Raw genomic sequence first — 922,746 nt, 5'->3', positions numbered from 1 at the left:
TAAATCCAAAGCTGATCCGCATATCTATAAACTTTATGTGGCGTGTCACCTATATTATCACCGTTTTTATCAAACCCTTCATAGTTATCCCAATAATTTTCGCTAATATCGTTATTGTAAGTTTTACTTGATCCGCCATCATTTACAACATCTTCTATATTTCCCATAATAATATTGTTTTTAATAATATTATCTTCGCTAAGGGAGTGAAAATGGAGTGCTTCTGAGTTATACAGTATTTTATTGTCTTCAATCCAGTTATTAGTATCTGGTTCAAAAGGAGATCTATCAATATACATTCCTTGAGCACAGTAAAGAACGGTATTGTCTTTTATGGTAAAGTTCGTACACTCTTTAAGACCTATGCCCATACCCGTTGCTCCCAGAGAACTTTTTACAATATTTCCTGTTGCAATCGTATCATTTGAGTACATAAAAAATATTCCTACAGAATTATATCTATAACTATTGTTTCTTACATAGTTTTTACCTGCATACATAAAATGAAGAGAGTATCTGCAATATTCGCCAAAATTCTCTTCAATTATATTTCCATGACTATACCAAACAACCATGTCTCTTGAGTGAATAAGAGAATTTTTTTTGATAATATTATCATTACTATACCAAAGTCTTAAGCCATCTCCCTTTAATCCAAGATCAAAGTCTTTAGATGTTATAGTGTTATTTGATACTATAGAGTTGCTTACCATCTGCATATCTATACCAAAGAGACAGTCATCTATAACGCAGTCACTTATTTCACACTGTTTTCCATCAGATATTTTGATGGCTGCATCTATATTTTCATGTCTGGCACCACTACCGACTATTTTTAAATTTTTAAGTGTTACAAAAGAACTTTTAACAGTTATAACAGTTCCTTCGCCCTCAGCATCGATGATAACACCATCTTCTTTTCCAATAATTGTTAAAGGTTTGGTTATAACAATATTTCCTTTATACACTCCTGCAGGTAATTTTAAAATAGAACCTTCAGGAGCATTGTCAATTGCTTCTTGCAATATATTTGCATTTAACAGTGGCAAAAATAGAGTAAATAAAGCAAAATAAATTTTAAACATTTTTATGCATTCGTTTCTTTAAGAGCTTTTTGTTTTGCAAAAAAAGCAAGCAGACTCAATAAACTAATCGCTAGTATTATATAAAATCCAATTGTTGGATAAGAGTGTGTTGTAAATTGAGCAATTTTCCCGTCTCCAAAAACAGTAGGCATAAAAGGCTTAATTTTAAACATTCCCCAATCATGTAAATTGTGTCCGAACCAATAGAGCCAAAATGAATAATCAGCTATAAACAGTAGAGGAAGGGACGCTGGAACTAACATAATATAGTTTAATATTTTTGAATTGTATGCCATAAAATAGACTATTGCTAAAGATAAAAGTAAAAGAGCATAGATACCTATTTCTCTCTCAATAGTACCTCCAACCCACATTGGGTCCATTCCAACATAGTGGTTAATAGTGTTCATTTCATGAACTTCTCCACTATAACCGTCAAAATGGAAAAATACAGGGATGCCTTCTGGAAAAGCATCTTTAGGATAGTTTGGCGCTTCAAGTGAAACTGCCCAGATTGGCAATGATGCAGGACCGATTTCTGCTGTAGCTTCAATCATCTTGTCTAAATCATTATGAGCATCTTTAGGTGTAGTTACACTTTTGTATCTTCCTTGATTGTAAAAATTCCAAACACTTTTGCTAAAAGATGATATCTCATCACTTTTTCCCTCGTCAATTTTGTTTAAAGTTCCATGAAATCCAATCATTGGAAATGTAAAAGAGAGAGTTAGAATAATTAAAGCCAAAGCGGCAAAAACTCTTGCCTTGGTTAAACTTTTGTTCATTGTGAAAATTCCTTTTCTAAGTAAAATAAAAATTGAAGATTATAAAAATAATCCTCAAATTTTACATCAACTATTATTATATAGTAAAATTTTTTTTATAAGCTTAAATAATGAAATTTTAGTATAAATTAAAAAAAAGGAGGAGATTTTATTCTCCTCCTTTTTGTTTTTAACTAAAACCCGTTTTTAGAACAGGTTTGCATTCTCATCTACCCATTTTAGGTATTCGATAATATTTTTAGTCTCTTGTTCATTCATATGCTGATTAGGCATTTTTAGATTAAAGTAATCAATCATACCTTTAACATATGGATCATCATACATTTTTTCAGGTTCCATAATAAAGTCTTTAACCCATTTTTCGCCATCTTCACCATGTCTTTCAAGTACACCAGTTAAGTCTGGTCCAGAAGAAACTTTACCGATAACATGACAACCGCCACATCCGCCTTCACCGAATGCTTTTTCACCAGCTGCAGCTGCTGCAGATTGTTTTGTAGCAATAAGTCTAACAAGTGCATCTTTTGCTCTAATACCAACATCGGCAGTTTTAACCATATATTGCCAGATCATATTTTCAAAAAGAACAGCTTTTTCTAAATCGCCAGCTTTAACAGCTTCGTCTGAAAGTTTTTTCTGTTCAGCAATTTTACCATATTGATCCATTGCATCAACAACTAAGTTTTTAACAACTTCATGCTTTTCATAGTTGTTCTCTTTTAAGAACTTTACAACTGATTGGATAACAGCGTCAGTCGCAGCATTTGTTGCAACAGTTTTGTCATACTCAGCTTTTAATTGCTCAGGAGACATTGTTTGCATTTTTAGTTTTTGAGCACTTACATATTTTTTGTTAGGGTCTTTAACCATTAAGTAACCCATCATCTCTAAGTGTAGTGCAGAACAGAACTCTGTACAGTAGTAAGGGAAAACACCCTCAATATCAGCTGTAAATTTAATACTCGCAGTTTTACCTGGCTCAAGTGACGCGTGAACATCATAGTGGTCAATTGTAAATCCGTGAGTCTCATCTTGAGCACGCTCTAGGTTTGTTAAGTACATAGTTACTTCATCACCTTTATTTACAGTGATTCTCTCAGGGTTGATGTGAGATCTAACAAGTGTAGCATAAACTTTTACTTTGTTTCCGTCTCTCTCAATTCTCTCTTGACCCGCTAAAGTTTTACCTTCATGAATTTCATTAGTTCTTGTGTTTGTACCCATTGGATATCTTACATGACCATGAAGTTTCTCAGCTCTGATAGCAACCGCTTGGTGAGGTTCACCTAATGGAATAGGCATATCAACAAGAAGATCCATTTTTTTACCGCTAATATCAATTAGCTGGTGGTTTTGAGGATGCAAAGGTCCAACATTTTGGAATCTATCAATCGCAAGTTTGTTTAGAGAAATGATATATTTTCCTTGTGGATCAGCAGATTTACCCTCCATACCACATAAGTGACCAACATTGTAGTGAACATTTACTTTATCTAATACTTTTAAAGTTTTATAGTTCCATTTTACAATTTGGCTATCAACATATAGTGAAGTATAGATTTCACCATCAACATTTGAGTATTGGTTATGTAATGGCCCAAGACCAAGTTCCGCTTGTCCGTGAAGTGATTTTTTCATATCCAAGATAGGAATACCGTAAGGATCTTTACCTGCAAAATCTTTAGAGTCGATTAGTTTTTTGATTTTGCTCCACTTATAAACAGAAGCATGCGTATCTAACTTACCACAAACAGTAATGTATTCACCATCTGGAGACACATCAACACCGTGTGGAGATTTTGGCTCAGGAATTAAAAAGAGTGCATTGTTCTTAACTGCCACATCCATCATAATAACTTTGTGACCATTTATGATTTCTACATTTTTTTTATCTTTAGCAAGTTCTGCTAACTTTTTCCAGTTATATACATGCAAGAAGTCAGTGTCATTTCTACTACAACCAGCTTCAAATGGAGGCATACCAACTTCTATACCACCTGTATACATTTCAGAGTTAAATGAGTTAGTAAAGCCCCATCCGTCAGATACACCTTTACCTGCATCACTTAAATCTTGCATATATGGAGGCAGTTCTAGAGTAAATGAGTTTTTCTCGTCAATTCTACCAATTTTAGGGTTGAATTTCCATAAAGTTACACCACCACGGTATGTCTCTTTGTACTCTTCAATTGGGTGATAGTTGTTATCAAAAGGAGCAGCATATTGAGATGCTTCTATAATGTAATCACTGTTTTGAGTAAAGAAAGCTCCACCGTGCTCAGATTTTAAAACAGGGTTTACTACAATTTGTTTTGTTTCAAAATCTTCAAGGTCGATAACAGCAACTCTTGGATTTGCTTTATCATTGATTACTAACCATTTACCGTCATATTTTCCATCTTTTTCAGAAAGCGCAGGGTGGTGAGTGTCTCCCCAGTTGATCTCTCTGCCTCTGATGTTACCTTGTCTTAAAACCTTTTTTGACTCTTCGTCAAATCCGTATCCTTGCCAAGGCTCAGGAGTAAATACACCTATGTATTTTAAAAGTCTCATTGAAGGAACACCGTAAACAAGCATTTGTCCAGCTTGACCACCTGAACTAAATACAACAAACTCATCCTTCACCCCTGAAGGATTGTAAGTTTTTGCAGCACGAACTACATCTACTTCGCTTAGGCCCCTTTTCTTCATTACCTCTGCTAATTCACCACTGCTAGCCGTTAAAGCTGTTGCAGCAAGTGAAGTACTTAGGATAATGGAAGAAAACTTGTTGAAATGTTTTTTCATAATATTCTCCTTAAATTCCTTTGAGTTTAAAATACTACTCAAACGATAAATATTATAGTAATAAAAATAGTAGGTTAAAAATTTGACCTTAGTCAAATTTTTTAATTAATTATTATTTTTAAGTTTATAGTGCGAAATAAGACTATCTAAGTCTTTTTTGAGGTTTTTGAGTTTTATCTCTGCCGAACTTAACTCTTCCAATGATTGTATGATTGCATCCTCTTTTTTTCTTAACTCTTTGTCTCTAGTGTCTTCATTCATTGTATAAATAAGTTCTACCAAATCTTCTATATGATGTTCTACATCTTTTAAAGATTCACATGAGTGATTTATGGAGTTGCTGGAATATTCAATGGAGTTATTAATTTTTTCAACAAGAAGATTGAAATTATTTCTTGCTTCACTTATTTCCAAATTTTTATTTTCTATTTCAATCGGTTTAAGTTCTCTAATGGAAGAGTTTGAAATAATTACTTTTGATGTAGAGAGAAATTTTTGCATAAATATTATCATTGTTTTTAGTTGTGTAAATATATAAAACAATAGTGATATTAATATGGTAGAAAGTATATATAAAAGTAATTTATATTTTTTTTGTTTTTTATTGAAAGCGGTTTCTTGCGCTTGTATAAATTTATTGCTTTCTATAATCAATTCTAAATTAATGTTATAAATATCTTTTACATCTTTTTCAAGAAGCATATTTGAATAAGAAGATCTGTTTTTAGTTTTATCTCTAAAATGCTGTACTTTAAGGTAAAATTTATTCCATAACTTTAAAATTTTTTTACTTTTTTGCAAACCTTCTTTTTTGTTGCTCATAATATTTAAGAACTGTCTTATACTTTCATCTATACTTTTTGTAGTGCTATCTAAATTTTTATAAATATAAAAAACATTTTTTGAAACTTCCTGCGTGAAATTTTTTTGTTCAATCATTGTATTTATAAGGTTGTTATGTGATTGATTCTCTTTGGCTACATGATAAAAAAGAGATACTAATATAATAGAGAGTATAAATATTAATGCGCCGACTAGTTTAATTTTTTTCATGTTTTATTCCTCGCAAATAGATAGTAGAGACTCTTTGTCTAAAACTACTATTTTTCCACTTTTTGAATCGATTATTTTATCTCTTTTCAGCCTATTTAAAACTCTTGAGAGAGTTTCTGGCTGTATATGAAGTATAAGTGATATTTCAGAACGCTTTAAATTATTAAATATATTTAAATCATCATGAAGCATCATTGCAACTTTGACAACAGAGTTGAAAATAAACTCTCTGTTAATCAGTGAACGAAGTTGCTGTGATTTTAAAACAATCTCATTTGCAAATGCAGAACATAAAAAACCTTTTTCCAAAAAGTTTTCTCTAAATTTCTTATAATCAATATTGAGTATTTGAGAATCTTCAAGCAGTTCTATATTTGAAAAAGAGACTATTGTATCTTCTTTGATATTTGATATTTCAGATATTAATGAGTTTGGATAAATGTAGTGAAGAAATATTTCATTATTATGTTTGTCTATTTTGTATGCTTTTGCCAATCCCTCAAGAAGAAACAAAAGAGAGTCACTCTTTTGTTTTTCATAATAAACAATATAATTCTTTGAGTAGCTATTAACAGAGCAGATAGATGCTAAAAAATCTATCTGCTCTATGTTGAGAGATGAAAAAAAATCTAAAGAACTTAATACGCTCTTTATGGAAGTATTTTTACTCATTAATTATAATAAGTCAGGGCAATTTTCTTTACTTATATCAAATGTAAAAAGTTCTGCTTTTGTAAGTGCACTTTTATATATGTATCTAATAGATATATCTGATTCTAAAAATCTCTCTGAACTTCTGCATACACCCTCAGTTACAGCTTTTTGCATTCTGCTGTGATCTTCTTTTTTTACAGTTTCATCACTTTTAGGAGCCGTATCTATTTCAAATATATAAACAAGTGTTGTATCATCTGTTTTGATGTCTATAAGTTTTGTCTGCTTGTCAATTGTTGTAGGAAGTGATTTTGACATCTCTTCAGCTGCCATTTTAACAACATTTCTATTTTGTGCTTTTATAGCTTCAAGTGATATTCCTTTGTTTTTATCTTCTGCAGCTAATCCAAAAATAGGCAATAGAGCGATTAAAAGTATATATAAAAATTTCATTGAGTTCCTTTTTTAATTGTATTATACATATAAATAGTAAAATTTCAATCTTGCTGTTGTCTCATATATGATGGAATATCTAAGTGAGTACTGTCAAGATCCCCGCCAACCACTAATCTTGGACGAATTTTTGCAGCCGGTGAAGGAGTTTCACTTACAAAATTTTCATTATTTGAACTAGGGTTTAAATCTTTTTCAAAGCCTGTTGCAATAATAGTTATTTTTACATAATTTTCAGGTAGTGAATCATCAGTTGAAGTACCAAATATTACATCAGCTTCTTCATGAGCACTCTCTTGAACTACTATCATAGCTTCAGATGTTTCTATCATCGGAAAATTCGGATGCATATGAAAATGTACTAAAACACCCATTGCGCCATTTATTGAGATATTGTCAAGAAGAGGGGACTCTATAGCAGCTTTGATAGCTTCATAAGCTGCGTTTTCACCCTCATGCTCTCCTACACCCATAAGCGCCATGCCTTTATGACTCATTACTGTTTTTAAATCGGCAAAGTCAAGATTTATATCATTGTCACCGCTTGAGAGAATAACTCCGGCTGTTCCGCTGACAGCTTGTGCCAAAACACTGTCAACTATTTTAAAACTATCTTTGATTCCAAGTCTTCTATCAATAATGGAGAGTAGTTTGTCATTAGGAATAACTACAATAGAGTCACTCTCTTTTTTTAGCTCTTCTAATCCGGCTATAGCAAGCTTTAGTCTCTTTGGCGCTTCAAACATAAAAGGTTTTGTGACAATTGAAATTGTTAAAGCATCTACCTCTTTAGCAATTTTTGCAATAACAGGAGCAGCACCTGTTCCTGTTCCGCCGCCAAGACCGGCAGAGATAAATACAATATCAGCACCCTCTAAAGCTTTTTTAATTTCATCATAATTTTCTAGTGCAGATTCTTTCCCAATTTCTGGTTTCATTCCTGCACCGAGACCTTTTGTCAGCTTTGCCCCGATTTGGATTTTACTTGCACCATTTGTATCATTTAAAGCTTGTGCATCGGTATTTATCATAATCATCTCTATGCCAGTTACACCCTCTTTGATCATATGACCAATCATGTTGCCGCCGCCGCCGCCGACACCAACAGCTACGATTCTTGCTCCATTTAAACTACTAGCTTCTTCAATCAAAAATGGTTCCATAATCTCTCCTTAAAATAACTGGGTTGCCCAGTTCCAAAATTTACTAAATACACCGGCTTCATCTTCTTTTTTGCTTTTTTTCAGTGAAAGCGTCACTATTCCTTCTTCTTTTTCATCATTTTGTGAATGAGGAATCGGAATATCAGGCTCATCAGCAAGATTGATTCTGCTTTCATGCGTCAGCATCTCATTTGAGTGTCTAACTCTTTTGTTTACATCTATTTCATACTGTGTATATGGAGATGCTGCATACATAATAAGACCTATGGCACTTGAATATTCCGGAGAACGGAGATTGTCAAAAAGACCATCCATCTCTTTAGGTTTTGCAAGACGAACAGGAACAGATCCAAAAGTTGCTACTGCTAATTCTCTTATTCCATCCATTTGAGAAAATCCGCCTGTCAAAACTATACCCGCACCAATTTTATCTTTGAGCCCGCTGTTTTCTATAAACTGAGCTAAAATCATTAAGGTCTCTTCAACTCTAGCATAAATTACATTATGTACTACTTCAAGAGAGACTTCATGTGTTGTATTTTCATCACCGATTATAGGAAGTTCTATTAAATCATTGCTGGGAGTTAAAAGCGAACCATATTTTAATTTTACACTTTCAGCAATATTAAGTGGTGTATGAAGTGCCATAGAGAGATCACTTGTTACATGATTGGAACCAACTCCTAAAAAATCATTATATCGCACAGAGTTGCCAGAGTGAATAATAATATTGCTGGTATTTCCTCCCATATCAATAACAGCAACACCCAACTCTTTTTCATCATCATTAAGTGTAGCGATTGAAGAAGCATAACCGTTTAAAACAATATTTTCAACTTCGACACCGGCTCCACGAACTGCTTTTTTTAGATTGTTTAGATTTGATTTTTGTGTTGTTATAATATGTGTGTTAACTTCAAGTCTTGAAGCATTCATTCCAAGAGGATCTTCAATGTAGTCCTGATCATCAGCTTTAAAGTTATAAGGAAGAGCGTGGAGTACTTCATACTCATTTGGAATATTTGCGTTATAAAGAGAGGTTTGCATAACTCTTTCTATCTCTTTAAAACTAACCTCTTTGTTTTGAATATTTACGATACCGCTGGAGTTTAAACTTTTTGTGTAAGCGCCTGAGATAGAGACTATAGCAGTTTTTACTTCGCTGCCTGAAACCCTTTTGGCATCATTTAATGCAGTTTTTATAGATCTTGAAGCAAGTTCTATATTTGTAATACTTCCCTTTTTAAGACCCTGTGCTTTGCAGGTTCCGGCTCCTGTTATAGCTATGGAGTTGTCATTAGCAATTTCAGCGATAATTGCACATATCTTCGTTGAACCTATATCTATGGCTAAAACAGTTCTGCTCAATTTATAATCCTTCGATAAAAATCTCGGTTTTGTATTTGTTTTGTAAGTTTTTAATCAAACCTTCATTAAACATTGTAGCTTTTAATTTGGCAATCGGATTGTTTTTTTCACTTAAAGTATTGTTGAGAAGTTTTTGTTCAAGTATGTTATACATAACAATTTTTCCGCTTTTTATAGGAACAAATCCTCTTTTTTCTTTTGCGCCAAAAAGTGTGTTTAAAAATTCAACTGCCTCTTCTGTGCTTAACTCTGTAAATTTACTATAATCATTTCCTGTTATAAAATCTGTTGTTTTGCCTTTAAATGTAGAGAATGATTTTTTCGCCATCTCTAGCAATTTTTCTCTTTTTTGTTGATCAACATAGAGAGACATAACCTCGCTTTTTGCATCTTCATAACTTTTTGTTTTTGATGGGTTTACATTTATAAGTTCAAAAGTTATATAGTCTTCTCCAACCATAACAGGCTTTGAAAATGGAGATGACGATGTTAAATTTGACACTATATCAAAAGCATCTTTGTTAAATGGATTGTTTGAAGCTGAGATGGTAGAACTCTCTATAGTAACATCTTTTAGTTCACCTTTTTTATAAGCTATATATGTTCTTAAAGCCTCTTTCTTAGTCTCTTTTGCATTTAACTCTTCTTTGATTTTATCTTTAGCAGCATCTAAAGAGAGTATTTTTCCATCTTTATCTTTAAAGTGAAGTTTGTTTTCATTGTAGTACTGGCTAAGTGTTGCATCATCATACTCTTTTGAAATTTTAGGTTGTTTTATAAACTTGATATCATAACTTATCTCAGTCATAAAATCGTTTTGCATTTTTTCCCAAAAAGGTTTTATCAAGCTGTCTGAAGTATCAATTTTTATTTGATCTGCATTTAAAATTTTGTACTCTATTTTATCAGAGATACCCGTCGCGGTATTTAATATATTTAGCTCACTCTCTTTAACTTCAACAGGAAAAAGGCTAAGTGTTTTTTTGATTAAGAGCTCTTTTCTTATATCATTTTCATACTCTTTAACACTCAAATTGTTTCTTAAAAGAATCTCTTTATATGTTTCTGAATCAAAAACGCCCTCTTTAAAGAAAAATTCTTTTGTTTTTATCTCATTTAGAAGCTCAGTGTCGTTTATTTGCAAATCATAAGATTTTGCTAAATTTAATATAAGAGCCTGTTGTATTAAATATTGAAGAGCTTGAGATTGAAGACCAAAGCTTTTTGCTTTTTCTTCATCAAACTCACCTTGAAACATTTGAGAATATTGATTGTAAAGGTTAGAATAACTTTTTTGAAGTTCTCCCATTGTTATCTCAACACTGCCAACTTTTGCTACAGCTCCTGCTTTATCACCATAACTATACTGACCCCATCCGACAAATCCAGCTCCAACAAAAGCAATAGTGGAAATCCAAATAGTTATTATGAGATATTTTTTATGTCTTTGCATCCATGTAATCATTGGTTTGACAGCCTTGTATTATGATATTTTTGTAATTTTATGTAAATTCGTATTAAACCTTCATAAAGAGGTGTTAAATTTTAATTTAATGCTATGATTTGTAAAACCTAAGATATATATAAATGAAAAATCGGTAGAATCGGTTAAAATGGAGCTGAGAAAGGATTTTCTATGAATGATATTTCAAAATATTCAAATATTGAAAAAGAGTTGCCAAAGTTACCGGAGTTATTGTTAAACACAATTCAATCTGATGTTTTGGAAGTAAAAAGTATTGATAAATCTTGTGATAAATATCTTGATGCGTGCTCTAAAATACCCGAGTTTAAAGATGCATATTATGTTGTTTTTTCAAAATATATAGATAAAAAAAATCATAAGTTTGAAAGATTTATATTTTTAGGAAAAGAGGGAGAAGAGCTTTTTGATATAAGCGGAGCAGAAATGGAGCTTTATGGACTTTTGTCATGCACTAATCTTAGTTATACTCCCGAGTATAAATCATCCGTGTTAAATAAGTAAAATATATGAATAATTTAGAATTAAAAAAAAGAGATTTAAGTGTTTTGTGGCATCCATGTACCCAAATGAAAGATCATGAAACACTTCCGATTATTCCTGTGAAAAAAGCATATGGTGTCTATTTGGAAGATTTTGAGGGCAATACTTATATAGATGCAGTTAGCAGTTGGTGGGTCAATCTTTTTGGTCATACCAACAGCTATATAAATGAAAAGATAAAAGAGCAGTTAGATACTCTTGAACATGTAATATTGGCAGGTTTTACACACGAACAGGTTATAAAATTATCTGAAAGATTGGTAAAAATAACACCTGAAGGTTTAGAAAAATGTTTTTATGCAGACAATGGTTCCAGCGCTGTTGAAGTAGCGCTTAAGATGAGTTTTCATGCGCATAAAAATGATGGTAAAAATAAAAAACTTTTTGTTTCATTGACTAACTCTTATCATGGGGAGACAATAGGCGCATTAAGCGTTGGCGATGTAAAGCTTTACAAAGATACTTATGAACCTCTTTTGATACAAAGCATTCAGACTCCCGTGCCAAAAGATATGAGCATAGAGTCGGCTAGAGAAGCGGCAAGAGAGTTTGAAGAGTTGTGTAAAAGCAGAGCATATGAGATAAGTGCAATAATTTTAGAGCCGCTTGTTCAGGGTGCCGGATATATGCATATGTATCATAAAGAGTTTTTGGTCTTGGTGCGCCAAATTTGTAATAAATATGATATTCATATGATTGCTGATGAGGTTATGGTAGGTTTTGGAAGAACGGGAGAGCTGTTTGCATGTCAGAGTGCAAATATAACACCTGACTTCCTTGTTTTGTCCAAAGGTTTGACTGCAGGTTATCTTCCGCTTTCTGTCGTTTTGACAAGTGATGATATATATGCAAAATTTTATTGTGATTATAGTGAGTACAAAGCTTTTTTGCACTCTCACAGCTATACCGGAAATGCACTTGCCTGCGCAGCTGCAAATGCGACTCTTGATATTTTTGAAAAAGATAATGTTATAGAGAAAAACAGAGAAATTTCAAAATATATGAGTGATAAACTTTTGAAGTTTGAAGAACTTGAAAATGTAGCATCAACAAGACAAACAGGCATGATCTGCGCAATAGAGTTAAAAGGGTATAAACCAGAGGAGAGAATAGGGCTTAAAGTATATCAGTATGGGCTTGATAACGGTGTTTTGCTACGCCCGCTTGGTCATGTAGTCTACTTTATGCCGCCATATATTATAACACAAGAGCAGTGTGATAAGATGATGGATACAGCTTATGAGGCGATAAAATCGCTTCTTTAGTTTTGTATCTAGTAAAAAGCTGAATTACTGTTTTTCTCATTAAGTAGAAGAATTTTACAGCTTTTTTCTAGTATAGAGAGTTTTTTTGCCATTTCATAAACATCTCTGTTAAAAGTGTAAACACCATAACCTCGAATAACCATAATATCTGTTTTTTGACTCTGGAAATAGTAAGCAATTTCACTATTTGCTCTTTCATACCAATCATCAAAATTTCTTGGGTCAAATATCTCTATAGAACCTATCTCTTTATGACCAAAATAGTCTTTGGGAGTGATAATATTGTGCTCAAGTGAGTATGCGGTTGTAAAGGGGGGCATACTAAAAGAGATAAATTTTGCATCAGATATTTGTGAATAGACGCTGTAATGAATATTTGCATCAATACTAGCTTGATTCCATCTGTAATCTTTTTTAAAATAGAGTTCTATAAGAGAGGTATTGTCAAGTGTGTCAAAAACAGCCTCTTTTGTGTTTATAATAAATCTATTTATTTCTGTTTTAGCAGAAAGAGAACCATGATAAATACCGAAAAAATCTTTTCTAAACATTGACAACGCTAAGCTAGACAGTTTCTTTTTAAGATGCTCTTTGTTCATGTTAAAGTACTCATATATTTTTGTATAAGTGTATCATAATTTTGTTATTAAAGAATTTTGGTTTAAATAGGAAATTCTTCCCTATTTAAACCAGCTTTTCATTTTTTCGATGGCAGAGTCCAAAACGCTTTCATGCGGTTTTGATTCTATACCGAAAGATTCTTGAAGTTTGCTAATAAGTTCACGCTGTTCATCAGTTAATTTTTTAGGGTAGGTAATATTTACCTGGGCAATAAGATCTCCTTTGCCATGACCGTGAACATCTTCTATGCCTTCGCCTCTGAAGACAAACTGCTGTTTATCTTTCGTACCGATATCAAGTTTTAATTCCAATTCTCCTGTGAGTGAAGGAATGGTAAGAGTCTCTCCTGCAACTGCTTGTGTAAAAAATACAGGAATTGCTATGTATACATCATTTTCGTCTCTTTGAAAATGTTTGTCGGGTTTTACGCTAAATGTTACATATAAGTCGCCTCTTGCGCCTCGTTTTCCAATATTTCCTTTTCCAGAAATTCTAAGGCGGTTTCCGTTATCAACACCTTTGGGTATCTTAATGGTTACATTTCCTCTCTCTTCATGGTAGCCGCGTCCATCACAGCTGGCACAGGGAGCAGATGGTGCGGAACCTGTTCCATGGCATGCCGGACAGGTTTGAGAGAATGTCATAAACCCCTGTTTCATAAAAATCTGACCTTGCCCTCTACATTGATGACATGTAGAGAGTTTGCCATCTTTTGCACCGGTGCCTTTACAACTGTTACAAGGTGTTTTATATATAAATTCTATATCTTTTTCACATCCAAAGATCGCTTCGTTAAAACTAATGGTCATATCGACGCTCATATCAAGAGGATATTTTTCCATATCCGCAGGGTTTTGGCGGCGACGGGAACTTCCGCCTCCAAAGCCGCTGAACATCTCTTCAAAGATTGAACCTAAATCATCAAATCCTGCAGATGAGTGGCTTCGGCCGCCCATTCCCTGCAATCCCTCTTTTCCGTAACGGTCATAAATACTTCTTTGCTGGTCGTCGCTCAAGCACTGATATGCTTCATTGCATAACTTAAATTTTTGTTCGGCTTCAAGATCTCCTGGATTTTTGTCCGGATGATAAATTTTAGCCATTTTTCTGTAAGCTTTTTTAATTGTTGATTTATCCGCATCCCGTGATACTTCTAATATTTCGTAATAGCTTAAATTTTGCATATTATTTTACTATCCTAACACTCTAAAATTTTTGCAATTATATCGTTTTAAATTTAATCTATGTATAATCCTTTTTATGAAACATTTTATATTATTTTTTAGCACTATTTTGTTTTTTTTAGGTTGTTCAAAAGAGTCATATACAACTTTTTCTAATATGCCGGATACGAAACTTGTCAAGAGTGATTTTCAAAAGCTTCCAAATTGGGATGATGAAGAGTATAGCAATGCTTTAAACTCTTTTATTGAAAGCTGTAAAACAAGTAAAACAAAAGAGATTTACGGTGATTTATGCGTTAAAGCCGCTGCTGCTGCAGATGCAAAAGAGTTTTTAACTACTTATTTTATTCCCTATAAAATAAGTTCAGCAGACGCTTCTCAAGACGGACTCTTAACCGGCTATTATGAGCCTGAATTAAAAGGATCTTTAACAAAAAAAGAGCCATATATATACCCTATATATAAAACTCCAAAAGATTTGGTCGTGGTTGATTTGACACAGCAGTATCCTGAGCTTAAAGGCTACAGGCTAAGAGGCAAATTGCAGGGTAATAAACTAGTGCCATACCATGATAGAGAAAATGCAAATGCAAATACGCTTGATGCTGAAGTTTTATGTTATACAGATTCAAAAATAGATCTCTTTTTTTTGGAAGTTCAAGGCTCCGGAAGAGTAACTTTTGAAAACGGGGAGACGATTTTTATCGGTTATGATAACCAAAATGGATATCCCTATAGTTCAATAGGCAGATATTTGGCAGATATCGGTGCAATACCTTTGCAGGAGGTATCGCTTCAATCCATAAAGAGATGGCTTGAGGAAAATCCCTCAAAAATAGATGAGGTTTTAAATTATAATAAGTCAATGGTTTTTTTTAGACAAAAAGAGCAGTCGGCAACTGGCTCGCTCGGTGTCACACTCACTCCAAAACGCTCAATTGCAGTAGATAGAAAATATATTCCTCTTGGCACTATGCTTTATCTTAGTGCCAAAACAGATGAGGTGGACTTTAATCATATAGTAATGGCACAGGACACAGGCGGAGCGATAAAGGGAAGCGTTAGGGCAGATATTTTTTTAGGTTATGGAGAAGAAGCAAAAGAGAGAGCAGGCAAGTTGAAGGCACCTTTAAAATTATGGATATTATTACCAAAAGAGGAGTCATTATGATCGTTTTTGGCAGAGGTGAATTTTGAGAGGCTCGCTAGATAAATTTAATATGCTCGTAGAAGCGTTGCAAGAGCTTCCGACTATTGGAAAAAAGTCTGCAACACGATTAGCCTATCATATGCTTATGAAAGACAGTTTTGCAGGTATGAAAATATCACATGCCATAGAAGAGGCTTTGGGAAGTATAAAAAAGTGCAGTTTATGCGGTGGAATGAGTGAAGATGAACTATGTTTTATATGTTGTGACGAGAGTAGGGATGAGACACTGCTGTGCATAGTTGAAAATGCAAAAGATATACTTCTTTTAGAAGAGAATGCGCTTTTCAACGGCAGGTATTTTGTTTTAGAATCTTTGGCAGAGTTAAATTTTTCAAATTTGGAAAAAATAGCAGCTTCGGGAATAAAAGAGATAGTTTTTGCACTAACACCTTCTGTTTCAAATGATGCAGTAATATTATTTATTGAAGATAAATTAAGCGATTATGATATAAACTACTCTAAAATCGCTCAAGGCGTTCCAACTGGTGTCAGTTTAGAAAATATAGATCTGCTCTCTTTGACAAGAGCATTGGCAGATAGAGTAAAGGTTTAAAGTTGAGGTTGATTTATATCGTTTTATTTTTATCCATAACCTTAAATTTGACTGGGTGCAGCTCAAAAACTTTTGAAAAACCAAATGAAGCAGCTATTTATAAACAAAATAGCAGTGATGCGGCAGATAATGAATTTGATGAATTTTTGGATGAGTTTGAAGTAGAAGAGGTTTATGACCCCTTTAGCGGTTATAATAGAGTTATGACAAATTTTAATGATGGTGCGTATGAGTATGTTATAAAACCGGTGGCAAAAGGTTATAGATATGTGTTGCATGCGGAGATAAGAGAGAGCATAAGAAATTTTTTCAATAATCTTTATTTTCCTATGCGTTTTGCCAATAATCTTTTACAAGGAAAATTTTATAATGCTTCTGAGGAGACGGGAAGATTTTTAATCAACAGCACAATCGGTATTTTAGGTCTTTTTGATCCAGCAAAAGCGCACTTTAATCTTGATGCGCATAAAGAGGATTTTGGCCAAACTCTCGGATTTTATGGGGTTGCAAGCGGTCCGCATATTGTTTTACCGCTTCTTGGACCTTCAAATTTACGAGATGCAATCAGTATCTATCCGGATTCACTTTTAAGCCTGATAGACTATACTGAAAGAAGCTACTGGACGCTAACAGACACATGGGCGGAGTATTTGGGCGTAAAAGCACTTGAAAATGTGAATTATGCGTCTTTAAATATAGAAGAGTATGAAAAAATGAAAAAAGATGCAGTTGATTTATATCCTTTTTTAAGAGATATTTATGAGCAGCATAGAAATAAACTGATTGAGGAGTAAGAGTGAAAAATATTTATAAAATAATTTTGGTGTTATTACTGTTTTTTACACAAAATTTGATTGCCGATGAACAAGTAGAGCTAAAAAAGCATTTTTTAACTAAAATTGATGAAGTTATTTTGATAGTTGAAGATAAGAGTTTATCTAAAAAAGATAGAAACAGCAATATTATCAAATCTTTAACACCAATGTTTGATTTTGAACTTATGGCGAAACTAAGTCTTGGCAGTACATGGAAAAAACTTGCAGAAGAGGAGAGAGAAAAATTTGTTGATCTTTATGTGGAACGGATGAAACAATCTTATTCTTCGAAGATTGACGCCTATGAAAATGAGAAAGTTGAGATTAGAAAAATAGAACAGCCTCAAGCAAACAGAATAGCTCTTATAACTGATCTTGTAAGTAGTGAAGAGAAATTGGAAATTGTATATAAATTTTATAAGCCCAATGAGAAGATTCAAGATAAAGATAATTGGTTGATTTATGATGTAGAGATTTTAGGAGTAAGTATTTTAAAAACTGACAGAGCTCAATTTAAAGAGTTTTTACAAACCAAAAGCATAGCCGAGCTTATGGACGCTTTAGCGAAGCAGTCGTAGATAGTAATGTTAAAAAATCTCTATCAAAGCTATATTTTAAAATATCCAAAAATTGTTTTAGCTCTTATGAGCGTTTTTATAGTCGCAATGGCTTTTTTTGCTTTTCGGCTAGAAATTGATGCAAGTGCAGAGACGCTTCTGCTTGAGGATGATAAAGACTTGGAGTACACTAGAGATGTACTAAAGAGATTTGAAGCGCCAAACTTTTTAGTTGTTACCTATACCACGCAAGATGACCTTCTCAGTGATGAAAATATTGCAAATATTAAAAAGCTTAGTTCACAGATAAAAACTCTTGAGATAGTTGAGAGTATAAACTCCATAGTGAATGTTCCTCTTTTGCAGTCTCCTCCTGTTCCGATAAAAGAACTTTTAAAAGATATACCCACATTAGAGTCTCCAAAGATTAATAAAGAACTTGTAAAACAGGAGTTTTTAAACAGCGCTGTTTATAAGCAAAATCTTGTAAGCGATGATTTTACTACTACCGCACTAATGGTAAATCTTAAAAGAGATGAGAAGTACTTCTCTCTTATAGATAACAGAGACAGATTTGTAAAGCTAAAAAAGCAAAAAGAGCTTAGTAAAGAGGAGAAAGAGGAGTATAAAAAGGCAGAGAGAGAGCTCAAAGAGTATAGAGATGTCTTAAGAGAAGAGACGCATCAGATCATAGTCAAACTCAGAGAAATCCTTAAAAATTTTGAGCAACAGCACAGCAGCGTAAAGCTCCATTTAGGTGGGGTTGAGATGATTGCCGATGATATGGTAGAGTTTGTAAAGTATGATTTAAAAACTTTTGGTTTTTTAATAGTAGGACTTCTTATAGCCATCTTGTATATACTTCTTAAAAAAGTGCAGTGGGTTATAATAGCGCTTTTTATATGTACCACTTCGCTTATTGTAACAAGCGGGTTTTTAGGGCTTTTTGGATGGGAGATAACTGTTGTTTCCTCAAACTATATCTCATTGCAGCTAATCATGAACATGTCGTTGGTTGTGCATCTTATAGTAAGGTACAAAGAGCTTTATGCCCATGACAAACATGATACGCAGATGGATATAACGCTAGATACTGTTCTCTCCATGGCAAAGCCCTCGTTTTTTGTCGTCCTTACTACCATGGCTGGATTTAGTTCCTTAGTGTTTAGCTCCATACTGCCTGTTATAAACTTTGGCTGGATGATGAGTGTTGGGATAGTAGTATCGCTTATTCTTACATATATTCTCTTTCCAATCATTTTGCTTCTATTTGAGAAAAAAGAGTCTCTTGAATTTGGCAAAGGAGGTGCTCCATTTACTGCTAAAGTGGCGCATGTTGCATACCATTATAAAAAAACCATCATTGTCTCGGCTTTGGTTGTTGTGCTTTTTTCCATCTCGGGTGCGACAAAACTTAGAGTTGAAAACAGTTTTATAGACTACTTTAAACAAGATACCGAGATATATAAAGGGATGGCTCTTATTGATCAAAAACTTGGCGGAACTACGCCTCTTGATATCATATTGACATTTAAAGAGAGCAGTGATGAGGTAGTCTCTGTTGAGGTAGCAGGAGCAGATGAAGAACTTGACTCATTTGCAGATGAGTTTGAAGAGAGCCAAGAGGACAGAGAGAAGTACTGGTTTACTCAAAATAAGATGCGCAAGATTAAAGAGGTTCATCACTATCTTGAGTCTCTTGAAGCTGTGGGAAAAGTACTCTCTCTTGCAACTACCGGTGAGATTTTAAAAGTTTTAAATGATGGCAAAGAGGCTGACGGTCTTACACTGGCACTTATGTACAAAGAGCTGCCCGAGGAGTATAGAAAAATAATTTTAACGCCGTATGTGGATATAAAAAATAATCAGGTACGCATAAGCACTAGAATCATCGACTCAATGCCAAATCTGCAAAGAGATGCTCTTATTAAAAAGATAAACAGCGATATAAAAAGCATGCTTGATCCTGAGTATGTAGAGTATAAAACGGCAAATCTTTTGATAATGTATAACAATATGCTTCAGTCACTTTTTGATTCTCAGATCAAAACCATAGGAGTCGTCGTTGCTATTCTCTTTTTAATGTTTTTAGTTCTTTTTAGAAGTTTCAAAGTAGCAGTAATCGCAATAATTGCAAACATTATTCCCGTAGGTGTTATTTTTGGATTTATGGGGTGGATGGGTATTCCTCTTGATATGATGACCATAACAATTGCCGCCATCAGTATAGGAATAGCTGTAGATGATACCATACACTATATCTACAGATACTCTCTGCTTTACAATCGCTCAAAAGATGCAAAAGGCTCTATGTTTAGAGCGCATAAAAGCATTGGAACGGCGATGTTTTACACATCAACCATTATTATGATAGGTTTTTGTATCTTGGTGCTCTCCAACTTTTTACCGACTATCTATTTTGGACTTCTTACTATGATTGCTATGTTTATGGCAATTGTTGCAGATCTTCTGCTTTTGCCGGTGCTGCTTCTGCTTTTTGGTATCTAGATATTTTTTTTAAAAAAAAGTGTATAATTATAAGAAAAAATTCTAATACTGAGACAGAATGAGCTATTTAAAGATAAAATCTAACTTACTATTTATAACAATTATACCTCTGCTTTTTGTTATTACACTCTCATCTATCATTTTATATGAGATGCATGATAATAAAAAAAGTCTTGAATTTATAAAAAACCGCATACTTGAAGCTGAAGCTCTCTCCAAAGTTATTCATAATTTGCAAATCGAGAGAGGTTTGACAGCGGGGCTTGTAGCAAGCAGCAATTTAGATGAAAATGAGAAAAATTTTATTGCCGCAAAAAATGATTCAAACAGAGCTATCGAAAATGCAAAACATATATATTTAAATGTTACCAAAAACAGAGACAGCGTTATTTTTGAACTTTTAGACAGCCTATACTCAAGAGATACTTCATATCTTATAAATATGCAAATTTCCAGTGCTAGAAACTACTATACCAAAAATATATCCAAACTTATTAAGCATATAAAAACTATACCCGCTTTGATGGATGATAAAGAAAATAGAAATTTTATCCAGTCATACAGTAATTTGGCTTCGGCAAAAGAGGCGCTGGGGCAAATCAGAGCAACTCTGATGGAAGTTTTGTCGACAAATATATTAATAGATGAAGTTTTTGTATCTGCAAAAGAGCAGCTAAAAGAGTACAACTTAAATATTGAAAATTTTAAAATAAGCACACCTGAAAAATTGTTAAACTACTATAATAAAAGTTTTACCAACGCAAGGGCAGAAAGCACTTTTGAAATTATAGAGGCTGTTTTAAGAAATAGAAATAGTGATAATTTCAATCTAGAACCAACCTACTGGTTTAAAACAGCAACAAACACTATAGATGCGCTTAAAAAAGTAGAAGATGAACTTTTTGCATGTGTGGAGAGATCAATATCTCAAAAATTAGACTCTGTTCATTATAAAATAGCCGTACTTTTAGTGATTTTGGGCATTTCTGCGATTATAGTCACTATTTTAATGCTGCTGGCAATTACAAGAATTTTATCTTCAGCCGACAAACTGGAAAAAGAGCATGAAGCGTCTCTCTTACTGCTTGAGCAGTACAAATCAACAGTTGACAGAAGCTTTATCGTTTCAAAAACCGATCCCGAAGGAGTTATTACTTATGCTAATGATGAGTTTTGCAAAATCAGCGGTTATTCAAGAGAAGAGCTTATAGGAAAAAGACATAGCATTGTAAGAGATCCTGATACGAAAAAAGAGTTTTATAAAGAGCTGTGGCATACCATAAAAGATCTTAAACAGCCATGGATAGGCGAGATGAAAAATCGCGATAAAAATGGTATGCCATACTGGCAGCAAGCTATTATAAACCCAATCTTAGACACAAGAGGCAATGTTGTAGAGTATATTGCTATAAGAGTGGATATTACACAGCAAAAAGAGATAGCGAACTATTTTGAAGATCAACAAAAGATATCTTCTAAAAATTTCAAATTTTCTATGCATCTCTCTAGGGAGTATGAAAAAGCTATAGATGCAAGTACCATACTTTTAAGAGTAGATAGAGACGAAAATATAACATACGCAAATAATAAGTTTTTAAATATTACCGAATACACACTAAATGAAATTCTAGGAAAAAGCTATAGAATATTAAGTTTAGAAGATATAGACGAAGCATTTTACACAGAGATTAAATCTACTATAGCAAGCGGTGCCATATGGCATGGAACCATAAAAAGCAAAACAAAATCAGGAAAAGATTTTTGGACAAAAACAACCATTATCCCGATAAAAGATTTAAACAGCGAGATTATAGAATATCTGGCAATTAGCAATGATATAACAGAACTCATAAAGCAAAAAAAGGAGTCTGAGAGAATTGCCAGAACGGATATATTAACCGGATGCGGAAACCGCTTTAGATTAAACAGTGATATGCGTGAACTGGATAATTTAGCAGTAGCAATATTTAATATAGACAATTTTAGACAGATAAATGATTTTTACGGACATCAGTTTGGAGATCTGATCATAAAATTCATAGCAGATAAAATATATACTCAAGTTGTAAAAGAGAAAAATCTAAGATTTTACAGACTTCAAGGCGATGAGTTTATAGCTTTGGCTGAGAACTACTCAAAAGAGCTGCTTATAGAGAAAGCAAAAAATATTCTTGATATTGTCAAAGATAAGTTTATAATACAAAATAAAGATATATTGATATCTTGCAGCTGCGGCATCTCTTTTGAAGACAAAGAGCATCTTCTCTCAACCGCAAACATGGCACTCAAAATTGCAAAAAGAGGGAGTACGGATCTTGTGGTATATGATGAGAGTATCTCTTTAAATAGTGAGTATGAAAACAATATCTTCTGGACGAAAAAGCTCTCAGATGCTATTAAAGAGGACAGAATAACAGCTTATTATCAGCCTATCGTAAATAATAAGACTTTAGTTTATGAGAAATATGAGTGTTTGGTAAGAATGATAGATGAAGAGAAAGTTATCTCTCCATTTCTATTTTTAGAAGTTGCAAAACAGACAAGACAATATTTTTATATTACAAGAACAGTGATTTATGAAGCTTTTGAGATGTTTAAATATAAAGAAGTTGAGTTTTCTATCAATCTCTCCCTTATGGATATACTAGAAAAAGAGATATGTGAATATATCTTTATGATGTTAGAAAAGTACGGTATCGGCTCTAGAGTTGTTTTTGAAATAGTTGAATCTGAATATATAGAAAACTTTGAAGGTGTTATAAGTTTTATAAATGAAGTAAGAAAGTATGATGCTAAAATAGCAATAGATGATTTTGGTACAGGATACAGCAACTTTGGATATCTTATAAAACTAAAAGCTGATTATCTAAAAATAGACGGCTCACTTATAAAAAATATAGATACCGATAAAAATGCTTTTTTAATCGTATCGACTATTGTGGAGTTTTCAAAAAAACTTGGCATGAAAACAATAGCCGAATTTGTTGAAAATGAAAAAATATTTAAAATAGTAAAAGATCTTGGAATTGACTACTCTCAGGGTTATTACTTCTCAGCTGCTAAAAAAGATATAGTATAGCTATCTTTTTTTAATATCGAGATGATTTAAAATTCTCTCCATTCTCTCATTGTGAATATCCAAACTTTTATCGGCAAAAGGGTGCTCGTACTCTTTGCCGATAAATGTTTTTGCGCCTCTTTTTTTCGCGAACTCTCTCAAAGGCGCTGTTAAACTCTCTGGAAGAATAGAATCTTTTTGCGCCGTAATGATAAGAAATTTGCTTGCATCTTTTGGCAGATTTGCTACGGGATCAACCCGTTTTGGACATCCAAATGGAGAGAGAAAACTGGGAGCTGAGTCTATAACCGCAGCATCATACTCGATGCCTGAGCCGATAACATTGAGCATAACGGCACCGCCGAGTGATATACCGTAAAGCAGTTTTCTTTCATATACTTTATTGAGTGAAGCAGCTATTTCTTTGTAATCTTCGATTATCGCTTTTATGCGTCTGTTCCCTTCAGAGTTGCCATAGCCTCTGTAGTCGTAAACATAAACATCATAATTCCTTTGTGAAAAATTTTTGAGCATAATAATCATCTGATCAGAGACCATTGCATTTCCCATGGCAACCAAAATATACCCTTTAGCAGAGATTTTTGCATATCCATCATTTGAGATATACTTATATCCTTTGAGCGTTTTGCCGTCGGAAGTTTTAAATTTACTAGGTACAATAAAGGGTATGCCCGCGACTCTGTGACTATCAGGATTGGGTGTCATGGAACTCCATACCCAAAAAAGAAACGGCTCTAAAAAGGTGCCGCATATAGCTTCTTCTCTCTCGCTCGCTGATAGATTTACGGCTATAAAAAAAGTTAAAAACAGTATCTTGATTCTCTTCATAACAGCGCCTTTAAAATCTTAAAAGTGATGCATGTTATCATCTTTTAAATAAAATAAATATACATAGTAAAAGCGTATTAAAAAAAACTTGTTACAGCTCTTGAAATTTTGATGTACAATTAGCTTTTTAATTTTAGGAAGTATATTGAAATATATTATTGTTTCCCTTCTCGTTGCTTCGTTTCTTCAAATTTTTTTATGGCTTGGCAGCGAACAAAAATTTATCACTCCGCCCGATGCTGAGAATATCATAGAATCTCTCTCGTATGCACCATATAAAAAGTTAAACAAAAAGGAGATGCTTAGTGATGAAGAGGTGCTTAAAGATTTAATTCTGTTAAATAAATTTACAAACAGTGTGCGCCTCTACTCTGTCGAAGATTCACAAAAAGTTATGCCGATAGTAAAAAAACTTGGTATGCAAGCGCATTTGGGTATTTGGCTTAGCGGAAATAAGCAAGATAATGAAAAAGAGATTGCACTGGCTAAAAGTCTTATTACTGAGTATTATGAGAGCTTGCTCTCTGTAATAGTCGGAAATGAGGTGCTGCTTCGCGAAGATTTGTCATCACATGAGCTAATTGGGCATATTAGGGATATGAAAAGATTTGTTTATATCTTATTTAATGCTAGAAAAGAAGCCAAAGAAAACGCTATAAAAGATGAAATTGCTACAATAAAAAACAAAATAGAAAGAGTAGAAAAAGAGAAAATTCTTAGAGATGAGCTTTTAAGGCAAAAAGAGTATATAGTTCCGATTACAACGGCAGAGGTTTGGAATATATGGCTTCTTAATCCAGTTTTGGCTGGGGAAGTTGATATCATAAATATCCATATTCTTCCATATTGGGAAAAAGTAAAAGCCGAGAATTTTGAACTGTTTTTCAAAGAGACATATCAAAAATTAAAAGATGTGTATAAAAACAAACCTTTGGTTATAGGCGAATTTGGATGGCCGAGTCAAGGATATAATAATAAAGCCGCCATAGCGAGCCCCCAAAATCAGGCAACCGTTATTAGAAGATTTTTACTTTTAGCAAAGCAAGAGGGTTTTAGCTACAACCTTATTGAAGCGTTTGATCAGCCATGGAAAGGCTTAGACGAGGGGAGTGTCGGGCAGTATTGGGGCATTTTTGATGCAAACCGCCAGCAAAAATTTGAGATGCATGGAGAAGTTCTTGTTGAGCCCTATTGGTTTGCGCAGATGGTTGCGGCTGTCATAATAGGGGCAATTTTAACTTTTTTTGGTCTTAGAAATCAAAACATCAATTTTCTGCATGCGCTTACCTATGGTCTTGCTGCGCAGGGAATCTCCTTTGGTATCGTTATGTCGGCAGTTTATCCTTTTGTTCACTACATGAACTTCGGTACATGGATTATGTGGGGCATGGGCTCGATTCTTATGATACCTCTTACGCTTATCACACTGGCTAAAGCAAATGAGCTCTTTAAGTGTACAATCGGAAAGCGTCCGCAAAGGCTTATTCCTCTTGATTTAAAGTCTGAGAGAGTCCCTTTTGTGAGTATCCATGTGCCTGCATACAAAGAGCAGCCTGCCGTTTTAGAGGAGACACTTATAGCACTCTCAAAACTAAATTATACTAACTATGAAGTTCTTGTAATTATAAACAATACGCCTGAAGAGTTCTATAAAGCACCTATAAAAGCTCTATGTAAAGAGCTTGGGAAAAGATTTGTTTATCTTGATATAGAGTGCAGCGGTTTTAAGGCGGGAGCGCTCAATAAAGCACTTGAGTTTACAAATCCCGAGTGTGAAATATTAGCCGTAATTGATGCCGATTATGTTATCAGTCCAAATTGGCTCATAGACTTAGTGCCGATTTTTGATGATCCTAAAGTTGCTTTGGTTCAAGCGCCTCAAGACCACAGAGACGGAAATGAATCGCTTGTCAAAACAGCTATGAATGCCGAATATGCAGGCTTTTTTGATATCGGCATGGTTGAGCGCAATGAAGAGAATGCTATTGTAGCACACGGAACAATGCTTATGGTGCGCAAAAGCGCTTTTGATGAAGTCGGAGCGTGGAATACCGATACGATAGTAGAAGATAGTGAGCTGGGGCTTAGACTTTTTGAAGCGGGTTATATCGGACACTATACAAACCGCAGATACGGGCATGGACTGCTTCCCGATACTATTGAAGCTTTTAAAAATCAGCGCCATCGCTGGGCGTACGGTGCGGTGCAGATTCTTAAAAAACATTGGCACCACTTTAAACCATCATCCAAAACTCTTACGCGTGCACAAAAACACCACTTTATTACTGGATGGTTTTTTTGGCTCTCTGACGCTTTGGGAACTCTCACTTCGATACTCAACATCATCTGGGTTCCAGTTATTATTTTTGTAGGAGTAACCATTCCGACTATTGCGCTGACTGTACCGATTTTAACGGCTTTTTTAGTAAATGTCATTCACTCGTTTGTGCTTTATAGAACAAGGGTAGGGGCAAATCTATATCACTCCCTTTTGGGCGCCATTGCCGCCATGAGCCTGCAGCTTATCATTTTTAAAGCGGTATATGACGGATTTGTAAAAGACAGCCTGCCGTTTAAGAGAACGGAAAAAGGGGGCAACAGTAAAAAAAGCGTAAGCAGTCCTGTGAAAAATGAGATGATTTTAGCATCACTGCTTTTAGGTTCGTTTGTGGCACTTATAGTGACAAATAAGCAGGGAATTATAGAAGTTTATGTTTTTTGTGCAACTATCTTTATCCAAAGTATTCCATATGTTTCAGCGATTGTTCTTAGGATGATTGAGAAGCATTCCTACAAAAAGGCTCTTTAGGAAAAATCTTACTCTGCTTGTATTTGATATTATTATCTTTTAAATAAAATAAATATACAATGAAGCCGTATTAAAGAAAAGAGGAATCCAAATGAGACTCTTAATTATCGGCGGCGGTATAGCCGCGGCTTATTTTGCAAACAACATTAAAAAAGCGGATAGTTCTGTAGATGTCACAATTCTCAGTGAGGAGAAGTATGCGCCTTATGACAGGATACATCTCTGCAAACTTGTTGATGAAACTTCTGATATAGAAGAAATATCTCTGCATCTCGATCCCACAGTTCATCTGGAGTTAAATCAAAAAATCATCAAAATTGATAGAGAGAAAAAACGCGTCTACTCTAAAGAGGCAATGTTTGGTTATGACAAGCTTATCATCGCAACAGGCTCTTTGCCAAACGCTCCCTTTGATGTAAAAAGTGTTGAAAATGCAGCTGTTTTTAGAAGTGCCGATGATTGCGAAATTATCAAAAAAAGTGTAAAAGGGAGAGAAGTCGTCGTTGTCGGCGGAGGACCTATCGCTCTTGAGCTTCTTGAGACGCTGGATAAAATGCCGCAAGTAGAGAAAATCTCACTGCTTATCCGTTCAGACTCTTTATATGACAAAAATCTCTCAAGCGAATCTGTAAAAATTATAGAGCAGAGTTACACAAAAAAAATTACTGTATATTTTGAAGATGAGATAGTGGACACTGTTATAGAAGATGCAAAAATAAAGCTTTTAAAAACGAAAAAAAGAGAGATAAAAAATCCTTTTCTTATCTTTGGCATAGGAATCAGACCCAATGTTGAGGAATTTAGAGATACTCTCAAGTGCAACAAAGGGATCTTGACAAACACTTTTATGCAGAGTGAAGATGAGAACATATATGCCATCGGTGAGTGTGCGGAGGTAACAAAATTTGCTTTTATAGCAGGACATGTAGAGGCGTGTACGCAGCAGGCAAAAAGTGCTATTTCTCATATTTTACAAAGAGAACTTCAAGAGTTTGAACCAAAAACAACCATAGACATGTTAAAAGTCGGCGAGTTTACATTGGTGGATGTTATGTCGCCTGATTTTGATAAAGAGTATAACAAAGTCATAATTAGCAAAGAGAACTCTATGGATGAGTATTTTTTAAAAAATGACAGAGTTTTAAGATACATCGGAATCAACTCAACCGTTGATGTCTGCTATGTTCAAAATCTTATAGAGAGTGCAAAAGAGATAGAGATAGATGAACTCTATAAAGCTGCTAAAACTGAGGGCAGGGGGAAGCTGGTTTGCAGCTGCACGGGAACTTACTATAATGATTTGGTTGACATAGTCACACAAAACGCCGTAAACTCTTTTGCCGATTTGAAGGAGTTTTCAGAAGCTGGCAGGGTTTGCGGCAGATGCCGAGGCGAGGTTGTAAAGATCATAGAGAAGTCTCAGTGTCTTATCGACCCAAATATTGTAAAAAAGAGTCCCGAAGAGAAAGAGTTAGAAAAAAAACTGAAAGTTGCAAAAAAGAGAGTTGAAAAGTTTAACAAAGAGCATCCGCGCAATGCTCTTGATGAAGAGAACCTTGAAGCCGCCATGCAGAGTATGGATATCACAAAAGATGAGGTTAACAGATGGATCAGCATGGTTACCGCAGATATGCAGCTGCATCCAAAGTTTGAAGAGGTGGTCGCAAAAGGGGTAAAGAGCCTAAATAAAATCCCGATTGTTTGGCTTGAGCTCTCAGATTGCAGCGGCAACTCAGAAGCCTTTATTAAGTCGGCAAATCCCGCTATAGAAGATCTTATATTTGAGTATATCTCACTTGACTATCATGAGCTCTTGATGAGTGCGAGCGGAGATGAGAGCGAGAGTCTTTTGGATGATATCATTAAAAATCAAAAGGGCGAGTATATACTTATAGTCGAAGGTGCGGTTCCGCTCGGACTTGATGGAAAGTACCTAAGAATCGGCTCAAAGGGCGAGACGGGCATAGAGCTTTTGAAGCGGTGTGCAAAGGATGCCGCACTTGTTATCGCCGTGGGAAGCTGCGCGTTTGACGGAGGCGTTGTAGCTGCCGCTCCAAACCCGACAGATGCGGTAGGAGTTGCAGAGGCGCTAAATAGAGAAGATGTTGTTAATATCTCCGGGTGTCCGACAAACCCCGTTAATATTGTCGGTACGCTTCTTTACTACATTATGTTTGAAGAGATGCCGCCTTTAGATAAGTTCAACCGACCTCTTTGGGCGTATGAGGGAAGAGTTCATGACAACTGCGAGCGGCGAGGACACTATGAGCTTGGAGAATTTGTTGAGGAGTGGGGAGATGAGGGTGCAAAAAAAGGGTGGTGTCTTTTTAAGATGGGCTGTAAAGGTCCTTATGCTTTTGTAAACTGTCCGACCATGAAGTTCAACCAAGGCGCGAGCTGGCCAGTTCAAGCGGGGCATGGATGCATGGGATGCACAGAGAGAGGCTTTTTTGACAAGTTTGCAAACGAAAGAGTATATAAGGAAGAAGAGAATGAAAAAGATAGTCATTGATCCCGTTACAAGGATAGAGGGGCATTTGCGCGTTGAGGTTGAGGTTGATGAAGAGGGCGTGGTTCAAGAGGCGTATGCAAGCGGGCAACTCTTTCGCGGTATAGAGACTATACTCAAAGGCAGAGACCCAAGAGATGCAGGACTTTTAGCGGGGAGAATCTGCGGAGTCTGTACAAACTCTCACTTTCGCGCGGCCGTGAGTGCCGTCGAAGATGCTTACTCTATTGTGCCGCCCGATAATGCACGGGTTGTTAGAGATTTGATGACGATGGCGCTCTTTATACAAGACCATGTCGTGCACTTTTACCATCTGCACTCTTTGGATTTTATCGATGTAACCGCTGCGCTTGAAGCCGATGCCTCTCTTGCTTCAGAGGAGGCGAAAAAGTACTCTCAAAATCCCTATAGAAACTCGGTCGCGCACTACACGGAGGTGCTACAGAAACTGCGAAATTTTGTAAAAGCGGGAAGACTCGGTCCTTTTGCAAACGGCTACTGGGGGCATAGCGCTTATAAACTAACACCGGAGCAAAACCTTATCATTCTCTCGCACTACTTAGAAGCGCTTAGATTTCAGACAGAGATAAGTAAAGCCGTAGCAATATTTGGCGGTAAAACGCCACATCCTCAAAGCATTGTCGTAGGCGGGGTTACAAGTGTAGCCGATATGCTCAATCCGCAAAGAGTTAACGACTACATCTTTGTTATCAAAGAGGCAAAAGAGTTTGTGGATCGCGCTTACATGAGCGATATGAAGCTGCTTGCGACGGCTTACAGAGATGAGATAAAAGAGGGTTTGGGCAGAGCAAAAGGTAATTTTTTATCCGTGGGCGGCTATGTGTTTGATGAAAAACAAAAGCTCTTTAGCGGCGGCGTGATTTATGGATATGACTTCTCAAAAGTAGAGGAGTTTGACGAGAGCAGAATCAGCGAAGAGGTTGATAGAGCATGGTACGATGAAAAGGGCGAAGTCTGTTATACCGACTTAAACGATGACGGTACGCTTAAAACCGCAAAAAGTGATGACAAATACACATGGATCAAGGCTCCCAGATACGGTGGAGAGGTAATGGAGAGCGGACCGCTTGCAAGAGTGCTTGTAAGCTATCTAAGCGGCAACGAGCTTATAAAACCTTTTGTAGATGAGTTTTTAGATGGTACGAATCTTGAGCTTATAGACCTTACGACAACCATCGGAAGAAATGCCGCGAGGGCGATAGAGAGTGTTTATATCTGCGAATATATCTTTAAGCTTGTCTCACGCCTTGTGCAAAACATCAAATACTACAACACCGATACATGGGCGAAATATGATTTTGAAAAGCTTCCAAAAGAGGCAAAAGGGAGAGCCTTTCTTGAAGTCCCGCGCGGTGTTTTGTCCCATTTTGTAAGCATAAAAGAGCAAAAGATACAAAACTACTCCGTCATAGCTCCGACCACATGGAACGCCTCGCCAAAAGATAGAGAGGGCAAAAGAGGAGCGTATGAAGAGGCGCTTATCGGCATCAAGATAGAAGATGCTACAAAACCGCTTGAAGTCCTCAGAGTCATCCACTCCTTTGACCCCTGCCTTGCATGTGCGGTGCATGTCATAGACACAAAAGGCAAAGAGCTGAGTCGCTACAAGATAAGAACTTTATGAAAAAAATTGCAGTTATAGGTGTCGGAAACATTCTTTTTTGCGATGATGAAGCGGGTATAATTTACGAGATTCTCTTCAAAGTGCTAATTGAACTTAGCGAAGTAGTGCAGAACAGATTGTTAAAAAAAAGACCCTTGATTTTGATGTTATAGTAAATAAGCTAATAAACTTTAACCGGTAAGAGTATAATTTTATTCAAGATCCTGTCATAAACAAAAAAAGTTATTGTTCATTTTTAATAAGTGAAAATTAAGTAGAAGATAATATCTTTTGATGTACAATCAACCAATGGCGCTGAAACACAGAGTCATTTTACAAAATAAATTGTAAGGAATGTGTTATGAATATTTATTTTGTTACAGCGAGATCTTTTGCTGTTGTTGCTCTTGCTATTTTGTTATATGGTTTTATTGTTCCATCTGTTGGTTTTCATGGAACATTAGAGCGCATACAAGATGACAAAGTTGAAAATATACCCTCATATGTTTATCCTCTTTGGAACTATTATCAAAAAGGTAGATATTTTGGTGTAAATAGTCCAGAAGAATCAAAATATAATCTAAAAAAAATGATTGAATTTTCTGAGGAGATTGGTGTTCCTTCTATGCCTGTATGGAATTTTTCATTAGAAGCACCAAACTATCCAAAAGAGGCTTTTCCGCAGGGACTTCCAGTATTTATCCATTTTGACGGACTTAGCGGTGAAGTTCATGAGATGAATACAATCAATCATTATGTAGGTATGCCTCCTATGGAGAGCGGCGGACCGTATGAGAGGGCTCTTACTCCTTATGCGCTTATTATACTTGCTCTGTTATTTGTTTTTTTTATTCTTTACAACAATAAATGGATAGATAGGTTGATGTTTATTCCTATGGTTCTGCCTTTTATTTTTGTCGGTTTTTATGCTTACTGGCTTTACTGGTTTGGACATAATCTTCATAGAGGAGCTATTACGATAGACCCTTTTATGCCTGTTTTACTAGGAGATGGCAAAGTAGCACAATTTACTACGCACGCATATCCAACTGTCGGTTTTTGGGCACTTGTGGCTATTAGTATATTTTCTTTCTTTGCATGGTGGCTGAAAAAAAGAGGACTCAAAGAACATCCGATAAACAGAGTAACGCCTCTGCATCATTTCTTAATGTTAGTTTCTTTATTGATAGGTGTGGCAGGAATTGCTTATTTGATTAAAACAGATATAGAAGTAAATAAATTGGAAAAACTTGACAAACTTGTCTATTCACCTAGAGTAGAAACCCCGATAAAAACAGAGATGTCTGAGCCTTCTGAAATAGAGAAAGAAGAGATGCAAGAAGAGAGAGATGAGCAAAGAAAAGAGCAGGAGTTACAGATAAAAGCTCTAGAAGAGAGAGCCGGATCTCTTGGAAGATTCAAAGTCACTAAAATGTATAAAAGCAATTGTGCTCCATGTCACGGGGCAAGCGGAGAAGGTAACTTCGGATCAAAACTTATCGGATTAAGCGAAGAGTATATACTGAAAAAATTACTTGAGTATAAAACAAATGAAGAAGCTATACATGTTGAAACAATAAAAAACCTATCAGAAGAGGATATCAAACAGTTAACTGAAGAGATTTCTCAATTTAAAGATCAATAAAAAAAACAGGGAGATAATGATGATAAAAAAATATTTACACATTATGTGTTATGTGACGCTCGGGTTTTTATTTGTAACACAAACTGTTTTGGCTGAGTCTCAATTTCAAGAAATAATGAAAAAACGCGGACTAACTGAAGAGGATGCTATTGCTGCACTAAAAGTTTATAATCCTAGCGGAAAACATGATGAATATTATGTTTTTGTGGGCGGTGGTCAGTCAGGGCAAGTTTTGGTTTATGGAGTTCCATCTATGAGACCATTAAAATATATTGGAGTATTTACTCCTGAGCCTTGGCAGGGATACGGCTTTGATACAGATTCAAAAGAAGTTTTGAGACAGGGAAATGTTAGAGGAAGAGAGATTAACTGGGGAGATACACATCATCCTGCGCTCTCAGAAACAGATGGAAAGTATGATGGTGAGTATCTTTTTATCAATGATAAAGCAAATACCAGAATTGCAGTAATTGACTTAAAATATTTTGAAACTTCTCAAATTGTAGTTAATCCTATCTTTAAATCAACTCACGGAGGAGCGTTTGTTACTCCAAATACGGAGTATGTTCTTGATACATGTCAATATGCAGCACCTTTGACAAATGATTATTATCCTATAGAAGCATATCAGGATGTTTATAGAGGAGGGGTGACATTTTGGAAGTTTGACAGACAAAAAGGAAAGATTCAACAAAAAGAGTCATTTAGTTTAGAGTTTCCGCCATATATGCAGGATTTAACTGATCTGGGTAAAGGTGTCTCTGAAGGTTGGGCATTTACAAATTCTATTAACTCAGAACTATACACTGGAGGCATTGAAAAGGGTCTTCCTCCTTTTGAAGCTGGTTGCAGTCGTAATGATACGGATTTTTTACATATTTATAATTGGAAAAAATTAGCACAACTTGCAAAGGATGATAAAAATATTAAAATAATTAATGGACATAGAGTTATCCCTATTGATGTGGCTGTAAAAAATAGTGTTCTTTTTTTAGTTCCTGAAAATAAATCTCCTCATGGTGTAGATGTAAGTCCGGATGGTCGGCATATTATTGTTTCTGGCAAACTTGACACGCATGCATCTGTTTATGATTTTAACAAGATTATGAAACTGATTCAAAATAGAGATTTTGAAGGAAAAGATTCTTATGGAATACCGATATTAGATATGAAAAAATCACTCTATGGACAAGTTGAAGTTGGTTTAGGTCATTTGCATAACACTTTTGGCAAGGAAGATGGCACAATTTATAGTTCTATGTATGTTGATTCACAGGTTGTAAAATGGAACTATAAAGAACTTAAAGTTATAGATAAGATTGGTATTCATTATAATGTTGGACACCTTGAGGCAATGGAGGGTAAATCCGCAGATCCACAGGGAGAGTATCTTATTGCTATTAATAAGCTTGCAATCGATAGATTTTTGCCGGTTGGGCCTTTGCATCCGCAGAATAATCAGCTTATAGATATTGGCGGAAAAAAGATGAAACTTCTTTTGGATATGCCTATACCGCTTGGAGAACCGCATCAAGGTGCATCAATTAGAGCAAGTAAAATTCGTCCGGAAGTTCGATTTATAATGGGAACCAATTCTAGAACAGGCAAGCCTCATGTTGGAAAAACTCTTGCCGGTCAAGAAAAAATTGAGAGAAAGGGAAATCATGTTTCCATTTATGCAACAGTAGTACGATCTCATATTAATCCGGAGCGAGTTACAGTAAACAAAGGTGACCATGTTACGATGTATATAACCAATGTTGAGCGTGCTCAGGATGAAACTCATGGCTTTACAATAGATCACTATAATGTGCATACTTCACTTGAGCCGGGAGAGACGACTCAAATCGATTTTATTGCAGATATTGAGGGTGTTTTTCCTTACTATTGTACAGAATTTTGTTCCGCATTACATATAGAAATGATGGGTTATCTTTTAGTTAAAGATCCAAATAAAAATTATGAGTGGATTCAAAAAACGAAAATGCAAAGCTTGTCTCCTGAAGAACTACAGATGGAATATAAGAAAATTAGAGCTAGTAATAAAGCGACTGATGAAGTTATCCAATCTCTATTTTTCTTTTTAGAGGAAAAAAATTATACTAAATATACAACGGTAAAAAATTTAGTCGATGATGCGAAAGATCAATATGCCAAGATTGATTTAGAGAGAGAAAAGTCAGCAAAAGCATATCAGAAAAATGATATAAATAATGCTATATTATTTGAAAATATGATATGGCAGTATATGATTAAAACTGCTGATTCTGCAATAAGAGCTAAAGATCTTCTTATAAATAACATAGCTACACCAAAATCTGAAAGTGCTAAAAAAGGTGAAATAGCATTTCGTGAAGGAGGCTGTTCTGGATGTCATGTTATCGGTAAAATCAGTTCCGGTCCAGATCTGATAGGTGTTCTTAAGCGACATAGAAATGCTGAACAATGGGTTGCAGAGTATGTTAAAAACCCTCAAAGTAAGTTTAACGAACCTTTTATGAAGAAAATGATTGAATTTTTTAATCTTAAAATGCCAAATCAAAATATGAGTGATGAAGAGATTAAAAATATCGTAGAATATTTTAAATGGATAGATGAGAATGCAGATCTATTTTGATGTATAGAAAAATTTAAAACAATAGAAAGGGTTTTTAAACAGAACATTATGAAAAAACTCTACATTATAAGACATGCAAAATCAAGCTCGAAAGATGCAGCACTTGATGATTTTAATAGACCTTTAAATAAAAGGGGCAAGCAAAATGCTCCATTTATGGGAAGCAGACTTAGAGCAAAAGGGGTGAAGCCTGATATTATCCTCTCAAGTCCTGCTAAAAGAGCAAAAAGTACAGCAAAAATGATTGCTAAAGAGATAAGTTATAATAAAAAAATATTATTTGATTCAAATATTTATGAAGCAAGTGCTGATGATCTTCGTAAAATTATAACAAAAGTGGACAATAGATATAAAACTCTCTTTTTGGTAGGACATAATCCTTCTCTTAACGAACTGGCAAAATATTTTTTAGATTTTGATGCAAATATTCCTACATGCGGAATCGTTGAGATTGCGTTTGCATGTAAAAGATGGACAGATATAGATCCAAATAATGCAAAATTTTTATCATTTGATTATCCAAAAAAAGTGATGTCTGATTTCATATAATATTTTAAAATAAAAGTTAGCACTAAAAACTCTAAAATGATGGTGAAATAATGAAGAATGAGCAAATAACCAAAAAACTTAAAGAGTTTAAAAAACTTATAAAGCATTTTATAAAAAATTCACTTGATAGTACTGATGATATTCATGCTCTTCGGATAAAGTGTAGAGAACTCTTCTCTTTGTTAAACGATAATGATAATCTGGCTAAAGATATAAAAAAAATAATTTCTTTTAGTAACGATATTAGAGATATTGATGTTTTTTTTAACGAATATCTTAAAAATCTGCCAACAAAATATAAAAAAGAAGTAGAGCGGGAGATTTTTTTAAAAAATAATGAAAGAGAAAGAAAAAAGAAGATAAAAAAACTTTATAAATATCTAAAAATTTTAAAAGTGCCAAAGAGTGTGGCAAATAAAGAAGAAGAGCATTTTGCGCAAAATTTAGTTTTTATGGAATTTCCTGAGCTAAAAAGAAAAAAACTTCACAAGTATAGAATTTATATCAAAAAAAGACTTTATATTGAAAAAAATAGTTTTGATAGAGATGATAAAAAAATAAAGACTTTAACTAATATAAAAGATGCTTTAGGCACTATAAATGATAACTATAATGCTTTAAAGAGACTTCGTTCTTATGATATAAAATCAAAAGTATACAAAAAAATAGAGAAGTATACACAGAATCAAAATCAAAAAATATATAAAAAATTAAAAAAAAGTTTATAATTTTTTAAAGTTTGATAGAGTTGTTTTTAGATTTATAGACACTATATTTTACATCCGCGCCCGGCAATATCTTCTAAACTTGATTCTTTAAACATTTTTTGGAGTAAAATTTTAGGTTCTATCCATTCATCATGCAGAGCGCATTTACATAAACCGTTACAAAATCCTATGCCTAAAACACATTGATCATCTTTTATAGAATCGTTAAAAATATCTAAAATATCATTAACCATTATCTCTGATGTCTTTTTTTTCAGTTTATATCCACCTTCTCTTCCTCTTATGGATATTACCAGGTCAACTTTAACAAGTTCTGTCATAATTTTGGTTAAAAATTTATAAGGGATGGAAAGTGTTTCAGCTAAATCAGTTGCAGTTATGAGTTGAGAATCTTTTTTATCTGCCATATAAGCTAGAATTCTTATGGCGTATTGTGATGTTTTGCTTAGTTGCATTTGAGATTCCCTTTCTAGAATTATACTTTAGAAAGAATTATAATAATAATATCTAAAGTATTAATTAAAAAAATACAAAAATAATTAATATACTAGATAAAAAACTTATAATGCATCTTTAAAATAAAAATAAGGAAAAATTAATAATATTTTGCTAAGATTTCAATTACTACTAGCAGGTAGAATTAGAAAAAGGACTTTTAATGACTGAGCGCATAACGAAAAGTATGGCGAAGAATATTTATTACGGTGGCGGTACATTTGCACTGTTAATATTTATCGCTCTTACTTTTGACACTGTACATCAAATACCAGAGCGATCAAATCAGCAAAATATGACAGAAAATGTTGTAGCTGGAAAAAAACTTTGGGAAGACAATAATTGTGTTGGCTGTCATACACTTATAGGTGAGGGAGCATATTATGCACCAGAACTTATGAATGTATTTCAAAGAAGAGGGGCATCTGATGAAGGAGCCTTTAAGGCATATATGCAGGGTTGGATGGCATCACAGCCTTTAGATACTCCACATAGAAGAAAGATGCCGCAATTTAATTTAACAAATGAGCAGGTAGATAGCCTTTCTGATTTCTTAATTTGGACATCAAAAGTAAATGCCAACGAATGGCCACCGACAATTGAAGGATAGTAGATAACATGAAATATACATCACAAATGGTCGCAAAACCATACTTTATTTTTGCATTAATTCTTTTAGCTGGGGAAATTCTTTTTGGTTTGCTTATGGCAATACAGTATTTATATGGTGATTTTCTATTTCCATTGATACCTTTTAATGTATTGCGTATGGTTCACACAAACTTACTTATTGTACTTCTCCTATTTGGTTTTATGGGTGCTACTTACTACTTGATTCCTGAAGAGACAGAAACAGAACTTTGGAGCCCAAAGTTGGCTATTTTTACTTTTTGGGTATTTTTAGTAGCTGGTGTTGCCACAATTCTAGGTTACCTGTTTGTACCTTATGCAGAGTTGACTGAGTTAACATTTAATAATCTTTTACCTACAATGGGTAGAGAATTTTTGGAACAGCCATTACCAACTAAACTTGGTATTGTTTTAGTTGTTGTACTTTATCTTGTAAATGTTATTATGACAGTAATAAAAGGTAGAAAAACTGTTATTACTACAGTTTTACTTACAGGTTTAGTAGGTTTGGCAGTTTTCTTTTTGTTTGCATTTTATGTACCGGATAATCTTGTAATGGATAAATTTTTCTGGTGGTTTACGGTGCATTTATGGGTTGAAGCTACTTGGGAGCTTATTCTTGGTGCAATTTTAGCGTTTGTACTTATTAAAGTTACCGGTGTTGATAGAGAACATATCGACAAATGGCTTTATTTAATTATTGCTATGACTATGGTATCAGGTATTTTAGGAACTGGACATCACTTCTTTTATATGGGTGCTCCTGAGTATTGGTTATGGGTTGGATCTATAGCATCTGCTGTTGAACCTTTACCTTTTTTCTTAATGATTCTTTTTGCATTTACTATGGCAAGAGATAGAAAAATTCAGCATGACAATGAAATTGCTCTTACATGGGCAAAAGGTACTGCTGTAATGGGCTTCCTTGGAGCTGGAGTTTGGGGATTTTTCCATACATTGGCACCTGTAAATATGTTTACACACGGTACTCAGCTTACTGCTGCTCATGGGCACCTATCATTTTACGGAGCATATATTATGATTATATTTACTGTGATATCTTATGCTATGCCTATTTTAAGAGGTCGTCCTCACGGTAATTCTAAAGAAGCACAAAAAGTAGAATTAACTTCTTTTTGGATGATGAATATCGGTATGATGGGTCTTACATTGGCTCTAAGTGCTGCTGGAATTATTCAAATAATGGATCAAAGAGTTGGAACTGATCTTATTGGATTTATGGAATCACAAGAGTCTATAGCTGGTATCTATATGATTCGTGCCGGATTTGGCGCTCTTGTTTTTGCAGGTTTGATTACTTATTTTTATAGTTTTTTTGTCAAAAAAGAAGCGTAATAGTGTTAAAGATAGAGAAAAATGCTTCACTATTATCTTGAATTTGAAGAGAGTATTGGTAAAGTTTGGGATAAATATCTCAATAAAAAAGTATACAAATTTCATGAAAATGAAAGAGTCTATTTTGCTGATATCTCAAAATCATTAAAAATTTTTCATCACCTTATGGGTGGTGAAAAAGGTAAAGATTTACAAATTACGGATAAAAGATATCTTAATACATCAAGAACTTTTTTACAAAAAATAGCATTCTTGGGTAAGGAGTTTCATCTTGCATGGCAGGATGAAGACTCTATCTATCTACCGGCGTCATCTGCTTATTTTCCTACAAAAGAACTTAATGAAATGCTTTATTATTGGCTTATTGCTATGGCAACTAGAGTTAATAATATTACAGATGAAAATATAATCGATAAAAATCATGCTACAGAGCTTTACCTTATCAATAAATATGATGGTTTTAAACAATTCTACAATATTGCCAGTGAATATTTGATTGATAAATATGAACAATTGTCATTTATTAAATCTTTAGATAATCAAACAGATAAAGATTTAGTAAATGATTATCCAAACCCTATGTGGATATACCCATCGCCTCTAACTATCAATAAAACTAAAAAAACAGATGATGAAGAGCAAGATCCTACAAGAGAAGAGAGTCAAGATAAAACAGATACTCTTAACATGAAAAAGCAGGCTAATCAAACAGACGACAAGCATGAAACAGATGGCTTTTTGGCTTTTTTACCAGAATCTTTAATGAGTATTTTTGAACAGGTCAATGTAGATAGATGTGAAGATGATACTTTTGATGAAGATGCACTCTATCATGCCGAGGACTTAGATGAGATAACTATAGGACAAAAGCAGGCAAATTTATCATCACGAATAAAAATGGACTTGGAATTAAAGCCTGATACTACCGTTAAATATCCACTGGGGAAAGGTCACTTTATTGATGAGTGGGATTATCTAAAAGGTGAATATTTGATAAATTTTGTTCGTATTTTACCTCAAGTACCAATGAATGTAATACCTATAGAGTTGCCAGAACGACTAAAAAAAACCGTACGAAAAATTCAGCAAGAGTTAGATCTGCTCGAACTTGATCGTGTTAAAAATGACAATCTTCCTTATGGTGATGAGATAAATATTGATACTTGGATTGAATATTGCGGGCATCAAAATAAATCTATGCATCATCAAAAATTTTACACAACTTTTGAGAAAAAAACAAGAGATATGGCTACGCTTATATTAGCAGATGTTTCACTCTCTACAGAGGGCGGCATTACACAAGAAGTACGAATAATTGATGTAATTAAAGACTCTCTTACGGTATTTAGTGAAGCTTTGGAAAAACTTCAAGATAAATTTGCCATATACACTTTCTCATCACTGCAAAATAAAAAAGTCTATTTTAGCATTATAAAAAATTTTAAAGACAAATACAATGATTTGATTCGTGGAAGAATTGATACTATAAAACCAGAGTATTATACAAGGATGGGTGCAGCTATAAGAGAATCGGCAAAGATTTTAGATAAGCAGCAAAGTGTCAATAAACTGCTGTTAATCATAAGTGACGGTAAACCGAATGATGAAGATAGATATGATGGAAGATATGGCATAGAAGATACAAAAAAAGCTCTTGAAGAGGTTAAGAAAAAAGGTATTACGCCTTTTTGTATTACAGTAGATCTTGATGCAAAAGAGTATTTGGGGTATCTGTTTGGAAGAAACGGTTATGCGGTTGTAAGAGATGGACAGAAATTGCCAAAAGTGTTAACTGAAGTTTATATAAATCTAACGAAATAAAAAAAGGAAAAAAATGTCAAAAAACTACTATTTACCTCAATCAAATGAAGTAGAGCTTTTTAAAACTGCTGCGCAGATGAATCTGCCTGTTTTAATCAAAGGACCGACAGGGTGTGGAAAAACAAGGTTTATAGAATCTATGGGCGAAGAGCTTGGACGAGATGTTTATACGGTTGTTTGCCATGATGATTTGAGTGCTGCAGACCTGATTGGCCGCCATCTTATAGATGAAAACGGTACATATTGGCAAGACGGTCCTTTGACTAAAGCGGTAAGAAATGGCGGTATATGCTATCTTGATGAGATAATCGAAGCTAGAAAAGATACTACAGTGGTACTTCACTCTCTAGCGGATTATCGTAGAGTTTTGTCGATAGACAGAACAGGTGAAACCATAGAAGCTCATCCTGATTTTATGCTTGTAGTATCTTATAATCCAGGTTATCAAAATGTTTTAAAAGGGATGAAGCCAAGTACAAAACAGAGATTTATTTCTCTTAGTTTTGATTATCCAAAATCAGAAATTGAAAAAGAGATTATCAAAAAAGAGAGTGGAGTTGATGAAGATATAGCACAAAAACTTGTAGATATCGCTAAAGAAGTGAGACAACTCACTGATGTTGATATTCAAGAAGCAGTTTCAACAAGACTGCTTATTTATGCAGGGAAGTTGATTACAAAAGATTTTGATCCATATCAGGCATGTATGCACTCTATAGTTGAATCACTCAGTGATGAAGATGAAGTTTTAAAAGTTCTTGAAAAACTTGTATCTTTATATTTCCCAAGGAGTTCAAATGTTAAAAAATAGTGCTTTGAAAGAGCCTCATCCTCCTGGGGATTTTGCAATTTGGATCATTATTTATGTTGAATTAATTACATTTGGACTATTGTTTATAGGTTATGCTGTTTCAAGAAGAGCAGATATAGAGCTTTTTAGTCAGTCTCAGCTTGTAGTTAGCCAAACATCAGGTTTTATCAATACTTTTCTTTTAATTACAAGCAGTTACTTTGTTGTAAAGGCTGTTTATGCTATTAAAAATATGACAAGAGATAGCTTGCAAAAGTCAAGTAGTGCAGCATCAAAATGGCTTTTGTCTGCAATGATGCTCGGAGTTGCTTTTTTATTTATAAAAATATTAGAATTTTCTCATATATTTGGAGAAGGAATTACGCTTAGTACCAATAAATTTTTTATGTTTTACATATTTTTAACTGTTTTTCATTTTATGCATGTTCTTTTGGGTTTAATAATCCTGTTTAATCTTCATAAAAAAACAAAAGCACAAGGGTACACTCCGGATGATTGCAGCGGGATGGAAACGGGTGCATCTTACTGGCATATGGTAGATTTGTTGTGGATTGTGCTTTTCCCATTAGTTTATATATTATGATACAAGGTAAAAAATGAAAAAAATTCTAGAATTTGTATGGATAGTTTTGGTTATTCTCACAATCTTTGCTTTTGTGCTTGGACATTTAAAATTTATACCGACTTATCTTGTCGCGATTTTACTTATAAGTACATTTATAAAAGGACAACTGGTTATTGACCACTTTATGGGTTTGAAAAATGTTCAACTAAAATATAGACTTATACCAACTATATGGCTGGCTGTTGTTATATCGCTGATTGCACTCTTAATCTAATAGGAGATATTGGCAGAGGTCAAGCAATAGCTGTTGCTTTAAAGTTCAAAACTCTTTGACATAAATTTTTTTATATCTTCTGTTTTTAGTTCATAATTAACAAAGAGTTCATTTGCCAAAAGACCTTGACCTAAAAGCATATCTGCACCGTCTTTGTAAGTTATATTTTTGTTTTTTGCCAGTTTTAAAAAAGGTGTCATCTTTCCATAGATTGCGTCTGCTGCGTAAAATGTACTGTTTAGTATTTTTTCGATCATCTCTTTTGGAGCAGGTAGTTCTTCATCTTTAAGCCCGGCACTTGTAGTGTTTACAACTAAATCATATTTACTTATTTTAAAGTCACTCCATGAATAACAGCTGCAATTTAACTCTTTAAAGTATTGTAGTCTTGAATTGCTTCTGTTTAAAACAGTTACTTTTATATTCTCTTGTATAAATCTGGAAGTTAATGCTTTTGCCGTTCCGCCTGCTCCAAGAACTAAAATATTTTTAATATTTTTAAACTCTTTTATAGCAAATAAAAAACCGTCTGCATCGGTATTGTATCCGATTAATCTGCCATTTTCATTGATAAGGGTATTTACAACACCTATTTTTTCGGCAAAGCCTCTTACTTCATCGCAAGCCTCATACGCCGCCTCTTTATGTGGAACGGTAATATTTGCTCCGCTAAGACCTAGAGAGAAAAAAGTCTCTTTTAGTTTTGAGCCATCATTTAGATGGACTCTAGTGTAACATGCATTGTAGTTTAGATGTTTAAATACGCTATTGTGCATAAGCGGAGAGCGGGAGTGCGCAACAGGGTCGCCAAAGACGGCAAAGAGTTTCATTAGTCCAAATCTTCCAGTGAAGCGACAAGAGCACCAAGTTTATTTTTAACTTCGAGATACTCCAGCTCATTTATGCTATCAGCAACAACACCGGCTCCGGCCTGAAGAATCACTTTGTCTTTTTTAACCATAGCAGTTCTGATAGTTATGGCGTTATCCATATTGCCGTCAAATCCAAAATAACCAACACTTCCACTGTAAAAGCCTCTTTTTAATCCTTCAAATTCAGCAATAAGCTCCATTGCTCTTATCTTTGGTGCACCTGTCATAGTTCCTGCCGTAAAAGTTGCCATAAACAGATCAAACATATCTTTGTTTTCATCAAGCTCACCAGTGACATCAGAAACTATATGCATAACATGTGAAAAACGCTCTATATGCATCATATCTTCAACTTTAACACTTCCGGTTTTTGCAACTCTGCTCACATCATTTCTGCCTAAATCTATAAGCATAAGATGTTCAGAGAGCTCTTTTGGATCAGCTAAAAGTTCTTCTTCAAGCTCCTTATCTCTCTCTTTTGTATTGCCTCTTTTACGAGTTCCTGCAATTGGGCGAAGCAGAATTTTTCCATTTTGAAGTCTTACCATGACTTCAGGAGAACTCCCAACAATATTAAAATCTTCATACTCCATTAAAAACATATAGGGAGATGGATTTTTGGTTCTTAATATTCTGTAAAAACTAAAAGGATCAACTTTTATCTTTCTAGTAAAACGGTTTGTTATTAGAATTTGGAAAACATCTCCACTTTTTATCATCTTTTTTGAGTTATCAACCATTTTAAAAAACTGCTCTTTTGAGAATGCAAAAGTGCCTTTGTCATTCCCGCTGTTTTTTTTCATATGAATATATGTATATGTGCCTTTTAGCTCGTTTTCAATCATTTCAAACTTATCACTCATCTCTTTTAATGTGCTAATAAGAGTTAATTGGTGATCTTTGTGAGAGTAAACCAAGATTATTTTTGGAAGTATCAAATCTAAATCGGGGGCATTGATTTCATCTTTTAAGTTATCCATAACAGAATGAAGTTTTGGTTCAAATACTTTCACCATGTCATAGCCGATATAACCTATAAAACCATCTACATACCCAACTTTTAGTTTAGTTGTTGCTTCTTTGTATATTGATGTGTCTATATTTTTGTAATAATTTTTTAAAAATATAAAAGGAGATTCATCTTTTATATGCTTAATGCCGTTTGCATCTGTATATATTGTCTGATTATCTATATATTGAATTCTCTCTCTTGCGCCGATGCAGACAAAGCTATAATTTCCACTGCTTTGTCCTGCGCTCTCTAAAAGATATGAGATTTCATTTTTAAAGATTGATTTTAGCTTTGCATATACTGCAATAGGAGCTAGTTGATCCTGTATAAATTGTTTAGAATAAATCAAATAAGTACCTTGGTATAGTTATATTTTAATTAAAAAAGCACCTGCTTCAATAGATTTTTTAATAGGAGCCAGAGCTTCTCTTGCTTCTGCTTCACTGTTAAATGGACCTACTAAAACTTTGTTAAATGTTCTAGAATCAATAGTTACTTTGTGAAATTTATATTTGTATCCCAATTTTAAAATTGAATCTAAAAATTTTTTATTAGGTTCGTATTTTGCAAAAGAGCCAACTTGAATATAGTAAGCATTTGATAAATTTGTACTCTCTGCCTGAGGCTGTATAGCTACACTTTCAACTACTTCTTCTTTTGTTTGTACTTTTTTTGTTTCATCTGTGTTTGCTTTAACACTCTCTTGTGTCGCTGCTTGAGTCTCTTCTATTATATTTTCTTCTTTGAGTTTTTGTGCAATTGCATCTAAAGAAACACTCTCTTCATCTTCTTTATCCTCTTTTACAACATCAACTTTTTCAAAAAAGGAGTCATCAACTTGTGTTGAAGTTTGCTCCTGCGTCTCAGGAGGAAGAGCTGCTTGAGGTAGATTGTCAGTGCCGCTTGATGTAAGAGTATTCATCAGCATTACAACAACAATTAAAATAATACCTAACGCAGCAACAGCTAATAAAATTTTTTTATTTCCTGTAGATGAGTTACCTTTGTTTAAGATAATATCATTTAACTCATTTTTTTCATCCATAACTTCCCCCTCCTTTATTATCTAATTTATAATGATACCCAAAACTTGTTTATATTGGATATATTTAAATAAAGCCATACACGATTGACAAAAAAGTATCAATTTTATCTTTTATTAAGCAACGATCCTAGTAAGTCGGTTGATTATAAACTACAAAATTTTGAGCTAATGTTTTTAACTCTTTTTTAATATTTTCTTGAAGCTCAGTATTGTTAATATCATCAAGAACATCTGCGATTTTATTTGCAATAAATTCAAACTCTTTCTCTTTCATTCCTCTTGAAGTTAGAGCAGGTGAACCTATGCGGATACCTGAAGTTACAAAAGGGCTTCTTGTCTCACCCGGAACAGTATTTTTGTTTACTGTAATACCCGCATTTCCAAGAGCGATATCAGCATCTTTACCAGAGAAATCACGATTTATAAAAGAGAGCAGTACAAGATGATTATCAGTTCCACCGCTTACAAGCTCATATCCTCTTTTTATAAGAACTTCACCTAAAATTTTTGCGTTTGCTTTGACCTGCGCAGCATACTCTTTCCACTCTGGAGAGAGGTTATATTTAAATCCAACCGCTTTAGCAGCGATTACATGTACAAGCGGTCCGCCTTGAATACCCGGAAAGATTGCAGAGTTAACTTTTTTAGCTATTTCTTCATCATTTGTCATAATCATACCGCCTCTTGGTCCGGCAAGAGTTTTATGTGTAGTAGTTGTTACAACATGTGCATGAGGGAACGGGCTAGGGTGTTCACCCGCTGCAACAAGACCTGCAACATGGGCAATATCTGCAAATAAAATAGCTCCAACAGCATCAGCAATTTCACGAAATTTTGCAAAATCTATCTCTCTTGCATAAGCAGATGCGCCGCAAACAATGATTTTTGGCTGTACTGTTTTTGCTATTTCCATAATTTTATCATAATTCATACGGCCGTCAAGCTCTACGCCATATGTAAAAGAGTGGTAGTTTTTACCCGAAAAACTTGGTTTGCTTCCGTGTGTTAAATGTCCGCCATGGCTTAAATCCATACCTAGAAGTTTATCACCCGCATTTAAAAGTGCTGCATAAACGGCTGCATTTGCCTGGCTTCCGGAGTGCGGTTGAACATTTGCATAGCTACATCCAAAGAGTTTGCATGCTCTGTCAATTGCTAACTGCTCAACGCCATCTGCATATTCACAACCGCCATAGTAACGCTTACCCGGATAACCCTCTGCATATTTATTTGTAAATACGCTTCCCATAGTTTCCATAACGGCAGGAAGTGTAAAGTTTTCAGATGCAATCATCTCTAAATGATTTGTTTGTCTCTCTAGCTCTTTTTCACATAGATCAAATATCTCTTTATCATACTCTTTTAAAAAACTCATTTTTGTTTATTCCTCTTCATTTTGATTTTTTTCTTCTAAATTTATTGGTTTCATTGCAGGAAACAACAGAACATCTCTAATGGAGTGTTCATTTGTAAGAAGCATAACAAGTCTGTCAATACCTATTCCTTGTCCGGCAGTAGGTGCCATTCCGTAACTTAGTGCCTCAACAAAGTCGATATCCATCTCATGTGCTTCATCATCTCCGCTCTCTTTTGCTGCACCTTGTGCTTCAAATCTATGAAGCTGGTCTACTGGGTCGTTTAATTCACTAAAAGCATTTGCAATCTCCCGTCCTGCAATAAAGAGCTCAAACCGTTCTGTTATTTCATGGTTTTCATCGCTTCTTCTTGCAAGTGGAGAGATGGCAACAGGATACTCTGTGATAAATGTCGGGTTGATAAGTTTTGCTTCTACAAACTCGTCAAAAAGTTCTCCTTGAAGCTGACCTAAACTCATGTTTTCTTTTACATCAATATTTTTACTCTTTAAAAATGCAACTATTTTTTCTTTATCATTTACTATATCTTTAGGAACTCCTCCTATCGTGTAAAGTGATTCAATAAGAGGAACTTCACTAAATTTGCTAAAATCAATTTCTAAATCTCCATAAGGAAGCTGTGTTGGAAGATTTAGATGATCAAAAAGATATGTGAAATACTCTTTTGTGATTTCTATAAGATCTTTATATGTTTTGTACGCCCAATAAAACTCTATGGATGTGAATTCAGGATTGTGTGTTGCATCCATTCCCTCATTTCTAAAGTTTCTATTAATTTCAAATACAGCTTCAAATCCGCCGACAATAAGCCTTTTTAAATAGAGTTCAGGAGCAATTCTTAGATATCTGTCTACTCCAAGAGCATTGTGATGTGTAACAAAAGGTTTTGCATTTGCTCCGCCTGCAATAGGATGCATCATCGGAGTTTCAACTTCTAAAAAACCTTTTTCTTCAAAAAAGCGTCTAGTTAGAGAGATGACTTTTGAACGAATCTTAAATGTTTTTCTAACATCTGAATTCATAATAAGGTCAAGATATCTTTTTCTGTATCGCACCTCTTTATCTGTGATACCGTGAAATTTTTCAGGAAGAGGAGAGATGGCTTTTGTTAAAAGTTTTAGATTGTCTGCATGAAGCGAAAGCTCTCCTTGACCTGTTACGAAAGGATATCCTGTAACCTCTACAATATCACCGACTTCTATAAGTTTTTTAAAAATATCATTATAAAAGCCTTCGGGAAGATTGTCTCTGGCTACATAAATTTGAAGAGAACTGCTTTCATCTTCAATTTTGATAAAACTTGCTTTCCCCATAATTCTAAATAATTTTATGCGTCCACTAACTGTATACTCTCTATTTTCATCTCTTTTATTTTCTTTGTGAACAATATCAGAATTTACATTTAAAAATTTTTCAATAGATGTGTTTTTTCTAGACTCATTAGAATATGGGTTAATCCCCTGTTTTCTAAGAAATTCTGCTTTTTCAATTCTTTGTTGTATAAATTTGTTATTAAAAACCAATCATTTTTCCTTTATTTTTTTTTGGCACTCTTTGCAGATTCCATAAATTTGCATAGAATGGTCCTGCATATCGAAACCAAGTTCATCAGCTATTTTGCGCTGTCTCTCTTCTATTTTTTCATCTACAAACTCAATAATGCTCCCACACATTTTGCAGATAAAGTGATCATGATGATGTTTAGCGCCAAGTTCATATTTTTTTCCTTGTGCGCCAAAAGAGAGAGATGTAACCATGTCTGACTCTTCTAGAAGTGATAATGTTCTATATACAGTAGCAATTCCTGTTTTTAAATTTGGAAATTTTTCCTGTATTAGATTATGAAGTGATTCTGGTGTAAGATGTTCATCAGAGTTGTATAGAGTTTCAAGAATTACTTCTCTTTGAATTGTAAATTTTAGATTATTTTTTTTAAGCAACGCTTTAAAATCACTAAGTAACTGTTTGTACGCAACTGTTTTATCGTTAAAATCGGTTGTTATTTCAGACATGTTATTTATTCTCTTCTTCAGATAAATTTTGTTCTTCATTTTTATCTAATTTTTTCTTTGTATCTTCTAAAATTTCCAATGTAGAATTTTGTAGAGTTTCATCAATACTGTTTTGCATTATATCTGTACCCTTATCTATGGTTTTATTTATATCTTTAGAAATTTTCACAGGATCTATTTTCATAATAACGCTGCCCGTTTTGATTAATATCGGAAAAATCACACTCTTTTGCATAATAGAGTCAAGATTTGTTTTTATAGCTTTAATGTTATAAGCAGCATAAGCTATGACTGCGGCAATAAGAAAAAATTTACTTACACTAAATAAAAAACCTAAAATTTTATCAAAAATTCCAAGTCCGCTCAGTGAACTTAATTTTTTAAATATTAATCCTACTCCAATCATAAAGAGCCAGAATAGAAAAAGCGTAACTAAAAAACCTGTAAAATTAATAGCTGCGCTGTTTTCAAATTTAAAAATAGAATCACTTATAAGCTGGCCTGCTTTATCTCCAACACGAGAAGCTACAAATATACCTCCTATAATGCCTAAAAGACCGAATAACTCTTTAAAAAATCCGTTTATGATTCCTTTAAGTCCTAAGAAAAGAACAACAATTGAAACGATAATATCAAAATAACTAAATTCCATTATTTTATCACCTTAAAGATAGTGTTTTGATTACTGTTTTTGAAAGTGAACAAAGTTTTGTTGATTGTTGAAATAAATAAGTTTTCGAATTTGGTATTTTTAAGAAAATTAGCAGTTAAAGTTTTCAAGTTTATATCTTTTTGTTATATTTTTGTAATGTTTGTCTATTAAACTGTTTCAGTTTTGCTGTTTATATATTTAAATTTTTTTGGATGCTGTTAAATCCATAAAAAAATGTAGTGCATTATACATTTTTAACCATAAAAAAAAGCTTTTATGGTAATCAAAAAATTCTAATCAGTGCTATTTTAGGTATTATAAGGTAAAATAACAAAAAAATTATTGAGTTGTATTTTAAAAAAAAGGTTTTATTATGAGTATTTGGACCCCTTCTAGCTGGAGACAAAAGTCTATTATGCAACAGCCGACTTATCCAAACATGGATGAATTAAGCGATGTTTTAGCTGAATTAAAAAATTATCCGCCGCTTGTTTTTGCAGGTGAAGCACGCTCGCTTAAAAGTCAATTGGCTAATGTTGTTGAGGGGAATGCTTTTTTACTTCAAGGCGGTGATTGTGCTGAGAGTTTTAGCGAATTTCATGCAGACGGTATTCGTGATACATTTAAAGCAGTTTTGCAAATGGCAGTGGTTATGACTTATGCAGGGGGTCTTCCTGTAGTTAAGGTTGGACGCTTAGGTGGTCAGTTCGCAAAACCACGCTCTAGCGATACTGAAACTATCAATGGTGTAACGCTGGACTCTTATCGCGGTGATATTATAAATGGCGTTGATTTTACACCAGAAGCACGAACTCCAGATCCTCAAAGAATGATTAAAGCTTATAATCAATCAGCGGCAACGCTCAATTTAGTTCGCGCATTTGCTTCAGGCGGTATGGCTGATTTGCATAAAGTGCATCAATGGAATTTGGATTTTGCTCATCAAAGTGAAATAAATAAAAAATATGAAGATTTAGCTGAAGAGATTAGTAAATCTTTAAAGTTTATGGAAGCATGCGGAATTACATCTAAAACGCAGAGAACTTTGCGTGAAACTGATTTTTACACCTCTCATGAAGCACTTTTATTACCGTATGAAGAGGCATTTACAAGAAAAGATTCTATTACGGGAGATTGGTATGATACTTCCGCTCATATGTTGTGGATAGGCGATAGAACCCGTCAACTTGATGGTGCACATATAGAGTATATGAGAGGAATTCATAATCCTATAGGTGTGAAAGCGGGACCGACAATGAACCCTGAAGATTTGGTAAGACTTTGCGATATTTTAAACCCAAATAATGAGGCAGGACGCTTAAATGTTATTGTAAGAATGGGAGCGGATAAAGTTGCTGAGGGCATGCCAAAACTTATCCGTGCTGTTGAGAGAGAAGGTAAAAAAGTTCTCTGGAGTTGTGATCCGATGCATGGAAATACAATCAAATCATCAAATAACTTTAAAACGCGTCCTGTTGATGCTATTCTTAGAGAGATGAAACAGTTCTTTCAAGTTCATAAAGCTGAGGGTACATTTGCCGGTGGTGTTCATTTGGAAATGACGGGCAAAAATGTAACTGAGTGTATAGGCGGCTCATTTATTGTAACTGAAGAGGATTTATCTTCTCGTTATCACACGCACTGCGACCCTCGTTTAAATGCAAATCAAGCTTTAGAGTTGGCTTTTTTAATTGCCGATACTCTTAAAGAAGCTCAAAAATAGCTAATGCATAATGCGTTAGCTATTTATCTTTTCCTCTTTTTCTTGAATATTTAAAAGCTCTTCAACTTTTTTTTCATAGATGTTTTTAAGCTCTTCTAGCTCTTTTGCAAGTTGTGTTATGCCTATATCCTGATAACATAAAGGATCTGCCAAGCAGCTGTTTTTTTCTTCTATTTGTGCCTCAATAGACTCTATCTCTTCGGGCAGTTTTTCTAATGCAATCTTTTCTTTAAAAGTAAGTTTTAGCTCTTTTGGCTTACTCTCTTTTGTTTTAGGTTCTATTTTTTTACTCTCTTTTTCCATTTCGTCGAGTTCTTTTAGCTCTTTTTCTAGCTCTAAATACTCTGAATAGTTTTGGTAACTCTCCTCTATATGCTTGTCGTTTTTAAAAATAAAGAGTTTTTTTGCAATTTTGTCTACAAAATATCTATCGTGACTAACGATAATAACAGCTCCGCTAAAGTGAGTAAGCTGCTCTTCTAAAATATTGATAGTCGGAATATCCAGATCATTTGTCGGCTCATCCAGGATAAGAATATCGACATCTTTTGTAAAGAGCAGGGCGAGCGCTATACGATTTTTTTCTCCTCCGCTTAACACGCCTATCTTTTTATCTAAAAACTCCCGTGGAAAGAGAAAGTTTTTTAGATATCCAAATACATGCATATCACGACCGCGGACATTTACACGATCACCGCCATGCGGACAAAAAGTTTCTATAAGGTTTTTATCATCGTCGAGCATTTCGCGGTGTTGATCAAAATAGCCTATCTTGAATTCGCCTCTTTTTATAATTCCGCTTGTCGGCTTGATTCTTCCTAAAAGAACTTTTAAAAGCGTTGATTTTCCGCTTCCGTTTGGTCCGACGATAGCTATAACATCTTTTTGAAGAATTCTAGTACTGAAATTTTTTAAAAGCTTTTTATCTCCAAGTTTGATTCCAAGATTTTCCACTTCAAAGAGCATCTTTTGTCTGTTTACGCTTTTGTCGCGATTGAAATGTTTTGCTTCACGCTCTAGTTCAAGAGACATTTTTCGAATCTTAGAAGGATTCGTTTTTGCTTCTTCTCTTAGAGCCATAAGTCTCTCTTTACGACCTTCATTTCTTTTAAGTCTAGCTCTTACGCCTCTTGCAAACCACTCATTTTCTCTTTTGAGTATATCCAAAAGATTTTCATGCTGTTTTTGCAGAGTTCGCATATACTCTTCTTTTTGTGTTAAGTAGTTGCTGTATCCTCCGCTATATTCTCTTAAGGAGCAATCTTCAACTTCAACACTTTTTGTGGCTATTTTGTCTATAAAATATCTGTCATGCGAGATAAAAACAAGGGTAAATCTCTCTTTTAAAAGCAAATCTTCTAAAAATTCAACCATATATACATCAAGATGATTTGTAGGCTCATCTAGGAGTAAAATATCTGGTTTTTGAAGAAGCAGCGAAGCAAGAGCAACTCTTCTTTGTTCCCCGCCGCTTAGCATAGTAACAAGTTTATGTTCATACTGTTTAAGATCAAAATGTTGGATTATTCTCTCTATTTTATCATCTAAATTCCAAGCATTATGATGTTCAATGTAGCGGGAGAGTTTTTCATGTTCATCAATAAGAAGTCTATTCTCAAAATCATCAGCTAAAAGCAGAGAGAGTTCATTATATTTCTCTTTTGCCCTGTTTAATTCATCCAAACCCGCTTCAACAGCCTCTCTTACAGTGTCTGTCTCTTTAAAATGAGGTTTTTGCGCGAGCATTTTAACCTCTAAATTTTGTCTGATAATTCTCTCACCGGCGTCTTGTTCAAGAGTTCCGTTAATAATCTTCATAAGAGTGGATTTTCCGCTTCCGTTTTTACCGATTATTACAACTCTCTCCCCTTCATCTATATGAAAATTTATATCAGTTAAAATTTTTTGTGCTTCATAATGTTTTGATATGTTTAGTAGATCAATAAGTGCCATTTATATTTTTTATTTTTCCTGTTAGTTAGTTTTATAATAAAATGAATTATAGTATAAGTTTCATTATAGTTGGTTTTTTGCCAATAAAAAACAATATTAACCACAAAATTTACAAATTTAAAATATAATCAAATAATTGCAGTTATAAAAGGATTAATTATGGCAAAAGTAACATCATATGGGGCGGCGCAAACGGTGACGGGTTCTTGTCATTTGTTAAAAATAGGCTCTATAAATATTTTAATTGATTGTGGTATGTTTCAAGGAGATGGAGGCAGTAAGAGAAATTATGAGCCTTTTGGGTTTGAACCTTCAAAAATAAATTATCTTATTTTAACACATGCGCATCTTGATCATATCGGAAGAGTGCCAAAACTTTTCAAAGATGGATTTAGAGGAAGGATAATAGCAACAAAAGCTACTCGTGATATTGCAAAAATAATGCTTCTTGATAGTGCGGGTATATTATATGAAGAGTTTAAAACAATAAGCAAAAAAGCACGCAGACGCGGAGAAGAGGAGAGTGTAATGGAACCTCTTTACACTAAAGATGATGTAAAAGAAGTTTTTGCTAAGAAATGGTGTACGCTGAATTATTTTGAAGAGCACAAATTAAAACAACATATAAGAGTATCCTTGGGCAATGCCGGACATATTATGGGCAGCGCCTTCGTTATGATTGATTATCAAGAAGAAAATCAGCATAAGCGTGTGGTGTTTTCAGGAGATATCGGTTCTGCAGAGAGACTTATAATTGATGAACACAATAAAATTGATGAAGCAGATTCTCTTTTTATAGAGTCTACATACGGAGATCGTAAGCATAAACCTTTAGAACAGAGCGTAACTGAGTTTAAAGAGGCAGTTATTACAACGCTTAAACAAAAAGGCAATATTCTTATCCCATCTTTTGCTTTAGAAAGAACACAGGAAATATTGTGGCTGCTTCATGAAATGCATGACAACGGTGAACTGCCAAAATGCCGCGTTTTTTTAGACAGCCCGCTTGCTATAAAAGCAACAAAACTTTACAATAAGTATCCTGGCCATTTAAGTGATGAGCTTGAGTATTCCTCCGGAAATGGCAATGATCCATTTTCATTTGCTTGGCTTGAATCTACTACTACAAGAGATCAATCTATGGCAATAAATAAAGTAAAAGAGCGCTCTATAATAATTGCGGGAAGTGGTATGTGTACAGGTGGGCGTATTATGCATCATCTTAAACATAGACTTTGGAATTCAAAAAATGCAGTTATTTTTGTTGGATTTCAAGTTGAAGGAACATTGGGAAGAAGCATTGTAGATGGTCAAAAAATGGTTAAAATTTATGGAGAAGATATTGTTTCAAAAGCAAAAATCTATACAATTAACGGTTTCTCGGCTCATGCAGATCAAAGTGATCTTATTGACTGGATCAGACCTGTTAAAAATTTAAAAAATATCTACTTGATTCACGGTGAGAGTGATAAAATGGAGATTTTTGCAGATGCTATAAAAAATGAGTTGGGATATGATAGTCATATAATGAAAACAGGAGTTCCGGTAACTCTTTAACGGGCTTCATAGCATAGCTCTTTGGCGCTGTACCAATCAGCTATCTCTTTATCGCTGTAATGGTACTCTCGCTGAGAGAAAGGGATAGCACTGTTTCTCAATTTTGAACGGATGATGCCTATAATAATAAAAGTTAAAACTAATGTCAGCAAAGCTAAAAAAAAGTCATAAAGATACCATGCTGTTAAAGCTGATAAAAATATTGTATATTGTAAAAAAAGTCTCAACATAAAAGAGATCAATTTGCATTTTTTTGAGTAAAGTTTTGGTGTTGATTCTATTAATTCTATAAATTCTTCTTGCATTTTTTTTATTTTACAATAAAAACATCAACATCTGAGTGTTCTAAAATATCAAAAGCAAAAAAGCTTACATTATTTTGTACTGCATGGATTGCTATCAAGTCAAAATTAATATCAGCCATCTCTTCTTTAAAAGATTTAGGGCTTAAAGAACTTTTTTTAGCAGATGCTGAAATGTTTATATTTTTTGGTAACGCTAAAGAGTCTAAAAATGCATCTATTTTTTTTTGAGATTTTTTTTCTAGATCAGATTGATATTGAAGAAGATCTTCTTCATTAAACCCATATATGTCTATTTTATTGTCAAGAGGAGGAGAAAAAAGATTCAAAAGTTTTATATGTGAATTTGAAAAAATTTTGATAATTTCTCTTATGGCTTTTGCAGAATCATTTGATAAGTCTGTCAATACTAAAATATTTTGATATTCAAGATTATGATCACTTTTTACAACTAAAACAGGAATTTGTGCGTAATTGACTATCTCTTTTGTACTTGAACCCATAAAAAGTTCATTAAGAAAATGAGTTTCACCGCTTTTGCCCATGATAATCATATCAGCATCCAATATTTTTGCCGTGTTGTTTATCTCAACTTTTATTTTACCGCTTATACAATGATAATTCTCTTTTTTTAAGAGAGGAAAATCTTTGCTTAACTCTCTAAAAGTACTCTCTTTGATAGAATCTAAATCTATCTGTTTTAAAAATAACGGATTTTCAACTACATGAACTATATGAATATCTGCATCTTTTTTTTTAGCAAAATTAAGTGTTTTTTTTAAAACTACATAACTACTTTTTGAAAAATCAATGGGTACCAATATTATGAATTTTTTCATATTAACTCTTCATTTTAAATAATTTTTATAGCTGTTTTCATGATAATTATAACTAATTTCTATCAAAATTTTAGTTATATTAATAAATAAAATTAAATTTGTTTTTGTTTGGGTAAATAAAAAATCAGACTAAAATAACTTTAGTCTACCGGACTAAATAATATTGATTTGATTTGTAACTATTAACTTTTTTTTGTTAAAATCATGAAAATTATTTAACTTAAAGGATAAAAAAGATGGCAAAACATCAATTTCAAACAGAAGCAAATCAAATATTAAATCTTATGATACATTCACTCTACTCAAACAAAGAGATATTTATTCGTGAATTGATCTCAAATGCGTCAGATGCACTTGATAAGTTAAATATGCTTGTTTTAACAGATGATGCATACAAAGGGATTGCTTTTTCACCTCGTATCGATATTGTTGTAGATAAAGAAACAAAAACACTAACAATAAAAGACAGCGGTATCGGTATGAATGAAGAAGACCTAATGAACAACTTAGGTACAATCGCAAAATCAGGAACAAAAGCCTTTTTAGAAAATCTTACAGGGGATCAAAAAAAAGATTCTAATCTTATAGGTCAGTTTGGTGTCGGTTTTTATGCTTGTTTTATGGTTGCGCATAAAGTAGAGGTTACGACAAAAAAAGCGGGTGAAGATAAGGCATATTTGTGGACAAGCAAAGGTGATGGCGAATTTGATATAGAAGATGCTTCTATGGAGGGTCACGGTACTCAAATCGTTATGTATCTAAATGAAGATGATGAAGAGTTTTTAGATAGCTATAGAATCGAAAATATCATTAAAAAGTATTCAAATCACATTCCATTTCCTATCTTTATGGATAAAGAGAAGTATATTCCTGCAAAAAAAGATGATGAGGGCAATGAGATAGAACCATCAAAAAATGAGATAGAAAATGTTCAAATCAATCGTGCAAATGCTCTTTGGACAATCTCAAAAAGTGAGATAAAAGATGAGGAGTATAAAGATTTTTATAGCACAATTGCACACTCTTCAGAAGAGCCTCTTGCCTGGATGCATAATAAAGCAGAGGGTGCTATAGAGTATACAACACTTTTTTACATTCCATCTAAAGCGCCTATGGATCTCTACAGAGTGGATTATCAAACAGGTATCAAACTTTATATAAATCGCGTTTTTATTACAGATGATGAAAAAGAGCTTATGCCGACATATATGAGATTTCTGCGCGGTGTGATTGACTCGAAAGATCTGCCTCTTAATGTTTCAAGAGAGATTTTACAATCAAATGCTGTAATGGCAAAGATTAGAAATGCTTCAGTGAAAAAAGTGCTCTCAGAACTTGCAAAGATTGCTAAAAACGATAAAGAAAAATACAGTACATTTTTTAAAGAGTTTGGAAATGTTTTAAAAGAGGGGCTCTACAGCGATTACGGCAATCGTGAAAAAATCCTCGAACTGATGAAATTTAATACGCTTGAATCTAATGAGATGGTAATGTTTGAGGATTTTTTGAAAAATGTGGATGAAGAGAAAAAAGAGATCTACTATATTACAGGCAAAACTTCACTCTCAATGCTTAAAAATTCTCCGGCGCTTGAGAGATTTAAGTCTCGCAACATCGATGTATTAATTTTAAATGAAGAGGTTGATACCATTATTTTCCCGATGATAACGGAGTATAAAGAGTATAAATTTGTACATGTTAGTGACGCAAAATTTGAAGAGAGTGAAGAGGAGAAAAAAGCTGAAGAGGAGACATCTAAAACTTTTGAGGGATTGACTAAAGAGCTTAAAGACATTTTAGGTGATAATGTAAAATCTGTCGAAACAACTTTTGATTTAGTTGATTCCCCAGTAAAATTAAAAGAAGATAAAGAAGATCCAGCCTATATGATGGCTAAAATGATGAAACAGATGGGACAAGATACAGGAGCCCCGGCTCCGGCTCCGATCTTACAGATAAATCCAAAGCATGAGTTAATTATAAAATTAAAAGATTCTGCAGATCAAAATCTTATTCATGATGCTGCTCATGTATTGCTTGATCAAGCAAAACTTTTTGACGGAGTGGAACTTGAGGATACTGCAGATTTTATTTTAAGATTAAATAGAATTATTTCAAAAGCAATATAATCATTATGAGTGCATTTGTAGCACTCATGATTTGTTTAAATATTTTTTTATTAATGGTTAAAATAATAAAACAAAATTATGATATTTTATTGTTATGAATAATAGTTTAAAAAACATACAAGATACTCAGCTTTGCAATAATATTGATAAATTGTTAAGTGAAGGTGACTCTTTTCTTGAAAAAAATCTTTCAGATTTGAAAATATCTAGCTATTGTTACCAGATTAACGAAGCGGTTAATGAGCTCTCTTTAGAAGAGGAGATTATTAATGAACTTATTGAAGATTATGTTATACAAATTTTAAAATCAACAATATTTTTTTATAAACATATTCAAGAACTTAAAAAAAATAAACTAGAAAACAGACCTTTAAATTATATAAATATTCGAAATTTAGCCCATAAAAATTTAGGTGTTGCTAGAAACCTTCATATCAAAGATGCGGAAAAATTATTGAAATTAATAATGAATGAAAATGACTTAGAATCTTTAGAGATATATATTAAAGCTTTAGAAATAACTGCAATTAAATTAAATCCGCTATGTGCTTATGAAACACTAAATTTGATTAAAGCTAAAAATTTTTTATAATTTGTTTAATCGATCTGTAGTCATATAAATCCAAAAATCTTTATGTGTATAGCCTTTGTTTAAAAAGAATATTTGTAATACTGCAACTCTGTAAAGAGTAATTAGCATTTTTGCATATGGAATAAAAAGACTAAGACTAACAAGTAATGGTTGCTCTTTATTACCCTTGTTTCTAATCATCTCCTGCATGCCTATATTTTTACTAAGATAAACACCAAATATTATAGAAAAAACAAAATTCATCATAAGACCAAATATAATATATGCGATAAAATCTTGTTCATTTATTCCGGCAATCATAAAAATTCCTCTCTTATTTAATCCAATTATTTTAACGCAAAAAAACTTTTTTATTCATAAGTTTTTATTGTAGCTTTTGTAAAAAAAGTTCCAAACGGTACAAGAGAGGCTATAAAAAACAGTATATTTTTTTTAAATGGCCATTTTGCTTCATACCATGCTCTTACTAAAAGGATACAAAAAAGTATAAAAAGTATTCCGTGAATCATGCCTACTACTTTTACTGCCAGAGGTATATCCATAAAGTATTTCATCGGCATTGCTATAAAAACGAGTGCTAAATAGGAGTATCCTTCTATTGTATTTATCCGCCCAAATTTTACTACATTTTCATTTTTCACAGCTTGTCCTATAGAAATTTTTTATGAATTATATAATCAAAAAGTAACAATTTAGCTCTTTGTCATAATTTAAAAAAGAGCAACAAGCCTTTTTAAACATTAATATAATACAATATGCGCGAAATATGAAAGAAAAGGTATATGAATATGGATACTAACCTTGTATTAGAGGGTTTAAAATTTATGGGTGTAGGGATGGGAGCAGTATTTTTGTTTCTTGCAATCCTAATATTTTTGATAGCTATGATGTCAAAAATTATACATAGATATTTTCCCGAAGTTCAACCAAGCAATAGTAATTCAGAATCAAGTCTTCAAGATAAGCAAAAAAAAATCGTTGCAGCTATAACAGCAGCAATTAAATTTCATAGAGAAAGTTAAGGATTAGTATGGCTAAAAAATTTATAGATATAATGGACACAACTTTTAGAGATGGTTTCCAGTCAGTGTTCGGTGGTCGTGTATTGATGAATGATTTTTTTCCGGCTGTAGAAGCTGCGAAAACTGCCGGAATCAACCATTTCGAATTTGGGGGTGGTGCGAGATTTCAGTCTTTGTATTTCTATTTAAGAGAAGATGCATTTGAAATGATGGACAGATTTCGTGAGATTGTAGGACCTGATGCAAATCTTCAAACTTTAGCTCGTGGTGTTAATACTGTAATGTTGGATACTGGTTCTAAAGAATTAATAGACTTACATGCAAAAATGTTTAAAAAGCATGGTACAACAACTATTAGAAATTTTGATGCTTTAAATGATGTAGAAAATTTGAAATATTCAGCTCAAAGAATTACGCATCATGGTTTAAAGCATGAAGTAGTAGTAACTATGATGGATTTGCCTCCGGGATGTTATGGTGCGCATACTGTAGAATTTTATGAAAAAACACTTAGAGAAATATTAGATAGCGGAATACCTTATGACAGCATCTGTTTTAAAGATGCATCAGGTACTTCAAATCCACAAAAAGTTTTTGAAACTATACAAATGGCAAGACAATTAATACCTGAGGGAACACACTTAAGACTTCATACACATGAAACGGCTGGAGTGTCAGTTGCAGCGTATATGGCTGCTTTAGAGGCAGGTGTTGATGGAATAGATATGGCTGCAGCACCTGTAAGCGGCGGAACAAGTCAACCAGATATTTTAACAATGCTTCATGCTACTAAAGGTATGGATTATGATCTTGGCGGATTAGAAATCAGTAAAATTCTTACCTATGAAAAAGAGCTTCAAAACTGTTTGTCTGATTATTTTATGCCTCCTGAAGCAACAATGGTTTCTCCTATTATTCCATTCTCTCCAATGCCGGGCGGTGCGCTTACAGCGAATACTCAAATGATGCGCGATAACGGTATGTTGGATAAATTTCCGGAAGTTATTGCTGCAATGACTGAAGTTGTAGAAAAAGGGGGATATGGGACATCTGTAACTCCTGTGTCACAATTTTATTTTCAACAAGCACTTAATAATGTTATGCAAGGTCCATGGAATGCAATAGCTCCTGGATATGGAAAAATGGTGCTTGGATATTTTGGCAAAACTCCAGTTGCGCCTGATCCTGAAATTGTTAAGATAGCTTCTGAGAAGTTAGGCTTGCCGCCTACAACTGAAAAAGCTATAGATTTGGCAAATGCTGATGAAAGTAAGTCATTAAATACATGGATAAACAAATTAAAAGAAGAAAATATTGAGATAACCGAAGAAAATATTTTTATTGCAGCAGCTTGTCAAGACAAGGGTATCACCTTCTTAAAAGGAGAAGGTGAACTAAATGTTCGTAAAAAATCAAATATGAAAAAAGAAGAAGAAGGAAGTTCAAAAATGGGTAGTGGAAGTTATACAGTAGTAGTAGATGGTCAAAAATTTAGTGTTCAAGTTGCAGAGGGTGATGCAGATATTCAAGTTACAGCGGTAGATGGAGAGAGCATAGAGCCTCCAAAGCCAAAAGCTGCTCCATCATCAGGCAATAGTTTAGATATTAAAGCATTACTACCAGGAAATGTTTGGAAAATTGTTGCAAATCCGGGACAAAGTGTAAATGAAGGAGATGTTATTATGATTTTAGAATCTATGAAAATGGAGATTGATGTTGTAGCACCTAAAGGTGGTGTCGTTAAAACAATCAATGTTGCTACAAATGATAAAGTAGTAGAAGGTCAAGTCGTAGCAGTGCTAGGCTAGGATAATATAAATGAAAAAAAATGTAATAAAAATTGTCACGCTGTTTTTGCTTTTTAGTTTTAACACTGTTTTTGCTTCTACGATTTCAGCTGATACATTAGTTGATGCAACGGCTACTAAAAACGAAACTTATCATGCCAAGCCTTTTCTAGAAATGATTGATGGATTTTTAGAATCTACAGGAGTGAGTGCTCTTGTAAATCCAAATCCAAATGAATTAAGCTCTCATGGGGAGACAATGAGCGATTTTCATAAATCATGGGGTAGAATTATTATGATTTTAATAACATTTTTACTCTTTTATCTTGCAATAGCAAAAGGTTTTGAGCCTCTTCTTCTTCTTCCAATAGGTTTTGGCGGACTTTTGGCAAACATTCCTATTGCAGGAATTGCAGGACATGACGGTTTCTTGGGTATTATGTATGAGATGGGTTTGGCAAATCAGTTTTTTCCTATTTTGATATTTATGGGAGTAGGTGCCATGACCGACTTCGGTCCACTTCTCTCAAACCCTAAGACTGCACTTCTTGGTGGTGCTGCACAGTTTGGTATCTTTGGAACACTTGTCGGAGCTGTTGCTCTTGCTCAGTATACGCCTCTTTTTGACTTTACGCTTCAACAGGCTTCTGCAATTTCGATTATCGGAGGAGCTGACGGTCCGACCTCTATATTTATAGCGACAAAACTCGCTCCCGAACTTTTAGGAGCTATTGCGGTTGCTTCCTACTCATATATGGCAATGGTTCCGATTATTCAACCTCCTATTATGAAGGCACTTACAACAGATGCTGAGAGAAGAATCAAGATGAGTACCATGCGTCATGTATCTCGTTTAGAGAAATTGGTTTTTCCTATTATGGTTTTAGTGCTTGCTATCTTAGTTCTTCCTGATGCAACGCCTCTTATTGGTGCGTTTATGTTTGGTAACTTCCTTAAAGAGAGCGGTGTTGTTGACAGACTCTCAGATACAATGCAAAATGCGCTTATCAATATAGTTACTATCTTTTTAGGACTAGCCGTTGGTTCAAAACTAGCCGCAGATCAGTTTTTAGTTGCAGATACTTTAGCTATATTAGCGCTTGGTATAGTGGCATTTTCTGCAGGAACAGCTGCGGGTGTTATTATGGCTAAGATTATGAATCTCTTTCCTGGAAACAAGATAAATCCGCTTATTGGTTCTGCAGGTGTTTCTGCTGTTCCTATGGCGGCTCGCGTATCTAACAAAGTTGGTATGGAATATGATCGCTCAAATATGCTTCTAATGCATGCGATGGGCCCAAATGTTGCCGGTGTTATCGGTTCAGCTGTTGCAGCTGGTGTTCTTATTTCACTGTTTCAGTAATTAAACTTTCGATAACATGTAATATTAAAAAAAATATTACATGTTTACGGGTAACCTTATAAAAATATAAAAGGTGTTTATAATGAAAATATTTGCTCTACTTTTTTTACTGTTTAGTTTCTCATATGCTAAAGTTTATTATGCCAAGGTTGAACCATTTGAAATGAGAAGTATATCTTCAAATGTATCTGGATTAATTGTTTATGCTGATGAAAATTTAATAGGCAAAAAACTTTCTGCTGAGCCATATATTAAAATAGATTCTGAAATTGATGAAAAAGAACTTAAATTAACAAAAGAAAAATTAATGTATACAAAAAACAGTTTAGAGATAAACGAAGCTGTTTTAGTAAACCTTGAAGATTCTCTTGTGAAAAAAAGAGAAAATTATAGAAAAATAGAGCCTTTGAAATTTAAATCATCTGTTGAAAAAGATAAAGAATTTTATGATTTGATAACAAGTGAAAACCTATACTTAAATACAAAAAAAGAGATTCAAAATTTAAAAGTTCAAATTTCAGATTTAAAATTAAGAATAGCGCAGCTTGAGAGAAGTATTAAAGATAAAAATTTAGTTGCAGAGAATTTTGTGCTCTATGAAATGCTTGTAAAACCGGGTCAAGTTGTCAGTGTAGCAGCTCCTTTGGCAAAAGTAGCTGATGTTTCAAAAGCACTGCTTACAATATATCTAGATGAACCTGATGTAATCAATTCAAAAGAAAAAGTTATCTATATAGATGATAAAAAAACATCATATAACATTTCAAGACTTTTAAATATTGCAGATAGTAAAAATATATCCAAATATATGGCTCAGATTATTATAAAATCACCAAAGTTATTTTCAAAACTTGTTAAAGTAGAACTAAGAGATGAGTAGTATTACCGCATGTCCATTAGATTGTTATGATGCATGTGAAATTGTTTACGAAAATGGTAAATTAAAAGGTTTAAAAAATGGTTATACGCAAGGTTTTTTGTGCCCGCATTTAAATCATTTTCATAAAAATAAATTTATAGAAAAACCGCGATATAATGGCAAAGAGATCTCTATGTCTGAAGCATTGCAAACTCTTAAAGAGATGATAGAAGAGAGTGAAAAAGATGAGATTTTGCACTATAGAGGAAATGCAAATTTTGCTTTGATGCAAGAGGTGACAGATCACTTTTTTGCTTCTTATGGTGCGGTACTGACTGAAGGAACCCTTTGTGACGGAGCAGGGGAGGCCGGAATAGTAGAGGGAAGAGGCAGCAATAAAAATATGCCAATTACTGAGATTGTAAAATCTGATGTAGTTATATTTTGGGGAAGAAATCCGCATACGACATCCAGTCATATTTTGCCACTTATAAAAAATAAAACTGTTATTGTTATCGACCCTGTAAAGACAAAAATCGCTAAGATTGCTGATATCCACATTCAGTTAAAACCTCATACTGATATTTTTTTAGCAATGTTGCTTAGTCGTTTTCTCTATATTGAAGATGAGTGTAATGAAGAGTTTTTGGATAAATATGCAAGTGAATATGAAGATTATTATGAATTAACACAAAACATAAGAATCAAAGCTGTTTTAGAAGAGATAGATGTCTCGCTTGGTGATCTTGGGGATATTCTTAGAGTTATAAAAGATAAAAAAGTTGCAATTGTTTGCGGCGTCGGTATACAAAAATATAGTGACGGTGCTGATATTATGAGAGCTATCGATGCTTTTGCTGCAATACTGGGGCTTTTTGGAAAAGAGGGCTGCGGTGTAAGTTATCTTGGTGCATCAAGAGATGGAATAACTTCTCCTTTTTTTACAAAATCAAAAAAAGTTTCTAAAGTAGATACAGAGTTTGGCAATTTTAAAACTCTATTTATTCAAGGAGCAAATCCGCTTTCTCAAATGCCAGACACTACAAGAGTAAAAGAGTCTATAAGCAAAGTAAAAAATATTGTTTATTTTGGACTTTATGAGAATGAGACAAGTGAAGTTGCACATTTGATTATTCCGGCGAAGAGTTTTTTATATAAAAACGACATAAGGACATCATACTCGCACAACAAAATCTCTTTTATGCCTAAAGTTATCTCTAGTGATGTTGGAATCAGTGAATATGATTTGAGCGCTTATTTATGCAAAGAGTATGGAATTTCGTTAGAGAGTGAAGAGTTTTATCTTAAGTATTTTAAAAAATTTGCGGTTCAGAAGATAGATGGTTTTTGGTATGTTGAAGATAGAGAAACAGTTCCTTACAGAGATGGTTTTGATACGGATGATGCTCAATTTGTTTTTTTGGATGAATTAGATTCAAAAATAGATGAAGAAGAGAGCGGGATGTATCTTATAACATGCAAGAGTCCTGTAAGTTTAAATTCTCAATTTCATCGTGATGATAGTGTATATCTGCATAGTTCTTTGGGATTTTCAGAGGATGAGATAGTTACAGTCTCTTCGGTTTCAGGCAGTGTCGAGTTAAAGGTGAAGCACAATGATGATTTGCGAAAGGATTGTGTTTTAATCTATAGCGGCACAAAAGGTGTTAATAATTTGACAACATCAAAGCATGCTCTTTATACAAAAAGTGCAATATTTCAAGAAAATAAGGTAGAAATCAACAAATGAATAATATTATAGATTTAGATAAAAAATATGTTTTACCTACATATGCAAGAGCAGATGTAGAGTTTGTAAGTGGTGATAATGCAAGATTGGTTGATGCAAATGGTAAAAAATATATTGATTTTGCTTCGGGCATTGCAGTTGTAAGTGTTGGACATGCAAATAAAAGAGTAAATGATGCTATTTGTAAACAACTTTCAAATATTACACATACTTCAAATCTTTACTATATCGCGCCACAAGCTAGAGCAGCGCAAAAAATAGTAGAGGCTAGCGGTTATGATATGAAGTGTTTTTTCGGAAACAGCGGAGCGGAAGCAAATGAAGGAGCCATAAAGATAGCAAGAAAATTTGGCGAAAAAGATGGAGAGATAAAAAGATATAAAGTGATAACGCTGCAACACTCTTTTCACGGCAGAACTATTACTACAGTAAAGGCTACAGGTCAAGCTTATATGCATAATTATTTTGGTCCATACCCTGATGGATTTGTTTATGCAGAAAACATAGAACATGTTGAGAGTTTGGTTGATGCGCATACTTGTGCAGTTATGATAGAACTTGTTCAAGGTGAGGGTGGTGTGCAGCCGCTAGATAAAGAAGCGGTTCAAAAGCTGGCAAAATTTTTAAAATCAAAAGATGTATTGCTTATTGTCGATGAAGTGCAAACCGGAGTTTACAGAACAGGAAAATTTTTAGCATCAAACTATTATGATATAGAGCCTGATGTTGTAACTCTTGCAAAGGGCCTTGGCGGCGGTGTTCCAATCGGTGTCGTTATGACTACCTTAAAAGATATTTTTAGCGCAGGAGACCACGGCTCAACATTTGGCGGAAACTTTTTAAGTACGGCAGCAGCATGTGAAGTTGTAGATATATTAAACGAGATGAATGAGAGCGGTGAACTTCAAAAAAATATAGAGTATTTTGATAGTGAGCTGGAAAAATTTTATAATGCCCATAAAGATATATTTACTTCCAAAGTCGGAATCGGAATGATGTGCGGACTTCGTGTAAAAGATGGTGAAACACTTGCAAAAATAATCTCTAACGCAAGAGAAGAGGGCGTGATAGTTTTAAGAGCCGGAAAAGATACGCTTAGGCTATTACCGGCTTTAACAATTACGAAAAAGGAAGTAGATGAAGGTTTTAAATCTCTCAATAGCGCTGTCACTTCTTTGTAGTTCACTGCTCTTTAGCGATGAAGAGTTAGACAGCTATATTTCGCAAAACAAAAAAGAGCAGTTTATTTATGATTATGAAAAAAATGAAGCTGAGAGTTCAAAGCTTCGAGATTCATGGATTGCTCCTCTTAATTTAAACTATACGCACTCAAAAAGTGATCCTTACGGTGAGCAGCAAACTTCTGAGAGCGCTTCTATAAAAATGGATCAGCCGATTTTTCAAAGCGGCGGTATCTACTATGGAATTAAGTTCGCCGAGGCTTCTAGAATTTACTCTGATTATTCTATAGATGTTGCAAAAAGAAAGTTGGTAAAAGATGCTGTCTCTTTGTTGATGCAGATTAAGCAGATTGATCTAAAAGTCAGCAAGCAAAAACTTCAAATTGAAAATTCTGAGATAAATCTTGCACAAAAAAAAGAGGATTATTTAAACGGTCAGCTTGATTCTGGCTTTTTAGACAGTGCTATTATTGATAGAAATATTTTGATTCAAGCACTTTATGATTTAGAAACAAACAAAGAGAGATTGATCTCAAAGTTTAATGCTATAAGCGATATGAATTATAAAAATGCGTTTGTACCAAATTTAAATATTTTAACACAAGAGCAATTTTTAAAGCATAATATAGTTTTAGGTATGTCTGAGAGCGAGATCGTTAAAAACAGATATGCCAAAGATGTAACGGTGGCACAATACCTTCCAAAGGTGAATATAACTGCAGGATACAACTGGGATAAGAGTGACAGCATATATCAGTTTGGTTCAGCAAAAGAGAAAGATTATTATAACTTTGGGTTTAAAGTAAATCTGCCTTTGGATATCAACACCTTCAGAGATATAGAGTCTTCAAAAATTGATTATCTTAAATCACAACTGCTTGTTGAAGACAAGATGAGAGAGTTAAAAGCAATCTTTGAGCAGGTAATGCAGAATATAGAAAACTTTGAGAGAAAAAAACAGCTTAGCGTTGAAAATATGGAACTTTATGAAAAGTTATTATCAGATACAAAAGAGCTTTATCAGGCGGGTTATAAAACACAATATGATGTAGAGTTGCTGCAAAATTCTGTTGCAATTCAAAAAAGCGATGTAAAGATATACGAACTTGACAAGCAGCTAGAGCTATTAACGCTTTATGAGATGTATAAAAATGATTAGGCGTAAATGTAAATGCACTAAGGCGGTAAATGGCGAGTCGTAAATTTAGCGATTATATGAGTGATTGGCTCTATGGAAAAGATGGATACTATGCTACTTACAAAGAGATAGGCAAAAGCGGAGATTTTTACACGGCAGTCAGTACGAGTAAATTTTTTGGCGGTACCATTGCAAAACATATTATCTCTTTGGTTGATGAAGGGTTTTTAAAAGAGGATGGCGTTGTTTGTGAAATCGGTGCGCATCACGGTTATTTTTTAGCAGATATTATAGAGTTTATATATACTCTGAGACCAAAGCTTTTAGAGAGTCTGAAGTTTGTTATTATAGAGAGATTTGATGCACTTCAGGAGTTTCAGAAGAATTATTTTAAAGAGAGTTTTGGTAATGTTGTCTCTCTTACACACTATAAATCCCTGAGTGAATTAAAGTGTGAAAATGCTTTTTTTATAGCAAACGAGATATTTGATGCATTTCCGTGTGAGTTATATTATAAAGGAAAAAGTGCAAGAGTAGATGGACATGAAGTCATCTTTGATTTAGATGACAAATGGGTAAAAAACAAGGCACAGAAATATCACAAAGATAGAGGCGAGATAGCTATCGGATATGAAGAGTTTGCTTTAAGCATGGTATCTGCATGTAAGAAGTTTGAGTTTATGAGTTTTGATTATGGAGAGATGCAGGCGCGTCCTGATTTCTCGCTGAGAGTTTATGCAAAACATGAAGTGATTCCGTTTTTCGATGAAAATATAAAAAGAGATGAGCTCTTTGCAAAATCTGATATAACATATGATGTCACATTTGCTCATGTAAAAGATGCTTATGAAGAGGCGGGCGTAGAGTTTATAGAGCTGAAGGCTCAGATGAGTGCCCTTGTTGAGATGGGTATTTTAGAACTGCTTGAGATACTAAAAGCAAATGTAGAAGAGAAGCTCTATAAACAAGAGTTGGAAAAAGTAAAAATATTGATAATGCCAAATTTTTTAGGCGAACGCTTTAAAATGATAAGGTTTAGAAAAAAGTAGATCCTTGACATGTTTTAGATGTCAAAGATTTTTACATATTATTAATTATTTTTATAAACTCTTCAGGTCTGTTTGAAGCTGTGATTGCAGTCTCTTTTGTAATGACTTTCTTACGCAGAAGATTTAAGAGCTGGTCAGTTTGTGTAGTCATATTTGTTTCAGTTTGATTTAGCTGCATTTGAGAATAGATTTGGTGAACTTTATCCTCTCTTATAAGATTTTGAATAGCCGGATTTGATATAAGCACTTCTTGTGTGGCAACTATACCGCCGCTTATTCTTGGCATAAGAGATTGTGATATAACAGAGATAAGAGAAGATGCAAGTTGCGCTCTTACTTGTGCTTGTTCTCCGGATGGAAAAACATCGATAATACGGTTAATTGTTGAAGAGGCCGAGTTTGTATGAAGCGTAGCAAAAACAATATGACCTGTTTCAGCAGCAGTTAGCGCAGCTGCGATTGTCTCTTTATCCCTCATTTCCCCAATAAGAATAACATCGGGATCTTGTCTTAATGCAAATTTAAGTGCTGTTGCAAATGAGTTTGTATTTTGACCGACTTCTCGTTGAGAAAAGAGTGATTTTATATTTGTATGCATAAATTCAACAGGATCTTCAATTGTTATGATATGTTTGTTTTGTGTTAAATTGATTTCATGAAGCATTGAGGCCAAGGTAGTTGATTTACCGCTGCCGGTAGGTCCTGTTACAAGAATTAAACCTTTTTCTCTTTTAACAAGTTCTTTGAAAATCGGATTGTTATTAAATTTTTCAAGTGGCGGTATATCTAAAGGAATCATACGAAACGCACAAGCTATACCACCAATTGTTTGATAATAATTTGCACGAAAACGGCCAACATTTTCTAATTCAAAAGAGAAGTCAAGTTCATTTTTTTCTTCAAAAATTTTCTTTTGTTTATCTTCTATAAGAGCATAAGCCATTTTTTCTATTTCAGTAGCACTTAATACAGGAAGATTTAAAGGTTTAAGCGATTTATCAATTCTGATTTGCGGTTCACTTCCAGGAACAAGATGTAAATCTGAAGAATCAAAATGTAAAACACTCTTAAGCAGTTTCTTTATCTCTATTTGTTGATTTGTTTCATTGTCCATAACAATATTTCCTTTTTTCTATTAAATTAAAATTACACACTATCAATACAACAAACTGTTATTCAATTATCTTAGGAACAATAAAAAAGTGATCAGCACTTAAAGGTGCATTTTTAAGAATAGCATCATTTACTTGTTTATCGCATAAAGGTATATCTTCTCTTAGAAAAGTTGATTCATCATTCATAGCAAATTTATCATCAACATTATCTGTATTTAACTCACTTAAATTATCAACAAAACTCACAATTTCAGAGAGCTGCTCTACAATCTCAGCTCTTTTATCATCTGAAATTTTTAAAAAAGATAATTTTTCCAATCTTGTTAATAGTGCATCATCTACTTGCATATAACAACCTTTGCATATTAATTTGCAAATATTGTAGCAAAAAAAATCTATCTATTTGATGAAACTTTAACAAAGTATACGATATTATTTTGAACTTTTTAATAATTATGTAAAAGAAGGATTTTTTTTGAGCTTACAAGAGAATATAAAGATGGTAAAAGAGGAATTAAACTCTGAAGAAAAGTTTTTTGAAAAAGCGGTAATGACTGAGAGATTTATTAAAAAATATAAAAAATTGATGATAGCTTCAGTAATTACAGTAGTAGTAATTGTTGGTGCAAATATAGCATATACTGCTAATAAAGAGAGTAAAATTGAAGCTGCTAATATTGCATTTTTTAATCTTCAAGCAGATCCAAACAATAGTGCTGCACTTAATGAACTCAAAGAATTGAGTCCAAATTTACATGATGTATGGATTTATTCTCAAGCAATTGCAAATAAAGATTTTCAAACAATTAAAAGTTTGAAAAATTCAAAAACATTGATTGTAAGTGATTTGGTAAAATATGAATTAGCGCAAGATCCTGCTTCTCTTGAAAATTATGCTTCAAAACAAGATGTTATATATAAAGATTTGGCACTGGTTCAGGCTGCCGTGATGCTTATCAAGGAAAATAAAATCAATGAAGCTAAAAACAAACTCTTAAAAGTTTCAAAAGAGTCTTCTTTAAAAAACATAGTGGCAGCTCTTATGCACTATGGAATAGAGTGATACTTTGAAAATTTTATTTTATATTTTATTACTTTTTACGGTTATTGTTTTTAGTGCATGCAGCTCTAAAGAGGTATATAAGCCGGTTTTTGTTCAAGATGATTGGAAACACTTTGGGGATAGTAATGTAACAATCAATGATATTTCAGCTAATGCTGCATTGGTAGAAAATCACAAAGTATTGGTAGATAAAAAAGTTATAGATATAAAGATTCCAAAAACCCATAAACTTTTAGGCTACAGTGACGGCTGGATTCTTAGTTCTAGCATTGATGGAAATTTAACACTTGTATATGCTGCTGATAGAAATATGACAGAAGAGTTTGATCTAAAGAGAACTATAGCAACGGCAAGCGTAAAGAATGATCTTTTGGCTGTACTATTTTCAAACAATGAGATGGCTCTTTACTCTATAGCAAGTAAGTCTTTGTTGTTAAAAGAGCAGGGTGAAGCACCAATAGTTGTTAATTCAAAAATTGTAAAACCTTATTTTAAAGATGATTTGGTTATTTTTTCAACTCTTGATGGAAAAATAGTTATTATTAACTCAAAAGAAAAGAAAAAACTAAGAAGTGTAATAGTCAGTAGTGAGAAGCACTTTAATAATGTTATATATTTTAATCTTATAGATAATAAAATTATTGCGGCAACAGGACATAAAATACTTTCATTGTCACAAAAAGAGATCAGATCGGCTTATGATATAAGAAATATTGTAGCTGATGATAAAAGCATATATTTGGCTACGAAACAGGGGGAGATAATCTCATTAACTTCAGATCTTCAGCAAAACGCAAAATTAAAGTTTCCGTTTGCTCATTTTTTAGGGATGATAATAAGCGGTGACAAGCTCTATGTTTTGGAAAAAGAGGGATATATTATTGAAATTACAAAAGATTTATTAAAATACACAGTATACGAAGTTGATATAGATGACGGTTATGTCTATATAGATGATAAAATATTTTTTGTGGATAATAAATATATTTCGGTAGAGTAATAATGTCAAATGAGCTGGAAGCTTTTATAGAGTATGTAAGTATCATAAAGGCTCTTAGCAAAAAAAGTGTTGGGGCATATAAAAGTGATTTAATGGCTCTTGAAGAAACTCTTCGTAAGCCGCTTATAACATTAGATTCAAATTCTCTTTTAAATGCTCTTAGTATTTATAAAAACAAAAGAACTTTAAATAGAAAGTTATCTTCTGTAAATGCTTTTTTTGATTTTTGTTATAAAAATCAATTTTCAACAGAGAAAACAAAATTTAAGTTTTCAAAAATTCCAAAACTTCTTCCAAAATTTCTTTCATACGAAGAGATACAAAATTCATTAAACCAAATAGACAGAAGCACTTTTTTAGGTCTTCGTGATTACGCGCTGATACTTTTTTTATATGCATCGGGAACCAGAATAAGTGAGTGTTTGGCTTTAAGAAGAGAAGATATTGATGGTGAATGGCTTCATATAAGACATGCTAAAGGCGAAAAAGAGCGTATGGTTCCAATAGCAAAAGTCGCTATAATGGCTATAGAAAATTATTTAAACGAGAAGAAAAAAGATACTTTGTTTATTTGGTCTAATTATAAAGGTGAGAAACTTAGCCGTATATCAGCATATAAAATAACTCAAAAATATTTAGGAGTATCTCCGCATGTGCTGCGTCACTCTTATGCAACATCGCTTATAACCGGAGGAGCTGATTTGAGAGTAGTTCAAGAGCTGTTGGGGCATGCATCTCTTTTGACTACACAGATTTACACACATATACAAAAACAGAATTTAAAAGAGACGGTTCAGGTTTGTCATCCTATGTCAAAAGAGCAAAAATGAACAAAGTAAATAATAGTTTTTTTTCCAGAGCATTTTTGGAATCACTCTTCTTTGTTCAAAATAAATGGCATCAACATGGAGTTTTGATTCATACGCTTCGAGTTACATACTATATATTAAAAACTAGAAATTTTAAATTTTTTGCTGCCGGACTTTTGCATGATATTGGAAAACCTTTTGTTGCTTATAAAAAAGATGAAGAGGATATAAAATTTGGTGAATATAGTTTTACTGATCATGAAGAGAAAAGTTACAATATAATAAAAAATTGGTTTTTTATCAGTGATTACACTAAACTTATAGTTCGTTATCACTATCTTATAAGGGATTTGCAAAAGAGCAAAAAAGAGGATTTGCCCAGATATAGAAAGAAAAAAAAGATATGGGACTCTTTAAATCCAAAAATTAAAAAAGATTTAGCTAAATTTATCAAATTTGATGATTTAGGCAAAGGAAAGAAAAGAAGATAATTTAAGCATAAATATGGCAAAATTAACATTAAGTTTAATTTATTTTAAGGTTAAGACAATGATAAAAAAATTTATTCCTTTTTTAATAGTAATAGTTGCAGTTATACTGATTGTATCGCTCTTTTTATTTTTAGCATCATCAAAAAGAATGATTGTTGTGTATGAGGGAAATATAAAGCAGCTGCCAGTCAAGATGCAAGAAGGGTTTTATCAAGATAGTGAATGTGGTATGGTTATAGAAGATTTGCGCGATGCTTCACAGGTGGTTATTAAAAACGGCAAATGTTGGTTTTTTCATGATCACGGTGGATTTGTAAAATGGCTAGAGGATAAAGAGTTTAAAGATAGTGCAAAAATTTGGGTTATGAGCAGAGACACTAAAGAGTGGGTAGATGCAAGAAAAGCTTATTTTTCTCTAACAGATGATACACCAATGGGATATGGCTTTGGTGCTTATGAAAAAGCTGTTGATGGATATATAAATTTTGATACAATGCGTTTACGAGTTCTAAGAGGTGAAACTTTGCGTAATCCTCATATAAAAAAACAGCTTTTGGGAGATTGACAACTTAATATGGAAACAGTAAATATTATGAGCATTATAAGTATTGCATTTTTAGGCTCTTTTGGTCATTGTATTGGAATGTGCGGTGGTATTGTTTTAGCATATACAACAATTAAAATTGATCCAAAAAGTTCTAAAGTTTCACAAAGTACAGCTCATCTTCTTTACTCATTAGGCAGAGTTTTTACATATTCAGTTCTTGGCGCAATATTTGGAGCATTGGGCGGTGTTGTCACATTTAACAACACTGCAAATGGAATGATGCTTATAATCGCTGGAGTTGCAATGATCCTTGCCGGGTTATCTTTAATGGGAAAAATAAAATTTTTAACACTTGTAGAACACTCATTTTCATCATCATCCATTTATAAAAACGCATTTAAAAAGGTGTTAAGCTCCCAGTCAAATTTTAGTTTTTTTGTTCTTGGTATGTTAAATGGTCTTTTGCCATGCGGATTTGTATACTTTTTTGCTATAACTGCAGCAAGTACTGCAGATCCATTTTATGGTGCTTTAGTTATGGCTATATTTGGATTAAGTACTATTCCTGCTATGTTTTCTCTTGGTTTTTTGGCATCTCTCTCAAGTGCAACAAACTTTAGAAATATAATGATGAGTCTCTCCTCTTTTGCGGTTATTCTTTATGGTTTATATACGGTTTATGACGGATATGATTATATAGTCAGGGCAGATAAAACATTGACAGAGTGTCACACTCAATAAACTTTTTGTATATCTTGCTATAATAAGCGTTAAAAAAGGTATCAGGTTTGAAAAGTTCAATAGTTGATAATAAAAAAATAAGTAAAACAGTTACGGTAATTGATACTTTTGGTTTTTTCTTTCGTAGTTTTTATGCACTTCCGCAATATCTAAAAAACAGAGATGGATTCCCAACAGGACTTTTAACAGGTTTTATAAACTTTATCTCTACGCTTCAAAAACAGCATGACAGTGATTATCTGATTTTTGCCATTGATTCTGTAGGACCGACATTTAGAAATGAAATAGATTCAAATTATAAAGCACATCGTAAAGCTCCTCCTGAGGAGTTGACTATGCAGCTTCCAATCGCAATAGAGTGGATAGATAAGATGGGGTATAAAACTCTTGGTAAAGTTGGATATGAAGCTGATGATATGATAGCAACTATTGTACACTTTGCTAAAGAGAAAAACTACAATGTTAGAGTAGTTTCTCATGATAAAGATCTTTTTCAGCTTATAGATGACGGCAAGGTTGTTTTAGTAGATCCTATTAAGAAAAAGGTTATGGATGAGGAGGGCTGCTTAGATAAATACGGCATCACTCCCAAACAATTTATAGATTATCAAGCAATTCTTGGTGATTCGGCTGATAATATACCTGGTGTCAAGGGTATAGGAAAAATTGGAGCACAGAAGCTTTTAGCGGAGTATGGAAGCTTAGATAATATTTACGCAAACATAGAGAATATTAAACCGCCAGGTCTTCAAAAAAAACTTATTGAATCTAAGTATGCTGCATATATGTCAAAAAAACTTGTAACTCTTAAACACGATGTTCTTGAGAATTTTGATTTTGAAGAGTATAAAATGGATGTAGAACACCCTTTTTTAAACATATATGATGAGCTTGTAAAATATGAGCAAAACGGTATTTTAAGAACTCTGCATGCTAAAAATATGGTTAGTCATGAAACACATCAAGAAGCAGTTAAAAAAATAGAAAAAGAGATACAAAACTCCAAAAAACTAGATTTTAAAACTATACTATTAACAAATGCAAAAGAGTTAGATAGGATTTTGAGTTTTATTGACAAAGATACAATTATTGCTTTTGATACGGAAACAACGGGTCTTGATTATGAAAATGACTCTTTGGTCGGTTTTAGCTTCAGTTTTAACAATACAGAATCCTATTATGTTCCAGTCGCTCACTTTTATCTTGGCGTACCTGAACAGATAAGCAGAGATGATGCTGCAAAAGCTATAAGAAAAATATTTGATTCAAAAGTGGTTGGACATAACATAAAATTTGATCTGCATTTTGTAAGCAGATTTTTAAATGATGATAGTTTATCTATCTTTGCCGATTCTATGATACTTGCTTGGTTAGTAAATCCTGAAAACGCTCTCTCTCTTGATAAATTAGCGGATAAACTTTTGAATCATAAAATGATTTCTTATAAAGATACTGTTAAAAAAGGTGAAACTTTTGCTGCGGTTGAGCTTGAAGATGCATGTAGGTATGCTGCTGAGGATGCTATTGTTACGCTAAAACTCTATCGTCTGCTTTTAAAAGAGTTAGAGCTTCAAAATGCTGCGCATCTTATTCAAGAGGCTCTAGAGGTTGAATTTCCTTTTATAAAAACACTGCTAAAGATGGAGAAAGAGGGCATAGAGGTAAACAGCTCCTTTTTAGAGCAGTTTCTTGTTGAGGTAAAAGATACTTTAAACCGTTTAACAAAAGATATTTATAAATTGGCAGGAAGAGAGTTTAACATCAATTCAACACAGCAGCTAGGTGTTATACTTTTTGAAGAACTTGAGCTTCCGACTGGAAAAAAAACAAAAACAGGCTACTCAACAAATGAGCAGGTTTTAAACTCTTTAAAAGATGAACATAAAATTATCTCTTATCTTTTAGAGTATCGTGAAGTTTATAAGCTCTCTTCAACATATATAGAGCCTTTGCTAAAACTAAGCCATGAAGATAAAAAGAGTCGTATTCATACATCTTTTGTTCAAACAGGAACAGCGACAGGACGATTAAGTTCAAAAAATCCAAATCTTCAAAATATACCTACAAGAACAGAGCTCGGAACAAAGATAAGAGAAGCTTTTGTTGCAGGCAAAAGTAAAAAACTTATAGGGATAGACTACTCCCAGATAGAACTTAGACTATTGGCTCATTTTTCGCAGGACAAAGTTTTGATTGATGCATTTAACCATGACAGAGATATTCATATGCAGACAGCGATAGCTCTATTTGGCGAAGAAGAGGCATCTGAGAAAAGAAATATTGCAAAAACTGTAAATTTTGGTCTGCTTTATGGCATGGGGCAAAAAAAACTATCAGATACACTTGGTATAACTACAAAAGAAGCAAAAGAGATAATAGAAAAATATTTCAACAGTTTTCCTACTGTTAGAGCATATTTTCGCTCAATTGTAGATTTTTCAAAAGAGTTTGGATATATTGAAACAATATTAAAACGCCGTAGATATTTTGATTATGAAAATGCTTCCCAGATGTTAAAAGCTGCTTATGAGAGAGAGTCTGTAAACAGTGTATTTCAAGGAAGTGTCTCTGATATTATAAAATTAAGTATGAATAAAATCCATAAAACAATTGTAGATGAGGATTTAAAGGCTAAGATGCTTTTGCAAATTCATGATGAACTTATTTTTGAAGTAGATGAAGCTGAAGCTGAAGTTTTAGGAGAGAGATTTAAAGAGATAATGGAGAGTATCACTGAGTTAAAAATTCCATTAAAAGCCAGTTTAAACATCGGTGACAACTGGAGTGAGTTAAAGTAGTGTTCTATGCTAAAACAGTATAAAGAAGCTATAGAAAAAAGCAATATTATTTCTAAGACAGATATAAATGGAGTTATAACCTTTGTCAATGATGAATTTTGCAATATAAGCGGTTATACAAAAAATGAACTGATAGGACAAAATCATAATATTATCAGACATCCAGATGTTGAGGATAAAATATATAAACTTTTATGGGAAACAATAAAGTATAAAAAAGTATATAAAGATACTCTGAAAAATTTAGCTAAAGATGGCTCTACATTTTATGTAAACACTACAATCATTCCTATTTTAGATAAAAATGAGAATATTATCGAATATGTAGCAATACGCTATGATACAACCAAAGAAATAGTTTTAAGAGAAGAACTTCAAAAAAAAGAGATAGAGTATGAAGAGTTAAATAAGAGTCTTGAAAAGATAGTAGAAGAGAAGACAAGAGAGTTAAAAGAGTTAAATCAGACACTTGAAGAGCGTGTACAAGATGAAATAGCAAAAAATGAGGAGAGACAGCGTGTTATGTTTTGGCAATCACGACATGCAAGTCTTGGTCAAATGCTTGCAAATATAGCTCATCAATGGAGACAACCGCTTACTGAGCTTAGTCTGGCAATGTTTAACATAAAAAAAGCTTTTCAAAATAATAGTGAAGACGGTGTGTCAAAATTTTATACTGAGAGTAAACATATTATTAGAAATATGTCAGAAACAATAGATGATTTTACAAACTTTTTTAATCCTCATAAAGAAAAACACTATTTTAATATTAGTGACAGCATAAGAGAGTCTCTTGTACTTTTAGAAAGCATTATAGATGATGAGATGATAACTGTTAAAACATATTTTGAAGATATAGAAGTTCTTGGTATTACAAATGAGCTTACTCAAGTCATAATAAATTTAGTCAATAATTCAAAAGATGCATTTATATACAATAGTATTCTTTTAAGAGAAATAAGTATAATTACTAAAAAAGAGAATAATTTTGCAGTAATAGAGGTGCAGGATAATGCCGGCGGAATAGCAAAAGAGAATTTAGAAAAGATTTTTGAACCCTATTTTACTACAAAACATAAAAGCCGCGGTACCGGGTTAGGGTTGTTTATGTCAAGGATGATCTGTGAGCAGGGATTAAACGGCACACTTGATGTAAAAACTAAAAAGTATACAACAACATTTAGCATAAAAATTCCACTGGATTAAAATGAAAAACAGATCACTAAAAGATATTAAAGTTTTATTTGTAGAAGATGAGGAAAATCTTGCAAGGCTTTTAAAAGAGGCTATTGGTGATAATTTTCATAGTTTTATACTCGCTACAGACGGCATTAACGGTATAGAGCTTTTTAAAAAAACAAAGCCTGATATTGTTATAACAGATATTATGATGCCTCGCCTTTCGGGGTTAGACATGGCAAAAGAGTTAAAACGGATTAATCCAAAGATACCCATTATAATACTTAGTGCTTTTAGTGAAAAAGAGAAGTTATTTAGTGCTATTGATATAGGAATTACAAAATATTTTTTAAAGCCATTTGATATAGATGAACTACTAGATTATATCAGCAGCATTGCTCCAAGACTTAGCACTAAACTGGTAAATTTAAATGAAGGTTTTGTATTTAATAAAACTACAAACTCTCTCTATAAAAATGAGAGATTCGTTCCTCTTTCAAAAAATGAAACAAAGTTTTTATGGCTATTGTTAGATAATCAAAACAGAGTAGTAGACGACAGTATAATCAAAGAAGAGTTATGGGGTGAAAATGTCAGTGATGAGAGAGTAAGAACTTTTATAAGACGCTTTAGAGCAAAGACCTCAAAAAAATTGATAAAAAATGTAAAAGGAGTTGGTTATCAACTCTCTTTTAGCGAAAATTAGTTCTTTGAATTTTCGGTTTGTAGTGAGGGTCTTCTCCCTCTACTGTCCAAAGTTTTTTAGATAAATAACTAACAGCGTCAAAAAAACTATTATCTACATATTGCCAAAAATCCAAATCTTCAAACTCTTCTTTAAGCAGCTTTTTTTCATATTCAAAATTTTGCATATTTTCTAGTTTTGGCAGTAATATATAGCTATTTGTTTCAAGATTTGCAAGAATCCATAAAGATAAAAAATCTTCAGAGTAGTGAATTAAAATATCATTTGCATACTCTTCAAAATTTGTATATCCACTTTTTTCAAAAAGGTCTATAATAAGTGAGAGTACTTTATGTAGATGAACAAAAGGAACCATTGAAAAGAGCTGCCTGCTGACTGATTTTCCATCTGAATGCAGAGCTCCAAGAAAAACTCTAGCTCCTCCTTCTGTGTCTCCGAAATTATTTGTTTTTAATCCGATAAGACCTATATCAGTATGTCTATGTCTTCCGCAACCTTTAGCACAACCAGAGAAGCCGACTTGTATGCGATATTTATTTATCTTTTCTAAGGGAAGATAGCTTGTTTCATCCTTGATACTCCAAACAGCGTAGGGGCAAAGATTACCCGCACATGCAATTATGGTTTCACTAAGGGCAGGAGAGTTAAGAGTGGTTGAGGGCTCTTTTAAACCGATAATATAGATGTTTTGATCTATACCAAATCTAATTTCTGCACTATTTTTTGTTGCATATAGAGCAATCTCTTTTATCTCGTCAGCTGTAAGTCTTGAAAAATCAGTTTGATAGCAAAAGCCAAATCTTTTATCTTTGAGTTTATGAAATTTAGAGAACTCTTTTTTTTCTAGTATAAGTTCTCCTTCACCCTGAAAATCTTTTTTGTACTCTTTTTGGATAAAAGCTTTCAAACCATCCATTCCAATATCTTCAATCATATGAAAAATACGGGTTTTAGCTCTAGAAAAGCGGGAGCCGTGAAGATAGAATGCTTCAATAAAAGCTTTAAAAAAATCAAATACTTCATTTTTTTGCAAAAAGATATCGGCACTTTGTGCTACTTCTGTATTTTTACCGCCCATATAGACATTAAAACCTAACTGATTCTCTTTTTTTGCGAGTGCAAAATAGATGTCATTTGCAAAAAAAGAGGTAACATTTGCACGATTGCCTGATATTCCTACTGATATACGGCGAGGAAGCATACCTACATAGCGAGGATTTTTTACAATATAATCCTGCATTTGCAATACAATAGGATAAACTTCTATCTCAGAATATATCCCGCAGCCATCATACGGGTCTGTCACTATATTTCTAACATTGTCACCAAAACTCTGCCATGTAGAAACGCCAAGAGCATTTATGCGTTTATGAATTTCTAAAACATTATCAGCTTCTATGTCATGAAGCTGTATTCCGCCTCTTGCAGTTAAAATAATCGTTAAATCATACTCTTCTACTATATCTGCTATTTTTTGAAATTGTTCAGTGCTGATTCTGCCGCCTGGAACACGAATGCGCAGAGTAAATTCATCTTCTAAAAAATCGGTATTAAATATTCCGAAATCTTGAAGATAAAATCTATCTCCCTCTCCAAGATTTTCAAAATCTATATTTTCAAAATCTTTATAATAATCTATTGGTTTTAATTGAGCTTTATAGCGCTCTCTCTTGTTTAGTTTATTTTCCATATCTGTATTTTAGCTAATAATGAAAATAAATTCTATGTATATTTATTATCTATAAACGATATTGATATCATTTTGTAAAAGTGATCTGTCAAATTTAGATTTTGGAGTTTGAAGATTTCCAATATTAGAACCTGTATCTAAAAATTCTTGAATAAAGTAGCTGTTTTTATAACCGCGTTTTTTTAAATCATCTATAATTTTATTAATATCATCAGTATTTAATAAATCATTATGAATAGTAGTTCTGGCTTCAAATGGCAATTTGCTTTTTATCAAAAAATCAAGAGTTTTAGAAAATTCATCATATCTGTTAGAGTGTGTTATTTGTGTAAATTTTGTTTCTGGAGCTTTGTAGTCAAGTGCCACATAATCCAAAAGATTTAGTGCAACAAGCTCTTTTACAATTAAAAAATTTGTTCCGTTAGTATCTAATTTTATTTTAAATCCAAGTTGTTTTATCTTGCGGCAAAATGGGATTAAATCATGTGTTGTGGCTTCACCGCCAGATAAAACAACTGCTTCAAGCAGACCAACTCTTGTTTTTAAAAAATCGAGGATATTTTCATAACTGTACTTGCCGTTTTTGGCAAAAACTATATCTTTGTTGTAGCAGTAATCACATCGCATATTACACCCACTAAACCACACTATACAAGATAGGTGGTCTGGATAATCCAAGTGGGTGAATGATGTTAAATCATATATAACCTTAGCACTCAGCGAATTGTTTTCTCTGTTTGTGCTCACCAGTTTTCCCTACATTAAAACTCTCAACAGGTCTGTGATAACCCATAACTCTTGTGTAAACGATACACTTTTGTCTTTTGTCTTTTAACATAGCTAAAGCTTCATTTTTACTCATTTTTTTTCACCTCCTTTATTAAGATGCGACTGTGATTTCGCTTAAAAGCTCTTCATCACATTTCGGACAATACTCATGTTCTCCTGGAATATATCCATGTTTAGGACAAACAGAGAATAACGGAGTTACTGTAATGTAAGGCAGTCTATAGTTAGAAATTACATTTTTAACCAGTTTTCTACAAGCTTCTGTTGAACTTATAGCCTCTTTCATATAGAGGTGAAGTACCGTTCCTCCCGTATATTTACACTGTAAATCATCTTGTAAATCCAAAGCTTTAAACGGGTCATCTGTTAAATCAACAGGAATTTGAGATGAGTTTGTATAGTAGATGTTTTCTCCCATGCCTGCTTGAATAATAGAATCCCCGTATCGTTTTTTATCCTCTTTAGCAAATCTATAAGTTGTTCCTTCAGCAGGAGTTGCTTCTAGATTGTAAAGATTTCCTGTTTCTTCTTGAAATTCAACCATTCTGTCACGGATATGTTCAAGAAGTTCAATAGCAAACTCTTCTCCACGCTTGTCTGCTATATCATAGCTGTCGCTTGTGAAATTTCTAATCATCTCATTCATACCATTAACACCAATGGTTGAGAAGTGATTTCTAAATCCTGGCAAGTAGCGTTTAGTATATGGGAAAAGACCTCTATCATACATATCTTGGATAAATACTCGCTTCTTCTCAAGTGTAGATTTTGCCATTTCCATAAGTTCGTCTAAGCGTTTATAAAGAGCTTCTTTATCACCTTTGTAGAGAAAACCTAAACGGGCCATATTGATAGTAACAACACCGATTGAACCAGTCATCTCAGCTGAGCCGAATAAGCCGCCGCCACGCTTGAGAAGCTCACGCAAATCTAACTGCAAGCGGCAGCACATTGAACGAACATGCCCTGGTTTGTATGCTTCAGGATTCTCTACTAAGTTTCCATTCTCATCTCTTTTGAATTGTGAACCGATAAAATTTTGAAAGTATGACGAACCTACTTTTGCAGTGTTTTCAAACAAAATATCTGTATTTTCGCCATACCAGTCAAAGTCCTCAGTAATGTTTACTGTCGGAATCGGAAATGTAAAGGGCTGACCTGTCAAGTCACCCTCAGTCATAATTTCGTAGTAGGCTTTGTTAATGAGATTCATCTCTGTTTGAAAATGTTTGTATGTCATCTCTTCAAGAGATTTTGCACCTCTGTGTTTTGCCTCTTCTTCAAGTTCGCTGTCAAGAAGATCTTTAAAAAGATGCTGCTGATTTGATGTCGGTGTTTGGTCTTTTAAGTCAGCAGGAACTGTCCAGTCTATCGTAATATTTGTAAATGGCGATTGACCCCAGCGTGCAGGTACATTTAAGTTGTACACAAAACTTCTAACAGCTTTTTTAATGTCATAAAAAGAGAGTTTATCTTTAAATGCATAAGGTGCCAGATATGTATCAAAAGAACTAAATGCCTGTGCACCCGCCCATTCACTTTGCAAGATACCTAAGAAGTTTGCCATTTGACCCAGTGCTTCACGAAAATGTTTAGGCGCACCGCTTTCAACTCTTCCTCTGACTCCGTTAAAACCTTCATCAAGCAATACTCTTAAACTCCAGCCTGCACAATATCCAGTAAGACAGTCGAGGTCGTGGATATGGTAGTCACCATTGCGATGAGCATACCCTTCCTCTTTTGAATATATTTTATCAAGCCAGTAGTTTGCGATTACTTTACCTGCGGTGTTATTGACAAGACCTGCATTAGAGTAACCGGTGTTTGAATTGGCCTTTATGCGCCAATCTGTTCCGCCAATATACTCTTCTATAGTTTGAGTAGAGCTGATGTATGTCGTATCTTCATCGAGCATATGCTCTCTTTGCATTTTATGAGTATGGCGATAAACCATAAAAGATTTCATAACATCATAATATCTAGCTTTATAAAGCTCTTTTTCGATTAAATCTTGTACATCTTCAACAGCAACGACTCTTCTTGTCTTCAAGTCGTCAAGAACATTGAAAAATACAGAACTATCATAAGTAATATTTTGAGACTTGAAAGCTTTTTTGACAGCATCTTCAATTTTAAAAGGTAAAAATTCTTTATATGTGCCATCTCTTTTTAAAATATTTTCAACCATGATAGCTCCTCTTTAAAATAATTTACGCAGTTTATAAGATAAGAAGTTAAAAACTTATAATAAAATATGTCACTTTTGCGTCACTAAAAGCTCTATTAATTGTCACAGGGTATAATTTTAATATAGTAAAAAAAGTAAAAAAATTTTAAAAATTTGATATAACTGTTTCAGTGATAAAAATTATAAAATATATGAGAGAAACAATGAAAAAATATCTTATAACTTCCAAAGAATTTTATACAAATAATTCAGAAAGTTTTTGTTCAATTTTACAAAAACAGTTTAAAAAACACAAGCCGCATTATGCTCTTTACAGAGATAAACTAAATAAAAATTATGACAAACAGGCTGCGGATTTCGTAAAAACTTGTTCAGAATTTGAAAATATTAAAAGTTTTATACATCAAAATACAAAACTGGCAAAGGAGTTAAATGCAACAGGCATTCATCTTACTTCTACCCAGTTTGAAGAGATTGAAAGTGCTAAAGAATTGGGACTGGAAGTTATTGTTAGCACGCATACTTATATGGAAGTTTTACAGGCTCAAAAACTTGGTGCTGATGCAGTTACATACAGCCCTATATTTTCTTCTCCGGGAAAAGGTGAACCAAAAGGGATAGATGATTTAAAAAAGCTTTTAAATATATGTGATATAAAAGTTTTTGCCCTTGGAGGTATTGTAGAAAAGGCGCAAATAGATCTTATTGCCAAAACAAAAGCGTATGGTTTTGCTTCAATTAGATATTTTCAATAAAGGTATTTTTACTAAAACTTGCACCTGCAAGATAGCCGCTTGCAAAGCTCCATTGGAGATTATAGCCTCCACATGGACCGTCAAGATTTAAGATTTCTCCGCAAAAGTATAATCCATCTACTATTTTGCTTTGCATTGTTTTTGGGTTTATCTCTCTTAAATCAACTCCGCCGCGGGTTATCATAGCCATCTTAAAGCCTTCATGCCCTATAACTGTCAGCGGTGTCCAGGCAAGAAGATTTATAAGTTTTGCTCTTTGTTCTCCTGCTATTTTTTTGTATGATAAATGAGCTTCTACTCCTGCCAGTTTGCAGATTTCATTTGAAAGCTCAAGAGGGAGAAGAGTGTTTACAAGTTCAAGTATAGTTAAGTGTGGAGCTTTTGAAAACAGTTCTTTTAAATACTTTGTTATTTGCTCTTCATTCATCCCTTTTGTGAAGTTTAGCAAAATTGGCACTTCGCCGTATTTTTCTAAAAGCGGGGTTAAATCTCTTGCCGCGTCAAGCACGACCGGACCGCGTATACCGTTTTTTGTAAAAATAAGATCTCCGTATACCTTTATTTTGCTCTGTTTTTTCATATCAACTTTAAGTTCAACTTTGGCTATTGTGTCAGCTCTGCAATTTTTAACCCACTTCTCTTTTGTATAAAGCGGCATCATAGCCGGGTACAGCTGGGTAACTTTGTGCCCAAGCTCTTGTGCCATTTTATATCCATCTCCATCAGCTCCGAGAGTAGGGTATCCAAGCCCGCCAGTTGCTACAATGACTCTTTTTGTGTTAAAAATATTATTTGTAGTTTGAATACCGCTTATTTGATTATTTATAACTAAAAGCTTTTCGACTCTTTGCGATACCAAAACCTCTACACCGACTCTTTGCATCTCATCTATAAGAGCAGATATGATTGTTGATGAGTTGTGCGAGGTTGGAAAAACCCTAAAACCATCAGGCGCATGAGTATCCACTCCTATCTCTTTAAAAAAGTTTATAAGTGTTTTATAATCAAACTCTTTTAAAGCATCTTGCATAAAGCGGCCGTTACGCCCAAATTTTGACATGAACTCTTCATTGTTCAGAGTGTTTGTCAGGTTACAGCGTCCGCCTCCTGTAGCTTTTAGTTTTGAGGCTATTTGGGGCAGTTTTTCTAAAAGTAAAACTTTATCATTCAATCTTGCTGCAGTTATTGCTGCAATTATTCCCGCCGCACCGGCACCGACAACTATAAGGTCATATCTCTGTTTTAATTTCATAGCGCAATTTTAGTATAATTCGCTTTATGAAAACATATTATGGTGATAGAGAGAAGTGTTATAGTTGTTACAGACCCAAAAGTTCATGCATGTGCGGATATGTTAATCCTATAGAGACAAAGACAAAGTTTGTAATACTTATGCATCCAAAAGAGTTTAAAAAAGTAAAAAACGGTACGGGGCATTTAACTCACCTGTCTCTTAAAAACTCAGAACTTTTTGTTGGCATTGATTTTACAAACAATGGTGCTATAAATGAGATAATCTCAACATATCAAAGTTATATACTTTATCCATCAAAAGATGCCATTAATATAAGTGTGAAAAGCATAGATTTTGAAAAAAATATTGATAATACAAAAGATATGGCAATATTTATTATAGATTCGACTTGGGCATGTTCGCTTAAGATGATAAGAGAGTCTAAAAATTTGCAAAATATAAAACATATAAGTTTTGAAACATCAAGAGTTTCACAGTTTAAGATAAAAGAGCAGCCTGCTGAGTACTGTTTATCAACAATAGAGTCAACTTTAATAGTTTTGGAACTTTTGAAAAAATGGGAGATTGAGAGTCTCCATAAAGATGATTTAGATAAATTTTTAAATCCATTTTATAAAATGATTGATTATCAAATAGAGTGTATAGAAAATTCATTTAGAAATGCAGTAAGATATAGAGAAAAAAATATTAATTAATTATATTGTTTTAAATTTTAATGATATAATTTATAAATAAAAATTTCTTATAATAAAGGTTCATAAATGAAACTATGTAAAGTTCTAGGAAGCAGTATAGCGGCTCTACTTTTAAGTACAGCTCTTTTAGCATCAGAGGGAGCAGCTCACTGGGGATATACTGGACACGAAGGTCCTGAGAACTGGGGCACTCTCTCTGCTGATTACAGTATGTGTAAAGATGGTAAAAGCCAATCTCCTATCAATATTACTTCAGAAGTAACAGTTGAAGCAGAGAATATGCAGAAGATCGGGTTTGACTATAAGACAGGTATATCATCTGTGATAAACAACGGTCATACTATTCAGGTTAATTTTGATGCGGGAAGCAGTATTACTGTAGATAGTATCAAGTTTCCGCTTATTCAGTTCCATTTTCACACACCAAGTGAGAATCAGATAGACGGCAAAGAGTTCCCTCTTGAAGGTCACTTTGTTCATGCAACAAAAGATGGCTCTTTAGCGGTTGTAGGGTTGATGTTCGAAGACGGAGCAGAAAATCCGTTTCTAAAAAAAGTGTGGGCTAAAATGCCTAAGAAAGCTGGTGGCAAAGAGTCTTTGAGTATCTCTGCGGATGAAGTAAATGCGCTTTTGCCAGAAGATAAAGATTACTACAGATTTAACGGTTCATTAACTACTCCGCCGTGCAGCGAGGGTGTAAGATGGCTTGTTCTTAAAAACTACTCGACTATCTCTAAAGAGCAGACAAAAGAGTTTTTAGATACTTTCCATCATGCTAACAATAGACCTATCCAGCCTATCAACGCTAGAAAAGTAATAGAGTAGAAGTTGATAACTCTCCTCTTAAGGGGGAGAGTTACTTATTAAACATTATTGAGCCGAGACGAACCATATTTGACCCGCACTCGATAGCCAGCTCAAAATCCCCGCTCATCCCCATAGAACAGATCGTAGCACCATCTAACTGCTTATAGATATCATAAGTAGTCTCAAAACTCTTCTTAACTACCGCTCTGTTATCACTATGCGCGCCGATGCTCATAACGCCTCTTAAGTGGATATTTGGACACTCTTTTTTTATCTGGTTGTAAATTGCAACCGCATCTTCTGGTATTACGCCGTGTTTGGACTCCTCTTTTGCAGAGTTTATCTGAAGAAGCGCCTCCAGTGTCATCTCTCTTGCTTCAAGTTTCTTTTGCAGCTCATGTGCAAGCTCTAGCGAATCAAGTCCATGAAAAAGAGCAGGGTTGATGTCCAGAAGGTTGTTTATCTTGTTTTTTTGCAGATTTCCTACAAAGTGCCACTCCAGCGGCAGGTCTTCAAGCTCACTGCTTTTTGCTCTTAGATCTTGAACTTTGTTCTCCCCAAAAGCTCTTTGACCAATTCTATATAATTTTTCTATCTCTTTGGTTGTAGAGTATTTGCTAATTGCAACAATTTTAATAATCTGATATTCGCTAAATTTAACTCTTGCAGACTCAACCCGTCTGATAATATCATCTATATAAATTTTGTATTCTTCGTCATTCATTTTTTATCCTATTAGTCTATTTATATCGTTGTAAATTCCAAGCCCCATAAGTGAAAAGAGAATTACCCATCCTGCAATAGTCAGCTTTATCATAATCTCTTCGCTTACCTCTCTTCTAAGTATAAGCTCATAAAGATTAAACATTATATGCCCGCCGTCAAGTGCCGGAATGGGAAGCAGATTTAAAACGCCAAGATTTACAGATATAAGAGCAGCAAAAAAAAGAACACTCATCCAGCCCGCATCTGTCGCGTCGGAAGTAAGTTTTACTATAGATATAACACCTCCAAGCTCTTTTGCCGGCACTTCTCCGACAATGAGTTTTTTAAGTCCTGTAAAAATAAGAGTCGATGCTTGAATGGTTTGATCAGTTGCATAGGAGAGTGTTTCGCCTGGGTTCAATTCAAGTTTATGAGAAACTCCTGCACTGCCGATTCCAATCATCTTCTTCTCAATCACTTCGTTAAACATATTTGTTGTCTGCGTGATTTTTGGCATAAGTGTTATAAAGTGAATATATCCTGCTCTCTCAAGTTCTATATTTAAAGAACCTTCTGATTTTTCAATAATTTCTGCCATCTCTTTCCATGTAGTGATTTCTACGCCGTTAATGGAACGAATGGTGTCATTTGTTTCTAATCCTGCAACAAAAGCGGGAGAATCTTTTACAACTTCGCCAATTACAGGTGAAAGAATATTTGGTCCGCCTAAAGCTATTATAAAGTAGAGAAAAAATGCTAAAACAAAGTTTGCAAGAGGACCTGCTAGAAGAATAAATATCTTTTGAGATGGTGTTTTTACATTGTAACTGTCTATATCATAACTTTTTTTAGAGGGATCACTATCATCTTGTCCTTTCATTTTGACATAACCGCCAAGAGGAAAAAGTGCTAATTTCCATTCAGTGCCCCATTTATGAAAAGAAGCTATTTTTCGTCCAAAACCAATACTGAAAGTTTCAATATAAACACCCATCGCGCGGGCTGCAAAATAGTGTCCTAATTCATGAAAAAATATAAGTGCAGATAGAACTAAAAGAGATACTATAAAACTCATTACTTTTTAACTCCCAAGAGTGCTCTTCTAAACTCCCAAAGATATTCAAAGCCTGAGTAGAGCGTGAGCACGACTGCCAACCAGAGAAGTTCACTTCCAAGGGGCCAGTGCATAAGCAAAAATCCGATGGCAATCATCTGTACAACGGTTTTTACCTTTCCTGCCCATGATGCTTTTACGCTTAACCCCTCACTTACGGCTACGGTGCGGATTCCGGTTATAAAAAGCTCGCGGATGATGATAATGTAGATAGCCCATGCATTTGCTTCTCCTATCATCATAAGCCCTAAAAATGCGGCAATTATAAGCATCTTATCAGCAAGAGGATCAATAATGGCACCAAGCATTGTCATCTGGTTCCACTCTCTTGCGATGTAACCGTCAAAAAAGTCCGTAACACTTGCCAGCACAAAAAGAAGCGAAGCAAAGTAGTAGTTCCATGTTATATGGTAACCATTGTCAGTAAAATAGTCGGGATTCAAAATAACCCAAAACATAAACGGTGCTAAAAAAATGCGTGAAAACGCTAGTATATTAGGAAGATTTAACAAAAATTACCTTATTTATTTATTGGTGTATTTTAACTTTTTGGCTCTTAATTTAGGCTTGATATTATAATTATGCTTGACAATAGATTTGCATCTTGGATACTATAGATTTAAAAATTTAGAATTAAGAGAAAAGATGGATTTACATAAAATAGAGGAGAAGATATTATCTTATACTTCGTTTATTGATGAGATTGGAGTAATTATATTTAATGGTTATCCTTTTGCATTTGTTTATCCTGATTTTAATGCTTTAAAAGAAGCAAAAATTATAAATATAGAAGATGAGATAAAATGGTATGCAATTGAGCTTTACAATATGAAAGCTCTTGAGCAAGAGAAGGTAAAGGGCTATAAAATTTTAACAAAACCGCTTGTAAAGACAAAATCAGGCGAGATTGACAAGACGGTGCTTAAAGAATTTCTTGTATCAGATAAAAACGATAATATTTCAACTCAAGATGAACCCAGTGATGAGGTATATAAAATTTTAAAATCATATATAGCAACTTTGACTAAAAAAGAGATCTTGCCATCTTCTCATCTCGAACTTGACCTTGAACTTGATTCGCTTAATTATGTAGAGCTTTTTGTTTTTATTGAAGAGAGTTTTGGAGTAAAAATAGATGAAGCTGCTTTCTCAAAAATTATGAAACTTGAGTCACTCTATAGTTACATAAAAGTCAATGCAAAAAAGATAGGAGTTGTCAAACCAGAATGGGATGAACTGCTAAGAGAGCAAAGCAGTGAAAAACTAGTATACTCTCCTTTTATTATGTCTCTATATAAGACTCTTCTTTATCCGTTTTTTAGGTTATATTTTCGTTTTGAAGTCAGAGGGATTGAAAATATTTCATCAAAGGCATGCATAATAGCGCCTTCACATCAGAGTATGCTTGACGGATTTTTTATAGAGTCCGCATTGCCGTACAAAACTTTAAAAAAAACCTTTTTTCTGGCATATAAACAGGTCTTTGGTACAAAACTCTTAAAGCCTATTGCAAAACATGGACAGACCATCTTGATAGATGCAAACGAAAACCTTAAAGAGACGATGATCTACTGCGCACTTCCTATAAGAAGCGGAAATAATCTAGTTATTTTTCCTGAGGGGGCTAGAACAAGAGATAGAGAACTTTTGGAGTTTAGACCATACTTTGCTATGCTCTCTAAAACATTTAAGACACCCATCATCCCAGTTGTAATTGACGGCAGTTTTGAAGCACTTAGAGCAGGAATGCTTTTCCCAAGACCAAGAAAAATAAGGGTGACATTTTTAGAGCCTATAGAGCCGCACTCTATGGAGTATGGCGAGATAGTAAAGAGAGTTAGAGATGCTATAGAGCGCGAGCTTAAACGCTCTAGAGAAGAGCATCTTTGAGCTCTTTTTCTCCTTTTTTCTCATCTACGAAGTAGAGCAGAATTGCGCCTATAATAAACAAAATAGAGATAGAGGCGATAGATACTCTTGAGTTTTGGGATACAAGTGCTACAATGGCTATAAGAAGAGGTCCGAAAATCGCCGCAAATTTGCCTATAAAGTTGTAAAAACCGAAAAACTCGGCGGAGTATCCCTCTGGAATCATCCTTGAGTAGTATGAGCGGCTAAGTGCCTGAATACCGCCTTGAACAAGAGCGATCATCACTGCAAGCATATAAAATTCCCAAACCTCCATCATCTGAGCCGCCCATATAATTATAAATAGATAGATAGCGATGGCAAGATAAATCGCACCCTTTGTGCCCATGATCTCAGATATTTTAGTAAAGAGAAGCGTTGCGGGAAATCCGACAAACTGAACAAGTAAAAGAGCTAAAATAAGGTTTGAAGAGTCAAATCCAAGCGCCATTCCGTAATCTACCGCCATCCTGATAATTGTATCTACGCCGTCTATGTAGAGCCAGTAGGCTACTAAAAAGAGGGATAGATGTCTAAGCTGCCTGATCTTAGAGAAAGTTTTTTTTAGTCGTAAATATCCATCTTTTAGTTTTGTCGTTGCAGCTGCGTTGGTGCTTTTGTCCTCCTTTACGAACAGAAGGAGGGGGATGGAGAAGAACGCCCACCAGAGCGCGACACTTACGAATGATGCTTTTATGGCAGCGGCTTGGTTTTCAAACCCAAAAAATTCAAAATCCTGAAACATCCAGACATTTATGCTAAAGAGTACTCCCCCGCCGAGATAGCCGAGCGAAAAGCCAAGCCCCGAGACAAAATCGACACTTTTTTTGGTTGAGACGGATTTTAAAAGCCCGTCATAAAATATGTTTGAGCCCATAAAACCTATATTGCCTAGAATATATATAAAAAGTGCCGCCTGCCACTCTCCTACTCCAACAAGAGAGAGCATTGCGCTCATCAATATGCCGAGATAAGCAAATAGGAAAAGATATCTTTTTTTAAGAGAGTGAACATCCGCAATAGAGCCCAGGAGCGGAGCGATAAACACGATTACAAGGCTCGATATTGAGCTGGCAATCCCAAGATGGGCGGTACTAGTGGTAACCGCTACATCTGCACTGTAGTATGATTTGAAAAAGAGTGGGAAAAAGCCTGCCATAACGGTTGTTGCGTATGCAGAGTTCGCCCAGTCGTAAAGTGCCCACGAGTAGATGGTTTTTTTACTCTCTTGCATAGATGCCGCCTCTTTTAATTTCGCACCAATTTTACCACAAAAGATGAGATTGGATAAAATAAATGATAGAATAGTGCATGAAATTTTTAGAACTAATGAAGAAAAAGGGTCTTGTCGCCGCTCACAGAGGTGCACGCTCTATCGCACCCGAAAACACTCTTTCGGCGTTAAAAAAGAGCATAGGAAAGTGTGATTTTATAGAGATAGATGTTCAGCTAAGCAAAGATAGGACAGTTATAGTTATGCATGATAATACGCTTCAAAGAACTACCAATATAGCCGAAATCGACTCTTTTAGAGATAAAAAACCCTACAGAGTTTGCGATTTTATGTTTGAAGAACTTTGCATGTTGGATTATGGAAGCTGGTTTTACAAATATAAAAATCATAAAGAGCCACTTTTGACTCTTAAGAGGGCATTAGAATTTATAAAAGAGAATAGTCTGTTTATAAATATTGAAATTAAAGATATGTCTAACTGTTTTGAGGATAGAATAGTTATAGAAACAATTGCAAAAGAGATAGAAGAGGCAGGAGTGCAGGAGCGTGTTTTGATCTCATCGTTTAGGCATGAATATTTAATAATAGTTAAAGAAAAGCTGCCAAATGTGCCCAGCGCAGCTTTGGTTGAGGGAAGAGATCCTGATAATCTTCTTGAGTATCTAAAGAGTTTGAAGGTAGATGCTTATCATATTGATAATGCCTTAGTAGATAAAACAAAAGTTAAAATGTTAAGAGAAACCGGTTTTTTTGTAGGTGTTTATACAGTAAATAATCCTCAGCTGGCAAAAGAGCTTTTTGAGATCGGTGTTAATTACATATTTAGTGATTGTTTAAATAAAAAATTAAAAGTGATATAGTTTATGAATTATGAAAAGTTTGAAAAAGCTCTTGAAGCTTTAGATATAGTGACGCGTATAACACAGGCTGAATTAAAAGAGAAGTATCTTAAATTATCAAAAATATATCATCCTGATATGCCACAGGGTGATGCAAAAAAGTTTAAAGAGATAAATGAAGCCTATAAGCTTATAAATAAGTATATGCAAAATTTTAGATTTGTTTTAGATGAAGAAGAGTTTTATAAGCAGTACCCTTTTTCAAGAAAATCAAAAGATTGGTTTTATGATTTTTAGACAATAAATTTATTACAATTAAGGAGTTAAGATATGATTATCGGAGTTCCAAAAGAGGTGAAAACCGATGAGTTTCGCGTTGGAATAACCCCTTCAAATATTGGCTTGTTGGTTGATGAGGGGCATAAAGTAGTTGTTCAAAGCAGTGCAGGAATCGGAAGCGGTTTTACTGATGAGGATTATATAAAAGCGGGTGCAAAAATAGCAATAAGCGCCAAAGAGCTTTATAAAGAAGCAACATTAATAGTAAAAGTAAAAGAGCCGCAATCCTCAGAGTACGGTTTTTTAAATGAGAAGCATACTCTCTTTTGTTATCTGCATCTTGCTCCTTTAAAAGAACTTACTCTTGTTTTAATGCAAAAGAGAGTTTGCGCGATTGCTTATGAGACGGTTACAATAGACAATGAACTTCCTCTTTTAAAACCAATGAGTAAAATAGCAGGCTTTATGGCGCCGATTGTCGGAGCCTATCATCTTAGCCGTTATAAAGGCGGTGAGGGTGTTTTAATAAGCGGTTCAGACGGGGTAGAGGCGGCAAAAGTTTTGGTAGTAGGCGCAGGTAATGCCGGATTTAACGCGGCTAAGATAGCTTTAGGAATGGGAGCGGATGTAACGGTTATCAATAGAACCTCACCAAAATTGGAGGAGTTAAAAAAGCAGCTTCCTTATGTAAAAACTCTTTTGTACTCTAAAAATGCTTTTTTAGAGGCTATAAAGAGTTCAGATATGGTTGTCGGTGCGGTACTCGTTCATGGCGGAGCGGCGACGCCGAAGCTTATTTCACTCGAGATATTAAAAGAGATGAAAGAGGGAGCCGTGCTTGTGGATATAGCGATAGACCAGGGAGGTATTTCCGAAGCTTCTCGCCCTACAACTCACACAAACCCCACCTTTATAGAAGAGGGAGTATTACACTACTGTGTGGCAAATATGCCAGGAGCCTATCCGAAAACATCTACCGTAGCGCTCTCAAATGCAACGATTTCTTATGTGAGAAAATTGGCAAAGGATGGAGTGATTAAGACTATTGAAAATGATGCATCATTGGCTTTGGGAGTCAATGTTTTTAATGGAGCTTTAACAAATCGCGCTGTTGCCGAGGCTCACAATCTAGAGTTTAAAGCTCTTGAATCACTTTTGTAAGGAGGGATAGTTATGTACTCAAACAATGAGATGGTTGATTATCTTATAAATGTTGGCGCGCTTCACTCAAGCAGAATTATAGAAGCTTTCAGACATGTCGACAGAGCGGATTTTGTAGCCGATAGAAGTGCTATGGACATTTATGAAGATTATCCTCTGGGCATCGGTAATGGACAAACAATCTCTCAGCCAAGAACTGTTGCTATGATGCTTGAGATGCTTTCGCCAAAAGAGGGAGATAAGATTTTAGATATAGGAAGCGGCTCAGGGTGGACAACTGCTCTACTAGCTTATGTTGTGGGAGAGGGCGGCTCTGTAACTGGAGTTGAGAGAGTGGGTGAGCTTGTAAAATTTGGAAGTTTTAACTTAAAGAAATATAAGTTTAAAAATGCTAAGATAGTTCAATCAGGAGATGAGCTTGGCATAGCGGGCGAGAAGTTTGATCGCATTTTAGTCTCTGCCGCTGCCGATGAACTTCCATATGAGCTTATCAAACAGCTAAAAGTCGGAGGAAAGCTTGTCATCCCGATTCAAAGTTCAGTTTTTGAAATTGTTAAAAAAGAGGGCGGGGAGTTTGATGCTAATGAGCACTACGGTTTTGCATTTGTTCCGCTGATTTATAAATAACCTATTAAGTTCTCGAAAGTGTCAAACTTTTCTAAAGAAACTAAAGTTTTGTGATCATAGCGGGTTTTTAGTGTAAGTGGCGGAATTGAGGTACCACTTGAGGGTCTATTTCCGACATCGTTATAAATAAGTGAAGGATGTCCTTCATTTTATGAAGTAAAATTAAGGATAGCAAGATGTCACAAACAGCATGGCTAAGTAAAAAGCTAGATAGCGGAAAGATATTGTGTCAGGCATGTGCGCATGCATGTAAGCTAGATGAAGGTGAGTATGGTATATGCGGTGTAAGAAAAGTTGAAGGTGGTGAGCTTAAACTTCTTGTTTATGGACTTGCCGCCGCGGTAAACATTGACCCCGTAGAGAAAAAGCCGATGTTTCATTTTCTGCCAAAGAGCAGAGCCTTCTCCGTGGGAACGGTGGGATGCAACTTCTCTTGTAAATTTTGTCAAAACTACGATATATCCCAATATCCAAAAGAACATGAACATAAGATTGTCGGGCGTGAACTTCCGCCTCAAAAGATAGTCGAATTAGCAGTTGAAAATAGATGCGAATCAATAGCATATACATATAATGAACCGATAGTTTTTTTTGAGTATACCTATGACACTGCAAAGCTTGCGCACGAAAAGGGTTTGAAAAACATCTATGTAACAAGTGGTTATGAGACGCGAAAAGCTATAGATTTGCTCGAGCCTTATATAGACGGGATGAATATTGATATCAAGAGTTTTTCCGACGAGTTCTATAAAGAGATCTGCGGCGCAAGACTAAAGCCTGTTCTTGAAGCTGTAAAGTATGCTCATGAAAAGGGAATCTGGATAGAGATAACAACTCTTCTTATTCCGGGCAAAAACGATTCAAATGAAGAGATAAGAAATATCGCAAAATTCATTGCAGAGCTTGATACTTCTATACCGTGGCATCTCTCGGCATTTCATCCTACTTACAAGATGCTTGATGTTCCTTGCACTCCTGAATCGACTCTTCTTCGTGCCTATAAAATAGGTCAAGAGGAGGGGCTAAAATATCTCTATGTCGGCAATGTCGATAATGAAGATTATGAATCAACATATTGCCCTAGTTGTAAGAAAAAAGTGATTGACAGAAGCGGCAATATTGGACAGTTTGTAACAAACGACCTTGATGAGGAGGGTAAATGCCCATATTGCGGTTATTTGCTTGAGGGAGTGTGGCACTAAAATCGAGCGTTATTTTAAACTATAAAGGCGGTTAAATGTTGATGCGTTTACTTTTTCTGTTGCTTTTAACACTTTTGCCACTTTTAGCAGATAGTTTTACTGTTGTGAAGCTAGAGATAAAAGGGGCTGTGGGACCTGCAAGCAGTGAATATTTCAAAGATGGTATGCTCTTTGCAAGGGATCGAGATGCTCAGATGATAATTCTTGAGTTAGATACTCCCGGCGGGCTCTCAACATCCATGAGAGAGATAATTCAGGGTATTACAAACAGTTCTATACCGGTTGTTACATATGTCTCTCCAAAAGGTGCAAGAGCAGCTAGTGCCGGTACATATCTTCTTTATGCTTCTCATATTGCAGCCATGTCTCCGGGAACAAATCTTGGTGCTGCTACTCCGATAAATTTAATGCCGGCACCAAAAATAGATGATTTAAACAGCAGTGCTATGTCTACTCTTGAAAAAAAAGCATTGAACGATGCTGTAGCATATATTAAAAGTTTAGCCCAATTGAGTGACCGCAATGTAACTTGGGCGTTATCTGCCGTGGAAGAGTCGAAAAGTATTTCTGCTACTGATGCTCTTAGATATGGTGTGATTGATTTGATAGCTCAAGACAGTGAAGAGTTGCTTGCTAAACTTGATGGCAGGAGTGTAGTTGTTTCGGGCAAAAGTATTACGCTTAAAACAAAAGATGCAGTGATATATAGTTTTGAGGCAAACTGGAAAATTAAATTTTTATCTATTGTTACTGATCCAAATATTGCTTATATACTTATACTGATAGCTATATATGGTATCTTTTTTGAATTGATGAATCCAGGTTCTATTTTTCCTGGAGTAGTTGGGCTTATCTGTGGTGTGATTGCACTTTATGCATTGAATATGATACCGTTTAATTATGCGGGGTTATTGCTTATACTTTTAGGCATCGCCTTTATGGTTGCAGAGGTTTTTATTGCAGGATTTGGTATTTTGGGTATTGGCGGTGTTATTGCTTTTGCTTTTGGCTCACTTCTCTTATTTGATGCTGATACTCTTGGGCAGAGTATTTCTATTCCGCTAATTATTGCTTTTACTTTTTCCAGTCTTCTCTTTTTTATTTTAGTTATGAAACTTTTTTTAAGCTCAAGATCGGCTAAAGTAGTTTCAGGCGCAGAGGAGATGATCGGTGCAGTTGCTAATGTTATTGATTCTAATGAGAAAGGATATTTGGTGCATTGTCATAGTGAGACATGGAGTGCTGTAAGTGAGAGTAAATTATCTGTGGGCCAAAATGTTCAAGTTATTGAACGATCAGGTCTTGTTTTAAAAGTTAAACCAATTAAGGAGTAGACAATGTTTTTTGATTTAAATATAACAGCGATATATATGGCATTTTTTGCAATTGCTTTTTTAGCTGCTGCTATTCGTATTTTACGAGAGTATCAGCGCGCAGTTGTTTTTACGCTTGGGCGTTTTACGGGGGTTAAGGGACCGGGACTTATTATATTAATTCCCTTTATTCAACAGATGGTAAGGGTTGACCTTCGTACAATTGTTCTTGATGTTCCTACTCAAGATGTTATCTCTCATGATAATGTATCTGTGCATGTAAATGCGGTTGTCTATTTTCGAGTGATAGATCCTGAAAAAGCCATTATTCAAGTAGAGAATTTTTATGATGCAACTAGTCAGCTTGCACAAACTACTCTTCGTTCTGTGCTAGGCGGACATGAACTTGATGAGATGCTTGCCGAGAGAGAGCGGTTGAATCGTGATATACAGGAGATTTTAGATAAACAGACTGATGCATGGGGTATTAAGATATCCAATGTTGAGATAAAGCATATTGACCTTGATGAGAGTATGGTTAGAGCTATTGCAAAACAGGCTGAAGCAGAACGCGAGCGCCGCGCAAAAGTTATCAATGCAAAAGGGGAGGTCGAAGCAAGTGAAAATCTTCTAGAGGCAGCACAAAAACTTAGCAAAAATGATTTGGGAATACAGCTGCGTTATCTTCAGACCATGAGCGATATCTCAAGCGACAAAACAAATACGATAGTTTTCCCGTTTCCGACTGATTTTAGTAAACTTTTTAATAGTAATATAAAAGAGTAATTAAGGAAACTAAATAAAAAGTAGTTATCTAAAATTTTTCAGAAGCTTTACTCTGCTGCACGATGGTGTTGATGCTGAAAATATCAATGCTAGCTGTGAAAATGGTGTATTGGAAGTTGTTGTTCCTAAGTTGAGAGAAAAAAGTGAAAAAAAAGAAAAAGATAGAAGTTAAATAATATAAAGAGTGTCCAAAAGTATGTGTCAATTTTGAACACTCTTACCCTCTCAAAGAGTGAGAGTCAGGATTGAATCTTTTTGCCGATATCTTCATTGGTATAAATACTGTGAGTACCATCACAAAAAGGGAAGTTTGCACTTGTCTTACACATGCAGATGTGGTACTGCTTCGTTTTTTCAACAGTTACTTTTTTGGGCATGCATTTTGTTCCTTTGTGACTTCCGTCACAAAAAATACCATCTTTACTTCTTCCACATGTGCAGATCATATATGTGACTCCAGCTTCAAGAGTTACACCTTCAGGTTTGTTGCGAAATACAATTGCATCTTTACACATAACATATCCTTTAATAAGTCTATACTATTATAGTAACGATTTTAAGAAAATGTCAAGTTTCTTACTAAAAAATTATACCGAAGAAGAGATGCTAAGCTGCAGTTTCTCTTTTTGATTTAGATCTTTATCGTCTATGTCGTATAAAGAGCAGAGCTCTTTTTTAGCATCTTCGTCGAGGGTATTTAAATCAATGACATAATCGACATAATCGTCTTCTTCAGCAATTTTCATATTGAAGTTTGTTATCTGCTCTTTTGTCGGATGTGCTTTAAGTATTTTGTACACGGTTGACCTCTTGTTTAAGTGATAATATTTAGAATGGAATTGTATTATTTTTTTTGAATTTTGCATCAAGAAAATAATAGATATTTAATGAGATATTTTAAATATTGGTTTTCTATCTTCTACTAACAAAACAGGCTGAACAAAAGGAGCAATTTTTAGTAAAAAGTCTAACATGGATAATGCTGCAGAGCCGTAAAAAAATCCTAACTTATGGTTTTTAAATGAAAGAGCGTCAAGATAAAGATGCTTTTTATATGGAGTGTCACCTATATTGTCTTTGTTTATGTCAAATCCTTCATAATCATCCCAGTAGTTTGATTCTATCTCATTTTGATTTGTTAAACCGATGCGGCTGTCGCTCATGATATTGTCCATATTTCCAAATAGCTCATTTCTTTTTATGACATTTTTTACACTATAGTTTTTAAAATTCAAACCTCTTGTGCTGAATATAATCTTGTTATCCAAAATCCAATTTTTTGTATCTCTAATTTTTGGGGAATTGTCAATATAGAGTGCTTGATTGCACTCAGCAACGATGTTTTTTTCTACATGTATATTTGACGCAGCTTTTAAAATTATGCCAAGGCTAGTTTGTGCTCCGTGATCTCCTTTTATGGAGTTGCTACTTATATTTATATCATTACTCGCTTCTAAAAAGATGCCTACAGCATTATTTTTGAGTATATTGTCTATAAGCGTAATATTTTTTGAGTACTGTGTAAATATAGCATATCTGCACTCTTGCATATAGTTTTTAGAAATATTATTATCATTTGAACGCATTAAAACAATATCTCTTGATTTTATAAACTTGTTGTTTTTTATAGTGTTGTTATGGCTAAACCAGAGTCTAAGAGCATCACCTCTAAAGCCTATTTTCTCACCGTTTGAGGAGACGGTATTGTTTTGTATGACGGAATTATTTACATTGTCCAAAAAGATACCATAAAGTGAGTTTTTTATTTTACAGTTATCAATATCTACATATTTTGCGTTGTTTATAAAAACGGCAGAGTCCATAATGTCCAATCTGCTTCCGCTGTTTGTTATATTTAGATTTTTGAGCTTTACATGTGAGCTTTTGATAGTTATGATATTTCCTCTGCCTTCTCCTTCTATAATAACGCCATCTTCTTTACCGACAATGTTTATAGGCTTTTTTATGGTTATATTGCCTTTATAAATTCCGGCAGAGAGTTTCAAAGTAGAGCCTGGAGGCGAGGAGTCGATAGCATCTTGAAGTATGTTTGCATATGTATTTATGACAAATATAAAAAAAATAAAAAAAGTTCTTCTGAGCATAAAAATCCTAAAAACAAAAGTAAATTTTAATTTTATATTATGCCATATATAAAAGGGTTTTGTTGGGAATTATAATATTTAAATAAAGTTGTATTATATTTTTTAGTAGAAAAATAGAGTGGAAATATATATAAAGTATGTGAGCGGATAAATCCACTCACGCGAAAAGATTACAGACCTGTAACGTTTTCTGCTTGAGGACCTTTTTCGCCTTCGCCTATTTCGAAAGTAACTTTTTGACCTTCGTTTAATGAAACACGACCATAGCCTGTGCTGTTGATTTGACGAAAGTGTACGAATACATCTTTACCGCCATTTTCTTGTTCGATAAATCCGAAACCTTTTTCACCATTGAACCATTTAACTGTACCGTTTACTAATGCTGCCATTGTAATACCTTTGTGTTTGAATACACCTCATTGCTGAAGTGGTCTAAAATCTAATATGAAGCTTTTCTTTTAGTAGCGGATTATACTGTTAACTAGGTCATCAATGTAAAGCAGACTAAAGATGTAACTCGAATCATCTTTTATTGAGGGAAGTATAACTGAATAAAAGGTAAATGTATATAGAAGAGGCAAATTCTTTTTAAAGTTGTCTTTTTTTGTGTTAACACTTTGTCTCTTTTGTGTTTTTTGCTATGAACTCTTTCGCAAGCTTGAACATATTTTTGTAGTTGTTAAATATTTCTCTTAACTGCTCCTCAAACCCCGCATGAGCAAGATATAAAGTGTTGTGATGTTTTATTCTCGTATAGTATCTTGTCGCTTGTAAGAAGATGTCTCTGCTTTCAACACATAAACCCGACTTCGGCGTTTATACTTCATTTCAGTTCAAAATGTGCAAAAGCACCCTCTACACTTAAGACATTTTTATAGCTGGTCTTTGTAATAGTCACTTTTTTTGTAGTTAAGTCACACACCGCGATACGAAAGTTTGAACCCATATACGGTTCAACAATGCAGATGATCTTATCATCGATCTGTCTTGTTGCATGGATAACACCTTTAAGAGTATGAAAAAAATATTTCGGATAGCTCAAAGGTGTGATCTCTACAACCTCCGCAACTATTTTTTTGCCAAGATTTTGTCTCATAAGATTGGCATCTTCATAGTTGTCAAACTGAACACACCAATCGTCAAACTCTTTATTGAAGCGTTTTAAACCTTCGTCCAAAAAACCGCCTGCCTCTGACTGTAGGGCAAATATGCTCATTTGTAGAATCCTGTAAGAATATTCATAATTATACTTGTTAGCCTCTTTGATATCCTTTATTTTACAACTCTTTGACGGCATCTGCAAAGATGTCGTAACTCTCTTTTGAAGAAAACACAAAGTTAACTTCCATGCTCTGATTAGTTTCCAAAAAAGATTTGACGCTCTTGTAGGCAACTTTAGCTGCCTCACCCTTTGGATAACCGTAGATGCCTGTAGAGATGGCAGGAAACGAGATACTGTGGCACTTTAGTTCAGAAGCTGCTTTTAGTGAGTTTATATAGCAGTTTGCCAGAAGCTCTTCGCAGCGGTTTTTACAAGATGAATAAACAGGACCTACAGTGTGAATCACATATTTTGCCCTCATATTTCCTGCAGTTGTCGCAACGGCTTCTCCGGTAGGCAGTCCATCAGGATGCAGAGAGGCTCTGAGCTTTTTACACTCGCTAAGTATCTGCTCTCCGCCCGCGCGGTGAATTGCACCGTCCACTCCGCCGCCGCCAAGAAGTGAACTGTTTGCCGCATTTACCACTGCACATACATCTTCTTGTGTTATATCCGCTATCTTCAGGTTTATGTTTTTCATTTTCATATCTTTTATGTATAGTGATTTAGTTAAGTTGATTTTTATTTTATATTATATTTTTGTTCTCTTTTTTTGAATGCAATTTCCCCACCCTCTAAAATATCACATACATGCTCTCTAATCCCTTGAGATTTTAACACTGAAATGCTTTCAGCGCGATTTTTGAAGGTGTTTTCTAATGCACCATTAACATAGTCAAATTTAATTGCACTTTCTCCCTGCCCATTTTGATTAGCAACAATAATATTTTCAGAATCTGTGGAAACAACTAGATTAGAATTATGTGAAACCATAATTATTTGTCTGTCAATTTTTTTATTTTTAATAAACTCAGTTAATGTGTCATAAACAGTTCTATTGTCAAGATTATCTTCTGGTTGGTCTATTAAGATAGGTATCTTTGAAGAACTTATTTCTAAGAATAATTGGAATAAAATGATGCCTTTTTTACCAGGTGACATGTGCTCCAATCTATCATTACCTTGTTTTAAATCATATGTAATTTTGAAATAATCATCAAATAAATAAGTAATCATTTCTTTTCTAATTTTATTTTTGTTAAAAGAAATACTTCCTTCAAACAACTTAATTAGAATAGTTTTGATCTTCCTAATATGGTCTGACGATTTATATATGAATTCATTTTTTACAGTATAAATTGTAGGGTCAAAAATTTTATCTAAGGACTGATTTTTAGCAATATAATATGAAAAATTTAAATAAAACTTTTCTGTGTCAAATTTTATTTCAGTAATTAACTCTAAATCTTTACCTATGAGTTTATAAGGCTCATTTAGTTCTATTATTTTTTTATAAGTATCAAAAAGTTCACTATATTTCGTTAAAAATAAATCTAAAACTAATGTTGATTTTTGAGATTCTATTTCTTTTTCTTTTTGTAAAATTTTATTTAATTTTTCTTGTTCATCAGCAAGTTTTTTTTGTGTATCTAAAAATTTCTTTTTATCATCAAATTTTTCATTAAATGGTTCCAAAGAGATAGTTAGTTGATTGATTTTTTCGTCTATTTCTGAGATAGTAGCAATTAAAGTTTCCGTAATAAGAGGGTTGTCTAATTTGAAACTTTCAATTGAAGAAATTAAATTTTTAGACAAATTAGTTTTAATTTCTTCAAGTATGCTTTTATTTTCTTCAATTGCCATAACATTTGAAAACTCTTCATCTATAAAAGTAATAACTTTTGAATCTAACATATGAAAAACTTTTTTAATACTTTCTAATAGTATTACTTCATTGTTTTTTATAGTTTTTTCTTTATTGTTTTCTGCAATAGAATCTTGTATTTTTTTAATATTTTCTTCATCTTCTGGGGTTAAAGTAGATTTTGATTTTAATGCAACTAACTCTTGATTATATTTTATAATACTAGCTTCTATAGCTTTTTTATCTCCTAGAAGTGTTAATTCACCTTGTAGTCTATATAACTCTTTTTCATTATCAAAATATTTATCTATTTCATTATTTAAAGATTGCTTATGTTCTAATATTTTTGATGTTAAATTATGTAATGAGCTTGTGTAGTCCGCTTGTCTATGTAGTAGTTCATCAATTGTTTGTTTAAAAGTAATATTTTTTTCTTTATCTTCTGCTATGTTATTTAAGTGCATTTGAGGAATGTAATCAATATATCTTTTATTATCACTACTTAGAAGTTTAGATATTTGCCCATCTTCCCATTCTACTTCACAATCAATACCGTCAAGATTATCATATTCTACAAAGTTTTTATACCCTTTAATTTCTTTATATTTTTCGATTGGTAAGACTGTTTTTGCCAATAAATATAGCAATAAAGATTTTCCAGAAGATTTACCACCTATTATTGAATTTAAATTATTGCTAAATCCTATTTTTTCATTTGTAAATGTGTCTGTGGTATCAATTATTTTTATACTTTTTATTACCTCATAATCTGTTTTGATTTCAGGTTTTTCTTCTTGGATTCTTACTCTTTCAGGTTCATAAATAATTTGTTTGAGTCCTTCAAATGTTGGTTCGGCTTTTATCCATACAAATTTTTGACCAAGATAAAACCTTCCATCAGCGGCATTCTCAATTTTAATTCTACGACAATCAGAAGCAATGATATATGTCATATCTCTTTTATATAATGGGACATTGCCCTTTGATAAATGGTCTAAAAATGTACCATTATTAAAACTGTCAATAGCTTTTGATAATTGACAAATACTTACATTTTTATTATTCCATTCATCAACTCTTCTTGTTCCATCAATTGTTTTTTTATCTAAAACACCACTTTTACTATCTGCATGTGCAAATATAAAAATTGAATCTAGTTTTGAAGAGTTCACCTTGTTTTTTATTTCTGAAATACTTAAATCAGAAATAGGAACTCCAGAACTTGGACAAAGATCTGTTCCAGGATTGAAACAAGCTTTTACAATCTCATGTATCTTAGATAAATCCGTTTTTTCTTTAAATAATACTAATAAATGGATACCACTCCCATCTTTTGCAGTTATTTCAAACCCTGGTAAAATAGTAATTCCATTATCAGATGCTTCTTTTTGAATGTAAGGAATTAGTAAATTATCTATTGAAGAACAAAAATTATGGTCAGTTATGGCAATAACAGATAAAGCTTGTGCTTTAGCAAAATCAATATACTCTTTAGCAAATATTTTTTTATTTTCTACAGTATCTAAATTTGGTTTGTTAATCCATTCATGGTCTAAAGGAGTATGACAATGTAAATCCCATTTTCTCCATTCTGAACCTCTATTAAAAGCACTCATTTTTTTCTCCAAATTTTAATTTTATTTACAACTCCACAACCCGCTCAAACATCTCTTTTATCTCCATCTCGTGGCTTATAAGAAATATCTGTCTGTACTGCTCTTTGATGGTGTGGAAAGCTTCTAGTATCTCCATGCGTCTTGTTTCGTCCTGACTTCCGAACACTTCGTCAAATGCCAAGAAACCTATTGAGCTTGCTCCGCTGAGTTCGGTTAAGGTTTTTGAGATTGCTATGCGAAGCACTAGATTTGCGAGGTCTATCTCTCCGCCGCTAAAACGCTCTATTGGGTACTTTTTGCCCTCGTCGTAGATGAAAAAATCGAAGTCGTTGCTGACTTCTATGTGCTGGTATTTTCCTTTTGTGATACGAGCGTACATCTCTGAGGCGATCTCCGAGATGCGGGGTGCTATCTTTGCATTTAGGCGTGTCTTAAACTCCGTAAGACTCATCTTTATTTTCTCATAGTCAAGCAGATCATCTTTTTTGCTCTGAACTTTTTTCTTTTGCGCCTCATTGTTCTCAAGCGAGGCTTCTATGTTTTTTATCTCGCCCTCGATCTTTGCAACTTTTACTTTTATCTCCATCAGAAGTGCTGCTTTTGCATCTATGGCTTTGAACAGTTCGTTATGCTCCGCAAGCTTTGCTTTGTGTTTCTCTTCGTCGTAGATGACAAGGTTAAACTCCGCCTCTTTTTTCTTGTACTGTTCTCTTAGATCTTCGATTCTTTTGCTTACAAGTGCGAGGTCAGCTTTTACTACGGGAAGTCTCTTTAATTCTGTCTCATTGCTAATGTATAGTTTGTATTTTGGTTCAAGAGATGCGAAGTCGCTTCTTATCTTCTCGTGCGCTTTCTCATCGTAACTGTAGGCTTCAAGCTCTTTGAGTTCCTGCTTGTTTTTAAGCCCTTTTTGCTCTACAAGGGCAAAGTGTTCTTGTGCGGCTTTTAGGTCTTTTAATTTGCTATCTATGATCTTAATACTGCTTACAATCTCCGAAAACTCTTTCTCTTTTTGCTTCTTCTCGGCTTCAAATGCGCTCTTTTGAGTCTCTACCTCAGTAAGCTGCTTCTTATACTCATCAATCTTCTTTTGGTGTGTCTCGTTGACCGCGTGGACAAGCGAGTTTACAACATTGTCATACTCCTCTAAAAGCGGTCTTGTGCATGTCGGACAAGCTCCTTCGTTTCCTAGCTCTTTTAGCTTGGCTATCTTGGCGTTCGTGATATCTATCTGCTTTTGTTCAGAGGCTATTTCAGCTTTTAGCTCGTTTTCGATCGTCTGCTTTGTCTTTACGCTCTCTTGCAAAACTGCGATGTTTATCTCCAGATTTTTTGCGTTTAAGACAAACTCGTCATAACCCTCGCAGGCCTTCTCAAGTGCGCCAATGTCTGATCTGCTCTTTGTGTACTGCTCTCTTAGTTGAACCTGCTCCTTTTGCAGCCCCTCTTTTTTGAGGAAGAACTCTCTGAGCTTCTCCTGCTCCTTTAACTGCTGCTGCAGGCTAAGATACTCTTTTGCCGCAGGTTTTAAGGATTCGAGCTTCTCTTGCTTATCTTCAAGTTCATGAAACTCAGCGTTAAGTTTTACCTGGTTTAATATCTCGCTGTTTTTGGAGTTTTTCGTCAGTTCCAGTTGTGAGGCAAGCTTCTGTTTCTTCTCTTTTGTCTCTGCAAATATAGTGAGCTCTTTTTTTATCTCTTTCTCTTTAGTTTTTAGTGCGTCAAGCTCTTTTGTCTTGCTCTTCTCATCTTTTGCAAGAGCCTCTTTTGAAGCGATATTTTCCTTTATCTGCCCCTCTTTTTGCTTTATCTCCGCTTCGCCCAAAAGCACCTCTTTAAATGCTTCTATCTCGCGTTTTAGCTCTCTGCTTTTCTCAACCAGCTCTCTTTCGACAAAGTCTATCTTCTCCAGCCCAAGAAGTTTTCTTATCATCTTTTTTCTGTCTTCGTTTTTAAGCGCACTCAGGCTTGTAAGCTCTTTTTGGGAGGCAAAAAGAGTGTTCACAAAAGCATCTTTGCTCATCTTTGTAAGTGAGGTTATGGAGCTTGTCACCTCTTTGGCACCGCTTGTTATAAGCTCCTCGTTCTTGTAGAGTTTTGCGTTTGCGCTCATCGCTTTTCCGCGAAATTCGCGAACTACTCTGTAGATTGCCGCATCAAACTCAAACTCAAGTTCGACAACCACCGCATCCTTTGCGTCTGCATTTGAGTTTTTGATAATATCTTTATACCCTTTGTTCCTCAGCTCGCCGTAAAGTGCAAAAAATATCGCCTCGAAAATGGTAGATTTCCCACTTCCGTTTTTGCCGATGATGCCGATAAGCCCCTCGCCAAACTCTATTGTCTTGGCGCTGTATTTTTTAAAGTTTTTAAGTCGGAGTCTAGATAGTATCATCACAAACCTCCTCATAGTGTGCAAAGAGCTCTTGGACTTTGAGTTTGAGTCTCTCAAACTCCTCTCCTTTTGCTTCCTCTTTTATGTGTTGTAAAAAAAACTCCTCAAGGGATACGGCTTCGGCTTCCATCATCTCTGTTTGTCTCTGTGTCTGCTTGAACTCTCGCTTTACCGAGACGCTCATAGCGTCCGCAAAAAGCTTTTTTATCTCTGAGTTTTGTATGTCGATGGATTGTAAAGTAGTGATATTTTTTAATATGACTTCCACTATAGCCTCTTTAATGTCGCTTTTATCGAGTTTTGAGACTGAACTCTCAAAATCCTCGCAATCTATCTCTTTTGTGAGAATAGGGCGGATATTTATCTCTTTGTACTCGACCTGCAGTTCGTCGTATAGATTTATCTCTGCAAAGCCTTTTGAGTTTCGTTTGTCATTTAGGCTCGTTCTCTCTGTCGAGCCGCTGTAGTAGACATTTTCATGCTTGCCGACCTTTCCAAAACCGTGCCAATGCCCGAGTGCAACATAGTCCATCATCTTAAAGATATACTCTTTATCACTCGGATAGACCCACTCGCCAAACTCGTTCATAAGATAAAAAGCACCCACGGAACAGTGCATCATCATAATATTTTTCTTGCTTTTGTCTATGCTTTCTTCGCAGAGTTCTATCTGTGAGAGCGCTTTTGTTTCGTCGTTCATGTGGGGCAGGGCGTGAAATATTATGTGCTCAAACTCTATCTTTTTATACTCTTGATTATATGCCGCATATATATTTTTAAAGTTGTCAAATATCTTTAGTATAGGCGAACTTAGGTTTGTTCTGGGTGTTGAGTGGTTTCCCGCTATGAGGATAAAAGGGATATCAAGAGAGTCTATGATTTTGAACTGTTCAAGTGCAAAAGTGATAGCGCGGTTTGAGGGGCTTGAGCGGTGAAACAGATCGCCTGTGTGGATAATATAATCTGGTTTTATCTCTTTTATCTGTTCTACGACCTGAGCAAAAGCGTCGTAAAAATCGGCTTCCCTCTGGTTGATGTTCTCGTCGTTTAAAACTTCAAGGTCGTTAAAGCCCAAGTGAGTGTCGCTAAAGTGAACTATTTTCAAAGAATCTCCCCTTTATAATTGCAATTGGTATAAATATTTTATCTAAAAATATTTTCATTGCCTAATAATATTTATAGTGTGAATTTTATTGTAAAATAAACACAAAAGTTAAAAAAAAAGGTTTATGATGAGATATTCAGATTTAAAATCTAAAAAAATTATGTTTGTTGCTATGTTAAATATAATCATAGTTGTTTTGGAATTTATATTTGGTTTTATCTCAAATTCACTTGCATTGATTACGGATGCAGTTCATAATCTTGGTGATGTTTTGGCTCTTTTTGTAGCGCTCATAGCATCTTATTATGCACTTAAATCTGCTACTTCAAAGATGACATTCGGATATATTCGCTTCGAAATGATGGCAGCATTTGTAAATTCACTTTTTTTATGTATTACTATGATTTATGTTTTATATGAGGCTGCTATAAGATTTATGAATCCGGTGCTTATAGATGCAAAGAGTGTGATAGTTGTCGCGTCTGTAGCTTTGGTTGTAAATAGTATCAGTGCTTATCTTCTTAGAGACAATCCTGATTTGCACTCTCACGAACACCATCATGAAGATTTAAATGTAAAAGCTGCATATCTGCATATGTTTGGAGATGCAGTAATCTCTCTTGGAGTAGTTTTAGGAGCCGTTATGACGCTTTATTTTCAAGTTCTTTATATTGATCCTCTTTTGACTTTTGTTTTTGGCACATATATATTAATAAGCAGTTTTAAAGTTTTAAAAAAAAGTTTTTTGAGTTTAATAGATGCAAATATAAATGGAACAAAAGAGTATGAAGAACTTCTTTTGTCTTTTGAAGAAATATGTGCCGTGCATGATATCCATTTAACTCTGCCATCATCAAAAGATAAATATTTTTCTGCTCATATAGTACTCAAATCGAGTAAATCTCTTGAAGAGATTGAGCATCTAATTGAAAACATCCGCTTCAGTCTTAAAGAGAATTTCGGGGTTACACATGTGATTATTCAGCCTGAAACAACGAAATATATGCAGACAAACGATTGTTATTGCATAAGTCATTAAGAGTGTTTTTTTAAGACTCCTTAAGTATCTTTACAATCTCATCAACACTTAAAACTTTTCCGCTGCTTTTTACAACATTGTCAACAACAAGAGCAGGTGTGCTTATAACATTATAATTCATTATTTTTACAATATCTTCAACTTTCTCTACACTGTGAAACCCGCCGATTTTTGCTACAGCCTGCTTTGCAGCTTCCTCAAGTGTTTTACATTTTGCACACCCTGTGCCCAGTATCTCAATTTTCATTTTTTCTCCTTTATTGTAAAATTGCATTAAATAAATAACCTACTAAAAGTATCTCAAATCCAACAATGGCAAAAAATATCGCTATTAGTTTTGTTGATAAAACTCTTTTTAGTATCATGGCTTCCGGAAGGCTTAGAGCAACAACTGCCATCATAAAACTAAGAGCTGTCCCAAGCAGCATCCCTTTTGATGTCAAGACCTCTACTAAAGGCAATATTCCCGCGGCATTTGAGTACATCGGTATTCCCATTACAACACTTACTATAGGTGCATACCAGATGTCTCCGCCGGCATATAATGCTATAAAATCAGCAGGAATATAACCATGGATAAATGCTCCGATTCCAACACCGATGATCACATAGAGATAGATTTTTTTAAAAATATCTCTCGAGTATTCCCAAGATTCTCTAAGTCTGTGCCTAAATTTTGTCTCATCCTCTTTATAGTTCATTTCATCAATAGGTTTTACTTCTATAAGCACCTCTTTCTCCAAACCCATTGAACCGATAATTATTCCCGCAATAATAGCTACAAACAAACCAATGCCAATGTAGAGCAGTGCGATTTTCCATCCAAAGAGAGATAGAAGCATAGCAATAACGACTGCATCGCTAAGAGGTGCTGAAATAAGATAACTAAATGTTACGCCAAGAGGAATTCTAGCTTGTAAAAATCCTAAAAACAGAGGTATTGCACTGCATGAACAAAAAGGGGTGATTACGCCAAATATTGCTGCTAAAACATGCCCTGTTATCTTATTTTTACCGCTTATATAAGCTCTTGCTTTTTCTATGGGAAAATAACTTCTAAGAAGTGTTACGATGTAAATAATTGAGATTAAAAGTATAAAAATTTTAAGAGTGTCATAGATAAAAAAGCTTAAAGCTTCACTGATGGGACTATGTTTTTCTAAGTTTAAAATATTAAAGACTATAATGTAACTAAAATTTTCGAGCCACTCAAACATCTTTTCTCGCTTAAAGTATTAAATTTTTTATAAAAGAGAATAATAGCTAAATACTATTAATATATCAAGATATATTGATATATTAATAAAAATCTTTTTATATTGCAGCTCTAAGAAGAACTGCTATTTTTTGAAAAATTTATAGTAAAAATTTTTTATTTTTCTTAATTTTACATTGTTTACGGCAAGCTCTCCGCTTTGAATTGTTCCGCTTCTAACGGTTGTGCCTGCTGCAACCATAACATTGTCTTGCAGTGTAATGGGTGCGATAAGCTGGCTGTCGCTTCCGACAAACACATTTTTGCCAATAGTTGTTTTATACTTGTTGATTCCGTCGTAGTTACATGTGATAACTCCAGCACCGATGTTTGTGCCTTCATCAATGGTTGCATCTCCGAGGTAGCTTAAATGCCCGGCTTTAACACCCTTGAGCGTGCTTTTCTTAACTTCTACAAAGTTTCCGATGTGGGTATCTTCTATGTTTGAAGCAGGGCGCAGATGTGCCAGCGGTCCGACATCCGAATCTTTTACAATGCTCTCTTCTATAATGCTGTGTGCTTTTATGTGAGAGTTGATTATTTTAGACGACCCTGTAATACGGCATCCGTTTTCGACAATGCACTCGCCCTCAAATATTACTCCCTCTTCGACATAAATAGTTGATGGAAGCTGCATAGTTATGCCTGAGTTCATCCATTTTGTTTTAATTCTCTCTTGCATAATTACTTCAGCTTCTGATAAATCTTTTTTGGAATTTACACCCTTAAAGTGCTCCTCATCAACCAACAGAGGAGTTATTTTGTGGGCATCTGCTCTTGCCATGGAGATAACATCTGTGAGATAGTATTCGCCTTGCGCATTATCATTTGTAAGAAGGGGGATATATTTATCTAACATCTCTTTGGAAAATGCATAAACTCCGGCATTTACCGTTGTTACATGAAGTTCTGTTTCTGAAGCGTCCTTTTGTTCTACTATCTTTTTGACCTGTCCGTTTTCTATAATAACGCGGCCATATCCGTCGGGATTTTGCATATTGAAAATGGACATAATGATATCAGAACTGCTCTTTAAAAACCCCTCTAAAGACTCTTTTGTGATAAGCGGCATATCTCCGTTTAAAACAAGCACTTTCTCATTTTTAATATGCACATTCTTCATGGCTCCGCCGGTTCCGGGAAAATTATCGCTGTCTTGAATAACAAAATTGATATCATGAAAACAGGAGCTCATTTTATCTATGACAGTCTCTTTTTGGTGTGATACCACAACTGTGATGTCATCACTGATTTCACGCGATGCTTTTATGATATGATAAAGCATCTCTTTTCCGCAGATTGTATGTAAAACTTTGGCTTTGTTAGATTTCATACGACTGCCTTTTCCGGCAGCTAAAATTACTATACTTACTCTATTTATATTCATTTTTACTCTTTTGCTTAATTCATAAAATTATACCTTTTAGCTCTTATAATTGAAATTAAATTTGCAAACTATATTCTTAGTATAGAGGTAAATATTTTTTGTGGTATTATAATAGATTTAATAATTTGATAATTTTATAGCTTCAATAAAATAAATAATAAAGTGGATAATGTGAATTGTAAATATTTTGGAGAGTGTGGTGCATGTAGAGTCTATGAGGGTGGATATGAACATCAGTTGGCTTTAAAAGTAGAAGTAAATAAAGAGAGATTCAAACTTTTTTACAGCGGCAGTATATCTATTTTTAAATCACCGCAGAAAAACTATCGTTCAAGAAGTGAGTTTAAAATTTGGCATATTGAAGATCAAATTCATTATGCAATGAATCATATAGATAAAAAAAGCATAGTTTTGATAGATGAGTGTCCGCAAGTCACTCAGCCTATATTTGATCTTATGCCAAAGCTTCTAAAAGCCATAAAAGAGAACAATATAGATTTTAAGTTATTTGGTGCTGATTTTTTAAGTTCAAACAACGGTGAGACTGTTGTCTCACTGCTTTATCACCGAAAATTAGATCTTGCATGGAAAGAGACTGCCTCTAAAATCGCCTCTGAACTCGGTATCTATATTATAGGGCGAAGCAGAAAGCAAAAGGTTACAATAGGAGAGGATTATGTTACAGAAATTCTAAATATTAACGGAGAAGAATTTCGATTTAAATATATAGAAAATAGTTTTACGCAGCCAAACTCCAAAGTAAATGAAGAGATGATTGCATGGGCTTTAAAAAATTTGTCTCATAAAGATACAGACTTGCTTGAGCTATACTGCGGTGCGGGAAATTTTACTATACCTTTTGCTAAAAATTTTAGAAAAGTTTTGGCTACAGAGATATCAAAATCTTCTATTAATGCGGCAAAAGCAAATATGGATTTAAACAGTGTAAAAAATATTGAGTTTGTGAGAATGGGCGTTGAAGAGTTTACTCAGGCTCTTGATGGAGTGCGAGAGTTTAATAGAATGAAAGATATAGATATAAATTCATATAACATCAATACGATATTTGTTGATCCGCCAAGAAGCGGAATGGATAATGCCACATGTGAGTTTGTCTCTCGATATGAGACTATACTTTATATATCTTGTAATCCGGAAACTTTAGTAAGAGATTTGGAAATTTTATGCAAAACACACAGAGTTGATGATTTAGCTCTTTTTGATCAATTTCCATATACGCATCATGCTGAAATGGGTGTTAAATTAACTAGAAAAAAAGAGTATCAAGAAAAAAATATAAAAGATGAGATATGAAAAAGATATTGATTATAAGCGACGGTGAAACTGCTAAACATTTTGTAAACAGGGTTATGGATACATACACGAGTGAAAATATATATTATGTTATCGAGACGAAGGCCAAAGAGTATAAAAATGTAAATGCATCTCGCTTTAAATTTTATGAGTTTGATCCGACTAGTCTTTATAAACTTGCAAATATACTTAAAATGGAGTTTGCCCAAGCTATTGTAGTTATGGATAATCAAGCCGATGTAGAACATACGATAAAAAATATAAGAACTATAAAAAAACATCTTCGTATTATAGTTTTAAACAAATGGGATTTAAAAAACAAAGATTCAAATGTTGTTTTAATCAACTCGAATGAAATTTTGTCTTCAAGATTAATTGATTATTTGCCAAATGTTCCTGTAATAGCACAAAATGTAGGACTAGGCGAAGGTGAGATAATGGAAGTTTTAGTTCCTTTTGGAAGCTCTTTTATCTATAAACATATAGGTGTAATTGAACAAAAAGATTGGCGTATAGTTGCAATATATAGAAACAGAAAACTTATTATGCCAAATCGACGCAGAATGATTCAACCAAATGATCTTCTGCTTTTAGTAGGAGAACCTGCCGTATTAAAATCTGTTCATAAGGCAATTAAAAGAGAACTTGGTCAGTTCCCTGAACCTTTTGGCTCAAATCTTTATATCTATCTTGATATGAATTTATTACATCTTGATAAAGTGAAAAACTTTATTGAGAGGGCAGTGTTTGCACATAAAAAGTTTGGGCATACTTTAGTGATAAGAGTAGTTAATCCTAATGACATTGATGTTCTTTGGAAAATTAAAGAGTATAGAAGTGAAAATGTTATTATCGATATAAATTACGATAGTCAAGATTTAAAAAAACTTTTTTTTGATGATATAAAAACTTATCATGCAGGTTTGGTTATTGTTCCAAATGAGATGTTTGATGATTATGAGATGCGAACAATCTTATATGAAGCGCATGTTCCTGTCCTTAAAATAGCAGACAAAGAGTTCTTTTCCATAAAAGATGCTTCTATTATTTTGGGTGATAATCGTGATTTGGAGAAAATTTCATCAACGATATTTGATATTTCTGAACAGATGAGTATTAATATAGAACTTTATAACTATATAAATGAGCATCAAGAGACAAAAGAGCAGGTAATTGAGCACTATTATAATCTTTCTACAATTTTTTCAAAAAATATTAAAGTGATTAAAGAGAATGCAAATCCGATAAAAAAACTAAAACAAAAAGATGACTTTGTTCAAATTATACCATTTACGAAAAAATTAACACTTAGAAAAATTTACTCAATTTTATCTACCGACAGTGAAAGACTTTATCACAAATTGGATGATCATCATCAAATATTTATACCGGTGCAAATTTAAAATCAGTGATTTTTTATCATTTTTTAAGTATTATATATTTACTTAATTAAATTTTGGACCGATAATGCAAGTACACATTCCTTTAAAAAAAGTTGTTGATAACTCTTATGATATTACAATTGACACACTCCCAAAGATGAACTTTGACACAAAAGTAGCAGTAGTTACCAATCAAACAGTTTCTAAACTGCATTTAGATTATCTTTTGTCAAAAATCAGTGCAAAAGAGTTACATGTTATAACATTACAAGATGGTGAAGAGTATAAAAATCAGGTAAGCATAGATGCAATACTGGAATCTCTTTTTGAAAATCGTTTTAATCGTAAATCAATGTTGATAGCATTTGGCGGAGGTGTTATCGGCGATATGACAGGATATGCTGCAAGTATATTTCAAAGGGGGATTGATTTTATTCAAATACCTACTACGCTTCTTTCTCAAGTTGATGCAAGTGTAGGCGGAAAAACAGGGATGAATAACAAGTATGGAAAAAATCTTGTCGGCGCATTTCATCAGCCTAAAGCTGTTTATATTGATCCCTATTTTTTAACTACTCTTCCACAAAGAGAGTTTAGTGCCGGAGTTGCAGAGATAGTAAAAATGGCAGTAACTTTTAACAAAGAGTTTTTTACATTTTTAGAGAGTGCTGATTTAAATAATCCCAAAGTTTTACAAGAGGTTATTAAGCAGGCGGTGCAAACTAAGGCTTCTGTTGTGGCAGAGGATGAAAAGGAAAAAGGTATTAGAGCTGCTCTTAACTATGGTCATACATTTGGACATGTGATAGAGAATGAAACACAATATAAAAAATTTTTACACGGTGAAGCAGTTGCAATCGGTATGGTAATGGCAAATGAGATGGCTGTAAAAATGAATCTTATGAGTGAAAAAGAGGCATTGCGAGTTAAATCTCTTTTAGAAAAATACAATCTGCCTGTATCTTATGTAATTGAAGATGTTAGAAAATTTTATGAAACTTTCTTTTTGGATAAAAAAAGTTCAGATTCTGCTATAACTTTTGTTCTTCCTCTTGGTATTGGTGATTTTGTTATAACAGACAAAATAGATAACGGAACAATTATGTGTGTTTTAAATAAATTTGGAAAAAATTGATGAAAAAAATATTTTTTTATTTTTTACTTGCATCATCCATATTATTTTCTGATAGCATTAAAAATGATATCAATGTCACTAAGTTTGAGATGGATAAAATAAAACTTGCTGAAGAAGATTTAAGAAAAGAAAAAATTGCAAATTATATTTTAGAACTAAAAGAGATAGAGAAAAAAATATCAAAAAAAGATAGTGTTTGGATAAAAAGTTATGCTTCTTATCTTACATCTTTGGATGTCAGAGAGAGTTTAGAGAAGATAAAAGAGAGAATTGAAGCTCTTCAAAAGAAAAGAAAAAAGAGTTTAAGCGAGATAGATGAATTAAGCGCATTGATTTCAAGAGAAAAAATTTTAACATCACAAATAGAGAAGTTGAAAAAAAAAGACAGTTATCCTTTTTCAGATCTTTTAACTCCGCCAAATATAGAAGAGATTCCATCTATAAATAATCCTTTTGATATATTTGCAGGAATCTCTCGTATTAAAACTCTTGATAAAGATTTTAATGATTATGTTTTAAGAAAAAAGGAGTTAAAAGAGCTGATCTCATTGTTAAGATCAGAGTATAGAATATACACTCAGATAGTGGCCATAGACGAAGAGAACAACTACAAAGAATCAGCAGAATTTAAAAGTAAGCAGCTAGAGAGATTTGAATCGGCTCTTGATACAATGAATGTAACGGCAGATGTTTACCAAAAGAGACTCGATATAGTTGAAGCAAGTATAAACAAAGATGTTGAATCACAAGTATTTAAACTTGCTAAAATCGGTGTAATTATTTTGGTAGTACTGATTTTTTTCTTTTTACTTAAGCTTTTTGTTAAAAAATATATAACAGACAATGAAAGATTTTATATGGCAAACAAGATTATCACTTTTGGTAATTTTACGCTTATTATATTAATTCTTTTTTTTAATTATATAGAAAATGTCAGTTATTTAGTCACAATTTTAGGATTTGCATCTGCTGGTATTGCGATTGCAATGAAAGATTGGTTTATGAGTATACTCGGCTGGCTTGTAATAGTTTTTGGCGGAAGTATACATGTAGGGGATAGAATCCGTGTAGATATGGATGGAATGAAATATGTTGGCGATGTTATGGATATATCTCTTCTTCGTATGACTATTTTAGAAGATGTTACTCTAACAACAGTTATTGACAACAGAAGAGCAGGGAGAATAATTTTTATACCAAATAATTATGTTTTTACAAGAATGATAGCAAACTATACGCATAGTACATTAAAAACTGTATGGGATGGTGTTAAAATTACAATAACATTTGACTCAAACCATAAAAAAGCTATACATTTGGCAAAAGAGATAACTAAAAAGTTTTCCAAAGGGTATACTGATATTACAAGAAAACAGTTAAATAAACTTAGAAACCAGTATAGTTTGAAAAACACCAATGTTGAGCCGAGAATATTTTCATTTATTGAACCAAATGGCATAACAATTGATGCTTGGTATTTGACAAATGCATATGCAACGCTTACTCTAAGAAGTGTCATCTCGAGCGAAATAGTAGATGCTTTTAATGCCGAAGATGATATTACTATTGCATATCCGACTCAAATGTTGCATTTGGAGAAACCGGCTAAAAAAACTCCGCCATTTAAAATTGATGAGAAAACAGTATGATAAAACTATCGGTTTTTCTCTCAGATGTTAATTTTACAAAGAAGAAATTATGAAAAAAGTCTATTTTAAAACCTTCGGATGTCGAACAAATCTTTACGATTCTCAAGTTATGATGAGTTCTATGCAAAACTATGAAATAACTGAAAATGAGAGTGAAGCGGATATTGTTGTAGTAAATTCATGTACAGTTACAAATGGAGCTGATACGCATGTTCGCTCATATATTTCGCATATAGAAAAAAATGGTGGAGCTAAAATTTTTCTAACCGGATGCGGTGCGCATACAAAAGGTGAAAAGCTTTTAGAACAGGGAAGAGTTGCAGGTGTTTTTGGACAGAGTGAAAAAGAAAAAATAGATGCAATGTTAAGTAAAGAGGAGCCTTTTTACGAGCCTGGCGATCTTAACCATATTGACGAGAGTGTAGTTGATAATTTTGTCGGAAAAAGCAGAGCGTTTATAAAAATCCAGGAGGGGTGCAATTTCCGCTGCTCTTACTGCATCATACCATATGTCCGCGGGGACGCTAGAAGCATGAATGAGGAGAAGGTTTTAGAGCAGATATCAAGGCTTGCTCGTAACGGTTTTGGAGAGTTTATTTTAACCGGTACAAATGTTGGAAGTTATGGGCAAAGAACAGGTACTTCTATAGCCGCACTAATGAAAAAAATATCCCAAATCAGAGGAGTTAGACGAATACGGCTTGGAAGTGTTGAGCCGATTCAGATAACCGATGAATTTAAAGAGATTTTGGGTGAGCCTTGGTTAGAGAAACATCTTCATATCGCACTTCAGCATACATCTCCTCAAATGCTGAAATTTATGAACAGAAGAAATGTTTATAAACAAGATAGAGAACTTTTTGAATTTTTAGCAGACAAAGGTTATGCAATAGGGACTGACTTTATCACGGGTCATCCCGGAGAGAGTAAAGAGCTTTGGGATGAGGCGATGAGAAATGTAAAAGAGCTGCCTCTGACACATTTACATGCATTTACATATTCTAAGCGCGATAATACGCCCTCTGCAATTATGAAGCCTGAAGTAAGTTCAAAAATCGCAAAAGAGAGACTCCATGAACTCGAAAGTATTGTAAAAGCGAAAAATTTTGAGTTTAGAAAAGCTTTTGGCGGTGAACTGAATATTCTTGTTGAGAATGAAAAAAATGGATTTTTTATAGGGTATGATCAGCATTTTAATAAAATAATGATTGAATCCAGTGAAGATTTAGTAGGGAACTGGATCAATTTGCAAGATTATGAGGTAAAAGAGGAGTTTAATTATGGTAGAGTCTAAGTCAAACAGAATAGCACTGTATGTATCAGCTTTTTTGGTAATTATTCTCGTTTTATTTGCAATTTTAAGAGACAATGCAGAGTCGATTACTCTTAAAGAAGCAACAAAAATTTTAAAAGACCACAGTGTGAAAAGTGTTGTTGCTTCACAAGATTTTGTATATCTTAAAACAGACAAAGAGGTATATAAAATCGCATCTTCGCAAGTTAGTCCGGAAATGTTTATAGACTATAAAGTAAAAGTTAAAAGCTCTTCAAATATATACTTTTATCTTCTTGTTTTAGTTCTTTTTTTAGGATTAGGTACACTTCTTTTTAAATGGCTGCAAAAAAACAAACTCATTAATACACAGAACATAAAAAATGGCAGATTTAGCTCTCTTCCAGAGCACTCACAGCCTGTAGAGTCTATAAAAAGTGATGTTACATTTAGTGATATCGGCGGAATAAGTGATGTCAAAATAGAACTTGAAGAGATTATAGATTTTATGAAAAAACCAAAACGATATAAGAGTTTTGGAGCAAGAATGCCTAGAGGTGTGCTTTTAGTAGGTCCTCCGGGTGTTGGAAAAACTATGATAGCAAAAGCTGTTGCAAATGCTGCGGGAGTGCCGTTTTACTATCAAAGTGGTGCTTCTTTTGTTCAAATCTATGTAGGAATGGGCGCAAAAAGAGTTCATGAACTTTTCACTGCTGCTAAAAACAACTCTCCTGCTATTATATTTATTGATGAGATAGATGCTGTAGGTAAAAAAAGAGATGGGCAGAGAAATGATGAGAGAGAGGCGACACTCAATCAGCTTTTAACAGAGATGGACGGCTTTGAGAACTCAAGCGGTGTTATTGTAATAGCTGCTACAAACAAGATAGATGTGCTTGATTCGGCACTGCTTCGTGCGGGGAGATTTGATAGAAGAGTCTTTGTTGAGCTTCCGACAAATAGAGAGAGAGCATCTATACTATCAAAATATTTAGAGAAGGTTCCGCATGAATTGGATGTAAATTCAGTAGCAAATATGACAGTTGGATTTAATGGTGCATCTTTGGCGGCTCTTGTCAATGAAGCATCTCTTCTTGCAATTAGACAACATGATTTTCAAGTAACTATCGAGCACTTTCATCAAGTAAAAGATAAAGTTATGTTTGGCAAGAAAAAGCTGCAGATTTTAAGCAATGAGCAAAAACAATATCGTGTTACATATCAGGCAGCAAAAGTAATTTGTGCAACATATTTTGATCTTCCTTTTGAAAAGTTGCTCTTATCCAATGAAAAATTGACTCCGGCGACGGATGAACCTCTTATAAAACATGAACTTGAATCAAGAGTTAAGATGCTTTTAGCCGGAATAGTTGCATGCAATATTAAATATAATGAACATACCAGCAGCGCAAAGGGTGATCTGGATGAAGCAAAAGAGATTGTTGAAAAAATGATTCAAGATTATGGAATGGGTTCATCTCTGATTGTACAAGAGAGTGAAAAAGAGATCTTAATGAAAAAACTTTATGATGAGACAAGAAGTTTGTTAGAATCCCTGCAAAGTGTTATGAAGTATGTAGAGGGAGTTTTAAATGAGCGTGAAAGCATAACTAAAGTGGATGTGAAAAAGAAAATAGATGAAGTTTTATAGCGGATTTTCTTTAAAAAATGAGCATCACTATTTTAAAGATTTTATTAATCCATCTGAGTACTCTGTCTGTGGTTTTAGCTATGGAGCTATAAAAGCTTTTCATTTTATAACCCAACAGTTAAATGCTGGAAAAAGAGTAGATACATTGCAGCTCTTCTCTCCAGCTTTTTTTCAGACAAAAGCTGAGAAGTTTAAAAAAATACAACTGATGGGATATAGAAAAAATAGTGAAAAATACTTAAATGAGTTTATCTCTTTATGTTTTTCGCCTTATGAAAAAAAGATTATTGAGCATGATAAAAGCAGTATAGAAGAGCTCGAAGAGCTGCTTTACTATGAGTGGAATATAGATAAATTAAAAAATCTTGCACAAAAAGGTATAAAGATAGAGGTCTATCTCGGCGGAGAAGATAAGATTATAGATGCAGCGGGTGCAAGAGAGTTTTTCTTAGAGGCTGCAACTGTGACATATATAAAAGAGGCAAATCATTTTTTGTTAACTAATTAAGGAGTATTTATGAGTAAAATAAAAATAGGCGTAATAACGGCAAGTGACAGAGCGAGCAAAGGGATATACGAGGATATATCGGGAGTGGCTATCCAAGACACTATGAAAGACTACCTCAAAAGCGAGTTTGAGATAGTATACAGATGTATACCTGACGAGCAGGATATGATAGAACGCACTATGATAGAGCTTTGTGACGATGAGGAGTGTTGTTTGGTCGTGACAACGGGCGGAACAGGTCCGGCACTTCGTGATGTTACTCCAGAGGCTACAGAAAATGTATGCCAAAAGATGATGCCTGGATTTGGCGAGCTTATGCGTCAGGTAAGTCTGCAGTATGTACCGACGGCAATTCTCTCCCGTCAAACGGCTGGAATCAGAGGCAAAAGCCTTATCATAAATCTGCCTGGCAAACCAAAATCCATAAGAGAGTGCCTTGATGCAGTATTTCCCGCCGTACCGTATTGCATAGACCTTATAGAGGGTCCATACATCGAGACAAACGAGGATGTCATAAAGGCTTTTAGACCTAAGGTTAAATAGAGCCTTTTTGTTAACCGATAAATCTGTATTTTTCAGATGAGCGTGTTTAATGATCGCCTTCTTCGGCAACCTGATGCCTTATACTGAGTTTAAGTATAGGTATCACCTTATCACCGGGCCTTAATATATCGACCTTTTAAAAGTCTCCCTTAGCTGCTAAATCCATCATTTTATACATAGTGTCTCTAACATGTTCAGCTTTTTTCATCATTTCAGGCGGTAAAGTGTGTCCACCAAAAAGCATAAGTTCCATAGCCATAGTCATTAGCCATCTATCACCATTGTCATCTTCAACTATAAGGATTCTACAAGGCATAAACGCACCATAAGCTTCCGAATAATCAATAAATGTTTTTGCAATATTTGGAGCACAATAATGTAAAATCCTAATATATCTTTGTCTTTCACCATTGTGATCATACATTTCTGCCATTCTAGAGTCACCAACTTGAAGCATATTTGCATCGCCGGCTATACTGTTCATAGATTCTATAACATCATCTGTGCTAACATCTGGATCGATCTTAACTCTTCTAACCATTGCATCAGCAGACCTTCCGGTTGTAAGCACTGCATTAAACATATTCATATATGCACTCATTGCTTTTGGATCTAGCTTTGAGGCTTTATCCATCTTGTCTTTTAAATTATACTTAACAAATACCACTAAAGCTCCAATTATAACAATGGCGCCAATAATACTTAAAATATTTTTTAAGAAGTTCATTTTTAGATCCTTGAAATATAATGATTACAAATAATAAAATCAATGTAATAGAAACATTATATATAAGAAAACTTTATCTAAATATAAAAAGAAAAATAAATATTTTTTATATTATCCCTTATCAACGATTTTAATAGATTCAAGTAGGAAGCTGTGCTTACTTAAGAGTAACCATCTTGGTCTGCGTATACTATTTTTGAACATCTTCTTTTTCGATTTTTAAAGCGATGATATACAGAGGTTCTTTACTGCGGATACGCAAAAATGCGTTGATGGGCTTATCTATTGTAAATCTGAGAACTTGCTCTTTATGGTTTGGATAGAATATCCGGTCGAAAAAATGATTCAAATTAGCTGAGAGCACTTCCATGCTGAAAAGAGCATCTCCTTTTATCTCAATAATAAGACGATAATTGCCGTTTTCCAAGATACCAAGAGGAATAAAATAGCCTTTGTACGAAGATATAGCGAAGTATGAGAGATTCTCCGGTTTGAATTTTTCACTGTCTGGCATCAACAGCGCACACTCTTTTTTCATATAGTTTAAAAGAGTAAATAATTCCTCTATCTCAGATTCAGAGATATTTGAGTCGCCTGCAAAGTGCTTTATATGAGGGCTCACTGCTTTAATGCCAGTATTATAACTCAGTCTTCCGCTGCATTCTCCTTCATGACACACTCCGCAGAGTGTATTGAAAATCACCGCTGTTTTTGTATTGATGTTTTCTGTTTTCTCAGCCGAAAAAAGAGAAAAAGCAGAAAGAAAGCTCATTAACAATAAAAAATTTGCCCTTTTAATCATTAATATCATTTTTTTTCTTTCTTTAAATTATATCAATTTACTCAAAAAGAGTAATTAAGTGAATATAAAAAATTATTTATTTACCTGACCCTTTGACTATTTGTCTCTTTTACTATTGACTGTATTTTAGTTTTGTTACCTGTTATTACAATTTTTATAATTTTGTGGCTTGTTACTTACTCTATCATATCGAATATCTGAAGTGTCTGAAACTGCCATTGGAAATATCATAAGTACAAGACCGGCAGCATAACCCAAGCTTCTAGATTTAGCATGTTTACTACTGTCAAGACCTAATGTAATATCCTCATAACTTGGTCCTAAAAGGACATCGTCGCCACCCCGAGATAAAAGATGTGCTTCCTTACGAATAATAATTTTGCCATCTTTGATTTTAAAGTCTTGACCAAGAATGTATATTTTTTCAAAAATAGAACAGCCTTTGCTAATAGCTTTTACAGTAAGTGAATTATTTTTTGGAATTACTTCGATAAGCTCGATGTCTTCATGCCTAATGTTAGAACTAGTGGTTTCTTTGCTAGCCGGTGTAATTTCTCCTATATCAGGCCAAATAATCCAAGATAGATAACTTGATGGATTTCCTTTATTTTTATAAACCCCTGCCAATTCGGACAATTGCGATATTTGATGAAATTCTAGATTGTCTTTTGGTTCCGAATGAAATGCACAACCGGTAATTAAAAAGATAAATAAAAATATAACAATTTTGGATTTCATAAATTATCCTTTTTAAAGCTCACTATTTATTAAATAAACATTTTATCTTGATTTACTCAAAAAAAACAATTAAATAAACATAAAAATAGTTTATTTAAAATCAGGGATCTTTGATTTCTTTGATTATTATTTTTTACATGAAGTCATCTAAAAAAGCACCGATGTGTTATAATAGCCATAGTTTGTAAGAGTGTAGATAATTTATATTTTAGAGAGGAAAAAGTATGGAACTAGATTTCACAACGGCAAAATCCATATTACTTAGCATAGCGCTAGGCTTCTCAATTGGTCTGCAAAGAGAGATAAGTTTTGCTCTTAGAGATAAGAGTATCACTTTTACCGGAACAAGAAGTTTTGCTATTATATCTTTACTTGGTGTTTTAGCGGGACATTTCAAAGCGGATTATATTTGGATTACAATAGCAATCACTTTTATATTTGGGACACTGCTTATAAGTTCTTTCGTTATCCGAGCAGTTCGTCATGAAAAAATTGGTACCACCACAGAGTTCGCAGCTATTGCTGCATTTTTGGTTGGTATGCTCGTTTATGAAGGTTTATATATGTTTGCTACATTTACAACTGTTGCAATAATTTTTATTTTAAATATACGCAGCAATGTATTACAACTCGCAGACAGTACCAAAAAGAAAGATCTGGAGTCAATGGTGCTTTTTTTATTGATTACTTTCATTGTTCTTCCAATATTACCCAACAAAACCATTGATCCTTATGGAATAATCAATCCATATTTTATTTGGATGATGGTTGTTCTTATTTCCGGTCTCTCTTTCGCAGGTTATATAGCTGCTCGTCTCATAGGAGTATCCAAAGGCATAATGGTGGCTGGTTTTTTTGGAGGTTTTTTATCCTCTACGGCAACTACCATCACTTTTTCAAAAAAAGTTGATGATAAAAATAAAACAACTCACCAATTAGCTTCGGTCATTGCACTTGCTTGTACAACAATGTATGTTAGGATTATTATCGTATCAGCATTTATAAATACCGATATCGCTATGAAAATTTTGCCTGCTTATCTTTTAGCCACGATAGCGGGATATATTTATATTTATTATCTATATAAACGCTCTGAGAAAAGCCGGATTGATGTGGACTTTATGTATAAAAATCCATTGGAATTAAAAGAGGCACTGAAGTTTGGTTTACTCTTTGGTATCGTATTTGGTACTACATCACTGCTTCAGGATTGGGTTGGAAGCACAGGGGTCTATCTCTCTTCATTGCTATCAGGAGTAAGTGATGTTGATGCTATAACCCTCTCGCTAAGCACGCTCTATACAGATGAAAAACTTATACTGCATACTGCATTTACCGGAATCGTTATCGCAACATTCTCCAACTCTATAACAAAACTTGCTATTGCTTATACAGTGGGCAACAAAGAGTTGGGAAACCAGCTCTTTGTTGCCTTTAGTATCCCTTTGGCAGTAATTATTATAGTACTTGTAATTACACCCCTAATTACACCCCTGTGAATGAATCTCCACTTTTTACAACTTTGCTTATCAATGATTTTGATACATTCAAATAAGTTGCTATGCTTGCTTGAGAGTAACCGTCTTGGTATGCGTTAAGTATTGCTAAGTTTCTATCTATTTTTGTACAAACATCATAAAAATGCTCTTGGAATTGTTTCTCTTGCCTTACATGTAAGATACCGTCTTCTTTGAGTATTTTTTGTTTCTATCAGCAAGTGATAGTGATTGTCCATCAAACAGTAATCATGTAATATTATTTTATGAAGAGTAGCACTTTTATTGATGATTTGTAAAAACATCTCTTTGTCATCATTGCAGTTAAAGACATCACAAAGGTTTACTCCACGATTTATAATATGATGATACCCTGCTAAATCAACTCTCAGTCTTGTCGGCATTTGTCAATCCTATTTTTTAATTATGAATCATGTGAATTTTAACTATTTATATTCATTACAATTAAACATATTGCAAATTGAAAGATTTTAGTTAAAACTTAGAGTATATAATTTTTTAAAAAGTGGAGATTCATTCACAGGGGTGTATTTCCATTCACAGGGGTGTATTTCAGGGGTGTATTTCTTATATACAAAACAGCTTGATATTAGCTAATTAAACAAACACGAAAATTGTTTATTTAAATGATTGAGGTATTGCTAGAAGAAAGGGTGGAAATTTTTAACATGTAGAAAAAAACAGAGGGATTTTATCTCTCTGTTTTTGTGATTTTAGATGAAGTTCACATCCGTAACATGGTGCTTTAAACCAAGTTCTACAGGGCTGCATCCTAGTGCCAGACCTACCATTTGCTGCATGTGAAGAACTGGAAGTGAGACTTCTCTGCCTATAGCTTCTGATGCATGTTTAGTTTGAGTGTCTAGTTTTAGATGACAAAGCGGGCATGGTGTTACCATCATGTCGGCGTTGTTATCCGTTGCTCCCGCTATTGCATTTCCTGTAAGAACTGCCGCAGTATGAGGAGCTTGAAGCTCTACATGGAAACCGCAGCATTTGTTTTTTTCTTCATACTCAACATTCATGCCACCGCATGCGATGATAAGGTCGTCAAGTGAAGTAGGGTTGTACGGGTTCTCTTTTTGTTTGTGAGACTCGTCATGAAGCTCTGAAGGGCGGATGTTATGACAACCGTAAAACGGAGCTATGTTGAACTGGCTTAATGGTTTTACAACCATCTCTTTGATTTTATCTAAACCGAAATCATCGATAATCGCATACAAAAAATGGATGATGTTTGAGGTGCCTTTGTACTCTAAACCGACTTCTGCAAGCTTTTCGTTGACCTTTGCTTTTAGTTCTGCATTATTATCGAGTCTGTGTTTTGTCATAGCAGTGTTTAGCTGACATGTATTACAGATAGTGACCATTGTAAGACCATGTTTTTCAGCGTATGCTATATTTCTTGCATTTAGTACCAGCGAGAGAAAATCATCATAGTCTTGCAGGTGAGAAGCGCCGCAGCAAGAAGCTTCTGTCAGTTCTACAAGTTCAATATCTAGTTTTTTTGCAACTGCCAAAGTTGACATCATCTGTTCCGGAGTACTCTGTTTTGCCGTACATCCTGTAAAAAGTGCATATTTTAATTTTTTCATCTCTTTTACTCCTAGAACTTTACTGTTGATGATGATTTTACAAGTTTTTGTATCTCATCAAGATTGTCTGATTTTGGCATATTCCAAGGCATGATTATTTTGCCTTTTCTATACATTTGAAGAGCGACTGGAATATGTTTTACAATTGAGGGCCCTTCAGAGTAGAGAACTAAACCGCCCTCATCAAGAACACCATGTTTTTTGATAGAGTGTAAGAAACCGACTGCATGACGAGTTGCGACATTGTTTTTTGCCACACCTTTTTTAAACGCCATTTGATGAAGTTTCGTGATTTTAGCAATCGGATTTATATCTTTTGGACAAACTTCCGCGCACTCAAAACATTTGACACAATCCCAAACACCCTGTTTCTCTTCATTGACATTGCTAAGTCTTTCGCCGTCGTTATCACGAATGTCTGCTTCAAAGCGGTAAGCTGCCGCAAATGCTGCAGGACCAAAGAAATCACTGTTTATCTCAACAACCGGACAAGCATAGTGACATGCCCCGCACTGGATACAGAGGTCAGCCTCGTCTAGCTCCTCTGCATCATGTGGAGATACAAGGTTTTCACATGAAGGACACTCATCAACATCTGCAACCAGATAAGGAGTCACAGCCGCATGTTTTTCCCAGAAGTCGGCTTTGTCAATAATCATATCTTTTACGGCTCTTTTTGTATTAAGAGGCTCGATTGTGAGATCATTTCCAAAGTACTCTACCATAGTAGACATGCTCTCTTTACATGCGAGAGTGCTTCTACCGTTTACTTTGATGGCACATGCCCCGCAGATACCGTGGCGACAACTTCTTCTGTATGAAAAACTTCCGTCATGATCCCATTTTATTCTGTTTAGTATGTCTAAAACAACCTCTTCAGAAGTAACATCCATTGTGTAGTTTTCATAGTATGGAAGATAATCTTCATCAGCATTAAAGCGAAATACTTTGAAGTTTACTTTTTGTTTAGTAATTGAATCTTTGCTCATAAATTCTCCTTAGTAATTTCTTGCTTTTAGCTCATGCTTGCCAAGAACAACAGGCATATAATCAAGTACTATATCACCTTTTTTATCCATGTAAGCCATAGTGTGTTTCAAGAAGTTTTCATCATCACGAGTGTCAAAATCTTCTCTAAAGTGCGCGCCGCGGCTCTCATTTCTAGCAATAGCGCTCTCTACGATAAATGCAGAGTAGTCAATCATATGACCAAACTCTATAGCTTCTTGAAGTTCCGTGTTAAAGATTTTTGATTTATCTTTTATGCGGATGTTTTTAAATCTAGCACGAAGTTCTTTAACTTTTGCAACCGCAATCTCTAATGTCTCTTTTGTTCTAAATGCACCTGCATTTGCAGTCATACACTGTTGAAGCTCTTCTCTAAGCTGTGTGATTGTTTCAGTTCCGTTGTTGTTGAGTACAAAATCAATCTCATCAAGAGCTCTCTTTGCATCTTTTTCTGTTGCTTCACGAAGAGGAATCGTATCTATCTCATTTACCATTGTTTTGCCCACAAAGCGACCAAAGAGAAGCGCTTCAAGAACAGAGTTTGCACCAAGGCGGTTTGCACCGTGAACTGAAACACATGAGCACTCACCCGCCGCATAAAATCCCTCTACAAATTCGTTGTTGTTTTTACGAACATTTCCGGCAATATTTACAGGGATACCGCCCATAGAGTAGTGCGCTGTTGCAGAGATAAGGATAGGTTCTTTTATCATGTCAAGGCCTAAGAAAGTCATGGCAAGTTCGCGAAGCTCAGGGAGTCTCTCCATGATTAAATCTTTTCCTAAGTGAGTTACATCGATGTAAACTGCATCTTTTCTCGGTCCAACGCCGCGCCCTTCTCTTATCTCATTTAAGATAGCTCGAGACACAACATCACGAGATGCAAGCTCCATAGCATTTGGAGCGTACTTTTCCATAAATCTCTCACCAAGAGAGTTATAGAGACGACCGCCTTCACCGCGAGCCGCTTCAGAGATTAAAACTCCGTTTCCTGAAAGTCCTGAGGGGTGAAACTGAACAAACTCCATATCTTCTAGCGGCAGCCCGTGGCGCGCTACGATAGAGAGTCCGTCACCCGTATTTGCATGTGCATTTGAGTTGATTTTATAGCTTCTTGCATATCCGCCTGTTGCAAACATAACAGATTTAGCATTAAAAATGGCTACTTGCAAATCCCGTATATTAAACGCAACTACACCTGAAACTTTACCGTCTTTATAGATAAGGTCGGCAGCATACCACTCATCCCAAAACTCAACACCGACGCGGAAAGCCTGCTCGTAAATAGTTTGCAAAAGCGTTAAACCTGTTCTATCTTTTGCATAACATGCTCTTGGGGATGACTGTCCGCCAAAAGGTCTTTGCGCGATTTTTCCATCGGCAGTTCTGCTAAATGCCGCACCCATTCTCTCTGCCCAGCGAATAGTCTCCGGTGCATTTTTACACATAAACTCAACAGCATCTTGATCAGCTAAGTAGTCACTTCCTTTTACCGTGTCAAATTCGTGCAATTCCACACTGTCATTATCGCTAAAAGCAGCATTAACGCCGCCTTGTGCAGCTCCTGAATGACTTCTAAGCGGATGTAGTTTGGTTATAACTGCAACTTTTTTACCTGCATTTTGTAACTCTCTTGCAGCGGCACATCCTGCTAGACCTGCACCGACAATGATTGCATCGTAAGTATATATAGGAATACCCATTAGCTTTCCTTTGTTAATAAGAATAAAATAAGGCTGATTGTACAATTTTTACCCTTTGTGAATGATAAAAAGTTATTATAAATGTGTAAAATGTTCCATAATCACCCATATTTATAAGTGTGATAAGTGTAGAATTTACACACTTTGTTTTTGTTTTTTTTGTGATATACTTTGTCTTTATTTTTTACTATTATATAATGTAAGGAAAGTGATGACAACAGAAGTACATGTAGAACTTTTTAGATTTGATGCTAAAGCTGACTATCTGCCGTATTATAAAAAATATACTCTAAAGTATAAAGCCGAAGATACTATCTTAGATCTTTTAAACGATATAAACAGTATTGAAAAATTTGCTTATGATCCAGTTGGTGATTTTAATCTAAAAATAAACAATTTGTATCTAAATGCAAATGAATTAATCTCGGATATTGTTGAAAAAACATCCAACGAATTTAAAATAGAGCCTGTTAGTATTTACAGGGCTTTAAATGATCTTATTGTTGATAAAAGAGATTATATAGAGAAAATTAGTTTTTTTAAGGATTATATTACTCAAAGTCAAATGGATGAGTATGCTAAAAGGTATGAATTGGACTATTTTGCTTCCAATACATACGATATTCATAGAAGTTATATTGGAGATCATTCACTGTTAATAGCAAGTGATATAATTGAGCAAAATCCTGATTTAAAACAGGAGATTTTAGAGAAGATTTCATGTAAAGAAACTGGAATTTGGTATCACACTTCATTAAAACGCAGAGTTTTTAATTATGATGCAAATAAAGAGAACAAAATAAGATCTCTTTTTGAAATGCTACCAAAAGTTACAGATTTTAAAATGAGTAAAAATGCAATTTCAGATTCGAAAATAGAAAATGTAAAAATATTTCAATCTTTTGAAGGTTTTAATATAGCAGAATTTGAAGGTATAGATGAAAAATCTTGTGCTTCTATAATCAAAAATTCTAAAGCAAATTATGTAGCATTGTCTCACTCAAAAGAAGATTTAGCCCCATATTCTGCTCTTGCAGATAAAGATTTTTCACTTAAAATTGCCGGAGAAATTCTTCTTGAAGCAAAAGATGAAAATGCTGATTTTATAGTTGTTAGAGATGAAAATGATCTTATGCTTTTTGACAAAGAGCAAAAAAGAATAGAAAAGATAATGAACAGAGAGATAGAACTCCCCGTAATTTCACAGCAACAATTTAAAATGTTGTTAGAGGGTGAAAAAAACATAACAACTCTTGGTTTTGATAAACATAGAGTTAAAGTCTCTTTTTTATAACTCGTTACGAGCTAAATCTCTCACTTGAGAGATTTTATTTTTACCGTGATCTTGTGAAAATTTTAAAATCTTTTTAGCCTCTTTGATTGCTTCTTCAAGTGGCAGATTGTATGGTTTCATAACAAATCCGCCGCTTACCGTTATCTCTATCTCTCCTAATTCTGGAGATTCTACTCTTAATTCAGAAATATTTTCACGAATATTTTCTACATCTTTAAAGAGCTCTTTTTTCTCATCTCTAGAAAATATCAGAGTAAACTGATTATAGTCTGTTCTTGCAATTACATCAGCAGTTTGTTGATGTAGAGATAATAAATACGCAATTTTTTTAAGTATAGTTTGTGTAAGTTCTTGAGAATAAACTCTATTTGTTTTTGAGAAGTTGTCAACTTCTATTACAGTTACTGCTGTATAACCTCTCTCTTTGATATCTTTTTTTTCATCATAAGAGCTGATCATTCCTTTTAAATTATTCACTCCTGTTACAGGATCAATCATTGTCAGATTCTCAGATGTTACAGGTTTTCTTTTTATTTTAAATAAGATATCATTAATCTCTTTGGAAAATATTTTATAATTTTTATTCTCTTCATTGTTGTATAAAAATTCTAAATCTCTATATATCGCATTTAGTCTGTTTCTATACCAAACAGAAGCCAAAAAAAGTATGGCAAAAATTACAAATATTATATTTTTGTAAATATCAAATTTTGTTTGATTATATGTTGTAGTTTTAAATATTATAGAGTTGATTTGTTCCAAAAGAGAATCGGAGCTTTTTCTTAATTCATTTTGCTCTGTTTTTTCATTATAATAGTTGCCAGCTTTTTTATTGAATGCTGCTGCAAGAGAGCTTAGTCTGTCTAAATCAGCAAGATATTCTTTCTCATTTGAAAGTATATATCTCTCCATAAAATCATATTCATACATATTGTAAAGTTTTTCGATTTCATAATTTAGTTGGCTGCTTTTGCTGTTAAACTCTATAAGAGTTAGTGCCAAATCATTTTTAGGCAAATTTACAAGTGTTGAAATAATATATTTTTGATTATTTAAATTTTCTATTTTTTTATAAGAATTAATATGATTTATTATTACTAAAATACCAACTCCAGCCAATATTGTTGCCGTAAAAAGAAATAGAATTAGATTACGAAATATATTTTTTATGGAATGTTTCATAATGAGAATTTCCTATAAGATGGTATAATAACCTACTATTTTATATATATTGGCTTTAATAGTAACTTAAAGCATTTTAAGAAGTTTTATTGAATTTAGAAAATTACTTTATATCTCAGTTTAAAAATGCTCACATCGGCGATGATGGGGCTTTGATAGATGATACTGTTTACTCAAAAGATGCATTTTTTGAAGATGTACATTTTAAAAAAGAGTGGATGAATCACTATCAAATAGCTAGTAAAGCGATGATGGTCAATATTTCTGATGCAATTGCTATGAATGCAAAACCAAAATATGCTCTTTTAAGTGTTGCTATGCCAAAAGATATAACAAAAGCTCAAATGAGAGAGTTGGCGGCAGGATTTCAAAATGTTGCTGCAAAATATGGCATAGAGATTATAGGCGGAGATACGATTAGCAATGTAAAACTAGATATTACGATTACTATAGTTTCAAAAACCAAAAAACCATTGATGAGAAGAGGATTAAAAAAAGGACATTTGATTGCCTATACGGGCAATTTGGGAAGAAGTGGCAAAGATCTAAAGAGACTTATAAATTTAGGCAAAATTCATAAAAAATCAAAATTTGTAAATATTGAATTAAGAGATAAGTTTATTTACAATAGTGCTCGTTTTTTAAGTTGCGGCATGGATATATCAGACGGGCTTTTTAGCGATTTGGATAAACTTTCATCAGCCAACAAATCAGGCTTTAACTTTTACAGACCCGTCAAAAAAAACATTGGCTGCAGCGGTGAAGAGTATGAGATGCTTTTTGGATTTGACAAAAGAGACAAAAAAGCAGTTTTAAGAAGAGCAAAATTAAGCAGAACGCCCATAAGTATCATAGCGCAAAGCGTGAGAAAAAGTTACAAAAACAGATGTAAAGCACATCATTTTTAAATTATAGGATTATAAAAATATGGATAGATTTTATTCGCTAGACCACTCAAGTATAGATTTTCATTTTAAACAGACACCAAGAGACTTTGTGGTTGAAGAGATTCCTCTTTATGAATTTTCAGGGGAGGGTGAGCACTTAATTTTATTTGTTAGAAAAAAAGAACTCTCGACTCTTGAACTTGTTTCGATAATTTCCAAATATTTGGGGATACAGCAAAAAGAGATAGGGTATGCTGGTTTAAAAGACAAGCATGCAATGACGAAACAGTATATCTCTTTGCACAAAAAACATGAAGAGAAGATGAATGCATTTGAGCATGAAGGTATAAAAATATTATCAAAAACCTACCACAACAACAAGATAAGAATAGGGCATTTAAACGGTAACAGATTTTTTATAAAACTTAAAAAGGTAAACCCGACTTCTGCAAAAAAGATAGATGAAGCTCTAAAAAACATAGCAAAGTTTGGAATGCCGAATTTTTTTGGTTATCAGCGTTTTGGAACTGACGGCAATAACCATATTGATGGTGAAAAAATTGCAAAAGGTGAAAAAAAAGAGCGCAATCCCAAGGTAAAAAAATTTCTTATCAGTGCTTATCAAAGCCATCTTTTTAATTTATGGCTAAGTAGAAGATTGGAAATCAATACTTTAGTTCAAAAGTTTGAAGTAAATGAGTTAGAACCACTGCTTAATATATCAAAAGATGAATTGACAAAAATGAAAGCGCAAAAGCACCCTTTTAAACTAATAAGCGGGGATATTATGGAACACTATCCATATGGCAGGCTTTTCGATTTTGAGGGTACTGAGCATGATCTCAATAGATTTAATGAAAAAGATATCTCTGTTACTGGCTTACTCTGTGGTAAAAAAGCCAAACTCTCTTCTGATGTGGCAAGAGTTATTGAAAAAGAGTTTGACGATGAGATAAATGCGGATGGTACAAGAAGATATGCATGGGTATATCCTGAGGGAGTTGAAGGAAGATACAAAAATGAAGAGGCACAGTATGAGCTTAACTTTTCGCTTCCAAAAGGCTCTTATGCCACGGTTTTAATAGAAGAGATAGCGAAGAGAGAGATAAGGGAGTAGAGAATGAAAAAACATATAACATCGGCAATTTCACAAACTTTTGGAAAATTCGCAAACAAAAAATTTCCAAAACCAATTCAAAATTTTATAAACAACTCTTATGTAAAAGTCATGGGACTTGATATGAGTGAATTTCATAATCCTGAAACATATCATAGTTTAAATGCGCTCTTTACAAGAAAACTAAGAGAAGATAGAAAATACTCGCTAGATAGTGAGGATTTTATATCGCCAAGCGACTCTTATATTACTGAGTGCGGAGAGATTGATGAAAAGTATGCACTCCAGATCAAAGGGATGCAATATAACAGCGATGAGCTTTTGGGTGCGCATTTTAGCAAAGAGGAGAAGGAGCTTGTTAAAAACGGAACATTTATAAATTTTTACCTTTCTCCAAAAGATTATCATCGTTATCATATCCCTACAAATCTAAAAGTGCTAAAAGCTGTTCATATTCCAGGAAAGTTTTATCCGGTTAATATGCCTTCTCTTAAAAAAAGACTAAATCTTTTTGTAGAAAATGAGCGTGTTGTTTTGCAGTGTGAAACTCCGTCTAAAAAAAGATTTTATATGGTTCTTGTAAGTGCCTTAAATGTGGGTGTTATGCAGGTCTCTTTTGAGCCAAAGATAAAAACAAACGCAGATGCTCTTAGCAGCAGTGTATATCACTTTAATGATGTATATTTAAATAAAGGTGATGATTTTGGATGTTTTGAGATGGGTTCAACCATTGTGGTATTGGCGCAAAAAGATATGCTAGAGCCTTGTGTTAAAGCAGGAGAGCATGTTAAGTACGGCGATACAGTTGCAAAAATAAAGTAATAACTGTATTTTTGCACTATAATAAGTATACTTTTCTGGCAACATATGTTTAAGTTCTCATATGATATTATATTTTATGCTTAAAAAAAGGGAAGCAAATGTTTAAAAAAATTTTAAAATCTATTCTTTTTCTCTTATTTATAGGTGTAATTACTATAAGTTACAAATATATAAATGAGCGTATAAACAACTCTAACACATTTGAAAATTTTGCTTTTGGAAACGGCAGAATTGAATCAACGCAAATCAACATCGCTACAAAGATTCCAGGAAGATTGGTTGATGTGTATGTTGAAGAGGGTGAAATTGTACAAAAAGGTCAAATGCTTGCTAAACTCGATACGGATGAGTTAGAAGCAAAACTTCGTCTGGCACAAGCACAGATAGAAGAGGCGAAAGAGGGTAAAAACCATGCTTTAGCAATTTTAGAGCAAAGAAAAAGTGAACTTTCCCTGGCAAAAGAGAACTTCTTAAGAGCACAAACACTCTATAAAAAAAGTGCCATCTCTTTGCTTACATATCAACAGGAAGAGACTTCATACAAATCAGCTAAAGCTGCCATGAAAGCTGCAGAGACTGATATAGCACGCATGCAGGCTACTATAACCTCTGCAGTTGCTCAAGCTGATTCTATCAAAGTAAATATAAAAGAGAGTACTCTTTATGCTCCTACAGAGGGAAGAATACTCTATAAACTATCTCAAAAGGGTGAAGTAATAGGAAGCGGCCAAAATGTACTTGTTTTACTTGATCTTTTAGATACCTATATGACTATATTTTTGCCAACATCTGCAGTAGGCGTTATAGATTATGGCTCAGAATCCAGAGTTGTTTTAGATGCGCTGCCGGATATCGCTATTCCTGCAAAAGTAACTTTTATATCTCCAAAAGCACAGTTTACTCCTAAGCAGATAGAGACGCAGGATGAGAGAGCTAAGCTGATGTTTAGAGTAAAAGTAACGATAGATTATAATCTTTTAAAAAAGTATATACAAAAAGTTAAAACAGGATTGCCGGGTGTAGCCTATATACGCCTTGATGAAACTGCTCCTTGGCCAAAAAGCCTAAGCAATTTGCCAAAAAGCTATCTAAAATCGTCCAATTGATATGAGCTCTTCTGTAGTAAAAATAAAAAATCTCTCACATAATTATAAAAATACGCAAGCGTTAAAAAATATCACATTAGATATTCCAAGCGGTCTTATGGTAGGTTTTATTGGACCTGACGGCGTTGGAAAATCAACTTTGCTCTCTATTATGGCCGGAGTTCGTAAGATTCAAACCGGCAGTGTTGAAGTATTTGAGGGTGATATACGAAATGAAAAGTTTCGCAAAAAACTATATCAAAAGATAGCATATATGCCACAAGGCCTTGGAAAAAATCTCTATATGAGTCTTAGTGTTTATGAAAATATTGAATTTTTCGGCAGACTTTTTGGTCTTGAAAAAAAAGAGAGAAAAACAAGAATAGATGAGCTTTTAAAAATTATTGGACTTTATGATTTTAAAGATAGAGCTGCCGGAAAACTCTCTGGCGGAATGAAGCAAAAGTTGGGATTATGCTGTTCTTTGATACATGACCCTGATTTGCTTATCCTTGATGAACCTACAACCGGAGTTGATCCGCTCTCGCGAAGACAATTTTGGGAGCTTATAGATTCTATTAGAGCAGTTATGAAAGATATGAGCGTATTGGTGGCGACTGCTTATATGGAGGAGGCAGCAAGATTTGATCATATTATAGCAATAAATGAGGGTGAAATTTTAAGCAGCTCCACTCCAGAAGAACTTTTAAAACAAACAGATACAGATACAATTGATGCTGCGTTTATAGCACTTCTTCCAAAAGAGCAAAGAGCTTTTCATTCGGATTTGATAACATCTAAAAAAGATGAAAACAAAAAAGAGGCATTAGCTATTGAAGCGAATAATCTTACTATGTGTTTTGGGGATTTTAAAGCTGTTGACAATGTAAGTTTTGAGATACAACAGGGTGAAATTTTTGGTTTTTTAGGCTCAAACGGATGCGGTAAAACTACTACTATGAAGATGCTGACCGGACTTCTTGCACCAACTATGGGGAGTATAAAACTTTTTGGCGAATCTATAAAAGAAAATAGTCTTGATATGAGAAAAAATGTCGGTTATATGACTCAGGCATTTTCACTTTATAATGAGCTTACTGTAAAACAAAATATGATTTTGCATGCGCAGCTTTATCAAATAAAAAATTCTCTTATAAAAGAGAGAGTCGAAGAGATGCTTGAGTATTTTTTGTTAAAAAAATATGAAAACACTCTTGCAAGTGATATTCCTTTAGGAATTAAACAACGCCTATCTTTGGCTGTTGCCGTAATACACAAACCTAAAATGTTACTGCTTGATGAGCCTACTTCAGGGGTTGATCCCATCTCAAGAGATATATTTTGGGAATTTTTGATAAAACTCTCAAGAAGCGAAGGCGTTACTATCTTTGTATCCACGCATTTTATGAATGAAGGAGAGAGGTGCGATAGAATCTCTTTGATGCATCAGGGAAAAGTACTTGCAAGCGACACGCCGAAAAATCTTATAAAATCAAAAAATAAAGAGAATCTTGAAGATGCTTTTATAGAGTATTTATATAAAGCAATAGGAGAGACAAAAGAGCAGAAGAGAAGCATAACCATAAATAAAAAGAGTCATAAAAAAGAGAGTGAAATTTTTTCCTTTCTTAGATTTTTTGGTTATGCATATCGTGAATCATTAGAACTTATAAGAGACCCCGTACGAGTAGTATTTGCACTGCTTGGCACCGTGATTTTAATGTTTGTTATGGGTTTTGGAATAACCATGGATGTAGAGGATTTGAAATTTGCAGTTTTAGATAATGATCAAAGTCCGCAAAGCAGAGACTATATCCAAAATGTTTCAGGGTCGAGATACTTTTTAGAGCAATCTGCACTTAAATCTTATGCTCATATGGATGAAGAGATGAGAAGAGGAAGCATAAGTATTGCTCTTGAAATACCTCCTGATTTTGGGCGCAATTTATCAAAAGAAAATTATGTAGAAATAGGAGTATGGATAGATGGTACACAATCTTTTAGAGCAGAGACTATAAGAGGGTACATTGAGGGGCTTCATAGAGAGTATCTGACAAAATTTTTAAGTGAAAAAAATATGCCTTTAGATATAGAGATGCGATACAGATATAATCAGGATTTCAAAAGCATCTACTCTATGGTTCCGGCTATTATCCCGATGCTTTTGATTTTTATTCCATCTATCTTGATGGCACTTAGCATTGTAAGAGAAAAAGAGCTTGGATCCATAATAAATTTTTATGCAACACCGGTTACAAAATTTGAATTTCTTCTCGGTAAACAGCTCCCTTATATAGCCGTTAGCATGTTAAGTTTTTTGGGACTAATGGTTCTTGCTTTATATATATTTCAAGTCCCTTTAAAAGGAAGTTTTTTGCTGCTTTTTTTTGCGTCGCTTCTTTATGTAACAGTAACTACAGGCATCGGCATGCTCTTTTCTGCTTTTACAAAAACTCAAATTGCCGCTTTGATGGGAACAGCTATTTTTACTCTTTTGCCGACTGTTACATTTTCGGGGCTTACAGACCCTATAACTTCACTTGAAGGAGCGGGTGCATTTATAGCACATATATTTCCGGCAACATATTACATTAACATAAGTCGGGGTATTTTTAGCAAAGATGTAGGTATTGAGGGTTTGCATTTTGATTTTTTTGTACTTGCTGTTACAATAGTCGTTCTTAGTGTATTAAGCGCAGTTTTACTTAAAAAACAGGAAAAATAATGGTAAAACATATTTTAAATATATATCGTCTTGTTGTAAAAGAGATTCAAACACTTTCAAAAGACAAAGTTATGCTTTTTTTGATATTTTATTCATTTAGTTTTGCTATTTATATAAGTGCAAAAGCAACTTCAACTGAGCTGGTAAATGCTCCGATTACTTTTGTGGATGAAGACAGATCTATGTTTTCACAAAGAGTTATCGACTCTTTTTATAAACCAATGTTCAATACTCCTGAACTTATATCTTATGATGAGATGGATAGAGGAATGGACAGAGGACTCTATACTTTTGTTGTTGTAATACCAAGCGGTTTTGAAAGAGATCTTATAGAAGGCAGAAAAACTGAACTACAGTTAAATATTGATGCTACAAGGATGTCTCAGGCGGGCATCGGTGCAGGATATATTTCACAAATAATATCCCAAGAGGTAGCTTCGTTTTTAAAACTTCCATCAACTACTCCAAAGATAGGGATTGTGCCAACCTATAAATATAATCCCAATCTAACAGGCACTTGGTTTGGAAGCATTAATGAAGTTATAGATAATATTATGACATTCTCAATTTTGCTTGCCGCTGCGGCTCTTATGCGTGAGAGAGAACACGGCACGATTGAGCATCTTCTTGTTATGCCTATAAATACGGCAGAAATTATACTCTCAAAAATCTTCGCGACAATGGTTGTGATTTTGGTAAGTGTGATTTTTTCTCTATATGTGATTGTAGATATGCTATTACAGGTACCTCTTGCAGGATCTATGACTCTGTTTTTATTTAGCTCTCTTTTAGTTCTTTTTTCTACAACATCCATAGGGATTTTTATAGGTACTATTACAAAGTCTATGCCTCAACTCGGTATGATGTTTATGTTAGTCGTGTTACCTCTTATGATGCTCTCAGGCGGAATCACACCTTATGAAAGTATGCCCGAGATTTTGCAGTATATTATGAGGCTCTCTCCCACAAGTCACTTTATAGATGTTGCGCAAGCGATACTTTTTAGAGGAGCCGGATTTGAAGTGGTGTGGAAACATCTGCTTGCAATCTTTGCCATAGGAGTGTTTTTTTTCACCTTTGCGCTATTAACTTTTAAAAAAAGTATAGAGTCGTAAAGCTTAAGTTTGATTCTATTTGCACTTTAGACATTAAATCTAAAGTGCATGATATCGCCGTCTTGTACGATGTACTCTTTGCCTTCTAGTCTCATTTTTCCTGCTTCTTTTGCTTTTGCTTCGCCGCCGCAGGCTATAAAATCTTCATAGGAGATAACTTCTGCGCGGATAAAACCTTTTTCAAAATCATTATGAATAACTGCTGCTGCTTTTGGAGCCGTAGTGTTTTTGCGGATTGTCCAAGCGCGAACCTCTTTTACACCTGCTGTAAAGTAACTCATAAGTCCAAGTTTGTCAAAACCTTTTTGGATGATTTGTCCAAGTCCAGACTCTTCAACGCCAAGAGAGCTTAAAAACTCTTCTGCTTCATCATCCTCAAGACCGACGAGCTCCTCTTCGATTTTTGCACAAAGTTTTATAAGTTCGCAGTTGTTTTTTGCCGCATGCTCTTTTAGGTCCAGTACATATTGGCTGTCTTCAACCAGACCTTCCTCATCGACATTTGCACCGTACATAATCTCTTTGCCTGTTAAGAGTCTTACTTCGTGATTTAGCTGCTTATACTCGTCACTGTCTGCTTTTGGAAAGTTTTTAGCCAGATTCCCATCAGCTAAAAACTCTAAAAGTTCTTCTGCTAAAGCTAAAACAGCAGCTGCACTTTTGTCAGTTTTTGCCTGTTTTTTAAGTCTGTCTGCTCTGTTTTGTAAAACCTCGATATCAGCTAAAATAAGCTCTCCCTCGATTATCTCCACATCTCTTAGCGGGTGGATGCTTCCCTCTGTATGAACGATGTTATCATCTTCAAAACATCTGACAATATGTAAAATCACTTCAGTCTCGCGGATGTTAGATAAAAACTTGTTTCCTAGTCCTTCACCTTTGCTAGCACCTTTAACCAATCCTGCGATATCTACAAAATCAAGAGTAGAGTGCTGAATGCGTTCAGGATTTACTATCTTTGCAAGTTCTTGCAATCTTACATCAGGAACAGGAACGACTGCCTTGTTTGGCTCGATGGTACAAAACGGGTAGTTAGCCGCCTCCGCGTTTTGTGCTTTTGTAAGTGCGTTAAAAGTTGTTGATTTGCCTACATTTGGAAGTCCTACAAGACCGATACTTAAACCCATAATTGACCTTTTTGTGCTTATTAAATATTTTTTGCAATAATAACTAAAATATACAAAGAGAACGCTTTAACGGCTTTTGCTATTTTTGAGTGTTTATTTTTAAGAAGAGGTGAGAAGAAAAGCAGTCTCTCTAATGCATGTTTTTTATGGTTTCAACAAGGGAATGAATTTGCATGGTGTGTTAAAAACTCAGTCCCACTTCCAAATAATACTGATGCCGCCTATTTTTTCATTACTAGAAGAAAATATACTCTTTGTTTGAATATCAACAGATTTAAGATAAAGAGAGACTTTTAGAGCATTGTAATAGAGATCTAAAGCAAGTTTTTGACTAATTATATAGTCTAATTCATCAAGATAATATCCCTCTTCAATTGCTTCATCAATTAAATAGTAGGTATTAAATTTATTGTAATATATGCTAAGGGATAATGCCCAATTAAAACTTTTGGTTGGTTCATAATTAAGCACTGAGGTCTCATTCGCACCTATGAAATTTCCTGCAGTAGTAAAACTACGCATCGCAATGCTGCTCAGCCTCAAAGAAGTGCCCACTAATGTTCCAGTATAAAAATTGCCAAGGTCAGCTTTGATATTTGTCGTGAGGTCTAAGCTCAAATCTTGAATTGCAAAGGGATCTGTTTTGTAACCGACATTATAAGAAATCCCGTAGATAAATTCATCATCTAACTGGTTATCCCACCCGTTTGGTTCATTAAATCCAAATAGAGAGTGAAAGTCTTTTTGCAGCGTATCCGCTTGTGCAAAAGGACCAACCATACCTATATTTATACCCGCTTCATGAAAAAAATTTGCAGATGATTTATAAGCTAAAAAGTTTAAGTCAACATAACCCGCATAAGGTAAATCATTTAAATCTCTTGTATTAATCTCTTTATTTTCAGGCGTAAATATAGCGTGTGAGATTGAAAAAGCGATATTTTTTTGTTCTAAATCAATAAAACTTAAAAGATCAGGAAATGTAGTGTTGTTTTCACTCATACAAGTAAGGTATATACCATTTGTGTAATGATGATCTTGCCCAACGATTGCATCATTTTCCAAAACAAGTGATACTGTGTCAGCATATATCAAAGAAGTTGTTAAAAATAAGAAACTTTTTTTTAATAACTTAATTTTCAAGGAGTTGCTCTGCTACACAATACTTTGTATTCCCATCGGAAAGCGATGGGAAGGAGAGGGAGTTGGTTTAATATTGAACCACTTCAATTACTGTGTCTTTGTTTTTAAATAGAGTGTGAACCATCTGTTGAAAGCGGTGGGGAAAACTTTCTTTATCCTCCGGTGTAGCGTTGGGACCGATGGCACTCGTAAGAATCTGCATAGGATTTACTACCTTGCCCGGTCGGTAGTTTATGCCCACTTGCTTGTTTGTATCTAGGCGTGTAAATCGAACATCAGTATCGATAGGTGCGCCGTAAAAAAGCAAATCCTGACGATTAAACTTGCCGCCTGGGATACCGCCGAAGCCATAATCCGTAGTGGCTCCTGTAATATTTGAGAGTACAAAACCAACCACGCCGGTATGCTCTTCGTGAATTGGTTTTTGCAACTCCACCTTGATTTTACCTCTTTTGGGAATTTCATCTCCGTACAACGCTTTCAACCCTTTAAGAGCAATGAGATAGGCTCCTGCGACAGTTGCGCAACTGTGACCGGCTACCTTTACTATATCCAGATAGGAAATTTCAAGTATCCCATCATCGTTTACCCCGAGAAAATGCGCCAGCTCATCTTGTAATGTGATGAGTTCTATCTCGTCAAAAAACTTTTGGTATTTCATGTTTCTACTTCCTTTTGTTTGGTATAAATGCAAATCAAAACATTTTATCTCTTTAGTGCTAAGTGCACGGATGTGGCTATTATAACACATCATCGAGTTTTCTAAATAAATCCTGTGAACAAAATTATTACTTCGTATTTATTATGCTCGCATGATCCTTTATGAAAGTGTTTATTTCATGTTGTTGTACGGTATGTGTTTTCACGGAGAACATGGGAACGAGAAAAAACTAGAAAATCTCTTAGGTGGAGATTCATTCATTGGGGTGTAACTTGAAAAGCATTTAATATATTATTAATTTTTTTAATACTATAATTTATGTATTCTCTAAATACAAGGAAGAAAAATGAATATATTACATCCTCCGTTTGTACATTTTGTGGTAGCATTACCAGTTATTGCTTTGTTTTCCCAATTTACTTTCTTCATTACAAAAGACAAAGCTTATTCCAAAGCAGCATTTAGAATTGTCGGTTTTGCGATGCTGGCATCTTTTCTCGCTATAATCAGCGGAATAGAAGATGCACAAAAAATTATGGCAAATCAAAATATCATTCAAGAAGGTGTAAGCTCTTTAAATAGCCATAAAATATTCGGCTTTATTGTTGTAGCTATTTTAATAGCGACTTCTATAGTAAAATGGCTTGCCATTTCTAAAGACTCTCTTTTATATGAGAATGTCTCTCTTGTTTTAATAGTAGTTCTGTTGATAGTTTCACTTTATCAAGGAAGAAGCGGGGGAATACTTGTTTATAAATACTCTGCAGGTATCGATAAGAGTGTTGCTATACAAAGAGTTGATGAGCAAAAAATTAGTAAATATTAGGGGCGTAGTTTAATTTTATATGGTATTACTCGCTCCCATGTTCCTACATAGGAGTGCGTATTTCAGGTTGTTTGATGGTACGCATTCCCATCGCAGGAGGCTGTGAATAAGAAAAAAAGTGGAGATTCATTCACTGGGGTGTAGTTTTATATGTCAGGTTATTGTTACAGTATGCATTCCCATCGAGGACGATAGGAACGAGAAGAGGGCGTATTTTAAGAAGCTTTTAGCTCATGATTTATTTTATATGCAATAATACCGCTCAGTGAAATATCCTCATCTATCTCTTCAAAATGAACTCCTATACCGCCGCCAATAATACGATAGTTTAAAAGCTGCTCTTTTTTTGTATTTTGAATTTTTTTGGTATAACTGTAAGGTATAGTCAAAATATCACTGCTTTTTAAGTAGATATAAATTTTATCACCGAAATCAACTCTTGTAATTGAAGTATTCATCCTACGCTCCTATAAGTTTTTGCTGATGCTCTTGTATAATGGTTATTATCTTTTTCTCATCTGTTTTAGAGAGTTTATACCGCTTGGTAACTTTAAAGGTATCAAGTTCAACCCTCATGTAGCCATCGCCTTTTTCAACATGAATGTGCAACGGCAAATGTTCATCACTAAAAAAGAAAAATCTAAAACCGTCTACTCTTAGTACCGTTGGCAAATCAAGTCTCCATGAATTTTGCTTTATTGTATCGTTAATTTTCTTAACATGTAAAAAAGTATTTTTATCTCTCATGCTTCTGCGTGGGAGTGTCTGTTTCAGGTTATTTTACAGTATGCATTCCCATCGAGGACGATGGGAACGAGAGAGAAAAAATGGAGATTCATTCACAGGGGTGTAGTTCTAAATAATCACTAAATACTTGCTCAGATAAATTGGTTTCAAGATACTGTTTCAATTCATATCTTTTATGAAAATAATGGTGTCCCGTCATATCGTGGCATATACCATCTGACTGGATCAAAAAAACTGGAACAGAGAGCTCGTATATCTGCTCGTTATGTGCATAAAAAGCTTTTGTTAGAATGGTTTTTCGTTCAGGAAATTTATTGATCAGTTTTTTTTCAACTTCCTCTATCTTTTCTTCATAATAGTGTACTAAAAGTTCTTCTATCTCTTCGGCAGTCTTATTTTCAAGATGCAATAATGAGTTTAAGGCAAAATCTGCATCAATAAACCATCCTTCATTAGCCAACAGCATGACAGCCTGCTGTGTTCTTTGCGGAAGCTCTTCAAAGATTTTAGCTATTTGGATAATTTCTGGAGCATAAGAAGAGAGAATATTACCAATTTTATGTTGTGTTACAACAATAGGTTTCAATATATTTCCAATTTTTGTCACTAATTGATTGTAGTAATGCATCAGCTATTTTCCACAATCTTAATCTCATCTTCGCTCAATCCATAGAGTTTATAGACCATTTTGTCTATCTCTTTGTCGGTTTTGATTATCTCGTCTTTTAGCTTGCTTGTAAGGGCTTTATCGTTCTCAAAAATGGCTTGCCACTCTTGTTTGAAGTTTCGCTCTGCTAGTTTGTCGGCAAATTTTAGTTTCTTTGCTTTTGCGTATTCGGTCACAAACTCCTCAAACTCCAGCTCCTCAAAGTTTTGGAGTTTTTTAGTCAGTTTTTCTAACCCCAGCTCATTTGTAAAGTTTTGTTTTGTCTCTTGGAGCTGTTTTTTGAGTGAGAGCATTTTGTCGGCTTTTTCTACAAATGGCTTTTGTTCGTTTAAACTTTTTAGTTTTGGAAGTGGAAAAGGTTCAATATATTTTGTTTGATAAGCAAAATAGCCGCCTCTAAACTCCGTGCTTGTATTTTTTATGAAAAACCACATCAGAGAAGAGTTTAACAAGGCAAGAAAAAATTTATCATCTTCTTGGATATCTGCTTTTTTGACCATGCTGTATTGACCTGCATGACACATGCCGACATCGTCAAATGTTAAATTAGAGCCAAGACTTAATTCTTGAATAATAATTTTGCTGAAATGAAAGTAATTAACTCCTTGATTTCTACTAAATAAAAACCACTCTTTTGGATTATTAAATCTTCCTTTTTCACGCCCTCGTAAATATTCTTCATTTGCTTTTAAGTACTCGTGCCCATTTGGAAAATTTTCTTGGATATATGATTCACTCATCGGTTTTGCTTTACCGTCTTCAATAAGATATGGAAATATTACAAAATATCTATTTTGCAAATTTGCATAACGGCTTATATCTTCACCTTTAAGCATTGGTTTTAAAAGCCCACTTTCAACTTCGACTATTTTATCAAGTGCTTTTGAGTAAAGTCCATTTTGAGTTTTGAATAGTAAAAATATATCATCACTGCCTGTTTTGGCTCCTTGAAAAATCTTTGCAAAAACATCTTTTACTATTAAAGGTTGTTGTTTTATTTTCTCAAATACCTTTGTGGTGTCTTGATTTGAAAGATTCCATTTTTCGCTGCTTAGTTTTTGATAGCTTACAGTATCATAGTTGAAAGGTTCAAAGATATCTTTTGGGCTTATTGCTTTAAAATTTAAGTTTTCGTTGTTGTGTGAAAGTGTGATGATGCATGTGTAGGTTGAAGCATCTTCAAAAACCATTTCACTGCCAAAATGAAGCAGACTCTCAACTGCTCTGTTTTGCGCCAAAAATCCCCTTAAGCCGCTTCCAAAATCAGAGATGAGAAATTTATGAGGCAAGATATAGCTTAGTTTTCCAGTAGGCTTTAACATGCCAAAGCTCATCTCTAAAAAGAGTGCATACAAATCATAATTGCCTGTTGCGGATTTGTATTTTGTTTCATAAAGCTTCGCTTCATCTTCATAGTTGCTTTTTAGCCCTTGAACTCTTACATACGGCGGATTGCCGATAACCACATCAAAACTTCCCTCATCAAACGGCATTTCAAGGAGTGAGTTTGCACATACTATTTTCTCCGCCAAACTCGTAAGCTCTCTTCCCTTATGAGCAGTTCTAAGCCACAAAGAGAGTTTTGCTATCTCTACTGCGTCTTCGTTGATGTCTACGCCGTAGAGGTTGTGTTCTAGTATCTCTTTTTCTATCTCGTAGCCGAGTGTTAAGTCCTCAAAAGGCAGAAGCATATCTCGCACGAGAGTGTGTTCGTTTATGAGAAACTCTAACGCTTGGTTTAGAAATGCGCCGCTTCCGCATGCTGGGTCTAGTATCTTTAGGTTTGTGAGCCATTCGCGGTAGGCAAGGATATTTTGTTTATGGGTTTGTTCTGCTTTTTTGAGTTTTTTCGGGTTTGAGGGTATTAAAGTCTCGCCGCCGATTTGCAGCTCCTCTTTTTTATCATGGCAGAGCTTGCCCAGAGTGTTATCGACTATGTAGCGGGTGATGTACTCAGGGGTGTAGAAGACGCCGTCTTTTTTGCGTTTGGATTTTTTCTTGTCAAAGTCGGTATGCTCTATGTTTGCCTGAAGCTCCTCCAAGTCTGTAAGTGACTGCTCAAATATATGTCCGAGTATATTTACGCCTACATCGCTCATAAAGTCGTAGTCGCTTAGTTTTTGCGCTTTCATGTCAAGGTATTCGTCATCTATGATGAGAGTGTCTAGAAGCTCATCTTTTGCAAAAAGTCCGCCGTTGTATTTTGGGATGCCAAGCTTTTTATTTCCCTCGTTTATGGCGTTAAAGTAGAACTTATAGATGTCGTAAAGTGTGTAAGAGGTAAATTTTTGAGCTCTAAACTCCTCTCGTATCTCTTTGATGGTGTTGTGTCTCAGCAGTCCTCTGTCTTCTGCAAAGAGCATAAATATAATGCGGTCGCAGAGTTTTTGGGTAAGGCGGAGGAGAGTGGATTTGTCAAGAGAGTTGTTTTTGACTATATTTTCAAAAAGATGTGTTCTAAAGAGCGAGAAGTCTTTGTACAGTTCTTTAGAAATTTGGAGTTCAAAGTTTGCCGATTTCTCTTTTAGTTTGAGCGGCAAGCCCTCTTTTATGCTCTCGTAACTTAGCAGAAGATGCAGTTTTTTAAACTCATCGTAAGTGAGGTAAAAGAGGTCAAACTTCTCGTAAGCGGTTTTTTTGTCTATGTAAAATCTCAGCTCGTTAAAGTTTGAGATGATGATGTATTTTGAGTTTGAGTGTGAGTTGTGGTAGTTAAATGCTTGAGCTTCAATGGCATCTAGATTTTTGCTTTTTTGGTCTTTTAGCTCCACTATGCCGATAACTTCGTCATCTACATAGATGACGCCGTCTGCTTTTTTAGAGTCCGTTTCATTCTTCTTTTCCCGCTCAAGATTGAACTCTTGCGGGTTTGTGTTGTCAAGCGTGTAGCCTAAGCACTCTTCAAAGATGTCATGCAAGAAGCCGTCTTGGTACTTCTCCTCTTTGACGCTCTTTACAAACTCTACTTTTGCCAAAAAGTTTTGGTAGGATGCCCATCTCTGAGCTATGAGGGCTTCATTTTGTTTGTAAGTTTTTAGGACTGAGTTTAAAAATATCGGCATAAGATGTTTTTCCTTGCTGCGTATTGCATAAAAAGGAGTTTAGCAAAAACTAAATTAAACTCTTGTTTTGCTCTGTTTTTACTTTCTAAGCGCCTCTCTTGCTGCTCTGTCTACCAGAGTGAAGTAGTTGTCTATTTCATCTTTGTCTTCGTTCTTTTTATGCCCTTTTACTTTGATGAAATCACACTCATAAAGGTCTGTGAGCTCATAAAACTTTCTGTAAAGTGCGTGGTTTTTTATAAGCGTGCCTCTTCTTGTCATGTAGTGGTTTTTTTTGATCTTCTCTTCTCTGTTTCTTAGATTGATAATATTTTGACAGTCTGTATAGACTATTATCTTGGAGTTTTTTGTCGGCAGTTTCTCCAAAGCCCATAAAAAAGTCTCAAGCTCTAACTTTGAAGAGTTTGTCTCTTTAAATCTTTTAACTTTGATTTTTAATTTTTCAAGAGGTGCTTCAAGCTCAAATTCGCCTAAAAGCAGGTATGCACCATAACCAACTTTTGTTTGAGGATCAACACTGGCATCGGTAAAGAGGAAGAGGGTAGGCTTATTTATATCGACATACATAACTATACCAGTTTAAACCCAATGAGACTTATTGCCATAACCAGCATACCAAGAGTTATCCCTCCAATCGTTGTATGTGCATTTCCATAGACTCTTGCAGCAGGCAGAAGTTCATCAAAAGATATGTAAATCATTATTCCGGCAACCATTGCAAAAGTTATGCCAAGTGTAGCTTCTCCCATAAAAGGAAAAAGCAGAAAAAAGCCTACAAGCGCACCTATTGGTTCTGCTAAGCCTGAGAGAGTCGCATACCAAAATGCACTTTTTTTATTGCCTGTTGCATGATATATAGGCAGAGATACCGCCATGCCCTCAGGTATATTGTGAATCGCAATCGCAAATGCTATGGTAATACCTATGCTTGGGCTCTCAAGCGCTGATACAAAAGTAGCAAAACCCTCCGGAAAGTTGTGTATACCTATGGCGAGTGCTGTAAAAATCCCAGTTCTTTTAAGTTTAGAATTTCGTAAAACAAAATTTTCAGCTTCCGGTTTTAGCTCTAGAAGTTCACTATTGCTTCTTGTCTCATGTGGATTTACATCTTCGGGAATCATTTTATCTATAAATGCGCTAAGAGCAATACCGGCAAAAAAACACAAAAGAGTCAAAGATTCTCCTGTTATTTCACTTGAGTAGAGTTCTGTAAATGAGTCTTTGGATTTATTTAAAATTTCCATAAAAGAGACATAGATCATCACACCTGCGGAAAATCCCATCCCTATGGATAAAATAGTATAGTTTTTGCTTTTTGAAAAGAATGCCAAAACGGCACCGATTGATGTAGAAAGCCCTGCAAATAGAGTCAGAGCAAAAGCAAATAAAAAAGTTTCAAGTGATAAATCCTGCATGGCGAGATTATATGATTTTAAAAATAAATTGCTACTTTAATATTTAAGTTTAAGTTACTTCATTGTAATTTTATTGATGTACACTTATGCGAATACACTAAAAACAGACAAGGAAAAGATATGAAGCTTATTGACACAGATATATTGGTTTTAGGAGGTGGACCCGCTGCTCTAGTTACAGTCTCTACCGCTTTGCAAAATTATCCTGATAAAAAAATCACTCTTATTAAAGAGGATGAGATATCTCTTGTTCCTTGCGGGATTCCCTATATTTTTGGCAAAACACTCGCACAGAGCAGTAAAAATATTATGCCTTTTTCGCCAGCGGTGGCAGAAAAGACTACTATTATCACCGATACGGCAACTTCTGTCGATATTGAATCTAAAACACTCTATGCAAACAGTCATAAAATTACATTTGATAAACTTGTTTTTGCTACCGGTTCTACTCCTTTTGTTCACAAAAGTTTTGAGGATGCCTTGCATCTAAAAAATGTTTTTACAATCCAAAAATGCAAAGAAAAAATTGATCAATTAAAAGATTATCTTGAAGATAAGCAAAAGGTTATTATTATAGGTACCGGATTTATCGGTGTAGAGATGGCGACAGAACTGCGCTCTATAGGAAAAGATGTAACTATTGTGGGAGGAAGACATATTTTAGCCGGTTCTTTTGATGTTGATATGGCAATTGAGGCGGAAAAGATTATGCAAGAGATGGGGATTGAACTTGTTTTGGGACAATATGCATCTCGCATCGTACAATCCGGGAGTTTGGCAGAGGGTATAGAGCTTTGTGATGGAGGTCGCATAGATGGCGATGTTATTATTTTAGCTACGGGATACCAGCCAAATACGCAGCTTGCAAAAAATGCCGGATTAAAACTTGCTCATTATGGCGGAATATGGGTGGATGAGTATATGCGCACCAAAAATAAGGATATATTCGCCGTTGGCGACTGCTGCGGCCGTCGAGATTTTATCACCCGCGATCCTTCAAAGGTGATGCTTGCTTCTACATCTGCATCTGAAGCTAGAGTAGCAGGAAGTTCACTTTATGGACTTCAATATCTCAAAGGGTTTAACGGCACCATTGCTATTTTCTCAACAATGATTGGTAATCGGGCATTTGCAAGCGCGGGAGTTACTGAAGATCGTGCTAAAAAAGAGAATATTGATTATACAGTAGGGTATTTCCAAGGGCTCAATCGTCATCCCGGAACCATTCCCGACGCTTCTAAGCAGTCGGTCAAGCTTATAGCTATTAGAAGCAGCGGTCAGATTATTGGAGGACAAGTCATAGGAGATAAAGAGGCGGGAGAGGTGATTAATATCATAGGCTTGGCAATTGAAACAGAGCTAAGCGCCCACCATCTTGTCTCTTTGCAGGTCGCAACGCAGCCACTGCTTACAGCCGCTCCGACTACATATCCGATTATCAAAGCTGCAGAGCAGATTATTCAAGCAAGATTCCAATGAACACAGCGCAGACAAAATATAAAAATGGTTTAAATCAGGCTTTTTTATCAGAGTTGCTTGAGAATTTGCTTGAGCTTAAAGAGAAACTTAACTATGGTATAGATCCGCAGATAAAAAATGTTTCTCTATTAAATATGAAGCAGTATCTCAACCTTAGAAAATATGACTACTCACTGCTTCAAGACAACTTGACAAGAGTGGGTCTCTCCTCTTTTGGTCGTTCACAAGCACATATAGAAGCAAGCGTTATTGTCGCACTAAGAATGCTCTCTCTTGCACTCGATCGTGAACTTGAACTTGGCGATGCATATATGAGCTATGAAGATTCGCATGCAATTATGGATAAAAATGCTACACTTTTTTCTAATTCAGATGACAAAACAAAAATTATGATTACTGTTGATTCAAACTATGAGGAAGATAAGGATTACTTTAGCAACCTCTCACGCGAGGGAGTGCATCTTTTTCGTATTAATACCGCGCATGATAATCCTAAAGCATGGAAAGATATGGCAAAATCAATCAAAAATGCTCAATCAGAAGATAAAGAGCTTAAAGTATATGTAGATCTTGCAGGACCCAAAATAAGAACCTCTTTAAGAGAGGCGGATAGAGATAAAAAAATAAAAGTATTTTATAATGAATATGTCTTGATTCAGTCGTCTCTCTCACAAGCGTTTCATGACAAAAAAAATCGCTACAGCGCCATAATTGGCTGCACGCTTGAAAAGCTCGGCAGTATCACCTCTGTTGGGGATCATGTTTTTATCGATGATGGAAAAATCCAGATGGTCATAGAAGAGATAGAGGGTGAAGATATTGTGTGCCGCGTTCTTACAAACAGTAAAAAAGGCAGTAAAATAAAAGATGAGAAGGGGATCAATCTCCCAAACAGCGATATTTCTCTTGCTGCAATAAGCGAACATGACAAAGAGATACTCCCTTTTATTTGTGAATATGCAGATATCATAGGAATATCTTTTGTGCAAGGTGCAGATGATGTTCGAATGCTTATAGAAGAGCTTGAACGGTTGGGCAAAAAAGACAAAATTGGAATTGTTGCTAAAATAGAGACAAAAAAAGGGGTGCAAAATCTCCCCTCAATTCTTGAAGCCCTTATAGAGTATGAGCGTGCAGCCATTATGATAGCACGAGGTGATCTTGCTATAGAGATCGGGTTTGAGAATTTGGCATATATACAAGAGGAGATTCTTGATCTTTGCACTGCTGCGCATATTCCTGTAATACTTGCAACTCAAGTACTCGAGAGCAAGATGAAAACAAATCTTCCGAGTCGTGCTGAGATCTCTGATGTTTCATTTGCCCATAAAGCTGAATGTGTTATGCTCAATAAAGGGGAATATGCTCTTGAGACGATTAAGATTCTTAGGACAATTCTTCTGCAGATGGATATGGTTTTTCGTAAAAACAAACTACTTTACAACCATAGTTTTGAATGGAAATAGAGTGTTCTATGTTTCACTTTTGTTTCACATAATATTGATAGTATTATAAAAATCAAGGTAGAAAAAATGATAACTTTTTTAAATAATTTTGAGGCATCTGCTCCCAATAATGTAGTGCAGAGAGCTTTTTTATCGCTGCAAGAGGAGATGCAGAGTGAGAAGGTGGGGTATTATAAACTTCCCAGAAGATCACTTGAAGTTTTAGAGGATGCCAAAGATATAGATACCAGCAGGTTTAGTCAGATAGTTGTTATCGGTATCGGTGGTTCATCACTTGGCATTAAAGCCATAGACTCCATACTTCGTCCTGTAAATAAAGCTGCAAAAGAGATTCTGTTTTTTGAAAACTCAGATCCCTTGACAATTCTCTCTCAAATACAAAAAATACGCCCTGCTGAAGCAGCTTTTTTTATTATCTCTAAATCAGGTTCAACTATTGAGACAACTTCTATTTTTAAAACACTTCTTCATCACTTTGCGCTTGATTTGGATGTAAAAGACAATCATCGTGTTTTTGCCATTACAGATAACAATTCTGATTTGAGTAAATTTGCATTGCACCATAAGCTTAAGACATTTTATATTCCGCATAATGTGGGAGGGCGTTTTTCTGTACTGAGTGCCGTTGGTGTTGTAGTGCTTCATTTTGCAGGTTATGATGTAGAAGCTATTTTGCGAGGAGCTGCAAATTTTATAGAACGATTTTTTGACAAAAAAGAGAAACATCTTTTAGAAAAAGCATACTTTTTTTATAAAAATTCGAAAAGTTTAAGCATTAATGTTTTATTCTCATATGCAGACTCTTTAGAGAATTTTAACAAATGGTATGTTCAGCTGTGGGGCGAATCTCTGGGCAAGATTGATGTTAATGGCGAACATGTTGGGCTAACTCCTATTGGAATTATCGGTGCAACGGATCAGCACTCGTTTTTACAGCTTATAATCGAAGGTCAAAGAGATAAAACTTTAACTTTTATAGCCGTTGAAAATTTTCAAGATGATATTGCCATCGCAGATATTACCTTGGAGTATATAGAAAAAACAAATTTTGTAAATGGCAAAAATTTCTCAGAGCTGATAAATGCACAATGCAAAGCTGTGATGCAGAGTGTTGAAGAGTTTGGCATAAATACCGATTTTATAAAACTTGATATTATAAATGAAGAGAATATAGGTATACTTATTATATATTTTGAACTGCTTACCTCGCTTGTAGGTTCTATGCTTAAAATAGATACATATAATCAAAATGGCGTTGAGTGTGGTAAAAAGATACTTTATAGTAATTTATCAAAAAAAGTATAAGGAAAAAAATGAATCTGTTTTCATATGATATAAATGAAAAATTTAAAAAAAGTGTTGCTTATTTTTCTATGGAGTTTGCAGTTGATCAGTCGCTAAAAATCTACTCGGGAGGGCTTGGTTTTTTAGCAGGTTCGCATATGAGAAGTGTTTACGACTTAAAGCAAAATGTTGTTGGAGTAGGGCTTTTGTGGAGTTTTGGCTACTATGACCAACTTCGTAATGAAGATAGAACCCTCAAGCCTCACTACACAAGAAAATTTTACTATTTTTTAGAAGAACTCGATGTAAAAGTGAGCGTAAAGGTCGACAATAAAGATGTTATGATAAAGGGTTTTTTGCTTCGCTGCGATGTTTTTGGTACCGCTCCTATAATTTTGCTCTCTACCGATATTTATGAAAATGATTACCTCTCTAGAACTATTACACACAAGCTTTATGATGCAAACGAGAAAACAAGAGTGGCGCAAGAGATTGTTTTGGGTATTGGAGGCGCAAAAATGCTTGAGGCGATTAATCATAAAGTAGATATTTATCATATGAATGAGGGACATGCCCTCCCGCTTATTTATGAGCTTTATAATAGATTTGGTGATATAGAAACGGTAAAAAAACATGTTGTATTTACAACCCATACGCCCGAAACCGCGGGTAATGAGGTTCACAATATAAACTTTTTATATGAGATGGGATTTTTCAACGGTTTGGATCTCAATACAGCCAGAAATATAAGCGGTTGCAAAAAGAGCGATAATTTTAGTCTTACTATAGGCGCTCTTAAGGGTGCTAAGATAGCAAACGGTGTTTCAAAAATACATGGTATTGTTGCAAATGAGATGTGGAATGATGTTGAGGATCGATGTGAAATCATCTCTATAACCAATGCGCAAAATAAAAAGTACTGGACAGATAAAACGCTTATTCGCGCACTAGATGAACACGAAGATTATGAGCTGCTTGCCAGAAAAAAACACTTAAAAAAAGTGCTTTTTGATATGGTAGCGGATCAAACGGGAAAAATGTTTGATCCTGAAGTTTTGACAATTGTCTGGGCAAGAAGATTTGCAGAATATAAAAGACCGGGATTGCTTAAATATGACTATGAGAGATTTGTAAAACTTATGACAAATACACAAAGACCTATTCAGGTTATTTGGGCAGGAAAACCTTATCCCACTGATACCGGAGCTATTGATATATTTAATGAACTGGTCCATATAAGCCATAAATTTAAAAATATGGCAGTTTTAGTCGGTTATGAACTTACTCTCTCAAAACTTTTAAAACAGGGAAGTGATGTTTGGCTCAATACACCAAGAATTACTCGTGAAGCAAGCGGAACAAGCGGAATGACTGCAAGTATGAACGGCTCCATTCATTTTTCCATTCATGACGGCTGGCATCCAGAGTTTGCAAAAGATGGTAAAAATGCTTTTACAATTACTCCGGTTGATTATGAATTGCCATTTTTTGAACAAGACAGACTTGATAATAAAAATATGATGGATATTTTAGAAAACAGCATTATTCCTACTTATTATGACAACCCTCATGAGTGGGTAAATATTATGAAGAGTGCTATGAGCGATATAGAAATCGAGTTTGATTCTGCTCGCATGGCGACAGAATATTATGAAAAAATGTTTAATTTGTAGTAGAGAAATTTTATAAAATCAATAGAGAGGTAGTTATGAAAGCAGTAGTAATGGCAGGTGGATTTGGAACAAGAATCCAACCTTTAACACATTCAAGACCAAAACCGATGTTGCCTATAGTCAATAGACCTATGATGGAACACACTATGATAATGCTAAGAGATCTTGGGATTTCAGAGTTTATTGTTCTGCTCTATTTTAAACCTGAGATCATTCAAAACTATTTTGGCGACGGAAGTGAGTTTGGAATCAAAATAACCTATGTCGTTCCTGATGATGACTATGGAACAGCGGGGGCTGTAAAACTGGCCGAGGAGTATATCGGAGATGAGAATTTTATCGTTATAAGCGGTGATTTGGTTACTGATTTTAATTTTGAAAAAATATTTGAGTTTCATAAGCAAAGAAAAGCAAAACTCTCCATAGGGCTCACTTCTGTTGAAAACCCGCTTCAATTTGGTGTAGTTATAGCAAATGAAGATAATGTCATAGAGAAATTTTTAGAAAAACCAAGCTGGGGCGAAGTTTTTAGCGATACGATAAATACAGGCATCTATGTTATTGAACCTGAGATATTGGAGTATATCCCGCAAGGAGAAAATTTTGACTTTGCAAAAGATCTTTTCCCTTTGCTTATGAAAAAGGGAGTGGATTTGATGGGATATAATCTTGAGGGGTATTGGAGAGATGTAGGAAACCCTGAGAGTTACCGTGAAGTATATGATGATATCTTAAACGAAAGAGTCGCTTTTAAATTTAACGGCATTGTTAAAAAATATACAGAGGGCATTTTATACAGTGATGAAGAGTACAATCTAAACTCCTCTGTTAAAATTTTAGGGACTGTTGTCCTTGGTAAACATGTAAAGATAAAAGATGATGTAAAACTTAGTAATTCAGTTATCGGTGACAATGTATCAATCGGAAACGGATGCAGTATCTCAAATAGCGTTATTTGGGAAGATGTCAAGATGAAAAAAAATATAAAACTTGATAATGCTGTTATCTGTAATAATAATTCAATTGATAAAAATGTAACCGCAAAAGCCGGACTTATTCTCTCAGAAGGGTGTGAAGTCGGAGAACTTGCCTCCTTTGAACATGATGTAATTATTTGGCCCAATAAAAAGATTGAAGCTGCTTCAATAATAAGTCATAATCTTGTTTTTGGAAGCAGATACAAAAACTCTATCTTTGAAAATGGAACAGTAACAGGCAAAAGCAATGTTGAACTCTCCTGCGAGATGGCTACGAAATTGGCAGAAGCATTTGCAGCGCAGCTTCCTGTAGGAGCAAAAGTAGCAGTTGGAAGAGACCATGATAAAAGTTCAAGAATGTTAAAAAGAGCATTTTTGGGAGGACTTTTATCTGCCGGAATTAATGTACTGGATCTAAGAAGCATAGCACCGTCTATTTTAAGATATACTATTGCAAAAAATCCTGATTTAGTTGGCGGAGCACACTTTAAACAGGATGTTTTTCACTCTGCAAATTCTCAAATTACACTCTTTAACGAAGAAGCTATCCGCATAGATCAAAACAGTGCAAAAAGCATCGAAAAAACATTTTTTACAGAAAAATTTCGAAGGGTGGATTTTTTACGCATTGGAGAGATTGAAGAGACAATGTACTTTAAAGAGTGCTATAGTTATAAAGCTGCCATTAAGAGCAAAATAGATCAGACCATAATAAAATCCAATAGATTTAAGGTTGTTCTTGATTTGATGCATGGGTCAACGGGTGATGTTTTTTCAATAATCTTAAATGAAATTGGTGTAGAAAACATAGTGCTAAATGCTAATTATGATGAGCAAAAGTTGTCTAATTTCAATGCACTTAAAAAACGCTCTGAGGAGAATATCTCAAAAATAGTATCAAGTCTTGGTTGTGATATTGGTATTATGATCTATCCAAATGCACAGCGCATCTATCTCGTGACTGACGAAGGTGAGATTTTAGATATGGTAAAAGGACTTTTAGTAGTTCTCTATTTGTTAAATATGCATGCATCACAGACGAGAAAAAAAGTCATTTTACCGACATGGGCTCCCGACATATTTAAATTTGAAAATCTTGATATTCAAAGAGGAAAATATTCTGATTTTAAAGCCCAAAAACTTAGAGAGTACTCATTAATAGCAACAGTTGACGGCAATTTCGCTTTTACCGAGTTTGGCGTATTCAGAGATGCCATATATGCAAGTTTAAAGATTATGGAGATGCTTAGTTTTAGTCAATATAAACTCTCTGAAATATCTAGAAAAATTGATGATTTTTGCTATATGCAAGAAAAGATTGAGTGTTCGCAAGCCCTAAAAGGTAAAATGATGCGAAAGTTTTTAGAAGATGCCAAAGGTAAAAGATCATCATCTGAAGATGGTGTAAAAATTTGGGAAAATGAGACCGATTGGATACTAATGATTCCTGATCAGTACAGCGATCATCTCAATTTCTATATACAAGCAAGCACTAAAGAGGGAGCAGAGGCGCTGCTAAAGAGCTATACGCAAAAAATTGAAATATGGTCAAAAGAGAAGTAGTATGAATTTAGCTTTTATATGGCATATGCATCAGCCTGATTATAGAGATGAATCTGGTGTGATGCAGATGCCTTGGGTATTTTTGCATGCCATAAAAGATTATTACGATATGCCATGGATGATCTCAAGACATAGCGGTTTAAAAGCCACTTTCAATATAACTCCCTCTCTTATTTTGCAGTTGAAGCTCTACTATGAAAATCCGCAAAAGAGTGATAAGTTTTTGAATCTCTGGCTGCAAGATCAGAGCTCTTTAGATATGCAAAATTACAAATGGATGATAAAGATTTGTAAAAGCGTTCCCTATGAAACTATGGCCGCTTCTATAGAATCATATAGCAGACTTTATAAAAAAGAGAGTTATGAAGATGGTGAATTTTTTGATTTGCAGGTTCTTTTTATACTCTCATGGTGCGGTGTTTATCTAAGAACAAACAGCAGAGTGGTAAAAGATCTTCTTGCAAAACAGAGAGGTTATACCTATGAAGACAAACTCTCTTTGCTTGAAGAGTTGAGAGAGTTTATAGCGGGGATTTTTGATTATTATATTGAATTAAAAAAGAGAGGCACCCTCTCTCTTTGCACAACTCCGCTAAATCATCCTATCTTGCCTCTTTTGCTTGATGTGCAAAGCGCTACAGCTGCAAATCCTTCAACAAATACTCCAGAGTACAGTATCTCTTTAAAAGAGGATGCCGTTTTGCATATTCAAAAAGCCAAAGATCTTTTTGTAAAGACTTTTGGATTTTTACCCGATGGCTTTTGGCCCGCCGAGGGTGCAGTGGATGAGAAGAGCGCAGCGCTGCTCTATGATTACGGGGCAGAGTGGATTGCAACGGATGAAGATATTCTTTTTCGTTCTATCAGTTCAAAAAAGAGAGCAGCTCTTTACACTCCTTATGATTACAATGGTATGTGCATCTGTTTCAGGGACCATCAGCTTAGTGATTTAATAGGTTTTACCTATAGGTTTTGGGAGGCAAAAATAGCTGTAAAAGATTTTATCTCTTCTCTGCTTTTGATAGATAAAACAGACAAGAGCGCTACTGCTTTTGTTATTTTAGATGGTGAAAATGCATGGGAATTTTATGAAAACAACGCTTTTTATTTTTTTGATGAGTTGTATAAAAGTATAAACAGTACTGCATGGTTAAATACTCTGCATATAGAAGATATAAAGAAACTTCCAAGAAAAAAATTGAATAAACTGGCAGCCGGAAGCTGGATAGGCGGTAAACTTGACACATGGATTGGCCAGAGAGAAAAAAATCGTGCATGGGAGCTTATCTTTATAACAAAAAGAGATTATGAGCACCATAAAGAGTCTCTTGATGATGCGCTAAATGCCAAAATAACTGAGCATTTTTTAGCCGCAGAATCTTCTGACTGGTTTTGGTGGTACGGAGATGACCACTATACGGAATTTGGTCTTGAATATGATGCGCTTTTTAGATCCCATCTTATCTGCATATACAACCTTATGCAAATAGAGCCTCCTTTTGATTTTTTTGAGCCCATCATTCAAAAAAGAAGTTCCAAAGATTTTTGGATCTATCCGCAATCGCATATATCTCCTCACATCAACGGAAAAAACGACTCCTTTTTTGACTGGATAGGGTGCGGCGTCGTTTATGAAAGCAAATTTTATGCAACTATGGACAGAAAAAGAGGACCCATTAAAAAGATGCTTTATGGACAGGATTTTGAAAATATCTATTTTGCTTTTGAAGCAGATATGGATGAAATTAAAAATTTTGATTTTACGCTTCGTACAATCATCGATCCAATCGGTTTTGATGAAGAGGTATCATTTGATTTTGAGGGTAAAAAAGAGTATAAAAGCAAAAAGAGCACCATAGCGTATGAAGTTGCATATGAAGATTGGGTAGAGATCAAGATAGCTAAAAATGCTATCAAAAAGCAAAAACTCTATTTTCGTTTTGAATTATCAAAAGATGATATGGTTATACAGGTTTTACCCGGTTTTGGAATGCTTGAAATTGATACACAGAGTGATTTTAGCGATAGATGGTTTGTTTAGGAGAGTGGCTTGAAAAAAATAAATTTGCTTTTTGGCGTACATATGCATCAACCTGTCGATAATTTCAGTGATGCTGTTGATAGATCTGTAGAGCTCTGTTACGCTCCTTTTTTTGAGACTATGAGAAAGTATCCGGAGTTTAAGTTTGCGCTTCACTCAAGCGGATGGCTCTTAAGTGAGATAAAAACAAAATATCCAAAACTCTTCTCAAACATAGAGTATTTAACAAACAAAGGCTCTATCGAGTGGGTCGGAGGCGGATATTATGAGCCTGTTTTAAGCTCCATCTCTTCCAAAGATGCAAAAGCACAGATAGAGAAACTCAACCTCTATCTGCAAAAAAATCTCAAAGCAACCCCCAAGGGATCTTGGCTTACAGAGAGGGTGTGGGAGGCCTCCGTCATAGAGGATTTAAAAGCGTGTGGCCTAGAGTATGTCGTCGTGGATGATTACCATTTTTTAAGCAACGGTTTTGATGCAAATGCAATGGACGGATATTATGAGAGCGAAAAGGGGGGAGAGAAGATAGCACTCTTTCCCATCTCATCCTCTCTTCGCTACGCACTTCCATTTTTTAACATAGAGCGCGCAATAGAGGAGATTCTAAAGTGTGCGCAAAATAAAAACAGTGCAGCTGTTATTTTTGATGATATGGAAAAGTTTGGACTCTGGCCAAAAACACATGAGTGGGTTTATGAGAAGAAGTGGCTTGAGAGATTTGTTAAGGCTGTTGTAAAAGATGAGAGAATTGCCACCATGCACTACAAAGAGTATCTTCAAACACATCACTCAAAGGGATTAGCATATTTAAGCAATACATCGTACTTTGAGATGGGTGAGTGGAGTTTGGGCGCCGTGCAAGCGCAAGCTCTTGAGAGACTTAAACAAAGGATTGGGGAAAAATATTTTCAAAGTACTGGAGTGGCGTTTATCAAAGGCGGTATTTGGAAAAACTTTTTTCTCAAATACCATGAGTCCAACCATATTCATAAAAGAATGCTGCGGCACTCATTGCATCAAGAGAGACTGAAGAAAAATATTTTGGACTCTCTTTATAAGCTTCAAACAAATGATGTTTTTTGGCATGGTCTCTTTGGCGGAATCTACCTTCCCAATTTACGCGATAATGCCTATAAATATCTCTTAGAGATTGAAGCTTCGCTTGCTACAAAAAAAATCAAAATGGTTTTTGAAGATATCGATATGGACGGATACAAAGAGTTAAAGGTTTTAACGAAAGATTTAAGTCTTGTTTTTTCATCAAAGTACGGCGGCTCTCTTGTAGAATTTGGTTCGCTAGAGAAGCTTTTTAATTGGCAAAACACTCTTATGCGCCGTTATGAAGCATATCATGAAAAGATTTTAAATCCTCCTCAAAACACTCATATTGAAAAGAAAAATAGTGATACAATAGCAACAATACATAATGCGGATGTGGTTGTCGATGCCGCTCTGAAAGAGAAGTTGATCTACGACTGGCATCCTAAATACTCGTTTGTGGATCATCTCTCAAGAGATGAGTTTCTGCTTGAGAGTTTTAAGAGAGCAAACTTTAAAGAGGTCGGTGACTTTGCAAATCAATCTTTTGAATTTGATGAAGCAGAAAGAGCATTTAAAAGAGAAGGTGGTATATATTTAGATCAAAAATATGAAACATCTCTTGTTAAAAAATATAGTTTTGCTTCTAAGAAAATTGCTCTTAAGCTCAGTATTGCGACCCAATTTACGCATAAGCTTTATTATGGCATGGAGTTTAATTTTCACTTTGCACACCCGCATAAAGTTTCTATTAACGCCCATAGTGTAGAGGAGGGGATTATTTTAACGGAGGTAGAGAACATAGTGCTAAAAGATGACTACACGCAAAAAAATCTCAAAATCACAACAGATAAAAAATGTACTCTTTATGCGTACATAGCAGATACGATCTCGCAGAGCGAGGAGGGTTTTGAACTTATAGCACAGCAGGTATCCCTGCTTATTTATACACCGTTTTCAAATTCGTTGGATCTAAATATATCACTGGAGGTTTGTGATGTCTGAAATAAGAAGAGATCGTTTTTATAACAGGTATGTATTGATAGCTCCGGAGAGACTTCACAGACCTGATCTGCATGTAAATAGCAGCACACATAAAATTCCAAAGAGCAGATGCCCTTTTTGTGAGGGGAATGAGTCTTTGACTCCTAAAGAGATTTTTGCCCTAAGAGACAATAGTGCGGACTCTGTCGGCTGGAAAACAAGAGTGATCCCAAATTTTTATAAAGCTGTTCAAATTGAACTTGAAGATATTTCGCAAAGAGACGGAATGTTTGAGCATATCCCCGGAGTAGGTGCGCATGAGATACTTATCGACTCTGTGTGCCATGAGTGTACAATGCAAAAGCTTGAAGTTGCTAGCATTGAGAATTGGCTGCGAACTATTATCATTAGAATAGAGGATCTCAAAAAAGATAAAAGACTCATCTATCTTAGCATTTTTAAAAATCACGGATCTAGTGCGGGAGCCACACAGGAGCATCCGCATACACAGATACTTGCACTTCCCATAACTCCGCAAAACGAACAGAGCTTTTTAAAGCACAATATGAGATACTACAGAAGACATGGCAGGGGAAAAGTTGAAGATATGCTCTATAATGAACTTTTGGCGCAAGAGAGGGTCCTTTACAACAAGGGGAGTTTTGGAGCATTTTGCCCTTATGCGAGCGCGTACCCTTTTGAGGTGATGATAGCGCCTAAGAAAAATATTGCAAGCCTTGAGTATTGTTCAAGGGATGATCTCTTATCGCTTGCTGATTGCATAAAAGTTGTCTTTAGCAAACTGCATGCACAACTTGGCGATTTTGATTATAATCTCTACTTCAATATTCCGCCCATAAATCCAAATTTTGAAAATGAGAGTTATATGTCCTATCTTCATAAAAACTATCGCTTTAGTATAAGAATAACCCCTAGAATCTACACTTTAGGTGGATTTGAAATATCTACCGATATGGCGATAAATCCAGTCTCTCCCGAAGAGTGTGCCGCACTTTTGAATTCAAAGGATGCAAAATGAGAGTGCTTTTTTGCGCAAGTGAAATATTTGGACATGCAAAAAGCGGCGGTTTGGCTGATGTGGCATACTCTCTTGTGCAAGTTTTGAGCAAATATACACAAATAGTTAGCGTTATGCCTTTTTACACTTTTATGGATAAAAAAGCTTATCAAAAATCAGCAATAAACTTTAGTGTGGAACTTGGCGGCGCAGAGTATGAAATAGAACTTTATGAATCTCTGGATAGAGGAGTAAAGAGCTATTTTGTGCATTGTGCTCTTTTAAGCTCTACAAAAGAGATGTATGGTGATGAGAGCGGCGAATATGCAAACAATGATATTCGTTTTGCCATCTTTAGTGCCGCAGTTGTAAAGCTCGCAACTATTTTAAAGATAGAGCTTATTCATGCAAATGACTGGCATAGCGCACTTGTGCCTCTTTTTGTCAAAAGAGCAGATCTTGGTATAAAGACAATCTTTACCATTCATAATCTCGCTTATCAAGGAGTTTTTGAAAAAAATTCGCTCTCTCGCATAGGCATAGAGGAGAAATACTTTACTATGGAGGCTTTGGAGTTTTATGGAAAAGTAAATTTTTTAAAAGCCGGAATTATTTTTAGCGATATGATAACTACGGTAAGCCCCACATATGCCAAAGAGATACTGACAAAAGAGTTTGGCTGCGGTCTTGAGGGACTTTTAATGGCAAACAGGCATAAACTTACGGGCATCATGAACGGTATCGATACCGATGTTTTTGATCCGCAAAATGATAAAGCTCTTTGGTCTCCTTTTGGTGCTGATAGTTTGAAAAATAAGTATAAGAACAAAAAAGAGTTTCAAAAAGAGATTGCTCTAAGGGATGTCAAAAAGCCTCTTTTTATCATGATTAGCCGTATGGTACATCAAAAAGGATTTGACCTTCTCTTAGAATCACTCCATGATTTTTTAAAAGAGGATATCAACTTTGTACTTTTGGCAAATGGAGAGGAGAGTTATAAAAAAAGAGTTCAATCTTATGAGGCTGAGTATAAAAACTTTAAATTTTTATCAGGCTACAAAGAGGAGCTCTCTCATCAAATCTATGCGGCAGGAGATTTTTTGCTTATGCCCTCTCTCTATGAGCCTTGCGGACTAAATCAGATGATAGCCGCACGATACGGAACCATTCCTATTGTTCATAAAGTAGGCGGTTTGGCAGACAGTGTGCATGAAAAAAAGATGCAATGCGCGAGGGGATTTCTCTTTTCAAAACCAACTAAAAAAGCGCTGCTGATGGCCATAAAAAGAGCACTAAGGCTTAAAAAAGAGAGTAAAAAGTTTAATGATATGATATCATTTAATATGAATTGTGATTTCTCATTTGAAAAGAGTGCTTTGCTCTATTATAAGCTCTATAAAAAGGTGCTTTAATGAATCTCGCAATTGACGCCGGCGGAACAAAGTTAAGAGCAGAGATTTGGAGTAAAGATAAGTTTGTTGACGATGCAGAAGCAAAAAGCGGTGAGATAGGTCTTTGCGCCTGGATAGAGATGCTGCTAGCAAAATATAGAGATGTGAAAACTATTGGTATCTCCTATGCGGGACAGGTAGAAAATGGTAAAATAGTATCTTCACCAAATATTTTAGTTGATGAGCATGAGCTTAAAAAGAGAATTGAATCAAAATACTCTGTTTTGCTTCAAATAGAAAATGATCTTAGTTGCGCAGCTCTGGCGGAGGCAATAGAGTTTGAGTCTCAAAATATTTGCGCTCTCTATATTGGAACAGGTCTTGGCGTTGGGATTGTTGAGAGAGGGCGCCTTGTTCGTGGTTTTAAAAATGTAGCTGCAGAGCTAGGTCATATCCCACATCAAAGAGCCCCTTTTAGATGCGGTTGCGGCAGAGACAACTGTCTGGAGCTTTATGCTTCGGGTTCTGGTTTGGCAAAGTGGATGGAGTATAAAAAACTTTCATGCAGCGTTTCACTCAAAGAGTTAGCAGAAGCACAGGAGTATGAAATAGTAGAGATGTTTTATGATGCGCTTTTAAAGGCAGCTGGAACAACACTAACACTATTTAATCCGCAGGTTTTAGTTTTAGGCGGCGGTATAATAGAGGCAAATCCTCATTTAGAGGAGTTTATATTGAAAAACATCAAAAATTATGCGCTTTCAAATTCTCTTGAGGGAGTTAAAATTTGTAAAAGCAGACTTAAAAATGCTCCGCTTCTAGGCGCACTTTTATTAAAGGATTTAAATGATTAAAAAAAATCTCAATATTTTATTTGTAGCTTCAGAAGTTGCACCTTTTGCCAAAACCGGCGGTTTGGCTGATGTTGCGGGAGCACTTCCAAGGGCTTTAAGCGAGATGGGACACAATGTCGTAGTAGTGATGCCGAGGTATTATGCTATAGATAAAACAAAATTAACTCATATTGAAGGTCCTTTGGGTGTCTCCATGGGTTTTATGGGTGAATTGTGGGCGGGTGTATACAGCACAAAACTTCCAAATAGCAATGCCATGATCTACTTTATAGATTATGAGGAGTATTTTGGAAGAGGAGGTTTATATGATCACTATGGCGAAGCCTATATGGATAATGATAACCGCTTTATCTTTTTTTCAAAGTCTGTTTTTGGGCTTTGTAAAATGATAGATTTTAAGCCTGATGTTATCCATGCAAATGATTGGCACACGGCAGCCATACCGCTTTTGGCTCAAACAAGATTTGCAGATGATTTTGGTGATGCTGCAACCGTTTTAACGCTTCATAACCTTGAACATCAAGGAAATGTTTATAAGGGTGCCATGGATATTTTAGAATCCGGATGGGAACATTTTCATCCTGAGGCTTATGAGAGTATGGATCGCATAAACCTCTTAAAAGGCGGTATTGCATATGCCGATGCCATAACGACGGTATCGAGAAAGTATGCCCATGAGATACAAACAAGCGAGTTCGGGTTTGGTTTGGAGAGTCATATAAGAGCGCATGCAGATAAACTTTTTGGAATTTTAAACGGAGTGGATTATGATGAGTGGAGTCCACAAAAAGATGATAAAATAGCTTCAAAATATAGTGTTAAAAATATGAAAGGAAAACTTCTTTGTAAAAGAGATATACAAAAGCATTTTCATCTTGAGCAAAGAGACGATGTTGCGCTTATAGGTTTTGTCGGCAGATTTGCAAAACAAAAAGGCATAGAGCTTATTGCCGAAATAATCGAAGGAGTCTTAAAGCAGGATTTGCAGATAGTGATGCTTGGAACCGGAGAGAAGTGGGCAGAGGGATTTTTTAGCCATATTGCTTCAAAATATAGCGGCAGGTTTGGGCTTCATGTAGGCTACAGTGATGTTTTGGCACATAAAATAGAAGCGGGATGCGACCTCTTTTTGATGCCTTCACTTTTTGAGCCGTGTGGACTTAATCAAATCTATTCGCTTGCATACGGAACTCTTCCCATTGTTCGAAAAACAGGCGGACTTGATGATACGATAGAAAATTTTGATGAAGCAGCAGGAAGCGGAGTCGGATTTAAGTTTGAATATGCCAGCGCACACGCACTTTATCATACCATTATGTGGGGGGTTGGAGTTTATTACAATAACCCAAAAGCATTTCAAGAGATGCAAAAAAGAGCAATGTGCATGCATTTTGGATGGGATGACGCTGCAAAATCCTACGATGATGTTTACAGATATGCAATACACAAAAAGAGAGTTTCAAAACTCCAATAAGGCTATAAAATGAGTGTTTTTTACGATGTAAGCAGGTTTAGTGAGTATGATGTTTATCTTTTTAGAGAGGGAAAGCATACAAAACTTTATAACCACTTTGGAGCACATTTAATGCATAGAGAGGGCAATCACGGCACCTATTTTGCGCTTTGGGCTCCAAATGCAGAGGCTGTCTCCGTAAGAGGCGATTTTAACAACTATGATCCAAATTCACATCATCTCAAAAAAAGAGATGACGATTCTGGAATTTGGGAGGGGTTTATCGAGGGCGTGGAAGCAGGTATAACCTACAAATATCACATCTATACAAAAGAGCATAATCCAAATCCGCTCAAGGCTGACCCTTTTGCGTTTTATGCCGAAAAAGCTCCCGCCTCGGCATCAAAGATCTGGTCACTCAACTTCTATAAATGGAGAGATAAATCATGGATGCACTCGCGTAAAAAACACAACTCCCACCATGCGCCAATATCCGTTTATGAAGTTCACTTAGGCTCATGGAAAAAGGCAGAAGATGGTTCATTTTTAACATATACCCAAGCTGCACATAAACTCTCAAAATACCTGCTTGAGATGCAATTTACACATGTAGAACTGCTTCCCATAACCGAATATCCGTTTGAGGGCTCTTGGGGATATCAGGTCAATGGATATTTTGCTCCGACTGCAAGATATGGCAATCCCGATGAGCTTATGGAGTTTGTCGATATTATGCATCAAGCTGGCATCGGTGTGATTTTGGACTGGGTGCCTTCTCATTTTGTGATGGACGGGCATGGACTTATGAATTTTGACGGAACTTGTTTGTATGAGCACAAAGATCCGCGCAAAGGATATCATCCGCAGTGGGGAAGTGCGATATTTAATTATGACAAAGATGAAGTAAGATCCTTTCTTATAAGCTCGGCGATGTTCTGGTTAGAGAAGTATCACATAGACGGCATTCGTGTTGATGCGGTCTCTTCGATGTTGTATCTTGATTATGCAAGAGAAGAGGGTGATTGGATACCAAATGAGTTTGGCGGAAATGAAAATCTCGGCGCCATTAAATTTTTAAAAGATCTTAATAGTTTTGTTTACGGTGCTTTTGATGATATTATGATGTTCGCCGAGGAGTCAACTGCATATCCTATGGTAAGTGCTCCGGTGGATCTTGGCGGTCTTGGTTTTGGATTTAAATGGAATATGGGCTGGATGCATGACACTCTTAAATATATGAAAAATGATCCTGTTGTGCGTAAGCACCATCATCATGAACTTACATTCAGCTTTGTTTATATGTACAATGAGAACTACATACTGCCGCTTAGCCACGATGAAGTTGTGCATATGAAAGGCTCGCTTATCAATAAAATGGCGGGAGACTACAACCAAAAATTTGCAAATTTAAGAGCGCTTTATGCTTTTATGACTGCGCATCCGGGCAAAAAGCTACTTTTCATGGGATGTGAAATAGCACAATTTTCGGAATGGAATTACAAACAGAGTCTTGATTGGAATGTTTTGGAGTATCCAAATCACAAAGGGGTGCAAAATCTCGTCAAAGAGCTAAACAGACTCTACAAAGAGGAGCCCTCTCTTTATAAGTTTGATACAGACAGCCATGGCTTTGAGTGGATAGATGAAAGGGATTATAAATCAAATGTTATCTCTTTTATCCGAAAAGGTGATAAAAAGGATGAACCAATTATTGTTGTTTGTAATTTTTCCGACTGTTTAAGGGAAAACTATCCCATAGGTGTCCCAAAAAGAGGAGTCTATACAGAGATTTTCAACTCTCAGTCAAAAGAGTTTGAAGGTTGGGGGGCAACAAATACGAAGCCGCTAAAAACCGAAGCAAAAGAGCAGCATGGACGAACAAACAGACTTCTTATCACACTTCCGGCTTTGGGCGTTGTTTTTTTTAAAAAAAACAGATAAATAGTCTATAAAAAAAGCTGCCGGTTGTGGTTTTTTAAAAATCAGTTTGCATTATTTCATATAATTTTTGCGGACTGACACTATTTGCTTTTGCGATATCCGTAAGCTTTTCATTACTGTTTTCAAACTTGATATTATTTGTTTTAAGTGCATTTAGAGAATTTTTTTCATTTAACTGATTTTTTCTTATAAATGTTTTTAATGAAGAGAGTTCAGCTCTACCGTATGGCGGCTCTCCATAAATATTTTTCCAGTATTCTTTTGCTACTTCTTTTAGTTCTAAAAAATTATCAAATGGAGTTGTAGAGGTAAGCGTTCCTACTAAAAAAACAATAGTCAAAAGAGTTGCAACTACCATCTCTTTTGTAAAAACAATCAACTCCCTTGCGCTATTTTTTAAATAACTTACTATAGGTTTTAAGTTGTAATAAATATGTAAAATTGTCGCTAGAACAAAAAGTATCATAAAAGTTGAGTGAACTTCCCCAGCTTCTGTTTTCGTAAGTCCTAAAAAACTCCAGTCAATCCAGCGAGCAACTCTACCTTCTGGCGCTATAAATAGAATGATACCAGTATAACTCATAATCAACATTGTTAAAAGCATAGTCAAAGATGTGATTTTTTTTAAATTCATAAATACCCCTTATGCTTTTAATAAATAAAGCTGTTAAAATTATAACATCTGTTAGCACTAAAGAGAGATAAAATAAAAAAAAATAAAAATTTAAACTTTTAGAGATATTTTTTGGTACAATTAATCAAGTATCGATTAAAAAAGTGTGAAATTGTTAATAGTATTAGAGAGTTATTTTTCGGAGGCTATAAAATGAAAGAACATAAAATTGAAAAAAATAAAACAGATTTTTTAATTTCACCTAATTTAACAGATTATGAAAAAGAGTATAAATTTTTTGAGTGGGATAGAGTTGCTTTAGAATTTGAAGGATTGCCTTCAGGTGGATTAAATATTGCTCATGAAGCAATTGACCGTCATGCAAATGGTTTGCTGGCTCAAAAAAGTGCATTGATATGGTTGGGAGAAGATGGGCAAAGGCGTAAATTCACTTTTGCACAGATGAAAGAACAAAGCGCAAAGTTTGCCAATGTTTTAAAAAGCTTGGGCATCGCAAAAGGCGATCGTGTTTTTACACTCTCAACTCGTCTTCCAGAGTTATATATCGCTTCTATAGGGATACTTAAAAACCAAAGCGTTATGTGTCCTCTCTTTTCCCAGTTTGGACCAGAACCCATACTTCAAAGACTTCAAAGAGGCGATGCAAAAGCACTGCTTACAACAAAAACACTTTTTAAAAAGAAAGTACTTCCTCTCTTAAAAGAACTTCCTGATCTTAAAACAGTCATATTAATAGATGCAGATATAGATGAGAACGAACAGGTGCGTTCGTGGAATCGTTTGATGGATGAAGCTGATGATATGTTCGAAATCGCACACACTAATCCGGAAGATATGTCGCTTCTGCACTTCACAAGCGGTACTACGGGAATGCCAAAAGGGGTAGTGCATGTACATAAAGCCATATACAATCACTACATAAGCGGTAAATATGTACTTGACCTGCATAAAGACGATATCTATTGGTGTACAGCGGACCCCGGATGGGTTACAGGAACCTCATACGGAATTATTACTCCATGGCTTCATGGTGTGACAAATGTTGTTGATGAAGGGGAATTTGATGCAAAACGATGGTACTCAATTTTGCAAAATGAGAAAGTAAGCGTCTGGTATACTGCTCCAACAGCCATAAGACGCCTAATGCGTCTTGATATGGAGCCATTAAAAGAGTATGACATCTCTGCTTTAAGATTGATTCAAAGTGTCGGCGAGCCTTTAAATCCAGAAGCTGTTATTTGGGGCAAAGAGAAACTTAAACTTCCCATCCATGACAATTGGTGGCAGACAGAGACGGGCGCAATAATGATTGCAAACTATATCTCTGAGCCTATCTATGCAGGCTCTATGGGGCGTCCGCTTCCGGGAATCAAAGCAGCCATAGTGCATGTAGATGATAAAGGGGAAGCTAGTGAAGTTACTGAGCCAAACAAAGAGGGAGAGTTGGCACTAAAACCGGGCTGGCCCTCTATGTTTCGCTCTTATCTGCATAATGAGGAGCGTTATGCGAAATCTTTTGTCGGAGGATGGTACCTCTCTGGGGACTTGGCATATAGGGATGAAAAGGGCTATTTTTGGTTTGTGGGGCGCTCTGATGACATCATAAAAACCTCTGGACACATGGTTGGACCTTTTGAGGTTGAAAGCGCTTTAATGGAGCATCCAAGCGTTGCCGAAGCGGGAGTTATCGGAAAACCTGACCCAATGATAGGGCAGATAGTCAAGGCTTTTGTGTCGCTTAAAGCGGGGTATGAGCCTAGCGAAGAGTTAAAACGAGAACTAATAGGTTTTGGGCGCAAAAAACTTGGAGCGGCAGTAGCGCCAAAAGAGATTGAGTTTCAGCAAAATCTTCCAAAAACAAGAAGCGGAAAAATAATGCGCCGGTTACTAAAAGCTCGTGAAATGGGCTTGCCTGAGGGTGATACATCTACTTTAGAGGATTAGAGTTATGGAAAATAAAATGCAAATTTATAAAAAATACTATACGCAGATGCTTTTAATACGAAGATTTGAAGAGAAGTGTGTAGAGTTGTACAGTAGTGAAAAAATTCGTGGATTTTTACATCTTTATATCGGCGAAGAAGCTGTAGCAGTCGGTGTTATGGATGCGCTTACTCCTGATGATAATATATTTGCTACTTATCGTGAACATGGGCATGCTTTGGTGCGCGGTGTATCACCAAATGCAATTATGGCTGAAATGCTTGGAAAAGTTGAAGGTTGTTCTCGCGGACGCGGCGGTTCTATGCATCTTTTTGACGCTGCAACGCGTTTTTACGGCGGAAGCGCAATTGTAGGCGGCGGACTTCCTCTTGCAGTAGGTATGGCTCTTGCAGATAAGATGAAAAAAGAGGATCGTGTGAGTGTTTGCTTTTTTGGCGATGGTGCCGTAGCTGAGGGGGAATTCCATGAATCTCTTAATTTGGCGGCTTTGTGGAATCTGCCGATACTTTTTGTTTGTGAAAACAATCTCTACGGAATGGGTACAGAGCTTAAAATGAGTGAATCTGAGACGAATCTTGCAAAAAAAGCCTCTTGCTATAAGATTGAGTCGTTGCAAGTCGACGGCATGAATGTACTTGATGTCGCAAAAGCGGCTAAAGATGCAGTTAAAAAAATAAAAAAAGAGGGTGTTCCTGTTTTTCTGGAGTGTCTCACATACCGTTTTCGCGGACACTCTATGTTTGATGCCGAACTCTACCGCGATAAAAAAGAGGTAAATGAGTGGAAGAAAAAAGATCCTATACTCAATTTTCAAAATGAGCTTAAAAAGATGAAAGCTTTGGAGCAGATAGATATAAAAGATATTGAAAAAGAGGTCTCTTCAATCATAAATGAAGCGGTTGAATTTGCCCAAAACGGCACATTAGAGCCTATTGAAGATTTAGAAAAATTTGTTTACTCAATGGAGGCAGAACAATGAGTGAAATGACTACATATCGCGAAGCTTTAAGAGCTGCAATGCATAAAGCAATGAAAAAAGATAAGAGAGTTTTTTTAATGGGAGAAGATGTCGGCAGGTATGGAGGCAGCTTTGCTGTTAGCAAAGGTCTTTTAGAAGAGTTTGGAGCCGAGCGAATTATAGACACGCCTCTTTGTGAATCTGCTTTTACGGGAGCCGGAATCGGTGCTGCACTCGGAGGCATGCGACCTATTGTAGAGATTATGACGGTAAATTTTAGTCTTTTGGCTCTTGATCAGATTATGAATAATGCTGCAACCCTGCTTCATATGTCGGGCGGACAGTTCAATGTTCCTCTTGTTATTCGTATGTCGACAGGTGGTGGAAAACAGCTCGCGGCTCAGCACTCTCATTCACTGGAAGGATGGTACGCGCATATTCCGGGACTTAAAGTTTTAACTCCTGCAACAGTGCAGGACGCGTACGATATGATAGGTTTGGCGCTTGATGATCCTGATCCGGTGTTAATTTTTGAAAATTCTCTTTTGTATAATATGAAGGGGGAATTTGATGCAGAGGTAAAAGCATTAGAGATAGGAAAAGCTTTTACACATCGACAAGGCAAAGATATAAGCATTATTACATACGGTATAAGCCTATTTAAAGCGCTTGAAGCGGCAGAAGTGCTATCAAAAGAAGATATAGATGCAGAGGTTATAGATTTGCGCTCTTTGCGTCCACTTGATGATGAGACGATTATAAATTCAGTTAAAAAAACACATAGAGTTCTCATAGTGGATGAGGGGTGGAAATCGGGCAGTATCTCTGCTGAAATCATGGCGCGAATAAATGAGCAGGCTTTTTATGAGCTGGATGCTCCGATGGCTCGCGTATGTTCAGAGGAGGTTCCATTTCCATATGCAAATCATCTTGAACAAGCTGCAATGCCGCAGAGCGAGAAGATTGTCGCAGCGGCGCGAAAAGTGATGGAGGAGTTATGAGTACATTTGTTATGCCGAGTTTAGGTGCCGACATGGAGTCGGCAGTACTAATGGAGTGGAAGGTTAAAGAGGGCGAGAGTGTCTCCAAAGGAGATATTATTGCAGAAGTAGAAACAAGCAAAGGAGTCATAGAGATTGAAGTTTTTGAAGATGGCGTTATCGAAAAACTTCTTGTCAAAGAGGAGACGGATTGTGCCGTCGGAACGCCTTTAGCTGTTATTCGAAGTAAAGAGCAAGAGGTTGAAGAAAAAGAGTCTCAGGAGTTCAAAATCGACGAATCTCCTCAGAAAGTTTTAGAACCAGAAGAGAAAAAAACAGATGAAAAAGTATTCAAGCAGAGGATAAAAATCTCTCCCGCTGCGCGTAAAAAAGCCAAAGAGCTTGGAGTTGAACTCTCTGAAGTGCAGGGTGATAAAAAAGAGATTCATTTAAGAGATATAGAGTCCGAAACAGTGCCTAAAAAAAGTGAACATCCTGCTAGCGGGATGAGGCAAGCTATTGCAAAAGCCATGAGCCTCTCAAATGCTCAGATACCACACTACTATCTTAGCAGCTCTATCAATATGTCGCCTGCTTTAAAGTGGCTTGAAGAAGTTAACAGAAACAGAGCAATTCAAGAGCGCATTCTTCCTGCGGCTCTTTTAATTCAAGCCGTTGTTTATGCGTTAAAAGAGGTGCCTCAGCTTAACGGTTTTTGGAGGAATGACGCTTTGGAGATTAGCAAAGAGATAAATCCCGGCATTGCAATAGCGCTTCGCAAAGAGGGATTGATAACCCCTGCAATTTTAAATGCGCACGAGCTCAATCTTGATGGCACGATGAAATCATTAAGCAATCTAATTGAGCGTACACGCTCTGGCAAACTAAGAAACAGTGAAATTACGGAGCAGACTATTACAATAACAAATCTCGGTGATTTGGGAGCAGAGAGTGTTTTTGGAGTTATTTATCCTCCGCAGGTTGCACTTGTGGGATTTGGACGCATTATGAATGCTCCATGGGCAGAGGGTGATACGCTTAGTGTCCGCAAGGTATTGCAAGCAACGATTGCGGGAGACCATCGCGCTACCGATGGGCGTATCGGAGGAAAATTTCTTGATAAACTAAATCAGATTTTACAAATACCACAGGAGTTACTATGAACATGGATGAGATAAAAAAAATTATAATCGAGCAGATTTTAGAGATTGCTCCCGAAATTTCAGAAGATGATATCGATGAGAATAAAAATATTCAGCGCTCATTAGAGATTGATTCATTTGATTTTTTAAAGATACTTACTGCTCTTAATGAGAAGCTGGGAATTGAAGTACCTGAAGCTGACTATTCAAAAGTGGATACATTAAATAATATGGCAGAGCATTTTCTCAAACAGCTCTAAAGATTAACAAGTAATGCTAAAAAATAGACGCTGGAGATTTATTGATACCGGAGTAGGGAGTGCAGAGTGGAATATGGCAGTGGATGAAGTATTGCTGAAAAATCACAAAGAGAGTGATTTCCCGACTCTTCGTTTTTATGGATGGAATAAAGCTTTAAGTGCAGGACGGTTTTCTAAAATTGAGCAAAGTGTTGATTTAGAGAAACTAGAAAAAAATAAAATTGCCTGTGTTCGCCGTTTAAGCGGCGGCGGTATTTTGGTTCATGATAACGATCTCTCCTATTCGCTTATATTTGCGCATAATTTTTTAAAGGATAAAAGTGTGAAAGAGAATTATTTTTATCTTTGTTCTTTTTTGATTAATTTATATAAAAAATTTGGGTTAAATGCAGAGTTTGCATGCAAAATTGGGTTGCAAAGTGGGCACTCAAATATTTGTTTGGCTGGTCGTGAACCTTATGATATTATAATAGATGGTAAAAAAATGGGAGGTAATGCTCAGCGCTATACTCGCAGCACTATGTTTCAGCATGGAAGTATACCGATAAGTCTGAATGAAACACTATTTGAATCCCTGTTTTTGCAAGAATCTGGACTAAAAGATGCGGCAACACTCCAAAAGCTTGGAGTTTTTGCAGCATATAAAATGCTCTCAAAGACAGCAGTTGAAACATTTTGTGAAACATATGAGGCAGAGATTGAGATAGATACTCTTAGTGCGAGTGAAAAGCAGAGTGTTAAAGAACTTATGCAAAATAAATACACACAAAAAAGGTGGAATATTTATGCCAAGAGCTCCTAAGCCCGAGTGGCTTCGTAAAAAGATTACTCCAAGCGCCCATAAAGAGATGATAACTTTGCTTGGTGAAGGAGATATTCATACAATTTGCCAAGAAGCAATGTGTCCTAATATCAGTGAGTGTTTTGGGCAGAGAGTAGCAACATTTATGATACTTGGAGTACACTGCACTCGTGCATGCAGCTTTTGTGCCGTCAGTAGAGCAAAACCAATGCCTCCCAATCCTCTTGAACCTGAAAATATAGCTCAGGCTGTATCAAAACTTGGACTAAAACATGTAGTTATCACTGCTCCAACGAGAGATGATCTTAGTGACGGAGGTGCTGAACATTTTTGTCAAACAGTATGCTCTATTAAAGCTTTGGATAGTTCGATTGTTGTTGAACTTTTAATCTCAGATCTGCAAGAAAATGACTCTGCATTGAAGCAAATAGCAATGAGCGGAGCTGAAATTATTGGGCATAATTTAGAGACCGTTCCCCGCCTATACCATGTAAGAAAAGGAGCCGATTATAATCGCTCATTAAGAGTGCTGCAAAAGCTTCTTGCATCAAATCCTACATGTGCTACAAAAAGTGCAATTATGCTAGGTCTGGGAGAGAAGAAAGAAGAAGTACTTCAAGCTATGAAGGATTTGCTCGGTGTAGGATGCCGTTATCTAAGTATTGGGCAGTATCTCTCGCCCTCACTTAAACATACAAGTGTAGTGGAGTATGTAGAGCCCAAAAGGTTTGAATTTTTTGCTAAAAAAGGGTTTGAGATGGGGTTTAAGCATATAAAAAGTTCGCCATATACACGCAGCAGCTATATGGCGCATGAATATCTGGAGAGAAGATGAAAGAGATAGATACCGTAATTATTGGAGCAGGTCCTGCGGGGTATGAAGCCGCACTTTATTTGGCAAAGAGCGGGGTTAATACGCTTTTAATAGAGCAGAGCAAAGAAAAAATAGGCGGAGTATGTCTAAATGAGGGGTGTATCCCGACAAAAAACTATCTGCAGAGTTCCTCATTTACATCCAAAATCCCATATTTTAAAAGTTGTGGTTTGGCTTTAGAAGAGAAAGGTTTGGATTTAAAACAGCTTGTCCAAAAAACTATAGCTCTTAAAGATGAACTTCGCAGCGGTGTGTTGTGGATGCTTGACCAAGCCAAAGTCGAGATACTCTACGGTACAGCACTCTTTAAAGATAGCAATCATATTGAACTCTCAGGAGAAACAGTAGCGTTTAAAAAGTGCATAATAGCTACAGGCTCGCAAGTTCTGCAGGTTCCAAAACTTCCGTTTGATGGCAAGTGTATTATCTCAAGCAGCGATGTTTTTAATCTCCAGACTATGCCTTCATCGATAATAATTGTCGGAGGAGGGGCAATAGGGTGCGAATTTGCAACATTTTTTAGTGCTTTTGGCGTAGATGTGACGATGGTAGTTCGCGGATCACGGCTTTTAGCGCGTGAGGACGAGGAGATCTCAAAAGCTCTTTTGCGCGCTTTTAAAAAACGCTCCATTAAGGTTTTGACCTCTGCTGAAATTTCAAATGTTGAAGTAGATGAAAGCGGAGCAAAGCTTCTTGTCGCAACACCTGAGGGTGAAAAGACGCTTAATTCTGAACTTGTGCTCTGTGCCATCGGACGGATACCCTGCAGCAAAGAACTGCAGCTTGAGAAGGCTGGGGTCAAGTGTGATAAGAGAGGTTTTGTGGAGGTAAATGAAGCTTTGCAAACAACACAAAAACATATCTATGCAGCAGGTGACTGTATCAACACACCGGGTTTTGCTCACACTGCTTATACTGAGGGGAGAATCGCCGCGCAAAACAGTGTAAAGGGCGACTCTTTGACTAATAGTCATGTTACTCCGTTTACCATCTTTTGTGATCCGCAAATCGCCTCATGCGGTTTAAATGAGCAAGAAGCAAAAGAGCAAGGAATTGAAGTAGAGGTTAAAAAAGCCTACTTTAAAGCCAATGCAAAAGCAAAAATATCAGGAGACGACTCCGGATTTGTAAAAATTATTAGCTCTTCACAAAACGGTGAGATACTCGGGGCTTCCATCATCGGTGCAGAAGCGACAGAGATTATTCATGAGTTTATTATAGCGATAGAAAAAAAGATTCCACACAATGAGTTTGTTAAAATGATTTTTGCCCATCCGACTCTATCAGAGATAGTGCGTTATCTTTGATAGAAGAGATAGTTGGTTGTGGTTTGGCTATAAAAAACCCTTGAATACGATCTATATTAAGCTCTTTGGCTTTTTCAAAAACTTCTCTGCTGTGGACATATTCTGCTATGGTAACAATGTTTAATCTTTTTGCAAACTCTACGATTATTCCAACAATCATTTGGGCATTGATATCTTTATCAAGATTTTTTATCAGCGTGCCGTCAATCTTGATATAATCGATATTTAGTTTGAGGAGATATTCAAAATTTGAGTATCCGCTTCCAAAATCATCTATAGCTATTTTGCAGCCAAGTTTTTTCATATCATTTATAAAGATAGATATCTCTTCATAATTTTCTATGCCTTCTGACTCTAAAATTTCAAAAATAATTTTATCTGCAACTTTGTATTGTTTTATCTTTTGTTTTATATAAGTAACGATCTCTTTGTTGAGTATATCTTCTACAGATAAATTAATTGAAAAATTCGAATCGATATGTTCAAAATATTGACAGCTTTTTTCAATCATAATTTTAGTTAGTGTTTTATAAAGTCTGCTTTTTTTAGCAATTGTTAAAAATATATCTGGGGTAATAGGTGTATTGTCACTATTAATTAAACGAATTAAACACTCATAGCTGGAGATTTTGTTTGTAGTATTGTCAAAAATAGGTTGAAAGTATGGAACTATTTTATCTTGTTCAAGTGCTTTATTAAGTTTTTTCACCCATTCCATATTATTTTTATACTGTTTTTCTATATTTAATTTTTTGTCATATAGTAAAAAAGATTTTTGTTGTTTTCTTGCGGATTTTAGAGCTATATCAGCTTTTTCGAGTGCTCTGTCTATCTCATAGGTTGCACCTATGGTTACTCTAATATTAATCTCATTTTCTTGATATAAAAAAATCATTTTTTCTATAGCAAAAATTAATTTTTCAATAGTTTGTATAAAATTTTTTAATTGAGGCTTTTGTGTAAACAGAAGAGCAAATTCATCACTGGATAGATATTTTAATTGAACAGTTTCATTTTCTTTAAATATATTTTTAAGTCTATTTGAGAGTTTTTTTAATATGCCATCACCTGCCGCATGCCCATAAAAATCATTTATCTCTTTAAAATCATCTATATTTAAAACAATCAGTGCACCATCTTTTATACTAGCTAGACAATTAACAAGACTAAATCTATTTGGTAATCCTGTCAAAGTATCTGTATAGAGCTGTTTACGAAGCTCTTTTGTTTTTTCTTCTACTTGTTCTTCAAGATAATTGTTAATGTTTTCTTGCTTTTTTGAATATTCGCAAATTTTTTCTTGCATCTCATTGAGAGCGTTTGAGATTAATCCAATTTCATTTTTTTGCGATGCATAAGGGAATTTAATATTTTTATTTGGAGAATAATTTTTTAATGATCTAGAAATTTTTCGAAGCGGAGAGAGAAGACGCTTTATATATATACCAAATAAGATAAAGAGCAAAGTTAAAACTAAAAGCAGTTTAAGTAAAATATCTGTAAATTCACCTACTAACTCTTTATACTCTTTATTGGAATAGGTAAGTGTAAGACGACCTACTTCTTTATAAGAGTTAGGCTGCAAAATACTCTTTGTAACTATAAATGAGTCATCTAAATTATTTTGATATGCATTAGACTTCATTTCACTGATTATTTCATTGTTTGCTAGAATTTTTATGGCTAATATATTTGGATTTTCTAAAAGTTGGCGTGTGATTTGTTCGACATTCTCTTTCATATCAAGATAGATATTCATCCCAATAAGCGGCTCTATAGTTTTTGCAATTATTTCCGCTTTTTCTCCCTCGATTTGATAAAAAGCTTCTTTATTTATCTTTTCAAAAACTGTAAAAAAACCTAAAAGGATAAACAATGATGCAAGGGCGATTGAAAAAACTATTTTGCTTGAGAGAGATTTTAAATTCTCTTTTTCCACTTTACCACCTTGCCATTAAATTATATAACTCTCTTTGATTAAAAAAATTGTAACATTATTATTATAAAAGTTTTATTTTATTTTTATTGTTTATCAATAAATTTGACGATTTGGTAAAGTGGATCGACAAAGTTTATATCTTTAGTGTAGAGGTTCTCTTTGTTAAGATAAATTACAGTTGATTTTTCTAACATTAAAGAGAAGAGCAAACCCTCTTTTAAATTATCAATATCGTAACTAAATGTTATAACTCCTTTTGTTTTTGCAATGTCAACAATTTTTCTAATATTTTTATCTGAATTTAAAACATAAATTGCAGATGCCTCGGTCTGAGTTGATATATCTGAAAATTGTACTAAATTTATGCTGTAGGGGTATTTACCGAAATAACCGTTGTAGTTTTTATCTATAAAGTTGCTTATTTCTAAAGCTGTAAGATAATCAATTTTTTCATAAACAATAGTATAAACTATCTCTTTATTGATAAGTTTGTTATTTAACTTTTTATCAAGAAGTAAAATTTTAGGAAAAATAGAAGCTTGCGCTTTTAGCAAAATATCGTTATAACTAAAACCATAAGCTATATTTATAAAAATAAGAGAGAGTAAAACTATTTTTTTCATTTAAAACTTTTTCGTAAATGCTATAAGAAAATTTCTACGCTCTTGTTCATAATCATCTATATATGTGTTAGGCGCAGATGGAAAAACAACCTTTGTATCACATAGATTTTTAACACTGGCTGTTAACATATAATCATATTTTTGATTTCTATAACTTAGTGATGCGTCTATTGTTGAATAAGCTTCAAGTTTTTCACGCGTATCTATAAATATTCTCTCTTTTGAACCGACATATTTAAGAGTAGTACTAAGTGATAATGCGCTATTTAGATTATAGATATAGTACCCTTTAGCCAAATGCTGGGAGACATTTGGCAGAGATTCACTTCTGTCTTTGTTATTTATATATGATTTTCCATCTACATAAGAGTAGTTTAGGTATAGTTGATCAACAGGAAGTATGCTTCCTTTGTACTCAAGCTCAAAACCGTAAATATCTGTATCCATTGCATTTTCATACTCAGGATTTGTGGAAGAGTTATATATTTGATCTTTGTTAAGCAGATAAAAAAGATTGGCTTGAAAATGGGAGTCGCTTGAGAATTTTTTTATATATGCAACTTCAAAAGCATCCACTATTTCAGGCTCCAAATCTGTGTTTCCAACTCTTGCTAAATTATTCATTGTAAACATCTCCTGCCATGAAGCATTTCTATGCGAACGGCTATACATGGCTTTGAAAATATTTTCTCTGTCTTTTTGATAAACCATTGAGATTCTGGGTTCAAATCCTGCATCTTTATATGATGTCTCTTCATAATTAAAACCGTAAATAAAGCTAAAAGCATTGTTAAACAGGAATTCATCTTGAAGCGAGAAGGTAAAAATATTTCGCTTGGCATCTGCATCAAAAAATGCAAATGTTTCACTATAATCAACCAATTCTACATCACCGCTCTCTCTGTTTGAAAGTTTTGATCTCATATCTATGGTTTCTTCTTTTTTAAAACGGTAACCTGCAGTAATAGTATGTTTTTTAATTCCGCTATATTTAAGATAAGAGGATTGATAGAGTGTTCTTTGTGCAGCAAAGTGCTCTCCATATACACCTTCATTAAAGACAATACCGTCTGTTTCAAAACCATCAGGCAGTAATTTAGAATATGAATCGAATGCGTCATATTTTATTCCTGCTTTTATATCGGCTTTATAATCTCCCATCTCTTTTTTATAACCTAGTTCAAGATAGTGATTTGGCGCTTTTATTCTATCGCTTTCCTGCGGCAATGCAAGATTTATACCATATGCACTTCCTTGTTTGTGCTGAAGTGCTCTTGCTTTGATTGAAAAATCTTTGTATTGAAGATTGATGCCAAGCGAGTAAGACTCTAGCCATAAAGGTGCATCTCCTGATTGAGAGAGAGCTATATTTTCTGTCCCCAATACACCTTGTGAGAGACCGTCAGGACCTGCAGGCAGCTTTTTGTTATCTTCTTGGTAGAAAAAATTTATAAAAACTTTTAAATCATCTTTTTTATAGGTTTTCATAAATCCGCCCATATAGTAATCATACGAGCCATGCTTAAATACTAGCTTATCATTAGACTCAAATCCTTTAAAATCTTCTGCATAGGTTATAACATTGATAGATCCTGCATAAGCATTAACACCATCTGTTTTACTTCCCGGACCTCTCACTACTTCGATTCTTTTAATCATCTCTATAGGAAAAAAGAGGTATTCGGAATAACCGTCTGAAAAAACATTATTGACAGATACACCGTCTATAAAAAGTTTTGACTGCCCATAGGCACTGGAGTTTGAACCTCTGAAAATAGGAGTTTGATTGTTTAAATTATCAGTGGTCATATCAACCCCAGGGACTAATTCCAGTGCCTCTTTAAGATTTGAGACACCAAGTTTTTCAAGCTCTTCTCCATGAAATACAGAGATAATATAGGGCTGATAGTGCTCATTTTGTTTTGTAATCGTTGCAACTTCATCAAAATGTTTCATATCATTAGATATCGAGTCTACTATATCAGTTGTTTTTGCTTTTAAATTAGCAAAACCTAATAATAGTAATACAACAGAACTAAATTTGAGTGAGTTTAACAAACTATTTTTTTTCATATTCTTCTTTCCAGAATTGAGCAATATCCGGATTATCTTCACCAAACTCTTTTGTATATATAATGGACGGATATCGAAAACCAACATCTTTATACATTTGTTCTTCACCTATAGTATGATAGTTCATTTTGTACATCTTCAGCAGTCTTAAAAAGCTTGCTTCCTGTGAGCCGTATGTATACTCTAAGCCCAACTCTTTCATTTTATTGTATATGATTTGTTTAAGCCCCTGCATAATACTTTTTGTAGTTTTTATATTTCTGTATTTAGCATCTACAAAGATTCTTGACATCTCCCCGAGTTTATCTCTTTCAAACATGCTGCTGTCAAATGTCATATTATTTTCTGTGGGATAACCAATAGGAGAGTTGTGTATAATTCTTACCGTTGCACCAACTTCATCATTTTCATCTAGTACCGCAAAATGTACTGAATATTTATCATACTCATCATACTCTTTGGTATCTGAAAAGTTGCACTTTTTTAAATATTGCGGATATATTTCTAAAAGTATTTTATAGCGAAATGCAAATACCTTTTCTAATATATCACTCTCTTTAACCTCTAAAAATGTAAATTTCAAGCAACTCCTTTAAAGTTCTATTTATAATAGTATTATGACATCACTTTTCTCTAAATGCAGTGCATTAAATATAAAAAAAAATATTTAATGCAATTTTGTTACTTTATATCTTTTAAATATTCACACATTAAACGAACTCCGGCACCTGTTGCTCCATAAACATTACAGTCCCATGGAGCTTCAGTATAAGCCGAACCTGCTATATCAAAGTGCATCCATCTGTTTTTGTTTTCATCACGGATAAATTTATCTAAAAAGAGTCCTGCTGTTATTGCGCCGCCGTATGGTTTTGAAGCTGTATTGCTGATGTCGGCAATTTCACTTTTTAGAAGTTTTTTAAGATGATTATTAAATGGCAGAGAACTAATCAACTCTCCTGAATCAGCTCCAGCTCTTGAAATATCATGTTTTAGTTTATGTGAATGTCCCATTAATCCGGTTGTGTACTGCCCAAGAGCAATCATACATGCACCTGTAAGTGTTGCAAAATCAAAAATATAGTCTGCATTTACTGTATCTTGCGCATAGTCTAAAACATCCGCTAAAACCAAACGCCCCTCGGCATCGGTATTTCTTACCTCGATGGTAGTTTTGCTTCTTGATACTAAAACATCATCGGGTTTATAAGCATTCCCGCCTACCATGTTTTCAACCGCACCGATAAATGCATGAACCTCAATATCAAGCCCTAGTTCGCTTACAGCTTTTATAATGCCAAGTACTGCACATGCACCAGCTTTGTCCATCTTCATGGTAACCATTGAAGTGGCAGGTTTTAGGCTTAATCCGCCACTGTCATAAGTTAAACCTTTGCCTACAAGAGAGATGATTTTTTTTGGATTTTTTGGCTTATATGCCAGATGAATAAGAGCACTTTCATGAACAGAAGCACGGCCTACTGCAAGCATTGCACCCATACTCTCTTTTGCTAAATCATCTTCTTTAAGTATATTGCACTCCAAAGAGTTCTCTTTTGCAAGTTTTTTAGCTAATTTACTTAGGGTTTGCGGATTTATCTCTTGTGGAGCTCTATTTACTATATCGCGGGTAAAACATGTAGCATTTGCAACAGTGAGTGCTTCATTAAAGATAGTTTCTAAATTACCAAAATCAATATCTGTAGATGCTAAAAAAAGATCCTCTAAAACTACTTTTTTTGGTTCAGATTTATACTCATTAAACTCATATCCGCCTAAAACTATACCTTCAACTAAAGCCTTTATAGCGGATTTGTTTACAACACTTATTTTTGCAGATTTATAGTTTGAAGATTTAAGCACTTTGATCATAGCGGCACATGCGCTTCTTAAATCATCACTTTTTTTGTTATCAACTCCACAAAATAGAATAGCTTTTTCATATAAAAAACATGTAGAATCTTGCTCAGCCTTAAAGCCGGCACTATTTAGTATCTTTGCATCTTTATGATCTTTAAGTTCACTGTTTGTTAGAAATTCTATTAAAACTTCTGAATCAATATCAGATATCTCTTTATTTACTAATTGAATATTCATAATTTTTCCTCTATTTTAATTGTCAAAATTTAACAACTCTTTTGCTTGAATCATATCTTTGTCACCGCGACCTGATAAATTTACAATAATTAATTTATCTTTTATATTTGGCATTTTTTTCAAATAAGCTATAGCATGTGCACTTTCAAATGCCGGTATAATTCCCTCTTTGCGAGATAACCATACGAATGCATCGAGTGCTTCTTTATCTGTAGCATAATCATATGTAACTGTTTTATTGTCATGATGAAAAGAGTGTTCGGGTCCTATCCCAGGATAGTCAAGCCCAGCCGATATTGAGTGAGCTTCTAAAATTTGTCCATCATGATTTTGAAGCAGATAACTCATTTGACCATGCAGTATACCTGGGCGTCCTTTGTTAAGAGAACAGCCGTGTTGACCGGTTTCTATACCGTGTCCGCCGGCTTCTATACCAATACACTCAACTTCTTTATCTTCTAAAAAGTGTTGAAATGTACCAATAGCGTTGCTTCCGCCTCCGATACATGCAATCACATGATCCGGCAAGCGATTCTCTTTTTCTAAAATTTGCGCTCTTGCTTCATAACCGATAATAGCCTGAAAATCTCTTACCATCATAGGGTAGGGATGCGGTCCGGCAACGGTTCCTATAATGTAAAAAGTATCTCTTGTATTTGTTACCCAGTGACGGATTGCATCATTCATGGCATCTTTTAGTGTTCTGCTTCCACTCTCAACACTGTTTACTTTTGCACCAAGAAGTTTCATGCGAAAAACATTAAGTTCTTGACGGGCTACATCTTTTGCACCCATAAATATTTCACACTCTAAATCTAAAAGCGCACAAATAGTTGCTGTTGCAACTCCATGCTGGCCGGCACCCGTTTCTGCTATTATTTTTTTATAGCCAAGTCTCTTAGCCATAAGCCCCTGAGCTATAACATTGTTTACTTTATGTGCGCCGGTATGATTTAAATCTTCTCTTTTTAGATAGATTTTTGCACCAAGTTCATCTGAAATGTTTTTTGCATAGTAAAGAGGAGAAGGGCGGCCGACATAATCTGAAAGATAGTAATTTACCTCTTTCCAGAAATCTTCATCAAAGCGGATATTATTATACTCCTCTTCGAGTTTTAAAAGCGCAGGCATCAATGTCTCAGGAACATATCTGCCGCCAAACATACCAAAGTGTCCATTTTTTGGATCAAATTTTGAAGGAGAAGGAATATACATTATTTTACCTCTATTAAAGAATATACATTAGTTATTTCTTTTAAATTTTTTTGTCCGTCTAAAAAATCAAGAGCTATAAGAAAACAAGCTTCTACACAGGATGCACCTGCTTGATTTATCAATTTTGCTGCAGCATTTGCTGTACCGCCGGTAGCGATTAAATCATCAATAAGAAGTACTTTTGCATTTGAAATTTCACTAAATGCATCAATATGAATCTCTACTTCATCTACACCGTACTCCAGTGAATATTTTTCACTGATTGTGGTATATGGCAGTTTGCCTTTTTTACGGATAGGCACAAAACCGACTCCAAGCATTTGAGCAAGTGATGCAGCAAAAATAAATCCTCTCGCATCTATGCCTGCTATATAATCTAAATTATATTCCTTATACCTTTGATAGAGATGATTCATAAGCACGCCGTAAGCTTTTGCATTGTTTAAAAGAGTTGTAATATCTTTAAATACAATTCCGGGCTTTGGAAAATCTTTTACATCTCTTATGGAGTTTTCTATGATTTCTCTCTCTGTAGCGCTAAGTGTCATATTTTTTTCCTTATATTAATACGCTTTTTTATAAAAGTATTAAGATTTAATTGCTTCGATTTTTGCTACTCTTTGTATATGACGACCACCTTCAAAACTACCTGCAATCCAAGCGTCAAGTATAGACTCGCATACACCTTTTCCTATGATTCTCTCTCCAAAGCATAATACATTTGCATCATTATGTCCTCGGGCAACAGTTGCAGTATATGCATCATGGCAAAGTGCAGCACGAATTCCGCTATGTCTATTTGCTGTCATACTCATTCCTATTCCGGAGCCGCAAATAAGAATGCCTTGTGCCTCTTTGTCTGCTAAAACTGCTTCTGAAACTTTTACGGCATAATCAGGATAATCAACTCTATCTTTTGAAAATGGTCCTAAATCTATAACTTCGTGACCTTTTGTTTTTAATAGTTCAACGGTATAATCTTTAAGATCCAAGCCTGCATGATCTGTAGCAATATAAAATTTCATTTTTTTCCTTATTTTATGATAATAACAGACTTAAAATAGTCTGTACAGGGAGTAATAATAGATAATTCTTTAATGGTGTCATAAGAATTATCAAAACTATAATTATTCCATATCTTTCATTTTTATAAAAGAACTCAGCTATGGAATTTATTTTATACTTTAATGAGAGGTGCATTAAAAAGTGCGCACCGTCAAATTGAGGAATCGGGAGTAGGTTGAAAACGCCCAAAACAACATTTATAATAAGCAGTTGAAATACAAAAAGATAAGCCAAAACATAAAATAAACTGTCAGAAGTATTTGGCTGACTCATCATAACAATAACAATAGAAGCCAATACCGCTAAGGTAAAGTTATAAACTATTCCCGCTAAATCAACCTGCATTGCGCCATTATAACCGGCTCTTCTGATTACAGTTGCCATATTGATTGGCACAGGTTTAGCCCATCCAAATAAAAATCCGCTCTCTCCACCTAAAAGTATCGGCAAAAAATACATTGTTGCAGGAACTATAATTGTTCCAACAAGATCTATATGCGAAATAGGGTTTATTGAGAGTCTTCCTGCATTTTTGGCAGTAGTGTCACCATACATGTACGCTACCCATCCGTGCATTATTTCATGCCCGACAATAGCTACAATCAAGGAGAGTACAGCAGCTAAAATTTTAAGTAAATCAATAGATTCCATAATCATCTTTGTCTTTTTTTATTCTCTCTGCTATAGCTTTGTTTAAGTGAGCAGGAGTCTCTAGATCCGTAGGCGTTTTTCCGATTCTGTCCCATCTGATTTCCCAGTTTTCATCTATACTAAAGTATACAAACCAAGGCGTTCCTTCTATATTTTCATAAGGAACGGCTCCCCAAAAACGGCTGTCATTTGAGTGGTCACGGTTGTCACCCATCATAAAGTAGTGGTCTTCATCAATTTTGATTGGAGCAAAATTAAATATAGGCATTGGATATTGACCGTTATTTGTAATTTTTTTATCATGATGAATTCCGGGGTGCTCTTTCATGTATGGATTTTTAACCCAAAGTTTTCCCGCAAAAATAATAATATCCTCTTCTTTAAAATTATTTTCAATCCACTTGTCACCTTCATGATGATGAATATATAAATCTTTGTCTAAAATAAAAAGTTCATCATTAGGGAGCGCAACACACCTTTTTACAAAGTGCTGTTTTGTATTGTGCGGCGGTCTGAAAATTACAATATCTCCCCTTTTTGGAGTATCTCCATCCATTAAACGCAGACGATCACTCCATGGCATAATAGAGGTTTCCAAAAATGGAATATGAGGCATAGGAATACCGTATGCAAATTTTTTAGCAAAAAGATGATCTCCGATAAGCAGAGAATCTTTCATGGAACCGCTTGGAATTTTAAAAGCTTGAGCAATAAAAAATATAACAAAAAGAACTATTATTATAGTTCCAGTCCATGAATTAGAAAATTTGTAGGTTTTGTGTAAAAAATTTTTCATTTACTCTCTTTCATTTGCATGCATTTTTGCAGCTTTTAGAGTATTGCTTAGAAGCATAGCAATTGTCATTGGACCGACTCCGCCTGGAACCGGAGTTATATAGGAGCATTTTTTTGCAACATTTTCAAAGTCAACATCACCTACTAATTTTCCGTTATCGGCACGGTTGATTCCTATATCAATAATAATAGCGTCATCTTTTACCATATCTTCTTTTATAAGATTTATTACACCAACCCCAACTAAAAGAATATCAGCATTAAGAGTATGCTTTTTTAAATCATCCGTAAAGATATGGCAAATCTCAACCGTTGCATTTGCATTTAAGAGTAGAGATGCCATCGGTTTTCCAACTATATTTGATGCTCCTACTACTACGCAGTTTTTTCCTTGAATGTCTATACTGTATTCTGATAAAAGTTCCATTACGCCAAGAGGAGTACAAGGGACAAAACCATCAAGTCCTATCATTAATCTGCCGACATTGTATGGATGAAAACCATCCACATCTTTGCTCGGATTTACCAATTCAAGTATTTTTGTCGTATCTATTTGTGCAGGGAGAGGCAGCTGAATTAAAATTCCGTCAATATTTGGATTGTCATTCATCATAATGATTGTTTTTTCAATTGCCTCTTGAGAGATGTCTTCTGGCATCTCATGTGTAACAGAGTAAAAACCAACTCTGTCACATGCTTTTTTCTTCATGTTTACATACGCTGCGCTTGCCGGATCCTGTCCTACCAAAATAACTGCTAAACCTGGAACTGAAGCTGTTTTGCTTTTAAACTCTTTTACTTCATTAACTATTTTTGTTTCTATCTTTGCTGAGAGTGCTTTACCATCAAGAAGTTGCATTTAAACCTCATAATATTATTTTTTTGTTATTATACCTTTATATGTTAAAAGGTCGCTTTATGAGAAATGCTTTGTTTTTATTATTGCCATTTTCTTTATTGGCTGAGAGTAGTTTTATTACACCTTTGGAGTATGCTTCTTCTCTTTATAAAAACCCAAGAGGCATAGGGTGCCATAAATGTCATGGAGAATTTGGTGAGGGCAGGATTGTAGCTACATATGAACATAAAAATGAAAAAAAAAGTTTTGTCGGTCCGGTAATAAACAGTATGGATTTTAATGATTTTTTTAAATCACTAAATGTGAGAAAAAATGGTATGCCAAGATATTTTTTAACTCAAAAAGAGATTAAGGCACTCTATTTTTATCTGCAAGAAAAAAAGAAAGAGAATATATCAAATGTTAAATAATTTAAAAGAGATACAAGCTGCTTATGATAGTAGAGATTTAGTGGCACTTGATGCGTTGGCAACCCCAACATATAGAATGATAAACAGAAGAAAAGATTTTCGTTCGGCTTTAATGCTTTCATGCAATAATATAGATCACCTGACAAAAATAGAATCGGTTGAGGCTGATTGTATAATTTTAAATCTTGAAGATGGTGTAAGCAAAGAGGATAAACCTTTTGGTCTTGTTTTGTGCGCTATATTTTTATCTTATTATAAAAAATGTGATAAAAAATTGGTGGTTCGTGTAAATGCTCTTAACGAGGGAGGATTTGAAGAGATAGCATACTTAAATCAATTTATGCCTGATGCAATTAGAGTTCCAAAAATAAAAGATCCAAAAGAGGTAGAATCAGTTTATGCACTCTTGGATGAAAAAACAGAACTGCATCTCTCAATAGAAACAAAAGAGGCTTGGAATAATTTAGCACTTTTAAAAGTGGATAAAAGAGTTACAACATTTTATCTTGGCATACTGGATCTTTTTGCAGATATGAATCTTCCACAAAGTTTGATAAATATAGATAATCCAACTATGACATATATTTTGTCACATTTTTTGATTACATGTAAAACAATTGATGTAAAAGCAGTTTCTTTTGTATATCAGGAATTTAAAAAATTAGATGAATTTGAACAATGGATATCTTTAGAAAAAATCATGGGTTATGATTCAAAAGGGTGTATTTCTCCTGAGCAGGCCAAGCTTGTTAATAAAAAATTTGCAGATGAAGAGCGAGAAATTATGAGAGCCAAAACTATAATTAAACTCTTTGAACTTAAAAGAGAAGAGGGGATGACTGGTTTTGAAGATGATGAGTACGGATATATAGATGAACCTATATATAAGGGAGCATTGGCACTGCTAAACAAAAATAAGCAGGAATAAATTGAGTTAGTATCCGGCCAAATTATAAAAAACATTGTATCGAACTAATATTTTTTCATTTGGCCGTGGATATCTGCTGTAAGCGTATTCAATCGTCTCTTTTGTAGTATCGTCTAAAACATAATACCCGCTTTTTTTGAGAAATTTAAAATCTGTCATATCTCCATTTGGATGAAGATAAAACTCTACGATGTTTGTACTGTTTACATTTATATCTCTTGAAAGGTTTACTCTGGCTACCCTATTTAAAACCTCTTGCGTTATTCTTCTCATTATCTCTTGATTGTCAATAAGATATTTTTGCTGTCCCGGGGTCAGCTTGCCAAACTCATCTCCGTAAAGCTCTTTTAAATTTGAATTTCCAATACTGCTTCCGTTCTCTTTTTTACTCTCTTTTGTCTTTTTTTCCTCTTTTGATCTATCCTCATATAACCAGTCGTAAGACTCTTTTTTACTCTCTTTTTCCTTTTTCGGAGGTGTTGGCAGAGATGTTAAAGGTATATATGGCTTAGTCGGCGGAAGAGGTTCTATTTTTGGCTGTTTGATTTCAACCTTGCTCTCTTTTTTTATCTTTTGTTCAACTTTTTTTTGTTCAACAATAGATTTTGCTTTTTCCATAGGTAATTTTTTGCTCTTTGTTGGTTGAACTTTTTTTGGCTTAAACTCTATAGGCGGTTTTTGTTGCAGAGAATTTTCTATTTTTTTAAGTTGACTCCCTTTTGGCATAGGGGGAGCTATCTCTTTTGGTTTTTTAGTATCCTCTTTTTTAATATCTCCGCTATCCTTATGCTTTTTTGGCATCTCTTTTAATGAAATTTTTATTTTATTCTCTTTTTTATTCTCTTTTTTTTCAATTTCCGGTGTTATAGTGCCAAGAAACCAAAATATAAGCAGCAGCAAAATATGAATTAAAAGAGCTACAAAGAGGGCAAAATATGAACGATTCAAGTAATTCCTTAAAAAAATTTCAATTATTATAACCAACATAGATTAATAGTTATTAGCTATAATTACAAAAATCAAACACAACAACAAGGTGAAAAATTGAGTATAGATAATTCATTAAAAGCTTTCAAACAGGCACAAAATTTAATTCCAGGTGGAGTAAATTCTCCGGTTAGAGCATTTAGCAGTGTTGGAGGAACTCCTCTGTTTATTGCAGAAGGAGATGGAGCATATTTAATTGATATAGATGGAAATAGATATATAGATTTTGTACAAAGTTGGGGACCTTTGCTATTTGGACATAGAGATGAAGCGATAGAGAGTGCTGTTATAGAAGCAGTAAAACATGGACTTAGTTTTGGTGCGCCGACACAAGCCGAGAGTGATTTGGCTGAGCTTGTTGTATCAATGTTTGATTCTATTGACAAGATTAGATTTGTTAGCAGCGGAACAGAAGCTGTTATGAGTGCAATACGCCTTGCTCGTGGATACACCGGACGAGATGATATTGTAAAATTTACTGGATGTTATCATGGACACAGCGACTCTCTTTTAGTTCAGGCAGGAAGTGGCGCTGCTACATTTGGAAATCCTAGTTCACCAGGTGTTCCGGCTGATTTTACAAAACATACTCTTTTAGCTGAATATAACAATATAGAAAGTGTAAAAAAATGTTTTAAAGACTCAAGTGAGATTGCATGTGTAATTATAGAGCCAATCGCGGGAAATATGGGATTAGTTCCTGCAGATAAAGAGTTCTTACATGAGCTAAGAGAGCTTTGTGATGCCAATGGAACTTTGCTTATATTTGATGAAGTTATGAGCGGTTTCCGCGCTAGTGTAAATGGAGCAGAGTCTATTACGGGAGTAAAGCCGGATATTGTTACGCTTGGGAAAGTTATCGGCGGCGGTATGCCAGTGGGTGCTTTTGGTGCAAGAGCCGAGATAATGGCAAAACTCTCACCTGAGGGTCCGGTTTATCAAGCAGGAACATTAAGCGGAAATCCTGTTGCAATGGCTGCAGGACTTGCTGCCATCTCTAAACTAAAGGCAAATGCGCAAGTGATCTCAGTTCTTAATCAAAGGGCAAAAAGATTGGTTGAGGGAATGAAAAAAGAGGCAGAATCTTTTGGTATACCTATGCAGATAGATACAAGAGGGAGCATGTTTGGTTTCTTTTTTAATGAAAAACCTGTTAAAAACTTTGCCGATGCATCTAACTCTGACGCAGAACTTTTTGCTAAGTTTCACTCTAAAATGCTTCAAGAAGGATTTTATTTTGCATGTTCACTCTATGAAACCGGTTTTATTTCAACTGCAGTTACAGATGAGATGATAGAAGATACGATAAAAGCGAGTGCTAAAGTTTTTAAAGAGATAACAAATGGTTGAAAATGAAAAAAAGGAAGAAAAAACTCCTAAAATAAAACCGATTATAGAGGCAGCTGACAATCTGTCATTGGGCATTTCCATAGCAGTTGCAGTTGTTATGGGTGTTGGTATAGGCATCTTGCTTAAAAACTTAACAGGTGCCGGTTGGACTTTATGGATAGGAGTTTTTATAGGTATTGCAGCGGCTATATTAAATGTTTATAAAGCATATTCAAAGCAGTATAAAGAGTATGAAGAGTTAGCAAAAGAGCCTCGTTATGCTATAAAAAAACAGCTTCAAGATGATGAAGATGAGGATGAGAGTGAAAAAAACTATTAAACTTATAGTTTTTGTCGAATCAATAATTTTGTTGACAAATATTATCTCTTTTGAATTCTTTATAAATTTGCAAATAGCATTTTTAAGCAGTTTTTTTATCATTTTAGGTTCAATATATGCCTATAAGAGAACAGTAAAAAGTGAAGTTGATTCTCAAAATATTAATGAAAAAAGAGATCTTTTAGATACCATAGAAGACCCTTATGAACTTTACAATGATATGGATATAAACGAGGCGCCAATAGATGAGCTTGATTTGAAGGCTATCGTTAAAGAAGAGAAAAAAAAGATAAAAATATTAAATGTCAAAGATATTAAAAAAAGCGGCAGAGCAAGTATTTCACTCTTTAGGCTTATTCCATATCTGTTTTTGATTTTAGGTTTTATAGCACTTAAAAACAATCAGGTACTTGATATATCTACTTATCTCCCATCTCTGCTTGTAGGAATCATAGTAGGTTATATTGTTTCAAAAGATCTATTTTAAGAGGTAATCATAGGGATGTTTATGGTTATCTTTTTTTGAATATCAATATAAAAATTTGTATTTGCAGTAAAAACTTTTAACTCATTTATTTTTTCTTTGTTACTGTTTTGTGAACTTATTTCAATGGAAAAAATACTATATTTTTTTTCATCAAATTTAATATGTTCACCGACTCTGTAAAATATTTTTGTTGAAATTTTTGCATTCTCCGCATAACAAGAGTATATTTTATTTAGCAGTTTTATAAAATTATTTGAATCTATAATGATTTCGGGAATTGTAGGATCAAAATCTTTTTCAAAAATAATTTTTGAATTAATAGAATATGTCGCTATGCATAGATCAACTAATGTATAGATATTTGTCGGTTCACCTATAAGTTTTTGATTGTTTAGTTTAAAAGAGGGTGACTGATATAATTTTATACCTATTGCATCATCATTTTCATACCCCACAGTTAAAGCAAAAAACCTATATCTTCCAAACTCTAGCTCAATAAAAGTTGTTTTAAAACCAAATGACACATTTGCATATGTTGTCGCAAGATTAAAAAGCTCTTCAGTGGTTGCTGCACCAAGTAAAAATTGTGCCTGTGAGTTTAATGATATAACTTTTCCGTTTGAACTAAAGAGCACAAAAGGGTTGTAGTCATATTCAATCCATTGTTGCTCAAATGTCATATTTTTGTTCGTTACTCTTCCATATAGTTTTTAAGTTTTCTTCCTACTTTAGGATGTTTTAGTTTTTTAATTGCGCTTGATTCGATTTGGCGGACTCTTTCACGCGTTACACTTAGCTCTTTTCCTATCTCTTCAAGTGTTCTGTCAGACTCATCATCCATAATTCCAAAACGAAGTTTAATAACAGCTTTTTCTCTTTCATTTAATTGTTCTAAAACACTCTCTATCTGGACTCTTAAATCATCTTTAAGAATTGAATCAGATGGTGACAATGATGTTTTATCTTCAATAAAGTCACCAAAACGCCCATCATCTTCACTGCCTATAGGCGCTTCAAGACTTATCGGCTCTTTTGTAATCTTAATTACATTTTTAACTTTTTCAACAGAAAGTCCGACTTCTTGTGCGATTATTTCAACATCAGGCTCTTTTCCATGTTCTTGAAGGTGTTTACGCATAATTTTATTGATACGGTTGATTGTCTCTATCATATGTATCGGGATACGAATAGTTCTTGCTTGATCAGCTATAGCACGCGAAATTGCTTGACGGATCCACCATGTTGCATATGTTGAAAATTTATAACCTTTTTGATATTCAAATTTATCAACTGCTTTCATAAGACCAATATTTCCCTCTTGAATTAGATCAAGAAATGGAAGACCGCGGTTTGTATATCTTTTTGCAATGGATACTACAAGTCTTAGGTTTGATTTTGCCATCTTAGTTTTTGAGATTTCAGAGATATTTTTACCGCGTTTGATCTGCTCTAAAATATCTGCTAGCTTTTCAGGTTCCATGTCAAAGCTGTTTTTTGAAGCCTCTTTGGTTTGTACAAGCTTTTTAATCTCCATATATGTACTGACCATAGTAGCTTCAGGAACCATTGTAGCAATGTCCTCTTTATTTAAATCACAAATTTTTTCAAGTAAAATTTTATGATTTGCTTTGAGCGTAGCATTGAATAGTGGAAGTTTATACTCTAATCTTTTTAACTCTTTATCATACCCTTCATCACTTTTAAGTGCAGTTTCCATAGCTTTTACAAGTTCGTTTATAAGTTTAGAAGTAGGACCTAAGTCTAATAGTGTTTCTTTTAAAATAGCTTTTTTGTATGTAATAGCCAGATAATAGTAGATAATTTCAGGCGTAAGTTCTCCGTCTAAATTTTCAGGTGCTTTCTCTGCTGTTTTTATCCACTCTTTTTTAGCTTTTTCTAGTGCTTTGAAACTTATAGTAACTTTTTCAACTCTGGTTTTGTCTTTTACTGTTAATGTTTTTTCATTCTCACTCTCTTCATTATCATCATTGTCATCATCATTATCCGAATCATCGTTGTCATCTTCAAAACTTTTAAATAACTCTTTTACTCTTCTTTCACGATTAATCAGTGGTTCTTTGTAATCCAGGATAAAATCTATCAGGTATGGAACAGAGCATATAGCATCGATAATTATGCTCTCTCCGGCTTCTATTTTTTTTGAGATTTCTATCTCTTCTTCTTTTGTTAAAAGCGGAATTTGTCCCATTTCTCGAAGATACATACGAACAGGAGAATCTGAACGAGACCATTCTAAAAGCTCATGCTCTTTTAATATATCAAAATTGTCAGTTTCATTGTTTTCAATCATCTTTCTTTGAGCGCTTCTTCTTGCTTCTGCCTCTTTGTCGTTAAGAAGTTTTGCATGTTCGGATGATGTGTATATACAAGCTTTATATTTTTGTATAAGTTTATAGATATTATTTGCTTGTGCGGTGGTTGGCTGCTTATCAAAAAGGTCTATAAGTGATTCATAAGTTAAACACTCTTTTGGTTTTTGATTTGTAAAAAATGTTTCAATAGCTTTATTGAGTTCTTTTGCTGTCATGTATAATGCACCTTGTTGGCTTGTTAAGTTTTTTCAAAGGTGGATTATACCCAAATAGTCTTAATTTTCTCTTCTTATATAGATAGTAAAATATTATATAAGATATATAAAATTACTTTTAGTATAATTTCAAATTAAAATATTGTTTTAATTTGAAATATATGAAAAAAAATACAAATAGGAATTTTTATGAATTTAAAAAATATAGAAAAAATTGAGTTAAATTATTTAGAAATGGATGATTATGAAGCAGTGGTAGATCTAATGAAAGATGAATATAGACATCTAAAAGATTCCACATGGAGCAGAGAAGAACTTGCTATTTTGATCAACAAATTTCCAAAAGGGCAGGTAAGCATAAAAATAGACGGTGAATTTGCAGGTTTTGCGCTAAGTTTGATTGTTGATTATGATAAATTTGAAGATAATCACACATACAAGCAGATAACAGGAAACTATACATTTGACACCTTCAATCCTCTTGGTAATATTCTTTACGGCGTTGATGTTTTTGTAAGTAAAAAATATCGAGGCTTAAGGCTTGGAAGAAGGCTTTATGACTATAGAAAAGAGCTATGCGAAGAGCTGAATTTAAAAGGAATAATCTTTGGAGGCAGGTTGCCGAATTACTCCAAATATGCAAATAAAATCACTCCAAGAGAGTATATTCAAAAGGTAAAAGAGAAAGAGATTGATGATCCGGTATTAAATTTTCAACTCTCAAATGATTTTAGTGTAAGGCGCGTAATTAAAAACTATCTTGAGGGAGATAAAGAGAGTTGTGAATATGCAGCACTTTTGGGCTGGAATAATATTTACTATACACAACCTAAGAAAAATCCGCTTACGCAAAAAACTGTAATAAGGCTCGGTCTAATTCAGTGGCAAGTAAGACCGTACAATAACATCGAAGAGGTGCTTGAACAAGCAGAATATTTTATAAACGCTGTATCAAATTATAGAAGTGATTTTGCGCTCTTTCCGGAATTTTTTAATGCACCGTTAATGTCAAAACATAACCATCTAAACGAAGCAGAGGCGATAAGAGAGCTCGCAGGCTACACGAAGAGATTTCGTGATGAGTTTTCAAAGCTGGCTATCTCATACAATATAAATATTATCACAGGAAGCATGCCTGAACTCGTTGATGGGCATCTTTACAATGTAGGTTTTTTATGCAGACGCGACGGTACTACCGAGAAATACTCAAAGATACATGTAACACCGGATGAAGAGCGCATCTGGGGTTTAAAAGGTTCTGATGAGATTAAAACATTCAATACGGACTGCGGTAAGATAGGTGTGTTGATTTGCTATGATACCGAATTTCCTGAGCTTGGAAGATTGCTGGCAAAAGAGGGGATGGAGATATTATTTGTTCCGTTTTTAACGGATACGCAAAATGGCTACTCAAGGGTAAGAGTCTGCTCTCAGGCGCGTGCGATAGAGAATGAGTGTTATGTTGCCATTGCCGGATGTGTAGGAAACCTGCCAAATGTCAGTAATATGGATATACAGTATGCACAATCAGCAGTATTTACGCCTTGTGACTTTGCATTTCCTTCAAACGGTATAAAAGCGGAATCTACACCAAACACGGAGATGATACTTGTTGCGGATGTTGATTTGGATCTCTTAAAAGAGCTGCATACATTTGGAGGTGTTACAAACTTAAAAGACAGAAGAGAAGATCTTTACGAAGTGAAATTAAAAAAGTAATATTTAAATCATAAAGGCTCTTTATAAAACTAAAATTTCATTTTGGGTATAATCGCAAAATTAATTTAGAATAGATGATTAGGAATTTATATGCAAAAAGCAAATATTGACGGCAAAGTTTGGAGATTTGGAAAAGATATTGATACGGATTTAATTATAGCGGCTCGCTATTTGAATACATCAGTGCCTGAAGAGCTGGCAAAACATGTTATGGAAGATGCTGACCCTGAGTTTGTAAACAAAATGAGCAGAGGTGATGTAATAGTTGCGGAGGATAATTTTGGTTGTGGAAGTTCGCGTGAACATGCACCTATAGCTCTTAAAGCAGCGGGTGTTGCAGCAGTTATTGCTCCTACTTTTGCAAGAATTTTCTATAGAAACGCATTTAACATGGGGCTTCCTATATTTGAGCTTAAAGAGAGCCATGAGATTGCAGAGGGCGATGAAATAAGCATAGACATGAATAATGGAACTATTACAAACAAAACATCAGGCAAAACATATAGCTTTACTCCTATCCCTGCTTTTATGCAAGAGCTTATAGATGCAGGCGGACTTATGAATTTTGCACAAAATGAGATTAAAGGTAAATAATGAAAACATATAAAATTGCACTTATAAAGGGTGATGGTATCGGTCCGGAGATTATAGATGAAGCGGTAAAAGTTTTAGATGCGGTAGCTTCATGCTGTGATATAGAGTTCTCTTATGAAGAGGCTTTAATGGGCGGTTGCGCTTACGATATCACCGGCGATCCTCTTCCTCAAGAGACGATTAACATCTCTCTAAACAGCGATGCAGTGCTTTTTGGTGCAATCGGCGGTACAAAATGGGATAATCTTCCCCGTGAGAAAAGACCTGAGAGCGGACTTTTGAGATTCCGTAAAGAGCTTGGTGTTTATGCAAATCTGCGTCCTGCGGTTGTATATGATGAACTTATTAATGCTTCCTCTTTAAAGGCTGAAGTCGTTAAGGGCGTTGACTTGATGGTTGTTCGCGAGCTTATCGGCGGAATCTATTTCGGCGAGCCAAAAGGGCGTGATGAGAATAGGGGCTACAACACTATGGTCTACACTCGTGATGAGATTGTGAGAATTGCCCATCAAGCTTTTAAGATCGCTATGACAAGAAGCAAGAGAGTCTGTTCAATCGACAAAGCAAATGTTTTAGATGTATCTCAGCTTTGGAGAGATGTAGTTACCGAAGTCTCAAAAGAGTATCCTGAAGTTGAACTCTCTCATATGTATGTGGATAATGCTGCAATGCAGCTTATTCGCGACCCTAGACAGTTTGATGTAATGCTTACCGGAAATATTTTCGGCGATATATTAAGCGATGAAGCAAGTATGCTCTCAGGCTCTATAGGGCTTCTCCCATCGGCTTCCGTCGGCGCAAAAATCGGTGTTTATGAGCCTATTCATGGTTCAGCACCTGATATTGCAGGACAGGGAATTGCAAACCCTATTGCAACTATCTCATCGGCTTCAATGATGCTTAGATACGCTCTTGGCGAAAATGATGCGGCAGATAAGATAGATGCCGCTGTAAAAAGAGCATTAAAAGAGGGATATAGAACAAAAGATTTAGCTCAATATGATGCTAAAGAGATATGCTCTACAAGTGAAATGGGCTCAATTATTGCTAATTATGCAGCAAAATAAAAATATTAGCTTTAGTAAATATTTATCAGTTACTTTATAAAGTTAAGAAAAAGGAAGTTGCAAATGAGTCAATACAGAGTTCTTATTGATGCTAATGATGAAAAAGGTCTGGTTCACAAAATATCGACCGTTTTTTATAAAAATGATTTAAATATTCTTACAAATAGTGAGTTTGTAGACAAAGACAGTAATAAATTTTTTATGCGAAGTGTTGTTGACGGTGATATAGAATTGGACAGATTACATAAATCAATTAGTGATGCTATTCCAAATAGTGCAAACATTGAGGTAATAGCACCAAAAAATAAAAATATTGTTATTATGGCTACAAAAGAGATGCATGCTCTTGGCGATATACTTATTCGACATGAAGCCGGAGAGCTCGAAGCAAATATATTGGCAGTAATATCAAACTATAATGATTTAGAATCTTTGGTGGATAGGTTTAATATACCATTTGTTTATATCTCTCATGAAGGTTTAAACAGAGCAGAACATGAGCAAAAAATTATTGACTATTTGTCTACTTTTAAAGATATAGATTATATAGTTTTGGCAAAATATATGAGAATATTAACACCTGGATTTGTAGAGAGATACGAAAATAAAATTATAAATATACACCACTCATTTTTACCGGCTTTCATAGGAGCAAACCCATATAAACAAGCTTATGACAGAGGTGTTAAAATTATTGGAGCTACATCGCACTTTGTAAATAACAATCTGGATGAAGGTCCGATTATTGCACAGGAAGTTATTCATGTAAATCATGCTTATGGGTGGAGAGATATGCAGCGCTCAGGCAAAGATGTAGAGAAAGTTGTTCTCTCCAGAGCACTAAAGTTGGCACTTGAAGACAGAATATTTGTTTTTGCTAATAAAACTGTAATCTTTTAGGATAATCATTGTTTAATCTTGTTTTAGTAAATCCACAAATTCCTAACAATACCGGTGCAATAGGGCGATTATGTGTTAATGCCGGTGCAACCCTGCATATCATAAAGCCTATCGCTTTTGATATTGATGAAAAAGCAGTAAGACGAGCAGGGCTTGATTATTGGCACAAACTAGATCTGCTCGTATGGGAAAGTATAGATGATTTTTTCACAAACAACACTATCAAAGATAATGCCTACTTTGCTACTACAAAAACAGACAAGCCCTATTTTAAAGCACAATTTAAAGAGGGTGATTATATATTTTTTGGAAGTGAAACAGCGGGAATTCCGGAAAATATTTTGCATAAATATAAAGAGCAAAATATAACCATACCTATGACTAAAGAGGGCAGAAGTTTAAATCTGGCTATAAGTACTGGAATAGTACTTTATGAAGCAATAAGACAAAATTATGACTCTTTTTACAAATAATTAAAAGGAAAAAAAATGGATACATTTATCGATATAGCAATGACAACACTTTTTATTCTCTTCATGGTTTTTGTTTTTGGTGGCTATCATAAAAATAAATCAACTGCAAGAGAAGCCCAAAGAGAAGCTGATGAAAAGAGATCAAAAAACAAAGAAAATAAAATTTAAAAAAATTTTTGAGCCCATTTTTCTATATTCTCCTCAAATCTTTTTAATAAAGTTTGTACATTTTTTACCATAATTGTCATATTAAATCCTTTTTTTAAATATTACAAAAAAAGTAAAATAAAAATATAAAATATTGCATTTTGTCATATATTTTTTGACTATATTGCAAAAAAATACTATAATTTTATATATTTGAGCAATATAGGGGGTTATATGAAAAATTTTCTTGAAATTGTTGATGAGATTAAAAATATTCTTTCTACAGAGTTTGCAGGCAAAAAGGTACTTGATAAAGATGTTGCAGATACCTTAGGCATAAGTCAAATGAATTTTGCAACTATGAAAAAGAGAAACAAGATACCTTTTGGTGAACTTTTAGATTTTTGCGCAACTAAATCCATATCTATAAATTGGCTGCTCTATGGTCAATCGCCGGAGAGTCTAGTTGAGGCGACAAATAAATTTTTTATGATAAAATATTTTAGTAATGTAAGTGCATCAGCCGGCGGCGGAGCCGAATTGGAAGAGGAGGAGGTTCAGGGTGTTGAAATTCCACATGAATTTGTCACTATGCTTGGAGGAGAGAGAGAATTAAAATATATAGAAGCTATTAATGTCTCCGGTGATTCGATGGAGCCTACTTTTAGTTACAATGATATTGTTTTTATAAACAGAAACAAAACTGACCTGCGAAGAGGTGGAATCTTTACCATAAGAACACATGGTGGTCTTTTTATAAAAAGAGTTCAAAAAAGAATAGATGGTAAAATTGATATAATATCTGACAATCAAATCTATTCAACACAAACATTAGATCCAAATGAGATAGAGGTTATTGGCAGAGTTGTCAGCAGATTTGGAAGTGTTGACTAAAAGGTGAAAAAATGAAGTATATTTTGATATTTTTATTTATGGTTTTATTTATAGGCTGTTCTTCAAATAATTTTAAATATGCTGATAATAATCAAATAAAAATATATGATCTATTAAATATACCTCAAGATGTAAGCTGTTTTGCGAAAAATATAGATAGTAATTCCTCTCTTTATGATATTCAAAAAGAGTATAAAAAATACTATTTTAGTATATGGAATATTGATAAACCACAAGAGGACGCGAAAAGCGTAATGTGGCCATTTGAATCATATAAAATGGGGGAAAGTTATGGAGAAAATTTACAACTATTAAAAGAAGATTTTTTTGACAGCATAAGAGAAAATTCAAATTTTGAGTCATATGGAACAGTCAATGAAAAGGCATTAACGCTCAAAGAGAGTGATATTAGATCTTTCCCAACTCACAGACCTTTATTTAAGAATCCATCTCTTGCGGGAGAGGGGTACCCATTTGATTATCTTCAAAACAGTACTATACATGCAAATGAGCCTATATTTATTTCACACTACTCAAAAGACAGAGAGTGGGCTTTTATATTTAGCAGTTATGCATCTGGGTGGCTAAAAACTGATGCATTTGTTATTTTAAAAAAGAGAGATATTGATTTTTGGCAAAAAGCTCAACAAGTTGCTATTACAAAAGAGAATGAACCTATATATGATAGTGAAGGCAGATTTTTGTTTAAAACAAAAATCGGAATGATGTTTGTTCTTGTGTCAGAAGATGAAAATACATATACAATTTTAACAGCAACATCATTTAAAAAATCACAACCGCTTTTTATAAATTCTAAAATTTCTAAAGATATAGCCAGTAAAGAGATAATGAAATTAAATCAAGAAAATTTAACTAAAATTGTTAATGAAGTATCAAAAACAAATTATGGATGGGGCGGAATGTACAAACAAAGAGATTGTTCATCAATGCTTCGAGATATGTTTGCACCTTTTGGTATTTGGCTGCCTAGAAATTCATACCAACAGAGTAAAATTGGAAATGTTATAAATTTGAAAAATTTAACCAATAAAGAGAAGATAGAAGTTATAAAAGAAAAAGCAATCCCGTTTCAAACGCTTTTATATAAAAAAGGACATGTTGTTTTATATGTTGGAACTTACAATAATGAAATTATTGTATTTCACAATATTTGGGGAATAAAGACCAGCAGAGATGGAATAGAAGGCAGAATTATAATAGGGAAACCGATTTTCAGCTCGTTAAAACTTGGAAAATTTCAAGAAAACTATGATAAAGAGTCAGAAATACTTAATAATTTAGTAAGTATGAATATCATTACTCAAAAATAAATCTTTTATTTATAATTTAAAAAAATATTAATTATAAATATTTATTGTATAATAAATGATGAAAAAATTATTTTTGGAGTAAAAATGAAGACTATTTTAATTTTGTTTTTTATTATAAATGTAGTGTTGCAGGCAAAATATCTTGATAGTGAAACATGTAAAGAGTGTCATGAAAAAATTTATCATGAGCACTCTACTTCAATGCATCATAAATCATCCCTCTTTAGTGATGAAGTGCATAGAAAAGTCAAAGAGTTCTCAAGCAAAGATAAATATTCATGTGCACTCTGTCATATGCCAGCTACTAAAAATTTAGGTGCTATGATTCGTGGACAAGAACAGCCAAATGCTCATGAAAAAAGACAAACAGATGGAGTTTCATGCTCTTATTGTCATCAAATTACCAAAATACACTACTCCAAGCCTTACAATATAAATTTTTTAAATAGCTCCAGCAATGACAAGCCCACTATGTTTGGAAATTTAAAGAATTCTGAATCAAGTGACAAACATAATGTACAAAGTAATGAAATATATAAAAACAGTGAAGTTTGCATGGGATGTCACTCTCATAAAGAGAACAGCCATGGATTTGAAGTTTGCAATACAAAAGATCAATATAATTCAAAAAGTGATTGCATAGGGTGTCATATGCCAAAATCTACGGGCGGTAATGAAAAATTCAATAAAAAGAATAGAAGTGAGTATGCTACACATTCATTTCTAGGAATTCACTCTGACAAGATGATAAAAAAAGCCGTTAAATTATCACTCGAGTATAAAGACAATACGATCGAGTTGACTATTGAAAACAAAATGGGTCACTCTATTATCACACATCCAATGCGTTTAAAATTTGTAAAAACAGTTGTGCTTAGAGACGGCAATATTATCTGGAGCAATTTTGCTGAGAATCCAATAGAAGATAAAGAAGCGACATTTATTGTTGTGTTTGAAGATGCTAAAAGTAACCAATCTATGCCTCATACTGCTACAGGCTATAAAATAAATCAAAATCTAAAAGCAATGAATACAAAAATTGTCAAATACAGTGTACCTAAACTTCAAAAAGGTGATGAAATAAAATCAACCTGGATAAGTTATATAATAAATCCAAATATAGCTAAAAAGTTAGATATTTCAACTAAAGATATCATTAAGCCATATATAGGAACAGAAAAATCAATTGTTGTGGAATAATAGGAGTGAAATTTTTTAAACTCACTCCTATATATTTTTATTAGTGTAAATCAGCGTTTAGCTTAATCTCTCTTGTACTTCTTTGTGCTATATATTGTCCAGTTTGAGAATTTTGTCTAAAGTGAAGTCCGTTAAGCCCTGCTAATTGGGATGCTTTCATAATATTTGAAAAAGTCGCATTTGTGTTAACTTCTTTTAATTTAGTTATCTCATCATCGTTAATATATACTTTTGTTCCAGCGAAAATCGCCAATCCTCCATCAATAATGCATCCATCGCCAAGAGGAATACCACATGTAGAATTTGCTCCCAAAAGTGTATTTTTACCGATTGTTATAGGATTTCCATCTGTCCCGCTTAATACACCCAAGATAGAAGCACCGCCGCCAACATCACTTCCTGCCCCAACTACTGCAGAACTTGAAATACGACCTTCAACCATTACAGGACCAGTTGTTCCTGCATTAAAATTGATATAAGAAGCACCTGGCATAACTGTTGTACCAGCTGCCAATTGAGCCCCAAATCTTACTTTTGAAGTATCTAGAATTCTTGTATTGTCAGCTGGAATAATATGCTGTAAGAATCTTGGAAATTTATCTACAAAATCGATACTCGGGTACTCATTTGCAAGCTTTAGTTCAATCTCAAATTCACGAAGATAATCAAGCTCAATAGGCTGCCCGTTTGACCAAGCAACATTTGGCAGCGCGCCAAATGCACCGTTTAAGTTTATGCCTCTTAGTTCAACTTTTGCTTGAGAGAGGGCATATAGCTTCAAATAAGTTGCTTCAACGCTCTTGAGCGGCTCATCTGCAAAAAGAAATGTTATTTTAAACTCACCCTCTAAAGAGCCGCTGTTCATAATTTGGTTATATAGAGCAGATACAACCTGAATATTTTTATGTGCATCGCCGTATGCTTCATCTGCATAAGGAGTAAAAGCATTTAAACAATTTTTTAAAAAGGTAGTGTTGATATTGCAAACTACTTCACTCTCATTAAAATCTACATCAATTCCCTGTTCAGCTAAAGCTTTTATGAAAATAGCTGCACTGCCAAAGTTTTCATTCCAGTTTATTATAGGATATGTAGCTTGAAGAGTTTTATCAAGATTTAACTGTCCTAAGTCAACTCTACATATACCAAATGCCAAAGGATCTTTGTATCCTTTTATTGATGATTTAATATTTTCTATAAGTGCTTTAAAAGCATCTGTTGTTTGAATGATTTCCATGAATTCTCGCTTAAATAATTTATGAAAAGTATTATACTTAAACATTACTAATAACAATTTAGTATATACTTTCACTATGAATAAATGGATTGAATTTTTAAAAAATAATGATTTTACAGGTATTAAAAAATATATCAGAGAGGGCGCTGATGTAAATGAAGCAAATGAAAATGGCGAGTCTGTTTTGGCATCTTCTTTAAGATATAGATGTGATTTTGATTTAATTATGCTTTTGATTGAAAATGGTGCTGATATTTGGGATTTTGACGAAGAGGGCGTTACAATTTTTGATATGGCAGTCACATATGGCAATATGGAGATGGTTAAATACATGATTTCAAAGGGAGTAGATGTCAACAGCACAAAAAGAAGAAGCAGATTTACTCCGCTTATGGCTGCTGCTTGCTATGGAAGAGTTGAAATAGCAAAACTTCTTATTGAGTGCGGTGCAGATAAAAATGCAGTTGATGTAAAAGGTATAAGTGTTGTAGATTTTGCAAGAAAAACAAATAAAAAAAGCATTTTACTTCTACTTGACTATGATGAAAATGCGCCAAAAAACAGAAATTATGCAAGGTAATCACTCTTTTTAAAACCTAAAAATTATAAATATTAAACTAAGCTGTAGGCTATTTTTTCTTTTTTTAAAAAATCTGTAAATAGTTTAAAATAGTTTTCTGCGTGCAGCTTATCTTCTGCACAAAGCGATATTTCAACAGAAGCAGTTTGGTTGTTAAGTATTGGCAAAGATGAGAGTTCGATATCTTCAGGAACCTGTTTCATCAAATCAATAAGTGTATTTTCACTTGTTTGTGCTAAAAGAGAGACTCTATATTTTTTTTTAGATTTATTAAATAATTTTTTTATAACAGTGCTTATCATAGGGTGTGACATTTGCGGGAATCCAGGAACAAAAAAATATCTGTTTTCAAGTGAAAAACCGGACATATTGTTAACAGGATTAAATAAAAGTTCAGAATTTTGCGGTAAATCAGACATATTAATTCTATGAGGAAAAGCATCTTCGCCAAATCTATCTATAATATCCTTTTCAAATTTTTTGTTTCGTTTGAGCGCCTTAGAGGTAAATACCTCTGCTGCAATGGCTCTTGTTAAATCATCCGGTGTTGCACCGATACCGCCAAATGAGAACATAACGCTTTTTTTATCATCTTTTACAAGTTGATATATTTTTTTAATCAACTCTTTATCATCTTTTATTATAAAAGATGCAAAAAGTTCATGTCCATATTTTTGAAGCTCATTTTTTAAAAAATCAAAATGTTTGTCTACTCTGCGACCATTTAATATTTCACTACCTATAATACAAGCATAAAAATTCATTTTTTATCTACCGTTTCATTTTTTTTAAGTATTATACTAAAAACAGTTAAGGAAATTATATGTCATATGCACAAAAACTAGAAGAGTTAATAACAAAAAGTGTTATTCCAGATATCAATGATAGATTGGATGAAATTTTTGAAGAGATCGCTGACAGCAAGGAAGCAGGTGAGGATGCTAAGGAGGAGATAGAAGAACTTCGTGAGTTTAAAGCAGATTTGCAAGATGTTTTAAATGATATAAAAAGCGGAGATATTGAAGAGGATGAGTGCAAAGAACTTATCGATGATATTTTAGAGGCTCAAAATGAGAGCGATGAAGACGATTTTGGATTTAAAGAGGAGTAAAAGCAATTAATATATAAGGTGATTTTCTTATAGTTATTTTTAACTTCATTTATATATAATATCACTAATAAAATAGATAGGATATAAGTATGAGAATAATATTATTAGGAGCTCCCGGTGCCGGAAAAGGAACCCAAGCAGGATTTTTAACAAAAAGATATAACATTCCTCAAATTTCGACAGGAGATATGCTTCGCGGGGCTATAAAAGCAGGTACAGAATTGGGTAAAATGGCAAAAGCAGCTATGGATGCAGGTCAATTAGTATCTGATGAGATTATTATCGGTCTTGTAAAAGATAGAATTAAAGAGGATGACTGTAAAAACGGTTTTTTATTGGACGGTTTTCCCCGTACCATTGCTCAAGCAGATGCTCTTAAAATTGCAGGTGTAGATATTGATGCCGTTATAGAGATTGATGTTCCGGATGCTGAGATAGTAAAGCGTATGTCGGGCCGCCGCGCACACTTGGCGAGCGGGCGAACTTACCATATTGTTTACAACCCGCCAAAAGTTGAAGGAAAAGATGATATAACCGGAGAAGATCTTGTTCAAAGAGATGATGATAAAGAAGAGGTAGTGCTTGACAGATTAAAAGTTTATCATGAACAGACAAAACCTCTTATCGGCTATTATAAGGAGCAAGCAGATAAGATAGCGTCTTTAACATATATAACTGTTGACGGAACTGCTGACATATCTAAAGTGGAAGCGGCTATAGTTTCCAAACTAGGTTAATTGAGCCCAATTTAGGGTTCAATTAAATTTTGGATTTTATAAAAGAGTGCATCTCTGAGACTATCTCTTCGATGCTTCTCTCTGCGCTAATTGTGTGAAGAAGATTTTTTTCTATATAAAACTTTTTTATATCACTCAGTGGTTCTGTATAAACTTTCATACGGTTGTTAAAAACTTCAACTTTGTCATCTTCGCCGCGAGAACGACCTAAAACTCTCTCTTTTGCCGTCTCTTGGCTTACTTCAACCTCGATAACACTGCAAAGCTCTAAAGATGAGTCACTCTTTAGATATTTGTCTAAAGCTGTTAATTGTTCCATGCTTCTTGGATAGCCGTCAATAACAATTATATCTGTAGGTGCATTTTTAATCGCGCTTACAATAGTCTCCATTGCTATTTTGATAGGAACGATAAGACCTTTAGAGATGTAGTTCTTTATTTCCGAGCCAAGTTCAGAGCCGCTTGCGGCTTCTGCGCGAAGCATATCGCCTGTAGAGTAGTGTGTTATTTCACTGTTTTGCTCTGCAATCAACTCTGCATCCGTGGTCTTACCGGAGCCTGGCGCTCCGATGATTAAAAAAAGCTTTTTCATAAGATAACTATTTTACCTGTTCACGAAGTCTAATATGAAGATCGCGAAGCTGTGTGTTATCAACACTGCTTGGAGCATCCGTAAGAATACATGAAGCTTTTTGCGTTTTAGGGAATGCGATAACATCACGGATACTTGATTTTTTCGTGATTAGCATCATAAGTCTGTCAAATCCGATTGCAAAACCACCATGTGGAGGAGCGCCGAATTTAAGAGCATCAAGCAAGAAACCAAATTTTTCTTTTGCCTCTTCCTCATCAATACCCAACAGTTTGAAAACCTCTTCTTGAACTTCAGGCTTGTGGATACGAATACTTCCCCCGCCAAGTTCGGTACCGTTTAAAACAATGTCATAAGCGATAGATTCTATCTCTTCAACATCATCTTTATCGGTATCTTTTGGTTGTGTAAATGGATGGTGAAGCGCCTTTACTCTTCCATCTTCAACCTCAAACATAGGAAAATCAACAACCCATACAAATTCAAAAGCATCTTTATCCACAAGGTTCATTTTCTCATGTTCAGCGATAAAGATTCTAAGGCGCCCCATGTAGTCCCATACTGTTTTTTTATCGCCTGCACCAAAGAAAACAACATCACCAACTTCCATACCTAGTCTCTCAACTAAAAGTGCAATATCATCTTCGCTAAAAAACTTAATAAGAGGACCTTTAAGACCATCCTCTTTCATCTGAAAGTAGCCAAGACCTTGCGCTCCAAATTTACGAACATAATCCTCAAAACCTTTCATCTCTCTTTTTGAGAAAACTAAATCTGCACCGGGTACTTTCAGAGCTTTAATGCGGTTTGTGTGTGGTTTTTTTGCAATATTGGTAAAGATTTCATTGTCACATCTCTCAAAAATGTCAATAACATCAACCATCTTAAGGTCATATCTCAAATCAGGCTTGTCAGAACCGTACCACTCCATAGCATCGAAGTGTGAAATGCGTTTAAATGGAGGTTTAACATCGATACCGCAAGCGCCAAACATAGCTTCAAGAAGATCCTCTGCTACTTTTATAACATCCTCTTGATCGCAGAAGCTCATCTCGACATCTATTTGAGTAAACTCAGGCTGACGATCAGCTCTTAGATCTTCATCGCGAAAACATTTTGCTATCTGAAAGTATCTGTCAAATCCGCCTACCATCAAAAGCTGTTTGAAAAGCTGCGGGGATTGTGGAAGTGCGTAGAACTCACCATTGTGTACGCGAGAGGGAACAAGGTAATCTCTGGCACCCTCAGGAGTTGATTTTGTTAAAATCGGAGTCTCAACCTCTAAAAAACCGTTTGCATCAAGTATGTTTCTTGCAGCAATTGCGGCTTTTGAGCGAAGACGAAATGCTTCATACATGGCAGGGTCTCTCAGCTCTAAGTAACGGTATTTAAGCCTTGTTTCTTCGCCGACATTTTTATCGCCGATAACAAAAGGGATTGGAGCCGACTTATTCTCTATAATAAGCTCTTTTACTATAACCTCGATAGCTCCTGTTTTAAGACGAGGATTTACAAGACCCTCTCCACGATGACGGACTGTTCCTTTAGCTATAAGAACATACTCATCACGAACGCCGTCTGCCGTTTTATGCGCCTCTGCATTGTCTTCAGGATCACATGTAAGCTGAATAAGTCCGCTTTTGTCTCTTAAATCAATAAAAATAATCCCACCGTGATCACGGTAACTGTTTGCCCAACCTGTTAGAACAACATCTTCTCCAACATTTGCTTCACTTAAATCTGTACAATAATGACTTCTCATAAATATAGAGTCCTAGTAAATAATTTTCGCGATTGTATCTAAATTTGGCTTATCGCATAATTAGGAGTAATATTTTTTATTTTAACACCAAAGAGTGTATAATCTATAAAACAATTTATAAAGAGATATTTTGGAAAGTAAAAAGATTAAAAAAATCGGCGTAGTTCTAAGACCGTTAACTCCAGAGTTAAGGGATGGATATATAAAGATAGAAAATATTTTTAAAAATCACAATATAGATGTTTTACTTGAGAGCAGAAGTGCCAAAATGATCGGAATGAGTGGTGAAAGCTTCAAAAATATATGTATGGCGTGTGATTTTATCATAAGTTTCGGTGGTGACGGCACGCTTATATCTACTGTTAGAAAGTCGTTTGATTTTGATATCCCCATACTCGGTGTTCATGCCGGCAATCTCGGTTTTTTAGCGGATCTCTCACTTGATGAACTTGATGCATTTGTGGAAAAAATTATTCAAAACAGATATAGAACCGATGAAAGAGCCGTACTTGAAGCTACTGTTATAAAAAATACAAAAGAGGTTAAGTATTACGCTTTTAATGATATTGTGCTTACTCGTACAAGAGTTTCAAATATGATACATATAGAAACACTTGTTGATTCAAAATCTTTTAACACATATTATGGTGATGGAGTAATTCTCTCAACTCCAACAGGATCAACTGCATATAATCTCTCAGCAGGTGGACCGGTTCTTTTTCCTATGAGCAATGTATTTGCACTTACTCCTATTTGTCCTCACTCTTTAACTCAAAGACCAGTTGTACTTCCGGGGAGATATGCTATAGAGATGAAAACATCAGAAGAGAGAGCTCTAATAATTATAGATGGACAGGATGTACACGAATTAGAACTTGGTGAAAGCGTACATATAAAACTTGCTGCTAAAACAGTTAAATTGATACACAAAGAAGAGTATAATTATTTTGAGGTATTAAAAGAGAAACTAAGATGGGGTGAATAATTTTCAAAGGAGACCAAATGTTTAAATATATAATTCCTTTTTTACTGCTGTTTATAGTTGGTTGTGCAACGAAAAAACCTGATATCGATTATGATCCGGCATTTCAAATAAATACGCTTTCTACATTTAGTGTTGTTTATAATGCTGAGCAGAGTTATGATACGCTTAATGATGAGCGTATTCGCGAAGCTATTGTAAATGAGATGGAATTAAAAGGGTATCTGGGCACAGCAAAAGAGAGAGCTGATTTTCACATTGATTTTAAAAGTTCAATCAAAGAGGATGTCCCATCAAATGTAGGTGTGGGCTTTGGTGTAGGTACTTTTACAAGAAGTATGGGATTTTCCATGAGTACGGCAAATCAGATAATATTTACAGATGAGGAGACTATTCTCATAAATATGATAGATCCAAATACAAAAAAAACATTTTGGAGCACTTCAATTACTCAGGATAAAAAAGATTTTAAATCACCGCAAGAGCGAACCGACTACTATAATGAAATTGTAACCATAATGTTAAAAGAGTTTCCTCCTCGGTTAGTTGATTGATAAAATGAAATAAGCAAAAAGATTTTTAACAATAAAGTATAATTTGAAAATATTTTACAAGGTACTTATGAATGATAGAGAGATTTTATTTAAAAGATTATCTTAGTTTTAAAGAAATTGAGCTAAATTTAAAGGGTGGGTTAGTTGTATTTACTGGTCCCAGCGGAAGCGGAAAATCGCTTTTAATGAGTTCAATTTTATCTTCATTTGGCACAACTACATGTGATGCCTCATTGTGCGAATCTGTTGTTTCCTGGGAATTAGATGCCGATGAGTATGGTATAGAGTCTGATGATGTTTATATATTTAAACATCTTAAAAAAGAGAAATCAAGATACTTTATAAATAATCAAAGTATTTCAAAAAAAGTAATAAAGAGTTTATCTTTAAATTACTTAAAGCATCTTTCATTAAGAGATTTCAGCGATTTTGAAAATGAAAATCTGCTCTCTATTTTGGATAAGAGGATAGAGAAGAAAAATCACAAGATAAACAAACTAAAAGATGAGTACAAAGAGGCTTTTTTAGAGCACAAAAAAGTAAAAAAAGAACTTTTGGCTATAGAAGATGAGCAAAAAAAGATTGTAGAACTTAAAGAGTTTGCAGCATTTGAGATTAAAAAAATAGAGGATATAAATCCAAAAATCTCAGAGGATGAAGAGCTTTTGGAGATTAAAAAAGAGCTCTCAAAAAAAGAGAAAGCTCTAGAAGCCATATCCAAAGCAAATGTTGTTTTTGAGTATGAGCATAATGTTTTTAATGCCCTGGAGCTATTAAATGTGGAGAATTCATTTTTTAGTGATACTATGAATGAATTAAGAGCAATTATGGAGAGTGCCCAGGAGAAGTTTAATGCTCTTGATGAAATTGATATTGAAGAGATTTTAAACCGGATAGAAGAGTTAAGTGATCTCAAAAGAAGATATGGAAGCATAGAAGAAGCTCTTTCGTACAAACAACAAAAAATTTTAGAACTGCAAAAGTATGAAAATATAGAGATTACAAAAGGTGATTTACAGAGCAGGGAAACAACGCTTTATAAAAAAGTAAAAGATTTGGCATGCAATATAAGTAATCTTCGTCATAATGAACTAAAATCTTTAAAAGACAATTTAAACGAATATCTAAAAGAGCTCTATCTTCGAGATGCACAGTTGGAAATAAGTGATATTGAGTATGGAATTTCCGGAAAAGATAAAGTAGACATCAAGCTAAATGCTACCGATTTACAAAAGGTGAGTACAGGTGAGTTTAACAGACTTCGTCTTGCCATTTTGGCTCTAAAATCTGAGTTTATGAGTAAAAATGGCGGCGTTTTGATGCTTGATGAGATAGATGCCAATCTTAGCGGTGAAGAATCTATGAGTGTTGCAAAGGTGTTAAAAGAACTCTCAAAGCATTTTCAAATCTTTGTAATTTCGCATCAACCGCAACTTACATCTATGGGCGATCAGCACTTTTTGGTGCATAAAAAAAGTGATGAATCTTATGTAACAGAACTTGGATTTGATGAGAGAGTAGATGAAATAGCAAGAATAATAAGCGGCGAGAGCATTACACAAGAAGCTAGAGAGTTTGCTAAAGAACTGCTAAATTTACACACAAAATAAGTAATACCTGCAAAAGGAAAAGTTAGAAATGATAATTGACACACATGTACATTTAGACGACAAGAGATATATAGATGATTTAGATGAAGTGCTCAAAAGAGCCAGAGAAGGGGGAGTAGAGCGTTTTATAATTCCGGGGGCAGATCCTGTAAATCTCACAAGAGCCATAGAGATAGCTGAGAGCAATAGTGATATCTATTTTGCAATCGGCGTTCATCCTTATGATATATATGCTTTTGATACGCTGGAGTTTGAGAAGTATATTAATCATCCAAAGTGCGTTGCAGTAGGCGAATGCGGACTTGATTATTTTAGACTTGAGGGAAGTGATGAAGAAAAAGAGAGAGAAAAGAAGAAGCAAAAAGAGATTTTTATAGCACAGATTGAAATTGCAAAAAAGTATAAAAAACCGCTTATTGTACATATAAGAGATGCTTCAAAAGATTCAAAAAAGATTCTTGAAGCATATAATGCAAAAGAGGTTGGAGGAGTTTTGCACTGCTATAATGCGGATGAAGAGCTTTTAAGTCTTGCAAAAGAGGGATTTTATTTTGGGATAGGAGGGGTTTTGACATTTAAAAATGCAAAAAAACTTCTCCATGCACTTCCAAAAATACCTCAAAACAAGCTTCTTATTGAGACAGATGGTCCATACTTGACACCGACTCCGCATAGAGGTGAAAGAAATGAACCTCTTTATACAACCTTTATTGCAAAAAAAATTTCTGAACTTTTAGAAATACCACTGGAAGATGTAAAAAAAATAACAACTCAAAATGCCCTTGTACTCTTTAATATTTCTTAATATTAAAGAGTCTTAACTCTATTTAATATTCATTTGGATAAAATGTATTTTTTAAATTTAAAATAAGAGCTGTCATTTTGAAATATATTTTATTGTTAATACTACCATTTTTGTTGAGTGCAAATCTTACATACACTTCAAATTACACCAAAGAGATAACCATCTTAGAATCTTTTGATATTGAAGCATCTTTTTTATATGACCCGATAATGAATCAGATGAAAAACAGCAATATGACGGTTTATAAAAATAAACACTTTTTTCAAGCGATGAATGATGCTTATCTTTTTATTCCGGCAATAAAGAATATTTTAGCAAAGCATGGAGTTCCTGCAGAATTTCTTTTCCTCGCAATGGCAGAATCACATTTTTCTATACAGGCATATTCTGCTAAGAGAGCCTCTGGCTTATGGCAGTTTATGCCTGAGACAGGTAAAATATACGGTCTTAAAATTGATGATTATGTTGATGAGAGAAGAGATCTTGTAAAATCAACAGAAGCAGCCGCAAAATATCTCTCCTACCTTTATGAAAAATTTGGCAAATGGTATTTAGCAGCTATTGCATATAACTGCGGTGAAGGAAGATTGAGTAGAGCTATAAAGAGTGCGCAAAGTGATGATCTCTCTATTTTGTTAAATCCTAAAAAGAGGTATATACCAAAAGAGAGCAGACTCTATATTAGAAAAATTGTGGCATTGGCTATAATGGGAAATGATGAGCAGTTTTTATTGAAAAGTGAATATGAACATCTTTTAAACAGAGCAAATGCATACTCTATATCTACAGTTAGAGTACCAAGAGGAGAGTCATTAAAAAGAGTTTCTAAACTAGTGGGAATTCCAATGGAAGAGCTTAAAAAATTAAATAGACACTTAAAGTATGATTTTATACCTCCATATCTTAATGGTTATGATATATATATTCCATATATAAAACTCTCAGAATTTAAACAAAAATATTTTGAAGAAAAAATTAAAAATATTTACAAAATACATGTTGTTAAAAAGGGTGAAAGTCTCTACAATATAGGCAAAAAATATAATGTTCCATATAAAATGATTATGGATTTCAATAATTTAAAAAAGAGTATGCTTAGTTTAAATCAAAAACTGATTATCCCGATAGACAATCGGGCAAATGTTGAAAAAATAGATAGTGAATTTTACTATTTGGTAAAAAAAGGGGATACTTTAGAATCTATTTCAAAAGCATATAAAGTCAGTATTAAAAATATACAGCTTCAGAACAAACTTGATGGAAGTCTGATTAGAGAGGGTGAGAGGTTAAAGCTATATGAATAAAGTATCTGTTTTTCTAATTGTCTTGCTTTTAATTTTTATTACTGGATGCAGCACAAGAGGAAAAAGAGCATACACTGATTTTGATAAAACAACATCTTATTCGCTAGATGAAAATTCACACAGCCCTATACTTAGTAAAAAGGATTATAGGCATCCTACGATGAATCCTTATGTAATAAGAGGTATAAAATACTATCCGACCGTAGTAAATGTAGGTGATGAGTTTAGTGGTAATGCAAGTTGGTATGGTCCTGATTTTCATGGAAAACTGACTTCTAATGGCGAAACATACAATATGTATGATATGACAGCTGCTCACAAAACTCTGCCGATGAATACAATTGTAAAAGTTACAAATAAAAAAAATGGTTTAAGCACTGTTGTAAGGATTAACGATAGGGGGCCTTTTATTGCGACAAGAATTATTGATCTCTCCAATACGGCTGCGAGAAAAATAGATATGATTGATGACGGAACAGCTCCTGTTACAATAAAAATACTTGGTTTTCATTCAAAAGAGCAAAAACAAGTACCATTGCAAGAAGAGTTAAAAGATGTTCCTCAAGATCAACAAATAGCTAATTTTGCACTTCAAATCGCATCTTTTAGCAGATTTGAAGGAGCTCTTTTGACACAACAAAAGTACGATAATATTGATGGGTACAAGACAATTATAAAAGATATGCAAACACAAAACGGAAGAATGTTTAAAGTTTGGCTTAAAGGTTTTAGAAGTGAACAAGAGGCTAGAGATTATAAATCACTTGGAAATTTTAAAGATTCATTTATTGTAAGAGAGGATTAAACAAATGATTAGCAAAAGCAGAAAAACAAAAGAGACAGATATCGTTGTTTCCTTGTCTCTTAATGGAAAAGGCAAAAGCAATATAAATACGGGTGTGGGTTTTTTAGATCATATGTTAGAGAGTTTTTCTAAACACTCTTTGATAGATTTAGATATTGCATGCAAGGGTGACACATATATAGATGATCATCACAGTGTAGAGGATGTCGGAATTGTTCTAGGTTCTCTTTTGTCTGAAACAATTTATCCTGTTGAAAACATGGAACGATTCGGCAGTGCAAATATTGTGATGGATGAAGCTTGTGTTAGCTGCGATTTGGATTTAAGCAATCGTCCATACCTGGTTTATGAAGTTGATGTGACTGGAAAAGTAGGACAGTTTGATACGGAACTAGTTGAAGAATTTTTTAAAGCTTTTGTCTCAAATGCAAGAATTAGCGCACATATTGTAGCACTTAGAGGAAAAAACAAGCATCATATTATAGAAGCCGCTTTTAAATCAGTTGCTGTAGCTATGCGTCGTGCAATGCAAAAAAATGAAAAAATCGGTATTCCGAGTACAAAAGATATGCTGTGATTAAGCTTATCGTATTAGATGTCGACGGTTGCCTTACAGATGGAGATATAATCTACTCATCTGATGGTACAGAAACAAAAAAATTCAATGTAAAAGACGGTCTGGCTATTAGTTCTTGGATTAAGATGGGTTATTATGTTGCAATAATAACCGGAAGAAATTCTGAAATAGTTCAAAGAAGAGCCAAAGAGCTTGGTATTGTGCATCTGTTTCAACATATTAAAGACAAAGAAAAAACATTAAGCGAACTTATAGATTTGCTTGAGCTTAAAAATTATGAAGTAGCTGCTATTGGCGATGATTTGAATGATTATAAGATGTTGAAAAAAGCTGGCAGAAGTTTTACTCCAAAAAATGGAGTAAAAGAGATTAAAGAGCTTGTTGATACGGTTCTTACATGTAACGGCGGTGATGGCGCTGTGAGGGAAATGATAGATATATTAATTGATGAGAATGATTTAAGAGATCAGTTTTTATCTGTTTGGATATAGTATGAATATAAATTATTATTTTTTATTTATTTCTGTATGTTTAATTATGATACTTTTTTTATTTAAGCCCTTGGAGATAAAACAACAATCTTTTACCGAAGTACCTCTTTTTAGTATCTCATTTTTTACTATGTATGAACTTGATTCTAAAGGATTGATTACATTAATGAACGGTGAAAAAGCAATTAGATATGCAGATAGATATACGATTGACAAAATGGATTATACAGATAATTCAAAAAAGTATATAGCAAATATGAAATCAAACAGCGGAATATACAAAGATGACATCGTTTATTTAAATGGAGATGTTGTCTATTTTAGACAAGATGGATTGACCTTTGAGACGCAAAAGGCAGTTTATAATAAAAAAACAAATATTGCTACTGCAGATGGAGATTATGTGCTTTATAAGGGCACTAATAGAGTTACCGGAAGAGAATTAAAATATAATAACTCTTTACAAAGAGTAGAGTCAAAAGATGTAAAAGCAATATATCAATTAAAAGAGAGTACTAAATGAAAAAAATAATTTTTTTAACAATTTTTTTAACAACGGCACTATTTTCCTTAGAGTTAAAAGTTAAAGCAAACAGCTTTAATGCAGATCAAAAAACAGGTGTATCTGTTTTTGAAGGTGATGTTAATGTGATTCGGGGCAATGATGAATTAAATGCATCGAAGGTCACCATTTATACAAACACAAACCAAGAACCGACAAAGTTTATTGCAGAAGGAAATGCTTCTTTTAGTATACAAACACTTGAAGGTGCACTATATAAAGGCAAAGCCCAAAAAGTTGTCTATCTTCCGCAAGAAAAAGAGTACTATTTTTTTAAAGAAGTGCATCTAAAGCAGATTGATGAAAAAAAAGAGATATCAGGTGAAGAGGTTATTTTAAAGACAATAGAGGGCAAAGCGTATGCTAAGGGTGCTGAGAAAGAGCCGGTTATAATGATTTTTGATATGCCTGAAAATAAAAAAAAGAGCGAAGAATGATTGAAATAATTGACTCAAAATTTGTTACATCAGCAGCAACTATAGAAGATGCACCGGACTCAAAAGAACAAAATGAAGTTGTTTTTATGGCTCGTTCAAATGTGGGGAAAAGTTCTTTACTAAATGCTCTGACAAATCATAAAGGTTTAGCAAAAGTATCTTCAACACCGGGTAAAACAAGACTTATTAACTATTTTGATGTTACATTTATAGATAGAGAAAATGCGCAAAAAAGTTTTGCAAAATTTGTTGATTTGCCAGGTTTTGGATATGCGAAAGTTTCCAAATCTATTAAATATGATTGGGAAAAAAATTTAACAGATTATATATCAAATAGAAAACAGATAAAACTTTTTATTCATTTGATTGATTGCAGACATCCTTTTTTAGAAATTGACAAATCTGTAACTGATTTTTTAATTGATCATGCTAATGAAACACAATATATTTTACAGATTTTTACAAAAATAGATAAATTAAATCAAAAAGAACAAAATGCACTTAAAAAAGAGTTTCCTAAGGCTTTAATGGTCTCAAGTTCAAAAAAGAGAGGTTTACAAAAAATTGTAACGATTATATATGATATATTGCAAGGAGCTGCTGGTGAAAATTAAATTAACAAAAGCAACGCTTTATGATATTGAAAATATGCAAAAACTTGTTGCTCCTGAAGTTGAGACTGGGATAATACTTGCAAGAAGTTCAGATGAAATCGCAACAAATATAAGATCATATATATTAGCAAAAGAGGAAGGTGCGATAGTTGGTTTTTGTGCGCTTCATATTCATACTCCCTTTTTAGCAGAGATCAGATCACTTGTTGTAAAAGAAGATAGAAGAGGCATGGGGGTAGGGCAAAGTTTGATTGCCAAAGCTATAGAAGATGCACAAAATCTTGGAATTAAAAAAGTTCTTACTTTGACTTATCAACAGCAGTTTTTTGAAAAACTTGGATTTATCGAAATTCCAAAAGAGTCAATTCCTGAACACAAAATATGGGCTGATTGTATTAAGTGTAAACATTTTCCGATATGCAACGAAGTATCTCTAATCAAAACTCTTTAACACCATTTTTATATGTTGTTATATTTATACCCTATATTGTATTAAGCAGTATACACCTATTTTTACCGCCTTTATTGGCAATATTATATGTACTTTTTTCAAGAGCGCTTAAGAAAAATGATTTAACCTCTTTACTTTTAATTTGCTTTTCTTTAGTGCTTTTTGAAGCTGAAAAGGGATATGTTCTCTTTAGCACTCTTATATATTTTGCTTTTATATATAGATATATCATACCAAAAATAGCGAAAATTATTAATTGTAATATATGTGTAAAAATGGCAACTGTTATATTGGTTTATATTGGTTTTTTTGTTTTTAATATATTTTTATCAAATATATTCTTAATGCCATCTCCAAGTATAAATTATTATGTAATTTATTACATAATAATTGAATTTTTTATTTTGAGTATTTTATGAAAATAAAATTTATAATTTTTGTATTTGCTGTTGTATGGCTGGCACTTTTAGCAAGAGTATTTTTGTTGTCAATAGAGTCAAATACTTATTATGAAAAGCTCTCATATAACAATACCATTAAAACTGAATTGATTGCGCCGGTAAGAGGTGAGATTGTTGATGTGAAAAATAGACCAATTGCTATTAATGAACTTGGGTTTAAAATACAAATGGCTCCTCATCTTAGATCTAAAAAAAATCAAACTACATTTGAAGAAGAAGTTGATACGATTATAAAATTACTGCCAAATTTGGATAGAGAAAAAATTATAAAAAATTATATAAAAAAAGATTCGTACTATAATCACGACTATATAGATATTGTTAGTTTTGTATCTTATGAAGAGATTATGCCTGTATACTCTATTCTCAATTTAAGAGACAATATTCATATTGTCTCCTCTCCAAAAAGATATTATCCGTATAAAGAAGTTGCAACACACTCTATTGGGTATGTTTCTCGTGCAAATAAGAGTGATATAGAAGAGGATAAACTTCAAGAACTTATTGGTTATGCTGGAAAAACAGGCATAGAAAAATATTATAACTCATTTTTGCAAGGAGAAGCCGGCAAACGAGAAATAAAAGTAAATGCAAATAATCAAGAGATAGAAGAGTTGTCCAGTAAGCAAGCTATTGAAGATAGAAAATTGATATTAAATATTGATATAGAACTTCAAAAATATATTTCATCTCTTTTTAAAGACAAATCAGGTGCTGTAATTGTTATGAGAGTTGATGGTGCTATTTTATCTGCTAGCAGTTTTCCTGAATATGATCCAAATACATTTGTATCCGGAATCTCATATGAAGAGTGGGATAAACTCTCAAATAGTCTTGATAAGCCATTTACAAATAAATTAATTCATGGTCTTTATCCTCCAGGTTCAACTATAAAAACTGGATTGGGATTATTATATATTACGGCACCGGAAATTGGGCCAAACTGGAATGTTTATTGTACTGCATCAATGCCTCTTGGCAAAAGAGTATTTAGATGTTGGAAGCAAACCGGACATGGAAAAACAGGCATTAAAAAAGCTATACGAGAGAGTTGCGATGATTTTTTTTATAAAGGCAGCCTTAAGCTAGGAATTGAAAAAATGAGTGATGGGCTTATTAGATATGGACTTGGTAAAAAAACCGGTGTTGATTTGCCAAATGAGTTTATCGGTACGGTACCATCAAGAGAGTGGAAAAGAAAAAAATATAATATGCCATGGTATATGGGAGAGACTGTAAACACCTCAATCGGGCAGGGTGATTTTTTAGTTACGCCAATGCAGATGGCACAGTTTACTGCTCTTATGGCAACATCTAAGCTTCCTCGGCCATACTTTGCAAAAATGATAGGGGAAGAGGTGGTTAAGCCGGAATTTGAAGAGGTTCTTACTAAAAATGAATTAAAAAAATTGCCAATTATTCAAAAAGCCATGTATGAAGTTTGCAATCATCCAACCGGAACAGCTGCTAGAAATATAAATTCACATGTAAAAATTGCCGGTAAAACAGGAACTGCTCAAGTAATCGGTATTTTGCAAGATATAGAAAATAGAGAATTAGAGCATGAAATGGAGTATTATACCCGTTCACATGCATGGCTTACAAGTTATGGACCATATGATAATCCTCAATATGTAGTTATGGTTATAGTTGAACATGGAGGACACGGCGGTTCTGCTGCAGGAAGTATTGTATCAAATATTTATGATAAACTCTTAGAATTAGAATATATTAAGCAGTAAATTAAATAGAATTAAGTATAAAAAGAGTTAATATTGTTAGTAAAAATATTGCTCCTGCTTTATTATAAAGTCTATTTGCCAAAATAAACAGAAGTGTTAGGGAAGCTGCAATCATTATATAAATATCAAACTTTGTAGCAATTAAGTCAATAGAGAGAGGGTTTAAAAGTGCTGCTGAACCTAAAACCATAGAGAAATTAGCAACATTTGAGCCTATTATATTTCCAATACTCATTTCGGCATTGCCTTTTTTTATTGCAACCAAAGATACTACAAGTTCAGGCAGTGATGTTCCAAAAGCAATAAGAAAAAGCCCAATTATCCACTCACTAACTCCAAATATTTTTGCTATATTTGTTCCGCTCTCTACAACAAAATGTGCTCCGCCTATTGTTAAAATAAAACCAATAAGTAAAAATTGAGTTGTTTTGAGCCATTTAAATTTTTCTTTCATTAACTCTTCATCTATCTCTTCTACAAGATCTTCTTTGGAATCGGTAAATAAAAATATAAGATAAGAGAACATAACCAAAATATACAAAGCTCCTTCAATTCTGCTAATTAAGCCGTCTTGAATCATTAGCATAAATAAAATTACAGGAACAACTACCCACGCACTATCTCTGTCAAATAGATTCCGTCTTGAAGTCATTTTTTTTGATATTAAAAAAACAAGCCCTAAGACTAGCGTTATATTAAAAGTTACGCTGCCCACAACATTTGCGATAGCCATTTCGCTTTTACCGGCTCCTGATGCCATCATAGAAGCTGCCATTTCCGGTAATGATGTGCCAAAAGCAATAAGTGTAGCACCGATTACAAAATGTGATATATTGAAATGAAGAGCAATTCTTTCAGACTCTTTTATAATAAAATCTGCTCCATAAATAAGCGCTGTCATAGCAACTGCAAAAATTATAAAATCCACTAAGAGCTATCCTTCTGTTCTAATTATTAGACTTTTTGGAAGGTTGAATTTTTTTATAAGCTCTGCTTCTTTTTTTCTCATTTGACCATTGTCAGTTTCATGGTCATATCCTAACAGATGAAGCAAACCGTGTATAAAAAGAAGTGCAAACTCATCATTTTCACTATGACCCAGTTCTATTGCTTTTTCTTTTACATGAGAAGAGGAGATAACTATGCTTCCAAGCGGGCTCATCGGCATAGGTTCATATGGAAAACTTAATACATCTGTATCTTTGTCAATATTTCGATATGTTTTATTTATCTCTCTTATCTCTTCATTTGTTGTAACAATAAGCTCAATTTCTTTATTTGTAAAAAGATTTGCTATTGCATCAATAAGAGTAGTATCAATCTGTAGTGTAGTTCTATTGTCAAGTTCAATCATAAGTGAGATTATATCAAATTTTAAAATATGTTCATAAAAGATTATGCTAAAATATTTTTATGATTATAAAAGATAAAAAAGCGCTCTGTGTTATGAGCGGTGGTATGGATTCAACGCTTAGCGCATACATGATGAAAAAAATGGGGTATGAGATTGTTGCTGTGCATTTTAATTATGCACAAAGAACACAAAAAAAAGAGTTGTCTTGTTTTCACAATATTTGTGATGAATTGGGCGTTTTAAATAGATATGTTTTAGATTTGGATTTTTTCGCTCAAATAGGTGCTTCAGCTTTGACTGATAAAAATATAGATATACCAACTGGCGGTGTAGAAGAGGGTGTTCCCGTCACATATGTGCCTTTTAGAAATGGAATATTTTTAAGTATGGCAGCTGCTATAGCAGAAAAAGAAAATGCCGAAGCTATTGCAATAGGAGTGGTGGAAGAGGACAGCAGCGGTTATCCTGATTGCAGGGACTCTTTTATACAAAGTATGCAGCGAAGTATAAATCTTGGTACAAAAGATGAAACAAATATAGTTATTCATATGCCTTTAGTACATCTAAAAAAATCTCAAATTGTTAAAAAAGCGCTAGATTTAGAAGTTCCGCTTAATCTTACATGGAGTTGTTATAAAAATGAAGATAAAGCGTGCGGAGTTTGTGATAGCTGTCGTTTAAGGTTAAATGGTTTTAAAGAAGTCGGAGTAAAAGATCCAATTGAGTACCAGTGAGATAGATTTTAATAATTTAAAAATTGTACATATATATAAAGCAAATTTAAAAAATAGCTACATAAGCGTTAAGAAAAATGGTGAAATAGTTCTTAAAACTCCTGCTGTTTCAAAAAAATATATTCAAAATCTTCTTATTAGCAGGGAAGAGTGGATACGAAAACAGCTAAAAATAGTAGAAAAAAATTCACAAATAAGAGTGAATCTTCAAGATGAAGTTTTATTGTTTGGAAAAATTTTCAGTATTGATACGGATAAAGCAAAAGAGTTAAGAACTTATCTTAAAAAAATAGATACGACAAAAATTGATAATATTTTAAGATGTTATGATGAATTTTATAAATTTTATGCTCAAAATTATATTGTTCCAAGAGTAGAATACTATTCAAAAATAATGGATTTAACTTATAGCGATATAAAATTTAGAAAAATGAGAAGTAGATGGGGAAGCTGCAGCTCAAAAGGAATTATTACCTTTAATACAGAACTTATAAAAGTAGAAGAAAAACTGATTGATTATGTAGTAGTGCATGAACTCGCACACCTTAAACATATGAATCATTCAAAAAAATTTCACTCTTTAGTCAATCAATATATCCCTGATTCTTATGAGTTAAATCAAAAGCTAAAAAACTTCTGGTTTTAATAATAAAACGATCTACCTCTCATTTAAAAAGTATTTTAAACTCGCATCACTCCACTCTTTTGAAAGAGAAAGATGGTTTTGTATAGAGGCATAAACTCTTTTAAAGTCACTGTTTTTTTCACTAAGCTCAGTTATAACTTCATTTAAAGCTATTTTTCCTGCATCTATGACATCCTTTGGAAACTGATGGATAGATATATTAAGTTCTTTTAGTTTTTTAAGGGCCTTGATATTTTCACTGTGAAATTCATAAGTCATACTTGAATTCATCTCACTTGCAGCAACCTCTATCATACTTTGATGTTCAAAAGGAAGTTTATTCCAAAGCTGCTTATTAAAAGTAACCTCTAGGATAGAACCTGGCTCATGCCAGCCTGAGTAGTAGTAGGGTGCTACCTTATAAAATCCCATTTTGATATCAAGAGCAGGACCAACCCATTCTGTAGCATCTATTACACCTCGTTCCAGTGAAGTATATATCTCCCCTGCAGGCAGTAAAATAGAGTTAACTCCCATTTTTGAAAAAACTTCTCCGCCAAGACCAGGAATTCTCATCTTAAGTCCATTCATATCAGCAAGTGATTTTATCTCTTTTCTAAACCATCCGCCCATTTGAATATTAGTATTTCCGCCCATAAAAGGATGAAGATTATACTTTGCATAATGTTCTCTCCAAAGTTCTAAACCTCCTCCAAAAAGCATCCATGAGTTTATCTCTTCAGCAGTAAATCCAAAAGGAATGCCGCTGTATAAAGAAAAAGCGCTGTTTTTTCCTTTCCAGTAGTATGGCCCTGAATGAAAAGCATCTATTTGACCGCTGGAACACGCATCAAAAACAGCCAAATCTGGAATAAGAACATTCTTTGGATAAATTTTTACTTCCAAAGAGTTGCCGCTAATATCTTTTAATCTTTGTGCAAATTTTTCTACACCGGTTCCCATAATAGGAAAGCTTGCCGGCCAGCTAGTAGCTAATTTTATAACAATTTTTTTATTTTTATTGATATTTACTCTTTTTGCATCACTGTTTTTTTGCTGTGGATGTTTTGAATAATCAATAGCTTGCCGATTGTTGTCATTACAGCCTGTTAATGCAAAAGCGGTAGAAACTGTTGTAGCAGTTGTTAAAAAATCTCTTCTATTCATATTTTGTGTACATCCTCATTAGAAATAGTATTTAAAAATCCATAGTAAGCTGCATTTGATTTGATAAGGGTTTATTTAAAATTGATTTATCAACCCCTGCAATAAGTGCAAAATGAAAATTATTATTTTTAAGTATATTTATAATGTCTTTTTCATTTTTGTAAATAAAAATATTTTTATTTTCATAAGATTTGATATGTGATGGAGCAATAAAAATGATACTGGCCCATGATGCATGGCGTTGTAAAAATAGAATTTGAGAATCTATTAAATTTATATTTGGTTCAAATATAAGTACTTTATCACTGGTGCCAAAACTTTTTATTTCAAACTTCTTATTTGTAAAAACTGCTTCAAAATGATTTATCGGAGTAAATTTTTTCAATTTATAATTGATTTTAAGTGTTTTTAAAAGATGCAGCAACTCTTCTAAATATGGTATGAAAAATGGGGAAATCAGTTGTCTTTCATAAAAAATATTATCATAAATAAAAGATGTTTCAAATAGGGTTTGCTCCATTATTACGATAGATTCAAAAGAGTTAGTTGGGATTTTTTTTACATTTGCAAATATCTCTCTATCACTTAGAGCAGGGCAGAACAGTACCGTTGTTTTGTTTTCTGCATTCCAAAGAGATTTGAAAATTGATTTCAAATCTCCAGTAAGTGAAATAAAATTTAGCTGAGTAATAATCTGCAAAGATAGTTTTAAAACAATTTCATTACACTCATAGGCTACAATCTCTTTTTCTATCATTTTAAAACGAAGCAGTTTTTTAAGTGCATTATCTAAGCTGTTGACTTTAATCCAAGCTATTTCACTATCACTTATTTGTGTTGGACTCTCAAACACAACACCGTAAGCACCATTTGCAACGGCTAACTCTATATTTTTATAATCATAAGCAAAAAAGAGATCACCTCTTTTTATTTTAGAAGCTTCAAAAACAATATTTTCAAAGCTATTTATATATGGTTCATTAACAAGAGTAGCTTGCGTAAGTGCTAAAAAATTTTCAAGTCTCATCCAATCGATGTACCTGGTTTTTTAGATTTTTCAGGTCTGATTAGACAAAGACCATCTTCATCTTTTGCAGCAAGCAGCATTCCTTCTGAAATCATACCCATTAGTTTCGCCGGTTTTAAATTTGCAACAACACAAACCTGTGTATTTAATAAGGAGTCAGCACTGTAAAACTCTTTTATACCTGCTACAACTTGTCTAGGCTTTTCTTCACCTAAATCAACTTGAAGCTTTAAGAGCTTTTTGCTTTTTGGCACCTCCTCAGCCTCTATAACAACACCTATTTTTAGAGATGTTTCAAAAAACTGGCCAATTTCTATAAGGTTATCTTTTTCTTCCAATATTTCATCACTTTTCTCAGAAATATTTGGCTGTGCTGAAGGAGCTTCAGGCATTAAAGGCTCTTCTATGCGAGGAAATAGTGGTGGAACAACTTTAATATTAAATAATTTTAAAAGTTTTTTATCTATAATAAACTCGTTATAGCTTGAGCTGTTTATGCTAAAACTTAAGGCATCGGCAATTGTATTTGTTGTGCGCGGCATAACAGGGTGAAGCATAATTGATGCTTTAGCTAGTATATTTGCGACCAATGCTACGGTTGCAAGTGCTTCATCTTTTTTATTTTCTTTCATTTTAACCCATGGAGCATGCTCTTCGATAGCTTTATTTCCAATAGAAAATAGTTTCCATAACTCTTCTAAATATCTATGTATTTGTATATTCTCCATAAAAGTGTCAAGCGAATCCAAAATAATATTGACTGCATCAATCTCTTTTTTATGATATTTCAAAACATTTACGCTATCTATTTCAAAATTTGAATATTTACCGCTCATGCCGATAATACGATTTAAAAGATTGCCTAAATCATTACTAAGTTCAGAGTTTATTCTATCTATAAAGGCTCTTTGAGAAAAATCGCCGTCTTGTCCAAAAGGAACCTCTCTCAGCATAAAATATCTTAAGTTTTCAACACCATAAGCGTTTGCAACCTCTCTTGGGGAAACAACATTGCCTTTTGATTTACTCATTTTTTCCCCATCTCTAGTCCACCAGCCGTGAGCTCCGATATGTTTTGGAAGAGGGAGATCCAAACTCATTAAAAAAGCAGGCCAGTAAATAGCGTGAAAGCGGAGTATATCTTTGCCGACAAATTGAATAGAAGCCGGCCAATAGTGCATATTTGCTTCATCAGTTCCATAGCCAAGAGCCGTTATATAGTTCATTAGTGCATCAAGCCAAACATACATAACATGCTTATCATCTTTTATCGATTCAGGCATTTGAACACCCCATGTAAAAGATGTTCTTGTCACAGAAAGGTCACGCAAACCTCCTTTAACAAAGTTTATAACTTCACTTGCACGAGAGCGCGGCATTATAAAATCAGGATTTTGTGCATAGTATTTTAAAAGAGCGTCTTCATATTTTGAAAGTTTAAAAAAGTAACTCTCTTCTTTAATAATATTGGTACTTCTGCCGCAGTCTGGACAAAATTCGCCATCAACAAGTTGAGTTTCAGTAAAAAAAGTCTCACAGCTTACACAGTAGTGTCCCTCGTAAAAATCTTTGTATATATCACCTTTTGCATACATAACTTCAAAAGCTTTTTGCACGCCTTTTTTGTGATCTTCATCGGTTGTACGGATAAATTTGTCATAATCTATTTCAAATTCATCCCATAAATTTTTAAAACCTGCACTTATCTCATCTGCAAACAGTTGAGTGGGTTTGCCATTTTTTTGAGCAGACTCCTCAATTTTTTGCCCATGTTCATCTGTACCGGTCAAAAAATATGTATCTTCACCTTTTAATTTTTCATATCTAGCCATGCTGTCGGCTATAAAAGTAGTATACGCATGTCCTATATGTGCTTCGCCATTAACATAGTATATCGGTGTTGTTATATATTTACTCAATTTCTATCCCCTTAAAATTCAAATCCACCAGTATCTCCTTTAGACATACTGTTATAAACAGCTTTAATGTAATTGGTTCTTAATTCACATTTTAAATAGAACTCACAACTGCTGCAACTTTTTAACTCTTTTTCTTTTTGGCAGTTTTGTACTTTTTCTATCATCTCGTTAAGATGAAGTTCAAATTTGTCCATCTCGCCGGTATTAGTTATTTGCATAAACTTCTTTTACTCTTTGTATCTCATATTTGGAACCAAAAAAACATGGTGATGTATCATGTATGTGTGCGCACTCGATTTCCATTAAATCTTTTTCTCCGTCAATTGCCTCTCCACCGGCAGTTTTAAATACAAAAGCAAATGGAAATACTTCAAAAAGTTTACGAAGTTTTCCATCAGGTCTATCCGAAGTAGCAGGGTAACTAAATAAACCGCCACCTTTTAAAAGTATCTGATGCAAATCAGGAACCATTCCGCCGGAGTATCTTAGACGATAACCCTCAGCAAAGAAGCTGTCTACAAGCTTTTTATGATACGGTTTCCAGTTTTGCTGTGTTCCGCCGGGAGCATTAAGTTTACCCTTTTCATTAAGACGAATCTCTTTAACAAACTCAAACTCTCCATTTTGAAGTAAGTGAAGTTTAGTTTTATTGTGCGCAAATACCATCTCAACACGAGGACCAAATACAACATAGCAAGATGCGACCATATTTTTAGCGCCAAAGGCATTTTCATATATTCCAAAAATAGAACCGACACTTAAATTAACATCAATTAAAGAAGAGCCGTCAAGTGGATCATACGCTATAAAATATCTGCCATCTTTATGCAGTAACATCTCCTTCTCTTTCTCTTCACTAGCAATTGTATGAATAGAAGGTATATGCGAGAACTCCTCTTCAATAATCATATCGCATTTTATATCAAGTTGAAGCTGCGTTTCGCCGGAGCTGTTCTCTTGCTGTGAATAACCAATATCTTTTGTATCAATCGCCTCTTTTATTCTTATAGCTGTTCTTTGTATTGCTTTAAATATATCAGTCATTTATCTACACTTCCTTTGCATTTTTAAGTATCCATGATATTACATCATCACAATTGTTTAGATCCAGTATAGCAATATTGTTAGGTAAATCATACTCTTTTATATTTACACTGCCGTCAATTGCCAATGCATCCATATATGGAAAATAGTCACTATCTAAATAATTTCTAAATATGCTGATTCTAGGCAAAGGAAGACTTTTCAATCCCTCTACCAATAAGACATCAAAATTATCAAAGAGTCTAATCATTTCATCAAGATCTTTTTCTCTTTGAGAAAAGTAGGTTGTACGATTTGGGGATGTAACAATAACTTCTGCACCCGTGTCTGAGAACTTATAACTATCTTTTCCTTCAACATCAAAACGAGCTTTGTCTTTTGGATCATGTTTAATAATTGCCACCTCTTTATTATATTCATGTATTAGTTTTCTGGCAACTTTTAATATAAGGGTAGTCTTACCACTGTTTGAGGGACCTGTAAATGCAACTGCTAATCTTTTTTTCAATGTAAACACTTTATTAAAATTTTAGTTATTATACAAAATAGTCTTTAAAAGGTTGTTTAATAAGATATAATTCCATGATAATTTGCAGGATTTTAAATGAAAACTTTTTTTATAATTTTAACTTTTTTAACTCTTTTTACGGGATGTTCTAGAAAAAATGCTTTTTTTGAATTTAATATGGATAAAGATCAGGAATTAAGCGCAACCAGTATTCAAAGTAGTAAAATAGTATCTAAAGATGGAGAAACGCAAGGTGTCATCTCTGTGATATATTTAAATGAAATATATCCTAAGCTATATAATAAAAATGAATATTTTTTTGTATTTTTATTTACAAAAGAAGCAAAAGAGATTTACAATCCCAATAAATCAGCAGATAGTAATTTAAAACTTAAATTAAATTCAAAACTCCCAATTGAAGTTGAGCAACTTCCAGAAGAAAATAAATTTTCACATCTTGTTAATAGTAAAAATAACTGGAATAGCTACTATTTAATAACATTTGAAAAAACAGATACGATTAATCTTCTTCTCGAAGATAATGTTTCATCTTCGAAAATATTACATTATGAATCAGTAAAGAGCCCGCAAAATTGAACTAAGCAGTACAATTATAATTTGCAATCCTATAATAATTATTAGTGGTGCCAAATCCAAACCATTAAAATTTGTTCTTACAAATCTTCTTACAAAAGAGTAAGCAGGATTTGTTACTCTATATAAAAATTGAACAATAGGATTGAACGGATCTGGATTCACAAAACTAAGAAGAGCAGCGATAATCACCACCCATATATAAATATTAACAAGTCCGATAAAAATTGAACCTATACCTTGAATTATCTCTATTATCATACTCATTTAACAATCTCACCTATGTAATTTTTAATATATTTATATACCAAAGAGATATCCGGACCATCTTCAGCACCTGTTAATAGAAGTCTCAAAAGTTTAGAAAAAATTTTATCATTTAGTCTAGATTCTTTCATGATATAATTTTTAAAATCATCAAACTCTTCAAAATACGGTGCATTTTTAATAATCTCTGACATCGTTTTTACAGCCTCTGCAAACTCTTTTGGCACCTCTTTTTTTGCAAAAATAGCACCTATTTTTGATTTTAACTCTTTTGTAGTTGAGGCTTCCTCAAGATATACGCGTGCCAGTTCACCAATATCGGCGTCTGCAAAACCAACATATCTGGAGAGCTCTTTTGTATCTAGAGCTCTTAGATGTTCTTTGTTTATATCTCTTAATTTGTCAATATCAAAATACTCAGACTCTTTTGATATGTTTTTCAAATCAAACCACTCTATGGCGTCTACTAGATAAAAAATCTCTTTTGATGGCTTGTTTCCCATTAAAATTAAGTAATTTGCAATAGCGGACGGCAAGTAGCCCTCTTCAAGAAGCCACTTGACGCTTAAGGCATTATTTTCACCCAATATAGCAGGCAGATGGGCATATTCAATTTTCTTTTCATATCCAAGTGATGTTCGGATCAAATCTTCTTTAGGTGCATCGTTCATCTGTTCTTCATCACGGATAACTAAAGATATATCGCCGAGCATATCATCAATCCCACAGGCGAAGTTATAAGTGGGTGTCTTATTCTCGTTCATTATAATGAAACTCTCCAAATCTTGAGGCTTGAAAGTTATCTCACCCTTAATATGGTCTTTTATTATTATCGGTGTTTCTGACTTTTTTATCCTTACGGTAAATGGATTTTCATTGTCGATTACAAGTTCTGCAGGTAAATTTGCGCATGCATCATCATATCTATATGTTTCTTTGTTATTTTTGGCTTCTTCTCTCTTTTTTTCAAGCCACTCTGGTGAACAAAAACAGTTAAACGCTTTAGCTTCATGCAAAAGCTGCAGAGCCATTGCTGCATGAAAACGGAAATTTTGGCTTTGATAAACAACATGAGAATAATCAATGCCCAAAAGCTTCAAAATACCAATTGTCTCTTCATCTTTTCCTTCTATATTTCTCTCTTTATCCAAGTCTTCTATGCGAATGATTAAACCTTCATCTCTCTGCTTTGAGACAATATAGTTAAATAGGGCAACTCTTAAATCACCAATGTTCATATCGCGAGTAGGGCTGGACGCAAATCTTAGCATTTATATTCCTGTATAATGTGATTTTTGAATTTTATCAAGTTTTAGCTAAGGAAGTTCTTTAGATAAGATAGAGGGAAATTGAGCTATAAGCTCCAATTTGATAAAATACAATTCATAATAAGAGTTTTAAATTAAAGGTTTAACAAGTAATGAGTGAGCACAAAGATTTTTTACGCACAATAGTTGAAAAAGACTTAAAAGCAGGCAAATACAAAAATATTATAACAAGATTTCCTCCGGAACCAAACGGCTTCCCTCATATTGGACACGCTAAATCTATAGCAATAAATTTCGGCATCGCACACGATTACAACGGTTATTGTAACCTTAGAATGGATGACACTAACCCGACTACTGAAGATACAAAATATGTTGAAGCGCTTAAAGACGCTGTTAAGTGGCTCGGATTTGAGTGGGAGGGTGATGTGCGATATACATCTGACTATTTCGACAAACTTTATGAGTATGCTATAGAACTTGTTAAAATGGGTAAAGCTTATGTTGACAGCTTAGATGAAGAGACTATGAGAGAGTACCGTGGCACCATCACGGAACCGGGGCGTCGCAGTAAATATGCACAGCGCAGTGTAGAAGAGAACCTAGACCTTTTAGAGAGAATGAAAAACGGTGAGTTTAAAGACGGTGAGCATGTTCTTCGCGCTAAGATCGATATGTCAGCGGCAAACATGAAAATGCGTGATCCTCTCTTATACCGTATCCGCCATGCGCACCACTATAGAGCAGGGGACAAGTGGGCAATTTACCCTATGTATGACTTTGGTCACTGTCTCTCTGATTATATTGAAGGTGTAACTCACTCTATCTGTACGCTAGAGTTTGAAAACAACCGTGACATCTATGACTGGGTATTAGATACGCTTAAACTCGAACCGCCGCGCCCTTATCAATATGAATTTGCAAGACTTGGGATTAACTATACCGTTATGAGCAAAAGAAAGCTTCTGGAATTGGTCAATGAAAAAAGAGTATGTGGATGGGACGATCCCCGCCTTCCTACCATTGCAGGACTTAGAAGAAGAGGCTATACACCTGAATCTATTTTAAACTTCTGTGATCAGATCGGTATAGCAAAAGCAAACTCCACTGTTGATATCTCACAGCTTGAGTTTTGTATCAGAGATGATCTCAACACAAAAGTACCGCGTGTTATGACGGTGCTTGACCCTCTAAAAGTAACTATAGCCAACTATGAAGGCAGCGAAGAACTTGACGCCCCGTACTATCCGGATGATGTTCCCAAAGAGGGTTCAAGAAAAGTACCTTTCTCAAAAGAGATATACATAGAACGGGCAGACTTCTCAGAAAATCCTCCAAAAGATTACTTCCGTCTTACACCCAATCAGCCTGTACGCCTTAAACATGCTTATATTATCACATGTAAAGAGGTTAAAAAAGATAAAAGTGGCAATATAACTGAGATAATAGCAGAATATAACCCCGAGTCTAAAAGCGGACAAGACACAAGCGGTATAAAAGTCAAAAGTGCTATCCAGTGGGTAGATGCCGTATCTGCTAAAAAAGTAGAGGTAAGACTATACGACAGACTCTATTCTTGCGAAAACCCACAAAGTATAGAGGACCTCAATTCTGATTCTTTAAAAATCATAAAAAATGCTCTTATTGAGCCTGCAGTTGTAACAGAGAAGCCGGATGTGAGGTTCCAGTTTGAAAGGGAAGGGTACTTTTATGCTGATCCAGTAGACTATACAGATGCAAACCCCGTATTTAACAAAATAGTAGGATTGAAAGACTCTTATACTAAAAAGAAAAAAACTGATGCACCCAAGCAGGAGAAAAAAATTCAAGTTAAAAAAGTACAGCTAGATGGTCAAGCAGAACCTATGAGTGAGCATGAGCAAGCTTTATTTGACAAATACACGACTGAACTTAAATTAAACAGTATGATTGCTGATATCTTAGCGAGAGATGAAAAATTGTCTTCTTTTTATGCTGAAGTATTATCAGTTAACAACTCACCTGTAACTATTGCTAACATCGTAGCAAATGAGGTTGCAAGAGAGTTAAAAGAAAAAGAAGTGCACGAGCTTCAATTTAATTCATCCGATGTAGCTAAACTTGTGCAAATGCTAGATGATGGCACCATTTCAAACAAAATAGCTAAAGAGGTTTTTGAAGAGATGGCTAAAAGCGGAAAAGACCCTTTACAGATAGTTAAAGCCAAAGGACTTGTTCAGATAAGTGATGTGAGCGTAATCGAGCCTATTATCGATGAAATAGTTGCAAAATATCCAGACAATGTTGCCAAATTTAAAGCTGGAAATAGTAATCTTCTCGGCTTTTTTGTAGGGCAGGTCTTAAAAGCCACAGGCGGCAAAGCAAACCCAAAAGTGGTAAATGAACTTGTTACACAGAAATTAAAATAAAAAGGTTAGTGTAGAACTAGCCTTTGCAGTTCTGTCATGTTTAAGCAAATAGTACGATCTGTTTGTGATTGTTCTTAAGTTGATGAAGTGGTGACCCCGAGGAGAATCGAACTCCTGTAACATGGATGAAAACCATGGATCCTGACCGCTAGACGACGGGGCCACTTGTCAGTCTTATTTACTGAGCCGAAATTATATAGATTTATTTCTTAATAAAATATAAAATTTTAAAAACTCAGTAAAAAAAAATAAATTACTCGTAAAAACTGCGTAAAGCTCTAATAATTACTGCATTTTTTGAGATGCTTTCAGCTTTGGCATTTTCATCAACTTCTTCATATATGTCTAAAGGAAGAGATATAGAAAATGTTTTTGTTTCTATTTTTTTCTTTTTATTCATTATTGATACTATATTTTTTAATAATTCTATTATTTTTTTGGTATCAATTGGTTTTTGTATAAAACTATTAACACCAACTTCAATAGATTCAGATATTTTTTCTATATCATTGCTGGCCGAAATAATAATAATAATCTGATCAGGATTAATTTCACGAATTTTTCGTGCAAGTTCGATTCCGTCCATTTCAGCCATAATAATATCTACAAAGACAATATCAGGAGATGATTTTGAATAAGCTTGAAGTGCTTCTTTTGCATTAAAAAATGATTTTACATCTGAAAAGAAATTTTTAAAAGTAGAACTTAAAAGTTCATTTGCAATTTTCTCATCTTCAACAATCATTGCTGATAATTTTTTTGTTTGTTCAGTTAGTTGAATTAAATCTACATTGGACATAACAAAATCCTTTATTTTAAAATATGACGAAATTGTAACAGATTTTGATTAAACGAAATAGAGCGTATTATATATTATATTTTTTAAATTTTTCTAACCATTGTAAGTCTGACTCTTTTGAATACTCTTTTTGATTTAGTAATGAATCTATTATACTGATCAAACTGGCTTCATCCATAAATTTTAGCATATCTGCATTTATGGATGTTTTTTTTATACCTTCATAAGTATTTAGAAGATTTTGTATATCAGCTATTAATTCTTCTTTTTTGCTTCTCATTTGTTTTTCCATGTAATAGTGTCAGTTTTCAAATATCTTGGTTAACATAATGTAAATTCTCTTGAGAAAATTCAATTAACATTAAATACAACCAAAACCTTTTTATTATTGATATTAAATAGTATGTTCAATTAAAAAGGTACAACAGTAAGCCGAGTTTTGTTTTGGTAGCATTAATCTACTTTACTATTTACATAGTAACTCTAGCGAAACAGTAGCATAAGTAAGATTACATTGTAATTTTACCCCTAAGACGCTGACCATCTGTTTCTTGCTGCCATGTTGGGTTTACAAGCTCTCTATATTACTATAGAGACTGGTGGTCTCTTACACCACCCTTTCACCTTTACCGCCGTTGGGCGGAAGTCTACTCTCTGTTGCACTTTCCCTCGTATTACTACGGCCATTAATTAAATGGAACACTGTCTTAGAGCAGCTCGGACTTTCCTCTTGAAATAAATCAAGCAACTACCCGTTGTACCTTTAAAATAATACTAAAAATTTCCTTTAAATCTGTTTATGAACATCTGTTCATAACATCTGCTTGATTGATGAACAAGTGTTCATCATCACATAAGCATAGATTAACACTTGTTCATATATAATTTTATTTAAATTAACAATTGTTCATATACTAAAAAAGGTTGCAAAATGCCCGAAAACAAGACGATTCAAAAGAAATCAAATACAAAACAAAAGATTATAAAAGTGTCATCTACACTCTTCTCAGAATATGGTTTTAAAGCAACAAGTGTGCGAAAAATAGCTTCAGAAGTAGGAATTAGGGAGAGCGCTTTGTATAATCATTTTAAGAATAAGGAGGAGATATTTTTATGTGTCGCAAAAGAGATATTTTCTTCTCCTTTTCATACAAATGAGACAAATATTAAAGAGTCAGCACTCAAGGGAAAAGTTTTTTTACAAAAGTTTGCTATGCAATATAAACTTCTCACATTTGATAAAAATAATGAGAATATGTTTAGATTGCTAATGATTGAGTTATTCCAAAACAGAGAACTTAGAGAACAGTTTATGAATGAATTTCATAATGAAAATATAAAAATGTTCTCTGAAGCATTTTTTATAATGATGCAGAACTCTTTAATACGCTCTGCTGATCCAATGATGGTAGCTTATGAATTTATTTCCACCCTATTCTATATACGATTGCAAATTACACTTCTGAGGTTTGATAGCACGCCTACAACAGCTCTATCTACACAGTTTGAAAAGCATGTTGAGTTTTTTTGGGAAAGTATTAAAGTGTGATATTTTTTAATATTAAAATATTTTATTTCTAATACTATTTAATATCAGAAATATATTTAAAAAAAGCAGCCCTTTTGAAGGCTGCAAAAACTACAGGCAAGCATAAAATTATTTTGCTACTGCCTCTAGTGCATATTTTTCACCAAGATCATATGCTACTTTATTTACATCATGAACTTTGGCAGGTACTTTTGAGAGCATTGTTTCGATTAAAACTTCTCTATCAAGAGGTTTCATAATTGTATTTGCTATTGCAAGTGCAACAACTGACTGAGTAATAACATTACCAACTTCCTCTTTTGCAATAGTAATAATCGGAATTTCAATTATATTCCATTTTTTTCTATCTTCATCGCTAGGTTTAACAAGGTTTGGATCTATAACAATAGTTCCGCCCTCTTGTACACCTTTTTTAAATTGATCATAGCTTACTTGTGCAACAGAGAGCATAAAGTTTATCTCGCCGTCATTCGCATATGGATAGTAAATTTCATCATCATCTAAAGTTATATCAACAACAGTCGGTCCACCACGAACTTGTGAAGTATATGTTGCTGTTTTTAATCCATTACCGCCGGTTTTAATTTTTGCAGCTGCAAAAATTTCACCAGCGAGAAGAACACCTTGTCCGCCAACACCTGTAAATCTCATTAATGTTCTAGCCACCCCGTGCCTCCTTATATTTTTTTCTTAAAGTCATCTTGAGTAATTGTTTTTCTTTTACCTTGATGTACTTTAATAATTTCAGCATACATATCACAATACTCAGCTGCTTGTGTATCTTGTTTTAAAACACCTGTAGGAAGTAAATTTACTTGTTCCTCTTCTGTCATAGTGTCATATTTTTTCTTTGAAACCGTAATACTGTCTATCCAATTAAGATTTTCAATAGCAGAATTCATTTTATTTTTTCTACCAAGATTAATATGGCAGTTTGATAAAACTTCAAGAAGTGAAAAACCTTTGTGTTCTAGTGCTTTTACCATAGTTTTTTCTAATTTTTTAGGATCATTTACTGTCTCTCTCGCCACAAAAGAAGCTCCTGATGCAATTGCTAAATTACAAGTATTAAAAGTTGGATCAATGTTTCCAACTTGTTGCGATACTGTCCACATACCCTGTGGAGTAGTTGGACTTGTTTGAGAATTTGTTAATCCATAAATAAAGTTATTAATTATAATAAATGTTATATCTATGTTTCTTCTACAACCATGAATTGTGTGATTACCGCCAATTGCTAAAGCATCACCGTCACCCGCAACACAAATTACATGTTTAGTAGGATTTGCAAGTTTAATACCTGTTGCAAATGCTATAGTTCTTCCATGAGTTGTATGGACTGTATTAAAATCAACATATGATGAAAATCTTCCTGAACATCCAATTCCTGAAACTAGGCAGATATCATCTTTATTTATACCAAGGCTGTCAACCGCTCTAACAAAAGCTTTTAGGATAACACCATCACCACAACCCCAACACCATAGTGTCGGCATTTTTTCCAGTCTTAAATAGTTTTCATAATTAAATGCCATTTTACAGCTCCTTTACTTTATTAACAATTTCATAAGGAGAAATTGGTCTTCCGTTTACTTTGAATAAACCATTTATATCAAGTCTTCCAGTAGCGCGTTGTACTTCGTCTCTATATTGACCGATATTTAGCTCTACACATAAAACTTTTGGTATTCTGTCTGCAAGCTCTTTCATCTTCTTTGCCGGACTTGGCCAAAGTGTAATCGGTCTGAATAATCCTGCTTTAATACCCTCTGCTCTTAAGTGGCGGATTGCCTCTTTTGCAGCAAGAGAAACTGAACCATACGCAACAATTAAAATCTCTGCATCATCCATATGAAACTCTTCATAAGATTCAAGCTCATCTTTATGAAGTTCTACTTTATCTTCAAGCCTTTGAATAAGTTTTCTACATGTCTCTATCTCTTCAGTAGGGAACCCTCTTTTGTCATGGTGAAGACCTGTAAAATGGTATCTGTACCCTTTAAACATAGGATTTAAAACTGCAGGCTGATCACTTTCACACTCATATGGAAAATACTCCTCTGCAGGGCCTTCGAATGTTTTTCTAGGAACAATTCCTGCAGCAACCTCTTCTTCTGTAGGAAGCATTGCTTTTCCATGCATGTGTCCCAATGTTTCATCTAGTAAAACAAATACAGGCTGCATAAATCTGTCTGCTAAGTTAAATGCTCTTACAGTTTCAGTATAACACTCCGCCAATGAACCTGCACATAGCGTGATTGATTTGTAATCACCATGTGATGGATTCTTTGCCTGAGCAACATCCCCTTGAGATACACGAGTCGGAAGACCAGTTGATGGGCCGCCGCGCATAACATTAACTACAACCAAAGGAACTTCAGTCATTTGAGCCAAACCAAGATTTTCTGCTTTAAGCGAAATACCTGGACCTGAAGTAGCAGTCATAGTTCTAACACCACTCATTCCGGCACCAATCGCTGCTGCAACTCCTGCAATCTCATCTTCCATTTGAATACAAGCTCCGCCGACTTCTGGCATTAAATTAGACATTTCATGCATAACTTCGCTTGATGGAGTAATAGGATAGCCCCCAAAAAATCTACATCCTGCATCTTTTGCAGCTATTGCAGCTAATTCATTACCGCTTGAAATTATTTCTCTTGTTGCCATTATTTAGCTCCTTGTTCATTAAGTGACATATAATTATTTGCAACAACTGCTTCCTGACGCGATTTTGATTCATCAGTAAGTTTTGCAAATTTATACTCTTTTCTATCTGCAACATAAATTGCAAAATCAGGACATGATAATTCACACTCCATACATCCTATACAAGACTCTGGATGCTGAATAGATATCATAGCACCAAGAGTAGATGTAGGTTCATACACCATTCCAAGAACGCCCGCAGGGCATACAGAAACACAAATATCACATGCTTTACAGTTACTGGTATTTACCCATACCGGTTGATTACCAGGATTTTCAGTTTTAAAAGTTCCCATTTACTCTCCTCTTTTGTTTTGAAGCGCAGCACAATGTGTGAAGTATCTCTACGCCACATTCTTGAACTGTTACTTATTTTTACAGATAGGTTAACCTACTTTAATTAATATAGCTCTAAATTTGTGCTAATGACGCTTCTTTTTAACATATTTGTTACCGAATGAAGCTCGCACTAAGAAACAATATTTACTTAGAAAGCACCTCTGCAACTGCTTTTCCGATATCAGCCGGAGAAACTACAACTTTAACACCTGCTGCTTCCAGAGCAGCCATTTTCTCAGCTGCAGTTCCTGCTCCGCCTGAAACAATTGCACCCGCATGACCCATTCTTTTGCCTTTTGGCGCAGTTTGCCCTGCAATAAAAGCTACAACAGGCTTCTTGATGTTTTCTTTAATAAATGCAGCTGCTTGAATCTCCAGGTCTCCACCGATTTCACCAATCATAACAATTGCATGTGTCTCAGGGTCTGCTTCAAACATTGGCAAAAGCTGTTTATAAGAGAGGCCTATAATCGGGTCTCCGCCGATACCAACAGCAGTTGAGATTCCAAAACCCTCTTTTACAACTTGGTTAGCGCCCTCATAAGTAAGCGTTCCTGATTTCGAGATAAGACCGATATTTCCTTTTTTAAAAATCATACCAGGCATAATACCAATTTTACACTCTTCGGCAGTTATAATACCGGGACAGTTTGGCCCAATTGTCTTCATGCTATGCTTTGTAGCGTAAGCTTTAGCCGCTTGCATATCACGAACAGGAGCACCTTCTGTGATAACCACAGCAAGGTCAATCCCCGCATCCGCAGCTTCCATAACGGCATCTGCTACAAAAGCAGGCGGAACAAAAATCATTGATACAGTTGCGCCGGTAGATGCAACAGCCTCTTTTACAGTATTAAAAACTGGTTTTCCCAAATGCTCAGTTCCGCCTTTGTTTGGTGTAACACCCCCTACAATTTTTGTTCCGTATGCTAAACACTGCTCAGCATGAAAAGATCCCTCTTTTCCAGTAAAACCTTGAACTATAACTTTCGTATCTTTATTTACCAATATACTCATAAAACTTATTCTCCTTTTCTAAAGAAACAGCGCTTAGGCTTGTTTTGCCGCAGCTACTGCTTTTGCTGCACCATCTGCTAAATCTGTAGCTGTTATAACATTTGCAATATTTGCGTTTTTTAAAATCTCTGCCGCTTCAGGTGCATTTGTGCCATCAAGACGAACAATAACCGGCACATGAACATCAACAAGCTTTGTTGCTTCCAAAATACCGTTTGCGATACGGTCACATCTAACGATTCCGCCGAAAATATTTACAAAAATAGCTTTTACCTTTGGATTTTTAAGAATAATCTCGAATCCTTTCGCAACAGTTTCAGCATTTGCAGAACCACCGACATCAAGAAAGTTTGCAGGAGTTCCGCCCATATAGTTAATCGTATCCATTGTACCCATTGCAAGCCCTGCTCCGTTTACCATGCAACCGATTTCACCATCAAGACTGACATAGCTCAGGCCATACTTTCCAGCTTCTCTCTCATCTGCATCTTCTTCACTGATATCTCTCATATCTTCAATATCAGGATGGCGTCCAAGAGCTGAATCATCAAATCCCATTTTCCCGTCAAGCGCTAAAAAGTCGCCGTTTCCAGTTTTAACTAAAGGATTTATCTCTATCATTTCAGCGTCATTTTCCAAATAAAGATTATAGAGTGCAGCTGCTAATTTGATAAATTTGCCCTGCTCTGCTTTATCTGTTATGCCCAAACCAAAAACTAATTCACGACCGTGAAAACCTTGAAAACCGATAGCAGGATCAACCGCAACTTTAATAATTTTTTCTGGAGTGTCATGCGCAACATCTTCAATTGCCATACCGCCCTCTGTTGAGGCCATTATCACAGGCATCTCTTTCGCGCGGTCAAGAACAACACCAAGATATAACTCATCTTTAATATCTGCACCGTCTTCAATATATAGTTTTTGAACTAATTTTCCTTCAGGTCCTGTTTGGTGTGTAACCAAAGTCATGCCAAGAATTTCACTAGCAAGCTGTTCAACCTCTTCTATTGAACGAGCAAGCTTCACACCGCCTCCCAGTCCGCGGCCGCCAGCATGAATTTGAGCTTTAACAACCCAGATTGGTCCGCCTAACTCCTCTGCATTCTTAACTGCTTGCTTTACGCTTTCAGCCATTAAACCTCTCGGTGTAGGCACGCCATATTTTGCAAAAATCTGTTTTGCTTGATATTCATGTATATTCATTTACTTTCCTTCAATTAAGTTTAGTTGTGCTTGCATCAGCCCTTAAGCTTTGGGAGCAATCATATTTTTTGGTATAACATATTTGTCGAACTCTTCAGCACTGAGAAGACCCAGTTCTATTGCTGTCTCTTTTAAAGTTGAATTGTTTTTATGCGCTGTTTTAGCAATTTTTGCTGCATTTTCATATCCTATATAAGGATTAAGTGCTGTTACAAGCATTAATGAATTATGCAAATAGTGTTCAATTTTTTCTTCTACCGGTTCTATTCCGACAGCACAGTTGTCATTAAAAGAAACAATAGAATCTGCCAATAAACGGCATGATTGTAAGAAATTATAAGCAATTACAGGCTTAAAAACATTTAACTGAAAATTTCCCTGAGAAGCTGCAAAACCAATAGTGGCATCATTTCCCATAACTTGACATGCAACCATTGTTACGGCTTCAGCCTGTGTCGGATTTACTTTTCCAGGCATGATAGAAGAACCCGGCTCATTTTCAGGAATAGTAATCTCACCTATTCCGCATCTTGGACCTGAAGCTAACCATCGAACATCATTTGCAATTTTCATCATATCGGCAGCTAAGGCTTTAAGAGCACCATGAGCATACACTAAAGCATCGTGAGAAGTTAATGCATGAAATTTATTTGGCGCTGTGACAAAAGTATGCCCGGTTAGCACTGTTAATTTTTTTGCAACTCTTTCTCCCAATTCAGGATGTGCATTAAGACCTGTTCCTACAGCTGTTCCGCCAAGTGCTAATTCACGCACTGCTTCAAGCGAATCTTTAGCCATTTTTTCACATTTATTAAGCATTTCAACCCAACCGCTAATCTCTTGACCAAGGGTTAATGGAGTAGCATCTTGAAGATGAGTACGCCCTATTTTTACAATTGAATCAAATTGAGTAGACTTCTGCTCAAGAGTAGATTTTAGCTTGGCAATAGCCGGTAAAATACGAGTTTCAACTGCAATAACAGCCGCTACATGAAGCGCTGTCGGATAGGTGTCATTTGAGCTTTGAGATTTGTTTACATCATCATTTGGATGAACAAGTTTCTCAACTCTAAAATCGCCGCCTAATATCTCTGTAGCACGGTTTGCAAGAACTTCGTTATTATTCATATTTGACTGCGTGCCTGAGCCTGTCTGCCAAACAACCAAAGGATAGTTTCCATCAAGTTTTCCTGCCAACATATCATCTGCAGCTTGTGCAATTGCATCTGCTTTTTTGGGATCTAATTTACCCAAATCTTTATTTACAAGAGCTACCGCTTTTTTAAGATATGAAAATGCTCTTGTTATCTCATAAGGCATCTTCTCTTCTCCGATAGCGAAGTTTTCTATTGACCTTTGTGTTTGTGCTCCCCAATATGCGTCTTTTGGAACATTTATTTCACCCATTGTGTCTTTTTCAATGCGACTGCTCAAATTACTCTCCTTCAAAAAAATTATTTTTATTTAATGTATCAATTAAAGATTTTACAGAGTTGCATGAATTTTTAAACATCTCTTTTTCCATATCATCAAGAGTTACCTCAATAATTTTTTCAGCTCCATTAGTTCCAAGCATTACCGGAACCCCTGAAACTACATCAGAATATCCATATTCACCCTCTAGATATACCGCACAAGGATGAATCTGTTTTGTATCTTTTAAAATTGCTTCAACCATTATAGCTGTTGATTTTGCAGGAGCATAATATGCCGAACCTGTTTTAAGATAGCTCACAATCTCTGCACCGCCATTACGAGTACGAGCAACTATTTCATCAATTTCACTGCTACTTAAAAGATCCGTAAGAGGAACACCAGCTACTGTAGAGTAGCGAGGTAAAGGGACCATATCATCACCATGTCCGCCCATTACCGAAGCACGGATTTGACCACCGCCGTATCCAAGTTTTTCTTGAATAAAACTTGCCATTCTTGAACTATCTAGTACTCCAGCCATTCCTATTACGCGGCTTCTCTCAAATCCGCTCTCTTTTAATGCTACATATGTCATTGCATCTAATGGATTAGAAACCATTATTACTATTGCATTTGGTGAATATTTGGCTACACCCTCTATAACTTCTTTGGTAATTTTTGCATTGATCATAAGAAGATCATCACGGCTCATGCCAGGAAGTCTTGGACTGCCAGCTGTAACAACAACTACATCACAATTAGTTAAATCTGACATCTCTTCTGCAACACTAACTACTGTATGACTTCTTACGGCAGAAGCAGCTTGACTCATATCAAGCGCTTTTCCTTTAGCAACATCAATCTTGTTATCACGAAGAATTATCTCATGACAAGAACCAAGCATTGCTAGAGAGTAAGCTACCGTTGCGCCAACATTTCCGGCACCTACTATTCCTACTCTTTTTCCTTGATTCATATACACTCCTTGAGTAAATTATTATGATATTTTAGTGAAATACTTTTTAGGTATCTTTAAACTATCAAATAAAGACTTTTTGCCTTTTAAATAAAACTAAAAACAGTTTCATTAAAAAAGAAAAATAGAAATAGAGAAGTTCCTGCATATTATTTATGCAGAAACAATCTCTTTAAGCAGATAATTTAGATGCTGTCTATAATCGCATTAAGCGTTGCAGACGGTCTCATTGCTGCTTCAGTTTTTGCATCATCAGGATGATAATAACCGCCAATATCTTGAGGTTTCCCCTCTACAGATAAAAGCTCTTCCATAATTTTAGCTTCATTTTCTTCTAAAGCTTTAGCAACCGAAGAAAATTTTGCAGCCAACTCTGCATTGTCAGATTCTGCAAGAGCCTTTGCCCAATACTGAGCAACATAGAAGTGAGAAGCTTTATTATCAGGCTCCCCTGCTTTTCTACCAGGTGCTTTATTATTATCAAGGTAAGCTTCATTTGCTTTATCTAAAGCTTCAGTAACAGCTTTAAGATTTGCATCTGGATGTTTTTGTTCAATATATCTAAGTGACTCAGCAAGCGCCAAAAATTCACCTAGTGAATCCCATCTTAAGTGCCCCTCTTCTAAAAACTGATCAACATGCTTAGGAGCAGATCCGCCCGCACCTGTTTCAAAAAGACCGCCACCCGCTAAAAGAGGAACTATTGAAAGCATTTTTGCAGAAGTTCCAAGTTCTAAAATCGGGTACATATCAGTCAAGTGATCGCGTAAAACATTTCCTGTTACAGAAATAGTATCTTTTCCTTCTCTTACTCTTGCGTTAGTATAAGCAACTGCAGAAGCTACATCCATAATAGGAAGCTCAAGACCTGAAGTGTCATGCTCTTTTAAATACTCTTTTACTTTTTTTATAAGATTTGCATCATGTGCTCTGTTTTCATCAAGCCAAAATACCGCAGGATTTCCTGTAAGTCTAGCACGCTCAACAGCCAATCTTACCCAGTCTTTAATAGGAATATCTTTAGCTCTAGACATTCTCCAGATATCTCCTGCTTCAACATTGTGGCTCATAAGTACATTGCCTGCAGCATCTTTTACTTCCACAACACCATCTTCAGCTATCTCAAAAGTTGTCGGATGAGAACCATACTCTTCAGCTTTTTGTGCCATAAGACCTACATTTGCTACATTTCCCATAGTAGTAACATCATATTGACCGTTTTTAACACAGTCATCTACCATACCTTGGTGAAATCTTGCATATGAACTATCAGGAATTACTGCAACACACTCTTGTGGCTTTCCATCTCTATTCCACATCTTACCGCCGTCTCGTACAACAACCGGCATAGAAGCATCAATAATAATATCATTAGAAGCGTGAAGATTTGTAATACCTTTATCAGAATCAACCATAGCCATTGGAGGCTGAACATCGTATGTAGCCATAATAGCAGCTTCTATCTCAGTTTTTTTATCAGCTGGAAGCTTCTCAAGTTTTTTATACAAATCGCCTAAACCTAAGTTTGCATTTACACCAATCTCTTTAAACTCTGATTCATATTTTGCAAAAACATCTTTAAAAAAGACTTTGATAGCATGACCAAACATAATAGGATCAGATATTTTCATCATTGTAGCTTTTAGGTGCAAAGACCATAAAACGCCGTTAGCTTTTGCTTCATCTAATGATTTTTGATAAAAATCTTGAAGAGCTCTAGCAGACATAAAAGTACCATCAAGAACCTCTTTGTCTACTGCATCTATCTCTTTTAAACATTTACCATTTAGGTTAATAGTTACTTTTTGATCTCCATCTACTATAACAGACTGCTCATTAGCATAAAAGTCTCCATTCCCGTCCATATGAGTCACATAAGTTTTTGACGGATTTTCAAAAGGTCTTAACTTATGAGGATTTTTCTTAGCAAAATTTTTAACTGCAGCTGCAGCGCGTCTGTCTGAGTTTCCTTCACGAAGAACCGGATTAACTGCTGAACCTAAACATGTAGAGTATTTTGCTTGAATAGCTTTTTCTTCTTCAGTTTCCGGATTTTCAGGATAGTTAGGAAGCGCATATCCTTGTTCTTGAAGCTCTGCAATACACTCTTTTAACTGAGGAATAGATGCAGAAATATTTGGTAATTTTATAATATTACCTTCAGGCTCCTGTGCTACTTTACCTAAATAAGCTAACTCATCAGCGATTTTTTGATCGTCTGTTAAATATTCTGGGAAAGTTGCAATAACTCTACCCGCTAGTGAGATATCTCTAAGCTCAACTTCAACGCCTGCTGCTTTTGTAAAAGCTCTAACAATTGGAAGTAGTGAATAAGTTGCTAAAGCCGGAGCCTCATCAATCTTTGACCAAATAATTTTTGACATTGTGTTTCCTCAAGTTTATATTTTTCATTTTCATCAAGTATATGAAAATTTACAAGTTCAATGATATCATTAAGATGTAATAATATTAAGGAAGCGCATATAAAGATTAATTTATTTAACCCAAGTGTTTCATTTTGTAGCATCGTTTATATTGGTCAAATGTGTAGAATAGTTACATGAAAAAGTGTGAGCGCCGTTTTTAGATTTAACAAAATAGAGATAATCTGTTTGTGCGGGGAAAATTGCCGCTTTAATTGCATCAAAACTTACATTACAAACTGGAACAGGTGGAATACCGCTGTGTAGGTATGTATTGTATATAGTTTTATCCTCTTTTATCATCTTTGAAGTTACTTTTATATGTGAATATTTTCCATAATTTAGCGTACCGTCCATCTGCAGTTTCATTCCTTTTTTAATTCTATTGTGTATAACGGAACTAACTAGCGGCATCTCCTCTATATTGGCAGATTCTTTTTGAATGATTGATGCAATTGTTACAAAATGAAACCATTTCTTCTCATTATATGTTCCGAATATCTTCATTGAAAAATCTCTCATTTGTAAAAACGACTCTTTTAAAAGAATTTTTATAATCATCTCTTCAGTTATACCCATAGGCAAACTGTAGGTGTTTGGGACAAAAAGACCCTCTTTGTATTTTGATTGCACTGCATACTCTTTTTGCAGCAGCTCTCTGTTTAAATGAAATTCATCTGCTAATTGATCTAAAAATATATGTGTAGTTTCTCCAGGAATTAAAGTAACATTTTGAAGTGCAGCTTTTGCTGTTGTAAGTTTATAAAGAAAATCACCTCTCGTACTACATGTAGTTCCTATATCTATCCATCCGCTTTGTGGAGATCCTATAACTCTAAGCAACAGCGCATCAAGTTTATTTATGTTGTAATTTCTGCTTTGCAAATGTGCTATAATCTTATTAATAGAACCTTTTGGAATATATATAATCTGGGGGGAGTTTATAGGTTTATTTAGGTAGTACATGAACGACAATATTATAATCAATACAATTTTAAAAATCCATTTTATACTTATTAGTATTTTGTTGTTCATATTTTTACTGCTTTTTTCTTCATTTATACTTTTACAAAATGGTATATATATAGATGGCATATCATCCCAAAATATAAAAGTTAAGAAATTATACATTAAATGGGATGAAAAAATAAGCATAACTGCCGGAGAAATCAGCATTGCAAAAGGTGAAACAAAAAAAAGTTTCAAGATTGAATATGAAAACTATCTTAGAACTTTAAAAAATTTCCTACCTTTTACAAGTTGGTTTAAAGAGATAAATATTGAAAAAATATCTCTTAATAGTATTGATGGAATAATAAATTATATAGATGACAAAAAAAGTTTTGTATATTTTTCCTCCCCTGATTTTACCCTGCACGCATCTTTGCTGCCAAGCAATCATCTGTTTCATGTAAAAATTGATTCATTTAAATATTTAAATAACGATTTAAATATAGATGGGGATATTTTGCTAGATGCAAAAAAAAGATTAGAATTTAACACAGCTCTCAATATTTCAATAAAAGATAATGCAAAATTTAATCTCTATGCTTACAGTGATACCAAAAAATTATCATATAAAATAGAATCCAAAGAAGATATAAAAAATGCAAAAGATATAGTAGATCTCTTTAATCTTAATCCAAAAATCAAATATTGGGTATATGATGCTATAGAGATGTCAAGCCTTTCGTTAAAAGCTTTTTATGGGTGGTTTGAATATAAAAATCTTGATAAGGCATATCTGAATCTACATGCAAAAGCTGTAGCAAATAATTTAAATTATACTTATGATAAAAAAGTGGCACCTGTTCTTGCAAGCAGTACCGAACTGGAATTTAAAAATGGTGTGCTCTCTATCAGACCTCAAAATGCATATTCATATAATTTTTTTCTTGATAAAAGTTGGTTAAAAATTGATTTTTCAAAAAAAGAGGAACTCTTAACACTCTATCTGCTTTTTAAAGGCAAGGTCAACAAAGATTTGCTTACATTGTTAAATAGATATAGAATTAAAATCCCTTTTGTTCAAAAAAAAGGTGAAGTAGATACTAATTTAACACTTGATATTAATCTGCGAACATTAAATGTAAAAGCAGCTGGAAAATTTTATGCAAAAGAGGCTCAGATAGAGTATTTAGGATTGGATATAGATATTTTTGATGCTTATGTATTTTTAAACAATACATTAGTTGAAGTTAATAATATGGGTGCAAAGTACAAAAATATTGCGACATCTCATGTAGATTTAAATTTTGATGCTAAAAAATCCAAAGGAGAACTCTCTTTTAAATTTGATGCAATAGATTTAAAAGAGAACAATATAACACTTGCAAACCCTATAAAACCGTTTATTGCAACTTATACTATTTCACCAAAACAAGATTACTTAAAAATAGATATATCTACTTGGAAATATAAAAATCAAATTTTGCATGTAGATGCAATAAAATTACCTTTTGATATAAAAAATTTAACAGCCTCTATCCCCTATACTAAAATAGAATCTCCAAAAATGGGTTCAGCATCACTCTCTGGAGATATATTTTTTCAAACCAAAAAAGCTGATTTAAATATCAAGCTTCTAAAAATAGACTATTCTGATATATCTTTAAACAAAACATCTCCTTCTTTTCACTGGATTTATGAGAAAAACAGATCGCTTATAACTTCAAAAGATCCGATAATTTTAAGTATCGATAATAAAAAAATAAATATTGATAATTTAATCATTGATACAACTTCTGAATATATAAAAGTTCAAAATTTAGATATTAATTTTCAAAATAGTGTAAAATCCAAAATAAGCATAAACTATAATCTAAAAAATTTTACAGGAGTTTCAACTCTTCAAAATATAGAAATTAAAGATAGTGAGTTTGGTGAAATTTTTAAAATAGACAAAAATATTGAACTTTTTATTGAAAAAGAAAATAACAAAATTTCAATAAATTCAAAAGAGTATGATTTTGAATATACTCTTAGCGAGAACGATTGGATAATAAATCTAAACTCTTTTGAAAAAATAGCACCATACTCTAATCTTTTAAGAAAATATGATCTAACAAATGGAAATTTTAAATTAGAAAAAACGAAAAACGAAAAAGATATAAACTTTTCTCTTAACACAGATTATAAATATAAGTTTCTTGCAACTGAGAAAGAGCCGATAAAAAGCTATACAATAAATGGAAGTTTTAATAAAGAGACAAATAGAATAATGCTCAGTGTTAATGATATTGTTGCTATAGAGATAAAAGATGATATAAAAATTAAAGCAGATAGTGCAGGAATCAATATAAAAGAGGTGATAAACTTTTTTACTGATAAAAAGAGTGAAAAAGAGACAAAAGAAAATATTGATCTCTATTTTGATGCAAACAATTCTTACCTTTATCTAGGAAATAACCGGCTTGTAATTTCTGATACAATGAAATTAAAATATCAAAATAAAGATTTACGCGCTGACCTTAAATATAAAGAGGGAAGCGCTGTTTTTAAACTTGGTAATGATAAAATGTATCTTTACGGTGATAAATTTAATGATCAATTTATGGATAAGCTTTTTGCACTTTCAAAATTTAGAGGTGGTTCTTTTGAGTTTTATATCAATGGTACAATCAAAGAGTACAATGGCACTATCTATATAAAAGAAGCAACAATTTTGGATTATAAAATTTTAAACAATATTCTTGCTTTTGTAAATACTGTCCCTTCTCTTGTAACTTTCTCTCTTCCTGGATACAATAAAAATGGAATAGCTGCCGAAAAAGCATATATTAATTTTAAATTTAAAGATGATATATATAAGATGAGTGATATTTATCTTAAATCAAAAGAGATTGAAATCACCGGAATTGGTGAAGCAAGTATAGAAAAAAACAGTATAAATATGGATTTAAACTTAAAAACTGATTTAGGGAGTTCAGTCTCAAAGATACCTCTTATTGGGCATATACTCCTTGGTAAAGAGACTGTTTCAACAACCCTAAAAGTAACAGGTGCTTTAGATAATCCAGATGTTAGTACCCAGATAGCCAAAGATATAGCTGTAGCACCTTTTAATATAATAAAAAGAACACTTATGTATCCATTTGAACTATTTAAAAGTGAAGATAAAGAAAGTGAGTAGAGTTTTTCTACTCATTTCTAAGAACGGTTAAGATGTCCACTTCACTTGCTTTTTTTGCAGGATAAAAAGAGGATACAACAACTATTATAAATGCTCCGCAAATAATAGATAAAAAATCTTTAAGACTTAAATCAAGCGGAAGCGTAGATGTAGGGTAAACATCTTTTGGCAGATGGATAATATCAAATGTACCAAGTATCCATAAACCGCTTAAACCAAAAACAATTCCCGCTAAAATACCGCTAATGCCGATTACTATGCCTAGATATAAAAATACTTTTTTAATCTCTGCAGATGTTGCACCAAGGGATAAAAGCAGTGCTATTTCACTTCTTCTGTTCATAACAGTCATTAAAAGAGAAGAGATAATATTGATAGCAGCTATTAAAATAATAAGCATAAGAACAATAAATAAGGAGACTTTCTCTAACTCTAAAGCTGCAAAAAAGTTTACATTGTCCTCCCACCACCCTTTAATAGTTACACTTTGAGGGAGATATTTTTTAATTTTTAATATATCATTGTGAGGATCGCCGGAAAAAATATGAATTCCGCTATATTGATTGCTTGGCAGGTGCATCATAGTTTGAAGAGATGAAAGCGTTGTGTAGCTATATGCTTTGTCATAGGCAGAAAGCCCAGAATCAAATATACCGTTAATATTGAATCTTTTTATTTTGGGAGTAACAGACATTCCGCCAGGTTCAACATGTGTAAAAATGTACATTAGTTTATCACCACTATAAAGATTAAGTTCTTCTTTTAGTGATTTTCCTATTAAAACATCAAATTTATTAAAATTTTTATCTTTGATAGCCTCTTTTAAGACACTGTTTACTTCAGCTTCACTCTTAAAATCAACCCCAAATATATATCCACCTTCCAATTTTGAACCGCTTCTTGCCATTACGGATGATTGAACATAAGGACTGAATTTTAAATTTGGAAATTTTGATTCTAAATCAAGAAGCAGATTTTCATTAACTGCTCCATAAAATTTTGGAATAATTGTTAGAGGATAGTTCATAATAGTGAGTTTTTTTCTAAACTCATTATCAAATCCATTCATAAGTGCCATGGCTACTATAAGAACCATAACGCCTAAAGAAATGCCTAAAAATGCTAAAAGAGCAGATAAAAAAATAAATGGCTGTTCACTGTCAAATCGTAAAAAGCGTTTTACCAAATAAGAAACTATAGATGTTTTCAAGAAGCAAAAACACCTTTTTTCGGGCCGCTCTTACCACAACAAAGTTTATACTTTTTACCGCTTCCGCATGGACAAGGATCATTTCTGGCAATTTTTTTTGCAGGAGCTTTTTCCTCTTCGTTATAGAGATTAAACTGCATTGCTGCTTCATTTATTTTTCTCTCTATATCCATCTGCTGAGCAACTTTTTTAGCTTCTTCTTCAGGATTTTCAATTCTAAATTGAATCACTTGAAGTGTTTTTACAGTATTGAATTTAATATCTGCTATAAGTTCTGTAAAAAGGTTAAAACTCTCTTTTTTATACTCTACCAGTGGATCTTTTTGATTATATGCTCTTAACCTGATTCCTGTTTTCATATTATCCATAGCGTAAAGATGTTCTCTCCAAGCACTGTCAAGCTCTTTTAAATAAAGCTCTCTCTCAATTTCATTACAAACTTCTTTATTAAGTACACTCATTTTTTCATCATAAGCTTTTTTAACACTTTGAACTATACTGTTTAAGAGCTCATTATAGTCAAATGAGGAGAAATCATTTATATTTAGCTCTAAATTAAGCTCCTCATGAATAAGTTTAAATAGTTTTTCTAAATTAAAATCTTCTCTTGCTCCGCCTTCAAAAATATCACAGCTATTGAGCAGATGCTCTATATATTCAACTCTAATTTCATTGATTTTTGATGAAATATCATACTCAGGATCAAGCATTTGATTTCTAAATTTATAAATTATTTTTCTCTGTTCATTAGCTACATCATCATACTCAACAATCTGTTTTCTTCCCTCATAGTGCATGTTTTCAACTTTTTTCTGCGCTTTCTCAACTGCACGCGTGACCATTTTGGACTCTATATATTCACCGTCTTCAACACCGAGTCTCTCCATAATGCTTTTAATCTTGTCGCTTCCAAAAATACGAAGAAGGTTGTCTTCAAGAGATAGATAAAACTGTGTAGTTCCAGGATCACCTTGGCGTCCGCTTCTACCTCTTAATTGATTATCTATACGGCGATTTTCGTGTCTCTCTGTTCCTATAATATAGAGACCGCCCAAATCTCTCACTTCATCATTTACTTTAATGTCAACACCGCGCCCTGCCATATTTGTAGCGATTGTAACCGCTCCTTTGGCACCTGCATTTTTAATGATTTCACCCTCTTGTGCATGATTTTTTGCATTAAGTACAGTATGCGCAATTTTTTCTTTTTTAAGCATCTCATGAAGAACTTCTGACTTATCGATAGAAGCGGTACCGATAAGGACAGGCTGACCTGTTTTTGAAAGTTCTTTTATCTTTTTTATTGCAGCTTCAAATTTCTCTTTTTCTGTTTTATAGATAAGGTCGTTCAGATCTTTTCTTATTACCGGGATATTTGTAGGAATTGAGATAACATCAAGAGAGTATATTTGAGCAAACTCAGATGCTTCTGTTTGTGCCGTTCCTGTCATGCCGGCTAATTTATCATACATTCTAAAATAGTTTTGAAATGTAATATCCGCAAGTGTTTGTGTCTCTTCTTTTATCTCCACACCCTCTTTTGCTTCAAGCGCTTGGTGCAGACCCTCAGAATAGCGGCGGCCTTCGCTCAGACGACCAGTAAACTCATCTACAATAACAACTTCACCGTTATTTACTACATAATCAACATCTCTCTCAAAAAGATAGTTTGCTTTTAATGCCTGATCAAGTATATGAGATAATGAGGCATTCTCCGGACTATAAAGATTTTCAACCTTAAAAAGCTCTTCCGCTTTTGTAATTCCCTCTTCGGTAAGCAAAACAACTTTATCTTTTTCATCAACACTAAAATGTTCATCTTTGACAAGTTGAAGCGCTATTTTATTAGCATCTGCAAAATCTTGAAGTGCCCTGTTTGTAGGTCCCGATATAATTAATGGTGTTCTAGCTTCATCAATTAAAATACTATCTACTTCATCTACAATAACAAAATTATGTCCTCTTTGAACCATATGATCACGAGAATAACTCATATTGTCTCTTAGATAATCAAAACCAAATTCATTATTTGTACCATAAGTAATATCAGCATTATAAACTTCTTTTTTTACAGCCGGATCATGCATCTCATCTAAAATAACACCTACGCTAAATCCCAAAAACTCATAAAGAGGACGCATTTCGTTTCCGTCTCTTGAAGCGAGATAATCGTTAACCGTAACAAGATGCACGCCTTTGCCTGTAATTGCATTAAGAACAATTGGCAAAGTTGCCACAAGTGTTTTTCCTTCACCTGTTTTCATTTCTGCAATTCTGCCTTCATGCAGAACAACACCACCAATAAGTTGAACATCAAAGTGTCTCATATTAAGAGTTCTAACACTTGCTTCTCTTGTTATGGCAAAAGAGTCTGGCAAAACATCATCTAAGCTCTTCTCTTTGTTTAAAACACTATTCTTAATCTCTAAAAAAGCAGCTTTTAACTCATCATCTTTCAGAGCTTTATATTTACTCTCTAAATTATTTATTTTATTGACAATTTTTGTATATTTTTTTAATTCACGATCATTTGTAGTACCAAAAATCTTACCCATTAATGCCTGTAGCAATTCGCAACCTTATTGTAGATAAGTGCGTTTTTTATGCACCCATCATTGAAATTCTCCTTATTTTATCATACTTATAATAACAATTTGCATAAATCATAGAATGATTTTTAAATAATATGTAAACAGTCACTTTGATATAATTTTTAAAAAATAGGATAGAAATGAGATACCTTTTTTTAACAATTTTAATAAGCATGCAGTTATTTGCATCACTTGAAGAGATTACTTCATTTGAAGCAGATTTTACACAAAGTATTACAGATGAAAAAGATAAAACAATTATATACAGTGGTCATATTGTGGCATTAAAACCTCAAAATGTTAAGTGGAGCTATAAAAAACCTGTTGAGAAATATGTATATATAAATAAATTTGAAGTAACAGTTGTTGAACCGGAAATAGAACAAGTTATTATTAGAAGACTAGAATCAAATTTTGATTTTTTTAAAATTATATCTAATGCTAAAAAAATTGAAGAAAATAAATATTTAGCCTACTACAGAGACTCTAAATTTACAATAATAAAGCATAACTCTTTAATTGAATCAATATCATATTTAGATGAATTTGAGAACAGAGTTAAAATAACTTTTAAAAATCAAAAACAAAATCAAGTTATTGATACAACTATATTTAAACCAATTTTTTCTTTAAAGTTTGATATTATAAGAGATTAAATAATTTTCAACATAAGAGAATTTTAAAAGATTCTCTTATGTAAATTTATATTATAACTTATAATCTTTTATAAGGTTAAAGTTAAGATATTTATATATATCAGCTTCTTTACCGCCTATTTTTTTAGGAACAATATTTAAATACTCCTCTTTTGTCGGCAGATATCCCAACATTGCACATACTGCTGCAAGTTCTGCTGAACCTAAATAAACTTTTGCACCCTTGCCTAAGCGGTTATCAAAATTACGAGTTGAAGTAGAAAATACAACGGCATTATCTGCAACACGCGCTTGATTTCCCATACATAAAGAACATCCAGGAATCTCAGTTCTAGCACCAGAAGTTCCAAAAATAGAGTAATAACCCTCTTCTGTAAGTTGTTTCTCATCCATTTTTGTCGGAGGACAGATCCACAAACGAGTCGGAACAGCACCCTCTCCTTTTAAAACTTCACCAAGTGCACGGTAGTGACCTATATTTGTCATACATGAACCTACGAATACTTCATTGATAATATGAGGACGCTTAGGATCTGCTAAAACTTCTGTTAGAGTCGCAACATCATCAGGATCATTTGGACAAGCTAAAATCGGTTCAGTAATCGTATTTAAATCAATATTAATTACAGCCGCATACTCCGCATCAGCATCAGGTTTCATAAGAGATGGATTAGCAAGCCACTCATTCATTTTATCGATACGGCGCTGCAAAGTGCGCTTATCTTCATAACCGGCTTCAATCATAGAGTTTAAAAGAACGATATTTGACTTTAGATATTCAATAACTGGATCTTCATTTAGAAGAACAGTACATGCAGCAGCACTTCTTTCAGCTGATGCATCTGAAAGTTCAAATGCCTGCTCAGCTTTTAAATCAGGTAAACCTTCTATCTCTAAAATACGACCTGCAAAAATATTTTTCTTACCTTTTTTCTCAACAGTTAAAAGTCCCTCTTTAATTGCTTGATAAGGAATAGCATTTACTAAATCACGAAGAGTAATACCAGGTTGAAGCTCACCGCTAAATCTTACAAGTACAGATTCTGGCATAGTAAGCGGCATAGAACCGGTAACACCTGCAAAAGCAACGATGCCTGAACCTCCAGGAAAAGATATACCTATAGGAAAACGAGTATGGCTGTCTGCACCGGTACCAACGGTGTCTGGAAGCACCATTCTATTTAACCATGAGTGGATAACTCCATCACCAGGGCGAAGAGCAACACCAGAACGCTTAGAAATAAAGTCTGGCAAAGTGTGATGCATTTCAACATCTGAAGGCTTAGGATATGCTGCCGTATGACAAAATGACTGCATCACCAAATCAGCACCAAATCCAAGTGCCGCAAGCTCTACAATTTCATCTCTTGTCATAGGCCCTGTTGTATCTTGTGAACCTACTGTTGAAGTTACAGGCTCAACATACATACCCGGTTTAACACCTTCCATTCCACATGCACGCCCAACCATTTTTTGAGCTAGAGTATATCCTTTACCATTATCTTCAGGCTGTTCAGGAGTTAGAAAAATATCTGTCGTACCAAGCCCAAGTACTCCGCGAGCTTTTGCAGTTAAACCACGGCCAATAATAAGTGGAATACGCCCACCTGCACGAACTTCATCAGTAATTGTATTAGGATTTAATTTAAATGTTGCAATACATTTTCCATCTTTATGTGCTTCGCCTTTATATGGATAGATAGTTACAACATCGCCCGTTTCCATTTCACTTACATCAAGTTCTAAAGGAAGCGCCCCTGAATCCTCACATGTTGCAAAAAATATAGGAGCAATAATTCCACCAAGAACTACACCGCCGGTACGCTTGTTTGGAACACCGGGAATATCCTCGCCCATATGCCACTGAACTGAGTTTACACCAGATTTGCGGCTTGAACCCGTTCCAACAACATCACCGACATAAGCAATTGGATTGCCCATCTCTTTTAATTTTTTGATGGTATTGATAGGATCATCCATTTTTGCCACAAGCATAGAGTTTGCATGAAGCGGAATATCTGAACGGGTAAAAGCTTCAGAAGCAGGTGATAAATCATCCGTATTTGTCTCACCAGCAACTTTAAATACTGTAACTGTAATTGCATCTGAAAGTTCAGGTTTAGATGTAAACCATTCAGCATTTGCCCATGAAGTCATAACTTCTGTTGCAGCTTTATTGCCTGATTTATGCAACTCTTCTACATCATTAAATGCATCATATACAAGAAGGGTATGTTTTAAAGCCTCTTTAGCGGCTTCAACAACAGCTTCATTCTCAGAAGTAAGAGCATCTACTAATGGTTTTACATTGTAACCACCAAGCATCATACCCAACATCTCAACTGCTTTTTCAGGAGAAATAGCAGAAACTTTAGTATTACCAAGAACTACATCATTTAAAAATGCTGCTTTAACATAAGCAGCATCATCAACACCAGGTGATACACGATTTGTCAATAGATCTAACAACTCTTGCGTACACTCAGATTTTATCAATTTTATTAATTCTACTGTTTGCTCTGCAGAAAGCGGTAATGGTGGAACACCAAGTGTCTCTCTCTCAGCTATATGTGCTTTATACTCTTCTAAAAATGCCATTGTCATTCCTGTTTATAAATTTAAAGAAGATTATAACTAAATAAGTAAACAGCAAATCATATGTGTTACCAAAGTAAACAAAAGCTTTGTGATTTATTTAAAATATGTTTACTTTGGTAACATCTACAACTCTCTATAATGCAATTCAGCATCAATAGCATCTCTATTTTTTCCTTTATAGTTACTTTTTAACCATAAAAGGTATGAATCTGGCAGATCGCTATATGTCAATCCCTTATATTTTCCAAACTCAACTCTTTGTGTCTGCTGTGTTTTTAAAAATTTTTCTTCGCATTTTGCATTGATTGAGATTTTTTGCAAAAGTGAAACAAACTCACCAAATTCCAATCTTTTTTGAATAACAAAAGTATAAGAGCTAAAATCAAAAATACCCTTTCTCTCTTTAACAAAAGCTTCGATTTTTTGTATTTGCTCTACTGATAAATCTTCTAGGTTTTTTACATACACACTAAAAGAGTTGGGATATTTTGTGAAAATAAAATATGGCACTATCATTAAATAATTTCACGAATTCCTCTAGAATTAGGGGCAGAAAGCACTCCTTCACCTTCTAGCTGCTCAATAAGTCTTGCAGATTTGTTATAACCGATTTGCAGTTTTCTCTGAAGATATGAAATGGAGGTTTTTCTATCTGTTAAGACAACATTTTTTGCTTCATCAAATAGAGGGTCCAACTCTTCATATGTATCACCGGATGATGAAGCACTCTCTTCACTCTCTTCAACCAAAAAACTTTTATCATAATTTGCTTCTCTTTGTGATTTTATAAAATTAACAATTTTTTCTATCTCCTCTTCTGTACTCCAAGGTGCATGTAGACGGACTAAACCGGTCGAACCCGGAGGTGTAAAGAGCATGTCGCCTTTTCCTAAAAGCGATTCTGCACCCTGCTGATCTAAAATAATTTTAGAATCAACTTTCTGCCCTACTCTATACGATATGCGTGAAGGAAGATTTGCTTTTATAAGTCCTGTTACGACATCGACTGAAGGTCTTTGAGTTGCTACAACAAGATGTATACCAGATGCCCTTGCCATCTGTGCAAGTCTTGCAATTGAGTATTCAACATCCTTTCCGCTTGTCATCATCAAATCAGCAAGTTCATCTATAATAACTACGATATAAGGAAGATGCTCTCCACCCTCTTTTTTAACTTTCTCGTTATACCCTTCTATATTTTTTGTTCTATTAATACTCATAAGAGAGTAGCGTCTCTCCATCTCATGTACCATGTTATTCAGTGCAACAATCGCTTGTTTAGCTTTTGTAATAACCGGGGTTAGAAGATGAGGAATATCATTATAGATCGAAAATTCAAGCATTTTAGGATCAATCATGAGAAGTCTCAATTTATCCGGTGAATTTTTGTATAAAAAAGAGAGTATCATAGCGTTAATACCAACGCTTTTTCCGCTCCCCGTTGTTCCGGCTATAAGAAGATGCGGAAGTTTTTTCAAATCAGTTATAAATGGCTTGCCCACTATATCTTTTCCCAAAACAATAGTTAATGGAGAAGATGACTCTTTGAAAAGTTTGCTATCTATCAGCTCTCTTAAGTAGATTGTGTCTATTTTCTCATTAGGTATCTCAATCCCGACAACATCTTTTCCAGGGATCGGTGCCTGTATACGAATAGTTTCTGCACTAAGTGCCATGGCTAAATCATCTTGAAGATTTAAAATTCTAGAGACTTTTACATTTGCAGCGGGTTTAAATTCAAATGTTGAAACAACCGGACCTGCATATGTTCTTACAACATCACCTTCGATTTTAAAATGAGCCAGTTTTTCTATAAGAAACTTTATTTTGTCATCTAGCTCACTCTCATCTACGCTGTGGGCTTTATTATTTGGTTTTTGTAAAAAATCAATAGGCGGAAGCTTGAAATTTTTTGGTTTTTCAACTTCTCCCTTTTCTATAGATTCCAAAAGTTTTGTATTCTCTTCAAGCTCATCAACTACAATTGCATTTTTTTGCTCTTTTATCTCCTGAACTAAATCTATAATATTATGATGTTTTTTCTCTTTTGAAGATTCTACAGATTTTAAAGAGTCTTCTTCTTTTACTTCGGAGTTGATCTCTTTTCTTAAATATGCAGGTTTGTCTATCTCTTCTTCAATCTTCTCTACAGCAGACTCTACTGCTATATCACCTTCTTGTTTAACATTTTTATTTATGTTTTTTTCTTTAATAAAAGTGCTTTTCATAGGCTTTTTTAAAGTAGAATTTTGTTTATCTAAAAATTTTATTTTTATCTTATTTAAAAAAATATCTACTATTTCATGGGCGCTTTTATCAAAAATAATAACTATAGACAACAATGTTATAATAAACCAAAATGTCCAGAGACCAAAAGAACCGATATATGGAGATAAAAAATTGGCAAAACCAGCACCTACTTCTCCTCGTAGATTATCCTTTATCAATATTGCCTGTGCTAACAAAAAAGAGAAAAAGATTAAAAAAGAAGCCACAGTTAACTCGACTTTTCTTATATTTAATCTGCTGTCTTTGTAAAAATAATAAAGAGGAATCATAAAAGCAAATATGTAAATATAAGAAACATAACCAAAATATTTATGATTGTAGAATGCAAAAGTTGCACCATAACTTCCCATTAAGGCTGTAGAACCAAAAATTGTTGCAAATCCAAAATAGATTAGTAAACCAAAACTTATTATAAATAAAGTATCTTTCAAACTAGAATTTCCTTTTAAAATTTTAAAAAAAATTAAATTTAAATAATGTGACCCAAAGTAAAACAACTTCTTAACATAATAAAAATGAAGTATAACAAAAAATGCTTTATAAAGGATTTTTAAGTTCTCATATAACTTAGATATTTTCAAATTTTTACATACTTTTTTTACTTTTTTGGAACTAAAAAAGATATTCTAATTTACATTTAAGTTACAACTCACTATCATTGCATCTTTTATGCCAGAGTGGTGAAATGGTATACACGGCGGATTCAAAATCCGCTGCCTTCGGGCGTAGGGGTTCAAGTCCCCTCTCTGGTACCACCCTTCTTTTTATTACATTCAACATATCCTGCTTCAATTAAATTTATATATTTTCACTTAACTGCTTAAATTGTGACACATACAAAAAAATCTCAGGACACTAAAGTTAATGATATAATAAAAATTTAAAACTATTAATGAAAAAATTGACAATTACAAACAGCTATAAAGTGGAGATAAAGTGAAAAATCGTAAAATAGTAGTCGCAGCAAGTGGTGCAAGCGGGGTTAATCTGGGATTAAAAGTCATTCAACTGCTTCCTAAAAATATTGACAAACATTTTATTATGACACAAAATTCAAAGATAGTCTTACATAAAGAGATGGATGCAACCATTCATGACAATAATGACATTTCAGCAAGCGTTGCATCAGGCTCTTTTGGAGTAGATGCCATGATAATAGCACCTTGCAGCATGAATACATTAGCAAAAATTGCATGTGGTATTGCTGACAATTTAGTTACAAGATGCGCGAGTGTAATGATAAAAGAGCATAAAAAACTTATCTTAGCGCCGCGAGAGATGCCATTTTCTGCAATAGCGCTCGAAAATATGCATAAATTGGCAACTTTAGGAGTTATTGTAGCACCTCCTGTTATGGCATATTACTCTAAACAACAAACTTTAGATGAGATGGAAAACTTTATTATAGGTAAATGGTTTGATCTACTTAATATTGAAAATACTTTATACAAAAGGTGGGAATAATGAAAAAAATAGCACTCTATCCAGGAACATTTGACCCTATTACAAATGGTCATTATGATATTATTGAAAGGGCTTTAAATCTCTTCGACGAGCTTATTATAGCTGTTGCAATATCAACTGACAAAAAGCCTATGTTTACTCTGCAAGAGCGTATACATATGACAAAAGAGGCTGTTAAAAATCTCAAAAATGTTACCGTACTCGGATTTGACAATCTTACGGTTGAGTTAGCAAAAACACACAATGCCAATGTGCTAATCCGCGGTCTTAGAGCCGTAAGTGATTTTGAATACGAGTTGCAGCTTGGGTATCTTAACAACTCTCTTGATAAAAGCATTGAAACAGTATACTTAATGCCAAAACTGCAACATGCCTTTATTAGCTCTTCAAGTGTTAGAAATCTTTTAAAATTTAATGCCAAAACAGATCACTTGCTCCCAAAAGATGTTCAAAATATTATAGGAAAAATGAATTCATGTACATTGCAATAGAGGGAATTGATACTGCCGGAAAAAGTACACAGATTAAAAAATTAGAAAAACATTTTGACAATGCTGTTATTACAAAAGAGCCAGGCGGTACTGATGTAGGAAAAGAGATAAGAGAGATAGTGCTAAGTGCAAAAACAAAAAGTAAAAAAGCGGAATTTTTACTTTTTTTAGCAGATCGCGCCGAACATGTAAAAGAGATTATAAAACCAAATCTAGATAAAACAATCATATCTGACAGAAGTGCAGTAAGCGGAGTTGCTTATGCCTTGGCTCAAGGTGAAATAGAAAAAAAAGATTTACTATCTTTAAATAATTTTGCAACAGACGGCATATATCCTTCAAAAGTTTTTTTACTCTTTTTAGAAAAAAAAGAACTTGAATTCAGACTTTCACAAAAAAAACTAGATGGCATAGAATTAAGAGGCGTAGAGTATCTGCTTAACATTCAAAATTGCATTATTGAAGCTGCAAAACTCCTAAATATAGAACTTATAACAATCAATGCAGCTAAAAATATAGATGAAATTACAAAAGAAATATTAAATAATATAAAAAAATAGTTTTTTTAATTTTAGGCTAAATCTTATGGTTGGTACTAAATACTCACTCTATTTTTTACATTTACAAGCCAGTAAGAGACTGCTAATGCAACGATAACTACGCCTATCACTAAAAGTTCATTACCTTTTTCTGAAGAGAGTGAGTAAATTAACACTTTTCTAATCAGAGCTGCCATAGCAAGCATTATAAAAGCTCCAATAGCAAACCCTTTGCCTTGTAAATGATTAATCTCTTCATGAATGAGCTCGATTGCCGCCCATAATACGAGCAAGCTTCCAAGAACAGTCAAGATTCCTTTCTCTATGCCAATATCTGTAAAAAAAAGCAGATATATATCATAAACAAACAGTCCTATTGCAAAAAATGCCACTAATGCCAAAGATCCCGCTAAGAAAAAATTGATATATGAATTGAATTTTTTCAAACCTGATAAAACTGTTTTTTCAAATTTAGAGAGAGATAAAAATTTACTAAGCTCCTCCTCTCTATATGAACTTGTAAGTGTATCAAGATTGATATCTACAATCTTCTCAACCGCCTCTATCTCTTTTAAGCGCTGTATCTCATCTTTGGAATTTTTTTCAATATTTTTTATGATAAAAGTTCTTACAAATGTAAATGCAGAATTTACATAGTGTGTCGGAAGTCCAATTCGCACATGTATTTCACCGATTTTATAGAGGTAAGTAAAATAGTGCAGATCATATTTACCGCAAAAAAGATTTATAAACCACGCTTTTATTTTAGTGCGGTGATAATCAATAATTTTTTGATTTTTAAGAAATTTTGCAGTTGAACCAAATCCCCAAATATAATCATAAAATTCATCAATAAATTTATCTGCAAGCGCACTCATTTTAGGTTGAAGAGTTTGTAAAATTAAAGCCTCTTCCTGCGTAAATTTATAGTGCTCTTTTAAACTCTCATGCTGCTGCATTTTGTACCTTTATATTCAAGATTAATTATTCTATGTAAATAAAACTTGTATTTAACTCGTTACTCTATCTTGGTGTTGAAGTTCATCAAACACTTCACAAAAAGGGTCATGAATATCATTGCAAGGTTCTGCTGCGATAAAAATATTATTGTCTGTTTTATTAAAAGTTTTTGTTGCATGTTCCCAGTTTATATAGTTCCAAAACTCTTCTAAGTATTTTGGACGCATATTTCTATAATCAATATAATAAGCATGCTCCCATACATCACAAACAAATAGCGGTATCATATGCGACTTTAGAGGGTTGTCTGCGTTTTGAGTTGTTTTAACTGTTAAATGTCCATTAGGCTCTCTTACAAGCCATACCCAACCTGAACCAAAGAGTGCTGCTCCGGCTTTAATAAACTCCTCTTTTAGAGCTTCAACTGAACCAAAATCATTATTGATTTTCTCTAAAAGTTCTTTGCCGGGAAGAGATTTTTTGCCGCTTAAACTGCTCCAGTAAAAAATATGGTTAAATACCTGTGCTGCATTATTAAAAACAGCTCCTTGCGAATCACGAATGATAGAAGAGAGAGACATTTTCTCATAAACTGTATTTTTAATTAACTCATTGAGTTTATTGACATACCCCGCATGATGCTTGTGGTAATGGTACTGTATTGTCTCCGAGGAGATAAAGGGTTCTAATGCATCTTCAGCAAATGGCAGTTTTGGTAATTCAATCATGACAATATCCTTGTTTATAATTTGTAATAAAATACTATAAGTATTAATAGTATAAGATACTTTTATTAAAAGAATGTAAAAAAAATTATCTACATTCAGATATTATTAAAATCACAATATTATTAGTCAATGAAATATAAGCAAAAAATGGTATCCTTTCAAATCAAATCAATAATAAATAAAATAGAATTTTCAAGGAAACAGATGATTACTTCACTAAGAGGCATGAACGATATCCTAAGTGATGATTATAAAAGATTTACTTACTTTATAGATACTGCCACTAAAATTGCGCAGAGATATGGCTTTCATTTTATAGAAACTCCTCTTTTAGAAGAGACTTCTCTTTTTAAGCGTTCAGTCGGAGAATCAAGTGATATTGTCGGAAAAGAGATGTATCAGTTTGTTGATAAAGGCGGAAATGACATCTGCTTACGGCCGGAAGGGACTGCCGGAGTTGTGCGCGCATTTATACAAAAAAAACTAGACCGCGCAGGTGGTGTACATAGATTTTTTTATCATGGAGCGATGTTTAGGTACGAAAGACCTCAAAAAGGCAGATTGAGACAATTTCATCAGTTTGGAGTTGAGAGCTTTGGAGTTGAGAGCGTTTATGAAGATGCAAATATGATTATGATGGTGAGTGATATTTTAAAAGAGCTGGGTATTGGTTACAGGCTGCAGCTTAATTCCCTGGGCTGTATTGAGTGCATGCCATCTTACCGTAAAAAATTAATTCATTTTGTGCAAGAGTGCAAAGATACAATCTGTGAAGACTGCATCCGAAGACTTGATACAAATCCCATAAGGGTGCTTGATTGTAAAAATGGTTCATGTCAAGAACTTTATATAAATGCACCTAAGCTTATGCAAAATCTATGTTCTGAGTGTGAAAAAGATTTTACTACATTAACAAAAATTTTAGATGACAACGCTATTGCTTATGAGATAAATACAAATCTTGTAAGAGGATTAGATTACTACTCTAAAACCGCATTTGAGTTTGTAAGCGACAACATAGGAAGCCAAAGTGCAATAGCCGGAGGCGGAAGATATGATAGACTTGTAGAATTTTTAGACGGCCGCCCTACTCCAGCGGTAGGATTTGCTATGGGAATAGAAAGATTGATGGAACTTATAAAGATGCCTGAGGTTAAAAAGGAGGGTTACTATATTGGTGCCATGGATGATGAAAGTATTGATACAATAATAAAGGTTGCCCATAAAAAAAGAGAATCAAATCTTGTAATTGTAGATTACAAATCAAAAAATCTCAAAAATCATCTCAAAGCTGCTGATAAAACAAATGCTAAATATTGTGCAGTTATAGGTTCTGAGGAGATGAAAAATGGTACTATTTGGGTGAAAAATTTAGAAGATAAAACAGAAAAAACAGTAACCCTGGAAGATTTTTAATATTTTATGAGGATATTTTTATGAATAATTTCGGTCTTGATATTTGGTCTAACAAAAATTTTATTATTGAAGACGGCCAGATAAAATTAAACTATAAGTGCATGCCATCATTGCTTCAAATTGTTGAAGATATTCGCTTAAATGATGTAAGAGGTCCTATTTTACTCAGATTTCCTCATCTTATTAAAAGCCAAATCAGAACTCTTTACAGTTACTTTGATAAGGCTATACAGCAAAATAACTATAAAGGAAATTTCAACGCTGTTTTTCCTTTAAAGGTAAATCAATTTCCACATGCAGTAGAGGCTGTAACTTCTCAAGGAGCTCAATATAGTTACGGTTTGGAGGCAGGTTCTAAAGCAGAGCTGATACTTGCAATGAGCAAAACTCCGATGGGTGCTAACATTACAGTAAACGGTTTTAAAGACAAAGAGATGATTACTTTGGGCTTTATAGCTGCACAAAGCGGACACAATATTACAATTACGATAGAGGGATTGGGTGAACTTGAAACTATTATAGAAGTTGCAAAAGAGTGTGACCTTAAAGTCCCAAATATCGGTATAAGAGTTAGACTTCACAGCGCAGGCAGCGGTATCTGGGCAAAAAGCGGAGGAATGGATGCAAAATTTGGTTTAACCTCTACCGAAATCATAGAGGCAATTGCCCTTTTAAAAGATGCAAAACTGCTAAATCAACTCAATATGGTCCATTTTCATATCGGTTCACAAATGTCTGATATAGCACCTCTAAAAAAAGCGCTTCGTGAAGCTGGAAATATCTATGCCGAACTCAAAAAAATGGGAGCTACATCTCTAAAGAGCATTAATATCGGAGGCGGTTTGGCAGTTGAGTATGATCAGCATGTTATGTCAAGTGCAAGAAACTACTCTATAGATGAGTTTTCAAGCAGTGTTGTTTTTCTTTTGGGCGAAATTATGAATGCAAAAAATGTTGAGCATCCTGACATCTTTACGGAATCGGGACGATTTATCGTTGCTTCACACGCCGTGCTTATTACACCTGTTCTTGAACTATTTACGCAGGATTATCAAGAGAAACTGCTTAATTTCAAAAAAAACAATCCTCCTCTAATTGAGGAACTTATAGAGCTAAACAGACTTTTAAACAACACAAATTGTATAGAGTATCTGCATGATGCACTTGATCATATGGAATCACTATTAACTCTTTTTGATTTGGGATATATAGATCTACAAGATCGTTCCAACGCAGAAATTTTAGTTCACAATATTATCAAAAAAGCACTTTATCTAAAATCTGCAAATCCAACAGATGAATTAGCGCAACTACAGGTAAAACTGCAGGAAAGATACCTTATTAACGCTTCTATATTTCAAAGTCTGCCTGATTATTGGGGATTAAATCAACACTTTCCTGTTATGCCACTGCACCATTTAAACACTGTTCCACTAAGGGCAGCTTCTTTATGGGATATTACATGCGACAGTGATGGTGAAATTGGTTTCAATCCTGACAAACCTCTCTATCTACATGATGTAAATTTGGATGAAGAGGATTATTTTTTAGGATTTTTTAATGTAGGTGCTTATCAAGAGACACTTGGAATGAATCACAACCTCTTTACGCATCCAAGCGAATATACCGTTATTATAGATGAGAACAGTTATGAAATAAAAAATGCGGTTGAATCAAAAAATATATTAGAGATACTAAATACTCTTGGTTATGATGAAGAAGAAGTTTTTAATAAGCTTAAAAACGATTTATCAAATTCTCATTTTATTACTGAGCAAGAAAAAAATGATACACTTGCAAAATTAGAGTTATTTTTAAAGCAAAATGGCTATTTAAGAACTACATATTAGGAGCTTATCTTGGGACTTTATGCCGAAATCAAAGAAGATTTTTCTAATGCTTATAAAAATGATCCGGCATTAAATTCTAAATTTGATTTTTTATTTAATTACCCAGGTGTATGGGCATTGGCTTGGTATAGAATTGCTAATAGACTTTATAAGGCAAACTTTAAAAGTCTTGCAAGAATCATTATGGGTTTTAGTCAATTTTTAACAAATATAGATATACATCCTGGTGCCGTAATTGGAAAAAGAGTCTTTATCGACCATGGATTTGGAGTTGTTATAGGACAAACGACAATAGTAGAAGATGATGTTTTAATTTATCAGGGAGTAACTCTTGGCGGTGTTTCTCTAACGCACGGAAAAAGACATCCTACAATAAAAAAAGGTGCCGTAATAGGTGCTGGAGCAAAAGTTTTAGGAAATATTACTATTGGTAAGTATGCTAAGATTGGAGCGAATTCTGTTGTTGTTAAAAATGTGCCTGATAATGCTACTGCTATAGGAATTCCTGCTCATGTTATTGAAAAAGGAAGATGTAAAGAGCCTCTTATGCACAATTTGCTTCCTGACATAAATAAAGAGATGTTTGAATATATGCTAAAGCGTGTTGCAGTACTGGAGCATATATTGGTTGAAGATAATAAAGATCTTCTTGATCAAGATTTAGAATTAGAAAAAATTTATGAATCTTTTATTAAGGCTATGAAAAACTGAAATTTCAATATAAATACCTACTAATATATTAAATTATTTTAGTATAATTCGCTCAATATTTTTTAAAAAAGGGTTCGTATGTTAACAGATCGTATTAACACACTATCAGAATCAATTACAATTGCAATTTCAACGCTTGCTACAGAATTAAAAGCTCAAGGCAAAGATATCATCAGCTTCTCTGCAGGTGAACCTGATTTTGATACTCCTCAAGTTATTAAAGATGCTGCAATAGCTGCTATAAATGAAGGTTTTACAAAATACACGGCTGTTGACGGTATTCCTGCTCTTAAAACAGCAATAGCAAATAAGTTAAAAAGAGAAAACGGGTTAACTTATGCTCCCAATCAAATAATCACAAATAACGGTGCAAAGCACTCTTTATTTAATCTTTTTGCAGCAACAATTCAAAAAGGAGATGAAGTTATTATTCCTTCTCCTTATTGGGTTACCTATCCTGAATTAGTTTCATATTTCGGCGGATCTGTAGTTGAGATAGAAACACATGATGATAATGAATTTAAAATAACGCCTGAACAATTAAAAAAAGCTCTTACATTTAAAACAAAAATGCTAGTACTTACAAGCCCTTCAAATCCAACAGGTTCAGTTTATTCAAGAACTGAACTTGAAGAAATAGGAAAAATTCTAGAAGGAACTAATATTATAGTTGCAAGTGATGAGATGTATGAAAAACTTATCTATGACGGTGAGTTTACATCTGCAGCAGCGGTAAGTGATGATATGTTTAAAAGAACAGTGACAATTAACGGTCTTAGCAAATCAGTTGCCATGACAGGATGGAGATTTGGTTATATGGCATCTCACAACACTGAACTTATTCAAGCAACAAAAAAACTTCAAAGCCAAAGTACTTCAAATATCAACTCTATAACTCAAAAAGCAGCAATTCCGGGTTTAGACGGTTCAGCCGATGCAGAGATTGAAAAGATGAGAGTAGCATTTAAAGAGCGCCGCGATGAAGCAGTAAGGCTTATCAATGCGATTGACGGACTTAGTGTCTATAAACCTAATGGTGCTTTTTATCTTTTTGTTAATATCAAAGAGATAAGCAATGATTCTATGCAGTTTTGTAAAGATCTTTTAGAAAAAAAAGGTGTTGCTGTAGTTCCTGGTGTCGGTTTTGGAAGCGAAGGATACTTTAGATTTAGCTTTGCAACAGATATAGATAGTATTCACAAAGGAATAAAAAGAATTGAAGAGTTTGTAAAAGAACTAAAAGTATAAAATAATTTTTAAATTTTATTATATTTTATCTCTGCTATTTAGCGGAGATAAAATCCTCATTTATTAAAAAAATCAAAAAACATACAAAAAACAAAAGGATAATAGTTGTTACATAAATATTTAAAAAAAGAGGAGTGGTTTTCCAATATAAAAGGAGACTCGCTAGCTGGCTTAGTAGTTGCACTTGCACTTATACCAGAAGCCATAGCTTTCTCTATTATTGCGGGAGTTGATCCCAAAGTAGGACTTTATGCATCTTTTTGTATCGCGGTTGTTATTGCCTTTGTTGGCGGCCGTCCCGGAATGATTAGTGCGGCAACGGGTGCAATGGCGCTTTTAATGGTCACACTTGTAAAAGAGCACGGTTTGGAGTATCTTCTTGCGGCTACGGTTTTAACAGGTATGCTTCAGATGATTGCAGGGCACTTTAAACTCGGTCAGCTAATGAGTTTTGTCCCCCGCGCGGTCGTTGTCGGTTTTGTCAATGCCCTTGCCATACTTATCTTTATGGCGCAGCTTCCCGAACTCACAAATGTTTCGTGGCATGTATATGCGCTTACAGCTGCAGGTCTTGGCATTATCTATCTTTTTCCATACATTCCAAAGATAGGAACACTGCTCCCCTCTCCGCTTATAACCATCGTAGCTATCACTTTGGTGGTTATTTTATTTGACATAGATGTAAGAAATGTAGGAGACATGGGCGCGCTTCCAGATACGCTTCCGATTTTTTTAATTCCTCAGATTCCTTTTAACCTTGAGACACTTATGATTATACTTCCATACTCTATATCTTTAGCTATAGTCGGCCTTTTGGAGTCTTTAATGACGGCTACTATCGTAGATGATTTAACGGATACAAAGAGTGATAAAAACCGAGAGTGCAGCGGTCAGGGCGTTGCAAATATTGCTTCAGGTTTTATGGGCGGTATGGCAGGTTGTGCCATGATTGGGCAGTCCGTTATCAATGTAAAATCAGGTGGACGAACAAGACTCTCGACTCTGCTTGCGGGTGTATTTTTACTTATAATGGTTGTATTTTTAAGTGATTTAATCTCTATAATCCCAATGGCAGCACTTGTTGCGGTTATGATAATGGTCTCCATCGGTACATTTGACTGGGGCTCTATAAAAAAATTAAAAACTCTGCCGGTATCTACAAATGTAGTTATGGTGGCAACAGTTGTGGTGGTTGTATGGACACATAATCTAGCTCTTGGAGTATTTGTGGGTGTACTTTTAGCATCGCTCTTTTTTGCAAACAAAATCAGCCATTTTATGTATAGTGAAACATTTTATAATGAACAAACAGATACAAGAACATATAAAATAGTCGGTCAGGTATTCTTCAACAGTGCGGACAGATTTGTAGAATTTTTCGATTTTAAGGAAGTTGTAGAAAATATCGTGATAGACTTAAACAAAGCTCATTTTTGGGATATTTCTGCTGTGTATGCACTTGACAAAGTAGTGATTAAACTTCGCCGTGAAGGTGCAAATGTAACAATTATCGGCAAAAATAGAGCGAGCAGTACTATAATTGACAGATTTGGTGTTCACGATAAACCAGAAGAGATTGAAAAAATAATGGGAGGACATTAAAGCATGCAAAATATAAATACTATAAAAGAGGCTGTACTTGCCTGTATAGACGGCTCAAAATATTCTGAAGCTGTTTGTGAATATGGGCTGTATATTGCAAAAGAGTTAAAATTGCCGTTAGTATTATTAAATACAATAGAACATACACATATATCATCCAAAAGTGACCTCTCTGGAAGCATCGGCTTTGGTGAAAGAGACACTCTTTTAAATGATCTTTCTGATGAAGATGCCGTGGAAAGCAAAAAGCTTATTGACAATGGAAAAGATATTTTAAAATCCTTAAAAGAAAAAGTTATAAACAGCGGTTTTGAAGATGTTGTAATCTCTCAAAGACATGGCACTTTATATGAAAATCTCAAAGAACTTGAAGAAAAAATGAGAGTTGTTCTGTTTGGAATATCTGGAATTGACCATAACTCAGATATTATGGAAATCGGATCTCAGGTTGAAAATATTATAAGAGATGTAAATGTGCCGATTATTTTAGTCAACAAAGAGTACTCTCCTATAAAAAATGTAATGATAGCATTTAACGGTGAAAGTGGTTCAACAAGAGCTCTGGAAGAAGTTTCCTCCTCCCCTATGCTGGGAAGGGATATAAAAAGATTTGTCATAAATATCTGCAATGATACAAAAAAATCTCAAGAGTTAATTGAAAATGCCAAAGAAATAATCCAAGATAAAACACTCAACTGTGAGTTTATATCAAAATCAGGCGATCCTTTAGAAGAGATTTTAAATTCTCAAAAAAGTAATAATATAGACATAATGGCAATTGGTTCATATAGCCACGGTAAATTAAAGACAGCTCTTTTTGGAAGTTTTACAACAAAACTTATCCAAAATGTAAAAATTCCGCTGATTATTTTAAAATAATTTATTTGCAGTGACAAGTTTTTTGTCACTCCTTAAGTTTAAAATCTTTTATATAATATATACCGACTCCCTGCCCTGTCTCTTTTACATCTACATCAATTCTTATTGACTTGCTTATACTATATTGCAATATTATAGTTGATATCTCATCATTTCTATAAACAAGACGGATATTTTTGCCAAAGCGTGTTCCTATCTCATATCCAAGAGTTCCCTCTTCATTTGTTAAAATATTTAAAGTATCTATTTTTAAATTTGTTGATTTATTAAGCATCTCTTTTAAACCCGCACCTAAAAGCAGATTACTTAGAGAAGTTTTAGAACTATCTTCACTTGTATCAAAAACAGATGAAGCAGCAGCGCCAAATAAAATATATGACATAATGTCTTCTTGACTCATTTGAGGATTTGAAGCAAAAATAATTACAGGAGAATTTACTCTATTTGTAATATATATCTCTATGTCTATGTTATCAAGCGTATAATAGTGCAGATTTAAATTTAGATAAGGATTTGTATATTTATCATCAACAAAATATATTTCGCTCTCATCAAACTCGAAAACTCTGTCACTTATATTAATGGTTCCTTTGTTAATTTGTACCGTCCCAAGTATCTGCATTGTGCTGTTTGTCTCTTGATAAAGCGTTAAATTTGGAGTAAATAAAAGATCAACTTCTTTTATTTTATACTTTATTGGTTTTAGTGAGTTTATAGATATACTTAATGCTCTATCTACTTTTTTCTTCTCTGGTTTTATATCTTGAATAATTATAATATCTTCATCACCAATAACATGCTCTTTTTTAGGAGCATATGTAACTATGCCGTCTAAAACAGTTATATCACCTGTAACATTTTGTTTACCGCTGCTATCAATGCTTGCTTGCAAATCCATTTTTAAAGTTACATTGGCATCATCTGATTTATAATGAAATTTATCACTTTTTATATTAATATCTGCACTCATATCAGATGGTCTTAATATTCCTTGTAATAGCAAATTATCATAAACCCAAAACTCTTTAAGCTCTAGCTCGCCTTTTTCGTTTAAAATAATTTTTGAGGCTCTATTTGAGTAAATATTATAATTTACAACTTTAAAACCGTATCTTTGCAGAGTTGCTTGAGAATTTTTATAAAAAAACTCAAAAAAAGCATCTTCTCCCGTATATATAGTTTTAGTATCAAGTTTAACTTTATACCATGGAATATCTAATCTTGTTTTTATCTCAAATGTATCTTTATAAGATATATCTGCTTTTATAGTTGCTTTTGCATCAAAAAACATATCCTCATCAAGTGTATTTAAATCAAGTTCATGCAATAGAGTATTTAGAGACTCTAATTCTGAGTCAATGTTAAGTACTTTTTTATTTAAATCTCCCTCTATGTTAAACTTGCTAGAGCCGATTTTAGCTAAACCTTTAAGAGCTCCTTTATCATCATTAAAGAGTGTTAAAGAAAAAATATCTGCATTTATATTGCCTCTTATAGTATCTTTATCTTTTGATACAAAAAGATTTATTTTGGAAAATTTCTCATGATAATACTCTTTTATAAAAGGTGCCTCTTTTTTTGGATAAAGCTGACCGTGCAGCGTTGAAGCGTTGTTGTCTCTCTCAAATATTCCATCTAAATATGCATATTTTGTATCTGCTTTTAAAATAAAATTTTTGTAATCTTTAGTCTTGGCATTTACTTCAATATCTTGCGCATCAAAATCAATTTTTGTAAAATTTTCATCTTTATTTATCTTTAGTGCAAAATTTTTAAAAGGCAGATTTAACTCATCTTTTATTATCTCTGCATCTAATTTAGAATCAACTTTTAAATCAAATGTAACTAAAGTTTCCTGTTTTACAAAAATTTCACTCCTCTCATAAAAAGCACCATAGTCTGAATTAACAACAAAAAAATCATCTTTAAACTTATATATTAAATTTATGTTTGTATTGTTTAATTCAATGTTTTTAATATCCTTAAAAATAATCTTTTTTAATGATGTTTTTAAAGATATTTTTTTCATTGATACATCTAAATCTACATCAAATTTTTCTGGAGTATATGTTAAAAAATATAGATACTTACTTTTTATTTTCTTATCTATTAAAACAGTTGATTGCGCTTTTAAATTATTTGATTTTATCTGCCCACTGAGAGAAAGCAAACCATAAGGTGTTTTCGATTCAAGCTCTATTTTTTCAAGGTCGATTTTATCTCTAAAACTAAAATCAAAACCCTCTAAATTGAAAGTGTAGAGTTTATTTTTATAGTTAATATTTGCATCTTTTACATCTATTTTTGAAATATTAAATGCAAATTTTGATTTTTGTGCTTTATCGCTGGATGATTTTAAAATCTTATCTGCATCTATCACAACTCCCTTTGCACCTATATATTCTATTCTTGGAGTCGGATGTATCAACATCAAAAGATTATAATCTACCCTAAGCTCATCAATTTTTATACTCTCTTCATATTTAAAATCTTTAATAACAACTCCGCTATACAGAGTGCCCTCTATCAAACTATACTCTACTTTATACTCTTTTAAATATTTCTGGGCCAAATATGGCACAATATCTTTTTGAAATAAAATAAAAATAGTAACAGTTGCTATAAAGAGTGCAAATATTGTGATAATTTGAAAAAAAAGATAAGTTTTTTTTATCAAAACAGCTCTCCGATATGAAAATGTATAGCATATTGTTTCATAGGATTTTCTATATCAAATCCTGCATCAATTGCAATTGGTCCGACTGGTGTATTGTAGCGAAGTCCAAATCCTGCACTATAATATCCATTGTCATAATTGGGAGTGCTGTCATTTCCCAAAAATGTAGTATCGCTAAAAAGAACTCCTCTTAAATCTTTGTAAATATTAAATCTAACTTCAGCTGTAGTTTCTATAATTGAATCAGAGCCTATAGGGTTGTTTTTATCATCTGTCGGACCTAATTTTCTATAACCATAAGCACGATTGCTGTACATTCCGCCGGCAAAAAAACGGTAAGAAGATGGGATATACCCATCACTTATGCTTAATGTTCCAAAAGTTGCTTTTAAACCAACAATATAGTCATTGATAGGGAGTATGTAACCGCCGTTTAATTTAAATTTATAATATGATGCATCAGAAACAGCACTCTTTACAGAGCCGCTTATTTGAGAATTTATAAAATACCCAGATCTTGGATCTAATATTTTATCTCTTGTATCATAATTCCATTCAAGTTTTGGAGATACTACAAAAAGAGAACTTTTTGGAAATAGAGTTTCATCATTAATATCATAAGTTTTTGCTTTATCAAAAAGTATACTCTCTTTAAATGTTGTATAGAAGGAAACTTTTTGTTTTAAAAAAAGATCAGCAAATATTCTCTCTTCTTTAAAAGTTATAAAATCTTCATTTTCATAACCAACTTCAAAACCTATAAAATTTCTATTTATAAGCGGCATATCAAAATTTGTTTTTATGGTCTGTTTTATTTGAGTTACTCTTGTCTCAGCTCCCAAACTTTTGAGATTTCCTAAAAAATTTCTATGTTTAATTCCAAGAAAAAACATAACGCCTTCATCACTGCTAGCACCTAAGCCGGCCATAAAACGAACAGGTTTTTCATTTTCTATTGTATTTATACTTATATCAACTCTATTATTTTTCTTTATATTTGTATTGATTATAGATTTTGAAATACCTTCATATCCATATAAGCTCTCATAACTTCTTGTTATTTTATTAGTAGAAAAAGGCTCACCTTCTTCAAAATATATAAGAGACTTTAATATATCAGCATCAATATTTTTTGTAGGTATTATTTCTATATTGCCAAAATAACATCTCTTATTTTGCATAACTTCATATGCTAAATAGGCAAAATTTTGCTCTATATCTATCCAAGCTTTTGCATCAAGAGAAGCGTTGCAAAAATGGCTATTTGCATAGATCAGTTTTATATCTTTCTTACTCTGTGTAAATTTATCAGCACTAAATATTTCACCCTCTTTAAAGGGAATCTTTTTAGAAATATCCAAGTTTGATATAAAAGTTACACTTTTAACTATAATAGGGTTATTTTCTTCAATAAGAAGAGTTATTGAATTTTTATCTTTTAGATAAGATATATTTGTGTGGTAAAAGCCTTTTGATTTATAGTAATCCTTAAGAGCCTGCATGGTTAATTCTATATTTTTAAATTCAATAACAGGCTCATCCACATAAAACTCATAAAAGTATGGTTTATGCAGGTCGAGAACACTATAAAGTTCTTTTGATGAAAGCTCTTTATTTCCGCTAAAAAGCAGTAGATACTCTTTCGCAAAAAGAAGTGCAGAGAATAAAAAAAAGGTAAAAAGCTTCTTTTTCAACTACACCCCCACAATGCTATTTTAACTCTTTAAGAGCCTTTATGACTTCATCCAGATTTTCAAGAGGAATATGAACTTTCCACTCAGGCTCATTTTCATTTCCTGCTAAAGATATACCTATACTAGCAACACTACCACTGCCTGCACCATACGGCTCATCCATTTTAATAATAGTTATAACACCTTTTTGTGTTCCATGTAGCTCAATAGTTTTTGACATTCCAACTCCTTTTATATTATTTAATAAGTCTAGCAATTTTTGCCTGAAGTTTCAACCATAATTTATGTTCCATCAACGGAAATCCTGCAAATGTTAAGCCGCTTTGATTTATACTCTTTGTTACTCCACTTCTAGCCGCCATTGTTGTAAAAGGAGCAATATTTAAATGTCCTGCTGTTGCACTCTGTCCTCCCATTACAACATTTCTTCCCATTGTTGTAGAGCCGGAAATTCCTGCTTGAGCAACCAGAACAGAGTGCTCACCTATTACACAGTTGTGTCCGATTTGAACAAGATTATCAATTCTTACGCCATATTTGATAAGAGTAGTTCCAAAAACTGCTCTGTCTATGGTAGTAGAGCTTCCGATTTCTACATCATCTTCTATAACCACATTGCCGTTTTGGTATATTTTTCTATGCTCACCCATCTTGTTTGTTGCAAAACCAAAACCATCACTTCCGATTGTTGTGTTTGCATGAATAATACAGTTGCTTCCTACTCTGCAGTCTCTGTATATGCTAACACTTGGATAGATGATAGTATTATTACCGATTACACTGTTGGCACCAATATAAACATGTGCCATAATAGTACAATTTTCGCCTATTACAGCGCCTTTTGCAATCTCTGCTTTTGGCGAAACAACACTTCCCTTGCCTATTTTAGGTTCTGCTAAAGTTTCATCTTCGATAGGAGGTGCAAAATATTTTGAGAGCGTTGCCATCTCCCAGTATGGATTGTCAACAACTAAAGCAATAGTATCTTTAGGAACAAACTCTTTTGTAGATCTATCAACTATAATAGCACCTGCATTTGAGTCTTGTATCTCTTTTATATATTTTGAATTTGCTACAAAAGATATTTCGCTTTTCTTGGCATCACGAAGAGTATTCATCTTTGTTACTTCAAAATTCTCACCGCTAAAATCACACTTTAAAATTTTTGCAATCTCTTTTAAATCCATTTTTCACTCCTAATCATTAAGCTTTGCTATCCTTGCTTGCAATTTTTTCCAATCTCTATGATTCATTAACGGAAACCCGCTGTAAACTCCGCCGCTATTGCTTATGCTTTTTGTTACTCCGCTTCTTGCAGTAAAAGTGGAAAAAGGTGCTATATCCAAATGATCGCTAAAAGCACTCTGCCCACTTACCACACAATTGCGTCCTAATGTCGTAGAACCGCCAACTCCTGTTTGGGCAACGAAGAGAGAATACTCTCCAATATCACAATTGTGTGCAATATGGATAAAATTATCCAGTTTTGTACCGCGTCTAATAATAGTAGAATTAAAAACTGCCCTATCTATTGCACAGTTTGCACCAATCTCTACATCATTTTCTATGATAACATTTCCGTTTTGATAAATTTTTATATGCTTACCCTCTTTTGTATGAGAAAAACCAAATCCATCAGCACCGATTACACTTCCTGCATGAATGATACAATCACTTCCAACAACACTGTCTCTATAGATGGTCACATTTGGATATATTATAGTGTTATCACCGATTACAACATTTGTCCCAATATATGCACCCGCCATTACAGTAACATTTGAGCCAATAACTACACCTTTTTCCACCTTTGCCATAGCGTCTATATAACACTCTTGACCCACTACTGCATGCGAAAGCCGCTGCTCAATGGGTTTTTTGTAAAAAAGTTTTGTAGCTTCTGCCATGGAGATAGAGACATCTTCACAAATTATATAAGAAGAGTCTTCAGGAAGATGTTCAATTAATGCATTTGTTATTAAAAAAGCTTTGGCTTTGGAAGATTTTAATTCGTAAGAGTATTTTTTATGTATTGCAAATGCTAATTGTGATGATGAAGAGAGAGAAAGTTCATTCATGGACTCTATCTCTATATCTTTGCCCAAAAACTCAAGCTTTAGATGCGAAGCTACATCACTCAAAAGCACTTGATTTATCTCTCTAGTGCTACAGCACCGCTTCTTACAATCTCTTTTGGGTTATATTTATTGATAATTTTTAAAAAGTTCTCCACTCTTTTTGGTTCATCTGCAACCATTGTTATAATTACATTCTCTCCGACATTAACAATTTTACCATTGTAAGCAGAACATAAAATGCTTATTTCTGTAATATCTTCAGTTAAAGGAAATTTGACCAATGCCATCTCTTTTTCAACTAAATCAGCGTGTTCATAAACTTTTAAAACAGGAATAAGTTTATGAAGTTGTTTTATTATCTGCTCTATAACCCGCACTGAACCTGAAGTAACAATAGTAAGTCTTGAATACTTGCTCTCTGGAATAGGCGCTACCGTCAATGATGTAATATTGTATCCCCGTCCGGAAAAAAGATCTGTAATTCGAGACAAAACACTTGCTTCATTTACAACAATAACAGAAATAACTCTTCTTTCACTTTTCTCCATTATTTTTTCTCCTTTTTCTCTAATAGCATCATGTTAAACAGTGAACCGCCGGACGGTACCATCGGCATAACATTTTCTAATCTCTCTACAACAACATCTATAAATGTAACAACATTTTTATCAACTGCTTCTTTAAGTGCTGCGTCAAACTCCTCTTTCGTTTTGACTCTAAATCCTATTCCACCAAATGCTTCTGCAAGCTTTACAAAATCGGGTTGAACACTTAAATCAGTTTCACTGTGTCTTTTATCATAAAAAAGAGTCTGCCACTGACGAACCATTCCAAGATAATTATTATTTAATATAATATTAATAACCGGCAGTTTTTTCTCAACTGCAGTCATTAACTCTTGACAATTCATCAAAATTGAACCATCTCCTGTAAAATTTATACTTATTTTATCAGGTGATGCTGCTTTAACACCCATAGCTGCAGGAAAACCAAATCCCATAGTTCCAAGTCCGCCTGAACTTATAAACTGACGAGGACGAGTAAAAGGATAAAATTGCGCTGTCCACATTTGATGTTGTCCAACATCCGTTGAGATATTCGCACTATCTCCTAAAAGTTCCCCTACTCTCTGTATAACCCATTGAGGCTTCAATCTATCTGTATCTTCATGATACGCCAACGGATGAAGTTCATTAAAATTATTTATAGTATCTCTCCATGCTGTATATTTTGCAGGATTAACACTGGATGACAATTTTAACATTTCACCAACAACATTTTTAACATCACCCACTATTGGATAGTCAGCATTTACAAGCTTTGAAATACTAGCAGGATCTATATCCACATGAATAACACCGGCATTTTTAGCAAACTCTGAAAGTTTACCTGTTACACGGTCATCAAATCTAGCACCAAGAGCTATTACTAAATCTGTTTCACTCATAGCCATATTCGCAGCATATGAGCCGTGCATACCAAGCATAGAGATTAAAAATTCATCATCGTGACTAAGAGTTCCTCTTGCCATAAATGTCTCAACAGCAGGAATCCCTGTTGTATGAATCAGCTCTCTTACTTCATAAGCAGCATTGGAGTTTATAACACCGCCGCCCAAATAAAAAAGAGGTCTCTTCGATTTTGCTATAGCTTCCATAGCTTTTTTGATTTGACGAGGATTTCCTTTGACATTTGGTTTATATGTCTCTAAATCAAGTTCAATCGAATAATCAAAATCTGCCATCTGCGCTGTTACATCTTTTGGTATATCTACATGAACAGGACCCGGACGACCGCTCGCTGCGATGTAAAAAGCCTCTTTAAGTATGCGCGGGAGCTCTTTTGCGTCTGTTACAAGATAGTTGTGTTTTGTACATGAACGACTTATTCCAACAGCATCAATCTCTTGAAATGCATCTGTTCCGATAAGACTCATAGGAACTTGACCACTAATTACCACAAGCGGAATTGAATCCATGTATGCATCTGCAAGTCCAGTTACGGCATTTGTAAATCCAGGACCACTTGTTATCATGGCAACACCTACTTTTCCACTTGCCTTTGAATAACCTTCAGCAGCATGGATTGCAGCTTGTTCATGTCTTGTTAAAATATGTTCAAAATTATTTTGTTTATAAATCTCATCGTAGACATTCATAATTGCTCCGCCGGGATAGCCAAATATTTTGTCTACACCCTCTGCAATTAAAGCTTCAATGACCATCTGTGCGCCACTTATCTGCATGAAAAGTCTCCTATTGTAAAAAATTCGCTAATTATATATAAAGTGAACTATATTGAAAGTTAAAATTTGGTTTAATTTTTAATTTAATATCTATTTAATTATTATTACAAACAATTTACTCGCCTCTAATATAATTCTCTTCTTTTAATACTTTATAAATAGTTTGCTGATGCTCTTCACCTTTAGTTTCGACATGTACCGTTACATTCGCATCACCATAATCAAGCGAAATAGATGTTCTGTCATATGCTATATGAACGATATTTGCATTTAACTCTTGAAGTATTTGAGTAAAACGCATCAAAGAGCCGGGCTTATCGACAAGCGTTACTGTAAATTTCATTTTTCTGCCTGATTTCAATAAACCTTTTTCTATAATTACAGACAAAAGTGTAACATCCATATTTCCGCCACTTAGAACAATAGCTACATTTTTATTTTTTAAATCTTCAAGTTTATCATGAAGAAGTGCAGCAACACCGACGGCTCCAGCTCCCTCAACCACCAATTTTTGTTTTTCAAGTAAAAAAAGAATTGCGCTTGCTATCTCTTCATCATCAACACTGATAAACCTGTCTACAGTCTCTAACATATAAGCTAAGGTTATAGGAGATGTGTCACGAACTGCAATACCGTCTGCTATTGTTCGCACGCTTAAACTATCTATAGGTTTTTTAAGCTCAAATGAATTTTTAAGCGCAGGCGCTCCTTTTGCGCTTACCCCAATAACTTCTATCTTGGGGTTTATACTTTTAAATGCCGCTGCCATTCCAGATATAAGTCCGCCTCCGCCTACAGGAATAACAACTGCATCCAAGTCTTTGCACTTATCCAAGATATCCAGTGCCAATGTTCCCTGTCCTGCTATGACATATTCATCTTCAAACGGATGTATAAAAGTTAATGAATTTTTTTTGCCATGCTCTATAGCATAAGCATATGCTTCATCATAGTTAGTTCCATGTAAAATAACTTCTGCACCATAATTCTTAACACCGTTTATTTTTGTAAGCGGTGTAGATTCCGGCATAACGATTACGGCTTTTATGCCAAATTTAGAAGCTGAGAGTGCAACTCCTTGAGCGTGATTTCCTGCGCTTGCGGCTATAACACCACATGCTTTTTGTTCATCGCTTAATGATGCAACTTTATTGTATGCACCTCGAATCTTAAATGCACCTGTAATTTGGAGATTTTCTTTCTTAAGATAAACATTACAACCGCTGCTTTGACTAAGATGCGGTGCATATGAGAAAGGTGTATCAACTGCAATCTCTTTTATTCGCTCTCTCGCCTCATAAATCTTTTTTACATCAAACAACTACAACTCCTTTATAAAAATTTATGTTCTACCATTGTGCACATATTTTGAACAACTTTTATTCCCGCAGCCTTTGCTTTAGCAGCCGCTTCATTATTTACAATCCCTTTTTGAGCCCAAAAAACCTTAATATCGCCTCTCTCAATGCATGCATCTGCAACTGCGTCAAGTACGCTTGGTTTTCTAAAAATATCTACCATATCAACTTTAAAAGGAATTTCTAAAAGTGAACGGTACACCTTTTCACCGAGAATAGTCTCCTCTTTCGGATAAATAGGAACTATTTTAAAACCTTGCTCTTGCAAATATTTTGCAACTTTATGGCTATCTTTACTTTCATCAGGCGACAAACCCACAACAGCAATAGTTTTAGTGATATCAAAAATATCTTTTATCTCTTCTTTATTTGAATTAATTGTTGGAAATTCACACTCCATTTTATATCCTTTAAAAAATAGTAAGTGATTATATCAAACTAATGAACAAATCACTATAATCAGCCGGATATTTATTTAAATAATAATTTTTCCTGTCCTATTCTATAAAGTGCAAAATCATATTTTAGAGGGTCACTATTATCAAAAGTTTTAAGTTTAAGAGTCAATTCTATAGCTGCCTGTAAATCATAACTTTTTCTCTTTAGCAGACCAAGCTTTTTAGAAACGGTAAAAGTATGTGTGTCAAGCGGCACAATTAAATCAGCCCTGTCAATTCCTCTCCATAATCCCATATCTATTGCGTCAGCTCTTACCATCCAGCGAAGATACATCATCCATCTTTTCAATGCACCCGCTCCCTTTGTTTTTGTAGTGATATTAGATATCAAAAAGTTATAACCTTGGCTATTATAGGGATATACATTTTGCAATGTTTTTATAAGTTCATTAACACCTTCAACAGCACTTTTATTTTTTTTATAACCAATTTTAAAAATTTCTTCAAGAGTGTTTTTTTTATTGAGTCTTTTTAGTGCTATAAATAAAACTGTTATATCTTCACTCTTTTGAAATCTATAGTAGTGATTTTTTAAAGCATCTCTTATCTCATCATCACTTTTTTGCAAAAGAGAAAAATCAAGAGAATTTAAAAATTTAATAATCTGTTTTACATTTCCATAAGCAAAAAGAGCACAAATTAATGAAATAGTCGGATCTTTATAACGCCGTGCAATCATTATCGGATCTAATCGCTCCTCACAAAGTTCGCCGTCACAATTGCGTTTAGCAACTTCTAAATCGAGAAGTCGCTTAATATATATATCATTCACCTAAAGCCATACTCTTAAAATTTTTTTTATAGCTTAAATTCTGCGCCCAGATAGTGCTTACGAACATCAGGATTTTGACCTATCTCTAGACTCGTTCCGCTCGCTAAAAGAGAGCCTGATTTTATCACATATGCTCTATCGCAGACATCCAATGTTTCACGAACATTATGATCGGTGATTAAAACACCGATATCATATGATACAAGTTGTTTGATAACTATTTGTATGTCCATAACCGCTATTGGGTCAACTCCGGCGAAAGGCTCATCTAAAAGTAAAAATTTAGGCGAATTAACCAAAGCTCTTGCAATTTCAACACGGCGTCTCTCTCCTCCGCTTAAACTAATTCCCTTACGATAACGAATCGGTTCTATGTTAAACATATCAAGCAGTTCTAAAATCCTTTTTTCTTGAGCTTTTTTATCTTTTATTTTTACTTCTGCAGCTATTAAAAGATTATCTTCTACACTCAAATCTTTAAATATAGAAGCCTCTTGCGGAAGATAACCTATGCCTTTTAAAGCTCTTTGATGCAGTGGCATTCCTGAGAGATTTTCATCATCAAAAAAAACCTCACCGCCGCTTGCTTCAACAAGTCCGCAAATCATATAAAATGTTGTTGTTTTTCCTGCTCCATTTGGACCTAAAAGTCCAACAACTTCACCACTTTTAACTTCTAAGCTCATACCTTTTACTATCTCTAAATCTTTTATTTTCTTTTTTAAATTCACCGCTTTTAATGTGTGCATACTGTGTACTCTCTTTTATCGTTAGAAATTTTTTTTATGTTTATTGTTATAGTCTTTATTCCGGCAGAATCCAATATGTTTGCCAGCGCATCATCACCCCACTCTACAAAATGAAGACCATCTTTTTCTAACTCTTCAAGCATACCCAAAGAGATAAAATGTTCTAATCCGTGATTGTACATATCATAATGAAAAATTCTATCTCCATAGCAGTGCTGAAGAGAAAATGTAGGCGAAGTCACCTCTTCATCAATTTCTAAAAATTTAACCATTTTTTTTACAAAAGTAGTTTTGCCCGCCGCCAAATCTCCACGCAAAATAATGACACCGTTTTTAAAATTTTTATCTATATCTTCTATTAAAACATCAAGTTCATCTAAACTTAGTATATATTTTTTCATAATTTATTTGATATCTCAATAATTTGTTTAAGTTTTTCTTTAGCTTTTCCTGTTCTTATGGCCATTCTTGCCATTTCCATTCCATCTTGAAGATCACGCGCCAAGCCATCAACCATAAGAGCACAAGCAGTATTTATAAGTACAATATCCCTTTGTGCATCCGTTGATTTTCCATCAAGAATATTATACAAAATTTTTGCATTTTCTTTTGAATCTCCACCAACAATAGCTTTTAAGGGAACTCTTTTAATGCCATACTCTTGAGCGTCTATAACAAACTCATGCACAACTCCGTCACACAGCTGTGAAGCGTAAGTAATATCGCTTATGCTTATCTCATCCATACCCTCTTTTGAACTTACAACGATGGTAGAGGTAGCCCCGTTTATACGAAGAGCCTCTGCTATTTTTGGAACAAAGGATTTATTAAAAACGCCTAAAAGTGATTTTTTCGCTCCTGCGGGATTTGTAAGCGGACCTAAAATATTAAAAATTGTTTTATCGGGTATAGTTCTTCGAACAGGCATAATAAATTTCATAGCAGGATGATGCGTCTGTGCAAACATAAAAGTAAAGCCTGACTCTTCAAGAAGTTTTGCACTGTTTTTTATACCTAAATCAAGTCTCACACCAAGTTCTTCAAACATATCTGCGCTGCCGGATTTTGAAGTAACAGAACGGCTGCCATGCTTTGCAACCATGCTGCCGCATGAAGCAGCTACAATAGAAACGGTTGAAGAGATGTTAAAACTTCCTATCTTATCTCCTCCTGTTCCGACAATATCTATAACTTTTGAGCGCAGATCATCAGATATGGGGAGCTCTATCGCAAATGAGCGCATAACTTCAGCTGCTGCTGCAATAGTTTCACCTTCAGTATTTTCATCAAGTTTTACGCTCAGTAAAAATTCTCTAATCTCATTATCACTCATCTCATGCTTAAAAAGCGAGGTAAATAGTTTTTTAGCCTCTTCGTAGTTCATGAAATCTCCTTAACATACTCTTCTTGAAGACTTTTTGGCGTTGATTTACTCTGAGGAATTTGAAGTATTTTGTATTTTTTTGTAAAGTTTAGATAATTTATAGTAATAATATCTCCGACAGCAACATTTTTACTTGCTTTTGCTACCGCATCATTTATAAGAACAACACCATTTTCTATCATATCCTGCGATATGGATCTTCTTTTTGTAATATTTACCGAATTTAAAAATTTATCTATTCTCATAAAACACCATTTATTATATTTTTTTTATATTGTAGAGAAATAAAACTGAAATTGATGTAAGAGTTGCAATATTTTTATTTCTTGCATCTTTTGATAGTGCTAATTTATTTTATTTTTTAAAAAATAGTATATAGTATATAGTATATAATTAAAAAGTTTCACACTAATTTCACATCTAAAAAATATAATACACATTACATTTTTAGATGTAATAAAAGGATTTCAATGTGATAAAAATTTTATTTGTATACTTCTATATCTTTGTTTTTGTACTTAGTGCTAAAGTAGTTAGTGTTGATGAATGCATCGATAAAACACTCAAAAATCACCCTGATGTTAAAAAAGCAGCCCTAGGTATTTTTGAAAAAAAATCTTCTGTAGATATTGCTAAAGCGGATTATCTTCCACAGATAAATGTGAGTGCTCAATATAACCCAATCGACACTTTCGCTGTGCCGAAGGATAATCAGTTTGAAACTATTGAAGATGACAGCTGGCGAGTTGATGCGGTGCTAAATCAAAAAATATATGATTTTGGAAAAACCACTTCAACTATTAAAGCATATGAAAAAGATGAAAATATAGCCAATCTTTCTCTAAATGATGCAAAAGCTCTCCTGGTTTACAATGTAAAAAATCAGTATAATTTAGCACTTTTAAAAACAAAAGAGATTGAGGTAAGAAAAAAAGATTTAAAAACAAAAGAAGAACTTTATAAACAAGCAAAAGCGCTTGTTTTACAAGGTTTAAAAACAGAAGCGGATGCAACTAGCATACTAAGTGAACTCTATATTGCTCAAGACAACTTAGCTATTGCCAAAGCTGATCTCAATAAAGCACTTACAACTCTCTCTCTTTATACAGGAGAAAGATTAGATGCAGATACTCAACTTAAAGAGAGTGTAGAGGTCAAAAATCAAAATATAATGAGTTCAGATATGCTTTTTAAAGATATTTTATCTAAAAACTTATTGCTTAAAAGCTCACAGGAAGAGATAAAAAAAGATGCTTTAATATATAAAGCCACAAAAGCTCAAAACTTAGGTTCAATAGATGCTATAGCTTCATATAATTATCAAAATTCACTTAATGAGTATGATGAATCCTTGGTTGGAGTAAGTATTACTGTTCCAATTTACAACGGTGGAAGAATAAGTGCTCAAACACAACAAGCACGCATCGCAAAAGAGATAGCAAAAGAGTCGTATAATTCCCAAAAACTCCTACTTCAAGAGGAGGTGGAAAATTTGGTAATTGATTTACAAAGATATAGATATACCATAAAAGCTAAAGAGGCTCTTATAGAGTCGTCAAATGCAACAAAAGAGATAGTTGAAGCAAGATACAAAGAGGGACTTGCAACCTATATAGAAGTACTTGATGCATCATCAACATATCTCTTTGCTAAACTTGGACTTCTTGAAGCCAAATTCAGCATCAATAATATAATAAACAGATTAGATTATCTACAAGGACAAATTCAATGAACAAATGGCTAAAATATACAATAATTACACTATTTATCGCTATTGGAGGCGCTCTATTTTACAATAAAGTATACATTGTAAAATCAACATTTGCTACAACAAAACCGACAAAAGGAGATCTTCATATAACAGTGCGCGGCATTGGAAATGTTGATGCTAAAAATATATACACTATTACGGCGCAAAGCGGCGGAGAGATAGAAAATATATACTTTGATGAGGGTCAATGGGTTAAGAGGGGTGATCTTCTTTTAACGATTGATCCGGTAGATCTTCCTATGCTTCTTGATGAACAAAAAGTAGCACTTAAAAAAGCTAAGCAAGAGGTTCAAACAACACAAAGTGATCTTGAAAGTCTCAAAGCGCAAAAAACACTTATTTTAGTAACATACAATCGTTACAAAAAACTGTTGGAACAGAAATATGTAACGCAAGCAGAATATGACAAAGCAAGCAGCGATTTGCAAAATATAGATGCGCAAATAAATGCTTCTAAAGCAAAAATTGCTTCTGCAAAACTAGAGATTCAAAGATTGCAAAAGAGTATGGAAGCGATAGATGCAAAACTGCAAAGATTTAAAGTTTACTCTCCTGTTGATGGTTACATTATTTCAAAAGAGGCAGAAGCAGCGCAATATGTCCTGCCGTCTGCACCTGTTTTTAAAATAGTAGATCCAAAGACATTATGGGTTGTGGCAAATATTGATGAAAGAGTGGCAAAGGGTATCAAGCTTGATCAAAAAGCTTCTATTAAACTTAGATCACAGCCAAATGTAAAATTAAACGGAAATGTTGAAAGAATAGTAGCTATAAGCAATCTTGTTACACTTGAGAGAGAGATAGCGATAGGATTTGAAACCACTCCGATTCCGTTTTATATTAATGAGCAGGCTGAAGTAAATATAAAAGTTCAAAAGTATGAAAATGTTGTAAAAATTCCTCTTAATTTAATTACTACTAAAGATGGAAAAAAAGGAGTCTGGGTAGCAAACAGCGATAATGCATACTTTCATCCGATTTCTATTTTGGCACAAAATGACGAAGAAGCAGCCATTTCATCAGGAATAGATGCGGATACTGAACTGTTAGTACCTACAAGCAGCAACAAACCACTTAGTGACGGCATGAAGATATACAGATGATTAATTTAGCAAAAAGAGATATTGAGCACACCCTTGGCAAATTTATAGTCACCGCTATGGGTGTTGGGATGTTGCTTGGAATTGTTCTTATTATGATTGGCGTATACCGTGGCATGATGGTAGAAGCGGAAATATTACTTAATGATATTGGCGCAGATATGTGGATAGTTCAAGAAGACACCTTAGGACCTTTTGCCGAATCCTCAAGAGTTCACGAGGACCTTAAAAATATCATCTATGTAATGCAGGGTATAGATAAAAGTGAAGCAATGACTTTTCAAAATATCCAGCTACCACAAAAAGACAAGTCAGTTCTTGCCGTTGCAGTCGGATATGATATCTATGGAGCTATTAATCCCATCAATCCTAAAAGGTTGATAAAAGGACGAAAACTAAAAAATGACCATTATGAAATTGTAGTTACAGACAAGACAGGCTTTCAACTAGGAGAAGAAATAAAACTCGGAAGAAATTTTTATAAAGTTGTCGGCATTACAAGTAAAACAGTTTCAAGCGGTGGAGATCCTCTTGTCTATATAAGTCTAAAAGATGCCCAAGAGCTACAGTTTTTATACTCAAACAAAGAGATACAAAACGATGAAGCAAGAGGAATAGAAAATTCGGAATCTTACAGAGTAAACGCGATTGTCGCAACTGTTAAAAATGGTTTTGATGTCGATAAAGTGGCCCATGATATAAGAAAGTGGCAACATAAAAATGTATATACGGACAAGCAGCAAAGAGATATACTCACAAAAAATCTAATTGAAAAATCTTCTAAACAGATAGGACTATTTACTATTATATTGGTTATAGTCTCAACAATTATTATTGCTCTTATTATTTATACCATGACATTGGAAAAAATGAAAGAGATATCTATTATGAAGCTTATGGGGCTTCCAAACACTCTTATTATAGAGATGATTGTTAAAGAGACAATACTCCTTGGTATTTTTGCTTTTATTTTTGGAAATATATTTTCACACTTAATTTACGATAAATTTCCTAAACTTGTTGTGTTGCAAATTCCCGATGCATGGATACTTTTTGGCGTAATTGTTTTTGCATCTATTCTAGCCTCTTTTGTAGGTGTAAAAAAAGTAATAAGCGCCGACCCGGCAGCAGCAATTGGAGGATAAAATGAGCAAGCATAGTGCTATTAAAGTTCAAAATTTAGTCAAAAATTTTGGTAAAGATGATAATTTAGTCCGAGTAATTGAAAATGCGTCATTTGAGATACAAAAAGGAGAAGTTGTTGCACTGATTGCTCCAAGCGGTGCAGGAAAAACAACTCTTCTTATGATGATAGGGTGTGTTATAGAACCAACAAGCGGAGAGATTTGGCTAGGAGAAAACAAAGTTTATCATGATAAATGGTTAGCTAAAGATACAAGACGCATAAGAAGAGAAAAGATAGGATTTATATTTCAAGCTCATTATCTTGTCCCTTTTTTGAATGTTTTAGAGAACATAACACTTCTTCCGCAGGCAAACAATGTAAGTGAAAAAGAGGCAAAAGAGAAGGCAATGGAACTCTTAGAGTATCTTGAAATTGCCGATAAAGCAAATAATATGTCATCACAGCTCTCTGGAGGGCAAAATCAAAGAGTTGCCATTGCACGCGCACTTGCAAACAATCCAGAAATTATTCTAGCGGACGAGCCTACAGCTGCACTTGATGGAGAAAGAGCTGTTAGTGTTATAAAAATGCTCAAAAAAATTGCAAGAGAGCAAAATGTAGCAATCATCACCGTTACACATGATGAAAGGATTCTTCCATATTGTGACAAAATTATGAAAATACAAAACAGAGGTATAGTTTTTCACGAACTAAAAGAAGAGAATATATTGTAATATATCGGACCAAAGAGTGTCCGATATAAAAATTTTAAAAAAATTAAAACTGCGGTTGAAGAAAAGGAATAACTTGCTTTTTACGGCTAAGTACACCATCTAACCATGCTTGGTTGTCTTGAATTTTTACATTAAATGCTTTTTCAACTTTTGAAACATCATCACTTAAAACTAAAAGCTGTGATCCTTCTTTCATAATATCGGTTAAAAGAATAATAATAGTATGAAGACCCTCCTCCTGCTTTATAAGTTTCATATCTGCAAAAAGTTCACCTATTCTATCATTTAATGCCGAAATATCAACCATTTCAAGCTGACCTATCCCGACTTTGGTGCCATTCATATCAAAAGCTTTATAATCTCTCATATTAAGATCTCTGGCACTTGCGCCTTCTATAGCCGATTTTGCTATAAACATCTCCATACCTAGTGCTTTGTAATCATCAATATGAGAAATTTTTGCTAAATCTTTTACTGCTTTTGTGTCAGCTTTAGTGCATGTTGGAGATTTAAAGATAACCGTATCACTTAAAATTGCACACATCATCATTCCCGCTAAATTTTTTGGAATAGCAACCCCATAATAGTCAAACATTTCTTTTATAACCGTATTTGAACATCCGATAGGTCGTATCCAACACTCAAGTGGAGTATCTGTTGTTATATCGCCTAATTTGTGGTGATCTACTATACCCAAAATAGTCGCCTCTTTTATATCTTTTGGAGCTTGGGCAAGATCTGAAAAATCTACCAGATAGACCTTTTCACCTGCATAAGAGGTTTTAAGTTCAGGTTCCTCTGCTCCAAATCTTTTAAGTATAAACTCCGTCTCTGGAGAAATATCGCCTTGACGCGTAGGCACACAATCTTCACCTAGTTGATTTTTCAAATAAGCTAAAGAGATAGCACCGATAATAGAATCAGAATCTGGATTTGTATGACCAAAAATATATGTTGACATGTATTAACCTTTTATTGTTTAGAGAAATTTCGTTTTAATAAAAAATTTCACTTTGTTTTTGAAATTATACTAAAATTTTCTAGATGATATATTTTAGAGGAATCATTTCTAACAATAATGATATAATTTTTAAATGAATGAAGAGATAAAGAGTAATATTACAGATATATTTTTATATCACGGTTTAATATTTTTGACCGGTCTTTTAATAATAATCGTGTTAATCCACATGCTTTATAATAGGCGGACTCCAAGCAGTATAATTGCCTGGCTTCTTTCTATTATTCTTATCCCGTATATATCCATATTTTTATACTTTATAATTGGCTCAAGAAAACGAAAAAACAGATATAAAAAAGAAAATTTAGTACTTAAAAATAAAAATACGGACAATAATATACAAAATAATATCGACAGAATTTTAAGAAATTATAAAATAGCCGATGCCCAAAGAAACGAAGAATTTAAACTTTTTCTTGATGCAGTTCAATTTTATAATGAATTTTTAAACTGCATACAAAATGCAAAACAATCAATCTATATCAGCACTTTTATTTTTGAGTATGACAAAGTTACAAAAGAAATTATAAAAGCTTTAATAAAAAAAGCAAAAGAGGGAGTTGAGATAAAAATACTTATCGATTCCATAGGTTCCATAAATCTTTATTTACTTCAATATAGACTTAGAAAACTAAGAAATGCCGGTGCAAAAATTGAATTTTTTATGCCTATATTTGAAATGCCTTTTAGAAACTATATAAATCTCAGAAATCATAGAAAAATATATATCTTTGACAATGAAAAAGTTTTAAGCGGAGGAGCAAACTTATCTTTTGAATATTTGGGACCAACTTACAGCAAAGAGAGATGGGAAGATATTATGTTCTCAATTGTCGGTCCATCTGTAGAGCAATTTTTTGAAATATTTGCTTCAGACTGGCTTTATGCTTCTCAAGAAAAATTGACATTTGCACAAAACGGCAAAAATAGAGAGATAGATGGCGATATATTTCTGCAAGTTGTTCCATCTGGACCGGATATGGATAAAGACACACTTTATGAGGTACTCCTATCTGCAATATATGGCGCAAAAGAAAAAATTTATATAATAACTCCATATTTTATACCAAATAATTCTCTTATCCAAGCGCTTATTATTGCTCATCACAAAGGGGTTGATGTAAAATTAATCACACCAAAAGAGGCTAATCACACTATAGTAAATCTAGTTAGAAGTTCTTATATGAGAGAACTTGAGGAAGCCGGAATAAAGATATATCTATATAACGGCTCACTGCTGCATGCAAAAGCCATGCTTTTTGACAGTCACAGCGTAATGCTTGGAAGTGTGAACTTTGACAACAGAAGTCTCTTTTTAAACTATGAGGTTGTAACTTTTGTTTATTCCGGCAAAATCATAAAAGAGGTAGAAATATGGACACAAAAACTTATATCTAATTCCTCTTTTGGAACAAAAAATGTATCTTATGGCAAAAGAGTTTTTGAAAACCTTATGCGGATATTAGCACCGCAACTTTAAGGCTGGAATTTTATTATGTTTAAACCAAATAGTTTGCTAAAATCATTAAAACATCAAGAATCTGAGTTAGGCATGGAGTTTAGTCTTTTATGTTGGAATGTTGCAAAACTTACTCTTAAAAGCTCATATAAAGCATTTATTGATTCACTTATACAAAACCATAACTTCGATATATTACTGCTTCAAGAAGTAAAAAAGAGTATTCCTCATGAACTAGAACTACATGACTACTCTTATGTTTTATCGCCTAATATCGAGACAAAAAAGCATGTTTTTGGGGTACTTAGCGCTTTTAAAACATCGTGTGAGAGTGAACTCTCTTTGCTGACAAAAAAACAGGAACTGCGCTACACAACACACAAAGTATCACTTATTACACACCATAAAATTTCACAGGAGCAGACACTGCTTGTCGTCAATCTTCATGCTATCAACTTTGTACGAAATCTTGATTTTAAACATGAATTGAATTCACTTTATGAAACTATCAGTTCACATAAGGGAGCAATGATCGTGGCGGGTGATTTTAATACTTGGAACTTAAAAAGAGTACGCTTTTTAGAGGAGTTTGCAGAAAATCTTTCTCTTAAAAAAGTGATATTCAGCAATGAAATACATCTTAAAAAAATTTTCACAAACTCAATAGATTATATCTTTTACAGAGATTTGAATCTTACCTACTCCGAAGTGATAGACAGCAAAAAAATCTCAGACCACAACCCTATTATTGCAAAATTTAAATATTAATCTATAAACTCTACAACCTCTTCAAACGGCACTCTTAATTGAGATGATTATTTATTGATTCTGTAGCCAAAAGGAAGTACTAAAGAAAGTTGATATTTTTTAATATCAATATTTAAAATTCTCTCTACATTTTCTTTCTCAAACCCCTCTATCGGGCAGCTGTCTATCCCAAGAGTAGCTGCTTTTGTCATCATATTTGCAGCAGCAATATAAGTTTGTTTTGCAGTCCAACAAAGTATGTTTTCATCGCTGCTTAGAGTTTTGCTCAAATGTGATGCATATTTTTGCATATAAAAATCAAGCATCTCCTGCGGCATCTCTCTTCTTGAAAATCTCTTCTTAACGACTCCACTCTCCGGTTTTACATCTTCTATCGCAGCAAGTATAACCACTAAATGGGAGCATGAAGTAACCTGAATTTGATCCCAGCAGTAAGGTCGTATTTTTGCTTTTAACTCTTCGTTTTTAATTACCAAAAATTTCCATGGTTCCATGCCAAACGATGATGGAGATTTTCGCCCTGCTTCGAGTATATCTATTATATCTTTCTCTGATATTTTCTTATTTTCGTTAAACACTTTACACGCATGCCTAAAATCCATAGCTTCATTAAAACTTTTTTCCATAAAGATAGCTCCTAAGTCATAATTTAAATAAAAGATTATATACTTCCATTCTTAATTTAAACGCAAAATAAATAGAGACTATTTTGCTGTATTAACTGTTACAAGACCAAAAATTGCTTGTCACAAAAAAGAAATACAATATAAAAGAAATAAATTTATGGAAAATTTTGCACTTATTTTTAGCGCTATTTTTATAGGATATATTATAAATAAATTAGATGTTTTTCCAAAAGACACACCTCTTATTTTAAACCAATTTATTCTCTATATTTCAGCTCCAGCTTTAGTCCTTCTTCAAATTCCAAAATTAAACTTCTCTTTTGAGGTTATGATTCCTGTTTTTATAGCTTGGCTTGTAATGAGCATAAGCGCTTTGGCAGTTTTATACTTTTCAAAATTGCTCACATTTACAAAAGAGATAACAGGTGCTTTGATGCTTGTAGCAGTCTTGGGTAATACTTCTTATCTAGGAATACCAATGATTCAAGCTTATTTTGGAGAATCAGCGCTTGGATATGTTGTAATGTATGATCAATTAGGCTCTTTTATAGCGCTTTCTACCTATGGAACTTTTGTATCAATCTATTATTCAAATACACAAAATGTTGATATAAAAGTACTATTTCTTAAAATATTAACATTCCCGCCATTTTTGGCTCTAATCATTGCTCTTTGTTTTATTGGCACCACATTTCATCCGGTAGTAGAGAGTGTGTTATCTTCACTTGCTAGCACAATTATTCCTTTGGCTCTTGTAGCAGTCGGTCTTCAACTTCAATTCAAACTTCCATCAGAAGACATAAAACCATTTACACTGGCTTTGGGAATTAAACTTATCTTAGCTCCCATTTTAGCAATTATAATTTGTAATATATTTTCTTGGAATAGTAAAGCTGCTTTAATATCCATAATGGAAGCTTCTATGGCACCTATGATTACTGCAGCTGCAATTGCTTCTATGGCAGGACTTGCGCCGAGGCTAAGTTCTGCTATTGTTGGCTATGGAATTATATTTTCATTTTTTACAACATGGGTTGTTTATAATTACATAACATAACAAAAACAGATGAAAATTTATATATTTTTTAAACTATTCTTTAAAATGCCATTTATCATATTTTTAAATATAAAATAGTGTGCAGGGACTAAAGAGTACCAATAGAGTCTGCCCCATATCCCTTTTGGATAAAAATAGGCAGATTGGATAAGTCTATCCCCCTCTATCTTAAACTCAAGCCAAGCATGACCCGGCAATTTCATTTGAGCAAATAGAAGCAGTCTCTCATTTTCCTTTAAATCTTCAACTCTCCAAAAATCAAGACACTCGCCTAGTCTTAAATCACAGCTATCTCGTCTGCCGCGATTAAGCCCTACTCCGCCCAATGCTTTGTCGGCAATGCCCCGCAACTCCCATAAAAAATCATAATCAAACCAGCCGTTCTCGCCGCCTATTGATTTAATAGCCTTAAACACCTTCTCTTTATCATAAGCACTGATATCGGCTTCTTTTCTATCTACGAATATAGCGTCATTTATCTCTTTTGCGTGCGTCTGCTCCCATGATGAACCCTCCGCATCGCTCCATCTGCTTATTACCTGATTCTCTTCTATCTCGCTTACTGCTTTTTGTACGGCTTGGATATAATTCATAGGTTCAATATTTGGAAAATATTTTTTAGCATTATCGTTTTGAACAGTTACTTCGCATTTTAAACCCTCTATCAATGCTTTTGCAACAATAAAAGGAACGGGTGTAAAGAGATTAAGCCAGTAGGATGAAAAATTTATACTCATAAACGGAACAGGAATAAGATATCTTTTAAGTTCAAGTGCTTTTGCTGTTTGTAGCATCATATCTCTGTACATCATTTTTTGTGAACCTATATCTACAACTAAATTTTTATCATACTCAAGATAGAGAGATGAAATAAGATAGTTGATAACATCATCAACCGCAATCGGCTGCGCATATGTATTGACCCATTTTGGAGTTATCATAACAGGGAGTTTTTCAACAAGATTTCTTATAATCTCAAAACTTGCACCTCCAGATCCTATTATCACGCCTGCACGCAGCCAAATACTTTGAACACTATCAGAAGAGCTGAGTATCTCTCCTGTTTGTATTCTACTTAAGAGATGCTCACTTGTATCGCTGTTTTTAACGCCAAGTCCGCCAAGATAGATAACTCTTTTTACACCGCACTCAGAAGCAATATCTATAAAATTTTGAGCTGAGAGATTATCTAAATCCTTATAATTTTTTTTATTAAGAGAGTGAATAAGATAATAAGCCATATCTATTCCATCTAACGCTTTTTTTAAAGCATCCCTGTCAAATGTGTCCCCTTCTATCACTTCAAAATTTTTAAGTATATCCTCTGAGAGACTCTTTTTATTTCGCACAAAAATTCTAAGCTCTACATCTTTTTGATTTTTAAGTGCATTTTTCAATCTTCTTCCGATATATCCATTTGCACCTGTTAATAAAACTTTTATCATAAAATCCCACTTTTGAAATAAAATCATACCCGCTCTTATAAAGAGAACTATTGTGAATTTAAAACAATTCTACCTAAATTTATTTGCAATATATGTTAAAATTGCACTGTTTTTTATCTAAATAAAATTTGAAATTTATTAGTAGGAATGTTTATGCAAAATTTCATAAATGAAATTGATTTTCAAGCTCTTTTACAAGTTTCTATAATAATCGGCTCAAGCATACTCATTTCAATAATTGCCTATTTTATATCTAAAAAATATATAATAAAAATTATACATAAACTTATTTTTAAAACAAAATCAGAGCTGGACAATACATTTATTAAAACAGGTTTTTTTGAGCAGCTTGCCCATCTTATTCCTCCTGTTGTAATTCTTTATTTTTCTCAATTTTATCCACAAAACATAAGCAGCAGTGTTTCTCAAATAATCAAATTTTGGATAGCTGTTGTAATTATAAAAACTATAGATAAATTTTTATCAACTACTCTAGAGATATATAACACTCTGGAAATTTCAAAAGACAAACCCATAAAGGGTTATATCCAGCTTCTAAAAATGATTGTTTATATCCTTGGTTTTATTATCGCCGTATGTGTTTTAGTTGGCATTTCTCCATGGGGAGTTCTAAGCGGTGTTGGTGCATTTACCGCCGTTTTGATGTTTATATTTAAAGATACAATCCTCTCTCTTGTTGCAAGCGTGCAAATTGTTGCAAATGACCTCTTTAGAGTCGGCGACTGGATAGAAGCTGAAAATTTTGGTGCAGATGGAGAAGTTATCGATATCGCCCTGCACTCGGTAAAGGTTCAAAACTGGGATAAAACCATAGTTACTATTCCGACTTATAAATTTATGGAGAGCTCTTTTAAAAACTGGAGAGGCATGGAAAAGAGCGGCGGCAGAAGAATTAAGCGCTCTTTGTTTATAGATGTAAACTCTATCAAATTCTGCAACACTGAACTTCTAGAAAAACTAGATAAAATAGAGATTTTAAAAGAGTATCTCAAAGAGAAACAAAAAGTTGTCGATACAACAGATGAAATAACGCTTAACAAAAGAAAACTTACAAATATAGGAACTTTCAGAGAGTATATAAAAAGATACTTGGAAAATAATCCAAATATAGACAGCAAAAATTTCACTTTTATTATAAGACAGCTTCAGCCAACTTCCAAAGGTGTTCCTCTTGAAGTCTACGCTTTTAGCAATAAAAATAAATGGGCAGAATATGAAGCAGTACAATCAGATATTTTTGACCATCTTCTTGTAGCGCTTAAAGAGTTTGACCTAAGACTTTATCAAGAACCATCGGGAGAGTTAGGCACTCTTAAATAACCCTCTCTATATACTCTTTGATCTCTTCTGCACTGCCTTTAAAGACCACCTGCTTAGAGCGTTTTTGTATCTGATAATCATACATTGGATCATAATAGTTTTGCAGAAGATACGCTACCCACTCTTTGTAACCATCAAATGAGCTGTTTCTCTTCTGCTCCTCTAAAGCATTTTTAAAAAGCATACACACCTCACTGTACTTTTGATTTCCAAGTCGTTTTTTTATCCGATACATGGCATTTTCTATGCTTTCTTGCCAAACTTTGAAAGCATCTGTAAAACCTGCACTCTCATACACTTCTTGCGCTTTAACAACATACTCATCTAAAGTTATCTCTATTCTCTTATCTATTGGCGTTTCAAGTATAACAAGCGGTGCTTTGGACATCACAGGTATAAAACTATCAGGCATAAAAACAGTGCCGATATGTTTTCCTTCATCTTCAAAAACAAGAGTTTTAAGCCCCTCTTCTCTTTTTTGAATCAATCTATATGCTAAATTATTCTCAAAATTAATCTGTGAGGTTTGCGGTGTGATTTTTTGCCCAAAAGAGGAGCCTCTGTGGTTTGCAAGTCCTTCAAGATCGATTGCATTTTGCATCTTTTTAAGCTCTATTGTTTTTCCTGAACCGGTTCTTCCGCCGAGAATTATAGGCTTAAATTGTTGATTAAAATGTTCAAGTTCATTTAGCAAATAACCTCTAAAGGCTTTGTATCCGCCCTTTAAACGAACTATCTTTCTGCCTTTTTCTTGCATCCAGCTCTGTGCTATCTTAGAGCGCTGTCCGCCTCGAAAACAATAAAGCAAAGCATCAGGATTTGAATCCATAAAATCAAGCCATGCCTGCACACGCTTCTCTTTTATATCTCCTCTTACCAGTTGATGCCCAAGCTCTAGAGCTTTTGCATTTCCGTTGTTTTTATAACATATTCCTATATCGTGCCGCTCTTCATCATTCATAATAGGAAGATTTGCAGCATGTAAAAATGATCCTTTTTTAAACTCTACCGGTGCACGGACATCAATTAAAGGAGTATTATTTACAACAATTGATTTAAAGTCATCAAAAAGTTCATTCACTTATAAAACCTCTATTAAATATTTGCCTTGTGCTGCTGTTTCACCGATTGGCTCAAGTTCTAAACCTGCCGCACGCACTGTTTTGTAAAATGCATCTAAACCATCTTTTTTAACTATAACAAGAAGTCCGCCTGAGGTTTGTGCATCGCAGAGTATCTCTCTTTGCATGTCACTCATCTGAGAAATTTTATGGCCGTAACTCATAAAGTTTTTACGAGAACCGCCAGGTATACAGCCAAGCGCTCTATATTTTTCAACATTTCTTAGAAGCGGGACTTTCTCAAACCATATATTTGCACTTATTCCACTTGCTTCGCACACTTCGCTCAAATGTCCTAAAAGACCAAATCCTGTAATGTCTGTCATAGCTAAAACACCATCAAGAGATGCCAAAGCACTCCCCTGTTTATTGAGTGTAACCATAGCTTCAATCGCTGCATCTATGTCGCCTACTTCAATCTTTTTTTGTTTTTGAGCGGTTGTAAGTATGCCGATACCTATAGGTTTTGTTAGAAATATAAAACAATCTTCCTCGGCACTGTTGTTTTTCATAAGGTTTTTATTCTCTACCAAACCCGTAACAGCCAATCCAAAAATCGGCTCGGGAGAGTCTATAGAGTGCCCGCCGGCAAGAGGAATACCCGCATCTTCACAAACAGCTCGACCTCCTTCTATTACCTGACGCGCCACATCTGCGCTTAGCTTATCTATCGGCCATCCAAAGATGGAGATAGCCATAAGAGGCTTCCCTCCCATCGCATAAATATCACTTAGTGCATTTGTAGCAGCGATGCGCCCGAAAGTAAAAGGATCATCTACTATAGGCATAAAAAAATCAGTTGTAGAGAGAACAGATGTGCCATTGCCCAAATCATAAGCAGCTGCGTCATCTTTATGCTCATTTCCCACAAGAAGCTGTGGATAGAGAGCAGTTGAGATGTTGGTTTTTAGTATCTCATCAAGAAGCATTGGAGAGATTTTACATCCGCATCCTGCTCCATGACTATACTCTGTTAATTTTATTTGCTCCACTCTTTTCCTTTAAAATTATTATTTAATTTGCTTTTTTATTTATGAAGTAAAAGCTCTTTTGCAAGATATTCGCCCGTATAAGAGAGAGTTTTTTTATGCTCGTCTGCTACCTTTTCAGGGCTTCCCTCAGCGATTATAAGACCGCCGCCGCTTCCGCCTTCAGGTCCCATGTCTATGATGTAGTCGGCATTTTTTATCATGTCGAGATTATGCTCAATTATAAGCACCGAGTTGCCAAGCTCTACAAACTTATGAAGAACACCAGTCAGCCTGTCCACATCTGCAAAATGAAGTCCTGTTGTCGGTTCGTCAAGTATATAAAGTGTCTTGCCCGTATCTTTTCGGCTAAGCTCTTTTGAAAGCTTGATTCTCTGAGCCTCACCTCCTGATAGTGTTACTGCATTTTGACCAAGAGTAATATAGCCAAGACCAACATCCACAAGTGTTGAGAGTATCTGATTGATTTTAGGAATAGGTTTAAAAAATTCATATGCCTCTTCTACGCTCATTTTAAGCACTTCAGAGATATTTTTTCCTTTATACAACACTTCTAGCGTTTGTTGATTGTAGCGCGTGCCCTTACATGTGTCACACTTAACCATAATGTCAGGCAAAAAGTGCATCTCAATCTTGTTTTCGCCCTCGCCTTGACACTTCTCGCATCTTCCGCCTTTGACATTGAAGCTAAATCTAGAACTCGTATAGCCTCGTATCTGTGCCTCTTTTGTCTGTGCGAAAAGATTTCTTATCTCATCCATGACGCCCGTGTATGTTGCGGGGTTTGATCTCGGAGTTCGCCCTATCGGACTTTGGTCGAGATAGATCACTTTGTCTACATGTTCTAATCCAGTTATCTCAACACCTGCTACTTTGTTAACCTTTCTTGCATGATTTAAAAGCTCTCTTGCTGTCGGAAGAAGTGTTTGAAGCATCAAAGAGCTCTTTCCGCTTCCGCTCACACCTGTTATACAGACAAAATTATTGAGAGGGATTCTTGCACTTAGATTTTCTATATTGTTAAGTGTCACATTTTTAATCTCTATAAACTTATCCTGTTTGCGTCTGTAAAAATACTCAATCTTTTTTCTGCCGTAAAGATAGTCCGCGGTCAGTGTTTTTGCCTTTTTTAACTTCTCAAGCGTTCCTGCAAAAACGACCTCTCCGCCGAATTTTCCTGCACCCGTTCCGATATCTACTATAAAATCTGCATTCTCTATGGTCTCTTTGTCATGTTCGACGACGATAACGCTGTTCCCCTTCTCTTGAAGGCTTCTAAGGGTGCGGATAAGTTTTAGCGTATCTCTCTCATGCAATCCGATGCTCGGCTCATCCAAAACATATAAAACACCAGTTAAACCGCTGCCGATCTGCGAAGCAATGCGGATTCTCTGCGCTTCTCCTCCGCTTATAGTTCTTGCATCGCGCCCAAGGGTAATGTAACCAAGTCCAACATCAAACAAAAAGTAGAGCCTCTCTCTAATCTCATTTAAAATAGGTGCTGATATCTGCTCATTCTGCTTTGAGAGAGCAGAAAAGTTGCTCTCTTCTTTAAACCACTCATGGCTCTTTGCAATAGGCATATCCAAAATCTCTGCAATTCCTTTGCCCGCCACCTTTACTGCAAGTGATTCTCTTTTAAGTCTATGTCCATTACAGACATTGCAGACCTTCTCACTCATATAATCAGCCAACTCTTTCTCATCTTTGAACATATCGTATGCTATCTTGATGATTCCAGGCCAGACCCGCTTTACCTCATGGTTTTTCCACAGAAAGCTCACTTCATCGATGCCGCCGTGGAGTATCGCTTTTTGTTTATACTCAGGCAGTTCTGAGTACGGCACGGTGATGTCAATGTCGTTTGCCGCACAAAAGCCTTTTAAAAAGGTAAAGTAGTACCCTTTGTTAAAGCCGTAAACGATCTTTATGGCACCCTTTTCTATGCAGAGATCTCTGTCTATTATCTTATCTTGATCTAGTGCATAGCGAAGTCCAAGACCGTCACACTCGCTGCAAGCTCCCTTTGGAGAGTTAAAAGAGAAAGAGAGGGGTTCTAGAGGATCAAAACTTATCTTACAGTCAAAACATGCATTATGTTCGCTATAGTGGATGCTTTGACTTTTGAGACCCAGCTCTTCATAGTTTAGTATATCAACCTCCAGCTCTCCATAGCTCTCTTTAAGCGCTTTTTCAACATCAGCGGCTATTCTCTCTTTGTTCTCCTCTTTGACTACGACTCTGTCAACAACAACTTTTATAGTATGTTTTTTTGTTTTGCTAAGCTCTATCTCTTCATCAAGCCTTACCATTACGCCGTCAATCATGGCGCGTACATACCCTTTGTGTACCAAAGATTCTAAAATATCATGAAAACTTCCCTTTTTTTCACGCACTAAAGGTGCTAAAAGAACAAGCTTTGCTCCCTCTGGAAGTTTTGCAACTTCGCCAATTATATCCGAAGCACTCATTTGAGAAATTTTTTTGCCGCATTTATGACAGTGCTGCACTCCAATGCGTGCATAAAGAAGTCTTAAATAATCATATATTTCAGTAATTGTTCCAACTGTTGAGCGCGGATTTTTAGAAGTTGTTTTTTGATCGATGGCAATAGCAGGAGTAAGCCCCTCGATCTTATCGACATCAGGTTTGCCGACACGATCTAAAAACTGTCTTGCATAAGATGATAAAGACTCCATGTAGCGTCTCTGTCCCTCAGCATACAGGGTATCAAAAGCCAGGGTTGATTTTCCACTTCCACTCAGTCCCGTAAAAACAACTAGTTCATTTTTAGGAATTTCTAATGATATATTTTTTAAATTATTCTCCCTTGCACCTATTATTTTAATTAACTCTTTTTTTTTCATTATTTATCAACTTCCTCTAAAAAAATATTCTCTGCATTAAGTATATAACAATAAAAAGATAAAAAACTACTAATAGTTTTTTTTGCAATACTGCATCAACTTTATCTTTAAGTAAAATACCGACATAAACACCAAAAAGAGATGCCAATCCTATGGTTATACCACTAAAAAAATCTATCTCTCTACTTAATGAGTGAGAAATAAGACCTGAAATAGATGAAAAAACTACAAAAAATAGACCCGCAGATATAGCTTTTTTAAGATCTACATGTAAAAATCCAACCAAAATCGGTACTAAAAGTACACTCCCGCCAACACCAATGAGCATACTTACAATGCCCAAAACAACTCCTATAAAAAACAAAATAAATTTGTTTACATCTTTTTGAACCGCACCTATTTTTGTTTTAAAAAAGAGTCTGCTTAGAGCAAAAAAAGCAAAAAATAAAAAAATTATTTCTAATGTTTTATCATCAAAACCAGAAGCAATAAATCCACTTAAAAATGCACCACAAAACCCACCGATACCTATTGTGAGAACCATTGGAACATCTAATGTTTTCTTTTTGTTGTTTAGATAACTGCCATAGATAGAACTAAAGACCATTTGCACTACAGAAATACCGATTGCATCCTTAATCTGATAGCCCAATAACAAAAGCGATGGAACAAGTATTGTCCCTCCGCCAATGCCGAAAAAACCAGATAAAAAACCTACACCAACACCCAAAAAAATCAATTCTATCATTGTTCAAACTTTTTTTCGAATTATATCATTTTTAAAACAGGGTTTAATTTTACTTTGAGATTTATTGAAGTATAATCATCGATGTTAAGGAGTTATAATTGAAAGAGAAAAGATATAACTACGAAAATTTTAACCCAAAAACAGAACTTTCTTGGATAGATTATTCAGGGTTATTAGATGTAGAAGTTGACTTTGTATCTGAACTTGGCAGAATTGAACTCTCAATCGAAGAAATTTTAAAACTGACAAAAGGTTCTATTATAGATCTAAAAAAGCCGGCTGGCGGAGACATTGAATCATATATTAACGGCCATCTCTTAGGTAAAGGTGAAGTCATTGTAAGTGACAAAAATCTTGCAGTGAGAATAAATGAAATTTTAGATCCAAATACAGTTTTAGATAATTTTGCAGAAGAAAAGCGATGATAAAATTCTTATTGCTTTTTTTGCTTCCTCTCTCTTTATATGCCTCAAAAATATTAAGCTTTAATATCTATGATAAAAAAGACAAAGTAGATATTATCTTGACTTTTGATACTCCATACAATGGAGTTATTAAACAAAAATCAAACGATTCAAATATAATTATCAAACTTGAAGATGTTTCTATCGAATCACCTAAAATTAAAAAACTTTCATCATCGCATATAAAATCAATAACAATAACCCAAATAAAAGGGTATACAGAAATTATTGCAGATGTGCTGCCTTTGGTCAACCTAGAAGTTTCTAAAACACCTGATGCATATGCTTTAAGATTAAGGTTTATAGCTTCGGCTGTGCTTTCAAACTCTCTTCAAACAAAAGAGAATAATGAGATATCCCAAAATTACTATATTTTTATAACCTTGCTGATTTTAACGGCAGCAATACTTTTTTATATGAAAAAAAGAGTATCTGTAAAACAAAGTAAAGATTCTAAACAAGAAAATTTTCTATCCCATATAAATAGCGTCAGCATTAGATTTCAAAAATCCATCAACAGCCAAAACAGTGTTGTTATGCTTGATTTTGGTGAACAAAGCTATCTTATTCTTATAGAAAAAAGTAATATATTGCTTGATAAGTTTACTCAAAACAGACCAGTAACAGAAAGTGAATTTAACTCTATTTTACAAAAAAGGCAAAAAGAGATTGATGCTTTTTTCAGTGATAACAAAGATTCAAAAGAGTATTTGCAATCATATAAAGAAAAAGCAGCTTCGCTGCGATACGAATCTTAAAATTAGAGTTGAGATCTATCTTGTAAAAGTTTTTTGATTATTTTAAGATTTGACAGAGTAAGTTTATATTGTTCATCCATCATTTTACTTATATGATATACTTCAGTCACAGTAATACCGTAAGGATCTTTTTTCTCTTTAATAATTTTATCTTCATCAAAAGAGTACAGATACAAGCTTTTTCGTGTTAGCTGCACATAGTATGTCAATACTATCTCGTTTGAATGCTTCTTTTCAATCGCTACTATTACCCGCTGCTCATCTCTATAACTGTTATCTAATTGTAGTTCATCTCTTATCTCGGCTACATCGATATAACCGATATAAAATTTATTATATAAATCATGATATCTTTGAATTTTTTCGCTCATTAAAAAATTCATATCTAGTATATATTTTTTATGGCTTCTTATTGTTTTGGTAATCCATGAAATAGTATTGTAATATCTAAACGGATAGAGTTTTAAGGAGTGTGCTTCTATCATTTTCTCAGATTTAATTCTTTTCTTTGGCATCAGCTTTTTAGCATCCGTATCAACAATATAATCAAGCACGCCCTTAGCTGAAAACTCTTCGGTAAACCAAACACTGCAATATGAAGGAAACTGTCTTACTCCTGTAGCTCCTTCATTTAGAATAATTAAAGATTTTATCTCATAATTTGGAAAGATGATTTCAAGTAAAGCTTTTTTCTTTCTAAGTCTTTTTCTAAGTTTTAAAACAGATTTGACAAGAGTCATCTCTACAAAATAGAGCTCTTTATCTTTTGTAATAAACATAGCATCAAATTCACTTATTTCTCTGCTTTTAGTTCTATAAACAATCTGCTGTTTTTCACTTATGGAGAGAGTATTGGCATGTGCTTTTATCTTGTCTTGATGAAAACCCTTAAGTACAAATTTTTCTATGTTATCATTTTCTACTGCGTAAATAAGAAGTTTTTCATAAATAAAGTTTTCAAAAACTTCACCTTCAAAGGAGCGGTATGAACTTAAAAAGTGGGGATCATCTTCGCTAACGCCTCTTCTTATCAAAGATAAGAGGTGTTTTACATTGTAATCATAATGTAGTAAATTATCTCCAATATCACTCTCATCTAATGTTTTTATTGATTTACTGATTTTTAACAAATTATCTCATTACTACAAAAAAAGTCATCTATGACAGCACGGTATTCTTTTATATCTGATATACGGTTTACACTGTCCCTAAGTGCTGATGCACCTCGGTAACCTTTAGAGTAAGTATGAGTATGCTTTCTAAACATGGGTACTCCATGAGAACCATAAAACTCTATCATCTTATCAAAGTGCTCCATGATTATATCATGCTTAATATTTTTGTCAATATCTTTAGTTCCTGTTTTAAGCTGATGGAATATCCAAGGAGCACCGACAGCACCTCTTCCGATCATGACTCCGTCTGCTCCTGTGTGTTCTAAAACCCACTTTGCCTTCTCATAAGAGTCTATATCACCGTTTGCGATAACCGGTATATTTATAGCCTCTTTGATCTCTTTTATAGCATCATAATCAACCGGCGCTTTGAATTTTCCCATGCGTGTTCTTCCATGAACCGCTAAAAAATCGGCTCCGCAATCTTCAACTCTCTTTGCTATTTCAATATGATTTTTCTTCTCAAAGCCCAGTCTTATCTTTACACTTGTTAGCTTTTTGTTTGAGGTCTCTTTGATAGTTTTTATAATATCACCCATTAAAGAAAGATCTAAAAGAAGTGAGCTTCCGCTTCCGTGACCAACTACTTTTGGCACGGGACAGCCGCAATTTAGGTCAATAATATCTATTCCCTCTTGCTCATTTAAAATCTCAACTGCTTTACGCACAACATTTACATCTGCTCCTGCAATTTGAACAGAATATGGATCTTCATTTGTGCTTTTTTGTATCATATGAAGTGTTTTAGCAGATCCGTGAGCCAAAGCATTTGAACTAAGCATTTCACTTACAGTCAAATCAGCTCCAAATTTTTTAACCACACTCCTAAAAGGCAGATCCGTATAGCCCGCAAGAGGTGCTAAAACATATATTGGTTTATCAAAGGATATACTTTTAGTCATTTATGCTTTTTTACTATACAAAAAGATTGATATCAAAATTTTCTCCACACTCTCTGAGTGAACTATATGCTTTAAAAGGTATATACTCATTTGCTTGTGAAATATCTAATATCTCTTTTGCAGGATCGATCATCTCCAAATCAAACAGAGTAAAGAGATATGCTTCCATAGCAAACTCTTTTTCATTGCTTAATGTTTCAAAAAGTTTTATTCTCTGTTCAGGAAGCATCGTTTTAGATAATTTTTTAGATGCTTCTATATACTCTTTTGAACTTAATTTTAAATCATTAAAAAGAGAAATTAATGAGTCATTAGATATCTCTAATGTATGCTTATCCGCATTAACTCTGGATAAAATTTCAAAAAGAGCTTCTTTAGTTAAAGCACTTTTATATTTTTCTATCAAATAAAGCGGTGCTTCTTTAACAAAATCAATATATACCTCTTTGCGTAGGCTGCTGTCATATTTTTTCTCATCAGCTAATATATCTTCGGCACTTATATCGCCTTTTTTGTATCTGTTTCTCTCATTTTGAATTACAAGTGGATTTGACGGAAGTAAAGAGTATTTTTTTAAATCAACAGGTTCTCCATTTCTAATTTTATTAATTAAAGTAAGAACTTCACTGATTTTTTTATTATCAATGTCTATATTTACATCTCCGACAGGAAAAATTGTTGCATTATCAATAACAGAACCTAAAAGTTGATATCTACTGGTTTTAAATGAGTTGGAACGATCATTTTTACCAAGATAAGCATCTATAATTGCGTTAACAATTTTTTCATAATCTTTATCAAATTTACGACTTTTTAAAGTACCTAAAAATGAGTAAAACAACATATGAATTACACTGGCTACATATAATATAATCATAGGCAAAATTACCCAAACAGCTATTGAAAACGATGGAAGTGTTGTACCAAATAAATTAATACTTAAGCTTTCTTGAGTTACGAACGCATAAATATACCATCCGACTAATATGATTAATATAAATGCTGCTACTGTGTATTTTTTAATATGCATGCTTTACCCCTTATTTAGATTCTGATTTTTCTACGATCTCTCTACAATCTTTACAGTATATCGCATGAGGCTTAACTTTTAATCTTTGAAACCCAATAAGGTCCTCACACATTTCACATACTCCATATTCACGCGCTGCAATTTTTGCCAATGTTACATTGATCTCTTTTAACTCTTTTTCTTGTTGTTTTACTATTGCATTTTCTACCATTGAGTTATTGTCCGCCGACGCATGATCACCTTCATCATTTAATTCTAGCAAACCTAACTCATCTAACTCAGCATATACACTATTAATATTTTTTATTATCTGTTCTTTTCTACTTTCTAATATTTCTTTAAAGTATTTTAGCTCACTATCTTGCACTTACTTTCCTTATTTATGATATGGGTGGTTGCTTAAAATTGAAAAACCTCTATAAATCTGTTCAAGCAAAACTACTTTTGCAATCTTATGACTCATAGTTATATTTCCCAAACTTATTACGACATCACTTTTTTTTAAAAACTTGTCTTCAAAGCCATAAGCTCCGCCTATAAAAAATTTAATCGCAATTTTATCATCTAATAGCTTACTAAATTCATAACTATCAACTATTTTCCCATCCGGATGCAATATTATATTAAAACCTTTTGATATATAAGGTTCTAAAAGTTTTGAATATGCCTGTTTAGAGGCTTCCGGTGAGATAGTGTGTGCTTTTGTTACATCTTTGTTAAAAAGTTCCGTATCATCAACTTTTGCAAAGCGAGAAATCATCTTTATAAGCTCTTTATAGAGAGGATCATAGGTAGAGCGCTCTTTTTTTGCAATTGAGACTATCTCTATATTCATGATAAAAGCCCACTTCCTATGACATGATATGTAACATTTGAAAATTTATCACTTTTTTGAACACCTCCGATTGCAGCTACAAAATGTCTGGATAATGAAGCAATTTCATCCAGCTCTTCTCCAAGAATTGTTGATATGTCATTTTTTGTATTTGTATTTCTATATGCCCCTAAACCAATATAATTTAACTCCATCTCATTAGCTTGCAATACCTCTGCTTTACTGTGTGTAGAGATGCCTAATATTTTATCTTTTTTAATAATTTCTCTTAAAGTTTTTACCGCTCTGACTGGATCATTGTCAATAGTTTTTAAATCCTCTTGCCCGACATGCACACCGTCGCAAAACTCTACAAGTTCATATGCATCGTTTACAATCAAAAAACCATCATATATATTTCTGATTTTAATAAGCTGTTCTTTTATAAACTGCTTATTTGCATTTTTATTGCGGTATTGGATTATCTCTGCTTTTTGCTCTATTGCAATGCGAATATAATCTTCTATTGAGATTTCTCTTTTATCTAGAAGATCTTGGTCACATAGTGCGTAAAGACGCATTATGCAACTTTTAGAAGTGTTAAAAGATCTGAAAGTGTTTGCTTAAGATTATTTCTATTTACAACCATGTCAATGGAGCCCTTTTCAAGCAAAAACTCTGCGCGTTGAAATCCATCCGGAAGAGCAGAGCCGATTGTCTGTTCAATAACTCTCTGTCCTGCAAAACCGATAAGAGCGCCTGGTTCAGCTATAATGATATCACCAAGTGTTGCAAATGAAGCACTTACTCCACCCATTGTAGGGTCAGTAAGAACTGAAATATATGGAAGATTATGATTTGCCAGTTTTGCTAAAGCTGCAGAAGTTTTACTCATTTGAAGAAGTGAAAAAGTACTCTCCTGCATTCTAGCACCACCGCTTGCACTAAGTATTATTAAACCATGTCTTTTCTCTATGGCACGATTAACAGCACGAACAATTTTTTCACCCTCAACAGAGCCTAAAGAGCCGCCCATAAAAGCAAAATCGAATATAACAAGCTGTGCTGCAACGCCATTCATTTCACATTCGCCGCTTACAACAGATGAATTTTTACCTGTTTTTTTTGCAGCATCTTCAAGCCTTTGCTTATAAGATATTTTATCTACAAACTCTAAAGGATCTACAGGTTTTAAATTATCATCATACTCTACAAATGTTCCTTCATCTGCTAAAAGTTCGATTCTCTCTTTAACTCCTATTCTAATATGATAACCACATTTAGGACAAACATGTTTTTGATTTTCCACCTCTTTGTAATACATCAAAGATTGACAAGATTTACATTTAACCCAGTGAGCAGGAGCTTCACTCTTTACTGGCTGTTTTTGATTTTTATTTCTAGAAAAAATGCTTAAGAGGTTCAAAGATTATCCTTTATTATATTAATGGGACGAATTATATCAAATTTTATATTATACTTTACATATATAATTTTTTATAGATAATCAATAAAAAAAATTCTGCATACAAATTTGTTGCATGCAGAAAATTAAGCCCCCTTTATTTAAACAAAGACTTCACTATGCTTCTTGCCGCTTCACGACCGTCGTAAGCTGCTGTTACAACCAAATCAGCACCTCTATAACAGTCACCTCCCGCATAAATTCCAGAAGTTGTAGTCTCATGCGTATTTTCATTAATAACAATCCCGCCCCACTTGTTTGTTTCTATACCATTTTCTGCTAAAAATGACGGGATTTCTGGATTAAAACCTAAAGACATGATTATTACATCAGCACTTATTCTGTGTTCACTCCCTTTAATCTCCTCCATCTTTTGACGGCCGCTCTCATCTTTTGCTCCAAGAGTAGTTTTAATTAACTCTACTGCAATTGCATTGCCTTTGTCATTAAGAACAATTTCTTTAGGGGAGACAAAAAATATAAAATCAACTCCCTCTTCCATTGCATTTTTATACTCTTTTTGACTTCCTGGCATATTGTGAGCATCGCGTCTATATAGACAGGTAACACTTTTTGCACCCTCTCTCTTAGCAGTTCTTAAACAATCCATAGCTGTGTCTCCACCGCCGATTACAACAACATTTTTATCTTTAAAATCAAATTTTTTATCATAAGATTGTTTAAAATTTTTTCTCTGAATCGCTGTTAAATAATCCATTGCTTTGTAAACATTTGGTGCTTGTTCTCCGTTGATAGAAGCTTTTTTGGCTTTTGTAGCACCGACACCTATAAACATTGCATCATGTTTATCTGCAATCTCTTCAAAAGCTATATCTTTGCCTACTTCACACCCAAGCACAAGCTCCATGCCTGCTTCGATAAGATATTTTACACGGCGCTCAACTATTTTCTTGTCAAGCTTAAAATTTGGAATACCATATGTTAAAAGTCCGCCTGCTCTATCGCTTCTCTCATACATAGTCACTGCTATTCCTGAACGCAAAAGATAGGTTGCAGCCGAGAGTCCAGCCGGTCCACTTCCGATAATTGCAACTTTTTTATCAGTTGTTATTCCTGGAAATTCAGGTTTATATCCTGCTTTAAATCCCTCTTCTGTAATGTGTGTTTCCACTGAACCGATTGTAATAGCACCATGACCGTCATTTAAAGTACAATCGCCTTCGCAGAGTCTGTCATGCGGGCAGACTCTACCCATAACTTCAGGAAATGGAGATGGCTCGTTTGAGAGTTTAAAAGCAAACTCTAAATCTTTCTCACTTATAGCCTTTAGCCATTGCGGGATATAGTTGTGAAGCGGGCATTTGTTGAGACAAAACGGGTCTCCGCACTGAATACATCTCTCGCTTTGTGTTGCAGCTTCACTCTTGTCAAAAACTTCGTAAATCTCTCCAAAATCTTTTGTTCTCTCTACGACTAATCTTTTTTTTGCTTCTACTCTTTCAATTGTTAAATACTCTCTCATGATTAATCTCCGATCTCTAAGTTCATAGGCAATTTTGTTAGATTTTTAGGTTTTACCAGCCAGAAATTTCTTACTTCTACTCTAAAATTATCAAGCAGCTCTTTTGCTTTTTTGCTCTGAGTCTCAACAACATAATCTTTAAGAAGTTTTTTAAGATAGTGTCTTGCTTCATCGGTTTCATCCGTATCGATTCTTACAAGCTCTACTAATTCACGATTTACATTTTCTACAAATTTATGCTCTTCATCATAAACAAAACTGATTCCGCCTGTCATACCCGCACCAAAGTTTATTCCAGTACGACCTAATATTACTACAACACCGCCTGTCATATACTCGCAGGCATTGTCGCCTGTTCCTTCAACAATTGCAAGCGCTCCAGAATTTCGAACTGCAAATCTCTCACCCACACTTCCTGAGATATAAAGTTTTCCGCCAGTTGCGCCGTAAAGACATGTATTTCCTCCCGCAGCAAACTCTTCGCCGCTGTTTTTAGAGGTAATTACTATCTTACCGCCATGCATACCTTTTCCAATATAGTCATTTGCTACACCATTTAAGTATATTGATACCCCATGAATCAAAAATGCACCGAGTGCTTGTCCTGAAATACCTGTTAGATTAATTCTAATCGTATCAGAGCTTAAACCTTTATCACCATAATATTCGGCTATTTCACCACTAATAAGCGCACCAAAACTTCTATTTACATTTGTAATATTTCTGCTTATTCTTACCGGATACTCAGGATGCTTGATAGCGCTCATTGCCTCTTTTAATACATCTTTTTCAAAATCATTTTTGTCAAATGGAGGATTGAATTTTTGTTGATGTGTATTTGTTCCATCTTCTTGATGTAAAACTGCACTAAAATCAAATTTTTGAGCAAAATCGTTATCTACGACTTTCAACAAATCACTTCTTCCAATCATCTCCTGCATTGTTTTAAATCCGAGTTCTGCCATAATAGAACGGATATCTTCGGCTAAAAGTGTAAAATAGTTTATAAGCTGATCGACATGTCCTTTAAAAAACTCTTGACGAAGTTTTTCATTTTGCGTAGCAATACCCACCGAACACTTATTTACATGACATATTCTAAGCATTTTACAACCTACGATAGTTAAGACTCCAGTTCCAAAACCATAGCTCTCAGCACCAAGTAGTGCTGCTTTTACCACATCCAGACCAGATTTCAAACCTCCGTCTGTTTGAAGTTCAACAACTTTTCTAAGATTATTTGCTTTTAGTGCATTATGCGCTTCGCTAAGACCAAGTTCCCAAGGATTTCCTGCAAATTTGATGGAAGTCAGAGGTGCAGCACCTGTTCCGCCGTCTCCGCCGGATATAATAATCTTATCTGCATACGCTTTAGCAACACCTGCAGCAATTGTTCCAACACCGATAGTTGAAACCAACTTAACCGCAACTCTTGCTTTTGGATTTACCTGCTTTACATCAAAAATAAGCTGTGCCAAATCCTCAATCGAGTAGATATCATGATGAGGCGGAGGGGAAATAAGCGTAACACCCGGAACTGTGTGGCGAAGTTTTGCGATAAGTGCCGATACTTTATGTCCAGGAAGCTGTCCACCTTCACCCGGTTTTGCACCTTGAGCGACTTTTATCTGAATCTCTTCAGCACTTCTAAGATATGCAGGAGTTACTCCAAAACGCCCTGAAGCAACCTGCTTTATTTTTGAATTTCTTTCTGTTTTAAAACGCTCTGGATCTTCTCCACCCTCTCCACAGTTTGATTGTGCTCCGATTCTATTCATAGCTATAGCAATTGTCTCATGCGCCTCAGGACTTATAGAACCAAGACTCATAGCTGCAGAAGCAAATCTTTTAAATATTTCCTCTTTTGGCTCAACTTCAGAGATATCAATCGGTTTTCTGTTCGACTTTATCTCAAAGAAATCACGAATAAATTTCAATCCTCTTCTGTTTACCAAATCTCTTAATTTTTCATAATCTTTTTTACTTCCGCTCTCTGCTGTTGCATGAATAGCATGAATAATCTCAGGTCCAAAATCATGATGCTCTTGACCGCTATAAAATTTATAGTATCCGCCTATATTTAAAGGAAATATCTTATTGAATCCACTCTCTTGAAAAGCATCTTTGTGATACTTTGTAAGTCTCTCATCTATATCGTTATAATCAAGTCCGTTTAGTGCAGAGTTTGAAGCGCCAAAGCACTCATTTACTATCTCACGACTAAGACCCATTACATCAAAAAGACCTGAATTTCTATATGAAGCTATAGTTGAAATACCCATTTTAGACATGATTTTAAGTATTCCCGCATTTAGTGAGCCGTGAACAGCTTTTAATGCTACACTGCAATCCACGCTAATTGCATTAGATCTTTTAGTATGTTCAATAACTGTTTCAGCTAAAAGTTTGGGATGAATCGCATTTGCGCCGTAACCTATAAGAACAGCAGCACTATGGGAGTCATATACTTCACCGCTCACTGCAACCATAGATGCAAGATGGCGTACTTTTGCTTTTAACAAAGCGATATTAAGACATCCGATAGCCATTGCCATCGGAATAATTTTCTTTGTTTTGCTAAAATCGCTATCATCAAGTATAATAATTCTTGTGCCTTCATTTTTTACTGAATTAATAACATTTTCTACCAATACATCCAATGACTTTTTCAAATCCTTCTCATATGCAGTAGAGAATGTTTTATTGCGATAAAAATCCTGATAACTCGGAGATTTTTTATCTCCGAATGATTTTAAAATAGTTAACTTTTCGCTTGTAATAATAGGAGAAACAGATTTAAGACGGTGCGCGTGAAACGGAACTTCATCAAGTATATTGTGAACTTCGCCAAAACCCGTATTTAAACTCATAACAACTTTTTCTCTAATCGGGTCAATAGGAGGATTTGTAACCTGAGCAAATTTTTGTTTAAAAAAATCACTAAATGCTCTTTGTTTATTTGAAAAAGCTGCAAGCGGTGTATCGTCTCCCATGGAACCGACAGCCTCTTTGCCCTCTAAAATCATCGGCTCTATAACCTGCTCTATTACCTCATGTGTAATATTGAAGTATCTCTGTCTAGCGACAAGCTCCTCTTTTGTGTACTCTGAATCTGACATATATTGGTCTACAACATGCTCTTGAAGATAAATCATATGCTCATTAAGCCATTTCATATATGAGTTTGAGCTTTTTAAATAATCATTAATATCACTGTTTTTAAAAATTTTTCCAAATTTAAGATCAAGTCCTATCATCTCTCCTGATTGAAGACGCCCTCTCTCTTTAATATCTTTTTCAGGAATATCGACAACACCGTACTCGCTTGCTATAAGAAGCGTATCATCTTTTGTAATGATATATTTTGATGGGCGAAGCCCGTTTCTATCAAGCACACATCCAACATATCTTCCATCTGTCACGGAGAATGCTGCAGGTCCGTCCCACGCTTCAAAAACGGTAGATTGAAACTCATAAAATGCACGAAGTTCAGGGTCCATGTGCGGAGCATTTTGCCAAGCTGCAGGAATAACCGCGCGCACTGCTTTAAAAAAGTCCATGCCGTTTACAAGCAAAAACTCAAAAAAGTTATCAGCTGAAGCGCTATCTGAAGATCTTGGCTGTAAGATAGGAAGCAATCTTTGAATCTCTTCATCTGTAAAAACTTCACTTTTTATAGATTCAGATTTTATCTCTACATTGAAGCGGTTCCCCTCAACAGAGTTAATTTCGCCGTTATGAGCAACTGCGCGAAACGGCTGAGCAAGCCTCCACTCCGGCAATGTATTTGTTGAAAATCTTTGGTGAAAGAGTGAAAATGAGATTTTAAAATTCTCATCTTGAAGATCCTTATAGAACTCTTTTATATGCGTAGGCATTACAAGCCCTTTGTATGAAAGAACTTTTGAGCTCATAGATGCTATATAAAAATCTTTGTCATCTGCTAGTTTATGCTCGCTCTCTTTGCGTGATAAATATAGAAGTGCATCAAATCTATTTGTAGCCATAATTGAGTTTGGAATTATGAATAGTTGAACAATATTTGGGAGAGAAGCCAAGGCCTGCTCTCCAAGTGCATTTGAGTCTATTGGAACATCTCTTTGAAGAACAATTTTTAAATCATTTGCTTCAGAAATTTCTTCTATAATATCTAAGTGTTTTTTATCTTTAGTAAAAACTGAAGCAACTGCAAACTGTTTTGGCAGCTCAATACCCTTTTTTGTTGCCTCTTTACGAAGAAATTCTTCCGGAAGTGAAAAAAGAAGACCGCTTCCATCTCCGGTTTTACCGTCTGCCGCTACTGCACCCCGGTGCATCATTCTTTCCAATGCCGTAACTGCATCATTTAAAACTTTGTGCGATGCTATATTTTTAATATTAGCAACAAGCCCGAAACCACAATTATCTTTAAATGATCTCAATAAATCATGATGTTCAACCATATAAACTCCTATATTTTGTAATTATTTATAATTTTTTTACAAATTTAATCTATTTTTAAAGAAACTTGTTCTATTTAGAGATAGAACTTGCATTATACGGTTTAAAGGTTTAAAAAAATATAATATCAAAATAATTTTATTAGAAAAAATACAATATGTGAAGTAAAGAAGCAAAACAATGCAAGGATTTATTCTAAATCTTAATAAAGTAAAAGATGAAGATTTAATTGTTACTATCTTATCAAGAGAGAGCTTAGATACTCTTTATAGATTTTATGGAGCGAGACATGGAGCTATCAATCTTGGCTTTAAGATAGATTATGAGAAAGAGGCCTCTTCAAAATCATCAATACATAGACTAAAAGATGTAATCCATATTGGATTTAAATGGATAAATGATTATAAACTTTTAAAATTGTGGCAGGATTTTTGCGCACTTTTTTATAAACATCTTAAAGATACAGATGATCTTGATGTTTTTTACTTTGAACTTTTAGACAGTGCCTCACAAATCTGGAACAAACAAAACCCAAAAAGAGTTGCAGTAGAGTCATATATCAAACTGCTTGAATATGAGGGAAGATTACACACAGAGTTTGAATGTTTTTTATGCTCTAGTGCAATAGAAGAAGATGATATTTCTCTTATTCGCGCATTTTTACCGACCCACAAAGAGTGCTCTCATACTTTTGGAGTAAAAAAAGATGCTTTAAATGAGTTGTTTAAAAACAAATCAACACTTTTTTTAAACGATGAAGAAGTAGACAGACTGTGGTATATTTTACTTGAAGGGTTGTAGCTAATTTTTTTTAGCTACAAGAGAAGCAACTTTAATTTTTTCGCCTCTTAAATTTATATCGATTTTCTCTTCATAGTATATAACATCAAGTCCTATAAAAGAGTGCAGAAGTTCATTTTTACGCAAAAGATAATCTAGATTTGTAGTTGGAAGATTAAAATCACCATGTGCAACTATAAATGTTTCAAACATTAAAACACCACCGCTTTTTAAAGCATCTTTCATTTGTGAAACTAAACGACGGTTGAGATAGTTTATATTTACGATTAAATCATACTTATTTGGAGTCAAATTATATTTATCCAAATCTGTATCAATTTTTGTAATAGTTGCACTGTTTTTAACTTTGCCAAGAGCATAATCAGATATATCAACAGCATCTACCATAAAACCTAAATCAGATAAATAGTGCGCATTTCTGCCTGTTCCGCATGCTATATCTATAGCATCTCCTATTTTTGCATGCTCAATATATTTCTCAATCAAAGGAGAAACACTTTGCGGCATTGGATTGTCTAAATATCTCTCATTCCATCTCTGTTTATCTTCTATCATGCAATAAATCCTTTTTATGATAATCTATTTTTATAATCTTGATATCCAAACTCTTTTATAATATCTAGAGTTTTATCTTCTTTTAGTATAACCAATGATGGTAACTTAATGCCATTAAAAGTAGTATTTTTTACAAAAGTATAATGAATTTGATCTTCAAATATAACAGTATCACCAACTTTAAGCGGTTCATCAAATGAGTAATCTCCCATAATATCGCCTGCCAAACATGTATTTCCGCCAAATCGGTATGTATGTTTTTTCTCACCGGCTTCGCCGCTTCCACGAACCATAGCACGATAGGGCATAGCAAGAGTATCAGGCATATGAGCCTCTGCTGAAGTGTCTAAAATAGCTATATCCATGCCATTGTGAACAATATCCAAGACACTGCTTACCAAAACACCCGTTTCCCATCCCACAGCTTCACCTGGTTCCAAATATACATCGACGCCGTATTTAGCTCTAAACTCTTTAATAATTCGAATAAGTTTTTCAACATCATATCCCTTTTTTGTTATATGATGTCCGCCGCCAAAATTTATATACTTCATACTTTTAAAATATTTTGAAAATTTTGTCTCAAATGCCGCTAAAACATCTTCAAGCGCATCAACATTCTGTTCACAGAGTGCGTGAAAATTGAGTCCTTTAATATGTTCTAAAACTCTCTCGTCAAAATTTGCAAATGTTGTTCCAAGCCTGCTGTACAAACCGCATGGATTGTAGATATCCTTTGGGGAAGAGGATTGTTCCGGGTTGATTCTTAAAGACATACTTATATTTGGATTTATATTTTTCACTCTATCACAATATTTAAAAAGCTGGTTTGGAGAGTTAAATACAATATGATCAGATATCTCAGCTATCTGATCTATATCTTCATCTTTATAAGCAGGCGAATATGTATGTACTTCTAAATTTGGATCATCTTTTGCAAACTCTTCTCTAGCAAGCAGTGCCTCGTGAAGTCCGCTTGAAGTACATCCTTTTAGATACTGTTTCACCAAAGGAAATGTGCTCCACATAGCAAAACCTTTTAGAGCCAAAATAATTTTTGCTCCACTCTCTTTTTGCACATAATCCAATATTTCAAGATTTGCGCGAAGAAGTGATTCATCGCACATATAGTATGGTGTATTGATTTTTTTACTCATAACTACTCTGTATCTAGCTCTTTTATCTGCCAAGGAAGTCCTTGCGTGTTCATCTCATCCATAAATGGATCAGGGTCCATCTGCTCCATATTAAAGACTCCTTTACCGCTCCAGATGCCTTTTAGCATCAGTTTTGCGCCTATCATTGCCGGAACGCCTGTTGTATAGGACACTCCCTGAGAGTTTGTTTCCCTGTAGCACTCTTCATGGTCTTTTACCTGATAGATATATATCTTTCTCTTTTTGCCGTCTTTAATTCCCTCTGCGACAATACCGATATTTGTTTTGCCTTTTGTGCGAGGACCCAAAGATGCTGGATCAGGAAGAAGTGTTTTTAAAAACTCTATCGGGACTATCTTCATTCCCTTATGTTCAACAGGCTCAATTCCCAACATCCCGACATTCTCCAAACACTTCATATGCGTCAGATAGCTCTGCCCGAAAGTCATAAAAAATCTTATACGCTTTAATCCTTTGATATGTTTTACGAGCGATTCCATCTCTTCGTGATAGAGCAGGTAGCTGTCTTTTGGACCAACCTCAGGATAATCCCAAACCATTTTTATCTCCATTGGCTCAGTCTCGATCCATTTGCCATTTTCCCAATAGCGCCCTTTTGAAGAGACTTCTCTTAGGTTAATTTCAGGGTTGAAGTTTGTTGCAAACGGGTATCCGTGATCGCCTGCGTTACAATCCAAAATATCTATGGTGTGGATCTCGTCAAAGTAGTGTTTCTGTGCATACGCACAAAATATATTTGTTGCTCCCGGGTCAAATCCGCTGCCCAAAAGTCCCATAATTCCAGCTTCTTTAAACTTCTCATCCCTTGCCCACTGAAGTTTATACTCAAACTTCGCTTCATCTGGATGTTCATAGTTTGCGGTATCAAGGTATGGTGTCTTAGTGGCTATACAAGCGTCCATAATTGTCAAATCTTGATAAGGAAGTGCAACATTTATAACTATATCTGGTTTACATAAATTGATAAGTTTAATAACATCTTCTGTTTTATCAGCATCCACAGAAGCCACTTCTATATCTGCATTTGGAAGTTCATCTTTTATCTCTTGGCATTTACTAAGCGTTCTGCTTGCCAATACTATATGACCGAATACATCAGCATTTTGCACGCACTTATGCACAACTACACGACCTACTCCACCAGCACCAATTATTAATGTTGTTCTCAAATCTTCATCCTTTTAATTTAGTTTTACAGTTTATTACTCTGTCTCTAAGCTCGTTTGCTTTAATTTCTTCTGAAATTGGTTCTCCAAAGCAAACGACAATCTCTCTTTTTTTCAAAAAACATCTTTTTGCATCACCTTTGTGTCTTGAAAATATACTTCCAAAAACACCGTCTATATAAAAAGGAACTATTACAGAACCGCCTTTATCGATAAATTCATAGCCTCTATAAAATTTTGCAACATCAGAACTTCTGGAAATTTCACCCTCCGGAAATATAGCTATTATTTTACCATTTTTTAATCTTTTTGAAGCCTCATAAAATGAATCTTTGGAAGCTTTTTTAGATATTGGAATAAGCTCTGCTTTTTTAAAAATCCAATTAAAGACTCTCCAGTTGTAAATATCTTTATCTATCATATAATTAATTCGCTTCTCTATTGGAAGCTGAACTACAAACCAGTCTATCCAGCTTACATGATTTCCAACAAGCATTACAGCTCTGTCTTTAGGAATATTTTGCAAACCTATATATCTGAATCTGTAGCGAATTTTAAATATAAACTCCAACAATGTCCAGCTCGCCATAATAAAATAGCGTCTAAAAAGCATAACACTCAGATATAGTCCCACAAAAGTCATGATATAAAAAAGTATCTGCGCATCTGCCGAAAAATATGCAAAAAGCGTTGTTATTATCAAAAATGTAAACATAAAAAGAGTTTGAACAAAATTATTTCCAGCCAAAATAGTTCCCAAATGCACATTTGGTGATAGATACTGGATTTTTGAGTTTAACGGAACTATAAACAGACCAGAAAACAGACCAAAGAGCATAAACTCTATACTAAGAAGTATAACAGAAGTTGTAAATGGAATGCAAAATAAAATCAGCGTAATTCCGGCAGCACTTATTGCTGAGAGAGCTGTATTTATATAGTATTTTGAAAAATTTGCCGCAACTATTGAGCCAAAAACTATGCCAATAACAGCAAGTGCCATAATGCCTTGAACTACAACAGCATTTGTAATACCAAGAGCACTTTTTGCATATTCACCAAATATAGCCAAAACAACTTGAGATATCGCCCAAAAAAGACCAAGAGCTATTATGGAGTCAAATATCTCTTTTTTTCTCTTTATCATAATAATATTTTTTTTAAGATATGCGCCCATAATATATCTTTTAAATCTAAACTCTCTTTTGCTCTCTTCTACCATTTTATTTGGCAATTTTGAAGCTAACACAAATTCTACAACAGAGCCTAGAACCAAAAGCCAGCCAAGCGGCGCTATGATATGCAAGATATCCTCTTTTGTACTAAAATTATCCTGAAGCAAAGTCTCAAAAAGTGCAGTATAAAAAATAATTCCTAAAAGTATAGCAGCAGTAGTCGTCGCTTGAACGGCACCATTTCCGGCACTTATAAATTTTACGCCGACTAGTTCTTTTATATATCCATATTTTGCAGGTCCATATATAGCACTCTGAAGAGCCAGTAAAAAAGTCATGGCAAAAGCCGTAAAAAACCAACCTTGATAATAGGAATATGTGATAATAAGGGTTATAACCACTGCAAGAAGCGAGGAGTATTTCATAATAATATTTTTAGCAAATCTATCAGCCAAAAAACCAGCCGGAGAGAACATAAGAATAAAAGGCAGAAGCATAAGAGAGTTTACAATTGCCGTTAAAATAATCTGTATAGTGCCGTCATACACTTTAAAGATTGTGTTTTGAATGATTATCTTATGACCTAAATCAGTAAAAGCATTTAAAAAAACAACCGCCAAATAGTTTACTACTCCGGCAATGGCAAACATCTTTTTCACGCTTTATTAATTATTCTCTATAGCCAGTGTCGTACTCCAGCCCTCGTAATAGCCATGCTCTTTTTTAACAAGTTTATACAACTCTTCTACAACTTTTTTTATCTCTTTGTTTGTAACTGCGTGCTCTTTTAACAAAGCCGCGCCATATTCAAACTCTTCACTGCTGATATCATCTTTGAATCTAAATCCGTTTTGTAAAGCATTTTGAACAAATCTCTCTTTTTGCGAAGAAGTATCAAAAGAGACATAATGCTCTACATCTCTTGAAATAAGGAGATCATCGCCCTCTTCTTGAAGCAAAAAGATAATCTTGTCACTTTGAATATTGTGAAATTCCAGCTCAGTAGGAAAAAGATTTTTACTGTAAAAATCCCACTTTGCATCTTTTACAATACTGCTTTCATATTTATATCCGCTCTCTTTAAGCATATGTGCAACAATTGATTCTAAATTTTTCGAATTTTTTGCATAAAAATAAAATTCATGCCAACCCTCATTAACTCTACTACCGACATACTTTGCTCTATTCTCATGCTCAAGAGCTATAATAATAGACTCTTTTGTCTCTAAAAATGCATCAAAAGCATCACTATCTTCATCTATTTTGCTTAATTTTATAAATAAACTAAATAACCATGGATTAGAATCTTGAAAATCTTCTGTATCAATATCTACCTCTATATGAACCGACTCAGAATCTTCAACTCTATTAAATATTTCTCTCATACACCAACTTCATTTGAATTTTTAACTCAATTTTTATATATCAATCACTTCATTTACTTCTAGCCCAAAACCGCTTAATCCGACAAACTCAGTTGTTTTTGCAGAAGTTAAAAGATTCATTTTTGATATACCAAAAGATTTTAGTATTTGCGCACCTATGCCAAACTCCTTCATAGCAGCATTATCATGATGCGTCGGTTTATTGATAAAGATCAAAATACCGCTGTTTTTCTTAAAATACTCTATTGAAGATATTAGATTATTGTATTTTTTTTGATTTAAAAGAAGCTCCATATCTGGTATAACATTATGTACTCTTACATTTGCAACTGAAGTTACTTTATGAAATACTATCGCTGTATGTTCAATTTTGTCATGATCCGCAAATGTATATTTTTTTACCTTTACGCCAAAAAATTCAACTTCTTGTACATCTATTTCATTTACAAGTCTCTCGTTTGCAAGACGATACTCGACAATATCGGAGATAAAAACAGTTTTTAGATTATGCTTTTCTCCAAATAGATCCAAATCATCGCGTCTAGCCATAGTACCGTCTTCTTTGATGATTTCACAGATAACAGCCGATTCGCTAAGACCTGCAAGACGACAAAGATCAACAGAGCCTTCTGTATGACCGGTTCTTACAAGTGTTCCGCCATCTTTTGCTATAAGAGGAAATATATGACCCGGCTTTACCAACTCATCAGCATGACTTATAGGATTAGCCAAAATTTTAATAGTATCGTCTCTCTCAGCTGCAGAGATTCCCGTTAGCGCATTCTTCGCATCAACGGAAACCGTAAAAGCTGTTTCATATGAAGATGTATTTGAACTTACCATTGGATTTAACTCAAGACGCGCAGCAATACTTCTACTGATAGCAACACATATAAGTCCTTTTGCATGTGTTGCCATAAAATTTACATGTGCAGGCGTAGAAAAAGCTGAAGCGTAAACTAAATCACCCTCATTTTCTCTATCTTCATCATCAATCATTATGACCATATGCCCTTTTTTTATCTCATCAATCGCTTCTAATACTCTTTGTGTAGGTGTCATGTATACTTCTTTATAATTTAATTAACACAATTGTATATAAAAGTTGATTAATTTTAGTTCAAACCACTGTTTTGAAAACTTATTTATTATTTTCTTGACAAAGAGAGCTTATTTGCCTATAATTCCACTCCAACAAACATAAATTAACTTTGTTTGTAAGTAACGCGGAATAGAGCAGTTCGGTAGCTCGTCGGGCTCATAACCCGAAGGTCACAGGTTCAAATCCTGTTTCCGCAACCAAATTTTACTTTTCACTATTGGGGTATCGCCAAGCGGTAAGGCCGCGGCTTTTGGTGCCGCTATTCGGGGGTTCGAATCCCTCTACCCCATCCACTTCTACAATAAAATGATTAATTTTTGTTTTAGTCTAGAAAGTTTTGACTTAAGAATACTGAAGTATCTAAAGAAAACACTGACAAAGATTAAAGCCAAAAGTGCCATTTTAAAATATCGCGGAATAGAGCAGTTCGGTAGCTCGTCGGGCTCATAACCCGAAGGTCACAGGTTCAAATCCTGTTTCCGCAACCAATCAAATCATTTAAATATACTATCATTAGCTTTTAAAAAAATCCTTCTAAGCAAATAAATTTTCTACTTTACTATCCAAAGATGGCTGTACCAGTACCATCTGCCATCTTTTGCCTGGGCGGTGCAGGTGTATCTGTCTCTTGGACTTTTGAGCTTATCTTCTGCTTTGATCTTTACTTTTGTTGGAGAGATCCATTCAAGAGGCACTGTTTTGCCGCTTGAGAGGTAACATCCTAAATTTTTCAACGGTTTTTTCAACTCTATTGTCAATGTAGGCGGATTTTTTGATGCTGTTAAAGGCTCTTTTGGCGATATCTCTTTTACAGGAAGAGGAAGAGTGTTTAGCTTTAAAACAAAACCTTCCATATTTCCAAAAAACTCCGACATAGGAAAACGAGCCAGAGTTTTTGTATCACTATGCATACCTATAGGACCTGATGTTTGTGTAACGCTGACATACCCCAGACTTCGAATAAAATCAGCCGTTTGCATACTATACTCTCCATAAGGGTAGGAGAAGAGTTTTGGATTTTCATTTGTATCATCTCCAAGCTCCTCTTGCAATCTTTTTTGTGCAGTTTCAAGCTCATATCTTATGCGGTTTTGCCATATCTGTTCATCTTCGCCATCTTTGGGTATCATATAATCATGTGTTTTGGAGTGGTTGGCAAATTCTGCTCCAAAAGACTGCATCTCTCGCATCTGCTCCCAACTCATATAGTTTTTGGATCTATTGTCTATCGGCGTACTGTTTACAAAGACGGTAAAAGGAAAGTTTTTCTCTTTAAGTTTTGCAAAGGCTTCTGTGTAAACACTGACATAAGCATCATCCATAGTTAATGCAACAACTTTTTTTGGGATAGCTCTGCCATCTAAAATATAACGGGCAATTTTGGAAAGAGGCCAAACCTTATAATCATTTTGCGATAAATACTCCAGATGCTTTTCAAACTGCTCCATCCTGATATTTGTAGATGGATATTTTGATTCTCCAAAACGGTGGTACATAAAGACAACTGCTCCCTCATCATCCAAATAAGCACTATTTTGAGCACTCAAAAATTCGACAAATAAGAGCAAAAGTAAAAAACTTAGTAACATTTTTTTCATTTTTAAAATCCGTTTTTTCTTTTACTATAGCAAAATTATGGTTGCCAATCCAAGAAAACTGAAAAATCCTACGATATCAGTAACCGTTGTAAGAATCACTGATGAACCGACAGCCGGATCAATATCTGCCTTTTGAAGAAGAAGAGGGATGAGTGAGCCGAAAAAACCCGCCGTGATGATGTTGATAACCATGGAAGCAGCTATAATCACTCCAAGCATAGGCATAGAAAACCACATCCAAGCTATAAGACCGATAACGACTGCAAATATAAAACCGTTCATAAGAGCTAAATATACCTCTTTTAATATGGTCTCTTTCGCATCTTCGAGGCTAATGTCTCCAAGCGCCATTTGACGAACTGTTACCGTCAGCGTCTGCGTTCCCGCATTTCCGCCCATAGATGCTACGATTGGCATTAAGACGGCAAGTGCAACAAACGACTGCAAAGTTGCATCAAAAAGACCGATGACAACCGATGCTGCAATAGCAGTTACAAGATTTATGCCAAGCCAGTAAGCACGATATTTTCCTATATGAAAAAGACTTTCCTCCTGCTCTGCATCCTCATTAACACCCGCAAGATTATAGAGCTGCCCTGTTGCACGCTCCTCTATAATGTCATATATATCATCCGAGGTTATACGCCCAAGAAGCCTGCCTTTGGCATCGGTAACCGGAATTACCCCCATGTCGTACTTTGATGCAACCTCTACGACATCGTGAATATCATCTAAAGCTTTAACAGAGATAATATTTACCCCCTCTTTTACTAGCTCTCTATAATTAACATTTGGTCCAAGAAGTATCAAATCTTCCAGTGGAATTGAGCCCAAAAACTTATGATTTCTAGTCACCACATAAACCTGATAGACACTGTCTAACTCTTTTTGGGCTTTTAGACGCTTAAGCCTTCGTATGGAGTCTCCTACCTGTTCATCTATAAATGCAGAAAAAAGCTCAGTCTGCATATATGCACCCGCTTCATACTCATCGTATGCGATAAGGGTCTGCAGGTTTTCTCTATCTTTGTGCGGAAGACTCTCAAGAACCTTATGCGCTACTTCCTCATCAACCTCTTCTATGTTTCGAATAAGCTCAGCTGCATCATCCGTATCAAGCGTATTTACTAAAGAAGCAAGTTTATTTGGCGTAAAATACTTAGCTATCTCCTCATGGCAGTGACGAGGAAGTTCTATCATTACAAGCGCTTGAAGTTCTTGCGGAAGTTTAAAGAGCTCATCTAAGTAAAGTTGTTCATCTTCATCACGCAACTCAAGCAGATCTTCTGCGATATCGTAGGGGTGCAGACTAGTGTCAATACCCTCTAAATATTTTTCTACTTTATCTCTAAATGCATCAATCAACTCTTGCAGTGACAGTTTCATGTTTTCTCCCTATTTTTCCATCTCTAATTGCATCAGATAGGCATCACAACCGTCTCCGTAAAAAGCTTTAAATTTCTTAAGTTTGCTAAAGCCCATTTTTTTATACAAAGCAATCGCTGCTTCATTATCCGTACGCACTTCAAGAAGCACTCTTTTAAAACCTAAAGCCAAAATCTCTTGAAATGCCAATCGAAGCAGCTCTTGCGAAATTTTTCTATTGCGATATGCTTTACTGACTCCCAAAGAGTATATTTTGGCATTTTTTCGTTTAACGAGCACCAAGATATAACCTACTACCTTACCCTCAACCTCTGCTAAATAGAGCAGATTGTTTTTAATATGGTATAAAAAAGAAGCTCTTGAGAGAGGATAGTTTTCCACTGAAAACGACTCTTTTTCTAACACATATAGCGAAGCGGCATCGGATGTTTTGGCTTTTCTTATTATCATTTTTGGTAGATCGTATACTTTGGCACAAGCTTAAACGGACGATAAGACATCTTTACCTTGCGCAGATTTTCAAATCCCATGTCATCACCTACATTAATATATGAGATATTATAATGCTCTTTTAGCATCTTAGAAAACTCTCTAAAGATAAACTGAGCGCATCCCAAAATCTCAAAATCGGTTTTCTCTATAATAACCGTTGCCGTATCTTCGTTGATTCTCTCACCTACCGTAAAACCTTTTAGCTCGCCATTTATGTATATAACCAAACCGATTAAAGAGAGCTCTTCATAATATTTGAGCATCTGCTTTACCGCATGTCTCTCCTGATGAATCCCCTCTAAAAAGTGTTCTGCCTCCTCTTTTGGCATATATTTTACCCTATCAGAAACCCATTTGTTAAATAGATGCATAATCTCATCTTTATGTTTTATGTTCTCTAACTTTTCAATAACATAATCCGGATATGATTTCATAAACTTATTGATCTCTGTTCTTTTTGTGTGGTAACTGTTTCCGCGCAGATCTATAAGCGCATCTACTTCATAAACATAATCAACCAGTTTTCTCTCTACTATATAAGATTCAAGCATTTCAAACATACTCTGAGCTTCATCAGCACTTTGAATAAACTCTTCAAGCATAGAAGCCTGAACATAATCTATATGAGAGTAATATGGTGAAGAGTTATTTGTATTCATAATCTCAAAACAGCGAATAATTGCATCAGTTATATGTTTTTTCTTTCCTAAAGGAGGAAGAAGCATCGTTAACTCACCGCCCGTCATAACAAAGAGACAAAAACATTTGTTTATAATCGCGTAAAATCCGCTGCTGTTAGCCAGCCATATAAAGTTTGCGGCAAAAGTATAGTCGCTGATATCTACATCAAGCTTTGCCAAATACTCTTCCATAACAAGTTTTGTATTTATAGTAAATCGTTTCAATTTTTGTTTATTTACGGTTAAACGCCCCATAGAGTTCCTCTTTTTATTGTGTATAATAAATGGAATAATACATCTTTTTTTTATATTTGCAACACTAATTTTCATCTCTTTTAAAAAATATATATGAGGCGTTATTTACTAAAAATTAAGGTAAATATAAGGCGACTATATTTATAATTCCACCCGTTTTACAAAACCAATATTTAACTCTATTGGGGTATCGCCAAGCGGTAAGGCCGCGGCTTTTGGTGCCGCTATTCGGGGGTTCGAATCCCTCTACCCCATCCACACTGACTATTTGATATAATCTGGAATCAAACTCTTTATTTTTTCATATATCTTTTCAAAATCAGTAGAATAAACTCTTGTATCTGCAACTGAAGTCATAAAATTGGTGTCACCTTGCCAACGGGGAACCAAATGCATATGGATATGTTCAGCTATTCCGGCACCTCCGGCTTTTCCAAGATTCATACCAATATTTACCCCATGAGCACCAAATCCCTCTTTTAAGAGTTTTACGCCTTTTTGCGCTAAGTTACTCATATGAAGCCAAGTTTCACTCGGTAATTCTTCAAGTTTATCGGTATGAAGATGCGGAATAATCATAAAATGACCCGGTGTATATGGATAGCGGTTCATAACCATAAAACAGTATTTATCTCTGTAGAGTACATGTAGCTCTTTATCCTCTTCTTTATGAGAGCTTATATAACAAAAAACACAACCCTCTATCTTTTTACTTGTTATATATTTATCCCGCCATGGTGCATATAAAATATCTTTCATTTCAACCCTTTAATTAAAATCTCTAACACAAAAAAATTAAATAAATGCAAATACTAAATCAGGAAACAGCATTACCAAACCAAGCGCCACAATTTGAAGCAGTATAAAAGGGATAATTCCCTTATAAATTTCAGCTGTCTTTATACTCTCTCCCGCAGCTCCTTTTAAAAAGAAGAGTGAGAGTCCAAACGGCGGAGTTAAAAACGAGGCTTGCAGATTTAGAGCAATTAGTATTGCAAACCAGACAGGATCAATCCCAAACGCATGCATAACCGGCACCAAAATCGGAACAATGATAAAACTTATCTCTATAAAATCTATAAAAAAACCAAGAATAAAGATACTTATCATAGCAAAAGCTATAAATATCCAGACATCACCTATATCATCACTAAAAAACTCTAAAATCATATCTGTTCCGCCAAGCTCGTTAAATACCAACGAAAAAGCTGTTGCTCCAATAAGAATCATAAATATCATACCGCTGAGTTTCACGGTTTGCATAGCTGCATACTGAAGCATTTTAAAATTTAAGGATCTATTTAGAGATGCAAGCAAAAGTGCACCTATCACTCCAAAAGCTGCCGATTCAGTTGGTGATGCAATGCCGACAAAAATACTTCCCAAAACAGACACCATAAGAAGCAGAGGCGGAATAACAGCTACGATAATCTCTTTTATTCCCACAAATTGAAGATCTTCAGCTATAGGAGCAGCATCAGGCTTAAGATAAGAAAAGATCAAGATATAAATAATATAAAGTCCTACAAGTACAACTCCAGGAAGTACCGCTCCCATAAAAAGCTCTCCAACGCTAACACTCATAACATCACCCAAAATAATCAATATAATTGAGGGCGGTATAATCTGCCCAAGAGTTCCGCTTGAAGCAATAGTTCCCGCAGCAAGTCCTTTGTCATATCCAGCACGAAGCATCAATGGAAGCGCAATTACGCTCATCATAACAACACTTGCCGACACGACTCCAGTCGATGCTGCAAGCATTGCACCTACAAGTACTACACTCACCGCCAAACCGCCTCTTGTAGTTCGAAACATAGAGGTCATAGCTGCCAAAAGTTTCTCAGCCATCAAAGATTTTTCAAGTAATAAACCCATTGCAATAAAGAGCGGTACCGCCATAAGCGTCGTATTTGACATGATTCCATAGATGCGAAACGGCAAAACGGAAAAGACATCAAAACCAAGTTCAGGAATCAAAAAAGCAAAAACAATTGAGACTCCTCCAAACACAAAAGCGACGGGAATTCCAACCATAAGCAGTATTAAAGCAACTATAAACATCAATATGGCTATCATAGCGATCTCCATTTTTTAAAACTTTTAATTGCCTGTGAAACCGCCTGAAGTGACAAAAAAACAAAAGAGAGCGGCATAAGAGATTTAACAATAAATCTATACTCCAATCCGCCCGGATTTGAGGATGCTTCCTGCTGTACAAAACTCATATGCACAAAATCAATACCTATATAAATGATAAGCAGAGAAAAAGGAAGAACAAAAAAGAGTGATGCTATAGTATTTATCAACGCTTTTGTTTTTTTTGAAAAAGAGGCATAAAAAATATCGACTCTCACATGCGCATTCTCTTTAAGCGTGTAAGCTATTCCAAATAGAATCACGATATCAAAGAGGTGCCACTCCAGCTCTTGAAGTGCCACTGAACCGGTAGAGAAGAGATATCTTGCAGTTGCGTCATATACAACAAGCAAGATTAAAACTCCGAGGATAAAAGCGGTAAAGTAACCCAAATATTTTATAGCTTTATCTAAATAATTCACTTTTTGTTCTTATATAAAATTGGGTGCATCATTTGCAAAAAGTATGATATCGCCGGCTTTTGTCTGATCTGCCAAAACTTCTGTAAGATTTGATTTGTCTGCTAACATTATCTTGTTTTTTACTTTTAGGTTTTTATCAAAGAGTTCTGCGTTTAGTGAACCGGTTACTATTACAATATCAAACACACTGTTTATCGCCTCTATAAGCTTAAGATTAAGTTCATCGCTGCTCTCTACGAGTCCCGGAGTAACGATTACTTTTCTCCCTTTATGCAGCGAACATAAGCGAATCGCTTCAAGCATTCCCTCTATATTACCGTTATAACCGTCATCAAGAATAATCTTGCCGCCTGCTTTTATCATTTGAAGTCTGTGTTCAACCGGTTTGAGCTCTTTTACAGCTTCTACTATCTGCTCATCACTTATATCGAATGTTTTTGCTATATGAACAGCAACAGCAATATTGGTTGCTTGAAATGAGCCTAAAATATCTGTGTGCAGATGAAGGATATTGTCATATACTTTCAATTCAAAATCAGTTCCCTCTAAAGTCGAGTTTATATCTTGTATCTCGTCACCGAAAAATGTCACTTTATCATGAGGTTCATCTGTTACAGAGGTGTGGATAAAAGCGCACTCAAGTCTTGGTGACTGCATAATTTCGAGTTTAGTTGCAATAATATTTTGCAGAGTTTTAAAATACTCTATATGTGCAAGTCCTACTTTTCCGACAACAACCACTTGAGGCTCTAAAAAAGTTGTTATCTCATAGATATCCCCTCTCTCTCTGGCTCCTGCTTCACAAACATAAATATCTGTATCATCCGGCAGTGATTCGTTTATATCTTTAACTATTCCCCCAAGAGTATTTACGCTTCTAGGCGTTGCGTAAACTTTGTACTTTTTTCTTAAAATCTCAGAAACAAAATTTTTTATACTTGTCTTACCGTAACTTCCTGTAATACAGACAACTTGCAATTTTTCCATTCTTTTTAATTTTTTTTGCGCCTCTTTTTTAAATAGTGCAAAAAGAAACTTTTCTATGCCTAAACTGGCGATATAAGCAAGTGCAAGAGGCATAAAAACACCGTAAGTTTCGCATGCTGATTTTACACTGCAAAGAAGATCCTGAAAAAAGACAAAAGAGAGCAAAAGAATTAAAAATCTTTTTACCCTCCATGTTAAAACAAGTTTTTTATCAAGATTTTTGTGCCAGATAAAAAGAGCCGGCAAAAATGCAAAAAAGAAAAAAATACTAAAATACCCAGCCATAGCATAATAAGCCAAAAATGGTATAAAAAAGTAGACAAGATGCCAGTGAGGCTTATGATGTTTTAAAATAACCCGTGAAAGTTTGTAATCATACCACTGAAGATTGGTAATAAGGTACCATCCTAGGGCTGTTACAAATAGAACATTTGTAATAAACGATATAACTATTTCATAGTTTTGCATTATTTATGCTCCATTGTTTTTAAAAAAGTTTTTTCTATGTTTTGTGATACATCTTTGGCGTTATTTAAAAAGAAGTAGTGATCACCCTCATAAGTTAAAAGCGAGGAGTCTTTTATAAGTTTGTTTATCTTCAAAGCACTGCTAAGCGGTGTGGCACTGTCCTCTTTTCCCCAGCACAAAAGTGCTTTTCCTTTATAAGAAGCAAACTCTTTAGAAAAATCTTCATCTACCACATTTTTAAAAGTTTGATACATTGGCTCACTCAGTTTTTTTGCATCCTCTGCTACGAACAACTCTCTAAATTTTGTCAATCCTAATAGTTTGAGAAGTTTAAAGAGTGCAATTTTTGTTCTTACTTTTATAGATTTTGACCTATAGATTCCAGCACTTGCAACTAAAACAAGTACTTCAGGATTTAACAAAAGTGCAACTTTGCCGCCAAAAGAGTGACCAAGAACTATATCTTTAGAAGCATTTAAATGAATCATAAGAAGTTCCACTACTCTTGCATAATCTTTTGTCTCAAGAGGCATATTGCATGTAGAGTTGCCAAATCCGGGCAGATCTATATAGATATGACGAAAACTCTCCATATAGGACGAAAATGCTTTTTTCATCAAGTTTTTATTGCTGCCCCATCCATGCAGAATAATTAGATCAACGGTAGCTTTGGGATTTACTACCTCATAGCTTATATCCAAAGTATGTTGATGAAACTGGATTGACTTTATAGCCATTATTTCCCTTTTGCTTTAGAAATTGAGTGAATATATTCATACCCTATCTTTGCTTTTTTAACATTTGGAAGCGAACTTAAAAGCATTGCCAAAGAGTTTTCAAAATTATCAAAAAGATAGTTTGCCATAGAACCCGGTATAGGGTTTATCTCATTTAAATAGACTTCGCCTTCAACAACAAAAAAGTCACATCTAATAAGTGCGCCTTCAAATAAATCTTTATAGATTTTTTCAAAATTATCTTTTAGTTTTGATTCCAACTCTTTTGATATCTCTGCTTGCAAAACCTGTTCACTTCTTGAAAAATCCATATATTTCTTTTCAAAATCTAAAAACATCTCTTTTTGAGGTTCTTCGATTATAGAAAAATGTATCTCTTCATTTGCCATAAAACCTGCTAAATTATACTCTTTGACACCTTCTAAAAATGGTTCGACTATAACATTGCCATCAAATTCAAATGCACTGTCTAACGCATAATCAAGCTCACTCTCCTCTTTGACTATACTGACTCCGATTGAGCTTCCAAGTCTAGCCGGTTTTACAATTATAGGATACTCAATATTTATATTTTTATGCTCTTTTATATTTAACTCTTCATGTGCAACACTTTTTACGCCTCTGGCTTTACAGAGCCATTTTGTATATCTTTTATCGTACGAAAAAACACTTGCATCGATGCGAGGCCCGATATATTTTATGGAGAAAAAATCCAAAAGTGCAGCTATAGTGCCATCTTCTCCATCTGCACCGTGTATAAGGTTTAAAACAGTGGCATTATGCATGGTTGAACTAAAAATTCCTTTTTGAACAAATCCGCCGTTAGCAATTAAGAGCTTAGGCATTTTTTTGTACTCACCTTTTGAGAAAGTAACAGCTTTCATTTTTGCTGCTTCAATAAGATAAAATGTATGGTCCTGATCACAAAAAATAAAACTTAAATCAAAATTTGAAAGTTTTTGTTTTAATGTAATAGCGCTTACTATACTGATTTCATGCTCAAAACTTGCCCCGCCGAATAAAATAGTTAATTTCAATATATATTTCCTTGATTAAATTGTTTGTAAAAGCTTTAAACCCTCTTTTACGAGTGAAGCTGTATCATCTGCACTGCATTTTGCAAGTGCTTTGGATATCTTGTCTTTTTTAAATCCCAGTGACTCAAGCGCTTCAGAAGCCTGGCTAAAGGCTTGACTCACCTCTTCATTTTGTGATGAAACAAGCTCAACATCAAATCCGCTCAGTTCAACCAAAATCCGCCCTGCACTTTTAGGCCCGATACCGGGAACTTTTTTTACACCGTTCATATCTTTATTGTTTATAACAACTGCAAATTGAGCCGGCGTATAGGTTGAACAAATTGCCATTGCAACTTTCGGACCTACTCCGTTTATCTTGATAAGTCTCTCAAAAAGCTTTTTTTCACTTATCTCTAAAAATCCATAAAGCAGCTGTGCATCTTCTCTTATTATATGTGATGTATAGAGCTTTACTTCATCATTTCCTATGGCAGAAAAAGTTTGCAATGATATAAAAACTTCATAAACTACACCATTTACATCAACATGTACAAAAGATGGCTCTTTATGCTCAATTTTTCCTTTTAAACCTACTATCACTGATCTACCGCCTTAAATTAAAGTATCCCTCATTTAAAAAATAGTGCTTTAGTTGTAAAAAAGAGGAAGAAATCATTGTTTTTTTATCTATTTCATCTAAAATTAAATTTTTAAAATTAAACTCTCCATTTTAATCAAATATTTGTTAAACTTTCGTAAAAGTAATATGTAAGCAGATTCAAAAATATCCAATAAGTTTTGAAAGCTGTCCAGATTCTACAAAAGAAGCCTATGTTTAAATCAATTTTCACCAATAGTTTTGGAATTTTATTTTCAAGAGTTTTAGGATTTTTAAGAGATCTTTTAACCGCATCTGTTCTTGGCGCAAATATATACAGTGATATATTTTTTATTGCATTTAAACTCCCAAATCTTTTTCGCCGTATCTTTGCAGAAGGTGCTTTTACACAAGTTTTTATCCCTGCATATGCAAAATCAAAACATAGAGCTGTTTTTTTGGCGCATATATTTAGTATATTTTTGTCCATTATAGTAATATTGACACTCTTTGTAAATATTTTGCCCTCTATCGCTACAAAAGCAATAGCAATCGGTTTTGACAAAGAGATGATAGATCTTGCTTCACCTTTTGTAGCAATCAACTTCTGGTATCTGCCGCTTATCTTTATGGTAACTTTTTTAAGCACTCTTTTACAATATAAACAACATTTTGCCACTACAGCTTTTTCAACTGCTTTGCTCAATATTTCACTTATTTTAGCACTCTATTTTTCGCAGGACAAAAGCCAAAATGAGATAGTCTACTATCTAAGTTACGGGGTAGTTATCGGTGGTCTTTTACAACTTTTTTCACATATGATCGCCATCTATAACCTTGGGCTTTTTAGGCTTGTTTGCGGCGGATTTAGCTATTTAAAAGTAAAATTCAAAAAAATAACACAAGAGACAAAAAAATTTCAAAAACAGTTTTTACCTGCTATTTGGGGAAATTCAACCGCGCAGATAAGCGCATTTTTAGATACATGGCTTGCCTCATTTTTAGCAAGCGGAGCAATCAGTTATCTCTACTACTCCAACCGTATTTTTCAACTGCCTCTTGCTTTGTTTGCAATTGCCACATCCATCGCTCTTTTCCCAACTATTGCAAAATATATTAAAAACAAAGATGAGATAAAAGCCAAAGTGTTTATGCAAAAAGCTTTCTGGTTTTTGGCTTTTTTACTTAGTGCCAGCACTATCGGCGGATTTATACTCTCGCAAGAGATTATCTGGCTTCTGTTTGAGAGAGGTGCCTTTACTAACAGTGATACTCTTAATACAGCGGCGGTACTGCAGATGTATATGATAGGTCTTTTGCCTTTTGGTCTTCAAAAACTCTTTTTGCTTTGGATATATGCAAATGAGCAGCAGATGCAAGCCGCAAAGATTGCTACTGCATCTCTAAGTGCAAATATTCTTTTCTCTTTGTTTTTTATCATGCCTCTCGGAGCAGCAGGTTTGGCGTTAGCTAGTACTATTAGCGGATTTGTCGGGTTTTACTTAACTATAAAAGCATTTGGAGTAAAAAACTTTTTCGATATACTTCTATGCAAAAAAGCCATCTATCTTATAATTGGTTCAATTTTATTTACTATTTTACTTATAATTTTGAAGGATTTAATCAGTGTATATATATGATTCTGTACAAAAAACCAAAAGAAAATTTATTCCACAAAGAGATGCTAAAGTAACTCTTTATGTATGCGGTCCGACTGTATATGATGATGCTCATTTAGGTCATGCAAAAAGTGCTTTGGTTTTTGACCTGCTTACAAGAGTCTTAAAAGCCAACGGCTATGATGTTACTTATGCCAGAAATATAACAGATATAGATGATAAAATCATTAAAAAATCTATTGAGCAGCATAAAAGCATAAAAGAGATAACAGACTTTTACACACAAGCTTATCATGAAGAGATGAGTAAACTTGGTGTTATGCGTCCAAATATTGAACCAAAAGCAACCGAGTCGCTTGAAGCAATGTTTGAACTTATACAAAAACTTATTGATAATAATCACGCCTATAAAACAGAGGATGGTGATGTATATTTTGATACTTCAAGTGACAGTGAGTATCTAAAACTTTCACATAGAATCCAGGATGAGGATGAGAAGATGCAGCGTGTCGAGAGCTCATCTCAAAAAAAACACAGCGCCGATTTTGCCCTATGGAAAAGCGTACGCGATGATAGTATATCATTTGATTCTCCTTTTGGCAAAGGCCGCCCCGGATGGCATATAGAGTGTTCAGCAATGATAGAAAAGCACCTGGCGCAAAAAGATGTAAAATATGCAGTAGATATTCACGGCGGCGGAGCGGATCTGCTCTTTCCGCATCATGAAAACGAAGCGGCTCAAACTAGGTGTGCTACAAATCATGTTTTAGCTAACTACTGGATGCACAACGGTTTTGTAAATATTGAGGGTGAAAAGATGTCAAAGAGTTTAGGAAATAGTTTTTTCTTAAAAGATGCTCTTAAAGTCTATGACGGAGAGGTCTTAAGATTTTATCTCTTAAGTACACACTACAGAAGCAACTTTAACTTTAATGAAGAGGATTTGAGTGCTTCGAAAAAGAGATTGGATAAAATTTACAGACTTAAAAAGCGTCTCTTTGGTTTGAGCCACAACAGTGAAAGAACAGCTTTTCAAGATTCGTTGCTAAAAGCACTAAATGATGATTTAAATATATCTGCTTCACTTGCACTTATAGATGAGATGATTTCGCATGCAAATGAAGTACTCGACACTGCAGGAAAACATAAAGAGTTTAAAAAAGAGACTCTCTCAAATTTAGCCTATATTGAAAAAGTTTTGGGATTTGGAGTTAAAAATCCTTATGAATATTTTCAATTAGGCGTCGATGAAGAGACAAAAGTAAAAATCAATGCACTTATATCCAAAAGAGATGAAGCAAAAAAAGCAAAAGATTTTGCAACTTCAGATAAACTCCGCGATGAGATACTCGCTTATGGAGTAAATCTAATGGATACTCCGCAAGGAACTTTTTGGGAAAAAATATAGTTTTCTAAGGATTTTTTATCCTGTTTTTATAGCCTGTATTTATACGAAGACGAAGTCCGATATAGTAAGCGTATGTTATTGCTTTTTTAAGCAGGTATGCACTATATCCTTTTACTTTTATAAAACCAAAAAGCTCTCCGCTTGCCCAGCGTCCGCCAAGTGCTATAAACACACCCAACACTTTTGCATCAAAAGGTTTTAAAGGTTGTTTATCTATTTTTTTATGGATAGAGTCTGCCACATACTCTGCGCTTCTCTCGGCAGTTTGAGCTGTTGGAGGCAGTATATTTTGTTCTGCATCTCTGATTTCAACACAATCTCCTATAGCAAATACATTCTTTTTGCCGCCGATATTTAACATCTCATTTGGAATAAACTGAGAGATTTTATTTTTTTGCGTATCTATTGTTTCATTAAATTCTGATGCTTTAATTCCACCTGTAAAAATCATAAAATGATATTGAAGTGGATTAGCGTTTTTAAAATAGATAGTTGTATCATCCATTTTTTGTATAAAAGCGTCGGTAAGAATATTGACTCCAAGAGATTCAAGCCGCTTATGTGTACTTTTTATCAAAAAATCGCTCATTCCCGGCAAGATTGTCTTGCTTGCATCTATAAGATGAATTTTTATGCTGTTTACTCTGCTTCCAAGTGTTTTTTTATAAACAGCAACTACATTTGCCATCTCTGCAGCCACCTCAACACCACTAAGTCCCGCACCTCCAATGGCCAAATTTATCTCTTGCGCATCATCCTCATTTTGAAGTTTTTTATAGATCAGATTTTCAAATTCTACTCTAAAATTATGAGCTCTGTGAAGATTTTTTACGCCAAAACTATGTTCTCTAAGACCCTCTATAAAAGAGAAAAAATTTGTTTTTGCTCCTGTTGCGATAATAAGGTAATCATATGCTATCTCACCGCTGCAAATTTTTACTTTTTGAGACTCAAAATCAACACAAAGAGCACTCTCATTTACAAAAGCAACTTTTTTCTTAAATCCGCTACACCAATCTTGCAAATCAATAACTACATCATGAAGATCAAATCTACCGGCAATATAGCCATACGCCTCCGTTTGAAGATAGTGATAATGATGTTTGTCTATAAGTGTCACATCTATATCTGCTCGCATAGCCAAATGCTCTATAGCGCGAAGTCCGCCATATCCGCCGCCGATAATTACTACTTTTTTATTCAAATTTTGCCTTTGCACCATAAAATCGATAGAATTATACAAAAATTTACTTAGGCTTAGAATGACAATCAAACAATTAGAAGAACTACTGCAAGAGAGTGTAAAAGATAAAACAGAGGAGTTTAAAAGGCTTTTTCACGGTCGCGGAGCTCTTTATGATGAATGGAAGCATCTAACAATCGACTCAATAGATACTGTTTTAAGTGTGGCTCTCTACTTTGAAGATGCAAAGGAGGATAAGCTTATAGAGATGCTGCAAAAATTTATATCCTACTCAGGACATAAGATCATTGTGCTTCAAAGACGCTATATAAAGGGTGCTCCAAGCGAAGTTATTGCCGGTGAGCTTGAAGAAAATCTCTTTGCAGTTGAAAACGGCATGAAATTAAAACTTAACCTTACTTCAAACCAAAACAGCCTCTACTTTGCAGATATGAAAAACGGTAGAACATTTGTTAGAGAAAACGCTAAAAATAAAAATATACTCAATCTCTTCTCCTACACATGCGCCTTTAGTGTTGCTGCAAAACTCGGCGGTGCAAAAAGCGTCTCAAATATTGATATGAGCAAAAGCGCACTCTCAATAGGACGAAAAAACCATTATCTTAACGATATAGATACAAAAGGTGTCAGTTTTTTGCCATACAATATACTTAAATCATTTTCCAGAATAAAGAAAAAAGGACCTTTTGATCTCATAATTATAGATCCGCCAAGTTATCAAAAAGGGAGTTTTGATGCCAAAAAAGATTATCAAAAAATCATAAAAAAACTACCCGATATCGCATCACAAGAGTGTATACTTCTGGCATCTTTAAACGCACCTGATTTGGATTCAAATTTTTTGATTAAGCTGATAGATGAGTTTGCACCCGAATTTAAGTTTGTTAAACGGCTTGAAAACCTAAAAGAGTTTGCAAGCCAAGATGAAGAGAGAAGCCTTAAAAACTTAGTTTTTAAAAGGCAAAACTCTTAATCACAGTACTCGGCCAAAAGAGCAGATTTTACCTCACTGTACTTTTTCTCGCCTTGAAGTTTTTTAACGATTTGCAATCCAAAACAGATAGCCGTTGCAGGTCCGCGCGATGTCAAAACATTAGCATCTTCCACAACCATGTTTTTATCGCTAAATCCATCCTCTCTTATCTGCTTCTCAATAGTCGGATAACATGTGTAATTATGTTTTAATACCCCTGCACTCTCAAGCACAAGAGGTGCTGCACAGATTGCTCCTATGCTTTTGCCTTTTTTATCCATCTCTTTAAGAATTCGTTGTACATTTGCATCATCACGCAGAGCAACTGTTCCGTCCCAGCCGCCAGGCAGCACTATCATATCAAGATTCTCTACGACTACATCATTTATGGACATATCAGACAAAACTGTAACATTATGAGCACCTCTAACTGAACCCTTCTCACCCAAAGAAGCAACCAAAACCTCAATACCGCCTCTTCTTAAAACATCTATGATATTTATCGCTTCTATCTCTTCAAATCCATCTGCCAACGGCACTAAAACTCTGTTCATTATCTATCTCCTTCTCTTATTTTATCTTTTTAATTTTATACTTATAATGTTATAATTTACTTAAAAAGTGAAGGTTGTCTTTTTGAGTGACATTTTCAAGCTCTTTAGAGTTCATCAATATATAAAAAATCTCTTTATTTTTATGCCGCTTCTGTTTTCGTTCTCATTTTCAAATATAGATGATAATATTAACACTCTTTTGGCTTTTTTACTCTTTTGTGTTTTAACAAGCAGTGTTTATATTTTTAATGATCTTTTAGATATTAAAGAAGACAGAGCGCACCCAACTAAAAAAAATCGTCCTCTTGCAAATGGAAGTGTTTCAAAAAGGAGTGCCGTTTTACTTATTTTACTGCTCTGTTCATCTTCCCTTCTTCTATCTTTTTTCTTAAACAGCACTCTTTTTCTTGTTTTGCTTATCTACTTTATTTTAAATATTTTTTACTCTATTAAACTAAAACATATTGCCGTTTTGGATATATTTATCATCGCTACAGGTTTTGTTTTACGACTTTTTGCAGGATGGGCTGTAACAGATATAGAACTCTCTATGTGGATAATTCTTATGACATTTCTTTTGGCACTTTTTTTGGCTCTTGCAAAAAGAAGAGATGACGTTCTCCTCTCATTAGAAGGTCAAGAAACACGCAAAAACATTGACGGTTACAACCTTGAGTTTGTAAACGCATCTATGGTTTTAATGGCGGGCGTTGTAATTATGAGCTATATTTTATACACTATTTCACCCGAAGTTACAAAAAGACTCGACTCAAACTATCTTTATCTTACTTCTTTTTTTGTAATCCTTGGAGTTATCCGCTATATGCAGATAACTTTTGTAGAAGAAAATAGCGGCAATCCTACAAAAATAGTCATTGAAGATAAATTTTTAAAACTAACTATTCTTTCTTGGCTTATCTGTTTTATAGGAATTGTAAAACTAATATGATTGCCATCAGATACACGCTCTTTGCACTTCTCTCAACTGCGCTCAATATAGCGTTTCAATACATAAGCTTTCTGATTTATGAGGGATTTTTATCACTCTATATAGCAATGTTTGTCGGAACGGCTGCAGGCCTGATATCAAAATATATTTTAGATAAAAAATATATCTTTTTTCATATTCCAAAGAGTAAAAAGGATGATGGCAAAAAATTTTTTCTCTACTCACTTATGGGAGTTTTTACGACATTTATCTTTTGGGGCTTTGAGATTGGATTTGACACAATATTTGAAAATGAAAATGCAAAATACTTAGGCGCTATTATTGGACTTAGTATAGGATATATAGTAAAATACTATCTTGATAAAAGATTTGTCTTTAAGGATTAGCCGTGAGTCTCTTTAGCTGGGGCATGTACCCAAAAATCATCACCAAAAAATTTGCTCTAAGAGATAGAGAGAGCTTAAAAAATTATCTAGAAAAAACTACCGAATTTATCCCGTATGGAAACGGCAGAAGCTACGGCGACAGCGCTTTAAATGAAAATATTATTTACTGCAAAAACTATAACAACTTTTTGAACTTTGATGAGCAAAACGGGATGCTTACATGCCAGGCCGGTGTGCTGCTGAGTGAGATTTTAGACTCTATAGTAAAGCGCGGATGGTTTTTAAAAGTTACTCCCGGAACCAAACTTATTACCCTCGGCGGAGCGATTGCAAGTGATGTTCATGGAAAGAATCATCATATAGAGGGGTGTTTTAGCGAATGTGTGGAAGAGCTCACCATAATGCTTCCCGATGGTGAGACAAAAGTTTGCAAAAAAGGGGATGAACTCTTTTATGCAACCTGCGGAGGTATGGGGCTTACAGGTGTTATTTTAAGTGCAAAAATTTCGCTAAAGAAAATCAACTCTAAAAATATAAATCAGACAACCATAAAAACAAAAAATCTAAAAGAGACTTTCGAAGCGTTTGAGAAGTATCAGGATATGCCCTACTCTGTCGCATGGATAGACTGCCTTGCAAAAGATGATGAAATAGGAAAATGCCTTCTTATGGTCGGCGATTTTGCGGATGACGGCGATTTGGACTATAAAAGCAAAAAGAAGCTCTCAATCGCATTCAACTTTCCATCATTTACGCTCAACAACCTCAGCGTAAAGGCTTTTAACTGGCTCTACTATGCAAAAGCAAAAGATGGAGTATCCAAACAAAAGGTGGATATCAACTCCTTCTTTTATCCGCTGGACGCGATTGGGAACTGGAACAGGATTTATGGCAAAAACGGCTTTACTCAGTATCAGTTTATCCTTCCAAAAGAGAGTAGTTTTGAGGGATTAAAAGAGATTTTAAGCAAAATTTCCGATTCAGGGAAAGGCTCATTTTTAGCCGTTTTAAAACTTTACGCAAAAGAGAACAACAACTATCTCTCTTTCCCGATGGAGGGGTACTCCCTTGCACTGGATTTTAAGATAGAAGAGGGAATTTTTGAGCTTTTAGATGCTCTTGATGAAGTAGTCGTAAAATATGGAGGAAGAATCTATCTTACAAAAGATGTGCGCGTAAGCAAAGAAACTTTTGAGAAGGGGTATCCTCAAATAGAGAAGTTTAGAGAATTTAGAAAAAACAACAGTATGGATACAAAATTTAATTCACTGCAGTCAAAAAGGGTTCAAATATGAGTTATGTTCTAATAATCGGAGCAAAAAGCGACATCGCAAAAGAGATAGCCAGAGTCTATGCAAAAAACGGTTACAATCTCTTCTTGGCAGCTAGAGAAAGTGCATCTTTGGAGGATTTAAAACAGGATATCTATGTTAGAAGCGGCGTTGATGTAAAGCTTAAAGAGTTTGATGTAACGGCATACGATACTCATGAAAATTTTTATACCTCGCTTGAAGAGAAACCTCTCGGCGTTATTGTAGTCTCTGGCTATATGGCAGAGCAAAAAAGTGCGCAAAAAGAGTGGGATGAAACACTAAATACCATCAATGTAAACTATACAGGAGCCGTTAGCATCTTAAATATAATCGCAAATGATTTTGAAAAACACAGACGCGGTTTTATAGTAGGCGTCAGCTCTGTTGCAGGTGATAGAGGGAGAAAAGCAAACTATATCTATGGAAGTGCGAAAGCGGCTTTTTCAGCATACTTAAGCGGTCTTAGAAACAGACTTTATGAGAGCGGAGTATCGGTTCTTACAGTAAAACCAGGCTTTGTCAATACAAAGATGACCGAAAATATGGATTTGCCGCAAAATTTAACTGCAGAACCTGAAGATGTGGCAGGTGATATCTACAACGCACAGCAAAAAGGAAGAAATATCCTATACACAAAATCTATCTGGATGCTTATAATGCTTATAATTAAACATATTCCTGAGTTTATATTTAAAAAAATGAGCATATGATAAATAGTTATAAAAAAGAGATACAGATTCTCTTTGCAATATTTGTTTTTAAAATTGCAATTTTATTATTACTTCCATTAACCGGTGATGAGGCATACTTTATCAAGTGGGCAAATAACTTAAGTATGGGCTATTATGACCATCCGCCGATGGTAGGCTGGATGCTGTATCTGATGAGTTTTATCAGTGATTCCCATATATTTTTTAGACTCTTTAGCGTTGTTACAACTTTTGCAGTCGCTTTTGTCATCTACAAAATTGCCCTGCTCTACAGCGTAGAGAAAAAAAGAGCTTTTTTCACATCACTTATCTTTTTGGCTTCGCCCGTTGATATTCTGCTTATACTTATGACAAATGATATCGCCCTGCTCTTTTTTAGCTCTTTTGGAGTGCTCTTTTTGCTCTACTCTTTGGAGAAAAAAGAGTGGTTAAGATACTCTCTTCTTGCAGGTCTATTTTTAGGCTCTGCGTTTTTAAGCAAATATTTTGCGGTTTTTTTGCTCTTTTCGCTGCTTCTTTTTTGTATCTTTATATATAGATCCAAAGCCATAAAAAGCATCTTAGTTGTCACCGCAGTTGTCTCTCTTTTTATCATCCAAAACCTCTACTTTAATTACAACAGCTGCTGGAACAACATCCTCTTTAACTTCTTTGCCAGAACTGAACACAACAGCTACAGTATAGGCACAATTTTTGGCTATTTCGGGCTTATTTTTTACATACTAACCCCTTGGGGAGCCTATTTTTTACTAAAAACAAAATTTGAAAAAACAAAATTGTTCAAACTTTTAGCCTTTATCCTCGGCATTGCTTTTTTCATCTTTTTGGTTGTCTCGCTTAAGAACAAAATCGGGCTTCACTGGTTTTTGATCTTTGTGCCATATATATTTCTTCTCTTTAGCTATCTTGATGATAAAAGATCAGATAAACTCTTCATATATAATGCAATTTTTACATCTGTACATGCAGTACTTGTAATTGCTGTTTTACTGCTTCCGACCTCTCTTTTAAAAGAGCACAAAAAATACTCGGACATTGTTATGTATACTAAACCTGAAATGCTTTGCAGTGAACTTGCGAAGTTTAATGATGAGAGAATTTTTACACACAGCTACTCAAGCGCGTCCACTCTCTCCTACTACTGCAAAAGAGATATAACAGTTTTATTTAGCAACTCTAAATATGGACGCTTTGACGATAAACTCCTGGATGTAAGAACTTTGTCAAACAAAGATATAACGCTTTTAAATAAAAGAGAGATAGATAAAAATGAGCTAAATAAAGTATGCGGCTCTTATCTGCTTGAAACATTTGAAATAGAGGGCGCGACATTTTATACAGCCACATGCAATAATTTTAATTATGATGCATATAAAAAGCTCTATCTTGATGTTCAAAATGAGAAGTTTTACAATATCCCATCTTGGCTGCCGGTAGGAGAATGTTACTTTAAGGATAGGTACTACAGATGAATCTAGCACTTTTTGATTTTGACGGCACTCTCACAAAACAAGATTCACTTAATGAATTTTTAAAACATAGTGTCAGCAGAAAAAATTATATAGTAAATATGTTTAAGTTTCTCCCCTATTTCACGCTTTGGCAGCTGAAACTTATAAATAATGGAGTTGCAAAAGAGCATCTTTTTCGAATATTTTTCAAAGACATAGATGAAGAGTTTTTTAAAAAAACTGCAACAGAATTCTCACTCAAAAAACTTGATTTTATCATCAGTAAAGAGAGAATCAAAATTTTAAAAAAACATCAGGCAAATGGCGACAGAGTTGTCATAGTATCAGCCTCGATGCAGTGCTGGCTGCAACCTTGGTGTGATAAAAACAGCATAGAACTGCTTTCAACAAAACTAGAATTTAAAAATGGAACTTTTAGCGGCAAATTTTTAACTCCAAACTGTCACGGGATTGAAAAAGAAAACCGCATAAAAGCACACCTCAATCTGCAAGAGTATAAAACGATATATGCATACGGAGACAGCTCCGGAGACAAAGAGATGCTGGCACTTGCACACAAAAGCATACGCTACTAAGAAAAAATATTAAAAAAAAATTATTTATAGGATAATTAAGTATAAATTATTTACTTTTAGCTAAAATTTCAACTTACTATTTTGCAGAGGACTATATGTGAAAAAATTTAGAATAAACAAATTAATTATCTTATTTTCAATAATTTTGCTGCTCACAGGTTGTGCAAAAAAAGAGGAATTTATACTTTTTCAAACGGCACAAACAAACGAAAAAAACTCCAAACAAAATAAAGAAAAAACTCCTGAAATATGTCCAAAGCATGAAATATCATATAAAATCGCTCCGAGAGACAAGCTTGACATTCAAGTATTCAATTATTCAGAACTTACAACTAAAATCAATGTTGATTCTGATCCATCTGATAGAGCAACTACAGTTGCTTCAGATGGTACAGTGACTATGCCTTTATTGGGGCGTGTAAAAATATCTGAACTTACAAAAGAGGAAGCTTCACTTATGCTTCAGGAGCGCTATCGAGAATTTTTGAAACAGCCGGAAGTAAAAATTGAGATACTAAACCAGCGTATTTATGTTATCGGTGAAGTAAATAAGCCAGGCGTAGTGCCTCTTGTAGAAGAGTCTATAAGCCTTATCGAGGCTATAGCTCAGGCTGGAGATATCAATATATATGGAGAACGAAGATCTATAAAAATTATTCGCGGAGACCATCGCAACCCTACCATCTCTTCAGTAGATCTAACAAAATTAGCATCTTTGCAAACAAATGATTTGATGCTTACCCCGGGAAATGTCGTCTATGTAGAACCAAATAATATGAGGGCAACAAATGTAAATATTGGTGAATATCTACCAATGCTTCAGCTGGTTAATAGTATTTTATCGCCATTTACAAATATAAAATACTTAACCGATTAAGGAATATAATAAATATGTCAATTGAAACACAAAACAATGTTTATATTGAAGATGAAATAGATCTTAAACAACTTTTTGAGAGCTTATCAGAGAGGAAACTGACAATTATTTTTGTTTTTTTTATCACTCTTGCTTTTGGAATTGCTTTTGCTTATTTTGCACAGCCTATTTATAAAACATCAACAACTATTCAAGTCAAAACTAATGATAAACAACTTCAAACAGATATGCTTCAAGCGGCAATACAAGGTATGCCAAACACAGAAATTGATACAGAGTTAGGAATTTTACAATCTTATACTCTTATTAAAGAGGTACTCAATAATGTTGTGTTTGATATACGCTATTTCAAAAAAGAGAATTTTAAAACTTTAGAGGTATTTGTTGATGAAGCTCCATTTAAAGTACTTTATTCATATCCTGAAAACTCTGAATTTATAGGGAGAATGTTCTCTATCAAACCACTTGATACAGATACTTTTGAGTTAAGCACACTTGACTCTTGGAAAGATATAACAGGGCTTACGCAAAATCCAACATATAACGCAAAGCACAAATATAATGAAAAAATTATAAATGAACATTTTTCAATCACTATAAGCAAAAAGCGTGATTTCATAGATGAAGAGTACTTTTTTTCCTTTAATGACAAGAGATCTCTTATTGAAAATATGATTAAACCAAATCTATTTGCCAATATATTTATGAAAAATGGTTCCATTGTAGAGATTAGTTATGAAGACAATCTGCCGCAACGCGCACAAATATTTACAAATGCACTTGCAAATGCATATATTCAACAAAACATAAATATTAATACAGAAGAAGCAACTAAAAAACTCGATTTTATAGAGAAACAGATTGTAGAAATCAAATCAAATCTTGAAAAATCTGCTATAAATGTAGAACAATTCAAACAAAAATATGATTTAATGGATATTGCTACTCAAACACAAGCTTCAATGCAAAAACTTATCGTATATGATCAGGAATTAGCCCAAATAGAGATTGAAGAAGAACAGGCTAAGCGTGTTTTAGAACTATTAGAAACAGGAGATTTTTCGTCTCTTTCTATTGCACCGCTGCAGATTTCAGACCTGCTTATTAATTCTTTAATGCAAGCTTTAAGTGAGGCAGAGAGAGAAAGAAGATCTTTGTTGGTAGAATTTACCGAGCGTCATCCAGAGGTAATGAAAGTTACTCAAAATATCGCAAAAATTAAAAATGAGATTTTATCAAATATAAAAAGTCTTTATCAAGGCATTAAAAATCGTAGAGAATCAATAGAAAAAATTATTGAAAAAAATGAAGCATATTTCAAAAAACTTCCTGAAAAAGAACGCGAATATATAGATCTTATGCGTAAATTTCAAGTGAATGAAAATATGTACGCCTATTTATTAGAAAAACAGTATGAAGCATCAATTATCAAAGCTTCAAAAGTTTCAAATAGCCGTATCATAGATCCTGCACTTTTGCCACTTAAACCACTTAAACCAAAAATTTCACTTATTATAGCAGTTAGTGCAGTATTGGGTCTTATTCTTGGTATTATGATAGCACTTATAAGAAATGCCTTAGATAATACTATCAAAAATTATGAGGATATTACAAATGAGTCCAAAATTCCAGTTATTGGCTCAATTCCTTTTATAAAAGGCTACAAAGACACTTATCATGTAATACATAACGACCCTAAATCTGTCTATGCAGAGAGTTTTCGCGCTATAAGAACAAATCTTCAGTTTATGGCAACATACTCCAGCCATAAAACTATCATGATCAGCTCTACAATTCCTGCAGAAGGCAAGACAACGACATCTTCAAACTTAGGAGCAATTTTAGCTATGAGTGATAAAAAAACTATTATATTAAATCTTGACCTTCGTTTGCCTACATTACATAAAGTTTTTAATCTGCCAAATGATAGCGGAATGAGCAATTTTCTCTCTGGTCATACACAACCAGAAGAAATAATTCAAAATACAGAAATAACAAACCTTGATATCATCTCTTCGGGTCCGGTACCGCCGAATCCTTCCGAACTTATAATGAGCGAACGAATGGAAGAGATAATAGAATTTTTAAAACAGAGTTATGATTATATTATTTTAGACACCCCGCCACTTGGACTAGTTACAGATGCAACTATTTTAGCTAATCTTGCGGATATTACACTGCTAGTTGTAAAATCAAACTATGCTAAAAAAGGATTTGTAACAAATTTTGAAAAAACTGCAAAAGCACACAATATTAAAAATACAGGAATTATTCTCAATGCTTTACTTAGAAAAAAAGCCTATTCAGGCTACGGCGGCTACGGCGGATATGGTTATGGCTATGAAGAAAAACCAAAAAGATCATGGTTCAAGCATTTATTAAAAATTTGAAAAGTACTTTTCCTTTTTATTCAAAAGATAAAAAGGCATCTTCTTTGAATCTCTCTTCATTGGTCGTAGATGTTCATTCTCATCTAATTCCTGGAATTGATGATGGAGCTAAAAATATGCAAGAGTCTCTTGAGCTTATCAAAGAACTTTCAGATCTTGGCTATCGCAAATTAATAATTACTCCGCACATCATGTATGATACATATCGCAATAATTCTAAAGATATCATACAAAAACTTGATGATTTGCGCGTAAACATATCAAAGAATAACTTAAAAATTGAAATCGAATGTGCCGCAGAATACTATCTTGATGAACATTTTATTCAATTGCTCAAAAACAAAGATATATTAACATTTGGTTCAAACTATTTACTTTTTGAAACTTCTTATATAGCACGACCTTACGCTTTACATGAGCAAATATTTTTAATGAAATCTTTAGGATACAAACCTGTATTAGCTCATCCTGAAAGATATCTTTATATGCATAATGATTTTAAAGAGTATAAACGCGTTAAAGATATGGGAGTATTTTTTCAAATCAATTTAAATTCATTAATAGGATATTACAGCTCTCCTGTTAAAAAGGCAGTCGAGTGGCTTGTTGACAATGGTCTTGTTGATTTTGCCGGAAGCGATACACATAAAATGCGCCATATTGACTTTCTAAAAAAAGTTGAAACAAGCTCCAGTTTTCAAAACCTTTTTTTAAAAAACAAATTGCTAAATGAAACTTTATTATAAAATCAAATAATTAAAAAATTTAAATTATTAATATTTTCAAAAACATAAATAAATGCCGACATAAACTGCTCTTTACTTTTTTTTAGTATAATCTTAAAATTTTTTATTTTTGAAGGTAGAGAGATAACTATATGATAAATTATCAAAATATTAGACCTTGGTTGTACAAACTAGACCCGGAGAGTGCTCATCATCTTGCAGAATTTGTACTTAGATTGCCAAATATATGTCAAATACCTTTTAACTCGTTTTTAGAGTCTCACTTCGTAACAAATGAAGTATTAAAGCAAGAGCTTTTTGGCCGTACTTTTTTAAATCCTGTCGGGCTTGGTGCAGGATTTGATAAAAATGCCACTATGATTCGCGGTATACAGATACTTGGATTTGGATATACTGAGATAGGCACTGTTACGCCTAAACCGCAGCCTGGAAATCCAAAACCCAGAATGTTCCGTCATATCGAGGAAGAGAGCATACAAAATGCTATGGGATTTAACAATGAAGGTCTCTTAAAAGTTCAAAAAAGATTGAAGCAGAGATATCCTTTTACTACGCCAATTGGCATAAATATTGGCAAAAACAAAATTACGCCTGAAGCTGAGGCTATCAATGACTATATAACACTTATAAAAGCGCTTCATGAACTAGGTGATTATCTGGTTATAAATATCTCATCTCCAAATACGCCGGGATTGCGTAATTTGCAAAACGAAGAGTTTATAACAAGGCTTTTTGAGGAGGCGAAGACGATAACTTCCAAGCCTATTTTACTAAAAATTGCACCAGATATGAGCAAAGAAGATGCCGTTGCACTTACATCACTTGCAGTTGAAAAAGGGGCTGATGGTATCATTGCTACAAATACGACCATAGACTACTCACTCGTAAAAAATCCAAAAGATATTGGCGGACTAAGCGGTGCTGTTTTAAAAGAGAAAAGTTTTGAGATATTTGAAGCGGTAGCAAAAGAGCTTTACGGCAAAACTACACTTATCTCTGTCGGCGGAATAGACTCTGCAAAAGAGGCATATAGACGCATAAAAGCGGGTGCTTCTCTAGTTCAGATATACAGCGGACTTATCTTCCATGGGCCCGATATGATAAAAAACATAAACACAGAACTTACAGAGCTTATAAAAGCTGATGGATATACAAATATTACAGAAGCAATAGGAAGTGAGAGAAAATGAAAATTCTCTTAACACTCACACTAATTTTAGGAACTTTAATGGCATCGTCACTACCAAAATATGAAACAAAAACTCTAGAAAACGGACTGCAAATCGTTGTAATTCCTCTTAAAAACAACACAAATGTTATCAGTACGGATATTTTCTACAAAGTCGGAAGCAGAAATGAGATTTTAGGCAAAACCGGAATCGCCCATATGTTAGAGCATATGAACTTTAAATCCACAAAAAACCTCAATGCAGGCGAATTTGATAAAGAAGTTAAAAGCATAGGCGGAGTAAACAATGCTTCAACAAGTTTTGATTATACGCACTACTATATCAAATCAAGCACACAAAACCTTGACAAATCACTTGAACTATATGCCGAGCTTATGCAAAATCTAAACCTTAAAGACGAAGAGTTTCAACCTGAACGCGATGTTGTAGCTGAAGAGAGACGCTGGAGAACAGACAACTCTCCGCTTGGTTATCTCTACTTTGCAATGTTCAACAATGCTTATGTTTATCATCCGTACCACTGGACACCGATAGGTTTTATGAATGATATCCAAACATGGACGATAGATGACATAAGAGAGTTTCATGAAACATATTATCAGCCAAATAATGCGATTCTTATGATAACTGGCGATATAGAACCAAAAGAGGTCTTTGCAAAAGCACAAAAAATGTTTGGCGACATTAAGAACAAAACTGAAATTCCAGAATTTAAATTTGTAGAACCTGAACAAAACGGTCCAAAAAGAGTAACTATCAAAAAAGAGAGTGAAGTTGAGATGATTGCTATCACTTTTCATATTCCAGACTTCAGAGATGAAGATCAAGTAACACTTAGTGCCATATCTGAAATACTGTTCTCAGGCAAAAGTTCAAGACTCTACAAAGAGCTGATGGATAAAAAACATCTTGTAAACAGCGTATACGCTTACAATATGGAAAATATAGATCCGGGTCTTTTTATTTTTCTAGCAACATGCAACCAAGATGTAAAAGCTGAAGATGTAGAAAAAGAGCTTATTAAACAGATAGAGCTTATAAAAAATGAAAAAGTAACTAAAGAGGAGATTGAGAAAGTAAAAATCAACACTAAAGCTGATTTTATCTACTCTTTGGAGAGTTCTACATCTGTTGCAAATCTCTTTGGAAGCTATCTTGTGCGCGGTGACCTGAAACCACTTTTGACATATGAAGAAAATATTGAAAAAATTACTCAAGAAAAAGTTCAAGAGGTCGCAAACAAGTACTTTAACTTCGACAAATCAACAACACTTATTTTAAAAAAAGGGAATTAAATGAATATAGTAACAGGTTCAACAACTGCACTTATTACTCCATTTAAAAATGGAAAATTGGATGAGCAGACTTATGCTGATCTAATCAAAAGACAAATCAACAACGGCATTAACGCAGTCTGCCCGGTTGGAACAACTGGAGAGAGTGCTACACTTACTTACGAAGAAGATAAAAGATGTATGGAGATAGCTGTAGAGGTCTGCAAAGGAACAGATACAAAAGTTCTGGCAGGAGCAGGAAGCAACGCAACGGCAGAAGCGATAGAGGCAGCAAAAACAGCACAAAAATGCGGAGTCGATGCTATCTTTTCTGTTGCACCTTACTATGTTAAACCATCTCAAGAAGGTCTTTATCAACACTACAAAGCGGTGGCACAGGCAGTTCCTGATCTTCCGTTTATGCTCTATAATGTTCCTGGCCGTACAGTTGTTGATATAAGTGCAGATACTGTTATCAGACTTTTTGACGATGTCAAAAATATCTACGGAATCAAAGAAGCAACAGGAAGTATAGAGCGAAGCATTGAACTGCTCTCACGCAGACCTGATCTTAAGGTTTTTAGTGGTGATGATGCTATCGACTACCCTATTCTTGCAAATGGCGGAGCAGGCATAACCTCTGTTACGGCGAATCTGCTTCCTGATTTAAAAAGCGAACTTGTTGCCAAAGCTTTAAGTGGTGATTTTTTAGGTTCAAAAGCTATTAATGATAAACTATTCCCAATAAATAAAGCGCTATTTTTAGAGTCTAATCCTATAATGATAAAAGCTGCTATGTATATTGCAGGACTTATTGAGACACTAGAGTATAGGCTTCCACTTGTTGCTCCTAGTGCGCAAAATATGAAAATACTCGAAGAAGTTATGAAAAATTATGAAATCAAAGGATTATAATATGAAAGGAAAAACTCTTTTTGTAAGCGGCGGAACACGGGGAATCGGAAAAGCAATTGTTTATGCTTTTGCCAAAAAAGGGTGTAATGTTGCATTTACATATGCAACAAGTGCGGAAACGGCAGATAAAATTATCGCTGATATAGAATCAAAATATGGCGTAAAAGCTTGCGCTTATGCACTCAATATACTAGAGCCTGAAAAATATAAAGATGTTTTTGCAAACTTTGATAAAGATTTTGAGAGACTCGATTTTTTTATATCAAATGCAATTATTTCAGGCCGTGCTGTTGTCGGCGGTTTTGGTCCATTTATGAGACTCAAACCTAAGGGTCTTAATAACATATATATAGCAACAGTTGATGCTTTTGTAGTAGGTGCTCAAGAGGCAGCAAAGAGAATGGAGAAAATAGGCGGAGGAAGCATCATAAGCATGAGTTCAACCGGTAATCTTATCTATACTCAAAATTATGCAGGACATGGTACAAACAAAGCCGCTGTAGAAACAATGGTTCGTTACGCTGCAGCGGAACTGGGTGATAAAAACATCAGAGTAAATGCGGTAAGCGGAGGACCGATTGACACAGATGCGCTTAAAGCTTTTCCAAACTATGAAGAGGTAAAATCAGAAGTCGTAAAGCGTTCCCCACTCTCTCGCATGGGACAACCTGAGGATCTAACAGGTGCTTGCCTTTTTCTTTGCTCAGATGCATCATCATGGCTTACAGGTCAAACAATCGTTGTTGACGGCGGAACCACTTTTCAGTAACATATATACCCATTGAGTAAATATTTTTTAGAAAAATATTTACTCATATGATGTTATCATCTGTTTTATGAAAAATATAAAAAAATCCATAGAATCATTAAATCTTATCTATTATGAGTATGATAAAAAAAGCAACTCTTTTATACTGGACAAAAATTTTTCCAATGAACATATCTATGAAGAGCTAATAAAAATCACACATTTTCTTAGTAAAAATCATATTCCTTTTTTTATTAATGAAAACAAATCATTGGTTTTAAATAGCAAAGATTCATTAACATCAAAAATTAAAAGATATATAAACTCATTTGTACAAAAAATCAAAAACAGCAACTTAAATATCTATATACTCAGTGATAAAAAGGTCAAATGGGCTAAAAATTTACCGGTTATTAAAATAGAAACGATTAAAACAAATATCGATTTTTCTAGCTATGATGCACTTATTTTTACATCAAAAAATGCTATTTACTCACTAGATTCTTATACACATGCATGGAAAACAAAACCTCTGTATGTTATTGCTCCAGAAACTGCAAAAATTGCCAGCGATATGGGAGGAAAATTAAAATTTGTTGGTAAAGAAAAACATGGAAATGAATTTGCAGCAGAATTAATTCCTCTTTTAAAAAACAAAAAAGTTCTCTATATAAGAGGTTCGAGAGTTGTTTCAGACATGGTAGATATTCTTCATTCTAATGATATTGTTTGTGATGAAGCAATTGTTTATAAAACAGTTTGTATTAACTTTAAAAAGAAGATAAAACTTCCAAAAAAATCTGTTATTATTTTTTCTTCTCCATCAACAATAGAGTGTTTTTTAAAAAATGCCACTTGGGATCCAAGCTACAAAGCAATCTCTATCGGGCATACAACAAAAAAATTTTTTCCATCTTATATAAAACCGACTCTTTCTGAGACAGCGTCTTTAGATTCTTGTGTAAAAAAAGCCATTGAACTAAGTAGATAAAAATTAATGTATAATACTTTTATACCATATTTTAAAGGGGATTTTTTATGAAATCTATAAAAACATTGACAAAAGTTACATTATCTATTCTTATATTTGGTGTAAGTGTAGCAGCAGAACCAAATCTTCCTTCACCGGTTGAAGATGTTGTTAAAATGGAAAAAATGGCAGGCTCCGTAGGAGCATTTACAACAAAAGAAAGTTTTCCAAAAGACTATTTTTTAATGCCGAAAAATCTTCCATATTTAGTCGGAATGACACTTTATGACTCCTCTAGCTCCAATTTAGAGCTTTCAGAAGAACAGATCAATGCTATTCTTAAAATAAAAAAAGAGTTGATGTCAGAAGCCGCGAAAAAAGCTTTAGTTGTTAAAAAACTTGAACTTGAGCTTATGCAAAAAGTCTCTTTTAAACACAAAACTCCAAAGATGAGTGAGTTTTACCCTATGGTTGATGAGATAGCAAAATTAAGAGCTGAACTTACGAAAATACATTTAAATTGTATCGAAAAGGTAAAAGCAGTACTTACAAAAGAGCAGTTTGAAGAGATGCTTGACTACGGTGTTGTAAATATGTTTTAAAGTATATCGCATTTGGCGATATACTTATGCTACTTTATTTCAATCTTCTTAGCAGAATTTTCTTCTATTTGAAGTTTTGGAATAACAACTTCTAAAACACCGTCTTCACAAGATGCACTAATATTTTCTAAATCCACTTTTTCAGGCAGTGTAAAACTTCTTTGAAATTTTCCATAACTGCTCTCTATTTTATAATACTCATCCTTTTTTATTTCACTCTTTGTTTCTCTTTTCCCTGATATAATAAGTATATTATCTTTAACATCTACATTTATATCCTCTTTTTTAACTCCAGGCAAGTCAACATCTATATGATATGCTTCTTTGCCCTCTCTAGTATTCACAGCTGGCTTAAAATCAACTAAAACATTCATATCTTCTCTTTTTTCAAAAGAATTTAAAAAATCATTAAACAAATCAATCTCTTTTTGTTTTTTATATAGATCTACTGGATTAAAATATCTTGAAATTAACATTACAAACTCCTTTTTTTTAAATCAATGAAATGATATAAAATTTAAAAATATTATTTTGCTACTTAAGTAGCATTTTCGTTGTTTTATCTAAAAGTTTTTGAAAATTTTTTACTCTAATGTTTTTTCTGCTTGTTTGTATAATATTTTCAGATTTTAGCTGTTTTAAAACTCTCTCAAGTACATGTCTTACTGTTCCAAGAAGTTTTGAAACTTCACTATTTGAAAGATTTTGCAGCAATCTATATTTAAATTTATTGTTTGGATTTAAATTTTCAATAAGCAGATGTATTAATCTGTCTTTTACATCATACAAAGACAACTCTGTTGCTAAATCTTCGATATATCTCATTTTAGAAGCAATATATGGGAAAAAAATTTTATTGAAAGTAGGATTGTTGTTTATCCAGTACCTTACTCTCTCGATAGGCAGTCGTAAAACTCTGCAGTCTTGTAAAACTTCATATATAACTTCATGCGGTTTTTCATCCAACAGAGATATAACATCAAACATGTCTCCTCTTTGATAGATAAAAATAGTCTGCTCTTTAGAGTTTTCAAAATTGATCTGATATGTTTTTATTTTTCCATCTAGAACTATATAAAAATAATTTAACAAATCATCAGAAGAAAATGCACAAGAGCCTTTGGAGTACTCCAAAGTTTTTGAGTATTTATAAAAATCATCTTTAAACTCTTTGTCAACATTATGAAGCAGCTCAATTTCAAAAGATTTTGTTTTCATTTAAATTATCCATTGTATATTTTGATATAATTTATACAATTTTATACTTTAAAAGGAAATTTTTCAATGTCAGTACTATTAGAATTCAGCATGTTTCCGACATCCAATGAGTGTGTAGATGGTTCTTCAGTATCGAGCTATGTTAGTAAAATTATCGATGCAATTGATAAATCAGGGGTGTCTTACCGATTAACTCCTATGGGAACCGTAATTGAGACAGAAACTATGAAAGAAGCATTGGCTATTATAGAGCTGGCGTATAAACAGCTTCAAGATTGCGATAGAGTCTACTCATCGTTAAAATTTGACATTAGAAAAAACACAAAAAACAGACTCAAAACAAAGATTGCCTCTGTCGAAAAAATTTTAAAAAGAGAAATAAATCACTAAACAGGCAGATATTGTTATTTATATATTTTTAAAAATGTCATTGGATTCTCTGAATCTATATTTTCATACTTTTTAAAATCATTAAATCCTGCTATTTTGCATAAACTTATCAACTCATCAAGAGAGTAAAATTTTGCATTGGCATAAAACTTACTCTTTTTTTTACTCTCCTCATACTGTTTTCCAAGTTCTGATTTTTTGTCTATAAAACCTATAATCAAAAAACCTCCATCTTTAATAACTCTAAAAGCTTCTTTCAAAGATTTTTTCGGGTTTTTTATAAAACAAATAGATGTTATCATCATTGCAAAATCAAATGTTTGTGATTTAAACGGAAGATCTTCTGCAATACCATTCATAACATTCAAGCCTTTGGAGAGTGCTATTTTTCTCATCTCACTGGAAGGCTCAATACCTATTACAATATTGGGTTTTATAGCAAACCTGCCACTTCCCATTCCAATCTCTAAACCATTTTGAGTATCGCCTATGATATCTTTTACAATTTTTAACTCATTTTGATACAATAAATCATTCTTTTCAAACCACTCTTCATACTCTTTTGAATACTTTTGAAAAGATTCTATATTGGCTGTTTTACTCATTTGGCTTACTCTTGCGTACAAAATTACAAAAACTTTTTTGTTTTAAAATTATAAATTTTTCTATCTCTTTACTATCTTTAAAATTTAACATTTTAAGAGCTTTAAAATTCGGAGTATAATACCTAAACTATACTTTAATTTTATTTTTCAATATAGCGTGACGACTCACTTTATAAATTAAGCTGCTTAAGTTTTTTCGTGTTAAAATACAAAATAAATAAAAAAGGTAGAAGATGCTTATTCCAACTGATTTACTAAAAGATAAAAAGATACTTTTGGGTGTTACCGGCTCAATTGCAGTATACAAATCGCTTGAACTTGTGCGGTTGCTGACAAAAGCTGGTGCCCAGGTAAAGGTTGTAATGAGTGAAGCTGCAAAAAAATTTGTAACGCCTCTATCTTTTGAAACACTTACCTCAAATCAGATTTTAGATGACACTAATGAATCATGGACAGATAACAGCAATCATAACCACATAAAAGCCGGAGAATGGGCAGATCTATTTCTAATAGCTCCGGCGACTGCAAACACCATTGCAAAATTAGCAAATGCTATAGCTGATAATATGCTCTCGCAATGTGCTTTAGCCTATCCGCATGTAAAAATAATCGCTCCTTCGGCAAATACAAATATGCTGGAAAATCCAATTACAAAAGCTAACTTAAAGATGCTTGGCATTGCCAACTACGAAATTATAGATACGCAGGTAAAAGAGCTGGCATGCAAAAGTGTTGGAAGCGGGGCTATGGCTGAACCGCAGGAAATTTTCTGGCACTGCGCAAAAGCTCTCCTTAAAGATGAATTTTGGGAGGACAGAAGAGTAATTGTTACAGGCGGCGGAACTGTTGAAAAGATAGATGATGTTCGTTTTATATCAAATTTTTCAAGTGGGAAAATGGCTTCTGCTTTAGCTGCTGCTCTTTATTGCAAAGGAGCTGATGTAAATCTGATTTCTACAAAATTTGACAAAGACCTGCCTCAAGATTTATATAAGATCGATGTAGAAAGTTCTTCAGAAATGTTGGAGTATTTAACAGACTCTATTCGTATAGCCAAAAAGGGCAAACTCTCAAAAGCGACACTTATGCGAGATGAAAAAATTCATATTATTCAAAAAAAACCATATCTCTTTATGGCAGCTGCAGTAAGTGACTATATTGCATCATATCCACAGAATGGAAAATTAAAAAAAGAGTCCCTTGGCAGTGAATGGGATTTAAAATTAAAACAAAATATCGATATTTTGAATTCTATAGATAAGAATGATATTGTTACCGTCGGTTTTAAAGCTGAAATGGATGAAAAAAACGGCGTTGCCAATGCTTCTAAAATGATTGACAAGAAAGGGATTGATGCAGTTTGTTTAAATATTTTAAAAGACTCTTCAAGCTTTGGAACGGATACAAACAAAATAGAGTTTATTCTGCCGGATAAAATCGAATCAATTCCTCTTTTGGATAAATTGAGTGTCGCATTTAAAATTTTAGAGCATGCAAAGAAATTATAAATATATTAAAATTAAATGCTTTAAAAAAAGATACAATAAGAAAATAAAAACTAAACAATTTTTGGATATGAAGATATGAATAAAGCAAGACATATAGCTATTATTATGGATGGCAATGGTCGCTGGGCAGAGCAAAAAGGAAAAAAAAGAGTCAAAGGTCATGAGGTTGGTGCAAAGGTTGTTAGAAATATAACGGAATTTTGTTCAAAAAATGAAGATATTGAGAGATTAACACTTTACGCTTTTTCAACTGAAAACTGGAAAAGACCCCGTTTAGAGGTTGAGTTTTTAATGAAACTTTTAGAAAAATATTTAGAAAGCGAAGTAGAAAATTATCTGCAAAACAATATTAGATTTGAACCGATAGGTGATACTAGAGCCTTTTCAAAATCTCTGCAGCAAAAAATTGAAAATATTCAAGAAAAAACTCTACACTGTGACGGCTTGATCCAATCACTTGCACTCAATTACGGTGCTCACGATGAGATACTAAGAGCTGTAAACAGGATAAAAAACAGTAATGACAATATAACAGAAGCTATGCTCTCAAATGCACTTGACTGTAAACACAATGTTGATTTGATTATTCGCACAGGCGGTGATCAAAGATTGTCTAACTTTTTGCTTTGGCAGGCCGCTTATGCAGAGCTTTTTTTTACAGATACACTTTGGCCAGATTTCACAATAAATGAATTTGAAAAAATCATAAAAAATTTTACAAAAATTGAAAGAAGATTTGGAGGGTTAAAATAGTGGAGCTTATAATCGCTTTTATACTGGGGGTGCTTATTGGTTCATTTTTAAATGTAGTTATTTTAAGACTTCCAAAAGATGAAAGCGTTATTTTTGTCTCTTCTCACTGTAATGCATGTAAAAACAGTTTAAAACCTTGGCATAATATACCGATAGTTTCATGGCTTTTTTTAAAGGGAAAATGCTCATTTTGCGGTTCAAAAATATCTATGCAATATCCGCTTATTGAGCTTATATCAGGGTTTGTTTTTTTAGCTTTGGCAAGCAAATTCGGGTTAAGTATTCCTGCTCTTTTCATCGGATTTAGTTTTTTAACACTATTGGCACTCTCTATAATAGATTTTAGGTATAAAATGGTTCCTGATTCTTTAAATCTTTTAGCCCTAATCTTTGCGATACTGGGGGCATGGAATTTAGATGGAATTGTTCTAAATTTTCAAAATGCCCTGCTTTTTGCAGGCGGATTTACTTTGCTTAGATTTGCTCTCTCTTATCTGCTTACTTCATCCGCTCACAGACATGCAAAAAAAACTATAACCTCATGGAGCAAAAATTATCATACATACCCTTTTATAGAAGCTATGGGAGAAGGTGATATTATGGTTGCAGCTACAATGGGAGCGCTTCTTGGCATCAAACTTGCATTAGTCGCTATATTTTTCTCAGCACTTTTAGCGCTGCCTGTAATGCTGCTTGTGATAAAGAGATCAAAAGAGGAACAAAGAGTCCCTTTTGTACCCTTTTTAGCTATGGCGACATTTATAGTTTATATATTTGACAGTCCCATTTTAAGATACATAGAGGCAAACTACTAATGAAAATACTACAAAATTATATAAAAAAATCTCTTTCTATCCTATTTTTATCTATATTTTTGCCGCTTTTTTCTATTGCATCTATAGTTTTTCTTATAAAAATGGCAACTTATACAGCTATTATTCAGTTATCACTGTTTGAAATGAGCAAACTTTTTTTCTTTATGCTGCCCGAACTTCTTTTTTATACACTTCCAATATCCTTTTTTGTGGCAGCAGCGCTTACTCTTTTTAAACTTTCAAATGATAATGAGATAATTGTTCTTTTTGCTCTTGGAATCCACCCAAAATTTATTTTAAAAACACTTTTTACACCCGCTCTTTTTCTTTCTATTTTACTTTTATTTAACTTTTTCATACTTTTTCCACATGCAAAAACACTATCAAGCAACTTTATATCCTATAAAAAAAGTGAAGCAAAATTTAATCTCTCAGCTTCAGAATTTGGTCATAAATTTGGTGAATGGCTGCTATATATAGGAGAAGAAAAATCAGATGGAACCTACTCTCAGGTAATATTGTTTAACAAAAAACAAGAAGAAGAGGTTCTAATAGGCGCACAAAAAGCTGAAATTATAAATGATTCTGGAATTTTACGGCTTAAACTAACATCCGGAGAAGGTTATAGTTATTCAGAAGAAAAATTTACGCAGATTGATTTTAAAACTATGTATATTAATGATACCATGAAAACTGATTTAGATAAGTATCAGGCACCTATGGACTACTGGTTTCCTAAAGAACAATCTGCTAAAATAGAGAAAAAATTGATAACAAATATTTTATTTTCCCTTTTTCCGCTTCTAAGTCTATTTCTTATTGCCAGTATAGGAATTGTACATGTAAGACATCAGAAAGGAAAAATTTATCTATTTTTATTTTTAGGAATTACAATCTACTATGCCTTAGCTATATCACTTCAATTAGTGCTTTTTGCATACACTATACCGGTTCTAGTTTTTGGATGGCTGCTAGCTACATACATAATTTACAAAAGAACAATCGTTGCCAAGTTTTAAATGAGATGTGCGTTAACTATTGCCTATAACGGCACTGATTTTTTAGGTTCGCAAACACAAAAAAGCTCAGCCAACACTATACTTGGGCAACTGGAAAATGTTTTGCATAAACTACATATAGAATCAAAAATAACAGCAAGCGGACGCACAGACAAAGGAGTTCACGCAACAGGACAGGTTTGTCACATTGATTTGCCGATATTTTGGAGTGATTTAAAAAAACTTAAAAAAGTCCTAAATGAGATGCTTCCTTCATCTATATATATCAAAAATATAAAAGAGGTAAAAAATGATTTCCATGCAAGATATAACGCTAAAAAAAGAGTTTATAGGTACATTATAAAAGAGGGAGAGAGAAGTCCTTTCGAAGAAAATTTTATAACTTTTTTAGAGAGTGTTGATTTTGAAAAAATAGAGAAAAATATAAAGCTTTTTCAAGGCAGTTTTGACTTTAAATACTTTATGAAAAGCGGAAGTGCCGTAAAGACAACAACAAGAGTTATTTACAAAGCTTTTGCATATAGATACAAAGAATATATAATACTCAACTTTGAAGCAAACGGATTTCTTAGAAGCCAGATAAGATTAATGGTTGGGGCTCTTTTAAGTCTTAATGAGCAAGAGATAAAAGAGCAGCTTAGATGTAAAAAAAAGTATAAAACAAAACCTGCCAAAAGTAACGGTTTGTATTTAGCAAAAATCAAATATAAATAATAGTTTTACACTATTTCCACCCTGTTACCGCCCTCCTCTTGGGCTTTTTCCAAAGCTTCATAAGCTCTTTTCATTATATCTTGCAAGGTGTCATCTCTATGAGAATTAGCTACTCCAAAACTTGCTGTAACTTTTCCTACAAAAAAGAATTTAGCCTCTTCTACTAACTTGTGAAGCTTTTGTGCAGCTAAATAAGCTTGATCACCCTTTGTTTCAGGATATATAATAAGATACTCTTTTTCACTCCAGCGACCGACTGTATCCAAATAACGAATATTATGAATAAACAAATCAGCCATCTCTTTCATTACTGAATTTCCAACCTGATAGTCATACTTATCATTTATGCTTTTCATATTGTCAATATTTATAACCGCTATACTAAACTCACTGTTATATCTTTTTTTTCTATGAAGTTCTTGTGTTAAAACTTCTTCAAGTTTGGTTTTATTGTATAGCATTGTTATCTCATCTTTTATTAGATATTTTTCATTGTTGTTGCTTTTTTCTAACAACACTTTTTCTTGTCTCTCAATTTTGTTTTTTAACTTTTCATTTAACTCTCTCAACTCTTTTTTTGAAACATTAAGTCTACTTGTTATTTCATGATTTTTTTTAATTTTAGATTCATATTGCATCTCTTTATATTTGATATTTGAAATAAATGCAAATGAAAGCATAAGAGTATTAAGAATAACTACAATCCCATACATATCATATATAAAGTCGCTGTAATCGATAAAACCTAAAATCATCATTGATGCCATAATTTGTCCAACTGCCAAGAAAAGCCATCCAAGCAGCAGATAAACGCTTCCTGCAATCTTCTTTTTCAATGAAAAGAGAGATAAAAAGAGTAAAAATAAAAAATATATTATTGTTAAAAAGAGTGCAACATATATAACGGTAAAATTATTTCCCAACATAAAGGCAAAAACACCAAATGCTACAGACGAGCCCATCAAAAACAATAAAAGTTTATCAGCTTTAGGAAATTCTCTATTTGTGTTTAAAAAATTTCTTGTAAAAAGCAAACCTGCAAAAAAGTTAAAAGCGATTATTGGATAAAAGGTATTTTCATTAAGTGGTGCATCATAACTCCATAAAAGTTGAAGATTACTTCCATAATATGTGTTAATTAAAAAGAATAAACTTGCTAAATAGAGTGCAAAATACAAATAACTTTTATTTTTAAGGATGAAAAAAATATGTATATTATAAAAAAGCATAATCAATACTATGCCGATAAGTGAACCATTTAACATTGTAATATATGTTAAGCGTTCTGCTGCATTTTCATCAGAATAAAGCCAGAGAGTAAAAGATATACTATTTGCATTTTTTGCTTTTATGTAAACAGTAAGAGTTTGAAAAGGTTCTATTGTCAGAGGAAGAAAAAAAGATCTTCCTGTAATCTCTTTTTTTTCAGATAAAAGAGTTGAAACAGGATTTTTTTCATCTGTCTCATCATCTGCTACAACATATGTCTTTATATTATTAATCCACGATATAGGCATTTCTATTTTACCAAAAAAAGGGTTCTCATCAACATTGCTTATATTAAATCTCATCCAGATAGTATCATTTACATTATATTCAGATAATGAGTGCAAATTTAGAGGTTTAAAATTTTCACTAAAGAGATTTGTACGCACATCTTCATAAGAAAAATGATTTTGAGCGTCAATAAATATTTCCGAGTAGAGAGAGATATCTACTTTTTGTGTTTTGTTATTTACTTTAAGAAGATCTGCAGCGCTTACTCCACTAACTATTCCAGCTATTATAAAAAAATTAAAAATTAAAAATTTAAACTTGTTATACATTAAAAAAAATCCCTCATATTTTATACATTATATCTATAATATTTAAATGATATAATATAAAAATATAGCAAAAAGTTTTCTTTTTTTTACTATGAAATCTACTTTTTTAACATTGACCAAAAAATGCCTATATATTCATGTGTTGCCATTTTTGAATTCTCTAATGCAATAATACGAGGAGCAGTAAAAAATTTTGCAGATTCATCTTTATGAAAATCTGTTGGTGCTGCAACTGGATTTAATCCGAGTGTTTTAAATAATTTTATAGATCTTGGCATATGTGTAGCTGATGTTACCAAAACAAAAGCTTCATTTCCTACTATACTTTTAACAAAAACAGCCTCTTCCTGTGTATCTTTTGGTTTAGAGTTTATAATAATATTTTCCTCTTTAACACCAAGCGCAATGGCAAGTTTAGCATTCATTTCAGCATTTGAAATCTCTGTTTCGCCTTTAAATCCGGTAAATATAAGTTTAGAGCCGGGAGTTCTAAAATGGATAATAACTCCTTCGAGTATCCTTTTAGTCCCTGAATCGCCGATATTGGATGATATCGGCTGAGAATTGTCCGTGTTGTGGGAACTACCCAATACATGTATGTATTTTACTTGCTGTTTATAGTCATATTTCAAATACTGATTTTCTAAATTTTTTACTAAAAAATTTGAAAACGGTTGATATGAGAAAAGAAGTAAAAGGCCAAATGACAAACCTAAAAATAGTTTTGCAAAATTTATCTTATTTGTAAATACAAAGTAGATTCCAATAACAAAAAGTGACAAAACCATACCTAATGGCTCAACAAAAAAAGTCACAAATTTCTTTAAAAAAAATTCAAGTTCCACTGCTCCACCACTCCTTGCAGAATTATAGTATAATTCCAATAAACTTAACAGGATTTAATTTGCAGGCATTTGGAAAATTTTCAACAAATTTCGATATAGAATATATATCAGAGCAATATATTTACATACCCCAAGCAGATGAAATCATGGATGTAGAGCAACTGGAAAAAATGCTTCAGAAAAAGCGTAAAACTGTTGCGGGAACCATATTTTTATACAACCCGACTCTCTCACCCGTTGGATATAACAACAACTCAAAACTTGCATCTCAAGGCTATCTGTTTGACGGAAAATATTGTGAACTCAATTTTGACAAAAACTGCAACCTGTTTGCCTCGTCTATAAAAGATGGTTACAGAGGCAAACTTATAGAGATAAAATATCTTTTTAACCTAAACAAAGCCGATATAGAGCCGACTCCTATTTTAGAAGAGTTTGATGCCGACTTAGACAAGTATACAAGCAATCAACTTACCAGATATGATAAAGAGCTTAATTACCACGACTATTTAAATATCCGCCTAAGTGGTAAATTTGTCTTTTTCGGCTCAGGAAACAAATTTGACAGACATCATAAAAATATTATAGCCTACGCTAGAAATATCGCTGCACAGGCTGCTAAGCTAGGAAAAGAGATATCATTTATATATGATAATAATCATGATGCTACAGAAAGTCAGGAGCTGGCATATTTTATACCGCCGGTTGCAACCGGAAAACTTAAAGAAGTAAGAGCAAATGCTTTTAAAAAAGCATTTTCCTCATATCCTCCATCTATTGTAAAAATAGGCTAAAAAATACAATAAAAAAAAAGATATTTAAAAAGATGAGTTAAATACTCACCTCTTTAATATCTGCAATTTGCAAAATACTTTTATATATAGCTGCAATTAAAGATTTTCTGTTATTTCTAATTTTTTCATCTTCAGCATTTACCATAACTTCATCAAAAAATTTATCAAGTTCAGGTTTAAGACCTAAAAGCGCATCTAATTCCTCTTCATATGATTTGTATTTAACTTGAGAAACTTCACTGTATCTGGCAAACAACGCCTCTTCTTCCCCTTTTTCAAAGAGTTTTGAATCAACAGTGAATTCTTCTGACATATCAATATCTTTTGTAATATTTGCAACTCTTTTAAATGTTGAAAATGCTTCATCAAAACCGTCGCTATTTATCATGATTTCAAGAGCTTCTATCTTTTTGCCTATTGCAAGAAGTTCTCTTTCGCCCGAAGCAAGGACTGCCTCTACAATTGATGGATTTACTCTAAAGTACTGTTTTAATCTCTCTAAGAAAAATGCTTCAAGTTTTGAGATATCAAAAGATCTATACTCTTTGCTTAAAAGCGTCAAAGTTTCAATTATATCAAATTTAAAGTCATACTCTTTTGTTATTCTAATAAGTCCGTTTACTGCACGGCGCAGTGCGAAAGGGTCACGAGAACCTGTAGGAATCTGATTTATACTAAATAATCCTATAAGGGTATCAAGCTTTAAACTCATCGCAACAATAGCGCTCAGGGGTGTTGAAGGAAGTGCGCTCTCTTCTCCGTTTGGAAGATACTGCTCTTTTATAGCGATTGCTACTGCTTCGCTCTCTCCCGCCTCTTTTGAATAGTAATAACCCATAAGTCCTTGAAGCTCAGTAAATTCATATACCATCTCACTCATTAAATCAGCTTTTGCCAAAGATATTGCGCGTTCAAGAATCTCTTTGCTTGCATCTTTTGGCTTATACATCTCAAAAAGAGTATTTGCTATTTTTCTCTCACGCTCTATTTTATCGGCAACACTTCCAAGACCTTTCATAAATACAACTTTTTCCAGACCTTTAGTGCTCAATCCATTTTTCAAATCATTATTATAGAAAAAGAGTGCATCTGCCAAACGAGGGCGTAAAACTCTCTCATTTCCTTCTATTACTTTAGAAAAATTATCTGTAAATGCATTAGATACAACAACAAATTTATTTATCAATTTAGCATCTTTAAAAACCGGAAAATATCTTTGATGCTCTTTCATAGAAGTAATTATTACTTCAGGAGGAAGTTTTAAAAATTCTTCATCAAATGAACCAAGCAAAGCAGTAGGATGCTCAGTAATAGCCACTACTTCATTTAACAAATCTTCATCTATCTCGATTGTAATTCCATTATCCTTTTCAAGTGAAGAAAAATTATTTAAAATATTTTCTCGTCTTAGTTCAGGAAAAAGTGTAACACCACCCTCTTGTAAAATTTCAAAATACTCTTTAATTCCACTAATTTCAATAGAATTAAAATTACTGATACGGTGAACAAATGTCTCTTTTTTTGATTTAACGCCAAAAAGTTCTACATCTACCAACTCATCACCCAAAAGTACATTTACCCAGCGAATAGGACGAATAAAACTATCTTTTAAACTCCCCCATCTCATTGATTTACCAAAATCCAAAGATTTTATTAATGTATTTATAATATCAGATAAAATTTCAGCTGAAGGTTTTCCCTTTAACTCTTTTTTGTAGTAAAGAACCTCTTTTGCACCTTTTTGCACAGAACCGATCTCATCAATTTTTACACCGCATTTTTTAGCAAAACCAAGCGCGGCAGCTGTTGGCTTAGCATCTTTATAAGCAATTTCTACAGGAGCCCCGAAAAACTCTTCGCTGCTATCGTCTTGTTTTGTTTTAAACTCTCTATGCCAAAAAACCAAACGACGAGGAGTATAGTAAAATTCGAACTCACATAAAAGTAAATTTTTTTCTAAAATGTCAGCATATTTTTTTTCAATATTTTTTAACTCTTTTAAAAGTGCAATCGCGGGAAGCTCTTCTACACCGATCTCTATTAGTAATGGTTTTATCATAAACAGACTCTTTATTTCAATATTAATACCGCGATTTTATCTATATTTTTGTTAAATGCTTATAAATTAAACAAATCTTAATTTGCATAAATAGAGTGTTAGTAAAGTTTTAAGTAAATAAGATTATGGCTAAAATATGGCATAAATAAAATTTAAAGGATTATATATGCCAAAAATCAATCGTTATGTTGATATAGATACTGTTGAGAGAGAAAGCAAAAAGGATTATATAGATAGACACTCTCCGTTTATCCACTGTGAAGATAGTGCAAAAGAGGGAGAGATGTTTAGCGTCACAGTTAAAATGGGAAATGAATATGCTCATCCGGATGATTTTGATCACTATATAGCAAATATGTCGCTTTTTAATGGTGAGACTCTTTTGGCTCGTGCTGATTTTGTTCCAGGAACATTAGCCAATATGAAAGCACATGCAACTGTTACATTTAATATTATACCTACAGGAAACAAACTTAAACTTACTGCTCAAGCATACTGTACAAAACATGGTATTTGGGAATCAACAGAAAAAGTTGTAGAAATAGCCAAATAATCATTTTATTTATCAGGAGAAATTCCTCTCTTGATAAAAATACTACTTAAATTTTTACTCTCTAAAAGTATGTTTTAACCACACTTTAAATATACTTACATCAACATTTTAAATTTCAAAAGGTTATTGTTGAACTCTTTTCAAAATTTACTTTTACTTCAAAATTTATACAGATTAAAAGCTCTTGGTTTTGAATATAGCGATTCATTTTTGATAAATCAAAAAAGCTTCAATAAAAAATCTAATAATCTTGATGAATTGACAAAAGATATATCAACATGTCACTTATGCGATCTTAGCAAATCAAGATCTCAAAGCATGAGCGGCTATGGAAACACAAATGCTGATTTAATGATAATCGACTACACAGTCTCTTTAACCGAAGATAGTTCTAATAAATACTACTGTGGCAGAAGCGGTGAAATGCTAAAAAATATGATAGAGAATGTTTTAAGCTTAAAAATAGAAGATATCTACTTCACTCATGCTATAAAATGTAAACCTCTAAATTCAAATCTTCCTTCAAATTCAGAGTGGGATTCATGCAAAGACTACCTGTTTTCACAAATAGAATTTATAAAACCAAAAATAATTGTAACTTTAGGTAAAGAAGCTTATGCTAAAGTTACATCTGAAAATGAAAATTTTCAAAATGTGCGAGGACATGTTATAGACTTTAAAAGCTATAAACTGATTCCAGTTTACCATCCAAATCATCTGCTTAGAAATCCGGATGATAAAAAAATAGCATATAATGATTTAAAAACTATAAAGAGTTATTTATGAAAAAACTATATTTTTTAATACTACTGTTTCCTTTTGTATTTTATGCAAAAAGTTTTTTGATATCAAATATCGCGCTTCCAAAAACAAGTATACAAAACTTAGACCCCTATCCGTGTGATGAAAAGTGTTTGCAAGAACATCTTAATAATGGCTATATATTCTCTTTTTTAGCACATGCGGATGAAAAACTTGCTAATGAAGAGTTAGAAAAAGAGAGAGCAAAATATCTATCTGCTCTAAATATAAAATGGTTTATGCAAGAGAGCAAGATTCGCATCGCCCTTTTACTGCCTTATAAAAAAATCGGCAGATATGCAGCTTCTACAACAAATGCATCATTTGCTTATTTAATGTCAAAAAATCATCCCTATGAGTTAAAAAGTTATAATATTGAAGATGAAAGTCATGAAGAAATTTTAACAGCGCTAATCAAGATTCGAGAGGATGGCTTTTATCATGTTATCGCTCCACTGACTCAAACAGGTGAAGAGATTGTTTCAACCATTAACCCAGACATAAATATATACTTTCCAACTATAAATAAAAAAGATACTAACACTACATCTAATTATCTTTATTATGGTGGGATAGATCACCGCGCTCAAAGTGATTTGTTGTTAAAAGAAGCACTCTCTCCGCTTATAATATTTAATGACAACTCCGAAATCGGGCAGCAACTAACTTATTATCAAGAGTATAAATTCAAGCATAAATACAGCGAAGATGAAAATACAACACTACAAAGAAATAACAAAAATTTAACTGTTATAAAATTTTCTATTCCTCAAAGAATAACAAATCTGGAAAAGCAGCTAAAAGATAATGAAAAGATAAACACAGGATCATTTTTTATAAATACGCCTATTATCAAAAGCGGTATGATTTTATCTCAACTTACACTTTATGACACAAATGCAACAAATGTACTATCAACTCAAACAAATTATAATCCGTTGCTGCTCTCTATGACACAGTATCAAGATAGAAAAAACATGATAATAGCAAACTCTATAACCCAGAACAAAGATGTTTTAATTGAAACAAACTCTCTTTTGGATAATGATATCATGTATGACTGGATCAACTACACCACTAGCGTCGGAATAGACTACTTTTCTCACCTTATAAACGGAGAAAGACGAGAGTATGATATAGAAATCCAAAATAATCAGATGATCTATCCTATAGAACTGCTTCAACCCTCTTTTTCAAGATTTATCCCTTATAAATCAATTTACAAAGAGCAATAAAAGAAGATCCTTAACTTCTTTTGTAATTTTTTGAGGTTTACCTCCAAAAGTTATGTACACCAAAGTAATCTTCATCTCAAATATTTTTTTATTTTCTTTGTAAATAGTTTGCAAAAGTTTGAAAGAAGCACCTTTCATCTCTATCAGTTCAGTTTTAACTTTCAGTTCATCACCAAGTTTAGCACTTATTATATAATCAGCTTCTATTTTTTTTGCAACAAAATGACCATTTTCTAAAACAGGAGTCAATCCTTTTTTAAAAAACAACTCACTCCTAGCTCTTTCGCAAAAATTTAAATAATTTGAATGATATACAACTCCTCCCGCATCCGTATCTTCGTAATAGACTCGTATTTTCACCGTTATCCCCCTATTTTTTGGGACTTTTGGAATGTTAAATTATTCACTGTGCCCAAACTGTGCCTTTTTTCAAGAAATAAAGCTCTTTTTTTGCGTTGTTCTTTATTTCTTGAGATCTTATATGCTTTTGCATATGTCTTGAGGGTAATGTCGGAACTTTTATGTCCCAACATTTTACTTACCCATAAAATATCTTCACCCTCGCTAATCATCATTGTTGCAAATGAGTGTCTCAGCTGATAGAGATACCTTTTATCATCCTTAGATAATAAATCTTTAAATTGTTTTGCTATAAAATCGTGACTGTAAAATGGCAATTTTGAACTATTCAAAAATATATTACCGTTTGGATCGTCACCTGTTATGGCAAATTGAGATTTGAAAAACTCTTTGACACCTGAGATCATCTCAATATCTCTTACAGAAGCTTTTTTCTTGGGAGGACCATTTTCTCCCTGAATTCTCGTTCTTCTTATCTTAATAATCTCATTGTCAAAATCAACATCACCCCACCGTAAAGCGACCAATTCTCCAGGCCTCATACCTGTTCTTGACATGATCCCAATGAAATTTCTCAAATATCCATCTGACTTAGCAATCAAATCTTCAATTTCATCTAATGAAAATGGATTTACTTGGTTATCAAGAAACTCATTATCATATTCATCGCCATCCACAAAAACTTCTCTGTCTTTTGGAACATCGACATCCCTAAACGGATTCTCTGAAATCATTTTTTTACCGTTTATCAACTCTTTACGGGCATCTTCTAGTATAGTGTTAAACACTGTCCTGTATTTTTTTACAGAAGATGCTTGAAAATTTTCTAACAGTTTATTTTGCCAATCCAACAATTTCATAGCAGAAATATGTTGTATGAGCATATCTCCAAACTCAGGAACAATCTTACTTTCAAAATGTTGTAAATAAGCCTTATGAACATGCTTGCGTCTCTTGTTCTTATGACGCATCAAGCTTTTATATCCATATTCCCTTACAGTGTTAGGAACAACTTCTTGCTTCGCTTTTGGGTCATACTCACCATTTAAAATTTGAACTTCCAAATGAGGAATAATCTTTTTCGTAATCAACTGCCTATTTTTAACAGTATCTTTGAGTTTTGTTGATGTTCTTACCCTCTCACCATCTCCATATCGTATATCTAAACACAGAATGTTGTAATTGTTTGTATAAACTCTTACACTCATCACATTTCCTCCATCGAAGGAATGCCTGCACGAGGTATTATACCTAGCTTCTTATTTAGAAAATCTAAGGTGTCTTGTTGAGTTATGTTTTTTCTCTTTCCTTTTACTCCCATTCGTTTTAATTTAATAATCTCACTCGGAACAAATACTTTCGATTTTCCTTCTTTTGTATAATGCACTCCTTGTACAAAAATACCGTTTTCCATATAATTATTGAATGTATTTTTGGTGATTTCTAAAAAATGGATAACACCTTTTTCTGTTGTAAGATCTGGCAAAAATAGTTGAACCATCTCTATAAGCTCATTTTGTTTGCTGCGTAGATCATCTATCTTTTCTTCTAAATACATGATGCCACCTCCCCTGAAAAAGCTGTTTTGCAGTTTTTCAAGTTCTGCAAGTTTTCCACTTTTTGAGACTCGTTTTGCTCTATCCAAAAATAGATGGCATTCTTTTGATCTGGTCGTCGCTCATAGCTCCATTTTCCCTTATCACCCCAAGCCATAAGCCACCTTGTAGCCTTTTTCTGTCCGACTTTGTACTCACTGAAAAATCGCATTTTTTCCAAATGGGAGATGATCTCACTTTGGTTCATCTCTCCATCTTCAAGAGCTTCTAGTACATAGTTTACAAATTTTGACTCACGAGGTTCGATGTTTACCGCTTCATACTCAACCTCTTTGATTATTTTTCTATCTTCGGTTAGAAATGCTTTGCCCTCTATGGCGTATCTACTAGCCTTATGTGGGTGCAAGAGAATAGTAGAGTTAAAGTCATTTCTCGTGATAGAAAACGAATAGTCCGCATAATTAATAATCTGCTGAGAGTCTGCAAAATTTCCATCTTTATTCAAGTGATGGATAAAAAGCGTACTCCCTCCTACACTTCGCAGTATCTTTTCATAAAAGTAGAGCTTTTGTGTATCCACAAAACCTCGTTTTTTAGGGACAGTGAGCATAAGTGAATCTTGGATAACAAAGTATTCCCTATCAGGATGCTTCATCTGCTCTTCAACAATCTCGGTTAATAACTCTTGAACAAACTCTGAAAAATCACTGCCTGTTTGTTTTCCTGCATAGATAAATCTTTCAGGAAACTTTCTAAGCAGAGGGTATGCTTCACTCTCTTTGATCTTGGTTTGATTCATATCACCGTCGATCATGTAGATATAGACATTTGTTTTAGTAGTCAAAATAGTCGTACATACATGTAATACGACGGTCGTTTTACCGACACCACTATCTCCTATCATCACACCGATAGAACTTGATGGGATCAGGTCTTGCACCAGCCATCTCGTGGCAGGTGCATTTTTGATCTCTTCATAAGTATAGAAGTGACTTTTAAAACGCTCTTGAAGAGGTTTTTTAGATGTCAGTTTGCTGTTTTGAGCTACTTGGATCTCTTGAGTGATCTCAGTTTTTTCATCTTCACTCAAAAACTCGCCAAATTTTTCAAGAAATGCCTTAGCTTCTATAACAAGATAAGGGAAACCTTTTAGCTGTTGTATCCTTGTTTTTGCTTTTTGGAGGGACTTCAAAGTTCACCTCCTGCATCTGCAAGTTTCTGATCTTTGATATTGTTAATAAAGTTTGCAACACTACTGACTGGAAACAAAACTCGATTCCCAATTTTTTTGTGCAGAGGAAGTTTCTTTTCTTTAAGTCTTCTATCAATTGTTGAAAGGCTCACACCTAAAACTTCTGCTAAATTATTCTTTGTTAAAAAATATCCATAATCAAGATACAAAGAATGAGCTATATTAATACTATTGTTAAAATCCATAAATTTTCTCCAAAATAAATTCAAGGTAAAAGTTTTTCATTTCTACATTTCATCATTTTGAAGACTGGCGTCTTGCAGTGCTTGAAGAATCAAGCCTTCCATTTAAGAGGGTGAGCTAATGGTAAGCTCGGAGGTCATTTTCATCATTTTCAACATTAGGTCTTTCACCTTATGTCGTTATTGACCATAATATGTCAATAAACATCACAATATTAAAGTATATTTTTTTAAATTTTGCTTAAGTAAAAATGCTTCTAAAGCCCCAAAAAGCTTCTAAAAGCTTTTACATAACTTTTAAAAAAGCTCTAATTTAGTTTCAAATAACTTTATATAAACTAAACTAAAAGCTCAAGTTTAGCTTTAAATTTTCTGCTTTTATTTTACTAAGTACCTTCAAAGCCAGTACTGTGCGTAATTATGTAAAATTATATTTTGATTTTTCGTAATGAAATTCTTTTTTAGAATCTATTTTTCTACTTTAAGTGGTAAAAAAGTGCAAAAATTTACAAAAAGAATTTTAAAATTTTTAGAAAACTGCTGCTTTTATAAGACAATTTTTTATTTTTTCATTAAATTTCATATTGTTTGCTTATCTCATTCAAAAAATATATCCCTCTTTTTCTATAAAGATTACAAATCATTTTGGCACTATTTTTTTCACCCAGTTTATACATTGATTCAATAGTATTCTCAATCTGTTCTTGTTTATATGTCGGAAAAATATCGTTTGTAAGCATTTCAATATAAAGTGTACCAACATTTTTCGGGCTGTTTTGAACAAGTCTTTCAAGTTCCTCAACAATAAAATAAGAGTTATGATTTTTCTCTGTATATTTAGCAGTGAGTTTTAGATAAGGTAATATTTCCTCATCAATAGCATCTATAAAAACAAACCATTTCGATAAAGTTGAAAATATTGCTTGAGCACCACTTGAATTATCTTCCCTAAACACATCATATATTTTTTGCCATAGGCTAAATATCTTTGTTCGTGCCTCTTCAGTGATATTTTTTCTATCTATTTGCCACATAAATCTAATTAACTCAAGTATAGACTCTTGATCTTTTGACTCTATAACATCAAGTATAGTTTCATCGTCTTTAGAAGAATTGTACATTATACAAATATGCTGAATAACTTTTCGTTTTGTACGATCAGATTTAAATTTAAAATTTAGTGCTTTCTCAATGTGCCCATGTTGCTTAAATTGTTCATATATGTCTGTATAAACTGTCGATGAATATAAAAAATATCCAGATATGGCAATCTCCCATAAGTCATCGTTTCCTGTAGGGAAAATTCGGTTAAAATTGCTATCTACCCACTCTTTATCCAAAAAGCTAAGATTTGGTAAATAATCTCCTAAAATTGTAAATATAGATTTTGAATACTCAGTATTTTCGTCAAGCTGTTTTGTAAAAAAATCTTTTACATCATCTTCCCACTTAACACTATGAGAACTGTTTAATCTACCGTATCTTAGTGTATAATTAATAAGCGCATGTAATGCCTTGCCGTTGATAGAATTTAATACATAAGTATGCATATCATTATCATATTCTATTTGCTCTTCTTCCTTATGTTTTAGCAGTAAAAAAAGAATCTTTTTTGCCTCTGGAAGATACTTTTTATCAAACGCATTCTCATCATTTTTAGTACCATATTCCACCAAACTTGCTATTTGACCTTTCATCCATAATATATATTGCTCTTGTGATGCAAAAAAATCTTCATCTAATATGTTTAAAATAAAATCAAAAACTTTGCCCCACTCAAATTTTTTCTTTTCTTTCCAAGCGTTTGTGAGACCGTATATAAGATGATATTTATAAATCCAATCAAGCTCTATAAACTTTTCTATTTCTAACGAATACTTATTTGGATTTTCTTTTACACAATCTGCCAAATCATTAGCTAGTCCCTCAATAAGATCACTATCTCTAGTAAATCTCTCTTTTTCTATTTTTGATGGATCAAATGTTTTGATCTCTTGGATAATTTCATCTACTGTTTTATTGCAAAAAACATCTTTCTCTTCAATAGGACTTTGATATCCGACCCACTCAGTACCACTAGTCCACATATCGAACCCTGGATGCTCTAGCTTAGAAGAGTTTACAGCATTGTATTTTTCATACAATTCTTGTGCTTTTGTACTTGATGTTTTAATACTCCACAACCACTCTTTTTTCTTATAAGCTGTAACAATTCTCAATTGTTCAGCAGATACATCATCATAATACTTGGAATAATCCAAGCTTTCTATCCAAGCAATAAGCTTGTCAAATTCATCTTCACTAAATTTACCGTTATTATCTTGCAAAAGTTTATAAAGTTCATGTTTGAAGGTAGTATTTATTGTATCTTTATAAGCATCAAACCAGTTCCAAAACAACTTTTTTAATTCATCATACTTATTGTTGATAGTATGAAATGCCAACCTTTTAAAAATAGGATGCTCTTCATCTAAAAAATTTTCTATAAAGCTTTTTACTTTATCTGCATCAAGATACTCTAACAGATCTCTTGTAAAAGATATAAGCTGATTATCATACCTCTCGGGAAAACTATTTTGAGGATGTTCTTCAATAGAAGCTATCCAAACATTGTTAAATGCAGCCTCATCTTCATCAATTACCTGTTTTACAGTAGATATTAATATCTCAAGTCCAGCTATATCAATCATTTCAACTATTGATTTAGAGTGTTTCTCTAAAAGACTATTTAACCAATATTTTTCAAGTAACGGCTCTCTCTCCTGATAAGACTTTCCTTTGTCTTGAACTTGGTAATCAAAAATCACCCTTAAAAGGCTCAAAATATATTCATTCATGCCGTTATCAACTAGCACAGGTAAAACAACTTTTTCAATTTCGCTGTTTAATAGACTACTGCCACCCGAATCTTTTAGAAGCATATGAATCATATCAATATGCTCTAATGTTATATTTTCCTTTGGGAGATTGAATAAAATTTTAACCATAGAATAATCAGTATAATAATCATAACTTTTATGCTCTTGCCTAAACTCAAAAAATGCATTGACGATATCAAGTAAAATCTTAGTTGTGTCACTTCTCTCTTCTTCTTTATTTTGTAAAGAAACTGTTTCTAAAAAACTCAAATAAATTCTCATATCTTCTTGAGCTTCAAAATAGCTTTCTTTATACAGTGGTTCAAGCCAAACATAGAGATTTTGATACTTAGAAGCATTTTGAAAAAAGTATTTTTCATAATCTGGATTTAGCTTCATTTTTTGGATAGTTGATTCGACTTTATTCAAAACGGATTCCTTAACACTTCATCTATCTCATCAAAATTGTTTTGCAAGACATTTGTCGTGGTTTGAATTTGCTTTACCCACTCTTCTATAACGATTGGCAACTGCTTAAACCCTTTTTTATCTTTTGAATATGGTATGAGCTTCACTTTCATCTGATCAAAATACATCTGTTCAAAATCACAAAGTCTTTTTTCGTGAGTATAGTACCCACCAAGATAAAAATAATGATTTTCACTAAGGGTAATATTTTTATACATATGCTCCAGTAGTTCAAATTCACCCAGTCCATAACCTACAAATAGCACTGTTTTGGTAAAGAGTGATTCTAAAAACTTTATAAACTCTTTGTCTTTGTATCTTGTAAAATATTGCTCTACCGTAAATATCAGACTAGCAGGTTCATTTATGCTTCCATGTATTTTGTACAGATTTTTATTTACAAGTGCAGTGCTTCCTGTAAACTTATTCGTTATGATATTTTGAGGGTTAAATATTTGATCTATGTGTCTGTCAGCGTTTGTAGTGACAAAGATACCATTTAAATTAAAGAGATCTCTGTAAGTTTTTAGTTTTGGATTAGCTGATGTAACTTTATCATCGTTTAGTGATTTTTTCATCTCTTCCAAAAAAAGTTCATCATTTCCACTTTGGGACAAAATGCCATTACATATAGTGATAACTTTTTTACTATTGCCACTTTGCTCCAGCATATTTCTAAGTTGCGTTGCTTCAAAATTGTTTAATAATGGTTCATCTGAGCCTAATGTATTTTCACATCGCTTAATTAAATCATTTGCTAGTCCATTCCAATCTGAGCAACCTAGCTCATAAGACATACCTGCACCTATAAATATCACCAACTCTCCTAGTTCGGCAGCTCTTTTTATTTGTGGTGGTAGTTCAGGTATTTCTATTATTTCCATTAGTTCTCAAATGCCTCTTTAAGTACACTTTGCATCAGTTTTTCTGTTTCTGTTTTACTGTTTTGTACTTCAAGTTCGAGTGCATCGCGTGTAGCCATAAGTTTTTCTACTTTTTCAACTATTCGTTTTTGTTCTTCTAACGGTGGCAGAGGAATTAAAAAGTTGGATAATTTTGCTTTACTTAAACCTTCTCTTGAAATACCGACTTGAACATTCATTATTTCTGAAAAAATATAATCTGAAGTTAAAACAATATGAATAAATTGATTAATTTCTTCCTGAACAAGTCGAACTATAGAGACATGCTGACTTACATTTGCTTCTTCAAAATCTTCTACTTTTACTATAGCACTTCTTCCAATTGAAGCTCCTGTGATATTGATCAGAATATCATTTGGCAATACAACAGTTCCCGACATTTTTTCATGTTGTTCTTTTTTAATCAAAGCTATATTACTTAATTCTAAACCATGATTCCAAATATTTTGAGATCGTAAAAAAGGAATTCCTTCATCAACATAAGCTTTTTGTCCTCCCTTAGGAGTGCTTCCTGAACCAATTTTTGAAACAATATCATCGAGTCTACACCAGACCCATCCATCTGGAAGATCATAAGGTATTTCATCTTCACTGATTTGCGGCAGAGGTTTTTGTTTTTTTATTTTTCCCTCTTTGATGAGCTTCTCTTTTTCTGCTTTTATCTTCTCCAGTAAAACTTGGGCACTTTCATCATTTGGATCTTGTGGGACTAGCTTACCACTTACTGCATCGCTGAGTATGGAGCTTCTAAGTTTGGTTATCAGTTCTGATTGTGTTTGGAGTTCTTCTGAAACTTGATTATATTTTTCTTCAAACTTATTGAGATTAGCTTCAATATTTTTCTGCTCATCCAGTGTAGGAATAGGTATTTTTAAAGACAAAAACTTTTTAGCTTTGATCTCAGTTTTTATACCTCCACCTGTTTGTTCTTCAAGAGCATCTACAAATGCTGGACTTTTTAAAAACCATTTTAAAAAATTTATATCTATCTTCTCTTTATCAAAGCTATAAGAAGAATAATGAATAGTCGCAATAACATCTTCATCGCCCTCATAAACTGCCAATGCCCCTTTAGCTACATTGATACCAGAGATTACCAAATCACCTTTTTTGACTACTATCATACCTGTTTTAGTTGGTTTATTTTCTACTAAATGGATTTGTCCAGTAAAATCGATTTTTTCAATTCGTTTTAAATTGAGTTCATTCGCTTCCTCTGGTTTTAGTCGCTCTTTTCGCTCTGTTAAAAATGAACTTATTGCTTGTATCTTCGAGTTCATTACTCTTGAGCCTCTTTTCTAATTTGCTCCAGAAGTTCTACACTCTTGCTCATTGAAGCTTCGATCTTATCTATGATCTCACTTGTTGTAAGTTCTTCTTCCTCTACAGCTTTATGAGGATTTTTTACATCAAGGTTAAAATTATTTGCTTTGATAGTGTCTATATTGACTTTCCACGCCTGTTCATTTTCAGCTCTATCGTTCCACCAGCTTTTTAGTTCATCAAAGTCTTGCAGTTTTACAGGTTTTGTTTTGGTGTATTTTTTATACCCTTGTGGCAGTGGCTGTTCGTAGTACCATATCTCTTTTGTGGGCTCTCCCTTTGTAAAGAAAAGCAGGTTTGTATTTATATCCGTATATGGAGCAAATATCCCGTTTGGAAGTCTTACTATGGTATGCAGGTTACACTCTTCAAGAAGTTTCTCTTTTATCCTAGCCGTTACACCATCACCAAAAAGTGTACCGTCTGGCAGAACTATCCCAGCTCTTCCCCTTGGCTTTAGCATCTGTATAAAAAGCAGTAAAAACAAGTCTGCCGTCTCTCTTGTACGGTAGCTTGCAGGGAAGTTATTCTCAATGCCAACCTCTTCCGTTCCTCCAAAAGGTGGATTTGCTACGATGCAGTCCACTCTTTCATTTGGAGTGATGTCTTTTAGGGGGTATGAGAGCGAGTTATCGTGTCTGATATTTGGTGTTTCTATATCGTGAAGTATGAGGTTTGTAAGACACAGCATGTAAGGGAGTTGCTTCTTCTCTATCCCTTGGATCGTGTGTTCCAATGTCTTTTTATCTTCTGCCGTTTTTACATCGCTTTTCATGATGTGATTTATAGAGCTTATAAGAAAGCCTCCAGTTCCACATGCTGGGTCAAAAACCTTTTCACCAAGCTTTGGATCTACCATCTGCACTATAAACTCTGTCACAGCTCTTGGAGTGTAGTACTCTCCTGCGTTTCCTGCACTTTGAAGATCTTTTAGTATCTGTTCGTACATGTCATTGAAGAGATGTCTATCTGAGAGATTGTCAAAATGTATCTCTTCAAGCTTGTTTACCACTTGTCTTAAAAGTGTTCCCGACTTCATGTAGTTGTAGGCATCTTCAAACATCCCTTTTACAAGTGGAGCATAAGCATTAGATGTAGTGATGTCAAGCTCTTTTAGCGTAGGGAAAAGCTCGTTGTTTATAAATAACATTAACTCCTCACCCGTTAGTCCCTCATCATCAGTTGCCCAGCTTCTCCATCTAAGTTTTTCAGGGATTGGAGATTTGTAGTTTTCATCTTCTAGTTCAAACTCTTCCTCTTTTGCATCAAATACTTTTAAAAAAAGCATCCACACAAGTTGTGATATTCTTTGAGCATCTCCATCGACACCCGTATCTGTTCTCATAATGTTTTGAATTGATTTTACGATATTTGAAATATCTGCCATAATTTATTTGTTCCTTTTAAAATTGTTTTATAGTCCGGGTAATTTTGTAGTTTTACTAAAGCGTAAAGGTCTAGTAGGATGTTTTTCAACATCTCCAGAATTTAATAGCTCATCTATCGTTTTTTTAACTATATTTTGTGTTTCTTCAAGCTTTTGGGCAATCTCTTTTACCGTTAATTTTTCTAAAGATATTAACTCTAAAATTCTTTTATCCAATGCCTCTTTTTTACTAACTATAGCTGTTTTAACATCTTGATTTGCAGTAAATAAATAATCTAGTGAGTCTAAATCTTTTAATTCTGAACCACCCATTTCAAGAAGCTTCTGATTTCCTGCATGAGTATCGTCACTTTTCTTTACAAAAAGGCTTACCCAAGCATTTTTTAAATTCTCTTTTGCACCTTCCCATGTACCACCCTTGAGTCCTGAATGAATCACGATCGAAGATTCTGCCAACACATAAATATATTTATTTCTACCCATTGCATTACCAGCACTAAATCTTGCATCTGGGTAATATGGACTTATTAATACCAAATTATTATTTCGTATTGCATCCCTATATTTTTTTGATAAAACTTTTTGTATTAAAGCATCAGCAACTACTCCTATAGTCGTCCCATCAGCATTTATTGATCCTAACATTGAAGATTCATCGATCCCTCTTGCAGCACCTGAAACAACACTGTAGCCTGATTGTGCAAGTTTTTCTCCCAGTTTAAATGTAAAATCTAAATCATCTGAGGATGCATCTCGTGAACCAATAATAGCGACACCTTTGGTATTGAGTATTTTTTTATTACCTGCACCGTACAATATTGGTGGAGCCTTTTGTCCCAACCTCTTTTTTAATCTTACTGGATACTCTGGGTCTGCTCTTGTAATGATCCAAATTCCACAGTTTTGCCACTTTTGAAGAGAAATTGCCATTGCATTTCCTCTTGCTAATAAAGAAAGTATTCGATCTTGTGTAATTTTTGTATCATCCCAATCTTCTAAAACTTCTCGTGCATTTAGTTCTAAAAGGTCTGATGGCTTCATATTGTGTTGTAAAAGCCATGATGCAAACTTTGAGTACTCCATTATCGTAAGAGGTTTATCCCCTTTATTAAAATAAGCAGTTAATAAAATGATTGCTTGTGCATTTAAACTTAGAACATTCATCACATTTTTCCAGTTGTGGCAAGTGAAGCAGGAAATACTTCACCACTTCCCTTTTGTTTTAAAAGAGCCGATGCAACCGTAACTGTCCAGCCAGAATCAATAACATCATCTATCAAAAGAACAGGACTATCAGGTATATTATCTTCTATTTCAAATACTCCGTCAAGATTTTTGGCTTGATGATACGCATTGTTCATCATCTTTTGAGCTTGATTTTGTTTTATCTTTTTGACAGCTGCTATAAAAGGTAAATTTAGTTTTTTTGCTACTTTTTGTGCAAAATTTGGAACTAAAGTTGGATGATTTAGAGATGGAATACATGTAACCCACTGTGGTGCAGGAGAAGGATTCCATTTTTTAACCATTTCTACAAATGCATCTACTAATTGATCTGAAAATTCACCCTGATGTTTATCTTTTGCGACAATTCTTCCCCATCCAGCATCTTCCCATCTCGATAAAATTCTTCCCTCTTGGGCTCTTAATTCTGGTCGGATATTACCTCTAATGCCATACTCACTGAGAGCATCCAGTTTGACTTGCTTTTTAGGGTTAAAAACTATGTCACTTTTTTTCAAGAAGTCGGCGGCTTTTAAACCATTTTCATGAGAGAATTCACCACTTAATGGGCTTGAACAATTAGCACATTTGCCACAAATTTGAGGATTTGGATCATTTAAGGCATTTTGTAAAAACAGCATTAAACATTCGTCAGTATCCAAATAATTCTGCATCTCATCCCATTCAGATTGTCTGATAGCTAAAATGGCCTCTATCTTTTCTCTATCATGAACATATTCATTTGGTGTTCTATGCCATTTTGAGCCAACTTTTGTTACAGGTGAAGGTGTTTCTACATTCAGATACTTTAATGTTTTTTCAACTTCTCCTTGTGTTAAGTTAAGTTCTTTTTGTAAATCTACTATAGATCGTCCGTCACGACTATCCAAATGCTCTAATACTAAAGTAATATTTTCTTCTTTTGGAAAAGATGAACTTCTAAAAAAATCATGAATATCATCATCTTCATGTCCACTGAGTAAAACACCATAAGCTTCATCTATACCACGACCTGCACGACCAACTTGTTGATAATAACTTATAATAGATCCTGGAGCCTGATAATGAATTACAAAACCTAAATCACTCTTATCAAATCCCATCCCAAGAGCTGATGTAGCAACCAATACTTTCATCTCATTATTTATAAGCTGATTCTCTAAAAATACTCTATAGTCATCACCATTTTCAAAATCATCATGCTCAACACCACTAAAATAAGCACTTGCTGTAATACCATTTTGACCCAGCCACTGAGCAACTACTTTGGCATCTCTTTGTGTTAAAACATATACGATTCCAGATCCTTCAAAAGATGGTAAATGTTCAAGCAGCCAAGCTAGTCTGTGAGATGGTTCAGGAAGTCTTATAGTGTGCAAAGAAAGACTTTCTCTTTTTAAATTCCCTCTAATTGTAATAAGTCCGCTAATTTGGTTTTCAATATCAGTGATAACTCTATCATTAGCTGTTGCTGTTGTAGCTAAAATAGGTGTGTTTGTAGGCATTTGTTTTAATATATTTGTAATTCTTTTATAATCAGGTCGAAAATCATGACCCCAATCACTAATACAATGTGCTTCATCAATTACAAATAGCCCAATACTTCCAGAAATTGGTTCCAATATTTCTTGCATAAAGTTTTCATTTGCCAATCTTTCTGGGGAAACAAGAAGAGCATCAACTTCATTTCGTAAAATTTGAGCTTTGATTAAATCCCAATCATCTGTGTTTGAGGAATTAATTGTTACAACATTTAGTTCGAGTTTCTTTGCTGAATCTATTTGGTTTCTCATTAATGCTAACAAAGGAGAAATAATGATTGTAAGTCCGCTTCCTTGCTCTCTTAAAAACTTGGTAGAAATAAAATATACACTACTCTTACCCCAGCCAGTCTTTTGAACAACCAGAACTTTTTTTCTTTGGTTTACGACTGTATCAATGGCTTCATACTGATCTTCTCTAAAATCAGCATTTTGATTTTGAAGAGAGTCTTTTAAATATTGTTGTGCTTTTTCTCTAGTTAACATCTTCTATTTCCCCTCCCCATCATGATGCATATAAATGTTGTTCTATCTCTTTGATAAGTGACTGATACCCAGCTCTGCCGCCGCCAAAAAGTTTTGTAAGTTCTTTCATCGTGCCGTATTCGTTAAACGGAGGCACTTTTAAAACTGATATATCTTCTATACTTTCTATACCAGATTCGGTATATTTATCTAAGAGTGCGTTTATAACTTTTTTTGCGATTCCTGTGTATTTCTCAAAATAGTTGTTTTTCTTTAGTTTACCTGCACGCTCGGCTCTTGTGAGTGCTGGTCTGTCAAATGCTATATGACATATAAGGTCAAACGGATCCAACCCCTCTTTTCCAACCTCACTCTCAAGCTCATCGAAAAATACACCTTGATCACTTAGGGCTTTGATGATCGCTTCTTTTTGCTCTGCTGTGCTCCATTCTTGCAAAAATTCATCCAAGCTCGCATAGGCTTTTTTGATGTTTTTACGGCTGTAATCTACAAGTGATTCTGTGATGAGCTTGCCGTCTGCTCCGATGTACTGCACTCTTTTGTTTAAAACTTTTACTTTCACACCGCTTACTATATGGCGAGTAGGTTTTGTACCGTCTTGATCGTCTGAAATCGATACATCTGGAGTTTCACCATAAGGCTCACTTGGCTCATTTACAGTGTCACTAAACTCTTCTGGCATTTCATCTTCTGGAGGAGTAATAGGGTCATCATCTTTTGGCTCATAGATTTGCACTGGATCACCGTCAAAGTCTGGATCGGCAAAAAGTCTTGTCACATTTCTAAAATCCATTATCGTAAAATAGAGTTTCCCGTAAGTCTCGTTTATTCGAGTACCACGACCTATGATCTGTTTAAACTCCGTCATTGAACCGATATTACTGTCAAGTACAATGAGTCCTGTTGTTTGTGCATCCACACCCGTTGTCATAAGCTTTGAAGTAGTTGCAATAACTGGGTAAGTTGATTCTGGATCTATGAAGTTATCTAGCTCTTTTTTCCCCTCATCATTGTCTCCAGTAATTCGCATAACATACTTTCTACTCTCTTTTGCCATAGCAGGGTTGGCATTTACAAGAGCTTGTCGCATTCGCTCTGCATGGTCTATATCTACACAGAAGATGATAGTTTTCATGTAAGGGTCGTTTTCGTTTAGGTATTCAGTAACTTTTTTAGCTACAAGGTTTGTTCTTTGAGTGAGGATAAGGTTTTTATCGAAGTCTTTTGTGTTGTATTCTCTGTCCTCGATCTCTTCACCTTTATCATCGGTTTGTCCGTTGTATGGTCGCCACCCTTCAACATCTTTGTCTAACGATAATCGGATCACTTTGTATGGAGCCAAGAAACCGTCATCAATCCCTTGCTTGAGAGAGTAGGTATAAACTGGTTCGCCAAAGTATGAGATGTTACTTACATATTTTGTCTCTTTTGGCGTTGCCGTAAGACCGATCTGCACTGCACTATCAAAATACTCTAGTATCTCTCTCCATTGGCTGTCTTCTGCTGCACTTCCACGGTGTGCTTCATCTATGACGATAAGGTCAAAAAAGTCACGGCTAAACTCTTTAAATATCTTTTTCTCTTCACTATTGCCTGTAATAGCTTGATAAAGGGAAAGATAGATCTCAAAAGATTTATCAATCGTTCTGTTTGTAACTTTGGTCATCTTGTCGCCAAAGTGTTTGAAGTCACCTATTTTTGTTTGATCTACAAGTATGTTTCTATCTGCTAGAAAGAGTATTCTTTTGGCTTTTCTTGACTTGTAAAGTCTGTAGATGATCTGAAATGCGGTGTAGGTTTTACCGGTACCTGTTGCCATGACAAGTAAGATTCTTTTTTGACCTTTGGCAATGGCTTCTATAGTTCTGTTGATGGCATTTTTTTGATAATACCTTGGCTCTCTTTTTGGATCGTCGATGTAGTAAGGGGAAAGGGCTACCTTTTCTGCCTCGTCTTCCTCAATACCTCTGTACTTTTTATATCTTTGCCAAAGTTCGTCTGGAGATGGAAAACTATCTAGTGTTATCTCTTTTTCAAGTACACCATGAGTCAAGGTTGGGTCATGTTCTAAAAAGCCGTCACCGTTTGTACTGTACACAAAAGGTATATCTAAAATCTCTGCATAACTTAGACCTTGCTGCATACCGTCACCAATGCTGTGTTTGTTATCTTTTGCTTCGATGATAGCTATAGGAATATTTGGTTTGTAGTAAAGGATATAGTCTGCTCTTTTTTGCTCACCTCGGCGTACCATTTTACCGTGAACATAGATACGACCGTTTGTAAAAAATGTTACTTCTTCTCTAAATTGAGAATGCAAGTTCCAGCCAGACTCTATGAGTGCTGGAGTAATATACTTTGTACAAATATCTCTTTCTGTTAAATTCTTCTTTGACATACTACAAACCTAAAATTATTATTGTTTTTTATATTATCATATATTGCATAAAAGCGTTATTTTTTGCTTTTAAAACCCTTGCCTTTTGAGTTCTTTAGCAAACTCACTAAGCCCTTGCTCGATCTTTTCCATAGCCGTATGATTGCTCACTGATACTAGCTGAACCATACCGTTTATGAAGTTGGTTTTAAAGATTTGTTCTGTCTCTTTGTGGATCACCATATCATCATAATCTTTGTAAAAATCGTAGTTTTTTGTAAACTCTTCTTGCATCACAGTTTGAACTTGCCCCATAGTTATCTCTCCTTTTCAGATTGCTAGTGTATCTTTTAGTTTTTGTATAGCTTCGTCTTTTTTATTTTTTTGCATTTTTTTAAGGTTGAGCATTTTCCACTTTACAGATGGAAGCTCTTCTATGTTTTCAAAAGGAAGCAAACTCCAGTCTGGATTACCCTCTTTAAAACATATCAAAAAATCACGATGGTTTTTGGTAAGTTTAGAACGAATTGTGCTAATTAGCTCAACTCTGGTTGCTTCTAATACTTCCAATGGCATAGGAAATATGGGCATCCCAACAAACTGTTCAGCATAGATCCTCTCGATGTCTATCAAGTTTGGTTGCAGTAGTTTTGATATAGGCTGATTGCTGCTTATGAGATAAACTATAAAAACATCCATAAGAGTATCGCTTATACCTTCATTGTCAAGCAGCCCTCTTACATCAAAAAAGTCTCTTGGGTGTTGTCTATCAAGTGCTGCACAGAGTTTTCCAGCATACAAGTCATCCAAGTGAACTACGCTAGTCTCTGCAAAACCAAACTCTTCTTCCACTCTTGCCGATACACTGAGTACACTTGGTTCCCTTACCGTTCCTCTAGTAACAGGTGATGCTTCTATTTTGATGCGGACACCGTTTTTCTCAACTTGAAGTTTAGACAGTATCCCGTCTCCTTGTTGATCTAGCCTATGTACTTTTGTACCTCGTATTGACGACTCAATTGAGCGAGCAATTCTTTCAAACGACTCAGCAATGTTTTGAAGGCTCGTTTGTCGATCTTCTACTCTCAGATACATAAGGTCTATATCTACTGAAAGTCTTGGCATATTTCTTACAAACATATTGATAGCCGTACCGCCTTTGAGAGCAAAGCACTCTTCTTGTGAGACAAACGGCAGCACCTCTAAGAGTAGTTGCACTTGTTTGTAATAAATAGAATTTTTATCTAGCATGGTACTCCTTTGGTACTGTTATTAAAAACTCGTTGTCAAAGACACCATTTTTTACGACCTGCATCCTGCCAGTTCCGAGTTCTAAGCCCTCTTTTTTTACATGCTTTGCCCAAGGATGATTAAAGTAACTTGTCAAAAAAAGAAACAAGCGTTTGACTCTTATATTTTCACACATAGTTAAAAGTTCATTGATCAAAGATGGACGAAGAGTTGTTAATCCCTCAAATATCTCTGCTGCAAACTCAAAACTTAGTCCATCTGGTTTTACTTGATAAAGAAGCTCCATGATAGCTCTCTCAGGAGAGGAAACTACCATCTCCCAATCTTTTATATTAGATGGGATACTTTTCAGACCTACTTTCTCAAAATATGGCTTTTTCATCACATTAAACTTTTGTTCAAGCTCTATGTTTTTAAACCATGCTGGAAGTTTTTGAGTACCGTACAAATATATAGTTTGTGAGTTGTTCAGTGGAAGATAATGAGCATAACCTTGAAGATTGAGTGATGTTATGCCACCTATGTGAAATGGCTCATGGCTAAGTTTTTGTAGTCCTAAAACAGCACCCTGCCAAGATGGCTTCGCATCGCCTCTTATGTATGAGCCTCTTGAGGTTTTTTGGAGCCAACCGCTTTTGGTGTACTGATAAAGCAGTTGCATAGAGTATCCTTGCTCTGCAAGCCAAGAAGCTGGAGCCACAACTGACTCTGGTAACATTTGATATAGTTGTTTTATTTTTATATCATTTTGTAAATTCATAATTTATATTTTATCTATTTTTAAAAACAAAAGCAAGAGGATTGTTTCTATTTTTTAGATTTTTATAAAATATTAATTTATAAAAATAGATATTTTAGAAACAAACTAAAAAAACTCTCTCAAAGAGTCTCTAAACGGTTTGTAGTATATTGCAAAAAGTGCTGCGACGATCATAATCAATATTACTAAAGCACTATTGCTCTCCCCTTTCAGTAAAGCAAAAATGAACAGTACAAAGAGTAAAGCTAAAAATGGCATATCAATTTCCCAAACGAAGTGATTTAATACTTTTTATATTCTAACAAAATACGACTAATTATTTTTTGAACATAGTAATATGCCGCATTAAACAAAATTACTTATCTTCTTTTTCCATTACTATATAGGTATATTCCTTAATTACCTTAGTGCCTCTATATTGTCCACCTGCTTCATACATATTAGTTCTGTAACTACCTTTAAACTTCCATCCATCAGCATACATATCTTTGATTGTAGTAACTTTTTCAAAAGATCCTGGACAAGTTATCTTATCTTCTACGAAACCAGAATATTCTGTCTTAAATTGACATATAGCTACCTCTGTAGCACTTGCAATCCCAGCTAACACTAAAAAAGCTAAAAATATTTTTATCATTACCATCTTCCTCCCATAGTGTCATGCATTGCCCAAAAATTAGCTTGTCTCTGGTAGTAAGCATTAGCATTACCTCTTTTATCTGGCTTGAACCAAGCAAATACAAACGGCATCCATACAACGATATGTGCAAAAGTATTATCACTTATGTATTTGATAAATTCGATCATTGCATTATAATTTTCAATGATCCAGTAGCCTGCCAAAATCGCTAATGACATAACCAATAAAGTCAAATAGCTTACAATTAGTCTTGCTATTACATTTGCAAAATACTCTGCCATTTTTTGCTCCTTATATATTTGTTTTATAGATTTATTATAAAAGGATTTAGCTTAAAAAATATTTCACTATAGGGAATTTTATTAATTTATGTGATTCTATATAATCAAGTAAAAATGTTACAGGACTTTTTACATAGAAAATTTACAGGAAATCTCACAGGAAGAGATACAAGAACTGCACCGCAAAATAGCTGATAATGTTAAAGAGATACGCAAACAAAAAAATATATCCCAATTAAATTTAGCTCATTCTATCGGTCATAAAACTGTAAGTACAATTGCAAAGATTGAAGCTGGGCATGAAAACAAACACTACAACATAGAACAACTCTATAAAATCGCTAATGTACTTCAAGTAGATATTAGAGATTTTTTTATACTTCAAAAATAATTTAGTCCGTCGCTATTCACTGTCGTTCATAATAAGCGTGATTTCATCCTTGAAAAAGGACAAAAAGAAGTATTTATATACTTGATTTTATCCCCTAAAATAAAATGCTTACTAAACCGATACTGAGAAATCCCTATATTAAGGACTTTCTAGCATAGTGTCAGAAAAAATCGTTACTCGGCAGAGTTTTTCATCCCTTTTAATCATTTTTAGACTTTAAAAGGGAAATGATATTATCAAACTCTATAAGATCATCCTCTTTGATTTTGAATTTTTCAGTAATTAGTGCATAAGCGTATGCATCCAAAATATTAAACTCTGGATACCTTTCTTGCAAATCATTTAAGCGAATATTCTCATAAGCTCTTTTAATCTTTTTTTTGTTTTTATCGTTGTATTTATCAAAATGATAGATGGCTGCTCGTTTGATATTTTCATCGTAATTTTCATAAATAGTTTTTACAAACCTTAGCAAAAAAGAGCGATGAATTACATAGCCATTTTGAAGTTTCAAATTGTACGCTTTTTTTAGCCATGTATCTATGATCTTCTCAAGTCGTGATTTTGTTTTCTCTGAGCGGATGCCAACCATCTTATCCATAGTAGAGATGATCTCAGTAATTTCTGGTTCACCTTGTGTAATATCCCAAATAATGCCCGTTACAGCATTGATCGGCTTATCTTTTATGATATATCTTCTTTTAAAATTTTCATCAGTCAGCTTATCGTAAAGATATTGAAAAGCATCCTTAGAATATGGATATATGTCCAAGAGTGAAGATTTTTCTTTTGATTTGATTTTAGGCATTTTTTCTCCTTAATAACCTTTATTTTGATAGGACAAAATCGCTATCTATAAAGAGTATATTTGAAAATATGTGCCAATTCTAGAGTTAAATTTTTATTGATACATAGTGATATGCAGTGACACAGTAAATATTTTTCTATGTTTCAAAAAGGTACAATATAGCAACATTTTAGTAATAGGCAATTTATAATGAATGTTGCATTTTTATTTAATTCAGACCATGAAAAATATAATGGCTTTTATGGGTACCCAATTTTAAAGCTAATATTAAAACAAAATATTGTTCAGCAAAGCAATAGAAACATCAAAGTGTCAGTAGGTGATATATTGACTTTTTCAACTGCTTCAAGAAGTAAGACACCAACTTATGAATATTTTTATGAATTAAATAAAAAAGTATATACGCCACACAATTTCAATTATTTAATACAACCTAAACTTACTGATATATCTAAAAAAGCAACAATATATTGTGTGTTTTTCCAAAATATGAATGAGAATACGGCTATCTCTTTACATAATTCTCTAAAAATAGATCCTTCATATTTGGGTTCAATGGATATTAATTTAAAAGATCCGTATCATATTTATTTTTTTAAAAACTCTCTAATTACAAGTTATAGATTATATGGGAAAAAAAGTTCTATCTTTTTTAGCATGTCAGAAAATGAAGATCCTGATTTAAGTACAAAAGAATATTTTGAAAACTTTGGCTATGAAGTTATTTTCGAAGATATGGGTGCAATGCAAACAATTTTTGATGATTATGACACCTTAGAACACTATACTAGAGTTCAAGATACAAAAAATATTTTGTTAAAGATAAATACTTTAACAGATGATATTTTAGATGACTTGATAATCTCATTAGAAGAGTTACATCCTAAACTGTTTAACTCTTTCGCAGCACTAGCAAGAACCTACGAACGCGTAGAAACCGAAGAAGATATAGCACAATGTGCATTATCTGGAAGAAGAATATTGGAACAATGTGCAGATTATTTATTTCCAGCTTCGGATCAATTACATAATGGAAGAAAAATTGGGCAACAACAATACAAAAATAGATTATGGGCATATATCGAAACAGTAGTTAGCGATAACTCTTTAGATACAATCCATATCCAAGAAGTAGGCAATAAACTTGATAAATTAATTTCACAATTTAATTCTGGACTTCATTCTGAGCTTAAATTAGAAGATTTAAATACTTTACTTGAAAGTCTAATCCTATTTATTGTTCAATTAGTCAATTTGTCGCCTGAAGCTGCTAGAAAGCCTTACTTAGCTTACGAAAAGAATATAGAAGATTTTATGAAAGATGTAGTTCAACTTTAGAAAATTATATTTGCAGAACTTGAAAATCTTGCTAAACTTGCAAAACAGAACTCACAGATAGTGTTCAATCATCTGTGTCATTTACTCTGCCCATACTATGCCTCAAGTTTTACGTTTTTTCGCTAAAAATAGAAATTATAATGTGCAGACATCCCCATTTTTAAGTATTTTGTTTAAAAATTAAAGCCTACTTTATAATCGTAATAGACTTGTATTTTCAATATTTAATCCTTTCTTATATTTTTCTTGTTTATAAAAATGTATCTATATTTTTACAATTATTGAAAATCTATGCATAAACTAAATTAAGTTACATTAAGTTAAGAACAACTTAATATATTCAACAGTATACTAAAACATATTTAACATTAAAGGATAACAAATGAAAGGTTTATCACTCGTTCTTATAACTTTGATACCGGCAGTATTGAGCGCTATGACAATTACGGAGGCGGTTCAAAAGTCAGTTATGACACACCCTCAAATTGAAATGAAAAAAGAGGATCATCTTACTCAAAAAGAGTTGCTTGTTCGTTCGCAAGCTGGCTATTTACCATCAATTGATTTATCCTATTCAGTTGGTCCGGAAAAAACAAAAACTATAGCAAACAGCAGAGAGAAGTCTGATTTGACACGCCAAGACGCTTCAGTTACTTTAGTTCAAAATGTTTTTGCAGGTTTTGACACAAAATATGCTTTTAAACAACAAAAAGCACTTGTTTTATCTGCAAGCGATAAAGTTAAAGAGAGTGCAAACAATCTGGCACTTGAAACTGCCACATACTACATAGATCTTCTTAGAAATCATGAACTGCTTCAAATCGCAAAAGAGAATGTAGAAGTACATAAAAAATATCTTTCACAAATAGACGAAAAGGTAAAAGCGGGAGTTGGGCGCAGTTCTGACTATAAACAAACTTTAGCTCGTTATGAAAATGCTCTAAGTATCCAATATTTAGCACAGCAAAATTATGACAACTCTATCTCTAGTTTTGAACGAATATATCCGGGTGAAGTAACTGCTTCAGATTTACAAAAACCATCAATTGGAAATATTCCTGCTAATGATTTGGAATCTTTAGTTGAGATTGCTATGCAAAACAATCCTACAATAGATGTTTCACAAGCAGACATTCAAGCTGCAAATGCTGCAATTAAACGCTCAGAAGCATCTTATTATCCGCAAGCGGATATTAAACTAGAAGCTTACTGGGACAAAAATATAGACGGCACTTCAAAAGGAAGCGGAGATCCATTCCCAGCTGCTTATGAAGAGGAGTCAGGTTATAACGCTCTTCTTGTTATCAACTATAACATCTTTAATGGTTTTGCAGACAAAGCAAACAAACAAGCAAATCAACACAGATTGCTTAATAAAAACAGTACGCTAGCAGATGCAAAACTCTACATAAAAGCTTATACAGAAATTGCTTGGCAAACATTTGAATCAACAAAACAGCAATTAATTCACCTAGAAAACACGATAAAAGCGAGTGGTGAAACTGTTTCTGATTATCAAAAAGAGCATGAACTGGGAAGAAGAAGCATTATCGATCTTTTAAATATTGAACTTGAGTATAACAGTGCAAAAAACCGCAAAGTTACAACTGAATATGATCGTCTAATCGCATACTACCAAATTTTAGCATATACTGGTAAAATCTTAGAAGAGATGGATGTAGTTGTTGAGTAACAAAATTGAGAATCCGCTCCTAGAGTGCTTGGTGATTTTCACCAAGCTCTATGGTCGTCCTTTTAGTGCAGACGCATTGATTGCTGATCTTCCTATTCCGCCTGGAAGAACTACTCCTAGACTTTTTTCACTTGATTCCAAAGGTTCAAAATCTGCTTTTCATCGCGCAGCGCAGCGTGCAGGATTTAGCTCTAAGTTAGTAGACTACTCATTTAAAGATATATCCCCTCTTCTTTTGCCTGTTATTTTGATTTTAAAAGGTGACACAGAGAGTGAAAAAGCTTGTATTTTAACAGAAATAAGTCCCGACAGAAAATATGCAAAAATTATACTTCCTGAAATCGGTGAAGGTGAAAACTGGGTAAAAACAGAATTTTTAGAAGCTGAATATATTAATTTTGCATATCTGCTTAAACACAATCATCAATATAAAGATTCACATAACCGTTTACTCAAACATGAAAATCATCACTGGTTTTGGGGAACACTAAGATACTTTTCCGGTATATATGCAGATGTGATTGTTGCCTCTTTTTTAATAAATTTATTTGTTATGGCAACACCGATTTTTACTCTCAATGTTTATGACAGAGTTGTACCCAACAATGCTATGGATACTCTTTGGGTATTTGCAACAGGTATTATTGCAATTTATATATTTGATATAGTTTTAAAATTTCTGCGCTCCTATTTTCTGGAAAATGCAGCCAAAAAAAGCGATGTCATTATGTCCTCTATTATTTTTGAGCATGTTCTCAATCTAAAAATAGCATCAAAACCTCGATCTATAGGCTCTTTTGCAAACAACTTAAAAGATTTCGACTCTATTAGAGGGTTTTTTACCGCTTCATCTATTGCTACCATTATTGATCTGCCCTTTACCCTAATCTTTTTATTTATTATATATATAATTGGTGGCTGGTTGATTTTTATTCCTATCGTTGGTGCTTTAATTATTATCATTTACAGCATCATTGTTGAAAAACCGATGAGACGCAGTGTTCAAAACACATATGAAGCTTCTGCACATAAAAATGCTGTTTTAATTGAGTCACTCACCGCATTAGAGACGATAAAAGCCTTGGGTATAAGCGGTCAATATCAATGGAAATGGGAAGAGGCTACAGGTGATGTTGCGCAAAAAGGTCTAAAATCCAAAATTTTATCAAACTCTATTTCAACATTTGTAAATTTTATAGTTCAGTTAAATACTGCATCTTTAATAATCGGCGGAGTTTATGCAATAGGAGAAAAATCTCTAACAATGGGTGGATTGATAGCTGTTGTTATGCTTGGCTCAAGAACGCTTGCCCCGCTTGGTCAAGTGGCTGCACTTATTGCGAATTTTCAACAAACAAAAACTGCATATGATGTTATCAATACCATTATGAAGCTCTCAGTTGAACGCGAAGAAGCAAAAAACTATGTTCAGCGTCCATCTTTTAAAGGAAAAATAGAGTTTAAGCATGTAAGTTTTACCTATCCTGAAACTGACAATAAAATCCTAGAAGATATAAGCTTTGTTATAAATCCCGGAGAATCTGTCGGCATTATAGGAACAAACGGATCCGGCAAGACGACTATCGAAAAACTTATATTGGGTTTGTATGAGCCAACGGAAGGATCTATTTTAATAGACGGAATTGACATAAAACAGATAGATCCGGCAGATTTAAGACGCAATATCTCCTATGTACCGCAAGATGTTGTTTTGTTTCAAGGAACGCTAAAAGAAAATATTGTTTTACGCTCCCCGGGAGCAAGTGATGAAGATATTTTACATGTAGCTAAGTTAAGCGGCGTAAGCGATTTTGCCAATGCTCATCCTATGGGTTACGACATGCCTGTTGGTGAAAGAGGCGACGGACTCTCCGGCGGACAGAAACAATCCATCTCAATCGCAAGAGCGTTTATACACCAAGCGCCTATTATTCTGCTAGATGAACCGACAAACTCTATGGACAGCACGCATGAAAACCATTTTATCAGAGCTATAAACAGTTATCAAAAAGAGAGAACAATGGTTTTAATATCGCATAAAAACATTCTGCTTGCGCTTACACAAAGATTGATTTTGCTTGACAGAGGAAGAATTATTTTGGATGATACGCATGATAATGTTATAAAACAACTGCAAACACAACAAAAAAGAGTAGCTCATGGGTCTTGAAGATAACTTTGTAGAATACTCTTACAAAAAAAAAGATATTAAAAATCTTCGTATAAAAAATGAAGAAGATTTAGAGTATATGAACTCTGTCAGTGCTGCGCTTTTAAACCAGAGTACACTATCAACCAAAATAATGTTATGGATCGGTGCTTTTTTCATTGGCTGGCTTATTTACTGGGCATACTATGCGGAAATTGATGATCTAACTCGCGGCGAAGGCAAAGTTATTCCATCTACCCAAATTCAAGTCATACAAAATCTTGAAGGCGGAATTGTAAGCGAAATCCTTGTTGAAGAGGGAGAAAATGTAAAAAAAGGCGATATCCTTATAAAAATAGATGACACAAGTTTTGTAAGCAGTTTTATAGAGAGCAAGCTCCGCTACAATGAACTTCAAGCGAAATCAATTCGACTATTAGCAGAATCAACCGGAACACCTTTTAAAGTAAATGAAACAGTTAAAAAAAATGCACCGGAACTTATAAACCGTGAAAAATCTTTATATCTAAGCAACAAAGAGCAGCTCGAAAACAATATACTTATCTATCAGCGCCGCTTAAAACAAAAAAAAGATGAGTTAAAAGAGGCTGAAGCAAAACTGGATAATCTTACAAAAAATTTTAATTTTATCACAAGAGAGCTGCAGCTCAATAAGCCGCTTGTTGATAAAGGAATAGTATCAGAAGTTGAATATCTGAAACTTCAAAGAGAAGCCAGCAGCATCGAAGGACAAATGAGATCAACAAAACTCTCTATTCCGCGCCTCAACTCTATTATAGAGGAGCAAAGAAATAACATCAAAGAAGTTGAATTGCGATTTCGCAATGCCGCTAAAGAGGAGTTCAATGAAGTTGTAGCTGAAATGTCTCGAATAGAGAGAGCAAATATTGCCAGAGAGGATAAAGTCAAGCGCACATTTGTGCGCTCCCCTGTTGATGGAAAAGTTAAACGACTACTTGTAAATACAGTAGGCGGTGTTGTTAAGCCAGGAATGGATATTATAGAAATTGTTCCTTCACAGGACAATTTACTTATTGAAGCAAAAATCAGACCTGCTGATATTGCTTTTTTATTTCCTGGTCAAAGAGCTATTGTAAAATTTTCTGCTTATGATTTTGCAATATACGGTTCACTTGAAGGTACAGTGACCCATATTAGTGCTGATACTATTTATGATGAAGTCAGCAGACAGAACTACTATCTTGTCCGCATAAAAACTGATAAAAACTACTTAGGAAATGAATATAAAAAACTTAATATAATTGTCGGTATGACTGCAAGTGTTGATATTATGACCGGTAAAAAAACTGTTCTGGATTATATATTAAAACCAATATTGCGTGCACGGGAAAATGTACTAAGCGAAAGGTAACCTTATGAAAAAGATAATACTATTTACAACAATGTCATCTATTTTAAAACACTGGGAGAATGCTTTAAAAGATTCATATGACACAGTTTCTATAGATAACTTTGATCAATTGAGAGAGTATCTGACAAAAGATAAAAACAGAGTTATTGTAATGTTAGATGAGATGAGTGTACTAAATATTGAAGAGACGCTAGTGAAGTTAAAAGAGTATCCGCATGCAATAATTTTACTCTTTAATGCCGTGCCTGAAGTTTATCATGCATCAACTCTGCTTGGAAACGGCATCAAAGGATATGAAAACTCCTATATAAACAAAGAAAACTTGCTAAAAATGCTCTCTACAGTTGAAAATGGAAACAACTGGCTTTTTCCTGATTTGACCTATTTTATTATTAATAAATATATTCAAAACAAAAAGAAAGATGAACCTGACTTTGTATCATCTTTAACAGAAAAAGAAAAAAGCATCACATTTATGGTGGCTGAAGGTTTAAGTAATAAAGAGATTGCGCAAAGAGAGAAAATTGCGTTATCTACAGTTAAAAGCCATATTCACAATATATTTGAAAAGGCAAATGTAACTGACAGAATCTCTCTTGCACTAAAGTTTAAATAGCAAAATTAAACTGTTTCAATCGGTATATCTACATCGATAAGAAGCTGCACACTCGGATCATCTATATTTGTATATGTAGCATAACCATCTTCTGTAACTGTAGGTGAAGGATCAGGTATCCATCCGTTATCTGTCAAATTATTTACTCCATCACCACTCTCTCCCGTAACTTTTAGTACATTGTCACCATCTGTTATATCAACAACATCAGCCAATGTGATATTTGACAAAGTATAATCACCGCTAGAGAGATCGATTTCATCTATAGAATCTGGAGCATCACCCTCAAAATCATTATTTTGATCTAACAATACCCCAATATCTATCGTGCCTCCGGATGAACTCTCTCCTTCAAATGTGAGAACCTGTTCTCCATCAGGACCACTTATCTCAAAGTTGTCAATACTCCAAGCCTCCTTGTCTCCTCCCTGATCTTCAGTATTTTGCGATTGAAATTCAACCTTGATAATTCCATTTTCGGGAACGGTAACATCAAAGTCATAGTCATAATACCCAAGCCCCTCACTATCAGGAGAGTATGTCTGAGTTTGTATGACACTATCTTCACTGTCATAAACTCTTACTATAAAGGTATCATCACCTTCCCACTCATTTACGCCGAGCGTAAACGAAATATTTACCTCTTCATCTGCATGATCACTCAGATCAAAATCATGCGATCTTGTGTCGCTGTCTTGAGTAAACCATCCTAGTTCATTTGGCGGAATTGTAGTGCTTCCTCCTCCCATATTGCTCTCATTACCTTCGCCAATCCAACCTTCATTATTATTGCCTGGAGGGCTGTCAAATGTATGCAGAACTAAGCTATCAGCTGGAGCAGTCTCTACATTTCCTGTAATATTGTTAATAGGAACTGATAAAAGTTGAGTTGTATAGTTCCCCGCTGAGTCTGTTGCTGTTACATATAGGTTATACTCATTATCACTATCCAAATCTTTTGGATTTTCATAGTCAGGCGCCTCTTTAAAGCTTAAAACACCACTTACTGGATCAATAGTAAATAGTTCACTATCTTCTCCTGATATACTGTAACTGATAGCATTTTCACTACTTGCCGTAACCCGCATAACAGGAGTTGTATCTGTCTCATTAAAAAGAGCTATGTTAGAAGATGTGATTACCGGAGGAGTGACATCCGCAGAAGTGACATCGAGTTCTGCAATGTTATAAGTAACATCTTCTGTACCAAATTCGGTTATGCCAAATCCAAGCTCACTATTAGGTCCCCTGCTAAATCCAAGTACACTGGAATCTGCAACGATATCAGTTTCAGTAAAAGCAGTGCTTCCTTCAGCTTCCTCTTCACCGGCTGCTGTTTCTAAATCTTCACTATCTTCTTTAACTTCAGCTGTTTCTAAAATTTCAACCAAACTCTCATCACTAGCTATGCTTTGCATTGCATCTCTGCCGTGGATAACGGAACCGTCTGCCAAAATTCTAAATACACCGGTATATGCTGATGCCTCCGGAAGTGCTAAAAACTTAATCTGAAACAGAGCACCTGCATCATCGCTTATAATCTGTTCATCTTCGTACATAAAACTGCCATACACAGGTTCGCGAACAACTCCATCTATACCCACAATTTTAATATTCCCCTCTGTAACCTGTATCTGCCCTACAATTTTTCCAGTAGCCATTTTGCACCTCCGAGTTTTATTTATACAAAAATACTAACATATATAAATTTACATGTAAATAGTACTTTAGTATTGATAAAAAGGAGTTACTTGCAGTCGTGATTGACTGCAAGTAAAATAGAAATTATTACTCTACTATAATACTGTCTTCTATTTTTAAAGTAACAGTATCATCGGTATAAATATTATAACCATCTACATTTTCACTAAACTGTAATAAAGTAGTATCCACATTAATTGTATATGCACCTTCATCTGAAGATTCAATCACTAATGTATTATTTCCATCCGTTGCATCCATAACATCACTTGGATTAATTGCATTAGCATCACCACTGCCAATTACCGTCGCACCAGAACTTAGCTGAATCACTTCAATATTGTCTACATTAGCAAGATTGATAGTTTCTGCATTTCCTATAAGCGCATCGCTGCCATCTCCTGCATCTATCAGTGTATCTAAAGTATCATATTCAATAGTGTCATTGCCCGCACCACCGTCAATAGTGTCATCGCCAGCGCCACCATCGATATAGTCATTACCCTCTCCACCAATTATAATATCATCGCCTGCACCGCCATCGATATAGTCATTACCCTCTTCACCAGTCAAAACATCATCCGCTGTTCCGCCTAATATTGTATGTGAATCAGGAACACCTGCACCAATTTCAGTTGTTACTATATCTACTGTAGGCACAAAAGTACTAGATATAGCTATTGGACTTGTTAAGGTCATTTCTACATCGTTTAGGTCTGTTAAAGTAGAACTTAATCCAAGGTCGGCTGCATCAATAACCCAATTTCCATATCCATCTGCTTCAATTTCAGTTACACCATCTGATAATGTTATTGTTGAACCTGCAGGAAAGCCGCTTAATGTAATAGTTGAAATTTCCTCACTTCCATCAGTGTCACCCAACCCTAAACCATTTAGATGTATGACTGAGTCATAACTATCAGGTGTTGATGATACAGTGCCATATACATTAAGTACACTAAATCCATCCGTACCAGCACTTGCACCACTATCATCATCAGAAATCAACATCTTTGCAAAAGCAGTTGTACTACTTATTGTAATTGTATGTGCAGCATTACCACTAAGTAAAGAACCATCTATAAGACCATCACTGCCTAAAATATAAACTGTTCCTTTACCATCAATTTGATAAGTAATTCCAGAAGTAATAGCAGCAGCAGATGCATCATACAATTGTATTGTCATTACATCGTCGCTTGCGTGCTTAATATCTATATTTATTGTATTGAGCGTAGTACTTGTTGGAAACTCTATTTGAAGCCACTCTGTTAAAGCACCATCAATATCTCTTGCATCACCACTTCCGCTATTGCTGTCAATACCAAGACCATTACCTTCTGTATTAACCTGTACAACTGTTCCAACAGGACCGGTCAACTTTAGACCATCTGCTGTTTCAAAAATATTCGATGCTGTATTTATATCATCACTCATAGTTAATGTACTAGTATCTATTACCGGAGGCAATACATCCATAATCACACTCAAAGTATCAGTTTTAACAGTATCAGTAACAGGAGTAATATCAATATTCATTGTTTGTGATGAGCTCCAATCCGTACCATCACTTGCACTAAATGTAAAAGAGGTGTCACTACCATTATTTGGAGTAGTTAAGTACAAAAGACCGCTATTAATATCAACTACAGAAATTTCATCTCCCACAGCCACAGGATCACCATCCAAGTTTAAAACACCGTTAGAAGGTAATGTATCAATTCTAATAGCACTCATCTCATCACCGTCTATATCATCAAAGCCTATGAAGTCTGCTAAAGTTATAGTGTAATCTATATCTTCAGTTGCATAGATTGTATTACTTTCAATAGTTGGTTTATCGTTTGTACCTGTAATCGTTATTGTTACAGTCTCTGTATCTGACAATGGTGTTCCAGCATCATCCGTCGCTTTAACTGTATAAGTAAGAATTAAAGTTTCACCCGCTGCCAAGTAATCAAACGCTTCACTGCCTGAATTAAAGTTCCATGTTAATGTATCACTGTTTTCAGTTCCATCTATAATATCCGTTGGCGTAACACTAAACATTGCTTTTAATTGAGCATCCGTCGGAGCAGCCGCATCAGTTCTGTCTGAAGTACCTGTTACAACAATCCCATCAACTGAAGCCGTAACATTATCTGTAGTATCAACATCACTAACAGTCATTGTCCCTGTAGCAATAAGTGCTGCATTTGTTTCATTTAATGAATCTATATCTGGTCCATCAGTAATAACCGGTGCATCATTCGCAGGAACAACATTAATTGTCAATGTGCCTACATCACTAAACTCCCCATCTGTTACTGTATAGTTCACACTATCCGTTCCATTAAAGTTCGTTTTAGGTGTATAAGTGTAACTGCCATCTTCGGCAATGACTATTGTTCCGCCTTGCGCAGTTGTATATGTGCCTGCCTCAACAGTTAGATCATCACCGTCGACATCATAATCATTTTCATTTAAATTGATTGTTGAATTAAGGACAATGTCTTCTATTGCATCAACAGTATCATCATATGCAGTTACAGGCTCATTGACATTATTAACGAACACAGAAAGAAGCTGTGTTGTATAGTTTCCAAATGAATCTGTAGCAGTTACATACATATTGTATTCATTGTCTTCATTGAAATCCTTTGGATTTTCATAATCTGGAGAGTCTTTAAAAGTTAAAAGACCTGTTAAAGGGTTAATATCAAAAAGGTCACTGTCCAACCCTGAAATACTATACTCAATAGCACTTGCACCGCTTGCTTTTACTTGCATAACCGGATCTGTATCATTTTCATCGAAAATAGTATTATTTGGGGATGTAATAGCAGGCAACGCAACTCCATTAGTACTATCTTCACTGCCATACTCTGTTATGCCAAACCCAAGCTCACTATTTTCACCTCTGTTAAATCCAAGTACACTGGAATCTGCAACGATATCAGTTTCAGTAAAAGCAGTGCTTCCTTCAGCCTCCTCTTCACCGGCTGCTGTTTCTAAATCTTCACTATCTTCTTTAACTTCAGCTGTTTCTAAAATCTCAACCAAACTCTCATCACTTGCTATGCTTTCCATTGCATCTCTGCCGTGGATAACGGAACCGTCTGCTAAAATTCTAAATACGCCCGTATATGCTGATGCCTCCGGAAGTGCTAAAAACTTAATCTGAAACAGAGCTGTAGGATCTTCACTGATTACCTGCTCATTTTCATATAAGTAACCTTCAAATCCTGGTTCACGAACAACACCATCAACACCTAAAATTTTAATATTACCCTCTGATACTTCTATCTGTCCTACAATTTTTCCAGTAGCCATTTTGCACCTCCGTATTTTATTTATACGAAAATATTAACATATGCTTTTAAACATGTAAATAGTACTTTGGTACTTATATGATAGAGTAGATTTAAAATTTTTATAGTAAAATTCAAAAATGACAAATGATTTAATTTTAAACTATGTACTTCTTTTTATGATTCTTGAACTCTATGAGATAACATGGCAGAAAGCACCTACTGTAATGGGAATGATTAGTAGAATGAACAAATATTATTCAAAAAGCATATTTCTGTTTTTGATTATGCACCCTACATTTTATTTCAGCATAGGTTTTGCGATGTTGACTGATTATAATATTTTTGCGATAATATTACTCTTTTTAAAAACAGCAGACATTGCAACAAAAATATTGCTTATTGAGCAGATTTTTAAAAAAAAGAAACTATCTCATGAATTGAGCTTAGCTCTCTTAACGCCCATAAACAACTTTTTACCATATATTGGATTATGCATATATCCTCTTTTTATCATACTTGCTTTTTAAACAAGATTATAAAACAATATCCAGTATCTCCATGGGCTTTTTTACAACAATTTTGGCATCACTTACTGGAGTAAATCCCCATGTTGCAAAGATAGAATCTATTCCTGCGCTCTGCGCACTTAATGTGTCTTTTATATTATCCCCAACCATCCAAGCTTTATGATTTTTACTATCAAATTTATAATGCTCAAGTATAAAATGTAACATCTCAGGACTAGGCTTAGCTTCAATTACCTTATCCGCTCCTATGATTACATCAAAAAGCGGTTTTACTCTTAAATGTTCAAGCATCCTCAGAGCAAACTGAGTAGGAGCATTTGTTGCTACTGATATCTTTACATTTGAGTCCACCAAACTCTTTAGCATATCTTCGACACCTTCATAAAGATAAACATTTTTCACACATTCACTCTCATAGTGTAGTTCAAAAAGATCTCTGTCTTTTGGAAGATAGATTTCAGTCTCGTAAAAAAGCTTTGCAAGATTTCTCTCTTGCATATTGATTGCTTCAACGATATACTCTTCACTCAACGGAGCAAGATTATGATGTGATTTTCTTACATAATTAACAGATGCCGTGATGTCTTTTTTAGAATCAATCAGCGTACCATCCATATCAAAGATAACTATTTTCATTGTTATTTTATTTCATTTTCTCATACAATTCAAAAAGTGTTTCAACAAAAAAATCACTATCATTAGGACATTCGCAGACTCTGTAGTCTTTAAATCCAAGTTCTTCTGCAACCTCACGATACTCGATATCAAGCTCAAAATCAGTTTCAGAATTATCGATAGTAAAAGCTATTGGAAATATAACAACTTTTTTGCTTTTTATCTCTTTTAACTTCTCTTCAAGAGAAGGTTTAAGCCACTCCATAGGTCCCACTTTTGATTGATACGCTAAATGTACATCTTTAAAATGCATTCCCTCATTTTGAAGCATCTCTTTTAAAAGCGCGACATGTTTTTGCACATGTCTCTCATAAACATCACCTCTCTCAATCACTTTGACAGGAAGCCCGTGAGCTGAAAAAATTATCTCAAAATTTGTGCTTTCATACTCGCTTATACGCTCTTTTATTCTTTGGATTATTGCTCTGTTGTAGTTAAAGTTCTGAAAAAAATGTTTGATTTCAACCAAAATAGCATCACCGCCTCTTAAATGGTACTGCTCTTCGAAATCTTCCAATGATGATTTTGTAGTTGTCGTTGAATATTGTGGATAAAGCGGGATAAGATAGATTTTTTCTATATCTTCTTTGTTGAGTCTCTCTATCACCTCTGACGCAAACGGAGGTGTATAGCGCATAGCAAAATCAACTACAACATCTTCTCCCACTTTAGCTTGAAGCTTTTGTACAAGTTTTTTTGTATGCCCGACTATAGGAGATTTTCCGCCTATCTGCTTATATATTTCTTGCGATTTCTCTGTTCGCGTAAAAGTAATCATTTTTGCTATAAAACTTCTTAAAAGCGAACTCTTAACGGTAATGATATTTTTATCATTAAACATATTTGTTAAAAAAACTTCAACCTCTTTTAGGTTGTTTGGACCACCCATATTGAGTAAAACTATCGCCTCTTTTTTCATAACTTATTCCTCTTTTACTCGTAAACTTATTTCATACATAACACGCTGCAATGGCAACATGTCTTCATAGATTTTATAGAGCGTTTCAATAAGCAAATCACCATTTTCAATCAGATTTGGCTCTAAAATTTTATAAACTGCCATCCCTTTATAAAGACTCAAATCCACACTTGGCATCTCAGGGCTAAAACCTCGCGGATATCTCTTGTAACCCTTCTCTATAGTCTTATAACCTTTTGTCTCAATGTTTTTTAAAAGTTTATCAAGAGCAACTCTTCGTTCTTCATCTCCTATGTACTCTCTATAAGCATCAAGAAGGGGTTTTTCAAACCATCTTACACCTGCTGATACAAAAAGTTCATCAGGGGAGAAGTGAAGGTAAAATGATGATTTTTGAAGCCTGCTTCCACTACTGCCTTGAGTAAAAATGATGCCGATTCTTGATTTTAGAGGCGCTTTATTTGCTCCCATCCTGCGAGTATCTCTATAGATTCTAAAGAGTGATTTGTTTATTTTTGGTTCAAAGTCTATTGTCGGCTCTAGTGCCATAAGATGATCGCCCATCTCTTGAACAAAAGCGCGAGAAGGGTTTAAGATATACTCCTCATATTCGCTTCTATGCACCTCAAACCACTCTTTGTTATTATTTTTACGGATAGAGTCTAAAAAAAGAAGAGCCTCTTTAGGAAAACCTTTAAAATCCATTTCAAAATCCTCTAAGCCAACTTTCTATTTCTAAATGCAATAACAATTACAACAAAAAGAATCGTATATGTCACAGGCACAAAATCGGGGATAGGAACAGGGTCACCCTTTGCATATGAGTGCATTCCGGCAAGATAGTAATTTACTCCGAAATAGGTCATAAGAACAGATGTATATGAAAGCAGTGAAACTACACTAAAGCTAAATTCATTGTAAATTGATTTTATAAATCTAAGATGAATGACAACTGCATAAACCAAAATCGTCACAAGCGCCCAAGTCTCTTTTGGGTCCCATCCCCAGTAGCGTCCCCAGCTCTCATTTGCCCAAACGCCGCCAATAAAGTTTCCAAGTGTCAAAAATGCAAGACCAATCATAAGACTCATCTCATTAATAGAGTTTAATTCTTTTATGGAGAGTGAGATATGTTTTTCATTGTTTTTGTTCTTAAACACAAAAAGAAGAATCACTATAAAGCCCAAAAGTGCACCAAGTCCCAAGAAACCATAACTAGCCGTAATAACAGCTACATGTATGCTTAGCCAGTAAGAGTTAAGAACCGGTACGAGGTTTGTAACCTGCGGATTCATCCAGTTTAAATGTGCCACAAATAAAATAAGACCTGTCAAAACAGCAGTTGAAGCCATAGTCATAGACGAGCGTTTTGAGAAGAAAATACCTGCCAAAATAGTTGCCCAGCTGATATATATCATCGATTCATATCCATCTGACCACGGCGCATGTCCGGCTACATACCAACGAAGACCCAGCCCAAATGTATGTGCTATAAATAATAATGTCAATAGCAATAAAGAAATTTTCTCAATTGCTGTTATATTTATAGCAGGTTTTAATATTTTTATAAAACTAGCAATAAGCAGCATAAAACCAATCACAAAGTAAAGAGGATAAAGTCTTTCAAATATATTTGCATAGTTGTATAACATCTCCGCTTTTATCTTTGTTTCTGAAGGCATAACAGATGCTCCGTAAAAGTTTTGATACTCTGATATCTCTTCTAATGCACTATTGGCTTCACTCCAGTTTCCTGTGTTTACTCCTTTTTCTATTGCCGTAAAATATTTAAATGCAATATCTCTTATCTTTTGAGCATTATTTTTTGAAAATGTTTGAAGTGCTTCAATAGTCGGATACCATTTGTTATTTAGATCATTTGGTTTTGGCCAAATTTTTACCAAAGAACCGGCATATACAGAGTAAGAAACATTTATTCTTTCATCAATTTCCAAAACAGCTTTATCTAGCAAATTTCTATTTTTTGGTTCTTTTATAATTGCATTGTTTACAAGTTCTGCTAACTTATATCCTCTTAGTTTATCAGGATCTGTAAAAAATTGTGAAAATGAAGCATATTTTGCATCAGCTTTTGCCCCAATAATTTTATTTATCTCTTCATTTTTTGTTCTGATAATTTTTAACTCTTTATAAGCGTCAGGCTTAGTCATCATTCCTAAGACAACTTGATTTGCACTAAGACTTTGATCTCCTATTTTTAAAGATGAACCTCTATAAATCTTTGCAAGTATCTCGTTTGAGAGAGTATCAAGTGGTTTCATTCTTCCCGAGCTATCTTGAATGGTCAACTCTCCAAATCTTTTTGCATGCTCTTTATCAAAAGAGAGTACAGTTTTTATAATCGGATCTATCTCATCTGCATATGATGGCGCTACACTAAAAAGCAATCCTATTGAAAGTAAAATTCCGAGAGCTTTTTGCTCACTTGCCTTTTTCGCTCTGTTTGATAAAGCAGCAAATCTGTTTTTTCTTGAGAAAAGAGACCAGAACATCCCTAGTCCCAAAAGAAAATATCCTATATATGAGGGTAATGTTCCCGGATCGTTATTTACTGACAATATTGTTCCTTTCTCGTCTCTATCATATGAAGATTGAAAAAATCTATATCCGCGATGCTCTAAAATATTGTTCATATAGATTCTATAAGGCATATGTATGTTTTGTTCTTTATCAATCAATTCTACTTCACTTGCATACGATGCAGGAGACATAGAACCTGGATATCTGTCTAACTGAAAATCAAGAAGTTTAACCTCAAAAGGAATTTCTAATCTTTTAGAGCCATATGATATAGAAATTTTTACACCGTCTATAACTGTGTAATACTCTTTTGCTTTTCTTCCGGCTTGACCGAAAATAGTTATATTTTTTGAAGTTTCACCGACTTTTACATTAAAGACTAAAGCATCCTGCTGCGGTTCCATTGGGGAAGCATTTGGATTTGAAACAAGTTTTGTAATTGCATGATTGTAAAATTTTCGTACTGCAAAACTACTTCCGTTTACACCAAAAATAGTTCTATATTCAAGACTATTTTTATCACTTGGATCCATTTCACCCTGTGAATTATCATCCATTTTTAAAAACATAAGAGGCATATCATGTTTCATAAAAAGTTTGCCGTTTTCACTAAAAATAGAAATAACAGGTTTTGAAAAACTCTTTTTAGAATCAAAATCTATGACTATATTTTCATTTTGATAATACTCACCTCTGCGAAGTTTTAATGGAGTGCTGTTTTCATTTTCAGTTACCATCATATCTATTATTTCAAAACCACCCTCTTTTGCCTCAATCAGTTTGTCTACAACATCAGGAATATACTCAACAAGTTTCACATCAACATCTTTTGCGTCCACTTGTAAAGATGAAGAGAGCGAATTAGTACTTTTTTTGGAAAGATAAAGAGTTTTTTCACTTGTTGCTGTTTTGTCGCCTGATTTGGCAGTTACACTAAAGTATGTATCAGCACTTAGCATCGTGTTTGCTGTCTCGCCCTCACGAATATGCATAGTTCCTTCAAATCCAATAAAACGAGTTATTGCAGCACCAAGAACTATAATTATAAAAGAGAGATGAAAAATAAAAATAGGGATTTTTTTAACACTAAACATCTTATATTTAAAAATATTTATAATTAAATTAATTGTTAAAAGTACGATTAAAATCTCAAACCAACGAGCATTGTAGATTTCTGCTTTTGCTGTTATAGTTCCATAGTCATTCTCTATAAATGTTGCATATCCTATAGCTGCCGCAAATATAATCATCATGATAGCCATGGATTTCATGGAGCCTAAAACTGATATAAGTTGTTTCATATGTCTAATTTCCCTCTAAGACTTTTAAAATGTCTTTTATTTAAAAAAGGATATTCTATTTAAAATTAGCTAACAAAGGGTTAAATTAGTACTTAACTATTGAAGTTACTCTTCTAACTTAAAGGTTACTCTAAAGTCTCCATTATCAAGTTCTTCAACTTCATGTGCAATAGTTAAAGGAATTCTTTCATATAGAGGAAAAGGCTCTTGCAAAAAAATCCCAACAATTCTAACATTTTCACTTTTAAGAAGAGTAAATGCATAAATAGCATTTATCATGGGTTCAGGCGGATGAGAATTTGTTGCATCAAATTCATAATATGTCAACCCATTCTCTTCATATTTGTAAAAATCAAAAGTTGCTCTTGGAATTTTAATAAGCTCTTTTTTCATTTTATACCTACTTTTTAACTAAAATTTTAACATTTTATAATTTAAAAATTATTATCATATAACAATTTTATTTTGATCTATATCAAGAATCATTAAAACTTAGGATGATTTTATAAAGACTATAAGCATCTTTACTTCCGCATAACTCTCTTATGGAATGCATTGCAAAAGTTGGAACTCCTATATCCAATGTTTCTATACCTAATCTTGTAGCTGTTATAGGACCGATGGTAGAACCGCATCCCATATCGCTTCTTGTTACAAATGTTTGAAAAGGCTCGCCTATCGAAGATGCAATATTCATAAATCTTGAAACAGTTTTAGAGTTTGAAGCGTAGCGTTGAGAAGCATTTATTTTTATAACACTTCCTTTATTTATATGCGGGGCATGATTTGCATCATGTTTACTTGGATAATTCGGATGAATGGCATGTGCATTATCTGCAGATATCATTATGGATGAACGAATCATTTGAACAAACTCTTCATAATCATCAAAAACTCTATGAAGTGTATTTTCTAAAAAACTTCCGCCCGCACCTGAAGTCGAACTGCTTCCCACCTCTTCATGATCATTTGCAATAAAAAGCATAGGTTTGCTCTCATCAATGCTGCAAATTGAAAGTATACCGACATAACAGCTAATAAGATTGTCAATCCTTGCGCTAGCAATAAAGTCATCATTAAGGCCTACAAAAGAAGCATTTTGAACATCATAAAAATTCAGATCATTTGCATATAGCTCTTTTACCTCATCGACACCGCTTATCTTTAGCTGATCTTTTAAAAATTGTTCAAAATGAAAATCATCTGAAGTAGATAAAATCGGCAATATATCACTCTGTGCATTAATACTTCGCTCTTGATTTGCTTTATCATCCAAATGAATTGCAAGCGAAGGAATAATAGCTATTGGTTTTTTAACATCAATCAAAGCATCTTTTATTATATTATTTGAGTCCAAATAACTGACTCTTCCGGCCAAAGAGAAATCTCTGTCAAACCATGTATTTAAAAGCAGACCGCCATATGGTTCAACTCCAAACTTTACAGCTCCATGCTCTTTAATAACCGGATTTGGTTTTACTTTTAGATTTGGAGAATCAGTATGTGCCCCAACCATTACATAATTCTTTTCGCCAGAGTATGTAAAAGCTATAATTGATGAATCATTTCTAGTCAAATAGTACTTTTTACCAGGTTCCAACTCCCATCTTTGTTCTTCATAAAGCTTTATAAATCCGGCATTTTCGAACATTCCTGCCATATTCTGCGTTGCATGAAAAGGAGTCGGTGAAGCATCTAAAAAACCTAAAAGTCCTTCGTTGAAATTTTCTTGTGTCATTACTATAGTTCCTAAATGAAATTTATACTTTATCTTTTTGATTATACAAAAATATTTTTTATTCTACTTATACTCTATCACTTTTGGAAGTTTTTTTGGTGCTTTTATGCGAAGTTGTTTATGAATGCTCTCACGGCCGTAAACTACTTCTATGTTTGATGCACTCACTCCAAACTCCTTTGCCAAAAAAGAGACCATATAGTCAGTTGCCCTGCCGCCTTCAGGCTGCGCTTTTACACTTACTTTGAGCTGGTTGCCCCTTACTTTGCCTATCACATCCCTTTTTGCGGCAGGTGTCCCCAAAATATTTAAAACCAGCACATCTCTGTCCCATTCATAAAAAATACATTCTAAATCTCTTGCCTTCATTATAAAAACAACCAAATTAAAAGTGCTATGCCAATGGCAAGGTTTATATAACTTATTCCCTCTTCAAAGAGCATTACTAATAACTCATAATACTGAGTATTTAGAAAATCTTGAGGTTTTAAAAGCTCATTATTTGCATACTTCGTAATATCTTCACCCCAAATATAAGCAATAATTTCAGGAACGATAAAAAAGAGAACAACTCCGCCTATCCCCCAAAAATTCTTCTGCGGTTTTATCGACTGTAATGCTTTTTTCGCATTTGGATTTTGTACTATGGCTTGTGCTTTTGCTTTAATTTTTTCTTTCATATAAACCTTATGAAGCTAAAATATCAACAAACTCGTTACCGTCCAATGCCGTTAAAATTTTGCTGTCTACTCTTATAGCCGAGTCGATTATAACATTTTGAAGTTTTGAGATTATGGTGATTTTTAGCTCTCTATTTCCTGGATTTTGTCTGACAATTCTATATAAATCTTCAATTACTTTCATATCAGTATCTAATTTTATAGAAAGATTTATAGGCTCAAGAGGTATTTCTCGTACCTCTTTTTTTGTCTTTTTTGTCTCTTTTTTAGCATCTTTAAGCGTCATAATTTTACTTACGCTGATTCTTGTAAACATATCTGTATGAGTAATTTTTGTCTTAAAAGCTATAGGCTCGTTTAAGTTCATCTGATTTAACTCTTCGAGTTTGTCGCTAAAGAGCATAACTTCAATATTTCCGTGAAAATCCATAATATTTACAATGCCGAACTGATTCCCCTTTTTGGATGTTTTTTTTGTTATCTCTTCAACTTTTCCGATAAAAATTGCATACGAACCGTCTTTAACACTCTCTATCTCTGATGATAGCGTATACTCCAGCTCCTCTATCTTTTCTCTATACTCATCAAGCGGGTGTCCTGAGACATAAAAGCCCAATGTCTCTTTTTCAAATTCTAAAATCTCTTTTAACTCATACTCTTGAGAATTTATTAACTTTAACTCAACGGTTGTAATTTCACTATCATCACTAAAAAGACTTCCTACTGCATTTTTTCTTGCCATTGAAGCATCTTTTGCAGTATCTACTATCTTTTCAACTTGATCCAAAAGAGCCTTTCTGGAAAATCCAAATCTGTCAAAACCGCCCGCTTTTATAATAGACTCTATCACTCTTTTATTTACTTTTGAGGGTTCAATCCTATTTACAAAATCTTCTATTGATGTAAAATCACCACCCTCTTTTCTTGTTTCTAAAATAGAAAGAACTGCTGATTGTCCAACTCCTTTAATAGCACCTAAACCAAAAAGAACAATCTCTTTGCCATCTTTTGTAATTGCGGAAAATTCTAGCTGTGAATCACAAATATCCGGAGGTGAGAGCTCAATGCCCATTCTCTTTGTCTCATCAATATAGCGCACGACTTTGTCGGTATTATCTTTATCTGATGTTAAAAGTGCCGCCATAAATTCATTTGGATAGTAAGTTTTTAGCCATGCTGTTTGAAATGTAACCATTGCATAAGCTGCAGAGTGGGATTTGTTAAAACCGTATCCCGCAAACTTCTCAATCAAATCAAAAAGTTTAGATGCCTCATTGTAGTCAAATCCCTGCTTTTGAGCTCCTTTTGCAAACTCATCATTATAAGTAGACATATCCTTTTTCTTACCCATTGCACGACGAATAATATCCGAATAACCGAGAGAAAAACCGCCCACGGTTTGTACTATCTGCATAACCTGTTCTTGATAAACGATGACTCCATATGTATTTTCCAAAATAGGTTGCATCGTATCAAATGTGTACTCAATCTTCTCTCTTCCATGCTTTCTCTCTATAAAACTCTCAAGCATTCCAGACTCCATCGGTCCCGGGCGATAAAGCGCCAAGACCGCAATGAGGTCCTCAAAACTGTCGGGTTTAAGTCGCTTATTTAGATCCTGCATTCCCGAACTCTCTATCTGAAACATTCCTACCGTGTTTCCGCTGCGAATCACATCATAAACTTTAGGGTCATTCTCATCTATCTCATGCCATTTAATCTCTTTGTTGTATCTCAATTTTATAAGTTTTATAGCATTGTCGATAACATCAAGTGTTTTAAGCCCTAAAAAGTCAAACTTAATCAAATCAACATCTTCTAAGTAATTTAGTGAATATTGTGTTACAAAAGTCTCTTCACCCGATGGCTTATAGATAGGTGTTTTTTTCCAAAGCTCCTCATTTGAGATAACAACGCCGGCAGCATGTATCCCGGAATTACGCTTGAGACCTTCGAGTTTCTTAGCAAACTCCCAGACTCTTGCAGCATTGGCATCACTCTCTATAAATTCTTGAAGCTTAGGTTCTTTTTGAAAAGCGCCTGGTATAAAATCACCATTTTTTGTTTTACCGTTAAGTGTGATTCCAAGCTCATCTGGAACAAGCTTTGCCATTTTATCCGCCTGTGAAAGAGGCATATCAAGAACACGCGCAACATCACGAATAACCCCTTTTGCCAAAAGCGAACCAAATGTAATAATCTGCGCTACCTGATTTCGTCCATACTTTTTTACAACATAATCAATAACTTCTCCGCGGCGCGCCTGCATAAAGTCCATATCAATATCGGGCATACTTACGCGTTCTGGATTGAGAAATCTCTCAAAAAGAAGATCATACTTCATAGGATCAATATCTGTAATCTCTAATGAGTATGCAACAAGACTTCCTGCTGCCGAACCACGACCCGGTCCTACAGCTATACCCATCTCTTTTGCAACTTTCACAAAATCCCAGACAATCAACATATAACCGGGAAATTTCATGGAGTTTATAACATCCATCTCGAAATTAAGTCTATCTCTATACTGCTGATGTTTTTCTTGAGGTACATGCTTAAGTCTTTGTTCCAAACCAAGTTCACAACGATAAACAAAATAGTCTGCATCATTTTTATCCGCTGCGCTCTTCCAAGCTCTTTTTTGCTCTTTAGTCGCATCATCTCCCAGCGGTGCATCATCCTCATTATCAATATCTAGTCCCTCATTTTTTGCATACTCTTTTGTAAATTTAAAATTTGGGGGAACTGGGTCACCTAGTTTTAGCTCCAGATTGCACTTATCTACAATCTCCTGTGTATTTTCAAGAGCTTCGGGAATATCGGCAAAGAGACGCGCCATCTGATCTGGGCTTTTGAGATAAAATTCATGCACAGAGTGACGCATGCGGTTTGGGTCATCATAGAGTTTATTCATTCCTATACACATAAATGCTTCATGATACTGCGCATCATTTGGAAATGTATAGTGAGTGTCATTTGTGGCAATTATTTTTATATCAAGTTCTTTGGAGAGCTTTAATATCTGATCATCAATAAAAAGCTGATCGCCTATTCCGTGACGCATTAGTTCAAGATAAAAATCATCACCAAAAATTTCTTTATACTCAAGTGCAGCAGCCTTGGCTCCCTCATATCCCAAGGCGCCGTTTTTAATATTTCTTTCGTTTGCCGTATTTAAATGCCAGTTTATTTCGCCTTGAAGACACGCAGAGCTGCATATAAGACCCTCAGAGTGCTCTCTAAGCTCTTTTTTATTGATCCTCGGAAAGTAGTAAAAACCGTCTATAAAAGCTTTTGATGAGAGATACATAAGGTTTTCATAACCCTTTTGATTTTTGGCAAAAAGACAGATATGAAATCGCTGTTTTGTGCTTTTATCATCAATATTTTCACCATTATGAATATATCCCTCTATTCCAATAATAGGTTTTATTCCGGCATCTTTCATAAGTTTGTAAAAATCTATTGCACCGAACATATTACCGTGATCTGTCATAGCAACAGAAGTCATGCCAAGTTTTTTTACCTGTGTTACAAGATTTGAGAGTTTATTTGCACCGTCTAGAAGTGAATATTCAGTGTGAAGATGTAAGTGTGTAAATGGTAAAACACTCATTATTTTGTAACCTTTTGTATATATATTTTAATACTTGAAATTATAGTAAAATTGATATTAAGTGCAAGTTACAATATTAGATTGTTTTATTTTTTTTAATTATTTCAGCAGATTTCGGATACGAAAAATATCGTATCCAGGAAAATTACTTAACTTTTTCTAAGTATTCACCATCAACAGTATTTACTTTAATAAGATCACCCTCAAGCACATGGTAAGGTACTTGAATAACAGCTCCTGTTTCAAGAGTTGCAGGTTTTTTGCTTCCGCTTGAAGTATCGCCTTTAAAGTTTGGTGGTGTATCAGTAACAATAAGCTCCATAGTTTCCGGAGCAGTTACAGATATAGCTTTTCCTTTATAAAATATAATGTCAACATTGATTCCGTCTTTAAACCATTTAGAAGCATCATCGCACTGCTCGTAGCTAAGTCCAAGCTGCTCGTATGTTTCATTGTCCATAAACTGATACATTTCACCATCATCATAAAGATACTGCATTGTTTTATATGTGATTTCAGGCACTTCAAATTTATCACCTGCATGAACAGTTTTTTCAACTACTTTTCCATTTAAAAAACTTTTTACTTTCATACGAACAAATGCCGCACCTTTACCTGGTTTAACATGTTGAAATTCCACCACTCTATAAGGTACCTCACCTATAATTAGACGAACACCTTTTTTAATATCACCCATTCCAATAGCTGCCATAAATTCACCTTGTAAATTTTTTTGTATAATTTTACAAAAAAAGTGCTTAAAAAAAGCATTTAACAAGAAGCTCATTTAATGTAACAAATAAGTAAAAAATATTAATATTATTTTAATTGCTTATATTATAAAATACATTCATAATATTTAATAAGGAAAAAATTATGAAAAATGTATTAATTTTAGGCGGTGGATTTGCCGGTATTGAATCAGCGATATATTTAAGAAAAGCAAATTACAATGTTACACTTATAAGTGATAGAGACTACTTCTATATCTATCCAACTTCTATATGGGTACCGACAAAAGAGAGCAGCTTTGATGATGTTTGCGTAGACTTGAATGCTCTAAAAGATGCTCACGGGTTTGATCTTATCATAGATTCTGTAGAAGCTATATCAGCGAAAAATAACACTGTAAGCTTAAAAAGCGGCAAAACAATAACGGAGTATGATTATCTTGTTGTTGCTATGGGCGCTTCAAAAATGAAACATCCCGGTCTTGAAAACACTCTCTCTATTTGCGGAGCACCGGAGCAATCAATTCTTTTAAGAGACAAACTCGAAGAGATAGTCAACAAAGGAAGCGGAAATATCTGTTTTGGATTCGGCGGCAATCCTAAAGACAGCTCTGCAGTTCGTGGTGGTCCTGCATTTGAACTGCTGTTTAATGTTCATAATTATCTAAAGAAAAAGAAAATTAGACAAAACTATAACCTGACTTTTTTTGCACCTATGGAAGAACCTGGAAAAAGAATGGGAAGTCAGGCACTTAAAATGATGGATGTTTTCTTTAATAAATTAAATATCGACAAACATTTTGGCAAAAAAATAAAATCATTTGAAAATGATGGCATATTATTTGAAGACAATACAAAGCTATCATCAGATTTTACTATGTTTATCTCTGCTGGAGACGGGCATGATGTTATTAAAAACTCAGATTTACCGACAAATGAAGCAGGATTTGTAAAAGTTAATGATTACTGTAATGTAGTTATAGATGATAAAATTAGCAATATCTATGCAGTAGGCGATGTAGCTGCACTTGAGGGGTATGATTGGAGAGCGAAACAGGGACACATAGCTGAAGTTATGGCTAGAAATGTGGCTCACAATATAGAAGCTAGAGACAAAAACAAAACCGATTTTAAAGGTTATAACGAACATTTAAATATTTTATGTGTAATGGACAGCGGTGATGGAGCGGCTTTTGTCTATAGAGATGAGAAAAAAGCATTTATGATACCTATGCCGATTTTTGGACACTGGCTAAAAAAAGGGTGGGGTAAATACTGCAAATACTCAAAATTGGGGAAAATTCCTAGAATTCCTGGAATGTAAAAAAAACATAACAGCAACAATATAAATTTGATTTTGATTTTATATGGAGAAAATAAGTTTTAGGGTACAATTTTGCTAATAATTGTAAAACTTCTTATAGAATCTAAATCAAAAATCTTATTCTTCTTAAATTTATTTTTTGATTTTATATATTGATTTTACAAAAAGTTTATTTAGGATTTAAAAATAATGCAATTTACATTAAACGCTACTTCAAAAAATGCTCGTGCATGCACGATTAAAACAGCGCACTCTACCATTAAAACTCCTGTTTTTATGCCTGTTGGAACTGTAGGGAGCGTTAAAGCTCTGGATATGCAAGATGTTCTTGATCTTTTAGGAGCCGAGATTATTTTGGCAAACACCTACCATATGTACCTGCGTCCCGGAGATAAAACGGTTGCAAAAATGGGCAAGCTCCACGGCTTTACAACCTATCCAAAAAGCTTCTTGACAGACAGCGGCGGATTTCAGGCATTCAGTCTTAGCGATATCTCAAAAGCTTCGCAAGACGGTATAGAGTTTCGCTCTCATATCGACGGAAGCAAGCACTTCTTTACACCCAAAAAAGTTATAGACATTCAACACAATCTCGGCTCAGACATTATGATGATTTTAGATGACTTAGTTGCACTTCCTGCAACACAGGAGCGCATTGCTCTTAGTATTGAGAGAACGACTGCATGGGCAAAAGAGTCTATAGAGTACTTTAGAGCAAAGCAAAAAGAGGGAATCGGAGTAGAGCAAAATATCTTTGCAATTATCCAAGGCGGGACTGACAAAGCTTTTCGCACAAAGAGTGCTACTGAACTTTGCAAACTGGATTTTGACGGTTTTGCTATTGGCGGTCTAAGCGTAGGCGAAGCGAATCAGGATATGTATGATACAGTGGAGCATACGGTAGAGTATATGCCAACAGATAAACCTCGCTATCTGATGGGCGTAGGTACTCCAGAAGATCTTATTGAAAATATTGAACGAGGCATCGATATGTTTGACTGTGTTATGCCCACACGCAATGCACGAAACGGAACACTTTTTACATCATTTGGAAGATTAAATATTAAAGGTGCGGTATATAAAGAGGATAATTCACCGGTTGATAGTGAATGCACATGTCTTACATGTCAAAGATACTCTCGCGCCTATTTAAATCATCTCTTTCGAGCGCGCGAAATAACCTACTTTAGACTTGCAACCATCCACAATCTTCACTACTATCTTAACCTTATGAAAGAAGCAAGAGAAGCAATTTTAGGGGATAGATTTACAGAGTTTAAAGCAGAATTTTACGCAAAAAGAAGCTAATCCGTCAAAATAACGGATTAGAGATTATGCTCTTTTTTATGTTGTAATAAAATAGCATACGCTTCATCTTTTAATTTTAGTTTCTCTTTTTTAAGAGTTTCTAACTCCATATCAGTTAATGGCACATCACCATTTTCACCTTTTGTTATCTTATCATCAATCTCATTGTGCTTATTAAATATTCTTAAAAAATGAGCATGTTCCTTTCCATTTTCTTTCATATGAGTAATTACATCACGATATTCATGTAACATTTAACATCCTTTATTTTTTTAAATTTTATCATAAGTTTTAATATAATCTGATTAAAAAAAGACACTTTTTATCTCACCATAAAGCTCTTGCCCACAATAAAGAGAAAATTTTTCATCCATTCTTACAATCTTGCTTGGATCAAAAAGCATAGCATTGGCACTCTGCCCCACTTTTATAACTCCTCTCTCTTCACCTATTGTATCAGCAGGATTTTTCACACAAAGCCTTACAAGCTCACTCATTGATATGATATTGTTTTTAACAAGTTTTGTATAATAGAGACTCATCGCTTTTTCAACTCCTTCACATCCATACGCAGCATCATAAAAAGCAACCTCTTTATTTACCGGAGAACTTGGCTGATGCAGAGTTGTCAATATATCAATTTTACCGCTTTTAAGCGCTTCTAAAAGTTCTGCTCTATCACTTTCACATGCAAGCGGCGGATTTAACTTTGCAGTTGTATTGAAATTTTCACATGCTTTATCAGAATTTATAAGATGATGAATAGAGACCTCGCATCTTACATCTACACCATCACTTTTTGCTTTGTCTATAAGATAGATTGAACGAGGTGAAGCGATTGACTTAAAAAGAATTTTTATCTTAAAATGCCTTGCTATCTCTATCATACGAGATACATGCAGAACTTCACTCAGATCCGGTATGCCTGCTAGACCAAGTTTTGAACTTACATCTCCATCTAGCATAACTCCGCTGGAGATTAACGAATTATCCTCTGCTTTACAAAAGAGAGTAACTCCATACATTTGGCAATATTGAGCAATTTTAATAGCTAAATCATTTTTTGCAATAGTACTCATATATGGAACAACCGCTCCGCGTTTTAATAAAATCGCGATATTACTTAAGGTATTCTCTTGATTTAATGTATTTATCATTAAATCAACTTTTGCACCATTTAAATTATGGAGTCCATTTTGGGCAAACTCCAAAACTATCTCATTGTCAATTGCGGGAGTGCTCTCAGGATTTAAAACTATATGCCCTATTCCGGCTTTTAATGCTTCATCAGAAAGAGCTTTTATATTATTTGCATTAAGTATTGAGTCTTGAACTCTAATATTTGTATCTACTAAAAGAGGTATAAAGTATAAACCTTTTGCATCTATGATTTCATCACCTGAGAGATTTGTACCTATTTCGGTAATTATATTATCTTCTATACGAACATCAACTTCTCTTTCGCACTCTGCATCACAAACTATTGCATTTTTTATAATCATTGATACGACCCTCTTTTAAAAAACAGATTTGATATAATGTTAAAATTATAAACAACAAAGGCTTAGAGTTGCGTTTTATTTTTTTGTTTTTATTGTTCTTCTCCTTTTCACATGCTAAAACGGCTTATGAATCGGGAAAAATTCTCTATATGCAAAAGGGTTGTTACAGCTGTCACGGAACAAAACTTGAGGGTGTGCATAAATATCCATATCTTGCAAACCGTGCAAAAGGTTATATGATATACAAATTGAAACAATTTCGCTCAAAAATCTCTGACAATCAACAACAAGAGATGATGATACCTTTTGCAGTAGATTTAAGTGATGATGATATAGAAAATTTGGCAACTTATATCAATGAATTTGTTGCACAGGAGAGTAGTGAAAAATATGATGACAGTTATCAAATACATGGGGACGGCGGTTCATGAAAATATTAGTATCGGCACTTGAGCATTCAGCAAATGTACATCTTAAATCTTTAAAAAAGGAGTTAAGCCCTAATGTGGAGTTTGTCGGTATCTTTGACAAAGAGCTGGGAGAGAGCATAATAGACTTAAGAAGTCTTGCCATAATGGGGTTTGTAGATGTAATAAAAAAGCTAAGATTTTTTTTTAAATTAAACAATCAAATATTAGATTTGGCAAAAGATGTTGATAAGGTTCTTCTTATCGATTCATCAGGTTTTAACCTGCCGCTTGCTAAAAAAATCAAAAAAAAATATCCTCATAAAGAGATAATTTACTATATTTTGCCTCAAGCATGGGCATGGAAGAAAAAACGCATACCTATTTTAGAAAAAACTATAGACCATTTAGCTTCTATTTTGCCTTTTGAAAAAGAGTACTACTCTAAAAATGCACCTATTACTTATGTGGGGCATCCTCTTCTTGACCAAATCAAAGAGTTTAAAGAAAAAATAAACAGTGAAGTAAAACATATTGCCTTTATGCCAGGAAGCAGAAAAGGTGAGATAAAAAAGCTTATGCCCATATTTGCAGAGGTGCAAAAAAAGCTTAATGTTGAATCAACAATTGTAATACCAGAACACTTCTGCAAAGAAGATATAAAAGAACTTTATGGTAACCTTTCAGGTTTTAAAATAGCTCATGATGCACACAAAACACTTATAGATGCAGATTTTGCTTTTATTTGCAGCGGAACGGCTACTTTGGAAGCATCTCTTATAGGGATACCGTTTGTACTAAGCTATATTGCCAAACCTTTAGACTACTTTATAGCAAGCAAACTTGTAAAGCTTGAGTATATAGGGCTTGGAAATATTATGTTTAGCAAATTTCAAAACAGAGCGTTGCATCCTGAATTTATTCAAGATAATGTAACGGTTGAGAATCTTATAAAAGCATATCGCGAATATGACAGAAGCAGATTTTTAAGTGATTCAAAAACATTAAGGGCCTATTTGAAGCACGGCAGTTCTAAAACAGTAGCAAAAATTATAGAGGATACGCATGAAAATTAATTTTATAGATCTACAAGCTCAATACAAAGAGTATAAAAAAGAGATAGACAGTGAAGTGTTAGAGGTTATGTCTTTAGCACAATTTATTGGCGGAGAAAAACTAAATTTATTTGAGAAAAATCTTGCTGCATATACAGGTTCAAAACATGCCATAGGATGCAGCAGCGGGACTGATGCACTTTTATTGTCACTTATGGCACTTGATATCAGTGCAGGAGATGAAGTAATAACTTCCCCTTTTACTTTTATTTCAACTGCCGAAGTTATTGCACTTTTAGGTGCAAAACCTGTTTTTGTAGATATTGATGAAGAGAGCTACAATATTGATCCCTCTAAAATAGAAGATGCTATTACAGAAAGAACAAAGGCTATTATGCCGGTTTCACTCTACGGACAGTGCGCCGATATGGAAGCTATAAATGATATAGCAAAAAAACATAATCTCTCTGTTATAGAAGACGCATGCCAAAGCTTCGGTGCCACCTATAATAATAAAAAATCATGCAATCTTTCAACTATAGGATGCACAAGTTTTTTTCCTTCTAAACCGCTTGGCGCTTATGGGGACGGCGGAGCAATATTTACAAACGATGATGCACTTGCAGAAAAAATGAGAATGCTTCTCAATCACGGACAAAATGAAAGATACAAGCATAAATATATCGGTATAAACGGCCGCTTAGATGCTATTCAGGCTGCAGTTTTAAATGTTAAGCTAAAACATTTTGACAAAGAGGTGCGACTCAGAGATGAAATAGGGAGCAGATATAGTGATTTACTTGAAGATAGTGATGTAATCACTCCAAAAATTGCACCAAATGCAACAAGCGTATATGCTCAATACTCAATAAGAGTTAAAGATAGAGAAGCAATGATTGAAAAACTGAATAAAAAAGAGATTCCAACTGCCGTTCACTATCCTGTTCCTCTTCATATGCAGGAGGCTTTTAAATATCTCGACTACAAAGAGGGGGATTTTCCTATAAGCGAACTTGTATCAAAACAGATAATGTCACTGCCTATGAGTGCTTATTTAAGTGAAGCTGAGCAGGATTTTGTAGTACAAGCTATTAAAGGTTAATTTTTGAAAAGAATTGCTATTGTCGGCCTCGGTGCCATGGGAAAAAATCACTACAACACTCTTAAAAAGATAAGCGGTGTAAAAATTGTAGGACTTTGTGATGTTGTAAAAAATGAAAATTTTACAGAACCTTTTTTTACAGACTTTGATACAATGCTTCAAGAGTGCAATCCTCATGCTGTTATCATAGTAACTCCGACATTTTTGCATAAGGATGCAGCACTTAAATGTGCTGCGCGCAAAGTAGACATTTTCATAGAAAAGCCTGCTGCTTCAAGTGTTGAAGATGCGAAAGAGATACTTAGTGCAATAGAAACAAACGGCATCAAAAGCTGTGTAGGACATATAGAGAGATACAATCCGGTTGTAAAATCTCTTATGCATGAGATAAAAGATCATGAGATACTCTCCATCTCCATTACAAGAAGCGGAGCTTTTCCGGAGCGTATTGCAGATGTTGGAATTTTAACTGATCTTTCGGTTCATGATAGCGATCTCATTCGATTTATCACAAAAAAAGATATTATAAACAGCGCAGTTTTTAAATCTCAAAAAATTCATAAAACGCATGAAGACAACGCCATTCTTGCATTTGAGCTTGAGGGCCAGATTATCGGTGATATCTCTACAAACTGGCTTACACCATACAGAAAAAGAAGTATTGCAGTGGCATGCAGAGTAGATGAACACAGCAAAATAAAATATTTTGAAGCGGATCTTATCTCTCAAACTCTAAAAGAGCGTATAAATATCAACCCAAATTCACACATAACAAAAAACTGCTTTGTAAACAGAAGCAATGCACTATATGATGAACTCGAAGCATTTATAAACTACTTGCAAACCGGTGATAGAGGCTCATTGGCAACTGTAAATGACAGCATAATCACACTAGAAATTGCGAGCAAATAGTGTCAAGAGATAGAGCAAATATTCACAAATCAACCATTATAGAAGATGGTGCAAAAATAGCTTCTGATGTTATAGTAGGTCCGTTTTGTTTTATCGGCAGAGATGTTGAACTAAAACCGGGATGCAGACTTGAGTCAAATGTCATACTAAAAGGCAAACTAACAGTTGAGCCAAATGTTAAAATATTCAGTTTTGCAGTAATAGGACATAAAAATTCAGAGATACATATCGGTGAGAAAACACATATAAGAGAGTTTACACAAATAGGTGCACAAGAGAGTGAAGATAGAAGCTGCAAAAAGGTCATCATCGGTGCAAACAACTTTCTTATGGGGTATGTGCAGCTTCTTAGCGGCGTTGAACTGGGTGATTTTTGTATTGTTACAAATGCTGTAAAACTTTATGAGAATGTAAAGTGTGAGGAGAGAGTTATACTTGGCGGATTTAGTGTCGTTGAGGCAAATAACACCATAGGAACAGGGGTTATGATTGGCGGAGCATCCGTTGTAAACTCAGATATCCCTCCTTTTATGCTTGTTGAAGGCAACAAAGCAACCATAAAAGGCTTAAATGTTATCGGTCTTAGAAGAAGGCTTGAGAATAAAAGCGATATTGAAGAGATTAAAGCAGTTTTCAAAAAGATACTCGGTGACGGTGCGAATAAAATTTTAGCTCAAGAGATAGCAGACACCAACCCTAACGAATTCATACAAAAACTGGCATCATTTGTGGCTTCTAGCAATCTTTAGCATTTTTTTTATGACATGTAAAAATAATTACATGCCATGTTTTCGTTTAACTCTTTAGTTTTTCTCTTACAATCCTAACCGCTTCAACCATATTTTGAAGGCTTGGTTTTACCTCCTCCCATTTTCTGGTTTTAAGTCCGCAATCTGGGTTTATCCAGAGTTGCTCTTTTGGCAGAACTTCAAGCAGAAGCTCTATCTGTTTTACTATTTCCTCAACGCTCGGGATTCTTGGGCTATGGATATCGTAAACTCCCGGTCCTACCTCTTTTGTGTAGCCCACTTTTTTAAAGATTTTCAGCAGTTCGTTACCGCTTCTAGCCGTCTCTATAGAGATAACATCCGCATCCATATCTTCTATGGTGTCTATAATGTCGTTAAACTCGCTATAGCACATGTGGGTGTGAATTTGCGTCTCTTTTTTTGCACTGCTAACGGCGATTTTGAAGTCTCTCGTCGCCCACGCTTCATACACTTTTATCTTCGCACTTCTTAGCGGATAACCCTCTTTAAATGCCGCTTCATCAACCTGTATGATTTTGATACCCGCATTTTGCAAGTCGTCTATCTCATCGCTTAGTGCCACCGCTATCTGTTTTGAAACCTCTCCTCTTGGCATATCGTCTCTTACAAACGACCAGTTTAGTATGGTCACGGGACCAGTTAACATCCCTTTCATGATGCGGTTTGTTCTGCTTTGTGCATAAGTTATCCAATCAATCGTCATAGGGCGAGGTCTGCTTATATCTCCATAGATAAACGGCGGTTTTACACATCTGCTTCCGTAACTCTGCACCCATCCGTTTTGGCTGAATCCATACCCGCTAAGCTGTTCTCCAAAATACTCGACCATATCATTTCTCTCAGGCTCGCCGTGGACTAAAACTTCTAAACCGCACTCCTCTTGAAATGCCACACACTCATCTATGTACTTTTTTATCTCTTCTTCATAACGCTCTTTTGAAATAAGAGCATTTTTAAAGTCACTTCTTGCACTTCGCAGCTCCGGAGTTTGCGGAAACGAACCTATGGTTGTCGTTACCAAATCTTTGTATCCTAAAATCTCTCTTTGGAGTTTTAGTCTATCTTTCGCTTCACCTTCTCTTTGGAGTTTTTTATGGTTTTTTACTCTCTCTTGCACAGCTTTATCATGGATAAGAGGCGAATTTTTTCTCTTTTTATTTGCCTCAGTATTACTTTGAAATGCCTCTTTTTCTCTCTCATCCAAACTACTCTCTGCATCAAAAAAGAGTTTTGAGAGAAGCGAAATTTCATTCAACTTTTCAAGTGCAAAACTTAACCACTCTTTTATCTCGCTACTCATTTTTTCTTCATATTTTAGAGTAAAAGGAGTGTGAAGAAGCGAGCATGACGAACCAAGCAAGATATTCTCTTTTTCTACAACTTTTGCAATATCTTCTAAAAGTGTGAGCGTTTTTACGATATCGCATCTCCATATATTTCTGCCATCAACCACTCCGGCAATTAATTTTTTGCCGCTAGAAGCAATAAGTTCTAAAGATTTTAGATTTTCATCTCCATGTAAAAAGTCCAATCCCAATGCCCAGATTGGCGTATGAACTAAAATCTTTGTCGCCTCGTTTGAGTGTTCAAAATATGTCACAACCGCAATTTTTATATTTGGCGAAACTCTTCCTAGTCTATCGTAAGTCGGTTTTATAAGATTAAGAACTTTTGTATCCAACTCTTTTACAAAAATCGGCTCATCTATCTGCACGATTATTTCATCATCAAGAGTACTTATGGTTTTTAAAAGCTCCTCATAAATCGGAATTATTTTGCTCCAAAGTTCATATACATTGCCACGGTCAACTCTTTTACTAAGTCCCAGATATGTAATAGGACCGATGATATTTATCTTAGTTTTTATGCCCAGCTTTTTTGCTTCGCTGTACTCCTCTATAATTTTTGTAGCATTAAGTGAGTAGTTGTCCTCAAGACTTAGTTCGGGAACTATATAGTGGTAATTTGTGTTAAACCACTTCGTCATCTCCATAGCCACGCACTTCTCATTGCCTCTTGCCATCGTAAAATAAAGCTCTTCGCCGCTTAGATGAGCAAATCTCTTTGGAATTGCACCCAGCATAACAGAAGTGTCTAGCATATTATCATAAAGTGAGAAATCATTAGAGCTTATATACTCAATTCCAGCATCTCTTTGATACTCCCAGTGTCTTTTCTTTAGCTCAAGTGCCACTTTTAGGACATCATCAAATAAGCATTTTTTTGCCCAAAACTCCTCTAAAACTCTCTTTAACTCTCTTTGCTCCCCTATTCTAGGGAATCCTACTATGTAATTTTTTGACATTAAAATATCCTTGTGTCATTATTGTTTATTTTAAACAAAGAAAGAAAGTAATTTCTTTCTCCTGCGCTAGCCGCTATGGCACTAAAGCTTCATATCTGAAGATATGAAAATTATTATGGTAGTTTTTTAAAAAAGGATATTAAAGAGGAGGATGTACGCCTGTGCGTCTAAATGCGAAGTAAGTTGTATAATACGGACATCTTGGGATAAAATGGTTTATCAGGAGTGAAATTCTTGTTCTGATGGCAAAAAGAATATTGCAGTAACAAGGTTTAGAGTTTGAAATATATAACAATTTTAACAATCTGAAATTAGCAATGTCATAAAGTGGTTTCAAACTCTTCCTTTTAAATAAATTTTTAAAATTATATCCATTTTATTTTCAGATGTAGCCTATATATTATTTAAGTGCTTTAAAAACTCATCAGGGCCTATAAATCCTACTATAGTTTTTGATTTTATAACATTTAAATCTTTATCAAAAAATAGAATAACCGGCGGACCAAATACACCATACTTTTTACTTAACTCTTTTTGTTCTTGATTGTTTGCTGTAAGATCTGCTTGGATAAGTACAAACTCACCCATTTTTGCTTTTACCGCCTCATTTGAAAAAGTTTTTTTGTCAAGCTCTTTACACACCGCACACCACTCAGCACTAAAATCAAGCATGACTTTTTTGCCTTTGTTTGCATTTAGTATTGCATCAAGTTCTTTAATGGAAGTTACTGTTTCAAACTTTAAATGCGAAGATTTTTCTACAGCAGAAATAGAAGAAGCCGATGGTTTTAAAAATTCCAGTGGTTTTTTCATACTTTGAGAGCCGCCCAGTGTTCCGATAAAAAGCAGTATTGAGTAGATAAATATAATCATACCTGCACTTTTTCTAAATACATGCGCCTCTTTTTCAAAAACTCCCAAATACAGAGCAAAGCTGATTCCAAGCATTGAATAAAGAAGCATAGTGATATAACTATCTACAACACGCTCAAGCATCCATATAGCAACACCGAGCATCATTACACCAAAAATAGCGCTTACCATTGTCATCCATGCACCGGGCTTAGGCATAAACTTACCGGCACTTACACCCACTAATATAAGAGGAAGCCCCATCCCTATACTCATAGCAAAAAGAGCTGCTCCTCCAAGAAGCGCATCACCTGTTTGACCAATGTAAACCAAAGCACCTGCAAGCGGTGCTGCCACACAAGGACCAACTATAAGAGCTGATAAAAAGCCCATAATTGCTACACCGGCATAACCGCTATGACTCGAATGATGATTTGAACTTATTTTTGCAACAAATGAGTCAGGAAGCTTCAACTCATAAAAACCAAACATACTTAAAGCAAGAGCTACAAAAATTCCGGAAAATGAGTAAATCACCCAAGGAGTTTGTAGAGCTGCTTGTAGATTTGAACCAAAGAGCCCTGCTAAAACTCCCGCGATTGTATAAGCAACAGCCATGGCTAAAACATAAACTAAAGAGAGCATAAATGCTTTTTTAGTTGTAATTCCCTCTCCTTGAGAGATAATTACTCCTGAAATAATAGGAATCATTGGAAATGTACATGGAGTAAGAGCCAAAAGCAGTCCAAAACCTAAAAATGAAAGAAGAATCCATACAACACTCCCTTTTTTTATCGTATCTGCAATTGAATCACTCTCTGAGAGCTCATTTTTTGTTTCAATATTATCTTTAATTTTTTCTTCTATTTTGGTATCTAATTTTGCTGCGGTTTTACCACTCTCTAGCTTCGAACTGTCTAGTTTAAATGTAAAAAATTCTGTATAGGGTTCATAACAAAGTCCCTGCTCCGAGCACCCCTGATATGAAAGTGCAAACTCTACGCTTACTAAACCGCTAACTTCCGCCTCTTTTTCCAAACTTACGATTAATTTCGGAGATTCCAAATAGACCATATCGCCATGATGTTCTACGCTTTTTGGCTTTTTTATATCTTTTATACGGATGCCGTTTTGATTTTTTATCTCAAATTTTAAGGCATCTTCATAAAGATATATATCTTTTGCAATCTCCAGTGTTACTTCTATCTGCATCTTATCGTTTAATTTTGCAGAGGGCTTAAAAGCCTCTTCAGGCATTAAAAATTTAGGCTGTGCGCCAAAAAGCAAAATAGATGAGACAAGCAGTAAAAGAAATTTTTTCATAATTATGTTTTTCCGATTTTGTAATATGGCAGGATTATAACAAATTAATGCAAATCATCAATGAAAGCATTAATATTTATGCTCTTTCAATGCAAAATACACCCTTTACTAATCTCTTGGCGCGTAGCATAGCAAATCAGCCAAAATTATTAACTCTTTAGTGATAAATATAGTACAATTTGACATGGATGTACATAATTTTTTTTTAACACTTTTTCTTATACTTATAACAGCAAGAATTTTAGGTGAGATTTTTGCAAGAGTGGGGATGCCTTCCGTTCTAGGCGAACTCTCTGCCGGAATCCTTCTCGGCTCTTCTGTTTTAGGCATTGTTGAACCTAATGAAATTTTAAAAATATTGGCAGAAATCGGTATCATTTTACTTCTTTTTGAGGTTGGTTTAGAGACTGATTTTACACGCCTTAAAAATGCAGGAGCGAAATCTCTTGTAGTGGCGATAATGGGCGTGATTTTGCCTTTTAGCTTTGGACTGCTCACGGCATACTACCTCTTTGGACTCGCTTTTGATATCTCTCTTTTTATAGGCGGAACGCTTACAGCTACAAGTATAGGCATCACCCTTAGAGTCCTAAAAGATATCCATATGGAAAACACCAATATTGCCCAAATCGTGATAGGTGCGGCAGTAATTGATGACATCATAGGAGTTATTCTTCTTGTTTTTATCTATGATTTTTCCATATCACATGAAACAAACTTTGAGCACACTCTCTCAGTCGCTGGAATGGTTATTACATTTTTGCTTTTAGCGCCTGCTTTTGCGAAAATTCTCTCATACATAATACATAAATATCATGGTAACGATTTAGTTCCAGGATATATTCCTACAATTATTATTTCGCTTATTCTTCTTTTTTCCTACCTCTCTCATCTTGTAGGCGCACCAGCTATTTTGGGCTCTTTTGCAGCCGGAATCGCACTCTCTAGAAGATTTTTTCTCCCTTTTGGGGCATTTTTAAGCACAAACGAGCCTCTGCTTAAAGAGGTAAAATCAAATATGACGCCCATCATCCAGATATTTACGCCTATTTTTTTCGTTATGGTCGGACTCTCCGTGGATCTTAGCATTATAGATTTTTCATCCTCCTCTTTTTGGATAATGGGGCTCTCTTTTATCTTTATAGCTTTCTTTAGTAAGTTTATCGGGGCGTTTTTTATCATACAAAAATCTGCCAAAAACAATGCACTTATCGGAATATCGATGATTCCAAGAGGAGAAGTGGGTCTTATATTTGCGGAGATGGGCAGAGTCAACGCCATTTTGCCAAATGAGATATACGCCATGCTTATCTTTGTTATCATCATCACAACCGTCATACCTCCTTTTTTGCTCAAAAAATATTTTAAAGGAGAGTGTGTTTAGAACTTTGGAACAATTTTTTTAAGCACAAAATTAGCAATTTTTCTCTACTCTACAAAAAATCATTTATAAAGAACTAAAAATGTCAAACAGATTAAAACTAGAAGATTCCCCATATCTTCAACAGCATAAAGAGAATCCGGTAGATTGGTATCCGTGGTGCGAAGAAGCATTTGAGAAAGCAAAAAAAGAGAATAAAGCCATCTTTATCTCCATCGGTTACAGCTCATGTCATTGGTGCCATGTTATGAAAGAGAAGGTTTTTGAAAACCAAACATGTGCAGATATTTTAAATAAAAATTTTATCAGCATAAAAGTGGACCGGGAAGAGCGTCCGGATATAGACAAGTACTACCAAGAGGTTTATATGCTTTTAAACCGCCGTGCAGGCGGATGGCCGACCTCTATATTCTGCACACCAGACAATAAACCTTTTTATGCCGGAACTTATATAGCTCCGGAATCAAAAGAGAACAGCATTGAGGGAATGGGATTTATAGAGCTTACTAAACTGATAGCCGATAGAATATCACAAAATGATGAGCAGATACTAAAAAATGCAGATGAAATAGAGCATTTTTTGCAACAAAAAGAGCATCCAAAAGAGGCAACAGTTTTAAAAGAGGATTTTGCAAAAAATTTTATGCATCAGGTAAAAAATAATTATGATACAAGATATGGAGGATTTTCAGCTGCGCCGAAATTTCCTCATACAAGCACTCTTGGCACGCTTCTTATTATTGACAAACTCTATAGTGACAAAGCTGCAAAAGCTATGGTTATTTATACACTAGAGAGTATGAAAAAAGGCGGCATATATGATTTAGTCGATGGCGGTTTTTGCCGTTACAGCGTTGATGATAAATGGATGGTGCCTCATTTTGAAAAGATGCTTTATGATAATGCTCTGCTTTGTGAACTCTATACAAATGCCTATCTGACTTATAAAGATGAAAATTTTTTAAATATTGCAAAAGAGACTGCGGATTTTTGGCATAACTATATGAGCGAGGATTATTTGATGTATAGTGCCAGTGATGCTGATAGCAAGGGTGAGGAGGGAGTATACTATACATACACTTATGATGAAGTTTATAAAATTTTATCTGAAAATGGGTATGAAAATATTGAGGATATTTTAAAAAAAATAAATATAAATAAAGATGGAAATTTTAACGGTAGAAATATCATTAGATTTGAAGATGATGAAATAACGGATCTATTTGCAAATATAAAAATTTTGTTAAAAAAAATCAGATCTTTTAAAGAGCACCCTTTTTATGACAAAAAAATCCAGACTTCATGGTCTGGCATGATGATAAAATCTCTTTTTATTTTAGGAAATATTGATACCGGTTATAAACAAAGAGCAATAAAATATCTTGATAAACTTCTTGATACTATGTTTATAAACGGTACTCTTTATCACTCAACTCTTATCCATAAAACTCCAAAAATAGAGGCTTTTTTAGAAGATTATGCTTTTCTTTCTCAGGCATTAATCGAAGCCTTTAACTCTACGCAGGATGAAATCTACTTAATTCGCGCCCAACACTTTGCGAATTTGGCTTTAGAGAAATTTTATGACAAAGGAACATGGAAGTTTAGTATTGGAGAGTTTGAAACAAAAGCAGAAATCTCAGACAATATATATACAAGTCCTGTAAGTGTAATGATTGATGTACTTATCTCACTCAGCGCTCTGCTTGAGGATGATAAATATAACCATTTTGCTTTTAAAACACTTGAATACAACTCCTATGAACTGGGAAGACGCCCTGTTATATATCCATATATGCTGCGACAAATGCTAAGATATCTAAAGGGTGAAAGAGTAGTAAAATCAAATGTAAAAAATTTAGAGTCAAATGCTTATGCATTAAAATCTTTAGATTATCCCTTTGTACAAAAAAAAGCGAATGAAGATGAAAATTATATGATTTGTGGCGATAAATGTTGCTTTGCAACAACACAAAACAGTAATGAAATCAATGATATAATTAAAAATAGTTTTTAAACAAGAAGGATAACAGTATGAAATTAGGTGTAAATATCGACCATGTGGCAGTTTTAAGAGAGGCTAGAAAGGTAAATGACCCAGATATTTTAAATGCTCTGTATGTTGCCTGTGCAAATGGTGCCGATCAGATAACCATTCATTTAAGAGAGGATAGACGCCACATTCAAGATGTTGATGCCTATAACATTATGAGACACTCCACTCTTCCCGTAAACCTCGAGTGTGCAATAAATAGAGATATTTTAAATATAGTAGCAGATTTAAAACCCCACCGCGCCACCTTTGTTCCTGAAAAGAGAGAGGAGGTTACGACAGAGGGCGGACTTGATGTTTTTCGTTATGAAAATGATATAGCATATGCCGTAGAGCTGCTTCATGACTATCTTATCCCCGTTTCGCTATTTGTTGACCCAACGATTGAAGCTATAGAAAAATCAAAAGAGTTAGGTGCAGAAATGGTGGAGCTTCATACTGGAAGCTTTGCAAATATTTACGCAATGCTTAACTCATCTCTTAGTTACTCGAATCACTCTATAAAAGAGTTGGAGCTTCCCCGTAATGAGCTGGCTATAAAACTTGAAAAATCGATTCAAAATATAGCTGATGTTTCTGCATATGCTAAAAAAATCGGTCTTGAAGTTGCAGCCGGTCACGGATTAAACTACCATAATGTTTCTCATATGATGCGAATAAAAGAGATTACGGAATTAAATATAGGTCAAAGCATTATTGCAAGAAGTGTTTTTAGCGGCCTGGCAGAAGCCGTAAAAGAGATGAAAAGATTAACTACAAGAGAGCTAAATATATGAAGCCTCGCATAGCCATAAGTGTCGGTGACTTAAACGGTGTCGGAATAGAGATAGCTCTTAAGTCCCACAAAGAGATTTCTGCTTTTTGTACCCCTATCTACTGCATAAATTCTTTTATGTTGAATCAGGCTTGCAAACTCTTAAATATGGAACTGCCTGCTGATTTTCAAACTTTTGGAGTGAAAGGCGGTTTTGAGATAAAAGCCGGCTGCGTAGACAAAGATTCAGGAAAATACTCTTACGACTCTTTTATCACTGCAATCAAACTATGTGAAAATAAAGATGCTGATGCAGTTGTAACCATGCCAATTCACAAAGAAGCATGGATGCTCTCGGGAGTCAAATACAAAGGACATACCGATCTGCTTCGCGAATATTTTAAAAAAGATGCCATTATGATGCTTGGATGCGAAAAGATGTTTGTTGCTCTCTATACGGAACATATACCGCTAAAGGATGTGCCAAACTTAATCAAAAAAGAGAAACTGCTTCATTTTTTGATTGATTTAAACAGATCTGTTCCAGAGAAAAAATTTGCTGTTTTAGGATTAAATCCTCATGCCGGAGACAATGGAGTTTTAGGGAGTGAAGAGAGAGAGATAGAAGAAGCTATCAAAGAAGCAAACAAAACGATAGGAGAGGAGCTTTTTTTCGGTGCGATTGTGCCAGATATCGCATTTACACCCCGCTTTAGAGCCTCTTTTACACACTTTGTCGCTATGTACCATGATCAAGGTTTAGCACCTCTAAAAGCACTCTACTTTGATGAGAGTGTAAATATTTCACTTAATCTGCCGATTATAAGAACATCGGTAGATCACGGAACTGCCTTTGATATCGCTTACAAAGGCAGAGCAAACACGCTTAGTTATATAAATGCGCTTAAGAGTGCAGTTGAATTTATAGATATGAAAAAATCTAATATTTAACTTATTTAGTATTGCAAAGTTTTGCTTCTATTTTCATTTTAAAACTTATTGCAACATCACTCCATGTTTTTCCTTCATGAAGGTCAAAACATGCTTTGTTAATTGATGAAAGCGCTCTGTTGGCGCTAAAATCTAAAATATCAATCACGCCTTTTGCTTCAAAAACACCTTCACTAAAGCTATATTTCATAGGAGCTGTTTTTTTAACCCCATTCATCTCTATCTCAATAGTTACAACACCTGTTCTGGGAGCATTTTTAACTCTTTTATCAGCTTTGATATCTACAATTTTTGCTTCTATGTCTTTGTCACTCATTATGTCAAAAAAGAATCTATAGAGTGTTTCATCACGCTGCTTATGCTTTGAGTTTATAGTTGCCGTATCTATAGCAACTTTCGAGCCAACCAAAATAGAACGGAAATTCTCCCCGCTTTTTGCAGCCGGAGTATACTCTACACTATCAAAACTGCCCTGCACACCAACTTTTGCTGCTGTTTTATAAGCTGTCCAGTAAACCTCAACAGCTCCGATTTGAGAAAGTTCACAACCACCTTTGGTATTTGCACTTAAAAAAGTAGAAAATACCATTAATAAGAAAAAAAATATTTTTTTCACCCTTACCCCCTAATATTATTTTAAAACAAAAGTATAGCTTTTATTTCTTCTATAATTATCACTTTTGAAAAATGATAATATTTTTAAGATTATGTTTAACTATTTTTACATCTAATGCATCTGCAATATACTCAAATGTTTTCAAATTAAAAAAGCCTATATGAGTAATATCTCTAATATACCACCACTTTAAAAATTTTTCATCATTTGATGGGTGAAAGGTACTCATAAGAAGCAAATAACCATCTTTTTTTACATAAGAAAGCAACTCTTTAAAGATTTCAAGAGGATTTTTCAGATGTTCAAAAACTTCAGTTGAGAGTATAATATCATACTCTTTTCCTAAATAAACTTTTTGTGGAAAATAGAAAAGATCATATCTGTCACATACAATGTTATTTCTCTCCAAAAGTATAGGCAAGACTTCACCTTCACCGCATCCAAAATCAAGCGCACTCTTTATATTTTCCTTCAATGGAGCTACAAACTCCTCTATTAAATCCTCAAACATTTTTACATATCCTAAAGATTCAAAACTGTTATGATGCTTGTCATAATGCTTTTTTTCGCGCACCTCATCTACATAAAAAAACTCATCCAAAAAGATATATTCACACTCTAAACATTTGTGATATATTTTTTTTGTTTTATTATCAACTATGTCTATTGTTTCATTATCACATATTTTACATTTTCTCATTAAGAAATAATACCATTTTATTTTTACAATTTTGTTATACTTCGCCTTATGAACTATATTCTCTTTTTCAGCGCTTTTATCGGTGTTTTTATCTTACTAAATATGTATATATCAAAGCGACTTATTCATAAGTTGGATGTCTCTGATAAAACAAAACTCTATTTGCGTATTTTCCTTGTTTTAAACCTTATCGGCATTGTCTGTTATATGCTTGCCAGATACTATATTGATACGCCTAGCTGGCTCTATTTTATCTTTTCTGTTCCTATCGGCATCCTCTTTTTACTCTTCTGCACTGCTGTTGTTTATGATATATCAAGAGTCTTTCTGCTGTTTGCGCCAATCTCTAAATCAAGAAGAAATTTTTTAAAAAAATCACTGGATGTCACCTCCTTGGCGGCCGCGGCTACTGTAACTCTCAAATCTATATACAATGCCAGATTTGTTGAAGTACAAAAGGTGAATATAAAAATCAAAAACCTAAAAGAGCCGTATAAAATTGTTCAACTTAGCGATCTGCATATCGGTGGCTTAATTGATAGAGACTTTATAAAAGATATCGTTAAAAAAACAAATGCTTTAAATCCCGATATTGTTGTTATAACAGGTGATCTGATAGATATAGATATATTGAGTGCTAAAAAGATTATAAATGAACTGACAAAATTAAATTCTAAATTCGGAATATACTATATTGTGGGAAATCATGAATATTTCCACGATATAGCAAAAATTATAAAAACAGTAAAATCTTTAGGCATCAGAGTACTTGAAAATGAAAACATATATATTGGAGAGAAAAACATAGGATTTAACCTCGCAGGCGTTTATGATATTTTTGGATATAGAACAAAAAACTATATGCCTGACTTGCAAAAAGCGCTCCAAGGAGCAGAGAAAAAAGCTCCTACCATACTTTTGGCTCATCAGCCGAGATATATTAATGAAGTTAATAAAGGGGTTGATTTAGTATTAAGCGGTCATACGCATGGAGGACAACTCTATCCTTTTAAAATTTTGGTAAAACTTCAACAAAATTATGTAAGCGGTCTCCATCAACACAATGAAAATATGCAAATCTATATAAACAAAGGTACAGGTTTCTGGGGACCGCCTATGAGGTTGGGTGCCAGCAGTGAAATAAGTGAAATCACTATATCTCCCGTGTAACTATCTCTTTTTAAAGATAAGAAGTGTTTTATCTTTTGTGTCATAAAGAGAGAAAGTTTGCTTTTCTGCCAATTTCAGACCGGAGAGTTTTTCAAAAGCTCTGATTTTGTGAAAATATTGAACTATAGTATCCTGATATTTTACATATTTTGAATCTTTTTCTTTTTCAAAAAGAGTAAATTTTGTATATAGTTTATCATCTTCAAATACTGCATCTACAACTAAAAACTCTTTATCATTTTCGCTGCTCATCGTACCCTCTGCAACATCTTTAAAACCGTATAGAGTATTAATATCAGCTATAAAAACTCCATTATCATTCAATCTATCCGACACAGCATCTAAAAATTTTAGAAGTTGGTCTTGATTTAAAAAATTGAGTACATCAAATATAGCTACAACAGCATCATATTTACCGCCTACTTCACTTACATCCGCACACTCGGCATCTAAACCCTGCGCTCTGCACTCATCTATCATAAGAGAACTAAGGTCAATCCCCTTGCACTCTACTCCATCGCTTGCCATACGCTGCATAAAACCACCGCGGCCGCAGCCCACATCTAGAAGTGTTTTTATCTTGTATTCATCTAATTCCGAACGGTAAAGATCATAAAGAGCCTCTGTTGCCTCTTCAATTCCAAGCAGATGTTCAGCTTTTGCATAAAGATCCAAATTTGTCATACTATGATTTTCTCTCAGCTTCTACAACCGCATTTATCTTTTCATATATATCTAAAACTTCATCTTTTTTTGCGATATAGCTGTTTTTATTTGCAATAAGATAAGTTGATGATGTCATAATATCCTGAACAACTTCAAGCCCGTTTTGCTTCATTGTAGCACCGGTTTCAACAACATCTACTATCATATCTGCAAGCCCGATAAGCGGTGCCAGTTCAATCGAGCCATAGAGTTTAATAATATCAACAGAAACCGCACGCTCTTCAAAGTACCGTTTTGTAATATTTACCATTTTTGATGCCACTTTGATTTCAGGTTTATTAAGATCAAAAACATCACCCTTTTTCATCCCAATAGAGACTTTACAGATACCGCGTTTCAAATCTAAAAGGCGGATAATGTCAAGCCCCTGCTCTTCAAGCGTATCAAGTCCCACTACACCGATATCTGCTGCTTGGTGAAAGACATAGGTCGCAACATCTTGATTTCTTACGAGTAAAAAACGAAACTTTGGAGTCTCTAATATAAGTTTTCTGTCATCAAATGCAAAACTGTCACCGAAAATGGTCTCAAAAATTTCTAAAGTTTCTTGTGCAATACGACCTTTTGGAAGTGCAACTGTTAGCATATATCAGCCTTTTTCATAATATTTTTCATTCCTTTAAATAGCAGCATCTCATCTACAAATGAGTCTGGAAATATTTTTACAAACTCTTTGGCATCTCCGCCGGTTAGATATATATCCATATTGTATGATTTTACTTCGCTTTGCAGCAGTTTTAAGTAACCATAACTTATGGCGTCACGAGAATTTTTTGGCATTTTATCCAAATCAAGCTCAAAATTAAATGAGTAATCAAGTGCATTTGATATATTTTTATAAGTTTTACCTATTGCTTTGATTCCAGGATAGATAAAACCGCCTTCAAATTTTGAATTTTTTACTATATCTACCGTAACAGCACTGCCTGCATCAACAACAACCCCTTGAGTTATCGCTTCACATGCCATGATTCTATCGATACCCATAGTTGCATAATATTTTGAAAAATCAATATATTGTGATAAATCAATCCAATTTTTTAAATGCTTTAAAAGCTTTTTTGCCTCAACATTTACGCAGATATAAAAAACTATGTCTTTAAAAGATGACGGGTCAAAAAGTTTGACACTCTCTTTGTACTCTCTCTCTTTATCAAGAAAATGGTATGTTGTATTTCCAATATCACACAAAATCATTATTGAATTTTCCACCCCTGCTGCATAAATGCATCTTTGGCCTTTGAGCAGATCGGCGCATCTATAAAAATAATTTTATGCTTAAAATTATGAGAACAAAATAGAGTTAACTTTGCATATATCTCTTCAAATTTATGTACATCTTTCATTAGTAGTTTACTTTTTTGACTTATTGCAAAAATCGCCCAAAAATATCCGCTGACATCTGTCGCCTTAAATATTTTTATTTTGTTTCTTATACCAAGCTCTTTTGGTGTAATCTCTTGCATTTTTTTATAAATCTTTCCTTTTTTTCTCAAAGAATCAACTACCATTTGCATTTTTTTTACCTTTTTGTTAAAACATAGTATTTTAACAAATAATGCTTTAGCATTAGATTTATTAGATAAAAAAAGCTCAATTCGCTTATTATCTGCATTTACTTTTACTCTAAAAACAAGTAAAATACGCGTATTAATTTCATTAACTATAAATAAGAAATTAATATAATATTGTACATAAGGATAATTATGAAAAATATATTTGCTTTTATATTTATAAGTTTTTATTTTAATATATCTTTACTAAATGCTTCGGAATCTATAAATTTAGATGAAGCAATAGAGATTTTAAAATCACAAAACTTAGAGATAAAAAGTGCTCAATTTGAAATAGAAGCTGCTTTGCAGGATGCAAAAGCCACTTCGGCAAGTCATTACGGAAAATTGGATTTTATCCAGGATTTTGCCAGAAGCGATGACGCTGGAAATGTTTTTGGGTTTAAACTCTCTTCAAGAGAAGCGGATTTTGGGGATTTTGGGGCAGACGAGTTCATGTCTAACTCGGCGGCATGTCAAGGTGGTGATATGGCTGCATGTTCTAGACTCTATACCGATCCGCCGGAAAACTTAAACAATCCCGAAGCAAGAAACTACTTCCAAAGCAAACTAAAATATGAAGTGCCTCTATTTACCGGTTTTAAAATATCAAGTTATGAAGATATTATGAACTCTGTTACAAAACTTAAAAAACTTGAAAAATCACAGGTTATTAATGAAAAAATTTATGAAACAAGAAAAAGTTTCTATGATATGGCGCTTCTTGAAGACTCTATCGCAAACTTAAGTGTAATTTTAAAAAATATTGAGACATTAGAGGACATGACAAAAGAGATGATCGATGTCGGTTATGCTAAAAAAGTTGATCTGCTTGAAGTTAAAGCAAAAAAAGGAAATGTTGAGAGACTTATATCACAGATGAATGCAAATAAAGAGCTTCTATATCACTATATAAGTTTTTTACTCAATCAAAAAGTGACATCGATTCAAACACCATCATTTGAGATGCATATGCCCTCTATCTCAAACAGCGATATTATAAATAACAATTTAGATATTCAAAAAGCAAATACCGGACTTGCTATTCAAAAAAGAATGGTTGATGTTTCAGAATCATCTTATTATCCAATGGTTGGAGCTTTTGCAGAAATTGCAACTGCCGATAATACATTTTTAGGCGATGCTGACGATCATAAGTCATACACAATTGGCGCAAGACTTACATGGAATATATTTAACGGTGGAGCAGACAGCGCAAATGTTGAGAAATCAAGACTTGAATATCTAAAGACCAAAACACAGGTAGCTCTTGCAAACAATGGTATCGCCCTTAAAATTGATGAAATAAGAACTGAGATAAAAAGTTATGAAAAAGATATAGAATCACTAAGAAAAGAGTTGCTTTTAGCTGATGAAATTTACAAAAACTATGAAGCAAGATACAAAGAAAAACTAGTTTCTATGAGTGATGTAATAATTAAACAATCCGAACAGATTCAAAAAATATTGCAACTGCAAGAAACAATAAATAAACGAAACAAAAGAATTTTCGCACTTGAAAAATTAGCAAATGGAGAAAAATAATGAAAAAAATTATACTACTTTTGGCTCTGGCAGCCTCACTGATAGCAGAAAGCATAACCCTCTCAGGCACAGTAATAAGTGATAATAGAAAGATGATTACAAGCCGTTTTATGGGCTTTGTAACAGATGTAAAAGTTTCAGAAGGTGATTTTGTAAAAAAAGGTCAGCTTCTTTATACCATTGATTCCAAAGAGATAGACTCTGCACTTACTCAGGTAAAACTGGCTATATCTCAAGCAGAACTATCGCTTCAAATGTATCAAAACCAATATACCAATGTAAAACTAAATCTTGAAAGACATAAAAGATTACTTGAAAAAGATATGGTTTCAAAGTTTGAAGTTGAAAACCTTATGCTAGCTGAACAAAATCTTGCAAATATGATAGATATAGCAAAGAAACAGGTTGCTCAAGCAAAAACTCAGTTAGAAGAGGTAAAGAATCAATACCGATATTTAAACATTAAAGCTCCAAATGACGGCGTAATTGTAAGCAAAAATATAAATGTAGGTGAGATGGCAATGCCTGGAATGCCGGCACTTGTGCTCTCTGATCTATCTGATCTTAAAATATCTGCAGAGATCTCCGAAGACAATCTAGATCGCATCCAGTATGATAAAAAAGTAGAAATTAATATTCCATCACAAAATATTAAAACTGATGGAATAATTAGTGCAATCATACCAAGCTCAAATCCTATGACGCACTCATTTAAAATAAAAATTTCATTTAAAAATGTATACGAGTCCATATATCCAGGTATGTATGCTACTGTAACTATAGATTAAGGTTTTAAAAATGAATATTTATAAACCAACAGATATTGCAGGAAAATTAGCATCTGGATTTATACGAAATCCTCTTACTATAGTTCTTGGTTTCTTTTTGCTTGCTATCGGGTATTTAGCTCTTAACATTATGCCACGAGAAGAGAATCCTCAAATGGTAGTAAGCGGATCAACTGTTATTGTTGCACTTCCAGGTGCAAGCGCGGCAGAGGTTCAAAAAGTAATAGTTAAGCCTCTTGAGAGAAAACTAAAAGAGGTAAAGGGTGTAGAAAATATAACTTCAATGGCTATGGACAATGTCGGGATTGTCAATGCTGCATTTTATATCGGAGAAGAAAAAGAAGATTCAAATCTTAAAATCTATGACAAAATAATGCAAAACTCGGATATATTTCCAAAAGGGGCAATGAATCCTATAATCAAGCCGTTAGACATTGATGTAGATATACCTGTTCTTTCAGTTGCATTTTACTCTCATGATAAAAATATGAGCAAAACAGAACTCTATGATAAAGTAAAAAGAATACAGCACCATATAAACGGTCTTGAAAATGTTGCGGTAACAGAATTAAAAGGCGGCAACAAACATCAATTTAATATTGAAGTAGATCTTAATAAACTCTCCGGATATAATATTTCCATGGGACAAATCGTTCAAGGCGTAGAGTCTCTTTCATACAGTGTTCCGGCTATAAAAAACAGAACCAAAGATAATGAGATTATTATGCTTGGTGTTAAAAATGCCATAGAAAACGCTGAAGATATAGGCAATATAATTATTGCCCAATATATGGGCTCACCGATTTACTTAAAACAGATTGCAAAAGTTACAGACTCATATGATATACAAAATTTCAAATCGGCGACAATTAGCAAAAAAGATGAAAACGGAGAATTTTCACCTCTACAAAATCAAGTAACACTTACAGTATCAAAACTTCAAGGCACAAATGCAGTTGTTATAGCAGATACCGTTAAAAAAGAGTTAGAAACATATAAAGAGCTTTTACGAGAAAACGGAATCAATTATGCTATTACAAGAAATGACGGTGAAAGAGCTAATGAGGCTGTTAATGAACTGGTATATCATCTTCTTTTATCTATTGTTATTATTGCCATTTTGCTTGTTTTAGTACTTGGATGGAGAGAATCTCTTATTGTTACATTTACTGTTCCGGCAATTCTTGCTATCACACTTTTTATCGCTTATATAACCGGACAGAGTATAAATCGTATCACTCTTTTTGCATTCTTACTCTCACTCGGACTTTTAGTTGATGCTGCAATTATTGTTATAGAAAATATTCACAGACATTTTCACTCAAAAGAGTCTGCACATGAAAGTGTGGATGATATTATGGTTAAAGCAACAGATGAGATAGGTCCGCCTACAAATATAGCAACACTGGCAATTATTATGACCATGATACCTATGGCGTTTGTCGGGCAGATGATGGGACAGTTCATGAAGCCAATTCCGGCCAATGTTCCTGTAGCGCTTATTGCGTCTTTATTTGTTGCTTATATTTTCACACCTTACTTAGCAGCAAGAATGCTAAAAAAACCAGATTATCACGGCGAGGAAAAAAATAATGTTTAAAAAATTTCAAAATGCTGTATTTAACGGTATCCAAAGTCCGACAAAAAGGAAGTTAATTCTTTTTGCAACACTTATGGCTTTTATTTTATCGGTACTTATGATTGCACCGACAAAAATAGTTTTAGCAAAAATGCTTCCTGGAAAAAACAATGATACATTTACAATATATACAACTCTGGCTGAAGGAAGCTCAATTCAGCAAACCAAAGAAGTAACAGAATGTGTGGCTGATTTTATTAAAAAAGAGAAAGAGGTTCAAGATTTTGAAGTTTTTTTAGGCATGGGAGCTCCTCTGGATTTTGCAGGACTAATTAAAGGCTCTCATTTTAAAAACTCTGAAAATGTAGCTGAAATTGTTGTAAATCTTTCAAAAAAACATAATAGAGATGAGCCGTCATACTTAATGGTACAAAGAATGAGACCCGATATTCAAAAGAGTTGTGCCTCAATCTATGACAAAACAACAATCTCATTTGTAGAACCGCCTGCCGGACCTCCAGTAATGGCAGCGATAGTTGCAGAAATATATGGAAATGATGCAAATGGTATTAGAGAATTATCCAACAGAGTTGAAGGTGTCTTTAAAAGCACAGAAGGCCTTGTTGATGTGGAGATTATGCAGGATGAAATTTATGATACATTTGAAGTTGAAGTAGACAGCACTAAAGTTGCACTCTCAGGCGTAAATGTAAAACAACTCAATGACATTCTCTATTTGGCATTTGAAGGTATGCAGATTGCGGTTAAAAACTCAGACATTGTTAATGATCAGATTCCTATCTATCTCTCTCTTAGCAAAGAGTCTAAAAAATTTTCCAAAAAAGATATAAATGCGATTAAAGCAAAACTATCATCTTTAAAACTTATGAATAAAAAAGGCATGATGACACCAATTACCGAGTTAGTAACAATTGTGCCTAAAAAATCCAATCCAATGATAATGAGTAAAAACCTTCATCAAATGACAAATGTTATCGCTGAAACTGATATGGTTTCACAAGTTTATCCATTAATTGAAGCAAGAGATACTATCTTAAATACATTTAGCGATAAATATAATATTGAAAAAATTGGTCTATTTAATCTTAAACTTACTGATAAAAATAGCAAAAAAATATATAAACTAATTTGGGACGGAGAGATGGAAGTAACACTTGACACTTTCGTTGAACTTGGTGCTGCATTTATAGCTGCTCTAGTGCTTATATTTTTGCTTATGGTAATTTACTATAAAAGCTATGCTCTTAGCGGAATTATTCTTTTAGGTTCATTTTTATCAATTATAGGCGTTATTATAGGACACTGGATTATGGATCTTTTTACTGCAGACACATTTTTCTTAACTGCAACTTCTCTTATCGGTTTTATTGCTTTAATCGGCATAAGTTCAAGAAACTCTCTTCTCTTAATTGATTTTACAGCTTCACTTATGAAAGAGCGCAAGATGGATAAAGCAGAGGCGATCGCTTATGCAACGGCAACTCGTGCAAAACCGATATTTTTAACAGCAGCAGCAATTATACTTGCTTCAACGCTTTTAGCAGGGGATGCAGTATTTGGCGGTCTTGGCGTTGCTCTTATATTTGGTACCGTCGCAGCAGTTATTGCGTCGCTTATGGTTGTTCCGATACTTTTATATAAAGCAGATTTAAAGAGACATTTTAATTTAGATTAAAATTTTAGGGCATACCCGAATGGGTATGTAAACCTGAAAAAAAATAAAAAGATTTAGTGAAATTTCTGGGGCAAGCCCAGAACAATAAGAAGAAAAATATTTGTTTATATAGATCTATAATCTAGCGTATTGAACACTTATACAAGCTTCAATCTCTAGTAGCTCATTTAGCGTAACATCATTTATAATATTATCAACTAAAATAACAGCTAAAGCCTCTTTTTTCTCATTTCTTGCAAGCGAGAAGTCAGCGATATTTACACTATGTTTTGCTAAAGTTGAGCCAATGTTTCCTATTACTCCGGGAACATCTTTATTTTTAAGGATTATCATATCGCCTTTTAATGCCACTTCTATATCAAAACCGTCAATTGAAACAATTCTGAAAATATTATCATCAAAAATTGTCGCACCGATTGTTGTTGTTCCGCCTTCTGCAGTAGTTAATTTTATAGTAATTAAATTTTTATAAACAGTTGAATCTTGAAGTGCTTCTGATTCTATCTTTATGCCCTTCTCCTGTGCAATATAATCAGCATTTACATAATTAATCGTATCATCACTAATCTGACTCATAGCACCGACAGCAACAAAAGTAGCAAGAGAATCTATATATTTACCGATTTCACCCTGCCCGCTTACTTTGATTGAAACAATTTGAGATTTATTAAGCTGAGATTCTAAAAAACCTATTTTTTGACCCATCTCTAAAAACGGCTTTACAAATGAAGGAATTTTGCTCTCATCAATCGGTAAATTCATAGCATGCGCATATGATATACCTTTTGCTGCAGCAATAGCATTTGCAGCAGCTTGAGTTCCGATATTGTATTGAGACTCATATGTATTTGCACCTAAATGAGGAGAAACCGTAATATTGTCAAGTTCAAGAAGAGGATGACTCGTTGCAGGCTCCTTCATAAATACATCAATACCTGCAAAACGAATCTTACCGCTTTTTAAACCGGCATAAAGTGCTTCTTCATTATAAAGGCCGCCTCTGGCACAATTTATCAAAACGACACCGTCTTTCATTTTAGCAATCTCTGCACTGCTTATCATATTCGTAGTTTCTTTGTTTTTAGGCGTATGGATAGTAATAATATCACATGCTAAGATATCTTTGAAATCCTTAGTATAAGTCATATTAAGGTCTGTAACTTTTGATGGATTGATATATGGGTCATACGCAATAATTTCCATCTCAAAAGCTTGTGCTCTTTTTGCTACACGACTTCCTATATTACCAAAACCTATTACGCCGAGCTTTTTACCTTTTAGCTCATATCCATACCATTTTTCTCTTTTCCATACTCTATCTTGCTTTAGATGATTATGTGAATATGGAAACATTCTCATACAAGAGAGCATGTGCGTCATAGTAAGTTCAACAGCGGCAATAGTGTTTGCAGTAGGAACATTCATTACAATAATTCCCTCTTTTGAACATCCAGGAATATCTACATTATCAACACCGACGCCGGCGCGGACAATTGCTTTCATTTTTTTAGCATGTGCAATAAATTTTTCATCAACATCAGTTGAACTTCTTGTTATTGCTACATCAGCATCTTCAATAATATCTAATAATTTAACTTTATCTTCATCAGCCGCCATTATGAAATTTATACTTTCATCATTACGGAGCATCTCTAAACCAGCTTCATGAATATGATCACAAACAACTATAGTATGTTTTTGCATTGTTAATCCTCTTGATATAGCCTGATATTGGCTGAAATTTGGTAATTTTTTAACATTTAAATGAGAGTTTAATTTATCTCTATTTTTGAGTAAATTAGCAATTTTGAACCATTTTTAGCAACGGTGCAAATAATTTTTATATGGTTTAATCTGCTCTTTTCTCATTCAAATCAACTTAAACAAAAAATATTTAAGTTAATTAAAATAAGAAAAACAGAAACAGCCACTCCCACCCTTATAATGAGAGTGTAAACTGTTCTAAAATTTTCTATCTGATTTATTTGAATTTATCTTTAATTAAATCACCCAAAGAGTGTGATTCATCATCATTGATCTCTTCAAGTATCGCTTTGTTTTTTATATAATCAAGCTTTTTAACAGACAAACGAATACGGTCACGACGAGTATCTATCACTGCTATTGCAGCTTCTATTTCTTGACCTATCTCTAAATCACTCTTTTCTAGCGGAGAAAGATCTTCATCACGAATAAGTGCATCAACACCATCTTCTAAAGATACAAAAACACCAAAATCTTTGATATCACGAATTGTCCCTGTTACAATACTATTCACCTTATGTGTTTTAGCAAATGCATCAATAGGACTCTCTAAGAGTGCTTTTCTGTTTAAAGATATTTTTTGATCTTCAGGATTAATTTTTGCAATCTTTACTTCAACTTCATCACCGGTTTTTAAAACATCTTTACATTTAACATTTTTATCCCAAGAGATATCTTGATTGTGTAAAAGACCTTCAACACCGTCAATACGAACAAATGCACCAAAATCTGTTAGTGATGTAACTGTTCCTGTCACAATATCACCTTCTTTATGGTTTTTTACAAACTCATCAAAAGGTTTTGGTAATAATCTTTTTAACGAAACACGAAGTTTATGTGTCTTTGGATTGATTTCAATCACTTCAACATCAATCTCTTGACCTACTTTGAGATAATCATTAGGATTTTTAACATTTTTATCCCAAGAGATTTCAGATATATGCAAGAAACCTTCGATATCATTTCCTAGATCAACAAATACGCCGTATGCTTCAACATTTGAAACAGTTACAGTAATAGTATCACCTTCGTCTAGCTCACTCTCAACCTCTTCCCATGGATCTGGATGAACTGCTTTGATAGAGAGTGAAAGATGTCTTTTATCTTTATCATAAGATATAGCTTTAACTGTTACTGTATCACCCTCTTTATAAAGTTTTGAAGGATTAACAGGACCTTTATAGCTGATTTCATTATAATGAACTAAACCATCTACGCCGCCTACATCTACAAACATACCATAGCTAGTGATCTTTTTAATAGTTCCTTCTACAACCGTATCTTCTTCCATCAACTTGTCAATAATCTCTTTTTTCTTTTTACGCTCATCATTGAAAAGTTTACGACGAGATACAACAATAGAATTTTGATCTTCATCGATTTTAACAACTTGAGCTTTAATTTTACGACCAATGACATCATCACTATCTTTAAAAGCTGCAAGTGAACGAGGCATAAAAAATGAAACATCATCTGCTTCTACAACATAACCGCCGCGGTTTTTCTTTGTAATTACACCTTCAATAACCAAATCTTCGAAGTTTTCTTTGTGTTCATCAATAAAATCAATAGTTTTTTGTTGCTCTAGAACTTTTTTATATGATATTTTAGGACGCTCATTATAGTATCCCGTTACCATTACTTTAATTTTATCACCAACATTAAACTTTAATTCGCCATTTTCGCTGATTTCATCTAAACTAAGAATACCTTCTAGTTTATCACCCACACCTACTAATGCTCTGTTTTCATCCGCTTGGATTTCAACAATTTCACCTTCTACAATACGACTTGTCTCTTGCTGCTTCTCACTTGCAGCAAACATCTCTGCAAAATTTTCTTCTTCTTCAAATGATTCGTTATCGAACGCCATTACCTATCCTCTGTTACATAAAAATTTCGTGATTATAGCTAATTATTGATAATTTTTGCATTAATTATATAAAATCAAACTATAAAAAATAAAAAAATAATAAAAAAAATAAAAAATTATTATTGTTTATTGATTTTTTTCAATAGCATCTACAACATTTTGAATAATCCAGTCGGGAGTAGATGCTCCTGCACTTATACCGCAAAACTGTTTCCCTTTAAACCATGAAAAATCCAAATCTTTCTCATCTTCTATATGATAGCTGTCTTTGCAGTTGTCTTGAGAAATGCTAAAGAGCTGTTTTGTATTTGATGAATTTTTTCCGCCGATAATTATCATAATATCTGCTTTTTTAGAGATTTTTCTAACAGCTTCCTGGTTTTCAAAAGTAGCATTACATATAGTGTTAAAAACTCTTACCTCTTTATGTCTTGGTATAAGATAATTTGCAATTTCTAAATAATCTTCTACGCGCCTGGTTGTTTGAGCTACAAGAGCTATCTTCTCTTTTAGCTTTAAATTTTCCAACTCTTTTGGCGATGTAACGACTCTAGCTCCGTAAGTTGCATAACTTTTAACACCTTTTATCTCCGGATGAGCTTCATCACCAAAAATAATAATATCATAACCCTGCTCACTCATCTCTTGGCAAATCTGCTGCGGTTTTGTTACATAAGGACAGGTTGCATCTACTACATTTACATTCTTTGCTTTAAGCTCTTCTAGCTCATTTTTTGGTATGCCATGCGTACGAATAACTGCTTTATCACCTGAAGAAAAACTTTTATGACTATCTGTCAAACCAACATTATAATCTTTTTCAAGTCTTTCTATCTCTTTGGAGTTATGGATTAAAGGTCCATATGTAGCAGAATTTTTATTCTCTTCAGCAATCTTTATTGCGCGTTTGACACCAAAGCAAAATCCATAACTCTCAGCTAATTCAATTTTCATTATTAATTATCTCCTTAATAATAAAGAAAGTAATTTCTCTATTGAATAAAATATTTAATCTTCAATATCTATTTTAGTAATTTTTTTAAGCAGCTCAAAAAAGTTTGGAAATGATGTATTTACACATGCAACATCATCCACCTTCATAGAAGATCTTAATCCTGCTATCATAAAACTCATAGCTATTCTATGATCACCATAACTTTTAACCGCTGCTTCTTGAAGTTCACCGCCTTTTACGCTATAACCATCTGCAAACTCTTCTACTTCAATACCGCATGTCTTAAGGTTATTTACAACTGTCGATATTCGGTCACTCTCTTTTACTCTGAGTTCTTCAGCATTTTTAACAAAGCTTATGCCCTCAGCACAAGCAAAAGCTATTGAGAGTACCGGCAGTTCGTCTATCAGCCACGATATATTGTTTTCAACTGTAATTGCTTTTAATGGAGCATATTTTACATGTATATTTCCAATGGGTTCATACTTGTTATCAGTAATATCATAGCTTATAACAGAACCCATTCTCTCTAGCGCCCTAAAAGCTTCAATACGCGTCGGGTTTAATGTAACACCCTCTAAGATAACATTAGAATCCGGAGTAATTGCAGCGGCAACAGCAAAGAAAAAAGCGCTTGAAGGATCGGCTGGAACCCTGATTTTTAAAGGGGATAAAAGTTTTTTCATAGGTCTGATTGTAGTAGTAAGCTTATCTACCTCTATATCTGCACCCATGCCCTTTAACATTCTTTCGGTATGGTCTCGGCTTAATTCAGGTTCGGTGTAACTGCATTCGCCATCAGCTCTTAAGGCAGCCAGTATCATTGCACTCTTAACTTGAGCCGAAGCAATTTTACTATTGTAATGAAATGCTTTTAGTGAAGCTCCTCTAATACTAAGGGGCGCTAAATCACCATTGTCTCTTCCATCTAATTTTGCACCGATATTGCGAAGAGGAAGAGTCACTCTTTTCATTGGACGACGACGCAGATACTCATCTCCCGTTAAAACAAAGTGTCCATCCGCTGAACTTAAGAGTCCGCAAAAAAGTCTTATTCCAGTTCCTGAATTGCCGCAATCTAAAATATCATCACTCTCTTTTATTCCATTAGAGCTTATTTTGATTGTTATGCCATCATCAATAACTTTGGCACCGAGCTTTTCAACTATTTTTAAAGAATTTAATGTATCTTCTGCTCTTAAAAAATTTGTTATCTCACTTGTTCCTTCTGCCAGCATAGCAAACATTGCACATCTGTGAGATATTGACTTGTCCGGCGCTATCTCAGATATAACAAGTGAAAATTTTGATGCTTTTGCTACTTTTACACTTTTCATCTAATCGTAATTCCCAACTCACTGTTTAAAGCATCTAAAATACTCTGCATAGATTTGGTAATATCCTCTTCTTCTAATGTTTTATCTAAAGATTGAAGCACAAATCTAATAGTCAAACTTATATTGTCTCCAAGAGATTCATCGCTGTATTTATCTACCGGATAAAAGCGAATAAGCTCATCTGAAGCCGATTTTTCTATCACTTTTTTTACTTCTTCATAACGCATCTCTTTTGGCATTACTATACTCAAATCTCTATGTACAGATTGATATTTTGAAGTTTTTTTTGCAGTTTTTAAATTATTTGGCAATTTTTCAAAATCAAGTTCACACATATAAGTTATATCTAAATCATAACTCTCTTCTACATCCGGATGAACACGGAACAACTCCCCGACAACCTCATTATCAACAACTACTTTAGCACACTGAAAAGGATGAGAGAGTGTATGTCTTGTTTTAAATTCATGAAGCTCAAATTTTCCTATAATATTTGAGATCTTTTGTACAAAAAATCCAAAATCAACCTTCAAAGGTTTTCCTGAGTTAGCTAAACCCTCAGATTCTCTATTTCCTGAAAAAAGCACTGCCATCTTTAGAGACTCTTCTCTTTTAGGATTAAATACCGATCCGATTTCAAAAAGTTTTACAGAGTTATATCCGTTTTTACTATTATTTGATGCGGCTTTAAGAAGACCTGTTAAGAGTGTAGATCTTAAAGTATCAAGCGTATTTACAATAGGATTAAGAAGTTCTTTCTCCTCTTGCAGTGTTTCAAATCCATACTCATGTAAAACCTTTTTCTCATCAAACACAAAATGTACAGACTCAAAAAAACCGCTATACGCTGCTTTATGTCTATATAATTGTCTTTTTTTATATTTAAAATAGTCATTTTCAAGTCTATTGTTTTCCATAAAAACAAAAGGTTTTGATGGTATATTGTCTATGCCCACTAAACGGACAATCTCTTCAACAATATCTTGTTTATTAGATATATCATGTCTAAAATTAGGGACAGAAATGACAAAATTGTCAGCTGATGATTTTGTAGTGTCAAATCCTAAATTTTTCAATATTTTTGTTATTTTAGATTTATCAATATTTGCACCGATTATTGCATCAATCTCTTTTTTGCTGATACTTATAATTTTATCTTCATGCATATCGCCAAGTTCAATTGTACCGCCAAAAACTGACGATTCAGAATTTGATTCAATCATACTGATACAATAGTTCAATCCCTCATTTAAATCCGGCTCACTTCCTCTGGAAGTTCTGTAATACATAGGACCTACAGGCATTTTTTTCTCTTGCATCTTTTTAGAGATTATATCTGGTGGAATATAGCTTGCTTCAATTAAAACAATACCTTTGTCACCAATGACTTTGGAAGCATCTTCTTGAATTATTCCTATCGTTGAAGCTTTTTCTTTATCTTTTGCCATAATAGATGCAAAACCATTTTCATCTTGAGACAAAGAGACCTTTGCCAAAGTTTTATTTTCATTGCAAAAAAAGTCATAATTGTATGCTCTTAAAATCACACCAGTGCTATGAGTCACATAATGAATAAGAGCTTCGATATCCGTCTCTTTTTTTTCTTTTATTTGGGCAAGTCTAAGTTTTAAAACAAAAGGCAAATGTAAATCTTTCAAATCTACCGCTTTATAACGAAGATTTACATTTAAATTATTTTCATGAGAAAGAGTTAAAATTCTTCCAATGCCTACTCTTTTGTCATCATTTTCATCTCTGTTTTCTTCTTTTAGAGATTTATCATAAGCTGCACTTAAATCCCTAGCTATACCCCGTATACTTAAACAATCACCGCGGTTGGCAGTCAGCTCTATCTCTATCAAATCATCACTAAATATATCATTGCTTGAAACTTCTTCACCAAGAGTATAACTTCCAATGCTCTCATCAAGTTCAATAATTCCATCTTGAACATCTTCTAAACCGATCTCTTTAGCTGAGCAAATCATTCCATCTGATTCAACACCACGGAGTTTTACAGGTTTTATAACCATACCGTTTGGCATAACCGCACCAACAGTTGCTACAACTACATCCAAGCCTGCTCTAACATTTGAGGCACCGCACACAATCTGACGCATACTTGTACCGATATCTACTTGACAAATATTTAGTTTATCTGCCTCCGGATGTTTTTTACACTCTAAAACTCTTCCAAATACTATCTTATTTGGTACTTTGTATGTTGAAACACTATCCACTTCTAAACCAATAGAGTTAAATGTTTTTACCAAATCATCAGTAGATATATTGCTTAGATCTATCCACTCGTTTAACCAACTTTTCGTAACTATCATTGAAACTGCTCCAGCAACTTAATATCTCCCTCAAAGAGTGAACGAAGATCTCCTATATGATGAATAAGCATAGCGAATCTTTCAACTCCAAGACCAAAAGCATAACCGCTTACATCCTCATAGTTTACCGCTTCAAAAACATTTGGATCAACTATTCCGCAGCCTAGTACTTCAAGCCATCCAGTTTTTGAACAGACTCTACAACCCTCACCTTTACAAAAAACACATGAAATATCTACTTCCGCAGAGGGTTCTGTAAAAGGAAAAAAGCTGGGACGAAAACGAACATCTACATCACCAAACATGTACTTTAAAAAGTCCTCTAAAATAAATTTTAAGTTTGCAAAAGAGACTTTGCCCTCTTTATCAACCAAAAGTCCCTCTACTTGATGAAACATCGGCGTGTGTGTAATATCATAATCTCTTCTAAAAACTGCGCCCGGAGCTATCATACGAATAGGAGGTTTGGAGCTCATCATAGTTCTTATCTGCACAGGAGATGTATGTGTACGCAACAGCATCTCATCTTTAAAATAGAAAGTATCTTGCATATCGCGTGCAGGATGATATTTTGGAAGATTAAGAGCCTCAAAGTTATTAAAATCATCTTCTACCATATTTCCTGTTTTTACTGCAAAATTCATTGATGAAAAATATTCAACAATTTTATCCATTGTTTCCATAACGGGATGCAAAGCACCGGATTCAGGAGTTAAACTATACATAGAGACATCAATGGATTCTGCTTTCATTCGAGTTTGCAATTCCAATGTTTGAATAACTATTTTTCTGGCAGTTAATTCATTCATCAATGCATTTTTATGTGTATTTAACTCTTGTGCGATTTTTGATTTTTCTTCACTCGGTGCTGTTTTCATTTTGGCAAATTCTGCCGCTAAAACACCTTTTTTACCAAACACAGATATACGAATCTCTTCGATTTTCTCAACACTCTGCGCTTCTTTTATTGCGTCATACCATTCTTTCAATAGATTCACCCATAATGGAGGGAAATACCCTCTGAATTTTTAAAAAGATTATAGTCAAATATAATTTATATATAGCTTCATTTATTCATTTATATGTTACAATAATGCCAAATATGGCTAGTTAATACTGTTTTAAACATTTGTATTTACTAGTTTTAAATTAATATATTTAAAAAAGGGAATATAATGTGTATATTTTGCAAAATAGTCAATAATGAAATACCGGCAAATATAATATTGGAAAATGAAGATTTTTTAGCATTTCATGATATAAATCCAAAGGCACCTATACATGTATTGGCAATACCAAAAAAACATATAGACAGCTTTAATGAAGTTGATTCAAAAACTATGAAAAATATGACTACTTTTATGCAAAATGTTGCAAAAGAGTTAAATATTGATAAAAGCGGATATAGAGTTATAACAAATATCGGTGAAAATGGCGGGCAAGAGGTAGGGCACTTACATTTTCATATTCTCGGCGGTGCAAAATTGGCATGGTCACATTTAAGCGATGCAGATCCAAAAGGCAATATTTAAATTTTAATGAGAGCTTAAGAAGAACAGCTCTCAATTTCACCTAAATCTATCTTATTTCCGGTGCCTGATATCATTTTCTCATTTTCTTTTATCTTTTTACCATTGTGCATAATTGAGTAAGATATTGCAACAGAGTCTCTGATGGTATTGATAGTTGAGCAGTATGTCTCAAGTGATGCCATAACCCAGCGAGTAGCGGTTATATCATCCGCATCAGAATTAAAACTATAATTAAGATGCAGAGTGTTAAACTTTTTAGGGTGATTATCGGCTCTTAAAGCATCACCATCAATAGTTAAATCTGTAACTGTTTTATTTTGATTCTTTGGTATTAAAATCATATCGCTGGCGCTGCATGTAATAATTCCCGCCAAAAAATACTCCACCGGTGTTATCTGTGGACAATCAATTATAAAACTGCTTTTTTGCGTTTTTGCTTCAAATTTCATATCTTCTTTGTGAGTAATTGTTACCTTCATACTAATAACTCCGGATTCGTTTTTGCTATAAAATTTTTAAAATATTCTAACTGCTCCTCTGTTCTTTTAGTAGAGGTTCCACCGGCTGAATTTCTTGCATTCATAGAGTTTTTAATTGATAAAAATTCCAAAACATCACTGCCGATTCTACTATCAATTTCTTGAAGATATTTTAACTCAATATCACTCAAATCAATTTTTAGCTCTTCGCTCTTTGCAACAGCTTTTCCTGTAATAAAATGAGCTTCTCTAAAAGGAATATTACACTTTTGAACTAAGTAATCAGCCAAATCAGTAGCGCTTAGATGACCCACTTTACAAGCACTGTTCATATTTTGAGTTTTTACTTCCATTGTTTTAATGGCTTCTTTTAATATTTTTAAAGATATTTCGGCAGTTTCAACCGCATCAAAAACTCCCTCTTTATCCTCTTGTGTATCTTTGTTGTATGCTAGCGGAAGAGCTTTCATAACAGTCAGAAGGCCCATTAATGAGCCATAAACACGACCTGTTTTACCGCGAAGAAGTTCAGGAACATCAGGATTTTTCTTTTGCGGCATAATTGATGAACCTGTAGAGTATTCATCACTAAGTTCTATAAACTTAAATTCATAACTTGACCACATAACAAGTTCTTCGCTAAGGCGGGAAATATGCATCATCATAGTTGAAATATTAAATAAAATCTCTAACGCAAAATCTCTGTCACTTACCGTATCTAAGCAGTTTACGCTTACACCGCTAAAACCTAAAAGCTCAGCTGTCATATCTCTGTCTATATTATGAGGCGTTCCTGCAAGCGCTGCACAACCAAGAGGTGAAATGTTATTTCTCTCATACGAGCTCTCAAATCTCTCAATATCTCTTTTAAACATAGATAAATATGCGCCTAAATGAAATGCAAAATTTATTGGCTGAGCATGTTGAAGATGTGTCATACCAGGGATAAGAGTTTGAGTGTGTTTATTTGCAGTTATCAATATTTCACTCATTAAAAGTTTTAAAGCGTGAACTATTTCCAAATTTTTACGAAGAACATAACGACGAAAATCGACCGCGATTTGATCATTTCTGCTTCTTGCTGTATGCAATTTTTTGCCGGCATCGCCAATTAAAGCAGTTAAACGCTTTTCGATTCCCATATGAAGGTCTTCATCAGATATTTTCCACTCAAATTTACCTGATTCTATTTCATCTGTCACCTGATTAAGCCCATCACTGATCTGCTTAAGTTCTTCAGCTGTTAAAATGCCTTGTTTTGCTAACATTTGTGCATGTGCCAAAGAGCCTTCAATATCTTCTCGATAAAGTTTTTTATCAAACATAATGGAAGCGTTAAACTGATCCAAAAGATTCGCCGCACCTGCAGAAAAACGACCTGACCACATTTTATCCATAATTTCTCCAATATAAAAAGTTTGGTATTTTAACTAAATTAAATGATTTTACAAAGAGAAGCACACTTTATAAAAAGCACTTTTACTATTTTTTATGCAAATTAAAATTAATTACAAGCAGGCACTTTACCGCTATCTTTTGCATATTCTGCTAAAAACTGTATTAAATGAACTGATTTTTTTTCAAATGCTTTGCTTTTAAAATATATATAAGAATCTTTTGCTTTTTCATCTTTGCTTATTAAATGAATTCTAATCAGCTCTTCACCACTGTTGCGCATAATTTTCTTCCACTCTGAAATAGTTTTTTGGGCAACAAACTCCTGCCCTTCCCTATGGCAGGGAGCACATTTTTTTACAAATTCTTTCTGACCTTTGTAAACAGCCGCTTCTACATTTAAAAGTGAAAAAATAACAATAAATATGAAAGAAATGAAAAACTTATTCATATACTAAACCTCTACTTCACTTTATATTAGATTCTATTATAGTAAGATTTTAGAAAAAACTATCTTTTTATTTTAAAGTTGATATTTTTGATAAAGTTTCTCTTCCAAGTCCCATAAACCTTTTCTTTTTAAAGAATCTACTACACTGGAAGTGCAATCAACATCATCCGGCCACTCTCTGTTAAACCCATCCAACATATTTTTGCTAGTTCCATCCAAACCGACCATCAAACCTGAGATAAAAATATCTCTAAGAGCATCTATATTGTTTGTAACTCTCCATATTAACATATATGGATTCAAAATATCATTTTTGGCATCATCAACAAAAACCACTACTCTTATATGTGTACTCAATTCAACAAGAGCATCAAAATAGTTCTTTACATTTTTTTTCTTTTTCAGAGATATAACAGTGATAGGATTTTTTGTTTTTTTCATAAACTGATGTAAATCAACAGCTTCTGGAATAACTTCTTTAACTTTTGCAAACAACTCTTTATCATCTAAAAGCTGCGGTGCTTCTACCGTATGTGCTGTTGTTGCATCTATTCCCAACTTTCCGCCAACCAGATTTTCCGGGGAAGAGTGATCCAGAGCATCTAAAATTCCCTCCGTGATAAAAAGAGATTTTGGTGTAAATCTGTCAAGTACATATGCAGCTATAGCTTCATACTCTTCCAATTTTGGAGCATTTTCATCTAAAAATATTGCATGTTTAACAAAACTCATCTGTCCTGCACCCCAAAAAGCGTGCATAAATTGTTTTGCGTGACCTTTGTAAAGCGGTTTCATTTTTGCAAGAATAAGATTATGAAAACCTGCATTTTCAGGCATATGATAATCAATCAAATCAGGCGCAGTTGTTTTTAAAAGAGGAAAAAATATTTTCCCTGTTGCCCAGCCCATATATTTATCTTCAAGCGGCGGCTTTCCTACAACGGTTGCTAAAAAAACAGGATCTGTTTTTGTAGTTATAGCGCTAACTTCCATAACAGGATATGGTTCAGCAAGAGTATAGTAACCTGTATGATCTCCAAAAGGACCCTCAACTCTCATTTCTGAAGTGTCTACCCACCCTTCGATAACATAGTCTACATCTTGTGGTATATAAAGAGGAGTTGTAATTGATTTTACAAGTTTTACATTCTCTTTTTTTATAAGACCATACATTAAGAGTTCATTTACTCCATAAGGAAGCGGAGCAGTTGCACACCAAGTGTAGAGAGGATCACCTCCTATTGCAACTGATACAGGCATTTTTTTACCCGCTTTTTGATACTGGTCAAAAAAATGAGAAGAGTCTTTATGAATCTGCCAGTGCATTCCCAAATGGTTTTTATCATACACTTGGAGTCTATACATTCCAAGATTTACCATCTCGCCGTCTAAACTCTGTGTATAAACCTGCCCCATTGTTATAAAAGGTCCGCCGTCTTGCTCCCATGTAGTCAATACTGGAAGTTTATAAAGATCTATATCTTCATCTAAATATTTTATCTCTTGGCATGGACCGCTGCCTTTTAATTTTTTTGGAAATATATTTTTTAGTGAAAAAAGTTCACCTGCCATTGCAAGCTTATCAAAAAAACCTGCAGGAGGTTTCATATGAAGAAGTTTTGTTATCTCATCTGCAACTGATTCTATTGTTCTGCCAAAAAGAAGTTCACAACGCTTATAAGAACCAAAAACATTCATAAGAACACTCTCTTTAAACTTTTTACCGCTTTTTTTATCCACTACATTGGTAAATAAAAGAGCCTTGCCGCCATTTTCTTTTTTTACTTCCGCATAAGCCAAATGAGGAATTTCTAAATATATATCAAGCTCTTCATCAATAATTTTTAATTCATTATTTTGTTTTAATAACTCGATACTTTTTTTCATTTTATTCATTTCCCATCATAGCTTCTGCACGCGCAAGCAGCTCTTTAGCGCCTTTTGCTATAAACTCTTGCGCCATATCTCTACCTACACTCTTATAATCTTTTTTAGATGTAATCTTTGAATCACTTAATACTTCAGTTCCATCAGGAAGACCCAAAATAGCTTTAACACTTATATTTCCATCTTCTAGAACAGATGCATTTACACCGATTGGAACTTGGCATCCGCCGTCTAATTCATCAACAAAAGCTCTCTCTATAGTTGTCTCTATTCTACTGTATTCATCTTCAAGTCTAGCAACAATTTTTAAAACTTCATCATCATTTATAGACTCAATTCCTAATGCTCCCTGTCCCATTGATGGAATCATCTCTTCAAGAGATATCGGATAAACATGCTTTACAGCATCCAAAAGAGAGAGTCTGTTAATACCGGCAGAAGCTAAAATTATTGCATCAAATTCACCCTCTTTTAATTTTCTTATTCTTGTATCAACATTGCCTCTTAAATCTTTGATAATTAAATCAGGACGAAGTTTTTCTATCTGCATACGACGGCGAAGCGAAGATGTTCCAACTACTGCTTTTTTTGGAAGAGAATTTATGTTTGAATATTTTTCAGATAAAAGAGCATCCCTGCAATCCTCTCTCTCGGTAATAGCAGCCAAAAGCAAACCATCCGGCATTTCAGTTGGAACATCTTTTAATGAGTGCACAGCAATTTGAGCTTCACCTCTCATCATTGCTTCTTCAAGCTCTTTTAGAAAAAGTCCTTTTCCGCCAATAGTAGACAAACCTCTGTCTTGAATTCTATCTCCAGTTGTCACTATAATATTAAGATCAACCTCAAGACCCGGATTTTGTTCTTCTAAAACAGCTTTGATGTGATTTGACTGCCAAAGCGCAAGCTTTGATCCTCTTGTAGCGATTGTTAATTTATTCATCTATTTTGCCTCTTTATATCTATTTTTTGTTTTATCTATTTTTCCGTCAAAGAACATTGTAGGAGTTCCGTTTACCATCAGTTCGCTAACGATTTTTAAATCACTTTTAAGTTGATCTGAAACCTCTTTTGATATTAAATCAGCCATATTTATATTTGATTTCATTACTTTATTAAATGCCGCCAATATTTTTTCATTAGACCTCTCTTTTGGATTTATTTCAACTTTATAGAGATTAAGGATTACATCTTTTCTACCCTGAAGTTCAAGAGCAATGGCTGCTTTTACAAGTTCAACAGCAGCAGGGTGTATTCTTTCAAGTGGAAAATGATAGTAATACACTGCAAACTTATCTGGCTCTTTTTTCATATAGTTTATAACTTCCGGAACAAATTGTCTACAAAAAGGGCATAGTGGATCAGAAAAAATAGCTACTTTATGTTTTGCATTTTCATTACCATAAATTAAATTCTCTTTTTTATAATACTCATCTTTAAACGGCATTGAAATCAAGTCACTCATGTTTTTTCCGCTTTTTAAATCATACAGCTCTTTTGTAACAACCTCCCCATTAGAATACCAAATCATATTTTGAACAACATGCCGCTTGTCCTTTTTTAATACCGCATCTAATCCAACAACAAATGCGCTCCAATCTTTAAATCCTTCAATTTCAATTTTTTCTTTGATATTAACTTTAATGGATTCTATATTTGGATTCGTGTCAAAATTATCTTCTAAGAACTGCTCTACTTTTTGATTTAAATCATCTGCTTTTAAAAAGCTACTTACTATCAGTATTATCGCTAATAATTTCAACATCAATGACATCACTATCCTTTTTTAGATTTTTTTCTTTATACTCTGTTTTACACTTGCCTGATTTTACATGATAACGATTAACAAGCATAGTCGTAAATACGCTAAATTGCAACAAAGCACCCACAATATCTGTTAAAAAGCCTGGAACAATAAGCAATACTGCTCCAAAAATTGTAAATAAATTTAAATTTTGAAACTGCTCTAAATCAATACAGCTGTATGATACAGCTGCAAAGTTTTCTCTAAGTGTTGATTTAAAATTTGCCAATATAATCAATCCGATAAATGCGCTTAAAAGTATCTCAAAAAATGTTGCCAGTCCGCCAATTGCAGATGATATGTTTACGGAGATTAAAACCTCTAAAAATAGGTAAATAAGAAAATAGATCATTACTTTGTCAATTCCATTATTTTATTATAAACAGTATCTGCTTCTACAGAGATATTGATTTTTGTTTTTCTGTCATATATCTCAACCAAGCCATTGTTTAACTCTTTTCCTATAATAACAGTATACGGAAAGCCTATCAACTCAGCATCTTTCATTTTAAAACCAAATCTATCTTTTCTATCATCTAGCATAACTTCTACTCCTGAATTCTTAAGCCTCTTATAAAGCTCTTCACCCAGTTCAAATTGGCGGTTCTCTTTTACATTTGAAATTAAAATATTTACCATATAAGGAGCAGTCTCTTTTGTCCATATACAGCCATTTTCATCGTGATTTTGCTCTATAACAGCTGCTACAAGCCTGCTAACACCCATTCCGTAAGTTCCCATTATAAATGGCTGCGCTTTTCCATTCTCATCTAAAAACTCTGCTTTTAGCGCTGCTGAATATGTAGTTCCAAGTTTAAAGATATGACCAACCTCTATACCTTTGGTTAAAGAGAGTTTGCCGCCGCATTGAGGACAAATATCATCTCCTTTTATATCTTTTACAGATGTAAAAACCATATCTTTTTGAGCTTCATCGCCGGCACCTAAAAATATCTCTATATTTGCACCGTATTGACAACTATCACAAACAGCCAAAGTATCCTCTCCGCTTCCGGCAAGTACCATCAGCTCTTTAGAACCAGTTCCGCCGATTGCACCACTGTCTGCTTCAACTATTCTAAAATCAAGACCTAATCTTGTCAAAATTTTCTTATATGCTTCTTCCATCATATCAAATTCTCTATCTAAATCCGCATAAGATGCATGAAAACTATATCCGTCTTTCATGAGAAATTCACGACCTCTCATAATACCGAATCTAGGTCTCGCTTCATCACGGAATTTTATTTTCATCTGATATAAATTGATTGGAAGTTGTTTATAGCTTGTAACTCGATTGCGCACTAAATCAACCATCATCTCCTCATGTGTCGGGCCGAGAACAAACATTGTGTCTTTTCTGTCATGAAATCTTAAAAGCTCTTTTCCAAACTTTTCACTTCTTCCACTCTCTTCCCATAAAGAGATTGGTGTTACAAAACTTAGTTCAACTTCTTCACATCCAACAGCAGCCATCTCTTCATTGATTATATTTTCAATTTTTTTAATCACTCTTTTTGCCAGTGGCATATAACTATAGAGTCCACTTGCGACCTGTGATATAAAACCTGCTCTACTTAAAAATATATGACTCGCCAGCACAGCATCAGATGGAGCTTCTTTTGTTGTTGGTATAAACGCTCTACTTCTTCTCATTATTTATTTTTCCTCTATAATATTTAAGGCATACTCGCATTTATATTTATCAGGCATGTCATTACTTTCTTTATTTATTAAAAACTGCAGAGCACTTGTTACCATGTCTGATTTTGCTTCCTCTGATACACTACGCATTTTAGAGGTCATTTGATGTAAAAATCTTTTCATAACCTGTTCGCTCATTTTATGAACCTGAGCTTCATACTCTTTTGGAATGTAACCATTTTTTATAACTCTGTCACTCTCCGCTTTTGCTGCTTCAAAAGCTTTTTGATATATCTCTTTTATTATCGGTTCAATATTAAGCGTGTTTAGCCATTCAAAAAACTCTACCGTACTCCGTCCAATTATTCCATGAGCTCTTCTTGCACTGTCTTCACGCAAATTTAAATTTTCATCTACAATATTTTTTAAATCATCAATTACATAAAGATTTATACGGTCACCTTTGTGATAATTAATATCGCGAGGAAGTGCCATGTCAAACCAATACCTATCAAAATCGCAAGGCTTAATAATCTCATCTGTTATAATAGGCTCAGATGCAGCCGTAGCGGTAAAAAGAATTTCAAATTCATTTATCACTTTTGGAAGCTCTTGCATATCTAAAACTTTTACACCGCATATATTTGCCAAATCTAAAGCTTTCTCTTTTGTTCTATTCATAACATGAACATCTGCGCCACTTGAAATCAAATGTTTAACAGTAATTTCTGACATCTCTCCAACACCGATGACTAAAGCTTTCTTTCCTTCAATATTATCAAGAATTGATTTTAGTTTTGCTACAGCAACGCTGGCGATGGAAACCGGTTTTGAAGAGATATCTGTTGCGTTTCTGACTTTTGCGGCACATTTAAAAGCGTGGTGCATAGCACGAGACAATTTTTGACCGCAATATCCGCTATCATAAGAGAGTCTAAAAGCATCTTTTAACTGTCCTGGAATCTGTGTTTCTCCGACAATCATTGAATCAAGTGAAGATGCAACGCTAAAAATATGATGAATAGCACTGCTGTCATCAAATATATCAGCTCTTCCTTCAAGCTCATCTATACTAATTCCTGATCTTAAAGATAACATCTCAAAAATATGCCGTGTTGCTGATGCAATATCACTGCAACTGCAAAATACTTCCATACGATTACATGTAGAAATAAGGATTGACTCATTAATTGCTTCACTGGAGTTCAACTTAATTAAACAGGCTTTTATAGCATCATCATCTTTGTAAGAAAGTTTTTCTCTAATTTCTAAAGTTGAATTTTTATGTGAAAAACTTATATTTAAATAGTGCATTAATAACTTCTTTTTATCATAGTTTGTAAAATATTTACGAGTTGTTCATCATCTTTCATGGTAATCATAGCCTCATTTGATAATTTTTGTGCTAATTCAAAAGATTTTTCGATAGTTTTATGTTCTTGCATTTTTTGTTTAATCCAAAGAGTCTCTTGCTCGTCTAATGCTTTTGCATGTAGGCTAACTAACCTCTCTTTTTCATCATCGCTTAAAACTTTATATAGATAGATATAAGGAAGTGTGCATTTACCCTCTGCAAAATCATTCATAGAAGGTTTTCCAAGAGTTGCAGAATCGGCAGTTATATCCAAAATATCATCTATTATTTGAAAAGAGAGTCCAAGATTTCTACCATATAATGCATAAGGTTCAGGATTTTTACCGGTTAAAATTGCAGCCGCTTGAGCCGCTGCTTCTATAAGAGTGGCTGTTTTAAGATATAGCATCTCAAGATATTTCTCTTCATCGCTGTTAAAATTATCTGCCATCTTAACATCCATCATTTCACCTTTGCTAAGTGCCGTAACGGAAGATGAGATGATTTTTGCTATCTCTTTATCAAATGAAACCAACTCGGTAAAAGCTTTTGAGTATAAGATATCACCAAACATTACAGCTGTTTTGCTCCCGTCTGTTGCATTTACAGAAGCCACTCCGCGTCTTAATGTTGCTTCATCAATTACATCATCATGAAGCAGACTTGCCGCATGAATAAGTTCTACTATTGCCGCTAAAAGAGGAGCTTTTTTATGAGATGCGGCTATCTTTAAAATCAATTTGGCACGAAGCCTTTTTCCACCTAAGAGCATCTCAAAAAGACGAGTGACCTCATCATAATTTATCTCTTTAATTAGTCTTGCAATTTCGTTTTCAACTCTTTGCATAATCTCTCTTTAACCATATTTTATTATCGTATTTTACAAAAATTTTCTTTTGCACATCTTTTTTTAATAATATTTCTTTACTTTTTCTAAAATCAACAGTAATTATGAAACTAAAACAAACTAATTAAAAAATAAAATTTTGTAAAAAAATCTCAATTATTCACTTTTTGAAAGTATCGCACCCATTAACTCTATATAGAGGCTTTTTGCATAATTATCAACTTCTTCTCTGTTTGAAATCATATAATTTCTAACTTCTTTATCTATGTCTTCGCCAAATTTTTCAGCTATTAAAAGCTCCAAAGCAGCAGTTCTGTCTATAAAATTTTGCAATTCATGTCTGACTACATCATTGTTGGCATTAAACACAACATCCATTAATTTGCTCTTTGGAGAGCCCATAAAAATATCATCTTCATCTTCAAAGAGTCCGTACATTTTACATCCTGTTATCATAATATTCCCGCGATTATAGCATCACTATTCTTATAACGGCTTAACACATATCTCCTAAAAATGGTTCTTAAAACAAAAATCACAAAAGATTTTTAAATTAAGTCTTAATTTTCTATAATGTCAAAATGAAAATATATGATTATTTAATTATCGGAGCCGGAAGCGCAGGTTGTTGTGTTGCTCACTTTTTACATCAAGAGGGAAAAAGTGTAGCTATTGTCGACAGAGAAGGCATAGCCGGCGGTGCAAGCGGAGCTGCCGGAGCTTTTTTATCACCTCTTCCTGGCAAAAAAAACCTTTATAATTCACTGGTAAATGATGCACTAAATTTTTCCATAGATTTTTATAAAAATCTACTTCCAAATATAGTAGAAAAAAAAGGTGTTTTAAGAATCCCAAACAATAATTTCAATAAAGACAAATTAGCACAAAGTTATATAAAATATAGCTATTATGACACGCAAAAATTGAAAAACATCTCAAAAAATTTTATGGATATCGATGGCTATTTTTATGAAAATGCAGCTGTAATTGAACCAACTGAAATTTCTAAAAAATTAATAGAAAATTGTGATTTTTATAAAAAAGATATAAAAAAATTAGATTTTAAAGATGGAATTTACAACATTGATGAAATCAAAGCAAAAAATATAATTTTAGCTCAAGGAGTAAGCACCTCTTTAGTAGAGATTCCTTATATGAAAATATCTCCTATTTTCGGCTTAAGAATTGATGTTAAAACAACTACAAAAATACCTTTTAATATTCATAAATCTATCTCTGTTTCAACAAACAAACAAGATGGAACCGTATCTATCGGAGCAACACATGAAAGACATGACAACGCTATACTAGAGTGTTTAACTACATGTGACAAGTGCCCTTTTTATGTAAATAGCGAACAAGGACAGATAGAAACTCTTTTGAAACAAGCACAAGAGTTGATTAAACTTGAGGATTTAAAAGTTGTAAAAATATACAAAGGTGCAAGAGCAACGATAAAAAGCTATTTTCCAGTAATAGGCAAAGTTATTGATTATGAAAAAAGTTTAGAAAAATATCCCTCTATAAAAAATGGAACAAAAATTCCACCAGACTCTTTAGAATACTTTGAAAATTTATATATTATAAATGCTCTTGGTTCTCGAGGTTTTGTATTTGGTCCCTATTTGGCAAAAATCTTAACTCAAAATATTTTGCACAATACCCCGATACCAAAAGAGATCTCTACACAAAAACTCTTTTACAAAACAGCTCGGGCAAAAGCTAATTAACTATCTGTGTTCCTACACCTGCAGATGTAAAGAGTTCTAAGAGTAAAGAGTGCTCTATTCTGCCATCTATAATATGGGCTTTTTGTACACCGCCCTCTATCGCTTCAAGACATGCATCCACTTTTGGAACCATACCTCCATGAATCGTTCCATCACTCTTTAGAGCTTCAACTTCATCTTTTGTAAGCGTACTTAAGAGCTCTTTGTTACTGTTTAAAACTCCTGCCGTATCTGTTAAAAATATAATCTTGTTTGCTCCTATTGCCTTTGCAACATAAGAAGCACACAAATCTGCATTAATATTAAAACCAGGATGCCCCATCTCTGAACCGTCAGCAATTGGAGCAATTACGGGAATAAATTTTTCTGCAATAAGATTTACAATAACATCAGCTTTTACTTCTGTTATATTTCCGGTTAATCCCCATTTTGCAAAATCTTTTGCGCGAGCAGTGATGAATTTTGCATCTTTTCCGCTGATTCCTATTGCTTTTGCTCCGTGAGAGTTTAAAAGTGAAACTATCTCTTTGTTTATCTCTCCGCTTAAAACCATCTCAACAATTCTCATAACTTCTTTTGAAGTTACACGCTGTCCGTCGATAAATTTAGTATCAATTTTTAAAGCATCCAGCATCTCATTTATCTGTCTGCCGCCGCCATGAACAATAACAGGTTTAATTCCCACTAGATACATAAGCAAAATATCCTGCGCAAATCTCTCTTTGAGCTGTGGAGATTCTTGCGCCGAACCGCCATATTTTATAACTACTATTTTTTTATTAAACTCTTTTATAAACGGTAAAGCTTCAAGAAGTGTTTGTACTGTTTCAATCTTTTTTTGCACTATTTTCCCCTATAATTATCTACTATTTCAAAAATTTTCTTATCAATTGTCACTTTAAGATCTAAAAGTGACAAAGGTATATCAAACTGCTCTAATTTTACAAAATCTTTGTATGTAACCAAAATTGAATCTGCATTATCTCTTTGCAAAATAGCAAGAACCTCATCTTTTGTAAATGCATGATGATCTTCAAAATAATTTTTACTAAGGACTTCAGGCAGATACACATCAAGACGCTTCGGTCTTGCTATGGCAGTTACGAGTGACATTTTATCACTTTTATTTTTAAGTTCAACCACTCTCGTAAAATCTATCTCTTCTTTTACTAAAAGAGCTTCTTTTGAACTCCATAATCTCTCTCTAAAAGGACCCGATGGAATACATGAAGAGTTTTTACTCTCTATATCTATAAGAATATCGAGTTTTTTTATCTCATGCTTTGAGTAGGCATCATCTAAAAACACAATCTTCGCACCTAACTCTTTAGCTTTTAAAATACCTTTTTTTCTATCTTCACTTACAATCACTTTGATATTTGGCAATTTATGTGCATAGATCATCGCCTCATCACCGCTTCTATCTACATCACATAAAATTTCTCCATCATTGCTTACAACAACAAGACCGTTGCTTTTTCTGCCATATCCCCTAAGCACTACTGCAGCATCTTTGTATCTTGATGCAAGAGCAGTTACAAAAGGAGTTTTGCCGCTTCCGCCGACGCTAAGATTTCCAACACTAATAACATCAACGCCCAAATCTTCGCTTTTTTTACTTTTAAATCGTAAAAACATAGCAAAACAGTAAATCCAACTTAGAGGAAGAAGTAAAATAGAGAGAAGTTTTTGTGTAAAACTTGGGTTGTAAAAATACTCTTCAACCCAAAAAATTACTTTTTTTTTCAATTTTTTGCTTTTTAAACTCTAGTCGATGCTACTGATTTGATCTTATCTATTACATACTGCACTTCTTCATTTTTCATACTTGGATATATCGGAAGCGACATTACCTGTTGATATGTTGTAAGTGCAACAGGAAAGTTGTTTACTTTTAGTGAATATTTATGCTTGTAATATGATAAAAAATGAAGCGGAATATAGTGAAGTCCAACTTCAACACCCTCTTTTTTAAGCTCAAGCGCAAAAGAGTCTCTGTTTTTATCTACTTTGATAATATATAAAGAGTATGGATGTTCATCGCTCTTTGGTTCAGGAATAGTCACATGTTCGACTCCCTCAAGCGCTTTATTGTACATCTGCGCTATTTCTTGGACTCTTTGTAGACTTTTATCTTGTTCTTTAATTTGAGCCCGTATATAAGCGGCATCTAACTGACTCATTGAGTAATCAAAACCTATATCTACAACATCATATATATATTCTAAAGAGTCTTTGTCTCGTTTAATTGCATGTGAACTTAAAAGATTTGCGCGCTCAATAATCTCCTGGGAATTTGAAACTAGCATACCCCCATTGCAAACATCTTTTTTTAAATGAGATGAAAAATCAAAACATGTAATATCTGCGCCTGTTGAACCTATTTTATCCCCTTTATAGGTAGCTCCAAGAGCCTCACATGCATCCTCAACAATCTTAACATCATTTGTTTTTGCCATAGCATAAAGTCTATCCAAATCAACACATTGTCCTGCTATATGCGTAACAATTACAGCTTTTAGTTTTTTAGCTTTGTTGTCTTTTAAATATGTTTCTAGCTTATCAAGATTTATATTGTAGGTTTGAGGGTCTATATCTATAAAAATAGGCTCAGCATCAAAGTGTCTAACAACTTCAGGCACATTTGGATGCGCATTTACAGAACATACTATTTTATCGCCTCTTTTTAAATCAAGTGCCAGCATTGCCAAATGAAGCGCTGATGTACCGTGCGATGTAGCCAGCGCATAGTCTGCCCCGATATATGAAGCAAACTCATTTTGCAGCTCTTCTACTTGATCTATATCTTCACCGTCTAAAACATCACTTACATTTGAGTGCGCTTCTACACTGCTTTCATACTTGTAAAATGGAACTTTCATTATCTAATCCTTATAATATATTGTTAGAGGTTAATTTTGCTATAACAGGCATTTTGCCTTTAAACTGATTGCGCGATATTCTTGATAGTATCATATCGATCATCTCTTTGTTATAACCCATTTGAACCATCTCTTCTTTAGAAAGTTTTTCTTCGGCATAAAGTTTAAGCATTTCATCAAGTTGTGCATATGTATAACCCAAATCTGCTTCATCGCTTTGACCACTCCACAAATCTGCTGAGGGAGCCTTTTTTATAATGCTTTCTGGCACACCCAGATACTCTGCCAACTCATAAATTTCACTCTTGTACAAGTCACCTATCGGATTTATGGCACACGCCAAATCCCCATAAATAGTTCCATAACCTAACAGCAACTCGCTTTTGTTGCTTGTTCCTAAAACCAAAGCTTTTTGTTTAGCCGAGATATCAAAGATTGTAGCCATTCTGAGCCGTGCTGAAAAATTGCCTTTTCTTAAATTATCCATATCTGGATTCAACTCTTCATAAACTCTTAACATCGGTTCAATTGAAGCCGTGACAGATTTTAATCCAAAATTTTGACATAACTCATCCGCATCAATCAAAGAACTTTGCGAAGAGTAATGCGAAGGCATCTTGACACATAAAAGATTATCTTTGAAAACTTTTTGAGCAAGCACGGCAACAACAGCTGAATCAATTCCACCGCTAAGACCTAAAACAACATTCTCAAGTCCAGTTTTATGAACTTCATCATTTAAAAATTGTTGCAAATATTCCGTTATTTGCTCATATTTTTTCATTACTAACCCCTAAAAAAGTAATAAGTGCCCTTTATCAGGGCTTAACAAAAAATATTATATCAAATTTTGGTAACCTTAAGAACATATTGCATTTTTTATAATATTTTTTACAAAAAACAACAAAACTGCTCTGCTTTTTTGTTACAATTTGTCAAAAAAAAAATGAAAAGTAAAAAAATGAAAATACAAGTTAAAGCAATGGGAGATTATCAAACAAACTGCTATATCGTCACCATAGACAAAAAAGATTTTATCATTGATCCTGGTATCGGCGCCACGGAGTGGGTTATGAAAAATGTAACAAATCCTGTCGCAATATTAAATACACACGGACATTTTGATCATGTATGGAGTAATGCCGAACTGCAGAAGAAATTAAAGGTTCCCCTTTATACCCCAGTAGATGATGTTATGCTCTTATCAAGCAGCTCATGGATGCCGGATCTGCCGCCTTCAAAACCAGATGTGGAAGTAAAACCGGATGAAGAGTTTGATTTTGAGGGTATTAAAGTAAAGTTTCGCCACTTTCCGGGACACACACCTGGATGCTCAACGATAGAGATAGGCAATGCTATGTTTAGCGGCGATTTTATATTTGAACGCTCTATCGGACGAACTGATTTTCCATACTCATCCCCGCAGGATATGAAAAAATCACTTGAAAAATTTAAAAAAATCCCGTATGACAAAACTATATATCCAGGACATGGAAATACTACAACCATCAAACAAGAGCAGCAATATAGCGATTACTGGATAGAAAATCTTTAAAAAGTCTTCTACTCCTAAGCATTTTTTGTTTTAAGAGAACTTAATTCCAGTACATGTTTTTCAGTAACAAATGTTTTAAATTCACCCTCAAAAACTTTTGTATTTAAAACATTTCCTATTACATATACACTACTTTTTCTGCCTTCTGTGCTTTTGATTTCAGCAGTAAAATCAACTATATCTCCAAGCTTTACAGGAGCGATAAATCTGCAACTACTTGCCGCTAAAACAACATTTTCCTCATTTATGGCAGCCATTGCGGCATAATCCGCCGCACCGAAGATAAAGCCTCCATGGATTAAATTTTTAGAGTCAGCGACCATTTCAGGAGCCGTTACAAATTTTAATTCTACAAATCCATCTTCAAGTCTCTGTATCTCACCACATAAATTACGATTTATCTTTTTATGCGTTTTTAATTTCGTTTCAATGCTCTTGTTCATCTTTATCCCTTCATTAATTTTACATATACTCTTGCAGGTGCAGGATAACCTTCAACAGTTTTACTTTTATCATTTTCATCTAAAAAATTCTCTAAAGACTCTCCCTCTATCCACTCAGTTTTTCTCTGCTCATCACTATTTGTAACTGAAGTTTCTAGAACTTCAAAACTCTTAAATCCTGCTCTTAGACACCAATTTTTTAAAGCTTTTATTGTCGGTACAAAGTAGATGTTTGGTATTTTAGAATAAGATGACTTGGGACATAAGCACACCTCATCATCACCCTCTATATAGAATGTATCAAGAATCACTTCGCCTTTTTTATCAAGACCTTTATAAAGAGATTTTAACATTGCAACAGGATCACTTCTATGATAAAGAACTCCCAGACAAAAAATAACATCAAACTTCTCTTCATAAAATTCCAAATGTTCAACGCCCAAAAGTTCGTAAACAATATCACTCTTTACAAAATGGTTGATAAATTCAAACTGTGTTTTATAGAGAGGCGAAGGATCAAAACCTACTAAAGATTTTGGTGCATCCTCCTGCATTCTAAAAAGATAGTACCCATTATTACACCCTATATCGGCAACTCTTTTATCTTTTAGATTAAAATGTTTTCGCAGAAGATTGTATTTGATATAGCTTCTCCACTCTGAATCAATAAATGTATCAAAAAGTTTAAAAGGTCCTTTTCGCCAAGGCATCATCATTTTTGCTATTTTATCTACATCTTTTGGAGCAGCTCCATTAACACTTATTATATCACCAAGTTCTACTTCCCAAGAGCCATCCTCTAAACTCTTTAAAGCCTCTTGAAGCGGTGCTATATTTTTCCATTTCATCCATTTAAGACGCTCTTCTCTCAACTCTTGTAAATTCATATTTTTACACCCTGTCTTTAATTACTATAAAATATTAATTTTATTATAATTGTATCTTAAAAGATATAGGATTTAAAATGAGAGTAGAAAAAAAAGCAACAGTTGTTTCAACTTCAGTAGCAGCACTGCTTGTTGTTATGAAAATGACAATTGGTATCTTAAGCGGTTCTATTGCAGTTTTAGCTTCTGCAATTGATTCTTTGCTAGATTTGACAGTATCCTTGTTTAACTACTTTGCACTCCATAATGCTGAAAAGGACCCAGACAACAATTTCAACTATGGACGAAATAAAATCGAACCACTTGCAGCAGTTATAGAGGGTACTGTAATTTCTCTCTCAGCACTATTTATACTTTATGAAGCGCTTATAAAAATAATTTATCCTCGAGAAATGAACTATGTAAACGAAAGTATTACAGTAATGCTTCTTTCTATTTTAATTACATCTTTGCTTGTAATGTACTTGAACAGTGTTGCTAAAAAAACAAACAATATGGTTATAAAAGCAGATGCGCTTCACTATAAAACAGATATTTTTTCAAACGGCGCGGTTCTTTTAGCACTTGGGCTTGTTTCGCTAACAGGAGAAGGATTAATTGACCCTATTCTTGGTATTTGTATTGGCATCTATATGATTTATTCGGCAATGCCTATTATAAAAGAGGGTATTTTAATGCTTCTTGATGCTGCATTGTCTGAAGATGATATAAAAAAGATTACAGATACTATTGAAAGTCAAACAGATATAACTGACTATCACAAGCTTCAAACAAGAGAATCAGGCTCTCATATATTTATATCTGTTCATCTTGTCTTTAATGTAAGCATATCACTCTATGATGCACATCTTGTAGCAGATAAATTAGAGATGAAATTAAAACAACTTTTTAAAGATAAAAATGTTCATGTGCTTATACATATGGATCCATATGATGATTCAGAGATAAACGATATAGAAGAAACTATCTAGTTGTTTTAGATAGTTTCATTTATGTTTTATCTCGCAAATTCAACAGCTCTGCTTTCTCTAATAACATTTACTTTTATCTCGCCCGGATACTGAACTTTCTCTTCTATCTCTTTTGCTATCTCTTTTGCCATTAAAACAGACTCATCATCATTTACAAGAGAAGCGTTTACGATTACTCTTACTTCCCGCCCCGCATTGATTGCATATGCCTGTTTTACACCGGTATGCTCTGACGCTATCTCTTCTATTTCTGTAACTCTTTTTAGAAAACTCTCCAACACCTCTCTTCTTGCACCCGGTCTTGCCGCAGACAACGCATCTGCAGCACATACTGCACCACACTCTATCGAATTCATCTCCTCGTATCCGTGATGCGCATAAATCGCATTTATAACCACACCATGCTCATTATAACGATTACAAATCGCCGCACCCAAATCAACATGACTCCCATCATGCTCATGTGTCAAAGCTTTGCCTATATCATGCAAAAGCCCTGCTCTTTTTGCCAATCTGACATCTCCGCCCATTTCAGCAGCCATTATTCCAGCCAAATGAGCAACTTCAAGAGTATGCGCAAGTGCGTTTTGCCCATAACTTGCACGATAACGAAGCTTGCCAATAAGTTTAATAAGCTCAGGATGCATCACGCCGATATCCAAATCTGCGATAATTTCTTCACCCTCGTTGAGTATATTTGCATCAAAATCATCACAAACTTTACTATAAATCTCTTCTATTCTAGCCGGCTGAATACGACCATCTTCTATCAATAACTCTATAGTTTTTGTTGCAATTGCACGACGATAAAGATTAAAACTGCTTACAAGAATCGCATTTGGAGTATCATCTATAATAATATCTACACCTAAGAGAGTTTCAAGAGTCTTAATATTTCTTCCCTCTTTACCTATTATGCGGCCTTTTAACTCATCATCAAAAAGATGCACTAAATTTGTAAGGCGCTCTGCAGCAAATTCACCTGCATATCTGCTTGTTGCCTGAGCTAAAATATAGTTTGCTCTTTTTTTAGCCTCTACTTTTGCCTCATTTTCATACCGTCTTACAATATGAGCTATCTGCGCCCGAGATTTCTCTTCTATTTTTTCAAATAGAACAATTTTTGCTTCATCTTTTGTCATTCCTGCACAGTGCTCAATCGCACCTAGTGCTTCATCTATTTTCTCTTCATATCTCTTTTTTAGTGAGTCTAAAGATTTTTCATTTCTTTTTAAATCAACTTGTCTCGATTTTAAAATAGCTACTTCATCTTGAAGTCTTTTTTCTTCATTTTGTTTATAGCGCTTAAAATTTTGCTCTTTTACTATAATATCATCTTCTCTTTGGCGAAGATCTGCTTTAGCTCTCTCTTTTGCACTCTCATACAATTTTACTGCTTCTAATTCTATCTCTTGAGATTTCATATTAGCTTTGTAGAGCAGCATTTGTGCTTCATTTTCAATAGCACCGGCTTGAGCTTTAGCTTTTTCGACATAAATATCAAAATTAGCATTAGTTATTTTTTTAGAAATGAAAAATCCAATAAGCCCACTAACGGTAGCTGTCACACCACCAATTAGTATCTCATTTAACATTTTACTTCCTGTTTATAGCCATATTTTTATTTCGTACTTTAACGCGTGGCGTAATAATTAAATCGCATGTAATGTCATACTCATCACAAATAAACTCTTTTGTGTAACAAAATTCTGATTGTATAAAAATCGTGTACGGTCTCTTTTTCAACTTTGCAAAGAAACGATCATACATTCCTTTTCCAAAACCAACTCTTTGTAAATTTCCATCCACACCAACAACTGGCACTATAGCTATATCTATTTTTTTAATATTTCTTAAACTGTTTCCCGCTTCATAAATTCCAAATTTCTTTTTTTTAAGCGGTAATCTAAATGGTACCATCTTAAAACTTTCGCCTTGCATAAACGGCACATAAATATCATACTTTTTTCTCATTATTTTTATTGATTTTGCCGTATCAGCTTCAAAAGGCAATGAAGTATAAAAAAGTATTTTCTTATTTTTAAACTTTTTAAGTTCTTTTTGAAGTTCAATATTTATCTTGGCATTTTTATAAAAACGATTATATTTAGGACTGTTTTTAATTTTCCTTAGACAATTTTGTCTAAAAGTAGCTTTTGTAAGAGACATATAAAATCTTTATGGTTATAATTTCAGTTATTTTAACTCAAAAAAACAGAAAACAAGGTAAATCTATGCTAAAAAATTATATTTTATCACTCTCCATTTTATCGGCAATTTTATTTCAAGGCTGCTCTGATAATAAAGAAAAAACTGAGAATGCTCAAAGTGTAAATCAATTAGTTTCAACAAAAGAGTATGTGCTTACAGGTATTGATCAAAAACAGTATGTTGTAAAAAAAGAGGGTGCAGGTTTTATTTTAGAAGGAGCAAATGATAAAATAGTAATATTTGATATATTTGCAACATGGTGTCCTCCTTGTCGTGCTGTAGCACCACATTTAAGCTCGTTGCAAGAAAAATATAAAGAAGATATTATTGTTATCGGTGTAACCATAGAGGACAATATTCAAAACTCAAAATTACAAGAATTTGCAGAAAAATACAACGCGAAATATATTTTAGTAAATTCAGACCAAAACCGTCGTTTAAGTGATGAGATTGTAAAAGAGCTCGGACTTGGAGACAGATACCCTATTCCGACTATGGCGATGTACAAAAATGCAAAATTAATCAATCATTATGTCGGTGCTACCGCGGAAGAGTTTATTGAGAGTGATATCAAAAACGCTTTAGGAAAATAGATGTTTGGATTTATAAAAAAATCCCTTAACAAAACTGCTGAGGCGATTAAGTCAGTAGTTCCAAAAAAGAAACTCTCTTTTTCCAAAGAGGAGATTGAAGATATTCTGCTTGAAGCTGATGTTGAGTATGAATTAGTAGAGATAATTTTAAAAGAGATATATCAAAGCAAAGTAACTCGTGACATTCTTCGTTCAAAACTACTTGCAACGCTTGCTTACACAACATATAAAGAGCCTGAGTTTACACCTCCTTTTGTAGAGTTGATTGTCGGTGTAAACGGTGCCGGAAAAACAACTACTATCTCAAAACTGGCATATAAATATAAAAGCGAAGGCAAAAAAGTGATACTTGGCGCCGGGGACACATTTAGAGCGGCTGCTATAGAACAGCTTACACTATGGGCAAATAAACTTGATATTCCTATAATCGCTTCAAAACAGGGACATGACAGTTCTGCAGTTGCTTACGACACTATAGATTCTGCAAAATCCAGAAAATTTGACAATGTTATCATAGATACTGCAGGAAGACTTCATACACAGACAAATCTTGCACATGAACTTAAAAAGATAGCCCGTATATGCGACAAAGCTCACAACGGTGCACCTCATAGAACGATACTAATCATAGACGGTACACAAGGCAACTCTGCAATAGCACAGGCAAAAGCTTTTAACGAGATGATTGGTGTAGATGGAATTATTATTACCAAACTTGACGGAACGGCAAAAGGCGGAAGTGTTTTTAGTATAGCTTATGCTCTTGAGCTCCCGATTCTTTTTGTAGGTACAGGCGAGCAGCCTGAAAATTTAACACCCTTTGATAAGTATGAATTTGTTGACAGTCTGCTTGATGTAATCTATGTTGAAGAGGAGTAAAATATGGCAAAGTGCCATATTTTACAAGAGAACACTTTAAAATAAGTATAATCGCACAACTCTCCTATAAAGGCTTATTTTATGTCTAAAAAAAAGATTCTCTTTGAGTGTCAACACTGTGGATTTACAACACCAAAATGGATGGGCAAATGCACAAACTGTGGGGCATGGGACTCATTTATAGAGCTTAATGAGCACCAGCAAGAAGTTGTAAAAAAAACAAAATCAGCATCAAGCACCTCCGCAAAAGCAATCAGCATAAATGAGATAAAAGAAGAGAAGGTATTTCGATTTAGCTCTAAAGATATAGAGCTGGATATGGTTCTTGGCGGAGGAGTTGTGCCGGGCTCACTGACACTTATAGGAGGAAGTCCGGGTGTTGGAAAATCGACACTCCTTTTAAAAGTCGGTGCAGATATAGCTTCAAGCGGACAAAATGTTCTGTATGTAACAGGTGAAGAGTCAGGTTCTCAGATAAAACTGCGCGCAAATAGACTCGGTGCAAATCAAGATACTTTATATCTATTGAGCGAGATAAGACTTGAGCAGGTTTTAACAGAACTTGAACATAAAGATTATACTTTTTTAATTATCGACTCCATTCAAACACTCTACTCCGAAAATATCGCATCTGCACCGGGGTCTGTAACTCAAGTAAGACAGATTACCTTTGAGCTTATGCGTATTGCAAAAGATAAAAACATCGCTATCTTTATTATTGGGCATATTACAAAAGAGGGATCAATCGCCGGTCCAAGAGTTTTAGAGCATATGGTTGATACCGTCTTATATTTTGAAGGCGACTCTTCACAGGAACTTCGGATTTTAAGAGGATTTAAAAACCGTTTTGGGCCGACAAGCGAAATCGGTGTTTTTGAGATGAAAAACAATGGACTTGTATCAGCAACTGATGTAGCTTCAAGATTTTTCAACCGCAACTCAGAACAGGCGGGATCAGCTCTGACTGTTGTTATGGAAGGCTCCCGCCCGATTATACTCGAAGTACAGGCTCTTGTTTCAGAGTCGCATACCGCAAACTCTAAAAGACAGGCTACAGGTTTTGATACAAACAGACTAAATATGCTGCTTGCACTTTTGGAGAGAAAACTTGAAATTCCTTTATCTGGATATGATGTTTTTATTAATATTACAGGCGGTATTAAAATAAACGAAACTTCTGCGGATTTGGCAATATTAGCAGCAATTATCAGCAGTTTTCGCAATCGTGCGATTTCCAAACAAACCGTTTTTATAGGCGAAGTTTCTCTTGTCGGTGATGTTAGGGATGTTTTTGCAATGGATGCAAGACTTAAAGAGGCAAGCATGCAAAATATATCCAAAGCACTTGTTGCAAAAAAACCGTTGGAAAAATCAAATATCAAAACATTTATTGTAGATGAAGTTACAAAATTGCTGGAGTGGTACTGATTAAACAAACATTAAAATCTGTTTTAATCTATTCATAGTATAATCCGCTCTAATAAATATTTAAAAGGAAACAGATAGATGGATGCTCAAGTAAAAAGTGAAGAAAAATACGCAAAATTATCAATAGCATATGAAGGAAAAGAAGAGGCGAAATTAGTATGCTCCACTGTTGATAAAATAATTGCCAAATATGACATAAAACCTGAAACATATATATGCAATATAACTGATAAAAAAGATGTAATGGTTATCGAATATCAAGATGATATGGATCGTCAGGCTGGCGATATATTTGAAGAAATTATCAAAACTTTAAACATAACTATTTGTAATTAATATTTGATATATAACAGATGATTGGAATAGATCTTATAAAAACATCTCGCATGAATCTCTTTATAGAGCGATTTGGCGAAAAAGCCCTTCTTAAATTTCTATCCAAAGAAGAAATAAAGCTTGTTAAAAACTACAAAACAGCTTCTGGCTTTTGGGCAGCAAAAGAAGCCTGTTCAAAAGCCTTGGGAGTTGGCATAGGCTCAAAATGCAGCTTTCATGATATTGCTATATATAAAACATCAAACGGTGCACCAAAATTAAAATTATCAGAAAAACTTTTAAACAATTTTAATATTTTAGATTCCAGTCTCTCCATTACTCATGACGGGGATTATGCCATAGCTGTAGTAGCCATTGAATCAGCCCCCGCCGACAAAATCTAACAACTCTAGTTTATCATTATCTTTTAAAGTATAAGTTGCCCACTGATTTTGTTTTACTATCTCCATATTTACGGCTGCTGCCATAACTTTATCTGTTAATCCCAACTCTTTTAAAACATTTTCAAGAGTTACATTTTCGCTAAACTCTTTTATTTCACCGTTTATTATAAGTTTCATCATTTCTCTTTTTTTTAAAATAATATCTTATTTTTTATTTACACTGTTTTATTGTTCAACTCTTGCATATACGGCTTCTACTAATTTTTTAAAAATTTTAAAATGGCTTTTCATATAAAAAAGATACTCTGGATGCCACTGAACTCCAAAAATTAAAAAATCATGACTTTTTGATGATATTGCTTGAGTAATATTATAATCATCAACAGCTTCGAGCCTAAATTTTTTTGCCAATTTATCAACTGCTTGATAATGCAGAGTATTAATTTTTAAACTCTGCTTTTGCACTATTTCACATAAAAGTCCATCTTCTTTGAGTTCTATTTTTTTCCAAGGAAAAGGGGTATATCTATACTTATAATCACCTTTTCTGATATCTTTATGCAGAGTGCCTCCAAAAAAGACATTAATAAGCTGGTAACCTCTGCAAATGCCAAGTACCGGTTTTTTTTCTTTTACCGCTCTATACAACAAGGTATACTCTAAAAGATCTCTTTGATAGTTAATAACTTCTTCAAGTTCACATGTCTCTTGCTCAAACAGTGCATGATAAAGATCATCTCCACCGCTGATAATCAAACCATCCATTTTTAAATTTTTTATATCATCACCCGGTATTACTACTTTTGACTTCACACCTGCCAAAAAAAGCGCAAAACATATAAAAAATCTCGAAATTGTTCCCTTCCTGGGACCTGTCACTATGACAGTAGCTCTAGTACGCATTTTTGACACTCCTCTACCCATTCATCTTTGCTAAAGATTGCTTTTTCTATTTTTTTAAAAAATTTCTCACTCATCTCTTCAAAAAGTTTTTCATTGTTTGCCAACAGCTCCACAATTACCCATAACTGAAACTCTACAGAAAGATTCCATCTAAAGAGATCAATTTTTGAATTTGGAAGTCTATAATGATAAGTCGGTCTAGGATTGATTTTTTCATCAGGCAGCTGTTTTCTTACTCTTTTTTCATCCCAGTGTGCCAACATTGGCAGCATGTCTAAAACACGATTTCTAGTTGGATTGTAAAAAAGATAATCTTCTATAAAGTGCTCTTTATCGGGATTGTACTCTTTGTTTACAACAAGCCTGATATACTCTTTTGGAAAATCGTTAATAAAAGGGGACATTTTTCTAGCTATATCAAGCTCGCTTTGCACTTCTATCCACTTCTGTAAAATCAAAAAAGATTTAAAAATTTTCAGTATATCACCCATCTCGTCACTTGGCGGTTCTATGTTAAAGTGAACACCAAAGGCGTATTGAAAAGAGTAAGTAGTACCTAATGCACCCTGAAGCCTGAGTTTATCTATCATATTATCAAGTAATGGCAGTTTTGAAATAGGAATAGGCGGTGAAGATATCTCAAAAGGAATAAATTTTTTAGAAGTTTTTTCAAGCAAATCATTGATATCGCTCGATATTGTTCCTATAACGCTGCTTAATTTTGTAAACAGCCCTTTGCTTTCTATTTTTTGTAAAAACATAGCATCTAATTCAAATGTAAAATCACCATATTTCGTCTTTTTAAGTACTACTTTATATTTATTTACCTCAACTATATTCCCGCCGAACAATGATGAAACAACAGCCGCACTGTTTAAAAGAGGTAAATTAGAATATTCTATTTCAACACCGACTCTTCTATCACTTTTGTTTTTTTTATAAAAAAGTTTTGGTCTATACTTGGAATCTATAATGTTTGTATATTCAAAATTCAAAATCTACCCCCCCTCTCTAATTGCGCTGATAATAATATTTTAGCACAATTAAATTATAGAAATAATATATATTTTTACAAAAAATTCTTTTTTATATAAACTCCAATTCAAGTTTATAATCCATCAAAACAATCATTATAAACTTATTTTCTGAACCTTTTAAAATTCTCAGCCTGTTCAAATATCTCTTTAAACACTTCATCTTTTGTAATCGGTGGATAACCGTGTTTTGCTAACAGCATAATCAAATCAACTTTTAGTTCTGCTTTTATATCTTCTCTTATATTCCAATCGGTATATTTACTTTTATCATCAACAGCTTTTTTTAGCTCTTTGGCAAGCATAATGAGTTTGTCTTCAGGGTAATCAAAATCATATTTATGTGCTATCGCTTTCAATATATCGTAAAAAGCTTTCTCTTCAAAGTCTATTCCCATATCACCAAAAGACTCTTTCTCTTTTCGCAGTTCGTGATAAAGATCGATAATCTCATCAGTGAAATCATTTAAAACATTACTCACTAGTACATCTTCTTCTTTGCGTTCATTATACTTCTCAACAAGAGCAGTAAATTTTTTGGAAAACTCTACGCCTTTTACTTTGTTTACTCGGCTGAACTCCTCAAGTGCTTTTGCCAGAAGCTGCTGGAGTAGTTTTATTTTCGTATTTGGTAACTTTATCTTCTCTATCTTGTTGATATAATCTTCATCAAAAATATCTATTTGAGCTTCGTCTTCACTTCCTAGTTTAAATATCTCTTCTACCCCGTCACTTTTAAGAGCTTCACTAATCATCTGTGCCACTTTTGCATTCATTTGAGCAGTATCAGGAGCTTCACCACGAGTAAGTTTTGCTACAATAGAACGAACAGCCAAATAAAAGTGAATATGGTCTTTTTCATTCTCACTAAACGCTTCACTCCCACAACAAATATCGTAAGCAGATTTAAGTCTTTTGACTACATACATAAAACGAGTTTCTAACTCCTTTGTAAGCTGTACAAACTCACTGGCAAGATTTAAGCACTCTAGTTGCTGGGTCGGTGTCCCTTTAAAATAAAGGCTTTTATCAAATCTATAAAATAACTTCGCCAATAAATCGAGTTGGTCTTTTACTGCCACAATAGAAGCGTTTATATCTTCAAAGTTTTGGCTATCTATTTGTGAGAACTGTTTAAGTGCTTTGTTCATAGCGGTTTTAATACCGATATAATCAACTACAAGCCCCTTATCTTTACCTGCATATTTTCTATTTACCCTAGAGATAGTTTGGATGAGATTGTGTTGCTGTATGGGTTTGTCTATATAGATGGTGTCTAAAAATGGCACATCGAACCCCGTAAGCCACATATCTACAACTATAGCAATTTTAAAATTTGATTTTTCATTTTTAAACTGTGTATCGAGCATTTTTCTATACTCTTTTGTTCCAAGCGCATCATACAACTCTTTTTCATCATCTGGATTTCGAGTCATAATCATTTTGAGTCGTTCTAACGGAAGTATCTCTTTTTTCTCTTTATCACTTAGCACAACAGCCTCATCACATACTCGTTGTTCATTCCACTCAGGTCGTAGGGCAATAAGCTCTTGAAAAAGTGCGTATGCAATATGTCTGCTGCTTGATACAAAAAGAGCTTTACCCTTAAGTGTTGCCCCTTCGCTCACTCTTTTTTCATAATGCTCTACAAAGTCTTTAGCCAAAGCTTTTATGCGGTCTGGGTCTCCAAGAATGGCATTCATGTTCGCCATCACTTTTTTGCTCTCATCTATTTGGTGTTCGTTTGCTCCAAGCTCTGCACACTCATCATAGTACTCTTCTATCTCTTGAAGCTTTGCATTATCAAGTAAGACCTTTGCGGCTCTTCCCTCATAAACAATTCTTACGGTAATTTCATCTCGTACCGATTCCGTCATGGTATAGCTATCTACCACAGCACCAAAGACATCAAGCGTAGCATCAATAGGTGTTCCTGTAAAGCCAACATAAGTAGCATTTGGAAGTGAATCGTGCAAGTACTTTGCAAAACCATAAGTTTTCTTTACGCCGTCTTTTGTCACTTTTACTTTTTGGTCTAGATTTATCTGGCTTCTGTGTGCTTCATCAGATATGACTATGATGTTTGAACGCCGGCTAAGTATCTCTAAATCTTCGGTAAATTTATGAATGGTAGTCAAAAAGACTCCGCCACTTTCACGACCGCTTAGTCTTTGCCTTAAATCTTCACGACTCTCTACGCTTACTATGCCATCATCACCAATAAAACCTTTGGCATTTGAAAACTGGCTGCTTAATTGCACATCCAAGTCGGTTCTATCGGTAATAAGTATGATGGTAGGGCTAGAGAAATGTACGCTTTTCATAAGCATTCGCGTGAGGTAAAGCATGGTAAAGCTCTTGCCACACCCAGTAGCACCAAAGTATGTACCGCCTTTACCGTCACCATGAGGTTTTTGATGCTCTTTGATATTTTCGTAGAGCTTTCTAGTAGCATAGTACTGAGGATAGCGGCAAACTATCTTTTCCTCTTTTTTTGATTTGTCGGGCATGTAGATAAAGTTATGGATAATATCTACAAGGCGTTCTTTGTTAAACATACCTTGAATCATACTGTGAAGCGATGCAATCCCATCAACCTCTACTTCATCGCCTGTAATCTTTCTCCAAGAGTAAAAAAACTCATAGGGAGCAAAAAAGGAGCCTGCTTTGTTGTTTACTCCGTCACTTATGACACAAAAAGCGTTGTACTTAAAAAGCTCTGGGATGTCCCTGCGGTATCTTGTGGTGAGCTGCACAAAAGCATTGTGTATGGTAGCGTCTTCTCTTATGGCACTTTTAAACTCAAACACTACCAATGGCATACCGTTTATATACAGTATGCCATCAGGGATTCGTTTTTCGTAGCCTGTTATTTCAAGCTGATTAATTATTTTAAAATTGTTATTTTGTACATCGTCATAGTCTATAAACTCTACATAGATATCTTTTTGATTTGCATCTTCTCTTTTAAATATAAACCCATCAGAAACAAGCTTCATGATAGATTTGTTTGTATCGTAGAGATCACTTGCAGGATATGATTCTAGCTTACGAATAATTTGAGTGATTTCACTTTGTGTGATATTATCGCTTTTATACCTAGAAGCTAGATAAGCTCTCAAATCATCTACTAGAAGTACTTCACTATCACCTCTTTGTATATCTTTGCCGTACTGATAGCTTATGCCTTGTTCATCAAGTAGCTCTATAAATGCCAGTTCTAGTTTCTCTTCTGTAAATTTACCCATGATATATTTCCCAGTGCCCCGATTTTAGACTTCCGACTCTTGTAAGTCTATTTTGCTCTTTTAGTTTTGCTATATCTCTTTTGATTGTTTTGTCAGACACTTCTAACATATTTGCAAGTTGTGCTATTGTGATATCTCTATTTTCAATGACAAGTTCAATTATTTTATTCAGCCTTTTTATTGGGACATCTTTAGGGACATTTATAGGGACATCATTTTTTACTTTTTGCATGGATTGCAATATCATCTCAAGCATAAACTCTATAAATGGTGTGCTTTCTCCTAACTCAGTTGAGTTTTCTATAGCTTTATAGTACTCTTCTTGATGATCTCTTACTATACTCTCTGTCGGTAGAAGTGAAAAAATAGGATTAAAGCTGTTTAAGATAACACTTTGCCAAAGTCTTCCGATTCTACCGTTTCCATCTGAAAACGGATGTATAAACTCAAACTCATAGTGAAATATACACGACTTCAAAAGCATATGCTCATCACTGTTTTTTAGCCATGCAAAAAGGTTTGTCATCAAGTCATTTACCATGCTAGGCTGTGGGGCGATATGTTCACCCACTTGTACATTTACACCTCTAAAGCTCCCAGCAGACGACAATATCTCACCCATCAATATTTTGTGTGCAAGAAATAGATCGTCTAACTCATCGTATTTGTACTCATCAAGTCTCTCATAAGCTTTTATAGCTCCATTTACTTCTGCAACTTCTTTTACAGTACCTAAAACTTTTTTACCGTCCAAAATAGCTGTGATCTTCTCTTCACCAAGAAAGTTTCCTTCTATCTCCAAAGTACCTGCTAAGGTTTTGATGCGGTTCTTTTTTCTAAGCATTGGGTTTACTTTAGATGCTTTGTTGAATTGAAGCTTTGTCAGCTCTTCGCTAATACGAGTTGAGAGTTTTAGTATTTTTGAGGTTATTGTGTATGGTGGGGTGCTACTCATCGCTTACTGCCTTATAGTGCGTATTTCTTCCGCTTCCTAGCTTGCTTATGAGCTTTTTATGGGTCATATTTTTAAGTAGTTCTCTTGTTCTACTCTCTTTTATACCAAGTAGTTCTTCTACTTGTTTTGACTTGATAGTTTGATTTTCAAGAAGATATTCAATTATTGCTTTTTCTTGCTCTGAGCAATCCGACGGTATCCGACGGTTTTCCGACGGTTTAAGGGCGGTATCCGACACTTTATCATCCATCTCAGTGTTTTGCGGACGGAAAAGTTCTACATCCACAAAATCATTTTGCTCCTCTATTTTTGGCTCTTTTAGCCCTTCGGTAGTACAAATAGTTTTTATTCTGTTTATGCCACTTCCCCACTGCTCGATTAGCCCTAGCTCTTTGAAAATATTTGCTAGTACTTTGTTTCTCGCTTCACTTCTGCCGTTCGCTATATCTTGGGATGTAATGGTGTTTGGAAAACTTCCAGGGGATACGATGTTGACAATATCATCATAGATGCCTACTTTTATATCTCTACCTTTGTTGATGTAGTCTCTGTGAATGAGGGCGTTTATCAGTGCCTCTCTTAAAGCTACTTGTGGAATCTCATAAGAGTCAGTTCTGTAAAGTCCTTTTATTTCACCTCTTAGATTTATATGGTTTAAGATGAAGTTTTGCGTATTTTCAAGCACACTAAAAATATCACCGCTATACTCTTTTTTGTCGATGAAAATTTCCATCGTCGTGCCTTTAAACCTAGCACACTTGACCGTACAGTTTTCAAACTTACCTAAAAGTATCAAGAGTGCGTTTGTCGGGTAGGTGGTTCCATGTTCTGTTTTGAGTAGTCTGAGATTGTGTAGCTTTTTATCATCAAGAGTTTTGCCAAGAGTAGCAAAGCGTGAGTGTAAAGGGCTTAAGTCAAGCGTGTCTAGGGCTACATCATAGTTTACTTCTTCATCGTAACCTATGTGTCGTTTTTGTCGCTCTAACTCTACTATATGCTCAAAGTCTGCTTTTCTATTGGTCGCCCCTATGCGTAAATATGTACCGCTGTTTTTGCCCTCACTTTTTAAGTAGTACGGCATCAGATTACCTCTAAAAACTTCTATAACCAACAGTAGTTTGCCATCAATATTGAGGGTATAGATCTCTGGCAAGATATTTGGTGTGCAGTTGTCAAAGATAATAGAGGCTATTTTATCTTGAAGCTCATAGATGTTTTCATCATCTATGCCGACTATCTCTCTTGCATCATTCACCCCAATGATAAGCTTGCCACCACTTGTATTTGAAAAAGCTATAGCGGTTTTGGCAATAGAGTCGTTTTTTGGCAAGCTCTCTTTAAACTCTAGGGTTTTGCTCTCACCTTGGTTTATTAGGTTTGTAATGCTATTCATTGTTTTTTTCCATTTGCTTAGTCATAACTATGATCCATTTAATAATTATCCATACTAAAAAAAAGAATTATTGTTTTTTGATTCAAAGTTGTAAATTAGTTGTATCAGTTCATTCAATAAAGATTCGAATTCAACAATATTTTTTTGTTTTGTTAAATACTCCAACCTTTGTTTTAAAGTATATAAAGCTGTTGACATCGATTTTCCATCTCTATACTTTTCTATTTCTATGTCAATGCTTGTTATTAATTTTTGTATATCTATACTCACAAAATCATTAGATAATAAGAACAATTCAAAATCGAGTTTTTCATAATTATCTTCAATAGACTCATATTTTATATCACTAATAAATTTTTTTATTTTCTTCTTGATTAAAGTACTTGAAATATAGAATAAACTTATTAAAAAATATTTTGATATTTCAATTTTTTGTTCATTTGTCCAACTATTAAGCTCTAAAATTAGTTTATCAACTAAGATATTATTACTAAAAATAGCATCTTTGTTAATTTTTAAGACACCATATAAATTACTTATATAATTATTTTTAATTGCTATAAGTTCATGCCCATTATAGTTTTTACAAATAATTTTATTTAAAAGTATTTCTAATAAATTAATCAATCTGTTGTCATCAATTGTAGATTGGTATAAATTATATTGATAAGCTAAGAATGCATTAATTGATTGATACACAGAAATAGAATTTTTAGATAGATTTAAAATAGTCATGAAATTATCTATAATTGAATCTAGTCTATTTTGATTAATTTTTGAAATAGATAATAAAAATACAGTTTTTTTCCAATATTCCTCAAAAGTTGGAAAAATCTTTGTCTCCTCTGCTTCTATGTGCTTTGTAATGTTATGTAAACTATTAAATAAATATTCCTCTAAAGCATTATCTATCACTAATCTTTTTTCAGATTCTTTTTTTAAATAAGGTTCAAAAATTATCTTCAAATCATTCTCTTTTATATACTTGATAGAAGAATAAAGTTCTAACTTGTTTAAAACTATATCGCTTTCTTGAACTTGTCTTGTTATGGATATATTTATAAAATACTCTATAATTGTTTTAAATTCAGTATATTTTTCTATAGCAAAACCATTTCCTAAGACAAAATACAATAAGTTTTTATGTCTAATTTCAGCTTCTGATGAATTACTTGAGAAGACTGTACCACCACTTTCAACTGTTCTTTTAGAATTTTCTTTTGCTTTTAAAAGTGAAGATATATTAAATGCAAAACTATATATAAAGTTAAAATCTTTAAATATTGCAATGATCGGAGATATGGCTTTCTTCACATTATTGGGAACATCATCATACTTTTCTTCAATGTCATATTCTAAAATATCTTGATACTTTTTGTAATCAATTTTAAAATCGTACTTCAAATGCTTTAATAATGTATTTCTATTAAACATTGATAAAAACAGTGTTATGTAATTTTTGGATTTTAAACATTGTTTTAAAATATCTTCATAAAAATAATAAGAGTCTTCATTATTGCCCAGTTGATAAAGGATAAATGCTTTTTCTAAATCATTTTTTGCAGTGTTAGTTTCGAACTTAAATTCCAATATATTATTTATACTGGTTCCGCTATACAACTCACAAGTAAAAGGATAATATTCTTTATCATTAATCATTATCCCACCAATACCAGCCTTAGATAAAATTTCAAATACTTTATCCAGTTTATATTTGTACTCTTTTAAAAACTTATCATCTATTTCATTCTTGTCTAAAGCACTTAAAAAAATTTGGAAGTTTTTATAATATATATCAGAATTATTTAAATTTATAAAGTTTAAGACTATAAATTTTTCTTGGTAATTTAAATAGATTTTTTTAAATATTTTTTGAATTTGCTCAGGCAATAAAGTATTTAAATTATCAAAAGGCAATAGCTTGTCATAAAAATAATTAATAATATCACCGTCATTAATATATTTTGATTCCTGATATTGAGTTTTTATTCTAGTTAAAAAATTTTCTACTCTTTTATTTTTATCATTTATTTCATCGTCCAAAACTAGAGAAGTTATTCCATGGTTTTCTAAATACTTAATTTCACTTTTATTATGATTCAAGCTAAGTAAATAGGCAGGTGGCTTTACTTTTGAAAATGATTGAATCCATTTAGTTATTTGTTTTAAATTATAATCACCATATGAATATCCAATAAATAATACAGTATGAGTTGATAATACACTTTTAATAAAGTTTTCTATCAATGGAAAATCATATGTATAATTTAAATAATCATCTTCTTTAAATACGATATTATGATGTTCAAAATCACCATGCATTTTTATTAGTTTTTTTTGTGTTGTGGATTTTACTAAATCTTTATCTGAAACAATCACATCATACATAAAAGCATTATCAGCTACGGTTTTATCAAGTAGTTTATCCCAATTTGTAGTAATTACACATTGAGGTCTTATTTCAAATATAAGTTTATGAATATTTGATGGCTCTAAGGTAGTATTAAAGAGTTTTTTTAATTTATCATAATATAAATATTCTCCAAATTCCAAATAGTATAGCTGTGCAAGTTTTAAATAATCTTGTTCCCCTGTTCCTTCTAAATCATTTTTTAGTTCATCAATAATATTGTTCCATAATGGCATTTTGTTACTGAAGGTATCAGAACTTTTTGAAACACCGGCACCAACAAATATAGCAAGCCTATTGTCATTATTTGCTTCAATGATACTCTTTATATGTTTATCCATTTTTTTACCCCTTAATAGTTGCCATTTTTGAAAGTAAAGTTTCTTTCAAAATTTCAAGATGTTTATTTTCTTTTGCTTTAAAATAAATATTCTCAAATATTGGTTTTGCTATTTTATGGAATACATCCATTTTATTAATATCTATAGACATCTCATACTCTTTTAAATAATCACTGTGTACTCTTTGTCTACCTGATGATCCAATCATACTGCTTATTGCATATGATTTAAAGTTTTCTTCTCTTGCTAAACAATAAACCCAATACGGACTAATATCTTTTTTTGCTCTCATTACAATAAATTCTGTTGAACCAAAGGCTATTTCATTTTCTTCAAGCCCAGTTACAAAAGCAGTTTTTCCATTCTCTAAACATGGCGTTATTCTTGCTAATAAGGTGTCTCGGTTTTTAAATTTTGAACCACTTGTAAAAGGTCTTTTTATTATATTTTTTAAGCTCATTGCATCTTCTTGTACATCAGCCATTTCAACATAACTTGTTAATTGTTCTTTTTTTATTGTATGTTTTGGATTAAAATTAATATATTCATCAAGTTTAATCGCTTCAGTAGAATCAAAATTTACAAACCACTCTTTGTAGATGCTTTGTGCGGTCTCTTCTAGTTTTTGGTTCAGTTGTTCATTTAGTTTGATTCTATCTACAATGGTGTGGTACTCTTTTACTATTTCTCGCTGTTTTTCTATGGATGGTATGGGTAGTTCTACTTCACACATCTCATCCCAGCCAAAAGCTTCTCTTGTACTTCCATGTGACATATATCTGGCATATCTATCAAACTCTTCTCTTCTAAACCACATCATGAGGTATTCAGGGAGCAGTTCATCTTGCTTTGTAACTTCAAATACTGTGTACGATGTAGAAACTATCGCCTCATCATCTTCAAGTAGTGCTACAGATATTTTATCTCCATTTCGTGAAGTTATCGAGCCGTATGTGAATTGATTTTTTTTCACTATTTTATATGTTGACATATCTGTGCCGATAGTATTGGCAATAGAAGGAATAAATTTTTTAGTGATACTTACACCCAGAAGATTATCAACTTCTAGATTAATGTTTTTTACACTTACTTGCTGTATAAACTGTCCTAGCCTTTTATAGTTTGATCTCATAACCCAACTCTTTAAATACTTCTAGCAGCTCTTTTTTTGACTTTTCTTCCTCTTTTAGTAGCTCTGCAAATTCACTTTGCAGTGTAGCCATTTTTGTATCAAAGTCTATGTTTTCATCTCTGTTTACAAACTCTATATATTTGCTAGGAACTAGTGAGTAGTCTTTTGCTATCACTTCATCTTTTGATGCACTTTTACAGTATTCTGCTATATCGTGGTAAGCTTCTTTGTCACTTTGCCATGTATGATAAGTTGTCGTTACTTCTTCGATGGTCTCTTCGTCAAACTGTGTAAACTTTTTCTCAAACGGCACTCCCTTTTGTCTTAAGTCCATAAAGAGTATCTCATCTATTCTGTTACGATGAACCTTAGTTTTACCATTTTGCTCAAATTCTCTTTGCTTTTTATTCGCATTGAGTATCCAAAGTGTTACGCTTATGTCTGTGGTATAGAAAAGATTTCTAGGTAAAATCACTATAGCCTCTACCAAATCATTTTCTATAAGTTTCTTTCGTATTTTGTACTCTTCACCGCCACCACTAAGTGCTCCGTTTGCAAGGATGAAGCCAGCTACACCGTTTACAGAGAGTTTTGATACCATGTTTAGTATCCAAGCGTAGTTGGCGTTGGATGTTGGTGGAGTGTCGTATCCCGCCCATCGTGGGTCATCGAGCAGTTCGTTTGTACCTCTCCAATCTTTTTGGTTAAATGGCGGGTTCGCCATGATGAAGTCAGCTTTTAGGTCTTTGTGTTGGTCTTTAAAAAATGTGTCAGCAGGTACATCGCCGAGGTTGGCAGAGATTCCTCTGATAGCTAAGTTCATCTTTGCTAGTTTGTAAGTAGTTGCCGTGTACTCTTGACCATAGACTGAAATGTCTTTTTTGTTTCCGTTGTGAGCATCTATAAACTTAACAGACTGTACAAACATACCGCCGCTTCCACATGCAGGGTCGTATATCTTGCCTTTGTAGGGTTCTATCATATTTGCTATAAGGTTTACTATGGACTTTGGAGTGTAAAACTCTCCTTTGCCTTTGCCCTCCGCTATGGCAAACTTACTCAAAAAGTACTCATATACACGCCCGACTATATCGTGACCTTTGTCTGCTATGGTGTTTATGTTGTTGATGGTGTCTATAAGTGCGGAGAGCTTACTTGCATCAAGCCCAAGCCTTGAGAAGTAGTTGTCGGGCAATGCCCCTTTGAGCGATTTGTTGGTTTTTTCTATGTGAGAGAGGGCGGTGTCTATTTTAAGGGCTATGTCATCTTGTTTAGCATTTCGTTTTATGTAGCTCCAGCGTGATTCTTCGGGCAGGTAAAAGACATTTTCCATGGTGTAAAACTCTACCATATCGACAAATGCCTCTTTGCCTTCAGCTATGAGCTGTTCTCTGCGTTCTTCGTAAGTATCACTTACAAACTTTAAAAAAATAAGTCCTAAAACTATATGTTTGTATTCGCTTGACTCGACAGAGCCTCTGAGTTTGTTTGCACTCTCCCAAAGAGTCTCTTCCATACTTTTTTGTTTCTTCTCTTTTGCCATTAATAAAAATACCTAAATTATAATATAGGGTTATTCTATCTAAATAGCACTAAATAGATATAAAATTTGTTATAAAATCACATAAATCTAAAATACAAATTTTAAAAATAAAGTATGATTTAAATTGTTGCACTTAGTTGTTGAATGGGCGGAAGCTTAAAATTATCTAAAGTAAGTGGTGGGTTCTATAGGACTTGAACCTATGACCACCCCGTTATGAGCGGGGGGCTCTAACCAACTGAGCTAAGAACCCACTGTTTCTAAAAAAGCAAATGCTTTGTAGGTCGGAATTATAATTTAATTTACCTTAGAGTTTTCTGATTTTTATGCATCTTTGATTTTGAAAACTAAGGCATAAAGAAGAGGTACATAGATAAGATTTAGGAATGTAGCCCATGCTATTCCAAATCCGAGTGAAATTGCCATCGGCTGAAGTATCATAGCCTGTCCTGAAGCAAAAAAGATAAGTGTTGAAAGTCCCAAAACAGTTGTCAATGATGTTAAAAGTATAGGTCTTAATCTTGTTTGCGCCTGCTTCATCAACTCTTCCGTATTTTTAGCATTTTTGATAAAATTGACCACTATAAGTCCATCATTTACAACGACCCCGGCAAGACCTACTATTCCTATCAACCCTGGCATAGTGAGGTTTATTCCCATAACTATATGTCCAATGAAAACTCCAAGCAAAACCAATGGTATAGTGCTTAAAACAATAAGAGATTTTTTTATGGAATCAAATAACCAAACTAGAGTTATAAATATCAAAAAGATTGCGATAAATGCCGCTTGAAGCATCTCTTTTTGATTTTTAGCATTCTCTTTCTCTTCTCCTTTTATATCAACTACATAACCATCATCTTTTAATTTTGCAAATACAGGTTCAAGCTTTTTCATAACTTCGCCAGAAGTTATTACTTCTTTATCAATGGAAGCCAAAACTGTTCTTATTCTTACACCGTTCTCTTTTTGAAGAGCCACAAATCCTTGGGTTATGATAAAATCACAAACATCTCGCAACAAAACTAATTGATCTGAAGATGGTACTTTAACCTCCAAAGTATCTATAGAACTTATCTGCTCATTTATACCGCTCTCTATTTTTATGCGAACAAGGCCGCTTTCGTTAAACATTTTGCCATATTCGCCTTTTAGGTAGTATGCTCTAAGCTCTCTTGATATAAGTTCTTCATTAAAGCCCAACTGCTGTCCATACTCGTTAACACGAAGCTTCAACTCCTTTTCTCCAGGTGTTGCATCGTTTGATATATTGCTGACACCATCTATGGCTCTTAGTGCATTTTCAAGTTCTTTTATGCCTTTTAGCATTTTTTGCTCATCATCACCGGCACTTAAGCTTATCTCGATATCTGAAGCAACTACACCGGCTCCGGGAACTTTTACAATGAGCTCTTCAAAAACCAAATTATCATCTTTTTTTATCTCTCTAAAAGGTTCTACTACCTTTTGAACATCTACAGCTATCTCTTTTGCATCTCTTTGTCTTATCAAACTCTCTTTATCATACTCGATAGAGAGATAAGGGCTTACATATTTGTCAAATGCATTATCGGGAGCACGCTCACTTAAATCTATAAATATATGAAAAAGATGTTCACCCGTCTCAGCCATATTTTTGGCATCAAGCTTGAAGCCTATAACAGAAGTTATAGATGCTATATCGTCGCCTTTTATATTTTTTAAAAGCTCTTTTTCCAGTTCGGTTACAATAGCTTCCGTATCTTCAAGTTCATTGTTAACATTTACTTTTCCATATACATACACCTGTGTTGTGTCAAAATCAGGAAAGAGTTGAAACTTAGCGTTTTTAATCATCACTCCCGTTATAGACAAAATAGTTACCACTATAACCACTAAAGAAGTCTTTCTTCTCTTAAATACAAAATGTAAAAAAGCGTTATGCCAAGAGGAGAGTTTTTTCCAAATCTTTCTTGTAAAACTCTCATTATGAGAAACCTTTAAAAAGTCATGTGCATGCAGCGGCAAAAAGTAAAATGCTTCAAATAGAGATGATAAAAGAAGTACGGTAATCATAATAGGAACTATTTTTATAAACATTCCCATCTCACCGCTAAGCAAAAGCATCGGTAAAAATGCAAAAACCGTTGTAAGCGTTGCAGTAAGAACCGCCGGAAACATCTCCTGCGCTCCGACTATTGCCGCTTCTCTTCTCTCCATCCCCTCTTCTAAGTGTCTGTAAATATTTTCTGCAACAACAATTGCCTCATCTACAAGCATCCCAAGAGCTATTAGAGCACCTAGCAATGAGAGCATATTAAGAGAGTCCCCCATAATCTCTGTTGCAATAAGACCAATCATAAAACTAAGAGGAATACCTAAAGCAACTACAAAAGCTATTCCGCGGTTTATAAATATAAGCATCGCCAAAAAAACCAGCATCAGGCCAAAGATTATATTTGCAAAAACAATATTAAGCCGATTTTTAATCCAAACAGAAGTATCAGCATATATTTTGTACTGTAATTCTGGATGCAGTTTTGTATTTTCTTTTAAGATTTCACGCACCTGTTTTACAAGTGCTATCGCATTACCCTCTTTGGATTTTGAAATATTTATAGATATATTTCTCATACCGTTATAGTGAGAAAGTTCTGCTTCATCACTAAGCTGAAATGATGCATCTGCTATATCGCCTATACGAACTTTAGTATCTCCGATACTTATAATAGTATCTTCTATTGCTTCTTCGCTTTTTTCTCCGTTATATGTAGATATATATAAATGAGAACCTCTCTCTTTAATCGTTCCTACCGGAAAAACCGAACTTATATTTTTTAGTGATTCTATTGCCAAAGAGGGCTGAAGTCCAAAAGCTAAAAGCTTTTGTTCATTTATCTTTATAACCAACTCTTCATCGGCATCGCCTCGAATAGTAATTTCACTTAGATCTTTTAGCCTGCTAAGCTGACTCTTTAGCTCTTCTGCTCTTTGTAAAAGCTCCTCTTTTGGTCTATCACCCGCTAAAGCTACTAGCGCCAGGGGAAAATTATGCAGCTGTATTTTTGCAATAGGTTCTTCCATATCTGCAGGCAAATCTTTTTTAACACTGCTTACTATATCTTTTACATCATTCAATACATTTGCATTATCAGATCCTGCTTTGATATCTGCTATTATTGAAAATGAGCCATTTTTTATGGTTGTTTCAATAACATCTAGTTCGCTTATATTTTGTAGATCATCTTCAATGGTTTTTACAACCATCTTGTCCAATACATCAGCTGAAGTACCGGAATATCCGCCTGCAATGGTAACCTTGTCCATATTCATAGGCGGAAAAATCTCTTTTGGAATATTAATATATGAAAAGACAGAGAGCACAAAAACAAAAGTTAGTAAAATATGGTTTAAAAGTGGTTTATCTATCGAAAATTCTAAAAAACGGCGAATCATTTAACTTCTTTAAAAAAGTGTATCAAGTATTTGATTTTTATATCGTATCGATTCAACGGAACCCTTTATAAGTCTATTTTCTTCTTTTAGAGTATCATACTCACTTTTTAATTTTGATATATCCCTGCTTATAAAGTATATCTGCTGTTGAATATATATCTTTGGAAAAAGTATCACACAGACAAATACAATAGAAAGCAAAACATACAAAAGATAGTTTGCATCGACCTTTTTTTTGGGATTTATAACTAAATCAATTTCATCCAGTAACTCTGTTTTTTCGCTCATATCAGCTGTCCGTCTCAAAAACTCTCATCTTGGCACTTCTGCTTCTAGGGTTGGCCTTTAGTTCGCTATCTTCTGCTGTAATAGGCTTTTTTGTTAAAATTTTTCCATATGAATGATTATTTCCGCAGGTACATCTCATCGCCTCTTTAGGGCAGATACAGCTATTTTTCCATTTATTAAACCTGTTTTTTACAATCCTGTCTTCTAGTGAATGAAAAGATATAATGGCTATTTTAGCATTTGGGAATTTCGCCTCTTCAATAGTGTCTAAAAGTGAATTTAATTCACCCAGTTCATCATTTACCTCTATGCGGATAGCCTGCATAAGAAGCGTTGAGGGGTGAATCTTTTTGCCTTTTGGCATTAAATGTTTTGTAGCTTCGCTTAACTCTTTTGCAGAGGAAAAGGGACGATTGCCAACTATAAAAGATGCTATTTTTTTATAGTTTCTAAGTTCACCGTACTCTAAGAGTATTCGCTCAAGTTCTTGTTGTGAATACTCGTTTATAACTGTCGCGGCACTTAAAGAAGCCTCTTTGTTCATTCTCATATCAAGAGTTTCACTTGTAAATGAAAAGCCTCTCTCTTTTTGATCCAGCTGAAGAGAAGATACGCCTATATCTGCTAAAACAGCTTTAATCTCTTTAATGTCATTTTCTTGAAGTATCTCTTTTATAACTGAAGAAAAACGCCCTTTTTTGATCTCTACTCTATCCTTGCAAGGTTCAAGTCTTTTAGTAGAAAAGTCAATAGCAGTCTGATCCTGATCTATTGCAATAAGTTTTATATTTGGATTTGCTTCAAGAAGCATTGATGAATGTCCACCATACCCCATTGTGCAGTCGATAATTATTCCCTCTTTTATATCATTAAAAATTTCTAACACTTGCTTATATAAAACGGGAATATGTGGAATATCTTGCATACTAACCTTGCTGCTGTTTTTTTATAATTATACATTAACTTTGTAAAGTTTAATTTTTATTAGTGTATCATAAATAAAAAAAGAAATAGAAAATATGCAGCTATTAATTAATGAATATTTTTTAAAAATTACCGCCTTAATCACGGCTGTAACTCTGCTGATAATTTATTTTATTTTTAAAATATTATATAAAAAAAACACTTCTGATTCTTTAGATAAACAAAGCATTGAAGTGAAAACTTCTAGTAAAACAGAAGATGATATCATCGAACCTGAAAATAGAAAAAAACGCGAACTTATTCCTCACAGTAAAATTACAAAAGAGAACTTTTCCCTTTTTAAAAATGTAAAAATTTTAATTGCCGAAGACAATATAATCAATCAAAAGGTTATAACTTCTATTTTATCAAACTCAGGCATAGATATCACCATTGCGAATAATGGACAAGAAGCATTAAATATATTAGAAAAAGAGAGTGATTTTTCAATCATATTTATGGATGCGCATATGCCGGTTATGGATGGATATCAAGCGACAAGAATGATTAGAAAAAATCAAAACTATAATCATATACCTATCATTGCCCTTAGCGGAGATACCGCACCTGAAGATATCAAAAATATGCTTAATGCCGGTATGGAAGCACATCTTGAAAAACCTATTAAAATGGATGCTATTTATGATGTTTTATATATATACACTACAGGAGAAGAGGAACAAAACAACTCTTACAAAAGTCAAAAAGTTAATTTAAAACTTGACACTGAAAAGGGCTTAGAGATATGTGGAGATGATAAAAACTTTTATCTTGAAATACTTAATGATTTTATATCAAGTTATTGTGACTCAGCAGATAAACTTCAAAAATATATAAATGATAAAAACAAAACAGATGCAGACAAAATGCTGCTAGATATATCTGGAGTTTCTGCAAATATAGGTGCAAATAATCTGCACGATAGAGCACTTGATTTAAAAAAAAGCATAACAAACCCAACAGATGATTTAAAGTATATCAATGACTTGAAAAAATACTCAAGATCTCTTCATCAGGTTTGTGAAGCTATTGAAAAGTATAAAAACAATAACTAATTTTTTACACTTTAAATTAAAGTTAGCGGCTTAACGCTTTTTTAACATTATCATCAGCCATGCTGATATTCCAAGCCGGTTCCCAAACTAAATCAATTTCAACATTTTTAACACCGGCCATTTTCATTACAGCATCTTTTACCCATTGTGTAATTAACTGATGCAGAGGACATGCTTTTGTCGAAAGCGTCATTTTGACATATGCATTTCCTTCATCATCACATGAGGCGTCATATATAAGACCCATCTCTACAAGGTTAAAACCTACTTCAGGGTCTACAACAGTTGATATTGCTAAAAACAATTCATCTTTTGAGTACATTATTTTATATCCTTTATTTTATTTTATAATGAAAAAAAATCTCATCTATCTGAAATACAATACTTAAAATACTACTATCTTATTTATAATTTATCATAAAAAACACGCTTCTTACAAAAGCTAAAGCGCCGATCAATAAAAATGAAGCACCTGCTTGTATTAATATCTCATTTTGAAACAATATTGCAAATGCTACTATCACAACTCCAACAGCACTAAAAATAAACTGAGCTGAAGAACTTTTTGGTGGAAGCATATCTGCCAACATTGGAACTTTTTCTTTTCCGACTAATGGAGAAAATCTCTCAAACCATACAAGAAAAGGTATGATTTTATACATATGACCGGTTATTAAAAAAGTAAAAAAACCAAAAAACATTATCCATGCAGAAGTTAAAAGCAAAGGCTTATAATCAACAACAAGATATGCTAATCCCAAAACTAATGAAACTATAAGAGAAAGATATGAGAAGATAAGCGACTGCGCATAAATATCTATCTCTTTTCTAGCTCTAGTATCATAAATTACTTTTATAAAGAAAAAGTATATAAACAATCCGATTGCTGTTAAAATATAACTTGCATATTCTAAAAATATTGATTTAGTAAATGATGTAGCAACCATCATTAAAACTGCCAAACTTATCATTGTCATAGATATTTCTAATGGCTTCATAGAAAAACTATGAGAAAGCCCAAACATTGGAATCAGAACTACAGACAAACCCATAATTGTAACAATAATATATCCGACAATAACCAAAAAGACATGACTCTTTAATAAAGAATTGATATCTATATCTATCATACCGGCATATCCAAGCGCCATAACTAAACCAAAAATAATCCCAAAAAAAAGAAATATATTTGATATAAGTACACTACTCATAACCAGATTTAGTTTTTCAACTTTTTTTATAGTTAAAAATATTTCCATAACAAATATCATCATTGCCGTCAAAACAACAACTCCGCCAAATGGAAGTAGAGTCGGATAACTAAATCCAAATGCCATCAAGGTTGTACCGATAGCAAGCAGAGGCCAAATCGCATAAAAAAGTTCAACGCCAAAATGCCCTACTTCTAAAACAACCGGCACCAATTGCGCCATTGCGCCAAAAATTGTCATCATCACAAAACCGAGTAAAAACAGATGGACAAAACTTAACATCTTTACATCTAACATTGATAAATTTTCTGTAGAAAAAAAGAAAACAAATACAACAGATAAAAGATAAAACAGACTCCCCAAAATAAAAAATGGAGAGATCAGTTTAAATGGGGGTGCAAAATCTTGCGAAACAGAAAACATTTTTAACTATTTAATGGCACGCAGTTTGATCAAAATCTGTATTTGCAGATGATGCATTATTGCTTGAAAAAGTTATCTTAACTAAACCATTACCTAGATCATCTGTCTCATAAGAAATATCTTCTTCGAGTTTAGCAAAAAGACCGCCTGGAGCTTTATGATTGATCATAACCAATTTATCATTTGTTCCTTTAATAACTTTCAATCCGCACATCGCATTTACCATTGGATCCGGAGGACCGCATTTTGATGTATCAAAGTAATAAGTACTCTCACCATCTTTCTCTAATTTATAAAAATCTACAGTTGCTCCCGCAACTTCAATTTTTGATGCCTCTGTAGGTATATATGACATTTTAACTCCTTAAATTTATATTTTTGAATTATATTTTATATATAAAAAAATAGCGTTGATTTGCATCAATAATAAGACAAAATTTATCTGATTTGACCGCTTCCATAAATTTTAAACTTATATGTTGTCAAACCTTCTATTCCCATAGGTCCTCTCGCATGGAGTTTGTTGGTGCTGATTCCAACTTCAGCTCCAAAGCCAAAAGCTCCGCCGTCAGTAAATCTTGTTGAAGCGTTCAGATATACGGCGGCAGCATCTATTGCATTTAAAAACATCTCTGCTGTAGTTACATTTTGTGTGATAATGGCTTCTGAATGGCCTGAAGAAAATCTCACTATATGCTCTACTGCTCCCTCGACACCATTTACTACTTTTATATTAAGGATATTTGCTAGATACTCAGTATCATAATCTTCATCCGTGGCATTTGCCACATCTATAATTGCTTGTGTCTCTTTACACCCTTTTAGCTCTGTATGCGCTTTGTCAAACTCTGCTTTTAAAAGTGGAAGTGTCTCTTTGGCTATAGCACTGTCAACTAAAAGAGTCTCCATAGCATTACAAACTCCAGGTCTTTGTACTTTTGCATTTATAGCAATTTTTATAGCATCATCTATTTTTGCATCTTTGTCTATATAAGTATGACACTGCCCTTTGTCATGTTTTACAACACTTACTGTTGCATTGTCGCTTACATATTTAATAAGCCCTGCCCCACCGCGAGGAATAATCAGGTCTACATACTTATCCATTTTAATCAATTTAGCAACTCCTTCTCTTGAAGAGTCCGGAATTAGAGAAATTAAAGATTTTGGCAGATTGTTTTTTTCTAAAATAGTTTGAAGAATTTTTGCTATTGCTTCATTTGAATTTTGAGCCTCTTTTCCACCTTTAAGCACGCAAACATTTGAGCTTTTAAAACAGAGTGCTGCAGTGTCGCTTGTTACATTCGGGCGAGATTCATAAATAATTCCTATTACACCGATAGGAATTGATACTTTTTCAATCTTTAAACCATCTTCTGTAACCCAGCCCTCAAGAACACGACCAACAGGTTCTTTAAGTGCCGCAATCTCTTCAATCGCCACTGCCATCGCATCAATGCGTTTTTCATCTAAAAGCAATCTATCCATCAAAGCAGATGATAAATTGTTTTTTTCACCATCTGCAATATCAATAGCATTTGCCTTAATTAAATTAGCACTACTCTCTCTAAGTGCATTTGCCATTTCTCTTAATATTCTATTTTTTTCTGCCCCGCTAATAGTGTTAAATACTCTGCTTGCCTCTTTTGCCTCTGCTAAAAATTGTTCCATCTTCTCTCCTTCTTAATTTTTTAAATTTTCATCCAATAATGTTATACTACCATAAAAAGATAAAGGCATTTTATGAAAACCATCACTTTTATTGGTAACGGAAATATGGCTCTTAGCATAGCTAAAGGGCTGCGACATAACTATAAAATAGAGGTTGCGGGAAGAGATATTGAAAAATTAAACAAATTTGAAAGCGAATTGAGTGTTACAATAGAAAAAGCTTTAATGGATGATTTTAATATAGAGGGCAAAACAGTTATGTTTTGTGTTAAACCTGCCAATGTTGAAGAAGTTGCTGTTAAATTAAAAGGAAAAGCAAGAGTTGTCTACTCAGTTCTTGCAGGAACAAAAGTGCAAAAATTAAAACAGCATTTAAATTCTGATGCGGTTGTAAGATCTATGCCAAATTTAGCAGCAAGTGTCGGCAGATCTATGACTACGCTTACGGGAGACGAAGCATTTAAAGAAGAAGCGGAGGAGCTGCTAGGAGCGATAGGAACGACACTTTGGCTTGGAAGTGAAAAGGAGTTAGATATCGCAACTGCGCTTGCCGGAAGCGGTCCTGCTTATCTGTGTCTTATCTCTGAAGCGCTTGCAGACGGAGCCGTTAAACAGGGAATGAAAAGAGCAGATGCGATGGCAGCAATGCGCGGTCTTTTTGGCGGTTTTGGCGAACTTATACAAGAGATACATCCTGCTATTTTAAAAGATGGTGTTATGAGTCCGGGAGGAACTACTGCTGCCGGTTATGGAGCTTTAGAAAATGGCAATGTACGAGCTTCTTGTATAGATGCTATTGAAAAAGCTTATAAAAAAGCGACTGAACTTTAAACATTTTTTCTGCATGTGTTATGCATGCAGAAAAAAAATTACAAAAATTTTAAAATCTCTTTTTCGATATCCTCTTTTTCTATAACAGTTTTTTGAACTATTTCTTTACTAAAGAGTTCTTTTATCATCGATGGAATCTCTAATTTTGCTTCATTTGAAATGGAAGCAAGCGCTTTAATATCTTGAGCATCCACTTCACCTGTAAGCGCATTTGCAATTACTGGAGAAAACTTTGTCCACTCAGCAGTAGAGTAAGCGATAGTTTTTATTTTAGGATCTGAGCATGTTTCATAAGATTTCATACATGTAGCAGTATGAGGATCCATTAAATAACCATTTTTTTGAAATGTTTTTTTAATATACACTTTTCCCTCATCACCTGTACAAAAGTCAGCATCAAAACTCTCTTGAAGCTGTGCCAATTCATCAGATGTTAATTCATAAAAATTCTTCTCTTCAAGATTTTGCATAAGCTCTCTTGTTCGTTTATATCCAAACATATCATATAAAACTCTTTCAATATTTGAAGATTTTAGTATATCCATTGCAGGAGAAGTCGTACTCACTACATGTAAGTCTCTTAAATCATACTTTCCGGTTTTAATCAATTTTGTTAAAACATTATTTTCATTTGAAGAGATAATTATTTTTTCAACAGGCAAGCCCATTTTCCATGCATAGTATGCGCCTAAAGCATTGCCAAAATTTCCGCTTGGAACATTTAGATATACTTTTTCGCCCATTGTTATAGCTTTTTGGCGAACGAGTTCCAAATAGCTGTGAATATGGTAAATTATTTGAAAAATTATGCGCCCGAAATTTACAGAGTTTGCTGCTGAAAGAAGTATGTTTTTTTCTTTTAATGCTTTTTTAAACTCCTCAGATGCTAAAAGTCTCTTAAGCGCATTTTGCGCATCATCAAAAACTCCGTTAATCCCAATTACTTTTAGATTTTTTGCATCCTCTGTTACCATTTGAAGTCTTTGAACATCAGAAGTTCCACCATCTGGATATAAACAAGCGACTTGCACATTTGAGCGATTTTTAAAAGTCTCAAGTGCCGCAGGACCTGTATCACCGCTTGTTGCAGCTAAAATCAAATAATGCTCGCCTTTTTTTTGTGCGATGGAAGAGAGAACAACCCCAAAAGGCTGAAGCGCCATATCTTTGAATGCTCGAGTAGGCCCATGATAAAGTTCACTTATATAAAGATTCTCTTTTACTTTGACAACAGGTACAGGATTTTCTGAGTTGTCAAATTTGTCATACAGATCCAAAGCCTCTTTTATAACATAACTATCTATATCAATTTCAAAACGATTTAACAAATCAAATGCCAAATCTTTATAAGAAGAGTTTACATGTTTATTTAAAAATTCTCGCCCTAAATCAGGTAAGTTCTCCGGCACATAAAGACCGCCAAAAGAAGCAATTGGACTTAAAATAGCTTGTGAAAATGTTACGCTTAGAGGAGTGTTTTTATCGCATCCGCGAGTTTGAATAAAGTTCATAATCTATACACCTAAAAAATTTTTTCAATTATATCGAAAAAACATTGAATACTCTAAGTAATAGACACTATTAAATTATAAACTTTTCAAGTTTTTAATGATGACGATTTTGTTTATGATTTTTGGTTTTTTTATCATAACGCAAAAAAGAGATTAAAATTGCAATTAAAATAAAAATTGCAACTATTTCATACCCTATAAGCCAAACCACAAAAAAAGCATTTATATCTAAGAGCATAAAGTTACTGAAATCCCCTTTTGCTACATAAAAAAACAAAAATACAGCACCAGTAATATATGGAATTGTTATAAGATAAAGAGTATAAAAAAATCCCTCATACCCCTCAATCGTAAAAAAATAGTCACTCAAATCAATCTCTTGGGAAGTAAATGACGGATGTTTGTTAAAATTTTCTCTACTGCTCACTACTCACTCTTTCATCAAGATAAAAATAAAAAAAATAGATGTAAATTAATTCATTACATTAAACTATGTTAACAGAATATATATTAAATCTATTTAAAAAACTCATTGAAACAATCTTATCGGATTAATATGATATGATTTTTGAGTAACTTCAAAAATCAATTCATCACTAATTCTGCCGATTGTGTACCCTTTTTTTATTTTTACGCCCTTTTTTATATCAGGGGATATTTGAGATAAATTTGCGTATATTGTATGTAATCCATCATCATGTTCAATAATTACAATATTGTTTAGCACCGGTGTTTTATCGGCATATATTACTTTGCCGTTAAAAACAGTTTTTACTTTTGTATTTTTTTCATCTGATTTTAAAGATATTGATTCATTAAAAACTTTTATACCGTATATAGGATCAATATATGTACCATATTTTTTGGTAATTCTATATGGGCTAAAAGGCGGAATAGTTTTTTTACCTTTATAATATTTTGTTTTTATTGCTCGATAACTGCTTCCGACTGATTTTACTTTTGGCAGATTATCATCTGAAATAATGTCTTTTGCATCAAATGCTTGTGCTCTTTGCGCCTCTTCTTCAGCTCTTTTAAGCTCATCTATTTTGATAATATTTAATTGAGATAAAGTTTTTTTCAACATATCTTGCTTGTTCAAAATTTCTTTAAGCTCTTGCTTATAAGAAGATTTTGCTATATTTAATTTTTTTAATGACTCTTCATTCTCTTTTTGTGCTCTTATCAGCTCTTTTCTTTTTGTATCAATGGTGTTTATGGCAATCTCTAAAGATTCAACCTTTTTGTTTAATACATCTATATCTTTAGAGTTGTTATAGAACTTTTCATTTAGCTCTTTTATCTTTATTTTGGCATTTTTATGCATAAGATCAAGAACTTCATACTCTATAAGCGAATCTTCACCAGCGGTATATTTCTCTTCTAAAATTATTGACAAAGAGACACTTTGAGCTATTGTAGAAATAAGCTCTTTTTCCAATTTTTCTCCATCTTTTTTTAGTCTGTTTTGAAAAATTTTCAACTCTTTTAGCTGGCCAATATTCTCTTTATGAGAACTCTCTTTATCTAAAAGCTCCTCTTTTAACTTTTTCAGACGCTCTTGTTGTACTTGAATCTCTTTTTTTTGCAATAAAATTGCTTCTGCAGTTTCACTCATTTTCTTATTGATCTCTTGTTGAGTTTGAGAAAAAGAGCTTATTTGAGAACTTGTTTTTTCGATTTTAGCATCAACACTTGTTCTTGCTTGTAAATGCAGACATATTAAGACAGATACAAAAATAAAACGCATCATGCTTCTTCTTTATGTCCCAAAACTATAAGAAATGCTAAAAGTATTGAAATAGATATAGCAATACTTAAAAGAAATAAAAAATCATCTATGGGATTAAATATAACTATCTTTATTCCAATATTGCTAAACTGATCTATCAACCAAGGAGATGATGAAAGATAGATAAACATTCCAAAAGCTAAAAAACTCGCTATCAATGCATCAACTATGGCAAGCCTAAAAAGTACAGCTGAACGAAGCCATAAAGCTGCACCGAAAAATCCCATAATTGTCATTCGTTCATTATGTTTATATTGCCAAATTTTCAGTTCTTTCATTATCAATAAAACAGTAACAACAAAAACTACGAAAGCAAAAAGCGCAACAACATTTTTAAATAAAAGCAAAAGCTTGTATGTAGTATCATGAGCATAAGAAAAATCTTCTACTTTTGTTATATTGCTGCTGTTTAATAAGTCGCTTCTTAATTTTTTGACTTCCTGCGGCGTTGGATAATAAGCAAGACTTAATTTGTAAAACTTTGGCAATGTATTTTTTAAAAGTTCTCTATTTTCACTTGTCATATCACTGCTGAATTTCTCTATTACAGCATCAGGTGAAAGTTCTTGCACGCCTGCTATTAATTTATTTATACTTAAAATATCACTATTAGCCAAAGGCTTTTTGCTAACTGCTATAACAGAATAAATATTTGCTAGATTTGTTTTATATGCTTCAATTGAACGATCAATAATAAAAAACGCCTGTATAGAAAACAATATACTCAATAGTGCAATTACTAATGAAAAATGGTTCTTAACAGACTTCATGTATACTCCCATATTCTATATGAAAATGTTTATAATCGATATTTAAATTTTGCGGAATATGATGTGTGACAACTATAACTGTAGTATTTAGCTGTTCATTCGCGCCCTCTAGAAGATTCCAAATTAACTGTGAAGAGTATTCATCAAGATTGCCTGTAGGCTCATCAGCTAAAATCATAATAGGATTATGAGCAAGTGCTCTAGCCATTGCAACTCTCTGTTGCTCGCCACCGCTGAGTTCAAGCGGATATTTGCCTGATTGATGATTGAGTCTTACATGTTTCAATAATTTATCTACTTGATTATTTGCAACACTTTTTACATACCCGCTAATAAGCAAAGGAAGCATAATATTTTTATCGATGGTCCACTCTTTTATTAACTTATAATCTTGAAAAACAATTCCTATATGTCGTCTTAAAAAATTTAGTTTTGAGCGTGAAACACCTGCAAGTTCAACACCCCCGACTATAAGACTTCCCTGCTTTGGCTTTAATGCTCCAAAAAGAGATTTTAAAAGTGTTGATTTTCCGCTGCCGCTTGCTCCCGTTATAAATACAAAACTGCCAGAGTTTACTGAAAAATTTACTTTATTGATAATAGTTTCATTATTTGAATAAGATAATGAAAGATCTTTGGCCACAATAACTCTATCCATGAAGAACTCTGTTTAAAAATTGATGTGCCGCAAGATTGCTTTTTGATTTTAAAGGAGAGTTTGGATAGTAAAATGCTTTATCTTTTTTAACAATAACATAAAGATGCTCAGGTTTGTCAAAACTGCCCATTGACATACGAAGCATTATCCCATCTTTTAACATATAAGTTCTCTCAAAATGAATAAATCCACCATTAAATTTTTTTATCTCTTTATGAAGTTTTAAAATTTCTTCAGTTGAAAGTTTTACTTCTGAAAAATTAAAATCACCTTCTAAGATTAACTCGGAAGACTCTTCATCATTTATCATAGTCAAATCATAAATGTTTTTTTCCATCTTTTTCCATCGGTCTTCATACTTGCTTGTTACTGCAATATCTCTGTTTTTATTTATATAAAGTGTTGTTTTTTTAAAAGCTATAAAAGTTTCATAAGAGTAAGCATAATAGTTTTCACTATCCGTTCTAAGCTCTAAAGTTCCTCCAACTTTTAAGATACGATTTGCTTCTTCAATAAATGCAGTGGAGATAACCCTTCTATGAGGTTTTTTATCCCATGGAACAGGAAAATGCACATAAATTTTTCCTACAATATTTGATGGTACTAGTTCCATAAAAAGTCTTGCATCATAGTTTAATACAAGCAAATTATCAAGATTTTTAATTGTTATCTGTTTTAATACCTGCTCAATTGAGGGGTGATGTATCTCTATACCGATAAAAAGAGTATCTGGATTGTTTATGGCTTGATGAAGCAGATGACGGCCTGAGCCGAAACCAACTTCAATACGAATTTCTCTGTTTTTTGGAAAGTTTGTTGCAAAATAGTTTATATCTTTGAGCGCTGTAACCTCTTGAAGATGAATATTTTTTTGATTTTGCGGCACATTTGAAGAGAGCACATTTAAATGAGCTGCTTTTGCATAAGACAAAAGAGCCTTATGTACATTATATATCGAAGCAGGTCTTGTTAATTTGTCACTTTTTAATAAACTCTTTCCATTTTCATCTTTAACCAATAAAAAAAACTCATTTTCATCTACTTTAACTGAAATTAGTTTCTCCTCTTTATGGTTAATATTATCAGCTATAAAATTAAATAAAACTCCATCTTCTTGCGATGGAAACTCTGTTTTTTTAAACTCTTCTATATGTAGGTGTGGCATTTATTCTCGTTTTTAATTAAAATCTTGTATTGGTATTATTATCTCTTCATCTACTTTATTTACATCTACAGAGTTATTTTGTTGTAATGTTTTTTCTGTATTGCTCAAAGTGTTTTTTTCTGTCTTGTCTTCGATTTTTAACTCGATTTCTATACTCGGTTCTGACTTAATGCCATGAGTGTCAATTGAAAACACTTTGTAATAGTATGTTTTACCGGCTTCAATTTCTGAATCAATAAATTGAGTGCCTTTTATATTTTCAAAATCTTCAATTGAACTTTCAATAAAACTTTTTTTATATCTTTTTTGAACAGTAAAACTTTTATCTCTTGAATCTGAACTCACCCAAGATATGGTAACTTTACCATTAACTAATTTTGCTTCAACCAAAGAGGGTGATTTTGGTTTAATCAAAGTTTTACCTAAAACTGAATGATTTTCATAAGCACTTTCTAGTTTATCTTTATCAAAAACACTCACTCTGTAAAAATACTCTTTACCATCTTCTTCAATCAAATCAACATATGAATTCTTTTTTGTATCAATAACTACCTTATAACTCCCATCAATACTAGAAGATCTATAAAGTCTATATACTAAAAAATCTTTTGTATCGCTCTCTTCCCATTTAATTTCAATTTTTTTTGGTAAATCGGTTGAAGCGGTTATTTGTGTCAGCTCTTTTGGCAGCTTTTTTGTCACAACTGTAACTTCCTGACTCGGTTTTGAGACGAGATTGTCAAATGTAACTGTTTTAATACGATATTTATATGTATAATTATCTTTTAAATTTTTATCTATATACTCCGCATTTAATCGCCCATTTACCGTTGCTATATCTCTCCAAATATCCTCTTCGAGAGTTTTTCTTTGAATTATATAAGCTTTTACTTTTTGATTTGTATGCGGCCGCCAAATTATTTTTGCACTTCTTGGCATGCTTCCTATACTATGAAGCCACGCTACAGACTCCATTAACGGCAAAGAAGATATTGTAGTTATTTTGCTTTTTTTTGACTCAGCATTGGCACTGTAGGTTTTAAAATAGTATCCATATTTTGAATTTGGTTCTACATTTGAATCAAGATAATGAGTAGAAAAACGATTATCAACCGTATCATAATATTCATCACTATCCACTTTTGCATTGTCTAAATCAATTTTATATATATACACACCCTTCACTCTTGGATCTGTTATAAGTTCCCACTCAAATGCTATTGCGTTAACATCAGCTATAGTCCCGTTGTTGGTAAGCTTAACAATAGGCAGTGTATCATCTACAACCGCCTCTTTTTTTGGTGTTGGTTTTGCACCACAACCGCTAAGAATTAGCAGTGAAGCTGTACATAATGTGATTAATGTCCATAATTTCATCTATTTGCTCCTTATTAAATTTCTTATTTATATATCCCATCATCTTTTCATCAGGCAACACGGCAAAAGAGAGTTTCTCTTTGCTCTTGGGATGAACGAAGTATATTATATACGCATGAAGCAAAATTCGTTCTGATTTTTCTTGTTTTGGGCTTAAAGAGTAGATATGATCACCTATTATGTGACGATTTATACTCTCTAAATGAACACGAATTTGATGCGTTCTTCCTGTGAAAAGTTTACATGCGACAAGCTGGTTTTTCTCATCATTTGATAATGCTAAATTTTTAAAAACTGTTTTAGCATATTTTCCGTGCTCCTGACAAGCCATTTTAAGTCTATTATTTGAACTTCTGGCAATGGGGCACTCTATCTGAGTTAAATCATTTTTAAGAGGAGGATTAATAACCGCCAAATAATATCTGCCCATACTTTTATCTTGAAGTTGAGCAGATAAAAATTCATGAGCTTCATTATTTTTTGCTATTACCATAGTTCCACTTGTACCTTTATCAAGTCTGTGAACTATACCATGGCGTTCATCTCCGCTTATTGTAGAGAGTCTTATCCCTTTATGCTTTAACCAGTCAACAAGTGTCGCTTCTTTTACACTGGGCGCAGGATGGACTGTAAGTCCGCTTGGTTTGTTTATAACCAAAACATCATCATCTTCATAAAGTGTCTCAACATGAAAATCAATATCTAACGCCGGTTTTGTTTCAACATCAGGAAAATTAACTTTAACTACTTGATTTTCTTTTAGTTTAACACCGCATCGAGAAACTATTTTTTCATCAACATACACACACTCTTTTTTAATTAACTGTGTAATTTGTGAACGACTTTGCCCGATTTCTAACGCTAAAAATGTATCAAGACGCTGGGCTTCGTTGCAAATATAACTCTTTTTTTCATTCAAATTTCTAACCTTTATGATACAATTTCTAAAATTTTATGGAGTTTCAAACTTGTGGAGAATTGATAAGCGTATTTTAGCACAATTTGATTTTATTTCCATTATTCTTATCATTCCGTTAATTCTTACTTCAAACTGGCTTATAGGCGAAGTTGTGCCTGCTCTTGCACAAAAGCAGATGGCTTATGTCGGTATCTCTTTTTTAGTTTTTTTAGTTGTTTTTTTCCTTCCGATTCGCAGAATGAGCTGGCTTATTCCCCTTATATACTGGATTAGCATAGGGTTGCTTTTTGCAGTTGAATTTTTTGGTCATGCAAGACTCGGAGCACAAAGATGGATAGAAATACCTTTTATAAATGCTACCATTCAGCCATCAGAATTTGTAAAACCGGCGCTGATTTTAATGCTCGCATATCTTATAAAAAAAAGTCCTCCGCCCATAAACGGCTATAGATTAAAAGAGTTTTTAAAAATTAGTATTTACATACTGCTGCCATTTTTTTTAATAGCAAAAGAGCCTGATTTAGGCACTGCTATTATTCTTCTTCTAGTTGGCTACGGGGTGCTGTTTTTTATAGGGGTGCATTGGAAAATATGGGCAGTTATTATTGGTTCAATTGTGCTTCTTTCCCCGCTTGCTTACAAATTTTTGCTTCATGATTATCAAAAAGTCAGAATCAAAGATTTTCTTAGCGAAAAACCTTCCTATCATGTTCAGCAATCTATCATTGCAATAGGCTCAGGCGGACTGACAGGCAAGTCAAAAGATGAAGCAACACAGACCCAAATGAGATTTCTTCCCATTGCCACAAGTGATTTTATCTTTGCGTTTTTAGTTGAGAGAAGCGGATTTTTAGGGGCTTTAGGTATTATACTTATATATGTATTGCTTATTTTGCATCTTATGAGTTTAAGTATTTTTAACACTGATTACTACATAAAAGTTGTAACTATAGCAACATCATTTATGATTTTTATCTATATGTCTGTAAATATTTCAATGACTATAGGATATGCTCCAGTTGTCGGAGTTCCTTTGCCAATGTTTAGTTACGGTGGAAGCAGTTTTATAACTTTTGTTATTCTTTTTGCAATAATGCAAAATCTTATAGCATTTAGATATAAAGACATGTACGACGAAAGAGGGAAAAAAAGTTTTTTATAATTGATTTTAAAAAAAAGTAGTGGCGCGGTGGACGAGACTCGAACTCGCGACCCCCTGCGTGACAGGCAGGTATTCTAACCAACTGAACTACCACCGCGCATTTAAATTATGCTTTTTGCTTTTCTCCGCGTTAGAACCTTTCGCTAAATCGTCACATAGTCCAACTATGCTCCTCATTCACTCAAGAATCCGCCTTGATTAAAACAAAAATCAAGAATTTTATAAATTACTAATTGTCACTATAAAAATTATCTGTATAACAAAATCGAACTAGTTCGATGAGCTTTACGCTGAGTAAAACCTAGTGTTAACGCAGTAAAATGGACTTTGTTCATTTCGCGTACAAATAATGTTATGGTGGGCACTACTGGACTCGAACCAGTGACATCTACCTTGTAAGGGTAGCGCTCTACCAACTGAGCTAAGCGCCCTAAAATTATGCTTTTTACTTTACTATTCATTAGAACCTCTGTTCCATTCGTCACATAGATTTACTATGCTCCTCATTCCGCAAAGAATCTGTCTCAATTAAAGTCAAAATCAAGAATTTGAAATCTATTCTATTTATAACACCAATAAGTGGCGACCCCTAAAGGATTTGAACCTCTGTCCCTACCATGAAGTGATAGTGTCCTTGGCCACTAGACGAAAGGGTCACTTTCATTTAAAACAAAAGGCTTTGTAAAAAAACTTGTTTTTTTTGTATTAGACAAGGCAAATTTTGACGAAGCATAACAAACTATGCGAGTTTAAATTTAACGCAGTATAATCAAAAAAATGGTGGGCACTACTGGACTCGAACCAGTGACATCTACCTTGTAAGGGTAGCGCTCTACCAACTGAGCTAAGCGCCCTAAAAAAGTGGCGCGGTGGACGAGACTCGAACTCGCGACCCCCTGCGTGACAGGCAGGTATTCTAACCAACTGAACTACCACCGCGCATATGTAAAATGGTGTCCTGTGATGGATTCGAACCATCGGCCACATCATTAAAAGTGACGTGCTCTACCAGCTGAGCTAACAAGACATTTTCTCCTAAATGTTTAAGAGGTCGAAATTATAGACAAATAGGTTTTAATTGTCAAGATAAAAAGAGAGAAATTTAAAAAAACATCTCTTTATCCATCAGTAGAAGCATTTTAATGGCAAAAAGTACACTTTGATGTTGAATATAGTTCCTGTCTCCATTGAGATTTAAGTGAATTTCTTTATGTCTGATTTTACTTCTTACTCCTATGTATACAGTACCTACCGGTTTATATTTGGTTCCTCCGCTATCACCTGCAATTCCGCTTATAGATATGGCATAATCAGCGTTACTTACATTTAGTGCTCCTTCACTCATTTCCAAAACAACTTCGCTGCTTACTGCTCCATGTTTTTCAAGTGTATCTGCATTTACTCCAAGCCAACTCTCTTTTATATTGTTTGCATATGTTACCAATGAACCATCAAGTATCTTTGAAGCTCCATTGTTTTTTGTAAAATAGTAGGTTAAGAGTCCACCTGTACAACTCTCAGCGAATGAGATCTTTTTTTTGTGTAAGGATAATCTATCTATAATATAGCTCTCTATACTCTCTGCTGCAATAATCTTATTTGGAAACAACTGCTTAACAGAGGCAATAAATTGAGATATATCACCATATTTTTTACTTCTGATATTAACAATAAACCACCCTTCAATAATATCAACTATATCTATTTTTACATCATATGTTTGTGCAACTGGAGCAATTAAAGAGATCATATGTTCTCTATCATTTTCATCAAACAGATGCATAATATATTTTGTTTCTTCAAAATTTAATAACAATTCTGGAAATTTTTCCATTTCATCTATATGCAAAACATTTGCAGTTGAATTTTTATACTCCAAAAGATAACTTCCTTTCTCATATAAAGAACTATTTGAAGGTATTAACATATCATCTTTTAAAACTTGATTATCACTTGTAACTGTACAGATAAGTTTTCCTAAAGTTGAGAAATGCTGTTTTGTAGTTATAATTATATATTTGTCTGTAGAGTGAAGTTCTCTTTCTAGATATAAAAAAAGTGAGTTGTCACTCTCTTTAAAAAAAGTTATTGAGTTTATAAAATCAGCTTTTTGCTCAATTTTTCTAATAATGTACTCTTTTAACGCTCTATTGTATATAAACTTATTGCCTATAAATAGAAGATGCAGTTTCATGGTATAAACACCCTTTTTATAAAAATTATTTTCTCTATTATAATACTATTTAAATATTTTAAAGTAGCTTTTAAACCCTCAAAGGATATAATGCAAAAATTTTACACTATTTGGGACAATTATGGATTACAAAGATACGCTACTTTTACCAACCACTGAATTTGCCATGAGAGGCAATCTTATCAACAATGAACCAAAAAGATACGCTTCTTGGGATGAGAAGAAAGTATATGAAAAGATGAAAGCCAACCGTAAAGATGCCGAGAGCTTTACTCTTCATGACGGTCCTCCATACGCAAATGGCAATACGCACATCGGTCATGCACTCAACAAAATCTTAAAAGATATAATCATAAAACATAACTATTTTAACGGCAAATCAGTGCGTTTTACTCCGGGTTGGGATTGTCACGGTCTTCCGATTGAGCAGCAGGTTGAGAAAAAAGTAGGCGGCAAACAGAAAAAAGAGCTTCTTGGTGCCGCAAAAGTAAGAGAACTTTGCCGCAAGCACGCATCTGAGTTTGTCGATATCCAAAGAGAAGAGTTTAAAAAGCTTGGCATCATCGCCGACTGGGAAAACCCTTATGTAACTATGGATTATAAATTTGAGGCAAACATCTACCGCACTCTTTGCAATGTTGCAAAAAAAGGACTTCTTATCGAGCGAAGCAAACCTGTTTTTTGGTCATGGGCTGAGAGAACGGCACTAGCTGAGGCTGAAGTAGAGTATGAAGACAAAGAGGATTACTCAATCTTTATCGCGTTTGAGCTAAGCGATGATGCAAAAGCGAAACTCTCTATAGATTCAAAAGCAGCTTTAGTTATCTGGACGACAACTCCATGGACGATACCTGCAAACACAGGAATATCACTCAACCCTGAGGAGGAGTATGTTCTAACGACAACAGGATACATCGTTGCCAAAAAACTTCTGGAGTCTCTAAAAGAGCAAGGTATCTTAGACGGCGATATCGCTAAAACTTTTCATGCAAAAGAGTTTGAGAACCTTCTTGCGCTTAATCCGCTAAATGGCAGAACTTCCCGCATAGTTCTTGGCGAACATGTTCTAGTTGAAAACGGTACAGGGTGTGTTCACACGGCTCCGGGACACGGTGAAGATGACTACCGCATTGGTCTTGTTTATGACCTTGAAGTCGTTATGCCGGTTGATGAGACGGGATGTTATGACAACACACTCGTTAGGGATGGTTTGATTCCAAATGCAGAGGAGTTTGTGGGGCGACATATCTTTAAATCTAACGAAGATATTATCGCTCTTATGGGAGAGAGTGTTATACATGTTTCAAAGTTTAAGCACTCCTACCCACACTGCTGGAGAAGCCACACGCCTCTAATTTTCAGAGCGACAAAACAATGGTTTATCAGTGTTGACGGCACGCCTAAGGGTGAAAACAAAACACTGAGACAAATCGCTCTTGATGAAGTTGAAAAGACTCTCTTCTATCCACAAAGCGGCAAAAACAGACTTAGATCAATGGTTGAAAACCGTCCCGACTGGTGTATCTCGCGTCAAAGAGACTGGGGTGTTCCAATAGCGTTTTTTAGAGTAAAAGCGACAGGCGAAATCCTTCTTGATGAGAAAGTTTTAAACTTTACTGCAATGGTTTTTGAGATGCATGGAAGCGATGCGTGGTACTCAATGCCTACAGAACAGCTTCTCTATCCGGGTGCAGGATACAGCGCTGATGAACTTGAAAAAGTAACGGATATCTTGGATGTTTGGTTTGACAGCGGCTCTACATGGTATTCGGTTTTAAAATCCCGCAACTACGATGCAGGCGAATATCAGGCAGACTTATATGTTGAAGGAAGCGATCAGCACCGCGGCTGGTTCCAGTCATCAATGTTTTTAAGTGCGGCGATCGAGCACAAAGCGCCATACAAAGGGGTCCTTACTCACGGTTTCACGGTTGATGAAAAGGGTGAGAAGATGTCAAAATCTAAAGGCAATGTAGTAGCTCCTGAAAAAGTTTTAAAAGAGTACGGCAGTGAAATTTTGCGTCTTTGGGTTGCTTCAAGCGACTATCAGGGAGACCTCAAAATCTCTCAAGGCATCTTAAGACAAACGGCTGAAAACTACCGCAAACTGAGAAACACTTTTAGAATTATGCTTGCAAACATAAATGACCTTAAAGCTATATCACCATATGAAGAGATGGGTGAACTTGACAAGTGGATTTTAAGTGAAGCAAAAGAGGTATTTGATGCGGTTCACAAATCATTTAGCGGTTATAACTTTGTAAATGGAATGAACCTACTCAACAACTTTATCGTAAATGAGTTAAGCGGAATTTACATCGACATCACAAAAGATTCTCTCTACTGCGACGGTAAAAATGACGCGAAAAGAAATGCAAGTCAGAGTGCAATGGCTATCATAGCTAAATCTCTTTTAGGATTAATCGCGCCAATACTTACTTACACAGCAGATGAGATAGTAGAGAACGCTCCTGCTATCATCAAAGGCGACAAAGAGGACATTTTTGATTTTGTCTATGAGAGTATCGAAGATGTAAAATCTGAGTTCAATGTTGATTATATGTTTGCTGCCAGAGAGAGTTTTTACGAAAAAATAGATGCTCTTAAAAAAGAAAAAATCATAAAAAACACACTGGAGTTGGTACTCTACACAGAGTCAAAAACTGCTCTTAAAATGAACAAAACAGAAGCTGAAGACTGGTTCGTGGTATCTGGCGTTATAGAGGGCGAAACATCTGAAGAACTTGGGACATTCAGCGTAGATGGCGATACATTTATAATAGCAAAAGCGACAAAAGCAAAATGTCCTAGATGCTGGAAATACCAGTCAGAAAATGAAGAGAGCACCTGCCCAAGATGTTCAAAGGTTTTAAATGCCTAACTTTGCCGAACCTATATCTTTTACATTTATCGCAGCAACCATTGCTGCGATATTTGTCATAATTGGCATCGGAATAGCGCTTGTCAAACTAGGGAAAAAGTCCAGAAATCCAAATAATCAATAGCTACTTTTTTACTTCTTTTATTTATCTCTAAAAATCATTGATAAGCAAGGTTAATGTTTTTATTCAGCCTATATATGCTACAGTATTTTTTATATAAATACTTGTCTGCTTGCATAACAAGCAGACAAATTGGGCACGGACTAAATATATGACGACTGAACAACTACTAATACTGGCAATTTTGATTATTACGATGGCAATGTTTTTGTGGGGTCGTTGGCGCCACGACATGGTAGGTGCAGCTGCGCTGTTGGCATGCGTTCTGGCTGGACTAGTGCCGCCGCTCGAAGCATTTGCAGGATTTGGTCATCCGGCTGTTATAACTGTTGCCTGTGTACTGGTGCTCAGCCGTGGTTTGCAGACTTCAGGTGTGGTGGATGCACTGACTCGCACCGTGTTGCCCTCGCAAGCGGGAGTAACACTGAGCATGACCGCGCTAATCGGACTTGGAGCGGTACTCTCAGGCTTTATGAACAACATCGGCGCGATGGCATTGTTAATGCCAGTAGCTCTACAGATGGCGAAACGCCTGAACTTGACTCCCGGCCAGATACTGATGCCGCTGGCTTTTGGTACCATCCTTGGCGGCATGACAACGATGATCGGCACGCCGCCAAATATGATTGTCGCCGGTTTTCGCGCCGAGACCGGCTCCGAGAGCTTCTCTATGTTCGACTTCACACATGTTGGACTGGTCGTTGCCTTTGCCGGATTAGCCTTCATACTCTTGCTGGGTCAACGCCTGATTCCGATACGCAAGCAAATCGGAGTCGAAGGATTCGAATCAGGAGCATATATCACCGAAGCAAGGGTACCCAAAGAGAGTAAAGCAGTAGGTATGACCCTGCGTGAAATTGAGACGGCTCTTGATGATAACGACACACAAGTCATCGGCATGGTTCGTAACGATGTCCGCCTTAGTGTACCAAACCAGTGGCGCAAGATACTTGCCGAAGATATCCTCATACTAGAGGCAGAGGCTGAAACCCTTGCCGATGCGCTCTCTACATTGGGACTTAAGCTCGAAGAAGCAGTGCAGTCCATTGAAAAAGACGAAACAGAAAAAGACGAAACAGAAAAAGACGAAACAGAAAAAAACGAAACAAAAAACAGTGACAAAGATAAGGACAAGGAAGAGACTAAAGAGGAAAAAGAAGATGTTACGACCTCTGACGAAATCGTCTTGAAAGAACTTGCCGTTCTGCCTGGTTCCCACCTTACAGGACGCTCAGCTAGCAACATCCAGTTACGAACACGCTACAATCTTAACCTACTGGCCCTCTCGCGTCGTGGTCAGCTCTCCATCAAACGCCTGCGCACTGCCCGCCTCGAAGCCGGCGATCTGCTGCTAATGCAGGGCTCGCCTGAATCGATCTCGGAATTTGCCGCCGACTACAGCTGCGTACCTCTGGCACAACGCGATCTGCGCATCCCTGACAGAAGCAAGATATGGAAAGCCGGCATCATCATGGCACTCTCTGTTGCAATCGCTGCTCTTGGACTGTTGCCGGCATCAATATCGTTTGCCACGGGCGTACTGGCGTCTATGGCACTTCGGACAGTACCGCTGCGCGATGTGTACGAGTCTATAGACTGGCCTGTAATTGTGTTGCTCTCAACACTTATTCCAGTGGCTGGAGCAATGGAATCTACTGGTACCGCTGATTTGATCGCACGCTTAATCATCGAAAAAGTCGCCTACGGCAACGCCGTGATCGGTCTGACACTAATTCTTGTTATCACTATGTTCCTCTCCGATATGATGAACAACGCCGCCACCGCAGCGGTAATGTGCCCGATCTCCATCGGTACTGCGAGCGCGCTAGGTGTCAATGCCGACTCTTTTTTAATGGCAGTGGCGATCGGCGCCTCATGTGCATTTCTCACCCCTGTCGGCCACCAGAACAATACGCTGATACTGGGCCCCGGCGGCTTTAGGTTTGGTGACTACTGGAGGCTTGGACTGCCGCTGGAGATTCTCATTGTTGTTATAAGTATTCCAATGCTGCTTATTGTGTGGCCATTGTAATAGAGTGCAGAATTAGAAATCCAAAGGACTTATAACTTTACTCTTGTTCATTTCAGAAACTACATGCGTGTATATCATTGTAGTTTCAACACTTTTGTGTCCCAATAATTCTTGAATTGAACGCAAGTCTATCCCGGCTTGTAACAAATGAGTGGCATAACTATGTCTAAATATGTGAGAGGTTACTCGTTTATGTACATTTGCTTTTTGAGAAGCAATTTTAATATTTCTACTTAATGTTTTAGCATGTACATGATGTCTCCTTACTATCTCACTTCTTGGATCTCTAGAAACATTTGTCATTGGAAACAAAAATTGCCATTTTGTTTCCAATTGTGCTTTTGGATACTTTTTCTCAAGAGCATAAGGCATATATACAGAACCAAATCCATCTTCTAAATCTTTTTTATGAATTTTTGCAACATAATCAACTTGTGCTAAAAGTCTTTGTTTTATAGCTTGTGGCAAAGGTAATGTTCTATCTGTCAAACTTTTACTGTCCCAAATATAAATTTTGTCAAATCCAAAATCCACATCTTTAATTCTAAGACTTAAAGCCTCGCTCATCCTAAGACCACATCCATACATGAGATAGACAATCAACTGATAAATTCCTGTAAGATTTATCAAAACTTTTTGTACTTCATCTTTTGTGAGTACAACTGGTATATGTTTTCTCTCTTGTGCTCTTAAAGCTTGAATATTTGTGTCTTTTAAATCTATGCCTAAAACTTGAGTATATAAAAACAGTAGTGCAGAAAATGCTTGATTTTGCGTTGCAGGAGAGACTTTTCGCTCAACAGCTAAGTAAGTTAAAAACTCTTCAATTTCTCTTTTTCCCATATCTATAGGATGTTTTTTGTTATGAAAAAAGATATATTGCTTAACCCATCCAACATAACTTTGTTCTGTTTTTATACTGTAATGTTTTACTCTGATTTTCTCGCGAACTATATCAAGTAATTTCTTTTTTATTTGCATAATAAGCTCCTTAATTAGAAAGGACATTCTGTCCTTTTAAACACTTTATGCACTATTAGTAGGACAATTTGTCTTGCTAATGGCTAATTTCCGGCTAAATGGACAATACAAATTTTGATAATTCTAACCTTTTTTGTAAAAACTAAACTATTTTATTGCAGTTTGTCATATTTTTTTAAAATAGGAGGACATTTTTGATGTCACACTAATCAAGTTATTTAAGGTTAATTTATATAGAATGTCCTCTAATAAATAGTTATATGATGAAAGGATAAACATGCCAGAACCAGTTACAACTATTGGAGTAAGTGCAGTAGCTGCTTATTTAGGTAAAGATGGATTAAATAAGCTACTCGGGCCTACTGCTGATTACCTTGGGGTAAGTCTAAAAGATTTTGTACAAAAGCGGACAGATAATGTTGGGAAAATTTTTGGTAATGCTGAAAAAAAATTAGGTGACAAAATTAATGAAAATGGACAAGTTCCACCAAAAGTCCTTAAAACAATTATTGATGAAGGATCATATTGTGATGATACAGTTGCAGTAGAGTACTTCGGTGGTGTATTGGCATCTTCAAGGACTGAATCTGGTAGGGATGACCGTGGAGCAAGAATTGGAAAAATATTAGACAACATGTCTGTCTATCAAATCAGATCCCATTATCTTGTTTACTCAATAATTAGAAAATTATTTAAAGATAGTAAATATCTTTTCAACCGAGAAGATCGTCATAAAATGGAAATATTTATTCCTTGGAATACATATTTAAACGCAATGCAGTTTAATGAAAGAGAAAAGGAACAATTGACGTCAATAGTAAACAATACATTTTTTGGTTTAAATAAGGATAGTTTGATAGAAACATTTTACTATGGTCCCATAGAACATATTCAAAAAAACTATGCAGATGCAAAAGAAGGTGGAATCGTTATCAGTCCAAGTGCTTTAGGTGCTGAATTATACTTATGGGGTTATGGCTTCGGAGATAAAGAATTATCATTTATTTTACAAGATACTAATTTTGAAGATATAGAAGATATAACAATTACTTTAGATGGAGTTTTAACATCAAAAAAACACATATAACAAAACATTGGAGAGAAATAGTTTACCCTGGCGGGCAAAACTATTTCTCAACTAAAACGTTATATACAAAAAAGGAAATTGAATGCCAAATGTGTCATTAGTTGATGTTGGAAAACTATCAAAGCCAGCAACTGTATTAGTTGAAAAAATTTCTAATGCAATTGGTATAGTTTATGAACCAAGAAGAATAAAACAAAAAGCAATTGCAGAAGCTGAGGCATCAAAAACAAAAGCTTTAATGGATTTAGAAATTGAAGACATTCAAAAGAGAGCCTTAAATAGATTAGTAACTGAAGAAATAAAAAAACAAGAGAATATAGAGAGTATAACTGAAAAATCATTTTCTTCACTAGAAGAAAATGCAACACCAGAAGATATTGAAGATGACTGGTTAAGTAACTTTTTTGATAAATGTAAATTAATATCAGATAATGAAATGCAAACATTATGGGCACAAATTTTAGCTGGAGAATCAAATACTCCTGGAACATTTTCAAAAAGAACTATAGAATTTATCTCAACATTGGATAAAAGTGATGCTCTATTATTTGACAATTTTTTAAAATACTGTTGGTTTATTGGTGGATACCAACCATTAATTATAGATTATAATGACAATCAAATTTATGAGAATAATAATATGACCTTTAGTAATTTAATGCATTTAGATGAAATTGGTCTTATTAGCTTTAATCCAACAAGTGGATTTGTGAAAATATTCAATACTGATACATTTAGTATTGGTTACTATGGAAGAATTTTAAATTTAGACTTTAAAAATGTTCCTAAAAAAGAAATAAAAACAGGAACAGTAACATTAACAAAAATTGGGTTAGATTTAGCACAAGTGAATCATCCAAATATTTACAAAAAAACTGATGATAAAGACGAATATATTGATGGTTTTTATCATTACATAGTAGAAAAACTTTTCAAAGCGAATTTAATACTATCAGAACCATTACACAACAAAGTATATAACAAAACCTCGTAACCAATAAATGCCCTAGTGGTCATTTATTGGCTAGAGTCAAACGTTAGCATGTGAAAGGAAAGGTATTTTGACTTTTAAAATCAATGAACATTCAGTTGCTAGAATTATCGTTCTTCTAGGAATTATCACAGCAATAGTAATTGCACCAAAAAACCATTTCTTTCTACCTAATTTTCTATACTATTGGCTTCCACAAGGAGTCATTATCGGCTTATTGTTTCTTGCTAAAATGCGAGCTAGTGTTATAACTGGATGTTCGTTAACAATGACAACATTTTTAATCAGTTATGCGATATTAATGTCATCAACTTCAGAACCATCCGCTGCTATGGCCTGGATAGTTTATCTATTTTCAATTCCAGGTGCTCTTATTGGGGCATTTATATTTGGTATGACAGCTAAAAAACTTCAGTATAATTCAAGTATAGTTGTTGGCATAGGATCTCTTATTAGTACATTAATAGGAGTTGGTATTATTCAACTGGCTTTTTGTTGCACAGTAATGTATTGTGGTTTTAAGTGCTAACAATACCTTGGAGAGAAATATTTGACCCTGCGGCTCAAATATTTCTCAACTCAAACGTTATATCAAAAAAATAGGAGTATTCAACATGGCAATGGTTAAGTGTCCAGAATGTGGTAAAGAGGTTAGTGATAAGTCCTTTAAATGTGTAAACTGTGGTTTTGTCCTTAATAAACCCAAAAGAGGTATTACAGGCATAATATTTAAAAGTCTGTTTATTCTTTTCAATGCATTTATGATTTTATGGTTTATTGGTTTATTCATGTCAGGTTCTGGTGACCCAGAATTGGCTACAGCAGATACTACTGTAAAAGCTGTAGGTAGTGGAATGTTAATATTCATTTGGATATTGATAGGGTTGCCGCTTGGTATTATGAATTACATTACAAGACCCAAAGCATACGAATAAAAGATATAACAAATCATTGGAGAGAAATATTTGACCCTACGGCTCAAATATTTCTCAACTCAAACGTTATCCGCTCGCTACGCGACCGGATAACGGGGGCGCGGGCTGAACACCCGCTAGTCATCTGCTGCTCCGCACCAGATAACAAGCGGCTGCATCGAGCCTCACCCCGTGTATTCCTCCGGAATCCCCGTGATGAGGTCGATGACCCGCGGCACCGTTAGCTTACATAGGATTATTGTGAAAAAAGAAGATATTAAACGACATTTAAAAACTTATTCAGTCTATAATAAAAGACGAACAACCATCAATCACGCATTTGCATCTGCAATTGCGCCAAGTGATGATTTCAATGAAGAAAAAATGAATGAAGCATTGAAATTTTTAGGTCAAAATCCTAATGAAGATTTAAAATGTGTATTTTGTAACGATGAAGCTGAAACATGGGATCATCTTGTGGGTCTAGTCAAAAATGGAGAATTAAGAGGCTATGGTCATCAAGTTGGTAATTTAGTTCCATGCTGTAAAAAATGTAACTCAAAAAAAGGCAGTAAAGAATTTGATAAGTTTATTAACGAATATGACAAAATATATTTTGATAAAACCGAATTAATTGAATTACTATCACAATATCAAAGAAAATTTGCAAAAGAAATAAATTTAGAACTTTTAAAAAATAAAAGTCCTAATGAATATAATGACTTTCAAGAAGTAAAAAAAGAAATTTTTAATCTAATGGAAAAAGCTGATGTATTAGCTGAAAAGCTAAGAAAAAATATACTTGACTAGCAAGAAGCTAACAAGTCAGGGGAGCTAATAAATTACCCTGCGGGAAATTTATTAGCTCACTTCAAACGTTAGACTTTATGATTGACAATGCGTTGCAACAATCTCCCTTAGGATTAATTATGAAACTCGAACATAAACAGAACCGCAAATTCTCGTCATTGACATCCATTTTATTTGGATTGTTATTTATCAGTGCTTTATTTGGTGCGTCAGACTATTCCGTTCCGGGAGAAATGCCCTTGATGTCTGCTGTACGTCAGAACCAGCTAGAAAAGGTCAAAACTCTTATTGCCAATGGGGCTGACGTCAATATGAAAAAAGCTGGTGCTATCGAAGTGACGCCTCTCATGGTTGCTGCGCGTTATGGCCATACGGAAATTATGGAAATTCTCATAGAGAATGGAGCAGACGTGAATGTGAAGTCAGATGAAGGATATACAGCTTTGATGAGGGCCGCAAGAAACGGAAAAACCGATGCAGTCAAAATCTTACTATTAAATCATGCCGATGTAAACGCACGCAATTTTGGTGGGATGTCTGCACTTAAATTTGCTGCTGGATGCTATCCTGATATTGTGCAGATACTGCTTGATAATGGAGCTGATCAAGGGGATCTGGCAAATACGCCTATGAAGCGGGCTGATTGCGGGCCCAAAATAAGACTAGATTTCTTGCTTATTATTCCAGCATTGATTTTGATAGGTATATTCAGCCTAATTACTTTGAAAAGGACTGTATTCAGACATAAAAGTTCTCAGGCAGAAGAACATGAATAGATTAATCTATCGATGGCAGGGGACAAAACACATTTAATTACTGTGATCGATTACTTGTCTAACAACCCAAAAGGAGACCAATCAAAAACCCGCGGGCGGCTTTTTGATTGCTCATTTCAAACGTTATACATCAATATAGAGGATAGGTAAACTTTTAAAACAAGCCTTTTATAATATTTGTGTTAAAATTAAATTCTAGAAAAGGAATAATATGGCTAAAAAAGTTCAATCAAACAGACTAACAAATCAACATAAAGAGTCTAAAGGTGTAATTGGTATATTTGGAGATGAAGCAAAATCTCATGACATGACTGTTGGAAAAATATCAAACCTTGTTATTGAACAACTTAAAAAAGAATATCCTCAATTATCTTTTAATTACAAAACGAGTATAAAAAAAGAAGAAATAAATGAAGCATTAAAGAAAGTTGACCCAGAATTAGGGCAGACCCTTTTTGTAGCAAATTCAAGCATTATACCTGATGGTGGAATAATAGAAGTAAAAGACGATAACGATAATTGGAGAATTATTTTAGTATCAGAAGCTAAACATCAAGGAAAAGACATTGAAAATATCAAAAATGGTACACTAGTAGGTAAGAATAATAATCAAGACTTGATGGCTGCTGGTAATGCAATAGAAAGGTCACATAAAAACATATCTGAAATCGCTAATTTGATGTTATCTGAATCTCATTTTCCTTATGTTTTATTTCTTGAAGGCTCAAATTTTTTAACAGAAACTATTGCCATTGAAAGACCAGATGGAAGGGTTGTAACGCTTGAATACAACTCAGGAATGTTAAATAGATTAGATCGATTAACTTCTGCAAATTATGGAATGCCAATTAATACCAATTTGTGTAAAAATAAATTTGTCAAACATAAAGATAAAACAATTATGCTTCAAGCAACTTCAATATACACACAAGGGAATGGTGCAAAATGGGATATTAAAAAAATGTTTGATATTATGCTTGAAACTTCTAAAACCTCTCTCCAAGTGTTAGGCAGTGAAATATTTAATCAGATAACTAACAACAAAATAGGTTAAAAATGGCAAGAAATGCAACAAATGAATTATTACAAAAAGCTAAAAAATCAAAAAGTGACGAGTTTTACACACAACTTTCGGATATAGAAAGTGAATTACAACATTATAAAAGTCATTTTGAAAATAAAGTAGTTTATTGCAATTGTGATGATCCACGAAGTAGTAACTTTTTTAATTATTTTGCCTCAAACTTCAAAGAATTAGGTATAAAAAAATTAATTGCAGCTTGCTATAAAGAAGAAGCAAAAGATTTATTCAATACAAAAGAAGATAAAAATGGTTTTTTCTTTGAATACACAGGTACAGAGGAAGAAAAAATCAAACCAAGTATAACTGACATAGTTTACTTCAAAGGAAATGGAGATTTTCGTAGTAAAGAAAGTGTTGAACTATTAAAGCAGTCCGATATTGTTGTTACTAATCCACCATTTTCATTATTTAGAGAATATGTAGCTCAATTAGTTAAATACGATAAAAAGTTTTTGATAATTGGCAATATTAATGCAATAACCTATAAAGAAATTTTTAAACTAATTAAAGAAAATAAAGCATGGTTAGGAATAAATCTTGGCAGAGGTATTTCTGGTTTTATTGTTCCAGAACACTATGAACTTTATGGAACAGAGGCTCGTATTGATAGCTTTGGAAATAGAATAGTTTCCCCAAACAATTGTCTGTGGTTAACTAACTTAGATACTTTCAAACGGCACGAAGATATTGCACTTACAAAAAAATATTTCGGTAATGAAAATGAATATCCAAAATATGACAATTACGATGGAATTAATATTAATAAAACTAAAAATATACCATCAGACTACAAGGGGGTTATGGGTGTGCCCATTACATTTTTACATAAATTCAATCCTGAACAATTTGAAATAATCAAATTCAGAAAAGGGAATGATGAAAAGGATTTATCAATAAATGGGAAATGTCCATATTTTAGGATTCTAATTAAAAATAAACGAGTACAAACTAAATTTAAAGACAAAGAGTATAACAAATCACAGGAATCAACAAATGTACCTATGACAAGTAATTCAACTAACTATGAAAACAAATATATTTCTAATATTCAAACTTCACTTTTTCAAACGCTACATTTGTAATTCAGTTTAACCGTTATACATCATAAAGGAAAATAATGTCAAAACCTTACACAATTCGATTATTCGTCCCTGATGGCGATCCAAGCACATTCAAAATTATTGATAAAATGAACTGGACAGGCACTGGACTAGAAATATCTCGTGAAGGTTGGGCAAAACATAAAAACCGAAATGAATTTGAACAAGCAGGAATCTATATACTTTTTGGGTATCAAGAAGGTGACGACCTTCCGACTTTATATATTGGTCAAGGCGATGGAGTCAGGAAACGCATCGAATCTCACGAAAAAAATAAAGAGTTTTGGGATAAAGCACTGGTTTTTGTTTCAAGTAATGGTGGGCTGAACCGTGCCCATATAACATGGTTAGAATGGGCTTTAATCCAAAAAGCACAAAACATAGGACGATGTAGATTGGATAATTCCGCTACACCTAATGAGCCTATTTTAACAGAATCTGAAAAAGCTGATACTCAAGAATTTTTGAACGAGATATTAAGCATATTACCATTAGTAGAAGTGAAAGTATTTGAGAAGGCAAAGAAAATAAAAGTATCTTCTCAACCATCTGACATAAAAAGAAATATTTTAGACACGATTATTGTACCAGCACAAGAAGATGGCTTTAAAGACGTATTTATAGGAGAAAATTGTTGGTATGCTATTCGCATAGGTGGGGGAAAATTGAAGGATATTAAATATATTGCAGCATATCAAACAGCACCTATCTCTGCGGTAACACATTTTGCGGAAGTAGAATCAATTGAACCGTATGGGGATGGAGAAAAGTATAAGTTGAATTTTGTTTCTTCAGCAAAAGCAATTGGACCAATAAAATACGGTAGAGCAAAACAAGGTATTTTACAAAGCCCAAGATATACGAGTTATGACAAGTTACAATCAGCACAAGAGTTGATGGACTTATTTGACTAATGTATAACAAATCAGTGGAGACCAATCAAAAACCCGAGGCGGCTTTTTGATTGCTCATCTTAAACGTTAGATGACAAGGGAACAAATGCACAATATCGAAAATAATATAATGAATTTTTTTCAACAATTAATCAGTGATAAAAATCATAGATACAAATCATGGGAACATTGTTTTTTATATTTTTCCCAAGATATTGATAAAATTGATAAAGAGATAGCTTGTTTACATTTATCATTTTATCTTGCAAGTTGGGGTATGTATAGAGGCTCAAGTTTTCTTTTATGGCAAGATTACCTGATTCATCATAAAGTTGTAGAAGAGATATTAAAGTATAAACATCTGCAAAATATTGATTTTAATTATTTTAATGCAGAAGATAAGAATTTTGAAGATATTTTTAAATTATCAGAATTTATAGAAAATTGGTATCCAGACAATATTAAAGATATTCCAGAAAAACCTAAAAAGGGTATTAATGTTACAGACACTTTATTAACTAAAATTTTACTTGGAACACTTGGTTGTATTCCTGCATATGATAGATTTTTTAAAGATGGATTAAAAACAAAAAATATACAACCATATACAAAACTATCAGGAAAAAGCTTTTTAGAAGTAGTTAAATTTTATCAAGAAAATAAAAATGACTTTTTAAAAGTTCAAAAAAGTATTGAAGAAAAAGTTGGAGTAAAATATCCTATAATGAAATTGGTTGATATGTATTTCTTTACTCTAAGTTTTACATCATCTAACAAATCATTGGAGAGAAATATTTGACCCTGCGGCTCAAATATTTCTCAACTTAAACGTTAGGTTTACAGTAAGTAATATATATAAAGAGTAAGGATATATCATGTTAGAATCAAAAAAAATATTTATTGACACCCAATACTATGTCAAAAAAGGATTAAATTTTGATTATCAGACCTTATCAAGTTTTAAGGACTTATGTAAACAAGATAAATTAACAAACTTTACTACAAGTGTTGTTCAACAAGAAGTTTATAAAAAAATCAAAGATTCTACTACAGAAGCTTTAAGTATTATAAAAGATTTTAAAAGAAAAAGACATCTACTAACGGCAATAAATCAAGATTTTAATTGTTCAATCTTTGATCAAATTAATAATGATGATATTTATGAACAAGCAAATACTCTATTTGATAATTTTTTAGAAGAATGCAATACTACAATAGTTGATTCAAGTAATGTTAATACAGAAGATATATTAGAATTGTATTTTAATCAATCGCCCCCTTTTAGTGAAAAAAAACAAAAAGAATTTCCAGATGCAATATCTTTATTATCGTTAAAAACCAATCTCACTAATGATGAAAAAATTTATATTGTTTCTGATGATCCTGATATGAATAATTTTTGTAAAACAGATACTCAAATGATTTCAATTGAATCACTAGAAAAGGTACTAGATTTATATAATCAACATGATGAAAATATCACTATTAAGATAAAAAAGTATATATCTGAGCATGATTCAGAGATTAAAGAAAAAATCGAATCTATTTTAAAAGATGCAGAAATGTATAATAATTCATCTTGGGAAGATTCAGAAATCAATGATTTTCATATAACTAATATTGGGGTAATTAATCCAAATATTATAAATATAGAAGATGATAAATGTATTACGATATTTGACATAGATATTGAATTTGAAATTCATGCTTCAGGACCAGATTACATCAATAGTAGTATCTATGACAAGGAAGACGGAAAGTTATATGTTTTTGATACAACTGATAGAATTGAATATATAGATAAGACTTTTACTGTTGAGATAGTATTTACCTATGAGATTGAAGGTTTAACTTTAAAAGATATTGAAATAGATTCGTTAACTATAGTAAGTATATTGTCTGGAATTGAAGTTGATATTGAAGAAGAACCAGACTATTATGTTTAAACCTAACAAATCAGTGGAGCCAATAAATTACCCTGCGGGCAATTTATTGGCTCATTTTAAACGTTATGCTCAATAAGGATATCACATGGACCTTGTTTATATTGTAGTTGTACTTTTCATCATCGTTGTAATTGCACTATTCCTGAAAGGCAAAGAACATGCAGGAAAAGGCAAACTTCCATACGAAAAAATTGATGCACTATTTACGCCCGCAGAACGATCATTCTATGGGGTTTTGAAACAAGCGGTGGGCGGAGAATGGGAAATATTCGGGAAGGTTCGGTTAGCGGATGTAATTGCCCCAAGAAAAGGCATGTCTCGTAGTAACTGGCAAAAGGCATTTAATCGAATATCCGCCAAGCACATTGATTTTGTTGTATGTAATAAAGAAGATTTATCCATTTTATGTGCAATTGAACTAGATGATAAATCGCACGGAAACAAGTCTCGTCGGAAACGAGATGAATTTATTGAATCCGCGTGCGATGCTGCTGGTCTGCGTCTTGTTAGGTTTCCCGCAAGAAAAGCGTATGTTATTGAAGAAGTGAGAACTACGGTCCTGGGGACTTTTCTATCGCTAGAGTCAGTAAATAACGATGCCGAGGCGGTAACGGCTAAGATCGATGAAACGGAAGATGTGCCAGATGTGAGTGTGGAGCCTCCGAAAGCGGAGGAAGCTTGCCCAAAATGTCGGCATATTCAGAAATGAAATACACCCCACTGAATGAATCTCTGTACAAAAGTAAACAGAAACTTAGCGATACTTAACGCGCACCAAGACGGTTACTCTCAAGCAAGCATTGCAACTTATTTGAATGTATCAAAATCATTGATAAGCAAAGTTGTAAAAAGTGGAGATTCATTCACAGGGGTGTAATTTTTACTTTTTACTTTTTACTTGTAAATAGCGTACCTTTTTCATGAACATCATCGAGCAGGTAACTTCTCACTGAAGTTAGATCAAAGCCGTTACATAAAAACATTTCTAAATCGTTTTCTATTATATATTGGGCTGCCTTTAGCTTTGTTACTATACCGCCTGATGCAAATTTAGAATTTGGTGTGAACTCTTGGTCTAACTCCTCTTCGGTCAACTCGTTTACTTGCTTTCGTAATTTCGCTTTTGGATTATCTTTTGGATTTGAATCATAATAACCATCGATGTCACTTAATATCACAAGCAAATCTGCTCCTGCAAAGTAAGTTACATGAGCTGAAAGTTGGTCATTATCCCCAAAAAGCTGCTCTGGCGTCGTCGAGATGTCATTTTCGTTGATAATTGCTAATATGTCATTTTTAAATGTTCTGTCTATGATATCTTGAAAAATTTTTGTATGGGGTCTTGAGTTGAAATCATCTTCTGTCATAAGGATCTGAGAGATTGTAATGTCAAAAATATCAAAGAGATTCTTATATGAACTCATAAGAATAGGTTGCCCCAATGAAGCCAAAACTTTTTTACTTGTCGGAACAAGTTTATTAAGCTGCACTGCAGTGTATCCGGCTGCAACAGCTCCAGATGTGACTAAAATAACTTCATGCTTTTTTCGCAAGTCTACAATAAGAGAGACAAGATTTAACATCCTCTCATTTGCAATATGACCATCCTCAATTAAAACACTACTACCAACTTTAATAACAATACGCTTCATATAAAATTCCTTTAATCGGGTATACTTTTTTTATTTATCATATCTATTCTATAATGCCCATTATAACATGTGTAATACCTCCTATTCTTAATAAAGCTTAAGAAACAAGGAACAAGACTAGTTTTCTTCTGATTTTTGACTAAGATAATATTTAAAATAGAAACTTAATATGCTTGCGAATGCGGCAGGACTTCAGATGCTAAAAAATGCAAACAAACGCATATATCCAGTTAGGTCTCTCTAATAAAACCTCGCTAAAGAAAAAACAGACACATTTTGCTATAATACATTCAATAATTTATAAATATAGGAAAAGTAGTGATTACATTAAAAGAAGCACTGAAACTAAACAAAGATGAACTAACAAAATTTAAAGAAGAGCTTAAAACAAATATAGAAGCAAATGCGGATATTAATGCATACATAGATGTAAACAATGTCGGCGAAGGGGTGCCGATAGCTATAAAGGACAACATTCAGGTAAAAGATTGGTCTGTGACATCAGGCTCAAACATACTTCAAGGATATATCGCTCCATACAATGCAACGGTAATTGAGAAGATGCTTGGTGCTGGACTTAGTCCGTTTGGGCGAACAAATATGGATGAGTTTGCTATGGGAAGTACAACAGAGTCAAGCTTTTACGGCAAAACTCTAAATCCTCACAACAAAGATTGCGTTCCGGGTGGAAGCTCTGGCGGAAGTGCGGCGGCAGTTGCGGCAGGTATTGCTATTGCGGCTCTTGGAAGCGATACGGGCGGAAGCATCCGTCAGCCTGCTTCATTTTGCGGAATTGTCGGCATGAAACCAACTTACGGTCGTGTTAGCCGTTACGGCCTGGGAGCTTACGCCTCAAGTCTTGATCAGATAGGACCGATGACTCAAAATGTTGAAGATGCTGCAATACTCTATGACATCATAAGCGGACACGACGAAAAAGACTCTACAAGTGCGAACAAAAACGACAAAGTAAGTGATAAACTCAACGCATCAAGAAAACTCAAAATTGCAGTTTTGCCAAAACATATAGAAAATGCAAGCCAAGATGTAAAAAAAGCTTATGAGTTAGCGATAAGCGCTCTTAAAAATGCAGGGCATGAGATAGTTGAGCGCGAACTTATGGACGCGAAATTCGACATTTCCGCTTACTATATTACGGCAACTGCGGAAGCTACTACAAACCTCGCTCGTTACGACGGCATCCGCTACGGAAACAGAGTAACTGGCAAAAATCTTGAAGATACTTTTATTCAGACTAGAAGCCAAGGTTTCGGCGATGAAGTTAAACGCCGTATATTGCTTGGAAACTTTGTACTTTCAAGCGGCTACTATGAAGCGTACTATGTAAAAGCGCAAAAAACAAGACACCTTATAAAAGATCAATACTCTAAAATATTTGAAGATGTGGACCTTATTTTATCGCCCGTTGCACCGACAACGGCAAACAAATTTGGAGAGTTATCAACTCCGATGGAGATGTACTTAAGCGACCTCTACACTATAAGCGTAAACCTTGCGGGACTTCCTGCCATCTCAGTTCCCGTTGCAAAAAGCAGCGATGGAATGCCTATAGGTCTTCAGCTGATTGCAAACGCTTATGAGGAGCAGACACTATTTGACGGCGCACTTAGTTTAGAAAAAGAGATAGGGTATAATAGTTTATAGTATAAAACAATATAATAATATTATCTCTTACATTAAAAATGCTAAAGAGAGGGGAGCAGTTGTGAAAAAAAATTTTAAAGCGCTAAATATTAAATGCAGCGGATGTGCAAACACGATAAAAGAGTCGTTAAAAGATGAGTTTGGGGAAGTGAAAGTAGATTTGACACAAGAGCCCAGAGTCGTTACGCTAGAGATAAAAGATGAAGAAGCAGAACTCAGTTTTCGCAAAAAAATGAGATCTCTCGGTTATCCTCTAGAAGATGAGGATTTAGGAACTCTTAGAAAAAGCGGACTTAAAGCTAAAAGTTTTATATCATGCGCAATTGGAAAAATAAATAAAGGTTAAAGATGAAAAAATATTTTAAAGTTTTTTATATAATGCTATTTTTTACATCTCTGCTCTTTGCTGAGCAAAAAAAAGATGTTAATTTAACAAAATCATCATGCACTATTGCTGTTGCCGCAGTTGAAGAAACTGCAAATTCACAAATCAGCGAAATAGCCGGAAAAGCTCCATATTATCTTATATTTGATGAAAAAGGCATTTTACTGCAAAGCATTAAAAATCCGGCACAAAACAGCAGACGAAATTCAAGTTCATTAGTAGTTGATTTTCTTGTGCAAGAGTCATGCAAAACAGTAATTGCCGGAAAATTCGGAACTAAAATGCAAAAGCAATTAAAAGCAAATAATATTCAATTTTACGAACATGAAGGCATAGCAAAAGAGGTTCTTCAATCTTTTACAAAAAAATAAATTAAAAAACAATTTTATATTTACAGGTTGCTTTACCTTTTTTTAACCACAAAAAAGCTATAATCCAACGAATTTTATAGAAACATAAATAACTTCTACCCCTTAAAAGGATTCTCATGAAAATTCGTAAACGCGCTCTTACATTTGAAGATGTACTACTTGTACCTCAGTACTCTGAAATACTGCCAAAAGAGGTCTCTTTAGAGACAAAACTAACCCGTAATATTTCTTTAAAAATCCCTATGGTTTCAGCTGCAATGGATACCGTTACCGAGTATAGAGCAGCTATTGCTATGGCTAGACTTGGCGGAATCGGAATTATCCATAAGAACATGGATATTGAAACACAATGCAAACAGGTAAAAAAAGTTAAAAAAAGCGAAAGCGGTGTAATTATAGATCCAATTTATGTTCACCCTGATGCAACACTTGCTGAAGCAAACGCTCTTATGAGCGAATTTAAAATCTCAGGTGTTCCTGTAATTGATACAAATAACAAACTTTTAGGCATTCTTACAAATCGCGATATGAGATTTGAAAAAGATATGACAAAAAAAGCAGATGAAGTTATGACAAAAATGCCTCTTGTAACTGCTACAAAAGGTATATCTTTAGATGATGCTGCTGATATTATGCACCAAAATAAAATAGAAAAACTTCCAATTATAGATGAAGATGGATATTTAAAAGGTTTAGTTACTATAAAAGATATCAAAAAACGCATAGAGTACCCAAATTCGAATAAAGATGATTTTGGAAGACTTGTTGTTGGAGCTGCTATTGGTGTTGGACAATTAGATCGCGCAAAAGCTTTAGTTGAAGCAGGTGTTGATGTTTTAGTTTTAGACTCTGCGCATGGTCACTCAAGAGGCATTTTAGATACCGTCAGAAAAATTAAAGAGACTTTGGAGATTGATGTAATTGCCGGAAATATTGCAACCGCTGAAGCTGTTGAAGCACTAATTGAAGCCGGAGCAGATGGAGTTAAAGTCGGAATTGGACCAGGTTCAATCTGTACAACGCGCATTGTTGCCGGTGTAGGTGTACCTCAAATCACTGCAATTGCAGAGTGTGCAGATGCAGCTAGAAAACATGGTGTTCCTATTATAGCTGATGGCGGAATTAAATACTCTGGAGATATTGCTAAAGCTTTAGCAGTAGGTGCAAGCTGTATTATGGCGGGTTCTTTATTGGCTGGAACAGAAGAATCTCCGGGAGACACAATTATGTTTCAAGGTCGTCAATATAAATCTTACCGTGGTATGGGAAGTATCGGAGCTATGCAGAAAGGTTCAACTGACAGATATTTTCAAGAAGGAACTGCTTCTGACAAACTTGTTCCTGAAGGAATCGAAGGCCGTGTTCCTTTCCGAGGAAGCATTGCAGGCATAGTGCATCAAATGATGGGTGGACTTCGTTCGTCGATGGGTTATTGCGGCAGTGAAAGCATCGAAGCTTTCTGGGACAAAGCTGAATTTGTAGAGATAACAAGTGCAGGTCTAAAAGAGAGTCATGTCCATGATGTTATTATCACACAAGAAGCTCCAAATTATCATATATAATATAAATCGACATTTGATACGCCTCTTTTTTTGAGGCAAATTATTATGCGCACTCAACATTTATTGACTTTTACTATAGAAAATAGTAAGATTTATTAAAATTATAAATATTAATAATAGTAATAAAGGCTTTAAATGGAAACTGTTTCGGATTATAATAGGTTAAAATTTTTTCCTATTATGATGTATGCAATTGTTATGGGTTTAAGCGGATTAACAATTACATATCAAAAAGCCGCAATTTTGCTTAATTTCCCTCATATTATAGGGGAAATACTTATGTATGCCACCACAACTGTTTTCATAATTATTTCATATATTTACATAAAAAAGTTTTTTAAATATAAAATAGCCGTTAAAAGTGAATTTTCACATCCTGTTAGAATAAACTTTTTTGCTGCTATATCTATTTCTATGCTTATGCTGGCAATTATATATAAAGAAAATTTTCCTACTATAAGTGCCGTTTTTTGGTATCCTGGAACATTACTGCACTTCTATTTGACAATGCATACAATCTCTTTTTGGGTAAATCATAACCAAGAGATAAATCACTCAAATCCTGCATGGTTTATACCTATAGTAGGAAATGTTTTGGTACCGGTTGCAGGCATTGGTTTTGCAGATCTTGGTTTATTATTGTATTTTTTTAGTGTTGGAATGTTTTTTTGGGTTATTTTATTTGCGGTAATACTCAACAGAATTATTTTTCACAATCAAATAGCAGTAAAATTTATGCCGACTCTTTTTATATTGATTGCACCTCCGGCTATCGGTTTTATAGCTTATTTTAAAATGTTTGGAATAATAGATTTTTTTGCTGTTATGCTCTTTAATCTGGCTCTGTTTTTTACTATTTTAGTTATTTTTATGTATAAAAATTTTATAAAAATAAAGTTTTTTATCTCATGGTGGGCATTTGTATTTCCTATTGCAGCAATGGCGATTAGTGCCATGCTTATGTATAATCAGAACAGTTGTATCTTTTTACTGCTTCTCTCTTATGCAATGATCGCAGCAATAACAATTATTGTATCTATTGTAACTTATCAAACAGTTATACATATAATTAAAAAAGAGATCTGTGTTCAAGAATAAAATTTAATATAATATAAATTTTGTTAAAATCCCACTCAAATTTAATAATAGGAAAAAAAATGAAAAAAACAGTTTTTATGGACAAATACCCAATATTTAGCTTAGAGTTGACAAAAAATGAAATAAAAGTTTCAAACACAAAAGAAATAGCTGAGTATTTTAAAGAAAAAATACAAAATCATCCAATAGCGCAATTTATATCTATTTTTGATCACTACTCACATACAAAAAGCTTAAACGGAGCAATTATGGATGGCTTAATTGATGCTCAAAATGTTATTTTTTGTTTTGGACAGGCAATACCTAACACTAAAATGTTAGCAGTTAGACCGAGAAGCATAGGCATTTGCGAATTTGAAGACAGAGTTATTATAGAATTTTTAGAAGCTCCAAAAGAGGAGATGCATAAATTGATGGAAGATTGGGCAAGAGATTTAAAAAAATAAATACAGCACACTTAAAACTAACATTAAACCATTTTAGATAAAATACCTTTAAATATTTAAAACGAGGTAAATTAAATGGATTTGCAAACCAAAGCATTGCATGCTGGATATACAAAAGATTCTCAAGGAACTATGGCTGTACCGATTTATCAAACAACTGCATATGAGTTTCGTGATGTTCAGCATGCGGCGGATCTCTTCTCCTTAAAAGAGCTGGGAAATATTTACACTCGTTTAAACAACCCCACTACAGATGTTTTTGAAAAAAGATTTGCAGAACTTGAGGGTGGAGAGGCTGCACTTGCGACATCAAGCGGAATGAGTGCTATATTTTTTGCTATAGCAAATGCAGCAGAAGCCGGAGATAACATTATTTGTGCAAGGCAACTCTACGGCGGAAGCTTAACACTAAGCACCCACACTTTAAAAAGATTTGGCATTGAAGCTAGATTTTTTAATGTACACGACACCTCTTCATTAGAATCTCTTATAGATGACAAAACAAAAGTTATCTTTTTTGAATCTTTAACAAATCCAAGTATAGATGTAGCAGATATTGAAGTAATTACTAAAATTGCAAACAAACATGGCATTCTCTCGGTAGTTGACAACACTGTTGCAACGCCTGTTTTATGCCGTCCATTTGAGCATGGAGCAGATATTATCGTTCATAGTGCCAGCAAATATACAACAGGCCAAGGCTTGGCAATCGGTGGAATTTTAGTGGAGAGAAAAAATCTTATTGAAAAGCTCAAAGCAAATCCTCGTTATGAACAATTCAATAAACCGGATGCATCTTATCATGGCTTAATCTATGTAGATACAAATTTGCCGCCTTACACTCTAAGAGCAAGGCTCTCTCTTTTAAGAGATTTGGGTGCTGTTTCATCTCCTTTTAACTCATGGCTCTTTATTCAAGGGATGGAAACGCTTTCACTTCGCATGCGTGAACACTCGAAAAATGCTCTGGAATTAGCACATTTTTTAGAATCCCATCCTAAGGTTAAAAAAGTAAATTATCCTGGTTTACAAAGTAATTCTAACTATAAAAATGCTCAAAAATATTTCGACAACGGTGCATGCAGCGGACTTTTAAGTTTTGAGGTTGAAACATTTGAAGAAGCTGCTAAAATAGTAAATGCAACAAAACTCTATTCACTTGTTGTAAATATAGGTGATTCAAAATCTATAATTACGCATCCGGCTTCTACAACACACCAGCAATTAAGCAAAGATGAACTTAATGCATGCGGTGTTCCTGCCGGACTAATTAGAATATCTTGTGGATTAGAAAGCATTATGGATTTGATTGCTGATATGAAACAGGCGTTAGAGGCCTAAAATTGTCACTAAACCTAAAAACATATACCGAACATTTTACAAATCCTCTTTATTTAGAAAGCGGTCGTATTTTAGAACCTTATGATATAACATATGAGACTTATGGAAAACTCAACGACACCAAAAGCAATGTTGTTGTTGTCTGTCATGCGCTCACAGGTTCTCACCATTGTGCCGGAATCTACGAAGGCGATAAAAAAACCGGCTGGTGGGATTCTCTTATCGGTCCGGGCAAAGCTGTTGATACTGATAAATATTTTGTAATTTGTACAAATGTTATCGGCAGTTGTTTTGGTTCAACTGGACCTATGAGTCCGCAGTATCCTCATCATAACCCATATCGATATAAATTCCCTGTTGTTACTATTAAAGATATGATTAAAGCACAAAGAATCCTTTTTGATAAACTAGGTATTCACAATGTTCATGCAATTATCGGCGGTTCAATGGGTGGAATGCAAGCTCTTCAGTTTGCAATAACATACCCAAATTTCGCATCTAAAATCATCTCTTTGGCAACAACACACGCGACACAACCATGGGCTATAGCTTTTAACAAAGTATCTCAAGAGGCGATACTAAAAGACCCTGATTTTAAACAAGGTTACTATGAAAAAGAAGATATCGCAAAGAATGGCTTATCCGGAATGGCTGTGGGAAGAATGGCTGGGCATATAAGCTTTTTATCGCATGAGTCAATGCAAGATAAATTTGGCAGAGAATATAGAAATACCGACGGTCTTTATGAGTTATTTGGAAAGTTTCAAGTTGAACTCTATCTGGAGTATAACGGCTATAACTTCACAAAATGGTTTGATCCGCTATCATATCTCTATATAACAAAAGCGATAAATATTTATGACTTATCTCGAGGATTTGATTCATTAAACGAAGCTTTAGAAAAAGTAAAAGCTGAATTACATCTTATTAGTTTTAAAAACGACCTACTCTTTAGAAACTATGAAATGAAAGAAATAAGCGATACACTCACTAAAATTGGGCATAAAAATCATCACTATTTAGATATAGACAGCGATTATGGACATGATGCATTTTTAGTTGAAATAGAGAAATTTAAAGAGTATATAAAGGATGTTTTAAATGACTAAGAAAGATGTTACTAAAGAAACCGAAGGTTTTACTAAAGAAACCGAAGGTTTTGAATCAAAACTGCAAAGTGCTAAAAAAATTTTAGAAACTCTGATGAATCCTGATATTACACTCGCAGACAGCGTTAAAGCATATGAAGAGGGAATGGGTGAGTTAGCAAAGGCTCAAAAAATACTGGAAGAAGCAGAGATTAAAATAACGCAGATAAAAGGAAAATAGTAATGTCCGCATTTTGTAGTGATAATAACATCAGCAAAGATAGTATCTAGTGCGTGCTGCGGTGCTTCAACTAAGTTCTCAGGGAATGAGTTCTACAAAATTATATAACTACATACGAATCGCAAATAAGCAGGGTGTAAAAGTTTTACTTTTAGGCGAATATATATTAAATCCATTTTTTAAAGAACTTCAAACTCTATCTATAAGTATGATAAAAGAGCAGGCTCAACATCAAATTAAAATATTAAAAGAGTTGGCTTCTACCTACAGTTTAACAATTATTACGCCTCTTATTATTGTAAAAAAAGATAAAATCTATAAAACTATTGCAAAATTCACCCCTTCTTCTTCCTACTATTATCAACAACAGATTCTTATAAATTATGCTCACTGGAATGAAGAGAATTTTTTCGCAAACAAGCCAAAAGCTGTTCAAGCACCTTTAATATTTAAAATTGACAACTTTAAATTTGCAGTAATAAGCGGATTTGAACTCCATTTCGATAAGATATGGGAACAAATATCTTCTAAAAATATTGATTGCGTTTTAGTTCCAAGTGTTTCAACTTTTGGTTCATATGAGAGATGGAAAAATCTAATACTTTCACGCGCTTTTACTCAAAACTGCTATATTTTAAGAGCAAATAGAATTGGTGAGTATTGTGATAATGAATTTACATGGAGTTTTTACGGTGATTCACTTTTAGCTTCACCAAACGGCGAATTACTGGAGCATTTAGGTAACAAAGAAGAACTTATGATTGTAGACATGAGCCATTATGATGTAGCAAAAGCCAGAGAATCTTGGGGATTTAAAGAGATTATAGATAAAAGGAGTTTATTATGATGAACTATTTTCACCGTCAAGTCCAACTTTGGGGAGAAAAGACACAAATGTCTCTTCAAAATAAAAAGATAGCCATCATCGGAGCCGGCGGTTTAGGCAGTTCACTTGCTTTTGCCCTTGGTGCCAGTGGTATTGGTGAAATTCATATGGTTGATTTTGATGAAGTTTCAACTCACAACATTCATCGTCAAATAGCTTTTAAAGTCGGTGATGAGGGTCAAAACAAAGCTACACTCAATGCTTTGTTGATTGAGAAGAGATGTCCTTTTGTCAAAGCAGCTGCTCATGAATGCACTTTTAAAGAATTTACAAAAAAAAATATAAAAGTAGATCTTATCATAGATGCGACTGACAACTTGCCTACCCGCGCAGAGATTGACACTTATTGCAAAACTGAAAATTTACCATGGATTTACGGAAGTGTCGAAGCTTTTCACGGACAGGTATGTTTTTTTGAAAAAGCATCATTTAAAGATGCATTTAAAATAACTTCTCAAACCCCTGCAGGAATAACGGCTCCTATAGTAATGCATATTGCTTCACTTCAAGCAAATTTAGCACTGAGATATTTAGCAGATCTTAGTGTGAAAAAAGATCAGCTGTATTATCTTTTTTTTAATAACGAGGGAGAGTTAGTTACTCAAAAATTTGGACTTCCAAAGAATTAGCATCATTAAACAATATCTTTTAAATAATTATTAATTTATCTTTTACGGATTTTAGATATAATTTTATCTATTATAAAAGGCTATATAAACTATGAATTTTGAACCATATCCATTTGAAAAACTTAATAATTTACTAAAAGACATTGCTCCAAACAAAGAGTATGAAGCATCAACTCTAACTATAGGCGAACCGCAATTTGAAACTCCTAAATTTATACAAGAAGCACTTTGCAAAAGCTCTTCTCAACTTAGAAAATATCCTAAAACTACAGGCGAAGATGATTTAAGAGCAGCTCAAAGAGAATTTGTAACAAAAAGATTCGGCGTCGAGCTTACCAATGAACAGATTATCCCTACTTTTGGAACTAGAGAAGTTCTTTTTAACTTTCCTCAGTTTTTCCTTTTTGATAAAAAAGATCCCGTAATTGCTTTTACAAACCCTTTTTATCAAATTTATGAAGGTGCTGCAATTGCTTCAAGAGCTAAAACTATATATCTAAATCTTACTCCGCAAAACAATTTTAAACCTGAGATAGATGAATCACTATTATCTACCTGCAATATGGTAATCTTAAATTTTCCAAACAACCCAACGACATCTACTCTGACTTTAGAAGAACTCGGAGAATGGGTAAAACTGGCTCTAAAACATAATTTTGTGCTTTTAAACGATGAGTGTTACAGTGAAATATATACCGATAAGCCGATACCTTCTCTTCTAGAGGCATCTTTGCATGTAGGAAACAAGATATTTAAAAATATTTTAGTTATCAACTCTATCTCAAAGCGCTCTTCAGCTCCAGGTCTTCGTTCTGGATTTATTGCCGGAGACGAAAATATCTTAAAAGAGTATCTAAGTTATAGAACATATATTGGCTGTGCTTCTCCTCTTCCACTTCAAAGTGCGGCTGCAGCTGCTTGGAGTGATGAAAAGCATGTAGAAGCTGCAAGAGAGATTTATAAAAAAAATTTTAAAATAGCAAAAGAGATTTTAGATATTGAAATCCCAAAAGCAACTTTTTATATATGGCTAAGAGTTCCAAACTCTTTGGAGTTTACAAAAAAACTTTATCATCAGTATAATGTAAAAGTTTTGCCTGGAGAATACTTAGCAAGAGAAGATGCAAACGGCACCAATCCCGGTAAAAATTTTATAAGAATTGCACTGGTCGAAGATGAAGAGAAAACAAGAAGTGCGCTTCTTAGAATAAAGGAGTGTTTGGTATGAGTAAAGTAGAAAATTTAAAAGCAGAGATTTTAAAAGCACAGCAAGACGGAGATATCGCTTCACTTTATGTGCTTGAACAGCAAGCTCATGACACTCTTGATGAAGAGACCATTCATGGGTTTTATGCAAATATCCTTGACTTAGCACTAGAGAGATTAACTGACACACTTGAATCTCATAGAGTTATGGATATGAACGAGATTCAAGATTTTGCGACGCTTAGAGCACTCTATGAATATGCCATAGAACATTACAGTGCCAGTAAACTTTCCGATGCAAGCGCTCTGTTTGAAGTTCTAAGCGGTCTGAGCAATGACAAAAAGTTTTCTTTGGCTTTAAAATTTCACTGGATTGCATCCAAAGAAAACCTCTCATTAGATGATTTTCTCTCAAAAATTGCCGATATTGACGCAACTCAAAATGCAGGAACATTTTATATAAGCTGTTTTAAAGAAGAGGCACAAAAATTGTTAAATGCCTCTATAATAGATGCGGGGTAATTAAATGAAGATTCACTTTATCGGAATTGGCGGAATCGGAATATCGGGTTTAGCGCAATATATGCACTTTCAAGGTCATGAAATCAGCGGATCGGACATTGCTGAAACTATTATTACTAAAAAACTTAGAGAGATAGGCATCTCTGTTACAATCCCCCATAATGCGTCTTCAATAACAGATCAGGATTTAGTTATCCACTCCGCAATTATACGCCCAGATAATCCTGAAATCGTTGAAGCCAAAGCAAAGGGTATAAAGGTTTTAGCACGCCGCGAAGCACTGCTGCAGATTTTAAACACTTCAAAAGTTTATGCTGTTGCAGGTGCTCATGGAAAGAGTACAACTACAGCTATCTTAACTGCCATTATGAATGGTTCGGCCATTATTGGTGCAGAATCCAAAGCATTTGGTTCAAATGTGCGCTACAACGAAAAAACAGATGTTATGCTTTTTGAGGCTGATGAGAGTGACGGAAGCTTTATAAACTCAAATCCGCATTGCGCTATCGTTATAAATGCAGAGCCTGAACATATGGAGTATTATGACTACAACTATGAGCTTTTTTACGACTCATATAAAACCTTTATAAAATCTGCTCCATGCCGTGTTTTAAATGCTGAAGATCCATTTCTCAGTACATTAATCAATGAAATTGATGCTACATGGCTTTATCCCAGCAAAGATATTACAAATATAGAGTTTGTACTTATAGATGATGAACCTCATACAAGATTTACTCTGAAAAATTTAGGTAGTTTTGATGTTTGGGGATTTGGAAAACATATAGCTCTTGATGCAGCCTTGGCAATTTTAGCCGCACATGAATCTATGAACATTGAAGAGATAAGAAAAAAAATACTTAACTTTAAGGGAATTAAAAAACGATTTGATATTGTCGGATCTGAAAAGGACAGCGTAATCATTGATGATTATGGACACCACCCAACAGAGATAAAAGCAACATTTGAGTCGGTAAAAGAGTATGCTCTTTTAAAAGGTTTTGATCAAATTACTGCAATTTGGCAGCCGCACAAATACTCTCGTACTATAGACAATCTTGAAGAGTTTATAAAGTGTTTTGAGGGCGTTGGAGAACTTGTTATCCTTCCTGTGTGGTCTGCAGGAGAGTCTAGCAGGGATATTGATTTTAAAGAAAAATTTAAAAAATACAACTTAATAATTGCAGATAATATAACAAGAGCAAACAATACTATCTCTGTTATAAAAAATAAAGAAACACTTAAAATATTAAACAAAGGTCTTATTATCGGCTTTGGTGCCGGTGATTTAACTTATCAAATAAGAGGAACTGCTTAATGACATATATAATTGGACTTATAGTTGTAGGACTCTTTTTTTTGACTCTGCACTACTTTACGGAATTGACCCGTTCTCAAAAAACAGCAGTGACAGCTGTAGTTTTGTTTATTGTTTTATTTGCCATTGCATTTAATTCTTACAATAATGCTAAAACAGAAAAAATGTTAGATGCAGTTACACGATTTAAACAGGGTAAAACTATTGAGTGCAGCGGGGTTAAAGTAAATGACAAAAATTTTACGCTTAGCATCGGAACATACACTTTTATAGGCAAAGAAAACACTCCATACTATAATCAGATGATTAGTGCATCTACATGCGAGTAAACAATAATACAAAAGTTGATCTGCTTATCAATCAACTTGATTTAAATGAGCATATCAATCTATTTAAACAATTTTTTTCACGCCAAAGCTCTCTCTATATGGAAGGAGATCAGGAACTTCACTACCGCTACATAAAAGCACTTGATTCTATTGAGTTTAAAGCTCCTCCAAAAGTTGCTGATTTTTTTACCATAAAAGTACATTTAAAAAAACATGGTGTTTTACTTTTTGAGCAAATTTTTGAAATAGTAAAAGTCGTAAGATATTTTCGCTATTTTAAAAACAAAGAAGTTAAAGGTATCATCGGTGAATGGATGGATAAATTTGAAATTGAGCCGAAATTTTTAGATATTGAAAAATACTTTACTCATGAGGGGAAGTTTGATGAAAATCTTGATGAAACTCTCTTTGGATTAAGCAGAAGAATAAAAGAGCATAAAGCCAATATAAATGAATCACTAAAAAGGCTTACATCAAGCCAAAAACTCTCACCTTATCTTATCGATACCCAGATACATCTTCTAAACGATGAAGAGTGTCTTTTAGTCCGCGGCGGATTCAACCATGTTCTAAAAGGTGCGGTTGTAGGAAGAAGCAGCAGCGGAGGCTTTTATGTTTCACCCGACAATATACTTAAATCAAAAGAGCAAATCCGATATATAAATGAAGAGAGAGAGGCTATATTTTATAACTATGCAAAAGAGTTTTCTTCCAAACTTACCGATCTTCTGCCATTTATAAATTTTATAGACAAAGAGTTTACAAAGTTTGACAACTATCAGGCAAGAGTTCTTTTTGCAAAAGCAAAAGATCTTCAGCTTGTAAAATCAAAAAAAGACTCTAAGATAGTTCTAAACAGTTTTATCCACCCTGCTCTGCATCATGCAAAACCGATACATGTAGATTTCTCTAAAAATATTTTAATGATAACCGGTGTAAATGCCGGCGGTAAAACAATGCTTTTAAAGTCTATTTTAAGTGCGGCTTTTATGGCAAAATATATCATTCCAATGAAGCTGAATGAACATAAGTCACATATTGGAAGTTTTAAAAATATTCTTGCCATTATAGACGATCCGCAAAATGTAAAAAACGATATCTCTACCTTTGCAGGGCGTATGCAGGAGTTCTCCAAAATATTTGAGTATAAAGATGCGCTTGTAGGCGTTGATGAGATAGAGCTTGGAACAGACAGTGATGAGGCTGCAGCACTCTTTAAAGTTATACTCGATGAGCTGATACTGCGCGGACAAAAGATAGTCGTAACTACACACCACAAACGCCTTGCAGCACTTATGGCAGACCGCGAAGATGTGGAGCTTATGGCAGCAATTTATGATGAGGCAAATAGAGTTCCAACCTATGAATTTATGCACGGTATCATCGGCAAAAGCTACGCATTTGAGACAGCCAGCAGATACGGAATCTCAAATAAAATCGTAAATGAAGCAAAAGAAGTTTACGGCGACAACAGCGAAAAACTAAATTTGCTTATAGAAAGAGGTTCACAGCTAGAGCGAGAGCTAAAACAAAAACATAAAAAAGTAGATGAAAAACTCGAAGAACTAGAAGCAAAAAAGCGTGATTTAAAAGAGGAAAAAGAGAAATTTTTTCAAGAGCTTCAAAAAGAGAAGAGCGCTTTAAAAAGCAGCTATGAAAATGCCATAAACGAAGCAAAACAAGCTGCGCGTGCCGGTGATACACAGGCTATCCACAGAGCCATGAACAGAGCCAGAAAAAAGCTGCCTCAGGAAAAAACAGAGCCGCTGCAAACAGATGCAGAGTTTAAAGTAGGCGATAATGTAAAATACCATAGCAAAAAAGGGACTATCGTCTCCATGAAAGATAAGAAAGAGGCGATTGTTGAGATAGACGGAATGCGCGTTCGAGCAAAAACCTCACAGCTTAAACATACACAAATTTTACAACAAAAACATAAAACAGATGTAAGCGTAAATGTCAAAAGAAGAGCCGGACTTAAATGCGATCTTCACGGAATGAGAGCAGATGAGGCTATAGAGGTGTTAGATAAGTTTATCTCCGATGCACTAATAAACGGCTGGGATGAAGTCATAATCTATCACGGCATAGGCACAGGAAAACTCTCTTATGCGGTTAAAGAGTTTTTAAAAACCCATCCAAAAGTCAAAAAGTTTGAAGATGCACCACAACATATGGGCGGATTTGGAGCAAAAATAGTTAGTCTATAAAAAAACTCCCTCGAAGGGGAGTTAACAGTAGAGAAAAGAAGGTTAAAATTTATAATTTACACCAACAAACCAATTTTTAATTTCATCGATTTCTATATTTACATTTATATCACTTTCAACAATATTGTCATCCATATTTGATTTCATATAGCGGTATCCGGCTTCAGCAGAGAAATTTTCATTAATCGCATAATTCAAGCCAATTTGCCCGCCATAAACTGTACCTGACATATCAACATAACCTTCATCATCTTCTGCGGAACCATAACCTACAAAAGCTCCAACAAATGGTTTTAATGCACCATTGCCAATTAAATAATCATAACCAACACCATAAAATGCACTATCACCATCCTCTACATCTATATACTGATAAGATGCGTAAACACGACTGTTTGCATCTATATAGTAACCGGCTTTAAAAGTATAAGAAGCATCATCATAGCTCTCCTCTACACTTATGCCAAGAGCAGAAGCTTTAATGTTGTAATCCGTATTACCAACATCTAAACCAACATACATACCACTATCTGCAGCCATCAATCCAGTTGCCAATAAAACAGCTAATACTATTTTTTTCATATTTTCACCCTCATATTAAATTTATTAACCATAGTGAATTAATAAAATATTTTATTAATAAAAAACTTACAAAAATATTAACTATAGATAAAATAGCTTTTTGCAGCATATAACATCGCAAGACATTGATGAACTTCATCGCAAAATAGGCGCTAATGTTATGAGAGTGCGAAAAGAGAAAGTAATGACGCAACTAGATCTTGCTCTTTCTATCGGTTTAAAATCTGTCGGACTTATCTCTGTTGCAGAGATCTGCCATAATAAAAAACACTTCAATATTGAACACCTTTACAAAATTGCAAATGCATTAAATATCGATATATGCGAATTTTTTAAAGATATCAGTATAAAAAAATAATCTATTTGTGTTACAATCCCTTTATGAATAAAACAAAAAAAGTAGCAATTATAGGCGGCGGTGCTTCTGGGCTTTTATGCGCGATATTTTGTGCAAAAGAAGGTGTGCGTGTAGATTTGTTTGAGCAAAACACAAAATGTGCAAAAAAGATTTTAGTTTCGGGAAACGGGCGTTGCAATATCACAAATAAAAATTTAAACCCAAATGACTACTACTCACAAAATCCATCTTTTGTAGAATATGCTCTTAAAGAGTTTGGCTTTGACAAATTTGAAAAATTCTGCGAAAACATTGGACTTTTGCTTGACATCAAAGAGGATGGGCGTGTGTATCCTCTTAGTAATGAAGCAAAAAGTGTTGCTTCACTTCTTTTAAATCATGCAAAAAATCTCGGTGTAAATATTCATACCAACGAAAAAATCACAGATATAAAAGAACTCTTTTGTAAATATGATGCTACAGTTGTTGCAACAGGCTCTGAAGCAGCAACACATCTTGGCGGCAATAGAGACGGTTTAGAGTTTGCCGAAACCTTTGGACATACTATACTTCCTACTTATCCCTCTTTAGTGCAGCTGCATCTAAAATCAAACACTCCAAAAAAGATGAGCGGAGCAAAGACAGAGGGCGAAGTTACTCTGCTGATAAACAACAAAAATGAGCGTACATGCAGCGGCGATATACTATTTACAGATTATGGAATTTCAGGTTTTGCTGTCTTAGATCTCTCACAGGAAGCAAGCATTGCTCTGATGGAGTTTGCACATGTAAACATCTCCATCAACCTGCTTCCGCATTTTAATGCACATAAACTCTCCAACCACATAAACAAAACAGCTTCTTTGCAACCCGATTTTACAGCAGCGGATATTTTAGCAGGAGTTATTCCCCTTAAAATTGCATCAGGAATTTTGGAAGAACTGCAAATTTCACCATCTTTAAACGCTGATGCTATCGACATAAAACTTAGTAAAAAAATTGCAAATCAGATACTAAACTGGCGTTTTGAAGTAAGCGATACTCACGGTTTCCGCCATGCAGAAGTAAGCGGTGGCGGAGTTGACACAACAGAGATAAACCCAAAAACATTTGAATCACTCAAACAAAAAAATCTCTACTTCTGCGGGGAAGTGCTTGATGTAGTCGGCCGCCGCGGCGGCTATAATTTTGCTTTTGCCTGGGCAAGCGGCTATCTGGCTGCTAAAAATATAGCTAAGGCTTAAATTATGCCTAAAAGTTGAGCAAAGCGGTTTACTAGTAGCCCATTCCGTTGAGCTGATGAGCTACATATTTAGCATGATTATCTGTCATACCGACGATATAGTCGATTACTCTCTGGTACATATTGTATAGACTTTTTGTTTTTTTAGGTCTATTTTCACCCATAAGTTCTAAAGCTCTTTTATATCTGAAAGAGAGTTTTAAATCATCTCCTTTTTTGTAAAACTCATACGCTGCATGCATCAAATTGTCAAGCAGTGTCTCTATAATATTATAAGCTCCAAGTTCTAACTCTATTTTTCTTTTTTCATTAAATATTTTTGCACTAGCAAGTCTCTTTGCTTCTTTTATTGCATTTTTATACTCCTCTTTTGTAAAGAGTTCTATCAAATCTCTTGGCTGATCATCGCTCATAATAGCATCAAAATTCTCTTCAAATACTTCCATTGTATGCATAGCTAGATTGTGTATAGATATAGCAACAAGTTTTGAAACTTTTTTCGTATCTGAATACTCTGTATTGCTGTATATTTTTTCCACTTCTTCTTTAGTGCAAATAAGCGTAAAAATATTTTGCATATCTCTTAAAGCTATGATATTTAACTCTAATGCGTCTTGCAAATCAAGCAAACCATAACATATGTCATCAGAAGCTTCCATAAGGTAAGAGAGAGGATGTCTTTTGTATGTTCCGTCTGCTTTTAACAATCCAATTTCATTAAAAAGAAGTTGAAAAAAACTCTCTTCACTTTGAAAATAGTTAAATTTTGATTTGCCTATGTTTTTACAATGACTTGATGCATGCGGATACTTTACCAAAGCTCCAAGCGTTGCAAAAGTGAGATTCATTCCGCCTCTAAAGAGATTATTTTCTATCTGCGTCACTACTCGAAAACTTTGTGCATTTCCGTCAATATGCATAAAATCTTCCAGCTCATTTTGCGACAATCCATTTAAAAACTCCTCTTCTTTATGCGTCTCAAACCACTCTTTTATCACCTCTTCTCCGGCATGTCCAAAAGGAGGATTGCCGATATCATGGGCTAAACATGCTGTTTGAATAATGTAAGCAACATCATAAGGGTCTATCTTGATTTGAGGATATTTTTTGTTTAAAAATTCTCCTGCTTTTAATCCCAAGCTTCTGCCAACACTTGCAACTTCCAAACTATGCGTAAGCCGGTTGTGAACATGGTCATTTTTTGAAAGCGGATGAACCTGCGTCTTTTTTGAGAGTCTTCTAAATGCATTAGAAAATATTATTCTGTCATAATCTTTATGAAAACTGCTTCTATAATACTCTTCATTTTTATCTTCAACTATCTCATCGGCGTTATAATATCTTTTTTTTGAGAGTAACTTTTCCCACATTTTGTATTTCCATAAAATTAAATTTTATATTGTTATACCATATTTTTTTGTTAACAAAGTTATATTATTGCATAGATAAAAAAATTTAAAAATGAAAAACTCAACTTTTTTTGGATAAACTATCCTAAACACTACTCTTAAAGGATTCTTACATGCTAACATCACTTATTGTTTTAATTGTTATAGTTTTAATTTTAGCTTTAATGTACAACTCACTTATCGCAAAGAAAAATCAAGTTGAAAATATTTTTGCAAGTGTAGATACAGTTTTAAAAAAACGATATGACCTTATTCCAAATCTTGTTGCATCCGTAAGCAAATATATGGAGCATGAAAAGTCACTTTTAGAAAAAGTTACAAAACTTCGCGCAGAAGCCAACAAACCAAATCTAAGTGATAAAGATAAAATTGCTCTTGATGCAAAGGTGACTTCTGCACTTGGTTCTATTATGGTGGCAGTTGAAAACTACCCTGAACTTAAGGCAAATGAAAATGTTATGCATCTTCAGCACACTCTCCATGAAGTAGAAGAGCAGATATCTGCTTCAAGACGCGCTTACAATCAAGCTGTAACAGACTACAACAACGCTATCGAAATGGTTCCGACAAACTTTATGGCTTCTTTGATGAATTATAAAAGAAAAGAGGTTTTTGAAATTCCTGAAAACGAAAGAAAAAATGTAGATATCAAAAAACTTTTTAATTAAAGCTATATAAATGAAAAGTGTAAGTGAACTCACCGATTTTTACTATAAAAATCTTTTTCCTACTCTGCAAGAACTTGAAAATGATAGAAAAAATCTTAAACAAAAAATCATTTTTTCAGCATTTGCTTTAATGGCTATATTTGCTCTTATCGCTTACATTTTAGAAAATTTTTATGAATTTATAATCTTTGCATATATTGCTTTTGGCGCGGTAATATACAAATTTTTAATTCATGATTATACACATGAGTTTAAAATCAAGATTATTAAACCTCTTGTTCATGCGATAGACGACACTCTGCTCTACTCTTCTAAAACTCATGTTTCAGACTATTTTTTTGAGCACTCCGAACTATTTTCTAAGCCTGATAAACTTAGCGGCAATGACTATGTCAAAGGACAAATTGATGGCATAAACATCCAGTTTTCAGATATTCATGCGCAAAAAAGAGAGAGAAGCTCAAAAGGAAAAGAACACTGGAGTACAATATTTCAAGGTCTATTTATCGTTGCTGATTTTAATAAAAATTTTTACGGTCAAACAGTAGTTTTACCAGATACCGCTCAAAGCAGTTTTGGTACTATTATCGGTCACTGGATGCAGTCAAACAACTTAGCTAGAAATGAGCTTGTTAAGATGGACGACCCTGAATTTGAAAAAGAGTTTGTTGTCTACTCTACAAATCAAATAGAGGCTAGATATATCCTCTCTAACTCATTAATGAAAAAACTCCTTGCTTTTAAACAAAAATCCAATCATAAAATCCATATCTCATTTATAGGCAGCCACATCTATATGGCTATTAGCTACAAGAAAGATCTTTTTGAGCCGTCTATCTTTCATTCACTTTTAGACTATAAAATTGCTATGGAGTATGTAAAAACTCTCCATTTGGCAATCAGTGTTGTCGAAGAACTAAAATTAAATCAAAAACTATGGAGCAAAAGATGAACGAAAAAGAGATACTCTTACAAAGCGTAAAAGATTTTTTAACACTCAAAATGCTCAAATACGCTCTTTTACCCTTTATTATGAGTTTAATAATCATGTACATAATCTTCTTTGTCATAGCAGGAATCGGAGTAGAACAGCTTGGCACACTCAATATTGAAAGTTCTCAAACTACGATACAAAACGGCATACCACATACAGAAACTCTGCAGGCAGAACTTGAAGGTTCCAGTATTATAAAATTTTTGATGAGTTATACGCTTACATCATGGTTGGCAACTTTTCTTATCTATGCCGTAGGCGGTTTTTTGACAATATATCTCTCTATCTTTGTAGCAATAATCATCATTGGTTTTTTAACCCCTTTTGTTTTAAAAGAACTTCAAAAAAGAGACTATATGGATATTGAAATGATAGGCTACTCAAATATTTTCTCTTCTATTTTTTTAGCGCTTAAGTGGGGAGCAATAATGATTTTTCTCTTTTTTTTATTTATACCGCTCTATTTTATTCCACTCTTAAACATAATTGCACTCAATATGCCGCTCTACTACTTTTTTCATAAAATGCTAACATTTGATATCTCTTCAAATATTTGTACTAAAGAGGAGGCCAAACAGATAGCCTTTTTCAACAAAAATAACTTAAGAATTAAAACACTTCTTCTTTACCTTATCTCACTTGTTCCATTTGCTATATTTTTCGGAGCTATCTTCTTTGTAATCTATCTGGGACATACATACTTTTTAGAAGTTAGAAAGATAAGAGCGAGTTAAAATTTTATTTTCATCTAGTTTTAACACCTTCTAATATACAATAATATTATTATTATAAAAAGGATAGCTTATGATTTTGAAATATACTATTTTATTTGCAGCTCTTTTTTTTACCGCATGTATAGACAATAAACCTGAAAAAAATTTAGACGGTAAAAAACTTTTAGAACAAAAATGTGCATCATGCCACGATTTAACTATGCCTCCTCTTTTGTCTCCTAATGAGCCGGCACCGCCTATTATGTCAGTCTCTTTTCATGTTTATGATTTTGTAAAACCAAATGATGAATCTCAAAGATTTAATACAGCGGTAGAGTTTGTTGTTGATTATGTAAAAGAGCCAAGCTTTGAAAAATCTATCTGTGACAAAGAGAGCTTAAAACAGTATGGACTTATGCCATCGCAAAAAGAGAAGGTAACAGATGATGAAACCAGAGCAATAGCAAAATATATGTTTACACACTATACTCAACAAAATCTCTCAGAAGCTATGAAAGCAAAAGCAAAATATGATGCACTTCCTCAAGGAGAAAAAATCGCATTAAAAAACAACTGCCTGGGATGTCATAAAGTTGATAAAGATCTAGTGGGACCATCATTTAAAAGTATACAAGAGAAGTTTATCTCCTCTAAAAGTGCAATGAAAGAGAGTATAAAAAACGGAAGCAAAGGAAAGTGGGAAAACTTTAGAGCAATGATGCCGTCATATAAGCAACTAACAGATGAAGAATTAGAAACGCTTTCAGAGTGGATTATAAATCTTTCATAAAAGAGATATAAATTTTTCTATCTTTTATTTTTCTAATTCAAGATCATCAATCATACTTTCAATCAAAGAGATAATCAATCTTTCACTTATCTCTCCTTTAAAATCTCTTTGACTCGCATAAACTCGAGAGTTTTTATAAAAAAGTGTTATTTTTACAAAACCGTCATATGCATAATCAGAAGATGTCTTTGAAAGGGGATTATTGCATGTTTGTGCATAGTTTCTATACTCTACTCTAAGGCTATAAGGAGACTCTTTAATAAAAAAACCCTGCTCTTTTAAAAATTGCTGAGAAATTTCTTTAGAAAATTCATCTGTTGCTACAATATCTATGCTTTCTATCTTTGCGCCTATTTGACTTTTGTTATAAACATTTTTAATAATTTTTCCATCACAGCCTGCAAATAAAAAAATTAATAGTGCTAAAAAAATATTTTTCATGAAAAATTTTTACTTTTTTTATGATTGTAACAAAAAAATATTCTTTTTATAAGAAAATTTATTTCTTAATTGCTACAATTTGATAAAAAAGAGAAAATTTATGAAAAAACCATATTTAGAATCTATGCCTGATGCCAATGGATTTTTTGGAAAGTTCGGAGGTGCTTTTATTCCACCGCAACTTGAAAAACCGTTTCAAGAGATCAATGAAGCGTATGACAAACTCTCAAAATCTTTTGTTTTTCTTGATGAACTCAAAAAGATCAGAAAACATTACCAAGGTCGCCCTACTCCAATCACCTACTGTAGAAACCTCTCAGATTTCGTTGGCGGAGGGCAAATTTACCTTAAGCGCGAAGATCTCAACCATACGGGTGCGCATAAACTCAACCACTGTATGGCAGAAGCACTCTTGGCAAAACATCTTGGCAAAAAGAAACTTATAGCTGAGACGGGAGCCGGGCAACACGGTGTAGCTCTTGCAACTGCAGCGGCATACTTCGGGCTGGAGTGTGAGATACATATGGGTGAAGTAGATATTGCAAAAGAGCATCCAAATGTCATTCGTATGCAAATACTAGGAGCCAAAGTTGTTCCTGCAAAACACGGGCTTAAAACCCTTAAAGAAGCAGTTGACAGCGCATTTGAAGCCTACCTAAAAGATACGGACAATCAGCTCTTTGCCATAGGCTCAGTTGTGGGACCGCACCCTTTTCCGAAGATGGTCAGAGATTTTCAAAGCGTTGTCGGACTTGAGGCAAGAGAGCAGTTTTTAGAGATGACGGGCAAACTTCCAGACATGGTAACCGCGTGTATTGGAGGAGGAAGCAATGCAATGGGCATTTTTAGCGCTTTTATAGAAGAAGCTGTGAAGCTCTACGCCGTTGAACCTGCCGGAAAAGGAGCAAACATAGGTGAACACAGTGCAAGTCTAACTTATGGAAGCGAGGGGATAATGCATGGGTTCAACTCCATTATGCTCAAAGATAGCCAAGGCAATCCCGCTCCGGTTCACTCCATAGGAAGCGGTATAGATTATCCATCTGTTGGACCTGAACATGCATACCTCAACAGTATAGGAAGAACAAATATAGGTTTATGCAGTGATGATGAAGCGGTTGATGCGTTTTACAAACTCTCGCAGCACGAGGGGATTATTCCCGCTCTTGAGTCGGCACATGCAGTGGCATTTGCTATGAAGTACGCAAAAGAGAATCCAAAAGAGGCTATTTTAGTAAACCTCAGCGGAAGAGGAGATAAGGATATTGACTACATTGTAGAAAACTACCCCATTCCTATAAAAATGTGACTTTTAAAAACAAGATGAAAGAGACTCTCACCTCTCTTCATCTTTTAAATTTTTATTAAAAAGTTGCAATATATTCCGAAACAGCTTTTATCTCTTCTTCACTTAAATTAGCAACTTGGCTTGTCATTAATCCTTTCATAACACCGCCATAAGTCTTATTTTTATACCCTAAAAGTGCATCTTCTGTTTTTTTAGCATCCCAGCCTTTTATAACCTGAGACTTGCCAAGAGCTACTTTAGATCCATCTGCACCGTGACATCCTGCACAAACCTTGTATATCGCTGCTGCATCTATTTGCGGTGTTGCAACAGTCTCTTTTGTATCTTCCTCTGCTGTTTCTATTGTAGCAGCAATTTCTGATGTAACCTCATCTGTTTTTTCTGAAACTTCTTCTTTCAATTCTTGAGTTGAAGAAGCAACATCAGATACAACCTCATCTGTTTTTTCTACAACTTTTGTCGTTATATCTTCAACTGTTTGAGAAACTTCCTCTTGTAACTCTTGAGTTTTTTCTGCAACATCAGATACAACTTCATCTGTTTTTTCTGCAACTTTTGATGTTATATCTTCAGCTTTTTCAGAAGTTTTATTCTGAGTTTCTTTAATGTTTTGAACAACTTCTGTTTTTGTTTCTTCTACAACCTCTTTTGCTTCTTGTTTGTTTTCACTACTACACCCTATTAAAAATAGTGCCGTTATCGTTGATAATAAAATTTTCATAACTAACTCCTTATACTTATAAGTATACTATATTTTTTACTTTATTTAGAAGTTAATAGTTTTTTTTAAAAATTTAGTATAGAATTGTTTAAAGCTGTAGTAAATTTAACAAAAGTTATTTTATGAAAATATTAAATATAGAAAAAAAAAGTGAAAGCTTTAAATACTTTGTTTTAATAACTATAATACCGATTCTTGGTGTCATAGTTATGTTCTCTTATGCCTTTTTTCATTTTCAGCAAGATTTAGATTTTATATCACATAAAAAAAGAGGTCTAAAAGTAATAACAGAGATACAAAAAACCATCTTTAATATTCAAAAAATCAGAGGTATGGTATACATAAAAAATCCTAATAAAAACTCTATTAAAAATATTGAGATAATAGAAGAAAAGATCTCAAAAAATTTAGTATCTCTAAAAAAGAGTCTCCAGCCCATAAAAAATGGCGCATCTTTAAAAAGTGACTTACTGAATTTTATAAATTCAGTAGAAAACAGCTCTTTACAACACTCAAATTTTGAATATTTATCTAATATTATTAGTGAATTTATGATATTTTCAAATCGTATGTCTTATCATTGCGAACTTATTCTAGATTCAAAATTGAGCTCTTTTATTTTGATAGACAATATTATCTATACTCTTCCACAACTCATAGAATATAACGAGCAAATTAAGGCAGCCGCGTCAAATGCGAAAGATAAGAATCTGACATATAATCAAAAAGAATACATAGCTGTACAACTAAATAAAATCAAAGAAAAATTAAATAAATTGGATTTTAATATGTCTCTGTTATATAAAAAAACACAATATAATGAACTAAAAATATATTATAAAAAAATGAAAGAAGCGCAAAATAGCGCTATATCATTCACTAAAGAAGATTTGCTAAATAGAGAAAAATTATCTCTTGAACATGATAAAAATTTTACGCTTATAACAAAAAATATGGATTTAATTATAGGTTTATATAATACTAACTTAAATATTTTAAATAGAGATCTAGAAAATAGATTAAAAGAGATAAAACAGCTCTCTACTTATGTAGTTATAGCAGGATTGGCGTCCATTTTATTTATTGTATACATAAATAGATTTTTTTACTCCAGAAACAGAAGATTTATCAATAAAATACAGGAACTAACAATAACTGATTCAATGACCTCTCTTTACAACAGAAGGTACTTTGATGAAGTATTTGAAAATAACTTAAGGATTCAAAAAAGGACAAATCAAACACTTATATTTATTATCTTAGATATAGACTTTTTTAAACAATACAATGATACATATGGGCATCAAGCTGGTGATTTAATTTTAAAAAAAGTCGCAAAAAGCTTAAAAGAGTCTCTAAAAAGAGCAGGTGATATGGCTTTTAGACTAGGAGGCGAAGAGTTTGGTATTTTATCTATAGGCATGAATACTTCTGAAGCGCTCTTATTTGCAGACAATATTAGAAAAAAGATAGAAAATGCAAAAATTGAACATAAAAAGAGTATTGTAAGTGACTATCTAACTATTTCTATGGGGCTTATTATAATAGAACCAAGTAGCATAAATGACGCCAATGAAGTATATAAATGCGCTGATGAAGCACTCTATAGAGCGAAAGAAAACGGGCGAAATCAAGTAGTTATTTACGATACGAAATCATTCTGCAGAATCTAAAACTGCTATTGTTTATCCTCATCTTTTAAAACCATAGCTCTATAGGCCTCATCTTTTGGTACCAAACCTGCCTCATATAAAAATTGTGAAGGCAAAAAATTGAGTTTTTTAATCTTGTCATACTTTGCATAACTGAGATAAAGAATATCTTTTGCACGCGTTACCGCTACATAAAAAAGCCTTCTCTCCTCATCTAAAGAACCGCCTCTCTGCATAAGTTTGCGATTTGGAAAGCGTCCATCCATCAAATCTACTATATAGACCTCTTTGTACTCTAGCCCTTTTGAAGCGTGCACGCTAAGCAGATTCACTCCCTCGCCTTGCGTCAAATCCGATGAACCAAGTATCATGGCATTTAAAAATCTCTCATGTTCGCCGTAGGGCTTTGAGAGCTCTTCCAACAAAATCATTTTTCTGGCTATCTTAGAGAGTGCGTCCGCCTTTTGCTTCTCATCGATAGTGCCGTCTTTAAGCTGTGCTCTTCTGTTCGCTAGAGACTCTGCTATATATCTGTAGATTGCAGACTCTGCAATCTTTTTTACGATGATACGCGGCTGTTTCACTCCTTTTAAATCTCTAAACAAAAGATAAAAATCATGCAAGAAAGTTGTATTTTCTTTTGTAAGTTTTGGATGTTTTAAAATCGGATTGCGCATAAATTTATCTTCAAATCCAAGCTTTGCAAACTTTCCTACACTGCCAAGTTCTAAAAAATCATCAAAAAGACCGAGCTGATGGTTTAGTTTTCTCTTCTCAAACGGATTTTTGTTTGACTCATCAGGTGCATAAAGACCGTAAAATATGCTCCCATGCCCTAAGGTCTTTAGAGCAATATAGAGCTCTTTTGCCATCGCACTTCCAATGCCTCTTGCAAACTCAAACAGATGTATAAATGCCATCATATCAGACTCGTTTACAAGCAAAGTATAAAAATCTAAAACCGCTTTTACTTCGCGTGAATCAAAAAAGCTTGTTCCCCCTTTTCGTTTGCACGAGATGCCGAGTTCGCGAAGTCCGACCTCTATGCCATCAGCCGAGGAGTTGTTTCTAAATATAACGGCTATCTCCTCCTGCGGCGTCTGCGTTGCACCTATTTTTCTGGCAATATCATGGTACTGATCAAAAAGCTCATCATATGCGAGCAGCGTCGGAGACTGGGAAGTGTGTCCGCGTGTGACTTCAAGTTTTTTTGGGTAAATGCGCTCATTGTGCTCTATGACTTTTGAAGCAAGTGAGAGTATCGGCACGGTAGAGCGATAATTTTTTGTCAGAGTGTGCACCTGCGCATTTTGAAATTTTTTGGAAAATGAACCAATGATGGAGATATCCGCACCGTTAAAAGCATAAATACTCTGGTCGTAATCCCCGACACAAAATAGTGATGGCGGATTCATTGCATCTATAAGCGTGCCTTGAAGCGCGTTTGTGTCCTGATACTCATCGACTAGCACCTCTTTATAACCCAAATCTTTACTCTTGCACATATCTCTAAAATTTAAAAGCAGATCATTAAAGTTTACAAAGCCATACTCTTTTTTTAGAGCTTCAAACTCATCGACAATGTCCGCGTAGATCATCGCAAAGAGTTCATGTTCAGGGTATCTGTTTTTAACCCACTCCTCAAAATTATCTACAAGTTCCGTATTTTGGTAAAAAGAGTAGACATCATAGAGATAATTTCCGCCATAAGGCATTATCTCAGCTCCAATATGACCGAAAGAGCGCTTTTCATAAACACTTCTAAAGAGCGTCTTTAACTCTCTCTGCTGCTTTAAAACGACTTTTTTATCTTCCTTTTTCAGCCATCTGTAGCTTACTGCATGAAATGTCCCCGCATCTATCTTTGAAGCTACATCGCTGCCGAAAAAATCTGCAACGCGCTGAACCATCTCGGCAGCAGCTTTATTTGTAAAAGTAAGAAGCAAAATCTCTTGGGGTTTTACGCCTGAATCCAAAAGATAGGCGATTCTGCCCACAATCGTAGAGGTCTTGCCCGTTCCCGCAGAAGCTATGATGAGATTTTGTCTGTTTTTTGATGTTGCAGCGAGGTATTGTTCCTCATTTAAACGCGAAAGTGGCAAAAAATCACTCCTTTATTTTAGAGGTGTGATTATACAAGTATATACTTAGAAAAGCTACAAATTTGGAATGTAGAATATAACATTCCAAACTCAAGCTTCTAAAATTAATCAATTGGAATTACCGGATTTAACCCTGCAGTCGTATGTAAAAAGTGTCTATGTTTTTCAAATTGATCAATAATATCGGTAGCTATCACATCCACTTCATACCCGTAAATATCATATGCTTTACTTCCGTCATGCAAATAAACCTCAGCTCTTGCATATTTTTTTTGTTGCTTGAGTGGATTTATAGATTCTGGAAAAGCAAATGTAGGCGTATCATATCTTCGTATTCTTACTTCATAGATAAAATCCATATCGCCTGAGTGTTCTGCTCTAAATGTTGCAAACGAACCCTCTTTATTATGAATAATATCAACATTCCAGTAGTGCGTATTTAATTCATCTTTTACTATCTGCATAGCTTTAATAACATCTTCATCAACAAATTTTTTCGCTTGATCAAATGTTGGAAATTCCACAAGTCTGCTAAGGCGTGCCTGCCATGTACCACTTATTTTTCCATGTCTTCCAGCGTTCATATGATGCTGCAGACTCTCGTATCTCTCTGCTTCAAGATGCAGTGCCCTATAAAGACCCCAGGTGGCTATAAGCATAATGACGGCAAAAGGAAGCGCTATGGTAATGGAAGCTGATTGAAGTGCACCAAGCCCTCCGGCTATCAAAAGTGCAGCAGCAACCACTCCTTCTAAAACCGCCCAAAAAACTCTCTGCCATACTGCATTATTCTCTTTTCCACCTGAAGCTATTGTATCTACCACTAAAGAACCGGAATCCGAAGATGTAACAAAAAATGTAACAACAAGTATTACCGCCAACACGGAAGTTATTCCAGAGAATGGAAAGTGTTCCAAAAATTTAAATAGAGCTGTAGAGACATCTGCTGAGACTGCAGATGAGAGAGCTGTAAATCCATCATTCATAATAGAATCTAAAGCACTGTTCCCAAAAACGGTCATCCACAAAAATGTAAATCCTACCGGAACAAAGAGCACGCCAAAAACAAATTCTCTAATTGTTCTTCCTCTTGAAATACGAGCGATAAACATCCCCACAAAAGGAGCCCAAGCTATCCACCAAGCCCAGTAAAAAAGCGTCCACCAACCCATCCACGGAGTATCTTCATAAGCGTATTGATTAAATGTCATAAAAACAACATTTGAGAGATAAGCTCCTATATTTTCAACAAAAGTGCTAAGAAGCAAAAATGTAGGTCCGGCGAGAAGTACGAAAAACAGAAGCGCGCCTGCTAAATAGAGGTTAAGTTCAGAGATTTTTTTAATGCCACCATCAAGTCCTAAAACAACTGATACTGTTGCTATTGCTGTAATAACTGCTATAAGAGTAACCTGGACACCTATTCCGACGGGAATATCAAAAAGATAGTTAATTCCAGAATTTATTTGAAGCACTCCAAAACCAAGAGAAGTTGCCACTCCAAATATTGTACCCAAAACAGCAACAGTATCTATAGTATGACCTATTTTTCCGTGAATTTGGTCTCCAATCAATGGATAAAGAGCTGATCTTACAGACAGAGGCAATCCGTGTCTAAAAGAGAAGTATGCAAGAACGATACCTACTATTGCATAGATCGACCAAGCATGAAGTCCCCAGTGAAAAAAGGTGATTTGCATAGCCAATTTTGCAGATTCTATACTCTCTTTATCTCCAACAGGAGGAGCAGCGTAATGCATAACCGGTTCTGCTACACCCCAAAACATTAGTCCAATTCCCATTCCTGCACTAAATAACATTGCAAACCAAGATGCATTTGTATATGCAGGTTTAGAGTGATCCGGTCCTAATTTAAATCTTCCGTAGGGCGACACTGCTAAAAACAGAATAAAAAATGTAAAAATACCGACACTAAGCATATAGAGCCATCCAAATTTTTGTGCAATAAAGTTTTTTACACTGCTAAACATTTCACCTGCACTATCAGGCGCAAACATTGCAAACGCCACAAGCATAAATATAACCACTACTGAGGGATAAAAAACCGGTTTTAAAATTGTAGTTTTACCTTTAGAATCCATATTCCATCCTTTTAAATATCCTCCTATTATGCCATAAAACATTATAAATTTTTCATTAAAATAAAAAATTGAATTAGACCTTTATTATTTACCTTTTAGTTTTAACTTGTTACTATTCATCTTTACAAAAAGGATTTTTTTATGAAAAAAGCAGCAACAATTCCCTTTTTTTTTGGACTTCTCTCCTCCTCTTTGCTTTTAGCTTCTGAGTATGGCTCTATCAAAGCCGGACCATTTTCTATCGGCGGTGCCGTCCGTGTAAACTATGTTCAAGACTCTCAAGATATAGATACACAAAATGCTTCAAAAGGAAGTCAGGGCATTTTTGATTTAGATACAGCAAGAATCAATATCGATTTTAATTATGACAGTTTCATAGGAAAATTCGAGTACAGATGGTATCCGGGATTTGACAGTGTAGAAAATGGAACAAACTACAGTTTTATCCACACTGCATGGCTTGGCTACAAGCTGAATGAAAAAAATCACATAGAAGCCGGAATAACCCGTGTGCCTTTTGGACCTGGTGCTTATGGAGTCTCTAACAGCTGGTTTTTTGACCAACACTACTATGTAGGTCTAACAGACGATATGGACTTGGGCATGAAATTTACCTCTCAAAGCATAAAAAATCTAACAATTGATTTGGCATATTTTTATGGTGCAGAGGATGATGGTATTGGAAAAGGTGGTGAAAGCACACGATATGGGTATGATGTGGTAGATGATTTTAATGAGAGAGACCAACTCAACCTTCGTGTTGTATACACTCAAAGCATTGGTGAGAGCTCAAACGATTTTGGTTTTTCACTTCTTTATTCAGAGCTTGAGTCCAAAATAGCCAGCGTAGACGATGGAGAGCGTTTTGCAGCTTCGGCACATATGGTCAACAGATACAAAAATTTTACGCTCAAAACACAACTTACACGCTATGAGATGTCTGTGGATAAAAACAATGATGGCTCAGATGATGCACTTGTGACAATGGGAGGTTTTAACTACGGCGAAGGTGTAGCATCCAAGGCATGGCTCCCTTCAGCGTCACTGAGCTACAAGATAGAAACTCCATCAATCAGCTGGCTTGATTATGCTCTTCCATATATAGAGTACAGCAATATTATAAAAGATGAGAGCTCTTTTAATGATAGCGAGATGATAATGATCGGTTCAGCTTGGGCAAGAGGTAACTGGTATATCTACAGTGATTTGGCACTTGCCAACGGAAACTATTTTGTAGGTCCTTATACAAGCAGTGACGGCGGCACAAACAATTTTGGAGCAAATAGCGGCGATGATATGGAGTATCGATTCAATGTGAACTTCGGTTACTACTTTTAAAAAATTTCACAAACTTTCTCTATATAAGAGAAGGTTTTGCTGCTTTATAGATTATATTTATAATTCTCTCTTCTTTATAAAATAATATTTATTTATATAAATCATAAATAAAACTAATAATATTTTTCAGTTTAACTTTAAAAAATTATCACTATAATAGTGTGTAATGGTAACTATATCAAAGGTACAAAGATGAATAAAATCAATAGTCCTGATAGAAGATTGTTTTTACAAAAAATACTCCATGGAGTTGGGTATGCTTCATTAGGTACTATTTTTTGGAGTGCCTATTTATCAAAATCTCAAGCACAAACTTTACTGCTTCGCCCTCCAGGCGCTATTTTAGAAAAAAATTTTCTTGCTACATGTATGCGCTGCGGCATATGTGTAAATGCTTGTCCTTTTAATGTACTGCAACTTGCCACTATTTCACAAGATTTGCCCATTGGAACACCCTACTTTACACCAAGAAAAAATGCTTGCAGACTCTGTCCGGATATTCCGTGTGCTTCAGCCTGCCCTACAAAAGCACTTGATCTAAGATCACTCACAAAAAATAGTTCACTCTCTATCTACAATGCAAAAATGGGACTTGCAATAATTAATACTCAATCATGCTTGGCTTACTTAGGACTTCAGTGCACTATGTGCATACGCGCATGTCCTTTAGCTGATACTGCAATCGTTTTGCGCAACAAGCGTAACCCGCGTACTGGAATGCACGCTTTTTTAACACCTGTTGTAGACCCTAATCACTGCACAGGTTGCGGATTATGTGAGCAGGCATGTCCTACCAATACAACTTCTATAAAAGTGCTGCCGCTTTTTCTCTCTCAAACAGATATAGGATCTCACTACATCATTGGCTGGAGAAAAGAGGATGAAGAGAGACTTAAAAAAAGTTCTTTAGATGTTACAATGAAAAAAACAAAAAGAAATGAAAAAAGTGCTTTAGATAATATAAATGATGTCGATGGCATCTTAAAAGGACTTTATAATGAGTAACTTTCTCTTTCGCTACCGTTACTATATTGCAAGAAGAGCTGTTCAGGTTTTGGTACTCGGTACCTACTTTTTAGCAAATTTATATGGTTGGAGTGTAGTATCTGGCAATCTAAGCAGTTCGGTTATTTTTGGTTTTATTCCTCTAAGCGACCCATTTGCAACACTTCAGATGTTTTTTGCGGGAGCAGTTGTCTCCGCTGATGTTTTAATGGGTGTTTTAGTTGTTCTGTTTTTTTACGGAGCAGTCGGGGGTCGATTCTTCTGCTCATGGGTGTGCCCAGTAAATATAGTAACTGAGTCAGCAGCGGCAATCAGAAGAAAGCTTTGGTTTAAAAACAAAGAGAATACACTCTCTTTTAGCCGTAATATCCGCTACTGGTTTATAGCCGTAACTTTAATTCTCTCTTTTATCTTTTCTCTTGGAGCATTTGAGATGATAAGTCCCATTGGTATAGCGCACAGGGGCATCATTTTTGGTTTTGGTTTTGGCTGGTTCTTTCTTATGGCTATTTTTATTTTTGATCTTTTTTCACAAAAGTATGGCTGGTGCGGGCACATCTGTCCACTTGGCGGATTTAACGCAGCTATAGGAAAATATAGCCTTATCAAAGTGGTACATGATGCCAATAAGTGTGTACGCTCATTAGAGTGCTTCTTAGTTTGCCCCGAAGTAGAAGTATTGGAGATGGTGAGCAAAAAAAGCCATGTCATTACTGGTGCAGCATGTATAAAATGTGCAAGATGCATAGAGGTATGCGAGAGTGGTGCATTTCAAGTTTCAATAGTAGGCATAGCTAAACAACTAAAGGGGAGTTTATGAGAGTTTTTACACTTTTATTTTTTTTCTCTTTTTATATTTTATTTGCAAAAGAGATAGTTCCATACAGATATATAACTGCAAGTGAAGCAGTTTCTGATTTTGTAAAAGCTGGTGAGATCCTTGTTATAGGCACAAAAGAGGGTATTATTGATATTTACGATTTAAAGAGCAATACTATTATCGATAAAATCGTACTGAAAAAACAAACAAATATTTTAGGCGATGAGATAGGTGTTTTAATCCCAAGCGTTGATTATCTAAATGGTAAACTGGTTTTTGTATCTAGAAAACTCAATACCTATGGAGAACTCTATGTTTATGAAGAGAAAAAATTGATAAAAATTCTAGATACTTCTGAGAAAATAACATTTGAAAAAATAAAGTTTGTAGATGCCAATAGAATTATTATAAATACTATGGGAAATGAACTTATACTTTTTGATATAAAAAAGAAAAAATTTCTCTACAGAAAACAGCTTAATTTAGCAAGTTTTTCAGATTTTGTTCTTAGTGAAGACAAAAAGTATCTCTATACAGCCGATGAAACTCCATTGATTAATAAAATAGAGATTAATAGCGGCAATATAGTAGAACAATACCAACAGGCCAATAAAAGAGATATCTTCTCTGTTGATTACAAAAATGGCTTGCTTCTCAGCGGAGGAAAAGACAGCCGTGTTGTTTTATATAAAACACCGAGTGAGTATAAGATAACTATGGGGGAATTTTTTATTTACAGTGTCGGTCTCAATCCTGATGCAACCAAAGCAGCTTTTACAAAAAATGAGAATGATGAAATCTCTGTTATTGATTCTAAAACCTTAAAGGAGCTATACCTCTTAAAAGGACATCAAACTACTATAATAGAGATAGATTTTTATGCACCAAACGAACTCATCACTGCAGATGAGGGTAATCGTTTGATGTTTTGGAAGTTAAATTAAAAACAAGCTTTAAAAAACTAAATCTGGATAAATGCAGACGGTTTAACTCCACAAACCGGACAGTTTTCTTTAGGCTCTCCAAGTTCTATATATCCGCATATCGGACAAAGGTATATTCCTATCTCTTCTATATCTTTTCCATCTTTTACTGCTTGAAGTGCTTTTTTATAAAGCTCGGCATGAACTTTTTCAGCCTCTAATGCATAACCAAACATCTTTTTAGCTTTATGTCCTTCAGCAACAGCCTGTTCATACATTGGCGGATACATATCTTGATATTCATATGTCTCTCCGCCGATTGCAGCTTCTAGATTTTCTAGTGTTGAACCGATTTTATCCATCGCCTTTAAATGTCCTTCAGCATGTATCTTTTCAGCTTCTGCCGTTGTACGAAAAAGTTTTGCGATATTTGCAAATCCATCTTTCTCAGCCTGTTTTGCAAATGCACTGTATTTTTGATATGCTTCGCTTTCACCGCCAAAAGCTACCTCTAAATTTTCTTTTGTTGTCGACATCTATGCTCCTTTTGTTAATATTTTTGATTTTAATTTTTTGCGACTGTTCTTGTCCATGGATTGATTTTAAGCCTTTCCACGGGAATTGCTTTACCAGTTTTTTCACAAATTCCGTAAGTACCGGCTTTAATCCGCGCTAATGCAGCATCAATCTCAGCCAGCTCTGCCTGAAGCCCGTCAAGAAGCGTTTGATCTGTCATATTGTCAATCTGCATCTCAGCCATATCAACTGTATCATCAATCTCATCTTCAAGCGCCAAAGCTTCCACCTCTGCCTTAATTACTTCAATATTTTTCTCTACTCTATTTTTTTCGTTTTTAAGAATTTTTTCAAATTCACTATAATTCAAACTATTTTTTGCACTCATTATGCATCCTTTTATTTTGTAAAATGTTCCAGCAGTTTGTCATTTGGGATATTTGTTAAATCAGAATGAAGATTTATTTTCATGTTTTTTTTATTTTTCTCATCAAGCAACTCTACAATTTGGTTGTTTATGGCTTTTGGCGCTGCAAAATACCAAAGATCGTGAGTGTGTTTTTGCAGAGCTTCAGAAATTTGTTTTGCAATCTCTTTGATTCTTCTGTTCTCCCATTCTGTCTCGAGGTTATGGTCTTCACCTGCCCCGCTTACTCCTACTCCTTTAAAATTTCCGTGTTGATCAGAAACTTTTTCGCTCAATCTTTCATGCATATCTAAACTATCAACAATCTCAAGAAGCTGAGTAGACTCTCTTTCAAGCGGATCTTTTTTAACTTCAAAAAGTTTGAAGTGTTGCGAATCAGCTACTATTATAAGTTTTGGTGACATTGAAACCTCCATCAATTCATTTCATAATGAATTATTATTTAAATTTAAAAAAAATAGAACAAATTCATTTTATCAGGAAATTATAAAATATTTATTAAAATTTATAAAAAGCAAGCATTGTTTATCTAAGCATATCATCACATCTTTTTAGATATAATCGCGTAATTTTAAACAGCAAATATCAAGGTAAAAAAATATGTCAAACAGCTACGAACCAAGTATAACAGAAGAAAAATTTTACAAAATTTGGGAGGAGAGAGGCTATTTTGAGATAGACTCAAACAAGTCAATTCAAGAAAATGATAAAAATTTTTCCATTATGATGCCTCCGCCAAATGTTACAGGACGACTTCATATCGGTCATGCACTTACATTTACACTTCAAGATATTATCACTCGCTACAAGCGCATGGACGGATACAAAACTCTTTGGCAGCCGGGAACGGATCATGCTGGAATTGCTACTCAAAATGTTGTTGAAAAACAGCTCTTGGCTGAAGGAACTACAAAAGAGGAGATTGGCAGAGAAGAGTTTTTAAAGCGTGCTTGGGCATGGAAAGAGGAGTCTGCCGGGATAATGACCTCTCAACTTCGCAAAATGGGAGTATCTCCTGCCTGGAAGCGTGAGCGCTTTACAATGGATGAGGGGCTTCAAAAATCGGTAAAAGAAGCTTTTGTGCATCTTTACAATGAAGGATTAATTGTTCGCGGAAACTACATGGTAAACTGGTGTACGCATGATGGAGCACTCAGCGATATAGAAGTTGAGCATGAAGATCATGAAGGCAAGTTTTATCATATAAAATACCCTTTCGCTGATGGAAGCGGATATGTCGAAGTTGCGACTACAAGACCTGAAACCTATTTTGGCGATACGGCAGTTATGGTTCATCCTGATGATGCAAGATACAAAGATATCATAGGCAAAAAAATAAGACTTCCTTTAATAAACAGGGAAGTGTCTATTATAGCTGATGAACATGTAGATATGGAGTTTGGAACCGGTGTGGTTAAAGTAACTCCAGCGCATGACCAAAACGATTATGAAGTTGGAAAAAGACATGATTTAGAGTTTATTACAGTCTTTGACGAAAAGGGTATTTTAAATGAGTATGCGGGAGAGTTTCAAGGGCTAGAGAGACTTGAAGCGCGTGATGTGATTGTTAAAAAACTTCAAGATGAGGGCTTTATTGTAAAAATAGAAGAGCATAAACATCAAGTCGGACACTGCTATAGATGTAAAAATATTGTTGAGCCTTATATCTCTAAGCAGTGGTTTGTAAGAAAAGAGGTTGCACGCAAATCAATTGAAAAGACAAACAACGGCGAAGCAAAATTTTTCCCTCCGCACTGGATAAACTCCTATAACTCCTGGATGGGAGATTTACGAGACTGGTGCATTTCAAGACAGCTTTGGTGGGGACATCAAATACCTGTATTTTACTGTAACAAATGTAATCATGAATGGGCCTCTCTCAAAGAAAACGAGCAAGAGTGTCCAAAATGTAAAAGCAGTGATATTTATCAAGATCTGGATGTGCTTGATACATGGTTTTCATCAGCTCTTTGGCCATTTTCAACTTTGGGCTGGGGACACGGCGATGTTTCAATGGACAAACTTTTTAAATCAGAGGACCTTCAAAATTTTTATCCCAACTCTCTGCTTATTACAGGCTTTGATATTCTCTTCTTTTGGGTAGCAAGAATGATGATGATGGGTGAGACTTTTATGGGAGAGCTCCCATTTAAACACATCTATCTGCATGCACTTGTTCGTGATGAGCACGGACAAAAAATGAGCAAATCAAAAGGAAATGTAATTGATCCTCTAGATATGGTAGAAAAATATAGTGCTGATATACTTCGATTTACTTTGGCAATCAGTGCTGCTCAAGGTCGTGATATCAGAATGAGTCAAGACAAACTAGAGCAAAACCGCAACTTTACAAACAAACTCTACAATGCTGCAAAATTTTTACAGATGAATGCAGATGCATTTCCTGATTTAAAAGGTTTTTGTATAGAGAGCAGTCTGGGCAGATATATGTTGTCTCGCTTAAATGTAGCTACAGCAGAGGCTCGTGCATGTTTGGACGAATATAGATTTAATGATGCTGCAACCGTTATCTACAGATTTATTTGGAATGAATTTTGTGACTGGGGAATCGAGCTTAGCAAAGCTGACAAAGGCTCAATTATAGATCTAGGAGCAATCTTTAAAGAGTCCATGAAACTTCTCCACCCCTTTATGCCTTTTATTACAGAGTATCTCTATCATGAACTCTCTGGTACAAGCCTAGAAGAGAGCGAATCGATTATGGTTAAAAAATATCCGTACAAAACTAAAAAACGCCTAAAAGATGAAGCAAGATTTGAACTTATTATGGACGCAATTATCTCTATAAGAAGAGCTAAGATTTTAGTAGATTTGGCAAATCAAAAAATTCAAAAAGCTTATGTTAAGATAGATGGCCTCTCAGATAAAGAAGAGGAGATGATGAAACCTTTTATTTCTAAGCTTGCTAAAGTTGAAATTGTTGAGTTTACACAAAACAAAATCCAAAACTCGGTAAGCGACATCTCCCAAAAATGTGAGACATTTATACCGACAGAGAGTATAGACCTTGCCCCTATCATTACTCGTTTAACAAAACAGGATGAAAAGTTGCAAAAAGAGATAGATAAATTAAACAACATGTTAAACAACGAACGCTTTGTTGCAAATGCACCTCAAGATGTTTTAGAAAAAAATCGTGAAGCATTAGCAGATGCTATAAATAAACAAGAAAAAGTTATCGAACAACTCAACTCGCTAAAAAACTAAAATGAGCAAATTATTTGAACCTAAATTTTTCAGTTTACTAAAATCAGGGATAAGCAGAGAACAGCTTGTTTCTGATATTTTTGCCGGAATTGTTGTCGGTATAGTTGCTCTTCCACTATCTATCGCTTTTGCCGTAGCTTCAGGTGTTTCTCCTGAAAAAGGACTTATAACGGCAATAGTTGCCGGTTTTATCATCTCTTTGCTTAGTGGAAGCAGAGTTCAAATTGGCGGTCCTACCGGAGCTTTTATAATTATAATATATGCTATAGTTCAAGAGTACGGTATTGACGGATTGATTATTTCAACTGTTATGTCGGGGCTTATGTTAATAACATTTGGACTGCTAAGGCTTGGAGCACTTCTAAAATATTTTCCCCACCCTCTTATTGTCGGATTTACAAGCGGAATCGCCGTGGTTATCTTCTCAACACAAGTAAAAGACGCTCTTGGCTTAGATATTGAAAAACTGCCGTCTGAATTTTTTGAAAAATGGGTAACATATTTTTCCAACATCAGCACTACCAACTTTTATGCACTTGCTTTAACGATTGTAACAATTCTGATAACTATATACTCAAGAAAGCTAACAACTAAAATTCCAGGCTCTTTTATCGCAATACTCTTTATTACCGTTATTGTTCAAGCAGCAAATTTACCTGTTACTACTATTGAATCATTTTTTGGCGAAATACCAAATGATATCAATTTCACGCTGCCGACTTTAGATTTAAGCAACCTCTATATCTATATTGCTCCTGCGCTGACCATAGCACTGCTTGGAGGAATAGAATCGCTCCTTTCGGCAGTTGTATCAGACGGTATGATAAGCTCAAAACACCGCTCAAACACAGAACTTATAGCACAAGGTGTAGCAAATGTGATTACTCCTTTTTTCGGAGGTATTCCGGCAACAGGAGCAATAGCAAGAACCGCAACCAATGTAAAAAACGGCGGAAGAACGCCTATAGCCGGCATAGTGCACTCTATTACACTATTGCTTATTATGCTTATTTTTGCAAAATATGCCAAGCTTATTCCTATGTCATGTTTGGCTGGAATTTTAATTGTTGTTGCATACAATATGAGTGAATGGCGTTCGTTTGTTTCAATCCTCAGAGGTTCACATTTTGACATTATAGTGCTGCTAAGCACTTTTTTGCTTACTGTATTTGTTGATTTGACCGTAGCAATAGAGGTAGGAATTGTCTTATCTTCTCTTCTGTTTATGAAACGAATGGCCGATATTGGCATAAAAAGTTCATCTCAAGTTGATAGTGATATTCTTGAAGATTATTCAGATTTACCTGAAAATATATCAATCTATGAGATAAGCGGTCCACTCTTTTTTGCCTCTGCAAAACAATATACAGAGGTAATAAAAAAGATAGGTCTTGAAAATAAGATTTTGATTATTCGTATGCGCCATGTCCCTTTTGTAGATTCAACAGGACTTCATAACTTTGAAGAGATGATAAAAACACTGCAAAGTTCCGGAGTTAAATTGATATTATCAGGAGTAAACAGTACCGTATTAAAAGATTTACAAAAACATAAATTAACCTCTTTAATTGAAGAGTCAAATATCCTCGACTCTTTTGATAAAGCTGTTGAACATGCAAAAACAATATCTTTATAATAAACAACTCTCTTTTGATTCTTATTAATTAGCTATAATTAGAGCAAAACAATCCCATTATAAAAGGAAAGAAGATGAATTTAAGAGATAGAATCAACCAAGATGTAAAAGATGCTATGAAAGCAAAAGATAATAAGAGAAGAGATGCGCTTAGACTTTTAACAAGTGCTTTTAAACAGATAGAAGTAGATGAAAGAAAAGAACTTAGTGATGATGATATTATAAAAATCATCCAATCTCAAGTAAAAAGAAGAGATGATGCTGCATCTCAGTATAAAGAAGCAGGGCGAGAAGATTTGATGCAAAAAGAGCTTGATGAGATTGCTTACTATAAAGAGTATCTGCCGGCACAACTCAGCGATGAAGAACTCTCTTTAGCACTGCAGGAGATAATAACCAAAGTTGGAGCAGCAACTGTAAAAGATATAGGAAAAGTTATGGGCGCTGCTAGTAAAGAGCTCTCAGGAAAAGCAGACGGAAAAAGAATTAACGAGTGTGCAAAAATACTCTTATCTTAGTTTATAGAGAAAGAAAAAGTTTTCTCCTCTCTAATATCATTAAAATTAAATTGAACCAAATTTAAGTTTTTTAAGTGCTTCTTCTTCATCATCTTGACGCATCAAAGATTCACCAACCAAAAATGCGTCAACTCCGGCTTTGGATAAATCTTGCAGTTGTCCATGCTCATATATACCGCTCTCTGCAACAATTACTTTGCCATTTGGTATCATTGGAATCAGCTCGTATGATAGCTGCATATTCATCTCAAAAGTTTGTAGATTTCTATGATTTATCCCTATAATATCACTGCCTGCATAAATAGCTTTTACCAAATCATTTTTATCATGAACCTCAACTAAAGCTTCCATGCCTAAATGGCGAGTATAACCCAAAAGCTCTTTTAGCTCTTTTTTACTAAGTGCAGCTGCAATAAGTAAAATAAAATCAGCGCCATACACAGTAGCCTCTAAAATTTGATACTTTGTAACAATAAAATCTTTTCTAAGAAGCGGTATACCGACATATCTTCTAATTTGACCTAAGTATTCCAAACTTCCCTGAAAAAAATGAGGCTCCGTTAACACAGAGATAGCGCTTGCCCCTCCTCTTTCATAGCTTTGAGCAATTGCCACGGGATCAAAATTTTCACGAATAACCCCTTTTGAAGGAGACGCTTTTTTTACCTCAGCAATAATTCTATACGGATCTTCCTCTGTTGCTTTTAAATAAGGAAAGACATCTCTTGGAGCTCTTGCATTAAAAGCGAGCGAGCGTCCTAACCAGTCAAGTGAAAAAACCTTCTCTCTCTTTATAACATCTTCTTTGGTTTTTTTAATTATTTCATCTAAAATCATTTTCTTTATTTGCCCTTTTGTTTTTTTATACACTCGTTTATTGCTTTAATATGTTCAGCAATTTCCTCATTGCTGCTCTCTCCCATATTTTCTATTTCTTTCATAATTTTTGCTGCTTTTTCACACTCATTAAGTTTAAAATAACCCCATGCGAGCGAATCAAGATAATATGCAGCTTTAGGCTCAATCTTAAGTGCCTCTTTTACATACTTTATCCCTTTTATAACATCTATATCATGATCAATCAAAAGATACCCGAGATAATTTAAGAACATACCGTCTTTTTTTGCCTTAACAACTTTTTCTAGCTTTGCAATCACACTTTTGTGCATAGCTTTATCATTCTTATTCCTGCTGCTCTCATATTCAAAGATAGCATTTTGTCCAAGAAATATCAAATCACCGCTGTCTTCATAAAGTTGTTTTGTTACAAGCACAGCTTTTTTATAATTTTTTGTCTGAATATACAGTTGCAATAATAGCTCATTGTCTATTTGGCTCTCTTGTAAGAACTCAATCATTTTTGGATAATCTTTTTTATATCCATATATTTGAACTATTTTTTGAGCAATATTTTTATTTGAATCTATTTTATAGAGTCTTAAATATGTAGATAAAAGCCCCTCTATATTATTATCATTACTATAAAATCCGATAAGTCTGCTACATATCGCTTTTGAGCATCCATGTATCCTTGAGTGTGTTTCTAACTGTGCTATAGCGTCTTTTTTTCTTTCAAGATTTACATATAAAATAATAGACATCTTTTCTAAAATATTTTCATTATAATCTTTAACATATGCGCTCTCTAAATACTTCATTGCTGTATTGTACTTTTTAAGTTTTATAAATATTTCACTTGTCAAAAGATAATCATCGACATCATTAGAAAGTTCTACTAATTTAACTGCGAGTTCTTTTGCTTCAAGAAGTTTTTCCTCTTTTATCAGTGCAATTATTTTAAGCCTAGTAAGCTCAAAATCATCTATTTTGTTCTCAGAAATTTCATCAACTCTTTGAATAACTCTCTCATTTTCATTAGCCGCCAAATCATTTTTTAAAGAACGGTAAAGATACTCTTTTTTAGTTGTTTCTTCATAAAGAGTATAAAAAAGATTTGATGCACCATTGTGATTTTGTGCTTCTTCTAAATATAAAGCATGGAGTATATATATATCTTCATTTTCAAAAACTTTTTCATACCCCTTAACTTCAACCGCCGGTTTTGCACCAAAGCAGCCGCTAAAAAACACTATAAATCCTGCAATGACAAATAATTTTATTAAATTAAACATCAATAACTCCGGGGCACTCAAGTTTTAATTCATCAACCCTGTTTTTATAATAATCCCAAAAAGGAAATGTCATGCATTGCATTGGACGCACTTCATAAATCATACATCCATTTGCTTCTCTATTATAAAAGGCGCACTCATAACTCTCGCCACATTTTCTCTCTTTTATAGAGTATCTATATCCATGTTTAAAAAGAAATTTTTGCATAAAATCTGCAATTTCTAAATTTAAGAAATTAGAAATTTTTTTTATCTCATCTGTGCTTACATGTATATATCCACTCTCACCTGTACAACATCTTGCCTGACATATACTGCATGCAGAAGCATCAAAACAGTAGTCATATCCATCTTTTTTTATTATATTTGACATTTTATACTTTGTGTCCGTGCTCTTTTATATATATTTTGAGCCTCTTTAGAAAACTCATCTTTCTCAAAACTGATAAACGGCGGCCAAATTTTCATAAACGCTTTTGAACCGTTTCTTGCATGTATCATTACCAATGATGCCGGCCTCTCTTTTTTTGGATGAATAAAGCGTGCATCTACAACTCTCATATTGACTCTTTCTAACTCTGAACAAATAAGTCCAAACTGAGATGCATCATAACAAAAAATAAAATGAGATCTCGGTTTTAATACTCTTGAAACTTTTTTAAAAAACTTATTTAACGGTAAATTGACATTATAACGCGCATGAAACAACATCTCATTTTCACTCTTAGTCACACCTTCGTGATAGAAAGGGGGATTTGATATAATGTAGTCATACTTCTGCTCTTCGTCAAGTTCCAAAAAATCCTTTTTATGAATTGTATAGTCTATTTTATTTACTCTTGCATTAATCGTTGCATACTCTACAAATTTATCCTGTTTTTCAACTGCTTCTAATTTTACTTTTATATTGTCTCTTGCGACCAATAAACCGACTACACCACAACCTGCTCCGACATCCAAAACTCTTCCTTTTGGATGAAAATAGTTGATAAAATCATATAAAAAAATAGAATCGCTATTATAACAATAGCCAGAATCTGGCTGATAAAGAAGCATCAAAAACCTTTTATAGTATAATCTTAAAATTATATCTAAAGCTATTAAATAAAGGGATTAAATGATAATTATTCCGGCAAGACTTGCTTCAAGCAGATTTCCACAAAAAGTATTGGCAGAGATCGGTGGTCTGCCTATGGTTGTTAGAACAGCAAAAAGAGTTTCTCATTTAGACAAAGTTGTCGTAGCTGCCGATGATGAATTAATTATTTCAACATGTAAAAAATATGGCATCAAAGCTATGCTTACTTCAACTACCCATAAAAGCGGTACTGACCGTATAAACGAGTGTGCAAATATTCTAAATCTTGATGAAAATGAACTTATAATAAATGTTCAGGCTGATGAGCCTTTTATTGAGCCTGAAGTTGTTCAAAAAGTTATACAAAGATTAGAAAGATTACGGCAAAACAAAGAAGAGTTTATAATGGCAAGCTGTTATAACTCTATAAACAGTGAATCGGCACAAGATCCAAACCTTGTAAAAGTAGTGCTTGACGATAACGATAATGCAATCTATTTCTCACGAAGCCCTATTCCGTATAACAGAAGCGGGGAAGCGCAATATTTTGGGCATATCGGAATTTACGGATTTAGCAAAAAAAGCCTGCATGATTTTTGTGATCTTGATGATGCACCGATAGAGGATATAGAAAAACTAGAGCAACTTCGTGCAATTTACCATCAAAAAAAGATTAGCATGGTCAAAGTTGCAAGTACCGGTTTTGGGATAGACACCGAGGAAGATTTAAAAAGAGCGATAGAGATTTTTCTCTAATCATCTGTGAATCGCTCTTATCGCTCTCATTAGCACTGCGGGATTATGAATCGAGTCGTACACCGGAAATATCTTTTTTTTAGTTTCAAAAAGTCCGTAAACCGCCATTTGTGCAGAACGAACCGAATACTCTACCGTAAAAACACAATCATTTGGAACTTCGGCAAATTGACCAATAAATGCAAAATTTACTGCTTTTTTTGGCAATACATCCGGACGATCATTAACTGCGCACGGCATAAAAAGGCTGTTAATAAATGGCATTGCAACAGGAATGCAGTTTACTCTCCCAGAAGCAATAACGGGCTTCATCAACTTCTGGATTTTAAGATGATACCACAGCTCCTCAAGTATCTCTTCGCCGCTGCACTCAGACATCTTCTTCTTGACAAAATTTCCCTCCCTGTCCGGATACAGACCATATCCCCAAAATACTTTTACATCTTTTGGCTGGTTTACAAAATGGGGCTGGCGTGCAATTACAATCGACATAAGCCAGTTTGAATCCGTCATTGTCACCAAGCCACCGGTTCCATCCGTATTGCCTGAAAAGTTCTCCATATAATCGTGAAAAGTATCATCTTTGAGCGTCGCCGTAAATGAGTACCACTTTTGCAGATCAATATTGTCGCTAAATACCCCTGGATTACCGAATGAGTTGTCTTTTTTGGCTATTTTCTCCCAAAGCATCCATGCGCCTGAAACAGATTTATCCTTCAAAACAGGGGCTTTTTCCAATGAACCGTTGTCGCTTGCCTCAACAATAGAACCATTTGTTATAAAGACATAATCATATTCATTAAGGCTGATCTTCTCTTGTTTTTCATTTTGAACGACTACATGCAAAACAGTGGCTTTTTTGTAATCATCAGTAATCTCAAAATCAATATCTGTTACTTGCGTCTGCATCTCAAAATGCACCCCTTTTTCTTCTAGGTATCGTTGAAGAGGAATGATTACGGAGTGATACTGATTATACTTTGTACGCATTATTCCGCCAAGCTGAGGCATACCATCCAAAAGATGAATAAAGCGCTTCATATAGCGCCTCATAATCGCTACGCTACTCCATTTTTGAAATGCAAACATAGATGTCCAGAGATACCAGTAGTTCGTTTCAAAAAATTTCTCTTCAAACCACTCCTCTATGCGGATATTTTCTAGTGATCCTTCAGAAGCAAAGATAAGCTTCAACAGATCTGCCTGATCCTTTAAAGAGAGTCCAAAAGATGAGACATCCATACTTTTGCCCTCTTTAATTAAACGAGCCTGCGCATGTGAGACAAATCTGGAATTGAATTCAAAAGACTCCTCTTTAACGGATATATCTGGATTATCGTAGGAAGGGATGTTGGACAATAGATCCCAGTAGCAGACAAAGTGCTCTTCATGCATCCTGCCGCCGCGGATTATAAAGCCGTTTTGGGGATTGCCACCGCCGTCAAGTGCGCCGCCGAGAACTCTGCTTTGCTCCAATATATGAATGTTTTTGCCGGGAACTCCGGCATCTTTTATAAGGTAAAATGCGCTTGCCAGAGAAGCGATACCACCGCCGACTAAATATATTTTTGAGTGTTTTGGATTACTGTTTTTTTCTCTTTTCATAATCTTTTCTCTCTTTTTATATTTTGCGATTATTTTATTATAGTAAACTATTATAACCCAAATTACCGGTAAAAAAATCTATAAATTATTAAATCTAACAAGTGAAAGTATGTGAAGAGGTGTAATGTAAAGTATGTGAAGATTAAACGAAGCAAAAAAAGCTTCGTTTAATTTATTTAGATATTGTCGCGAATACCTAAATCTGTTACAAGTTTAAGATAAGCATCTTTATCTTTTCTTTTAAAGTATTTCATAAGACGACGACGCTGTCCTACTAATTTTAAAAGACCAAGTCTTGATGCGTGATCTTTTTTGAACACTTTTAAGTGCTCAGTCAGTTCACTGATTCTCTCTGTTAATAGTGCGATTTGAACTTCACTTGAACCTGTGTCATTCTCTTTGCGTCCATATTTTGCAACAATTTCTTGCTTTTTCGCCGAATCTAAAGCCATAATAGCCTCCAAATGGTATATTTATCTAACAGTTATACATATCAGTATATAAAGTTGAAGTGAAATAATATCTAATTTATTCTTTTATTTCAACTTCTTTTGATATAATTTAAAAAAATCTAAAATTAAAGTAATAAAATGTTAATAACTCGTGCTAGTGAATATGCAATACTTTCTCTTATAGTTTTATCAAAAGCTTCTTCTCCGATGGATAGTGAAACACTTTCAAATCAACTCTCAATTCCAAAAAGTTTTTTAGCAAAAATTTTACAATCATTAGCAAAACATGGTATTTTAAAATCATATAAAGGTGTAAACGGCGGTTTTGCTCTTATCCAAAAACCTGAAGAGATAACTATGCTTAATATTATGTCATCGGTCGAAGGAAGAGAACCTACTGTTTTTGATTGTTCCCCGTCTATTGAAAGCTGTCCGTTAAATAAAGCATCATTATGCTCTTTATGGCCTTTTTTAAATAAGCTCCAAGGTGAAATAGACACTTTTTTAGCAGATTTGACTTTAGCAGATATATTAGAATAAAACTTGACAAAAAAACTTATTACAAAATAGTGTTTTTTGCTAAACAATACTGCCAAATATAGATAAAAATTCTAGTTTTTTAAATAATGTATTATACAAAGGAAAAAAATGAATAATATTCATCATCTATCACACACAGATTTAGATGGGTATAGCTGCCAATTGGTAATGAAGTATACAGGCTATACACTATTTAACTATAATGCAAATTATGGCGCAGAAGTAAAACAAACACTAGAGCTAATTTTACAAAATATAAAAAGTGAAAATAAAAATTCTACTATCTTAATAACAGACTTAAACTTAACCGCTGATGAGTCTAAGTGGCTAAACAATGAGGTTGCAAAATTAAATGAAAATAAAAAAGATACTACACTTTTGCTTCTTGACCATCATGGAACAGGAGAAGAGAGTGCTAATAAATATCCATGGTATTTTTTAGATACCTCCAGATGTGCTACAAAAATTACCTATGATTATGCGAAAGAACATTTTGAGTTTGATGAACCGATATGGATGAAAAAATTTGTAGATATAGTTAACGCTGTTGATTTATGGAAAACAGATGAGTATGAAAATTTTGAGTATGGCAAAGTTTGTATGCGCCTTATATCTGAAGCGCGCGAATTAAACAAAGTCATGTTTGCTGAAGTAGATAACAATTATAAACTCTCATTGCTGCTTGAAGCAACAAAATATATAGATAACAAAAAAGCTCCAATTATTTTAGATGAGAAAATCCATTTCTTAAAAAAGAATTTTTTTAAGAAAGATAAAGATGATACACTCGATAATCTTGCAACAAAATATGTAGTTGATCTATTAGGTCAAGCTAAAGATGAGAAAACTATTTATTATAAAGGATACAGAGGTTTTTTAAGTTATGGAGTAGGCAATACTTCAATCGTAGGAAATGCTTTTTTACTGGCACATCCAGAGTACGATTTTATAGTTGATATAAGCTATCGCGGTACCATGAGCTTAAGAGCAAATAACGGTGTAAATGTAGCACTTATTTCAAAAGAGTGGGCAAATGGTGGTGGGCATCCAAATGCAGCAGGCGGTCGAATAATAGGATTTAAAGAACAATACAGATATGACAAAGTAAAAAAACAAGTAGAAAAAATAATTAATGAAAAAGAGTCTGTTGCAGGTGAACTTTCATATAAAAAAGAGTCTTAAAAATTTTGCCTAATTATTGGCAAAATATCTCTCAACTCCATCTGCTAAACCTCTAGCCATTGTTTTTCTATAATTATCATTTACAAGCCTCTTTGCTTCCATTGGATGTGATATAAAGCCAACTTCAACTAAAACTGATGGCATTTGAGCTCCAACTAAAACCCAAAAAGGACCTTCACGCACTCCTCCGTCTTTTACATTTTTATATTTTTTATTGAGTGCCCCTAACATTCCTCTTTGTAAATCTATTGCAAGTTTGTTTGACGCTACTATATTATGATGATTTAAAAGATTCAGATAACTGTTTTTTCCATACATATTCATATCACTCATATCTGCAGAGTTTTCTTTTGCAGCTACTTTTTTAGCTCTTTCTGAGCGGGTAGGAGATAAAAAATAGCACTCTATACCATGAACATCTTTTGCATTTTTTCCATCAACAGCATTTGCATGTATGCTTATAAAAATATCTGCATTTTTCTCATTTGCAAATTTTGTTCTTCTACTTAATTTTACAAATTTATCACTGTCGCGTGTCATATGCACCTTATAGCCGCGAGATTTTAAAATCTTTTGTAACTCTTTTGCGATTTTAAAAACAACAATTTTTTCTCTATATTTTTTATAACCTACTGCACCTGGATCTTTGCCTCCATGACCTGCATCTATTACAATCACTTTGTCTCTGTCTATTTTGATAGGAGCTGTTTTTAAAATAAAACTTATTTGAAGCGTTTTTGCGTCTATACTCTGCTTTATATCTAATTTTGAACTATTTTCAATAACCAATCTTAAAGTTTTTGGATCAAACTGAGCTAGTCTAATTCTATCAATGCCGTTTTTTGTAATACTCTGTGAACTTGTAAGCATTGAAGTTTTTATATCAAAAACATATCTGTATTTGTTTTTACTTTTATCATGCAGTGTAAAATCTTTAATCTGTTTGTTGCTAAGAGGTTTGTTAAATGTTAAAAGAAGTATATCCTCTTTCCAGTCGATAGATTTTAATTTATGCAATGGCTCAATATGTACATCTTCAATATGCTTGGTTTTTTTCATAGCCTTTGGTTTAGGCTTGTTATAGCTGTTTTTTAATTGAAGAGTTTTTAATTCATTTGAATATTTAGATACATCTATATGCAATCTATTTCCGCTTTGTACAATGCCTTCTAATGATTTGATTTTTAAATCTAAATTATTGGCAACAGCTGATTGGAGATATAAATTTTTATAGTCATTATATGCACGAAAGGTATCACTTTGGGTATTACTCTGCATATATTTATGAGCTCTATTTAAAATTTCACTATTTTTTGATGCTTCTAACGAAATAAATAGAAATAAAAATAAAAATAAATACTTGATCATTACCCTACTATTCGCCGTTGATTAATTTATCCATCAGCTCTTTTACAGAAATTATACTCTCTAATCTATATCCGTTAGTCCCAGAGAAGAAAAGCCCTGTTTCAAGATTGCCTTGATATGCATCACTTAATCTGTCCGCTATACAATAACCAACTTCCTTAGCTTCTTCCCCACGATTACAAGGTGCAACACAGTTAGAAATACATTTAATCACAGGCCCTTCTCTTTTTTCCACAAGTTTTGTTAAATTTGTTCTAACTCCTTGAGCAGGATATCCAACAGGCGATGAGAAGAGTTGAATATCCTCTTTTTTAGCATCTAGTAAAACTTTTTTAAAATTTTCATGTGCATCACACTCAAAAGTACCTATAAAACGAGTTCCCATTTGAACACCTCTAGCGCCCAAAGAGAGCATCTCTTCTATATCACTCTTATCCCAAATACCACCTGCAGCAATCACAGGAATATCACCCCATAAAGCCGCCTCTTCTACAACCGGTTTTACCAAGTTTTCAAGTTGATTCTCTTGCATTTTACACTGCTCATATGTAAAGCCTTGATGTCCGCCGCTTTTTGGCCCTTCAAGTACTACAGCATCGGGAATTCTGTTGTATCTTTTTTGCCATCTTTTACAGATAATTTTTAAAGCTTTTGCAGATGAAACAATAGGAACAAGTGCAACATCAGGATACCCCTCTGTAAACTCCGGCATATTCGTAGGCAAACCCGCTCCGGTAATAATAATATCAATACCGCTCTCACAAGCATCTCGTACCACTCGTCCATAATCATTTATAGCATATAGCACATTTGCTGCAAGAGGTTTATCGCCGCATATTTCTCTGGCATTTTTTATTATTGCGTCAAAACCCTCTTTCGAATAAAAACTAAAAGTATCAAGTGGTCTGCCTGATATTAATTTTGAAGCATATTCTTTATTTTTATAATAACCAGTTCCAACTGAACTAATAACACCAAGCCCACCCTCTTTTGATACGGTTCCGGCAAGCTGATCCCAACTTATACCTACGCCCATTCCACCTTGAACTATAGGCTTTTCGATAGTATGCTTACCAATTTTAAATGATTTAAAACTCATTAATTCACCTTTAACTTTGCAAATTTTCTTTTTCCAACTTGAAGTATATACTCCCCGCTTCCTAATTGTAACTGCTCATCATTGATTTTTTCTTGATTTATTTTAACAGCCCCTTGCTTAATATCTCTTCTTGCTTGAGAAGTAGAAGGTGAAAGTTTGCAATCAACTAATGCTTTGGCTATCCATATCTCTTCATCACTGGTATACTCATCAATCTCAGATGGAATTTGGTTATTTGAGTGTACTTTATCAAACTCATCTTTTGCCGCTTTAGCTAAATCTACAGAATGAAACCTTGCTGTAATTTCCAAAGCCAAGTTTTCTTTAACCGTTTTTGGGTGAAGAGAGCCGTTTTCTACACCCTCTTTAAGTTTTTGAATTTCATCAAGAGTTTTTGTGCTCAAAAGTTCGTAATATCTCCACATAAGCTCATCGGATATGCTTAACACTTTTCCAAACATATCATTTGGTTCATCAGTAACACCTATATAATTATTTAAAGATTTACTCATCTTCTGCACACCGTCAAGACCCTCTAAAATAGGCATCATAAGAACAGACTGCTCTTTTCCTATCTCATATGCGCGCTGAAGATGTCGACCCATCAATAGGTTAAACTTTTGATCAGTCCCGCCTATCTCTATGTCACTTTCAAGATGTACACTGTCATATCCTTGTAATAAAGGATAAATAAACTCACTTATTGAGATAGATGTGCCGCTTTTATATCTTTTGTCAAAATCATCGCGTTCAAGCATTCTTGCGACATTAAAAGTTGTTGTCAATGTTAACATGCCCGATGCTCCAAGCAAATTTATCCACTCTGAGTTAAAAACTACTTCTGTCTTGCTAGAGTCTAAAATTTTAAAAACTTGCTCTTTGTAACTTTTTGCATTTTCCAAAACTTCTGTTTTGCTTAATGTTTTTCTTGTAATATTTTTACCTGAAGGATCACCTATCTGAGCAGTAAAATCACCTATTAAAAACTGAATTTTTGCACCATATTTTTGAAATATTGCAAGTTTTTGTAAAAGCACCGTATGCCCAAGATGCAAATCAGGTGCAGTCGGGTCAAAACCTGCCTTTACAGTATATGTTTTGCCTTCATCAAAATATGCCTGCAACAATTTTTCAATATTTTGACTGTCTATAATTTCAGCCGTTCCTCTTTTTATCTCTCTTAGAGCCTCTTGTAACATAATATATATTCCCTATTTAAATTCTATTTATATGCATCATCAGTTCGAATAAGATGTATGACTTTTATTTTTTGCTCGATTTTACCACGAAGCAAGTTAATATCAGCTTCTTTCGTTTCAAAACCTATTTCACAGTATTTAGTAGTTTCACCTTTGTTTTTGCCTAATTCTATCTGATTTATATCTATTTTTAATTTTGCTAAAAAATTTAAAAATTCTGCTAAAGTACCAACCCCACTATGAAGTGATACAATCATATTGTAGTTATAAGCTTTTTGTTGCTCCCATCTAACAAATACCATTGGTTCCTTGTTTTCGAGCTTTTTTGAAGCGCTGCTGCACATTTTATGGTGTACATGCACTTTGCCTTTTTCTAAAAAAGCCATTATTTCATCCCCGTTTTTAGGATGACAACAGTAATCAAATACTACATCGCTTACATGAGAAGTACTATATATTTCCAAATCTCTAAAAGAGTAGGATTTTAACTTAAATCTATGTCTTGATAAAAATCTCTTAAACCGATTATTTTGATTTATTTCAGTAATATATTTATGAATAACTTCACGAAAATGCTCTATATCGGTAGCAATAGTGGCTCTTTTTTCACAATTATTTTTATCAAACCACTCCTCTACTCTTGAACTGTTTAAATTCATTGCTGTTGCAACAATATTAATACTTGATTTTATATTTATATCTTTAATTCTTGCATTACATTTATATCGCATATTTGTCTTGGCTTTTGATGTTTTAACAGCATCTATCCAGCTACATCTTGTAATACTGTTTTCATCAACTTCTATTTTTACAATATCACCGTTGTGAAGCTCATTTATAAGAGATGTTTTAACTTTGTTTACTAAAGCTGATTTAGCATGATTACCCACATGCGTATGCACAGCATAAGCAAAATCAAGAACAACAGCACCGCGAGGAAGAGTAAAAACTTCTCCAACTGGAGAAAATACGGATATATCTTCACTATAAAGATCATTTTTTATAAGATCATAAAAATCCTCAACAGATTCATTTTGATAGCCCAGATTATGCAGCCAATCAAGTTTGATACTGTTATTCCCTCCGCTTTTATATTTCCAGTGAGCAGCAACACCAAGTTCTGCTGTTTTATGCATATCATATGTTCTGATTTGAACTTCAAAAATAGCAGTATTGTGAAAAACTGTTGTATGAATAGTTCTATATCCATTATCTTTAGGCACTGCTATATAATCTTTAAACCTTGAAGAAAGTGGTTGAAAATGCAAATGAATTAGCCCTAGAATTTTATAACATTTTACAGGATCGTCAGTCAATACTCTAACCGCTAAAAGATCTAAAACCTCTTCTATTCCAACACCCTTTCTCTGCATTTTAAGATAAATAGAGTATTTATGTTTAACGCGGGAAAGTATCTCAAAATCGTCTTCGCAAAAACCGTTTTGCACCAATATTTTATTAATTGACTGTTTAAATTCATCAAGTTTCATCTCAATAGCATGAAAATTTGCATCAAGATAATTGTCTATATGGCGCTTCTCTTCTTTAAAAAGATATGAGAAGCTTAAATCTTCTAATAAATTTTTTAAAAAAGAGATACCTAAACGGTGCGCAATTGGCGAATAAACAACAAGAGTCTCTTCTGCTATTCTTTCTTGTTTTTGAGCAGGCAGTGCATCAAGAGTTAGCATATTATGAAGTCGGTCACATAACTTTACAACCAATACTCTCACATCTTTAATACTTGCTAAAAGCATTTTTCTAAAAGAGAGGGCTGAAACAACTAATCGCTCATTAGAGTGAGAAGGAATCAACTCAGCATCCCTAATACTGTCTATTTTTGTCAAACCTTCAACCAAATGAGAAACATCCGTTCCAAAAAGTTCTTGAATCTCATCAATATTAATGTGTGTATCTTCCACAACATCATGTAGAAGTGCCGCTATTGCCATCGCTTCATCATTAGTTATTGAAGAGACAATAGCCGCTACTAAAATCGGATGGATTACATAAGGCTGACCACTTTTTCTAAATTGTGTTTTGTGTGCCGTTTTAGAATATTCTAATGCTTTTTTCAGAATATCGCTTGGAGGTATCTGCGTAAAAAGATAGTCGACTGCCGAGTCAATATCTTCTATATACTTAACCTTTTCGATATCCATTCGATTAAGCCCCAATTTGTTACTTTTTAATATCAATAAAGCCTTTAACTGTTATAAGGCCCTCAGCTAATTCCATTAAAGCCAAATCAGCTACTTTAACATTTTTTGAAACATTTAATTTGCTTGTTGCACCATTTAAAAGCTCATCTGTTCTTTTTGCTACAGCTATTGCTAACTGATAACTATCCATTTTTGGATTATTGTCTAATATTTTTGCTGTTAACTCTTCTACTTTCATTTTGTTTCCTTTTTATTTAATTATTCCGCGGAAGGAACAAAGTCCCTCCCGCTTCGCTAAAGCCGCTGTGGCTACTAAAGCTTGACACTTTGTGTCAAAAATTATTCCGCGGAAGGAACAAAGTCCCTCCCGCTTATTTGATAAGCTATTTTACTATCGAGCAATTTTGCATATTGCCATTTTGCAAAATATCTAGAAGATTGCCCTTTTGAAACATATTGCAAACTAAAATAGGCAATGAATTATCCTTCGCTAATGCAATTGATGTATCATCCATTACTTTTACATGATCACTTAATGCTTGCTCATAAGATAGTTCTGACAATTTTACAGCATCGCTAAATTTATTTGGGTCTTTATCATAAACACCGTCAACTTTCGTAGCTTTTATAATAACTTCTGCACCAATTTCTACAGCTCTTAAAGTTGCAGCCGTATCTGTTGTAAAAAACGGATTTCCTGTTCCTGCTGCAAAAATCACAACACGACCTTTTTCTAAGTGACGAACAGCACGGCGATTTATATATGGCTCTGCAATCTGTTCCATCTTAATAGCCGTCTGCATGCGAACCTCTAAGCCTACATGTTCACAAGCTTCCTGCATCGCTATTCCATTTATTACAGTTGCAAGCATCCCCATATAATCACCAGAGGTTCTTTTAATAATTCCGTCTTGAGCAGCAGTTACTCCACGAATAATATTACCGCCTCCAATAACGATTCCAACTTCAATTCCGGCATTAACAAGTGATTTAATCTCCTGCGATATGTAATTTAAAATCTGCGTATCAATTCCATAACCCGCTTCGCCTGCAAGAGCTTCACCTGAAAACTTTACCAAAACCCGTTTATTAGCCATGCAATTCCTTTAAAACATTTCTGAAAATTTTTGTAGTTTTTAGAAATACTTTGTATATTTATATTCTGTGAATTATACTTAAACTTGGCTTTTGTTTTGCTTTGTTTTTTAAGCTGCTCTAAATTATTTTTATTACTAAACTAAGTGAAAACAATTAAATATGCTAAACTAACAGATAAATTATCTAAGCACAAGGCATAAGCGTGAATTTTATAATTAAGCTCTTCAAAGCATTGAACTCAGGTCAGACGCCGTGGCAGGTAACACTGGCTATTGTTTTAGGTATGGTCATGGGGCTTACCCCTCTAAGCGGGGTTCAAACGGCTCTCATCATCTTTTTGGCACTTCTAATAAATATCCATTTCGGACTTTTTCTGGTCTCCGGTGCATTTTTTGCAGGTGTAGGCTATGTTTTCGACCCGCTTTTTGAATCATTCGGATATATGCTCCTTAGCGCAGAGGGACTCCAAGGATTATGGAGTGCCATGTACAACAGCGGCATTATGCGCCTTACATACTTTAACAACACCATAGTCCTTGGCTCGTTCGTAGTCGCTGTGATCCTTTCCCTTCCTCTTTACCTTATCTTAAACAGAGTCATAAATACCTCACGAGGCAAAATTGTTCTTTTTATTGAGAGATACCCGCTTTTGGCAAAGTTTGGCATTCTTAAAAAAAGCGATAAAAAAGACAGCACTTTTCGTATCATGGGTGTAGGCGTATTCGCCGCAGTAACTGCCTTGACTCTTGCAGTTGCAATACTTGTAATAGACCCTGTTATAAAATTTGCACTTGAAAAAGGACTCTCAAGTGCAACGGGCAAAGATGTGCTCATTAGAGATGTAGAGACAAACTTTGGCGATGCATCTTTACGCATAAGCAATCTTGAGGTACAAGACGACAACGGCAAGACAAACAGCGTAAGTATCCAAAATATCTTGGCAGACCTTGATTTTAACGCGCTTCTTTTAAGAAAGACGCATATGGAGCTTGTTCAGGTTACAGGCATCGGCTTTGACACGCCAAGCTCAAACCCGAAACCATCTTCTGCAAAAGAGCAGAGAGGCACGGCTGCATCAAGCACATCTTTGTTTGCAATGCCGCAAATAAAACTGCCGACTCCAAAAGAGCTTCTTGCAAACGCAGATCTAAAATCTCTAAAAGTTTATAACCAAGCTCAAAAAGAGATAGATGAGATAAAAGCAAAATGGGAGAGAGTATCAAAAGAGGAGCTTAGTTCAAATAAACTGGATGAGTATAAAAAAGATCTAGAAGCTATAAAGTCTGCTTCAAAATCAAAAGACCCAGCGCAGCTTCTAAAACTAAAGGATGACATTACTGCATTTAAGAAGAAGATAGATGCGCATAAAGCAAAGCTCGCATCTATTAAAAAAGATTTTGCGGATGACAAAGCACGCATATCCAAACTTATCAGCGAGATAAAAAATGCTCCGCAGAGTGATTACAACAGTCTCAAAAGTGCCTATTCACTTGATGGAAGCGGCGCGATAAATGTCGTGGGCACTATCTTTGGCGAGAAGATAAAAGAGTATATAGCAATGGCAAAAAAATATTACACACTTGCCCAGCCTTATATGAAAAGCGAAGCAAAAGTCGAGCCTCCAAAACCTCCACGCGGAGAAGGAAGATGGATAAAGTTCAAAGAAGAGGTTCCCTCTCCGGACATCTACGCTGCAAAAGTAGATCTGAGCGGAAAGCTTAAAACCCAAGATTTCACGGGAACTATAAATGACATAGCAGATAACCAAAAACTTCTTGGCAAAGCCACCACTTTTAAAGTAACAAGCGATGGAGATATCGTAGAGAAGTTTGTGCTTGAAGGCAAAGATGACAGGCTTGGTGAAGTGGCTCACGAAAGTGCAGTGTTTGGCGCAAAAAGAGTGCCTCTTGACAATCTTGCTCTCTCTTCGCTGACTCTTAAAAAAAGTGATATTGCACTTCAAGGAAATGCTGATGTATACGGCTTGTCAAAACTGGAGCTAAAGAGCAGCCTGGATTTTAAAAATGCCGCTGTCTCGATTGACGGACTTGATGAGAAGTATGCAGATATCGTCAACTCTACGCTCTCTGAGGTAAAGAGCTTTTACATAAAAACAGATGCTACAGGCTCGTTAGAGTCTCCTGCACTGGATGTTACAACGGATCTGGATAAAAAAATATCAGGTGCGCTCAGCGGCGTTTTTTCAAAAGAAGCGAAAAAGTATGAAGCCCAGCTGCAGACGATGCTTAATGAGAAGATGCAAGAGCAGCTAAAAGGAGTAAATAGTTCTGCTTCGGCTATTCCTGACATCAATTCTCTCATCGGCTCACAAAGCGGCGCACTTGAGAAACTACTCTCTGAATCAAGTTCTATTGACACAGGTTCTGCTAGCGACTCAATTAAAAATCTATTACCTTTCTAAACAATTACAGATGCAAGATATTCTTCTTGCATCTTTTTATCTATGTTGATTGACAAGCGTTATATATTTTAATATACTACGGTTTGAAGCTTAATTATGGATGATAATGCAAAACAGTGTCAATGGTCGTTTATGGATAAACAAATCTGAGCACAGCTTTCTTGGTCAAGGCTGAATGAAACTTTTAATAAAAATTAAAGAAAGCGGAAAAGGCGGTAGTGGAACTTATCTTGCTTATTATGCAAAAAAGTTGATAAATACATATAAAATTTTAGAAGAGGAGCATCATGCTTTTTTAAGCAACCTCTCAAAACGCATAAGTGAGAAGAATGGGCATATACACTTTTTAAAAAGCGATGCTGATAACTGCTTTTTGTAAACCAAAAAGTATTATTTTAGGTATTTGGTAAATTATTAATTTTAAAAAAAGGAAATTTTGTGAAAAATAAAACTAGATTAAATATAGCTGCTGCAATTCTGTCTCTTGCTTCCTTCACATATGCAAATGATCCTATCTCCAAACAAACGCTAAAAAGCAACTATCAATTAGTAAATAATAATCCATCTCAATCAATTGATACTTTTGCGGATATGTTCAAAGAGGGTCTTTTTTATGGACGACTTCGATCAAACACTTTTCTTTACGATTGGGAAGAAGAGAATGAGAAGCAAAACTCTCATGTTATAAGCGGTCTTGGCGGTTCTCTTGTATATAAAAGTGCAACTTTTTACGGAGTTGATTTTACGACAGGTTTGTACTATTCAAAAGCATTCTTTGACAGCAACAGTGATCCTGTAGAATCTTTAAAATCAGGTAAAGATGTACTGAGTCGTTATGACTATACAAACGGTGAAGGTAAATCAATGACGGTTTTAGGTCAAGCCTATATAAGCTATAAAAATATTCCTAACTCACAAATTAATATCGGCCGCCAGCTTGTAGAAACCTTTTATACAAAATCAAATGATACAAAAATGATTCCAAATACATTTGATGGTGTTGTGGCAGAAACAAGAATTATACCGCATACGCAAATAAAACTTGCCTATTTAACAAAACAAAAATTGAGAGATCACACAACATCACACTCTGTTTTGATGTATGATGATTCAGATCCTTGGAACGGGAATGATGACTCAGCAATGCACAAAGGACTCTCATATACAAATCTTAATGCAGCCGGAGTAAGTACAGATGCACCGCTTATTACCGGGGATATTAAAAATAGACATATTAAAAACCTCAACTTTGATGCATCATTTTATTGGGTTCCTGAACTTCTCTCAGAGATAATGGCTGAAGCAAACTACAAAATTGACATGAATGGCTTTACTCTTGCGCCTGGTTTTCGATATATAAAACAGTTTGACAATGGCGGCGGAAAAATTGGTGGTGCAAACTACGATGGAAGTCTAGCCGGTATAGAAGGGTCATACAGCGGGTATAAAGATGCTGATTCGCTTGATTCGCAAATGATAGCAGCTCGTTTGGTTGGAGTTTATGATATTTACAAACTTAATTTGGCATACTCTAAAATATTTGATGAGGCTGATCTTGTAACACCTTGGAGAGGCTTTCCAACTTCTGGATATACTCGTTCAATGGCTCGTTACAACTGGAAAGCCAATACAAAAAGCTATCGTGCCGAATTATCAATCAATGCAAATCAAAACGGAGTGTATAAAGATTTATTTATCCAATTATCTGCTCTACATACCGATGCTGATGAGCAAAAAGGTGAGTATGATGAAAATTATTATTATGCCGGATTTATTCAAAATATTCCTTGCATGACTGATCTGCAATGGCGCCTTAGATTGGGATACACTGATACAAAAAAGAGAGATGCTGATAGTTTAGATGCTCGTTTAGAGTTTAATTATCTATTTTAAAGGAGAGCAATGAAAAAATTTCTATTATCTATTTTACTTACGACTAGCGTTATTTTTGCAGATAAAATAAACATAGCTGTAGCAGCCAATGTAAGTTATGCAATTGAGGAGTTAAAAGTTGAGTTTAAAAAAATTCATCCAGACATTGATATTGAAATAACTCTTGGCAGCAGCGGAAAATTAACTGCCCAAATACAAAACGGTGCACCATATGGACTTTTTATGGCAGCTGACATGCTTTATCCTGAAGCTCTATATAATAAAAAAATAGCTACTACAAAACCGATTGTATATGCGCAGGGAGAGCTTGCATATTTAAGCATAAAACCGATTGATTTTTCAAAAGGAATAGCAATTGTTAATGATAACTCTATCTCAAAAATAGCGATAGCAAATCCAAAAACAGCACCATACGGTGCGGCAACAATTGAAGCCATGAAAAACAGCAATGTTTATGAGAGTGCTAAATCCAAATTTGTCTTTGGCGAATCTATCTCTCAGACAGTCTCATATACAATTACTGCGGCAGATTTAGGATTTATCGCAAAATCATCCCTATACAGCCCTAAAATGGCTCATTACAAAGAAAATGTAAACTGGGCTTCTGTTGACACATCTTTATATGCTCCTATTAAACAGGGAATCGTTCTTTTAAAATATGGAGAAAACAACAGTGACTACAAAGCCTTTTATGACTTTATCTTGAGCGATAGAGCAAAAAAAATTTTTATAAAATATGGATATACAAAATGATTAATTTTTCAGACCAAGAACTTTGGAATTACATTAGAGAGGATATTTCATACTTTGATTTAACCACACATCTATTGGCTCCTGCAGAACAAAAAGTAATACTAAGTATCGTAACAAGAGAAGAGATAGTTGTAGCATGCAATGATGATGCGGCTCGGATTGCTGAACTGCTCGGATGCAAAGTTATAGCAAAAGCACAATCAGGCATAATGGTAAAAAAAGGAAGCACCCTTTTGGAAATTTATGGTGATGGGCAATCTATCCATAAAGCATGGAAAGTGTGTCAAGTATTTTTAGAACATGCTTGCGCACTTGCTACACATGCACACAAAATGTTAACAAAAGCGCAAAGCGTCAATCCCGATTGTGAAGTATTGGTAACTAGAAAAAGTTTTCCTTTCTCTAAACAATTTTCCATACATGCTCTTATGTGCGGCGGTGTTATGCCCCATAGATTGGGAGTATCAGAGAGTGTTCTAATATTTGATCACCACCGCTCTTTATTTGAAAACCATGATGCATTTGAAGATGCCTTGAAAAAAATTAAAAAACGCTGTGTTGAGAATAAATTAGTAGTTGAATCTCAAACTCTTGACGATGCTAAAAGAATGTTACAGCTGGGTGCCGATGTTATTCAACTTGATAAATGTTCAGCAGATACAGCAAGCGAGCTTGTTGCATACAAAAATATAAATTTTCCAAATGCTGCAATTATGGCTGCAGGCGGAATTAATATGCAAAATGTTGCCGATTATGCAAAAACAGGCGTCAATGCTCTGGTAACAAGCGCTCTGTACAACAGTTCCATGAGTAATCTTACAACTATTTGGAAAAAAATATAAAAAAATTTACATAAGGGCAATAAAGAGTTATTTATTGTTATATATATTACAGCAAACTTTTAAATATTTTTACAGTTTTATATATGAAGCTAGCTCTGAAAAAACAACTGCCCTTTTCTGCTCTTTTGTGTCCAAAATTTTTTCACACAAAAGTGCTAGATTTTCATCTACACAGGGTATCAGTTCTCTGATATTTTGAAGTTTTTCATTTTTAAGAGTATTTGTAAATCTCTCATACGATGAGTAAGCCTCTTTTCCTGCAAGTTTGTAGTATAATCTACGCCCAAATTCAAAAACTTCAAACTCCTCATTTTTTCCGGTGTTAACCTTTTCGCTAAAACCTATCTCAACATCGATATTTTTCTCTCTCAAATAAGCACCAATCTTCATCATAAAACCGATGCAAGCAGGGGTGTAAAGCTTTAAAATCCGCTCATGAAACTGCTCAAAGTTCTCAAAATGGTTTTTAAGTCTTCTATACTCAAGCATCAAAGTCTCCACATAAAGATGCGCATATCGAAGCGAAGCCGATTTAACGACTGCATATCCTTCTAAACCCTCACTTGTGATTTTTCCGCCAAGAGAGATATTTACACCACCCTCCATTTCGCCGTTTACTTTGACTTTGCAGCCCTCAAAACCGATGTCACCTAGACCATGCAGACCGCACCCTTTAACACATCCTGACCAATACATGCGTACTCGTCCTTCATGAAGAGGTACTTTTTGCTCCAGATACTCCGCCATTTTTATAGCATCATTTTTGTTCTCAATCACTCCAAATGCACAGTGTTGTGAACCTGCACATGCTATTAAATGATTTTTATAAGGAGAGTCTACACTTTTGTATTTTTGAAAAATCGCCTCGTTTTTTAGTGCGTCTATCTCTTTTACACTAAGTATATAGATGCTCTGCTCTATATCAAAACGAATCTCGCCATTGCCAAATTTTTCGCTTATATCCGCCACGCTTAACAAATCGCTTCCGCTGAAGATTCCCGCGGGAACAACCATATGAATGCCAAATGATCCGTCTCTTAACTGTACCTTTCCATGGTCAGGATCGTTAAAATCAAGCTTTGTCATAGTCTCGCCTCCGCGCGCAAAATCAATTCCCGCATTTTGGCAAATCGCACTCCTAATCTCCTCCATGCCAACCGCTTCGACTAAAAAGAAAAGACGATTTTTGTTTCTGTTGTCACGAAATCCAAATCTTCTAAAAATATCAATTATGGAACCATAAGCACTCGGCACTTCATGAGGCAGTAAAAAAATATCTGCACTCTTTGCCACTTTGCCGACTTTTCCGCCGAGGTACATGTTGTATCCGTAAAGTCCATCTTTTTGAGCCAAAACAAAACAGCAGTCATGACTAAAAGCGTTGCATCTGTTGGAAATCGAGCCTGTGATTGCAGTATTAAACTTTCTAGGAAGTGCGCTTATCCACTCATAATTATGCAGAAAACTTCTCTCTAAGGTTTTTAAAAGTTCGTATGACGGCAAAACATTGTCAAATCCTTTGGCATCGAGCGGATCTGTAACAATGTTTCTAAAGTTGTCCACACCTGTTTGGTATGAACTAATCCCCACCGCACTCATACGCTCAAAGATAGTCGGTATATCTTTGATGTCGATATAACGAAACTCTATCTGCGAACGGGTTGTTATGTCTATATAATCTTCGCCAAACTCTTGTGCGATTAAGCCCAAAACTCTTGCTTGTTCAGCGTTTAAGTAGCCGCCGCTAATGCGAACGCGTATCATAAACTTTTGTGGAGTTTGCGCATCCTTATCATAAATGCCAAAACATTTTAAAAAGTAGCTTTTATCTTCGCCTGAAATAGATTCATAGCCGTTTTTTGCATAACTCTCTAACATCGCAAATGCTTCTTGTGGCGTTTTAAGTGCCTTTGTCTCTTCGACTTTGTTAAGTTTTTTTGCTCTTGCATCGTATGCTTTTTGTAATGCTTCCATTGTAACTCCGATCTATATCGAATATAATCACAATTTTATCAGTAACAAGAAATAAAATAATCAATTTATTGATTATATTTTATGCAATATAAAAATTATACAAATTTTTACTTAAGCAAGATAAACACCAATATAACAGCCAAAACAAAAGAGAAACTCTGCCAAAAAACTACACTGTTTTTCTCCACAAGCGGCGGTTTTTTCTTCTTTAAAAACTCCTCGTTTGGGTGGCGCAAGTCGTACAAAAACTCGCTTAACTCTTCGTAACGCTCATTTGGATTGAGTGCCACTGCTTTTTTAACCGCTTCATCAATCCACACAGGAATCTCTTGGTTGTAGTGGTAAAGCGGCGTATAATGAAGCTTCTTTTGCGCTGCTTCATTTTTTGCCCTTGCAACTTCAACACCGTAAGGAAAATGGCTTGTTAGCATCTCATACACGATTACGCCCATGGAAAAAAGGTCTGAGCGGGTTGTTCCTTTTTTGCCCAAAAAGTATTCAGGCGCGCTGTAGATTGCTGTTCCTAAGAGATTTTCATGCTCAAGGCGGATATTGACATCCATGATGCCCTCTACTCTTGTTGCGCCAAAGTCTATGATTTTGAGCGTACCTGAAGTGTCAATCATGATATTTTGTGGTCTGAGGTCTTGATGAATCATCTCTTGACGATGCAGTGCCAAAAGTCCTTTTGCTATCTGCTCCGCCATTTGCCGCACCGTCTCAAGAGGCGGATGCGGGTTGTCGATAATCCACTGCAAAAGCGTTTGCCCCTCGACATACTCTAGCGTGTTATAGAGGTAATTTTTCTTGCGCTTTGGAACAAAAGCTTTTAGTACATAGGGGCTGTTAATGCGTCTAGCCACCCACTCCTCCATCAAAAACCGCTCCAGATACGCCTTGTCGCCGCGCATGTCGATGGATGGGATCTTCAGTGCGACTTGCGTTCCGCTCTTATTATCGACTCCAAGATAGACATGGCTTCTACTGCTCGCACTCAGCTCCCGCACGATGGTATAGCCCTCAAACTCCTCTCTTGCTTCAAGCAGAGGTGCGAATGGCTTCTCTTCAAGCTGTTTGTAAATCTCTTTGAGCTCTTTTTTTGGCAACGCATCCACACGCACAAGCTGGATGGTAATGTTGTCATCACTTCCCATCGCAAACGCCATCTCGCCGATGTTCTTTGCAAGCTCTTCAAATGCGCTCTCACCCTTTTGTATAGCGGCAATTAAAAGCGCATCACTCACAAACTCATAAACGCCATCACTCATAAAGAGGAAAATATCATCGATCTCAACCCCAAAACTGCTATAGTCCATGCGAACATACGCCTCCATTCCCAGAGCACGGCTTAAGTAGCTCTCCTCTCGCGAGACTCGTAAACGGTGATCTTGCGTCAACTGTTCCAGCACGCCATCACGAAAACGATAAATTCTGGTATCGCCCGCATGAAAAATGTATGCACTGCTTGAGCGAAGCACCATTGCGCTAAAAGTGCAGACAAAGCCTCTGTTTTTGTCATGGGAGTAGTTGCTCTGCATGGTTTGGGAGTGTAGCCAAGAGTTTGTGGCACCCAAAACCCTAAGGGCTGACTTCTTGGTCGACCATGCATCAGGCGTGCTTAAGTAGTCCATCAAAAAAGAGGTAACGGCTGTTTTGGAGGCGATTTGGCTCACGCTGCTGCTGCCGATACCATCAGCGATGGCAATGGCAACACCTTTGAGTGTAAGCTGTGGCTCGGTCGGAATGCAGATATCGTGAAAATCTTGATTTATCTCTTTGCGTCCCCCGGTAGAGTACTGGGAGATAGAGAGTTCTAAGCGGCTTTTCATACTATCAGTTTAATTTTCTTTTCGCACCCGTTTTAACATGGGTTGCATAAAGAGTTAGTCCTGTAAATGCAAGCCCGCCGACAAGGTTTCCAAGAGCAACGGGAAGCTCGTTCCACAGAAGATAATCCCCCACAGTAAAGTCACCGCCCATAATCATAGAGAATGGAAACAAAAACATGTTAACAATAGAGTGTTCAAAGCCCATAAAGAAAAAGAGCATGACAGGCATCCACATCGCAATTGCTTTTCCGCTTACAGTAGTTGAAATCATCGCCCCGACAACACCCATGGAGACCATCCAGTTACAAAGCATCCCACGGATAAAAACCGTCATCCAGCCCCAAATACCGTGTTCTTGATATCCAAGCGTTCTGGCTTCACCTATTGAGCCTATTTTTTTGCCGACTTCACCTGTTTCTATCTGATACCCGTATGTGAGTATAAACGAAATCATAAACGCCACAAGGAGCGCACCTGCAAAGTTACCAACAAAAACAAACCCCCAGTTTCTAAGAACCTGATTCACCGTAACCCCAGGGCGTTTGTCGATGAGTGCGAGAGGAACAAGAACAAAAACACCCGTTAAAAGGTCAAAACCCATAAGATAGAGCATGATAAAACCAACAGGAAAAAGCATCGCACCTACAAGCGGTGAACCCGTCTTCATCGTAACAGTTATAGCAAAAGCCGCCGCAAGTGCCAAAATAGCTCCTGCCATAAAAGCTCTGATGAGCGTATCTTTTGTTGACATATAGACTTTTGACTCGCCTGCGTCAACCATTTTTGTAACAAACTCTGTAGGGACTAAATAGGACATAATAGACTCCATGTTGTAAATATTTTTACTTTTTTTATACACTAAAATATAGTAGTACAAGAATTTTACATTATAAGAATATTTTTTAATCAACTATATTGTATAAATTTTATGCAATTGTTATGTTTTTAAAATACTTTCAAATCTATAATCAAATAAGCCATGATAAACAACTTCTAAATAGAGTGTAAGTCTATTTCTAACCTATTATAAAGATGCTTTTACTATAATACTGTCTATATATTTTTTTTAAAGAGAGTTTATGGGTTGGTTAAATTTTTTTCAAACAAAAACAGAAATAAAACACTCATTCGGAAGAGGCATAAATGCATCTCTTTGCAAAGATGAAGAAAATTTATTCAACAAATCCTATGAAGCATTTGAAAAAAAAGAGATTTTAAATGCATATGAGTACTTTTTCAAATCACTTGAAAATTTTTCAAATGGCCAATCAAACCAAAATGTTATTATTGTAAAAAAAGATAATAAGCTAAACTTTGAGATATTTCAGGGAACTGCTAGAATTACAGGAACAATAACAAAAGAGAATCTCTATGCAGAAGTTATTATTACAAAAAAAACATTGGCAAATGTTGCACTTAAACGACTGCTTTTAGAAAGAAACTATCAACTGACATACGCTTACTATTTCAGCGATAATGAATATATAAAATTAAAACTATATCTTGACAATATTACAATGACACCTCAAAAAGTTTTTTACCCATTAAGAGAAATAGCTCTCAATTCCGACTTTGACAAAGAGTATACAAAAAGCGAATTCCCTAAGATTACTCTAGAAGATATAAAACATTTAAAGAGTATGGATGAAGAGGAGCTGAGACTAAAGTACGACTTTATGCAAAGATGGATTGATGAAATAAACGCCAAAATTGCCACGCTTCCATCAAACGACAATGCTGCTATGCAGTCATTTATTCTTCTGTATCTTATTTTTAAAATAGATTATCTCATCGTACCGAAGTATGGCATTTTCCAAAAATCAAGCAAAAAGATCACTGAGTACTTTAGCGATGAAAACCTCACTGTCGAATCAAAGAACGAAGAGATCAGAAAGTATATAAACGAACTTCATGAGATGAATTTTGAAGAGTTTAAGACAAACTTTTATGACGCTAAATACACCTTCAACCCAAGTGATAAATCGCCTCATGAAGAGATAGAAATCTTTATAAACGAATCTCTTGCAAAGATAAGATGGTACAAAAACAACAGATACAATCAGGTCATTCCTACAATGTACAAATATGTTGCGCTCTATCTACTTTACAACTACGGGCTTCATCCGGTTACAAAAGCTCTTCTTCACACACTTGTTGAGATTCAAAATCCCGCTTTTTTCAAAGCACTCGGATACGACACGCTTTACAATGAACAAGAAGCAACATTTTCAAAAAAAGCTATTATCTCAAAAATAGAGGATATCATTTCGCCTTACCAAAGCCGTTATAAAATGCTAAAACCCTTTGGTGACAAACTTAACTTTACATCCCTAAACGAGTTTAGCAACAGCTTTTATCTGCAACTTAAAAATCTTGATTTTGAAGAGATATAGCCATGAATACGCAAGCCATACTGGGTACTTACGCCGAAAATATTATACAGATCATGACCCCATACGGAAGCGGCACGGGTTTTATAGTTGATGACCTTATCATTACAAACTCACATGTAGTTGCAGGACTTAAAGAGGTAGTGATCAGTGCCAAAAAGATCAAAAGAAGCATCGCTAAAGTAGTATACGACGATGCATATTTTGATCTCGCTTTTATAAGCTTTGATTTTATAAAACCTAAAAATCCCCTTATCCTCTCTACTAAAAGAGTGCAAAACGGAGACACTGTTGTCGCCATTGGTCACCCTTACGGACTTCATTACAGCGCTACGGAGGGGATAGTATCAAAAGCTTCAAGGATATACGGGGAGCTTGAGTATGTTCAGATTGATGCTGCTATAAATCCCGGAAACAGCGGCGGACCACTTTTAAACACGGATGGTGAGGTTATCGGAGTAAATACATTCATTATACAAAACTCCAACAATCTGGGCTTTGCCCTTCCATACTTTTATGTTGATGAAGCGCTAAAAGAGTACAAAAACATAAATGCTCAAAATATCATAAAATGCCCATTTTGTAAGAACCTGATAAAAGAAGAGAATATAAAAAACGACTACTGCCCTGAGTGCGGAAGCAAACTGGAGATCGCAAAGCTGCGAAGAAATGGGTACAACCCAATTGGCAGCACAAAGTTACTTGAAGAGATATTGGAGTCTTTAGATGTAAATGTAACACTTGCCAGAAGATCTCAAGCCTCATGGAGAGTTGATCATGGTAGTGCGCGTATCGAGATAAATTACTACGACAACGGAATTATCATAGCTGATTCAAAGCTTTGCGTGATACCTCAAAAAAATATATCTGAAATTTATGATTTTTTATTGAACGAGAACAACAATCTCTCCTACCTCCGTTTTTCCATAAATGAGAATTTCATCTATCTCTCTTACCTTATAATTGACTCCTCATTAACACTAAAAGAGGGAAAAACAGCAATGGAGAGGCTTTTTAAAAAAGCAAACGAGTATGATGATATTTTGATAGAGAGATTTGGCGCAACAAAACAAAAAAGAGATGAAGAGGACGATTAAATATGAGTAAATTTCCAGAGTTTAAAGTAGAACTAAAGAGCTTTATCAAAGAGCTCAAAGAGAGAGTAGAGAACAACAATAAAAAAGTACAGAAGCTCTTAAAGATAAAAGAGAAGAGTTTTGCAAACTTTGTAAAACCGCTTGAGATGATGGATGAGCACCTGGAGCAGTTTTTCACTCCGCTCTCACATCTAAACTCCGTTAAAAACACGAAACAGACGCAAAAGATATATGCAGCTTCACTGCCTATCATAACAGAGTACTCTACAAAGCTATCTCAAAATCTAGATATTTACAAAGCTTACAAAGAGATAGAAAAAAAAGAACAAAAGAGTCTAAACCAGGAACAAAAAAGGGTTTTGGAGCTCAATATACTAAACTTTGAACTAAGCGGTGCACATCTTGATGAAAAGAGCAAAGCAAGGCTCGGGGAGATAAACATAAAGAAGAGTGAGCTATCAAATAACTTCTCTCAGAACCTTCTTGATGCTACAAACGAGTACGAGTATATTGTAGATGACCCAAAAGATGTAGAGGGATTGCCGCAGAGTGATAAAGAGAGCGCAAAATTTAAAGAAGATGGAGTCACAAAATATAGATTTACACTTCAAATGCCTTCATATATCGCCTATATAACCTACGGCAAAAATGAGAAGATAAGAGAGAAGCTTTACCGCGCCTATGTCACAAGAGCACCGCAAAATGCCAAGATAATAGATGAACTCTTATCGCTAAAAGATGAGATGAGCTCTCTTTTAGGCTTTAAAAACTACGCCTCATACTCTCTTGCAAGCAAGATGGCAAAAAATGAGAAGAGCGTTGTCGATTTTTTAGAAAAGCTGGTTTCAAACTCTAAAGCACAGGCAAAAAAAGAGCTAGAGGAACTTCAAAAGATAGCAAAAAAGCCGCTTCAGAGCTTTGATAGCGCCTACTACAGCGAGATACTCAAAAAAGAGAAATATGAGATCGATGAAGAGGAGTATCGTCCCTATTTTGAGCAAAAGAGCGTTTTAGACGGGATGTTTGAATTTTTAAACAAACTTTTTGGAATAAGCTTTAAAAAGGTAGAAGAGGAGCTGTGGCATAAAAAAGCAACCTCTTATGATCTCTATCTTGATAACAAATTAAAAGCGAGGCTCTATCTTGACCTCGAAGCCAGAAAGGGAAAGCAAGGGGGCGCTTGGATGAACAACTTCCAGACCCACTGCAAAGATGAGAAGGGCAAAGAGCAACTCGCCTCAGCCGTAATAGTATGTAATTTTCCGCCATCTTCAAGCAAAAGCCCATCACTTCTAAGACATGATGATGTCGTGACTCTTTTTCATGAGATGGGGCACGCTCTGCATCATATGTTAAGCAATGTAGCCGAGAATGAAGTAAGCGGCGTAAACGGTGTAGAGTGGGATGCAGTAGAGTTTCCATCGCAATTTTTGGAGAACTTTGCCTACGAGCCGAGTGTGTTAAAACTCTTTGCACGCCACTACAAAACAGAAGAGATCATTCCAGATGAGATGATAGAAAAGTTGGTAAAGAGCAAGAATTTCCTCTCTGCTCTTGGAATGCTAAGACAGCTTGAGTTCTCGCTTTTTGATTTTAAACTACACACAAAACTCTATCAAGGTGATGCTATTCAAAATCTCCTAGACTCCATCAGACAAGAGACGGCACTTATAAAACCGCCATCTTACAACAAGTTTCAAAACGGCTTTTCTCATATTTTTGCAGGAGGTTATGCAGCAGGATACTACAGTTACAAATGGGCAGAAGTTTTAAGTGCAGATGCATTTTTTGGTGTTGTAGAAGAGGGGATATTTGACTCCAAGATCGCTGAAAAATATCTCCATATTATTCTCGAAGGCGGCGGTGCAAAAAGCATGGACATACTCTTTAAAGAGCTGATGGATCGTGAGCCAAACCCTGATAGTCTGCTTCGTCTAAACGGGATTATATAGTTTGAGACACCTACTTTTGGCTCTCTTGTTCTGCGCAACACTTTTTGGAGAGAAGATTTTGAAAATAGCGACCTATAATGTAGAGAATCTCTTTGATTTGCAAAAAAGCGGACATGAGTACAGTGAATATATTCCAAACGGACCTTCTCTTTGGAACCAAAAAAACTACAAAATAAAGCTGCACAATATTTCACAGGTCATAAAAGAGATAGATGCGGACATAATAGCCCTTCAAGAGGTTGAATCGCTTCAGGCACTGCTTGATTTGAGGTTTACGCTAAAACAGCATGGACTCTATTACCAGTACTACAGCATCGCAGATAAAAAAGATACCACTATAAAAGTAGCGCTTCTTAGCAAAATTCCCTTTGTCTACTCCAAAGAAGTAAGCGTGACGCAGACTTTAGAGTATAGAAACATCTTGGAGAACAAATTTATAGTTAACGGCAAAGAGTTATATATTTTCGTAAATCACTGGAAATCAAAATCTGGAGCCGAGAGCAGACGAATAATCTCTGCAAAAGCGCTTAAAAAGAGGGTCTCTGAGATAGGGTTTGACAAAAATATCATCTTACTCGGAGATTTTAACTCAGACTATGAAGAGTATATAAAGTTCAAAAGAAAAAGAAAACATAATGACACTGACGGAATAACTGGGATAAACCACATACTGGGAACCATCAATCAAAGAGATAGAGCTTCAAAAGTAAAGTATGCACAAGATAGCTTCTATAACCTCTGGTACGATGCAGACAGAGAGGATAGATACACATATATATACAGAGGTAAAAAAGAGGTTTTAGACAATATACTTATCTCTCAGCCCCTATTAGACGAGAAAGATATATCATATATCCATGGCAGCATCTCAAATTTTGACAAAGAGTATCTCTTTAAAAAAAAGAGCATAAACCGATGGGAAGTATCTCGTGCAAAAGTGCGAAAACACAAAGGCAAAGGCTACTCTGACCACCTGAGTGCAACGGCAAAATTCAGAATCAATTAAGACACCAATCAATCTCCTCTTTATCATGAGTCTTAAGATAAGAGTTTGATTGTGAAAAAGGCTTAGAGCCAAAAAATCCGCGATATGAAGAGAGTGGTGAGGGGTGAGGTGCCTTTAGAACAAGATGCTTTTTTGTATCAATAAGTCTCTCCTTTTTCTGAGACGGAGCTCCCCATAAAACAAAAACTATGCCCTCGTATCTTAAGGATAATCTACTAATAACCAAGTCTGTAAATCTTTCCCACCCCACATTTTTATGTGAATTAGGATTAGCCTCTACAACAGTAAGAACACTGTTAATAAGCAAAACACCCTGCATTGCCCATTTAGTCAAATTACCGTTTGTAGGCGCAGCACAATGTACATCATCTTGCAATTCTTTAAAAATATTGACCAGCGATGGAGGGATCTTACACTCATCACAAACTGAAAAAGCGAGTCCGTTTGCCTGATTATGACCGTGATATGGGTCCTGCCCTATTATTACAACTTTGACATCATCAGGATTTAGAAGATTAAAGGCTCTAAAAATATTTTCATATTTTGGAAATACTGTTTTTGTTTTGTACTCTAACTCTATAAATCGCTGAAGTTTTATAAAGTAATCTTTTGAAAATTCATCCTCTAAAAAAGTATGCCATTCATTATTAAGTATCATTAGAATCCTATAAAAGTAATTGATTGATTATATATAAATTTTATTTTAAAGATATTGTAAATTAAGTCTTTTAGAAAAAATTATATGAAAATGTGATTGTATAATTAAAAGAAGAAATGATCAACTAGGCAGCGACCTACATTTCCACACCTGAAAGATGCAGTATTATCAGCGATGAGAGGCTTAGCTTCTGGGTTCGGAATGGGGCCAGGCGTTTCCCTCTCTCTATAGCCACCTAGACAATCACATTTAAATACACTTTATTGTGTGTACTTAAAAATGATTGCTCTTGGTTTAGAGAAGATTTTCATTGTTAAAGTCAACATTTCAGGGTTTAGGGTTTAGATGTTAGGGGTTAGGTAAAACCGCCGACTAATCACTAATCACTAAATAACTACTTCAGACACCTATACACTAAGTAAGGTAGTGAACGATATGTAAAAAAGACAAACGTACTATTAGTACTGGTCAGCTAAACAGATTACTCTGCGTACACATCCAGCCTATCAAGCTTGTAGTCTTCAAGCGTACTTCAGGGAGAGTTCATCTTGGAGTTGGCTTCCCGCTTAGATGCTTTCAGCGGTTATCTCATCCATGCGTAGCTACCCAGCGATGCTCTTGGCAGAACAACTGGTGCACCAGTGGCATGTCCAACCCGGTCCTCTCGTACTAGGGTCAGCTCTCCTCAACTCTCCTACGCCCACGGAAGATAGGGACCGAACTGTCTCACGACGTTCTGAACCCAGCTCGCGTACCGCTTTAAATGGCGAACAGCCATACCCTTGGGACCTGCTCCAGCCCCAGGATGCGATGAGCCGACATCGAGGTGCCAAACCTCCCCGTCGATGTGAGCTCTTGGGGGAGATCAGCCTGTTATCCCCGGCGTACCTTTTATCCTTTGAGCGATGGCCCTTCCACACAGAACCACCGGATCACTATGACCGTCTTTCGACTCTGCTCGAGTTGTCTCTCTCACAGTCAGGCTCGTTTATGCCATTATACTCTACGAAGGATTTCCAACCCTTCTGAACGAACCTTTGTAAGCCTCCGTTACTTTTTAGGAGGCGACCGCCCCAGTCAAACTACCCACCAGACATTGTCCTCGCACGAGATAATCGTACCGAGTTAGCTATCAGAATATTCAAGGGTGGTATCTCAAGGATGCCTCATCTACAACTGGCGTCATAGATTCAACGGCTCCCACCTATCCTGCACATGAATATCCCAATAGCAATGTCAAGCTATAGTAAAGGTGCACGGGGTCTTTCCGTCTTTCCGCGGGTAGGAGGAATTTTCACCTCCACTACAATTTCACTGGATCCCTGGTTGAGACAGCTCCCATCTCGTTACGCCATTCATGCAGGTCGGTATTTAACCGACAAGGAATTTCGCTACCTTAGGACCGTTATAGTTACGGCCGCCGTTTACTTGTGCTTCATTTCAAGCCTTCGCGTGAGCTAAGCAATCCATTTAACATTCAAGCACCGGGCAGGCGTCACACCCTATACATCCTCTTACGAGTTAGCAGAGTGCTGTGTTTTTGGTAAACAGTCGGGAGGGACACTTTGCTGCGACCCGTCAATGCTTCATGGAGCAAGTCCATTTACAAATAGGGCACACCTTATACCGAAGATACGGTGCTAGTTTGCAGAGTTCCTTAACCAGGGTTCATCCACGCGCCTTAGAATACTCATCTCACCCACCTGTGTCGGTTTACGGTACGGGCAACTGCTGTTCTCGTTTAGAGGCTTTTCTCGGCACGACAGTATCATTGATTCAAAGCGCTCTCCGAAGAGATTGCTCTGCCTGTAAGATCTCGGTCTAATGTATCACGGATTTGCCTATGATACAACCTACATCCTTCGACCCACTATTCCATCAGTGAGCTCAATTAACTCTATGCGTCCCCCCATCACTCAAGCGAACAACAGTCGGTATCGGAATATTAACCGATTTGCCATCGTCTACCCCTCTCGGACTCGACTTAGGTCCCGACTAACCCTACGATGACGAGCATCGCGTAGGAAACCTTGGGTTTACGGCGAAGAAGATTCTCACTTCTTTTCTCGCTACTCATGCCTGCATGCTCACTTCCAGCCGCTCCACCACTCCTTGCCGGTATGGCTTCTACGCTGACTGGAACGCTCTCCTACCGCTGTAGTACATCATTAAATCCTAAGTATCTCTCTTATCCCCTGAGGCATTTTAAAACTTCACTCCGTAAAGTTTTAAATATAACTCTTTGAATATCTCTTCTCTGAGAACTTAATGATGTACTACAACCTAGAGCTTCGGTGCTTGTCTTAGCCCCGTTATATTTTCGGCGCAAAATCGCTAGACCAGTGAGCTGTTACGCTTTCTTTAAAGGGTGGCTGCTTCTAAGCCAACCTCCTGGTTGTCACAGCAACTTCACATCCTTTTCCACTTAGACAAGACTTTGGGACCTTAGCTGCTAGTCTGGGTTGTTCCCCTCTTGACGATGGATTTTATCACCCACCGCCTGACTCCCGAGGTTACACATGAAGTATTCGGAGTTTGATAGGGTTTGGTACCGCGGTAAGCAGCCCTAGCCCTGTCAGTGCTCTACCCCTTCATGCTAATGCTCGAGGCTATACCTAAATATATTTCGAGAGAACCAGCTATCACTGAGTTTGATTGGCCTTTCACCCCTATCCACAAGTCATCCCAAGACTTTTCAACGCCAGCGGGTTCGGTCCTCCACTGGCTCTTACACCAGCTTCAACCTGCTCATGGATAGATCACTCAGTTTCGGGTCTGCAGCATCTGACTAATTCGCCCTATTAAGACTCGCTTTCGCTACGGCTTCTCGTTCGATTAACCTTGCCAGATACCACAACTCGCAGGCTCATTATGCAAAAGGCAGTCCGTCACACTTATATATAATAGTGCTCCGAATGATTGTAAGCCATAGGTTTCAGGTTCTATTTCACTCTGCTCACCGCAGTCCTTTTCACCTTTCCCTCACGGTACTTGTTCGCTATCGGTCTAGTAGTAGTATTTAGGGTTGGAGGGTGGTCCCCCCATATTCAGTCAAGATAACACGTGTCCCGACCTACTCATTCCTTAGTCTAGTACCATACAAATGTTTTCGCTTACGGGAATATCACCCTCTATGTTCACTCTTTCCAAAGTGTTCAGCTAACAAATATATTATCACTAAGTGCCCTAATCCCTTTTCGCTCGCCGCTACTATGGGAATCTCGTTTGATTTCTTTTCCTTCAGGTACTGAGATGTTTCACTTCCCTGAGTTCGCCCCCCGTAGGGTAACATGACTCGCGCCATGCTGGGTCGCCCCATTCAGAAATCCCCGGATCAAAGCTTCTTGGCAGCTCCCCGAGGCTTTTCGCAGCCTAGTACGTCTTTCATCGCCTCTACTAGCCAAGGCATCCACCTATGGCCCTTAATATCTTTTTTATTCTATGTTGCGTTCACTACCTTACTTAATGTAAGACAGTGCCTGTTTAATTGTAGTTATTTAGTTGATATATTTATAATTTGATTCACATAGAAAATACAAAGATCGCTCTTCTTATCTCTAGTTATCTCTTATAACTATATTTTATTGACTTTAACAATGATAATTTAATGAACTTTTGGTATAAAACCAAATATAAATCTTTTCAATTAAAGACTTATATTTGGTTTTTTGAGAAAGTTGTGCTTGATAAGGTTGCGAAGCATACTAAATGTATGTGAGCAAATTTATCAAGTGCAAATTTCCAAAAAATGGTGGAGAATAGCGGGATCGAACCGCTGACCTCCTGCGTGCAAGGCAGGCGCTCTCCCAGCTGAGCTAATTCCCCATTTTCTTTTGAACTCTTTTTATTTTATTCTTCGTTAGAACCTCTCACTCATTCAAGAACCCGCTTCGATTAAAACAAAAATCTTTTCAAAATATACAAATCAATGAACACAGATCACTGAAAACTAAGCAAGTAAAAGACTAAAATAACTATTTCTCTTGTGAGATTTTCTTTGTATGAGATAAACAAACGAATGTTTTCTCTTTACTCTAGAAAGGAGGTGATCCAACCGCAGGTTCTCCTACGGTTACCTTGTTACGACTTCACCCCAGTCGCTAATTCCACCGTAAGTGGTAGCCTCCCGAAGGTTAGCTTCCCAATTTCGGGTGAAATCAACTCCCATGGTGTGACGGGCGGTGAGTACAAGACCCGGGAACGTATTCACCGTAGCATTGCTGATCTACGATTACTAGTGATTCCAGCTTCATGGAGTCGAGTTGCAGACTCCAATCCGAACTGAGAGACGCTTTATGAGATTGGCTCCACCTCGCGGTATTGCAACTCTCTGTACGCCCCATTGTAGCACGTGTGTAGCCCTGGCCGTAAGGGCCATGATGACTTGACGTCGTCCTCACCTTCCTCCTCCTTGCGAAGGCAGTCTCCTTAGAGTGCCCAGCTTAACCTGCTGGCAACTAAGGACGAGGGTTGCGCTCGTTGCGGGACTTAACCCAACATCTCACGACACGAGCTGACGACAGCCGTGCAGCACCTGTTTTCAAGCTCCCCGAAGGGCACTACCGTATCTCTACAGTATTCTATCAATGTCAAGGCCAGGTAAGGTTCTTCGCGTATCTTCGAATTAAACCACATGCTCCACCACTTGTGCGGGTCCCCGTCTATTCCTTTGAGTTTTAATCTTGCGACCGTACTCCCCAGGCGGAACACTTAATCTGTTAAGTGCATCACCGCAATGACAAGCATCACGACGACTAGTGTTCATCGTTTAGGGCGTGGACTACCAGGGTATCTAATCCTGTTTGCTCCCCACGCTTTCACGCCTTAGCGTCAGTTATGTTCCAGGAGATCGCCTTCGCTTTAGGTATTCCTAGTGATATCTACGGATTTTACCCCTACACCACTAATTCCATCTCCCCCTCCCATACTCTAGGTTACCAGTTTCAAGTGCAGTTCTACAGTTAAGCTGTAGGATTTCACACCTGACTTGATATCCCGCCTACGCGTCCTTTACGCCCAGTGATTCCGAGTAACGCTTGCACCCTCCGTATTACCGCGGCTGCTGGCACGGAGTTAGCCGGTGCTTATTCATATGCTACCGTCATTTTCTTGACATATAAAAGGAGTTTACACACCGAAATGCGTCATCCTCCACGCGGCGTTGCTGCATCAGAGTTTCCTCCATTGTGCAATATTCCTCACTGCTGCCTCCCGTAGGAGTCTGGTCCGTGTCTCAGTACCAGTGTGGCGGATCATCCTCTCAAACCCGCTACCCGTCATGTCTTGGTGAGCTCTTACCTCACCAACTAACTGATAGGATATAGTCTGATCTTCAAGCGAAAAAACATTTCCCTTCATACCTTGTGATATGAAGGTGTATCTAGTATTAATCACCGTTTCCAGTGGCTATCCCAGTCTTGAAGGTACATTAACTATATATTACTCACCCGTGCGCCACTCGTCGCCAAAGTGCAAGCACTTTGCGTTACCGTTCGACTTGCATGTGTTAAGCACGCCGCCAGCGTTCACTCTGAGCCAGGATCAAACTCTCCATAATTGAAGTTGTTTAATCTTTGCCCAAGATTATTAAATCATTGGCTTTATGTTGCTATCAGTGCGTGAACATCTGATAGACTTTGTATAGTATCTATACTATTGGGTATCTCTAAATAAATAGAGACCAAATAGAATAGACGGTTGTTGTTATTTTAGTTATTTCTAAGTAAACTTATTAATGACCAATCTAACTATCTCTAGTTATTAAAGTCTGTTTACTTGCTTAGTTTTCAATGATCTCAAACCTAGATTTTTAATCCTAAACTTTAGGTCTCTCTGTTTGTGGAGGGGAATTATAGAGAAATGATTCTTAATGGCTTCTTAATCTGTGAAAGAGTTTTTGAAGAAATTTTATTTTAGAGGTTTTAAAAGAAAAATTGTCTTTAATTTTTCTCTATCCAGCCTCCGCCGATTAATTTTTTACCATCATAAAAAACAGCTGCCTGTCCTGTTGCTACTCCAAATACACTCTCCTTTAAAGTAATAAATGCTTTGTTCTTTTCTACTTTGACATGGCAAGGAACTGCTCTGGTTCTATATCTTAATTTTACAGTTGTATCAAACTCTTTTTCATCAGTATACAGATTCAAATTATTAAGCACCACACTGTTGCAAGCCAAATCCTCTTTTTTGCCAACGACTATCTGATTTTTTTTGGCATCAATACTTATAACATAATGTGGGTCATGCGCACCTCTAACTGTAAATCCCTTTCTTTTGCCAATTGTATAGTGCATATAACCTTTATGTTCTCCAACCACATTTCCATCTTTATCAAGCACTTGACCTATTTTGTCTACTGCAACATAATCTTTTAGCAAATCAGTATAAGTTGTTTCTACAAAACATATCTCAGTAGATTCTCTTTGAGATACAAATGATTCCAATCCGCCTATGGAAGCTGCCAACTCTTTAATTTCACTTTTTTTCTTTTCTCCCAAAGGAAACAGCAATCTTGACAAGACAGTTCTATCTACATAAAAAAGAAAATAGCTTTGATCTTTTGTATCATCATCAGCCTCATAAAAATATTTTCCATCTGTTTTTATATAGTGTCCCGTAGCTATATAGTCTGCACCGATTTTATCTGCAAACCTCACCATTTCGCCAAATTTTAAGCTTCTGTTACAAAGTGCGCATGGATTTGGTGTTTTTCCCTCGGCATAGGTGTCTATAAAAGGTTGAAAAACTTCTTTGTTAAAAGTATCTTGCAAATCAAGCACATGAAGTTTTATGCCGACAAAGTCCGCAGCCTTTTGTGCTCTTGTTTGATTAATCTCATGATAACCCGGCTTAGAGTGAAGCTTCATATAGAGTCCCTCAACATCATAACCCTGCTCTTTTAAAAGCAGTGCGGAGACAGTAGAGTCAACACCGCCGCTCATACCAACTAAAACTTTTTTACCCATATTTTCTTTTTTCATAATTAATTTAACTTTTTTCAATATTTTTATCTTTAGAGAACTCTTCTAGTGTTTTACAATACTGTGTATCTTCAAGTTTATGCTCCCTGAGAAATTCAATCTGCTCCAAAATTGAAGCTTCTAATTCATTAACTACATGTTGAAGGTCATCTGTGAGTCGAATCTGTTTAAAATCTTCACTGCTTATCATACCGTTGTTGAGTAATTTGTCTTCTACAAAATCAAGAAGCGGCTTATAATACTCCACTCCTACAACAAAAATCTTCACACCTGTTATCTTTTTGGTTTGTATAAGCGTTAATGCTTCAAACAGTTCATCGAGAGTTCCATATCCGCCGGGAAAAATCACATAGCCGATTGAGTACTTGACTAACATAACTTTTCTTGAGAAAAAATAATCAAAATCTAATTCTGTAGTAGTGTATTTATTGGGAATTTGTTCAAATGGCAGATCTATATTGAGACCGATAGATTCTACATCTTTATATTTAAAAGCACCTCTATTTGCTGCTTCCATAACTCCCGGGCCACCACCTGTCATTATATTAAAACCTTTTTGAGCAAGCATAGAAGATAACTCTTCTGCTTTTTTATAGAATATGCTATCGCTATTGGCTCTTGAACTTCCAAACATGGTAACTGTTGGCCCAAGTTCACCAAGTTCATCAAAACCTTTGACAAAATCTGCAACAATTTTAAAAACACTCCAAACATCAGCCGATTTAATTTCTTTTATATACTTCTTTGTTAAATCATCTTTTTTTTTACGCACTTAAAACAGCTCCTTATGATTTTAGCCTATCTGCTCTCTCTTTTTTTGTACCAATAGTAGTTATCTGAACACCGAAGTTACCATCAACAACAACAACTTCTCCTTCTGCTATAACATGATCATCTACCAATATTTCTAATGGATCATTAACTAACTGATTTAACTCAATAACAGAACCAATATCAATATTTAAAATATCTTTTAAAAACATTTTTTTCTTTCCTATTCTAACTTTAACAGGAAGTTTGACATCTTTTATTAAAGAGATATTATCCATCTCTTCACTATTCAAAGATACGACTGAATCTATATCTTGAGCTTTATAAGATTCAATTTTTTTTTCTTGCAAAAATTCTCTTTTTGTTTTAAATCTATTATTTTGTAAATTTTCATCAATTATAAACATAAAAAGAGATTTTACATCTCCTATTTTAAGATCGTAAACAAACATCTTGGTGTAACTATCCAGAATAATTTCTCTGCTTTTTCCAATATATTCAGCTTTTTGAACATGGAAAGAGACAACAAGCGGCTCTTTTTGTACAGAGAATATATTGGCAATTGTCCCAAATATATTTGAAACAATCTCTTTAGCAACAATTAAATCATCATTATAAATTTTTTTTCTGCCACTCTCTTCTTTGCCCATAATCATATCCGACAAAAAAACAACCATTTTTGGTTCTACAGCAACCATGATTGAAGCATTCACATCACCGCTTACTATTATATTTAACAATACTATCGGGGAAGTTATATTTGAAACAATACTTAAATTCTGTTCCTCTTTTAAATCAAGAGAAGGTGTTTGCCCTATCAGCGCTTCAACAATTTTTACCGTTTCATTCTCAAACAATTTTATAAAATCATTCATCGCTTATCTCTCTTTTGTTTTTTTCTTTTTTATCAAACACACTCTCTTTTATAATTGCACTCTTTTTTTTACCGATAATTTCTGTAATTTGCATAGATTTCTTTGATTTTTTCAACCCTATTTTACCGCGAAATCTATCTTTTTTATCAATACTAAGTGTAATAATATCATCTGCTGGTTTATTAAGTTTGATAATATCGCCACTTTTTAACTCCAAAACATCTTTTAAAGTAAGTTCAACATTACCAATAATAGCTTCAATTTCAATTTTTGCTTCGCCAAGAAGTCTCTGCAAATGCACATTTTTGTTTTTTTTAATGTTTACTTTATTATTGTTTACATTTTTACTTGCAAGTTTTGGCAAAATTGTTTCAAGTACAGCCAAGGGATAACAGATATTTATCACTCCTGAATTCTGCCCAATAACTATTTCCATTGAAGCTATTATAACAATATCATTTTCAGCAATATTTTGCATTACATTTGATTTTGATTCTTTTGAATCAACAATAGCAAAGATATCCATTATCGGACTCCAAGCCTCTTTTAAGGTGTTTATTATAACTCCTAAAATCATTTCAAAAAGATTAAGCTCAATATCTGAAAATTCACGCTTTATATCAAATGGTTTGCCTTTTCCGCCAAGAAGAGAGTCTAAAATCGAAAAAACTATGGATGAATTTATATCGATAACACCGTTTTTTTCTAAGGGTTTTATAGAAAAAAGATTAGCACTGGTACAACTTGATAAATCTGTCAAAAAATCACCATATCTCATTTGATCAACTAAACTGAGCTGAATTTTAACAGTTGTATGTGTAATGGAAGAGATCTGAAAAGACAATAAGCGCGCTATATTATCATGAATAGCACGAAACGAGCGTAATTGATCTTTTGAGATTATGTTTGGTTTATTGAAATCATAAGGTGTTACTTCTATTTCAGAAGTTAAGAAGTCATCATCATTAACATCTAAAAGTGCATCTATCTCTTCTTGTGAAAGCATATTTAGCATATAAAGTTCCTAAACTATATTTAATTTCGTACATAACTTATTTGATAACATTCATTAACTTTTTTTCTATTTTTTACTAAAACAAGTATATCTAAGCTTCTTAAACAGTCAAATACAAATTTATAAACTCTTTTTTTAACATATTTTTTAAAAAACTTTAAAAATACTTCACTAAACGCTTAAAAAGTCCGGACAATCCGCTTTCAGCGGAAGTTACAAGCACGCCCTGTTCCAATTTTTTTTTAATTTTATTAGCTATTTTAAGTATATCTTTATGCACAATTGAACCAGGATACAAAACACTAAACAATGCTCTTCGCTTAACTGAAGAGGATACTTTAATATCACTGTTGATTTTTCCTATCAATTTCAAATCTAGTTTATTCCCAATATTTGCCAATGCAACTTTATTGATTTTTTCATATATAGCAACTGCCTCTTTTTCACTTCTTACCTGATTTAATAGTAAATTTATATTGTTTCTAAAAGTCGCTATAGTTTTTATTGTTGCATATGCATCTGTTATTGCTGCAGGATCAGGTACTGTAACAACTATAACATCATCTGCTGCTTCCAAAAACATTTGTATATGTTCTCCTATGCCGGCACCTGTATCTATAATCATTACATCAAATTTATCTAAAATTTCAGATTCACTCATAAATTTATCAAAAAGCATTTTATCAGAATATTTTAGTATTTCATTTCCACTCTCACCTGGAATGAGTATAAGATTTCTTGTAATAGGAATTAAAATATCTAAAACTTTTGCTTCTCCCTTTAATACATGCAGAATGTTTTTTTTGATTTTTACATTAAACATTACATCTAAATTTGCAAGACCAATATCAGCATCAAATATGCCGACATTTAATCCGCTTTGAGAAAGCACATATGCGAGATTAGAACTTATTGTGCTTTTCCCGACACCGCCTTTTCCGCTTGTTATAGTAATAAAACGGGTTTTTTTAGATTTTTTTTGTAGGCTTGAGAAAACTGATTCTTCTTCTTTTTGCACTTGATGTCCAATCATGCTTTACTCCTGTAGAAACCATTCAATAAATTATCTATTGAAAAATTACTATTTATATAAATCAAATTTTGAATAATTTTCATTTAGTTATATCCGCCAGTGGTATCAATACACTATCTCTTTCAAACCACTTAGCATGTGGAATTTGAAGCTTGGATGTTTTAACAACTCTATCATCAAAAAAGATAATATCCAAATCAAGTGTTCTGGGAGCATTTGCAAAACTTCTTTTACGCGCAAATTTTTTCTCCACTCTCATCAAGTAGTTTAAAAACTGAGTCGGCTGCATACTTGTTTTAATTACAATTATTGAATTAAAAAAATCATCTTGCTCAATATATCCAAACGGAGGATTTTTCAAAATCAATGATGTTTGCAGCAGTGTAACTCTTCTATCTTTTTTTATATATAGATACAAACGGTTAAGTCTTCTTTTAACATCACCTACATTTCCGCCTACTCCAACAGTCGCAATATATCTATGCGAACTATTGCTAGTATTTTTATGAGGGGAGCGTAAATTTTTAAAAATTTCTAAACTCTCATTTAATTTACGCTTTATATACATAACCTACTTTGCTTCAGTAGCTTGAGACTGTTGCTTTTGCATCTCTTGAACAGCTTTTACTTCATTCATTATTTGTACCATTCCAACCATTGCAAGATGATATCCAAATGGACCAAATCCAACAATAGATGATGTACAAACAGGTGCTATCATATTTTGTTTTCTAAACTCTTCACGGCGATGAATATTACTAATATGAACTTCAATAGTAGGAAGATTTACAGCAGAGATTGCATCGCGAATAGCAATTGATGTATGAGTGTATGCCGCTGCATTAATAATAATTCCGCTTGCATCTCCATAACACTCTTGAATTTTATCTACAATTTCGCCCTCTAAATTGCTTTGAAAAAACTCTACTTCCATCCCACTTTTAGCTCCAAAATCTTTCATTTGAGCATGTATCTGCTCTAATTTCATTGAACCGTAAACCTGCTGCTCTCTTACACCCAGCATATTTAAATTTGGTCCTTGAATTACTACTATTTTCATATTTTACCTTTTTTAAATTTCAATTTTTAAGTAGTTATTTTACCTAAATTAAGCATAATCTATTTTAAATTTTCAAGAAAGATGAAATATGCAGATACTAATACCAAATTATATTTTAACACCCGATATTTTACTCTCAAATATGTCAGTCGCTTTTGATAAAAAAATACAAAAAATTGCTCCGCTTGAAGAGCTCAGAAAAGAGTTTCCTGACGCTGAAGTTATAAAATTAAAAAAGAATTCTCTACTAATGCCTGGACTTATAAATGCTCATGTTCATATAGAATTTAGTGCCAATAAAACCCAGCTCTCCTACGGAGATTTTATGAATTGGCTTTACAGTGTTATTGAAAACCGTGAAGAGTTGATAACAGGTTGTGACAATAAGTGTATGAAAAAAGCTATTGATTCTATGTTAGAATCAGGAATTACAACATTTGGTGCAGTTAGCTCACACGGTATGGATTTGGAAGTTTGTGCAAATGCCTCTCAAAATATTGTTTTTTTCAATGAGCTTATAGGCTCACAGGCAACGATGGCAGATGCACTTTTTGGAGATTTTTTGACACGACTTGATGCTTCAAAAAGTATTACAAGAGAAGGTTTTTATCCGGCAGTTGCTATTCATTCACCCTACTCTGTTCACCCAATTTTAATCAAAAAAGCACTTCAAATTGTTAAAAACGAAAAGCTTAAATTAACTGCCCACTTTATGGAGAGCAAAGCTGAAAGAGATTGGCTTGATAAAAGTGAGGGTGATTTTAAAGATTTTTTTGAAAAATTGTTAAAACAGAAGAGCTCAGTAAGCAGTTCAAGCGAATTTTTAGAACATTTTAACGATTATGAAACTCTTTTAACACATGTAGTTAAAGCAAATGAAAATGAACTAAAAACTTTATCATCAAATAAGCATACGATTATTCATTGCCCAATTTCAAACAGACTTTTAGGAAACGGCGCCCTTGATTTGTCAAAACTGGAAAAACATAAAATAAGATGGATATGTGCAACCGACGGCCTTAGTTCAAACTACAAACTTGATCTCTTTGAAGAGATGAAATGTGCTCTTTTTATGCACTCAAATATTCCGCTTTTAAAATTAGCAAAAAAACTTATCAACAGTGTTACAAAAGATGCTGCTGATGCCCTTAAATTAAATACAGGTGAAATTTCAGAAGGAAAAAATGCTGATATGATTGTTTTGGACTTAGACAAAGAGCCTGGTGACGAGTTAGCAATCCATTTAATATTACATAGATATAATATCTCAAAAGTTTATATTAACGGAACACTTAAAAAAGGTAACGAATGCAGTTTATAAAAAAAATATTTTCTCCTTTCTTGGCAATAATAAAATTTATTCAAGAGCATTTCAAAGCTATGCTTTTTTTACTTATTGTTTTTCTAATTTTTGCACCAAAGAGCGAAGAAGATTTAAAACCCCATAATCTTGAACAAATTTATCTCGTAGGGCCGATTATGGAAGTTTCAGAAGTTGTAAATCAAATAGATGAAGCAGCTTCTAATCGCTTTGTAAAAGGCATTTTACTCAACATAGACTCACCCGGCGGGGCAGTCGCACCCTCCATTGAAGTGGCTTATGCTCTAAAAAGAGCAAAAGAAAAAAAACCGGTTGTAGTATACGCAAACGGAACTCTTGCAAGCGGGAGCTATTATGCAAGCATTTGGGCAAATGAGATAATCGCAAATCCAGGTTCAATGGTTGGAAGTATCGGTGTTGTTATGCAGGGAGCAGATGTAAGCGGGCTAATGAGTAAAATAGGCATAAAATCCCAAAGTATTCAAGCAGGTAAATACAAAAAAGTAGGTACTGTTGATAGAGAGTGGACCAATTATGAAAAAGATGAATTAAACAAAGTTATACAAGGAACTTATGATCTCTTTACCGCCGATGTGGCAAATGGTAGAGGCTTGGATATAAAAAACAGAGACACCTTTGCAAATGCGCATATTTTTACAGCTGAACAAGCCAAAAAAGTAGGTTTAATAGACAGTATCGGTGTTGAATATGATGCCAAAAACAGAGTGGCCCAGCTTAGCGGGGTGACCGAGCAGCTTTGGAATAAAGAAGATAAATTTGACAAATTGATAAAAAAACTCTCAGCTCAAGCGGCAGTTACTATTCATACCTATTTTCCGACTCTGATAATTAGATAAAATATTACTTTGTTTTTTTCTAATTATCACTTTTCTTTTTTTCGGGTTTTTTTCTAAACATATGATACTTCTCTTTTTCAAGCAGCCTCTCAACATATTGAGACTCGGCCTTTTTAACATTTTTCCAAACTCCAGATGGAAGTCTTACTTGAAGTTTGTTTTTTTCTTTTAATTTTATAATTTTTTTAATTGATAGCACTTTTGAAACCGGAGAAAAATCAACATCTGTTAAATCTATATCATCCTTAAAAAAAAGCGTCTGTTTATCAAAATTTCCCCATCCTGGAATCCCATCTTCTGTATATGGAACTTCATAACCATTTTTAAATTCAATCATAACTCTATAATGGCTATTATCAAAGAGCTGAATAATTTTACCTGGACCAAATATTAAACCGTAAACCTCATCGTTAACTTTTGCGTTATCAAAATAAGCCATAAATCTCCTTTTGTTATAAATAAGAAATTATATTATCAATATATTACAAAGAAATAACATTTGCAAAAGCTTATCTGCTTTAGAAATTTTTTATCTAATCTCTACAATTTTAATAACATTCGATGCATTTTCAAAGATTTTTTCTACTCTCTCTTGCCAGAGTTGACCAAACTCTTTTATCTCAGCAGAACTAGCCATACCGCCCATTATTTTTTGCATCAACGGCTGCATTTTTGGACTGCCTCCGATTGATGATGAATTGTAATATACATCTACTCTTTTAGCGTTATCAACTCTTGTAAATCTTGCTGAGGAGTTGATATTGGCATTAAAATCCATTAAAGAGTGTCGGGCAAATTTTCCGCCTAAGCCCTTAAAGCCACTTTTATCTGTTGCACCTGTAATCTGTGAAACAACATTTGCAATAACTCCAGCAACCCCATCTTCTAATGACTCTCTAAACTCTACTTTTATATTGCCTCTAACAGCTCTCTCTCCTGGATAAAGAGCTTTTAATGCTTCGGCGGCTATAAGATATGCACCGGCAACTGTTGGACAGCTATGCCCAGCAGATTTTACAACTTCTAAATAAGTTAATTCATATTTACCTTCTTCAAAAGCACCTAACATATTTGCCAACGGGTCTATAACTTTAATACTTTCTACTTTATCAAAAAACTCTGGATAACTCATACACTCTCCTATATATTATTTTTTTCTAACACTTTCGCACTTATAACTACTTTATTATTCATAAGATCAAATATATCATTTACTCGTAAAGATCCTATATCAATGACTTTTGAATTTTTGGAAATCTGAGCAAAACCTTTTTTACTTTTTAGTTTTGGGTTATTGGATTCTAACATTTTTTGAAGAGTTAAAACTTGATTTTGAGCAATATTAAATTTACTTTTTATTATATCTGGAAATCTAAACTTAATAGACTCTACTTCTTTAGAAAAACTATGCATTTTAAATGAAATGGTTTGGTTATAGGAGTTGCAAAGCTGTTTTACATCCTCAATTTTTTGAGTTATTTTTTTTTCGATTGAGTGCCCGGAATATAAATTTATCAAATGAGTCAATTCTTGCTTGGCATTATAAATTTTTTGCATAACTTTTTGAGTATATTGTGTCTCAAGAGAATCAATATATTGATATAATTCATTAGAATCTGGTAGTATCATCTGCATTGCAGCGCTCGGAGTCGGGGCTCTTAAATCTGCTACAAAGTCACTTATAACCCAATCTATCTCATGCCCTACACATGATACTACTGGAGTTTTAGCTCTAAATATTGCATCTGCGACTATCTCTTCATTAAATGCCCATAAATCTTCTATACTGCCACCGCCTCGACCTGTAACAATAATGTCATATCCTTTAGTATCTGCAATATTTAAAGCATTTACTATTGATGGAGCCGCACTCTCTCCTTGAACTAAAACATCATAAATATCAATCTCTATAGCTCTATACCTATTTTGAGCAACTCTGAGCATATCTTGTAGAGCTGCGCCGGTAGCAGAGGTAATAAAAGCTATCTTTTTTGGAAATTTTGGAAGTTCTTTTTTGATTGAAGGGTCAAAATAGCCTTGTGAAGATAATTTGTTTTTAAGCTGCTCATATGCCAGTGCCAAGGCTCCGTGCCCTGAGGGTTGAATAGAAAAACAGTTTATCTGATATTCACCTCTTGGCTTGTAGAGTGTCACAGCCCCATCAATAACAACTTTTAATCCCTCTTGCAGCTGAAATTTCAACTTAGAAGCATTGCCTTTAAACATCACAGCTTTTATCGATGAGGATGCATCTTTTAGCGTAAAATAGATATGCCCGCTGTTATGCAGTGTAACTCGGGAGAGTTCACCTTCAACTAAAACTCTGGTAAATGTACTTTCTAATAAAGTTTTTATCTGTTCATTTAGTGAAGAAACACTAAGAGTATACACCGCTGTTCTCTATTTTTTTCTTGCTATTAAAAGAGTCGATATATCCATAGAGAAACTTTTTGCATACACAATCTCAAAACCGGCAGCTTCAAGCTCTTTTTTCATATTTTCAACTGTTGAAAAATCTCCTATTGAGTTAGGAAGATACTCATATGCTTCTAAATTTTTAGAGATAAAACCCCCGACTTTTGGCAAAATTCTATTCATATAATAGTCTCTGATTTTTCCAAGCAAGGAGGGATTTTCATTCTTCATAAACTCCAGTATTACAACCAAACCACTCTGCTTTAAAACTCTATTAAACTCTTTTAAAGCTGCTTCTCTCTCAACCACATTTCTAATACCGTAAGTAATACTTACAATATCAGCACTCTCATCCTTAAGAGGAATTTCTGTAGCTTTTGATATATGATAGTTAAATTTAGAGAATTTCTCTCTTGCTACATTAACCATCCCATTTGAAGGGTCGACTCCTACTATATCTCCAACAGCTATGCCGTTTACTTCTGATCTTTTTTTCCAGTAATTCATCATATCACCGGTTCCGCAAGCAACATCAACAATTTTATCTATAGAATCTTTAGCATAAAACTTATAAGCTAAATCACAAGCCTTTCGTCTCCAACTTTTATCAATTCCCATACTCATAACACGATTTGCCGTATCGTATGTAGGTGCAATATTATCAAACATTGATACGATTTTTTCCTGTTTTTCCATTCTACTTATTTCCCCTGTTATTTGCTTGCTTCATCCACATAATTATATCCTGCTCATCTTTTTGTATATTTAAAATAGAAAATTTATCATCTTTATTTGTAAAATTATTATTTCCGCCGATTTGCAAAGATAAAAAACATAAATAATAATCAACAATATTCTTGGAAAGATTAAACATATTTTCTCCCCCTTCTATCATAATATTTTTATAATTATCTAAAACAGAAAAATTGTCAGAAATAATAACTTTTCTGTTTTTTATATTAAAGAGTGGAATAGTTTCATCAAACTCTTTATTTCTTGAAACTATTAAAATATCAGGTGCTTTTCCATCTACAAGCCTTGCATCTAATGTTGGTCTGTCAACTCTTACACTGTTGCCGCCTATAACCAACAAATCACATACATCTCTCATAGCATGAACTAAAATTCTCGATTTTTTTGAACTTATGATTCCTGCATCAACTGTTCCGTTTAGCCTTTGTGCCCATTTAAAAAAAACAAACCTCTTTTTTTGCCATAAATTGAAAGGTTTTAACAATGCATCGCACTCTTTCTCCAATACCCCGTTTTTTGTTTCAACACCTGAATTTTCAACTATTTCATTGCCGCCGGATGCTTCTTTATTAGAATCAAGAGAACCAACAAAAAGTTTTTTTATTCCCAATTTTGAAATAAGAGTTGCACAGGATGGAGTTTTACCTATATGTGAACATGGTTCAAGTGTAGAAAATATAGATATAGAATTAAAACAGTTGTTGTGGTTTTCTAAAAGATACTCATGAATTTGAGATGAAGATGTAATATTTAAAATTTTTTTGTCATTCGTTAATTTAAAATATGCGCTCTTAAGAGCTTCTACTTCAGCATGAGGAGAACCTGCTTTTTTGTGAGCTTCCACCGCAAGTATTTCACCATTTTTCCCAGTAACAGTACAACCGACTGCCGGATTTGGATATGTAAGCCCTTGATATTTCCAAGCCTCATCCAAGGCTAATTTCATATAAAAGTTAGTATCTATTACCATTCAAAATAGGTTTTTGCTTTTGAAATTTGAGAAAAATCAACTAAAATTTCTTCCCCATCAACATCTAAAATAATATTGGAATCTTCCACTTTAAGAAGTATTCCCTTAAGTTTCTCTTTTGATTTTAAATGAAGAGCAACATTTTCTCCTATTGACATTTCAAACTGTTTTAATGAATGTATTTTTCTTTCAATTCCAGGACTTCCTACTTCAAGTCTATAGTCTCCAGAAACAGGAGGCGTTACATCAAGAAGAGGAGAGATAAGATGTGTTAGATTAACACACTCATCAAGAGTAACACCTTTTCTTCTGTTATTTTCAATCTCTCTTGAAATAACATTTACTCTATATATAGTGTCTCCACCCTCATTAACAACAGAGATATCATAGAGATCCAAACCTACAGATTTAACAAACGACTCTATATCTTTTTCTAAACTCATAAATATACTCACTTAATCTTTAGCGATTTTTTTGAACAGCTCTTCAATATTTTGAGCTTTTTTTAACTGTTCGTCAAATTCAAATGTAAACTTCGGAGAACGAAACCAGCCTTGATCTTTCATACAAAAAGTTTCTATTATCGGTCTTGCTTTTTTAAGCAGTTTTAAAAACTCACTCTTCTCTTCTTGTGTAAATGAAGCAGGATCAATATAAACTTTGGCATCACTTCTACCTCGTGAACATTTTATGTCTATTACATCTAATTGATGTAACCTTTTATCATTCAAACTGCCAAGAGCTTCAGGAATCAATTCAAGAAGAATTGACTCAGTTCTTTTCAACTTTATTTCAGCTTCTGTCACAGAGATACTTTTTGCTCAATTTTTTTGAATGTTTCTATTACATCACCAACTATAACATCATCATAGCCTTTAATCATAACACCACACTCATAACCGTTACCAATCTCTTCAACATCATCTTTAAAGCGTTTTAGAGAAGTCAATTCACCTTCATGTACAACAACACCGTTTCTGATAACACGAACAAGACCTCCGCGTACAAGTTTTCCATCAACAACAACACATCCGGCAACCATACCTTTAGGAGACTTAAATGTATCTCTTACTTCTGCTTGACCTGTATTTTCCTCAGTAAACTTCGGTGCCATCATACCAGTCAACATGCCAGTCATATCATCAAGGAGTTGATAAATTATAGAGTATGTTCTAATATCAACATTTTTTTGTTTTGCCAACGCTTTTACACTTCCTGTAGGACGAACATTAAATCCAAGCAATACACAATTTTCACTGTTTGCCACAAGTTCAACATCATTTTCTGTAATTCCGCCTACACCTGAAGAGATAATATTAATTTTTACCTCTTCATTTCTAAGCTCATTCAATGAGCTTTTAATAGCCTCAAGTGACCCGTGAACATCTGTTTTTAAAACAACTTTGAGAGATTTTAAATTACCTTCTGCAATCATACTTGTCATATCTTCTAAAGTAGATTTAGTACTATGAGAAAGCTCTTTATTTCTATCGTATTCATGGCGTTTTTGAGCATACTCTTTTGCCTCTTTATCACTTTTCATAGCCATCATTATTTCACCTGATGATGGAACTTCATTGAGTCCGACAACTACTGCAGTATGACTTGGTTTTAAACTTTTTATCTGCTTTTTATTTTCATCAATAAGAGCTTTAATACGCCCATAAGCACTGCCGCAAACAACATAATCGCCAACTTTTAGTGTTCCATTTTGCACAATTACAGTTGCGACAGCTCCGCGACCTTTTTCAAGAGATGATTCAACAACAGCAGCTTTTGCCATAGCGTTTTCATTTGCTTTTAATTCTAAAACTTCAGCAGTTAAAAGGATGTTTTCAAGTAAGTCATCTATCCCCATTCCTGTTTTTGCAGAAACTGGAATAAACTCTATATCTCCGCCCCAATCAACAGGATTTAGACCGCGTTCAGCCATTTGTCCCTTAACCATATCGGGATTAGCACTCTCTTTATCCATTTTATTAAGAGCTACAATTACAGGAGCTTCTGACTCTTTAGCTAATTTTATAACTTCATCTGTTTGAGGTTTAACACCATCATCAGCCGCTACAACAATTACGATAATATCCGTAACATCAGTACCTCTTTGACGCATCTGTGAAAATGCAGCGTGACCAGGAGTATCTATAAATGTAATTGCTTCACCATGCTGCTCAATCGTATATGCGCCGATATGCTGCGTTATGCCGCCAGCTTCATCTTCAGTAACTTTTGCTTTTCTTATCGCATCTAAAAGTGAAGTTTTACCATGATCAACATGTCCCATAATTGTAATAACAGGAGGTCTTTTAGTTGCATTTTCATCAATCGTCTCTGCCATATCTTCTTCGTAGTTAAAGGCATCTTTTGGATCTACGATGGTTACTTCAACACCAAACTCTTCAGATAGAATCTCAATCTCGTCACTTCCTAAAAAGTCGTTTTTAGTCATCATTAAGCCAAGGCTAAAAAGAACTTTTATTACATCTGAAATCGGACGATTAATCTTTTCTGCAAATTCATAGACACGGATATCCTCAGGAATTTCAACATGTGTTACCACTACATCTTCAGATTTATCTTTAGTATATTTTTTTCTTTTGTCACGAGCAACTTTTCTACCTTTTGGAGCAGCTTTTTTATTTGCATTTCTTCCTACAGGCTTTGGAACTTTTGGCTTTCTAGGCTCTTCTGGAACAATCTCTTTTCTCTCAGTAGCATTTAAATCAAGTAAAACAACTTGATCATCCATATCCATTGATACTTCAGCCAAAGAGCCGCCAAAAATATCAATTTTCACACCTTGTTCTTGTTTTTTAGCACCTGAACTCTGTTTTGTTTTTTTCTTTTTTGCCAACTCTTCTAAAACATCAGCACTTATTTTGCCATAAGAAGAGACGGCTGTTTTTTGTCTTGCAGGCATATTGTAACTTTCATCACTTTTTTCTTCCTGCTTCGGCTTTTTCTTTTTGACTATTTTAAGCCCAGATTTTTTAATCTGTAATTTTTTAGGTTCAATTATATTTAATGAAGTCTTATTTTCCTCTTCTTTAGCTTCTTTTTTTACTGCTTCTTGTGTAAGTTCTTTTACTTCAATCTTTTCTTTGTTTTGAGTTTTTTGAGTTTCACTTACCTGAACATTTTTTTCAATACTCTTTTGTTCATCTACTTTAGGTGCTTCAATTTTATCTTTTTTAGTTTCTTTTTCAGGAGTTTTTTCTTCTTTTTGAGTATCACTTATTGGTTTAGCAGATGTTTTTGTTTCTGGTTTTGATGCTTGGGCAAGCTCGCCACTCATTATATAATTCATTAATCCTTCAGCTTCCTGCATTGTAACTGAACTATTTGCTGATTTTACATCAATACCCATATCTGAAGCTTTTTTTACTACATCTTTAGAAGCTATTCCTAGCTCTTTAGCAATTTCGTGTACTCTAACTTTTTCTGTCATCAGTGATGATCTCCTTTAGTATGTTCAAAAATTTGTCTTTATCTCCACTTTTGCATTGCCGCATTAGTGATTTTAATACTTTCTTATTATCTTTAAGACAAGCTTTACATATATAAAAACTTCTACCATTTCCTCTAAAAAGACTAAGTTGTGAATCTATACACTGAAGTCTAGCAAGATTATTTTGTATATCTCTTTGCCTACAAGAGATACACATCCTAAGAGGTTGATTAAATTTTTTTGCCATTATATCCAAAAGTTCCTTGATTTAATAAGAAGATGCGAATTAATCTATTTTTCTATAATAAGTCCATCATTATCAAAATCTAAAATTTTAACAATGAATTCCGGAAATTTTTGACTAAGCTTACTTGCAATCATTACTGCATCTTCATCGTAAACCATTGAAAAAAAAGTAGAACCGCTCCCTGAGAGAGTACTCATCAATGCTCCACTCTCATAAGCTGTTTTTTGTACACTGAAAAGTTCAGGTAAATTTTTCATTCTTGCTTTTTGATGGAACCTATCCTGCGAAGCCAATTTTAAAATCTCCCAATCTTCATTAAAAAAAGCAGCTACACTAAGAGCCGTATGAGAAAGATTATAAACCGCATTCTCTTTTGAATATGATTTTGGAAGTAGCGTTCTTGCTTTTGATGTACTAATTGGTTTGTTTGGTATTACAACAACTGCTTTAATATAATTTGGAAGATGTTTTTTTTGAGAAAAAACTTTACCCTTCTCTACGGTAGCAGCATTAAAACCACCCATAACCGCAGGTGTAATATTATCCGGATGCGATTCATAAACTAATGCATGATTCAAGATTCTTCTTTTTGAAACTTTAATTCCTGCAGCCTCGTGTGCACTTGATATAGCACTTACAATTACTGCAGACGAACTTCCTAATCCTCTTGACATTGGTATTTGGTTATAAAAAGTAAATTTAAAACTTTGTCTTTTTTTAGTCAATCTATTATAATGTTCATTGAAAATACTAACAAATAGATTATTACCTTTTAACTTTGGATTATTTTCACCCTCACCTTTAATATTTACACTAAAAAATTTTGATGGATGAAACTCAACTAAATTGCGTAAATCAACTGCTAAACCTAAAGAATCAAACCCTGGTCCAAGGTTCGCACTCGTTGCCGGCACACTTATTGTCACATTATTCCTATCCAACTGCTCCAATACCATAAAGAGGGGCGGCAGTTGTGCTAAACTTACTATAATCAAGCACATCTGGAAGTATAAAACTTGCCTCTGGCGCTATTTCTAGTTTTTGGGTTTTTATTTCTGAAGAAATTTTAACAAAAAATAGCTTTCCAATCGCTTTGATTGGTTGATTTTCATTAAAATAAAATGCATCTGTTGCTAAAAGCGGTATATTTTTTAATACACTCATAGATTTTAAAAATATATATGCAATTTTTATTGCCATAAAACTTCCCGGTCCATTTGCATAAAAAAGTTTTTTTATCTTATATTTTTTTGATAATTCGTCAAATATATTTGGTAAAATTTCTGAGCTTTTTTCATAACTTTCAATAGTCTCAATTAATTTTTTCTCTTCATATACCCCAACCAAAACAGGAGAAGAGAGCGTAATAAAAACTAAATCTACACTCCTAAGCATATGCTTTTTCTAACTCTTTTGTTTTTTCGCCTACAAGCTCTATTACTTCATAATTTTGAGCATCTTTTAAAAGTTCAAGCGTAAGTTTATGATTAAGATCATGACTTCCCGCCATAGCTTCATAATTGCCTACAAAATTCATTCCAATAAGAGCCATATCACCGATTGCATCAAGTATTTTATGTCTTACAAATTCATCAGAAAATCTAAGTCCTTCTGGATTTAAAACTTTTTTCTCATCTAAAACAACAGCATTTTCCAAAGAGCCTCCAAGCGCCAAACCTTTTGAGCGAAGATATTGTACTTCATGTAAAAAACCGAAAGTTCTGGCTCGTGCAATCTCGTTTTTATAGTTTTGTTTTGTAAAATTTAAAATATACTCCTGTTTTTGAATTACAGGATGTGGAAATTTGATAGTAAAGCCATACTGCAAATCATGAGATGGGGACAATTTGACATATTTCTCTCCTTCTTGAACAATTATCTCTTTTTTTATCCTCATAATTTTTTTTGGCACATCTAACTGAACAATGCCTGCTTCATCTAAAAGCATACAAAAACTCGCACTGCTGCCATCCATAACAGGAATTTCATCAGCATCAACTATTATTTTAAGGTTATCAATTCCATAAGCATATATAGCAGAGAGCATATGTTCGATTGTTGAAATTACATAGCCGTCTTTGCCGATAACAGTAGCCATTTTAGTATCAACAACATTTTCTGGAATAAGCGGAATGGCTACATCAACATCGCTTCTATAAAATATTAACCCGCTGTTTGACTCCAACGGTTCCAATCTTAACTTAACGGCAGAACCTTTATGAAGGCCTATTCCGACAAGCTCAACACTCTTTTTTATTGTTGTTTGATACATAGCTATTCCTACTTATAAAATCTTATATATTATAAACAAAATTCATATTATATTTAGTAATTAAATTTTTTTTCAAATCACAATTTATTTAACTCTAAATTGTACACTATATTTTAATTTTTATCTATAATAGTTTTTGCACTCTTAATTACATCACTAATATTTAGCTTTATCCATGTAGCATCCATCCATTCCGCAGGACGAACTTCCACACCTTGAATTAAAACTCCAAAATGCAAATGATCTCCCATAGCATAGCCGCTTTTGCCGGTATTTGCAATATGTGTTCCGGCTTGAATTATATCACCGCTGTTAACATTTACACTTGAACAGTGACCATATAATGTATAAAGTCCCAGCCCATGAGAAAGAATAGGCATATTCCCATATAAACCATTATAACCTGCATAAACAACCTCTCCGCCATTATGAGGTTTTATTTGAGCCATTGCATTGCTTGCTAAATCTAGCCCTAAATGATACGATTCACTGATACGATTTCCATTGTAAGAGTATAATCTATGATCTCCAAAACGAGCAACAACTGCCCCATTTTTCAAAGGATACATCTTATTTATATAAAAATCCTGAATCATCTCATTTGAAACTTTTGATGTAATATCATATATTAATTTTTCATTTTTTTCTCGTACATTCTCATTTATAATTTTAAACTGTTCTATCGGATCTGTTACACCTTGAGTCTCTGCAAACTCCTCTGCCAGATCTGCTATTTTCCCTTTTAAAAAATTGTCACTTATTTTTATATTTGATACTTTATACTGTATATCTTTTAAAAAAAGAGGAATATGCGCTTTTGAAGTATTGTCTGCATAATCTTTGGCAACAACTGCAGCTCTAAATGTTGACTCTTTTATAGGCCATGCAAGAAGAGCTATGTAATATCCCTCTTTATAAAAGGGCTGTGCTTTAAATTTTTTATTAAAACTTGTCTCAATATATAGCTCTTTTAAATTTTCATCTTCAGCTTTAAAAACAACAAGCGCAGCGCCTCCTTTGCTTATTTTATAAGAGTTTGCAACTGTATTTAAGGCAGGTCTTTTTTTATCGATTTTTAATTTAAACTCACTTCTTGCAATATTTCCTTTAAAAAAGTTCCATTTGCTTGTATCAACTGCTTCAACAACTATTTTAATATCATTCTCTTTCATAGTATAAGCACTCTTTGGAGGTTCAACTTTAATATTTACTGACTGTTTTGGAGTTAAAAACTGTTCATTGTATAACAAAGTCTCTTCTGATGAACCTATTAAAATTACTTTGTATGCTTTTAATCCTGTGGTATCATCTATCGATATATCCAAAGAGTTTTTAAGATTCCAGTATCCATTGTTTTTCATTGAAATTACAGGAGCTTCTCTCTCAAACATCTCTGCGTTATATCCATATAACACAGCACCTATTATTACTGCAAATAGACTCAATAAAGCTATTGAAGATCCGTTTTTTCTTCCTCTTCTCAAACTATAACTCCTTTTGTATCAAATTTAATATTTTTGTCTCTGCCTCTTCTAAAGAGACAACACTCTTTAAATCAAAACCGGCTCTCTCTTTGTGTCCGCCGCCGTCAAATTTGACAGCGATTTTGCAAACATCCACTCCCGCTTTAGAGCGAAGAGAACCCTTTATTGTAAAATCGCTCTTTTGTCTAAGCAGCAAAGCGACCTTTACATATGGAAGATTTAATGACTCTTCCAGCGGAGCTTCGCAATCCTCTGCAGCTGCACCGGTCGATCTCATATCCTCATCACTTACGCAAAAAACTGCAACTTTTGCATTATATTTTAACGACATATTTTTAAACATAACTGCTTTTAGCCTCAAAGCCCCAAGCGAGATGCTTTTCATAATATTTTTGTTACAAAGTTTAAAATCTGCATCCTGATCCAGCAGCTCTTTAACCGTAACAAATAGCTTACTGTTGACTTTTTGAGACAAAAAACCATCAGAATCATCCAGCAATCCGGCATAGAGTGCTGTCGCCATTTTTCTGTTTACTTTTACATCGTTTGTTTTAAAAAAATCATACAAAATCTCTGTTGTGCTAATAAAATCAGTTTTTACTAAATTTATATCTCCATAGTAGCTGTTTGTAATGTGATGATCTATATTTATCAATTCACACTCTACATCTGTGCCCAAACGCTTCTCATTTGCACAATCAAGTGCAATTGCCAAATCTGCAGAGTTTGGAAATGAGTTTCTAATCTTTTCAAACCATGGCATAAAAGATAATTTCTGATCTATTTTTTGAGTTTTGCAAAACCATGAAACCTTTTTATGTTTCTGTAGTAAAAAACTATACATAGCACTGGCACTGCCTATTGAATCCGCATCAGGATTGAGATGCGAAATAACAACAATATGACCAGCTTTGTCTATTTTTTCTAAAATTTCACTCAATTTATATCTTTTTTGTGATTATATACTACATTCTTATTCATTTTGTAAATATAATTTAAAACTTCTCCAATAACAGCTAATCCATTTTCATAGACAGATCTATCCAGTTTGCCTGATGAATAAGCGAACCGCTGCTAATTGCATCTATGCCGGTTTTTGCGTAAGATTCAATAGTTTCAAGTGAAATATTTCCGCTTGCTTCCAAAAGTACATGTGGAAAATTTTCATCTCTATACGCAATAATTTCTTGAATCTGCTCCGGAGACATATTATCGCACATCACTATATCAGCTCCGGCTTCAAAAGCCTCCTTTGCGGTTTCAAAGTTCTCTGCCTCTACCTCTATTTTTGAAGTAAAAGGAATCTTTTTTCTTGCTTTTTCTATATAAATTTTAAGATTCTCTATAGTTTTTAAATGAGTGTCTTTTATCATTAACGAATCATCCAAGCCCATGCGATGATTTACTGCTCCTCCGCATCTTGTCGCATATTTCTCAAAAATTCTAAGCAGCGGTCTTGTTTTTCTTGTATCTAAAAGCTTAACACCGTAAGGTTCTAAAAAATCTGCATACTTTTTAGTCAAAGTTGCTATTGAACTTGCATGAAGCAGTATATTTAAAAGAGTTCTCTCTATTTTTAAAAGCACATGCGAAGTCCCGCTGATATTTGCTAAAACATCGCCTTTTAAAAAGCTTTCACCGTCATTTACATTCCATGTAATTTCAAAATTCTCCAACTCTGCCAAGACATTTATATACTCAACACCCGCTGCGACTCCGTCACTCTTTGCGATAATTCTGGCACTTGCTTTAACACTAGGCTCAACTAAAGCATACAGATCACCACGACCAACATCTTGATCTAACGAGGCTTTTACAAACTCTTCTATCATAATGCTAACATCCGTTCTAAAGCTATTTTTGCCCATTTTTGTGTTTTTTCATCCACTTCTATCTCATTAAGAGGCTCACCCTCATCAATAGATTTAAGTACATCATATACATCTTTTAGTGTTGTTTCATTCATAGTTGGACACTCCGGTTTTGTAGAAGATAGTACGAAAGTATTTTTTGGACGCAGACGATTAACTAAGTTAAATTCAGTTCCAACTGCAACCTTTTGATCTTCGGGAAGCTTTTTGATATAGTTTATAAGCTGAGAGGTAGATCCTACAAAGTCGGCAGCATTACATATTTCAGGGTCACATTCCGGATGAACAGCTATAAGTATGCCCGGATATTTTTTACGATAAAAGTTAATATCGTCCATTGTAAAAAGCTGATGGACAGAACAAAAACCGTTATAGCAAATAATATCGGCATCTGCAGGATTGGTTCCATCACCGATTACACATGATTTAAGTCCCATCTGATTTGCTATATTTTGACCCAAACATCTGTCTGGAACAAAAAGTATCTTTTTACCCTCCTTAAGGGCTGTTGTAATAATTTTCTTTGCATTGGAACTTGTACAAACCATACCACCCATTTCGCCAACTTTTGCTTTTACATCGGCATTTGAATTTATATAAGTGATAGGCAAAATATTTTCATTAGGTATACCTGCATCATTCAGAACCTTTACAGATGCATCAAACTGCATGCCATCAATCATTGTTGCCATTGCGCAACATGCAGCTTTTGGCATAACTACTCTTTTGTTTGGCGATAAAACTTTTACACTCTGCCCCATAAATCCGACACCGCAAAAAAGAACAAACTCAGAATCATCATCTCTAGTTTTAATTGCAAGTTCGAGAGAATCGCCTGTGATATCAGCTATCTCAAAAACTTCGTCTCTTTGATAAAAATGTGCGACAATAGTTACATTCAATCTTTTTTTATACTCTTTTATCTTCTCTTTTAATTGTTCAGTTGTAAGTTGCAAAAAAAATTCCTTCTTCAAATAAATAGTTGTCATTATATCAAAAAATAATATTTGTCGTATATTTTTTATATGCTTGTAATGATATACAGAGTAAAATACTACAAATTTTTACAAGGGTATAGATGGATTTTTTATTTAACACAAATGCTCAGTTTTTTATTGCAGCCTATTTAATAGGCGGAATTCCTTTTGGTTTGCTCTTAGCTAAAAAATATGCGGACTTAGATGTGAAGAGTAGCGGATCGGGTAGTATAGGTGCAACAAATGTTTTAAGAGTTGTCAAAGAAAAAGATCCCTCTTTGGCAAAAAAACTAGGCATTGCAACACTGGCACTCGATGCGTTAAAAGGTGTTTTCATTTTAATAATTGCATATTTTGCAGGAGTAAGTGAAGCAACATTGTGGGGTATCGCTGTTTTATCTGTTATCGGGCACTGTTTTAGTCCCTACCTGAATTTTGAAGGCGGGAAAGGAGTTGCAACAGGATTGGGAGTTATGATGTTTATGCTTCCTCTTGAAGCCATTGTGGCACTTATAGTTTGGGCATTTGGAGCAAAATTTATTAAAATATCTTCTCTCTCTTCTCTTACTGCTCTTGGCGCACTGATAATTGCCAGCTTTATAATTCATCCAGATATGGCACATGCTCCGGTTATTATTATAGGATTTATACTTTTTTATAAACATATTCCAAATATTATTCGTCTTTTAAAAGGTGAAGAAAAAAGAGTAGTATGACAATTCATATAGAAGATCTGAAATTTCAATGCATTATTGGAATTTTAGATTTTGAAAGAACAACTCCTCAAGATGTAATTATCAATCTTACTATTGAGTATAACTATAAAAATAATTTTATAAATTATGCCGATGTTGTTGAAATTATCAAAAAAACAATGATAAAAAGTGAGTTTTTTCTTATAGAAGATGCTCTAGAGAGTCTAAATTTAAAGTTAATTAAAGAATACAAAGCGATAAAAAGCATCAATTTAAAGATAACAAAACCATCGATTTTACCCGACTGCAAGGTAAGTGTAAGCAATTATTGCAAATCCCAATCTTAATTATAAGTTAAAGTTTTATTAAAAAAAAATTAAAAACTACTTTAAATTAACCTAAAATTATGATATCATTCCGCCAAAATATTCATTCATAGGACAAATTTATGCGCATTCTAATTATAGAAGATGAAGTCACATTAAACAAAATGCTTGCTGAAGGACTTAAAGAATTTGGTTATCAAAGCGATGTAGTAGAGACTCTTAAAGATGGCGAGTACTACTTAGATATTCGAAACTACGATTTAGTACTAATGGACTGGATGCTTCCTGATGGAAACAGTGTTGACATTATCGGTGATATAAAAACTAAAACTCCAAAGACTGTTGTAGTTGTTCTATCGGCGAGAGATGATAACGAAAGTGAAATAGAAGCTCTAAGAAGCGGTGCTGATGATTACATTAGAAAACCGTTTGATTTTGATGTTTTAGTTGCTCGCCTTGATGCGCGTCTTCGTTTCGGTGGCAGTAATATCATTGAAATTGAAGATTTAATCATTAATCCGGAAGAGGAAAAAATTACTTATAAAGAGCAAGAGATAGAACTAAAAGGCAAACCTTTTGAAGTTCTTACGCATTTAGCGCGTCACCGTGATCAGATTGTATCTAAAGAACAGCTATTAGACGCAATTTGGGAAGAACCGGAACTTGTTACTCCAAATGTAATTGAAGTTGCTATAAACCAAATTAGACAAAAAATGGACAAACCATTAAATATAACCACAATTGAAACTGTTCGTCGCCGCGGTTATCGTTTTTGCTTCCCTAAAGAGATAAATTAAATTTTTAATATGTAAAAAGGGAAATACCCCTTTTTACAGCTAAAATACTCAAAATGGCAAATTATATAGGCTATAATTATAAACTTTTGTTTTTATAGGTAAAAAAATGTTTTCAAAAAGAAGTATTAGACAAAGCTTTTTAATCCAACTAATATTTGCCTCTGCTTCATTAATATTTATATTTTCTTCTATTTTATATTTTTACATCGAAAGATCTATTTTTGAAGAGAAACATCAAGAACTTTTAAACTATGCAAAAAACATTGCACAAAATGAGTCTATTTATGGCTCAGAAGCACCCTCGCCTGAAATGTATCTGGGATTAAATGTTGAAATAATATATCTTGATGTAACGCATCTGGATATTGAAATGTATGAAACAACTAAAAATAATGAAATATATTTAACACTTATATACCCTTTTAATTTGGATGAATTGAGTTATTTAAAAATAACAAAAGAGATAACAGCTACAAAAATACTTTTAAAAAAAATACTCAACTACCTTTTTGTTATAAATATCGCCGGATTTTTACTTGTTATTATTTATGCAATTGGATTATCAAAAATGCTTGTAATGCCTGTTAAAACTCTAAGCAATAAGCTCTCAAATATGAATGAGCATCTTATGCGTCCAATAAAAGTAGAAGAATTACCGGAGGAGTTTGAGCCTCTTGGTATTACAATCAATCATTTAATTAAAAGAATACAAAACTTTGTTAAGTACCAAAAAGAGCTCTTTATCGGAACTGCTCATGAACTAAAAACACCGCTTGCAGTTATAAAACTAAAGAATCAGGTAACTCTTATAAAAAAACGCTCTCCCGAAGAGTACATTGATGCTCTTAAAGTAACGAACAAAACAATAGATGAGATGAACTTTATAGTTACAAACATACTTAATATAGGCAGACAAGAGGGAGCTCAGCTAGAAAAACCTCAAGAAGTTGATGTAATAAAAATTTTAACTCAAAAAGCAGATGATTTTAAACTTTTAGCTGAGAATGAAGGCAAAAAACTGCATATTCATCTCGAACCATGTGGCTATATGGCAGTTCTTCAAGTAAGTTTGCTAAATCAAATAATACAAAATTTTTTACAAAATGCACTTAAATTTACGCCAAAAGACAAAAGTGTAACTTTAAGAAGTTCACAAAACAACTACGGATTATTGATTGAAGTAATTGATGAAGGATGCGGCATAGATGAAAGCTCAGATCTTTTTGCCCCTTTTAAAAGAGAAGGAAATAAACCTGGAGTTGGACTAGGTCTTTTTTTGGCAAAAAGTGCAGCAGATGCATTAAGTGCAAAAATAAGCATCAAAAATAGAACAGACGGAATTACAGGAACTGTAGCTAGCTTAAATCTAAATTCAAAACTTTCATGTATTCTGCCCGCAAATTAGGAAATAGTCAAATTTAAAAAACAATAAAGCTTTATTCTGCTATAAATCGAGCACATAAAAATATATTAAAATAATATATTTAAATTGGATTATAACTATAAGGTATTTTAATGGCTTTAATAATAAATGATGAGTGTATTGCTTGTGATGCATGTCGTGAAGAGTGCCCTACTTCAGCTATTGAAGAGGGAGATCCTATCTATTTTATCGATCCTGATCGCTGCATAGAGTGTGTCGGTGTTTATGATGAACCTGCATGTGTATCAGTTTGCCCGGTAGATTGCATTGTACCTGATAAAGACAATGTTGAATCTATTGCAGAGCTTCAATTTAAATATAAACAATTACTAAACGAAGAGTAGAAAAGTTAGATGGCAAAAAGAGTAGCAGTCATAGACATCGGTTCCAACTCAGTTAGAATGATTATCTATGAAAAAACTTCTCGATTTGCATTTCATATTTTGCATGAAGCAAAAAGCAGAGTAAGAATCTCTGAAGAGACTTATCAAAACAGTGGGAATCTTCAAGATATTCCCATGCAGAGAGCTTTTGACGCATTAGAGAACTTTTTATCAATAATCAAATCCTTTAAAGCCAGAAAAACTCTTTGTATAGCCACTTCTGCACTAAGAGACGCTCCAAATCAAAAAGATTTTGTAAATAGAATAAAACACTCTCTTGGCTTAAATATTAAAATTATAGATGGCCAAAGAGAAGCTTATCTTGGAGCAGTTGCATGCGCAAATCTTTTACCGGAACAAAAAAATGCTCTAAGCATTGATATCGGTGGCGGTTCAACCGAATTTTCACTTATTAACAAACAAGATATTAAATTAAATATATCTCTTAATTTAGGAACAGTAAGATTAAAAGAGCTCTACTTTGATACAAATGATATAGACGGTGCAAAAAAATACATTGATTCACAATTGACACAATTAGACAATATTAATGTATCTTCTATTATTGGCATCGGCGGCTCATTTAGAGCTATATCCAATGCGATATTAAACAGCAGCAGTTACCCTCTTAAAAAACTTCACGCTTTTGAACCTGACTATAATGAGTTTATAGAATTTTTGAAAAAAATTTTAGTTGCAAATGAAGATGAACTGAAAAAGCTTGGTATTAAAGCAAATAGAGTTGATGTTATAAAACCAGGAGCCATGATACTGCTTAGAGTTTTCAAAAAATTAAATATTAACACTTTAATCAGTAGTGGTGTAGGAGTTAGAGAGGGTGTGTTTTTATCTGATTTGCTTAGAACATCAAAAAATAAATTTCCCGCCAACTACAACACATCCGTAAGCTATATAATTGATTTACATATAGACAATAAAGCCTATTCAAATCAAATAAGCAGTGTTGCAAAAAAAATATTTGATTTAACCTATGAATATTTAAATATAGACAAACAATATCGCTATGAACTAGCAATAGCTGCAAAACTTTGTTTAAGCGGAAACAGTCTTCACTACTATTCTCATAATAAACATAGCTATAATCTTATCAAAGATGCTTTAGAATTCGGTTTTACACATAAACAGATAATTCTTATTGCAACCCTGGCAAAATATGCAAAAAGAAAACTTCCATCATCTTCACATATAGATAAATTCAGAGATCTTCTTCCAGAAACCCAACAACTCAATGCTCTTAGCTATCTTCTCTCATTAAGTGTTGCTCTACTGTCTCACCAGCCAAGAAATATTGATTTTACAATAAGCTTTGAAGAGAATGTACTAAATATAAAATCTAAAAATAGTTTATATTTAGCTAAAGAAAATATAAGCAAACTAGAAAATTTAAATAACTTAACCGTTAAAATTCTTACTGAAAATTAACAGTTAAAATCTTTGTCCCATAGTAAATTCAAAGGCCGCTGTTTTATCTCCCTCTTCCTCTCCTAAAGGTTTTGAAAACATCAGCTGAATAGGTCCGACAGGAGAAAACCACTCAAGTCCTGCTCCAACTCCGCCACGAGATATATTTTTCACCAAATAATCATCTCTGCTATCTTCTGTAGTTCCTATGTATCCCCAATCAAGATATGTCACTAAACGCATTTTTGCCTTAGGAACAAGTGGAAAGCTGAATTCTAAGCTGTTTGTGGCACTATACTCACCGCCTACTCTTCTAACACCGTCTTCTTCATCTAAATCTTCTATAGTCGGAGCCAATGAATATGATTCATATCCCCTGACACTCCCTATACCACCTAGATAGAATCTCTCTGCAATTGGCAGATAGCCCATCTCTTTAACATAATTTAATTTTGCTTTATATCTGGCAATGAGATCAAACCCAAGATACTCTTCAAATCCTTTATATGCACCAAAGCTAGTTCCACTCTTAAAAAATTTAGCATCTGAACCAATTCCGGCATTTTCAAAACTTTGGCTAAAAGTAAAACCTTTTCTAGGAAGATAAAAATCATCTGTATTATCAAATTTTACACTTAGTGTGATTGAGCTTTTCCCATAATTTTCATAATAGGGGTCATTATAATATGTAGAATTTTCATCAATGTCATAACTATTGTTTGAATATCCATAACCTATATATCCGCTGACAAATCTAGTAAATCTATGCCCTGTTCCTAAAGTCAAACCATCAGACATAACAATATAGTCATCATATTCATAATCTGATGTATAAATAGAAAAATTACCACTGAAATCACTATCATTTAATCGTGGGTTTGATATATTAAATGAGTAATTTGATGTTAGCTCAGAACGCTCAGCTTTAACACCTACATTTATTCCTGAACCCCATATATTTCTATCATCAACAGCAACACTTATAAGAATTCCGCCATAACTTCCGTAACCGCCGCCTAATTGGATATTACCCGTTGGCGCTTCTTTTACTTTAACAATCAAGTCTATATTTTTATTGTCTACTCTCTTCTCTTCAATGGTATTCCCATCAAAAAAACCAAGTCTGCCAAGAGCATTTCTTGAATCTGTTAAATCTGTTAGAGAGTACATATCACCCGGCCCTAGATAGAGTTCTCTTCTTATAATTCTGTCTAAAGTTCTATTGTTTCCTGAAATAATGACATTTCTAATTTTAACTTTATCCCCTGGTATTACTTTAATCACTACCTCAACTGTTTTATTCTCTTTATCCTTTTTTAGGTCCGGTACAACTTGTACAAATGCATAGCTTAAATCCGCAATCAAAGTTTTTATTCTTTGTGAATCATCCCTAAATGTTTGAACATTAAATGCTTTGCCTACTTCCAATTGAATCTGCTCTTTTATTAATGTATCATCAATTACATGCTCTTGCTGCTCAATTGTAATAGCACTAATTGTATAAATTTCACCCTCTTTTATCTGATAACTCATATCTGCCGTATAATTATCAAAATTTACTTTTACAAACGGTTCATTGACATCAATATCTAAATAGCCATGCTGCATATAAATATCGCGTATTCTTAAAGGATCATAAGCTAAGTCTTCCACTTTCATCTTACCATCATTTCGTCCCCAAAGCCAACCCATAAATTCGCGTTGTTTATTTGCAATAATCTCATCAAAATTTTCAGTTTCCAAGCCAGATACACCGCTATAAGCCAACTCTTTAATAACTATTTCCGCACCCTCATTTACCAAAAAGGTAATATGCATGCTGCCATTATCCAAACGCTCTTTTAAAATTTCTACAACACTGTCAATTTTTCCCTCTTGATTAATCGCCTCTATAATTCTTTTTTTTGCAGCTTCAAGTTTTTTCTCATCATACAGTGCACCTACTTTTATCTGAATGATACTGTCTCTAATTTCAGTGTCATTCTCTTTCCACCCTTTTAATTCTATTTTTGATATAAGCGGCTTCTCTTTAAAATGAAAAGTTAAAATGCCATCTTCGTCTAAATCAACCCATATATCTTCAAAATATCCCTGTTTAAAATAACTTTTTATAGATTCATCAATCATTTTATCATCAACATTATCACCTATTTCAAACTTAAGCATTCTTGATGCTACAGATTCTGACATATGTACCATACCCTCATATTTTACAGATTTTACTGTGTATGCATATAAATTTACTGCCAGTAAAGTTAACAATGTTGCTAAAAATATTCTCATTTAATTTCCATAATTATAAAATAGAAGGAGATTTTACCTTTTATGAGGTTAATATTAAGTAAACTTTGTATAATTTAAAAAATAAAAAAAAAGAACTGATATGAATGTAGCAATAATTGGGTTAGGTCTTATGGGAGGTTCACTTGCCATAAGTTTAAAAAAATTAGATTTTATCAATAATATTGTCGGTAGTGATCATAATAAAATTCACCAGCAAGAGGCAGTAGAGCTTGGTTTGGTTGATAATGTTATAGAGTTTAGTGAAATTAAAAATTACGATGTTATTTTTTTAGCAATTCCGGTAGATGGAATAATCTCGGCACTTAAAAATTTAACAGAGGTAAAAGAGAGTGCAACTATTATAGATCTAGGCAGCACAAAATCCAAAATAATTTCATCTGTTCCGCCAAAGATACGGAAAAATTTTGTTGCTGCACATCCAATGACAGGAACTGAAAGTTATGGACCAAAAGCTGCAATTGATAATTTATATAAAGACAATGTTGTAGTTTTATGCGATATTGAAAACAGCGGAGATTTTCAAGTAAAAATCGCAAAAAAAATATTTAAAGCTCTTGAGATGAAAAAATATTTTATGTCTGCAAAAGAGCATGACCGTCATGCAGCTTTTATCTCTCATATGCCTCATGCTATCTCCTACTCTCTTGCGAATACGGTTATGCATCAAGAAAACAAACATAATATTTTAGCACTTGCAGCCGGTGGGTTTCGCTCTATGAGCCGTTTAGCAAAGAGCTCTCCAAATATGTGGGAAGACATCTTTAGACAAAATAGAGCAAATCTGCTTGAAGCAATCACTCTCTTTGAAGATGAGTTAAAGCTTCTAAAAGGGTATATTGAAAATGAAGAGTGGTATAAAGTGCATAAAAATATTGAAGCCGGAAATAGACTTCATGATATTTTAGATTAATTTATTTTATATTTTTTTAAAACCTCAGTTACACTTTTTTTATCTATCTCTATATTTTGATTCTGATAGATATTTTTCTCTAAAATATCTATTATCTCTTCAACTTGTGGATCATGCTTAAACTCTAGAAGTTTTACCAAAAGATTTTTAGGATCTTTTATGGAAATTTTGTGCTCTTTTTTAAAATTTATCTTCTCTTTAAAAATCATAATCAAGACTCCACATACCAGCCCAAATACAAATATAATCACTAAAATGCTACTGTCTATTTGTGTAATTTTTATACTCTCTTGCGCATCACTTCTACTCTCTTGTCTTTTTATATTGAGCACTTCTTCAGATTTGGCATTTTTTACATGTATCGGTATCTCTTTTGTAGAAACAGTTTTTATCTCTTTTGTTTTAGGATTAAAATATTTTAAAGTAAATTCAGGAACACTAAACTCTTTCTCAGCAACGAAAACTAATTTTTGTGTTAATTTGTCTCCCTCGATAGCACCCTTTTCCTCAAAAACAGCAACTCCTTGAATCTCAGGTTTAAAACTTTCTATATCTTCTAAATTTCCGCTGCCCAAAACTTCTACGATACAATTTACAGCTTCATTGGCTTCAATTTCTGTTTTATCAACAGTTGCACTTATGCTAAAATCACCAACTAAATTTATATCTTTTGGAAGCGGTTTTACATCAAAGCTTAACTCATTGGAAAAATAGGTTTTCCACTTTATCGAAGGAATCCAACTGCCCCAGCTGTCTACTTTGGAACTTCTTGAAGCCACCTGCATTTGAGCTTTTGTGATTTTTAATTCACCAGCTCTTTGCGGTGCCATTGTATAGACTATTTCCGTTATGATATATTTTCCATCTTCATATTTTTGCGGCTTTGATTCATTTTTAACCCAAAAACCTTTTAATTCCGGTGAGGTAAATTTACTGTCAACTGCTTCTGCATTTTTCCTTTGCTTAAAAGTGAGTGTCATATCAAATGTCTCACCTACAAAAAGTTCTTTTTTATCGCTCTGTAGCTTTAAAACAAAATCCAAATCTTTTGTCCCGCTGACAGGAACGACCTTTATCTCAAGAGAATTACTTGATTCTATCTTACCATCAACTTCAACTTCAACAGGTTCTATTGTACAGCTCTTTTGCGGTACAAATTTATAGCTTAAAACATAGTTTTTGCTAATATTTCCATTAATAATCTGCATACTTGTTTGAGAACTTGTAGAGATTACATCACTATCACACAATCTTTTTATATTCGGTCTTGTAATCTCTTCTCCGGAGATGTTTAAGGAGTATGTAACCATCTCTCCTAATTCTACTGTTTTAGAATCAACTTTAGCGATAACTTCAGCATAAACTCCATGTGAAGAAACAAATAATAAAAATAGTAATTTTAAAATAGTATTCAATTTTTTTCCTTTTAATCAGTTATTACCAAGGTTTTTCATCTAAACTGCTGCTTTTTGGCTTTTCACTATTTAATTTATATAAATAGGTACTATTATGAGTACATAACTGCTCAATCCATTTTTTCTCTTCCTCATCACTCATACTCTCTTTATCAACCTTTTGCGCCGTAACAGATTGACTCTGAGAAGTGTTTTCATCCTCTTTTTCTAACTTCTCAACCTTCTCTTTTTTACTCTTTTGATCTGTTTGGTTATTATCAGATCTGCTATCTTGTTCTTTTTCTTTTTTACTCTTCATATCACCGGAATTTTTCTCTTTGGACTCTTTGCTTTGTGAATTCTCTTCTTTACTTTTTTCTTGCTCTTTATCACCCTTTTCATCTTTCTTAAAGCCTTTTATATCTCCATCTTTGTCCTCTTTGTAACCTTCTTTATCTCCATTTTCATCTTCTTGAGCACCCTCTTCTTGCTGTTCTTGCTCTTCATCCCCATTTTTTGAGTTACTCTTTTGTTCTTCTAAAATCTTTTTTACCTCTTGCAAATTTTCTCTCGTTTCTTTGTCCTCTTTGATTTTTAGTGATTTTTCATACGCTTCTACAGCTTTTTGCAAACTCTCCTGATTTGCTTCTTTAGCATAAGCGTTTCCCAAATTTGAAAGATTTCCTGCCTTTTTGTTTTCATCATCAAAAACCGCTTTTTCATACGCCTCTATCGCTTCTTTATACTTTCCTTGTTTATAAAAAGCATTTCCTGCATTAAAATAACTCTCCGAATTTTGCGTATTTTGTGCATACTCTTTATAAATTTCTGCGGCTTCCTCATACTTTTGAACTTTATACGCCTCTTTCGCTTTTCTTAACTCCATAAAATCCAAAATTGCGGCTTGCGCATGCTGAGTGTTAAAAAGAAAAAGAGAAAAAAGTATAAAAACTGATGCCACACTACTCTTTTCTCTTGCACCTATAGAGCTTATAGCAATAAGCAAAAGAATAAGTGACATACCTAAAGGGTAGTAAAAGAGCGGTGTATATCTCTGAATTTCTTCACTCTTTAGCTCTTTTTGATCGCTTTTATCTATTATCTCTTTAAACATAGTTTTTATATCTTTTGAAGAGGTCGTGCCCTCTATATAAACACCTCCCGTTTTTAGAGCCAAATCTGCAATCTTCTCATTGAGTTTTGAAATAATGATATCTCCTTTATACTTTATAAAAGTCCCATCTTGAAGTTTTATAGGCGCACCTTTTTTGGTTGCAATACCTAAAATAAAGAGAGTAATATTGTGTTTCTTTGCCAACTCTATTTCATCAGAAAAATCGCTCTTGTCTCCTCCGTCACTTAAAAGAAGAAGATACTTTTTATCTTGATCTTTTTGTATTTTGCTTACAACATCCAAAAGAGATAAAAAATCTGTTCCTTTTTCAGTAATAGAAGATGTATCAAGCTGGCGAAGCAAGAAAGCAACGGCGCTTGCATCAAAACTAAGAGGAGAGACAAGATAGGAGTTTTTTGCAAAAGCAACTATTCCTATTCTCTCATTTAGTTTTTCATCTAAAAGCGTAAGCACCTTCTGTTTTGCAGCTTCAAGGCGGTTTGGATAGATGTCTGATGCAAGCATTGAGTCTGATATATCTATGGCAATCATAATATCTGCGCTCTTGGCTTTTACCTCAACAGTTCCCTCTTTTATAACAGGTTCTGCCAGTGCTATAATTATAAAAACCCCCATAAGCAAAAAAAGAGCATTTCTTGCTTTAAGCGTTAAAGTATTTGTACTTACACGCAGTCTATCCATAACCTCTTGAGTAAAATAGTTTGCATAAGCCTCTTTCTGCGTAAGCAAAAATCCAAATAAAATAAAAAGCGGAGGCAGCATATAATACAAAAATTCAGGATGTAAAAAACTCATGCATGCCCCCTTTTATTTCTAAGATATATATAGAGCATCAAAGACAAAAAAGATATCAAAAGAGGAAAATGATAGTAATATTTTATATAACTAAAACTCTCTCCTTTTATTTCAGACTTTTCCAGAGCATCAATTGTTTTATACACCTCTTTTAACTCATCGGCATTTGAAGCTCCAAAAGCAACTCCTCCACTCTCTTTTGCTATTTGCATTAATACATCTCTGTTATATTCATGTGGCATACCTATTCCGATAGGATAAACTTTAACGCCCTCTTTTTTTACCATATCCAGTGCAACATCAAATGGAATTTTATCAATCTGGGGCGTGCTGTGGCCATCTGTGAGCAAAATAGCCACTTTCGTTTTTGATTTGCTCATCTTTAAAAGATTTACGCCTTGTGCAAGAGATGTGTTTAGTGCAGTATATTTTCCTGCCATCCCAATATTGAGTTGCGAAAGAATTTTATTTAAAATATTTGCATCGTATGTAAGAGGTGAAGCGATAAATGAAAAAGACCCAAATACAACCAAACCTATATTGTCATTTTCTCTTTTAGATATAAAATCACTCACAATATTTTTTACTACATCAAACCTTGTCAATCTTGGATTAGCTGCATCAAATCCATTTGCCATCATTGATTCTGAAGCATCTAAAATCAAAGCCATCTCATATCCCTCTTTTGGTTCAAGTTCGTACGGTTCATCTTTTACAGGCGACATGAGAGCTAAAATCATCATAACAACTCCAAGCCATTTTAAAAACAAGAGTGTTTTTGATGCTGAAACAGAAGTTTTTAAAAACTCGCCTGTATGAGGAAAGTAGATAGATGGCAATTTCATCTTGCAAAACAGAGCGCATACTATAAAAAAAAGAGTTATAAATGCTATTTGTGGAAATTCAAAATAGATTCCATCAAACATCAATCATCTCCTTATAAAGTTCTATATAACCGATAACTTCATCTTCAAATGCGTCAACCTCTTTTTTGTACTTATACGCTGTAAGTCTATTAACAATATTTTCATACATCTCTTGATGTCTGGGAGTATCATTTTTAAATGTTGCACCGTAAAAAGTTATAGCGTAAGCACTCTTTTTTGTATCATTCAAGTCGAGTGAATTTAAAATCTTAAAATGCTCTTTTCGTATATTAAAAGCTTTGCGTTTTTTTAACCAGATATAGATAAAATAGCCAACTGCAAGTAGTAAAACAAGAATCAAAAAAGTTATGCCTAAAAAATAGTAAAAGGAGTACTCTTCTACTTCAACAATTGGTTTTATATCATGTAGCGGGATATCGTAACTTTGTGATTTTTCCATCTATCGTCCCTCAAAAAGTCTGCGAAGTGCTACAGCTGCACTTGAATCAGTATAGACTTTTGTAAACCTTATACCGCTTTTTCTAAGTGTTTCAAAAAGTTTATAATCATGCAATGCGACCTTTTTACTGTAAGCTTTTACACTTGAAGAGTTAAAGTCACCCTCTAAAACCACTCCGCTTTCTGGGTCCAACAAAGATGCAAAACCCATTTCGGGAGGATGCTCTTCAAGCTTATCTCTAACTACAACGGAAATAACTTCATGTTTTTTTGCTAAGAGCTTAAAATCGGGTATCTCAAAGTAGTCACCGATTATTAAAATAAGAGATTTTCTTTTTAATCTTTTATAAAGAGTGTCGGCAATAAATTTAAAATCAACTCTTCTGTTTAGCGCATTAAAATTTAAAATCTCTTCGACACTTTTTTGAACCTGATAGAGCTTTTTACTTGGTTTTGTATGCGAAATCATCTCGTCGGTAAAGATATAAGAGCTTAACAGGTCTCCATTTTTAAGCGTTGAAAATCCTAAAAGAGCAGCTACTTCAGCAATTATCTCCTGTTTAAATTTCTTAGAACCAAAGTGAACACTGCCGTTTAAAATAGAAACTATTACAACACTCAGTTCTCTCTCTTCGCGAAAAATTTTGATAAAAGGTTTTTGCATCTTAGCGGTAATATTCCAGTCAATATGGCGGATGTCATCACCGGGCATATATTCGCGAAGCTCGATAAAGTCATATCCCTCACCATGAAAAACAGAAGGGTTGTTTCCGACCATTTCGCTAAAGACCTGGCGTCTTGCGCGAACCAATATTTTTTTTAATTTGCTCATAATGTAATGCTCAAATCTACGGTATTGCTACAGTTTCAAGCACTTTTTGTATAATCTCATCAGTTGTAATGCCCTCTGCTTCGGCTTCATATGTAAGCACAATACGGTGTCGCATAAGCTCTTTTGCGATATAGGCAACATCCACAGGCGTTACAAAATCCTTACCTCTCATAAATGCCATCGCTTTTACCGCCTTAAACATATCGATGCTTACACGAGGTGATGCTCCAAACTGTATATAGTCTTTAATCTCATCAAGTCCATAAAGATGAGGATTTCTTGTAGCATTGACAAGCTCAATCATATACTCCTCTACCTGCTCATCGATATGTATACTCTTTACAGCTTTTTTTAGCTCCTTTAAATCCTCATGCGTTATTACGCTCTCTATTGTTTCAAAGTTGCCGCTTGATATTCTTCTTGCAATCTCTAACTCCTGCTCTTTTGTATTGTAATCAACAACAAGTTTAAGCATAAATCTATCAAGCTGGGCCTCTGGAAGCTGATAGACTCCCTCCTGCTCAACAGGGTTTTGAGTAGCCATAACAAAAAACGGCGGTTCAAGTTTAAATGTAGTATCACCAAGAGTTACTTGTTTCTCCTGCATTACCTCCAATAATGCAGACTGAACTTTTGCCGGAGCACGATTTATCTCATCAGCCAAAAGCAGGTTTGTGAAAATTGGACCCTTTTTTATCTTGAAGCTGTTGTTTTGAGGATCATATATCTCAGCACCCAAAATATCTGAAGGAAGTAAATCGGGGGTAAACTGAGCTCTTTTAAAATTAAGTCCCAGACTTTGTGCCAACGCATTTACGGTTGTAGTTTTAGCAAGTCCGGGAACACCCTCTATAAGAATATGCCCTTCACACAAAAGAGCAATAAGAAGAGAGTCTATCATCTTCTCCTGTCCGACAACTACCTTAGAAACCTCTTTTTTAATCAACTCTATTTTAGAAATCATTTATTTCAAACCTTATTTGATAAATTGATATTTTATCGTCAGAGTATAGCAAAAGGGTGTTAATGATTGATAAAAAAGTGTGTGAAAAAATATAAAAATTAAAGAGCAGACAGAACTATCTGCAAACTGCTCTTTATATTACCATGCAACAGATTTATTGCTGCCTCTTTTGGCAACGATACGCTCGTCTTCCCAAAACGCCAAACCTGTTTTAATATCCGTAAGCGAGAGTTGAAAATAGTACTCAACTCTTTGAGTTTTACTGTCCACTCTGATATTTCTTTGAAGAATTTTCCCTGAAAGGCTTAAATCAGGTGCAATCATTTCGCCTTTGCCGGCAACTGTTTTTTGGTCAAACTCCACATTGCCTCTCAACTCCTCTCTTGTCTGCATAGACATAGGGTCTTCTGCACCGCTTACGCCCACAGCCGTTGTTACAACAACCTTGCCGCTTTGAAGAAGTCCTACACGAATTTTTTTAATAAGCTGATCTGTATCGATATGCTGCATCGTATCATTAATAATGCGTGAGATAACCAAAACATATCGTTCGCCATCTTTTTTATCTACAGCACCCGAAGCAAGAAGTGACTCTATCATATCCTGAGCAGCCCCTTGAAAGTCTCTATAATCAAGACTCATTACCGCTTCACCTTTGTCATTTTCAATATCTATATTTGTAGTTTTTGTCTCACAACCGCCAAATATAACTCCGACAACCGCTAAAATTAATGTCCATCGTATTGCTCTTCGCATATTACTTCCTTCTCTTTTTTTATATATAAACGAAATGTAGTCGCTTTTGTATCCGGTGATGTTGCATTGATGTAAAACGGCTGTTTGGCATAAGCCGGAACCGTGTTCCATTTTGAGAGTATACTCTCTATCTTAAAGCCATCTTTATCAAACCAAACAATACGGTATTCAAGGACTTGATAAGTGCCTGATTTATTCTCACCGCTCACTTGAGCCTGCATAAAACCGTCAGCTCTCTTGCGACCTTTAATATCTTTTATAATTATATCACTACTGCTGCAGCTGCTTATAACTTTAACAATTGAATCTTCCGGCTCGGGTGACTTACTGCACCCCGTCATAGAGAAGAGTATCAAAACAATCAATCCAACTAATCTCATCTATACTCCTTAAAAATTTATAACATTAACACTCGGTTTTGACATAGCTTTTGGTATTCTAACATAAACAATAGAGTGCTTTACATCTTTATCAATATTTATATCTATATTATGAACTCCTGTTCTTAACAAAAGCTTATTACTCTCTGGTATTTTAACTTTTACAACTTGAAAATCTTTAGGTAAAGTATTCCAGCTTCTAATATCTGCACGGTTTGTTAAAAGCTGAAACACTGCGGTGGCCAATCCAAGGTATGGATTCTCATCACCCGCCTGATATTGTGCATATGTTTTAAGCATTGCAGAAAATATTGCACGCGTTAAAATATCATTATATATATAATTAAACTCTGTTTGTATAACACGATTCATATCGCTAATAACCGATGTTTTATCAAGTAATTTGCCTTGAGAAAAAACAGCTATATTTTGTGTTGCTTGTTGTCGTTTTTGCAATTTTGGCAGTGCTATACCGGTGTAGATAAGCTTATTTGAGGCTAAAAATATTGGAATATTTATTTTAAACTCTTTTTTAATTGGACCTAAACCATTTTCATATATTATCCATACAAATCTATCTTTAGGAAGTTTCCCTAAAAGTGCATTTTCAACCATTTCAAAATCAGATTCTACTGTTTTATTATGAGGTGACATACCGTAAGCCTCTTTTAAAAGAGAGGATGCTTTTGCATAATCACCCTCTATTGCAAAAAAGAGACCTGCCAAATATGTAGTAAAAGGGTTTATAAAATCGGGGTATGCTTCAAACTGCTCAAGAGTGGAATAATTTTGTCTAATTATACTTTTTATCTGTGGATTATTAAGTGTTTTATCAAATGCATCTGATCTCTGTTCCCTCTTTTTCTCGGCTATAGCATCTTTTTGCTTGGCGATTAACTCTGCATATGTCTCTTTTGCACGGCGCTGACGCTCAACAGCACGGTTGAGCTCCACTCGCGCCTGCTCAAATTTTTTAAGAGCCATATAGTCGAGTGATTTATATGTATTTACCATCACTGCTTCAGAAATGGAAGCATGATAATCTATTGCCATATCATTTAGCATAAGACTTGCAATATAATCACTTGTATTTGCGGAGAGTGTCTTTTTATGATGAAATTTGATAATATCTTCAGACGCATCAAGCATTTTAAGACTATTTTTATACTCTTTTGCAAAAAAGTAACTGTTCCCGGCTTGAAGAGCAGAAAGAAGATTTGCCTCGTCAAGCTTTGATTTTTCATCTTTATCCCCAAGCGCAATTTCTGCCGACAATCTATACTCACCCGCAACAAATTTTTCATAACTTTGCGCACAACTGCCAACATCCACTCCTATGGAGTTTGCCAAGTTTGCCACACATCCTGTAAAAAACACAGAAGCAAAAATAAAAAGCGCTCTATTTAAAACTTTTAACATATTATTTTTATATCTCATCTTTTCTTACAATCCATATATATAACTCACAACTTTTAGGATCAAGCCAGATATCTTTTTGCTCTACAGAAATCGATTTAGCCTTGCTTCTAATAACAGCTGATGACTCAAATATTTCTCCAGATATCTCATCATCTACTATTTTTAAGAGTTCATGCTCTGATTCTATCTGCATTTTTTTATCTTTTAAAAGAGATGATTTTGCCAAAACCGATGCGGCCTTTTTTTGTTCTAAAAAATTCATTCCCTCACTTTTTTCTGCAATTCCGACAGAGCCAAATACTCCGTTTTGGTTTGGCCTAAAAAACCATACAGGCTTATTTTGAAAAAGAGCACTTTTTGTATTGATTGTTTGAAGTATCTCTGTTGAATAGCACTTGCTTTTTATAAGCTCATCCTTTTTAAATGGACGAGTCGACAAAGAAGGAATTGAGATTTTATCCTCTTTAGTATTTGAATTTCTACCGATTATTTTATCAATTCTTTCTTTTGAACTCTCTACTAAAATGTAGAGTTTTCGCTGTGAATCAAAATATGCATCTACTTGGTATGATTCGCTCAAAAACACTTCAGAGAGAGCACTGATTTTATCTCTAAATTTATTTGAAATCTCAGTACCATTTACTTTTAATTCACTCTCCAAAGAGGATGTTATATAGGAGCGTATATTATGCGCCAATTGACTTTTTGCCTCATTAAGAGCTTCTGCTTGCTGTGTATAAACCCCTTGAAAATTGACTTCGCTTGTGCCAACTGCCTGTGTTAAAGAGTGATTATTCACCCATAAAGGAAGCTCTTCTTGCTCTTTTGGTTTTGGCTCCAGTGAACATCCGCTTAGATAGTAGAGTAAAAATAGCAAAAAAATTCTATATAAAAAGCTTCTCATTTACTCTTCTCTATAGAGTGTTCCTTTTGCAACTTCTATCCCCTCCTCGTCCAGCTGCATAAAGAGAGACTGCGTATCATTTACTTTTTTTAGCACTACAAATAGCTTGTCTGTACATCTTTGCCACCCGTAATTAAGCTTTTGACGAAACTTAATCATTGTCGAACTCTTTTGCTGAACAATCAAATCTCCGCCGCAATTTGAAGCAATATAGTTTATGGTCGCTTTTCCGGAATTAGTTATCTTTACAATAACATCACTGCTGCTCCCTCCACTTTTCATAATAAAACCCTTCCATGTGCCATAAAAACCTTGTTTTATCTGAGCAATTTTATCATCTATGCCATCTATGCTAAACCCTTCACTCTCTCTTTGCATAGCCATATTTTGCAAATCTTCATCCGTAGCAAAAGCCTCAATGGTTACGACAATATCACCGAATTTTTCTCCGTTTCTAAATTTCGGTTCGCCTTTAATGCGTACAATGCCGCTTGATTCTTCTCGTATAACATCATCCAAAATCTTTCCGTTAAACATTACAGTCTCAGAAGTTAAAAATTCACCGTAAATCTCTTTTGCAGCAGCACTTTTTGCTTCCTGCAGAGCAATCTCTTTTACCTGAACAAACGATTTTTCAGGATAGAACATCTGATTTATAGTAACTGTTTTAACAACTGTTTTGTCTGCAAAAGCCAAAGCGAAAAAAAATGTAATGATTATAAATAAATATCTCACTTTTGCTCCTTTGTTTACATATTTTAAACAATTCTATTTAAAAAAGATTTAATCCAATATTAACCTCTTTGCATTCCTTAACGAAACAATTTTTTTTGCTTCTATATCTGAAATAGTCTTCTCATATTTTTTAGCGTTTTTTAAAACCAAAAGCACCATCAACTCATCCATTGATTTTGCTTCATCTATTTTTTGTAAAAATCTCTTGTCTTCACTCTCTTTAAAAGCTCTTTTTTTTATTTTTATTTTCCCCACAAAAAATCCTGTAATAAAAAAGAGAGAGAAATAAAGATAGTCGTAATTAAAAACAAATTTCTCTTTTTCTTCCTCGTCAAGAAGCTCCTCTTTACTAAATCCTTTTGCAACACTTATCTCTATATTATCAGCAGCCAGACTCTTTATCTTCTGCTCTTTAAGATTAAAATACTCAATCTCTATCTTTGGAATTATAAAATCTTTCTCTGAGACAAACGCAAATTTTTGACTCCATTCTCCATGCAGACCATCTTCATGCAGTGTTTGTCTCTGCGTAGGCTCTGCTGCAAAAATTTTAACACCCTCTATAGTAAATTCGATTGGTTTTATAGCTTCAAAATTGCCTACTCCATCAATAATAATCTGCATATGATAAGGCTCATAAGCCTTGACTTCAGGTTTGTTTGTTTTCACTTTTAGAGCAAAATCCCCCACTAAGGTGCTATTTGTCTCTTTTACATCAATTTTAAAACTTTTTTGTTTAAACTTCTTTACAAAAAAGTCCTCTTTTTGAACATTATCTCTGCCGATTACGGTATTTTCAATTGACTCTTTTGTCGTCTTTTTCATAAGAGCATCAAACTCAATGATAATCTCTCCCGTCTCTTTAGGATAGACTACAAACTCATAACTGTTTACCCTTTTTCCTTCGATAATGCTTTCGCTCTGGCGTAAATTTTTTACCGTATATTTTTCATACTCTTTTGCAGGGTTAAAATCTATGGTGTAAAGCTCTGAAGCATCACTAAATGTACAAACATATCTAATATAAACAGGCTCATGTAAATAAGCTGTTTTCTTACTTATTGTTGCACTCCATGTATATGTTGAAGCAAAAACTTCTGTATAAAAAAATAAAAAGAATAATAGAAAAATGTTACCAAGGTTTTTTCTCATCTACACTCCTTTTGTTTATAAGCTCATACTGTTTTGAACTCAGCTTTGCTTTGCCGCGGGCCAAGTTTATTGTATTTTGGGATTTTACCTCTTTTCCGCTATCATCAGCTCCGCTGCTTGCAGCCGCACTCACCTGCATATTGGAACCGCCGCCCTCTTTTTTATTTTTCTTACTCTGCTCTTTTTTTGCCAAAGCCGATCTTTTTTTTGCTTGCTGCTGTCCTGTGCTCATCTCTTTGTTCTCGCCAACATCTCGAATATACTCCAAATTTTCATCCGCCTCTTTTGAGTACATAAGCGTTAAAGATTTTATATACGCCTCTCTTGCTTTTTCAAACCGCTTAAGTCTTACAAGTGTATTCCCTATATTGTAAAAAATAATGGATTTTGTCTCACTATCACCCGATTTTACAACCTCAAAATTTTGCAATGCCTTTTCATACTCGCCGCTTCTGTAAAACTCTGTCGCCTTATTGAAAAACTCCATATTTTGGCTTGCATTCAGATGTACCCCAAAGAGAAGTAAAAAAGCCACAATAAATTTCTTAAGTGTTGTAACACTTACTAAAAAAGTGACAATTGCCAATGCGATAAAGTAATAAAAAAGCTCCAAATTTCTCATAATAGTTGTTTTACTCTCTTTATCTTTACTCTTTTGTGCATCAAGTGCATCAAGAAGCGTGTCCAGATCTTTTGTATAGACCCCCTTAGTAGCATCTGAAATCTCTTGAATCATACTGTTTTCTCTGCTTATAACAATATCTCCGAGTTCATCTTTTAAAAGTTCGCCGTTTTCAAGTTTAAGAGTAGAACCCATTTTGGAAGCGGTCATAAAAATATTTACAATCATATTATTCTCTTTTGCAAAATTTGCTTCGGCTTCATAACTAAGCTCGTCTCCTCCGTCGCTAAAGAGTACAACCGTGATTTTTTTTGCTTTTGACATTTTTCTAGCAAGTTGCAATGCGGAGATAATAGTGCTGCCTTTGGTGATAACAAACTTCTCATCAAGAGAACCAAATAGATGCATTAGAAGCTCTTTGTCTTCGGTCATTGGAGAGAGTATTATCGCATTTGTAGTAAATCCCAACACCCCAAAACGACTTTTATCTTCTACTTGAACCATCTCTTTTAGCTTCTCTTTTGCATAGAGAAGTCTTGTAGGTTTCAGATCTTCTCCCTGCATCGAAAAAGAGAGGTCCACGCCGATAATAATATCGCTTAGCATCTGTTTGGATTCTATGGGTTCTTGTTCGATAACCGGTCTTGAAAGCGCTATCACAATAAACATAAATGTTAAAATATATCCATAAAATGTTATGCGAAACTCTCTAAAATCTTTTTTCATAAAAAATGGCAAAATCAGAAGCAAAAGCCACAGATATTGAGGATATAAAAGAGTCATTTTTTTGCCTCTGTATAAAGTAGGTAAAGCAAAATACCTAAAGCAAAAAGAAGCAACACCCAGTAATAAAAATCTTTTAGAAGATACTCTCTGCTTTTTATCTTTGAAGACTCCATTGCATCAATCTCTTCATAAATGCTCTTTAGCTCTTTTGCCGAGTATGCACTAAAGAAAACTCCCCCGCTCTCCTTCGCTATCTTTTGCAAGAGCGCCTCATCGGCTTCACCTTTGCTGCCCATGCCAATCGTATGTATCTTTATATCTGCATCCTGCGCTAGTTTTGCAGCCTCTTTTGGAGAGATCTCACCGCTGTTATGTTCTCCGTCTGTTAAAAGAATTAGGATCTTTGATTTTGCGCGTGAGTGTTCAAATGCGCGCACACCCATCGCTATTGCATCGCCTATTGCCGTGTTTTGTCCTGCCATGCCATGTGAAAGATAACTAAGCATTTCAACAACTATCTCTTTCTCATATGTAATAGGAGAAGCGATAAAAGCAAAATCGCCAAATGCAACAACACCAACATTATCACTCTCTCTTTTATATATAAAATCTGAAGCAATTACCTTTGCAATCTCAAGTCTTGAGAGCCGCTTCCCTCTGCTTACTTCATCCTCCATATCAAACCCTGATGCATTCATGGAACCGCTTGCATCTATTGCCAAAAGTATATCTTTTCCGTGCCTGTTGAGCGGATTTATTTTATCTACAGCTATTGGAGAAGCAAGCGCAGTAAAAAGCAACAAAAATATAAAAATCTTCAAAAGCTGTTCAACCTTTAAAAAACTCTTTTTTGCAGATAAAAAATGCAGATGCACAAAATAGTTTGGTTTCTTATGCTCTTTGCATCTGTATATACAGTAAAGTGCCGGAAATAACAGTAAAATCAAGAAGGAGTATTCTAAACTAATATTATTCATTCTTATGTATTTTAACTAAAAAAATGTAAAATTTTTATATTTTTTAAATTTTTACTTGACATACAAGCTCTATTTCCCTATAATTCGCGTCCACAAACAATAAGTTTGTATCTGTCTTGTTAGCTCAGCTGGTAGAGCACGTCACTTTTAATGATGTGGCCGATGGTTCGAATCCATCACAGGACACCATTTATATAGACATTAATTTTTCTTTTATCAAGGAAAATTTGATTTTTTTAATAAGAAAATGTACATATGGTACATGACGAATGAAAAATTAAATTTGACGCAGAGAAAAATAAAATTTGGCCCCGTCGTCTAGCGGTCAGGATCCATGGTTTTCATCCATGTTACAGGAGTTCGATTCTCCTCGGGGTCACCACTTTTTATCTTCTAATTCTATATCACTATATTATGGCACTTTAAACTTCAATTGGCAATTTTAATTTACATTACAATCCATTGAAAATGATATAATCAAAATATTAATAAATTTTAGAATAAAAAAGAATTGTTTTTAATGCATAAAAAAAATATTATAAAGTATGTCCTTATTTTTATCTCTCTAAGTGCTGTTGCACTTTTTATCTCAAACTATCAATATAAAAACCATGAACAAGAAATTTTAAATCAAGAAAAAGATCTGCTCTCTATTACCTATAATACAATTAAAAAATCTTACAAAATACATTCAGAGATTTTTTTTATAACTAAAATCAACACCAAAGATATTCTTGATTTAATGAAAAAAGCAAATAGCACAGAAATAGATAAAAAAAACAGTGCAAGAGAAGAGCTCTACTCTTCATTATCTGATACATACAACTCTATGAAGCTTTTTAAAATCAAACAACTTCACTTTCATCTTCCAGACAATGAAAGTTTTTTACGATTTCACAGACCAAACAGATATGGAGACAATTTAACCGGTATAAGAGATACCGTTGCTTATGTCAATAAACATAAAGTGCCTGTATCTAGCTTTGAAGAGGGAAGAATTTACAACGGATACCGTTTTATATATCCTATTATTGAAGAAAATAGACACTACGGAAGTGTTGAAATTTCTGTTTCAATGCATGAAATCATTCAACATATAAAAAATGAAACTATTTCTGATGTGGAATTTATTATTAAGAAAAATATAGTTCAAAAAAAAGTTTTCGAAGATGAGAAAAAAAACTATGCTCAAAGTAAAATACATAAAGACTATTTTTATGAAAAGAGTATCTCAAATAAAGAGAGTGCGCTTATCAAAACTTTTACCGATTCATATCCATATCTTGGCAATAATATAAACAAAGGTTCCATATTTAATTTTTCTACAAACTATAATAATACTATTTATATAACAACTTTTATTCCAGTCTATAACACTCATTCAAGACAATATGTGGGCAATATTGTTATTACACGCCCTAATATATCTCTTGAATATCACCATAAAAAAAATATATTTATAAACATAATTATCATAATGTTCCTAGCGCTTTTGATATATGCATACTATAGAGTTGAAAAAAAGAATCAAGAGTTAAAGAAAAAAAACAAAACACTCAATAATATACAAGATATTGCAAAATTAGGTTCTTGGGAATTAAATGCAAAAACCAATAAAATAGAGTGGAGTGATGAAGTTTATAAAATTTTTGGATTTAAGCCGCAATCTTTTGAGTTGACATATGAAACTTTTCTTGAATTTATTTACCCAAAAGATAAAATTAAAGTAGATGAAATTTTTAAAAAATCAATAAAATTAAAAGAGACTTATCAAATCCAACATAGAATTATAAAATCTGATAAATCAATCGCTTATGTAAATCAAACAGGACATCATATATATGACCAAAAGGGTGCTTATATTTACACCATCGGAACGATACATGATGTTACAAGCATTATTGAATATGAAAACAAAATTAATTTTATAAAAAATGAATTAGAATCAATAGCAAATCATATTCCCGATATTTTATTTAGATCTAAAACTGATGACGCTATGACTATACTTTTTGTAAATAATGCTATTTATAAAATCACCGGGTACAAAGCACAAAGCTTTATACTAAACAAAGTTAGAAGCTATAGAAGTATCATACATCCTCAAGACAGAGAAAATGTCTATAAAGAGATCAAAAAAGCTTTGATTAAAAATCGTGACTACTCTATAGAGTATAGAATTTTAAACTCAATCGGTGATGTTGTATGGGTTCGAGAAAGTGGCAAAAAAGGTAAAAATGATGAAGGAATGGAAATAGTAGAGGGTATTATTACAGATATCACGCATCAGAAAAACAGTATAGACAAACTTAGAAAATTTATTGACATACAAGACAGTATAGTTATTTTGACAGATACAAAAAAAATTATTTTCGCAAATAAAAAGTTTTTTGATTTTTTTGGATATAAAAATCTAAAAGAGTTCAATAATAATCATAACTGTATCTGTGATATGTTTATAAAAGATGACACTTTTTTTCATCTAGAAAAAATCTCTCCAAAAGAGAAAGACTGGGTAAAAAGTATGCTAAATCTTCCGGGAAGAGAGAGAATCGTCTCAATGTCAAGCAAAAACAACAATCCTCATGCTTTTTCAGTCTCTATCAACAACTTTGATCCACAAATCTATATAATTAATTTCAGTGATATCAGCGACACAATGTTTGAAAAACTTCAACTAGAGAAAAAAGCTACTAGAGATCAGCTTACAAAAGCTTATAATAGAACATATTTTGATTCTTCAATTGAAAATATAATTAAAAACAATGAAAAACTAAATGGAAAAACAGGTGTTATACTACTGGATATTGATTATTTTAAAAAAATAAATGACAACTATGGACATAACACCGGTGATGAAGTTTTAAAAACTTTAGTTAAACTTTTAAATCGTTTGATTAGAAAAGATGATGTTTTAATAAGATGGGGCGGTGAAGAATTTATTATAATTCTTTATGCTAAATCAATTGAAAATGTATTAAAACTAGCAGAAAAATTAAGATATGCCATAGAACATCATAAATTTGCAAACATTCCAAGTGTTACATGCAGCTTCGGCATCGCACTGCATAACGATGATGACACAATTAAAGAAACCATAAATAAAGCTGATCAAAAACTCTATGAAGCTAAAAACAGAGGTAAAAATATAGTTGTATCATAAAAAGTTATTAATTTAAATGATAGTTTATAGGAATATTTAAAATAACTTCTTCACTCGGTTTTGGAAATTTTTCTGAGAGTTGTTTAATAGTTTCTATTGCGGCTTTACTAAGAACATCGCTACTTGACTCAACAACTTCAATATTATGGACAACAGCATTTGTATCTAATGTAAATTTAACAACAACCAAGCCCGTAGTGCCTCTTCTTCTTGCACTTGCCGGATAGTAAAGATTATCTTTTAATAATTGTGCTATTTTTTGTATATTTACTTTTATATACTTTTCTGTCAACTCTTTTTGCTGCAGTTGTCCATCTCCCTGCTTTGATTCAAACGCTTGTTTTTGAGCAACTTGTTCTTCTGCAACAACTTCTTGCGTGACTTCCTGGGTGATTTCTTTTTCTTCTTTAACCGGCTCGGCAACAGGATTTACATCTGCTACTTTTACCTCTTTTGGTATCTCTTTTTTTGGTTTTTCAACTTTTTTTTCTATCTTCTTTGGCTTTTCTACTTTTTTTTCTATCTTTTTTGGTTTTTCTACTTTTTTTTCAATTTTCTTCGGTTTTTCAATTTTCTTTGGCTCTTCAATTTTTTGTACTTTTTCAATTTTTTTCAACTCTTGTTGTTGAGGCACTCTTTTACCTAGCTCCATGTTACAAAGTCTTAAACAAACTCTGTTATGCTCTATTTTTTCAACTTTATTATAAGTTTCCCATGTAAAAAAAAGTGTTAAAAATAAAATAACATGAATAAAAAGAGATATAAAAAATGAACTGCTGCATCTAATCATAAAAGAAATAGTAACAGAAAATCTATTACTATTTTATTAAAATATTTTTAAAGTTTTATATAGCTCTTTTAAACTCCGGATAAGATTCAACACCGCACTCATTTATATCCATACCTATAAGCTGCGCTTCATCGTTTGCTCTAAATTTAAATAACCTATTTATGATGTATATAACTGCGAAAGAGAGTGAAAATGTAAAAATTCCAACAACAATTACTCCTTTGAGTTGAGAAATAAAAGAAACATTATCTACAAAAATTCCAACAGCCAAAGTTCCCCATATACCATTTACCAAATGTACAGAGAGAGCTCCTACAGGATCATCTAATTTAAATTTATCAAATACCGCCACTGCAAAAACTACTAAAGCGCCACCTACAAAACCTATCAAAATAGGTGTATACATATCATAAAGATTTGGAGCAGCAGTTATGGCAACCAACCCCCCTAAAGCTCCGTTTAAAATCATAGTAATATCAAAAAGTTTATATTTGATATACATTATAATTCCAACAATTATAGCGCCTGCAAGACCGGCGGTATTTGTATTCATAATTGTTTTTGCAACACTATTTGCATTTTCTACACTAGAGATTGAACCGATACTCCCGCCGTTAAATCCAAACCATCCGATCCAAAGCAAAAGAGCCCCAAGCACAACAAGCGGAATATTTGAAGCAGGAATAACTCTTATTTTTCCATCAATATAACGACCCTTTCTAGGACCCACAATAAATAACGCTGCTAAAAGAGCCCATCCTCCAGTTGAATGGATAACCGTTGAGCCGGCCAAATCATATATATCAATATCAAATATAGTTCCGGCAATTACATCCGCACCCCAGCTGATGTTTACTACAAGAGGATATATAACAGCGCCCATTACAACCGTAAAAATGGCTAAAGGAATTATGCGTACGCGTTCACTAACGCCGCCGCTCATAATATTTACTGTTTTACCCACAAAAGCCATCTGAAACATAAAAACAGCCCATATACTGCTTGAAACACTATCCCAATTTCCAAAAGCAAGTTTATAACCAACAAGTAAAAAAGCCAAAGAAGCAACCGCATAAATCATCACATTTGTCGTAAGAACTGCTGAAACATTTTTAGTACGAACCAAACCTGCTTCAAGCATAGCAAAACCAGGAACCATAAAAATAATTAGTGTCATTGTAAAAAGGGTAAAGAAAGTATCGAGAATATATTTAAAATCTGTCTCTAGCATATAATATCCTTTAAAATTTAAAAAAAATTATAGCTTAGAAACAGCGTTTATTATTTTTTCATTGATTAATTTTTAATCAATTTTTTTCAGACAAAAAGTTGCTAGAGATGTTTAACTTCTATCCTTAAAATGGATAAAATCCGCTCTAACAGGATTAGGTTAGTTATATAGCTTCGCTGTCTGTTTCACCCGTACGAATACGAATTATTTTTTCAATATCTGTTACAAAGATTTTTCCATCACCTATTTTTCCAGTTCTAGCAGCCTCTACGATAGTATTTGTCACCTCTTCAACACTATCATCTTCGACTACCATCTCCATCTTTATTTTCGGAAGAAAATCCACAACATATTCGGCACCGCGATAAAGTTCGCTATGCCCCTTTTGGCGACCATAACCTTTTACTTCACTTACAGTCATACCTGTAACCCCAATTTCAGCCAAAGCATCTTTTACATCTTCTAATTTAAATGGCTTTATAACCGCTTCTATTTTTTTCATAACAATATCTCCAAATTAAGTTTAAAATTGTAACCATTTTTATGGTTTTAATCAACAAAAATCCAATTTTACATTTTTTGTAATTCTCTAAAAACTCCGTTTTTTCGTAGCTTTAGGATGTTGTAGGGACAAATTGTCCCTGTCATTAAAATAGATGAGCTCATTTTAATGTTAGACATCAAATATTTAACGCCTTCTCTCCATGAAGAGTTTCATCAAGCCCTATGCTTTCGCTCTCTTCATCAACTCTGCCACCTCCTGTCAGCTTTGAAGAGACAAAATAAACGACTGCAGTTGCAGCAGCACTATAAACTATTGTCAAAGAGATAGCTTTTAGCTGATTTATTAGCTGTGAAGCCATATTATACTCCGCAGGCATTGCATAAGATGCTATAAACAGTGCTGTAGCAACTGACCCCCAGATACCAACTAAACCATGAATCCAAAAAGCATCCAGCGCATCATCAACTTTAAACATATTTTTAAGTTTTGTAACGCCAAAAAAGCCAACAATACCACCCACTAAGCCGATGATAATAGCACCTTCTACACCGGCACTTCCAGAAGCGGGAGTAATTGCAACCAAACCTGCAACAGCACCTGATGCACCTCCAACTATGGTAGCTTTTTTATAAATCAGCCACTCAGTTATAACCCAGCCTATAACACCGAGTGATGCAGCAACATTTGTAACCAAAAATGCGGATGCGGCAATACCGTCTGCAGCCAACTGAGATCCTGCATTAAAACCAAACCATCCAAACCAGAGCAGTGCCGCACCAAGAGATACTAAAATCGGAGAAAAAGGTTTTATAGCAACTTTACCGTAATCTTTTCTTCGTCCAAGTATCAAAGCTACTACCAAACCTGCGACACCTGCATTAAGATGAACAACCGTTCCTCCCGCAAAATCCATTTCATTAAAATGCAGAGTCTCTCCTCCACCCCATGCCCAGTGAGTAATCGGTGCGTAAACAACAATTATCCATAAGGCTGCAAATAAAATATAAGTAGAAAACTTTACTCTCTCTATCATAGAACCGCTTGCAATTGCAACTGCAATCGCCGCAAAAGTTCCTTGAAAAGCCACAAAAAGAAGTTCAGGAATAGTTCCGCTTAATGTATCAGAAGTAATCCCGGATAAAAGCACCTTGCCGCTGCCAATGATATCACCTTCTCCAAAAGCAATGGAGTAACCGACTAAAATCCATACCAATGTTCCAACAGCATAAGCACCCAAACTCATGCTTATAGTATTAAGCACATTTTTAGAACGAGTCAAACCGCCGTAAAAAAGTGCCAATCCAGCCGGAGTCATAAGCATTACAAAAGCAGTAGCAACAAGCATCCAAGCAGTATCTCCGCTACTTAACAACTCATCTGCAAATGTCAATGAGGGGAGCATCAATAACATAAAAATGTATCTCTTCATTTTTTATCCTTTATAGTTAAAGTTTTAAAATTATACACCTATAAAAAATTAAATAATCAATTTGTTGATTAATTTTTAATCAAAACAACATTTTACTAATTTTAATATAGAATTATCTTTTTTTATTTTATAATGAAGACTATTATAGCTTTTTAGAGGGATGTTTAATGGAAAGTATGCTTGATTCTTTAGTTAAAAATTTAAAAAGCAGTGATTTGTCTATTATTGAAAAATTGACATATATTATTGATTTTATAAGACCTGCTGATGTAAATGATATTGATAACTCCATTAAAAAAATCCATCAAATTGTTAATTACTTAAATAATAACACTAAAACAGCTGATGATTTATCTGCTTGCGTAAACAGATGGCTGATAAAATCTAGAATTTCAACAAATATCTCAAACTTAGGCATTTTGTCCAGAGATGGATTTTTACATGAACTTAATAAGCGTTTTTATAATAAATTTCTGCCTTCGCCCCCAAAAGAAGGGGATTTTAAATACCTCTTTGCAACACTTTTTTACAAAAACAATGATCATATATGGGTCAATGCAATTGAAAATGAAATCTGGATAGAGTTTTTTTCCACAATTTTATATAATAATGAGTATTCTCAAACAACAAAAGATTATCTTTTTGACGAGCTTCTATATGCTGTCGAAATCTTATCTATCTGGATAGCTTCTGAAGAGTTTGATGAAAACTTTATCAGAATAGACAGCTCTTTGCTCAATAAAGATTCTGCATTTATAGAGCTCCATAGAAGTATAAGCAGCTTTATCACAGTGATTCAAAAAGCAAAAATAGATATTAATTCAACTGAACTAGATTTTCAACATACTAAAGTTATATTAGAACAGTGTCATGATCAAGTCTCATTTTTAAAGAAAAAATCAATAAACAAAGGTATTTCCGTAGCTTTAACTTATGAACTTGAGAGATTAGAACAGATAATCCAAAGAGTAGAAGATATTCTTGAGCTTATCAAAAAATTTGATACCCCTGAATTTTACAACTCTCTTATAGAATTATTTAAAGAATCAGTTCAATACAATAGTAAAAAAAACTCTATTTATGACTTTTATAATCAAAACATTAAAATACTTGCAAAAAGCATCACAAATAATGCCAGTGAACATGGAGAACACTATATAACAAGTGATAAAAATGAGTATCTTAAAATGTTTTTCTCTGCCGCCGGCGCAGGAATTATTATAGCTATTATGGCACTTTTAAAGATAAATATTTATCAGCTAGATCTCTCTCTGTTTTCTCAAACTTTTCTCTCAAGTTTAAATTATGGATTAGGATTTGTGCTTATTCATATGCTGGGTTTTACCATTGCAACAAAACAGCCCGCTATGACAGCTTCTACATTTGCAAAAGCTATCGAAAAAGAGCAAAACAACAAAGCCAACCAACTCAAACTCGTTGAACTTATTTTTCAAGTAAGCCGTTCCCAATTTGCAGCAGTTATGGGGAATGTTATACTGGCGCTTAGCGTTGCTTTTGTAATTAGTTTTTTCTTCTTTTCCAATGATTTTAAAATACTCTCAGTAGAAGAGAAAATGTACTATCTAGAAGGCATAAAATCTTACTCTGCCCTTTTTTATGCAGCCATAGCAGGAATTTGGCTTTTTTGTTCAGGACTTATTGCCGGATACTTTGACAATAGAGCAAACTATCTCAATCTTAAGGAGAGATATTTTTACCACCCTTTTTTTAAAAAATACCTTTCGCCAAATTTAAGAGAAAAAACAGCTGAGTATTTATATGAAAACCATGGAGCAATGGCAGGAAATTTTTTCTTTGGTATTCTTTTAGGCATTACTCCGTTTTTAGGATATCTTTTCAATCTTCCTTTAGAGATAAGACATGTTGCTTTCTCTACTGCAAATCTTGGATACTGTAGTGCAGATTTTCTACTCTCTTTAAAAGACTTTTTTATTGCTTTTGTTTTTGTTTTTATGATAGGTTTTGTAAATCTTAGTGTCAGTTTTATTTTAGCGCTCAAAATATCTTTAAAATCAAGAGACGCCTATTTTGGAAGCGTTTTTTCATTTTTAAAACTCTTAGCAACTGAGTCTCTTAAACGACCTTGGGAATTACTTTTTCCTATAAAAAAGAGTGAAAAAACAAGCTCCTAAAGAAAAAATTCAAATGTTCTTCTTTTTCACAAAAAGCCTTTGTTTAAGAACTTTTACCGCTATTTTCTAATTTCTTAAGGGACAATAAGATATTATAAAAAGATTTTATTTTTAAACTAGGTGTTTTATATGAGCGATTTGCTAACTAACGATAATATACAAACTATAAACATTGAAGAGTCTCTTCAAAACAGCTATCTTGATTACTCTATGAGTGTAATTGTAGGTCGTGCACTTCCTGATGTTCGTGATGGACTAAAACCTGTTCATAGAAGAATTCTATATGCTATGGACAAACTAAATCTCTCTCACGGAGCAAAGTTTAAAAAATCCGCGCGTATTGTCGGTGATGTTATCGGTCAATACCATCCACACGGGGATACAGCTGTCTACGATGCTTTAGTTCGCATGGCGCAAGATTTTTCTATGAGAATGGAACTTGTAGACGGTCAAGGAAACTTTGGTTCAGTTGACGGAGACAGTGCAGCTGCTATGCGTTATACTGAAGCGAGAATGACAAAATATGCCGGTGAACTTCTTAAAGATTTAGAAAAAAACACGGTAAACATGATAGACAACTACGACGGAACGACAAAAGAGCCTGATGTTATGCCTACTCGCGTACCAAATATTCTTATAAACGGCTCTTCGGGCATTGCAGTCGGTATGGCAACAAATATCCCTCCACATAATCCAAAAGAGATTATGAACGGGCTAAAAGCACTTTTGGCAAACCCTAAAATTGAACTTGCTGAATTAATGAGGTATATAAAAGCTCCTGATTTTCCAACAGGCGGAACAATATTTGGAAAAAAAGGAATTATGGACGCTTATGAGACTGGACGCGGACGCATAAAAGTTCGTGCTAAAACTCATATTGAAAAAAAGGGAAATAGAGATGTTATCGTCATTGACGAACTTCCTTATCAAGTAAACAAAGCACGCCTTATAGAAAGTATAGCAAATCTTGTAAAAGACAAGATGATTGAAGGTGTATCAGAGATTCGTGATGAGTCTGACCGTGAAGGTATACGCGTAGTAATAGAGCTTAAAAAAGATGCAATGAGCGAAATAGTTTTAAATAATCTTTTCAAGCAAACAAGCATGCAGACTACTTTTGGTATCATTATGCTCTCTATCCTAAACCAAGAGCCAAGAATTTTCGGAATTATAGATATCTTAAAACATTTTATTAATCATCGTAAAACTATTATTATCCGCCGCACTATTTTTGATCTTGAAAAAGCAAAAGCAAGAGCTCACATTTTAGAAGGACTTAAAAAAGCGCTTGACATTATTGATGAGATTATCAGAGTTATTAAATCAAGTAAAAACATTGAAGATGCCAGAGATAATTTAGTCTCAGAATTTGATTTTACAACTATTCAGGCTCAAAGTATCGTTGATATGCGTCTTGGCAAACTAACAGGCCTAGAGCGTGAAAAAATCGAAAACGAACTTCGTGAACTTATTGAACTTATTGAATATTTAGAGTCGATTTTAAAAAGCGAAGAGGTACTACACGGAATCATAGATCAAGAGTTTGACGAAATTCTAACTATCTATACGGATGAAAGACGAACTGATATTGAAGATGATTATGATGACATAGATATTGAAGATCTGATTCCAAACGAGCCAATGGTTGTTACTATTACGCATAGAGGCTACATTAAAAGAGTTCCTTTGGCGCAGTACGAAAAACAAAAAAGAGGCGGAAAAGGCAAAACTGCAGTCACTACTTATGAAGACGATTTTATAGAGAGATTCTTTACATGTAATACACATGACACGCTTCTTTTTGTGACTGATCGCGGACAACTGCACTGGCTAAAAGTTTATAAAATTCCTGAAGGAAGCAGAACGGCAAAAGGAAAAGCTGTTGTAAATCTGCTTAATCTAGTAGCTGATGAACAGATTCAATCCATAAATCCTACAACAGACTTTAGCGAAGAGAAATCTTTGGTATTTTTTACAAAAAAAGGTATTGTAAAAAGAACAAACTTAAGTGAATTTTCAAATATCAGAAGCAACGGCGTAAAAGCTATCAGTCTAGATGATGATGATTCTATTATTACTGCTAAAATTGCAGATCAAAGCATTAAATATCTCTTTATCGTAACAAAACTTGCACAATGTATTAAGTTTGATATAAACAAAACACGCGATCAAGGCAGAAATACAAGAGGTGTTAGAGGCATTAAATTTAAACATGCTGATGATGAAGTTGTAGATGCAAATATTATTTCAAGTGATGAAGAAGAGATTTTAATAGTAAGCGAAAAGGGCATCGGCAAACGAACAGAAGCCGGTGAATACCGTTTAACAAATCGCGGTGGTTCAGGTGTAATCGCTATGAAAATTACTGCAAAAACCGGTAAATATGTAGTAGGATGTTTAATGGTCGATGAACGAATGGACATGATGGCACTTACAAAAGCCGGTAAAATGATAAGAGTTGATATGCAAACTATTTCAAAATCAAGCAGAAATACAAGTGGTGTCTATATTGTCAAAGGCGATGATGTAGCAAGCGTTTCTCGTTGTCCAAAACAGCCTATTGAAGAAGAGGATGATGATGACTCTTTGTTTGATACAGAAGAGTTATAACAATATTTATTTGCAAGTTCACCTGCATTAAATGCAAGTGAACTCTATATATTTTTACAAATTTTGCAATTTAATTCAAAGTCGATTTTAATGATAATTTTGTTATAGTTGCTGCTTAAAAAGATGGCTGTTTATATGTCAAAAATCTAAAATTTTTTAGTAAAAAACTACAAATAGTTAAAGATTATAACAATATGAAAGAATCTTTTAATATAAATACTTTAGTTACTGTTATCAAAAACTTTAGAATCTTCCCCTTAATATGGGTAAAACAAATTTAAAAAAATAAAAATTTATGAACTATAGGAGTAGGAATGTCAAAAAAATATAATGTGGCAGTTGTTGGTGCAAACGGAGCAGTTGGGGAAGAGATATTGGCAATTTTAAATGAAGTTAATTTTCCAATTAACAAACTTGTTCCACTTGCTAGTGCTAGAAGTGCAGGAACAAAGATAGAATTTGCCGGTAAAAGTATAATTATAAAAGAGTTGACTGATACTATTTTTGAAGAAGAAGAGGTAGAAATAGCACTTTTTAGTGCAGGAGGAAGTGTAAGCGCCCAGTTTGCTCCTGCCGCTGTAAAAGCCGGAGCAGTTGTAATTGACAATACTTCACATTTCAGAATGGATCAAAATACTCCGCTTGTTGTTCCTGAAGTAAATCCTGAAGATATTTCAAAATGGGAGAAAACCGGAGTTATTGCAAACCCTAACTGCTCTACCATTCAAATGGTTCAAACACTCAAACCTCTTGATGAAGCTTATGATATTAAAAGAATTGATGTAAGCACATATCAGGCAACCTCAGGAGCCGGAAAAAGTGCAATGGAAGAGTTAGTTACGCAAATGCATGACTTTTTTGCTTTTAAATTAGATCAAAGCGAGCATAAAGCATTTAAACACCAAATAGCTTTAAATGTTATTCCTCAAATAGATGTTTTTATGGAAAACGGGTATACAAAAGAGGAGATGAAAATGGTAAATGAAACAACCAAAATCATGCATAAACAGATTCCTCTAAGTGCTACCTGCGTTCGTGTCCCGACTCTTCGCGGTCATGCAGAAGCTCTTACTATTACTTTTGCGAATGAAGTTAAAGCAGATGAGGCAAGAGAGCTTTTAAGAAAAGCTCCAAATATTGTTATTTTAGACAATCCTTCAGAGTCTCTATACCCTATGCCTGCAATTTGTTTAGAAAAAAATGAAACTTTTGTAGGCCGCATTAGAAATGACAATTTTTCTAAAAATATGCTTCATCTTTTTATTGTTGCTGACAATTTAAGAGTTGGTGCTGCTACAAATGCAGTAAGAATAGCTCAAAAATGGATAGAGATGGAAGAGGAAAAGTAGACAATGCTGGAAAAAATGTTTGAAAAAAGTCTATGGGGTTCAAGATTTATCATAATTCTTGCTGTAGTCTTTGGTCTTGTCGGTGCTGTTTTACTCTTTTTGGTTGCTAGTTTTGACATTTACGAAACAGCAGCTTATGTTATAAACACATATATAACGCATGCTCATCCGGAACATTTCCATGAAGAAGTTGTAGGCGGCATTATCGGTGCAGTAGATCTTTATCTTATTGGTGTTGTAATGATAATTTTCTCTTTTGGTCTATATGAACTTTTTATCTCAGATATAGATCCTGCAAAAGATGAACATGGAGAAGAGAATCAACTTTTAGCAGTTCACTCTCTGGATCAATTAAAAGATAAAATATCCAAAGTTATTGTTATGGTTTTAGTTGTCGGATTTTTTCAAAAAGTCGGGCATACTACATATAGCGGTGCGCTGGATCTGCTCTACCTGGCTCTTTCAATAACAGCGGTTGCGGTTGGTCTTTACTTTTTAAGCAAAGTCGGAAAAAGTCACTAAAAATAAAATAATATCAAGGATTAAAATGAGTAAAATATTTGTAGACGCATGTTTTGGAAAAGAGACTCCGTACACTCCGGTTTGGATGATGAGACAAGCAGGCCGTTATCTTCCAGAATATATGAAAGTGCGCGCAGAAGCAGGAAACTTTTTAAATCTTTGTCATGATCCAAAAAAAGCTTGCGAAGTAACACTTCAGCCAGTTGATATTGTCGGTGTTGATGCCGCTATTCTTTTTAGTGATATATTGGTTGTTCCAAATGAGATGGGAATGGATTTGGAGTTCATAAAAGGCGAGGGACCAAAATTTCATAATCCTATTAAAAATGAAGCTGACTTAAATAGACTTATCGGCGGCAAAGAAGCTGCATCTAAACTGACTTATGTTTACGACACTATTAAACTTATAAGAGAAGAATTAGCAGATGACAAAGCCCTTATCGGTTTTACGGGTGCTCCTTGGACTCTGGCAACATATATGATAGAGGGAGAAGGTACAAAAACTTACAATATCTGTAAAAAAATGATGTACTCAAATCCTGAACTTTTGCATAAAATCTTAGCAAAAGTAACTGAAGTTGTAAAATTTTACATGGAAAAACAGATCGAATCGGGCATAGATGTAGTTCAAATCTTTGACTCATGGGCAGCTGCAATTGAGCCTTCTAAATATGATGAATTTTCTTGGAAATATATGGTAGAAATTGCAGACTATTTAAAAGCAAAATATCCTCATATTCCTATTATTATGTTCCCTAAAGGTATCCCTGCATTTTTAGATAAAGTATATGGAGAGTTTGAGGTATTTGGCGTTGACTGGTCAACTCCTATGGCTTTGGCAAAAGAAAAATTGGGTGAGAAATATGTTCTTCAAGGAAACATGGAGCCATGCAGACTCTATTCAAAAGAGGCAACGACCGAGTGCGTAGAAGCGCTGCAAAACATCATGGGCGGAAAAAGACATATCTTCAACCTAGGTCACGGCATCCTTCCCGATGTTCCTGTTGAGAATGCAAAACATTTTATAGCTGAATGCCACAGAGTCAGCAAAAAATAAGTGAAGACTATTTTTGGTCCCATAAACTCAAGAAGATTTGGTTCTTCTTTGGGTATAGATCTCTCCCCTGCTCTAAAACAGTGCAATTTTGACTGCCTATACTGCGAACTAGCTCCAAGTGCAACAACCGATATACAAAAAAAAGTAGTAGAAGTCTCTACGATAATTAACGAGTTAAAAGAGCATCTAAACGACAAAATAGATGTCATAACCATAACTGCAAACGGTGAACCGACTCTCTACCCTTATCTCGATGAACTTATTGATGAAATAAACAAAATCAAAGGCAATGCACAAACGCTTATCCTAACAAACAGCGCAACACTTGTTGATAATAAAATTTTCAATTCACTTCTAAAACTTGACCAAGTTAAACTCTCTCTTGATGCAGTAAGTAAAAATGTTTTTAAGAGAATAGACAGACCGCATGCAGGCATAGAGATAAAAGATATCGTTCAAAAAGTGATAGATTTCTCCAAGGCTTTCAAAGGAAAACTCTTCATAGAAATACTCTTTGTTCACGGTCTAAACGACACACAAGATGAGATAAAAAAACTAAACGAAGTTCTACTGAAACTTGATGTGAGCAGAATTGATTTAGGCACAATTGACAGACCACCTGCCTATCCTGTAAGCGGACTTAGCTACAAAGAGCTGCATGACGCTTCACTGCTATTTGACTCTTCTCTGCCCATCCATATAGCCTCAAGAGTTCATGCCGAACCAAAAAAAGCTAACTATAGTAACGAAGATATTTTAAATACACTAGATAAAAGACCTCTAACAATAGATGATATCAACCTGCTTTTTGATGAAGAGAGCAAAAAAAGGCTCAACAATCTGCTTTCAAACTCAAAAGTGGTTATAAAAAAAGTGGGAAATTTGGAATTTTTCATCCTAAATGAAAACGAAAAGCGAAAACGCGCAAAGTAGCATAAAAAATCTTGACTTTTTAAAACTCATTAAGTATAATTCCGACCTATCAAATATTCCGGATTAGCTCAGCGGTAGAGTAGGTGACTGTTAATCACTTGGTCACTGGTTCGAATCCAGTATCCGGAGCCACTCACTTCAAAAGTCTTATTTTAGGCATCTTCAAAGCTTTTATTTTTCATGCTAGCTATATGGTAACTAAAATATATCTATATGAACATCACTTGTTACAATCGATTATTATTATCAAAATATAAGTTTTTTTTAGTTAGCATTTAAAACAAAAAAAATAAAGGCTGTTATGAAGTATATAGTTATTTTATCATTTTTATATACTCTATTATTTAGCCATCCTCATGTATTTGTAGATGTTAAATTTGATATAGTCATAAACCAAAATAGTTCAGATATGGATGTGTATTGGTATTTTGATGAGATGACTTCAAATCTTTTACTGATGGATTTTGATCAAAACAGAAATAATAAACTAGAGAAAGAAGAGATAGCTTTTTTAAAACAAGAATCATTTGACAACTTAAAAGAGTTCAACTACTATATCTCCCCGCATCAAAAAAACAAAAAATTAAAATTTTCAGAGCCGCAAAATTTCACAGCCTATATAGAAGGGGCTAAACTTGTATATAAATTCAGTATTTCAACGAATATAGATTTATCAATAAAAGAGCTTAAGATAGGCTGTTTTGATGAAGAAAATCTAACTTCTTTTCATCTTAGCGAAGATATAAAAATAAAAATTAACCATGAAAATATAGATCTTTCTTCTGTAGATTCTAAACTAGAAGACAAAGATTACTATATCGCAGATATGTTGATTGTCAAATGGAGAGGAATTAAATGAGTGAAATTTGGGGAAAATTTATTTATGAGATAAATAGTTATCAAAAAATATTAAATACAAATATAGCATCCTCTTTTAAACAGGTAGATGAAGCAGGTATTTATGGCTCACTCACCATTATAGCTATTGCTTTTGTTTATGGCATAGTTCATGCGGCCGGACCTGGTCATGGCAAAGCAATAGTAGCTTCATATTTTTTATCTCAAGGCAGAAGGCTTATAAGCGCTTTTAAAATGGGCTATCTTGTTTCAACAATTCATGCTTTATCAGCTTTAATCCTAACATTTTTAATCTACTATTTGGTAGATGGTCTCTTTTCTAGAACATTCAACCAAAGTGTGGATATTATGTATAAAGTTTCCGGAATATTTATTATTTTTGTCGGACTTTATTTAATCTATGAATTAAAAAAAGAGTGGAATACTTATGAAAAAATAGAAAAAACAAAAGATAAAAAGTCATATATTGTAGCGCTCTCAGTCGGCATAGTTCCCTGCCCCGGAGTTATGACTGTTCTTTTTTTCTCTTTAATGATGGGACATCTTGTAACCGGTATTTTGGCGACCATAGCCATGAGTATAGGAATGGGGCTTACTATATCGCTCACAGGAGCTTTAGCCATCAAAAGTTCTCATATAGCAAAAAACAATTCAATTATTATCAAGATACTTCAAGTATTATCTCCTTTTTTGGTACTCTGCATAGGAGTGTTCCTTGTTTTGTAACAATATAAACAAAAATTATTTATTTAAAAAATCATTTTTATATAAAATAATAACAAAATCATCACATTTTCTACTAACTTTCAGAAATTTATACTATAATACTTTTATAAAATAATTACATTTAAACATTATGGATCAAATATGAAAAGAAATTCTATTATTATTGTTGAAGATGATGAAATTACAGCACTGAATCTGAAATTATCTTTATTGAAACATGACTATGATGTTATTGCAGTGTGTAGTGATGCAGTTCAAGCAAAAGAAAAGATAGACAAATATAAGCCTGATGTAATTATTATTGATATCTCTCTTCAAGAGGGTGATGATGGAATTAGACTTGCTAAAACAATAAAAGAGTCTTACACAATTCCTTTTATATATTTGACATCTTACAGCGATGATGAGATAATATCTGAAGCAATTAAAACGGAGCCTTATGGCTATATAGTAAAACCTTTTGATCCATCTTCTCTCCATGCAACAATACAGATGGCAATTTTTAAATTTAATATGGAAAACAAAAGATTTGAAGAGATTGATGCCAATAAAATAAATGAACAAAACATAGAAAAACTGCTCTACTCAAAAAGAGAATCAGATAAACCTATTGTTAATTTTGGAAACGGTTACTCTATAGATATTTCTAAAAATCATATATTTTACAATAATGAAAAAATCAAACTTACAAAAAAAGAGAGTGCAATACTAAGACTTCTTGTTGCAAAAATTGGACATATTATTAGTTTTGACCAAGCTATTGATTATGTTTGGAAAGAACGCGGAGCAACAGAAAACAGTATCAGAACACTTGTTTGGCGGCTTAGAAACAAACTTCCGACAGACATTATAAAAAATGCCTCTGGAATTGGTTACTATATTGAAAAATAATTAAAATATTTTTATTTTCGCTAATCTGCTTTTTATTTTTTCAAATGCACTTTCATAATCATATTTTTTATCTTTAGCTTTAGCCATTTTTTCTATTTTCTCGCTCTGCTCCTGTATCTCTTCAAGCCTAAAATTGCCACTTGAACCTTTTATACTATGAGCAATAAGAGCTATCTTTTTATAATCTTTTGATTTAATTGCTGCTTCTAATTCAGGAATTTGCTTTGACATTTTTTTTAAAAAAAGCTCTACCAGCATAATTAATTCATCATCATTTAGCATAAGCTCTTGACTCAATTTTTCATAATTTAATCCTTCTATCTTACTGTTTATAGCAGATTGTTTTAAATTAGTGTCATCTTCTTTAGTGACTTTTAGATAATTAAAAAATACTCTCTCTAGATCCTTCATCACAATAGGTTTTCCTAAAAATGAATCAAACCCACTCAATAAGCCACGCTCTTTTGCCCCTTTAATAACATTTGCCGTTAAAGCAGATACAGGCGTGTGTCTAAGCCCCTTCTCTTTTTCATATTTTATAATCTCTTGAACAGCTTTATTGCCATCCATCACCGGCATCTGTTCATCCATTAAAATAAGATCATAATTATTTTTTTTGTAAAGATTTACTGCCTCTAAGCCATTAGTTGCCAAATCATAAGTAAGTCCATATTTGTTTAAGAGAATTTTAATTAATTCCTGATTTGCTTCATTGTCTTCGGCTATTAAAATATGTCCTTGGAAATTTAAGTTATTGCTATTTTTATGAGGAGAATATAGTAAATATGGATTAAGCAATTCATTAAAAGCAGCTTTGATTTTTGAACAATAAAGAGGAAAACACACGCATATTATATGTGCATATTTTTCATATTTATCACTTGGTCTGCTTTCAAGAATTATAAATTTTTTATCTGAGTTTAGCATAGTTTTTTTTAGTTTATCATCGATATGCTCATCCAAAAGTATTGCTATATCATACTCTGTGTCAAGATTATCAACAATATCTATATCAAGATTAAATACTTTAGCATATTTAAAAAATGAATCTATTTTATAATTTTTTATAGCATTTTTTGAATAAAACACTGTTTTTAATTTTTTCAATTCATGCATATCAGTGAAAATTTGGCACTCATTATTATGAATTTCAACAGGAATCTCAACCCAAAATGTACTCCCGTGTCCTATTTCGGATTTTACATGAACACTTCCCCCCATATGCTCTGAGAGCTGATGACAAATAGACAATCCCAATCCGGTTCCATGCAACTTTTCTATCTCTCCCTGTCCGGCTTGAGTAAAAGCTGAAAAGATATGATTGATATCATCTTTATTTATGCCGATTCCATTGTCGCTAACACTTACTTTTAATATCTTATCTTTACATGTAGCTTCAATATTTATGTAACCCCCTACCGGAGTAAATTTTATAGCATTGCTTAAAAAATTAGATAAAATTTGTTTAATTCTTAGTGAATCGGCATATAACTCTTTGGGTATATTTGGATCTATAAAAGATGTAATAGTAATATCTTTAGAATTTGCAGAGGCTACAAAAAGTTCTAATGTATGGCTGATTTCATTATGAATTGAAAATACTTTTGGTTCAATAGTAAACTCGCCGCTTCTAAGTTTTGAAAAATCTAAAATATCATTAATAATGCTAAGTAAATTTTCTCCGCTGTTTAAAATAATTTCCAAATATTTTCTATGCTGTTTTGAAGTATCTTGTTCTATTAAAAGATTTACAAAACCTAAAATTGCATTAAGCGGTGTTCTTATCTCATGTGACATATTGGATAAAAAATACTCTTTTGCTTGAGAAGCTCTTTGAGCTTCAAGTCTTGCATCGATTAGTTTTGTTACATCGTTCGCAATAGATATATACTCAACAGAATCATCATAGGCATCCACTATTTTTACAATTGTTACATCTACATAAAAATAGTCTCCGTTTTTTTTATTATTTTTAATAGTTCCTCTAAAAATACCCGCATTTTCTAACTGAAACCATAAATCTTCAAAATACTCTTGGGGCATATCTTCATGTTTGAAAATACTATATTTACTGCCGATAAGCTCCTGTGCGCTATATCCGCTTAGTTGGACAAATTTATCATTTACATAAGTTATATTGCCATCTTTATCCGTTTTTGAAATAATAGCACTCTCATCTAATGCTTTTTGATATTCACTTAAAAGTTTAACATGCCGATCTATCTCTTGCTCTTTTTGAAAAACTGTATCTGTGTAGTATTTTAAAACCCCTTTAAAATTTTCATCGAACATAAAAGATATTTCATCAAAGAGCATTTTTGAATTTAAATTAGAATCATATGAAAAATCAATCATTGATTTTCTAAAATGGCTGCATATATCAAAAAGCTCATCTGCTCTGACATCTTTATCTTTTAAAAAATCTAAAAAGTTATGCATCGTAGGACAATCGCCTATCTCAAATTCACTGGATATTACACCCATAAAATAGTCAAATACGCCTTTACCATAATCATTTACAAACTGTTCTACTTCTATATCATGAATTTTTAATATTTTTTTGACAGAAATATATGACGCCCATTGATGCAGAATACTCTCTTTTGAAGATATAAAAATATCTCTATTTTTTATAAGAATCGGTACTTTTTTTTTCATAAACTATTACTTTCTTTACATTATAAAATAAGACAATAGTATAATTACAAAGAGCTTAATTAAAGATATCACGGTAGTTCCGATTATATTTCCTATTTGGCAGCTAGTACAAGATGTGAATTTTCTACCTTCATATTGGGCATAGAAAAAATATATTACATTAAGCACTATCGCACTAGAAAAGAGATAAGTCTGATATTGCCAAAGTTGTTGAGAAATTTCCTCGTTTACAAACAATGAACCAGTAAGCAAAACTGCCATTGCAATCATTACTATATTTATAATCTTAATTATAAAATCTCTCTTAAATGTTGTCGGGCAACTCTCTGAGATAGCGATATCACTTCCAAATTCTAGCTTTTTTTGAAATACTTTTTTTTCATCTTTTGAGAGTTTATTTAAAAAACTTGAACCAAAAGTATAATCAATCTTTCTTTGAAGCAAAATACTAAGATCCCCCTCAGCTTTTAAAGAGTGTTGCTTCCCCTCTCTATCTTGATATACAATGCTTATCTTTTCATATCTTGTAACTTCTGCACTTAATCCCGGAAAATAAGCTGTTGTTTCTGTAGTAGTTACTTTGCCGCTATTGCTTATTATTCTTGGATTTATTAACTCTAAAAAATCTTTCTCATTACTTTTTTTAACAACTACTATATTATAATAACTGCCTATTTGAAAAGCGGCAAGAGCCTCTAAAGAGTTTGCCTCAATTGTATCTTTTATATCCTCGATTAAAGAAAAAATCTCTTCATTAAAAACTCTAACATCCGTTGCGTATTGAACACTCGGCGGAGTTGGGTAAGTAATTATCTCTTTAATCATAAATATGCCTTGCTAAAAAATAATAGTAGTAATTTGTTTTAATAAATAAAGACCTTAGATTTATATTCTAAGGTCTTAAAAATTATAAATTTAGTGGCTTTTGTTTACTACCACTAACATTTTTAGATTTATAACAATAAATCTTATCAATTGCCAAATTTTACATGTTCTTAACTTGACGGCAAACGGACCGGGAGTCATAGTTGTAAAATTTTTGTCATACGCTTTAATATTGTGTTCTGCTTTTTTTTGCATTTTATCTCCTTTGATATCTATCTTAATTTTTATTCTGGGATCATCGTCCAGCCGGTTTTTAACTTAGCCTTCCAAATAAACACATGATGAAGGATATGTTTAATCCAGTGACCAGCAAGACCAATCTCGCCAAAAGTATAATCCGTATCGCGACCAGTTCCCGGATATTTTTCAAAATCAGGAACAACAGGATAAATTGTCATTGCAGCAGCAGTTCCGTCAAAAAGACCTTTTCCTGCAGATGCGACACAAGCAGCACCCATATGAGCCATAGAAATCTCATGTAAAGGTGCATTTTCACCTTTTAATATTTTATCGCAGATACTGCGCGCCACTGCTTTGCCTATAATACCAGATGGCATACCCGTACGAGGAGGTGTAGGATTAATAGGTGTTCCATTTGGAGAACTCATAGGTTTAGAGATAGGGTGCGGAGGCGCAAATGCTATACCGCAGGCAAACATATTGTTATATGTAGGATTTTGGTAGGTTTTCGGCCAATCACTTGCTTTCCAGTTTTCATAAGCACCTGCATTATAATTAGCATCAACTTTCATAAAACCGTTTGGAGCAAAAACTGTATTTGTAATATCTGAACCGTCTTTGCCGTAAGCTTTAAGACCAACACCCGCAAACGGAGGAATCAACATTGAAAAGTCAAACTCCTCTTCTCCCATAGAACCGTCAAGCAGCTCATAGTGTACTTTTCCTTTTTCCACCTTATTTACATGAGCACCAATTAGCCAATCAATATTTCTCTCTGTAAAAAGTGACTCAGCGAAAATTTTTGAACTAACTGCATATCCCATACTCTTCATATGTAATCCGCCGACACCGAAATCACCAAGGAATGATTCATTTGAAATCCATGTTAAATCAGCCATATCACGAACACCGGCTTTATTTAACTCATGTTCAATATTAAAAATATATTCAAATGCAGCACCTTGGCAAGTACACAGACCATGTCCGGTACCGATTAAAAACTTTTGACGCTCACCTTTTTTCATCTTCTCTATGCATTTTTGAAACTCTTCATTTGCATGTGTTGCATGATCCGCTGTACAAACAGAGACGGTAAATTCACCCAACCCGTTAGCATCTCCAAGCCCCGGAGTTGCACCAAAATTGAGCTTTGGACCTGTAGCATTGATCAAATAATCATACTCTACATTCTCAACTTCACCTTCACGCCCATCAAGCGTATACTCAATAGTAACAAAAGGCTTGTTATTTGATTCATCACCCTCTGGATTAATAGAGACGGCCTTTGCTTGTTTATAATTAATACCGGCTTTTGCATAAATAGGAGCCAATTCAAAAGTGACCTCCTCTTTTTTCATTTCACCAACACCTACCCAAATATTTGAAGGAATCCAGTTCCATTTTGAATTTGGAGTAACAACAACTACTTCATGAGATGATCCTAACCATTTTGCTGCGAAAGTCGCAGCCGTATGACCAGAAATACCTCCACCAAGAACAACTAATCTTGCCATAAAAACATCCTTTTTATAAAAAGTTTTAAAACTTCTTATCTATGATATCAAAAAAAATGGAAATATCATCTATAAAATAAGAAATAATTATTATTCTTTGTAATTATAACAGAAAGAAAAAGTCCTATTTCTGGGAGTTTTTGCCCTTTTATTATAAAAAAAATTATTGATTTTTTATAATTTTACTTACAATTTCATAAACATTTTTTGAAAGAGAGTGTGTAGAAACTACACGCTCTAACTCTACTTTCATCATTTTTTTGTTTTGAACATTTAATTTTTTATAGATTTTAAATGCTCCGGCAAGAGATGAAGCCATCTGCGGATTTATTTTATCTATATCTATAATTTTATCTGCTACAAATTTATATCCGCTTCCATCTTTTGCATGAAAATATTTATAGTTTCGAGTAAATGTTCCAACAAGAGAGCGAACCAAGTTTGGCACAAGTTCATTGTATGCCGCATCCTTTTGAAGCGCGATTACACGCTCTAAGGTACCCTCTCTATGAGAAGCCGCTAAAAGAGAGAAATATTTATTCATAACAAGTGTATTTTGTCTATATTTGTCGTGAAAATGCTTAAATGCAACAGCAGAATACTCAGACGATATATTTTCTAAAATATCAAGTGCTGCAACTTTGTCTGTCATAGTTAGTGAATTGCTGTACTGCTCATTTGCCATCACTGCCATTTCATTACTCTTTAGTGACGAGAGAAGTTTTAAACAACGATTTTTTATACTTCTGCTCCCTATGCTATTTGCATCAAGATCTACGCATAAAGGATTATGAAATTTACTATATATCTCTAAAAGTTTCTCTTTATAAAGTGACGCCAAATGTTTTTGAAGCTTCTCTATCGCATCATAAATAAGTTCAAAATCAACAACATTTTGTCTCTGCATCAGCGCAGATATACTTGGGAGCTCAAGCAACAGAGCTTTATAAGAAATATCTAAATCACTCTCTAAAATATGCCCATAAGCTCTTACATACTCATCATTTATATCATTGCCTTGCATAAGAGATTCTATAATTTGGATACCAAACAATTGCGCTGCTTCATACTTGGCAAAACTATTTGTATCATGCTTCATCAAAAATCCATAATGAGTCTCTTTTTGATCAATAATAATAGGGGCAGAGAAGTCTCTATTTATAGACAAAACGGGCTTAAAAGAGGTTTTAAATAGAAACTCCTCTTTCTCTTTTGAGATAAGAAGCGTTTTTTCTAAAATCTCTTTTCCGCTCTCATCCAAAAGTCCAATCTTTAAAGGAAAAAAGTGTGGTTTCTGCTCACTGCCATCTACTGCATGAGGTATTTTCTGTATAAGAGTAAGAGTATAAGTACCGTCTTCAAATTTTTCATCTACATCCAACTTTGGCGTGCCTGACTGATGGTACCATCTCTTAAACTGTTCGAGATTCATCTCGCCGGCTTTACTCATCGCCCATAAAAAATCATCTGTGCGTACAGCCTGAGCATCAAATGTATCAAAATAGAGATCCATTGCTTTACGGTATTTTTGCTCTCCTAAAAGAGTATGCAGCATGCGGATAACCTCAGCGCCCTTTTCATATACAGTTGCCGTATAAAAGTTATTTATCGCCATGTAAGAATCAGGCTGAATCGGATGCGCCATCGGAGAGTTATCCTCAACAAACTGTCGCTCTCTAAGAGCTTTTACATCCTCTATGCGCTGCACCTCTTTTGAGTTTAAATCTGCAGAAAAGCATTGGTCGCGAAATACTGTAAGCCCCTCTTTTAGAGTTAATTGGAACCAATCCCTGCATGTAATTCTATTTCCCGTCCAGTTGTGAAAATACTCATGCGCAATAACACTTTGAATACCCATAAAGTTGGCATCAGTAGCCGTATCTTCATCCGCTAAAACATAAGCAGAGTTAAAAATATTAAGTCCTTTGTTCTCCATTGCTCCCATATTGAAACTATCAACCGCAACAATATTGTAAAGGCTCAAATCATACTCTCTGCCATATTTTTCTTCATCCCACTGCATCGCTTCTTTTAAAGATTTCATAGCATGTTTGCATTTGGATTCATTCCCTTTGTCAGTGTAAATATTTAATCTTACATATTTCCCGCTTGCAGTAATATACTTATCTTTTACAACACCCAAATCTCCTGCTACCAAAGCAAAAAGATAGGAGGGTTTTGGATATGGATCACTCCATGTAACGCCATGTCTTCCGTCATCAAGTTTAAAGTTTGATTCAGTATTTCCGTTGCTAAGAAGTACCGGATACTTTTCTCTTGAAGCCACCAGCGTAGTTTTAAACACCGCCATTACATCAGGGCGATCTATATAAGGAGTTATTCTTCTAAAGCCCTCAGGTTCATTTTGTGTACAAAAAATGTTGCCAGATTTATAGAGTCCTTCAAGTTCACTGTTTCGATGCGGATAAATTTTATTAATAATGATAAGTTTAAACTCATCTTCCACATCTAAAACTCTTAAACTCTCTTTTTCAACAACATATCTCTCCTCTTCAAGTTTTACATCATTTAAATGAATCTCGACCAATTCTAATTCAACACTGTCTAACACCAAGTCTTTAGCACTTTTATCCATTTTTACAATCTGCATAAGATTTGTAACCTGCGTATACTCTTCAAAGAGTTCAAAAACCAAATCGCATGTTTTTACAGTAAACTCCGGTGCTTTATAATCTTTTAGATAAATTGTTTTTGCTTCGCTCATAATTTCTCTTTATTTTTTTGCAATAATAGCATATTGGCATCTCAGCTTTTATTAATTAAAAAGCGCGACAACCTTCTTAAACTCTTCACTCTCTTTTATATTTTCAAATAATTTTTCATTATTGATTTCATCTTTTAACTGCGGCGAGTTCTCTACTGCCGTCTGAAGATCTTCTATGGCTTGATGTTTGTTGCCAAGAACTGCATTTGCACATGCCCGCTGCCAATAAGCATACCCATACTGAGGGTCTATCTCTATGGCTTTGTTGCTAAGACTCAGCGCCCACTCATACTCATCCATATCCAAAACAGCATCCGCTTTATAAGCATAAACTTCAGCATCATTATCATTTATCTTTAAAATTTCATCATAAATATCTATTCTTGACTGTGGATTTGTCTCTAAATTTGAGCGCATCCACAAGGAGTGAATATATTGGGTGTTGTAGATTTTGTTTTGATTGTCAAGTATCTTTTTTGACTGCTGAGAGAGTGTGTTTTGCAAAGCTTCAAGTTGAGTGTTGTACTTTTTTGTAATAGTGTCGATTCTCTCTTCGACAATTTTTTCAGTTTTACTTCTAATATCTCTAAGAGAGTTCCAACCGGCAAAAATAAGTATGGATGTAGCAGCCGCTATAAGATAAAAAACATTTCCTATTGTATCTGTTATATATCTTGCAGCTCTGTCAGTCTGCTCTATCTCAGCTCTAGAGAGCCTTTTTTCAACATCTGCTTTCAATTTTATGGTTTCGACACGCAAATCTTTTAACTCATCTAAAATATATCTCTCAACCAAAGGCTTCTCCAGTGACTTGTCAGTGGTTTCACTTACACTGTTTTGAGCACTCAACTGAGATGAAAAAAACAGGAAAAAAACAAGTGTAAAAAATTTTAAAAAGAGATTCATAAACGACCTTTATTATATTGAAATTCTTTTCATTATAACAAATCTCTCTTTGGTAAAATTGAAAAAAAATATTAGGTGCTAAACAAGATATATTTTTTTTAAAAAACAACTATTTCAATTTCTAATAGTATTGATTATATGATTCTAAAGTGATTTATTGTAAAATTACATTTATACAACCACAAAAGGCAAAAAAGTGAGTATTTACAGAGAGTATGATATAAGAGGAATTTACGAAAAAGAGTTAAATGAACAGAGTGTTGTTCGTATAGGTTATGCACTGGCTTCTAAAATAGAGGGTGAATATGTGGCTGTCGGTTATGATGCCAGAAACCACTCCCCTATCCTCTTTGAGTATTTGGTTCAGGGGCTCAATGCCGGAGGCAAAAAAGTACTCGATATGGGGCTTGTTCCGACTCCCGTTAACTACTTTTGCAACTACAACGAGTTTGACGGAATTACTCCCTCTGCTTCAGTAATGATTACAGGTTCACACAATCCTAGTGAATACAACGGTTTTAAAATCACCATAAACAAAGCACCTTTTTTTGGAGAAGAGATTTATGCCCTTGGGCGAGAATGTGAAGAGATGAACCTTCCTCCAAAAACAGAAAGAGATGTCACAAAAATAGATGCTCTCACAAGATATATTGACTTTTTAGTCAATGAGTTTCAACATCTAAAAAATATGCCGACAAAAATTGTTTACGATTGCGGAAACGGCGTAGCCGGAGTTGTGACAGAGAAGATATTCAGCGCTTTGAATCTCAATACAAAAGGGCTATATGTTGAGCCTGACGGTACTTTTCCAAACCATCATCCAGATCCAACGGATGAGCATAACCTAGAAGATGTCAAAAAGCTTTTAGAAGAAGAAGGCGACATCGCTTTTGCTTATGACGGAGATGCTGACAGAATTGCAGTACTAACCCATAAAAACAATATAAAAGGCGATATGATGGCTCTTTTATTTGCGATGAAAATGGATAAGCCGACCGTTGTAGGTGAAGTAAAATGCTCACAAGTTATGTATGATGAGCTTGAGCGCCGCGGTGCCAAAGTCATTATGTATAAAACCGGTCACTCTAATCTAAAAGTAAAGATGCAGGAGACAAATGCAGATCTTGCATGTGAAGTAAGCGGACATATATTTTTCAAAAATCGCTACTTTGGTTATGATGATGCCATCTATGCAACTCTTAGAATGCTAGAGCTTATAAATGATGGAATAAATTTGGATGATGAACTTGCAAAACTTCCGAAAGTCTTCTCAACAGAGGAGATAAAAGTTCACACGACAGAGAGCGAGAAGTTTAAAATCATCGACAAAGTTAAAGAGCTTCTAAAAAGCCCTCCAGAATCATTTCCTGCCATCAAAAACATTATTGATGTTGATGGTGTTCGCATAAATTTTGAGCATGGATGGGGACTTGTTCGCGCTTCAAACACAACGCCGGTTTTAGTCACCCGCTTTGAATCAACCTCGCAAAAAGAGGTCAAACTCTATGAAAAAGCGATAAACGATTTGATTATTAAAGCAAAAGAATCTTTATAAAATAGATGATTTTTGATACAATTAAAAAGAAATAGACCGATTTACTGAAGGAAAATAATGAAAACTCATACTCTTTTAATGCCTCTTGATATGCATCTGCATCTTCGAGACGGTGTAATGCTTGAAAATGTTGCTCCTCTAAGTGCTTATAGCTTTAGCGGAGGGTTGGTTATGCCAAACCTAGTCCCTCCAGTTGACAGCCTTGAAAGTTTAAAAGCTTACAAAGAGCGAATTATGGCAACAATTCCAAATGATTTTTTTGAACCATATATGACACTTTTTTATAAAAATTACGATAGAAAATTTTTAACAGGCATAGCTGAACATATAACGGCCATAAAGCTTTACCCTGCAGGAATTACAACAAATTCAGAGGGAGGCGTTTCATCTTTTGATATTGAAGAGATGCGTGAAACGCTTGAGGCGATGAGTGATTTAGGAATTCCTCTTTGTGTTCATGGAGAGACTGACGGCTTTGTTATGGATAGAGAAGCAGAATTTATGAGTGTTTATGAACTGCTTGCCAAAAATTTTCCAAACTTAAAAATCATAATGGAGCATATCACAACCAAGGCGGCTGTGGATATGTTAGACAAATATAAAAATCTTTATGCGACCATAACCGTTCACCACCTGCTTCTAACGCTTGATGATGTAATAGGCGGCATGATGATGCCTCATAATTTTTGCAAACCAATAGCTAAACGCCCAGAAGATTTGGATGCACTTCTCTCAGTTGCACTTGAGGCGCATCCTAAAGTTATGTTCGGCTCGGACTCTGCACCGCACTCGAGAGAGAAGAAAGAGAGCGCTGGATGTGCAGCCGGAATCTTTACCGCACCTATAGCGCTTCAGCTTTTATGTGAAATTTTTGAACAGTATAACAAGCTTGAGAATCTTCAAGCATTTGTCAGCGACAATGCACAAAACATATATGGAATCTGCCCTGAATTTAAAGAGGTTATTTTAGAGAAACGACCTTTTCTTGTACCTAAAGATTATAACGGTGTTGTTCCTATGTACAGCGATAAAATTATAAACTGGGCAATTCAAAGCATTGAGTAAAATTTTATTGCTTGAAGATGATATGCTTTTTGCAGAAACTCTTGTGGATTTGCTCGAAGAGAGTGGATTTGAAGTTGTTCATGTCCCAAATGGGCAGAGTGCTATGGATATTACATTTTCACAAAAATTTGATCTCTATCTTCTTGATATCAATGTTCCGCTTATAAATGGAACAACTCTGTTAAAAGAGTTAAGAGACTCAAACGACAATACTCCTGCCATTTTTTTAACTTCACATAAAGATAAAGAGATGCTGGAAAAAAGCTTTTTATGCGGCGGAGACGATTTTTTAATCAAGCCGTTTAATACAAAAGAGTTGCTTCTTCGCATAAAAGCACTCTTAAAAAGAGCCACATCCAACAATATTGAATGTATAGGTTTATTATGCAATGATTATATTCATAAACGCATTTTATATAAAAATGCAGAGTTAGAACTCTCAAAAAAAGAGTATGAACTACTTGCACTCCTTATGAAGCATATAAACAACACTGTACCAAAAGAACTGATTTTAAATGAGCTGTGGAGCCATAACGAAAAAGCCAGCGACGGGGCACTAAGAGTTTATGTAAATCGCATAAAACAAATGATTCCTGAAGTAACTATTGAAAATATTCGAGGCATAGGATACAAGCTTGTTTCGTAATCTTCGCATTATTGTTTTTGTTTATTATCTCTTAACTGCTATTTCTATAGTTACTATCTTATACTATTTTATAGAAATTATAAAAATAGAAAATATTCTTTTGTTACTTCTTATACTGCTTTGTTTAATTGCTTTTGCAGGAATTATCCTTGCCAAGCTCTCAATAGATCCACTTGTTGAGCATGTAACAAATCTTCAAAATTTATCAAAAGAGACGCTGCATGAACTAAACCTTCCTATCAGCACTATTATGACAAATATCCATATGTTAAAAAAGAATTTAAACAGTGATAAAGATATAAAAAGAATTTCAAGAATTGAAAATGCATGTGAAATGCTTCAACAAAGATATAATGAACTTGACTATATGATAAAATTGCAAAGTTCAAATGTAACATATGAGATAATAAATCTCGATGAACTTTTAAAAAGCAGAGTTGAATTTATTAAGCATATTTTTCCTCATATAGAATTTGATCTTTTGGTTGAACCTACACAAATCTACAATGATAAAGTAGGCTTATCAAAAGTAATTGACAATCTTATAGACAATGCAGTGAAATATTCACAAAATATTCACAAAATAAGTATAAAATTGCAGGATTCTGCTCTCTATATACAAGATTATGGTTGCGGAATTGATGAAATGGAACTTTTAAGAATTTTTGATGATTACTACCAAAGCAATGAAAGCATAAAAGGTTTTGGAATAGGGCTCGGTATGGTAAAAAGATTTTGCGATACAAACAATATTGTTTTAAAGTTTAGATCAAAACCTAATATAGGAACAGTAGTTATATTAAAATTTAAGGAAAATTAATGGAAAAAAATATTTTAGCGTATTCGGAAACAGCTCTAGATTATGGAGTCATAGGTCTTCTTGTTCTTATGAGTATTGTTACTCTTTGGCTTTTTATAGAGAGAATGATGTTTTACAGTACCGTAGATGTTGAAAAATATACGCATAGAGATATTTTAGAGATGGATTTGACAAATAACATAAGTGTTATAAGTGCGATAGGCTCCAATGCGCCCTATGTCGGTCTTTTGGGAACTGTTATCGGGATAATGCTTACCTTTTATACAATGGGTGACGCCAGTGCTATAGATGCTAAAAAAATCATGGTAGGTCTTGCTCTTGCTCTTAAAGCTACTGCCATGGGACTTATTGTTGCAATGCCGGCAATAGTCGCTTATACTATACTGCTTCGCAAAGTAGAGAAAATATTGACTATATTTGATGTAAATCAAGAAGAAAAAGCAAGTAACTAATCATGGCAAAATGTAAAAAACAGAGAAAAAGATTTGATGAGATAAATGTTATTCCTTTTATCGATATCATGCTTGTCCTTTTGGTTATGGTTTTAACAACGGCAACATTTGTAAGCAAAGGCATTATTCCTATCGAACTTCCGACTGCAAAAGCATCAACAAAAGAAGAATTGAAAAAAGAGGTGACCATTTATATAAATGCTAAAGGAGAACTTTTTATCGAAGAGAAAAGAGTTGATCTAAAAGCACTTGAAACAGAACTCTCTACAATTTCAAAAGAGCAGACAGTTGTTCTTAGAAGCGATAAAGAATCTAAATTTCAAGATTTTGTTGCAGTAATGGATATACTAAAGAGTTTAAATCACGAGCAGCTATACATAGTTACAAAAGAAGATCAATAAGTTTTATCTAAAAGCTTAAACCTGCTTTTTATGGGGTCTTGCTCCTCTTTTTCTCTTGTATCTGTGGATTTTATGCTATTTTGTTCTATGTTAAATACTTTCTTTTCAATATCTTTTGTATCATGAAAAAGAGTGGTTGCAATAAAAAATAGAACCATTATTGCAACTATACCTACATAAAAAAGTAGATAATTTTTAATTTGATCTGTTTCAAAAGGGTTTTGCATATATACTCTTGTTGTTAAATTTTTACAATTGTATTTAAAATTAAAATAATAAAAGATAAATTACATAATTTTTATGATAACATAATTAAAAAAAATCTAAGGAATATTTATGCAAACAACAATGTTCAAAGGCTCAATCGTAAATTTAGCAGGCGATGCAGTTGGTGTAGGAGACAAAGCACCGATTGTCAATGCAATAGGAACTGACTTGAACAGTGTAGAAATCGGCGGAGCAAAAGATAAAATACAGCTGCTTATAACCGTTCCTTCTCTTGATACAGACACATGTGCTGCTGAAACAAGAAGATTTAACGAAGATGTAAACAACCTGGATATCTGCGAAACAACAGTTGTCTCAATGGATTTGCCGTTTGCTTCAGAGCGTTTTTGTACAACCAGCGGCATTGAAAACCTTGCAGTAGCGAGTGATTATCTGGACAAAAATGTAAGTAAAGCCTATGGTGTTCTAATGGATGACAATAAGCTAAAAGGATTAAGCGCAAGAGCTGTTTTTGTGATTGACAGAAGCGGAACTATCGTTTATAAAGAGATTGTAAAAGAGGTTACGGCTGAACCCAACTATGAAGCAGCCCTTGAAGCTATAAAGCAAGCTAGATAAAACTGGAACCTGATTTATTCAGGAACTGGTTTTAAAATTTATTTAGCATTAAAATTAAACCTGATTTTAGCATTTGCGATGCGTTTATAGAGTGAAATTTTCTTTTTATAAGGCACCCATTTAATCAAAAAAGTGGCTAAAGCTTCCCATAAAGAGACCCATGCGGCAACTGTTAATCCTTCTGCCATAACGGCATATCCGATACTTCTATTCATTAACTCACTTTGATGCATAAACACAGAAATTGTAGCTATAAATGCTCCTATAAAAAGCAGAGTTACTGATTTTTTAAGCATGTCCTTCATTTTTGTGCGCTCATGTTCTTGCAGATATAAAAAAAATCTATTAACGCTATTTTGAAGTTTTAAAGCAGATGTATCTTCTATCTGTGATTCAAAATTAAAACATATTATAAATTTTTCTTCCCCAATTTCCATAGCGCAATCAATGATATACTCTACCAAATCTTGATTAAGATCTTTTTTTAAAAAGTGAGATTTTTTATCAAATTTGCTATATAAATCTTCCACTTTCTGCGTTGAAACATCAATAATTATCTCTCCGCTATCAGCTCTCTCATAACGCTCTAAAATCTCTTTTTTCATCATTCGCAACAAACTCTGTTTTTTCCGCTCTTTTTTGCTTTGTAGAGCAGCTGGTCAACTTTTTTATAAAGAGAATCTCCTATATCATCCGCTTCAACTTCACACACTCCTATACTTATGGTAATTGTTCTATTTTCTATGGTATTAAGATTGTTTTGTATAATTTTTCTTATTTTTTCAGCAACTTTTTTTGCACTTTGTAAAGAAGTTTGAGGGAAAAGAACAACAAACTCTTCTCCGCCAACTCTATATAAAAAGTCACTCTCCCTAATCTCAGACTTTACCAGCCTTGTGATATCTTTTAAAACATCGTCGCCGACACTATGACCATATGTGTCATTAACTTCTTTAAAATTATCAATATCAAAGAGCATAATTGAAAATGGTATCTGATATCTTTTATAAAGAGATAGAAGTTCTAAAACATTTTCATGATATGCTTTTCGATTTTTCGCTTTTGTTAAAAAATCAATACGAATCAACTCTCTATTTTTCTTTATTTTATTATGTAAGTTTGTAAGCAGTTTATTGTATGCTTGCGCTATATGCCCTATCTCATTCTCATTTTTAATGTTATCAACTAGTTTTGAAGCGGTCATTGCATTTTCTATCTCTTTAATCGGTTGAGTAAAATTTTTATTTAACCAATAAAACATAAATGTCAAAAACATAAACATAAATGTCAAAAAAATTATAATAATATTTTCAAATTTTTCTAGAGTTTCTATTTTTTTACTTATATCAATATCAAAACTCATAACAATATCATAATGCCAAAATGAATTAACAAATTTTCTATAATCAAGTATAGGCACATAAACTCTGATTATCTTCCCTTGTGTATCTTTTATTATCTTTTTTTCTCTTGCTGTGTTGATTATTTTATCGCTGCTTTGTTTATTTATATCAAATTTTTTTAAACTTTGATAATATTCCTTTTTTGATATATAACTATCTCTTTTAGCAATATCATAATAGTATTGAAATCCATTTACGGATGTTACTCTGTAAAGTTTTAAATCTAAATTTTTGTCTAAAGCATTAAAAATATTGTTATGAAATTCAGTATCTACAAATCCTAACTCTAAAAAAACTCCCTCTTTTAATTTTGAATAGGAGTAAAGTTTATATTTTCCATCTAAAGCATCTTCGGAGACATTATTTGCAATATAGATATTGCCATCTTTTTTGGTTCTATCTAAATACTCTTTTGCTTCTACTATAATTGAGAGATTAAGCCCCATATCTTGAGTAAATGTTGTGTCGAAAATTTTATAATTTTCATCAATTAAAAAAGCCTCTATTTCAAAATTTTTTAATTTGCACTCATTTTGCAACTCTTTTTTTAAAGTTGCCAAATCCGTATCAGGATTTTTTTTTAATATTTGCAGCGCTTTTTCATGTATATTATAAAAAATATTTTTGTTTCCTTCATACTTTAAGGAGACTAATTTTAAAGAGGATGATAGATATTTTTGATAAAGTTCTATCTCTTTATCAATATATTCGTCTAAATCATTTAAATAATAGTTTTTATAAGTTGTGTAAGAGATTGCCAAACAGAAGAAGATAAAAAGTGAAAATATTATCTGAAATAGATACATACTATTTTTTATTTTCACAAGATACCTTTTATTTTTATATTAAAAGATTCTATACAAATTTAAATAATTAACTACTTAAAAAAAATTTGAAAACTAAAATCGTGAAAAAATCACGATTTTAGGCTTTTACATCATCCCCGGCATTCCGCCCATTCCACTCATATCAGGAGCTTCAGGCTTCTCTTCAGGAAGTTCATAAATAGCAGCTTCTGTTGTTAAAAGAAGACTTGAAATAGAAGTAGCATTTGTAAGAGCAACGCGCCCTACTTTTAGCGGATCAATAATTCCTGCTTCAAACATATCAACATATTCACCTGTTGCAGCGTTAAATCCAATGTTTTCATTTGTCGCACTCTCAACTGCATTTACTACTACACCTGCATCATAGCCTGCATTTGTAGCAATCTGCTTGAGTGGAGCTTTGATAGCGCGTAGAATTATCTCGCAACCTATTTTTTGATCACCCTCAAGGTCAAGATTTACTTTTGAAGCAGCACGAACAAGAGCAGCGCCACCGCCGATCACAATTCCCTCTTCAACAGCAGCTTTGGTAGCTGAAAGCGCATCATCAACTCTATCTTTTTTCTCTTTCATCTCAGTCTCGCTTGCCGCACCAACCTTAATGACTGCTACACCGCCGCTTAGTTTTGCCAAACGCTCTTGAAGTTTCTCTTTATCATACTCGCTTGTAGTTGATTCCATCTGAATTTTAATTTCAGATATTCTTTTTTGCACATCTTCAGCTTTTCCAGCGCCGTTTACGATTACAGTATTATCTTTATCTATTACAACACGAGCAGCTTGTCCAAGCATATCTATACTTGCACCCTCTAAAGTATGTCCTGTCTCTTCTGATATTACCGTACCCGCAGTTAAGATTGCAATATCTTGAAGCATCGCTTTTCTTCTGTCTCCAAAACCTGGAGCTTTTACTGCAGAGATATTTAAAACACCGCGAAGCTTATTTACAACCAGTGTTGAAAGCGCTTCACCTTCCACATCTTCGGCAATAATTAGAAGCGGACGAGAAGTTTTTTGAACTTGTTCTAAAACCGGAAGCAGATCTTTGAGTGAAGTGATTTTACTGTCAACTAGCAAAATCCAAGGGTTTTCAATCTCTGCTATCATCTTTTCAGTATTTGTTATAAAGTAAGGACTTAGGTACCCGCGGTCAAACTGCATACCTTCAACTACATCAAGCTCATCAACAATACCTTTAGCTTCCTCAACAGTTATAACACCGTCTTGTCCAACTTTTTCCATAGCTTCAGCAATCATATTCCCGATCTGCTTATCTGAGTTTGCAGAGATAGTCGCAACTTGAGCAATATCTTTTTTACCATTTACTATTTTACTAGATGCTTTTAGGTTTGCCAAAATTGCTTCGCATGCTTTATCCATACCGCGTTTAACTTCGATAGGATTTGCACCCGCCGTGATGTTTCTAAGACCTTCAGAGAAGATTGCATTTGCTAAAACAGTTGCCGTAGTTGTTCCATCTCCCGCCTCATCAGCAGTTTTTGAAGCCACATCCTTGACAAGCGTAGCACCCATATTTTCTAATTTATCTTTTAGCTCTATCTCTCTTGCAACAGAAACACCGTCTTTTGTAATTACCGGATTGCCGTAACTTTTTTGGATTAAAACATTACGACCACGAGGTCCCATAGTCACTTTTACTGCATCTGTTAGTTTTGCAACACCGCGAGCCAGCGCATTTCTTGCATTGTCTGAAAAAATTATCTCTTTTGCCATTAAAAATCCTTTAAATTTACTTTACTATTCCAAAAATATCTTCTGTCTCTAAAACTAAAAATTTTTCACTATCTAACGAAATTTCATTGCCGGAAAATTTTCCAAAAACTACTATATCGCCAGACGCTATTTCATTCACTTCGGAGCTAACAGCCACAACTTCACCTTTTGAAGGTTTCTCTTGTGCATTATCAGGAATAATAATACCGCTGCTTGTAGTATTTGCCTCTTCTACTCTTTTTACTAGGACTCTTTTGCCTAATGGTTGAAAATTCATTTAAACTCCTTAAATAATATGATTTACAAGCGCAATACTACTAAAAAAATGGTAACAAAGTCAATACTCTTAGTCGGTACAACTAAAGTCTATTTATTGAATTTACTCAAGCTTGTTGATAGTGTTGTTGTTTTTCGTTTTTTAATTGTTTTTTTCTTTCTCTTAGGTAAATTAAAGTTTTAAATGGATACAATTCTGCCTCTTAAAAGATGTCAGGGTAGCTCAGCTGGTTAGAGCACTGGTCTCATAAGCCGGGGGTCGCGAGTTCAAGTCTCGCCTTTGACACCACTTTTTAAGATTCCGGATTAGCTCAGCGGTAGAGTAGGTGACTGTTAATCACTTGGTCGCTGGTTCGAATCCAGCATTCGGAGCCACTTAATTTAGGGACTTTCAAAGGTTCTTAAGTTTCTTTCACAAAACTTGTTTCCAACCTATTTCCAACTAAATAATTTTTCGATAGAAAAAAATAAATATTTCATCGCCCATTCAAAAACAAATCCAAATATCATTTTTAGGTATTTTTTGGCAAATATTTTTATTTCCAACTCATATTCCTCGCTCTATTTCCACGCTATTCCCGTATAAAAACACAAATTTCACTCTAATCTTAAAAAAGCTTTAGTTTTCTTTATAATCTATATATGAACTTGATGCAATCTTGTTCTAAACAAACAATTTTTTAAGGATATAGATTATGGATAATAAAAAAAATGAAAAACAAGTAGAAGAAGTAAAACTTTCAAAATCTCTTATGGAGATGTTAGATATTGACAAAGAGGCAGTAGAGCAAGAACAAGCATTTATGAGATTTGATATCACGGCATTAATCAACGCCTATAGAATTTCAACAGATAGCGAAGGTAGACCAAACAAGGTTCAATTAAAAACGGCTGTTATAGATGAAGAGACTGGCGGTTTGATTGAGAACACTTTTACACTAAACGGTGCTATCAAAGAGGATGATATAAAAAAACTAATCGGTAAATATGTAAAAGTAACGGATATTACAAGATATACGCATATAGATAGAGACTTTCAAGGGAATGAACGCTCAAGAACACATACCTTTGGCGGTAAACTTGAAAATATGAAAGTAGTTGAAGATACTTCAGCGATAAAAGAGAAGTTCTCCATTAACGCTTATGTTGAGATTGACCTAGTAAGTGTTTCCAATGTAATGAAAAAAGACAAGCCAACTGGCGATGTAAAGCTAATCTCAATAAAAAATGAATCTGATGGTTCCATAAAAACTTTTGAATGCAAATTAAAAGCTACTGAGATGAAATACGATAAAAAGATGTTCACACCAGTGCTTGATAAAAAAATCAGAATCAACTTCATCAAAGACGTTCGTGTGAATGGAAGCACTTTTTATTCAACGGAAGTATTTCCTGAACTTGCATAATGACTTAGGTCTTATGCCAAGGGGTAAATATGGATATGAATAAATTTTACGATGTATTTGAGATATTTCAAGATTTAGATACTGAGACTGTAGAGCTATTTGGACGCGCAGACTTTGACATAGAAGATATACATGAACTTGAACTTCTAAAATCAAACATCTCCAAACTAGACAGTGCTATCGATGAGAAGATATCCTCTATCTACAATGATGTAATGTCAAAGGGGTTTGACAATGAATAAAATCAAAGTTGGATACCTTCTCAATGAAGAGTTAAAAAAAGCATTTAAAAAAAAGATAGTGAGTGATGAGAGCTTTTCTTCTATGAGTGAAGCATTGGATTTTTTAACACATGCATTCATATCAGAATATGAACTTGAAGATGAGAAACACGTAACAAAAATCTTCTCTGGGTTTGAAATACAACGTGACACAAAAGAGACGATTGAAAAAATAGTTGCCAACAGCTATGAGTTTGACAATGCAACAGATTTTATCAACAGGGTTATTTATGAGTATGTTAAAGATGATATTTTATAAAAAGCCGTTTATAGTTATCGCACTATTGATAATACTAAGTATTTTTAAGCCCTTTACAGTGTTTAAATACAGCAGCGCAGAGATAAATGAATATAACAATCAACTACTATTTCAAAAGCTTCAAGATGGCAGCTTCAGCGATAAAGCAAAATCAATCATCGCTTCTCAAAACATAAAAGCTACCACACCATCAAAAATCATTAGTGCAGATAAGCTAAGAGAGTATCAGCAAATGCTTAGATACAATCATTACTACCAAGATTTCATACTGCTGCTTTTAATCGGACACATCACATTCGCTTTTCTCATTATCTACTCAAGGGCAAATAATGGCTAATGCTAAAAAGAATCTAAACGGCAGTGATGAGTGGGCAAATGGTTACTATGATATCCGAGGTTATATCGATAGAGAAAAGATGTCGCAGTCAATGTTATTCATCTTCATCGTTATCTTTGCAGCTTTAAGTTACTCCATAGCACAGATGCAGTTTTTATTTAATGAGCAGGTCTTGGATATCAATGATGTTAAAAGTCTTGATTTTCAAAAGCTGTTCTTTGCAGAGTATAAGCAGTGGTTACGCACAAATGTAACACAAAATCTTTCAGTGGAGTTCTTGCTCAATATCCTCATATCGGCATCATTGCCTCTGTATCTGATTCAGAAAAAGGTCAAGCATAATGTATTTTTGGCAGATATACAAGCTAATCTTGCTTCTTTGAACCTAAACCAATACTATCTGCATAAGTATGATTTAGAGACGCGAACATTCACTTTTAAACTGATTCGCGGTGCTTCCATAAACTACCAAGGCTTTTTGGATAGAGCCGAAGATTTAAAGCAGCTCTTTGATGTTGGTAAATTAAAAGCAAGCAGAAATGAGAATGATAAAATCACTCTTGTGTTTAGTGAAGTGATGCCAGATAAGGATAATGTTCCAAAGATGGATTTTAAACCTTTAACTGGAAAAGATAAACTATTCCTTGGTATTAGCGATACAAACGCTACACCCGTATATGGTACTCAAAAAGAGCAAGGTAACGGTTTGCTAAATGGTAACTGGTTAATCGTTGGCGGTTCAGGCTCAGGAAAGTCATTTACGATGGTTGAGTTTATGAAAAACTTTTTAACCAAGTATAACTACCCATATATCGATAAGATATATATCATCAACTATAAAGCAAGTGCTGATTATAACTTCTTGCAGCCGCTTGATAAAGTTGAATATGCGGATGATATTGCAGGTGGATTGAAAATCCTTAAAAAAGTGCAGCTGGATATGATGACGAAGTATAAATATAACTCTGTGCACTCTATTGATAATTTTACTGCATATCAAACTCTTGTTATTATAGATGAAGTACAAACACTCAACGAAACACTTGAATCAAAATCTCTACACAAAATTATGAAAAATACAGTGCAAGAATCTCTGGCTATACTAGAGTTTTTAGGTTCAAAAATCAGGGCAAGTAACGGAAGCCTTATCAATATCTTGCAAAAAGCAGATGTAAGCTCACTGCCATCTACTGCTTATAGAAGTAATTTACGAAATCGTTTCATGCTAAAACAGGAAAATATCAGTTCGGCGCACTTAGTTGTCAACAATGACATTACTGAGAAAAATGCTCTTAATCCACTTGAATTAAAACAAGGGCAATATATCTACTGGGATATGCTTACAAATGAGCTTCAAGATGGCTTTACTGTCCAAAACGGCATAGAGTTTAATATTGATGAGCTCAATCAAATGCCGCTTAATTTTAAAGCGCAAGAGGTATTGCAAGAGGTTCATAGCTACAAAGAGATAGCTATTGAAGCCGTCAACGTCTTTAACAAGATGATGGATGAGCTTGAGAAATCTGGTAAAAAAACCTTTTACGATACTTTTGAAGACATTGAAAAGGATGAGATGGAGGATATTTTTGCAGTTGCAGAAAAATCACTAGCTGAAAAAAAATCTCAGAACACACCTCAAGAGAAAAGCACTTCATCAAACATTGATGAGATGGAGCTGTTTAATTCTATCTAAAACTTAATCATCTTCACATTTTTCTCTTGTAACTAATTCTATACCAACAGAACACTTTAAACTGTTTTCTTTCCAAAAACTCATTATTAAATCCATTTCTTTTTCAGAAAGTATATGACGTGTTAAAAAAGTATAATTGAACTTCATTGTTCTATATTTTTCTCCAGTTACTTTGTTTGTTTTTTTATTAGAAATATATCCATCAATATATTTTTTTAGGTATATATTTTCAACTTTCCTAAAAGAATATGGAACCAATCTCTCATCTATTGATTTATCTACAAAGTCATAAAATTTTGTACTTCCATACTTACTTGCGTTATCATATATGAACTCTTTGGTTTCATCAATAAATATTGTCGTGTTAATATCTACATCAACTTGATATCTAAATTGAATTGTATTTTCATGTAAAACTACGGTGTTATTTGCTACATCAGTAATCACTATTGAGTACCTTTGCCCTCGTTCAAAACCAGTATCGTTTATAGAGACACTAAACCACTTTATTATGTCTTCTATCTCAGGTTTAGAAATTTCACTATTGCCATTCATAAAAAATTCATATTGTACATTTCTATATGGATGTGTCGTTTTATATTTATTCGTTATTTTTTTAGATATGTTGGTGTAGTTTACTTCACTGCAAGTAAAAGATGTTTCTGTATTCACAAGTGTTAATTGATTGTTTTCTATAGACCATTTAACATCTTTAAGGGTAGAACAGTCACCATACATTAGAGATTTTAACACTTCAACATTTACTTTGTATTGTGGCATTTTCTTTCCTGTAGTTTTTTGTACTTTATTAAATATTTTTTAAAATAATGCCTAAATTATAGCGCTCTTGGCTTCTTTATGCTACAAACGAAGATTTTATTATCAAAATTTATCCAACTTGTTACGAATACAATAAAGTTTTATAATCAAAATCCTGCAGTGCTCTTATAAACGGATAGTGCTCAATTGTATCCTGCAGCAAAAGATACTCTGATTTTTTCTCCGATATAAAATTGGTTGATAGCTCTAATTTTGTATCATCATCCTTAGCATGGATTTTTTTAAGCAGCTCCTGTTTTAGAGATTGCACAAATTTACATTTCATATTGAGCTTGCCTGTTTCTAAAAAGACTTTATTCTCTATCAAAAAATCGTATTCTTGCACTAGCTCTTGGGCAATAGAGCTGATTTTATAATATTCGTTCTTTTCAAGAGTATTTGAAAGAATACCGTCAAGTAATTTAGCGTATAAATCTTCCCACTCCTTTTCAATGGTCGTAAGTGGCTCTTTTTTCTGGGGAGATTCATCTGTAGTTTCATCTTCGCCCACAAACTCTTTGATATATTGATTGAGCTCTGCAATATATTCAACTGCATCTTCATAGTTCCAGCTCTTCGTTTCATCGTCCAAAAACTCATAATCATAAGAATCAAGTCCTTCATACTTAAAATAGTGCTGCTTTAAAATCTTTATGGAGTCTTGATATCGGTCATCCTCGATGCTCTCATTTATATCAATCCCAAAAATCCTTGATATGGTAGATATCAAATCTTCTTCAACGTTTTCAGTGTTGATTTGATTATGTGTCATCAACCTATCTCTGAGAGCATTTAAAATATGCCTATCTAATAGCCACTGCCTTTTTAAGATGAAGTTGACTCTACTTTGCATTCTATCAAGTGGAGATATATACTGTATCGGTATCACTTCTTTTTTATATTTGTCATCAGTCGGCACTTTGTAAAAACCGATTTCATTGTATTTCACTCTTCTAAGAAGCTGCGTATATATTTTTTTTGCCAAAGTGGCATACGATTTTGAATTTACATAGAGTCTCTTTATTCTATCAGATGCACTCTCATGGCTAGAAATTGGAAGCTTATAAGCTTTTGGAGTGTTATGCTCAGTGATTTCATTGTAGTGAGCCAGAGCAGCTTCAATTTTTTTTATCTTCTCCTCAACATCATAGCCATTAAAAAAATAGGTTATCCACTCGTTTGTATCATCACTGTATTTATATGTATATTCTTCAATGATATCTTGTAGGGCGGTATTATAATTTACTTTTCGGCTAATACTGATTAAGTTGTTTATCTCGTTCATGACAAATGTATAGTCTGAAAGTCTTGTATCAGATACGATTTTAGAGTAAATCATACCGCTACCACTTTTAAACTCGCCAAGTTTATATGGACTATCTTCATAAGAGATATTTATCGGGTCTACAGTTGAAAACAGTTTATATTGGAAATCAAAATCTTTTAAAGAACATTGCACTGGTTCATCAAGCCAATAAAGAGATTTTAACTTATTCAGAGGCGAGTAAAAAGTGATTTCATTTAGACTTTCAAGATTTGTATTCTCAATAAAAGCTTCATTATTATTCTTAGTGAATAAATCTAACGAACGCAAAAAGCTTCTTTTATCCCTTACTGTAGTCTTTTTATAAACTATATTTCTCTTTTTTCTCATATATCCGCATTCAAATTAATTTAGAAATTTTAACATAAATTTTACAAACTATGTACACTGGTAAACAGAAAAAAAATTAAGTGGGAATAATGTTGTCCAGAAAAAGAGAATGAGAGGTTTTAAAAATGACAGTTCAAAACATCAACTTAAACACAGCAATTTATGAAGACTTAAAAAACAGATATCAAAAAACTACCCTTAATAAAAAAGAGTTAGCGCATGAGCTTGGTGTATCTGTTTCAGCAGTAAACAACTACATCGTAAAAGGTTATGGCGTGCCTCAATATAAAAAGCTTGGCGATGCTAAGAATGCAAAAGTTGTTTTCCCATTACCTTGCGTTGCAGACTACTTATCAAACGTGATTTTAGTCGCCTAGATATTTTATTGAGCACTCATAGGGAGTGTTCATAGAGTGTCTTGAACAGACTTATCAAAACAACAAAAAAGGACTTAAAAATGAAAGAAATCACTGTAGTAACATCAGAAGTAGTTTTATCCGAGATGCACTTTGTTTATAAAGTTAAAGTGGATGAAAAAGAATTTGAAAATGTATTGGCTGAATTTCATTCTCTATCAAACGACCATAATGAAATATATGAATCTCTTGACAAATATCAATTTGAACAAGTCGATAACTATATTAAAAGCTATTTAGATTATGAGCCTGATACAGAAATTTATAATGTGGAGGCTAACTAAATGAAAGAAATTACAGTAACAATATCAGAACTAAACTTATTTGAGATGCATTACATTCATAAAATACAAATAGAAGATGATGATTTTGAAAATGTATTAGCTGAATTTAACTCTTTATCAAATGACGAAGATGTGATATATGAAATACTTAATAAATACAACTCCGAAGAAATTGGTAGTAGAGTTAGAGAGAATTTAACTACTCACCCTGAAACAATACTTTACAGTGTGGAGGGTTAATAATGAGCACTTTTATAAACACAGCTCCATATCATACGCAAAATCAGATAAATTATGGACTTACAAGAAAAGCCAAAAAAATAAAAAAACAAGTTGCCAAGCAAAAGCTTAAAAAAACGGCACTAGAAATTTTATGCAAATACAAAAACATAGTTGAAGATATGAATGAAAAATCATTAACTATAGTTGTTGAAAGCTTATCGGATTCGATACATCATTATGGTCTGAAAATTCAAATGACTGGTGGGCTCTTTAACGTTATAGAAAGTGCCTTAAATACCAAAAAAGTTTCATCGATGAGATACCGTGAATTAGAAGGTATACAGCGTATTTTTGCATACAACTTTATTCTTGTTAATATGTATTTGAGCTATCAAGACTATTACTCTTTTGATAGTGTTGTAAGAGAATTGATTCCTATGTATGCTCTAACAGAATATATATTTGAGATGTTTCAAAAAAAGATAGATGTGTTGAATAAGACTAAAAGCACTACTAAGTTCGAAAATAAAATCTTTAAGATGCTTGCATATTTACATAAAGTTGGAGCTATTGAGATAAGTGCAAATGAGAGCGTTGATGGTGCTGAATTGTTAGCAGAAAAGCTACGCTCTGGTATCTCAGGCTATACAACAAAAAAAAGTGCAAAAAATAAAACGCAAAATCATACTGTTGAAAATGATAAAGAGATAAATATATTCGATAATCTCATCAATAACGCATATAAAGTGCACTATAAATCTGGCAAAAATGGCAAACATAGTTCTCATAAATCTCCAGTAATACATAAACGTAAAGATTTCTGGAGAACAACAAAAAATGGATTGAGAGTTCATGTTCGTGAAACTATGGTAGGTCTTAAACAGAAAAAAGCTGCATAGCTAAGCAATCAAAAGTTAACAAACTTTTATAATCAAACAATACACCAAAACAAAGGACGCGCTTATGAGCACACAAAAAATATATGACATAGTAGAGAGTATGGTCGCAGAGACTGAATTTGAAGGTATCGCTGGAGATGAGTATATCTTACTTATTAGTGAAGAGATAGAAGATGAACTTGATAATGAAGAGAGTTCAACTTTCGAGATAAAACAGATGGCGAGAGAAAAAATCAATGACATCCACGAATACATCACAGAAAAATATGATGTAACGGAAGATGAGTTGGAGAAATTTTTAATCGTAGCTGATGAACTTGGTTATGAGTTGAAATATATTCTAGAACACAAAGATGAAATGGGCATTTATCATATGGATTTGGATGAGTTTGTTGAAATGTCAATAACAGAATGGCAAATCCTTGGCGAAGTGAGTGAAGAAGCACTTCCTTACATTGATTATGAAGATGTATGGAATTCATTATTGCAATACGATTATGCAGAAACTAGTATGGGATATGTATTTACCGCTATCTAATAAAAAAAGATAGCAGTTTAGAGCCCTAATTTTAGGGTTTTTAACTTCTATTTATGAATTTTAAAAAAAGTCAAAAATGACTTTATAATCTATAGGAAACATAGGGAGATATTTTTGAAAGGATTGAACGACAGACAGATACAAGCAGTTGAAGCAATTGGCAACACTATTGTTATCAGCGGTGCTGGAGCTGGTAAGACAACTGTATTTGTCGAGAGGCTGCAAAAACTTTTACGCGCCAACTATCCTGATAAAATCTTAGCCCTTACCTTCACTCAAAAAGCGGCAAACGAGTTCAACCACAGATTAAACACGCGTGAAGAGATGAAATATCTTGGCACATTCCACGCAGTATTTTTCAAGCTGCTGCAAAGCATGACCCAGTTCGAGCAAAGCAAATACAGTTATCTCTCATCGATGCAGATATACGATGAATACAGATACAACTACTACCTTGAGCACAATTTTCACAGCGAGCTATTTGACACAAAACAGTTCAAAGTAAAAATAGAATCCCCTTTAAAGCTAAGTGAGTTCATCAGCAAAAACATAGAGCTCGCTCTAGAGTGTGAGAACATTGAGATGTTTTTTGAAAAATTAAACGTGCTGCTTAAAGAGAAGCTACACTATAAGTCTAATATCAACATCATCCAAGCATTCTTTGAGCAAAAAAGAGCAAATGGAGTTTTAAACTTTGATGATATCTTGATAGAAACTTATTTTTTTATCAAAGAGGATGAGTTCAACAGAACAACGCTGCAAAAGAAGTTCAATCACATCTTGGTAGATGAGTTTCAAGATACCAATAGCATTGTTTTAGAGATATTGCAGATGATACAGACCAATAATCTCTTTATGGTTGGAGACCCCTATCAAAGCATTTATAGCTTTCAAGGTGCAAATTTCAAAAAGACCATTGAGCTGATAGAAGCAACACCTATCATCCAGCTTAATACAAACTACCGCTCAAGTAAAAACATCGTTAATTTTTCCAACGCATTTATTGATACGTCACTAACTGAAAAGTTAGAGGACATCCAACCAGTAACGGCTACAGATGAGAAGCCAAACTCAGATATCAAAGTGCTTGAAAATATCTCTGATTTTACCTTGCCAGAGCTGATTCACAAAAGCAATGATGAGTTGAATGATATCTGTATCTTGGCACGAAACAACTATCATATTCAAGAGATAAAAGATATTTTAGAGAAGTGGCAAGTGCCATACCAAAAAAGAAACTATCAAGAGCTGGAATATATCCTATATGCCATGTTGCTGATGATAAAAAACAATTACGTCGCTGATGATATCTACTTTGAACGGTTTGAAATAGATGAGTGGCGAAAAATAATTGATGCGGCTCAGGCTCATAGTATCGTAGATACAGTTGCCGCTATTACACAGATATTTCACTCTAACAACATCACGAACTATCTTATCAACAGAGGCTATGAAGAGTTAGAGGAGCGACTCCATATCTGGCAAGATAAGATATACAAGATATTTTCTCAAGAAAATACAGAGTTATTTTTAAAAAATGTGCAAACGCGGCTCAATCATTGGCTCCAAGAGCAAAACTATATCACACAAGATGGTGTGCAAATCATGAGTATCCATAAATCCAAAGGCTTGGAGTTTAACACCGTCATACTATACAACTTTGAAGATGGAGTTTTTCCAAGAAACCTAGATGATGAAGAGGAGAAGCGACTTTATTATGTAGCTATCACGCGAGCAAAAGAGAACCTTATCATCACAAGCAAAAAAGAGATTAACACCTACACAAAAAATCTGCTTCATAAGCCATATATGCAGCATCAAGTTGTATCTAACCCCAATAAACAGACACTTGAATTTGAGAACTCATTTTACGATGATATAGACTTTACAGGGAGCGATAGAGTAGCATTCATAGAAATTGATGAAGTAACATATACACAAAAATATCAAGACTCCAATGCCAAAGCACTTATCAACAATTTTATTAAAGAGACCAATAAACAGCTGCAAACCAAAAAGATAAAAGATATCAATGCACTAAGCACAGATGATATTGAGTTTATGCTGCTTTTACTTGAGGAGTTTAAAACCATCAACGAAATTTACAACATCCCTTTAAAAGTTGCCATCAATGCAATTGATACTACAAGAGAACTGTTTTTAAACGATGAGCGTATCAACTATGACTATCTCAACAACACCTTTACAGATGCTATCCACCATCTTATCAATTATACTAACTGGGCTGATATTGATGTAGAGAGTGATGATGTCTTGTGGATGAAACGCTTCAAAAAGATAGTTGTAAATGCAGTATCTAAAAAATATACCGACATTACGAAAGAAAAATCCAAAAAAGCTCTTGAGATACGACAAGCTAAAATCGATAAAAAGCTAAAAAACTCTCATATCTACGAGTATGAAGAGTTTGTAGCAAGTATGAAGAACGATTACTTCATAAAAAGTGACAAGGAAAAAAGATATTTTACCAATACGGTTCTAGGGATGTATGACACATTAAATGAGCAGCCTATGGTGGATTTATCAGATGAAAAATATCAGACACTTCTTCGTGATACGATAATAGATTTTGGCTATGACCAACTAAATGGTTACCAATACCAGCAAGAGATGCTTATGGGTAACTTCATCAACAACCGAAAAAAGCTCTTAGCAACAAAGAGATGGTCAAAGATAAAATATATTGAGCACAAAAACCAAGACAAACGAGCTTCCTTTATTACCTTTACGCTGCCAAGTGAGTGGCATCGCTGGAAAACAAAAGCTAAATCTCTAACAGAGGAACGCAAATATGGAGACAAGGCAATCCTAGAAGATAATCCAAACTTTCAAATGTGCGGACATAATCTAGAAGAGCATATCATCAACTCTGCTAAAAAAATAAATGAGGTATGGACATATTTTTACCACATCCTAAAAACAAGTATCAGCAACTATCAAAAGAGATATCCAGAGTTTACAAACGCTGATGTTGCATATTTTAGGCAGCTTGAGCCTCATAAAAATATGACGAGCCATATTCATATACTGATATTTGTAGATGATGAGATAGATTATTTAGTAAGGGATGCTTACAGAAAAACCATTATCAACTTCAATCTCAATCCAAAGTTCAATGATTTTCAAAAGATACTAAAAGTTGAGGATGTCAAGAGTATAGACTTTAATAAGCTGCTTTTAGAGAAGCTGGAGTTAATTCAAGAAATTAGAAATTTAGAAGATAATTTTGCAAGTGAGTTAGTTATCAAAAAAGCGCAAAAGAGACTTACAAAAATTGATAAGATACTCTTTAACAAAGTAGCTTCTCCAGCCTCATATATCGCCAAATATACTATGAAAAACGCTTTTGCAGATAATGATGACGATAAAGATATCCTATTTTTCAACGCATGGGAATCTATGCTTGGCTCTGAAGTGAAAATCACAGGCATATCAAACTATGAGCACACGACACAATTGCACTTAGATAAGATGTATAAATGGTATCAAGAGAACGCGCCACATGTTTTAAGTGCTATGAAACGCACAAATAAACCGCTTTACTACTGGTTGGAGAAAGAGGAGCTAAACGGCAATTTTAGGTTTGAGTATGAAAGACGTGTCAAAGAAGGATTTAAAAACGCAGAATTTTTAAAAGATGTAAACAGTCTTTTCTTGGATACCCGTAACGATAACGTAACAGATGATGTAGTCTGGGAGCATGCTGCCAATGAAGTGCTGCATGATAGTAAAGATTACACCCATATTAGGACCGACAAAAAAATCATCGGCTTTTACGTGAGCAAAACACTTATCGATAAGCATTTAGACAGCAGGTGTGTTTTACGACATAATATTTCCAAACGAAGAGCGGACTATCCACATCACAGCTTTTTACCAACAGAGGATATGATTGATACAATATACACCCAAGCAAACGCCAACCTAGAGATTCTAGATGGTAAGTTGTATCAGAAGCTTTATGTTGAAGATATGTATATCAAGGGATATATCAGTGAAGATGAGATTATGAGCTATGTAGATTTTATGATTGATGAAGCCTATCTGCAAAAAATAAAAAACTATCCGAATTACAAAGACAATGTTCAAAAAGAGATGCAGCTCTCCTTTCTTGAACCACTACTAGTCGCTTAACTTCTCAAAACTCTTTTCACTTTTAACACTTTAGGACAGTTCTGTCTTTAGGGAGATAGCAGTTTAAAAAAATGCAAAAATCATCTAAAGAGGCTTGAAAAATCTTAAACTGCTTTAGAAAAACGAACCTAAAAATATCTCTCAAACACCTATATAGCAGTCTAAAAGGTGCTTTGAACTGCTATGGGTTATAAGGGTTGGTTAATAGTTATTCAAGCGACTCACCAACCCACATCAGCCATTTATCATAAAATCTAAACATTGTTTGAACCATTAGTGATGAGAGGGATTGGCTATTTGCTTCGCAAAGCCAACCCTCCACACATACATTCCACTCCAAACAAGTTTGCAAAGATTTTATTTAGGCTTATGGGGATGGTTAACACAACCCTACTTAGCAAAGTCATTATTCTCTTGAGCCTTTTTTTCCAGCTGTGCATTTAGCTCTGAAAGATAGTGGTGCAGATTTTTATCTTGCGTATCCATATATAATTTTAGTATTCCGTTTAGAACAGGCGCGTGTTGAGAATATGTCTTATGAAGATATTGCTGCCGTCTTCTTATCTTAAAATCGCTAAAGTCTACAAGTGGCACTTCTTCTTGATTTTTATGATTGTTTTTTAGCACGCTGTAGTCGTTAAACATATTGATAAATTTGCCCTCCAGCTCTTCTCGTGAAAGCTCTTTGATGATTGATTCTATACCCATTTTAAACACCTCTTTTATAAAGATTATAAATGGTATTTGGCTTTTTTATATATTTGGATGCCAAGCTGAAATCTTGCCATAGTGTTCATAGAGCCAAGGTCTCTCCTCATGCTCAAGTTGTAGTCGTTCCCACTCCTTATTATCTACTAGGTATATCTCAACAGATGAGATTTTTATTGATGATACGTTTCTTTACATAACTTAAAACCCTTTTGAGACGCAAGAATCCTTACAAATGAAGCTCTAAAATAATGTGAAACAAGTTCCAGATTATTTTAAACCTTATTTATTCTTGGTCTGTGTTCAAAAGGGCATTTAAGCCCAAAAGAACATTGAGGTCTTGAAGCTTTTTAGCTTCGCTTGCGTTTCGACTTTTAGTCGCCAAATATTTTTCAAAACATTTGATAAAAGGATTACCATGAGAGTATATATAACAGATTTAGAGGCTTACAATAACGGACACTTAGTTGGAGCTTGGCATACACTGCCAATGAGTTCGGATGAACTGGCTGAGGCGATAGAGAATGAGCTTTATAAGGGCAGACAAATATGCGGCTCAGACCATCATCACGAAGAGTATTTTATAACCGATTATGAATGCGACTATATGCAAATAGATGAATATGCAGATTTAGAAAAATTAAACATCATCGCTGAAGATATGGACAGACTGGATGAGCATGAAAGAACGGCTGTAAAACTAATGCTTGAAAATTATGTTGTTAGCGATATAGAAGAAGCAATAGAGCACATAGATGATATGCTTTGCACTGGAGAGAGTAAAATGGAAGATGTTGCCTATAATTACATAGAGGAAACTGGAGCTTTAAGAAATATGCCCGAAAATCTACAGTTTTATTTTGATTATGAAGCTCTTGGAAGAGATATGGAAATTAATGGGAGCTTTTACACTGATGAAAACGGCATTATTTGGGAATATATGAGATAAGTTCGCATATTTTATGTGAACTGCTCTGAAATTCGAATAATTACTACACATATTATTGTAATTTTGCTAAACTTGTTGCAATACTTTATAACATTAAAGGTTTTTAAAGATGGTATCTAGGATTTTATTTAGCTTATTATTAGTTTTCGGTCAATTAGGTGCAGATTGTGTTTACGGTGCAAAAGATAAAACAAATTTTGTAGTGTTGGATAGCAACTCTATAGTTTTAAAAGGTGGTTACGGCTCAGATATTTTAATTAAAACTTATTGCTATATTTATTCTAGTTCTGATGTGCAAATCTTAAAAGATGATTTTTGCGATTATGAAAGTGCAATAATGTATATTGATGGAGAAGTATGTGATGCTAATCAAGTTAAAAAAATATAGTAAGGTGGAATTATGAAAAAATTAATTTTGTTGTTGAGTTTAATCTCTTTAATTCATGCAGCTGAACAAAATACGGAAGCATCATTTGATATTAACAAAGATTGGATTTACAATGGCTGTAGAGATGTTTTAGCTAATAAATGGACGGATAATCGAAATTATATACTTGGATTAGCTGTATCACAAAAAGATGCAACACTAGATATGTTAACTTTAATGTCAATGAGAGTTGTGAATGGTGTTGATATGAATAAGGTTTGTAAATGGTATTTCAACATGACTGAGAATAGTGAATTTTCATCTAAATATCTACAATCGGCAGAAGACTCTAGACGTACTTTTCAAGATATTGTTTCTAGAAGTGTAATTCAAGATAACGGCGAAGAATATGAAACATTTTCCGCGAATTTGGAAAAAATAAGAAAATTGTTTAAAAAATAATTTTTCAAATAATTCAAAATCATAAAGGAACATTATGAACAAGTCAATAATATTTATCACACTGACATTAATTTGCTCTTTGAGTGCTAGGGAATATGTTGCACCACCAACAAGCAGCACTAGAGGCAGTGTTCCAGTTATATCAGATGAAGCAATGGAAAAATGTGTAAAGATTTACAATGAAGCTGAATGGTTGGGCGAAAAACTAAACAATACTTATGTAAATCAATACGATAGTGCTGCTGTTAACAATTACAATCAAAAAGTTAATGAACATAGCCGCATGATTAACTATTTCAACCAAAATTGCGCTGGTAAGCAATCGTATTCAGCATGGAAAGCAACTCAAAAACTCAATGGACAACGATAATCTATGGAGAGGATTATTGAGTGTCCAAATTGTGGTCAAAAAAATAGAATAAATGATGAAAACATAAAAGAAGCCAAGTGTGGCAAGTGTTGGAAAATTATCTATAAAAATCCAAAAGAAATAGAAAAAGAAAAAAAAGCTGAAAATCCTACAAGTTATGCTTGGATTTTTTGGTTAGTAGCGATTGCAGGTTTTATATTTTTTATTAGTTCACAAGATAGTTCTTCAGGTAAAAAAACAACAAAATCAGAGCCTACTTTTAGCCATCCAGAACAAATTCTTCCATATAACGGAGAGATTCAAACTTTTACATATGAAAATAGAGTCGCACCGTTAAAAATCAATACTTCTCATGGCTCAAATTACGTTGTTAAATTAAAAGATTATTATACAAAGAAAGCAGTAATGACTATCTTCATTCGTGGTGGAAATACTCTAGAAACAAAAGTACCTTTAGGAACTTATGAAATCACATATGCTTCTGGAGATAAATGGTATGGATATAATTATCTATTTGGACCTGATACAGGATATAGCAAAGCAGATGAGATGTTTTCATTTAGAGATACAGGCTATCAAATCAATGGATATACCATCACATTATACAGAGTTAGTAATGGTAACTTAAGGACAACCAATATAAATAAATCTGACTTTTAGATAGGAACAACAATGTTTGAAAACTTTTTAGGAAAAGCTGCTGAAGCTGTTGGTAAAGGAGCAGAAGCTCTTGGTAAGGGTGCGGAAGCATTACAAAAAGGTGCTGCGGCAGTAAAAAAAGCACAAGAAAATGCAAATATCATATCTGAGGAACATCCTCTTTCTACTGCTGGTCTTGAGGTATATCCAAACAGGTTCAAATACAAAAAACAAACTTATTCTTTTGCAGATGTTACACATATTAAAATTTATTGGAAATCTACAACTACAAATGGTGTCATAAATACACAGCAAGTTGATGTTAGCATTGTCGTAAGTGGCGATAAGCTCATAGAAGTAAGCAAGCAAACAATGTATGTAGCTCCTAAACTTGTTAAAGCATATAATTATATTGCTCAAAAAACATTTGATTACAGATTAAAATATTTTACAGACTTTATGGAAAAAAATGGTTATTTCATTTTAAGGGATTGTAAATATTTCTATAAAGTTGATGGTTTCTTTGGCAAAAAACAAAAAGAACTATCTGGAAAAGCCAAGGTATATACAGATGGCAGAGTGTCTTTTGAAGATAAAAAAATGTCATTATTTGATGCTACTTTATCTAGGGGAATGATTAACATTAAAGTTAATGCTGATGAATCCTTCACTGCATTCATTGATTACAACGATGATGTTATATCAGCATTGGTAAACTTTATCCTACAAAACCCTCAAGACCCTGATGACTACATTAACAACTACAAGCATTATAAAGAAACAAAACGAAATGCAAATATATTTTTAGACAATTCGTTGTCGCTCATGGCTAAATTAGCGTATGCAGATGGAGTTGTAAGTCCAGAAGAAGTAGAAGTAGTTAAAGAGTTTTTATCAAAAACTATGAAGTTGGAGAATCAAGCAAAAACTGAAATGCTTAATACCTTTAATCAAGCAAAATATTCGCCAAAACCTTTTGAATACTATGCAAATATCTTATTGAACAATTTTGATACGAATTTATTAAGTGCAGTATTGGATGTTTTATTCTTAATCGCTATTGCCGATGGCACAATTAGCGCAGAGGAAGAATTACTACTACTGGAAGCTGAAACAATTTTTGGTATTAAGGGCTCAATGTATAATGAGTTCAAACACCAATCTCACAAACAAAACAAAACTAAAAAAGAACATTATTTAGATGTATTAGGACTTGATGCAAATGCGACACAAGATGAAATAAAGAAAACATATAGAAGACTGGCAATGAAATTTCATCCTGATAGGATGAGGCATTTAGGAGAAGAATTTATTCACGAAGCAGAAGCTAAAATGAAAGAAATCAATGCAGCATATGAGTATTTGAAAAATTTGAAATAGCAATTTATATAATTAAAATTTATGAAATAATATGTATTTAAGTAGCTTGTGGGTAGCATATTTGAATCATTTATAAATAAGGAAAAATAATGAAAAGGTTTCTATTAAAATCACTATTGATTATAATCACATTTTTTGTGGGAATGACAATATTTTCAATCATGAGAGTGAGTGGTCAATTCGGTGTTTTACCAATGTGGATTGTAGCAGCTGGGATGTTTGCTGCTATTGGAGCTATTTGGAAATATCAACCTAAAAGCAGTAAAGAAATTAGTCTCGATAAAGATGATTAATGATTGATTATTATGCTATATTAAATATAGAGCATAACGCCACAAAAAAAGAAATCAAAGCTGCATTTAAAAAAGAAGCATTGAAATGGCATCCAGATAGAAATAGCTCTCCTGAAGCGACGGCTAGAATGCAGCTTATCAATGAAGCATATTTAATTCTCAAAGATGATGAAGCCAGATTGAGATATGACAAACAATATCAAAAATTTAAACAGGCTACTGGACAAGAGCAGACGGTTTCAGAAAGCTATACGAGAGAACAAACTAATTGGGAAAGCTACTCAATTGATGATGATATACTCAACAATTGGATAAAAAAGGCAAAACAGCAGGCAAAAGAAATGGTTATGATGTCTGTTGAAGATTTAGTTGGAATGTCTAAAGCTGCTACAAATGCAGCTTGGGAAAAAACAAAAGTTATGATACTGGTAGTAATTATTGGAAATATAATTCTATATGCAATCTATAACTGAAAATCAACCTTTTAAAATATGAAATTTTATTTATTACTCCTTATTATTTTTTTGAATGTTCAAGCTACAGCAATAGATATAAACAAACAACTGTTTATGGATATTACGAAAACCTACGGGTACTATATAGGTCAATCATATACTTTAAACAAGATAAAAAATAAATATCCACATTTAAAAAATCAAGTTTTTCTGGCTGAACATGAATTTAAAATAAGTTTTGATAGTTCTTTAAAGAATATTGACAACATTATGTCTAAAAAAATCAAGTCAAGTTGGAATGATTTAAAAAGTAATATACACAATCAAATACCAAAACAACTTGATTTAGGTAATCTGTCTGAAACTGAAGCGCTGCAATTTTTAGAAGAAGTTAAATTAAGAGCAAGGGGAAGCATTGATTCTCCTATCATAGAAACACTTTTGATGTTTAATCCCTCATATCAAAAATATAAATTATCTGAACTACAAGATGGCTTTTATCTGAAATTCATTAGTAATGGAAATGGGAAAGCAAAAGGTGTCAAATTTTCGATAAAAGTTCCTAAAAGTTGGAAAGCACAGGAAGCCAACAGACCAAATATTGTCCAAAAATTTACTGCCAACAACGGTTATATGATTGATGGAAAATCTTTTATAACATCTAATATTATGGTAAAAAATATCCCTGATGGATTTACAGCTCAAGACTTCAATAAAGATGTTATAAATGAGATGTGTCAAGAAATACCAGATGGAGCTATATTAAGAAGTTGCGAACCTATAACCTTAGAAGATAGTCATGGGATTATGCAAAGAATGAAAATAACATTGCAAAGGTTGGATTTTAAATCTGATATGGAAATGGTTCAATATATGATTTTTTTTCAAAACAAAGCAATAGCAATTCAAGGGATGGTTGGAACTTATGAAAATAAACTTTCAGACAAAGAGCTTCTTCAACTTTTTTCTGATTACAAGCCAATTTTTGTCTACATTGCCAACAGTTTAGTGCTCCAAGACAAATACTAAAATTAAGACAAAGGAATTTTTTTGAAAAAATTATTTTTACTACTAATATCTACAACTTTTTTAGTAGCTTCAAGCTTACCAATAGAATCTATTGTAAAGATACACACATCAACGTCAACAGCAGATTACAAATACCCTTGGCAAACGAGCAAGATTTTTAGGTATGTAGGTTCAGGCGCGATTATTGATGGAAATAGAATATTAACATCTGCGCATGTTGTAAGTGGTGCAAAATTTTTAGAAGTTCAAAAAGAAAACGACCCTAAAAAATATATTGCTAATGTTAAGTATATCTCTCATCAGGCAGACTTAGCGATAGTTGAAGTGCAAGATGCAGGCTTTTTTAAAGGAACAAAACCATTAAAACTAAATGAAAATGTAAAACCTAGAGATGAGATAACCGTATTAGGGTATCCACTTGGAGGACAATCCATTTCAACCACAACTGGTGTAATCTCAAGAATTGAATATACAAGTTATGTTTGGAGCGCAGAACAGCTATTGGCAATACAAGTTGATGCAGCAATCAACAGTGGGAACAGTGGTGGTCCAGCAATTGACAAAAATGGGGATATTGTTGGTATTTCTATGATGAGCTTAAAAAATGCAAGTAATATCTCATATATAGTCCCATCAGTCATTATCAATACATTTTTAACAGATGTTGAAGATGGAAAAGTAGATGGCTTTGGAGAAGATGGTTTATCTGTCAATTTCATTAGAAATGATAGTGTTAAAGAGTATTTTGGATTACAAGATGGTAGCGGAATACTAATCACAAAAGTTGATTATGGTGTCAAAGATTTTAAAGAGAATGACATACTTTTAGAAATTGACGGCAAAGCAGTTGCAAATGATGGAACAATAGAATCTCAGTTTGGAAGAGTAAACGCTTCACTCTTGATGCACAAAAAGCAAATTGGCGATACTCTAAATATCAAAGTTCTAAGAGATAAGAAGATTGTATCCTTTACTCATACTATTGAAAGACTATCTCCGCTTATTGTATACGAGTTTGAAAAAGAACCAAGGTATTGTATATTTGGCGGATTGGCGTTTACTCCACTTACAAAAAATTATATATCTGCTATATCAGACAAAGCAAGCGGTATTAATATGCTTTTTTATAAAAAAGGGAAAACAGAAGATTTTGATGAACCTGTTGTTTGGATGCAAACGATTTTTCCTCATAATGTAAACCGAGGATACTGGTCAGGTGCTTTTGTGGTTGAAACTGTAAACGGTGTGAAAGTGAAAAACTTCAAACACTTTATCCAACTCATTGATAATTTAGATACTCAGTTTGTAGTTATAGAGACAATGGAAAACCAAAAAATCATTCTTAATGTTAAAGAAGCAAGAGAAAGCTATAATGACTTAAAAAGAATTTACTATCTAAATAGTGATAGGAGAGTTGATTAAATTATAGAGCTATTTGATAAGTTGACAGTTTATAATCAATATTGAAAATATGATATTATTTATGTAGTAATCATGTGATATACTTATGGAAACCTTATTTATTTAACTTTTCGTTGTTGTTCCTGCAACGAGTAGAAAATGAATACAGTTCATTCTTCTTAAAATAATTCTTTTCAATGTTTGCGAGATTATCGATGATAATTGTTCGTTTAAGATTAAGTGAAAATAATAAGGTTTTTTAATGCATAAAATAGAAGAGTTTTATCATTCCCACAAGAAAATATTTGAATATGCTCTATATCAAATTAGAACTAAAGGCTACTCCGAAAAAATTATAACTAAAAAAAATGGAGGACAGAGGAAATTAAATATTCCCCCTACATTTGCAAAAGTTGTTCAAAAAAAACTGAATACTCTTTTACAAGATATTTATATTCCACCAAAGCCAGTGCATGGATTTATAAAATCATATAAATTTGATACAAAGAATATTGTTAGTAATGCCTTGAAACATACTAAAAAAAGTATTGTAATCAATGTTGATATTGAGAATTTTTTTAACACAGTCAATTTTGGTCGTGTAAGAGGTTTATTCATATCTAAACCTTTTGAAATAGATAAGGACATTGCAACGAGACTCGCTCAACTTACAGTATTTAATAATGAGTTACCACAGGGAGCACCAACATCACCCATAATAACTAACTTGATTTGTAAAAAAATGGATTTCCAACTACTTAAAGTTGCAAAAGAAAATTCACTAGTATTTTCCAGATATGCAGATGATATTACCTTTTCCACCAATAAACAAAATATAAACATAGAAAATATTATCTCAGATATTGAACAAGTAATAGTTGATAATGGCTTTAAAATAAATACATCAAAAACAAGAGTTCAGCTCCAAAACCAAACTCAAACTGTTACTGGACTAAAGGTTAATCAAAAGGTAAATTTAGATAGAAAATATATACGACAAATACGTAGTATGCTTTTTTCATGGTATACAGATGGTTTGAAAGAAGCTGCTGAAAAGCATTTTGAAAAATTCAACAAACAACCTGATAAGTATTTAACTGATTTAGAGTCAAGCTTTAAAAACATTTTGATAGGAAAGATAAATTTTCTAGGACAAGTTAAGGGCAGAGACAATTTCCTTTACATTAAATACAGGCATACTTTCTATCTTCTTGATAGTAACTTTAGTTTATCCAAAAAACTAAATGAATTCGAAAAGTTGGATTTAAACCATCTAAACCAAAGGTGTGTCACTACAATATTCACTCAAATATATAGTTCTATACTAGTTTTTACAGAAGGTATTACAGATATTATGTATATGAAAAAAGCTCTAAAATATTTTCAAGAAAAAGGGAAATACGAGGGATTACATTTAAGATACTGTAATCTAGAATCATGGTCAAATGTATCTAATATACACAAAGTTTTCTATGAAAATCAAAAAGATTTAAGCATAATAAATATGAGAAAGTGCATTCTCCCTTATGTTAAGGATGACTTGAAGTTTTGTTTTATTCTCGATGCAGATGACAGGAATATAAAGCAATATTTTGAACGCTATAAACATACCAACTATTTTTTAATTGACGATGATAGAAGTGGTTATATTGAAAAATTATTTGAACAAGGTATTGTTATAGACAAAATCAAAAAACTTGGTTATACAATAGATACCACAAAAGAAGGGCTTCAAAAAAGTACAATTAAAGCTTTAAAAGAATATGTATCTAGTGAACTTGTAACAGAAGAAGCAATACACTCTATACCTAGCACTTCATATATAGCCTACAAAGATAAAATTATAAAAAAAACAGATTTAGCAAACTTCATAACAAAAGATGACAGCGTAACCTATGATGATTTTGAAAGTATATTCGTTTACCTTGATAGCATGAAACACAACAAAGACTATGTGAAACCTTTATGTTGCAATTCATTGTATTGAGATAGTTGTTAGATTTAGTTTTAGAACTTCTCAAATAAAGCACTCACTTTTTGATGCCTAGCTTCTGGCATAAGATGAGCATACCTTTCAGTCATTTTGGTTGTTTTGTGTCCAAGCTCGTCACGTATCTCAAGTAATGTGAAATTGCCGCTCATAGCCATCCACGAGGCATGTGTATGTCTTAGGCTATGAACAGTTAAACGTTTTTTTGTTTGTTTTTCAAGTAATTCTCTATCGGTATCAGAAAGTTCAAGCATAATCCCATCTTTTGTTCTTTGCACGGTAATCACATTTTCTGGAAAAAGTTTATCTACTGTTCTTTGCCAACTATCTGGCATCTGCAAAATTTGTGTTCCCCTAGGAGTTGTAAATACTAAAGAACCTCTTTTAGGCAGTTCTTTAATGATACTTTCTAATTGAGGACTCATTGAAACGTGTCTTTCGTTACCTTCTTTTGTAGATTTAAAGTAGAAAGTTTTTTCTTTTATATTGATATCATCCCAAGTCAGAGTTGCAACTTCTGAAAATCTAGCACCAGTATGAAGTAGAGCTATTGTAAGCTGATACGTCAGTGAAGAAGAAAGTTTATATTTTTCTAACTCTTTGAGTAAAGTTTCCATCTGCTCATATGTAAAAAAAGCTGTATTTTCATTATTTAGTTTTTTGATTTTAACTTTACCGTTAGCTACTGGATTAACATATCTTTGCACCTCTTTATCTTTGGAATGTGCAATCGCATAATTGATAATTTGTCGTGCGACAGCCAAGATATATTGAACTGTTCGTTTTGAATGTGTTTTTAGTTTTTCGTTTTTCAAGTCATTGAAATCTGCTTGAGTTAAGCTGACAAGCTCAGTATTATGAAACTTCGCAAGATGATTAGTATAAATCTCTTCGTCTTTTTTCCAAGTTTTTTTCTCATTCTTGGTATGTTTTATATATTCATTAAAGGCATCTTGCAATGTATAATATTTTTTCTTTTTTCTCTTTATAGGAACTGGTTCGCCTGTTTTAAGATTATTGACCGTTTCAATATATTTTTGATGAGCATAAGCGACTCTGACATTTTGAGAATGTTTCCCTACAACTGTTTCAACTGTTTTGGTTTTAGCAGGATTTTGTTCATCTTGAACTTTATAAGTGATGTAGTATGTTTTGTCATCTTTGCCGTTCGTTGTGCAGTGTCTCCAAAATACACCAGTTTTACTTGTGGCATATCTTTCACGAGGGCGTAATTTTTTTATCCATTTTTCACACATCTCTTCTTCAGTAATACCTTCAGATTTTTTGCCGATGATTTTTTCTTTATCCTCTTTAGAGTTCTTTTGAGGTTTAAGAATATAATATATAATATCTCCATCATCAGTATCTCTAAAAAAGAGGTCTTTACACGATGTCTTTTTATGTTCAACAGCCATTTTATTTCCAGTGAATAATTTGTTTCCAATTTATTTCCAACTTACTAGAGGAAAAGTTTATAAAACTTTGGTAATCAGATGAAATAATTATAGCATGATTTTTACTCATATAATGGTAGTAGAAGGGATTTATAGAAAAGTTTGTAAAAGTTTAGAAGACTTAAGAATATGAAAAAATCTACAACTTAGTGACTGTTAATCACTTGGTCACTGGTTCGAATCCAGTATCCGGAGCCACCTCTTTTTAAACCCCACAAATACGAACTTTCAGAAGATTTATTTTTTAACTGTGCCCAAAGCGTGTCAGTTGTAAATAGAAAATCTACTCAACTGTTTTCAAATATTTCACAACTGCATCTACAATGATCTTGTATCCTTTTGCATTCGGATGAATATAGTCGATCTTAAGCTCGTTATTTGATAACACTTTTGAGAGAACATCCTCTTCAAAAAAGACCTCTGTCTCTTTAGCGACCTCAGCGTAGATGGAGTGTGTACTAAATCCCAGCAGACCGAAATTTGGAACTCCAACAAGCAGAACCTCAGCTCCGCTCGCCTTTATGATCTCCACCATCTTGGTAAGGTTTGTTTTTAACTTCTCATCTGAACGCTTCCGGATAATATCATTTCCGCCATGGCAGAGTATGACTAAATCTGGTTTTTGTTCCAAAAGCTTAGGAAGCCTCTCTAATCCTTCAGATGATTCCTCGCCTGAGACGCCGCCGTTTATGACACGGATACCTGTTCTTTTTTGAAGCTGTGCGGGGTAGCTATCTTCTTCTGCAACACCGAAGCCGTAGGTGATACTGTCGCCAAAGGCGAGTATCGTAGCATCACTGTGCAGTTTTATGTGCAAAGAGTTAGAATCTCTCTCTTTTGTCATAATTGTAAATAGCATAATTGCGCCAAGCAGAACAGTTATAACTTTGATCTTGCTCATTTAACTGTGCGCAAAATAGTTACGCGCTAAACATCATTTTTGCAAGTACAATGATAAAAAATCCTAAAAATAAAACAACTTTATGAAAATGCTCTTGCATAAAAAGAGACTTTTTGCGCTTTGTTATTTTAGTAAAAATATTAAAAAGTACTCCTAAAACAATTATCGACGCCAAAGTTATTTTAATAACAAGCATTTTTTGCAAATCAGTTTCAAAAAAACCTGCATTTGTATTGATGTATTTTGACATCATAACACCTCCTGTTAAAACTATAAATAGAAGTGAAATAGGAAAAATTTTAAAACTTTTTGCTCCCAATATTTGATTTATTTTTTCATCTGTATCTTTACCAAACCTATTTTTAAGTGCCGAAATCATTATAAAATCGGTAAAAACATACCCTAAAAACATAATCGCTAAAATCAAATGTATGATATGTGCGTATGGATAAATTGCATCCATCTCAACTCCTCTGTATTATTTAATTGTGATTATACAAAATTTATTATATTTGCCAACCAAACGAGCTACATAAAGTTTTAAATGCATCGTCTAACGGAGCTTGAATAATAAGCACTTCATTTGTATAAGGGTGTCTGATTTGAAGTTCATTAGCATGCAGAAGCATTCTATGGCAATCAAACTCTTGGCGTATAAACTTATTATGTTCGCCTCTTCCATACTTTGTATCGCCTAAAATATGGTGTGATATATGCTTCATATGACGGCGAAGCTGATGTTTTCGGCCCGTTAGCGGTTTTAATTTTACCAGTGAGTAGCGGGTTTTATCATACTTTCCGACTGGATAAGAAAGTTCTACTGTTGCAATTCTTTCATACTCAGTCGCTGCATCTTGCGCCTCTTTTGTTACAGAACTATTATCTTTATCTGCAATTTTATCAAGCTTTACACTAAGAGGATGCTCTATAAAGCCACTCTCATCAGTATAACCTCTAACTATAGCAATATAGCTTTTTTTACTCTCTTTTGTGCGAAACTGCTCACCCATAATTTTTGCACTCTCTTTATCCAGAGCAAAAAGTAAAACTCCAGAAGTCGGCTTATCCAAACGATGAATCGGATAAACAAATTGACCTATTTGATCACGAAGCATCTGCACAGCAAATAGAGTTTCATGCCTGTCAATAGGGGAACGATGAACTAAAAGTCCTGAGGGCTTGTTAATAGCTATTAAAAATTCATCTCTATATAAAATTTCTAACAAATTCTATCTGTCTCGTTTTGTTGTTTTTCTTTTTTTTGTTGTAACAGGTTTTTTGTAGGTTGCGCTTTTTTGAGCTTTTTCTGGTTTTTTATAAGGCTTTTTTGATCTCTTTTGCTCTATTTTTTTATGTTCACTCTTTAGTTTTATCTCATCTTGATCTTTTCTTCTTATAGTAGGATCAGGTTCAAACCCTTCAACTGTTTCCTGAGGGATTTTAATCCCTATAAGTCTCTCTATCTCTTTTATGTCATACTTTTCATAAATATCGATTAAGGAGATGGCTTCTCCCTCTCTTCCGGCACGGCCGGTTCGCCCTACCCTATGAACATAATCTTCAGGAATTGAAGGAAGCTCATAGTTTATAACAAAAGGCAGCTCCTCTATATCCAAACCTCTAGAAGCAATATCAGTTGCAACAAGAACCCTGATTTTTCCCTCTTTAAATTCGCTCAGCGTTTTTAGTCTGTTGGCTTGCGTTTTATCTCCATGAATAACTCCGCATTTAAGCCCATCTTTCTTAAGTTCTACAACAAGCTCATCTGCACTTGCTTTTGTTCTAGTAAAAACTAAAACCTGTCTAAAATTTCTTGAACCAATAATATAAGCTAAAAGCGATGCTTTTTTATCTGTATCAACTAAATATGCTACCTGATTTATCGTATCAACTGTTGAATTTTTCTTTGAAGCCTCTATAAATGCAGGTTTTGTAAGGATTAATTTTGAGAGTTTTCTCACTTTATCGCTATATGTTGCTGAAAAAAGAAGCGTTTGATGTCTTTTTGGCAGAAGCGGGTAGATGGTTTTTATCTCTTTTACAAAGCCCATATCCAACATTCTATCAGCTTCATCTAGGACAAAAATTTCTACATGTGAGGTATCAAGCCCTTTTCCTACATGTTCAATTATTCTGCCTGGAGTTGCAATTATAATATCAACTCCCTCTTTTAATAGTCTCTGCTGTGTTTCAAGATCTTTTCCTCCGACTAATACGGCAATATTTAAGGTCATATTTTTTGCATATTTTTGCAAGTCATCATATATCTGCAAAGAGAGCTCTCTTGTTGGAGAGAGTATAATCCCTCTTAACACTCTGTTTTGATCTGCAGATGTTTTTCTAAGTCTTTGCAGCATAGGAAGTCCAAATGCAGCAGTTTTGCCAGTCCCTGTTTGAGCTGTTGCAAAAATATCGCTCTTTGCCAAGACTAACGGAATTGCTCTTGTTTGTATAACTGTAGGTTTTTCATATCCCAAATCTTTTATAGCATTAAGAAGAGGTTTTATAACTCCTAATTTTTCAAATGACATTATTTACCCACTTTATATTTTTATAATGAAATTTTATCATAATATCTGGCATTACGCATTGCAACAGCAAAACCTACTTCAACAGCAGAATCAAATATCTCTTATATTACTTGAGCTAAACAAGCTTCGTAACTTTATTATATTAAAATTATATATTACTAGAAATATAAGCTTTGTATAGATATAATCCCCGCATATTTAACAATGGTATAAATGATGATTAGAAAAACATTTAAAAACATAAGTGCGAGTGAAAAATTAAAAACTCTTATTCAAAAATATAAAATACCGACAGATTACTTATCAGCAAATAGAAGGATGGTATCAAGAGCAGTTTTTATAGGATTTTTTATTGCTTTTATACCAATGCCTATGCAGATGTTGGCAGTTGTGGCATTTATACCATTTTTAAAATTCAATGTACCGATTGCGCTTGCCATATGCTGGCTCAGCAACCCTTTTACCATGCCTGCAATGTACTATATGGAGTATTTAACAGGAAGTTTTTTCTTGGGAATGGAGATGACATCCGTTGAGATGAATATAGAGTGGTTTAGCAAAAATATCGGCAATATCTTTATACCGCTCTATGTCGGAACAGCTTTTTACTCCATAACCGTCTCCTCTTTAGCTTATTATCTTGTAAATCATTTATGGAGAAGTTCTGTTAAAAAGGATAAAGATTTGCGAAAAAATGAAAAAGACAAAAGCAAAAACAAAGATATTTAAATTTTTCTCTTTTTAAAATAAAACCATGCTGCTACGCCTAAAAAGCTCATAGCCAAACTCATAACCTGTCCTTGTGTTATAGCATCACAGCACACATACCCTATCTGAATATCGGGTGCTCGCCAAATCTCCGCAATTGCGCGGAAAAGTCCATAACTTATTGCATAAACTAAAACTAATTCTCCGCTGAATTTTTGATATTTTTTATAGATATAGACAACTATAAAAACACCAATACCTTCCAAAACAGCTTCATAAAGCTGTGATGGATGACGAAGCACACCATCTACCAAAATCCCCCATGGTACATCTGTTTCCCGTCCAATAAGCTCTTGGTTTAAAAAGTTTCCTATCCGTCCAAAGACAAAAGCCAAAGGAACACTGATGGCCACCAAATCCATTATCTTGCCAAAAGCAATCTTATGCTTTCTAGAGTAAAGATAGCTACTTATAAGAAAACCCAAAACAGCGCCGTGGTAGCTCATCCCCCGGATTCCCACAAATTCGCCATTAACAAAAGGATTAAATATCTGCCACGGATGCGAAAGATAGTAAATCGTCTGCGTATCGTAAAAGAGAATATAACCAAGCCTTGCACCCAGAATAACACCGATCTCCACATAGATAAAATAGAGATCAATCCCTTTAGCACCAAAATCAAGATTGTCTTTTTTAATAAAATATTTTCCAATATAAAGTGCGCTCAAAAGAGCTAAAACATACATAATCCCATACCAATGAACCGGCAGTGAAAAGATATGAAAAGCTACCGGATCAAATGTTTTATATATATTATTCCATGATGACATAAAAAGTTTAGTCTCTCAAGGCTTCAGCGATAAGCTCAATAGGATTTTTAAATACAGTTTTTGCGTCCACATAGTTCATTGATGCATTTATCTGCATTCTGCAGGCGCTGCACTCTGCACTTACTACATCTGCATTTGTTTTTTTAATCATATCTGCTTTTGGAATTCCTGCTGCTTTTGCAAAATGATACTTCTCACTCTGCATAGTCACGCCGCCAAATCCGCAGCATGTATTTGGATCGCTCATCTCAACAATATTGTAATTTTTGCTGATAAGATTTCTTGGTTCTTGATGAATGCCCTGCATTTTTTTGGCATGGCACGGATCGTGATATGTAACTATCTTTGAATCTTTTTTCTTAGACTCTAAAAGTTCATTAAGATGTGTATGTTTCTCAAGCCACTCTGTTGCCATAAAAATTTTATCTTTTAACGCAACAGCTCTTGCTTTCCACTCAGGCTGATCATGAAAATAGTGCTCATAATCTATCTTTAACATAGCGCTGCATGTAGCCTCTGGAACTATAATTGCTTCTACATCCTTTGAAAAACTCTCAAAATACTCTATATTAAACTTTGCATTATAATCAACCGTATCAAAATCGCCTGTAAAATAGGCAGGCGCAGAGCAGCATTTTTGATCTTTTGCCAAAAAAGCATCAATCTCAAGTGCTTTTAATATCTCCAAAAGAGAATTTCCTACATCTACATAGTTGTAATTTCCCAGACAACCTATAAAAATAGCAACTTTTCTCTTCCCTCCATTGTTTATATTTTCCGGGTGAGAATTTAAAAATGATGTTTTTCTAAGGCTTGGAAGGAGTCTGTCTACTTTTAACATCGGCAGATTAAAGCGCGAACTCATTGAGTCAATATCTGCTTGAATTTTAAATCCGCAAGTCTGAAATGCCCAGCCAAGTTTAAAAGCCAAGTCATTTAGCCAACGGTGGCGAAGAAGCAAGAAGAAAGCTTTTTTATACCATGCAATGCCAAATTTTTTGCCTATATCTGCTCTAACCTGCTCTATCACCATATCCGTAGGAAGTGATTTTGGACAAACCTCAACACATGCAGTACATAAGAAGCAGCTCTCAAAGATAGCTTTGGCATTTTCATCAAGCTCTAAATTTCCCCTTTGATACGCTCCCAAAAGATCTAAAAAACCACGGGGAGAGGTAACCTCATCTGCATTTACACCATGAATAGTACAAACGGGTATACATTTTCCACACTTGATACAATCATCAGTAATAGAAGAAAAATTAAAAATCTCTTGCGCTGATTTGCCCATTGCTATACCGTTTTTGAGAATGTTTTTGCGTTAGCCGCATGCTTTTTCATATAAGCATCAAACGGCATCGCAATATTTCTAATAAGCAGAGTACCTGTCTGGCTGCACTCTATAAAATCATCGCTGATAGTTAAAAGTTCATCCTCCTCAAAAGGCTTAAGGGCTTCTATGGCATCAGCAAAATATTTCTTAAACTCAATGTTAAAGAGTTTTTCAAATCTTTTTATATCAAGCTTAAAGTTACTCATAAGCTCCATAATCACATATTGTCTAATTTGATCATCTTCATTGAGAACAATACCGCGTTCAAACGGAAGTTTTCCAGAATCAATTGATTCTTCATACTCTCTCATATCTTTAAAGTTTTGAGCATAATGAGCTACTCCTTCGCCGATGGAAGTAAGCCCTACCCCTATAAGATCAGCTCCGCCTTTTGTAGTATAGCCTTGAAAGTTTCTGTGAAGTTCACCTTTTTGTATAGCTTTAAAAAGTTCATCTTCAGGTTTGGCAAAGTGATCCATTCCAATCATTTTGTAACCGTTTGAAGTTAAAAAATCTATGGTGTACTGCAAAATTTTAAGTTTTTCATCCGGAAGAGGAAGCGTTGTCTCATCAATCTTACGCATAGTTTTTTTCATCCAAGGAACATGCGCGTAGTTAAATACTGCAAATCTGTCCGGATTGAGAGTAATAGCCAGTTCCAAAGTTTCTTTAAATGTTTCAAGCGACTGAAAAGGGAGTCCGTATATAAGGTCAACATTTACTGAAACCATATTGTATTTTCTTGCCAAATCCATAGCATTTTTTGTGGTATCGTAAGGTTGAATTCTGTGAATAGCAATCTGAACTTTTTCATTAAAATCCTGAATACCAAAACTTACACGATTAAAACCGTTTTCGCTTAGAACTCTCATCTGATCTTCATCAATATGACGCGGATCTATCTCGCAGCTGACTTCGGCATCTTTTACAAAATTTGGAAAAAAAGACTTAATCTCTTTTATCACCTCTTCAAGCTGCGCTGCACTGAAAAATGTCGGTGTACCGCCGCCAAAGTGCATCTGAATCACTTCTCTGTTGCAGTTTAAATGTTTTGAAAGAATCTTTAACTCTCTTTTTAAATAGTCCAAGTAACGAAGCATTTTATCTTCTTTGGAGGTAAAAACAACATTGCAGCCGCAAAAATAACATGCATTTTTGCAAAACGGTAGGTGGAAGTAAAGACTCAAAGGACGAGATGGATCTTGCTGTTCTAATTTTTGTACATATTCATCATATCCAAAAGCGTCACTAAACTCCAAAGCTGTCGGATAACTTGTATAACGAGGTCCTGGTTTTGAGTACTTTGTAAATTTTGCGAAATCTAGCATATTAATAGTCCATTTTTTATAATTATGGCGATTATCTCTAAAAAGTGTTGAAAATCTGATTAATTTAATTTTTAAAAGTTCCGGCTAATCTTTGGTAAACCTCAGAATGTTCCAAAAGCTCACTATGTTTTCCGCTTGCTACAATTTTACCTTTTTGCATTACCAATATCTTATCCGCATGCTCAATTGTACTGAGTCTGTGCGCAATTGTTATAGTGATTTTATCTTTTGTATATGCATCAAGAGCAGCATGTATTCTCTTCTCACTCTCATTATCCAGCGCTGATGTTGCTTCATCAAAAAGAATTAAAGAGGCATGTTTATAGATTGCTCTTGCAATTGCGATTCTTTGTCTCTGTCCGCCTGATAAGTTTGAACCAAACTCTTCCATTTTAGTATCTATTCCATTTTCAAGAGAATTTACAAAGTCCCATGCATCCGCCAGTTTAAGTGCTTCTTTTACTCTATCTTCATCTACTTCTTGGCCATAAGCAACATTTGCCGCCAAAGTATCTTGAAATATATAAATTCTCTGAGTTACCAGTGAGATATGATGTTTAAGCGAATCCTGCGTAAACTCTTGTATATTTGTGCCATTTATCAAAACCTCACCGCTATCTGGATCATAAAAGCGCAGAAGCATATTTATAAATGTACTTTTTCCACCGCCGCTGTCACCGACAAGCGCTATATTCTGCCCCTGTTTTATATCTATGTTTATAGTGTCTAGAGCGTAAAAATCATCATATTTTAGCTTTACATCTTTATACTCTATATGCGTGATATCATCTTCTAAAACTTTGTTTCCGTCAACAATCTTGTTTTTAGTATCCAGTACTTCAAAAACCCTTTCGCTTGCAGCTATTGCATCTTGGATTTTTGAGTAAATTGTGCCTATGCGGCGGATGGGTTGAAAAACAAGTCCGACAGCGGTTAAAAATGCTGTAAACTCTCCAACACTCATATTACCGTTATAAACCTCTCTGCCGCCTACAAAAATAACCGCCGCAAGCCCCATGGCTCCGACAATCTCCATCATAGGGGAGACTATATCTCCAACATATATGGCTTTCATATTTATCTTAAAAAATTTCCAGTTCTCAATACTAAATCGATTTATCTCAAACTTTTGCGTAGCATTTGCTTTTATGATCTCAGCATTATTAAAAACTTCGCTCAAACGCGAAACTACATCAGCGTTTTTTTCCTGAGAACGGCGAGAATATTTTTTTAATTTTTTAGCTATAAGAAGAAGCGGATAGATAATAAGCGGCATTAAAACCAAAGAGTAAAATGCAAGTAATGGATTTAAATATATAACATAACCTACAAGCGCGACTACAGTCAAACTCTCACGAAATAACTCCGGCAGCATATTTGAGACGAAATATCTTATACGGTCTATATCGTTTGTAATCCTTGAGATAAGTTCACCGCTGCGGTTGAGATACAAAAATGTCATATCAAGATTTATTATCTTTTCCAATAGTATCTCTCGAAGCCTTGTAATAATATGCTGACCGATATAAGCCATAAAAACTGACTGCATATATCTGCCGATTGATTTGAAAAAATATATACCGACAAGCCCAAAAGGTATAAGATATAACATATCCTCTTTTTTTTCTATAAACATCTCATCCATCAAAGGCTTCATAATATGAGCCGTCGCAGTAGTTGCACTCACTGTCAATAGTATGCCGATAAGAACTAAAAAATATTGTAATTTATACTCTTTTATAAATGGCATATATCGTTTTAAAACTTTTTTCAATAACTATTCCGTTTAATATTTTTCAAAGAATTTTATCTAAAAAACAATAACAATTAATTTAGATCTAATTATGCTATTATTACATAAATTATTAGGATTTTGAACAATGTTAAAATTAAGAAAAATATCTCACATATTCAAATACCTTTTCGGATTTCCAAAGAGCGTATATGTAAATTTTAGACTTCTGCCTTTTAATCAAGCTCTAAAACTCCCTATAATTGTTTCAAATAAAACCAAACTTATATCATTAAACGGAGAAGTAAACCTTACTAAAGTAAAAACTGGAATTATTCGCATAGGCTTTGGAGGAACTGAACATATAGACTATACTTATACTAGAACTATATTGAAAATAGACGGTATAGTAAACTTTAAAGGCAGAGCAAAAATAGGCCTAGGATCAAAATTCATTATACACAAAGAGGCAATTTTCAGCGCTGGAGAAAGATTTGGAATAACGGGCGATACTATTATTTTATGCACAAAAAAAATCAGCATCGGAGATAATGCTAGAATATCTTGGCAAACTATAATTATGGACAGCGATCATCATCCTGTTTTAGATATAAATAATAATATTATAAATAATCCGACAGAGATTGTTATCGGAAATGGTGTATGGATTGGCGCCAGATGTTTTATACTTAAAAATACAAATATTGATGATGGGTGCATTATTGCAGCTAACACAACCATAACTAAAAATTTTAGCGGCATTAAACACAGTGTAATTGGCGGAAATAATGCAAAAATTTTAAAAACATATATAAGATGGTACAATTGATGAAAATTTGTATAGTAAAACTCTCCGCTATGGGAGATATCATCCATGCTATGGTAGCATTGCAATTTATAAAAAAAGCGCTGCCTGATTCACAAATCGACTGGGTCGTAGAGAGTGCATTTGCAGATGTGCTTAAAAACAATCCGCATATAGATAATATCTTGTCAATTAATCTAAAATCTATCAAAAAGAAAAAAAGCACTATTTTTACTCAATACAAAATCTTAAAGAGCTACTCAAAAAACAATTATGACATCGTTATAGATGCGCAGGGACTTCTAAAATCTGCAATAACTACTAAAATAATAGGCGCAAAAACAATAGCAGGATTTGACAAAAGTTCTATCAGGGAGGGTTTTGCTTCTTATTTTTACGATAAAAAAATTCATATTGCTTATGATGCAAATACTATAGATAGAAATGTCGCCGTCCTTTGCGAACCGCTTGGCGTAAAAGTATCAAGTAATGATATTTTAGAAAAAGAGAAATTTTTGTACTCATGTTCACATGTAAAAAATCTGCCAAAAAAATTTAATGTATTTGTCATAGGCTCAACTTGGGAGAGTAGAAACTATCCAAAAGAGAAGTTTGTAGAGATCGCAGAAGCATTAAAAACAGACACTTTTATAGTGTGGGGAAGTGAAGATGAGCACAAAAAAGCACTATGGATGCAAGAGCAGTCTGAATTTTTACATCTGCTGCCCCGCGGCTCATTGGATGAACTAAAAGATGTTATCTCCAAATGTTCTCTGCTTATAGGAAACGATACGGGACCTACTCACATGGCATGGGGGCTCAATGTTGCATCTATAACTATTTTTGGTCCGACTCCCACAAATCGCGTGTATGTAACTCCGATTAACAGAGTTGTGAAATCCAAAAGTATTGTAAATCATTATAAACTAAACAAAAACGATTTCTCTATTTGCGATATAGAAGCGGATGAAATTATACGAATTGCAAGGGAACTGCGTGAACAATAAACCAAAATATCATATTTTCAAAAATACAAAATATGCATTAGATGGTCTTTTACATGCTCTAAAAACAGAATCCTCTTTTAGATTGGAACTTTTTTTAGCTCCTTTTATCATTCTAGCAATAATTTTAATAGATTTTGAGTTATGGCAAAAAAGTATTCTGCTTTTTAGTGCATTTTTGATTCTAATAGTGGAGCTCATAAATAGCGCTGTAGAAAACTGTGTTGACCTAATAACAAAAGAGTTTCATCCACTTGCAAAAAGCGCAAAGGACATAGCTGCAACTGCTGTAATGTTTAGTATAATCTTACATATTATTTTTTGGATGGTATTTTTATTTTGCATTCTTTAATAACAAATAAAATTAAAAATGCTGTGACACTTTTTATTGCATCATTAGCAACGCTTACTCTACTTAGAGTATTGCTCTATTTTTTTTATTTTAACAAATTTGAATCTTTAACATTTTATGAAACAGTTGCATCATTTTTTATGGGTGCAAGAGTAGATATCGCGGTAATAGGTATTTTTTTAGGATGGCTTTTATTAATATACTTTTTACCATTTAGATTTACATATGATAAAAAATTCCAAAAATATATCTATATCGTCTGGTATATACTCCTGAGTGTAATTGTCTTAATTCAATTATCCGGCATCGTCTATTTTGAGTATGTTTCACGACATATGGCAAGCGAAATAACTGCTATGCAAAACGACATGCATGTTGTTTTAGACATGGCTATACAAAACTATCACGAGGTCTTTATTTTTTTTATTTTTGAAATTCTGCTCTTTTTTGCCCTTAAAAGAGCATTGACTTTTAAAAATGAGATTATTCACTTATCTCTAAAAAGAGATTCATTGACATTATTAATCGTTGCACTTCTTATTTTTTTGGGAATAAGAAGCAATATCTCTGGCAAACCGCTTGGGCTCTCAGATGCTTTTGTGTCAAATAACTCTCAATCAGGAAATTTAGCCATAAGCACTCCTTTTTCGATTGTAAAAACAATTTCCCAAAAGCATAAAAACTATACATTTTACTCACAAGAAAAAGCACTTGAAAACAGTATAAATGCACTTAAATCTAGTGAATTTACATTTAAAAATAAAAATTTTGCACTTTTAAGAGAATCCACAAATAAAATTAAAAAAAATCACAATGTTGTTATTATCATGCTTGAGAGCTGGAGCGCAAAATATATAGATAGTTTTTCAGGTACAAATTTTGAAGTAACTAAAAATTTTGATGCATTGGCAAAAGAGGGATTGATGTTTACAAACTTTTTTGCCAATGGCCAAAGAAGTATAGATGGTATAACTGCACTCCTAACAGGTATTTGCGTTATGCCTGGATTTGAGTACTTAGGGCATGGCTTAGAGCTTAGCGATATTTCATATCTCCCCGAAATTGCCAAAAAAAACGGATACACAAGCTTAGCCATGCAGAGCTCAAAAAGAGAATCTTTTCGTATAGACTCTATAGCAAAGCTTAGCGGATTTGACAACTATTTCGGCGCCGAGGATATGGAGAAGCTAGGACTTGAGCAAAGTGGAGCAGACCCAAGATTCGGCACATGGGATAATAATATGCTAAATTTTTATCATAAAAAAATAAATGAGTTAAGAGAGCCTTTTTTGTCGTTTGCTTTTACATCTTCAACACATGTTCCTTTTGTAAGCCCAGGCAAGAGATGGGAAAAATATCCACATAATGAGAACAATATATATGGCTTTTTAAATACACTTAACTATAGCGATGAGGTTCTTGGTGATTTTATGAAAAAAGCAAAACAAGAGCCTTGGTTTGACAACACTATCTTTATATTTTTAGCTGATCATACATTAGGTTTCGGGGATGATACAAACATGACGCAAGGCTTAAATTTAAATATACAAAATAGGGAATTAGAGAACTTGAGAATACCTCTGCTAGTTTATGCACCAAAAATATTTCCAAAGCCTCAAGTTATAACAAAACTATCATCACAGGCGGACATACTACCGACTCTTACGCATTTTTTAGGATGGAGCGGAGAAATCGCAACAATATCTAACTCTATTTTTAGTACATCAAATAGTGAATTTGTCCTTTTTTCATATGGGAATATACTCGGTTATAAAAATAATAATGGTTTTTTAAAACACACTTTAGAAAAAGAGCTTGAGAGCAATATAAGCACAAATGATAGAGAAAAAGTACTCTCTTTGTACCAAACTTTTTCATATTTGTACAAAAACAACAAACTCTCAAGGTAGCTGTTTTAAATACACATACAGCATCTTTTAAAACCAGAATTTATAAAACTAAAAAAAAGTGTTCGATGTTTATAAATAATATTTGGATAAAATTGCAAGATACTATAGCAAGGAAATAATTTTACATATGAATCTGCTCGTACTAACATCAACAAAAGGCTCTTATAACAGTGTAAGACCAGAAGCTGAGATCTATATCTCTCTTTTAAAATTTGGTTACAACATAACAATAATGACACAACATGATAGCGAGTATGCTTCAAGATTTAGAGAGCATGGCATAAAAATCATCGATGAACATTACAAAAAAAAGATTTCGCCTAATACCATTAAAAAAATTAGAAGTGTTATAAAAAAAGAAAATATTGATATCGTTTATGCAGCAAATTCAAAATCGATTTCAAATGCAGTTATCGCCTGCATTGGCACAAAAGTAAAACTTGTAACATACAGAGGCACGACCGGCGGGCTTTACCGTCATGATCCAAGCGCCTACCTAAATGCTCTAAATCCAAGAGTAGACGGTGTTATCTGTGTCTCTGAGGCAGTAACAAAACATGTAAGAAAACAAATTTTTTCTAAGTCAAAAAAAGTTGAAACTATCTATAAAGGACACGATACTTCTTGGTACGATACAACTCCCGTAAATTTAGAACTCTTTGGCACAAATAATCAAAATTTCAATATTGCTTTCGTTGCAAATGTAAGACCACATAAAGGACTTATCTATCTGCTTAAAGCCGCTCATCAATTGGCTAAATATAAAAATATACATATTATTTTAATCGGTGAAAACATATCACAAGAACCTTACCTCTCTGAGATAAAAAACAGCGGAATGCAAGAGAGAATCCATCTCACCGGATTTAGAAACGACGCCCCTCAAATTATTGCTTCATGCAGTGTGCTAGTTCAAGCATCAATTAGAAAAGAGGGGCTGCCAAGAGTGATTCTTGAATCATTGGCAGGTAAAACACCGGTTATCGCTTCGGCAATTGAGGGAAATGCAGAAATAATAGAGGATGGATTTAACGGTTTTATAGTACCCATAAAAGATGCAGACGCTATTGCAGAAAAAATTACAAAACTTTATAATACACCCGAAAGACTAAAGGAGTTTTCAAACAACTGCGCATATACCATTGAAAATAAGATGTCACATAGAACTACAACAGAGAAATACAATAATTTTTTCAACGCACTTATCAAAGACAAAAAATGAATAAATTAAAAAATATTACATTAAATGAATATATTAATTATCTCTTTGTTTTGTATGCATTTTTATTGCCGATTTCTAGAGCTGGAATATCTATATTAACAATATCGCTATTTATTCTATGGCTTTTTACAAAAGACTTTAAAAGTAAAATAGAGTTTATAAAATCAAACAAAGTTATCTTATATTTTCTTGCTTTTATCGGCTTTAGCTTACTCTCGCTTTTTTGGTCAAACGATGTAATCAGCGGCTTGGAGTATGTTAGAAAATATTGGTATTTTTTAGTTGTTTTAGTTATTGCCACAACAATCCAAAAAAGGTTTGTTGAATACGGAATTTCCGCATTTTTAACAGGTTTATTTATAAGTGAAATACTCTCATACAGCATATTTTTTGAACTCATTCAGTGGAAAAATGTAAGCCCTAACGATCCCACTCCCTTTATGAATCATCTTCAATACTCTATGTTTTTGGCATTTGCGTCACTTTTGCTTTTAAACAGATTTTTTTATGAAAATAAAATGAAATGGAAAGTAATTTATTTTCTCTATTTTTTAATTATTACATCAAACCTGTTTTTAAATGGCGGAAGAACCGGTCAAGCCGCATTTGCAGTCTCTATTTTTGTAGTTGGTTTTTTAAATGTAAAAAATAAAATAATTGCTCTTTTAAGCATGTTCGCATTAGTTCTGTCTATTTTTTATACAGCTTATCATGTAAGTCCTGTTTTTAAAACAAGATTTGACACATCAATAAATGAGATACACAAAATATCCCAAGGATCATTTTGTACCTCTTTTGGCGCGAGACTGGGTTTATGGATAATAGGCGGAGAGATTTTTTTAGAAAATCCTATCATTGGTACCGGTGTTGTAAAAGATATGAATGATTTTGTAAAAATAGTAGAAGAGTCTTACCCAAATAAAGATTGCATCAAACATCTGCCAAGCTATCACAATTTTTATGTACAAACTGCAGTTCATCTTGGAATCATAGGACTGTTTTTATATCTTATGATTTTTTACAATCTCTTAAAACTAAAGATTCAAGATAGATACTATTTCACTTTAATGGTTATCTTTGTAAGCGTCTACTCTGTTTCAAGTTTAGTAGAAAATATGTTTCATGAACAGTTTTCAGCCGCACTTCTTGCGCTCTTTAGCGGAATCTTTATAGCACAAAACAGGATAGAAAATGAAGTTTGAATCGATTCAAAGTAAATATATAGAGTTTTTAAAAAACATAAAAAGCCATTTTGACAGCGCAAGCAGCTCAATCCATAAAGCAAGAAACGAGATAAAAATCATTGACTTTAACGGTGAGAGTTTGGTTGTCAAATCTTTTAAGATTCCAAATATTATCAATAAAATTGTTTATACATTTTTTAGAGACTCTAAAGCGAAAAAATCATATCAAAACAGTCTGAAAATAGTAGATTTTGTGCCTAAACCTATCGGATATATAGAGTTTTACAGATTTGGTCTGCTTAGTGAGAGCTATTTTGTAAGCGAAAATTTCAAATATGATTTTACCATTAGAGAGGTTCTAAAAGACAGCAATTTTCAAGAAAGAGAGTTTATCTTTAAAGAATTTGCAGCGTTTACTTTCAGGCTCCACGAAAATGGCATTTTACATCTTGATTTCTCTCCGGGAAATATTCTTATAAAAAAAGAGAACGGCGGCTATATATTTAAAATAGTAGACATAAACAGGATGCAGTTTAAAACCCTAGATCTAAACAGCAGACTTAAAAATTTCTCAATGCTGTGGGCAAAAAATGATGACTTGGCAATAATAATCAAAGAGTATGCAAAACTTGTCAAAAATGATGCAAATAGCTGCATTACAACTGCACTAAAATATTCTCAAGCACATAAAGATAAAAAAAATATGAAAAAAAGAGTAAGAGGTGTAAAAGTTGTTGATTAAAACAATATCATGCGTTATTATTGTAAAAAATGCAGCCGCAACAATAGAGCCTACCTTAGAATCTCTAAAATCTTTTGAAGATGTGGTTTTATACGATAACGGCTCAACGGACAGCACTATTGAAATCGCAAAAAAATACTCAAATATAAATCTAATTCAAGGTAAATTTTCAGGCTTTGGTCCAACAAAAAACAGAGCTGCAACTTTTGCAAAAAATGAATGGATTCTTTCATTAGATGCGGATGAAACTGTATCAACATCCTTGATTGAAGAACTAAAACATCTTAAGCTAGATAATGCGAAAGAAGTTTTTATACTCAAGCGGGACAACTACTTTTTAGGAAAAGAAGTGAAACACAGCGGATGGGGAAGTGACTACCTAACAAGAATCTACAATAAAACCTACCACAATTTCAACCAAAATATAGTTCATGAATTTGTGGAACTCAAAAATGAGACAAAAAAAACCAAACTCAAAAGCAGTTTTAAACACAATGCTGTGCAAGATATAAATTCATTTCTATATAAAATAGCATCATATTCAGACCTAGCATCAAAAAATAAAAAAACTTGTTGCTTTTTAACAGTACTACTTAAAGCAAAATGGGCATTTTTTAAAACATATTTCTTGCAACTCGGTATTTTAGACGGCTGGAGAGGATTTTTCATCGCTTCAACCAACGCTTATAGTAAATTTTTTAGATACACAAAAAGGTATATAAATTGCAAAAAATAATCACTCATGCAAATTTTGCAAAAGGTTTTCGCGGCGGGGAGAGACAAACACAGCTTCTTATAGAGCAGCTCTCTCTTCATGGTTACAAACAAAAACTTTTAGTTAGAAAAAACTCTGAACTTACAAAAAGATGCAGAGATATAAAAAATTTAGAGATTATTGAGATATCCAAGCCATATATATTACACCTTAATAAAATAAAAAACAACTCCATCATACATGCACATGAGACAAAAGCACTTCAGTTTGCTTATTTTGCAAATATATTGAAAAAAACTCCATATATCGTAACACGAAGAGTTGACAATGCCCTGAAAACAAATTTTTTAAACACGCTAATGTACACAAATGCAAAAACATCTGTCGCACTCTCAAAGGCAATTGAAAAAGAGATATTGAGAGTTGCTCCAAAAGCAACTACAAAGATCATTCCAAGTGCATTTAGCGATATAAAAATCAATAACGAAAATGTCTCCATTATAAAAACAAGATTTGATAAAAAATTTCTCATAGGTCATGTAGGTGCACTTGACGACAAACACAAAGGACAGTCAATCATTATCGACATAGCAAAAAAACTGCAGACATCACACCCAAATATTCACTTTTTACTTGTTGGCGGCGGATGCGATGAAGAGCGCTTTAAAGAGATGGCAAAAGAGCTTACAAATATCACTTTTGAGGGTTTTGTAAACAATGTAAACGATTATATAAAAAGCTTTGATATGTTTGTTTTTCCATCGAGAAATGAGGGACTCGGATCTACTCTTCTTGATGTTATGAATATCGGAGCGCCTATTATCGCAAGCCGCGCAGGAGGCATTCCAGATATAATAGAAGATAAAGAGAACGGTCTGCTTTTTGATATAAACAATCCGGGCGAGCTTGAAAAACTTATCATAACTCTTTATACAGATAAAGAAAAAATGGATTTTTTAGTGTCAAACGCAAAGAAAACAGTTCAAATATATTCAGCTAAAAATATGGCTCAGGCATATGTGAAACTTTATGAGCAAATAAAATAATTTATGCCACCAATTCTTTTGTAAATCTGTAATATTTAAAAGTAAAATGCCAAAATGTCCCCAATAAATTAGATAATATTTTATATTAAAAAGGTTATAATCCGTCTTATGAAAAAACCGTATATTTGGGATAACTATTCCGATCAACCATATCCGCTTAAAGACAAAAACTACAAAAAAAAGATGCGAAAAAGCCAGATCGGCTCACTTTTAAAAACTCTTTTTATCTCTATTTTTGTGCTGCCTGTATCACTTATTCTCACGCCCTTTGTCAAAAGAAAAAAGATAGACTCAAAAACCTTCTTTTGTATAGGTGTTGATTTTGAACGAAATCCAAAAGAGACTCTGGAGATGATAGAGGAGTTGGAAGTAGAGAGAATTCTGCTGCGCCTAAAACTCTGGGAGATGGAAAAAGTTCCACTTTTAAAAGATTTTATACTCAAAAACAGAGATAAAAAAATAACGCTTAAAATCCTCCAAGACAGAGAACATGTAGAAGATTTAACACTTTTACAAAGAGATTTGGAGAGAATCTTTACCACTTTTAATCAATATGTAGATATCTTTGAAATCGGTTCAACCATAAACAGAGCAAAATGGGGGTTTTTTAGTGTAGATGAGTATAATCTTTTTTATAAAACAGCGTATGATCTGAAAACCTCAAAATTTCCAAACATCAAACTCATTGGAAGCGGAGTCATAGATTTTGAATATCATTTTACAGCTCATACGCTTTTTAATCTCTGCAAATACCGCTTTGACGGCGTCTCTTCTCTTTTATATGTAGATAGACGCGGTGCACCTGAAAATATGCAGATGGGATTTACTCTTCAGGATAAAATCTCGCTTCTTAGCACAATGGTCTGGCTGAGTCCAAAAAGTGAACATAAGCTTCATATCACCGAGACAAACTGGCCCCTTAGCGGCACGGCTCCATATGCTCCCACAAGCGAATATGAGTGTGTGAGTGAAAATTTGTATGCAGACTATATGCTGCGCTACTATCTGCTTGCTTTTGCCTCACAACAGGTCGACTCCGTCTCATGGCATCAACTGATTGCTCCCGGATATGGGCTTGTAGATAATAGGGAAGGCATTAAAAAACGCTCTGCTTTTAAAACATACAAGTTTATGGTTCAAAATCTCAAAAATGCACAGTTTTTAAGACTTGATATAAAACGAGACTACTATATCCTTCAATGTCTAGTTGATAACAAACTTCTTCAAATCCACTGGTCACTAAAGCCGACAACTTTAAAAAATGAAGAGTTTTTTACAGTATATACTCACGAAGGAGAACCGCTAAGAGATGAAATACTTAGCATTGGTTCATCACCACTCTATATTTACATAAAAGACGCGCTATAATTACATCCATGAAAATACTGATAATTTTACCAAATTGGTTAGGAGACGCCGTTATGGCAACTCCTGCAATAGAACTTTTAGCTCTATATTATCCACAAGCACGATTCACTTTTGTTGGCAGCTTCGTATCCATTGAAGCATTAAAGTATCATCCCAAATGCGAAAAAGCAGTTGTAGATGAAACAAAAAAAGCTCCAAACAGAATGAAAGCAACATATGAACTTGCAAAAGAGTTGGGCAGCTTTCATATGGCAATCTCTTTTAGAAACCAGATTCACGCATCTTTGCTTCTTAAACTCACAGGCAGTGTACTTTGCATAGCAAAAAAATCATGGCACTCTATGTTTTTGCTCTCACACACTCCGACCATAAAAACAAATCAGCACCTCTGCAGACAATATGCCCAACTAGCCATGATAAACACGGATGCATGGGACAAAAATACTCCAAAGCTTAAACTCTATATTCCTTCAAAAAGATTTGAAAAACCCACAATGGGAATCAATGCCGGTGCAACATATGGAAGTGCAAAAAGATGGTATCCAGAGAGGTTTGCCGAAGTTGCAAGAGAGTTCAGCGATAAGTACGAAATCATAATTTTTGGCGGACCAAATGAGGTGGAGATGGCAGATGAGATAGAGTCTTATCTCAAATCCTCAGGTGTTTCAAATTATACAAACTTAGCAGGAAAAACAAGTATAAAAGAGCTTTGTGAATTTATAGGCGGATGTTCTTTGTTTGTGACAAATGACAGTGGACCTATGCATGTCGCAGCCGCATATCAAGTTCCAACTGTTGCCATTTTCGGACCTACAAAACATACAGAAACATCACAATGGATGAATAAAAAAAGCAAAATAGTAAGACACGATATGGAGTGCGCACCCTGCATGAGAAGAGAGTGCCCGCTTGGACACCATGAATGCATGAAGAGCATAATGGCATCTGAAGTTATAGAAGCTGCAAAAAAGTTAGATATTTAAAACTCGAACTTCATACCAATATAAACAGAGTCATTATACTCTACATCTCCTCTTTTATAGTTGGTATCCATATGTCTATATCCAACTGTAATGTAGCCGTTTTCTATAACCTGCAGATCTGCATTTGCGCGGTACTCTAAAAATCCATCGGCTTTATCCATAGAAAGAACCTCAGGCGCACAATATATAGCAGCACCGATATAAAGCGGCATTGCTGTATTTATAGGGAGCTTATATTGAGCTTCAAGCCCTAATGGTATAGAGACAAAATCTTCAGTATGATTTAGCTTAACGCCCAATCCTAATCTAAAATCAGCATTGACATTTTTTTGCATTAAAAAATTTACCTCTTGGTAATCTTTTATGCGTCTAACATCGCTATGTCTCTCATCAGCATTAATATATTTTGCACCTATAAAAATTGTATGAGGTTCAACGCTTTCATTGAACTGTCCTGCATCAAGCCTCACTCCAACCTCTAGATCAGAATTATTTATATTTAGCTCAGCGCTATGCATTGCAAAAACAGATGCTGCACTTAGTGCTATTAAAGATATTTTTCGTAACATTTACTCTCCTTGTATTTTTTTAATTGTTTTTGTCGTACTTTTACCTTCAACAAAATCAACTAGTTTGAGTTCGTTAGCAAACTCAGTACCGACAACATCTTTGCCTTTATAGTCACCACCTTTAACAAGCGTGTCAGGCTGTATCATTTTTATAAGTTCATAAGGTGTATCATCCTCAAAAGGAACTACAAAGTCAACCGCTTCAAGTGCGGCAAGCAGATAAGCCCTGTCTTGTGCAATATTTACAGGTCTTGTAGGACCTTTTAAACGAGAAACTGATGCATCAGAGTTTAACCCGACTATCAAAATATCTCCGAAACTTTTTGCCTCTTGCAGATACTTTACATGCCCTACATGCAAAATATCAAAACAACCGTTTGTAAAGACAACCTTTTTACCGTTTTTACGATATCTTTCAACTACAATTTTTATCTCTTCAAAACTCTTTATATGAGCATCTGAAGTACTTTTATGCAACGCTGCTTCATACTCCTCTATCTCGTCTAGAGTGACCGTTGCAGAGCCAATTTTGCCCACAACTACTCCTGCAGCCAAATTTGCAAAGCCGGCAGCTTCGCTTATGCTTCTGTTTGCACTAAAAGCAAAGGCTATAGAAGCGATAACAGTGTCTCCTGCACCGGTTACATCAAAAACCTCTTTTGCAACAGTTGGGAAGAGTTTTAGCTCATTATCATAAGTAGCTATTCCATCTTCGGAGAGAGTAATCATAGATATATCCAAATCACATATATCTTTTAGTTTTAAAAGTGCTTTTTTTAATGATTCTTTATCTTTTATATCTACTCCGGTAGCGAGCATGGCTTCTTTTTTATTAGGAGTTAAAAGATATGCACCTTTGTATTTGCTGTAATTGCTTCCTTTTGGATCAACAAAAACTTTGATACTGTTTTTTTTACAAAGCTCTATCAACTTTTGACAAAAATAGCCGCTAAGCACCCCTTTTCCATAATCAGACAGCACTACGGCGTCATAACTGCAGATTGTGCTATTTACAGAGTTAAGAATTTTATCCGCTTCTTCATCAAGTATCTGCTCTTTACTCTCTTTATCATAACGCAAAACTTGTTGCGAACTGGCAATTATACGACTTTTTTTTGATGTTTTTCTATTTTTTAAAGTAAAAATATTTGAAGTATCAACATCTATGCTTCTTAGCATATTTAGAAGTTCTTTTCCATTTTCATCATCGCCTATCACACTGCCAACAGATACTTTTGCGCCTAAAGTTACCAGATTGTTGATAACATTTCCCGCACCGCCTAAAAGTGTTGTCTCTTTTGCTACATCCACAACTTGAACAGGAGCTTCCGGTGAAATTCTCTCACAACTTCCCCATAGATAGTGATCCAGCATCAAATCGCCAAAAACCAAGATCTTTGGAGTAAAATTTTTTAATATTTTCATTTTTTAACTTCTTGAGCATATACTCTTTTAATTTCATCTACATACGCTTTAATTCCATCTTCCATTTCAAATCCAGGCTCATATCCAAGTTTCTCTTTTGTTGATGAAATATCAGCTTCGGTATGAAACTGATAGCTTCCGATAAAAGGATTTTTTATATATTCACATTTCAATGTTGTATCTAACTCTTTTTGCAATATATCTACTATATCTTGAAAACTTCTAGCTCTGCCTGTTCCGACATTATAAATTCCGCTCTCTTTTGGATGCATAGCTTTTATATTGGCTTGAATGACATCTTCTATATATATAAAATCTCTAAGTATTTTATCACTATTTTCAAAAAGTCGTGGGTTTTTACCTGCTAATATTTGATGTCCAAACTGCAAAATCATAGAAGCGGTTGTATTTTTAAAATACTCTCTTGGACCGTAAACATTAAAATATCTAAGACCTACTATTGCGATATTACTTTTTTTCATATACTCTTTGCTTAAATTATCCATGCAGAGTTTAGAGAAACCATAAACATTTTGAGGCGATTCTCGTCCAACTATTTGAGGAGAGAGTGCATTTCCATATGTCGCTGCAGATGATGCGTATATCATATTTGCATTATGTTTTATGGCAATCTCCAACAAATCTTTATAAGCATTTACATTTGTTTTTATCATTAAATCTTGTTCAAGTGCAGTTGTATCAGATATGGCAGCTTCGTGAAAAATATAATCAAATTTATAATTTAATTCTAAATTAAGCAACAAATCTTTGTCATTAATATCACCACTGATTACTTCACCTCTAAAACCTATCAAATTTTTAAAATGTCCAAAACTTTTAAGATTACCGTTGGAAAGTGTTTTGCCGCTTCTGAAACTATCAAGAATAATTATATTTGCTTCTGGATGATTATTTTGAAAATAAAATGCCAAATTTGAACCAATAAAGCCTGCACCGCCAGTTATTAAAATTGTTTTATCTTTTAAATCATCATTTATGTATCTCATCTGCACACCATAGCCTCTAAAATTTAACAAAATGATAACAGATAAATTATTAACATGTATTTAAGAGTAAAATAACTATAATTTGCCCGAAAAATAATTTCAAAGGGTTAATATTATGAAAAAAATCGCTTTATCAATTGTTGCTTTAACTGCAACTACTGTTTTAATGGCTGAAGTTAATGCTGGTGCTTGTTTAGGTTGTCACGGTGCTGATTGGAGCAAAGCTGCTCTAGGTAAATCTAAAAATGTTGCTGAAATGACTCACGCTGAAATCGCTACTGCACTTAAAGGCTACAAAGATGGTAGTTACGGTGGACCAATGAAAGGTCTTATGAAAGGTCAAGTTGCTAAATACTCTGATGCTGATTTAGAGGCATTTGCACAAACAATCGGTAAATAATTTACTTAAATTGCCCTTTTTGGGCAATTTTTTCTCTCTATTCAGGTTTATACTTTTTTTGTAAATCTTTTTTCTTTTGTTCTCGTTTTACAGCGTCATTTAATTCATCTTCACCATCAAATTTGGCTGCATTTAAAAACTTCTCTTCATCATCAAACTGACCATTTTTTACAGCCCATAAAAATGCAAACAAGGCAATTGCTCCTAAAAATACAGAGACTCCAAGCATCATAGCTACTACCCAACTATCCATAATTTAATCCTTATTCCATTTATAACGAATTCGCATAGAATTGCCCACAACAAGCAAAGAGCTTAATGACATAGATATTGCTGCAAAAAGAGGTATAACATATCCAGCCATCGCAAGAGGAATCGTTATGCTATTATAAACTAAAGATATAAAAAGATTTTGTTTAATCAAGCCATATGTTGTTTTACTAATTTTAAAAGTGTCATTCAGTGATTTTAGAGAATCATCAAGCAAAACCACATCTCCTACTTCAACTGCTATATCGCTTCCGCTTCCCATAGCTATAGCAATATCAGCCGATGCCAATGCTAAAATATCATTCACGCCGTCTCCTACCATAACAACTTTTTTATTTTCGTTATGAAGAGCGTTTATATACTCTGCTTTATCTTGAGGAGTCTGTTCATACATAAAATTATATATGCCAACCTCTTTTGCAATATTTTTTGTTATATTTTTATGATCTCCGCTTAAAAGAACAACTTCAATTTTGCTTTGCCTCATATTTGCTATCAGCTCTTTGATTCCATCTTTGATTCTATCTTTTAACTCGTACATAGCAACAACTTCATTGTCTATTACAAAATAAAAACTTGTCTCCTGTGTTGAAGATTCTATATAAATTTTGTATTCCTCAAGCAGTTTTAAATTACCGCCTAAAAACTCCATATTTTTATATTTTGCTTTTATCCCTTTTGCAGGAATCTGCGTATAATCATCAAAAACTATCTCTGCTATATCTTTGTTCTGCTCTTTAATATATTTTGCAATTCCTTGTGAAATAGGATGTTTTGAAGAGTGAACCATTGAATATAATAGTTGTTTATCAAAATCTTTATATATATACTCTTTTATAACTTCTGGTTTTCCAACAGTAATTGTTCCTGTTTTATCCAAAACAAGAGTATCTATTTTTGCCATAGTCTCAAGTCCGGCTGCCTCTTTAAAAAGTATTCCTCTTGAAGCGCTTATACTGAGTCCAACTAAAGTAGCGACCGGAGTAGCAAGAGCAAGCGCACAAGGACACGCTATGATGATTACAGATACCGCAACCATAAAAGATGTTTCAAAATTTCCGCAATAGTGCCACCATCCTAAAAAAGTCAATAAAGAGAGTAATAAAATTATTGATGAAAAATATTCAGATAATTTATTTGCAATCTGTTGTATCTTTGGTTTTTTATTTATAGCAGCCTCTAAAAGCGTTACTATATTTGAAAGTGTTGAGTGTTTAAAATCTTTTGTTGCTCTAAAATAGATATCTGCATCAATGCTTGTTGTGCCGCTTACAACATTCATGCCGACACTTTTATATACCGGATTGCTCTCACCTGTTAAGCTAGATTCATCAAAAGAACCGTCTCCTTTTATAATCTCACCATCAAACAAAACTTTTTCACCGGAAGAAACAATAACAATATCATTAACTTTAACATCATCAAGTTTACATGTAACGACAGTATTATTTTTAATAACTTTGACTTCCGCAGGAATATTTTTTATAATAAGGTCAAGTGTGTCAGCAGCATTTTTTTTACTTAAAACTTCTAAAAATTTACCGATTAAAACAAAAGTAATAATCATGCTCACAGAATCAAAATAGGCTTCACCACGCTGCATAACAGTTATATATATTGAGTAAATATAAGTAAGCAATGCCCCTGTTGCAACCAACAAATCCATATTTACTACTTTTGTTTTTAAGCCATAATAAGCACCTCTAAAAAAGACCCAGCCGCTATAAAAAAGCACAGGTGTTGCTAATATTCCTTCAGCGACATTAAGAATAGTCTTTATATCCTGAGTAATTCCGCTAAAATATCCGGCATATTGTGCAACTGCTATCCACATAATATTCATTGATGCAAATATTGCAACTGCCATTTTTAAATAGTATGCTTTTCTCTCTCTGTTAACATGCACCTCTTGTGTTGTTGCATCATAAGCATGGGCATTATAGCCAATTGCTCTAATCATATCGATAATTTTTGAAAGCTTTACAACATCATCTGCCCAAATAACTTTCGCTTTATTATTTGTAAAGTTGATATTGGCCTCTATCACGCCATCCATTTTATTGAGTGCTTTTTCATTTAACCAAACACAAGCTGAGCAGTGAATTCCTTCTATTATCAAAGAGATCTCACAAAACCCTTCACTATTAACTTTTACAAATTTATCATAAAAAGAGGGTGAATCAAAATTTGAAGAATCTGCATAATTTTGGAGCGGAGAGGTGAGAATTGCATTGTTGTTTTTTTCATAAAAACTGCCGAGACCCTTATCGTTTAAAAGATGGTATACTCCCTGGCAGCCGTTACAACAAAAATAAAGGTCACCATCTTGTATCATAACTGATGGGTCGAACTCTAATTGACAATGAGAACAGGGAATTTTATTCGACAACTTCAAATTTTCCAAATTTTTTGTTTTTTCGAATTTTTTCCCACGGTTCAACATATCCACTCATACAAATATATACACCATTTTCTTTTATGCCTTTAGCAAAACCGATTGCTATACCAAGATTTAAAGTTGCTTCAATATTATCAACTTCAAACGGCTTCATAGCTCCAATAAATACAATTTTTCTATCATCAAATATTTCGGCTAAAAACTCTGCGCTTAAATGCATTGTATCTGTCCCATGTACAATCACAAAAGTATCATCTTTTGACTCCATAATAACACTTGCAAGCATTTTCCTGTCATCCATTGTCATATCTAGACTATCTTTATAGATAACGCCTGCCAAATCATATTTAGCATCCACACTTTGTAAAATTTTTTTGATTGCATTATTGTTGTATGGAACTTCCAACTCTCCGTTTAATGGGTTATATTGCTTGTTAAATGTACCGCCGCTATTTAGTATCAACATAATAAATATCCTTTAATTTTGAAACTGTTTTAGTAGCTTTTGATGTTTTATGTAATCCTGTCTCATCAAAAAGATAACTCTTTTTTATTCCTGCAGCTATGGCCGCCTCAATATCACGCTCTTTATCACCAACTAAAATAGAATTTTCTAAATCTATATCAAACTCTTTTTTCGCCTCTAAAATCATACCTGGCTCCGGTTTTCTACAACTGCACGCACCAGAAAGTTCTGGATGATGAGGGCAATGATAAACCTTTGTAATTTTTATACCCTCTTTTGCAAACTCATTTATCATCCATGAAGTCAATTTTTCAAAATCTGCTTCACTATAATAGCCTCTTACAATGCCAGATTGATTTGTAACTACAATAATTAAATAACCCAAACTTTGATAATGTGTACATAGCTCAAATATGCCATCAATAAATTTGAAATCTTCTATTTTATAAAGATAATTGAGTTCAACATTTATAATACCATCGCGATCTAAAAAAAGTGCTTTTTTCATAAATGTCAACTAACACCTCTGCCAAAAGTCTCTTTTTCAATAATATCACAAATTATATGTCCTATAAGTATATGAGATTCCTGTATTCTTGGAGTAGAATCAGATGGTATAACTAAAGCTATATCAGCTATTTTAGCCATTTCCCCGCCATCTCTGCCGACCAAAGCTATAGTTTTTATGCCTTTTTCTTTTGCTACTTCAAATGCATTGATTATATTTTTAGAATTTCCGGAAGTTGATATACCAATAAATATATCTCCACTTTGTCCCATACCCTCTAATTGACGAGAAAAAATTTTGTCATACCCATAATCATTTCCAATTGCAGTTAAGCAAGATGTATCAGTTGTTAAAGCCAGAGAAGGTATAGAGGGCCTATCAAATCCATATCTTCCAACAAGCTCAGCAGCTATATGCTGTGCATCCGCTGCACTTCCGCCGTTTCCAGCTAATATCGTTTTATTCTTACCTTTATAGAGCTCTACACACAGTTTGCAGACTTCTACGATTTTATTTAATAACTCTTCATTTTGATAAATAGCTTGTTTTGTCTCAAATGATTTTTTTATCTGATCTTTTATATAATTTTTCATATAACATCCTAAAATAGTTAATATATAAAATAATACCATAGAATCAATTGATAAAACTTCAAGAATAGATAAAAATTTATAATAATAAATAAGAATTTTGTTAAGTTAATAATTTGATTTTAAATAAGAGTTAGAAGAAATGATCAACTAGGCAGCGACCTACATTTCCACACCTGAAAGATGCAGTATTATCAGCGATGAGAGGCTTAGCTTCTGGGTTCGGAATGGGGCCAGGCGTTTCCCTCTCTCTATAGCCACCTAGACAATCACATTTAAATACACTTTATTGTGTGTACTTAAAAATGATTGCTCTTGGTTTAGAGAAGATTTTCATTGTTAAAGTCAACATTTCAGGGTTTAGGGTTTAGATGTTAGGGGTTAGGTAAAACCGCCAACTAATCACTAATCACTAATCACTAAATAACTACTTCAGACACCTATACACTAAGTAAGGTAGTGAACGATATGTAAAAAAGACAAACGTACTATTAGTACTGGTCAGCTAAACAGATTACTCTGCGTACACATCCAGCCTATCAAGCTTGTAGTCTTCAAGCGTACTTCAGGGAGAGTTCATCTTGGAGTTGGCTTCCCGCTTAGATGCTTTCAGCGGTTATCTCATCCATGCGTAGCTACCCAGCGATGCTCTTGGCAGAACAACTGGTGCACCAGTGGCATGTCCAACCCGGTCCTCTCGTACTAGGGTCAGCTCTCCTCAACTCTCCTACGCCCACGGAAGATAGGGACCGAACTGTCTCACGACGTTCTGAACCCAGCTCGCGTACCGCTTTAAATGGCGAACAGCCATACCCTTGGGACCTGCTCCAGCCCCAGGATGCGATGAGCCGACATCGAGGTGCCAAACCTCCCCGTCGATGTGAGCTCTTGGGGGAGATCAGCCTGTTATCCCCGGCGTACCTTTTATCCTTTGAGCGATGGCCCTTCCACACAGAACCACCGGATCACTATGACCGTCTTTCGACTCTGCTCGAGTTGTCTCTCTCACAGTCAGGCTCGTTTATGCCATTATACTCTACGAAGGATTTCCAACCCTTCTGAACGAACCTTTGTAAGCCTCCGTTACTTTTTAGGAGGCGACCGCCCCAGTCAAACTACCCACCAGACATTGTCCTCGCACGAGATAATCGTACCGAGTTAGCTATCAGAATATTCAAGGGTGGTATCTCAAGGATGCCTCATCTACAACTGGCGTCATAGATTCAACGGCTCCCACCTATCCTGCACATGAATATCCCAATAGCAATGTCAAGCTATAGTAAAGGTGCACGGGGTCTTTCCGTCTTTCCGCGGGTAGGAGGAATTTTCACCTCCACTACAATTTCACTGGATCCCTGGTTGAGACAGCTCCCATCTCGTTACGCCATTCATGCAGGTCGGTATTTAACCGACAAGGAATTTCGCTACCTTAGGACCGTTATAGTTACGGCCGCCGTTTACTTGTGCTTCATTTCAAGCCTTCGCGTGAGCTAAGCAATCCATTTAACATTCAAGCACCGGGCAGGCGTCACACCCTATACATCCTCTTACGAGTTAGCAGAGTGCTGTGTTTTTGGTAAACAGTCGGGAGGGACACTTTGCTGCGACCCGTCAATGCTTCATGGAGCAAGTCCATTTACAAATAGGGCACACCTTATACCGAAGATACGGTGCTAGTTTGCAGAGTTCCTTAACCAGGGTTCATCCACGCGCCTTAGAATACTCATCTCACCCACCTGTGTCGGTTTACGGTACGGGCAACTGCTGTTCTCGTTTAGAGGCTTTTCTCGGCACGACAGTATCATTGATTCAAAGCGCTCTCCGAAGAGATTGCTCTGCCTGTAAGATCTCGGTCTAATGTATCACGGATTTGCCTATGATACAACCTACATCCTTCGACCCACTATTCCATCAGTGAGCTCAATTAACTCTATGCGTCCCCCCATCACTCAAGCGAACAACAGTCGGTATCGGAATATTAACCGATTTGCCATCGTCTACCCCTCTCGGACTCGACTTAGGTCCCGACTAACCCTACGATGACGAGCATCGCGTAGGAAACCTTGGGTTTACGGCGAAGAAGATTCTCACTTCTTTTCTCGCTACTCATGCCTGCATGCTCACTTCCAGCCGCTCCACCACTCCTTGCCGGTATGGCTTCTACGCTGACTGGAACGCTCTCCTACCGCTAAGTTATAATTAAGACGCTATCGGAAGTAATTCCGCTAGCTACGTTAACACTAGGTTTTCCTCGGCGGAAAGCCCATCGCACTAGTGCGATTAAGCGACTAGTCGCGTGAGCCCGCTGCTGAAGCGAACACAGTGTTAACGTAGCTATTGGGACTTTGTTCCAATGGCGTACTAAATAATAATAACTTAACCTAGAGCTTCGGTGCTTGTCTTAGCCCCGTTATATTTTCGGCGCAAAATCGCTAGACCAGTGAGCTGTTACGCTTTCTTTAAAGGGTGGCTGCTTCTAAGCCAACCTCCTGGTTGTCACAGCAACTTCACATCCTTTTCCACTTAGACAAGACTTTGGGACCTTAGCTGCTAGTCTGGGTTGTTCCCCTCTTGACGATGGATTTTATCACCCACCGCCTGACTCCCGAGGTTACACATGAAGTATTCGGAGTTTGATAGGGTTTGGTACCGCGGTAAGCAGCCCTAGCCCTGTCAGTGCTCTACCCCTTCATGCTAATGCTCGAGGCTATACCTAAATATATTTCGGAGAGAACCAGCTATCACTGAGTTTGATTGGCCTTTCACCCCTATCCACAAGTCATCCCAAGACTTTTCAACGCCAGCGGGTTCGGTCCTCCACTGGCTCTTACACCAGCTTCAACCTGCTCATGGATAGATCACTCAGTTTCGGGTCTGCAGCATCTGACTAATTCGCCCTATTAAGACTCGCTTTCGCTACGGCTTCTCGTTCGATTAACCTTGCCAGATACCACAACTCGCAGGCTCATTATGCAAAAGGCAGTCCGTCACACTTATATATAATAGTGCTCCGAATGATTGTAAGCCATAGGTTTCAGGTTCTATTTCACTCTGCTCACCGCAGTCCTTTTCACCTTTCCCTCACGGTACTTGTTCGCTATCGGTCTAGTAGTAGTATTTAGGGTTGGAGGGTGGTCCCCCCATATTCAGTCAAGATAACACGTGTCCCGACCTACTCATTCCTTAGTCTAGTACCATACAAATGTTTTCGCTTACGGGAATATCACCCTCTATGTTCACTCTTTCCAAAGTGTTCAGCTAACAAATATATTATCACTAAGTGCCCTAATCCCTTTTCGCTCGCCGCTACTATGGGAATCTCGTTTGATTTCTTTTCCTTCAGGTACTGAGATGTTTCACTTCCCTGAGTTCGCCCCCCGTAGGGTAACATGACTCGCGCCATGCTGGGTCGCCCCATTCAGAAATCCCCGGATCAAAGCTTCTTGGCAGCTCCCCGAGGCTTTTCGCAGCCTAGTACGTCTTTCATCGCCTCTACTAGCCAAGGCATCCACCTATGGCCCTTAATATCTTTTTTATTCTATGTTGCGTTCACTACCTTACTTAATGTAAGACAGTGCCTGTTTAATTGTAGTTATTTAGTTGATATATTTATAATTTGATTCACATAGAAAATACAAAGATCGCTCTTCTTATCTCTAGTTATCTCTTATAACTATATTTTATTGACTTTAACAATGATAATTTAATGAACTTTTGGTATAAAACCAAATATAAATCTTTTCAATTAAAGACTTATATTTGGTTTTTTGAGAAAGTTGTGCTTGATAAGGTTGCGAAGCATACTAAATGTATGTGAGCAAACTTATCAAGTGCAAATTTCCAAAAAATGGTGGGCCTACCAGGACTTGAACCTGGGACCTCACCCTTATCAGGGGTGCACTCTAACCAGCTGAGCTATAGGCCCTTTTGGGGTGCTTTTAGCTTTACTCTTCGTTGGAACCTTTACTTCAATCGTCACATAGTATAACTATGCTCCTCATTCAGCAAAGAACCCGCCTTGATTAAAGCTAAAATCCCTCCCAAACTTATGTTTGAGAGATATTCCCTTAACAATCTAATATTTCAAATGAACACAGATCACTGAAAACTAAGCAAGCAAAAGACTAAAATAACTATTTCTCTTGTGAGATTTTCTTTGTATGAGATAAACAAACGAATGTTTTCTCTTTACTCTAGAAAGGAGGTGATCCAACCGCAGGTTCTCCTACGGTTACCTTGTTACGACTTCACCCCAGTCGCTAATTCCACCGTAAGTGGTAGCCCCCCGAAGGTTAGCTTCCCAATTTCGGGTGAAATCAACTCCCATGGTGTGACGGGCGGTGAGTACAAGACCCGGGAACGTATTCACCGTAGCATTGCTGATCTACGATTACTAGTGATTCCAGCTTCATGGAGTCGAGTTGCAGACTCCAATCCGAACTGAGAGACGCTTTATGAGATTGGCTCCACCTCGCGGTATTGCAACTCTCTGTACGCCCCATTGTAGCACGTGTGTAGCCCTGGCCGTAAGGGCCATGATGACTTGACGTCGTCCTCACCTTCCTCCTCCTTGCGAAGGCAGTCTCCTTAGAGTGCCCAGCTTAACCTGCTGGCAACTAAGGACGAGGGTTGCGCTCGTTGCGGGACTTAACCCAACATCTCACGACACGAGCTGACGACAGCCGTGCAGCACCTGTTTTCAAGCTCCCCGAAGGGCACTACCGTATCTCTACAGTATTCTATAATGTCAAGGCCAGGTAAGGTTCTTCGCGTATCTTCGAATTAAACCACATGCTCCACCACTTGTGCGGGTCCCCGTCTATTCCTTTGAGTTTTAATCTTGCGACCGTACTCCCCAGGCGGAACACTTAATCTGTTAAGTGCATCACCGCAATGACAAGCATCACGACGACTAGTGTTCATCGTTTAGGGCGTGGACTACCAGGGTATCTAATCCTGTTTGCTCCCCACGCTTTCACGCCTTAGCGTCAGTTATGTTCCAGGAGATCGCCTTCGCTTTAGGTATTCCTAGTGATATCTACGGATTTTACCCCTACACCACTAATTCCATCTCCCCCTCCCATACTCTAGGTTACCAGTTTCAAGTGCAGTTCTACAGTTAAGCTGTAGGATTTCACACCTGACTTGATATCCCGCCTACGCGTCCTTTACGCCCAGTGATTCCGAGTAACGCTTGCACCCTCCGTATTACCGCGGCTGCTGGCACGGAGTTAGCCGGTGCTTATTCATATGCTACCGTCATTTTCTTGACATATAAAAGGAGTTTACACACCGAAATGCGTCATCCTCCACGCGGCGTTGCTGCATCAGAGTTTCCTCCATTGTGCAATATTCCTCACTGCTGCCTCCCGTAGGAGTCTGGTCCGTGTCTCAGTACCAGTGTGGCGGATCATCCTCTCAAACCCGCTACCCGTCATTGTCTTGGTGAGCTCTTACCTCACCAACTAACTGATAGGATATAGTCTGATCTTCAAGCGAAAAAACATTTCCCTTCATACCTTGTGATATGAAGGTGTATCTAGTATTAATCACCGTTTCCAGTGGCTATCCCAGTCTTGAAGGTACATTAACTATATATTACTCACCCGTGCGCCACTCGTCGCCAAAGTGCAAGCACTTTGCGTTACCGTTCGACTTGCATGTGTTAAGCACGCCGCCAGCGTTCACTCTGAGCCAGGATCAAACTCTCCATAATTGAAGTTGTTTAATCTTTGCCCAAGATTATTAAATCATTGGCTTTATGTTGCTATCAGTGCGTGAACATCTGATAGACTTTGTATAGTATCTATACTATTGGGTATCTCTAAATAAATAGAGACCAAATAGAATAGACGGTTGTTGTTATTTTAGTTATTTCTAAGTAAACTTATTAATGACCAATCTAACTATCTCTAGTTATTAAAGTCTGTTTACTTGCTTAGTTTTCAATGATCTCAAACCTAGATTTTTAATCCTAAACTTTAGGTCTCTCTGTTTGTGGAGGGGAATTATAGAGAAATGATTCTTAATGGCTTCTTAATCTGTGAAAGAGTTTTTGAAGAAATTTTATTTTTCTTATTTTTATACAAAAAATATCATTTTTAATATATCATATGTGCATATCCAGTTTCCGGTTCAACAGCTATTTTCACACTTCCTTCCTCACTACTCAATGTTATAACACAAGGATTGCCAGATATGTCATTTTGTATCAATTGCGAATTTGCACCATTTCTATAAGCATCATCTAACAAATGTGAGCCGTCATATAGTGGTCTACCAAGATGATCAAAAGCTATACGTAAACTATACTTTTTACAATTAGCAGAAAAAACAATATCTGTTATGCCATATGTTTTTCCAATATTTAGCTCTGAAGTTACTTTTGGATCACTATGTAATATACTACTATAACCAGCCGTTAAATATTTTGACATATCTAAAGGATTTTTAGCAATTTCACTTATACCTGGATTTCCTGTACTCTCTCCTGCGTGATCTGAAAATACAGTGTATGCCCATTTTTTATCACTAGCATCAGTTTTTGCAAAAAAGATTTGCCATCTTTCTTTGTACCAATCTGCATTTTTTGCATCAAATTTATCATCCACCATCGCTAAATGTTGTGTATATCTAATATGTGAAATTACTTGCTCTGCAGCTTCTTGCAATCTGTTTGAATATATCCTGGGAATTATAGATACAGCTAAAATTCCAATAACAACAATAGCAATTACAAGTTCTATCATGCTAAATGCTTTTTTCATAATAGATAAATTAGGTACTTTAGCATGCAAAAACCTTAAACCAAAAAATTACAATTTTTTTTAACAGAAATTGTGATTTATGATTATATCTATTTTAAACTTATATATCCACTCTCTTTCATAATAGTTATTTCTGCTTCTTCTGAATCATCACTCAATTTAATTAAACAATCACTTGTCATTAAATTTGCATAAGCTGAACCAGCTGTAGACAAATCGTCTATTAACGGTCTTCCAACATGATCAAAACTTATAACATTATCACCACAATTACTGAAAGTAAGAGTAACTCCATAATCTTGCGAAATATTTATATCAAGATTATCTCTATTCATCGGATTCTTCGCATAAGCTCCATCACTAACTATTGAGTATGAACCGTTATTAAATCTTATTTGCCATAATTTTTTAGACCAGTTAAGATCTGTAGACTCAAACTTATCATCTACCATTGCCAAATGTTGTGTATATCTAATATGCGAAGCTAATTGAGTAGCTGCTTCATATACCCTATTTGAACCAATTCTAGGGATCATAACCACAGCTAAAATCCCAATAACAACAATAACAATAATAAGTTCTATCATACTAAATGCTTTTTTCATAGTAATTCACTTAAAAATAGGTTTATTATAAGTATATCAAAAAGATAAGAAAAGTAAAATTTTTTTAAAGAAGTTAAATAAGAGGTTTTAAAAAAGTTGCATCAAGGAGAAATTTTCTCCCTGATATTATAAATTAGAGTTCTTCTGCTTTATGAACATCATAAAGAATGTCATCCATTGGATGTCTGTACATTGGCATTGCAAGTCTTTTTTCATCTAAAATGTGTCCGATAAATCCGATGCTTCTACCTAAAATAAAGAATGCATTAAGAGCACCTGCATTGATAAACACATCAATCTCTTCATCTTCATATCCTAGTGCTCTCCACATATCAACCATTAAAATACCAATTGTTCCATCTACATTAAGAATTAAATTCTCTTTTTTCGATGTTGTTAATTGTTCAACAGTTAACGCATAATCAAGCAATGGTGTTGATGGAAAGTTTGCAGCTGCAAATCTTTTTAACCCTTCTACACGAAGATCAGGATTTTTAAGAGATTTGATTCTATGTCCTATACCCGGAATAGGAATTCCCTCTTTTTTCATATGATTTAAAAATTCAGCCGGAGTAAGGTTGCTGTCTTTTGCATATTTAAAATATTTTGCCGCATCATCGATTGCTCCGCCAAAACGAGGTCCGATTGTTAAAAGTCCTGAAATAAGTGAACTAATAACATCTTTTCCTGCTCTTGCTGTAACTTTAGCATTATGTGCGCCTGAAACTGCCGGACCGTGATCTGCAACAGTTTTAAGAACCGTTTCTAAGAAATCGACTGCCCATCTTGGATATCTTTTCTTAAACCAAAGAATACTCATAACATCACCTACAGTAAAGCCTGTGTCTGGAGTTGCAACTGAGCTAATTGGATAACCGCAGTAGTGTGCCTCTTCTCCTCTGTCATCAGATATAGTACAGATAAACTGCTTTGGTTTTCTTACTTTAGGACAAGCATTTACAGAAGGCTCTTTGATATCTTTAATAATACCTGCTGCATGCAGTTCATGATAAACCGCGCTAATAATTTCCGGTAGATCATTAAATGATGCAGGAACATGTATCCCAACCTCTTTCATAGCTCTATTTTTTGCTTCAGCCGTTTCAGAATCAGCATTTGCAGATGCACCTGCATGTCCAAACTGAACACCGCTGTCATAATATTTAGCAATTGTTCCTATACACCATGCAATAATAGGCTTTTTGATTTTGCCTGATTTAACGGCCTCAATCACTTTATACTCTTCAGTTCCGCCCACTTCGCCTAAAAGCAGCATATACTTTACTTCAGGATTTGCTTCCATTCTTAAAAGATTATCAATGAAAACTGAGCCTACAAATCTGTCTCCTCCTATCGCTACACCCTCTGCAATACCATCTGCATTAATTGCAATAATGTTAGAAAGTTCATTAAAAAGACCGCCTGAACGAGTTACAAGCCCACATGAACCTGCACGGTGAAGCTTAGATTGAATAATATTCTCGATTGTTCCGCCGATATTTGCAATTTTAAATGCACCCGGAGCAATCGCACCAACTGTCGCCGGTCCAATTACTGTTACATTTTTTTCTCTTGCTGTTGCATTCATTTTACGAGCGAGTCTCTCAGGAATACCTTCTGCCGTAATCATTATCGTTTTAAACCCGCCAATTTCAAGAGCTTCCATAGTAACATCATATGCTGTTCTAAAAGAAGCAAAGTTTAAAAGCACATCTGCTTGAGGATGCGCAGCTTTTGCTTCTGCAGTACTTTTATACAGTGGGATCATGATTTCATCCCCGCCGTAAAAAAACTTATCAAATTTAGAACTGCTAGTAGGAGCGACAATTGCTGCTACTGATGGTTTTTCTCTTTTAATTGTGTAATCATAATCAAGCATTCTTTGAATAGCTGTTTTGTTGTTGTTCCAAAAAATTGCCTGTGTATCTCTTGTAAATAATTGTGCCATTTTTTCTCCTTACTTAGCCAGTGCCATACGAACAATATCTGTCACATGTGTTTCTGGTCCATAAACTTCTATGTAAAGACCTAATTTGTCAGCAGCTTCTTTAATATCTTTAAGACCTTTTTCATAATTTGGTCCACCGCGTCTTACATAAATTTTTATGCCCACTTCTTTCATTTTTTCAGCATAATTTTCAAATGCCTGTATAATACCTGTAAATGTTTTTGCAACATCTGTAAAGTTTGCAATCGCACCACCGATAATAAGAACTTTATCTCTGCCTTTTGGATCTTTTTCTCTTGTCATAAGATCTAAAATTGTCTCAGCATAAAACTTTGTCTCACCTGTAGTTGGTCCGCCCGAATATTCACCATAGTTTGCAAGATCTTCAATACCTGCGAAATCAGCAATTGTATCAGCGTAAACAACTGATGCACCACCACCTGCAACCATTGTCCAGATTCTAGCCTCTGGCTTAAGAATCGTAAGTTTTAGCGAAGCACCTGATTTGCTGTCTGCATCTTCGATAGCTAAAACTTCAGGAGATTTTTCTTCCATACCAAATGAAGTTGGATAATCAACATCACCCCATTGCTCTCTCATCATAAATCCGGCAGTATCATCAAGTTTTGCAACCATATCTAAAAGCTCAACTTTTTTGCCTTGTAAAACAAACGGGTTGATCTCTAGGTATGCAAAATTTAACTCTCTGTAAGCTTTAAAGAAGCCTATCGCGAACTCTGCAAACGCTTCTTTATCATTTTTTGCAACATCTTTAGGAATGTTTTTTCTAATCTTATCAGCGATCTCTTCTTCAGTTGCAGTAATTGGAAATGATACTTCTATAACTTTATCCCAATTCTCTTCAACTTCCATACCGCCCTCAGCAGACATGTAAAGAACATCATCATCCCCGACACATGTAGCAGAGATATAGTACTCCTCTTCTTGAGAGTGTGGAGTAAACGGCTCAACGACAAAGTGAGTAAGCATATCAACTTTTGCTTCGCCTGTTGGAGTGTCGCCGTCAAATGAAAAATAAACTGATTGTTTTTCAGAAGATTTTTCATCAATCCAAGATGATGCTTTTGCTAAAGATACATCGCCCGGCTTAGCATCTTTAAACAGAACCAAACCATTCTTTCCTCTTTTACCAAATAGCATATCTGGTTTAGCAACTAATGCTTTTTCTTTTAACCATGTTTTTTCTTTTGCAGCTTTCTTTAGCTCTGATCCATTTTGAACCAAAACTGTTTCATATGCATAAGTAAAACCTGGAAAATACTTATCCCAATGCTTAGCTAAAATTGACTTAGCGTCAAATTCCCTAATTGCTTTTTGAGCCATTGCAACTCCCTGTTTTTAATATTTTATAAAATGGTATCACATGAAAATCAATCTAAGGCTATTTCTATAGATTAACTACTATATAGATTTAATTTATGTTTATTTTCGTAACATTAGCAGAATAAACAATTACATTTTTGTAACTAATTGTTACATTGTTTGGATGAATAGAATCTAAAGGATTCTCTTGAATTAAATAGTTGTAGCAATTTGTTACACCATAAAATTCTAACCTTTTTGCCATTTTAGTATCGCTTTTGACACAATATATATCTCTTTTTTTAAGCTCTTCTGCCAACTCTTTTGCAACATGCATTTTATAAGAGAAGTGTTTTTTTGGATCTTCTATTATATGATATAGATATTTATTGAAAAATACGACTGAACTATTTATCAATAAGAATATTAAAGATACACCAAATGCCCATCTATATTTTTTTCTAAATATATTTAAACGAACCCTATATGAATGTTCAAAAGTTTGTGCAATAAGCGGAAGTGCAAGTATTACATAGGGTGCAAAATGTTCTATGGCAACACGCTGCCTAAATGACAAAAGAAGTGATAAAATAAGTGCTGTAGTTGCAATAAACCACAATATATCAAAATCTTTAGTTAAATATCTTCTGTATAGTGTATAAAAAAGATATATAAAAATGATTGGAGAAAATATTGCTGCGTATATTCCGATAGAATCTAAAAAATATCCTTTTGGCGCGCCATGTGTGTCAATGCCGTAAATAGAGAGTGATGTTAAAAGCAATATAAGATTAAATAAAAAAAATGTTTTCTCTTTTTTATACAAAGAAAAAAGTGCAAGTGCCATAAAAAGAACTACAAAACTGCCATCAATGAACATATAAAATAAAAGTAAAACATAACTATATTTTATGGAATAATTTTCATATAAGTATACAAAAAGCAACAATCCAAACAAAATCAAGCCAGCACTATTAACTATAATAGCTGAGCTTATAACCCCAGGTAACAGGATAAAAATTAAAAGCAGCCAAATCCTATTTCTTTCAATTTTTATATAGTTTTTAGATATTTTAAACAAAAGCAGTGCACTAAATAGATGCAAAATTATCATAGGCAAGCGTAAAGCAAAATCATTCTGCCCAAATAGCATAATTGAGCTATTTATAAAAAGTTGCAAAAACGAAAAATCACCACTTAATAAGAGCGCCTCATTATAAGATATGGACAATTCATTAGTCTGAAATACAAGAACAAATGCATCTAATCCTAAAATAAAGAACAAGATGTATCTAATACTCATATTTTTAAAAAATTTCCTATTATTTCATGCCCATATTGGCTCATTATAGATTCAGGATGAAACTGAACACCGTATATCTCTTTACCTTTAACTTTTAGTGCCATTATCTCATTGTCATCCGTGCTATACGCTGTTGGTTCTATCTCACTCGGAAGTGAGTTTTTATCTACTATTAAAGAGTGATATCTAGTTGCAATAAACTCTTCTGGAATATTTTTAAATATTTCACACTCTTTTGTTCTTTTCATGGTAGAGGTTTTGCCATGCATCATATTTTTGGCACGAACAACTTTTGCTCCAAAAGCCTGTGCAATACTTTGATGACCGAGACAAATTCCCAAAATAGGGACTTTATCTTTAAAATGCTCTATTACTTGAAGCGTAACACCCGCATCATCAGGAGTTGCAGGACCTGGTGATATAATGATTTTTTCAGGTTTTAGAGCTTCTATCTCTTCAACGCTCAATTCATCATTTCTAATAATCTTAAGATCAGCTCCTAATTCTCTGCAATATTGCACAATATTATATGTAAAGCTGTCATAATTATCTATCATTAAAATCATCTTATATTTTTCCCTAACAAACCCCTAAAACAAAGGGTTTTCAAACTTTATAAATTTTCTTAAATAGTGGATTTCTACCCAAAATCTACCCTTATGGATAAATTAGGGTATATTATACCCTTTCTTGAATGTTTTTTGAATTAAATCTACCCTATGTGTTCAACATTCAACAATTTTCATTAGGCAAGTAAATAAGGGGAAAAAGTGTTGCAAAGGAGTATTCAACGCTCTTCAACAATCACTTTTGTTGAAAATGTTGAAACCATATCAAACAACACTCAAAAGCCAAGATACAAGGCTTTTGAGCATTTGTTGTGTGTTGAATTAAACTGTGTAAAATTCACCCTCTTTTTTAATCTTTTCAATCAACAAAAGGTCATCAAGTATCTGTAAAAGTCCATCTTTTTGAGCTATCCTTGATGATTGAGTAATCTCACGAACAGTGCAGTGTTTATTTTTTTCACACAACCGTTGGATCGACTCTAACACCTTTTGAGAAGCTGATTTTCTGCTATTTTGATTTGCAACATCCAAAATTTTAAATGTATGTTCTTTTTTTACATAGTCAAAAAAGTCAATCGCACTTAACATTGTCTCTTTTGATAGCAAAATCATTTCTCTATCAAAACTCACAGTTTTGTCAAGTAGTGCTTCGATATTCTCAAAGGACTCCGTTTCACATTTTTCAGTAATATGAAAAATAATAGCGATCCGATAAAGCATCGTGATACTTCTTGAGCTAAATCCAGATGTTTCATCCCCTATAGAATATTTTGTTCTAAACTCTTTGCTAATTTTTGCATTGAACTTTATAGCCTCTAGTTTTGCCTCTTCACTAAGAAGTAAATTATGTTTAGAAGCATAAACATAAAACTTTTTTGCAAAGATTACAAACTCTTTTAGCTCTTCTTTACTCAGATACTTTTCAAACGGTATATTTTTCTCGATTTCTTGCTGAAATACAATCAAAAATCGATTTAACAGACCATCTTCCAAACCCTCGTAGATCATCTTTGATGAAAGCCCAGAATTACCTAAGGTGGAAGCAGCATAAAGCCCTAATCCACCTATCTTGATATTTTGAGTTCTTCCTTGCGAAAGTGTTCTATTTGTCGAGAAATTTGCACTATCAAAGATCTCATCAACCATCTTAAGAAGTTGCCCTACATGCTCATTTCTTTTGGCAATACCAATCATTTTACCCAAATTATCCAAAGTTATTAAGGGAGTAGATCCATTTTTCAAACTCTCTTTAAGCCCTGCTTCTGTAGCATTTGGGATAAAAACATCTACACCACTTTTCAAAATATTGAGTTTTTTGATCAGAAGCCTTTTCTGCTGAGTATCTTTACAAACTTCTAACTCTTTTTCAAGCTCTTCTTTTAACTTTTCACTTGCGTGGTACTTGGTAGCATAGTATTCATCTAACCAACCCAAAAAAGCATCTTTTAAAAGGTTTACAGCACTTGTCTTCCCTCCGCCACTTCTAAAAAATGAAGCCACATATACCACTACTCTATCGCCATCTATATCATCAAGATTTCGAAAAAGCTTGATTCCACTGCAAAGCGGAGCTAAGACACTTAATGATGTGATAGCTAATACATCCGTAGAAACAAAAGTTTTTTTATCTGCAACTCCTATCAAACCTACTAAATTTGATGGTATTTTTGATAAAATTGGGCTAGACTTATCACTCTCAGGCTCATGATTTTTTATGAGCCAGTTTTGTAACTGACTCATATAACTCTCCCAATATAGTAGGGATTATTTTCTTTAAATTCTTCCACCGACTTCTTCAAAAATCTGTACTGTGAACCTATTTTATAATACCTAGGTAATAATCTTGCATCACCTTTTTTTATCAACCTATCTAAAGTTGAAATACTTATTCCGAGCTTGTATGCCGCCTGTTTTCGAGAATATTCCTCGCGTTTAGTTTCTTCTGTTGTATTTTTATCAATATCAGAAACCACCTCTACTTTTATATCACTATCAACTTTGTAATTGTTATCTTTTTGCATATTTTTTCCTAAAAATTAATTTAAGAAGCAAAAGATGCGGTTCTTTCATTTAAGCATTTGTTGATTTTCATATACAAAGTCACTAGTAAACTTTAGGTAGGTGTACTTCTACCTCTCATTGCATCCATTTGAAGAGATAATTAAACTAGTATATTTTAATTATCCTATGAAATATTTTTTCATTCATAATCATGAATTTCACGATTGTTACTCTATCAAACAATCTTTTAACAGTCGCTAGCAAACTGGTGGTAGACTCATCTCTACTCTCATTTTCACATTCCATGAGATACAACTAGCATTGTTTATCTCATATTCATTATATTTTTTGTTGTTTCGTAAGCATTCAGCTTATCTATATTAATTTAATCTATTCACAAAGCCGTTTACTCCTTGCACGACTTTCTTATTCTTTTATTCATCATTTTCTTGAACAATCTTTTACTTCAAGTGTAGTCGCTTGTCCTCAAAAACTTGCAACGTACATCAAAATTTTAAAGTATGTTTTTTTAGATTTTACTTAAATTTATGTCTTGAAAAATCTAAATTTCTTTAATTCTTTTTGACTGTCAATACCGTTATTGACAACCTTTTTATAATGGATATACTATTCCTCTTGGACTTATTCTATTTTCCAAATCATTTATAATATTTTGCAAGTTTTTATTAAACTTTTCCATATCTGAGATATTGAAACGATATTTATTATCAGTAATTGAAATACCATTTTGTTCTAAAGATTTCACTATCATTTTTTTAGAAATTTTTGAAGTTTGAGAGTAAAATTCAATAGTATCTTTTGAGATAAAGTTACTATTTTGTATCTCATAGGCTAGTTCGCTTATCTCATCTTTTGGGAAAAGTTTTGCACCTCCTTCAAACATATCATAGTATTTTTCACAAAGTTCTTTTGTAAGTTTTATCTCTTCTTTTTGCACAAAATCAAAATCGTTAAAGTTTAGATTTTTGTTGAAAACTATTGAAAAAGCCTTTTGTTTATCAGGTCTAGAATATGGCTGAAAACCAATAGGATTTATAGAGTGTATATTTTGTAAAATCCCTAATTTAAAATCATAAGAATACATCACGCCCATGGAATCATCACTTATAGGAGTAAACTTTTTATTTTTAGGATCATAACTGCAAGTCATAAAGAACATTGCCACTTCTTTATCTCTTGAAAAATCCAAATGATTTGTTTTAAACTCGTAGTGTTGAGCTATTGCTTCATAGTCTATTTTGAGTTTATAGTTAGGGACATCAGGGTACCGCTCTAGAAAATATTTCGTTTGAAAAATCTTAGTCAAAGGGTATGTTTTAATAGTAGATAAAAACTCTATCTTTTGCAAGATTGATTTTAGCTTGTCTGATGCAGCCATTTTTCTTGAAAGTGTTGGTTTACAAACTTCAAAATATTCATTTTGCCCACGATATAAAAATGCCGAAAACTCTGGAGCTGGTAAAAGTAAACATTCGTTATCATTTACTTTGAGAGGGAATAAAGCATCTTTTCGTGGTGTGCTGTGACATCCAAAATGATTGATAAGTGTATCATCACATAACATTATAGAATATTGATCTAATGTTTGGATATCTTTTTGCAAAATATTCTCCTAAATAAATACCTTATCAAAACTTCAAGTTTTTAGGTACATTTTCATACCATAAACTATTATTATCTTCTGTGTCTTTACAAAGTATTTTATATGCTAAAAAGAACTCTTTTAACTCACAAAAAACTTTTGAAAGATGATGCTTTTTTATATACTCATAATCATAAATAAATCCATCTTTATCATTTTCAAATTCACTCCAATCATCGCCAAAATCACCCAAAACACATACAACGACAAACCAGCAGGTATAAGAGAGATTAAAATGTGGTTTATTACTACTATCATAAAGTTCATCATCAAAAAAAGAATCTAAGTTTTCAAATCCTTTGTAATTGTTGATTACATTAAAGTCATAAAGATGAGTTTTAAAAAATCCATAGTGTCTATTTTTTTCTAAAATCTTTTTGGCTTTTTGGATATGATTATCTTCACTCATTTTTATCATTTTATAAAATAATAGCTTCTAACTCTTTTTTTGTATTTTTTATTTTATTCTCTATACCTAAAAATTTTCTAACATCATTAATAATAATTGTTAAAAATTTATTATCTAGATTGTAGAGTTTTCCAATATCAATTACAACATTATTTAATACTTCATAAAGTTTTTGATTGTTTTTTTCTTGGTCTTTTTCGTATTTAATATACTCTTCTAGTTTTTTCAATGTTTTTGCTGTGAGGGCTAATAGTGAATCACTAAGAGTAAAATATTCAAAATACGAACCAGATTTTATCACTAAATTATCCTCCTTCATGCAACCATCATATTTTCCATAATTAGTTAATAATTTGCTCTGAAAATTTTCAATTTTATGCAATATAGCTTCTAATGTTTTTGAATCACTTGTTTTTTCAACAAAATATACACTCTGGGCAGAAAATCTAAGTGTTGGAATATTTAAATCCCATCCATCAATTTTTGGATTGTTTTGTTCTAATAATTGATTTATATTTTGTTCCAAATCACTGATTTGTTTAATATTATCATTTATAATTAATTCAGTTTCTTGTAAACAGTTATAGTTTTCACTATATGTAGCTTGAATATCCAATAAGTTTTTATCTAAGACTCTTAGAAATATTGCTACATTATCAAGTAGAGAATGGTTATCTTTAAATTCTTCTTGCTTTGCTTTGAGATTTATATTATTTTTATTTAATATATAACATTTAATAATATCATATATTCCTCCATAGACTAAATTTATTTTTATTTCTTCCATTAATTCTTACCTTTTTTACAAAAGTCATATTACTGTTAAATGTTATTTTTCAACATATTTTTTAGCTCTTTATTAAGATATTCATCAACTGCATCAGCATCAATGTGTCCACTATTGTACCAAGCATAAACTTCTTTGAGTGCTAATTGTCCAAATCTAGTCCATGCAAGCAAATTTGTTCTTGACAAGAAAGCAACCATATCAGCACCTGAACCAGAACGGATATATGCATCTGCTCCATCTATGATACATAATACTCCATGTCCTACCAATAACATTCTTCTTACTTCAGGAACGCTGCCTTTAGGAATACAATCTTTCCATTCTTTATTATGGTAAAACCTAGCTTTCATTGTGTACATAAATCTAATAAGTAACTCATTAATTAAAACTGGAACTGCCATAGCCATTGCATGTCTAGTGTCATAACCCTCTTCAAAAACCTTTGTAGTTATAGTTGCAAAACTTTGTTTATGTTGTCCAAATTCACCAATATTAATCATTTGAAAAAGATTATAAAAAGGTATTGGTACTCCTGTTCCTCTTCCTCCTTGCCCTACTGTTCCAGATGAACCTGTCCAGTCTGACATAATATGTCCAAACCAATTAGCAACACCACAAAATATTTTAGCTATAAAGTTATGTCCTTGTAATTCAAATTCTTCCGTTTCAATAGTTATAATTTGTCCATTACTTATAAACGACGCAGTATTAGTAAACTGATTCAATACGGAAAAAATTAATCCTATTATGTCAGGAGAATGCCCTAATCCTTTTAAATGATGATTTTTTAAAGATAAGTTTTTAACTACTCCACCTGTTGCATGTGTTGTAGCATGATCATAATTAATTTTAAATTTCTTTTCTAAATATCCAATAGCACTTGCTGTTGTATTACTACCTTTTTCAACTGCTTTATCTTTATCCCATCCTAAAAAGCCTGCAAATTTCTCTGTAATTTTGTTAGCTTGTTCATCAGCAATATCACCAAGCTTACTATCTCCAGGAGCACCAACGAATAAAATATCAACCAATCCTGCTATTACACCGCAAGTTCCTGCAATCATATAATCATATTTATCACACTGTGCATTTTTTAGAGTAAATTCATCTTTAATTCTTTTTTGAAGCTCTACTTGCTGTGACTTTGTCATTAATGATTTAAATGGGTCATCTTTCAAATCAAGATTATGTTTGAACCCATATTCTTCAATAGAACACATATATTCTTCCCAAGACATACCATCATCAAAGTTAACTTTATCTAATTCATCAACAACTGTTAACTCTTCAGGGTTAATTGTGACTTCTAACTGTTTTTCAATGCTCAAAATGTCATTGTCGGAATAGGTGCTTATATTATTATCAGTAGCTTCTAGTAATGCTTCCATATCAGATAACATATCATCCAACGATACATTATCTTCCTCTTGTTTTGACTGTATATTTGATAAAACATTATCAATTTCTACTAATTTATTCTCAGATTGGTTTAATTGATGTTTTTGGATCTTTAAAGCATTTCCCTCGTTCTTTAAGTAATCTTTGTTCATCCAAGCATACCTTTGATTTTTCCAATTCCTTCTGAAGCTTTTCCTTTCATAATGTTACTCATTTCAAAATACCCTAATGACTTAAATACTTCTCCCATTTTATCAAGTATTTCAGTATCAATGTTGTCTTTTAAAACTACAGAATTTTTTTGTTCTCCACCAACTTCAATAGAACTTTTTTCGTAATTTTCAACAATAAAATCAAATAGAGGTTTTTTTGTCGGCTCCGCTGTTAATGCTTCTAGTCTTGATATATCCAATTCTTTTGGACATTGTAATCTATTTGCTGAATTTTGATAATAATTTGCCTTGTTGTCAACTGCTTTAATAGCATTTTGATATTTAGCTATCATTTGAACAAGTTTTTTAATTTTTTCACTTTGTTCTACATGATTTAAAGTTACATCATTTAATTTTTTAACGATAAAGTTAATATCATCGATGATTAAAGATATAGTTTTTTGTGTTTGCTTAATAACTTCATGCAACATTAATTCTCTTGTTTTATATTTATCTAGCTCATTTGCACCAGTAAGATGCTTTAGTCCTTTATAAGTCATTATTCCTATCAAACCTACTACAACTAAACCACCTGTCATACCCATGCCCATTCCTAGAGTAGCCAATCCTGATGTGATACCTGCTGCGGACATACCCACTACAGAACCTGAAATATAAACAGCTGCTAATGGAGCACCTGCCGCCGCTGCTTTTGCAGCTAAATCTTGTGCATTTTTTTTGATTGCATTATCATCTAAGTCTTTTTTGAGCATTTTATAATCATTTTCAACTGCACTAAATGCTAAATCAATTTCTTTGTCTGATAAATTTAATAAACCTTGATTTTCTGTTAAAAATTTAAAATCTCTATCCATAGTATCTTTTGTACTAAAATAAACATTTATCATATCTTTTGCGAGTGAAATCATCAATGATTGAAAATGGCTTGATTCAGAATTTTCTATAATAGTTGTAATTAAATCCTCAATACTAACTGAATTTGTGAGAGAAATATCATTTATGTATGTTCTTAACTCAAACCTAGATTCTTTACTCAATTCTAATCTTGTCATAAGAAGCAAAATTTCCGCAAGTTCTTTTTCATCAATTTCTTCATCATCTAAATAAGTCATATTTACTATGATTTTCAAATACGCCATTTTAAATTCTTCTGACATTTCGGCAATAGTTCTAAGCTGATTTTCTTCTTTAAAATCATCAAAATTATCAATTATCTTTTGCAAAAAACTTGATAAATGTTCAAAGGAAAAATATTGTGAGGGTAATAATCCATCTAACTTTTCTAGTTTATATTCTTCTCCATCCATGGTAATTACTAACCATTGTTCAAAATTTTCTTTTCCAAACATTCCTTTAGTAATGTCAGATTGATAATCTAATTTTTCAATTTTGCTATAAGGAAATGTCCAATGATTACCTTGATTTTTATAAATCATCTTTTCACCAGTAAATACTAAACCTTCTTTAGCTGTTCGTAATTTAGTTGAATCATATATCGCTACGATAGATTGATAAAATTCTTCACAATGAAAAGCTTTAACAGCATTATTAAGTTTGTCATCTGGTATGTTAGGTACAACCATAATATCGTACTCAACATCCTCCCTGATTCTATCCTTTATATAAACATTCACACTTTCCATCACTAATCTCCTTGTTTTTATTTATTTTCTAACTTTTTAAATGCCCTCTTAACTTCTCTTGTAAAATGTTCCTTATCTAAAGTCATTTTAGATTGAGTTGCAGTATCTACAGTAACTTGAATATTTACTAACTTTTGAATAAATAATTTCTCTTCATCACTGTAAGAACTATAATCATTAGACTTCAAAAGTATTTCATCAAGCTTATCAAGTTCTATGTCGATGTGTTCTTTTATATTCAAAAGTATAGCTGTATAGCTCTCAAATGATGCTTTTATATCATCATTTATGCTTACAAAATTATATTTTTTTCCTCTTAGTGACAAGCTTGGCAAGTGTAAATCTCTCTCTAGCCCTTTTATTTCATTTAGTGCAGTTTGTAAATCTAACAAGCTACTATTATAAAGTTTTCTAGTGGCACTTTCAAATTTTTCTACATACTCTTTAAGCTCTGGTAAAATATAGCTTTCATCATTATCGCTTAGATCTACATACAAAATATCGTTTTTATTTCTTTTTCTCTCATTGTCAAAATGATCGTCAACTTTTTTTTCTAAATTATCAAAAAATTCTAGCCCTTTTTGCTCTGTTTTATCAAGCCAATTATAAGCATCGTCTAGTTTATCAATCACTTTGTCTCTATTGTCATCATTTTCTAAATACTTTTTAACACCGTAACCTGTAGCTGCTAATGCTATACCACCAATAATAAAAGGTACCATCTTGTTCTCCTAATGTTTTATTTTTAGAAATGTAACATTAGTATTCGACAGGTTATGTCGTTTGAAGGTACTCATTTAAAATTTTTGATAATTTTTCTTGTAAATATTGAGGAGATTTGATTTTAATATAGGGAATCCAATATTTTACAAGATGAATAATCTCATCATCGTATGCTATGTTTGTAGAAACTATTATATGATTCTCATTCTCTTCTATAATTCTTTTATTTGTTAAAGTTTCCTTTCTAAAAAAATACTCTTTTGCCTTAATGTCTATTTCTAGGATAACTTCTATAAAATCTTTTGAAATCCAATTTACATCGTTTTTCTCTATTTGATTTAAAAACTCTTTTTTAGGTGAAAAATGAATTTTAAAATCCCATTTCAGTTGTTTTATTTTTGAAAATGTATATGTTTTTAACTCAGCATTATCATCAGCTAGAAGATACCATATCCCATTGTTATTGATGAGTTTATAAGGGTTGACACTTCGTTGCTTTTCATTGTAGAGAAAATGAATTGGTGATTGTCTGCTAATAGCACCTGAGAGTTGTTCAAATAACTCTTTTTTATCTGATATATCCTCAAAGCCACTATTTTTCACCATATATAGGCTGTTAAATTTAAGTTCCAAAAGGTCACTTATAAAACTATGTTCCAATGATGGGTACAACTCGCTTATTCCACTTATTTGAGCAAAGTTTTGTATATCTTTATAACTTAATTTTCCAAGGGCATGAGGACTTAAAAAATAGTAATTTTGTTCTTTTTGTAGAGGTATGTAAGACAACCTTTCATTAATGTCTCTTTGAATCGTTCGCACATTCACATTAAATTCATCTGCCAACTCTTCAGCTGTAAACCTCTCACCATTGTTAAGTTTTGTAATAATAAGTCCTAGTCTAGTTCCAATCTTATCGTGTTCTTTTTCCATGTTATTTTAAAACCCTTGCCTCTTCAACTCTTTCGCAAACTCACTAAGCCCTTGCTCGATCTTTTCCATAGCCGTATGATTGCTCACTGGTACTAGCTGAACCATACCGTTTATGAAGTTGGTTTTGAAGATTTGTTCTGTCTCTTTGTGGATAACCATATCATCATAGTCTTTGTAAAAATTGTAGTTTTTTGTAAACTCTTCTGACATCACACTAAATACTTTTTGCTCCATTTCTATTTCTCCTTATCAAGTTTGTTTTTTACATATTCACTCAAGCTTTTAATAGTTCCATAGCCTAAATGCTTTTTTGAGATATTTGTAAGAGTTACTCCAAGACTATGAAGCTCTTTGATTTTCTCTTTGTCTTTATCGTAAATGCTTCCTTGAATAGTTCCAACTGGTTTGCCAAGTTTTATTCCCTTTGCTTTTCTAGCTTGCAATGCTTCTTTTGTTCTTTTGCTTATTAGATCTCTTTCAAGTTGTGCAAAAGCTGAAAAAATATTTATTTGGAAATCTGTGAAAGGGTTTTGCTCGTTTGGTTTTATAAAAAGCTGTTCTTTGAGAATATGAAGATTTACGCCAAGTGCTATGAGTTGATTTACAATAGTAACAACATTTACGACACTTCTTCCTATACGACTAAGTTCAGATACTATTAGATGATCACCAGCTTGTAAAGTTTCAAAAAGCTCATCTATTTTTCTATCTTCATCTTTTTTGCGAGTGCTCATCTTCACTTCAATAAACTCTACTTTACCAAGAGTATTTTTATTTGCATAGTTTAAAATAGAGTGCTGTTGATTTTGTAAATCTTGTTGGTCAGTGCTTACTCGAATATACCCTATAGTTTTTGCCATTTTTGCCTCATTTACTTATTAAGGTAATTATAGCATAAATAGTTTTATATTTTTACTATTTATATGTACTATTATTGGTAAAAATGAAACAATATCTAATGAACATTAAGAAGTAAAAAATAAGCTACTATAGAGAATGGTTTGAAGTGGCGAGGCTGAAAAATTATTTACAACCTCAAAAGATTGATAAAACGCTTGTCAATTCTTAGTCTTCATCAATATATGAATCATTATTTGGATTATGTGCATCTGCCCAATCGTCCATATCTGCATCATTGTTTGGATTATTGATATCTGACCAAAGATCTAATTCTTCTTGACTCATACTTGAAGTATCCATCTTATTTTCCACCTTGTGAGGAATTTTTTGCAGCTGCACTTTGTGCTCTTGCCCCAAAACTTCCTTTAGGACTACTTCCACCGTTTGCTTTTGCTGTAGTTGATTGTATTCGTGCCGCCGCTGATGTTGTCATTTGTGTTTGTTTCGCCATAATAGGCTCCTTATAAAAAATTTTCCAACTTTCTGTTGAATAGGAAAATTTTATATAAAAGATTTGTACAAAAACTTCCCTATTGTTGACAATTTTTAAAATAGTTTCCAATGCACTCTATACATTCAACTAAATCAGATCTATTTTCAAGAAAAGTTATATATTTAGCCAAATCATGCTCAATCTTATAAAGGGAAAGTACTCCGCCAAAGCTTCTATCTAAAAATTTTAGTTGCTCTTTGAATAGCTTTTTATCTTCTATTTTTATTGAAATAATAAACTTTATAAAGCTGTATGCATTGTTTGTGTAATTATGAGAAGGCTTATTGTTCAATGCAGAACTTATTTTCTCCAACAATTGCATATAATCATCTTTACTCTCGCATTGATTGAACTCATTTATCAATAACTCTCTATCTGGCATCAATTTACCAATAGCAATTTTTTCATCATTATGTTTTGCAAATTCATCTATTTTTGGTTTTAAAACTTGATAGCTTTTTTCTGGATCATCAAATTCAAAAATTGTAGAAAAATCAATTAAATGCATTGCTTGGAGTTTAAAAATTTCATCTTCTTGATTTTTAAGATAGCACTCTTTTATTTGTGTTCTAAACTCCTCAAGTTGTTCTGTAAACTCAGTTATAGTATCTGAGTCTAAGTTAAACTCTTTTTGAATGTGGAGCAATCCTCGAACTATCAGTAGTTGTAAAAAAATCCCTGCTTTTTGCTCTTTAGTTTTGTTTTCTATTGCACTATTTGCGATAACAACCATTTTGATTAAAGATGGAAGTGTTTTCCCTTTATTCCATAACGACAATTCTTTTTGAAATGTATCAGGGTGAATCTCCTCAATGGTAATATTATCTGGGGTTTTTTCTTGAAATGATGCATGAGTATGTGAAAATTTGACAGCCATATCTTTAAAAGATTTTATCTTCTCTATCTCTTTACATTTATCAAGAAATGCTTTTATAGAGTTTGTTTGCAATGCTTGATCAAAGAGTTTTGTATCGATTTTTTGAAAAGCCATATTCTCAATTACCAAAGCTATTTGAAATGAGAATAAATTTAAAAGCTTTATCACTTGCATATTATTGGATGTGAACATCTTATAATTCAGTGTGATGTTTTGAAGTTGATCTATATAAAAGCGGTTTTGCTCAGTATTTCCTAAAAGATAATCAAGAAATAATATATCAAAATTCTTTACTTCAAGAAATAAATTTTCAAAATAGGCTTTATTGCTTAGTACATCAGAATAATTTATAAATCGATTATTCTTTTTTAAATCTGCTCGTTTATCTTTTTTTGCTTTGAATACATCAAGTGGCTCATATACTTTTTGATTAACACCAAATACTCGCCAAAAAATCGAATTAAAATCTTTTTCTTTTAAAATTTCTAACATTTATTCTTATAAAAAGGACTATATTTTGAGTAGCCATTTTCATATCTGAATTTCCCTATCCCGACCAAAATTGTTAAAATCACTAAGGGAAGAAGTGTAATTTCTAGTGGTGACATATATATCTCCTAAAAAAATTCTCTCAAAGAGTCTCGGAATGGTTTATGATATGTTGCAAAAAGTGCTGCTATGATCATAATCAATATTACTAAAGCACTATTGTTCTCCCCTTTATACAAGGCAAAAATGAACAGTACAAAGAGTAAAGCTAAAAATGGCATATAAGTTTCCTAAACGAAGTAATTTAATACTCAAACCCATCAATTATGGTATATTATAACACTATTCCTTCACATAATAAACTGTATCGCCAATAGCCAATGTAAATTTCCAACCGTTTTTAATAGCATCTTCTTTTAACCAAGTTTTTGGTTGATCAAAATCATCACTCTTGCAAGCTCCTAAATAATTTGGAAATCTATTTGACTCAAGACATCGCATTACTTTTTGGTTTTTTTTCACCTTTTTAAAAGTCACATAAAATGAATGATTATTAACTGCTATCCAACCATCTTGTAAAATGTCTTTAACTTCAAAGATCTTATTTGATGGCTTGCATTTTACATATTCAAAAGTCGTTGTAGATGTTTCACAATTGATCGTATCGCCTAACTCGTAAGCTGATACCTGATCGATTCCAAAAAAACATATCAACAATAGTGAAAATAGTTTACTTTTTGACACTACCATTTTCCACTCATCGAGCAGGAAATGCCAGAATAATACATACGAACATTTAACATTTCAGTAGCATTCCCTCTTTTATCTGGTTTGAACCAAGAAAATACAAATGGCATCCAGACAACTATATGTGCAAAAGTATTGTCACTTATGCTTTTGATAAACTCTACCATGGCATTGTAATCTTCGATGATCCAGTAGCCTGCCAAAATTGCTAACGACATAACAAATAAAGTCAAATAGCTTACAATCAGTCTTGCTAGTACATTTGCAAAATATTCTGCCATTTTTTGCTCCTGATATATTTGTTTTATAAATTTATTATAAAAAGATTTAGCTTAAAAAACATTTCACTATAGGGAATTTTATTAATTTATGTGATTCTATATAATCAAGTAAAAATGTTACAGGACTTTTTACATAGAAAATTTACAGGAAATCTCACAGGAAGAGATACAAGAACTGCACCGCAAAATAGCTGATAATGTTAAAAAGATACGCAAACAAAAAAATATATCACAATTAAATTTAGCTCATTCTATCGGTCACAAAACTGTAAGTACAATTGCAAAGATTGAAGCTGGTCACGAAAACAAGCATTACAATATAGAACAACTCTATAAAATCGCTAATGTTCTTCAAGTAGATATTAGAGATTTTTTTATACTCTCAAAATAATTCTGTCCGACACTATTCACTGTCGTTCATATATAGGTTGATTCTGTCCCCTAAAAGGGACAATTTACTTGTATTATATTGCTTGATTTTGTCCCCTATAAGAAAAAATGCTTACAAAGTCACCTCTTTAAAAGCCCTATTTTAATGGTTTTGTGAAGAGTTGTCAAAAAAAATCGTTACTCATTCTAGTAAAAATCATTTGGAAAATCATCAAAAAATCGCACTTTGAAAAAAATCGTTACTTAAATCAGTTCGATCAATCCCTATTCTTAGGGTTTTATAGAGATATGAGAAAAAATTTCCTTACTCAAACAATTCTTTTTTATCGTTTTTTAATTATTATAATTCGAAAACGAATATATCTATTTTTGAAAGACTTTTTGCAATATTTCTATCACTTGTTCTTTCTCTACTGGTAATTTATCAACAATAGACTTTAGCATTTTTTTATCCACATCTTGTTCTAAATGCTCTATAAAAGCATCAAAATCTTGAACCATTCTACCTACTAATTTTATCTGCTCATTACCCGTTAAAAGTAGAGCAAGTTTGAGTATATCTCTTCGATGTTTTTTCCACTTTTTATCATCACGATTTTTTAAATCATAAAATGCTGACATCTTAAGCATAATAGTCGCTTGTGTATTTGTACAGGGTGCTCTATGATTTTTATCAACATTATTTTTTATCATCTCAAAATATTCTGGATCAAGCATAATGGCTGAGAGTGAATACAATCCCTCTTCGGCATCTATAGGGATAATTCTTTGTTTATCCTCAAGTTCTAAACTGTTTTCATTGGATGCAAAAAGTTCAATCTCTTTTGCAAAGTTTTCTGTTTGCGGTTCAACAAATCTGTAATATTGATACTGATCTTTTGAACCTGTTTGGATTTTATAGCCACCCTCTTTTACATACTCTTTTATTCGTTTTGTCATCTCTACTGAATTGCTCGTCAAAAGCACCAAATCAATATCAAATGTTGCTTTACCATGATTTTCAAGTTCACTATCAAGAAGCATAAGCGTTGCAAAGCCACCTACAACAACATAATGTTCATCTAAATCTTTACAGTAATCTTGAAAATGACTCAAGCCTGCGTAATCAGTCTCTTTCATTTTCATCCCTTATTTTCTCTATTATTCTTGTTTCTAGTTGTTCTACCGCTTCTTGTACTCTCTCATCTTCATCATTTTTGAAAAATCTTATTACATATAATGGATTTATCGTATCCTTGTGAGCAAAAACAGATGGCTCTCTATCCCATACTTCAATCTTATACTCAGCTTCATCCTCATCACACTCTAAAGCCTCTAGCTGCTTAGATGTAAGCTGTTTATGAGAGATAGCAACTGTTTTTATCTTCTGCTCTATCAATGTAGAATAATGTGATAGTGCTGTAAATCCGCTATATAGTTTTTCCCCTATATAACCTTTAGCAAAAAAGCTATATTTTACAAGTAACTTTGCTTCCTCTTTTAAACGCTCATACACTTCCATAGGTGAAATAAAATGGATATATCTACTTCGCCCACTGGCTTCTATTTGAACATATCCTAATGCTTCTAAAACCTTTAAAGCTTGAGATGTAGCTCTAAGCTCTCTACTAATAGCTTGTGCTATCTCTTTTATCATCATGCCACTATGTATTTGATTATCTAAATAACCTATCAAAATCACATCAGCATCGATAGTTAAAGAGACTTCTCTCAATGGAGTATTCTTTTTATTTTGTGTTTGTAGCTGCAATAGTGCAAAAGGCATATAGATTTGTTTATCCTTAATAACAAACGGTATATGCTTCTTTATCAAACTCTCAATGCTTCTACTATCAAGTTTATCAAACACTAAAATAGTGTGACAAGAAGTAAGTTCATCAAGACGCTTGATGGCATTTTGATGAACCCTAATATCAATTGTTTCATCTTTTACATTTGCAAATACAACGCATATATCTTCTATCTTTGCACCCCAAAGGTCATATCCAGATTTTAGATAAAGTGGTACATTAACAGTGATATTGTTTGATACAATTTTCCAATTGGTATTATTTTGAATATACTCAAATATCTCTTTTTTCGTTTTCATAAACTTATAATAACATAAAAAATGTTAAATTTACAATAATATGTAAATATTGTATTTTTTATGTAAATTTAATATTTACTCTTTTTTCTTTGTCAAGATTTTGACCATTTTTTCAAACCATTCCAAATCTTCATTTGTAGTGTTGAATTTATCAATAATTTGCCCATACGCAAAAGCATCTATAATATTAAGTTTTGGATATTGCTGTTGAAGTTCCAAAACTCTTTCATTTTCTCGACAACGCTTTAGCCGTTTTTTAAACTTATCATTGTACTGTTCAAAATACCTAGTGCTCGAATATTTTAACTTTTTCTTTCCCTCATCACTACTTGGTTTTATGATTGTTATCATAAATGCCAATAAATGATTCCGTGAAATTGAAAAAGAGCCATAAAGATGCTCATAATAAGCCTTTTTAAGCCAAGTTTCTACTCTTTTTTCATTGCTGCTTTTACTATTTAGAGCTTTTATGCCATCGATTTTATCCATCTCCTCAATAATATCTTTTAACTCTTTATTTTCTTGCGTAATATCCCATAAAATGCCCGTTACTGCATTTATTGCTTTTTCATGATAGATATAGGGTCGTTGAAATTTATCATCTCTTAGTTTACCTAACAGATGATAAAATGCTTTTTTTGAATACTTATGCATGTCAAGAAGTGATATTCCTTTTTTCATAATACCATCTCCCTAAAAAATTGCATCGATATATTTTTTAGCTTCTGCATGTGGAACTTTTATATATCGATCAGTCATTTTGATGTTTGCATGATTCATCAATTTTTTAATCACAAAAGCATTGGCACCTTTAGCGGATAATAAAGATCCAAAAGAGTGTCTTAATGTATAAAGGCTTACTTTATTAATCCTATCATTTGCCTCTAATCCTTCATTAAATAAAGCATTCATCAAAGGCTGTATTCTATTTTTCATAGCTATATATGATATGTGATTTGTTTTATCAATTTTTGGATTTTCTCTGAAAAATATAAACTCTTCTGGAGCTAAATTTCTTACCCAATCATACAATGTTAGTTGCAGTTTTTCATGTACTGCCATTGTGTATTGTGGGCCATTTTTTATCGGAAGAAAAGAAATTTTATCGTTTCCAACATCTACATCTTTTCTTTTTAATTGTAAAATAGATCGTGGTCTTGCACCTGTACAAATTCCAATCAAAACAAAAAGATATGCTTTTGGATTATGAACCAACGAAGCAAGCAACAACTCAAGTTCATCTTCTGAAAGTATTCTCTGTCTTTCATTATTTAATTTCAACAGTTTGACTTCATTAGAAGGATTTTTTTCTATGTTAATTGTTTCTGTATCTATTGCGTAATTTATAATTGCTCGCAATAAAGCAAGATAATAATTTACAGAAGCAGGACGATATTTTTCCACTTCAATAAGATATGTTTTGAAGTTTTTTATATCCTCAACTTTTAATTTATAGATATTTTTGTTGCCAAAGACAGGATCAATCTTGTTCAGATACTTCAAATAAGCATCTCTATGGTTTTTCATGCTCTTTTTTTCATCAAAATATTTTTGTGCAAGTTCTCTAACTTTTACAACCTCTTGCTGTCTCCTTTTCTGTATATACAATGGTTCGTCCAAAGATGAAATATCTGCCAAAGCTTTTCTTCTTTGAACAGCAGCATCTCTTTCTGAGTATCCGTCAGACTTTTTTCCAACATTGACCCAGATTTTTTTACCATCTATATCTTTGTAATTATAGTAGTAAGACACATCACCATTTACTAATAATTGTTGATATACCCCAACATGTTTTTTTGACTTGATTCTAGACATTTTCTACCTCAATTCTACCCTTATTTGAAGAGTAATGATAATTTGTGGATAGAAACCGGTTTGCTATCTAAAAAAATTGTAGTGGATTTGAAGCCCTATTTCAAGGGGTTAGAAGAGTCTTGACGAGTGATGATTTTTTTTGACGACATTCACTGTTACTAAGCGAAACAGTAATTATCAATCATTAAAATCATTATATATCCTAAGTTTAATTAATAGCATTTTATCGCTTTTGCTCTTTTTTTTGACTTATTTTTACTGAATCTCTTTTTTATTTGTTAAGTGTTGAAGATAATTTGAGATATTGATTAAAGAAAAAGTAACTAAAAATATCATAAGACCCGGAAAGAAACTAACCCACCATGCAATCTCTACAACATCCTTTCCACTGCTAAGAATTGTACCCCAACTCATTTGAGGAGCAACAATTCCAAGTCCTAAAAAACTAAGACCCGATTCTGCAAGGATAGCTCCACCTACCCCAAAGGTAAAACTAACGAAATAGATTGGTGCCAAAAGAGGTGCATAGTACTTAAAAAGTATTTTTAATTTAGAGACTTTTGCAATGTTTAGTATCTTTATATATGGTTTCGATGTTATTTCAAAACTCTCTGAGCGAATAAGTCTTGCCGTAGTCATCCATCCTGTAGTAGATATAATAACTATTAAAACCAGTGCAGAAGCATTTACATAACTAACAAGAGCTAGAAGTAAAAAAAATGTCGGAAATGTTAAAAACAGATCCACTAAAACAACAAAACCCTTATCTATATTTCCTCGAAAATATCCAGCCGTAGAACCCAAAATTAATCCTATTATTGAAGCAATAAAAGCGCTTCCTACACCAATAATAAGCGAGACTTTTCCGCCTTCAATAAGTCGTGCAAAAATATCCCTGCCAAGTCTGTCAGTGCCAAGAAGATGTTCCCATGAAGGCGGAACTAAAATAGCATTGCTATCTAACATATAGGCATCAACCGAGTAAAAATTAGAACCAAAAAAAGATATTATAAAGACAAAAACAAGTATAAAAATACTAACTTTAGGCATTTAAAATTCTTTGTGTAAAATTCAGTGAACTATAGTTAATATATATCACAATATAAGTCATTCTATATCTTTACTTTTAAAATATGTTAAAGTTGTATTTCCAAATTTTTTTGATTTTATGATATAAAACGGACCTATTGTATCTGGAATTTCTAAACCGCTCATATGCTCTATAATTATAAGTTTTACACACTCTTTTGGCAAAGAAGCTATCAAATCAATAGTTTTATCGTATATATCCTCCATCCCTTCTCTTATGTTAAAAGGAGGATCTATATAAAAATATGCCTTTTCACTCTTTCTCTGCAAAGTTTTTACAACACTCTGAATGTTGATAAATGTATCACCACTGTAAATTTCACACAAAGCCGGATCAGTCTGCTGGATATTTTCTTTTAAAATTTTTATCGCATCACGATCACGCTCCATAAAAAGAACATGTTTTGCGCCGCGGCTAAGTGCTTCAAGACCAATAGAACCGCTTCCTGAAAAGAGTTCTACAAAAGTTGCGTCTATTATTTCAAACTGAATTGTATTAAAAAAGGATTCCAAAACTATAGCTTTTGAACTTCTTGTTGTAGTTTTTGATGGAATTTTTAAACTTTTATTTTTAAACTTCCCAGATATTATTTTTTTAGTTATTTCTTTATTTTTCATAAAACTGTCATACTACCTTTAAAACATTCTATCAACGGTGATTTACAAATTGTCAATATTTTTAATTAAAAAGAAGTATAACACATCAAAAAGAAGATTTAATATCTAAATATTTGTTTATACTATATTTTAAATCTTCATCCATATCAGTCACATTTACCAATAACCACTCCAAATATCCTCTGTTGCACATACTTATCTCTTCTATATAACGCCCGCTATATTTACCAAAATCAAATTTCTCAATCAGCACATGTTTAAAACTAAGCTCAAGTAACTCATTATCTGTTTTCATATCTAAAAGATAATCATATAAAAGTTTTACATATAACGCATCAGCAAGCGCATTATGCGCAATAAATTCATTTTCAACCATTGACAAAGAACATTTCAAAGCCTCTTTTTTCTCATTTTTATAGAGTTTTAACTCATACCTTAAAAATTGTAAAGAGAAGTGCTCACACTCCGGAATTAAGTGTTTTGTAGCACGAAGAGTATCAATAACTTTACCATACCATTTAAATCCGCATGCATTTAACATCTTTAGATCAAAACTTGCATTGTGAGCTATAATTGTTGAATTTTCATTGTTATGCTCTTGTAAAAATTTCCAGGCATCGCTCTCTTTTAAAGGTGGTTTTCCTTTTATCATCTCATTTGTAATATGATTTATACTTGAAGCTTTCGAAGAGATTTTTTTCCCTTCATTTACAAGTTCATATTTTGAGACCACCTTGTTTTTATCAACAGAGATTAAACCTATAGAACAGATTTTATCACTGCTATCTAACCCTGTAGTTTCCAAATCCAAAAATATTAACATACTTTAATCTTTAATACTTAAAAATCTAAACATCATCTTTGAAAGATTCTAACATTCCATAATAGTGTTCAAGTGTTATAAAACTTTTCTCAAACCTAAAGCGGATAATAAATTCTACAATTTTGTTTTTTAGATCTGTATCTACATTCTCAGCTTTTCCAAAATAGCCTAAAGATATATTTTTACTTTTTATAACAGCATTTTTATCATAACCGATTGCCAAAATCTGTAAATATTTACCTTTTTTTATCTCACCCAAATTTTCACTAAGAAGTGATGCTCCTGATAAATTTATAGCTTTAAAATTAAAAAGCTCGCTAAATTCTTCAACCTTTTGATCTATGCCTAACTCTTTATATAAATTTTGCAATAAATTTAAATTCTCTTTTCTAGCACGCTCATAACTAGAAATTTTATTTGTTAAATTTTTTAATCTATCCAAAGCTGAATTCATAACTATTCCTATCTTTACTTATAGAGATTATACCCAAAAGCTAAACTATTTTAGTTATAATTATGCATTTAAAAAAAAAGAAAAAAATGGACTACTTAAAAATAAAAAAAGCTGATTCTCTGCATGGAGAAATAAAAATTTCTGGTGCCAAAAATGCATCTTTGCCATTAATAGCAATGAGTATATTGGCAAAAAATCGTGTATCTATTAAAAATTTACCTCATGTTGTAGATATAAATACTCTTTTAAAATTACTATCAAACTTAGGTGCAAAATGTTCATCTACATGGACAAAGAATGAAAATATTACAACTATTGACACCTCTTGTCTGAGTGAAACAAAAGCAACATATGATATAGTAAGGACAATGCGTGCTTCCATACTTGTTTTAGGTCCGATTTTAGCACGGTTTAGACATTGTGAAGTATCTTTGCCTGGCGGCTGTGCAATAGGACAAAGACCTGTTGATTTGCACCTTAAAGCGCTTGAACAGATGGGTGCTGTTATAAATATAGAAGCCGGTTATATTCATGCTACTGCCCCAAATGGGTTAAAAGGCTGCAATATAATTTTTGATAAAATAACTGTTACGGGTACCGCAAATATTGTTATGGCAGCAGCTTTGGCAGATGGAGTCACAACCATTACAAATGCTGCCAGAGAGCCTGAAGTAGTTCAACTTTGTGAGATCTTAAATGCGAGCGGCGTTAAGATAGAGGGTATTGCTACTGCGGTATTGACTATTCACGGAACTTCTGGAAAACTTTTAAATATAGATGATTTTACTATTATCCCAGACCGGATAGAAGCAGGAACCTATCTATGCGCAGCTGCTATAACCAAATCAAAGCTTACATTAACAGATGTAAATGCAAAACATCTTGGTGCTGTTTTATCAAAATTGGAAGAGATGGGAAATAAATTTACAATCACAGATAATACCATCACGATTCATCCAGCGAAAAGTCTTAAACCTGCTAAAATAACCACTCAGGAATATCCTGCATTTCCTACTGATATGCAAGCTCAATTTTTAGTGCTTGCTACACAAGCAAAAGGAACTTCTATTATTGAAGAGAAACTTTTTGAAAATAGATTTATGCATGTCAGTGAGCTTCAAAGAATGGGTGCAGATGTATCACTAAACGGAAATGTTGCAACTATAAACGGAAAGTCAAAATTAAGCGGAACTGATGTTATGGCAACAGATTTACGAGCTTCAAGTGCACTAGTTTTAGCAGGTCTTGTAGCAGAGGGTATAACCAATGTACATCGTATATACCATCTTGATAGAGGTTACGACTCTTTAGAAGAAAAATTGCAAAATGTAGGTGCAGAGATAAAAAGATTAAAAGAGTAATCAATCTTCAAAAATGATCATCTCATATATGCTTTTTTTAGTAACCAATGCTTTGTCGTGTGAAACTGTATGAGAACTTTTTGCCTTTAAAATTTCTTCTCTGAGCTCTTTAATATCCTGTTCCATACTATCAACATTCTCTTTGAGTCTTAAAATTATATCTACTCCGGCCAAGTTCACACCGAGTTCGCGAGTTAATCTTAAAATTAGTTTGATTCTATCTATATCTCTTTGAGAATAGAGTCTTATTCTGCCGTTTGATCTTGATGGAGTAATAAGATTTTCTCTCTCATACTGCCTTAATGTCTGCGGATGTATATCTAAAACCTTTGCAACAATACTAATCAAATAAACCGGCTCATCATATTGGTGTATCATACTTTGCTCCTTAATTTTTAGGTAGTTTTTCTTTCATTAATTCTACCAACTTTTCATTCAAATCCTCAACCTTTGGTAAAACTATATTTGCTTCCAGATAGAGATTTCCGCGAACTTTTGTTTTGCGGTTCATTGCACCCATCTCTTTTACACGAAATCTCTGTCCGTTTTTGGTATTTTGAGGTATTTTAAGCTTAATCTCTTTTTCCAAGGTTTGTATAGATATTTTTTCACCAAATAATGCCGCATAAAGAGGTACATCAAATTTCTTAATTAAATCATCATCTTCTCTAATATACTCTGGACTAGGAGCTACACTTATTTTTAAAAAAAGATCTCCTGCTCTGCTGCCCTGTTTATGTCCTTTGCCTTTAACACGCATCTTCTCACCGCTTTTTACACCAGCTGGGATTTTGATATCAAATCTCTCTCCATTTAACGAAACAGAGTGCGAACCGCCTAAAATAGAGACGCTAAAAGGAATAGTAACATTTGTTTCTATATCAAGATTTGGCTGTTGCTGCTGCTGAAAGCCACCACCGCCAAAATTGCCAAATCCGCTACTGCTAAATCCTCCGCCACCGAAACCACCAAAGCCCCCGCCTGAGAACATACTTCTTAAAATCTCATCTAAATCGGCTTGTCCGCCACCATAAGAGCGCGAAAAATCATGAAAATTCTGCCCGCCGAACATATTGTCTCCATGCATATCATACTGTGCTTTTTTCTGTTTATCGCTAAGTATTTCATATGCAGCATTTATCTCTTTAAACTTCTCTTCTGCGTCTTTGTCTTTATTTACATCCGGATGATACTGTCTTGCTAATTTTCTATATGCTTTTTTTATCTCTGCTTCGCTTGCGTTTTCAGAGACTTCTAATGTTTCGTATAAAGATTTGCTCATTATTTTTCCTAAAATTTATATTATTATTTATTAAGTGAAATTATATCATAAGAGTTGAGTCAAAGTCAATCAACCTTAAAGAGACTTTTTTAGTTTATCTATTCTATCTTCAAGCGATGGATGTGTGCTAAATAGTGTCATCAACCCTTTTCCATTTATTCCAAAACTCTTTATCTGTTCAGGTAGATGCGGCTCCTCTTTTGACCTTGAGAGAGCCTGCAGAGCTGCTATCATATTTTTTCTGCTAGAGAGATATGCACCTGCCTCATCTGCTCTGTATTCCCTGTATCTTGAAAACGCCATTACAATCATCATTGCTAAAATACCCAGGACTATCTCGGCTAAAATGCTTGCTGCCATGTAGCCAATACCTACATTTTCACTTATATTTTTAAGTATAATTCTGTCAACCAAATAACCGATAATACGAGCAAAAAATATAACAAATGTGTTTACAACGCCTTGAAGAAGTGTAAGAGTCACCATATCTCCGTTTGCAACATGTCCAATCTCATGTCCTAAAACTGCCTCAACTTCATTTTGATTCATGCTTCTTAAAAGCCCGCGGCTCACCGCCACCAAAGCGTCATTTTTAAAAGCTCCCGTTGCAAAAGCGTTTGGGCTCATATCTTCAAATATTGCAACTTCAGGCATCTTTATACCAGCTTTATGTGAGAGTCTTGCCACTGTATCTAGCAGCCAAAATTCTTCTTGATTTAAAGGATTTGTTATAACCCTAGCACCCACTGCCATTTTAGCCATCTGTTTTGACATTAAAAGCGAAATTATAGAACCACTAAAACCGATAACAAGTGAGAAAATAAATAGAGAAGTTAAATCAAGCCCGTTTTCATTTAAAAACTTGTTTAAACCAAAAATATTAACAATAATACTTATTACAACTATTACAGCCAAATTTGTAAGTAGAAAAAGTCCAACTCTTTTAAACATTTTTATCTCTTTGTAAAAAATTTATAAAAAATTATAATCTATGATAGGTTAATAAAAATGTAAATAATGAAAGATTATGTCAAGCAAAATGCTTGACAAGGTGATAAAATTTTAGTGTAAAAAGTGTCTTACCTCTGAAAAATAAAGCGACATGCCATACTCATTTGCAGCTGCTATAACCTCATCATCCCTTATGCTTCCGCCAGGTTCTATTACACTCTTAACACCTGCCGCAGCGGCAGCATCAATGCTGTCACGAAATGGAAAAAATGCTTCACTTGCAAGTGCAGCCCCAGTTACATCAAGTCCCATCTCTTTTGCTTTTTTAAGTGCGCACTGACTTGCATCTACACGGCTGGTCATTCCCATACCAACAGCTACCATAGCAGAGTTTTTAACATATACTACACAATTTGATTTTGTAAGAGATGCTACTTTATAAGCTATCTCCATATCTTTTTTCTCACCGGCAGTTGCTTCTCTTTGACTCATAAGTTTTGCATTTTTTACTTCATCATCATTTACTTTATCTGCATCTTGATATACAAAACCGCCGTCAATATGCTTAAAATCTTTTTCGTCATTTGCAAGAACTAGCTTATCATGACCCATTTCAAATAGTTTAATTCTTTTTTTAGAAGCAAATACTTCTTGAGCTTCCTCCGTAATACGCCCGGCTATAATAACTTCTAAAAATATCTCATTCATCTTAAGTGCAAGTTCTTTTGTCACTACTCCATTAACAGCCACAACACCGCCAAATGCCGAAACTGGATCACATTTTAGTGCTTCCGTATAAGCATCTACAAGATTGTCACGGATAGCAAATCCGCAAGGATTTCCATGCTTTGTGATGCAGACAGCATTCTCATCTCCAAAAGCAGAGGCAATTTTAACAGCACCGCTTAAGTCGTTTAGATTGTTAAAACTTGCTTCGCCCTTTAGAGTTTTAAAGTTCTCTGAGTAGTGTTTGTCAAACTCATAAAGAGCACCTTTTTGATGAGGATTTTCGCCGTAACGGGTATCCATAACTTTATTCCCAACTATAAACTGCTTCTCGCCGAAACCGCCGTTAAAACGCTTGTTCATGTAGTTTGCAATCATTGAATCATATGCTGCTGTATGCTCAAACGCTTTTATCATAAGAGCTCTTCTAAACTCGAGTGTATTTTTCTCGTTCTCTATCGCATCTATTACTTTTACATAATCATTTACATCGGTTACAATCATAACGCTATCAAAGTTTTTAGAAGCTGAGCGAACCATAGCAGGTCCACCGATGTCGATGTTTTCTATAATCTCTTCAAAATCATCAGTTTTTTCTATTGTCTCTTTAAAAGGATATAGATTTACACAAACCAAATCAATTGCTTCAACACCAAGCTCTTTTGCCTGATCTAAGTGAGATTGCTTGTCTCGGCGATGCAGAATTCCACCATGAACGAACGGATTTAAAGTTTTTACGCGCCCTTCAAAGCACTCTGGAAATTTTGTTACTTCATCTATCTCTATAGCCTTTATACCATTTTCAAGAAGTATCTTATATGTTCCGCCCGTTGAGATAATTTCAAAACCATTCTTTACTAAAGATTTGCAAAAATTTACAACACCTGTTTTATTGCTAACGCTTACCAATGCTCTTTTCATTTATAACCTTGTGAAAATTAATTATGGAATTTTATCTAATTTGAGATTAGAAAATGGTAAACTTAAAAAAATGAAAACAGAGAAAAGCAGATGAAAAATATAGCCATTTTATGTTCAGGCGGAGATGTTAGCGGTATGAATCCCGCAATTAAACATTTTGTAGAGTATGCATTAGAAAAGGAGTTAACGCCTTACTTTGTTTATGACGGATTTAAGGGGCTTATTGAAAATAAAATAGTAAAAGCAACTCATAAAGATGTAGCAGGAATCATCAACCGAGGCGGAACTATTTTAGGCTCTGCAAGAAGCAAAAAATTTATGGAAAAAAAGTTTAGAGAAGTTGCAAAAAAAAATCTTGATGCCCTCAACATTGACATGTTGGTTGTTCTTGGCGGTGACGGTTCATTTAGGGGAATGGATATCTTTTACAAAGAACAAGGAATAAAATTTTGCGGTATTCCCTCTACTATAGATAATGATATAAACGGCACAGAATACTGTTTAGGGGTAGATACCGCACTCAATGTCATCAAAGAATCAATAGACAATATCAGAGACACGGCAGCTTCATTCTCAAGAGCTTTTGTTATAGAAACCATGGGAAGAGACTGTGGTTATCTGGCATTGGTTTCGGCTCTTACATGTGGCGCTGAACTCTGTCTTATCCCTGAAGTAGAGTATGATTTAAAAGAGTATGAAAAGAGTTTTAAAAAGCAGATAAAAAACGGACGAAGATATTTTATAGCTGTTGTTTCAGAGGGCATAAAAGAAGAATCAAGCGAGATTGCAAAATGGTTTGAAGAAAAGATTGGTTTTGAATCACGCGCAACCATTTTAGGACATACACAAAGAGGTGGAAACCCGACAATATATGACAGACTTATGGCATATAAGTTTGTAAATCACGCTCTTGATGGTATGCTTGAAGGCAGAGATGAGAGTGTAATATGTTATACAAAAAAAGGTTTTGAGTACAAAAGTATTGATGAAGTTGCAAATAAAAAATATCAATTGGATGATAAACTACTATCTTATTTAAAGAAATTTTAGATGTATAAACTCAATTTTTTTGTTCCTACTGAAGATAAAGAGAGAGTAAAAGAGGCGCTATTTGCTGTAGGTGTTGGCAGCTATAAAAATTATGAGTGTTGCTCTTTTGAAACTCTTGGAGTTGGACAATTCAAACCTATAGAAAAAGCAAATCCATATATTGGCTCTCTTGAGAAAATAGAAAAAGTTCAAGAGTATAAAGTTGAGATGATTTGTAAAGAAGAGCTTCTCTTTAAAGCTGTAAGAGTATTAAAAGAAACACATCCGTACGAAGAAGTGGCTTATGAAATTATTGAAATAAAAAATATTTAAGAAGGTGATTATATGCAAAACAGAGTAATATCACTCCAAATTGGAAAAGTAAAATCATATGGAGATAAAAAGTCTAGCGAGTTTTTGGAAAAATATTGGGAGAGTGCTTCGTTTAAAGAGGTTGTAAACGATAAGGTTTGGGCTGGAAAACTTGGCTTTAAAGGTGATGAAGTAGCTGACAGGGTACATCATGGCGGAGCGGAAAAAGCCATATTTGCAAACAGCTACCAAAATTATGAAAAGTGGACTGAATTTTTAAAAGTAAAACATCTTTCTTTTGGTGCTTTAGCTGAGAATCTTACAGTTAGCGGACTTCACGAAAGCAATGTCTGTTTAGGCGATATTCATAAAATAGGTTCTGCTTTACTTCAAGTATCTCAGCCGAGAAAACCATGCTACAAAATCTCAAAAAAACATAACAATAAAAAATTTACAGATGAAATTTATACATCAGGACTTACAGGATGGTATTATAGAGTCCTTGAAGAAGGGTTTATACAAGCAGGAAATGATATACAAATCGTCTTTAGTGAAGAACCAAAAATATCTATTCTTGAAGCGAATATGGCATTTGCACATCCTGATGAGAAAAGAGACACTCTAGATAAAATTTTAACCATCTCATCTATTGCACCCTCTTACAGAACAAGTATTTTAAAAAGAATAGATAAAACATTTAGCCTGGATTATATGAAAGTAGATTAATTACTCTTTATCTTTTAGACTGCCGATATACGACAGATAAAAGTATCAGAGATTATAAATCCCTTTCTATAACTTTTTTAAATGTATTAAAATAGTTGTCTTTTAATAGATTCATATCCATTGCAACATTATTGATTTTGATTTTATCTCCACCAACTACACCAATCTTTTGATATACAAAATCTCCAACCATTGACTCAAAAGATGCACAATTTTCCTGTTTTACTTCAATAATAGCACGACTCATACTTTCTGCAAAGATATCTCTTTCATCATTTACAGACATTCTAACGCTGCATCCAAGTCCGCTAGTAGCCGCCATTTTAGCAAGTGCTATAGCAACACCCCCGCTGCTTGCATCTTTTGCACACTCTAAAATACCTTTTTTATTTGCCTCTATTACTAAATCCCAAAGAGCCAACTCTTTTTCATAATCAATCTCAGGAAGTTTACCTGCAACCGTTTTGTACATCTCTTTCATATAAAGAGAGCCGCCAAATTCACTTTTAGTTTCACCGATTAAATAAAGAATATTTCCCTCTTTTTGAAAACTTGACATCAAAACTTTATTTTGATTACCATTTACACCAACAGTTGCAATGGATGGAGTCGGAAAAACAGATACGCCATTTGTCTCATTATAGAGTGAAACATTCCCGCCTATTACTGGTGTCATAAGTTCTGCACACGCCTCTTTAATACCTAAACACCCTTCGCTAAACTGCCACATAACTTCAGGATTTTCAGGATTACCGTAGTTTAGACAATCAGTAATAGCCAAGGGTCTCGCACCGCTCATTGCAACATTGCGTCCACTCTCGATTACAGCCGCAGCTGCTCCGCCTTTTGGGTCTATATAGCAGTAGCGCACATTACAATCAGCTGACATAGCAAGAGCTTTGCCATTCTCTTTTACGCGAATAACAGAAGCGTCAAGCATGCCACCTTTTTTTATAGTGTTTGTCTGCACCATTGAGTCATACTGCGTATAAATCCACGATTTATCAACCACTTCCATAGATTTTATAAGCTTCTCAAACGCCTCTTGATTTGTAACACTCTCAAAATCATCAATAGTCACATCGCCGATTTTATCCAAATATGCAGGGCGCACCATAGGACGATTAAGAACAGGTGCTTCTTCACTTACGGGATTAACCGGAACCTCTGCAACTCTCTCTCCATGCCAGAAAAGTTCCATATTGCCAGTTCCGGTTACTTCGCCGATTACCGCTGCATCTAAATCCCACTTCTCAAAAATTTTAATAATCTCGGCTTCACTCCCTTTTTTCGCACAAAGAAGCATTCGTTCCTGTGATTCACTTAGCATAAAGTCATAAGGAGTCATTCCCTCTTCACGGGCAGGCACACGATCAAGATGCATTATCATACCGCTGCCGCTGCGTCCCGCCATCTCAAAAGATGAAGATGTAAGCCCAGCCGCTCCCATATCTTGGATACCTACGACATGGTCTGTTTTAAAAAGCTCTAAACACGCTTCAAGTAAAAGTTTTTCTGTAAAAGGATCACCCACCTGAACAGTCGGGCGAAGAGATTTACTCTCCTCGGTAAAACTGTCAGAACTCATTACGGCTCCGCCAAGCCCATCACGACCGGTTTTTGCACCAACATACATTACAGGATTTCCTATGCCGTCTGCGCGACCATAAAAAATCTCATCTGATTTTGCTATACCTAAAGTAAATGCATTTACTAAAATATTTCCGTTATAGCACTCATCAAAGCTTGTTTCTCCGCCAATTGTAGGAACACCCATACAGTTTCCGTAACCGCCGATTCCTTCAACTACACCGCGAACCAAATACCTCTGATGTTTAGAGATGTCATCATCGTTTAAAATATTGCCAAATCTAAGAGCATTAAGATTTGCAACAGGACGAGCTCCCATAGTAAATACATCACGCATAATTCCGCCTACGCCGGTTGCAGCACCTTGGTATGGCTCAATAAAACTTGGATGGTTGTGTGACTCCATCTTAAATACAGCAGCATAACCATCGCCGATATCTATAACTCCGGCATTTTCGCCCGGACCCTGAATAACCCATGGAGCTTTGGTCGGAAAACCGCTTAAATGAACTTTTGATGATTTATAACTGCAGTGCTCACTCCACATCGCAGAAAAGATCCCTATCTCTACCAAGTTCGGTTCACGCCCTAAAATTTGTTTAATATGTGTGTAATCTTCACTTGAAAGTTTATGCGAAGCAAGTACTTTTTCAATATTTTCTAGTTGTTGGCTCACTGGAAATCCTAAAAATTTGGTTTTTAAAGAGAGATTATATCTAAAATAGTTAGTGAAAAAAATTTAATGAAAAGAAAAATCAGATTTTGTACGAATATTTTTTTTCAAAGAGAATATGTCTTTATAGTAAATTTCTAATATCTCATACTCTTTTTTTTCATTTGGAAGCTGTATTTTAAACTCATCTTCTACTTTTTTGCCGATCATAGCACGGGCAAGAGGTGAATGTATGGAAATAAGACCATTTTGGGGTTCTGATTCTAAAACACCGCAAATTGTATATGTTTCCTCTTCATCAGTTTTAATATTTAAAATCTTTACGCTACTTCCAAAAGTCACTTTTTCATGTGAATGTTTTGAGGGATCTATAATTTGAGACTTTTCTATCATTTTGTTTAGATAAAAAAGTCTTTTGTCAATATGACGAAGCTTCTCTTTTGCTGCCTGATAATCAGCATTTTCACTTCTGTCTCCTAAAGCTGCGGCAACTAATTTTTCCTGCGCAACTTTAGGTTTTTCAACTTCAAGTAAAAACTTAAACTCTTCCACGAGAAGATCATATCCTTGAATGCTCATTGGCTCTTGCAATTTTAATGTGCCTATTGATCAAATCCTACTATATAGTAGGTATTTTTATTTTCTAATTTATTGATTTTTACTTTATATTTATCACTAAAATGTTTAATTTTTTCGTGTGCTTCTTGTGCCATTTCAGGATTTGGAGAATCAACTTTTATTTTAAAAAAATCATTTGAATTTGACAAAGCAACATAAGAGTCATCAACTTTTAAATGATCATGTAAATCCATAATATGTTTCTGTATTTTCTCATAACCTACTGTATTTTTTTCAATTCTTTGAAGTTGTTGAACTAAAGCATCATTCGGTGCATAACCAAGCTGTGTAAGCATTGCTTCTTTTTGCATTTTTTTCCCTTTTTTTCTAAAAATATAAGAAAATAATATCAACTATTTGTAAATATTCAGTATTTTTTTATGAACAAATATGTATTATCGATTTAATTTATATATTTAAAATATTAAGAATAAAATAAAAAAAACAATTTTTAGATGTAAAAATTTTAATAAAATAGTGGAGAATATTTAACTATTATGATGAAATCCCTTTTAATAAAACTAACAACCGGTTTAAGTGAGCAAGATGTTACTTCAGAAGAAGAAGAGCATATAAATGATTTTTTAATTAAAAAGTATATTACAAAAAAAGAGAATATATACAAATTCAACTCGAAATACCGCGCAGGAACAGTGGGCATTATTCAACATGACACTGCATATCTCAATGTTATAGGAGAGTATGTTCGCGATCTTTTTATGGGTGAAGGTGATTTAGCGAATGCAAAAGAGGGAGATCTTGTAATCGTACAAAGACTGCTTGGCAAAAGAGGCACTCCCAGCGCTAAAGTTGTTGAAGTTTTAGGCAGAGCACAGACTTACAGTGTCGCATATATCATCTCAAGTGATGGGCGAAAATCTTTAGTAGATTTAAAAACTGAATATCCAACAGGAGTTGAAATATCGCAAGAAGAGTTAGATTTATATGATTACGGAGATATTTTTAAAATCGACAATCAAAACTTTACAATTATGGAACATCTTGGCAACATTAAAGACCCGCTTGTTGATGAAAAAATCGTCCTTGCACAATTTAACAAACATGACGAATTCGAGCCTGAAGTACTGAAGCTTGCCTCATCTTTTGAAGAGGTAGATGCTTTAAAATACTCTTCAAGAACAGATTTAAGAGAACTTCCATTTTGCACAATCGACCCTGTAACCGCAAAAGATTTCGACGATGCAATATACTGGGATGACAAGAACTCCACGCTTTATGTCGCCATAGCAGATGTGAGCGAATATGTAACCCCTTTTGGCGCAATTGACAACGAGGCGATTTACAGAAGCTTCTCTATTTACCTTCCGCACCGCTCCATCCCAATGCTACCAAGACAGCTAAGTGAGACACTTTGCTCTTTGCAGCCGCATATCGACAGACTCGCTTATGTTTTTGAGATTAAACTAAACCTTGATTCGCTTGAAGTAGTGAGATCAAAAGTTTACGAAGCGATAATCCACTCACAGAGAAGATTTAACTATGAAGAGATCGACGACTTTTTGGAGGGAAGGCTTGAAGCGCAAAATGAGTCTGAAAAGATGATTTTTGAGTACATCTCCAAACTCAAAGTCATAACAGACAGACTTAAAGAGAAAAGACTTGAAGTGGGTTACAATTTTCGCTCAAACGAGCTTGAGATGTTTATAGATGAAAACTCAAACATTACACATACAACTTATGCAGAAGAAACTCCATCACATGCTCTTATAGAGGATTGTATGCTTCTTGCAAACAAAGAAGCAGCAAAAAGATTTAAAAAAGGGATCTTTCGTATACATGAACCGCCAACTCAAGCGAAACTGCAAAATCTTTATCAAGAACTTGCTGGAATCGGTATATATGTAGATATTAAAGCATCCATTAAAGATACGATTACACAGATACAAAATCAAGCTGAGGAGATGGGTCTCTCAAGCGAAGTCGATACGCTTATCATCCAATCTCAGATGCAGGCAAGGTATGCACCCTTTAATGTCGGGCATTTCGGACTCGGTTTTGATGAGTATACGCACTTTACTTCCCCTATCAGAAGATATTCAGACCTTATCGTTCACAGGCTATTAAAAGCTATAGCCAGAGGCGATAAAGAGGAGAGCTCCTATGTTCTTAGAAATGTAGAGTCGCTCTGCATGAGCGTGAGCGAAAAAGAGAGAGAGGCTTCAACGGTTGAAAATGAGTTTATGGCAAGAAAATTCACCCGTTGGGCGAATGAAAATATCGGCAGCGTCTTTAAAGCCAGAATAACCTCTACAGACCCGTATCTAAAAGCAGAACTTCATGATGAGATCCAAGGGGCTAGATTTCTTATCAACCATGGGCTTGATGCGCAACTATTTGAAGATGTAAAAGTAAGAATCGACAAAGCAGATATTGCCAAAGCAAAAATCTATGCAAGCGTTATTGAACGAATAGAGAGAGAAAGCTGATTTGTACAAAAGCGAACTAGACAAACATATTCAAAACGCCTCCATTTCAAACAGTTTTATACTTTTTGGAGAGAGCACTTTTTTAATCGACAGATATACTCAAATACTCACAAATGTGCCCGATGCTTCTGTTGCAAAGTTTTACCATGACGAGTATAGTTTTAAACCTGCAAAAGCGCATCTATCACAAGCTTCTCTCTTTGGCGATAGAAATGTTCTCATAATAAAAAGCGAGAAAAAGATACCAAAAAAAGAGCTTGAAACGCTCATTGAGTCTTGTGAAAAAAACAAAGAAAATATTTTTGTATATGCTTACTATGGGGATGATCATAAAACATATGCAAAAGCTCCAGCAAAAACAAAAACCATGTGTGTGCGCTTTTTCCATCCAAATCAGGGTGAAGCTATTTTTACGGTATCACAGGTAGCCCGTGAAAAAAAAGTAAATATAGACAACCAATCCATAAGCCATCTTCTCTCAATCCACAACTGGGATGTAGCACTTGCATGCAATGAGATAGATAAGCTAAAAATTTATGACAGAGCAATAACAACAAAAGATGTAGACAACCTTGTTTTTGGGTTAGCCGAAGTCAATATTGAGAGTTTTATAAACAAGATACTAAATAAAAAAGATTTTAAAGCAGATCTTGAAAGTATGTTAGAACATGGAGAGGATGAAATAAGAATATTAACAGCCATTACATCTTATATCACACAACTTTACATGTTTCATATCTACATACGAGTAAACGGCGCTCCAAATGCTCTAGAAATACTTGGATATCCAGCTCCAAAATTTGTTGTCGATGCAAAAGCATCAATGTCGATAAAGATAAAGCCACAAACTTACTACAAACTACATGAACTGCTTCTGACAAGCGAACTGAAAATGAAGAGTTCGCATGTGGACAAAGGCGCTGTTTTGCTCTCGACGCTTATTAGAGCACAACAATTACTATAATAAAAACTAAAGATTTTGATTTATAGTGCTTAGATTTGGATGTTTGTGGGAGAGAGCTTACATATGTAAGTGACCGAGCACATCACCCGAAGATGAGTGACTGGCACTAAATACCAATACCCCCGTTGCTAAAGCATAAGAGGGGTACTAGAAATTAAAAAGATTAGTTTTTAGTTGTATCTACTATTTTATTTTTCGATATCCACGGCATCATGCCTCTTAACTTAACACCTGTCTGCTCAATTAAAGAAGCTCTTGCATTTGCACGCTCAGCGTTCATTCTTGGATAGCCTGCTTGACCCTCAAGGATAAAGTCTTTTGCAAATCTACCATCTTGAATCTCTTTTAGTATCTCTTTCATAGCAGCTTTACTTTCAGCATTGATAACACGCTTTCCTGAAACATAGTCGCCGTACTCTGCAGTATTTGAAATCGAATATCTCATATCTGCGATTCCACCCTCAAACATCAAGTCTACGATAAGTTTTAACTCATGAAGACACTCAAAATATGCAAGTTCAGGAGCGTATCCAGCTTCAGTCAGAGTTTCAAAACCTGCTTGAACAAGTGATGCTGCACCACCGCAAAGAACAGCCTGCTCTCCGAAAAGGTCAGTCTCAGTCTCATCTTTAAAAGTCGTCTCGATGATTGCAGTTCTACCGCCGCCGATAGCTGATGCATATGAAAGTGCCAACTCTTTTGTTGTTCCGCTCGGGTTTTGACCTACAGCGATCAAATCCGGAATACCGCCACCTCTTACAAACTCGCTTCTAACAGTGTGACCCGGTGCTTTTGGAGCGATCATAGTAACATTGATGTCGGCTCTTGGATGAATTCTTCCATAGTGAATGTTAAAACCGTGTCCAAATGCAATAGTCGCGCCCTGCTTTAGGTTTGGCTCGATCTCATTTTTGTATATCTCTGATTGATTTTCATCAGGTAAAAGAATCATTACAACATCAGCATAAGCAGAAGCTTCAGCAACGCTCATTACTTTAAAATTTTTAGCTTCAGCTTTAGCCCATGAAGAACCACCATTACGCAAACCAACAACTACTTCAACACCACTGTCTCTTAAGTTTTCCGCATGCGCGTGACCTTGAGAACCAAATCCTATCATTGCAACTTTTTTGCTTTTGATGAGTTCGATATTACAATCTTTGTCGTAGTAAACATTTAATGCCATTGTTTTTCCTTGATGTTATATTAAGCTTAAATGCTTAATAATTTTTTCGCATTATACTAAAATAAAGCAAAAACTTTTATAATATCGGCAAAAATAGAGGAATATTTATGAAAAAATTTAATCTTTTCAAAGAGATCATAACTGCAGATAAAAAGAGTTTGCAAGAAGCTATAAACTCAGACAAAAAATTTGGAATCAGAATCGATGGAAAGATATGTTATGAACCATTTGATGCACAAGATATACTGATTTACGCCGGTAGAGTTGAAGCAAACACTCTTCTAGAAGCTGCTCTTGGCAAAAACTATCAGGTTTTAGAAGATAACGAGAGAGTTCTTATAAAAGCTTTTGCAAACTGGCAAGAGATTATAGAGTTTAATAAACTCAGAGCTACCTATGATGATACGACTGCAGACGGTGTTGATGAGTTTAGCACCAAAGAGATGGAAGAGATAGGATGGCATGCTACAGAGTTTAATATAAAATACAGAGCTTTAGTCGAAGTAATTGAAGAGAAATGTGACGGCACTCTTATCTGTATAGAACAAGAGGAACCTTATCAATTCAGCGGGCTTGGCTTTGTTGATAATTTAACGCATGCAAAAGATGTTATGTTTGATTACTGTCAAAAAGAGGTTAAAAGAGTTATGTCCGAAGATGAAGATTTTGCACCAGATAATCTAAGCGATGATGAACTTGAAGCCGCAGAGTTTTTTAAGGCTCTTTAGCTTCTACTTTTTTTAGTTGCTCTTTTTTTTGCCAATTTTTGAGACAAGAATATAAAAGAGCGGTATAAACACGATAGCTAAGAATGTTGCGGCTAACATTCCTCCGACAACTCCCGTACCGATGGAATGTCTGCTTGCCGCTCCTGCTCCGCTGCTGATTGCAAGAGGGATAACTCCAAGTGTGAATGCGAGTGATGTCATGATGATTGGTCGCAGACGAATCTTTGCTGCTTCTAAAACTGCTTCCGCCAACTCCATACCCTGCTCTCTTTTTTGCATAGCAAACTCCACGATAAGTATCGCATTTTTAGCCGAAAGTCCCGCTAAAACAAGTATACCTATCTGGAAATAGATATCGTTTTCAAGCCCTCTCATGCTATTTGCCACGACTGCTCCAAAGACTCCAAACGGTACTGCTAAAATGACTGAAATCGGCATCAACCATCTCTCATACTGCGCCGCTAAGATAAGATACAAAAAGATGATTCCAAAAATAAATGCCAGATTTCCGGCACTGCTTATCTGCTTCTCTTGATACGCCGTACCAATCCAACTGATAGCATACCCCTCAGGCAACACCTCATCTGCAACCTCTTCTATAGCCTTTAGCGCATCTCCAGAACTGTACCCAAGAGCGTTTTGCCCCGCCACTTTTGCGGCTAAAAAGAGGTTAAATCTCTCAACCAGATCCGCGCTTGTTGTCTGCTTGAGCGTTACAAAGGAGCTAAGAGGGAGCATTTCACCATCTTTGCTTCGCACAAAAATGTTGTTCAAATCCTCTGGATTTTTTCTAAAAGACTCATCTGCTTGCATATTTACCATATAGGTTCTGCCCATGAGATTAAAATCATTGACATAAAAACTTCCTAGCGTAGCGTTGAGTGTTTGGTAAATTTCATCTACATTTACCCCTTTTGCTTTGGCTTTTGCGGTATCAACGCTAATTTTATACTTTGGAACGCCTGTATTAAGAGTTGTTCTTACCCCTGCAAGCTCAGGTCTTGCATTTGCTTTTTGTATAATCTCATTGACATATTTTTGAAGCTCTTTTATATCTGTGCCCGTTTTATTTTGCACATACATCTCAAATCCGCCTGCAACTCCCATTCCCATGATAGGTGGAGGAACAACACCAAAAGAGAAGCCGTCGCTTGTCGCACCAAGATTTCTGCTCACTTGCGCTGCTATTTGATTTGCATGTTGCTCGGGTCTTGTTCTCTCATCCCAAGGCTGCAATTTTAAGATAGTAGCTGCCGCATTTGTTCTTTGCGCAAATGTCACAAAGTCTATTCCCGCAAACTGCACAATATTTTTTATGCTCTCTTTATCTTGCGAAGCGATATTGTAAATCTCTTTTGTAAGCGCATCTGTTCTGCTAAGAGATGACCCAGGAGGGTTATAACTAAAGACAAATACTGTTCCTTTATCTTCTGATGGAACAAGCCCTGTTTTGAGATTGGCAAACATATCGTATGTTATATAAATAAGTCCTCCAAAGAGAAGCAGGCTTAAAAGTGTATATCTAATTGTTAGTTTTACAGCACTTGTATAACCTCGTGTCATAAAATCAAATGTATTATTAAACCATTTAAAAAAATACTTCGGCTCTTTATGTGTCGACTTTAACATAAGCGCACATAATGAAGGCGTGAGTGTAAGTGCAACAAACCCCGAAATAGCCAAAGAGATAACAATGGTTACGGCGAATTGTCTGTACATCTCGCCGCTTAATCCTCCTAAAAATGCAACCGGAATAAATACGGCAGAAAGAACCAAAACGATAGCTACAAGCGCGCCCGAGACCTCTTTCATAGCTTTTAGTGATGCATCAAGCGGAGAGAGACCCTCTTTTATATGTCTCTCCACATTTTCTATAACGATAATTGCATCATCAACAACTATCCCGATTGCCAAAACAAGCCCAAAGAGAGTTAGGAGATTGATGCTAAATCCAAGCATATACATCCCGGCAAATGCTCCGACAATAGAGACGGGAACAGCTAAAATAGGTATAAGAGTAGCTCTCCAGTTTTGCAAAAAGAGATAGATAATAAGAATAACTAAAATAATCGCTTCTATAAAAGTTTTAATCACTTCTTGAATAGATATCTCAACAAAATCGGTAATATCATATGGAATTACATACTCAACATCTTCCACAAAACTCTCGCTAATGGCAGCGATAGTCTCTCTTACCTCTTTAGCGGTCTCAATCGCATTTGCTCCACTCTGCAAAAAAACAGCAACAGGAACTGCGGGAGCGTTGTTGAGCTTGTTTTTCATATCGTAACTCTGAGAACCCAGTTCTATAGTCGCTACATCTTTAAGCTTAAGCGCGCTTCCATCCTCGTTCGCTCTGATAACAATCTCTGAAAACTCCGAAGGCTCGCTAAATCTTGAGGGAGTCTCAATTGTATAGGTAAACATCTCACTTCCAGAGACAGGCTCTGCAGAGAGTTTTCCTGCGGCATACTGCTCATTTTGTTCACGCACGGCAACTACAAGATCGTTGACTGTAAGAGAGTATTTTTTGAGCTTCAGAGGGTCAATCCAAATGCGCATAGAGTAATCTTTTGCACCAAAAATGACAACATCGCCGATACCTTTTACCCGCTTAAGACTATCCACAACATTCATAAGCGCATAGTTAGAGAGAAATGTTACATCTCTTGTCTGTTTTGGCGAATTGAGGATGATAACCTGAAGCATATCGGGCGACTTCTCATTGACGCGAACACCCTGTCTTTGAACTTGATCAGGAAGTTTTGAGAGAGCAGCTTGAACGCGGTTGTTTACATCTATCTTTGCATCATCCGGATTTGTTCCAACTTTAAAAAAGATATTTATACTTAATGAACCATTGTCTGCCGCAAGTGAACTCATGTAAAGCATATCTTTGGCACCGTTGATCTGCTCTTCAAGAGGTGCTGCAACCGTTTTGGAAATTGTCTCTGCACTTGCTCCCTGGTAAGAAGCAGAAACTACGATTTGCGGAGGAATGACTCTTGGGTACTCACTAATAGGGAGTGAGCGCATAGAAATCACACCTGCAAGCACGATAATAATCGCAATTACCGATGCAAAAATAGGTCTTTTAATAAAAAAAGCAGAAAACATCTTATTTGCCTTCCATAATGGTTACTTTGCTATTTGGTCTAAGTTTTGCAATATTGCTTGCAGCAATCATGTCACCCTCTTTTACACCGCCTTCAATCATTGCTACACCATTTTTCACATGAAGCACATTCACAGGGCGCATAGTAACAGCTCCCTTGTCTATAACATAAACAACGGTTGCATCTGGAGTTCTTATAAGTGAATTTTGCGGGATTTTTGCAACATTATCATAACTAAAACCTTTCATACTAACCTCAACATAAGAACCTACAACAAGCTCTCTGTTTGGATTTTGAAATGTTGCTCTAATCAGAAGAGTATCTGTCTGCGAATCAACCTTTGGAGCTATATAATCTACTACACCGCTGAAACTTTTTGTACCTGCCTTAAGCGTCACCTCTGAACCTGTTTTAATCTGTGAAGCATACATTAAAACATCACTGCTTGGAAGAGAGAACTCTGCATAAACCCTATCTAATGCAGTAATAGTCGTAAGGTTTGAATTTTGCAAATCAGCATCTATATAGTTGCCCTCATCACTGCTGCTAATACCTACAATACCGCTTATAGGCGCTTTTATAGTTGTATAACTATAATTTAGTTCTGCCTTTGCAACTAAAGCTTCTGATTTTTTCACCTCCGCTTTTGCATCATCATAAGCATATAAAAGCTCGTCCCTTTGCTGCTCGCTTATTGCGCTATTTTTAAAAAGATATTCCGCTCTTTTCCAATCTTTTAAAGTTTTGTTAAAATTTGCTTCTGCCTTTAAAAGAGCTGCTTTTGCTTCATCTAGTGCTGCTTTATACTCCTCTTTTTGTATCTCATAAAGTACATCGCCCTTTTTCACAAATGCACCCTCTGTGAAATTCTCTTTTTCTAAAAACCCGATTACTCTTGCAAAGATAGCAACTTCCTCAAAAGGTTTTAAAATTGCAGAGTAACTCTTTGCAAAATCAACTTTTTCATATTTTACCATTTCAGCTTTTACAGGCAAAGGTGGCATTTGAACCTTTTGCGGCTGATTTGAAACAGAACTCTTCTCATCACTACACCCCACAAACAGTAGTGAGACCACTACAAGCGATAATGCTAAACTTTTCATCTATAAAAACTCCTTTATATCTTTTCCACTATAGTAAATAACTTCTGCTTTTTTGATTTCCATATCCCAAACCGCTCTCTCATATCCTCTTTTTGCATCATACTTTTCACTTAATGCTTCAAGATATGCAACATTGTCAATTGTTCCGTTTTGGTACTTGAACTTTACCAATTCATATGTTGATGCAGCTGCATCAAATGTTGCCTTTGCTGCATCAACTTTAAGTTTTGAAATTTCAAGCGATTTTTTAGCAAGTCTATACTCTACATCCGCTTTATGTTTTTCATACTCAAATGTAGATTTTTTACTTAAATACTCTTCGAATTTTGATTCATAATTTTTAGTTGTTGTGCCAAAATCAAAAATATTCCATGATATATTAAGCATTGCAATATTTTGAGTATCAACTAAATAGTCGCTCTCCAACATTTTATTATCAAAATAGTAGTCACTGTAACTCAAAGTATTGTCAAAATAGATGCTTGGCAAATTTTCACTTTTTTTACTCTTAGCTTCATACATTACAGATACCGCATCTCTTTGAAGCACTTGAATATCTGCTCTAAGAAATTTTTCTTCTTCATCTATCAGTTTAACACTTGAGCCTTCATTTATAATATCTATCTTTTGTGTAGTATAATACTCTAAAGCGTGGAGAATTTTTTGACTCTCTAATTCAATCTCATACAATAATACATTTGCATTTTTCAATCTTGAATCAATTTTATCCAGTTCATCTTTTGTTACAGAACCTGTTTCATAAAAAAGCTGCAACCTTGCATGTTCTGCTTCTAGCTGCTTTATCTCTTGATTTGTTGCCTTTTTATCAGAGTTTAAAGATAAATATTCAAAGTAAAGTCGAGATATATCAAGAGAGAGAGTATTTTTTATTGCTTGAATATTCAACTTGCTTGAGTCTATATCAGACTTAAGCTGAGAGTATAGACTCTCTTTTTTACCGCCGTCATAAATAGTATATTTTATACTTGCCTGAATTTTTAATGAATTTTCTGCAAGCATTGCAGTCTCTTCATATACATTTTGATAAGTTGCTCCAACTTCAATATTTGGCAAATAGGAGCTTTTTGTACTCTCATACGCTTTCTCTTTTGAGATTAAAAGATGCGAAGCAGACTCTACAACTCTGTTTTTGTGTGATAGCTCTATCAACTCATCTAAAGTATATGCGTAAAGAAAAATCGGCAAACATAGTATTGAAATAAAAAGTCTCAATTGCTCTCCTTTTATTTAACTTATTAAGTACTGAAATTTTATTATAACCACTTAATTGTCGAATAATATCATATGAACTCTTAAATATGTCTTGCTAGAAAGATATATTTTTGCTATAATAACACTATGAAAAAAAATAGAGTAAATGCCAATTTAATCACAAACTTCTATGAAAAAGTCGATTCTAAAGAACTTTCTGAAGTTTTTACAATGACCTTTCCAATCGCACTGATTCAAAAGACTATAGTTTCGCATGCAGAAGTTTTTTTAAAAGAGAAGTTTGACCTGCTAAACTCTGAAGTGGATGTTTTAGCTTCACTATACACACACAACAAAGTTTTATCCCCCACACAGCTTTATGATTTGACCATCTTCTCATCCGGCGGCATGACAAAAGTTTTAAAAAGGCTTCAAGAGAGAGGTCTTGTATATAGAGAAGAGGACAAAAAGGACAAAAGATGCATGCTTGTCTGTCTAAGCGAGAGCGGTGAAGAGCTTGTGAAAAAAGCTCTGAGTGAGATCTCAAAAGAGTGCAACAAATATTTTGAAATTTTTGACCCAAAAGAGAGAGAACTTTTCGGCACTCTTTTAAAAAAGATTCTTGTAAATATAAACAAGATTTGATACTGCCTACGGCTGCGTCTTTATAATATTTTGATATTTTTAAAATATTATTGATAAGTTATTGATAATATCTAGACTATAATTTAGATAAATCAAAACAAAGATAGTAACATGTCAGTAGCAGATATCGCAATGATAGTCATATTGGTAATTCTTACCGTTATAGTTCTTATAAAACTTCCAAATGCGTAATGAAAAATTCTAATTTTAAATATTTAAATTACGGCTACATCTTTAAAGCACTCGGAATCCTTTTTGTAATAACCCTCATTAGCCATGTTTTTCGCGAACATCTGGATATTATAAACATTGGGCTTATCCATATCATCCCTGTTGTTATAGTCGCAATTCACGGTAATATGAAAGCGACCGTTTTTATCACTCTCTTAAGCGTCATCTTTTTTAATTTTCTCTACATTCCTCCTTTATACAGTTTTAGTGTTCATAACGAACTCTATATTTGGAGTTTTATTATTTTTGGAATCGTTGGCTGGATTATTACGGTTCAAGCCAAAAATTTACATACGCAGACAAAACAAAATGAGCTGAGAGAGAGTTTACTGCATATTATCTCACATGACCTAAGAACACCTCTCTCGACTATACATGGCACGACAAATCTTATCTTATCAAATCAAAATTTAGATAAAAACAGCATAAATAACTTGCTTGAAGATATCAACTACGCATCTTTAAGAATGAAAAGATTGATTACAAATCTGCTCGACAGTGCTAGACTCTCAAGCGGAGAGATAAATCTAAAGCTTGACTGGTGCGATTTTGAAGATATTATCGGTGTTGCTTTGGAAGATTTTTCACAAAAACAAAATGATGAACTGCTGGATATAAAAATAGATGAAATTGCTTTGTACTGGGGCGATAACATGTTGCTGACGCAACTTATCGTAAACCTTTTAGACAACGCCTTTAAATACTCCATAAACAATACAAAAGTTGTTTTAAAAATAAAAAACTCTAACGATGTTATAAAAATAGAGATATTTAACCAAAGCAGCCATATTGACAAAGCAAAACTCAAAAACATTTTTGACAAGTTTTATCGTCTTGAAGATACAAACGACATTTCGGGAAGCGGCATAGGACTCTCTATTTGCAAAAGCATCGTAAATCTTCACGGAGGAAGCATCAAAGCAAGCAGTGTAAATGACGGCATACTTATAGAGGTATCTTTACCCGTAATAAAAAAGGCAAAATTAGTATGAAAAATTATCTTATCCAAATAGTAGAAGACGACCCGTCTGTGAAAAAATTGCTAGAGATTACTTTTAAAGAGTACGAATTTAATCATGTCTCATGTGAAAATAAAAAAAATGCGATGATGATGTTTTTAAGCTACAGTCCCAATCTGCTTATAGTCGACCTCGGCTTGCCTGATGGTGATGGAAAAGAGTTTATAAAACAGGTAAGAGAGATATCAAAACTCCCCATTGTGGTTCTTAGTGCCAGACATGACGAAAAAGAGATAGTAGCAGCCCTTGATGCGGGAGCAGACGACTACATAACAAAGCCGTTTTCTGTAAATGAACTTTTGGCGAGAATCAGAGCAAATCTCAGAAGAAATATAAGCCATGAAGACCTCTGCAGCAAAATTATCTGCGGCGAACTTGAGATGGATATCGCTTCAAGAGATATATTTTACAAAAGTGAGCAGCTAAAACTCACACCAATCGAATACGAACTTTTAAAATATTTTTTACTAAACCCAAATAAAACACTTACACACAAACAGATTTTAAAAGAGGTTTGGGGCATAGGATATCAAAACGAGATGCAGTACCTTAGAACTTATGTCAACACACTAAGAAAAAAGATAGAACAAAACAGCACAAGACCAAACTATATAAAGACGGAATCTGGCATAGGTTACAGATTTTGCTGCAATAACTAAAAAATAGAGGGGAAAACAGATGGATATTATAATTGCAGGAGCCGGGAGAGTCGGTTTTAGGCTTGCAAAATCGCTAAGTGAGAACAACAATGTCATTATTATGGACAAAAATGAACAAGCATTAGAGAAACTTCAAGAGAGCATAGATGTCTTGACGATACCCGGAGATGTACAAGACCCAAAAAGTTATAAATCTTTAGAAAACAGAAGTATCGACATTTTCATTGCAGTTACCGACAATGACGAAATAAATCTTATATCATCCATAATAGCTTCGGAAAAAATAGATGTAAAAAGAAAGATTATAAGACTAAAAAAAGAGTTTTTTGCAAGAAGCTCCATTGCAGCTAAAATCGGGATAACAGATGCCGTCTTTCCATACAATTTAACTGCTAAGAGTTTGGTTTCGCTTCTTGATTATCCTATGGCAAACAATGTTAAAAGTTTCGCTCAAACCTCAAACAAGCTTATCTCTGTAAAAATAGAGAGCGATATTCAAGAGCTCTCCGTTTTTAAAATAGATAACGACAAAGCAAAGGTTGTCGGGATTGACAGCGGCAAAAGGTTTTATATACCAAACGGAGACGAAAGACTAAAAAAAGGAGATATGATATATCTTTTCGGTGAAGACAACGCCATTGAAGAGATTTCTAAAAGTTTAAACAAAACAATGCCTAAAAAAATCAAAAATGTTGCCATTTTCGGAGCAGATATTTTAGGTATAGAGATAGCAAAAGCCCTGATTGAACAAAAAGCAGTAATAAAAATCATAGAAAAAGATATACAAAAATGCAAAACGGCGTCTGAAATATTGCAAAACAGAGTTACGATTATCAACAGCAAATATGGTGATTTTCGGCTTTACGACGACGAAGGTTTAAAAAATGCAGACATGATTATAGCCTCAACAACAAACGATGAAGAAAATATTATTAAGTGTATTGAAGCAAAAGAGCAGGGAGTACAAAAAGTAATCGCGATAAATAACGACATCGAACACTACAATCTCATGCATTCACTCGGCATTATAGTAGTAAGAGGTCCTAAAATCAACGCTTTTTACTCTATCATGGAGACCATCGGCTCAAGTTCAGTTATCAATGAAAAACTTTTCTGCGGCGGCTCAGGCATCTGCTTTATTAAAGAGTTGAAAGATGACAAAAGAGTAATCAATCCGCTAAATATAAACGGAGCAATCGCCTATATAGTATCAAACAACCAATTGGATATCTTTCATAAAAAACATACCATTGAAAATCCTGCAATAGTAGCAGTTTTTTGTCTTGCACAAAAAAGAGAAGAGGTAAGAAAGTGGATAAACAAACTCTAAAAAACATAGCAAAACTTCTTGGAAGCGTTGGGATTTATCTCTCTCTTTTCTTTTTATTTCCTATTGCAACAGGATGGTATTACGGTGAAGATATATTCCTGTTTTTACTCTTTGATATTTTGTTTTTTTTACTAAACGGTACTATATTTTTATACCTTAAAAACCATGATATCACCCTCTCTTTAAGAGACGGCATACTTAGCGTTAATCTTATTTGGATTTTAGTAGGTTTTGCAGGAGCCGTTCCCCTATGGCTCTATAGCAATATAACATTTATGCAGGCTATTTTTGAATCCATTAGCGGTTTTACTACTACCGGAGCCACAATATACTCGGATATCGAGAGTCTGCCTAATATGATTTTAATCCTTAGAAGTCTCATGCACTGGATTGGCGGTATGGGGATTTTAGTTTTGGGTGTGGGTCTTTTGTCTTTGATTAACCCCAGCGGTTCACTAGCCCTTTTTAAAGCCGAAGCCAGCGGTATAAAGCTTGACAAATCAACGCCGAAGATAAAAGATACCGCCATGATGCTTTGGGGAATCTATATAGTCTTAACTTTTTTCGATGCAATACTTTTAAAACTAGGCGGCATGAGTACTTTTGATGCTATAAATCATGCATTTAGCACCATATCTACAGGAGGTTTTTCTACAAAAAATAGCTCTTTTGGCGCATTTGAGAGTCCGTTTATCTTATGGACCACTACATTTTTTATGGTTATTTCCGGTATTACTTTTTTGGCTCACTTAAAAGCTTTTAGAGGAGAACTAAGCGGCTATAAAAATGAAGAGACAAAGTGGTATATCATCATATTTATTTTGCTCTCTTTGTTCATGGGTCTCTTTAGATATCAAAGTAGTGATGATACATTTTTTACGGCTATAACTCATGCAAGCTTTAATATTGCCGCACTTATGACGACGACGGGTTTTGCTTCACTTGACTATGAAGCATGGGGGCAGATGGCGGTCTCCATTGCATTTTTAGCGATGCTTGCAAGCGGAAACGGAGGCTCTACCGCAGGCGGTGTGAAGATAATAAGATATGTAGTATCGATAAAAGTTCTCTTTGCAGAACTTAAAAAGATACTTCATCCCAATGCAATTATAAAAGTGTTTATAAATAACTCCCCGATTTCAAACTCTCTTATATCAATGACTTTTGGGTTTATTTTACTTTTTGTTATCACAAATGCGATAATCACCTTTTATCTCTATGCAAGCGGTTACGATATGATGACTTCTCTATCTACCGCACTTGCATGTGTGGGAAATATCGGACCGGGATTTTCTCAAGTCGGACCGGCTCAAAACTATGGATTTTACGACAACTTGGATTTGGTTGTTTTATCTCTGGGAATGATTATAGGAAGATTGGAAGTCTTTACATTTTTACTTATATTTTTACCTAGCTTTTGGAAGAAGTTTTAATTTTAGCTAAAAACCTCTGCAAGATTATCATAGCAGAGATAGAGTCGATGCGCCCGTCGCGTATCTGCTTTATCTTGCCTTTCATCATCGCTTCCGCCTCTTTTGAAGAGTTGCTCTCATCCTGGTAAAATATCTCACCTTTGAAATCGACAAGATTCATAAAGTGTGCGATACGGCGCTTCATCTCATCCTCGCTGCTTCCGCTCATCGGTATACCGACTACAACGGCGTTCACTTCCCATTCGTCAAGAACTTTTTTGACATCTCTTGCTGCTTGATCTCTGTTTTTCCGCTCTACTGCCTTTAGAGGAGTTACCAGATCTTTATGAGCCGAATATGCCAGACCTACTCTTTTTAAGCCCAAATCTATAGCGATATACTTCACTATTTTCCCAAACAAAAAGAGCCAAACATTTTGTCAAGCATCTCATCGTTCTCAAAAGGTCTCGTTATTGACGCCATCTCTTTTACGGCTTCATTTAGATGGAACGAGAATATCTCAAGCTCTTGGTCTCCAAGCGGCTCAAATGCTTCGTCAATGTTTTTGAGCGTATTTTCTACGGCTGATATCTGTCTTTGCGATATAAGCATCATCTCATCGGAAGAGTTTGCTCTGTTCATAATATCTTCAAGAGACTGAATCAACTCATCAACACTCTCTTTTGTGTTAAGCTCCATGTCAAACTCTATATCCAAAGATTTAAACTTCGGCTCTAAATCTATCTTGTTTTTGACATACAAAACATCTTTGGCTTTGGCATGTGACTCTAATAACGAGATTATCTTTTTATCCTCTTCGTCAGCTTCCCTTGATGCGTCAAAAAGAGCGATCACTATATCACTCTCGTTTATCGCTTCAAGTGAACGCTCTATGCCTATGCGCTCTATCTCATCTCCTGCCTCGCGAATACCAGCCGTATCTACTATGCGGATAAGGTGTGTGCCTATCTTAACCTGCTCTTCTATGGTGTCTCTTGTCGTTCCCGCTATATCGCTTACAATCGCGCGGTTGTAACTAAGCAGCGCATTTAGGAGTGAGCTTTTGCCGACATTTGGCTTTCCGATGATTGCTACTTTAAACCCCTGCATCAGCCCCTCTCTTGCCCTGCTTGCAAGAAGAGTTGAGGAGAGTGATTTTTTGAGTTCTCTTAGTTTTGCCTCAATTTGTACTACCAAATCCTCAGGCAAATCCTCCTCTGCATAGTCAATACTTACTTCAGAGTAGGCGAGTATATGGATGATCTCATCGCGGATATTCTCTATATACTCTTTAAGCGAACCCTTCATCTGCTGTGCTAGTATCTTTGCTGCATCTTCGCTTTTTGCCTCTATGAGCTGTGCGATCGCTTCTGCTTCACTGAGATCTATCCTGCCGTTAAAGAAAGCTCTTTTGGAAAACTCACCCGCAGTTGCAAGTCTGGCACCGTGAGCTAGTGTGGCTTTTAGTATGCTTTGCGCAACTATAAAGCCGCCATGACACTGAATTTCCACTACATCTTCAGCCGTAAATGAAAAAGGCGCTTTAAAATAGATGAGTATAGATTCATCTATAAGCTCGCCCTTAAAGTCATAAACACTGCTTAGAGTTGCATATCTTGGGGAAAAATCCTGTTTGCGGGTAAGTTTTTTTGCAATGTCCAAAGCTTTATCCCCGCTTATGCGGATGATTGCTATGGAGCCTATGCCGTTTGCTGTTGCAATGGCACTTATGGTATCTTCACTCATCTTTTAGTTGTGGTAATCGTTTATAATAATAAATTTAAGCCCATCGCGTGTAGAGCGAACTGCAACATATTTATTAGGGTACTTATCTCTAAGCTCTTTGAGTGCAATCTGGATCAAAACACCGTCAAGTATTTTCGTCTGCGCCCTGCCGTCTCTGTCTATATTTTCATAAACATTAATCAAATATCTCATTATTGATTCTTCTTGATTTTTCAAAAATTCGGCTATTTCTAAACGAAGCTGCAGTTGATATTTTGTATTAATCCAGTTGAAAATCATATATGAGAGTGCTTTGTATCTATACCCCTCTTTTCCTATGAGAAGTGCTGCATCTTCACCTTTAAACTCTATAAGAAGAGTATTTTCATCATATACACTTACATCAATTTTATCAATTTTAAAACAAATAAGAGTAAAAAGTTCATTGATCTCTTTTTCAACTTTTTTAGCTATTTCATTAATATTAACATTTATTTGAGCTTTTTCTTCCTCATCCTCTTCATAATCAGCAGTAAAGTTGATATCTGCCATATCATAATAATCATCATCTTCCTGCATGCTAACAAAGGATTCTGGCATTATGGTATCATTAATTATATTTTGCGAAGGTTTTTTAACCTCTTGCTGCTTTTTTTTAGCTTCTACTTTAATTTCTTCTTCTGCTTTAATATTTTGTTTTTCTTTTTGCAAATTAACAGCATCTGATTTTTCATTATTTTGTGTTTTTTTAGCAGCGACTATTATTGCATTTTTTTTAAACAGCCCCATAAAACCACTACTTGGTACTTGAACAACCTCTATTATCAATTCGCTGGCAGAACACTTTAGAGCAGCTGCTGCATCTTTATATGCCTGCTCTAAAGTAACTGATTCTATTTTAATCATTTTTTTTCTCCGCATGCTTATGTGCAGCTATCTCCGCTTCTTTTGCATTTTTAAATTGCTGATTTACAATAAATTGCTGTGCAATAGAAAATAGATTATTAACAAACCAGTAAAGAACTAAACCTGATGGAAAAGTTACAAAGAAAAATGTAAATATTATCGGTAAAAATTTAAAAATCTTTTCTTGCATAGGATCTGTAAAATTATTTGGTGTTAATTTTTGCTGATAATACATTGAAGCTCCCATAAGGATAGGAAGGATAAATGTAGAATCCATTCTTGACAAATCATCAACCCACAACATCCACGAAGCACCTTGAAGCTCAACAGCATTAAGTAAAACACGATATATTGCAAAAAACACCGGTATCTGAAGCAACATCGGGAGGCATCCGCCAAGAGGATTTGCTCCGTGCTTTTTATAAAGATCCATAACTGCAGCATTCATTCTCTGCGGATCTCCCTTATATTTAGCCTGAAGCTCTTTTACTTTAGGTGAAATATCTTTCATTTTTTGCATAGAAACCATACCTTTGTATGTCAAAGGATAGAGAACTACTCTGATAATAAGCGTAAGCGCTACAATAGACCAACCCCAGTTACCAAAGATACCATGCAACCAAGAGAGCAGTTGAAATAACGGTTTTGAAGCAAAAGTAAACCAGCCATACTCAATTGCGTTAGTTAAAACAGGATTAATTGCATAAAGTGTTTTATACTCTTTCTGCCCTATATAACCGCTAAATGACATATTTTTCAATGCTTCAAAATATACTACAGGATTATCTTCTTTATCCCTTTCAACAATTATATTTGTATCTTTTGCGAACCCATACATTATTGTAGCAGAGTACTGATCAAACGCAGAGATAAGTTCAACACCGCTGAAAGTTTTACGACCTGCCGCATCACCATCTTCTATAATAGTTACTATTTCATCATCTGTATAAATCATAGCACCCAAAACAGTCATCATCTTTTCAGTTATGCGGGGTCTCTGTCCCAAATACACAAAATATCTTTTGTCATCTGATAATGAAATTTTTGCATCATAATGTCCATCTGAATAAAATATAATCTCTTTAGTAATTGTTAAATTTGACAATTTTTGTGTTAATGTAACTTTTTGAGAGTTATCTTCCACAGAAATCTCTGCTACATTTGCCGAATATGGAACTCTAGTAGCTTCTTCATTTAAATTTGAATCTAAAAATCTGATAAAAAGAGGTTTCGGCCCTGTAGGAGGAATCAATTGTGCATGTTTATCATCTTCGTCATTATATTTATCTTGAAGCAACTCTTTTGAAGATATGCGTCCCAAAGTATCTAGCTTAAGTGTAAATTTATTACTTTTTACGGTTACAATTGTACTTAAGTCGTTTTGAGCTATTTTTTCATTTGTTGAAATTTCATGGCTTACTGCATCTTCTACTTTTGAAATGTTAATTTGACTGGAAGTTTGCCCGTTTTGTGCATTTTTTGTATTTTGAATATTTGCTTGATTAGCATCTACACCCTCAAGCTGCTCTGGTGGAAAAATTGCCGTATACGCTACGAAAAATAAAACTGATAACACTACTGCTATCATAAGTCTCTGATTTGGTGTCATTTTTTCTAACACGGTCTGCCTTTAAAAGAAAAATTTTTTATTATAAAAAAGCGGTTTTTTTTAGTTGGAACCAACCAATATTTTATAGAATCAACCCCTAGTTTTGCAGGTTTTAATGAGAGTTTATCAAGTACTGGATACTCTATCCCACCCTCAAACAATTGATTACAACGAAGTATTCTAGTAAAAGTGTGGTAAAAAGCACTTGAAATGGAGTTATTTTCGAAGTTAATTTTTGCATATTCACTGCAAGATGGGTAATATCTGCAGCTGCCATATCCAATGAGTGTAAAAAATTTCTGATAAAACCACAATAATTTTAATAAAAATTTTCTAATCATTTAATTTTTCTCAATAGCATTAGAACGATTTAAAACTTTTTCAAAGTCATTTTTTAGCTCTTGATAAGTTGCTTCGTTGATTGATTGTTTGGCTACAAATACATATGTACCATTTTTTAGTGAATGGGAGAATTCACAAAACAGAGCTCTAAGTCTCCTTTTAGCTCTATTTCTTTTTACAGCGTTACCAATTTTTTTAGTAGCTGTAAATCCCACTTTATGAATCTCATTTGCGGGAAGAAAAAAAAGCACTACACTGCTAGAATGAGCATCTTTTCCTTTTCTATATATATACTGAAACTCTTTGTGGAGTTTTAGCATATAAAAATTTGCTAAACTGACAATTTTTTACGACCTTTTGCACGACGGCGATTAATTACATTACGTCCATTTTTCGTTGCCATTCTTGATCTAAAACCGTGAGTTCTTTTTCTCGGTGTATTATGAGGCTGGTATGTTCTTTTCATGACATATCCTTCTTTAAAATTAAGTTTGAAATGATATAAAAAAGTTACTTAAAGTGCGGTTAAGATTTGTATCTTACCATAACAAACTATCTTTAAGTAACAATTAAATTTATAATATTTATGATACTTGTACTTTTATCTCACCATTTTCAATATCAAACTCTACATGCGAACCTTCAGTAACTTTGCCCTCTAGTATAAGTTCTGCAAGTCTGTCTTCTACTATTTCATAAAGAGCTCTCTTAAGCGGTCTAGCTCCATATACAGGATCAAATCCGGCTTCAGCTATATAATCTTTGGCACTATTACTTAGTGTTAAAGTTATATCTCTTGATGCAACTTTATCAGTAATCTCTTTTAAGAAAATATCTACAATGCTTACTATCTGCTCACGGCCAAGTGCGTTAAAAATAACAATATCATCTAATCGATTTAAGAATTCTGGCTTAAAAGCTTGTTTTAAATCTTCCATAACAAGACTTCTTAACTCCTCACTGTCTGGATTGTTCATAATCTTTTCACTTGCAATATTAGAAGTTAAGATAATTATAGTATTTGTAAAATCAACCGTTACGCCTTTGTTATCTGTTAATCTTCCATCATCCAACACTTGAAGTAAAATATTAAATACATCCGGATGCGCTTTTTCTATCTCATCAAATAAAATAACGCTGTATGGTTTTCTTCTTACTGCTTCAGTAAGCTGTCCTCCCTCTTCATAACCAACATATCCAGGAGCAGCTCCGACTAGACGAGAGACTGAATGTTTTTCCATATATTCACTCATGTCAATTCGTACCATAGCATCAGGAGAATCAAACAAAAATTTTGCCAAAGTTTTAGCCGTCTGTGTTTTTCCAACACCGGTAGGCCCTAGAAAGAGGAAGCTTCCTATTGGAGAATTGGCGCTAGAGAGCCCTGCTTTATTTCTTTTAATTGCACGAGCAACGGCATGTGTAGCTTGATTTTGACCAACAACTTCTTTATTTAACTCATCTTCAACGCTTAATATCTTATCTTTATCAGCTTGAAGCATTTTTTTAACAGGAATGCCTGTCCATCTAGAAATAATAGAAGCTATTGATTCCTCATCAACGCTGTTTTTAAGAAGCGTTCCCTCTTTTTGCATTCTCTCCCACTCTTGGCTTACTTTTTTTTCTTCAGCTTGGAGCTGTGGAATTTGACCATACTCTATCTCTGCGGCTTTGTTGAATTCTGATGCATTTTTAGCAATAGCAGCCTCTCTTCTTTTTGCCTCAATCTCGTTTTTTATACTTGAAATTTTTCCAAAAACTTCTTTTTCATAAGCAAACTGTGCCTCTAAACTTCTCACACTCTCTTCGACATCAGCAAGCTCTTTTTTTATCTCCTCTAAACGCTTTGTATTTGCGGGAGTATCTTCCATTTTAAGAGCTTCTTGCTCAACATGCAGCTCAGAGCTCTTAATCTTTGCATTGCTTAGAGCATGCGGTTCTGATTCTATCTGCATCTTTAGCTCTGCCGCTGCCTCATCTATAAGGTCGATTGCTTTATCAGGAAGAAATCTATCTGCTATATATCTGTCAGAGAGTTTTGCCGCTGCAACTAATGCACTGTCCGTGATAGTTACATTGTGGTGCGTTTCTAGACGCTCTTTGATGCCTCTTAAAATCTGTAAAGATTGATTGACACTGGGCTCATCAAGATTAATTGGCAAGAAGCGTCTTTGCAGTGCCATATCTTTTTCAAAATATTTTCTATACTCTTTTAGCGTAGTCGCTCCTATGGTGTGAAGCTCTCCGCGTGCAAGTGCTGGTTTGAGGATATTTGCCGCATCCATGCTTCCTTCACTTGCTCCCGCTCCTACAATTGTATGAATCTCATCTATGAAAAGTATAATATTACCGCTCTTTTTTACCTCATCAATTACGGCTTTGAGTCTGTCTTCAAACTCACCTCTATATTTTGCACCGGCTATTAATGCGCTCATATCAAGAGCAATGACTCTTTTATTCTGAAGCGATGTCGGAACTTTGCCATCACTAATTCTTTGAGCCAGTCCCTCTACTAAAGCAGTTTTACCAACACCCGGCTCACCAAGTAACATAGGATTATTTTTTGTTTTGCGGATAAGAATTTGCATCATACGAGTAATCTCTTCATCGCGTCCGATTACTGGAGAGAGTTTCCCTTCTTTTGCTTCTGCAGTCAAATCTATTCCATATTTTTTAAGAGACTCCAGTGTCTCGTCTGAGCTTTGCGACTCAATCTTTGCTCCTCCGCGAGAAGCTTCTATATTTTTAGCCAACTCAGATATATCAATATATTTCTTAAGCAAACTCAAAAATGGTTCATTTTTTAGATTTGCCAAAAGATAGGTATCAACTGCTAAAAAAGAGTCTCCATTTTTTGTCATCAATCCTACACCGTTTTCTAATGTTTGTACAAAATTTCTAGAGAGTCTTACGCTCTCTTTTGATACGGTTGAAGACTTAGGAAGTTTTTCACTTAAACTTTTTACATCAAGCTCAATTGCAACCTTGTCAATGTTCATTTTATTAAGCATCTGATTTAGCACAGAATTAGAATTTGTCAGCTGTGCCCATAAAAAGTGTATAGGTTCAACCTCTTGATTTTTATTGTGCAGTGCCAGTGATACGGCTGATTCAATTGACTCTGTCATATTATTTGTTAATTTTTCAAAAATATTATTCATCTATTTTTTTCCTTTTTTTATATAAATTACAACTATTTTACTTTCAAATCGCTACAGTTAAATTATATGAAAGTTAAACTTGTAAAAAGATTATATCAAGTTGAGTGCATTCCTGTCAAGTTGTTTTAGTTAATAATACTTAAGTAACTTTTATATGTTATATATCTAAATATGTAAAAAATATTAAGTGGTATTATTTTAAGGAAATTGCAGTAGATTTCTGGATGTCTTTGATAATTTTATTTCTATAGTATTGTTTTTATATTTGAAGAATTGAGGCTATATCAGAGAGAGCTTTTTTACTCCCTTTGATAATTAAAAAAAGGTAAAAAACTATTTTATTTCAGCTTTTTTTTCTAACTCTTTCATTTTAGCCATAATTGCACTTTTTGCTTTTTCTGTTTTTAATCTTTGTTCGATAAACGGTTTTACCTCAGGAAAACTTTTTGTTGTTTTCGCTTTTTTATCTTCAATATAGATTACATGATATCCAAATTGAGTTTTTACTGGTTCTGTAGTTATCTCTTTTGCCTTCATTGAGAAAGCTTTGTCATTAAACTCCGGAACCATTTGACCTTCAGTAAAATAACCTAAATCACCACCTTGTGGAGCACTTGTACATGTTGATTTTTCTTTTGCAACTTCCATGAATTTGTTTTTAAGCGTTTCGCCTTTTAAAGATTTAAGCTCTGAAATGATTTTTTTTGCATCAGCCTCTTTTTCCACAAGTATATGGCGTGCTCTAACACTTTCATTTTCAGCAAACTCCTCTTTATTTGCATCATAATAATCTTTTTTCTCTTTTTCAGAAATTTTTATTTTATTAAACTCTTGCTCTTGCCAAAGTTGAATAGCTATCTCTTTTTTTATTCTGTTTGTTACCTCTTCATATCTCTTTTTAAAGTCATCTGTATTTAAAAGACCTGCTTTTTTCGCATCATTATAAATCAGCTCTTTAGCAACCAACTGCTCTAATACCTGTTTTCTAAAATCTTCCTGTTTTTCTGCAGGGACCTGATTAAATCTACCTTGTGTTGCCGCCATAAGTTCTTTATCAACATCTTCTTGAGTAATGGCCGTACCATTTACGGTTACCAAAGTTTGTGCCATTGTTATTGTCGATAAAATAGCCAAAGAAGCTACTATTTTTGTTACTGTTCTCATCTGTTTCCTTTAAGAATTACCTTTAACTTATTGGTAATTCTAATAATTTTATACTAATGATTATTAAACAACTTTCATTTTGTATATAATTACATTATGAAAAAAGCCACAAAACAAGAAATTAAAGAAATTCATAAACTTTTTATAGAAAATTACAGCAATGCTGTTACTGAATTAAACTACAAAAATGTATATGAATTAGTTATAGCTGTTGTTCTTTCAGCTCAATGTACGGATAAAAGAGTCAATCTTATTACACCTGCCTTGTTTGAAAAATATCCGAATCCCGAAACTTTGGCCAAAGCAGATATAAATGAAGTAAAATCGCTTATTCAAAGCTGCTCTTTTTTTAATAATAAAGCAAAAAATATAATAGAGATGGCAAAAAAAGTTGTAGAGGTTTACGGCGGAGAGATTCCTCTTCATGAAAAAGAGCTTATTAAACTTCCTGGTGTTGGACAAAAAACTGCAAATGTTGTTATGATTGAGTACACCGGTGCAAATTTAATGGCGGTCGATACACATGTATTTAGGGTAGCACACAGACTTGGTCTCAGCGATGACACAACAGCAGCAAAAACTGAGGCAACGCTTGTTAAGAAATTTAAAACAGATCTCAATGCCCTGCATCAAGGAATGGTTCTCTTTGGCCGCTATATCTGTAAAGCTAAAAATCCAAAGTGTGATGAGTGTTTTTTAACTCAATATTGTAAAACAAAAGAGAGTTTTAAAGTTTAAACATGCTTAAAATAAAGTAATTTTACTTTATAGCTATAAATGTTGCAAAATTTGCCCAGCGAAAAACTACCTCACAGTGTGAGAAACCGCAGTTTTTTGCCATTTTTATATTCTCATCTTCGCTATAAGGCACCAAAACATTCTCCAATGCTTCTCTTTTTTGCATAATCTCATACTCTGAATAACCCTGCTCTTTTTTAAAAGCATAGTAGCACTCAATCAAATCTTTGTTTAGTTTTGAATGATGACTTATAACTTTTTCGCTAAAGATAAATACCCCGCCTTTTTTAAGTGAAGAAGATATTTTTTTCACAAGCTCTTCACGAATCAAAGGACGAATAAACTGTAAAGTATAATTACTTATAAAAAGATCCGCCTCTTTATAATCATACTCTAAAATATCTGCATTTTCAAGCTCTATATCTGCCTTAAACGCTTCGCACTTTTTTCTTGCCTGCTCCAACATCGCCTCGGAGTTGTCAAGCCCTACGAGAGTGGCACCTGTTTTTAATTTTCTGCTTATGTTTATAAGAAGTGTTGCGGTTGAGCATCCCAAATCATATGCAACGCCGCCCTCTTGAAGCTGCTTTAATGCAAAAAACTCCGTAATTTTCTGCGACTCTTTGTAAAAAGGGACGCTTCTTTGCAACATATCATCAAATACAGCGGCAACCTCTTCATCAAATTCGAACTGCTTTTTTATAGGCTTTGCAAATACTTTATCATTCATTATTGTTTAATTAATTTCTGCCTATTGCATTAAGATCTGAAAATGCAAGTTCAACTCTCTTAATAAGCGTTTGCTGCCCTGCTCTTAGCCATTTTCTAGGATCATAGTAGCTTTTATTCGGCTTATCTTCTCCCTCAGGATTTCCAATTTGAGATTGAAGATACTCTCTGTTTTTTTCATAATACTCTTTTACACCTATCCATGTTGCCCACTGCGTATCTGTATCAACATTCATTTTGATTACGCCATAGCTGATAGCTTCACGGATCTCTTCAAGAGTAGAACCTGAACCGCCGTGAAAAACAAAATTAACAGGTTTATCTGCAGTATTGAATTTTTCTTGGATATATTTTTGTGAATTATCTAAAATTTTTGGAGTAAGAACAACATTGCCTGGTTTATAAACACCGTGAACATTACCAAAAGATGCTGCAATAGTAAAATTTGGAGAAACTTCACCTAACTCTTTATATGCATAAGCGACATCTTCTGGCTGTGTATAAAGCAGCGAGTTATCTATATTTGTATTATCAACTCCGTCCTCTTCACCACCTGTAACACCCAGTTCTATCTCTATATTTGTGCCAATTTTGCTCATTCTTTGTAAATATTTTTTACAAGTTGCAACATTCTCCTCGAGTGGTTCCTCAGAGAGATCCAACATATGAGAAGAGTAAAGAGGTCTTCCCTGCGTTTTATAATACTCTTCACCTGCATCAAGAAGAGCATCTATCCATGGAAGAAGTTTTTTTGCTGCATGGTCTGTATGCAGAATAACCGGTACTCCATAACTCTCAGCCATTAAATGAACATGTATAGCGCCAGAAACTGCACCTATTGTCGCTGCCTTTTCATTTTCATTGCTTAAACCTTTTCCTGCATAATAGGAAGCTCCGCCGTTACTAAATTGGATAATTACAGGAGACTTTACTTTCGCTGCAGCTTCCAATACGCCATTTATAGAGTCAGTACTAACTACATTTATCGCAGGAATAGCAAAGCCACTCTTTTTTGCATACTGATAAACTTTTTGCACATCATCACCAAACAATACACCCGGCTTCACAATATCTAAAATACCCATAATTAAACTCTTTTTGATGAAATTTATTCGTAATTATACCAAATGTATCTGACTAATAACTTTTATAAAAACTTTATTGTGCTAAAATATTCAAAAACAATCGGGAATTCACATGAGGCTAACTGCGAATGAATATTGTAACTATTTCAAGATTTCCAAAGAGGTACTTAACTCTAAAATCAAAGCAAATAAATTAGACTATATTATAGAAGACGACCAAATTTATATTTTAGTTACTAAAAATTTTCTAGACGAAAAAAATGATAATAATTATGAAAAAGAGAAGGTTGTGCTTAAACAAATCAATCAGATTATTAGACCAAAAACAACTGTGGCAACAGTATTGGCCCTCTATCAAAAAGAGAATAATTTCTTAAAAAGCAAAGTAGCGCAGTTAGAAGCCAAAATAGATAAACTTATAGATGATAAAGAGCAGATGCTTCGCGCAGAAAGAGATAAAATAGAACAAATTTACAGTTTAAAAGATGCACAGCTTAAAAATATTTTAGAGCTTGTAGAGAGAAAAATGACACTTGAGAGAGAACAAACAACTATACATGAAATAGAAAGTTTTAATCATCAAGATGAAACAAAATCCTCATTAAATTTAAAAACTGTAGAGTTAAAAGAGTACTTAAAATCATTAAATTTAAAATCCTTTCAAAAAAAAATTATTAAAAAACGCTTTTTAAACGCTTATAACAATGATATAAGAGTAATACACAAAGATGGGAAGCTCTATTTAGATTTTTCCAAATACGACTATAGTGATCTGCTTGCTTATTAGTAAATAAAATTGTTTTTATTCATATAAAAGCAAGTAATACCCTAAGTATAAAAAATAAAATAAACAATGCTTTTTCAAAATATTTTTTGTAAAAAAAGAAGAAAACATTATGTTTTTTACTATTTTTTGGTCAAAAGAAGAAATTTTTAAGCAAATAAACTATAAAGTGTCTGTAGCTGAATTACTTAACTTAAAAATTTTATTTTAGAGTTTTAGTAGTTTCGGAAAATCTTTATAAATTCAAGGGTAGATTTATGAATAAAGCTCAATTCGTTGAACTAGTACAAGCAAGTGGCAATTATAAAACTAAAGTTGAAGCTGAAGCAGCTATTAAAGCTTTTACGGAAGCAGTTACATCAGCTTTAGTAAAAAAAGAGAGTGTCTCTTTAGTTGGATTTGGAAGCTTTGAAGCAGCACTTCAAAAAGGTAAAAGTGGTAAAGTTCCTGGTACTGACAAAACTTATACTACTCAAGACAAGATGGTTCCTAAATTTAAAGCTGGCAAAGGTCTTAAAGACCGCGTTGCTGCTGGTAAATAAAACCTTATATTGCCGCAATTTTTTGCGGCAATCCCTTCAATAAAATAAATCTTTCCTCTATAAATTTTTCTTAATCTGTTTTCTTTATTTAAATAAAAAGCCAAAGTATTTTTAAATTTAAACAAAAATTGGTACAATATAATTATTACATATAAAACCAAGAGGAGACAAAATGAAAAAAATTTTACTTACTTTGTTAATAATATTTTCTATAAATCTTAATGCTCAAAGTGAAGAGTCGTATGTTGTGCTGGAAACAACACAAGGGGTTATTGAACTTAAACTATTTCCAGAAGTAGCGCCTTTGGCAGTAGAAAATTTTATAACACATGTAAAAAACGGTTATTATGACGGAGTGATTTTTCACCGTATTATAAAAGATTTTATGATTCAAGGCGGAGATCCGACTGGAACAGGAAGAGGAGGTGAAAGCATCTGGAAAAGATCTTTTAAAGATGAGTTCAAAGATAAGCTTTTTTCGCGAGCAGGAGTTCTTGCAATGGCAAATGCGGGACCAAATACAAATGGAAGTCAATTTTTTATAACAACAGCTCCAACACCATGGTTAAATGGAAGACATACTATTTTTGGTCAAGCTACTCCACAATCTATGAGTATAATAAAAAAATTGGAAAATGTTCCTACGCTTGGAAGATCAGGCGCAGACAGACCAATAGAAGAACAAAAGATTATAAAAGCATATATCAAAAAACAGTAGTTATTTTCTAAAATTAAACTTTATAATTATTTTATAATTGATATTACAATATAATTTCGCCAACAATTAAAAAGGCATTTAATGGAATTTCACACCGTAAACAAAATTCAAAAACAGGCACTTAAAAGGAGTGCTTCGGATTTTACAAGATTGGGCTTTGCTCTATTTTTTATGATAGGTGTTTTAACATACAGCTTTTTAAGTAACGGCGGGGTTTCTAATAATCTCTTTCTTGCAGTAGCAGCGCTTATCGGTGCATATATGGCTATGAATATTGGAGCAAACGATGTTGCAAACAATGTTGGTCCGGCAGTCGGCTCCAAAGCACTTACGCTTACAACTGCTATTATTATTGCCGCTACATTCGAAGCCGCCGGTGCTCTTATTGCCGGTGGAGAAGTTGTAAAAACTATAAAAAACGGTATTATTGATATTTCTGCATTTCAAGGTGATACAAACCAGTTTATTTGGGCTATGATGGCTGCTCTTCTTGCCGCTGCATTATGGTTAAATTTTGCAACTATGATGAGAGCTCCTGTATCTACAACCCACTCTATTGTCGGCGCTGTTATGGGAGCAGGAATTGCAGCGGCAGGATTTAATATAGTTGATTGGGGAACAATGGGAAGCATAGCTGCTTCTTGGGTAATTTCACCAGTTTTAGGCGGTATAATTGCTGCTCTTTTTCTTTTTGCAATTAAAAAATCTATTGTATTTAAGGAGGACAAAGTTCAAGCCGCCAAAACCTATGTACCTATCTTTGTTGCAATTATGTCCCTAGCTTTTGTTACATATTTAATTCTAAAAGGTATTAAACGCATTTGGCCAAATATTTTAGAATTTCTTAATACTCTTCCGATGATATCTTTAGAGGTAACTAAAAAACCAACATTTGCAGTTGCATTGACAGCTGGATTTATAGTAGCCATTTTTGTTTACATACTTGTAAAAAAAAGAATAAATTCAAGCACTACCGTTCTTGAAAACACTAAAGATTCCGTAAACACTCTTTTTACAATTCCCCTTATTTTTTCTGCAGCCCTCTTAAGCTTTGCCCATGGCGCAAATGATGTTGCAAATGCTATTGGACCATTGGCTGCAATCAATGATGCCGTTGTAAATGGAGGAGTCACATCAGATGCTTCTATACCGTTATGGGTAATGGGAGTTGGGGCATTAGGAATCTCTCTTGGTCTTGCACTTTACGGCCCTAAACTTATCAAAACAGTCGGCAGCGAAATAACCGATTTGGATCAAATAAGAGCGTTCTCTATAGCAATGGCAGCATCTCTTACTGTTATCCTTGCTTCACAACTTGGTTTACCCGTCAGTTCAACGCATATTGCGATAGGCGGTGTGTTTGGTGTTGGTTTTTTAAGAGAGTGGCTTCACATAAAAGATGAAAAGAATCGAACCATAGAAGAGGATATCCTTACCATAGAAGACGAGCGGTTAAATAAAGATGCGTACGAATATGAGTTAAAAGAGCTACTAGACAAAAGTGAAAAGTTACAAAATGACTATGTTAGAATTGCAGAACTTTACAAACTAATCGAAAATGAAAAAAAGATAATAAAATCAACTAAAAAAAGTATCAAAAAAGCCAAAAAAATTCAATATGTCAGAAGAGATGCAGTAAAGAAAATAGTAGCGGCATGGCTTATAACAGTACCGGCTGCGGCTATACTTGCAGGATTGCTGTTTTTTACAATAAAAGGAATTATGATTTAAACAACAAAGATCAAATATTTGATCTTTGTTGTTGTTTTTAGCGTAGATTTATCTCTCTTGGAAGTAGTTGTACCTGCGCTTTAAAATTTTCATCTTTTTTATACTATCGAAATAGGTTAATATGAAAGATAAAATAGTTAAATATGTAAAAGAGATAATTGTTTTTATTGTTGCTATAGCAATATCTGCAAACATTATCAGTTTTTATAGAAGCAATGATTTAAATAAAGAAGCACTGAGTATATCAACTGTCTCATTACTAAATAATACTCTTTATAAAGTACCGAAAAACAAACCAATCTTAATCCATTTTTGGGCTACATGGTGCCCAACATGTAAAGTTGAAGCTCAAAATATAGAGAGAATTTCAAAGAGTTTTAATGTTTTAACGATTGCTATTAAATCCGGTAGCGATGAAGAGATACGCGAATATCTAAGAAGCCGTGATTTAACCTTTAAAGTTGTAAACGACAGTGACGGACAAATAACTCAAAGATATGGCGTTTCCGTCTTTCCTACTACTATTATTTATGACAAAGAGGGCAGTGAAGTTTTTAGTGAGGTAGGTTATACTACAACTATTGGATTGTGGCTTAGGATGTGGATAGCAGGATTATAAAAGTTTATACTTTTGCTGCAATTTAGAAGCATAAAGCCTCTTAAGAGGCTTTATGGTATTACTTACTTATCTTTACCGCATATGCTTTGTGAGATAGAGGCACCCAAGGACGCTTGATGTGCTCTGGACGGCGAAGTGTAGAATTTTCATCTAAACCACGAGTAAGTTCATCTCTCCATCCTTCATAAACCTTAAAGTTATTGTCATAATTTACATAAATATCACCAATTTTATCACCGGCTTGAGCAGGCTCTAAAATAACTTTTTGGTGCCAGCAGTGCATACCTGAAATCGGGTCTGGATGCGGAGCAGCTACTGCATTTTGCCATGAACCACTAAGCCCGTCCCACCAGATATTTCCGCTATCTCTGTTATAATCTGCAAATCTCTCTGAAACGAACGGTTTAATTCCCTCTACATATTTTAATTTACCAACTTTACCGTCCATCTGAAGTTCAGCCGTAGGAACACCAAAACTATTTATTCCGCCATGACCGTTATAATCTTCAATCTTAATCTGTCCGCCCTCTTTACCTGCATTAAGAGGTGAGTGAGCCATAAATTTAGGATCATTCATATTTCTGGCAACCGGCTGAGAATCAACTTTGCCATCCGTTACACCGTTAGGGATGCTTACAGAGTTTACAAGTTTCCAGCGGCCACCGTGATGTGAACATGCTAGTGTTCCAGGCAAAACTCCCTCTGTAGGAACTGCCATAGCTACAAAGTAGCCAGATTCCAGTCCTGTTAAACTATCTACAATTCTAACACGAATTGCATCTCCACGCTTAAAGCCTTGTCGTTTAGCATCTTTTGTTGAAATCCAAATAGGATCATGATTCTGCGAAATTTCCATCAAGTGCTTAGAGTTTGCAGAACGAGTATGAATATTATACGGCAGTCTAAATACAGTATTTAATGCATATGAGTTCTTCTCACTCATAAAAGAGTGATTTACATGCGATACAATATGAACCATCTCTTTTTTCTCTTTTTCATCTCTTGGATAAAACGGAATAGCGTATTCAGGCCATTTCCAATCATCAGCAAGCCACTCACAAAAGAAGTCAAGTTTCTTATCAAGCGTTGCAAAACCTTCCATCTTTTTACCGTCAATCTCAATACCAATAGATTTTTTCTTACCGTGAGACTCTGCACTCATAACACCAGTTCTTTTGTCTATTGTTACATCTGCTTTATTATATTTATGCCCATGAGAGATATAGTTTTCCCCGTCATCTTTAATCTCACGCTCTTGCGCAGAGTAGATATTGTTCTCTTCCATCCATGCGCCATGATCTCTCATGTACTCATATACAGGATATTCAGAATTTTTATATCTCTTATCTGATGTTGCAGTCACTTTAAGATTTGGCAAATTGTCACCAAATGCCGCATCGTACCATTCAGCGATTGTAACCGGTCTGCCAGGATTCTTTTTTGATTCCCACATTGATTTAATCGTTTTTGTTTTTGCAGCATCCAAGAAAATATCACCTTTTGGGTCTATGTAATTGACACACATATCAAACCAAAATTCATTCTCTTCCCAAACTTCGCCAAGACCCGCTTTTATATGTGCTTCTAATGTTGCACGATTTGGGTTTTTAGGTTTCCATCCAGCTTTTTCAAGCGCAACACGCATAACCGGCTGACGGAAAGATGTCCAGCGAGCAGGCATTGTAGCTTCTGAGTGCTGATCGTGTCTCTCACCCGCTAAACCAACAGGTAAGATATAATCCACATACCAGTTAGTCTCAGACCATACAGGAGAGAGATTAAAGGTAAGCTCCATTTTCGACTCATCTTTTATCGTGTCTATCCATCTAAATCCATCCGGATTAATCCAGACAGGATTATACATACGAGGAATCCAAACTGCTAGCTTTTGAGGAACATTAAGACCTCTGTCTATCCACTTTTTCTGCCATTTTTTATCTGCAAGAAGATGCGGCAATAAATATGATAATTCATATGTTGAAATCGGCCACTCTGGCGGCCATGAAAGCTCATTATAAACATCAATTTTTGGAACATCAGTTCCACGCTTGCCTTGTCCTACAGTTGCACTTCCACCTTTTCCTGCTACAGATATAACATGCCAGTGATGAAAGAATGTACCACCCTCCGGTCCGATAGCTCCACGAAGAGCGAGAGAAAGATAACCTGTACGACCGCTCATCCACCCACCGCGGTTTCCTGCTGCCGCCGCTCTCCAAAAGTATGTAGATATAGATGTACCTGCCCAGATAAACATATCATACAACTGTTCTAATTTGTATGCTGGCACATGTGTCTCTTTTACAGCATAATCTAATGTAAAAGGAGAGTACAACTCTTTTAAAACTTCTAAAAATGTATCAAAATCATCACCTGATGGAACTTTAGCGATATAACCTTTACTCACCATAAATTCTAAATATTTTTTATTATCTAAAAATACTTCCCAGTTTAACCATTTTTTAACAAAATTTTTATCTACTTTGTTCTCACTTAACATTCTTTGTGCTAAGTAAAGATAGATGACAGGCTCCGTGCCGGGCCATGCTGCTATCCAAAGATCTGACATACCTGCAGAGTTAGACAAACGAGGATCCATAACTACTAATTTTGCACCCTTTGCTCTTGCATCAGCTATAAATGAAGCTGATTGCTGAAAGTAGTGACCTGCATCTGCGGCATGCGAAGAGTTAAGAAAAATAAGCTTAGCATTTGCCCAGTCCGGAGATATTCTGTCATCATTTGCCCATTGAATAGTAGGCGTTCTTCCTCCAGATGAACAGATGTTCGTATGCGAATTAAAACAATCCTGCCCTATTGTCTGCCATACCTTGCCTGTAAATCCGTTTTCATTAGGACGACCGACATGAAACATGCATGATTTTTTTGACAATTCATCATCGCCTTTTATTGCATCATGCATTTTATTGCCGATAGTTGTCATCGCCTCATCCCAAGTTGTGCGAATCCACTTACCTTCACCGCGAGCAGAGCCAGGAGCACGCTTTAGGGGGAATGCTATACGATCCGGATCATACATTTGTGACTGAGTAGCATAGCCTTTAGCACAATTTCTACCGCGAGAAGCAGGGTGAAGAGGATTACCCATATATTTTTTTACGGTAAATGTTTTTTTGTCAATCCATGCAGTTAACCCACAAGACGCCTCACAGTTTGAACATGCAGTAGCAACAATAGCATAATCATTAACTTCAATACCATCAGGATTTGACTCACTTCTAACTCCATGACGATCTATACCGCCTCTTTTCCAGTCATCTCCGTCTAACTCTTTAAAATCATTCCATTCGCTCATAGGAGGATAGAACGATAAAGAGTCCGGAGTGTTTGTAAACTTACTCTCACTAACTGAGTCGGCAATAGCATCAGCCGTAAACACACCCTTTGCAATTGAAGCGCCTGCTACTGTAAATGCGGCGCCTTTTAAAAATGTTCTTCTACTTTCTAAATACATTTAAATATCTCCCTAACTCATTGGTAATAATTGTGGAATAATTAACCACACATGTTTTACTATAGCTAAACCAACTAATGCTAAAATAGCTGCAAATTTTAAAATAATTTCACTTTTGCTGGCTCTGCTTAAGAGAATGAAAAGCATCGGTAAAAGATAAGCTATCCATTGACCCAGCCAGAACATAACAGTGTACGGTCCATCATCTTTAATATATTCAACAACAGCTGCTATCTCTTCTGCTTTCATTGGACCGAATATATACTCTGCCATATAGATTATAAACGCCATCAATGCACTAAGTCCAAGAACTACACCTAAAGTGTTTTTCGCTTCTTCATTTAGTTTATTTCCACCCATCAAAATCATAAAGGCTGAACCTGAAAGAAGAGCAGCTAAAATCATTTGAGCTGATTCAGTCGGCATCTGCCATAATTCCCTTGCCGTACACTGAGCCATTAAACCGGCAGTATATAGCGTTACAGGAATAGCTAAAACTGTAGTCCATAACAACACTTTGTCATATGTCGCATAACTTTTGTTGTATGCAAAAAATATAAGAAGTGTTAAAAGACCCAAGAAAACAGTAGCCATCCATGCACCTACTGTAATTGCAGAAGTCCAGTGAGAATAAACAAATATATGCCACATTCTAAGCGGTTGATGTAAGTCAGCTAGTGTGAAAAGCAGAAAAATATTAATAAATACAAAAGCAACAATTGCAGTATGCATTCGAAGTTTTCCCGCTTGTTCAGGATACATTCTTAGAAGCATAAAAAGCATTAGGATAACACCCGTTCCAATACTTTTAGCCCACATATTAACCGTAACCAGCCAAGGCCATACTATCCCCGGTATTGCTACATCTAAAGTAACTACAGCGTTTGTTGCTGCTAAAATTTCATGTGCCATTAGTGTTTCCCCCCTACTGGAAGTGTTGTAATATCATTAAAGAGTGAATGTCCGTCAACTCTGTGTGATGCAAGAGGATTTAGCGTTACATTTCCACCGCCTACATAATAGTGGTGAGGGTTTGTCCCCTTTTCAGGTTTACGAACTTGAACACCGCCTTGATTGACTTGAATATATTTAGAGATATTTGAAGCAGGATCTTCCAAATCTCCAAAAATATTTGCCTGAACAGGACAAGCTACAACACATGCAGGCATCATAGATGAAGCAACACGATGCGCACAGTATGTGCACTTATCTGCAGTTTGTGTTTGAGGATCAATGTAAATTGCTCCGTAAGGACATGCCATAACACAACCGGCACAACCTATACAGCGTTCTTTATCAATATTTACAATCCCATTTTCCAGATAATGAAGCGCACTAACCGGACAAATTCTTTCACATGGAGCATTTTCACAATGATTACACCTCAATGGAGTAAATGTTCTTTTTGTTTCAGGAAATGTTCCAACATCAACATATTTAACACGAAGTCTCCATGTACTTAGCGGAACTTCATTTTCCACCTTACATGCGATCTCACACCCTTTGCACCCCATACACAAATGTAAATCAACCAGGAAGCCTAATTGCATATATTCTCCTTATACTCTTTTAACAGACTAATGTTAAGATTTATTACTATAACTAATCTAATCAAAAAAAAATTCTTATACTAATATATAGGAATTTCTTATTTATTAAATCTTACCTATATAAAGCTTAAAATTTATTATAAAATTATCACATTTTAACAATATTTCCTCTTTTTGGGAATTTTTTTGATAATTTTATGTCATTTGTTACCAAAATCATCTATTTTTAAATATTAAAAACTAAAAAATGAAATATAGTATTAAAAAAAAGAAAGGTGCTAAATAGTTGTATGTAGAGAAAAGTGGTGATTTTAAAAAAAATCTCAACAAAACTATCAACTTTAAATGATAGTTTTGATGAGTGTAAAATATTTTATACTATTTTTTAAGTCTAACTTTAACTGACTCTTCGTGCGCTGTCAAACCTTCTGTGCTTGCTATAAGCGCGCACTCTTTGCCTATCTCATTTATTGCATTAGAACTAAAAGAGATTATAGAAGATTTTTTCATAAAATTTTCTACTCCAAGAGGAGAATAAAATTTTGCTGTTCCTCCTGTTGGAAGTGTATGGTTTGGTCCAGCCATATAGTCACCAACCGCCTCAGGAGTATTGTGCCCTAGAAAAATAGCTCCTGCATGTTTAATATATGAAAGCAGTTCAAAAGGAGAGAGTGTTGCCACCTCTAAATGTTCCGGCGCTATTTGATTCATCAACTCAATGGCTTCTTGCATATCATCTGTTACAATAATTGCTCCGCGCTCTTGAATTGATTTTCTTGCAATCTCATGTCTTGGAAGTTTTTGAAGCCAATTTTCCAACTCTATCTTTACTGCATCAGCTAATTTTTGTGAAGGAGTGATTAAAATAGAACTTGCCATCTCATCATGCTCTGCCTGAGAGAGCATATCAATAGCCATATGTGAAGGGTTTGCACTGTCATCTGCAAGTATTCCTATTTCACTAGGTCCTGCAATCATATCAATATTTACATCTCCAAAAACCATTTTTTTAGCTGTTGCAACAAAAATATTTCCAGGTCCTGTAATTACATCAACTTTTGGTATGGTCTGAGTTCCATATGCCATTGCTGCAATTGCACTTGCTCCTCCCACTTTATAAACTTCACTTACTCCACACAAATGACATGCTGCAAGAAGAAGCTCATTTGGCTCATTTTCTGGTGTTGGCGTACAAACTACTATTTTTTGAACCCCAGCAACCTGTGCCGGAATAACATTCATTAAAAGAGAAGATGGATAAGCTGCCTTTCCACCAGGTATATAAAGCCCTGCACTATCAACCGGAGTTACTTTTTGACCTAAAATAGTTCCGTTTTCTTCTGTATCAAACCAAGATTTAGGTTTTTGTTTTTCATGATAACTCTTAATTCTCTCATAAGACAAATGTAAAGCACTCTTAAGCTTTTTATCAAGATTTGAGTAAGCTGCACTCATTGACTCTGTGGTTATTTTAAGATCTGCATCACTTTGCGGAGTCCATTTGTCAAATTTTGCAATATGACTCTTTAACGCTTCATTTTTATCGCTTTTTATCTCATTTATAATATTTCCGACAATAGCACTTACCTGTGCTATATCCATTTTCCCACGCCCTAGAAGCTCCTCAAACTCTGCTTTAAAACCACTGTTTTTTGAATTTGTAAAAATCATTATTTGCTTTTTTCCTTATTAAACTCTTCTTTAACTATAGAGAGTGCTTTTAAAAAATTTTCTGCATCTATGGCACCCATAAGCGGTTGATACATCGGTTCACCATCAGGCATTAAAAACCATATAGCAGGAGTACCAGGCTGCCACAGCTCTTGAGGCATATAATCATTTTCATCACTATAAGAAATAATGGAAACAAAATTTTTATTTAACTCTTCTGCAACTCTTTTATCTTCAAAAGTAGTCTCATCTAAAATAACACAAAACTTGCACGAGTGTCTTGAAGAAACAAATAGCACAGGTTTTTTACTCTCTTGTGCGATTTTAACACCTTCATGATAATCTTTTGCCCAATTGATCTCTGATCCAAAGATATTTACTACAATACCAAATACCAAAATTATAAAAATATTACGCATGCTCTTCTACCTTTTTTAAAAGTTCTTTAGCGCACTCTAGTGCACTTTTATCTGTTACATCAATAACTATATCTGCTAAAGCCTTATATTCAGGCAATCGCTCCTTATAAAGCTCTTTTGCTTTTTTTAAATCATTTAATAACGGTCTTTTCTTAAGTTTTTTTGCCGCATTGGAATGACTCTTTATCCGCTTGAGTATTTTATCAAATGGAGAGTTTAAAAAGACAACAATCCCAATACTTTTGAGATTTTTCTGTTTATAAAACCCGCCGCCTGTAGATATAAGAGTATTATCTACACAATTTTCCAGCCAAAGAGAAACTTTTCTTTCTAAATTTCTAAAGTAAGCTTCGCCCTCTTTCTCAAATATCTTCTTAACAGTTCTGTTTTCCATACTCTCTATCAAATCATCGGTATCAACAGACATATAATCAGAAATTTTAATGACTTCACGAGCCACACTTCCCTTTCCCACACCCATAAAACCTATTAAAATAATATTTTTACGATTCGGCATTTAACACTTCCTCTGTACTAAACTTTTAGAAGTACTAACACATGGCACTTTCCACTCTAAGTTCTTGTTATTTTTTACTCTTTTACTATTATTACACATACATACTCATATCAAAATCAGGTTTTGTTTTGATTATTTTCGCATATATCAAAACTGGAACAATAATATTGTACTCTAAAATTATCATGCTAAGAGTAAACAATATTGCAAATATTGGTAAAACAGCCGGAATAAAAAAAGAAATTATAAAACCGATTAAAGATATTATAAAAAGTATAAATTGAATCGCAGAAAGCTTTTTATTTATCATATCATTCATAGTTGGAATACTCATATAACCCTTGGCATTAAGATGAAACCATACCAAAAATGGAACTATCTTATATAGCATTCCCATCATAATAGAAAAAATAAATCCTCCGCCTATCAGCAAAGAGACAACAACTATATACTTTTCATCAAAAAAATCATTAAACGCCCATGAAAATGTACCCAAGGTCATAAAAATAGCCGCACTTCTCCAGTACCAGATAGTCACATCACTTACTTTGCGGCGGCGTGCATTAAGCTTAAGATAAACAGTTGTTGAAAATGCCCAAAAAAATAGTGCAATCCAAATTTTTGCTACAGCACTATATGAATCTATATAAATATTTAAAATTAACCATAACAAAAGCCCACTGACTATAAACCATACAACTCTTTGTTTGCAAAATCTTTTAAATCTCGGTGCTACATAAAACATCGGCAGTACATGAAAAGCCACACCTATAATTAAAACTCCTGCAAAACCAAAAATAGCCCAGACACTGTGAACATTTGCAAATAGCAAATGCAAATCAGAAAATTTTCCTATACCATATGATGCCAAAAGATGCATACCCATCAATGTTATTAAAAGAGCAAAAACCAAACTGGTAATCATTGCGCGTATGCTTGCCGTTATATTTACAACACTTTTAAATGCAAATAACATTGAAATAATGATAACTAAAAACCCTATTCCAAGAAAAATAGAAGCAATTAAAATCAATTTTGACAAATCAAACCATAATCCAAAAATCATTGATAAAGTGCCAAGAACCATAAGAGCGTGTGCGCTCTTTGAAACTAATTCAACTTTAAATATTTTCACCCCTGCTAAAACAGGCAGCATTTGAACAAGTGCACCAAACATTACAAAACTAAAAAATCCGATAGTAATAGCATGTGTAATAACAATTGTCTCAGTTGCATATCTGCTGGATAAAATTCCGGCATCACTAAAAAATATTAAAATTCCTGCTAAAATTGCAAAAAGAGGTGCGGTTATAAAAAATCTAAACGGCGCCGATATGGGTGGCGCTTGATCTACTGACAACCCATCAAAATTCATGTCAAACTCCTGTTTTTATTCAACAATGATTGACTGCATCATTTCTACTATACGATCAGATTCTGCGCTTAAATGTTGCTGCGCCATTGGGTAGAGCATCTGCTCCTCTTTCATATTGTGCTGCTGCATAAGTATCATTAAAGTTTCACTGTTTCCAAAAAACTTATCTTTATCTTTAGCTTCCAGTGCCTTGCCCATCTCTGCTATTAAATTTCTCATTTGAGCATGTTCATGTCTCATAATGGCGGTTGGACCCTGAGTCATTCCAGTTTTTTCTTCAAACTCCAAAAACATTATTCTCTCTTCCATTTGGAAGTGTTTTTCTGCTTCTTTTGCAAACTCTTCATATGCATCTTTTGCACTCTCTATTGATTTAACTACCGCATCTTCCATATTTGCAAACAGCTCATCACAATGACCATGATCTGCTGTTAAATACTCTCTTATTGTACTCATTATTTTTGCCTTACTATTATTGTTATTTTCGTATTATATTAAAAATTATTTAAATATAAATTACCATAAATCAAGAAAATTTCTTTTATCAATTTTTATTTTATTTCAAAGTTGTTATTTAAACAGCTTTTTACTATAATATCTTTTTAAATTACAACAGGGAAAATAATGAAAAACAAAAAATTTATTACTCTTGGTTTTGCATCTATAACAGTTTCGTTGGCACTGCTATTTTCTACAAATTTATTCGCTTATACTGAAGCTGCAAAAGAGGTTAAAGAGAGTTCAAGACTCGAAGCCTTAGCAAAATTTACAAAAGTCATAAGCATTGTTGAACAATATAATGTTGATGACATAACTATTGAAGAGCTAATGGATAAAGCACTCCAAGGAATGATGAGCAACCTTGATGCACACTCAAACTATCTAACACAAAAAGATTATAAAAATTTAAAAGTTCAAACAAATGGTGAATTCGGCGGTTTGGGGATTACAGTCGGATTAAAAGATGGTGCCCTTACTGTTATCGCTCCTATCGAAGGAACTCCGGCAGACAAAGCAGGTATTAAAGCCGGTGATATAATTTTGAAAGTTGACAATCAATCTACTTTAAATATGACTATTGATGAAGCAGTTTCCATTATGAGAGGAAAAGTCGGTTCTCCAATCGAATTGACGATTGTAAGAGAAGAAGAACCAAAACCTCTTAAAATAAATATAGTAAGAGGAATAATAACAATAGATTCAGTCTATACAAAATCTATCGGTAATGATATTCAATATATTCGCGTAACGAACTTTGACAAAAAAGTTATTGACGAAGTTGCAAAAGCTATCAAAAAAAGAAAAGCAACAACAAAAGGGATCGTCCTTGATCTAAGAAACAATCCGGGCGGACTTCTTGATCAAGCAGTAGGCCTTGTTGATATATTTATCGATAATGGTGATATAGTTTCTCAAAAAGGAAAAAATAAAGCTGATGATGAAGTCTTTACTGCAAGTTCACAAAATACTTTAACAAAAGTACCATTGGTTGTACTTATAAACGGTGGAAGTGCGAGTGCGAGTGAAATTGTAAGCGGTTCACTTCAAGATCACAAGAGAGGCATTATAGTAGGGCAAAATACATTTGGAAAAGGAAGCGTTCAAGTGGTACTTCCTATAAATGAAGAAGAAGCTATCAAGCTCACAATTGCAAGATATTATCTTCCAAGCGGAAGAACGATTCAAGCTATTGGAGTAAAACCTGATATAGAAGTTTTTCCGGGTGAAGTTACAACAAACAAAAATGATTTCGCAATAAAAGAGGCTGACTTAAAAAAACATTTAGAAGAAGAATTAGAAAAAGTGGATGGGAAAATAGAAGAGGATGAGGCTCAAGAAGACTCAAAATATATCATAACAGATGAAGCAATAAACAAAGACATGCAGCTTAAAGTTGGTGTAGATATTCTAAAAGCATTAATTATTACAAAAGGATTATAAATAAAATGGAAAAAAAAGAACTACTCTATGAGGGAAAAGCAAAAAAGTTATTTTTAACAGATGATGAAAATCTTGTTATTTCAGAATTCAAAGATGATTTAACTGCATTCAATGGCGAAAAAAAATCAAGTGAAGCAGGCAAAGGTGCACTTAATAACAAAATTTCTACTGAGCTTTTTAAACTTTTAGAATCTAAAGGTATACAAACACACTTTGTTAAAATGTTAGATGATAATCATATGTTGCATAAAAAAGCAGATGTTATTCTTATTGAAGTTATTGTCCGCAATATTGCAACAGGAAGCTTAAGCCGTAATCTAGGAATCAAAGAGGGAACAGTTCTTCCATTTACACTAGTTGAATTTGATTACAAAAATGATGCTTTGCGTGATCCTAAACTCAATGATCAGCACGCTCTTATTTTAGGACTTGTAGACTTTCAGGATGAGCTTGACAAACTTCGTCGCATGGCAAGACAGGTAAATGATATTCTTAAGCCGTATTTTGCAGAAAAAGGTCTTAATCTTATTGATTTTAAATTAGAATTTGGAAAAGATAAAAGCGGTAATATTATATTAATAGATGAAATTAGCCCTGATAATTGCCGTTTTTGGGATATGACAAGCGGTGAAAAAATGGATAAAGATAGATTTCGTCAAGGTTTAGGTGATTTAACAATAGCCTATGAACAAGTTTTAAATAGAATTTTAGGGAAATAACAGATGAAAGCAATTGTAAATGTATCTTTAAAAACAGGTGTTTTAGATTCTCAAGGCAAGGCGGTGCATCATGCATTAGAATCTTTGCACTTTAGTAATGTAAATGATGTGCGAATTGGAAAACAGATAGTTTTAAATCTTGATGAAGCTGATGAAACAAAAGCTATGGCAGATGTTACAAAAATGTGTGAAGAGCTTCTTGCTAATACCGTTATTGAAGATTATCAAATTGAGCTGATAAAATGAAAGTAGCAATTTTACAATTTCCGGGTACGAACTGCGAGTATGACACGCAACATGCCTTTGAGTCATTAGGAGCGCAAACAGAGATTTTATGGCATAAATCTGAAACAATTCCTTCTGATACGGATCTTTTAGTAATTGCGGGCGGTTTTAGCTATGGCGACTACTTAAGAAGCGGTGCAATTGCAAAATTTAGTCCTGTTATGAAGGCAGTAACTAAATATGCAGATAATGGCGGAAAAGTATTGGGAATCTGTAATGGATTTCAAGTACTTACAGAAGCGGGTCTTCTTCCTGGTGCACTTAAGAGAAACGAAAACCTGCACTTTATCTCAAAACATCATCATCTAAAAGTGATAAACAATGATAATATATTTTTAAAAAAATTTAATGTTGGTGATATTCTCAATATTCCTATTGCACATCATGATGGTAACTATTACATAGATGAAGCTGGATTAAAAGAGCTCAACGACAATAATCAGATTCTTTTGAAATATTGTGATGAAAATGCAGAAGATAAAAATCCAAATGGAAGTGTAGACTCAATTGCTGGTATTTGCAATAAAGAAAAAAATATTTTTGGATTAATGCCTCATCCTGAAAGAGCAATGGAGTCTCTTCTTGGAAGTGATGATGGAGTTAAAATGTTAGAGGGATTTTTAACAGCGTGAGGAGTTTACTATTAGTATCGTTTTTTTTATGCATCTCTATATTTGCGAATACATTTGATGCATCAAATTCAGACAACTTTACTAATATTGAAAAAAGCACTCATCACAACAACTCTTCAAAAGTTATTTACCTAAACTATCAAGAAGTTCCATCAAGAGTTTTAAAAGGAGAGATTTTTAAAGTAACCCTTAAAGTTCTCTCTACAGTAAAAGACTTTTTAGACATAACTTACGATCTTTCAAATTCAAAAGGATTGAAGCTTTTAAACGATTTCCCTTTAAGAGAGGAAGATTCTAAATATTATTATGATACTTTTTATTTTTTAGCAACATCAACTACTGTAAAACTTCCGGACTTTAGAGCCATATTATTAAGTAATAATAGCGATGTCCAATACAAAACTACAACTTTATCGGGTCAAAATTTAAATGTTATCTCATTAAATCCTAAAAAAGATTTTTCAAATATTATTGCAGATATATTTGAAATTATTGAATATAAAACTACTAACTACAACGATACACACAACATTGTTGTGTTTGTAGCAACTGCAAAAAATTGCGATATCTCTGCTTTAAAACTAAATGATGTGTATAAACAAGGTACAGAATCTATTGTAGAATCTTATTTTGATTCCAAAATTACATACTATGCAATCATAGATAAAAAAATAGAAAATTTATCATTTTCCTATTTTAATCTAAATAAAAATGAATTTGTACCGATCAATATACCAATAGTTTTAATAGATGACAGCGTAACTACACAAAGTGATTTAAAGCCAAAAGATCAATCTCACGAAATGTTAAAAATTGCTTTTGCTGCAGCTATAGCTATTATACTTTTTTTTATCATTTTATTGAAAAAAAAGTATATTTATTTAGTTTTTATTCTCATTCCTCTTGCATATATTGCGTATACCGGTATTCCATCAAAAGAGATATGTATAAAAAAGGATTCAAAAATTTATCTTCTTCCTATAGCAAATGGAACAATATTTGAAACAACCCCAGGTAAATACTATCTGAAAAAAGAGGATGAAGTAAAAGGGTGGGTAAAAGTGCAGTTAAAAAATAAAAAAATAGGTTGGGTAAAAAATGAAGATATTTGCTCACATTAGTTGGTTATTTGCAACCATAATAATAGCAGTATCACTTACTATAATGATATTGACTTTTTATATTCTCCCTAGACCATATAGCAGAAAACTCTCAGCCTGGCTTATTAGAATCAGTATATTTTTTACAGTTGAAGTAAAAGGCAAAGAAGATCCAAAAGCTCAAATGTTTCTTTTAAATCATCAAAGTGATTTAGATATAGTTGTAATGGAAACAATCACTTCAAGGGATCTTACTTGGGTTGCAAAAAAAGAGCTCTTTGATATGCCTTTTTTCGGTTTAATTCTTAAGTTGCCGCAGGATATAGCAGTTGAGAGAGAGAGTAAAACATCTCTTATAAAACTTTTAAAAGATGCAAAGCGCGTCCTTAAAACAAATAGAGTAATAACCATGTTTCCTGAAGGAACACGCTCCACAAAAGACAAAATGCTTCCATTTAAATCAGGAGCAAAAATTGTAGCTGATGCAAACAGACTTCGTGTTCAGCCCGTTGTACTAATACAAACTTCAAAATACTATAATATAAAAAACTTCTACTATAAACCAGGGCGCATAAAAGCGATCTATATGGAATCATTTGTAGCTGATAAAAATGATGAAAACTGGCTAAAAGACTTAAGAGAAAAAATGCAAAAGGTGTATGATAATGAGCTGGCAAACAATCCTAGCCATAGGTAGCGGCGGTTTTATAGGTGCTGTTTTAAGAGCTTACCTAAACGGTTTAATCTCTCATAAATTTCCGCATGATCTTCCATATGGGACTTTGGGAGTAAACTTAATCGGCAGTTTTATAATGGGGTTGCTTATAGCCTATTTTATGTCTACAACACTCTTTTCAGTACATGCAAAATCATTTTTGTCTACTGGGATTTTAGGTGCACTAACTACCTACTCTACTTTTGCCATTGAGAGCTTTTTTTTGTTAAACAGCGGGCATATACTCCTGGCAGCTGCAAATATCTCTCTTAATGCATTTGGAACTATTTTTACGGCTGGAAGCGGTTTTTATTTAATGAAGTATTTTCTTAAATCATAATTATTTCGTCGGCACACCACTTTGCCAAATCCAAATCATGCGTTATAAGCAGCATCCCCATCCTGTCAAGATGCTTTACAAGCATACTCATAACTTCCAACTGAATTACATTATCAAGCGCAGATGTAGGCTCATCTAGCAGAAGCAGATCCGGTTTCATAAGCATTGCACGAAGAATCGAAGCACGCTGAAGCTGCCCTCCGGAGAGTTCATATGGAAGCTTAAGCAAGATTTCATAATCTAACTTTATATTTTCTAAATATTTATCAAGCTCATCAAGTTTTGCTACATCTTTTATCTGATTCAAAAGTTTATAACTTGGATGAAATGAGCTATAAGGGTCTTGAAAAACTTCTGAACAAAAAGAACTTTTAATTGAACCAGATATTGGTTTTAAATTTTTTAGTATCAACTCAAAAAGAGTACTTTTACCAGCTCCACTTGCACCGACAATCGCTTTAATTTCCCCTTTTTTTAATGAAAATGTCAAATTATTAAAAAGCAAGAAATCTTTTTTATATCCAAAAGAAAGATTTTCAACTTCTAATATATTACTCAAATCTCAACTCTTGTTTAAAGCTAAATAGAGTTTTGTAAGTTTTTTATATAACTCATCTGGTTTTATGTCACTATTTTCTTCCAAAATTCTTTTCATTATTACATTATCCTCTTCACCGGCCCAAATTTTTATATAATTTCCCTCTTTATAGCCGTGATCCTGTCTAAACTGATTTAAAATATTTTTTCCTACATAAAGCTTATACAAGCTCTCCAAATCAAGACCACTCATTACAACTAAATCAAAAAAGTCTGATATCAATTTTTCAAGATTTAAAGGCTCTTTAGAGAGAGTATCTAGCATAATCGATTCTATCTTTTCTATAATATCATCTTGCTGTGCAAATGTCGTATTTTGAGTATTTATTTTATTAAAACTTTCTAATTCTGAAATATTTATCGCTAAATCTTCAATTTGACCTCTTAGTGTTTGAGAGTAGTTTTCTATAGCCAAACTCATTATAAAATGCCAAACATCAACAACTTCAACTTGTAAATTATCCCAATCTGCCTCTTTATCTATATTTTTCCAGTGCTTCCATGTAAAACTCTCAATCATTTCCGCACACTCCATGTAGATACATCTTTTCCAGTTTATTACTTTAGAGTTTTTTGTTATTCCGCTTGTCCATTTTTCTCCGTTTGTAGCCTCGTTTAAATCTGCTTGAAGCTGCAGCATAAGTAATATTTTATCCATCTGTTTTTCTCTTTAAAATTTAGTTATACCATTGTACCAAATAAGCTAAAACAGCTTACTTAAAACCTTTAATGCTGCATAAAAATCTGCCATGCTCTTTCAAGATTTCTGCCAAATAATTTTTTTACCAAATCCCAAAGTATTATCCGTCATTTTAAAATAGTTTATTTTTATCTGCCAAAGTTTGGGATTCATAGCAAGAGCATAGGGAAACTTTTTAAAATATAATTTTTTTAAAGTCTCATCTTCTAAAAGCAAAAATTCTCCCCTAAATTGAACTCCTTCTATTTTACCTACTATTTTAGTCTCTAAAACAACTGCTCCTGCAACAAAAGGATTTTTCAAAATATTTTGTATATGCGTAGTAGCTTCGCTGCTTGCCACGACAAAAGAGTTCTTTACTTTATCAAAAACATAAAAAAGGCTGCATGCACTAAGCTCTTTTTCATTTGATGTAGCAAGAGTTAAAACATGATGTTTTGATAAAAACTTATCTATTTTTTCTAAATCACTGCTCATTACAACTTCTTTCTATTTATATCAATCAATTTTTTTATACTCTAATAATACTTTTTCTAGTGAACTAACTATTTGAAGCATTTTAACAAAGCAAACTGCAAAATTCAATCTCATAAAACCACTTCCCTCTCTGCCAAAACCAAGCCCGGCACTAAGACCTAATTTTGCCTCTTTTACAAAAAAATCTCTCAACTCTTTATCTCGAAGTTTCATCCCTCTGCAATCGAGCCATGCGAGATAGGTTCCTTCTATAGGTGTTACTTTTATAAGATGCGGGAATTTTTCACATACCTTCTGCAACATATTGTAGTTTTTCAAAAGATGCTCTTTTAAGGCTTCAAGCCACTCTCTACCATCTTTGTAAGCAGTTTCAAAAGCTGCATGCGAAAGAGAGCTTCCATTTGCAAAATGGATACGGTTATAAACTTTTAAAAATTTCTCTCTTAAATCTCTGTTTGGTATTGCCACGCTGCTTATAGCAAATCCCGCCATATTAAATGTTTTTCCAACTCCTATGGCCGTAACCGTTATATTTCTGGCTTCTTGAGAGAGCGAGACAAAAGGAGTATGTTTGCTTGGAGCATAAACCAAATCACAATGTATCTCATCGCTAAATACGACAATATTGTGTTTAAGACAAACTTTTAAAATCTCTTCCAATTCTTCTCTTTTCCAAACCCTTCCAACCGGATTATGCGGCGAACAAAGAAGCAAAAGCTTTGTCTTTTCATCAATTTTTGATTTTAAATCCTCTATATCAAAAGTGTAGCTTCCATCATCTTTTTGTTTGAGAGGGTTCTTCAAAATATCTCTCTCATGCTCTATCACACTGTGAAAAAAAGGTGAATAGACAGGTGTTTGCACTATCACTTTATCACCCTTTTGTGTAAATGCTTCTATCGCAACATTCATGCTTGCAACCACAGAGTGCGAATAGAGCATATCTTCAAGCACAAACTCTACATTATGCTCCCTCTTCATCCACTCTATTTGAGCGTCAAACATACTAGATGGCACCTCTTCATATCCTATAACCGGATGTTCTAATCTCTTTTTTACAGCATTTAACACAAAATCAGGTGTATCAATATCCATATCTGCCACCCACAAAGGCTCCACACCCTTAGTTCCAAATAGCTTCTCTCTTAAAACATACTTCTCCGAATTTGTGTCTTCTCTTGGTACAGAAGTTGAAAAGTCGTATCTCACTTCTTTCTCCAAACACTTACCTCTGCAACACTGTGCTGAAACTTTCTTGCTGTCTCTTTTATAACAAACTCTCTATCCTCTACATGTAAAAGTTCAAAATTTTTGCCAAGTATCGCTTTGAGCGTATCTATGGTTTTAACCTCTTTGCCACTCTCATCTCTATATCCGCCCAGCCAGAACTCTTTTTTGGTTGAACTCTCCTGCCATGTGTATGGTGATGTTAAAATCAATACACCTTCGTTGTTTAGTCTATTATGCACACTCTCTAAAAATAGTTTAGGGTTGTAGAGCCTGTCTATGAGGTTTGTAGCGAGTATTAAGTCATAAGAATTAAAATTTGGTTTTAAGTTGCATGCGTCACCCTGCCAGAATGAGACTTTTTCTTTTACTTTCTCATAACCGAGCTCTTCTATACTTACCCTCTTTTTTTGCACCAAATCGCCCTCAGTTTTTGAAGAAAATGCTATGTATCCCTCATTTTTGAGCTTTACGCCCACGCCTATAAATCTAGCGGAAAAGTCAATCCCTTCAACTTTGTTAAAACTCTTGGCAAGCTCAAATGTTGTTCTTCCCGTTGCACATCCCATATCAAGTGCTTTTGTATAATTTTTTACAAATTTAGAGGCTATTTTTGCGCACTCAATTGCAAAGTTTTTTACGCCTAAGTATGCATCTCCATACTGGAATTCACAATACTGTGACACCAATTCATCGCTCTCGTAAACATCTTGTTCTATCTTTATGTCACTGTTTGATACTACATATCTAAAACCGGCATTTTGAGGGAAGTGTTTGCGAAATGCGTAGCGGGAGTGTTTCATAATTAAATTTCCGCTACTTGCCCACGATGAGCCTAAAATAAGCGCATGTCTATTGTCAAATGTAGGTACAGAAAAATCATCATATGCCGGATGCACTTCAAAACCCTCAAAACCAAATATCGGCGTTCTACTCCACTGCCAGACATTCCCGACAACATCATATATGCCGTTAAAGCCAAACTCATTTACAGGGCATGAACTAAAGTAGTGATAGAAGTTTAGATTTGCTCTGCTCTCATGAAAATCAGGAATATCACGCAAACCTGCATAATCATATATCAGTCTATACTCCGCCTCACTCGGCAAAGAATAAAATACTCCATCCTTTTTACTTTTGTAACGACAAAACGCCTCTGCTTCAAGTGCGTTAACATCAACCGGCCAGTCAAGCGGCATATCTATGAGCTTACAAAGCGTTCTGTATCTAAATTTGCCATTTTCAAAAACCCAAAAAGTTGGGTGTTTCGCACCGCTGATTTTTAAAAACTTTCTCCCCTCATCATCCCAAAACTCTTCATTTTCATATCCGCCATCTTTTACAAATTCCATAAACTCGCCATTGCTTACCAAATATTTTGAAGTCTTAAAATCATCCACATATTGCGAATATTTACCGTATTCGTTATCCCATCCGTAGAGATTATGTGATTTATCTTTACCTAAAACAACATTGGCACCCTCTATTTTTATCATCTCATTTTTTACAGCCTCCGAACTATGCGGACAGATGTTGAACTCTCTTACCTCTTTAACATTTTTAAGCGGCATCTGACGGTGCAGAACCAAAGAGGTTTCTATATGAATGCGCTCATGCTCTATACCCATTAAAATTATCCATATAGGCGATTCCTGTGTGATTGGCAGAGTTAGAGGAAGTGAACTTATAAGCCCATCAACAAGACTTCTAACCTTTTTGCGGTACTCTCTTACATCCTCCACTTTAGGCCATTTGTAACGGCTGCTCTCTAAGTCATCCCACTCCATCTCATCCACACCCACGGCAAAGATAGACTCAAACTCAGAGTTTATACGCTCTTTAATTATCTTCATATAAACTAGTTTGTTTATAAAAAAAGTTGCCGTATGTCCAAAATAAAATATCATCGGATGACGAGTCGGTTCAGATTTTTGATAAAAAATCTCATCGCTCTTTAGTACTTCAAAAATCTTCTCAAAAATATCGTAAGTATTGTGAAAATATGCTCTTATCTCTTCTCTTTTTGCCTCTATATCTAAACCATCCAAAGTAACCGGATATAAACTAAACTTACTCAAAATATTCCCTTTTGGATATAATTTTTCTATGAAATTTTATTATAGTAAAAAACTAGACTCATTTACAAACCTCTTGCACGCTTTTACAACAAAAGAGTGTGGAAACTTGGCATTTCATGTCGGAGGTAACGAAACAGAGGTGCAGAAAAATCATGAACTCTTAGCAAAAGAGCTAGGGTATAAAAAAAACTCGCTCGTGCACATGAAACAGATTCACTCCGATATCGTATATATGGTAAGAGATGAAGACTTTCAAACTCCGCCAACTTGCGATGCGCTTATAACAAACAGAAAAAACACTCCGCTTATGGTTATGGTAGCTGATTGTTCTCCTTTGCTTTTATACGATGATAAAAAAAAGGTTATCGCTGCTGTTCATGCAGGAAGAGCAGGCGCATTTAAAAATATAGTAAAAAATGTAATTAAGAAGATGCAAACGGAATTTGACTCAGATCCAAAAGACATATATGTAAGCGCTGGTGCGAGCATTGGTGTCTGCTGTTATAAAGTTGGAAGTGAGATTTACGAAGAGGCAAAAGCACTATCTTTAGAGTATGCTGTTCAAAAAAGGAACGAGAACTTCTATCTTGATGTAGCTGCAATTTTAAAAAAACAACTTTTATCTTGCGGCATAAAAAGAGAAAATATTGAGTTTTGCGATGAGTGCACATGCTGCAATACTCATAAATATTTCTCATACAGAGCTAAAGCAAAAACAGGAAGGTTTGCGGGAGTTATTCAACTAACTCCATAACCTTTTTTGCCAACTGTAAAGGCAAAAGTCCCAAAGACTCCTCCACCTGTTTCGTATTTCCATGAGTAATAAAATTATCTTCATACTCAAAACTCACCACTTCTACATCTAAAATCTTCTCTTTTGACAAAAACTCTAAAATAGCACTGCCGACTCCGCCCATCTTTGCGCTGTCACTAAATACGAACCACTTTTTATGTTTTGCAGCCATTTCACGAAGCATTTCATTATCAAGAGGCTTTACAAATCGCAAATCTAAAATGCTAACTTCATCATTTAATAACTCAGCTGTCTGATAAGCACGACCGACACCATTTCCATAGCCTATAAACAAAATATCACTGCTATTTGAACGAAGCAGTTGTGATTTTGCCAATTCAAAGGGCTGAGATTCCGGCAGATCAGTCTCTATAAATGAGCCTCGCGGATAACGCAGAGAACATGTGTGCTGATAACTGGCTGCAAAAGCAAGAGCTTGATGAAAAGATTTTTCATCTCTAGGAGCAAAAAGAGTCATATTTGGTATAGCTCTTAAAAAGCTGATATCAAAAACTCCTTGATGCGTTTCGCCATCTTCGCCGACTATTCCGGCACGATCAAGTGCAAAAACAACCGGCAGATCCATTAGGCATGTATCATGTATTATTTGATCATACCCTCGTTGTAAAAATGTAGAGTAGATTGTACAAAATGGTTTAAATCCCTCTTTTGCTAAAGCCGCCATTGAAGTAACAGCATGCTGTTCTGCAATTGCCACATCCCAAAATCTATTTGGATACTTTTGAATTAATTCGCTTAAACCCGTTCCACTAGGCATAGCAGCCGTTGCACCAACAATTTTTTCATTCTCCTCACACAAGTGCAAAAGAGCTTCTGCATATATTTTAGTTGCACTCTTAAGCGTGCTCTTGTTAGATGAATTTCCACTATCTATATCAAAAGGTCCAACTCCATGCCATTTTTCTTCCTGTCCCTCAGCCTTTTCATAACCTTTTCCTTTAATCGTCTGAGCATGAACAATAACAGGTTTTTTAAGCTCTTTAGCTTTTTGAAGTATCTCTATAAGCGAAGGAAGATTATGTCCGTCAATGGGCCCTATATAATCAATTCCCATCTCTTCAAACATAATACCCGGAGTTATAAGCTTTAGAGACTCTTCCATTCTTTTTGCAATATAGTGCGCACTCTCTCCAAAATTATCTACAAAATTTTCAGTATGCTTTTTAAAGTTTTGATAAAATGGTGATGCCATGGCTGAACTAAGCATTCTGCTTAGTGCTCCAATGGGCTTAGATATGCTCATCTCGTTATCATTAAGTATAATAATCATCGGATATTTTCTATCGCCTAGTTCATTAAGAGCTTCATAAACCATCCCTGCAGTCATAGACCCATCGCCAATCATAACTACAGGAACTCTTTCATTTTGCTCACCTTTAAGAGCAATTGCTTTAGCAGCACCAACACCCAAAGATATTGAAGTAGAGCTGTGTCCCGCCACAAAGTAGTCATGTTCACTCTCACTTGGTTTTGTATAGCCAGATAGACCGTTAAACTGCCTTAGTGTATCAAACTCTTTCCATCTTCCTGTTAAAAGTTTATGTGCGTAAGACTGGTGCGATACATCAAAAATAAAAGGATCTTTTTTACTGTCAAATACCTTATGCATAGCTACTATAAGCTCAGTAGCTCCCAAAGTAGAACTTAAATGTCCGCCATTTTTACTGACCACTCTTAAAATTTCTTCTCGTATCTCTTTACAAAGATTTTCTAATTCTTTAATTGTGCTTGTTTTTATATTCATAAATCTATTTTACTCACTTAATATTGCTTTTTTTATATTGTCTAAGAGCTTTTGCTTCACCATCTTTAATGCCTTTGGCATAAGATTTCTCTTTTATTTTTTTAAGCTTTTTTTTATGCTTATGTTTCATTTTCTGCAATTTAATTTGAAGCTTTATAATATCAGATGTTATTATATCAGTTTCTCTCTTTTGTATATGTTTCTGATTTTTAACAATATTTTTTTCTTGATTTGCTAAAGATTCTTTAACCTTTTTTTTGGATTCTAAATTAATATTTAATATCTTAAATTCATACTTATCAATATTGTGTTTTTTAATATTTTCACTGCTTATTATACTTGACAAACTACTTTACCGCCTCTTTTTTTCCTAAATCTAATTGAATTATTTCATCTTCAACAAGGCTTTCAACTCTCTTAATGACTCTTCTTTGCGCATCTTTAATATCTCTCATCTTTACTACACCCAAAAACTGACCCTCTTCTTCAAAAACTTTTTTGCCTTTTTCACTCATAACACTAAAAAAAGCATCTCTAAGCTCTGGAGAGGCACTTTTTAACGCAAGCATTAAATCATGCTTATCTACACTGTTAAGTATCTCTATAATTGCTTTTTTTTCAAGTGTTTTTATATCTTCAAAAGAAAACATCATATCTTTAATAAGAGTTGATATCTCTTTATCCTGCTCACATATTTTAACAAATGTCTCTTTGGAAATTTTTTCATCAAAAGAGTTTAAAATAGCAGCAACTGCACGAAGACCGCCGATTTTAAACTCTTTTGATGAAGAGAGTTCCAGTTTGGATTTAAGAACATCGGAAACTCTTTTTATTACAGATGAGGAGATATCCCCCAGTTTAGCAATTCTTATCAAAACCTCACTTCTTAAATCATCTGAAAAATAGTGCAATGTATCGGCTGCTTCAACTGCATCCATGTGAGCTAAAATAAGCGCTGCTGTTTGAGGATGTTCATCAACAAGAAGCTTTGAGAGCTGCTGAGGCTTGATTTTTGACAAATATGAAAAGTATTGATCCTCTTGTAATGTTTTTGAGAGTTTTTCTAAAATCTTATCTGCATCTTCAACATCAAGTGCTCTGTAAAGAAGCTCTTTGGTATATTTTATACCTCTGCCGATAATAAACTGCTGCGATTGAAAAATTGCATAAAATTCTTTAAGCACAGCTACCGCAACAGCTTTTTCTACACTTTTGTTGCTAGCTATATATTTTGAAACTTCTGTTATTGCATCAACACTCATATTTGAAAATACAGAAGCTGTTGTATCTTCACCCATAAGCATTAATAGAACTGCTATTTTTTCCGCTCTACTCATTTTATCAAATTTTGCTTGCTGTGCGGGATTTAGATTCATCTATCTTCTCCTGTGCATTATAGCTTCTTGAGCATCTTCTGCAATTAAAGCTTGAAAAATATTTGCGGCAGCTTCGGGTGATTTGTCAATCATAATTTTCATTTTATCAAGAGAAATAGTATATTTATCCTCATCTTTATAAAAATTTTTTTCAACATCAGAATCTAAAAATATTTCACTTGATTTCTGCTCTTTTTTAGAAACTTTAAATGCTTTTTTTGCAAATGGAGCAATCAATTTTATATAGACAATAAAAAGAAATATAAATACAAATAAATATTTCAAAAATTCAAAAAACGACACATCTGTTTTATTTTTTAGTGCATTAACCTCAGCTATTTTAAACTGCGCATTTTTAACACTTATCTGGTCACCTCTCTCCTTGTTTATGCCGATTAAACGGCTAACCAATAAAGATAAAGTTTTTAAATCATTCTCTGATAACGGCTCATACTCCAGCTCATTTGTAGGATTGCCATCTGCATCAGATTTATATTTATAATTTCCATCCACAATAACGGTGACCATAATCTTTTTAATTTGTGCAAACTCGGAATTATATGTATCAGAAAGAGGTTCTTTAACAGAAAAATCAAAATCGATGTTAACCTGTGCGGCAATTTTTTTCTCTTTACCGATATAAGGAGAAATAGCCTCTATAATTTTTCTCTCTTTTTTTTTCTCTTCATTTGCTTTAAAATTTTGCTGCATAATTGAGAGAGCAGTCAACTGCTCCATCTCATCTATACTAGCGATAATTTCTGTATTATTATCTATAAGAACAACATCCGATGGAGAAAGGTTTGGTACCGCTGCTGCAACAAGATTTTCAATCCCTCTTATTTGTTTTAAAGAGAGCTCTCTTCCTTTGGTCAATTGAAGCAGAACCAAAGCTGTTGCATTTTTTTCTAAAGTCAAACGAACACTGACATTTTCAACCGCTGAAAGTGCATTAATCGTGCGGGAGAGTTCATCTTCTAGTGCTTGAAAATATTTTTCATTTTGCTTAAAATCTTCTGCACTTAAACTTACTGAACCTTTTTTTACAATTCCCAAAGAAGCAATTGCAATGCGCTCTTTATATAAAATATTTCTAGGAATTTTTATAATATTATTATCCAGCAATTCATAAGAGATACTTTTTTTTTCTAACTCTTCGATAACTTTGGCAGCATCTGCTGAAGCCAAAGAGCCAAAAAGCACTTCATATCTACTATTTATATTTTTTTCAGCCGTATAAACACTCAAAAAAATTAAAAATATGATAATAGCCGCAACAGCAGAACCAATAATAAGCTTTTGTTTTTTACTTAGCCTATTTTTTAGAACAAAAAGTTGCGAAAAAAGTACTTTAGAATTCATCAATTTCCTATTTTTAAATTATAAAAATTGTTTTACTAATTCAAAAAAACGACTATTTTGCTCTTCTGTCCCTATTGTAACTCTAATTGCATTCATATTATAACTGCTCAAATCTCTTACTATCATACCTTTTTTCAAAAGAGAATTTGATATCTTTGTAGAATCTTGATTTGAATTTAAACAAAATGTAATAAAATTAGTATAACTATTTATTATATCTATTTTTTGCTCTTTTGCAAATTGTTCGTAGCGTTTCATCTGCTCAAGATTAAGAGTTACACTCTTTTTTACAAACTCTTCATCACTAAGCGCTACACTTGCAGCTTCAAGAGACAAAGTGGTAATATTAAAAGGAGGTCTAAGTTTGTATAGCTCTTTTATTATATTGTGATCAGCCACGCCATATCCGACTCTCATCCCGCCAAGCCCGTAAGCTTTAGAAAATGTACCAAGATAAACAACATTATCAAACTCTTCTATAAGTTTTTTTACAGCTATCTCTTTTGAACTATCTTTAGCAATAGCATACTCCATATAAGCACCGTCTATAACCACAAGTGTATCACTGTCTATCTTCTTTAAAAAATCATATATTTTTTGAGCATCAAGCGCATCCCCTGTTGGATTATTTGGCGTACATATAAATATGATTTCTGGTTTCTCTTCTTTGTAAAGTGCATAAAATTCATCAAGATCATGCTCTTGTGAAGCCGTTTTAATAATATTTGCTCCTACATGTTTAGCATATATTTCATACATCGCAAATGTTATACTGTTCATCAAGATTTTTGAAGATGAAGAGGCTTTTGCATGAATTAAAAACTCTATAACCTGATCACTGCCTGAACCAATAATTATATTTTCATTTTCAACATCAAATCTTTTACTTAATCCATTTTTCAGCTTTATCATAGAATCATCAGGATAAAGAGCCATTTTAGTCACAATATCACTAACAGCAGCCACAGCTTTAGGAGAAGTTCCGTAAGGGTTCTCATTTGATGCAAGCTTTATAATATCTTTTGGCTCTATACCAAACTCTCTTACAACCAACTCTATCGGTTTTCCAGTCTCATATGTTTTTATATTTTCTAAATTTTTATTAAACTTCAATCTCTTCACCTTTTACATAACTTCCTAACCAAGTTACTTCCCCTTTATGTTTTTGTAGTACCTTTTGAAACTTTTCATCATCAATATGCCCGTAAAAATCTATAAAAAACCAGTAATCAAATCCGCCCTTGTTTTTTGAAGGTCGTGACTCTATTTTTGAAAGATTTATATTTTGTTCATTAAAATCTTGTAAAAAATGAACAAGCGATCCCGCTTTCACAGAGTCTTTGAGTCTCACTAAAATAGAAGTTTTGTCATCTTGACTCTTAGCATTTTTAAAATCACTAAGAATTATAAATCTTGTCAAAGAGCCTATATCATCTTCGATGCGGTCAAACATTGTCGGCACACGATACAATTTTGCTGCAATATGACTACAAAGAGCAGCAGCATTTGGATCTTTTGAAGCCAAAATTGCTGCTTTTGCAGTCGACTCAACCGGAATTTGTTCCACATTAACAAGGTTATACTCCTGAAGAAACTCTTTACACTGCCCAAAACCTTTGTCTTTTGAATAAATCTTAGTTATTTGCGATATTTTCTTTGCTTTTGTAACAAATGACATATGAATAGGCATATATAGTTCTGCCACAATTTTTACAGAACTTTTTGCCAAAAGATCAAGTGTTTCACCTACTACTCCGTCTCTTGAGTTTTCTATCGGAACAATTCCAAATTTAGCTCTTTTTGCTTCAAGTGTTTTAAAAACAGAGTGAATAGAGCTTAAAGAAAGGTAGTCGCTCATCGCCCCAAAACGACTCTCTGCCGCTTGATGAGTAAAACTTCCCTCAGGACCGAGATAAGCTATACGCTCCGGAAGCTCCAAGTTTCTTGAAACTGCAAAAATTTCTAAAAATATAGCTTCGATGGCATTTTTATTTAAGAGCCCCTGCTGATCCATACTATTTTGAGTCAATCTTTGAATAATTGCTTTTTCTCTCTCCGGTCTATATATTGCGCTATCACTATCTTTTTTGATTTCGCCCACCCGCTTAACAATTTCCATTCTTTTATTAAGAAGTTTTAGCACCTCATCATCAATAGCATCAATTGCAACTCTACAATCTTCTAAAGTTTCCATCTATCCTCCAAAATCTCCTGCATATCAGCATAAATAAAATCTGGTTTTAATTCAGGTTTTAAAAAAGGCACTATCTCTTGAGCACTTTTATATTTTCCGCTTGTAACAAAAATCGTTTTCATTCCCATCTCTTTAGCTCCGCCCAAATCACCCTTTACATCATCACTAATAATAGTTATATCACTAAATTTAGCACTTTTTTCTTGTAATTGCAACATTTTTAAAGCCTCATTGTAAAAAGAAACACTTGGTTTTCCAACAACATCATAAGAGGAAGATGTTGCAAATTCAAGCATCTTTAAAATTGCTCCGACACCGGGATACCTTTTGTTGTTTTTTGCATATATTGATGTTTCATGCATACCCACCAAAGATGCGCCATTAAGCAAAAAATCTATCATCTGCGCATACTCCTCGGCAGAAAAATTCTCTTTTATCGCAACTAAAACTGTTTTGGGATTTTTATAATTTAAAATATACCCCATTTTTTTTAAAACGCTCAAAAATTCTTCTGCTCCATAGGCCGCAACAGCTTCTTTTTCTAAAGAAGATTCTAAAAGCATAAGCGGATCAAGATATTTTGTAAATTCAAAATGAAAACCTATTGATTGAAGATAACTATAAAAATCTTTTGAAGCTTTTTTAGTATTGTTAGTAATAACCATATATGGAATTTTTTCTTCATTTAATTTTTCGATAAACTCTATGCTTCCACGCAATGGAGATTTATCCGCATCACTAATTAAAGTACCTTGAACATCAATGAAATACAATTAAACACCTCCAAAATATTCTATTTTTTTCAACCTCTCAGCTATACAACAGAAAAAGTTTTATAAGCACTTACTCTAAAAACTCTTTCTCTAGTGCTATTAAATCTTCAAACTCTTCGCGTCTTCGGATAAGTTTTGCCTTTCCGCCTTTTAATGCCACTTCGGCACTTCTGCCTCTTGTGTTGTAGTTGCTTCCCATGCCAAAACCATATGCTCCGGCACTGTGGACTACAAGCAGATCATTATGTTCCAGAGTCGGCAACATACACTCCTTTGCAAAAAAATCACCGCTTTCACAAACCGGTCCTACTACATCTGCTTGACTTAGTTCGCTTTTACTCTCCGTTATAGGCTCGATTTTATGGTAAGCTTTATAAAGACTCGGACGCAAAAGGTCATTCATAGCACCATCAACTACAACAAATCTTTTTGAACCATTTTGTTTCTCATATAAAACTTTTGTTAAAAAATAACCTGCATTTGCTGTTAAAAATCTTCCCGGTTCACAAATAATTGTTAAATCCAGTCCTTTTAAAGTTGAAAATATTGCCTGTGCATAATCATACGGCTTTATAGTTGTTTCATTATTGTACTTAACACCGAGTCCTCCGCCTACATCAAAAAATTTCAACTCTATTTTTATGCTTTGAAGCGAACGCACCATATCTGCTACTATTGCAGCAGACTCATATATGGGTTCTAACTCTGTAAGTTGAGAACCTATATGAAAATGAATGCCTACAGGATCCAGATACTCTGAGTTATTTGCACGGATATACATTCTTTTTGCAGCATCAATTTCCACTCCAAATTTATTATCATGAAGTCCTGTCGAGATATAGGGATGTGTAAGCGGATCAATATTTGGATTTACCCTTATACTGATTCTACATACGCTATTTAACTCTTTTGCTATAAGTTCAACACGGCCGAGTTCGGCTTCACTCTCTACATTAATATATAAAATATCTTTTTGTATTGCTTCGCGTATCTCATCATCACTCTTTCCAACACCTGAAAAAATAATCTTGTAACTTGGAATACCTGCCAAAAAGGCACGACGCACTTCGCCGATGGAGACACAGTCAGCACCGCTTCCCAACTCTGCAAAGTGTTTAATAACACTAAGATTAGAATTGGATTTTATAGCATATGCCATAATTGATTTTCTGCCTTTAAATGCCTCTTTTAACTCTTTATATTGCGCACTCATATAGTCTAAATCATATATGTAAAGCGGGGTTTTGTATGTGGATGCAAGTTCTTTAAAATTAATCATAAAAGTCCCAAATATTTTTTAAACAATTTTATCCAAAAAGTACTTATACTTTAGTTATAAAATTTATACGATTGCAGCACTTCGCCATCAAATAAATTGAAAATTTTTAAGTGGCTAATCGATATTTTCTCCACTGCCTAAAAGCAATTAAGAAAAGAATGAAAACAGGAGCTACAATACCAATTTCACTTGGCACAGTCTTATGACTTGAGAGTTCAATAAGTGCAAAAAGAAGTGCCCATATCATAAGAGAGGAAATAATAGCTGCAAAACTAAAGAGTGATACATTTAAAAATCTCACACTTACAGGAACAAAAAAGAAAATAATAACAATCATACTTGGCACAAAAAAAGGATAAACAAATATCTTATAGAGTGAACTTTTTACAATATCTGTATTGATATTTTGGGCTTTTAATAATGTATATGCATCTATCGCATCTTTTATAGTAAAATTAACTTTGCCCTCATAAACCTGATCTAACATTTTTGGTCTAAAATCTTGAAGAATTTCTAAATTATTTTTCTCATTTACCTTTATGCCAAGCGAATTGAAATTAATTTCATCAGGTTTAGTAATAATATCAGCACTGTCTATATGCCACGCTTCATCTCTATATCTTGCTTTAGAAGCTATTAAAACCTCTTTTAAAGAGTTCTCTTTAAAACTAAACACTCTTATATCTTCAGCACTCTCTTGCAAAGGAAGCATTTTTGAAAAATATACAAATTTATCTTTATATGTAAAAAAAAGATCTCTTGTTGGGCTTAGATATTGGGCATTTTTACGAATATTTTTAGCCATTTCATCTGCTCTTGCAAAATTCGAAATTGAGTGAACTCCGATAAAAGCTATAATAACTACAGTAGAAACAACAACAAAAGGCTTTAAAATATCAACTCTTGAATATCCAAGAGAATAAAAAGAGACCAATGCATTTGAACGAATCAAAAATATTTTTGTACTTATCATTGCAAAAATAAGAGAAAGAGGCAAAAGCATATCTATAGCAAAAAAAGTTTTATAAACTAAATATATTAAAAGCAGATTGGCTGATATATCCAACTTATCAGCACTTCCCATATAATCAAAACCAACTAAAAAAAGAACAAGTGCTGATAAAATAACAATGAAGTATTTAATATAATGAAAAGAGATATATTTAAAAGCCAGCATATATTAAAAATCCAATTAAAAGTTTAGTGCTATTTTAGCTGAAATTTTTTAATTGTATATTTAGAACTAACATCTTCTAAGGAGTTTTCTAACAAAAATTCAACAGCTTCACATGCGTATGATATCCACTCGCTTAGATATTGCTGCTCCTCTTTGTTAAAATCACTTAAAACATAAGAGGCAGTCTCACCTTTATGCTCAGGTTTGCCTATACCCATTCTTACTCTTATGTACTCTTTGGAGATATTTTCATCTGTGGATTTAAGTCCGTTATGTCCACCGTGGCCGCCACCTTTTTTAAAACGAAGAGCACCAAAAGGAAGATCCAAATCATCATGTATTACAACAACTTCTTCAATTTTATAAAATTTTTTTACAGCGGCAATAGAAATACCCGATAGATTCATAAAAGTAAGCGGTTTTAATAAAAAATGACTTGAGAGTTTAAAAAGTTCACCGTTAAAAGATGAAGAAGATAATTTTTGAGCGCTATTTCTTTTGATAAGCTCGTCAATAACCATAAAACCTATGTTATGACGAGTTAACTCATACTTCGGACCAGGATTTCCCAGACCGACTATCAGCATGATTACTTAGCTTTAATTACACTTAGTACAGATACACGATCAGCATCTGTGAATGTAACATTTGGAATTTTTTCAAGATCACGCAACATTTTAGCATCACCTACATCCATTTTTGTTACATCAACATTAATACTGTTTGGAACATTTTCGATTGCAGCTTTTACTCTTAAACGAGGTTTTGAAATATGTACTAAACCTTTGTTTTTTAGTCCAATTGCTTCACCTTGTGCGAAAACAGGAACATGATAGTGAGTAACAACACCAGGTTGTGCCACCATTAAATCTACATGCAAAAGCTTTGCTGTTACAGGATGTGTTTCATAGGATTGAACAACAACATTCATCTCATTTCCGCCAACGCTGATTGGGAACGATAAAGTATCTTTGTTGCGCACAGTACGGATATACTCATTCTCTTTGAATGCAGCATGAATATTTTCAAGCCCTTTTCCGTATATGTTTGCAATTAGATAACCATCACGGCGAAGCGCCTTTGTGCTTCTTTTGCCAATACTCTCTCTAATAATGCCTTCTAACATATTAAATCCTTAATAAAAATGTTCGCAATTATACATCTCTAAGCTTTAAATACAGTTAAAGATTATTTTAAATCAAATACATCCTCATCTACTGCTTCATTTTTACTATTTTTTTCAGATTTATTAATAAGATCAGAAGCTTTACCGCTGTTAAACCCGCTCATTTTCATCTCTAAATCAGAAGCGCTTGTTGCGTACTCTTTTGCTTTTTCTTTTGTAATAATGCCTTCATTATATATATCAAAAATATGCTGATCAAAACTTTGTGATTTATAATATTCTCGTCCTTTTTCTATGGTATCACGAATCTCATAATCACGATTTTCTAAAATAAGTTTCTCAATAGTAGGAGTTTTTACAAGTATCTCCATTGCCGCTATTCGTTTATTTTCTTTTGTAGGGATCAACCTTTGAGAGATAACTCCTTTTAAAACTCCTGCAAGAGAGAGGCGAACACGATTTTGTTCTTCATAAGGAAACATACCTATAATTCGATTAATTGTCTCCTTCGCATCGAGTGTATGCAATGTTGAAAAAACCAAATGTCCCGTATCTGCAGCATGAAGAGCCAACTCTATAGTTTCACGGTCTCTCATCTCACCTACAAGTATAATATCAGGATCTTCACGAAGAGCAGCTCTTAGAGCTCTATCAAAAGAGAGAGTATCTTGTCCTAACGAGCGTTGATTTATGATACATCCTCTATCTTTATGCACAAATTCAATAGGATCTTCAATGGTTATAATATGTTTTTTATATGTTGTATTTATTTCATTTACCATTGCTGCGAGTGTTGTTGATTTACCACTCCCTGTAGTTCCGGTAACTAGAACCAGTCCGCGCTCTTCTTTTGTAAAATTTTTTATGGCTTCAGGATATTTCATCTGCTCAATTGTCGGTATCTGCATAGGAATAACACGAAATACAAATGAAGGACCATCCATCTGAAAGAAAATATTTACACGAAAACGGTTAGATTCATCAAACTGATAGACCAAGTCAACTTCTTTATTTTCAATAAGCTCCGCATATCTTCCTCTAAGAATCTCTTTAGAGAGAATCATAGCATCTTCATAAGAAAATTTATTCTCAGAAAATGGAACAATTGTTCCATTAATTCTAGCTCTTATTAAACCATTCGATTTTACATGTAAATCACTGCCGCCGCTTTCAATCAATTTTTTAAGATATTCTCGAATCTTTTTTAATTGATCAAATGTCAACTGACTTATATCTACTTCATTTTTATTACCACTCATAACGACTCCAATATATCTTTAAATGCATCTTTGAAAGATTTTAATCCATCATCTATCTGTTTATCTAACACAGTATTAAAATCTATGCCTATTTCTTTGATTTTTTCAAAATGTTCCCCTATTATTTGAGGTGAAATTGGTAAAGCGCTCTCCTTATTTCCATTTAAATGAAAAGCTTTTATAGTCTCTACCGGTGCTGTATTTACACTATTGTACGCCAAAAGTTTCTCTATATAGTAGTGAGGCGCCAAAGAATCATCTTTTACTCCGGTACTTGCAAAAAGCACTCTGCACCCCTTAACTCCCATCTTTTCAACTTCTGCATAAATATCCGCACTATTGTATATTCCGCTTAAAGAAGCAGCTACCCCATGCTTAGTTAGCTCTTGATCCAAAGCTCTGTCAATTCTGCTTACAAAAACACTTATAACGGTATCAACCTCTGTTTCGCTTTTTGCCAGACCCTCTCTAAAAGCATTCGCACATGATAGAGCCTGCTCTTTTTTAAATATAAGTGTCGCATTTACAGGAATTCCCTGGCTGCAAAGTTCTCTCATAGCTATATATCCAGCCTCTGTAGCAGGAACTTTTATCATAACATTATTACGATCTATTTGTCTAAAAAGTCGCTCCCCCTCTTTTATTGTAGCATTAGCATCATCACAAAGATACGGATCAACTTCTATGCTAACATATCCGTCATCACCCCTTTCATAAAGCGGTTTTAATATATCTGCCGCTTTTTGTATATCATAAATAGCAACAGCTTCATACTTCTCTTTAGGAGTTAAAGAGGAGAGTCTGGATAACTGATCCTTATATGCATTTGAATTTAGTATTGCATTTTTAAATATTGCAGGATTTGAAGTTGCTCCATTAACAATCCCCTCCTCTACTAACTCCTTAAATTCATTATCTAAATAGTCTCTTTCGATAAAATCTGCCCATAAAGAGAACTTTAAATCCTTTAAATACATATATAAACCTTTTTCATTTTAATAAATTATATCTCAAAAGTTCTCAATTTTTTTTAAACTTTATAGAAAAAAATAATTTTATCACGCTATGTTATATTTTTAGGAATTTTTATAATAAAAACAGATCCTTTTTTAGAGGTTTCAACATCAATTTCACCGCCAAACTGCTTTTGAATAATCATCTGGCTCATATAAAGACCGAGTCCGGTTCCATTTTTATCTTTAGTGCTGAAGTAAGGCTCAAATAGATGTGAAAAATTTTCATCAGTTATCCCGCCTGCATTATCTTCTATAATAACAAAAACTTTCTCTTCTGATGCTTTGGTATGTAAAACAATAAAAGGATTTTGAACTCTAACATCATTATGTGCATCAATTGCATTATTTAAAATATTTAACACCACTTGAACAAGTTCGTTTACATATGTTTTTATATATATATCAGCCTCTTTATTAATTGTTATTTTTATTTTATTATCACTTAATCTTGATTTGACAAAGTTCAGTGCCTTTTGAAGTAATTCATGAATTTCAATCTCAACTACTTCTCTATTTGGACGAAAATAAGTTTGAAAATCATCAATAGTGTCAGAAAGATAAATAATGGTATCACTGATATTATTTAATGCTCTGTCGATATCTTCACAATCTCTCTCTTTGCCAAGTAACTGCTTAAGCTGTAAATCTGCTATTTGAAGGGTAATAGTAGAGAGCGGCTGTCTCCACTGATGAGCAATCATACTTATCATTTCACCCATTACAGCCTGTTTTGATTGTGCTTGAAGTATTTGATCTTTACTTCTTAACTCTTCAAGTTTTTGCTCAACTTTCAACTCTAAAGATTCATTGAGTTTAATAAGTTCAGTTGTTTTATCTTTTATCTGTTTTTCAAGCTCTTGATTAAAATTTCGCAACATATTTCGCTGTTCTAAAATAATAGTTCTTGCTTCATCTATTTTTCTTTGATAGAAATAGATAATTACACTAATTATAATTAAAACAAAAGATATATATGTCATTTGATACATAGTGTAATTTATCTCTACAAAATTTTGCAAAGGGGCGATTATAAGCATAAAAAAAACAAATGCAAGCCAATATATCGCATGAATAGTCTTTTGAAAATAGAGAAGTATTATGGGATAAGTAAATATCCAAAGATGCTTTAAATCATTTGGTTCACCGTTATAAATAAGAAATAAAAATAAAAAAGTATATTGAAGAGTAATAATTATTGCAAAAATTTCAAAAAATTGACGCGTTTTTCTTAAAGCAAAAAACATTATAAAATTCATAAATAAAAGAGCAGTTTCAATAGGTATAAAACCTTGAATATCTCTTATATAGTTTCCAATTATTCCATAAATCAAACCGCCGGCAGAGAGTAAGATAGCAATATTTACCATCTGATATCTATTTTTCAAATCACACTCTACCTCATTAAATGTCCATCCACTTGTAAAAAAACCATCTAATTTAAACATGTTTGACAACCTTTTTATGGTATATAAACTTTATCTAGAAGTTCATCATATTCACTTTCAACATCACTATCTATGGTTATGCCACCGCCACTTTTATATATAAATCCACTTTCTGTTTTTTCGATAAATCTTATCATAACTGCGCTGTCTAATGTTTTTCCGTTATATATACCAAAAACTCCGCTAAAATATCCGCGCTCATACCCTTCAACTTCATTAATTATATCTAATGTACTCTTTTTTGGTGCACCGCTTATACTTCCTGCGGGTAAAAGTGCTTTTAAAATATCACCTATTTTTTCATGCCAATCATCTCCGATATTTCCGCTTATGTGTGAACTTACATGTAAAAGTTTTTTTTTGCCTGCTTCAATCTCGGTGATATATCTAAACTTTTCAACTTTTACATTTTTTGCAACAATAGAGAGATCATTTCTTAAAAGATCTACAACCATAACATGCTCGGCCATCTCTTTTTGATTGTTTAAAATAGTCTCTTTTGCATTTGGGATAGACGCATCAATTGTACCCTTCATGGGATATGTAGAGATTTTTGAATCTTGAATTTGAATAAATTTTTCAGGTGAAAAACAGACGAACTTATCCTTGTATCTTAACTTATAGTGTGCATTAGCACACTCAAATATCTCTTTTAATGTAAGTGCTGTTTTGATTGGTGTAGGTTGTGTCAGATTTAAAAGATAGGTTTCTCCAGCTTTTATTTTCTCTAAAACAAAATCAAACTTTTTTTTATATTTACTAAAAGAGAGTGCCTTTTTTTCTAAAGAGTATAGGTGAGATCTAGGTATGTAGTTTTCATCTATGCAAAATTCAATATCATTTGCTTCTAACTCATCCAGAAGAATAACTTTTAAATTTTGGAGTTTAAAATCAGATATAAATAAAAATGGCTCTCTTTTTTTGCCAAAAGAATTTATAGCATCAAATGTCATAAATAAGTTTTTTAAGTACTGCCATTCTAATTATCACACCGTTTGAAACTTGCTCTAAAACTTTGCATCTTTTATCTGCTAAAAGTGCATCGCAGATATCAATATTTCTATGAACAGGCCCGGGGTGAAGCAAAACTATATCTCTGTCACCGATAAGTTCAGTTGTTATGCAAAAATCACTGGCATAGTCTTTAAGTGATGCATAAGTTTGTGATGAGTGTCTCTCTGTCTGTGTTCTAAGACTCATAATGACATCAACTTCGTCAATAATCTCATCTAAAAAGTGAGTTGTTCTCAAGTTGGTTTTTGGCAAAAATTGAGGAGGAGCAACTAAAATAATTTCCATCCCGAATCTTCCTAAAAGATCAATATTTGAGTTTGCAACTCTTGAGTTTTTAATATCTCCGACTATAGCTATTTTTTTACCGCTTACATCACCAAAATGTTTTTTTAAAGTAAAAAGGTCTAACAGGGCTTGTGTCGGATGAGCATGTGCTCCATCGCCTGCATTTACAATAGAAGCTTTTGTATAGTTTGAAAGTATTTTAGGAACACCCGAATTTTCATGTCGGACAATAATAGCATGTGGTCCCATAGCATCTAAATTCATGGCAGTATCTACCAATGTTTCACCTTTTTTTGTAGAACTGCGCGCAACATCAAGATGAACAATCTCAGCACCAAGTCTTTTTGCAGCTATTTCAAAAGAGCTTCTTGTTCTTGTTGAGTTTTCAAAAAACAAGGTGACAATTATCTTGTTTTTAAGTATTTTTTCAAATCGGCCATCGCTAAAAACTTCAGCATCTTCTAATATAGCTTCTATCTCTTGGAGCGTTAAATCATTTGTTGCAATTAAGTGCTTCATGCTACTCTTTTAATGTGTATTGATTATTTATAATTATACAGAACATCACAAATAGTGTCAATATTTTCACTTACTTTTAATACTTCAAAATTATTCTTTGTAAAGTACGGCTCTGATACTTGAGAAAAGCTATTATCTTCTCTCTCTTTGCAGTTAAAGACAATTGTATATGGCAACTTTTTATCCTCAAGAGCTTTTTTACTTAAAAGTGTATCATTAATACAGCCAAGAGAGCAGTGAGTAACTAAAAGTGCATAAGCTTTAAAGTATGAAATCAAATCTATCATCATATATTTATCATCGATTGGCACATAGAGTCCACCGGCACCTTCTATAATAAGAATATCACACAACTTTTCTAATTTCTCTAATGCACTATCTATTTTTTTAAAATCTATCTCTTCATTATTAGATGCCACATAAGGTGCAGCCGGAAGCCTGTAGGTAATAGGTGCTATATCTTCAATGTCTATCTCTTTAAACTCATAATTTACCTCTTTTACATATGCAAGTAACTCTAAAGCATCATGTGCAACCTTTTCCACTCCTGTTTCTATCGGTTTAAAAACACCGACTCTAAAACCTCTGGAAGCAAACTCTTTTAATAATAATTTTGTGGTATATGTTTTTCCAATATCAGTATTTGTAGCACTCACAAAAATTCGTTTCGCCATAGTTATCTCAATTTTGTTATAATCTTATAATATTTAAATCTATTATAGGAAAAATATGGCAACAAATACAGACTTGGAAATTATTAACGAAATATCACTAAAATATCCTAAAAAATATAAAGTATTAATCTTAAATGATGATTATACTTCTATGGAATTTGTTGTAGATGTTTTAATAAATATATTTCATAAAAGTTATGAAGAAGCAGAAAATATAATGCTTGAGGTGCATAAAAAAGACAAAGGGGTATGTGGGGTTTATACTCATGAAATTGCAGAAACTAAAATAATGCAAGTACATAAAAAAGCCAGAGAAAACGGCTTTCCATTAAGAGCTGAGATGGAGGAAGAGTAATGATAAGTTATACTTTAAACGAGGTTTTTCAAAAATCTATAACTTATGCAAAAAAATTCAGACATGAGTATATTACTATTGAACATGTTTTCTATCAGATACTAAACTCTAGCGAGGGTGCTAAAATTATATTTGCATGCGGCGGAGATGTTGAAAAAATGAAAGCGCTTTTAAAAGATTATATAGATTCAAATATAAATGCATTGCCGCAAAATATAGACGAAGAGCCTTTTGAAAGTGTCGCTCTCTCAAGACTAATTGACAGAATGATAAAACATATTCAAGGTTCAGGACAACAAAGCGCTGATATCGGGGATCTACTTGTTGCTATCTATGATGAAGTGAACTCTTTTGCTTATATTTTGTTAAATGAGTATCAAATTTCAAGGCTTGATATCTTAGAGATTATTTCACACACCAATGAAAAAGAGGCTTTAAAAGAGAAAGAGTCTTATTTGAAAAAATACGCTATTAACCTGCTTCAAAAAGCAAAAGAAGGAAAAATCGATCCGGTAATCGGCAGAGATGACGAGATACAAAGAGTCACACAAATTTTATGCCGCAGAAAGAAAAATAACCCTATTTTAGTAGGAGAGGCGGGTGTCGGAAAAACTGCTATCGCGGAAGGCTTAGCACTAAACATTGTCGCTCTCAAAGTTCCTTCCATTATACAAAACACTGAGCTTTATGCTCTTGATCTTGGCGCAATGCTTGCAGGCACAAAATATAGAGGAGATTTTGAAAAGCGCTTAAAAGGCGTTATGGATGAACTTAAATCCATTCCAAATGCCATTCTTTTTATAGATGAGATCCACACTCTTATTGGTGCCGGTGCGACAAGTGGAACAATGGACGCGGCAAATCAGCTAAAACCTGCCCTTGCATCAGGCGAACTAAAATGCATGGGCGCGACTACATTTGCGGAGTACAGAAACGGTTTTGAAAAAGACAAGGCGCTTAGCAGAAGATTCTCTAAAGTAGATATCAACGAGCCGTCTGCTAAAACAACATACAAGATATTAAAAGGCTTAAAGAGCAAATACGAAGAACATCATGGCGTAACATTTACAGATAAAGCTCTAAAAGCCGCTATAGACTTGTCAAAAAGATATATTACTGATAAATTTTTACCCGACAAAGCGATCGACCTTATAGATGAGACTGCCGCATCTTTTCATCTTAAAAATAGAAAAAAAAGAGTAGTAGGCGCAGCAGATATTGAAAATACTATCTCTAAAATAGTAGGCATGTCAAGCTCAAAAGTGACACATGACGAGACACTCTCTCTTGCTAACCTAGAAGAAAATTTACGCAAAAAAGTAATTGGTCAAGATAAGGCAGTTGCAGAAGTCGCAAAAGCTATAAAAATATCTAAAGCAGGTCTTACTCCGCAAAACAAACCTATCGCATCATTTCTATTCTCCGGTCCTACTGGAGTCGGCAAAACGGAACTCGCACTCTCTCTTAGTCAAACGCTAGGCATACATTTTGAGAGATTTGATATGAGCGAATATATGGAAAAACATGCTCTAAGCCGTCTGGTAGGAGCGCCTCCGGGCTATGTAGGATATGAGCAGGGCGGGCTTTTGACAGAAGCTATAAAAAGACACCCATATACTGTTTTACTCCTAGATGAGATCGAAAAAGCACATCCTGATCTTGTAAATATTTTACTTCAGATCATGGATAATGCAACCCTTACCGACAATAACGGATACAAGACTAATTTTCAAAATGTAATTCTCATTATGACATCAAATATCGGTGCAACTGCCAGAAGCGTAATGGGTTTTAACAAAGACAGTTCTCTATCAAAAAATGAGGAGCTGAAACTCTTTTTTACCCCGGAATTTCGAAACAGACTCGATGCAGTTATAGAATTTTCTCAACTAGAGAGTGAAGTTGTCAAAGGCATTGTAGAGAAATTTATAGAAGAGCTAAACAGTGATCTAAAAAAGAAAAAAATAACCGTAACACTATCCCCAAAAGCCGTAGAGTTTATCGCCCAAAGCGCCTACTCTCCTGAAATGGGTGCAAGACCGATCAAAAGATATATTCATGACAATATAACAAATAAACTCAGTGATGAGATACTCTTTGGTAAACTGAAAAACGGCGGAAGTGTAAATGTTTCTTTTAGTAAAAAGTTGATTTTAAAATTTAAAGAGTCCGACATTTGAATATACCCAAATTATCAAAATATGACCTGCTCTTTCCAGATCCAAACAGTGCAAACGAAGATGGAATAGTCGCTTGGGGAGGCGACTTAAACCCCTCTAGGCTTATTCGTGCCTATCAAAACGGTATATTCCCTTGGTACGGCAAAGATGACCCCATTATTTGGTGGTCAACCGACCCCAGGCTTATTATGGAATTGGATGATTTTAAACTTAGCCGTTCTCTAAAAAAAAGCATGAAAAAATTTAAGTATAAATTTGATACTAATTTTACAGAAGTTATAAAACAGTGCAGCAGCATAAAAAGAGAAAATCAAAACGGCACTTGGATACAAGATGATATTATAGAAGCTTATAGCGTACTTTATGATATGGGAGTTGCACATAGCGCTGAGAGTTATAAAGATGGGGAACTTGTTGGTGGGCTTTATGGAGTTGTTATAGGAAAAGTTTTTTGCGGAGAGTCCATGTTCTCTCTAATAAGCGATGCATCAAAATCTGCTTATGCAGTTTTGGTAAAACATCTAAAATTTTGGGGATATGATTTTATAGATTGTCAAGTACCGACAGATCATCTAAAAAGTTTAGGTGCAAAAGAGGTAACAAAAGAGTACTTTTTAGATAGATTATATAGAGTAAATATGCACGATATTGAGAATAGATGGGATATTGAAAAGTCATTAATAAAGTGATTAACTTTGTGATTGTAATTTAATAATTTTAATCGATTGTCAATAAAAGAAGAAATGATCAACTAGGCAGCGACCTACATTTCCACACCTGAAAGATGCAGTATTATCAGCGATGAGAGGCTTAGCTTCTGGGTTCGGAATGGGGCCAGGCGTTTCCCTCTCTCTATAGCCACCTAGACAATCACATTTAAATACACTTTATTGTGTGTACTTAAAAATGATTGCTCTTGGTTTAGAGAAGATTTTCATTGTTAAAGTCAACATTTCAGGGTTTAGGGTTTAGATGTTAGGGGTTAGGTAAAACCGCCGACTAATCACTAATCACTAAATAACTACTTCAGACACCTATACACTAAGTAAGGTAGTGAACGATATGTAAAAAAGACAAACGTACTATTAGTACTGGTCAGCTAAACAGATTACTCTGCGTACACATCCAGCCTATCAAGCTTGTAGTCTTCAAGCGTACTTCAGGGAGAGTTCATCTTGGAGTTGGCTTCCCGCTTAGATGCTTTCAGCGGTTATCTCATCCATGCGTAGCTACCCAGCGATGCTCTTGGCAGAACAACTGGTGCACCAGTGGCATGTCCAACCCGGTCCTCTCGTACTAGGGTCAGCTCTCCTCAACTCTCCTACGCCCACGGAAGATAGGGACCGAACTGTCTCACGACGTTCTGAACCCAGCTCGCGTACCGCTTTAAATGGCGAACAGCCATACCCTTGGGACCTGCTCCAGCCCCAGGATGCGATGAGCCGACATCGAGGTGCCAAACCTCCCCGTCGATGTGAGCTCTTGGGGGAGATCAGCCTGTTATCCCCGGCGTACCTTTTATCCTTTGAGCGATGGCCCTTCCACACAGAACCACCGGATCACTATGACCGTCTTTCGACTCTGCTCGAGTTGTCTCTCTCACAGTCAGGCTCGTTTATGCCATTATACTCTACGAAGGATTTCCAACCCTTCTGAACGAACCTTTGTAAGCCTCCGTTACTTTTTAGGAGGCGACCGCCCCAGTCAAACTACCCACCAGACATTGTCCTCGCACGAGATAATCGTACCGAGTTAGCTATCAGAATATTCAAGGGTGGTATCTCAAGGATGCCTCATCTACAACTGGCGTCATAGATTCAACGGCTCCCACCTATCCTGCACATGAATATCCCAATAGCAATGTCAAGCTATAGTAAAGGTGCACGGGGTCTTTCCGTCTTTCCGCGGGTAGGAGGAATTTTCACCTCCACTACAATTTCACTGGATCCCTGGTTGAGACAGCTCCCATCTCGTTACGCCATTCATGCAGGTCGGTATTTAACCGACAAGGAATTTCGCTACCTTAGGACCGTTATAGTTACGGCCGCCGTTTACTTGTGCTTCATTTCAAGCCTTCGCGTGAGCTAAGCAATCCATTTAACATTCAAGCACCGGGCAGGCGTCACACCCTATACATCCTCTTACGAGTTAGCAGAGTGCTGTGTTTTTGGTAAACAGTCGGGAGGGACACTTTGCTGCGACCCGTCAATGCTTCATGGAGCAAGTCCATTTACAAATAGGGCACACCTTATACCGAAGATACGGTGCTAGTTTGCAGAGTTCCTTAACCAGGGTTCATCCACGCGCCTTAGAATACTCATCTCACCCACCTGTGTCGGTTTACGGTACGGGCAACTGCTGTTCTCGTTTAGAGGCTTTTCTCGGCACGACAGTATCATTGATTCAAAGCGCTCTCCGAAGAGATTGCTCTGCCTGTAAGATCTCGGTCTAATGTATCACGGATTTGCCTATGATACAACCTACATCCTTCGACCCACTATTCCATCAGTGAGCTCAATTAACTCTATGCGTCCCCCCATCACTCAAGCGAACAACAGTCGGTATCGGAATATTAACCGATTTGCCATCGTCTACCCCTCTCGGACTCGACTTAGGTCCCGACTAACCCTACGATGACGAGCATCGCGTAGGAAACCTTGGGTTTACGGCGAAGAAGATTCTCACTTCTTTTCTCGCTACTCATGCCTGCATGCTCACTTCCAGCCGCTCCACCACTCCTTGCCGGTATGGCTTCTACGCTGACTGGAACGCTCTCCTACCGCTGTAGTACATCATTAAATCCTAAGTATCTCTCTTATCCCCTGAGGCATTTTAAAACTTCACTCCGTAAAGTTTTAAATATAACTCTTTGAATATCTCTTCTCTGAGAACTTAATGATGTACTACAACCTAGAGCTTCGGTGCTTGTCTTAGCCCCGTTATATTTTCGGCGCAAAATCGCTAGACCAGTGAGCTGTTACGCTTTCTTTAAAGGGTGGCTGCTTCTAAGCCAACCTCCTGGTTGTCACAGCAACTTCACATCCTTTTCCACTTAGACAAGACTTTGGGACCTTAGCTGCTAGTCTGGGTTGTTCCCCTCTTGACGATGGATTTTATCACCCACCGCCTGACTCCCGAGGTTACACATGAAGTATTCGGAGTTTGATAGGGTTTGGTACCGCGGTAAGCAGCCCTAGCCCTGTCAGTGCTCTACCCCTTCATGCTAATGCTCGAGGCTATACCTAAATATATTTCGGAGAGAACCAGCTATCACTGAGTTTGATTGGCCTTTCACCCCTATCCACAAGTCATCCCAAGACTTTTCAACGCCAGCGGGTTCGGTCCTCCACTGGCTCTTACACCAGCTTCAACCTGCTCATGGATAGATCACTCAGTTTCGGGTCTGCAGCATCTGACTAATTCGCCCTATTAAGACTCGCTTTCGCTACGGCTTCTCGTTCGATTAACCTTGCCAGATACCACAACTCGCAGGCTCATTATGCAAAAGGCAGTCCGTCACACTTATATATAATAGTGCTCCGAATGATTGTAAGCCATAGGTTTCAGGTTCTATTTCACTCTGCTCACCGCAGTCCTTTTCACCTTTCCCTCACGGTACTTGTTCGCTATCGGTCTAGTAGTAGTATTTAGGGTTGGAGGGTGGTCCCCCCATATTCAGTCAAGATAACACGTGTCCCGACCTACTCATTCCTTAGTCTAGTACCATACAAATGTTTTCGCTTACGGGAATATCACCCTCTATGTTCACTCTTTCCAAAGTGTTCAGCTAACAAATATATTATCACTAAGTGCCCTAATCCCTTTTCGCTCGCCGCTACTATGGGAATCTCGTTTGATTTCTTTTCCTTCAGGTACTGAGATGTTTCACTTCCCTGAGTTCGCCCCCCGTAGGGTAACATGACTCGCGCCATGCTGGGTCGCCCCATTCAGAAATCCCCGGATCAAAGCTTCTTGGCAGCTCCCCGAGGCTTTTCGCAGCCTAGTACGTCTTTCATCGCCTCTACTAGCCAAGGCATCCACCTATGGCCCTTAATATCTTTTTTATTCTATGTTGCGTTCACTACCTTACTTAATGTAAGACAGTGCCTGTTTAATTGTAGTTATTTAGTTGATATATTTATAATTTGATTCACATAGAAAATACAAAGATCGCTCTTCTTATCTCTAGTTATCTCTTATAACTATATTTTATTGACTTTAACAATGATAATTTAATGAACTTTTGGTATAAAACCAAATATAAATCTTTTCAATTAAAGACTTATATTTGGTTTTTTGAGAAAGTTGTGCTTGATAAGGTTGCGAAGCATACTAAATGTATGTGAGCAAATTTATCAAGTGCAAATTTCCAAAAAATGGTGGAGAATAGCGGGATCGAACCGCTGACCTCCTGCGTGCAAGGCAGGCGCTCTCCCAGCTGAGCTAATTCCCCATTTTCTTTTGAACTCTTTTTATTTTATTCTTCGTTAGAACCTCTCACTCATTCAAGAACCCGCTTCGATTAAAACAAAAATCTTTTCAAAATATACAAATCAATGAACACAGATCACTGAAAACTAAGCAAGTAAAAGACTAAAATAACTATTTCTCTTGTGAGATTTTCTTTGTATGAGATAAACAAACGAATGTTTTCTCTTTACTCTAGAAAGGAGGTGATCCAACCGCAGGTTCTCCTACGGTTACCTTGTTACGACTTCACCCCAGTCGCTAATTCCACCGTAAGTGGTAGCCTCCCGAAGGTTAGCTTCCCAATTTCGGGTGAAATCAACTCCCATGGTGTGACGGGCGGTGAGTACAAGACCCGGGAACGTATTCACCGTAGCATTGCTGATCTACGATTACTAGTGATTCCAGCTTCATGGAGTCGAGTTGCAGACTCCAATCCGAACTGAGAGACGCTTTATGAGATTGGCTCCACCTCGCGGTATTGCAACTCTCTGTACGCCCCATTGTAGCACGTGTGTAGCCCTGGCCGTAAGGGCCATGATGACTTGACGTCGTCCTCACCTTCCTCCTCCTTGCGAAGGCAGTCTCCTTAGAGTGCCCAGCTTAACCTGCTGGCAACTAAGGACGAGGGTTGCGCTCGTTGCGGGACTTAACCCAACATCTCACGACACGAGCTGACGACAGCCGTGCAGCACCTGTTTTCAAGCTCCCCGAAGGGCACTACCGTATCTCTACAGTATTCTATCAATGTCAAGGCCAGGTAAGGTTCTTCGCGTATCTTCGAATTAAACCACATGCTCCACCACTTGTGCGGGTCCCCGTCTATTCCTTTGAGTTTTAATCTTGCGACCGTACTCCCCAGGCGGAACACTTAATCTGTTAAGTGCATCACCGCAATGACAAGCATCACGACGACTAGTGTTCATCGTTTAGGGCGTGGACTACCAGGGTATCTAATCCTGTTTGCTCCCCACGCTTTCACGCCTTAGCGTCAGTTATGTTCCAGGAGATCGCCTTCGCTTTAGGTATTCCTAGTGATATCTACGGATTTTACCCCTACACCACTAATTCCATCTCCCCCTCCCATACTCTAGGTTACCAGTTTCAAGTGCAGTTCTACAGTTAAGCTGTAGGATTTCACACCTGACTTGATATCCCGCCTACGCGTCCTTTACGCCCAGTGATTCCGAGTAACGCTTGCACCCTCCGTATTACCGCGGCTGCTGGCACGGAGTTAGCCGGTGCTTATTCATATGCTACCGTCATTTTCTTGACATATAAAAGGAGTTTACACACCGAAATGCGTCATCCTCCACGCGGCGTTGCTGCATCAGAGTTTCCTCCATTGTGCAATATTCCTCACTGCTGCCTCCCGTAGGAGTCTGGTCCGTGTCTCAGTACCAGTGTGGCGGATCATCCTCTCAAACCCGCTACCCGTCATTGTCTTGGTGAGCTCTTACCTCACCAACTAACTGATAGGATATAGTCTGATCTTCAAGCGAAAAAACATTTCCCTTCATACCTTGTGATATGAAGGTGTATCTAGTATTAATCACCGTTTCCAGTGGCTATCCCAGTCTTGAAGGTACATTAACTATATATTACTCACCCGTGCGCCACTCGTCGCCAAAGTGCAAGCACTTTGCGTTACCGTTCGACTTGCATGTGTTAAGCACGCCGCCAGCGTTCACTCTGAGCCAGGATCAAACTCTCCATAATTGAAGTTGTTTAATCTTTGCCCAAGATTATTAAATCATTGGCTTTATGTTGCTATCAGTGCGTGAACATCTGATAGACTTTGTATAGTATCTATACTATTGGGTATCTCTAAATAAATAGAGACCAAATAGAATAGACGGTTGTTGTTATTTTAGTTATTTCTAAGTAAACTTATTAATGACCAATCTAACTATTTCTAGTTATTAAAGTCTATTTACTTGCTTAGTTTTCAATGATCTCAAACCTAGATTTTTAATCCTAAACTTTAGGTCTCTCTGTTTGTGGAGGGGAATTATAGAGAAATGATTCTTAATGGCTTCTTAATCTGTGAAAGAGTTTTTGAAGAAATTTTATTTTTCTTATTTTTATACAAAAAAAAGTGTAGTATTAATAGAATTAAGATTAATATGTCAGCAGTTTTAAAAACAAATAACAAAAGAACTATCGACTCATCTTTCAATAATAAGCAGAAAATTAAGACGAAATAAAATCTTTTTTAGTAAAGTGAACAAAATACTACTTAGTTGATTTTATGTAAAATTGTAATTAATGTTAAGATTGGTAGATATTTATTTAAAATTTATTAAAATCGTGAAGTTTTTATGAATAGAAGTTTTTATGATAAAGTTTGGAAATATAATATAGATAACTTAGAAGATTATTTTCTTCTAAGTTCTTTGATACGAGCTTTTTTACCAGCAAGATCACGCAAATAAAATAGTTTCGCACGACGAACACGACCGCGACGAATAACTGATATTTCATTAATTGAGTCACTGTAAATCGGAAATATTCTCTCAATACCTACACTATTGGCACCGATTTTACGAACTGTAATAGTTTGACCAGTTCCTTGACCTCTTTTTGCAATACAAACACCCTCGTAATTTTGTACACGAGTTTTGTCACCTTCTTGAATTGTTACTGCTAAACGAACAGTGTCACCAGCACGAAAGTCTGGAATATTTTTCTCAGACACTTGTGCTTTTTCAAAGTTTTCTATGTACTTATTTCTCATAAGATTTCCTTGTTCTATGCTTTAAAAGCTGCTCTGGCCTGAAGAATTTAGTCTTACACTCAGATAGAGCTAATTTTAGTGAGCGAATTTTACTGTGATTTCCCTTTAAGTATTCTGATGGAACACAATTGTTTTCATAATTTTTCGGCTTAGAAAAAGATGGCGCTTCTAAAAGCTCATTTTCAAAACTTTCAATACTTAAAGAATCACTATTACCAAGAACACCGCTTACATTCCTAGAAACGGCATCACAAATAACCAAAGAAGCCAATTCTCCACCGGTTAAAATATAATCACCGATGCTAAAAACTTCATCTGCATATTTTTCAATAACTCTCTCATCTATTCCCTCATATCTTCCACTCACAAAAGCTATATGGTTTTTTTTTGCTAATCTTTTAGCATCATTTTGTCTAAAAGGTTTTGCAACTGGAGTTAAAAAAATAAGATGTACATCTTTATCTTTAGTTTTTAATTCATTTAATACATCATACAAAGGTTGTGGATTCATCACCATTCCAGCTCCACCACCGACTGCAGTATCATCAACTTTATTATGTTTTGAGCTGCTAAAATCTCTTGGATTTATGTACTCTATACATAAAATATTTTTTTGAATTGCTCTTTTCAAAATAGAATCTTCAAAATAACCCTCAACTATATTTTGAAAAAGAGTAACAAAAGTAAATTTCATTATGAAGCTTCTAGAATATCCATGCCGCCACTAACGGTTATTACTTTTTTATCAATATCCGTATGTACTCGAAAGGGTTTATTAAAAGGTATAAGGAAACTCTTTGCAAAGCCCTTATTTACTAATTTTTCATCAGTTTTAACACTTAAGTAATTAGTAATTGAGATTCTATCAATCTCCTCAACAACACCTAAAACTTCTCCATCTTCAACTACCGTACAGCCTTCAATATCGAACCAAAAATACTCGCCATCTTCCAGATGACACTCATCTCTTGTTCTCTCTATTGTAGTATAGAGATGTTTGTTTGTAAATTTTTTAGCATCTTCAGGCGAAGAGTAGCCAAGAAACCTTACAAGAGCTCTTTCGTGATTTATATCACTTATAGTAAGACTCTCTTTTTCATTTATAAAAAAAGAGGCACCTTTTTTAAACTGCTCTGGAAAATCACTCTTTATATGAAGTTTCATATCACCTTTTAAACCGACAGACTTGCCGATTGTAGCAATATGAAGAAGTTTATTAAATTGCTTCGACATTAATACGATAACTCATACCGTTTTTAGCTTTGCAGCCTGAGATGACAGTTTTTATAGCACCTATCATCTTACCCTCTTTACCGATAAGCTTCCCAATATCGGCTTGATTGGCATATAGTAAAATTTCAGTTGTTTCATCGCTCTCTTTTACTTCAACTCTTATATCATCAGGATATGATGCTATAAGTCTTGCAAATTGTGCGACAAAATCAGCTATCATCTTAACGACCTGTTATCTTTTTAACGCGATCACTCATTTTAGCGCCAACGCTTAACCAGTAATCTAATCTCTCATTATCAACAACTGTTGTTTTCTCTGCTACCATCGGATTGTGATGTCCGATTAACTCTATCCAGCCACCGTCTCTTCTTTTGCGTGAATCTGTTACCGCGATACGGTAAAAAGGTTGTTTTTTTCTTCCCATTCTAGTGAGGCGAATTACTGTTGCCATGTTTTGTCCTTCTCTGCGCAAGTCATATTTCAACTTGCTGTATATGTTAAATTTTGCATTCTGAATGCAAATCTATAAACTTCTAAAAGTCTATAAATTTACCTTCTATATTCACTTTAGCGCCAAGCTATCTTCTAAGAGCTCCTGCGCCGCCCATCTGTCCCATCATAGCTTGCAGATCTTTCATGCCGCCTTTACCTGAGAGCTTTTTAGCCATTTTACCTGCATTTTTGAACTGTTTTATCATGCGGTTAATCTCAACTTGAGTAAGTCCGCAACCCTTAGCAATTCTTAATTTGCGCGAGTTGTTTAAAAGATCTGGGTTCTCTCTCTCTTTCATAGTCATGGAGGAAACCATGGCTTTGATATTTTTAAGCTCACCTGAACTTTCAAGATCGAAATCTTTGAGTGCCTTAGACATATTTCCCATGCCCGGAATCATACCCATTAAAGACTTCATACTTCCCATTTTCTTCATACTTTCCATCTGCTCTAAAAAGTCATTGAAGTTGAACTGCCCTTTTTTAATTTTTGAAGTAAGCTTCTTAGCCTGTTTTTCATCAATAACCGATGAAGTTTTCTCAGCTAAACCCTCAATATCTCCAAAACCCATAAGACGGTTTACGACACGATCTGGCAAGAAAACTTCCAAATCTTCCATCTTTTCGCCACTACCTATAAAGCGCAGAGGTACTTGGACTTGAGATGAGAGTCCCAGAGCCACACCGCCTTTTGAATCACCGTCGTATTTGCTTAAAATGACGCCGTCAATTCCGATTTTCTCTTTAAAAGTAGCAGCCGTCTTAACAGCATCCTGACCCGTCAAAGAGTCTGCAACATAAAAAATCTCGCTTGGATTTGCAGCTTTTTTAACAGCTTCAAGCTCCTTCATAAGCTCATCGTCTATCGCCAAACGACCAGCAGTATCTATAAGAACAACATCATATATGTTGCTATTTGCTTTTTTGAGTGCTGCAGTTACGACTTCAACAGGATTTTTCGTGCTCTCGTCTTCATAAAGTTCAACATCGATTTTTGCTGTAATTTGACGCAGCTGCTCAACTGCCGCTAAACGCTGCAAGTCGGCTGCGACTACAAGAACTTTTTTTTGCTTGTTTTTTAAATAAAGCGCCAATTTCCCAGTTGTAGTAGTTTTTCCAGAACCCTGAAGCCCTGTCATCAGTATAACGGTAGGAGGTTTTGAAGCAAATATAAAACCTCTGTTTCCGCCAACTTCTAAAAGTTCATAAAGTGTTTCTCTTAGAGCCGCTAAAAATTGATCTTTACCAATCCCATTTTTTTTCGTCTCTATCTGAACTTTAAATATAAGCTCTTTAACAACTTTATGGTTTACATCCGCTTTTAAAAGAGATTTTTTAAGCTCATCGAGAGCCTTTGAGAGAGCCCTTTCGTCATCATGAAAACGAATTTTTTTAATAGCATTTGTAAATGAATCTGTTAATACATCAAACATGGGTCCCTCCTGTTTTTTAAATTATCTTAGAATGTAAAAAGTGGCGAATTTTAGCTGAAAATTACTTTAACTCTGCTTTATATTTTACAATACTTACTCAAAAATTTATGAAGCTGATTTGCAAATTGATGTGCATCTTTTTTGTCAAAAGGTTTTGGTCCTTTTGTTATTTCACCACTTTCACGAATTTTTTCCATTAAATTTCTCATAGCCAAGTATTGCTTAATATTGTCAACAGTATATAACTCACCTCTATGATCAATTGCATGCGCGGCTTTGGTTATTACTCTATCTGCCAACGGGATATCAGCAGTTATAACTAGATCACCCTCTTTTGCAAGTTCTACTATATGATGATCCGCTTCATCTGCACCCTGCTCAACTATAATGTAACTAATCAGTTTTGATTTTCCTATGGTTATTGGTTTGTTAGAGATAACAAAAGTCTCTAATTTCAATCTTTCTATCGAACGAAATAGAATCGGTTTTAAAAGATTTGGAAAAGCATCGCCATCAACAAAGATTCGTATCACTTTATAAGCTCCAATTTTTTTTCTCTTGGTAGTTTTTTTATCTCTAGCTCTCTTATGGTTGCACTGCTTTTATCTTCACAAAACTCAGTGTAAACTAATGCGACAGGTCTTCTTGGACATGTATATTTAGCACCTTTGAAAGAGCTGTTATGCTCCTCGACTCTTCTAGCTAGATCTGTAGTTATTCCGGTGTAGAGAGTCCCATCGCTGCACCTTAGCATATAGACGCTCCATAAACTCTCACGACTATTCAAAGTGAACAAATGTCTTTGGTTCAGGTGCTGTAAATTCCATATCGAAAAGTCTTACTTTGTAAGCATGCAGCATTACCCGTTTTGCCCGTCTTCCGCCGTACTGTTCATCACCGACTATTGGATGTTCAATATATCTTAAATGAGTTCTTATCTGATGTGTTCTTCCGTTATGAATAATACACTTAACTTTTGTTTTATTGCCGCTAACAATATCAGGGAAAACTTCTGTTCTTGCAGGTTTTCCTTTGCTTGAAACATTTGAAGTTGCACGATTGTTTTTTTTGGTAGTCAAAATTGGTTTATCAATATCAATCGGCTCACTTAAAATCCCCTCTATCCATGCGATATACTCTTTATAAACTCTGTCTTTTTTAAACTCTTGTATCGCTTTTTGTCTAAACTCTTCATTTTTTACAAGCATTAAAACACCGCTTGTCTCACGATCGAGTCTATGCAAAAGCTGTGCAGGCTTAAACTGTCTCTCTATCTCATCTGAATTAATATGTGCAGGTTTATCCACAACAATCAAATCATCATTTTCAAAAATAGGTTTTATCTTCTCAACTTTTTCTACTCTAAATACTGTTTTTGAATCAATATCTCCACGAGCAATCATTACTTTTTTATTGCCTACATAAACCAAACCTCTATCTATCATAGACTTCGCTTGAGAATTTGAAATCCCTTCTTGTGCTGCTAAAAGTTTATACGCTTTTTCTAATGCCATTAAATTATTTCCTTAATTTTATTTCATAAAATGAAGAATAGTCTTCATTTATTTGTACGCCAAAGGAACTCGTCCCTTTGGCTTCACTGACCGCTCGGACACTGAAGCTAACCCATGCGGGATAGATTTAATTTTTTACTATTCTCTCTATTACAGGTTTTAAATCTATTTTCTCTTCAACCATACTTGGCGGCAACTCTTTGCATTTCATCAACGCTTTATAAATTTCATCAGACTCAACATACTGAACATGATGAACATACTTAAAAAGCTCCCTTTGATGAAAAAAGTGTTTTCCAGTAATGATTTTACATCCAAAATAAGCTGGTTCAAGCGGATTATGTCCGCCTACATCATCCCTGAATGCACCGCCTAAAATTGCAATGTCACTGATTGCGTATATATTGTTTAACTCGCCCATCGCATCAACTAGAATCAAATCTGAGTCAAACTCACTATCTTGCGAAAACCGACTTAGGGTCAAAGAGTTTTTGTCAGCATACCTTTTCATAAGCTCATAAACTGCCTCAAATCTCTCAGGATGTCTTGGAACTACGGCGAGTTTTGAATCACTCTGTTTTTTATACTCTACAAATGATTTTAAGATACTCTCTTCTTCGCCCTCATGGGTACTTCCTGCGACTATTAACTCACCCCTGGGTTTTTTATACTCTTTGGTTTTTTTTATCTCAGCTGCTAATTTAATATTTCCGATAATCTCAATATTTTTCGCACCTAAATCTAAAAAACGGTTTTTATCAGCTTCGCTCTGCGCATAAATTATCTCTACATTTGAGAGTAGTTTTTTATAAAACCAAGAAAATCGAAGATATTTTTTAACGCTTTTTTCTGATATACGAGCATTTAAAAGTATAACTCTTGTCCCTTTTGCTCTCATAACACTAAAGAGCATAAACCAAAATTCCGCTTCTAAAACTACAAGTACTCTCTGTTTTTTTGCCCAAAACGGCAAAAACATCTCATAAGGCAGATATCTTACCTCTGCATCATATCTTCTGGCATGTGCTTGTCCCGTATGTGTTATCGTTGTTATCTTTATATCACAATCTTTTAGAAGGTCTAAGATGGGCTTCAGCGCTCTTGCCTCGCCCAAAGAGCATACATGAAACCAAACCCCGTCACTACTTTTAAATCTTGGATTTTTAAAAAGAAAAAAACGAGCCGGAATCGACTCTTTGTATTTATGTTTAAATGAGAGATAAATCAAAAGCGGCAGTGCTACCAAATAGAGCACTACGCTTAAGATAAAGTACAGAAGTGTAAACGGCTTCAAGCCTATTCTTTATCAGTTTCCATATAGAGAATACGGCCACAATGTGGACATGTTGTAATCTCTTCACCTTTAATTACATCTGCATAAATTTTATCATTAATCAACATATGACAACCCATACAAGCTTGATCTACAACAGGAACTACAGTTGTGTTTTTAGCCCATCTGCGAATTTTCTGATAAAACGCAAGACCTTTTTGGTTCATCTCTGAGATTAATTTCTCTTTTTTAATAAAAACTTCTTGACGAGATTGATTGATAACTTCTAGTTTTCCTTCAACTTCAGCTTTTATTGTTGCAAGACTAGATTCTAACTCTTCGAGAGATTTTTTTGCAGCTTCTACCTGCTCAGTTTTTGAAGCAATAACTCTCTCAAGTCTTTCAATCTCTTCGTTTGCAAAAGTTACCTGCTCTTTTGCAATCTCCTCTTCAAGTTGAAGAGATTTCATCTCTCGCTCAGTTTTAACTTCAGCACTTTTTCTAGAGTTGTCTTCTAATTTTTGAGAAAGTTCTTGCAGATGAAGTTCATTTTTTTTCTTTTTAACCTCTTCATCTTTGATCTCTTTTGTTAGGTTTTCAATATCCGAATCTATACTCTGTTTTTTTGCCTGTGCTGCTTCTAGCTTATAATTTGCTTCTTCTATCTGTGGTTCAAAAGCATCTATCTCTTTGTCTACTTGTGATAGGTCAATCAGCTGTTTTAGGTGTAAGTTCATTAATCTCCTTTTGGATTAAATAGTTGTACCGATTTCTTAAATGTAAGTAAAAGGGTTTTTAGATGATGAAATTATAGCTTCTAAACCTAAATTTTTCAAATGTTTAAGCAAAATCTCTGCAAAAAAGTGCTCACTTTCAAAATGTCCTATATCAATAAGCGACAAATTTATGCTCTTTGCCTCCATCGCATCGTGATATTTTATATCTCCAGTTAAAAAACAATCAGCCTCTATATATTTAATCAAAGAGCATCCCGAACCGGTTGTTAAAGCAACTTTTTTTACCCTCTGAGAACTTTTTACACATTTTGCATATGGCAGTGAAAATGTAGCGGCAATTTTTTGTGCAAAAGCATCAAAATCTTCATCTATATCCAAATAAAGAACAAATCCATCTTTTTTTTCTATTTTATATCCTAAAATTTCAGTTGCAACATATTCGTTTAGATGTGTTTGATCAAAATTTGTGTGCATTGAGATATTTGAAATATTTTTTTGTATCATTTTGTGAATCAAATTTGCTGGATATTTATTAAATTCTAATTGTTTAAGCCCGCTAAAAATAAGAGGGTGATGTGTTATCAAAAGAGTATTTTCATCCATTGAATCTATAAGCATTTCATCAATATCTATACTTAATACTATTTTTTGTACATCTTGATTAAAATCCCCTATTATTAACCCTGAGTTATCCCATGATTCTTGAAGCTCAAAAGGTGATAAATTATCCAAAAATTCATATATCTTTGATATTTTCATTTCAACTCCTAACTAAGTTTTTGCAGCTCTTCTCGTGCTTCTTTAAATTCCGGATTTATCTCAAGTGCCTTTTTATACATCTCTTTGGCTTCATCTATATGTTTCATATCAACCAAAAGATTTCCATAATTATAGTATGTTATCGGATTTTTATCGTTGATATCCAAAGATGCACTCAAGTGCATTCTAGCTGATACGAACTCCTCTTTTGATCTATATACGCTTGCTATTGAGTTATGGATATACTCATTATCCTTGTCCATTTCAAGAGCCTCTTTATAGTAGTTTAATGCTTCATCTTTTTTATCTAACTGCTGCAAAATATAACCCATTTTAAATAAAACATCGGAGTTTTGCGACTTTTTTGCATTTGCTTCCGTAAATAGCGCCAAAGCTTTTTGCAAATCACCACTTTCAAATGCCTCATCAGCCTTAATGATTAATGATTCTGGATCAAAAGAAGATGGTGGAGTATCTTCTCTTTTTGGTGCAGGATCTTGAAGAGTCTGTATATGTTCATAAACTTTAAATGCGAAAAATGCCGAAGCACCAAGCATGATAATTTGAAACAGTGTCATTTTATAATTCCTTAATTTTTTTGTGTAAATATATTTTTATTTATCAGCTCAATAAACTGAAGGGGATCAACCTGCTGGGAAGCAATCCTGATTCCAAAATGAAGATGCGGACCCGTCACTCTGCCACTGCTTCCGGAGAGACCAATTGTTTCTCCCTTTTTTACTATAGCTCCCTCTTTGACATCAAGTTTGCTCATGTGAAAGTAGCATGAGTATATACCTTGCCCATGATCTATAACTACTGAACCTCCTGAGTAAAATCTATCTTTTGCTAGAACTACTTTTCCGCTGTTAGTCGCTATAAGAGGTGTGCCTTCACTAGCTCTAAAATCCACTCCTCCGTGATAACTCTTTAATGATCCATTATAAACTCTGGCTTTTCCAAAATCACTTGTTATTTTACTCTCCATAGGAATAATAAACTCGGATGAGACATAGCTTTGGATAGTTGTTTTTTTATAGATCTGCATTGCTTCGGTATACTCTTTTGAAGCTCTTTTTTGGTCCTCTTCGCTTAAAGTTACTTTTGAGCTGTCAACACTAAGCGTCTCCTTTTCATAGTTCGCATTCTCTACTTTAAAAAATAGAGTTTTGCTTCTCTCTTTGCCTTGCTCAACATAAAAAACTTCTATCTTTTTATCCGCCGGCTTTTCATAATAACCAATAGGAAACAGTACATAAAATTTTTCATCATCTAGAGGATTTTTAAAAATTTTATAACTCTTCTTATCTGTAACGACTCTTTTATATTCGATATTTTTCTCTTTTTTAAACTCTAAAAGAGCGGTTCTTCCGTTTGTAATCGTCTCGTCTGCCATTTCTACATTTATACCAAAAACAGCAGTTGCAAAAAAAAGATATAAAAAAAACAACCTCATCAATAATCTTTCATAGAGCGCTCAATATCACGCTTCATATCCTTCTCTTTTAAATCGTTTCTTTTATCATGAAGCTGTTTTCCTTTTGCTATTGCAATTTGAATTTTTATAATATTTCTATCATTAAAATAGAGCTGCAGAGGAACAACCGTATAACCCTCTTTCTCTACTGCTTTTATCATCTTTGCTATCTGTTTTTTATGTAAAAGAAGCTTTCTGCTTCCTCTCTCTTCATGCGAATAGTAGTGATGTGTCGTCTCAAGCCTCCCTATATGAGCATTAAACAAAAATGCCTCACCACTTACAAAACGAATAAAACTGTCTTTTAGATTGACGCGTCCAGCTCGTATCGCTTTTATCTCGCTCCCTTTAAGAACTACACCTGCTTCAAATTTTTCCTCTAAAAAATAATCAAAATAGGCTTTTTTATTTTTTGCTACTGTTTCGCCCATTACTTACTGTTTCCTCTCTTTGACTCTAAAAAAACTGCTTCCGCTTCCACTAAAATAGTATCCATATTTATAATAATTTTTCAACTCTTTGTATTCTTGAAGTGCTGGTTTAAAAAGATCGTTTGCTTCATCTGCACTCATTTTTTTTAGTATATCCAATGATGGGGTTTTTTTCAACTTCTCTACTTTAAATCCATCTATCGGATTGTAAAAATTTTCTCTATAAGCTCTATAGACTTTGGGTGTACTTATCTCTATTTTAGGTGTGAAAATTTCAAAATCAAGCAACTCCTCTTTAAACTCTTCAACAACTTCACCTATCCCGCCAACATTTGCACTATCATACCCGTAAATAAAAAATGGAATGTCAGCACCGACTTTTAAGCCGATAAGCGCTAATTCATTCTGGCTAAGCCCAAGGTCTAAAACTTCATTACACATTTTTAAAAAAGTAGCAGCATCACTGCTTCCGCCGCCAAGCCCCGCAAAAGCAGGAATATTTTTTTTCACTTCAACAGCATATTTATCCATTAAGTTTTTTAGTGATTTAGCCGGTGTCTCATCTAAACTATCCAAAAGTGCAATATATGCTTTATAAATAGTATTTTGTTCTGTCTTACATGAGAACTCGCCTATAATTTTAAAAGCATCATCTCTGTTTTTGGCAACAAAAGAGAGCTCATCATAAAGAGAATCAACTCTCATAAACCTTGATATGATTTCATGATAATTACCTCTAGCTCCGGTAATTTTTAAAAATATATTTACTTTCGCATAAGCTTTATATAGCTTCATCTATTTATCTCTTATTTTTTAGCAACACTAACATTCAATCCTGCCTAGTTCATAATTTACTTCTGTATCTTTTATATTTATAATCGAAATAAAACTGCCACTCTCAAGCCAATAATAACCATCTTCTTGTATTTTTAAATCTTTTAATGCAAGGACTCTGCCATACTTTAAATTATCACTCTCTCCAAGATAAAAGTTTTGCTTTATATTTAAAGATTTTTTAATATCCAGAGGTTTTTCATTATTATACCTAAACTGTCCCTCACTTAATCTCTCCAAAGCACTAAGACTGCCAAATTTTACACCGAGTCTATTTGCAATTATCCGACCAAGTGAACGAATATATGTTCCCTCCGAAACAGTTGCTTCAAATGTTATAAATGGATGGCAATAATGCACAAGAACAATCTTGTAAATGGTTGAATGTATTTTATTGAGCGTAAACTCTTTGCCGGCGCGAGCTAAATCATAAGCTCTTTGACCATCTATTCGTTTTGCACTAAAAATAGGCGGTTCATATTCAAGCTCACCCTCTAAAGATTTTAAAACCTTTAAAACCTCAGATTCATTAAACTCTTTTAATATATCAACCTGCTCTATCATCTCAGTATCTAAACTCTCAGATTTTGCACCAAGCCAAAGAGTTGCTCTATATGTTTTTGGGGTTTTGTCTAAAAAACGAAACAATTTTGTATAGCTTCCCATTCCTATTAAGAGAACTCCTTTTGCAAATGGATCAAGCGTTCCCGAAAAACCAGCTTTCTTTGTTTTATATTTTCTTTTTAATTTTGTTAAAAAAAAATTTGAACTTATGCCTGTAGGTTTGTATGCAACAAAAAGTCTATTCATAGTCTCTCAACAAAGGAGGCTAAGATATCTCTTTTTGTGCCTGCAAAGTTAATGTTTAGTTTAAATTCCCGCCCGGATTTACTTACTCCTATTACTCTTCCTGTCCCAAAGATTTTATGGCGTACCAAATCACCTTTTTTAAAAGCCGTGTTTTTCTCGACTATCAAAGAACCTTCACAAAGTCCCGCTTCATTAAAAAATCTGCTCTTTTGCAAATCGCTTCTTCGCCCCTTGTAAAATCTGCTATCTACATGAGAAAGGGTCAATGTCTCTTTTGCTCTTGTAAAAGAAACATAGCCAAGCCGTCTCTCCTCTTCAAGATCACTTCCATCACCCACAAGAGGCAAAAACCCCTCTTCTAACCCTATAATAAAAATATGGTCAAACTCCAAACCTTTGGAAGCATGAATACTCATCATATAAATACTCTCTCCCTCTACCTGATCCTGCTCACTTTGAAGTGTAAGCTCATTTAAAAACTCATCAAGCGAAGATTCTGGAGAATTTTTTACAAAATCTCTAAAGAGACCATAAAACTCATCCATATTTAAAACTCTTTCTACTTCGTCAGGCATACCTTTATAGATATCTTTAAGATGGAAAGTATCTTCTAAAATATCTATAAAGTTATAAGTAGATTCCGTCGCCTCTTTTGCTACACTTTGAATATCTTTTACAAATTTTTTAAGCGTTTTAGCGTTTTTCTTTTTAACCAAAGACTCTAAATCTGCGAGAGAAACTTTTGTGATATATTCAAATATTGAAATTTCATTCTTATGTGCAGCCAACTCTATTTTATCTACGCTTGCTTTTCCCAAGCCTCTTTTTGGCTTATTTACTATTCGTTTAAATGAAAAGTCATCATGAAAATTTGTAATAACTCTAATATAGCTTATAAGATCTTTTACCTCTGCTCTATCATAAAATCTCAGACCTCCGACAAGCTTATATGCAATACCGGCACGATTTAGCCCTTCCTCAATTGAACGGCTTAAGACATTGACGCGATACAGCACCGCTATATTTTGCGCTTTTACACCTGAATCTAAAAGCTTTGCAATCTTTGAAGCAATTTTTCTTGCCTCTTCATTCTCATCGGCAGAATTTAAAACAGTCACATCTTCACCGCTCCCGCGAGTGGGGATAAGTTTTTTGCCAAGTCTTGATCTATTGTGTTCTATTAGCGAATTTGCAACTTTAAGAATCGGCTCTTTTGAGCGATAATTCTCTTCAAGTTTAAAAATAGCAGTACCTTCAAAATCTTTATCAAACTCTATAATGTTTCTTATATGTGCACCGCGCCAGCCATAAATGCTTTGATCATCATCACCGACTACACATATATTTTTATGCACAGTGCAAAGTTTTTGTAAAAGTTTAAGCTGCAGTTCATTTGTATCTTGATACTCATCTATCATTATATAGCGATATTTTTCAGAAGTAGCTCGGGCAAGCTCCTCATTTTCATCTAAAAGTTTATATGTAAGTGCTATCAAATCATCAAAATCTACCAAATTATTTTCTAACAGATAATTTTCATACTCTTCATAAACTTTTGCTATCTGTTGATAATTAAATATTTCTGCCTGCTTATAAGCGTCATCCGGAGTTAGAAGCGAACTCTTATATCTTGATATTTCACTTGCAATAAGTGATGTTGGAATTTCACTGTTTATTTTTTTAATAATTCGTTTTTTATCATCGGTATCAATAACTACAAAATTATTTTCTCTTTTTAAAAGATGAATATTAAATTTTAAAAAAAGTAATCCAAATTTATGAAAAGTACACAATAGCGGTGGATAAGCTAGATTATCCATCATAGCAGAAGCACGCTCTCTCATCTCTTTGGCAGCTTTATTTGTAAATGTAAGTGTTAAAGTATTTGAAGCAGGAATTCCAATCCCTTTTATAAGATAAGCCAAACGAGAAACGACAGTAGTCGTTTTTCCGCTTCCTGCGCCGGCTAAAATCAACACAGGACCCTCTGTTTGCTTTACAGCACTTGCCTGCGAATCGTTTAATTTTTCAAATATTTTTTTCATACTTATGCCACTATTCATATTGATTTAAATTATTATAGCCAAAAAGAGGTAAATTATTACAAAACTATTGCATTAATTATAATAATGAGTTATAATTTTATCTATTATTTAAACTTATAGGAATTATTATGTTAAAAGATTTTGCAAAACTACAAACTTTTTTGATGGTCATAAAGGAAAAAAGTTTTTCTAAAGCATCGGCAAAACTTGGTATTTCACAGCCTGCTGTTACACAGCAGATAAAATTTATAGAAGAGTATCTTGATACTAAAATAGTAGATAGAAAAAAGAATGGTATTTTACTGACAAAAGAGGGTGAAGACCTTTTTAGAATCGCAACTAGACTTGAAAAAACAATAGCAAGCTGTGAAAAAGAGCTTTTAAAAATAATACATAAAGATTTTACTTTTGTTATCGGCTCTTCAAACGCTATTGGAAACTATGTATTACCAAACTATCTTGCTGAAATAAAAAAGAGAATAAACAACAATGTATATATGAATGTTGCAAAATCTTGCGAAATTATAGATCAGCTTGAAGATAAAAAAATAGACCTGGCTCTTATTGAATCTCCAGTTTTTAGAAACGATATTATATATAGAGAGTGGGTTTTAGATGAGTTGGTTGTTTTTTCAAATCAACCTTTAAAAAAACACCTGACAGCTGAAGATTTAAATGGATTTGACTGGATATGCAGAGATGAAGCTTCTCATACAAGAAAATTAACAAGCGAAGTTCTTGACGAAATTGGTGTTCAGTGCAACAATCTTAATGTACTTGGTGTCTTAGAAAGTCCAACAGCAATAAAAGAGTCTATTTTACATGCAGATCCTCATAGTGAAAGACCTATTGTATCTATTATGTCAAAACATGTTGTAGCTAGTGAAGTAGCTGAAGGCAGACTATTTGAAGCTAGAATTAAAAACTATAAAATGGAAAGAAATTTCTATATAGCATATTCAAAAGATAAGAAGCATGATGCTTTTATTGACAGTGTAGTTAATTATCTGCTCTCTTTAAATAAAGTATAAATTTCAATAAACTTGTAGAACAACTCTACAAGTTGCAACAAAATCTACTTTTTTATAAATTTTGAATTCTCAGGATTTGATAGAAAAGAGGCCATTGAACTTTCAACTCCTCCATTATCTATTTCTTTAACTTCTTTTTTCTCTTTTTTGTAGTTTGCCAAATTTATAAGCAGTGGAGTTTCATCAACAATTATCTGCATTATACTTAAAAGAGGAACACTAACGACACTGCCAAAGTTCTCCGCTCCAAAGCCTGCTTCAAAAACTAAACTGTTTTCAACAATGCTAGCCGTCTCAAATGTATATCCAGCTAAGAAGAAAAGTGTCATTTGTCTAAATTCTGCACTTATATCTTCAGGAAGAGGCGGATCAAAAGATATGCTCTCTATTTTACAAAGAATACCGAAGTTTTGATCTTTCTCAAATAAAAAAAATATTATATTTTCCATATTTTTTTGCATTATTTTTGCAAAATCATTATCATTTATCAAATTATCTAGCACAAAAAATCCTTTGTGTTTTTTGCAATTATATCAAAATTTATCATGGCATTCATAAGAGCTACTCTGCTGAAATTTTTCAAATCTTTTACATGTATCTCTTCTTCAAATATTTTGCTCTCTTTTAAAAGTCTCTCTCTAGTCGTACCCTTTAAGAGCGGTAATGCAGGCGTAATCCATCTTTTTGAATCAAAAAAAGCTATATTTGCTATCGTAGTATCGGTAATAAAAGAATTTTTTACTATCAAAACATCATCACACTCACCTCTTAACTCATACAAAGCATCTAACTCATCTCTGTATACAGATTTCAATGAATACTCAATCTTATCATTATAAACAAGTTTTAATGATTTTGTATCTCTTTTTTTGTATGGATGATATGTTACTTTTATCAAATGAGATGCTTGTGACAAGTCATATGTTAAACGGCATCTGTAAATTCCAATTTTTGGAGGGTTTAGATACTTCTGCAAATTTTGTGCATCTAAAATATCAAATTTTTTTAAAACGCTCTCATATCTCTTTTGATGAAAAGAGAGATTAAAAACTTCTCCATCAACTGCTTTAATTGTTTCTAAAAAAATTTTATTCATCAAAAAGTTCTGTACTTAGATACCTCTCGCCGGTATCGCAAAGAACAGTCAAAAGCGTTTTGCCTTTAAACTCCTCTCTTGAAGCAATCTGCATCGTCGCATATACATTTGCCCCCGCAGATATGCCCACAAGCAAGCCCTCATCTTTTGCAAGCATTTTTGCTGTTTTTATCGCATCTTCGTTACTCACTTTTATCACTTCGCCATAAACAGAAACATCCAGTGTGTCTGGAATAAATCCGGCTCCAGTTCCTTGAATGGCATGCACTCCAGCGCACTCTCCAGAGAGAACTGCAGATGCTGCAGGTTCTACTGCAAATATTGCAATATGAGGTATCTCCTTTTTTAAAACCTTTCCAGTTCCACTCAGCGTTCCGCCTGTTCCAACAGCAGCAATAAATGCATCAAGTTTTTTATCTGTATCGCTCAAGATTTCTTTTGCAGTTGTCAACATATGAACTTCAGGGTTTGACGGATTTTTAAACTGCTGTAAAACTATTGAATTTGATATCTCTTTTTGAAGTTCATCTGCTTTAACAATTGCACCGCTCATACCTAAATGCGCAGGCGTTAAAATCAGCTTGGCTCCAAATGCTTTTAGCAGTTTTCTTCTCTCCAGACTCATCGACTCAGGCATAGTTAGAATCAGCTTTAAATTGAGTGCTGCACAGTTTGCCGCAAGCGCTATTCCAGTATTGCCGCTTGTAGGTTCAATTACAGTAGTCCCCTCTGTTATCTCTCCTGCTTCCATCGCTCGCTTTATCATGTTAAAACCTATTCTATCTTTTACCGAGCTTGTTGGATTCATAAATTCACATTTTGCAATTATATTAGCACCTGTAAGTTTAGACGGTTTATTTAATCTAACCAAAGGGGTGTTTCCTACAAGCTCTGTTATATTTTTTGCAATTTTCATAAATAATCTCCATATAAATCAAACACAATTTATGATATGCTACCAAAAATATTATTATAGGAGGCTATAATGTACCTACACAAAGAGATCAATTCCATTGAGGCGGTGCCTCAAAAAGCGGGAAAAGGTGTATCTATGAAGATGCTTTTATCTCCTGATGAATCGCCAAATTTTGCAATGAGAAACTTCATAATAGAAGCAGGTGGATATATGCCGCTTCACACAAATAGTGTTGAGCATGAACAATATGTGCTTTCAGGTCGTGCTTCCGTTCAGATAGAAGATGAAATTATAGAGGCTAAAGCAGGTGATATTTTGCTGATACCAGCAGGTGTTTCTCACAGTTATAAAACTCTTGGTGAAGAAGCATACAGCTTTTTATGTTTGGTTCCAAATAGTGAAGACTGTATTACTCTTATTAAATAAAACACTTTTTGTTACTTTGCTTTTTATAGCCGGCTCTTCTCTTATTGCTAATGAAATAAACAGCAACAAAGAAACCACGGATAGTGTAACAAGTGAAGATGAAGCAAAAAAACTTTTTCTTTTCCAACATCTTGATATGCCAAAAGATTCAGATGGAAGAGAGGCAATGGTAACAAAAATTTTTAGTAACTTCGGGTTGCTTCCGTATGAAAAAAATTTTTTAATTCCTTTTGCATATACAACAAAAAATTATGAACAAAGAGACCCTATCGCCTACCCAGGCTATGAACAATTTGACAAAAATATTGAAGCAGAATTTCAAATAAGTTTAAAAAAAGATATAAGCTACAATCTATTTGGTCTCAATGAGATAATAAGTTTGGGATACACGCAAGAGGTATGGTGGCAATTTTATTCAGATTCCGCTCCATTTCGTGAAACAAACTACAGACCTGAAGTATGGCTTACTTTACCTATTCAAGATAAAGAGTTTTCAGAATTTGGATTTAAAGCTGTTAAAATTGGCTTTTGGCATGAGTCAAATGGAATGGGAGCACCACTCTCTAGAGAGTGGAATCAAATCTATCTAGAGTCTTTTTTTTACAGCAGAAATCTTATGACAAGCCTTAGAGTATGGGTAGCAGATGCAGGAGACGACAATAAGGATATAACCTCTTATCTGGGATATGGACATTTAAAATTAAACTATTTTCTTAAAAAACATCAGTTTGACTTAACATGGCGCAACAATCTTCGTTTTAACGGTGAAAATCGAGGTTCTATTGAAGTAGAGTGGTCATACCCTACAGGAAATTCAAAAAACAACTTCTGGTATCTTAAACTGTTTAACGGATATGGAGCAAGTTTGGTAGATTATAATAATCATCAAAATAGAATTGGATTTGGATTTTTGTTTTCGCGTTGAGAAGTTTTATATTTTTTATGGTGCGATCGGAGAGATTTGAACTCTCACACCCGTAAGGCACTACCCCCTCAAGGTAGCGTGTCTACCGTTCCACCACGATCGCATAAAGAAAATTTAAAATTGCTGACCCTAGAGGGTCAGCAAGGGTTACTTTGGTTGATTAACCTAAGTAAGGGTTTGCGTAAAGTGCAATTAGAGCAATTACAAGTGCATAGATAACTTGAGCTTCGATCATCGCAAGAGCGATAAACATAGTTGTCATTAGTTTAGCACCTAAACCTGGGTTTCTTGCAGTACCAGCGATTGTAGCAGCAGCAGTATGACCCATACCGATAGCTCCACCAAGAGCAGCAAGACCAAGACCAAGACCTGCAGCGATCATTGAGTACGCTTTAAGAGTTTGGTTAGCAACATCACCATCAGCAGCAAATGCAGCAGTAGCAAGAGCTAACATTAAAAATAGAACTTTTTTCATAGTTTCTCCATTAAAATTATTACAAACTTTTTCGGCTAGCGTAACCATACCCACAAAGATATAGCAACCCAAACATAAATGCAAGGATTTCCCTACTAAAATTTGATTTGCGATTATATAAAATTAGTTCTAAAAAAGAGTTTAAGTTTTATAAATTTTATATATTAAAACTATTACGCACGGCCTAAAGAAATTTTATTGCCTTTAAACTCCAAAATTTCTACATCTATTTCATCACCCTCTTTAAGAACATCACTAACTTTATCTACTCTTTGATCAGATATTTTTGAGATATGGATAAGCCCATCCGTTCCATCTGGAAGTTCTATAAATGCACCAAAATCAACTATTTTTTTAACAATACCTTTATATTTTTCGCCTACTTTATACTCAATTTTTGCAACCTTTGGAGCATTGACAATTCCTTCTATATGCTCTCTTGCAGCTTTTACACCGCTTTTGCTTTTGCCTGTTACTTTAACTTTTCCCACTTTTTTATCTATATCAATAGCAACTTCAAATTTCTCAATAATTTCACGAATTGTTTTCCCGGCTTGACCGATAATATCACCTATAAAACTTGGATGAATATGAAAAAAATCTGTACTTGGCAAAACTCCCTCATTAAACTCTATCTCTTTTTCAGCTTCTTGCATAATATCTATAATATGGCTTCTTCCCTCTTTTGCCTGGTAGAGTGCCTCTTTTAGGATATCTAAGCTTATACCGCCGAGTTTTATATCCATCTGCATAGCAGTTATTCCCTCTTTCGAACCTGTTACCTTAAAATCCATATCCCCGTCATGATCTTCAAGTCCCATAATATCTGATAAAATTGCATATTTATCACCCTCGCTTACCATACCCATTGCGATTCCGGCAATTGTGTCACTTGTCTCAATATCTGCTGCGCGAAGTGCCATATAGCCCCCGCAAACGGTTGCCATTGAAGAGGAACCGTTTGATTCTAAAATTTCAGAAACCAGACGAATCGTCTGACCATCAAGATCAACTATCGGCTCTAGTGCTCTTTTTGCTAAATTTCCATGTCCAAGCTCTCTTCTTTTTGTTCCCATTATAGGAGAAGCCTCACCTACACTAAATCCGGGAAAGTTATAGTGAACCATAAAATTTTCATTTTGCGCACTTTCATCAGTCAAGGTTTCAAACATTTGCGCATCTTTTGCTCCTCCAATTGTAAGAACAACAAGCGCTTGAGTTTGTCCACGAGTAAAAAGACATGATGAGTGCGCACGAGGAAGCAGATTTGTACTAATGGATATTGGTCTAATCTCATTTAAAGCTCTGCCATCAGCGCGAACTCTTTCCTCAAGTATCTGAGCTCTTACCTGCTCTCTTTTTACTTTCTCAATCGCATCTTTTAGCTCTACCTCATCCCAATGCTCTTGCGTAATAATAATTTTTTTTCTAAGCGCTCTTAGAGCTGTTGAGCGTTCTGATTTTGCCATCTGATTCATTGCAGATTTTATATCCGAAAAATGATGTTTTCTTACATAATCCACCATCTCTTCATTGATTACATGTGCTTTGTACTCTATCTCCAATGTCTCTTTTTTGAACTCTTGGAATGAATCTTCATACTTAACATTATTTGCAAAAAGTAGCTTCTCTGCCTCTTCTAAAACACTTATTAGCTCATCTTCGTTTACTGCATTTGATATATGTGTTGTTATGATAGGAGCGCTCATTGTCGGATCCATTAAAGGGTCTACTGATAAAGTACTATTTACTCTTTCTCCACCGATACTTCTCATCTCAATCATCAAAAGTTCATCTTTTGTTCCAGATAAGTAAAGGTCGAGTGTAGATTCATTAAGTTGAGAAAGCGTTGGATTAAGTATCAACTCTCCATCAATTTTTGCAGCTCTTACAGCAGAAACTGACTTGTTAATATCAATATCACTGACAAACAAAGCAGCCGATGCGGCATTTAACGCTAAAATTTGTAAATCTGCCTCTGCATCTACACTAAAAGTCATAATTGTAATTTGCGTAGGATGTCCAAAACCTTTAGGAAAAAGCGGGCGAAGTGAACGATCCACTATACGGGATGTTAAAGTTTCAAAATCACTTGGTTTTGTCTCACGCTTGAAAAATCCGCCTGGGATTTTACCTGCTGCATATGTTTTTTCAATATATTGAACTGTAAGAGGAAGAAAATCATCTTTTACTATTTCCGTCTCGTCTATTACAACCGTTGCAAGAATAACTGTATTACCGCTTTTTACCCATGCTGAACCATTTGCCTGTCTTGCAACTTCGGTAAAAGAGTACTCTTCACTTCTATTTTCTAAATCTATTTTAACATTATATTTCATTCTTTTCTCCTAGTATTTTTTCTATTCTATCTTCATCTATTTTCTCTAACTCTTCGTAATATAGTGATGTTTCAACATAATCATCTATACTGTAAAGAAAAAATACATCATCCGCAAACGGTTCTAAAGACTCTAAAACATCACTCGGTACAATCGGAACAGCTATATAAACTGCTTTGGGTTTCATCGACAAAATCATTTTAAGAGCAGTTAAAAACTTTAACCCTGTCTCACTTCCTTCATCAACCAACAAAACTATTTGTTTGTGCATTGATGCAAAAGGCCTACCCTTCCTGTATTGATACATATAACTCAATATCTTCTCTTCATGTTTTCTATGCGCCTCGCCGTAAATATAGTCATATTTGATCCCAAAAGCGGAGACAAGATTTTCGTTTATCACTATCTCTTCACTTTCGCAAACTCTGGCTATTTCACATTCACTATTATTTGGAGCCATAACTCCTTCTGAAAAAAGAAAATCAATACTGTTTTTATATTTTCCCCTTAAATAATAGGCAAGATCCAAACCGCCTCTTGAAACTGCAACTATTTTCCAGTTTTCTTCTTTAAGCTTTTGCATAGGTATAACATCATAAAGTCTTTTCGCCGCATCTTCTCTGTTTTTGAATATATTTTTATATCTCTTCATTATTTTAATTTGTCTCCGACTTATCAGGAAGTCTAAACATAAAACCTGATAATCCTCCATCAGGTTTCATGATTGGTTTAAGTCTAATTGTTACATAAATATATCTGTCATATACTGAATCAGACTCTCCATACTGGTTAAGAATCGGTCTGTTATTTTCAAGATATGTTAAACCAAAATCCCAACATCTTTTTTGATATAAAAAACCAACCTCAAAACTCTTTTTCTCACTTCTTTGCAAATCATAATCGAGTTTGAAATTATATGAATAGTGTTTATCGTATTTATACTTTAAACTTGATGTTATATAGCTGATTTCTGATTCTGGGTCAGTTATATCAAATGAATTTTTATACATATGCGACAAACCAAGATTAAAACTGCTGTTTACATAAGATATTTTATTGAAATTTTTAGAAAAATCATTCTCATCATAATTATAAAACATATTATTGTAAAAATTTATATTATCGGTTATTTGATAATCTAGCTCATTTTCAAGCTCTTCTGCCCCGCCTTCAACATCCTCATAAGAGATGTTTTGTGAAAGCCTATGGTAAAAAACCTGTTTTCCGGAAATATCATAAAGATAGTGTGAAAAATAGAGTTGAAGATTTTCCTTAACATCTGATATATTGTAAAATTCACATATATCTTCCGTTCTGTTCTCTTTTATAGAACAGTAGTCTTTTTGCTCTTCATAATAGCCATCTTCAAATTCAGAACCCGCCAATTGATACTGTGCTCCAAAATCAATAGTGTGTGTTATCTCATCAAAAGCGCGAGTAAGCTGTGATGATGCTGTTATTAGATGATCATGCCTTGCAAAAAAGCCATTGTTATACTCATCTATTGACAAATCCTTTACATCACCCCTAAAATTTGTATGTTGTGCGTAAATATTTGATCCGTAGGATAGATGCATAAACTCATCAAAAAGAGATGTTTGAAGTGTCAAGGGAATATTTATATCTGTCTGAATAGCACTCTTTCCAACTTCTCTGTAATAATTATTGCTTTTTACATCTAAACTGTATAAAAAATGATCTTTTAAAAGTGTATCAATATATCTATGATAATGAAGTGCCGGAAGATTTTGAAGAGTCTCTTCGTTTGTATCTAAATTTAAATCTTTATAGTATTTAAAATATGCTCCTATATAATTATCATTCATATTATAAAAAAGATTTATTTTTGAAAGCAGCTGAGTAGTCGTAGCATTTTCTGTTGTATCATTTGTAGAGAGATTAATATAATCAACATCATTCATATTGACTATATCCATATAAAGAGCTGACTGACCTTTAAAATTTGTACCGAACCACTGATTTATTACATCGCTGTTTTCATATAAAAAATTAAATCCATAATGCTTTTTATTTGCCAACTCATTTTCAAGAAAATACTCTTCCTTTTCTTTAAAATAGCCGGCAGTCAATGAACCTTTTGAAACTCTGCTGTCTACAAATCTAAATGTAGAATATAAGCCTGAACCTCGATTTGTTCTTATTTGAGGTTTTAATTCCAAATCCCACCAATTTTGCTCAGCTATAAAGAGCGCCTGTTCATAGTAGAAACCTTCTTTATCCGAATACCCGACCATAGGAGGCAAAACTCCTGTTCTTCTTGTTGTATCTAAAGAGTATCCAAAGTATGGCGTATAAAAAACGGGAATGTCATATATGTAAATTCTGGCATTATATAAGTTTAGCCACATTGTTTCTGTATTGTAATCAGCTGATGAAAACTCCATTTTCCAAAAAGGATTGTTGGGATCACATCCACTTGTTATTCCTGATTTTATATCTACATTTGGCTCTTTTGAATAACTTTTAGCTCCGCTAAGCCAAACATTTGATTTATCTTCAAACATATAAAACGGCATAAATGTGCGCTCTTTGTTAGCTATATTTAATTTGGCATACTCTCCGAGCAGCTTAATATTTTCCCCCTGAGTTGCACGAATATTCTCAAACAGTTCCAGTTCTGAACTATTTCTATCATAAACAGCTCTTTGAGCACTTAAATAATAATCTTTATAGATAACGACAACTTCACCTTCAGCTTTTATAATATTATCTTTTGTATCTATAGTAGTTGCATACACTTCAACTTTATCACTACTTATTGCATATGCGGCAAATAATACTAAATATACAAATAATTTAAACATCTACAACCAAAGTTTTAGCAGTTTTATCATGCCATGTTTGTCTTGCAGGATCCATTGCTGCCCATAAAAATCCAAGGTAAAAAAGCATTTCGCTTAACACACGAACAATTGAACGATTAAGAGCAACTATAACATTTGGTTTTTGCATAGTAGAGATCTCTATCACTCTTATTTTCATAGCAATTTTACCTAAAGTAGCACCATACTGCATAACAAAAAAAGCTTGGTAAATTATTTTCATAGCCATATACTCAAAGACATAAGCATTTGTTATAAGAACCATCTCTTCCATTGTTTGAGCTTCAAAAAAAGAGTCACCCAGTGATATAATAAGTAAAAATGAGAGTAGCATCTCATCTATAAAAAAAGCCACAGCCCTTTTTCTAATATTTGATAAAGTCATTCCTTCACGATGAAGGATATCTTGAATCTCTTCGTTCACTTTGTTTCTTTTTTTACAAAGCTTGATAAGCTATGTCTGTTCGAAGTTTTTTACCTGCAAAATGAACTTGCCCGCATCTCAAGTATGCTCTGTCTCTTGCTTCTTTTATAGTGTCTCCCAAACCAACACAGATTAAAACCCTGCCGCCGTCGGCGTAAAGCACGCCATCAACCATGCTTACACCGGCATAAGAGATGTGTGTATATTTTTCTATATCTTCATGATGCACATTGTCCACTATTATCTCTGCAGGTGTAGAGCTTGAGTATGGATAATTTGAACTTGCCATTACCACGCCTACTGCATATTGTTTTGAAAACTCTACTTTTATCTCACCGAGTCTGTTTGTAGCAGCTTTGTAAAACATATCGCTTACACTTGAAACCATAAGCGGCATAAGTATCTCACACTCAGGATCTCCAAAACGGACATTAAACTCCAGCGTAATCGGCTCGCCCTTTACAACCATTATGCCGATAAAAAGAACTCCTTCAAAAGGTGCTCCCTCTTTTTTCATGCCATCAAGCGTCGGACGAATAATTCTATCTTTTACTTTTTGGTAAAGCTCTTCATTAACAAGAGGAGTCGGAGCATAAGCACCCATTCCGCCTGTATTTGGTCCCTCGTCATTATCTTTAAGTCTTTTATGATCCTGCGCAGCCGGAAGCAGAATATAATCATCTCCGTCACAAACTGCAAACATAGAGAGCTCATAACCGTCTAAAAACTCCTCAACAATGACTTTTTTTCCTGCATCGCCAAAACTCTTTCCGCTTAACATTTCAGAAATTGCAACTTTAGCCTCATTATGATTTTGCGCGATAATAACGCCTTTTCCTCCACATAGTCCATCTGCTTTGACGACAATAGGAGCACTTAGCGTATCTGCAAATCTAAAAGCATCCTCTATGGATGCCGTCTCAATATAGCGGGCTGTAGGAATGTTATACTTTGCCAAAAAGTTTTTCATATAAACTTTTGAACCCTCAAGCTGAGCAGCTTTTTTACTAGGTCCAAAAATAGTAAGACCATGCTCTTTAAAAATATCGACAACACCATCAACAAGCGGAGCCTCAGGTCCTACAATTGTTAAATCAATTCCATTGTTTTTAGCAAATTTGGCCAACTCATTATAATCTTTAATATCTACATTTGTTCCTAAAGAGTTTGTCGCACCATTTCCAGGCATAAAAAAAAGTTCATGCCCCTCTTTTTCTTTTGAAATTGCACGAGCAATTGAATACTCCCTGCCACCACTGCCTAAAATTAAAATTTTCATCAACACTCCATACATATCTTTACAAACAGTCTAATTAAGCTAATTATAGCACATTGTCTATTAATTGCAATATTTTAAAAAACTCAACTGTGTTTAGATAGATTATTGATAAAGAGAAGGTTTTAATAAAAAGATTTTATACTATCGTAGTAAAAATAGCCCAGATAGCCGTCTCGCATTTGGCTTGGTTCTAAAAGCCGAATTTGGGCGAAGAGAGAATCTCCTATCGGCGGCATTATCTCGACAGAGCTAACATGTCTCAAACGATAACACCGACACACAGAAATTCTACTAGTTCGCTATTTGAAAATGTAGAACCCTCATTAGTGCGATTTATCGAACTACCCAGACTATTAATATAATTATACAAAAAAAAATCTTGATTTTCTTCTTAAATTGTTATTTTATTTGCAGAGCCAGCTCTATACAGCTCTGTATTGATGTATTTTGGCTCATTATATACTCTGTTGCATCCGGTAAAAAATTCGCTGTTGTTGTACCAATTACTATAACTTTATCCTCAGAAGTAATAGAGTTATTTTTCAAAAAACACTCTATTGATGAAGGAGATGTAAAAATCAAAACAGAGGGACTATCAACTCTTACATCCATAATCTCTTGAGAACATTCACTTACATAAAGAATCTTTTCATCTATTTGATATCCTTCTTCTTTACACTTTTTCACAAAATCCGAAGCTATAACTTCTGCCCGCAGATAGAGCCACTTTGTATCTTTTGAAAACTCATTTATATTTTTTGTAAGATTGTCGCCGTAGCCATCGCCGACCGCCAACACCTTAGCGCCAAATTTTATATAGGCATCTGCTGTTTTTGGGGATACACACAATGCAGGTATATTTATAAAATCTTTTTTATCATACTGATTTAAAGCTTTAATGGTCTGCTTGGATGTAATAATAAGATAATCATATTTGGAAAAATCGATATCAGGCTTCAAGTACCTGACATCTAGGGATTTTACATTGATTGCATGCTCACTCTTGGAAGTTGCAAAAAGGTAGATTTTTTTTGGCATATAAAAACTATTTATTCCCACTCAATTGTTGCCGGCGGTTTGGATGATATATCATAAACTACACGATTAATTCCATCAACTTCATTGATAATTCTTCTGCTTATTCTCTCTAGCAAATCATGAGGAAGATGAGCGAATGTTGCCGTCATACCGTCAACTGCTTCAACAACTCTAACACAAACAGTATTGTCATATGTTCTATTGTCACCCATTACGCCCACAGATTTAACATTAAGTAAAACCGCAAATGCCTGCCATGTTTTATAATAATATCCACTAGCTTTTAACTCATCAAGCAGTATAACATCAGCTTCTCTAAGCAGAGTCAAATCAGCTTCATTTACATCACCCATAATTCTAATAGCAAGTCCCGGTCCAGGAAAAGGGTGGCGGTTGATCATAGATTCTGGAAGACCAAGTTCTAGACCAATTTTTCTCACCTCGTCTTTAAAGAGCTCACGCAAAGGCTCAATCAACTCAAAATCCATCCAATCAGGAAGTCCGCCTACATTGTGATGCGATTTTATAACCTCAGATGGACCGTTTACGCTTACAGACTCTATAACATCCGGGTAGAGAGTACCTTGAGCCAAAAATTTGATGCCCTTATGCTTTTTAGCCTCTTTTTCAAACTCTTCTATAAATGTATGCCCGATTATTTGACGCTTTTTCTCAGGATCACTCACTCCTGCAAGCTTGCCTAAAAAATTCTCTCTTGCATCTACTACAACCAATGGCACTTTTAAATTGATTTTAAAAACCTCCTCAACCTGCTCTCTTTCACCTTTACGCAAAAGACCGTTGTCAACAAAAACAGGAATAAGCTGATCACCAATCGCTTCATAAAGCATAGCAGCTACAACAGAGCTGTCAACCCCGCCGCTAAGTCCGCAAAGAACTTTTCCATCTCCCACTTTTTCTCTTATATTTTTAATCTGCTCTTTTAAAAAGTGCTCCATTTTCCATTTTTCACTAATACCACAGATAGTTCGTGCAAAATTGCGAAGCATCAAATAACCCTCTTCCGAATGTTGAACCTCCGGATGAAACTGCATTGCATATACACGCTTTTCTTCATTTGCAATGGCCGCATAAGGAGAATTAGCAGATGTAGCTATAGGCTCAAATCCTTCCGGAAGAACATCAACTCTGTCTGTATGGCTCATCCAAACAATTCTCTCATTATCACAATCTTTCAATAATGGCGAACACCCTTCCCCTGCGTTTATTATATTGAGTTCTGCTTTTCCATATTCATGATGGTCAGCTCTGATTACACTTCCACCAAAGTCAACTGCAATTCTTTGCATACCATAACAAATACCAAGAACAGGTATTCCCATTGCATAGATCTCTTTATCTACCGTATATGCATCTTTGCTGTAAACAGACGACGGTCCACCGCTAAGAATAATTCCTCTTGGATTTTTTGCTTTAATATCTTCTATCTTTGTATGATAAGGAAGAATTTCACAATAAACTTTATCTTCACGAAGACGACGAGCAATAAGTTGCGTATACTGAGAACCAAAATCTAAAACGATAATGCTAACATTTGTCATTTAAATGCCTTTAATAAGAGTGTTTTGAAGTACCAAAAATGGTTTTTTTACAGGGAATATACCCTTTTGATAGTAAAAGGATACAATAATTAAGATTAATTTTCGATATAGTTCAAGAGTCGCCAAGAAAAAAAAGAGACTCTGAAGCAAAAGAGCTTATCAGCTCTCTTCTTTTTGTATAAAATGTACCCCGATTGACTCATCTCTGGCTAATGCTGCAATAACAATTTCTCTGGCTGTCAATAAACGAAATTTAAGAAGTCTGCCGATTTTCTCATTTAAAAGAGCATTAATTTGGCTCAATGCACTGTTTAAGCCACTTTTTGTTCTGACTATCGATACATTTTGCCACATAATTTTGCGAAGCAGATTTTTTTTGGCTTTATCCTCTTTAAAACTCATTACCTCATCAGTAACTTCAAAAACAACCTCTTTTTTAACATGCTCTTTTTTTAAAATATCCTCAACAGCTCTTTTTCCAAAAACAAGCCCTTCTAAAAGAGAATTTGATGCAAGTCTATTTGCGCCATGAACTTTTGTAGATGCGACTTCACCTATGGCATAAAGAGATTTGACATTTGGAATTGCACCATTTACATCTGTTTTTATTCCACCTATAGCATAATGAAAAGCGGGTGATATCGGAACTCTCTGCTTTGGTACATCAAAACCTAAAAGTTGAAGATTTTTATATATATTTGGAAATCTTTTTGTAAAATAGACATGATCAAAATTTTTAAATGAGAGATATGTCTGCATGCCTGTTTTTTTATTATAATCATATATTGCCTTGCTTACTATATCTCTTGAAGCAAGTTCACCTCTCTCATCATAATCAAATAAAAATCTTTTTCCTTTTTCATCTTCAATAGTAGCCCCCTCACCTCTTAATGCTTCCGTAAGAAGTAATTTTTGAGCTGCATTATTGCCGACATATACCGTTGGATGAAACTGCATCATCTCCATATCAGCCAACTCTATGCCTTTCATAACACAAAGACCCTGCATATCTGCGCTTATACAAGGCGCATTTGTGTGGTACTCATAAAGAGAACCCACTCCGCCGCTGGCAATTATGACATTATCTGCATAAATATTTCTGCACTCTCTATGATCAAGGACAGTCACACCGTAGCATTCGCCATCTTTTATAAGTAGATCCACAACTCTGGCATCTGTTAACATAGGATGAGGATTTTGTTTTAATAAAAAATAGTGCATATATCTGCCGGTTGCGTCTCCGCCGGCATGAAGTATACGCTCTTTGGAATGGGCTGCCTCTTTTGTATAAAGTAATTTTCCCTCTTTATCTCTGTCAAATTCAAATCCACGAGCTATCAAATCATCTATAATAGCTCTTGAACTTTCGCTTAACACTTTTACAGCCTCTTCATCACAAAGACCGGCTCCCGCATCAAGAGTATCTTTTATATGCAAAGGCACATCCTCTTTATCTATCGCCAAAGCTATTCCGCCCTGAGCATAAAAACTGTTACATTTAAAAGTTTCTCTTTTATTTATAATAAGAACTTTTTTATCACGAGGAAGATACATAGCAGCATATAACCCTGCTGCACCGGCACCCACAATTATTACATCATACTTCATCTATTTTCACCGCTGCTTTCATTATTATTACTTTTTTTAATAATAAATTCTATATTTTCATCACTTTGCGGCGCATCTTCTAAATAATATGGATCTGCTTTATAACCACATCCACTTATACTTAATAAAAATATTGCTATAATTATTAAATGAAAAACGCTAGTCAAATTATAAATTCTATTCAAACCAGACCTCAATTCTCTCAGCTATCTTATTATAAATGTATTAAGATAGTACAATCTATGTTTACACCGCCTATACAAAAAATGATCAACTTTACTTACATCAAAAACAAAACTCTGTTTTTTGTATTTAATCACCCCGTTGGGAAACAAGAGTTTGATAATAATATACAAAGCATTAAAAGTGCTTTAAAATATCATATGCCCCAAGAGTGTAAAGAGTGTGATGAAAATTTATTTGATGATATAAAAGCTTTTGTAACACACACTCCCAAAAAAAACAAAGAAGAGATTAAAGAAACAAAACAGGTTTACAAAGAGCGTTCAACCGGAAATTTTGAAATCAATATAGATGATGAAAAACTAAATGCACTTGTTCATGATATTCAAAAAATTATAAAAAAGATGAATAATGAATCTTGAGGAAACTATAAAACAACTGCCCGATTGTGCCGGAATATACCAATATTTTGATAAAGAGGGACATCTTCTTTATGTAGGCAAAGCAAAAAGTTTAGCAAAAAGAGTAAAAAGTTATTTTATTTTCACCCCTTCTCTAAAACCAAATACAAATCTCTCAAGCAGAATCAAAAAGATGATTTCTCAAGCAGTTTCTATGAACTACATAGTTGTAAATTCAGAGCATGACGCTTTAATTTTAGAAAATTCACTTATCAAGCAGCTTAATCCCAAATATAATATTTTACTAAGAGATGACAAAACTTACCCCTATATTTACATAGACAACGCAAAAGAGTATCCAAGATTTGAAATAACAAGAAAAATCATACAATCTTCAAATGTTACATATTATGGTCCCTTTTCCGTCGGTGCAAGAGATATCTTAGACTCAATTTATGATATATGCCGTCTTGTACAAAAAAAAGGATCTCTAAAATCAAAAAAACTCTGCCTTTACTATCAAATAGGCAAATGTCTTGGACCGTGTGAATTAAATGTTCCATATGAAGAGTATAAAAAAGAGCTTGATTTGGCTACAGAACTGATAAAAAACAAGAAAACACTTCTGGCAAAACTAGAAGAAAAGATGCACTTTTATGCCCAAAATCTTCGATTTGAAGAGGCAGGTGAAATTAGAGACAGATATCAAAGAATAAGCCGTTCAGAGATAAAGAGTGAAATTGATTTTGCCAGTGATGAAAATTACGATATTTTTGTTCTAAAAAATGCTGAAAACAGAGCAGTAATAGTAAGAATATTTATGAGAGGAGGCAAAATCATCTCATCTTCGCATGATTATATCCAGCTCAATGAAGGATATGATGAAGATGAACTCTACCAAAGAGCTCTAATGGATTTTTACTCAAATGGAAAACCTCCGATTATAGCGCCGATACTGATTGCTACTGAATTTGAAAATAAAAATATCATAGAAGAGTATCTTACTACTCTCTTTGAGAAAAAAGCGCTTATAAAAGTACCTAAAAAGGGGGATAAAAAGAAACTTATTGATTTGGCTTTGATAAATGCGCAGGAACTTTTAAGAAAAGAGGGCAAACAAAACAGCGATGCGATCTTAAGTGAAGTAAAAGAGTTGTTTTCTTTAGAAAAAATTCCTAAGCGCGTAGAGATTTTTGACAACTCTCATATGTCAGGAGTTGCAACAGTCGGAGCTATGGCGGTATATGATAAAGGAGGTTTTGATAAAAAAAGTTACAGAACCTATCATCTGCAGGCAAAAGACGAGTACTCTCAAATGAGAGAGACACTTACAAAAAGAGTAGAGAGCTTTTCCAAAAACTCTCCTCCAGATTTATGGATTATTGATGGAGGAGGCACACTCTTAAAACTTGCTTTTGAAATTTTAGAATCAAATGGAGTTTTTTTGGATGTCATCGCAATATCAAAAGAGAAGATAGATGCAAAAGCACATCGAGCAAAAGGAAAAGCAAAGGACATAATTCATACAAAAGAGGATGTTTTTAGGCTTAAAGACAGCGATAAAAGACTTCAATGGATGCAAAAATTAAGAGATGAAGCACATAGAAGCGCAATAAACTTTCATAAAAAAACAAAACTAAAACTTGATAAAGAGAGCAAACTCTTAAGCCTAAAAGGGATATCACAGGCAAAAATAGTTAAACTAATAAACCATTTTGGAACATTTGAAGCGCTTAAGAACCTAAGTGTTGAGGAGATTGGTTCTGTTTTAAACATAAAAGATGCAAATATAATAAAAAGTATTTATAAATAAGTTTTTTTTTAAACTATTTGTGCTACATTTAATACTATTTATATTACATAAAAGGCTCAGATGCTAATCTATAATCACAAAAAAGAGTTTTGGGGAATTGATGAGGATGATTTAAAAGCTCTCGGCCTCTCAAGCATTGAAGAGCTTCAAGATCAAGCAGCAGATTTTGCAGATCTTTTTGTAAAAAAACCCGGCTTTATTCATAATTTTAAACATATGCACTGGATTGATTACATCACATGTAACAATATAGATTCAAAAGTCATTCTTCGTATCAAAGATAAAAATTATGCGGCACATATAAAGATAAAAACAATCTACCTTATAGACAACCCATCTAAAAAAGCATATGGTGTCAATCTTCGTAAAATCAAGCTTTTATCAGATGCGCAAGATGAAAAAATCTCTACTCCTATGATGCAAAAACCTGCTACAAGAGAAAACTTTCAATCTAGCGAATTATATGACAGAGCCATAATACCCAAAGATGCTCCTGCTAAAAATGATAAAAACTCCAGTGAAACAACCATTACGGCAAAACAGGATTTACACAAAGATTCTACAAATAAAATAAAAGAAGAAGATAACGAGTCTGTGCATAAACAACTAGTTAATGTAGAACAAAAAGAGGAGAAGAACTCTTTTGCAGAGTATGTGTACAATCCACAAATAGCTTCTGAAGAGCTTGGTTTACCGATTGATCTTATAGAAGAGTTTATTCAAGATTTTATTGCTCAGGCAGAGAGCTTTAAAAATGATCTCTATGAAGCAGCAAACACCCAAGATTTAAATCATCTAAGAGTACTTTCTCATAAACTCAAAGGTGTTGCCGCAAACCTGAGAATAGAAAATGCTTTGAATACTTTAATAACAATCAATACATCAAACGATGACAACGAAATTAAAACCAATCTTGAAAAATTCTATAAAATCATTGATAAGCTCTCCCATAAAGAAGAACCGGCTGAAGAAAAGCCTACTGAGAAAGCTAAACTTGATAACGATGATACAATTATTTTATCATTTAAAGAAGATGTCAAAAACGAAGATCTCTCAAATCTGCAGATAAATGACTCTCAAGTTCCTGATTTTATAGAGATAACTGAACTAGCAGACGATGAATTTTTAAAACCAAAGATTACTATAAATCAAGATAAAATAGCTGATGAAGATTTATCTATTTTTGATAATTATGATTATATATTTCAAGAAAAACTGCCTAAAAAGAGCTCTGATACTGTTTTTAATTATGATAAAAAACAGATAGCAGATGATATCGGTTTGGATATAAAAAGTTTTAATGAACTCTTTAAAGATTATTTAAACGAGATGAAAAAGCTCTCAAATCATATGTTTGAATCAATTCAAAAGAGTGATATAAACGGGTGCAAAAGTGCAGTCCTTAAAATAAAAGGAATGAGCCAAAATATGAGAGTTCCTAATTTTGATCAGGACTTAAGTGTGATTATGAACGCCAATGACATAGATACGATTGATAAAGCTGGCAAAAACATTATAGCAACACTCAATAAAATTTTAGACATAGAAAATAAATAATGCAATTTGGATTAAAAAACAGACTAAAACTTATAAGTCTTTTGCCCATTATCATACTTTTTTCAATGACAAGTTACTACTTTTATAACTCTTTTTTTGAGTACAAAGCAGCAAAAGAGTTGCAAAACAGGTTGGATCAAAACAAGATTCTCAATGATTTAATCAGAAATCTTGCGCGTGAGCGTGGTATGAGTGCCATGTATCTCGGAAACCAAACTGAGAATATTTTAAAATCTCTTAATGAACAAAGAAAAATCGTTGATGAAAAAATAGCACTATACATTAAACATCTACAGCAAGAAAAAGTATCAAGCGAGATCCCTTTAATGCTATCTAAAATAAAATCTGTAAGAGCTCTTGTAAACAGTAACGAAATTGAATTTTCTGAAATGTTTGTAGATATATACAGCAAAGCACAGGAAAAACTTATCCAACAACTCAATTATATTGCAAACAAAGATATTGACAAAGAGATCAATGAACTCTACTTTTTGTATACCTCATTAATTTATACACGAGAAGCTTCAGGGATTGAGAGGGGATATATATCCCACATTATTTCGCGCTCAAGAGTACTTTCGCCTGATGATTTAAATAGATGGATTTCTATTATTAGTAAAGCTGATGCTATTACTTATGAGAAAATACAAAACAAAGAGTTGGTAAAAAAAATTGATGCCATATTTAAAACCAAAGAGAGCAAAGAGTTGTTTGCAGATATCAACAGTGAAAGAACAGCCATTATAACTGCTGCCAAGAGCGGTAAATATGACATTGACTCAGGAATCTGGTTTACTATGTTATCAGAAAAAATCAATCTAATTTCAAAAGCGGAAATTTTATTGTTAAATACTATAGACAATAAAGCGTATGAGATACAAAACAGCTCCTTACAAGTACTGATTATAACTTTTACTATATGGATTATTGCTATTATATTGGCAATTCTCGGCTATCTGCTCGCAAATGAAATAACTAAAAATATCAAAAAACTTGAAAATGTACTAAAAAAAGTTGCACATGACTATAACACGCAAGATAAAAAAATCAATCTTCACACATCTCAAGGAACAAACTTAGCTTACGAACTTCTTGAAGAGATTATTGAACAGACAAAAAGGGATAAAGTTTCTGCTCAGGAAGCGAGTGAAGCAAAATCAATGTTCTTGGCAAATATGTCACATGAGATTCGCACTCCTCTTAACGGTATCGTCGGATTTACTGAGCTTTTAAAAGATTCAGGCTTAGGCGAAGAGCAAAAAGAGTTTGTTGATATTATTGAAAAAAGTTCTGAAAATCTTCTTGAGATTATCAATAATATTCTTGATTTATCTAAAATAGAGAGCAATAAACTTGAAATTGAAAATATTGCCTTTGATCCGATAGTAGAGTTTGAAAATGCGGTTGAAGTTTATGCTGTTCGTGCCAGCGAAAAAAATATAGACCTTGGCTGCTTTATCGATCCAAGGCTTGAGTCTCCTCTCAAAGGTGATCCTACAAAACTTAAAGAAGTTCTTATCAACCTTCTCTCAAATGCCATAAAATTTACAAACAATAATGGATTTATCAATATTAATATCAGAAAAATCAAATCTGATGAGGCTGATAAAACAAGAGTTAAGTTTGAGATTCAAGATAGCGGTATCGGCATAGCAGATGAACAAAAAAGTAGAATTTTTGAAGCATTTTCCCAAGCAGACACTTCCATTACTCGTAAATATGGCGGAACAGGTCTTGGGCTTACCATTTCTAGCAGCTTTATAGACCTGATGAGCGGAAAGCTTGACCTAGAGAGTAAGCCAGAAAAGGGTACTACTTTCTTTTTTACTCTTGACTTTGAAGAGATTGAAACACTTTCTAAAAGTTTCCAAGATAGATTTAATGACCTAAATGCGATTATCTTAGAGAGTTCACACAAAACTAAAAATCAAGATAACTATCTAAAAGAATATCTTGATTATTTTGGAGTTAAGTATACCGTAGTAAAAGAGATGCATAAAATCAAATCACTTTTAGAAAATAAAAACTATGATCTCTTATTTGTAGATTATGACTATATAGACAAAGAAACGCTTGCAAAAATAGCGACTCTTGCGCCAAAACTTGTTGTTTTAACAAAATCAAATATTATGAAGCAAATAGATACTTTTGGCTTTGATATCTTTAAAATCTTATATGAACCGCTGCACTCTTCAAAAATAAAACAGATATTACTAAACTATATCTCATTAAATAAATCTACACAAGATAGTAAAAAACAATCCGGTAAAAATTTTGCTTTATCTAAACCAAAATTTGCAGCAAATGTTCTTGTCGCCGAAGACAATATAATAAATCAAAAACTTATTAAACGAACACTTGAAGATTTAGGTCTAAATGTTACTGTTGCAAATAACGGACTTGAAGCATTTCAAAAAAGAAAAGATGAAGATTTTGATATAATTTTTATGGATATTCAGATGCCGGTTCTTGACGGCATTGAAGCAACAACAGAAATTTTAAAGTGGGAAGAGGATTATAAACAAGCACATGTGCCTATTGTGGCATTAACAGCAAATGCCTTAAAAGGAGATAGAGAAAAGTTCCTCTCAGCAGGGCTCGATGAGTACACCACAAAACCTCTTATTCGGCTAGAAATAGTATCTATACTAAATAAATTTTTAGCTGATCATATAGTAAGAGATACAAATCTGCCAAATAAATCTGTCAAACTTCATATTAAACCTAAATACAAAGCAGATGTACTAATAGCTAAGAAAAGTGATTTTGAAACAAAACTATACACTAAAATAGTAGAAACAATAGAGGGTATAACATATGAAGTTGCCTCTTCGCCGGTAAATTTTAAAGAATTAATAGAGAACTACTCTTACAAAATAGTGCTTTTTGACAAGGAGTATGACACTTTGGATATAGAAACAATATCTTCAGTCATCAAAAAAAGAAGTGCTTCAAACGGTCTTGATTCTATTATTGTTCTTATCGATGAATCAAACCAAAAAGAGACTCTGACATATAAAAAATATGTAGATGAAGTGATCAAAAATGTTATAAACAGAGATTTATTAAAGTCGCTGTTTATAAAATATATCTAAAGGATAAAGAGATGATTTCAAAAGAATTAATAGTGCTAACAGTAGATGACGATATGATAAACCTTAAACTTCTAAAATCAATGCTTATGAAAAACCCCGATGTAAAAGAAGTTATTGAAGCAAGAAACGGGATTGATGCTATCAATCAGATAAAAGAGAGAGAAGATATTAATCTTATTCTTTTAGATATCATTATGCCTGTGATGGATGGTTTAGAAGTTCTTAAAGTTGTAAATTCTGATGAAAATATTAAGCAGATTCCCATTATCGTACTTACGACTGATGAAACAAAAAAAACAGAAGCCCTTGAACTCGGCGCAAACGGTTTTTTAATGAAACCGATAAGAAACGGTGAATTAACTCAAAAGATAGAGTCAATTACTCTTTAAAGTTTACAAGCAAAGAGGAGGCTTTAAACTAAAACTTGTTTTAAAACCTCTTCAACTTTACTAACCGGAACAATTTCTAACGAATCTTTTACCTCTTGTGGAATATCATCCAGATCTCTCTCATAATTCTTTAGCGGAATAAGTACTTTGCTCATATCAGCTTTATGTGCCGCTATAAGTTTCTCTCTCAGTCCGCCTATCGGCAGTACATCTCCGCTTAGAGAAACTTCACCCGTCATTGCGATTTCTGAACGAATTTTTCTTGAACTCAGTATTGAAGATATAACGCTTACCATCGCAATACCTGCACTTGGTCCATCTTTTGGAGTTGCACCGTCTGGAACATGTATATGCAGATCATATCGTTTATAGACTTCGCTTAAATCTACTGCCGTTTTTTCCTCTTTTTCTTTGATTGAAAGAGGAATGTTTTGAGGGTCTATTTTCAATTTTTTTGTATCTATAAGTGTTTTTACCACACTGTATGCAATAAGTGCCGACTCTTTCATAATATCGCCTAAACTGCCCGTAAGCTGCATGCTTCCCTTGCCTTTTATGCGGATACTCTCTATTTTTAAAACATCTCCGCCGACCGCTGTCCATGCCAGACCGTTTACAACTCCAACAACAGGAACTTTTGTCGTCTTTTCAATCTCAAATACCGTTTTGTCAAAATAGTCTTTAAGATTTTTCAGAGTCAGTGAAACTCTGCTGATTTCCGGATGTTCAAGTAGTTCACGAGCAACTTTTCTTGACATATTTGCAAGGCGGCGGCGAAGATTGCGCACTCCCGCTTCACGGGTGTAGCTATGGATAAGCTCTTTAAGTGCAGGTTTTGAGATAGCAACTTCTGATTTTCTTAAACCATGTTTTTTAAGCTCTTGCGGAATAAGATATCTAGATGCAATCTCATACTTCTCCTGAGGAGTATAAGAGCTTATGCTAATAAACTCCATTCTGTCACGAAGCGGAGCAGGAATAGTTCCGACATCATTTGCAGTTGCTATAAAGATAACTTTTGAGAGATCAAGATTAAAGTTAAGATAATAATCACGAAACTCTTTGTTCTGCTCCGGGTCCAGTATCTCTAAAAGTGCTGCTGTCGGGTCGCCTCTGCCGGTTTTTGCAACTTTGTCTATCTCATCAAGGACTACTACAGGATTCATTTTTTTAGCATCAATCAGTCCCTGGGTTATACGCCCAGGCATCGCGCCGACATAGGTTCTTCTATGTCCTCTTAACTCATTTACATCTTCTAAACCGCCAAGCGCTATCCTGATTAACGGTCTTTTTAACGCCTCTGCTATAGAATTTGCCAAAGATGTTTTACCCACGCCCGGAGGTCCTGAAAAACAGATAATCGCTCCTGAATTTCCCTTTACTCCTCTAAGCTCCATCAACTCTTTTACCGCAAAAAACTCAATAATTCTCTCTTTTGGTTTTTCTAAAGAGAAGTGGTCTTTATCCAGTTGATTTTCTACTTCACTGATTTTAAGCTTCTTTTTACTCTCCTCCCCAAAAGGGATCTCTAAAGCCCACTCTAGATAAGTTTGTGTCATAGATGCATCTGAAGAGTCAGGATGCATTCGCGAAAATCTCTCTATCTGTTTATGTATCTCTTTATAAGCCTCTTCGCTCATTTTCTCTTTTTTCGCTTTGAGTTTGTTTCGGTACTCTTCTATCTCTTCATCTCTTGAAGTATCGCTTCCAAGCTCTTTTTGAATCTGCTTTAGCTGCTCTTTTAAGAAATACTCTTTATTGATTTTTTCTATATGTGTATGCACTTTTGAACGAATCTCTTTTTGCAGCTTATTTGCCTCAATCTCATCGATAAGATACTCTATAAGATCCAAAAATCTTTTTTCAGTATCAGTCTCTACAAAAAGATTGTAAGCCTGCTCTTTTTTGAGCTTAACACTACTGCATATAAGATCGATTATGCGGTTATGGTCATGATTCTCTTCTATAGTTTTTAACAGATCCGGAGGAAAATAGCTGCTCACGGCAGCAAGCGCTCTAACCTTTTCACGAACTATCTCAAGTATGGCATCTATCTTTAAAGAGCTTACATTTGTAGCATTTATGATATCTACATGTGCAATAAGAGGATCGTCTTGAACTTTTTTTATAACTTTAGCCCGTGCTAGACCTTGAAAAAGCACTTTTACTCTTCCGTCGGGAAGTGAGACTTTTCGCATGATAGAACCTACTACACCTGCGTTATAAAGTGATTCAAACTCTCTTTCGCCCTCATAAGAAGGTTTTGTAGGGCAAACAATAACCAAAGATCCATCTTCAATAGCCTTTGTAGCCGCTTTTATGTTTTTCTCATCGCTTAAAAAAAGCGGAGAGATCATAAACGGATATAAAAAGAGTTCATCCTCCGCTATAACGGGTATATCAGCCGGAAATGCTTTATAATCACTTAGTTTCATCGCTCTCTCCTACATCTTCATCTTTTACAGAGCTTCTAGAAACAACACTTTGCGTGTCCGGTATCATAAAATCATACCAGCTTGAAGTACCGTCTCCTTCAAACCATGAACGATACCATGGAGCAACAGCTCTGTTTACCTCTTCTGAGACAATCCAGGGTTGCGGATTTATAGATCTGTAATATGCGGCACTTTTTGGTTTGTCTAACCTGTCATAAAGCCCGGCTATGCTCTCGTTGAGCGTAAACTCGGCAAGATAAAGTCTGGTAAGCATCGTGTTTATGATCTCTAGATACATTGAGTTTGGATATATTCTCTTAAACGCTTCGCCCTCTTCTATCGCCTCGGTTATCAACCCCTGATCTCGTCTTGGATTTGGTAGAGCCATATATTTTGCTTTTATTTTTAAAAATTCTGCTTCCTCTTTTTCATTTGGAGTTGCATATCTTTTAATATACTCATTTAAAAAATGCTCGCTTAAAAGATACTCCTCATGATACATATGCGCAAGTGCGAGTATCATCGTAGCCTCTGGGAGCAGAGGAGAGCCGATGTGCTCGCCCTGAAGTGAACTGTAGTAGCTGTCAGCTCTCTCCAGATCTCCGTTAGAAACACTCTGCACTATTTTTGAGTACCAGTATATAGCAGACTTGTTATACTCCTCAACCTCTTTTGAACATCCTGAAAACAAAAGCGAAAAAAGCACCAAAGCCGCTAAAAAATAAATCTTTAATTTCATAAAATAAATTCCTAAATTTTAAATAAGATGTTATTTTATCCAAAAGATATATAACACTCATTAAATCAGCTCTTTTTTATAAAAAAAAGATGTTAAGCACTTATTAAGTATGTTTGATAGTATAATGTAGTATTAAAAAGTGAAGTTTTGCACTTTTAGTTGGAGGATTCGATGAATTTATTTCACTCTTTTTTGGTTCTTATGGTTATTTTGCTATCTCCTGCCTATTTAAAAGGTGCTGATGCATGCTCAAGTGACTATTCTTATAGCATGTCCGCATCATCTCCAATTCAAACACATAGTGCTTCTATGTCTAAAAATGACACTATATATTATTATATTCAAACAAATGCTGCCGGAACATTAACAATTGCTACAGATAATAGTAACAATAAAATTCACCTAAATGGTTCAGGAGACAGCTGTCCCTCGGGAGAAGCCTCAAAAAAGACTTTGCTGATATATGAGAGTAATGGTGCTTTTGATGTAAATGTTGCCGTTTTTGCTTCAAATGATGAAAGTCATACATTAACAGTAACATTTATACCTTTACCAACTCCGCCGATTATGGGTGATGTTCCTGACCAGCTTATTATAGTGGGTACACCTTTTTCTTTAAATATTTCGACCTATGTCACACTTACTGACAGTGACCCTATTATCTCTTATGCTTTATCCGGAACGCTTCCAGCGGGCTTGAGCTTTAATACAACAACCGGTATTCTCAGCGGCACTCCCACAGAAAGTGGTACATTTACTTTAAGCGTAACGGCGCAAGACAAAGATGGCACATCAAACAGTGATAGCTTCACATTGAGCTCTGAACCGGTTTCTTCTGGACCTCCGGTAATGGGAGACATTCCAGACCAAGATATATCTAACGGCATACCATACACGCTTAATATTGCAGACTACGCACAAGCAACAGACAGTGCAATTGAGTCATATACATTAACCGGCACGCTACCGACAGGTTTGGATTTTAACGAAACCAGTGGTGTGATTAGCGGTACGCCTACGGTTGATGGAACATACAGCCTAGGCGCTTATGCGACCGATGGAGAAAATGAAGATTCCAATACTGATGAATTTACAATAACTGTTTCTCCCCTAGGTGAAGAGTCAGATTTACTTATAATTAAAACCCCTTCAACTTATTATGCTGATTTAAATCAAACAGTTACATACATGATTACAATTGCCAATGAAACTAGTACGCCGATGTCTGATGTAAGCATAACAGACACTTTACAAGCTTTCCATTATGATTTTATTAATGGTACAGCAGGAGATGAAGTCAGCGGTTTAAATTTCAACTTAAATATTATCGATTCTGGATCACTTAACTGTGGAAGTGTTGATCCAACTGCTACCAACTTTACATGCACAGGAGATATTCCAAAGCGTACAGGTAACAGTGGTGTACCTGGTTTAGCAAGAATAATATATGAAATCACAACACCGTTATCTCCTGAACCTGCTTTACTCAAAAATGAAGCGATCATTGACGGAACAATAACAAAATCAGATGCATCAATTATCGTAAGCAGTGAAGATGGAAGCGGGGGAGAAATTATCTTCACTCCACCGCCTGATCATGCAGATGTAATTGATACAGATATGTGGACAAACATTGATACTTACAACGCAGGAACAAGTAAAGTTTTAAAAACAAAAATCTCCGCGCAAACAAGTGTACAGCTTACTGCAGTGCATCTTGACGGTAGTCAAAATGCATCAGTCTTTACACCTTTAGACAATGAACTCTCATTTTTAGTTATACCTTATCTTAGTAATGGAATATGTTCAACACAGGAACCTCTTTATGATGCAGACACTGGGCGTCCCGTAGTTTTTGAAATTACAAATAATAATGTAATAGATACAAGAAATGTGAACATACCTGCTCATGCGTTAAAAAATGCGCGTCTTTCAGTTTCATATCTTGATTTGGATCAGTTATACATAGATTCTGGTATAAAATGTGTTTATAGCAGTTCAACAACTGGAAATCTTGCAGGTCTTGGACAGTGTGTCAACTCGGCAAACAAATATTATGATGCTTTTGGACTTAGTGCATATGAGCGTTGTCAAACTATGAATGGAAGACCGTGTGAATCTTCTAATAATGGAGCATCTGATCCAAACGAACCTGGATACAATCCTCTATATGACAACGAGCTTGGCTGTTTGATGTGTACTCTAAATGCTTTTCCAGATTGTTCAAGTGACAATTTTGCAATTCGCCCAGATAGATTTGAAATAACTTCAACAAATCCGCATATGCAGAATCTTTTGCGCTCAGGTTCTGATTACAATACAACAGTCAATGCATTTGATTATGATTCTGTCGGGCATATAGATGTTAATTCTCAAGGGTATAACCAAACAAAAGCAAATCTTGACATTAATGAATCAATAGTCTTTGCAAAAGATGGCAGTGCAGCTATTTTAAACGGGATTGTAAATTTTGGCCTAAATGACTTTAATATGAGCAATGGCATATCAACAAATGGTGCAAACTCAGAAGTTGTTGCTATTAATTTTAATGATGTAGGAAAAGTCAATTTAACACTAAAAGACAAAGAGTGGGCAAGTGTAGATATAAATAATGTAAATGATCCAACTCCTCATGACTGTAGCAGCGAGGGTGCTTATGTATGTGGTGATATAAATGTTACATTTATACCTCATCATTTTGGATTCTCTGATGGAAATGTATCAAACTACATAACAACAGATAATTTTACATATATATCAAATTTAGACGATGCAAATCAATCAACATTTGATATGGCCGCTAAAGTCAAAATAAAAATTATTGCGCAAAATGAATCAAATGGAACAACAATAAACTTTAGAGACGGTGCTGCATATTATGAAAATCCTATATCAGTTAATTTCACTGCAACAGAACCTAATCAAGGGGATGCAAACACTACAAAAATAGTTAATCTGCTACTTGGCTTTGGAACTGATGGTGATGACAACGGGACAAAGACCATAACTTTTGAAGAAGACAATCTATCAAAAGTTTTACGATTTAATTTTCCTCGTCAAGTAAATGTTGCAATCAATCCGTTTGACATTAATGTTTCAGATATCAATATATCAACAGAATCATACTATACTCAGACCCCGGTAACCGGATATGATTCAGATGCAAATATAACAGGCTCTAAAGATGGCTTAGAAGATGGTAATGCGACATTTATATACGGCCGTACACATGCTTCAAGACAAAGATACGAAGGTCCAACTGGAACAGCAAATATCTACTTTGAAGCATACTGTTTTGAAACAGACAGTGTAGGTAGACCTTGCAACAAAAACCTGCTTCCAAACGGAGTTACTTCAATAAATGTAGATGATTTAAGATGGTTTATAAATGCAGATCATAATACAACTAATCATGGTAATATAGGCATAGTGCAACAAAAAGATGCTACTCCTATTGACTCATCTGATGATATTGTAGATGTTACAGCACAAGATAACACTACTAATCCATCTAAGGCTGATCTTGAGTATGATGAAAGCAAAGGATATCCATACAAAACAACTATGCATAACAATGCATCTCGTTGGCTAATCTATAATGAAGATGATCCGACGGCTACAAGAAACGAGTTTCAAGTTGAGTTTGATAAGTTAGGTGACTGGACCGGCGAGCATGAAACAGACACGACAACAAAAAGCACCGGCGGGGTAAAAACAAATAGGAGAATCATGTGGTAAGAAGAGAAACCTCTTTTGGCAGAGCCGCTTTTACAATGATAGAGCTTATATTTGCTATTGTTATTGTATCTATTGCAGTTATATCGCTCCCTACAATGATTCAGATTACATCCAAAGGGATTGAGAGCAATATAGTTCAGGAAGCTATCTTTGCAGCCTCTGCAGAACTGATGGGAGCAACATCTTACTATTGGGATGCAAACTCAATGGAAGATAATGAAACAAGCCGCCTATCAAGAGTTATAGATGTAGACAATGACTGTGAAGATAATGCTTCAAGCCCGAGATATAGACTAAGAGACGGTCATATCGCTCAACCGTATCATAGAAGATGCTTGAATGACAAAACCGTTGGCATAGACGGCAACCCAAGCACCGACTTTCCAAATATAAACAATTTTACAGGTGGAGAAATTTTTGATATCAATGTAACAGAAGCTTCCGGTTATAAAGACATCTACACTAGTTCAATCAATGTAGCATATGTTGATGAAACGGGTGCAACAAACAATAATATTAAAAAAATAACTACTACAATCACAAATTCAAAAGGTGAAACGATTATAAAACTAAATACCTACTCTGCCAACATCGGCGAGATTGACTACTACAAGAGGAGATTTTAATGCGTAGAGGCGCTTTTACTCTTCTAGAACTTATCTTTGTTATAGTAATCATGGGAATTCTTGCAAAATATGGTGTTGAGCTACTCTCTCAGGCTTATAAAAGCTTTATATTTTCAAGTATCAACAACAGACTCCAATCCCAAACTGCAGCTGCAGTTGAGACAATAGGTTCAAGGCTTCAATACCGCATCAAAGACTCTGTAATCGCTAGAAAGAGTGCTACTGATTTTGAAGCTTTAGCTTATTCTCCTTACGAGGAAAACGCAACAATACTAGAATGGGTAGGAACAGATATAGAGGGATTTCGCGGAAATACTCCTAATGCTGGCGGAAATTTTCTGCCTCACTGGAGCGGAATAATTGATTTAAAAGATCCAAATACAAATGCTACTAATTTAGTATCTCCCGGAACCGATACCGGCGCTTTAAATACATTAATTGGTGTTTTATCACATGGCAGTGGAACTACCATAAATGATGCTGCTCTCTATTTTGTAGGATCTGATAGTGATATCAAAACCGGCTATGGATGGGATGGAGTCGCTTTAACAGACCATAATACAAGTGTTATGCATCCCATAAATAATGGAGGAAGTGTAAATGAATTTGTGTCTGGCATAACTGGGGACGATTTTAGAGATGTTAATGTTTACGAATATTATCAGCTTGCTTGGACTGCTTATGCTGTTGTACATACTCCTGATGATGGAAATTTAACTCTCTATTATGATTATCAACCGTGGCAAGGAGATAAATATAGTGATGCCAATACAAAAAAAGCTGTAATCATGGAAAATGTAGATACTTTTAGATTTAAAGCAGTCGGCTCAATTGTTAAAATTCAAGTGTGTGTCAATTCTGAGTTAGTGGAGGATTATTCGTTATGCAAAGAAAAAACTATTTTTTAAAACCCAATCCTCATAAGAAGCGTTCAGGCTTTGCTATGATAATGGCTATAGCGGTTATAATTATCATAGCGACTATTATGGCGCTCTCTTTGGCACTTACAACAGAAACAAGTAAAAGAACTGTCGATTTATATCTTTACGAGCAAACCGCACTCCATGCAAAGAGTGCTACAGAGTTGGCACTTTTGGACATCGCGCAAGCTGCACCCTGCACTATAACAGCAAGAAACTACACTTTTGACGATGGTCTATATGATGTAAATATAACTCTAAAATATATCTATACAAATCCTTCCCCATGTGCATCAGCCACAAATGATTATATTAGTGTTGTTACTCCCGAACAAAACGGTTCTGTACTTATGGATGTAACGGTAAGCCCTAGAGCAGATCAAAACCTTAGCACCGAACCTATCCGCTACTTTAGAAGAACAATCCAAAAACTCTAAATAATGAATTATTGTAAACGATTTAATGCTATAATAATCGTTATTTAGAAACTAAAGGATTTACCATGAATATATCATTAACCGGAAGACATGTAGAGCTTACAGAGCCTATTAAAGCCTATATGAATACATCTATTAACACTCTTAGCAAATACAATATGGACATTATCTCTGTAAATCTTATTGCATCAAGCCAGACAAAAAAGGGCAAACCTCTCTCTGTTGTAGAGTTTGTTATCAACCTGGCACATAAAAACTCCATAGTCATAAAGCAGAGTGACCAAGATCTTTATGCTGCTATCGATTTGGCTGCAGAGAGAGCACAAAAAGCGATGCGCCGTATACATGATAAAGAAAACACACATCATAAAGATGGTATAAATGAAGCAAAGAATGAAGCCTTTAAAAGTGTAGATCTGCATGAGGCGGACGAAGCGATGGAGGATGAAATCATCCCCGTTGAGCTTACTCTTTATAAACCAAGAGAAGTCGAAGATGTTTTAAATGATCTCAAAGATAGCAACAAAATGTTCGAAATCTTTTTGGACAACGAAAATAAAACACGCGTTCTCTACAAAAGAAGCGATGGAAGATTCGGTTTATATTAATAGACTTTTTTCTTCTAGCACGGATTTTTATCCGTGCTGAAAATCCTACAAAGTTATTTAACTTAAAAAACAATCTTTTTTTACGCTTTTTACTATATCTTCATCTTCTGCCAGATCAATCCACTTAAACTGACTTCCGCTTTGATTGTGCCCTTTTAGCAGATCGCCGCTTTTTCTATACTTCAAATCAAGATTTGCGATATCAAATCCGCTTATTGTTTTCGTAAACCTCTCCAATCGTTCAGATTCACTCTTGTTCGTATATAAAAAACAGTAGCCTTTAAGACCCGTACGGCTGACACGACCTCGCAACTGATGCAGCGTGGAGAGTCCCAATCTCTCTGCACCGACAACGACCACTGTGCTGAGTCGCGGCAAAGAGATGCCAACCTCAACCACAGTTGTAGCTATCAAAATATCACCTTTTTTGCTAAATTCTAGCAAAACTTCCTCTTTATCTCTGTCTTTTCCATGGGTAACATAAACATTTTCAAATCTATTTTCCCAGTACCCTCTTGCTTCATCTATGCTTTGATACTCTAAAACCTCACTCTGTTCAACAAGCGGATAGACAAGCAAGATTTGATTCCCGTAATCTATCTCGCTCTTTATATGTTCTAAAAGCTCTTTAAAATCTTTTTTATGTATAACCTTGCTAGTGATATCTTTTTTAAAAGGTGTGGAAGTTATAAGTGAAACATCTATATGAGCAGTCTCTATCATCGCCTGCGTTCTGGGTATGGGCGTTGCAGAAAACTGCAAAAAATGCGGTTTTTTATCTCCTATATTTACCAATTTTTCCAACATATTTCTCTGAGCCGTTCCAAAGCGATGCTGTTCATCCACCATAACAAGTGAAGCTTGGGGAAGTTCTCTGTAAAGCAGAGCATGCGTACCTATAATAAAATCATACGCATCCAAACTTATTTTTTTACTTTTGTTTGTAACCAAAGCTATTTTTACATCCGGGAGGTATTTAACCGCTTCATTGTAAAGCTGATTTGCCAAAATTGTTGTCGGTGCCATAAGAATAGAGCGCTGTGGAAGCATCATAACACAAGAGGCAAGTATCACCATTGTTTTTCCGCTCCCGACATCTCCTACTATCATTCTTTTCGCTGATATATTACTTAAGAGATCTTTTTTTATATCCTCTATAGCATTTATCTGCTCATATGTTAGTTTAAACGGCAATCTTTCTGCCCACTTCTTATAATCTTGACATGTAGAGGTTATGGACTTAAAGTATCTTCTTTTGTGAGAGAGCTGTTTCATGTAGGTGAAGAGTTCTACATACTTAAGAGCATTGAGTGTTTTAGATTCTAATTTTTTCAGATTTACTGGCTCTTGAGCTGGAAAATGGATCTTTAAGAGCTCTTCAGCCACCTCCTCTTTTAAACCCTCTGAAAGTAAATTTTCTTTTGTTATAAACATTTGAACAAGACGAAGCATAACATCTGTTCTAAGCTGCGTTTTGTATCTTGGCGTTATTTTGCCTACATTTGTAACTTTTTTGGGCATACTCATACTGCAAAAACCACTTTTGCACTCAATCATTCCATAGTAGTAATCCCTCTCTCCTACATTAAACTGATGAATCATATAGGGTTTTGGACGAAAAAGCACACCTGTTATGGTATGTCCGAAATTATGGGCATAAAATGTAATCTGAAGAGAGTTCGGAGATTTGTAAACGGACTCGACAGTGGCATCGATTAACTGCATAACATGTGTTTGAAGTTTGTTATGAAGCCTCAAGTCCTCATAAGCAGAGGGAACAATAAGAGTAAGCTCAGAGTAGCTGCCGATACCCAATTTTTTAAACTTCTCTTCCTGCTCTTTAGTTATGTCCATTTTAAGTCCTTAGTATTTAATACTATCTGTTTTTATGAACTTTGTGGTGAAATATTGCAAAATGCAATATTTTTTATAAAAATTTCGTTTTTTGAAAAAAACTAGCGCTTTCTAAAGAAGCTAGCGCTTTGTAACGATTGCAAAACTCATATCTAAGATCTCTTTATGAAATTTGATAAACTCGTTTAGATCATCTAGTTTTAGTTTTTTTATTTTTTCTAACTCTTTAAGAGAGTTTCCAAGCTCTTGTCCATTGTAAAACTCCATAAATGTTCTATGAAGTCTTTGACTCATTGTCTCCACTCTTAGAGGCTCGCTTCCAAGCAAAAACTTTTTAGTCTGCTCAAGTTCTTCTTCTGTTACACCCTCTTTTACAAAATCTGCAACAATCTTTTTCACTGTTGCTTTGGCATCTTCAAGAGACTCTAACTTTGTTTGAAGATATCCGCTCATATAAGAGCTTGATTTGCTTACCTGAAGCCTTGCATATGCTGAATAAGCAAGCCCTTTTTTCACTCTGATCTCTTCCATAAGTCTTGAGCCAAAACCGCCTGCACCCAGGATAAAAGTAGCAACTCTTGCTTTGTAATAATCCTCGGAATTTACACTTATGTTATATGGTGAACCAAAGTATATATACGCTTGCTGTGTCTCTTTTTTTACAATTTTCTCTTTTACTTCTTTAGAAACTTCATACTTTTTTACACTACTTGCTTCACCTTTTGGCATTGATGCTATGATTTTTGAAATTTTATCTTTAAGCTCTTTTATATCTACATCGCCGCCAACAGCAACAATAAGTTTTGAGCTTACCAGGTTTTTATCCAAGAACTCTTGAACATCATTTAAATCGATACTCTTTACACTATCTATAGTTCCAGATGAAGGATTTGCAAGTACACTTCCTTCAAAAAGAAGTGCTTTTAACTCATTTGAAGCGACATAATCAAAATCATTCTCTTTTCTCGCAAGATTGCCAAGAGTAGTTGTTTTTACTTTTTGAACTGCTTCTTGCGTAAGGTTTGGATCTTTTAAAAGCAGTTCAAAATATTTCAAACCCTCATCAAACTCCTCTTTTAAACATCCAAGCTCTATTACAAATGTCTCTCTTCCTGTTGAAGCCGATATATGAATGGCTCTGCTCTCTAACTTCTCGGCAAACGCACTTGAACCAAGTTCTTTGGTTCCTTCGTTCATGATTTTTGCACTAAATTTAGCCAAACCTGCTTTTGTAGTATCAGCAATACTTCCGCTGTTTTGAAAAATAAACTGCATCGTCACCAGAGGCAATCTTTTGTCCTCTTCAAAAACAATAGGTATGTTTATATCTTTTATTTTTAACTCTTCTACCGTCGCTGCCATCATTATATTTCCTAAAATTAATAATAATAAAATTGTTTTTTTTATCATTTTATGCAAATTTCTCTAAAATTTCGTATGCTGTATTTCGCACAGCCGGGATTTCACCTACATCTCTTATAAGATGCACCATCTCTTCTTTCGCCATTTTGTAAGCCGCTCCCGCGCTGCTTACAACATTCTCTTCCATCATGGTAGAACCCAAATCATTTGCACCAAACATTAAAGCCATCTGACCAATGTATGGTCCCTGCGTCACCCATGAACTTTGAATATTTGGCACATTATCCAAATAGAGTCTTGCCACAGCTAGAAGCCTTAAGTAACGGTTTGATGAAGGCTTTTGCATATCTGGAAAAAGTCTAAGAAGTTCTGTATTTTCACTTTGAAAACTCCACATTATAAAAGCGCGAAAACCGCCCGTCTCATCCTGAAGCTTTCGTATCATGTCAAAATGTTCCACAATATCTTCATCGCTCTCAATAGTTCCGTACATCATGGTAGCCGTCGACATTATGCCGAGTTTATGCGCTTTTCTGTGGATATCTATCCATACATCAGAGTCGATTTTTTTGGGAGCGATAATATCTCTTACCTTATCAGATAGTATCTCCGCCCCTGCTCCGGGAATAGAAGCCAAACCTTTTGCATGAAGTCTCTCTAACACCTCTTCAACACTAATGCGTGAAACTTTGGCGATATAATCAATCTCGATGGAGCTAAAGCCGTGGATGGTAATTGTGGGATATTTTGTATGGATATGCTCTACCAAATCTTCGTACCACTCGATCTTTAGTTTTGGATGCACGCCGCCTTGAAAAAGTATCTGTGTTCCGCCGATTTCAAGCAGCTCGTCTATCTTCGCATCTATCTCGTCAAAAGTGAGCACATAAGCATCCGCATCTTTTTCATGTCTGTAAAATGCACAAAACTTGCAATCTACCCAGCATATATTGGTATAGTTTATGTTTCTATCAACTACAAATGTAGTGACATTATCCGGATGCAGCTCTTTTTTACGAGCCGTCGCCATCCGTCCAAGCTCTTTTAAATCTGCATTTTTTATAAGGTAAAGCGCTTCTTCTTTTGTTAATCTTTTCATTTTTTATTTATCTTTAGAAATTGCGTCTAACACACCGTTTATAAACTTAGGAGACTGCTCCGTTCCAAATGCTTTTGTGATTTCAACCGCTTCGTTTATGACCACGGCGGAATCAAGATCTCCATAAAGTATCTCATAGGTTGCAAGTCTAAGAGTTGCTCTCTCGATAGCTCCAAGTCTCTCAAAATCCCAATCTTTAAGATGTTTGACTATCGCTTCATCAACTGAAGCAATATTGCTCATAACACCTTCATAAAGAGTCAATGCAAAATCTTTTTGTTTATTGCGGATTTTTTTCTCTTCTAAAATCTCATCCGTATGTTCTGCAATATTTCCGTTACCCAAATCAAATGCGTACAACAGGCTTACAACCGCCATTCTGGCTTGATGTCTAGTGGCCATGATTAAAGGTTCTCGTAAAGATCAATCATTTCAATAACAACCGTCATCGCTTCAAAACCTTTATTGCCGGCTTTTGTGCCTGCTCTCTCTATGGCCTGCTCAATCGTATCGGTTGTTAAAAGTCCAAATGAGACCGGTTTTTTATGTTTTAAACTCACAGTCGCTATCCCTTTTGTAGCCTCAGCTGAAACATAATCAAAGTGAGGAGTTGAACCGCGGATTACTGCACCCAAAGCACATACGGCATCATACTTTCCGCTTGAGAGCAATTGATCAATTACCATTGGAAGCTCAAATGCTCCCGGAGCTAAAACATGCGTAAGGTCGGCGTCATCTCCGCCATGTCTTGCAAAAGCATCCTTTGCACCCTCTACAAGTCTATCTACTATAAAGTGATTCCATCTCGTACTTACTATTGCTATTTTTTTGCCGTTGACTACTTTTAATTTGCCTTCGATTAAATTCATCTATTTATTTCCTCTATCTTTTTAATTTTATTTATTAGAGCTTCTAACTCATCTAACTTTATCATATTTGGTCCGTCACTTAGAGCAATTGAGGGGTCAAAGTGTGTCTCAAAAAAGAAACCGTCCACACCGACTGCTGCCGCCGCACTTGCCAAGTAGGGCACCATCGTTCTGTCTCCGCCCGTTTTTCCGCCGAGTGCACCCGGAGCTTGAACAGAGTGCGTAGCGTCAAAAATAGTCGGTGCGAACTCTCTCATAATAACCAATGAGCGCATATCTACAACAATATTTCCATAACCAAAAGATGAGCCTCTTTCACAAAGATAAACGCCGTGCTTTTTAGAAGCTTCATAACTCACCTCATCACAACCACGCGTTTTAAGCACTTTGGCAACAGAGTATTTCATGTCCGGCGGATTGATAAACTGCCCTTTTTTGATATTTATCTCTTTGTCTGTTTTTGCGCATGCAACCAAAAGGTCGGTTTGACGGCACAAAAATGCGGGAATCTGAAGCATATCCACAACTTCGGCAGCTGTGGGAACTTGATATGATTCATGAACATCCGTTACGACTTTATATCCAAAATCTTCTTTCACTTTTTGCAAGATTCTAAGCCCCTCTTGCATCCCAAGTCCGCGAAAACTATCAAGTGATGTTCTGTTTGCTTTATCAAAACTGGATTTGAAATAAAAATCAATAGTATTGTCGTTTTGATACACTTCTAAAGCTTTAGCGATTTTAAAAATATTTGCTTCACTCTCTATAACACAAGGTCCGGCGAGTAGTTTCATATATTTACCTTTTGAAAAATAGGTAGTGATTATAGCATAATGCTTTTAAATACGAAGTTAACAAACACACAACAAAAATTTCAGTTACTTTGCCTTAGCGACCATTATACCGGCACTTACAATCAACACTATTCCACATGTCGTCATAAAACCCGGAAGAGAATCACCAAGCAAAGTACCTACCAAAATAGCAAAAACTATATTTGTGTAACTTACAGCCCCCACAATTCCCGCTTTTGTTTCACCGTAAGCTTTTGTCATATAGTACTGAGAGAGTGTTCCCAAAACACCTATTCCCACCACATAAATCCAGGTAATTTTATCCGGAACAATAAATTCTCCCATCATAAAATCTAGCTCTGGAAGATAAAAATATTTTGACAGGATAAAAAGGATAATCGGACCAATCGTTCCCACAAAAGTAAAAGAGAGGACTATCGCCCTTGTATCATAGTAGTTTCTAAGTTCTCTTACCGAAGTGTAAGCAAGTGCGGCTCCGACTCCGCTAAAAATTCCAAGCAGATCATACTTTGTAAATGCAATTCCGCTTGGCTGTGTTATAAGCAAAATCCCTCCAAAACCGATAAATACGGCAATCCATGCACTTAAAGAGAGTTTTTCTTTTAAAAAAGCCCATGCAAAAATGGCTGTAAAAATAGGTGCCGTCTTTGAGAATGTAACAGCATCTCCAAGCGGAATATTGGCAATATTGTAAAAATAAGCAAGAAGTGCCAAAAAACCCATCAAACCTCTAAAAAAAAGCAATAAAGGTTTTCCGCCTTTATGTTTCATAGGGGTTTTGTATAAGGTATAGCCTATTAAAACAACACCGAAAATATTTCTAAAAAATACAATCTCCAAAGAGCTTATACTCTCACTTGCAAGTTTTACAAATGCACCCATAATTGCGAATAAAAATGATGCTAAAAGCATATATTTTACACCGCTGTTTAATTCTTTTATCCATTTCATAAACGAAAGTATACACATCTTCTTTTAAATTAAAAGAAGCTATAATCAACAACATAAGCGGAGGGTGTATTATGTCATTTCGTGTTATTACTCTTTTATTTTATCTATTTTGCGCACTAAATGCAGCTGCAGATACTAACACGACTACTCAAACTTTTTCTCAATATATTGATGAAAAACACAAAAATTTTTCAAAATATATTGTTGAATTATTTAAAAGTGTAGATCAGAGTATAAGTGAATGGGTTGATACTCCAGATGTAAACACTACCTCAGAAAATGGAACAAAAGATTCAATTGATAAATTTTTTAAAGATGAAAAATTTATACAAGAGACTGAAGAGAGTTATCTTCGTATTCGTCTAGGTTCTAATTATCAATCAAAAGAGTCAACTGATTTTAAGTACAGGATAAGAGCACAAATACCTCTAAGCAAAAGCAAAAAAAACTTTCAACTTTTTGTTAATGATATTGAAAAAAACTATTTTGATGATACCGCTTATACAAAACAAGAGAGTGAAAAAAACACTTATGTGGGAGTTAATTATTTTGCACCTTTGTATAAAGATATTAAATCAAAATACTCCGTAGGCATTAGAAGTTTATCACTTTATGCAAGAGCTAGATACAGCAAAGACTATACAGCAGGAAAATGGCTGATTCAGCCTTCTCAGGAGTTTAAATATTCAACAAAATATGACTGGAGCGAAGAAACCGAACTCTATATTGACAGAATATTAACAGAAAATTCTCTCTTTAGAACAAGACTGCACCGAAAAACGCAAGCTCATATAGAGGGTTTTGACTATTCAGTTGCATTCTCTTACTATTTAACACTCTCTAAAAGAAAAGGATTTAATTTTACACAGCAGTTTTGGGGCAACTCCAAATATGTTTGCGATGCTGCACCGGAACCATTTAACGGCATAAGCAACTACTCAAGTTTTATATCTTGGCGTCAAAATATTTATCGTAAATGGATCTCTTATGAAATTAGACCGGGTATCAGTTTTCATAGAGAGTATGATTATGAACCAAACTATATATTTAGTCTATATTTTGATTTTTATTTTGGAAATATTTAAAAAAATATAAAAAAAATCGATTTTACTATAATCTCATATTATAATTAAATACAAATTTAGATATAATGTTTATTAAAAAAGAGGTATATATTGAAATATTTTTTAATACTGCTTATATCAATAAGTTCTTTATTTGCACAAAGTCTATCAACTCGTTACGATGTTGATGTAAGTCTCTTTGGCAATGTTGGTTATGCTGATATAACACTTAAAGAAGATGACAAAAACTATGAAATCAAGCTTGTGGCAACTACAGTAGGAGTTGCAGCAACACTTCTGCAAAATAGAGTTGAAACCTTTACAAGCAAAGGAAAAATTATAGGTGGCAGATACATTCCGGATATTTTTATAAAAACAAAAGAGACAATAAAAAAAACAAGAGTTCAAACATACTATTTTGACCATGAAAAAAAAGAGATTAAACTAATAGAAGAGAAAACAAAATTGGTAAACGAAATGAATTTTGACCCTGCAACTTTTAAAGTCACTTCAAAAGAGGTAGAAAAAAAATCAAAAAAAGAGACTACTCTTGATAAATACAAAGAGAATGATGTACTAAGCTCTTATCTAAATACAAAAAACAACTGTAATGCCAAACAAAAAACATATAAACTGTTTGCCGTGGGCGCGCATAACGATAAAAATGATGTTTTAGTATCTTATCTGGAGGATTTAGAAAGAGAGAGTGCAGTAGCAAACTTTTCTGAGGGCATTGCAAATATATACAATTTACATGTAGCTCCGCTAGATAAAGATGAGAGCGTCGTCGATGTTCTTGTTGCATTTGATAATGACGGATTTTTAAAAGAGGCTCTGCTTGGTGAAATATTTTGGGTCGGAAAGATTACGGCAAAAAGAGTTTATCATAAGGTTGCATGCAACTAAGTGTTTCGCTATTAACTACTCTCTTCTATAATTACAAAATTAACAAAGGATATATATGGGAAATTTACTACTTCTTGCCGCTATAGGCGCATTTTTTTACTGGATATTTAAAAGCTACGCAAAATATACAACTTATTCAAAAGAGGCTTTTAAAAATTTTTCAGTGTCCAAAGAGTCTCTTCAAAAAAGTGAGCTCGGTCTTTTTATTGCGCTTGTAGCAAAGGTTGCAAAAGCTGACGGAAGAGTCGATGCTTTAGAAGCAGAGCTCGTAGGAATAATGTTTGATGATATCTCAGCGGTTTTTCCTGAGCCGCACAAAACAAAAGATATACTAAAAGAGATCTTTAATGAGCATAAAAATAGATCTCACGACTTAAGAGAAATTGCCTTGACATTGGGCAATACAATAAAAAGAGATAAAAACAAACAGCATCAATTTATGGGCTTTTTAATCCAGCTTGCATTTATTGATGGCGAAGTCAGCAAAAGCGAAGAGGAGGTTTTAGCCTCTATCGCAGAAGCATTGAGATTTGACCCTAACGCTTATCACGCCATATTTGACAAATTTGAAAAAATGGTACACAACATTAAACCAAAAGCAAATATAAATGATGCATATAAAATTCTAGGCGTAAATGAAAGCGACGATATGAATACAATCAAAAAAGCGTATAGAAAACTCATTAGAGAGTATCATCCCGATATCATAAAATCTCAAGGAAAAGATGATGCCTACATGCAAGAAGCAACTGCTAAAACGCAGGAGATAAATCAAGCTTACGAGATGATAAAAGCACATAGAAAGTAATGATATGAAGCCGATATTTTTAGCGATTATACTATCACTCTTTTCTCTCTTATACGCGCGCGAGATGGGTTCACTTCTGTTTAACGGAAACTGCATAACCTGCCACCATCCTACAAAAACAATCTCTGCTCCGGCAGTAGTAGAATTTAAAGAGAGATATATGAACGCATTTAGAGACAAAGATGAGTTTGTCTCCTATATGGCGACATGGGTAGAGCATCCAAAAGCAGAAACTTCTCTTATGCATGATGCAATTGAAAAACATGAACTTATGCCTGAACTTGGATTTGACAAAGAGATGTTAAAAATCATTTGCGAGTATATATATGAGACTGATTTTACAAAAAAAGATGTTGAATACTGGAGGGATTAAGTTTTTTTTATAAAATCCCTCTCCCAAAAAAAATCAATCCAGTCATCTGCTTCATTGATCCAAAAGTGCGGTTCATATACAGATGTTTTTTTATAAAAAAGAGTTGCTGATTTAAACTCTATATTCTTATGTTTATTTTCCAAATAGTGCATAACAGCCTTAAGTGTATCACCGCTGTCAGATATATCATCTACAACCAAAACCTTTTTTACATCTCTAAATTCACATGTGGCAAAAATATTTAACTGTTCTCTTTTTAAAGTTTTATCATAAAGCTCTGTTCTTATGCTTTGTACATGGCGTATTGCCAAGCCTTCTGAGATGGCATGTGAAAGAGTTAAACCACCTCTTGCGACTGCTACTATGGCTTCAAATTGTAAATCTCTTACTTTTTCTATAAGAGTGAGTGTATCAATTCTAAAATTTTCATAACTATAATATTTCATAGCTTTATTATACAATTTAAAACTTTTTAATTTCTATTAAATTATTTTTTTTCAGTAAATATCATTTAAGATGAAAGTCGCTACAATGATTTTAGAAAAAAAAGGAGATCTGACATGATCAAAACCATTTCATCAATTATAATGGCAGGAATATTTTTTGTTGCAATTACAGGCTGCAGCAGCAAAGATGCTAAAGTAGAAAAACGCAGTGTAGATTATGCTTGTATACAAGAGAATGTGTCTGCACCTTCGTGGACTTGTGTTCCCGAAGCGGAGGGTTCATATGCAGGTGTAGGTATAGCTGAAAAAAGTGTTGCGGGAATGGATCATATGAGAAGAGTAGCTCTTGCCAACGGCCGTTCTGATTTAGCACATCAGATAGAGTCTCAAGTTAAAGATAAAATCACTATCTATACTGGGACTACAGGTGCAAACGAAAGCGAAACAGTTGATAAGGCGATAGAAACTATAACCAAACAGGTTGCAAAAGTTAATTTAATAGGTTCTAAAGCCATTGATATGTGGACTGCTCCATCAGGT

860 protein-coding genes, 22 tRNA genes, 9 rRNA genes, 1 other RNA gene and 1 pseudogene (2 of these 893 only partly in view) are annotated in these 922,746 nt (G+C 34.3%); 391 read left to right on the top strand and 502 right to left on the bottom strand.

What is annotated here, in order from left to right:
* The 9 genes from FJR47_RS06055 to FJR47_RS06015 all read right to left on the bottom strand — a co-directional run.
* Positions 1–1,085, bottom strand: the 5' portion of a protein-coding gene (locus tag FJR47_RS06055) for a nitrous oxide reductase family maturation protein NosD (RefSeq protein WP_152299553.1). 133 nt of this gene lie to the left of the window's left edge; the window shows 1,085 of its 1,218 coding nt (coding positions 1–1,085); the start codon lies at positions 1,083–1,085; its stop codon lies beyond the left edge, outside the window.
* A 2-nt stretch (positions 1,086–1,087) separates the two neighbouring features.
* A complete protein-coding gene (locus FJR47_RS06050; RefSeq protein ID WP_152299552.1) occupies positions 1,088–1,870 on the bottom strand; it encodes a cytochrome C in 783 nt (260 codons plus the stop codon).
* Between the two features lie 186 nt (positions 1,871–2,056).
* Entirely contained in the window at positions 2,057–4,657 is a 2,601-nt protein-coding gene (gene nosZ, locus FJR47_RS06045; RefSeq protein WP_152299551.1) for a Sec-dependent nitrous-oxide reductase, read from the bottom strand.
* Positions 4,658–4,762: 105 nt separating this feature from the next.
* A complete protein-coding gene (locus FJR47_RS06040) occupies positions 4,763–5,710 on the bottom strand; it encodes a hypothetical protein (RefSeq protein WP_152299550.1) in 948 nt (315 codons plus the stop codon).
* A 3-nt stretch (positions 5,711–5,713) separates the two neighbouring features.
* A complete protein-coding gene (locus FJR47_RS06035) occupies positions 5,714–6,382 on the bottom strand; it encodes a Crp/Fnr family transcriptional regulator (protein ID WP_152299549.1) in 669 nt (222 codons plus the stop codon).
* 3 nt (positions 6,383–6,385) lie between these two features.
* Positions 6,386–6,817: a hypothetical protein gene (locus FJR47_RS06030; RefSeq protein WP_152299548.1), complete on the bottom strand. Its 432-nt coding sequence runs from the start codon at positions 6,815–6,817 to the stop codon at positions 6,386–6,388.
* A gap of 44 nt (positions 6,818–6,861) precedes the next feature.
* A complete protein-coding gene (gene ftsZ, locus FJR47_RS06025) occupies positions 6,862–7,980 on the bottom strand; it encodes a cell division protein FtsZ (protein WP_152299547.1) in 1,119 nt (372 codons plus the stop codon).
* Positions 7,981–7,989: 9 nt separating this feature from the next.
* Positions 7,990–9,348: a cell division protein FtsA gene (gene ftsA / locus FJR47_RS06020; RefSeq protein WP_152299546.1), complete on the bottom strand. Its 1,359-nt coding sequence runs from the start codon at positions 9,346–9,348 to the stop codon at positions 7,990–7,992.
* A gap of 1 nt (position 9,349) precedes the next feature.
* A complete protein-coding gene (locus tag FJR47_RS06015; RefSeq protein ID WP_152299545.1) occupies positions 9,350–10,813 on the bottom strand; it encodes a peptidylprolyl isomerase in 1,464 nt (487 codons plus the stop codon).
* A gap of 171 nt (positions 10,814–10,984) precedes the next feature.
* Between FJR47_RS06015 and FJR47_RS06010 the strand changes: the two genes are divergently transcribed.
* Both FJR47_RS06010 and FJR47_RS06005 read left to right on the top strand, forming a co-directional pair.
* Positions 10,985–11,335, top strand: a complete 351-nt coding sequence (locus FJR47_RS06010; RefSeq protein ID WP_152299544.1) for a hypothetical protein — start codon at positions 10,985–10,987, stop codon at positions 11,333–11,335.
* A 5-nt stretch (positions 11,336–11,340) separates the two neighbouring features.
* The gene (locus tag FJR47_RS06005) at positions 11,341–12,639 is read left to right on the top strand and encodes an adenosylmethionine--8-amino-7-oxononanoate transaminase (protein WP_152299543.1); all 1,299 of its coding nucleotides are present in this window, start codon (positions 11,341–11,343) and stop codon (positions 12,637–12,639) included.
* A gap of 8 nt (positions 12,640–12,647) precedes the next feature.
* Here the strand turns inward: FJR47_RS06005 and FJR47_RS06000 are convergent, their stop codons facing one another.
* Both FJR47_RS06000 and dnaJ read right to left on the bottom strand, forming a co-directional pair.
* A complete protein-coding gene (locus tag FJR47_RS06000; protein WP_152299542.1) occupies positions 12,648–13,238 on the bottom strand; it encodes a class II aldolase and adducin N-terminal domain-containing protein in 591 nt (196 codons plus the stop codon).
* An 81-nt stretch (positions 13,239–13,319) separates the two neighbouring features.
* Entirely contained in the window at positions 13,320–14,444 is a 1,125-nt protein-coding gene (gene dnaJ, locus FJR47_RS05995; protein WP_152299541.1) for a molecular chaperone DnaJ, read from the bottom strand.
* A gap of 76 nt (positions 14,445–14,520) precedes the next feature.
* Between dnaJ and mltA the strand changes: the two genes are divergently transcribed.
* Genes mltA through FJR47_RS05965 form a run of 6 tightly spaced genes read left to right on the top strand, consistent with a single transcriptional unit; the run spans position 14,521 to position 23,166 of the window.
* Positions 14,521–15,615, top strand: a complete 1,095-nt coding sequence (gene mltA, locus FJR47_RS05990) for a murein transglycosylase A (protein WP_152299540.1) — start codon at positions 14,521–14,523, stop codon at positions 15,613–15,615.
* 22 nt (positions 15,616–15,637) lie between these two features.
* Positions 15,638–16,207, top strand: coding sequence for a recombination mediator RecR (gene recR / locus FJR47_RS05985; protein WP_152299539.1), 570 nt, complete (start codon positions 15,638–15,640; stop codon positions 16,205–16,207).
* Positions 16,208–16,215: 8 nt separating this feature from the next.
* Complete coding sequence (locus FJR47_RS05980; RefSeq protein WP_241855381.1) at positions 16,216–17,001, top strand: MlaA family lipoprotein; 786 nt, start codon at positions 16,216–16,218, stop codon at positions 16,999–17,001.
* Positions 17,002–17,003: 2 nt separating this feature from the next.
* Positions 17,004–17,600, top strand: a complete 597-nt coding sequence (locus tag FJR47_RS05975) for a Tgt2/MlaC family protein (protein WP_152299537.1) — start codon at positions 17,004–17,006, stop codon at positions 17,598–17,600.
* A 6-nt stretch (positions 17,601–17,606) separates the two neighbouring features.
* Complete coding sequence (locus FJR47_RS05970; RefSeq protein ID WP_152299536.1) at positions 17,607–20,087, top strand: efflux RND transporter permease subunit; 2,481 nt, start codon at positions 17,607–17,609, stop codon at positions 20,085–20,087.
* Between the two features lie 58 nt (positions 20,088–20,145).
* Entirely contained in the window at positions 20,146–23,166 is a 3,021-nt protein-coding gene (locus FJR47_RS05965; RefSeq protein ID WP_152299535.1) for an EAL domain-containing protein, read from the top strand.
* Here FJR47_RS05965 and FJR47_RS05960 read toward each other — a convergent pair whose 3' ends face one another.
* Complete coding sequence (locus tag FJR47_RS05960) at positions 23,167–23,994, bottom strand: alpha/beta hydrolase (RefSeq protein ID WP_152299534.1); 828 nt, start codon at positions 23,992–23,994, stop codon at positions 23,167–23,169.
* A gap of 145 nt (positions 23,995–24,139) precedes the next feature.
* Between FJR47_RS05960 and FJR47_RS05955 the strand changes: the two genes are divergently transcribed.
* The 8 genes from FJR47_RS05955 (at position 24,140) to FJR47_RS05925 (ending at position 36,475) form a co-directional block, all read left to right on the top strand.
* Entirely contained in the window at positions 24,140–26,803 is a 2,664-nt protein-coding gene (locus tag FJR47_RS05955; protein WP_152299533.1) for a glycosyltransferase family 2 protein, read from the top strand.
* 91 nt (positions 26,804–26,894) lie between these two features.
* The gene (locus FJR47_RS05950; protein WP_152299532.1) at positions 26,895–29,315 is read left to right on the top strand and encodes a hydrogenase small subunit; all 2,421 of its coding nucleotides are present in this window, start codon (positions 26,895–26,897) and stop codon (positions 29,313–29,315) included.
* Positions 29,296–30,957 carry a nickel-dependent hydrogenase large subunit gene (locus FJR47_RS05945; RefSeq protein ID WP_152299531.1) on the top strand — a complete coding sequence of 554 codons (1,662 nt, stop codon included), beginning with the start codon at positions 29,296–29,298 and terminating at the stop codon, positions 30,955–30,957. Before FJR47_RS05950 ends, FJR47_RS05945 begins: the two co-directional genes overlap by 20 nt.
* Positions 30,954–31,109: a hypothetical protein gene (locus FJR47_RS09715; protein WP_188093703.1), complete on the top strand. Its 156-nt coding sequence runs from the start codon at positions 30,954–30,956 to the stop codon at positions 31,107–31,109. The genes FJR47_RS05945 and FJR47_RS09715 overlap by 4 nt, the downstream gene beginning before the upstream one ends.
* Before the next feature lie 188 nt (positions 31,110–31,297).
* Entirely contained in the window at positions 31,298–32,581 is a 1,284-nt protein-coding gene (locus FJR47_RS09815) for a c-type cytochrome (protein WP_347400445.1), read from the top strand.
* Positions 32,582–32,603: 22 nt separating this feature from the next.
* A complete protein-coding gene (nosZ, locus tag FJR47_RS05935; RefSeq protein ID WP_430738913.1) occupies positions 32,604–35,198 on the top strand; it encodes a Sec-dependent nitrous-oxide reductase in 2,595 nt (864 codons plus the stop codon).
* Between the two features lie 48 nt (positions 35,199–35,246).
* Entirely contained in the window at positions 35,247–35,747 is a 501-nt protein-coding gene (locus tag FJR47_RS05930; protein ID WP_152299529.1) for a SixA phosphatase family protein, read from the top strand.
* 50 nt (positions 35,748–35,797) lie between these two features.
* Entirely contained in the window at positions 35,798–36,475 is a 678-nt protein-coding gene (locus FJR47_RS05925; RefSeq protein ID WP_152299528.1) for a CHAD domain-containing protein, read from the top strand.
* 41 nt (positions 36,476–36,516) lie between these two features.
* On the opposite strand, the gene FJR47_RS05920 is transcribed toward FJR47_RS05925, so the two are convergent.
* A complete protein-coding gene (locus FJR47_RS05920) occupies positions 36,517–36,930 on the bottom strand; it encodes an RrF2 family transcriptional regulator (RefSeq protein WP_152299527.1) in 414 nt (137 codons plus the stop codon).
* Positions 36,931–37,133: 203 nt separating this feature from the next.
* Between FJR47_RS05920 and FJR47_RS05915 the strand changes: the two genes are divergently transcribed.
* From FJR47_RS05915 to FJR47_RS05890, 6 genes are read left to right on the top strand one after another with little or no spacing between them, the layout of a single operon-like run.
* Positions 37,134–37,580: a c-type cytochrome gene (locus FJR47_RS05915; protein WP_152299526.1), complete on the top strand. Its 447-nt coding sequence runs from the start codon at positions 37,134–37,136 to the stop codon at positions 37,578–37,580.
* Positions 37,581–37,588: 8 nt separating this feature from the next.
* The gene (locus tag FJR47_RS05910) at positions 37,589–38,956 is read left to right on the top strand and encodes a cbb3-type cytochrome c oxidase subunit I (RefSeq protein WP_152299525.1); all 1,368 of its coding nucleotides are present in this window, start codon (positions 37,589–37,591) and stop codon (positions 38,954–38,956) included.
* Between the two features lie 21 nt (positions 38,957–38,977).
* Positions 38,978–40,777, top strand: a complete 1,800-nt coding sequence (locus FJR47_RS05905) for a nitric oxide reductase activation protein NorD (protein WP_152299524.1) — start codon at positions 38,978–38,980, stop codon at positions 40,775–40,777.
* Between the two features lie 13 nt (positions 40,778–40,790).
* Entirely contained in the window at positions 40,791–41,588 is a 798-nt protein-coding gene (locus FJR47_RS05900) for a CbbQ/NirQ/NorQ/GpvN family protein (RefSeq protein WP_152299523.1), read from the top strand.
* Complete coding sequence (locus tag FJR47_RS05895) at positions 41,575–42,171, top strand: cytochrome c oxidase subunit 3 (protein WP_152299522.1); 597 nt, start codon at positions 41,575–41,577, stop codon at positions 42,169–42,171. Before FJR47_RS05900 ends, FJR47_RS05895 begins: the two co-directional genes overlap by 14 nt.
* A 13-nt stretch (positions 42,172–42,184) precedes the next feature.
* Positions 42,185–42,427 carry a cytochrome C oxidase subunit IV family protein gene (locus FJR47_RS05890; RefSeq protein ID WP_152299521.1) on the top strand — a complete coding sequence of 81 codons (243 nt, stop codon included), beginning with the start codon at positions 42,185–42,187 and terminating at the stop codon, positions 42,425–42,427.
* Between the two features lie 38 nt (positions 42,428–42,465).
* On the opposite strand, the gene FJR47_RS05885 is transcribed toward FJR47_RS05890, so the two are convergent.
* From FJR47_RS05885 to FJR47_RS05855, 7 genes are all read right to left on the bottom strand, one after another.
* Entirely contained in the window at positions 42,466–43,257 is a 792-nt protein-coding gene (locus FJR47_RS05885; RefSeq protein ID WP_152299520.1) for a shikimate dehydrogenase, read from the bottom strand.
* Entirely contained in the window at positions 43,257–44,660 is a 1,404-nt protein-coding gene (locus FJR47_RS05880) for an anthranilate synthase component I family protein (RefSeq protein ID WP_152299519.1), read from the bottom strand. Before FJR47_RS05880 ends, FJR47_RS05885 begins: the two co-directional genes overlap by 1 nt.
* An 18-nt stretch (positions 44,661–44,678) precedes the next feature.
* The gene (locus FJR47_RS05875) at positions 44,679–45,356 is read right to left on the bottom strand and encodes an SPOR domain-containing protein (RefSeq protein WP_152299518.1); all 678 of its coding nucleotides are present in this window, start codon (positions 45,354–45,356) and stop codon (positions 44,679–44,681) included.
* A gap of 127 nt (positions 45,357–45,483) precedes the next feature.
* Positions 45,484–46,731 carry a serine hydroxymethyltransferase gene (locus FJR47_RS05870; RefSeq protein ID WP_152299517.1) on the bottom strand — a complete coding sequence of 416 codons (1,248 nt, stop codon included), beginning with the start codon at positions 46,729–46,731 and terminating at the stop codon, positions 45,484–45,486.
* A 6-nt stretch (positions 46,732–46,737) separates the two neighbouring features.
* On the bottom strand, positions 46,738–48,255 hold the full coding sequence (lysS, locus tag FJR47_RS05865; RefSeq protein ID WP_152299516.1) for a lysine--tRNA ligase: 1,518 nt from the start codon (positions 48,253–48,255) through the stop codon (positions 46,738–46,740).
* Positions 48,256–48,744 (bottom strand): Fur family transcriptional regulator, encoded by a 489-nt coding sequence (locus tag FJR47_RS05860; protein WP_152299515.1) that lies wholly within the window; start codon positions 48,742–48,744, stop codon positions 48,256–48,258.
* 1 nt (position 48,745) lies between these two features.
* Positions 48,746–49,396 carry a CvpA family protein gene (locus FJR47_RS05855; RefSeq protein ID WP_152299514.1) on the bottom strand — a complete coding sequence of 217 codons (651 nt, stop codon included), beginning with the start codon at positions 49,394–49,396 and terminating at the stop codon, positions 48,746–48,748.
* A gap of 373 nt (positions 49,397–49,769) precedes the next feature.
* Between FJR47_RS05855 and FJR47_RS05850 the strand changes: the two genes are divergently transcribed.
* Positions 49,770–51,119: a class II 3-deoxy-7-phosphoheptulonate synthase gene (locus FJR47_RS05850; protein ID WP_152299513.1), complete on the top strand. Its 1,350-nt coding sequence runs from the start codon at positions 49,770–49,772 to the stop codon at positions 51,117–51,119.
* Between the two features lie 15 nt (positions 51,120–51,134).
* On the opposite strand, the gene abc-f is transcribed toward FJR47_RS05850, so the two are convergent.
* On the bottom strand, positions 51,135–53,072 hold the full coding sequence (gene abc-f / locus FJR47_RS05845) for a ribosomal protection-like ABC-F family protein (RefSeq protein ID WP_152299512.1): 1,938 nt from the start codon (positions 53,070–53,072) through the stop codon (positions 51,135–51,137).
* Between the two features lie 159 nt (positions 53,073–53,231).
* Between abc-f and FJR47_RS05840 the strand changes: the two genes are divergently transcribed.
* Positions 53,232–54,629, top strand: a complete 1,398-nt coding sequence (locus tag FJR47_RS05840) for an MBL fold metallo-hydrolase RNA specificity domain-containing protein (RefSeq protein WP_152299511.1) — start codon at positions 53,232–53,234, stop codon at positions 54,627–54,629.
* Here the strand turns inward: FJR47_RS05840 and FJR47_RS05835 are convergent.
* Positions 54,626–54,934, bottom strand: a complete 309-nt coding sequence (locus FJR47_RS05835) for a hypothetical protein (protein WP_152299510.1) — start codon at positions 54,932–54,934, stop codon at positions 54,626–54,628. The genes FJR47_RS05840 and FJR47_RS05835 overlap by 4 nt on opposite strands.
* A gap of 5 nt (positions 54,935–54,939) precedes the next feature.
* A complete protein-coding gene (locus FJR47_RS05830; protein ID WP_152299509.1) occupies positions 54,940–55,770 on the bottom strand; it encodes a universal stress protein in 831 nt (276 codons plus the stop codon).
* A gap of 236 nt (positions 55,771–56,006) precedes the next feature.
* Here FJR47_RS05830 and htpG point away from each other — a divergent pair, with 236 nt between their 5' ends.
* Both htpG and FJR47_RS05820 read left to right on the top strand, forming a co-directional pair.
* Complete coding sequence (htpG, locus tag FJR47_RS05825) at positions 56,007–57,899, top strand: molecular chaperone HtpG (RefSeq protein WP_152299508.1); 1,893 nt, start codon at positions 56,007–56,009, stop codon at positions 57,897–57,899.
* A gap of 94 nt (positions 57,900–57,993) precedes the next feature.
* The gene (locus FJR47_RS05820) at positions 57,994–58,491 is read left to right on the top strand and encodes a hypothetical protein (RefSeq protein ID WP_152299507.1); all 498 of its coding nucleotides are present in this window, start codon (positions 57,994–57,996) and stop codon (positions 58,489–58,491) included.
* Here FJR47_RS05820 and FJR47_RS05815 read toward each other — a convergent pair.
* On the bottom strand, positions 58,486–58,791 hold the full coding sequence (locus tag FJR47_RS05815; protein WP_152299506.1) for a hypothetical protein: 306 nt from the start codon (positions 58,789–58,791) through the stop codon (positions 58,486–58,488). The genes FJR47_RS05820 and FJR47_RS05815 overlap by 6 nt on opposite strands.
* 50 nt (positions 58,792–58,841) lie before the next feature.
* Positions 58,842–59,132 (bottom strand): DUF3817 domain-containing protein, encoded by a 291-nt coding sequence (locus tag FJR47_RS05810; RefSeq protein ID WP_152299505.1) that lies wholly within the window; start codon positions 59,130–59,132, stop codon positions 58,842–58,844.
* Between the two features lie 147 nt (positions 59,133–59,279).
* On the opposite strand from FJR47_RS05810, the gene FJR47_RS05805 reads away from it, so the two are divergent.
* The 8 genes from FJR47_RS05805 to FJR47_RS05770 all read left to right on the top strand — a co-directional run bounded on the left by FJR47_RS05805 (position 59,280) and on the right by FJR47_RS05770 (position 68,640).
* Positions 59,280–59,513, top strand: coding sequence for an OadG family protein (locus FJR47_RS05805; protein ID WP_152299504.1), 234 nt, complete (start codon positions 59,280–59,282; stop codon positions 59,511–59,513).
* A gap of 8 nt (positions 59,514–59,521) precedes the next feature.
* Entirely contained in the window at positions 59,522–61,321 is a 1,800-nt protein-coding gene (locus FJR47_RS05800; RefSeq protein ID WP_152299503.1) for a biotin/lipoyl-containing protein, read from the top strand.
* A 10-nt stretch (positions 61,322–61,331) separates the two neighbouring features.
* Positions 61,332–62,663: a sodium ion-translocating decarboxylase subunit beta gene (locus tag FJR47_RS05795; protein ID WP_152299502.1), complete on the top strand. Its 1,332-nt coding sequence runs from the start codon at positions 61,332–61,334 to the stop codon at positions 62,661–62,663.
* 82 nt (positions 62,664–62,745) lie between these two features.
* Complete coding sequence (locus tag FJR47_RS05790) at positions 62,746–63,543, top strand: biotin/lipoyl attachment domain-containing protein (protein WP_152299501.1); 798 nt, start codon at positions 62,746–62,748, stop codon at positions 63,541–63,543.
* A complete protein-coding gene (locus FJR47_RS05785; RefSeq protein WP_152299500.1) occupies positions 63,536–65,272 on the top strand; it encodes a molybdopterin-dependent oxidoreductase in 1,737 nt (578 codons plus the stop codon). The genes FJR47_RS05790 and FJR47_RS05785 overlap by 8 nt, the downstream gene beginning before the upstream one ends.
* A complete protein-coding gene (locus FJR47_RS05780) occupies positions 65,269–66,453 on the top strand; it encodes an aspartate aminotransferase family protein (protein ID WP_152299499.1) in 1,185 nt (394 codons plus the stop codon). The genes FJR47_RS05785 and FJR47_RS05780 overlap by 4 nt, the downstream gene beginning before the upstream one ends.
* Positions 66,410–67,612: a TolC family protein gene (locus FJR47_RS05775; RefSeq protein ID WP_152299498.1), complete on the top strand. Its 1,203-nt coding sequence runs from the start codon at positions 66,410–66,412 to the stop codon at positions 67,610–67,612. Before FJR47_RS05780 ends, FJR47_RS05775 begins: the two co-directional genes overlap by 44 nt.
* 29 nt (positions 67,613–67,641) lie before the next feature.
* A complete protein-coding gene (locus FJR47_RS05770; RefSeq protein WP_152299497.1) occupies positions 67,642–68,640 on the top strand; it encodes an SAM-dependent methyltransferase in 999 nt (332 codons plus the stop codon).
* A 31-nt stretch (positions 68,641–68,671) separates the two neighbouring features.
* Here FJR47_RS05770 and FJR47_RS05765 read toward each other — a convergent pair whose 3' ends face one another.
* Entirely contained in the window at positions 68,672–69,754 is a 1,083-nt protein-coding gene (locus FJR47_RS05765) for a type IV pilus twitching motility protein PilT (protein ID WP_152299496.1), read from the bottom strand.
* A gap of 58 nt (positions 69,755–69,812) precedes the next feature.
* A complete protein-coding gene (gatC, locus tag FJR47_RS05760) occupies positions 69,813–70,103 on the bottom strand; it encodes an Asp-tRNA(Asn)/Glu-tRNA(Gln) amidotransferase subunit GatC (RefSeq protein ID WP_152299495.1) in 291 nt (96 codons plus the stop codon).
* Between the two features lie 127 nt (positions 70,104–70,230).
* Between gatC and FJR47_RS05755 the strand changes: the two genes are divergently transcribed.
* The 9 genes from FJR47_RS05755 (at position 70,231) to FJR47_RS05715 (ending at position 79,089) form a co-directional block, all read left to right on the top strand.
* The gene (locus tag FJR47_RS05755) at positions 70,231–70,818 is read left to right on the top strand and encodes a hypothetical protein (protein ID WP_152299494.1); all 588 of its coding nucleotides are present in this window, start codon (positions 70,231–70,233) and stop codon (positions 70,816–70,818) included.
* 4 nt (positions 70,819–70,822) lie between these two features.
* On the top strand, positions 70,823–71,818 hold the full coding sequence (locus tag FJR47_RS05750) for a hypothetical protein (RefSeq protein WP_152299493.1): 996 nt from the start codon (positions 70,823–70,825) through the stop codon (positions 71,816–71,818).
* A gap of 2 nt (positions 71,819–71,820) precedes the next feature.
* On the top strand, positions 71,821–72,648 hold the full coding sequence (locus FJR47_RS05745; RefSeq protein WP_152299492.1) for a tyrosine-type recombinase/integrase: 828 nt from the start codon (positions 71,821–71,823) through the stop codon (positions 72,646–72,648).
* The gene (locus tag FJR47_RS05740; RefSeq protein WP_152299491.1) at positions 72,645–73,118 is read left to right on the top strand and encodes an HD domain-containing protein; all 474 of its coding nucleotides are present in this window, start codon (positions 72,645–72,647) and stop codon (positions 73,116–73,118) included. Before FJR47_RS05745 ends, FJR47_RS05740 begins: the two co-directional genes overlap by 4 nt.
* 58 nt (positions 73,119–73,176) lie before the next feature.
* A complete protein-coding gene (locus FJR47_RS05735; RefSeq protein WP_152299490.1) occupies positions 73,177–73,683 on the top strand; it encodes a hypothetical protein in 507 nt (168 codons plus the stop codon).
* A gap of 9 nt (positions 73,684–73,692) precedes the next feature.
* On the top strand, positions 73,693–74,406 hold the full coding sequence (locus FJR47_RS05730; protein ID WP_152299489.1) for a sulfite exporter TauE/SafE family protein: 714 nt from the start codon (positions 73,693–73,695) through the stop codon (positions 74,404–74,406).
* 77 nt (positions 74,407–74,483) lie between these two features.
* Positions 74,484–77,204, top strand: coding sequence for a DNA polymerase I (polA, locus tag FJR47_RS05725; protein ID WP_152300294.1), 2,721 nt, complete (start codon positions 74,484–74,486; stop codon positions 77,202–77,204).
* A 6-nt stretch (positions 77,205–77,210) separates the two neighbouring features.
* The gene (locus FJR47_RS05720) at positions 77,211–78,410 is read left to right on the top strand and encodes a PAS domain-containing sensor histidine kinase (RefSeq protein WP_152299488.1); all 1,200 of its coding nucleotides are present in this window, start codon (positions 77,211–77,213) and stop codon (positions 78,408–78,410) included.
* A 1-nt stretch (position 78,411) separates the two neighbouring features.
* Positions 78,412–79,089 carry a response regulator transcription factor gene (locus tag FJR47_RS05715; RefSeq protein ID WP_152299487.1) on the top strand — a complete coding sequence of 226 codons (678 nt, stop codon included), beginning with the start codon at positions 78,412–78,414 and terminating at the stop codon, positions 79,087–79,089.
* On the opposite strand, the gene FJR47_RS05710 is transcribed toward FJR47_RS05715, so the two are convergent.
* The 3 genes and pseudogenes from FJR47_RS05710 to FJR47_RS05695 form a co-directional block, all read right to left on the bottom strand.
* Positions 79,076–80,779, bottom strand: coding sequence for a nitrite/sulfite reductase (locus FJR47_RS05710; protein ID WP_152299486.1), 1,704 nt, complete (start codon positions 80,777–80,779; stop codon positions 79,076–79,078). The genes FJR47_RS05715 and FJR47_RS05710 overlap by 14 nt on opposite strands.
* 45 nt (positions 80,780–80,824) lie before the next feature.
* Positions 80,825–81,526 (bottom strand): anaerobic ribonucleoside-triphosphate reductase activating protein, encoded by a 702-nt coding sequence (locus FJR47_RS05705; RefSeq protein ID WP_152299485.1) that lies wholly within the window; start codon positions 81,524–81,526, stop codon positions 80,825–80,827.
* Positions 81,495–83,756: pseudogene (locus FJR47_RS05695) on the bottom strand (ribonucleoside triphosphate reductase); the annotation flags it as partial. The gene FJR47_RS05705 and the pseudogene FJR47_RS05695, both read right to left, overlap by 32 nt.
* 203 nt (positions 83,757–83,959) lie before the next feature.
* Between FJR47_RS05695 and FJR47_RS05690 the strand changes: the two are divergent.
* A complete protein-coding gene (locus tag FJR47_RS05690) occupies positions 83,960–84,511 on the top strand; it encodes a thiamine phosphate synthase (RefSeq protein WP_152299482.1) in 552 nt (183 codons plus the stop codon).
* Here the strand turns inward: FJR47_RS05690 and FJR47_RS05685 are convergent.
* Positions 84,495–85,763, bottom strand: a complete 1,269-nt coding sequence (locus tag FJR47_RS05685; protein ID WP_152299481.1) for a BaiN/RdsA family NAD(P)/FAD-dependent oxidoreductase — start codon at positions 85,761–85,763, stop codon at positions 84,495–84,497. The genes FJR47_RS05690 and FJR47_RS05685 overlap by 17 nt on opposite strands.
* 26 nt (positions 85,764–85,789) lie before the next feature.
* Here FJR47_RS05685 and FJR47_RS05680 point away from each other — a divergent pair, with 26 nt between their 5' ends.
* Together FJR47_RS05680 and FJR47_RS05675 are read left to right on the top strand one after the other, a co-directional pair.
* Complete coding sequence (locus tag FJR47_RS05680; protein WP_152299480.1) at positions 85,790–86,461, top strand: tRNA-uridine aminocarboxypropyltransferase; 672 nt, start codon at positions 85,790–85,792, stop codon at positions 86,459–86,461.
* Positions 86,462–86,527: 66 nt separating this feature from the next.
* The gene (locus FJR47_RS05675) at positions 86,528–87,286 is read left to right on the top strand and encodes a carbonic anhydrase (RefSeq protein WP_152299479.1); all 759 of its coding nucleotides are present in this window, start codon (positions 86,528–86,530) and stop codon (positions 87,284–87,286) included.
* Positions 87,287–87,317: 31 nt separating this feature from the next.
* On the opposite strand, the gene FJR47_RS05670 is transcribed toward FJR47_RS05675, so the two are convergent.
* The 3 genes from FJR47_RS05670 to pgsA are packed head-to-tail and all read right to left on the bottom strand — an operon-like array spanning position 87,318 to position 89,599.
* Complete coding sequence (locus FJR47_RS05670; RefSeq protein ID WP_152299478.1) at positions 87,318–87,992, bottom strand: YggS family pyridoxal phosphate-dependent enzyme; 675 nt, start codon at positions 87,990–87,992, stop codon at positions 87,318–87,320.
* A gap of 3 nt (positions 87,993–87,995) precedes the next feature.
* Complete coding sequence (gene rseP / locus FJR47_RS05665) at positions 87,996–89,048, bottom strand: RIP metalloprotease RseP (RefSeq protein ID WP_152299477.1); 1,053 nt, start codon at positions 89,046–89,048, stop codon at positions 87,996–87,998.
* Positions 89,048–89,599, bottom strand: coding sequence for a CDP-diacylglycerol--glycerol-3-phosphate 3-phosphatidyltransferase (gene pgsA / locus FJR47_RS05660; RefSeq protein ID WP_152299476.1), 552 nt, complete (start codon positions 89,597–89,599; stop codon positions 89,048–89,050). Before pgsA ends, rseP begins: the two co-directional genes overlap by 1 nt.
* A gap of 133 nt (positions 89,600–89,732) precedes the next feature.
* Between pgsA and FJR47_RS05655 the strand changes: the two genes are divergently transcribed.
* Positions 89,733–90,977: a lysophospholipid acyltransferase family protein gene (locus FJR47_RS05655; protein ID WP_152299475.1), complete on the top strand. Its 1,245-nt coding sequence runs from the start codon at positions 89,733–89,735 to the stop codon at positions 90,975–90,977.
* Here FJR47_RS05655 and FJR47_RS05650 read toward each other — a convergent pair.
* Entirely contained in the window at positions 90,958–92,229 is a 1,272-nt protein-coding gene (locus FJR47_RS05650) for an MFS transporter (RefSeq protein ID WP_152299474.1), read from the bottom strand. The genes FJR47_RS05655 and FJR47_RS05650 overlap by 20 nt on opposite strands.
* A gap of 77 nt (positions 92,230–92,306) precedes the next feature.
* On the opposite strand from FJR47_RS05650, the gene FJR47_RS05645 reads away from it, so the two are divergent.
* The 8 genes from FJR47_RS05645 to FJR47_RS05610 all read left to right on the top strand — a co-directional run bounded on the left by FJR47_RS05645 (position 92,307) and on the right by FJR47_RS05610 (position 98,608).
* Positions 92,307–93,089, top strand: a complete 783-nt coding sequence (locus FJR47_RS05645; RefSeq protein ID WP_152299473.1) for a glycerophosphodiester phosphodiesterase — start codon at positions 92,307–92,309, stop codon at positions 93,087–93,089.
* Between the two features lie 3 nt (positions 93,090–93,092).
* A complete protein-coding gene (locus tag FJR47_RS05640) occupies positions 93,093–93,365 on the top strand; it encodes a DnaJ domain-containing protein (RefSeq protein WP_152299472.1) in 273 nt (90 codons plus the stop codon).
* 33 nt (positions 93,366–93,398) lie between these two features.
* Positions 93,399–94,508 carry an alanine dehydrogenase gene (gene ald, locus FJR47_RS05635; protein WP_152299471.1) on the top strand — a complete coding sequence of 370 codons (1,110 nt, stop codon included), beginning with the start codon at positions 93,399–93,401 and terminating at the stop codon, positions 94,506–94,508.
* Between the two features lie 12 nt (positions 94,509–94,520).
* On the top strand, positions 94,521–95,135 hold the full coding sequence (gene pcm, locus FJR47_RS05630) for a protein-L-isoaspartate O-methyltransferase (RefSeq protein ID WP_152299470.1): 615 nt from the start codon (positions 94,521–94,523) through the stop codon (positions 95,133–95,135).
* 176 nt (positions 95,136–95,311) lie between these two features.
* Positions 95,312–96,337, top strand: coding sequence for an AmmeMemoRadiSam system radical SAM enzyme (gene amrS / locus FJR47_RS05625; protein ID WP_152299469.1), 1,026 nt, complete (start codon positions 95,312–95,314; stop codon positions 96,335–96,337).
* 35 nt (positions 96,338–96,372) lie between these two features.
* Entirely contained in the window at positions 96,373–97,671 is a 1,299-nt protein-coding gene (locus FJR47_RS05620; protein WP_241691007.1) for an NfeD family protein, read from the top strand.
* Between the two features lie 3 nt (positions 97,672–97,674).
* The gene (locus FJR47_RS05615; RefSeq protein WP_152299468.1) at positions 97,675–98,436 is read left to right on the top strand and encodes a slipin family protein; all 762 of its coding nucleotides are present in this window, start codon (positions 97,675–97,677) and stop codon (positions 98,434–98,436) included.
* A gap of 13 nt (positions 98,437–98,449) precedes the next feature.
* Positions 98,450–98,608, top strand: coding sequence for an Hsp20/alpha crystallin family protein (locus FJR47_RS05610; RefSeq protein ID WP_152300292.1), 159 nt, complete (start codon positions 98,450–98,452; stop codon positions 98,606–98,608).
* 67 nt (positions 98,609–98,675) lie between these two features.
* On the opposite strand, the gene FJR47_RS05605 is transcribed toward FJR47_RS05610, so the two are convergent.
* From FJR47_RS05605 to FJR47_RS05565, 9 genes are all read right to left on the bottom strand, one after another.
* Positions 98,676–98,951 carry a CDGSH iron-sulfur domain-containing protein gene (locus tag FJR47_RS05605; protein WP_152299467.1) on the bottom strand — a complete coding sequence of 92 codons (276 nt, stop codon included), beginning with the start codon at positions 98,949–98,951 and terminating at the stop codon, positions 98,676–98,678.
* Between the two features lie 72 nt (positions 98,952–99,023).
* Positions 99,024–99,236: a hypothetical protein gene (locus tag FJR47_RS05600; protein WP_152299466.1), complete on the bottom strand. Its 213-nt coding sequence runs from the start codon at positions 99,234–99,236 to the stop codon at positions 99,024–99,026.
* Between the two features lie 84 nt (positions 99,237–99,320).
* A complete protein-coding gene (gene nosD, locus FJR47_RS05595) occupies positions 99,321–100,541 on the bottom strand; it encodes a nitrous oxide reductase family maturation protein NosD (RefSeq protein ID WP_152299465.1) in 1,221 nt (406 codons plus the stop codon).
* Positions 100,542–100,711: 170 nt separating this feature from the next.
* A complete protein-coding gene (locus FJR47_RS05590) occupies positions 100,712–100,930 on the bottom strand; it encodes a cold-shock protein (RefSeq protein WP_152299464.1) in 219 nt (72 codons plus the stop codon).
* A 434-nt stretch (positions 100,931–101,364) separates the two neighbouring features.
* The gene (locus tag FJR47_RS05585) at positions 101,365–101,757 is read right to left on the bottom strand and encodes a hypothetical protein (protein ID WP_152299463.1); all 393 of its coding nucleotides are present in this window, start codon (positions 101,755–101,757) and stop codon (positions 101,365–101,367) included.
* Positions 101,758–101,818: 61 nt separating this feature from the next.
* On the bottom strand, positions 101,819–102,343 hold the full coding sequence (locus FJR47_RS05580; RefSeq protein WP_152299462.1) for an O-acetyl-ADP-ribose deacetylase: 525 nt from the start codon (positions 102,341–102,343) through the stop codon (positions 101,819–101,821).
* Between the two features lie 41 nt (positions 102,344–102,384).
* Positions 102,385–105,123, bottom strand: a complete 2,739-nt coding sequence (locus FJR47_RS05575; RefSeq protein ID WP_152299461.1) for a TrlF family AAA-like ATPase — start codon at positions 105,121–105,123, stop codon at positions 102,385–102,387.
* 25 nt (positions 105,124–105,148) lie between these two features.
* A complete protein-coding gene (locus tag FJR47_RS05570) occupies positions 105,149–107,518 on the bottom strand; it encodes an AAA family ATPase (protein WP_152299460.1) in 2,370 nt (789 codons plus the stop codon).
* Complete coding sequence (locus FJR47_RS05565; protein ID WP_152299459.1) at positions 107,505–108,623, bottom strand: metallophosphoesterase family protein; 1,119 nt, start codon at positions 108,621–108,623, stop codon at positions 107,505–107,507. The genes FJR47_RS05570 and FJR47_RS05565 overlap by 14 nt, the downstream gene beginning before the upstream one ends.
* A gap of 127 nt (positions 108,624–108,750) precedes the next feature.
* On the opposite strand from FJR47_RS05565, the gene FJR47_RS05560 reads away from it, so the two are divergent.
* Complete coding sequence (locus FJR47_RS05560) at positions 108,751–109,662, top strand: cation diffusion facilitator family transporter (protein ID WP_188093702.1); 912 nt, start codon at positions 108,751–108,753, stop codon at positions 109,660–109,662.
* Positions 109,663–109,672: 10 nt separating this feature from the next.
* Here FJR47_RS05560 and FJR47_RS05555 read toward each other — a convergent pair whose 3' ends face one another.
* The 3 genes from FJR47_RS05555 to glmU all read right to left on the bottom strand — a co-directional run bounded on the left by FJR47_RS05555 (position 109,673) and on the right by glmU (position 112,304).
* Positions 109,673–109,909 carry a thioredoxin family protein gene (locus tag FJR47_RS05555; RefSeq protein ID WP_152299457.1) on the bottom strand — a complete coding sequence of 79 codons (237 nt, stop codon included), beginning with the start codon at positions 109,907–109,909 and terminating at the stop codon, positions 109,673–109,675.
* Positions 109,910–109,919: 10 nt separating this feature from the next.
* Positions 109,920–110,879, bottom strand: coding sequence for a permease (locus FJR47_RS05550; protein ID WP_152299456.1), 960 nt, complete (start codon positions 110,877–110,879; stop codon positions 109,920–109,922).
* A gap of 123 nt (positions 110,880–111,002) precedes the next feature.
* Positions 111,003–112,304, bottom strand: coding sequence for a bifunctional UDP-N-acetylglucosamine diphosphorylase/glucosamine-1-phosphate N-acetyltransferase GlmU (gene glmU, locus FJR47_RS05545; RefSeq protein WP_152299455.1), 1,302 nt, complete (start codon positions 112,302–112,304; stop codon positions 111,003–111,005).
* Between the two features lie 171 nt (positions 112,305–112,475).
* Here glmU and trmA point away from each other — a divergent pair, with 171 nt between their 5' ends.
* From trmA to mog, 8 genes are all read left to right on the top strand, one after another.
* A complete protein-coding gene (gene trmA / locus FJR47_RS05540; protein ID WP_152299454.1) occupies positions 112,476–113,618 on the top strand; it encodes a tRNA (uridine(54)-C5)-methyltransferase TrmA in 1,143 nt (380 codons plus the stop codon).
* Positions 113,615–115,021: a COG3400 family protein gene (locus FJR47_RS05535; RefSeq protein ID WP_152299453.1), complete on the top strand. Its 1,407-nt coding sequence runs from the start codon at positions 113,615–113,617 to the stop codon at positions 115,019–115,021. Before trmA ends, FJR47_RS05535 begins: the two co-directional genes overlap by 4 nt.
* Before the next feature lie 64 nt (positions 115,022–115,085).
* Positions 115,086–116,135 (top strand): 3-dehydroquinate synthase, encoded by a 1,050-nt coding sequence (gene aroB, locus FJR47_RS05530; protein ID WP_152299452.1) that lies wholly within the window; start codon positions 115,086–115,088, stop codon positions 116,133–116,135.
* Entirely contained in the window at positions 116,135–117,784 is a 1,650-nt protein-coding gene (locus FJR47_RS05525) for a mechanosensitive ion channel domain-containing protein (RefSeq protein WP_152299451.1), read from the top strand. The genes aroB and FJR47_RS05525 overlap by 1 nt, the downstream gene beginning before the upstream one ends.
* 49 nt (positions 117,785–117,833) lie before the next feature.
* A complete protein-coding gene (gene mtaB, locus FJR47_RS05520; RefSeq protein WP_152299450.1) occupies positions 117,834–119,078 on the top strand; it encodes a tRNA (N(6)-L-threonylcarbamoyladenosine(37)-C(2))-methylthiotransferase MtaB in 1,245 nt (414 codons plus the stop codon).
* On the top strand, positions 119,065–120,708 hold the full coding sequence (locus FJR47_RS05515) for an AAA family ATPase (RefSeq protein ID WP_152299449.1): 1,644 nt from the start codon (positions 119,065–119,067) through the stop codon (positions 120,706–120,708). Before mtaB ends, FJR47_RS05515 begins: the two co-directional genes overlap by 14 nt.
* Positions 120,695–121,216 (top strand): pimelyl-ACP methyl ester esterase BioV, encoded by a 522-nt coding sequence (gene bioV / locus FJR47_RS05510; protein ID WP_152299448.1) that lies wholly within the window; start codon positions 120,695–120,697, stop codon positions 121,214–121,216. Before FJR47_RS05515 ends, bioV begins: the two co-directional genes overlap by 14 nt.
* Before the next feature lie 9 nt (positions 121,217–121,225).
* On the top strand, positions 121,226–121,759 hold the full coding sequence (gene mog / locus FJR47_RS05505; RefSeq protein ID WP_152299447.1) for a molybdopterin adenylyltransferase: 534 nt from the start codon (positions 121,226–121,228) through the stop codon (positions 121,757–121,759).
* A gap of 136 nt (positions 121,760–121,895) precedes the next feature.
* On the opposite strand, the gene FJR47_RS05500 is transcribed toward mog, so the two are convergent.
* The 3 genes from FJR47_RS05500 to FJR47_RS05490 all read right to left on the bottom strand — a co-directional run bounded on the left by FJR47_RS05500 (position 121,896) and on the right by FJR47_RS05490 (position 124,026).
* Positions 121,896–122,486, bottom strand: a complete 591-nt coding sequence (locus FJR47_RS05500) for a DUF302 domain-containing protein (protein ID WP_152299446.1) — start codon at positions 122,484–122,486, stop codon at positions 121,896–121,898.
* A 190-nt stretch (positions 122,487–122,676) separates the two neighbouring features.
* The gene (locus FJR47_RS05495) at positions 122,677–123,297 is read right to left on the bottom strand and encodes a hypothetical protein (protein WP_152299445.1); all 621 of its coding nucleotides are present in this window, start codon (positions 123,295–123,297) and stop codon (positions 122,677–122,679) included.
* A 126-nt stretch (positions 123,298–123,423) separates the two neighbouring features.
* A complete protein-coding gene (locus FJR47_RS05490) occupies positions 123,424–124,026 on the bottom strand; it encodes a hypothetical protein (protein ID WP_152299444.1) in 603 nt (200 codons plus the stop codon).
* Between the two features lie 224 nt (positions 124,027–124,250).
* Between FJR47_RS05490 and FJR47_RS05485 the strand changes: the two genes are divergently transcribed.
* Positions 124,251–125,525 carry an MgtC/SapB family protein gene (locus tag FJR47_RS05485; protein WP_152299443.1) on the top strand — a complete coding sequence of 425 codons (1,275 nt, stop codon included), beginning with the start codon at positions 124,251–124,253 and terminating at the stop codon, positions 125,523–125,525.
* A gap of 134 nt (positions 125,526–125,659) precedes the next feature.
* Here the strand turns inward: FJR47_RS05485 and FJR47_RS09750 are convergent, their stop codons facing one another.
* The 4 genes from FJR47_RS09750 to sdhA form a co-directional block, all read right to left on the bottom strand.
* On the bottom strand, positions 125,660–125,926 hold the full coding sequence (locus FJR47_RS09750) for a transposase (protein ID WP_241691008.1): 267 nt from the start codon (positions 125,924–125,926) through the stop codon (positions 125,660–125,662).
* Between the two features lie 330 nt (positions 125,927–126,256).
* Entirely contained in the window at positions 126,257–127,138 is an 882-nt protein-coding gene (locus tag FJR47_RS05475) for a CoB--CoM heterodisulfide reductase iron-sulfur subunit B family protein (RefSeq protein WP_152299442.1), read from the bottom strand.
* 11 nt (positions 127,139–127,149) lie between these two features.
* A complete protein-coding gene (locus FJR47_RS05470) occupies positions 127,150–128,127 on the bottom strand; it encodes a succinate dehydrogenase/fumarate reductase iron-sulfur subunit (RefSeq protein WP_152299441.1) in 978 nt (325 codons plus the stop codon).
* Positions 128,128–128,136: 9 nt separating this feature from the next.
* Positions 128,137–129,849 carry a succinate dehydrogenase flavoprotein subunit gene (sdhA, locus tag FJR47_RS05465; protein WP_152299440.1) on the bottom strand — a complete coding sequence of 571 codons (1,713 nt, stop codon included), beginning with the start codon at positions 129,847–129,849 and terminating at the stop codon, positions 128,137–128,139.
* A gap of 211 nt (positions 129,850–130,060) precedes the next feature.
* On the opposite strand from sdhA, the gene FJR47_RS05460 reads away from it, so the two are divergent.
* Positions 130,061–131,143, top strand: a complete 1,083-nt coding sequence (locus tag FJR47_RS05460; RefSeq protein WP_152299439.1) for a DUF5644 domain-containing protein — start codon at positions 130,061–130,063, stop codon at positions 131,141–131,143.
* Here the strand turns inward: FJR47_RS05460 and FJR47_RS05455 are convergent.
* Complete coding sequence (locus FJR47_RS05455) at positions 131,138–132,325, bottom strand: GGDEF domain-containing protein (RefSeq protein ID WP_152299438.1); 1,188 nt, start codon at positions 132,323–132,325, stop codon at positions 131,138–131,140. The genes FJR47_RS05460 and FJR47_RS05455 overlap by 6 nt on opposite strands.
* Positions 132,326–132,414: 89 nt before the next feature.
* Between FJR47_RS05455 and FJR47_RS05450 the strand changes: the two genes are divergently transcribed.
* The 6 genes from FJR47_RS05450 to FJR47_RS05425 all read left to right on the top strand — a co-directional run bounded on the left by FJR47_RS05450 (position 132,415) and on the right by FJR47_RS05425 (position 140,076).
* A complete protein-coding gene (locus FJR47_RS05450) occupies positions 132,415–133,233 on the top strand; it encodes a thiamine-phosphate kinase (RefSeq protein ID WP_152299437.1) in 819 nt (272 codons plus the stop codon).
* 19 nt (positions 133,234–133,252) lie between these two features.
* Positions 133,253–134,329, top strand: a complete 1,077-nt coding sequence (gene truD / locus FJR47_RS05445) for a tRNA pseudouridine(13) synthase TruD (protein ID WP_152299436.1) — start codon at positions 133,253–133,255, stop codon at positions 134,327–134,329.
* Positions 134,330–134,332: 3 nt separating this feature from the next.
* Positions 134,333–135,151 (top strand): phosphatidylserine decarboxylase, encoded by an 819-nt coding sequence (locus FJR47_RS05440; RefSeq protein ID WP_152299435.1) that lies wholly within the window; start codon positions 134,333–134,335, stop codon positions 135,149–135,151.
* Positions 135,152–135,249: 98 nt separating this feature from the next.
* Entirely contained in the window at positions 135,250–136,257 is a 1,008-nt protein-coding gene (locus tag FJR47_RS05435) for an HlyD family secretion protein (protein WP_152299434.1), read from the top strand.
* A gap of 1 nt (position 136,258) precedes the next feature.
* Complete coding sequence (gene rbbA / locus FJR47_RS05430; RefSeq protein ID WP_152299433.1) at positions 136,259–138,961, top strand: ribosome-associated ATPase/putative transporter RbbA; 2,703 nt, start codon at positions 136,259–136,261, stop codon at positions 138,959–138,961.
* Positions 138,961–140,076 carry an ABC transporter permease gene (locus FJR47_RS05425; RefSeq protein ID WP_152299432.1) on the top strand — a complete coding sequence of 372 codons (1,116 nt, stop codon included), beginning with the start codon at positions 138,961–138,963 and terminating at the stop codon, positions 140,074–140,076. Before rbbA ends, FJR47_RS05425 begins: the two co-directional genes overlap by 1 nt.
* 26 nt (positions 140,077–140,102) lie before the next feature.
* On the opposite strand, the gene ychF is transcribed toward FJR47_RS05425, so the two are convergent.
* The 3 genes from ychF to FJR47_RS05410 form a co-directional block, all read right to left on the bottom strand.
* On the bottom strand, positions 140,103–141,203 hold the full coding sequence (ychF, locus tag FJR47_RS05420; RefSeq protein WP_152299431.1) for a redox-regulated ATPase YchF: 1,101 nt from the start codon (positions 141,201–141,203) through the stop codon (positions 140,103–140,105).
* A gap of 189 nt (positions 141,204–141,392) precedes the next feature.
* Positions 141,393–142,346 carry a lipid A deacylase LpxR family protein gene (locus FJR47_RS05415; protein WP_241855380.1) on the bottom strand — a complete coding sequence of 318 codons (954 nt, stop codon included), beginning with the start codon at positions 142,344–142,346 and terminating at the stop codon, positions 141,393–141,395.
* Positions 142,347–142,413: 67 nt separating this feature from the next.
* The gene (locus FJR47_RS05410; RefSeq protein WP_152299430.1) at positions 142,414–143,100 is read right to left on the bottom strand and encodes a hypothetical protein; all 687 of its coding nucleotides are present in this window, start codon (positions 143,098–143,100) and stop codon (positions 142,414–142,416) included.
* 253 nt (positions 143,101–143,353) lie between these two features.
* On the opposite strand from FJR47_RS05410, the gene FJR47_RS05405 reads away from it, so the two are divergent.
* Positions 143,354–143,833, top strand: coding sequence for a DUF2231 domain-containing protein (locus tag FJR47_RS05405; RefSeq protein WP_152299429.1), 480 nt, complete (start codon positions 143,354–143,356; stop codon positions 143,831–143,833).
* Between the two features lie 215 nt (positions 143,834–144,048).
* On the opposite strand, the gene FJR47_RS05400 is transcribed toward FJR47_RS05405, so the two are convergent.
* The 6 genes from FJR47_RS05400 to zupT form a co-directional block, all read right to left on the bottom strand.
* On the bottom strand, positions 144,049–144,291 hold the full coding sequence (locus FJR47_RS05400; RefSeq protein WP_152299428.1) for a DUF2442 domain-containing protein: 243 nt from the start codon (positions 144,289–144,291) through the stop codon (positions 144,049–144,051).
* A gap of 1 nt (position 144,292) precedes the next feature.
* Positions 144,293–144,580 (bottom strand): DUF4160 domain-containing protein, encoded by a 288-nt coding sequence (locus FJR47_RS05395; RefSeq protein ID WP_223176060.1) that lies wholly within the window; start codon positions 144,578–144,580, stop codon positions 144,293–144,295.
* A gap of 88 nt (positions 144,581–144,668) precedes the next feature.
* Positions 144,669–145,208, bottom strand: a complete 540-nt coding sequence (locus FJR47_RS05390; protein WP_152299427.1) for a hypothetical protein — start codon at positions 145,206–145,208, stop codon at positions 144,669–144,671.
* The gene (locus tag FJR47_RS05385; protein ID WP_152299426.1) at positions 145,208–148,309 is read right to left on the bottom strand and encodes an Eco57I restriction-modification methylase domain-containing protein; all 3,102 of its coding nucleotides are present in this window, start codon (positions 148,307–148,309) and stop codon (positions 145,208–145,210) included. Before FJR47_RS05385 ends, FJR47_RS05390 begins: the two co-directional genes overlap by 1 nt.
* Positions 148,310–148,387: 78 nt before the next feature.
* Positions 148,388–148,876, bottom strand: coding sequence for a ribonuclease HI (locus tag FJR47_RS05380; RefSeq protein ID WP_152299425.1), 489 nt, complete (start codon positions 148,874–148,876; stop codon positions 148,388–148,390).
* Positions 148,877–148,878: 2 nt separating this feature from the next.
* On the bottom strand, positions 148,879–149,724 hold the full coding sequence (zupT, locus tag FJR47_RS05375; protein WP_152299424.1) for a zinc transporter ZupT: 846 nt from the start codon (positions 149,722–149,724) through the stop codon (positions 148,879–148,881).
* A gap of 120 nt (positions 149,725–149,844) precedes the next feature.
* Between zupT and FJR47_RS05370 the strand changes: the two genes are divergently transcribed.
* The 12 genes from FJR47_RS05370 to glgB all read left to right on the top strand — a co-directional run bounded on the left by FJR47_RS05370 (position 149,845) and on the right by glgB (position 168,886).
* Positions 149,845–151,203 (top strand): FAD-dependent oxidoreductase, encoded by a 1,359-nt coding sequence (locus FJR47_RS05370; protein WP_152299423.1) that lies wholly within the window; start codon positions 149,845–149,847, stop codon positions 151,201–151,203.
* Entirely contained in the window at positions 151,200–152,669 is a 1,470-nt protein-coding gene (locus FJR47_RS05365) for a pyruvate kinase (RefSeq protein WP_152299422.1), read from the top strand. The genes FJR47_RS05370 and FJR47_RS05365 overlap by 4 nt, the downstream gene beginning before the upstream one ends.
* Positions 152,670–152,735: 66 nt before the next feature.
* Positions 152,736–153,974, top strand: a complete 1,239-nt coding sequence (locus FJR47_RS05360) for a glucose-6-phosphate isomerase (RefSeq protein ID WP_152299421.1) — start codon at positions 152,736–152,738, stop codon at positions 153,972–153,974.
* A gap of 8 nt (positions 153,975–153,982) precedes the next feature.
* Positions 153,983–155,626, top strand: a complete 1,644-nt coding sequence (glgP, locus tag FJR47_RS05355) for an alpha-glucan family phosphorylase (RefSeq protein ID WP_152299420.1) — start codon at positions 153,983–153,985, stop codon at positions 155,624–155,626.
* Positions 155,627–155,661: 35 nt separating this feature from the next.
* Positions 155,662–158,166, top strand: coding sequence for a sugar phosphate nucleotidyltransferase (locus FJR47_RS05350; RefSeq protein ID WP_152299419.1), 2,505 nt, complete (start codon positions 155,662–155,664; stop codon positions 158,164–158,166).
* Between the two features lies 1 nt (position 158,167).
* Positions 158,168–160,207: a glycoside hydrolase family 57 protein gene (locus FJR47_RS05345; RefSeq protein WP_152299418.1), complete on the top strand. Its 2,040-nt coding sequence runs from the start codon at positions 158,168–158,170 to the stop codon at positions 160,205–160,207.
* 9 nt (positions 160,208–160,216) lie between these two features.
* On the top strand, positions 160,217–162,250 hold the full coding sequence (locus tag FJR47_RS05340; protein ID WP_241855379.1) for an alpha-amylase/4-alpha-glucanotransferase domain-containing protein: 2,034 nt from the start codon (positions 160,217–160,219) through the stop codon (positions 162,248–162,250).
* Positions 162,243–163,268 (top strand): galactose-1-phosphate uridylyltransferase, encoded by a 1,026-nt coding sequence (locus FJR47_RS05335; protein WP_152299417.1) that lies wholly within the window; start codon positions 162,243–162,245, stop codon positions 163,266–163,268. Before FJR47_RS05340 ends, FJR47_RS05335 begins: the two co-directional genes overlap by 8 nt.
* Positions 163,265–164,659 (top strand): glycogen synthase, encoded by a 1,395-nt coding sequence (locus FJR47_RS05330; protein WP_152299416.1) that lies wholly within the window; start codon positions 163,265–163,267, stop codon positions 164,657–164,659. Before FJR47_RS05335 ends, FJR47_RS05330 begins: the two co-directional genes overlap by 4 nt.
* Positions 164,659–165,492: an ROK family protein gene (locus FJR47_RS05325; protein ID WP_152299415.1), complete on the top strand. Its 834-nt coding sequence runs from the start codon at positions 164,659–164,661 to the stop codon at positions 165,490–165,492. The genes FJR47_RS05330 and FJR47_RS05325 overlap by 1 nt, the downstream gene beginning before the upstream one ends.
* A complete protein-coding gene (locus FJR47_RS05320; protein ID WP_152299414.1) occupies positions 165,485–166,966 on the top strand; it encodes a glycogen synthase in 1,482 nt (493 codons plus the stop codon). The genes FJR47_RS05325 and FJR47_RS05320 overlap by 8 nt, the downstream gene beginning before the upstream one ends.
* A gap of 9 nt (positions 166,967–166,975) precedes the next feature.
* On the top strand, positions 166,976–168,886 hold the full coding sequence (gene glgB, locus FJR47_RS05315; protein WP_152299413.1) for a 1,4-alpha-glucan branching protein GlgB: 1,911 nt from the start codon (positions 166,976–166,978) through the stop codon (positions 168,884–168,886).
* A gap of 34 nt (positions 168,887–168,920) precedes the next feature.
* Here the strand turns inward: glgB and FJR47_RS05310 are convergent, their stop codons facing one another.
* A complete protein-coding gene (locus FJR47_RS05310; RefSeq protein ID WP_152299412.1) occupies positions 168,921–169,520 on the bottom strand; it encodes a DUF4405 domain-containing protein in 600 nt (199 codons plus the stop codon).
* 192 nt (positions 169,521–169,712) lie between these two features.
* Here FJR47_RS05310 and acsA point away from each other — a divergent pair, with 192 nt between their 5' ends.
* From acsA to lpdA, 8 genes are read left to right on the top strand one after another with little or no spacing between them, the layout of a single operon-like run.
* Positions 169,713–171,464 carry an acetate--CoA ligase gene (acsA, locus tag FJR47_RS05305; protein WP_152299411.1) on the top strand — a complete coding sequence of 584 codons (1,752 nt, stop codon included), beginning with the start codon at positions 169,713–169,715 and terminating at the stop codon, positions 171,462–171,464.
* A 4-nt stretch (positions 171,465–171,468) separates the two neighbouring features.
* The gene (gene pdhA / locus FJR47_RS05300) at positions 171,469–172,443 is read left to right on the top strand and encodes a pyruvate dehydrogenase (acetyl-transferring) E1 component subunit alpha (protein ID WP_152299410.1); all 975 of its coding nucleotides are present in this window, start codon (positions 171,469–171,471) and stop codon (positions 172,441–172,443) included.
* Positions 172,440–173,423, top strand: a complete 984-nt coding sequence (locus FJR47_RS05295) for an alpha-ketoacid dehydrogenase subunit beta (RefSeq protein WP_152299409.1) — start codon at positions 172,440–172,442, stop codon at positions 173,421–173,423. Before pdhA ends, FJR47_RS05295 begins: the two co-directional genes overlap by 4 nt.
* Positions 173,420–174,565, top strand: coding sequence for a dihydrolipoamide acetyltransferase family protein (locus FJR47_RS05290; RefSeq protein ID WP_152299408.1), 1,146 nt, complete (start codon positions 173,420–173,422; stop codon positions 174,563–174,565). The genes FJR47_RS05295 and FJR47_RS05290 overlap by 4 nt, the downstream gene beginning before the upstream one ends.
* The gene (locus FJR47_RS05285) at positions 174,562–174,804 is read left to right on the top strand and encodes an acyl carrier protein (RefSeq protein ID WP_152299407.1); all 243 of its coding nucleotides are present in this window, start codon (positions 174,562–174,564) and stop codon (positions 174,802–174,804) included. The genes FJR47_RS05290 and FJR47_RS05285 overlap by 4 nt, the downstream gene beginning before the upstream one ends.
* A 13-nt stretch (positions 174,805–174,817) precedes the next feature.
* Entirely contained in the window at positions 174,818–175,606 is a 789-nt protein-coding gene (locus FJR47_RS05280; RefSeq protein ID WP_152299406.1) for a lipoate--protein ligase family protein, read from the top strand.
* Entirely contained in the window at positions 175,590–176,441 is an 852-nt protein-coding gene (gene lipA / locus FJR47_RS05275; RefSeq protein ID WP_152299405.1) for a lipoyl synthase, read from the top strand. Before FJR47_RS05280 ends, lipA begins: the two co-directional genes overlap by 17 nt.
* On the top strand, positions 176,438–177,787 hold the full coding sequence (gene lpdA, locus FJR47_RS05270) for a dihydrolipoyl dehydrogenase (protein WP_152299404.1): 1,350 nt from the start codon (positions 176,438–176,440) through the stop codon (positions 177,785–177,787). Before lipA ends, lpdA begins: the two co-directional genes overlap by 4 nt.
* On the opposite strand, the gene FJR47_RS05265 is transcribed toward lpdA, so the two are convergent.
* From FJR47_RS05265 to folD, 11 genes are all read right to left on the bottom strand, one after another.
* Positions 177,735–179,726, bottom strand: a complete 1,992-nt coding sequence (locus FJR47_RS05265) for an EAL domain-containing protein (RefSeq protein WP_152299403.1) — start codon at positions 179,724–179,726, stop codon at positions 177,735–177,737. The genes lpdA and FJR47_RS05265 overlap by 53 nt on opposite strands.
* Before the next feature lie 83 nt (positions 179,727–179,809).
* A complete protein-coding gene (locus tag FJR47_RS05260) occupies positions 179,810–180,349 on the bottom strand; it encodes a hypothetical protein (protein WP_152299402.1) in 540 nt (179 codons plus the stop codon).
* A complete protein-coding gene (locus tag FJR47_RS05255) occupies positions 180,350–182,422 on the bottom strand; it encodes a TonB-dependent receptor plug domain-containing protein (protein WP_241855378.1) in 2,073 nt (690 codons plus the stop codon).
* Positions 182,409–183,005 carry a GNAT family N-acyltransferase gene (locus FJR47_RS05250; protein WP_152299401.1) on the bottom strand — a complete coding sequence of 199 codons (597 nt, stop codon included), beginning with the start codon at positions 183,003–183,005 and terminating at the stop codon, positions 182,409–182,411. The genes FJR47_RS05255 and FJR47_RS05250 overlap by 14 nt, the downstream gene beginning before the upstream one ends.
* A 98-nt stretch (positions 183,006–183,103) precedes the next feature.
* Entirely contained in the window at positions 183,104–184,519 is a 1,416-nt protein-coding gene (locus tag FJR47_RS05245) for a leucyl aminopeptidase (protein WP_152299400.1), read from the bottom strand.
* Between the two features lie 15 nt (positions 184,520–184,534).
* Positions 184,535–185,734 carry a tryptophan synthase subunit beta gene (trpB, locus tag FJR47_RS05240; protein WP_152299399.1) on the bottom strand — a complete coding sequence of 400 codons (1,200 nt, stop codon included), beginning with the start codon at positions 185,732–185,734 and terminating at the stop codon, positions 184,535–184,537.
* The gene (locus tag FJR47_RS05235; protein WP_152299398.1) at positions 185,734–186,282 is read right to left on the bottom strand and encodes an adenine phosphoribosyltransferase; all 549 of its coding nucleotides are present in this window, start codon (positions 186,280–186,282) and stop codon (positions 185,734–185,736) included. The genes trpB (FJR47_RS05240) and FJR47_RS05235 overlap by 1 nt, the downstream gene beginning before the upstream one ends.
* A 39-nt stretch (positions 186,283–186,321) precedes the next feature.
* Positions 186,322–186,759: a ribose 5-phosphate isomerase B gene (gene rpiB / locus FJR47_RS05230; RefSeq protein WP_152299397.1), complete on the bottom strand. Its 438-nt coding sequence runs from the start codon at positions 186,757–186,759 to the stop codon at positions 186,322–186,324.
* Between the two features lie 13 nt (positions 186,760–186,772).
* Positions 186,773–187,450, bottom strand: a complete 678-nt coding sequence (locus FJR47_RS05225) for a site-2 protease family protein (protein ID WP_152299396.1) — start codon at positions 187,448–187,450, stop codon at positions 186,773–186,775.
* Positions 187,437–188,246, bottom strand: coding sequence for a signal peptidase I (gene lepB, locus FJR47_RS05220; RefSeq protein WP_152299395.1), 810 nt, complete (start codon positions 188,244–188,246; stop codon positions 187,437–187,439). The genes FJR47_RS05225 and lepB overlap by 14 nt, the downstream gene beginning before the upstream one ends.
* The gene (folD, locus tag FJR47_RS05215; RefSeq protein ID WP_152299394.1) at positions 188,247–189,104 is read right to left on the bottom strand and encodes a bifunctional methylenetetrahydrofolate dehydrogenase/methenyltetrahydrofolate cyclohydrolase FolD; all 858 of its coding nucleotides are present in this window, start codon (positions 189,102–189,104) and stop codon (positions 188,247–188,249) included.
* Positions 189,105–189,163: 59 nt separating this feature from the next.
* Between folD and FJR47_RS05210 the strand changes: the two genes are divergently transcribed.
* Complete coding sequence (locus FJR47_RS05210; RefSeq protein ID WP_152299393.1) at positions 189,164–189,514, top strand: c-type cytochrome; 351 nt, start codon at positions 189,164–189,166, stop codon at positions 189,512–189,514.
* Positions 189,504–190,442, top strand: coding sequence for an HpcH/HpaI aldolase/citrate lyase family protein (locus FJR47_RS05205; protein WP_152299392.1), 939 nt, complete (start codon positions 189,504–189,506; stop codon positions 190,440–190,442). Before FJR47_RS05210 ends, FJR47_RS05205 begins: the two co-directional genes overlap by 11 nt.
* Positions 190,443–190,448: 6 nt before the next feature.
* On the opposite strand, the gene FJR47_RS05200 is transcribed toward FJR47_RS05205, so the two are convergent.
* Positions 190,449–191,390, bottom strand: a complete 942-nt coding sequence (locus FJR47_RS05200) for an energy transducer TonB family protein (protein WP_152299391.1) — start codon at positions 191,388–191,390, stop codon at positions 190,449–190,451.
* A 96-nt stretch (positions 191,391–191,486) separates the two neighbouring features.
* Between FJR47_RS05200 and hemL the strand changes: the two genes are divergently transcribed.
* Genes hemL through FJR47_RS05185 form a run of 3 tightly spaced genes read left to right on the top strand, consistent with a single transcriptional unit; the run spans position 191,487 to position 193,585 of the window.
* On the top strand, positions 191,487–192,779 hold the full coding sequence (gene hemL / locus FJR47_RS05195) for a glutamate-1-semialdehyde 2,1-aminomutase (protein WP_152299390.1): 1,293 nt from the start codon (positions 191,487–191,489) through the stop codon (positions 192,777–192,779).
* Entirely contained in the window at positions 192,772–193,098 is a 327-nt protein-coding gene (locus FJR47_RS05190) for an AtpZ/AtpI family protein (protein ID WP_152299389.1), read from the top strand. Before hemL ends, FJR47_RS05190 begins: the two co-directional genes overlap by 8 nt.
* The gene (locus FJR47_RS05185) at positions 193,076–193,585 is read left to right on the top strand and encodes a hypothetical protein (RefSeq protein ID WP_241855377.1); all 510 of its coding nucleotides are present in this window, start codon (positions 193,076–193,078) and stop codon (positions 193,583–193,585) included. Before FJR47_RS05190 ends, FJR47_RS05185 begins: the two co-directional genes overlap by 23 nt.
* On the opposite strand, the gene FJR47_RS05180 is transcribed toward FJR47_RS05185, so the two are convergent.
* Positions 193,582–194,265 carry a hypothetical protein gene (locus FJR47_RS05180; protein WP_152299388.1) on the bottom strand — a complete coding sequence of 228 codons (684 nt, stop codon included), beginning with the start codon at positions 194,263–194,265 and terminating at the stop codon, positions 193,582–193,584. The genes FJR47_RS05185 and FJR47_RS05180 overlap by 4 nt on opposite strands.
* Before the next feature lie 11 nt (positions 194,266–194,276).
* Complete coding sequence (gene rpoD, locus FJR47_RS05175; RefSeq protein WP_152299387.1) at positions 194,277–196,133, bottom strand: RNA polymerase sigma factor RpoD; 1,857 nt, start codon at positions 196,131–196,133, stop codon at positions 194,277–194,279.
* A gap of 189 nt (positions 196,134–196,322) precedes the next feature.
* Here rpoD and FJR47_RS05170 point away from each other — a divergent pair, with 189 nt between their 5' ends.
* The 9 genes from FJR47_RS05170 to FJR47_RS05135 all read left to right on the top strand — a co-directional run bounded on the left by FJR47_RS05170 (position 196,323) and on the right by FJR47_RS05135 (position 204,458).
* A complete protein-coding gene (locus FJR47_RS05170; RefSeq protein WP_152299386.1) occupies positions 196,323–197,852 on the top strand; it encodes a bifunctional GNAT family N-acetyltransferase/carbon-nitrogen hydrolase family protein in 1,530 nt (509 codons plus the stop codon).
* Between the two features lie 90 nt (positions 197,853–197,942).
* Positions 197,943–198,446 carry a 3-isopropylmalate dehydratase small subunit gene (locus FJR47_RS05165; protein WP_152299385.1) on the top strand — a complete coding sequence of 168 codons (504 nt, stop codon included), beginning with the start codon at positions 197,943–197,945 and terminating at the stop codon, positions 198,444–198,446.
* Positions 198,446–199,513, top strand: a complete 1,068-nt coding sequence (leuB, locus tag FJR47_RS05160; RefSeq protein WP_152299384.1) for a 3-isopropylmalate dehydrogenase — start codon at positions 198,446–198,448, stop codon at positions 199,511–199,513. Before FJR47_RS05165 ends, leuB begins: the two co-directional genes overlap by 1 nt.
* A 63-nt stretch (positions 199,514–199,576) precedes the next feature.
* A complete protein-coding gene (gene purU, locus FJR47_RS05155; RefSeq protein ID WP_152299383.1) occupies positions 199,577–200,413 on the top strand; it encodes a formyltetrahydrofolate deformylase in 837 nt (278 codons plus the stop codon).
* A gap of 8 nt (positions 200,414–200,421) precedes the next feature.
* The gene (locus tag FJR47_RS05150; protein ID WP_152299382.1) at positions 200,422–200,886 is read left to right on the top strand and encodes a tRNA (cytidine(34)-2'-O)-methyltransferase; all 465 of its coding nucleotides are present in this window, start codon (positions 200,422–200,424) and stop codon (positions 200,884–200,886) included.
* Positions 200,887–200,901: 15 nt separating this feature from the next.
* Positions 200,902–201,054: a hypothetical protein gene (locus FJR47_RS09710; RefSeq protein WP_188093701.1), complete on the top strand. Its 153-nt coding sequence runs from the start codon at positions 200,902–200,904 to the stop codon at positions 201,052–201,054.
* A 213-nt stretch (positions 201,055–201,267) separates the two neighbouring features.
* Positions 201,268–201,927 (top strand): LexA family transcriptional regulator, encoded by a 660-nt coding sequence (locus tag FJR47_RS05145; RefSeq protein WP_152299381.1) that lies wholly within the window; start codon positions 201,268–201,270, stop codon positions 201,925–201,927.
* Between the two features lie 11 nt (positions 201,928–201,938).
* Positions 201,939–203,258, top strand: a complete 1,320-nt coding sequence (locus FJR47_RS05140) for an SH3 domain-containing C40 family peptidase (RefSeq protein WP_152299380.1) — start codon at positions 201,939–201,941, stop codon at positions 203,256–203,258.
* Positions 203,259–203,342: 84 nt separating this feature from the next.
* Entirely contained in the window at positions 203,343–204,458 is a 1,116-nt protein-coding gene (locus tag FJR47_RS05135; RefSeq protein ID WP_152299379.1) for a multiheme c-type cytochrome, read from the top strand.
* Positions 204,459–204,498: 40 nt separating this feature from the next.
* Here the strand turns inward: FJR47_RS05135 and FJR47_RS05130 are convergent, their stop codons facing one another.
* A complete protein-coding gene (locus FJR47_RS05130) occupies positions 204,499–205,695 on the bottom strand; it encodes a tetrahydrodipicolinate N-succinyltransferase N-terminal domain-containing protein (protein ID WP_152299378.1) in 1,197 nt (398 codons plus the stop codon).
* Between the two features lie 76 nt (positions 205,696–205,771).
* Here FJR47_RS05130 and FJR47_RS05125 point away from each other — a divergent pair, with 76 nt between their 5' ends.
* Positions 205,772–206,275: an ankyrin repeat domain-containing protein gene (locus FJR47_RS05125; protein WP_152299377.1), complete on the top strand. Its 504-nt coding sequence runs from the start codon at positions 205,772–205,774 to the stop codon at positions 206,273–206,275.
* A gap of 32 nt (positions 206,276–206,307) precedes the next feature.
* Here the strand turns inward: FJR47_RS05125 and FJR47_RS05120 are convergent, their stop codons facing one another.
* A complete protein-coding gene (locus FJR47_RS05120) occupies positions 206,308–207,039 on the bottom strand; it encodes a competence/damage-inducible protein A (RefSeq protein WP_152299376.1) in 732 nt (243 codons plus the stop codon).
* A 59-nt stretch (positions 207,040–207,098) separates the two neighbouring features.
* Here FJR47_RS05120 and FJR47_RS05115 point away from each other — a divergent pair, with 59 nt between their 5' ends.
* Positions 207,099–207,386, top strand: coding sequence for a hypothetical protein (locus FJR47_RS05115; RefSeq protein WP_152299375.1), 288 nt, complete (start codon positions 207,099–207,101; stop codon positions 207,384–207,386).
* An 89-nt stretch (positions 207,387–207,475) separates the two neighbouring features.
* The gene (gene adk / locus FJR47_RS05110; protein ID WP_152299374.1) at positions 207,476–208,123 is read left to right on the top strand and encodes an adenylate kinase; all 648 of its coding nucleotides are present in this window, start codon (positions 207,476–207,478) and stop codon (positions 208,121–208,123) included.
* A gap of 22 nt (positions 208,124–208,145) precedes the next feature.
* Here the strand turns inward: adk and FJR47_RS05105 are convergent, their stop codons facing one another.
* Together FJR47_RS05105 and aspS are read right to left on the bottom strand one after the other, a co-directional pair.
* The gene (locus FJR47_RS05105) at positions 208,146–208,715 is read right to left on the bottom strand and encodes an adenylate kinase (protein ID WP_152299373.1); all 570 of its coding nucleotides are present in this window, start codon (positions 208,713–208,715) and stop codon (positions 208,146–208,148) included.
* A gap of 7 nt (positions 208,716–208,722) precedes the next feature.
* Positions 208,723–210,477 (bottom strand): aspartate--tRNA ligase, encoded by a 1,755-nt coding sequence (aspS, locus tag FJR47_RS05100; RefSeq protein WP_152299372.1) that lies wholly within the window; start codon positions 210,475–210,477, stop codon positions 208,723–208,725.
* A gap of 130 nt (positions 210,478–210,607) precedes the next feature.
* Between aspS and FJR47_RS05095 the strand changes: the two genes are divergently transcribed.
* From FJR47_RS05095 to mrdA, 13 genes are all read left to right on the top strand, one after another.
* Entirely contained in the window at positions 210,608–211,462 is an 855-nt protein-coding gene (locus FJR47_RS05095) for an NAD(+)/NADH kinase (RefSeq protein WP_152299371.1), read from the top strand.
* Positions 211,463–211,479: 17 nt separating this feature from the next.
* Positions 211,480–212,013, top strand: a complete 534-nt coding sequence (locus FJR47_RS05090; protein WP_152299370.1) for a DUF4136 domain-containing protein — start codon at positions 211,480–211,482, stop codon at positions 212,011–212,013.
* A gap of 71 nt (positions 212,014–212,084) precedes the next feature.
* Complete coding sequence (locus FJR47_RS05085) at positions 212,085–213,623, top strand: AAA family ATPase (protein WP_152299369.1); 1,539 nt, start codon at positions 212,085–212,087, stop codon at positions 213,621–213,623.
* 28 nt (positions 213,624–213,651) lie between these two features.
* Positions 213,652–214,428 carry a TatD family hydrolase gene (locus FJR47_RS05080; protein WP_152299368.1) on the top strand — a complete coding sequence of 259 codons (777 nt, stop codon included), beginning with the start codon at positions 213,652–213,654 and terminating at the stop codon, positions 214,426–214,428.
* 77 nt (positions 214,429–214,505) lie between these two features.
* On the top strand, positions 214,506–215,732 hold the full coding sequence (locus tag FJR47_RS05075; RefSeq protein ID WP_241691013.1) for a lytic transglycosylase domain-containing protein: 1,227 nt from the start codon (positions 214,506–214,508) through the stop codon (positions 215,730–215,732).
* Positions 215,725–216,537 carry a septal ring lytic transglycosylase RlpA family protein gene (locus FJR47_RS05070; protein ID WP_188093700.1) on the top strand — a complete coding sequence of 271 codons (813 nt, stop codon included), beginning with the start codon at positions 215,725–215,727 and terminating at the stop codon, positions 216,535–216,537. The genes FJR47_RS05075 and FJR47_RS05070 overlap by 8 nt, the downstream gene beginning before the upstream one ends.
* Before the next feature lie 4 nt (positions 216,538–216,541).
* Positions 216,542–217,114, top strand: a complete 573-nt coding sequence (gene hisB / locus FJR47_RS05065) for an imidazoleglycerol-phosphate dehydratase HisB (RefSeq protein WP_152299367.1) — start codon at positions 216,542–216,544, stop codon at positions 217,112–217,114.
* Positions 217,111–217,605 carry a KdsC family phosphatase gene (locus FJR47_RS05060; RefSeq protein ID WP_152299366.1) on the top strand — a complete coding sequence of 165 codons (495 nt, stop codon included), beginning with the start codon at positions 217,111–217,113 and terminating at the stop codon, positions 217,603–217,605. The genes hisB and FJR47_RS05060 overlap by 4 nt, the downstream gene beginning before the upstream one ends.
* Positions 217,606–217,651: 46 nt before the next feature.
* Positions 217,652–218,128 carry an LPS export ABC transporter periplasmic protein LptC gene (gene lptC, locus FJR47_RS05055; protein WP_241691014.1) on the top strand — a complete coding sequence of 159 codons (477 nt, stop codon included), beginning with the start codon at positions 217,652–217,654 and terminating at the stop codon, positions 218,126–218,128.
* Positions 218,125–218,604: a lipopolysaccharide transport periplasmic protein LptA gene (gene lptA / locus FJR47_RS05050; protein ID WP_152299364.1), complete on the top strand. Its 480-nt coding sequence runs from the start codon at positions 218,125–218,127 to the stop codon at positions 218,602–218,604. Before lptC ends, lptA begins: the two co-directional genes overlap by 4 nt.
* The gene (gene yihA / locus FJR47_RS05045; protein ID WP_152299363.1) at positions 218,601–219,218 is read left to right on the top strand and encodes a ribosome biogenesis GTP-binding protein YihA/YsxC; all 618 of its coding nucleotides are present in this window, start codon (positions 218,601–218,603) and stop codon (positions 219,216–219,218) included. The genes lptA and yihA overlap by 4 nt, the downstream gene beginning before the upstream one ends.
* Before the next feature lie 34 nt (positions 219,219–219,252).
* Positions 219,253–219,669, top strand: a complete 417-nt coding sequence (locus FJR47_RS05040) for an N-acetyltransferase (RefSeq protein WP_241855434.1) — start codon at positions 219,253–219,255, stop codon at positions 219,667–219,669.
* A 415-nt stretch (positions 219,670–220,084) separates the two neighbouring features.
* Positions 220,085–221,872, top strand: a complete 1,788-nt coding sequence (mrdA, locus tag FJR47_RS05030; protein WP_152299360.1) for a penicillin-binding protein 2 — start codon at positions 220,085–220,087, stop codon at positions 221,870–221,872.
* Position 221,873: 1 nt separating this feature from the next.
* Here mrdA and FJR47_RS05025 read toward each other — a convergent pair whose 3' ends face one another.
* Together FJR47_RS05025 and ybeY are read right to left on the bottom strand one after the other, a co-directional pair.
* Positions 221,874–222,800, bottom strand: coding sequence for a calcium/sodium antiporter (locus FJR47_RS05025; RefSeq protein WP_152299359.1), 927 nt, complete (start codon positions 222,798–222,800; stop codon positions 221,874–221,876).
* A 6-nt stretch (positions 222,801–222,806) separates the two neighbouring features.
* The gene (gene ybeY / locus FJR47_RS05020; RefSeq protein ID WP_152299358.1) at positions 222,807–223,226 is read right to left on the bottom strand and encodes an rRNA maturation RNase YbeY; all 420 of its coding nucleotides are present in this window, start codon (positions 223,224–223,226) and stop codon (positions 222,807–222,809) included.
* A gap of 59 nt (positions 223,227–223,285) precedes the next feature.
* Here ybeY and queC point away from each other — a divergent pair, with 59 nt between their 5' ends.
* Together queC and FJR47_RS05010 are read left to right on the top strand one after the other, a co-directional pair.
* A complete protein-coding gene (gene queC / locus FJR47_RS05015) occupies positions 223,286–223,960 on the top strand; it encodes a 7-cyano-7-deazaguanine synthase QueC (protein ID WP_152299357.1) in 675 nt (224 codons plus the stop codon).
* Entirely contained in the window at positions 223,947–224,606 is a 660-nt protein-coding gene (locus FJR47_RS05010) for a M48 family metallopeptidase (RefSeq protein ID WP_188093699.1), read from the top strand. The genes queC and FJR47_RS05010 overlap by 14 nt, the downstream gene beginning before the upstream one ends.
* Before the next feature lie 12 nt (positions 224,607–224,618).
* Here FJR47_RS05010 and FJR47_RS05005 read toward each other — a convergent pair whose 3' ends face one another.
* The 6 genes from FJR47_RS05005 to mobB are packed head-to-tail and all read right to left on the bottom strand — an operon-like array spanning position 224,619 to position 230,250.
* On the bottom strand, positions 224,619–225,752 hold the full coding sequence (locus FJR47_RS05005; RefSeq protein ID WP_152299356.1) for a TRAP transporter substrate-binding protein: 1,134 nt from the start codon (positions 225,750–225,752) through the stop codon (positions 224,619–224,621).
* A gap of 31 nt (positions 225,753–225,783) precedes the next feature.
* Positions 225,784–226,779: a hypothetical protein gene (locus FJR47_RS05000; RefSeq protein WP_152299355.1), complete on the bottom strand. Its 996-nt coding sequence runs from the start codon at positions 226,777–226,779 to the stop codon at positions 225,784–225,786.
* Positions 226,776–228,698 (bottom strand): methionine--tRNA ligase, encoded by a 1,923-nt coding sequence (metG, locus tag FJR47_RS04995; RefSeq protein ID WP_152299354.1) that lies wholly within the window; start codon positions 228,696–228,698, stop codon positions 226,776–226,778. The genes FJR47_RS05000 and metG overlap by 4 nt, the downstream gene beginning before the upstream one ends.
* An 11-nt stretch (positions 228,699–228,709) precedes the next feature.
* Positions 228,710–228,916: a hypothetical protein gene (locus FJR47_RS04990; protein ID WP_152299353.1), complete on the bottom strand. Its 207-nt coding sequence runs from the start codon at positions 228,914–228,916 to the stop codon at positions 228,710–228,712.
* Positions 228,903–229,742, bottom strand: a complete 840-nt coding sequence (locus tag FJR47_RS04985) for a class 1 fructose-bisphosphatase (RefSeq protein ID WP_152299352.1) — start codon at positions 229,740–229,742, stop codon at positions 228,903–228,905. The genes FJR47_RS04990 and FJR47_RS04985 overlap by 14 nt, the downstream gene beginning before the upstream one ends.
* A gap of 4 nt (positions 229,743–229,746) precedes the next feature.
* Positions 229,747–230,250 carry a molybdopterin-guanine dinucleotide biosynthesis protein B gene (mobB, locus tag FJR47_RS04980; protein WP_152299351.1) on the bottom strand — a complete coding sequence of 168 codons (504 nt, stop codon included), beginning with the start codon at positions 230,248–230,250 and terminating at the stop codon, positions 229,747–229,749.
* Between the two features lie 96 nt (positions 230,251–230,346).
* On the opposite strand from mobB, the gene FJR47_RS04975 reads away from it, so the two are divergent.
* A complete protein-coding gene (locus FJR47_RS04975) occupies positions 230,347–230,847 on the top strand; it encodes a hypothetical protein (RefSeq protein ID WP_152299350.1) in 501 nt (166 codons plus the stop codon).
* Here the strand turns inward: FJR47_RS04975 and FJR47_RS04970 are convergent.
* Together FJR47_RS04970 and gltX are read right to left on the bottom strand one after the other, a co-directional pair.
* Positions 230,824–231,111, bottom strand: coding sequence for a YggT family protein (locus FJR47_RS04970; protein ID WP_152299349.1), 288 nt, complete (start codon positions 231,109–231,111; stop codon positions 230,824–230,826). The genes FJR47_RS04975 and FJR47_RS04970 overlap by 24 nt on opposite strands.
* Positions 231,108–232,382, bottom strand: coding sequence for a glutamate--tRNA ligase (gltX, locus tag FJR47_RS04965; protein WP_152299348.1), 1,275 nt, complete (start codon positions 232,380–232,382; stop codon positions 231,108–231,110). Before gltX ends, FJR47_RS04970 begins: the two co-directional genes overlap by 4 nt.
* A gap of 149 nt (positions 232,383–232,531) precedes the next feature.
* Between gltX and FJR47_RS04960 the strand changes: the two genes are divergently transcribed.
* Positions 232,532–234,787: a glutamine--tRNA ligase/YqeY domain fusion protein gene (locus tag FJR47_RS04960; protein WP_152299347.1), complete on the top strand. Its 2,256-nt coding sequence runs from the start codon at positions 232,532–232,534 to the stop codon at positions 234,785–234,787.
* Positions 234,788–234,875: 88 nt separating this feature from the next.
* On the opposite strand, the gene FJR47_RS04955 is transcribed toward FJR47_RS04960, so the two are convergent.
* From FJR47_RS04955 to rnpB, 4 genes are all read right to left on the bottom strand, one after another.
* Positions 234,876–234,950: transfer RNA gene (locus tag FJR47_RS04955), tRNA-Glu, on the bottom strand.
* Positions 234,951–235,040: 90 nt separating this feature from the next.
* The gene (locus tag FJR47_RS04950; protein WP_152299346.1) at positions 235,041–235,586 is read right to left on the bottom strand and encodes a response regulator; all 546 of its coding nucleotides are present in this window, start codon (positions 235,584–235,586) and stop codon (positions 235,041–235,043) included.
* 67 nt (positions 235,587–235,653) lie between these two features.
* A complete protein-coding gene (locus FJR47_RS04945) occupies positions 235,654–235,866 on the bottom strand; it encodes a hypothetical protein (RefSeq protein ID WP_152299345.1) in 213 nt (70 codons plus the stop codon).
* Positions 235,867–235,998: 132 nt separating this feature from the next.
* An RNA gene (gene rnpB, locus FJR47_RS04940) (RNase P RNA component class A) lies at positions 235,999–236,350 on the bottom strand.
* Between the two features lie 167 nt (positions 236,351–236,517).
* Between rnpB and FJR47_RS04935 the strand changes: the two genes are divergently transcribed.
* Positions 236,518–237,135, top strand: a complete 618-nt coding sequence (locus FJR47_RS04935) for a TetR/AcrR family transcriptional regulator (protein WP_152299344.1) — start codon at positions 236,518–236,520, stop codon at positions 237,133–237,135.
* Between the two features lie 108 nt (positions 237,136–237,243).
* Here the strand turns inward: FJR47_RS04935 and FJR47_RS04930 are convergent, their stop codons facing one another.
* The 10 genes from FJR47_RS04930 to mltG all read right to left on the bottom strand — a co-directional run bounded on the left by FJR47_RS04930 (position 237,244) and on the right by mltG (position 248,256).
* Positions 237,244–237,801: a 2-oxoacid:acceptor oxidoreductase family protein gene (locus tag FJR47_RS04930; RefSeq protein ID WP_152299343.1), complete on the bottom strand. Its 558-nt coding sequence runs from the start codon at positions 237,799–237,801 to the stop codon at positions 237,244–237,246.
* Positions 237,802–237,812: 11 nt separating this feature from the next.
* Complete coding sequence (locus FJR47_RS04925; RefSeq protein WP_152299342.1) at positions 237,813–238,670, bottom strand: 2-oxoglutarate ferredoxin oxidoreductase subunit beta; 858 nt, start codon at positions 238,668–238,670, stop codon at positions 237,813–237,815.
* A gap of 1 nt (position 238,671) precedes the next feature.
* The gene (locus FJR47_RS04920; protein ID WP_152299341.1) at positions 238,672–239,805 is read right to left on the bottom strand and encodes a 2-oxoglutarate synthase subunit alpha; all 1,134 of its coding nucleotides are present in this window, start codon (positions 239,803–239,805) and stop codon (positions 238,672–238,674) included.
* On the bottom strand, positions 239,805–240,140 hold the full coding sequence (locus tag FJR47_RS04915) for a 4Fe-4S binding protein (protein WP_152299340.1): 336 nt from the start codon (positions 240,138–240,140) through the stop codon (positions 239,805–239,807). The genes FJR47_RS04920 and FJR47_RS04915 overlap by 1 nt, the downstream gene beginning before the upstream one ends.
* 187 nt (positions 240,141–240,327) lie before the next feature.
* Positions 240,328–241,200, bottom strand: coding sequence for a succinate--CoA ligase subunit alpha (gene sucD, locus FJR47_RS04910; protein WP_152299339.1), 873 nt, complete (start codon positions 241,198–241,200; stop codon positions 240,328–240,330).
* A gap of 33 nt (positions 241,201–241,233) precedes the next feature.
* On the bottom strand, positions 241,234–242,406 hold the full coding sequence (gene sucC / locus FJR47_RS04905; RefSeq protein ID WP_152299338.1) for an ADP-forming succinate--CoA ligase subunit beta: 1,173 nt from the start codon (positions 242,404–242,406) through the stop codon (positions 241,234–241,236).
* A gap of 42 nt (positions 242,407–242,448) precedes the next feature.
* Positions 242,449–243,840 carry a class II fumarate hydratase gene (gene fumC, locus FJR47_RS04900; protein ID WP_152299337.1) on the bottom strand — a complete coding sequence of 464 codons (1,392 nt, stop codon included), beginning with the start codon at positions 243,838–243,840 and terminating at the stop codon, positions 242,449–242,451.
* Between the two features lies 1 nt (position 243,841).
* Positions 243,842–244,798: a malate dehydrogenase gene (gene mdh / locus FJR47_RS04895; protein ID WP_152299336.1), complete on the bottom strand. Its 957-nt coding sequence runs from the start codon at positions 244,796–244,798 to the stop codon at positions 243,842–243,844.
* A 185-nt stretch (positions 244,799–244,983) separates the two neighbouring features.
* Positions 244,984–247,182: an NADP-dependent isocitrate dehydrogenase gene (locus FJR47_RS04890; RefSeq protein WP_152299335.1), complete on the bottom strand. Its 2,199-nt coding sequence runs from the start codon at positions 247,180–247,182 to the stop codon at positions 244,984–244,986.
* A gap of 129 nt (positions 247,183–247,311) precedes the next feature.
* Positions 247,312–248,256, bottom strand: a complete 945-nt coding sequence (gene mltG / locus FJR47_RS04885; protein WP_430738910.1) for an endolytic transglycosylase MltG — start codon at positions 248,254–248,256, stop codon at positions 247,312–247,314.
* Between mltG and FJR47_RS04880 the strand changes: the two genes are divergently transcribed.
* Positions 248,186–251,353 carry a YhdP family protein gene (locus FJR47_RS04880; RefSeq protein ID WP_241855375.1) on the top strand — a complete coding sequence of 1,056 codons (3,168 nt, stop codon included), beginning with the start codon at positions 248,186–248,188 and terminating at the stop codon, positions 251,351–251,353. The two genes, mltG and FJR47_RS04880, sit on opposite strands and share 71 nt — an antisense overlap.
* A gap of 7 nt (positions 251,354–251,360) precedes the next feature.
* On the opposite strand, the gene FJR47_RS04875 is transcribed toward FJR47_RS04880, so the two are convergent.
* Positions 251,361–252,563: an ABC transporter permease gene (locus FJR47_RS04875; RefSeq protein WP_152299333.1), complete on the bottom strand. Its 1,203-nt coding sequence runs from the start codon at positions 252,561–252,563 to the stop codon at positions 251,361–251,363.
* On the bottom strand, positions 252,560–255,133 hold the full coding sequence (gene secA, locus FJR47_RS04870; RefSeq protein WP_152299332.1) for a preprotein translocase subunit SecA: 2,574 nt from the start codon (positions 255,131–255,133) through the stop codon (positions 252,560–252,562). Before secA ends, FJR47_RS04875 begins: the two co-directional genes overlap by 4 nt.
* 161 nt (positions 255,134–255,294) lie before the next feature.
* On the opposite strand from secA, the gene lolA reads away from it, so the two are divergent.
* Positions 255,295–255,810, top strand: a complete 516-nt coding sequence (gene lolA / locus FJR47_RS04865; RefSeq protein WP_152299331.1) for a LolA-like outer membrane lipoprotein chaperone — start codon at positions 255,295–255,297, stop codon at positions 255,808–255,810.
* A gap of 51 nt (positions 255,811–255,861) precedes the next feature.
* On the opposite strand, the gene acnB is transcribed toward lolA, so the two are convergent.
* From acnB to FJR47_RS04850, 3 genes are all read right to left on the bottom strand, one after another.
* Positions 255,862–258,408 (bottom strand): bifunctional aconitate hydratase 2/2-methylisocitrate dehydratase, encoded by a 2,547-nt coding sequence (gene acnB, locus FJR47_RS04860; RefSeq protein ID WP_152299330.1) that lies wholly within the window; start codon positions 258,406–258,408, stop codon positions 255,862–255,864.
* 123 nt (positions 258,409–258,531) lie between these two features.
* Positions 258,532–258,924: a putative quorum-sensing-regulated virulence factor gene (locus FJR47_RS04855; RefSeq protein ID WP_152299329.1), complete on the bottom strand. Its 393-nt coding sequence runs from the start codon at positions 258,922–258,924 to the stop codon at positions 258,532–258,534.
* Positions 258,924–261,128 carry an FtsK/SpoIIIE family DNA translocase gene (locus FJR47_RS04850; protein ID WP_152299328.1) on the bottom strand — a complete coding sequence of 735 codons (2,205 nt, stop codon included), beginning with the start codon at positions 261,126–261,128 and terminating at the stop codon, positions 258,924–258,926. Before FJR47_RS04850 ends, FJR47_RS04855 begins: the two co-directional genes overlap by 1 nt.
* A gap of 240 nt (positions 261,129–261,368) precedes the next feature.
* On the opposite strand from FJR47_RS04850, the gene FJR47_RS04845 reads away from it, so the two are divergent.
* The 4 genes from FJR47_RS04845 (at position 261,369) to tmk (ending at position 263,212) form a co-directional block, all read left to right on the top strand.
* A tRNA-Leu gene (locus FJR47_RS04845) sits at positions 261,369–261,452 on the top strand.
* Between the two features lie 181 nt (positions 261,453–261,633).
* Complete coding sequence (locus FJR47_RS04840; protein WP_152299327.1) at positions 261,634–262,161, top strand: UbiX family flavin prenyltransferase; 528 nt, start codon at positions 261,634–261,636, stop codon at positions 262,159–262,161.
* Positions 262,161–262,652: a pantetheine-phosphate adenylyltransferase gene (coaD, locus tag FJR47_RS04835; RefSeq protein WP_152299326.1), complete on the top strand. Its 492-nt coding sequence runs from the start codon at positions 262,161–262,163 to the stop codon at positions 262,650–262,652. The genes FJR47_RS04840 and coaD overlap by 1 nt, the downstream gene beginning before the upstream one ends.
* Positions 262,637–263,212: a dTMP kinase gene (gene tmk, locus FJR47_RS04830; RefSeq protein WP_152299325.1), complete on the top strand. Its 576-nt coding sequence runs from the start codon at positions 262,637–262,639 to the stop codon at positions 263,210–263,212. Before coaD ends, tmk begins: the two co-directional genes overlap by 16 nt.
* Before the next feature lie 35 nt (positions 263,213–263,247).
* Here the strand turns inward: tmk and FJR47_RS04825 are convergent, their stop codons facing one another.
* The gene (locus FJR47_RS04825) at positions 263,248–264,150 is read right to left on the bottom strand and encodes a protoglobin domain-containing protein (protein WP_152299324.1); all 903 of its coding nucleotides are present in this window, start codon (positions 264,148–264,150) and stop codon (positions 263,248–263,250) included.
* 51 nt (positions 264,151–264,201) lie between these two features.
* The gene (locus FJR47_RS04820) at positions 264,202–264,879 is read right to left on the bottom strand and encodes a superoxide dismutase (protein WP_152299323.1); all 678 of its coding nucleotides are present in this window, start codon (positions 264,877–264,879) and stop codon (positions 264,202–264,204) included.
* A gap of 204 nt (positions 264,880–265,083) precedes the next feature.
* Here FJR47_RS04820 and hisS point away from each other — a divergent pair, with 204 nt between their 5' ends.
* The 6 genes from hisS to FJR47_RS04790 all read left to right on the top strand — a co-directional run bounded on the left by hisS (position 265,084) and on the right by FJR47_RS04790 (position 272,585).
* Positions 265,084–266,295: a histidine--tRNA ligase gene (gene hisS, locus FJR47_RS04815; protein WP_152299322.1), complete on the top strand. Its 1,212-nt coding sequence runs from the start codon at positions 265,084–265,086 to the stop codon at positions 266,293–266,295.
* Positions 266,296–266,315: 20 nt separating this feature from the next.
* A complete protein-coding gene (gene speA / locus FJR47_RS04810; RefSeq protein WP_152299321.1) occupies positions 266,316–268,145 on the top strand; it encodes a biosynthetic arginine decarboxylase in 1,830 nt (609 codons plus the stop codon).
* A gap of 9 nt (positions 268,146–268,154) precedes the next feature.
* Positions 268,155–268,856 (top strand): serine O-acetyltransferase, encoded by a 702-nt coding sequence (gene cysE / locus FJR47_RS04805; RefSeq protein WP_152299320.1) that lies wholly within the window; start codon positions 268,155–268,157, stop codon positions 268,854–268,856.
* A 78-nt stretch (positions 268,857–268,934) separates the two neighbouring features.
* On the top strand, positions 268,935–270,104 hold the full coding sequence (locus FJR47_RS04800; RefSeq protein WP_152299319.1) for a pyridoxal phosphate-dependent aminotransferase: 1,170 nt from the start codon (positions 268,935–268,937) through the stop codon (positions 270,102–270,104).
* A 105-nt stretch (positions 270,105–270,209) separates the two neighbouring features.
* A complete protein-coding gene (locus tag FJR47_RS04795; protein ID WP_152299318.1) occupies positions 270,210–271,706 on the top strand; it encodes a SulP family inorganic anion transporter in 1,497 nt (498 codons plus the stop codon).
* Positions 271,707–271,709: 3 nt separating this feature from the next.
* Entirely contained in the window at positions 271,710–272,585 is an 876-nt protein-coding gene (locus FJR47_RS04790) for a universal stress protein (RefSeq protein WP_152299317.1), read from the top strand.
* 25 nt (positions 272,586–272,610) lie between these two features.
* Here FJR47_RS04790 and FJR47_RS04785 read toward each other — a convergent pair whose 3' ends face one another.
* The 14 genes from FJR47_RS04785 to FJR47_RS04720 all read right to left on the bottom strand — a co-directional run bounded on the left by FJR47_RS04785 (position 272,611) and on the right by FJR47_RS04720 (position 286,245).
* Positions 272,611–275,262 (bottom strand): translocation/assembly module TamB domain-containing protein, encoded by a 2,652-nt coding sequence (locus FJR47_RS04785; RefSeq protein WP_152299316.1) that lies wholly within the window; start codon positions 275,260–275,262, stop codon positions 272,611–272,613.
* The gene (locus tag FJR47_RS04780) at positions 275,259–276,956 is read right to left on the bottom strand and encodes an autotransporter assembly complex protein TamA (RefSeq protein ID WP_152299315.1); all 1,698 of its coding nucleotides are present in this window, start codon (positions 276,954–276,956) and stop codon (positions 275,259–275,261) included. The genes FJR47_RS04785 and FJR47_RS04780 overlap by 4 nt, the downstream gene beginning before the upstream one ends.
* 16 nt (positions 276,957–276,972) lie before the next feature.
* Positions 276,973–277,176 (bottom strand): hypothetical protein, encoded by a 204-nt coding sequence (locus FJR47_RS04775; protein ID WP_152299314.1) that lies wholly within the window; start codon positions 277,174–277,176, stop codon positions 276,973–276,975.
* Between the two features lie 16 nt (positions 277,177–277,192).
* Complete coding sequence (lpxD, locus tag FJR47_RS04770; protein WP_152299313.1) at positions 277,193–278,143, bottom strand: UDP-3-O-(3-hydroxymyristoyl)glucosamine N-acyltransferase; 951 nt, start codon at positions 278,141–278,143, stop codon at positions 277,193–277,195.
* Between the two features lie 9 nt (positions 278,144–278,152).
* Positions 278,153–279,103 carry a UDP-3-O-(3-hydroxymyristoyl)glucosamine N-acyltransferase gene (gene lpxD / locus FJR47_RS04765; protein WP_152299312.1) on the bottom strand — a complete coding sequence of 317 codons (951 nt, stop codon included), beginning with the start codon at positions 279,101–279,103 and terminating at the stop codon, positions 278,153–278,155.
* Between the two features lie 5 nt (positions 279,104–279,108).
* Complete coding sequence (gene ilvN, locus FJR47_RS04760) at positions 279,109–279,582, bottom strand: acetolactate synthase small subunit (RefSeq protein ID WP_188093754.1); 474 nt, start codon at positions 279,580–279,582, stop codon at positions 279,109–279,111.
* On the bottom strand, positions 279,582–281,279 hold the full coding sequence (locus FJR47_RS04755; RefSeq protein WP_152299310.1) for an acetolactate synthase large subunit: 1,698 nt from the start codon (positions 281,277–281,279) through the stop codon (positions 279,582–279,584). The genes ilvN and FJR47_RS04755 overlap by 1 nt, the downstream gene beginning before the upstream one ends.
* Positions 281,280–281,394: 115 nt before the next feature.
* Complete coding sequence (gene ilvA, locus FJR47_RS04750) at positions 281,395–282,600, bottom strand: threonine ammonia-lyase (RefSeq protein WP_152299309.1); 1,206 nt, start codon at positions 282,598–282,600, stop codon at positions 281,395–281,397.
* An 11-nt stretch (positions 282,601–282,611) separates the two neighbouring features.
* On the bottom strand, positions 282,612–283,037 hold the full coding sequence (locus FJR47_RS04745; RefSeq protein ID WP_152299308.1) for a CoA-binding protein: 426 nt from the start codon (positions 283,035–283,037) through the stop codon (positions 282,612–282,614).
* A 71-nt stretch (positions 283,038–283,108) separates the two neighbouring features.
* On the bottom strand, positions 283,109–283,867 hold the full coding sequence (locus FJR47_RS04740; RefSeq protein WP_241855426.1) for a TIGR02757 family protein: 759 nt from the start codon (positions 283,865–283,867) through the stop codon (positions 283,109–283,111).
* 26 nt (positions 283,868–283,893) lie between these two features.
* A complete protein-coding gene (gene lptB / locus FJR47_RS04735; RefSeq protein WP_152299307.1) occupies positions 283,894–284,616 on the bottom strand; it encodes an LPS export ABC transporter ATP-binding protein in 723 nt (240 codons plus the stop codon).
* Entirely contained in the window at positions 284,604–285,017 is a 414-nt protein-coding gene (tsaE, locus tag FJR47_RS04730; RefSeq protein ID WP_152299306.1) for a tRNA (adenosine(37)-N6)-threonylcarbamoyltransferase complex ATPase subunit type 1 TsaE, read from the bottom strand. Before tsaE ends, lptB begins: the two co-directional genes overlap by 13 nt.
* Entirely contained in the window at positions 285,014–286,000 is a 987-nt protein-coding gene (trpD, locus tag FJR47_RS04725; protein WP_152299305.1) for an anthranilate phosphoribosyltransferase, read from the bottom strand. The genes tsaE and trpD overlap by 4 nt, the downstream gene beginning before the upstream one ends.
* On the bottom strand, positions 285,997–286,245 hold the full coding sequence (locus FJR47_RS04720; protein ID WP_152299304.1) for an RNA-binding S4 domain-containing protein: 249 nt from the start codon (positions 286,243–286,245) through the stop codon (positions 285,997–285,999). The genes trpD and FJR47_RS04720 overlap by 4 nt, the downstream gene beginning before the upstream one ends.
* Positions 286,246–286,472: 227 nt before the next feature.
* On the opposite strand from FJR47_RS04720, the gene FJR47_RS04715 reads away from it, so the two are divergent.
* From FJR47_RS04715 to FJR47_RS04700, 4 genes are read left to right on the top strand one after another with little or no spacing between them, the layout of a single operon-like run.
* Positions 286,473–287,732, top strand: a complete 1,260-nt coding sequence (locus FJR47_RS04715) for a TolC family protein (protein ID WP_152299303.1) — start codon at positions 286,473–286,475, stop codon at positions 287,730–287,732.
* Complete coding sequence (locus FJR47_RS04710; protein ID WP_152299302.1) at positions 287,729–288,874, top strand: efflux RND transporter periplasmic adaptor subunit; 1,146 nt, start codon at positions 287,729–287,731, stop codon at positions 288,872–288,874. The genes FJR47_RS04715 and FJR47_RS04710 overlap by 4 nt, the downstream gene beginning before the upstream one ends.
* Positions 288,871–290,016, top strand: coding sequence for an ABC transporter permease (locus tag FJR47_RS04705; protein ID WP_152299301.1), 1,146 nt, complete (start codon positions 288,871–288,873; stop codon positions 290,014–290,016). The genes FJR47_RS04710 and FJR47_RS04705 overlap by 4 nt, the downstream gene beginning before the upstream one ends.
* A 1-nt stretch (position 290,017) precedes the next feature.
* The gene (locus tag FJR47_RS04700) at positions 290,018–290,731 is read left to right on the top strand and encodes an ABC transporter ATP-binding protein (RefSeq protein ID WP_152299300.1); all 714 of its coding nucleotides are present in this window, start codon (positions 290,018–290,020) and stop codon (positions 290,729–290,731) included.
* A gap of 43 nt (positions 290,732–290,774) precedes the next feature.
* On the opposite strand, the gene FJR47_RS04695 is transcribed toward FJR47_RS04700, so the two are convergent.
* Entirely contained in the window at positions 290,775–291,692 is a 918-nt protein-coding gene (locus tag FJR47_RS04695; protein WP_152299299.1) for a manganese-dependent inorganic pyrophosphatase, read from the bottom strand.
* Between the two features lie 133 nt (positions 291,693–291,825).
* On the opposite strand from FJR47_RS04695, the gene cls reads away from it, so the two are divergent.
* Entirely contained in the window at positions 291,826–293,232 is a 1,407-nt protein-coding gene (gene cls, locus FJR47_RS04690; protein WP_152299298.1) for a cardiolipin synthase, read from the top strand.
* A 15-nt stretch (positions 293,233–293,247) separates the two neighbouring features.
* Positions 293,248–293,979, top strand: a complete 732-nt coding sequence (locus FJR47_RS04685) for an endonuclease/exonuclease/phosphatase family protein (protein WP_152299297.1) — start codon at positions 293,248–293,250, stop codon at positions 293,977–293,979.
* A 47-nt stretch (positions 293,980–294,026) separates the two neighbouring features.
* On the opposite strand, the gene FJR47_RS04680 is transcribed toward FJR47_RS04685, so the two are convergent.
* Positions 294,027–294,605 (bottom strand): NAD(P)H-dependent oxidoreductase, encoded by a 579-nt coding sequence (locus FJR47_RS04680; protein ID WP_152299296.1) that lies wholly within the window; start codon positions 294,603–294,605, stop codon positions 294,027–294,029.
* A 157-nt stretch (positions 294,606–294,762) separates the two neighbouring features.
* Here FJR47_RS04680 and FJR47_RS04675 point away from each other — a divergent pair, with 157 nt between their 5' ends.
* Positions 294,763–295,662: an AEC family transporter gene (locus FJR47_RS04675; RefSeq protein WP_152299295.1), complete on the top strand. Its 900-nt coding sequence runs from the start codon at positions 294,763–294,765 to the stop codon at positions 295,660–295,662.
* Between the two features lie 17 nt (positions 295,663–295,679).
* Here FJR47_RS04675 and FJR47_RS04670 read toward each other — a convergent pair whose 3' ends face one another.
* Positions 295,680–297,134: an SDR family oxidoreductase gene (locus FJR47_RS04670; protein ID WP_241855425.1), complete on the bottom strand. Its 1,455-nt coding sequence runs from the start codon at positions 297,132–297,134 to the stop codon at positions 295,680–295,682.
* A gap of 126 nt (positions 297,135–297,260) precedes the next feature.
* Here FJR47_RS04670 and FJR47_RS04665 point away from each other — a divergent pair, with 126 nt between their 5' ends.
* Positions 297,261–298,448, top strand: coding sequence for a mechanosensitive ion channel family protein (locus FJR47_RS04665; RefSeq protein ID WP_188093753.1), 1,188 nt, complete (start codon positions 297,261–297,263; stop codon positions 298,446–298,448).
* Here the strand turns inward: FJR47_RS04665 and mnmH are convergent.
* From mnmH to FJR47_RS04645, 4 genes are read right to left on the bottom strand one after another with little or no spacing between them, the layout of a single operon-like run.
* Positions 298,441–299,529: a tRNA 2-selenouridine(34) synthase MnmH gene (gene mnmH, locus FJR47_RS04660; protein ID WP_152299293.1), complete on the bottom strand. Its 1,089-nt coding sequence runs from the start codon at positions 299,527–299,529 to the stop codon at positions 298,441–298,443. The genes FJR47_RS04665 and mnmH overlap by 8 nt on opposite strands.
* Positions 299,530–300,561 (bottom strand): selenide, water dikinase SelD, encoded by a 1,032-nt coding sequence (selD, locus tag FJR47_RS04655; protein WP_152299292.1) that lies wholly within the window; start codon positions 300,559–300,561, stop codon positions 299,530–299,532.
* 35 nt (positions 300,562–300,596) lie between these two features.
* Positions 300,597–303,425 carry an excinuclease ABC subunit UvrA gene (gene uvrA, locus FJR47_RS04650; RefSeq protein WP_152299291.1) on the bottom strand — a complete coding sequence of 943 codons (2,829 nt, stop codon included), beginning with the start codon at positions 303,423–303,425 and terminating at the stop codon, positions 300,597–300,599.
* 16 nt (positions 303,426–303,441) lie between these two features.
* On the bottom strand, positions 303,442–304,173 hold the full coding sequence (locus FJR47_RS04645) for a sulfite exporter TauE/SafE family protein (protein ID WP_152299290.1): 732 nt from the start codon (positions 304,171–304,173) through the stop codon (positions 303,442–303,444).
* 155 nt (positions 304,174–304,328) lie between these two features.
* On the opposite strand from FJR47_RS04645, the gene fliN reads away from it, so the two are divergent.
* Positions 304,329–304,598: a flagellar motor switch protein FliN gene (gene fliN, locus FJR47_RS04640; protein WP_241855433.1), complete on the top strand. Its 270-nt coding sequence runs from the start codon at positions 304,329–304,331 to the stop codon at positions 304,596–304,598.
* Positions 304,595–305,395 (top strand): hypothetical protein, encoded by an 801-nt coding sequence (locus FJR47_RS04635; RefSeq protein WP_152299288.1) that lies wholly within the window; start codon positions 304,595–304,597, stop codon positions 305,393–305,395. The genes fliN and FJR47_RS04635 overlap by 4 nt, the downstream gene beginning before the upstream one ends.
* A gap of 2 nt (positions 305,396–305,397) precedes the next feature.
* On the opposite strand, the gene FJR47_RS04630 is transcribed toward FJR47_RS04635, so the two are convergent.
* From FJR47_RS04630 to gltB, 9 genes are all read right to left on the bottom strand, one after another.
* Positions 305,398–306,525, bottom strand: coding sequence for a hypothetical protein (locus FJR47_RS04630; RefSeq protein ID WP_152299287.1), 1,128 nt, complete (start codon positions 306,523–306,525; stop codon positions 305,398–305,400).
* Positions 306,519–307,472 carry a tRNA dihydrouridine synthase DusB gene (gene dusB, locus FJR47_RS04625; RefSeq protein WP_152299286.1) on the bottom strand — a complete coding sequence of 318 codons (954 nt, stop codon included), beginning with the start codon at positions 307,470–307,472 and terminating at the stop codon, positions 306,519–306,521. Before dusB ends, FJR47_RS04630 begins: the two co-directional genes overlap by 7 nt.
* Positions 307,473–307,485: 13 nt before the next feature.
* The gene (locus tag FJR47_RS04620) at positions 307,486–308,502 is read right to left on the bottom strand and encodes a hypothetical protein (RefSeq protein ID WP_152299285.1); all 1,017 of its coding nucleotides are present in this window, start codon (positions 308,500–308,502) and stop codon (positions 307,486–307,488) included.
* 10 nt (positions 308,503–308,512) lie between these two features.
* A complete protein-coding gene (gene dksA / locus FJR47_RS04615) occupies positions 308,513–308,869 on the bottom strand; it encodes an RNA polymerase-binding protein DksA (protein WP_152299284.1) in 357 nt (118 codons plus the stop codon).
* A gap of 9 nt (positions 308,870–308,878) precedes the next feature.
* On the bottom strand, positions 308,879–309,337 hold the full coding sequence (locus FJR47_RS04610) for a 23S rRNA (pseudouridine(1915)-N(3))-methyltransferase RlmH (protein WP_152299283.1): 459 nt from the start codon (positions 309,335–309,337) through the stop codon (positions 308,879–308,881).
* Positions 309,334–309,897, bottom strand: coding sequence for a thiamine phosphate synthase (locus FJR47_RS04605; protein WP_152299282.1), 564 nt, complete (start codon positions 309,895–309,897; stop codon positions 309,334–309,336). Before FJR47_RS04605 ends, FJR47_RS04610 begins: the two co-directional genes overlap by 4 nt.
* Positions 309,897–310,742 (bottom strand): acetyl-CoA carboxylase, carboxyltransferase subunit beta, encoded by an 846-nt coding sequence (accD, locus tag FJR47_RS04600; protein WP_152299281.1) that lies wholly within the window; start codon positions 310,740–310,742, stop codon positions 309,897–309,899. Before accD ends, FJR47_RS04605 begins: the two co-directional genes overlap by 1 nt.
* 136 nt (positions 310,743–310,878) lie before the next feature.
* Complete coding sequence (locus FJR47_RS04595) at positions 310,879–312,264, bottom strand: glutamate synthase subunit beta (RefSeq protein ID WP_152299280.1); 1,386 nt, start codon at positions 312,262–312,264, stop codon at positions 310,879–310,881.
* A 2-nt stretch (positions 312,265–312,266) separates the two neighbouring features.
* Positions 312,267–316,706, bottom strand: coding sequence for a glutamate synthase large subunit (gene gltB, locus FJR47_RS04590; protein ID WP_152299279.1), 4,440 nt, complete (start codon positions 316,704–316,706; stop codon positions 312,267–312,269).
* A gap of 178 nt (positions 316,707–316,884) precedes the next feature.
* Here gltB and recO point away from each other — a divergent pair, with 178 nt between their 5' ends.
* Positions 316,885–317,505: a recombination protein RecO gene (gene recO, locus FJR47_RS04585; protein ID WP_152299278.1), complete on the top strand. Its 621-nt coding sequence runs from the start codon at positions 316,885–316,887 to the stop codon at positions 317,503–317,505.
* Here recO and FJR47_RS04580 read toward each other — a convergent pair whose 3' ends face one another.
* Genes FJR47_RS04580 through FJR47_RS04555 form a run of 6 tightly spaced genes read right to left on the bottom strand, consistent with a single transcriptional unit; the run spans position 317,506 to position 324,026 of the window.
* Positions 317,506–318,060, bottom strand: coding sequence for a class I SAM-dependent methyltransferase (locus FJR47_RS04580; protein ID WP_152299277.1), 555 nt, complete (start codon positions 318,058–318,060; stop codon positions 317,506–317,508).
* Between the two features lie 14 nt (positions 318,061–318,074).
* The gene (gene nspC, locus FJR47_RS04575; protein ID WP_152300280.1) at positions 318,075–319,217 is read right to left on the bottom strand and encodes a carboxynorspermidine decarboxylase; all 1,143 of its coding nucleotides are present in this window, start codon (positions 319,215–319,217) and stop codon (positions 318,075–318,077) included.
* 2 nt (positions 319,218–319,219) lie between these two features.
* Positions 319,220–320,407 carry a saccharopine dehydrogenase family protein gene (locus FJR47_RS04570; protein WP_152299276.1) on the bottom strand — a complete coding sequence of 396 codons (1,188 nt, stop codon included), beginning with the start codon at positions 320,405–320,407 and terminating at the stop codon, positions 319,220–319,222.
* 4 nt (positions 320,408–320,411) lie between these two features.
* Complete coding sequence (locus FJR47_RS04565) at positions 320,412–322,229, bottom strand: MFS transporter (protein ID WP_152299275.1); 1,818 nt, start codon at positions 322,227–322,229, stop codon at positions 320,412–320,414.
* Positions 322,230–322,244: 15 nt separating this feature from the next.
* A complete protein-coding gene (locus FJR47_RS04560) occupies positions 322,245–322,964 on the bottom strand; it encodes a DUF695 domain-containing protein (protein ID WP_152299274.1) in 720 nt (239 codons plus the stop codon).
* Positions 322,965–322,997: 33 nt separating this feature from the next.
* Positions 322,998–324,026 (bottom strand): bifunctional 3,4-dihydroxy-2-butanone 4-phosphate synthase/GTP cyclohydrolase II, encoded by a 1,029-nt coding sequence (locus FJR47_RS04555; RefSeq protein ID WP_152299273.1) that lies wholly within the window; start codon positions 324,024–324,026, stop codon positions 322,998–323,000.
* A 163-nt stretch (positions 324,027–324,189) separates the two neighbouring features.
* On the opposite strand from FJR47_RS04555, the gene FJR47_RS04550 reads away from it, so the two are divergent.
* The 3 genes from FJR47_RS04550 (at position 324,190) to FJR47_RS04540 (ending at position 324,554) form a co-directional block, all read left to right on the top strand.
* A tRNA-Met gene (locus tag FJR47_RS04550) sits at positions 324,190–324,266 on the top strand.
* A gap of 18 nt (positions 324,267–324,284) precedes the next feature.
* A tRNA-Gln gene (locus FJR47_RS04545) sits at positions 324,285–324,359 on the top strand.
* Between the two features lie 118 nt (positions 324,360–324,477).
* Positions 324,478–324,554, top strand: a tRNA-Met gene (locus FJR47_RS04540).
* Positions 324,555–324,617: 63 nt separating this feature from the next.
* On the opposite strand, the gene FJR47_RS04535 is transcribed toward FJR47_RS04540, so the two are convergent.
* The 4 genes from FJR47_RS04535 to FJR47_RS04520 are packed head-to-tail and all read right to left on the bottom strand — an operon-like array spanning position 324,618 to position 328,477.
* A complete protein-coding gene (locus tag FJR47_RS04535; RefSeq protein ID WP_152299272.1) occupies positions 324,618–325,664 on the bottom strand; it encodes a polysaccharide deacetylase family protein in 1,047 nt (348 codons plus the stop codon).
* A gap of 24 nt (positions 325,665–325,688) precedes the next feature.
* A complete protein-coding gene (mgtE, locus tag FJR47_RS04530) occupies positions 325,689–327,050 on the bottom strand; it encodes a magnesium transporter (protein ID WP_152299271.1) in 1,362 nt (453 codons plus the stop codon).
* 9 nt (positions 327,051–327,059) lie between these two features.
* On the bottom strand, positions 327,060–327,500 hold the full coding sequence (gene rimI / locus FJR47_RS04525; RefSeq protein ID WP_152299270.1) for a ribosomal protein S18-alanine N-acetyltransferase: 441 nt from the start codon (positions 327,498–327,500) through the stop codon (positions 327,060–327,062).
* The gene (locus FJR47_RS04520) at positions 327,497–328,477 is read right to left on the bottom strand and encodes a DUF2156 domain-containing protein (protein ID WP_152299269.1); all 981 of its coding nucleotides are present in this window, start codon (positions 328,475–328,477) and stop codon (positions 327,497–327,499) included. The genes rimI and FJR47_RS04520 overlap by 4 nt, the downstream gene beginning before the upstream one ends.
* 183 nt (positions 328,478–328,660) lie before the next feature.
* Between FJR47_RS04520 and FJR47_RS04515 the strand changes: the two genes are divergently transcribed.
* Positions 328,661–328,735, top strand: a tRNA-Gln gene (locus FJR47_RS04515).
* 6 nt (positions 328,736–328,741) lie between these two features.
* On the opposite strand, the gene FJR47_RS04510 is transcribed toward FJR47_RS04515, so the two are convergent.
* The 7 genes from FJR47_RS04510 to ruvA are packed head-to-tail and all read right to left on the bottom strand — an operon-like array spanning position 328,742 to position 334,849.
* On the bottom strand, positions 328,742–329,236 hold the full coding sequence (locus tag FJR47_RS04510; RefSeq protein WP_152299268.1) for an HIT family protein: 495 nt from the start codon (positions 329,234–329,236) through the stop codon (positions 328,742–328,744).
* Positions 329,237–329,272: 36 nt separating this feature from the next.
* Positions 329,273–330,556, bottom strand: a complete 1,284-nt coding sequence (locus tag FJR47_RS04505; protein ID WP_152299267.1) for a TRAP transporter large permease — start codon at positions 330,554–330,556, stop codon at positions 329,273–329,275.
* Positions 330,553–331,038, bottom strand: a complete 486-nt coding sequence (locus FJR47_RS04500) for a TRAP transporter small permease subunit (RefSeq protein ID WP_152299266.1) — start codon at positions 331,036–331,038, stop codon at positions 330,553–330,555. Before FJR47_RS04500 ends, FJR47_RS04505 begins: the two co-directional genes overlap by 4 nt.
* A gap of 9 nt (positions 331,039–331,047) precedes the next feature.
* Positions 331,048–332,493, bottom strand: coding sequence for a Mur ligase family protein (locus FJR47_RS04495; RefSeq protein WP_152299265.1), 1,446 nt, complete (start codon positions 332,491–332,493; stop codon positions 331,048–331,050).
* On the bottom strand, positions 332,493–333,230 hold the full coding sequence (locus FJR47_RS04490; RefSeq protein ID WP_152299264.1) for an EstV family lipase: 738 nt from the start codon (positions 333,228–333,230) through the stop codon (positions 332,493–332,495). The genes FJR47_RS04495 and FJR47_RS04490 overlap by 1 nt, the downstream gene beginning before the upstream one ends.
* Positions 333,230–334,267 (bottom strand): D-alanine--D-alanine ligase, encoded by a 1,038-nt coding sequence (locus FJR47_RS04485; protein WP_152299263.1) that lies wholly within the window; start codon positions 334,265–334,267, stop codon positions 333,230–333,232. Before FJR47_RS04485 ends, FJR47_RS04490 begins: the two co-directional genes overlap by 1 nt.
* 15 nt (positions 334,268–334,282) lie before the next feature.
* Complete coding sequence (gene ruvA / locus FJR47_RS04480; protein WP_152299262.1) at positions 334,283–334,849, bottom strand: Holliday junction branch migration protein RuvA; 567 nt, start codon at positions 334,847–334,849, stop codon at positions 334,283–334,285.
* 231 nt (positions 334,850–335,080) lie between these two features.
* On the opposite strand from ruvA, the gene murJ reads away from it, so the two are divergent.
* The gene (gene murJ, locus FJR47_RS04475; RefSeq protein ID WP_152299261.1) at positions 335,081–336,487 is read left to right on the top strand and encodes a murein biosynthesis integral membrane protein MurJ; all 1,407 of its coding nucleotides are present in this window, start codon (positions 335,081–335,083) and stop codon (positions 336,485–336,487) included.
* Entirely contained in the window at positions 336,474–337,874 is a 1,401-nt protein-coding gene (cysS, locus tag FJR47_RS04470) for a cysteine--tRNA ligase (protein ID WP_152299260.1), read from the top strand. Before murJ ends, cysS begins: the two co-directional genes overlap by 14 nt.
* A 4-nt stretch (positions 337,875–337,878) precedes the next feature.
* Here the strand turns inward: cysS and FJR47_RS04465 are convergent, their stop codons facing one another.
* On the bottom strand, positions 337,879–339,078 hold the full coding sequence (locus FJR47_RS04465) for an NAD(P)/FAD-dependent oxidoreductase (protein ID WP_152299259.1): 1,200 nt from the start codon (positions 339,076–339,078) through the stop codon (positions 337,879–337,881).
* Between the two features lie 58 nt (positions 339,079–339,136).
* Between FJR47_RS04465 and FJR47_RS04460 the strand changes: the two genes are divergently transcribed.
* Positions 339,137–340,051 carry a class I SAM-dependent methyltransferase gene (locus tag FJR47_RS04460; protein WP_152299258.1) on the top strand — a complete coding sequence of 305 codons (915 nt, stop codon included), beginning with the start codon at positions 339,137–339,139 and terminating at the stop codon, positions 340,049–340,051.
* Here FJR47_RS04460 and FJR47_RS04455 read toward each other — a convergent pair.
* Entirely contained in the window at positions 340,048–340,605 is a 558-nt protein-coding gene (locus FJR47_RS04455; protein ID WP_152299257.1) for a DJ-1 family glyoxalase III, read from the bottom strand. The two genes, FJR47_RS04460 and FJR47_RS04455, sit on opposite strands and share 4 nt — an antisense overlap.
* An 82-nt stretch (positions 340,606–340,687) precedes the next feature.
* Between FJR47_RS04455 and FJR47_RS04450 the strand changes: the two genes are divergently transcribed.
* The 15 genes from FJR47_RS04450 to FJR47_RS04380 all read left to right on the top strand — a co-directional run bounded on the left by FJR47_RS04450 (position 340,688) and on the right by FJR47_RS04380 (position 355,722).
* A complete protein-coding gene (locus FJR47_RS04450; protein WP_241855424.1) occupies positions 340,688–341,554 on the top strand; it encodes a UbiA prenyltransferase family protein in 867 nt (288 codons plus the stop codon).
* On the top strand, positions 341,551–341,940 hold the full coding sequence (locus FJR47_RS04445; protein WP_152299256.1) for a GtrA family protein: 390 nt from the start codon (positions 341,551–341,553) through the stop codon (positions 341,938–341,940). The genes FJR47_RS04450 and FJR47_RS04445 overlap by 4 nt, the downstream gene beginning before the upstream one ends.
* A gap of 2 nt (positions 341,941–341,942) precedes the next feature.
* Positions 341,943–343,235: an FAD-binding oxidoreductase gene (locus FJR47_RS04440; protein WP_152299255.1), complete on the top strand. Its 1,293-nt coding sequence runs from the start codon at positions 341,943–341,945 to the stop codon at positions 343,233–343,235.
* On the top strand, positions 343,232–343,963 hold the full coding sequence (locus FJR47_RS04435) for an SDR family oxidoreductase (protein WP_152299254.1): 732 nt from the start codon (positions 343,232–343,234) through the stop codon (positions 343,961–343,963). The genes FJR47_RS04440 and FJR47_RS04435 overlap by 4 nt, the downstream gene beginning before the upstream one ends.
* A complete protein-coding gene (locus FJR47_RS04430; RefSeq protein ID WP_152299253.1) occupies positions 343,960–345,435 on the top strand; it encodes an ArnT family glycosyltransferase in 1,476 nt (491 codons plus the stop codon). The genes FJR47_RS04435 and FJR47_RS04430 overlap by 4 nt, the downstream gene beginning before the upstream one ends.
* The gene (locus tag FJR47_RS04425; protein ID WP_152299252.1) at positions 345,432–346,010 is read left to right on the top strand and encodes an HAD family hydrolase; all 579 of its coding nucleotides are present in this window, start codon (positions 345,432–345,434) and stop codon (positions 346,008–346,010) included. Before FJR47_RS04430 ends, FJR47_RS04425 begins: the two co-directional genes overlap by 4 nt.
* A 97-nt stretch (positions 346,011–346,107) precedes the next feature.
* On the top strand, positions 346,108–346,887 hold the full coding sequence (locus FJR47_RS04420) for a polysaccharide biosynthesis/export family protein (RefSeq protein ID WP_152299251.1): 780 nt from the start codon (positions 346,108–346,110) through the stop codon (positions 346,885–346,887).
* Between the two features lie 14 nt (positions 346,888–346,901).
* Complete coding sequence (locus FJR47_RS04415) at positions 346,902–349,277, top strand: GumC family protein (RefSeq protein ID WP_152299250.1); 2,376 nt, start codon at positions 346,902–346,904, stop codon at positions 349,275–349,277.
* The gene (locus FJR47_RS04410; RefSeq protein ID WP_223176063.1) at positions 349,274–350,023 is read left to right on the top strand and encodes a tyrosine-protein phosphatase; all 750 of its coding nucleotides are present in this window, start codon (positions 349,274–349,276) and stop codon (positions 350,021–350,023) included. Before FJR47_RS04415 ends, FJR47_RS04410 begins: the two co-directional genes overlap by 4 nt.
* A gap of 131 nt (positions 350,024–350,154) precedes the next feature.
* On the top strand, positions 350,155–351,213 hold the full coding sequence (locus FJR47_RS04405; protein ID WP_152299248.1) for a quinone-dependent dihydroorotate dehydrogenase: 1,059 nt from the start codon (positions 350,155–350,157) through the stop codon (positions 351,211–351,213).
* Positions 351,210–352,508: a M16 family metallopeptidase gene (locus tag FJR47_RS04400; RefSeq protein WP_188093752.1), complete on the top strand. Its 1,299-nt coding sequence runs from the start codon at positions 351,210–351,212 to the stop codon at positions 352,506–352,508. Before FJR47_RS04405 ends, FJR47_RS04400 begins: the two co-directional genes overlap by 4 nt.
* The gene (gene dapA, locus FJR47_RS04395; RefSeq protein WP_152299247.1) at positions 352,509–353,402 is read left to right on the top strand and encodes a 4-hydroxy-tetrahydrodipicolinate synthase; all 894 of its coding nucleotides are present in this window, start codon (positions 352,509–352,511) and stop codon (positions 353,400–353,402) included.
* A gap of 1 nt (position 353,403) precedes the next feature.
* The gene (locus FJR47_RS04390) at positions 353,404–354,171 is read left to right on the top strand and encodes an enoyl-ACP reductase (protein WP_188093751.1); all 768 of its coding nucleotides are present in this window, start codon (positions 353,404–353,406) and stop codon (positions 354,169–354,171) included.
* Between the two features lie 67 nt (positions 354,172–354,238).
* Positions 354,239–355,141, top strand: a complete 903-nt coding sequence (locus FJR47_RS04385; RefSeq protein ID WP_152299245.1) for a uroporphyrinogen-III synthase — start codon at positions 354,239–354,241, stop codon at positions 355,139–355,141.
* A gap of 47 nt (positions 355,142–355,188) precedes the next feature.
* Positions 355,189–355,722: a hypothetical protein gene (locus FJR47_RS04380; protein ID WP_152299244.1), complete on the top strand. Its 534-nt coding sequence runs from the start codon at positions 355,189–355,191 to the stop codon at positions 355,720–355,722.
* 29 nt (positions 355,723–355,751) lie between these two features.
* On the opposite strand, the gene FJR47_RS04375 is transcribed toward FJR47_RS04380, so the two are convergent.
* Positions 355,752–356,198 (bottom strand): Hsp20/alpha crystallin family protein, encoded by a 447-nt coding sequence (locus FJR47_RS04375; protein WP_152299243.1) that lies wholly within the window; start codon positions 356,196–356,198, stop codon positions 355,752–355,754.
* 58 nt (positions 356,199–356,256) lie between these two features.
* Positions 356,257–356,940, bottom strand: coding sequence for a Crp/Fnr family transcriptional regulator (locus FJR47_RS04370; RefSeq protein WP_152299242.1), 684 nt, complete (start codon positions 356,938–356,940; stop codon positions 356,257–356,259).
* Positions 356,941–357,006: 66 nt separating this feature from the next.
* On the opposite strand from FJR47_RS04370, the gene FJR47_RS04365 reads away from it, so the two are divergent.
* Complete coding sequence (locus tag FJR47_RS04365) at positions 357,007–357,330, top strand: MTH1187 family thiamine-binding protein (RefSeq protein WP_152299241.1); 324 nt, start codon at positions 357,007–357,009, stop codon at positions 357,328–357,330.
* A 14-nt stretch (positions 357,331–357,344) separates the two neighbouring features.
* Here FJR47_RS04365 and FJR47_RS04360 read toward each other — a convergent pair whose 3' ends face one another.
* The gene (locus tag FJR47_RS04360; RefSeq protein WP_152299240.1) at positions 357,345–357,935 is read right to left on the bottom strand and encodes a class I SAM-dependent methyltransferase; all 591 of its coding nucleotides are present in this window, start codon (positions 357,933–357,935) and stop codon (positions 357,345–357,347) included.
* Between the two features lie 233 nt (positions 357,936–358,168).
* Here FJR47_RS04360 and coaBC point away from each other — a divergent pair, with 233 nt between their 5' ends.
* The 5 genes from coaBC (at position 358,169) to truA (ending at position 362,744) form a co-directional block, all read left to right on the top strand.
* Positions 358,169–359,443 (top strand): bifunctional phosphopantothenoylcysteine decarboxylase/phosphopantothenate--cysteine ligase CoaBC, encoded by a 1,275-nt coding sequence (gene coaBC / locus FJR47_RS04355; protein WP_152299239.1) that lies wholly within the window; start codon positions 358,169–358,171, stop codon positions 359,441–359,443.
* Between the two features lie 75 nt (positions 359,444–359,518).
* Positions 359,519–360,196: a polyprenyl diphosphate synthase gene (gene uppS / locus FJR47_RS04350; RefSeq protein WP_152299238.1), complete on the top strand. Its 678-nt coding sequence runs from the start codon at positions 359,519–359,521 to the stop codon at positions 360,194–360,196.
* Positions 360,196–361,011, top strand: a complete 816-nt coding sequence (locus tag FJR47_RS04345; protein ID WP_152299237.1) for a prepilin peptidase — start codon at positions 360,196–360,198, stop codon at positions 361,009–361,011. Before uppS ends, FJR47_RS04345 begins: the two co-directional genes overlap by 1 nt.
* Complete coding sequence (locus tag FJR47_RS04340; protein WP_152299236.1) at positions 361,011–362,030, top strand: LptF/LptG family permease; 1,020 nt, start codon at positions 361,011–361,013, stop codon at positions 362,028–362,030. The genes FJR47_RS04345 and FJR47_RS04340 overlap by 1 nt, the downstream gene beginning before the upstream one ends.
* The gene (gene truA, locus FJR47_RS04335; protein WP_152299235.1) at positions 362,031–362,744 is read left to right on the top strand and encodes a tRNA pseudouridine(38-40) synthase TruA; all 714 of its coding nucleotides are present in this window, start codon (positions 362,031–362,033) and stop codon (positions 362,742–362,744) included.
* Between the two features lie 5 nt (positions 362,745–362,749).
* Here truA and FJR47_RS04330 read toward each other — a convergent pair whose 3' ends face one another.
* Both FJR47_RS04330 and FJR47_RS04325 read right to left on the bottom strand, forming a co-directional pair.
* Entirely contained in the window at positions 362,750–364,570 is a 1,821-nt protein-coding gene (locus tag FJR47_RS04330; protein WP_152299234.1) for a sensor domain-containing diguanylate cyclase, read from the bottom strand.
* A 98-nt stretch (positions 364,571–364,668) separates the two neighbouring features.
* A complete protein-coding gene (locus FJR47_RS04325) occupies positions 364,669–365,415 on the bottom strand; it encodes an ElyC/SanA/YdcF family protein (protein ID WP_152299233.1) in 747 nt (248 codons plus the stop codon).
* A gap of 59 nt (positions 365,416–365,474) precedes the next feature.
* Between FJR47_RS04325 and FJR47_RS04320 the strand changes: the two genes are divergently transcribed.
* Positions 365,475–366,209: a hypothetical protein gene (locus FJR47_RS04320; RefSeq protein ID WP_152299232.1), complete on the top strand. Its 735-nt coding sequence runs from the start codon at positions 365,475–365,477 to the stop codon at positions 366,207–366,209.
* A gap of 37 nt (positions 366,210–366,246) precedes the next feature.
* On the opposite strand, the gene glyS is transcribed toward FJR47_RS04320, so the two are convergent.
* Entirely contained in the window at positions 366,247–368,268 is a 2,022-nt protein-coding gene (glyS, locus tag FJR47_RS04315; RefSeq protein WP_152299231.1) for a glycine--tRNA ligase subunit beta, read from the bottom strand.
* A 166-nt stretch (positions 368,269–368,434) separates the two neighbouring features.
* Here glyS and FJR47_RS04310 point away from each other — a divergent pair, with 166 nt between their 5' ends.
* The 3 genes from FJR47_RS04310 (at position 368,435) to FJR47_RS04300 (ending at position 370,857) form a co-directional block, all read left to right on the top strand.
* Entirely contained in the window at positions 368,435–368,821 is a 387-nt protein-coding gene (locus tag FJR47_RS04310) for a class II SORL domain-containing protein (protein WP_152299230.1), read from the top strand.
* 129 nt (positions 368,822–368,950) lie between these two features.
* Positions 368,951–369,607 (top strand): uracil-DNA glycosylase, encoded by a 657-nt coding sequence (locus FJR47_RS04305; RefSeq protein ID WP_152299229.1) that lies wholly within the window; start codon positions 368,951–368,953, stop codon positions 369,605–369,607.
* On the top strand, positions 369,604–370,857 hold the full coding sequence (locus tag FJR47_RS04300) for a hypothetical protein (protein WP_152299228.1): 1,254 nt from the start codon (positions 369,604–369,606) through the stop codon (positions 370,855–370,857). The genes FJR47_RS04305 and FJR47_RS04300 overlap by 4 nt, the downstream gene beginning before the upstream one ends.
* Here the strand turns inward: FJR47_RS04300 and FJR47_RS04295 are convergent.
* From FJR47_RS04295 to FJR47_RS04215, 17 genes are all read right to left on the bottom strand, one after another.
* Complete coding sequence (locus tag FJR47_RS04295; protein ID WP_152299227.1) at positions 370,837–371,217, bottom strand: YbgC/FadM family acyl-CoA thioesterase; 381 nt, start codon at positions 371,215–371,217, stop codon at positions 370,837–370,839. The genes FJR47_RS04300 and FJR47_RS04295 overlap by 21 nt on opposite strands.
* Before the next feature lie 2 nt (positions 371,218–371,219).
* The gene (locus FJR47_RS04290; RefSeq protein WP_152299226.1) at positions 371,220–372,425 is read right to left on the bottom strand and encodes a tyrosine-type recombinase/integrase; all 1,206 of its coding nucleotides are present in this window, start codon (positions 372,423–372,425) and stop codon (positions 371,220–371,222) included.
* Positions 372,425–372,775 (bottom strand): hypothetical protein, encoded by a 351-nt coding sequence (locus tag FJR47_RS04285; RefSeq protein WP_152299225.1) that lies wholly within the window; start codon positions 372,773–372,775, stop codon positions 372,425–372,427. Before FJR47_RS04285 ends, FJR47_RS04290 begins: the two co-directional genes overlap by 1 nt.
* Entirely contained in the window at positions 372,766–373,965 is a 1,200-nt protein-coding gene (locus FJR47_RS04280; RefSeq protein WP_152299224.1) for an AAA family ATPase, read from the bottom strand. Before FJR47_RS04280 ends, FJR47_RS04285 begins: the two co-directional genes overlap by 10 nt.
* Positions 373,962–374,210 (bottom strand): helix-turn-helix transcriptional regulator, encoded by a 249-nt coding sequence (locus FJR47_RS04275; protein WP_152299223.1) that lies wholly within the window; start codon positions 374,208–374,210, stop codon positions 373,962–373,964. The genes FJR47_RS04280 and FJR47_RS04275 overlap by 4 nt, the downstream gene beginning before the upstream one ends.
* Before the next feature lie 569 nt (positions 374,211–374,779).
* Positions 374,780–377,494, bottom strand: a complete 2,715-nt coding sequence (locus FJR47_RS04270; protein ID WP_152299222.1) for a hypothetical protein — start codon at positions 377,492–377,494, stop codon at positions 374,780–374,782.
* A complete protein-coding gene (locus tag FJR47_RS04265; protein WP_152299221.1) occupies positions 377,491–378,417 on the bottom strand; it encodes an SIR2 family protein in 927 nt (308 codons plus the stop codon). Before FJR47_RS04265 ends, FJR47_RS04270 begins: the two co-directional genes overlap by 4 nt.
* Positions 378,417–379,736, bottom strand: coding sequence for a restriction endonuclease subunit S (locus tag FJR47_RS04260; protein WP_152299220.1), 1,320 nt, complete (start codon positions 379,734–379,736; stop codon positions 378,417–378,419). Before FJR47_RS04260 ends, FJR47_RS04265 begins: the two co-directional genes overlap by 1 nt.
* Positions 379,736–381,166, bottom strand: a complete 1,431-nt coding sequence (locus FJR47_RS04255) for an N-6 DNA methylase (RefSeq protein WP_152299219.1) — start codon at positions 381,164–381,166, stop codon at positions 379,736–379,738. Before FJR47_RS04255 ends, FJR47_RS04260 begins: the two co-directional genes overlap by 1 nt.
* A 27-nt stretch (positions 381,167–381,193) precedes the next feature.
* Positions 381,194–382,330: a DNA-processing protein DprA gene (locus tag FJR47_RS04250; protein ID WP_152299218.1), complete on the bottom strand. Its 1,137-nt coding sequence runs from the start codon at positions 382,328–382,330 to the stop codon at positions 381,194–381,196.
* Positions 382,330–384,417, bottom strand: a complete 2,088-nt coding sequence (locus FJR47_RS04245) for a RecQ family ATP-dependent DNA helicase (RefSeq protein ID WP_152299217.1) — start codon at positions 384,415–384,417, stop codon at positions 382,330–382,332. The genes FJR47_RS04250 and FJR47_RS04245 overlap by 1 nt, the downstream gene beginning before the upstream one ends.
* Positions 384,418–384,436: 19 nt before the next feature.
* On the bottom strand, positions 384,437–386,815 hold the full coding sequence (hsdR, locus tag FJR47_RS04240) for an EcoAI/FtnUII family type I restriction enzme subunit R (RefSeq protein WP_152299216.1): 2,379 nt from the start codon (positions 386,813–386,815) through the stop codon (positions 384,437–384,439).
* A 69-nt stretch (positions 386,816–386,884) separates the two neighbouring features.
* Positions 386,885–387,109: a hypothetical protein gene (locus FJR47_RS04235; protein WP_152299215.1), complete on the bottom strand. Its 225-nt coding sequence runs from the start codon at positions 387,107–387,109 to the stop codon at positions 386,885–386,887.
* Between the two features lie 15 nt (positions 387,110–387,124).
* A complete protein-coding gene (locus tag FJR47_RS04230) occupies positions 387,125–388,045 on the bottom strand; it encodes a nucleotidyl transferase AbiEii/AbiGii toxin family protein (RefSeq protein ID WP_152299214.1) in 921 nt (306 codons plus the stop codon).
* Entirely contained in the window at positions 388,035–388,805 is a 771-nt protein-coding gene (locus FJR47_RS04225) for a type IV toxin-antitoxin system AbiEi family antitoxin domain-containing protein (RefSeq protein WP_152299213.1), read from the bottom strand. The genes FJR47_RS04230 and FJR47_RS04225 overlap by 11 nt, the downstream gene beginning before the upstream one ends.
* A 355-nt stretch (positions 388,806–389,160) precedes the next feature.
* The gene (locus tag FJR47_RS04220; protein WP_152299212.1) at positions 389,161–389,442 is read right to left on the bottom strand and encodes a hypothetical protein; all 282 of its coding nucleotides are present in this window, start codon (positions 389,440–389,442) and stop codon (positions 389,161–389,163) included.
* Complete coding sequence (locus FJR47_RS04215; RefSeq protein WP_152299211.1) at positions 389,442–389,726, bottom strand: hypothetical protein; 285 nt, start codon at positions 389,724–389,726, stop codon at positions 389,442–389,444. Before FJR47_RS04215 ends, FJR47_RS04220 begins: the two co-directional genes overlap by 1 nt.
* Before the next feature lie 133 nt (positions 389,727–389,859).
* Here FJR47_RS04215 and FJR47_RS09810 point away from each other — a divergent pair, with 133 nt between their 5' ends.
* On the top strand, positions 389,860–390,117 hold the full coding sequence (locus FJR47_RS09810; RefSeq protein ID WP_152300277.1) for a helix-turn-helix domain-containing protein: 258 nt from the start codon (positions 389,860–389,862) through the stop codon (positions 390,115–390,117).
* 199 nt (positions 390,118–390,316) lie between these two features.
* Here the strand turns inward: FJR47_RS09810 and FJR47_RS04205 are convergent, their stop codons facing one another.
* Positions 390,317–390,925: a hypothetical protein gene (locus tag FJR47_RS04205; RefSeq protein WP_152299210.1), complete on the bottom strand. Its 609-nt coding sequence runs from the start codon at positions 390,923–390,925 to the stop codon at positions 390,317–390,319.
* Positions 390,926–391,114: 189 nt separating this feature from the next.
* On the opposite strand from FJR47_RS04205, the gene FJR47_RS04200 reads away from it, so the two are divergent.
* The 5 genes from FJR47_RS04200 (at position 391,115) to FJR47_RS04180 (ending at position 398,114) form a co-directional block, all read left to right on the top strand.
* Positions 391,115–392,263, top strand: coding sequence for a hypothetical protein (locus tag FJR47_RS04200; RefSeq protein ID WP_152299209.1), 1,149 nt, complete (start codon positions 391,115–391,117; stop codon positions 392,261–392,263).
* A gap of 382 nt (positions 392,264–392,645) precedes the next feature.
* A complete protein-coding gene (locus FJR47_RS04195) occupies positions 392,646–393,956 on the top strand; it encodes a TolC family outer membrane protein (protein ID WP_152299208.1) in 1,311 nt (436 codons plus the stop codon).
* Positions 393,946–396,126, top strand: coding sequence for a type I secretion system permease/ATPase (locus tag FJR47_RS04190; protein WP_152299207.1), 2,181 nt, complete (start codon positions 393,946–393,948; stop codon positions 396,124–396,126). The genes FJR47_RS04195 and FJR47_RS04190 overlap by 11 nt, the downstream gene beginning before the upstream one ends.
* Positions 396,116–397,498: an HlyD family type I secretion periplasmic adaptor subunit gene (locus FJR47_RS04185; protein ID WP_152299206.1), complete on the top strand. Its 1,383-nt coding sequence runs from the start codon at positions 396,116–396,118 to the stop codon at positions 397,496–397,498. Before FJR47_RS04190 ends, FJR47_RS04185 begins: the two co-directional genes overlap by 11 nt.
* A gap of 4 nt (positions 397,499–397,502) precedes the next feature.
* Entirely contained in the window at positions 397,503–398,114 is a 612-nt protein-coding gene (locus tag FJR47_RS04180) for a response regulator transcription factor (RefSeq protein WP_152299205.1), read from the top strand.
* A gap of 5 nt (positions 398,115–398,119) precedes the next feature.
* Here FJR47_RS04180 and FJR47_RS04175 read toward each other — a convergent pair whose 3' ends face one another.
* Positions 398,120–399,775, bottom strand: coding sequence for a cadherin repeat domain-containing protein (locus FJR47_RS04175; RefSeq protein WP_152299204.1), 1,656 nt, complete (start codon positions 399,773–399,775; stop codon positions 398,120–398,122).
* A gap of 127 nt (positions 399,776–399,902) precedes the next feature.
* On the bottom strand, positions 399,903–403,127 hold the full coding sequence (locus FJR47_RS04170) for a cadherin-like domain-containing protein (protein ID WP_152299203.1): 3,225 nt from the start codon (positions 403,125–403,127) through the stop codon (positions 399,903–399,905).
* A 118-nt stretch (positions 403,128–403,245) separates the two neighbouring features.
* On the opposite strand from FJR47_RS04170, the gene FJR47_RS04165 reads away from it, so the two are divergent.
* Complete coding sequence (locus tag FJR47_RS04165; protein WP_241855423.1) at positions 403,246–403,635, top strand: hypothetical protein; 390 nt, start codon at positions 403,246–403,248, stop codon at positions 403,633–403,635.
* A gap of 6 nt (positions 403,636–403,641) precedes the next feature.
* Here FJR47_RS04165 and FJR47_RS04160 read toward each other — a convergent pair whose 3' ends face one another.
* The 10 genes from FJR47_RS04160 to efp all read right to left on the bottom strand — a co-directional run bounded on the left by FJR47_RS04160 (position 403,642) and on the right by efp (position 415,817).
* Positions 403,642–404,271, bottom strand: a complete 630-nt coding sequence (locus tag FJR47_RS04160; protein ID WP_152299202.1) for an HAD family hydrolase — start codon at positions 404,269–404,271, stop codon at positions 403,642–403,644.
* Between the two features lie 7 nt (positions 404,272–404,278).
* The gene (gene hemH / locus FJR47_RS04155; RefSeq protein WP_152299201.1) at positions 404,279–405,229 is read right to left on the bottom strand and encodes a ferrochelatase; all 951 of its coding nucleotides are present in this window, start codon (positions 405,227–405,229) and stop codon (positions 404,279–404,281) included.
* A 3-nt stretch (positions 405,230–405,232) separates the two neighbouring features.
* Positions 405,233–405,934 carry a DUF2461 domain-containing protein gene (locus FJR47_RS04150; protein WP_152299200.1) on the bottom strand — a complete coding sequence of 234 codons (702 nt, stop codon included), beginning with the start codon at positions 405,932–405,934 and terminating at the stop codon, positions 405,233–405,235.
* An 11-nt stretch (positions 405,935–405,945) separates the two neighbouring features.
* Complete coding sequence (locus FJR47_RS04145) at positions 405,946–409,071, bottom strand: cytochrome c biogenesis protein CcsA (protein WP_152299199.1); 3,126 nt, start codon at positions 409,069–409,071, stop codon at positions 405,946–405,948.
* A gap of 105 nt (positions 409,072–409,176) precedes the next feature.
* On the bottom strand, positions 409,177–409,464 hold the full coding sequence (locus tag FJR47_RS04140; RefSeq protein WP_152299198.1) for a hypothetical protein: 288 nt from the start codon (positions 409,462–409,464) through the stop codon (positions 409,177–409,179).
* Between the two features lie 82 nt (positions 409,465–409,546).
* Positions 409,547–410,809 (bottom strand): M18 family aminopeptidase, encoded by a 1,263-nt coding sequence (locus tag FJR47_RS04135; RefSeq protein WP_152299197.1) that lies wholly within the window; start codon positions 410,807–410,809, stop codon positions 409,547–409,549.
* Positions 410,810–410,872: 63 nt separating this feature from the next.
* Positions 410,873–411,178: a DUF167 domain-containing protein gene (locus FJR47_RS04130; protein WP_152299196.1), complete on the bottom strand. Its 306-nt coding sequence runs from the start codon at positions 411,176–411,178 to the stop codon at positions 410,873–410,875.
* A complete protein-coding gene (locus FJR47_RS04125; RefSeq protein WP_152299195.1) occupies positions 411,178–411,489 on the bottom strand; it encodes a hypothetical protein in 312 nt (103 codons plus the stop codon). The genes FJR47_RS04130 and FJR47_RS04125 overlap by 1 nt, the downstream gene beginning before the upstream one ends.
* A 7-nt stretch (positions 411,490–411,496) precedes the next feature.
* Complete coding sequence (dnaE, locus tag FJR47_RS04120; RefSeq protein WP_152299194.1) at positions 411,497–415,105, bottom strand: DNA polymerase III subunit alpha; 3,609 nt, start codon at positions 415,103–415,105, stop codon at positions 411,497–411,499.
* 145 nt (positions 415,106–415,250) lie between these two features.
* Complete coding sequence (gene efp, locus FJR47_RS04115) at positions 415,251–415,817, bottom strand: elongation factor P (RefSeq protein WP_152299193.1); 567 nt, start codon at positions 415,815–415,817, stop codon at positions 415,251–415,253.
* Positions 415,818–415,981: 164 nt separating this feature from the next.
* On the opposite strand from efp, the gene FJR47_RS04110 reads away from it, so the two are divergent.
* A complete protein-coding gene (locus FJR47_RS04110; protein WP_152299192.1) occupies positions 415,982–417,160 on the top strand; it encodes an NAD(P)/FAD-dependent oxidoreductase in 1,179 nt (392 codons plus the stop codon).
* 189 nt (positions 417,161–417,349) lie between these two features.
* A complete protein-coding gene (gene tgt, locus FJR47_RS04105; RefSeq protein ID WP_152299191.1) occupies positions 417,350–418,468 on the top strand; it encodes a tRNA guanosine(34) transglycosylase Tgt in 1,119 nt (372 codons plus the stop codon).
* A 17-nt stretch (positions 418,469–418,485) separates the two neighbouring features.
* Here the strand turns inward: tgt and FJR47_RS04100 are convergent, their stop codons facing one another.
* A complete protein-coding gene (locus tag FJR47_RS04100) occupies positions 418,486–418,722 on the bottom strand; it encodes an HP1242/YdcH family protein (RefSeq protein WP_152299190.1) in 237 nt (78 codons plus the stop codon).
* Between the two features lie 51 nt (positions 418,723–418,773).
* Positions 418,774–419,970 (bottom strand): metal-dependent hydrolase, encoded by a 1,197-nt coding sequence (locus FJR47_RS04095; RefSeq protein WP_152299189.1) that lies wholly within the window; start codon positions 419,968–419,970, stop codon positions 418,774–418,776.
* Between the two features lie 68 nt (positions 419,971–420,038).
* On the opposite strand from FJR47_RS04095, the gene FJR47_RS04090 reads away from it, so the two are divergent.
* Genes FJR47_RS04090 through FJR47_RS04070 form a run of 5 tightly spaced genes read left to right on the top strand, consistent with a single transcriptional unit; the run spans position 420,039 to position 424,195 of the window.
* On the top strand, positions 420,039–420,401 hold the full coding sequence (locus FJR47_RS04090; protein WP_152299188.1) for a c-type cytochrome: 363 nt from the start codon (positions 420,039–420,041) through the stop codon (positions 420,399–420,401).
* Positions 420,398–421,453 carry a lipid-A-disaccharide synthase gene (gene lpxB, locus FJR47_RS04085; RefSeq protein WP_152299187.1) on the top strand — a complete coding sequence of 352 codons (1,056 nt, stop codon included), beginning with the start codon at positions 420,398–420,400 and terminating at the stop codon, positions 421,451–421,453. Before FJR47_RS04090 ends, lpxB begins: the two co-directional genes overlap by 4 nt.
* Entirely contained in the window at positions 421,443–422,534 is a 1,092-nt protein-coding gene (locus tag FJR47_RS04080) for a DegT/DnrJ/EryC1/StrS family aminotransferase (RefSeq protein ID WP_152299186.1), read from the top strand. The genes lpxB and FJR47_RS04080 overlap by 11 nt, the downstream gene beginning before the upstream one ends.
* Positions 422,535–422,537: 3 nt before the next feature.
* Positions 422,538–423,446, top strand: a complete 909-nt coding sequence (locus FJR47_RS04075) for a Gfo/Idh/MocA family oxidoreductase (protein WP_152299185.1) — start codon at positions 422,538–422,540, stop codon at positions 423,444–423,446.
* Positions 423,446–424,195, top strand: a complete 750-nt coding sequence (locus FJR47_RS04070) for an acyl-ACP--UDP-N-acetylglucosamine O-acyltransferase family protein (RefSeq protein WP_152299184.1) — start codon at positions 423,446–423,448, stop codon at positions 424,193–424,195. The genes FJR47_RS04075 and FJR47_RS04070 overlap by 1 nt, the downstream gene beginning before the upstream one ends.
* Before the next feature lie 46 nt (positions 424,196–424,241).
* Here FJR47_RS04070 and metE read toward each other — a convergent pair whose 3' ends face one another.
* Positions 424,242–426,521, bottom strand: coding sequence for a 5-methyltetrahydropteroyltriglutamate--homocysteine S-methyltransferase (metE, locus tag FJR47_RS04065; RefSeq protein ID WP_152299183.1), 2,280 nt, complete (start codon positions 426,519–426,521; stop codon positions 424,242–424,244).
* 393 nt (positions 426,522–426,914) lie between these two features.
* Positions 426,915–428,696 (bottom strand): protein-disulfide reductase DsbD, encoded by a 1,782-nt coding sequence (gene dsbD, locus FJR47_RS04060; RefSeq protein WP_152299182.1) that lies wholly within the window; start codon positions 428,694–428,696, stop codon positions 426,915–426,917.
* A gap of 184 nt (positions 428,697–428,880) precedes the next feature.
* On the opposite strand from dsbD, the gene FJR47_RS04055 reads away from it, so the two are divergent.
* From FJR47_RS04055 to pdxA, 4 genes are all read left to right on the top strand, one after another.
* Complete coding sequence (locus FJR47_RS04055; RefSeq protein WP_152299181.1) at positions 428,881–430,080, top strand: cation:proton antiporter; 1,200 nt, start codon at positions 428,881–428,883, stop codon at positions 430,078–430,080.
* A 79-nt stretch (positions 430,081–430,159) separates the two neighbouring features.
* Positions 430,160–432,094 carry a thioredoxin domain-containing protein gene (locus tag FJR47_RS04050; RefSeq protein WP_152299180.1) on the top strand — a complete coding sequence of 645 codons (1,935 nt, stop codon included), beginning with the start codon at positions 430,160–430,162 and terminating at the stop codon, positions 432,092–432,094.
* 17 nt (positions 432,095–432,111) lie between these two features.
* Positions 432,112–432,906, top strand: a complete 795-nt coding sequence (locus FJR47_RS04045; RefSeq protein WP_152299179.1) for a pyridoxine 5'-phosphate synthase — start codon at positions 432,112–432,114, stop codon at positions 432,904–432,906.
* Positions 432,903–433,835 carry a 4-hydroxythreonine-4-phosphate dehydrogenase gene (gene pdxA, locus FJR47_RS04040; protein ID WP_152299178.1) on the top strand — a complete coding sequence of 311 codons (933 nt, stop codon included), beginning with the start codon at positions 432,903–432,905 and terminating at the stop codon, positions 433,833–433,835. Before FJR47_RS04045 ends, pdxA begins: the two co-directional genes overlap by 4 nt.
* A 1-nt stretch (position 433,836) precedes the next feature.
* Here the strand turns inward: pdxA and FJR47_RS04035 are convergent, their stop codons facing one another.
* On the bottom strand, positions 433,837–434,451 hold the full coding sequence (locus tag FJR47_RS04035) for a YceI family protein (protein ID WP_241855422.1): 615 nt from the start codon (positions 434,449–434,451) through the stop codon (positions 433,837–433,839).
* A 58-nt stretch (positions 434,452–434,509) separates the two neighbouring features.
* On the bottom strand, positions 434,510–435,151 hold the full coding sequence (locus FJR47_RS04030) for a class I SAM-dependent methyltransferase (protein ID WP_241855421.1): 642 nt from the start codon (positions 435,149–435,151) through the stop codon (positions 434,510–434,512).
* A 48-nt stretch (positions 435,152–435,199) separates the two neighbouring features.
* Here FJR47_RS04030 and FJR47_RS04025 point away from each other — a divergent pair, with 48 nt between their 5' ends.
* Entirely contained in the window at positions 435,200–436,321 is a 1,122-nt protein-coding gene (locus FJR47_RS04025) for a metallophosphoesterase (protein ID WP_152299177.1), read from the top strand.
* On the opposite strand, the gene FJR47_RS04020 is transcribed toward FJR47_RS04025, so the two are convergent.
* From FJR47_RS04020 to FJR47_RS04005, 4 genes are read right to left on the bottom strand one after another with little or no spacing between them, the layout of a single operon-like run.
* The gene (locus FJR47_RS04020; protein ID WP_152299176.1) at positions 436,322–437,005 is read right to left on the bottom strand and encodes a class I SAM-dependent methyltransferase; all 684 of its coding nucleotides are present in this window, start codon (positions 437,003–437,005) and stop codon (positions 436,322–436,324) included.
* Position 437,006: 1 nt separating this feature from the next.
* Positions 437,007–437,633: an ATP phosphoribosyltransferase gene (gene hisG / locus FJR47_RS04015; RefSeq protein WP_152299175.1), complete on the bottom strand. Its 627-nt coding sequence runs from the start codon at positions 437,631–437,633 to the stop codon at positions 437,007–437,009.
* On the bottom strand, positions 437,627–438,259 hold the full coding sequence (locus FJR47_RS04010) for a type III pantothenate kinase (RefSeq protein WP_241690941.1): 633 nt from the start codon (positions 438,257–438,259) through the stop codon (positions 437,627–437,629). Before FJR47_RS04010 ends, hisG begins: the two co-directional genes overlap by 7 nt.
* The gene (locus tag FJR47_RS04005; protein ID WP_152299174.1) at positions 438,244–438,564 is read right to left on the bottom strand and encodes a hypothetical protein; all 321 of its coding nucleotides are present in this window, start codon (positions 438,562–438,564) and stop codon (positions 438,244–438,246) included. Before FJR47_RS04005 ends, FJR47_RS04010 begins: the two co-directional genes overlap by 16 nt.
* 189 nt (positions 438,565–438,753) lie before the next feature.
* Here FJR47_RS04005 and FJR47_RS04000 point away from each other — a divergent pair, with 189 nt between their 5' ends.
* The 4 genes from FJR47_RS04000 to FJR47_RS09780 are packed head-to-tail and all read left to right on the top strand — an operon-like array spanning position 438,754 to position 444,208.
* Positions 438,754–440,145 (top strand): TolC family protein, encoded by a 1,392-nt coding sequence (locus tag FJR47_RS04000; RefSeq protein ID WP_152299173.1) that lies wholly within the window; start codon positions 438,754–438,756, stop codon positions 440,143–440,145.
* A complete protein-coding gene (locus tag FJR47_RS03995) occupies positions 440,145–440,933 on the top strand; it encodes an efflux RND transporter periplasmic adaptor subunit (RefSeq protein WP_152299172.1) in 789 nt (262 codons plus the stop codon). The genes FJR47_RS04000 and FJR47_RS03995 overlap by 1 nt, the downstream gene beginning before the upstream one ends.
* A gap of 10 nt (positions 440,934–440,943) precedes the next feature.
* On the top strand, positions 440,944–442,533 hold the full coding sequence (locus FJR47_RS09785; protein ID WP_152299171.1) for an efflux RND transporter permease subunit: 1,590 nt from the start codon (positions 440,944–440,946) through the stop codon (positions 442,531–442,533).
* The gene (locus FJR47_RS09780) at positions 442,526–444,208 is read left to right on the top strand and encodes an efflux RND transporter permease subunit (protein ID WP_152299170.1); all 1,683 of its coding nucleotides are present in this window, start codon (positions 442,526–442,528) and stop codon (positions 444,206–444,208) included. The genes FJR47_RS09785 and FJR47_RS09780 overlap by 8 nt, the downstream gene beginning before the upstream one ends.
* Positions 444,209–444,322: 114 nt before the next feature.
* On the opposite strand, the gene serA is transcribed toward FJR47_RS09780, so the two are convergent.
* From serA to pheS, 6 genes are all read right to left on the bottom strand, one after another.
* Positions 444,323–445,912 carry a phosphoglycerate dehydrogenase gene (serA, locus tag FJR47_RS03980; protein ID WP_152299169.1) on the bottom strand — a complete coding sequence of 530 codons (1,590 nt, stop codon included), beginning with the start codon at positions 445,910–445,912 and terminating at the stop codon, positions 444,323–444,325.
* Positions 445,913–446,189: 277 nt separating this feature from the next.
* Positions 446,190–447,845 (bottom strand): 30S ribosomal protein S1, encoded by a 1,656-nt coding sequence (locus FJR47_RS03975; RefSeq protein ID WP_152299168.1) that lies wholly within the window; start codon positions 447,843–447,845, stop codon positions 446,190–446,192.
* A 126-nt stretch (positions 447,846–447,971) separates the two neighbouring features.
* Entirely contained in the window at positions 447,972–448,799 is an 828-nt protein-coding gene (locus FJR47_RS03970; RefSeq protein WP_152299167.1) for a 4-hydroxy-3-methylbut-2-enyl diphosphate reductase, read from the bottom strand.
* A gap of 54 nt (positions 448,800–448,853) precedes the next feature.
* Positions 448,854–450,137 carry a 3-phosphoshikimate 1-carboxyvinyltransferase gene (gene aroA, locus FJR47_RS03965; protein ID WP_152299166.1) on the bottom strand — a complete coding sequence of 428 codons (1,284 nt, stop codon included), beginning with the start codon at positions 450,135–450,137 and terminating at the stop codon, positions 448,854–448,856.
* Complete coding sequence (pheT, locus tag FJR47_RS03960) at positions 450,134–452,473, bottom strand: phenylalanine--tRNA ligase subunit beta (protein WP_152299165.1); 2,340 nt, start codon at positions 452,471–452,473, stop codon at positions 450,134–450,136. The genes aroA and pheT overlap by 4 nt, the downstream gene beginning before the upstream one ends.
* Positions 452,470–453,462 carry a phenylalanine--tRNA ligase subunit alpha gene (pheS, locus tag FJR47_RS03955; RefSeq protein ID WP_152299164.1) on the bottom strand — a complete coding sequence of 331 codons (993 nt, stop codon included), beginning with the start codon at positions 453,460–453,462 and terminating at the stop codon, positions 452,470–452,472. The genes pheT and pheS overlap by 4 nt, the downstream gene beginning before the upstream one ends.
* Before the next feature lie 186 nt (positions 453,463–453,648).
* Between pheS and FJR47_RS03950 the strand changes: the two genes are divergently transcribed.
* Positions 453,649–454,005, top strand: a complete 357-nt coding sequence (locus tag FJR47_RS03950) for a histidine triad nucleotide-binding protein (RefSeq protein ID WP_152299163.1) — start codon at positions 453,649–453,651, stop codon at positions 454,003–454,005.
* A gap of 14 nt (positions 454,006–454,019) precedes the next feature.
* Here the strand turns inward: FJR47_RS03950 and FJR47_RS03945 are convergent, their stop codons facing one another.
* The 11 genes from FJR47_RS03945 to FJR47_RS03895 all read right to left on the bottom strand — a co-directional run bounded on the left by FJR47_RS03945 (position 454,020) and on the right by FJR47_RS03895 (position 464,322).
* Entirely contained in the window at positions 454,020–454,484 is a 465-nt protein-coding gene (locus FJR47_RS03945) for an OsmC family protein (RefSeq protein ID WP_152299162.1), read from the bottom strand.
* Entirely contained in the window at positions 454,481–455,881 is a 1,401-nt protein-coding gene (gene argH, locus FJR47_RS03940) for an argininosuccinate lyase (RefSeq protein WP_152299161.1), read from the bottom strand. Before argH ends, FJR47_RS03945 begins: the two co-directional genes overlap by 4 nt.
* A 107-nt stretch (positions 455,882–455,988) precedes the next feature.
* The gene (locus FJR47_RS03935) at positions 455,989–456,330 is read right to left on the bottom strand and encodes a cytochrome C (protein ID WP_152299160.1); all 342 of its coding nucleotides are present in this window, start codon (positions 456,328–456,330) and stop codon (positions 455,989–455,991) included.
* 72 nt (positions 456,331–456,402) lie between these two features.
* On the bottom strand, positions 456,403–458,217 hold the full coding sequence (locus FJR47_RS03930) for a menaquinone biosynthesis decarboxylase (RefSeq protein WP_152299159.1): 1,815 nt from the start codon (positions 458,215–458,217) through the stop codon (positions 456,403–456,405).
* A gap of 1 nt (position 458,218) precedes the next feature.
* A complete protein-coding gene (hemC, locus tag FJR47_RS03925) occupies positions 458,219–459,160 on the bottom strand; it encodes a hydroxymethylbilane synthase (RefSeq protein ID WP_152299158.1) in 942 nt (313 codons plus the stop codon).
* Positions 459,161–459,982 carry a thioredoxin domain-containing protein gene (locus FJR47_RS03920; RefSeq protein WP_241855420.1) on the bottom strand — a complete coding sequence of 274 codons (822 nt, stop codon included), beginning with the start codon at positions 459,980–459,982 and terminating at the stop codon, positions 459,161–459,163.
* Complete coding sequence (locus tag FJR47_RS03915; protein WP_152299156.1) at positions 459,945–460,373, bottom strand: FxsA family protein; 429 nt, start codon at positions 460,371–460,373, stop codon at positions 459,945–459,947. Before FJR47_RS03915 ends, FJR47_RS03920 begins: the two co-directional genes overlap by 38 nt.
* A complete protein-coding gene (proS, locus tag FJR47_RS03910; protein ID WP_152299155.1) occupies positions 460,373–461,677 on the bottom strand; it encodes a proline--tRNA ligase in 1,305 nt (434 codons plus the stop codon). The genes FJR47_RS03915 and proS overlap by 1 nt, the downstream gene beginning before the upstream one ends.
* 3 nt (positions 461,678–461,680) lie before the next feature.
* The gene (gene hemA, locus FJR47_RS03905; protein WP_152299154.1) at positions 461,681–462,979 is read right to left on the bottom strand and encodes a glutamyl-tRNA reductase; all 1,299 of its coding nucleotides are present in this window, start codon (positions 462,977–462,979) and stop codon (positions 461,681–461,683) included.
* Positions 462,979–463,866 (bottom strand): polyprenyl synthetase family protein, encoded by an 888-nt coding sequence (locus FJR47_RS03900; RefSeq protein ID WP_152299153.1) that lies wholly within the window; start codon positions 463,864–463,866, stop codon positions 462,979–462,981. The genes hemA and FJR47_RS03900 overlap by 1 nt, the downstream gene beginning before the upstream one ends.
* Before the next feature lie 156 nt (positions 463,867–464,022).
* Complete coding sequence (locus FJR47_RS03895) at positions 464,023–464,322, bottom strand: DUF2018 family protein (protein WP_241690943.1); 300 nt, start codon at positions 464,320–464,322, stop codon at positions 464,023–464,025.
* 125 nt (positions 464,323–464,447) lie between these two features.
* On the opposite strand from FJR47_RS03895, the gene FJR47_RS03890 reads away from it, so the two are divergent.
* Positions 464,448–465,596: an FAD-dependent oxidoreductase gene (locus FJR47_RS03890; RefSeq protein ID WP_241855419.1), complete on the top strand. Its 1,149-nt coding sequence runs from the start codon at positions 464,448–464,450 to the stop codon at positions 465,594–465,596.
* Here FJR47_RS03890 and argB read toward each other — a convergent pair.
* The 4 genes from argB to FJR47_RS03870 are packed head-to-tail and all read right to left on the bottom strand — an operon-like array spanning position 465,589 to position 469,262.
* Complete coding sequence (gene argB / locus FJR47_RS03885) at positions 465,589–466,440, bottom strand: acetylglutamate kinase (RefSeq protein ID WP_152299152.1); 852 nt, start codon at positions 466,438–466,440, stop codon at positions 465,589–465,591. The two genes, FJR47_RS03890 and argB, sit on opposite strands and share 8 nt — an antisense overlap.
* A complete protein-coding gene (locus FJR47_RS03880; RefSeq protein WP_152299151.1) occupies positions 466,440–467,345 on the bottom strand; it encodes a tetraacyldisaccharide 4'-kinase in 906 nt (301 codons plus the stop codon). The genes argB and FJR47_RS03880 overlap by 1 nt, the downstream gene beginning before the upstream one ends.
* A gap of 11 nt (positions 467,346–467,356) precedes the next feature.
* Positions 467,357–468,478, bottom strand: a complete 1,122-nt coding sequence (locus FJR47_RS03875) for a DegT/DnrJ/EryC1/StrS family aminotransferase (protein ID WP_152299150.1) — start codon at positions 468,476–468,478, stop codon at positions 467,357–467,359.
* Positions 468,479–468,488: 10 nt separating this feature from the next.
* Positions 468,489–469,262 carry an NAD+ synthase gene (locus FJR47_RS03870; protein WP_152299149.1) on the bottom strand — a complete coding sequence of 258 codons (774 nt, stop codon included), beginning with the start codon at positions 469,260–469,262 and terminating at the stop codon, positions 468,489–468,491.
* A 177-nt stretch (positions 469,263–469,439) separates the two neighbouring features.
* Here FJR47_RS03870 and FJR47_RS03865 point away from each other — a divergent pair, with 177 nt between their 5' ends.
* Positions 469,440–470,033, top strand: a complete 594-nt coding sequence (locus FJR47_RS03865) for an MBL fold metallo-hydrolase (protein WP_152299148.1) — start codon at positions 469,440–469,442, stop codon at positions 470,031–470,033.
* Between the two features lie 14 nt (positions 470,034–470,047).
* On the opposite strand, the gene FJR47_RS03860 is transcribed toward FJR47_RS03865, so the two are convergent.
* Entirely contained in the window at positions 470,048–470,476 is a 429-nt protein-coding gene (locus tag FJR47_RS03860; RefSeq protein ID WP_152299147.1) for a hotdog domain-containing protein, read from the bottom strand.
* Between the two features lie 2 nt (positions 470,477–470,478).
* Positions 470,479–471,363 carry a tRNA 5-methoxyuridine(34)/uridine 5-oxyacetic acid(34) synthase CmoB gene (cmoB, locus tag FJR47_RS03855; protein ID WP_152299146.1) on the bottom strand — a complete coding sequence of 295 codons (885 nt, stop codon included), beginning with the start codon at positions 471,361–471,363 and terminating at the stop codon, positions 470,479–470,481.
* Positions 471,364–471,440: 77 nt separating this feature from the next.
* Between cmoB and FJR47_RS03850 the strand changes: the two genes are divergently transcribed.
* On the top strand, positions 471,441–472,334 hold the full coding sequence (locus tag FJR47_RS03850; protein WP_152299145.1) for a cation diffusion facilitator family transporter: 894 nt from the start codon (positions 471,441–471,443) through the stop codon (positions 472,332–472,334).
* Positions 472,335–472,360: 26 nt separating this feature from the next.
* Here the strand turns inward: FJR47_RS03850 and rny are convergent, their stop codons facing one another.
* Both rny and FJR47_RS03840 read right to left on the bottom strand, forming a co-directional pair.
* Entirely contained in the window at positions 472,361–473,929 is a 1,569-nt protein-coding gene (rny, locus tag FJR47_RS03845; RefSeq protein ID WP_152299144.1) for a ribonuclease Y, read from the bottom strand.
* A 1-nt stretch (position 473,930) separates the two neighbouring features.
* On the bottom strand, positions 473,931–474,503 hold the full coding sequence (locus FJR47_RS03840) for a 5-formyltetrahydrofolate cyclo-ligase (protein WP_152299143.1): 573 nt from the start codon (positions 474,501–474,503) through the stop codon (positions 473,931–473,933).
* Positions 474,504–474,568: 65 nt separating this feature from the next.
* On the opposite strand from FJR47_RS03840, the gene FJR47_RS03835 reads away from it, so the two are divergent.
* From FJR47_RS03835 to acpS, 5 genes are all read left to right on the top strand, one after another.
* Positions 474,569–475,138 carry a TlpA family protein disulfide reductase gene (locus FJR47_RS03835; protein ID WP_152299142.1) on the top strand — a complete coding sequence of 190 codons (570 nt, stop codon included), beginning with the start codon at positions 474,569–474,571 and terminating at the stop codon, positions 475,136–475,138.
* Positions 475,139–476,017 carry a signal recognition particle-docking protein FtsY gene (gene ftsY / locus FJR47_RS03830; protein ID WP_152299141.1) on the top strand — a complete coding sequence of 293 codons (879 nt, stop codon included), beginning with the start codon at positions 475,139–475,141 and terminating at the stop codon, positions 476,015–476,017.
* A gap of 81 nt (positions 476,018–476,098) precedes the next feature.
* The gene (gene radA, locus FJR47_RS03825) at positions 476,099–477,445 is read left to right on the top strand and encodes a DNA repair protein RadA (protein ID WP_152299140.1); all 1,347 of its coding nucleotides are present in this window, start codon (positions 476,099–476,101) and stop codon (positions 477,443–477,445) included.
* 78 nt (positions 477,446–477,523) lie between these two features.
* On the top strand, positions 477,524–477,781 hold the full coding sequence (locus FJR47_RS03820; protein WP_152299139.1) for a hypothetical protein: 258 nt from the start codon (positions 477,524–477,526) through the stop codon (positions 477,779–477,781).
* Positions 477,782–477,798: 17 nt separating this feature from the next.
* Entirely contained in the window at positions 477,799–478,164 is a 366-nt protein-coding gene (gene acpS / locus FJR47_RS03815; RefSeq protein ID WP_152299138.1) for a holo-ACP synthase, read from the top strand.
* Here acpS and thiS read toward each other — a convergent pair.
* The 13 genes from thiS to rsmH form a co-directional block, all read right to left on the bottom strand.
* Positions 478,141–478,341, bottom strand: coding sequence for a sulfur carrier protein ThiS (thiS, locus tag FJR47_RS03810; protein WP_152299137.1), 201 nt, complete (start codon positions 478,339–478,341; stop codon positions 478,141–478,143). The genes acpS and thiS overlap by 24 nt on opposite strands.
* 48 nt (positions 478,342–478,389) lie before the next feature.
* Positions 478,390–479,067 (bottom strand): gamma-glutamyl-gamma-aminobutyrate hydrolase family protein, encoded by a 678-nt coding sequence (locus tag FJR47_RS03805; protein ID WP_159570779.1) that lies wholly within the window; start codon positions 479,065–479,067, stop codon positions 478,390–478,392.
* Complete coding sequence (locus FJR47_RS03800) at positions 479,043–480,062, bottom strand: amidoligase family protein (protein WP_188093750.1); 1,020 nt, start codon at positions 480,060–480,062, stop codon at positions 479,043–479,045. The genes FJR47_RS03805 and FJR47_RS03800 overlap by 25 nt, the downstream gene beginning before the upstream one ends.
* A 143-nt stretch (positions 480,063–480,205) precedes the next feature.
* The gene (locus FJR47_RS03795; RefSeq protein ID WP_152299134.1) at positions 480,206–483,349 is read right to left on the bottom strand and encodes a type I restriction endonuclease subunit R; all 3,144 of its coding nucleotides are present in this window, start codon (positions 483,347–483,349) and stop codon (positions 480,206–480,208) included.
* Positions 483,342–484,304, bottom strand: a complete 963-nt coding sequence (locus FJR47_RS03790) for a Fic family protein (protein ID WP_152299133.1) — start codon at positions 484,302–484,304, stop codon at positions 483,342–483,344. Before FJR47_RS03790 ends, FJR47_RS03795 begins: the two co-directional genes overlap by 8 nt.
* The gene (locus FJR47_RS03785) at positions 484,297–485,697 is read right to left on the bottom strand and encodes an AlbA family DNA-binding domain-containing protein (RefSeq protein ID WP_152299132.1); all 1,401 of its coding nucleotides are present in this window, start codon (positions 485,695–485,697) and stop codon (positions 484,297–484,299) included. Before FJR47_RS03785 ends, FJR47_RS03790 begins: the two co-directional genes overlap by 8 nt.
* A gap of 54 nt (positions 485,698–485,751) precedes the next feature.
* Positions 485,752–488,448 (bottom strand): SIR2 family protein, encoded by a 2,697-nt coding sequence (locus tag FJR47_RS03780; protein WP_152299131.1) that lies wholly within the window; start codon positions 488,446–488,448, stop codon positions 485,752–485,754.
* A gap of 4 nt (positions 488,449–488,452) precedes the next feature.
* Complete coding sequence (locus tag FJR47_RS03775; protein ID WP_152299130.1) at positions 488,453–489,580, bottom strand: restriction endonuclease subunit S; 1,128 nt, start codon at positions 489,578–489,580, stop codon at positions 488,453–488,455.
* Positions 489,564–491,123, bottom strand: coding sequence for a type I restriction-modification system subunit M (locus FJR47_RS03770; protein ID WP_152299129.1), 1,560 nt, complete (start codon positions 491,121–491,123; stop codon positions 489,564–489,566). Before FJR47_RS03770 ends, FJR47_RS03775 begins: the two co-directional genes overlap by 17 nt.
* Positions 491,124–491,299: 176 nt before the next feature.
* Positions 491,300–491,376: transfer RNA gene (locus FJR47_RS03765), tRNA-Ile, on the bottom strand.
* Positions 491,377–491,447: 71 nt separating this feature from the next.
* Positions 491,448–494,558: an efflux RND transporter permease subunit gene (locus FJR47_RS03760; protein WP_152299128.1), complete on the bottom strand. Its 3,111-nt coding sequence runs from the start codon at positions 494,556–494,558 to the stop codon at positions 491,448–491,450.
* Between the two features lie 9 nt (positions 494,559–494,567).
* Complete coding sequence (locus FJR47_RS03755; RefSeq protein ID WP_152299127.1) at positions 494,568–494,846, bottom strand: hypothetical protein; 279 nt, start codon at positions 494,844–494,846, stop codon at positions 494,568–494,570.
* A gap of 1 nt (position 494,847) precedes the next feature.
* Positions 494,848–495,771: a 16S rRNA (cytosine(1402)-N(4))-methyltransferase RsmH gene (rsmH, locus tag FJR47_RS03750; protein WP_152299126.1), complete on the bottom strand. Its 924-nt coding sequence runs from the start codon at positions 495,769–495,771 to the stop codon at positions 494,848–494,850.
* Positions 495,772–496,003: 232 nt separating this feature from the next.
* Here rsmH and FJR47_RS03745 point away from each other — a divergent pair, with 232 nt between their 5' ends.
* On the top strand, positions 496,004–496,864 hold the full coding sequence (locus FJR47_RS03745) for a response regulator (RefSeq protein ID WP_188093749.1): 861 nt from the start codon (positions 496,004–496,006) through the stop codon (positions 496,862–496,864).
* A gap of 22 nt (positions 496,865–496,886) precedes the next feature.
* On the opposite strand, the gene FJR47_RS03740 is transcribed toward FJR47_RS03745, so the two are convergent.
* The 4 genes from FJR47_RS03740 to FJR47_RS03725 form a co-directional block, all read right to left on the bottom strand.
* Complete coding sequence (locus FJR47_RS03740) at positions 496,887–497,186, bottom strand: metal-sulfur cluster assembly factor (RefSeq protein ID WP_152299124.1); 300 nt, start codon at positions 497,184–497,186, stop codon at positions 496,887–496,889.
* 79 nt (positions 497,187–497,265) lie between these two features.
* Positions 497,266–498,372 (bottom strand): hypothetical protein, encoded by a 1,107-nt coding sequence (locus FJR47_RS03735; protein WP_241690945.1) that lies wholly within the window; start codon positions 498,370–498,372, stop codon positions 497,266–497,268.
* Between the two features lie 136 nt (positions 498,373–498,508).
* Positions 498,509–498,853, bottom strand: a complete 345-nt coding sequence (locus tag FJR47_RS03730) for a hypothetical protein (RefSeq protein WP_152299122.1) — start codon at positions 498,851–498,853, stop codon at positions 498,509–498,511.
* A gap of 83 nt (positions 498,854–498,936) precedes the next feature.
* Positions 498,937–500,169, bottom strand: a complete 1,233-nt coding sequence (locus FJR47_RS03725) for a glutamate-5-semialdehyde dehydrogenase (protein ID WP_152299121.1) — start codon at positions 500,167–500,169, stop codon at positions 498,937–498,939.
* Between the two features lie 72 nt (positions 500,170–500,241).
* Between FJR47_RS03725 and FJR47_RS03720 the strand changes: the two genes are divergently transcribed.
* Complete coding sequence (locus FJR47_RS03720; RefSeq protein ID WP_152299120.1) at positions 500,242–501,000, top strand: pyrroline-5-carboxylate reductase; 759 nt, start codon at positions 500,242–500,244, stop codon at positions 500,998–501,000.
* Positions 501,001–501,038: 38 nt separating this feature from the next.
* Here the strand turns inward: FJR47_RS03720 and thrC are convergent, their stop codons facing one another.
* From thrC to FJR47_RS03680, 8 genes are all read right to left on the bottom strand, one after another.
* Positions 501,039–502,511 (bottom strand): threonine synthase, encoded by a 1,473-nt coding sequence (gene thrC, locus FJR47_RS03715; RefSeq protein ID WP_152299119.1) that lies wholly within the window; start codon positions 502,509–502,511, stop codon positions 501,039–501,041.
* Positions 502,512–502,605: 94 nt separating this feature from the next.
* The gene (locus tag FJR47_RS03710) at positions 502,606–502,938 is read right to left on the bottom strand and encodes a hypothetical protein (RefSeq protein WP_152299118.1); all 333 of its coding nucleotides are present in this window, start codon (positions 502,936–502,938) and stop codon (positions 502,606–502,608) included.
* A 102-nt stretch (positions 502,939–503,040) separates the two neighbouring features.
* Positions 503,041–504,264, bottom strand: coding sequence for a murein hydrolase activator EnvC family protein (locus FJR47_RS03705; RefSeq protein ID WP_152299117.1), 1,224 nt, complete (start codon positions 504,262–504,264; stop codon positions 503,041–503,043).
* On the bottom strand, positions 504,261–505,073 hold the full coding sequence (locus FJR47_RS03700; RefSeq protein WP_152299116.1) for a cell division protein FtsX: 813 nt from the start codon (positions 505,071–505,073) through the stop codon (positions 504,261–504,263). Before FJR47_RS03700 ends, FJR47_RS03705 begins: the two co-directional genes overlap by 4 nt.
* Entirely contained in the window at positions 505,060–505,731 is a 672-nt protein-coding gene (locus FJR47_RS03695; protein WP_152299115.1) for a cell division ATP-binding protein FtsE, read from the bottom strand. The genes FJR47_RS03700 and FJR47_RS03695 overlap by 14 nt, the downstream gene beginning before the upstream one ends.
* Positions 505,724–506,896: a tRNA (guanosine(46)-N7)-methyltransferase TrmB gene (gene trmB / locus FJR47_RS03690; RefSeq protein WP_152299114.1), complete on the bottom strand. Its 1,173-nt coding sequence runs from the start codon at positions 506,894–506,896 to the stop codon at positions 505,724–505,726. The genes FJR47_RS03695 and trmB overlap by 8 nt, the downstream gene beginning before the upstream one ends.
* Before the next feature lie 12 nt (positions 506,897–506,908).
* On the bottom strand, positions 506,909–508,273 hold the full coding sequence (locus FJR47_RS03685) for a fibronectin type III domain-containing protein (RefSeq protein ID WP_152299113.1): 1,365 nt from the start codon (positions 508,271–508,273) through the stop codon (positions 506,909–506,911).
* Complete coding sequence (locus tag FJR47_RS03680; RefSeq protein ID WP_152299112.1) at positions 508,221–509,192, bottom strand: RluA family pseudouridine synthase; 972 nt, start codon at positions 509,190–509,192, stop codon at positions 508,221–508,223. Before FJR47_RS03680 ends, FJR47_RS03685 begins: the two co-directional genes overlap by 53 nt.
* Positions 509,193–509,241: 49 nt before the next feature.
* Here FJR47_RS03680 and FJR47_RS03675 point away from each other — a divergent pair, with 49 nt between their 5' ends.
* Positions 509,242–510,354, top strand: coding sequence for an FtsW/RodA/SpoVE family cell cycle protein (locus FJR47_RS03675; RefSeq protein ID WP_152299111.1), 1,113 nt, complete (start codon positions 509,242–509,244; stop codon positions 510,352–510,354).
* A gap of 20 nt (positions 510,355–510,374) precedes the next feature.
* Here FJR47_RS03675 and FJR47_RS03670 read toward each other — a convergent pair.
* The 7 genes from FJR47_RS03670 to FJR47_RS03640 form a co-directional block, all read right to left on the bottom strand.
* Positions 510,375–510,451: transfer RNA gene (locus tag FJR47_RS03670), tRNA-Asp, on the bottom strand.
* A 258-nt stretch (positions 510,452–510,709) separates the two neighbouring features.
* Positions 510,710–510,785 (bottom strand) — tRNA-Val (locus FJR47_RS03665).
* Between the two features lie 149 nt (positions 510,786–510,934).
* Positions 510,935–511,010: transfer RNA gene (locus FJR47_RS03660), tRNA-Glu, on the bottom strand.
* Between the two features lie 122 nt (positions 511,011–511,132).
* Positions 511,133–511,208: transfer RNA gene (locus FJR47_RS03655), tRNA-Val, on the bottom strand.
* Between the two features lie 8 nt (positions 511,209–511,216).
* Positions 511,217–511,293: transfer RNA gene (locus FJR47_RS03650), tRNA-Asp, on the bottom strand.
* A 12-nt stretch (positions 511,294–511,305) separates the two neighbouring features.
* Positions 511,306–511,381: transfer RNA gene (locus FJR47_RS03645), tRNA-Lys, on the bottom strand.
* Positions 511,382–511,456: 75 nt separating this feature from the next.
* Complete coding sequence (locus FJR47_RS03640) at positions 511,457–512,548, bottom strand: CinA family protein (RefSeq protein WP_152299110.1); 1,092 nt, start codon at positions 512,546–512,548, stop codon at positions 511,457–511,459.
* A 121-nt stretch (positions 512,549–512,669) separates the two neighbouring features.
* On the opposite strand from FJR47_RS03640, the gene ileS reads away from it, so the two are divergent.
* From ileS to FJR47_RS03630, 3 genes are all read left to right on the top strand, one after another.
* Positions 512,670–515,429: an isoleucine--tRNA ligase gene (ileS, locus tag FJR47_RS03635; RefSeq protein ID WP_152299109.1), complete on the top strand. Its 2,760-nt coding sequence runs from the start codon at positions 512,670–512,672 to the stop codon at positions 515,427–515,429.
* Positions 515,422–515,553 carry a hypothetical protein gene (locus FJR47_RS09775; RefSeq protein ID WP_256365626.1) on the top strand — a complete coding sequence of 44 codons (132 nt, stop codon included), beginning with the start codon at positions 515,422–515,424 and terminating at the stop codon, positions 515,551–515,553. Before ileS ends, FJR47_RS09775 begins: the two co-directional genes overlap by 8 nt.
* Before the next feature lie 148 nt (positions 515,554–515,701).
* On the top strand, positions 515,702–517,582 hold the full coding sequence (locus FJR47_RS03630; RefSeq protein ID WP_152299108.1) for an SLC13 family permease: 1,881 nt from the start codon (positions 515,702–515,704) through the stop codon (positions 517,580–517,582).
* Between the two features lie 12 nt (positions 517,583–517,594).
* On the opposite strand, the gene FJR47_RS03625 is transcribed toward FJR47_RS03630, so the two are convergent.
* The gene (locus FJR47_RS03625) at positions 517,595–518,563 is read right to left on the bottom strand and encodes an integron integrase (protein ID WP_152299107.1); all 969 of its coding nucleotides are present in this window, start codon (positions 518,561–518,563) and stop codon (positions 517,595–517,597) included.
* Between the two features lie 277 nt (positions 518,564–518,840).
* Here FJR47_RS03625 and FJR47_RS03620 point away from each other — a divergent pair, with 277 nt between their 5' ends.
* From FJR47_RS03620 to FJR47_RS09820, 13 genes are all read left to right on the top strand, one after another.
* Complete coding sequence (locus FJR47_RS03620) at positions 518,841–519,650, top strand: hypothetical protein (RefSeq protein ID WP_152299106.1); 810 nt, start codon at positions 518,841–518,843, stop codon at positions 519,648–519,650.
* An 82-nt stretch (positions 519,651–519,732) separates the two neighbouring features.
* Positions 519,733–520,644, top strand: a complete 912-nt coding sequence (locus tag FJR47_RS03615; protein WP_152299105.1) for a DUF2806 domain-containing protein — start codon at positions 519,733–519,735, stop codon at positions 520,642–520,644.
* Between the two features lie 67 nt (positions 520,645–520,711).
* Positions 520,712–521,170, top strand: coding sequence for a hypothetical protein (locus FJR47_RS03610; RefSeq protein ID WP_152299104.1), 459 nt, complete (start codon positions 520,712–520,714; stop codon positions 521,168–521,170).
* Positions 521,171–521,255: 85 nt separating this feature from the next.
* Positions 521,256–521,576, top strand: coding sequence for a hypothetical protein (locus tag FJR47_RS03605; protein WP_152299103.1), 321 nt, complete (start codon positions 521,256–521,258; stop codon positions 521,574–521,576).
* Between the two features lie 240 nt (positions 521,577–521,816).
* Entirely contained in the window at positions 521,817–522,365 is a 549-nt protein-coding gene (locus FJR47_RS03600; protein ID WP_152299102.1) for an HNH endonuclease, read from the top strand.
* A gap of 119 nt (positions 522,366–522,484) precedes the next feature.
* Positions 522,485–523,141 carry an ankyrin repeat domain-containing protein gene (locus FJR47_RS03595; RefSeq protein ID WP_188093748.1) on the top strand — a complete coding sequence of 219 codons (657 nt, stop codon included), beginning with the start codon at positions 522,485–522,487 and terminating at the stop codon, positions 523,139–523,141.
* Between the two features lie 211 nt (positions 523,142–523,352).
* Positions 523,353–524,195 carry an EcoRI family type II restriction endonuclease gene (locus FJR47_RS03590; protein WP_152299100.1) on the top strand — a complete coding sequence of 281 codons (843 nt, stop codon included), beginning with the start codon at positions 523,353–523,355 and terminating at the stop codon, positions 524,193–524,195.
* A 2-nt stretch (positions 524,196–524,197) separates the two neighbouring features.
* A complete protein-coding gene (locus tag FJR47_RS03585) occupies positions 524,198–525,307 on the top strand; it encodes an adenine-specific methyltransferase EcoRI family protein (protein WP_152299099.1) in 1,110 nt (369 codons plus the stop codon).
* A gap of 35 nt (positions 525,308–525,342) precedes the next feature.
* A complete protein-coding gene (locus tag FJR47_RS03580; RefSeq protein WP_152299098.1) occupies positions 525,343–526,239 on the top strand; it encodes a GIY-YIG nuclease family protein in 897 nt (298 codons plus the stop codon).
* Between the two features lie 85 nt (positions 526,240–526,324).
* The gene (locus tag FJR47_RS03575) at positions 526,325–527,017 is read left to right on the top strand and encodes a hypothetical protein (RefSeq protein ID WP_152299097.1); all 693 of its coding nucleotides are present in this window, start codon (positions 526,325–526,327) and stop codon (positions 527,015–527,017) included.
* Between the two features lie 76 nt (positions 527,018–527,093).
* Entirely contained in the window at positions 527,094–528,164 is a 1,071-nt protein-coding gene (locus FJR47_RS03570; RefSeq protein ID WP_152299096.1) for a PIN domain-containing protein, read from the top strand.
* An 85-nt stretch (positions 528,165–528,249) separates the two neighbouring features.
* Positions 528,250–528,873, top strand: a complete 624-nt coding sequence (locus tag FJR47_RS03565) for a DUF2726 domain-containing protein (RefSeq protein WP_152299095.1) — start codon at positions 528,250–528,252, stop codon at positions 528,871–528,873.
* 15 nt (positions 528,874–528,888) lie between these two features.
* The gene (locus FJR47_RS09820) at positions 528,889–529,041 is read left to right on the top strand and encodes a helix-turn-helix domain-containing protein (RefSeq protein ID WP_152299094.1); all 153 of its coding nucleotides are present in this window, start codon (positions 528,889–528,891) and stop codon (positions 529,039–529,041) included.
* A gap of 10 nt (positions 529,042–529,051) precedes the next feature.
* Here FJR47_RS09820 and proB read toward each other — a convergent pair whose 3' ends face one another.
* Positions 529,052–529,816 (bottom strand): glutamate 5-kinase, encoded by a 765-nt coding sequence (proB, locus tag FJR47_RS03555; RefSeq protein WP_152299093.1) that lies wholly within the window; start codon positions 529,814–529,816, stop codon positions 529,052–529,054.
* A gap of 318 nt (positions 529,817–530,134) precedes the next feature.
* Here proB and gatA point away from each other — a divergent pair, with 318 nt between their 5' ends.
* From gatA to FJR47_RS03475, 16 genes are all read left to right on the top strand, one after another.
* On the top strand, positions 530,135–531,481 hold the full coding sequence (gene gatA / locus FJR47_RS03550) for an Asp-tRNA(Asn)/Glu-tRNA(Gln) amidotransferase subunit GatA (protein WP_152299092.1): 1,347 nt from the start codon (positions 530,135–530,137) through the stop codon (positions 531,479–531,481).
* A 61-nt stretch (positions 531,482–531,542) separates the two neighbouring features.
* On the top strand, positions 531,543–531,827 hold the full coding sequence (locus tag FJR47_RS03545; protein WP_152299091.1) for a heavy-metal-associated domain-containing protein: 285 nt from the start codon (positions 531,543–531,545) through the stop codon (positions 531,825–531,827).
* 2 nt (positions 531,828–531,829) lie between these two features.
* Entirely contained in the window at positions 531,830–532,237 is a 408-nt protein-coding gene (locus tag FJR47_RS03540) for a NifB/NifX family molybdenum-iron cluster-binding protein (protein WP_152299090.1), read from the top strand.
* A 116-nt stretch (positions 532,238–532,353) separates the two neighbouring features.
* Positions 532,354–533,799 carry an IMP dehydrogenase gene (gene guaB, locus FJR47_RS03535; protein ID WP_152299089.1) on the top strand — a complete coding sequence of 482 codons (1,446 nt, stop codon included), beginning with the start codon at positions 532,354–532,356 and terminating at the stop codon, positions 533,797–533,799.
* A gap of 135 nt (positions 533,800–533,934) precedes the next feature.
* Positions 533,935–534,897 carry an SLAC1 anion channel family protein gene (locus tag FJR47_RS03530; protein ID WP_152299088.1) on the top strand — a complete coding sequence of 321 codons (963 nt, stop codon included), beginning with the start codon at positions 533,935–533,937 and terminating at the stop codon, positions 534,895–534,897.
* 59 nt (positions 534,898–534,956) lie between these two features.
* Positions 534,957–535,343 (top strand): DUF6858 family protein, encoded by a 387-nt coding sequence (locus FJR47_RS03525; protein WP_152299087.1) that lies wholly within the window; start codon positions 534,957–534,959, stop codon positions 535,341–535,343.
* Positions 535,344–535,418: 75 nt separating this feature from the next.
* Complete coding sequence (locus FJR47_RS03520) at positions 535,419–536,684, top strand: O-acetylhomoserine aminocarboxypropyltransferase/cysteine synthase family protein (protein WP_152299086.1); 1,266 nt, start codon at positions 535,419–535,421, stop codon at positions 536,682–536,684.
* Positions 536,685–536,686: 2 nt separating this feature from the next.
* A complete protein-coding gene (metX, locus tag FJR47_RS03515; RefSeq protein ID WP_152299085.1) occupies positions 536,687–537,793 on the top strand; it encodes a homoserine O-acetyltransferase MetX in 1,107 nt (368 codons plus the stop codon).
* The gene (gene xseB / locus FJR47_RS03510; RefSeq protein ID WP_152299084.1) at positions 537,786–538,013 is read left to right on the top strand and encodes an exodeoxyribonuclease VII small subunit; all 228 of its coding nucleotides are present in this window, start codon (positions 537,786–537,788) and stop codon (positions 538,011–538,013) included. The genes metX and xseB overlap by 8 nt, the downstream gene beginning before the upstream one ends.
* Before the next feature lie 85 nt (positions 538,014–538,098).
* Complete coding sequence (locus tag FJR47_RS03505; RefSeq protein ID WP_241855418.1) at positions 538,099–538,860, top strand: carbon-nitrogen hydrolase family protein; 762 nt, start codon at positions 538,099–538,101, stop codon at positions 538,858–538,860.
* Positions 538,857–539,528, top strand: coding sequence for a HesA/MoeB/ThiF family protein (locus FJR47_RS03500; RefSeq protein ID WP_152299082.1), 672 nt, complete (start codon positions 538,857–538,859; stop codon positions 539,526–539,528). The genes FJR47_RS03505 and FJR47_RS03500 overlap by 4 nt, the downstream gene beginning before the upstream one ends.
* Before the next feature lie 91 nt (positions 539,529–539,619).
* Complete coding sequence (locus FJR47_RS03495; RefSeq protein ID WP_152299081.1) at positions 539,620–540,756, top strand: succinyldiaminopimelate transaminase; 1,137 nt, start codon at positions 539,620–539,622, stop codon at positions 540,754–540,756.
* The gene (locus tag FJR47_RS03490) at positions 540,753–541,256 is read left to right on the top strand and encodes a hypothetical protein (protein ID WP_152299080.1); all 504 of its coding nucleotides are present in this window, start codon (positions 540,753–540,755) and stop codon (positions 541,254–541,256) included. Before FJR47_RS03495 ends, FJR47_RS03490 begins: the two co-directional genes overlap by 4 nt.
* A gap of 4 nt (positions 541,257–541,260) precedes the next feature.
* Positions 541,261–542,574 (top strand): UDP-N-acetylmuramate--L-alanine ligase, encoded by a 1,314-nt coding sequence (murC, locus tag FJR47_RS03485; RefSeq protein ID WP_152299079.1) that lies wholly within the window; start codon positions 541,261–541,263, stop codon positions 542,572–542,574.
* Positions 542,574–542,903 carry a hypothetical protein gene (locus FJR47_RS03480; protein ID WP_152299078.1) on the top strand — a complete coding sequence of 110 codons (330 nt, stop codon included), beginning with the start codon at positions 542,574–542,576 and terminating at the stop codon, positions 542,901–542,903. Before murC ends, FJR47_RS03480 begins: the two co-directional genes overlap by 1 nt.
* Positions 542,894–545,113 carry an endonuclease MutS2 gene (locus FJR47_RS03475; RefSeq protein ID WP_152299077.1) on the top strand — a complete coding sequence of 740 codons (2,220 nt, stop codon included), beginning with the start codon at positions 542,894–542,896 and terminating at the stop codon, positions 545,111–545,113. Before FJR47_RS03480 ends, FJR47_RS03475 begins: the two co-directional genes overlap by 10 nt.
* Before the next feature lie 42 nt (positions 545,114–545,155).
* On the opposite strand, the gene FJR47_RS03470 is transcribed toward FJR47_RS03475, so the two are convergent.
* Complete coding sequence (locus FJR47_RS03470) at positions 545,156–545,695, bottom strand: outer membrane protein (RefSeq protein WP_152299076.1); 540 nt, start codon at positions 545,693–545,695, stop codon at positions 545,156–545,158.
* Positions 545,696–545,795: 100 nt separating this feature from the next.
* Here FJR47_RS03470 and FJR47_RS03465 point away from each other — a divergent pair, with 100 nt between their 5' ends.
* Together FJR47_RS03465 and FJR47_RS03460 are read left to right on the top strand one after the other, a co-directional pair.
* Positions 545,796–546,053: a helix-turn-helix domain-containing protein gene (locus FJR47_RS03465; RefSeq protein ID WP_241855417.1), complete on the top strand. Its 258-nt coding sequence runs from the start codon at positions 545,796–545,798 to the stop codon at positions 546,051–546,053.
* 23 nt (positions 546,054–546,076) lie between these two features.
* Positions 546,077–547,276 (top strand): BaiN/RdsA family NAD(P)/FAD-dependent oxidoreductase, encoded by a 1,200-nt coding sequence (locus FJR47_RS03460; protein ID WP_152299075.1) that lies wholly within the window; start codon positions 546,077–546,079, stop codon positions 547,274–547,276.
* Positions 547,277–547,307: 31 nt separating this feature from the next.
* On the opposite strand, the gene FJR47_RS03455 is transcribed toward FJR47_RS03460, so the two are convergent.
* Entirely contained in the window at positions 547,308–548,645 is a 1,338-nt protein-coding gene (locus tag FJR47_RS03455) for a deoxyguanosinetriphosphate triphosphohydrolase (RefSeq protein ID WP_152299074.1), read from the bottom strand.
* 152 nt (positions 548,646–548,797) lie between these two features.
* Between FJR47_RS03455 and FJR47_RS03450 the strand changes: the two genes are divergently transcribed.
* From FJR47_RS03450 to FJR47_RS03435, 4 genes are all read left to right on the top strand, one after another.
* On the top strand, positions 548,798–549,352 hold the full coding sequence (locus FJR47_RS03450; protein WP_152299073.1) for a LemA family protein: 555 nt from the start codon (positions 548,798–548,800) through the stop codon (positions 549,350–549,352).
* A 10-nt stretch (positions 549,353–549,362) separates the two neighbouring features.
* Entirely contained in the window at positions 549,363–550,304 is a 942-nt protein-coding gene (locus FJR47_RS03445; RefSeq protein WP_152299072.1) for a DUF3137 domain-containing protein, read from the top strand.
* Complete coding sequence (locus FJR47_RS03440) at positions 550,301–551,080, top strand: EI24 domain-containing protein (RefSeq protein WP_152299071.1); 780 nt, start codon at positions 550,301–550,303, stop codon at positions 551,078–551,080. Before FJR47_RS03445 ends, FJR47_RS03440 begins: the two co-directional genes overlap by 4 nt.
* Before the next feature lie 70 nt (positions 551,081–551,150).
* Positions 551,151–551,849, top strand: coding sequence for a c-type cytochrome (locus FJR47_RS03435; protein WP_152299070.1), 699 nt, complete (start codon positions 551,151–551,153; stop codon positions 551,847–551,849).
* A gap of 24 nt (positions 551,850–551,873) precedes the next feature.
* Here FJR47_RS03435 and FJR47_RS03430 read toward each other — a convergent pair whose 3' ends face one another.
* On the bottom strand, positions 551,874–552,290 hold the full coding sequence (locus FJR47_RS03430) for a hypothetical protein (protein ID WP_152299069.1): 417 nt from the start codon (positions 552,288–552,290) through the stop codon (positions 551,874–551,876).
* Positions 552,291–552,390: 100 nt separating this feature from the next.
* Between FJR47_RS03430 and trpB (FJR47_RS03425) the strand changes: the two genes are divergently transcribed.
* The gene (gene trpB, locus FJR47_RS03425) at positions 552,391–553,599 is read left to right on the top strand and encodes a tryptophan synthase subunit beta (RefSeq protein WP_152299068.1); all 1,209 of its coding nucleotides are present in this window, start codon (positions 552,391–552,393) and stop codon (positions 553,597–553,599) included.
* 55 nt (positions 553,600–553,654) lie between these two features.
* Here the strand turns inward: trpB (FJR47_RS03425) and FJR47_RS03420 are convergent, their stop codons facing one another.
* Positions 553,655–554,320 carry a c-type cytochrome gene (locus FJR47_RS03420; protein ID WP_152299067.1) on the bottom strand — a complete coding sequence of 222 codons (666 nt, stop codon included), beginning with the start codon at positions 554,318–554,320 and terminating at the stop codon, positions 553,655–553,657.
* A gap of 122 nt (positions 554,321–554,442) precedes the next feature.
* Between FJR47_RS03420 and FJR47_RS03415 the strand changes: the two genes are divergently transcribed.
* Positions 554,443–555,993: a GGDEF domain-containing protein gene (locus FJR47_RS03415; RefSeq protein WP_152299066.1), complete on the top strand. Its 1,551-nt coding sequence runs from the start codon at positions 554,443–554,445 to the stop codon at positions 555,991–555,993.
* 5 nt (positions 555,994–555,998) lie between these two features.
* On the opposite strand, the gene FJR47_RS03410 is transcribed toward FJR47_RS03415, so the two are convergent.
* Both FJR47_RS03410 and FJR47_RS03405 read right to left on the bottom strand, forming a co-directional pair.
* Entirely contained in the window at positions 555,999–558,074 is a 2,076-nt protein-coding gene (locus FJR47_RS03410) for an ATP-dependent helicase (RefSeq protein ID WP_152299065.1), read from the bottom strand.
* 104 nt (positions 558,075–558,178) lie between these two features.
* Positions 558,179–560,176, bottom strand: a complete 1,998-nt coding sequence (locus FJR47_RS03405) for a BCCT family transporter (RefSeq protein ID WP_152299064.1) — start codon at positions 560,174–560,176, stop codon at positions 558,179–558,181.
* A 141-nt stretch (positions 560,177–560,317) separates the two neighbouring features.
* Between FJR47_RS03405 and FJR47_RS03400 the strand changes: the two genes are divergently transcribed.
* From FJR47_RS03400 to FJR47_RS03385, 4 genes are all read left to right on the top strand, one after another.
* Complete coding sequence (locus tag FJR47_RS03400) at positions 560,318–561,514, top strand: hypothetical protein (RefSeq protein ID WP_152299063.1); 1,197 nt, start codon at positions 560,318–560,320, stop codon at positions 561,512–561,514.
* Between the two features lie 192 nt (positions 561,515–561,706).
* Positions 561,707–562,519: a ferredoxin-type protein NapG gene (gene napG / locus FJR47_RS03395; RefSeq protein ID WP_152299062.1), complete on the top strand. Its 813-nt coding sequence runs from the start codon at positions 561,707–561,709 to the stop codon at positions 562,517–562,519.
* Positions 562,512–563,339 carry a quinol dehydrogenase ferredoxin subunit NapH gene (gene napH / locus FJR47_RS03390; protein WP_152299061.1) on the top strand — a complete coding sequence of 276 codons (828 nt, stop codon included), beginning with the start codon at positions 562,512–562,514 and terminating at the stop codon, positions 563,337–563,339. Before napG ends, napH begins: the two co-directional genes overlap by 8 nt.
* On the top strand, positions 563,336–564,283 hold the full coding sequence (locus FJR47_RS03385) for a WD40 repeat domain-containing protein (protein ID WP_152299060.1): 948 nt from the start codon (positions 563,336–563,338) through the stop codon (positions 564,281–564,283). The genes napH and FJR47_RS03385 overlap by 4 nt, the downstream gene beginning before the upstream one ends.
* 17 nt (positions 564,284–564,300) lie before the next feature.
* Here FJR47_RS03385 and FJR47_RS03380 read toward each other — a convergent pair whose 3' ends face one another.
* From FJR47_RS03380 to FJR47_RS03370, 3 genes are read right to left on the bottom strand one after another with little or no spacing between them, the layout of a single operon-like run.
* Entirely contained in the window at positions 564,301–564,798 is a 498-nt protein-coding gene (locus FJR47_RS03380) for a rubrerythrin family protein (RefSeq protein ID WP_152299059.1), read from the bottom strand.
* Between the two features lie 29 nt (positions 564,799–564,827).
* Positions 564,828–565,166 (bottom strand): TraR/DksA family transcriptional regulator, encoded by a 339-nt coding sequence (locus FJR47_RS03375; RefSeq protein WP_152299058.1) that lies wholly within the window; start codon positions 565,164–565,166, stop codon positions 564,828–564,830.
* Positions 565,167–565,177: 11 nt separating this feature from the next.
* Positions 565,178–565,609, bottom strand: coding sequence for a host attachment protein (locus FJR47_RS03370; RefSeq protein ID WP_188093747.1), 432 nt, complete (start codon positions 565,607–565,609; stop codon positions 565,178–565,180).
* A gap of 196 nt (positions 565,610–565,805) precedes the next feature.
* Here FJR47_RS03370 and FJR47_RS03365 point away from each other — a divergent pair, with 196 nt between their 5' ends.
* The 3 genes from FJR47_RS03365 (at position 565,806) to FJR47_RS03355 (ending at position 570,587) form a co-directional block, all read left to right on the top strand.
* Positions 565,806–568,433, top strand: coding sequence for a valine--tRNA ligase (locus FJR47_RS03365; protein WP_152299056.1), 2,628 nt, complete (start codon positions 565,806–565,808; stop codon positions 568,431–568,433).
* Between the two features lies 1 nt (position 568,434).
* Positions 568,435–570,069 (top strand): SulP family inorganic anion transporter, encoded by a 1,635-nt coding sequence (locus FJR47_RS03360; RefSeq protein ID WP_152299055.1) that lies wholly within the window; start codon positions 568,435–568,437, stop codon positions 570,067–570,069.
* A 74-nt stretch (positions 570,070–570,143) separates the two neighbouring features.
* Positions 570,144–570,587, top strand: coding sequence for a GatB/YqeY domain-containing protein (locus FJR47_RS03355; protein WP_152299054.1), 444 nt, complete (start codon positions 570,144–570,146; stop codon positions 570,585–570,587).
* 45 nt (positions 570,588–570,632) lie between these two features.
* On the opposite strand, the gene trpC is transcribed toward FJR47_RS03355, so the two are convergent.
* Genes trpC through FJR47_RS03335 form a run of 4 tightly spaced genes read right to left on the bottom strand, consistent with a single transcriptional unit; the run spans position 570,633 to position 573,775 of the window.
* The gene (gene trpC / locus FJR47_RS03350) at positions 570,633–571,424 is read right to left on the bottom strand and encodes an indole-3-glycerol phosphate synthase TrpC (RefSeq protein ID WP_152299053.1); all 792 of its coding nucleotides are present in this window, start codon (positions 571,422–571,424) and stop codon (positions 570,633–570,635) included.
* Between the two features lie 5 nt (positions 571,425–571,429).
* The gene (locus tag FJR47_RS03345; protein ID WP_152299052.1) at positions 571,430–572,719 is read right to left on the bottom strand and encodes a tetratricopeptide repeat protein; all 1,290 of its coding nucleotides are present in this window, start codon (positions 572,717–572,719) and stop codon (positions 571,430–571,432) included.
* Positions 572,712–573,092 (bottom strand): YkgJ family cysteine cluster protein, encoded by a 381-nt coding sequence (locus FJR47_RS03340; protein ID WP_152299051.1) that lies wholly within the window; start codon positions 573,090–573,092, stop codon positions 572,712–572,714. The genes FJR47_RS03345 and FJR47_RS03340 overlap by 8 nt, the downstream gene beginning before the upstream one ends.
* A complete protein-coding gene (locus tag FJR47_RS03335) occupies positions 573,080–573,775 on the bottom strand; it encodes a tRNA1(Val) (adenine(37)-N6)-methyltransferase (RefSeq protein ID WP_152299050.1) in 696 nt (231 codons plus the stop codon). Before FJR47_RS03335 ends, FJR47_RS03340 begins: the two co-directional genes overlap by 13 nt.
* Positions 573,776–573,836: 61 nt before the next feature.
* Here FJR47_RS03335 and kdsB point away from each other — a divergent pair, with 61 nt between their 5' ends.
* Complete coding sequence (kdsB, locus tag FJR47_RS03330; RefSeq protein ID WP_152299049.1) at positions 573,837–574,553, top strand: 3-deoxy-manno-octulosonate cytidylyltransferase; 717 nt, start codon at positions 573,837–573,839, stop codon at positions 574,551–574,553.
* Here the strand turns inward: kdsB and FJR47_RS03325 are convergent, their stop codons facing one another.
* Together FJR47_RS03325 and rpsO are read right to left on the bottom strand one after the other, a co-directional pair.
* Positions 574,554–576,158, bottom strand: coding sequence for an oleate hydratase (locus tag FJR47_RS03325; protein WP_152299048.1), 1,605 nt, complete (start codon positions 576,156–576,158; stop codon positions 574,554–574,556). It abuts the gene before it with no gap.
* 176 nt (positions 576,159–576,334) lie between these two features.
* Entirely contained in the window at positions 576,335–576,610 is a 276-nt protein-coding gene (gene rpsO / locus FJR47_RS03320; protein WP_152299047.1) for a 30S ribosomal protein S15, read from the bottom strand.
* A gap of 138 nt (positions 576,611–576,748) precedes the next feature.
* On the opposite strand from rpsO, the gene FJR47_RS03315 reads away from it, so the two are divergent.
* Both FJR47_RS03315 and FJR47_RS03310 read left to right on the top strand, forming a co-directional pair.
* Complete coding sequence (locus FJR47_RS03315) at positions 576,749–577,150, top strand: RrF2 family transcriptional regulator (RefSeq protein WP_152299046.1); 402 nt, start codon at positions 576,749–576,751, stop codon at positions 577,148–577,150.
* Positions 577,151–577,258: 108 nt separating this feature from the next.
* Entirely contained in the window at positions 577,259–578,332 is a 1,074-nt protein-coding gene (locus tag FJR47_RS03310) for a DHH family phosphoesterase (RefSeq protein WP_152299045.1), read from the top strand.
* A 9-nt stretch (positions 578,333–578,341) separates the two neighbouring features.
* On the opposite strand, the gene FJR47_RS03305 is transcribed toward FJR47_RS03310, so the two are convergent.
* The 6 genes from FJR47_RS03305 to pyrH form a co-directional block, all read right to left on the bottom strand.
* A complete protein-coding gene (locus FJR47_RS03305; RefSeq protein WP_152299044.1) occupies positions 578,342–579,700 on the bottom strand; it encodes an N-acetylmuramoyl-L-alanine amidase in 1,359 nt (452 codons plus the stop codon).
* Positions 579,701–579,707: 7 nt separating this feature from the next.
* Entirely contained in the window at positions 579,708–580,799 is a 1,092-nt protein-coding gene (locus FJR47_RS03300) for a nitronate monooxygenase (RefSeq protein ID WP_152299043.1), read from the bottom strand.
* Positions 580,799–581,998, bottom strand: a complete 1,200-nt coding sequence (gene tyrS, locus FJR47_RS03295; protein WP_152299042.1) for a tyrosine--tRNA ligase — start codon at positions 581,996–581,998, stop codon at positions 580,799–580,801. The genes FJR47_RS03300 and tyrS overlap by 1 nt, the downstream gene beginning before the upstream one ends.
* Before the next feature lie 23 nt (positions 581,999–582,021).
* Positions 582,022–584,160, bottom strand: coding sequence for a RelA/SpoT family protein (locus FJR47_RS03290; protein ID WP_188093746.1), 2,139 nt, complete (start codon positions 584,158–584,160; stop codon positions 582,022–582,024).
* Between the two features lie 19 nt (positions 584,161–584,179).
* On the bottom strand, positions 584,180–584,398 hold the full coding sequence (locus FJR47_RS03285; RefSeq protein ID WP_152299040.1) for a DNA-directed RNA polymerase subunit omega: 219 nt from the start codon (positions 584,396–584,398) through the stop codon (positions 584,180–584,182).
* A gap of 145 nt (positions 584,399–584,543) precedes the next feature.
* Positions 584,544–585,257, bottom strand: coding sequence for a UMP kinase (gene pyrH / locus FJR47_RS03280; protein WP_152299039.1), 714 nt, complete (start codon positions 585,255–585,257; stop codon positions 584,544–584,546).
* A gap of 203 nt (positions 585,258–585,460) precedes the next feature.
* Here pyrH and FJR47_RS03275 point away from each other — a divergent pair, with 203 nt between their 5' ends.
* The 5 genes from FJR47_RS03275 to modD all read left to right on the top strand — a co-directional run bounded on the left by FJR47_RS03275 (position 585,461) and on the right by modD (position 591,168).
* Positions 585,461–587,680, top strand: coding sequence for a TIGR03545 family protein (locus tag FJR47_RS03275; RefSeq protein WP_152299038.1), 2,220 nt, complete (start codon positions 585,461–585,463; stop codon positions 587,678–587,680).
* Between the two features lie 175 nt (positions 587,681–587,855).
* A complete protein-coding gene (locus FJR47_RS03270; protein ID WP_152299037.1) occupies positions 587,856–588,059 on the top strand; it encodes a hypothetical protein in 204 nt (67 codons plus the stop codon).
* A 59-nt stretch (positions 588,060–588,118) separates the two neighbouring features.
* The gene (locus tag FJR47_RS03265; RefSeq protein WP_152299036.1) at positions 588,119–589,573 is read left to right on the top strand and encodes a hypothetical protein; all 1,455 of its coding nucleotides are present in this window, start codon (positions 588,119–588,121) and stop codon (positions 589,571–589,573) included.
* Between the two features lie 9 nt (positions 589,574–589,582).
* Positions 589,583–590,326: a molybdate ABC transporter substrate-binding protein gene (gene modA, locus FJR47_RS03260; protein WP_152299035.1), complete on the top strand. Its 744-nt coding sequence runs from the start codon at positions 589,583–589,585 to the stop codon at positions 590,324–590,326.
* Entirely contained in the window at positions 590,323–591,168 is an 846-nt protein-coding gene (gene modD / locus FJR47_RS03255; RefSeq protein ID WP_152299034.1) for a ModD protein, read from the top strand. Before modA ends, modD begins: the two co-directional genes overlap by 4 nt.
* Before the next feature lie 69 nt (positions 591,169–591,237).
* Here modD and FJR47_RS03250 read toward each other — a convergent pair whose 3' ends face one another.
* The 3 genes from FJR47_RS03250 to FJR47_RS03240 form a co-directional block, all read right to left on the bottom strand.
* Positions 591,238–593,142, bottom strand: coding sequence for a ferredoxin--nitrite reductase (locus FJR47_RS03250; protein ID WP_152299033.1), 1,905 nt, complete (start codon positions 593,140–593,142; stop codon positions 591,238–591,240).
* Between the two features lie 107 nt (positions 593,143–593,249).
* Positions 593,250–594,971 (bottom strand): bifunctional protein-serine/threonine kinase/phosphatase, encoded by a 1,722-nt coding sequence (locus tag FJR47_RS03245; RefSeq protein ID WP_152299032.1) that lies wholly within the window; start codon positions 594,969–594,971, stop codon positions 593,250–593,252.
* A 4-nt stretch (positions 594,972–594,975) separates the two neighbouring features.
* Positions 594,976–595,788: a formate/nitrite transporter family protein gene (locus tag FJR47_RS03240; RefSeq protein WP_152299031.1), complete on the bottom strand. Its 813-nt coding sequence runs from the start codon at positions 595,786–595,788 to the stop codon at positions 594,976–594,978.
* Between the two features lie 262 nt (positions 595,789–596,050).
* Here FJR47_RS03240 and FJR47_RS03235 point away from each other — a divergent pair, with 262 nt between their 5' ends.
* From FJR47_RS03235 to FJR47_RS03220, 4 genes are read left to right on the top strand one after another with little or no spacing between them, the layout of a single operon-like run.
* On the top strand, positions 596,051–597,364 hold the full coding sequence (locus tag FJR47_RS03235) for a hypothetical protein (RefSeq protein ID WP_152299030.1): 1,314 nt from the start codon (positions 596,051–596,053) through the stop codon (positions 597,362–597,364).
* Between the two features lie 2 nt (positions 597,365–597,366).
* Complete coding sequence (locus tag FJR47_RS03230) at positions 597,367–598,458, top strand: trypsin-like peptidase domain-containing protein (RefSeq protein WP_152299029.1); 1,092 nt, start codon at positions 597,367–597,369, stop codon at positions 598,456–598,458.
* Between the two features lie 2 nt (positions 598,459–598,460).
* On the top strand, positions 598,461–600,410 hold the full coding sequence (locus FJR47_RS03225; RefSeq protein ID WP_152299028.1) for a M3 family metallopeptidase: 1,950 nt from the start codon (positions 598,461–598,463) through the stop codon (positions 600,408–600,410).
* 1 nt (position 600,411) lies between these two features.
* Positions 600,412–601,416, top strand: coding sequence for an endonuclease/exonuclease/phosphatase family protein (locus FJR47_RS03220; RefSeq protein ID WP_152299027.1), 1,005 nt, complete (start codon positions 600,412–600,414; stop codon positions 601,414–601,416).
* On the opposite strand, the gene FJR47_RS03215 is transcribed toward FJR47_RS03220, so the two are convergent.
* The 12 genes from FJR47_RS03215 to aroQ form a co-directional block, all read right to left on the bottom strand.
* The gene (locus FJR47_RS03215; RefSeq protein ID WP_152299026.1) at positions 601,409–602,074 is read right to left on the bottom strand and encodes a uracil-DNA glycosylase; all 666 of its coding nucleotides are present in this window, start codon (positions 602,072–602,074) and stop codon (positions 601,409–601,411) included. The genes FJR47_RS03220 and FJR47_RS03215 overlap by 8 nt on opposite strands.
* 123 nt (positions 602,075–602,197) lie before the next feature.
* Positions 602,198–602,313: ribosomal RNA gene (gene rrf, locus FJR47_RS03210) — 5S ribosomal RNA — on the bottom strand.
* A gap of 198 nt (positions 602,314–602,511) precedes the next feature.
* A 23S ribosomal RNA gene (locus FJR47_RS03205) occupies positions 602,512–605,510 on the bottom strand.
* Between the two features lie 313 nt (positions 605,511–605,823).
* Positions 605,824–605,899, bottom strand: a tRNA-Ala gene (locus FJR47_RS03200).
* Positions 605,900–606,112: 213 nt separating this feature from the next.
* A 16S ribosomal RNA gene (locus FJR47_RS03195) occupies positions 606,113–607,631 on the bottom strand.
* The 16S, 23S and 5S rRNA genes sit together here with 1 tRNA gene alongside, the layout of an rRNA operon.
* A gap of 382 nt (positions 607,632–608,013) precedes the next feature.
* Positions 608,014–609,039: a tRNA 2-thiouridine(34) synthase MnmA gene (gene mnmA / locus FJR47_RS03190; protein ID WP_241855431.1), complete on the bottom strand. Its 1,026-nt coding sequence runs from the start codon at positions 609,037–609,039 to the stop codon at positions 608,014–608,016.
* A 22-nt stretch (positions 609,040–609,061) separates the two neighbouring features.
* The gene (locus tag FJR47_RS03185) at positions 609,062–609,826 is read right to left on the bottom strand and encodes an LOG family protein (RefSeq protein ID WP_152299025.1); all 765 of its coding nucleotides are present in this window, start codon (positions 609,824–609,826) and stop codon (positions 609,062–609,064) included.
* Between the two features lie 13 nt (positions 609,827–609,839).
* Positions 609,840–610,700 carry a flagellar motor switch protein FliY gene (gene fliY, locus FJR47_RS03180; protein ID WP_152299024.1) on the bottom strand — a complete coding sequence of 287 codons (861 nt, stop codon included), beginning with the start codon at positions 610,698–610,700 and terminating at the stop codon, positions 609,840–609,842.
* Positions 610,693–611,715, bottom strand: a complete 1,023-nt coding sequence (gene fliM / locus FJR47_RS03175) for a flagellar motor switch protein FliM (RefSeq protein WP_152299023.1) — start codon at positions 611,713–611,715, stop codon at positions 610,693–610,695. The genes fliY and fliM overlap by 8 nt, the downstream gene beginning before the upstream one ends.
* Before the next feature lie 157 nt (positions 611,716–611,872).
* Entirely contained in the window at positions 611,873–612,748 is an 876-nt protein-coding gene (locus FJR47_RS03170) for a P-loop NTPase (protein WP_152299022.1), read from the bottom strand.
* A gap of 79 nt (positions 612,749–612,827) precedes the next feature.
* Positions 612,828–613,316 (bottom strand): 2-amino-4-hydroxy-6-hydroxymethyldihydropteridine diphosphokinase, encoded by a 489-nt coding sequence (folK, locus tag FJR47_RS03165; protein WP_152299021.1) that lies wholly within the window; start codon positions 613,314–613,316, stop codon positions 612,828–612,830.
* 3 nt (positions 613,317–613,319) lie between these two features.
* Positions 613,320–613,808 (bottom strand): type II 3-dehydroquinate dehydratase, encoded by a 489-nt coding sequence (gene aroQ / locus FJR47_RS03160; RefSeq protein ID WP_152299020.1) that lies wholly within the window; start codon positions 613,806–613,808, stop codon positions 613,320–613,322.
* 88 nt (positions 613,809–613,896) lie between these two features.
* Between aroQ and mqnF the strand changes: the two genes are divergently transcribed.
* Positions 613,897–615,129, top strand: a complete 1,233-nt coding sequence (mqnF, locus tag FJR47_RS03155) for an aminofutalosine deaminase family hydrolase (protein WP_152299019.1) — start codon at positions 613,897–613,899, stop codon at positions 615,127–615,129.
* On the top strand, positions 615,117–615,986 hold the full coding sequence (gene sppA, locus FJR47_RS03150) for a signal peptide peptidase SppA (RefSeq protein ID WP_152299018.1): 870 nt from the start codon (positions 615,117–615,119) through the stop codon (positions 615,984–615,986). Before mqnF ends, sppA begins: the two co-directional genes overlap by 13 nt.
* 19 nt (positions 615,987–616,005) lie before the next feature.
* On the opposite strand, the gene FJR47_RS03145 is transcribed toward sppA, so the two are convergent.
* The 15 genes from FJR47_RS03145 to nadA form a co-directional block, all read right to left on the bottom strand.
* The gene (locus FJR47_RS03145; protein WP_152299017.1) at positions 616,006–616,425 is read right to left on the bottom strand and encodes a hypothetical protein; all 420 of its coding nucleotides are present in this window, start codon (positions 616,423–616,425) and stop codon (positions 616,006–616,008) included.
* A 90-nt stretch (positions 616,426–616,515) separates the two neighbouring features.
* The gene (locus tag FJR47_RS03140; RefSeq protein WP_152299016.1) at positions 616,516–617,118 is read right to left on the bottom strand and encodes an FmdE family protein; all 603 of its coding nucleotides are present in this window, start codon (positions 617,116–617,118) and stop codon (positions 616,516–616,518) included.
* Positions 617,119–617,126: 8 nt separating this feature from the next.
* Positions 617,127–618,377 (bottom strand): exodeoxyribonuclease VII large subunit, encoded by a 1,251-nt coding sequence (xseA, locus tag FJR47_RS03135; protein ID WP_152299015.1) that lies wholly within the window; start codon positions 618,375–618,377, stop codon positions 617,127–617,129.
* Between the two features lie 9 nt (positions 618,378–618,386).
* A complete protein-coding gene (ubiE, locus tag FJR47_RS03130) occupies positions 618,387–619,097 on the bottom strand; it encodes a bifunctional demethylmenaquinone methyltransferase/2-methoxy-6-polyprenyl-1,4-benzoquinol methylase UbiE (RefSeq protein ID WP_152299014.1) in 711 nt (236 codons plus the stop codon).
* Between the two features lies 1 nt (position 619,098).
* The gene (gene ribD / locus FJR47_RS03125; RefSeq protein WP_152299013.1) at positions 619,099–620,124 is read right to left on the bottom strand and encodes a bifunctional diaminohydroxyphosphoribosylaminopyrimidine deaminase/5-amino-6-(5-phosphoribosylamino)uracil reductase RibD; all 1,026 of its coding nucleotides are present in this window, start codon (positions 620,122–620,124) and stop codon (positions 619,099–619,101) included.
* On the bottom strand, positions 620,118–620,567 hold the full coding sequence (locus FJR47_RS03120) for an LSm family protein (RefSeq protein WP_152299012.1): 450 nt from the start codon (positions 620,565–620,567) through the stop codon (positions 620,118–620,120). Before FJR47_RS03120 ends, ribD begins: the two co-directional genes overlap by 7 nt.
* A gap of 12 nt (positions 620,568–620,579) precedes the next feature.
* Positions 620,580–620,930, bottom strand: coding sequence for a 30S ribosome-binding factor RbfA (gene rbfA, locus FJR47_RS03115; RefSeq protein ID WP_152299011.1), 351 nt, complete (start codon positions 620,928–620,930; stop codon positions 620,580–620,582).
* Positions 620,927–623,572, bottom strand: coding sequence for a translation initiation factor IF-2 (gene infB / locus FJR47_RS03110; protein ID WP_152299010.1), 2,646 nt, complete (start codon positions 623,570–623,572; stop codon positions 620,927–620,929). Before infB ends, rbfA begins: the two co-directional genes overlap by 4 nt.
* Before the next feature lie 291 nt (positions 623,573–623,863).
* A complete protein-coding gene (thrB, locus tag FJR47_RS03100; protein ID WP_152299008.1) occupies positions 623,864–624,745 on the bottom strand; it encodes a homoserine kinase in 882 nt (293 codons plus the stop codon).
* Positions 624,746–624,752: 7 nt separating this feature from the next.
* Complete coding sequence (locus FJR47_RS03095; protein ID WP_152299007.1) at positions 624,753–625,214, bottom strand: hypothetical protein; 462 nt, start codon at positions 625,212–625,214, stop codon at positions 624,753–624,755.
* Entirely contained in the window at positions 625,207–626,091 is an 885-nt protein-coding gene (gene lpxC, locus FJR47_RS03090) for a UDP-3-O-acyl-N-acetylglucosamine deacetylase (RefSeq protein ID WP_152299006.1), read from the bottom strand. The genes FJR47_RS03095 and lpxC overlap by 8 nt, the downstream gene beginning before the upstream one ends.
* A 113-nt stretch (positions 626,092–626,204) precedes the next feature.
* Entirely contained in the window at positions 626,205–627,575 is a 1,371-nt protein-coding gene (gene pgp6 / locus FJR47_RS03085; protein WP_241690947.1) for a peptidoglycan metallopeptidase Pgp6, read from the bottom strand.
* Between the two features lies 1 nt (position 627,576).
* Positions 627,577–628,515: a DHH family phosphoesterase gene (locus FJR47_RS03080; protein ID WP_152299005.1), complete on the bottom strand. Its 939-nt coding sequence runs from the start codon at positions 628,513–628,515 to the stop codon at positions 627,577–627,579.
* Between the two features lie 76 nt (positions 628,516–628,591).
* Positions 628,592–629,407 carry a carboxylating nicotinate-nucleotide diphosphorylase gene (gene nadC, locus FJR47_RS03075; RefSeq protein ID WP_152300267.1) on the bottom strand — a complete coding sequence of 272 codons (816 nt, stop codon included), beginning with the start codon at positions 629,405–629,407 and terminating at the stop codon, positions 628,592–628,594.
* Positions 629,404–630,435, bottom strand: coding sequence for a quinolinate synthase NadA (gene nadA, locus FJR47_RS03070; RefSeq protein WP_188093745.1), 1,032 nt, complete (start codon positions 630,433–630,435; stop codon positions 629,404–629,406). Before nadA ends, nadC begins: the two co-directional genes overlap by 4 nt.
* A gap of 89 nt (positions 630,436–630,524) precedes the next feature.
* On the opposite strand from nadA, the gene plsY reads away from it, so the two are divergent.
* From plsY to FJR47_RS03040, 6 genes are all read left to right on the top strand, one after another.
* Positions 630,525–631,139: a glycerol-3-phosphate 1-O-acyltransferase PlsY gene (gene plsY, locus FJR47_RS03065; RefSeq protein WP_152299003.1), complete on the top strand. Its 615-nt coding sequence runs from the start codon at positions 630,525–630,527 to the stop codon at positions 631,137–631,139.
* On the top strand, positions 631,136–631,465 hold the full coding sequence (locus tag FJR47_RS03060) for a dihydroneopterin aldolase (RefSeq protein ID WP_152299002.1): 330 nt from the start codon (positions 631,136–631,138) through the stop codon (positions 631,463–631,465). Before plsY ends, FJR47_RS03060 begins: the two co-directional genes overlap by 4 nt.
* 101 nt (positions 631,466–631,566) lie before the next feature.
* Complete coding sequence (hsrA, locus tag FJR47_RS03055; protein ID WP_152299001.1) at positions 631,567–632,241, top strand: homeostatic response regulator transcription factor HsrA; 675 nt, start codon at positions 631,567–631,569, stop codon at positions 632,239–632,241.
* A 106-nt stretch (positions 632,242–632,347) separates the two neighbouring features.
* Positions 632,348–633,646 carry a sensor histidine kinase gene (locus FJR47_RS03050; protein WP_152299000.1) on the top strand — a complete coding sequence of 433 codons (1,299 nt, stop codon included), beginning with the start codon at positions 632,348–632,350 and terminating at the stop codon, positions 633,644–633,646.
* Between the two features lie 110 nt (positions 633,647–633,756).
* Entirely contained in the window at positions 633,757–634,008 is a 252-nt protein-coding gene (locus FJR47_RS03045) for a YfhL family 4Fe-4S dicluster ferredoxin (RefSeq protein WP_152298999.1), read from the top strand.
* Between the two features lie 9 nt (positions 634,009–634,017).
* Complete coding sequence (locus tag FJR47_RS03040) at positions 634,018–635,490, top strand: Ppx/GppA phosphatase family protein (RefSeq protein ID WP_152298998.1); 1,473 nt, start codon at positions 634,018–634,020, stop codon at positions 635,488–635,490.
* Positions 635,491–635,493: 3 nt separating this feature from the next.
* On the opposite strand, the gene bamA is transcribed toward FJR47_RS03040, so the two are convergent.
* Positions 635,494–637,752 (bottom strand): outer membrane protein assembly factor BamA, encoded by a 2,259-nt coding sequence (bamA, locus tag FJR47_RS03035; protein WP_152298997.1) that lies wholly within the window; start codon positions 637,750–637,752, stop codon positions 635,494–635,496.
* Positions 637,753–637,852: 100 nt separating this feature from the next.
* Here bamA and FJR47_RS03030 point away from each other — a divergent pair, with 100 nt between their 5' ends.
* Positions 637,853–638,683 carry a prephenate dehydrogenase gene (locus FJR47_RS03030; protein WP_152298996.1) on the top strand — a complete coding sequence of 277 codons (831 nt, stop codon included), beginning with the start codon at positions 637,853–637,855 and terminating at the stop codon, positions 638,681–638,683.
* Here the strand turns inward: FJR47_RS03030 and FJR47_RS03025 are convergent.
* The 14 genes from FJR47_RS03025 to FJR47_RS02960 all read right to left on the bottom strand — a co-directional run bounded on the left by FJR47_RS03025 (position 638,680) and on the right by FJR47_RS02960 (position 652,799).
* On the bottom strand, positions 638,680–640,098 hold the full coding sequence (locus FJR47_RS03025; RefSeq protein WP_152298995.1) for a BatD family protein: 1,419 nt from the start codon (positions 640,096–640,098) through the stop codon (positions 638,680–638,682). The genes FJR47_RS03030 and FJR47_RS03025 overlap by 4 nt on opposite strands.
* 22 nt (positions 640,099–640,120) lie before the next feature.
* A complete protein-coding gene (locus FJR47_RS03020; protein ID WP_152298994.1) occupies positions 640,121–642,007 on the bottom strand; it encodes a VWA domain-containing protein in 1,887 nt (628 codons plus the stop codon).
* The gene (locus FJR47_RS03015) at positions 642,004–642,933 is read right to left on the bottom strand and encodes a VWA domain-containing protein (RefSeq protein ID WP_152298993.1); all 930 of its coding nucleotides are present in this window, start codon (positions 642,931–642,933) and stop codon (positions 642,004–642,006) included. Before FJR47_RS03015 ends, FJR47_RS03020 begins: the two co-directional genes overlap by 4 nt.
* Entirely contained in the window at positions 642,926–643,333 is a 408-nt protein-coding gene (locus FJR47_RS03010) for a hypothetical protein (protein ID WP_152298992.1), read from the bottom strand. The genes FJR47_RS03015 and FJR47_RS03010 overlap by 8 nt, the downstream gene beginning before the upstream one ends.
* Entirely contained in the window at positions 643,334–644,164 is an 831-nt protein-coding gene (locus FJR47_RS03005; RefSeq protein ID WP_188093744.1) for a DUF58 domain-containing protein, read from the bottom strand.
* A 16-nt stretch (positions 644,165–644,180) separates the two neighbouring features.
* Positions 644,181–645,128 (bottom strand): AAA family ATPase, encoded by a 948-nt coding sequence (locus tag FJR47_RS03000; protein WP_152298991.1) that lies wholly within the window; start codon positions 645,126–645,128, stop codon positions 644,181–644,183.
* Positions 645,129–645,266: 138 nt separating this feature from the next.
* Positions 645,267–645,884: a penicillin-binding protein activator LpoB gene (gene lpoB / locus FJR47_RS02995; RefSeq protein WP_152298990.1), complete on the bottom strand. Its 618-nt coding sequence runs from the start codon at positions 645,882–645,884 to the stop codon at positions 645,267–645,269.
* The gene (locus FJR47_RS02990; protein WP_152298989.1) at positions 645,857–646,264 is read right to left on the bottom strand and encodes a YcfL family putative periplasmic lipoprotein; all 408 of its coding nucleotides are present in this window, start codon (positions 646,262–646,264) and stop codon (positions 645,857–645,859) included. Before FJR47_RS02990 ends, lpoB begins: the two co-directional genes overlap by 28 nt.
* 9 nt (positions 646,265–646,273) lie before the next feature.
* Positions 646,274–647,701, bottom strand: a complete 1,428-nt coding sequence (locus FJR47_RS02985; RefSeq protein WP_152298988.1) for a COG3014 family protein — start codon at positions 647,699–647,701, stop codon at positions 646,274–646,276.
* On the bottom strand, positions 647,691–648,587 hold the full coding sequence (locus FJR47_RS02980; protein ID WP_152298987.1) for a hypothetical protein: 897 nt from the start codon (positions 648,585–648,587) through the stop codon (positions 647,691–647,693). The genes FJR47_RS02985 and FJR47_RS02980 overlap by 11 nt, the downstream gene beginning before the upstream one ends.
* On the bottom strand, positions 648,588–649,322 hold the full coding sequence (locus FJR47_RS02975) for a hypothetical protein (protein WP_152298986.1): 735 nt from the start codon (positions 649,320–649,322) through the stop codon (positions 648,588–648,590).
* A 48-nt stretch (positions 649,323–649,370) separates the two neighbouring features.
* Positions 649,371–650,474: a BatD family protein gene (locus tag FJR47_RS02970; RefSeq protein WP_152298985.1), complete on the bottom strand. Its 1,104-nt coding sequence runs from the start codon at positions 650,472–650,474 to the stop codon at positions 649,371–649,373.
* Positions 650,455–651,879: a VWA domain-containing protein gene (locus FJR47_RS02965; RefSeq protein ID WP_152298984.1), complete on the bottom strand. Its 1,425-nt coding sequence runs from the start codon at positions 651,877–651,879 to the stop codon at positions 650,455–650,457. The genes FJR47_RS02970 and FJR47_RS02965 overlap by 20 nt, the downstream gene beginning before the upstream one ends.
* Positions 651,876–652,799, bottom strand: coding sequence for a VWA domain-containing protein (locus FJR47_RS02960; RefSeq protein ID WP_152298983.1), 924 nt, complete (start codon positions 652,797–652,799; stop codon positions 651,876–651,878). The genes FJR47_RS02965 and FJR47_RS02960 overlap by 4 nt, the downstream gene beginning before the upstream one ends.
* Before the next feature lie 113 nt (positions 652,800–652,912).
* On the opposite strand from FJR47_RS02960, the gene FJR47_RS02955 reads away from it, so the two are divergent.
* From FJR47_RS02955 to FJR47_RS02945, 3 genes are all read left to right on the top strand, one after another.
* Positions 652,913–652,988, top strand: a tRNA-Lys gene (locus FJR47_RS02955).
* 118 nt (positions 652,989–653,106) lie between these two features.
* Positions 653,107–653,181, top strand: a tRNA-Glu gene (locus tag FJR47_RS02950).
* 138 nt (positions 653,182–653,319) lie between these two features.
* Positions 653,320–655,962, top strand: coding sequence for a diguanylate cyclase (locus tag FJR47_RS02945; protein WP_152298982.1), 2,643 nt, complete (start codon positions 653,320–653,322; stop codon positions 655,960–655,962).
* Between the two features lie 7 nt (positions 655,963–655,969).
* On the opposite strand, the gene FJR47_RS02940 is transcribed toward FJR47_RS02945, so the two are convergent.
* The 4 genes from FJR47_RS02940 to FJR47_RS02925 form a co-directional block, all read right to left on the bottom strand.
* Positions 655,970–656,596: an energy transducer TonB gene (locus FJR47_RS02940; RefSeq protein WP_152298981.1), complete on the bottom strand. Its 627-nt coding sequence runs from the start codon at positions 656,594–656,596 to the stop codon at positions 655,970–655,972.
* A 211-nt stretch (positions 656,597–656,807) separates the two neighbouring features.
* Complete coding sequence (locus tag FJR47_RS02935; RefSeq protein ID WP_152298980.1) at positions 656,808–657,983, bottom strand: ammonium transporter; 1,176 nt, start codon at positions 657,981–657,983, stop codon at positions 656,808–656,810.
* Between the two features lie 163 nt (positions 657,984–658,146).
* The gene (locus FJR47_RS02930; RefSeq protein WP_152298979.1) at positions 658,147–658,485 is read right to left on the bottom strand and encodes a P-II family nitrogen regulator; all 339 of its coding nucleotides are present in this window, start codon (positions 658,483–658,485) and stop codon (positions 658,147–658,149) included.
* A 178-nt stretch (positions 658,486–658,663) separates the two neighbouring features.
* Complete coding sequence (locus FJR47_RS02925; protein ID WP_152298978.1) at positions 658,664–659,917, bottom strand: ammonium transporter; 1,254 nt, start codon at positions 659,915–659,917, stop codon at positions 658,664–658,666.
* 167 nt (positions 659,918–660,084) lie between these two features.
* On the opposite strand from FJR47_RS02925, the gene FJR47_RS02920 reads away from it, so the two are divergent.
* The 10 genes from FJR47_RS02920 (at position 660,085) to FJR47_RS02875 (ending at position 671,016) form a co-directional block, all read left to right on the top strand.
* Entirely contained in the window at positions 660,085–662,070 is a 1,986-nt protein-coding gene (locus FJR47_RS02920) for a recombinase (protein WP_152298977.1), read from the top strand.
* Between the two features lie 129 nt (positions 662,071–662,199).
* Positions 662,200–664,680 carry a DNA gyrase subunit A gene (gyrA, locus tag FJR47_RS02915; RefSeq protein WP_152298976.1) on the top strand — a complete coding sequence of 827 codons (2,481 nt, stop codon included), beginning with the start codon at positions 662,200–662,202 and terminating at the stop codon, positions 664,678–664,680.
* Between the two features lie 314 nt (positions 664,681–664,994).
* The gene (locus FJR47_RS02910; protein ID WP_152298975.1) at positions 664,995–666,029 is read left to right on the top strand and encodes an aspartate-semialdehyde dehydrogenase; all 1,035 of its coding nucleotides are present in this window, start codon (positions 664,995–664,997) and stop codon (positions 666,027–666,029) included.
* Between the two features lie 3 nt (positions 666,030–666,032).
* Entirely contained in the window at positions 666,033–666,551 is a 519-nt protein-coding gene (locus tag FJR47_RS02905) for a YqhA family protein (protein WP_188093743.1), read from the top strand.
* Positions 666,552–666,576: 25 nt separating this feature from the next.
* Entirely contained in the window at positions 666,577–667,608 is a 1,032-nt protein-coding gene (hemE, locus tag FJR47_RS02900) for a uroporphyrinogen decarboxylase (RefSeq protein WP_152298974.1), read from the top strand.
* On the top strand, positions 667,609–668,541 hold the full coding sequence (locus FJR47_RS02895) for a radical SAM protein (protein ID WP_152298973.1): 933 nt from the start codon (positions 667,609–667,611) through the stop codon (positions 668,539–668,541).
* A gap of 57 nt (positions 668,542–668,598) precedes the next feature.
* Positions 668,599–668,673: transfer RNA gene (locus FJR47_RS02890), tRNA-Asn, on the top strand.
* 169 nt (positions 668,674–668,842) lie between these two features.
* Positions 668,843–669,400 carry a DUF1007 family protein gene (locus FJR47_RS02885; RefSeq protein WP_152298972.1) on the top strand — a complete coding sequence of 186 codons (558 nt, stop codon included), beginning with the start codon at positions 668,843–668,845 and terminating at the stop codon, positions 669,398–669,400.
* Positions 669,397–670,125 (top strand): nickel/cobalt transporter, encoded by a 729-nt coding sequence (locus tag FJR47_RS02880; RefSeq protein WP_152298971.1) that lies wholly within the window; start codon positions 669,397–669,399, stop codon positions 670,123–670,125. Before FJR47_RS02885 ends, FJR47_RS02880 begins: the two co-directional genes overlap by 4 nt.
* A 141-nt stretch (positions 670,126–670,266) precedes the next feature.
* Positions 670,267–671,016, top strand: a complete 750-nt coding sequence (locus FJR47_RS02875) for a response regulator transcription factor (RefSeq protein ID WP_152298970.1) — start codon at positions 670,267–670,269, stop codon at positions 671,014–671,016.
* On the opposite strand, the gene FJR47_RS02870 is transcribed toward FJR47_RS02875, so the two are convergent.
* The 6 genes from FJR47_RS02870 to FJR47_RS02850 form a co-directional block, all read right to left on the bottom strand.
* Positions 671,017–673,674, bottom strand: coding sequence for an ATP-binding protein (locus FJR47_RS02870; protein ID WP_188093742.1), 2,658 nt, complete (start codon positions 673,672–673,674; stop codon positions 671,017–671,019).
* Between the two features lie 15 nt (positions 673,675–673,689).
* Positions 673,690–674,499: a peptide deformylase gene (locus FJR47_RS02865; RefSeq protein ID WP_152298969.1), complete on the bottom strand. Its 810-nt coding sequence runs from the start codon at positions 674,497–674,499 to the stop codon at positions 673,690–673,692.
* 90 nt (positions 674,500–674,589) lie between these two features.
* Entirely contained in the window at positions 674,590–674,754 is a 165-nt protein-coding gene (locus FJR47_RS09705; protein WP_188093741.1) for a hypothetical protein, read from the bottom strand.
* 29 nt (positions 674,755–674,783) lie between these two features.
* Entirely contained in the window at positions 674,784–676,253 is a 1,470-nt protein-coding gene (locus tag FJR47_RS02860) for an NAD(P)/FAD-dependent oxidoreductase (RefSeq protein ID WP_152298968.1), read from the bottom strand.
* Between the two features lie 163 nt (positions 676,254–676,416).
* A complete protein-coding gene (gene pepN / locus FJR47_RS02855; protein ID WP_152298967.1) occupies positions 676,417–678,978 on the bottom strand; it encodes an aminopeptidase N in 2,562 nt (853 codons plus the stop codon).
* 51 nt (positions 678,979–679,029) lie between these two features.
* Positions 679,030–679,884 (bottom strand): tetratricopeptide repeat protein, encoded by an 855-nt coding sequence (locus FJR47_RS02850; protein WP_152298966.1) that lies wholly within the window; start codon positions 679,882–679,884, stop codon positions 679,030–679,032.
* A gap of 196 nt (positions 679,885–680,080) precedes the next feature.
* Here FJR47_RS02850 and FJR47_RS02845 point away from each other — a divergent pair, with 196 nt between their 5' ends.
* From FJR47_RS02845 to exbD, 6 genes are read left to right on the top strand one after another with little or no spacing between them, the layout of a single operon-like run.
* Positions 680,081–681,439 (top strand): phosphomannomutase/phosphoglucomutase, encoded by a 1,359-nt coding sequence (locus FJR47_RS02845; protein ID WP_152298965.1) that lies wholly within the window; start codon positions 680,081–680,083, stop codon positions 681,437–681,439.
* Positions 681,440–681,496: 57 nt separating this feature from the next.
* A complete protein-coding gene (gene pyrC / locus FJR47_RS02840) occupies positions 681,497–682,504 on the top strand; it encodes a dihydroorotase (RefSeq protein ID WP_152298964.1) in 1,008 nt (335 codons plus the stop codon).
* Positions 682,497–683,150 (top strand): response regulator transcription factor, encoded by a 654-nt coding sequence (locus tag FJR47_RS02835; protein ID WP_152298963.1) that lies wholly within the window; start codon positions 682,497–682,499, stop codon positions 683,148–683,150. Before pyrC ends, FJR47_RS02835 begins: the two co-directional genes overlap by 8 nt.
* Positions 683,140–683,970: a sensor histidine kinase gene (locus tag FJR47_RS02830; protein ID WP_152298962.1), complete on the top strand. Its 831-nt coding sequence runs from the start codon at positions 683,140–683,142 to the stop codon at positions 683,968–683,970. The genes FJR47_RS02835 and FJR47_RS02830 overlap by 11 nt, the downstream gene beginning before the upstream one ends.
* Positions 683,970–684,422, top strand: coding sequence for a TonB-system energizer ExbB (gene exbB / locus FJR47_RS02825; RefSeq protein ID WP_152298961.1), 453 nt, complete (start codon positions 683,970–683,972; stop codon positions 684,420–684,422). The genes FJR47_RS02830 and exbB overlap by 1 nt, the downstream gene beginning before the upstream one ends.
* A gap of 2 nt (positions 684,423–684,424) precedes the next feature.
* Positions 684,425–684,823: a TonB system transport protein ExbD gene (gene exbD, locus FJR47_RS02820; RefSeq protein WP_152298960.1), complete on the top strand. Its 399-nt coding sequence runs from the start codon at positions 684,425–684,427 to the stop codon at positions 684,821–684,823.
* Here the strand turns inward: exbD and FJR47_RS02815 are convergent.
* Entirely contained in the window at positions 684,817–685,050 is a 234-nt protein-coding gene (locus FJR47_RS02815; RefSeq protein ID WP_152298959.1) for a hypothetical protein, read from the bottom strand. The two genes, exbD and FJR47_RS02815, sit on opposite strands and share 7 nt — an antisense overlap.
* Before the next feature lie 109 nt (positions 685,051–685,159).
* Here FJR47_RS02815 and tpx point away from each other — a divergent pair, with 109 nt between their 5' ends.
* Positions 685,160–685,669, top strand: coding sequence for a thiol peroxidase (gene tpx / locus FJR47_RS02810; protein WP_152298958.1), 510 nt, complete (start codon positions 685,160–685,162; stop codon positions 685,667–685,669).
* A 38-nt stretch (positions 685,670–685,707) separates the two neighbouring features.
* Here tpx and FJR47_RS02805 read toward each other — a convergent pair whose 3' ends face one another.
* The 4 genes from FJR47_RS02805 to groES all read right to left on the bottom strand — a co-directional run bounded on the left by FJR47_RS02805 (position 685,708) and on the right by groES (position 689,910).
* Positions 685,708–686,274: a hypothetical protein gene (locus FJR47_RS02805; protein WP_152298957.1), complete on the bottom strand. Its 567-nt coding sequence runs from the start codon at positions 686,272–686,274 to the stop codon at positions 685,708–685,710.
* On the bottom strand, positions 686,274–687,896 hold the full coding sequence (locus FJR47_RS02800) for a GGDEF domain-containing protein (protein WP_152298956.1): 1,623 nt from the start codon (positions 687,894–687,896) through the stop codon (positions 686,274–686,276). Before FJR47_RS02800 ends, FJR47_RS02805 begins: the two co-directional genes overlap by 1 nt.
* Before the next feature lie 108 nt (positions 687,897–688,004).
* The gene (gene groL, locus FJR47_RS02795) at positions 688,005–689,633 is read right to left on the bottom strand and encodes a chaperonin GroEL (protein ID WP_152298955.1); all 1,629 of its coding nucleotides are present in this window, start codon (positions 689,631–689,633) and stop codon (positions 688,005–688,007) included.
* 16 nt (positions 689,634–689,649) lie between these two features.
* A complete protein-coding gene (gene groES, locus FJR47_RS02790; RefSeq protein WP_152298954.1) occupies positions 689,650–689,910 on the bottom strand; it encodes a co-chaperone GroES in 261 nt (86 codons plus the stop codon).
* A gap of 211 nt (positions 689,911–690,121) precedes the next feature.
* Between groES and FJR47_RS02785 the strand changes: the two genes are divergently transcribed.
* From FJR47_RS02785 to FJR47_RS02755, 7 genes are all read left to right on the top strand, one after another.
* Positions 690,122–690,198, top strand: a tRNA-Met gene (locus tag FJR47_RS02785).
* A gap of 11 nt (positions 690,199–690,209) precedes the next feature.
* Positions 690,210–690,284: transfer RNA gene (locus tag FJR47_RS02780), tRNA-Asn, on the top strand.
* Positions 690,285–690,604: 320 nt separating this feature from the next.
* Complete coding sequence (locus FJR47_RS02775) at positions 690,605–691,315, top strand: hypothetical protein (protein WP_152298953.1); 711 nt, start codon at positions 690,605–690,607, stop codon at positions 691,313–691,315.
* A 35-nt stretch (positions 691,316–691,350) separates the two neighbouring features.
* Positions 691,351–691,557 carry a hypothetical protein gene (locus FJR47_RS02770; RefSeq protein WP_152298952.1) on the top strand — a complete coding sequence of 69 codons (207 nt, stop codon included), beginning with the start codon at positions 691,351–691,353 and terminating at the stop codon, positions 691,555–691,557.
* Positions 691,550–691,855, top strand: coding sequence for a hypothetical protein (locus tag FJR47_RS02765; protein WP_152298951.1), 306 nt, complete (start codon positions 691,550–691,552; stop codon positions 691,853–691,855). The genes FJR47_RS02770 and FJR47_RS02765 overlap by 8 nt, the downstream gene beginning before the upstream one ends.
* Complete coding sequence (locus FJR47_RS02760; protein ID WP_152298950.1) at positions 691,827–692,192, top strand: hypothetical protein; 366 nt, start codon at positions 691,827–691,829, stop codon at positions 692,190–692,192. The genes FJR47_RS02765 and FJR47_RS02760 overlap by 29 nt, the downstream gene beginning before the upstream one ends.
* Positions 692,185–693,885, top strand: a complete 1,701-nt coding sequence (locus tag FJR47_RS02755; RefSeq protein WP_152298949.1) for a hypothetical protein — start codon at positions 692,185–692,187, stop codon at positions 693,883–693,885. The genes FJR47_RS02760 and FJR47_RS02755 overlap by 8 nt, the downstream gene beginning before the upstream one ends.
* A gap of 3 nt (positions 693,886–693,888) precedes the next feature.
* Here the strand turns inward: FJR47_RS02755 and FJR47_RS02750 are convergent, their stop codons facing one another.
* The gene (locus tag FJR47_RS02750) at positions 693,889–694,665 is read right to left on the bottom strand and encodes a hypothetical protein (protein ID WP_152298948.1); all 777 of its coding nucleotides are present in this window, start codon (positions 694,663–694,665) and stop codon (positions 693,889–693,891) included.
* 121 nt (positions 694,666–694,786) lie between these two features.
* Positions 694,787–696,358 (bottom strand): hypothetical protein, encoded by a 1,572-nt coding sequence (locus FJR47_RS02745; RefSeq protein WP_152298947.1) that lies wholly within the window; start codon positions 696,356–696,358, stop codon positions 694,787–694,789.
* Between the two features lie 125 nt (positions 696,359–696,483).
* On the opposite strand from FJR47_RS02745, the gene FJR47_RS02740 reads away from it, so the two are divergent.
* The 6 genes from FJR47_RS02740 (at position 696,484) to FJR47_RS02715 (ending at position 702,872) form a co-directional block, all read left to right on the top strand.
* The gene (locus tag FJR47_RS02740) at positions 696,484–696,735 is read left to right on the top strand and encodes a hypothetical protein (RefSeq protein WP_152298946.1); all 252 of its coding nucleotides are present in this window, start codon (positions 696,484–696,486) and stop codon (positions 696,733–696,735) included.
* Between the two features lie 80 nt (positions 696,736–696,815).
* Positions 696,816–697,058, top strand: coding sequence for a hypothetical protein (locus FJR47_RS02735; protein ID WP_152298945.1), 243 nt, complete (start codon positions 696,816–696,818; stop codon positions 697,056–697,058).
* Positions 697,059–697,298, top strand: coding sequence for a hypothetical protein (locus tag FJR47_RS02730; protein ID WP_152298944.1), 240 nt, complete (start codon positions 697,059–697,061; stop codon positions 697,296–697,298). It abuts the gene before it with no gap.
* A 2-nt stretch (positions 697,299–697,300) separates the two neighbouring features.
* Positions 697,301–698,179 carry a hypothetical protein gene (locus tag FJR47_RS02725; RefSeq protein ID WP_152298943.1) on the top strand — a complete coding sequence of 293 codons (879 nt, stop codon included), beginning with the start codon at positions 697,301–697,303 and terminating at the stop codon, positions 698,177–698,179.
* Positions 698,180–698,243: 64 nt separating this feature from the next.
* Positions 698,244–698,717: a hypothetical protein gene (locus FJR47_RS02720; RefSeq protein ID WP_152298942.1), complete on the top strand. Its 474-nt coding sequence runs from the start codon at positions 698,244–698,246 to the stop codon at positions 698,715–698,717.
* Positions 698,718–698,831: 114 nt separating this feature from the next.
* A complete protein-coding gene (locus FJR47_RS02715) occupies positions 698,832–702,872 on the top strand; it encodes an ATP-dependent helicase (RefSeq protein WP_152298941.1) in 4,041 nt (1,346 codons plus the stop codon).
* Between the two features lie 208 nt (positions 702,873–703,080).
* Here the strand turns inward: FJR47_RS02715 and FJR47_RS09700 are convergent, their stop codons facing one another.
* Positions 703,081–703,224: a hypothetical protein gene (locus tag FJR47_RS09700; protein WP_188093740.1), complete on the bottom strand. Its 144-nt coding sequence runs from the start codon at positions 703,222–703,224 to the stop codon at positions 703,081–703,083.
* A gap of 38 nt (positions 703,225–703,262) precedes the next feature.
* Positions 703,263–703,580, bottom strand: a complete 318-nt coding sequence (locus FJR47_RS02710) for a hypothetical protein (RefSeq protein WP_152298940.1) — start codon at positions 703,578–703,580, stop codon at positions 703,263–703,265.
* 418 nt (positions 703,581–703,998) lie between these two features.
* Here FJR47_RS02710 and FJR47_RS02705 point away from each other — a divergent pair, with 418 nt between their 5' ends.
* The 11 genes from FJR47_RS02705 to FJR47_RS02655 all read left to right on the top strand — a co-directional run bounded on the left by FJR47_RS02705 (position 703,999) and on the right by FJR47_RS02655 (position 712,912).
* The gene (locus FJR47_RS02705) at positions 703,999–704,529 is read left to right on the top strand and encodes an antirestriction protein ArdA (protein ID WP_152298939.1); all 531 of its coding nucleotides are present in this window, start codon (positions 703,999–704,001) and stop codon (positions 704,527–704,529) included.
* A gap of 109 nt (positions 704,530–704,638) precedes the next feature.
* Complete coding sequence (locus FJR47_RS02700) at positions 704,639–704,917, top strand: hypothetical protein (protein WP_152298938.1); 279 nt, start codon at positions 704,639–704,641, stop codon at positions 704,915–704,917.
* 12 nt (positions 704,918–704,929) lie between these two features.
* On the top strand, positions 704,930–705,358 hold the full coding sequence (locus FJR47_RS02695) for a hypothetical protein (protein WP_152298937.1): 429 nt from the start codon (positions 704,930–704,932) through the stop codon (positions 705,356–705,358).
* A 34-nt stretch (positions 705,359–705,392) separates the two neighbouring features.
* On the top strand, positions 705,393–705,728 hold the full coding sequence (locus FJR47_RS02690) for a hypothetical protein (RefSeq protein WP_152298936.1): 336 nt from the start codon (positions 705,393–705,395) through the stop codon (positions 705,726–705,728).
* A 3-nt stretch (positions 705,729–705,731) separates the two neighbouring features.
* The gene (locus FJR47_RS02685; RefSeq protein ID WP_152298935.1) at positions 705,732–706,388 is read left to right on the top strand and encodes a zinc ribbon domain-containing protein; all 657 of its coding nucleotides are present in this window, start codon (positions 705,732–705,734) and stop codon (positions 706,386–706,388) included.
* A 12-nt stretch (positions 706,389–706,400) separates the two neighbouring features.
* Complete coding sequence (locus tag FJR47_RS02680) at positions 706,401–707,747, top strand: J domain-containing protein (RefSeq protein WP_152298934.1); 1,347 nt, start codon at positions 706,401–706,403, stop codon at positions 707,745–707,747.
* 89 nt (positions 707,748–707,836) lie between these two features.
* Entirely contained in the window at positions 707,837–708,040 is a 204-nt protein-coding gene (locus tag FJR47_RS02675; protein WP_152298933.1) for a hypothetical protein, read from the top strand.
* Positions 708,040–708,513 carry a J domain-containing protein gene (locus tag FJR47_RS02670; RefSeq protein ID WP_152298932.1) on the top strand — a complete coding sequence of 158 codons (474 nt, stop codon included), beginning with the start codon at positions 708,040–708,042 and terminating at the stop codon, positions 708,511–708,513. The genes FJR47_RS02675 and FJR47_RS02670 overlap by 1 nt, the downstream gene beginning before the upstream one ends.
* Positions 708,514–708,531: 18 nt before the next feature.
* Complete coding sequence (locus tag FJR47_RS02665; RefSeq protein ID WP_152298931.1) at positions 708,532–709,524, top strand: hypothetical protein; 993 nt, start codon at positions 708,532–708,534, stop codon at positions 709,522–709,524.
* A gap of 21 nt (positions 709,525–709,545) precedes the next feature.
* Complete coding sequence (locus FJR47_RS02660; protein ID WP_188093739.1) at positions 709,546–710,946, top strand: S1C family serine protease; 1,401 nt, start codon at positions 709,546–709,548, stop codon at positions 710,944–710,946.
* Positions 710,947–711,187: 241 nt separating this feature from the next.
* Positions 711,188–712,912, top strand: a complete 1,725-nt coding sequence (locus tag FJR47_RS02655; protein WP_152298929.1) for a reverse transcriptase domain-containing protein — start codon at positions 711,188–711,190, stop codon at positions 712,910–712,912.
* A 20-nt stretch (positions 712,913–712,932) separates the two neighbouring features.
* Here FJR47_RS02655 and FJR47_RS02650 read toward each other — a convergent pair whose 3' ends face one another.
* The 5 genes from FJR47_RS02650 to FJR47_RS02630 all read right to left on the bottom strand — a co-directional run bounded on the left by FJR47_RS02650 (position 712,933) and on the right by FJR47_RS02630 (position 717,801).
* Positions 712,933–714,330: a tyrosine-type recombinase/integrase gene (locus FJR47_RS02650; protein WP_152298928.1), complete on the bottom strand. Its 1,398-nt coding sequence runs from the start codon at positions 714,328–714,330 to the stop codon at positions 712,933–712,935.
* A gap of 322 nt (positions 714,331–714,652) precedes the next feature.
* On the bottom strand, positions 714,653–715,270 hold the full coding sequence (locus FJR47_RS02645) for an arylesterase (protein WP_152298927.1): 618 nt from the start codon (positions 715,268–715,270) through the stop codon (positions 714,653–714,655).
* 19 nt (positions 715,271–715,289) lie between these two features.
* Entirely contained in the window at positions 715,290–715,733 is a 444-nt protein-coding gene (locus tag FJR47_RS02640; RefSeq protein ID WP_152298926.1) for a hypothetical protein, read from the bottom strand.
* Between the two features lie 43 nt (positions 715,734–715,776).
* Positions 715,777–716,496 carry a tRNA pseudouridine(65) synthase TruC gene (gene truC / locus FJR47_RS02635; RefSeq protein WP_152298925.1) on the bottom strand — a complete coding sequence of 240 codons (720 nt, stop codon included), beginning with the start codon at positions 716,494–716,496 and terminating at the stop codon, positions 715,777–715,779.
* Between the two features lie 3 nt (positions 716,497–716,499).
* Positions 716,500–717,801 (bottom strand): DEAD/DEAH box helicase, encoded by a 1,302-nt coding sequence (locus tag FJR47_RS02630; protein ID WP_152298924.1) that lies wholly within the window; start codon positions 717,799–717,801, stop codon positions 716,500–716,502.
* A gap of 216 nt (positions 717,802–718,017) precedes the next feature.
* On the opposite strand from FJR47_RS02630, the gene FJR47_RS02625 reads away from it, so the two are divergent.
* Positions 718,018–718,530 carry a DUF2062 domain-containing protein gene (locus FJR47_RS02625; protein ID WP_152298923.1) on the top strand — a complete coding sequence of 171 codons (513 nt, stop codon included), beginning with the start codon at positions 718,018–718,020 and terminating at the stop codon, positions 718,528–718,530.
* On the opposite strand, the gene lgt is transcribed toward FJR47_RS02625, so the two are convergent.
* From lgt to FJR47_RS02605, 4 genes are all read right to left on the bottom strand, one after another.
* The gene (gene lgt, locus FJR47_RS02620) at positions 718,527–719,339 is read right to left on the bottom strand and encodes a prolipoprotein diacylglyceryl transferase (protein WP_152298922.1); all 813 of its coding nucleotides are present in this window, start codon (positions 719,337–719,339) and stop codon (positions 718,527–718,529) included. The genes FJR47_RS02625 and lgt overlap by 4 nt on opposite strands.
* 7 nt (positions 719,340–719,346) lie before the next feature.
* Positions 719,347–720,630 carry a (Fe-S)-binding protein gene (locus tag FJR47_RS02615; RefSeq protein ID WP_152298921.1) on the bottom strand — a complete coding sequence of 428 codons (1,284 nt, stop codon included), beginning with the start codon at positions 720,628–720,630 and terminating at the stop codon, positions 719,347–719,349.
* Between the two features lie 2 nt (positions 720,631–720,632).
* Entirely contained in the window at positions 720,633–722,000 is a 1,368-nt protein-coding gene (hemN, locus tag FJR47_RS02610) for an oxygen-independent coproporphyrinogen III oxidase (protein ID WP_152298920.1), read from the bottom strand.
* 64 nt (positions 722,001–722,064) lie between these two features.
* Positions 722,065–723,750 (bottom strand): ABC transporter ATP-binding protein, encoded by a 1,686-nt coding sequence (locus tag FJR47_RS02605; protein WP_152300263.1) that lies wholly within the window; start codon positions 723,748–723,750, stop codon positions 722,065–722,067.
* A gap of 130 nt (positions 723,751–723,880) precedes the next feature.
* Between FJR47_RS02605 and FJR47_RS02600 the strand changes: the two genes are divergently transcribed.
* The 11 genes from FJR47_RS02600 (at position 723,881) to waaF (ending at position 735,063) form a co-directional block, all read left to right on the top strand.
* The gene (locus FJR47_RS02600) at positions 723,881–724,561 is read left to right on the top strand and encodes an acyltransferase (RefSeq protein ID WP_152298919.1); all 681 of its coding nucleotides are present in this window, start codon (positions 723,881–723,883) and stop codon (positions 724,559–724,561) included.
* A complete protein-coding gene (gene waaC / locus FJR47_RS02595) occupies positions 724,561–725,544 on the top strand; it encodes a lipopolysaccharide heptosyltransferase I (protein WP_152298918.1) in 984 nt (327 codons plus the stop codon). Before FJR47_RS02600 ends, waaC begins: the two co-directional genes overlap by 1 nt.
* The gene (locus tag FJR47_RS02590) at positions 725,534–725,893 is read left to right on the top strand and encodes a diacylglycerol kinase (protein WP_152298917.1); all 360 of its coding nucleotides are present in this window, start codon (positions 725,534–725,536) and stop codon (positions 725,891–725,893) included. Before waaC ends, FJR47_RS02590 begins: the two co-directional genes overlap by 11 nt.
* Positions 725,881–727,803: an LTA synthase family protein gene (locus FJR47_RS02585; protein WP_152298916.1), complete on the top strand. Its 1,923-nt coding sequence runs from the start codon at positions 725,881–725,883 to the stop codon at positions 727,801–727,803. Before FJR47_RS02590 ends, FJR47_RS02585 begins: the two co-directional genes overlap by 13 nt.
* 127 nt (positions 727,804–727,930) lie before the next feature.
* Positions 727,931–729,025 (top strand): glycosyltransferase family 4 protein, encoded by a 1,095-nt coding sequence (locus FJR47_RS02580; RefSeq protein ID WP_152298915.1) that lies wholly within the window; start codon positions 727,931–727,933, stop codon positions 729,023–729,025.
* Positions 729,022–730,227, top strand: a complete 1,206-nt coding sequence (locus FJR47_RS02575) for an O-antigen ligase family protein (protein WP_152298914.1) — start codon at positions 729,022–729,024, stop codon at positions 730,225–730,227. Before FJR47_RS02580 ends, FJR47_RS02575 begins: the two co-directional genes overlap by 4 nt.
* Positions 730,217–730,951 carry a hypothetical protein gene (locus FJR47_RS02570; RefSeq protein WP_152298913.1) on the top strand — a complete coding sequence of 245 codons (735 nt, stop codon included), beginning with the start codon at positions 730,217–730,219 and terminating at the stop codon, positions 730,949–730,951. Before FJR47_RS02575 ends, FJR47_RS02570 begins: the two co-directional genes overlap by 11 nt.
* Entirely contained in the window at positions 730,944–731,687 is a 744-nt protein-coding gene (locus tag FJR47_RS02565; RefSeq protein WP_188093738.1) for a glycosyltransferase family 2 protein, read from the top strand. The genes FJR47_RS02570 and FJR47_RS02565 overlap by 8 nt, the downstream gene beginning before the upstream one ends.
* Positions 731,675–732,712, top strand: a complete 1,038-nt coding sequence (locus FJR47_RS02560) for a glycosyltransferase family 4 protein (RefSeq protein WP_152298911.1) — start codon at positions 731,675–731,677, stop codon at positions 732,710–732,712. The genes FJR47_RS02565 and FJR47_RS02560 overlap by 13 nt, the downstream gene beginning before the upstream one ends.
* A gap of 108 nt (positions 732,713–732,820) precedes the next feature.
* The gene (locus tag FJR47_RS02555) at positions 732,821–734,080 is read left to right on the top strand and encodes a glycosyl hydrolase (RefSeq protein WP_152298910.1); all 1,260 of its coding nucleotides are present in this window, start codon (positions 732,821–732,823) and stop codon (positions 734,078–734,080) included.
* A gap of 53 nt (positions 734,081–734,133) precedes the next feature.
* Positions 734,134–735,063: a lipopolysaccharide heptosyltransferase II gene (gene waaF, locus FJR47_RS02550; protein WP_430738912.1), complete on the top strand. Its 930-nt coding sequence runs from the start codon at positions 734,134–734,136 to the stop codon at positions 735,061–735,063.
* On the opposite strand, the gene FJR47_RS02545 is transcribed toward waaF, so the two are convergent.
* From FJR47_RS02545 to rfaD, 3 genes are read right to left on the bottom strand one after another with little or no spacing between them, the layout of a single operon-like run.
* Entirely contained in the window at positions 735,060–735,632 is a 573-nt protein-coding gene (locus FJR47_RS02545) for a YfaZ family outer membrane protein (protein ID WP_152298908.1), read from the bottom strand. The genes waaF and FJR47_RS02545 overlap by 4 nt on opposite strands.
* A complete protein-coding gene (gene rfaE1 / locus FJR47_RS02540; protein WP_152298907.1) occupies positions 735,633–737,057 on the bottom strand; it encodes a D-glycero-beta-D-manno-heptose-7-phosphate kinase in 1,425 nt (474 codons plus the stop codon).
* Complete coding sequence (gene rfaD, locus FJR47_RS02535) at positions 737,054–738,064, bottom strand: ADP-glyceromanno-heptose 6-epimerase (RefSeq protein WP_152298906.1); 1,011 nt, start codon at positions 738,062–738,064, stop codon at positions 737,054–737,056. The genes rfaE1 and rfaD overlap by 4 nt, the downstream gene beginning before the upstream one ends.
* 115 nt (positions 738,065–738,179) lie before the next feature.
* On the opposite strand from rfaD, the gene FJR47_RS02530 reads away from it, so the two are divergent.
* Positions 738,180–738,464 carry a c-type cytochrome gene (locus tag FJR47_RS02530; RefSeq protein ID WP_152298905.1) on the top strand — a complete coding sequence of 95 codons (285 nt, stop codon included), beginning with the start codon at positions 738,180–738,182 and terminating at the stop codon, positions 738,462–738,464.
* Positions 738,465–738,501: 37 nt separating this feature from the next.
* Here the strand turns inward: FJR47_RS02530 and ccoS are convergent, their stop codons facing one another.
* The 31 genes from ccoS to FJR47_RS02380 all read right to left on the bottom strand — a co-directional run bounded on the left by ccoS (position 738,502) and on the right by FJR47_RS02380 (position 768,731).
* Positions 738,502–738,717, bottom strand: coding sequence for a cbb3-type cytochrome oxidase assembly protein CcoS (gene ccoS / locus FJR47_RS02525; protein ID WP_152298904.1), 216 nt, complete (start codon positions 738,715–738,717; stop codon positions 738,502–738,504).
* A 3-nt stretch (positions 738,718–738,720) separates the two neighbouring features.
* A complete protein-coding gene (locus FJR47_RS02520; RefSeq protein ID WP_241855429.1) occupies positions 738,721–741,069 on the bottom strand; it encodes a heavy metal translocating P-type ATPase in 2,349 nt (782 codons plus the stop codon).
* A gap of 43 nt (positions 741,070–741,112) precedes the next feature.
* The gene (locus FJR47_RS02515; protein ID WP_152298902.1) at positions 741,113–741,598 is read right to left on the bottom strand and encodes an asparaginase domain-containing protein; all 486 of its coding nucleotides are present in this window, start codon (positions 741,596–741,598) and stop codon (positions 741,113–741,115) included.
* Positions 741,582–742,106: a D-glycero-beta-D-manno-heptose 1,7-bisphosphate 7-phosphatase gene (gene gmhB / locus FJR47_RS02510; RefSeq protein ID WP_152298901.1), complete on the bottom strand. Its 525-nt coding sequence runs from the start codon at positions 742,104–742,106 to the stop codon at positions 741,582–741,584. Before gmhB ends, FJR47_RS02515 begins: the two co-directional genes overlap by 17 nt.
* A gap of 5 nt (positions 742,107–742,111) precedes the next feature.
* Positions 742,112–742,699, bottom strand: coding sequence for a D-sedoheptulose 7-phosphate isomerase (gmhA, locus tag FJR47_RS02505; RefSeq protein ID WP_152298900.1), 588 nt, complete (start codon positions 742,697–742,699; stop codon positions 742,112–742,114).
* Between the two features lie 146 nt (positions 742,700–742,845).
* A 5S ribosomal RNA gene (gene rrf, locus FJR47_RS02500) occupies positions 742,846–742,961 on the bottom strand.
* Between the two features lie 205 nt (positions 742,962–743,166).
* Positions 743,167–746,231, bottom strand: a 23S ribosomal RNA gene (locus FJR47_RS02495).
* 313 nt (positions 746,232–746,544) lie between these two features.
* Positions 746,545–746,621 (bottom strand) — tRNA-Ile (locus FJR47_RS02490).
* A 272-nt stretch (positions 746,622–746,893) separates the two neighbouring features.
* Positions 746,894–748,412, bottom strand: a 16S ribosomal RNA gene (locus FJR47_RS02485).
* 385 nt (positions 748,413–748,797) lie between these two features.
* Entirely contained in the window at positions 748,798–749,493 is a 696-nt protein-coding gene (locus tag FJR47_RS02480; protein WP_241855416.1) for a pilus assembly FimT family protein, read from the bottom strand.
* A 59-nt stretch (positions 749,494–749,552) separates the two neighbouring features.
* Positions 749,553–750,050 carry a type II secretion system protein gene (locus tag FJR47_RS02475; protein WP_241855428.1) on the bottom strand — a complete coding sequence of 166 codons (498 nt, stop codon included), beginning with the start codon at positions 750,048–750,050 and terminating at the stop codon, positions 749,553–749,555.
* 151 nt (positions 750,051–750,201) lie between these two features.
* Positions 750,202–752,016 (bottom strand): citrate/2-methylcitrate synthase, encoded by a 1,815-nt coding sequence (locus tag FJR47_RS02470; RefSeq protein WP_152298898.1) that lies wholly within the window; start codon positions 752,014–752,016, stop codon positions 750,202–750,204.
* Positions 752,017–752,025: 9 nt separating this feature from the next.
* Positions 752,026–753,360, bottom strand: a complete 1,335-nt coding sequence (locus FJR47_RS02465) for an ATP citrate lyase citrate-binding domain-containing protein (RefSeq protein ID WP_152298897.1) — start codon at positions 753,358–753,360, stop codon at positions 752,026–752,028.
* Between the two features lie 88 nt (positions 753,361–753,448).
* The gene (locus FJR47_RS02460; RefSeq protein WP_152298896.1) at positions 753,449–754,642 is read right to left on the bottom strand and encodes a hypothetical protein; all 1,194 of its coding nucleotides are present in this window, start codon (positions 754,640–754,642) and stop codon (positions 753,449–753,451) included.
* Positions 754,639–755,208, bottom strand: a complete 570-nt coding sequence (locus FJR47_RS02455; RefSeq protein ID WP_152298895.1) for an anthranilate synthase component II — start codon at positions 755,206–755,208, stop codon at positions 754,639–754,641. The genes FJR47_RS02460 and FJR47_RS02455 overlap by 4 nt, the downstream gene beginning before the upstream one ends.
* 324 nt (positions 755,209–755,532) lie before the next feature.
* On the bottom strand, positions 755,533–756,951 hold the full coding sequence (locus tag FJR47_RS02450; RefSeq protein WP_152298894.1) for a DUF3987 domain-containing protein: 1,419 nt from the start codon (positions 756,949–756,951) through the stop codon (positions 755,533–755,535).
* Positions 756,948–757,232: a helix-turn-helix transcriptional regulator gene (locus tag FJR47_RS02445; RefSeq protein ID WP_152298893.1), complete on the bottom strand. Its 285-nt coding sequence runs from the start codon at positions 757,230–757,232 to the stop codon at positions 756,948–756,950. Before FJR47_RS02445 ends, FJR47_RS02450 begins: the two co-directional genes overlap by 4 nt.
* A 593-nt stretch (positions 757,233–757,825) precedes the next feature.
* The gene (locus FJR47_RS02440) at positions 757,826–758,836 is read right to left on the bottom strand and encodes an FRG domain-containing protein (RefSeq protein WP_152298892.1); all 1,011 of its coding nucleotides are present in this window, start codon (positions 758,834–758,836) and stop codon (positions 757,826–757,828) included.
* A 25-nt stretch (positions 758,837–758,861) separates the two neighbouring features.
* Positions 758,862–759,284 (bottom strand): hypothetical protein, encoded by a 423-nt coding sequence (locus FJR47_RS02435; protein ID WP_152298891.1) that lies wholly within the window; start codon positions 759,282–759,284, stop codon positions 758,862–758,864.
* 10 nt (positions 759,285–759,294) lie between these two features.
* The gene (locus tag FJR47_RS02430) at positions 759,295–760,071 is read right to left on the bottom strand and encodes a hypothetical protein (protein ID WP_152298890.1); all 777 of its coding nucleotides are present in this window, start codon (positions 760,069–760,071) and stop codon (positions 759,295–759,297) included.
* A 35-nt stretch (positions 760,072–760,106) separates the two neighbouring features.
* On the bottom strand, positions 760,107–761,624 hold the full coding sequence (locus FJR47_RS02425) for a hypothetical protein (RefSeq protein ID WP_152298889.1): 1,518 nt from the start codon (positions 761,622–761,624) through the stop codon (positions 760,107–760,109).
* The gene (locus tag FJR47_RS02420) at positions 761,621–763,288 is read right to left on the bottom strand and encodes a hypothetical protein (RefSeq protein ID WP_152298888.1); all 1,668 of its coding nucleotides are present in this window, start codon (positions 763,286–763,288) and stop codon (positions 761,621–761,623) included. The genes FJR47_RS02425 and FJR47_RS02420 overlap by 4 nt, the downstream gene beginning before the upstream one ends.
* Positions 763,289–763,305: 17 nt before the next feature.
* On the bottom strand, positions 763,306–764,010 hold the full coding sequence (locus FJR47_RS02415; protein ID WP_152298887.1) for a hypothetical protein: 705 nt from the start codon (positions 764,008–764,010) through the stop codon (positions 763,306–763,308).
* 52 nt (positions 764,011–764,062) lie between these two features.
* Complete coding sequence (locus FJR47_RS02410) at positions 764,063–764,944, bottom strand: helix-turn-helix transcriptional regulator (protein ID WP_152298886.1); 882 nt, start codon at positions 764,942–764,944, stop codon at positions 764,063–764,065.
* Between the two features lie 6 nt (positions 764,945–764,950).
* The gene (locus tag FJR47_RS02405; protein ID WP_152298885.1) at positions 764,951–765,178 is read right to left on the bottom strand and encodes a hypothetical protein; all 228 of its coding nucleotides are present in this window, start codon (positions 765,176–765,178) and stop codon (positions 764,951–764,953) included.
* A 2-nt stretch (positions 765,179–765,180) separates the two neighbouring features.
* On the bottom strand, positions 765,181–765,804 hold the full coding sequence (locus FJR47_RS02400) for a recombinase family protein (protein WP_152298884.1): 624 nt from the start codon (positions 765,802–765,804) through the stop codon (positions 765,181–765,183).
* Positions 765,805–766,009: 205 nt separating this feature from the next.
* Entirely contained in the window at positions 766,010–766,144 is a 135-nt protein-coding gene (locus tag FJR47_RS09770) for a hypothetical protein (RefSeq protein ID WP_277871749.1), read from the bottom strand.
* Position 766,145: 1 nt separating this feature from the next.
* Positions 766,146–766,295, bottom strand: coding sequence for a hypothetical protein (locus FJR47_RS02395; protein WP_152298883.1), 150 nt, complete (start codon positions 766,293–766,295; stop codon positions 766,146–766,148).
* Positions 766,296–766,374: 79 nt separating this feature from the next.
* A complete protein-coding gene (locus tag FJR47_RS02390) occupies positions 766,375–767,706 on the bottom strand; it encodes a hypothetical protein (protein ID WP_152298882.1) in 1,332 nt (443 codons plus the stop codon).
* 339 nt (positions 767,707–768,045) lie between these two features.
* Positions 768,046–768,447, bottom strand: a complete 402-nt coding sequence (locus FJR47_RS02385; protein ID WP_152298881.1) for a hypothetical protein — start codon at positions 768,445–768,447, stop codon at positions 768,046–768,048.
* A complete protein-coding gene (locus FJR47_RS02380) occupies positions 768,447–768,731 on the bottom strand; it encodes a hypothetical protein (protein ID WP_152298880.1) in 285 nt (94 codons plus the stop codon). Before FJR47_RS02380 ends, FJR47_RS02385 begins: the two co-directional genes overlap by 1 nt.
* A gap of 133 nt (positions 768,732–768,864) precedes the next feature.
* On the opposite strand from FJR47_RS02380, the gene FJR47_RS09805 reads away from it, so the two are divergent.
* On the top strand, positions 768,865–769,122 hold the full coding sequence (locus tag FJR47_RS09805; protein WP_152300261.1) for a helix-turn-helix domain-containing protein: 258 nt from the start codon (positions 768,865–768,867) through the stop codon (positions 769,120–769,122).
* A gap of 362 nt (positions 769,123–769,484) precedes the next feature.
* Here FJR47_RS09805 and FJR47_RS02370 read toward each other — a convergent pair whose 3' ends face one another.
* From FJR47_RS02370 to FJR47_RS02335, 8 genes are all read right to left on the bottom strand, one after another.
* Positions 769,485–770,240: a hypothetical protein gene (locus tag FJR47_RS02370; RefSeq protein ID WP_152298879.1), complete on the bottom strand. Its 756-nt coding sequence runs from the start codon at positions 770,238–770,240 to the stop codon at positions 769,485–769,487.
* Positions 770,227–771,210 carry a hypothetical protein gene (locus tag FJR47_RS02365; RefSeq protein ID WP_152298878.1) on the bottom strand — a complete coding sequence of 328 codons (984 nt, stop codon included), beginning with the start codon at positions 771,208–771,210 and terminating at the stop codon, positions 770,227–770,229. The genes FJR47_RS02370 and FJR47_RS02365 overlap by 14 nt, the downstream gene beginning before the upstream one ends.
* A gap of 75 nt (positions 771,211–771,285) precedes the next feature.
* A complete protein-coding gene (locus tag FJR47_RS02360) occupies positions 771,286–771,891 on the bottom strand; it encodes a hypothetical protein (protein WP_152298877.1) in 606 nt (201 codons plus the stop codon).
* A 12-nt stretch (positions 771,892–771,903) separates the two neighbouring features.
* Positions 771,904–773,025 (bottom strand): tyrosine-type recombinase/integrase, encoded by a 1,122-nt coding sequence (locus FJR47_RS02355; RefSeq protein WP_152298876.1) that lies wholly within the window; start codon positions 773,023–773,025, stop codon positions 771,904–771,906.
* A gap of 255 nt (positions 773,026–773,280) precedes the next feature.
* Complete coding sequence (locus tag FJR47_RS02350) at positions 773,281–774,075, bottom strand: ABC transporter permease (RefSeq protein ID WP_152298875.1); 795 nt, start codon at positions 774,073–774,075, stop codon at positions 773,281–773,283.
* A gap of 57 nt (positions 774,076–774,132) precedes the next feature.
* Positions 774,133–774,732, bottom strand: coding sequence for a 16S rRNA (guanine(966)-N(2))-methyltransferase RsmD (rsmD, locus tag FJR47_RS02345; RefSeq protein WP_152298874.1), 600 nt, complete (start codon positions 774,730–774,732; stop codon positions 774,133–774,135).
* Positions 774,733–774,817: 85 nt separating this feature from the next.
* Entirely contained in the window at positions 774,818–775,555 is a 738-nt protein-coding gene (locus tag FJR47_RS02340; protein ID WP_152298873.1) for a 3'-5' exonuclease, read from the bottom strand.
* 25 nt (positions 775,556–775,580) lie between these two features.
* On the bottom strand, positions 775,581–776,009 hold the full coding sequence (locus FJR47_RS02335; RefSeq protein WP_152298872.1) for a hypothetical protein: 429 nt from the start codon (positions 776,007–776,009) through the stop codon (positions 775,581–775,583).
* A gap of 86 nt (positions 776,010–776,095) precedes the next feature.
* Between FJR47_RS02335 and murA the strand changes: the two genes are divergently transcribed.
* On the top strand, positions 776,096–777,370 hold the full coding sequence (gene murA / locus FJR47_RS02330; RefSeq protein WP_152298871.1) for a UDP-N-acetylglucosamine 1-carboxyvinyltransferase: 1,275 nt from the start codon (positions 776,096–776,098) through the stop codon (positions 777,368–777,370).
* Here the strand turns inward: murA and FJR47_RS02325 are convergent, their stop codons facing one another.
* The 4 genes from FJR47_RS02325 to purH form a co-directional block, all read right to left on the bottom strand.
* Positions 777,371–777,748, bottom strand: coding sequence for a heat shock protein transcriptional repressor HspR (locus tag FJR47_RS02325; RefSeq protein ID WP_152298870.1), 378 nt, complete (start codon positions 777,746–777,748; stop codon positions 777,371–777,373).
* A gap of 10 nt (positions 777,749–777,758) precedes the next feature.
* Positions 777,759–778,652 carry a DnaJ C-terminal domain-containing protein gene (locus FJR47_RS02320; RefSeq protein WP_152298869.1) on the bottom strand — a complete coding sequence of 298 codons (894 nt, stop codon included), beginning with the start codon at positions 778,650–778,652 and terminating at the stop codon, positions 777,759–777,761.
* A gap of 75 nt (positions 778,653–778,727) precedes the next feature.
* A complete protein-coding gene (htpX, locus tag FJR47_RS02315) occupies positions 778,728–779,603 on the bottom strand; it encodes a protease HtpX (RefSeq protein WP_152298868.1) in 876 nt (291 codons plus the stop codon).
* Positions 779,604–779,714: 111 nt separating this feature from the next.
* Positions 779,715–781,250 carry a bifunctional phosphoribosylaminoimidazolecarboxamide formyltransferase/IMP cyclohydrolase gene (gene purH / locus FJR47_RS02310; protein ID WP_152298867.1) on the bottom strand — a complete coding sequence of 512 codons (1,536 nt, stop codon included), beginning with the start codon at positions 781,248–781,250 and terminating at the stop codon, positions 779,715–779,717.
* Positions 781,251–781,340: 90 nt separating this feature from the next.
* Here purH and FJR47_RS02305 point away from each other — a divergent pair, with 90 nt between their 5' ends.
* Genes FJR47_RS02305 through FJR47_RS02295 form a run of 3 tightly spaced genes read left to right on the top strand, consistent with a single transcriptional unit; the run spans position 781,341 to position 783,317 of the window.
* Positions 781,341–782,300: a 6-phosphofructokinase gene (locus FJR47_RS02305; protein WP_152298866.1), complete on the top strand. Its 960-nt coding sequence runs from the start codon at positions 781,341–781,343 to the stop codon at positions 782,298–782,300.
* Positions 782,301–782,612 (top strand): YqfO family protein, encoded by a 312-nt coding sequence (locus FJR47_RS02300; protein ID WP_152298865.1) that lies wholly within the window; start codon positions 782,301–782,303, stop codon positions 782,610–782,612.
* Between the two features lie 12 nt (positions 782,613–782,624).
* Entirely contained in the window at positions 782,625–783,317 is a 693-nt protein-coding gene (locus FJR47_RS02295) for an MOSC domain-containing protein (RefSeq protein ID WP_152298864.1), read from the top strand.
* 52 nt (positions 783,318–783,369) lie between these two features.
* Here FJR47_RS02295 and purL read toward each other — a convergent pair whose 3' ends face one another.
* The 3 genes from purL to FJR47_RS02280 form a co-directional block, all read right to left on the bottom strand.
* The gene (gene purL, locus FJR47_RS02290; protein WP_152298863.1) at positions 783,370–785,583 is read right to left on the bottom strand and encodes a phosphoribosylformylglycinamidine synthase subunit PurL; all 2,214 of its coding nucleotides are present in this window, start codon (positions 785,581–785,583) and stop codon (positions 783,370–783,372) included.
* A gap of 63 nt (positions 785,584–785,646) precedes the next feature.
* Positions 785,647–786,159, bottom strand: a complete 513-nt coding sequence (gene greA, locus FJR47_RS02285) for a transcription elongation factor GreA (protein WP_188093760.1) — start codon at positions 786,157–786,159, stop codon at positions 785,647–785,649.
* 23 nt (positions 786,160–786,182) lie between these two features.
* Positions 786,183–786,509 carry a hypothetical protein gene (locus FJR47_RS02280; protein ID WP_152298861.1) on the bottom strand — a complete coding sequence of 109 codons (327 nt, stop codon included), beginning with the start codon at positions 786,507–786,509 and terminating at the stop codon, positions 786,183–786,185.
* 186 nt (positions 786,510–786,695) lie between these two features.
* Here FJR47_RS02280 and FJR47_RS02275 point away from each other — a divergent pair, with 186 nt between their 5' ends.
* Positions 786,696–788,645 carry an RNB domain-containing ribonuclease gene (locus tag FJR47_RS02275; RefSeq protein ID WP_241855415.1) on the top strand — a complete coding sequence of 650 codons (1,950 nt, stop codon included), beginning with the start codon at positions 786,696–786,698 and terminating at the stop codon, positions 788,643–788,645.
* Between the two features lies 1 nt (position 788,646).
* Entirely contained in the window at positions 788,647–789,609 is a 963-nt protein-coding gene (holA, locus tag FJR47_RS02270; RefSeq protein WP_152298860.1) for a DNA polymerase III subunit delta, read from the top strand.
* Between the two features lie 163 nt (positions 789,610–789,772).
* Here the strand turns inward: holA and ilvC are convergent, their stop codons facing one another.
* Positions 789,773–790,795 (bottom strand): ketol-acid reductoisomerase, encoded by a 1,023-nt coding sequence (gene ilvC / locus FJR47_RS02265; protein ID WP_152298859.1) that lies wholly within the window; start codon positions 790,793–790,795, stop codon positions 789,773–789,775.
* A 107-nt stretch (positions 790,796–790,902) separates the two neighbouring features.
* Here ilvC and FJR47_RS02260 point away from each other — a divergent pair, with 107 nt between their 5' ends.
* Complete coding sequence (locus FJR47_RS02260; protein ID WP_152298858.1) at positions 790,903–791,523, top strand: hypothetical protein; 621 nt, start codon at positions 790,903–790,905, stop codon at positions 791,521–791,523.
* Between the two features lie 12 nt (positions 791,524–791,535).
* On the opposite strand, the gene FJR47_RS02255 is transcribed toward FJR47_RS02260, so the two are convergent.
* The 3 genes from FJR47_RS02255 to FJR47_RS02245 are packed head-to-tail and all read right to left on the bottom strand — an operon-like array spanning position 791,536 to position 796,975.
* A complete protein-coding gene (locus FJR47_RS02255; protein ID WP_152298857.1) occupies positions 791,536–794,640 on the bottom strand; it encodes an efflux RND transporter permease subunit in 3,105 nt (1,034 codons plus the stop codon).
* Between the two features lies 1 nt (position 794,641).
* Positions 794,642–795,742, bottom strand: a complete 1,101-nt coding sequence (locus FJR47_RS02250) for an efflux RND transporter periplasmic adaptor subunit (protein ID WP_152298856.1) — start codon at positions 795,740–795,742, stop codon at positions 794,642–794,644.
* Complete coding sequence (locus FJR47_RS02245) at positions 795,743–796,975, bottom strand: TolC family protein (protein WP_152298855.1); 1,233 nt, start codon at positions 796,973–796,975, stop codon at positions 795,743–795,745.
* Between the two features lie 126 nt (positions 796,976–797,101).
* Between FJR47_RS02245 and FJR47_RS02240 the strand changes: the two genes are divergently transcribed.
* From FJR47_RS02240 to FJR47_RS02220, 5 genes are all read left to right on the top strand, one after another.
* Positions 797,102–797,599, top strand: coding sequence for a MarR family winged helix-turn-helix transcriptional regulator (locus tag FJR47_RS02240; RefSeq protein WP_152298854.1), 498 nt, complete (start codon positions 797,102–797,104; stop codon positions 797,597–797,599).
* A gap of 191 nt (positions 797,600–797,790) precedes the next feature.
* A complete protein-coding gene (locus FJR47_RS02235) occupies positions 797,791–798,822 on the top strand; it encodes a sensor histidine kinase (RefSeq protein WP_152298853.1) in 1,032 nt (343 codons plus the stop codon).
* Complete coding sequence (locus FJR47_RS02230; RefSeq protein WP_152298852.1) at positions 798,819–799,508, top strand: response regulator; 690 nt, start codon at positions 798,819–798,821, stop codon at positions 799,506–799,508. Before FJR47_RS02235 ends, FJR47_RS02230 begins: the two co-directional genes overlap by 4 nt.
* Before the next feature lie 19 nt (positions 799,509–799,527).
* Positions 799,528–800,838 (top strand): NAD-binding protein, encoded by a 1,311-nt coding sequence (locus FJR47_RS02225; RefSeq protein ID WP_152298851.1) that lies wholly within the window; start codon positions 799,528–799,530, stop codon positions 800,836–800,838.
* On the top strand, positions 800,820–802,271 hold the full coding sequence (locus FJR47_RS02220; RefSeq protein ID WP_152298850.1) for a TrkH family potassium uptake protein: 1,452 nt from the start codon (positions 800,820–800,822) through the stop codon (positions 802,269–802,271). Before FJR47_RS02225 ends, FJR47_RS02220 begins: the two co-directional genes overlap by 19 nt.
* On the opposite strand, the gene ruvX is transcribed toward FJR47_RS02220, so the two are convergent.
* The 9 genes from ruvX to FJR47_RS02175 form a co-directional block, all read right to left on the bottom strand.
* The gene (gene ruvX, locus FJR47_RS02215; protein ID WP_152298849.1) at positions 802,249–802,656 is read right to left on the bottom strand and encodes a Holliday junction resolvase RuvX; all 408 of its coding nucleotides are present in this window, start codon (positions 802,654–802,656) and stop codon (positions 802,249–802,251) included. The two genes, FJR47_RS02220 and ruvX, sit on opposite strands and share 23 nt — an antisense overlap.
* Positions 802,656–803,996, bottom strand: a complete 1,341-nt coding sequence (gene mnmE / locus FJR47_RS02210; RefSeq protein WP_152298848.1) for a tRNA uridine-5-carboxymethylaminomethyl(34) synthesis GTPase MnmE — start codon at positions 803,994–803,996, stop codon at positions 802,656–802,658. Before mnmE ends, ruvX begins: the two co-directional genes overlap by 1 nt.
* 3 nt (positions 803,997–803,999) lie before the next feature.
* Positions 804,000–804,881: a Jag N-terminal domain-containing protein gene (locus tag FJR47_RS02205; protein ID WP_152298847.1), complete on the bottom strand. Its 882-nt coding sequence runs from the start codon at positions 804,879–804,881 to the stop codon at positions 804,000–804,002.
* Positions 804,874–806,502 (bottom strand): membrane protein insertase YidC, encoded by a 1,629-nt coding sequence (gene yidC, locus FJR47_RS02200; RefSeq protein ID WP_188093737.1) that lies wholly within the window; start codon positions 806,500–806,502, stop codon positions 804,874–804,876. Before yidC ends, FJR47_RS02205 begins: the two co-directional genes overlap by 8 nt.
* Entirely contained in the window at positions 806,496–806,831 is a 336-nt protein-coding gene (gene yidD / locus FJR47_RS02195) for a membrane protein insertion efficiency factor YidD (protein WP_152298846.1), read from the bottom strand. The genes yidC and yidD overlap by 7 nt, the downstream gene beginning before the upstream one ends.
* Positions 806,832–807,152, bottom strand: coding sequence for a ribonuclease P protein component (gene rnpA, locus FJR47_RS02190; protein ID WP_152298845.1), 321 nt, complete (start codon positions 807,150–807,152; stop codon positions 806,832–806,834).
* Between the two features lie 11 nt (positions 807,153–807,163).
* The gene (rpmH, locus tag FJR47_RS02185) at positions 807,164–807,298 is read right to left on the bottom strand and encodes a 50S ribosomal protein L34 (protein ID WP_137015337.1); all 135 of its coding nucleotides are present in this window, start codon (positions 807,296–807,298) and stop codon (positions 807,164–807,166) included.
* A 118-nt stretch (positions 807,299–807,416) separates the two neighbouring features.
* Positions 807,417–809,993 carry an ATP-dependent Clp protease ATP-binding subunit gene (locus FJR47_RS02180; RefSeq protein ID WP_152298844.1) on the bottom strand — a complete coding sequence of 859 codons (2,577 nt, stop codon included), beginning with the start codon at positions 809,991–809,993 and terminating at the stop codon, positions 807,417–807,419.
* Positions 809,994–810,326: 333 nt separating this feature from the next.
* Positions 810,327–811,157, bottom strand: a complete 831-nt coding sequence (locus FJR47_RS02175) for a peptidylprolyl isomerase (protein ID WP_152298843.1) — start codon at positions 811,155–811,157, stop codon at positions 810,327–810,329.
* Between the two features lie 96 nt (positions 811,158–811,253).
* On the opposite strand from FJR47_RS02175, the gene nth reads away from it, so the two are divergent.
* Positions 811,254–811,895 carry an endonuclease III gene (nth, locus tag FJR47_RS02170; RefSeq protein WP_152298842.1) on the top strand — a complete coding sequence of 214 codons (642 nt, stop codon included), beginning with the start codon at positions 811,254–811,256 and terminating at the stop codon, positions 811,893–811,895.
* A 22-nt stretch (positions 811,896–811,917) separates the two neighbouring features.
* On the opposite strand, the gene cmoA is transcribed toward nth, so the two are convergent.
* Both cmoA and fbaA read right to left on the bottom strand, forming a co-directional pair.
* Positions 811,918–812,625 carry a carboxy-S-adenosyl-L-methionine synthase CmoA gene (gene cmoA, locus FJR47_RS02165; RefSeq protein WP_152298841.1) on the bottom strand — a complete coding sequence of 236 codons (708 nt, stop codon included), beginning with the start codon at positions 812,623–812,625 and terminating at the stop codon, positions 811,918–811,920.
* 10 nt (positions 812,626–812,635) lie between these two features.
* On the bottom strand, positions 812,636–813,709 hold the full coding sequence (fbaA, locus tag FJR47_RS02160) for a class II fructose-bisphosphate aldolase (RefSeq protein WP_152298840.1): 1,074 nt from the start codon (positions 813,707–813,709) through the stop codon (positions 812,636–812,638).
* A gap of 112 nt (positions 813,710–813,821) precedes the next feature.
* On the opposite strand from fbaA, the gene FJR47_RS02155 reads away from it, so the two are divergent.
* The 5 genes from FJR47_RS02155 to FJR47_RS02135 all read left to right on the top strand — a co-directional run bounded on the left by FJR47_RS02155 (position 813,822) and on the right by FJR47_RS02135 (position 818,103).
* Positions 813,822–814,496, top strand: a complete 675-nt coding sequence (locus FJR47_RS02155; protein WP_152298839.1) for a hypothetical protein — start codon at positions 813,822–813,824, stop codon at positions 814,494–814,496.
* A 254-nt stretch (positions 814,497–814,750) separates the two neighbouring features.
* Complete coding sequence (locus FJR47_RS02150) at positions 814,751–815,035, top strand: HU family DNA-binding protein (RefSeq protein WP_152298838.1); 285 nt, start codon at positions 814,751–814,753, stop codon at positions 815,033–815,035.
* 172 nt (positions 815,036–815,207) lie between these two features.
* Positions 815,208–815,753, top strand: a complete 546-nt coding sequence (locus FJR47_RS02145) for a peptidylprolyl isomerase (protein ID WP_152298837.1) — start codon at positions 815,208–815,210, stop codon at positions 815,751–815,753.
* Between the two features lie 81 nt (positions 815,754–815,834).
* On the top strand, positions 815,835–817,484 hold the full coding sequence (locus FJR47_RS02140; RefSeq protein WP_152298836.1) for an inorganic phosphate transporter: 1,650 nt from the start codon (positions 815,835–815,837) through the stop codon (positions 817,482–817,484).
* Between the two features lie 121 nt (positions 817,485–817,605).
* Positions 817,606–818,103 (top strand): protein disulfide oxidoreductase, encoded by a 498-nt coding sequence (locus FJR47_RS02135; RefSeq protein ID WP_152298835.1) that lies wholly within the window; start codon positions 817,606–817,608, stop codon positions 818,101–818,103.
* A 58-nt stretch (positions 818,104–818,161) separates the two neighbouring features.
* On the opposite strand, the gene FJR47_RS02130 is transcribed toward FJR47_RS02135, so the two are convergent.
* The 8 genes from FJR47_RS02130 to FJR47_RS02095 all read right to left on the bottom strand — a co-directional run bounded on the left by FJR47_RS02130 (position 818,162) and on the right by FJR47_RS02095 (position 827,566).
* The gene (locus FJR47_RS02130) at positions 818,162–821,578 is read right to left on the bottom strand and encodes a molybdopterin-dependent oxidoreductase (RefSeq protein ID WP_152298834.1); all 3,417 of its coding nucleotides are present in this window, start codon (positions 821,576–821,578) and stop codon (positions 818,162–818,164) included.
* Between the two features lie 12 nt (positions 821,579–821,590).
* Positions 821,591–822,490, bottom strand: a complete 900-nt coding sequence (gene nrfD, locus FJR47_RS02125; RefSeq protein ID WP_152298833.1) for an NrfD/PsrC family molybdoenzyme membrane anchor subunit — start codon at positions 822,488–822,490, stop codon at positions 821,591–821,593.
* Positions 822,490–823,128 (bottom strand): 4Fe-4S dicluster domain-containing protein, encoded by a 639-nt coding sequence (locus FJR47_RS02120; RefSeq protein WP_152298832.1) that lies wholly within the window; start codon positions 823,126–823,128, stop codon positions 822,490–822,492. The genes nrfD and FJR47_RS02120 overlap by 1 nt, the downstream gene beginning before the upstream one ends.
* A gap of 378 nt (positions 823,129–823,506) precedes the next feature.
* Complete coding sequence (hisD, locus tag FJR47_RS02115) at positions 823,507–824,799, bottom strand: histidinol dehydrogenase (protein WP_152298831.1); 1,293 nt, start codon at positions 824,797–824,799, stop codon at positions 823,507–823,509.
* Positions 824,799–825,218, bottom strand: a complete 420-nt coding sequence (locus FJR47_RS02110) for a thioredoxin family protein (RefSeq protein ID WP_152298830.1) — start codon at positions 825,216–825,218, stop codon at positions 824,799–824,801. Before FJR47_RS02110 ends, hisD begins: the two co-directional genes overlap by 1 nt.
* The gene (locus tag FJR47_RS02105) at positions 825,211–825,735 is read right to left on the bottom strand and encodes a shikimate kinase (protein WP_241855414.1); all 525 of its coding nucleotides are present in this window, start codon (positions 825,733–825,735) and stop codon (positions 825,211–825,213) included. Before FJR47_RS02105 ends, FJR47_RS02110 begins: the two co-directional genes overlap by 8 nt.
* A 91-nt stretch (positions 825,736–825,826) precedes the next feature.
* The gene (locus FJR47_RS02100; RefSeq protein ID WP_152298829.1) at positions 825,827–827,110 is read right to left on the bottom strand and encodes a hypothetical protein; all 1,284 of its coding nucleotides are present in this window, start codon (positions 827,108–827,110) and stop codon (positions 825,827–825,829) included.
* Between the two features lie 15 nt (positions 827,111–827,125).
* On the bottom strand, positions 827,126–827,566 hold the full coding sequence (locus tag FJR47_RS02095; protein WP_152298828.1) for a hemerythrin domain-containing protein: 441 nt from the start codon (positions 827,564–827,566) through the stop codon (positions 827,126–827,128).
* 168 nt (positions 827,567–827,734) lie between these two features.
* Here FJR47_RS02095 and FJR47_RS02090 point away from each other — a divergent pair, with 168 nt between their 5' ends.
* Genes FJR47_RS02090 through crcB form a run of 7 tightly spaced genes read left to right on the top strand, consistent with a single transcriptional unit; the run spans position 827,735 to position 832,842 of the window.
* A complete protein-coding gene (locus FJR47_RS02090) occupies positions 827,735–829,051 on the top strand; it encodes a S41 family peptidase (RefSeq protein ID WP_152298827.1) in 1,317 nt (438 codons plus the stop codon).
* A 5-nt stretch (positions 829,052–829,056) separates the two neighbouring features.
* The gene (gene purC / locus FJR47_RS02085; RefSeq protein ID WP_152298826.1) at positions 829,057–829,770 is read left to right on the top strand and encodes a phosphoribosylaminoimidazolesuccinocarboxamide synthase; all 714 of its coding nucleotides are present in this window, start codon (positions 829,057–829,059) and stop codon (positions 829,768–829,770) included.
* Positions 829,771–829,773: 3 nt separating this feature from the next.
* On the top strand, positions 829,774–830,016 hold the full coding sequence (gene purS, locus FJR47_RS02080; RefSeq protein WP_152298825.1) for a phosphoribosylformylglycinamidine synthase subunit PurS: 243 nt from the start codon (positions 829,774–829,776) through the stop codon (positions 830,014–830,016).
* Positions 830,013–830,687 (top strand): phosphoribosylformylglycinamidine synthase subunit PurQ, encoded by a 675-nt coding sequence (gene purQ, locus FJR47_RS02075; protein WP_152298824.1) that lies wholly within the window; start codon positions 830,013–830,015, stop codon positions 830,685–830,687. The genes purS and purQ overlap by 4 nt, the downstream gene beginning before the upstream one ends.
* Positions 830,684–831,808: a hypothetical protein gene (locus FJR47_RS02070; protein ID WP_152298823.1), complete on the top strand. Its 1,125-nt coding sequence runs from the start codon at positions 830,684–830,686 to the stop codon at positions 831,806–831,808. The genes purQ and FJR47_RS02070 overlap by 4 nt, the downstream gene beginning before the upstream one ends.
* The gene (locus tag FJR47_RS02065) at positions 831,786–832,484 is read left to right on the top strand and encodes a lysophospholipid acyltransferase family protein (protein ID WP_152298822.1); all 699 of its coding nucleotides are present in this window, start codon (positions 831,786–831,788) and stop codon (positions 832,482–832,484) included. The genes FJR47_RS02070 and FJR47_RS02065 overlap by 23 nt, the downstream gene beginning before the upstream one ends.
* A complete protein-coding gene (crcB, locus tag FJR47_RS02060) occupies positions 832,453–832,842 on the top strand; it encodes a fluoride efflux transporter CrcB (RefSeq protein WP_152298821.1) in 390 nt (129 codons plus the stop codon). Before FJR47_RS02065 ends, crcB begins: the two co-directional genes overlap by 32 nt.
* On the opposite strand, the gene FJR47_RS02055 is transcribed toward crcB, so the two are convergent.
* From FJR47_RS02055 to ovoA, 5 genes are all read right to left on the bottom strand, one after another.
* Positions 832,832–833,401 (bottom strand): ATP-binding cassette domain-containing protein, encoded by a 570-nt coding sequence (locus FJR47_RS02055; RefSeq protein ID WP_152298820.1) that lies wholly within the window; start codon positions 833,399–833,401, stop codon positions 832,832–832,834. The two genes, crcB and FJR47_RS02055, sit on opposite strands and share 11 nt — an antisense overlap.
* 3 nt (positions 833,402–833,404) lie before the next feature.
* On the bottom strand, positions 833,405–834,097 hold the full coding sequence (locus FJR47_RS02050; RefSeq protein ID WP_152298819.1) for a dUTP diphosphatase: 693 nt from the start codon (positions 834,095–834,097) through the stop codon (positions 833,405–833,407).
* Positions 834,098–834,196: 99 nt separating this feature from the next.
* Positions 834,197–834,616: a pyridoxamine 5'-phosphate oxidase family protein gene (locus tag FJR47_RS02045; RefSeq protein WP_152298818.1), complete on the bottom strand. Its 420-nt coding sequence runs from the start codon at positions 834,614–834,616 to the stop codon at positions 834,197–834,199.
* Between the two features lie 21 nt (positions 834,617–834,637).
* Positions 834,638–835,837, bottom strand: coding sequence for a PatB family C-S lyase (locus FJR47_RS02040; protein ID WP_241855413.1), 1,200 nt, complete (start codon positions 835,835–835,837; stop codon positions 834,638–834,640).
* Positions 835,822–837,921 (bottom strand): 5-histidylcysteine sulfoxide synthase, encoded by a 2,100-nt coding sequence (gene ovoA, locus FJR47_RS02035; RefSeq protein WP_152298817.1) that lies wholly within the window; start codon positions 837,919–837,921, stop codon positions 835,822–835,824. Before ovoA ends, FJR47_RS02040 begins: the two co-directional genes overlap by 16 nt.
* A gap of 28 nt (positions 837,922–837,949) precedes the next feature.
* Between ovoA and pgeF the strand changes: the two genes are divergently transcribed.
* Positions 837,950–838,675, top strand: coding sequence for a peptidoglycan editing factor PgeF (gene pgeF, locus FJR47_RS02030; protein WP_152298816.1), 726 nt, complete (start codon positions 837,950–837,952; stop codon positions 838,673–838,675).
* On the opposite strand, the gene dxs is transcribed toward pgeF, so the two are convergent.
* From dxs to bioD, 17 genes are all read right to left on the bottom strand, one after another.
* Positions 838,656–840,479, bottom strand: coding sequence for a 1-deoxy-D-xylulose-5-phosphate synthase (dxs, locus tag FJR47_RS02025; RefSeq protein WP_152298815.1), 1,824 nt, complete (start codon positions 840,477–840,479; stop codon positions 838,656–838,658). The genes pgeF and dxs overlap by 20 nt on opposite strands.
* A gap of 13 nt (positions 840,480–840,492) precedes the next feature.
* Positions 840,493–840,825, bottom strand: a complete 333-nt coding sequence (locus FJR47_RS02020; protein WP_152298814.1) for a hypothetical protein — start codon at positions 840,823–840,825, stop codon at positions 840,493–840,495.
* A gap of 1 nt (position 840,826) precedes the next feature.
* Complete coding sequence (gene fliG / locus FJR47_RS02015; protein ID WP_152298813.1) at positions 840,827–841,855, bottom strand: flagellar motor switch protein FliG; 1,029 nt, start codon at positions 841,853–841,855, stop codon at positions 840,827–840,829.
* Positions 841,856–843,217: a flagellar basal-body MS-ring/collar protein FliF gene (fliF, locus tag FJR47_RS02010; RefSeq protein WP_152298812.1), complete on the bottom strand. Its 1,362-nt coding sequence runs from the start codon at positions 843,215–843,217 to the stop codon at positions 841,856–841,858.
* Between the two features lie 18 nt (positions 843,218–843,235).
* Entirely contained in the window at positions 843,236–844,330 is a 1,095-nt protein-coding gene (gene hisC / locus FJR47_RS02005; RefSeq protein ID WP_152298811.1) for a histidinol-phosphate transaminase, read from the bottom strand.
* Positions 844,320–845,411: a prephenate dehydratase gene (pheA, locus tag FJR47_RS02000; protein WP_152298810.1), complete on the bottom strand. Its 1,092-nt coding sequence runs from the start codon at positions 845,409–845,411 to the stop codon at positions 844,320–844,322. Before pheA ends, hisC begins: the two co-directional genes overlap by 11 nt.
* Positions 845,399–846,184, bottom strand: coding sequence for an HAD-IIA family hydrolase (locus FJR47_RS01995; RefSeq protein ID WP_152298809.1), 786 nt, complete (start codon positions 846,182–846,184; stop codon positions 845,399–845,401). The genes pheA and FJR47_RS01995 overlap by 13 nt, the downstream gene beginning before the upstream one ends.
* Positions 846,185–846,254: 70 nt before the next feature.
* On the bottom strand, positions 846,255–847,463 hold the full coding sequence (lysA, locus tag FJR47_RS01990; protein ID WP_188093736.1) for a diaminopimelate decarboxylase: 1,209 nt from the start codon (positions 847,461–847,463) through the stop codon (positions 846,255–846,257).
* Positions 847,464–847,569: 106 nt separating this feature from the next.
* Entirely contained in the window at positions 847,570–848,640 is a 1,071-nt protein-coding gene (locus tag FJR47_RS01985) for an LptF/LptG family permease (RefSeq protein WP_152298808.1), read from the bottom strand.
* A 29-nt stretch (positions 848,641–848,669) separates the two neighbouring features.
* Positions 848,670–849,230: an aminoacyl-tRNA hydrolase gene (gene pth, locus FJR47_RS01980; protein ID WP_188093759.1), complete on the bottom strand. Its 561-nt coding sequence runs from the start codon at positions 849,228–849,230 to the stop codon at positions 848,670–848,672.
* Positions 849,230–849,766 (bottom strand): 50S ribosomal protein L25/general stress protein Ctc, encoded by a 537-nt coding sequence (locus FJR47_RS01975; protein WP_152298806.1) that lies wholly within the window; start codon positions 849,764–849,766, stop codon positions 849,230–849,232. The genes pth and FJR47_RS01975 overlap by 1 nt, the downstream gene beginning before the upstream one ends.
* Before the next feature lie 62 nt (positions 849,767–849,828).
* Positions 849,829–851,025 (bottom strand): type IV pilus twitching motility protein PilT, encoded by a 1,197-nt coding sequence (locus FJR47_RS01970; RefSeq protein ID WP_152298805.1) that lies wholly within the window; start codon positions 851,023–851,025, stop codon positions 849,829–849,831.
* Positions 851,022–852,002: a transaldolase gene (locus tag FJR47_RS01965; RefSeq protein ID WP_152298804.1), complete on the bottom strand. Its 981-nt coding sequence runs from the start codon at positions 852,000–852,002 to the stop codon at positions 851,022–851,024. The genes FJR47_RS01970 and FJR47_RS01965 overlap by 4 nt, the downstream gene beginning before the upstream one ends.
* An 86-nt stretch (positions 852,003–852,088) precedes the next feature.
* Entirely contained in the window at positions 852,089–853,486 is a 1,398-nt protein-coding gene (locus tag FJR47_RS01960; protein ID WP_152298803.1) for a sensor histidine kinase, read from the bottom strand.
* A 14-nt stretch (positions 853,487–853,500) separates the two neighbouring features.
* Positions 853,501–854,439 carry an aminodeoxychorismate synthase component I gene (locus FJR47_RS01955; protein ID WP_152298802.1) on the bottom strand — a complete coding sequence of 313 codons (939 nt, stop codon included), beginning with the start codon at positions 854,437–854,439 and terminating at the stop codon, positions 853,501–853,503.
* Positions 854,429–855,304 (bottom strand): aspartate carbamoyltransferase catalytic subunit, encoded by an 876-nt coding sequence (locus FJR47_RS01950; RefSeq protein ID WP_152298801.1) that lies wholly within the window; start codon positions 855,302–855,304, stop codon positions 854,429–854,431. The genes FJR47_RS01955 and FJR47_RS01950 overlap by 11 nt, the downstream gene beginning before the upstream one ends.
* A gap of 23 nt (positions 855,305–855,327) precedes the next feature.
* Positions 855,328–855,978, bottom strand: coding sequence for a dethiobiotin synthase (bioD, locus tag FJR47_RS01945; RefSeq protein ID WP_152298800.1), 651 nt, complete (start codon positions 855,976–855,978; stop codon positions 855,328–855,330).
* Positions 855,979–856,033: 55 nt separating this feature from the next.
* On the opposite strand from bioD, the gene clpS reads away from it, so the two are divergent.
* Genes clpS through aat form a run of 3 tightly spaced genes read left to right on the top strand, consistent with a single transcriptional unit; the run spans position 856,034 to position 859,202 of the window.
* Positions 856,034–856,333 (top strand): ATP-dependent Clp protease adapter ClpS, encoded by a 300-nt coding sequence (gene clpS, locus FJR47_RS01940; RefSeq protein ID WP_152298799.1) that lies wholly within the window; start codon positions 856,034–856,036, stop codon positions 856,331–856,333.
* Positions 856,333–858,513 carry an ATP-dependent Clp protease ATP-binding subunit ClpA gene (gene clpA, locus FJR47_RS01935; protein ID WP_152298798.1) on the top strand — a complete coding sequence of 727 codons (2,181 nt, stop codon included), beginning with the start codon at positions 856,333–856,335 and terminating at the stop codon, positions 858,511–858,513. Before clpS ends, clpA begins: the two co-directional genes overlap by 1 nt.
* Positions 858,510–859,202 (top strand): leucyl/phenylalanyl-tRNA--protein transferase, encoded by a 693-nt coding sequence (gene aat / locus FJR47_RS01930; protein ID WP_152298797.1) that lies wholly within the window; start codon positions 858,510–858,512, stop codon positions 859,200–859,202. Before clpA ends, aat begins: the two co-directional genes overlap by 4 nt.
* Positions 859,203–859,263: 61 nt before the next feature.
* Here aat and rrf (FJR47_RS01925) read toward each other — a convergent pair.
* The 22 genes from rrf (FJR47_RS01925) to FJR47_RS01820 all read right to left on the bottom strand — a co-directional run bounded on the left by rrf (FJR47_RS01925) (position 859,264) and on the right by FJR47_RS01820 (position 878,756).
* A 5S ribosomal RNA gene (gene rrf, locus FJR47_RS01925) occupies positions 859,264–859,379 on the bottom strand.
* Positions 859,380–859,577: 198 nt separating this feature from the next.
* Positions 859,578–862,577 (bottom strand): 23S ribosomal RNA (locus tag FJR47_RS01920).
* A 313-nt stretch (positions 862,578–862,890) separates the two neighbouring features.
* Positions 862,891–862,966: transfer RNA gene (locus FJR47_RS01915), tRNA-Ala, on the bottom strand.
* A 213-nt stretch (positions 862,967–863,179) separates the two neighbouring features.
* A 16S ribosomal RNA gene (locus FJR47_RS01910) occupies positions 863,180–864,699 on the bottom strand.
* Between the two features lie 658 nt (positions 864,700–865,357).
* Complete coding sequence (gene rplS, locus FJR47_RS01905) at positions 865,358–865,717, bottom strand: 50S ribosomal protein L19 (protein ID WP_152298796.1); 360 nt, start codon at positions 865,715–865,717, stop codon at positions 865,358–865,360.
* Positions 865,707–866,411: a tRNA (guanosine(37)-N1)-methyltransferase TrmD gene (gene trmD, locus FJR47_RS01900; protein WP_152298795.1), complete on the bottom strand. Its 705-nt coding sequence runs from the start codon at positions 866,409–866,411 to the stop codon at positions 865,707–865,709. The genes rplS and trmD overlap by 11 nt, the downstream gene beginning before the upstream one ends.
* Entirely contained in the window at positions 866,411–866,950 is a 540-nt protein-coding gene (gene rimM / locus FJR47_RS01895) for a ribosome maturation factor RimM (protein WP_152298794.1), read from the bottom strand. Before rimM ends, trmD begins: the two co-directional genes overlap by 1 nt.
* Entirely contained in the window at positions 866,934–867,170 is a 237-nt protein-coding gene (locus tag FJR47_RS01890) for a KH domain-containing protein (RefSeq protein WP_152298793.1), read from the bottom strand. Before FJR47_RS01890 ends, rimM begins: the two co-directional genes overlap by 17 nt.
* A 1-nt stretch (position 867,171) precedes the next feature.
* On the bottom strand, positions 867,172–867,402 hold the full coding sequence (gene rpsP, locus FJR47_RS01885) for a 30S ribosomal protein S16 (RefSeq protein WP_011372086.1): 231 nt from the start codon (positions 867,400–867,402) through the stop codon (positions 867,172–867,174).
* A gap of 127 nt (positions 867,403–867,529) precedes the next feature.
* Entirely contained in the window at positions 867,530–868,876 is a 1,347-nt protein-coding gene (gene ffh, locus FJR47_RS01880; protein WP_152298792.1) for a signal recognition particle protein, read from the bottom strand.
* Positions 868,877–868,953: 77 nt separating this feature from the next.
* Complete coding sequence (locus FJR47_RS01875; RefSeq protein WP_188093758.1) at positions 868,954–869,406, bottom strand: YaiI/YqxD family protein; 453 nt, start codon at positions 869,404–869,406, stop codon at positions 868,954–868,956.
* Positions 869,406–869,663: a GIY-YIG nuclease family protein gene (locus FJR47_RS01870; RefSeq protein ID WP_347400448.1), complete on the bottom strand. Its 258-nt coding sequence runs from the start codon at positions 869,661–869,663 to the stop codon at positions 869,406–869,408. Before FJR47_RS01870 ends, FJR47_RS01875 begins: the two co-directional genes overlap by 1 nt.
* Positions 869,656–870,390 (bottom strand): pseudouridine synthase family protein, encoded by a 735-nt coding sequence (locus FJR47_RS01865; RefSeq protein ID WP_152298790.1) that lies wholly within the window; start codon positions 870,388–870,390, stop codon positions 869,656–869,658. The genes FJR47_RS01870 and FJR47_RS01865 overlap by 8 nt, the downstream gene beginning before the upstream one ends.
* A 127-nt stretch (positions 870,391–870,517) precedes the next feature.
* On the bottom strand, positions 870,518–871,684 hold the full coding sequence (gene waaA, locus FJR47_RS01860) for a lipid IV(A) 3-deoxy-D-manno-octulosonic acid transferase (RefSeq protein WP_152298789.1): 1,167 nt from the start codon (positions 871,682–871,684) through the stop codon (positions 870,518–870,520).
* A 2-nt stretch (positions 871,685–871,686) separates the two neighbouring features.
* Entirely contained in the window at positions 871,687–872,400 is a 714-nt protein-coding gene (locus FJR47_RS01855; protein ID WP_152298788.1) for a zinc ribbon domain-containing protein, read from the bottom strand.
* A 36-nt stretch (positions 872,401–872,436) separates the two neighbouring features.
* Positions 872,437–873,159, bottom strand: a complete 723-nt coding sequence (locus FJR47_RS01850; protein WP_152298787.1) for a Nif3-like dinuclear metal center hexameric protein — start codon at positions 873,157–873,159, stop codon at positions 872,437–872,439.
* An 8-nt stretch (positions 873,160–873,167) separates the two neighbouring features.
* Positions 873,168–873,737, bottom strand: coding sequence for a tetratricopeptide repeat protein (locus FJR47_RS01845; protein ID WP_152298786.1), 570 nt, complete (start codon positions 873,735–873,737; stop codon positions 873,168–873,170).
* 11 nt (positions 873,738–873,748) lie between these two features.
* Complete coding sequence (gene pgp3 / locus FJR47_RS01840; RefSeq protein ID WP_152298785.1) at positions 873,749–874,615, bottom strand: peptidoglycan metallopeptidase Pgp3; 867 nt, start codon at positions 874,613–874,615, stop codon at positions 873,749–873,751.
* Complete coding sequence (smpB, locus tag FJR47_RS01835) at positions 874,615–875,067, bottom strand: SsrA-binding protein SmpB (RefSeq protein WP_152298784.1); 453 nt, start codon at positions 875,065–875,067, stop codon at positions 874,615–874,617. The genes pgp3 and smpB overlap by 1 nt, the downstream gene beginning before the upstream one ends.
* A gap of 3 nt (positions 875,068–875,070) precedes the next feature.
* A complete protein-coding gene (locus FJR47_RS01830) occupies positions 875,071–875,862 on the bottom strand; it encodes a 4-(cytidine 5'-diphospho)-2-C-methyl-D-erythritol kinase (protein ID WP_152298783.1) in 792 nt (263 codons plus the stop codon).
* A gap of 27 nt (positions 875,863–875,889) precedes the next feature.
* Positions 875,890–876,711 (bottom strand): tRNA pseudouridine(55) synthase TruB, encoded by an 822-nt coding sequence (gene truB, locus FJR47_RS01825; RefSeq protein ID WP_152298782.1) that lies wholly within the window; start codon positions 876,709–876,711, stop codon positions 875,890–875,892.
* A complete protein-coding gene (locus FJR47_RS01820) occupies positions 876,708–878,756 on the bottom strand; it encodes an ATP-dependent helicase (RefSeq protein ID WP_152298781.1) in 2,049 nt (682 codons plus the stop codon). Before FJR47_RS01820 ends, truB begins: the two co-directional genes overlap by 4 nt.
* Before the next feature lie 128 nt (positions 878,757–878,884).
* Here FJR47_RS01820 and FJR47_RS01815 point away from each other — a divergent pair, with 128 nt between their 5' ends.
* On the top strand, positions 878,885–879,787 hold the full coding sequence (locus FJR47_RS01815; RefSeq protein WP_152298780.1) for a LysR family transcriptional regulator: 903 nt from the start codon (positions 878,885–878,887) through the stop codon (positions 879,785–879,787).
* 44 nt (positions 879,788–879,831) lie between these two features.
* Here the strand turns inward: FJR47_RS01815 and FJR47_RS01810 are convergent, their stop codons facing one another.
* From FJR47_RS01810 to cysK, 3 genes are read right to left on the bottom strand one after another with little or no spacing between them, the layout of a single operon-like run.
* Positions 879,832–880,290, bottom strand: a complete 459-nt coding sequence (locus tag FJR47_RS01810; RefSeq protein WP_152298779.1) for a hypothetical protein — start codon at positions 880,288–880,290, stop codon at positions 879,832–879,834.
* On the bottom strand, positions 880,284–880,883 hold the full coding sequence (locus tag FJR47_RS01805) for an aminotransferase class IV family protein (RefSeq protein ID WP_152298778.1): 600 nt from the start codon (positions 880,881–880,883) through the stop codon (positions 880,284–880,286). Before FJR47_RS01805 ends, FJR47_RS01810 begins: the two co-directional genes overlap by 7 nt.
* The gene (gene cysK / locus FJR47_RS01800) at positions 880,876–881,799 is read right to left on the bottom strand and encodes a cysteine synthase A (RefSeq protein WP_152298777.1); all 924 of its coding nucleotides are present in this window, start codon (positions 881,797–881,799) and stop codon (positions 880,876–880,878) included. Before cysK ends, FJR47_RS01805 begins: the two co-directional genes overlap by 8 nt.
* A gap of 69 nt (positions 881,800–881,868) precedes the next feature.
* Between cysK and FJR47_RS01795 the strand changes: the two genes are divergently transcribed.
* Positions 881,869–882,225 carry a cupin domain-containing protein gene (locus FJR47_RS01795; protein ID WP_152298776.1) on the top strand — a complete coding sequence of 119 codons (357 nt, stop codon included), beginning with the start codon at positions 881,869–881,871 and terminating at the stop codon, positions 882,223–882,225.
* Positions 882,197–883,150 carry a phospholipase A gene (locus tag FJR47_RS01790; protein ID WP_241855412.1) on the top strand — a complete coding sequence of 318 codons (954 nt, stop codon included), beginning with the start codon at positions 882,197–882,199 and terminating at the stop codon, positions 883,148–883,150. Before FJR47_RS01795 ends, FJR47_RS01790 begins: the two co-directional genes overlap by 29 nt.
* A gap of 18 nt (positions 883,151–883,168) precedes the next feature.
* On the opposite strand, the gene FJR47_RS01785 is transcribed toward FJR47_RS01790, so the two are convergent.
* The 11 genes from FJR47_RS01785 to FJR47_RS01735 form a co-directional block, all read right to left on the bottom strand.
* A tRNA-Leu gene (locus FJR47_RS01785) sits at positions 883,169–883,253 on the bottom strand.
* A gap of 57 nt (positions 883,254–883,310) precedes the next feature.
* Positions 883,311–883,625 carry a F0F1 ATP synthase subunit C gene (locus FJR47_RS01780; protein WP_137011867.1) on the bottom strand — a complete coding sequence of 105 codons (315 nt, stop codon included), beginning with the start codon at positions 883,623–883,625 and terminating at the stop codon, positions 883,311–883,313.
* A gap of 173 nt (positions 883,626–883,798) precedes the next feature.
* The gene (locus tag FJR47_RS01775; protein WP_152298775.1) at positions 883,799–885,964 is read right to left on the bottom strand and encodes a polyribonucleotide nucleotidyltransferase; all 2,166 of its coding nucleotides are present in this window, start codon (positions 885,962–885,964) and stop codon (positions 883,799–883,801) included.
* The gene (locus FJR47_RS01770; protein ID WP_188093735.1) at positions 885,954–886,616 is read right to left on the bottom strand and encodes a phosphoribosyltransferase; all 663 of its coding nucleotides are present in this window, start codon (positions 886,614–886,616) and stop codon (positions 885,954–885,956) included. Before FJR47_RS01770 ends, FJR47_RS01775 begins: the two co-directional genes overlap by 11 nt.
* Before the next feature lie 4 nt (positions 886,617–886,620).
* Entirely contained in the window at positions 886,621–888,789 is a 2,169-nt protein-coding gene (locus tag FJR47_RS01765) for an LPS-assembly protein LptD (RefSeq protein WP_152298774.1), read from the bottom strand.
* Entirely contained in the window at positions 888,782–889,231 is a 450-nt protein-coding gene (locus tag FJR47_RS01760; protein ID WP_152298773.1) for an RDD family protein, read from the bottom strand. Before FJR47_RS01760 ends, FJR47_RS01765 begins: the two co-directional genes overlap by 8 nt.
* Positions 889,232–889,244: 13 nt before the next feature.
* Positions 889,245–890,510 (bottom strand): phosphoribosylamine--glycine ligase, encoded by a 1,266-nt coding sequence (gene purD / locus FJR47_RS01755; protein ID WP_152298772.1) that lies wholly within the window; start codon positions 890,508–890,510, stop codon positions 889,245–889,247.
* Positions 890,511–890,909: 399 nt separating this feature from the next.
* A complete protein-coding gene (locus tag FJR47_RS01750; protein ID WP_152298771.1) occupies positions 890,910–891,548 on the bottom strand; it encodes a uroporphyrinogen-III synthase in 639 nt (212 codons plus the stop codon).
* Positions 891,549–891,559: 11 nt separating this feature from the next.
* Positions 891,560–893,110: a glutamine-hydrolyzing GMP synthase gene (guaA, locus tag FJR47_RS01745; RefSeq protein WP_152298770.1), complete on the bottom strand. Its 1,551-nt coding sequence runs from the start codon at positions 893,108–893,110 to the stop codon at positions 891,560–891,562.
* A gap of 159 nt (positions 893,111–893,269) precedes the next feature.
* Positions 893,270–894,718, bottom strand: coding sequence for an L-aspartate oxidase (gene nadB, locus FJR47_RS01740; protein ID WP_152298769.1), 1,449 nt, complete (start codon positions 894,716–894,718; stop codon positions 893,270–893,272).
* Positions 894,715–894,903: a hypothetical protein gene (locus FJR47_RS01735; RefSeq protein WP_188093771.1), complete on the bottom strand. Its 189-nt coding sequence runs from the start codon at positions 894,901–894,903 to the stop codon at positions 894,715–894,717. The genes nadB and FJR47_RS01735 overlap by 4 nt, the downstream gene beginning before the upstream one ends.
* 57 nt (positions 894,904–894,960) lie before the next feature.
* Here FJR47_RS01735 and FJR47_RS01730 point away from each other — a divergent pair, with 57 nt between their 5' ends.
* Genes FJR47_RS01730 through FJR47_RS01710 form a run of 5 tightly spaced genes read left to right on the top strand, consistent with a single transcriptional unit; the run spans position 894,961 to position 902,156 of the window.
* The gene (locus FJR47_RS01730) at positions 894,961–895,323 is read left to right on the top strand and encodes a hypothetical protein (protein ID WP_241690956.1); all 363 of its coding nucleotides are present in this window, start codon (positions 894,961–894,963) and stop codon (positions 895,321–895,323) included.
* On the top strand, positions 895,313–897,115 hold the full coding sequence (uvrC, locus tag FJR47_RS01725) for an excinuclease ABC subunit UvrC (RefSeq protein WP_152298767.1): 1,803 nt from the start codon (positions 895,313–895,315) through the stop codon (positions 897,113–897,115). Before FJR47_RS01730 ends, uvrC begins: the two co-directional genes overlap by 11 nt.
* A gap of 60 nt (positions 897,116–897,175) precedes the next feature.
* On the top strand, positions 897,176–898,672 hold the full coding sequence (locus FJR47_RS01720; protein WP_152298766.1) for an Hpt domain-containing protein: 1,497 nt from the start codon (positions 897,176–897,178) through the stop codon (positions 898,670–898,672).
* The gene (locus FJR47_RS01715; protein ID WP_152298765.1) at positions 898,672–901,767 is read left to right on the top strand and encodes an ATP-binding protein; all 3,096 of its coding nucleotides are present in this window, start codon (positions 898,672–898,674) and stop codon (positions 901,765–901,767) included. Before FJR47_RS01720 ends, FJR47_RS01715 begins: the two co-directional genes overlap by 1 nt.
* Positions 901,768–901,778: 11 nt before the next feature.
* Positions 901,779–902,156, top strand: coding sequence for a response regulator (locus FJR47_RS01710; protein ID WP_152298764.1), 378 nt, complete (start codon positions 901,779–901,781; stop codon positions 902,154–902,156).
* A 23-nt stretch (positions 902,157–902,179) separates the two neighbouring features.
* Here the strand turns inward: FJR47_RS01710 and lon are convergent, their stop codons facing one another.
* Together lon and FJR47_RS01700 are read right to left on the bottom strand one after the other, a co-directional pair.
* Entirely contained in the window at positions 902,180–904,591 is a 2,412-nt protein-coding gene (gene lon, locus FJR47_RS01705) for an endopeptidase La (RefSeq protein ID WP_152298763.1), read from the bottom strand.
* The gene (locus FJR47_RS01700; RefSeq protein ID WP_152298762.1) at positions 904,578–905,330 is read right to left on the bottom strand and encodes an outer membrane protein assembly factor BamD; all 753 of its coding nucleotides are present in this window, start codon (positions 905,328–905,330) and stop codon (positions 904,578–904,580) included. The genes lon and FJR47_RS01700 overlap by 14 nt, the downstream gene beginning before the upstream one ends.
* A 171-nt stretch (positions 905,331–905,501) precedes the next feature.
* Between FJR47_RS01700 and FJR47_RS01695 the strand changes: the two genes are divergently transcribed.
* From FJR47_RS01695 to hpf, 5 genes are all read left to right on the top strand, one after another.
* Positions 905,502–909,068, top strand: a complete 3,567-nt coding sequence (locus FJR47_RS01695) for an Ig domain-containing protein (RefSeq protein ID WP_152298761.1) — start codon at positions 905,502–905,504, stop codon at positions 909,066–909,068.
* A complete protein-coding gene (locus FJR47_RS01690) occupies positions 909,062–909,694 on the top strand; it encodes a type II secretion system protein (RefSeq protein ID WP_152298760.1) in 633 nt (210 codons plus the stop codon). The genes FJR47_RS01695 and FJR47_RS01690 overlap by 7 nt, the downstream gene beginning before the upstream one ends.
* Positions 909,694–910,602: a type II secretion system protein gene (locus FJR47_RS01685; RefSeq protein WP_152298759.1), complete on the top strand. Its 909-nt coding sequence runs from the start codon at positions 909,694–909,696 to the stop codon at positions 910,600–910,602. The genes FJR47_RS01690 and FJR47_RS01685 overlap by 1 nt, the downstream gene beginning before the upstream one ends.
* A complete protein-coding gene (locus tag FJR47_RS01680) occupies positions 910,578–911,051 on the top strand; it encodes a hypothetical protein (protein WP_152298758.1) in 474 nt (157 codons plus the stop codon). The genes FJR47_RS01685 and FJR47_RS01680 overlap by 25 nt, the downstream gene beginning before the upstream one ends.
* 65 nt (positions 911,052–911,116) lie before the next feature.
* A complete protein-coding gene (gene hpf, locus FJR47_RS01675; RefSeq protein ID WP_152298757.1) occupies positions 911,117–911,659 on the top strand; it encodes a ribosome hibernation-promoting factor, HPF/YfiA family in 543 nt (180 codons plus the stop codon).
* 57 nt (positions 911,660–911,716) lie between these two features.
* Here hpf and recG read toward each other — a convergent pair whose 3' ends face one another.
* The 7 genes from recG to FJR47_RS01640 form a co-directional block, all read right to left on the bottom strand.
* Positions 911,717–913,513: an ATP-dependent DNA helicase RecG gene (gene recG / locus FJR47_RS01670; protein WP_152298756.1), complete on the bottom strand. Its 1,797-nt coding sequence runs from the start codon at positions 913,511–913,513 to the stop codon at positions 911,717–911,719.
* Positions 913,514–913,633: 120 nt separating this feature from the next.
* On the bottom strand, positions 913,634–914,875 hold the full coding sequence (locus FJR47_RS01665) for a M16 family metallopeptidase (RefSeq protein ID WP_152300251.1): 1,242 nt from the start codon (positions 914,873–914,875) through the stop codon (positions 913,634–913,636).
* A gap of 49 nt (positions 914,876–914,924) precedes the next feature.
* Positions 914,925–915,974 carry a dehypoxanthine futalosine cyclase gene (locus FJR47_RS01660; RefSeq protein ID WP_152298755.1) on the bottom strand — a complete coding sequence of 350 codons (1,050 nt, stop codon included), beginning with the start codon at positions 915,972–915,974 and terminating at the stop codon, positions 914,925–914,927.
* Between the two features lie 3 nt (positions 915,975–915,977).
* Entirely contained in the window at positions 915,978–916,376 is a 399-nt protein-coding gene (nusB, locus tag FJR47_RS01655; RefSeq protein WP_152298754.1) for a transcription antitermination factor NusB, read from the bottom strand.
* Between the two features lie 2 nt (positions 916,377–916,378).
* Positions 916,379–916,843: a 6,7-dimethyl-8-ribityllumazine synthase gene (ribH, locus tag FJR47_RS01650; RefSeq protein WP_152298753.1), complete on the bottom strand. Its 465-nt coding sequence runs from the start codon at positions 916,841–916,843 to the stop codon at positions 916,379–916,381.
* Positions 916,840–917,637 (bottom strand): 3-deoxy-8-phosphooctulonate synthase, encoded by a 798-nt coding sequence (gene kdsA, locus FJR47_RS01645; protein ID WP_152298752.1) that lies wholly within the window; start codon positions 917,635–917,637, stop codon positions 916,840–916,842. Before kdsA ends, ribH begins: the two co-directional genes overlap by 4 nt.
* A gap of 84 nt (positions 917,638–917,721) precedes the next feature.
* On the bottom strand, positions 917,722–918,609 hold the full coding sequence (locus FJR47_RS01640) for a DMT family transporter (RefSeq protein WP_241855411.1): 888 nt from the start codon (positions 918,607–918,609) through the stop codon (positions 917,722–917,724).
* Positions 918,610–918,680: 71 nt separating this feature from the next.
* On the opposite strand from FJR47_RS01640, the gene FJR47_RS01635 reads away from it, so the two are divergent.
* The 4 genes from FJR47_RS01635 to FJR47_RS01620 all read left to right on the top strand — a co-directional run bounded on the left by FJR47_RS01635 (position 918,681) and on the right by FJR47_RS01620 (position 921,760).
* Positions 918,681–919,694 carry a hypothetical protein gene (locus tag FJR47_RS01635; RefSeq protein WP_152298750.1) on the top strand — a complete coding sequence of 338 codons (1,014 nt, stop codon included), beginning with the start codon at positions 918,681–918,683 and terminating at the stop codon, positions 919,692–919,694.
* Between the two features lie 90 nt (positions 919,695–919,784).
* Positions 919,785–920,579 carry a DUF3108 domain-containing protein gene (locus FJR47_RS01630; RefSeq protein WP_159571377.1) on the top strand — a complete coding sequence of 265 codons (795 nt, stop codon included), beginning with the start codon at positions 919,785–919,787 and terminating at the stop codon, positions 920,577–920,579.
* 55 nt (positions 920,580–920,634) lie between these two features.
* Positions 920,635–921,387: a DnaJ domain-containing protein gene (locus FJR47_RS01625; protein ID WP_152298748.1), complete on the top strand. Its 753-nt coding sequence runs from the start codon at positions 920,635–920,637 to the stop codon at positions 921,385–921,387.
* Between the two features lie 4 nt (positions 921,388–921,391).
* The gene (locus FJR47_RS01620; RefSeq protein ID WP_241855410.1) at positions 921,392–921,760 is read left to right on the top strand and encodes a cytochrome C; all 369 of its coding nucleotides are present in this window, start codon (positions 921,392–921,394) and stop codon (positions 921,758–921,760) included.
* Here FJR47_RS01620 and FJR47_RS01615 read toward each other — a convergent pair.
* Positions 921,757–922,206: a phosphoribosyltransferase gene (locus FJR47_RS01615; protein WP_152298747.1), complete on the bottom strand. Its 450-nt coding sequence runs from the start codon at positions 922,204–922,206 to the stop codon at positions 921,757–921,759. The two genes, FJR47_RS01620 and FJR47_RS01615, sit on opposite strands and share 4 nt — an antisense overlap.
* Before the next feature lie 114 nt (positions 922,207–922,320).
* On the opposite strand from FJR47_RS01615, the gene FJR47_RS01610 reads away from it, so the two are divergent.
* On the top strand, positions 922,321–922,746 hold the 5' portion of the coding sequence (locus tag FJR47_RS01610; RefSeq protein ID WP_152298746.1) for an LPP20 family lipoprotein. 156 nt of this gene lie beyond the right edge of the window; 426 of the gene's 582 nt are visible here — the first part of the coding sequence; its start codon is at positions 922,321–922,323; the stop codon falls past the right edge of the window.

The sequence above is a fragment of the Sulfurimonas xiamenensis genome (assembly GCF_009258045.1).
GTDB classification, from domain to species: Bacteria; Campylobacterota; Campylobacteria; order Campylobacterales; family Sulfurimonadaceae; genus Sulfurimonas; species Sulfurimonas xiamenensis.
The sequence above is the reverse complement of the archived record's forward strand: the minus strand, read 5'-3'. Positions and strand labels throughout refer to the sequence as shown.

Bases quoted from the DNA above. Each gene is read 5' to 3' on its own strand.
- FJR47_RS05900 (WP_152299523.1), top strand. From the start codon at position 40,791: ATGTCAAAAAACTACTATTTACCTCAATCAAATGAAGTAGAGCTTTTT.
- FJR47_RS02875 (WP_152298970.1), top strand. From the start codon at position 670,267: ATGAAAAGAAATTCTATTATTATTGTTGAAGATGATGAAATTACAGCA.
- FJR47_RS03945 (WP_152299162.1), bottom strand. From the start codon at position 454,484: ATGAAGGTAACAATTACTCACAAAGAAGATATGAAATTTGAAGCAAAA.
- FJR47_RS04925 (WP_152299342.1), bottom strand. From the start codon at position 238,670: ATGGCATTTAATTATGAAAACTATTTAAGACTGGAAAAAATGCCGACA.
- FJR47_RS03385 (WP_152299060.1), top strand. From the start codon at position 563,336: ATGAGAGTTTTTACACTTTTATTTTTTTTCTCTTTTTATATTTTATTT.
- FJR47_RS03145 (WP_152299017.1), bottom strand. From the start codon at position 616,425: ATGGCTTATTTTGATAACGCAAAAGTTAACGATGAGGTTTACGGTTTA.
- FJR47_RS02600 (WP_152298919.1), top strand. From the start codon at position 723,881: ATGTTAAAATTAAGAAAAATATCTCACATATTCAAATACCTTTTCGGA.
- FJR47_RS02135 (WP_152298835.1), top strand. From the start codon at position 817,606: ATGAAAGATAAAATAGTTAAATATGTAAAAGAGATAATTGTTTTTATT.
- FJR47_RS02255 (WP_152298857.1), bottom strand. From the start codon at position 794,640: ATGTTTTCTGCTTTTTTTATTAAAAGACCTATTTTTGCATCGGTAATT.
- mrdA (WP_152299360.1), top strand. From the start codon at position 220,085: ATGAAAATAAAATTTATAATTTTTGTATTTGCTGTTGTATGGCTGGCA.
- FJR47_RS04185 (WP_152299206.1), top strand. From the start codon at position 396,116: ATGGGTCTTGAAGATAACTTTGTAGAATACTCTTACAAAAAAAAAGAT.
- FJR47_RS03780 (WP_152299131.1), bottom strand. From the start codon at position 488,448: ATGGATAAACATATAAAGAGTATCATTGAAGCAAATAATGACAATAGG.
- kdsB (WP_152299049.1), top strand. From the start codon at position 573,837: ATGATAATTATTCCGGCAAGACTTGCTTCAAGCAGATTTCCACAAAAA.
- FJR47_RS01865 (WP_152298790.1), bottom strand. From the start codon at position 870,390: ATGGCATTAGAAAAAGCGTATAAACTTTTAGCAGCACAAGAAGGGATT.
- truA (WP_152299235.1), top strand. From the start codon at position 362,031: ATGAGATGTGCGTTAACTATTGCCTATAACGGCACTGATTTTTTAGGT.
- FJR47_RS03615 (WP_152299105.1), top strand. From the start codon at position 519,733: ATGCCAAATGTGTCATTAGTTGATGTTGGAAAACTATCAAAGCCAGCA.
- FJR47_RS04960 (WP_152299347.1), top strand. From the start codon at position 232,532: ATGAGTGAGCACAAAGATTTTTTACGCACAATAGTTGAAAAAGACTTA.
- FJR47_RS02700 (WP_152298938.1), top strand. From the start codon at position 704,639: ATGGTATCTAGGATTTTATTTAGCTTATTATTAGTTTTCGGTCAATTA.
- FJR47_RS01770 (WP_188093735.1), bottom strand. From the start codon at position 886,616: ATGAAGAGATATAAAAATATATTCAAAAACAGAGAAGATGCGGCGAAA.
- FJR47_RS02570 (WP_152298913.1), top strand. From the start codon at position 730,217: ATGAAGTTTGAATCGATTCAAAGTAAATATATAGAGTTTTTAAAAAAC.
- FJR47_RS04110 (WP_152299192.1), top strand. From the start codon at position 415,982: ATGAAAAATGTATTAATTTTAGGCGGTGGATTTGCCGGTATTGAATCA.
- FJR47_RS05335 (WP_152299417.1), top strand. From the start codon at position 162,243: ATGTCTGAAATAAGAAGAGATCGTTTTTATAACAGGTATGTATTGATA.
- FJR47_RS01890 (WP_152298793.1), bottom strand. From the start codon at position 867,170: ATGATAGCTGATTTTGTCGCACAATTTGCAAGACTTATAGCATCATAT.
- FJR47_RS02910 (WP_152298975.1), top strand. From the start codon at position 664,995: ATGTCAAAAAAATATAATGTGGCAGTTGTTGGTGCAAACGGAGCAGTT.
- FJR47_RS03900 (WP_152299153.1), bottom strand. From the start codon at position 463,866: ATGCAAAGAGTTGAAAACGAAATTGCAAGACTAATTAAAGAGATAAAT.
- FJR47_RS02650 (WP_152298928.1), bottom strand. From the start codon at position 714,330: ATGGCTGTTGAACATAAAAAGACATCGTGTAAAGACCTCTTTTTTAGA.
- FJR47_RS05455 (WP_152299438.1), bottom strand. From the start codon at position 132,325: ATGAAACATTCCATAAAAAATATATTTCGTAATCTAATTCTATTTCTT.
- FJR47_RS04580 (WP_152299277.1), bottom strand. From the start codon at position 318,060: ATGATAGAAGATAAACAGAGATGGAATGAGAGATATTTAGACAATCCA.
- FJR47_RS02090 (WP_152298827.1), top strand. From the start codon at position 827,735: ATGAAAAACAAAAAATTTATTACTCTTGGTTTTGCATCTATAACAGTT.
- FJR47_RS09770 (WP_277871749.1), bottom strand. From the start codon at position 766,144: ATGGATACTTCAAGTATGAGTCAAGAAGAATTAGATCTTTGGTCAGAT.
- FJR47_RS05405 (WP_152299429.1), top strand. From the start codon at position 143,354: ATGAATATATTACATCCTCCGTTTGTACATTTTGTGGTAGCATTACCA.
- gltB (WP_152299279.1), bottom strand. From the start codon at position 316,706: ATGGTTGAACATCATGATTTATTGAGATCATTTAAAGATAATTGTGGT.
- FJR47_RS04890 (WP_152299335.1), bottom strand. From the start codon at position 247,182: ATGTCAAAAATTATTTGGTCAAAGATTGATGAGGCTCCGGCTTTAGCA.
- FJR47_RS01720 (WP_152298766.1), top strand. From the start codon at position 897,176: ATGCTAATCTATAATCACAAAAAAGAGTTTTGGGGAATTGATGAGGAT.
- FJR47_RS02045 (WP_152298818.1), bottom strand. From the start codon at position 834,616: ATGAGCAGTGATTTAGAAAAAATAGATAAGTTTTTATCAAAACATCAT.
- groES (WP_152298954.1), bottom strand. From the start codon at position 689,910: ATGAATTTTCAACCATTAGGCAAAAGAGTCCTAGTAAAAAGAGTAGAA.
- mltA (WP_152299540.1), top strand. From the start codon at position 14,521: ATGAAACATTTTATATTATTTTTTAGCACTATTTTGTTTTTTTTAGGT.
- dsbD (WP_152299182.1), bottom strand. From the start codon at position 428,696: ATGAAAAAATTTCTTTTACTGCTTGTCTCATCTATTTTGCTTTTTGGC.
- FJR47_RS05815 (WP_152299506.1), bottom strand. From the start codon at position 58,791: ATGATTGCCGGAATAAATGAACAAGATTTTATCGCATATATTATATTT.
- FJR47_RS05235 (WP_152299398.1), bottom strand. From the start codon at position 186,282: ATGACACTTAGCGCTACAGAGAGAGAAATCATAGAAAACTCCATAAGA.
- FJR47_RS03300 (WP_152299043.1), bottom strand. From the start codon at position 580,799: ATGAGTTTTAAATCATTTAAAATTGGTAAGCATACTATCGAAAAGCCT.
- trpB (WP_152299399.1), bottom strand. From the start codon at position 185,734: ATGTATATTCCTTCTCCTTCAAAATTTGATCCAAAAAATGGACACTTT.
- FJR47_RS02065 (WP_152298822.1), top strand. From the start codon at position 831,786: ATGAAGATATTTGCTCACATTAGTTGGTTATTTGCAACCATAATAATA.
- FJR47_RS02150 (WP_152298838.1), top strand. From the start codon at position 814,751: ATGAATAAAGCTCAATTCGTTGAACTAGTACAAGCAAGTGGCAATTAT.
- FJR47_RS04170 (WP_152299203.1), bottom strand. From the start codon at position 403,127: ATGGCTACTGGAAAAATTGTAGGACAGATAGAAGTATCAGAGGGTAAT.
- FJR47_RS04710 (WP_152299302.1), top strand. From the start codon at position 287,729: ATGAACAAATGGCTAAAATATACAATAATTACACTATTTATCGCTATT.
- zupT (WP_152299424.1), bottom strand. From the start codon at position 149,724: ATGCAGGATTTATCACTTGAAACTTTTTTATTTGCTTTTGCTCTGACT.
- FJR47_RS04790 (WP_152299317.1), top strand. From the start codon at position 271,710: ATGCAAAATATAAATACTATAAAAGAGGCTGTACTTGCCTGTATAGAC.
- FJR47_RS02470 (WP_152298898.1), bottom strand. From the start codon at position 752,016: ATGGCACAATTATTTACAAGAGATACACAGGCAATTTTTTGGAACAAC.
- FJR47_RS02710 (WP_152298940.1), bottom strand. From the start codon at position 703,580: ATGGGTATAGAATCAATCATCAAAGAGCTTTCACGAGAAGAGCTGGAG.
- FJR47_RS02625 (WP_152298923.1), top strand. From the start codon at position 718,018: ATGATTAGAAAAACATTTAAAAACATAAGTGCGAGTGAAAAATTAAAA.
- xseB (WP_152299084.1), top strand. From the start codon at position 537,786: ATGACTAAGAAAGATGTTACTAAAGAAACCGAAGGTTTTACTAAAGAA.
- FJR47_RS03720 (WP_152299120.1), top strand. From the start codon at position 500,242: ATGAAAACCATCACTTTTATTGGTAACGGAAATATGGCTCTTAGCATA.
- FJR47_RS02580 (WP_152298915.1), top strand. From the start codon at position 727,931: ATGAATCTGCTCGTACTAACATCAACAAAAGGCTCTTATAACAGTGTA.
- FJR47_RS02685 (WP_152298935.1), top strand. From the start codon at position 705,732: ATGGAGAGGATTATTGAGTGTCCAAATTGTGGTCAAAAAAATAGAATA.
- modA (WP_152299035.1), top strand. From the start codon at position 589,583: ATGAAAAAATTTCTATTATCTATTTTACTTACGACTAGCGTTATTTTT.
- FJR47_RS04800 (WP_152299319.1), top strand. From the start codon at position 268,935: ATGTTAACAGATCGTATTAACACACTATCAGAATCAATTACAATTGCA.
- FJR47_RS05130 (WP_152299378.1), bottom strand. From the start codon at position 205,695: ATGGAAATCATTCAAACAACAGATGCTTTTAAAGCACTTATAGAAAAT.
- FJR47_RS02395 (WP_152298883.1), bottom strand. From the start codon at position 766,295: ATGGCGAAACAAACACAAATGACAACATCAGCGGCGGCACGAATACAA.
- FJR47_RS05770 (WP_152299497.1), top strand. From the start codon at position 67,642: ATGGCGAGTCGTAAATTTAGCGATTATATGAGTGATTGGCTCTATGGA.
- FJR47_RS05365 (WP_152299422.1), top strand. From the start codon at position 151,200: ATGAACACAGCGCAGACAAAATATAAAAATGGTTTAAATCAGGCTTTT.
- FJR47_RS03625 (WP_152299107.1), bottom strand. From the start codon at position 518,563: ATGCAAATAAAAAAGAAATTACTTGATATAGTTCGCGAGAAAATCAGA.
- FJR47_RS04595 (WP_152299280.1), bottom strand. From the start codon at position 312,264: ATGAGAGAGTATTTAACAATTGAAAGAGTAGAAGCAAAAAAAAGATTA.
- FJR47_RS04820 (WP_152299323.1), bottom strand. From the start codon at position 264,879: ATGATTGAATTACCAAAACTGCCATTTGCTGAAGATGCATTAGAACCC.
- leuB (WP_152299384.1), top strand. From the start codon at position 198,446: ATGAAAACATATAAAATTGCACTTATAAAGGGTGATGGTATCGGTCCG.
- FJR47_RS02575 (WP_152298914.1), top strand. From the start codon at position 729,022: ATGAATAAATTAAAAAATATTACATTAAATGAATATATTAATTATCTC.
- FJR47_RS04275 (WP_152299223.1), bottom strand. From the start codon at position 374,210: ATGGATTTTAACAATAGTATTAATATAGCTCATTCTTTGTATCTTGAT.
- FJR47_RS05950 (WP_152299532.1), top strand. From the start codon at position 26,895: ATGAGACTCTTAATTATCGGCGGCGGTATAGCCGCGGCTTATTTTGCA.
- FJR47_RS03335 (WP_152299050.1), bottom strand. From the start codon at position 573,775: ATGCTTCTTTATCAGCCAGATTCTGGCTATTGTTATAATAGCGATTCT.
- pgp3 (WP_152298785.1), bottom strand. From the start codon at position 874,615: ATGAGGTTGTTTTTTTTATATCTTTTTTTTGCAACTGCTGTTTTTGGT.
- FJR47_RS03575 (WP_152299097.1), top strand. From the start codon at position 526,325: ATGCACAATATCGAAAATAATATAATGAATTTTTTTCAACAATTAATC.
- lptB (WP_152299307.1), bottom strand. From the start codon at position 284,616: ATGCACACATTAAAAGCGGTGAATTTAAAAAAGAAAATAAAAGATTTA.
- hemN (WP_152298920.1), bottom strand. From the start codon at position 722,000: ATGCTAGATTTCGCAAAATTTACAAAGTACTCAAAACCAGGACCTCGT.
- FJR47_RS05580 (WP_152299462.1), bottom strand. From the start codon at position 102,343: ATGAAAAACATAAACCTGAAGATAGCGGATATAACACAAGAAGATGTA.
- FJR47_RS04610 (WP_152299283.1), bottom strand. From the start codon at position 309,337: ATGAATATAGAGATAGTCTCAATTGCAAAAAAAGAGCGCTCTACCTAT.
- FJR47_RS03000 (WP_152298991.1), bottom strand. From the start codon at position 645,128: ATGATTTCTAAAATAGAGTTGATTAAAAAAGAGGTTTCTAAGGTAGTT.
- purD (WP_152298772.1), bottom strand. From the start codon at position 890,510: ATGAAAATTTTAATTTTAGGCAGTGGTGGCAGGGAGTATTCAATTGCT.
- FJR47_RS02815 (WP_152298959.1), bottom strand. From the start codon at position 685,050: ATGCAAAACCCTTTTGAAACAGATCAAATTAAAAATTATCTACTTTTT.
- FJR47_RS04970 (WP_152299349.1), bottom strand. From the start codon at position 231,111: ATGAGTATGATAATAGAGATAATTCAAGGTATAGGTTCAATTTTTATC.
- FJR47_RS03520 (WP_152299086.1), top strand. From the start codon at position 535,419: ATGGATTTGCAAACCAAAGCATTGCATGCTGGATATACAAAAGATTCT.
- FJR47_RS02920 (WP_152298977.1), top strand. From the start codon at position 660,085: ATGGAAAGTATGCTTGATTCTTTAGTTAAAAATTTAAAAAGCAGTGAT.
- dapA (WP_152299247.1), top strand. From the start codon at position 352,509: ATGAATATAGTAACAGGTTCAACAACTGCACTTATTACTCCATTTAAA.
- FJR47_RS05535 (WP_152299453.1), top strand. From the start codon at position 113,615: ATGAAAAAGATATTGATTATAAGCGACGGTGAAACTGCTAAACATTTT.
- FJR47_RS05710 (WP_152299486.1), bottom strand. From the start codon at position 80,779: ATGGAAAATAAACTAAACAAGAGAGAGCGCTATAAAGCTCAATTAAAA.
- FJR47_RS02445 (WP_152298893.1), bottom strand. From the start codon at position 757,232: ATGCAAAAAGATAACAATTACAAAGTTGATAGTGATATAAAAGTAGAG.
- FJR47_RS09710 (WP_188093701.1), top strand. From the start codon at position 200,902: ATGGATACATTTATCGATATAGCAATGACAACACTTTTTATTCTCTTC.
- FJR47_RS05735 (WP_152299490.1), top strand. From the start codon at position 73,177: ATGATAAAAAAATTTATTCCTTTTTTAATAGTAATAGTTGCAGTTATA.
- FJR47_RS04205 (WP_152299210.1), bottom strand. From the start codon at position 390,925: ATGCCTAAAATCAAATCAAAAGAAAAATCTTCACTCTTGGACATATAT.
- purQ (WP_152298824.1), top strand. From the start codon at position 830,013: ATGAAAGTAGCAATTTTACAATTTCCGGGTACGAACTGCGAGTATGAC.
- FJR47_RS09780 (WP_152299170.1), top strand. From the start codon at position 442,526: ATGTTTAAAAAATTTCAAAATGCTGTATTTAACGGTATCCAAAGTCCG.
- FJR47_RS02745 (WP_152298947.1), bottom strand. From the start codon at position 696,358: ATGAGAAAAAAGAGAAATATAGTTTATAAAAAGACTACAGTAAGGGAT.
- trpB (WP_152299068.1), top strand. From the start codon at position 552,391: ATGAAAAAACCATATTTAGAATCTATGCCTGATGCCAATGGATTTTTT.
- FJR47_RS05090 (WP_152299370.1), top strand. From the start codon at position 211,480: ATGTTTAAATATATAATTCCTTTTTTACTGCTGTTTATAGTTGGTTGT.
- FJR47_RS03120 (WP_152299012.1), bottom strand. From the start codon at position 620,567: ATGAGTTTAGAAAAAGATATAGAGTCGTTTGTTAAATCTGTAGGTTTG.
- FJR47_RS04415 (WP_152299250.1), top strand. From the start codon at position 346,902: ATGTCAATTGAAACACAAAACAATGTTTATATTGAAGATGAAATAGAT.
- FJR47_RS06050 (WP_152299552.1), bottom strand. From the start codon at position 1,870: ATGAACAAAAGTTTAACCAAGGCAAGAGTTTTTGCCGCTTTGGCTTTA.
- FJR47_RS02740 (WP_152298946.1), top strand. From the start codon at position 696,484: ATGACAGTTCAAAACATCAACTTAAACACAGCAATTTATGAAGACTTA.
- FJR47_RS03735 (WP_241690945.1), bottom strand. From the start codon at position 498,372: ATGTTAGATGTAAAGATGTTAAGTTTTGTCCATCTGTTTTTACTCGGT.
- FJR47_RS04310 (WP_152299230.1), top strand. From the start codon at position 368,435: ATGCCAAAAATCAATCGTTATGTTGATATAGATACTGTTGAGAGAGAA.
- FJR47_RS02425 (WP_152298889.1), bottom strand. From the start codon at position 761,624: ATGAACAAAGATTACTTAAAGAACGAGGGAAATGCTTTAAAGATCCAA.
- gyrA (WP_152298976.1), top strand. From the start codon at position 662,200: ATGAGCGATTTGCTAACTAACGATAATATACAAACTATAAACATTGAA.
- purU (WP_152299383.1), top strand. From the start codon at position 199,577: ATGAGTCAATACAGAGTTCTTATTGATGCTAATGATGAAAAAGGTCTG.
- nadA (WP_188093745.1), bottom strand. From the start codon at position 630,435: ATGACAACTATTTATTTGAAGAAGGAATTTTTTTTGCAACTTACAACT.
- pcm (WP_152299470.1), top strand. From the start codon at position 94,521: ATGTACTCAAACAATGAGATGGTTGATTATCTTATAAATGTTGGCGCG.
- FJR47_RS05105 (WP_152299373.1), bottom strand. From the start codon at position 208,715: ATGAAAAAGCTTTTTTTAATCATCGGAGCGCCAGGCTCCGGTAAGACC.
- FJR47_RS05745 (WP_152299492.1), top strand. From the start codon at position 71,821: ATGTCAAATGAGCTGGAAGCTTTTATAGAGTATGTAAGTATCATAAAG.
- purC (WP_152298826.1), top strand. From the start codon at position 829,057: ATGGAAAAAAAAGAACTACTCTATGAGGGAAAAGCAAAAAAGTTATTT.
- FJR47_RS03285 (WP_152299040.1), bottom strand. From the start codon at position 584,398: ATGAAAGTAGAAGAGTTAACAGCAAAAATATTAGACAATAATCCAAAA.
- FJR47_RS02400 (WP_152298884.1), bottom strand. From the start codon at position 765,804: ATGGCAAAAACTATAGGGTATATTCGAGTAAGCACTGACCAACAAGAT.
- FJR47_RS02355 (WP_152298876.1), bottom strand. From the start codon at position 773,025: ATGTCTAGAATCAAGTCAAAAAAACATGTTGGGGTATATCAACAATTA.
- FJR47_RS02340 (WP_152298873.1), bottom strand. From the start codon at position 775,555: ATGTTAATATTTTTGGATTTGGAAACTACAGGGTTAGATAGCAGTGAT.
- FJR47_RS03290 (WP_188093746.1), bottom strand. From the start codon at position 584,160: ATGGATATCGAAAAGGTTAAGTATATAGAAGATATTGACTCGGCAGTC.
- FJR47_RS01765 (WP_152298774.1), bottom strand. From the start codon at position 888,789: ATGTTTAAATTATTTGTATATTTAGTATTATTTGCCGCATATGCAATA.
- lpxC (WP_152299006.1), bottom strand. From the start codon at position 626,091: ATGTATCAAACAACAATAAAAAAGAGTGTTGAGCTTGTCGGAATAGGC.
- tsaE (WP_152299306.1), bottom strand. From the start codon at position 285,017: ATGAAAAAATATATACTAAGTTTAGATGAACTTGATGTTTTAATAGAA.
- FJR47_RS05650 (WP_152299474.1), bottom strand. From the start codon at position 92,229: ATGCAAGAGAGTAAAAAAACCATCTACTCGTGGGCACTTTACGACTGG.
- FJR47_RS03790 (WP_152299133.1), bottom strand. From the start codon at position 484,304: ATGAGTAGCACCCCACCATACACAATAACCTCAAAAATACTAAAACTC.
- FJR47_RS03480 (WP_152299078.1), top strand. From the start codon at position 542,574: ATGACATATATAATTGGACTTATAGTTGTAGGACTCTTTTTTTTGACT.
- rimM (WP_152298794.1), bottom strand. From the start codon at position 866,950: ATGTCGAAGCAATTTAATAAACTTCTTCATATTGCTACAATCGGCAAG.
- FJR47_RS05895 (WP_152299522.1), top strand. From the start codon at position 41,575: ATGTTAAAAAATAGTGCTTTGAAAGAGCCTCATCCTCCTGGGGATTTT.
- FJR47_RS09820 (WP_152299094.1), top strand. From the start codon at position 528,889: ATGAATCTCTGTACAAAAGTAAACAGAAACTTAGCGATACTTAACGCG.
- FJR47_RS04265 (WP_152299221.1), bottom strand. From the start codon at position 378,417: ATGGAAATAATAGAAATACCTGAACTACCACCACAAATAAAAAGAGCT.
- FJR47_RS03420 (WP_152299067.1), bottom strand. From the start codon at position 554,320: ATGAAAATTTTATTATCAACGATAACGGCACTATTTTTAATAGGGTGT.
- lolA (WP_152299331.1), top strand. From the start codon at position 255,295: ATGAGATACCTTTTTTTAACAATTTTAATAAGCATGCAGTTATTTGCA.
- pdhA (WP_152299410.1), top strand. From the start codon at position 171,469: ATGGAAAATAAAATGCAAATTTATAAAAAATACTATACGCAGATGCTT.
- FJR47_RS03045 (WP_152298999.1), top strand. From the start codon at position 633,757: ATGGCTTTAATAATAAATGATGAGTGTATTGCTTGTGATGCATGTCGT.
- rpiB (WP_152299397.1), bottom strand. From the start codon at position 186,759: ATGAAATTTTATATTGCTACAGATCATGCAGGCTTGGATCTTAAAGAT.
- argH (WP_152299161.1), bottom strand. From the start codon at position 455,881: ATGGATAAAATGTGGTCAGGTCGTTTTTCTGCAGGTGCGGCGAATCTT.
- FJR47_RS06030 (WP_152299548.1), bottom strand. From the start codon at position 6,817: ATGAAATTTTTATATATACTTTTAATCGCTCTATTGCCTATTTTTGGA.
- FJR47_RS05485 (WP_152299443.1), top strand. From the start codon at position 124,251: ATGGAACTAGATTTCACAACGGCAAAATCCATATTACTTAGCATAGCG.
- lipA (WP_152299405.1), top strand. From the start codon at position 175,590: ATGCCAAGAGCTCCTAAGCCCGAGTGGCTTCGTAAAAAGATTACTCCA.
- FJR47_RS03030 (WP_152298996.1), top strand. From the start codon at position 637,853: ATGAATGTAGCAATAATTGGGTTAGGTCTTATGGGAGGTTCACTTGCC.
- FJR47_RS03775 (WP_152299130.1), bottom strand. From the start codon at position 489,580: ATGAGATCAAACTATAAAAGGCTAGGACAGTTTATACAGCAAGTAAGT.
- FJR47_RS04340 (WP_152299236.1), top strand. From the start codon at position 361,011: ATGAAAATACTACAAAATTATATAAAAAAATCTCTTTCTATCCTATTT.
- FJR47_RS05655 (WP_152299475.1), top strand. From the start codon at position 89,733: ATGGATTTACATAAAATAGAGGAGAAGATATTATCTTATACTTCGTTT.
- FJR47_RS02280 (WP_152298861.1), bottom strand. From the start codon at position 786,509: ATGCAAAAAGAAGCAATGCTTACACAGCTTGGTTATGCACCGAATGAT.
- FJR47_RS04055 (WP_152299181.1), top strand. From the start codon at position 428,881: ATGGATGTACATAATTTTTTTTTAACACTTTTTCTTATACTTATAACA.
- FJR47_RS04985 (WP_152299352.1), bottom strand. From the start codon at position 229,742: ATGACTGATATATTTAAAGCAATACAAAGAACAGCTATAAGAATAAAA.
- FJR47_RS01845 (WP_152298786.1), bottom strand. From the start codon at position 873,737: ATGACACTGTTTCAAATTATCATGCTTGGTGCTTCGGCATTTTTCGCA.
- FJR47_RS02145 (WP_152298837.1), top strand. From the start codon at position 815,208: ATGAAAAAAATTTTACTTACTTTGTTAATAATATTTTCTATAAATCTT.
- exbB (WP_152298961.1), top strand. From the start codon at position 683,970: ATGGAAAAAAATATTTTAGCGTATTCGGAAACAGCTCTAGATTATGGA.
- rnpA (WP_152298845.1), bottom strand. From the start codon at position 807,152: ATGCTAAAACTCCACAAAGAGTTTCAGTATATATATAGAAAAGGAAAA.
- FJR47_RS04825 (WP_152299324.1), bottom strand. From the start codon at position 264,150: ATGCAGCAGCATGAGAGTTTAAAAGAGCACTATAAATTTACGCAGGAA.
- FJR47_RS03355 (WP_152299054.1), top strand. From the start codon at position 570,144: ATGAATTTAAGAGATAGAATCAACCAAGATGTAAAAGATGCTATGAAA.
- FJR47_RS02120 (WP_152298832.1), bottom strand. From the start codon at position 823,128: ATGCAATTAGGCTTCCTGGTTGATTTACATTTGTGTATGGGGTGCAAA.
- FJR47_RS09785 (WP_152299171.1), top strand. From the start codon at position 440,944: ATGAATATTTATAAACCAACAGATATTGCAGGAAAATTAGCATCTGGA.
- rny (WP_152299144.1), bottom strand. From the start codon at position 473,929: ATGTTAAATGAGATACTAATTGGTGGTGTGACAGCTACCGTTAGTGGG.
- FJR47_RS09775 (WP_256365626.1), top strand. From the start codon at position 515,422: ATGCCTAACTTTGCCGAACCTATATCTTTTACATTTATCGCAGCAACC.
- FJR47_RS04705 (WP_152299301.1), top strand. From the start codon at position 288,871: ATGATTAATTTAGCAAAAAGAGATATTGAGCACACCCTTGGCAAATTT.
- coaBC (WP_152299239.1), top strand. From the start codon at position 358,169: ATGCTTATTCCAACTGATTTACTAAAAGATAAAAAGATACTTTTGGGT.
- FJR47_RS03870 (WP_152299149.1), bottom strand. From the start codon at position 469,262: ATGAAAAAATATGAGCAAATAACGGAATATTTGCAACAATTTTTAAAT.
- FJR47_RS04920 (WP_152299341.1), bottom strand. From the start codon at position 239,805: ATGGCAACAAGAGAAATAATTTCAAGCGGTAATGAATTAGCTGCAATA.
- murJ (WP_152299261.1), top strand. From the start codon at position 335,081: ATGTTTAAATCAATTTTCACCAATAGTTTTGGAATTTTATTTTCAAGA.
- FJR47_RS05890 (WP_152299521.1), top strand. From the start codon at position 42,185: ATGAAAAAAATTCTAGAATTTGTATGGATAGTTTTGGTTATTCTCACA.
- FJR47_RS02755 (WP_152298949.1), top strand. From the start codon at position 692,185: ATGGCTAATGCTAAAAAGAATCTAAACGGCAGTGATGAGTGGGCAAAT.
- FJR47_RS04720 (WP_152299304.1), bottom strand. From the start codon at position 286,245: ATGAGAATAGATAAATTTTTAAATTCGGTAAATATTACAAAAAGAAGA.
- FJR47_RS02665 (WP_152298931.1), top strand. From the start codon at position 708,532: ATGAAATTTTATTTATTACTCCTTATTATTTTTTTGAATGTTCAAGCT.
- FJR47_RS01750 (WP_152298771.1), bottom strand. From the start codon at position 891,548: ATGCCAAAAAAAATCTACCTTTTTGCAACTTCCAAGAGTGAGCATGCA.
- FJR47_RS05120 (WP_152299376.1), bottom strand. From the start codon at position 207,039: ATGAATTTTTATGCTTGTATTATAGGTAGTGAAATATTAAATGGTCGC.
- FJR47_RS04235 (WP_152299215.1), bottom strand. From the start codon at position 387,109: ATGGGGCAAGTTCAAACTGTGATGCAAGAAGAGTTTACAAAAAACTAC.
- ilvC (WP_152298859.1), bottom strand. From the start codon at position 790,795: ATGGCATTAAATGTTTACTACGACAAAGATTGTAATATCGAACTCATC.
- FJR47_RS03685 (WP_152299113.1), bottom strand. From the start codon at position 508,273: ATGAAATTATGGACATTAATCACATTATGTACAGCTTCACTGCTAATT.
- FJR47_RS04005 (WP_152299174.1), bottom strand. From the start codon at position 438,564: ATGCAAATGGTAGTTGATTCTTTGAGAAAAAAAGGAAAGATTTATAAA.
- FJR47_RS05395 (WP_223176060.1), bottom strand. From the start codon at position 144,580: ATGAGAGATAAAAATACTTTTTTACATGTTAAGAAAATTAACGATACA.
- FJR47_RS02765 (WP_152298951.1), top strand. From the start codon at position 691,550: ATGAATAAAATCAAAGTTGGATACCTTCTCAATGAAGAGTTAAAAAAA.
- FJR47_RS03785 (WP_152299132.1), bottom strand. From the start codon at position 485,697: ATGAATAGCATTACAAACCTAATAAACCAAGGTGAGAGCAAAACCCTA.
- plsY (WP_152299003.1), top strand. From the start codon at position 630,525: ATGGATTTTTTATTTAACACAAATGCTCAGTTTTTTATTGCAGCCTAT.
- FJR47_RS05500 (WP_152299446.1), bottom strand. From the start codon at position 122,486: ATGAACTTCTTAAAAAATATTTTAAGTATTATTGGCGCCATTGTTATA.
- FJR47_RS01620 (WP_241855410.1), top strand. From the start codon at position 921,392: ATGAAGCCGATATTTTTAGCGATTATACTATCACTCTTTTCTCTCTTA.
- FJR47_RS05960 (WP_152299534.1), bottom strand. From the start codon at position 23,994: ATGAAGAGAATCAAGATACTGTTTTTAACTTTTTTTATAGCCGTAAAT.
- FJR47_RS02105 (WP_241855414.1), bottom strand. From the start codon at position 825,735: ATGCCGAATCGTAAAAATATTATTTTAATAGGTTTTATGGGTGTGGGA.
- FJR47_RS02775 (WP_152298953.1), top strand. From the start codon at position 690,605: ATGGATAATAAAAAAAATGAAAAACAAGTAGAAGAAGTAAAACTTTCA.
- FJR47_RS04045 (WP_152299179.1), top strand. From the start codon at position 432,112: ATGAAATTAGGTGTAAATATCGACCATGTGGCAGTTTTAAGAGAGGCT.
- FJR47_RS03805 (WP_159570779.1), bottom strand. From the start codon at position 479,067: ATGCGTACTAGAGCTACTGTCATAGTGACAGGTCCCAGGAAGGGAACA.
- hemE (WP_152298974.1), top strand. From the start codon at position 666,577: ATGAGTAAAATATTTGTAGACGCATGTTTTGGAAAAGAGACTCCGTAC.
- lpoB (WP_152298990.1), bottom strand. From the start codon at position 645,884: ATGCGAAGAGCAATACGATGGACATTAATTTTAGCGGTTGTCGGAGTT.
- FJR47_RS06005 (WP_152299543.1), top strand. From the start codon at position 11,341: ATGAATAATTTAGAATTAAAAAAAAGAGATTTAAGTGTTTTGTGGCAT.
- FJR47_RS03050 (WP_152299000.1), top strand. From the start codon at position 632,348: ATGTTTTCAAAAAGAAGTATTAGACAAAGCTTTTTAATCCAACTAATA.
- FJR47_RS01680 (WP_152298758.1), top strand. From the start codon at position 910,578: ATGCAAAGAAAAAACTATTTTTTAAAACCCAATCCTCATAAGAAGCGT.
- FJR47_RS02530 (WP_152298905.1), top strand. From the start codon at position 738,180: ATGAAAAAAATCGCTTTATCAATTGTTGCTTTAACTGCAACTACTGTT.
- hsrA (WP_152299001.1), top strand. From the start codon at position 631,567: ATGCGCATTCTAATTATAGAAGATGAAGTCACATTAAACAAAATGCTT.
- FJR47_RS03020 (WP_152298994.1), bottom strand. From the start codon at position 642,007: ATGAGTTTTTTACATCCTGAATTTTTGTATTATATGCTGCCTCCGCTT.
- sppA (WP_152299018.1), top strand. From the start codon at position 615,117: ATGCAGTTTATAAAAAAAATATTTTCTCCTTTCTTGGCAATAATAAAA.
- metE (WP_152299183.1), bottom strand. From the start codon at position 426,521: ATGTCAAAAAATTACATAGTAGGATTCCCTAGAATAGGGGAGCAAAGA.
- bamA (WP_152298997.1), bottom strand. From the start codon at position 637,752: ATGAGAATATTTTTAGCAACATTGTTAACTTTACTGGCAGTAAATTTA.
- tmk (WP_152299325.1), top strand. From the start codon at position 262,637: ATGTACATTGCAATAGAGGGAATTGATACTGCCGGAAAAAGTACACAG.
- FJR47_RS09750 (WP_241691008.1), bottom strand. From the start codon at position 125,926: ATGCCGACAAGACTGAGAGTTGATTTAGCAGGGTATCATCATATTATA.
- FJR47_RS01695 (WP_152298761.1), top strand. From the start codon at position 905,502: ATGAATTTATTTCACTCTTTTTTGGTTCTTATGGTTATTTTGCTATCT.
- FJR47_RS02325 (WP_152298870.1), bottom strand. From the start codon at position 777,748: ATGATACACCAATATGATGAGCCGGTTTATTTGATTAGTATTGTTGCA.
- purS (WP_152298825.1), top strand. From the start codon at position 829,774: ATGAAAGCAATTGTAAATGTATCTTTAAAAACAGGTGTTTTAGATTCT.
- FJR47_RS02640 (WP_152298926.1), bottom strand. From the start codon at position 715,733: ATGGATGCAATTTATCCATACGCACATATCATACATTTGATTTTAGCG.
- FJR47_RS04775 (WP_152299314.1), bottom strand. From the start codon at position 277,176: ATGTCAAAAACTATTGAGCTACATGGAACACAAAAAGGTGTTATAACT.
- FJR47_RS05125 (WP_152299377.1), top strand. From the start codon at position 205,772: ATGAATAAATGGATTGAATTTTTAAAAAATAATGATTTTACAGGTATT.
- lon (WP_152298763.1), bottom strand. From the start codon at position 904,591: ATGAAACTAAGTGATTATAAAGCATTTCCGGCTGATATACCCGTTATA.
- FJR47_RS05295 (WP_152299409.1), top strand. From the start codon at position 172,440: ATGAGTGAAATGACTACATATCGCGAAGCTTTAAGAGCTGCAATGCAT.
- FJR47_RS06015 (WP_152299545.1), bottom strand. From the start codon at position 10,813: ATGATTACATGGATGCAAAGACATAAAAAATATCTCATAATAACTATT.
- FJR47_RS02305 (WP_152298866.1), top strand. From the start codon at position 781,341: ATGAAAAATATAGCCATTTTATGTTCAGGCGGAGATGTTAGCGGTATG.
- FJR47_RS03310 (WP_152299045.1), top strand. From the start codon at position 577,259: ATGAATAATATTCATCATCTATCACACACAGATTTAGATGGGTATAGC.
- FJR47_RS03605 (WP_152299103.1), top strand. From the start codon at position 521,256: ATGGCAATGGTTAAGTGTCCAGAATGTGGTAAAGAGGTTAGTGATAAG.
- FJR47_RS04645 (WP_152299290.1), bottom strand. From the start codon at position 304,173: ATGATAGAATTGATTTTTTTGGGTGTTGGTGTAGGTTTTTTATCTGGT.
- FJR47_RS09715 (WP_188093703.1), top strand. From the start codon at position 30,954: ATGAAAAAAATTGCAGTTATAGGTGTCGGAAACATTCTTTTTTGCGAT.
- lpxB (WP_152299187.1), top strand. From the start codon at position 420,398: ATGAAAATATTAGTATCGGCACTTGAGCATTCAGCAAATGTACATCTT.
- FJR47_RS03490 (WP_152299080.1), top strand. From the start codon at position 540,753: ATGAGTAAAGTAGAAAATTTAAAAGCAGAGATTTTAAAAGCACAGCAA.
- FJR47_RS03580 (WP_152299098.1), top strand. From the start codon at position 525,343: ATGTCAAAACCTTACACAATTCGATTATTCGTCCCTGATGGCGATCCA.
- FJR47_RS03370 (WP_188093747.1), bottom strand. From the start codon at position 565,609: ATGTCACCAAAACTTATAATAGTAGCTGATTCGCAACACTTCAAACTT.
- FJR47_RS02360 (WP_152298877.1), bottom strand. From the start codon at position 771,891: ATGAAAAAAGGAATATCACTTCTTGACATGCATAAGTATTCAAAAAAA.
- FJR47_RS01805 (WP_152298778.1), bottom strand. From the start codon at position 880,883: ATGAATAAAATTTTTTTAGAAACAATTAAAGCAGTTGATGGAGAAGTT.
- dnaE (WP_152299194.1), bottom strand. From the start codon at position 415,105: ATGAGTGTTTTACCATTTACACACTTACATCTTCACACTGAATATTCA.
- uvrA (WP_152299291.1), bottom strand. From the start codon at position 303,425: ATGAAAAAAAAAGAGTTAATTAAAATAATAGGTGCAAGGGAGAATAAT.
- trpD (WP_152299305.1), bottom strand. From the start codon at position 286,000: ATGAACTACGAAGAGGCTAAAAAACTATTTACCTCGCTTTTTAAGCAT.
- FJR47_RS04140 (WP_152299198.1), bottom strand. From the start codon at position 409,464: ATGAAAAAAGAGCTTATTAAAATTCCAAGAGCAACTTTTGATTTTTAC.
- FJR47_RS05855 (WP_152299514.1), bottom strand. From the start codon at position 49,396: ATGGAATTTAGTTATTTTGATATTATCGTTTCAATTGTTGTTCTTTTC.
- FJR47_RS02805 (WP_152298957.1), bottom strand. From the start codon at position 686,274: ATGAAAAAAGAGATTTTAGAGCGTTATGAGAGAGCTGATAGCGGAGAG.
- FJR47_RS05435 (WP_152299434.1), top strand. From the start codon at position 135,250: ATGTTTAAAAAAATTTTAAAATCTATTCTTTTTCTCTTATTTATAGGT.
- FJR47_RS04200 (WP_152299209.1), top strand. From the start codon at position 391,115: ATGAATGTTGCATTTTTATTTAATTCAGACCATGAAAAATATAATGGC.
- gltX (WP_152299348.1), bottom strand. From the start codon at position 232,382: ATGCTAAGATTTGCGTCCAGCCCTACTCGCGATATGAACATTGGTGAT.
- FJR47_RS04250 (WP_152299218.1), bottom strand. From the start codon at position 382,330: ATGAATGTTCTAAGTTTAAATGCACAAGCAATCATTTTATTAACTGCT.
- FJR47_RS02415 (WP_152298887.1), bottom strand. From the start codon at position 764,010: ATGGTACCTTTTATTATTGGTGGTATAGCATTAGCAGCTACAGGTTAC.
- FJR47_RS03795 (WP_152299134.1), bottom strand. From the start codon at position 483,349: ATGGGTAAATTTACAGAAGAGAAACTAGAACTGGCATTTATAGAGCTA.
- FJR47_RS04145 (WP_152299199.1), bottom strand. From the start codon at position 409,071: ATGAAACAACTTATATCAGTTTTAGGCTCCATGAAATCCATGGCTATC.
- rfaD (WP_152298906.1), bottom strand. From the start codon at position 738,064: ATGAGATACATAAATGATGATTTAAAAGATAAAACAATTTTAATAACT.
- FJR47_RS03835 (WP_152299142.1), top strand. From the start codon at position 474,569: ATGCTAAAAAATTATATTTTATCACTCTCCATTTTATCGGCAATTTTA.
- pyrC (WP_152298964.1), top strand. From the start codon at position 681,497: ATGAAAACTCATACTCTTTTAATGCCTCTTGATATGCATCTGCATCTT.
- hsdR (WP_152299216.1), bottom strand. From the start codon at position 386,815: ATGTCAAAGAAGAATTTAACAGAAAGAGATATTTGTACAAAGTATATT.
- tpx (WP_152298958.1), top strand. From the start codon at position 685,160: ATGCAAACAACAATGTTCAAAGGCTCAATCGTAAATTTAGCAGGCGAT.
- FJR47_RS03430 (WP_152299069.1), bottom strand. From the start codon at position 552,290: ATGAAAAATATTTTTTTAGCACTATTAATTTTTTTATTTGCAGGCTGT.
- FJR47_RS03435 (WP_152299070.1), top strand. From the start codon at position 551,151: ATGATTTTGAAATATACTATTTTATTTGCAGCTCTTTTTTTTACCGCA.
- FJR47_RS05380 (WP_152299425.1), bottom strand. From the start codon at position 148,876: ATGTATGTCGATATAAATAAGCCTACCCTCTTCCTCTTTACCGATGCC.
- glgP (WP_152299420.1), top strand. From the start codon at position 153,983: ATGAATCTGTTTTCATATGATATAAATGAAAAATTTAAAAAAAGTGTT.
- FJR47_RS01685 (WP_152298759.1), top strand. From the start codon at position 909,694: ATGCGTAGAGGCGCTTTTACTCTTCTAGAACTTATCTTTGTTATAGTA.
- rpsO (WP_152299047.1), bottom strand. From the start codon at position 576,610: ATGGCTTTAGATTCGGCGAAAAAGCAAGAAATTGTTGCAAAATATGGA.
- FJR47_RS05165 (WP_152299385.1), top strand. From the start codon at position 197,943: ATGCAAAAAGCAAATATTGACGGCAAAGTTTGGAGATTTGGAAAAGAT.
- FJR47_RS02390 (WP_152298882.1), bottom strand. From the start codon at position 767,706: ATGTTAGAAATTTTAAAAGAAAAAGATTTTAATTCGATTTTTTGGCGA.
- FJR47_RS02515 (WP_152298902.1), bottom strand. From the start codon at position 741,598: ATGTTGATACTAAATAGCGGCGGTACATTTAACAAGCAATATAACCCA.
- FJR47_RS03230 (WP_152299029.1), top strand. From the start codon at position 597,367: ATGAATACGCAAGCCATACTGGGTACTTACGCCGAAAATATTATACAG.
- FJR47_RS03365 (WP_152299056.1), top strand. From the start codon at position 565,806: ATGTCAAACAGCTACGAACCAAGTATAACAGAAGAAAAATTTTACAAA.
- FJR47_RS05350 (WP_152299419.1), top strand. From the start codon at position 155,662: ATGAAAGCAGTAGTAATGGCAGGTGGATTTGGAACAAGAATCCAACCT.
- lpdA (WP_152299404.1), top strand. From the start codon at position 176,438: ATGAAAGAGATAGATACCGTAATTATTGGAGCAGGTCCTGCGGGGTAT.
- FJR47_RS03170 (WP_152299022.1), bottom strand. From the start codon at position 612,748: ATGATTGGACATCAAGTGCAAAAAGAAGAAGAATCAGTTTTCTCAAGC.
- cls (WP_152299298.1), top strand. From the start codon at position 291,826: ATGAATGAAGAGATAAAGAGTAATATTACAGATATATTTTTATATCAC.
- FJR47_RS05550 (WP_152299456.1), bottom strand. From the start codon at position 110,879: ATGTTTGAGTGGCTCGAAAATTTTAGTTACATTATAGTCTTTAATATT.
- FJR47_RS01950 (WP_152298801.1), bottom strand. From the start codon at position 855,304: ATGAAGCACTTAATTGCAACAAATGATTTAACGCTCCAAGAGATAGAA.
- FJR47_RS05330 (WP_152299416.1), top strand. From the start codon at position 163,265: ATGAGAGTGCTTTTTTGCGCAAGTGAAATATTTGGACATGCAAAAAGC.
- FJR47_RS02095 (WP_152298828.1), bottom strand. From the start codon at position 827,566: ATGAGTACAATAAGAGAGTATTTAACAGCAGATCATGGTCATTGTGAT.
- FJR47_RS06000 (WP_152299542.1), bottom strand. From the start codon at position 13,238: ATGAACAAAGAGCATCTTAAAAAGAAACTGTCTAGCTTAGCGTTGTCA.
- FJR47_RS04975 (WP_152299350.1), top strand. From the start codon at position 230,347: ATGAAAACTTTTTTTATAATTTTAACTTTTTTAACTCTTTTTACGGGA.
- FJR47_RS03500 (WP_152299082.1), top strand. From the start codon at position 538,857: ATGATGAACTATTTTCACCGTCAAGTCCAACTTTGGGGAGAAAAGACA.
- FJR47_RS05645 (WP_152299473.1), top strand. From the start codon at position 92,307: ATGAAATTTTTAGAACTAATGAAGAAAAAGGGTCTTGTCGCCGCTCAC.
- nosD (WP_152299465.1), bottom strand. From the start codon at position 100,541: ATGCTCAGAAGAACTTTTTTTATTTTTTTTATATTTGTCATAAATACA.
- FJR47_RS05715 (WP_152299487.1), top strand. From the start codon at position 78,412: ATGAAAAACAGATCACTAAAAGATATTAAAGTTTTATTTGTAGAAGAT.
- FJR47_RS01775 (WP_152298775.1), bottom strand. From the start codon at position 885,964: ATGAAATATAATGTTAAAATAGATTTAGAAAATAGAAGTGAAGAGTAC.
- FJR47_RS05970 (WP_152299536.1), top strand. From the start codon at position 17,607: ATGTTAAAAAATCTCTATCAAAGCTATATTTTAAAATATCCAAAAATT.
- rseP (WP_152299477.1), bottom strand. From the start codon at position 89,048: ATGAGTTTTATAGTATCTCTTTTAGTTCTATCTGCACTTATATTTTTT.
- FJR47_RS05885 (WP_152299520.1), bottom strand. From the start codon at position 43,257: ATGAAACTCTTTGCCGTCTTTGGCGACCCTGTTGCGCACTCCCGCTCT.
- tgt (WP_152299191.1), top strand. From the start codon at position 417,350: ATGCAATTTACATTAAACGCTACTTCAAAAAATGCTCGTGCATGCACG.
- FJR47_RS02300 (WP_152298865.1), top strand. From the start codon at position 782,301: ATGTATAAACTCAATTTTTTTGTTCCTACTGAAGATAAAGAGAGAGTA.
- FJR47_RS01830 (WP_152298783.1), bottom strand. From the start codon at position 875,862: ATGAAGCTATATAAAGCTTATGCGAAAGTAAATATATTTTTAAAAATT.
- FJR47_RS05260 (WP_152299402.1), bottom strand. From the start codon at position 180,349: ATGAAAAAAATAGTTTTACTCTCTCTTATTTTTATAAATATAGCTTAT.
- kdsA (WP_152298752.1), bottom strand. From the start codon at position 917,637: ATGAAACTACTCGCCGGACCTTGTGTTATAGAGAGTGAAGCAAATATT.
- FJR47_RS03595 (WP_188093748.1), top strand. From the start codon at position 522,485: ATGAAACTCGAACATAAACAGAACCGCAAATTCTCGTCATTGACATCC.
- hemH (WP_152299201.1), bottom strand. From the start codon at position 405,229: ATGAAAAAAGAGGCGATAGTTTTACTCAATATGGGTGGTCCAAACAAC.
- FJR47_RS05320 (WP_152299414.1), top strand. From the start codon at position 165,485: ATGATTAAAAAAAATCTCAATATTTTATTTGTAGCTTCAGAAGTTGCA.
- FJR47_RS09815 (WP_347400445.1), top strand. From the start codon at position 31,298: ATGAATATTTATTTTGTTACAGCGAGATCTTTTGCTGTTGTTGCTCTT.
- ribH (WP_152298753.1), bottom strand. From the start codon at position 916,843: ATGAATTTAATCGAAGGCAAATTAAAAGTAGTCAACGGCAAAAAAATA.
- FJR47_RS03540 (WP_152299090.1), top strand. From the start codon at position 531,830: ATGAAAAAATATTTTAAAGTTTTTTATATAATGCTATTTTTTACATCT.
- FJR47_RS02675 (WP_152298933.1), top strand. From the start codon at position 707,837: ATGAAAAGGTTTCTATTAAAATCACTATTGATTATAATCACATTTTTT.
- FJR47_RS05785 (WP_152299500.1), top strand. From the start codon at position 63,536: ATGAGTAGTATTACCGCATGTCCATTAGATTGTTATGATGCATGTGAA.
- FJR47_RS04360 (WP_152299240.1), bottom strand. From the start codon at position 357,935: ATGAGTAAAACAGCCAATATAGAATCTTTTCAAAAGTATTCAAAAGAG.
- proB (WP_152299093.1), bottom strand. From the start codon at position 529,816: ATGAAGCGTATTGTTATTAAAGTTGGTAGTAGTGTTTTAATTGAGGAT.
- FJR47_RS02735 (WP_152298945.1), top strand. From the start codon at position 696,816: ATGAAAGAAATCACTGTAGTAACATCAGAAGTAGTTTTATCCGAGATG.
- FJR47_RS05185 (WP_241855377.1), top strand. From the start codon at position 193,076: ATGAGAGTGAAAAAAACTATTAAACTTATAGTTTTTGTCGAATCAATA.
- FJR47_RS05965 (WP_152299535.1), top strand. From the start codon at position 20,146: ATGAGCTATTTAAAGATAAAATCTAACTTACTATTTATAACAATTATA.
- FJR47_RS04370 (WP_152299242.1), bottom strand. From the start codon at position 356,940: ATGAAAACAAAATCTTTTGAAATTGAGCTGCTTCATAATGTTGACAAA.
- FJR47_RS05490 (WP_152299444.1), bottom strand. From the start codon at position 124,026: ATGAAATCCAAAATTGTTATATTTTTATTTATCTTTTTAATTACCGGT.
- acsA (WP_152299411.1), top strand. From the start codon at position 169,713: ATGAAAGAACATAAAATTGAAAAAAATAAAACAGATTTTTTAATTTCA.
- FJR47_RS02695 (WP_152298937.1), top strand. From the start codon at position 704,930: ATGAAAAAATTAATTTTGTTGTTGAGTTTAATCTCTTTAATTCATGCA.
- FJR47_RS03380 (WP_152299059.1), bottom strand. From the start codon at position 564,798: ATGTCGACAACAAAAGAAAATTTAGAGGTAGCTTTTGGCGGTGAAAGC.
- FJR47_RS02460 (WP_152298896.1), bottom strand. From the start codon at position 754,642: ATGAGTATTAGATACATCTTGTTCTTTATTTTAGGATTAGATGCATTT.
- FJR47_RS02100 (WP_152298829.1), bottom strand. From the start codon at position 827,110: ATGAATTTTGATGGGTTGTCAGTAGATCAAGCGCCACCCATATCGGCG.
- FJR47_RS04990 (WP_152299353.1), bottom strand. From the start codon at position 228,916: ATGCAAATAACTAATACCGGCGAGATGGACAAATTTGAACTTCATCTT.
- FJR47_RS03245 (WP_152299032.1), bottom strand. From the start codon at position 594,971: ATGAAAAGCCGCTTAGAACTCTCTATCTCCCAGTACTCTACCGGGGGA.
- FJR47_RS02180 (WP_152298844.1), bottom strand. From the start codon at position 809,993: ATGAATAATATTTTTGAAAAATTAACAAATAATATGACAGAGTCAATT.
- FJR47_RS04455 (WP_152299257.1), bottom strand. From the start codon at position 340,605: ATGAACAGAGTTTTAGTGCCGTTGGCAGATGGATTTGAAGAGATAGAA.
- FJR47_RS05525 (WP_152299451.1), top strand. From the start codon at position 116,135: ATGAAAAAAATATTTTTTTATTTTTTACTTGCATCATCCATATTATTT.
- FJR47_RS02110 (WP_152298830.1), bottom strand. From the start codon at position 825,218: ATGCGTAATATTTTTATAATTTTGGTATTTGGTATTGTAGTAAATATC.
- FJR47_RS05080 (WP_152299368.1), top strand. From the start codon at position 213,652: ATGATAATTGACACACATGTACATTTAGACGACAAGAGATATATAGAT.
- ubiE (WP_152299014.1), bottom strand. From the start codon at position 619,097: ATGGAAAAACAGGAAAAAATCGTATCAATGTTTGATAATATTGCACCT.
- FJR47_RS04445 (WP_152299256.1), top strand. From the start codon at position 341,551: ATGATTGCCATCAGATACACGCTCTTTGCACTTCTCTCAACTGCGCTC.
- FJR47_RS05945 (WP_152299531.1), top strand. From the start codon at position 29,296: ATGAAAAAGATAGTCATTGATCCCGTTACAAGGATAGAGGGGCATTTG.
- FJR47_RS04300 (WP_152299228.1), top strand. From the start codon at position 369,604: ATGAAAAAACTATATTTTTTAATACTACTGTTTCCTTTTGTATTTTAT.
- FJR47_RS05590 (WP_152299464.1), bottom strand. From the start codon at position 100,930: ATGGCAGCATTAGTAAACGGTACAGTTAAATGGTTCAATGGTGAAAAA.
- FJR47_RS03470 (WP_152299076.1), bottom strand. From the start codon at position 545,695: ATGAAAAAAATAGTATTAGCTGTTTTATTGGCAACTGGATTGATGGCT.
- FJR47_RS01955 (WP_152298802.1), bottom strand. From the start codon at position 854,439: ATGACATTTGATGCTATAAATTCTTTTGGCAAAAAAAGAGAGCCATTT.
- FJR47_RS05805 (WP_152299504.1), top strand. From the start codon at position 59,280: ATGGATACTAACCTTGTATTAGAGGGTTTAAAATTTATGGGTGTAGGG.
- FJR47_RS03565 (WP_152299095.1), top strand. From the start codon at position 528,250: ATGGACCTTGTTTATATTGTAGTTGTACTTTTCATCATCGTTGTAATT.
- proS (WP_152299155.1), bottom strand. From the start codon at position 461,677: ATGAGAAGAAGTAGAGCGTTTATACCAACAACAAAAGAAGCTCCATCT.
- FJR47_RS04385 (WP_152299245.1), top strand. From the start codon at position 354,239: ATGAAAAATATAAAAAAATCCATAGAATCATTAAATCTTATCTATTAT.
- modD (WP_152299034.1), top strand. From the start codon at position 590,323: ATGATTAATTTTTCAGACCAAGAACTTTGGAATTACATTAGAGAGGAT.
- fbaA (WP_152298840.1), bottom strand. From the start codon at position 813,709: ATGGGTATTTTAGATATTGTGAAGCCGGGTGTATTGTTTGGTGATGAT.
- trpC (WP_152299053.1), bottom strand. From the start codon at position 571,424: ATGATTTTAGATGAAATAATTAAAAAAACCAAAGAAGATGTTATAAAG.
- FJR47_RS03975 (WP_152299168.1), bottom strand. From the start codon at position 447,845: ATGGCGTTCGATAACGAATCATTTGAAGAAGAAGAAAATTTTGCAGAG.
- mnmE (WP_152298848.1), bottom strand. From the start codon at position 803,996: ATGAGTGAAGATACCATAAGTGCCATTGCAACAGCAAACGGCATAGGC.
- FJR47_RS03970 (WP_152299167.1), bottom strand. From the start codon at position 448,799: ATGAAAATTGAATTAGCTGAGAGTTATGGATTTTGCTTTGGTGTCAAA.
- FJR47_RS05920 (WP_152299527.1), bottom strand. From the start codon at position 36,930: ATGCAACTAAGCAAAACATCACAATACGCCATAAGAATTCTAGCTTAT.
- FJR47_RS03415 (WP_152299066.1), top strand. From the start codon at position 554,443: ATGAAAATATTAAATATAGAAAAAAAAAGTGAAAGCTTTAAATACTTT.
- coaD (WP_152299326.1), top strand. From the start codon at position 262,161: ATGAAAAAAATAGCACTCTATCCAGGAACATTTGACCCTATTACAAAT.
- FJR47_RS05790 (WP_152299501.1), top strand. From the start codon at position 62,746: ATGAAAATATTTGCTCTACTTTTTTTACTGTTTAGTTTCTCATATGCT.
- FJR47_RS02860 (WP_152298968.1), bottom strand. From the start codon at position 676,253: ATGGCAAGATTAGTTGTTCTTGGTGGAGGTATTTCTGGTCATACGGCT.
- FJR47_RS03225 (WP_152299028.1), top strand. From the start codon at position 598,461: ATGAGTAAATTTCCAGAGTTTAAAGTAGAACTAAAGAGCTTTATCAAA.
- fliF (WP_152298812.1), bottom strand. From the start codon at position 843,217: ATGAATTCTAAAGTACTTTTTTCGCAACTTTTTGTTCTAAAAAATAGG.
- FJR47_RS03705 (WP_152299117.1), bottom strand. From the start codon at position 504,264: ATGATGCGTTTTATTTTTGTATCTGTCTTAATATGTCTGCATTTACAA.
- napH (WP_152299061.1), top strand. From the start codon at position 562,512: ATGAGTAACTTTCTCTTTCGCTACCGTTACTATATTGCAAGAAGAGCT.
- FJR47_RS05685 (WP_152299481.1), bottom strand. From the start codon at position 85,763: ATGAAATTAAAACAGAGATATGACCTTATAGTTGTCGGTGCCGGTGCG.
- purH (WP_152298867.1), bottom strand. From the start codon at position 781,250: ATGAAAAGAGCATTGGTAAGCGTTAGCAATAAAACAGGTGTTGTAAAT.
- FJR47_RS05285 (WP_152299407.1), top strand. From the start codon at position 174,562: ATGAACATGGATGAGATAAAAAAAATTATAATCGAGCAGATTTTAGAG.
- FJR47_RS02750 (WP_152298948.1), bottom strand. From the start codon at position 694,665: ATGCCACAATACAAAGTAAATGTTGAAGTGTTAAAATCTCTAATGTAT.
- speA (WP_152299321.1), top strand. From the start codon at position 266,316: ATGAATAATTTCGGTCTTGATATTTGGTCTAACAAAAATTTTATTATT.
- FJR47_RS04380 (WP_152299244.1), top strand. From the start codon at position 355,189: ATGAAATCTATAAAAACATTGACAAAAGTTACATTATCTATTCTTATA.
- recG (WP_152298756.1), bottom strand. From the start codon at position 913,513: ATGGACATAACTAAAGAGCAGGAAGAGAAGTTTAAAAAATTGGGTATC.
- FJR47_RS04365 (WP_152299241.1), top strand. From the start codon at position 357,007: ATGTCAGTACTATTAGAATTCAGCATGTTTCCGACATCCAATGAGTGT.
- lpxD (WP_152299313.1), bottom strand. From the start codon at position 278,143: ATGGATTTAAAAGAGATTGCAAAAATTTTAAAGTGTGATTTTAGCGGT.
- FJR47_RS02430 (WP_152298890.1), bottom strand. From the start codon at position 760,071: ATGGAAGAAATAAAAATAAATTTAGTCTATGGAGGAATATATGATATT.
- FJR47_RS05620 (WP_241691007.1), top strand. From the start codon at position 96,373: ATGTTGATGCGTTTACTTTTTCTGTTGCTTTTAACACTTTTGCCACTT.
- FJR47_RS04285 (WP_152299225.1), bottom strand. From the start codon at position 372,775: ATGTATTTAGAAGAAAAGATAGATGATCTACGCAGCAAACAAAATGAG.
- FJR47_RS04555 (WP_152299273.1), bottom strand. From the start codon at position 324,026: ATGACACCTACACAAAGAGTATTAGAAGCGATTGATGAGATAAAAAAA.
- FJR47_RS03340 (WP_152299051.1), bottom strand. From the start codon at position 573,092: ATGTCAAATATAATAAAAAAAGATGGATATGACTACTGTTTTGATGCT.
- FJR47_RS02350 (WP_152298875.1), bottom strand. From the start codon at position 774,075: ATGCCTAAAGTTAGTATTTTTATACTTGTTTTTGTCTTTATAATATCT.
- FJR47_RS01975 (WP_152298806.1), bottom strand. From the start codon at position 849,766: ATGTTAGAAGGCATTATTAGAGAGAGTATTGGCAAAAGAAGCACAAAG.
- glgB (WP_152299413.1), top strand. From the start codon at position 166,976: ATGAGTGTTTTTTACGATGTAAGCAGGTTTAGTGAGTATGATGTTTAT.
- FJR47_RS04130 (WP_152299196.1), bottom strand. From the start codon at position 411,178: ATGAAGGCAAGAGATTTAGAATGTATTTTTTATGAATGGGACAGAGAT.
- FJR47_RS04560 (WP_152299274.1), bottom strand. From the start codon at position 322,964: ATGAGAGAAATATTTAATAGAGTTGAAGATTCTGAGTCGGTTCATATA.
- FJR47_RS05720 (WP_152299488.1), top strand. From the start codon at position 77,211: ATGCTAAAACAGTATAAAGAAGCTATAGAAAAAAGCAATATTATTTCT.
- FJR47_RS05345 (WP_152299418.1), top strand. From the start codon at position 158,168: ATGAATTTAGCTTTTATATGGCATATGCATCAGCCTGATTATAGAGAT.
- FJR47_RS04425 (WP_152299252.1), top strand. From the start codon at position 345,432: ATGAATCTAGCACTTTTTGATTTTGACGGCACTCTCACAAAACAAGAT.
- FJR47_RS05280 (WP_152299406.1), top strand. From the start codon at position 174,818: ATGCTAAAAAATAGACGCTGGAGATTTATTGATACCGGAGTAGGGAGT.
- aroB (WP_152299452.1), top strand. From the start codon at position 115,086: ATGCAAGTACACATTCCTTTAAAAAAAGTTGTTGATAACTCTTATGAT.
- FJR47_RS06010 (WP_152299544.1), top strand. From the start codon at position 10,985: ATGAATGATATTTCAAAATATTCAAATATTGAAAAAGAGTTGCCAAAG.
- FJR47_RS03890 (WP_241855419.1), top strand. From the start codon at position 464,448: ATGAAAATATATGATTATTTAATTATCGGAGCCGGAAGCGCAGGTTGT.
- hpf (WP_152298757.1), top strand. From the start codon at position 911,117: ATGAATATATCATTAACCGGAAGACATGTAGAGCTTACAGAGCCTATT.
- FJR47_RS04100 (WP_152299190.1), bottom strand. From the start codon at position 418,722: ATGTTACATGAATATCGTGATGTAATTACTCATATGAAAGAAAATGGA.
- FJR47_RS04225 (WP_152299213.1), bottom strand. From the start codon at position 388,805: ATGAATTTACAAAATGATATAAAAATAAAACAACTATATCAAATGTTA.
- FJR47_RS02130 (WP_152298834.1), bottom strand. From the start codon at position 821,578: ATGTATTTAGAAAGTAGAAGAACATTTTTAAAAGGCGCCGCATTTACA.
- FJR47_RS06035 (WP_152299549.1), bottom strand. From the start codon at position 6,382: ATGAGTAAAAATACTTCCATAAAGAGCGTATTAAGTTCTTTAGATTTT.
- FJR47_RS02410 (WP_152298886.1), bottom strand. From the start codon at position 764,944: ATGGAAAAAGAACACGATAAGATTGGAACTAGACTAGGACTTATTATT.
- FJR47_RS03950 (WP_152299163.1), top strand. From the start codon at position 453,649: ATGTGTATATTTTGCAAAATAGTCAATAATGAAATACCGGCAAATATA.
- FJR47_RS05910 (WP_152299525.1), top strand. From the start codon at position 37,589: ATGAAATATACATCACAAATGGTCGCAAAACCATACTTTATTTTTGCA.
- FJR47_RS01815 (WP_152298780.1), top strand. From the start codon at position 878,885: ATGTTAAAAGATTTTGCAAAACTACAAACTTTTTTGATGGTCATAAAG.
- FJR47_RS02520 (WP_241855429.1), bottom strand. From the start codon at position 741,069: ATGATACAAGATGGTGACCTTTATTTTTGTTGTAACGGCTGCCAGGGA.
- FJR47_RS03915 (WP_152299156.1), bottom strand. From the start codon at position 460,373: ATGATCTATTTTCTTATTTACCTATTTTTAGAGGTTTTAATCTCCGTA.
- yihA (WP_152299363.1), top strand. From the start codon at position 218,601: ATGATTGAAATAATTGACTCAAAATTTGTTACATCAGCAGCAACTATA.
- trmB (WP_152299114.1), bottom strand. From the start codon at position 506,896: ATGCCACACCTACATATAGAAGAGTTTAAAAAAACAGAGTTTCCATCG.
- FJR47_RS03740 (WP_152299124.1), bottom strand. From the start codon at position 497,186: ATGTACTCAAAAGATGAATTGTTTTTAGCAATATCAACTGTTGTAGAC.
- lysA (WP_188093736.1), bottom strand. From the start codon at position 847,463: ATGATTAATTTTAAAGAACTTGCATCCACATACAAAACCCCGCTTTAC.
- rpmH (WP_137015337.1), bottom strand. From the start codon at position 807,298: ATGAAAAGAACATACCAGCCTCATAATACACCGAGAAAAAGAACTCAC.
- FJR47_RS05875 (WP_152299518.1), bottom strand. From the start codon at position 45,356: ATGGATGAAAAAAATGAGTTAAATGATATTATCTTAAACAAAGGTAAC.
- FJR47_RS01850 (WP_152298787.1), bottom strand. From the start codon at position 873,159: ATGAAAATATCAAAGATATATGAATTTTTGGATAATTTATCACCTTTT.
- ribD (WP_152299013.1), bottom strand. From the start codon at position 620,124: ATGGTAATAGATACTAACTTTTATATGAAATTAGCCTTGGATGAGGCT.
- sdhA (WP_152299440.1), bottom strand. From the start codon at position 129,849: ATGGGTATTCCTATATATACTTACGATGCAATCATTGTCGGTGCAGGT.
- acpS (WP_152299138.1), top strand. From the start codon at position 477,799: ATGATTGGAATAGATCTTATAAAAACATCTCGCATGAATCTCTTTATA.
- FJR47_RS05070 (WP_188093700.1), top strand. From the start codon at position 215,725: ATGAATAAAGTATCTGTTTTTCTAATTGTCTTGCTTTTAATTTTTATT.
- FJR47_RS05640 (WP_152299472.1), top strand. From the start codon at position 93,093: ATGAATTATGAAAAGTTTGAAAAAGCTCTTGAAGCTTTAGATATAGTG.
- nadC (WP_152300267.1), bottom strand. From the start codon at position 629,407: ATGATAGAAGAGTTTGTAAAAGCCTCGTTAGATCAAGATGTTGGTCGT.
- FJR47_RS02905 (WP_188093743.1), top strand. From the start codon at position 666,033: ATGCTGGAAAAAATGTTTGAAAAAAGTCTATGGGGTTCAAGATTTATC.
- FJR47_RS04745 (WP_152299308.1), bottom strand. From the start codon at position 283,037: ATGGAGTGTGAATTTCCAACAATTAATTCAAATAAAGAAGAGATAAAA.
- FJR47_RS05930 (WP_152299529.1), top strand. From the start codon at position 35,247: ATGAAAAAACTCTACATTATAAGACATGCAAAATCAAGCTCGAAAGAT.
- FJR47_RS05765 (WP_152299496.1), bottom strand. From the start codon at position 69,754: ATGGACAATGAAACAAATCAACAAATAGAGATAAAGAAACTGCTTAAG.
- FJR47_RS03730 (WP_152299122.1), bottom strand. From the start codon at position 498,853: ATGTCATATATACCTACAGAGGCATCAAAAATTGAAGTTGCGGGAGCA.
- FJR47_RS04135 (WP_152299197.1), bottom strand. From the start codon at position 410,809: ATGACACAAGAAAATTTCAACGAAGGACTTTTAGGTTTTTTAGATGCT.
- FJR47_RS05400 (WP_152299428.1), bottom strand. From the start codon at position 144,291: ATGAATACTTCAATTACAAGAGTTGATTTCGGTGATAAAATTTATATC.
- FJR47_RS02655 (WP_152298929.1), top strand. From the start codon at position 711,188: ATGCATAAAATAGAAGAGTTTTATCATTCCCACAAGAAAATATTTGAA.
- abc-f (WP_152299512.1), bottom strand. From the start codon at position 53,072: ATGGCACTTATTGATCTACTAAACATATCAAAACATTATGAAGCACAA.
- FJR47_RS01665 (WP_152300251.1), bottom strand. From the start codon at position 914,875: ATGGCAGCGACGGTAGAAGAGTTAAAAATAAAAGATATAAACATACCT.
- FJR47_RS04400 (WP_188093752.1), top strand. From the start codon at position 351,210: ATGAAAATTCTCTTAACACTCACACTAATTTTAGGAACTTTAATGGCA.
- queC (WP_152299357.1), top strand. From the start codon at position 223,286: ATGATTATAAAAGATAAAAAAGCGCTCTGTGTTATGAGCGGTGGTATG.
- rpsP (WP_011372086.1), bottom strand. From the start codon at position 867,402: ATGGCAACAGTAATTCGCCTCACTAGAATGGGAAGAAAAAAACAACCT.
- FJR47_RS02630 (WP_152298924.1), bottom strand. From the start codon at position 717,801: ATGTCATTTGAAAAATTAGGAGTTATAAAACCTCTTCTTAATGCTATA.
- bioD (WP_152298800.1), bottom strand. From the start codon at position 855,978: ATGGCGAAACGAATTTTTGTGAGTGCTACAAATACTGATATTGGAAAA.
- folK (WP_152299021.1), bottom strand. From the start codon at position 613,316: ATGTATATAAAGCGTAAATTAAATGAGAGTTTAGAAATTTTTAAAAAT.
- uvrC (WP_152298767.1), top strand. From the start codon at position 895,313: ATGAATCTTGAGGAAACTATAAAACAACTGCCCGATTGTGCCGGAATA.
- FJR47_RS04050 (WP_152299180.1), top strand. From the start codon at position 430,160: ATGTCAAACAGATTAAAACTAGAAGATTCCCCATATCTTCAACAGCAT.
- FJR47_RS02725 (WP_152298943.1), top strand. From the start codon at position 697,301: ATGAGCACTTTTATAAACACAGCTCCATATCATACGCAAAATCAGATA.
- FJR47_RS05615 (WP_152299468.1), top strand. From the start codon at position 97,675: ATGTTTTTTGATTTAAATATAACAGCGATATATATGGCATTTTTTGCA.
- FJR47_RS01780 (WP_137011867.1), bottom strand. From the start codon at position 883,625: ATGAAAAAAGTTCTATTTTTAATGTTAGCTCTTGCTACTGCTGCATTT.
- FJR47_RS03585 (WP_152299099.1), top strand. From the start codon at position 524,198: ATGGCAAGAAATGCAACAAATGAATTATTACAAAAAGCTAAAAAATCA.
- FJR47_RS04165 (WP_241855423.1), top strand. From the start codon at position 403,246: ATGACAAATGATTTAATTTTAAACTATGTACTTCTTTTTATGATTCTT.
- FJR47_RS03405 (WP_152299064.1), bottom strand. From the start codon at position 560,176: ATGGATTCTAAAGGTAAAACTACAATTTTAAAACCGGTTTTTTATCCC.
- FJR47_RS03140 (WP_152299016.1), bottom strand. From the start codon at position 617,118: ATGAGTTATCCAGAGTTTTTTGATAAAGTAGAAAGTATTAAAGTTATA.
- FJR47_RS04880 (WP_241855375.1), top strand. From the start codon at position 248,186: ATGAACGACAATATTATAATCAATACAATTTTAAAAATCCATTTTATA.
- FJR47_RS05210 (WP_152299393.1), top strand. From the start codon at position 189,164: ATGAGAAATGCTTTGTTTTTATTATTGCCATTTTCTTTATTGGCTGAG.
- truB (WP_152298782.1), bottom strand. From the start codon at position 876,711: ATGAATAGACTTTTTGTTGCATACAAACCTACAGGCATAAGTTCAAAT.
- FJR47_RS01715 (WP_152298765.1), top strand. From the start codon at position 898,672: ATGCAATTTGGATTAAAAAACAGACTAAAACTTATAAGTCTTTTGCCC.
- tyrS (WP_152299042.1), bottom strand. From the start codon at position 581,998: ATGTTACAAGAGGCTCTAAGAGAGATAAAAAGAGGAACGGCTGAAATT.
- FJR47_RS02880 (WP_152298971.1), top strand. From the start codon at position 669,397: ATGAGTGAAATTTGGGGAAAATTTATTTATGAGATAAATAGTTATCAA.
- FJR47_RS02945 (WP_152298982.1), top strand. From the start codon at position 653,320: ATGCATAAAAAAAATATTATAAAGTATGTCCTTATTTTTATCTCTCTA.
- FJR47_RS04230 (WP_152299214.1), bottom strand. From the start codon at position 388,045: ATGCTAGATAAAAATTCTATTTATTACAAACAAGTGCAACTACTCTTA.
- FJR47_RS03570 (WP_152299096.1), top strand. From the start codon at position 527,094: ATGTTAGAATCAAAAAAAATATTTATTGACACCCAATACTATGTCAAA.
- dnaJ (WP_152299541.1), bottom strand. From the start codon at position 14,444: ATGCAAAATTTAAGCTATTACGAAATATTAGAAGTATCACGGGATGCG.
- FJR47_RS05870 (WP_152299517.1), bottom strand. From the start codon at position 46,731: ATGAGTTTTTTAAAAGAGTATGATAAAGAGATATTTGATCTATGTGAA.
- FJR47_RS03640 (WP_152299110.1), bottom strand. From the start codon at position 512,548: ATGAAACTGCATCTTCTATTTATAGGCAATAAGTTTATATACAATAGA.
- FJR47_RS05555 (WP_152299457.1), bottom strand. From the start codon at position 109,909: ATGAAAATTGAGATACTGGGCACAGGGTGTGCAAAATGTAAAACACTT.
- FJR47_RS03505 (WP_241855418.1), top strand. From the start codon at position 538,099: ATGAGTTCTACAAAATTATATAACTACATACGAATCGCAAATAAGCAG.
- mog (WP_152299447.1), top strand. From the start codon at position 121,226: ATGAGTAAAATAAAAATAGGCGTAATAACGGCAAGTGACAGAGCGAGC.
- FJR47_RS02380 (WP_152298880.1), bottom strand. From the start codon at position 768,731: ATGGCAGAATATTTTGCAAATGTACTAGCAAGACTGATTGTAAGCTAT.
- FJR47_RS03240 (WP_152299031.1), bottom strand. From the start codon at position 595,788: ATGTCCTATTTAGTCCCTACAGAGTTTGTTACAAAAATGGTTGACGCA.
- FJR47_RS04180 (WP_152299205.1), top strand. From the start codon at position 397,503: ATGAAAAAGATAATACTATTTACAACAATGTCATCTATTTTAAAACAC.
- guaB (WP_152299089.1), top strand. From the start codon at position 532,354: ATGAAAATTCGTAAACGCGCTCTTACATTTGAAGATGTACTACTTGTA.
- FJR47_RS02475 (WP_241855428.1), bottom strand. From the start codon at position 750,050: ATGATAGAACTTATTATTGTTATTGTTGTTATTGGGATTTTAGCTGTG.
- FJR47_RS05905 (WP_152299524.1), top strand. From the start codon at position 38,978: ATGCTTCACTATTATCTTGAATTTGAAGAGAGTATTGGTAAAGTTTGG.
- FJR47_RS03060 (WP_152299002.1), top strand. From the start codon at position 631,136: ATGACAATTCATATAGAAGATCTGAAATTTCAATGCATTATTGGAATT.
- lptA (WP_152299364.1), top strand. From the start codon at position 218,125: ATGAAAAAAATAATTTTTTTAACAATTTTTTTAACAACGGCACTATTT.
- FJR47_RS03995 (WP_152299172.1), top strand. From the start codon at position 440,145: ATGAAAAAAATTATACTACTTTTGGCTCTGGCAGCCTCACTGATAGCA.
- FJR47_RS05205 (WP_152299392.1), top strand. From the start codon at position 189,504: ATGTTAAATAATTTAAAAGAGATACAAGCTGCTTATGATAGTAGAGAT.
- FJR47_RS05190 (WP_152299389.1), top strand. From the start codon at position 192,772: ATGGTTGAAAATGAAAAAAAGGAAGAAAAAACTCCTAAAATAAAACCG.
- FJR47_RS04260 (WP_152299220.1), bottom strand. From the start codon at position 379,736: ATGAACTCGAAGATACAAGCAATAAGTTCATTTTTAACAGAGCGAAAA.
- FJR47_RS03495 (WP_152299081.1), top strand. From the start codon at position 539,620: ATGAATTTTGAACCATATCCATTTGAAAAACTTAATAATTTACTAAAA.
- FJR47_RS02870 (WP_188093742.1), bottom strand. From the start codon at position 673,674: ATGAAAAAAAAAGTACCGATTCTTATAAAAAATAGAGATATTTTTATA.
- FJR47_RS03700 (WP_152299116.1), bottom strand. From the start codon at position 505,073: ATGAAGTCTGTTAAGAACCATTTTTCATTAGTAATTGCACTATTGAGT.
- FJR47_RS02320 (WP_152298869.1), bottom strand. From the start codon at position 778,652: ATGAGCAAATCTTTATACGAAACATTAGAAGTCTCTGAAAACGCAAGC.
- pgeF (WP_152298816.1), top strand. From the start codon at position 837,950: ATGAAATTTTATTATAGTAAAAAACTAGACTCATTTACAAACCTCTTG.
- greA (WP_188093760.1), bottom strand. From the start codon at position 786,159: ATGAGCATTCAAGGATATGATCTTCTCGTGGAAGAGTTTAAGTTTTTA.
- FJR47_RS05670 (WP_152299478.1), bottom strand. From the start codon at position 87,992: ATGAATGACGAAGAATACAAAATTTATATAGATGATATTATCAGACGG.
- pdxA (WP_152299178.1), top strand. From the start codon at position 432,903: ATGAAGCCTCGCATAGCCATAAGTGTCGGTGACTTAAACGGTGTCGGA.
- FJR47_RS04915 (WP_152299340.1), bottom strand. From the start codon at position 240,140: ATGGGAACTTTTAAAACTGAAAATCCTGGTAATCAACCGGTATGGGTA.
- FJR47_RS05780 (WP_152299499.1), top strand. From the start codon at position 65,269: ATGAATAATATTATAGATTTAGATAAAAAATATGTTTTACCTACATAT.
- FJR47_RS02960 (WP_152298983.1), bottom strand. From the start codon at position 652,799: ATGAATAATATTAGTTTAGAATACTCCTTCTTGATTTTACTGTTATTT.
- FJR47_RS02230 (WP_152298852.1), top strand. From the start codon at position 798,819: ATGAAAAATTATCTTATCCAAATAGTAGAAGACGACCCGTCTGTGAAA.
- ybeY (WP_152299358.1), bottom strand. From the start codon at position 223,226: ATGATTGAACTTGACAATAGAACTACACTACAGATTGATACTACTCTT.
- FJR47_RS05170 (WP_152299386.1), top strand. From the start codon at position 196,323: ATGAATTTAAAAAATATAGAAAAAATTGAGTTAAATTATTTAGAAATG.
- FJR47_RS02985 (WP_152298988.1), bottom strand. From the start codon at position 647,701: ATGAGATATAAAAATAATATGTTAAAAGTTTTAAATAGAGCGCTTTTT.
- rfaE1 (WP_152298907.1), bottom strand. From the start codon at position 737,057: ATGAAAATATTAAAAAATTTTACTCCAAAGATCTTGGTTTTTGGCGAT.
- cmoA (WP_152298841.1), bottom strand. From the start codon at position 812,625: ATGAATGATAAAGTATTTGCAAAGCCTATAAAAAAGCAGTTCGAATTT.
- FJR47_RS03525 (WP_152299087.1), top strand. From the start codon at position 534,957: ATGAAAAAAACAGTTTTTATGGACAAATACCCAATATTTAGCTTAGAG.
- FJR47_RS04435 (WP_152299254.1), top strand. From the start codon at position 343,232: ATGAGTTATGTTCTAATAATCGGAGCAAAAAGCGACATCGCAAAAGAG.
- FJR47_RS01710 (WP_152298764.1), top strand. From the start codon at position 901,779: ATGATTTCAAAAGAATTAATAGTGCTAACAGTAGATGACGATATGATA.
- ftsZ (WP_152299547.1), bottom strand. From the start codon at position 7,980: ATGGAACCATTTTTGATTGAAGAAGCTAGTAGTTTAAATGGAGCAAGA.
- ccoS (WP_152298904.1), bottom strand. From the start codon at position 738,717: ATGGATAGTTGGGTAGTAGCTATGATGCTTGGAGTCTCTGTATTTTTA.
- FJR47_RS04950 (WP_152299346.1), bottom strand. From the start codon at position 235,586: ATGTCCAATGTAGATTTAATTCAACTAACTGAACAAACAAAAAAATTA.
- FJR47_RS05005 (WP_152299356.1), bottom strand. From the start codon at position 225,752: ATGAATAGAAGAGATTTTTTAACAACTGCTACAACAGTTTCTACCGCT.
- FJR47_RS04510 (WP_152299268.1), bottom strand. From the start codon at position 329,236: ATGAAAGATATTTTATATGCACCATGGCGGGATAAATATATAACAAGT.
- FJR47_RS02680 (WP_152298934.1), top strand. From the start codon at position 706,401: ATGTTTGAAAACTTTTTAGGAAAAGCTGCTGAAGCTGTTGGTAAAGGA.
- FJR47_RS03760 (WP_152299128.1), bottom strand. From the start codon at position 494,558: ATGATTCGCCGTTTTTTAGAATTTTCGATAGATAAACCACTTTTAAAC.
- mltG (WP_430738910.1), bottom strand. From the start codon at position 248,256: ATGAACAACAAAATACTAATAAGTATAAAATGGATTTTTAAAATTGTA.
- FJR47_RS04620 (WP_152299285.1), bottom strand. From the start codon at position 308,502: ATGCATATTAAAAAATACACAGTAGCAGCATTTATATTAATCATATTA.
- recO (WP_152299278.1), top strand. From the start codon at position 316,885: ATGCAAGGATTTATTCTAAATCTTAATAAAGTAAAAGATGAAGATTTA.
- glyS (WP_152299231.1), bottom strand. From the start codon at position 368,268: ATGATAAAACCATTACTAATAGAGATCGGTGTAGAAGAGCTTCCCGCG.
- FJR47_RS05915 (WP_152299526.1), top strand. From the start codon at position 37,134: ATGACTGAGCGCATAACGAAAAGTATGGCGAAGAATATTTATTACGGT.
- rsmD (WP_152298874.1), bottom strand. From the start codon at position 774,732: ATGAAAAATAAAGAAATAACTAAAAAAATAATATCTGGGAAGTTTAAA.
- FJR47_RS04000 (WP_152299173.1), top strand. From the start codon at position 438,754: ATGAAAAATATATTTGCTTTTATATTTATAAGTTTTTATTTTAATATA.
- FJR47_RS03935 (WP_152299160.1), bottom strand. From the start codon at position 456,330: ATGAATAAGTTTTTCATTTCTTTCATATTTATTGTTATTTTTTCACTT.
- folD (WP_152299394.1), bottom strand. From the start codon at position 189,104: ATGCAACTTCTTGATGGTAAAGCACTCTCAGCAAAGATAGAAACAAAA.
- infB (WP_152299010.1), bottom strand. From the start codon at position 623,572: ATGACAGAAAAAGTTAGAGTACACGAAATTGCTAAAGAGCTAGGAATA.
- FJR47_RS04605 (WP_152299282.1), bottom strand. From the start codon at position 309,897: ATGCGTCTTTACGCACTATGTGACCAAGATCTTCTAGATAAAAGAGAA.
- mdh (WP_152299336.1), bottom strand. From the start codon at position 244,798: ATGAATCAAGGAAAAAGAGTAGGAATAGTAGGTGCCGGAAATGTTGGC.
- FJR47_RS09705 (WP_188093741.1), bottom strand. From the start codon at position 674,754: ATGCAAAAAAAAGCAGAACACAATATTAAAGCGTATGACAAAAATTTT.
- FJR47_RS03475 (WP_152299077.1), top strand. From the start codon at position 542,894: ATGCGAGTAAACAATAATACAAAAGTTGATCTGCTTATCAATCAACTT.
- FJR47_RS03895 (WP_241690943.1), bottom strand. From the start codon at position 464,322: ATGATAACAGGATGTAAAATGTACGGACTCTTTGAAGATGAAGATGAT.
- sucC (WP_152299338.1), bottom strand. From the start codon at position 242,406: ATGAATATACATGAATATCAAGCAAAACAGATTTTTGCAAAATATGGC.
- FJR47_RS02760 (WP_152298950.1), top strand. From the start codon at position 691,827: ATGAGTATGTTAAAGATGATATTTTATAAAAAGCCGTTTATAGTTATC.
- aspS (WP_152299372.1), bottom strand. From the start codon at position 210,477: ATGAGAAGTCATTATTGTACAGATTTAAGTGAAGCAAATGTTGGAGAA.
- FJR47_RS03005 (WP_188093744.1), bottom strand. From the start codon at position 644,164: ATGAGCAAATTAAAAAAAATATTGGTTCGCGCAAGACGCCAGGTCTTT.
- FJR47_RS03400 (WP_152299063.1), top strand. From the start codon at position 560,318: ATGAAAAAAGCAGCAACAATTCCCTTTTTTTTTGGACTTCTCTCCTCC.
- FJR47_RS01625 (WP_152298748.1), top strand. From the start codon at position 920,635: ATGGGAAATTTACTACTTCTTGCCGCTATAGGCGCATTTTTTTACTGG.
- FJR47_RS01660 (WP_152298755.1), bottom strand. From the start codon at position 915,974: ATGAAAAGATTAACAAAAGAAGAAGCGCTTTACCTTATAAAAAATGCA.
- FJR47_RS01795 (WP_152298776.1), top strand. From the start codon at position 881,869: ATGTACCTACACAAAGAGATCAATTCCATTGAGGCGGTGCCTCAAAAA.
- FJR47_RS03010 (WP_152298992.1), bottom strand. From the start codon at position 643,333: ATGGAAAAATCACAAAGTTACGATATCCCGCTACATGATATAAAACCA.
- FJR47_RS05850 (WP_152299513.1), top strand. From the start codon at position 49,770: ATGAGTATTTGGACCCCTTCTAGCTGGAGACAAAAGTCTATTATGCAA.
- FJR47_RS04375 (WP_152299243.1), bottom strand. From the start codon at position 356,198: ATGTTAATTTCAAGATATTTTAATCCAGTAGATCTATATAAAAAACAA.
- hemA (WP_152299154.1), bottom strand. From the start codon at position 462,979: ATGCACTATTTAAATATAAGTTTTTCACATAAAAATTCAACTTTAGAA.
- FJR47_RS03820 (WP_152299139.1), top strand. From the start codon at position 477,524: ATGGATGCTCAAGTAAAAAGTGAAGAAAAATACGCAAAATTATCAATA.
- uppS (WP_152299238.1), top strand. From the start codon at position 359,519: ATGAATAAAGCAAGACATATAGCTATTATTATGGATGGCAATGGTCGC.
- FJR47_RS02545 (WP_152298908.1), bottom strand. From the start codon at position 735,632: ATGTTACGAAAAATATCTTTAATAGCACTAAGTGCAGCATCTGTTTTT.
- mgtE (WP_152299271.1), bottom strand. From the start codon at position 327,050: ATGAAACTGTCACTGCAAGAGTTGATTGATGCATTTAGAGATAAAGTA.
- FJR47_RS02175 (WP_152298843.1), bottom strand. From the start codon at position 811,157: ATGAGAACAGTAACAAAAATAGTAGCTTCTTTGGCTATTTTATCGACA.
- fliY (WP_152299024.1), bottom strand. From the start codon at position 610,700: ATGAATGATTTTATAAAATTGTTTGAGAATGAAACGGTAAAAATTGTT.
- FJR47_RS03920 (WP_241855420.1), bottom strand. From the start codon at position 459,982: ATGTTGAAATTATTAGCGATAATACTGATAGTAAGTAGCTTTTTAAAA.
- FJR47_RS03450 (WP_152299073.1), top strand. From the start codon at position 548,798: ATGCTAACATCACTTATTGTTTTAATTGTTATAGTTTTAATTTTAGCT.
- FJR47_RS05800 (WP_152299503.1), top strand. From the start codon at position 59,522: ATGGCTAAAAAATTTATAGATATAATGGACACAACTTTTAGAGATGGT.
- sucD (WP_152299339.1), bottom strand. From the start codon at position 241,200: ATGAGTATATTGGTAAATAAAGATACGAAAGTTATAGTTCAAGGTTTT.
- FJR47_RS05470 (WP_152299441.1), bottom strand. From the start codon at position 128,127: ATGAGCAAAGATTCAATTACTAAACAAAAAGTAAACTTCAAAGTATTT.
- FJR47_RS03345 (WP_152299052.1), bottom strand. From the start codon at position 572,719: ATGTTTAATTTAATAAAATTATTTGTCATTGCAGGATTTATAGTGTTT.
- murC (WP_152299079.1), top strand. From the start codon at position 541,261: ATGAAGATTCACTTTATCGGAATTGGCGGAATCGGAATATCGGGTTTA.
- FJR47_RS05730 (WP_152299489.1), top strand. From the start codon at position 73,693: ATGGAAACAGTAAATATTATGAGCATTATAAGTATTGCATTTTTAGGC.
- FJR47_RS02435 (WP_152298891.1), bottom strand. From the start codon at position 759,284: ATGAGTGAAGATAATCATATCCAAAAAGCCAAAAAGATTTTAGAAAAA.
- FJR47_RS02205 (WP_152298847.1), bottom strand. From the start codon at position 804,881: ATGATTAAAATAGAATCAGTTACTTTAGAGCAGGCATATAAAGATGCA.
- guaA (WP_152298770.1), bottom strand. From the start codon at position 893,110: ATGACAAATGTTAGCATTATCGTTTTAGATTTTGGTTCTCAGTATACG.
- FJR47_RS02935 (WP_152298980.1), bottom strand. From the start codon at position 657,983: ATGCTAGAGACAGATTTTAAATATATTCTCGATACTTTCTTTACCCTT.
- FJR47_RS03630 (WP_152299108.1), top strand. From the start codon at position 515,702: ATGACGACTGAACAACTACTAATACTGGCAATTTTGATTATTACGATG.
- FJR47_RS04535 (WP_152299272.1), bottom strand. From the start codon at position 325,664: ATGAAAAAAATGTTACTAAGTTTTTTACTTTTGCTCTTATTTGTCGAA.
- FJR47_RS05560 (WP_188093702.1), top strand. From the start codon at position 108,751: ATGAGATATTCAGATTTAAAATCTAAAAAAATTATGTTTGTTGCTATG.
- FJR47_RS04390 (WP_188093751.1), top strand. From the start codon at position 353,404: ATGAAAGGAAAAACTCTTTTTGTAAGCGGCGGAACACGGGGAATCGGA.
- FJR47_RS02965 (WP_152298984.1), bottom strand. From the start codon at position 651,879: ATGACTCTTTTATATCCTCAATATCTGTGGCTTTTGCTTCTGATTTTG.
- smpB (WP_152298784.1), bottom strand. From the start codon at position 875,067: ATGGGCGAAACAGTAGCAAAAAATAAAAAAGCCTATTTTGATTATTTT.
- FJR47_RS05000 (WP_152299355.1), bottom strand. From the start codon at position 226,779: ATGAGACTTGAAAATTTTTTAGCACTTACGCAAGCTACTCTTGTTAAT.
- FJR47_RS05085 (WP_152299369.1), top strand. From the start codon at position 212,085: ATGATAGAGAGATTTTATTTAAAAGATTATCTTAGTTTTAAAGAAATT.
- gmhB (WP_152298901.1), bottom strand. From the start codon at position 742,106: ATGAAAAAAGCACTTTTTTTAGATCGCGATGGTATTATAAATGTTGAA.
- rimI (WP_152299270.1), bottom strand. From the start codon at position 327,500: ATGATAATAAGAAAAGCCAAAACATCCGATGCCGCTTCGCTATATGTG.
- FJR47_RS06040 (WP_152299550.1), bottom strand. From the start codon at position 5,710: ATGAAAAAAATTAAACTAGTCGGCGCATTAATATTTATACTCTCTATT.
- hisG (WP_152299175.1), bottom strand. From the start codon at position 437,633: ATGCTAACAGTTGCACTTCCAAAAGGTCGTATTGCACAAGAAACTTTA.
- FJR47_RS03440 (WP_152299071.1), top strand. From the start codon at position 550,301: ATGAACGAAAAAGAGATACTCTTACAAAGCGTAAAAGATTTTTTAACA.
- FJR47_RS02050 (WP_152298819.1), bottom strand. From the start codon at position 834,097: ATGGATAAAATATTACTTATGCTGCAGCTTCAAGCAGATTTAAACGAG.
- FJR47_RS01730 (WP_241690956.1), top strand. From the start codon at position 894,961: ATGTTTACACCGCCTATACAAAAAATGATCAACTTTACTTACATCAAA.
- FJR47_RS02275 (WP_241855415.1), top strand. From the start codon at position 786,696: ATGATGAAATCCCTTTTAATAAAACTAACAACCGGTTTAAGTGAGCAA.
- FJR47_RS04255 (WP_152299219.1), bottom strand. From the start codon at position 381,166: ATGGCAGATATTTCAAATATCGTAAAATCAATTCAAAACATTATGAGA.
- amrS (WP_152299469.1), top strand. From the start codon at position 95,312: ATGTCACAAACAGCATGGCTAAGTAAAAAGCTAGATAGCGGAAAGATA.
- fliM (WP_152299023.1), bottom strand. From the start codon at position 611,715: ATGCTAAATATGCTTTCACAAGAAGAGATAGATGCACTTTTAGATGTT.
- ileS (WP_152299109.1), top strand. From the start codon at position 512,670: ATGGATTACAAAGATACGCTACTTTTACCAACCACTGAATTTGCCATG.
- aroQ (WP_152299020.1), bottom strand. From the start codon at position 613,808: ATGAAAATAGTAGTAATTCAAGGACCAAATTTAAATATGCTGGGTGTA.
- dxs (WP_152298815.1), bottom strand. From the start codon at position 840,479: ATGAATATAAAAACAAGCACAATTAAAGAATTAGAAAATCTTTGTAAA.
- FJR47_RS02885 (WP_152298972.1), top strand. From the start codon at position 668,843: ATGAAGTATATAGTTATTTTATCATTTTTATATACTCTATTATTTAGC.
- gatC (WP_152299495.1), bottom strand. From the start codon at position 70,103: ATGCAAGTAGATGATGCACTATTAACAAGATTGGAAAAATTATCTTTT.
- FJR47_RS03875 (WP_152299150.1), bottom strand. From the start codon at position 468,478: ATGAAAGTTCCATTTTACAAGTATGAAAGCAGTGTAGAAGCGCACTCA.
- FJR47_RS05425 (WP_152299432.1), top strand. From the start codon at position 138,961: ATGGTAAAACATATTTTAAATATATATCGTCTTGTTGTAAAAGAGATT.
- mqnF (WP_152299019.1), top strand. From the start codon at position 613,897: ATGCAGATACTAATACCAAATTATATTTTAACACCCGATATTTTACTC.
- FJR47_RS03590 (WP_152299100.1), top strand. From the start codon at position 523,353: ATGGCTAAAAAAGTTCAATCAAACAGACTAACAAATCAACATAAAGAG.
- FJR47_RS05795 (WP_152299502.1), top strand. From the start codon at position 61,332: ATGAAAAAAAATGTAATAAAAATTGTCACGCTGTTTTTGCTTTTTAGT.
- FJR47_RS04030 (WP_241855421.1), bottom strand. From the start codon at position 435,151: ATGAGAAAATGTAAAATATGTGATAATGAAACAATAGACATAGTTGAT.
- FJR47_RS05145 (WP_152299381.1), top strand. From the start codon at position 201,268: ATGAAAAATTTTCTTGAAATTGTTGATGAGATTAAAAATATTCTTTCT.
- FJR47_RS04695 (WP_152299299.1), bottom strand. From the start codon at position 291,692: ATGTCAACATATATTTTTGGTCATACAAATCCAGATTCTGATTCTATT.
- nadB (WP_152298769.1), bottom strand. From the start codon at position 894,718: ATGAAGTATGATGTAATAATTGTGGGTGCCGGTGCAGCAGGGTTATAT.
- FJR47_RS02850 (WP_152298966.1), bottom strand. From the start codon at position 679,884: ATGAATCTCTTTTTAAAATTTTTTACACTTGTTTTTTTCCTGTTTTTT.
- FJR47_RS05180 (WP_152299388.1), bottom strand. From the start codon at position 194,265: ATGACATTTGAGCAACAATGGATTGAATATGACTACAACCCTTTTGTG.
- FJR47_RS04025 (WP_152299177.1), top strand. From the start codon at position 435,200: ATGAACTATATTCTCTTTTTCAGCGCTTTTATCGGTGTTTTTATCTTA.
- nusB (WP_152298754.1), bottom strand. From the start codon at position 916,376: ATGGCCACTAGACATCAAGCCAGAATGGCGGTTGTAAGCCTGTTGTAC.
- FJR47_RS02260 (WP_152298858.1), top strand. From the start codon at position 790,903: ATGAAAAAATTTAATCTTTTCAAAGAGATCATAACTGCAGATAAAAAG.
- FJR47_RS01855 (WP_152298788.1), bottom strand. From the start codon at position 872,400: ATGAACTTACACCTAAAACAGCTGATTGACCTATCACAAGTAGACAAA.
- FJR47_RS03375 (WP_152299058.1), bottom strand. From the start codon at position 565,166: ATGAGTGCAAAAAATAGTTTGAATTATAGTGAATTTGAAAAAATTCTT.
- FJR47_RS02225 (WP_152298851.1), top strand. From the start codon at position 799,528: ATGGATATTATAATTGCAGGAGCCGGGAGAGTCGGTTTTAGGCTTGCA.
- ilvN (WP_188093754.1), bottom strand. From the start codon at position 279,582: ATGGAGAAAAGTGAAAGAAGAGTTATTTCTGTTATTGTTGTAAATGAA.
- FJR47_RS02155 (WP_152298839.1), top strand. From the start codon at position 813,822: ATGAGGCTAACTGCGAATGAATATTGTAACTATTTCAAGATTTCCAAA.
- FJR47_RS02970 (WP_152298985.1), bottom strand. From the start codon at position 650,474: ATGAGAAAAAACCTTGGTAACATTTTTCTATTATTCTTTTTATTTTTT.
- FJR47_RS02865 (WP_152298969.1), bottom strand. From the start codon at position 674,499: ATGATTAAAGAGATAATTACTTACCCAACTCCGCCGAGTGTTCAATAC.
- groL (WP_152298955.1), bottom strand. From the start codon at position 689,633: ATGGCAAAAGAGATAATTTTTTCAGACAATGCAAGAAATGCGCTGGCT.
- pheT (WP_152299165.1), bottom strand. From the start codon at position 452,473: ATGATAGTTACGAAAAGTTGGTTAAACGAGTGGATAGATCTAAGCAAT.
- FJR47_RS04020 (WP_152299176.1), bottom strand. From the start codon at position 437,005: ATGACAAATTTGGATCTTTATGCAAAAGCTGAACATCTGCTTGGAATT.
- aroA (WP_152299166.1), bottom strand. From the start codon at position 450,137: ATGAAAAGTGTAAAAGTAGCAAAAGCATCAAAATTTTCACTTGTTATA.
- waaF (WP_430738912.1), top strand. From the start codon at position 734,134: ATGGCAACTCCTGCAATAGAACTTTTAGCTCTATATTATCCACAAGCA.
- FJR47_RS05820 (WP_152299507.1), top strand. From the start codon at position 57,994: ATGAATAATAGTTTAAAAAACATACAAGATACTCAGCTTTGCAATAAT.
- rplS (WP_152298796.1), bottom strand. From the start codon at position 865,717: ATGAGAAATAAGTACATAGAAAACTTTGAAAAAGCACAAGTGTCTGAG.
- FJR47_RS03850 (WP_152299145.1), top strand. From the start codon at position 471,441: ATGAGAGTAGAAAAAAAAGCAACAGTTGTTTCAACTTCAGTAGCAGCA.
- FJR47_RS02455 (WP_152298895.1), bottom strand. From the start codon at position 755,208: ATGATTTTAATGATAGATAATTATGACAGCTTTACATATAATATTGTG.
- FJR47_RS02465 (WP_152298897.1), bottom strand. From the start codon at position 753,360: ATGGCTCAAAAAGCAATTAGGGAATTTGACGCTAAGTCAATTTTAGCT.
- FJR47_RS04080 (WP_152299186.1), top strand. From the start codon at position 421,443: ATGAAAATTAATTTTATAGATCTACAAGCTCAATACAAAGAGTATAAA.
- FJR47_RS03695 (WP_152299115.1), bottom strand. From the start codon at position 505,731: ATGGATAGAGTTATTGTGGCCAAAGATCTTTCATTATCTTATTCAAAT.
- hisB (WP_152299367.1), top strand. From the start codon at position 216,542: ATGATTAGCAAAAGCAGAAAAACAAAAGAGACAGATATCGTTGTTTCC.
- FJR47_RS02605 (WP_152300263.1), bottom strand. From the start codon at position 723,750: ATGCCATTTATAAAAGAGTATAAATTACAATATTTTTTAGTTCTTATC.
- bioV (WP_152299448.1), top strand. From the start codon at position 120,695: ATGAAGTTTTATAGCGGATTTTCTTTAAAAAATGAGCATCACTATTTT.
- FJR47_RS02365 (WP_152298878.1), bottom strand. From the start codon at position 771,210: ATGAAAACGAAAAAAGAGATATTTGAGTATATTCAAAATAATACCAAT.
- htpX (WP_152298868.1), bottom strand. From the start codon at position 779,603: ATGTTTAAAAGAGTTGGACTTTTTCTACTTACAAATTTGGCTGTAATA.
- FJR47_RS02990 (WP_152298989.1), bottom strand. From the start codon at position 646,264: ATGAGATTAGTTGGATTGATTGTTTTGATACTCTTCTCTATGACGGGG.
- FJR47_RS02240 (WP_152298854.1), top strand. From the start codon at position 797,102: ATGAAAAAAAATAGAGTAAATGCCAATTTAATCACAAACTTCTATGAA.
- FJR47_RS02720 (WP_152298942.1), top strand. From the start codon at position 698,244: ATGAGCACACAAAAAATATATGACATAGTAGAGAGTATGGTCGCAGAG.
- FJR47_RS03930 (WP_152299159.1), bottom strand. From the start codon at position 458,217: ATGAAAAAAAGTATCGAGTTATTAAAACAAAATAATGAATTAAAAATT.
- mnmA (WP_241855431.1), bottom strand. From the start codon at position 609,039: ATGGGTAAAAAAGTTTTAGTTGGTATGAGCGGCGGTGTTGACTCTACT.
- FJR47_RS02450 (WP_152298894.1), bottom strand. From the start codon at position 756,951: ATGAGTCAGTTACAAAACTGGCTCATAAAAAATCATGAGCCTGAGAGT.
- pyrH (WP_152299039.1), bottom strand. From the start codon at position 585,257: ATGGCTAATAAACGGGTTTTGGTAAAGTTTTCAGGTGAAGCTCTTGCA.
- FJR47_RS03530 (WP_152299088.1), top strand. From the start codon at position 533,935: ATGGAAACTGTTTCGGATTATAATAGGTTAAAATTTTTTCCTATTATG.
- FJR47_RS04150 (WP_152299200.1), bottom strand. From the start codon at position 405,934: ATGGATTTTAAAGGTTTTCCTAAAGAGGCTCTTCTTTTTTTAGACTCT.
- dusB (WP_152299286.1), bottom strand. From the start codon at position 307,472: ATGACTAAAAGTATATCCTTTGATAAACCAATATATGTTTTAGCACCT.
- pheA (WP_152298810.1), bottom strand. From the start codon at position 845,411: ATGGAAACTTTAGAAGATTGTAGAGTTGCAATTGATGCTATTGATGAT.
- FJR47_RS03865 (WP_152299148.1), top strand. From the start codon at position 469,440: ATGAAAATACAAGTTAAAGCAATGGGAGATTATCAAACAAACTGCTAT.
- FJR47_RS01985 (WP_152298808.1), bottom strand. From the start codon at position 848,640: ATGCTGGCTTTTAAATATATCTCTTTTCATTATATTAAATACTTCATT.
- FJR47_RS03305 (WP_152299044.1), bottom strand. From the start codon at position 579,700: ATGATCAAGTATTTATTTTTATTTTTATTTCTATTTATTTCGTTAGAA.
- FJR47_RS05310 (WP_152299412.1), bottom strand. From the start codon at position 169,520: ATGAATTTAAAAAAAATCACATCTTTGACTATGCTTTTAACAATGTTG.
- acnB (WP_152299330.1), bottom strand. From the start codon at position 258,408: ATGGCATTTTTAGAAGAGTATAAAGCACATATAGCTGAGAGAGAGACA.
- adk (WP_152299374.1), top strand. From the start codon at position 207,476: ATGAGAATAATATTATTAGGAGCTCCCGGTGCCGGAAAAGGAACCCAA.
- FJR47_RS02930 (WP_152298979.1), bottom strand. From the start codon at position 658,485: ATGAAAAAAATAGAAGCGGTTATAAAGCCATTTAAATTAGAAGATGTA.
- FJR47_RS01635 (WP_152298750.1), top strand. From the start codon at position 918,681: ATGTCATTTCGTGTTATTACTCTTTTATTTTATCTATTTTGCGCACTA.
- serA (WP_152299169.1), bottom strand. From the start codon at position 445,912: ATGCAAAAACATACTATAGTTGTTTGTGATCATATTCATGAAGCTGGT.
- FJR47_RS02705 (WP_152298939.1), top strand. From the start codon at position 703,999: ATGAGAGTATATATAACAGATTTAGAGGCTTACAATAACGGACACTTA.
- FJR47_RS02925 (WP_152298978.1), bottom strand. From the start codon at position 659,917: ATGAAGAGATACATTTTTATGTTATTGATGCTCCCCTCATTGACATTT.
- FJR47_RS01615 (WP_152298747.1), bottom strand. From the start codon at position 922,206: ATGAAATATTATAGTTATGAAAATTTTAGAATTGATACACTCACTCTT.
- FJR47_RS05410 (WP_152299430.1), bottom strand. From the start codon at position 143,100: ATGATGTGTTATAATAGCCACATCCGTGCACTTAGCACTAAAGAGATA.
- FJR47_RS04095 (WP_152299189.1), bottom strand. From the start codon at position 419,970: ATGATTATAAAAAATGCAATAGTTTGTGATGCAGAGTGCGAAAGAGAA.
- FJR47_RS04505 (WP_152299267.1), bottom strand. From the start codon at position 330,556: ATGATAGCCATATTGATGTTTATAGTTGCTTTAATACTGCTTATGGTT.
- FJR47_RS04685 (WP_152299297.1), top strand. From the start codon at position 293,248: ATGTTTAAACCAAATAGTTTGCTAAAATCATTAAAACATCAAGAATCT.
- FJR47_RS04675 (WP_152299295.1), top strand. From the start codon at position 294,763: ATGGAAAATTTTGCACTTATTTTTAGCGCTATTTTTATAGGATATATT.
- FJR47_RS04945 (WP_152299345.1), bottom strand. From the start codon at position 235,866: ATGAGAAGCAAAAAAGAAGAATTAATAGCTGATATACAAAATCTTCTA.
- hisS (WP_152299322.1), top strand. From the start codon at position 265,084: ATGATTACTTCACTAAGAGGCATGAACGATATCCTAAGTGATGATTAT.
- FJR47_RS02250 (WP_152298856.1), bottom strand. From the start codon at position 795,742: ATGAAAAGTTTAGCATTATCGCTTGTAGTGGTCTCACTACTGTTTGTG.
- lepB (WP_152299395.1), bottom strand. From the start codon at position 188,246: ATGAAAAATTTTTTACACAAAACCTACAAATTTTCTAATTCATGGACT.
- FJR47_RS03445 (WP_152299072.1), top strand. From the start codon at position 549,363: ATGAAAAGTGTAAGTGAACTCACCGATTTTTACTATAAAAATCTTTTT.
- htpG (WP_152299508.1), top strand. From the start codon at position 56,007: ATGGCAAAACATCAATTTCAAACAGAAGCAAATCAAATATTAAATCTT.
- crcB (WP_152298821.1), top strand. From the start codon at position 832,453: ATGAGCTGGCAAACAATCCTAGCCATAGGTAGCGGCGGTTTTATAGGT.
- clpS (WP_152298799.1), top strand. From the start codon at position 856,034: ATGGCAACAAATACAGACTTGGAAATTATTAACGAAATATCACTAAAA.
- clpA (WP_152298798.1), top strand. From the start codon at position 856,333: ATGATAAGTTATACTTTAAACGAGGTTTTTCAAAAATCTATAACTTAT.
- FJR47_RS04680 (WP_152299296.1), bottom strand. From the start codon at position 294,605: ATGGAAAAAAGTTTTAATGAAGCTATGGATTTTAGGCATGCGTGTAAA.
- FJR47_RS03755 (WP_152299127.1), bottom strand. From the start codon at position 494,846: ATGAGCGAAAAAACAGAGTTACTGGATGAAATTGATTTAGTTATAAAT.
- FJR47_RS02770 (WP_152298952.1), top strand. From the start codon at position 691,351: ATGAATAAATTTTACGATGTATTTGAGATATTTCAAGATTTAGATACT.
- FJR47_RS05225 (WP_152299396.1), bottom strand. From the start codon at position 187,450: ATGGAATCTATTGATTTACTTAAAATTTTAGCTGCTGTACTCTCCTTG.
- FJR47_RS03770 (WP_152299129.1), bottom strand. From the start codon at position 491,123: ATGGCAAAAGAGAAGAAACAAAAAAGTATGGAAGAGACTCTTTGGGAG.
- FJR47_RS03015 (WP_152298993.1), bottom strand. From the start codon at position 642,933: ATGTTTGATGGAATCTATTTTGAATTTCCACAAATAGCATTTATAACT.
- FJR47_RS04195 (WP_152299208.1), top strand. From the start codon at position 392,646: ATGAAAGGTTTATCACTCGTTCTTATAACTTTGATACCGGCAGTATTG.
- radA (WP_152299140.1), top strand. From the start codon at position 476,099: ATGTCTAAAAAAAAGATTCTCTTTGAGTGTCAACACTGTGGATTTACA.
- FJR47_RS03620 (WP_152299106.1), top strand. From the start codon at position 518,841: ATGCCAGAACCAGTTACAACTATTGGAGTAAGTGCAGTAGCTGCTTAT.
- FJR47_RS01820 (WP_152298781.1), bottom strand. From the start codon at position 878,756: ATGAAAAAAATATTTGAAAAATTAAACGATTCGCAGGCAAGTGCTGTA.
- FJR47_RS01970 (WP_152298805.1), bottom strand. From the start codon at position 851,025: ATGAGTGGTAATAAAAATGAAGTAGATATAAGTCAGTTGACATTTGAT.
- rbbA (WP_152299433.1), top strand. From the start codon at position 136,259: ATGAGCTCTTCTGTAGTAAAAATAAAAAATCTCTCACATAATTATAAA.
- FJR47_RS01700 (WP_152298762.1), bottom strand. From the start codon at position 905,330: ATGAAATTAAAGATTTATTTTTTAGCGGCTTTGGTGCTTTTTTCGCTT.
- FJR47_RS05360 (WP_152299421.1), top strand. From the start codon at position 152,736: ATGATAACTTTTTTAAATAATTTTGAGGCATCTGCTCCCAATAATGTA.
- FJR47_RS05860 (WP_152299515.1), bottom strand. From the start codon at position 48,744: ATGTCTGAAATAACAACCGATTTTAACGATAAAACAGTTGCGTACAAA.
- FJR47_RS05740 (WP_152299491.1), top strand. From the start codon at position 72,645: ATGAACAAAGTAAATAATAGTTTTTTTTCCAGAGCATTTTTGGAATCA.
- FJR47_RS04330 (WP_152299234.1), bottom strand. From the start codon at position 364,570: ATGTATAACAAGTTTAAATTTTTAATTTTTAATTTTTTTATAATAGCT.
- FJR47_RS02645 (WP_152298927.1), bottom strand. From the start codon at position 715,270: ATGAGCAAGATCAAAGTTATAACTGTTCTGCTTGGCGCAATTATGCTA.
- FJR47_RS05835 (WP_152299510.1), bottom strand. From the start codon at position 54,934: ATGCAAGAAGAATTTATAGAATTAATAGAATCAACACCAAAACTTTAC.
- FJR47_RS05325 (WP_152299415.1), top strand. From the start codon at position 164,659: ATGAATCTCGCAATTGACGCCGGCGGAACAAAGTTAAGAGCAGAGATT.
- FJR47_RS04635 (WP_152299288.1), top strand. From the start codon at position 304,595: ATGATAAAATTCTTATTGCTTTTTTTGCTTCCTCTCTCTTTATATGCC.
- FJR47_RS05370 (WP_152299423.1), top strand. From the start codon at position 149,845: ATGAAGCTTATTGACACAGATATATTGGTTTTAGGAGGTGGACCCGCT.
- napG (WP_152299062.1), top strand. From the start codon at position 561,707: ATGAATAAAATCAATAGTCCTGATAGAAGATTGTTTTTACAAAAAATA.
- ald (WP_152299471.1), top strand. From the start codon at position 93,399: ATGATTATCGGAGTTCCAAAAGAGGTGAAAACCGATGAGTTTCGCGTT.
- FJR47_RS02335 (WP_152298872.1), bottom strand. From the start codon at position 776,009: ATGAATTCAGCTTTGGATAGATTAAAAAATTTAACAAATAAAATTTCT.
- FJR47_RS04430 (WP_152299253.1), top strand. From the start codon at position 343,960: ATGATAAATAGTTATAAAAAAGAGATACAGATTCTCTTTGCAATATTT.
- hisD (WP_152298831.1), bottom strand. From the start codon at position 824,799: ATGATTTTTACAAATTCAAAAAACAGTGGTTTTAAAGCAGAGTTTGAG.
- FJR47_RS04700 (WP_152299300.1), top strand. From the start codon at position 290,018: ATGAGCAAGCATAGTGCTATTAAAGTTCAAAATTTAGTCAAAAATTTT.
- FJR47_RS04290 (WP_152299226.1), bottom strand. From the start codon at position 372,425: ATGAGTGTAAGAGTTTATACAAACAATTACAACATTCTGTGTTTAGAT.
- FJR47_RS04160 (WP_152299202.1), bottom strand. From the start codon at position 404,271: ATGAAAATAGTTATCTTTGATATGGATGGTACGCTGATTGATTCTAAA.
- FJR47_RS05135 (WP_152299379.1), top strand. From the start codon at position 203,343: ATGAAGACTATTTTAATTTTGTTTTTTATTATAAATGTAGTGTTGCAG.
- lptC (WP_241691014.1), top strand. From the start codon at position 217,652: ATGATACTTTTTTTATTTAAGCCCTTGGAGATAAAACAACAATCTTTT.
- nspC (WP_152300280.1), bottom strand. From the start codon at position 319,217: ATGAGTAAAAAAATCAATACACCATACTATATGTGCGATGAATCACTT.
- FJR47_RS03860 (WP_152299147.1), bottom strand. From the start codon at position 470,476: ATGAACAAGAGCATTGAAACGAAATTAAAAACGCATAAAAAGATAAAT.
- FJR47_RS05040 (WP_241855434.1), top strand. From the start codon at position 219,253: ATGCAAAAACTTGTTGCTCCTGAAGTTGAGACTGGGATAATACTTGCA.
- cmoB (WP_152299146.1), bottom strand. From the start codon at position 471,363: ATGAATTTACAAGAGTTGAGAGAAGAGCGTCTTAAATGGATGAAATGG.
- FJR47_RS04490 (WP_152299264.1), bottom strand. From the start codon at position 333,230: ATGGCTATAAAGTCAATCCAGTTTCATCAACATACTTTGGATATAAGC.
- FJR47_RS05290 (WP_152299408.1), top strand. From the start codon at position 173,420: ATGAGTACATTTGTTATGCCGAGTTTAGGTGCCGACATGGAGTCGGCA.
- FJR47_RS05245 (WP_152299400.1), bottom strand. From the start codon at position 184,519: ATGAATATTCAATTAGTAAATAAAGAGATATCTGATATTGATTCAGAA.
- FJR47_RS05495 (WP_152299445.1), bottom strand. From the start codon at position 123,297: ATGATATTAATGATTAAAAGGGCAAATTTTTTATTGTTAATGAGCTTT.
- pepN (WP_152298967.1), bottom strand. From the start codon at position 678,978: ATGAGCGAAGCAAAAACAATTTATCTAAAAGATTATAAAGCACCGGAG.
- FJR47_RS02670 (WP_152298932.1), top strand. From the start codon at position 708,040: ATGATTGATTATTATGCTATATTAAATATAGAGCATAACGCCACAAAA.
- FJR47_RS03270 (WP_152299037.1), top strand. From the start codon at position 587,856: ATGAAACTTTTAATAAAAATTAAAGAAAGCGGAAAAGGCGGTAGTGGA.
- FJR47_RS03725 (WP_152299121.1), bottom strand. From the start codon at position 500,169: ATGGAACAATTTTTAGCAGAGGCAAAAGAGGCAAGCAGAGTATTTAAC.
- FJR47_RS05575 (WP_152299461.1), bottom strand. From the start codon at position 105,123: ATGAGTGCTTTTAATAGAGGTTCAGAATGGAGAAAATGGGATTTACAT.
- FJR47_RS05115 (WP_152299375.1), top strand. From the start codon at position 207,099: ATGTCATATGCACAAAAACTAGAAGAGTTAATAACAAAAAGTGTTATT.
- FJR47_RS05140 (WP_152299380.1), top strand. From the start codon at position 201,939: ATGAAGTATATTTTGATATTTTTATTTATGGTTTTATTTATAGGCTGT.
- rpoD (WP_152299387.1), bottom strand. From the start codon at position 196,133: ATGACAGCAAAAGAACTCAATAAAGCTATTGAAACATTTTTTACAAAT.
- FJR47_RS05440 (WP_152299435.1), top strand. From the start codon at position 134,333: ATGAAAAAACATATAACATCGGCAATTTCACAAACTTTTGGAAAATTC.
- FJR47_RS05475 (WP_152299442.1), bottom strand. From the start codon at position 127,138: ATGAAAAAATTAAAATATGCACTTTTTACAGGATGTACGGCAAAACAG.
- FJR47_RS02420 (WP_152298888.1), bottom strand. From the start codon at position 763,288: ATGGAAAGTGTGAATGTTTATATAAAGGATAGAATCAGGGAGGATGTT.
- FJR47_RS03460 (WP_152299075.1), top strand. From the start codon at position 546,077: ATGAATAAAACAAAAAAAGTAGCAATTATAGGCGGCGGTGCTTCTGGG.
- FJR47_RS05605 (WP_152299467.1), bottom strand. From the start codon at position 98,951: ATGTGTAAAGATGCAATTGTATTTCGCAACAAACCTGAAGGTGTAACT.
- FJR47_RS03250 (WP_152299033.1), bottom strand. From the start codon at position 593,142: ATGGAAGCATTACAAAAAGCATACGATGCAAGAGCAAAAAAACTTAAC.
- truD (WP_152299436.1), top strand. From the start codon at position 133,253: ATGGATAGATTTTATTCGCTAGACCACTCAAGTATAGATTTTCATTTT.
- hemC (WP_152299158.1), bottom strand. From the start codon at position 459,160: ATGAATAAATTAACAATCGCTACAAGAGGATCAAAGCTTGCGCTTTGG.
- FJR47_RS02405 (WP_152298885.1), bottom strand. From the start codon at position 765,178: ATGGAGCAAAAAGTATTTAGTGTGATGTCAGAAGAGTTTACAAAAAAC.
- FJR47_RS03360 (WP_152299055.1), top strand. From the start codon at position 568,435: ATGAGCAAATTATTTGAACCTAAATTTTTCAGTTTACTAAAATCAGGG.
- FJR47_RS04460 (WP_152299258.1), top strand. From the start codon at position 339,137: ATGACAATCAAACAATTAGAAGAACTACTGCAAGAGAGTGTAAAAGAT.
- FJR47_RS05830 (WP_152299509.1), bottom strand. From the start codon at position 55,770: ATGAAAAAATTCATAATATTGGTACCCATTGATTTTTCAAAAAGTAGT.
- trmD (WP_152298795.1), bottom strand. From the start codon at position 866,411: ATGAAATTTACTTTTGTTACTCTTTTTCAAAATATAGTTGAGGGTTAT.
- yidD (WP_152298846.1), bottom strand. From the start codon at position 806,831: ATGATTAGAAAATTTTTATTAAAATTATTGTGGTTTTATCAGAAATTT.
- thiS (WP_152299137.1), bottom strand. From the start codon at position 478,341: ATGAAACTTATAATAAACGGTGAAATAAAAGAGTTTAGCGAAAATGTA.
- FJR47_RS05775 (WP_152299498.1), top strand. From the start codon at position 66,410: ATGAAGGTTTTAAATCTCTCAATAGCGCTGTCACTTCTTTGTAGTTCA.
- FJR47_RS04565 (WP_152299275.1), bottom strand. From the start codon at position 322,229: ATGTTTGCCATTGCCGGAGTAGTAAACTATTTGGCGGTTGTTTTTTTA.
- exbD (WP_152298960.1), top strand. From the start codon at position 684,425: ATGGCAAAATGTAAAAAACAGAGAAAAAGATTTGATGAGATAAATGTT.
- FJR47_RS04665 (WP_188093753.1), top strand. From the start codon at position 297,261: ATGCAAAATTTCATAAATGAAATTGATTTTCAAGCTCTTTTACAAGTT.
- FJR47_RS04215 (WP_152299211.1), bottom strand. From the start codon at position 389,726: ATGGCAGAGTATTTTGCAAATGTAATAGCAAGACTAATTGTAAGCTAT.
- FJR47_RS02555 (WP_152298910.1), top strand. From the start codon at position 732,821: ATGAAAAAACCGTATATTTGGGATAACTATTCCGATCAACCATATCCG.
- lgt (WP_152298922.1), bottom strand. From the start codon at position 719,339: ATGTCATCATGGAATAATATATATAAAACATTTGATCCGGTAGCTTTT.
- FJR47_RS03840 (WP_152299143.1), bottom strand. From the start codon at position 474,503: ATGTCTCTTACAAAAGCTACTTTTAGACAAAATTGTCTAAGGAAAATT.
- FJR47_RS03315 (WP_152299046.1), top strand. From the start codon at position 576,749: ATGTTAATAACTCGTGCTAGTGAATATGCAATACTTTCTCTTATAGTT.
- FJR47_RS04125 (WP_152299195.1), bottom strand. From the start codon at position 411,489: ATGAAAGAAAAAATTAAAGCAAAAGCACAAGCCATAGTACAAAATCCA.
- cysK (WP_152298777.1), bottom strand. From the start codon at position 881,799: ATGAAAATTGCAAAAAATATAACAGAGCTTGTAGGAAACACCCCTTTG.
- nrfD (WP_152298833.1), bottom strand. From the start codon at position 822,490: ATGGCACATGAAATTTTAGCAGCAACAAACGCTGTAGTTACTTTAGAT.
- FJR47_RS04175 (WP_152299204.1), bottom strand. From the start codon at position 399,775: ATGGCTACTGGAAAAATTGTAGGGCAGATACAGGTTACAGAGGGGAAT.
- ychF (WP_152299431.1), bottom strand. From the start codon at position 141,203: ATGGGTTTAAGTATCGGTCTTGTAGGACTTCCAAATGTAGGCAAATCA.
- FJR47_RS05675 (WP_152299479.1), top strand. From the start codon at position 86,528: ATGAAACTATGTAAAGTTCTAGGAAGCAGTATAGCGGCTCTACTTTTA.
- FJR47_RS02295 (WP_152298864.1), top strand. From the start codon at position 782,625: ATGCAAAACAGAGTAATATCACTCCAAATTGGAAAAGTAAAATCATAT.
- murA (WP_152298871.1), top strand. From the start codon at position 776,096: ATGGACTACTTAAAAATAAAAAAAGCTGATTCTCTGCATGGAGAAATA.
- FJR47_RS02690 (WP_152298936.1), top strand. From the start codon at position 705,393: ATGAACAAGTCAATAATATTTATCACACTGACATTAATTTGCTCTTTG.
- nth (WP_152298842.1), top strand. From the start codon at position 811,254: ATGAAAAAAGCCACAAAACAAGAAATTAAAGAAATTCATAAACTTTTT.
- fliG (WP_152298813.1), bottom strand. From the start codon at position 841,855: ATGAATCTAAATCCCGCACAGCAAGCAAAATTTGATAAAATGAGTAGA.
- FJR47_RS05255 (WP_241855378.1), bottom strand. From the start codon at position 182,422: ATGAAAAAAAATAGTTTGTTAAACTCACTCAAATTTAGTTCTGTTGTA.
- waaC (WP_152298918.1), top strand. From the start codon at position 724,561: ATGAAAATTTGTATAGTAAAACTCTCCGCTATGGGAGATATCATCCAT.
- FJR47_RS02370 (WP_152298879.1), bottom strand. From the start codon at position 770,240: ATGAAAGAGACTGATTACGCAGGCTTGAGTCATTTTCAAGATTACTGT.
- FJR47_RS04405 (WP_152299248.1), top strand. From the start codon at position 350,155: ATGATAAATTATCAAAATATTAGACCTTGGTTGTACAAACTAGACCCG.
- FJR47_RS04495 (WP_152299265.1), bottom strand. From the start codon at position 332,493: ATGCAAAACTATGAAATAGTTATATCGTTTATTACAAATGTTCTATTT.
- FJR47_RS05840 (WP_152299511.1), top strand. From the start codon at position 53,232: ATGGCAAAAGTAACATCATATGGGGCGGCGCAAACGGTGACGGGTTCT.
- FJR47_RS05585 (WP_152299463.1), bottom strand. From the start codon at position 101,757: ATGAGCATATTTGCCCTACAGTCAGAGGCAGGCGGTTTTTTGGACGAA.
- FJR47_RS05460 (WP_152299439.1), top strand. From the start codon at position 130,061: ATGACAACAGAAGTACATGTAGAACTTTTTAGATTTGATGCTAAAGCT.
- FJR47_RS04855 (WP_152299329.1), bottom strand. From the start codon at position 258,924: ATGATAGTGCCATATTTTATTTTCACAAAATATCCCAACTCTTTTAGT.
- FJR47_RS02730 (WP_152298944.1), top strand. From the start codon at position 697,059: ATGAAAGAAATTACAGTAACAATATCAGAACTAAACTTATTTGAGATG.
- FJR47_RS02615 (WP_152298921.1), bottom strand. From the start codon at position 720,630: ATGGGCAAATCAGCGCAAGAGATTTTTAATTTTTCTTCTATTACTGAT.
- FJR47_RS05385 (WP_152299426.1), bottom strand. From the start codon at position 148,309: ATGCCGATATTTTTAAACTCAGTCCTAAAAACTTACAAACAAAATGAA.
- FJR47_RS03325 (WP_152299048.1), bottom strand. From the start codon at position 576,158: ATGAAAAGAGAAAAAAACAGTAATCCAAAACACTCAAAAATATATTTA.
- FJR47_RS03215 (WP_152299026.1), bottom strand. From the start codon at position 602,074: ATGATACTTAATAATGAATGGCATACTTTTTTAGAGGATGAATTTTCA.
- FJR47_RS05680 (WP_152299480.1), top strand. From the start codon at position 85,790: ATGAAAACATATTATGGTGATAGAGAGAAGTGTTATAGTTGTTACAGA.
- glmU (WP_152299455.1), bottom strand. From the start codon at position 112,304: ATGAATATAAATAGAGTAAGTATAGTAATTTTAGCTGCCGGAAAAGGC.
- FJR47_RS04245 (WP_152299217.1), bottom strand. From the start codon at position 384,417: ATGTTAACTAGAGAAAAAGCACAACAATATTTAAAAGACTCTCTTCAA.
- FJR47_RS05690 (WP_152299482.1), top strand. From the start codon at position 83,960: ATGAAAAAATATCTTATAACTTCCAAAGAATTTTATACAAATAATTCA.
- FJR47_RS03235 (WP_152299030.1), top strand. From the start codon at position 596,051: ATGGGTTGGTTAAATTTTTTTCAAACAAAAACAGAAATAAAACACTCA.
- FJR47_RS04755 (WP_152299310.1), bottom strand. From the start codon at position 281,279: ATGCAGATAAGTGGCGCACAGATGGTCATTGAAGCTTTAATTGCAGAG.
- mtaB (WP_152299450.1), top strand. From the start codon at position 117,834: ATGAAAAAAGTCTATTTTAAAACCTTCGGATGTCGAACAAATCTTTAC.
- nosZ (WP_152299551.1), bottom strand. From the start codon at position 4,657: ATGAAAAAACATTTCAACAAGTTTTCTTCCATTATCCTAAGTACTTCA.
- FJR47_RS05515 (WP_152299449.1), top strand. From the start codon at position 119,065: ATGGTAGAGTCTAAGTCAAACAGAATAGCACTGTATGTATCAGCTTTT.
- FJR47_RS01965 (WP_152298804.1), bottom strand. From the start codon at position 852,002: ATGTATTTAAAGGATTTAAAGTTCTCTTTATGGGCAGATTTTATCGAA.
- FJR47_RS05390 (WP_152299427.1), bottom strand. From the start codon at position 145,208: ATGCATTACTACAATCAATTAGTGACAAAAATTGGAAATATATTGAAA.
- FJR47_RS02235 (WP_152298853.1), top strand. From the start codon at position 797,791: ATGAAAAATTCTAATTTTAAATATTTAAATTACGGCTACATCTTTAAA.
- FJR47_RS01960 (WP_152298803.1), bottom strand. From the start codon at position 853,486: ATGTTTAAATTAGATGGTTTTTTTACAAGTGGATGGACATTTAATGAG.
- FJR47_RS03095 (WP_152299007.1), bottom strand. From the start codon at position 625,214: ATGCTTAGGAGTGTAGATTTAGTTTTTATTACGCTCTCTTCTCCTGTT.
- ftsY (WP_152299141.1), top strand. From the start codon at position 475,139: ATGTTTGGATTTATAAAAAAATCCCTTAACAAAACTGCTGAGGCGATT.
- rsmH (WP_152299126.1), bottom strand. From the start codon at position 495,771: ATGCAAGATATTCCACATATTCCCGTTTTATATAAGCAAGTGTTAGAA.
- thrC (WP_152299119.1), bottom strand. From the start codon at position 502,511: ATGAACTTTATTCAAACTCGCGGATGCGATAAAAACACTCCTCTAAGC.
- ffh (WP_152298792.1), bottom strand. From the start codon at position 868,876: ATGTTTGATGTATTAACAGATTCATTTACAAATGCTATTAAAAAAATT.
- FJR47_RS02140 (WP_152298836.1), top strand. From the start codon at position 815,835: ATGGAATTTCACACCGTAAACAAAATTCAAAAACAGGCACTTAAAAGG.
- FJR47_RS05925 (WP_152299528.1), top strand. From the start codon at position 35,798: ATGAAGAATGAGCAAATAACCAAAAAACTTAAAGAGTTTAAAAAACTT.
- FJR47_RS03040 (WP_152298998.1), top strand. From the start codon at position 634,018: ATGGCAAAAAGAGTAGCAGTCATAGACATCGGTTCCAACTCAGTTAGA.
- FJR47_RS04220 (WP_152299212.1), bottom strand. From the start codon at position 389,442: ATGATAAAAATATTTTTAGCTTTTTTAGTGTTAGCTGGGATTGCAAGT.
- FJR47_RS04520 (WP_152299269.1), bottom strand. From the start codon at position 328,477: ATGGGGCGTTTAACCGTAAATAAACAAAAATTGAAACGATTTACTATA.
- FJR47_RS01640 (WP_241855411.1), bottom strand. From the start codon at position 918,609: ATGAAATGGATAAAAGAATTAAACAGCGGTGTAAAATATATGCTTTTA.
- FJR47_RS05570 (WP_152299460.1), bottom strand. From the start codon at position 107,518: ATGATACTATCTAGACTCCGACTTAAAAACTTTAAAAAATACAGCGCC.
- FJR47_RS03455 (WP_152299074.1), bottom strand. From the start codon at position 548,645: ATGTGGGAAAAGTTACTCTCAAAAAAAAGATATTATAACGCCGATGAG.
- efp (WP_152299193.1), bottom strand. From the start codon at position 415,817: ATGGCAGCTATTGGAATGGGTGATATTAAAAAAGGTGTTCGTCTAATT.
- FJR47_RS02980 (WP_152298987.1), bottom strand. From the start codon at position 648,587: ATGAGAAGCTTTTTATATAGAATTTTTTTGCTATTTTTACTCTACTAT.
- gmhA (WP_152298900.1), bottom strand. From the start codon at position 742,699: ATGAAAAATTATATAAAAGATCAGATAAAAAAATCATTTGAGACAAAA.
- FJR47_RS04670 (WP_241855425.1), bottom strand. From the start codon at position 297,134: ATGATTTTATTTCAAAAGTGGGATTTTATGATAAAAGTTTTATTAACA.
- FJR47_RS04935 (WP_152299344.1), top strand. From the start codon at position 236,518: ATGCCCGAAAACAAGACGATTCAAAAGAAATCAAATACAAAACAAAAG.